At 61.1% G+C, this 917,186-nt stretch carries 864 protein-coding genes, 9 tRNA genes, 21 pseudogenes and 2 riboswitches; of the genes and pseudogenes, 512 read left to right on the plus strand and 382 right to left on the minus strand.

What is annotated here, in order from left to right; translation table 11 throughout:
- Positions 1-4: 4 nt before the first annotated feature.
- From cpaB to WI754_RS06520, 7 genes are all read left to right on the plus strand, one after another.
- On the plus strand, positions 5-820 hold the full coding sequence (gene cpaB, locus WI754_RS06490; protein ID WP_349436865.1) for a Flp pilus assembly protein CpaB: 816 nt from the start codon (positions 5-7) through the stop codon (positions 818-820).
- A gap of 20 nt (positions 821-840) precedes the next feature.
- Positions 841-2,361 (plus strand): type II and III secretion system protein family protein, encoded by a 1,521-nt coding sequence (locus WI754_RS06495; protein WP_349436866.1) that lies wholly within the window; start codon positions 841-843, stop codon positions 2,359-2,361.
- Between the two features lie 102 nt (positions 2,362-2,463).
- Entirely contained in the window at positions 2,464-3,129 is a 666-nt protein-coding gene (locus tag WI754_RS06500) for a CpaD family pilus assembly protein (RefSeq protein WP_349437745.1), read from the plus strand.
- Positions 3,130-3,158: 29 nt separating this feature from the next.
- Positions 3,159-4,448, plus strand: a complete 1,290-nt coding sequence (locus tag WI754_RS06505) for a CpaE family protein (protein WP_349436867.1) — start codon at positions 3,159-3,161, stop codon at positions 4,446-4,448.
- Positions 4,449-4,480: 32 nt separating this feature from the next.
- Positions 4,481-5,959: a CpaF family protein gene (locus WI754_RS06510; RefSeq protein ID WP_349436868.1), complete on the plus strand. Its 1,479-nt coding sequence runs from the start codon at positions 4,481-4,483 to the stop codon at positions 5,957-5,959.
- 8 nt (positions 5,960-5,967) lie between these two features.
- Positions 5,968-6,978, plus strand: coding sequence for a type II secretion system F family protein (locus tag WI754_RS06515; protein WP_349436869.1), 1,011 nt, complete (start codon positions 5,968-5,970; stop codon positions 6,976-6,978).
- Positions 6,979-6,990: 12 nt separating this feature from the next.
- Positions 6,991-7,977 (plus strand): type II secretion system F family protein, encoded by a 987-nt coding sequence (locus WI754_RS06520; RefSeq protein WP_349436871.1) that lies wholly within the window; start codon positions 6,991-6,993, stop codon positions 7,975-7,977.
- A 71-nt stretch (positions 7,978-8,048) separates the two neighbouring features.
- Here WI754_RS06520 and WI754_RS06525 read toward each other — a convergent pair whose 3' ends face one another.
- On the minus strand, positions 8,049-8,900 hold the full coding sequence (locus WI754_RS06525) for an oxidoreductase (RefSeq protein WP_349436872.1): 852 nt from the start codon (positions 8,898-8,900) through the stop codon (positions 8,049-8,051).
- A 108-nt stretch (positions 8,901-9,008) separates the two neighbouring features.
- On the opposite strand from WI754_RS06525, the gene WI754_RS06530 reads away from it, so the two are divergent.
- Positions 9,009-9,899, plus strand: coding sequence for a LysR family transcriptional regulator (locus tag WI754_RS06530; protein ID WP_349436873.1), 891 nt, complete (start codon positions 9,009-9,011; stop codon positions 9,897-9,899).
- An 11-nt stretch (positions 9,900-9,910) separates the two neighbouring features.
- Here the strand turns inward: WI754_RS06530 and WI754_RS06535 are convergent, their stop codons facing one another.
- On the minus strand, positions 9,911-10,735 hold the full coding sequence (locus WI754_RS06535) for a tetratricopeptide repeat protein (RefSeq protein WP_349436875.1): 825 nt from the start codon (positions 10,733-10,735) through the stop codon (positions 9,911-9,913).
- A gap of 142 nt (positions 10,736-10,877) precedes the next feature.
- On the opposite strand from WI754_RS06535, the gene WI754_RS06540 reads away from it, so the two are divergent.
- Positions 10,878-12,269: a M17 family metallopeptidase gene (locus tag WI754_RS06540; RefSeq protein ID WP_349436876.1), complete on the plus strand. Its 1,392-nt coding sequence runs from the start codon at positions 10,878-10,880 to the stop codon at positions 12,267-12,269.
- Positions 12,270-12,446: 177 nt separating this feature from the next.
- On the opposite strand, the gene dnaA is transcribed toward WI754_RS06540, so the two are convergent.
- The 3 genes from dnaA to mutM form a co-directional block, all read right to left on the minus strand.
- Complete coding sequence (dnaA, locus tag WI754_RS06545; protein WP_349437746.1) at positions 12,447-13,898, minus strand: chromosomal replication initiator protein DnaA; 1,452 nt, start codon at positions 13,896-13,898, stop codon at positions 12,447-12,449.
- A gap of 1,106 nt (positions 13,899-15,004) precedes the next feature.
- Positions 15,005-15,271, minus strand: a complete 267-nt coding sequence (gene rpsT / locus WI754_RS06550; protein ID WP_037125743.1) for a 30S ribosomal protein S20 — start codon at positions 15,269-15,271, stop codon at positions 15,005-15,007.
- 204 nt (positions 15,272-15,475) lie between these two features.
- Positions 15,476-16,366: a bifunctional DNA-formamidopyrimidine glycosylase/DNA-(apurinic or apyrimidinic site) lyase gene (mutM, locus tag WI754_RS06555; protein ID WP_349436877.1), complete on the minus strand. Its 891-nt coding sequence runs from the start codon at positions 16,364-16,366 to the stop codon at positions 15,476-15,478.
- Between the two features lie 179 nt (positions 16,367-16,545).
- Here mutM and ubiE point away from each other — a divergent pair, with 179 nt between their 5' ends.
- From ubiE to WI754_RS06595, 8 genes are all read left to right on the plus strand, one after another.
- A complete protein-coding gene (ubiE, locus tag WI754_RS06560) occupies positions 16,546-17,322 on the plus strand; it encodes a bifunctional demethylmenaquinone methyltransferase/2-methoxy-6-polyprenyl-1,4-benzoquinol methylase UbiE (RefSeq protein ID WP_349436878.1) in 777 nt (258 codons plus the stop codon).
- 62 nt (positions 17,323-17,384) lie between these two features.
- Positions 17,385-18,959 (plus strand): 2-polyprenylphenol 6-hydroxylase, encoded by a 1,575-nt coding sequence (gene ubiB / locus WI754_RS06565; protein WP_349436879.1) that lies wholly within the window; start codon positions 17,385-17,387, stop codon positions 18,957-18,959.
- A gap of 203 nt (positions 18,960-19,162) precedes the next feature.
- Positions 19,163-19,693 (plus strand): GNAT family N-acetyltransferase, encoded by a 531-nt coding sequence (locus tag WI754_RS06570; protein ID WP_349436880.1) that lies wholly within the window; start codon positions 19,163-19,165, stop codon positions 19,691-19,693.
- A gap of 107 nt (positions 19,694-19,800) precedes the next feature.
- On the plus strand, positions 19,801-20,049 hold the full coding sequence (locus tag WI754_RS06575) for a hypothetical protein (RefSeq protein ID WP_349436881.1): 249 nt from the start codon (positions 19,801-19,803) through the stop codon (positions 20,047-20,049).
- Positions 20,050-20,280: 231 nt separating this feature from the next.
- The gene (locus WI754_RS06580) at positions 20,281-21,543 is read left to right on the plus strand and encodes an efflux RND transporter periplasmic adaptor subunit (RefSeq protein WP_349436882.1); all 1,263 of its coding nucleotides are present in this window, start codon (positions 20,281-20,283) and stop codon (positions 21,541-21,543) included.
- 10 nt (positions 21,544-21,553) lie between these two features.
- Complete coding sequence (locus tag WI754_RS06585; protein ID WP_349436883.1) at positions 21,554-23,500, plus strand: MacB family efflux pump subunit; 1,947 nt, start codon at positions 21,554-21,556, stop codon at positions 23,498-23,500.
- A gap of 164 nt (positions 23,501-23,664) precedes the next feature.
- On the plus strand, positions 23,665-24,132 hold the full coding sequence (locus tag WI754_RS06590; RefSeq protein ID WP_349436885.1) for a nucleoside deaminase: 468 nt from the start codon (positions 23,665-23,667) through the stop codon (positions 24,130-24,132).
- Between the two features lie 45 nt (positions 24,133-24,177).
- Positions 24,178-25,824 (plus strand): alpha/beta-hydrolase family protein, encoded by a 1,647-nt coding sequence (locus WI754_RS06595; RefSeq protein WP_349436887.1) that lies wholly within the window; start codon positions 24,178-24,180, stop codon positions 25,822-25,824.
- A 35-nt stretch (positions 25,825-25,859) separates the two neighbouring features.
- Here WI754_RS06595 and WI754_RS06600 read toward each other — a convergent pair whose 3' ends face one another.
- Positions 25,860-28,157, minus strand: a complete 2,298-nt coding sequence (locus WI754_RS06600) for a heavy metal translocating P-type ATPase (protein ID WP_349436888.1) — start codon at positions 28,155-28,157, stop codon at positions 25,860-25,862.
- An 83-nt stretch (positions 28,158-28,240) separates the two neighbouring features.
- Between WI754_RS06600 and WI754_RS06605 the strand changes: the two genes are divergently transcribed.
- Together WI754_RS06605 and coaBC are read left to right on the plus strand one after the other, a co-directional pair.
- Entirely contained in the window at positions 28,241-28,663 is a 423-nt protein-coding gene (locus WI754_RS06605; protein WP_037125723.1) for a helix-turn-helix domain-containing protein, read from the plus strand.
- A gap of 84 nt (positions 28,664-28,747) precedes the next feature.
- Positions 28,748-29,953: a bifunctional phosphopantothenoylcysteine decarboxylase/phosphopantothenate--cysteine ligase CoaBC gene (coaBC, locus tag WI754_RS06610; RefSeq protein ID WP_349436890.1), complete on the plus strand. Its 1,206-nt coding sequence runs from the start codon at positions 28,748-28,750 to the stop codon at positions 29,951-29,953.
- On the opposite strand, the gene WI754_RS06615 is transcribed toward coaBC, so the two are convergent.
- Positions 29,939-30,766 carry a class II glutamine amidotransferase gene (locus WI754_RS06615; RefSeq protein WP_349436891.1) on the minus strand — a complete coding sequence of 276 codons (828 nt, stop codon included), beginning with the start codon at positions 30,764-30,766 and terminating at the stop codon, positions 29,939-29,941. The genes coaBC and WI754_RS06615 overlap by 15 nt on opposite strands.
- Before the next feature lie 272 nt (positions 30,767-31,038).
- Here WI754_RS06615 and WI754_RS06620 point away from each other — a divergent pair, with 272 nt between their 5' ends.
- The 12 genes from WI754_RS06620 (at position 31,039) to WI754_RS06675 (ending at position 43,566) form a co-directional block, all read left to right on the plus strand.
- Positions 31,039-32,175 (plus strand): Gfo/Idh/MocA family oxidoreductase, encoded by a 1,137-nt coding sequence (locus tag WI754_RS06620; RefSeq protein WP_349436892.1) that lies wholly within the window; start codon positions 31,039-31,041, stop codon positions 32,173-32,175.
- A gap of 105 nt (positions 32,176-32,280) precedes the next feature.
- On the plus strand, positions 32,281-33,135 hold the full coding sequence (locus WI754_RS06625) for a MurR/RpiR family transcriptional regulator (RefSeq protein ID WP_349436893.1): 855 nt from the start codon (positions 32,281-32,283) through the stop codon (positions 33,133-33,135).
- Positions 33,136-33,265: 130 nt separating this feature from the next.
- The gene (gene iolC / locus WI754_RS06630; RefSeq protein WP_349437748.1) at positions 33,266-35,185 is read left to right on the plus strand and encodes a 5-dehydro-2-deoxygluconokinase; all 1,920 of its coding nucleotides are present in this window, start codon (positions 33,266-33,268) and stop codon (positions 35,183-35,185) included.
- Between the two features lie 220 nt (positions 35,186-35,405).
- Positions 35,406-37,256: a 3D-(3,5/4)-trihydroxycyclohexane-1,2-dione acylhydrolase (decyclizing) gene (iolD, locus tag WI754_RS06635; protein WP_349436894.1), complete on the plus strand. Its 1,851-nt coding sequence runs from the start codon at positions 35,406-35,408 to the stop codon at positions 37,254-37,256.
- Between the two features lie 106 nt (positions 37,257-37,362).
- The gene (gene iolE / locus WI754_RS06640; protein WP_349436895.1) at positions 37,363-38,280 is read left to right on the plus strand and encodes a myo-inosose-2 dehydratase; all 918 of its coding nucleotides are present in this window, start codon (positions 37,363-37,365) and stop codon (positions 38,278-38,280) included.
- Positions 38,281-38,342: 62 nt separating this feature from the next.
- Positions 38,343-39,143, plus strand: coding sequence for a 5-deoxy-glucuronate isomerase (gene iolB, locus WI754_RS06645; RefSeq protein WP_349436896.1), 801 nt, complete (start codon positions 38,343-38,345; stop codon positions 39,141-39,143).
- A gap of 35 nt (positions 39,144-39,178) precedes the next feature.
- Complete coding sequence (locus WI754_RS06650; RefSeq protein WP_349436898.1) at positions 39,179-39,583, plus strand: GFA family protein; 405 nt, start codon at positions 39,179-39,181, stop codon at positions 39,581-39,583.
- Positions 39,584-39,598: 15 nt separating this feature from the next.
- On the plus strand, positions 39,599-40,393 hold the full coding sequence (locus tag WI754_RS06655; RefSeq protein WP_349436899.1) for an AraC family transcriptional regulator: 795 nt from the start codon (positions 39,599-39,601) through the stop codon (positions 40,391-40,393).
- A gap of 76 nt (positions 40,394-40,469) precedes the next feature.
- Positions 40,470-41,081: a LysE family translocator gene (locus tag WI754_RS06660; RefSeq protein WP_349436900.1), complete on the plus strand. Its 612-nt coding sequence runs from the start codon at positions 40,470-40,472 to the stop codon at positions 41,079-41,081.
- A gap of 133 nt (positions 41,082-41,214) precedes the next feature.
- Positions 41,215-41,889: an HAD family hydrolase gene (locus WI754_RS06665; protein ID WP_349436901.1), complete on the plus strand. Its 675-nt coding sequence runs from the start codon at positions 41,215-41,217 to the stop codon at positions 41,887-41,889.
- Between the two features lie 196 nt (positions 41,890-42,085).
- Entirely contained in the window at positions 42,086-42,721 is a 636-nt protein-coding gene (locus WI754_RS06670; RefSeq protein WP_349436902.1) for a DUF1326 domain-containing protein, read from the plus strand.
- 11 nt (positions 42,722-42,732) lie between these two features.
- Positions 42,733-43,566, plus strand: coding sequence for a DUF2182 domain-containing protein (locus WI754_RS06675; protein ID WP_349436903.1), 834 nt, complete (start codon positions 42,733-42,735; stop codon positions 43,564-43,566).
- Positions 43,567-43,589: 23 nt separating this feature from the next.
- Here the strand turns inward: WI754_RS06675 and WI754_RS06680 are convergent, their stop codons facing one another.
- Positions 43,590-45,173: a peptide chain release factor 3 gene (locus tag WI754_RS06680; protein WP_349436905.1), complete on the minus strand. Its 1,584-nt coding sequence runs from the start codon at positions 45,171-45,173 to the stop codon at positions 43,590-43,592.
- Between the two features lie 96 nt (positions 45,174-45,269).
- Between WI754_RS06680 and dut the strand changes: the two genes are divergently transcribed.
- Both dut and WI754_RS06690 read left to right on the plus strand, forming a co-directional pair.
- Positions 45,270-45,740 carry a dUTP diphosphatase gene (gene dut, locus WI754_RS06685; protein ID WP_349436906.1) on the plus strand — a complete coding sequence of 157 codons (471 nt, stop codon included), beginning with the start codon at positions 45,270-45,272 and terminating at the stop codon, positions 45,738-45,740.
- Positions 45,741-46,640: a GNAT family N-acetyltransferase gene (locus WI754_RS06690; protein WP_349436908.1), complete on the plus strand. Its 900-nt coding sequence runs from the start codon at positions 45,741-45,743 to the stop codon at positions 46,638-46,640.
- A gap of 3 nt (positions 46,641-46,643) precedes the next feature.
- On the opposite strand, the gene WI754_RS06695 is transcribed toward WI754_RS06690, so the two are convergent.
- Entirely contained in the window at positions 46,644-47,090 is a 447-nt protein-coding gene (locus WI754_RS06695) for an Lrp/AsnC family transcriptional regulator (protein WP_349436910.1), read from the minus strand.
- 133 nt (positions 47,091-47,223) lie between these two features.
- Here WI754_RS06695 and WI754_RS06700 point away from each other — a divergent pair, with 133 nt between their 5' ends.
- Positions 47,224-48,120, plus strand: a complete 897-nt coding sequence (locus tag WI754_RS06700; protein ID WP_349436911.1) for a DMT family transporter — start codon at positions 47,224-47,226, stop codon at positions 48,118-48,120.
- Between the two features lie 20 nt (positions 48,121-48,140).
- Positions 48,141-48,446, plus strand: a complete 306-nt coding sequence (locus WI754_RS06705) for an NIPSNAP family protein (RefSeq protein WP_349436912.1) — start codon at positions 48,141-48,143, stop codon at positions 48,444-48,446.
- A 3-nt stretch (positions 48,447-48,449) separates the two neighbouring features.
- Here WI754_RS06705 and WI754_RS06710 read toward each other — a convergent pair whose 3' ends face one another.
- Together WI754_RS06710 and WI754_RS06715 are read right to left on the minus strand one after the other, a co-directional pair.
- A complete protein-coding gene (locus tag WI754_RS06710) occupies positions 48,450-49,007 on the minus strand; it encodes a cysteine hydrolase family protein (RefSeq protein ID WP_349436913.1) in 558 nt (185 codons plus the stop codon).
- 40 nt (positions 49,008-49,047) lie between these two features.
- Positions 49,048-49,680 (minus strand): LysE family translocator, encoded by a 633-nt coding sequence (locus WI754_RS06715; RefSeq protein WP_349436914.1) that lies wholly within the window; start codon positions 49,678-49,680, stop codon positions 49,048-49,050.
- A 151-nt stretch (positions 49,681-49,831) separates the two neighbouring features.
- On the opposite strand from WI754_RS06715, the gene WI754_RS06720 reads away from it, so the two are divergent.
- Both WI754_RS06720 and cysK read left to right on the plus strand, forming a co-directional pair.
- Entirely contained in the window at positions 49,832-50,449 is a 618-nt protein-coding gene (locus tag WI754_RS06720) for a LysE family translocator (protein ID WP_349436915.1), read from the plus strand.
- A gap of 133 nt (positions 50,450-50,582) precedes the next feature.
- A complete protein-coding gene (gene cysK, locus WI754_RS06725; protein WP_349436916.1) occupies positions 50,583-51,551 on the plus strand; it encodes a cysteine synthase A in 969 nt (322 codons plus the stop codon).
- A 57-nt stretch (positions 51,552-51,608) separates the two neighbouring features.
- Here the strand turns inward: cysK and WI754_RS06730 are convergent.
- From WI754_RS06730 to rsmI, 12 genes and pseudogenes are all read right to left on the minus strand, one after another.
- Positions 51,609-52,454: pseudogene (locus tag WI754_RS06730) on the minus strand (ATP-binding protein); the annotation flags it as partial.
- Positions 52,455-52,560: 106 nt separating this feature from the next.
- Positions 52,561-53,976 (minus strand): DUF1254 domain-containing protein, encoded by a 1,416-nt coding sequence (locus WI754_RS06735; protein ID WP_349436917.1) that lies wholly within the window; start codon positions 53,974-53,976, stop codon positions 52,561-52,563.
- Between the two features lie 260 nt (positions 53,977-54,236).
- A pseudogene (locus tag WI754_RS06740) lies at positions 54,237-54,350 on the minus strand (ATP-binding protein); the annotation flags it as partial.
- A gap of 322 nt (positions 54,351-54,672) precedes the next feature.
- Complete coding sequence (gene gshB / locus WI754_RS06745) at positions 54,673-55,620, minus strand: glutathione synthase (protein WP_349436918.1); 948 nt, start codon at positions 55,618-55,620, stop codon at positions 54,673-54,675.
- Positions 55,621-56,311: 691 nt separating this feature from the next.
- On the minus strand, positions 56,312-57,607 hold the full coding sequence (locus WI754_RS06750) for an MFS transporter (RefSeq protein WP_349436919.1): 1,296 nt from the start codon (positions 57,605-57,607) through the stop codon (positions 56,312-56,314).
- A 90-nt stretch (positions 57,608-57,697) separates the two neighbouring features.
- The gene (locus WI754_RS06755; RefSeq protein WP_349436920.1) at positions 57,698-58,099 is read right to left on the minus strand and encodes a MarR family transcriptional regulator; all 402 of its coding nucleotides are present in this window, start codon (positions 58,097-58,099) and stop codon (positions 57,698-57,700) included.
- A 458-nt stretch (positions 58,100-58,557) separates the two neighbouring features.
- Positions 58,558-59,673, minus strand: a complete 1,116-nt coding sequence (locus tag WI754_RS06760; RefSeq protein ID WP_349436922.1) for a sn-glycerol-3-phosphate import ATP-binding protein UgpC — start codon at positions 59,671-59,673, stop codon at positions 58,558-58,560.
- 14 nt (positions 59,674-59,687) lie between these two features.
- Entirely contained in the window at positions 59,688-60,530 is an 843-nt protein-coding gene (gene ugpE / locus WI754_RS06765) for a sn-glycerol-3-phosphate ABC transporter permease UgpE (protein ID WP_349436924.1), read from the minus strand.
- A 14-nt stretch (positions 60,531-60,544) separates the two neighbouring features.
- Positions 60,545-61,369, minus strand: coding sequence for an ABC transporter permease subunit (locus WI754_RS06770; protein WP_349437749.1), 825 nt, complete (start codon positions 61,367-61,369; stop codon positions 60,545-60,547).
- Positions 61,370-61,702: 333 nt separating this feature from the next.
- The gene (locus WI754_RS06775) at positions 61,703-63,001 is read right to left on the minus strand and encodes an extracellular solute-binding protein (RefSeq protein ID WP_349436925.1); all 1,299 of its coding nucleotides are present in this window, start codon (positions 62,999-63,001) and stop codon (positions 61,703-61,705) included.
- A 104-nt stretch (positions 63,002-63,105) separates the two neighbouring features.
- A pseudogene (locus WI754_RS06780) lies at positions 63,106-63,475 on the minus strand (YraN family protein).
- Positions 63,465-64,394: a 16S rRNA (cytidine(1402)-2'-O)-methyltransferase gene (rsmI, locus tag WI754_RS06785; protein ID WP_349436926.1), complete on the minus strand. Its 930-nt coding sequence runs from the start codon at positions 64,392-64,394 to the stop codon at positions 63,465-63,467. Before rsmI ends, WI754_RS06780 begins: the two are co-directional and overlap by 11 nt.
- 260 nt (positions 64,395-64,654) lie before the next feature.
- Here rsmI and dnaN point away from each other — a divergent pair, with 260 nt between their 5' ends.
- The 4 genes from dnaN (at position 64,655) to pyrF (ending at position 67,932) form a co-directional block, all read left to right on the plus strand.
- A complete protein-coding gene (gene dnaN / locus WI754_RS06790) occupies positions 64,655-65,773 on the plus strand; it encodes a DNA polymerase III subunit beta (protein WP_349436928.1) in 1,119 nt (372 codons plus the stop codon).
- A gap of 262 nt (positions 65,774-66,035) precedes the next feature.
- Positions 66,036-66,638, plus strand: a complete 603-nt coding sequence (pmtA, locus tag WI754_RS06795) for a phospholipid N-methyltransferase PmtA (protein ID WP_349436929.1) — start codon at positions 66,036-66,038, stop codon at positions 66,636-66,638.
- Between the two features lie 8 nt (positions 66,639-66,646).
- Positions 66,647-67,237: a histidine phosphatase family protein gene (locus WI754_RS06800; protein WP_349436930.1), complete on the plus strand. Its 591-nt coding sequence runs from the start codon at positions 66,647-66,649 to the stop codon at positions 67,235-67,237.
- A 2-nt stretch (positions 67,238-67,239) separates the two neighbouring features.
- Positions 67,240-67,932: an orotidine-5'-phosphate decarboxylase gene (gene pyrF, locus WI754_RS06805; protein ID WP_349437750.1), complete on the plus strand. Its 693-nt coding sequence runs from the start codon at positions 67,240-67,242 to the stop codon at positions 67,930-67,932.
- On the opposite strand, the gene WI754_RS06810 is transcribed toward pyrF, so the two are convergent.
- Positions 67,933-69,006 carry a right-handed parallel beta-helix repeat-containing protein gene (locus tag WI754_RS06810; RefSeq protein WP_349436931.1) on the minus strand — a complete coding sequence of 358 codons (1,074 nt, stop codon included), beginning with the start codon at positions 69,004-69,006 and terminating at the stop codon, positions 67,933-67,935.
- Between the two features lie 133 nt (positions 69,007-69,139).
- Here WI754_RS06810 and WI754_RS06815 point away from each other — a divergent pair, with 133 nt between their 5' ends.
- The 3 genes from WI754_RS06815 (at position 69,140) to WI754_RS06825 (ending at position 70,934) form a co-directional block, all read left to right on the plus strand.
- Complete coding sequence (locus WI754_RS06815) at positions 69,140-69,427, plus strand: DUF1330 domain-containing protein (protein WP_349436933.1); 288 nt, start codon at positions 69,140-69,142, stop codon at positions 69,425-69,427.
- Between the two features lie 121 nt (positions 69,428-69,548).
- Positions 69,549-70,529: a complex I NDUFA9 subunit family protein gene (locus WI754_RS06820; RefSeq protein ID WP_349436935.1), complete on the plus strand. Its 981-nt coding sequence runs from the start codon at positions 69,549-69,551 to the stop codon at positions 70,527-70,529.
- A 246-nt stretch (positions 70,530-70,775) separates the two neighbouring features.
- A complete protein-coding gene (locus WI754_RS06825) occupies positions 70,776-70,934 on the plus strand; it encodes a hypothetical protein (RefSeq protein ID WP_349436937.1) in 159 nt (52 codons plus the stop codon).
- 96 nt (positions 70,935-71,030) lie between these two features.
- Here the strand turns inward: WI754_RS06825 and WI754_RS06830 are convergent, their stop codons facing one another.
- Entirely contained in the window at positions 71,031-71,837 is an 807-nt protein-coding gene (locus tag WI754_RS06830; RefSeq protein ID WP_349436938.1) for an undecaprenyl-diphosphate phosphatase, read from the minus strand.
- Between the two features lie 172 nt (positions 71,838-72,009).
- Here WI754_RS06830 and WI754_RS06835 point away from each other — a divergent pair, with 172 nt between their 5' ends.
- From WI754_RS06835 to WI754_RS06880, 10 genes are all read left to right on the plus strand, one after another.
- Positions 72,010-72,702 (plus strand): glutathione S-transferase family protein, encoded by a 693-nt coding sequence (locus tag WI754_RS06835; protein WP_037125542.1) that lies wholly within the window; start codon positions 72,010-72,012, stop codon positions 72,700-72,702.
- A 43-nt stretch (positions 72,703-72,745) separates the two neighbouring features.
- The gene (queG, locus tag WI754_RS06840; protein WP_349437751.1) at positions 72,746-73,930 is read left to right on the plus strand and encodes a tRNA epoxyqueuosine(34) reductase QueG; all 1,185 of its coding nucleotides are present in this window, start codon (positions 72,746-72,748) and stop codon (positions 73,928-73,930) included.
- Positions 73,930-74,802: an SDR family oxidoreductase gene (locus tag WI754_RS06845; RefSeq protein ID WP_349436940.1), complete on the plus strand. Its 873-nt coding sequence runs from the start codon at positions 73,930-73,932 to the stop codon at positions 74,800-74,802. The genes queG and WI754_RS06845 overlap by 1 nt, the downstream gene beginning before the upstream one ends.
- 459 nt (positions 74,803-75,261) lie before the next feature.
- Complete coding sequence (locus WI754_RS06850; RefSeq protein ID WP_349436941.1) at positions 75,262-75,633, plus strand: septal ring lytic transglycosylase RlpA family protein; 372 nt, start codon at positions 75,262-75,264, stop codon at positions 75,631-75,633.
- Positions 75,634-75,819: 186 nt separating this feature from the next.
- A complete protein-coding gene (locus tag WI754_RS06855; protein ID WP_349436943.1) occupies positions 75,820-77,109 on the plus strand; it encodes an RsmB/NOP family class I SAM-dependent RNA methyltransferase in 1,290 nt (429 codons plus the stop codon).
- A 223-nt stretch (positions 77,110-77,332) separates the two neighbouring features.
- The gene (locus WI754_RS06860) at positions 77,333-78,613 is read left to right on the plus strand and encodes an imelysin family protein (protein ID WP_349436945.1); all 1,281 of its coding nucleotides are present in this window, start codon (positions 77,333-77,335) and stop codon (positions 78,611-78,613) included.
- A 287-nt stretch (positions 78,614-78,900) separates the two neighbouring features.
- The gene (locus WI754_RS06865; protein ID WP_349436946.1) at positions 78,901-80,436 is read left to right on the plus strand and encodes a di-heme oxidoredictase family protein; all 1,536 of its coding nucleotides are present in this window, start codon (positions 78,901-78,903) and stop codon (positions 80,434-80,436) included.
- Positions 80,436-81,566 carry an imelysin family protein gene (locus WI754_RS06870; protein WP_349436947.1) on the plus strand — a complete coding sequence of 377 codons (1,131 nt, stop codon included), beginning with the start codon at positions 80,436-80,438 and terminating at the stop codon, positions 81,564-81,566. The genes WI754_RS06865 and WI754_RS06870 overlap by 1 nt, the downstream gene beginning before the upstream one ends.
- Positions 81,567-81,793: 227 nt before the next feature.
- Complete coding sequence (locus WI754_RS06875; RefSeq protein ID WP_349436948.1) at positions 81,794-82,780, plus strand: magnesium transporter CorA family protein; 987 nt, start codon at positions 81,794-81,796, stop codon at positions 82,778-82,780.
- Between the two features lie 68 nt (positions 82,781-82,848).
- On the plus strand, positions 82,849-83,952 hold the full coding sequence (locus tag WI754_RS06880) for a DUF1513 domain-containing protein (protein WP_349436949.1): 1,104 nt from the start codon (positions 82,849-82,851) through the stop codon (positions 83,950-83,952).
- A 16-nt stretch (positions 83,953-83,968) separates the two neighbouring features.
- Here the strand turns inward: WI754_RS06880 and WI754_RS06885 are convergent, their stop codons facing one another.
- The gene (locus WI754_RS06885) at positions 83,969-84,874 is read right to left on the minus strand and encodes a GNAT family N-acetyltransferase (protein ID WP_349436951.1); all 906 of its coding nucleotides are present in this window, start codon (positions 84,872-84,874) and stop codon (positions 83,969-83,971) included.
- On the opposite strand from WI754_RS06885, the gene WI754_RS06890 reads away from it, so the two are divergent.
- The 10 genes from WI754_RS06890 to WI754_RS06935 all read left to right on the plus strand — a co-directional run bounded on the left by WI754_RS06890 (position 84,773) and on the right by WI754_RS06935 (position 97,844).
- On the plus strand, positions 84,773-85,159 hold the full coding sequence (locus WI754_RS06890) for a PaaI family thioesterase (protein WP_349436952.1): 387 nt from the start codon (positions 84,773-84,775) through the stop codon (positions 85,157-85,159). The two genes, WI754_RS06885 and WI754_RS06890, sit on opposite strands and share 102 nt — an antisense overlap.
- Complete coding sequence (locus WI754_RS06895; protein ID WP_349436954.1) at positions 85,156-85,794, plus strand: 5'-methylthioadenosine/S-adenosylhomocysteine nucleosidase; 639 nt, start codon at positions 85,156-85,158, stop codon at positions 85,792-85,794. The genes WI754_RS06890 and WI754_RS06895 overlap by 4 nt, the downstream gene beginning before the upstream one ends.
- Before the next feature lie 110 nt (positions 85,795-85,904).
- On the plus strand, positions 85,905-87,467 hold the full coding sequence (gene guaA, locus WI754_RS06900; protein WP_349436955.1) for a glutamine-hydrolyzing GMP synthase: 1,563 nt from the start codon (positions 85,905-85,907) through the stop codon (positions 87,465-87,467).
- A 384-nt stretch (positions 87,468-87,851) separates the two neighbouring features.
- Positions 87,852-88,220, plus strand: a complete 369-nt coding sequence (locus WI754_RS06905; protein WP_349436956.1) for a YciI family protein — start codon at positions 87,852-87,854, stop codon at positions 88,218-88,220.
- A gap of 520 nt (positions 88,221-88,740) precedes the next feature.
- Complete coding sequence (locus WI754_RS06910; RefSeq protein ID WP_349436958.1) at positions 88,741-89,886, plus strand: helix-turn-helix domain-containing protein; 1,146 nt, start codon at positions 88,741-88,743, stop codon at positions 89,884-89,886.
- A 295-nt stretch (positions 89,887-90,181) separates the two neighbouring features.
- Positions 90,182-91,177 (plus strand): glutaminase A, encoded by a 996-nt coding sequence (gene glsA, locus WI754_RS06915; protein ID WP_349436959.1) that lies wholly within the window; start codon positions 90,182-90,184, stop codon positions 91,175-91,177.
- Positions 91,178-91,242: 65 nt separating this feature from the next.
- Positions 91,243-92,892, plus strand: coding sequence for an MFS transporter (locus WI754_RS06920; RefSeq protein WP_349436960.1), 1,650 nt, complete (start codon positions 91,243-91,245; stop codon positions 92,890-92,892).
- A 46-nt stretch (positions 92,893-92,938) separates the two neighbouring features.
- Entirely contained in the window at positions 92,939-93,511 is a 573-nt protein-coding gene (locus WI754_RS06925) for an HdeD family acid-resistance protein (protein WP_349436961.1), read from the plus strand.
- Positions 93,508-94,704 carry an efflux RND transporter periplasmic adaptor subunit gene (locus WI754_RS06930; protein WP_349436962.1) on the plus strand — a complete coding sequence of 399 codons (1,197 nt, stop codon included), beginning with the start codon at positions 93,508-93,510 and terminating at the stop codon, positions 94,702-94,704. The genes WI754_RS06925 and WI754_RS06930 overlap by 4 nt, the downstream gene beginning before the upstream one ends.
- Positions 94,701-97,844 carry an efflux RND transporter permease subunit gene (locus WI754_RS06935; RefSeq protein WP_349436963.1) on the plus strand — a complete coding sequence of 1,048 codons (3,144 nt, stop codon included), beginning with the start codon at positions 94,701-94,703 and terminating at the stop codon, positions 97,842-97,844. Before WI754_RS06930 ends, WI754_RS06935 begins: the two co-directional genes overlap by 4 nt.
- A 49-nt stretch (positions 97,845-97,893) precedes the next feature.
- On the opposite strand, the gene WI754_RS06940 is transcribed toward WI754_RS06935, so the two are convergent.
- A complete protein-coding gene (locus WI754_RS06940) occupies positions 97,894-98,931 on the minus strand; it encodes a LacI family DNA-binding transcriptional regulator (RefSeq protein ID WP_349436964.1) in 1,038 nt (345 codons plus the stop codon).
- Positions 98,932-99,197: 266 nt separating this feature from the next.
- On the opposite strand from WI754_RS06940, the gene WI754_RS06945 reads away from it, so the two are divergent.
- Complete coding sequence (locus WI754_RS06945; protein ID WP_349436966.1) at positions 99,198-100,637, plus strand: sugar porter family MFS transporter; 1,440 nt, start codon at positions 99,198-99,200, stop codon at positions 100,635-100,637.
- 297 nt (positions 100,638-100,934) lie between these two features.
- Here WI754_RS06945 and WI754_RS06950 read toward each other — a convergent pair whose 3' ends face one another.
- Positions 100,935-101,498 (minus strand): methylated-DNA--[protein]-cysteine S-methyltransferase, encoded by a 564-nt coding sequence (locus WI754_RS06950; RefSeq protein ID WP_349436967.1) that lies wholly within the window; start codon positions 101,496-101,498, stop codon positions 100,935-100,937.
- Positions 101,499-101,792: 294 nt separating this feature from the next.
- Between WI754_RS06950 and WI754_RS06955 the strand changes: the two genes are divergently transcribed.
- The 3 genes from WI754_RS06955 to ybaK all read left to right on the plus strand — a co-directional run bounded on the left by WI754_RS06955 (position 101,793) and on the right by ybaK (position 103,673).
- The gene (locus WI754_RS06955) at positions 101,793-102,386 is read left to right on the plus strand and encodes a 2'-5' RNA ligase family protein (RefSeq protein WP_349436968.1); all 594 of its coding nucleotides are present in this window, start codon (positions 101,793-101,795) and stop codon (positions 102,384-102,386) included.
- A 402-nt stretch (positions 102,387-102,788) separates the two neighbouring features.
- The gene (locus WI754_RS06960; RefSeq protein ID WP_349436969.1) at positions 102,789-103,142 is read left to right on the plus strand and encodes an ArsC family reductase; all 354 of its coding nucleotides are present in this window, start codon (positions 102,789-102,791) and stop codon (positions 103,140-103,142) included.
- Positions 103,143-103,199: 57 nt separating this feature from the next.
- On the plus strand, positions 103,200-103,673 hold the full coding sequence (ybaK, locus tag WI754_RS06965; protein ID WP_349436970.1) for a Cys-tRNA(Pro) deacylase: 474 nt from the start codon (positions 103,200-103,202) through the stop codon (positions 103,671-103,673).
- Between the two features lie 8 nt (positions 103,674-103,681).
- Here the strand turns inward: ybaK and WI754_RS06970 are convergent, their stop codons facing one another.
- Positions 103,682-104,131 carry a MarR family winged helix-turn-helix transcriptional regulator gene (locus tag WI754_RS06970; protein WP_349436971.1) on the minus strand — a complete coding sequence of 150 codons (450 nt, stop codon included), beginning with the start codon at positions 104,129-104,131 and terminating at the stop codon, positions 103,682-103,684.
- 79 nt (positions 104,132-104,210) lie between these two features.
- Between WI754_RS06970 and WI754_RS06975 the strand changes: the two genes are divergently transcribed.
- The 3 genes from WI754_RS06975 (at position 104,211) to WI754_RS06985 (ending at position 106,389) form a co-directional block, all read left to right on the plus strand.
- Positions 104,211-104,906: a glutathione S-transferase family protein gene (locus WI754_RS06975; protein ID WP_349436972.1), complete on the plus strand. Its 696-nt coding sequence runs from the start codon at positions 104,211-104,213 to the stop codon at positions 104,904-104,906.
- Between the two features lie 89 nt (positions 104,907-104,995).
- Complete coding sequence (locus WI754_RS06980; RefSeq protein ID WP_349436973.1) at positions 104,996-106,249, plus strand: aminopeptidase; 1,254 nt, start codon at positions 104,996-104,998, stop codon at positions 106,247-106,249.
- Positions 106,246-106,389, plus strand: coding sequence for a hypothetical protein (locus WI754_RS06985; RefSeq protein WP_349436975.1), 144 nt, complete (start codon positions 106,246-106,248; stop codon positions 106,387-106,389). Before WI754_RS06980 ends, WI754_RS06985 begins: the two co-directional genes overlap by 4 nt.
- Here WI754_RS06985 and WI754_RS06990 read toward each other — a convergent pair.
- Positions 106,379-107,281 (minus strand): EamA family transporter, encoded by a 903-nt coding sequence (locus WI754_RS06990; protein WP_349436976.1) that lies wholly within the window; start codon positions 107,279-107,281, stop codon positions 106,379-106,381. The genes WI754_RS06985 and WI754_RS06990 overlap by 11 nt on opposite strands.
- 77 nt (positions 107,282-107,358) lie before the next feature.
- Between WI754_RS06990 and WI754_RS06995 the strand changes: the two genes are divergently transcribed.
- Complete coding sequence (locus WI754_RS06995) at positions 107,359-107,853, plus strand: MarR family transcriptional regulator (RefSeq protein ID WP_349437752.1); 495 nt, start codon at positions 107,359-107,361, stop codon at positions 107,851-107,853.
- 9 nt (positions 107,854-107,862) lie between these two features.
- On the opposite strand, the gene hemW is transcribed toward WI754_RS06995, so the two are convergent.
- Genes hemW through rph form a run of 4 tightly spaced genes read right to left on the minus strand, consistent with a single transcriptional unit; the run spans position 107,863 to position 110,872 of the window.
- A complete protein-coding gene (gene hemW / locus WI754_RS07000; RefSeq protein ID WP_349436977.1) occupies positions 107,863-109,038 on the minus strand; it encodes a radical SAM family heme chaperone HemW in 1,176 nt (391 codons plus the stop codon).
- Between the two features lie 14 nt (positions 109,039-109,052).
- Positions 109,053-109,697 carry an RdgB/HAM1 family non-canonical purine NTP pyrophosphatase gene (gene rdgB, locus WI754_RS07005; RefSeq protein ID WP_349437753.1) on the minus strand — a complete coding sequence of 215 codons (645 nt, stop codon included), beginning with the start codon at positions 109,695-109,697 and terminating at the stop codon, positions 109,053-109,055.
- A 35-nt stretch (positions 109,698-109,732) separates the two neighbouring features.
- Positions 109,733-110,149: a VOC family protein gene (locus tag WI754_RS07010; RefSeq protein WP_349436978.1), complete on the minus strand. Its 417-nt coding sequence runs from the start codon at positions 110,147-110,149 to the stop codon at positions 109,733-109,735.
- A gap of 3 nt (positions 110,150-110,152) precedes the next feature.
- Entirely contained in the window at positions 110,153-110,872 is a 720-nt protein-coding gene (gene rph, locus WI754_RS07015) for a ribonuclease PH (RefSeq protein WP_349436979.1), read from the minus strand.
- A gap of 189 nt (positions 110,873-111,061) precedes the next feature.
- Here rph and hrcA point away from each other — a divergent pair, with 189 nt between their 5' ends.
- Entirely contained in the window at positions 111,062-112,141 is a 1,080-nt protein-coding gene (gene hrcA / locus WI754_RS07020; protein WP_349436980.1) for a heat-inducible transcriptional repressor HrcA, read from the plus strand.
- 113 nt (positions 112,142-112,254) lie between these two features.
- Entirely contained in the window at positions 112,255-112,869 is a 615-nt protein-coding gene (grpE, locus tag WI754_RS07025; protein WP_349436981.1) for a nucleotide exchange factor GrpE, read from the plus strand.
- A 185-nt stretch (positions 112,870-113,054) separates the two neighbouring features.
- Here the strand turns inward: grpE and WI754_RS07030 are convergent, their stop codons facing one another.
- The 9 genes from WI754_RS07030 to lptC form a co-directional block, all read right to left on the minus strand.
- A complete protein-coding gene (locus tag WI754_RS07030; protein ID WP_349436982.1) occupies positions 113,055-114,290 on the minus strand; it encodes a D-arabinono-1,4-lactone oxidase in 1,236 nt (411 codons plus the stop codon).
- Positions 114,291-114,347: 57 nt separating this feature from the next.
- Complete coding sequence (locus WI754_RS07035; RefSeq protein WP_349436983.1) at positions 114,348-114,728, minus strand: hypothetical protein; 381 nt, start codon at positions 114,726-114,728, stop codon at positions 114,348-114,350.
- 31 nt (positions 114,729-114,759) lie between these two features.
- The gene (locus WI754_RS07040) at positions 114,760-115,527 is read right to left on the minus strand and encodes an SDR family NAD(P)-dependent oxidoreductase (RefSeq protein WP_349436984.1); all 768 of its coding nucleotides are present in this window, start codon (positions 115,525-115,527) and stop codon (positions 114,760-114,762) included.
- A gap of 318 nt (positions 115,528-115,845) precedes the next feature.
- On the minus strand, positions 115,846-116,310 hold the full coding sequence (gene ptsN, locus WI754_RS07045) for a PTS IIA-like nitrogen regulatory protein PtsN (protein ID WP_037125478.1): 465 nt from the start codon (positions 116,308-116,310) through the stop codon (positions 115,846-115,848).
- A gap of 173 nt (positions 116,311-116,483) precedes the next feature.
- Positions 116,484-117,059, minus strand: coding sequence for a ribosome-associated translation inhibitor RaiA (gene raiA / locus WI754_RS07050; RefSeq protein WP_037125477.1), 576 nt, complete (start codon positions 117,057-117,059; stop codon positions 116,484-116,486).
- Between the two features lie 315 nt (positions 117,060-117,374).
- The gene (rpoN, locus tag WI754_RS07055) at positions 117,375-118,949 is read right to left on the minus strand and encodes an RNA polymerase factor sigma-54 (RefSeq protein ID WP_349436985.1); all 1,575 of its coding nucleotides are present in this window, start codon (positions 118,947-118,949) and stop codon (positions 117,375-117,377) included.
- A 394-nt stretch (positions 118,950-119,343) separates the two neighbouring features.
- Positions 119,344-120,153, minus strand: coding sequence for an LPS export ABC transporter ATP-binding protein (lptB, locus tag WI754_RS07060; RefSeq protein WP_349436986.1), 810 nt, complete (start codon positions 120,151-120,153; stop codon positions 119,344-119,346).
- Positions 120,154-120,166: 13 nt separating this feature from the next.
- Positions 120,167-120,727 (minus strand): LptA/OstA family protein, encoded by a 561-nt coding sequence (locus WI754_RS07065; RefSeq protein ID WP_349436987.1) that lies wholly within the window; start codon positions 120,725-120,727, stop codon positions 120,167-120,169.
- Between the two features lie 15 nt (positions 120,728-120,742).
- Positions 120,743-121,411, minus strand: a complete 669-nt coding sequence (gene lptC, locus WI754_RS07070) for an LPS export ABC transporter periplasmic protein LptC (RefSeq protein ID WP_349436988.1) — start codon at positions 121,409-121,411, stop codon at positions 120,743-120,745.
- A gap of 201 nt (positions 121,412-121,612) precedes the next feature.
- Here lptC and sppA point away from each other — a divergent pair, with 201 nt between their 5' ends.
- The 3 genes from sppA to WI754_RS07085 all read left to right on the plus strand — a co-directional run bounded on the left by sppA (position 121,613) and on the right by WI754_RS07085 (position 123,476).
- Complete coding sequence (gene sppA / locus WI754_RS07075; protein WP_349436989.1) at positions 121,613-122,572, plus strand: signal peptide peptidase SppA; 960 nt, start codon at positions 121,613-121,615, stop codon at positions 122,570-122,572.
- A 135-nt stretch (positions 122,573-122,707) separates the two neighbouring features.
- A complete protein-coding gene (locus tag WI754_RS07080; protein ID WP_018323897.1) occupies positions 122,708-123,010 on the plus strand; it encodes an integration host factor subunit beta in 303 nt (100 codons plus the stop codon).
- Between the two features lie 121 nt (positions 123,011-123,131).
- A complete protein-coding gene (locus tag WI754_RS07085; protein ID WP_349437754.1) occupies positions 123,132-123,476 on the plus strand; it encodes a DUF1049 domain-containing protein in 345 nt (114 codons plus the stop codon).
- Between the two features lie 3 nt (positions 123,477-123,479).
- Here the strand turns inward: WI754_RS07085 and WI754_RS07090 are convergent, their stop codons facing one another.
- Positions 123,480-123,932, minus strand: a complete 453-nt coding sequence (locus WI754_RS07090; protein WP_349436990.1) for a carbon monoxide dehydrogenase subunit G — start codon at positions 123,930-123,932, stop codon at positions 123,480-123,482.
- A gap of 273 nt (positions 123,933-124,205) precedes the next feature.
- Between WI754_RS07090 and WI754_RS07095 the strand changes: the two genes are divergently transcribed.
- From WI754_RS07095 to WI754_RS07115, 5 genes are all read left to right on the plus strand, one after another.
- Positions 124,206-125,204, plus strand: a complete 999-nt coding sequence (locus WI754_RS07095) for a class I SAM-dependent rRNA methyltransferase (RefSeq protein ID WP_349437755.1) — start codon at positions 124,206-124,208, stop codon at positions 125,202-125,204.
- Positions 125,201-126,061 (plus strand): RNA methyltransferase, encoded by an 861-nt coding sequence (locus WI754_RS07100; RefSeq protein WP_349436991.1) that lies wholly within the window; start codon positions 125,201-125,203, stop codon positions 126,059-126,061. Before WI754_RS07095 ends, WI754_RS07100 begins: the two co-directional genes overlap by 4 nt.
- Positions 126,058-126,549 (plus strand): signal peptidase II, encoded by a 492-nt coding sequence (gene lspA, locus WI754_RS07105; RefSeq protein WP_349436993.1) that lies wholly within the window; start codon positions 126,058-126,060, stop codon positions 126,547-126,549. Before WI754_RS07100 ends, lspA begins: the two co-directional genes overlap by 4 nt.
- Before the next feature lie 55 nt (positions 126,550-126,604).
- The gene (locus WI754_RS07110; RefSeq protein WP_349436994.1) at positions 126,605-128,902 is read left to right on the plus strand and encodes an ATP-binding protein; all 2,298 of its coding nucleotides are present in this window, start codon (positions 126,605-126,607) and stop codon (positions 128,900-128,902) included.
- 93 nt (positions 128,903-128,995) lie between these two features.
- Positions 128,996-129,874 (plus strand): GNAT family N-acetyltransferase, encoded by an 879-nt coding sequence (locus WI754_RS07115; RefSeq protein WP_349436996.1) that lies wholly within the window; start codon positions 128,996-128,998, stop codon positions 129,872-129,874.
- A gap of 222 nt (positions 129,875-130,096) precedes the next feature.
- On the opposite strand, the gene WI754_RS07120 is transcribed toward WI754_RS07115, so the two are convergent.
- Positions 130,097-132,382 (minus strand): NADP-dependent malic enzyme, encoded by a 2,286-nt coding sequence (locus tag WI754_RS07120; RefSeq protein ID WP_349436997.1) that lies wholly within the window; start codon positions 132,380-132,382, stop codon positions 130,097-130,099.
- A gap of 102 nt (positions 132,383-132,484) precedes the next feature.
- Here WI754_RS07120 and mutS point away from each other — a divergent pair, with 102 nt between their 5' ends.
- From mutS to WI754_RS07140, 4 genes are all read left to right on the plus strand, one after another.
- Positions 132,485-135,229 (plus strand): DNA mismatch repair protein MutS, encoded by a 2,745-nt coding sequence (mutS, locus tag WI754_RS07125; RefSeq protein WP_349436998.1) that lies wholly within the window; start codon positions 132,485-132,487, stop codon positions 135,227-135,229.
- A 97-nt stretch (positions 135,230-135,326) separates the two neighbouring features.
- Positions 135,327-138,176 (plus strand): [protein-PII] uridylyltransferase, encoded by a 2,850-nt coding sequence (locus tag WI754_RS07130; RefSeq protein ID WP_349436999.1) that lies wholly within the window; start codon positions 135,327-135,329, stop codon positions 138,174-138,176.
- Positions 138,173-139,765, plus strand: a complete 1,593-nt coding sequence (gene murJ / locus WI754_RS07135; protein ID WP_349437001.1) for a murein biosynthesis integral membrane protein MurJ — start codon at positions 138,173-138,175, stop codon at positions 139,763-139,765. Before WI754_RS07130 ends, murJ begins: the two co-directional genes overlap by 4 nt.
- 11 nt (positions 139,766-139,776) lie before the next feature.
- On the plus strand, positions 139,777-140,169 hold the full coding sequence (locus tag WI754_RS07140; protein ID WP_349437002.1) for a VOC family protein: 393 nt from the start codon (positions 139,777-139,779) through the stop codon (positions 140,167-140,169).
- A 12-nt stretch (positions 140,170-140,181) separates the two neighbouring features.
- Here the strand turns inward: WI754_RS07140 and WI754_RS07145 are convergent, their stop codons facing one another.
- On the minus strand, positions 140,182-140,664 hold the full coding sequence (locus tag WI754_RS07145; protein WP_349437004.1) for a D-Ala-D-Ala carboxypeptidase family metallohydrolase: 483 nt from the start codon (positions 140,662-140,664) through the stop codon (positions 140,182-140,184).
- A gap of 443 nt (positions 140,665-141,107) precedes the next feature.
- Here WI754_RS07145 and trpS point away from each other — a divergent pair, with 443 nt between their 5' ends.
- The 14 genes and pseudogenes from trpS to WI754_RS07215 all read left to right on the plus strand — a co-directional run bounded on the left by trpS (position 141,108) and on the right by WI754_RS07215 (position 154,525).
- Positions 141,108-142,175: a tryptophan--tRNA ligase gene (trpS, locus tag WI754_RS07150; protein ID WP_349437005.1), complete on the plus strand. Its 1,068-nt coding sequence runs from the start codon at positions 141,108-141,110 to the stop codon at positions 142,173-142,175.
- A 53-nt stretch (positions 142,176-142,228) separates the two neighbouring features.
- On the plus strand, positions 142,229-142,720 hold the full coding sequence (locus WI754_RS07155) for a universal stress protein (RefSeq protein ID WP_349437006.1): 492 nt from the start codon (positions 142,229-142,231) through the stop codon (positions 142,718-142,720).
- Positions 142,721-142,862: 142 nt separating this feature from the next.
- Entirely contained in the window at positions 142,863-143,429 is a 567-nt protein-coding gene (locus tag WI754_RS07160) for a NifU family protein (RefSeq protein ID WP_037125436.1), read from the plus strand.
- Between the two features lie 46 nt (positions 143,430-143,475).
- Positions 143,476-144,141: a tRNA (adenosine(37)-N6)-threonylcarbamoyltransferase complex dimerization subunit type 1 TsaB gene (tsaB, locus tag WI754_RS07165; RefSeq protein ID WP_349437007.1), complete on the plus strand. Its 666-nt coding sequence runs from the start codon at positions 143,476-143,478 to the stop codon at positions 144,139-144,141.
- A gap of 9 nt (positions 144,142-144,150) precedes the next feature.
- Complete coding sequence (locus WI754_RS07170; protein ID WP_349437008.1) at positions 144,151-144,648, plus strand: N-acetyltransferase; 498 nt, start codon at positions 144,151-144,153, stop codon at positions 144,646-144,648.
- 111 nt (positions 144,649-144,759) lie between these two features.
- Entirely contained in the window at positions 144,760-145,548 is a 789-nt protein-coding gene (locus tag WI754_RS07175) for a lysophospholipid acyltransferase family protein (protein ID WP_349437009.1), read from the plus strand.
- Between the two features lie 49 nt (positions 145,549-145,597).
- The gene (miaB, locus tag WI754_RS07180; protein WP_349437010.1) at positions 145,598-146,998 is read left to right on the plus strand and encodes a tRNA (N6-isopentenyl adenosine(37)-C2)-methylthiotransferase MiaB; all 1,401 of its coding nucleotides are present in this window, start codon (positions 145,598-145,600) and stop codon (positions 146,996-146,998) included.
- A gap of 29 nt (positions 146,999-147,027) precedes the next feature.
- Entirely contained in the window at positions 147,028-148,083 is a 1,056-nt protein-coding gene (locus tag WI754_RS07185) for a PhoH family protein (RefSeq protein WP_349437011.1), read from the plus strand.
- An 18-nt stretch (positions 148,084-148,101) separates the two neighbouring features.
- On the plus strand, positions 148,102-148,608 hold the full coding sequence (gene ybeY, locus WI754_RS07190) for an rRNA maturation RNase YbeY (protein ID WP_349437012.1): 507 nt from the start codon (positions 148,102-148,104) through the stop codon (positions 148,606-148,608).
- A gap of 12 nt (positions 148,609-148,620) precedes the next feature.
- Complete coding sequence (locus tag WI754_RS07195) at positions 148,621-149,784, plus strand: hemolysin family protein (protein ID WP_349437013.1); 1,164 nt, start codon at positions 148,621-148,623, stop codon at positions 149,782-149,784.
- A gap of 154 nt (positions 149,785-149,938) precedes the next feature.
- Entirely contained in the window at positions 149,939-151,534 is a 1,596-nt protein-coding gene (gene lnt, locus WI754_RS07200; RefSeq protein WP_349437014.1) for an apolipoprotein N-acyltransferase, read from the plus strand.
- A 156-nt stretch (positions 151,535-151,690) separates the two neighbouring features.
- Positions 151,691-152,113 carry a helix-turn-helix domain-containing protein gene (locus WI754_RS07205; protein ID WP_349437015.1) on the plus strand — a complete coding sequence of 141 codons (423 nt, stop codon included), beginning with the start codon at positions 151,691-151,693 and terminating at the stop codon, positions 152,111-152,113.
- 260 nt (positions 152,114-152,373) lie between these two features.
- Positions 152,374-153,629, plus strand: a pseudogene (gene metK / locus WI754_RS07210) (methionine adenosyltransferase).
- Positions 153,630-153,826: 197 nt separating this feature from the next.
- Entirely contained in the window at positions 153,827-154,525 is a 699-nt protein-coding gene (locus tag WI754_RS07215; RefSeq protein ID WP_349437016.1) for a tRNA (guanosine(46)-N(7))-methyltransferase TrmB, read from the plus strand.
- A 26-nt stretch (positions 154,526-154,551) separates the two neighbouring features.
- On the opposite strand, the gene WI754_RS07220 is transcribed toward WI754_RS07215, so the two are convergent.
- Both WI754_RS07220 and WI754_RS07225 read right to left on the minus strand, forming a co-directional pair.
- A complete protein-coding gene (locus WI754_RS07220; RefSeq protein WP_037125415.1) occupies positions 154,552-154,809 on the minus strand; it encodes a DUF1150 family protein in 258 nt (85 codons plus the stop codon).
- A 141-nt stretch (positions 154,810-154,950) separates the two neighbouring features.
- Complete coding sequence (locus WI754_RS07225) at positions 154,951-155,382, minus strand: Hsp20 family protein (protein ID WP_349437018.1); 432 nt, start codon at positions 155,380-155,382, stop codon at positions 154,951-154,953.
- Between the two features lie 281 nt (positions 155,383-155,663).
- Between WI754_RS07225 and WI754_RS07230 the strand changes: the two genes are divergently transcribed.
- Both WI754_RS07230 and WI754_RS07235 read left to right on the plus strand, forming a co-directional pair.
- Positions 155,664-156,731, plus strand: a complete 1,068-nt coding sequence (locus WI754_RS07230) for an IS110 family transposase (RefSeq protein ID WP_349434558.1) — start codon at positions 155,664-155,666, stop codon at positions 156,729-156,731.
- A gap of 266 nt (positions 156,732-156,997) precedes the next feature.
- Positions 156,998-157,936, plus strand: coding sequence for a nucleoside hydrolase (locus tag WI754_RS07235; RefSeq protein WP_349437019.1), 939 nt, complete (start codon positions 156,998-157,000; stop codon positions 157,934-157,936).
- A gap of 78 nt (positions 157,937-158,014) precedes the next feature.
- Here WI754_RS07235 and WI754_RS07240 read toward each other — a convergent pair whose 3' ends face one another.
- From WI754_RS07240 to WI754_RS07255, 4 genes are all read right to left on the minus strand, one after another.
- Positions 158,015-158,269, minus strand: a complete 255-nt coding sequence (locus WI754_RS07240; protein ID WP_349437020.1) for a hypothetical protein — start codon at positions 158,267-158,269, stop codon at positions 158,015-158,017.
- Between the two features lie 197 nt (positions 158,270-158,466).
- Positions 158,467-160,830: a methyl-accepting chemotaxis protein gene (locus WI754_RS07245; protein WP_349437021.1), complete on the minus strand. Its 2,364-nt coding sequence runs from the start codon at positions 160,828-160,830 to the stop codon at positions 158,467-158,469.
- Between the two features lie 287 nt (positions 160,831-161,117).
- Entirely contained in the window at positions 161,118-162,017 is a 900-nt protein-coding gene (locus WI754_RS07250) for a ribokinase (RefSeq protein WP_349437022.1), read from the minus strand.
- Positions 162,018-162,067: 50 nt separating this feature from the next.
- The gene (locus tag WI754_RS07255) at positions 162,068-163,267 is read right to left on the minus strand and encodes a DNA recombination protein RmuC (protein WP_349437023.1); all 1,200 of its coding nucleotides are present in this window, start codon (positions 163,265-163,267) and stop codon (positions 162,068-162,070) included.
- A 144-nt stretch (positions 163,268-163,411) separates the two neighbouring features.
- Between WI754_RS07255 and def the strand changes: the two genes are divergently transcribed.
- The 5 genes from def (at position 163,412) to truA (ending at position 166,391) form a co-directional block, all read left to right on the plus strand.
- Positions 163,412-163,936, plus strand: coding sequence for a peptide deformylase (gene def / locus WI754_RS07260; RefSeq protein ID WP_349437025.1), 525 nt, complete (start codon positions 163,412-163,414; stop codon positions 163,934-163,936).
- 74 nt (positions 163,937-164,010) lie between these two features.
- Positions 164,011-164,274, plus strand: coding sequence for a plasmid stabilization protein (locus tag WI754_RS07265; RefSeq protein WP_349437026.1), 264 nt, complete (start codon positions 164,011-164,013; stop codon positions 164,272-164,274).
- A complete protein-coding gene (locus WI754_RS07270) occupies positions 164,271-164,690 on the plus strand; it encodes a type II toxin-antitoxin system VapC family toxin (RefSeq protein WP_349437027.1) in 420 nt (139 codons plus the stop codon). The genes WI754_RS07265 and WI754_RS07270 overlap by 4 nt, the downstream gene beginning before the upstream one ends.
- Positions 164,691-164,712: 22 nt before the next feature.
- A complete protein-coding gene (gene fmt, locus WI754_RS07275; protein WP_349437028.1) occupies positions 164,713-165,648 on the plus strand; it encodes a methionyl-tRNA formyltransferase in 936 nt (311 codons plus the stop codon).
- Entirely contained in the window at positions 165,648-166,391 is a 744-nt protein-coding gene (gene truA / locus WI754_RS07280) for a tRNA pseudouridine(38-40) synthase TruA (RefSeq protein ID WP_349437029.1), read from the plus strand. Before fmt ends, truA begins: the two co-directional genes overlap by 1 nt.
- Positions 166,392-166,401: 10 nt before the next feature.
- Here the strand turns inward: truA and WI754_RS07285 are convergent, their stop codons facing one another.
- The 3 genes from WI754_RS07285 to WI754_RS07295 all read right to left on the minus strand — a co-directional run bounded on the left by WI754_RS07285 (position 166,402) and on the right by WI754_RS07295 (position 170,030).
- Positions 166,402-166,998, minus strand: a complete 597-nt coding sequence (locus tag WI754_RS07285; RefSeq protein WP_349437030.1) for a hypothetical protein — start codon at positions 166,996-166,998, stop codon at positions 166,402-166,404.
- Positions 166,985-168,178, minus strand: coding sequence for a succinyl-diaminopimelate desuccinylase (gene dapE / locus WI754_RS07290; RefSeq protein ID WP_349437031.1), 1,194 nt, complete (start codon positions 168,176-168,178; stop codon positions 166,985-166,987). The genes WI754_RS07285 and dapE overlap by 14 nt, the downstream gene beginning before the upstream one ends.
- 1,135 nt (positions 168,179-169,313) lie before the next feature.
- Positions 169,314-170,030 carry an SDR family NAD(P)-dependent oxidoreductase gene (locus WI754_RS07295; protein ID WP_349437032.1) on the minus strand — a complete coding sequence of 239 codons (717 nt, stop codon included), beginning with the start codon at positions 170,028-170,030 and terminating at the stop codon, positions 169,314-169,316.
- Between the two features lie 250 nt (positions 170,031-170,280).
- On the opposite strand from WI754_RS07295, the gene WI754_RS07300 reads away from it, so the two are divergent.
- On the plus strand, positions 170,281-171,135 hold the full coding sequence (locus WI754_RS07300) for an AraC family transcriptional regulator (protein ID WP_349437756.1): 855 nt from the start codon (positions 170,281-170,283) through the stop codon (positions 171,133-171,135).
- A 66-nt stretch (positions 171,136-171,201) separates the two neighbouring features.
- Here the strand turns inward: WI754_RS07300 and WI754_RS07305 are convergent, their stop codons facing one another.
- Positions 171,202-171,348 (minus strand): hypothetical protein, encoded by a 147-nt coding sequence (locus tag WI754_RS07305; protein ID WP_349437033.1) that lies wholly within the window; start codon positions 171,346-171,348, stop codon positions 171,202-171,204.
- Between the two features lie 318 nt (positions 171,349-171,666).
- On the opposite strand from WI754_RS07305, the gene WI754_RS07310 reads away from it, so the two are divergent.
- The 4 genes from WI754_RS07310 (at position 171,667) to WI754_RS07325 (ending at position 176,129) form a co-directional block, all read left to right on the plus strand.
- Positions 171,667-172,329 (plus strand): response regulator transcription factor, encoded by a 663-nt coding sequence (locus WI754_RS07310; protein ID WP_349437757.1) that lies wholly within the window; start codon positions 171,667-171,669, stop codon positions 172,327-172,329.
- Positions 172,330-172,355: 26 nt separating this feature from the next.
- Positions 172,356-173,684 carry a HAMP domain-containing sensor histidine kinase gene (locus tag WI754_RS07315; protein WP_349437758.1) on the plus strand — a complete coding sequence of 443 codons (1,329 nt, stop codon included), beginning with the start codon at positions 172,356-172,358 and terminating at the stop codon, positions 173,682-173,684.
- Positions 173,685-173,823: 139 nt separating this feature from the next.
- Entirely contained in the window at positions 173,824-174,870 is a 1,047-nt protein-coding gene (locus WI754_RS07320; protein ID WP_349437034.1) for an aldo/keto reductase, read from the plus strand.
- 110 nt (positions 174,871-174,980) lie between these two features.
- Positions 174,981-176,129 carry a GAF domain-containing sensor histidine kinase gene (locus WI754_RS07325; protein ID WP_349437036.1) on the plus strand — a complete coding sequence of 383 codons (1,149 nt, stop codon included), beginning with the start codon at positions 174,981-174,983 and terminating at the stop codon, positions 176,127-176,129.
- Positions 176,130-176,140: 11 nt separating this feature from the next.
- On the opposite strand, the gene WI754_RS07330 is transcribed toward WI754_RS07325, so the two are convergent.
- A complete protein-coding gene (locus tag WI754_RS07330; RefSeq protein WP_349437037.1) occupies positions 176,141-176,500 on the minus strand; it encodes a DUF805 domain-containing protein in 360 nt (119 codons plus the stop codon).
- Positions 176,501-176,503: 3 nt separating this feature from the next.
- Positions 176,504-177,364 (minus strand): 2,3,4,5-tetrahydropyridine-2,6-dicarboxylate N-succinyltransferase, encoded by an 861-nt coding sequence (dapD, locus tag WI754_RS07335; protein WP_349437039.1) that lies wholly within the window; start codon positions 177,362-177,364, stop codon positions 176,504-176,506.
- A 205-nt stretch (positions 177,365-177,569) separates the two neighbouring features.
- Between dapD and WI754_RS07340 the strand changes: the two genes are divergently transcribed.
- The 3 genes and pseudogenes from WI754_RS07340 (at position 177,570) to WI754_RS07350 (ending at position 180,398) form a co-directional block, all read left to right on the plus strand.
- The gene (locus WI754_RS07340) at positions 177,570-178,469 is read left to right on the plus strand and encodes an LOG family protein (protein WP_349437040.1); all 900 of its coding nucleotides are present in this window, start codon (positions 177,570-177,572) and stop codon (positions 178,467-178,469) included.
- An 81-nt stretch (positions 178,470-178,550) separates the two neighbouring features.
- Positions 178,551-178,961, plus strand: coding sequence for a hypothetical protein (locus WI754_RS07345; protein ID WP_349437041.1), 411 nt, complete (start codon positions 178,551-178,553; stop codon positions 178,959-178,961).
- Positions 178,962-179,013: 52 nt separating this feature from the next.
- Positions 179,014-180,398, plus strand: a pseudogene (locus WI754_RS07350) (PepSY domain-containing protein).
- A gap of 79 nt (positions 180,399-180,477) precedes the next feature.
- On the opposite strand, the gene WI754_RS07355 reads toward WI754_RS07350, so the two are convergent.
- Complete coding sequence (locus WI754_RS07355; protein WP_349437042.1) at positions 180,478-181,191, minus strand: pyrimidine 5'-nucleotidase; 714 nt, start codon at positions 181,189-181,191, stop codon at positions 180,478-180,480.
- A 134-nt stretch (positions 181,192-181,325) separates the two neighbouring features.
- Between WI754_RS07355 and WI754_RS07360 the strand changes: the two genes are divergently transcribed.
- From WI754_RS07360 to WI754_RS07370, 3 genes are all read left to right on the plus strand, one after another.
- Positions 181,326-182,117 (plus strand): sterol desaturase family protein, encoded by a 792-nt coding sequence (locus tag WI754_RS07360; protein WP_349437043.1) that lies wholly within the window; start codon positions 181,326-181,328, stop codon positions 182,115-182,117.
- A 60-nt stretch (positions 182,118-182,177) separates the two neighbouring features.
- Positions 182,178-183,092: a DMT family transporter gene (locus WI754_RS07365; protein WP_349437044.1), complete on the plus strand. Its 915-nt coding sequence runs from the start codon at positions 182,178-182,180 to the stop codon at positions 183,090-183,092.
- 94 nt (positions 183,093-183,186) lie between these two features.
- The gene (locus WI754_RS07370) at positions 183,187-183,957 is read left to right on the plus strand and encodes an isocitrate lyase/phosphoenolpyruvate mutase family protein (protein WP_349437045.1); all 771 of its coding nucleotides are present in this window, start codon (positions 183,187-183,189) and stop codon (positions 183,955-183,957) included.
- Between the two features lie 240 nt (positions 183,958-184,197).
- Here WI754_RS07370 and argB read toward each other — a convergent pair whose 3' ends face one another.
- A complete protein-coding gene (gene argB / locus WI754_RS07375; RefSeq protein ID WP_018323957.1) occupies positions 184,198-185,085 on the minus strand; it encodes an acetylglutamate kinase in 888 nt (295 codons plus the stop codon).
- 186 nt (positions 185,086-185,271) lie between these two features.
- On the opposite strand from argB, the gene WI754_RS07380 reads away from it, so the two are divergent.
- The 4 genes from WI754_RS07380 to msrB all read left to right on the plus strand — a co-directional run bounded on the left by WI754_RS07380 (position 185,272) and on the right by msrB (position 188,064).
- Positions 185,272-185,811, plus strand: a complete 540-nt coding sequence (locus tag WI754_RS07380; protein ID WP_349437046.1) for a sigma-70 family RNA polymerase sigma factor — start codon at positions 185,272-185,274, stop codon at positions 185,809-185,811.
- The gene (locus WI754_RS07385) at positions 185,808-186,524 is read left to right on the plus strand and encodes an anti-sigma factor (RefSeq protein ID WP_349437047.1); all 717 of its coding nucleotides are present in this window, start codon (positions 185,808-185,810) and stop codon (positions 186,522-186,524) included. The genes WI754_RS07380 and WI754_RS07385 overlap by 4 nt, the downstream gene beginning before the upstream one ends.
- 250 nt (positions 186,525-186,774) lie before the next feature.
- Positions 186,775-187,332: a fasciclin domain-containing protein gene (locus tag WI754_RS07390; protein ID WP_349437048.1), complete on the plus strand. Its 558-nt coding sequence runs from the start codon at positions 186,775-186,777 to the stop codon at positions 187,330-187,332.
- 234 nt (positions 187,333-187,566) lie between these two features.
- The gene (gene msrB / locus WI754_RS07395) at positions 187,567-188,064 is read left to right on the plus strand and encodes a peptide-methionine (R)-S-oxide reductase MsrB (RefSeq protein ID WP_349437049.1); all 498 of its coding nucleotides are present in this window, start codon (positions 187,567-187,569) and stop codon (positions 188,062-188,064) included.
- 6 nt (positions 188,065-188,070) lie between these two features.
- Here msrB and WI754_RS07400 read toward each other — a convergent pair whose 3' ends face one another.
- The 4 genes from WI754_RS07400 to WI754_RS07415 all read right to left on the minus strand — a co-directional run bounded on the left by WI754_RS07400 (position 188,071) and on the right by WI754_RS07415 (position 191,244).
- A complete protein-coding gene (locus WI754_RS07400; RefSeq protein WP_349437050.1) occupies positions 188,071-188,859 on the minus strand; it encodes a hypothetical protein in 789 nt (262 codons plus the stop codon).
- 87 nt (positions 188,860-188,946) lie between these two features.
- On the minus strand, positions 188,947-189,486 hold the full coding sequence (locus WI754_RS07405; protein ID WP_349437051.1) for a DUF1269 domain-containing protein: 540 nt from the start codon (positions 189,484-189,486) through the stop codon (positions 188,947-188,949).
- 102 nt (positions 189,487-189,588) lie between these two features.
- The gene (yihA, locus tag WI754_RS07410) at positions 189,589-190,242 is read right to left on the minus strand and encodes a ribosome biogenesis GTP-binding protein YihA/YsxC (protein WP_349437052.1); all 654 of its coding nucleotides are present in this window, start codon (positions 190,240-190,242) and stop codon (positions 189,589-189,591) included.
- An 84-nt stretch (positions 190,243-190,326) separates the two neighbouring features.
- Positions 190,327-191,244, minus strand: coding sequence for a DMT family transporter (locus WI754_RS07415; RefSeq protein ID WP_349437759.1), 918 nt, complete (start codon positions 191,242-191,244; stop codon positions 190,327-190,329).
- Between the two features lie 392 nt (positions 191,245-191,636).
- Between WI754_RS07415 and WI754_RS07420 the strand changes: the two genes are divergently transcribed.
- The 3 genes from WI754_RS07420 to WI754_RS07430 are packed head-to-tail and all read left to right on the plus strand — an operon-like array spanning position 191,637 to position 193,916.
- Positions 191,637-192,281, plus strand: coding sequence for a lysophospholipid acyltransferase family protein (locus tag WI754_RS07420; RefSeq protein ID WP_349437053.1), 645 nt, complete (start codon positions 191,637-191,639; stop codon positions 192,279-192,281).
- Complete coding sequence (locus tag WI754_RS07425; RefSeq protein WP_349437055.1) at positions 192,278-193,228, plus strand: phosphatidate cytidylyltransferase; 951 nt, start codon at positions 192,278-192,280, stop codon at positions 193,226-193,228. The genes WI754_RS07420 and WI754_RS07425 overlap by 4 nt, the downstream gene beginning before the upstream one ends.
- A 40-nt stretch (positions 193,229-193,268) precedes the next feature.
- Positions 193,269-193,916 (plus strand): CDP-alcohol phosphatidyltransferase family protein, encoded by a 648-nt coding sequence (locus tag WI754_RS07430; protein WP_349437056.1) that lies wholly within the window; start codon positions 193,269-193,271, stop codon positions 193,914-193,916.
- Positions 193,917-194,139: 223 nt separating this feature from the next.
- On the opposite strand, the gene yidC is transcribed toward WI754_RS07430, so the two are convergent.
- Genes yidC through rpmH form a run of 3 tightly spaced genes read right to left on the minus strand, consistent with a single transcriptional unit; the run spans position 194,140 to position 196,476 of the window.
- Entirely contained in the window at positions 194,140-195,918 is a 1,779-nt protein-coding gene (gene yidC / locus WI754_RS07435; protein ID WP_349437057.1) for a membrane protein insertase YidC, read from the minus strand.
- A complete protein-coding gene (gene rnpA, locus WI754_RS07440) occupies positions 195,908-196,306 on the minus strand; it encodes a ribonuclease P protein component (RefSeq protein ID WP_349437058.1) in 399 nt (132 codons plus the stop codon). The genes yidC and rnpA overlap by 11 nt, the downstream gene beginning before the upstream one ends.
- Before the next feature lie 32 nt (positions 196,307-196,338).
- Positions 196,339-196,476 carry a 50S ribosomal protein L34 gene (gene rpmH / locus WI754_RS07445; protein ID WP_037104763.1) on the minus strand — a complete coding sequence of 46 codons (138 nt, stop codon included), beginning with the start codon at positions 196,474-196,476 and terminating at the stop codon, positions 196,339-196,341.
- Between the two features lie 416 nt (positions 196,477-196,892).
- On the opposite strand from rpmH, the gene WI754_RS07450 reads away from it, so the two are divergent.
- From WI754_RS07450 to WI754_RS07470, 5 genes are all read left to right on the plus strand, one after another.
- Positions 196,893-198,899 (plus strand): methyl-accepting chemotaxis protein, encoded by a 2,007-nt coding sequence (locus WI754_RS07450; RefSeq protein ID WP_349437059.1) that lies wholly within the window; start codon positions 196,893-196,895, stop codon positions 198,897-198,899.
- Between the two features lie 218 nt (positions 198,900-199,117).
- Complete coding sequence (locus WI754_RS07455; protein ID WP_349437060.1) at positions 199,118-199,879, plus strand: TVP38/TMEM64 family protein; 762 nt, start codon at positions 199,118-199,120, stop codon at positions 199,877-199,879.
- 4 nt (positions 199,880-199,883) lie between these two features.
- Positions 199,884-201,308, plus strand: coding sequence for an FAD-dependent oxidoreductase (locus WI754_RS07460; protein WP_349437760.1), 1,425 nt, complete (start codon positions 199,884-199,886; stop codon positions 201,306-201,308).
- A 22-nt stretch (positions 201,309-201,330) separates the two neighbouring features.
- Positions 201,331-202,812 (plus strand): HAMP domain-containing sensor histidine kinase, encoded by a 1,482-nt coding sequence (locus WI754_RS07465; protein ID WP_349437061.1) that lies wholly within the window; start codon positions 201,331-201,333, stop codon positions 202,810-202,812.
- 198 nt (positions 202,813-203,010) lie between these two features.
- Positions 203,011-203,087, plus strand: a tRNA-Arg gene (locus WI754_RS07470).
- Positions 203,088-203,221: 134 nt separating this feature from the next.
- Here WI754_RS07470 and WI754_RS07475 read toward each other — a convergent pair.
- The 6 genes from WI754_RS07475 to WI754_RS07500 form a co-directional block, all read right to left on the minus strand.
- Complete coding sequence (locus WI754_RS07475) at positions 203,222-204,130, minus strand: SDR family oxidoreductase (protein WP_349437062.1); 909 nt, start codon at positions 204,128-204,130, stop codon at positions 203,222-203,224.
- A gap of 36 nt (positions 204,131-204,166) precedes the next feature.
- Positions 204,167-204,595 (minus strand): DUF1810 domain-containing protein, encoded by a 429-nt coding sequence (locus WI754_RS07480; protein ID WP_349437063.1) that lies wholly within the window; start codon positions 204,593-204,595, stop codon positions 204,167-204,169.
- Between the two features lie 59 nt (positions 204,596-204,654).
- Entirely contained in the window at positions 204,655-205,641 is a 987-nt protein-coding gene (locus tag WI754_RS07485) for an aldo/keto reductase (protein WP_349437064.1), read from the minus strand.
- Between the two features lie 193 nt (positions 205,642-205,834).
- Positions 205,835-206,419 carry a YigZ family protein gene (locus tag WI754_RS07490; RefSeq protein WP_349437065.1) on the minus strand — a complete coding sequence of 195 codons (585 nt, stop codon included), beginning with the start codon at positions 206,417-206,419 and terminating at the stop codon, positions 205,835-205,837.
- 248 nt (positions 206,420-206,667) lie between these two features.
- Positions 206,668-210,357 (minus strand): trifunctional transcriptional regulator/proline dehydrogenase/L-glutamate gamma-semialdehyde dehydrogenase, encoded by a 3,690-nt coding sequence (gene putA / locus WI754_RS07495; RefSeq protein WP_349437066.1) that lies wholly within the window; start codon positions 210,355-210,357, stop codon positions 206,668-206,670.
- 177 nt (positions 210,358-210,534) lie between these two features.
- Entirely contained in the window at positions 210,535-210,849 is a 315-nt protein-coding gene (locus WI754_RS07500; protein WP_349437067.1) for a YkgJ family cysteine cluster protein, read from the minus strand.
- Between the two features lie 307 nt (positions 210,850-211,156).
- Between WI754_RS07500 and WI754_RS07505 the strand changes: the two genes are divergently transcribed.
- Both WI754_RS07505 and WI754_RS07510 read left to right on the plus strand, forming a co-directional pair.
- Positions 211,157-211,297 (plus strand): DUF6516 family protein, encoded by a 141-nt coding sequence (locus WI754_RS07505; RefSeq protein ID WP_349437761.1) that lies wholly within the window; start codon positions 211,157-211,159, stop codon positions 211,295-211,297.
- On the plus strand, positions 211,294-211,662 hold the full coding sequence (locus tag WI754_RS07510) for a transcriptional regulator (RefSeq protein ID WP_349437068.1): 369 nt from the start codon (positions 211,294-211,296) through the stop codon (positions 211,660-211,662). Before WI754_RS07505 ends, WI754_RS07510 begins: the two co-directional genes overlap by 4 nt.
- A gap of 67 nt (positions 211,663-211,729) precedes the next feature.
- Here the strand turns inward: WI754_RS07510 and WI754_RS07515 are convergent, their stop codons facing one another.
- The 4 genes from WI754_RS07515 to WI754_RS07530 form a co-directional block, all read right to left on the minus strand.
- Entirely contained in the window at positions 211,730-212,536 is an 807-nt protein-coding gene (locus tag WI754_RS07515; RefSeq protein WP_349437069.1) for a phosphodiesterase, read from the minus strand.
- An 86-nt stretch (positions 212,537-212,622) separates the two neighbouring features.
- Positions 212,623-213,018 (minus strand): hypothetical protein, encoded by a 396-nt coding sequence (locus tag WI754_RS07520; protein ID WP_349437070.1) that lies wholly within the window; start codon positions 213,016-213,018, stop codon positions 212,623-212,625.
- A gap of 3 nt (positions 213,019-213,021) precedes the next feature.
- Positions 213,022-213,465, minus strand: coding sequence for an acetyl-CoA carboxylase biotin carboxyl carrier protein (accB, locus tag WI754_RS07525; protein WP_349437071.1), 444 nt, complete (start codon positions 213,463-213,465; stop codon positions 213,022-213,024).
- Between the two features lie 23 nt (positions 213,466-213,488).
- Positions 213,489-214,223 (minus strand): 5-oxoprolinase subunit PxpA, encoded by a 735-nt coding sequence (locus tag WI754_RS07530; RefSeq protein WP_349437762.1) that lies wholly within the window; start codon positions 214,221-214,223, stop codon positions 213,489-213,491.
- A gap of 297 nt (positions 214,224-214,520) precedes the next feature.
- Between WI754_RS07530 and pxpB the strand changes: the two genes are divergently transcribed.
- The 3 genes from pxpB to WI754_RS07545 are packed head-to-tail and all read left to right on the plus strand — an operon-like array spanning position 214,521 to position 217,219.
- Positions 214,521-215,186, plus strand: coding sequence for a 5-oxoprolinase subunit PxpB (gene pxpB / locus WI754_RS07535; protein ID WP_349437072.1), 666 nt, complete (start codon positions 214,521-214,523; stop codon positions 215,184-215,186).
- Positions 215,183-216,160 (plus strand): biotin-dependent carboxyltransferase family protein, encoded by a 978-nt coding sequence (locus tag WI754_RS07540; protein WP_349437073.1) that lies wholly within the window; start codon positions 215,183-215,185, stop codon positions 216,158-216,160. The genes pxpB and WI754_RS07540 overlap by 4 nt, the downstream gene beginning before the upstream one ends.
- A 24-nt stretch (positions 216,161-216,184) precedes the next feature.
- Entirely contained in the window at positions 216,185-217,219 is a 1,035-nt protein-coding gene (locus tag WI754_RS07545) for a proline racemase family protein (protein WP_349437074.1), read from the plus strand.
- 136 nt (positions 217,220-217,355) lie between these two features.
- Here WI754_RS07545 and WI754_RS07550 read toward each other — a convergent pair whose 3' ends face one another.
- Both WI754_RS07550 and WI754_RS07555 read right to left on the minus strand, forming a co-directional pair.
- Positions 217,356-217,658 (minus strand): tetratricopeptide repeat protein, encoded by a 303-nt coding sequence (locus WI754_RS07550; RefSeq protein WP_349437763.1) that lies wholly within the window; start codon positions 217,656-217,658, stop codon positions 217,356-217,358.
- A 42-nt stretch (positions 217,659-217,700) separates the two neighbouring features.
- Positions 217,701-218,246: pseudogene (locus WI754_RS07555) on the minus strand (sel1 repeat family protein); the annotation flags it as partial.
- Between the two features lie 212 nt (positions 218,247-218,458).
- Between WI754_RS07555 and WI754_RS07560 the strand changes: the two are divergent.
- A complete protein-coding gene (locus tag WI754_RS07560; protein WP_349437764.1) occupies positions 218,459-219,079 on the plus strand; it encodes a FecR family protein in 621 nt (206 codons plus the stop codon).
- Positions 219,080-219,088: 9 nt separating this feature from the next.
- Here the strand turns inward: WI754_RS07560 and WI754_RS07565 are convergent, their stop codons facing one another.
- Both WI754_RS07565 and WI754_RS07570 read right to left on the minus strand, forming a co-directional pair.
- Positions 219,089-220,945: a CHASE2 domain-containing protein gene (locus WI754_RS07565; protein WP_349437075.1), complete on the minus strand. Its 1,857-nt coding sequence runs from the start codon at positions 220,943-220,945 to the stop codon at positions 219,089-219,091.
- A gap of 4 nt (positions 220,946-220,949) precedes the next feature.
- A complete protein-coding gene (locus WI754_RS07570; RefSeq protein ID WP_349437076.1) occupies positions 220,950-221,654 on the minus strand; it encodes a Crp/Fnr family transcriptional regulator in 705 nt (234 codons plus the stop codon).
- Between the two features lie 292 nt (positions 221,655-221,946).
- Between WI754_RS07570 and WI754_RS07575 the strand changes: the two genes are divergently transcribed.
- Positions 221,947-222,384, plus strand: a complete 438-nt coding sequence (locus WI754_RS07575; protein ID WP_349437077.1) for a DoxX family protein — start codon at positions 221,947-221,949, stop codon at positions 222,382-222,384.
- A gap of 64 nt (positions 222,385-222,448) precedes the next feature.
- Here WI754_RS07575 and WI754_RS07580 read toward each other — a convergent pair whose 3' ends face one another.
- Entirely contained in the window at positions 222,449-222,877 is a 429-nt protein-coding gene (locus WI754_RS07580; protein WP_349437078.1) for an RbsD/FucU domain-containing protein, read from the minus strand.
- Complete coding sequence (locus WI754_RS07585; RefSeq protein WP_349437079.1) at positions 222,877-224,109, minus strand: ROK family transcriptional regulator; 1,233 nt, start codon at positions 224,107-224,109, stop codon at positions 222,877-222,879. The genes WI754_RS07580 and WI754_RS07585 overlap by 1 nt, the downstream gene beginning before the upstream one ends.
- Positions 224,110-224,413: 304 nt before the next feature.
- Between WI754_RS07585 and WI754_RS07590 the strand changes: the two genes are divergently transcribed.
- From WI754_RS07590 to WI754_RS07625, 8 genes are all read left to right on the plus strand, one after another.
- Positions 224,414-225,439 (plus strand): sugar ABC transporter substrate-binding protein, encoded by a 1,026-nt coding sequence (locus WI754_RS07590; protein ID WP_349437080.1) that lies wholly within the window; start codon positions 224,414-224,416, stop codon positions 225,437-225,439.
- A 196-nt stretch (positions 225,440-225,635) separates the two neighbouring features.
- Complete coding sequence (locus WI754_RS07595; protein ID WP_112847843.1) at positions 225,636-226,718, plus strand: ABC transporter permease; 1,083 nt, start codon at positions 225,636-225,638, stop codon at positions 226,716-226,718.
- Positions 226,718-227,500, plus strand: a complete 783-nt coding sequence (locus tag WI754_RS07600) for an ATP-binding cassette domain-containing protein (RefSeq protein WP_349437081.1) — start codon at positions 226,718-226,720, stop codon at positions 227,498-227,500. The genes WI754_RS07595 and WI754_RS07600 overlap by 1 nt, the downstream gene beginning before the upstream one ends.
- Positions 227,497-228,132 (plus strand): nucleoside triphosphate hydrolase, encoded by a 636-nt coding sequence (locus WI754_RS07605; RefSeq protein ID WP_349437082.1) that lies wholly within the window; start codon positions 227,497-227,499, stop codon positions 228,130-228,132. The genes WI754_RS07600 and WI754_RS07605 overlap by 4 nt, the downstream gene beginning before the upstream one ends.
- A 109-nt stretch (positions 228,133-228,241) precedes the next feature.
- Entirely contained in the window at positions 228,242-229,294 is a 1,053-nt protein-coding gene (gene pyrC / locus WI754_RS07610) for a dihydroorotase (RefSeq protein ID WP_349437083.1), read from the plus strand.
- 199 nt (positions 229,295-229,493) lie between these two features.
- Entirely contained in the window at positions 229,494-230,042 is a 549-nt protein-coding gene (locus WI754_RS07615) for a glyoxalase superfamily protein (protein ID WP_349437084.1), read from the plus strand.
- Positions 230,043-230,150: 108 nt separating this feature from the next.
- Positions 230,151-230,849: an orotate phosphoribosyltransferase gene (locus WI754_RS07620; protein WP_349437085.1), complete on the plus strand. Its 699-nt coding sequence runs from the start codon at positions 230,151-230,153 to the stop codon at positions 230,847-230,849.
- A gap of 74 nt (positions 230,850-230,923) precedes the next feature.
- Positions 230,924-231,850 carry a carbohydrate kinase gene (locus WI754_RS07625; RefSeq protein ID WP_349437086.1) on the plus strand — a complete coding sequence of 309 codons (927 nt, stop codon included), beginning with the start codon at positions 230,924-230,926 and terminating at the stop codon, positions 231,848-231,850.
- 747 nt (positions 231,851-232,597) lie between these two features.
- Here the strand turns inward: WI754_RS07625 and WI754_RS07630 are convergent.
- The 3 genes from WI754_RS07630 to WI754_RS07640 all read right to left on the minus strand — a co-directional run bounded on the left by WI754_RS07630 (position 232,598) and on the right by WI754_RS07640 (position 234,548).
- The gene (locus tag WI754_RS07630; RefSeq protein WP_349437087.1) at positions 232,598-232,840 is read right to left on the minus strand and encodes a hypothetical protein; all 243 of its coding nucleotides are present in this window, start codon (positions 232,838-232,840) and stop codon (positions 232,598-232,600) included.
- Positions 232,841-232,994: 154 nt separating this feature from the next.
- The gene (locus tag WI754_RS07635; protein WP_349437088.1) at positions 232,995-234,041 is read right to left on the minus strand and encodes a glycosyltransferase family 1 protein; all 1,047 of its coding nucleotides are present in this window, start codon (positions 234,039-234,041) and stop codon (positions 232,995-232,997) included.
- A 153-nt stretch (positions 234,042-234,194) separates the two neighbouring features.
- Positions 234,195-234,548 carry an antibiotic biosynthesis monooxygenase gene (locus tag WI754_RS07640; protein ID WP_349437765.1) on the minus strand — a complete coding sequence of 118 codons (354 nt, stop codon included), beginning with the start codon at positions 234,546-234,548 and terminating at the stop codon, positions 234,195-234,197.
- Positions 234,549-234,678: 130 nt separating this feature from the next.
- Between WI754_RS07640 and WI754_RS07645 the strand changes: the two genes are divergently transcribed.
- Positions 234,679-235,566 carry a LysR family transcriptional regulator gene (locus WI754_RS07645; RefSeq protein WP_349437090.1) on the plus strand — a complete coding sequence of 296 codons (888 nt, stop codon included), beginning with the start codon at positions 234,679-234,681 and terminating at the stop codon, positions 235,564-235,566.
- A 56-nt stretch (positions 235,567-235,622) separates the two neighbouring features.
- Here the strand turns inward: WI754_RS07645 and WI754_RS07650 are convergent, their stop codons facing one another.
- The 3 genes from WI754_RS07650 to WI754_RS07660 all read right to left on the minus strand — a co-directional run bounded on the left by WI754_RS07650 (position 235,623) and on the right by WI754_RS07660 (position 239,471).
- Positions 235,623-235,865 (minus strand): hypothetical protein, encoded by a 243-nt coding sequence (locus WI754_RS07650; protein WP_349437091.1) that lies wholly within the window; start codon positions 235,863-235,865, stop codon positions 235,623-235,625.
- Positions 235,866-236,007: 142 nt separating this feature from the next.
- Positions 236,008-237,648 (minus strand): glucose-6-phosphate isomerase, encoded by a 1,641-nt coding sequence (pgi, locus tag WI754_RS07655; RefSeq protein ID WP_349437092.1) that lies wholly within the window; start codon positions 237,646-237,648, stop codon positions 236,008-236,010.
- A gap of 122 nt (positions 237,649-237,770) precedes the next feature.
- Positions 237,771-239,471, minus strand: coding sequence for a long-chain fatty acid--CoA ligase (locus WI754_RS07660; RefSeq protein WP_349437093.1), 1,701 nt, complete (start codon positions 239,469-239,471; stop codon positions 237,771-237,773).
- Between the two features lie 403 nt (positions 239,472-239,874).
- Here WI754_RS07660 and WI754_RS07665 point away from each other — a divergent pair, with 403 nt between their 5' ends.
- The 3 genes from WI754_RS07665 (at position 239,875) to WI754_RS07675 (ending at position 243,430) form a co-directional block, all read left to right on the plus strand.
- Positions 239,875-241,086, plus strand: a complete 1,212-nt coding sequence (locus tag WI754_RS07665) for an MFS transporter (protein ID WP_349437094.1) — start codon at positions 239,875-239,877, stop codon at positions 241,084-241,086.
- A 189-nt stretch (positions 241,087-241,275) separates the two neighbouring features.
- Positions 241,276-242,427 carry an AI-2E family transporter gene (locus WI754_RS07670; protein ID WP_349437095.1) on the plus strand — a complete coding sequence of 384 codons (1,152 nt, stop codon included), beginning with the start codon at positions 241,276-241,278 and terminating at the stop codon, positions 242,425-242,427.
- Positions 242,428-242,602: 175 nt separating this feature from the next.
- A complete protein-coding gene (locus WI754_RS07675; RefSeq protein ID WP_349437096.1) occupies positions 242,603-243,430 on the plus strand; it encodes a bifunctional allantoicase/(S)-ureidoglycine aminohydrolase in 828 nt (275 codons plus the stop codon).
- A 28-nt stretch (positions 243,431-243,458) separates the two neighbouring features.
- On the opposite strand, the gene WI754_RS07680 is transcribed toward WI754_RS07675, so the two are convergent.
- Both WI754_RS07680 and WI754_RS07685 read right to left on the minus strand, forming a co-directional pair.
- Complete coding sequence (locus WI754_RS07680; protein WP_349437097.1) at positions 243,459-243,647, minus strand: hypothetical protein; 189 nt, start codon at positions 243,645-243,647, stop codon at positions 243,459-243,461.
- Positions 243,648-243,846: 199 nt separating this feature from the next.
- Positions 243,847-244,008, minus strand: a complete 162-nt coding sequence (locus tag WI754_RS07685; RefSeq protein ID WP_349437098.1) for a hypothetical protein — start codon at positions 244,006-244,008, stop codon at positions 243,847-243,849.
- A 402-nt stretch (positions 244,009-244,410) separates the two neighbouring features.
- Between WI754_RS07685 and WI754_RS07690 the strand changes: the two genes are divergently transcribed.
- Positions 244,411-244,944 carry a group 1 truncated hemoglobin gene (locus tag WI754_RS07690; RefSeq protein WP_349437099.1) on the plus strand — a complete coding sequence of 178 codons (534 nt, stop codon included), beginning with the start codon at positions 244,411-244,413 and terminating at the stop codon, positions 244,942-244,944.
- A gap of 242 nt (positions 244,945-245,186) precedes the next feature.
- On the opposite strand, the gene WI754_RS07695 is transcribed toward WI754_RS07690, so the two are convergent.
- Positions 245,187-245,262, minus strand: a tRNA-Thr gene (locus tag WI754_RS07695).
- Between the two features lie 123 nt (positions 245,263-245,385).
- Entirely contained in the window at positions 245,386-246,345 is a 960-nt protein-coding gene (locus WI754_RS07700) for a nitronate monooxygenase family protein (RefSeq protein WP_349437100.1), read from the minus strand.
- 394 nt (positions 246,346-246,739) lie between these two features.
- Here WI754_RS07700 and WI754_RS07705 point away from each other — a divergent pair, with 394 nt between their 5' ends.
- The gene (locus WI754_RS07705) at positions 246,740-247,876 is read left to right on the plus strand and encodes a biotin transporter BioY (protein WP_349437101.1); all 1,137 of its coding nucleotides are present in this window, start codon (positions 246,740-246,742) and stop codon (positions 247,874-247,876) included.
- 32 nt (positions 247,877-247,908) lie between these two features.
- Here the strand turns inward: WI754_RS07705 and ppk2 are convergent, their stop codons facing one another.
- The gene (ppk2, locus tag WI754_RS07710) at positions 247,909-248,790 is read right to left on the minus strand and encodes a polyphosphate kinase 2 (RefSeq protein ID WP_349437102.1); all 882 of its coding nucleotides are present in this window, start codon (positions 248,788-248,790) and stop codon (positions 247,909-247,911) included.
- A 129-nt stretch (positions 248,791-248,919) separates the two neighbouring features.
- Here ppk2 and phoR point away from each other — a divergent pair.
- From phoR to phoB, 7 genes and pseudogenes are all read left to right on the plus strand, one after another.
- Positions 248,920-250,175 (plus strand): annotated as a pseudogene (gene phoR, locus WI754_RS07715) (phosphate regulon sensor histidine kinase PhoR).
- 194 nt (positions 250,176-250,369) lie between these two features.
- The gene (locus tag WI754_RS07720; protein ID WP_349437103.1) at positions 250,370-251,404 is read left to right on the plus strand and encodes a substrate-binding domain-containing protein; all 1,035 of its coding nucleotides are present in this window, start codon (positions 250,370-250,372) and stop codon (positions 251,402-251,404) included.
- A gap of 98 nt (positions 251,405-251,502) precedes the next feature.
- Complete coding sequence (pstC, locus tag WI754_RS07725; RefSeq protein ID WP_349437104.1) at positions 251,503-252,987, plus strand: phosphate ABC transporter permease subunit PstC; 1,485 nt, start codon at positions 251,503-251,505, stop codon at positions 252,985-252,987.
- Positions 252,984-254,306: a phosphate ABC transporter permease PstA gene (gene pstA / locus WI754_RS07730; protein ID WP_349437105.1), complete on the plus strand. Its 1,323-nt coding sequence runs from the start codon at positions 252,984-252,986 to the stop codon at positions 254,304-254,306. Before pstC ends, pstA begins: the two co-directional genes overlap by 4 nt.
- A 12-nt stretch (positions 254,307-254,318) precedes the next feature.
- Positions 254,319-255,134 carry a phosphate ABC transporter ATP-binding protein PstB gene (gene pstB / locus WI754_RS07735; protein WP_349437107.1) on the plus strand — a complete coding sequence of 272 codons (816 nt, stop codon included), beginning with the start codon at positions 254,319-254,321 and terminating at the stop codon, positions 255,132-255,134.
- 80 nt (positions 255,135-255,214) lie between these two features.
- Positions 255,215-255,928 carry a phosphate signaling complex protein PhoU gene (phoU, locus tag WI754_RS07740; RefSeq protein ID WP_349437108.1) on the plus strand — a complete coding sequence of 238 codons (714 nt, stop codon included), beginning with the start codon at positions 255,215-255,217 and terminating at the stop codon, positions 255,926-255,928.
- A gap of 119 nt (positions 255,929-256,047) precedes the next feature.
- Positions 256,048-256,731, plus strand: coding sequence for a phosphate regulon transcriptional regulator PhoB (phoB, locus tag WI754_RS07745; protein WP_018324025.1), 684 nt, complete (start codon positions 256,048-256,050; stop codon positions 256,729-256,731).
- A 70-nt stretch (positions 256,732-256,801) separates the two neighbouring features.
- Here the strand turns inward: phoB and WI754_RS07750 are convergent, their stop codons facing one another.
- Entirely contained in the window at positions 256,802-257,326 is a 525-nt protein-coding gene (locus WI754_RS07750; protein ID WP_349437109.1) for a GcrA family cell cycle regulator, read from the minus strand.
- 432 nt (positions 257,327-257,758) lie between these two features.
- Between WI754_RS07750 and WI754_RS07755 the strand changes: the two genes are divergently transcribed.
- From WI754_RS07755 to WI754_RS07770, 4 genes are read left to right on the plus strand one after another with little or no spacing between them, the layout of a single operon-like run.
- The gene (locus tag WI754_RS07755) at positions 257,759-258,958 is read left to right on the plus strand and encodes an aspartate aminotransferase family protein (RefSeq protein ID WP_349437110.1); all 1,200 of its coding nucleotides are present in this window, start codon (positions 257,759-257,761) and stop codon (positions 258,956-258,958) included.
- Between the two features lie 46 nt (positions 258,959-259,004).
- Positions 259,005-259,916 carry an ornithine carbamoyltransferase gene (argF, locus tag WI754_RS07760; protein ID WP_349437111.1) on the plus strand — a complete coding sequence of 304 codons (912 nt, stop codon included), beginning with the start codon at positions 259,005-259,007 and terminating at the stop codon, positions 259,914-259,916.
- A 48-nt stretch (positions 259,917-259,964) separates the two neighbouring features.
- Entirely contained in the window at positions 259,965-260,183 is a 219-nt protein-coding gene (locus WI754_RS07765) for a hypothetical protein (protein WP_349437112.1), read from the plus strand.
- A gap of 18 nt (positions 260,184-260,201) precedes the next feature.
- Positions 260,202-261,191, plus strand: a complete 990-nt coding sequence (locus WI754_RS07770; RefSeq protein ID WP_349437114.1) for an Hsp33 family molecular chaperone — start codon at positions 260,202-260,204, stop codon at positions 261,189-261,191.
- A gap of 13 nt (positions 261,192-261,204) precedes the next feature.
- Here the strand turns inward: WI754_RS07770 and apaG are convergent, their stop codons facing one another.
- The gene (gene apaG / locus WI754_RS07775; protein WP_349437115.1) at positions 261,205-261,597 is read right to left on the minus strand and encodes a Co2+/Mg2+ efflux protein ApaG; all 393 of its coding nucleotides are present in this window, start codon (positions 261,595-261,597) and stop codon (positions 261,205-261,207) included.
- A gap of 95 nt (positions 261,598-261,692) precedes the next feature.
- On the opposite strand from apaG, the gene WI754_RS07780 reads away from it, so the two are divergent.
- Positions 261,693-262,313, plus strand: coding sequence for a CDP-alcohol phosphatidyltransferase family protein (locus WI754_RS07780; RefSeq protein WP_349437116.1), 621 nt, complete (start codon positions 261,693-261,695; stop codon positions 262,311-262,313).
- A gap of 51 nt (positions 262,314-262,364) precedes the next feature.
- Here WI754_RS07780 and WI754_RS07785 read toward each other — a convergent pair whose 3' ends face one another.
- The gene (locus tag WI754_RS07785; RefSeq protein ID WP_349437117.1) at positions 262,365-263,549 is read right to left on the minus strand and encodes an O-succinylhomoserine sulfhydrylase; all 1,185 of its coding nucleotides are present in this window, start codon (positions 263,547-263,549) and stop codon (positions 262,365-262,367) included.
- A 45-nt stretch (positions 263,550-263,594) separates the two neighbouring features.
- Positions 263,595-263,673, minus strand: a riboswitch (SAM riboswitch).
- Positions 263,674-263,781: 108 nt separating this feature from the next.
- Here WI754_RS07785 and WI754_RS07790 point away from each other — a divergent pair.
- A complete protein-coding gene (locus tag WI754_RS07790) occupies positions 263,782-264,879 on the plus strand; it encodes a 2'-deoxycytidine 5'-triphosphate deaminase (RefSeq protein ID WP_349437118.1) in 1,098 nt (365 codons plus the stop codon).
- A gap of 68 nt (positions 264,880-264,947) precedes the next feature.
- A tRNA-Gly gene (locus WI754_RS07795) sits at positions 264,948-265,021 on the plus strand.
- Positions 265,022-265,029: 8 nt separating this feature from the next.
- Here the strand turns inward: WI754_RS07795 and WI754_RS07800 are convergent.
- Positions 265,030-265,188, minus strand: coding sequence for a hypothetical protein (locus WI754_RS07800; protein WP_349437119.1), 159 nt, complete (start codon positions 265,186-265,188; stop codon positions 265,030-265,032).
- A gap of 310 nt (positions 265,189-265,498) precedes the next feature.
- On the opposite strand from WI754_RS07800, the gene WI754_RS07805 reads away from it, so the two are divergent.
- The gene (locus WI754_RS07805; protein WP_349437121.1) at positions 265,499-266,368 is read left to right on the plus strand and encodes a transporter substrate-binding domain-containing protein; all 870 of its coding nucleotides are present in this window, start codon (positions 265,499-265,501) and stop codon (positions 266,366-266,368) included.
- A gap of 104 nt (positions 266,369-266,472) precedes the next feature.
- Here WI754_RS07805 and WI754_RS07810 read toward each other — a convergent pair whose 3' ends face one another.
- The 3 genes from WI754_RS07810 to WI754_RS07820 all read right to left on the minus strand — a co-directional run bounded on the left by WI754_RS07810 (position 266,473) and on the right by WI754_RS07820 (position 268,451).
- Positions 266,473-266,883: a tellurite resistance TerB family protein gene (locus WI754_RS07810; RefSeq protein ID WP_349437122.1), complete on the minus strand. Its 411-nt coding sequence runs from the start codon at positions 266,881-266,883 to the stop codon at positions 266,473-266,475.
- Positions 266,884-266,998: 115 nt separating this feature from the next.
- A complete protein-coding gene (locus WI754_RS07815; protein ID WP_349437123.1) occupies positions 266,999-267,772 on the minus strand; it encodes a hypothetical protein in 774 nt (257 codons plus the stop codon).
- 13 nt (positions 267,773-267,785) lie between these two features.
- Complete coding sequence (locus tag WI754_RS07820; RefSeq protein ID WP_349437124.1) at positions 267,786-268,451, minus strand: helix-turn-helix transcriptional regulator; 666 nt, start codon at positions 268,449-268,451, stop codon at positions 267,786-267,788.
- 400 nt (positions 268,452-268,851) lie between these two features.
- On the opposite strand from WI754_RS07820, the gene WI754_RS07825 reads away from it, so the two are divergent.
- A complete protein-coding gene (locus WI754_RS07825; RefSeq protein ID WP_349437125.1) occupies positions 268,852-269,730 on the plus strand; it encodes a DMT family transporter in 879 nt (292 codons plus the stop codon).
- Between the two features lie 256 nt (positions 269,731-269,986).
- Positions 269,987-271,006 carry a Tim44 domain-containing protein gene (locus WI754_RS07830; RefSeq protein ID WP_349437126.1) on the plus strand — a complete coding sequence of 340 codons (1,020 nt, stop codon included), beginning with the start codon at positions 269,987-269,989 and terminating at the stop codon, positions 271,004-271,006.
- 285 nt (positions 271,007-271,291) lie between these two features.
- Here the strand turns inward: WI754_RS07830 and WI754_RS07835 are convergent, their stop codons facing one another.
- From WI754_RS07835 to WI754_RS07850, 4 genes are all read right to left on the minus strand, one after another.
- Positions 271,292-273,124, minus strand: coding sequence for a calcium-binding protein (locus WI754_RS07835; RefSeq protein ID WP_349437127.1), 1,833 nt, complete (start codon positions 273,122-273,124; stop codon positions 271,292-271,294).
- A gap of 545 nt (positions 273,125-273,669) precedes the next feature.
- On the minus strand, positions 273,670-275,883 hold the full coding sequence (locus tag WI754_RS07840; RefSeq protein WP_349437128.1) for an FAD-dependent oxidoreductase: 2,214 nt from the start codon (positions 275,881-275,883) through the stop codon (positions 273,670-273,672).
- A 141-nt stretch (positions 275,884-276,024) separates the two neighbouring features.
- The gene (locus WI754_RS07845) at positions 276,025-277,233 is read right to left on the minus strand and encodes an acetyl-CoA C-acetyltransferase (protein WP_349437129.1); all 1,209 of its coding nucleotides are present in this window, start codon (positions 277,231-277,233) and stop codon (positions 276,025-276,027) included.
- 197 nt (positions 277,234-277,430) lie between these two features.
- Positions 277,431-279,227, minus strand: coding sequence for an acyl-CoA dehydrogenase C-terminal domain-containing protein (locus WI754_RS07850; RefSeq protein ID WP_349437130.1), 1,797 nt, complete (start codon positions 279,225-279,227; stop codon positions 277,431-277,433).
- Positions 279,228-279,639: 412 nt separating this feature from the next.
- Between WI754_RS07850 and WI754_RS07855 the strand changes: the two genes are divergently transcribed.
- The 8 genes from WI754_RS07855 to WI754_RS07890 all read left to right on the plus strand — a co-directional run bounded on the left by WI754_RS07855 (position 279,640) and on the right by WI754_RS07890 (position 287,523).
- Complete coding sequence (locus WI754_RS07855) at positions 279,640-283,584, plus strand: peptidoglycan-binding protein (RefSeq protein WP_349437131.1); 3,945 nt, start codon at positions 279,640-279,642, stop codon at positions 283,582-283,584.
- A gap of 302 nt (positions 283,585-283,886) precedes the next feature.
- On the plus strand, positions 283,887-284,813 hold the full coding sequence (locus WI754_RS07860) for a sulfite exporter TauE/SafE family protein (protein WP_349437132.1): 927 nt from the start codon (positions 283,887-283,889) through the stop codon (positions 284,811-284,813).
- Positions 284,813-285,601 (plus strand): TIGR02186 family protein, encoded by a 789-nt coding sequence (locus WI754_RS07865; RefSeq protein ID WP_349437133.1) that lies wholly within the window; start codon positions 284,813-284,815, stop codon positions 285,599-285,601. The genes WI754_RS07860 and WI754_RS07865 overlap by 1 nt, the downstream gene beginning before the upstream one ends.
- 85 nt (positions 285,602-285,686) lie before the next feature.
- Positions 285,687-285,923 (plus strand): Lrp/AsnC ligand binding domain-containing protein, encoded by a 237-nt coding sequence (locus tag WI754_RS07870; RefSeq protein ID WP_349437134.1) that lies wholly within the window; start codon positions 285,687-285,689, stop codon positions 285,921-285,923.
- A gap of 277 nt (positions 285,924-286,200) precedes the next feature.
- The gene (locus tag WI754_RS07875) at positions 286,201-286,764 is read left to right on the plus strand and encodes a dihydrofolate reductase family protein (protein ID WP_349437135.1); all 564 of its coding nucleotides are present in this window, start codon (positions 286,201-286,203) and stop codon (positions 286,762-286,764) included.
- A gap of 71 nt (positions 286,765-286,835) precedes the next feature.
- Positions 286,836-287,087 carry a type II toxin-antitoxin system Phd/YefM family antitoxin gene (locus WI754_RS07880; protein WP_349437136.1) on the plus strand — a complete coding sequence of 84 codons (252 nt, stop codon included), beginning with the start codon at positions 286,836-286,838 and terminating at the stop codon, positions 287,085-287,087.
- The gene (locus WI754_RS07885) at positions 287,084-287,296 is read left to right on the plus strand and encodes a PIN domain-containing protein (protein WP_349437137.1); all 213 of its coding nucleotides are present in this window, start codon (positions 287,084-287,086) and stop codon (positions 287,294-287,296) included. Before WI754_RS07880 ends, WI754_RS07885 begins: the two co-directional genes overlap by 4 nt.
- Positions 287,297-287,334: 38 nt before the next feature.
- Complete coding sequence (locus WI754_RS07890) at positions 287,335-287,523, plus strand: hypothetical protein (protein ID WP_349437138.1); 189 nt, start codon at positions 287,335-287,337, stop codon at positions 287,521-287,523.
- A gap of 11 nt (positions 287,524-287,534) precedes the next feature.
- Here the strand turns inward: WI754_RS07890 and pdeM are convergent, their stop codons facing one another.
- On the minus strand, positions 287,535-288,260 hold the full coding sequence (gene pdeM, locus WI754_RS07895; protein WP_349437139.1) for a ligase-associated DNA damage response endonuclease PdeM: 726 nt from the start codon (positions 288,258-288,260) through the stop codon (positions 287,535-287,537).
- Between the two features lie 59 nt (positions 288,261-288,319).
- Positions 288,320-290,860 carry a ligase-associated DNA damage response DEXH box helicase gene (locus WI754_RS07900; RefSeq protein WP_349437140.1) on the minus strand — a complete coding sequence of 847 codons (2,541 nt, stop codon included), beginning with the start codon at positions 290,858-290,860 and terminating at the stop codon, positions 288,320-288,322.
- A 188-nt stretch (positions 290,861-291,048) separates the two neighbouring features.
- Here WI754_RS07900 and WI754_RS07905 point away from each other — a divergent pair, with 188 nt between their 5' ends.
- Positions 291,049-291,252 carry a hypothetical protein gene (locus tag WI754_RS07905; RefSeq protein ID WP_349437141.1) on the plus strand — a complete coding sequence of 68 codons (204 nt, stop codon included), beginning with the start codon at positions 291,049-291,051 and terminating at the stop codon, positions 291,250-291,252.
- A gap of 36 nt (positions 291,253-291,288) precedes the next feature.
- On the opposite strand, the gene WI754_RS07910 is transcribed toward WI754_RS07905, so the two are convergent.
- Entirely contained in the window at positions 291,289-291,930 is a 642-nt protein-coding gene (locus tag WI754_RS07910; RefSeq protein ID WP_349437142.1) for a YitT family protein, read from the minus strand.
- Between the two features lie 144 nt (positions 291,931-292,074).
- Between WI754_RS07910 and WI754_RS07915 the strand changes: the two genes are divergently transcribed.
- Together WI754_RS07915 and WI754_RS07920 are read left to right on the plus strand one after the other, a co-directional pair.
- Positions 292,075-292,575: an Rrf2 family transcriptional regulator gene (locus WI754_RS07915; protein WP_349437143.1), complete on the plus strand. Its 501-nt coding sequence runs from the start codon at positions 292,075-292,077 to the stop codon at positions 292,573-292,575.
- A gap of 22 nt (positions 292,576-292,597) precedes the next feature.
- The gene (locus WI754_RS07920; protein WP_349437144.1) at positions 292,598-293,059 is read left to right on the plus strand and encodes a carboxymuconolactone decarboxylase family protein; all 462 of its coding nucleotides are present in this window, start codon (positions 292,598-292,600) and stop codon (positions 293,057-293,059) included.
- 232 nt (positions 293,060-293,291) lie between these two features.
- Here WI754_RS07920 and WI754_RS07925 read toward each other — a convergent pair whose 3' ends face one another.
- Positions 293,292-293,924, minus strand: a complete 633-nt coding sequence (locus WI754_RS07925; protein WP_349437145.1) for a YitT family protein — start codon at positions 293,922-293,924, stop codon at positions 293,292-293,294.
- Positions 293,925-294,130: 206 nt separating this feature from the next.
- The gene (locus WI754_RS07930; protein ID WP_349437146.1) at positions 294,131-295,075 is read right to left on the minus strand and encodes a class I SAM-dependent methyltransferase; all 945 of its coding nucleotides are present in this window, start codon (positions 295,073-295,075) and stop codon (positions 294,131-294,133) included.
- Positions 295,076-295,238: 163 nt separating this feature from the next.
- Between WI754_RS07930 and WI754_RS07935 the strand changes: the two genes are divergently transcribed.
- Genes WI754_RS07935 through WI754_RS07945 form a run of 3 tightly spaced genes read left to right on the plus strand, consistent with a single transcriptional unit; the run spans position 295,239 to position 297,408 of the window.
- Entirely contained in the window at positions 295,239-295,505 is a 267-nt protein-coding gene (locus tag WI754_RS07935; RefSeq protein ID WP_349437147.1) for a DUF6460 domain-containing protein, read from the plus strand.
- A 1-nt stretch (position 295,506) separates the two neighbouring features.
- Entirely contained in the window at positions 295,507-296,010 is a 504-nt protein-coding gene (locus WI754_RS07940; protein ID WP_349437148.1) for a CAP domain-containing protein, read from the plus strand.
- 39 nt (positions 296,011-296,049) lie between these two features.
- Positions 296,050-297,408 (plus strand): MATE family efflux transporter, encoded by a 1,359-nt coding sequence (locus tag WI754_RS07945; protein ID WP_349437149.1) that lies wholly within the window; start codon positions 296,050-296,052, stop codon positions 297,406-297,408.
- Positions 297,409-297,448: 40 nt separating this feature from the next.
- Here the strand turns inward: WI754_RS07945 and WI754_RS07950 are convergent, their stop codons facing one another.
- Complete coding sequence (locus WI754_RS07950) at positions 297,449-298,534, minus strand: quinone-dependent dihydroorotate dehydrogenase (RefSeq protein ID WP_349437151.1); 1,086 nt, start codon at positions 298,532-298,534, stop codon at positions 297,449-297,451.
- Positions 298,531-298,878, minus strand: a complete 348-nt coding sequence (locus WI754_RS07955) for a DUF952 domain-containing protein (RefSeq protein ID WP_349437152.1) — start codon at positions 298,876-298,878, stop codon at positions 298,531-298,533. Before WI754_RS07955 ends, WI754_RS07950 begins: the two co-directional genes overlap by 4 nt.
- Positions 298,879-299,001: 123 nt before the next feature.
- Here WI754_RS07955 and WI754_RS07960 point away from each other — a divergent pair, with 123 nt between their 5' ends.
- Together WI754_RS07960 and WI754_RS07965 are read left to right on the plus strand one after the other, a co-directional pair.
- Positions 299,002-299,430 carry a hypothetical protein gene (locus tag WI754_RS07960; RefSeq protein ID WP_349437766.1) on the plus strand — a complete coding sequence of 143 codons (429 nt, stop codon included), beginning with the start codon at positions 299,002-299,004 and terminating at the stop codon, positions 299,428-299,430.
- An 80-nt stretch (positions 299,431-299,510) separates the two neighbouring features.
- Positions 299,511-300,158, plus strand: a complete 648-nt coding sequence (locus WI754_RS07965; RefSeq protein ID WP_349437153.1) for a response regulator transcription factor — start codon at positions 299,511-299,513, stop codon at positions 300,156-300,158.
- Between the two features lie 352 nt (positions 300,159-300,510).
- Here the strand turns inward: WI754_RS07965 and WI754_RS07970 are convergent, their stop codons facing one another.
- The gene (locus WI754_RS07970) at positions 300,511-304,005 is read right to left on the minus strand and encodes a NahK/ErcS family hybrid sensor histidine kinase/response regulator (RefSeq protein WP_349437154.1); all 3,495 of its coding nucleotides are present in this window, start codon (positions 304,003-304,005) and stop codon (positions 300,511-300,513) included.
- A 240-nt stretch (positions 304,006-304,245) separates the two neighbouring features.
- Here WI754_RS07970 and mscL point away from each other — a divergent pair, with 240 nt between their 5' ends.
- The 7 genes from mscL (at position 304,246) to WI754_RS08005 (ending at position 311,106) form a co-directional block, all read left to right on the plus strand.
- Positions 304,246-304,671, plus strand: coding sequence for a large conductance mechanosensitive channel protein MscL (gene mscL / locus WI754_RS07975; protein WP_349437155.1), 426 nt, complete (start codon positions 304,246-304,248; stop codon positions 304,669-304,671).
- Between the two features lie 193 nt (positions 304,672-304,864).
- The gene (locus WI754_RS07980) at positions 304,865-306,031 is read left to right on the plus strand and encodes a pyridoxal phosphate-dependent aminotransferase (protein ID WP_349437156.1); all 1,167 of its coding nucleotides are present in this window, start codon (positions 304,865-304,867) and stop codon (positions 306,029-306,031) included.
- Between the two features lie 94 nt (positions 306,032-306,125).
- Complete coding sequence (galE, locus tag WI754_RS07985) at positions 306,126-307,118, plus strand: UDP-glucose 4-epimerase GalE (protein ID WP_349437157.1); 993 nt, start codon at positions 306,126-306,128, stop codon at positions 307,116-307,118.
- Positions 307,119-307,464: 346 nt separating this feature from the next.
- The gene (gene rfbF / locus WI754_RS07990) at positions 307,465-308,235 is read left to right on the plus strand and encodes a glucose-1-phosphate cytidylyltransferase (protein ID WP_349437159.1); all 771 of its coding nucleotides are present in this window, start codon (positions 307,465-307,467) and stop codon (positions 308,233-308,235) included.
- A complete protein-coding gene (rfbG, locus tag WI754_RS07995) occupies positions 308,235-309,320 on the plus strand; it encodes a CDP-glucose 4,6-dehydratase (RefSeq protein ID WP_349437160.1) in 1,086 nt (361 codons plus the stop codon). The genes rfbF and rfbG overlap by 1 nt, the downstream gene beginning before the upstream one ends.
- Positions 309,317-309,880, plus strand: coding sequence for a dTDP-4-dehydrorhamnose 3,5-epimerase family protein (locus WI754_RS08000; protein WP_349437161.1), 564 nt, complete (start codon positions 309,317-309,319; stop codon positions 309,878-309,880). The genes rfbG and WI754_RS08000 overlap by 4 nt, the downstream gene beginning before the upstream one ends.
- Entirely contained in the window at positions 309,877-311,106 is a 1,230-nt protein-coding gene (locus tag WI754_RS08005) for a class I SAM-dependent methyltransferase (protein ID WP_349437162.1), read from the plus strand. The genes WI754_RS08000 and WI754_RS08005 overlap by 4 nt, the downstream gene beginning before the upstream one ends.
- Positions 311,107-311,202: 96 nt before the next feature.
- Here the strand turns inward: WI754_RS08005 and WI754_RS08010 are convergent, their stop codons facing one another.
- The gene (locus WI754_RS08010; RefSeq protein WP_349437163.1) at positions 311,203-311,508 is read right to left on the minus strand and encodes a chorismate mutase family protein; all 306 of its coding nucleotides are present in this window, start codon (positions 311,506-311,508) and stop codon (positions 311,203-311,205) included.
- Between the two features lie 177 nt (positions 311,509-311,685).
- Here WI754_RS08010 and WI754_RS08015 point away from each other — a divergent pair, with 177 nt between their 5' ends.
- Positions 311,686-312,900: a glycosyltransferase gene (locus WI754_RS08015; RefSeq protein WP_349437164.1), complete on the plus strand. Its 1,215-nt coding sequence runs from the start codon at positions 311,686-311,688 to the stop codon at positions 312,898-312,900.
- A gap of 115 nt (positions 312,901-313,015) precedes the next feature.
- Here the strand turns inward: WI754_RS08015 and WI754_RS08020 are convergent, their stop codons facing one another.
- From WI754_RS08020 to WI754_RS08040, 5 genes are all read right to left on the minus strand, one after another.
- Positions 313,016-313,702 (minus strand): cephalosporin hydroxylase family protein, encoded by a 687-nt coding sequence (locus tag WI754_RS08020; RefSeq protein ID WP_349437166.1) that lies wholly within the window; start codon positions 313,700-313,702, stop codon positions 313,016-313,018.
- A 100-nt stretch (positions 313,703-313,802) separates the two neighbouring features.
- Positions 313,803-314,648, minus strand: a complete 846-nt coding sequence (locus WI754_RS08025; protein WP_349437167.1) for an NAD(P)-dependent oxidoreductase — start codon at positions 314,646-314,648, stop codon at positions 313,803-313,805.
- A gap of 54 nt (positions 314,649-314,702) precedes the next feature.
- Positions 314,703-315,809: a hypothetical protein gene (locus WI754_RS08030; protein ID WP_349437168.1), complete on the minus strand. Its 1,107-nt coding sequence runs from the start codon at positions 315,807-315,809 to the stop codon at positions 314,703-314,705.
- Positions 315,810-316,226: 417 nt separating this feature from the next.
- Complete coding sequence (gene cydB / locus WI754_RS08035; protein ID WP_349437169.1) at positions 316,227-317,231, minus strand: cytochrome d ubiquinol oxidase subunit II; 1,005 nt, start codon at positions 317,229-317,231, stop codon at positions 316,227-316,229.
- Positions 317,221-318,651 (minus strand): cytochrome ubiquinol oxidase subunit I, encoded by a 1,431-nt coding sequence (locus WI754_RS08040; RefSeq protein ID WP_349437170.1) that lies wholly within the window; start codon positions 318,649-318,651, stop codon positions 317,221-317,223. Before WI754_RS08040 ends, cydB begins: the two co-directional genes overlap by 11 nt.
- 443 nt (positions 318,652-319,094) lie before the next feature.
- Here WI754_RS08040 and WI754_RS08045 point away from each other — a divergent pair, with 443 nt between their 5' ends.
- The gene (locus tag WI754_RS08045; protein WP_349437171.1) at positions 319,095-319,661 is read left to right on the plus strand and encodes a transglutaminase-like cysteine peptidase; all 567 of its coding nucleotides are present in this window, start codon (positions 319,095-319,097) and stop codon (positions 319,659-319,661) included.
- Positions 319,662-319,779: 118 nt separating this feature from the next.
- On the opposite strand, the gene WI754_RS08050 is transcribed toward WI754_RS08045, so the two are convergent.
- From WI754_RS08050 to WI754_RS08070, 5 genes are all read right to left on the minus strand, one after another.
- Positions 319,780-320,949: a M20 aminoacylase family protein gene (locus WI754_RS08050; protein ID WP_349437172.1), complete on the minus strand. Its 1,170-nt coding sequence runs from the start codon at positions 320,947-320,949 to the stop codon at positions 319,780-319,782.
- Between the two features lies 1 nt (position 320,950).
- Positions 320,951-321,790, minus strand: coding sequence for an ABC transporter permease (locus WI754_RS08055; protein ID WP_349437173.1), 840 nt, complete (start codon positions 321,788-321,790; stop codon positions 320,951-320,953).
- Positions 321,787-322,512, minus strand: a complete 726-nt coding sequence (locus WI754_RS08060; protein WP_349437174.1) for an ABC transporter permease — start codon at positions 322,510-322,512, stop codon at positions 321,787-321,789. Before WI754_RS08060 ends, WI754_RS08055 begins: the two co-directional genes overlap by 4 nt.
- A 166-nt stretch (positions 322,513-322,678) precedes the next feature.
- Positions 322,679-323,461, minus strand: coding sequence for a transporter substrate-binding domain-containing protein (locus WI754_RS08065; protein WP_349437175.1), 783 nt, complete (start codon positions 323,459-323,461; stop codon positions 322,679-322,681).
- A gap of 18 nt (positions 323,462-323,479) precedes the next feature.
- A complete protein-coding gene (locus WI754_RS08070; RefSeq protein ID WP_349437176.1) occupies positions 323,480-324,253 on the minus strand; it encodes an ATP-binding cassette domain-containing protein in 774 nt (257 codons plus the stop codon).
- 211 nt (positions 324,254-324,464) lie between these two features.
- Between WI754_RS08070 and WI754_RS08075 the strand changes: the two genes are divergently transcribed.
- The 10 genes from WI754_RS08075 to WI754_RS08120 all read left to right on the plus strand — a co-directional run bounded on the left by WI754_RS08075 (position 324,465) and on the right by WI754_RS08120 (position 335,975).
- Positions 324,465-325,343 carry an arginine deiminase family protein gene (locus WI754_RS08075; RefSeq protein WP_112847758.1) on the plus strand — a complete coding sequence of 293 codons (879 nt, stop codon included), beginning with the start codon at positions 324,465-324,467 and terminating at the stop codon, positions 325,341-325,343.
- Positions 325,340-326,005, plus strand: coding sequence for a TetR family transcriptional regulator C-terminal domain-containing protein (locus tag WI754_RS08080; protein WP_349437177.1), 666 nt, complete (start codon positions 325,340-325,342; stop codon positions 326,003-326,005). The genes WI754_RS08075 and WI754_RS08080 overlap by 4 nt, the downstream gene beginning before the upstream one ends.
- Before the next feature lie 19 nt (positions 326,006-326,024).
- Positions 326,025-327,215, plus strand: coding sequence for a pyridoxal phosphate-dependent aminotransferase (locus WI754_RS08085; RefSeq protein WP_349437179.1), 1,191 nt, complete (start codon positions 326,025-326,027; stop codon positions 327,213-327,215).
- Entirely contained in the window at positions 327,212-328,822 is a 1,611-nt protein-coding gene (locus tag WI754_RS08090; protein WP_349437181.1) for a 5-guanidino-2-oxopentanoate decarboxylase, read from the plus strand. The genes WI754_RS08085 and WI754_RS08090 overlap by 4 nt, the downstream gene beginning before the upstream one ends.
- A 133-nt stretch (positions 328,823-328,955) precedes the next feature.
- Positions 328,956-329,384 carry a hypothetical protein gene (locus tag WI754_RS08095; protein ID WP_349437182.1) on the plus strand — a complete coding sequence of 143 codons (429 nt, stop codon included), beginning with the start codon at positions 328,956-328,958 and terminating at the stop codon, positions 329,382-329,384.
- A gap of 108 nt (positions 329,385-329,492) precedes the next feature.
- Positions 329,493-332,024 (plus strand): protein translocase subunit SecD, encoded by a 2,532-nt coding sequence (secD, locus tag WI754_RS08100; protein ID WP_349437183.1) that lies wholly within the window; start codon positions 329,493-329,495, stop codon positions 332,022-332,024.
- Positions 332,025-332,521: 497 nt separating this feature from the next.
- On the plus strand, positions 332,522-332,752 hold the full coding sequence (locus WI754_RS08105) for a hypothetical protein (protein ID WP_349437184.1): 231 nt from the start codon (positions 332,522-332,524) through the stop codon (positions 332,750-332,752).
- Between the two features lie 150 nt (positions 332,753-332,902).
- Positions 332,903-333,367, plus strand: coding sequence for an Rrf2 family transcriptional regulator (locus WI754_RS08110; RefSeq protein ID WP_037119857.1), 465 nt, complete (start codon positions 332,903-332,905; stop codon positions 333,365-333,367).
- A 140-nt stretch (positions 333,368-333,507) separates the two neighbouring features.
- Entirely contained in the window at positions 333,508-334,518 is a 1,011-nt protein-coding gene (locus tag WI754_RS08115; RefSeq protein ID WP_341488021.1) for a KpsF/GutQ family sugar-phosphate isomerase, read from the plus strand.
- Between the two features lie 125 nt (positions 334,519-334,643).
- Positions 334,644-335,975, plus strand: a complete 1,332-nt coding sequence (locus WI754_RS08120; protein WP_349437185.1) for a capsular polysaccharide biosynthesis protein — start codon at positions 334,644-334,646, stop codon at positions 335,973-335,975.
- Between the two features lie 57 nt (positions 335,976-336,032).
- On the opposite strand, the gene WI754_RS08125 is transcribed toward WI754_RS08120, so the two are convergent.
- From WI754_RS08125 to rtcR, 14 genes are all read right to left on the minus strand, one after another.
- The gene (locus WI754_RS08125) at positions 336,033-337,328 is read right to left on the minus strand and encodes a capsular biosynthesis protein (protein ID WP_349437186.1); all 1,296 of its coding nucleotides are present in this window, start codon (positions 337,326-337,328) and stop codon (positions 336,033-336,035) included.
- 31 nt (positions 337,329-337,359) lie between these two features.
- Entirely contained in the window at positions 337,360-338,940 is a 1,581-nt protein-coding gene (locus WI754_RS08130; RefSeq protein ID WP_349437767.1) for an LTA synthase family protein, read from the minus strand.
- 128 nt (positions 338,941-339,068) lie between these two features.
- Positions 339,069-339,869 carry an SDR family oxidoreductase gene (locus WI754_RS08135; protein ID WP_349437187.1) on the minus strand — a complete coding sequence of 267 codons (801 nt, stop codon included), beginning with the start codon at positions 339,867-339,869 and terminating at the stop codon, positions 339,069-339,071.
- 55 nt (positions 339,870-339,924) lie between these two features.
- Positions 339,925-341,340, minus strand: coding sequence for an aminotransferase class I/II-fold pyridoxal phosphate-dependent enzyme (locus WI754_RS08140; protein ID WP_349437189.1), 1,416 nt, complete (start codon positions 341,338-341,340; stop codon positions 339,925-339,927).
- The gene (locus WI754_RS08145) at positions 341,337-348,926 is read right to left on the minus strand and encodes a type I polyketide synthase (protein WP_349437190.1); all 7,590 of its coding nucleotides are present in this window, start codon (positions 348,924-348,926) and stop codon (positions 341,337-341,339) included. The genes WI754_RS08140 and WI754_RS08145 overlap by 4 nt, the downstream gene beginning before the upstream one ends.
- A gap of 314 nt (positions 348,927-349,240) precedes the next feature.
- The gene (locus WI754_RS08150; protein ID WP_349437191.1) at positions 349,241-349,498 is read right to left on the minus strand and encodes a hypothetical protein; all 258 of its coding nucleotides are present in this window, start codon (positions 349,496-349,498) and stop codon (positions 349,241-349,243) included.
- A gap of 268 nt (positions 349,499-349,766) precedes the next feature.
- Entirely contained in the window at positions 349,767-350,045 is a 279-nt protein-coding gene (locus tag WI754_RS08155; protein ID WP_349437193.1) for a hypothetical protein, read from the minus strand.
- Between the two features lie 100 nt (positions 350,046-350,145).
- A complete protein-coding gene (locus WI754_RS08160) occupies positions 350,146-350,487 on the minus strand; it encodes a hypothetical protein (RefSeq protein ID WP_349437194.1) in 342 nt (113 codons plus the stop codon).
- A gap of 14 nt (positions 350,488-350,501) precedes the next feature.
- The gene (locus WI754_RS08165; RefSeq protein WP_349437768.1) at positions 350,502-351,062 is read right to left on the minus strand and encodes an ATP-binding protein; all 561 of its coding nucleotides are present in this window, start codon (positions 351,060-351,062) and stop codon (positions 350,502-350,504) included.
- 3 nt (positions 351,063-351,065) lie between these two features.
- Positions 351,066-353,426, minus strand: coding sequence for a SpoIIE family protein phosphatase (locus WI754_RS08170; protein WP_349437195.1), 2,361 nt, complete (start codon positions 353,424-353,426; stop codon positions 351,066-351,068).
- Positions 353,423-354,601, minus strand: coding sequence for a methyltransferase domain-containing protein (locus tag WI754_RS08175; RefSeq protein ID WP_349437196.1), 1,179 nt, complete (start codon positions 354,599-354,601; stop codon positions 353,423-353,425). Before WI754_RS08175 ends, WI754_RS08170 begins: the two co-directional genes overlap by 4 nt.
- Positions 354,598-355,113 carry a ubiquinone biosynthesis methyltransferase UbiE gene (locus WI754_RS08180; RefSeq protein WP_349437197.1) on the minus strand — a complete coding sequence of 172 codons (516 nt, stop codon included), beginning with the start codon at positions 355,111-355,113 and terminating at the stop codon, positions 354,598-354,600. The genes WI754_RS08175 and WI754_RS08180 overlap by 4 nt, the downstream gene beginning before the upstream one ends.
- Before the next feature lie 166 nt (positions 355,114-355,279).
- Entirely contained in the window at positions 355,280-356,956 is a 1,677-nt protein-coding gene (locus WI754_RS08185) for an EAL domain-containing protein (protein ID WP_349437198.1), read from the minus strand.
- A gap of 718 nt (positions 356,957-357,674) precedes the next feature.
- Entirely contained in the window at positions 357,675-359,282 is a 1,608-nt protein-coding gene (gene rtcR, locus WI754_RS08190; RefSeq protein ID WP_349437199.1) for an RNA repair transcriptional activator RtcR, read from the minus strand.
- A 210-nt stretch (positions 359,283-359,492) separates the two neighbouring features.
- Between rtcR and WI754_RS08195 the strand changes: the two genes are divergently transcribed.
- Both WI754_RS08195 and WI754_RS08200 read left to right on the plus strand, forming a co-directional pair.
- Entirely contained in the window at positions 359,493-361,049 is a 1,557-nt protein-coding gene (locus WI754_RS08195; RefSeq protein WP_349437769.1) for an RNA-binding protein, read from the plus strand.
- Positions 361,050-362,116: 1,067 nt separating this feature from the next.
- Complete coding sequence (locus WI754_RS08200) at positions 362,117-363,526, plus strand: RtcB family protein (RefSeq protein WP_349437770.1); 1,410 nt, start codon at positions 362,117-362,119, stop codon at positions 363,524-363,526.
- Positions 363,527-363,579: 53 nt separating this feature from the next.
- Here WI754_RS08200 and WI754_RS08205 read toward each other — a convergent pair whose 3' ends face one another.
- The 3 genes from WI754_RS08205 to WI754_RS08215 all read right to left on the minus strand — a co-directional run bounded on the left by WI754_RS08205 (position 363,580) and on the right by WI754_RS08215 (position 365,028).
- On the minus strand, positions 363,580-363,720 hold the full coding sequence (locus WI754_RS08205; protein ID WP_349437200.1) for a hypothetical protein: 141 nt from the start codon (positions 363,718-363,720) through the stop codon (positions 363,580-363,582).
- An 11-nt stretch (positions 363,721-363,731) separates the two neighbouring features.
- Entirely contained in the window at positions 363,732-364,862 is a 1,131-nt protein-coding gene (locus tag WI754_RS08210) for a site-specific integrase (protein WP_349437201.1), read from the minus strand.
- A 91-nt stretch (positions 364,863-364,953) separates the two neighbouring features.
- Positions 364,954-365,028 (minus strand) — tRNA-Thr (locus WI754_RS08215).
- Positions 365,029-365,183: 155 nt separating this feature from the next.
- Here WI754_RS08215 and WI754_RS08220 point away from each other — a divergent pair.
- The 11 genes from WI754_RS08220 to WI754_RS08270 all read left to right on the plus strand — a co-directional run bounded on the left by WI754_RS08220 (position 365,184) and on the right by WI754_RS08270 (position 372,371).
- Complete coding sequence (locus WI754_RS08220; RefSeq protein WP_349437202.1) at positions 365,184-365,417, plus strand: hypothetical protein; 234 nt, start codon at positions 365,184-365,186, stop codon at positions 365,415-365,417.
- A gap of 269 nt (positions 365,418-365,686) precedes the next feature.
- The gene (murA, locus tag WI754_RS08225) at positions 365,687-366,979 is read left to right on the plus strand and encodes a UDP-N-acetylglucosamine 1-carboxyvinyltransferase (RefSeq protein ID WP_349437203.1); all 1,293 of its coding nucleotides are present in this window, start codon (positions 365,687-365,689) and stop codon (positions 366,977-366,979) included.
- A 104-nt stretch (positions 366,980-367,083) separates the two neighbouring features.
- Complete coding sequence (locus tag WI754_RS08230; protein WP_349437204.1) at positions 367,084-367,524, plus strand: DUF2948 family protein; 441 nt, start codon at positions 367,084-367,086, stop codon at positions 367,522-367,524.
- Positions 367,525-367,588: 64 nt separating this feature from the next.
- Positions 367,589-368,893 carry a histidinol dehydrogenase gene (hisD, locus tag WI754_RS08235; RefSeq protein WP_349437205.1) on the plus strand — a complete coding sequence of 435 codons (1,305 nt, stop codon included), beginning with the start codon at positions 367,589-367,591 and terminating at the stop codon, positions 368,891-368,893.
- On the plus strand, positions 368,890-369,360 hold the full coding sequence (locus WI754_RS08240) for a UPF0262 family protein (RefSeq protein ID WP_349437206.1): 471 nt from the start codon (positions 368,890-368,892) through the stop codon (positions 369,358-369,360). Before hisD ends, WI754_RS08240 begins: the two co-directional genes overlap by 4 nt.
- A 68-nt stretch (positions 369,361-369,428) precedes the next feature.
- Positions 369,429-369,845, plus strand: coding sequence for a low molecular weight phosphatase family protein (locus tag WI754_RS08245; protein WP_349437771.1), 417 nt, complete (start codon positions 369,429-369,431; stop codon positions 369,843-369,845).
- Positions 369,846-369,969: 124 nt separating this feature from the next.
- On the plus strand, positions 369,970-370,188 hold the full coding sequence (infA, locus tag WI754_RS08250; RefSeq protein ID WP_037119817.1) for a translation initiation factor IF-1: 219 nt from the start codon (positions 369,970-369,972) through the stop codon (positions 370,186-370,188).
- A 51-nt stretch (positions 370,189-370,239) separates the two neighbouring features.
- A complete protein-coding gene (locus tag WI754_RS08255) occupies positions 370,240-370,860 on the plus strand; it encodes a Maf-like protein (RefSeq protein ID WP_349437207.1) in 621 nt (206 codons plus the stop codon).
- A gap of 4 nt (positions 370,861-370,864) precedes the next feature.
- Positions 370,865-371,071, plus strand: a complete 207-nt coding sequence (gene yacG / locus WI754_RS08260; RefSeq protein WP_349437208.1) for a DNA gyrase inhibitor YacG — start codon at positions 370,865-370,867, stop codon at positions 371,069-371,071.
- 188 nt (positions 371,072-371,259) lie between these two features.
- Positions 371,260-371,335: transfer RNA gene (locus WI754_RS08265), tRNA-Phe, on the plus strand.
- A gap of 121 nt (positions 371,336-371,456) precedes the next feature.
- Positions 371,457-372,371 (plus strand): hypothetical protein, encoded by a 915-nt coding sequence (locus WI754_RS08270; protein WP_349437209.1) that lies wholly within the window; start codon positions 371,457-371,459, stop codon positions 372,369-372,371.
- A 289-nt stretch (positions 372,372-372,660) separates the two neighbouring features.
- Here the strand turns inward: WI754_RS08270 and WI754_RS08275 are convergent, their stop codons facing one another.
- The 3 genes from WI754_RS08275 to WI754_RS08285 all read right to left on the minus strand — a co-directional run bounded on the left by WI754_RS08275 (position 372,661) and on the right by WI754_RS08285 (position 375,696).
- Entirely contained in the window at positions 372,661-373,062 is a 402-nt protein-coding gene (locus WI754_RS08275; RefSeq protein WP_349437210.1) for a hypothetical protein, read from the minus strand.
- 169 nt (positions 373,063-373,231) lie between these two features.
- On the minus strand, positions 373,232-374,449 hold the full coding sequence (locus tag WI754_RS08280; protein ID WP_349437211.1) for an adenylate/guanylate cyclase domain-containing protein: 1,218 nt from the start codon (positions 374,447-374,449) through the stop codon (positions 373,232-373,234).
- Positions 374,450-374,655: 206 nt separating this feature from the next.
- Positions 374,656-375,696 carry a glutamine synthetase beta-grasp domain-containing protein gene (locus WI754_RS08285; protein WP_349437213.1) on the minus strand — a complete coding sequence of 347 codons (1,041 nt, stop codon included), beginning with the start codon at positions 375,694-375,696 and terminating at the stop codon, positions 374,656-374,658.
- Positions 375,697-376,194: 498 nt separating this feature from the next.
- Here WI754_RS08285 and WI754_RS08290 point away from each other — a divergent pair, with 498 nt between their 5' ends.
- Entirely contained in the window at positions 376,195-376,386 is a 192-nt protein-coding gene (locus WI754_RS08290) for a DUF2735 domain-containing protein (RefSeq protein ID WP_349437215.1), read from the plus strand.
- A 514-nt stretch (positions 376,387-376,900) separates the two neighbouring features.
- On the opposite strand, the gene WI754_RS08295 is transcribed toward WI754_RS08290, so the two are convergent.
- From WI754_RS08295 to WI754_RS08320, 6 genes are all read right to left on the minus strand, one after another.
- Positions 376,901-377,290 carry a DUF930 domain-containing protein gene (locus WI754_RS08295; protein WP_349437216.1) on the minus strand — a complete coding sequence of 130 codons (390 nt, stop codon included), beginning with the start codon at positions 377,288-377,290 and terminating at the stop codon, positions 376,901-376,903.
- Between the two features lie 124 nt (positions 377,291-377,414).
- Positions 377,415-377,876, minus strand: coding sequence for a YbaK/EbsC family protein (locus WI754_RS08300; protein ID WP_349437217.1), 462 nt, complete (start codon positions 377,874-377,876; stop codon positions 377,415-377,417).
- 118 nt (positions 377,877-377,994) lie between these two features.
- Complete coding sequence (locus WI754_RS08305) at positions 377,995-378,183, minus strand: hypothetical protein (RefSeq protein WP_349437218.1); 189 nt, start codon at positions 378,181-378,183, stop codon at positions 377,995-377,997.
- A gap of 73 nt (positions 378,184-378,256) precedes the next feature.
- Positions 378,257-378,511 (minus strand): GlsB/YeaQ/YmgE family stress response membrane protein, encoded by a 255-nt coding sequence (locus tag WI754_RS08310; RefSeq protein WP_349437219.1) that lies wholly within the window; start codon positions 378,509-378,511, stop codon positions 378,257-378,259.
- 216 nt (positions 378,512-378,727) lie between these two features.
- Positions 378,728-380,020, minus strand: coding sequence for an L-rhamnose catabolism isomerase (gene rhaI / locus WI754_RS08315; protein ID WP_349437220.1), 1,293 nt, complete (start codon positions 380,018-380,020; stop codon positions 378,728-378,730).
- A 13-nt stretch (positions 380,021-380,033) separates the two neighbouring features.
- Positions 380,034-382,133 carry a bifunctional rhamnulose-1-phosphate aldolase/short-chain dehydrogenase gene (locus WI754_RS08320; protein ID WP_349437221.1) on the minus strand — a complete coding sequence of 700 codons (2,100 nt, stop codon included), beginning with the start codon at positions 382,131-382,133 and terminating at the stop codon, positions 380,034-380,036.
- A 212-nt stretch (positions 382,134-382,345) separates the two neighbouring features.
- On the opposite strand from WI754_RS08320, the gene WI754_RS08325 reads away from it, so the two are divergent.
- The 17 genes and pseudogenes from WI754_RS08325 to WI754_RS08405 all read left to right on the plus strand — a co-directional run bounded on the left by WI754_RS08325 (position 382,346) and on the right by WI754_RS08405 (position 399,091).
- Positions 382,346-383,158 (plus strand): DeoR/GlpR family DNA-binding transcription regulator, encoded by an 813-nt coding sequence (locus WI754_RS08325; RefSeq protein ID WP_037156553.1) that lies wholly within the window; start codon positions 382,346-382,348, stop codon positions 383,156-383,158.
- Between the two features lie 122 nt (positions 383,159-383,280).
- Entirely contained in the window at positions 383,281-384,270 is a 990-nt protein-coding gene (rhaS, locus tag WI754_RS08330) for a rhamnose ABC transporter substrate-binding protein (protein WP_349437222.1), read from the plus strand.
- Between the two features lie 217 nt (positions 384,271-384,487).
- Positions 384,488-385,983 (plus strand): annotated as a pseudogene (locus WI754_RS08335) (sugar ABC transporter ATP-binding protein).
- A complete protein-coding gene (locus WI754_RS08340; protein ID WP_349437223.1) occupies positions 385,980-386,960 on the plus strand; it encodes an ABC transporter permease in 981 nt (326 codons plus the stop codon). Before WI754_RS08335 ends, WI754_RS08340 begins: the two are co-directional and overlap by 4 nt.
- Positions 386,960-387,964 (plus strand): ABC transporter permease, encoded by a 1,005-nt coding sequence (locus tag WI754_RS08345; RefSeq protein WP_349437224.1) that lies wholly within the window; start codon positions 386,960-386,962, stop codon positions 387,962-387,964. The genes WI754_RS08340 and WI754_RS08345 overlap by 1 nt, the downstream gene beginning before the upstream one ends.
- A 9-nt stretch (positions 387,965-387,973) precedes the next feature.
- Positions 387,974-388,288 carry an L-rhamnose mutarotase gene (gene rhaM / locus WI754_RS08350; RefSeq protein ID WP_349437225.1) on the plus strand — a complete coding sequence of 105 codons (315 nt, stop codon included), beginning with the start codon at positions 387,974-387,976 and terminating at the stop codon, positions 388,286-388,288.
- 4 nt (positions 388,289-388,292) lie between these two features.
- Positions 388,293-389,669 carry an FGGY-family carbohydrate kinase gene (locus WI754_RS08355; RefSeq protein WP_349437226.1) on the plus strand — a complete coding sequence of 459 codons (1,377 nt, stop codon included), beginning with the start codon at positions 388,293-388,295 and terminating at the stop codon, positions 389,667-389,669.
- Positions 389,670-390,463: 794 nt separating this feature from the next.
- On the plus strand, positions 390,464-392,083 hold the full coding sequence (locus tag WI754_RS08360; protein ID WP_349437227.1) for a globin-coupled sensor protein: 1,620 nt from the start codon (positions 390,464-390,466) through the stop codon (positions 392,081-392,083).
- Between the two features lie 133 nt (positions 392,084-392,216).
- Positions 392,217-392,510: an STAS domain-containing protein gene (locus WI754_RS08365; RefSeq protein ID WP_349437228.1), complete on the plus strand. Its 294-nt coding sequence runs from the start codon at positions 392,217-392,219 to the stop codon at positions 392,508-392,510.
- A gap of 3 nt (positions 392,511-392,513) precedes the next feature.
- Positions 392,514-392,879, plus strand: coding sequence for a chemotaxis response regulator CheY1 (cheY1, locus tag WI754_RS08370; protein ID WP_037156535.1), 366 nt, complete (start codon positions 392,514-392,516; stop codon positions 392,877-392,879).
- A gap of 16 nt (positions 392,880-392,895) precedes the next feature.
- On the plus strand, positions 392,896-395,211 hold the full coding sequence (locus WI754_RS08375) for a chemotaxis protein CheA (protein WP_349437229.1): 2,316 nt from the start codon (positions 392,896-392,898) through the stop codon (positions 395,209-395,211).
- A gap of 5 nt (positions 395,212-395,216) precedes the next feature.
- On the plus strand, positions 395,217-395,684 hold the full coding sequence (locus WI754_RS08380; protein WP_349437230.1) for a chemotaxis protein CheW: 468 nt from the start codon (positions 395,217-395,219) through the stop codon (positions 395,682-395,684).
- Positions 395,681-396,589: a protein-glutamate O-methyltransferase CheR gene (cheR, locus tag WI754_RS08385; protein ID WP_349437231.1), complete on the plus strand. Its 909-nt coding sequence runs from the start codon at positions 395,681-395,683 to the stop codon at positions 396,587-396,589. Before WI754_RS08380 ends, cheR begins: the two co-directional genes overlap by 4 nt.
- Positions 396,586-397,641: a protein-glutamate O-methylesterase CheB gene (gene cheB, locus WI754_RS08390; RefSeq protein ID WP_349437232.1), complete on the plus strand. Its 1,056-nt coding sequence runs from the start codon at positions 396,586-396,588 to the stop codon at positions 397,639-397,641. Before cheR ends, cheB begins: the two co-directional genes overlap by 4 nt.
- Before the next feature lies 1 nt (position 397,642).
- The gene (locus WI754_RS08395) at positions 397,643-398,032 is read left to right on the plus strand and encodes a response regulator (RefSeq protein WP_037105534.1); all 390 of its coding nucleotides are present in this window, start codon (positions 397,643-397,645) and stop codon (positions 398,030-398,032) included.
- Positions 398,029-398,583: a chemoreceptor glutamine deamidase CheD gene (gene cheD / locus WI754_RS08400; RefSeq protein WP_037119754.1), complete on the plus strand. Its 555-nt coding sequence runs from the start codon at positions 398,029-398,031 to the stop codon at positions 398,581-398,583. Before WI754_RS08395 ends, cheD begins: the two co-directional genes overlap by 4 nt.
- A gap of 115 nt (positions 398,584-398,698) precedes the next feature.
- Positions 398,699-399,091, plus strand: coding sequence for a hypothetical protein (locus tag WI754_RS08405; RefSeq protein ID WP_349437234.1), 393 nt, complete (start codon positions 398,699-398,701; stop codon positions 399,089-399,091).
- Positions 399,092-399,120: 29 nt separating this feature from the next.
- On the opposite strand, the gene WI754_RS08410 is transcribed toward WI754_RS08405, so the two are convergent.
- From WI754_RS08410 to WI754_RS08445, 8 genes and pseudogenes are all read right to left on the minus strand, one after another.
- Positions 399,121-400,077 carry a formylglycine-generating enzyme family protein gene (locus tag WI754_RS08410; RefSeq protein ID WP_349437235.1) on the minus strand — a complete coding sequence of 319 codons (957 nt, stop codon included), beginning with the start codon at positions 400,075-400,077 and terminating at the stop codon, positions 399,121-399,123.
- Between the two features lie 121 nt (positions 400,078-400,198).
- Positions 400,199-400,455, minus strand: a pseudogene (locus tag WI754_RS08415) (mechanosensitive ion channel family protein); the annotation flags it as partial.
- 265 nt (positions 400,456-400,720) lie between these two features.
- The gene (locus WI754_RS08420; RefSeq protein WP_349437236.1) at positions 400,721-401,527 is read right to left on the minus strand and encodes a transporter; all 807 of its coding nucleotides are present in this window, start codon (positions 401,525-401,527) and stop codon (positions 400,721-400,723) included.
- A gap of 21 nt (positions 401,528-401,548) precedes the next feature.
- Positions 401,549-402,337: a hypothetical protein gene (locus tag WI754_RS08425; RefSeq protein WP_349437237.1), complete on the minus strand. Its 789-nt coding sequence runs from the start codon at positions 402,335-402,337 to the stop codon at positions 401,549-401,551.
- Between the two features lie 32 nt (positions 402,338-402,369).
- Positions 402,370-403,611: an alpha/beta hydrolase gene (locus WI754_RS08430; protein ID WP_349437238.1), complete on the minus strand. Its 1,242-nt coding sequence runs from the start codon at positions 403,609-403,611 to the stop codon at positions 402,370-402,372.
- A gap of 93 nt (positions 403,612-403,704) precedes the next feature.
- Complete coding sequence (locus tag WI754_RS08435) at positions 403,705-403,917, minus strand: hypothetical protein (protein ID WP_349437239.1); 213 nt, start codon at positions 403,915-403,917, stop codon at positions 403,705-403,707.
- On the minus strand, positions 403,914-404,705 hold the full coding sequence (locus WI754_RS08440) for a DUF2092 domain-containing protein (protein WP_349437240.1): 792 nt from the start codon (positions 404,703-404,705) through the stop codon (positions 403,914-403,916). The genes WI754_RS08435 and WI754_RS08440 overlap by 4 nt, the downstream gene beginning before the upstream one ends.
- Before the next feature lie 159 nt (positions 404,706-404,864).
- Entirely contained in the window at positions 404,865-406,706 is a 1,842-nt protein-coding gene (locus WI754_RS08445) for an adenylate cyclase (RefSeq protein WP_349437241.1), read from the minus strand.
- Between the two features lie 487 nt (positions 406,707-407,193).
- Here WI754_RS08445 and WI754_RS08450 point away from each other — a divergent pair, with 487 nt between their 5' ends.
- The 8 genes from WI754_RS08450 to WI754_RS08485 all read left to right on the plus strand — a co-directional run bounded on the left by WI754_RS08450 (position 407,194) and on the right by WI754_RS08485 (position 416,613).
- On the plus strand, positions 407,194-407,358 hold the full coding sequence (locus WI754_RS08450) for a hypothetical protein (RefSeq protein ID WP_349437242.1): 165 nt from the start codon (positions 407,194-407,196) through the stop codon (positions 407,356-407,358).
- Positions 407,355-407,624, plus strand: coding sequence for a hypothetical protein (locus tag WI754_RS08455; RefSeq protein WP_349437243.1), 270 nt, complete (start codon positions 407,355-407,357; stop codon positions 407,622-407,624). Before WI754_RS08450 ends, WI754_RS08455 begins: the two co-directional genes overlap by 4 nt.
- Positions 407,625-407,986: 362 nt before the next feature.
- Positions 407,987-410,377, plus strand: a complete 2,391-nt coding sequence (locus WI754_RS08460; RefSeq protein ID WP_349437244.1) for an arylsulfatase — start codon at positions 407,987-407,989, stop codon at positions 410,375-410,377.
- Positions 410,378-410,613: 236 nt separating this feature from the next.
- Positions 410,614-411,312 (plus strand): hypothetical protein, encoded by a 699-nt coding sequence (locus WI754_RS08465; protein WP_349437245.1) that lies wholly within the window; start codon positions 410,614-410,616, stop codon positions 411,310-411,312.
- Between the two features lie 39 nt (positions 411,313-411,351).
- The gene (locus WI754_RS08470; RefSeq protein ID WP_349437246.1) at positions 411,352-412,065 is read left to right on the plus strand and encodes an LssY C-terminal domain-containing protein; all 714 of its coding nucleotides are present in this window, start codon (positions 411,352-411,354) and stop codon (positions 412,063-412,065) included.
- A gap of 515 nt (positions 412,066-412,580) precedes the next feature.
- A complete protein-coding gene (gene fliF / locus WI754_RS08475; RefSeq protein ID WP_349437247.1) occupies positions 412,581-414,269 on the plus strand; it encodes a flagellar basal-body MS-ring/collar protein FliF in 1,689 nt (562 codons plus the stop codon).
- An 846-nt stretch (positions 414,270-415,115) separates the two neighbouring features.
- Positions 415,116-415,856: a helix-turn-helix transcriptional regulator gene (locus WI754_RS08480; RefSeq protein WP_349437248.1), complete on the plus strand. Its 741-nt coding sequence runs from the start codon at positions 415,116-415,118 to the stop codon at positions 415,854-415,856.
- 10 nt (positions 415,857-415,866) lie between these two features.
- On the plus strand, positions 415,867-416,613 hold the full coding sequence (locus WI754_RS08485) for a helix-turn-helix transcriptional regulator (protein WP_349437249.1): 747 nt from the start codon (positions 415,867-415,869) through the stop codon (positions 416,611-416,613).
- 33 nt (positions 416,614-416,646) lie between these two features.
- Here the strand turns inward: WI754_RS08485 and WI754_RS08490 are convergent, their stop codons facing one another.
- From WI754_RS08490 to motA, 6 genes are all read right to left on the minus strand, one after another.
- Positions 416,647-417,087: a hypothetical protein gene (locus WI754_RS08490; RefSeq protein WP_037119745.1), complete on the minus strand. Its 441-nt coding sequence runs from the start codon at positions 417,085-417,087 to the stop codon at positions 416,647-416,649.
- Positions 417,088-417,092: 5 nt separating this feature from the next.
- Complete coding sequence (gene flhB, locus WI754_RS08495; protein ID WP_349437250.1) at positions 417,093-418,169, minus strand: flagellar biosynthesis protein FlhB; 1,077 nt, start codon at positions 418,167-418,169, stop codon at positions 417,093-417,095.
- A gap of 202 nt (positions 418,170-418,371) precedes the next feature.
- Entirely contained in the window at positions 418,372-419,403 is a 1,032-nt protein-coding gene (gene fliG / locus WI754_RS08500; RefSeq protein ID WP_349437251.1) for a flagellar motor switch protein FliG, read from the minus strand.
- A gap of 29 nt (positions 419,404-419,432) precedes the next feature.
- Entirely contained in the window at positions 419,433-420,050 is a 618-nt protein-coding gene (gene fliN, locus WI754_RS08505; protein ID WP_349437252.1) for a flagellar motor switch protein FliN, read from the minus strand.
- A 60-nt stretch (positions 420,051-420,110) separates the two neighbouring features.
- Positions 420,111-421,058 (minus strand): FliM/FliN family flagellar motor switch protein, encoded by a 948-nt coding sequence (locus WI754_RS08510; RefSeq protein WP_349437253.1) that lies wholly within the window; start codon positions 421,056-421,058, stop codon positions 420,111-420,113.
- Positions 421,059-421,062: 4 nt separating this feature from the next.
- Positions 421,063-421,941, minus strand: coding sequence for a flagellar motor stator protein MotA (gene motA / locus WI754_RS08515; RefSeq protein ID WP_037119733.1), 879 nt, complete (start codon positions 421,939-421,941; stop codon positions 421,063-421,065).
- 186 nt (positions 421,942-422,127) lie between these two features.
- On the opposite strand from motA, the gene WI754_RS08520 reads away from it, so the two are divergent.
- The 36 genes from WI754_RS08520 (at position 422,128) to WI754_RS08695 (ending at position 453,929) form a co-directional block, all read left to right on the plus strand.
- Positions 422,128-422,907 carry a DUF1217 domain-containing protein gene (locus WI754_RS08520; protein WP_349437254.1) on the plus strand — a complete coding sequence of 260 codons (780 nt, stop codon included), beginning with the start codon at positions 422,128-422,130 and terminating at the stop codon, positions 422,905-422,907.
- Position 422,908: 1 nt separating this feature from the next.
- The gene (gene flgF, locus WI754_RS08525; RefSeq protein WP_349437255.1) at positions 422,909-423,634 is read left to right on the plus strand and encodes a flagellar basal-body rod protein FlgF; all 726 of its coding nucleotides are present in this window, start codon (positions 422,909-422,911) and stop codon (positions 423,632-423,634) included.
- Between the two features lie 80 nt (positions 423,635-423,714).
- Positions 423,715-425,112, plus strand: a complete 1,398-nt coding sequence (gene fliI / locus WI754_RS08530; protein ID WP_349437256.1) for a flagellar protein export ATPase FliI — start codon at positions 423,715-423,717, stop codon at positions 425,110-425,112.
- Between the two features lie 3 nt (positions 425,113-425,115).
- The gene (locus WI754_RS08535) at positions 425,116-425,658 is read left to right on the plus strand and encodes a flagellar protein (protein WP_349437257.1); all 543 of its coding nucleotides are present in this window, start codon (positions 425,116-425,118) and stop codon (positions 425,656-425,658) included.
- 244 nt (positions 425,659-425,902) lie between these two features.
- On the plus strand, positions 425,903-426,283 hold the full coding sequence (gene flgB / locus WI754_RS08540) for a flagellar basal body rod protein FlgB (protein WP_349437259.1): 381 nt from the start codon (positions 425,903-425,905) through the stop codon (positions 426,281-426,283).
- A 5-nt stretch (positions 426,284-426,288) separates the two neighbouring features.
- On the plus strand, positions 426,289-426,708 hold the full coding sequence (gene flgC / locus WI754_RS08545; protein ID WP_349437261.1) for a flagellar basal body rod protein FlgC: 420 nt from the start codon (positions 426,289-426,291) through the stop codon (positions 426,706-426,708).
- Positions 426,708-427,043: a flagellar hook-basal body complex protein FliE gene (locus WI754_RS08550; RefSeq protein WP_349437262.1), complete on the plus strand. Its 336-nt coding sequence runs from the start codon at positions 426,708-426,710 to the stop codon at positions 427,041-427,043. Before flgC ends, WI754_RS08550 begins: the two co-directional genes overlap by 1 nt.
- Before the next feature lie 12 nt (positions 427,044-427,055).
- A complete protein-coding gene (gene flgG, locus WI754_RS08555; RefSeq protein WP_349437264.1) occupies positions 427,056-427,844 on the plus strand; it encodes a flagellar basal-body rod protein FlgG in 789 nt (262 codons plus the stop codon).
- Positions 427,845-427,969: 125 nt separating this feature from the next.
- Entirely contained in the window at positions 427,970-428,383 is a 414-nt protein-coding gene (gene flgA / locus WI754_RS08560) for a flagellar basal body P-ring formation chaperone FlgA (RefSeq protein WP_349437772.1), read from the plus strand.
- A 47-nt stretch (positions 428,384-428,430) separates the two neighbouring features.
- Positions 428,431-429,495, plus strand: coding sequence for a flagellar basal body P-ring protein FlgI (locus WI754_RS08565; RefSeq protein ID WP_349437773.1), 1,065 nt, complete (start codon positions 428,431-428,433; stop codon positions 429,493-429,495).
- A 47-nt stretch (positions 429,496-429,542) separates the two neighbouring features.
- On the plus strand, positions 429,543-430,037 hold the full coding sequence (locus tag WI754_RS08570; RefSeq protein ID WP_349437774.1) for a MotE family protein: 495 nt from the start codon (positions 429,543-429,545) through the stop codon (positions 430,035-430,037).
- Complete coding sequence (gene flgH / locus WI754_RS08575) at positions 430,034-430,744, plus strand: flagellar basal body L-ring protein FlgH (protein ID WP_349437266.1); 711 nt, start codon at positions 430,034-430,036, stop codon at positions 430,742-430,744. The genes WI754_RS08570 and flgH overlap by 4 nt, the downstream gene beginning before the upstream one ends.
- Positions 430,745-430,792: 48 nt before the next feature.
- Entirely contained in the window at positions 430,793-431,338 is a 546-nt protein-coding gene (locus tag WI754_RS08580) for a flagellar basal body-associated FliL family protein (RefSeq protein ID WP_349437267.1), read from the plus strand.
- Positions 431,335-432,072 (plus strand): flagellar type III secretion system pore protein FliP, encoded by a 738-nt coding sequence (fliP, locus tag WI754_RS08585; RefSeq protein WP_037119713.1) that lies wholly within the window; start codon positions 431,335-431,337, stop codon positions 432,070-432,072. The genes WI754_RS08580 and fliP overlap by 4 nt, the downstream gene beginning before the upstream one ends.
- A 319-nt stretch (positions 432,073-432,391) precedes the next feature.
- Positions 432,392-433,354: a flagellin gene (locus WI754_RS08590; RefSeq protein ID WP_349437268.1), complete on the plus strand. Its 963-nt coding sequence runs from the start codon at positions 432,392-432,394 to the stop codon at positions 433,352-433,354.
- 268 nt (positions 433,355-433,622) lie between these two features.
- Complete coding sequence (locus tag WI754_RS08595; protein ID WP_349437269.1) at positions 433,623-434,585, plus strand: flagellin; 963 nt, start codon at positions 433,623-433,625, stop codon at positions 434,583-434,585.
- 1,097 nt (positions 434,586-435,682) lie between these two features.
- Positions 435,683-436,648, plus strand: coding sequence for a flagellin (locus WI754_RS08600; protein WP_349437270.1), 966 nt, complete (start codon positions 435,683-435,685; stop codon positions 436,646-436,648).
- 535 nt (positions 436,649-437,183) lie between these two features.
- Positions 437,184-437,840, plus strand: a complete 657-nt coding sequence (locus WI754_RS08605; protein WP_349437271.1) for a hypothetical protein — start codon at positions 437,184-437,186, stop codon at positions 437,838-437,840.
- On the plus strand, positions 437,837-439,036 hold the full coding sequence (locus tag WI754_RS08610) for a flagellar motor protein MotB (RefSeq protein ID WP_349437272.1): 1,200 nt from the start codon (positions 437,837-437,839) through the stop codon (positions 439,034-439,036). Before WI754_RS08605 ends, WI754_RS08610 begins: the two co-directional genes overlap by 4 nt.
- Before the next feature lie 5 nt (positions 439,037-439,041).
- On the plus strand, positions 439,042-440,355 hold the full coding sequence (motC, locus tag WI754_RS08615) for a chemotaxis protein MotC (RefSeq protein WP_349437274.1): 1,314 nt from the start codon (positions 439,042-439,044) through the stop codon (positions 440,353-440,355).
- Positions 440,352-441,989, plus strand: coding sequence for a flagellar hook-length control protein FliK (locus tag WI754_RS08620; RefSeq protein WP_349437275.1), 1,638 nt, complete (start codon positions 440,352-440,354; stop codon positions 441,987-441,989). Before motC ends, WI754_RS08620 begins: the two co-directional genes overlap by 4 nt.
- Positions 441,940-442,491: a lytic transglycosylase domain-containing protein gene (locus tag WI754_RS08625; protein WP_349437276.1), complete on the plus strand. Its 552-nt coding sequence runs from the start codon at positions 441,940-441,942 to the stop codon at positions 442,489-442,491. The genes WI754_RS08620 and WI754_RS08625 overlap by 50 nt, the downstream gene beginning before the upstream one ends.
- Before the next feature lie 280 nt (positions 442,492-442,771).
- Positions 442,772-443,443 (plus strand): response regulator transcription factor, encoded by a 672-nt coding sequence (locus WI754_RS08630; protein ID WP_349437277.1) that lies wholly within the window; start codon positions 442,772-442,774, stop codon positions 443,441-443,443.
- 112 nt (positions 443,444-443,555) lie between these two features.
- Positions 443,556-444,773, plus strand: coding sequence for a flagellar hook protein FlgE (locus WI754_RS08635; RefSeq protein ID WP_349437278.1), 1,218 nt, complete (start codon positions 443,556-443,558; stop codon positions 444,771-444,773).
- A 20-nt stretch (positions 444,774-444,793) separates the two neighbouring features.
- Positions 444,794-446,230 (plus strand): flagellar hook-associated protein FlgK, encoded by a 1,437-nt coding sequence (gene flgK, locus WI754_RS08640; RefSeq protein ID WP_349437279.1) that lies wholly within the window; start codon positions 444,794-444,796, stop codon positions 446,228-446,230.
- Between the two features lie 2 nt (positions 446,231-446,232).
- On the plus strand, positions 446,233-447,285 hold the full coding sequence (locus WI754_RS08645; RefSeq protein WP_349437280.1) for a flagellar hook-associated family protein: 1,053 nt from the start codon (positions 446,233-446,235) through the stop codon (positions 447,283-447,285).
- 37 nt (positions 447,286-447,322) lie between these two features.
- Positions 447,323-447,670, plus strand: coding sequence for a flagellar biosynthesis regulator FlaF (flaF, locus tag WI754_RS08650; protein ID WP_018324193.1), 348 nt, complete (start codon positions 447,323-447,325; stop codon positions 447,668-447,670).
- Positions 447,667-448,116, plus strand: a complete 450-nt coding sequence (gene flbT, locus WI754_RS08655; protein ID WP_349437281.1) for a flagellar biosynthesis repressor FlbT — start codon at positions 447,667-447,669, stop codon at positions 448,114-448,116. Before flaF ends, flbT begins: the two co-directional genes overlap by 4 nt.
- A complete protein-coding gene (flgD, locus tag WI754_RS08660) occupies positions 448,107-448,523 on the plus strand; it encodes a flagellar hook assembly protein FlgD (RefSeq protein WP_349437282.1) in 417 nt (138 codons plus the stop codon). The genes flbT and flgD overlap by 10 nt, the downstream gene beginning before the upstream one ends.
- Positions 448,523-448,789, plus strand: a complete 267-nt coding sequence (fliQ, locus tag WI754_RS08665; protein ID WP_037156451.1) for a flagellar biosynthesis protein FliQ — start codon at positions 448,523-448,525, stop codon at positions 448,787-448,789. Before flgD ends, fliQ begins: the two co-directional genes overlap by 1 nt.
- Before the next feature lie 155 nt (positions 448,790-448,944).
- Complete coding sequence (gene flhA, locus WI754_RS08670; protein WP_349437283.1) at positions 448,945-451,032, plus strand: flagellar biosynthesis protein FlhA; 2,088 nt, start codon at positions 448,945-448,947, stop codon at positions 451,030-451,032.
- Positions 451,029-451,781 (plus strand): flagellar biosynthetic protein FliR, encoded by a 753-nt coding sequence (fliR, locus tag WI754_RS08675; RefSeq protein ID WP_349437284.1) that lies wholly within the window; start codon positions 451,029-451,031, stop codon positions 451,779-451,781. The genes flhA and fliR overlap by 4 nt, the downstream gene beginning before the upstream one ends.
- A 5-nt stretch (positions 451,782-451,786) precedes the next feature.
- Positions 451,787-452,200, plus strand: a complete 414-nt coding sequence (locus WI754_RS08680; protein ID WP_349437285.1) for a hypothetical protein — start codon at positions 451,787-451,789, stop codon at positions 452,198-452,200.
- A 118-nt stretch (positions 452,201-452,318) separates the two neighbouring features.
- Positions 452,319-452,885 carry a rod-binding protein gene (locus WI754_RS08685; protein ID WP_349437286.1) on the plus strand — a complete coding sequence of 189 codons (567 nt, stop codon included), beginning with the start codon at positions 452,319-452,321 and terminating at the stop codon, positions 452,883-452,885.
- A gap of 106 nt (positions 452,886-452,991) precedes the next feature.
- Positions 452,992-453,360: a hypothetical protein gene (locus tag WI754_RS08690; protein WP_037119672.1), complete on the plus strand. Its 369-nt coding sequence runs from the start codon at positions 452,992-452,994 to the stop codon at positions 453,358-453,360.
- Complete coding sequence (locus WI754_RS08695; protein ID WP_349437287.1) at positions 453,360-453,929, plus strand: hypothetical protein; 570 nt, start codon at positions 453,360-453,362, stop codon at positions 453,927-453,929. Before WI754_RS08690 ends, WI754_RS08695 begins: the two co-directional genes overlap by 1 nt.
- Before the next feature lie 15 nt (positions 453,930-453,944).
- On the opposite strand, the gene WI754_RS08700 is transcribed toward WI754_RS08695, so the two are convergent.
- Positions 453,945-454,934 (minus strand): glycosyltransferase, encoded by a 990-nt coding sequence (locus WI754_RS08700; RefSeq protein WP_349437288.1) that lies wholly within the window; start codon positions 454,932-454,934, stop codon positions 453,945-453,947.
- Between the two features lie 160 nt (positions 454,935-455,094).
- Between WI754_RS08700 and WI754_RS08705 the strand changes: the two genes are divergently transcribed.
- From WI754_RS08705 to WI754_RS08715, 3 genes are read left to right on the plus strand one after another with little or no spacing between them, the layout of a single operon-like run.
- Entirely contained in the window at positions 455,095-456,375 is a 1,281-nt protein-coding gene (locus WI754_RS08705) for a glycosyltransferase family 4 protein (RefSeq protein ID WP_349437289.1), read from the plus strand.
- Positions 456,372-457,187, plus strand: a complete 816-nt coding sequence (locus WI754_RS08710; RefSeq protein WP_349437290.1) for a WecB/TagA/CpsF family glycosyltransferase — start codon at positions 456,372-456,374, stop codon at positions 457,185-457,187. The genes WI754_RS08705 and WI754_RS08710 overlap by 4 nt, the downstream gene beginning before the upstream one ends.
- Before the next feature lie 11 nt (positions 457,188-457,198).
- Complete coding sequence (locus WI754_RS08715; RefSeq protein WP_349437291.1) at positions 457,199-458,077, plus strand: DUF6492 family protein; 879 nt, start codon at positions 457,199-457,201, stop codon at positions 458,075-458,077.
- Positions 458,078-458,083: 6 nt separating this feature from the next.
- Here the strand turns inward: WI754_RS08715 and WI754_RS08720 are convergent, their stop codons facing one another.
- Positions 458,084-459,349: a lipopolysaccharide biosynthesis protein gene (locus tag WI754_RS08720; protein WP_349437292.1), complete on the minus strand. Its 1,266-nt coding sequence runs from the start codon at positions 459,347-459,349 to the stop codon at positions 458,084-458,086.
- Positions 459,350-459,757: 408 nt separating this feature from the next.
- Here WI754_RS08720 and WI754_RS08725 point away from each other — a divergent pair, with 408 nt between their 5' ends.
- Together WI754_RS08725 and folD are read left to right on the plus strand one after the other, a co-directional pair.
- Positions 459,758-461,623 carry a GumC family protein gene (locus WI754_RS08725; RefSeq protein WP_349437293.1) on the plus strand — a complete coding sequence of 622 codons (1,866 nt, stop codon included), beginning with the start codon at positions 459,758-459,760 and terminating at the stop codon, positions 461,621-461,623.
- A 231-nt stretch (positions 461,624-461,854) separates the two neighbouring features.
- Complete coding sequence (gene folD, locus WI754_RS08730) at positions 461,855-462,754, plus strand: bifunctional methylenetetrahydrofolate dehydrogenase/methenyltetrahydrofolate cyclohydrolase FolD (RefSeq protein WP_349437294.1); 900 nt, start codon at positions 461,855-461,857, stop codon at positions 462,752-462,754.
- Positions 462,755-462,777: 23 nt separating this feature from the next.
- On the opposite strand, the gene WI754_RS08735 is transcribed toward folD, so the two are convergent.
- Positions 462,778-463,809, minus strand: coding sequence for a substrate-binding domain-containing protein (locus WI754_RS08735; RefSeq protein ID WP_349437295.1), 1,032 nt, complete (start codon positions 463,807-463,809; stop codon positions 462,778-462,780).
- A 296-nt stretch (positions 463,810-464,105) separates the two neighbouring features.
- Here WI754_RS08735 and WI754_RS08740 point away from each other — a divergent pair, with 296 nt between their 5' ends.
- The 7 genes from WI754_RS08740 to WI754_RS08770 all read left to right on the plus strand — a co-directional run bounded on the left by WI754_RS08740 (position 464,106) and on the right by WI754_RS08770 (position 471,802).
- The gene (locus WI754_RS08740) at positions 464,106-465,464 is read left to right on the plus strand and encodes an ABC transporter substrate-binding protein (RefSeq protein ID WP_349437296.1); all 1,359 of its coding nucleotides are present in this window, start codon (positions 464,106-464,108) and stop codon (positions 465,462-465,464) included.
- Positions 465,465-465,775: 311 nt separating this feature from the next.
- On the plus strand, positions 465,776-466,786 hold the full coding sequence (locus WI754_RS08745; protein WP_349437297.1) for a sugar ABC transporter permease: 1,011 nt from the start codon (positions 465,776-465,778) through the stop codon (positions 466,784-466,786).
- A 1-nt stretch (position 466,787) separates the two neighbouring features.
- Positions 466,788-467,936 (plus strand): carbohydrate ABC transporter permease, encoded by a 1,149-nt coding sequence (locus WI754_RS08750; RefSeq protein ID WP_349437298.1) that lies wholly within the window; start codon positions 466,788-466,790, stop codon positions 467,934-467,936.
- A gap of 39 nt (positions 467,937-467,975) precedes the next feature.
- The gene (locus WI754_RS08755) at positions 467,976-469,628 is read left to right on the plus strand and encodes an alpha-glucosidase family protein (RefSeq protein WP_349437775.1); all 1,653 of its coding nucleotides are present in this window, start codon (positions 467,976-467,978) and stop codon (positions 469,626-469,628) included.
- A 60-nt stretch (positions 469,629-469,688) separates the two neighbouring features.
- Positions 469,689-470,777 (plus strand): sn-glycerol-3-phosphate ABC transporter ATP-binding protein UgpC, encoded by a 1,089-nt coding sequence (ugpC, locus tag WI754_RS08760; RefSeq protein ID WP_349437299.1) that lies wholly within the window; start codon positions 469,689-469,691, stop codon positions 470,775-470,777.
- A gap of 143 nt (positions 470,778-470,920) precedes the next feature.
- Complete coding sequence (locus tag WI754_RS08765; protein WP_037119649.1) at positions 470,921-471,328, plus strand: hypothetical protein; 408 nt, start codon at positions 470,921-470,923, stop codon at positions 471,326-471,328.
- Between the two features lie 108 nt (positions 471,329-471,436).
- On the plus strand, positions 471,437-471,802 hold the full coding sequence (locus WI754_RS08770) for a Gfa-like protein (protein WP_349437300.1): 366 nt from the start codon (positions 471,437-471,439) through the stop codon (positions 471,800-471,802).
- Positions 471,803-471,852: 50 nt separating this feature from the next.
- Here WI754_RS08770 and edd read toward each other — a convergent pair whose 3' ends face one another.
- From edd to WI754_RS08795, 5 genes are all read right to left on the minus strand, one after another.
- Entirely contained in the window at positions 471,853-473,673 is a 1,821-nt protein-coding gene (edd, locus tag WI754_RS08775) for a phosphogluconate dehydratase (RefSeq protein WP_349437301.1), read from the minus strand.
- A gap of 194 nt (positions 473,674-473,867) precedes the next feature.
- Positions 473,868-474,566 carry a 6-phosphogluconolactonase gene (gene pgl, locus WI754_RS08780; RefSeq protein ID WP_349437302.1) on the minus strand — a complete coding sequence of 233 codons (699 nt, stop codon included), beginning with the start codon at positions 474,564-474,566 and terminating at the stop codon, positions 473,868-473,870.
- A 10-nt stretch (positions 474,567-474,576) separates the two neighbouring features.
- Entirely contained in the window at positions 474,577-476,052 is a 1,476-nt protein-coding gene (gene zwf / locus WI754_RS08785) for a glucose-6-phosphate dehydrogenase (RefSeq protein WP_349437303.1), read from the minus strand.
- Between the two features lie 95 nt (positions 476,053-476,147).
- Entirely contained in the window at positions 476,148-477,434 is a 1,287-nt protein-coding gene (locus WI754_RS08790; RefSeq protein WP_349437304.1) for an FAD-binding oxidoreductase, read from the minus strand.
- A 16-nt stretch (positions 477,435-477,450) separates the two neighbouring features.
- Complete coding sequence (locus tag WI754_RS08795) at positions 477,451-478,887, minus strand: glutamine synthetase family protein (protein WP_349437306.1); 1,437 nt, start codon at positions 478,885-478,887, stop codon at positions 477,451-477,453.
- 174 nt (positions 478,888-479,061) lie between these two features.
- Between WI754_RS08795 and WI754_RS08800 the strand changes: the two genes are divergently transcribed.
- The 3 genes from WI754_RS08800 to WI754_RS08810 all read left to right on the plus strand — a co-directional run bounded on the left by WI754_RS08800 (position 479,062) and on the right by WI754_RS08810 (position 483,461).
- Entirely contained in the window at positions 479,062-480,246 is a 1,185-nt protein-coding gene (locus WI754_RS08800; RefSeq protein WP_349437307.1) for an NAD(P)/FAD-dependent oxidoreductase, read from the plus strand.
- Positions 480,247-480,472: 226 nt separating this feature from the next.
- Entirely contained in the window at positions 480,473-480,628 is a 156-nt protein-coding gene (locus tag WI754_RS08805) for a hypothetical protein (protein WP_349437308.1), read from the plus strand.
- 304 nt (positions 480,629-480,932) lie between these two features.
- Positions 480,933-483,461: a HAMP domain-containing methyl-accepting chemotaxis protein gene (locus WI754_RS08810; protein ID WP_349437776.1), complete on the plus strand. Its 2,529-nt coding sequence runs from the start codon at positions 480,933-480,935 to the stop codon at positions 483,459-483,461.
- A 75-nt stretch (positions 483,462-483,536) separates the two neighbouring features.
- Here WI754_RS08810 and WI754_RS08815 read toward each other — a convergent pair whose 3' ends face one another.
- On the minus strand, positions 483,537-483,689 hold the full coding sequence (locus tag WI754_RS08815) for a hypothetical protein (protein ID WP_349437309.1): 153 nt from the start codon (positions 483,687-483,689) through the stop codon (positions 483,537-483,539).
- Between the two features lie 168 nt (positions 483,690-483,857).
- Here WI754_RS08815 and WI754_RS08820 point away from each other — a divergent pair, with 168 nt between their 5' ends.
- On the plus strand, positions 483,858-484,733 hold the full coding sequence (locus WI754_RS08820) for a LysR family transcriptional regulator (RefSeq protein ID WP_349437310.1): 876 nt from the start codon (positions 483,858-483,860) through the stop codon (positions 484,731-484,733).
- An 89-nt stretch (positions 484,734-484,822) separates the two neighbouring features.
- On the opposite strand, the gene WI754_RS08825 is transcribed toward WI754_RS08820, so the two are convergent.
- Both WI754_RS08825 and aceA read right to left on the minus strand, forming a co-directional pair.
- Complete coding sequence (locus tag WI754_RS08825; RefSeq protein WP_037119629.1) at positions 484,823-485,062, minus strand: hypothetical protein; 240 nt, start codon at positions 485,060-485,062, stop codon at positions 484,823-484,825.
- Positions 485,063-485,145: 83 nt separating this feature from the next.
- Positions 485,146-486,435, minus strand: a complete 1,290-nt coding sequence (gene aceA / locus WI754_RS08830) for an isocitrate lyase (protein WP_349437311.1) — start codon at positions 486,433-486,435, stop codon at positions 485,146-485,148.
- Positions 486,436-486,666: 231 nt separating this feature from the next.
- On the opposite strand from aceA, the gene WI754_RS08835 reads away from it, so the two are divergent.
- From WI754_RS08835 to WI754_RS08855, 5 genes are all read left to right on the plus strand, one after another.
- Positions 486,667-488,076 (plus strand): short-chain fatty acyl-CoA regulator family protein, encoded by a 1,410-nt coding sequence (locus WI754_RS08835; protein ID WP_349437312.1) that lies wholly within the window; start codon positions 486,667-486,669, stop codon positions 488,074-488,076.
- 362 nt (positions 488,077-488,438) lie between these two features.
- Positions 488,439-489,533 (plus strand): polyamine ABC transporter substrate-binding protein, encoded by a 1,095-nt coding sequence (locus tag WI754_RS08840; RefSeq protein ID WP_349437313.1) that lies wholly within the window; start codon positions 488,439-488,441, stop codon positions 489,531-489,533.
- Between the two features lie 103 nt (positions 489,534-489,636).
- Positions 489,637-490,779, plus strand: coding sequence for an ABC transporter ATP-binding protein (locus WI754_RS08845; protein WP_349437314.1), 1,143 nt, complete (start codon positions 489,637-489,639; stop codon positions 490,777-490,779).
- Positions 490,780-490,783: 4 nt separating this feature from the next.
- A complete protein-coding gene (locus tag WI754_RS08850) occupies positions 490,784-491,695 on the plus strand; it encodes an ABC transporter permease subunit (RefSeq protein WP_349437315.1) in 912 nt (303 codons plus the stop codon).
- Positions 491,696-491,697: 2 nt separating this feature from the next.
- A complete protein-coding gene (locus WI754_RS08855; protein WP_349437316.1) occupies positions 491,698-492,513 on the plus strand; it encodes an ABC transporter permease subunit in 816 nt (271 codons plus the stop codon).
- A 13-nt stretch (positions 492,514-492,526) separates the two neighbouring features.
- Here WI754_RS08855 and WI754_RS08860 read toward each other — a convergent pair whose 3' ends face one another.
- Both WI754_RS08860 and WI754_RS08865 read right to left on the minus strand, forming a co-directional pair.
- Positions 492,527-492,787 carry a DUF6460 domain-containing protein gene (locus tag WI754_RS08860; protein WP_349437317.1) on the minus strand — a complete coding sequence of 87 codons (261 nt, stop codon included), beginning with the start codon at positions 492,785-492,787 and terminating at the stop codon, positions 492,527-492,529.
- Positions 492,788-492,857: 70 nt separating this feature from the next.
- Positions 492,858-494,648 carry an AsmA family protein gene (locus WI754_RS08865; protein WP_349437318.1) on the minus strand — a complete coding sequence of 597 codons (1,791 nt, stop codon included), beginning with the start codon at positions 494,646-494,648 and terminating at the stop codon, positions 492,858-492,860.
- A 223-nt stretch (positions 494,649-494,871) separates the two neighbouring features.
- Between WI754_RS08865 and WI754_RS08870 the strand changes: the two genes are divergently transcribed.
- Positions 494,872-496,824, plus strand: a complete 1,953-nt coding sequence (locus WI754_RS08870) for an acetoacetate--CoA ligase (RefSeq protein ID WP_349437319.1) — start codon at positions 494,872-494,874, stop codon at positions 496,822-496,824.
- 498 nt (positions 496,825-497,322) lie between these two features.
- On the opposite strand, the gene WI754_RS08875 is transcribed toward WI754_RS08870, so the two are convergent.
- Positions 497,323-501,213: an ATP-binding protein gene (locus tag WI754_RS08875; RefSeq protein ID WP_349437320.1), complete on the minus strand. Its 3,891-nt coding sequence runs from the start codon at positions 501,211-501,213 to the stop codon at positions 497,323-497,325.
- Between the two features lie 244 nt (positions 501,214-501,457).
- Between WI754_RS08875 and WI754_RS08880 the strand changes: the two genes are divergently transcribed.
- The gene (locus tag WI754_RS08880; protein ID WP_349437321.1) at positions 501,458-501,907 is read left to right on the plus strand and encodes a phasin; all 450 of its coding nucleotides are present in this window, start codon (positions 501,458-501,460) and stop codon (positions 501,905-501,907) included.
- Positions 501,908-502,074: 167 nt separating this feature from the next.
- Positions 502,075-502,151: transfer RNA gene (locus WI754_RS08885), tRNA-His, on the plus strand.
- A 645-nt stretch (positions 502,152-502,796) separates the two neighbouring features.
- On the opposite strand, the gene WI754_RS08890 is transcribed toward WI754_RS08885, so the two are convergent.
- From WI754_RS08890 to WI754_RS08910, 5 genes are all read right to left on the minus strand, one after another.
- On the minus strand, positions 502,797-504,068 hold the full coding sequence (locus WI754_RS08890) for a nitrate/nitrite transporter (protein ID WP_349437322.1): 1,272 nt from the start codon (positions 504,066-504,068) through the stop codon (positions 502,797-502,799).
- A 912-nt stretch (positions 504,069-504,980) separates the two neighbouring features.
- Positions 504,981-506,036: an Ldh family oxidoreductase gene (locus WI754_RS08895; protein ID WP_349437323.1), complete on the minus strand. Its 1,056-nt coding sequence runs from the start codon at positions 506,034-506,036 to the stop codon at positions 504,981-504,983.
- On the minus strand, positions 506,033-506,920 hold the full coding sequence (locus WI754_RS08900) for an alpha/beta fold hydrolase (RefSeq protein WP_349437324.1): 888 nt from the start codon (positions 506,918-506,920) through the stop codon (positions 506,033-506,035). The genes WI754_RS08895 and WI754_RS08900 overlap by 4 nt, the downstream gene beginning before the upstream one ends.
- Before the next feature lie 21 nt (positions 506,921-506,941).
- Positions 506,942-507,847, minus strand: a complete 906-nt coding sequence (locus tag WI754_RS08905) for a VOC family protein (protein ID WP_349437325.1) — start codon at positions 507,845-507,847, stop codon at positions 506,942-506,944.
- Positions 507,848-507,948: 101 nt separating this feature from the next.
- Positions 507,949-508,797, minus strand: a complete 849-nt coding sequence (locus WI754_RS08910) for a fumarylacetoacetate hydrolase family protein (protein WP_349437326.1) — start codon at positions 508,795-508,797, stop codon at positions 507,949-507,951.
- Positions 508,798-508,981: 184 nt separating this feature from the next.
- Between WI754_RS08910 and WI754_RS08915 the strand changes: the two genes are divergently transcribed.
- The 3 genes from WI754_RS08915 (at position 508,982) to WI754_RS08925 (ending at position 511,706) form a co-directional block, all read left to right on the plus strand.
- Complete coding sequence (locus tag WI754_RS08915) at positions 508,982-509,716, plus strand: FCD domain-containing protein (RefSeq protein WP_349437327.1); 735 nt, start codon at positions 508,982-508,984, stop codon at positions 509,714-509,716.
- Positions 509,717-509,977: 261 nt separating this feature from the next.
- Positions 509,978-511,093: an alcohol dehydrogenase catalytic domain-containing protein gene (locus tag WI754_RS08920; protein WP_349437328.1), complete on the plus strand. Its 1,116-nt coding sequence runs from the start codon at positions 509,978-509,980 to the stop codon at positions 511,091-511,093.
- A gap of 73 nt (positions 511,094-511,166) precedes the next feature.
- Positions 511,167-511,706, plus strand: coding sequence for a cupin domain-containing protein (locus WI754_RS08925; protein ID WP_349437329.1), 540 nt, complete (start codon positions 511,167-511,169; stop codon positions 511,704-511,706).
- 80 nt (positions 511,707-511,786) lie between these two features.
- Here WI754_RS08925 and WI754_RS08930 read toward each other — a convergent pair whose 3' ends face one another.
- Entirely contained in the window at positions 511,787-512,731 is a 945-nt protein-coding gene (locus tag WI754_RS08930) for a LysR family transcriptional regulator (protein ID WP_349437330.1), read from the minus strand.
- Between the two features lie 112 nt (positions 512,732-512,843).
- On the opposite strand from WI754_RS08930, the gene WI754_RS08935 reads away from it, so the two are divergent.
- From WI754_RS08935 to WI754_RS08945, 3 genes are read left to right on the plus strand one after another with little or no spacing between them, the layout of a single operon-like run.
- Entirely contained in the window at positions 512,844-514,052 is a 1,209-nt protein-coding gene (locus WI754_RS08935) for a cytochrome P450 (RefSeq protein WP_349437331.1), read from the plus strand.
- A gap of 12 nt (positions 514,053-514,064) precedes the next feature.
- On the plus strand, positions 514,065-514,385 hold the full coding sequence (locus WI754_RS08940; protein ID WP_349437332.1) for a 2Fe-2S iron-sulfur cluster-binding protein: 321 nt from the start codon (positions 514,065-514,067) through the stop codon (positions 514,383-514,385).
- A gap of 4 nt (positions 514,386-514,389) precedes the next feature.
- Complete coding sequence (locus tag WI754_RS08945; RefSeq protein WP_349437333.1) at positions 514,390-515,538, plus strand: FAD-dependent oxidoreductase; 1,149 nt, start codon at positions 514,390-514,392, stop codon at positions 515,536-515,538.
- Positions 515,539-515,695: 157 nt separating this feature from the next.
- On the opposite strand, the gene WI754_RS08950 is transcribed toward WI754_RS08945, so the two are convergent.
- The gene (locus WI754_RS08950; protein WP_349437777.1) at positions 515,696-516,811 is read right to left on the minus strand and encodes an acyl-CoA dehydrogenase; all 1,116 of its coding nucleotides are present in this window, start codon (positions 516,809-516,811) and stop codon (positions 515,696-515,698) included.
- A 210-nt stretch (positions 516,812-517,021) separates the two neighbouring features.
- Between WI754_RS08950 and WI754_RS08955 the strand changes: the two genes are divergently transcribed.
- Positions 517,022-517,936, plus strand: a complete 915-nt coding sequence (locus WI754_RS08955; RefSeq protein WP_349437334.1) for a LysR family transcriptional regulator — start codon at positions 517,022-517,024, stop codon at positions 517,934-517,936.
- A 298-nt stretch (positions 517,937-518,234) separates the two neighbouring features.
- Here the strand turns inward: WI754_RS08955 and WI754_RS08960 are convergent, their stop codons facing one another.
- Both WI754_RS08960 and WI754_RS08965 read right to left on the minus strand, forming a co-directional pair.
- Positions 518,235-519,116 (minus strand): LysR family transcriptional regulator, encoded by an 882-nt coding sequence (locus tag WI754_RS08960; protein WP_349437335.1) that lies wholly within the window; start codon positions 519,114-519,116, stop codon positions 518,235-518,237.
- 10 nt (positions 519,117-519,126) lie between these two features.
- Positions 519,127-519,444 (minus strand): putative quinol monooxygenase, encoded by a 318-nt coding sequence (locus WI754_RS08965; protein WP_349437336.1) that lies wholly within the window; start codon positions 519,442-519,444, stop codon positions 519,127-519,129.
- A 125-nt stretch (positions 519,445-519,569) separates the two neighbouring features.
- Between WI754_RS08965 and WI754_RS08970 the strand changes: the two genes are divergently transcribed.
- From WI754_RS08970 to rirA, 4 genes are all read left to right on the plus strand, one after another.
- The gene (locus tag WI754_RS08970; RefSeq protein ID WP_349437337.1) at positions 519,570-521,066 is read left to right on the plus strand and encodes a CoA-acylating methylmalonate-semialdehyde dehydrogenase; all 1,497 of its coding nucleotides are present in this window, start codon (positions 519,570-519,572) and stop codon (positions 521,064-521,066) included.
- Between the two features lie 177 nt (positions 521,067-521,243).
- Entirely contained in the window at positions 521,244-522,335 is a 1,092-nt protein-coding gene (locus WI754_RS08975) for a YjgN family protein (protein WP_349437338.1), read from the plus strand.
- A complete protein-coding gene (locus WI754_RS08980) occupies positions 522,325-523,395 on the plus strand; it encodes a M48 family metallopeptidase (RefSeq protein ID WP_349437339.1) in 1,071 nt (356 codons plus the stop codon). Before WI754_RS08975 ends, WI754_RS08980 begins: the two co-directional genes overlap by 11 nt.
- A gap of 226 nt (positions 523,396-523,621) precedes the next feature.
- Complete coding sequence (gene rirA / locus WI754_RS08985) at positions 523,622-524,083, plus strand: iron-responsive transcriptional regulator RirA (protein ID WP_349437340.1); 462 nt, start codon at positions 523,622-523,624, stop codon at positions 524,081-524,083.
- A gap of 51 nt (positions 524,084-524,134) precedes the next feature.
- Here rirA and WI754_RS08990 read toward each other — a convergent pair whose 3' ends face one another.
- Together WI754_RS08990 and WI754_RS08995 are read right to left on the minus strand one after the other, a co-directional pair.
- Positions 524,135-524,524, minus strand: a complete 390-nt coding sequence (locus tag WI754_RS08990) for a response regulator (protein WP_349437341.1) — start codon at positions 524,522-524,524, stop codon at positions 524,135-524,137.
- A gap of 76 nt (positions 524,525-524,600) precedes the next feature.
- The gene (locus WI754_RS08995) at positions 524,601-525,311 is read right to left on the minus strand and encodes a helix-turn-helix transcriptional regulator (protein WP_349437342.1); all 711 of its coding nucleotides are present in this window, start codon (positions 525,309-525,311) and stop codon (positions 524,601-524,603) included.
- Positions 525,312-525,796: 485 nt separating this feature from the next.
- On the opposite strand from WI754_RS08995, the gene WI754_RS09000 reads away from it, so the two are divergent.
- The 11 genes and pseudogenes from WI754_RS09000 to WI754_RS09050 all read left to right on the plus strand — a co-directional run bounded on the left by WI754_RS09000 (position 525,797) and on the right by WI754_RS09050 (position 536,083).
- On the plus strand, positions 525,797-527,392 hold the full coding sequence (locus WI754_RS09000) for an ABC transporter substrate-binding protein (RefSeq protein ID WP_349437343.1): 1,596 nt from the start codon (positions 525,797-525,799) through the stop codon (positions 527,390-527,392).
- A 91-nt stretch (positions 527,393-527,483) separates the two neighbouring features.
- Positions 527,484-528,488: an ABC transporter permease subunit gene (locus WI754_RS09005; RefSeq protein ID WP_349437344.1), complete on the plus strand. Its 1,005-nt coding sequence runs from the start codon at positions 527,484-527,486 to the stop codon at positions 528,486-528,488.
- Between the two features lie 9 nt (positions 528,489-528,497).
- Complete coding sequence (locus tag WI754_RS09010) at positions 528,498-529,391, plus strand: ABC transporter permease subunit (protein WP_349437345.1); 894 nt, start codon at positions 528,498-528,500, stop codon at positions 529,389-529,391.
- A complete protein-coding gene (locus tag WI754_RS09015) occupies positions 529,391-530,245 on the plus strand; it encodes an ABC transporter ATP-binding protein (protein ID WP_349437346.1) in 855 nt (284 codons plus the stop codon). Before WI754_RS09010 ends, WI754_RS09015 begins: the two co-directional genes overlap by 1 nt.
- A complete protein-coding gene (locus WI754_RS09020; protein WP_349437347.1) occupies positions 530,242-531,066 on the plus strand; it encodes a dipeptide ABC transporter ATP-binding protein in 825 nt (274 codons plus the stop codon). Before WI754_RS09015 ends, WI754_RS09020 begins: the two co-directional genes overlap by 4 nt.
- Before the next feature lie 161 nt (positions 531,067-531,227).
- Positions 531,228-531,572 carry a RidA family protein gene (locus tag WI754_RS09025; RefSeq protein ID WP_037120309.1) on the plus strand — a complete coding sequence of 115 codons (345 nt, stop codon included), beginning with the start codon at positions 531,228-531,230 and terminating at the stop codon, positions 531,570-531,572.
- 234 nt (positions 531,573-531,806) lie between these two features.
- On the plus strand, positions 531,807-531,977 hold the full coding sequence (locus WI754_RS09030) for a hypothetical protein (protein WP_349437348.1): 171 nt from the start codon (positions 531,807-531,809) through the stop codon (positions 531,975-531,977).
- 163 nt (positions 531,978-532,140) lie between these two features.
- The gene (locus WI754_RS09035; protein WP_349437349.1) at positions 532,141-533,631 is read left to right on the plus strand and encodes a CHASE3 domain-containing protein; all 1,491 of its coding nucleotides are present in this window, start codon (positions 532,141-532,143) and stop codon (positions 533,629-533,631) included.
- Positions 533,628-534,074, plus strand: a complete 447-nt coding sequence (locus WI754_RS09040; RefSeq protein ID WP_349437350.1) for a response regulator — start codon at positions 533,628-533,630, stop codon at positions 534,072-534,074. Before WI754_RS09035 ends, WI754_RS09040 begins: the two co-directional genes overlap by 4 nt.
- A pseudogene (locus tag WI754_RS09045) lies at positions 534,074-534,481 on the plus strand (response regulator); the annotation flags it as partial. The gene WI754_RS09040 and the pseudogene WI754_RS09045, both read left to right, overlap by 1 nt.
- Before the next feature lie 465 nt (positions 534,482-534,946).
- Complete coding sequence (locus tag WI754_RS09050) at positions 534,947-536,083, plus strand: AI-2E family transporter (protein ID WP_349437351.1); 1,137 nt, start codon at positions 534,947-534,949, stop codon at positions 536,081-536,083.
- A gap of 65 nt (positions 536,084-536,148) precedes the next feature.
- On the opposite strand, the gene WI754_RS09055 is transcribed toward WI754_RS09050, so the two are convergent.
- The gene (locus tag WI754_RS09055) at positions 536,149-536,946 is read right to left on the minus strand and encodes a response regulator (protein WP_349437353.1); all 798 of its coding nucleotides are present in this window, start codon (positions 536,944-536,946) and stop codon (positions 536,149-536,151) included.
- 248 nt (positions 536,947-537,194) lie between these two features.
- Here WI754_RS09055 and WI754_RS09060 point away from each other — a divergent pair, with 248 nt between their 5' ends.
- Positions 537,195-537,389 (plus strand): NepR family anti-sigma factor, encoded by a 195-nt coding sequence (locus WI754_RS09060; RefSeq protein ID WP_349437354.1) that lies wholly within the window; start codon positions 537,195-537,197, stop codon positions 537,387-537,389.
- Positions 537,390-537,474: 85 nt separating this feature from the next.
- On the opposite strand, the gene WI754_RS09065 is transcribed toward WI754_RS09060, so the two are convergent.
- The 4 genes from WI754_RS09065 to WI754_RS09080 all read right to left on the minus strand — a co-directional run bounded on the left by WI754_RS09065 (position 537,475) and on the right by WI754_RS09080 (position 539,373).
- Positions 537,475-537,723, minus strand: coding sequence for a glycine zipper domain-containing protein (locus WI754_RS09065; protein WP_037119575.1), 249 nt, complete (start codon positions 537,721-537,723; stop codon positions 537,475-537,477).
- A gap of 55 nt (positions 537,724-537,778) precedes the next feature.
- Entirely contained in the window at positions 537,779-537,934 is a 156-nt protein-coding gene (locus tag WI754_RS09070; RefSeq protein ID WP_349437355.1) for a DUF3309 family protein, read from the minus strand.
- Between the two features lie 95 nt (positions 537,935-538,029).
- Positions 538,030-538,899 (minus strand): alpha/beta hydrolase, encoded by an 870-nt coding sequence (locus WI754_RS09075; protein WP_349437356.1) that lies wholly within the window; start codon positions 538,897-538,899, stop codon positions 538,030-538,032.
- A gap of 264 nt (positions 538,900-539,163) precedes the next feature.
- On the minus strand, positions 539,164-539,373 hold the full coding sequence (locus WI754_RS09080; protein WP_349437357.1) for a hypothetical protein: 210 nt from the start codon (positions 539,371-539,373) through the stop codon (positions 539,164-539,166).
- Between the two features lie 218 nt (positions 539,374-539,591).
- Between WI754_RS09080 and WI754_RS09085 the strand changes: the two genes are divergently transcribed.
- From WI754_RS09085 to WI754_RS09095, 3 genes are all read left to right on the plus strand, one after another.
- Complete coding sequence (locus tag WI754_RS09085; protein WP_037119568.1) at positions 539,592-539,756, plus strand: DUF1328 domain-containing protein; 165 nt, start codon at positions 539,592-539,594, stop codon at positions 539,754-539,756.
- A gap of 413 nt (positions 539,757-540,169) precedes the next feature.
- Positions 540,170-541,423, plus strand: coding sequence for an FAD-binding oxidoreductase (locus WI754_RS09090; protein WP_349437359.1), 1,254 nt, complete (start codon positions 540,170-540,172; stop codon positions 541,421-541,423).
- Between the two features lie 256 nt (positions 541,424-541,679).
- Positions 541,680-541,964 carry a hypothetical protein gene (locus tag WI754_RS09095; RefSeq protein WP_349437360.1) on the plus strand — a complete coding sequence of 95 codons (285 nt, stop codon included), beginning with the start codon at positions 541,680-541,682 and terminating at the stop codon, positions 541,962-541,964.
- Between the two features lie 31 nt (positions 541,965-541,995).
- On the opposite strand, the gene WI754_RS09100 is transcribed toward WI754_RS09095, so the two are convergent.
- From WI754_RS09100 to WI754_RS09120, 5 genes are all read right to left on the minus strand, one after another.
- Complete coding sequence (locus tag WI754_RS09100) at positions 541,996-542,490, minus strand: BON domain-containing protein (RefSeq protein ID WP_349437361.1); 495 nt, start codon at positions 542,488-542,490, stop codon at positions 541,996-541,998.
- A gap of 162 nt (positions 542,491-542,652) precedes the next feature.
- Positions 542,653-543,123, minus strand: coding sequence for a hypothetical protein (locus tag WI754_RS09105; RefSeq protein ID WP_349437362.1), 471 nt, complete (start codon positions 543,121-543,123; stop codon positions 542,653-542,655).
- Between the two features lie 221 nt (positions 543,124-543,344).
- Positions 543,345-543,578, minus strand: coding sequence for a hypothetical protein (locus tag WI754_RS09110; protein WP_349437363.1), 234 nt, complete (start codon positions 543,576-543,578; stop codon positions 543,345-543,347).
- Between the two features lie 205 nt (positions 543,579-543,783).
- Positions 543,784-545,700: a glycosyl transferase gene (locus WI754_RS09115; RefSeq protein ID WP_349437364.1), complete on the minus strand. Its 1,917-nt coding sequence runs from the start codon at positions 545,698-545,700 to the stop codon at positions 543,784-543,786.
- 142 nt (positions 545,701-545,842) lie between these two features.
- Positions 545,843-546,085: a helix-turn-helix transcriptional regulator gene (locus WI754_RS09120; protein ID WP_349437365.1), complete on the minus strand. Its 243-nt coding sequence runs from the start codon at positions 546,083-546,085 to the stop codon at positions 545,843-545,845.
- A 630-nt stretch (positions 546,086-546,715) separates the two neighbouring features.
- On the opposite strand from WI754_RS09120, the gene WI754_RS09125 reads away from it, so the two are divergent.
- The 3 genes from WI754_RS09125 (at position 546,716) to WI754_RS09135 (ending at position 550,664) form a co-directional block, all read left to right on the plus strand.
- Positions 546,716-548,002: an O-antigen ligase gene (locus tag WI754_RS09125; RefSeq protein ID WP_349437778.1), complete on the plus strand. Its 1,287-nt coding sequence runs from the start codon at positions 546,716-546,718 to the stop codon at positions 548,000-548,002.
- 6 nt (positions 548,003-548,008) lie between these two features.
- Positions 548,009-549,022 carry an acyltransferase gene (locus tag WI754_RS09130; protein WP_349437366.1) on the plus strand — a complete coding sequence of 338 codons (1,014 nt, stop codon included), beginning with the start codon at positions 548,009-548,011 and terminating at the stop codon, positions 549,020-549,022.
- Positions 549,023-549,272: 250 nt separating this feature from the next.
- A complete protein-coding gene (locus WI754_RS09135; protein WP_349437367.1) occupies positions 549,273-550,664 on the plus strand; it encodes a family 16 glycosylhydrolase in 1,392 nt (463 codons plus the stop codon).
- Here the strand turns inward: WI754_RS09135 and WI754_RS09140 are convergent.
- Positions 550,661-550,930 (minus strand): hypothetical protein, encoded by a 270-nt coding sequence (locus tag WI754_RS09140; protein ID WP_349437368.1) that lies wholly within the window; start codon positions 550,928-550,930, stop codon positions 550,661-550,663. The two genes, WI754_RS09135 and WI754_RS09140, sit on opposite strands and share 4 nt — an antisense overlap.
- Before the next feature lie 35 nt (positions 550,931-550,965).
- On the opposite strand from WI754_RS09140, the gene WI754_RS09145 reads away from it, so the two are divergent.
- On the plus strand, positions 550,966-551,193 hold the full coding sequence (locus WI754_RS09145) for a hypothetical protein (RefSeq protein ID WP_349437369.1): 228 nt from the start codon (positions 550,966-550,968) through the stop codon (positions 551,191-551,193).
- An 8-nt stretch (positions 551,194-551,201) separates the two neighbouring features.
- On the opposite strand, the gene WI754_RS09150 is transcribed toward WI754_RS09145, so the two are convergent.
- The 9 genes from WI754_RS09150 to WI754_RS09190 form a co-directional block, all read right to left on the minus strand.
- Positions 551,202-553,538, minus strand: a complete 2,337-nt coding sequence (locus WI754_RS09150) for a polysaccharide biosynthesis tyrosine autokinase (protein WP_349437370.1) — start codon at positions 553,536-553,538, stop codon at positions 551,202-551,204.
- A gap of 105 nt (positions 553,539-553,643) precedes the next feature.
- Entirely contained in the window at positions 553,644-554,549 is a 906-nt protein-coding gene (locus tag WI754_RS09155) for a UTP--glucose-1-phosphate uridylyltransferase (RefSeq protein ID WP_349437371.1), read from the minus strand.
- Between the two features lie 4 nt (positions 554,550-554,553).
- Positions 554,554-555,570 (minus strand): glycosyltransferase family 2 protein, encoded by a 1,017-nt coding sequence (locus WI754_RS09160; protein WP_349437372.1) that lies wholly within the window; start codon positions 555,568-555,570, stop codon positions 554,554-554,556.
- Entirely contained in the window at positions 555,570-556,505 is a 936-nt protein-coding gene (locus WI754_RS09165; protein ID WP_349437373.1) for a glycosyltransferase family 2 protein, read from the minus strand. The genes WI754_RS09160 and WI754_RS09165 overlap by 1 nt, the downstream gene beginning before the upstream one ends.
- Before the next feature lie 8 nt (positions 556,506-556,513).
- Entirely contained in the window at positions 556,514-557,512 is a 999-nt protein-coding gene (locus WI754_RS09170) for a glycosyltransferase family 2 protein (RefSeq protein ID WP_349437374.1), read from the minus strand.
- A complete protein-coding gene (locus WI754_RS09175; protein ID WP_349437375.1) occupies positions 557,509-558,708 on the minus strand; it encodes a glycosyl transferase family 1 in 1,200 nt (399 codons plus the stop codon). The genes WI754_RS09170 and WI754_RS09175 overlap by 4 nt, the downstream gene beginning before the upstream one ends.
- A gap of 89 nt (positions 558,709-558,797) precedes the next feature.
- Positions 558,798-559,577 (minus strand): glycoside hydrolase family 16 protein, encoded by a 780-nt coding sequence (locus tag WI754_RS09180; protein ID WP_349437376.1) that lies wholly within the window; start codon positions 559,575-559,577, stop codon positions 558,798-558,800.
- On the minus strand, positions 559,574-560,725 hold the full coding sequence (locus WI754_RS09185; protein WP_349437377.1) for an acyltransferase: 1,152 nt from the start codon (positions 560,723-560,725) through the stop codon (positions 559,574-559,576). The genes WI754_RS09180 and WI754_RS09185 overlap by 4 nt, the downstream gene beginning before the upstream one ends.
- Positions 560,726-561,126: 401 nt before the next feature.
- Positions 561,127-562,611, minus strand: coding sequence for a lipopolysaccharide biosynthesis protein (locus WI754_RS09190; RefSeq protein ID WP_349437378.1), 1,485 nt, complete (start codon positions 562,609-562,611; stop codon positions 561,127-561,129).
- Between the two features lie 115 nt (positions 562,612-562,726).
- Here WI754_RS09190 and WI754_RS09195 point away from each other — a divergent pair, with 115 nt between their 5' ends.
- Positions 562,727-563,686: a glycosyltransferase gene (locus WI754_RS09195; protein ID WP_349437379.1), complete on the plus strand. Its 960-nt coding sequence runs from the start codon at positions 562,727-562,729 to the stop codon at positions 563,684-563,686.
- 104 nt (positions 563,687-563,790) lie between these two features.
- A complete protein-coding gene (locus WI754_RS09200) occupies positions 563,791-564,741 on the plus strand; it encodes a polysaccharide pyruvyl transferase family protein (RefSeq protein WP_349437380.1) in 951 nt (316 codons plus the stop codon).
- Between the two features lie 246 nt (positions 564,742-564,987).
- On the opposite strand, the gene WI754_RS09205 is transcribed toward WI754_RS09200, so the two are convergent.
- On the minus strand, positions 564,988-566,001 hold the full coding sequence (locus WI754_RS09205; RefSeq protein ID WP_349437381.1) for a glycosyltransferase family 2 protein: 1,014 nt from the start codon (positions 565,999-566,001) through the stop codon (positions 564,988-564,990).
- Between the two features lie 150 nt (positions 566,002-566,151).
- Positions 566,152-566,439: an exopolysaccharide production repressor protein gene (locus tag WI754_RS09210; RefSeq protein WP_349437382.1), complete on the minus strand. Its 288-nt coding sequence runs from the start codon at positions 566,437-566,439 to the stop codon at positions 566,152-566,154.
- Positions 566,440-567,271: 832 nt separating this feature from the next.
- Between WI754_RS09210 and WI754_RS09215 the strand changes: the two genes are divergently transcribed.
- From WI754_RS09215 to WI754_RS09230, 4 genes are all read left to right on the plus strand, one after another.
- Positions 567,272-567,952, plus strand: coding sequence for a sugar transferase (locus WI754_RS09215; protein WP_349437383.1), 681 nt, complete (start codon positions 567,272-567,274; stop codon positions 567,950-567,952).
- A gap of 78 nt (positions 567,953-568,030) precedes the next feature.
- The gene (locus WI754_RS09220; protein WP_349437384.1) at positions 568,031-569,305 is read left to right on the plus strand and encodes a polysaccharide biosynthesis/export family protein; all 1,275 of its coding nucleotides are present in this window, start codon (positions 568,031-568,033) and stop codon (positions 569,303-569,305) included.
- A 76-nt stretch (positions 569,306-569,381) separates the two neighbouring features.
- Positions 569,382-569,681 carry a hypothetical protein gene (locus tag WI754_RS09225; RefSeq protein ID WP_349437385.1) on the plus strand — a complete coding sequence of 100 codons (300 nt, stop codon included), beginning with the start codon at positions 569,382-569,384 and terminating at the stop codon, positions 569,679-569,681.
- Between the two features lie 253 nt (positions 569,682-569,934).
- Positions 569,935-571,557: an ABC-F family ATP-binding cassette domain-containing protein gene (locus WI754_RS09230; protein WP_349437386.1), complete on the plus strand. Its 1,623-nt coding sequence runs from the start codon at positions 569,935-569,937 to the stop codon at positions 571,555-571,557.
- Positions 571,558-571,598: 41 nt separating this feature from the next.
- Here the strand turns inward: WI754_RS09230 and WI754_RS09235 are convergent, their stop codons facing one another.
- Entirely contained in the window at positions 571,599-572,519 is a 921-nt protein-coding gene (locus WI754_RS09235) for a GGDEF domain-containing protein (RefSeq protein ID WP_349437387.1), read from the minus strand.
- 108 nt (positions 572,520-572,627) lie between these two features.
- Here WI754_RS09235 and WI754_RS09240 point away from each other — a divergent pair, with 108 nt between their 5' ends.
- Positions 572,628-572,831: a helix-turn-helix transcriptional regulator gene (locus tag WI754_RS09240; protein ID WP_349437388.1), complete on the plus strand. Its 204-nt coding sequence runs from the start codon at positions 572,628-572,630 to the stop codon at positions 572,829-572,831.
- 221 nt (positions 572,832-573,052) lie between these two features.
- Positions 573,053-573,520, plus strand: coding sequence for an SRPBCC family protein (locus WI754_RS09245; RefSeq protein ID WP_349437389.1), 468 nt, complete (start codon positions 573,053-573,055; stop codon positions 573,518-573,520).
- Positions 573,521-573,610: 90 nt separating this feature from the next.
- Here WI754_RS09245 and pepT read toward each other — a convergent pair whose 3' ends face one another.
- The 3 genes from pepT to WI754_RS09260 form a co-directional block, all read right to left on the minus strand.
- Positions 573,611-574,843, minus strand: coding sequence for a peptidase T (gene pepT / locus WI754_RS09250; RefSeq protein WP_349437390.1), 1,233 nt, complete (start codon positions 574,841-574,843; stop codon positions 573,611-573,613).
- 135 nt (positions 574,844-574,978) lie between these two features.
- A complete protein-coding gene (locus WI754_RS09255) occupies positions 574,979-575,296 on the minus strand; it encodes a chaperone modulator CbpM (protein WP_349437391.1) in 318 nt (105 codons plus the stop codon).
- Positions 575,293-576,213, minus strand: coding sequence for a DnaJ C-terminal domain-containing protein (locus WI754_RS09260; protein WP_349437392.1), 921 nt, complete (start codon positions 576,211-576,213; stop codon positions 575,293-575,295). The genes WI754_RS09255 and WI754_RS09260 overlap by 4 nt, the downstream gene beginning before the upstream one ends.
- Before the next feature lie 332 nt (positions 576,214-576,545).
- Between WI754_RS09260 and WI754_RS09265 the strand changes: the two genes are divergently transcribed.
- The 4 genes from WI754_RS09265 to WI754_RS09280 all read left to right on the plus strand — a co-directional run bounded on the left by WI754_RS09265 (position 576,546) and on the right by WI754_RS09280 (position 580,384).
- Positions 576,546-577,193, plus strand: a complete 648-nt coding sequence (locus WI754_RS09265; RefSeq protein WP_349437393.1) for a MarC family protein — start codon at positions 576,546-576,548, stop codon at positions 577,191-577,193.
- Positions 577,194-577,505: 312 nt separating this feature from the next.
- Positions 577,506-577,898, plus strand: a complete 393-nt coding sequence (locus WI754_RS09270) for a GFA family protein (protein ID WP_349437394.1) — start codon at positions 577,506-577,508, stop codon at positions 577,896-577,898.
- A gap of 33 nt (positions 577,899-577,931) precedes the next feature.
- On the plus strand, positions 577,932-578,069 hold the full coding sequence (locus tag WI754_RS09275; RefSeq protein ID WP_349437395.1) for a hypothetical protein: 138 nt from the start codon (positions 577,932-577,934) through the stop codon (positions 578,067-578,069).
- Between the two features lie 974 nt (positions 578,070-579,043).
- The gene (locus tag WI754_RS09280) at positions 579,044-580,384 is read left to right on the plus strand and encodes a phospholipase D family protein (RefSeq protein ID WP_349437396.1); all 1,341 of its coding nucleotides are present in this window, start codon (positions 579,044-579,046) and stop codon (positions 580,382-580,384) included.
- A gap of 463 nt (positions 580,385-580,847) precedes the next feature.
- Here the strand turns inward: WI754_RS09280 and WI754_RS09285 are convergent, their stop codons facing one another.
- The 7 genes from WI754_RS09285 to WI754_RS09315 form a co-directional block, all read right to left on the minus strand.
- Positions 580,848-581,594, minus strand: a complete 747-nt coding sequence (locus tag WI754_RS09285; RefSeq protein WP_349437397.1) for a hypothetical protein — start codon at positions 581,592-581,594, stop codon at positions 580,848-580,850.
- 82 nt (positions 581,595-581,676) lie between these two features.
- The gene (locus WI754_RS09290; RefSeq protein ID WP_349437398.1) at positions 581,677-582,816 is read right to left on the minus strand and encodes a phosphomethylpyrimidine synthase ThiC; all 1,140 of its coding nucleotides are present in this window, start codon (positions 582,814-582,816) and stop codon (positions 581,677-581,679) included.
- Entirely contained in the window at positions 582,813-584,195 is a 1,383-nt protein-coding gene (locus WI754_RS09295; protein ID WP_349437399.1) for an SIR2 family protein, read from the minus strand. The genes WI754_RS09290 and WI754_RS09295 overlap by 4 nt, the downstream gene beginning before the upstream one ends.
- A 15-nt stretch (positions 584,196-584,210) precedes the next feature.
- Positions 584,211-587,174, minus strand: coding sequence for an HsdR family type I site-specific deoxyribonuclease (locus tag WI754_RS09300; RefSeq protein ID WP_349437400.1), 2,964 nt, complete (start codon positions 587,172-587,174; stop codon positions 584,211-584,213).
- Positions 587,171-588,361 carry a hypothetical protein gene (locus WI754_RS09305; RefSeq protein WP_349437401.1) on the minus strand — a complete coding sequence of 397 codons (1,191 nt, stop codon included), beginning with the start codon at positions 588,359-588,361 and terminating at the stop codon, positions 587,171-587,173. Before WI754_RS09305 ends, WI754_RS09300 begins: the two co-directional genes overlap by 4 nt.
- Positions 588,354-589,853 (minus strand): class I SAM-dependent DNA methyltransferase, encoded by a 1,500-nt coding sequence (locus tag WI754_RS09310; RefSeq protein ID WP_349437402.1) that lies wholly within the window; start codon positions 589,851-589,853, stop codon positions 588,354-588,356. The genes WI754_RS09305 and WI754_RS09310 overlap by 8 nt, the downstream gene beginning before the upstream one ends.
- On the minus strand, positions 589,850-591,361 hold the full coding sequence (locus tag WI754_RS09315) for a class I SAM-dependent DNA methyltransferase (RefSeq protein WP_349437403.1): 1,512 nt from the start codon (positions 591,359-591,361) through the stop codon (positions 589,850-589,852). The genes WI754_RS09310 and WI754_RS09315 overlap by 4 nt, the downstream gene beginning before the upstream one ends.
- Before the next feature lie 227 nt (positions 591,362-591,588).
- Here WI754_RS09315 and WI754_RS09320 point away from each other — a divergent pair, with 227 nt between their 5' ends.
- From WI754_RS09320 to WI754_RS09340, 5 genes are all read left to right on the plus strand, one after another.
- A complete protein-coding gene (locus WI754_RS09320; RefSeq protein ID WP_349437405.1) occupies positions 591,589-591,891 on the plus strand; it encodes a hypothetical protein in 303 nt (100 codons plus the stop codon).
- A 211-nt stretch (positions 591,892-592,102) separates the two neighbouring features.
- On the plus strand, positions 592,103-592,513 hold the full coding sequence (locus WI754_RS09325) for a transposase (protein WP_349437406.1): 411 nt from the start codon (positions 592,103-592,105) through the stop codon (positions 592,511-592,513).
- Complete coding sequence (locus WI754_RS09330) at positions 592,503-592,712, plus strand: hypothetical protein (protein WP_349437407.1); 210 nt, start codon at positions 592,503-592,505, stop codon at positions 592,710-592,712. Before WI754_RS09325 ends, WI754_RS09330 begins: the two co-directional genes overlap by 11 nt.
- 101 nt (positions 592,713-592,813) lie before the next feature.
- Positions 592,814-593,596 carry a hypothetical protein gene (locus tag WI754_RS09335; RefSeq protein ID WP_349437408.1) on the plus strand — a complete coding sequence of 261 codons (783 nt, stop codon included), beginning with the start codon at positions 592,814-592,816 and terminating at the stop codon, positions 593,594-593,596.
- A 270-nt stretch (positions 593,597-593,866) separates the two neighbouring features.
- Positions 593,867-594,103, plus strand: coding sequence for a hypothetical protein (locus WI754_RS09340; RefSeq protein WP_349437409.1), 237 nt, complete (start codon positions 593,867-593,869; stop codon positions 594,101-594,103).
- 49 nt (positions 594,104-594,152) lie between these two features.
- Here WI754_RS09340 and WI754_RS09345 read toward each other — a convergent pair whose 3' ends face one another.
- Together WI754_RS09345 and WI754_RS09350 are read right to left on the minus strand one after the other, a co-directional pair.
- Complete coding sequence (locus tag WI754_RS09345) at positions 594,153-594,629, minus strand: hypothetical protein (RefSeq protein WP_349437410.1); 477 nt, start codon at positions 594,627-594,629, stop codon at positions 594,153-594,155.
- 156 nt (positions 594,630-594,785) lie between these two features.
- Positions 594,786-595,052: a hypothetical protein gene (locus WI754_RS09350; RefSeq protein ID WP_349437411.1), complete on the minus strand. Its 267-nt coding sequence runs from the start codon at positions 595,050-595,052 to the stop codon at positions 594,786-594,788.
- 268 nt (positions 595,053-595,320) lie between these two features.
- On the opposite strand from WI754_RS09350, the pseudogene WI754_RS09355 reads away from it, so the two are divergent.
- Positions 595,321-595,685: pseudogene (locus tag WI754_RS09355) on the plus strand (thermonuclease family protein).
- A 122-nt stretch (positions 595,686-595,807) separates the two neighbouring features.
- Here WI754_RS09355 and WI754_RS09360 read toward each other — a convergent pair.
- On the minus strand, positions 595,808-596,146 hold the full coding sequence (locus WI754_RS09360; RefSeq protein ID WP_349437412.1) for a hypothetical protein: 339 nt from the start codon (positions 596,144-596,146) through the stop codon (positions 595,808-595,810).
- 176 nt (positions 596,147-596,322) lie between these two features.
- Here WI754_RS09360 and WI754_RS09365 point away from each other — a divergent pair, with 176 nt between their 5' ends.
- Positions 596,323-596,808 (plus strand): hypothetical protein, encoded by a 486-nt coding sequence (locus WI754_RS09365; RefSeq protein WP_349437414.1) that lies wholly within the window; start codon positions 596,323-596,325, stop codon positions 596,806-596,808.
- Positions 596,809-596,931: 123 nt separating this feature from the next.
- Positions 596,932-597,870, plus strand: a complete 939-nt coding sequence (locus WI754_RS09370) for a putative phage abortive infection protein (RefSeq protein WP_349437415.1) — start codon at positions 596,932-596,934, stop codon at positions 597,868-597,870.
- A gap of 14 nt (positions 597,871-597,884) precedes the next feature.
- On the opposite strand, the gene WI754_RS09375 is transcribed toward WI754_RS09370, so the two are convergent.
- Entirely contained in the window at positions 597,885-598,250 is a 366-nt protein-coding gene (locus tag WI754_RS09375; protein WP_349437417.1) for a hypothetical protein, read from the minus strand.
- Positions 598,251-598,311: 61 nt separating this feature from the next.
- Positions 598,312-599,238, minus strand: a complete 927-nt coding sequence (ligD, locus tag WI754_RS09380; RefSeq protein WP_349437779.1) for a non-homologous end-joining DNA ligase — start codon at positions 599,236-599,238, stop codon at positions 598,312-598,314.
- Positions 599,239-599,438: 200 nt separating this feature from the next.
- On the opposite strand from ligD, the gene WI754_RS09385 reads away from it, so the two are divergent.
- A complete protein-coding gene (locus WI754_RS09385) occupies positions 599,439-600,626 on the plus strand; it encodes a TIR domain-containing protein (RefSeq protein ID WP_349437418.1) in 1,188 nt (395 codons plus the stop codon).
- A gap of 639 nt (positions 600,627-601,265) precedes the next feature.
- On the opposite strand, the gene WI754_RS09390 is transcribed toward WI754_RS09385, so the two are convergent.
- The 4 genes and pseudogenes from WI754_RS09390 to WI754_RS09405 all read right to left on the minus strand — a co-directional run bounded on the left by WI754_RS09390 (position 601,266) and on the right by WI754_RS09405 (position 604,072).
- Positions 601,266-601,634: an STAS-like domain-containing protein gene (locus WI754_RS09390; protein WP_349437419.1), complete on the minus strand. Its 369-nt coding sequence runs from the start codon at positions 601,632-601,634 to the stop codon at positions 601,266-601,268.
- Positions 601,635-601,639: 5 nt separating this feature from the next.
- Positions 601,640-602,464 (minus strand): ATP-binding protein, encoded by an 825-nt coding sequence (locus WI754_RS09395; RefSeq protein ID WP_349437420.1) that lies wholly within the window; start codon positions 602,462-602,464, stop codon positions 601,640-601,642.
- 794 nt (positions 602,465-603,258) lie between these two features.
- A pseudogene (locus tag WI754_RS09400) lies at positions 603,259-603,792 on the minus strand (hypothetical protein).
- 206 nt (positions 603,793-603,998) lie between these two features.
- Positions 603,999-604,072 (minus strand) — tRNA-Gln (locus WI754_RS09405).
- Positions 604,073-604,342: 270 nt separating this feature from the next.
- Here WI754_RS09405 and WI754_RS09410 point away from each other — a divergent pair.
- The 3 genes from WI754_RS09410 to WI754_RS09420 are packed head-to-tail and all read left to right on the plus strand — an operon-like array spanning position 604,343 to position 607,098.
- Positions 604,343-605,935 carry a Ppx/GppA phosphatase family protein gene (locus WI754_RS09410; RefSeq protein WP_349437421.1) on the plus strand — a complete coding sequence of 531 codons (1,593 nt, stop codon included), beginning with the start codon at positions 604,343-604,345 and terminating at the stop codon, positions 605,933-605,935.
- Positions 605,932-606,711: an RlmE family RNA methyltransferase gene (locus WI754_RS09415; protein ID WP_349437422.1), complete on the plus strand. Its 780-nt coding sequence runs from the start codon at positions 605,932-605,934 to the stop codon at positions 606,709-606,711. Before WI754_RS09410 ends, WI754_RS09415 begins: the two co-directional genes overlap by 4 nt.
- A gap of 3 nt (positions 606,712-606,714) precedes the next feature.
- A complete protein-coding gene (locus WI754_RS09420; RefSeq protein ID WP_349437423.1) occupies positions 606,715-607,098 on the plus strand; it encodes a VOC family protein in 384 nt (127 codons plus the stop codon).
- A gap of 12 nt (positions 607,099-607,110) precedes the next feature.
- Here WI754_RS09420 and WI754_RS09425 read toward each other — a convergent pair whose 3' ends face one another.
- On the minus strand, positions 607,111-608,523 hold the full coding sequence (locus WI754_RS09425) for a DHA2 family efflux MFS transporter permease subunit (RefSeq protein WP_349437424.1): 1,413 nt from the start codon (positions 608,521-608,523) through the stop codon (positions 607,111-607,113).
- Positions 608,524-608,712: 189 nt separating this feature from the next.
- On the opposite strand from WI754_RS09425, the gene WI754_RS09430 reads away from it, so the two are divergent.
- Together WI754_RS09430 and guaB are read left to right on the plus strand one after the other, a co-directional pair.
- Entirely contained in the window at positions 608,713-609,705 is a 993-nt protein-coding gene (locus tag WI754_RS09430) for an MBL fold metallo-hydrolase (RefSeq protein WP_349437425.1), read from the plus strand.
- A 187-nt stretch (positions 609,706-609,892) separates the two neighbouring features.
- Positions 609,893-611,389 (plus strand): IMP dehydrogenase, encoded by a 1,497-nt coding sequence (guaB, locus tag WI754_RS09435; protein ID WP_349437426.1) that lies wholly within the window; start codon positions 609,893-609,895, stop codon positions 611,387-611,389.
- Positions 611,390-611,455: 66 nt separating this feature from the next.
- On the opposite strand, the gene WI754_RS09440 is transcribed toward guaB, so the two are convergent.
- On the minus strand, positions 611,456-612,718 hold the full coding sequence (locus WI754_RS09440) for a low temperature requirement protein A (protein ID WP_349437427.1): 1,263 nt from the start codon (positions 612,716-612,718) through the stop codon (positions 611,456-611,458).
- 161 nt (positions 612,719-612,879) lie between these two features.
- Between WI754_RS09440 and WI754_RS09445 the strand changes: the two genes are divergently transcribed.
- The 5 genes from WI754_RS09445 (at position 612,880) to WI754_RS09465 (ending at position 617,274) form a co-directional block, all read left to right on the plus strand.
- Positions 612,880-613,299 carry an MAPEG family protein gene (locus tag WI754_RS09445; protein ID WP_349437428.1) on the plus strand — a complete coding sequence of 140 codons (420 nt, stop codon included), beginning with the start codon at positions 612,880-612,882 and terminating at the stop codon, positions 613,297-613,299.
- A gap of 233 nt (positions 613,300-613,532) precedes the next feature.
- Positions 613,533-614,663, plus strand: coding sequence for a patatin-like phospholipase family protein (locus WI754_RS09450; RefSeq protein ID WP_349437430.1), 1,131 nt, complete (start codon positions 613,533-613,535; stop codon positions 614,661-614,663).
- A complete protein-coding gene (locus WI754_RS09455) occupies positions 614,660-615,400 on the plus strand; it encodes an acetoacetate decarboxylase (RefSeq protein WP_349437431.1) in 741 nt (246 codons plus the stop codon). The genes WI754_RS09450 and WI754_RS09455 overlap by 4 nt, the downstream gene beginning before the upstream one ends.
- 12 nt (positions 615,401-615,412) lie before the next feature.
- Positions 615,413-616,195, plus strand: a complete 783-nt coding sequence (locus WI754_RS09460; RefSeq protein WP_349437433.1) for a 3-hydroxybutyrate dehydrogenase — start codon at positions 615,413-615,415, stop codon at positions 616,193-616,195.
- Positions 616,196-616,398: 203 nt separating this feature from the next.
- Positions 616,399-617,274 carry a dienelactone hydrolase family protein gene (locus tag WI754_RS09465; protein WP_349437435.1) on the plus strand — a complete coding sequence of 292 codons (876 nt, stop codon included), beginning with the start codon at positions 616,399-616,401 and terminating at the stop codon, positions 617,272-617,274.
- Between the two features lie 369 nt (positions 617,275-617,643).
- Here WI754_RS09465 and WI754_RS09470 read toward each other — a convergent pair whose 3' ends face one another.
- Complete coding sequence (locus WI754_RS09470) at positions 617,644-618,594, minus strand: LysR substrate-binding domain-containing protein (RefSeq protein ID WP_349437437.1); 951 nt, start codon at positions 618,592-618,594, stop codon at positions 617,644-617,646.
- 226 nt (positions 618,595-618,820) lie between these two features.
- Here WI754_RS09470 and WI754_RS09475 point away from each other — a divergent pair, with 226 nt between their 5' ends.
- The gene (locus WI754_RS09475; RefSeq protein WP_349437439.1) at positions 618,821-619,114 is read left to right on the plus strand and encodes a DUF1127 domain-containing protein; all 294 of its coding nucleotides are present in this window, start codon (positions 618,821-618,823) and stop codon (positions 619,112-619,114) included.
- 262 nt (positions 619,115-619,376) lie between these two features.
- Here the strand turns inward: WI754_RS09475 and WI754_RS09480 are convergent, their stop codons facing one another.
- Complete coding sequence (locus tag WI754_RS09480) at positions 619,377-620,210, minus strand: DUF937 domain-containing protein (RefSeq protein WP_349437440.1); 834 nt, start codon at positions 620,208-620,210, stop codon at positions 619,377-619,379.
- A 180-nt stretch (positions 620,211-620,390) separates the two neighbouring features.
- Between WI754_RS09480 and WI754_RS09485 the strand changes: the two genes are divergently transcribed.
- Positions 620,391-620,825, plus strand: a complete 435-nt coding sequence (locus tag WI754_RS09485) for a GNAT family N-acetyltransferase (protein WP_349437442.1) — start codon at positions 620,391-620,393, stop codon at positions 620,823-620,825.
- 9 nt (positions 620,826-620,834) lie between these two features.
- On the opposite strand, the gene WI754_RS09490 is transcribed toward WI754_RS09485, so the two are convergent.
- The 5 genes from WI754_RS09490 to WI754_RS09510 all read right to left on the minus strand — a co-directional run bounded on the left by WI754_RS09490 (position 620,835) and on the right by WI754_RS09510 (position 626,322).
- The gene (locus tag WI754_RS09490) at positions 620,835-622,208 is read right to left on the minus strand and encodes a glutamate--cysteine ligase (RefSeq protein ID WP_349437444.1); all 1,374 of its coding nucleotides are present in this window, start codon (positions 622,206-622,208) and stop codon (positions 620,835-620,837) included.
- Between the two features lie 146 nt (positions 622,209-622,354).
- Positions 622,355-623,092, minus strand: coding sequence for a 16S rRNA (uracil(1498)-N(3))-methyltransferase (locus tag WI754_RS09495; RefSeq protein WP_349437445.1), 738 nt, complete (start codon positions 623,090-623,092; stop codon positions 622,355-622,357).
- A 10-nt stretch (positions 623,093-623,102) separates the two neighbouring features.
- On the minus strand, positions 623,103-624,608 hold the full coding sequence (locus tag WI754_RS09500) for an inorganic phosphate transporter (protein ID WP_349437447.1): 1,506 nt from the start codon (positions 624,606-624,608) through the stop codon (positions 623,103-623,105).
- A 92-nt stretch (positions 624,609-624,700) separates the two neighbouring features.
- Entirely contained in the window at positions 624,701-625,207 is a 507-nt protein-coding gene (locus tag WI754_RS09505; RefSeq protein WP_349437449.1) for an NUDIX hydrolase, read from the minus strand.
- Between the two features lie 242 nt (positions 625,208-625,449).
- Positions 625,450-626,322, minus strand: a complete 873-nt coding sequence (locus WI754_RS09510) for a FadR/GntR family transcriptional regulator (protein ID WP_349437780.1) — start codon at positions 626,320-626,322, stop codon at positions 625,450-625,452.
- A gap of 145 nt (positions 626,323-626,467) precedes the next feature.
- On the opposite strand from WI754_RS09510, the gene WI754_RS09515 reads away from it, so the two are divergent.
- A complete protein-coding gene (locus WI754_RS09515; RefSeq protein WP_349437451.1) occupies positions 626,468-627,751 on the plus strand; it encodes a DUF3422 family protein in 1,284 nt (427 codons plus the stop codon).
- Positions 627,752-627,791: 40 nt separating this feature from the next.
- Positions 627,792-629,258, plus strand: a complete 1,467-nt coding sequence (locus WI754_RS09520) for a DUF6880 family protein (RefSeq protein ID WP_349437453.1) — start codon at positions 627,792-627,794, stop codon at positions 629,256-629,258.
- Here the strand turns inward: WI754_RS09520 and WI754_RS09525 are convergent.
- Positions 629,206-630,102, minus strand: coding sequence for a LysR family transcriptional regulator (locus tag WI754_RS09525; protein ID WP_349437454.1), 897 nt, complete (start codon positions 630,100-630,102; stop codon positions 629,206-629,208). The genes WI754_RS09520 and WI754_RS09525 overlap by 53 nt on opposite strands.
- A gap of 114 nt (positions 630,103-630,216) precedes the next feature.
- Here WI754_RS09525 and WI754_RS09530 point away from each other — a divergent pair, with 114 nt between their 5' ends.
- From WI754_RS09530 to glcF, 3 genes are all read left to right on the plus strand, one after another.
- Positions 630,217-631,656 carry an FAD-linked oxidase C-terminal domain-containing protein gene (locus WI754_RS09530; protein WP_349437456.1) on the plus strand — a complete coding sequence of 480 codons (1,440 nt, stop codon included), beginning with the start codon at positions 630,217-630,219 and terminating at the stop codon, positions 631,654-631,656.
- Complete coding sequence (locus tag WI754_RS09535) at positions 631,653-632,858, plus strand: FAD-binding protein (protein WP_349437458.1); 1,206 nt, start codon at positions 631,653-631,655, stop codon at positions 632,856-632,858. Before WI754_RS09530 ends, WI754_RS09535 begins: the two co-directional genes overlap by 4 nt.
- A gap of 193 nt (positions 632,859-633,051) precedes the next feature.
- Complete coding sequence (glcF, locus tag WI754_RS09540; protein WP_349437459.1) at positions 633,052-634,353, plus strand: glycolate oxidase subunit GlcF; 1,302 nt, start codon at positions 633,052-633,054, stop codon at positions 634,351-634,353.
- On the opposite strand, the gene WI754_RS09545 is transcribed toward glcF, so the two are convergent.
- The 3 genes from WI754_RS09545 to WI754_RS09555 all read right to left on the minus strand — a co-directional run bounded on the left by WI754_RS09545 (position 634,344) and on the right by WI754_RS09555 (position 636,781).
- On the minus strand, positions 634,344-635,021 hold the full coding sequence (locus WI754_RS09545) for an outer membrane beta-barrel protein (RefSeq protein WP_349437460.1): 678 nt from the start codon (positions 635,019-635,021) through the stop codon (positions 634,344-634,346). The two genes, glcF and WI754_RS09545, sit on opposite strands and share 10 nt — an antisense overlap.
- Before the next feature lie 134 nt (positions 635,022-635,155).
- The gene (locus tag WI754_RS09550) at positions 635,156-635,848 is read right to left on the minus strand and encodes a L,D-transpeptidase (protein WP_349437462.1); all 693 of its coding nucleotides are present in this window, start codon (positions 635,846-635,848) and stop codon (positions 635,156-635,158) included.
- Positions 635,849-636,016: 168 nt separating this feature from the next.
- A complete protein-coding gene (locus tag WI754_RS09555; RefSeq protein WP_349437464.1) occupies positions 636,017-636,781 on the minus strand; it encodes a L,D-transpeptidase in 765 nt (254 codons plus the stop codon).
- A gap of 251 nt (positions 636,782-637,032) precedes the next feature.
- Here WI754_RS09555 and WI754_RS09560 point away from each other — a divergent pair, with 251 nt between their 5' ends.
- Positions 637,033-637,662 carry a DNA-3-methyladenine glycosylase I gene (locus WI754_RS09560; protein ID WP_349437465.1) on the plus strand — a complete coding sequence of 210 codons (630 nt, stop codon included), beginning with the start codon at positions 637,033-637,035 and terminating at the stop codon, positions 637,660-637,662.
- 19 nt (positions 637,663-637,681) lie between these two features.
- Here WI754_RS09560 and WI754_RS09565 read toward each other — a convergent pair whose 3' ends face one another.
- From WI754_RS09565 to WI754_RS09580, 4 genes are all read right to left on the minus strand, one after another.
- Positions 637,682-637,876 carry a hypothetical protein gene (locus WI754_RS09565; protein ID WP_349437467.1) on the minus strand — a complete coding sequence of 65 codons (195 nt, stop codon included), beginning with the start codon at positions 637,874-637,876 and terminating at the stop codon, positions 637,682-637,684.
- Positions 637,877-638,001: 125 nt separating this feature from the next.
- Entirely contained in the window at positions 638,002-638,382 is a 381-nt protein-coding gene (locus WI754_RS09570; protein WP_349437469.1) for a DUF305 domain-containing protein, read from the minus strand.
- Positions 638,383-638,434: 52 nt separating this feature from the next.
- Positions 638,435-638,815, minus strand: a complete 381-nt coding sequence (locus tag WI754_RS09575; RefSeq protein WP_349437471.1) for a hypothetical protein — start codon at positions 638,813-638,815, stop codon at positions 638,435-638,437.
- Between the two features lie 58 nt (positions 638,816-638,873).
- Positions 638,874-639,290: a hypothetical protein gene (locus WI754_RS09580; protein WP_349437473.1), complete on the minus strand. Its 417-nt coding sequence runs from the start codon at positions 639,288-639,290 to the stop codon at positions 638,874-638,876.
- A gap of 281 nt (positions 639,291-639,571) precedes the next feature.
- Here WI754_RS09580 and WI754_RS09585 point away from each other — a divergent pair, with 281 nt between their 5' ends.
- The 7 genes from WI754_RS09585 (at position 639,572) to WI754_RS09615 (ending at position 646,576) form a co-directional block, all read left to right on the plus strand.
- Entirely contained in the window at positions 639,572-640,201 is a 630-nt protein-coding gene (locus tag WI754_RS09585; RefSeq protein ID WP_349437475.1) for a helix-turn-helix transcriptional regulator, read from the plus strand.
- 200 nt (positions 640,202-640,401) lie between these two features.
- Positions 640,402-641,991 carry a histidine--tRNA ligase gene (gene hisS / locus WI754_RS09590; protein WP_349437476.1) on the plus strand — a complete coding sequence of 530 codons (1,590 nt, stop codon included), beginning with the start codon at positions 640,402-640,404 and terminating at the stop codon, positions 641,989-641,991.
- Between the two features lie 217 nt (positions 641,992-642,208).
- Positions 642,209-642,577, plus strand: a complete 369-nt coding sequence (locus WI754_RS09595; RefSeq protein WP_349437781.1) for a VOC family protein — start codon at positions 642,209-642,211, stop codon at positions 642,575-642,577.
- A gap of 17 nt (positions 642,578-642,594) precedes the next feature.
- Entirely contained in the window at positions 642,595-643,734 is a 1,140-nt protein-coding gene (locus tag WI754_RS09600; RefSeq protein WP_349437478.1) for an ATP phosphoribosyltransferase regulatory subunit, read from the plus strand.
- Positions 643,731-644,429, plus strand: a complete 699-nt coding sequence (gene hisG / locus WI754_RS09605) for an ATP phosphoribosyltransferase (RefSeq protein ID WP_349437480.1) — start codon at positions 643,731-643,733, stop codon at positions 644,427-644,429. The genes WI754_RS09600 and hisG overlap by 4 nt, the downstream gene beginning before the upstream one ends.
- Before the next feature lie 112 nt (positions 644,430-644,541).
- Entirely contained in the window at positions 644,542-645,249 is a 708-nt protein-coding gene (locus WI754_RS09610; protein WP_349437481.1) for a glutathione binding-like protein, read from the plus strand.
- A gap of 109 nt (positions 645,250-645,358) precedes the next feature.
- Positions 645,359-646,576: an FAD-dependent oxidoreductase gene (locus WI754_RS09615; RefSeq protein WP_349437482.1), complete on the plus strand. Its 1,218-nt coding sequence runs from the start codon at positions 645,359-645,361 to the stop codon at positions 646,574-646,576.
- Positions 646,577-646,588: 12 nt separating this feature from the next.
- Here WI754_RS09615 and WI754_RS09620 read toward each other — a convergent pair whose 3' ends face one another.
- The 3 genes from WI754_RS09620 to groES form a co-directional block, all read right to left on the minus strand.
- A complete protein-coding gene (locus tag WI754_RS09620) occupies positions 646,589-647,038 on the minus strand; it encodes a hypothetical protein (protein ID WP_349437483.1) in 450 nt (149 codons plus the stop codon).
- 724 nt (positions 647,039-647,762) lie between these two features.
- Positions 647,763-649,406, minus strand: a complete 1,644-nt coding sequence (gene groL / locus WI754_RS09625) for a chaperonin GroEL (RefSeq protein ID WP_349437485.1) — start codon at positions 649,404-649,406, stop codon at positions 647,763-647,765.
- 66 nt (positions 649,407-649,472) lie between these two features.
- Positions 649,473-649,769, minus strand: coding sequence for a co-chaperone GroES (groES, locus tag WI754_RS09630; RefSeq protein ID WP_037124760.1), 297 nt, complete (start codon positions 649,767-649,769; stop codon positions 649,473-649,475).
- A 265-nt stretch (positions 649,770-650,034) separates the two neighbouring features.
- Between groES and WI754_RS09635 the strand changes: the two genes are divergently transcribed.
- The 8 genes from WI754_RS09635 to WI754_RS09670 all read left to right on the plus strand — a co-directional run bounded on the left by WI754_RS09635 (position 650,035) and on the right by WI754_RS09670 (position 659,280).
- Positions 650,035-650,868 (plus strand): sulfurtransferase/chromate resistance protein, encoded by an 834-nt coding sequence (locus WI754_RS09635; protein ID WP_349437486.1) that lies wholly within the window; start codon positions 650,035-650,037, stop codon positions 650,866-650,868.
- A complete protein-coding gene (gene chrA, locus WI754_RS09640) occupies positions 650,861-652,225 on the plus strand; it encodes a chromate efflux transporter (protein WP_349437487.1) in 1,365 nt (454 codons plus the stop codon). The genes WI754_RS09635 and chrA overlap by 8 nt, the downstream gene beginning before the upstream one ends.
- Before the next feature lie 123 nt (positions 652,226-652,348).
- Complete coding sequence (locus WI754_RS09645) at positions 652,349-653,197, plus strand: TIGR01459 family HAD-type hydrolase (protein ID WP_349437489.1); 849 nt, start codon at positions 652,349-652,351, stop codon at positions 653,195-653,197.
- 167 nt (positions 653,198-653,364) lie between these two features.
- Positions 653,365-654,345, plus strand: a complete 981-nt coding sequence (locus tag WI754_RS09650; RefSeq protein WP_349437491.1) for a bifunctional riboflavin kinase/FAD synthetase — start codon at positions 653,365-653,367, stop codon at positions 654,343-654,345.
- Positions 654,346-654,451: 106 nt separating this feature from the next.
- Positions 654,452-654,691, plus strand: a complete 240-nt coding sequence (locus WI754_RS09655) for a BrnA antitoxin family protein (protein ID WP_349437493.1) — start codon at positions 654,452-654,454, stop codon at positions 654,689-654,691.
- A gap of 306 nt (positions 654,692-654,997) precedes the next feature.
- Positions 654,998-657,928: an isoleucine--tRNA ligase gene (gene ileS, locus WI754_RS09660; RefSeq protein ID WP_349437495.1), complete on the plus strand. Its 2,931-nt coding sequence runs from the start codon at positions 654,998-655,000 to the stop codon at positions 657,926-657,928.
- Between the two features lie 251 nt (positions 657,929-658,179).
- Complete coding sequence (locus WI754_RS09665; protein ID WP_349437497.1) at positions 658,180-658,797, plus strand: hypothetical protein; 618 nt, start codon at positions 658,180-658,182, stop codon at positions 658,795-658,797.
- Positions 658,798-658,803: 6 nt separating this feature from the next.
- Complete coding sequence (locus WI754_RS09670) at positions 658,804-659,280, plus strand: GNAT family N-acetyltransferase (protein ID WP_349437499.1); 477 nt, start codon at positions 658,804-658,806, stop codon at positions 659,278-659,280.
- A gap of 10 nt (positions 659,281-659,290) precedes the next feature.
- Here WI754_RS09670 and WI754_RS09675 read toward each other — a convergent pair whose 3' ends face one another.
- Positions 659,291-659,740 carry a nucleoside deaminase gene (locus WI754_RS09675; RefSeq protein ID WP_349437501.1) on the minus strand — a complete coding sequence of 150 codons (450 nt, stop codon included), beginning with the start codon at positions 659,738-659,740 and terminating at the stop codon, positions 659,291-659,293.
- A 77-nt stretch (positions 659,741-659,817) separates the two neighbouring features.
- Between WI754_RS09675 and WI754_RS09680 the strand changes: the two genes are divergently transcribed.
- The 3 genes from WI754_RS09680 to WI754_RS09690 are packed head-to-tail and all read left to right on the plus strand — an operon-like array spanning position 659,818 to position 663,214.
- Positions 659,818-661,761 carry a pseudouridine synthase gene (locus WI754_RS09680; RefSeq protein ID WP_349437502.1) on the plus strand — a complete coding sequence of 648 codons (1,944 nt, stop codon included), beginning with the start codon at positions 659,818-659,820 and terminating at the stop codon, positions 661,759-661,761.
- Positions 661,762-661,767: 6 nt separating this feature from the next.
- The gene (rsmD, locus tag WI754_RS09685) at positions 661,768-662,328 is read left to right on the plus strand and encodes a 16S rRNA (guanine(966)-N(2))-methyltransferase RsmD (protein WP_349437504.1); all 561 of its coding nucleotides are present in this window, start codon (positions 661,768-661,770) and stop codon (positions 662,326-662,328) included.
- Between the two features lie 19 nt (positions 662,329-662,347).
- Positions 662,348-663,214 (plus strand): patatin-like phospholipase family protein, encoded by an 867-nt coding sequence (locus WI754_RS09690; protein WP_349437505.1) that lies wholly within the window; start codon positions 662,348-662,350, stop codon positions 663,212-663,214.
- A 6-nt stretch (positions 663,215-663,220) separates the two neighbouring features.
- On the opposite strand, the gene WI754_RS09695 is transcribed toward WI754_RS09690, so the two are convergent.
- Positions 663,221-665,080, minus strand: a complete 1,860-nt coding sequence (locus WI754_RS09695) for a monovalent cation:proton antiporter-2 (CPA2) family protein (protein ID WP_349437506.1) — start codon at positions 665,078-665,080, stop codon at positions 663,221-663,223.
- Between the two features lie 170 nt (positions 665,081-665,250).
- Here WI754_RS09695 and WI754_RS09700 point away from each other — a divergent pair, with 170 nt between their 5' ends.
- The 5 genes from WI754_RS09700 to WI754_RS09720 all read left to right on the plus strand — a co-directional run bounded on the left by WI754_RS09700 (position 665,251) and on the right by WI754_RS09720 (position 669,903).
- Complete coding sequence (locus WI754_RS09700) at positions 665,251-666,597, plus strand: TldD/PmbA family protein (RefSeq protein ID WP_349437507.1); 1,347 nt, start codon at positions 665,251-665,253, stop codon at positions 666,595-666,597.
- Positions 666,598-666,657: 60 nt separating this feature from the next.
- Entirely contained in the window at positions 666,658-667,470 is an 813-nt protein-coding gene (locus WI754_RS09705) for a 3'(2'),5'-bisphosphate nucleotidase CysQ (RefSeq protein ID WP_349437508.1), read from the plus strand.
- A gap of 58 nt (positions 667,471-667,528) precedes the next feature.
- Entirely contained in the window at positions 667,529-667,765 is a 237-nt protein-coding gene (locus WI754_RS09710) for a DUF4170 domain-containing protein (protein WP_349437509.1), read from the plus strand.
- A gap of 97 nt (positions 667,766-667,862) precedes the next feature.
- Positions 667,863-669,176 carry a lipid IV(A) 3-deoxy-D-manno-octulosonic acid transferase gene (gene waaA, locus WI754_RS09715; protein ID WP_349437510.1) on the plus strand — a complete coding sequence of 438 codons (1,314 nt, stop codon included), beginning with the start codon at positions 667,863-667,865 and terminating at the stop codon, positions 669,174-669,176.
- A 19-nt stretch (positions 669,177-669,195) separates the two neighbouring features.
- A complete protein-coding gene (locus tag WI754_RS09720) occupies positions 669,196-669,903 on the plus strand; it encodes an HAD family hydrolase (RefSeq protein ID WP_349437511.1) in 708 nt (235 codons plus the stop codon).
- A 19-nt stretch (positions 669,904-669,922) separates the two neighbouring features.
- Here WI754_RS09720 and WI754_RS09725 read toward each other — a convergent pair whose 3' ends face one another.
- Complete coding sequence (locus WI754_RS09725; protein WP_349437512.1) at positions 669,923-671,020, minus strand: flagellin; 1,098 nt, start codon at positions 671,018-671,020, stop codon at positions 669,923-669,925.
- Between the two features lie 314 nt (positions 671,021-671,334).
- On the opposite strand from WI754_RS09725, the gene lpxK reads away from it, so the two are divergent.
- Positions 671,335-672,372 (plus strand): tetraacyldisaccharide 4'-kinase, encoded by a 1,038-nt coding sequence (gene lpxK / locus WI754_RS09730; protein WP_349437513.1) that lies wholly within the window; start codon positions 671,335-671,337, stop codon positions 672,370-672,372.
- Between the two features lie 11 nt (positions 672,373-672,383).
- On the opposite strand, the gene WI754_RS09735 is transcribed toward lpxK, so the two are convergent.
- On the minus strand, positions 672,384-672,614 hold the full coding sequence (locus WI754_RS09735) for a DUF2093 domain-containing protein (protein ID WP_349437514.1): 231 nt from the start codon (positions 672,612-672,614) through the stop codon (positions 672,384-672,386).
- A gap of 244 nt (positions 672,615-672,858) precedes the next feature.
- Positions 672,859-674,658, minus strand: a complete 1,800-nt coding sequence (mutL, locus tag WI754_RS09740) for a DNA mismatch repair endonuclease MutL (protein WP_349437515.1) — start codon at positions 674,656-674,658, stop codon at positions 672,859-672,861.
- A gap of 280 nt (positions 674,659-674,938) precedes the next feature.
- On the opposite strand from mutL, the gene WI754_RS09745 reads away from it, so the two are divergent.
- Complete coding sequence (locus WI754_RS09745) at positions 674,939-676,675, plus strand: response regulator (protein ID WP_349437516.1); 1,737 nt, start codon at positions 674,939-674,941, stop codon at positions 676,673-676,675.
- Between the two features lie 199 nt (positions 676,676-676,874).
- Positions 676,875-678,236 (plus strand): EAL domain-containing protein, encoded by a 1,362-nt coding sequence (locus WI754_RS09750; RefSeq protein WP_349437517.1) that lies wholly within the window; start codon positions 676,875-676,877, stop codon positions 678,234-678,236.
- Here WI754_RS09750 and WI754_RS09755 read toward each other — a convergent pair.
- Positions 678,200-679,174 (minus strand): LysR substrate-binding domain-containing protein, encoded by a 975-nt coding sequence (locus WI754_RS09755; RefSeq protein ID WP_349437518.1) that lies wholly within the window; start codon positions 679,172-679,174, stop codon positions 678,200-678,202. The genes WI754_RS09750 and WI754_RS09755 overlap by 37 nt on opposite strands.
- A gap of 90 nt (positions 679,175-679,264) precedes the next feature.
- On the opposite strand from WI754_RS09755, the gene WI754_RS09760 reads away from it, so the two are divergent.
- Positions 679,265-680,815 (plus strand): trimethylamine methyltransferase family protein, encoded by a 1,551-nt coding sequence (locus WI754_RS09760; protein ID WP_349437519.1) that lies wholly within the window; start codon positions 679,265-679,267, stop codon positions 680,813-680,815.
- Between the two features lie 29 nt (positions 680,816-680,844).
- Positions 680,845-682,893, plus strand: coding sequence for an NADH:flavin oxidoreductase (locus WI754_RS09765; RefSeq protein WP_349437520.1), 2,049 nt, complete (start codon positions 680,845-680,847; stop codon positions 682,891-682,893).
- Positions 682,894-682,950: 57 nt separating this feature from the next.
- On the opposite strand, the gene WI754_RS09770 is transcribed toward WI754_RS09765, so the two are convergent.
- The 6 genes from WI754_RS09770 to WI754_RS09795 all read right to left on the minus strand — a co-directional run bounded on the left by WI754_RS09770 (position 682,951) and on the right by WI754_RS09795 (position 688,884).
- Positions 682,951-683,568 carry a PRC-barrel domain-containing protein gene (locus WI754_RS09770; protein ID WP_349437521.1) on the minus strand — a complete coding sequence of 206 codons (618 nt, stop codon included), beginning with the start codon at positions 683,566-683,568 and terminating at the stop codon, positions 682,951-682,953.
- Between the two features lie 276 nt (positions 683,569-683,844).
- Positions 683,845-685,572 carry an IlvD/Edd family dehydratase gene (locus WI754_RS09775; RefSeq protein ID WP_349437522.1) on the minus strand — a complete coding sequence of 576 codons (1,728 nt, stop codon included), beginning with the start codon at positions 685,570-685,572 and terminating at the stop codon, positions 683,845-683,847.
- Between the two features lie 91 nt (positions 685,573-685,663).
- Positions 685,664-686,548: an SMP-30/gluconolactonase/LRE family protein gene (locus WI754_RS09780; RefSeq protein WP_349437523.1), complete on the minus strand. Its 885-nt coding sequence runs from the start codon at positions 686,546-686,548 to the stop codon at positions 685,664-685,666.
- 2 nt (positions 686,549-686,550) lie between these two features.
- Positions 686,551-687,183 carry a 2-dehydro-3-deoxy-6-phosphogalactonate aldolase gene (locus tag WI754_RS09785; RefSeq protein WP_349437524.1) on the minus strand — a complete coding sequence of 211 codons (633 nt, stop codon included), beginning with the start codon at positions 687,181-687,183 and terminating at the stop codon, positions 686,551-686,553.
- A 13-nt stretch (positions 687,184-687,196) separates the two neighbouring features.
- Complete coding sequence (locus tag WI754_RS09790) at positions 687,197-688,114, minus strand: 2-dehydro-3-deoxygalactonokinase (RefSeq protein WP_349437525.1); 918 nt, start codon at positions 688,112-688,114, stop codon at positions 687,197-687,199.
- Positions 688,114-688,884 (minus strand): SDR family oxidoreductase, encoded by a 771-nt coding sequence (locus WI754_RS09795; protein WP_349437527.1) that lies wholly within the window; start codon positions 688,882-688,884, stop codon positions 688,114-688,116. The genes WI754_RS09790 and WI754_RS09795 overlap by 1 nt, the downstream gene beginning before the upstream one ends.
- Before the next feature lie 165 nt (positions 688,885-689,049).
- On the opposite strand from WI754_RS09795, the gene WI754_RS09800 reads away from it, so the two are divergent.
- From WI754_RS09800 to WI754_RS09860, 13 genes are all read left to right on the plus strand, one after another.
- Positions 689,050-689,856, plus strand: a complete 807-nt coding sequence (locus WI754_RS09800) for an IclR family transcriptional regulator (protein ID WP_349437528.1) — start codon at positions 689,050-689,052, stop codon at positions 689,854-689,856.
- A 216-nt stretch (positions 689,857-690,072) separates the two neighbouring features.
- Positions 690,073-690,813 carry a LuxR family transcriptional regulator gene (locus WI754_RS09805; protein WP_349437530.1) on the plus strand — a complete coding sequence of 247 codons (741 nt, stop codon included), beginning with the start codon at positions 690,073-690,075 and terminating at the stop codon, positions 690,811-690,813.
- A gap of 120 nt (positions 690,814-690,933) precedes the next feature.
- Positions 690,934-691,689: a LuxR family transcriptional regulator gene (locus WI754_RS09810; protein WP_349437531.1), complete on the plus strand. Its 756-nt coding sequence runs from the start codon at positions 690,934-690,936 to the stop codon at positions 691,687-691,689.
- Positions 691,690-692,004: 315 nt separating this feature from the next.
- Positions 692,005-694,380 carry a methyl-accepting chemotaxis protein gene (locus WI754_RS09815; RefSeq protein WP_349437532.1) on the plus strand — a complete coding sequence of 792 codons (2,376 nt, stop codon included), beginning with the start codon at positions 692,005-692,007 and terminating at the stop codon, positions 694,378-694,380.
- 428 nt (positions 694,381-694,808) lie between these two features.
- Positions 694,809-695,990 carry an iron-sulfur cluster carrier protein ApbC gene (apbC, locus tag WI754_RS09820; RefSeq protein WP_349437533.1) on the plus strand — a complete coding sequence of 394 codons (1,182 nt, stop codon included), beginning with the start codon at positions 694,809-694,811 and terminating at the stop codon, positions 695,988-695,990.
- A gap of 413 nt (positions 695,991-696,403) precedes the next feature.
- Positions 696,404-697,381, plus strand: a complete 978-nt coding sequence (locus WI754_RS09825) for a magnesium transporter CorA family protein (RefSeq protein WP_349437534.1) — start codon at positions 696,404-696,406, stop codon at positions 697,379-697,381.
- 17 nt (positions 697,382-697,398) lie between these two features.
- Positions 697,399-699,300 (plus strand): potassium transporter Kup, encoded by a 1,902-nt coding sequence (locus tag WI754_RS09830; RefSeq protein ID WP_349437535.1) that lies wholly within the window; start codon positions 697,399-697,401, stop codon positions 699,298-699,300.
- A gap of 325 nt (positions 699,301-699,625) precedes the next feature.
- Positions 699,626-700,738, plus strand: coding sequence for a cell wall hydrolase (locus WI754_RS09835; RefSeq protein ID WP_349437782.1), 1,113 nt, complete (start codon positions 699,626-699,628; stop codon positions 700,736-700,738).
- 293 nt (positions 700,739-701,031) lie between these two features.
- Complete coding sequence (locus WI754_RS09840; protein ID WP_349437536.1) at positions 701,032-701,397, plus strand: AtpZ/AtpI family protein; 366 nt, start codon at positions 701,032-701,034, stop codon at positions 701,395-701,397.
- Positions 701,398-701,459: 62 nt separating this feature from the next.
- The gene (locus tag WI754_RS09845) at positions 701,460-702,221 is read left to right on the plus strand and encodes a F0F1 ATP synthase subunit A (protein WP_349437537.1); all 762 of its coding nucleotides are present in this window, start codon (positions 701,460-701,462) and stop codon (positions 702,219-702,221) included.
- Between the two features lie 82 nt (positions 702,222-702,303).
- Entirely contained in the window at positions 702,304-702,531 is a 228-nt protein-coding gene (locus WI754_RS09850; RefSeq protein ID WP_018330055.1) for a F0F1 ATP synthase subunit C, read from the plus strand.
- Between the two features lie 72 nt (positions 702,532-702,603).
- Entirely contained in the window at positions 702,604-703,212 is a 609-nt protein-coding gene (locus WI754_RS09855) for a F0F1 ATP synthase subunit B (RefSeq protein WP_349437538.1), read from the plus strand.
- A gap of 16 nt (positions 703,213-703,228) precedes the next feature.
- A complete protein-coding gene (locus WI754_RS09860; RefSeq protein ID WP_349437783.1) occupies positions 703,229-703,714 on the plus strand; it encodes a F0F1 ATP synthase subunit B in 486 nt (161 codons plus the stop codon).
- A 103-nt stretch (positions 703,715-703,817) separates the two neighbouring features.
- On the opposite strand, the gene WI754_RS09865 is transcribed toward WI754_RS09860, so the two are convergent.
- The 3 genes from WI754_RS09865 to WI754_RS09875 form a co-directional block, all read right to left on the minus strand.
- On the minus strand, positions 703,818-704,111 hold the full coding sequence (locus tag WI754_RS09865; protein ID WP_349437784.1) for a hypothetical protein: 294 nt from the start codon (positions 704,109-704,111) through the stop codon (positions 703,818-703,820).
- A 156-nt stretch (positions 704,112-704,267) separates the two neighbouring features.
- Positions 704,268-704,951 carry a ribonuclease HII gene (locus WI754_RS09870; protein WP_349437539.1) on the minus strand — a complete coding sequence of 228 codons (684 nt, stop codon included), beginning with the start codon at positions 704,949-704,951 and terminating at the stop codon, positions 704,268-704,270.
- A 149-nt stretch (positions 704,952-705,100) separates the two neighbouring features.
- Positions 705,101-706,258, minus strand: a complete 1,158-nt coding sequence (locus tag WI754_RS09875) for a PA0069 family radical SAM protein (protein WP_349437540.1) — start codon at positions 706,256-706,258, stop codon at positions 705,101-705,103.
- 239 nt (positions 706,259-706,497) lie between these two features.
- Here WI754_RS09875 and WI754_RS09880 point away from each other — a divergent pair, with 239 nt between their 5' ends.
- Positions 706,498-707,034, plus strand: a complete 537-nt coding sequence (locus WI754_RS09880) for a glycosyl transferase (protein WP_349437541.1) — start codon at positions 706,498-706,500, stop codon at positions 707,032-707,034.
- 20 nt (positions 707,035-707,054) lie between these two features.
- Here the strand turns inward: WI754_RS09880 and WI754_RS09885 are convergent, their stop codons facing one another.
- The 6 genes and pseudogenes from WI754_RS09885 to WI754_RS09910 form a co-directional block, all read right to left on the minus strand.
- Positions 707,055-707,474: an SRPBCC family protein gene (locus WI754_RS09885; RefSeq protein WP_349437542.1), complete on the minus strand. Its 420-nt coding sequence runs from the start codon at positions 707,472-707,474 to the stop codon at positions 707,055-707,057.
- Entirely contained in the window at positions 707,467-707,811 is a 345-nt protein-coding gene (locus WI754_RS09890; protein ID WP_349437543.1) for a metalloregulator ArsR/SmtB family transcription factor, read from the minus strand. Before WI754_RS09890 ends, WI754_RS09885 begins: the two co-directional genes overlap by 8 nt.
- A 366-nt stretch (positions 707,812-708,177) precedes the next feature.
- Complete coding sequence (gene moaB / locus WI754_RS09895) at positions 708,178-708,720, minus strand: molybdenum cofactor biosynthesis protein B (protein ID WP_349437544.1); 543 nt, start codon at positions 708,718-708,720, stop codon at positions 708,178-708,180.
- Positions 708,707-709,636: a 4-(cytidine 5'-diphospho)-2-C-methyl-D-erythritol kinase gene (locus WI754_RS09900; RefSeq protein WP_349437546.1), complete on the minus strand. Its 930-nt coding sequence runs from the start codon at positions 709,634-709,636 to the stop codon at positions 708,707-708,709. Before WI754_RS09900 ends, moaB begins: the two co-directional genes overlap by 14 nt.
- 12 nt (positions 709,637-709,648) lie before the next feature.
- Positions 709,649-711,468 (minus strand): annotated as a pseudogene (locus WI754_RS09905) (tetratricopeptide repeat protein).
- A gap of 269 nt (positions 711,469-711,737) precedes the next feature.
- A complete protein-coding gene (locus WI754_RS09910) occupies positions 711,738-712,754 on the minus strand; it encodes a polyprenyl synthetase family protein (protein ID WP_349437547.1) in 1,017 nt (338 codons plus the stop codon).
- Positions 712,755-712,863: 109 nt separating this feature from the next.
- Between WI754_RS09910 and WI754_RS09915 the strand changes: the two genes are divergently transcribed.
- The 4 genes from WI754_RS09915 (at position 712,864) to WI754_RS09930 (ending at position 715,255) form a co-directional block, all read left to right on the plus strand.
- Positions 712,864-713,088: a DUF2007 domain-containing protein gene (locus WI754_RS09915; RefSeq protein WP_349437548.1), complete on the plus strand. Its 225-nt coding sequence runs from the start codon at positions 712,864-712,866 to the stop codon at positions 713,086-713,088.
- 227 nt (positions 713,089-713,315) lie between these two features.
- Positions 713,316-714,086, plus strand: a complete 771-nt coding sequence (locus WI754_RS09920) for a tRNA1(Val) (adenine(37)-N6)-methyltransferase (RefSeq protein ID WP_349437549.1) — start codon at positions 713,316-713,318, stop codon at positions 714,084-714,086.
- An 85-nt stretch (positions 714,087-714,171) separates the two neighbouring features.
- Positions 714,172-715,038 (plus strand): S49 family peptidase, encoded by an 867-nt coding sequence (locus WI754_RS09925; protein WP_349437550.1) that lies wholly within the window; start codon positions 714,172-714,174, stop codon positions 715,036-715,038.
- Between the two features lie 28 nt (positions 715,039-715,066).
- Positions 715,067-715,255, plus strand: coding sequence for a hypothetical protein (locus WI754_RS09930; RefSeq protein WP_349437551.1), 189 nt, complete (start codon positions 715,067-715,069; stop codon positions 715,253-715,255).
- 2 nt (positions 715,256-715,257) lie between these two features.
- Here the strand turns inward: WI754_RS09930 and WI754_RS09935 are convergent, their stop codons facing one another.
- A complete protein-coding gene (locus tag WI754_RS09935; protein ID WP_349437552.1) occupies positions 715,258-715,515 on the minus strand; it encodes a hypothetical protein in 258 nt (85 codons plus the stop codon).
- Here WI754_RS09935 and WI754_RS09940 point away from each other — a divergent pair.
- The gene (locus WI754_RS09940) at positions 715,514-716,476 is read left to right on the plus strand and encodes a glycine--tRNA ligase subunit alpha (protein WP_349437553.1); all 963 of its coding nucleotides are present in this window, start codon (positions 715,514-715,516) and stop codon (positions 716,474-716,476) included. The genes WI754_RS09935 and WI754_RS09940 overlap by 2 nt on opposite strands.
- A gap of 113 nt (positions 716,477-716,589) precedes the next feature.
- Here WI754_RS09940 and WI754_RS09945 read toward each other — a convergent pair whose 3' ends face one another.
- Entirely contained in the window at positions 716,590-716,721 is a 132-nt protein-coding gene (locus tag WI754_RS09945) for a hypothetical protein (protein ID WP_349437554.1), read from the minus strand.
- Positions 716,722-716,898: 177 nt separating this feature from the next.
- Here WI754_RS09945 and WI754_RS09950 point away from each other — a divergent pair, with 177 nt between their 5' ends.
- Entirely contained in the window at positions 716,899-717,048 is a 150-nt protein-coding gene (locus WI754_RS09950; protein WP_349437555.1) for a hypothetical protein, read from the plus strand.
- Between the two features lie 101 nt (positions 717,049-717,149).
- Here WI754_RS09950 and WI754_RS09955 read toward each other — a convergent pair whose 3' ends face one another.
- A complete protein-coding gene (locus WI754_RS09955; RefSeq protein WP_349437556.1) occupies positions 717,150-717,347 on the minus strand; it encodes a hypothetical protein in 198 nt (65 codons plus the stop codon).
- Positions 717,348-717,551: 204 nt separating this feature from the next.
- On the opposite strand from WI754_RS09955, the gene WI754_RS09960 reads away from it, so the two are divergent.
- The 8 genes and pseudogenes from WI754_RS09960 to WI754_RS09995 all read left to right on the plus strand — a co-directional run bounded on the left by WI754_RS09960 (position 717,552) and on the right by WI754_RS09995 (position 726,709).
- Complete coding sequence (locus tag WI754_RS09960; RefSeq protein WP_349437557.1) at positions 717,552-718,100, plus strand: LemA family protein; 549 nt, start codon at positions 717,552-717,554, stop codon at positions 718,098-718,100.
- A gap of 77 nt (positions 718,101-718,177) precedes the next feature.
- Positions 718,178-718,951, plus strand: a complete 774-nt coding sequence (locus WI754_RS09965; RefSeq protein WP_349437558.1) for a hypothetical protein — start codon at positions 718,178-718,180, stop codon at positions 718,949-718,951.
- A 148-nt stretch (positions 718,952-719,099) separates the two neighbouring features.
- Positions 719,100-720,368 (plus strand): 3-phosphoshikimate 1-carboxyvinyltransferase, encoded by a 1,269-nt coding sequence (locus WI754_RS09970; protein WP_349437559.1) that lies wholly within the window; start codon positions 719,100-719,102, stop codon positions 720,366-720,368.
- Between the two features lie 45 nt (positions 720,369-720,413).
- Positions 720,414-722,345: a DUF2207 domain-containing protein gene (locus tag WI754_RS09975; RefSeq protein WP_349437560.1), complete on the plus strand. Its 1,932-nt coding sequence runs from the start codon at positions 720,414-720,416 to the stop codon at positions 722,343-722,345.
- Between the two features lie 171 nt (positions 722,346-722,516).
- A pseudogene (locus WI754_RS09980) lies at positions 722,517-722,690 on the plus strand (DUF559 domain-containing protein); the annotation flags it as partial.
- Between the two features lie 47 nt (positions 722,691-722,737).
- The gene (locus WI754_RS09985) at positions 722,738-722,974 is read left to right on the plus strand and encodes a DUF559 domain-containing protein (protein ID WP_349437785.1); all 237 of its coding nucleotides are present in this window, start codon (positions 722,738-722,740) and stop codon (positions 722,972-722,974) included.
- A complete protein-coding gene (glyS, locus tag WI754_RS09990; protein WP_349437561.1) occupies positions 722,974-725,442 on the plus strand; it encodes a glycine--tRNA ligase subunit beta in 2,469 nt (822 codons plus the stop codon). Before WI754_RS09985 ends, glyS begins: the two co-directional genes overlap by 1 nt.
- A 772-nt stretch (positions 725,443-726,214) precedes the next feature.
- The gene (locus WI754_RS09995; RefSeq protein ID WP_349437562.1) at positions 726,215-726,709 is read left to right on the plus strand and encodes a DUF523 domain-containing protein; all 495 of its coding nucleotides are present in this window, start codon (positions 726,215-726,217) and stop codon (positions 726,707-726,709) included.
- 77 nt (positions 726,710-726,786) lie between these two features.
- Here the strand turns inward: WI754_RS09995 and WI754_RS10000 are convergent, their stop codons facing one another.
- From WI754_RS10000 to WI754_RS10025, 6 genes are all read right to left on the minus strand, one after another.
- Positions 726,787-728,619 (minus strand): methyl-accepting chemotaxis protein, encoded by a 1,833-nt coding sequence (locus tag WI754_RS10000; protein ID WP_349437563.1) that lies wholly within the window; start codon positions 728,617-728,619, stop codon positions 726,787-726,789.
- Between the two features lie 295 nt (positions 728,620-728,914).
- Positions 728,915-729,442: a plant virulence effector HPE1-like domain-containing protein gene (locus tag WI754_RS10005; protein WP_349437564.1), complete on the minus strand. Its 528-nt coding sequence runs from the start codon at positions 729,440-729,442 to the stop codon at positions 728,915-728,917.
- A 117-nt stretch (positions 729,443-729,559) separates the two neighbouring features.
- A complete protein-coding gene (gene purD, locus WI754_RS10010; protein ID WP_349437565.1) occupies positions 729,560-730,831 on the minus strand; it encodes a phosphoribosylamine--glycine ligase in 1,272 nt (423 codons plus the stop codon).
- Positions 730,832-730,927: 96 nt separating this feature from the next.
- Positions 730,928-733,321, minus strand: coding sequence for an EAL domain-containing protein (locus WI754_RS10015; protein ID WP_349437566.1), 2,394 nt, complete (start codon positions 733,319-733,321; stop codon positions 730,928-730,930).
- Positions 733,318-734,361: a spermidine/putrescine ABC transporter substrate-binding protein gene (locus tag WI754_RS10020; RefSeq protein WP_349437567.1), complete on the minus strand. Its 1,044-nt coding sequence runs from the start codon at positions 734,359-734,361 to the stop codon at positions 733,318-733,320. The genes WI754_RS10015 and WI754_RS10020 overlap by 4 nt, the downstream gene beginning before the upstream one ends.
- A gap of 125 nt (positions 734,362-734,486) precedes the next feature.
- Entirely contained in the window at positions 734,487-735,686 is a 1,200-nt protein-coding gene (locus WI754_RS10025) for an MFS transporter (RefSeq protein ID WP_349437568.1), read from the minus strand.
- A 111-nt stretch (positions 735,687-735,797) separates the two neighbouring features.
- On the opposite strand from WI754_RS10025, the gene WI754_RS10030 reads away from it, so the two are divergent.
- The 3 genes from WI754_RS10030 (at position 735,798) to ubiA (ending at position 738,704) form a co-directional block, all read left to right on the plus strand.
- Entirely contained in the window at positions 735,798-736,613 is an 816-nt protein-coding gene (locus WI754_RS10030; RefSeq protein WP_349437569.1) for a helix-turn-helix transcriptional regulator, read from the plus strand.
- Positions 736,614-736,868: 255 nt separating this feature from the next.
- Positions 736,869-737,678 carry a MipA/OmpV family protein gene (locus tag WI754_RS10035; protein ID WP_349437570.1) on the plus strand — a complete coding sequence of 270 codons (810 nt, stop codon included), beginning with the start codon at positions 736,869-736,871 and terminating at the stop codon, positions 737,676-737,678.
- A 66-nt stretch (positions 737,679-737,744) separates the two neighbouring features.
- A complete protein-coding gene (gene ubiA / locus WI754_RS10040; protein WP_349437571.1) occupies positions 737,745-738,704 on the plus strand; it encodes a 4-hydroxybenzoate octaprenyltransferase in 960 nt (319 codons plus the stop codon).
- 314 nt (positions 738,705-739,018) lie between these two features.
- Here ubiA and WI754_RS10045 read toward each other — a convergent pair whose 3' ends face one another.
- Positions 739,019-739,585 carry a DUF6101 family protein gene (locus tag WI754_RS10045; RefSeq protein ID WP_113002939.1) on the minus strand — a complete coding sequence of 189 codons (567 nt, stop codon included), beginning with the start codon at positions 739,583-739,585 and terminating at the stop codon, positions 739,019-739,021.
- A 348-nt stretch (positions 739,586-739,933) separates the two neighbouring features.
- Here WI754_RS10045 and WI754_RS10050 point away from each other — a divergent pair, with 348 nt between their 5' ends.
- Entirely contained in the window at positions 739,934-742,240 is a 2,307-nt protein-coding gene (locus tag WI754_RS10050; protein ID WP_349437572.1) for a DUF1217 domain-containing protein, read from the plus strand.
- A gap of 9 nt (positions 742,241-742,249) precedes the next feature.
- On the opposite strand, the gene WI754_RS10055 is transcribed toward WI754_RS10050, so the two are convergent.
- Entirely contained in the window at positions 742,250-743,680 is a 1,431-nt protein-coding gene (locus tag WI754_RS10055; RefSeq protein ID WP_349437573.1) for an FAD-binding oxidoreductase, read from the minus strand.
- A gap of 198 nt (positions 743,681-743,878) precedes the next feature.
- On the minus strand, positions 743,879-744,856 hold the full coding sequence (locus WI754_RS10060) for an L-threonylcarbamoyladenylate synthase (RefSeq protein WP_349437574.1): 978 nt from the start codon (positions 744,854-744,856) through the stop codon (positions 743,879-743,881).
- Positions 744,857-745,070: 214 nt separating this feature from the next.
- Between WI754_RS10060 and WI754_RS10065 the strand changes: the two genes are divergently transcribed.
- On the plus strand, positions 745,071-746,132 hold the full coding sequence (locus WI754_RS10065; protein ID WP_349437575.1) for a diguanylate cyclase: 1,062 nt from the start codon (positions 745,071-745,073) through the stop codon (positions 746,130-746,132).
- A gap of 18 nt (positions 746,133-746,150) precedes the next feature.
- Here WI754_RS10065 and WI754_RS10070 read toward each other — a convergent pair whose 3' ends face one another.
- A complete protein-coding gene (locus WI754_RS10070; RefSeq protein WP_349437576.1) occupies positions 746,151-746,753 on the minus strand; it encodes a DUF6656 family protein in 603 nt (200 codons plus the stop codon).
- Between the two features lie 356 nt (positions 746,754-747,109).
- Positions 747,110-747,308, plus strand: a riboswitch (cobalamin riboswitch).
- 116 nt (positions 747,309-747,424) lie between these two features.
- On the opposite strand from WI754_RS10070, the gene WI754_RS10075 reads away from it, so the two are divergent.
- Positions 747,425-748,669, plus strand: coding sequence for an aromatic ring-hydroxylating dioxygenase subunit alpha (locus WI754_RS10075; protein ID WP_349437577.1), 1,245 nt, complete (start codon positions 747,425-747,427; stop codon positions 748,667-748,669).
- 1 nt (position 748,670) lies between these two features.
- Complete coding sequence (locus tag WI754_RS10080) at positions 748,671-749,759, plus strand: hybrid-cluster NAD(P)-dependent oxidoreductase (protein ID WP_349437578.1); 1,089 nt, start codon at positions 748,671-748,673, stop codon at positions 749,757-749,759.
- A 196-nt stretch (positions 749,760-749,955) separates the two neighbouring features.
- Here the strand turns inward: WI754_RS10080 and WI754_RS10085 are convergent, their stop codons facing one another.
- Positions 749,956-750,120, minus strand: a complete 165-nt coding sequence (locus WI754_RS10085; RefSeq protein WP_349437579.1) for a hypothetical protein — start codon at positions 750,118-750,120, stop codon at positions 749,956-749,958.
- Positions 750,121-750,765: 645 nt separating this feature from the next.
- On the opposite strand from WI754_RS10085, the gene WI754_RS10090 reads away from it, so the two are divergent.
- The gene (locus WI754_RS10090) at positions 750,766-751,071 is read left to right on the plus strand and encodes a DUF982 domain-containing protein (protein WP_349437580.1); all 306 of its coding nucleotides are present in this window, start codon (positions 750,766-750,768) and stop codon (positions 751,069-751,071) included.
- A 98-nt stretch (positions 751,072-751,169) separates the two neighbouring features.
- Here the strand turns inward: WI754_RS10090 and WI754_RS10095 are convergent, their stop codons facing one another.
- Positions 751,170-752,840: a calcium-binding protein gene (locus WI754_RS10095; RefSeq protein ID WP_349437581.1), complete on the minus strand. Its 1,671-nt coding sequence runs from the start codon at positions 752,838-752,840 to the stop codon at positions 751,170-751,172.
- Positions 752,841-752,976: 136 nt separating this feature from the next.
- Positions 752,977-753,954 carry a GH25 family lysozyme gene (locus WI754_RS10100; protein ID WP_349437582.1) on the minus strand — a complete coding sequence of 326 codons (978 nt, stop codon included), beginning with the start codon at positions 753,952-753,954 and terminating at the stop codon, positions 752,977-752,979.
- A gap of 280 nt (positions 753,955-754,234) precedes the next feature.
- Between WI754_RS10100 and WI754_RS10105 the strand changes: the two genes are divergently transcribed.
- Positions 754,235-754,717, plus strand: a complete 483-nt coding sequence (locus WI754_RS10105; RefSeq protein WP_349437584.1) for a BA14K family protein — start codon at positions 754,235-754,237, stop codon at positions 754,715-754,717.
- Positions 754,718-754,774: 57 nt separating this feature from the next.
- On the opposite strand, the gene WI754_RS10110 is transcribed toward WI754_RS10105, so the two are convergent.
- Entirely contained in the window at positions 754,775-755,767 is a 993-nt protein-coding gene (locus WI754_RS10110) for a transporter (protein ID WP_349437585.1), read from the minus strand.
- 210 nt (positions 755,768-755,977) lie between these two features.
- Here WI754_RS10110 and WI754_RS10115 point away from each other — a divergent pair, with 210 nt between their 5' ends.
- From WI754_RS10115 to WI754_RS10135, 5 genes are all read left to right on the plus strand, one after another.
- Complete coding sequence (locus tag WI754_RS10115; protein WP_349437586.1) at positions 755,978-757,759, plus strand: acyl-CoA dehydrogenase; 1,782 nt, start codon at positions 755,978-755,980, stop codon at positions 757,757-757,759.
- A gap of 39 nt (positions 757,760-757,798) precedes the next feature.
- A complete protein-coding gene (locus WI754_RS10120) occupies positions 757,799-758,551 on the plus strand; it encodes a crotonase/enoyl-CoA hydratase family protein (protein WP_349437587.1) in 753 nt (250 codons plus the stop codon).
- Positions 758,552-758,687: 136 nt separating this feature from the next.
- On the plus strand, positions 758,688-759,776 hold the full coding sequence (locus WI754_RS10125; protein WP_349437588.1) for a PHB depolymerase family esterase: 1,089 nt from the start codon (positions 758,688-758,690) through the stop codon (positions 759,774-759,776).
- 272 nt (positions 759,777-760,048) lie between these two features.
- Positions 760,049-762,130 (plus strand): methyl-accepting chemotaxis protein McpU, encoded by a 2,082-nt coding sequence (gene mcpU / locus WI754_RS10130; protein WP_349437786.1) that lies wholly within the window; start codon positions 760,049-760,051, stop codon positions 762,128-762,130.
- Positions 762,131-762,307: 177 nt separating this feature from the next.
- The gene (locus WI754_RS10135) at positions 762,308-762,940 is read left to right on the plus strand and encodes a LysE family translocator (RefSeq protein ID WP_349437589.1); all 633 of its coding nucleotides are present in this window, start codon (positions 762,308-762,310) and stop codon (positions 762,938-762,940) included.
- An 87-nt stretch (positions 762,941-763,027) separates the two neighbouring features.
- On the opposite strand, the gene WI754_RS10140 is transcribed toward WI754_RS10135, so the two are convergent.
- Entirely contained in the window at positions 763,028-764,278 is a 1,251-nt protein-coding gene (locus WI754_RS10140) for a class I SAM-dependent RNA methyltransferase (protein WP_349437590.1), read from the minus strand.
- The gene (locus WI754_RS10145; RefSeq protein ID WP_349437591.1) at positions 764,275-765,063 is read right to left on the minus strand and encodes a TlyA family RNA methyltransferase; all 789 of its coding nucleotides are present in this window, start codon (positions 765,061-765,063) and stop codon (positions 764,275-764,277) included. Before WI754_RS10145 ends, WI754_RS10140 begins: the two co-directional genes overlap by 4 nt.
- A 458-nt stretch (positions 765,064-765,521) precedes the next feature.
- Here WI754_RS10145 and WI754_RS10150 point away from each other — a divergent pair, with 458 nt between their 5' ends.
- Positions 765,522-767,624 (plus strand): HAMP domain-containing methyl-accepting chemotaxis protein, encoded by a 2,103-nt coding sequence (locus WI754_RS10150; RefSeq protein ID WP_349437592.1) that lies wholly within the window; start codon positions 765,522-765,524, stop codon positions 767,622-767,624.
- Positions 767,625-767,759: 135 nt separating this feature from the next.
- On the opposite strand, the gene dxs is transcribed toward WI754_RS10150, so the two are convergent.
- The 9 genes from dxs to WI754_RS10195 form a co-directional block, all read right to left on the minus strand.
- Entirely contained in the window at positions 767,760-769,670 is a 1,911-nt protein-coding gene (gene dxs / locus WI754_RS10155; protein ID WP_349437787.1) for a 1-deoxy-D-xylulose-5-phosphate synthase, read from the minus strand.
- Positions 769,671-769,837: 167 nt separating this feature from the next.
- A complete protein-coding gene (locus WI754_RS10160; RefSeq protein ID WP_349437593.1) occupies positions 769,838-770,761 on the minus strand; it encodes a pirin family protein in 924 nt (307 codons plus the stop codon).
- A 124-nt stretch (positions 770,762-770,885) separates the two neighbouring features.
- Entirely contained in the window at positions 770,886-771,332 is a 447-nt protein-coding gene (locus WI754_RS10165; protein WP_349437594.1) for a type II toxin-antitoxin system VapC family toxin, read from the minus strand.
- The gene (locus tag WI754_RS10170; protein WP_349437595.1) at positions 771,329-771,595 is read right to left on the minus strand and encodes a type II toxin-antitoxin system Phd/YefM family antitoxin; all 267 of its coding nucleotides are present in this window, start codon (positions 771,593-771,595) and stop codon (positions 771,329-771,331) included. Before WI754_RS10170 ends, WI754_RS10165 begins: the two co-directional genes overlap by 4 nt.
- A gap of 78 nt (positions 771,596-771,673) precedes the next feature.
- Positions 771,674-771,934, minus strand: a complete 261-nt coding sequence (locus WI754_RS10175; RefSeq protein ID WP_085995090.1) for an exodeoxyribonuclease VII small subunit — start codon at positions 771,932-771,934, stop codon at positions 771,674-771,676.
- A gap of 2 nt (positions 771,935-771,936) precedes the next feature.
- Positions 771,937-772,863: a histone deacetylase family protein gene (locus WI754_RS10180; protein WP_349437596.1), complete on the minus strand. Its 927-nt coding sequence runs from the start codon at positions 772,861-772,863 to the stop codon at positions 771,937-771,939.
- 117 nt (positions 772,864-772,980) lie between these two features.
- Positions 772,981-773,544, minus strand: coding sequence for a biotin transporter BioY (locus tag WI754_RS10185; RefSeq protein WP_349437597.1), 564 nt, complete (start codon positions 773,542-773,544; stop codon positions 772,981-772,983).
- 46 nt (positions 773,545-773,590) lie between these two features.
- Positions 773,591-774,196 (minus strand): energy-coupling factor transporter transmembrane protein EcfT, encoded by a 606-nt coding sequence (locus tag WI754_RS10190; protein WP_349437598.1) that lies wholly within the window; start codon positions 774,194-774,196, stop codon positions 773,591-773,593.
- Positions 774,190-774,870, minus strand: a complete 681-nt coding sequence (locus WI754_RS10195; protein WP_349437599.1) for an ABC transporter ATP-binding protein — start codon at positions 774,868-774,870, stop codon at positions 774,190-774,192. The genes WI754_RS10190 and WI754_RS10195 overlap by 7 nt, the downstream gene beginning before the upstream one ends.
- A 114-nt stretch (positions 774,871-774,984) precedes the next feature.
- Here WI754_RS10195 and WI754_RS10200 point away from each other — a divergent pair, with 114 nt between their 5' ends.
- Positions 774,985-776,172 carry a winged helix-turn-helix domain-containing protein gene (locus tag WI754_RS10200; RefSeq protein ID WP_349437600.1) on the plus strand — a complete coding sequence of 396 codons (1,188 nt, stop codon included), beginning with the start codon at positions 774,985-774,987 and terminating at the stop codon, positions 776,170-776,172.
- Positions 776,173-776,232: 60 nt separating this feature from the next.
- Here WI754_RS10200 and WI754_RS10205 read toward each other — a convergent pair whose 3' ends face one another.
- Positions 776,233-777,663 (minus strand): PLP-dependent aminotransferase family protein, encoded by a 1,431-nt coding sequence (locus WI754_RS10205; protein ID WP_349437601.1) that lies wholly within the window; start codon positions 777,661-777,663, stop codon positions 776,233-776,235.
- 104 nt (positions 777,664-777,767) lie between these two features.
- Between WI754_RS10205 and WI754_RS10210 the strand changes: the two genes are divergently transcribed.
- Entirely contained in the window at positions 777,768-778,631 is an 864-nt protein-coding gene (locus WI754_RS10210; protein ID WP_349437602.1) for a DMT family transporter, read from the plus strand.
- Between the two features lie 88 nt (positions 778,632-778,719).
- Here WI754_RS10210 and WI754_RS10215 read toward each other — a convergent pair whose 3' ends face one another.
- On the minus strand, positions 778,720-779,322 hold the full coding sequence (locus tag WI754_RS10215) for a TetR/AcrR family transcriptional regulator (RefSeq protein WP_349437603.1): 603 nt from the start codon (positions 779,320-779,322) through the stop codon (positions 778,720-778,722).
- A gap of 50 nt (positions 779,323-779,372) precedes the next feature.
- On the opposite strand from WI754_RS10215, the gene WI754_RS10220 reads away from it, so the two are divergent.
- Positions 779,373-779,822, plus strand: coding sequence for a VOC family protein (locus WI754_RS10220; RefSeq protein ID WP_349437604.1), 450 nt, complete (start codon positions 779,373-779,375; stop codon positions 779,820-779,822).
- A 155-nt stretch (positions 779,823-779,977) separates the two neighbouring features.
- On the opposite strand, the gene mntR is transcribed toward WI754_RS10220, so the two are convergent.
- Positions 779,978-780,451: a manganese-binding transcriptional regulator MntR gene (gene mntR, locus WI754_RS10225; RefSeq protein ID WP_349437605.1), complete on the minus strand. Its 474-nt coding sequence runs from the start codon at positions 780,449-780,451 to the stop codon at positions 779,978-779,980.
- Between the two features lie 9 nt (positions 780,452-780,460).
- On the opposite strand from mntR, the pseudogene WI754_RS10230 reads away from it, so the two are divergent.
- Positions 780,461-781,011, plus strand: a pseudogene (locus WI754_RS10230) (metal transporter); the annotation flags it as partial.
- A 132-nt stretch (positions 781,012-781,143) separates the two neighbouring features.
- Here WI754_RS10230 and ribB read toward each other — a convergent pair.
- From ribB to WI754_RS10245, 3 genes are all read right to left on the minus strand, one after another.
- Positions 781,144-782,244: a 3,4-dihydroxy-2-butanone-4-phosphate synthase gene (ribB, locus tag WI754_RS10235; protein ID WP_349437606.1), complete on the minus strand. Its 1,101-nt coding sequence runs from the start codon at positions 782,242-782,244 to the stop codon at positions 781,144-781,146.
- Positions 782,245-782,262: 18 nt separating this feature from the next.
- Positions 782,263-783,360, minus strand: a complete 1,098-nt coding sequence (aroC, locus tag WI754_RS10240) for a chorismate synthase (RefSeq protein ID WP_349437607.1) — start codon at positions 783,358-783,360, stop codon at positions 782,263-782,265.
- A gap of 158 nt (positions 783,361-783,518) precedes the next feature.
- Positions 783,519-786,233, minus strand: coding sequence for an EAL domain-containing protein (locus WI754_RS10245; protein ID WP_349437608.1), 2,715 nt, complete (start codon positions 786,231-786,233; stop codon positions 783,519-783,521).
- A 251-nt stretch (positions 786,234-786,484) separates the two neighbouring features.
- On the opposite strand from WI754_RS10245, the gene WI754_RS10250 reads away from it, so the two are divergent.
- Positions 786,485-786,745, plus strand: coding sequence for a DUF1344 domain-containing protein (locus tag WI754_RS10250; RefSeq protein ID WP_349437609.1), 261 nt, complete (start codon positions 786,485-786,487; stop codon positions 786,743-786,745).
- Positions 786,746-786,799: 54 nt separating this feature from the next.
- Here the strand turns inward: WI754_RS10250 and WI754_RS10255 are convergent, their stop codons facing one another.
- From WI754_RS10255 to WI754_RS10270, 4 genes are all read right to left on the minus strand, one after another.
- Positions 786,800-787,384, minus strand: coding sequence for a histidine phosphatase family protein (locus WI754_RS10255; RefSeq protein WP_349437610.1), 585 nt, complete (start codon positions 787,382-787,384; stop codon positions 786,800-786,802).
- A 90-nt stretch (positions 787,385-787,474) separates the two neighbouring features.
- Positions 787,475-788,293: an enoyl-ACP reductase FabI gene (gene fabI / locus WI754_RS10260; RefSeq protein WP_349437611.1), complete on the minus strand. Its 819-nt coding sequence runs from the start codon at positions 788,291-788,293 to the stop codon at positions 787,475-787,477.
- Between the two features lie 227 nt (positions 788,294-788,520).
- Positions 788,521-789,603, minus strand: a complete 1,083-nt coding sequence (locus tag WI754_RS10265; RefSeq protein WP_349437612.1) for a DnaJ C-terminal domain-containing protein — start codon at positions 789,601-789,603, stop codon at positions 788,521-788,523.
- 234 nt (positions 789,604-789,837) lie between these two features.
- The gene (locus WI754_RS10270; RefSeq protein ID WP_349437613.1) at positions 789,838-790,290 is read right to left on the minus strand and encodes an RT0821/Lpp0805 family surface protein; all 453 of its coding nucleotides are present in this window, start codon (positions 790,288-790,290) and stop codon (positions 789,838-789,840) included.
- Between the two features lie 126 nt (positions 790,291-790,416).
- Here WI754_RS10270 and pdxH point away from each other — a divergent pair, with 126 nt between their 5' ends.
- Complete coding sequence (pdxH, locus tag WI754_RS10275) at positions 790,417-791,037, plus strand: pyridoxamine 5'-phosphate oxidase (protein WP_349437614.1); 621 nt, start codon at positions 790,417-790,419, stop codon at positions 791,035-791,037.
- Positions 791,038-791,048: 11 nt separating this feature from the next.
- Here the strand turns inward: pdxH and WI754_RS10280 are convergent, their stop codons facing one another.
- From WI754_RS10280 to WI754_RS10290, 3 genes are all read right to left on the minus strand, one after another.
- Positions 791,049-792,080, minus strand: coding sequence for a polysaccharide deacetylase family protein (locus tag WI754_RS10280; RefSeq protein ID WP_349437788.1), 1,032 nt, complete (start codon positions 792,078-792,080; stop codon positions 791,049-791,051).
- A gap of 212 nt (positions 792,081-792,292) precedes the next feature.
- Complete coding sequence (tldD, locus tag WI754_RS10285; RefSeq protein ID WP_349437615.1) at positions 792,293-793,708, minus strand: metalloprotease TldD; 1,416 nt, start codon at positions 793,706-793,708, stop codon at positions 792,293-792,295.
- A gap of 273 nt (positions 793,709-793,981) precedes the next feature.
- The gene (locus WI754_RS10290; RefSeq protein WP_349437616.1) at positions 793,982-794,521 is read right to left on the minus strand and encodes an invasion associated locus B family protein; all 540 of its coding nucleotides are present in this window, start codon (positions 794,519-794,521) and stop codon (positions 793,982-793,984) included.
- Between the two features lie 424 nt (positions 794,522-794,945).
- On the opposite strand from WI754_RS10290, the gene coxB reads away from it, so the two are divergent.
- The 14 genes and pseudogenes from coxB (at position 794,946) to rnhA (ending at position 805,714) form a co-directional block, all read left to right on the plus strand.
- Positions 794,946-795,830: a cytochrome c oxidase subunit II gene (coxB, locus tag WI754_RS10295; protein WP_349437617.1), complete on the plus strand. Its 885-nt coding sequence runs from the start codon at positions 794,946-794,948 to the stop codon at positions 795,828-795,830.
- A 20-nt stretch (positions 795,831-795,850) separates the two neighbouring features.
- Positions 795,851-797,563, plus strand: a complete 1,713-nt coding sequence (gene ctaD / locus WI754_RS10300) for a cytochrome c oxidase subunit I (protein WP_349437618.1) — start codon at positions 795,851-795,853, stop codon at positions 797,561-797,563.
- Between the two features lie 106 nt (positions 797,564-797,669).
- Positions 797,670-798,626, plus strand: a complete 957-nt coding sequence (locus WI754_RS10305) for a heme o synthase (protein WP_349437619.1) — start codon at positions 797,670-797,672, stop codon at positions 798,624-798,626.
- Positions 798,626-798,766, plus strand: coding sequence for a hypothetical protein (locus WI754_RS10310; protein WP_349437620.1), 141 nt, complete (start codon positions 798,626-798,628; stop codon positions 798,764-798,766). The genes WI754_RS10305 and WI754_RS10310 overlap by 1 nt, the downstream gene beginning before the upstream one ends.
- 12 nt (positions 798,767-798,778) lie before the next feature.
- Positions 798,779-799,387, plus strand: coding sequence for a cytochrome c oxidase assembly protein (locus tag WI754_RS10315; RefSeq protein ID WP_349437621.1), 609 nt, complete (start codon positions 798,779-798,781; stop codon positions 799,385-799,387).
- A gap of 64 nt (positions 799,388-799,451) precedes the next feature.
- Positions 799,452-800,330: a cytochrome c oxidase subunit 3 gene (locus tag WI754_RS10320; RefSeq protein ID WP_349437622.1), complete on the plus strand. Its 879-nt coding sequence runs from the start codon at positions 799,452-799,454 to the stop codon at positions 800,328-800,330.
- A gap of 169 nt (positions 800,331-800,499) precedes the next feature.
- Positions 800,500-800,841, plus strand: a pseudogene (gene tnpA / locus WI754_RS10325) (IS200/IS605 family transposase); the annotation flags it as partial.
- Between the two features lie 294 nt (positions 800,842-801,135).
- Positions 801,136-801,432, plus strand: a complete 297-nt coding sequence (locus WI754_RS10330; protein WP_349437623.1) for an addiction module antidote protein — start codon at positions 801,136-801,138, stop codon at positions 801,430-801,432.
- A 127-nt stretch (positions 801,433-801,559) separates the two neighbouring features.
- Positions 801,560-801,943 (plus strand): DUF983 domain-containing protein, encoded by a 384-nt coding sequence (locus WI754_RS10335; protein WP_349437625.1) that lies wholly within the window; start codon positions 801,560-801,562, stop codon positions 801,941-801,943.
- On the plus strand, positions 801,912-802,682 hold the full coding sequence (locus WI754_RS10340; RefSeq protein ID WP_349437626.1) for an SURF1 family protein: 771 nt from the start codon (positions 801,912-801,914) through the stop codon (positions 802,680-802,682). The genes WI754_RS10335 and WI754_RS10340 overlap by 32 nt, the downstream gene beginning before the upstream one ends.
- Positions 802,683-802,729: 47 nt before the next feature.
- On the plus strand, positions 802,730-803,095 hold the full coding sequence (locus tag WI754_RS10345) for a DUF1304 domain-containing protein (RefSeq protein WP_349437627.1): 366 nt from the start codon (positions 802,730-802,732) through the stop codon (positions 803,093-803,095).
- 3 nt (positions 803,096-803,098) lie between these two features.
- Positions 803,099-804,109, plus strand: a complete 1,011-nt coding sequence (gene ispH / locus WI754_RS10350; protein ID WP_349437629.1) for a 4-hydroxy-3-methylbut-2-enyl diphosphate reductase — start codon at positions 803,099-803,101, stop codon at positions 804,107-804,109.
- A gap of 184 nt (positions 804,110-804,293) precedes the next feature.
- Entirely contained in the window at positions 804,294-805,274 is a 981-nt protein-coding gene (locus WI754_RS10355) for a homoserine kinase (protein ID WP_349437630.1), read from the plus strand.
- A complete protein-coding gene (gene rnhA, locus WI754_RS10360) occupies positions 805,271-805,714 on the plus strand; it encodes a ribonuclease HI (RefSeq protein WP_349437631.1) in 444 nt (147 codons plus the stop codon). The genes WI754_RS10355 and rnhA overlap by 4 nt, the downstream gene beginning before the upstream one ends.
- Before the next feature lie 53 nt (positions 805,715-805,767).
- On the opposite strand, the gene WI754_RS10365 is transcribed toward rnhA, so the two are convergent.
- The 3 genes from WI754_RS10365 to WI754_RS10375 all read right to left on the minus strand — a co-directional run bounded on the left by WI754_RS10365 (position 805,768) and on the right by WI754_RS10375 (position 808,464).
- Positions 805,768-806,568, minus strand: coding sequence for a DUF1194 domain-containing protein (locus tag WI754_RS10365; RefSeq protein WP_349437632.1), 801 nt, complete (start codon positions 806,566-806,568; stop codon positions 805,768-805,770).
- Between the two features lie 149 nt (positions 806,569-806,717).
- The gene (locus WI754_RS10370; protein WP_349437633.1) at positions 806,718-807,755 is read right to left on the minus strand and encodes an MBL fold metallo-hydrolase; all 1,038 of its coding nucleotides are present in this window, start codon (positions 807,753-807,755) and stop codon (positions 806,718-806,720) included.
- Between the two features lie 46 nt (positions 807,756-807,801).
- Positions 807,802-808,464, minus strand: a complete 663-nt coding sequence (locus WI754_RS10375) for a peroxiredoxin (RefSeq protein WP_349437634.1) — start codon at positions 808,462-808,464, stop codon at positions 807,802-807,804.
- Between the two features lie 217 nt (positions 808,465-808,681).
- On the opposite strand from WI754_RS10375, the gene WI754_RS10380 reads away from it, so the two are divergent.
- Both WI754_RS10380 and WI754_RS10385 read left to right on the plus strand, forming a co-directional pair.
- Positions 808,682-809,026: a metalloregulator ArsR/SmtB family transcription factor gene (locus WI754_RS10380; RefSeq protein ID WP_349437789.1), complete on the plus strand. Its 345-nt coding sequence runs from the start codon at positions 808,682-808,684 to the stop codon at positions 809,024-809,026.
- Positions 809,023-809,502, plus strand: a complete 480-nt coding sequence (locus WI754_RS10385) for an SRPBCC family protein (protein ID WP_349437635.1) — start codon at positions 809,023-809,025, stop codon at positions 809,500-809,502. Before WI754_RS10380 ends, WI754_RS10385 begins: the two co-directional genes overlap by 4 nt.
- Before the next feature lie 63 nt (positions 809,503-809,565).
- Here the strand turns inward: WI754_RS10385 and WI754_RS10390 are convergent, their stop codons facing one another.
- Positions 809,566-809,874, minus strand: a complete 309-nt coding sequence (locus tag WI754_RS10390) for a helix-turn-helix domain-containing protein (protein WP_349437636.1) — start codon at positions 809,872-809,874, stop codon at positions 809,566-809,568.
- 86 nt (positions 809,875-809,960) lie between these two features.
- Here WI754_RS10390 and WI754_RS10395 point away from each other — a divergent pair, with 86 nt between their 5' ends.
- A complete protein-coding gene (locus WI754_RS10395) occupies positions 809,961-810,719 on the plus strand; it encodes an SDR family oxidoreductase (protein WP_349437637.1) in 759 nt (252 codons plus the stop codon).
- Between the two features lie 45 nt (positions 810,720-810,764).
- Here WI754_RS10395 and WI754_RS10400 read toward each other — a convergent pair whose 3' ends face one another.
- Positions 810,765-811,250, minus strand: coding sequence for a peroxiredoxin (locus WI754_RS10400; protein WP_037124501.1), 486 nt, complete (start codon positions 811,248-811,250; stop codon positions 810,765-810,767).
- A 94-nt stretch (positions 811,251-811,344) separates the two neighbouring features.
- Positions 811,345-812,163: a protein-disulfide reductase DsbD domain-containing protein gene (locus tag WI754_RS10405; protein ID WP_349437638.1), complete on the minus strand. Its 819-nt coding sequence runs from the start codon at positions 812,161-812,163 to the stop codon at positions 811,345-811,347.
- A gap of 196 nt (positions 812,164-812,359) precedes the next feature.
- On the opposite strand from WI754_RS10405, the gene WI754_RS10410 reads away from it, so the two are divergent.
- The 3 genes from WI754_RS10410 to WI754_RS10420 all read left to right on the plus strand — a co-directional run bounded on the left by WI754_RS10410 (position 812,360) and on the right by WI754_RS10420 (position 814,564).
- A complete protein-coding gene (locus tag WI754_RS10410) occupies positions 812,360-812,959 on the plus strand; it encodes a YqgE/AlgH family protein (protein ID WP_026204120.1) in 600 nt (199 codons plus the stop codon).
- 117 nt (positions 812,960-813,076) lie between these two features.
- Positions 813,077-813,268 carry a CsbD family protein gene (locus WI754_RS10415; protein ID WP_349437639.1) on the plus strand — a complete coding sequence of 64 codons (192 nt, stop codon included), beginning with the start codon at positions 813,077-813,079 and terminating at the stop codon, positions 813,266-813,268.
- Between the two features lie 219 nt (positions 813,269-813,487).
- Positions 813,488-814,564: a putative zinc-binding peptidase gene (locus WI754_RS10420; protein ID WP_349437640.1), complete on the plus strand. Its 1,077-nt coding sequence runs from the start codon at positions 813,488-813,490 to the stop codon at positions 814,562-814,564.
- Between the two features lie 52 nt (positions 814,565-814,616).
- On the opposite strand, the gene WI754_RS10425 is transcribed toward WI754_RS10420, so the two are convergent.
- From WI754_RS10425 to thrC, 4 genes are all read right to left on the minus strand, one after another.
- Positions 814,617-817,529 (minus strand): EAL domain-containing protein, encoded by a 2,913-nt coding sequence (locus WI754_RS10425; protein WP_349437641.1) that lies wholly within the window; start codon positions 817,527-817,529, stop codon positions 814,617-814,619.
- On the minus strand, positions 817,529-818,140 hold the full coding sequence (locus WI754_RS10430) for a GNAT family protein (RefSeq protein WP_349437642.1): 612 nt from the start codon (positions 818,138-818,140) through the stop codon (positions 817,529-817,531). Before WI754_RS10430 ends, WI754_RS10425 begins: the two co-directional genes overlap by 1 nt.
- A gap of 88 nt (positions 818,141-818,228) precedes the next feature.
- Positions 818,229-819,530 (minus strand): pitrilysin family protein, encoded by a 1,302-nt coding sequence (locus tag WI754_RS10435; protein WP_349437643.1) that lies wholly within the window; start codon positions 819,528-819,530, stop codon positions 818,229-818,231.
- A gap of 16 nt (positions 819,531-819,546) precedes the next feature.
- Positions 819,547-820,953 carry a threonine synthase gene (gene thrC, locus WI754_RS10440; protein ID WP_349437644.1) on the minus strand — a complete coding sequence of 469 codons (1,407 nt, stop codon included), beginning with the start codon at positions 820,951-820,953 and terminating at the stop codon, positions 819,547-819,549.
- A 353-nt stretch (positions 820,954-821,306) separates the two neighbouring features.
- Between thrC and WI754_RS10445 the strand changes: the two genes are divergently transcribed.
- Positions 821,307-821,855 carry a hypothetical protein gene (locus WI754_RS10445; RefSeq protein WP_349437645.1) on the plus strand — a complete coding sequence of 183 codons (549 nt, stop codon included), beginning with the start codon at positions 821,307-821,309 and terminating at the stop codon, positions 821,853-821,855.
- Positions 821,856-822,063: 208 nt separating this feature from the next.
- Here WI754_RS10445 and WI754_RS10450 read toward each other — a convergent pair whose 3' ends face one another.
- The gene (locus tag WI754_RS10450; RefSeq protein ID WP_349437646.1) at positions 822,064-822,759 is read right to left on the minus strand and encodes an HAD family hydrolase; all 696 of its coding nucleotides are present in this window, start codon (positions 822,757-822,759) and stop codon (positions 822,064-822,066) included.
- 218 nt (positions 822,760-822,977) lie between these two features.
- On the opposite strand from WI754_RS10450, the gene WI754_RS10455 reads away from it, so the two are divergent.
- Complete coding sequence (locus tag WI754_RS10455) at positions 822,978-823,406, plus strand: DUF1284 domain-containing protein (protein ID WP_349437647.1); 429 nt, start codon at positions 822,978-822,980, stop codon at positions 823,404-823,406.
- On the opposite strand, the gene WI754_RS10460 is transcribed toward WI754_RS10455, so the two are convergent.
- Positions 823,407-824,093 (minus strand): winged helix-turn-helix domain-containing protein, encoded by a 687-nt coding sequence (locus WI754_RS10460; RefSeq protein ID WP_349437648.1) that lies wholly within the window; start codon positions 824,091-824,093, stop codon positions 823,407-823,409.
- Positions 824,094-824,187: 94 nt separating this feature from the next.
- Here WI754_RS10460 and WI754_RS10465 point away from each other — a divergent pair, with 94 nt between their 5' ends.
- Positions 824,188-824,517 carry an NIPSNAP family protein gene (locus WI754_RS10465; RefSeq protein WP_349437649.1) on the plus strand — a complete coding sequence of 110 codons (330 nt, stop codon included), beginning with the start codon at positions 824,188-824,190 and terminating at the stop codon, positions 824,515-824,517.
- Entirely contained in the window at positions 824,514-824,876 is a 363-nt protein-coding gene (locus WI754_RS10470) for an antibiotic biosynthesis monooxygenase (RefSeq protein ID WP_349437651.1), read from the plus strand. Before WI754_RS10465 ends, WI754_RS10470 begins: the two co-directional genes overlap by 4 nt.
- 126 nt (positions 824,877-825,002) lie before the next feature.
- Here the strand turns inward: WI754_RS10470 and WI754_RS10475 are convergent, their stop codons facing one another.
- A complete protein-coding gene (locus WI754_RS10475; RefSeq protein WP_349437652.1) occupies positions 825,003-826,661 on the minus strand; it encodes a VWA domain-containing protein in 1,659 nt (552 codons plus the stop codon).
- A 234-nt stretch (positions 826,662-826,895) separates the two neighbouring features.
- Between WI754_RS10475 and WI754_RS10480 the strand changes: the two genes are divergently transcribed.
- On the plus strand, positions 826,896-828,026 hold the full coding sequence (locus WI754_RS10480) for a site-specific DNA-methyltransferase (RefSeq protein ID WP_115096165.1): 1,131 nt from the start codon (positions 826,896-826,898) through the stop codon (positions 828,024-828,026).
- Positions 828,027-828,111: 85 nt separating this feature from the next.
- On the opposite strand, the gene WI754_RS10485 is transcribed toward WI754_RS10480, so the two are convergent.
- The 5 genes from WI754_RS10485 to mutY all read right to left on the minus strand — a co-directional run bounded on the left by WI754_RS10485 (position 828,112) and on the right by mutY (position 832,629).
- The gene (locus WI754_RS10485) at positions 828,112-828,849 is read right to left on the minus strand and encodes a hypothetical protein (protein ID WP_349437653.1); all 738 of its coding nucleotides are present in this window, start codon (positions 828,847-828,849) and stop codon (positions 828,112-828,114) included.
- Between the two features lie 522 nt (positions 828,850-829,371).
- The gene (locus WI754_RS10490) at positions 829,372-830,406 is read right to left on the minus strand and encodes a calcium-binding protein (protein ID WP_349437654.1); all 1,035 of its coding nucleotides are present in this window, start codon (positions 830,404-830,406) and stop codon (positions 829,372-829,374) included.
- Between the two features lie 116 nt (positions 830,407-830,522).
- On the minus strand, positions 830,523-830,891 hold the full coding sequence (locus WI754_RS10495) for a nuclear transport factor 2 family protein (protein WP_349437655.1): 369 nt from the start codon (positions 830,889-830,891) through the stop codon (positions 830,523-830,525).
- Between the two features lie 2 nt (positions 830,892-830,893).
- Complete coding sequence (locus WI754_RS10500) at positions 830,894-831,511, minus strand: HAD family phosphatase (RefSeq protein ID WP_349437656.1); 618 nt, start codon at positions 831,509-831,511, stop codon at positions 830,894-830,896.
- Positions 831,511-832,629 carry an A/G-specific adenine glycosylase gene (mutY, locus tag WI754_RS10505; protein ID WP_349437657.1) on the minus strand — a complete coding sequence of 373 codons (1,119 nt, stop codon included), beginning with the start codon at positions 832,627-832,629 and terminating at the stop codon, positions 831,511-831,513. Before mutY ends, WI754_RS10500 begins: the two co-directional genes overlap by 1 nt.
- A gap of 83 nt (positions 832,630-832,712) precedes the next feature.
- Between mutY and WI754_RS10510 the strand changes: the two genes are divergently transcribed.
- The 3 genes from WI754_RS10510 to WI754_RS10520 all read left to right on the plus strand — a co-directional run bounded on the left by WI754_RS10510 (position 832,713) and on the right by WI754_RS10520 (position 837,857).
- The gene (locus tag WI754_RS10510; protein WP_349437658.1) at positions 832,713-833,219 is read left to right on the plus strand and encodes a DUF721 domain-containing protein; all 507 of its coding nucleotides are present in this window, start codon (positions 832,713-832,715) and stop codon (positions 833,217-833,219) included.
- A gap of 123 nt (positions 833,220-833,342) precedes the next feature.
- Positions 833,343-834,224: a DsbA family protein gene (locus WI754_RS10515; RefSeq protein WP_349437659.1), complete on the plus strand. Its 882-nt coding sequence runs from the start codon at positions 833,343-833,345 to the stop codon at positions 834,222-834,224.
- Between the two features lie 168 nt (positions 834,225-834,392).
- Entirely contained in the window at positions 834,393-837,857 is a 3,465-nt protein-coding gene (locus WI754_RS10520; RefSeq protein ID WP_349437660.1) for a chromosome segregation SMC family protein, read from the plus strand.
- Between the two features lie 3 nt (positions 837,858-837,860).
- Here WI754_RS10520 and WI754_RS10525 read toward each other — a convergent pair whose 3' ends face one another.
- Together WI754_RS10525 and WI754_RS10530 are read right to left on the minus strand one after the other, a co-directional pair.
- Positions 837,861-839,660 (minus strand): caspase family protein, encoded by a 1,800-nt coding sequence (locus tag WI754_RS10525; RefSeq protein ID WP_349437661.1) that lies wholly within the window; start codon positions 839,658-839,660, stop codon positions 837,861-837,863.
- 56 nt (positions 839,661-839,716) lie between these two features.
- Entirely contained in the window at positions 839,717-841,534 is a 1,818-nt protein-coding gene (locus WI754_RS10530) for a caspase family protein (protein ID WP_349437662.1), read from the minus strand.
- Between the two features lie 243 nt (positions 841,535-841,777).
- Between WI754_RS10530 and WI754_RS10535 the strand changes: the two genes are divergently transcribed.
- Together WI754_RS10535 and ppdK are read left to right on the plus strand one after the other, a co-directional pair.
- Positions 841,778-843,409, plus strand: a complete 1,632-nt coding sequence (locus WI754_RS10535) for a diguanylate cyclase (protein WP_349437663.1) — start codon at positions 841,778-841,780, stop codon at positions 843,407-843,409.
- A gap of 134 nt (positions 843,410-843,543) precedes the next feature.
- The gene (gene ppdK, locus WI754_RS10540; RefSeq protein ID WP_349437664.1) at positions 843,544-846,210 is read left to right on the plus strand and encodes a pyruvate, phosphate dikinase; all 2,667 of its coding nucleotides are present in this window, start codon (positions 843,544-843,546) and stop codon (positions 846,208-846,210) included.
- A 301-nt stretch (positions 846,211-846,511) separates the two neighbouring features.
- Here ppdK and WI754_RS10545 read toward each other — a convergent pair whose 3' ends face one another.
- From WI754_RS10545 to WI754_RS10560, 4 genes are all read right to left on the minus strand, one after another.
- A complete protein-coding gene (locus tag WI754_RS10545; RefSeq protein ID WP_349437665.1) occupies positions 846,512-846,634 on the minus strand; it encodes a hypothetical protein in 123 nt (40 codons plus the stop codon).
- A gap of 226 nt (positions 846,635-846,860) precedes the next feature.
- On the minus strand, positions 846,861-847,703 hold the full coding sequence (locus tag WI754_RS10550; protein ID WP_349437666.1) for an alpha/beta hydrolase: 843 nt from the start codon (positions 847,701-847,703) through the stop codon (positions 846,861-846,863).
- Between the two features lie 114 nt (positions 847,704-847,817).
- A complete protein-coding gene (locus tag WI754_RS10555; protein WP_349437667.1) occupies positions 847,818-848,072 on the minus strand; it encodes a hypothetical protein in 255 nt (84 codons plus the stop codon).
- A gap of 39 nt (positions 848,073-848,111) precedes the next feature.
- Positions 848,112-848,501: a hypothetical protein gene (locus tag WI754_RS10560; RefSeq protein WP_349437668.1), complete on the minus strand. Its 390-nt coding sequence runs from the start codon at positions 848,499-848,501 to the stop codon at positions 848,112-848,114.
- 304 nt (positions 848,502-848,805) lie between these two features.
- Here WI754_RS10560 and WI754_RS10565 point away from each other — a divergent pair, with 304 nt between their 5' ends.
- Positions 848,806-849,714, plus strand: coding sequence for a DUF1499 domain-containing protein (locus tag WI754_RS10565; RefSeq protein WP_349437669.1), 909 nt, complete (start codon positions 848,806-848,808; stop codon positions 849,712-849,714).
- Here the strand turns inward: WI754_RS10565 and WI754_RS10570 are convergent, their stop codons facing one another.
- From WI754_RS10570 to WI754_RS10585, 4 genes are read right to left on the minus strand one after another with little or no spacing between them, the layout of a single operon-like run.
- Positions 849,715-851,397: a DUF4166 domain-containing protein gene (locus WI754_RS10570; RefSeq protein WP_349437670.1), complete on the minus strand. Its 1,683-nt coding sequence runs from the start codon at positions 851,395-851,397 to the stop codon at positions 849,715-849,717.
- On the minus strand, positions 851,394-851,849 hold the full coding sequence (locus tag WI754_RS10575; RefSeq protein WP_349437671.1) for a thiol-disulfide oxidoreductase DCC family protein: 456 nt from the start codon (positions 851,847-851,849) through the stop codon (positions 851,394-851,396). The genes WI754_RS10570 and WI754_RS10575 overlap by 4 nt, the downstream gene beginning before the upstream one ends.
- Complete coding sequence (locus WI754_RS10580) at positions 851,849-852,772, minus strand: MBL fold metallo-hydrolase (RefSeq protein WP_349437672.1); 924 nt, start codon at positions 852,770-852,772, stop codon at positions 851,849-851,851. Before WI754_RS10580 ends, WI754_RS10575 begins: the two co-directional genes overlap by 1 nt.
- Positions 852,773-852,783: 11 nt before the next feature.
- Positions 852,784-853,080, minus strand: a complete 297-nt coding sequence (locus tag WI754_RS10585) for a cupin domain-containing protein (RefSeq protein WP_349437673.1) — start codon at positions 853,078-853,080, stop codon at positions 852,784-852,786.
- 375 nt (positions 853,081-853,455) lie between these two features.
- Here WI754_RS10585 and WI754_RS10590 point away from each other — a divergent pair.
- Positions 853,456-853,529, plus strand: a tRNA-Gln gene (locus WI754_RS10590).
- A gap of 69 nt (positions 853,530-853,598) precedes the next feature.
- On the opposite strand, the gene WI754_RS10595 is transcribed toward WI754_RS10590, so the two are convergent.
- The 8 genes from WI754_RS10595 to WI754_RS10630 form a co-directional block, all read right to left on the minus strand.
- Positions 853,599-854,294, minus strand: a complete 696-nt coding sequence (locus tag WI754_RS10595; protein WP_349437674.1) for a DUF4405 domain-containing protein — start codon at positions 854,292-854,294, stop codon at positions 853,599-853,601.
- Positions 854,295-854,335: 41 nt separating this feature from the next.
- Positions 854,336-854,818 (minus strand): cytochrome P460 family protein, encoded by a 483-nt coding sequence (locus WI754_RS10600; RefSeq protein WP_349437675.1) that lies wholly within the window; start codon positions 854,816-854,818, stop codon positions 854,336-854,338.
- A 17-nt stretch (positions 854,819-854,835) separates the two neighbouring features.
- Positions 854,836-855,285: a carboxymuconolactone decarboxylase family protein gene (locus WI754_RS10605; protein ID WP_349437676.1), complete on the minus strand. Its 450-nt coding sequence runs from the start codon at positions 855,283-855,285 to the stop codon at positions 854,836-854,838.
- A 58-nt stretch (positions 855,286-855,343) separates the two neighbouring features.
- Positions 855,344-856,435, minus strand: a complete 1,092-nt coding sequence (locus tag WI754_RS10610) for an alpha/beta fold hydrolase (protein ID WP_349437677.1) — start codon at positions 856,433-856,435, stop codon at positions 855,344-855,346.
- A 20-nt stretch (positions 856,436-856,455) separates the two neighbouring features.
- Positions 856,456-856,602, minus strand: coding sequence for a hypothetical protein (locus WI754_RS10615; protein WP_349433314.1), 147 nt, complete (start codon positions 856,600-856,602; stop codon positions 856,456-856,458).
- 37 nt (positions 856,603-856,639) lie between these two features.
- The gene (locus tag WI754_RS10620) at positions 856,640-858,067 is read right to left on the minus strand and encodes an MFS transporter (protein WP_349433315.1); all 1,428 of its coding nucleotides are present in this window, start codon (positions 858,065-858,067) and stop codon (positions 856,640-856,642) included.
- A 22-nt stretch (positions 858,068-858,089) separates the two neighbouring features.
- Positions 858,090-858,485, minus strand: a complete 396-nt coding sequence (locus tag WI754_RS10625; protein WP_349433316.1) for a cupin domain-containing protein — start codon at positions 858,483-858,485, stop codon at positions 858,090-858,092.
- 201 nt (positions 858,486-858,686) lie between these two features.
- A complete protein-coding gene (locus tag WI754_RS10630; RefSeq protein WP_349433317.1) occupies positions 858,687-859,604 on the minus strand; it encodes a LysR family transcriptional regulator in 918 nt (305 codons plus the stop codon).
- A gap of 119 nt (positions 859,605-859,723) precedes the next feature.
- Between WI754_RS10630 and WI754_RS10635 the strand changes: the two genes are divergently transcribed.
- Both WI754_RS10635 and WI754_RS10640 read left to right on the plus strand, forming a co-directional pair.
- Positions 859,724-860,713 (plus strand): aldo/keto reductase, encoded by a 990-nt coding sequence (locus tag WI754_RS10635; protein ID WP_349433318.1) that lies wholly within the window; start codon positions 859,724-859,726, stop codon positions 860,711-860,713.
- Positions 860,714-860,788: 75 nt separating this feature from the next.
- Positions 860,789-861,781: an aldo/keto reductase gene (locus tag WI754_RS10640; RefSeq protein WP_349433319.1), complete on the plus strand. Its 993-nt coding sequence runs from the start codon at positions 860,789-860,791 to the stop codon at positions 861,779-861,781.
- A 113-nt stretch (positions 861,782-861,894) separates the two neighbouring features.
- On the opposite strand, the pseudogene WI754_RS10645 reads toward WI754_RS10640, so the two are convergent.
- A pseudogene (locus tag WI754_RS10645) lies at positions 861,895-862,775 on the minus strand (AraC family transcriptional regulator).
- A gap of 440 nt (positions 862,776-863,215) precedes the next feature.
- Between WI754_RS10645 and WI754_RS10650 the strand changes: the two are divergent.
- Together WI754_RS10650 and WI754_RS10655 are read left to right on the plus strand one after the other, a co-directional pair.
- Positions 863,216-863,503 carry a hypothetical protein gene (locus WI754_RS10650; RefSeq protein ID WP_349433320.1) on the plus strand — a complete coding sequence of 96 codons (288 nt, stop codon included), beginning with the start codon at positions 863,216-863,218 and terminating at the stop codon, positions 863,501-863,503.
- Between the two features lies 1 nt (position 863,504).
- Positions 863,505-863,957: a pyridoxamine 5'-phosphate oxidase family protein gene (locus WI754_RS10655; RefSeq protein ID WP_349433321.1), complete on the plus strand. Its 453-nt coding sequence runs from the start codon at positions 863,505-863,507 to the stop codon at positions 863,955-863,957.
- A gap of 23 nt (positions 863,958-863,980) precedes the next feature.
- Here the strand turns inward: WI754_RS10655 and WI754_RS10660 are convergent, their stop codons facing one another.
- The 3 genes from WI754_RS10660 to WI754_RS10670 all read right to left on the minus strand — a co-directional run bounded on the left by WI754_RS10660 (position 863,981) and on the right by WI754_RS10670 (position 865,701).
- Positions 863,981-864,304: a succinoglycan biosynthesis protein exoi gene (locus tag WI754_RS10660; protein ID WP_349433323.1), complete on the minus strand. Its 324-nt coding sequence runs from the start codon at positions 864,302-864,304 to the stop codon at positions 863,981-863,983.
- A 165-nt stretch (positions 864,305-864,469) separates the two neighbouring features.
- Entirely contained in the window at positions 864,470-865,135 is a 666-nt protein-coding gene (locus WI754_RS10665; protein WP_349433324.1) for a dihydrofolate reductase family protein, read from the minus strand.
- A gap of 155 nt (positions 865,136-865,290) precedes the next feature.
- Positions 865,291-865,701: a hypothetical protein gene (locus WI754_RS10670; protein WP_349433325.1), complete on the minus strand. Its 411-nt coding sequence runs from the start codon at positions 865,699-865,701 to the stop codon at positions 865,291-865,293.
- 354 nt (positions 865,702-866,055) lie between these two features.
- Between WI754_RS10670 and WI754_RS10675 the strand changes: the two genes are divergently transcribed.
- From WI754_RS10675 to WI754_RS10690, 4 genes are all read left to right on the plus strand, one after another.
- Positions 866,056-866,132: transfer RNA gene (locus WI754_RS10675), tRNA-Pro, on the plus strand.
- Positions 866,133-866,786: 654 nt separating this feature from the next.
- Complete coding sequence (locus WI754_RS10680; RefSeq protein WP_349433326.1) at positions 866,787-867,266, plus strand: DUF2938 domain-containing protein; 480 nt, start codon at positions 866,787-866,789, stop codon at positions 867,264-867,266.
- Between the two features lie 116 nt (positions 867,267-867,382).
- Positions 867,383-867,643: a hypothetical protein gene (locus WI754_RS10685; protein ID WP_349433328.1), complete on the plus strand. Its 261-nt coding sequence runs from the start codon at positions 867,383-867,385 to the stop codon at positions 867,641-867,643.
- The gene (locus WI754_RS10690; protein WP_349433329.1) at positions 867,640-867,774 is read left to right on the plus strand and encodes a hypothetical protein; all 135 of its coding nucleotides are present in this window, start codon (positions 867,640-867,642) and stop codon (positions 867,772-867,774) included. Before WI754_RS10685 ends, WI754_RS10690 begins: the two co-directional genes overlap by 4 nt.
- 92 nt (positions 867,775-867,866) lie before the next feature.
- On the opposite strand, the gene cysN is transcribed toward WI754_RS10690, so the two are convergent.
- From cysN to WI754_RS10705, 3 genes are read right to left on the minus strand one after another with little or no spacing between them, the layout of a single operon-like run.
- A complete protein-coding gene (gene cysN / locus WI754_RS10695; protein WP_349433330.1) occupies positions 867,867-869,375 on the minus strand; it encodes a sulfate adenylyltransferase subunit CysN in 1,509 nt (502 codons plus the stop codon).
- Positions 869,375-870,328 (minus strand): sulfate adenylyltransferase subunit CysD, encoded by a 954-nt coding sequence (gene cysD / locus WI754_RS10700; RefSeq protein WP_349433331.1) that lies wholly within the window; start codon positions 870,326-870,328, stop codon positions 869,375-869,377. Before cysD ends, cysN begins: the two co-directional genes overlap by 1 nt.
- A 38-nt stretch (positions 870,329-870,366) precedes the next feature.
- Positions 870,367-871,137: a phosphoadenylyl-sulfate reductase gene (locus tag WI754_RS10705; RefSeq protein WP_349433332.1), complete on the minus strand. Its 771-nt coding sequence runs from the start codon at positions 871,135-871,137 to the stop codon at positions 870,367-870,369.
- Positions 871,138-871,430: 293 nt separating this feature from the next.
- Between WI754_RS10705 and WI754_RS10710 the strand changes: the two genes are divergently transcribed.
- The 4 genes and pseudogenes from WI754_RS10710 to WI754_RS10725 all read left to right on the plus strand — a co-directional run.
- Positions 871,431-871,817, plus strand: a complete 387-nt coding sequence (locus tag WI754_RS10710) for a DUF6152 family protein (protein ID WP_349433333.1) — start codon at positions 871,431-871,433, stop codon at positions 871,815-871,817.
- Positions 871,817-872,296 (plus strand): DUF2214 domain-containing protein, encoded by a 480-nt coding sequence (locus WI754_RS10715; protein WP_349433334.1) that lies wholly within the window; start codon positions 871,817-871,819, stop codon positions 872,294-872,296. Before WI754_RS10710 ends, WI754_RS10715 begins: the two co-directional genes overlap by 1 nt.
- Before the next feature lie 131 nt (positions 872,297-872,427).
- Positions 872,428-873,411, plus strand: a complete 984-nt coding sequence (locus WI754_RS10720; RefSeq protein ID WP_349433335.1) for a hypothetical protein — start codon at positions 872,428-872,430, stop codon at positions 873,409-873,411.
- A gap of 34 nt (positions 873,412-873,445) precedes the next feature.
- Positions 873,446-873,565: pseudogene (locus WI754_RS10725) on the plus strand (type II toxin-antitoxin system RelE/ParE family toxin); the annotation flags it as partial.
- Between the two features lie 7 nt (positions 873,566-873,572).
- Here the strand turns inward: WI754_RS10725 and betA are convergent.
- The 4 genes from betA to betI all read right to left on the minus strand — a co-directional run bounded on the left by betA (position 873,573) and on the right by betI (position 879,108).
- Positions 873,573-875,225 (minus strand): choline dehydrogenase, encoded by a 1,653-nt coding sequence (gene betA / locus WI754_RS10730; RefSeq protein ID WP_349433337.1) that lies wholly within the window; start codon positions 875,223-875,225, stop codon positions 873,573-873,575.
- A gap of 280 nt (positions 875,226-875,505) precedes the next feature.
- Entirely contained in the window at positions 875,506-876,969 is a 1,464-nt protein-coding gene (betB, locus tag WI754_RS10735) for a betaine-aldehyde dehydrogenase (protein WP_349433338.1), read from the minus strand.
- 1 nt (position 876,970) lies between these two features.
- A complete protein-coding gene (gene betC / locus WI754_RS10740) occupies positions 876,971-878,509 on the minus strand; it encodes a choline-sulfatase (protein ID WP_349433339.1) in 1,539 nt (512 codons plus the stop codon).
- Entirely contained in the window at positions 878,506-879,108 is a 603-nt protein-coding gene (betI, locus tag WI754_RS10745; protein WP_349433340.1) for a transcriptional regulator BetI, read from the minus strand. The genes betC and betI overlap by 4 nt, the downstream gene beginning before the upstream one ends.
- Positions 879,109-879,253: 145 nt before the next feature.
- On the opposite strand from betI, the gene WI754_RS10750 reads away from it, so the two are divergent.
- Complete coding sequence (locus tag WI754_RS10750; protein WP_349433342.1) at positions 879,254-879,802, plus strand: HdeD family acid-resistance protein; 549 nt, start codon at positions 879,254-879,256, stop codon at positions 879,800-879,802.
- A gap of 152 nt (positions 879,803-879,954) precedes the next feature.
- The gene (locus tag WI754_RS10755; RefSeq protein WP_349433343.1) at positions 879,955-881,754 is read left to right on the plus strand and encodes an EAL domain-containing protein; all 1,800 of its coding nucleotides are present in this window, start codon (positions 879,955-879,957) and stop codon (positions 881,752-881,754) included.
- Positions 881,755-881,870: 116 nt separating this feature from the next.
- Here WI754_RS10755 and WI754_RS10760 read toward each other — a convergent pair whose 3' ends face one another.
- Positions 881,871-882,131 carry a DUF1344 domain-containing protein gene (locus WI754_RS10760; RefSeq protein WP_349433344.1) on the minus strand — a complete coding sequence of 87 codons (261 nt, stop codon included), beginning with the start codon at positions 882,129-882,131 and terminating at the stop codon, positions 881,871-881,873.
- Between the two features lie 335 nt (positions 882,132-882,466).
- Between WI754_RS10760 and WI754_RS10765 the strand changes: the two genes are divergently transcribed.
- A complete protein-coding gene (locus tag WI754_RS10765) occupies positions 882,467-883,465 on the plus strand; it encodes an NAD(P)H-quinone oxidoreductase (protein WP_349433345.1) in 999 nt (332 codons plus the stop codon).
- Positions 883,466-884,015: 550 nt separating this feature from the next.
- Here the strand turns inward: WI754_RS10765 and WI754_RS10770 are convergent.
- Both WI754_RS10770 and WI754_RS10775 read right to left on the minus strand, forming a co-directional pair.
- A complete protein-coding gene (locus tag WI754_RS10770) occupies positions 884,016-884,558 on the minus strand; it encodes a type II toxin-antitoxin system RelE/ParE family toxin (protein WP_349437791.1) in 543 nt (180 codons plus the stop codon).
- Between the two features lie 104 nt (positions 884,559-884,662).
- Positions 884,663-885,400 (minus strand): DUF3750 domain-containing protein, encoded by a 738-nt coding sequence (locus tag WI754_RS10775; protein WP_349433346.1) that lies wholly within the window; start codon positions 885,398-885,400, stop codon positions 884,663-884,665.
- Between the two features lie 76 nt (positions 885,401-885,476).
- Here WI754_RS10775 and WI754_RS10780 point away from each other — a divergent pair, with 76 nt between their 5' ends.
- The gene (locus WI754_RS10780; protein ID WP_349437792.1) at positions 885,477-886,484 is read left to right on the plus strand and encodes an asparaginase; all 1,008 of its coding nucleotides are present in this window, start codon (positions 885,477-885,479) and stop codon (positions 886,482-886,484) included.
- 6 nt (positions 886,485-886,490) lie between these two features.
- On the opposite strand, the gene WI754_RS10785 is transcribed toward WI754_RS10780, so the two are convergent.
- On the minus strand, positions 886,491-887,243 hold the full coding sequence (locus WI754_RS10785) for a DeoR/GlpR family DNA-binding transcription regulator (RefSeq protein WP_349433347.1): 753 nt from the start codon (positions 887,241-887,243) through the stop codon (positions 886,491-886,493).
- A gap of 99 nt (positions 887,244-887,342) precedes the next feature.
- Between WI754_RS10785 and WI754_RS10790 the strand changes: the two genes are divergently transcribed.
- Positions 887,343-887,714, plus strand: coding sequence for a DUF4406 domain-containing protein (locus WI754_RS10790; protein WP_349433348.1), 372 nt, complete (start codon positions 887,343-887,345; stop codon positions 887,712-887,714).
- A 94-nt stretch (positions 887,715-887,808) separates the two neighbouring features.
- Positions 887,809-888,426, plus strand: a complete 618-nt coding sequence (locus WI754_RS10795; protein ID WP_349433350.1) for a glutathione S-transferase — start codon at positions 887,809-887,811, stop codon at positions 888,424-888,426.
- Between the two features lie 2 nt (positions 888,427-888,428).
- Here the strand turns inward: WI754_RS10795 and WI754_RS10800 are convergent, their stop codons facing one another.
- A complete protein-coding gene (locus tag WI754_RS10800; RefSeq protein ID WP_349433351.1) occupies positions 888,429-888,794 on the minus strand; it encodes a hypothetical protein in 366 nt (121 codons plus the stop codon).
- Between the two features lie 54 nt (positions 888,795-888,848).
- Positions 888,849-889,049 carry a hypothetical protein gene (locus WI754_RS10805; protein WP_349433352.1) on the minus strand — a complete coding sequence of 67 codons (201 nt, stop codon included), beginning with the start codon at positions 889,047-889,049 and terminating at the stop codon, positions 888,849-888,851.
- A gap of 92 nt (positions 889,050-889,141) precedes the next feature.
- On the opposite strand from WI754_RS10805, the gene WI754_RS10810 reads away from it, so the two are divergent.
- On the plus strand, positions 889,142-890,044 hold the full coding sequence (locus WI754_RS10810; protein WP_349433353.1) for a LysR substrate-binding domain-containing protein: 903 nt from the start codon (positions 889,142-889,144) through the stop codon (positions 890,042-890,044).
- A gap of 8 nt (positions 890,045-890,052) precedes the next feature.
- Here WI754_RS10810 and WI754_RS10815 read toward each other — a convergent pair whose 3' ends face one another.
- Positions 890,053-890,718 (minus strand): glutathione S-transferase family protein, encoded by a 666-nt coding sequence (locus WI754_RS10815; RefSeq protein WP_349433355.1) that lies wholly within the window; start codon positions 890,716-890,718, stop codon positions 890,053-890,055.
- A gap of 100 nt (positions 890,719-890,818) precedes the next feature.
- Positions 890,819-892,189, minus strand: coding sequence for a TIGR03808 family TAT-translocated repetitive protein (locus WI754_RS10820; RefSeq protein ID WP_349433356.1), 1,371 nt, complete (start codon positions 892,187-892,189; stop codon positions 890,819-890,821).
- 226 nt (positions 892,190-892,415) lie between these two features.
- Here WI754_RS10820 and WI754_RS10825 point away from each other — a divergent pair, with 226 nt between their 5' ends.
- Together WI754_RS10825 and WI754_RS10830 are read left to right on the plus strand one after the other, a co-directional pair.
- A complete protein-coding gene (locus WI754_RS10825; RefSeq protein ID WP_349433357.1) occupies positions 892,416-894,722 on the plus strand; it encodes an EAL domain-containing protein in 2,307 nt (768 codons plus the stop codon).
- A gap of 204 nt (positions 894,723-894,926) precedes the next feature.
- Complete coding sequence (locus WI754_RS10830; RefSeq protein ID WP_349433359.1) at positions 894,927-895,712, plus strand: L,D-transpeptidase family protein; 786 nt, start codon at positions 894,927-894,929, stop codon at positions 895,710-895,712.
- A gap of 74 nt (positions 895,713-895,786) precedes the next feature.
- Here WI754_RS10830 and WI754_RS10835 read toward each other — a convergent pair whose 3' ends face one another.
- The 3 genes from WI754_RS10835 to WI754_RS10845 all read right to left on the minus strand — a co-directional run bounded on the left by WI754_RS10835 (position 895,787) and on the right by WI754_RS10845 (position 898,653).
- Positions 895,787-896,158: a response regulator gene (locus tag WI754_RS10835; protein ID WP_349433361.1), complete on the minus strand. Its 372-nt coding sequence runs from the start codon at positions 896,156-896,158 to the stop codon at positions 895,787-895,789.
- Between the two features lie 2 nt (positions 896,159-896,160).
- A complete protein-coding gene (locus tag WI754_RS10840; protein WP_349433362.1) occupies positions 896,161-898,059 on the minus strand; it encodes a PAS domain-containing sensor histidine kinase in 1,899 nt (632 codons plus the stop codon).
- Between the two features lie 114 nt (positions 898,060-898,173).
- Entirely contained in the window at positions 898,174-898,653 is a 480-nt protein-coding gene (locus tag WI754_RS10845; RefSeq protein WP_349433364.1) for a MarR family transcriptional regulator, read from the minus strand.
- 135 nt (positions 898,654-898,788) lie between these two features.
- Between WI754_RS10845 and WI754_RS10850 the strand changes: the two genes are divergently transcribed.
- Together WI754_RS10850 and WI754_RS10855 are read left to right on the plus strand one after the other, a co-directional pair.
- Positions 898,789-899,211 carry an organic hydroperoxide resistance protein gene (locus tag WI754_RS10850; RefSeq protein WP_349433365.1) on the plus strand — a complete coding sequence of 141 codons (423 nt, stop codon included), beginning with the start codon at positions 898,789-898,791 and terminating at the stop codon, positions 899,209-899,211.
- Between the two features lie 245 nt (positions 899,212-899,456).
- A pseudogene (locus tag WI754_RS10855) lies at positions 899,457-899,573 on the plus strand (IS200/IS605 family transposase); the annotation flags it as partial.
- Positions 899,574-899,772: 199 nt separating this feature from the next.
- Here WI754_RS10855 and WI754_RS10860 read toward each other — a convergent pair.
- A complete protein-coding gene (locus WI754_RS10860; protein WP_349437793.1) occupies positions 899,773-901,323 on the minus strand; it encodes a helicase HerA-like C-terminal domain-containing protein in 1,551 nt (516 codons plus the stop codon).
- Between the two features lie 290 nt (positions 901,324-901,613).
- On the opposite strand from WI754_RS10860, the gene WI754_RS10865 reads away from it, so the two are divergent.
- Positions 901,614-902,012 carry a hypothetical protein gene (locus WI754_RS10865; protein WP_349433366.1) on the plus strand — a complete coding sequence of 133 codons (399 nt, stop codon included), beginning with the start codon at positions 901,614-901,616 and terminating at the stop codon, positions 902,010-902,012.
- A 19-nt stretch (positions 902,013-902,031) separates the two neighbouring features.
- On the opposite strand, the gene WI754_RS10870 is transcribed toward WI754_RS10865, so the two are convergent.
- Positions 902,032-902,289, minus strand: a complete 258-nt coding sequence (locus WI754_RS10870; RefSeq protein WP_349433368.1) for a hypothetical protein — start codon at positions 902,287-902,289, stop codon at positions 902,032-902,034.
- Between the two features lie 77 nt (positions 902,290-902,366).
- Between WI754_RS10870 and WI754_RS10875 the strand changes: the two genes are divergently transcribed.
- Together WI754_RS10875 and WI754_RS10880 are read left to right on the plus strand one after the other, a co-directional pair.
- Positions 902,367-902,855: a MarR family transcriptional regulator gene (locus WI754_RS10875; RefSeq protein ID WP_349433369.1), complete on the plus strand. Its 489-nt coding sequence runs from the start codon at positions 902,367-902,369 to the stop codon at positions 902,853-902,855.
- 8 nt (positions 902,856-902,863) lie between these two features.
- Positions 902,864-903,543 (plus strand): annotated as a pseudogene (locus tag WI754_RS10880) (GNAT family N-acetyltransferase).
- 92 nt (positions 903,544-903,635) lie between these two features.
- Here WI754_RS10880 and WI754_RS10885 read toward each other — a convergent pair.
- Together WI754_RS10885 and WI754_RS10890 are read right to left on the minus strand one after the other, a co-directional pair.
- Positions 903,636-904,472: an aldo/keto reductase gene (locus tag WI754_RS10885; protein ID WP_349433370.1), complete on the minus strand. Its 837-nt coding sequence runs from the start codon at positions 904,470-904,472 to the stop codon at positions 903,636-903,638.
- 101 nt (positions 904,473-904,573) lie between these two features.
- Entirely contained in the window at positions 904,574-905,755 is a 1,182-nt protein-coding gene (locus WI754_RS10890; RefSeq protein ID WP_349433371.1) for an MFS transporter, read from the minus strand.
- A 157-nt stretch (positions 905,756-905,912) separates the two neighbouring features.
- On the opposite strand from WI754_RS10890, the gene WI754_RS10895 reads away from it, so the two are divergent.
- The 3 genes from WI754_RS10895 (at position 905,913) to WI754_RS10905 (ending at position 908,294) form a co-directional block, all read left to right on the plus strand.
- Positions 905,913-906,806, plus strand: coding sequence for a LysR family transcriptional regulator (locus WI754_RS10895; protein WP_349433372.1), 894 nt, complete (start codon positions 905,913-905,915; stop codon positions 906,804-906,806).
- Between the two features lie 168 nt (positions 906,807-906,974).
- The gene (locus tag WI754_RS10900; protein ID WP_349433374.1) at positions 906,975-907,670 is read left to right on the plus strand and encodes a gamma-glutamylcyclotransferase; all 696 of its coding nucleotides are present in this window, start codon (positions 906,975-906,977) and stop codon (positions 907,668-907,670) included.
- Positions 907,671-907,691: 21 nt separating this feature from the next.
- Complete coding sequence (locus tag WI754_RS10905; RefSeq protein WP_349433375.1) at positions 907,692-908,294, plus strand: YdeI/OmpD-associated family protein; 603 nt, start codon at positions 907,692-907,694, stop codon at positions 908,292-908,294.
- Positions 908,295-908,311: 17 nt separating this feature from the next.
- Here WI754_RS10905 and WI754_RS10910 read toward each other — a convergent pair whose 3' ends face one another.
- The 4 genes from WI754_RS10910 to WI754_RS10925 form a co-directional block, all read right to left on the minus strand.
- Positions 908,312-910,273, minus strand: coding sequence for an elongation factor G (locus tag WI754_RS10910; protein ID WP_349433376.1), 1,962 nt, complete (start codon positions 910,271-910,273; stop codon positions 908,312-908,314).
- Positions 910,274-910,380: 107 nt separating this feature from the next.
- The gene (gene tam, locus WI754_RS10915) at positions 910,381-911,148 is read right to left on the minus strand and encodes a trans-aconitate 2-methyltransferase (protein WP_349433377.1); all 768 of its coding nucleotides are present in this window, start codon (positions 911,146-911,148) and stop codon (positions 910,381-910,383) included.
- Between the two features lie 100 nt (positions 911,149-911,248).
- Positions 911,249-911,899 carry a haloacid dehalogenase type II gene (locus WI754_RS10920; protein ID WP_113006260.1) on the minus strand — a complete coding sequence of 217 codons (651 nt, stop codon included), beginning with the start codon at positions 911,897-911,899 and terminating at the stop codon, positions 911,249-911,251.
- Positions 911,900-912,047: 148 nt separating this feature from the next.
- The gene (locus WI754_RS10925) at positions 912,048-912,623 is read right to left on the minus strand and encodes a phosphatase (RefSeq protein ID WP_349433378.1); all 576 of its coding nucleotides are present in this window, start codon (positions 912,621-912,623) and stop codon (positions 912,048-912,050) included.
- Between the two features lie 135 nt (positions 912,624-912,758).
- On the opposite strand from WI754_RS10925, the gene WI754_RS10930 reads away from it, so the two are divergent.
- Positions 912,759-913,259, plus strand: coding sequence for a VanZ family protein (locus WI754_RS10930; RefSeq protein ID WP_349433379.1), 501 nt, complete (start codon positions 912,759-912,761; stop codon positions 913,257-913,259).
- A gap of 301 nt (positions 913,260-913,560) precedes the next feature.
- Positions 913,561-913,993: pseudogene (locus WI754_RS10935) on the plus strand (GSU2403 family nucleotidyltransferase fold protein); the annotation flags it as partial.
- Positions 913,994-914,133: 140 nt separating this feature from the next.
- Here WI754_RS10935 and WI754_RS10940 read toward each other — a convergent pair.
- From WI754_RS10940 to WI754_RS10950, 3 genes are all read right to left on the minus strand, one after another.
- Positions 914,134-914,337 carry a hypothetical protein gene (locus tag WI754_RS10940; protein ID WP_349433380.1) on the minus strand — a complete coding sequence of 68 codons (204 nt, stop codon included), beginning with the start codon at positions 914,335-914,337 and terminating at the stop codon, positions 914,134-914,136.
- Between the two features lie 61 nt (positions 914,338-914,398).
- Positions 914,399-914,566, minus strand: a complete 168-nt coding sequence (locus WI754_RS10945) for a Thivi_2564 family membrane protein (protein ID WP_349433381.1) — start codon at positions 914,564-914,566, stop codon at positions 914,399-914,401.
- Between the two features lie 143 nt (positions 914,567-914,709).
- Positions 914,710-915,750, minus strand: coding sequence for a zinc-dependent alcohol dehydrogenase family protein (locus tag WI754_RS10950; RefSeq protein WP_349433382.1), 1,041 nt, complete (start codon positions 915,748-915,750; stop codon positions 914,710-914,712).
- A 281-nt stretch (positions 915,751-916,031) separates the two neighbouring features.
- Between WI754_RS10950 and WI754_RS10955 the strand changes: the two genes are divergently transcribed.
- Complete coding sequence (locus WI754_RS10955; RefSeq protein WP_349433383.1) at positions 916,032-917,099, plus strand: IS110 family transposase; 1,068 nt, start codon at positions 916,032-916,034, stop codon at positions 917,097-917,099.
- Positions 917,100-917,186: the final 87 nt, after the last annotated feature.

Consider the following 917,186-nt stretch of genomic DNA (forward strand, 5'->3'; position numbering starts at 1 on the left):
GATCATGAAACCGGTGCGCGTTATTATTCTGGCGGTGGCCGTCGTGTCGGCGGGGCTTGCCGGATTCCTGGCTCTCAAGCTGACCAGCGGCAAGACCGTCGTCAGTTCGGCCGAGCCGGTCATCGAGCGCGAACCGACCGTTAACGTTCTCGTCGCCAGCAAGAGCCTGCCCGTGGGATCGAGGCTCAACGCGGACGCCGTCCATTGGATCTCCTGGCCGAAAGACGGCGTCGTCGATGGGCTGATCACCGAAGAGCTTCGTCCCAATGCGTTGACCGACCTTGAAGGCGTCGTCGTGCGCCTGCCGATCTTCAACGGCGAGCCGGTGCGACAGGAAAAGATCGCCGATTCGACGAGCCGGATCATGTCCGCGCTGCTGCCGGCCGGCAAACGCGCCGTTGCGACGGAAATTACAGTCGCGACCGGCGCCGGCGGCTTCATCCTGCCGAACGACCGCGTCGATGTGATCATGGTGCGCAAATCGGAAGGAGGTGCCTTCATCACCGAAACGGTTCTCAGCAATGTTCGCGTGCTCGCCATCGACCAGCAGATTGAGGAAAAGGACGATGGGTCCAAGTCCGTCGTCGGCACGACCGCGACGCTGGAGCTGACGCCGGACCAATCCAAGGTCATGACCGTCGCTCAGCAAATGGCAGAGCGTCTGTCGCTGGCGCTGCGCAGCGTCGCCGACGCGCAGGAGCCGGATACCATCGCAGCGGACTATCTGCTGAGCGGCGACGGGCGGCCCTCCATCCAGGTCATCAAATCGGGTTCCATCGTCAAGAGCGATGACAGCTCATCCATGAACGAAGCGAAATAGTGTGTGAGCGGGAGCGGAACGTGAACCGGATGGGAAGAAAACTTCGTGGCTCTGTCGCTGGCGGACTGGCGTTTTGCCTGGCCTTTTCCGGCCTGCCTGCTCAGATGTTCACCGCGGAAGCCGCATCGCAGTCGCTGGTACGCATCGCCGAAAGCGGACCTGGCGTTAGGAAAACCATCAGGCTGGGGCTGAACAAGGCCGTCGTCATCGATCTCCCGACTGATGCACACGATATTCTGGTTGCCGATCCGACGCTGGCGGACGCCGTCACGCGAACCTCCCGGCGGATCTATCTGTTCGGAAAAATGGTCGGCCAGACCAACATCTTCGTGTTTGGTCCACATGGCGAAGAAATCGTCAGCCTCGATCTGGAGATCGAGCGCGACATTTCCAACCTCGAGGCCAATCTGCGGCGTTTCCTGCCCGATTCCGATATCAAGGTGGAAATCATCTCGGACAACATCGTGCTGACCGGCACCGTCCGCACACCGCTGGATTCGACGCGCGTCGAAGAGCTCGCCAAGGCCTTTATCAAGGGTGGTGAAGCGACGACGCGCAGTATCACCGCCCAGGGTACCAACGGCGACGCGGACATCTTCGCCGAAGACCGTCAGGCTTCGCAGATCGTCAATCTTCTCCGGATCGACGGCGAAGACCAGGTCATGCTGAAGGTGACCGTGGCCGAAGTCTCGCGCCAGGTGTTGAAGCAACTCGGCTTCAGCGGGTCCATTAGGAGCTCCACGAGCGGCGATGGCATTACGTTCCGCAACCCGGCCAATCTCGGCAATGCGGTCAGTGCCATAGCGTCTTCGGTTACTGGCACGATCGGTTCCGGTACGATGGGCTTTACCAGCTATATCAATGCCATGGAGCAGGCGGGCGTCATGCGCACGCTGGCGGAGCCGAGCCTGACCGCGATTTCCGGCAAGAAGGCGAGCTTCTCCGTCGGTGGCGAATATCGCTTGCCCTCCGAACAGGAGATCGATGAGGATGGCGCCATAACGCGTACCAATGAGACGGTGGAATACGGCATCGGCCTGGATTTCACGCCGGTCGTCCTCGGGCCCGGCCGCATCAGTCTCGAAATTGCCACCGAGGTTTCCGAGCCCACCTGGGAAGGGTCTGTCGTCAACGCCAATGCGGCCAGCATCCCTGGCCAGACCTATATGTCGATCCGTCGCCGCAAGGCTTCCACCAGCGTCGAGCTTCCATCCGGCGGCTCCATCGTAATCGGCGGTCTGGTGCAGGACAATATCCGCCAGGCCATGTCCGGTCTTCCCGGCGTTTCCAAGATTCCGATTTTCGGGACGCTCTTCCGCTCGAAGGACTTCATTCGCAACGAGACGGAGCTTGTCATCATCGCGACGCCCTATCTGGTCCAGCCGGTTGCGCGTGCAGACCTGTCGCGGCCGGATGACAACTTCAATCCGACCGACGACCTGTCGAGCGCATTTCTCGGCGAAGTCAATCGCATCTACGGCAACCGTCAGGCAGCCCCGGTCGGGGAGTACCACGGCAATGTCGGCTTCATCTACAAATAGGCGGGACCGGACATGACGACCAAGATCATCCTGAACCGCAATATCAAGGGGCAATCGACCATGCGGCCAAACACCTCCACCGGTTCGGCTCGTCTCGCGCGGATGCTTGCGATCGGCGCCTTGCTGGTGGCGGGCGCAACCCTTGCCGGCTGCGCCAACCGCGACGGCATGTCGACCGGCGCCTTGCCCGACGACTACCGCACCCGCCATCCGATCGTGATTGCCGAAGCGGAACACGCAATCGATGTGCCGATTGCCTCCAGCGACCGGCATCTGACAATGGGCGCACGCGACGTCATCCGCGGCTTTGCTTACAGTTATAGAAATTCTGCAACCGGCACGGTGCAGATCCTGGTGCCCACCGGCTCGGTCAATGCTCACGCCGCATCGGCGCTGCGCAAGGAAATCCGCGGCGTGCTGGTCGGCGCCGGCATTCCGGCGGGGCGGCTGGCCGAGGCGAGCTATCAGGCAAGCGGCGATGGTGACGCCGCACCGATCCGGCTCAGCTATACGGCGATCACGGCAAAGACCGCACCTTGCGGCAACTGGCCGAAGGATCTTGTCGCCAATACGATCGAGAACAAGAATTATGAAAATTTTGGTTGCGCCAGCCAGGCCAATCTTGCCGCGCAGGTTTCCAACCCGATGGATCTGCTCGGCCCGCGCGCCATGTCGCCGATCGATGCGGTTCAGCGCGGCGAAGTAATCAAGGACTACCGTGGTGTCTCAACCGGGACAGAAACGACTATCAACATCAACAACAATTGATATTCCGGACGGTTTGACAGGACAGTACCATGAGCACGATTGACTACAAGATCGAGACCGCTTCCGGTGAGCCGGATGGCTTTGCCGATGCGGTCCGCCCGAGCGACGTCGATCACCTGCGGCCGCTTCCCCGCATCTCCGTGCATGCCTTCTGCGAAACGGAAGCCCTGCAGCGGATGATGGAGCGCTGCGGCCAGGACCGGCGGATGAGCAAGGTCAGTCTGCGGATCAACAGCGGCTCGATCGCCGCTGCTGCCAACATGTTTTCGACCGCGCCGACGCCAAACCTGGTCATTCTTGAAACCTCGACGGAACCGCGCCTGCTAATGGCGGAACTGGCGCCACTTGCCGCCGTCTGCGATCCCTCGACCAAGGTCATCATCATCGGTCGCTACAACGATATCCCGCTCTATCGCGAACTGATCCGCAACGGCATTTCCGAATATATCGTGGCACCGGTCGCCATGCCGGACATTCTAAGCGCCATCGCTACCATCTTCGTCGATCCGGAAGCCGAGCCGCTCGGCCGCAGCATTGCCTTCATCGGCGCCAAGGGCGGTGTCGGTTCTTCGACGCTCGCCCATAATTGCGCCTGGGGCATTTCGAACCTGTTCTCGACCGAGGTAGTGCTTGCCGACCTTGACCTGCCCTACGGCACCGCCAACATCAATTTCGACCAGGACCCGCCGCAGGGTATTTCCGAAGCGGTTTTCTCCCCGGAGCGCCTGGACGAGGTGTTCCTCGATCGCCTCCTGACCAAGTGCTCGCAGCATCTGTCGTTGCTTGCGGCACCGTCCATGCTCGACCGCCCCTATGATTTCGATGCAACGGCGTTCCAGCCGCTGATGGAAATCCTGCTGCGCAATGCGCCGGTCTCCGTGCTCGACGTGCCGCATCTGTGGGCGGACTGGACACGCACGGTGCTGGCGGAAGCCGATGAGGTGGTCGTCGTCGCGGTGCCCGATCTCGCCAACCTGCGCAACGCCAAGAACCTGTTCGATTCGCTGAAGAAAATCCGGCCGAACGACAAGACGCCGCATCTGGTGCTGAACCAGGTCGGCATGCCGAAGCGGCCGGAAATATCACCGGGCGACTTCTGCGATTCACTGGAAATCGAGCCGGTCGCGATCATTCCGTTCGATGCCGTGCTGTTCGGCAATGCGGCCAACAGCGGCCGGATGATTGCCGAGATCGACAAGAAGGCGCCGACGGCCGAGACGTTCTCGCAACTCGCCCATCTCGTGACGGGCAGGGCGACGGCCAAGAAGGCCAAGAAGGGCGGCCTCGGCAAGATGCTCGGGATGCTTGGGCGCAAATAACTGACATTTGAACGAAAATCGGATTTTAGAGCATGTTTGGTAAACGAGGAAACGACGGCTTCGGAAAGGGTGGCTCCATCAGCCCTCCTATGCAAACGCCCGTGCCCGCCGCTGCTCCCGTAGCCGCAACCGAGCGGCAGGCTGCGCCCGTTCTTGCGGAGCCTGCCCGCGAAGCTATGCCGGTGACCCGTGCGCAGCCGTCTCCGCCGCCCATCCGAAAGAAGGCAGCCCGGACCGAGGACTACTACGACACCAAGTCCCAGGTTTTCTCGGCTCTGATCGACACGATCGACCTTTCGCAGCTGGCCAAGCTCGACAACGAGAGCGCACGCGAAGAAATCCGCGATATCGTCAACGACATCATCACGATCAAGAATTTCGCGATGTCGATCTCCGAGCAGGAGGAGCTGCTCGAGGACATCTGCAACGACGTTCTCGGCTACGGTCCGCTGGAACCGCTGCTCGCACGCGACGACATCGCCGACATCATGGTCAACGGCGCCGGCCAAACCTTCATCGAAGTCGGCGGCAAGACGATCGAATCCGAGGTTCGCTTCCGCGACAACGCCCAGCTCCTGTCGATCTGCCAGCGTATCGTCTCCCAGGTCGGCCGGCGCGTCGACGAATCCTCGCCGATCTGCGACGCCCGCCTTCCCGATGGCTCGCGCGTCAACGTCATCGCCCCGCCGCTCGCCATCGACGGCACGGCTCTGACAATTCGTAAGTTCAAGAAAGACAAGCTGAAACTCGACCAGCTGGTCAAGTTCGGCGCCATCACGCCGGAAGGCGCGGTGCTCCTGCAGATCATCGGCCGCGTCCGTTGCAACGTCGTCATCTCCGGCGGTACCGGTTCCGGCAAGACGACCCTCCTCAACTGCCTGACCGGCTATATCGATCTCGATGAACGCGTCATCACCTGCGAGGATACGGCCGAACTGCAACTGCAGCAGCCGCATGTGGTGCGCCTTGAAACCCGGCCCCCGAACATCGAAGGCGAAGGCGAGATCACCATGCGTGATCTCATCAAGAACTGCCTGCGTATGCGGCCCGAGCGGATCATCGTCGGCGAAGTGCGCGGACCAGAAGTCTTCGACTTGCTTCAGGCGATGAACACCGGCCACGACGGCTCGATGGGCACCATCCACGCCAATACGCCGCGCGAATGCCTTGCCCGTATGGAATCGATGATCGCCATGGGCGGCTATACGCTGCCGGCCAAGACCGTCCGCGAAATCATTGCCGGTTCGATCGACATCATTATCCAGGCGGCGCGTCTGCGCGACGGTTCGCGCCGCATCACCCACATCTCCGAAGTCATCGGCATGGAAGGTGACGTCATCATCACTCAGGACCTGATGCGCTACGAGATCGACGGCGAAGACGCCAACGGCAAGATCATCGGCCGCCACAAGTCGACCGGCATCGGCCGCCCGCATTTCTGGGACCGCGCCCGCTATTTCAACGAGGACAAGCGGCTGGCCGCGACGCTCGACGCGATGGAAAAGGACTGATCGTTTTCATGTTCGGAATAGACATCACCATTCTGGCTATCGTCGGTCTCGTCGCCCTTGCAACGGCCGGCCTTGCCTATGGCATCCTGTTCACGCGCATCGAAACCGAGAAGAAGGCCGAAAGCCGCGTCCGCAAGGTGAAATCCGCCGAAACCGACAGGGTCAAGGTCAAGGCGGCGCGCGACCGCATGACCGAGATGTCGAAGCGACGAAAATCGGTACAGGATTCGCTGAAGGATCTCGAGAAAAAGCAGCAGGAAAAATCTGCCAAGGCGAAACCTTCGATGAAGATCAGGCTCATGCAGGCCGGTCTCAAGATATCGATCCCCCAATTCTACATTGCCAGCGTTGTCTTCGGTGTGATTGCTGCCTTGATCGCGCTGATCGCCGGGGCCATGCTGCCGATTGTTGCCGGCATTCTTCTCATCGGCACGGCCGGCTTTCCGCGCTGGTTCGTCAACTTCCTGATCAAGCGCCGCTGCAAGGCATTCCTCAACGAATTTCCCAACGCCCTTGACGTCATGGTGCGATCGATCAAGTCCGGCCTGCCGCTCAACGACGCCATCCGGCTGATCGCCGGTGACGGGCAGGAGCCGGTGAAGACCGAATTCAGACGCATCATCGAGGCGCAGCAGGTCGGCCTCAATATTCCGGAAGCCTGCGCCCGCATGATCAACAGCATTCCGCTGCCGGAGGTCAATTTCTTCGCCATCGTCATCGCCATTCAGGCGCAGGCCGGCGGCAACCTCTCCGAGGCGCTCGGCAACCTCGGCAAGGTGCTGCGCGAACGCAAGAAGATGAAGGCCAAGGTCCAGGCGCTGTCGATGGAAGCCAAGGCATCGGCCTGCATCATCGGCGCCCTGCCATTCATCGTCGCCTTTATGGTCTACATGACGTCTCCGCAATACATGATGATCCTCTTCACCGATCCGCGCGGCCACATCATCATGGGCTGCTCGGCGGTGTGGATGAGCATCGGCATCTGGGTGATGCGCAACATGATCAACTTCGACATCTAGGAAGGCCCCGGCATGAGCGAGGGCATGATCAATACCCTGACCGATCCGAACGTCATCGTCGCCTTTCTGGTGGCGGTGGCGGTGCTGGCGACGTTCTATTCGCTGGCAATACCCTTCTTCGAGAAGGGAAATCTGGACAAACGGATGAAATCCGTTGCCACCGAACGGGAACTGATCCGGGCGCGCGAACGCGCCCGCCTGAATGCCGAGGTGTCCGGCGGCAAGGCATCCCTGCGCGCCCAGAACAACACGTCGGTGCGCCAGATCGTCGAGCGGCTCAACCTGCGCAAGGCGCTGGTCGACGACAAGACCGTCAACCGGCTGAAATCGGCCGGCTACCGGTCGCAGAACGCGCTGAACATGTTTCTGGTCGCCCGCCTGTGCTTGCCGTTTCTGTTCCTTGCGGTTGGCGCGTTCTACATTTTCTTCCTCGGCTATCTCGGCGAAAAACCGTTGCCGATGCGGATCCTCGCCGTCATCGGCATTGGCTATCTTGGCTTCTACGCGCCCAATATCTTCATTTCGAATGCCGTTTCGAAACGCCAGCATTCGATCCGCCGGGCCTGGCCGGACGCGCTTGACCTTTTGCTGATCTGCGTGGAATCGGGCATCTCCATGGAACTCGCGATGCGGCGCGTGGCCGACGAAATCGCCGCGCAGTCGGCCCCGCTGGCCGAGGAACTGGTCCTCACCGTTGCGGAACTCTCCTTCCTGCCCGATCGGCGCATGGCACTGGAAAATCTCGGGACCAGAACCGGGCTGGACGAGGTCAAGTCGGTCATGCAGGCCCTGATCCAGGCGGACCGCTACGGTACGCCGATCGCCCAGGCGCTGCGGGTGCTTGCCCAGGAAAGCCGCGACCAGCGCATGAACGAGGCCGAAAAGAAGGCGGCTGCCCTGCCGCCGAAGCTGACGGTGCCGATGATCCTGTTCTTCCTGCCGGTCCTGATTGCCGTTATTCTCGGGCCGGCCGGAATCCAGGTTTCGGACAAGTTCTGAGCCCAAGCACCCGGCGCAGAATGCAGACACGACAAAGCACCGCCCTCCGAGGGCGGTGCTTTGTCTTTCAGTCACTTGGCGGCAACGGTCTCGACCGGAAAGTCCGTCGATTCAGAAAGCTTGCGCCATATTTCGACCTCGCGAGCAACGCTGGCGTTTTTCTCGCTGATCGCCGACAGCGTATCGGTGCCGAAGGGCATGCGCAGTGGCGGGTTCTCCGCATTGGCGAGCGTGATCATCGCTTTCGCAAGCCGCGCGGGATCGCCGGGCTGGCCGTGGTTCTTGGCCCCCGCGAAGTCGCGCATGGCGCCTGCCGGTGTCCGTTCGTAGTCGGCAATCGAACTCGGGCTGATGACGAGCGAGGTTTCGTCCAGAAAGTCGGTGCGGAAGAAACCCGGCTCGACGACGGTGACATCGATCCCCAGCGGCTTGACCTCGGTCGCCAGCGATTCCGAAAGACCCTCGATGGCGAACTTGGTCGAACCGTAGACACCCCAGCCGGGAAAGCCGGTATAGCCGCCGATCGACGAGATGTTCATGACATGACCAGAGCGCTGCCGACGCATGTGCGGCAACACCGCCCGCGTCACCTTCAGCAGACCGAAGACATTCGTCGCATAGAGCTTTTCGACCTCCTCGGCCGTTGCCTCCTCGACGGCGCCGAGCAAGCCGTAGCCCGCATTGTTGAGCAGGACATCGATCTTGCCGAAACGCTTGACGGCCTGTTCGACAGCGGCAAATGCCTGTCTCTCATTGGTGACGTCGAGGGCGACGGCAAGGAGATTGGGGTGATTGCCAAAGCGGTCGATGACGGTCTGCGGATTGCGCGCCGTTGCGACGACGGCATCGCCAGCATTGAGGGCTTCCTGGGTGATGAGGGCGCCGAAGCCGCGGGACGCGCCAGTGATGAACCATACACGCATGACGTTTTCCTTTCGTCGTTGGAATTTGCTTGCAGGAACAACGTAACTCAGCATGATAGATGAGATAATCTAGTTTCTCTTCCGCAACTCAGTGAGGAAACTTCATCAATGCGTCGAATTCGGGCTCAGGACCTGTCCGTCTTTCTGGCGATAGCCCAGCATCGGAGCTTCCGGAAGGCCGCGGTCGATCTCGGCGTGACCGCCTCGGCGCTTTCCCATGCATTGCGCGCGATCGAGGAGCGGCTGGATGTTCGGCTCGTTAACCGGACCACGCGGGGTGTCGGCCTGACTGAGGCCGGTGAGCGGCTTTTCGAACGGGTCCGCCCGGCCTTTCTCGACATCGACGCGGCATTGGAAGAGCTGGACACATTCCGCGGCCGACCGTTGGGGAAACTTCGAATCAACGCACCTCGCGCCGCCGCAAAGCTCGTGCTGCTGCCGACCGTTGCACGGTTCCTCAGTGAGCATCCCGCAATCGAGGTCGAGATCGTCGTCGACGACGCGCTTGTCGATATGGTGTCCGGCGGCTTCGACGCGGGCGTCCGGTTCGGCGAGACGATCGCGGCGGACATGATCGCCATTCCGATCGGGCCGCGTCACCGCTTCACGGTCGTTGCCTCACCCGATCATTTCGAGCGGCATGCGAAGCCGGTTACGCCTTACGATCTGAAAAATCATCCCTGCATCCGCTACCGGTTTGCCAGTGGAGCCTTCTACCGCTGGGAGTTCGAACGGGGTGGCCTTGAAGTCGATATGGATGTCCAGGGGCCGCTGACGCTCGGTGATCAGGACATCATGCTGCAGGCTGCGATGGACGGTGCGGGGCTCGCCTATGTCTTCGAAAGTCAGGCGAGCCGAGCAGTCGCGGAGGGGCGGCTGGTCAGCGTTCTGGAGGACTGGTGCCCCTATTATCCAGGCTTTTTCCTCTACTATCCCAGCAGACGGCAGCTGCCCGGGCCGTTGCGCGCCTTCCTGGATTTCGTGAGGGCTAAGCGCTGAGCCGACGTTCGTCAGTTCGTGGCCTTGTCTTCCTTGGAGAGCTTCTGCCAAGCGTTCTGCTGCGACATGATCGAGCGCAGATATTTGACATTGGCTTCCGCCTGATCGGGAGAAAGCTCCTGCCGGGCGATCTGCTCGGCTTCGGCAAAACGTCCCTGCAGTCCGACGGCTAGCGCCAGGTTCTGCCGGACGCTGCTGTCGGCGCCGGGCTGGCTGACCGCCGATTTCAGATAGGTTTCAGCCGTTTTCAGGTCCTTGTTCAGAAGATAGGACATCCCGAGATTGGAAAGGACCGTCGGCTCGTTCGGCTGGATGTCGAGCGCCTCGCGATAACGTTGACGCGCTTCGGACGCGCGGCCGAGCTGGTCGAGGATTGCGCCTTCCGCCGATTTCAACTTCCAGTCCGGACGGTCCGGCGTCTGGGCGCGGGAAATCGTGTTCAACGCCTGTTCCAGTTGACCCGCAGCAGCTTGCGATTTGCCATAGGCGGCGAGCACTTCGCGGTCTGTCGGGTAGTTGATCGCCACCTGCTGCATCACCGCCAGGGCCTGCGCATTGCGGCCGGTCATTCTGAGCATATTGGCATAATTCAAGCCTGCATTGCGGTCCTTGGGATTGCGCTCATAGGCCTCGCCGATGCTCTCCGCCGCTGCTGCAAGTTCCGTCGCGTTCATCGACTGAACCGGCTTGGAGAAATTGGCCGTCGGAATGGAGCCGGTCGTCAGCTCCTTCTTTTGCGTCGCACAGCCGGACAGCGCCAGCGCGACGAAGGCCGCCAGAGAGGCGGCTTTCAGAAACCGGTGATGGGAAAGAGACGAGTGTCCGCGTGACGTCATTGCCAATGCCCCTTAAGCAATTCGATAGAGCACCGGATGCAATCCCCAACAAATCGGCGCAATCTTCACTCCAGCAATAATCTGTTAACCCTAACAGAGCGTTAATCGGGTGATTCTGCACCGTGCCTTCTTAAGGATTTCCATGGCCTCCTATCAATTCATCGACCGTCCGTCGCCGTTCAACACCAGTGCCGGCAAGACCCTGCCGATCTTCGCGGTGACACCGGCCCATATCGATCTCGGCGCAATCGATCCGATCGCGCTCGACTGGGCACGCAAGGCGGGCTTCAAGGCGGAATCCGGCGCGGTTCTGCTGATCCCCTCGCAAGACGGCCAGCTCGGCGGCGCGCTGTTCGGGCTGGGCGCCAATCCGTCGGAAGCACCGTTCCTGACCGGCAAGCTGGCGCGCGCGCTGCCAGCCGGAAAATGGCATATCGAGACCGCGCCGCTGACGGCCAACCGCCTGGCGCTCGGCTACGGCCTCGGCTCTTACCGCTTCGACCGCTACAAGGCTGCGGCGAGCGAAGCGCCGACCTTGATGATCCCGGCCGATGCCGATGCCGCCGATATCAAGCGCCAGCTTGCGGGTGTTTTCCTCGCCCGCGATCTCATCAACATGCCGACCAACGACATGGGGCCGAATGCGCTGGAGGAGGCCTTCCGGGCGCTCGGCGAGCACTACAAGGCAAAGGTTTCCGTCGTTTCCGGCGACGATCTGCTGAAGCAGAACTTTCCGCTGATCCACACCGTCGGCCGCGCCAGCGCCGAAGCGCCGCGGCTGCTGGAAATGCGTTGGGGCAAGAAGGGGCATCGCAAGGTGACGCTGGTCGGCAAGGGCGTTTGCTTCGACACGGGTGGCCTCGACATCAAGCCGGCGGCCTCAATGCTTCTGATGAAGAAGGACATGGGCGGTGCTGCCAATGTCATGGGCTTGGCGCTGATGATCATGGATGCGAAGCTCAAGGTCGATCTCAGGGTGCTCGTGCCCGTCGTCGAAAACTCGATCTCCGCCAATGCCTTCCGGCCGGGCGATATCTATCGCAGCCGCAAGGGCCTGACGGTGCAGATCGACAACACCGACGCCGAAGGTCGCCTGATCCTTGCCGATGCGCTCGCCTATGCGGACGAGGAGGAAGCCGATCTCATCATCGACATGGCGACGCTGACCGGCGCCGCCCGCGTCGCGCTTGGCCCGGACCTGCCGCCCTTCTACACCGACGACGAGGATCTGGCCCATGATCTGACCGAAGCGAGCCTCACGGTCGACGATCCGCTCTGGCGCATGCCGCTCTACAAGGGTTACGAGAAGGACATCTCAGCCCGCATCGCCGATCTCACCAATGCGCCGTCGGGCGGCATGGCCGGATCGATCACTGCGGCGCTCTTTCTCAAGCGCTTCGTGACCAACAGCAAGAGCTGGGCCCATTTCGACATCTTCGGCTGGGCCCCGACCGAACGCCCGCACTCGCCGCTTGGCGGCGAGGCGCAGGCGATCCGCGCGCTGTATCATCTGATCGCGAAGGGGAAGAAGTAGGTCGTTCGCTTGCGGAGGGCTTCCCCCCTCTGTCACCTCAAGGGGGGAGATCGTTCGTGCCGCTCATAAGCGCAAGTAAGGGGCGCACGATAGTCGCTGTCAATCTCCCCCTTGAGGGGGAGATGTCCCGGAGGGACAGGGGGGTAAACCCTCTTCAGATGAGGACCCGATGGTCCACTACTCGTTGATCAGCCGCTTCAAGAGCTCGATCTCGTGGCTGAGCTTCGTGTCGCCGGAAATCAGGTCTTCGATCTTGCGCACGGCGTGCAGCACCGTCGTATGGTCGCGCCCGCCAAAACGGCGGCCGATTTCCGGGAAGGAGCGGGGAGTGAGCGTCTTGGCCAGATACATGGCGATCTGGCGCGGCTTGACGATGACCCGCGTGCGGCGGTTGGAGACCAGTTCCTGCCGCGACACATTGTAGTGCTTGGCGACGACGCGCTGGATGTCCTCGATGCGAACCCGGCGCGGCTCGCCGGCATTGACCAGATGGCCGAGCAGCTCATCAACGCGCTCGATCGACAGCTGCGGCTCGAAGCTGCGGCGGAAGAGCAGCTGGTTGAAGGCGCCTTCCAGCTCGCGGCCGCTCGCCGTGATATTGCGGGCGACGTGACTCAGGATATCGGCCGGGATATCCAGCGAGGCATCGTCCTGCCGGGCGACCTCGAGGCGGCGCTTGAGAATTTCGAGGCGCATCTCGTAGTCAGGGCCGTCCATTTCGATGGCAACGCCACCCTGCAGCCGCGAGCGAACGCGCGGATCGAGCGATTCCAGTTCCCACGGCGCCCGGTCGGCAGCAACGACGACCTGCTTGGCGCTGTCGAGCAGCATGTTGAGAAGATGGCAGAATTCATGCTGGATCGACTTGCCCTGCAGGAACTGCATGTCGTCGATCACCAGAAGATCGATGTTGCGCAGCGTTTCCTTGAGCGAGAGCGCGTCATTGTCGCGGATCGCGGTTGCAAAGCGCCACATGAAATACTCGGCCGTCAGGTAGACGACGCGCGGTACGCGCGGGCTCTGGATCGCCGCCGTGGCGATTGCCTGCAACAGATGCGTCTTGCCAAGACCGACCGTCGAATGGACGAACAGCGGGTTGAAACGCACGGCACCGGCGCCGGCCTCGGCGATCGTCTTTGCAGCGGCAAGGGCGACGCGGTTCGAGGAGCCCTCGACGAAGCTTTCGAAGGTGTAGCGTGGATCGAGCGGCGAACCGAACAACGGTCCCGCGACCGGCTGCTGCTTCTGAAGAGTGCTGACCGTGGCTGCGGCATGATGGGCAAGCGGCTGCGCCGATGCCCGGCGCGCAGTTGCCGGTGCGACTGTGTCGGTGTGGTTTGCCTGCGGGGCATCCTCGTGAAGGCCGGGCCGCGCGCCGCGTGTGGCACTGCGCACCAGGATTTCCACCTTCAGGATCTCCGCATCCTCCTGCTGGAAGAGGTTGGTGATCAAGTCGAGATAGCGGTTGTTGATCCAGGATTTCAGAAAGGTCGTCGGTACAGATAGCCGCACGACGCTCTTTGAGACGGAGTGCAGTTTCAACCGGCCGAACCAACTGGCAAAAACATCGGCGCCCACCTGGGCTTTCAAGCGCGCACTGACCCGCTCGAAAAGCGCGCTATGGCCCATCTCGCCTTTTTCCGCTGCCGCACCGCCAGACGGGTTTGCCGCGATCTGACGTCCATTCTCCCCGTTTTCGAATACAATCGCCGCCGTCACCGAATTACTTAGCATATTGCCGCCTTCCAATATCATTCCGCGACGCCGTCATTGCTGCCGGCGTCAGCCTTTATGTTTGTCGTGAACGGCCCTTGTTCAAAGGCATGCCGCCCAATTCAAACGCTCTCCGTGCCAAAAGAGGAATCCTCATCTTCCTCTTTTGGTCCGGTTTCCGTGCAAATCCGTTTGGCCTAAAGGCAAAACGCATGTCCCGCTTGCACGGGTTCATTCCAGTGTCCGGTGCCGGCCCTCGTGTAAATGCCGGTTCCGTTCAGTCCCTCGTCCCTCGACCGGCCTTTCCCGACCCTCGTTACAAAAAGGGCAGGCCAGTTGCTGCGAATGCGTCCTCGTCCGCATTGCGGCCACCATCTCTGCGCAGCACGGTAAAGCCGTCGCTGACGCATGATCGGGTGTCTCGAGGTTGTACCCACGTTTACAATCATAGATAGCAAAGTGTCATTCCGAGCAAACATGTTGCGCGGCTGAAAACACCCTGTACTGATTGATGGAACGTTGTGGAACCACCCCGTTACAGAAGGTTCAAGTGAAACTGCGCAGCCCGTTGAAAGGCCGCCTTTTCATCTTGTCTACAGGTATCCCCCGCGCCTTCTGTGGGAGGCATTTAGGCAGGATCGTGACACAAGATCAATCGTGATTTTTACGGTTCGGTAAGAGCTGGGCGTTGACTCTCATAGCGTGTCCTGCATCGGCCAGAAGCCTGCGCAAGAGAATCGCTTTTGAATCAAGGGCTTTGATTTTTGGCCCGGAAGTTAGCTGGCGAAAAACAAAAAAAATAAAAAATATCTTGACTCGCCACGCGCCTTAACGGGCCTTGGGTGGACCGGCATGTGTCCGAGCATCCTCGCGCAAATGACTGATTTTATTAAAAAAAATATGTCATTGTGCTGACATGTTGTCTTGCTCAAGGATTGGGCATCGACGGGCGGTCAGTGCGAATCGGAAAAGCCCAGTCGCAAGACCGGGCTAAATCGTTGATGAAATTTTAGTAAGCCGGCTTAGGCCGAAAGCGACTTTACGCGGTTCGCGAGACGCGACACCTTGCGCGATGCCGTATTGGCATGCAGCACGCCCTTCGTGGCGGCGCGCATCAGTTCCGGCTGGGCTGCCTTCAGGGCTGCCTGGGCAAGAGCCTGGTCGCCGGAAGCAATGGCTTCTTCGACCTTGCGGATGAAACCGCGAACGCGCGAACGGCGGGACTTGTTGACTTCCGTGCGGCGGGCGATCTTGCGGGTCGCTTTTTTCGCCGAAGTTGTATTAGCCATTTGGTGTCTCTCTTCGAAATCTGACAAAAACTCCCAATTCGCCGTGCCGGGTCACTGCGACCTGTCGTCCAAGCAATTCGGGAGCAATATCGGAAAACCTTGGAGCGGCTTTCCAAACTGAGGGCGGCATATAACCCTAAACACCGCCTCAGTCAACGCGCTATTTTTGAAAACGCGGCCGCAGGGCTGAGACCACTGGCGCCGCTACTTCTGGCATTTCGGGCAATGGAATGTCGAGCGTCCGGCCTGGACGACACGCGCAACGGTTCCGCTGCAACCTGGTGTCCGGCAAGGCTCGCCCTCGCGATCATAAACCGAGAAGGAGTGCTGGAAGTAGCCGAGCGTACCGTCCGTCTGGATATGGTCGCGCAACGACGAGCCGCCGGCTGCGATCGCATCGGCGACCACGGCACGGATTGCCTCGGTGAGGAGCACAAGCGCCTTCTTCGGTTTTCCCCTGGAATCGACCAGCGTGCCGGCGGCCCTCATCGGGGAGAGACCGGAGCGCCACAGCGCCTCACAGACATAGATATTGCCGAGACCGGCAATATTCTTCTGGTCGAGCAGCGCCGATTTGAGCGGCTGCGCCTTGCCGGCAAAGCGCGCGGCGAGATAGGCGGCGTCGAGCACGTTGCCGGTCGGCTCCTCGCCAAGATCGCGGAAAAAGACGTGGCTTGCGAGCGTGTCGCGCTTGGTGACGTCCATGAAGCCGAAGCGGCGCGGGTCGTTATAGATCACGCGGGCTGGCCCCTTGGTGCTCACAAGATGAAAGACAACATGGTCGTGCTTCTCATCCTTGCCGCGCGGATGATGAAAATCGCCTGGCGTCTGGGACGCCGCACCTTCCTCGACGCGAAAGGAGCCGGACATGCCGAGATGCGCAATGATGACATCCCCGCCCTCCAGGTCTATCAGGAGATATTTCGCCCGCCGCCCGAGCGACAGGATGCGCCGGCCGGAAACGAGCGTGGAGAAATCGGCCGGGAAAGGAAAGCGCAGGTCGGGCCGACGCAGCTCCGCCCGCACCAAGAGCGCGCCTTCCATGGCCGGCGTCAGTCCCCGCCTAACGGTTTCCACCTCGGGAAGTTCCGGCATCAATATCTCCTTCACGCCAAATGAATGAACTTATTTGGCAATTCCAATCGCCGCGTACATATCCTATAGCAGGCCGGCAAGGGCTGGAATGCCGCAGGCAGGCGTCTCTTGGAGAGATAGCGTGGATCAAGCGAATTCGCTATGGTCGGCGCAACAGTGATGGAACGGAGTATTTCGGAATGACAGGTGAGCGCACGTCTGCCGATGGCGGCATGGAAACCTCCTACGGTTTTCGCCAGGTTGGCCAGGGCGAGAAGCAGGCGCTCGTCAACGATGTGTTCCACAAGGTCGCCAAGCGCTACGACATCATGAACGACGTCATGTCCATGGGGCTGCACCGGGCCTGGAAGGATGCGATGATCTCGGCGCTCAATCCGCGCAGTTCCGAGGACTACAAGGTTCTCGACGTGGCCGGCGGCACCGGCGATATCGCCTTCCGCATCGTCGAGGCCTCAGACCGCAAGGCGCATGCAACCGTGCTCGACATCAACGGCTCGATGCTCTCCGTTGGCGCCGAGCGCGCCGAAAAGAAGGGGCTGACGCCCAACCTCACCTTCGTCGAGGCCAATGCCGAGGAACTGCCCTTCGAGGCCAATTGCTTCGACGCCTATACGATCGCCTTTGGCATCCGCAACGTGCCGCGCATCGATGTCGCCCTGTCGGAGGCCTATCGCGTGCTGAAGCGCGGCGGCCGGCTGCTGGTTCTGGAGTTCTCCGAGGTCGATATGCCGCTGCTCGACAAGGTCTACGACACCTGGTCGTTCAACGCGATCCCGAAATTCGGCAAGATGGTCACCGGCGACGCCGAGCCCTACCAGTATCTGGTGGAATCGATCCGCAAGTTTCCAAACCAGCGGGATTTCGCCGCCATGATCACCAAGGCCGGCTTCTCCCGCGTCAATTTCACCAATTACACCGGCGGTATCGCCGCGCTGCATTCCGCCTGGAAGATCTGACGCATGATGGCCACCTTCGTGAAGCGCGCTGAGCGCCTCGCCCTGCGCAACGGCAAGGCATCATGAGTACACCCGGAGCCTATGCGCGCCTGGTCCGGATCGGCTGGGTGCTGGTGCGCGAGGGGGTTATCTCCGCCCTGCCGTCGGAAAACCTGCCGCCTCTGATCGGCGTCGCGCAATCCTTTGCCGGTCTCTTTGCCCGCCGTCGTGCCAGACAGGAGGGCCGCAGCGACAGGCTTGCCCGCGCTATCGAGCGACTGGGGCCATCCTATGTGAAGATCGGCCAGTTCCTGGCCACCCGCCCGGACGTCGTCGGCGCCGATTTCGCCGAAGACCTTTCCTTCCTGCAGGATCGGATGGCGACCTTCCCGGTGGAGGAGGCGCGTGCCGCCATCGAGGGGTCGCTCGGCCGCCCGGTCGCCGATCTCTATTCTGATTTCGGCGAACCAATCGCCGCCGCCTCGATTGCCCAGGTTCATCCTGCCATGGTCCTGCGCGACGGCGTCGAGCAAAAGGTCGCCGTCAAGGTGATCCGCCCCGGCGTGCGCCAGCGTTTTGCCCATGACCTGGAGGCGATGTTCCTTGTGTCGCACCTGCAGGAGCGCTTCCTGCCAAATACGCGCCGGCTTCGTCCGGTCGAGGTGACGAAGACGCTGGAGCAGACCACCAAGGTCGAGATGGACCTGCGGCTTGAGGCTGCAGCCCTGTCGGAACTCGGCGAGAATGCGGCCGACGATCCCGGTTTCCGCGTGCCAAAGGTCGATTGGGAGCGTACCGGCCGCGATGTCGTGACGATGGAGTGGATCGATGGCATCAAGATGTCGGATGTCGAGGGCCTGCGCCGCGCGGGGCATGACCTGAACGGGCTTGCCGATACGCTGATCCAGTCCTTCCTGCGCCACACGCTGCGCGACGGCTTCTTCCATGCCGACATGCATCAGGGCAATCTTTTCGTCGATCAGAAAGGCATGGTCGTCGCTGTCGATTTCGGTATCGTTGGTCGTCTCGGTAAGAAGGAACGCCGATTCCTCGCCGAAATCCTCTACGGTTTCATCACCCGCGACTATCGGCGTGTCGCCGACGTGCATTTCGAGGCCGGCTATGTGCCCGGTCATCACAATGTCGCAAGTTTTGCCCAGGCGATCCGCGCCATCGGCGAGCCGATCCACGGCCAGCCGGCCGAAACCATCTCGATGGCCAAGCTCTTGACGCTGCTGTTCGAGGTCACCGAGCTCTTCGACATGCAGACCCGGCCGGAACTGGTCATGCTGCAGAAGACCATGGTCGTTGTCGAAGGCGTGGCCCGCACGCTCAATCCGCGCTTCAACATGTGGAAGGCCTCCGAGCCAGTGGTCGGCGCCTGGATCCGCGACAATCTCGGCCCCAAACGGATCGTCTCCGACGTGCGGGATGGGCTTCATGCGGCCCTCAGGCTTGCAGAGGCAGCACCCGAGATAGCGGCAAAAACGGAGAGGTTCTCTCGCGACCTGACGGGCATGGCCGAAAACGGCCTGCGTTTTGACGAGGAGACCGCCGAGGCGATCGGCCGTTCGGAAGCGCGCCACAGCCGCTCCGGCCGCCTGGCGCTCTGGGTCATTGCGCTGACGCTGCTTTATATCGCCTGGCGGGCCTTCTGAGGGCTTGTCCTTGCGTTTGTGGCAAGAGCGGTTAAAGTCCGGATCATGAAACGCGCGACCACGCACCTTGTGATGACCTGCATGTACCCTCAAGGGTGCGCAGGATCGGTGCTGGGCTAAGAGCGCTTTCATCCTGTGGACCCTGCCGAGGCAGGTAGGGTCACAGCGCTTCTTCCTTCCTCGGATCAAAGACGAGGATCGTCATGAAGCAAACTGAACCAACACCCGCTCCGCCGTTGACCGACGTTTTGCACATCCGTGCCTCGCGTCCCAACGACTATGAGCAGATTGCGGCCATCATGAACCTTCCCGGGGTGCGGCACGGCACATTGCGCCTGCCCCACACCAGGCCCGAGCAGATCCGGACATGGCTGGAGGCGCCGCCGGATGGCGGATTGCAGCTTGTTGCCGAGCGAAGCGGGATCATCCTGGGAGCCGCCGGTCTCCATCGGCAAAGGGATCGTCGGTACCACGCGGCCGTGCTCGGCATGAGCATCCACGACGATCATCGAAGGCAGGGTATCGGCAAGGCGCTCATGTTGGAACTTCTCGATGCCGCAGACAAATGGCTGAACATCATGCGCATCGAACTGACCGTCTTTACCGACAATGCGGCGGCCATCGCGCTGTATGAGGCGGTCGGCTTTGAAGCCGAGGGTGTTCACAGGGCCTATGCCTTCCGCGACGGAAAATTTGCGGATGTCGTGGCCATGGCTCGGATCAGAAAATCATAAGCGCAGGCAGCCTGTTCCATTGGGAACTGCGCGGTTTCCGCAGTCGTGAGATTGTCCTTCTCAAGGATGAGGCGGGCTCATCCAGCCAAACACCCTAGGAGACCACCATGCGTAAACTGATCATCGCTTCCATCGTTGCCGCTGGCGCGGCTCTTTCTTTCGCAGCTCCGTCCCAGGCCGGCGGTTACTACGGCGGCGGCTATCACGATTACGGCGGCTACTACGGCGGCCACCACTACGGTCACAAGCGCCACTACTACAAGAGCTATTACGAGCCCCATTGCTGGATCAAGAAGGTCCGCGAGTACGACTACTACGGCAACCTGGTCGTCAAGCGCATCAGGGTCTGCAACTGATCCGGCCTCCCCGGCAGAGCAGCACTGGCGAAACCGGCGGTTCCCACCGCCGGTTTTTTCGTTGCATGCCTGGCGCTGAAGACAAGAGGCTGGTCGCGGAAACATTATGAAACGAAAAACAGGAAACATTACAAAGATTTCATGCTGCTGGACTTCATTAAGGCGTAGTTGCAACCTAGTTAGTTCGGGAATTGTTCGGCCCGATGTCAAAATAGTCTGAAAGTTGCTTGAATGGCGGATGCCACCCGGAAAATTGCCCCCGCGATCGTCGAGGATGATGAACCCATTGTTCAGCCTGCGCCAGCACGCAAGAAACAGGCCCGATCGAGGCGGTGGTGGCTGATCCTGCCGGTTCTGATCGCTGTCGTTGGCGCTGGCTGGTACGGCTGGTCGACCTATGGCAAACAGAGCGCCACCGACGCCGTCGTCACCGAGGCGCCGTTGCGCGGCGATATCGAAAACAGCGTCACGGCAACGGGGCTCTTGAGCCCGATCAAGGATGTCGACGTCGGCGCCCAGGTCTCCGGCCAGCTGAAAAGCCTGAAGGTCGAGATCGGCGACAGCGTCAAGCAGGGGCAGTTGATCGCCGAGATCGACAGCGCCTCGATCGAGACGCAGATCGAGATCGCCGAGGCCGAGCTTGCCAATCTCAAGGCCCAGATGATCGACAAGAACGCGCAGGTCGTCCTGTCCGCGGCCAATCTGACGCGTCAGCGCGCGCTTGTCGCAGGCAATAGTGCCGCCCAGTCGGCGCTCGACGAGGCGGTCGCGGCACTTGCGACGGCGGAGGCCAATGTGGATGCGCTGAAGGCACAGATCCGTAAGCAGGAAGCGACGCTGAAAGATGCCCGCATCAGCCTCGGCTATACCAAGATTTATGCACCGATGACCGGCACGGTCGTCGATACGTCGGCGACGGAGGGCCAGACGCTGAACGCCAACCAGACGGCGCCGACGATCGTCACAATTGGCGATCTTTCGACGATGACGGTCGAGGCGGAGGTGTCGGAAGCAGACGTCGGCAAGCTGAAGATGGGCATGGACGCCTATTTCACGCTGCTCGGCCAGCCCGGCAAGCGCTACCCCGGCACGCTGCGCCAGATCAAGCCGACGCCGTCGACCGAAAACAACGTCGTGCTTTATTACGCCCTGTTCGACGTGCCCAATCCGAAGGGGACGCTGATGATGAACATGACGGCGCAGGTTTTCTTCGTACAGTCATCGGCCAGGAACGTGCTGACGATCCCCGTTGCAGCGGTCCGCTCCGGTGCTGATGACAAGTCCGGCGAAGTCACCGTCGTCACCGCCTCCGGAGCCCGCGAGACCCGCAAGATCGAGACCGGCATCCGCAACCGCGTGCGTGTCGAGATCAAGCAGGGTCTTTCCGTAGACGACGCCGTCGTGGTCGGCACCGGCTCGACGGACGAGGCGGCGTCCTCGTCCAAGCAGTCCAATTCCCGACGCGGCATGGGCGGCATGCCGCCAATGTTCTAAGGTCGCGCCCATGACCGCGCTCATCTCGCTCAAGGATATCCGCAAGACCTTCGTCAATGGCGACGTTGCCGTCGAGGTGTTGCGCGGCGTCTCGCTCGACATCCAGCCGGGCGAGTTTGTCGCCATCGTCGGTGCCTCCGGCTCGGGCAAGTCGACGCTGATGAACATCCTCGGTTGCCTCGATACGCCGACGGGTGGCCAATATCTGCTGGAAGGCGAGGATGTCTCGGATTTCAACGCCGACGAGCTGGCCGCGCGCCGCCGCCAGATGTTCGGCTTCGTCTTCCAGAGCTACAATCTGGTGCCGACGGCAACCGCGCAGGAAAACGTCGAGATCCCCGCCATCTATGCCGGCATGCCGGCGCGTGACCGGCGCGACCGGGCCGAGACGCTGCTCAAGTCACTCAGGCTTGGCGACCGGCTCGACCATCTGCCCAACCAGCTCTCCGGTGGCCAGCAGCAGCGCGTCTCGATCGCCCGTGCGCTGATGAATGGCGGCCAGATCATTCTGGCCGACGAGCCGACCGGTGCGCTCGACAGCCAGAGCGGTAAGGAGGTGATGGCCACCTTGCGGCAGATGAACGATAAGGGCCATACGGTCATCATCATCACACATGCGCCGGAACTTGCGGAATCCGCCGACCGTGTTATCGAAATCAGCGATGGCCTCATCATCGCCGACCGCATCCCCGGCAATATCAGGCGGATCGGCCGGACCAAGCCGACATTATCGGCAAGAGCCGCCGGCAAAGCCGCGATCATTTCCGACGTGGCCGAGGCCGTGCGCATGTCGTTCCGTGCGCTCAGGGCCAATCTTTTCCGCACCATCTTGACCTTGCTCGGCATCGTCATCGGCGTCAGCTCTGTCGTTGCCATGCTTGCCATCGGCACCGGCGCGCAGGATTCGGTGCTGAACCGCATCGCGGCCATGGGGTCCAATCTCTTGGTGGTGCGGCCCAATATGGCCAATTTCCGCGGTGGGGAAGGGGGCAGCATCGTCTCGCTGGTCCCGTCCGATGCAGATGCCATTCTGGAACTACCGAACATCAGCTTCGCCGTGCCGGAAATGTCGAGCACGCTGACGGTGCGCGCCGGCAATCTCGATACCCAGACCACCGTCAACGGCACGGTGCCGCAATTCCCGCAGGCGAAGTCTTGGGCGCTGGAGGACGGCGCCTTCCTCGAACAATCCGATATGGACGCCTATGCCACCGTAGCTGTCCTCGGTCGCACCGTCGCCGATGCCCTGTTTCCGGACGGAGCCGATCCGCTCGGCCAGTACATCCTGATCAAGAATATTCCGTTCCAGGTGATCGGCGTCATGTCGAAGAAGGGTGCCAGCGCCGGCGGCAATGACCAGGACGACACCGTTCTCGTGCCGCTTTCCACCGGCAACCTGCGCCTGTTCGGCGCAAAGAACGTCCGCTCGATTACCGTGGAGGTGAAGGACGACAGCGGCATCAACGTCACGCAGGAGCAGATCCAGGCCCTGCTCGACGAGCGCCACAAGCGGCAGGATACGCAGATCGTCAATATGGCGGCGATCCGCGAGACCTTTACCGAGACCTCCAACATCCTCAAGGTCTTCCTCGGCTCGATCGCGGCGATCTCGCTGCTGGTCGGGGGCATCGGCGTCATGAACATCATGCTCGTCTCCGTCACCGAGCGCACCCGCGAGATCGGTATCCGTATGGCAACCGGCGCGCGGGCCCGCGATATCCTCACCCAGTTCATCGTCGAGGCGTTGGTCGTCTCCGCGCTCGGCGGGCTGATCGGCGTGGGTCTCGGCCTATCCATCGGCGCCGTCGCGCAGGCTTTCGGCATCGCCGTCAGCTTCGCGCCGGGTCCGGTCATCCTCGCCTTCGCCAGCGCCTTCCTGACGGGCCTCGTCTTCGGCTACCTGCCCGCCTATAACGCGTCCCGTCTGCAGCCGGCCGTGGCGCTGGCGTCGGTCTGATCACGGCCGCGTCCACCTTCCTTCCTCCATACTCCATGGCGAGATTGGGGCGGCCTCCCCTAGGACCCATTCGCCGCCGCGCGCGCTTTCCCTTTCCACTCGCGAAGGTTGACGCCGATCCCGCAATCGGTTCCATTGGCACGAGCGAGAACGGAGAGAGCCCCATGCCGGATGGCGACCTTTTCATGACCCAAGCCATCGCGCTTGCCCGCGACAACGTCCGCAAGGGCGGTCGTCCCTTCGGTGCCGTGCTGGTCATCGATGGCGAGGTGGTCGCAATCGGCGTCAACGGCGTGATGTCGACCAACGACCCGACCGCCCATGCCGAGCTTGTCGCGGTGCGCGGGGCCGCCATGAAGCGCGGGTCTCCCGACCTCAAGGGCGCTTCCGTCTATGCCAGCGGCCACCCATGCCCGATGTGCCTCGCAGCCATGCGTCTCGCCGGCATCACCGATATTTCCTACGCCTATTCCAACGAGGACGGCGTACCCTACGGCCTGACCTCCGCCCCTCTCTACGCCGATCTCAGAAAGCCCTTTGCCGAGCAGCAGATGACGTTCGCCTACAATCCGGTCAGGCCGGAAGGCGAGGAGGATATCTATGAACTCTGGGGAAAGACGCAGAAGGGCTGATCCCGGCTCGCCGATCCGGTTCAGGCTTCATTCGACGAGGGTGAGATGCGAAATTCCCTGTTGCGCCTATGGACATCGCTTTCGACGCCCGGCCTGCTTGTCGGCATTCTGTTCTTCGCCGCATCGCTGACCCCCAGTCTCATCCCGCGGCCCTATCCGATGCAGGGCGTGCTATCTGGATGTTCGCTCGCCGCCGGATACGGTCTCGGTGTCTTCGGGCGCTGGCTGTGGTTCTATCTGGAACTTCCCGGAGTGATGCCCGATGTCGAGCGCGGTGTCAAAGCTGCTGCTCTTCTCGTCGCTGGCGCAACTGCGATCGCCTTCCTCTGGCAGGCCTCCCGGTGGCAGAACTCGGTCCGCAGCCTGATGGGGCTCGAACCGGTGCAAACGGCCGAACCGGTGGAACTTGCGATCATTGCCTTCTTCGTCTTCCTTCTTTTCGTCGCGCTCGCCCGCCTCTTTGCGATGACGTTCGCCTTTCTGTCGCGCAAACTCGAGCGTGTCACTCCGAAGCCTGTCGCGCGGGTTCTTGGCATCCTCCTGGCCTTTGCGCTCTTCTGGTCGATCGCCGATGGGGTGCTGTTCAAGGCCGCCCTGCGCCTTGCCGATTCCTCCTTCCGCGAGCTCGATGCACTGATCGACAGCGACCTTGCGCCGCCCGCCGATCCCTCAAAGACTGGCAGTACCGCCTCGCTGATCCCTTGGGGCGATCTTGGATTTCGCGGCCGCGAGTTCGTCGCCTCGGGGCCGACCGGGGAAAAGATCGGCACGTTTCTCCGTCAGCCGGCGCTTGAGCCGATCCGCGTCTATGTCGGCCTCAACGCCGCCAAAACGGCAAAGGAACGGGCCGCTCTTGCACTGGCCGAGCTCAAGCGCGTCGGCGCCTTCGAGCGCTCCATCCTGATCGTGGTCGTGCCGACTGGAACCGGTTGGGTCGATCCGGCGGCGATGGATACGGTCGAATATCTGCATCGCGGCGATGTCGCGAGCGTCGCCCTGCAATATTCCTATCTGACGAGCTGGCTCTCCCTGCTGGTTGAGCCGAGTTATGGCGCCGAGGCGGGCGAAGCGCTGTTCAGGCAAGTCTATGACCACTGGACGACGCTGCCGAAGGACAAACGGCCGAAACTCTACCTGCATGGCCTGAGCCTCGGTGCTCTGAATTCGGAACGCTCGGCCGATCTCTTCGACGTCATCGGCGATCCTTTCCAGGGTGCACTTTGGAGCGGCCCGCCCTTCGAGAGTGCCGGCTGGAGATCGGTGACGGCGGGGCGCGATCCAGGCTCGCCCGCCTGGCTTCCGCGTTTCCGCGACAGCTCCGTCATCCGCTTCACCGCGCAGAAGAATGCGCTCGACATTTCCGGTGCCCAGTGGGGGCCGATGCGGATCGTCTATCTGCAATATGCGAGCGACCCCGTGACCTTCTTCGATTTTCATGCGCTCTATCGCGAGCCGGACTGGATGAAACAGCCGCGGGGCCTGGATGTCTCGCCCGATCTCACCTGGTACCCGGTCGTCACCATGCTGCAGCTGGCGCTCGACATGGCGATGGCGACGACATCGCCGATGGGTTACGGCCACGTCTATGCGCCGGAACACTATGTCGACGCCTGGATGGCCGTGACCGATCCACAAGGGCTTGCTCCTGGAGATGTCGACCGGTTGAAGGCGATGGTTTCCAAGCGGGACTGAGTTTTGGCGGCGCCGGTACCGACGGAAACCTGATGTCAGGCGCTCTGCGCCGGCGCCAGCAGCCTGAGAGCGTTGATCGTCACCAGCACCGTCGCTCCCGTATCGGCAAGGATTGCCGGCCAGAGCCCGGTAATGCCGGCAATTGTCGTCACCAGGAACACAGCCTTCAAGCCCAGGGCGATGGTGATATTCTGGCGGATATTGCCCATCGTGCGCTTCGACAGCTTGATCAACTCGGCGACATCGCCGACCCTTCCGTGAAGGACAGCGGCATCGGCGGTTTCGAGCGCCACGTCGGTGCCGCCGCCCATCGCGATGCCGATATCGGCTGCCGCCAGCGCCGGCGCGTCGTTGATCCCGTCACCGACCTTGGCCACGATTAGACCCTCGCGCTTGAGCTCGCCGACGATCCGCTGCTTGTCTTCCGGCATCAACTCGGCCCGTGCCTCGATGCCGAGTTCACTCCCGACGACCGATGCCGTCCGCCTGTTGTCGCCCGTCAGCATGACGATCCGGACACCGGCATCTGTCAGCGCCTTCAGCCCGGATTTCGCATCCGCGCGCGGCTCGTCGCGCATGGCAATGGCGCCTGCCAGCGTATCGCCAATGATCAGCACAGACACCGTCTTGCCCTCGTCGTTGAGTGCGGTGATGCGCGCAGTCTGCTCGGCCGAAAGCGCCGCATATTCGCCGGTCGCCTGCGGCGAACCGAGGAAGACCGATCTGCCGTCGACAGTCGCCGTCACGCCCTTGCCGCCCAGCGCCTTCGCGTCGGAAGCAGCCGGAATCCGCAGCTTGTCTGCGGTTGCCCTGTCCAGGATCGCCTTGGCGAGCGGATGGCTCGATCCGGTTTCCAGCGCCGCCGCGTAGGTGAGGACATCGGTTTCCGAATTGCCAAAGCCAATGATATCGGTCACCTTCGGCTTACCTTCCGTCAGTGTTCCGGTCTTGTCGAGCGCCACCGCATTGATCGTGCCCAGCGTCTCCAGCACGGCACCGCCCTTCATCAGCAGGCCGCGCCGTGCGCCGGCAGAAAGCGATGCGGCGATGGCCGCCGGCGTCGAGATGACCAGCGCGCAGGGGCAGCCGATGAGCAGGATTGCAAGTCCCTTGTAGACCCATTCGGCCCAGGCACCGCCGAGCAACAGCGGCGGAATAACTGCGACCAGCGCAGCGACCACCACCACGCCCGGCGTATAGTAGCGGGAGAATCGGTCGATGAAGCGCTCCGTCGGCGCCTTGGATTCCTGTGCCTCCTCGACCAGCTTGACGACACGGGCAATGGTGTTGTCGGCGGCGGCCGCCGTGACAAGGACGCGCAAGGCGGCGTCGCCGTTGATCGTGCCCGCGAAAACGTTGTCGTCGACGCCCTTGCGTACCGGCGTGCTTTCGCCGGTCACGGGCGCTTCGTCGATGGCGCTTTCGCCCGAAAGGATCACCCCGTCGGCAGAGATGCGGTCGCCGGGGCGGATGAGAATGATGGCGCCCACGGCTAGGCTTTCGGCCGGAACCGTGCGCGTCTGCCCGTTCTCTTCGAGCAACGCCTCCTTCGGCACCAGCGCCGTCAGGGACTGGATGCTTTGGCGTGCCTTGCCTGCCGCCACGCCTTCCAGCAGTTCGCCGACCAAGAACAGGAACACGACGGCCGCCGCCTCTTCACCGGCATCGATGATGACGGCGCCGACAGCGGCAATCGTCATCAGCATCTCGATGGAAAACGGCGTGCCCGCCATCGCCGCCATGATGGCGCGGCGGGCGATCGGCACAAGCCCGATCAGCATGGCAACGATGAACGCGTAAGGCGCGATCGACGGAACGAGATGGCCGACCGCATAGGCGACAACGAGCGCCGCGCCGGAGAAAATGGTCAGCTTGCCCTTCCGGCTTGCCCACCACGGACCGGCTGCCGGCCCATGGTCGTGGCCGTGAACGCCTTCCACTTGCGGCGGGCCGCTCTTGGTCGAAGCCGTGTGCCCCGCGTGGCTGTGATCCGAATGGGTGTGGCCCGTAGGGTTCGGGTGACTGTGACCCGCGTGATGGTCGTGCTCGTGACGTCCATGGTCATGCCCGCAGGATGCATGCTCCGGCTCGGAAACCGGTCTCACCGATTTTCCAGCCGGCAGGGAGACCGAATAGCCAAGACCCGTGACCTTCTTCGCGATGGCCGACAGGTCGCTCGCCCCATTGTGCCGCACGGTCATCGTGCCGGCGGTCACTGACACGGATACGTCCTCGACGCCCGGCATGCGTCGCACGGCGGTATCGATCTTGGCCGCGCAGGACGCGCAGTCCATGCCCTCAACCCGATACCGTGTCTGTTTCGCCTCTGCCATGATCCGCTTCCTGCTCGCTTGCTTGTCAAACCGTGGCATCTTTCCTACATCCTCTAGCGACTAGAGGTGCAAGAGGGAAAATCATGAAAAAGATCACCATCGGGGAGGCGGCTCGCCAGAGCGGCGTCAAGGTGCCGACGATCCGTTATTATGAGGGCATCGGCCTGCTTCGGACGCCCAGCCGCAGCGAGGGCAACCAGCGCGCCTATGAGCAATCCGATCTCGACCGCCTCACCTTTATCCGCCATGCACGCGAACTCGGCTTCGAGGTCGAGGCGATCCGAACGCTTCTGAGCCTGCAGGACAACCCTTTGCAGCCCTGTGCCTCCGCCGATGCCATTGCCAAGGCTCGTCTGATAGAGGTGAAGCAGCGCATCCGCAGCCTGACGGCGCTGAAGGCGGAACTGGAAATGATGGTGGAGGGCTGTGGCCACGGCCGCGTTGATCAGTGCCGGGTGATCGAGGTGCTTGCCGATCACGGTCAGTGCACCCATCACGGCCATTGAGTTTCGGAAATGGTCCGGCGATTGCGCATAGCATGCCTCTCGGCTACGGTCCGGCCATAAACAAGGCAGAAAAAGACGGGCGTCATGACACTTCAGGGAAAACGCATCCTGCTCATCATCTCCGGCGGCATCGCGGCCTATAAGAGCCTCGATCTCATCCGCCGGCTGCGGGAACGCGGTGCCTCGGTCCGCCCGGTAATGACGGCCGGGGCGCAGGCCTTCGTCACGCCGCTCGCCGTTGGTGCGCTCGCCGCCGACAGGGTGTTTACCGATCTGTTTTCCCGGGAGGACGAGCAGGATGTCGGCCATATCCGGCTTGCCCGCGATTGTGATCTGATCCTGATCGCGCCCGCCACCGCAGATCTGATGGCGAAGATGGCGCACGGCCTCGCCGACGATCTGGCCTCCACCATTCTTCTCGCAACGGATAAGCCGGTTCTCGCCGCCCCCGCCATGAACCCGAAGATGTGGTCGCATCCGGCCACCCGCCGCAACCATGCGACGCTTGTTGCCGACGGCATCCGCTTCATCGGCCCGGCCGCCGGCGAAATGGCCGAAAGCGGCGAAAAAGGCGAAGGCCGCATGGCCGAACCGCTGGAGATCGCGGCCGCCGCCGAAGCGCTGCTCGACACCGGCCGGAAACCGCTGGCGGGCAAGAAGGCCATCGTCACCTCCGGCCCGACACATGAGCCGATCGACCCGGTGCGCTACATCGCCAACCGCTCGTCAGGAAAGCAGGGGCATGCGATTGCCGCAGAGCTGGCCCGGCTCGGAGCCGACGTGACGCTGGTCTCCGGCCCGGTGACGATCGCCGATCCGAAGGGTGTGTCGGTCATCCGTGTCGAGCGCGCGGAAGAAATGCGCGACGCCGTCATTGCAGCGCTGCCCGCCGATATTGCCGTGATGGTCGCCGCCGTCGCCGACTGGCGCGTGGCGAGTGCTGCTGGCAACAAGATCAAGAAAAAGCCCGGCGAAGCGCCACCGCCACTGCAGCTGACCGAAAACCCGGATATCCTGAAGACCGTCGGCCACCATGCCAAGCGACCAAAGCTGGTCGTCGGTTTTGCCGCTGAAACGCAGAATGTTGCTGAGAATGGCCGCTCCAAGCTGGAGAGGAAGGGGGCTGATTACATCGTCGCCAACGATGTCTCGCCCCACACCGGCATCATGGGCGGCGACCGCAACACCGTGAAGGTCATCGGCAAGACCGGTGACGAGGACTGGCCGGACATGGACAAGCAGGCGGTAGCCGAACGGCTCGGCCGGCTGATCGCGTCACATTTTTCCTGACGCTGCCCGGCCCATGCGATCAGCGCTCGGTGCGGCACCCTGCGTGCCGAACAGGCGGACGTCGACACCGTTTTCGCCAACGATGACCGCCGTGCCGTCCGGAATTTCCACCCAGGCGTTGTCATCGTCGTTGAGCGGTTCGGACACGAGGCAGTAGCCGCCGCTCGGCCCCATCGGGGCGGCGTAAAGCGTCGGCGCCTTCCAGTCGGAGGCGTAGCGCACGGCGTAGAGATCATGGCCGTCCGAAAGGGCAGCCGTGAAGCGGACGAGAACCTTGCGCTCCAGATGCTCGGCCAGGCGCTCGACGAAGGCCAGCGTCTCCGCGATGGCGCCGAGCGGATCGCTCTCAAGGCCGAATTGCAGCGCCATCAGGAACAGAAGCTCGCTGTCGGTGGAGCCGGTGCGGGCAGCGTAGAGATCGTTGTCGAGCATCGCCTCCATCGGCCGGCGCAGATGGTCAAAATCGCCGATCTGGCCGTTGTGCATGAAGGACCAGCGGCCGTGGATGAAAGGATGGCAATTGTCGCGCCGCGTGCCGCCGCCGGTTGCGGCCCGCACATGGGCGAGAAACAGCGGCGAGCGGATCTGTCGGGCGATGCTTTTGAGGTTGCAGTCGGACCAGGCGGGCAGGATGTCGCGGTAGCGGCCGGGTTCCGGATGATCGCCGTACCAGGCGATGCCGAAGCCGTCGCCGTTGGTGGCCGTCTTGGCGCGGGTGGCGCAGTGGGATTGCTCGATCAGGGAATGCGCCGGGGACGACACCAGTTCTTCCAGATAAAGCGGCTCTCCGCGATAGGCTGCCCAACGGCACATAAAAGATACTCCGGGTTGCGGGGATGGCCCGCCTTGATGGTTCGTTAACCATGATATTTGCCGATCATCCGGCCGAACATGGTAAAAATGCGTTAACGAACAGGATCATTTCCACATCTTCCTGCACAATCTATCGCCTTTTCCCCGGTGTTTCTGTTCCGCTTGGAACGGGCTTTCGCAATATTCGAACAAAAATTCCATATTGACATGCAATGTAAAAAACATTTCATCTGGCCCCGAAGCCGCAACGCAGTGCTGGGAGGAATTGACAGATGAGTGGCAAACGCAGGATCGGCGTCGGCTTGATCGGCACTGGTTTCATGGGCAAGGCGCATGCGCTGGGCTTCACGGTCGCGGCAAGGGTGTTTGACCTGCCGTTTGAACTTGACCTGGTTTCGGTTGCCGACGTCTCGCTCGATGGCGCCGAAAAGGCACGCCGCAATCTGGGTTTCCGCAACGCGACCGCGGACTGGCGCGAGTTGCTGAGCGACCCGGCTATCGACATCATCGACATCACCACGCCCAATCTGCTGCACAAGGAGATGGCACTGGCCGCGATCGCCCACGGCAAACATGTCTACTGTGAAAAGCCGCTCGCACCGACCGTTGCCGAATGCGCCGAAATGGTTGCCGCGGCGGAAAAGGCCGGCGTCGTCACGCAGGTTGGGTTCAATTATCTGAAGAACCCGATGATCTTCCTGGCGAAGGACCTGATCGAAAGCGGCGAGATCGGCGAAATCCGCTCGGTGCGCGGCATCCATGCCGAGGACTTCATGATGGACGCGTCCGCGCCCTGGAGCTGGCGGCTTGATCCGAAGAGCGGCGGTGGCGCGCTTGCCGACATTGGCAGCCACATTATTGCGTCCCTTCGCCATCTCGTCGGTCCCATCTCCTCGGTATTGGCCGAGACGATCATTCAGGTGCCCGAACGCCCCATCGCACGCGGCTCGAGTGAGATGCGCGCCGTCGAGGTGGACGACATCACCCGCGCCTTCGTGCGCTTCGAAGGCGGCGCGACCGGCAGTTTCGAGGCCAATTGGAGCGCCACCGGCCGCAAGATGCAGCATGATTTCGAAATCTACGGATCGAAGGGCAGCATCGTCTTCACGCAGGAGCGGATGAACGAACTCAAGGTCTGGTTCGCCGGCGACGACGTCCGAAGCCGTGGTTACCGCACCATCTGGGCCGGCCCGGAGCACCCGCCCTACGGCGCCTTCTGCGTCGCCCCCGGCCACCAGATCGGCTTCAACGACCTGAAGGCCATCGAGGCGAATGAATTCCTGCAGGCGATCGCGACTGGCGGCAGACCCGGAACCGATTTCCGGGAAGGCTACGAGGTCCAGAAGGTCGTTTCGGCCACCTACCAATCGGCGAAAACCAATGAGTGGGTGCACATCGGAGCCAGTTGATGAAAGTGCAAAAAAACTTGGAACGGTGGAATGAATATTCTATTCTTCGCTCCATTCTTTACGTAAGGTCTTGAAAACAGCGTACGCAGGAAGAGACCGCAGCCGATGGCCGAAACGGAAAACAGCATCGATGTTCCGCAGGATTTCGACGGCCTGAAGGCGACGATCCTGGAGCGGAAGGCGCAATTGCCGAAGCGTCTCCGCCAGGTCGCGGCTTACGCGCTGGACCATCCGGATGAGATCGCCTTCGGCACGGCTGCGAGTATCGCCACGTCGGCCGATGTTCAGCCCTCGACCCTGGTCCGTTTCGCCCAGCATTTCGGTTTTGAGGGGTTTTCCAGTCTGCAACAGATTTTCCGGGCTCGCCTGCGTGAACGCACACCGGGTTATGACGAGCGTCTCAAGGCACTGAGCGCCAACGATCACAGCAAGCTCGAAAGCGGGTCGATCTTCAACGGCTTCGTCGCCGCGGCCCACCGATCGCTCGACAATATCGCCACCTCCGTCGAGCCCGAAGCCTTCGAGCGCGCCGTCAATATCCTCGCCGGAGCCGAGACGATCTATCTTGTCGCCAAGCGCCGCTCCTATCCGATCTCCGGCTACATGGCCTATGCCTTCGGCAAACTGAAGGTGAAATACCAGATGGTTGGCACGGCGGCCGGTATCGATGACGATATTCTGGCGATGGCCGGCCCGAAAGACGCAGCCTTTGCCGTCAGTTTCTCCCCTTATGCGTCCGAGAGCGTCAATCAGGCAAAATCGCTTGCGGGCCGCAAGGTGCCGGTCGTGTCGCTGACGGACTCGGCCTTCTCGCCGCTGGCGGAATCGTCCAAGGTCTGGTTCGAACTGGTCGAGGCCGATCATGCCGGATTCCGTTCCCTTTCGGCCAGCATGGCCTTTGCCATGGCGCTGACCGTCGCTGTCGCTGAAAAGCGGCGGCGGAATGCCCAGGAACACTAATAGAATGAAAATTCTATATTGACTAAGCGCCAGAATTTATGTTTCATAAAGCCATCATCCAACTGACAATAGGAATGTCGGCGCGACGCCAGCGCCCCGCCGGGAGGAAGCAGTGAGCCAGACCAACAGGATGCAGGCAGACAAGCCGCTTGACCTCATCACCATCGGCCGGGCCTCGGTCGATCTTTACGGCCAGCAGATCGGAACGCGGCTGGAGGACGTCGCCAGTTTCGCCAAGTCCGTCGGCGGCTGCCCCACCAATATCTCCGTCGGTACGGCGCGTCTCGGTCTGAAATCGGCGCTGCTGACCCGTGTCGGCAAAGAGCAGATGGGCCGCTTCATCCGCGAGCAGCTCGAGCGCGAAGGCGTGGAAACCAAGGGCATTGTGACCGATCCCGAACGGCTGACCGCGCTCGCCATTCTCTCCGTTGAAAGCGATCATTCCTTCCCGCTGCTGTTCTACCGCGACAATTGCGCCGACAATGCGCTGTGCGAAGACGATGTGGCCGAAGATTTCATCCGCTCCGCCCGTGCCATCCTGGTCACCGGCACGCATTTCTCCAAGCCGCACACCGATGCCGCCCAACGCAAGGCGATCCGTATTGCCAAGGAAAGCGGCGCCAAGGTCGTCTTCGATATCGACTATCGCCCGAATCTCTGGGGCCTTGCCGGCCATGACGCGGGCGACAACCGCTATATCGCCTCGGAAAAGGTCTCGGCTCACCTGAAGACGGTGCTGGCCGATTGCGACCTGATCGTCGGCACCGAGGAGGAAGTGCTTATCGCATCGGGTGACAGCGACCTGCTTGCGGCGCTCAAGACCATCCGCGCCAATTCCAAGGCGACGATCGTGCTGAAGCGCGGGCCGATGGGCTGCATCGTCTACGATGGTCCGATTTCGGATAATCTCGAAGACGGTATCGTCGGCAAGGGCTTCCCGATCGAGGTCTACAACGTTCTCGGCGCCGGCGACGCCTTCATGTCCGGCTTCCTGCGCGGTTGGCTGAAAGGCGAACCGCATGCCACCTCGGCCACATGGGCCAATGCCTGCGGCGCCTTTGCTGTCTCGCGTCTGCTCTGCGCACCGGAAATTCCGACCTGGACCGAGCTGCAGTTTTTTCTCGAAAACGGCAGCAAGGAAAAGGCGCTGCGCAAGGACGAGGCGATCAACCACGTCCATTGGGCAACAACCCGCCGCCGCGAGATCCCGCAGCTGATGGCGCTCGCCATTGACCACCGCAGCCAACTCGAGGATCTTGCCGATGGCAATCCTGATCTGCTGGCCCGCATCCCGGCCTTCAAGGTGCTGGCCGTCAAGGCGGCCGAGCGTATCGCCAACGGCCGCCCCGGCTTCGGCATGCTCATCGATGACAAATACGGCCGCGAGGCCCTGTTTGCCGCCGCCAAGAACAAGGATTTCTGGATCGCCAAGCCGATCGAGCTTCCGGGTTCGCGGCCGCTGCAGTTCGAGTTCAGTCAGGACCTCGGTAGCCGGCTCATCGATTGGCCGGTCGATCACTGCATCAAGGTCTTGAGCTTCTACCATCCGGACGATCCGGCCGAGATGAAGGCCGCCCAGATCGCCAAGCTGCGTTCCGCCTTCGAGGCAGCGCGGAAAGTCGGCCGCGAAATCCTGATCGAGATCATCGCCGGCAAGCACGGTACACTCGACGACCAGACCATTCCCCGCGCCCTCAATGAGCTTTATGATGCCGGCCTGAAGCCCGACTGGTGGAAGCTGGAGCCGCAGGCAAGCCGCGCCGCCTGGGCCGCCATCGATGCGGTCATCGAAAAGCGCGATCCCCTCTGCCGCGGCGTCGTTCTACTCGGACTGGAGGCGCCGTATGATGTGCTCAAGGAAGGTTTTGCCGCTGCGCGCACCTCCAAGACGGTCAAGGGCTTTGCCGTTGGCCGCACGATCTTTGCCGATGCCAGCAAGGCGTGGCTCGCAGGCGAGATGACCGACGAGCAGGCGATCGCCGACATGGCGGGCAAGTTCGAGGCTCTGGTCAATCTGTGGCTCGGCTTGGCGGAGACGAAAGCGGCTTGAAAAACCCGGTGAGTGCCGAGGATACGGCCCTCACTCCCTCTGTCCCTTCGGTAATCTCCTCTTCAAAGAGGGTGATTAGCTTTGCCGACGACAGCGCAGATGAGAGAAAACTATGATCTCCGCCATCGAGGGGGAGATGTCCCGAAGGGACGGAGGGGGGTAGAACTCTCCTCGTATGCGGAGTTAATGCGAGGCGATGGCCTCGTTCGAGGAGGAAACAATGAGCCTGAAAACAGTCCGCCTGACCATGGCGCAAGCCGTGGCGCGGTTCCTGACGCGGCAGATGACCGTGATCGATGGCGAAAAACTGCCGATCTTCGGCGGTGTCTTTGCCATTTTCGGTCACGGTAACGTCGCGGGCATCGGCGAGGCGCTATACGGCATCAAGGACACGTTGCCGACGTATCGCGCCCAGAACGAGCAGGGCATGGCGAATGCAGCGATCGCCTTTGCCAAGGCAAGCTTCCGCCGGCGCTTCATGGCGTGCACGACGTCGATCGGCCCCGGTGCGCTGAACATGGTGACTTCCGCGGCGCTCGCGCACGTCAACCGCTTGCCCGTTCTTTTCCTTCCCGGCGACGTCTTCGCCAATCGCCGCCCCGATCCGGTTCTGCAGCAGATCGAGGATTTCGGCGACGGCACCATGACTGTGAACGACTGCTTCCGTCCCGTCTCGCGCTATTTCGATCGCATCACCCGTCCGGAACAGATCATCCCGGCGCTGCGCCGCGCCATGCAGGTGTTGACCGACCCCGCCGATTGCGGCCCGGTGACGCTGGCGCTCTGCCAGGATGTGCAGGCGGAAGCCTATGATTATCCGGAGAACTTCTTCGACGAGAAGGTCTGGACGACCCGGCGCCTCCACCCCGATGCCGATGAACTGGCCCATGCGATCACGGCGCTGAAGGCGGCCAAAAAGCCGGTGATCATCGCCGGCGGCGGCGTGCTCTATTCGGAAGCCGCCAAAGCGCTCGCAACGTTCGCCGAGACGCACGGTATCCCCGTCGTCGAAACCCAGTCTGGCAAGTCCTCGCTGCCACATAGCCATCCGCTCAACATGGGTTCGGTCGGCGTCACGGGTACCTCGGCCTCCAACCAGCTTGCCGAAGAGGCCGATGTTGTTCTCGCGGTCGGTTCGCGCCTCCAGGATTTCACCACCGGCTCCTGGTCGCTGTTCAAAAATGACGATCTGAAGATCATCGGCCTTAACGTACAGGCCTTCGACGCCGCCAAGCATGAGGGCCTGCCGCTGGTATCCGACGCCCGCGTCGGGCTGGAGGCGTTGAGCGCCGGGCTTGGTTCGCAAAAGGCCGATGGGGCCTGGACGAAGAAGGCGACCGCCGGCAAGGCCGAGTGGCTGAAGGCAGCGGACAAGGCAATGGAGGCCACCAACGCTACACTGCCGTCCGATGCGCAGGTGATCGGTGCCGTCCAGCGCGCCCGAACGGAGAATACCACGCTCGTTTGCGCCGCCGGCGGTCTGCCGGGCGAGTTGCACAAGCTCTGGCAGGCGGATTCCCCCGGCAGCTATCACATGGAATACGGTTTTTCGACCATGGGTTATGAAGTCGCCGGCGGTCTCGGCGTCAAGCTCGCCAAACCGAATAGCGACGTCATCGTCATGGTCGGCGACGGCAGTTACATGATGCTGAATTCAGAAATCGCCTCCTCGATCATGCTCGGTGCCAAGATCACCATCGTGCTGCTCGACAATGCCGGCTATGGCTGCATCAACCGACTGCAGATGGCCACCGGCGGCGCGAACTTCAACAATCTGTTGAGGGACACGCATCACGTCACGCTGCCAGCCATCGATTTTGCCGCCCACGCGGCTGCCATGGGCGCTGTGACGCGCAAGGTTTCGTCGATCGCCGAGCTGGAAATCGCGCTGAAGGAAACCGCCGGCGCAGATCGCACGACGGTTATCGTTATCGACACAGACCCGCTCATCACCACGGATGAGGGCGGTCACTGGTGGGATGTCGCGGTGCCGGAAGTTTCCGAGCGCGCGAAGGTCAACGAGGCCCGCAAGGGCTACGAGAAAGCGCTTGCCGCACAGCGCATCGGTTAAGAAACGTCCCGTCCTGATATGGACGGGAGAGCCCCGAACATCATTGCCAGATCATTTCGGAGAGCTCGCTGCAGGCTTCCCGAACGACGCCTCAAGGAGAATTTTCATGAAAGCCAAACTCGGCATGTCGCCCATCGCTTGGTGGAACGACGACCTTCCCGAACTCAGCGATGACGTGTCGCTCGAAGAATGCCTGCGCCAGTCGCGCAGTGCGGGCTTCACTGGCATGGAGCAAGGTCGCCGCTTTCCGAACAATCCCAACGAAATGCTGCCGATCCTGCGCGCGGCCGACGTGACGCTCTGCGGCGGCTGGTTCTCCGGCACGCTAGTCAATGAGGATCTCTCGGCCAACAAGGACCGCATCGCGCCGATGATCGAACTGTTCAAGGCCGTTAATGCGCCCTGCATCGTCTATGGCGAAGTCGGCCGTTCGATTCAGGGCGACCGCTCCAAGCCGCTCGCCACCAAGCCGCGCCTTGGCGATGATGAGATGAAGGTCTATGCACGCCGCGTCACCGAATTCGGCGAATGGTGCGCCGAACAGGGCATGCCCCTTTCCTACCATCACCACATGGCGGCTGTCGTGGAAACCGAGCCGGAACTCGACGCATTCATGAAGAATTCGGGCGAAGGCATTCCGCTGCTGCTGGACGCCGGCCATCTGGCTTTCGCTGGCGGTAACGTGCTGCGTGCCATCGACAATCACCATGCCCGTATCAACCATGTGCATGTGAAGGACATCCGTCAGGCGGTAATCGACGGTCTGGATCGCAGCAAGCAATCTTTCCTTGACGCCGTGGCGCTCGGGGCCTTTACCGTACCGGGCGACGGCTCGCTCGATTTCGGCGCCATCGTCAAGCGTTTCGCCGACTATGGCTATGAAGGCTGGTTCGTGGTCGAGGCCGAGCAGGATCCGCGCAAGTCGCCGCCGCAGAAGATGGCGGAGATCGGCTATGCCGAACTGATGCGCGTCATGACCGCTGCAGGCTATACAGTGGAAACGGAAGGTTTCCCCAAGGGTTGACGCTTCGGGCGCTTAAAGCGAGGCCCGCAAACACATGGATGTTGGATAAAAGGACCAAGCTCATGCCAAATCTTCTCGTCAAGCCAAACGGCACCTCCGGCCTCGTCCACGACATCACGCCCGAATCCGCCGGCTGGACCTATGTCGGCTTCGGGCTCCATCGGCTTGCCGCTGGCGAGAAGACGGCTGGCGAAAGCGCCGAGCGCGAGACCTGCCTCGTGCTCGTCGCCGGCAAGGCGAAAATCTCCGTCGACGGCAAGGATTTCGGCGAACTCGGCGAGCGCATGACGCCGTTCGATGGACAGCCCTATGCGGTCTATGTACCGAAGGGCAGCCGCTGGCAGGCGACGGCGACGTCGGCTCTTGATCTGGCGGTGTGCTCGGCACCTGGCGGCGACGGCTACAAGACGCAGGTGATCCGTCCGGGAACGCACCCTCAGATGACGCGCGGCAAGGCGACGAATACGCGCTATGTAACCAACATCATGCCGGAGGACGACAATGCGGCCCATTCGCTGCTCGTCGTCGAGGTCATCACGCCCGGCGGCCATACTTCGTCCTATCCGCCGCACAAGCATGACGAGGACAACCTGCCGGCCGAAAGTTTCCTGGAGGAAACCTACTATCATCGCCTGAATCCGGCTCAAGGTTTCGCCATGCAGCGCGTCTATACCGACGACCGCTCGCTGGACGAGGCCATGGCCGTCGAGGATGGAGACGTGACGCTGGTACCGAAGGGCTATCATCCGGTCGCGGCGATCCATGGCTATGATCTCTATTACCTCAACGTCATGGCCGGCCCGTCGCGGATCTGGAAATTCAACAACGCCAAGGAACATGCCTGGCTGTTCACCGGCGTCTGATGCGCTAGGTTCCTTCTCAACAGGGAGGATCGAGCATGCATATCGACGGGAACTGCCATTGCGGCGCGATCAGGTATGAGGCGGAGATCGACCCCGACGAGGTCGGCATCTGCCATTGCACGGACTGCCAGCAGCTGACCGGCTCGGTCTATCGCGTCACTGTCTCCGTGCCGAAGAATAGTTTTCGGATCACGGCCGGTGAGCCGAAGACCTACGTCAAGACCGGCGACAACGGCCGGACGCGCTTCCAGATGTTCTGCGGCAATTGCGGCTCGCCGATCTATACGACCGGCACGGACGAGGATGCCGAAGAAATCGGCATCCGCTGGGGCAATATCCGCCAACGGAGCGAACTTGCGCCCAGGCATCAGATCTGGTGTTCTTCGGCGGCGAACTGGTTCGGCGAGCGCGATGCTCTGCCCGGCCGGGAGCGGGATTGAGGAGCGTTCCAGGCAATGAAGACCGGTCAGTTCCGGATCAAGCGATGCGCGATCGAAGGCGTGGAGGCCGTTGAGGCCGACACGGCACACAGTTTCGGCCGGCATACGCACGACCAGTTCGGCATCGGCGTCATCATGCGCGGCGCGCAGAGATCAGCCAGCGGGCGAGGGCCGGTCGAGGCAGGGCCGGGCGACATGATCACGGTTAATCCGGGCGAAGTCCATGACGGGTACCCGATCGGCGACTCGGGGCGCTCCTGGCAAATGCTCTATTTGGATCCCGGCCTGATTGCCGATGCAGTGCTCGACATCGCCGAGGCGCGGGCGGAGGATTTTGTGTTTTCGCGGCCCGTGATGAGCGACCGCAGCGCCGTCGAAGGGTTTGTGTCAGTCTATGCGGCGATGACGCAGACGCGGGAAACGCTGGCGGGCGAAAGCGGCCTTCTCCAACTGATCGCATCCCTGATGGAGCGCCACCCGCAAATCCGCATTGTGCCACCGTCCGTCAGCCGCGCGAAGGCTCGGATCGATGACGACCCGGCGGCCGAGGTAACCTTGGCAGATCTTGCCGCGGCGAGCGGGCTCAGCCGGTTTCAAGTGATACGCGCCTTCGCCCAGGCGACCGGAATGACGCCACATGCCTACCTCGTCCAGCGTCGTATCGGCATCGTTCGCCGGATGATCGCCAAGGGGACGCCTCTCGCCGATGCCGCCTTTGCCGGCGGGTTCGCCGATCAAAGCCATATGACGCGAACCTTCGTGCGCGCCTACGGCGTGACGCCCGGCGCCTACGCGCTGGCCTTTGGCTGACGGCCTGCAATTCCGTTCAAGACCGGCCGACGGCGATCCGCTTAGCTTCGGTTTTCCTCATCGAACGGAGCGCGCCGTGACCCTCGAATATCTGCTGACATCCATCATCGTCATCCTGCTGCCTGGCACCGGCGTGCTCTACACGCTGGCAATGGGGCTGAACGCCGGCACCCGCGCCAGCATCCTTGCCGCCCTCGGCTGCACGCTCGGCATCCTGCCGCATATTGCCGCCAGTATCGCGGGCCTGGCGGCCCTCCTGCACGCCAGCGCGCTTGCCTTCCAGGTCATCAAATATCTCGGCGTCGCCTATCTGCTCTACATGGCCTGGAGTGTTCTGAAGGACAGCGAGACACTGCGCATCGCCGAGCGGGACAGCCAGGTCCCTGCACTGCGGGTGATCACCACCGGCTTTCTCCTTAATATCCTCAATCCGAAACTGTCGCTGTTCTTCCTCGCCTTCCTGCCGCAATTCGTGCACAACGGCACGCCTTCGCCGACGCTCTTCATGCTCTGGCTTGCCGCCGTCTTCATGGCGCTGACCTTCATCGTCTTCGTGGTCTATGGCGTCTTCGCCTCGGCTGCGCGGCGCCATGTCATCGCAAGGCCGGGCGTGACAACGTGGCTTCGGCGCGGTTTTGCCGGTGCCTTCGGCGTCATGGGTTTGCGGCTCGCCTTCTCCGCGCAATGACGCGTAAGAAAAGTCGCAAGGTCGTGTTGCGACGCCGATATCGGTTTGATCTGCGGCAGGAATCCCCGTATCGAACGGGTATGCCATCGCTCGCACAGAGGCGGGCAGCCAGATCACATAAGGAGTCCGCCCCTTGTCTTCCGCGTCATCGCCGGTGTTCGGCAAGAAATATTCCGCTTTCCTGTTCGACATGGACGGAACGCTGCTGAGTTCCATCGAAGCAGCGGAGCGCGTGTGGGGGCGCTGGGCGGAGAGCCATGGCCTCGATGTCGCGACCTTCCTGCCGACCATGCATGGCAAGCGCGGCGTCGACACCATCCGTCAATTGGGCCTGCCCGGGGTCGATCCGGAGGCGGAATCGGCGATCATCTGCCAGGGCGAGATCGAGGACGTCGAGGGCGTTAGACCGCTCCCCGGCGCGATCGAATTCCTGAAGAGTCTGCCGCCGGAGCGCTGGGCGATCGTTACGTCCTCGCCGCGCGAACTCGCCAAGGTCCGCATTGCCGCCGCCGGCCTGCCGGAGCCGCGCTTCATCGTCATCGCCGAGGATGTCTCGCGCGGCAAGCCGAGCCCGGAATGCTACCTGCTCGGCGCCAAGCGCGTCGGCTTCGATGCCAAGGATTGCCTGGTGTTCGAGGATGTCGCGGCCGGTGTCATTGCGGGAGAATCGGCGGGTTCGGACGTGATGGTCATCACCGCCACGCATACGCATCCGTTCGAGACCTCGCATCCGAAAATCCCCGGCTATATCGGCATCGAGGTTTCGGTCGATGAAAACGGCGATCTCACGCTGATCGACCGCCGGTAGGCGGTGCACGACCTGGTTTCCCCGGGCGCGGATCTGGATTGCCGATACGCCCGCCGTCTTTCCCGGTCGTTGCAACCGGCAGCCGGCACGCCCGCGGAAGCGCCGAGTTCACTGGACAAGCCGAAGGCGCGGGTATTTAATTAGCATTGCATGAAATTCCTGTAAAAGACGCGTTCCCCGTTCAATGGAGGATGAAATGACCGGCGTCAGATGGAAGCTTCAGGGGCGCGAGTTCATCCACTGCAACTGCGCGTATGGTTGCCCTTGCCAATTCAATGCACTCCCCACCCAGGGCAAATGCCACGCCATCGGCGTCATCGAAGTCGAGGACGGCTTCCATGGCGAAACGCGGCTCGACGGCTTGCGTGTCGGCATGATCGTGTCATGGCCGGGGCCTATCCATGAGGGGCATGGCGCCTGTGTGCCGATCATCGACGAGCGCGCTTCGCCGGCGCAGCGCGAAGCCTTGCTGCGCATCATGAGCGGGCTCGACACCGAGCCGGGCGCGACCTTCTTCGCCGTGTTCGCCACGACATACGATACGGTGTATGAGCCGGTCTTCACGCGGATCGATTTCGATCTGGACATGGACGGGCGCACGGCCAAGGTGGACATTCCAGGCTGGATCGAAGCGCGCGGCGAACCGATCCGCAATCCCGTCACCGGCGACGAACACCGGGCCCGCATCAACCTGCCGCAGGGTTTCGAATACGACATATGCGAGGCCGGGCGTGGATGGGCCGAGACGAAAGGGCCGATTGCTCTATCCACCAAGGATTCGCACGCCCATTTTGCCCGCCTGCACATGACCGAAAGCGGCGTCGTTCACTAGGGCCTAGGACGATGCCTGGAACCACGCTCGACGCCCTGCTGAAGCGGGACCGGATCATCATAATCGCCAGCCTAGCCGCCATGACCCTGCTTGCTTGGGCCTATCTGCTTTCGCTCAGCGACACGATGGCGGCAGGTGAAGAGCCGATGCGATCCATGGATGGCATGCCCGGGACGGATATGCCCGGCATGCCCGAGGCCATGCTGGCGCCGCATGTGTGGAGCCCCGGCGAGGCATTGCTTGTTTTTGCGATGTGGTCGGTGATGATGGTCGGCATGATGCTTCCGTCGGCCGCGCCGATGATCCTGCTCTACGCGCGTGTTGGCCGGCACGCCGCAAGCCAGGGCGCGCCCTTCGCGGCCACCGGCGTCTTCGGCAGCGGCTATGCCGCGGCCTGGTTCGTGTTCTCGCTTGTGGCAACTGCCGGACAATGGCGGCTCGAACGCGGCCTGCTGCTGACGCCGATGCTGGAGAGCGCGAGCGGCCTGTTCAGCGGGATGCTGCTCCTCTTCGCCGGCCTCTATCAGTGGACGCCGCTCAAGCATGCCTGTCTCAGCAAGTGCCGTGCGCCCCTCGCTTTCATCCAGAGCGAGGGGGGATTTCGCCGCGAGCCGTGGGGTGCCTTCAGGATGGGGCTGCGTCACGGCCTTTATTGCGTCGGCTGCTGCTGGCCGCTCATGGCGCTTCTGTTCGTCGGCGGGGTGATGAACATCCTCTGGATCGCCGGGCTCGCGATCTTCGTGCTTGCCGAAAAAGTCATGCCCGGTGGGCAGCGGCTCTCGCAAGCCGCCGGCGCCATCCTCGTCGCAGTGGGCTCATGGCTCATTGTCCGTGGCCTCTTCTGACGGCAGGGCCGGGGCGGCGAATATCACGCGGCCTTGGCGACGTGATACTCCTTGATGGCGACCATCTTGATAGCCGGGTAACGTTCCGCTTCATAACGCAGCGAGAATGAATCCTGGGCCAGGAAGACCGGGTCCCCGTCGAGGTCGCGGGCAATATCGCCACGCCGGGCGTTGATGAATTTGTCCAGGTCCGCTGGCTGATCGGCCGAAATCCAGCGGCAGACGGAGAAACGCGCCACGTCGAAGGAGACCGGCAGGCCGTATTCCGACTGCAGCCGTTCCTTCAGCACGTCGAGCTGCAGCGCGCCGACGACGCCGACGATGGCCGGAGAGCCGTCTTCGGGGGAGAACAGCTGCACCACGCCTTCCTCTGCCATCTGCTGCAGGGCTTCCTTCAGCTTCTTGGCCTTCATCGCATCTTCGAGCCGCACGCGACGCAGGATTTCCGGCGAGAAGTTCGGTACGCCCTGGAACACCAGCTGTTCGCCTTCGGTCAGCGTGTCGCCGATGCGCAAGGTGCCGTGGTTCGGAATGCCGACCACATCGCCTGCATAGGCCGTGTCGGCAAGCTGACGCTGCGAGGCGAAGAAGAACTGCGGCGCTGTCAGGCCGAGCTGCTTGCCGGTGCGCGACAGGCGCGCCTTCATGCCGCGCTCCAGCTTGCCGGAGCAGATGCGGGCAAAGGCGATGCGGTCGCGGTGGTTCGGATCCATGTTCGCCTGGATCTTGAAGACGAAGGCGGTCATCTTGTCGTCGGTCGCCTGGACCGTCCGGACGTCGGCCACCTGATCGCGTGGCGGCGGGGCGAAGTCTCCGAGCGCATTGATGAGGTCGCGCACGCCAAAGTTCCTGAGCGCCGAGCCGAAGAAGACCGGCGTCAGATGGCCTTCGAGGAACGCCTTCTTGTCGAACGGCTTGCAGGCCTCGATCGCCAGCGACAACTCGTCGATGAAGGCATCGCGCTCGTTTTCCGGCAGCCGATGGGCGGCCATTTCCGGCCCGTTGACCTTGGTGAGGATTTCCTGCGTGTCGGAGCCGCGCACGGTGTTGTCGGCGAGATGGTAGGAGCCGCAGAAGGTCTTCGAACGGCCGATCGGCCAGGTCACGGGGGCGCAGTCGAGCGCCAGCTTTTCCTCGACCTCATCCAGAATCTCGAACGGGTCGCGGCTTTCGCGGTCCATCTTGTTGATGAAGGTGATGATCGGGATGTCGCGCATGCGGCAGACTTCGAACAGTTTGAGCGTCCGCGGCTCGATGCCCTTTGCGGCGTCGATGACCATGACGGCGGCATCCACGGCCGTCAGCGTGCGATACGTGTCGTCGGCGAAGTCCTCGTGGCCGGGTGTGTCGAGAATGTTGAAGACATTGCCGCCATATTCGAAGGTCATCACCGAGGTGACGACCGAGATGCCGCGCTCGCGCTCGATCTTCATCCAGTCGGATCGCGTCTGGATGCGGTCCTTCTTCGCCTTGACCTCGCCGGCAAGCTGGATCGCACCGCCGAATAGCAGCAGCTTTTCGGTGAGCGTGGTCTTGCCCGCGTCCGGGTGCGCGATAATAGCAAAGGTGCGGCGGCGGGAAACCGCCTCGGCGAGACTTTCGGCCATGATGTGAATCCTGTGAATTGCCGCGTATGTAGCGACTCCGTGGATAACTTGCAATTCGCATTGACCGTGCCGGAGCTGGAATTGCTAATGAGAGGCATGACTCTTCATTCCCAGACCCGCCCGACCCTCAGCCTCGTCCGCCTGCCAAACGCAACAGGCATCGATCTGCCCGCCTATGAGACGGCCGGTGCTGCCGGCATGGACCTTCGTGCCGCTGTCGCTGCCGATCAGCCGATGACGCTCGCACCCGGCAAGCGGGCACTCGTGCCGACCGGCTTCATCTTCGAAATCCCGGCCGGATACGAGGCGCAAATCCGCCCACGCTCCGGCCTTGCCTTCAAGCACGGCATCACCTGCCTCAATACCCCCGGCACGATCGACAGCGATTATCGCGGCGAGGTGAAGGTGCTGCTCGTCAATCTCGGCGACGAGGATTTCGTCATCGAGCGCGGCATGCGCATTGCCCAGATGGTGATTGCCCCTGTGACGCAGGTTTCCGTCCGCGAGGCGCCGAATGCCAGCGAAACCGCGCGGGGTGCCGGGGGCTTTGGCTCGACGGGCGTCTAAATGCCTGTCGCGTCCGCTGCCTATGGCCTGACGTTCCGGCAGGATTATTTCGGAGATCCCGCCGCCTGGGCCGCGCTGGTGGCGCTGCTGCACGATACGTTCCGCATCGATGTCAGCATTCAGGATCGGTTCGGCGGACCCGATCCGACGAGCATGCCGTTCGCGTATTTTGATGAGAACGGCATCGGCGTCGCCAATTTCAGCGCCTTTTCCATGCCGATCATGATCGACGGCCGGCTTGTCACGGCGGCAGGCTTCCAGTCCGGTGCGGTCCGGCCTGAATGGCGAGGCCGGGGACTCTACCGCGATCTGATGCGGCGGGCGTTCAACTGGTGCGACGCACGGGGTTTTGAACTCGGTCTTCTCCTGACCGACAAGCCGGCACTGTATGAGCCCTATGGGTTCAAAAACGTGCCGCAGCGCCAGTTCTCGGGGCCGCCACCGGTGGCTGCGAGACCCGAGGGCTCGTCGCGCACGCTCTCGCTTGACAATCCCGGCGACGTGGCTGTGGTAAAGCGGCTGTTGCGCGAAAGGACGCCGGTTTCCCCGATCTTCGCGGTCGCGGCGCAGACGGAGATGTTTCTGCTCAACAGCTACTTCGACCCCGGCATCCGGCTGAGCTACCTGGATCAGCCCGAGGTTGTCGTTGCATGGAAATCCCGCGAAGCGAATTGCTTTCAGCTTCTCGACATTGTCGGCCGGACCCTCTCGCCACTCTCCGTCATCCTTGCTGCACTTGATCTGCGCCCGGATCGCATCGAAGTCTGCTTTCCGCCTGACAGGCTGGATTGGCAAGGGAAGCCGGAGCCGTTTGCCTCACAGACCAGTTTGATGGTTCGGGGAGCGGCTGCGGACCGTCTGGCCAGGCCCGTTATGCTTTCGCCGATGGCCGAGTTTTGACACTCATTTTCCACCGTTGAGCGGCGGTAGCCGGCGTTTCACCGGCGTTGACTTGACGATCGAGGTATTGGTCTGGGCGCGTTCGGCGACCTTGTCGAGGATGGTGTCGAGTTGTTCCATGTCGCGCACCAGCAGCTTGGCGATAAAACAGTCGTCGCCCGTCACCTTGTCGCACTCGACGAATTCCGGCGTGTCCTGGATCAGCTTCTCGACGATATGCAGCATGCCCGGCATCGGCCGCACGCGCACCACCGCCTGCAGGGCATAGCCGAGGGCTGCCGGATTGACGCCGACAGTGAAGCCGGTGATCACGCCGCGATCCTCCAGCCGCCGCAGTCGGTCCGCCGTGCTGGGCGAGGATAGACCAGCCTCCTGGGCCAAATCCTTCAGGGATATGCGGGCATTGGTACACAGGATGTCCAGCAGACGCCGGTCGATGTCATCGAGCAAGGAAGCCTCCGTTAGGAATAATTGGCAATTTTCCTTTCATGATTAGGGACAATACCGGATCGTCCTTTCAAAATCCATATAAAAAGGCCTTTCTGCCGACTATCCTTCCGTCGTGTTCAAGGGAGTGGAAGTGATGGAAAAGGATGTCAAAACCGGCAGCATCGAAATGACCGCCGCCATGCTGATTTCCGGCACGATCGGCTGGTTCGTGCTGATGTCCGGCCAACCGGTGATCGATGTGGTGTTGTGGCGCTGCCTGTTCGGGGCGCTGACGCTTCTGGCCATTTGTGCCTCGCTCGGACATTTCCGCAGCGGGATCCTCACATGGCGGCTGTTTGGCCTTGCCGTGCTGGGAGGCGTCGCCATTGTCGTCAACTGGCTGCTTCTGTTCGGCGCCTATTCGCGCTCCTCGATCTCGATTGCCACCATGGTCTACAACACCCAGCCCTTCATGCTGCTCGCCATCGGCGGGCTTTTTTTCAAGGAGAAGATCACCGCGGCGAAGCTCGCCTGGCTCGCCGTTGCGTTTGCCGGCATGGTCGCGATCGTCGAGGCCAAGCCCGCGGGTGATTTCACCGGGGGCGATTATCTGACGGGGATCGCCATGGCGCTGGGCGCTGCATTCTTCTACGCGCTGGCCGCGCTCGTGGCGAAAAGGTTGAAGGGAACGCCGCCGCATCTGATCGCGCTGATCCAGGTCGTCACCGGCCTTCTGATGCTGGCACCTTTCGCCGGCACCTCCGGCCTGCCGACGGAGGCCTATCAATGGGCGTTGCTGGTTGCCATGGGCGCGGTCCATACGGGACTGATGTATGTGCTGCTGTATGGCGCCATCCAGAAGCTGCCGACGCACGTCACCGGCGCGCTGTCCTTCATCTATCCGGTTGCCGCCCTTGCCGTCGATCGCATCGCCTTCGGTCATCAGCTGCAGCCGGGGCAGCTTCTCGGCTCCGCGGCGATCCTGATTGCGGCTGCCGGCATGACATTCGGCTGGACATTACCCCGCCGGGTGCGGCATCAGGCGGGCTGAGACATCCATGGGAGACCCGCATGATCACCTGCTATCTTCGCTACATTATCGACCCTTACAAGCTCGCCGAGTTCGAGGAATACGCAAAACTCTGGATCCCGCTGGTCAACCGATTGGGCGGCACGCATCATGGCTATTTCCTGCCGCATGAAGGGGCGAACAATATCGCGCTCGCCCTCTTCAGCTTTCCGAGCCTTGCGGCTTACGAGGATTATCGCGAGCGCATGGCAAAGGATGCCGAATGCCAGGCAGCCTTTGCGCTTGCCGAGAAAAGCCGCTGCATCCTGAGTTACGAACGCAGCTTCATGCGACCGGTCCTTGAGTAACCCTCAGAAGGTGATCTCGTCCGATCGGCGTAGCTCTATGGCATGTCCGCCGGCGTTGAACCCGCGGAGCACGGCATTGTGATGGGCGATGATCTGCGAAAAGGTCAGCTCGCCCATGTCGCCGGTCGAATGGCCGTCGGAAAGCAGCGTTACGTCATACCCGAGCGACACGGCGCGGCGCGCAGTGGTATCGACGCAGAACTGTGTTTGACAGCCGCCGATGACGAGATGGGTTATGGACCGCTTTGCCAGCTGTTCCTCAAGATCGGTCTGGAAGAAGCTGTCGCAGCTTGTCTTGTGAATGACAGTCTCGCCGAGCACCGGCGCAATTTCATGGCGCAGGCCCCAGCCCTTGGACGAGCGTGCGAGCGGGTCTCCCGGGCCGCCGTCATGCTGCACGAGAATAACCGGGACATGGGCGGCTCGGGCGCGCGCCTGGATCGACTGCAGCCGGCCGATGGTCTCGTTGAGGGCCGCGTCTATGGCAGGCTGGCGCTCCGGTGTGCCTTCGCCCTCGAGGATGGCGTTCTGAACGTCGATGATAAGTAGTGCTGTTGTCATGGCATGCTCAAGTCTTGGTTGGGAGGAAGGAAAAACCGTTTCAGCGGCGGCTTTCCATCGCCATGCGAAGGGCAAGAGCGCCGAGCACACCGCCCATCAGCCAGCGCTGCATGGAAAGCCACGCCGGGCGGCCGGCGAAAAACGTGGCGATGGAGCCTGCCGTCAACACGATCAGCGCATTGACGGAGAGGCTGGTGAAAATCTGGATCGTGCCGAGAACGACGGACTGGGAAAAGACCCGGCCCAGGGCCGGATCAATGAACTGTGGCAGCAGCGACAGATAGAGAACGGCGATCTTCGGGTTCAACAGGCTCGTGGCAAAGCCCATGAAAAACAGGCGGCGCGGGCTGTCTGCCGGCAGGTTGCGAACTTCGAAAGCCGAACGCCCGCCGGGACGCAGGGCCTGCCAGGCGAGATAGAGGAGGTAGAGCGCTCCGGCAAACCGCAGCGCATCATAGGCATAGGGTACCGCCAAGAGCAGCGCGGTGATGCCGAAGGCGGCCGACAGCATATAGACCAGGAAGCCGAGGCCGACGCCGGTGAGCGAGACCAATCCCGCCACCGGCCCCTGACAGAGCGAGCGGGAGATCAGATAGATCATGTTCGGCCCGGGCGTCAGCACCATGCCAAGTGCGACAAGGGCGAACGCGGCCAAGCTTGCGGTTCCAGGCATGAACGGCCTCTCCAGTTCCGGGCGGTGCAAGGCGAAGGTTTGTGCCGGAGCAATGCATTAGCCGGAACAGCCGCTTCGATCAATGCAGCCAGATTGCCCGGCTCAAGAAAAACAGCTAAATGTTCGCGCTCGCAAATGTCCGGAGCCGATTATGAGCCTCGCCACCCTTTTCGCCTACTGCACTGCCCTCTTCATCGCGGCCGCGATCCCCGGGCCGGGCATGACGGCGATCGTCGCGCGGGCGCTTGGTTCAGGATTTCACGAAACATTCTTCATGGGGCTCGGTCTCGTGCTCGGCGACCTGGTCTATCTGACGGCCGTCATCCTTGGTCTTGCCTTCGTGGCACAGACTTTCACCACCGCTTTCATGGTCATCAAGATCCTCGGCGCACTCTATCTCGTCTATATCGCCTACCAGCTCTGGACGACCGGGCTGCTGCCGCAGGATATCCAGGCGAAGAAAAGCGCAAGCATGGGCCTGTCCTTCCTCTCCGGACTGCTGGTCACGCTCGGCAACCCGAAGACCATGTTGTTCTATGTAGCGCTGGTGCCGACGCTGATCGATGTGCATGCGATCGGCCTCAACGAATATGCCATTCTTGTCGGCTCGACCTCCATCGTCCTGATGGCGGTTCTGATCCCGTATATCCTGCTGGCCTCCCGCGCCCGGCTGCTTCTGAAACAACCCCGTGCACTCAAATCGCTGAACCGGATCGCTGCCGGTATTCTCGGCACCACCGCCGCCTACATCGCCACGCGAGCTGCCTGAAATAATCATTCGGCAACCGGCGGTTACGCAACAGTTTTTTCCAATGAGGATCAAGCGGTTGGAGAATAGCCCTCTGGCAAGCGGGTTGGTTTGATCCTATTGTCCCTCACAACTTGGCAAAAGGGAGAACACCATGTCAGAGCAGCGCAAGCCCGGCCGCGGCCGCATCTATTCCTCGATCACCGAGACCATCGGCGATACGCCGATCGTTCGCCTCGACAAGCTGGCGAAGGAAAACGGGGTGAAGGCCAATCTTCTGGCGAAGCTGGAGTTCTTCAATCCGATCGCCTCGGTCAAGGATCGTATCGGCGTTGCTATGATTGAATCGCTGGAAGCACAGGGCAAGATCACGCCCGGCAAGACGACGCTGGTCGAGCCGACGTCCGGCAATACCGGCATCGCGCTCGCCTTCGCCGCTGCCGCCAAGGGATACAAGCTGATCCTCACCATGCCGGAAACCATGTCGGTCGAACGCCGCAAGATGCTGGCGCTGCTCGGCGCCGAACTGGTGCTGACGGAAGGCCCGAAGGGCATGAAGGGCGCCATCGCCAAGGCGGAAGAACTGGCGTCGACCTTGCCTGACGCGATCATTCCGCAGCAGTTCGAAAACCCGGCGAACCCGGAAATCCACCGCAAGACGACGGCCGAGGAAATCTGGAACGACACCGACGGCAGCATCGACATCCTCGTTTCCGGCATCGGCACCGGCGGTACGATCACCGGCGCCGGCCAGGTGCTCAAGGGCCGTAAACCGTCGATCAAGGTTATCGCCGTCGAGCCGGAGGAATCACCCGTCCTTTCCGGTGGCGCTCCCGGCCCGCACAAGATCCAGGGCATCGGCGCGGGCTTCGCACCTGCCATCCTCGATACGAAAATCTACGACGAGATCATCACGGTCAACAGCGCTCAGGCCGTGGAAACGGCGCGGCAGGTGGCGAAGCTCGAAGGCGTGCCGGTCGGCATCTCCTCTGGTGCTGCACTGGCGGCTGCGATCAGGGTCGGCCAGCGCCCGGAAAACGAAGGCAAGAACATCGTCGTCATCATTCCATCCTTCGCCGAACGCTACCTGTCGACGGTGCTGTTCGAGCATCTCGTCGGCTGATCATCGCGATCCTCTGCGTCCAAGCCACTCTCATGTCCGCATGAGGGTGGTTCTGCCTCATGCCGCGGCCGTCAACCGTTCCCCGGCAATGCGGTAGGAAATCGCCTCGGCCAGGTGGACGCGCCCAACCGTCAGCTTTTCGTGAAGGTCGGCGAGCGTGCGGGCAACTTTCAGGACGCGGTGGTAGCCGCGCGCCGAAAATTTCATCTTTTCCGCGGCGTCGCGCAGCCGCTGCAGGCCGCCGGCATCCGGCTCGGCCATCTTCTCGATCATGGATGTCGAGCAGCGCGCGTTCGAGAGGATTTCCGGCATGCCGAAAGCGATGAAGCGATCCGCCTGGATTTCGCGGGCGCGGGCGACGCGTCTTGCGACGATGGCACTCGGCTCGGCCGGCGCCGGGCGGATGAGGTCGGCGGCGGTGACGGAGGGGACATCGATGCGGATATCGATCCGATCCATCAACGGGCCGGAAATGCGCCCCTGATAGTCGGAGACGCAGCGGGGCCGAGGGCGCAGGTATGCCCCGGTTCGCCCGCCATGCCGCAGCGGCATGGGGTCATGGCGGCGACCAGCTGGATGGCGGCCGGATAGGTGACGCGGTGATTGGCGCGGGCGATGATGCATTCAGATGTTTCGAGCGGCTGGCGCAGCGCATCGAGCACCTGGGCGAGCGAAGCCTCGCCCGGCTTGGCGCGGGCCGCCGCCGATCATCGCGGCCATCGTCGCCGAATGGTGTGGCGTGGGGAAGGGCCGCCGGTCCGACAGCTTGCCGCCCGGCAGTTGCCCGGCGATCGAATGGATCATCGACACTTCGAGCAGTTCGGCGGGAGAGAGCGGCGGCAGGATCGAGGGCAGGCGGGCGGCGAGCATCGACTTGCCGGAGCCGGGTGGGCCGACCATCAGCGTGATACGCTGACCTGTGGTCCTCCTTGCGCCAGGAGCTGCCACGGAAATAACTTCCGCTTCGCGCTAAAAGTTAATTTCCGGCAGCGCCTGGCGTTCCCGTCCCTCACGCTGCTTTGGTCATCGGCGGATGCTTCCATGTGCCGTCGAGCGCCGCTTCCTTTGGCCAATAGAGGCGCATGAAAGCGATGAACGGACCTTTGGGCGCAGGCAACCAGTTCGCCTCCTTGTCCTTGCCCGGCGACTCGCTCTGGACGTAGAACGTCAGGCCGCCGTCGGCGTCCTTCACGAACTGCGGGAGCATCGGCGAGTTGAGCAGGTAGCGGTTGATCGGATTGGCGACGAGGAGGCTCTGCGGCAGCTCGTACATAGTCAGTGACCAAAAGGCGTTGACGGGTGGCAGTTGCCCAGGCGCGAAGCGGATGGTGTAGCGGTTGGCACCGGTCAGCTTCTGTCCGTCGGCGTCGACGGCGTAGACCGGATACATCGCCTCCTGCTTCGAATTGCCCCCGATGCCGAGCACAGCTCCAGCCATGCGGTAGAGGTAGTTGTTCTTCAGATACTCGCGCGTGCCGAAAACGTCGCCGGAGGTCACTTCCCCCGTGTCGATTTTTTGTTTCTCCAAATTCGCGAGTTCGGCCCAGGCGTCGGCCATTCCCTGCTCGATGGCGGTTTTCATTTCAGGCGAAAGCTTACTCGCGTCGAAGGTCTTGCCCGCGCCGACTCCGATCTTGGCAAAACGCGCCATCAGTTCGGTTTCTGACGGATCGGTGGGACAGTATTGCAGGATGAAGTTCAAAATGTTGAAAAACTCGGGCGACGTCTTTTCTTCTGCGGGCGTCAGCGTCTTGATGAAATCAACAGCGGGCGCGGCGACTGGCGCGGGTTGGCCGAGAAACGCCGACAGCGGCTCTGCCTTGTAACCCGCCTGGATTTTCTTGACGTTGTCGAGATCGTCCGGATTGAAAAGCTGCGTCCGGTAGGCGGCCCATATGAAATCGGTCTCCGAGCGGATCACTTTCTTCACGCCCTTTGGTGTCTCGCCTTTCCAGCCTGGTCCTGCGATGAGGAAGCTGCCGCCATCATTGCCCGTCGCGCGGCTGCCTAGATAGTCGAAGTTGAAAGTGTACGCATCGATCATTTGAACGCTGAAATAACGGTCCTTCTCAATCGGTGGCACGGTGAGCACCATCGGTTCGGTGCGCAGGTCCAAGCCGAGCCACGAGTAGGGCGTATCCGAGTTGGGCGTCTGGATCGCCGTGTCGGCTGGCGTGTACACACGCGGGGTATTGACGATCTGATTCCATGGCCCCTTGTATTCGGGGTTTTTGGTGTCGACGAAATAAGCGTGCTGGATGCGGTAGCTGTCCACCATCGGGAAGCCGTAAATATAGGCCTCCTTGGCGATGGCACGGGCTTCAACGTCAACGAAGTCCGCAGCTTGAACCGTCGCGGTACCAAACCCAGCAAACCCTGCAGCCAGAATCATGCCTTTCGTGAAATCGCGTTTTGTTAGGTTCATGGCATTTTCTCCCTCAACACCAATCGTGAGGGTAGATGGTGCGCTTGTATCGCGAAAACGCAAGTATCTAATAAAACCTAAAGATGAATTGCCCCATTTGTCGTTGGAACACCCCAGGAGGCATTCGGCCGACAACTAGACGACGGGTGGCCGCCGTATCAGTGGGCCACGAGCGGCCGCTATGGGGCCATGAAGAGAAGTTCACCGAGGTCCCAAATGCGCCAACAGCCGTCGGAAGTTCGACGTCAATTAATGTAGCACAACGTTAGGAGATTGTGGTTTCCGGCCGCGGCCACCTCCAGCGCCCGCTTGGCGCTTTCCTGGCCCTTGATATCGGCGAGATCGGGCATGTTGGCGGCACTGGCGCGGCGCGACCATCACCTGGACGTCGACCGGCATGCCCTCTATGCCCTGAAATGCTACCGTACTGACACGCGCGACCATGATTGCCCCTCTTGCCGCGAGGCGGGCTCCATCCCTGCCACCACAACCTTCACCGGCTGTAGTGGAAAATCTTGCACGAATAACGGAATAAAATAAGAACAGTTATCGAACATGCTCGACGACGATAATCGCCAAGGTTGAAACAGGTTGTATTTTTCGAGGAAGCGGAACAACCGTGAACATCCATGGGATTAAATCGGGTTGTAGCCATGCGCAACCGAGGCGGGTGACGCCTCGGTTGGATCTGTTGTGTCAGGCGCGCTTGCGTTCGATCGCGTCCCAGAGAAGCGCGGCGATATCGGCGCCGCCAAATTTCTTCACTTCGCGGATGCCCGTCGGTGATGTGACATTGATCTCGGTCATGACGTCGCCGATCACGTCGATGCCGACGAGCAGGAAACCGCGTTCGCGCAGCGCAGGCCCGATGCGGGTGCAGATTTCCTTTTCCCGCGTGGTCAGCTCGGTCGCCTCCGGCTTGCCGCCGGCATGCATGTTTGAGCGGGCGTCGTGTTCGGCCGGAACGCGGTTGATCGCGCCGACCGGCTCGCCGTCGACAAGGATGATGCGCTTGTCGCCCTTGCGCACCGCCGGCAGGTATTCCTGCGCGATGAACGGTTCGCGGAACATCTGGCCGAACATTTCAAGCAGCGACGAGAGGTTGCGGTCGTCGCGGGTCGAATGAAACACGCCGGCGCCGCCATTGCCGTAGAGCGGTTTCAGGATGATGTCGCCCATCTCGGCGCGGAAGCTGGCGATCTCGGTGGGGTCGCGGGTGATCAGCGTCTTCGGCATCAGGTCGGGAAATTCGGTGACGAAGATCTTTTCCGGCGAGTTGCGCACCCAGGCCGGGTCGTTGACGACGAGCGTCTTCGGATGGATGCGCTCGAGCAGATGCGTCGAGGTGATATAGGCCATGTCGAAGGGCGGGTCCTGGCGCAAAAGCACAACGTCCATGGTCGACAGGTCGATGCGCTCGGCGTCGCCCAGCGAATAGTGGTCGCCCTTGACGTCGCGCAGGCTCATCGGCTGGACGGTGGCAATGATCCTGCCGTCCCGCAGCGACAGCTGGTTCGGCGTATAGTGGAACAGCTTGTAGCCGCGCGCCTGCGCTTCGAGGCTCATGGCGAAGGTACTGTCACCCGCGATGTTGATGCCCGAGACATGATCCATCTGGATCGCGACATTGACGATTCTTGCCATTGAGTCATTTCCTGTTGATCGTGGGCGTCGTTGAGAGAGGCCTGTCTATATCAAATCGGCTCTGCGGAAACCTACAGATTTCTGTGGAGGCTTGCATTTAGATACAATGAGGCCTTCACGCGGCGCGTTACGCCCGTGGCTTGGCGCCCCGCTCGTTTCGGGCAGGCATGAACTCGGCCGGGACACATCGTGTGCCTGATTGAGTAGATAAAAGTGACACGCGATGTGTCCCGTCGCGGTGGTTTTTACCTGCAACTGCGGTTTCTCTGCGGGGATGGCGGCACCGTTTTCCGGTACAGGGTGGTGCTCGCAGCTCTCGCTGCCGCGCCACGAAAGGCCTGTCTTTCGACACACCAGTCGCGCTCCTCATGTGTGCCTCACAGGCACGCCCCGTCCTGTTTCAGACGAGAGGGAAACCATTTTCTGCAGGCCCCCGCGGCCGCGCCTGCGTTTCAAACACCGACCGAAGGCACCGGCCCCGCCTCGCCGGCAACGCTATCCGGTGTATCCGATGGCGGGACGAGAGGAGTATGGCACGGGCGCAAAAGGCGGGGATGGACGGGGAAGGAATTTGGGGAGATTTCAGCGCCAAATGCGACAGGTTTTCAAGAAAATATGAGGCATTCTGCAATGCGTCGGTCTTGGAAAGGAACGGCGCGAACGCCGTCCCGATGCGCACCTTGGGCCTGCCTCATGCAGCCTGGGGCGTGAGTGTTGCGGAGCCCGGCTTTTTCAGCAGCATGACAGCGAGGGCTGCGAGGATGCACATGAGCCCTGCGATCTGCAGGGCCGGCATATAGGTATCGAAGTCGCTCTTGAAATAACCGGCGCCGAAGGCGGCGGTCGCCGCGCCCAGCTGGTGGCCGGCAAAGACCCAGCCGAAAACGATGCCGGCCTTTTCGCGACCGAAATTTTCCGCAGCGAGCTTCACTGTCGGCGGCACGGTTGCCACCCAGTCCAGGCCGTAAAAGATTGCAAAGACGGACAGCTCCACAAAGCTGAAACCTGAAAGCGAGAGATAGATCAGCGACAGGCCGCGCAGCCCGTAGAACCAGAAGAGCAGTACGCGGCTGTCATACCGGTCCGAGAGCCAGCCGGCGAGGATCGTGCCGAAGAAATCGAAGATGCCGATGACGGCGAGCGTACTGGCGGCGGTGACGGCAGCCATGCCGAAATCACCGCAGATCGAGATCCAGTGGGTCTGGATCAGGCCGTTCGTCGACAAGCCGCAGACAAAGAAGGTGCCGAACAGCACCCAGAAGACGGGATTGCCGGCGACGCTTGTCAGGGTCACGAGCGGCGAGACCAGGGTGGCGAGTAGATTGTGATCCTGCTTCGGTGGCTTGGTAATCGCCGTATCGCCATAGGCCGGAAGGCCTACGTCGGCGGGATGATCGCGCATCAGAAGCAGGACGAGTACCATGGCAGTCGCAATGACCGCGACAGCCAGGGCCAGCGCGGTGCGCCAGCCATAGGCCTCGGTGAGCGCTGCCAGAATGGGAAGGAAGACAAGTTGGCCGGTGGCATTGCTTGCCGTCATCAGGCCGACAACCAAGCCGCGGCGCTTGGAGAACCAGCGAGCGGCGACGGTGGCACCCAGCACCAGCGCCGTCATGCCCGTGCCGACGCCGATCACCACGCCCCAAAGCAAAAGCAGCTGCCAGACCTCGGTCATGAAAAGAGATACGACGATGCCGCCCATGATCAGGGCCAACGCGGTCGAAACCACCTGGCGGATGCCGAAATGGTTCATAAAGGCTGCAGCGAACGGGCCGAGCAGGCCGAAAAGCACGAGGCGAACCGCCATGGCCGAGGAGATGTCGGCGATATCCCAGCCGAATTCCTGGTGGAGTGGCTGGATCATGACGCCGGCCGAACCCATGGCGCCTGCGGTTGCCAGCATGGTGAGGAAGGTGGTGGCGGCCACAACCCACCCATAATGGATTTCCTTTTTCGCCATCCAGTCGGCGACATTTGTCGAGATCATCTGCCCGTCTCCTTCGATTGCCGCGCAGGTGGCGCGATATTAGGGGTATATGCCCGCATTAGCGGGTAGATATCCGTTTCTCGATAAAAATCAGAGAGCTGCCAGCAGCTCCCGCAATTGTTCCGTCTTTTCCTGTCCAAGCCGGGCCTCGATATCATCCTGGACACCATCCCACAGCGGAGCGCCCTTATCGAGAATTTCATGCCCTTTTGGCGTGACTGTGAGAACCGCTTCGCGTTGGTCCTCGCCGTGGCCGATTGCGACCAGCTCCATGCGCTCCAGCACCTTGGCATTGCGGCCGACGGTCGAACGATCGAGCTCGACGCGACGGGCAAGCTCGGTCAACGAGACCGGCTCCAGTCTTCTGATGTTTCTGAGCAGGCTGAACTGGCCGATATTGACGCCAAGCGGTGCCAGCGCCTCGTCGTAATAGGACGAGACCTTGCGAGTTGCCTTGCGCAACAGAATGCAGTGACAGGTGGCGTTCGACATTTTTGCGGGTATATACCCGTTGATGTGACATGACAAGGGGGAAAGCCTATGGCTTTGCCGAACTTCTTCGTGCTGTTGATCGAAAGCCGGAGCTGGGTTATTTCCACCCCACGCCGAAAGGGTTCGACGTTCAGGCCAACTCGAACACCGCGGCTGGAGCCGGACGAAAACGGTATACGATGACAGCATCGTCGTCATCTCGCAGGCTGTCGCCGAAGAGGTGACTAAGGGCAACCTGCCGTTCGACAAGGCGCTGGACGCCAATCTCGCTATGTGGATGCGCGCCTGACGAGTCAATCGACCTCATTCGACGCGCGTACGCGACATCCCATCCCCTCAGCCAGTTCAGCGAATTCGTCTGCACCGAAGTCGCCTGATTTTCGGCGGCTTCAAACTGGCGATGCTGGGAGGAAACAGCTTCTTAGACGAAATTCATCCCGGAAATGTATCCACGCCGGCTACCCGACAGCCGCCTCCAGCGTCTCCGAAACTTCGCGTTTGCCGCCGAGACCGTCACGCGACTGCGCCAGCCGCTTGCCGGTCGTGGCGTCGAAGAAATGCAGGCGTGACGGGGCGATCGTCACGGCGATGGCGTCTGCGATCTCGATTTCAGGCGATAGCGCCGCCGTCAGTTTCTTGCCGTCCACGGTGCCGTGGACCAGCCGCTGGGCGCCCAGTTCCTCGATGTAATCGACCTTCATGGTCAGTGACTGTTCGCCCGTCCGGGCGACACGCAGGTCTTCGGCGCGCATGCCGACGGTGAGTTCGGTCGGCAGGGCGGACAGGCGGTCGCTTTCCAGCACCTGCGAGCCGAAGTGAAGCCGCGTGCCCTCGCGCGTGCCGCGCAGAAGGTTCATCGCGGGAGAACCGATGAAGCTCGCGACGAAGGTCGAGGCCGGTGTGTGATAGACATCGAGTGGGCGGCCGATCTGTTCGATCTGGCCGCCGTTCAGCACCACCAGACGGTCGGCCAGCGTCATCGCTTCGAGCTGGTCGTGGGTCACGTAGAGCGAGGTCGTCCCAAGGCGCTTCTGCAGCTGCTTGATCTCGCCGCGCATCGTGACGCGCAGCTTGGCGTCCAGATTGGACAATGGCTCATCGAAGAGAAAAGCCTCCGGCTTGCGGACGATGGCGCGGCCCATGGCGACGCGCTGGCGCTGGCCGCCGGAGAGCGCGCGCGGCTTGCGGGTCAGGTACTGCTCAATCTCCAGCATGCGGGCGGCTTCGGCGACGCGCGCGTCGATCTCGGCCTTCGGCGTGCCGCGGTTTTTAAGGCCATAGGCGAGATTGTTGTAAACGGTCATATGCGGATAGAGCGCATAGTTCTGGAAGACCATGGCGATGTCGCGCTCGGCCGGCTCGACATCGTTGATGACGCGGTCGCCGATTTCGACAGTGCCCTTCGAGATCGCCTCGAGACCGGCGACCATGCGCAGAAGCGTGGACTTGCCGCAGCCGGACGGGCCGACGAGCACGATGAACTCGCCGTCGACGATATCGATCGACACGGATTTCACCGCCTCGACGCCGCCGGCGTAGATCTTCGAAACACCCGAGATGTTGATCGCTGCCATGGCCCAAGTCTCCTTTACTTGTCGCTTTCGGTCAGGCCCTTGATGAACCAGCGCTGGAAGATCATGACGATCATCACCGGCGGCAGCATGGCGAGGATCGCCAGGGCAAAGGCCTGATTGTAATCGGGAATGTTGGAGCCGACCCAGACGAGCAGGATCTGCTTGATGCCGCGCACCAGCGTGAAGAAGCTCTCGTCGGTGGTCATCAGCGTCGGCCAGAGATACTGGTTCCAGCCATAGACGAACATGATGATGAAGATCGCCGCCATCATCGTTTTCGACAAAGGCACGATCACGTCGATGAAGAACTTGAACGGCCCGGCGCCGTCGATGCGGGCGGCTTCGAGCAGTTCGTCGGGGATCGACTTGAAGAACTGGCGGAAATAGAAGGTGCCGGTGGCTGACGCCAGAAGCGGCACGATCAGGCCGGTATAGGTGTTGGTGAGATGCAGCGTGTTCATCACCTCGTAGGAGGGCAGGATGCGCACCTCGAGCGGCAGAAGCAGGGTCGTGAAAATCATCCAGAAGGTGATGGTCGCAAAGCGGAAGCGGAAATAGACCAGCGCATAGGCGGCCAGCATCGACAGGATGATCTTGCCGGCGGCGAAGCCGAGGCCGAGGATCAGCGAATTCATCATCATCCGGAGACCGGTGATCTTGCCGGTGAAGCCGCCCTCTTTGGTCAGCACGGTATTGTAGGTCTCGGCGAAATGGCCGCCTGGCAGAATCTGCAGGCCGTTGCGGTGGATGTCGGCCGCTTCGTGGCTGGAGGTCATCAGCGCCACTAGCAGCGGCCCGACCATGATGAAGACGCCGAAGAGCAGGATGAAATGATCGAAAAGTTTCGTGCGATGCATGGTCTCGCCTCTGCTCAACTGTAGTGGACGCGCCGCTCGATGAAGCGGAACTGGAAGATGGTGAGCACGAAGACGATGATCATCAGGATGACCGACTGGGCCGAGGAGCCGCCGAGATCATTGCCGCGGAAGCCGTCCATGTAGACCTTGTAGACCAGCGTGATCGGGTTGTTGGCGGCCTTGTCCTTCACCATCACGTCGATGACGCCGAAGGTGTCGAACAGGGCATAGGTCGTATTGATGATCAGCAGGAAGAAGGCGGTCGGGGCGAGCAGCGGCAGGATGACGGTCCAGAAACGGCGGAAGCCGGAGCGGCAGTCCATCAGTGCTGCCTCGCGCACCGAAACCGGGATACCCTGCAGGCCGGAGAGGAAGAAGATGAAGTTGTAGGGGATCTGCTTCCAGACCGAGACGACGATCATCGCAAGGGCAGTATCATAGTAGTCGAGGCCGACCTTGATATCCCAGCCGAACAGGCCTGCAAATTTCACCAGCGGGCCGATGTGCTGGTCGAACATCATCATGCCCATCAGGCCGGCGACCGGCGGGGCAATGGCATAGACCCAGATCAGCAGGGTCTTGTAGGCGGCATTCCCGCGGATCACGCCATCGGCCTTGACGGCAAGCAGGAGGCCGATCGCCAGCGAGAAAAAGGTGACGAGGGCTGTAAAGACGGCGGTGAAGCGGGCGATGCCGAGGTACTCGGTTGATTTCATCACGTCGGTATAGTTGGCGAGCCCGACGAAGGTGGAGCCGAAGCCGAAGGGGTCCTCAAGGTAGAAGGACGACTGGACCGCCTGAACCGAAGGCCAATAGAAGAAGATGACGATGATCGCCATCTGCGGGGCGAGGAAGAGATAGGGCAGGAGGGGCGAGTTGAACTGCACGCGTTTGGCGGAGGTGTCTTCCGGCGGCTTGCTGGCCGATTTGCGGAGATCGAAGATGCGCCAAAACCCGCCGGCTGCGGGGGCGGCGAGCGTGCTTGACATTGCCGAGGGAAGTGGCGTGTTCGTCATGGTGCAGCCTTTAGGGCAGAGGAAGTGTCGGCGATCACGAAGCGAACTCCCTCCCCCTTCTGGGGAGGGTTTGGGGGGGGACTGTGGCCTTGGCAAGAACCCCTCCCCATCGCTTCGCTCCGACCCTCCCCACAAGGGGGAGGGGAAGATCAGAACTTAACCAGCCGTCTTTGCGAAGCGGGCGAGAAGTTCGTTGCCTTCCTTCTCGATCGTGTCGAAGGCGTCCTTGACGGAGACTTCGCCCGAGAAGATGCGGCCGTATTCGCGTTCCATGATTTCGCGGATCTGCGGGTAGAAGCCGAGGCGATAGCCCTTCGACCATTCGCCGGCCGGCAGGAGCAGCTGCTTGATGCCGATTTCGGCGGCCGGCTTCTCGTTGTAGTAGCCTTCAGCCTTGGCAAGCTCGTAGGCAGCCTTGGTAATGGCGACGTAGCCGGTTGCCTGATGGTAGAACTTCTGCACTTCCGGCGAGGTCAGGAACTGGAAGAAGTCGGCCACGCACTTGTTTTCTTCGTCCGACTTGCCCGACATTGCAAAGAGGGCAGCGCCGCCGATGAAGGACGAGGTGCCGGCGCCCTTGATCGAACCCCAATAGGGCAGGAATGTTGCCGAGAACGGCATCTGCGCCGTCTTCTGCAGGCCGCCGAAGGAGCCCGAGGAGCCGATCCACAGTGCAGCCTTGTTTTCTTCGAACATCTTCTGGTTATCGTTCCAGCCGGCGCCGTAGAAGCCAAAGTAGCCTTCGTCCTTCCAGGCCTTCAGCTTGTCGAACATCATGATGAGGTTCGGGTCGGTGACCTTCAGCTGGGTGTCGACGACGCTGTCATAGCCGTTGTTGTTGGTGGCGAACTGGATGTTGTTGCGCGAGAAGAAGTTCTCGGTGAACTGCCAGGTCAGCTGCGATTGGACGAGCGGGATGAAGCCGGCTTCCTTGAGCTTCGGAGCGATGGCTTCGAATTCTTCCCAGGTCTTCGGCGCTTCAACGCCGGCCTTCTTCAGGGCTTCGTCGTTGATGTACATGATCGGGGCCGAGGAGTTGAACGGCATGCCGACGAACTTGCCTTCGCTGTCGGCATAGAAGTAGCGAACGCCGTCGATGAAGGCGTTGCGGTCGAACGTGTAGCCTGCCTTGGTGATCAGGTCTTCAGCCGGAATGACGGCGCCCTTGGCGTTGATGATCGTCGCTGCACCGGCGTCGAAAACCTGCAGGATGTTCGGCTGTTCGCCCGAACGGAAAGCGGCGATGCCGGAAGCAAGCGCTTCCTCATAGGTGCCCTTGGAAACCGGGGTGAGCGCACACGTCGTCTGCGATGCGTTGAATTTGGTGGCAACTTCGTTGATGACTTCGCCGTTGCGGCCGGCCATGCCGTGCCACCAGGTGATGTTCGTCGCGGCAAAGGAGGAGGTGGCGGAGAAGGCCAGCACGAGGCCGGTCATCGTGAATTTCCTGATCATGGCAGTTCCTTTCACCAGGGTTAAGGTGAGGAACCGGCTACTGGCCTTTCATGACGTGGCGATAACGCTTTTGTGTCGATTCAACTACAACTGTGCACAGCTGTTCAAAAGGCATCGGGAAGATGGATCGGCCAACGCCAGGGGATAACGCAAATGATGTCGTAACGAACGGAAAGACGGGGCAAAATCCGGCTGTTTCGCCAGCCAAAGGTCGCTTGCCGCGCGGATGCGCCGCTGTGCAAAATCCGAAACCGCAAAAAGGGAATCGTCCAGCGAGCGGCGGGCCTTCACCTCAACGCAGGCGATCAGATTGCCCTTGCGTGCAATGATGTCGATCTCGCCCAGTTTGGTGCGATAGCGGAAGGCGACGATGCGGTAGCCTTTCACCAGGAGCGACAGGGCCGCGTGGTACTCGGCGAGCGAGCCGCGCCTGAGCGCCTTCAACCGTTTCCTGTCGGGCGGTTCACGCGTCATTCCGGTCCTTGAGCTCCAGCAACCGGTCGTAAAGATCCTTGCGGTTGAGGCCGGTCTGCTTGGCTGCCTCGGTCGCCGCCTTGCCGGTCGGCATATCCTTGACCAGTTTCAAGAGAATGGCATCGACATCGTCGGCTTCCGGTGCCGCGGGCGCTTCCGGCGGGCCGATGACAAGCACGATCTCGCCTTTGACGGTGGCACCCTCGTCGTAAAAGGCCTTGAGCTCGGCCAGCGTGCCGCGGCGGAATTCCTCGAAGGTCTTGGTCAGTTCGCGGCAGACGGACGCCCGGCGTTCGCCCCCGAGCACATCATGGGCGGCAACGATTGTGGCGGCGATCCGGTGCGGGGATTCGAAGAACATCAGCGTCGCGGGAACGGTGGCGAGTTCCGCAAGCCTGTCGCGGCGAGCCTTGTCCTTGGAGGGCAGGAAGCCCGCGAAGAGAAAAGCATCGTTGGGAAGGCCCGAGCCGACCAGCGCAGCAAGCGGCGCGGAAGCGCCTGGGATCGGAACAACGCGATGACCAGCCTCGATGGCGATCTGGCCGAGCCGATAGCCGGGATCGGAGACCAGCGGCGTGCCCGCATCGGAGACGAGAGCGACGGATTTGCCCTCGTCAAGCGCGGAGAGCAGTTTCGGCCCGACCTCGTTGGCATTGTGCTCGTGATAGGCATAAGGCCGGTTGACGATGCCATAGCGGTCGAGCAGCACGCGGGTGACGCGGGTGTCCTCGCAGGCAAGCACGTCGGCGCCGGCCAGCGTTTCGAGCGCGCGAAGTGTGATGTCGGAAAGATTGCCGATCGGGGTGGCGACAAGATAGAGCGCCGGTTCCAGCGGGCGGGCGGGCACAGTGACATTGTGCAGCCGGTAGCTCTTGTGCTTCTCGTTTGCCAGTGTTTCGCCCGATGCCTGCTTTTCCAAAATTGCGTACCCTTAATACCGCTATCCGCCGTCAAGCCGGCGTCTGATCTTTATGGGTGAGCGGTCGCGCTTCGGCAAGAGCGGCGAATTCCGGCCGTGGCGAACATTACTGGGGTCCGGCCGCCGTTACCCCTTGCTTTTCACAGCTTGTTTCTGCCATTTTGCCTGTCCACATCTTTCCCGTCCGAAAGCGGGCACTTTTAAAAGTTCAAGCCGGGAGGCGCGGCCCGCCCGGCGATGGTTGAAAGCGGTAGCATCCCATGCGCATTACTCTCGAGCGGTCCAATCTCCTGAAGTCGCTGAACCACGTTCACCGCGTGGTCGAGCGGCGCAACACCATTCCAATCCTCTCGAACGTGCTCTTGCGCTCCGATGGTGCCAGCCTCGAAATGAAGGCGACCGACCTCGATTTGGAAATCACCGAAGCGACGCCGGCACAGGTGGAGCAGGCTGGCGCGACGACGGTTCCGGCGCATCTACTCTATGACATTGTGCGCAAGCTGCCGGACGGCTCCGAGGTCCTGCTGGCGACCAATGCCGAAGGTACGGCGATGACGGTCGCCTCCGGCCGCTCGAAATTCTCGCTGCAGTGCCTGCCGCAGTCCGATTTCCCGGATCTCACCGCCGGAACGTTCACAAATAGCTTCCGCATCAAGGCCACCGATCTGAAGATGCTGATCGATCGCACCCAGTTCGCGATCTCGACGGAAGAAACCCGCTACTATCTGAACGGCATCTATATCCACACGATCGAAAGCAAGGGCCAGCTCAAGCTGCGCGCTGTTGCGACCGACGGCCACCGTCTCGCCCGCGCCGACCTGGAAGCGCCGGCCGGTTCCGAAGGCATGCCGGGCATCATCATCCCGCGCAAGACCGTCAGCGAGCTGCAGAAGCTGGTCGACAATCCGGATGTGGTTGTCACGGTCGAGGTCTCGGATGCCAAGATCCGGCTCACCATCGGCTCGATTATCATGACCTCGAAGCTGATCGACGGCACCTTCCCCGACTATCAGCGCGTCATTCCTACCAATAACGACAAGGAACTGAAGATCGATTGCCAGTCCTTCGCCCAGGCCGTCGACCGCGTGTCCACGATCTCCTCGGAGCGCGGCCGTGCCGTCAAGCTGGCCCTTTCCGACGGGCAATTGACGCTGACCGTCAACAACCCGGATTCGGGAAGTGCGACAGAAGAACTGCCGGTCGGCTATGATAGCGATCCTCTGGAAATCGGCTTCAACGCCAAATATCTGCTCGATATCACCGCGCAGCTTTCCGGCACCGACGCCGTCTTCATGCTCGCCGATCCCGGCTCGCCGACGCTCGTCCGCGACATGGCAGGCGACGACGCGCTCTATGTTCTGATGCCGATGCGCGTCTAGGCCTCACCATCTCAGGTCTGAAGCGACGACCGGACCAGTCTCCGGCCGTTGTCATTTCTGATTGAAGGGCACTCGTTGGTAGCAAGACCATCGCAGCCTTTTTCCGCGCTGGCGGGCAAGTCAGCTGTTGGCATGTTGATTTAGTGACGCGAAACGACTTGTTTTTGTCGCAGTCAGCGACACATAATCAAGTCGTAATTGAAGACGCTGCGCTGCAACGACATGATGTACTGTTCCGGGCGCGGGCGACGTAGTGGTGGAGATGCGTATGAATTTTCGTCTGAAAGAGCGTCTTGGCAAGAAATTCGACGAGGAAATTCGTTTCTTCAAGGGATGGCGGAGCAACATGAAGGCAGTCGGCTCGATTGTGCCGACATCTGGAATAACCGCCCGACGAATGGCAAGTGTCGTCAATCCGCATTCGGGCCTTCCCGTTCTCGAGCTTGGCCCCGGCACCGGCGTCATCACCAAGGCGATCTTGCAGAAGGGCGTGCAGCCGCAGAACCTGGTCTCGGTCGAGTTCTCCACCGATTTCTTTCAGCATCTCGTCAAGGCCTATCCCGGCGTCGATTTCATCAATGGCGACGCCTTCGATCTCGAAAAGACGCTGGGCGCGCGCAAGGACCAGACGTTCGACAGCGTCGTTTCCGCCGTGCCGCTTCTGAACTTTCCGATGCATATGCGTGTATCGCTGATCGAGGATCTGTTGTCGCGCATTCCCGTCGGTCGTCCGGTCGTCCAGATTTCCTACGGCCCGCTGTCGCCGGTCGTCGCCATGCCGGATCGCTATCAGATCTCCCACTATGACTTCGTCGTGCGCAACATTCCGCCCGCGCAATTGTGGGTCTACCGCAAAACCCATTGAGGGCTCCGGTGTTCGGCATCTACGTCACACATCCGCAGGTCCGTATCGACCCGGATGTGCCGGTTCCGTGCTGGGGATTGTCCGAGCTTGGCACAGCCCGATCGGAGATGGCCGCGCGATGCGGTTGGGCAAGACAGCTCACGCGCATTCTGTCGAGCGACGAGACCAAGGCGCTTGAAACCGCGGTAATTCTCGCAAGGCCGGTCGGCATCGACATCGAGGTGCTGGAACATGCGGGCGAGAACGATCGGTCTGCCACTGGCTTTCTGGCACCCGATGAGTTCGAAAAGGCGGCAGACTGGTTTTTCGCCAATCCCGATCAGAGTTTTCACGGCTGGGAGCGTGCCGTCGACGCTCAAGCCCGTATTGTTTCCACGGTTTCGTCCGTGCTCGATAGGCACGATCCGTCGAGGCCGATCGCCTTCGTCGGCCACGGCGGTGTCGGCACGCTCTTGAAATGCCATCTCGCCGGCCTGCCCATCGCGCGCAGCCATGACCAGCCGGGCGGTGGCGGCAATCTCTTTGCGTTTGCCCTTGCGGACCGGTCCCTTGCATGCGATTGGAGGCCGTTTGAGCTCTGGCAAGGATGGCAACAATGACTGTGACCGCGCGCGACCGGCTGATCGTCGGCCTTGATATCCCCACCATCGGCGAAGCCGAGACGATCGTCAAAACGCTCGGTGACGATGTGCTGTTCTACAAGATCGGCTATCAGCTGGCCTTTGCCGGCGGGCTCGAATTCGCCCGCCATCTTGCCAGCGACGGCAAGAAGGTCTTTCTCGACATGAAACTGCTCGATATCGACAACACCGTTGCCAAGGGCGTCGAGAACATTGTCAAGATGGGCATGTCGATGCTGACGCTGCACGCCTATCCAAAGGCGATGAAGGCGGCCGTCGAGGCGGCGCGCGGCTCGGACCTCTGCCTGCTTGGCGTCACCGTGCTGACCTCGATGGATGCGCAGGACGTCATCGACGCCGGCTACCAGCTTGACTCGCAAGCCCTGGTGCTTCGCCGCGCCGAACAGGCACGGGCGGCCGGCATGGGTGGTATCGTCTGCTCGGCCGAGGAAGCCTCGGCGGTGCGCAAGATCGTCGGTCCCGACATGGCGATCGTCACCCCCGGCATCCGTCCGGCCGGCAGCGACAGGGGCGATCAGAAGCGGGTGATGACCCCGGCCGATGCGCTTTCCGCCGGATCGAGCCACCTCGTCGTCGCCCGCCCCATCGTCAAGGCCGCCGATCCCAGGGCTGCAGCGCTTGCCATTCTCGATGAAATGACAGGCGCGCTCTGACTATTCGGCGTTGCCTGTGATCACATTGCTCGGATCGGAGTTGCGAATGAGGGATGCCCCGCCACGGATCAGGCGGTTGCCCGTCACCGTGTTGAACTGCGCGAAATCGAGGGAACTGAGACTGCTGCCAAAGGGATAGGCGGGATTTCGGAAACAGTAGCGCTGGGCGCCATTGCGTGAGTTGAGCCAGACGGCGGGCTTGGCCAGGAAAGCCATCCGATAGGTGAACGTGTTGCCGGAAATCGTGTTGTGCTGAGGCTTCTGGTGCCGGATCGTCCCGCCCTCGCCGCAGTTGCGATAAAGAAAAACGCCGCCGCCGGCCGGATTATCGAAGATGTTTGCGGTAATCACATTGTCAGCGGAGCCGTCGATGGCGATCTGTTCACGTCCGCTCTCGACAGCAAACCGGTTCCCGCTGATCGTGTTTCGCGCCGATTCGGCATCGAGATAGAGGGCTGGTCCATTGCTCTCGCCGGCCAATACGGATTTTTCCAACCGTGTCCCGGTCACCCCGGGACCGACATAGAGCGGAACCCTGCCATCCGCGACAATCGTCAAGCCGGACAGCGCGATACGGGAGGGGGCCGCGGCCTGGGCATGGGCCGTATGATCGGCGTTCAGCGACGACAGGCGCACCTCTTTTGCCTGGCCGTTGGTGCCCAGTCCCTGCAGGCGCAACGCGCCGTTGATGGTGCAGTTGCGCACTGTGACGCCCGAGGGTGCGCTCCAGTCGGCCCCCTTGCCTTTCGTGGAGCGGATGAGCACCGTCGGCTTGCCGAAGTTGATTGTCCCGCGCGATCCGTCAAGCGTCGCGCCCCTGCAATCGAGTGTCACGCCAGACGCCGCTGCGCCGGAGAAGATGAGGCGCTTGGTGATGATGTCTGTGGGCTTGAGCGTCAGGTCGCAACGGACCTCGACCTGTGCGTCCTGTTTCGTTGCCGGTGCCGCTACGGCGGCGTAGACGTCGGGTGCGCATTGCATGGGCTTTGCGAGGGCGGGATGCGTGTTTCCCAGCCAGAGATACAAGCCGGACATGACTCCCAGCATGGCCACGGTTCTACCGAATGAAATCATGTCTGACATCCCGGGGTCCGGCCTTCGAAGGTGCCGTTCTGCAAAGAGAGCGGCCCGCCTTGACCGGTCAAGTGAATTGGCGGAAGAAACTGAAGCAATAGTGACGGGTTGCGGTGAAAATGGGGAGACGGTCATGGCAAAAGGGTACTGGATTGCACGCGTCGACGTCCGCGATGCCGAGCGCTACAAGGACTACGTCGCGGCCGCAAAACCGGCTTTTGAAAAATACGGCGCCAATTTTCTTGCTCGCGGCGGTGCTTTCCAGCGCCTGGAGGGGGATGTCCGATCCCGCAACGTGGTGATCGAGTTCCCATCGCTGCAGGCGGCGATCGATTGCTACAATTCGCCCGAATACCAGATCGCGGCGGCAATCCGGCAGGAGGTGGCGAGTGCCGAAATGGTGGTCGTCGAAGGCGTCTGAGCGGTGTCTCGTACCGCGGCGGAAAACGGCAGAAAAGCCTTGGCGATAAGCCTTCCCGTCGCCCGATGATTGGGCTATGTAGCACACACAGACCACGCTGAAGATCAGGAGTGCCGCCGTCATGACCTTGTCCAATCTCCCCCCGCTCGTTACCGTTTTCGGCGGGTCCGGATTTGTCGGCCGTCATGTCGTGCGCGCGCTTGCAAAACGCGGTTTCCGCATCCGCGTTGCGGTCCGCCGTCCGGATCTGGCAGGCTTTCTGCAGCCACTCGGCAATGTCGGCCAGATTTCATTGGTTCAGGCCAACCTGCGTTACCGTCAATCGGTCGATGCGGCGGTTCACGGCGCCGATCATGTCGTCAATTGTGTCGGCATCCTGTTCGAAAGCGGCCGCAACACCTTCGATTCGGTTCAGGATTTTGGTGCCCGCGCCGTGGCCGAGGCCACGCGTGGTGTCGGTGCGACCTTGACCCATATTTCCGCCATCGGCGCCGATGCCAATAGCGAATCGCTTTATGCGAAGTCGAAAGGCCGGGCGGAAAAGGCGATCCTGGAGACCGTTCCCGAAGCGGTCATCCTGCGCCCGTCGATCATCTTCGGACCCGAGGACGGCTTCTTCAACAAATTTGCCGAAATGGCCCGCTTCTCGCCGGTCCTGCCGCTGGTCGGCGGCGGCAAGACGGCATTCCAGCCGGTCTATGTCGCGGATGTCGCCGAAGCGGTTGCCAGGGCCATCGAGGGCAAGGTTGCCAAGGGCAAGACCTATGAACTCGGCGGGCCGGAAGTCCTGACTTTCAAGAACTGTCTCGAGATCATGCTGAAGATCATCGATCGCAAGCGCACGCTGCTGCCGATTCCGTTCGGCATTGCGTCGCTGATGGGTTCCGTTGCCTCGCTGGTGCCCTTCGTGGCACCGCCGATCACGCCCGACCAGGTCATTCTGCTGAAGCGCGACAACGTTGTTTCCGATAGTGCGCAGGCCGAAGGCCGCACGCTGCAGGCTTTCGGCATTGAGGCGACCTCGGTCGAAGCGATCCTGCCATCCTACATGGTGCGTTACCGTCCACAGGGGCAGTATACCCGGTCCGGTGGTGCCGCCTGACCGCGCCTTGACCTGTCAAAACCGGGTTGTAATCGAGCCGCCGGTTCCCCCGGCGGTTTCTTTTTGCCTGCCTCAAAGCAAAGCGTTGCAGTTCTGCCGCACTAGAAAAAGCGATTGGTCTTTACCGTCGATTCAGCATCTGTCGATATTGATAACGACTGTTCCAGCGCATAGACAACAGCCGCGCCGCGTCCTCCTGTTTCGGAAGAACGGCACCGTCATACCATCTTGAGAGGCACTTTTTTCATGGGCAAGTCGATCGCAATTTTCTTTGCGTGCGCGGCACTTATCGTTCTGGCTGGATCCTTCGCTGCGCCGAAGACTGTCGCCAGCAACCACAGCTGTGCACCGGCCTATGGCGTCGACCCCTGCACCACAGCATCGATCGGCACGACCGCCGAATAAGAATTTCCGCCTCATTTTGAGGCGGCCTAGTTTCATGGCGGGGGCCAGGGGCCGCATGCAGTCTCGCAAGGGACTGCATGCGGTTTTTTATTGCGGTCAGCCGAACAGCCAGAGACCGATGAGGCCCGCTGCGCCGACAACGATGCGCCAGATGGCGAACGGTGCAAAGCCGCGGCTGGAGACGAAATTCAACAGCGAGCGCACGACGACCAGCGCCGCCACGAAGGCGGCGACGAAGCCGACGGCTATCAGCGACACATCATCGAAGTTCAGCGCGTTGCGATTCTTGTAGAGGTCGAGCGTGAAGGCGCCGAGCATGGTGGGCATGGCGAGGAAGAACGAGAACTCGGCGGCGGAGCGCTTGTCGGTTCCCATCAGCAATGCGCCGGCAATGGTCGCGCCCGAGCGGGAGGTGCCGGGGATCATCGCCAGGCATTGGAAAAGCCCGATCTTCAGGGCGAGCGACGGCGGATAGTCCATGACGTCGCGATATTTCGGCTTCAGCGGCAAACGGTCGATCGCATAAAGGACGATGCCGCCGAGGATCAGCACGATGCAGATCAGCATCGGCGTTTCGAACAGCACGCTCTTGATGAAATCATGTGCTATGGCGCCGATGACCGCAGCCGGCAGGAAGGCGAGAAGGATCGACAGGACGAATTGCCGCGCCTTGGCGCTGGAGGGCAGGGCGGCTGCGATCGACAGGAGGCGCTGGAAATAGACGAGCAGGATCGCGAGGATGGCGCCGAGCTGGATGAGCACGGCAAAGGTGTTTCCGGGGGATTTGAATCCGAGGAAATGCCCGGCAAGCAGCACATGCGCGGTCGAAGACACCGGAATGAATTCGGTCAGGCCCTCGATTAAACCGAGGACAAGCGCACTGATGATCGATTGATCGGCCATGAATTAAGTATCCCTGAAGCATTGGGGGTTAAGGTCTGGGACCATCGAAGGGCACTGGCTGATTCGCTTGTGTTTGCGCCAGCAAGTTCCTATAGCTTTTTCAAACGCGCCGTGGCCAGACCAAACCGCCGCGACAAACCATCCCCCAATCGAACTGACGAAACCCGATCGAATGCCAACTCTCTATCACCACCCCATGTCGACTGCTTCCCGGTTCGTGCGCCTGATCCTTTCGGAGTACGGTTATCAGACGGAACTGGCCGAAGAGCAGCCCTGGGAGAAGCGGCGGGACTTCCTGACCCTCAATCCCGCAGGAACCCTGCCGGTCTATGTCGATGACAGCATGCGGGCGCTCTGTGGCGCGACCGTGATCTCCGAATATCTCGACGAGACCAACGGCGTTCTGAAGCGCGATCGCCGGCTTCTGGCGGAAGACCCGTTCCAGCGTGCGGAAATCCGTCGGCTGGCCGAATGGTTCCTGCAGAAGATGGAAGCCGATGTGACGCGACCCTTGGTGCGTGAGCGCATTTTCAAGCTGCAGATGACCCCGGACCAGGGTGGCGGCGCGCCGGATTCGAAGGTCCTTCGCACGTCGCGTTCGAATATTCGCCAGCATCTGAAATATCTGGGCTGGCTTGCCGGCTCGCGCACCTATCTGGCCGGCGACCGGCTGTCCTATGCGGATCTTGCCGCCGCCGCGGCAATCTCCGTGCTCGATTATCTCGGCGAGATCGATTGGGCGGAGGTTCCGGCGGTGAAGGATTGGTACCAGCGGCTGAAATCCCGGCCATCCTTCAGGCCGCTGCTTGCGGAGCGCGTGCGCGGCGTTACCCCCGTATCGCACTACGCTGATCTCGATTTTTAGGGCATGATGCCGGGAACTCATGAAACGGTTTTCGGTCAATATCATGCGCCAGCGACAAGAGAGCCTCGCGCCCGGGGATGCGCTCCAGACGGACAAACTCGACAGGAGGCGTGAGGTGCTCACCAGCTTCCTCAAGGACGAGGCGCGCGACAAGGGTTTCGATGTCTGCCGCGTAACGCGCCCGGACTCCATTCCCCAGGCGCCGGAGCGCCTCGCCGATTTTCTGGGCCAGGGTTATCACGGCACGATGGACTGGATGGCGGAGACGGCGGATCGCCGCGCCGATCCCCGCGTGCTGTGGGGCGATGTGCGATCCGTCGTGCTCTTCGGCATGAATTACGGGCCCGGGGAGGACCCGCGCTCCAGTCTCGAACGATCCGATCGTGGGGCCATTTCGGTCTATGCGCAGAACCGCGACTATCACGACGTCATCAAGGGCAAGCTCAAGGAAGTCGCAACGCGTTTTGCCGCAAGGGCGGGCGAAGACGTCAAGGTCTTCGTCGATACGGCGCCCGTCATGGAAAAGCCGTTGGCTGAACAGGCGGGTCTCGGCTGGCAGGGCAAGCACACCAATCTCGTCAGCCGCGAATTTGGCTCCTGGCTGTTTCTCGGCAGCCTGTTCACCACGGCGGACCTGCTGATCGACGAACCCGAGCGGGATCATTGTGGCTCCTGCCGTGCCTGTCTCGACGCCTGCCCGACGGACGCCTTTCCGGCCCCCTACAAAATCGATGCGCGCCGCTGCATTTCCTACCTGACGATCGAGCACAGGGGGCCGATCGATCCGGCCCTGCGCCCCCTGATCGGCAATCGCATCTATGGCTGCGACGACTGTCTGGCCGCCTGCCCGTGGAATAAGTTCGCCGCTAGCGCCTCCGAGATGAAACTGAAGGCGCGCGAGGATCTGAAGGCGCCACCCTTGTCGTTCCTGCTGACGCTCGATGATGCTTCATTCCGTGCATTCTTCTCCGGCTCCCCGGTCAAGCGCATCGGCCGCGACCGGTTCGTGCGCAACTGTCTGATCGCCGCCGGCAATTCCGGCGATGCCGGGCTGATTGATGTCTGCGCGACCTTGTCCAAGGATATGTCGCCGACGGTGCGCGGCATGGCGGTCTGGGCGTTGTCACGATTGATGAGGGCTGGCGATTTCGCGAATTTTGCGGCAAGACGGCAAAGCGAGGCCGACACCGAGGTGCTCGCCGAATGGAAACTGGCAGGAGTTGCCTGATGCATGTTCTGATCCTGGGCGCCGGTTTTTCCGGCTCGGCCATCGCCAAGGCTTTTTTGCCCTTGGCGCAATCGGTCACCGGAACGACGCGGTCGGAAGACAAACTCGGCGACCTTCGCGGGCTCGGAATCGATGCGCTTGTCTATGACGGCGTCAGCATCTCGCCGGAACTCACCTCCGCGATGAAGCGGACGACGCACCTGATCCAGTCCATCGCGCCGGGCCGTGAGGGCGATCCGATGATGCGCGCCGAAACGCCACCGCTTGCCGAACTGATGCCGAACCTGAAATGGGCAGCCTATCTCTCGACGGTTGGCGTCTATGGCGATCACGGCGGCTCCTGGGTAACGGAGGAGGCGTCGCTTGAGCCGGTGTCTGCCCGCTCGGTGGAGCGCGTCGCGGCGGAAAAAGCGTGGCTTGCCTTCGGCCAAGACAGCAATATCCCGGTCGCGGTGCTGCGCCTTTCCGGCATCTACGGCCCCGGTCGCAATGCGTTCTGCAATCTCGAAGCCGGTACGGCCCGCCGCCTTATCAAGCCCAACCAGGTTTTCAATCGGATCCGGGTCGAGGATATTGCAGGCGCGGCACTCTTTCTGGCGGAGAAATCGATCGGTGGCATCTTCAACGTCACCGACCATGAGCCTGCGCCGCCGCAGGACATCGTTGCCGAGGCTGCACGGCTGATGGGTGTCAGCCCGCCGCCCGAGATCCCCTTCGAGGAGGCCGAATTGTCTCCCATGGCACGGTCGTTCTATGGCGAGAACAAGCGGGTTTCGAATGCGCGCCTTCGCAATCTCGGCTTCGTCTTTCGCTTTCCAGACTATCGGATTTCGCTAGCGGAATTATGGAATGGCGGCCATTGGCGCGGATGATCTTTCAAGTATAAGCGATTACCGATAGTCTACGGATTACTTTCGATAGATCGGAGAATTCCGAACCGAAATATTCATGTTTTTCCGGCGAATTCTTCTATCGGAATGGCAAGAACATCAGATTTTATTTTCCGAATGAACGCAACTTAAGCGGGATTTTGCGATTTTCTAGCTTTCAACTCGGCTAAATGTGGCGCTTTTCAAAAAATTGAATCATTTTTCAGAGGCCTGCACGCATTGGCGTCCGTGCAAGAGGCTGATTTTGGCTTAATAACTGATTCCAAAGCATTTCCGCGGATATGTGGCAGAAATTCAAAATTTCGTGATTTTAATTTTTCGTAGATTGTCAATATATCCTAATGCAAAGTTAAAGGTTGAGGCACTTTTTTGCCATTTTTAATTCGGACAAACTTACCCTTCGTAAGAACTTTCTAATTTTCACACGATGGGGATATACGTTTGGCGAAGACAAAGCTGACGTCGGCTGCATTGGCAGCATTCTTTGCCTTGGGGGCAACACTTACTTCCGTTACATCAAGCCACGCCGCAGGATCGGGCTGCGGCGGTGCATCCTGGTACGCGCTTTCCTCGCGCACCGCGTCCGGCGAACGGATGAACGCCAAATATCTGACGGCGGCTCACCGGAACCTCAAGTTCGGCACCAAGGTCGCTGTCACCAATAAGCGCAACGGCAAGACGGTTGTCGTGCGCATCAACGATCGTGGTCCCTTCATTCGCGGCCGCGTCATCGATCTTTCCAAAGCTGCCGCCTCCCATATCGGCATGATCCGCTCGGGAACCGCCAGCATCTGCTATCGCGTCGTCAGCTGACGGCGAAAACGTGCCTGTCCGGGTTTTGTTCCGGCCGGGTTTGATCCGGCATGATCGGGAAGGGCGCTTCTGTCTCCCGTATCGGCCACGACCTCGCATCTGCTCAGCAATCGTCACCTGCCGCGGCATCCCGGCTTGCTCTTGACGGCCATCACCGCTACCACGGCGGAAAATGGAGTTCGAAAGATGCGACTGGGTGGCAGGCTCGCCGGAGCCATAGAGGTTCTTGCCGATATTGAAGCGCGCAAGCGTCCCGTAGCCGATGCCCTCAAGGACTGGGGGCTGGCACATCGTTTTGCGGGGTCGGGCGACCGCGCTGCGATCGGCAACATCGTCTATGACGCTTTGCGCATGAAGCTTTCGCACGCCTGGCTGATGGATAGCGACAGCGCCACGGCGCTCGGTCACGCGGTGATGTTTCGCCAGTGGGGCGTGTCGCCGGAGCAGCTGGCATCGGAGCTGGAGGGCGACAAGTTCGCCCCCGAACCTCTCGCCGAAGAGATGAAAGCGGCTTTCGCCGGCCGCAAGCTGGAAGACGCTCCGCTGCATGTGCAGGGCGATATCCCGGAATGGGTGCAGCCCTCCTTCGAGGAAAATTTCTCCGAGGACTGGCTTGCCGAGGCAAAGGCGTTGGCTGGGCGTCCCGCTCTCGATCTGCGCGCCAACACCCTGAAGGCCTCCCGCGAGAAAGTGTTGAAGGCGCTGGAGCGCAGCGGCGTCGAGCCGACCGCGATCGCGCGGCAAGGTATTCGCGTGCCGGCGGGCGAGGGACCGTCGCGGCTGCCCAATGTGACGGCCGAATTGTCCTTCCAGAAGGGCTGGTTCGAGGTCCAGGACGAAGGATCGCAGATCGTCGCCGATCTCGTGATGCCGAAGGAAGGCGACCAGATCCTCGACTATTGCGCCGGCGGTGGTGGCAAGACTCTGGCCATGGCAGCGGCCATGAACAACAAGGGGCAGGTGCATGCCTACGACACCGACCGCAAGCGTCTTGCGCCGATCATCGAGCGCCTGAAGAGGGCGGGGACCCGCAATGTCCAGGTCCATGACCGGCTCGAAGGGCTGACGCCGCTAGCCGGCAAGTTCGACCGCGTTCTCGTCGACGCGCCCTGCACCGGCACCGGCACCTGGCGCCGCCGTCCGGATACCAAGTGGCGGCTGACGCAGAAGAACCTCGAGGAGCGGCTGGGCCAACAGCAGGAGGCGCTTGCGAGCGCCGCGAACTTTGTGCGTCCCGGCGGCCGTCTCATCTATGTGACCTGTTCGGTGCTTCCGGAGGAAAACGAGGCGCAGGTCTATGGCTTCTGCGAGGACAATCCGGAATTCGAGATGCTGTCTGGCGCCGATGCCTGGGCCGATCTTTTCGGGACGGACAAGCCGCAGCCCTGGTCGGCCGACATGAAGACCGTCACCCTGACCCCAGCCTCGACCAACACCGATGGCTTCTTCTTCTGCATGATGGGACGCAAGGTCTGAACGGCATTCGTCGCTGCCTTGGATATTGGCTCTTCACGCCCGCTGTGCTGGCTTTGCTGTCTTGAAAATGTTCTAAACTATACGCTTTGACACAAGTTTAGTTTTGGTTCATGAAAACCGGGCTGAACAGCCACGTCCATATCTCGGTCCGCGCGGATTGCGCGACCGGGGCACCGGACGGCGGGGAACGCCGAATTCATTCGGAAAGACACCAGGAGAGGTCATGACCACATCATTCCTTCGAAGCGCTGCGCTGGCGCTTGCAACCGCAACATCGATGCTAGCGCTGCAGCCGGCTCAGGCCGCCACCGATGCGGCTGCCGTCGTCAAGCACTATGCCGACGTGGCTTATGCCAAATATTCGGACGCGCTTTCGACCGCAGAAGCGCTCGACAAGGCCGTCGATGCGCTGATCGCGACGCCGAGCGAAGCGACGCTGAAGGCCGCGCGCGAAGCCTGGCTTGCCGCCCGCAACCCCTATCAGGAAACCGAGGTCTACCGCTTCGGCAACCCGATCGTCGACGAGTGGGAAGGCAAGGTCAATGCCTGGCCGCTCGACGAGGGGCTCATCGATTACGTCGATCCGAGCTACGGCACGGAAAGCGACGAGAACGCGCTGTTCACGGCCAACGTCATCGCTAACAAGACGATCAAGATCGACGGCAAGGACGTGGACGCCACCAACATCACGCCGGAATTCCTCTCGGGCACGCTGCAGGAAGCAGGCGGCATCGAGGCGAATGTCGCGACCGGCTACCACGCCATCGAATTCCTGCTCTGGGGACAGGACTTGAACGGCACCGGCAAGGGCGCCGGCAACCGCTCCTTTACCGACTACGACACGAAGAACTGCACCAACGGCAATTGTGATCGCCGCGCCGGCTATCTGAAGGCCGCCAGCGACCTGCTCGTGTCCGACCTCAAGGACATGGTCGCCAACTGGGCACCGGAAGGTGCTGCCACCAAGAATGTCGAAGGCGATGCCAAGGCTGGCATCGCGGCCATCCTGACCGGCATGGGCTCGCTCTCCTACGGCGAACTGGCGGGCGAGCGGATGAAGCTCGGCCTCCTGCTGCACGATCCGGAAGAAGAGCATGATTGCTTCTCCGACAACACCTACAACTCGCATCTGCATGATGCGATCGGCATCCAGGCCGCCTATCTCGGTGAATACACCAAGGTCGACGGCACCAAGATGACCGGTCCTTCGCTCTCCGAACTCGTGGCCGCCAAGGACCCGGCGCTCGACAAGGAAATGAAGGAAAAGCTGGCAACGACGATCACCGCAATGGAGGTGATGACCAAGCGCGGCCAGACGGTCGAGGCCTATGACCAGATGATCGCCGAGGGCAACACCGAGGGTAATGCCGTCGTCCAGGCCGCCATCGATGGCCTCGTCGCCCAGGCAAAGACGGTTGAGCGCGTCATTGCGTCGCTGGACCTTGGCACGATCGAGCTTGAAGGTTCCGACAGCCTGGATAATCCTAACGCTGTCTTCCAATGAGAAAGCAAAGGCGGACCGCCGATTCTGATGTGCGGCCCGGTTTTTTCTGAATGCCTGTTTGGCTCGCCCGACGCGTGATTTTGCCGTCTGCCGCTGCGCTTTTGCTAGCGGCGGGCGGCTTTTCTGTTTTGGGGGGTGAGGGGATTGCGTCTGGGGCGGCATACACCCCTCTGTCATTGCGTGACATCTCCCCCTCAAGGGGGGAGATTGGCTCTGCGCCAGGCGATATTTCGGGAAAAGGAACCAATAAGGCTCGGCAGGCTGAGAAGGAGCGCGAGGCTGCCACAATGATCTCCCCCCTTGAGGGGGAGATGCCCGACGGGGCAGAGGGGGGTAATGCCTCCTCACACGCGGACGGTGCGGCAGAAGAGCGTCCGACTTCCGCGACTCGCGATGACCTTTCCGATACCGATCGTCGCCGTGTCCAGGCTGTAACCCGCCCCGCTACCGATTTTTCCAAGGCAGAAAAATTCGAGGCCATGGCTGGCGGTGCCGGCACGTCCATCGCCTCCGTCAATCAGGACAGCTTTTCGCAGTTTTCCGCCAATATCACTTTTGCCGAGGAAGAGACGTTCAAGCTCGGCAATGCGCTGTTTCGAAAACTCTGGGTCTCTTCACCCTCATCGACGCAGGCGTCGGATGGCCTCGGGCCGCTCTACAACGCCCGTGCCTGCCAGACCTGCCATCTGAAGGACGGGCGCGGACACCCGCCGGAAGGGTCGGCGGACGCGACCTCAATGTTCCTGCGTCTCGCCCGCCCGCCGAAGACCGACGCCGAGCGGGCGGCGATTGCGCGCCACGAGATCCTGAATTTCCCCGATCCCGTCTATGGCACGCAGTTGCAGGACAGCGCCGTGCGCGGCCTTGCCGCCGAAGGCCATATGAAGATCAGCTATACAGAGACCCCCGCGACCCTGGCGGGCGGCGAAACGGTTTTCCTGCGCAGGCCGCATTATTCGATCGACAAGCCTGGTTATGGTGCCCTCGATGAAACCACCACGCTGTCGCCGCGCGTGACGCAGGCGATGAGCGGGCTTGGGCTGGTCGAGGCGATCCATCCCGCCGATATCCTCACAAATGCGGATCCGGACGACAAGAACGGCGACGGAATCAGCGGCAAACCGGCGCTGGTGCGTGATCCCGTCTCCGGCGCGCCCACCCTCGGTCGCTTCGGCTGGAAGGCGCAGAGCGCCACGGTGCGCCAGCAAGCTGCCGATGCCCTGGCCGGAGATATCGGCATCTCCTCGCCCGACGCCAAACGCAGCCACGGTGATTGCACCGCGGCGCAAACCGCCTGTCTGGGGATGGCCGACGGCGTTCAGGCGCGGCTGGGTGACACCGAGGCGCCCGATCCCGTTCTCGATCTCATCACCTTCTACTCGGAAAACCTGGCAGTCCCCGCGCGGCGCAAGGCAAGTTTGGCGGAAACGCTGGCGGGCAAGAAGGTTTTCTATGAAACCGGCTGTATTTCCTGTCATGTGCCGAAATTCGTGACCCGCCGCGATGCTGCCAACAAAGCACATGCCTTCCAACTGATCTGGCCCTATTCCGACTTCCTGCTGCATGACATGGGCGACGGCCTTGCCGACGGCCAGCAAGTGGGCGAAGCATCGGGCAGCGAATGGCGGACACCGCCGCTCTGGGGCATCGGACTGACCAATACGGTGAGCGGGCACACGTTCTTCCTGCACGACGGACGCGCCCGCAATCTGACCGAAGCGATCCTCTGGCACGGCGGCGAGGCGGCAAAAGCCCGCGACCGGTTTGCCACACTGGAAAAAGCCGATAGACAAGCCCTGATCACATTTCTGGAGTCTCTTTGATGCGCCACCGGCTTTCCCTGCTTCTCAGCCTCGGCCTCGCCTTCCTGTCGCTCCCCGCTCTGGCAGAGGACTTGGAGGAGGCCATGCCGCCCCGCGCCGGGCTCAAGCCGGAGGCGGTGCCGGGCGTCATGCAGAAGGCCGTCGACGATTTCATCCGCCCCGGCTACCGCGATCTCATGGAGGGCACGGAATCGCTTGCCGAAGCGGCCCATGTGCTCTGCGACAAGCCATCCGAGGAGACGCTCGGCGATGTGCAGATGACGTTCGACGAGGTGGTCCAGCAATGGTCGACGATCGAGATCGTCCGGGTCGGCCCGGTCATCGAAGGCAACCGGTTCGAGCGGTTCCTGTTTTTTCCGGATCGCAAGAGCACCGGCCTGAAACAGGTCCAGCGCATTCTTGCGACGAATGACGAAACGGCGACCTCGGCCGAGACCCTCAAGGGCAAGAGCGTTGCTGCACAGGGTCTCGGCGCACTGGAATATGTTCTCTACGGCACCGGCGCGGAGGTTCTGACCTCGGAAAAGAACGGGTTCCGCTGCCGCTACGGCGCGGCGATCGCCGACAATCTGAAGTCCGTTGCCGCCGAGCTTCATGCTGAGTGGGAAAAGCCGGACGGTATCCAGGCCGCCTGGAAGGCACCCGGCCCGGACAATCCGGTCTATCGCGACGGCAAGGAAGCGGCGACCGAACTGCTCGGCATTCTCGTCCATGGCGTCGAAAGCATCAGGGACCAGCGTCTGCGGCCGTTCTACGCCGGCATCATCAAGGGCATGCCGGACAAGGGACATCCGAAGCTGGCGATCTACTGGCGCTCCGGCAATACCATGCCGGCGCTTTCGGCGAATTTCATGGCGCTGCAGACGCTGTTCAACGCAGCCGATATGCAGGCGCTGCTGCCCGACGACAGACGCTCCATGGTGCGCGCCATCAACTATGTGCTGCAGGCAATTGTCGACGATGCCGACCAGATCGATCTGCCGATTGACGAGGCGATCGCAGACGAGGAGCAGCGCGGCAGGCTGAACCGCATCCTGCAGAATACCAATGACGTTCTCCAGCGCCTCAATCTCGATTTCGGCGGCGCCATCGGGCTGGGGGCCGGCTTCTCCTTCGCGGATGGCGACTGAGCGTCGCACCCCGGGCCGTCACGGCCTGCAAGTGCTTGAAACCGGTTGACAAAAACAGACCACAGGCGCAAAGCGTCGACTGTGTTCCACGCGCGAACACGGCCAAACAAGGATCAACGGATCATGAACCCCGACAGTCGAAGTACCACTTCGATTTTGCCGACCGTCAGGCCCTGGTAACACGGGGTCCGCCGGCGGTCGACAGACTTGCCAAATGGAACCCCGATATGCTGCGCATCTACAAAAGCCAGAACAATCACTTTGCCCTGCTCGACGCCACGGAACTGGCTGAAACCACGCCGGTCGTGTGGTTCGACCTGTTCAATCCCGCCCAGGACGAGACCCGCATCGTCGAACAGCATCTCGGCATCGAAATCCCGACGCGGGACGAAATGCAGGAGATCGAGCTTTCCGACCGCCTTTATCAGGAGGACGGCGCCGAGTTCATGACCATGACTGCCGCGACCGAACTCGATGGCGATAGTCCGGTCAAGGTACCGGTCACCTTCATCCTGAAAGGGGCAACGCTCGTCACGGTTCGCCATGCCGATCCGAAGCCGTTCCATCTCTATGCCGCCCGCATGCAGCGTCCGAACGGGGTCTCCTGCGAGAGTGGGGAACTGGCCATGCTGGGGCTTCTGGAAGCCATGATCGATCGCACGGCAGATGCGCTGGAGCGTATCGGCAACGAGGTCGACGGCATCTCGCGAGAAGTGTTCCGCAAGAACACCTCCAGCGTCACGAAGAAGACCCGTGACCTCCAGTCGCTGATCGAGCAGATCGGTCAGAAAGGCGATTTCCTCAGCGTCATCCGCGAAAGCCTCGTCAGTGTCGGCCGGCTCGTCGCCTATCACACGGCGCTCGACGGGATCGGCACCCGCAAGGCGATCAAGGAAAGCCGCCAGCGGGTCAAGCTGATCCAGCGCGATGCGACCTCGCTCGGCGACCATGCGCTGTTCCTCTCGAACAAGATCAACTTCCTGCTCGATGCGACGCTGGGGTTGATCAATCTGGAGCAGAACCAGATCATCAAGATCTTCTCGGTCGCCGCCGTCGTCTTCCTGCCGCCGACGCTGGTCGCCTCGATCTACGGCATGAATTTCGACGTCATTCCGGAGTTGAAATTCGAGTTCGGCTATCCGATGGCTCTGTGCATGATGGCGCTGTCGGCCTATTTGCCTTTCCTCTATTTTAAGCGGCGGGGCTGGCTTTAAAACGGTAACCCGATAGGCGATAAGCGTGTCGCGCCGCGCGCGGCACCGTCTCGAACCGGCGTATTCTCATGAACCTCATCCAACCCAAATCCAGGGATCTGATAGGCCGCCGCACCTTCCTGACGATAGCCGGCGCGAGTTGGGCGGTGACGCTTGCGCCCAGGGCCGCCTTCGCGCTGTCACAAACTGACGCCGTCTATGCCTCGGCCTTCATGGCGCCTGATGGTTCCTATGGTGTCGCCACTCTGACCGAGAAAGGGGACATCCTCGAGCGGGTGCCTCTGCCGGCGCGCGCCCATGGCATGACCTATTCGCCGGTCACCAACCGCGCCGTCGCCTTTGCCCGGAGGCCGGGAACTTATGCGCTGATCTTCGCACCGGACAATAGCCTCGAACCGATCGTCATCACCTCGGTCGAGGGCCGACATTTCTATGGCCATGGCTGCTTTTCGGCCGATGGGCGGCTGCTTTACGCGACGGAGAATGATTTCGCCGGCAATCGCGGCATGATCGGCGTCTATGACGGCACGAACGAATTTGCCCGGATCGGCGAATTTCCGTCCTATGGCATCGGGCCGCACGACATGACACTGTCGGCGGATGGCCGGATGCTCGTCGTCGCCAATGGCGGCATCGAGACACATCCGGATTTCGGCCGCACCAAACTCAACCTCGATCACATGGAGCCGTCTTTGGCGCTGGTGGACACGCAAACGGGCGCGCTGATCGAGCGCCACGCCATGCCGGACCACCTGCGCCAGCTTTCCACGCGGCATGTGGATATCGATGCCGATGGCAGGATCTGGTTCGCCTGCCAATACGAGGGCGCGCGCAACGACCTGCCGCCGCTTGCTGGCTCTTTCTCGCGCGGCGAGGATATCCGCTTCCTGGAGCTGCCGGAGGAAACGACGGTGGCGCTGGCCAACTATGTCGGTGCCATTGCGGTGAACCGGCGCGACGGGCTGGTGGGATTGACCTCGCCGAAGGGCGGCACGGCAGTCACTGTGGATGCGAAGACCGGGGCGGTCGTCAGGCAGGGCAGCCTTGCCGACGCGGCCGGCATCGCCCCCGCCGCGCATGGCTTCATCGAATCATCCTACGGAGGCCAGTTCGGCGGAACCCACAGCCAGGTCGCCTGGGACCAGCACATCGTCAGGCTTGGGACGCCTTGAAATACACGCGACCGGTTTATGACGGCCCGCTGTTCTTTCCAGCCAAGGCTTCGATCTCGTCCCAGAGATAGGCGACCTGTTCGTAACTGCGGTCTCCGACCCCGATCCCGCTGGTTCTGATCGCCTTCGCGCCGAGCCGTTCATAAAACTGCCGGTTGGGATTGCCGGCGAGAACCCAGGCAAACAGGGACTTAGCCCCTTGCCCGGCGCATTGTGCCGCCACTGACCGCACCAAGGCAGTACCGATGCCGGCCTTCTGATGCTCGCTTCGGATATAGAGCGCGTAAAGTTCATGAATATGCGCTGGAACGCGGCCGCGCGGCGGGCCGAAATTGGCGAAGCCGATGATGTTGCTTCTGGCCGGCTCGACGGCGACGAGATAATAGACACCCGGCACGCCCATCCGCCGCGCGAGGCGAATGGCCTCATCCTCCCGCGACATGCCGTCGAGAAAGGCATCGGTCAGCAACCCGCGAAACGTCGAGCGCCAGGTGTCAACCAGCACGCCGGCGATCGCGAAGATGTCGTCGCCGGTGGCCGGGCGTATCTGGAAGGGACTGTGTTCATCCATGCAGTCGATATGGGGATTGCGGAGCGCATTGTCATGCCAGCGCTGCCCTCTTGGTGTGCCCACCTCGCCTGGATCGCCTTCGCCCCGTTGCTCAACACATCGATTTTCCTCCTTAATTGAGCTTGTCCTTGTTTTTGTGCCATGCGACTGTCTGCCCGCCGGGATATCTCGGCTCAAGAACGATACGATTGAGAGAACACGGTGGAATTTCGCGACCGCATCCGCAACAGTTTCGGCAGGCAGGCCGCCATGGCGACGATCGGCGCCGAACTGACGCGCGTTGAGCAGGGCTCCGTCGAGATCGAGCTTCCGTTCGATGAGAAATTGACGCAGCAGCATGGCTTCCTGCATGCCGGCATCATTTCCGCGGCGCTCGATGCCGCCGGCACCTACGCCGCCTATTCGCTCATTGATCCCGACGCTTCCATTCTCACCATCGAATTCAAGGTCAATCTGATGTCGCCGGGCAGGGGCGAGCGGTTCCTGTTCCGCGGCGAAGTGACGAAACCGGGCACGACGATCATCGTCTCCGACGGCCGCGGTTACGCGCTTTCCGCAGATGGTCCGGCCAAGCTGATCGCCTCGATGACCGCGACGATGATGGTGGTCCGCGGACGCGAGGGAATTGAAGGATGACATTCGAACTGAAACGTGTGGCGGGCAAGACGCTGCTCTACGTCATGGCCGTCGATGCGGAATACGGCGTGCACCTGCGCGAACGCATTTCGCCGCTGATGACCGGCGTCGGTCCGGTCGAGGCTGCGGTAACGCTCACCCGCACGTTGTCGGACCTGCATGGGCGTGACGGCCTGGCCGATCTCGTCGTTTCGCTCGGCTCCGCCGGATCGGCGCGGCTCGAACAGACGGAAGTCTATCAGGCGACCTCTGTCGCCTATCGCGACATGGACGCGTCGCCGCTCGGTTTCACGAAGGGCGCCACACCGTTCCTCGACCTGCCCGTCACCGTCGATCTGCCGCTGCGCATTCCCGGCGTGAAACGGGCAAGTCTCTCGACCGGTGCCAATATCGTTTCCGGCGCGACCTATGAGACAATTGCTGCCGACATGGTCGAGATGGAGACCTATGCCATCCTGCGTGCTTGCCAGTCCTTCGACATCCCGCTCGTCGGGCTGCGGGGCATTTCCGATGGCAAGGCGGAACTGAAGCATGTCGATGACTGGACGGAATATCTGCACGTGATCGACGAGAAGCTCGCGGCCGCCGTCGATGCCTTGGAAAAAGCCGTCGAAACGGGCGAAATCGCCGTCTGAAGCCGCAAAATTGTCGGGGTGCAATGTAATCGTTGCGCTTGCGGTCGCCTTTATTTAAAGGCTCGCCATAGTTCCCCATCAGATGATCCCCAAGCCAGCGGAAGCGCGTCATGACAGCGACAGTCCATCCCGATACCGTTCTCATCATCGATTTCGGCAGCCAGGTCACGCAGCTGATCGCGCGGCGCGTTCGCGAGACCGGCGTCTATTGCGAGATCGTGCCCTTCCAGTCCGCCGACGAAGGCTTCAAGCGGCTGAACCCGAAGGCGATCATCCTGTCCGGCAGCCCGGCCTCGACGCTGGATATCGGATCGCCGCGCGCGCCGCAGGTGGTGTTCGACAGCGGCCTTCCGGTACTCGGCATCTGCTACGGTCAGCAGACCATGTGCGAACAGCTGGGTGGCAAGGTCGAGGCCGGCCATCACCGCGAATTCGGCCGCGCCTTCATCGAGATCGACAAGGAATGCGCGCTTTACGACGGCATTTGGACCGTAGGCTCCCGCCATCAGGTCTGGATGAGCCATGGCGACCGCGTGACGGCGATCCCGGCTGGCTTCGAAGTCGTCGCCACCTCGCCGAACGCTCCCTTCGCCTTCATCGCCAACGAGGCACGAAAGTTCTACGCGGTGCAGTTTCACCCGGAAGTCGTGCACACGCCGGATGGCGCCAAGCTGCTTGCCAATTTCGTCCACAAGATCGCCGGCCTCAAGGGCGACTGGTCGATGGCCGCCTATCGCGACAAGGCCATTGCCGAAATCCGCAAGCAAGTGGGCGACAAGCGCGTCATCTGCGGTCTGTCCGGCGGTGTCGACAGCTCTGTCGCCGCTCTCCTGATCCACGAGGCGGTCGGCGACCAGTTGACCTGCATTCTCGTCGACCATGGCCTGATGCGCAAGAACGAGGCAGCCGACGTTGTTGCCATGTTCAAGGAGCACTACAACCTGCATCTGGTGCACGTCGATGCATCGGACCTCTTCATCAATGCGCTCGAAGGCGAGAGCGATCCGGAAACCAAGCGCAAGACCATCGGCCGGCTGTTCATCGATGTGTTCGAAGCGGAAGCCAAGAAGATCGGCGGCGCCGAGTTTCTCGCGCAGGGCACGCTCTATCCGGACGTCATCGAAAGCGTCTCCTTCACCGGTGGACCTTCGGTCACCATCAAGTCGCACCACAATGTCGGCGGCTTGCCGGCGCGCATGAACATGCAGCTGGTCGAGCCGCTGCGCGAGCTGTTCAAGGACGAAGTCCGCGTGCTCGGCAAGGAACTTGGCCTGCCCGACTCGTTCATCGGCCGTCATCCCTTCCCGGGTCCGGGGCTCGCCATCCGCTGCCCCGGCGGCATCACCCGCGAAAAACTCGAAATCCTGCGCGAAGCCGACGCCATCTATCTCGACGAGATCCGCAAGGCCGGCCTCTACGACGCCATCTGGCAGGCTTTCGCCGTGCTCCTGCCGGTCCAGACCGTCGGTGTGATGGGCGATGGCCGCACTTACGAATTCGTCTGCGCGCTGCGCGCCGTCACCTCGGTCGACGGCATGACCGCGGATTTCTACCACTACGACATGGAATTCCTCGGCCGCGCCGCCACCCGCATCATCAACGAAGTCCGCGGCATCAACCGCGTCGTCTACGACGTCACGAGCAAGCCGCCGGGTACGATCGAGTGGGAGTGAGCGGATACCCTCGGCGGCAATAGCGTCGATTCGGCCGCGAATTGCACTGCCGTGCCGCCACCTTCTGGTCCATTCCTGACTGCTGGTAGGCGGCATTGCTCTCCTTCTTCGGATTTCAGATCCCGACCTGCGTCCAAAGTTCGGACGAAATAAACCAGCTACAAAGGGTGAGAGGGCTCTAGCGTAGAACAGCGTCCACAAAGGCGGGTCTGCTGAGCGCCTCATTTCGGTGATCGCGCCATCGCGACCCCTGACCTGGAAACGGCCATCGCGCCCTGCGCCTCAACCGTCGAAAAAAATTGCAGGGCGCTGTCGATTTTCGGACACTCCGTTCGTCGTTCCGATGCCAGGCCGATGAGGCCGGCTCAAACAAGGAGACAGACGATGCGTGTAATTGTGTTCGTGAAGGCTACCGAAGACAGCGAAAAGGGCTTTTTCCCCACGCCCGAGACGAACGAGATGATGGAGGCGATGGGCAGATTTAATGACGAGCTTCGCGATGCCGGCATCTTGCTCGACGCCGATGGCCTCAAACCCTCCTCGCAGGGCAAGCGTATTGCGTTCGATGGTCCCGGTCGTACGGTCATCGATGGGCCCTTCGCCGAAACCCGCGAGTTGGTCGCCGGCTTCTGGCTCTGGGAAGTCAAGGACATGGACGAGGCGGTCGCCTGGGTGAAGCGCTGCCCCAATCCGATGCCGGGACCGAGCGAGATCGAAATCCGGCCGTTGTATGAGATGGCTGATTTCCAATGAGAATCTGACGCCGGAAACCACGGAAATCCATGACCGGACGTGCGAGAAACTTAGCGGCAACTGAGACCGCCGGCCGCAGCCTGCTTGCCTCCCTAATGGCTTTGGCCGACAAGGCGGCATGACTGCAGGCGAGACGCGCCAGGCGATCGAAGCGATTTTCCGCATTGAGCGGGCCAGGCTCATCGCGGGTCTGGCCCGCGCCGAGCACAGTCCGACGCTTCAATGGCAGATAGGGTGAAGCGGCAGCCTGATTACGGAAGCCCGCGCTGGTCGCATCGCGAAAGTCTTGAGAAATATCCGAAACTCGCTTAGATTGAATAGACACGAGGAGACACCTTTACGAGGCAAAGATGTTGCCACTGGGTCTGCGACAACGATCAGCCGTTGGCTTGCGCCGATCGCGAGCTGTGTTGGCGCGGAACTCCTTCTACGGCAATGGTGGCCTCCTATTGTCATGGAGGCGCGCCGCCTCGCGTCTCTCGGAGGCGGCGGGAACCTTTACACGACAAGCGAGGCCGCTATGAAGGCTTGCGCCCAAGAACAGGTTGCGCGACCATTCTCCACCCCGGCGGGGACTGCGGTCGACCGCGCGCCAAGTCGCGTTGCCGTTCAGGCGCAGCCAATCCTTCCGGACAGGTCCCCGGTTCCCGCTTTCGAATTCTCGACACTTGATCTTCCTCCGGAGGAGCAGTTTGCGGCCTGGCGCAACAGCTATGCGCCGATGGTCGATGTAACGGCGCCCGACAATTTTGCTGGCGGCTTTGCTGGCGAGCAGACGACCTGGGATCTCGGCGGTCTGGCTTTCTCTCATGTCAAGACCAGCGGCATGAGGTTCGCCAGCTTGGCTGGACACGTCCGGCGAGAGCCGATGGACCATTGGACGATCACCCTGATCTTGCGGGGCGACGGGCAGACGGTTGCTCCCGCCAGGACGTGCGGCGGTGGCGCTGGATCGGTGAAAATACATTCGCTGGGCAAAGTCTTCGAAGGATACGTGACCGACAGCGAACTCCTGTCGCTTGTCGTGCCGCGCGACTTCTGCGGCGGCATGGCTCATGTCCTGGAGCCTGCGGAATTCTCGACGCTCGAGCAGGGGATGGCCAGACTTTTCGGCGACTACATGACCAGCCTTGCCCGGTGCCTTCCATCACTGAAAATCGGAGACCTCCCTCAGCTGGTGACTGCGACGCGGGCGCTGATTCTCGCCTGCGTTGCTCCGTCTCCTGATCATTTTGATGAGGCCGGTGATCCAGTTGCCAACATTCTGCTCGAACGCGCCCGGCGCTTTGTGCAGGCGAACGTCATCGCTCCAGGCCTTGGCGTCACAAGCTTGCAGCGAGAATTGGGCATATCGCGTTCTCGGCTCTACCGCCTGTTTGAACCCTACGGCGGGGTTGTTCACTATATCCAGCACCGCCGCTTGCTTGACGCTCATGCTGCGCTGGCTGATCCCGCCGACCGCCGCCGAATCCTGGATATCGGGGAAGAGCGCGGTTTCGCTGACGGGGCGGAGTTCAGCCGCGCCTTCAGGCGTGAATTCGGCTACAGCCCCAGCGAGGTGCGCGCAGCCGGCAGGAGGGATCTGCCAAGCCGGCCCGACAGTGGCCTCGAGACGGTTGCTCCCGGCGACCGGCTTGGGGCGCTGTTGCGTCGGCTGCAGGCCTGAGGACCGCTCAACGTCACGTGCCGAAGACCAGCGAACGTTCTGCCAGCAGCGATGTCAGCCTGCAGGCTCCATGAAGCCTGCCGGTGGACGATATGGCCGACCTGCATTTTCAGGTGACGGCTTGCGTCCCGAGAAAAGGGACGCAATGCCAAGTTGTGGGATTCTCCGCTAAGGACATCGGCAAAATCGGGTTGTAGGTTTCGTTTGCACAATCCCGGCCGCGCGGCGTGACTTCAGTGTTTTATGTGCGACGAGGCGTATTGCTGCGCTCAACAGGTCAACGGAGAGAGGCTTCATGCACACCCCGTTCGCAGAGCACGACGCCCCCTATATCTCGACCGGTCATCTGCCGTCGCCCGAGCACGTGACGGAGTTGGTCACCGAAGCATACGATCGCTTCAAATCGAACGCAGAAGGCCAGAACTCACAGGTTTATCCGGCGCTTGCGCGCGTCGCGACCGATCTGTTCGGCGTATGCGTCGTCGGAACCGATGGCAGCATCTTTGCCGTTGGGGATGCCGAGCACGAATTCTCGATCATGAGCGTGTCGAAACCGTTCCTGTTCGCATTGATTTGCGATCTGATCGGCCCGCAACAGGCGCGCGAACACCTCGGCGCAAATGCCACCGGGATGCCGTTCAATTCCCTTGCCGGGGTCGAATGGAGTCCCGACGGCAGAACCAACCCCATGGTGAATGCAGGCGCCATCGCGACGACGAGCCTCGTTCCCGGCGCAAATGCCGCCGAGAAGTGGAGATTTATCCGTGACGGGCTGTCGCGTTTCGCTGGTCGGCCGCTGCCGCTGAACGAAGAGGTCTATGCGTCCGCATCCGAAACCAATTTCCGCAACCAGAGCATTGCCCGCCTGCTCCAGAGCCTCGACCGCATCTATTCGGATCCGGCCGAGGCAACCGACCTCTACACGCGGCAATGCTCGCTCAACGTGAGCGCGAAAGACCTGGCCGTCATGGGTGCGACGCTCGCCGACGGCGGCGTGAATCCGCTCACCAGGGAGCGGGTCGTCAGCGCTACCGTGTGCCACTACGCGCTGGCGATCATGACGACCGCCGGGCTCTACGAAACCTCCGGCGACTGGCTTTATGACATCGGCCTTCCGGGCAAGAGCGGCATCGGCGGCGGCATCGTCACCGTCTCGCCGGGCAAGGGCGGATTGGGAACCTTCGCGCCGCCTCTCGACCGTGCCGGCAACAGCGTCAAGGGACAGCTGGTCGCGAAATTCCTGTCGCAGCGGCTCGGAATGGATTTGTTCGTCTCACAGCCCGAGGAGTGAACCCAACAGTCTGTTCCGTCTCGACCTGTCGCGCAGCAACGTGTTTGACCAATGGGAGAAAGACAATGGCGACGGCATCTGTATCGGCGACCCACCCCCAAACCGAGGCGCAGGAAAGCTGGGTGCCGATGATCGCCATCGCTTTCGGCCAGGTGATCATGTCCTTCAATGTGGCGTCCCTGCCCGTTGCGCTGGGCGGCATGGTTCAAAGCTTCAACGTTCCGCCGACAACCGTCGCGACCGGCATCGTCGCCTACTCGATGCTCGTTGCCGGCTTCGTCATGCTCGGCGCCAAACTCAACCAACGCTATGGCGCGCTGAAGGTTTTTCGCGCGGCTGTCCTGGTGTTCGGCATAGCGCAAGTTCTGATGACATTCAGCCCCAATGCGACGTTCATGATTGCCGCCCAGGCCCTCTGCGGCGCCGCCGGCGCGGTGATCGTGCCGTCGCTTGTTGCGCTGATCGCGGAAAACTACCGAGGCAGGCAGCAGGCCACGGCGCTGGGCGCGCTGGGTTCGGCGCGTGCCGGTGCGGGCGTCGCCGCATTCCTCGTCGGCGGCATACTCGGCACCTATATTGGCTGGAGGCCGGCATTCGGCATCCTGATCGTCCTGTCGGCGATCGTTCTTCTCCTGAGCCTCCGCCTCAAGCCCGACGAAGGTCGAAGCGATGTGCAGATAGACATGGTCGGCGTGGTTCTGGCGGCCGTGGCGATCGTTCTGATCAGCTTCGGCTTCAATAACCTCAATCAGTGGGGTCTTGGGCTCGCGCGGCCCGGTGCACCGTTCAGCCTCCTCGGCCTGTCGCCCGCACCGGTGATGATCGTGGTTGGCATCGTGCTCGGGCAGGCCTTTTTGTCATGGACACACAGGCGTCAGGCTGCTGGAGGAACGCCATTGTTGCCGCTCGAAGTCATCGATTCGCCGCAGGAGCGGGCGGCCGTCTATGCGATGTTTTCCGTCGTTGCGCTGGAGGCGGCGCTTAACTTCTCGGTGCCGCTCTACATCCAAATCGTGCAGGGCCGCTCAGCGCTCGCCACGACCGTCGCCATGCTGCCGTTCAACCTGACCGTCTTCTTCGCCGCGATGCTGATCGTCAGGTTCTACGACCGGCTGACGCCGCGGCAGATAGGGCGCTATGGCTTTAGTCTGTGCACTATCGCGCTGCTGTGGCTCGCCTTTGTCGTGCGCAACGACTGGAGCGCGGTCCCCGTCCTCATCGGTCTCGTGTTGTTCGGCATTGGGCAAGGATCCCTGGTGACGCTGCTGTTCAACGTCCTGGTCACGTCCTCGCCGAAGAAGATTGCCGGCGACGTCGGCTCGTTGCGGGGCACGACCAACAATCTCGCAGCGGCTGTCGGAACGGCAGTCGCCGGTGCCCTCCTCGTCGGCTTGCTGAGCGCGGCCGTGCTCCGCAACATCGCCGACAACCCGGTGCTGCCGCCCGAACTTCAGGCGCAGGTCGATCTCGACAACATCAACTTCGTCAGCAATGACCGCCTGGAAAGTGTGATGGCGGGCACGAGCGCTACGGCGGAGCAGGTAGCCGAGGCCGTACGCGTCAACACCGAGGCGCGGCTGCGAGCGCTGAAGATCGGCCTGCTGATCATGGCGGGCCTGGCATTTCTGACGATCATTCCGGCCGGGCGGCTTCCCAACTACATTCCCGGCGAAATCCCTGACGATCAGCCGCCCCGGGAAAATGGCAACGCATGAGGCGATTCTGGAGCGAGGAAATTCTCTGAGGACGAGGCAAATTGCTATGGACGAGGTTTCCGCGAGGGGAAACGATAGCAGACATTGGACAGATACCCCCCATTCGAAATGGGGATGGTTTCTGCTCCTGGGCATTGTTCTCACGGTCTGCGGGGCGATCGCTGTCGCGCTGCCGGCTGTTTCTACGTTCGCAGCAAGCGTTGTCCTGGGAAGCGTTCTCTCGCTCGCCGGCATAGTGAAGATGATCCAGTCCCTGCAGGTCAGGGATTGGAGCGGGTTCGTCTGGCAGGAACTGACCGGCGCAGTCGAACTGGTCGGTGGCATCCTGATCTTTTTGAATCCCTTGAAAGGCGCCCTGGCGATCACTCTCCTGATCGCCCTGGTGTTTCTCGTCCAAGGCCTTCTGCAAATTGCCCTCGCGCTCAGGGTGCGAGAGCAAGACGGCTGGCGGTGGTTGCTGGTTTCGGGGTTGGTCGGGTTGGCGGTCAGCGCGGCGCTAACTTTAAAGTTGCCGTACACACGGATCTACACGCCCGGCACCATTGCAGGTATTTCGCTGCTTGTTGCCGGTGGTGCCTACATTGCGATCTCTGTCTCGATACGCAGAGCACGGCCATGAAGATGACCTGCAGGCAACATCGCACGATCGAGAAGCGCCGATGGATCGGACCTGTTCCTCGCACTCGCCTGATGATTGTCTGTCTGGCGGGCGCCGCGGCCATCTACATCAGTCCGATTTCGTTCGCTCAGCAGCCCGACGGAAGGCTCACGCCTCCGGCCGTTGTCGTCGAGAAGATCAAGGTGCAGCAGGTGAGCAATCCGGCACGGTTTACGGCTCGTGTCGAAGCAATCGCGGCCGTGGATATCCGAGCGCGCGTCACCGGCTTTCTGCGCGCCGTGGAATTCAAGGATGGGCAGACCGTGAAAGCCGGCGACACGCTGTTTGAAATCGAGCCGGATGAGCTTGAGGCCCTGGTTGCCTCGGCTCGGGCGCAGGTGGCGCGCGCTGAGGCGACACGGAAATCAGCCGAGCAGACCCTGGTGCGCAACCGGAACCTCAACACCCAAAGAACGGTCTCACAGGCCGCCCTGGAGGAGGCCCAGGCGGCATTCGAGATCGCTGCTGCCGACGTGCAGGTTGCCGAGGCGACGCTGCGTACGGCCGAACTGAACTTGTCATATGCCCGCATTGCGGCGCCCATCTCCGGCAATATCGGCCGCGCGACGTTCACAGTGGGGAATCTGGTAGGGTCCGATTCAGGTTCGTTGGCCCGCATCGTCAGTCTTGATCCGATGCGTGTCGCCTTCGCCATGACCGAAGGTCTGCTCGTCACGTTTCGGCAGCAGGAGGCCGGCGGCGGAGCATTCGATCCCGACACGCTGCAGCTTTCGCTGCGCCTTGCCAACGGAACGGAATACGACAAGCCCGGCCGCATCGAATTTGTCGAGAACGAAGTTGATCCACAGACCGGGACGGTCACGGCCCGCGCAGTCTTTCCCAATCCTCATCGCATCCTGGTCCCCGGGCAGTTCGTCACTCTCTATGTGCAGGAAAAGGAGATGCCCCGCCTGCCGGTGGTGCCCCAGACGGCGGTACTGCAGGATCGCGAGGGGCGTTTCGTCTATCTGCTTGGTGCGAACAATACCGTCTCGCTGCGACGGATCGATACGAGTGCACGCGTCGGCAGCGGATGGGCGGTCAACAAGGGTCTGGACGGCGGCGAGCAGGTCGTCGTCCAGGGAATCCAGCGTCTCGCAGAAGGCATGACGGTACAGCCGAGTGAGGGCCAGCCCGTTGGCGGCGGGTCATGATTTCCAATCTCTTCATCACCCGGACCAGGCTGGCGATCGTCATCTCCATCGTCATTTCGATCGCCGGCGCGATCGCAATCTTTTCGCTGCCGGTGCAGCAGTACCCCCAGATCACGCCCCCGACCGTCACGGTCTCGGCCACCTATCCCGGCGCCAGCGCGGAGGTGATTGCCGATGTCGTCGGCGGGCCGCTGGAGACGGCGATCAACGGCGTCGACAACATGATGTACATGTCGTCGACAAGCTCGAATGCCGGGCAATATTCGCTTTCCGTAACGTTCGAAGTGGGCACGGATCCGGATATCGCACAGGTCAACGTGCAGAACAGGGCGCAACTGGCGCTTTCCCAATTGCCTACCGCTGTGACCCAGCAAGGGGTGTCCGTGCGGTCGCGATCGCCCGATTTCGTGCTCGCCATCGCCTTCTATTCGCCGGACAACAAGCTCGACGCGCTCGAGATCACCAATTTCACCGCGACGACAATCGTCGATGCGATCTCGCGCGTTGCAGGTGTCGGCGAGGCCGCTGTCGTCGGCGCGTCTGAATATTCGATGCGCGTATGGTTGGATCCAACCCGCATGGATGCGCTCGGCATTACGGTCGACGACGTCGCGACAGCCATCCAGCAGCAAAATATCCAGGCTTCGCTCGGCCAGGCCGGCGCACCGCCGGCGCAAGAAGGCACCGAATTGCAATACACGCTTGTGGCCCAGGGCCGGCTCATGACCCCGGAGGAGTTCGGCGATATCGTTGTGCGTACAGGCGGCGCCGGCGCGATCGTGCGGCTCAGCGATTTTGCCCGCATCGAACTCGGCGCGCGGAATTATTCCTCGAGCGCGCGTTTCGGTGGGCGCGAAACGGCGATGCTGCAGATAAACCAGGCGCCCGGTGCCAATGCTATCCAGACCGCCAACGCCGTGCTAGCCGAGCTCGACCGCCTTTCGCCCAGGTTCCCGCCGGGCCTCGAATACCAGGTCGTCTACGATGCGACGCGCTTCGTCCGGGCCAGCCTGGCGCAGATCGTCCAGATCCTCCTCGAGGCCTTCGTCATTGTGCTCTTCGTCACGTTTCTGTTCCTGCAGGATTGGCGCGCCACATTGGTTTCGGCACTGGCCATCCCTGTCTCGATGCTCGGCGCCATGGCCGTCCTTTTGGCGTTTGGATACTCGATAAACACGATCTCGCTGCTGGCTCTCGTCCTGGCGATCGGGCTGGTCGTGGACGACGCGATCCTCGTCGTCGAGAACGTCAAGCACGTCATCGAGGACGATCCCGATATCGACGCTGCGGGCGCCACCCGCAAGGCGATGGGACAGATCACGGGGCCGATCATCTCGACCACCCTGGTGCTGCTCGCGGTCGTGACGCCGACGGCCTTCCTGTCGGGCATAAGCGGCCAGCTCTATCGCCAGTTCGCGGTCACATTATCAGCCGCTCTGGTTATCTCGTCCATCGTCGGCCTGACGCTCAGCCCGGCACTCAGCGCAATTTTTCTGAGGCGCGGGCAGGGTGGGTATCGGCGTGGTCCACTCGCCTGGTTCGCGCGCCTGGTGAACAAGACACGCAACGGCTATGGTCGGGTCGTCGGGTTCCTGGTGCGCCTGTGGATCATACCGCTGGCGGCACTCGCCACCTGCTTCCTGGGTGCCTTCCTGCTGTTCACGACCTTGCCCTCCACCTTCATTCCGGAGGAGGACCAGGGTGCCCTGTTCGTGGATATCCAGCTTCCTGACGCTGCCTCGTTCGATCGCACGCGGGCAATCGTCGACGAGATCGAGCATCACTTGTCGGCAACCGAAGGCGTCCAGAACGTCATTGCCATCGCCGGCTTCAGCCTCCTGCAGGGGACGACGTCTCCCAACGGAGCGATGATGGTCGCCGCGCTCGACCCCTGGGAGCAGCGCGAGACTCCGGAACTGCAGCTTACCGCCATCCTTGCAAAGTTGCGGGCACAGTTTTCGACCATCCCGGGCGCCAATGTCGCCGTCTTTTCGCCGCCTGCCATTTCCGGCATCGGCGCGGTCGGAGGCCTCGATCTGCGCCTCCAGGCGCTGCAGGGGCAGTCGCCGGAGGAGATCGCCCAAGTGGTGCGCGCATTCGTGGCAGCCGTTAATCAGGAGCCGGAAATCGGCGGGGTGGCGACAACCTTCAGCGCCGACGTTCCGCAGATTTACGTCGATGTCGACCGGACCCGTGCCGAAGCCCTGGGAGTGAGCGTGGCCGACATCTATTCGACCATCGGCGCCAGCTTCGGTTCGCGCTACGTCAACGACTTCACCCTGCAGGGGCGGGTCTTCCAGGTCAATCTCCAGGCGGACGCCGAGCATCGCGCGAATGCAGACGACCTCCTCAATCTCCATGTGCGCAGCCGGACGGGCGCCATGGTGCCGCTCAGGACCGTCGTATCGACGACGACCGTGCTCGCGCCTTTCGTCATCTCCCGCTACAATCTGTCGGTGGCGGCCCCGATCAACGGGCAGGCAGCGCCCGGCGGCAGTTCCGGAGCGGCGATGGAGGCGGTCAAACGTGTGGCCGCACAGGAGCTGCCTGCCGGCTATGGATTCGAGTGGTCCGGCCTGTCGTTCCAGGAACAGCGCAGCAGCGGTCAGGAGCCCATCATCTTCGGGCTCGCCTTTCTGTTCGCCTATCTGTTCCTGGTGGCGCAGTATGAAAGCTGGATGCTGCCCATCGCCGTCATCCTGTCGCTGGGGGCGGCCTTGTTCGGCGCGACCGGGGCACTCATGCTGTTCGGGCTGCAAAACAGCCTCTACACACAGATCGCCATCGTACTGCTGATCGGGCTCGCATCAAAGAATGCCATCCTGATCATCGAATTCGCCAAGGAACGCCACGAGGAGGGACGATCGATAGCGGAAGCTGCCCGGCTTGGCGCCGAGCAGCGTTTCCGCGCCGTGCTGATGACGGCGCTGGGCTTCATTTTCGGCATTGTCCCTCTGGCGCTGGCGGTTGGGGCCGGCGCCGGGGCCGGCCGTGCGGTGGGCGTCACCATCCTTGGCGGCATGGCAGCCGCGACAACGATCGGTCTCTTCATCATCCCGCCTCTTTTCGCAGTGATCCAGCGTGTTGCGGAATGGCGGCCTGCACGCCGGGAACAGGAAATGGAGCAACCGTCGCGGTAGTCTGGTGCCTGTCGGAAGCAAAGGCATGGAACCCACGGTCTCGCTCGTCTTATTCCAGAATGTTCTCCGGGCTGTAGATGGTGAAGGGTAAGCTCGGCTGGTGAACCGGGCTTGTTCCCGGAACTCCGACAAATCCCACCCGGTCGAGAGCCATTTCCAGCGCAAGACGCGCTTGTTTTTCGGGATTCTGGTCGATCGCCAGCGCCATCAGGCGTGAGTTCAGCAGCTCTCGGGTTACATCGGTGAGCTCGTGGCCGATAAACAGGGGGCGATCATTGCGTGTCAGGTTTTTAATGGCCGCCGCTACGCCTCTGTTTCCTCCGCCAACGTTATAAATCGCCACCGTGTCCGGGCGCCGGGCCAAGGCAGGACGAAGGAGCAGTTCTGAGAGGACGTGGTCGTCGTGCCCCTCCAATATTTCGGAAATGTGGAGGCCACGGGCAGAACCGTCGAGAAACTCTTTGAAACCTCGCAATCGCGCAGCGTGGGCTTGAAAGCCGAGGTGGTTGCAAAGGACAAGGACGGCCCCCTCCTTGCGGACCATGCTCTCGATGAAATAACCGGCCGTCCTTCCCGCTTTGTGGTGGTCGATTCCCGCATAGGCAAGCCGCAGGGATCGCGGCAGATCAGAGATGATGGTGACGGTCGGTATACCTTTGGCGGCGATCGCGCCGATCGCGCGATGTATGGCGTCGTGCTCCTGGGTGTAGACGATGACTGCGTCGCACTGGGTCCGTCGAAGAGCTTGAGCCATGGTGTCGGGTCTCTCGTCTGCCAGAATCGTCTGCTGGACGACAACCGGACGGTCCATGGTCGCTGGTATTTTGCGAAACTCCTCGCTCATGCGGGCAATAAGCGGGATTTCGGGGCGGGCTAGCAACAGTTCTATCCGGACAATCTTCTGATGAGCGCTGGGAAGGATTCGGTTGATCTGCAGCGCTCGGGCCGCCTCGAGGACCCTGTGGGCCGTCTTGACGCTGACATTTCCTCGCTCGTTGAGCACCCGATCCACGGTCGCAACGCCGACGCCTGCCAGCTTTGCCACGTGGTCGAGCCTTGCACGCTGATGTTTCCGGTCTTTTCCCATCGTCACAGCTATCCTGAAAAATTCGGCCGATTCCCGCGGTAGTTTCGTTCTATAAATGCAACACTCGTAGAACGTTCATGCCATAAATGCGGAGAATCTTCCATAAGTGATTGAAAACAATCAATATTTTACGAACATTTATTCCAAATGTCCATATGTTTGGAACGCTTATTTCGATGAGCCGCCACCCGAGGAGTGGTGTCATGTTCGATCTCTCTGCGCCCATCATGCGCGGACGGGACCTGTCAAACAGGAGGAGAAGTCAATTGACTCATATTGTGAGACTTAACACGCCTTTGCCGGCGGATGTGCCTGGATCGCACAGCAAACGGCTGGGTCTAATTGCCGTCATAGCCACCTTCGGTGGCCTGTTGTTCGGCTACGATACCGGCGTGATCAACGGTGCGCTTGAACCGATGAAGGCGGATTTGGGACTGACCCCCGCCATTGAAGGCTTCGTGGTCAGCATTCTGATCTTCGGTGCGGCGATCGGGGCGCTCATCGGCGGCAAACTCTCTGACAAATACGGACGCCGTCACAACATCTTGATCCTTGCGCTTGTCTTCAGCGTCGGCACGATCGGCTGCGTGCTGTCGCCGAACTGGCAGATCCTCGGCTTCTTCCGCTTCGTGTTGGGGCTGGCGGTCGGCGGGGCCTCGACCACGGTTCCAGTCTACCTGGCCGAGGTCTCTCCCTACGAGCGGCGCGGCAGCCTGGTCACCCGGAACGAGCTGATGATCGTCTGCGGTCAGTTCGCCGCCTTTGTCATCAATGCGATCATCTTCAACATCTGGGGCGAAAACGACGCCGTCTGGCGCTATATGCTGGTTGTCGCAGTCCTGCCCGCCATTGTCCTGCTGCTCGGTATGCTGCGCATGCCGGAGAGCCCACGTTGGCTGTCGTCGCAGAATCGCGAGAAGGAAGCACTCGCGGTCCTCAAGCAGATCCGCGGCCCTGCGCGGGCCGAGGCGGAGATGGCCGAGATCTACATGCTGGCCAAAGAGGAAAAAGATGCCCAGATGGGCGGTTGGGCAGATCTTACCGTGCCCTGGATCCGTCGCCTGCTTTTGATCGGGATCGGTCTCGGCGTTTTCCAGCAGCTCACCGGCATCAACTCGATCATGTACTATGGGACCCAGCTGCTGCAGGATGCCGGCTTTTCAAGCAAGGGTGCGATCCTCGCCAATACCTTGAACGGCCTGTTCAGCGTGGTGGGCGTCTGGGTCGGTATCATCGTGATGAACAAGATCGACAGGCGGGTCATGCTGCTGGGCGGATTCGCCCTCATCACCGCTTTCCATCTGCTCGTCGGCCTTTCATCACTACTGATGCCGGACATTGGCATGAAGCCCTATGTCATCCTGCTCTTTGTCGTCGGGTTCGTGTTTTCGATGCAGGGCACGATCGGCCCTCTCGTCTGGTTGCTGCTGGCAGAGATCTTCCCCCTCAAGATCCGCAGCTTTGCGATGGGGGTCTGCGTCTTCATGCTCTGGATCGCCAATGCCGTCGTAGCCTTTGCGTTTCCTCCGGTCGTCGAAGCACTCGGCATCGCACCGACGTTCTTCATCTTTGCCATTCTGGGCGTGTTGGCGCTGATTTTCACCGCGACCATGGTGCCCGAAACCCGCGGCAAGACGCTGGAGGAGTTCGAGGACGAAGCTCGCATGAGATATGCTGGCGAGTTGGGCGAGCCGGCGCTGACATAGCGCGCAGGGAAACCGCGGCCAGCGCCGCGGTTTCCTCACCGACGTCGTCGAGAAGGACACCTGCGGACGCAGACGCCGCCACGATTGTTTCAACAGTCATATACCGTTGAGGCAATTGCGTGGCGAACTGGATTGGCCAAGATCGGCGTTCAGTTGTTGCTGTTGCTCGCATTAGTAAACGGAAAAGCCGCGACGTTCCCTTCGATCCGCCTTAAAACCGATTTCTGTCTGTGTCGGCGATGATGGCGGCAACTGGTGGAAAGTGTGGCGTTCCGCGCGTGCGCAGACGCGTGAAAATCACAGCGCGAGCGATTGCTGTGCCGGCTCCAGCGGTCCGAGATGGACCCCTTCCAGTTCCAGCATATGGACTTTGGCGGTTGCACCGCCGGGAGCGGAAAACCCGCCGACCTTGCGGCCGGCGGCGAGCACCCGATGGCACGGGATGATCAGCGGAACCGGGTTCTTTGCCATGGCCTGTCCGACATCGCGGGCGGCTTCGGGACCGGCCCCGAGCTCTTTGGCCAAGGTGCCGTAGGTGGTCGTATGGCCCCAACCGACGCGGCGCAGGGCGGCATAGACCTGCTTGAAGAAATCGTTCTGCCCGTCAAGATCGAGCCGGACGTCCGAAAAATCGATCTCTTCGCCGTTGAAATAGCGTTTCGCGGCGGTGATGGCTTCACTCACTTGCGGCGTTGGTGCGGCGCGTGCGGCGTCAGGGATATGGCGCAGGAGATTTCGCGTCGTTGCCTCGGCGCTGCGCGTCGGCAGCTGAAAACGCACGATGCCGACGTTGTTCCAGGCGATGCCACAGTAACCGCCAGCGGTCTCGAAGACCTGATATTTTTGTGCTGTCTGGGCCATCCTACAGCTCCTCCTATAAGCCATGCTCCATCCTCTCCCAGTTTCGGCGGCGATGCCACCCGTTTCTTGCACGGTCGGGGATCGCGTGATGAAGCCAAGCCCGCTATCGCTGCTCGGCGAAATTCAACGTTTTTGCAAAAGATGAGCGTTTCAGGCCATTCCAAAATTATCGCAGGGTGGGAATAGATTCACAATGTTCCTGTTTTGTTCTTGATCTCGCATCTGACTCGGCTATAATCGTCCCATTCAAAAAGGATGAGGTCTGCCATGCTTGGAAAAGCCGGGAATGAAGCCGTGCGTCGTGATCAGAAGTCTTTTGCATTTGGAGGGAAGGCGCGAAAATTCGATGATGCCGGAAAGAGCAATCTGTTTCTCGCCATCGTGCCGGAGCGCGACGTGGCGCTTCGGGCCGCTGAAATCGGCAGCGATGTATCGCAACGACATGGGTTGTCGAAAGGTCCGCGTCCGCAGGCGCTGATGCATGTCTCGCTGAACGCGATCGGAAAATATGCCGATTTTCCGGAGGATGTCGTCGTTGCCGTGTCGGCGGCGATGGCGACCGTCAAGGCAGCGCCATTCGAGGTGATGTTCGACCGGGTCATGCATTTTGCCAGCGCCAATGCGGTTGCACTGGGCAATGCCGTGCGCAGCGAAGAAATGATGGACCTGCATGTGCAGCTGGCCAAGGAGATGTGGGCTGTCGGCCTGACATTCTCCTACAATCCTCGCTTCATGCCGCACATGACGCTTTTCTACGATGAAGCGCCTGTTCCCGAGCAGATGCTTGCCGACCCGGTCAGCTGGATCGCGCGCGAGTTCGTTCTCATCCGCAGTTTCATCGGCAAGAGCGAACACGAATATATCGACCGCTGGCCACTTCTGGACTGAGGCCGTCGTCAACCGCGAGAGGCTCGAAATGTCGTGCGAAGCCGCGGAAGTAACATCGCGGCAAACATCGGTGTCAGAGGGCGTGCATGCAGTGCAGGCCCTCTCGACCTCCACGCGACGATGGCTCTCTGGAAATGCGCATATTGATGAAGGCTTCCGGCTCGAGGAGGCCGATCTCGCCTCGGCGCTTGACGCAGCGCGGTCTTCCTCGCTGGCGGCGAAAGCTCTGGCTTCGAGGATGCTGCCTGGTATGCCTGGACATGAACCCGCAGAAAAACGCAACGCGGCTAGTGAACAACCGCGGCTATGGGCGGAGCGCTGACGCAGCCGGCTCTTGCATATTTGCAGCCTGTCCGCGTCGTGCTATCCCGCTTGCCGGTTGGCAAAGGGATGGCATGACGCATGAGCGTGACGGTTTACGGGATCAAGAACTGCGACACGATGAAGAAGGCGCGCACCTGGCTGGAAGGCCAAGGCGTCGCCTATGATTTCCACGACTACAAGGCATCCGGCATCTCCCGCGAGGTGCTCCAGCGCTGGTGCGCGGCGCTCGGCTGGGAAACCGTGCTGAACCGCGCCGGTACGACCTTTCGCGCTCTTTCCGATGCCGATAAGCGGGATTTGAACGAAGACAAGGTGATCGCTCTGATGCTCGCCCAACCCGCGATGATCAAGCGGCCGCTGCTGGATCGTGATGGAAAGCTCACCGCCGGGTTCAAGCCGGACGTTTACGAAAGTATCTTTTCCGGTCGATGATCTTCGCCCTCACAGGGGCTGAACCGCAACATCCTCCTAGCGAAATTGACGGAAACCATGTCGAAAAGCACCCGTGCGACGCTTGCATTGACAAAGGCCGGAGCAGCCTTTTCGGTTCATACCTATGACTACGATCCCTCAGTCGACCGGATCGGCATGGCAGCGGCGGAAGCGCTGGGCGAGGAGCCGCGCCGTGTTCTGAAGACTCTGATGGCGGAGGTGGATGGCAGGCCGGTCTGTGTCGTCGTGCCGTCCGATCGCGAGATCAGCATGAAGAAGCTGGCGGCCGCCTTTCGCGGCAAGTCGGCGAACATGATGAAGCCGGCGGAGGCGGAGCGGCTGACCGGCTATCACGTCGGTGGCATCAGTCCGTTCGGACAGAAAAAGCAGGTCCCGACGGCGATCGAGGAGGAAGCGCTCCTCGAGCCGCTGGTCTATATCAATGGCGGTCAGCGTGGCTTGCAGGTACGGCTGGCGCCCGAGGATGCGCGCAAGGCGTTGAATGCGGTCGCGGCGCCGCTGATTGCCTGAAGACGTCGTCAGAGCAACCGCGACAGCAACACCGAGAGTTGCGCAGCGTCGGCTTCGGGCAGTCTTGCTCCCACGTGCCTTGCGATTGCCTTGGCATAGATGTCCCACATTGTCGAACGCAAGACGCGGCCCTTTTCCGTGATCAGCACCCACCGGCCGCGGCCATCCTTGTCGAAGGTCTGGCGTTCGACCAGGCCTTCCCGCTCCAGCCTGTCGATCAGACGCGAGAGATTGTATTGCGCCAGAAGTGTGCGCTCTTCGATCTCGAATGGCCGTAGCCGTCCGTCGTCGGCGCGGGAAAGTTCCCAGAGCACATCGTACCAGCCAAGCCCCGGCAGACCTGCGGCCTTGAAATCACGCTCGATCGCGGCAAGCACCCGTTGCTGTGCCCGCATCAGGTTGATCCAGGCCTGCGTGGAGCTCGCTATCTGCTCGGAAGCATCTATTTTATCGGACATGAATGCATTTACATATATCTTGACGGTTCTGGCAAATGATAATATATGCAAATGCATATAAATAGCCGGAGCCCAGCCCATGCAATCCGAGACGCTCACCCTCGCCAGCCATTACCTCTGCCCCTACGTCCAACGCGCCTCGATCGTGTTGTCTGAAAAGGGCGTCGCTTTCGAGCGGCGCTATATCGACCTTGCAGCCAAGCCGGATTGGTTCCTGCGTATCTCGCCGCTCGGCAAGGTGCCGCTGCTGGCGATCCCGCAGGCCGGCCGGGATGACGCGATCCTGTTCGAAAGTGCCGTGATCTGCGAATATCTGGAGGAAACCCAAGCTGGTGCGCCGCTGCATCCGGCCGATCCGCTGACCCGTGCCCGCCATCGCGGCTGGATGGAATTCGGTTCATCGGTTCTAGCCGATCTCTGGGTTTACGAGACAACGAAGGACGCTGAACAGTTCGAGGCGAAGTGCCGAACGCTCGCTGCAAAATTCGCAACACTTGAACAGGAATTGGCTGAACGACCGTATTTCGCGGGTCAGCACTTCAGCATGGTCGATGCCGTCTTCGCGCCGGTGTTCCGCTATTTCGAGCTGTTCGAAACTCTGTTCGAGAGCGGCATCTTCGATGGGTTGCCGCGCGTCAATGCCTGGCGCAAGGCGCTTGCGGTCCGGCCAAGCGTCGTCGACGCGGTCACGGAAGATTATCCGGAGCGCCTCATGGTCTTCCTGCGCCGGCACGATGCTTACCTTCTGGCCCGCGGCTGGCGGCCTGACCGATGATGTGATGGGCGGTGATCGCAAAGGCCTTCTGTTTTGGTCCGAGGCGCATTAAACAGGTGGTTCGGACTAACAAGCCAGCAGGATATGCGATGACCTTCCATTCCCCCGCCCATCAAGCCGTCGATCCCGTCAAACTGGAAAAGCTCGCGGAAGTCGCCGTCAAGGTGGGCTTGAGGCTCGAGCGCGGACAGGATCTGGTGATCACGTCTCCGATTGCCGCCTTGCCGCTGGTTCGGTTGATCACGAGGCACGCCTACATCGCCGGCGCCGGACTGGTCTCAACCTTCTATTCGGACGAGGAAACGACGCTTGCGCGTTATCAGCATGCGCCGGACGAGAGCTTCGACCGGGCGACGGACTGGCTCTATGACGGCATGGCCAAGGCTTACGGCAAGAATGCCGCCCGTCTCGCCATTTCCGGCGACAACCCGATGATGCTGGCGGCGCAGGATCCGGCCAAGGTCGCTCGGGCCAACAAGGCGAACTCGATCGCTTACAAGCCGGCGCTGGAGAAGATCTCCAATTTCGACATCAACTGGAACATCGTCTCCTATCCGAACCCGGCCTGGGCAAAGCAGATGTTCCCGGACGATCCTGAACACGTCGCCGTCGAAAAGCTGGCGAACGCGATCTTTGCCGCCTCCCGCGTCGATGTCGCCGATCCCATTGCCGCCTGGGCCGAACACAATGCCAACCTCGCCAAGCGGTCGTCCTGGTTGAACGGAGAGCGTTTCGCGGCGCTGCATTTCACCGGTCCGGGTACGGACCTGACGGTTGGTCTTGCCGATGGCCATGAATGGCATGGCGGCGCGTCGACGGCGAAAAATGGCATCACCTGCAATCCGAACATCCCGACCGAGGAAGTCTTCACCACGCCGCATGCGCTGCGCGTCGAGGGTCATGTGTCGAGCACCAAGCCGCTGTCACATCAGGGCACGCTGATCGACAATATCCAGGTCCGTTTCGAAGGAGGCCGAATTGTCGAGGCCAAGGCCAGCAAGGGCGAAGAAGTGCTGAAAAAGGTGCTGGATACCGACGAGGGCGCGCGGCGTCTCGGCGAAGTGGCGCTGGTGCCGCATTCCTCGCCGATTTCGGCCAGCGGCGTCCTGTTTTACAATACGCTGTTCGACGAAAATGCCTCCTGCCACATCGCGCTTGGCCAGTGCTATTCGAAATGCTTCCTCGACGGCGCGTCGCTCAACGCGGAGCAGATCAAGGCGCAGGGCGGCAATTCGAGCCTGATCCACATCGACTGGATGATCGGCTCCGGTGAGGTCGATATCGACGGTGTTCGCGCGGACGGCGCCAAGGTTCCGGTGATGCGCAAGGGCGAGTGGGCTTGACCACAGCCGGCGTTGGCGCCGCCGCCTGGCTGGGCGGCGTCCGCCCAGTGCTCGCCAAGGGCTTCGTCGCGGCCGCCGATTTCATCCGACCGATTTCCAAGGGGCTTGCTGCGGCGAAGGAAAAAGTGGCTAGGGGCTGACGGCTGCCGCCGCCAGCGGCGCCACGGGCCGTCGGGCCATTTGCGCCCGTTGTCCCAGCCAGACGCTTGCCAGCACGGCCACCATGCCGATGAGCTGAACAGGCGACAGGTTCTGGCCAAGCACGCCCCAGCCGAGCAACGTTGCCACCAGCGGGCTGAGGAAACCGAGTGACGCGACGGCCGCAGGCTCCAGTTTTGACAGGCCACGAAACCACAACAGATAGGTGAAGGCGGCGCCGATGAGGCCGAGCCATGCCATGCCGAGCACATTTGCCAGTGTCGGCGCCGGCAGGGTGGGCTCGAGGAGCAGGGCGATCGGCAGCAGGAGCAGGCCGCCGGCCGTCAATTGCCATGCGGTGAAGGTCAGGCTCGAGACCGGCGGCGCCCAGTGCCGCGTCAGCACCGTTCCGAAGGCCATCGATACCGCACCGGCGAGCCCCGCCATGATGCCGATGGGATCGAGTGCCGCCGACGGTGTCAGCACCAGAAGGCCGACCCCGACTATGCCGACAAAGCCTGCCACGATCGCCAGTGGCCTGATTGCCGTGCCGATCAACAGGCGCGCCAGCACCACGACGATCAATGGCTGGATGGCGCCGACGGTGGCAGCGACGCCGCCCGGCAGTCGGTAGGCGGAGACGAACAGCATCGCCCAGAAGAACGAGAAATTGAGCGCGCCGAGGATGAAGCTTCGGAGCCACCAGACGCCTTGCGGCAGCTGCCGGACGATCAACAGAAGGATGATACCGGCGGGCAGGGCCCGCAGCATGGCAACCGTGAGCGGATATCCATGCGGCAGGAATTCCGTGGTGACCAGATAGGTGCTGCCCCAGATGGCTGGCGCAATGGCGGTCAGGGCGATATCGGTGGGGGAGGCGGATTTTATCTTCATTTAAAGTATCTCGAGTTCAAGATAAAATCAGGATAGCGCCATTTATCTTGACGTCAAGATTAAATCTTCCTAGGACGGTGAACATGGAAAACGATCATGTCGATAGGATCCTGGCACAATGGCGCAGGGAGCGCCCCGACCTCGATGTCGGGCCGATGGGCCTGCTCGGCCGCCTGGCGCGGCTAACGACCTATCTCGGGCGCGAGGTCGAAAAGACGTTTCTGGAACTGGGGCTGTCTTCCGCGAGTTTCGATGTGCTGGCGGCGCTCCGGCGCTCCGGCAAGCCCTACCGCCTCTCGCCGGGCGATCTGCTGGCGACGATGATGATCACCTCGGGCACGATGACGAACCGCATCGACCAGTTGGAAAAAGCGGGCCTGGTCGAGCGCTTGACCAATCCCGAGGACCGACGCAGCGTCCTGATCGCGCTGAAGCCCGAAGGGCTCGATCTTGTCGAGCGCGCCGTCACCGCCCATGTCGCCAACCAGCATCGGCTGACCGCGCTTCTGGAGCCGGAAGAGCAGGCAGCGCTTGATAGGCTGCTTAGGAAATATCTCGTCCAGTTTGGATAGAGCGAAGCCTCAGCAGGCGAGATCGGCGACCACCGCGTCGAGGATCAGCATACCGGCCGGCGTGCAGCGCAGGCGGGAATTGCCCAGGCGCTCGATGAAGCCGTGCTCGATCAGGAACTGCTCGCGATCCGGATCGGGTTCGCGTCCAGACAGGCTCTGCCAGCGCACGAGGTCGATGCCTTCCTTCAGCCGCAGCCCCATTAGCAGCAGTTCGTCGGCCTGTTCGTCGAGGCCGAGAACCTCCTGGTCGATCATGCCGTGGCCGTGTTCCTCGACCATTTTCAGCCACTCTTCCGGCTTGCGCTCGGTGGCAGTGGCGATCTTGTTTCGGCCCATGCTGAGCCGTCCGTGCGCACCGGGACCGATGCCGGCATAGTCGCCATAGCGCCAGTACGTCAGATTGTGGCGGCTTTCGGCGCCGGGGGCGGCATGATTGGACACCTCGTAGGCCGGCATCCCGAAGCCCTCGGTAATCTCCTGCGTCGCCTCGTAGAGCACGGCTGACTGCTCACCATCGGGAACGATCAGCTTGCCGCTCTTGTGCAGGCCGTAGAAGGGGGTCCCTTCTTCGATCGTCAGCTGGTACAGCGACAGGTGATCGACGGCGTAGGAGACCGCCTGCTTCAGCTCCCGTTCCCAGTCCTCGACCGTCTGGTTCGGGCGGGCATAGATGAGGTCGAAGGACATGCGCGGGAAGATGTCGCGCGCCAGCCCGATCGCCTTCAGCGCGTCTTCCACATTGTGCAGTCTGCCAAGGAATTTGAGATCCCGGTCGTTCAGCGCCTGAACGCCGAGTGAAACGCGGTTGACGCCGGCAGCCCTGTAACCATGAAAGCGCGTTGCCTCGACGCTGGAGGGGTTGGCCTCCATGGTGATTTCGATGCCATCAGGCACATGCCAGAATTTCGCGATCCCGTTCAGCACCGCCTCGACCGTTGTCGGATCCATCAGCGAGGGTGTCCCACCACCCATGAAGATGCTGGTCACTGTGCGCGGACCGGAAAGCCGGCGGGCTTCCGCCATCTCGGTCAGGAACGCCGAGACGAAACGCGGCTGATCGACCGGTTGATGCCGCACATGGCTGTTGAAATCGCAATAGGGGCATTTGGCGGCACAGAAGGGCCAGTGCACATAGACCCCGAAGCCGGGGTCTGTGCTGTCACCGATGGAGGAGAAAGTGGCCATTCCGTTCGTTTCTATCAGGCGCCGAGGCAGGTCTCGGCGAAAAGCTTGAAGGCGCGGGCACGATGCGAAAGCGCCTCGGCATCGCCGTGCGACCAGCCGTGCTTCGCGTCGGCACTCATTTCGCCGAATGTGGTGTCGTACCCGAGCGGTTGAAAGACCGGATCGTAGCCGAACCCTTGCGTCCCGCGCGGTGGCCAGACGATGTGGCCTTCGACCTCGCCGCGGAACAATTCCACATGCCCATCGGGCCAGGCAAGGCAGAGCACCGAGACGAAGCGGCCGGTGCGCCGGTCGAAGGCCGTAGCACCCGCGTCCTGAAGGGCGGTTTCGATCTTTTCCATCGCCATGGCGAAATCGCGCGTGCCGTCGGCGGTCTCCGCCCAGTTGGCTGTGTAGACGCCCGGATCACCGTTCAGCGCATCGACGACAAGCCCGGAATCATCCGAAAGCGCCGGCAGGCCGGAGGCTTTCGCCGAGGCCAGCGCCTTGATCGTCGCGTTTTCCTCAAACGTCGTGCCGGTCTCCTCGGGCTCGACGAAACTGAGGTCGGCGGCGGATTTCGCCTCAAAACCGAGCGGGCCGATCAGGTCGCGGATTTCGCGGATCTTGCCGGCATTGTGGCTGGCGACGATCAGGGTCTTGTCTTCGAGCTTGCGCATCTGCGTCTTTCTCATCCGGGCCGTCCGCCCTTGTGTCAATCTAAATTCCAGAGTCTGGCCTCGGCGCATTCCAGGCTGTTTCCAGCCGGATCGCGGAAATAGAAGGATCGTGCGCCCGACGGCCACTGGACGCGGGATTCGATAGCGACACCGGCGGCCTTCAGCTTGTTTTCCCAGGCGTCGAGGCCCTGGGCCGGCACCCGCAGGCACATATGGCCCGGCCCGTGTGTGCCGTGCGGCGGCACCTGCAGGCCGTTTTCCGGCGGCGGCTTCACTGTTTCCGCCGGGTTGAAGATCAGGAGAACGCCGGGACCGCAGCGAAAGAAGACATGCCGGTTGCCGGCGCGGCTGATCTTTTCGAGCCCAAGAACGGAGCCGTAAAACGCCTCCGCCCGGTCCAGATCATCCACGTAGAGCGCCGTCTCCAGTATGCCTTCGAATGCCACGGCCATGGCCTAGCCCTCGATCGCCTGCTTCTGCAGGGCGACCAGCTCGGCGATGCCGTTCTTGGCGAGCCCCATCAGCGTGCCGAATTCCTCTTCCGAGAAAGGCTTGCCTTCAGCGGTTCCCTGGATCTCGACAATGCCGCCGGAGCCGGTGATGACGAAATTGGCATCGGTCTCGGCAGCCGAGTCTTCCAGGTAATCAAGATCGATCACCGGCTGGTTGGCAAAGATGCCGCAGGAGATCGCGGCGATATGGTCCTTCAGGACCTTCTCGACCTTGATCATGTTGCGCGCTTCCATCCAGGCAAGGCAGTCGCGCAGGGCGATCCAGGCGCCGGTGATGGAGGCCGTGCGGGTGCCGCCATCGGCCTGGATGACGTCGCAGTCGATCGAGATCTGGCGTTCGCCGAGCGCCTGCAGGTCGACCACGGCCCGCAATGAGCGTCCGATCAGCCGCTGGATTTCCTGGGTGCGGCCGCTCTGCTTGCCGCTGGCGGCCTCGCGCTTCATGCGCTCGCCGGTGGCGCGCGGCAGCATGCCGTATTCGGCGGTCACCCAGCCCTTGCCGCTGTTGCGCAGCCACGGCGGCGTCTTGTCTTCGAGGCTCGCGGTGCACAGCACATGCGTATCGCCGAACTTGACGAGACAGGACCCCTCGGCATGTTTGGAAACGCCGCGCTCGAACGAGACTTTGCGCATCTGGTCGGTTTTTCTGCCGGAAGGCCGCATCATGAACTCCTGTGATGTTTGTCAGCCTTCTAGCCTATGTTGGGAGGAAGGGAAATCACTTGCGAGGAAAAGAACAAATGACGGGGCGAGTGCTGGGGGGCGAGGGCTTCCGCGCCAATTTCCCTTTTGCTATCCGGGCCGGGATCACTATATTTCAGTTGATCTGAACAGAATGGGTTTTGCGTTCGAATGATGGTGGATAAATCTGCGATGCGGGAAAGGCTTTCGGCGCTCGACGAGCGCTCGGGCGAAATTTTCCGTCGTATCGTGGAGAGCTATCTGGAAAGCGGCGAGCCGCTCGGCTCGCGCAGCCTGTCGCGGCTGTTGCCGATGTCGCTGTCTCCGGCCTCCGTGCGCAACGTCATGAGCGACCTGGAAGATCTCGGCCTGATCTATTCGCCGCATATCAGCGCCGGTCGCCTGCCGACGCAGATCGGCCTGCGCTTCTTTGTCGATGCCTTCATGCAGGTGGGTGACCTGTCGGCAGAAGATCGTGCCTCGATCGACCGGCACGTGCGCCGCAACGACCGCGACCAGCCCGTCGAGACCCTCCTGAACGAAGCGAGCCAGATGCTGTCGGGCATGTCGCGCGGGGCGGGGCTGGTGATCACGGCGAAGAGCGATCCGGTGCTGAAACATGTCGAATTCGTGCGCCTGGCGCCGGCCAAGGCGCTTGCCGTACTCGTCGGCGAACACGATCAGGTCGAAAACCGCATCATCGAGCTTCCGGCCGGCGTCACCAGTTCGCAGCTGACCGAGGCAGCCAATTTCCTGAATGCGCATCTCGCCGGCCAGACGCTGCCGGAAGTGCGCGGCCAGCTGGAAAAGGTCAAGGAAACCGTCCGGCGCGAACTCGATACGCTGAGCCAGGATCTCGTCGAGCGGGGCCTCGCCATCTGGTCGGGCAGTGAAACGGAAGGAAACCCGACAAAGCTGATCGTGCGCGGCCGCGCCAATCTGCTTGAGGGGCTCGCCGGTGCCGAGGATATCGACCGGCTGCGCATGCTGTTCGATGACCTTGAGAAGAAGGACAGCCTGATCGAAATTCTCAATCTCGCCGAAAGCGGTCCTGGTGTTCGCATCTTCATTGGTTCGGAAAACAAGCTGTTTTCGCTTTCCGGCTCGTCGCTGATCGTCGCCCCCTACAAGGATGGCGACGACAAGATCGTCGGCGCGGTCGGTGTGATCGGCCCGACCCGGCTCAACTATTCGCGCATCGTGCCGATGGTGGACTACACTGCGCAATTGATGTCGCGGCTGTCGCGATGATCACGCAGGAAAGCCTGGTTTTTCCGGCAGCTTTCGATTGAACTCTTGATTTTTCGGCTTCAAAGCTCGATATCGGCTACAAATCCTAACATAGCGACATACCGGAGACCGTCATGACCGACGACACGAACAAACATGCAGCAGATGTCAACGCAGCCGAAGATGCCGCGGTGAACGCTGAAGCTGCCGCTGAGAAGGTCGAAGCCGCCGCTGTCGAACCCGATCCCCTGGAACTCGCCAGGGCCGAGGCCGCCGATTATCGCGACCGCTACCTGCGGCTTGCCGCCGAGATGGACAATCTGCGCCGCCGCACGGCACGCGACGTCAAGGACGCGAAGTCCTATTCCGTCGCCGGATTCGCCCGCGACATGCTGGCCGTCTCCGACAATCTGCGCCGCGCGCTTGACGCCATCCCAACCGAAGCGCGCGAGGCGGGTGATGCGGGCTTCAACGCGCTTGTCGAAGGCGTGGAAATGACTGAGCGGGCCATGCTTTCGGCGCTTGAGCGCCATGGCGTGCAGAAGCTGGAACCGGTCGGCCAGAAGTTCGACCCGAATTTCCATCAGGCGATGTTCGAGGTTCCGAACACCGAAGTGCCGAACAATACCGTCGTCCAGGTGGTCCAGGACGGCTACACGATCGGCGAGCGCGTTCTGCGTCCCGCCATGGTCGGCGTCGCCAAGGGCGGCCCGAAGGCCGTTACCACGGAAGAGACGCCGGCGGCTTGAGACACGGGCAGTCGTCTATGTGCCGCGGAACCCCCTCTGTCGGCGACGCCGACATCTCCCCCTCAAAGGGGGGAGATTGCCATTGGCTTCAGGACGTATAAAGGGAAAAGAATGATCTCCCCCCTTGAGGGGGAGATGTCACGCAGTGACAGAGGGGGGTGGGCCTCGGCATACTCCGCCTGAAATTACCCAAACAACTGCCGCAGATGATCGTTCAGGAATCGGCCCTCCGGGTCCAGCCTGTTGCGCAGCGCCTTGAAATCCCCCGAGCGCGGATAGAGCGCCGTCACATCCTCTGCCCCCAGAAAATGCAGCTTGCCCCAATGCGGGCGTGAGCCGAACTGGCGCAGGATATCGTCGACGTCCTTGAGATAGTTCCAGTAGTCCGTGCCCGGTTCGCCGGAAACCGACAGAGTGATTGAATCCTGCTCGAAGAACGGGCTGATCCAGCCGTCGTCACCGGCGGTGAAGCGGTATTCGATCGGATAGATGCAGGTCGGGTGTTTTTCCAGCATCAGCTTGCGCACTTCCATGCAGGCCTGCTTGCCGTATCTGACTGGCACGGCATATTCCAGTTCGTGGAAATTCGGAACGTATTCGATCGGGTAGATCTCCGAGGAATAGGCGATCTTCTCGAAGGCGCTCTCCATCGGCGGCCGGTCGGTGATGTCGATCGTCTTCATCTCGCAGACATCGGCGAGGCTTGTTGTCGTTGAGACGGAGGATGTGTCCGGCAGGCAGTAGCAATGGCGGCTTTCCGGCACCGGGCACCAGAAGAAGCCGAAATGCCGGTGGTTGGCGGCGAGATCGTCGTGTTGCTCCATGCATTCGTCGAAGGTGCAGCGCCACAGCTTTTCATGCAGATTGTAGCTCTCCATCACCTGCAGCGTGATTTCCGAGATGACGCCGAGCATGCCGATGGAAACGCGGGCGGCGTTCAGCATGTCGGGCTCGCTGTCGTCGATGGCGAGAATGCTCCCGTCCGCCTGCACCAGCCGCATGCCGACGATCTGCGAGGCCATGTTGCCCAGCGTAAGGCCGGTACCGTGCGTGCCGGTGGTAAGTGCCCCTGCCAAAGCCTGGCTGTCGATATCGCCCTGGTTGATCATCGACAGGCCGCTCCGCTTCAGCGCCTTACCGAGCGTGTTGATCGTCGTTCCCGCATGCACGGAAACACGCTTGCGCGCCGTGTCGATATTGGTGATGCCCTGCAGGCCGGACAACGTCAGGTGCAGCCCGCTGGTCAGCGCCACTGGCGTGAACGAGTGTCCGGAACCGGCACAGCGAACGTTCAGTCCGTTGGACGTCGCCTCCCGCACCATCTCGGATAACGCCGCCTCGCTCTCGGGTGCGCCCTTTTGGCGAACGATACATGATTGATTTCCCACCCAGTTTCGCCAGTGTCCGCCTGCGTCCATCATCCGTTGCTCCCTTGTTGTCTTATTGTGTCTCAGCTTCATTTCTAGAGCGGCCCTTGGCTAGCCTCTCTGTTGCAGTCTGATGAGATTGCTCGCCAACCAATTCGCTAACCTGTCCAAGAGGCCGTCATAATCGACATCGATGATGCAGCTTCCGGGCTTCCTCGGGTTAACAAGCAAGGAGATCGGATTTCCAGTGCGGTAGTTGAATTCATCCATCGTGTTTGTGTCGATCGTGGCGCTGTAGAATTGGCCATCAACAATGTATCTGACGATGACAAACACCGCATTGGCCTCGCCTGATCCAGCGATATAACTCCTTGAAATAGTGGTATCGATTGGTCTCCATTTCTTTCTAAGAAAAATTGCCTGTGTACGCCGGAATATTGGCGTAAGTAAAATAATCGCGAGCACTAAGCCGATAATCCATTTGTCAGGCACGGATTTATTCCCTGGGATTCGGCTGTGTTTCTCAAACTGCCGTAAAACAATTGTCGACGAAAAGATGCGTGCCGTTGACGAAGCTGGATTCGTCGCTTGCCAGGAACAGCGCTGCCTGCGCCACTTCCATCGGATCGCACATCCGGCCCTGCTGGGCGGCGATTGCCGCGTCGGAGACATCGACGCCATATTTTGTCAGACCCACCAACTCTCGCTTGCCGTGATCAGTGGCGATAAAGCCGGGGCAGACGGCGTTGGAGCGGATGCCGCGGTCGCGGAACTCGACGGCAATGGCGCGGGCGAACATATGGCAGGCGCCCTTGGTCGTGTCGTAGAGCACCTCCATCGGCGTCGCGGCGACAGCCGAGATCGAGGATGTGGAGACGATGCTGCCGCCGCCTGCGGCCAGCATGCCGGGCAGCACGGCCTTGGTCATCAGGAACATCGAGCGCACATTGACAGCCATCAGCCGATCCCACTCGTCTTCCTCGGTCTCAAGGAACGGCCCGACGGCCAAAATGCCCGCATGATTGAAGAGAACGGTGATATTGCCGAACGCGTCCTCGACGGCTTTGACCGCCGATTTCACCTCGGACGATACGGACACGTCCGCCGGCGCGAAGACCGCCTGCCCGCCCTCGGCGCGGATTGCCGCTGCCACCTCCTCGCCCTTGCTGCGCGGCAGGTCGACAATGCCGACGCGGGCGCCTTCTCGGGCGAAAAGCTGGGAAGCCGCGAGCCCGCAGCCTCCCGCTCCGCCGCTGATCAATGCCGTCTTTCCGGAAAGTCTGCCAGCCATCGCCGTTCTCCTCGTTTTTCGTTGCGAGGATTATTGTTGACGGCGGGGCGGCTGTCGATATCCCATGAGGGATACGGAAATAGAAACGAAGGTCCCATCCCACTGCCAGCCCAATGGCTGACACTGCAGCAGCACAACACCGTGCGGCTCACCCTCGCCACAGCGATGCGTCGATCGGCGAAACGATTGGAATTTCCGGAGGTACGCGCACTTTCACCGAAAGAATATTGACCGGCGCCTGGCCATTTCCAGCCAGGCGGAACGCTTCCGCATATTCATAGACCACCTCAACCAGCAGAAGCTGTATTGAGACAGTGATCAGGCCGCGTTGGAGGCCTGGTCGTCGCTGAGGAATGCGTAGATGCCGGAGGCGGAATCCGTTGCCCGCAGCTTGGCGACCATTTCGGGATCGCGCAGAACACGGGCGATCCGCGACAGCGCCTTCAGATGATCGGCGCCGGCGCCTTCGGGCGCCAGAAGCAGGAAGACGAGGTCGACCGGCTGGTCGTCCAGCGCTTCGAAATCGACCGGAGATTCCAGCCGCGCGAAAATGCCGACGATCGACGACAGGTGGGCGAGCTTGCCATGGGGGATCGCGATGCCGTTGCCGACACCGGTAGAACCCAATCGCTCACGCTGGAGAATGACGTCGAAAATTTCCCGTTCGGGAAGTCCAGTGATTTTGGATGCTTTTGCCGCCAATTCCTGAAGCAACTGCTTCTTTGAATTGGCCTTCATGGCCGGAAGTATCGCATTCTGCTGCAGCAAACCTGCCAATGCCATTCTTTTTGTCCTCGTTCGCCGGTGGAAACCGCATTCGGCAGGCAATGCCGGACGCGGCCTCCATCCATCTTTCTCGGTGGTTCCTGACGGACCGTCAACGGTCTTGCCTGCATCCACCACCAGAAAAAAGCGGTCGATTGAGCACCGGCGAGCCGGTACTCAATCTGATCCACTCAGCCCTTGATATTGGCTGCATCGATCCAGCCAATGTTTCCATCGTTGCGTCGATAGACGATATTCAACTGCTCATTGCCAGGGCTACGGAACATCAGGACGGGTTCGTCTGTCATGTCGAGCGCCATCACGGCGTTTGCGACAGACATCGTCTTCAGTTGTTTTGAACTTTCCGCGACGATCGTCGGTGCATAATTATCCGGAAGCTCGTCGTCTTCATCGGGCACTGAATCCATCACGGTGTAGGCTACTTCGGCAAATCCTGCATGACCATTGCCATTGTGGTGATCCTTGAGCTTGCGCTTGTACCGGCGGATGCGTTTGGCAATCCGCTCGGATGCCGCGTCGAACGCAGCTTGCGGGTCATTCGCCTGGCCGTTGGCCTGCAAGGCAGCGCCTGAATCCAGGTGTATCTTGCAATCGGCGCTGAAACGGGATCCAGACTTTTCCACGGTGACCTGGCTTGAATATCCTCCGTCAAAATATTTGGTTACGGCCTGTTCGATCTGGTCTTCGATCCGCAGACGGAACGCTTCGCCGATTTCCATATGTTTACCGGATACACGCACACTCATGGAGTTTCCTCTCTCTTCGTGATTTGCGCAGCCAGTCTATTCCAACCGCATCCGTCATCCAAGCATTTCACGCACGCAAGCGAATTTTGCGTCACAAAGGCCAGGATTTGGAGGGATATGTTTCCGGCGGGCTCTAATGCCCTTGTCCATTGCGGCCGCCTCATACTTCAGGTTGTTCGAAAAGTCAAACGAAGAGTTAACAAGGTCGGGATTGCGGGCGTCAGTCCTGTTGAATGCTGGGATAACGGGGACAACGTCCGGGACGTGCCTTTGGTGGCACGCACGGAGCCGCCCTGCACTCCGCAAGTCGCCTGGTCAGGCCGAGACCTTGGCCATCGCCCGTTTTTCCCGGCGGCGCTGGACCGAGGAGGGGATGTTCATCGCCTCGCGATATTTCGCCACCGTCCGGCGGGCGATATCGACGCCGCCCTTCTTCAGGATATCGACGATATCGTCGTCTGAAAGCACCGCGTCCGGGCTTTCCAGCAGGATCATGTTGCGGATGCGGTGGCGTACCGATTCCGCCGAGTGCCCGTCTCCACCCTCGGCCGATCCGATCGAGACCGTGAAGAAGTATTTCAGCTCGAACAGGCCGCGCGGCGTCAGCATGTATTTGTTCGACGTGACGCGGCTGACAGTCGATTCATGCATCTTGATGGCGTCGGCGACGGTCTTCAGGTTGAGCGGCCGCAGGTGGTCGACGCCGTTGACGAAGAACGCGTCCTGCTGCCGGACGATCTCTGTCGCCACCTTCATGATCGTCTTGGCGCGCTGGTCGAGGCTGCGAGTCAGCCAGTTGGCCGTCTGCAGGCATTCGGTCAGGAAAGCATGATCGGCGCTGTTCTTCGGCGCGTGGCGGGAAACGGTGGCGTAGTAGGTCTGGTTGACCAGCACCCGCGGCAGCGTATCCGGGTTTAGCTCCACGGCCCAGCTGCCATCCTGCGCCGGACGCACGACGATATCGGGAACGATAGCCTCGGACGGGCTTGCCTCGAAACTGGTACCGGGCTTCGGGTCGAGCTTGCGGATCTCCGCCAGCATGTCGATGAGGTCTTCCTCATCGACGCCGCAGATGCGTTTCAGGCTGGCGAAGTCACGCCGGGCAAGCAGTTCCAGGTGCTGGAGCAGTGCCGCCATGGCGGGGTCGAGCCGGTCGCGCAGGCGCAACTGGATGGCCAGGCACTCGCTCAGGGTTCGAGCGAAAACACCGGGCGGATCGAGCTGCTGCAGGCTGTCGAGCACCCGCGCCACATCGGCCGTCGCGCAGCCCAATCGCTCGGCGATCTCGCTGATATCGGCATGCAGATAACCGGCCTCGTCGAGCTGGTCGATCAGGTGCTGGGCAACCAGCCGGTCGGCTGCGCCGTGCACGCTGAAGGGCACCTGTTCATTGAGGAAATCGCGCAGCGTCACCCGGTTGGCGACGAAATCGTCGAGATCGTAGCCGTCGCTATTTTCGCCCTCGCCGCCGCCCGGCATGGATTTCCACTGGCTGAGCAATTCCGGTGCATCGGCCCGCTGCGGCGTCATGTCGTCGGGAAAGACATTCTCGAAATTGGCGTCGAGCTGCTCGCTCATTCGTTCGCCGGTCACCGACGTCGCGCTGTCGTAGACGTCGCCCAGTGGATCGAAGGTCGCGGTGTCGCCGTTGTCGCGCTCGCTGCGTTCATCGGGCGTGATATGGAGCTCGTCCTTGCCGGCGCGGTCCGTGGCCCCGGAAGCGTCGTCATTCCCTGCGAATTCCAGTAGCGGATTCTTCTCGACTTCCAGTTCGATGAACTGATTCAGCTCGAAATGCGTCATCTGCAGCAGCTGGATGGACTGCATCAGTTGCGGTGTCATTGCCAGGGTCTGGCTTTGACGCAGGAAGAGGCTGGCTGACAGGGCCATGCGGACGCGAAACTCCCCTCAATTCTCCGAGCCGGCGTTCATCTTTTGTGGTGTGAATTCGCCAATTCTTCAACTGGCCCAAAAATTGCTTATTAATGGGGTTTGGTCAAGCACTCATGGGAAATAAGATGAATATCGAGGCGATCGGGCATTTTTCTATGCAATAAGCATGTAAAATGCGCAAAGCTGCAAGGCGAGGCCCCGCCTACGATGCTCCGGGGTGATGTCGTCGGAACCTGCGAAATGGTTGCTGTTGGCATGTTGCGCTGCAGCATCGGCGGGTGAGCGAAATTTGCTCAAAATCCGGCTAATGGTCAAGAGAAATGTCCCGGAAGCGGCAGATTTTCGTCTGCCGCCGCAATTCTCGTTTACCATCGACGAAAGAGAATGTGCCTCAAAGGCTGAAATTGTCGCCGAGATAAAGGCGGCGGACATCCGCATTGGTGACGATGTCGTTGGCGCGCCCATGTGTCAGGACTTCGCCCGCATGGATGATATAGGCGCGATCGATCAGGCCCAGCGTCTCGCGAACATTATGGTCGGTGATCAAAACGCCGATACCGCGCGATGTCAGGTGCCGCACCAGCGCCTGGATATCGGCAACCGAAATCGGATCGACGCCCGCGAAGGGTTCGTCAAGCAGCATGAAGGTCGGGTCGGTCGCCAACGCACGGGCAATTTCCAGGCGGCGTCGTTCGCCACCCGAAAGCGCCACGGCAGGCGACTTGCGCAAGTGGGAGATGTTGAACTCGCCGAGCAGCTCATTGAGCTTGCTCTCGCGCCGGTCGCGGTTCTTGTCGTGAACCTCGAGAACGGCGCGGATATTCTCCTCGACGGTCAGGCCGCGAAAGATCGAGGCTTCCTGCGGCAGGTAGCCGACGCCGAGGCGGGCGCGGCGATACATTGGCATCGTGGTGACGTCGTTGCCGTTGATCTCGATCGAGCCCTCATCGACCGGCACCAGGCCGGTGATCATGTAGAAACAGGTCGTCTTGCCGGCGCCGTTGGGTCCGAGAAGGCCGACAGCTTCCCCACGGCGCACGACCAGCGAGACGCCATTGACGACCCGGCGCCCGCGATAGGCTTTCGTCAAGCCGCGCGCGATCAAGGTGCCTTCGTAGCGCGCCTTGTCGACGACGCGGGCCGGGGCGGCCGCATCGTGCTTGCCGGCCCGCTTGTGTTTGTGAAGGAAGGGGATGTTCACGTCGGCGTCTGCATCAGTTCGTTTTCTGGGACTTCGGGTCGAGCTGAATCTGGACGCGACCGCCACAAGCTTCGAGCTGCGCTTCGCCGGTATCCATCTGGACGTTCAACTGGCAGCCGGTGAAGACGTTCTTGCCTTCCGACAGAACGACCTGCTTGCCCTTCAGCACCAGCGTCTGCGCCGTCAGGTTGAATTCGCCGCTATCGGCGGTCGCCTGCTGCGTGCCCGATTGCAGGAACACTTTCTTGTCGACCTCGATGCGGTCGATATCGGCATTGCCGCTGGAAATCGCGCCGCCGCCTTTTTTGTAATAGACAACCATGTTGCCGGCCTGCAACGTCGTCGTTCCCTGCACGACCTTCACGTTGCCCGTGAAAATAGCCTTGCTTTCAGGGTCTTTGATTTCCAGCTTGTCGCTTTCGATCTGGATTGGCTCGTCGTTGGAAAGTTCGAGCCCCTTTATCTTGCTCTTCGTCTCCTGGGCAGTAGCCGGAGACACCGAGGTGCTGGCGAAAAGGCTTAAGACAATGAATGTTCCGGCAAGCCGAAAGGAAAAGGCGGAAATGGCCGACATATGTGCACCGGTTTTCTAGTTTGCGGTTTTGCGAATGGTTTTGGGGTCGACGACGACCTTCACCATGCCTTCAAATGTAACAATGCGTCCCTTATCCGTCATTCTCAACGACTGTGCAACAATGGAACCGCCGTTCATGCTGATTGCGATCGGCTTCCTGGTTTCCATCTCGCCGGCATTGATGTCGAGGTAGGCCGTCTGGAAATCGGCAACAATGCCATTGTTCATGCTGATGCTGAAAGGCGCGTTCATATTCAAGGTGTTGCCGCCGCGATCGTAGATGCCGCTAGTCGCCTCGACGATGGCGATCAGTGTGTCGTTGACGGGCATCTCCGCATGGATCGTCTCAAGCGTGATGATGTCGGGATTGGCGATGTCCTGCAGCGCGCGCACCGCTTTCATCGAATAGCTGATGTCCTGCTTGTTGCGGCCGGAGATTGCCGGATTCTGCATGACGATCTTGCCATTTTCGATCGTCGCGTTTTCGATCTGCAGGTTTTCCGGCAGGAAGGCACGCACCACTGAGACGGCAACGAAAACCGCGCCGATCAGAACGGCCAACAGCGGCAAGATGATCTTCAGCCGCCTGACCAGCCGGGAATGGCGAGCGGCCACCGTGTAAGCATCGGCGAGGGTCGGCCCCGAATGCGGCAAGGCGCCGGAAAATTGCACTTCATTCAACATGAAATAGCCTGTCGTTCAAAATCATCGCGGCGCAAATGCACAGAGGAGCTGCTGGCCAGCGATGTGAGTGGCCGTGAATATGGAGATTTTTTTGTTCCGCGACAATGGAGGCTCGAATTTTGTTCAAACCGGGTTACAACGTGGCGGTGCTGCGGCGATCGATTGTTCGTTTCTCTGCCGCCCTTGAAGAGGAGGAAAGTCATGGATCAACTCGCTATCGCCGACCGGCGGCAGCTTCGGCGGAAACTCGGTTTCTGGCGACTCGTGTCCATCGCTCTGATACTTTGCGCAGGCATAGCGGCGTATGTCTATTCGAACGCGGGGCAGACGGGAGCTTTCAGCCGACCGCACATCGCGCGGGTTCATATCTCCGGAATCATCCAGGATGACCGCGAACTGCTGGAGCGTCTTGATCGCATCGCCGAAGCCAATGCCGTCAAGGCGCTGGTCGTCACCATTACCTCGCCGGGCGGAACCACCTATGGCGGCGAAGTGCTGTTCAAGGCCATCCGCAAGGTGGCGGCCAAGAAGCCGGTCGTCGCGGATATTCGCACGCTGGCCGCCTCGGCTGGCTACATGATCGCGCTTGCCGGTGACCGCGTCATCGCAGGCGAGACCTCGATCACCGGTTCGATTGGTGTTCTCTTCCAATACCCGCAGATCAAGACCCTGATGGACAAGGTCGGCGTCTCGCTCGAGGAGATCAAATCCTCGCCGCTCAAGGCGGAGCCTTCGCCTTTCCACCCGCCGAGCGACGCGGCCAAGGCGGTGATCCAGGCGATGATCGATGACAGTTTCAACTGGTTCGTGGATCTCGTCGCAGACCGGCGGAAAATGCCACGCGGCGAGGCGCTGCAGCTTGCCGACGGACGCATCTTTACCGGCCGCCAGGCGCTCAAGCTGAAGCTGGTCGACGAACTCGGCGGCGATGAGGAGATCCGCGCCTTTCTGAACGGCCGCAAGGTCGCCAAGGACCTTGAGATTATCGAGTGGATGGCGCCCAGCACGTCCTTGCCGTTCGGGTTGGGATCGGCCGCGGTCGCATGGCTCAAATCCTTGGGATCTGAGGCTTTTCCGCTCCTTGGCAACCTCGAAAAAATGGGTCACGAGAAGTTGTTTCTTGACGGTCTGGTTTCCGTTTGGCAGGTTGGCAGCGATTAAAACACCCGATGACCTCTTGTCTGCCGTTTTTGGAAGGCTTGAAAACGGCTTGGCTTCCTGCACAACAGGTGGACATGGCCATCCGATGGGCATAACACTCTAAGAACAAACGTAAATTCACAAGAGGGGGCGACAGTGATCAAGTCAGAACTGGTGCAGATTGTTGCGGCTCGCAATCCGCACCTCTATCACCGTGATGTCGAAAATATCGTCAACGCAGTTCTCGATGAAATCACAGATGCCCTGGCTGGCGGAAACCGGGTCGAATTGCGCGGTTTCGGTGCATTTTCGGTCAAGAACCGGCCTTCGCGCTCTGGGCGCAACCCGCGCACCGGCGACAGTGTGTTCGTCGAGGAAAAATGGGTTCCCTTCTTCAAGACCGGCAAGGAACTGCGCGAGCGGCTCAATCCCGGTTCCGACGATGAAGATGATGAATGAGCCGTACAGTCCGCTCGATGCGCCTGCATAATTCCTTGGATCGCACCGAATTTAAGGACAAAATTATGCCGCAGATCAAAGTGCCCTTGCGTCGGGCTGGCAGAATGACGGAGACGGAATGATGATGAAGAAGCTGGTGAATATCGTGGTGCTGGTTCCGATCGGCGTCGTCCTGATCGTTCTGTCGGTCGCTAACCGGCAGATGGTTACGCTGGCGCTCAACCCGTTCAACCCGGCCGACAGCGTTCTGTCCGCCTCGGCGCCGTTCTTCGTCTTTCTGTTTCTTGCCGTGATCGTCGGCATGATCCTCGGGTCTCTTGCCACCTGGTTCAGCCAGGGCAAGTATCGCAAGCGGGCGCGCAACGAGGCCGGCGAAGCGCTCAAGTGGCATGCCGAGGCTGAGAAACATCGTACCCGCGCGGAAACCATGGCGTCGCAGACCATGCTTCCCGTTTCATCGAAATAGGCTTCAGGCCTCCGACACGGCGTTGGCGGCGGCGCTGAAATCGGAAAAGAACTTTGTCGCCAGCTTGCTGGCGCTTGAGCCCACCAGCCGCGATCCGAGCTGCGCCAGCTTGCCGCCGATTTCCGCGCTCGCGTCGTAGGCCAATATGGTCTCGTCGCCATATTCGGTGAGCCTCACATCGGCGCGGCCTTTCGCAAGTCCGGCGATACCGCCTGCGCTTTGACCGGAAATCGTATAGCTGATCGGCGCGTTGACGTTCGAAAGCGTAATATTGCCGGAGAAGACCACCGGGATCGGACCGATCTTCACCTTCAGCGACGCCGAAAACTCGGTTGGTGACTTTCGCTCGATCGAATGGCAGCCCGGGATGCACTGCTTGAGGATGTCGGGGTCGTTGAGCGCCGCCCAGACAGCGTCCCGGCGAGCGGCGATGCGCTCTTCCCCCTTCATTTCCATGTTGATTCTCCCTCGTCGCGGTTGTGCTGGTCTATGTAAGACGTGAATCAGCTTTGCCAACAGGAGGAGCAGTGCTATTTGCAGCGCTTAACCGTAGCAGATGACGGACGACCCCGAGTGAAAGACAAAGATCGACGGCCCAAGGGAAAAGCCGGGCAGGCGGTGGCTGCGCGCGGAAAACCGCCAAGCGCCGGCAAACCGTTGGCCCAGAAAACATCGCAGGCATATCCGGCGCGTGGCGATGGCGTTCCTTTCGTTCGCAAAGGCGTAGACATATCGGCCACCCAAAAGGCCGCCGCAAGGACGGCGGTGCCCGAGAGCCAGCCGCCCCGTGCCGAAGTTCGTATCCGCAGCGGCGCAAAGCCGCAGGAGCGCATTCCGGTCATCCTCGAGACAAAGGGCGCGCGTGATTATCACCTGATCGACAGCGGCGACGGTCTGAAGCTCGAGCAGTACGGGCCTTACCGGATCGTGCGGCCCGAGGCGCAGGCGCTGTGGCCGAAGACGCTGCCGTCGCATGTCTGGGACAATGCGGACTCGATCTTCACCGGCGATACCGATGAGGACGGCATGGGCCGCTGGCGGTTTCCGAAGGATGCGCTCGGCGAGACCTGGCCGATGCAGATCCTCGATGCCGAGTTCTATGGCCGCTTCACCGCGTTCCGCCATGTCGGTGTCTTTCCCGAGCAGCTCGCCCACTGGAGCTGGATGAAGGGTGAGATCGAAACGGCGGGACGGCCGCTGAAAGTGCTCAATCTCTTTGGCTACACCGGCGTCGCCTCGCTGATCGCCGCCAAGGCCGGTGCAGAGGTGACCCACGTCGATGCCTCCAAGAAGGCGATCGGCTGGGCGCGGGAAAACCAGGCACTGGGCCGTGCCGAGCATCTGCCGATCCGCTGGATCTGCGAGGATGCAATGAAGTTCATCCAACGCGAGGAGCGTCGGGGCAGCCGCTACGATATCATTCTGACCGACCCGCCGAAATTCGGCCGTGGCCCGAATGGCGAGGTCTGGCAGCTTTTTGACCATCTCGCCTTGATGCTCGACATCTGCCGCGAGATACTGTCGCCGGAGGCGAGGGGCCTCGTGCTCACGGCCTATTCGATCCGCGCGAGCTTCTATTCCATCCACGAACTGATGCGCGAGACGATGCGCGGGCGCGGTGGCGCCGTGGAATCGGGCGAACTTATCTTGAGGGAAGGCGGGCTTGACGGCAATGAACCGGGCCGGGCGCTTTCCACCTCCCTTTTCAGCCGATGGGTGCCGAAATGAACTATGACCACAGGGACCACGGCCCCCGCCGCGTCGGCCAGGTAAAGGAAGTCACCAGCCTTGCCAATCCGATCATCAAGGACATCAAGGCGCTGTCCCACAAGAAGGACCGCGACGAGACCCATTCCTTCATCGCCGAGGGGCTGAAGCTTGTCATCGACGCGCTCGATCTCGGCTGGACCATCAAGACGCTTGTCTACGCCAAGGCGGCCAAGGGCAAGGCGCAGGTCGAGCAGGTGGCGCTGAAGACGGTATCGACCGGCGGTCTGGTGCTGGAAGTCAGCGAAAAGGTGCTGTCGGCCATCACCCGCCGTGACAATCCGCAGATGGTCGTCGGCGTCTTCGAGCAGCGCTATGCGAGCCTGAAGGATATCAGGCCGGAACTCGGCGAGACCTATGTGGCGCTCGATCGCGTCCGCGATCCCGGCAATCTCGGCACCATCATCCGCACCGCCGACGCGGCAGGCGCATCCGGCGTCATCCTGATCGGCGAAACCACGGATCCCTTCTCCTTGGAAACGGTGCGGGCGACCATGGGCTCGGTCTTTGCCATGCCGGTCATCCGCGCCAACGTCGCCGATTTCGTCAAATGGCAGAAGGCTGCCGGCGTTCAGGTCGTTGCCACGCATCTCGCGGGCGCCGTCGATTACCGCACCATCGATTACCGCAAGAAGCCGGTCGTTCTCTTGATGGGCAACGAGCAGGCGGGCCTGCCGGACGAGTTAGCAAAGGAGGCGACCGCACTTGCGCGTATTCCGCAGCAGGGCCGCGCCGATTCGCTCAATCTGGCGATCGCCACCGGCATCATGCTGTTCGAGGCGCGCCGCCATCTCCTGATACTGGACGCCAAGGCATGACGCATCGTCCGGCTTTGTTTTCCCGTCCGCTGCCCATCGCGGTCCTCATCGTCGTCGCGGTCCTGCTCGACCAGGCGATCAAGGCTGCGGTCGAGCTCTGGCTTCCCTATGGGCAGGACGTGGCCGTGCTGCCGTTCCTCGCGCTGCACCGCGTCTATAACTACGGCGTTGCCTTTTCGCTGTTCTCGGGCGTCGAGCGCTGGTTCATCATTGGTCTCCGGGTCGTCGTTGTTGCCTTCGTCATCTGGCTCTGGCGAAAGACACCGGATAGCCGTTACTTCACGCATCTCGGCTATGCGCTGATCATCGCCGGCGCCATCGGCAATCTCATTGATGGCCTGCTGCTTGGTTACGTTATCGACTATGTGCTGTTTCATCTGCCGACATGGTCGTTTGCCGTGTTCAATCTCGCTGACAGCTTCATTACGATTGGCGCCGGCGCGATCGTCCTTGACGAGATCCTGCATATGAAAAAGCAGGACGCCTAAAATTTTAAAGACCGGTTGAAGCCAATCAAAACGCTTGCCGTGCTAGGCAGGCGTCATGAGCGACCTGCCAAACCTCAAGAAGCGGATTGCAGCCGAGTTCAGCGCGCCGGGCCGCACGCTGGGGCAGAACGGCGCGTCCCATTCCGCGGCGGATGACGATCCCCTGCCGCCGGACGCCTGCTTTTATGTGCCCAAGGAAAAATTTCCGGCGCTGAAGCCGGCATTAGCCGCTACGGGCCTCCTTTGCTCTGCCGCCATTCTGGGTGCCGGCATCGACGCAGGCTTTTACCTGCTGTCTGCGGGCCTTGCCGGCGCCGGCGTCACGGGTGCCGCTCTGCTGCTCAGGGATTGGTATCGTTCCGTCGCGCGCCCCGCTGCAGCCCATGGCCGTGCCCGGGAAGAAAGGGCGAAGGACAAACGGTGGGAGCGTAGCGAGACATCGCAGCTTCTCTCCACCATCCATGACGCACTCGGCGACATCGCCATCATCCGCGAGCCGGGCGGCAAGATCGTCCAGGCCAATACCGTCTTTTGCCGCTTGACGGGTTGGCATAAGCCGGAGGGCATGACGTGCGAGGCGCTCGGCATCGACTTCGAACCGGCGGCCGGCCCCAATCACTACAGCGTGCGGGTTGTTACCGATTCCGGCGTGAAGCTGTTCGATTGGCATGACGTCATCGCCCGCGAGCCGGCGAGCGGCGTGTTCATGCTGCACAGCATCGCCCGCGACGTTACCGAGGAAAGCCGGGTTGCCCGTGAACGCGAGGAAGCACGCCGCAAGGCCGAGATCGCCAGCCAGGCGAAGTCGCGGCTGCTCGCAATGGTCAGCCATGAAATCCGCACGCCGCTGTCCGGCATTCTCGGCATGAGCGACCTGATCAGCCAGACGCGGCTGACCAGCGAGCAGAAAAACTATCTCGCCGGCATGTCCCAGTCCGGCCATGCGTTGGTGCAACTGGTTGATGATCTGCTCGATTTCTCCTCGATCGAGGCTGGCCGCTTTGAGCTTCGCCCGACGCCGGAGCCGCTGCGCGAGACGATCGAAAGCGTCGTCGAGATGCTGTCGCACCGGGCGCATGAAAAGGGCATCGAAATCGGCGCCACCGTCACCGCGGACGTGCCGGGCCTGATGGATTTCGACACGGCCCGCCTGCGCCAGGTTCTGTTCAATGTCGTCGGCAACGCCGTCAAGTTCACGCACACCGGCGGTGTTCTCGTCAGTACTTCGGTCGAGCGCGAGACCATTGTCATCCGAATCGATGACAGCGGCCCGGGCATGACGCCACAGGAGCAGGCCCGTGTCTTCGACGAGTTCGAGCAGGCGGGAGGCAATGCCCAGCGTTCCGGCGGTTCCGGTCTCGGTTTGGCGATCTCGCGGCGCATCATGGAAGAATTCGGCGGCTCTCTGACGGTCTCCAGTGTTCCAGGCAAAGGCAGCACCTTCGAAATCCGCTTTCCCGCCCTCGGCTGCGATCTCAGTGCCGCCGCGTGCGCCAGGAAAGGCGTTCTTTCCGGCTCGCGGGTGCTGGTGATGGCGCCTGCCGGCCCTGTTTCCAAGGCGTTGGCTTCGACAATCAGAACTCTTGGCGGCTTCTGCGAATGCGTCGAGACATTGGAAGAGGCGCAGGCAGTCGCCGTTGATGCGCTTTCGGCGGCAACATTGCTGACGGACATCATCGTCGATCACCGGCATGCCGCGCAGTTCCGGCAGCTCTTGGCGGGGATGCCAAGCCTTGAGCAGCAGAAGCTGCGCAAGACCTATCTCGTCAATCCGGAAGAACGCAACGGTCGGCCGATCAACCAGATGGACGGCTATCATGCATGGCTCATTCGGCCGCTGCGGGAAAAGTCATTGGTCGCGGTCCTGCGGGGCCGCATGAAGGGAATGGAAGTGCGCGACGCCATCAACGACAACCGGCCGGTGCTGCGGGACGTTCCAGCCTTGCGCGAAAAGCCGGTCGAAGGCGGCGTGCTTCTGGCGGAAGACGATCCGGTCAACGCCTTTATGGTCCGCGCGGTTCTGGAGCGCGCCGGTCACTCCGTGCGCGTCGTCGGGGATTTCGAAGCGCTCGCTGTCGCCCTGTTTGATGCGCCGGCGGCGATCCGCATCGCCCCGGAACTGATCATCACCGATCTCAACATGCCCGGCGGCGACGGACTTTCGATGCTGAAACGGGTTCGCGAGGAGGAGCGCCAGTCCGGAAGGAGGGCCGTTCCGGTGATCGTGCTCACCTCCGATACAGAGGTCGGTACCCGTGAGAAATTACTGGCCGCCGGGGCGAGCGCGGTCCTTTCGAAGCCTGCCGACCCGAAGGCGCTGACCGCGGAAATCGGCCGATTGCTCGATCAATGATGGCCGGTCTTTGCTTGTAGCTCCAATGTCACTATCCTGTCGCAGAAACGTGGTTTAAGCCAGGCAGGATTGTAGAGACCAGGATGACGCGCAATGACAATCGAACCTTTGGATCTGGTGATCGTGGCTGACCAGCCGCAGACCCGTGTCCGGGGCGTCAGTGCCCCAGCATCGGATGTGCTCGGCCGTATTGGAAATCTCGAAACACGTCTTGCCCGCAATGCGTCGGAAATCGATGCCGCTCAGTCCGTGCGCTACAAGGTCTTCGTCGAAGAAATGAAGGCGCAGATCCCGCAGGATGCCGACCGCCGCAAGCGCGATGCTGATGCGTGGGACCTCGTCTGCGATCATCTGCTGGTGCTCGACACGTCGATCGAGGGCGATCCGGAAGACCAGATCGTCGGCACCTATCGGCTGCTTCGCCAGGATGTTGCAGCCAGGACGGGCGGCTTCTACTCGGCTTCCGAATTTTCCGTCGGTTCCCTGCTGGAACGCCACCCCGACAAGAAGTTCATGGAACTTGGCCGGTCCTGCGTCCTGCCGGAATATCGCACCAAGCGCACCGTCGAACTTCTATGGCAGGGCAACTGGGCCTATGCGCTGAAATACGGTGTCGATGCGATGTTCGGTTGCGGTTCCTTTCCCGGTGTCATTCCGGAAGAGCACGCACTGGCGCTCTCCTTCCTGCATCACAACATGGTGGTGCGGGAGGAATGGGACGTCTCGGCTCGTCCGGAACTGTTCCGCACCATGGATCTGATGCCGGCAGAAGCGATCAACATGCGCAAGGCGCTCGCCGCCCTGCCGCCGCTGATCAAGGGCTACATGCGCCTCGGCGCCATGGTCGGCAAGGGTGCTGTCGTCGATCATGCCTTCCGCACGACGGACGTGCTGATCGTCCTGCCGATCACCAATATCTCCGGCCGTTACCTCAACTATTACGGGGCTGATGCTGGCCGGTTCGCCAGTTGATCGAAAAATTCTTCGCGGTCGCAAAATAATCTTGACGCAGTGCAGCATTCTTGAATACAGTTTGCTTGTGAGTGGCAGCTTTTTGATCAGACCTCCCAGTGTTGCGTAACAAGTATTCAGCAGGCTCGTCCTGAGTATTTTGATCAAGATCGACATATCGCATGAAAAAGCCCGCTCCGGTTTCCCGAGCGGGCTTTTTTCGTTTGTCGGTTTTTACTGCGATCAGCTGCCGGCGTTGTGTGCGGCAAGTGCCGCCATGTTGACAATGTCGGAATCCTTGGCGGCCATCGAAACGATCTGAACCGATTTGTCGAGGCCGACGAGCAGCGGCCCGATGACGGTCGATCCACCCAGTTCCTGCAGCATCTTCGTTGAGATCGAAGCGGAGTGGAATGCCGGCATGACGAGCACGTTGGCGGTACCGGAGAGGCGGCAGAACGGATACTGCTCCATCACCCGGGCGTTGAGCGCCACGTCCGCACCCATTTCGCCATCATATTCGAAATCGACGCGACGCTTGTCGAGGATGTTGACGGCCTCGCGGACCCGCTCCGAACGCTCGCCGGAGGGGTGGCCGAAGGTCGAATAGGCAAGCATCGCCACGCGCGGGAAATAGCCGAGCCGGCGGGCGAGACCCGCCGCTTCTTCTGCGATATCGGCGAGTTCTTCTGCCGAGGGCATATCATGTACGGCGGTATCGGCAACCAGCACGGTGCGGCCGCGGCAGAGCGCCAGCGACACGCCGATGACGCGGTGTCCCGGTTTCGGATCGATGCAGCGGCGCACGTCCTCCAGCGCGGTGGAATAGTTGCGGGTAATGCCCGTCACCATGCCGTCGGCGTCGCCGAGCGCCACCATGCAGGCGGCGAAGTGGTTGCGGTCGTTGTTGATCAGGCGCTGGGCATCGCGGAACAGGTAGCCCTTCCGCTGCAGGCGGGCGTAGAGATAGTCCGTATAGGCGCCGGTGCGTTTGGAAATGCGCGCATTGACGATCTGGATGCCCGGCCGGTCGAGGTCGATGCCCTCGCGTTCGGCCATATCCCGCATCTGCTCTTCACGGCCGAGAAGCAGAGCCGTGCCGAGTTCCTGGTTCACATAGGCGAGTGCCGAGCGCATCATCTGAACCTCTTCGCCTTCGGCAAAGACGATCCGCTTCGGCTGACGGCGGACGCGCTCATAGATTCGCTGCAGCGTCGAGGCGATCGGATCGCGGCGAGCCGAAAGCTGACGGCCATAGGCGGCCAGATCCGGAATAGCCTTTCGGGCAACGCCGCTCTCCATGGCGGCCTTTGCCACCGCGACTGGAATGGACGAGATAAGGCGCGGATCGAAGGGTACGGGAATGATGTATTGCGGGCCGAAACGCGGCCGGTTGCCCTGATAGGCCGCCGCCACGTCATCCGGGACGTCTTCCTTGGCAAGGTTTGCTAAGGCCTCGGCCGCCGCAATCTTCATGGCTTCGTTGATGGTCGAGGCATGGACGTCGAGCGCACCGCGGAACATGTAGGGAAAGCACAGCACATTGTTGACTTGGTTCGGATAGTCGGATCGGCCGGTGGCCATGATCGCGTCGTCGCGAATGGCAGACACCTCCTCCGGCGTGATTTCCGGATCAGGATTGGCCATGGCGAAGATGATCGGCTTCGCCGCCATGGAGCGGATCATCGCCTCCGAGAAGGCACCCTTTTGCGAGAGGCCGAGCACCACATCCGCGCCGTCCATCGCCTCTTCGAGCGTACGCCGGTCGGTGTTGACCGCATGCGCGGACTTCCATTGGTTCATGCCTTCGGTGCGGCCCTGATAAATGACGCCCTTCGTGTCGCACATGATGATGTTTTCGGGTGCAAAACCCATCGACTTGATGAGCTCGACGCAGGCAATGGCCGCCGCACCTGCGCCGTTGCACACCAGCCGTGTGGTCTTGAGATCGCGGTCTGTCAGCTGTAGCGCGTTGATGAGGCCTGCGGTTGCGATGATCGCCGTGCCGTGCTGGTCGTCATGGAAGACGGGGATATCCATGATCTCGCGCAGTTTCTGCTCGATGATGAAGCATTCCGGCGCCTTGATGTCCTCCAGATTGATACCTCCGAAGGAGGGGCCGAGGAACCGCACGCAATTGATGAATTCGTCGGCGTCTTCCGTATCGACTTCGAGGTCGATCGAATCAACGTCGGCGAAGCGCTTGAACAGGACCGACTTCCCTTCCATCACCGGCTTTGAAGCCAGTGCGCCGAGATTGCCGAGGCCGAGAATGGCGGTGCCGTTGGAAATGACGGCCACCATGTTGCCTCGGGTCGTGTAGTCATAGGCGGTTGCGGGATCCGCCGCGATCGCTTTCACCGGAACCGCGACACCAGGCGAATAGGCAAGCGACAGGTCGCGCTGTGTCGCCATGGGCTTGGTTGGAGAAATTTCGAGCTTGCCCGGCCTTCCCTGGGAGTGGAAGTCGAGCGCTTCCTGGTCCGTTACGCTGGTCGTGCTGCGACTGCTCTTGTCGTTTGCCGGCATGGGTCCTCCAACCTTTTGTGGGCGACGGCGCTAAAGCGCCGCTTTGTTGTTGTCTTCTATAAACGCGCATGGATAGTGTGGCACCACTTTTTTGGGACCACCATGACTTTTATAGCCGAGCCAATCACCCGCAACGCCGAGGTTCTCACCGCCGTTCAACTGGCGACGGAGGAAAGCCGTGCCACGGCCACGCCGATGATGGAACAGTACATCGAGATCAAGGCGAACAATCCGGATTCGCTGCTGTTTTATCGCATGGGCGATTTCTACGAATTGTTCTTTCAGGACGCCGTCGAGGCCTCGCGCGCACTCGGCATCACGCTCACCAAGCGCGGCCAGCATCTCGGCCAGGAAATCCCGATGTGCGGCGTGCCGGTGCACGCTGCCGACGATTATCTCCAGAAGCTGATCGGTCTCGGTTTCCGCGTCGCCGTCTGCGAACAGGTTGAAGACCCGGCTGAAGCCAAGAAACGCGGCTCCAAGTCTGTCGTCAAGCGCGACGTGGTGCGCCTCGTTACGCCCGGCACGATCACCGAAGACAAGCTGCTCTCGCCGTCTGAATCGAACTATTTGATGGCGCTCGCCCGCATTCGCGGCAGCTCGGAGCCGGCAATCGCGCTCGCCTGGATCGATATCTCCACCGGCGTCTTCCGGCTCGCCGAAACGACGGAGACCCGGCTGCTCGCCGATATCCTGCGCATCGAGCCGCGCGAACTCATTCTCGCCGATACCGTCTTCCATGACCCGGAGATGCGGCCCGTCATCGAAATTCTCGGCCGCGTCGCCGTTCCGCAACCCGGCGTCCTGTTTGACAGCGCGACGGCGGAGAACCGCGTCACCCGCTATTATGGCGTGAAGACGCTCGATGGCTTCGGCAGTTTTTCCCGCGCCGAACTCGCCGCCGCCTCGGCCGCGATTTCCTATGTCGAGAAGACCCAGTTCGCCGAGCGTCCGCCGCTCGGCACGCCGGAACGCGAAAGTGCCGCCTCGACCCTGTTCATCGACCCGGCTACCCGCGCCAATCTGGAACTCGTCAAGACGCAGTCCGGCGACCGCAACGGCACGCTCCTGAAGGCGCTCGACCGGACCGTGACCGGCGGCGGCGCCCGGCTGCTTGCCGAGCGGCTGATGTCGCCGCTGACAGATCCGGAGCGGATCAATGCCCGGCTCGATTCGATCACCGCGCTCTCCGATCAGCCCGCCTTCTGCAGCGACCTGCGTTCCGCGCTGAAACACGTGCCGGACATGCCGCGCGCGCTGTCGCGCCTCTCGCTCGGCCGTGGCGGTCCGCGCGATCTCGGCGCCATCCTGGCAGGCTGCCAGGCGGCGGCTGAAGTCGCGGGGCTGCTTGGCAGCGGAAATCTTTCCGAGGAACTGGTCGCCTCGCTGCAGGCGCTGAGGGCGCTGCCGGGCGAGCTCGTGCAGAAACTCGCAACGGTGCTCGGTGACGAGCTTCCCCTGCTGAAGCGAGACGGTGGCTTCCTGCGCGATGGTGCGAGCCCCGAGCTTGACGAGATGCGGGCACTGCGCGACCAGTCCCGCCGCGTCATCGCCGGTCTGCAACTGAACTATGCCGAGGAAACCGGCATCAAGTCGCTGAAGATCAAGTACAACAATGTGCTGGGTTATTTTATCGAGGTGACTCAGGGCAATGCCGGGCCGATGACCGATGGTCCCGAAGCCCGGGCGCGCTACATCCACCGCCAGACCATGGCCAATGCCATGCGCTTCACGACGACGGAACTGTCCGATCTCGAAACGAAGATCGCCAATGCAGCCGACCGGGCTCTGTCGATCGAGATCGAGGCCTTCGATAGGATGACCGCCGCCGTGGTAGCGGAAGCCGAGGCGATCAAGGCGGCGGCGCTCGCGCTCGCGGTCGTCGACGTCTCGGCCGGTCTCGCGACACTCGCCGAGGAGCAGGCCTATTGCCGCCCTTTGGTCGATCAGTCGAAGATGTTTGCGATCGACGGCGGACGTCACCCGGTGGTCGAGCAGGCGCTGCGTCGCCAGTCGGGGACGGCGTTCGTCGCCAACACCTGCGATCTGTCGCCGCATGACGGTGAAGGCGACGGGGCGATCTGGCTGCTCACCGGTCCCAACATGGGCGGTAAATCGACCTTCCTGCGACAGAACGCGCTGATCGCCATCATGGCGCAGATGGGCAGTTTCGTGCCGGCCGCCTCCGCTCACATCGGCATTGTCGACCGCCTGTTTTCCCGCGTTGGCGCTTCCGACGATCTGGCCCGCGGCCGCTCCACCTTCATGGTCGAGATGGTCGAGACGGCCGCCATCCTCAACCAGGCGACCGATCGTTCGCTGGTGATCCTCGACGAGATCGGCCGCGGCACCGCCACCTTCGACGGTCTGTCGATCGCCTGGGCCGCCGTCGAACATCTGCATGAAGCCAACCGATGCCGCGGCCTTTTCGCCACGCATTTCCATGAATTGACAGTGCTGTCGGAAAAGCTGACGCGGCTCTCCAACGCCACCATGCGGGTCAAGGAATGGCACGGCGACGTCATTTTCCTGCATGAAGTCGGCCCGGGCGCCGCCGATCGCTCCTACGGTATCCAGGTCGCCCGGCTTGCCGGCCTGCCGGCCTCCGTCGTGGCGCGGGCCAAGGATGTGCTGGCAAAGCTCGAGGATGCCGACCGCAAGAACCCGGCGAGCCAGCTGATCGACGACCTGCCGCTGTTCCAGGTGGCGATCCGACGAGAGGAGCGGATGACGGTCGGCCCGTCCAAGGTGGAAGAGGCTTTGAAAAGCCTCAATCCGGATGATATGACGCCGCGCGAAGCGATGGATGCGCTTTATGCGCTGAAGAAACAACTTGGCAATTCTTGAACGCTACAGTCCTGTGCATTCTCGGACAAAAGGTCTATAGCGCATGCACAAGCAGCGGCTCGTTGAGCCCGCCGGACAGGAACACGGTCGGCATTTGATGACCATACACGACACCTCATTTCCCGATATCCTGAATGTCGCAGCGCTGAGGGCCAAGTGCAGTTTCATCGCTTCAGCGCATGCGGAGCAACGCGACCTGATGCGCCGGGCGTTGCTCGCCGCCTTCAAGCAGGCCAATCTCGACGGCCGTCAAAACGCCCATGAACTGCTCAAGCAGGATGGCAGCGGTCTCAAATGCGCCGAGCGGATTTCCTGGCTGCAGGACCAGCTGATCACCGTCCTGCACGACTTCGTTCTGAACGAGGTTTTCGACGCCGCCAATGCGCAGCCCTGGGCCCGCATCGCCGTTACAGCCGTCGGCGGCTATGGCCGCGGCACGCTGGCGCCTGGCTCGGATATCGATCTTCTCTTCCTGCTGCCGGTGAAGAAGGCCGTCTGGGCCGAGCCGTCGATCGAGTTCATGCTCTATATCCTGTGGGATCTCGGCTTCAAGGTCGGCCACGCCACGCGCACGATCGACGAGTGTGTCCGACTGGCGCGCGGCGATATGACGATCCGCACCGCAATCCTCGAATCGCGCTACATCTGCGGGTCGCGCGAGCTGGCGGACGAACTGGAAACCCGGTTCGACAGCGAAATCGTCAAGAACACCGGTCCGGACTTTATCGCCGCCAAGCTCGCCGAGCGCGACGAGCGCCACCGCAAGGCCGGCGACACGCGCTATCTGGTTGAGCCGAACGTCAAGGAAGGCAAGGGTGGCCTGCGCGACATCCACACGCTGTTCTGGATCGCCAAATATTTCTACCGGGTCAAGGATTCGGCCGACCTGGTCAAACTCGGTGTTCTCTCACGCCAGGAATACGAGCTTTTCCAGAAGTCTGATGATTTTCTCTGGGCGGTACGCTGCCATATGCATTTCCTGACCGGCAAGGCCGAGGAGCGGCTGTCCTTCGACATCCAGCGCGAGATCGCGGAAGCCCTCGGCTATCATGATCACCCCGGCATGACCGCCGTCGAACGCTTCATGAAGCACTATTTCCTGGTGGCAAAGAACGTCGGCGATCTCACCCGCATCTTCTGCGCAGCGCTCGAAGACCAGCAGGCCAAACAGCTTCCGGGGTTCACCGCGGCGCTCAGCCGTTTCACGCACCGTGTCCGCAAGATCGCCGGCACTCTGGAATTCGTCGATGACGGTGGGCGCATCGCGCTCGCGAGCTCTGATATCTTCAAGCGCGATCCGATCAACCTGATCCGCATCTTCCATGTCGCCGATATCAATGGCCTGGAGTTCCATCCGGCCGCCTTGAAGCAGGTGACCCGGTCGCTCGGCCTGATCACTCAGGCCGTGCGCGATAACGAGGAGGCCAACCGGCTCTTCATCTCGATGCTGACTTCGCGCCGCCAGCCGGAGCTGATCCTGCGGCGGATGAACGAGGCCGGCGTGCTCGGCCGCTTCATCCCGGAATTCGGCAAGATCGTCTCGCTGATGCAGTTCAACATGTATCACCACTATACGGTAGACGAGCATCTCCTGCGCGCCGTCGATGTCTTGTCGCGCATCGACCAGGGCCGCGACGAGGAGCTGCATCCGCTTGCCGTCAAGCTGATGCCGAACGTCGAGGATCGTACCGCGCTGTTCGTGGCCGTGCTCCTCCATGACGTTGCCAAGGGGCGCCCCGAGGACCATTCCACCGCCGGTGCCAAGGTTGCGCGCAAACTCTGCCCGCGCTTCGGCCTGACGCCGAAACAGACGGAAACGGTTGCTTGGCTGATCGAGGAGCATCTGACGATGTCGATGGTCGCCCAGACGCGTGATCTCAACGACCGCAAGACGATCATCGATTTCAGCGAAAGGGTGCAGTCGCTCGACCGGTTGAAAATGCTGCTCGTGCTGACGATCGCCGACATCCGTGCCGTCGGCCCGGGCGTGTGGAACGGCTGGAAGGGTCAGCTTCTGCGCACCCTCTACTACGAAACAGAACTGCTCCTCTCCGGCGGCTTTTCCGATCTGCCGCGCAAGGAGCGCGCCGCTCATGCCGCCGACGTGCTCTACAACGCGCTGTCCGACTGGAGCCAGAAGGACCGGAAAACCTATACGAAGCTGCACTACCAGCCGTATCTGCTCTCCGTGCCGCTGGAGGATCAGCTCCGCCACGCCCGCTTCATCCGTGAGGCCGACAAGGCCGGCCGGGCACTGGCGACGATGGTCAGGACCCACCAGTTCCACGCCATCACGGAAATCACCGTGCTGTCGCCCGACCATCCGCGCCTTCTGGCTGTCATCGCCGGCGCCTGTGCCGCGGCCGGCGCCAACATCGTCGACGCGCAGATCTTCACGACGTCCGACGGGCGGGCACTGGACACGATCCTCGTCAACCGCGAATTCCCGAACGATGACGACGAGACGCGCCGCGCCGCCAGCATCGGCAAGATGATCGAGGATGTGTTGTCGGGCAAGAAGCGGCTGCCGGAGGTGATCGCCAGCCGGACCAAGCACCGCAAGCGCAACAAGGCCTTCACGGTGCCGCCGGCCGTCACCATCAGCAACAGCCTCTCCAACAAGTTCACCGTCATCGAGGTGGAATGCCTCGACCGCACCGGCCTCCTGTCGGAGATCACGGCCGTGTTGTCCGACCTTTCGCTCGATATCGCCTCCGCGCACATCACCACCTTCGGCGAGAAGGTCATCGATACCTTTTACGTCACCGACCTCGTCGGCCAGAAGATCACCAATGAGGCCCGCCACAGCAATATCGTGGCCAGGCTGAAGGCCGTCATGTCGGACGAGGCCGACGAGATGAGAGACCGCATGCCGTCGGGCATGATCGCGCCGCAGAACACCCAGCGTCCGGCGGCCGCTCCCAGAAAAACCAAGGCGGATTCATGAGCCTCGTCCGGAAATTCATGACGGTCGGCGGTGCCACGCTCGGCAGCCGCATCTTCGGTTTCGCCCGCGAAACGCTGATGGCGGCAGCCCTCGGCACTGGGCCCATGGCCGACGTCTTCTACGCCGCTTTCCGCTTCCCGAACCTCTTTCGCCGTCTGTTTGCCGAGGGCGCCTTCAATGCCGCCTTCGTGCCGCTCTTTTCCAAAGAGATCGAGGCGAACGGGACTGACGGCGCCAAGCGCTTCTCCGAAGAAGTCTTCGGCGTGCTCTTTTCGGTGCTCTTCATCCTCACCATCGTCATGGAGCTTTCCATGCCGCTTCTGGTGCGCTTCGTCATCGCGCCGGGCTTTGCCGACGATCCGCAGAAGTTCGGCATCACGGTCAGCATGGCGGCGGTGATGTTCCCCTACCTGATGTGCATGTCGCTGACCGCAATGATGAGCGGCATGCTGAACTCGCTGCATCATTTCTTCGCCGCCGCCGTCGCCCCGATCTTCCTCAATGTTGTGATGATCGGTGCGCTGTTCTACGCGCTCTATACCGGCGCCGACCCGTTGGCGACCGCCTGGTATCTGTCCTGGGGTGTGCTGGCGGCCGGCATCCTGCAGCTTGCCGTCGTCTATCTCGGCGTTCTCCACGCCGGCATGAGCATCGGCCTGCGTTTTCCCCGCTTCACGCCCAACGTCAAGCGCCTGCTGATCCTTGCCGTACCTGCCGCGATCACCGGCGGCATCACCCAGATCAACCAGCTGATCGGCCAGGCGATCGCCTCGGCCCAGGACGGCGCCATCGCAGCCTTGCAATATGCCGATCGCATCTATCAGCTGCCGCTCGGCGTCGTCGGCATCGCCGTCGGCGTGGTGCTTCTGCCGGAACTGTCCCGCGCGCTCAAGGGCGGCAATCTGCGCGAAGCCGGAAACCTGCAGAACCGTTCAATCGAATTCGTGCTGTTCCTGACGATCCCGGCGGCTTTCGCGCTCTGGATTCTCTCCGACGAGATCATCCGCGTGCTCTACGAACGCGGCGCCTTCCACCAGCAGAACACCGAGATCGTCGGCTCGATCCTCGCCATTTACGGCATTGGCCTGCCGGCCTTCGTCCTGATCAAGGCGCTGCAACCTGGCTTTTACGCCCGCGAGGACACGAAGACGCCGATGCGCTTTTCCGTCGTCGCCGTCGCCGTCAATTGCGCTGCAGCCCTGACCCTGTTCCCGCGTCTCGGGGCACCCGGCATCGCAATCGCCGAAGCGACGGCCGGTTGGCTCAGCACCGTCCTGCTCTTCGTCACGCTGCTGCGCCGCGGCCATCTCGTTTGGGAATGGGCGCTTATGCGCCGGACAGCTCTTCTCATTGTTTCTGCGGCTATCATGGGTGGGGTGCTTTATTATCTCCGCGACGTCTTTGCGGTATCGCTCGCCTCCGGCGCGTCGCTGTTGACGAAGGTTGCAACGCTCAGCCTGCTGATTGCCGTCTCGATGATCGTCTATTTCGCCGTCGCCTTCCTGATCGGCGGTGCCGATCTCGGCATGATCCGGCGGAATTTGAAGCGGAAAGCCGGCGCCAAACCAGCCCCGCCCGCCGATATCTGAAGGTCGCACCCATGAAGCAGATGATCGCGCGCGTTGCACTTGTCGTCCCGGACTATGATGCGGCCATTGCCTTCTATTGCGATGTGCTCGGCTTCGACGTCTTGGAAGACACCGATCTTGGTAACGGCAAGCGCTGGGTGCTGGTGCGTCCGAAAGGCGCCACGGAAACGGCGCTGCTGCTCGCCAGGGCCGATAGCCTTGAGCAGCAGGCGGCCGTCGGAAACCAGGCGGGCGGCCGGGTCGGCTTCTTTCTGTTCACCGACGATTTCGGCCGTGACCACACGGCGATGCTCGGGGCAGGGGTCCGGTTTCTGGAGGAACCGCGCCGCGAGGCCTATGGAACAGTCGCGGTCTTTGCCGATCCCTTCGGCAATATGTGGGATTTGCTTCAGCCGGTGGCCTGAAGTCGCGCCGCGTCAGGCGCGCCTTGCTGACCGGCGTCTGGCACTGAGAATGCCGCCGCGTGCTCTTCCGCAATGAACCCACTGGCGCCGGGGGCCGGTATCGACGTGAACGATACCGTTGCAATAGCGGCCGATGCCGCCGATGCCCGGCGCCGTTCTCGCTGCGGCGATGATCCTGCTTTCCGACACTCCGGGCACGCGAATATCTGCGGCCTGACACAGTCGGTGCAGCGAACCCCGGCGATGAGCATGGGGGCGGTGACCTGACGTCACCAGCGGGCGCTGTCCGGTTTTCATGGCAATATGCGCCAATATGCCCTCGAGACGGGGAGAAAAGCAGCCCGTCCTGACGGATACTGTCTGGATGGTGTAGGCAGCAGACCTGCTATACGCAGGGAGCTTGACTTTACGCACCCGGCCATCTTTGGCATCGGCCGTGGCAAAGCTGGAAACGGTCAGCAGGCATGCAAGAGCAATCCAGAGCAGGTTACGCATGGCAATCCCCTTGGCATGAGCCCGTTCAACATCCGCTTCCGGATGGGGGCGCACGCAAATGTCGGTTCGCCGCGCGGTTCGATTTGCGCGGTAAAACAGAACGACCTTGGCCACGGTGGCGGGTTGGGAAATTCATCTTAAATGAAGCAATTTTATGAAATTTTCTACCTATACCTCGAAAGTGGTAGCCCGTAATTCGGCCTTCTTTATTAACACGGTAGGAATATTAGAGGATAAAATTCCATCTTGGGCATGAAGAATCAAAGCCTTGCCGCCAGTTTGCGGGCATAGGATCGGCAGGTCGGCTACGTCGTTTGGCGGACGCTTGCGCTGGCGAAAGCCAAAACACCGCGGCTCGCCTCTTGATCACCGCCACACCTGTGTGCATAAGCCCGCCAACAGCAACAGAGGCCGGGCCCTCCACAAGCCCGAATGAGGACACGATGTCAGACTTCAAGCCGCTCGTTTTTTCCGGCGTCCAGCCCACAGGCAATCTCCATCTCGGCAATTATCTCGGCGCGATCCGCAAGTTCGTGGCGCTGCAGGAGAATAACGACTGCATCTATTGCGTCGTCGATCTGCACGCGATCACTGCCCAGCTCGTCCATGAGGACATGCCCAACCAGATTCGCTCGATCGCCGCCGCCTTCATCGCCTCCGGCATCGACCCGAAGAAGCATATCGTCTTCAACCAGTCGGCTGTGCCGCAGCACGCGGAGCTCGCCTGGGTCTTCAATTGCGTCGCCCGCATCGGATGGATGGAACGCATGACGCAGTTCAAGGACAAGTCCGGCGGCAAGAACGCCGAGCAGATGTCGCTTGGCCTGCTTGCCTATCCGAGCCTGATGGCCGCCGACATCCTCGTCTACCGCGGCACGCACGTGCCGGTCGGGGATGACCAGAAGCAGCATCTGGAGCTTGCCCGCGATATCGCGATGAAGTTCAACATCGACTTCATGGAGCATATCCGCAAGACCGACTACGGCGTCGACATCAAGGTCGGCGAAGAGCCGGTGCATGCCTATTTCCCGATGGTCGAGCCGCTGATCGACGGGCCGGCGCCCCGCGTCATGAGCCTGCGCGACGGCACCAAGAAAATGTCGAAATCGGATGCCTCCGACCTGTCGCGCATCAACCTGATGGATGATGCCGATACGATCTCGAAGAAGATCCGTAAGGCAAAGACGGACCCGGATGCATTGCCGGGCGAGGTCGAGGGCCTCAAGGGGCGCGCGGAAGCGGACAACCTCGTCGGCATCTATGCGGCCCTTGCCGACAGGACCAAGAGCCAGGTTCTGGAGGAGTTTGGCGGCCAGCAGTTCTCGGTCTTCAAGCCGGCGTTGGTGGATCTGGCGGTCAACGTTCTCGCGCCGATCTCGGGCGAGATGCGCCGCCTGATGGATGACACGACCCACATCGACGGCATCCTGCGCGATGGCGGCGAACGGGCCCGGGCGCGGGCGGAAGTGACCATGAAACAGGTCCGGGAAATCGTCGGCTTTCTGCAATAATTCGCCGCAAAAGAAACCTTGCAGCCAAAAATATCGGGTGTAAGAGTCCCGCTATGGTTTCAACACGACTCTCAAGACTGGAAGGTCACCGCCGCAAGTTTATGGCGGTAATCGACGATACGCCGGAATGCAGCCGGGCCGTTCACTATGCCGGCATGAGGGCCAAGAATTCCAATGGCGGCATGGTTCTTCTGTACGTCATTGCCGACGGCGATTTCCAGCAATGGCTGGGCGTCGAAGGCATCATGCGGGCAGAAGCGCGTGAAGAGGCCGAGGCAACGCTCGCCAAGATTGCGCAGACGGTGCGCGAGACGATCGGCATCGAGCCCGAAATGGTGATTCGCGAAGGCAGCGCAACCGAGCAGATCTACAGCCTGATCGAGGAAGACCGGGACATCGCGATCCTCGTGCTTGCGGCCGGTTCTGCCAAGGATGGTCCGGGGCCGCTGGTATCCTCGATCGCCGGCAAGACGGCGGCATTTCCGATCCCGGTGACCGTGATACCGGACATTCTGACTGACGCGGAAATCGACGCGCTGAGCTGAAAGCAGCATCAGCCGTTTTCATCCTTCCGGGCCGGAAACGGTCCCTGGCGCATCTTGAAGCCGTTGTTCAAACCGCCTATATTCTTTTGAATAATTCTAAACAGGCTGGTTGAACGTCATCCCGGCCGACGCGGAGAAAGACATGTTCATCCAGACGGAAGCCACCCCGAACCCAGCGACGCTGAAATTCCTGCCCGGCAAGGTGGTGATGGAAAACGGCACGGCGGAGTTCCGCGATGCGGAAGAAGCCGCAGCCGGTTCGGCGCTCGCCTCCCGGCTGTTTATGATTCCCGGCGTCACTGGCGTCTATTTCGGCTACGATTTCATCACCGTGACCAAGGAAGATCAGGAGTGGCAGCATCTGAAGCCGGCCATTCTCGGCTCGATCATGGAGCATTTCATGTCCGGCCAGCCGGTCATGGCGGTGCAGACCCGCGCTGAAGAAAGCGACCAGGACGGCGAGTTCTTCGAGGAAGGCGACGAAACCATCGTCGCGACGATCAAGGAGCTGCTGGAAACCCGCGTGCGCCCCGCCGTTGCCCAGGATGGCGGCGACATTACGTTCAAGGGGTTCCGTGACGGTACGGTGTTCCTCAACATGAAAGGCGCCTGCTCCGGTTGCCCGTCCTCGACGGCGACGCTGAAGCATGGGGTGCAGAACCTGTTGCACCATTTCATTCCCGAAGTGCAGGCGGTCGAGGCCGTCTGAGCGAGCGTAAACCTGTGCCGCGACTATGCGTTAGAGTTCAACATCCATGATCGTTCTGGCCATCGATACGGCTGGGACGGGTTGTTTTGCAGCCGTTTATGACAGCACCGCCGATAAGGTACTGGCATCTGCCGGCGCCGATATCGGCCGTGGTCATGCTGAGCAACTGCTGGCTTTCATCGATCAGGCACTTGCCGAAAGCGGCAAGACCCTTTCTGACATCGATCGCATTGCCGTCACCATCGGTCCCGGCTCCTTCACCGGTATCCGGGTCGGTGTTGCCGCGGCGCGTGGCTTCGCTCTGGCCTTGGGTGTGCCTTCCGTCGGTGTTTCCATCCTCGCAGCGCTTGCCAAATCCGCGGCTGAGAAGCATCCGGGACGGCCGGTCCTTGCCGCAATGGATGCGAAACGTGACGAACTCTATTGCCAGATATTCGAGGCGGCCGGCGCTCCGCGGACCGAGGCGCAGATCGTCGAGCTTGGCGATGCGCGGCACATGTTCGCGGGGTTCGACGGCGTCATCTGCGGCTCCGCCACCCGGCATCTTACCGATGCTCCCTTGCCGGATGTGGCACAGATCGACGTCGCCGATATCGGTACTGTGGCACGGCTTGGTGTCGTTGCCGATCCGTCGCTGGGCAAGCCGAGCCCGCTGTATTTGCGCGGGCCGGACGTGAGGCCGCAGGCCGGCTTTGCCGTGGCGCGGGCGTAAGAGCGTAAGATGTCGCTGACTGACTATTTTATCCGCAAACCCGAGTTCGAAATCGTCACGCTGGAAGCGGACGACCTGCCGAAGGCAGCTGCCATTCACAAGTTGCGCTTCACATCCCCGTGGAGCGATGGCGAACTGCATTCGCTGCTGGTTCAGGATACTGTCTTCGGGTTTATCGCACGCCAGAGCAATGCCTCTGCGCGGCCTTTGACCGGCGGCTTCGTACTGTCGCGCGTCGCCGCCGGCGAGGCGGAAATCCTGACGATCGGCGTCGATCCGCGTTTTTCGCGCCTGGGCCTCGGCTGGCGGCTGATGCGGGCAGCCCTGCGCGAGGCGCGTGATCAGGCGGCAGAGGCGGTCTTCCTCGAAGTCGATGAAACCAATGTTGCTGCCATTGGCCTTTATCGCAAGCTCGGTTTTGTCGATGTCGGCAAAAGACGGGCCTATTATCAGGGTGCCGGTGGCAACAGGACAGCAGCCCTTGTCATGCGCCTCGATCTTGGCTAGCCGTACTGCCTTTGAATGAGGGACGCGCTTGCGCCGCCACGCCGACCAGACGATCAGGGATCGAGATATCTGCCGCACCGCCGTCCGGCTGCGGGCGTGGAGTTTGCGCGCGTGATCAATTGGCTGCGCGTCACGCTCTGCATGACACTGTTGTTTGTCGCGACGCTCGTCCTGCTCCCGATGCAATTGGTCTTTCTCTGGCTGGATACGCCGCGGCGGCGCAGGCTTCCGCGTCTCTGGCACCGAATGGCCTGCCGCCTGGTCGGCATCCGGGTCCGCGTCCACGGCATGCCGGACCGTCAGCGACCGTTGATGCTGGTGTCAAACCATGCGAGCTGGAAGGATATCCTCGTTCTCGGCTCGATCGCCGACGTGGTGTTCGTTGCCAAGTCGGACGTGAAGGCCTGGCCGGTCTTCGGCGTGCTCGCCCGGCTCCAGAAGACGATTTTCATAGAACGCGACCAGAAGCGCACCACCGGCAATCAGGTCAACGAGATCGGCAAGCGGCTGGCCGATGGCGAGATCGTCGTTCTGTTTCCCGAAGGCACGACGTCCGACGGCAACCGGCTGCTCGAAATCAAGACATCGCTGTTCGGCGCCGCGGCGTCCGCCGTGCCGCTGTCCCCGACGGGTGTCGTGCATGTCCAGCCGGTTGCCATCGCCTATACCGGCATTCACGGCATGCCGATGGGACGCTACCACCGGCCGATTGCAGCCTGGCCCGGCGATATCGCGCTGGCACCGCATCTGCTTGGCATCCTTTACGAGGGGGCCGTCGATGTGGACGTTATTTTCGGCGAACAGATCACCTATACGCCGGAGAGCAACCGTAAGGCGGTCAGCCGGCAGGTGGAGAAGAGCATCCGTTCCATGCTGGCGCTCAAGCTGCGCGGCCGCTGAACGCCGAAAGGGCTTCAATTTTGCCCCTCTTTGCTCTATGGAACCGCCCATGACACAGGAAACAGCAGTTTTGTCCGCAAAGCCCGAAATGGCGCTCGAAAGCTCAGCAGTCCGCAAGGTTTTTGTGAAGACCTATGGCTGCCAGATGAACGCCTATGATTCCGACCGGATGACGGACGCGCTGGCAAAGGATGGCTATGTCTCGACCGACGTCATGGAAGACGCCGATCTGGTGCTGCTCAACACCTGTCACATCCGCGAGAAGGCGGCCGAAAAGGTCTATTCGGCGCTTGGCCGCCTGCGCGAGCTGAAGAAGAAAAAGGCAGGCGAAGGCCGCGAAATGATGATCGGCGTCGCCGGCTGTGTCGCCCAGGCGGAGGGTGATGAAATCCTGCGCCGGGCGCCGGCCGTCGATCTCGTCATCGGCCCGCAGACCTATCACCGGCTTCCCGAAGCCCTGAAGCGCGTCAAGCGCGGCGAGCGCGTGCTCGAGACCGACTACGCCATCGAGGACAAGTTCGAGCATCTGCCGGCGCCGGACAAGGCAAAGACCAGGGCAAGGGGCGTCACCGCCTTTTTGACGGTCCAGGAAGGCTGCGACAAGTTCTGCACGTTCTGCGTCGTGCCCTATACGCGCGGCTCGGAAGTCTCCCGCCCGGTCACCCAGATCGTTTCCGAAGCGCAGAGGCTCGTCGATGGCGGCGTGCGCGAAATCACGCTGCTCGGCCAGAACGTCAATGCCTGGCATGGCCCCGGCCCGAATGGCGAAACATGGGGGCTCGGTGAGCTTCTGCACCGTCTGGCGGCGATCGAGGGCCTCGCCCGTTTACGCTACACCACCAGCCACCCGCGCGATATGGACGACAGCCTGATCGCCGCGCATCGCGACCTGCCGCAGCTGATGCCCTATCTGCACCTGCCGATCCAGTCGGGCTCCAACCGTATCCTGAAAGCGATGAACCGGCGCCACACGACGGCGGAGTACATCGCGCTGATTGCCCGCATCAAGGCGGCGCGACCCGATCTTGCGCTGTCTGGCGATTTCATTGTCGGCTTTCCCGGCGAGACCGACGAGGATTTCGAGGATACACTGCGGCTCGTCGAGACAGTCGGTTATGCACAGGCATTTTCCTTCAAGTATTCGACCCGTCCGGGGACGCCGGGTGCCGATCTTGAAGATCAGGTGCCGGAGGACGTGAAGGCCAAGCGACTGGAAAGATTGCAGACTTTGCTGCTGAAGCAGCAGCAGGTCTTTGCCGAGCAGTGCATCGGCAAGACCATCGACCTGCTGCTGGAGAAGCCGGGCCGCATGCCGGGCCAGTTGATCGGCCGCTCGCCCTGGCTGCAGTCGGTGAATGTTGATGCAAAGTCATCGCAAATCGGTGACATTGTCACTGTACGAATCACTGGTGCGGGCCCTAACAGTCTGTTTGCCGAGGTGGTAAGCTAAGGGACCGCTAACTCAAGGAGCCTGACCGCTTGAACGGACACGAATTGGTCTCATCATCGCCGCGCCAGTCGAAAACATCCGCGACAGACGTCAATCACTTCGTGCTCACCTTCGAGAACAACCGCTTTGCCAGTGAGCTTTTCGGCCAATTCGACCAGAATCTGAAGCTGATCGAGCAGCGCCTGCACATCGATGCGCGTCCGCGCGGCAATTCGGTTGCGATCTCGGGTGACATGGTCGCCACCAATCAGGCTCGCCGGGCGCTCGATTATCTCTACGGCCGCCTGCAGAACGGCAGCACCGTCGATGTCTCCGACGTCGAAGGCGCCATCCGCATGGCAGTTGCCGCGGATGATCAGCTGCAGCTTCCGACCCTGGAAAAGAAAGCCAAGTTGAACCTCGCCCAGATTTCCACCCGCAAGAAGACCATTGCCGCCCGCACGCCGACACAGGATGCCTATATCCGCGCGCTGGAACGTTCCGAGCTGGTCTTCGGCGTCGGCCCGGCCGGCACCGGCAAGACCTATCTTGCGGTGGCCCATGCCGCCCAGCTTCTGGAGCGCGGCGCGGTCGATCGCATCGTCCTGTCGCGTCCCGCGGTGGAGGCGGGCGAACGCCTCGGCTTCCTGCCGGGCGACATGAAGGACAAGGTCGATCCCTATCTGCGGCCGCTCTACGACGCGCTTTACGACATGATGCCCGGCGATAAGGTCGAGCGTGCGATCACGGCCGGCGTCATCGAAATCGCCCCGCTGGCCTTCATGCGCGGCCGCACACTCGCCAATGCCGCCGTCATCCTCGACGAAGCGCAGAACACGACCGCAATGCAGATGAAGATGTTCCTGACGCGTCTCGGTGAAAACGGCCGCATGATCGTCACCGGTGACCCCAGCCAGGTCGACCTGCCGCGCGGTGTCAAGTCCGGCCTCGTCGAGGCGCTGCAGATCCTGCGGGGCGTCGAAGGCGTGTCTGTCGTCCGCTTCAAGGATGCCGATGTGGTGCGCCATCCGATGGTCGCCCGCATTGTCCGCGCCTACGAGGCATCGACTGCTGTGCATGACGAAAGCGAGCAGAGCGACCGGTAAAGGCGGCCGCAGCCAATCATGACCACCCTTGATATCCAGATCAGCGTCGAGGAGGGCCCCTGGCCCTCCGAGGCCGAGCTCCAGTCTTTGAGCGAGCGCGTCCTTGGCGCGGCCGCCGATTTGCTCCACCGGGAGGAAAAACAGCCGTTTCCGAAAATGCCGCCGGAAGTCTCGCTGGTGTTCACGGACGATGCCTCCATCCGTGAAATCAATGCGGAATGGCGCAGTCAGGACAAGCCAACCAATGTGCTGTCATTCCCGGCTTTTCCACTCACACCCGGCAAGATCCCGGGGCCGATGCTCGGCGATATCATCCTCGCCCAGGAAACGCTGGTGCGCGAAGCGCAGGCTCTCGACAAGCCTTTCGACGAGCATCTGAGCCATCTCCTGGTGCATGGATTTCTGCATCTTTTCGGTTATGATCACATGGAAGAGAACGATGCTGAAAGAATGGAGAGTCTCGAGACTCGCATTTTGGCCGGTCTTGGGCTATCTGATCCCTATGGGGACAGCGATCCCGTATGATAGTTTGGAACGATGAGCGATTTTAGAACACAGCCGGCCGCGGCTGTAAGAGATGAGGCGGAAGCCTCCAGTCAGGACGAAGCGGGCAGTAGTAGCGCCGCTCATAAACCTGAGAGCGGCAGATCCGGTTCCTCCTTCTGGAGCCGTGCAGCCCGAATTTGGCGTGCCGGCAGCAGCTCGAGTATTCGTGAGGATCTTGCTGACGCCCTGATGACCGGCGGCGCCGAAGGCGACGCGGCCTTTTCGCCGGCCGAACGGGCCATGCTCAATAACATTCTTCGCTTCCGTGAGGTGCGTGTCGAGGACGTGATGGTTCCGCGCGCCGATATCGAAGCTGTCGATCTCTCGATCACCATCGGTGAACTGATGGTCATCTTCGACGAATCCGGCCGCTCGCGCATGCCGGTCTATAGCGAGAGCCTCGATGATCCGCGCGGCATGGTGCATATCCGCGATCTGCTTTCCTATGTCACCAAACAGGCGCGCAACAAGCGCCGTGCCAGCAGCCGTTCCACCGCAAGCGCTGCCGCAAACGCGGCTGAAAAATCAGAAAAGCCGGCGCGCCAACCGAAGCCGAGCTTCGATTTGGGACGCATCGATCTGTCGAAGACCGTCGAAGAGGCAGGCATCATTCGCCAGGTGCTGTTCGTGCCGCCGTCCATGCACGCATCCGACCTGATGCAGCGCATGCAGGCGGCCCGTATCCAGATGGCACTGGTCATTGACGAATATGGTGGCACCGACGGTCTCGCCTCGCTCGAGGATATCGTCGAAATGGTCGTCGGCGATATCGAGGACGAGCATGATGACGAAGAGGTCATGTTCGCCAAGACCTCCGACGACGTGTTCGTCGCCGACGCTCGCGTGGAATTGGAGGAGATTGCCGCGGCGATCGGTCCTGATTTCGATGTGCGCGAGCAGCTCGAAGACGTCGATACGCTGGGTGGTCTGGTCTTTGCGTCGCTCGGCCGCATTCCGGCCCGCGGTGAAGTCGTCCAGGCAATCCCGGGCTTCGAATTCCAGGTTCTCGATGCCGACCCCCGCCGGGTCAAGCGCGTGCGGATCGTCCGCAAGCGTCCTCCGGCACGCCGTCGCCTGCTCAAGGGCGACGAGGATGCGCCCCTTGAGGCAACACCGTTTGCCAGCGACGAAAAATCCCTGCGTGAAACCGGATAAAAGCTTCGTTTCCGGCACCCGGACACTGCTTCGAGGCACGACAAGCAGCCGCTTTTTTGGAAGACTGCCGGCGCGTTGATTCGAATGGACGGTTTGCGCCCCGCCGCATGCCTTGCCTGGCAAAGTGCGGTTCGCGCCGGTTTGGGGGAAATGAATGGAGTGGCTTGCGGGCAGGATCATGCTGTTGTCAGGAGCTCGCCGGGCGCTTGTCGCCTTTACCGCCGGACTGATCGCCGTCTTTGCCCTGCCGCCCTTCGGCATATTCGCCGCACCGTTTCTGTCTTTCCCCGTCCTCGTCTGGCTCATCGACGGCGCATCGGGCAATCCTGACCATGGTGTGCTGAGGCGCAGCTTTCCCGCCCTCCTCGTCGGCTGGTGTTTCGGCTTCGGCTATTTCCTCGGCGGCCTGTGGTGGCTGGGCAACGCGTTGCTCGTCGAGGCCGACGAATTCGCCTGGGCCGTACCGCTCGCCGTTGTCGGGTTGCCTGCTTTTCTTGCCGTCTTCTACGCGTTCTCGGCGGCGCTCGCCCGCCTTCTCTGGTCGGACGGGGTGGGCCGCATCGCCGCGCTCGCCTTCGCCTTCGGACTGTTCGAGTGGCTGCGCAGCTTCATCCTCACGGGCTTTCCGTGGAACGCGATCGGCTATGCGGCCATGCCGGTGCCGCTGATGATGCAGTCGGCAGCGGTGATCGGTCTGGCTGGCGTCAACATGCTGGCCGTCTTTGTTTTTGCGTCTCCAGCACTTATCGGTACCCGCAAGGGTCTGCGGACTGGCTTGGGCCTCGCCGCGCTTCTGGTCGCTGCCCATTTCGGCTACGGGTTTTACCGGTTGAACGAGCCGCTGTCGCCTCCGGCAGACCCGGCCGTCACCATCCGTCTCGTCCAGCCGCTGATCGACCAGTCAAAGAAGTTCGATGACAGCGAGCGGCTGGCGATCTTCGAAGAGCATCTCAAGCTGACTGCGGCGCCGGTCGAAGATGGCGGCAAGCGCCCCGATGTCGTCGTCTGGCCGGAAACCGCGGTACCGTTCATCCTGACCGAAAATCCGGATGCGCTCATGCGGATTTCCGATGTCCTGCAGGAGGGCCAGATCCTCATCGCCGGGGCGGTCCGCGCGGAGGATGCAGGGGCGGGCCAGTCGCCGCGCTACTATAATTCGATCTATGTTATCGATGATCGCGGCCAGATCGTCGGTGCTTCCGACAAGATGCACCTTGTGCCCTTTGGAGAGTACCTGCCGCTCGAAAGCCTGTTGATGTCGGCGGGTTTGAATGCGATCGCAGCCACCATGCCCGGCGGTTTTTCGTCCGCCGCGACGCGCTCGCTCCTGACCTTGCCGGGCGGAAAGACGCTCTATCCGCTGATTTGCTACGAGGCGATCTTCCCGCGTGAAATCGGCAATGATGCACTTGCCGCAAATGCGCTGCTCAATATCACCAATGATGGGTGGTTCGGCAATACACCTGGCCCCTATCAGCATTTCCAGCAGGCGCAGCTGCGCAGCGTCGAGACGGGCCTGCCGCTGATCCGCGACGCCAATACCGGCGTATCAGCAATCGTCAATGCGCGCGGTGAAATCGTCACCGGTTTTCCGTTCGGCACCCGGGGGTTTGTGGACACAATCTTGCCGGGAAAGGTTGCTCTGCCAATGAGCCCTCGGGAACAGGGGAGAAATGGAATGCTGCTTGCGTGTCTTCTCCTTGCTCTCGCGATTATTTCCCGCGCAAGTTTTATTTTCCGGGAGAATTGACCAAAAACCCCTAAAATTGCATAGTGGTATTCACCAATGATCTTTACCTATGGTTCAGAGGGTTTCCGCCCGGCAACACAACGTAACGTGTGTAGTCAGCTCTCTGTAAGTGGCCAGGTTATGGGGCAACTGCAACTCGCTTATTAGGAAACCGTTATGATAGAGAACAAGAAGAAACCGAACCCAATCGACATTCATGTCGGTAGCCGGATTCGCCTTCGCCGCACCATGCTGGGCATGAGCCAGGAAAAGCTCGGAGAGAGCCTCGGGATCACCTTCCAGCAGATCCAGAAGTATGAAAAAGGAACCAACCGGGTCGGCGCGAGCCGTCTTCAGAACATTTCGAGCATCCTGAATGTTCCGGTATCCTTCTTCTTCGAAGATGCACCGGGCGACTCGGCGTCTTCCGGTCCGTCGGGCATGGCCGAAGCCTCCAGCTCAAACTACGTGGTCGACTTCCTGTCGTCTTCGGAAGGGCTTCAACTCAACCGCGCCTTCGTCAAGATCGGCGATCCCAAGGTGCGTCGCAAGCTGGTGGACCTGGTCAAGGCCCTGGCAGTGGAAGCGGAAGCCGAATAAGGCCAACGCGAGGCGGAACTGAAAAAAAGCGGCCGGATAGTGCCGCTTTTTTTGTGCTTGGCGGACGACGCCGATAGAGCGGTCGCCTCCCGCGTCGGGTATCTATCACCGGCGAAATGCCGCTTATACCCCCAAAAGGCAGGAAAAACGTTCCCATAACGCACATATAAAGATATATTTATGTCCTTGTGTGCTTGTCTTTTAGTGGCATTATCACTAACACGTTCCAAGCCGTTTTTTTCTTTGAGGGGACTTCCCGCATGCGCGCAAACTACCTGTTTACGAGTGAGTCCGTGGCAGAAGGCCATCCGGACAAGGTCTGTGACCGGATCTCGGATGAAATTGTCGATCTTGTGTATCGTGAAGCTGCAAAAACGGGCGTTGACCCCTGGACCGTTCGCATCGCCTGCGAAACACTGGCAACGACCAACCGGGTCGTCATCGCCGGCGAAGTCCGCCTGCCGCCAAGCCTTCTGAAGAAGGACAAGGACGGCAACGACGTCATCAATCCGGCCAAATTCAAATCCGCTGCCCGCAAGGCGATCCGCGAGATCGGCTATGAGCAGTCCGGCTTCCACTGGAAGACTGCCAAGATCGATGTCCTCCTGCACTCGCAGTCCGCTGACATCGCCCAGGGTGTCGACAACGCCGCCGACAAGCAGGGCGACGAAGGTGCCGGCGACCAGGGCATCATGTTCGGCTACGCATGCCGCGAAACCGCCGACCTCATGCCTGCACCGATCTATTATTCGCACCGTATCCTTCATCTGCTGGCCACTGCTCGCAAGGCAGGGCAGGGCGATGCCGGCAAGCTCGGTCCGGACGCCAAGAGCCAGGTGACGGTCCGCTACGTCGACGGCAAGCCGCAGGCTGTGACCTCGATCGTTCTTTCCACACAGCATCTCGATGAAAGCTGGGATTCCGCGAAGGTTCGCGCCGTCGTCGAGCCCTATATCCGTGAAGCGCTGCATGACATCGAGATCGCCGATGATTGCAACTGGTACATCAATCCGACTGGAAAATTCGTCATTGGCGGTCCTGACGGCGATGCGGGCTTGACCGGCCGCAAGATCATCGTAGACACCTATGGCGGTGCCGCGCCGCATGGCGGTGGCGCGTTCTCCGGCAAGGATACGACCAAGGTCGACCGTTCGGCAGCCTACGCCGCCCGCTATCTGGCCAAGAACGTCGTTGCGGCCGGCCTGTCCGATCGCTGCACGATCCAGATCTCCTACGCGATCGGTGTTGCCCAGCCGCTGTCGATCTATGTTGATCTGCATGGCACCGCAGGGTGACCGAGGACCAGGTCGAACATGCCATCCGCAAGACGATGGACTTGTCGCCCTCCGGCATCCGCCGTCATCTCGATCTCAACAAGCCGATTTACGCCAAGACCTCGGCTTACGGTCATTTCGGCCGCAAGGCTGGCCGTGACGGCTCCTTCTCGTGGGAGAAGCTCGATCTGGTCAAGCCGCTCAAGGACGCCCTGAAAGAGGACACTTTGAAGGCTGCCTGATCACGCCTCTACAGCGCCGCGCGTGAAATATGACGCGCAAAGGACGCTGTAGAACTTTCAGCCTGCCGCATAATTCTATCCTTAACCCGATTCCGGTTTAAGGAATTATGCGGTGGACGCGCGACGGCAGAAGACAGTAAAGAGCGGGTGTTTCCCTCGGGGAGACGCCCGCTTTTCTATAGGTGAAAGACCCACGCATGACTGAACAGCACCGCAGCCGCTCGACCGAAGCCTTCTTCGGACGCCGCAAGGGCAAGCCTTTGCGCGCGCTGCAGGCAACTCACCTCGAAACGGTGCTGCCGCTCCTTCGGCTCGATCTGGCGGCGCCGGCGCCGTCGGACATCAAGACGTTGTTCAGACATCCCGTCGATCAGGTCAGGCTCGAGATCGGTTTCGGCGGCGGCGAACATCTGATCCATAGGGCTGTCGAAAGCCCGTCCACCGGCTTCATCGGCGTCGAGCCCTTCGTCAATTCCATGGCGAAACTGGTAGGCCATATCGAGGAGCGCGGCGCTGAAAACATCCGTCTCCACGACGACGACGCCACGCAGGTACTGGACTGGCTGCCCGAGGCTTCGATCGACCACATCGATCTGCTCTATCCGGATCCCTGGCCGAAGCGGAAACACTGGAAGCGCCGTTTCGTTTCAAAGGTCAATCTCGATCGATTTGCACGCGTGCTGAAACCCGGCGGCGTGTTCTGCTTCGCCTCGGATATCGATACCTATGTCAACTGGACACTGTTGCACTGCCGCGATCACGCGGCCTTTGACTGGACGGCGGAAAATGCCAGCGACTGGTTGACACCGTATCCCGGCTGGCCGAGCACGCGCTACGAGGCCAAGGCGCGTCGGGAAGGGCGCAAGTCCGCCTATCTGACGTTCCGGCGGGTCTGAGCGCCGAAACGGAAAATGCTGGCAGTTCAGTGAAGACTGACCGTCTTCAGGTCGTCTTCGGCAGCCTTGAAGAAGGTGCTGGAGCGATTGTCGGTCAAAAGGATCGGCGTGCCATCGGCGCCGAACAGGGCCCACAGGTCAAGGCCCGGATCCATGTCGGGAGCTTCCGGGAAGACGCGCGACACTTCCTCCGAGCGCATCTTGCGGATATAGCCGACCTCACCGGCGCCGAGATGCGCCAAGTCGTTTTTCGACAGGGCGGTGCTGACGTGTTTCAATCCCATGAGACGTACTCCGTGGCTTTGCGGTGCTTTCTGTCCTGAAAGGACTGGAGGAACCGCAACTCATTGGTTTTCTGCACGAAGTTCGCGGCTGTCTTGGGTTGCCGGGTACCTTTGTGCAGCCGGCAAAGCATGCCGGCTATCCTACTCTGGGACTAAAATATTAATTTTCTTTACCATACGGACGGGCTCCGGCCGGATCAGATCGACGGACAGCAAACCGTTCTTCAATTCCGCCCTGGAAACCTGCATGCCGTCGGCCAGCACGAACATCCGCTGGAACTGGCGGGCTGCGATGCCGCGGTGCAGATAGTCGCGCTCGCCGCTTTCCGCCTGCCGGCCACGGATGATCAGCTGGTTTTCCTCCGTCGTCACGTCGAGATCGTCCTCCGAAAACCCAGCGACGGCGAGTGTGATTCGCAAACACTCCGGCTCGCCGGACGATTCGTCCCGGTGGACGCGCTCGATATTGTAGGGAGGGTAGCCATCATTGCCCTTGGCGATCCGCTCGAGGGTCTTTTCCATGGCATCGAAACCGAGCAGGAGGGGGCTCGTAAAAGGCGTAATCCGGGTCATACAGTAGTCCTTGGCTCTCAAGCGACCGTTTGCGGACCCGCGAGGCGGCATCCGCGACCTCCAATATGGTAGCTGTGCGTAGCAAGCGCAAGGCGCTTGCGCCAGGCGAGGAGGCAAATCATAGTCCGCTCGCTGATTTGGTAAGGAGGTGGCATGAAAGAGTCCGCCTCTGGAGAGAACGGATCACTGAGATGCAGGTGATGATCGAGGGACAGTCACACTTCCAGCCTTTCGGCTTATCCTATTGGGGTTCGCAAGATCTCAACAAGGGAGTTGGAAGCATGACTGCCTCTTATGAATACCATATCGGCGTCGACTACCACAAATCCTACAGTCATCTGGTGGTGCAGGACAGCAGCGGCAAGACGCTCAGATCCGGCCGGGTGAAGAACGACCGCCAGTCGCTGGGCGGCTTTCTCGAACGCTACCGCGAGAGCTCGCATGCGGTTGTCGAGGCGACCCGCAACTGGATGGTGATGTATGACTGGCTCGACGACATTTGTGACGATGTCGTTCTCGCCCATCCGTTGAAGGTCAAGGCGATCGCCGACGCCAAGATCAAGACCGACAAGATCGATGCGACGGTGCTGGCGCATCTGCTCAGGGCCGACCTGGTGCCGGAAGCTTGGGCACCGGGCGAACAATCCCGAGAGCTGCGCATCGCGCTGCGCGAGCGGATGTTTTACGTGCGGCTGCGCACGATGACGAAGAACCGCATCGTCACGGTGTTCGATCGTTATCCGGAGCAGACGGCGCAGTTGAAGAAGCTCGGCGACCTGTTCGGTAGGGCCGGCCGCATCCAGTTGGCGCAGGTCAACGTCTCAGAGATCGACCGTATCCAGATCGATCGCGGCCTCGCCTTCATCGGCGACATCGACGTGCGGATCAAGCAGTCGGAAGCGACGATCCGGGCGATGACCAGGGCCAATGCCAACGTCAAACTGTTGAAGACGATCCCCGGCATCGGCGAGTTCTTCGCAAGGCTGGTCGATGCGGAGATCGACGACATAGCGCGGTTCCGCAGCCCGAAGAAGCTTGCCGCCTATGCCGGGCTGGTGCCGTCGACCTATTCGAGCGGCGGCAAGACCTTCCACGGCAAGATCATCAGACAAGGCAACAAGTGGCTGCGCTGGGCTTTCGTCGAGGCGGTGACGCCCGCCATCGCCAGCGATGCTCAGCTTCGCGCCCAATACGAACACCTGAAGATCAGAGGCGTGAACAAGGCGCGAGTGGCGATTGCACGCAAGCTTTTGACGATCGCCTTCCAGATCCTGCGTGACCAGCGCGCTTACGAGCCGCGCGGCACCACCACGATGGAAGGCGCGTCGACGATATCCCGGTTGTCCTGATGTGCGTCTAGCGAGCCCGGCAAGACTGGGCTGCGCTCCTTAAGGAGAATGGGAAACCGGGAGCCGAACGCCACTCTGTGACCGAAGCCACAGGCATCAGGTCACGCATTGGAGATTGGTTCAAGAACCGAACGGCAGATGCCTGTCGCGCGGAAGGAAGAGATTTAGCCGATCGGCAAAAAAGCTGATCAAACCATAACCGAACCCAAGGAAAAGCCGCCAAACGGAAGTGTTTTGCCCCTTGTGTTCTTTCATTGGAGACCCGCATGCCGAGAAAGATCATCATCGATACCGATCCGGGGCAGGATGATGCCGCCGCGATCATGCTGGCGCTCGGCAGCCCCGACGAACTCGATGTGCTCGGCATCACGGCCGTCGCAGGCAATGTTCCCGTTGCACTCACCTCCCGCAACGTCCGGGTTATCTGCGAGCTCTGCGGCCGTCGCGATGTGAAGGTGTTCGCCGGCGCCGACAGGCCGCTTGTCCGCCAACTCGTGACCGCCGAGCATGTGCACGGCAAGACCGGCCTCGACGGACCCGTTGTCGATGAGCCCACCATGCCGCTGCAGCCGCAGCACGCCGTCGATTTCATCATCGAGACTCTGCTTGCCGAAGAACCCGGCACCGTGACGCTCTGCACTTTGGGAGCGCTTACCAACATCGCCTTGGCGCTCAACAAGGCGCCTGAAATCGCGCCGCGTGTGCGCGAACTCGTCATGATGGGGGGCGGCTTCTTCGAGGGCGGCAACATCACGCCCGCCGCCGAATTCAACATTTACGTCGATCCGGATGCCGCCGAGATCGTCTTCAAGTCCGGCATCCCGATCGTGATGATGCCGCTCGATGTCACCCACCGGGTGCTGACCTACAAGGCCCGCGTCGAAAAAATCAAGGCGATCGGCTCGCCGGCTGCCGTCGCCATGGCCGAGATGCTGGAATTCTTCGAGCGTTTCGACATCGAGAAATACGGTTCGGACGGCGGCCCGCTACACGACCCGACGGTGATCGCCTATCTTCTTCGTCCGGACCTTTTCAAGGGCCGCGACTGCAACGTCGAGATAGAGACCAAGTCGGAACTGACGGTCGGCATGACGGTCGTCGACTGGTGGCAGGTCACCAAGCGCAGGCACAATGCGAAGGTCATGCGTGAGATCGACGATCAGGGCTTCTTCGACCTTTTGACGGAGCGCTTGGCGCGTCTCTAGTGCGCCAACGGCGCCGCAGGGCGCCGTTCTTCCGTTTCCCTCAGTTCTAGCGCAAATGAATACGGCGGAATTTCCCACTTATTGGGTGGTGGTCGTACCCGTCGCAGGTGTGCCCGTCGCCGGCGTGTCTGTCGCAGGCTTGTCTGTCGAAGGCGTTTCGACAGCCGGTACATTCACATTGGCATCGGTTCCGCCACCGCCGCCGTAGATGTCGATAACACCGGTGAACACCAGCAGCGCGCCAATGACCACAAGTGCCAGAATCACGGTAACGACCCACCTGGCATTTCCGCCACCGCCTGTTTTGATAACTGTTGGTTCACGATCAGCCATCTCGAACTCCTTCGGTTTGATGTTGCAGCTTCAACGCAGAAGTGTCGCGAAAGTTCCCCCATAGGTTGGCGATCCGCCATGAGGCGGAGCGGCTCGCTGCCGAACGCCCGGAGCGGTGGCACGCGGCCGCTCGAAATAGAAAACGGCGCCACGCGGGCGCCGTCTGCATCAGTCGTTCTTGCCGGCAGGCCTGCTGCTCAAAACTCTTCCCAGTTGTCCTGGGCGAGAGCGGTGTTGCCGGAAACCTGTGGTACTGCCTTTTGCGGCGGAGCGGCGTAGCGTGCCAGCGCCGGCTTTGCAGGGGCGCTGTAGCTCGCGGCCTTGACAGGCGCCCGCATCTTTTCGGCGGTATTGCGCAGCATCTCGGTGGAGGACTGGCCCTGGCGTGCAACATGGAAGCGGGAGACGAGCGTGCTCAGCGCGCGCGCTTCTTCGTTCAGAGCCATGCTGGCTGCGGTGGTTTCTTCCACCATCGCGGCGTTCTGCTGCGTCACCTGGTCCATCTGGTTGACCGCCGTGTTGATTTCCTTGAGGCCGACAGCCTGTTCAGAGGCAGAGCCGGAGATCTGGCGGATCAGGCCGTTGATCTGGACCACCTGGTCGGCAATCTTTTGAAGCGCACCACCGGCGCGGCCGACGAGGTCGACGCCTTCGCGCACCTGTCCGGCCGAGGTGTTGATCAGCGTCTTGATCTCCTTGGCGGCGTTTGCCGAGCGCTGGGCGAGTTCGCGCACTTCCTGGGCCACGACGGCAAAACCCTTGCCGGCGTCACCGGCGCGGGCAGCTTCGACGCCTGCGTTCAGTGCCAGCAGGTTGGTCTGGAAGGCGATTTCGTCGATGACGCCGATGATGCGGCTGACTTCGCCGGATGATTGCTCGATGCCCTTCATCGCGGCAATCGCCTTCTGCACGACTTCACCCGACTGTTCGGCGTCGTTGCTGGCGGTCTCGACCGATTTCGCCGCGACCTTGGCGTTGTCGGCGCTGGCATTGACCTGCGAGGTCAACTGATCGAGCGCGGCTGCCGTTTCCTCCAGGCTTGCGGCCTGCTGCTCGGTGCGGTGCGAGAGGTCGTTGGCGGCATTGCTGATTTCGCTGGTGCCGGTGCCGATATTGACGACGGAGCTGTTGACCGTCTGGATCGTCTCCTCGAGGCTTTCCATGGCGGAGTTGAAGTCGCTCTTCAGCTGGGCGTATTCACCCGGGAAGTCCTCGGTGATGCGGTAGGCGAGATCACCGGAGGAAAGCTGCGACAGCCCCTTGGCCAGCTTGGCGACGATCTCGCGCTGGGTGGCGTTCGACTGGGCGCGTTCGGTTTCAGACTGGCTGCGCTGCTGCTCGGACTGCAGGCGCTCGTGCCGGGCTTCCGCTTCCAGCCGCTTGGTGTCAGCCAGCTGGTGGCGGAAACCTTCCAGCGCCTTGGCGACCGAACCGGTCTCGTCGGTGCGATCCTGACCGGAAACTGGAGTGGTGTAGACGCCTTTGCTCAGGTTCTTCACATCGCTCACCAGGCCCGCAAGCGGCTTCTGGACGAAGCGACGAACGGCGAGATGGAGGCCGAGCAACACGGCGCCGAGCACGATCAAACCGCCAACGATCATCATATAGGTCTGGTCGACGACCGGCGCATTGATCGCGGTTTGCGGCACATCGACGAGGACGACCCAGGTCGTGTTCACATCCGGCAGCGCGAAGGGGTAGACGACGCGATCGAAGGTCTCATGGCCGTCATAGCTCAGGTCGTGGATCATGCCGGGCTGGGAGGCGGCAAGCGCGTTCTTGATTACATCGGCACCGATGCCGTCATAGTCCTTCATCAGAAGGTCCGGGATCGGGGCGACAAGCCACTTGCCGCTCTGCGAGAGCAGCGTCACGCGGCCGGAGCCGAAGGGATGCATGTCCTTCACCTTGTTGGCAAGCGAGGTCAGGGAAACGTCGACGCCGGAGACGCCGAGCAGTTTGCCGTTGGACATGACCGGGTAGGCGATCGAGGACATCGAGTTGTTGTCACCGGTTGTCGTCTCAGTGTAGGGCGCCGTCATCGCGCCCTTGAGGCTCTTGGCCGCCAGCGCGTACCATTCGGCCGGGTAATCGGAATCGAAGGTCGAGAAGTCGATGCCGGTCTTGCCCTTCGTCCAGTAGGGATTGAGCATTCCATCCTTGGCGGCGCCAAAATCCTTCTTGCCGGCATAGTCCTTGGCCTTGCCGTCAAAGGCATTCTGCGCTTCGGCAAACCAGCTGCCGAACGCGAAGGCGTTCTTCTCGACATTGGCCTTCAGCATGTCGACGACGCCCTTGCGGTCGAGATAGCCGCCTTCGTGGCCGCGGCCGATCACACCTGCCGTCGAGCGGGCGGCGCCCGCAAGCTCGGCGATGTTACTGGCGATGTCGGATGCAATCGCCTTCGCCTCGGTGCGCGCCTGATCCAGCACCAGCGTTTCGACACGGTCCTGGGTCTGCGAAATCAGCACGTAGTTGGAGGCAAGAAGGACGAGCGCAATGATGCCGCCCGTCACCGCGATCAGTTTGGTCGCCAGCGATTTGGCTTGGAACTTGAACATGAATGTCCCCGCATGGTGAAGTCCGCGGGTTTCAAAGCCGCGGCGTGACGCGATCTATTTTGGGAGATGCCCTGTCATGGAGCGCCAGATGCCGACCGACATCGGAAGGCCGCCCTTGATCCTCGGAAGACGAGCCTTTGTAATTGCTTGAATAGCGCGATATTTATTAAAATTAGCACAACGCGATCTGGCTAAATCGCGCGTTTCATGGACAAATCAAATGCTTATGCCACAGCGACGACGTTCAGTGTCCTGATTGCGCAGACGTTCGGCCGTGTCCGATGCAATCAGACTCTTGCATCGACCTCGGCGGCTTCCGGGATGGCCGGCTGCGCACCGGCTTTCAGGCAGGCGAGCGAGCCGGCGACAGCGGCACGGCGAAGCGCCTTGTCGAAATCGATGCCCGCGTCGAGGCTGGCTGCGAGATAGCCGCAGAATGTGTCGCCGGCGCCGACGGTATCGACCGGCTCGATCTTCAGTCCCCTGGCGCGATGCACTTGGCCGTTGCGCACGGCAACCACGCCTTCGGCGCCGAGCGTCACGATCACGGTTTGGCCCGTTTCACGCGACAGGCTTTGCATCGCCTCTATGCGCTCTTCTGACGACAATCCTTCACGGCCTGCCAGCAGCTCGAATTCCGTCTCGTTGGCAACGACGATATCGGCCAGGCGCCCGAGCCGCGCAGCTTCGGACGTCAGCGGGGCGATGTTGATGATCGAGGTGATGCCTTTGCTCTTGGCTGCCGTCAGCGCCCTTTCCACCGAGGCCGGCGGGATTTCGAGCTGCAACATCAGCGTGTCCCCGGCGGCCATGGTGTCCACGGCAGTCGTTGCATCGTTTTGGCTCACCGTCCCATTGGCGCTGGCGACGACAACGATGACATTCTCGCCATCGCCGCCGACGAGGATGTGAGCGGTGCCGGTAGGTTCGCTCACCGTCTTCGTCAGGGAAAGGTCGGTCCCGGCCTGCTTCAGCAGCGCCAGTGCGCCATCGGCAAAACTATCCGATCCGACGGCACCCGCCATGCGCACGGCTGCTCCGCCGCGCCGCGCCGCGAGCGCCTGGTTGGCGCCCTTGCCGCCGGCGGCCGTCGAGAAACCCGTTCCGGCAACGGTTTCGCCGGGCTTCGGCAGCCGGGCCGTGGTGGCGATCAGGTCCATGTTGATCGAACCGAAAACTGTAATCATCTGATGCGTCTCCCGGGCAGGCGATTTTTGCCGGACAGTGCCCGAGACGGTCAGTCCTCGTCAACCACCCGCAGTTTCAATTGTCCCATGCGATTGTCGAAGGATTTCGGTTCCGGTTTGCTATCGGGTGACGAGCCGGCGGCTTCGAGGTCCAGCGCCTCGATCCTGGTGCCTCGTCGCTTGAGCTTCTCCGACGAGGTCAGGATATCGTCGACATCCTTCTGCGTGGTGAGGAAATGACCGTGCAGCTTGCGCACCCGATCGTCGAGCCGGGTCAGGTCTTCCATCAGCCGGATGACCTCGCCCTGAATGAGGTGTGCCTGTTCGCGCATCCGGGCATCGCGCAGGATAGCCTGGATGACCTGGATCGACAGCATCAGCAGCGACGGCGAGACGATGACGATCCGCGCCCGATGCGCCTTCTGGACAATGGCTTCGAAATTCTCGTGGATTTCGGCAAAGATCGATTCGGAAGGTACGAAAAGGAAAGCGGTGTCCTGGGTTTCGCCGGGGATCAGGTATTTCCCCGAAATATCGCGGATATGCACTTCCATGTCGCGGCGGAACTGTTGCGCGGCCTGCCGGGACGCTTCCGGTTCAGCGGCGTTGCGGATCGCATTCCAGCCTTCCAGCGGAAACTTCGCATCGATCACCAGCACCGGCTGGCCATTCGGCATCCGGACCGTGCAGTCTGGCCGCGAGCCGTTAGAGAGCGTCGCCTGGAAGGCATAGGAGCCCATCGGCAGGCCGTCGGCGATGATCGTTTCCATGCGCGACTGCCCGAAGGCGCCGCGCGTCTGCTTGTTGGAAAGAATGCTCTGCAGCCCTGCCATGTCCTTGGCCAGCGACTGGATATTGGTCTGCGCCGTGTCGATCACCGCCAGCCGCTCCTGCAGCCGGCGCAGGTTCTCGTGCGTCGCCTTCGTCTGCTCGCTGATCGAGGCTCCGAGCCGGTGCGTCATGCCGTCGATCCTTTGGCTAATCGACTGGTTGAGCTCGGATTGCCGGGCGCCGAACACCTCAGCCATCGCCGCGATGCGGCCCTGCATCTCCGTCTGCGCGGCAAGCAGTGCGGTCATCCGCTGTTCCGCCTCCAGCGCCGATTGCCGTGTGCGCTGCCGCCGAAGCACGGCCGGAATGCCAGCGAGCAGCAACATCGCGACGGTGGCGAACAGGCACATGCCGAGCGTGACCGGATAGGCGCCGAGGATGAAAAGAGGCTGGTCGAGGGTGAGCGTCGCAGGTTCCATGGGCGCAACCTAAGGGGATTCGACGTTTGTGGCCAGATCAAAACAAGAACATTGGTGAATCAAATGGCATAAGCGCCCACTTTCCCGGCAAAAATGTTGAAAACGAGAATTCCATCCACGCGAAAGATCGGTTATGGGAGCCAGATGACCATCAAGCCGCTCATCATCCTCCCCGATCCCGTGCTGCGCCAGCCTTCCAAGCCGGTGGAAACAGTCGATGCCGACGTTCGCCGCCTCGCTGAAGACATGCTGGACACGATGTATGACGCACCTGGCATCGGCCTGGCAGCGATCCAGATCGGCATTGCGAAGCGCATGCTCGTCATTGATCTTGCGAAGGAAGGCGAGCAAAATCAGCCGCTGGTTTTCATCAACCCGCAGATCCTGAAGTCCTCCGACGAGCGCTCGGTCTACGAGGAAGGCTGCCTGTCGATCCCGGACTACTATGCCGAAGTCGAGCGGCCCGCCGCGATCACCGTCGAATATGTCGACCGCGACGGCAAGCAGCAGACGGTGGAGGCGGATGGCCTGCTGGCCACCTGCCTGCAGCACGAGATCGACCACCTGAACGGCGTGCTGTTCATCGACCATCTCTCCAAGCTCAAGCGCGAAATGGTGATCCGTAAATTCACCAAAGCCGCCAAGGTCCGCGGCGCCAAGGCGATCTGACGCCTGCATTGAAAACCCCGGTCTTTGAGCCTATGATATCACTGATATCACTGATATCATAGTGGAGGTTGCGCATGGGCGATCTGCTTCTTCGTGGAATTGACGACGCTCTGAAGGTCGAACTGCAGGAAAGCGCGCGCCGGAACGGCCGAAGTCTTTCCGACGAAGCCATCGTGCAAATTCGTTCCGCCCTGAAACGGGAGCAGCGTCAGGATGGGCAAACGGCCGGACAGCGGCTGCGTGCCGTTTTGAGCGATATGAAGTTCGAGGATGACGAACTGAATGCCATCGATGCGTTTCGCAAACAGCCCGACCGTCTGCCGCCAGATTTCAAATGATCGTTCTCGATACCAACGTCATCTCCGAACTTCAGGGACGGAGGCACAGCGAACTTATCCTTCGGTGGCTGGACCGGTATGATAGCGAAGTCGTGTTCTTGACTGCAATTGCGATGGCGGAGATCCATTTCGGCATCGCCTTGCTGGAGCCTGGAGCCCGACGTGACAGTCTGCATCAGACCTTCGTGCGGATCGAAGACGAGTTTTCGGGGCGGATTCTCAGTTTTACGCAAAACGTTGCCGCGCGCTACGGGGCGTTGTCCGCTCGGAGGCAGAAGGAGGGCAGGCCGATGGAAACCAAAGACGCCATGATCGCCGCGATCTGTCTTTCCCACGATGCGACGCTGGCGACGCGTAACACAAAAGACTTCGAGGGGCTTGATTTGAAGCTTGTAAACCCGTTTGAAGGGGCCTGATCAGAACGGGAGTCCGCGCGCCGTGCCGCTTCGCATCATCTTCATGGGAACCCCCGAGTTCTCGGTTCCGACACTGGCGGCGCTGGCCGCGGCCGGTCACAAGATTGTTGCCGTCTATACCCAGCCACCACGGCCGGGCGGACGCCGCGGTCTCGATCTGCAGAAATCGCCGGTCCATCAGGCAGCGGAACTGCTCGGCATCGAGGTGCTGACGCCCGTCAATTTCAAAGATGCTGCCGATCGCCAGACCTTTCGCGCTTTCGATGCGGATGTGGCGGTCGTCGTCGCCTATGGCCTGCTTTTGCTGGAGGACATCCTCAACGGCACGCGGCTTGGCTGCTACAACGGCCACGCCTCGCTCCTGCCGCGTTGGCGCGGGGCCGCGCCGATCCAGCGGGCGATCATGGCGGGCGACCATGAGACCGGCATGATGGTGATGAAGATGGACAAGGGGCTCGACACCGGCCCGGTGGCGCTGACCAAGGTGGTGGCCATCGGCAACGAGATGACGGCCGGCGAACTGCACGACAGGCTGATGCTGGTTGGAGCGGACCTGATGAAGGAGGCCATGGACAAGCTCGATGGCGGCGACCTGCCTCTCGCGCCGCAGGCGGAGCATGGCGTTATTTATGCTGCCAAGATCAGCAAGGCGGAAACGCGCATCGATTTCTCCAGGACGGCGGCCGAGGTTCACAATCATATTCGCGGTCTTTCGCCGTTCCCTGGCGCCTGGTTCGAGGTTGAAATCGGCGGCAAGATGGAGCGGATCAAGGTTCTCTCGTCCGTTGTCGAAAAGGTGGGTGGCGAAACCGGCACCGCCCTGTTCGATGACCTGACGATTGCCTGCGACAATGGTTCGGTGCGGCTGACCCGTCTGCAGAAGGCGGGCGGCAAGGTGCTCGATGCTGATGATTTCCGCCGCGGCACGCCCATTCCGGCCGGTACAAGGCTTTTCTGATGCCGCGTTTCCGCATGACGATCGAATATGACGGCTCGGCCTATGTCGGCTGGCAGCGGCAGGAAAATGGCCCCTCGGTACAAGGCGCCGTCGAGAAGGCGATTCTCAGCCTCACAGGCGAGACCGTCTCGATCCGTGGCGCGGGGCGGACCGATTCCGGCGTGCACGCCAAGGGGCAGGTGGCGCATGCCGACCTCACGCGGCCCTGGAAGCCCGCGACCCTGCGCAATGCGCTGAATGCCCATCTCGGCCAGGCTTGCGAACAGGTGGCGATCATTGATGCCGCTGAAGTGACGCCAGAGTTTGACGCACGGTTTTCGGCGCTGAGGAGGCACTATCTTTACCGTATCATCTCGCGTCCGGCGCCGCTGGCGCTGGAAGCGAAGCGGGCGTGGTGGGTGCCGAAGACGCTCGACCACGCGGCGATGCATGCCGCGGCGCAGATGCTCGTCGGGCATCATGACTTCACCACCTTCCGCTCGACCCATTGCCAGGCCAACAGCCCGATGCGCACGATCGACCGGCTCGACGTGACGCGGGACGGCGATCTCGTCGAGATTCGAGCCACGGCACAGAGCTTCCTGCACAACCAGATACGATCCTTCGCCGGCACTCTGAAGCTGGTGGGTGAGGGCAAGTGGACGCCGGACGATGTACGCGTTGCACTGGAGGCGAAAGACCGCAAGGCCTGCGGCCCGGTGGCGCCGCCGGACGGGCTCTATTTCATGCAGGTCGACTACTGACCGCCAACGGTCAGGCCGGCATCAGGCCGAGCACGCGCGGAAGACTTTCGCTGAGCATGAGCGAGGGCAGGATCAGCAGGGCGGAAAGTGCCGAGGCGAGCAGCGTCTGGTCTTTGGCGATGGTTTTCACCAGCCGGAAAATCGCGGTGAAATTCGCCAGCAGAAGGACCAGCGACAGCAGGCTTGTCAGGCCCTCGCTGTTCGGAATGACCAGCCTGATCGCAAGCGGAACAGCCATCGCATAGACCGTGGGCACGGCCAGCCAGTTGCTGGTGATGATGATCGGCGCAAGCAGTTCGGGGTAGCCGAGCGGCTTTGCGAGGGCGGCCACAAGGACCAGCGGCACGACCCACATGGCCATGTCGACGAAGAGTAGCTTGAGGATAAAGACCAGCCCCGTTTCGGCCCCCTGCGGCATATTCGCCAGATAGTAGAGGCGCCAGGCTGCCCAGCCGACCGCCATCGCCGGCAGGCACCAGAGGAAGGCGGCAAAGGAGCGCCAGACACCGAGCGCGGTGATGTCGAGCCAGTCAAAACCGCTCCTGTCGCCGAGGATCAGCAGCCAGATTCCCTTGATGTAATTGCCGATCTCCTCAATCTGCGGCATGGTCAAACCAGCGGCTGATGAAGGTTTCGTAGATCTGCGTCAGCGTTTCAAGATCGGCAACGGCAACACGCTCGTCGACCATGTGCATGGTCTGGCCAACCAGGCCGAATTCGACGACTGGGCAATAGTCCTTGATGAAACGCGCATCCGACGTGCCGCCGGTGGTCGACAGCTTCGGTTCACGGCCGGTGACGGCCTCTACGGCGCCGGACAGCGAGGCGATCAGCGCGTTGTTGCGGGTGAGGAAGACCTGGCTCGGGCGCTCGCTCCAAACGATGTCGTATCTGACCGGCGGGCGGCCGGGACGAAGGACGCTGTCGGCGCTGGCGCGGTCGAGGCGGGCGACGATCTCGGCCTTCAGGCCATCGGCGTCCCAGCTGTCGTTGAAGCGGATGTTGAATCTCGCCGTCGCCTTGGCCGGGATGACGTTGACCGCCTTGTTGGCGACGTCGATCGTCGTCACCTCGAGATTGGACGGCTGGAAATTGTCGGTACCGCCATCAAAGGGCGGATCCATCAGCGCCTGCGTCAGGGCGAGGATGCCGCGCACGGGGCTGTCGGCGAGATGCGGATAGGCGGCGTGGCCCTGCACGCCGTGCACGGTGATGGTGCCCGACAGCGAGCCGCGCCGGCCGATCTTGATCATGTCGCCGAGACGGTCCGGATTGGTCGGCTCGCCGACGAGGCAGGCATCCCAGCGCTCGCCCTTCGCCGCCGCCCATTCGAGCAGCTTTACGGTGCCGTTGATCGCCGGGCCTTCCTCGTCGCCGGTAATCAGGAAGGAGATCGAGCCATGCGGCTTGCCATTCTTCTCGATATGGCGGGCGACGGCGGCAGCGAAACAGGCAATGCCGCCCTTCATGTCGACGGCGCCGCGGCCATACATCTCGCCGGCGGCGATATCGGCCGAAAAGGGGCCATGCGTCCAGGCGTCCTCGTCGCCGACCGGCACGACATCGGTGTGGCCGGCAAACATCAGGTGCGGACCGTCGTTGCCGAGGCGGGCATAGAGGTTTTCGATGTCCGGCGTGCCATCCTCGGTGGCCATCATCCGATCGACGGCAAAACCGAGCGGTTTCAGCATGGTTTCGAGCGCACTCAACGCGCCGCCTTCTGCAGGGGTCACGGAGGGGCAGCGAATCAGGGTGGCGAGATTGGCGACGGGATCGGTAGCTGTCATCAAGAAAGGCCTGTTGTCTTCAAGGGGTTGGTGTAGCCGATCCCCACCGGACTGTCACGGGGGAGAAGCAAGCTGCGCTGTCTGGCATTGTCGTCATTGCGCGTTTTCTCGCCTCCGTCATGTCCGCGGACTTGCCCACGATCGTTGGCGGGCGGCAGCTTTCACCCTCCCCTTGAGGGGGAGGGTCGGAGCGCAGCTCCGGGGTGGGTGAACTCTGTGCGCCCCTGGCGCTCACCCCACCCGCGCGTTCCGCTCGACCTCCCCCTTAAGGGGAGGTGGGGGCAGCCGCAACACCATCACCCACGCCGGAAAATTCCGCCGTGATTTGGCTCGCCTGTTTACTTGGCCGGGGCGCTGGGAGGTGCCGAGACTAAGTAATTGATATGGCGCCTTCCAGCGCCCCGTTCGGTGTTGGTCGACTGGCAACTCCGGTTTCTCTGCGAGACGACGCCCTTCCGGGGATGGTGTTCGCGGGGTCCGTGCTGTTCTTGGGGCTCTCCGCGCCACGAAGGACGTTGCCGTCCTTCCGATCCTCTCCTGTGTGCCCCACAGGCAAGCCCCGCCGCTGTTTCAGGCGGAAGGGAAACCATTTTCTGACAGTCCACCGGGCAAAGGCTCACGTCCTTCCTCCACCCGGCACCGGTTCCGCCTCGCCGCGACGCCTCGCGGGGTAGCCGATGACGGAACGGCATGATCATGGCACAGGTTTCAAGGGCGGGGATCGGCGGGGATGATTTCGACTGGAAAATCTCGGGGACGGCGTAGCAGTTGCGACAATGGCAGTGTGACATGATGCCGGAAAATCTTCTGCAGCGGACGGTCTTCATTGCCGTGACAACCAAGGCCTGGCAGCAAACATAACTTTTACTCCGGGGTTGGCCGACATCTGGTAGACTTGCTTGTCAAAAGGGATGATCTCGTGGCCGAGACTCCGGGTCCGACGTCACTACCTGGGAATAACTGGAGGTTTTCAGAGGCGACCATCGAGGAGATCTTCAGTTATGGCGACAGCAAACAAAGCCAGCTGCCACCGTGAACGTGGCGGCCCCCAAGGCGCGCGCCTCTATAACAACCGCCTAGAATGACCGCTTCTATCGGCCCAAGCGTGGCCAAGGCGTCCGAGGCTCGGCCTCGTTCACCATCCGCGCCAGCCGGCCGATACCACGAGCTGTTTGCTCTTGACGAAGACTGCGGCATCGGTGGGCTCTCCGGCGCGGCGCCATGGCACGGGGCAGATGACGTGCCGCATGATCTCCTCGGTGACGCCAGGCTCCGAACGGTCATCCGTTTCGAAATCGCCTGGATCGATGGAGACGACGCGGATTCCCCGCGGTCCGAGTTCATGAGACAGTCCAAGCGTCAACGTTTCGACAACGCCCTTGGTGGTGGAATAGGTCGCCCGGTTCCGTGCAAGGTCCCGGCTGGCGACCGAGCTCATGTTGATGATGACGCCGCCATTGTTGCCGAACTGGCGGGCTGCTTCCTGGCACATGAGGAAGGTGCCGAAGACGTCGACGTCGAACTGGCGGTGCGCGTCGGCTTCGGGGGCCTTGTCCATGGAGTCGGACGGGAAGTTTCCCGCATTCACGACGATGTCCGGCTTGCCGAACGCATCGTTCGTGATCCTGAAGATGCGTTTCACGTCTTCGGATTTCGAAGCGTCGCCATGAAGGGCCATTGCCCTGCCGCCGGCCGTCGTGATGCCTGTGGCGACGCGGCCTACCCCCTCCGGGTCTGTAGCGGAGTTGAGCACGACGGCAGCCCCTTCGGCTGCGAGGTACCTGGCGATGCCTGCGCCAACGCCCTCTGATGCTCCCGTCACGATCGCGATCTTTCCTTGCAGCCTCGTCATGCGGTTTCGTCCTTCGCTTATTCGGCCGGTCAAAGATGCGATGGATAAGGGCAAGGGTGGTATAGCGATCCTCCGAGATTTATACGCGATCCTGCAAATCTTGATCTCGCGCGTTTCCCGCGGCGGATATATCGGCTAGCGTCGAAACCGTCGAAACCGTCGAAACCGTCGAAAACCCATAAAGCTGTGCTGTCCCATGCAAGATCAATCCGAGACTTTCGCGGAAATCGCGTCGATCATTTCCCGCTACATGTCCGGAAATGGATTTTTGGCCACCCATATCGAGGGCCTGTTCTTTGGGTGCCAGACGGCTCCGACGCACCCGTCGCACGTGGCGCAGCGGCCGACATTCGGCCTCGTCGCCCAGGGCGCGAAAAGCGTGACGCTCGGGCAGGAGGTCTATCACTATGGCGTCGGTGACTATCTCGTGGTGTCGTTCGACCTGCCGGTTACCGCCCGGATCACTGAGGCAAGTCTGGAGGCGCCGCACCTCGGTCTCGGCATGGTGATCAATCCCGAACGGCTGCGCGAGGTGCTGCAGCGGATCGTCGTTCCATCCGTCGCGGCAACGGCCGACGGAGCGCGGGGCCTTGCCGTCAACAAGGCTTCGCCGGCGCTGCTGGACGCGACGCTCCGCTATCTGCGCCTCCTTGATACTCCAAAGGACATTGCCGGTGTGGCCCCTCTCATCGAACAGGAAATCCTGTACCGCCTCCTCACAGGCCCATACGGGCCGCGGCTGATCCAGATCGCCACGGCGGACAGCCCCGGAAACCGGATCGCCAAGGCAATCGCCTGGCTGCGGGAAAACTATGCCCGGCCATTGCGGATCGAGGATCTGGCAGATCACGTGGGCATGAGCGTCTCGTCGCTGCATCATCACTTCAAGGCCGTCGCGGCAATGACGCCGATGCAATACCAGAAGCAACTGCGCCTCAACGAGGCGAGACGCCTCATGCTGGTCGAGAATATGGACGCCGGAACGGCCGGGCATACGGTCGGATACCAAAGCCCATCCCAGTTCGGACTGGAATACACCCGGCTCTATGGCCAGTCGCCGCTACGCGACATTGCCGCTCTGCGGGTACAGGTTGCGGCCGAGTAGCGCGCTGCGGCAGCCGATCGCGCGGATGCGGCTCGACGGCGCGTTTTGGTGGGATCCTGCCGTGTTCTAGAGCTTCATCGGATTCAGGTGAACTGCAAGCGCGGTGGGCTGCTCATAGTTGATTGCCCGTGGCTGCCGTCCGGCAAGCTGGGCGAACGGGATCGTCGCGATGACCAGGATCAGGAAGGCGACATATAGCAGTCCAAGGTGCATGCGAGGCGCTTTCAAACAAGAATCTCCAAGGGCCGACGGCAAGTCTGCCGATCGATCCTGACACCAGGCTGAATGTGACGCGCATTGCACCGTGGCGGTGCTGCTCGTGCTGCGCATTCCGAGCCCCCGTTCAGGTTCCTGTCAGAAAATCGGCCCAGAAACCGAGCGCGCAGACCGGTCGCAGCTCATCTGCTGTGTGGCACCTGCTCCCGGCAACGGGCAGCGGGTGCTTTGCCATGTCCATCAAGCCGTTTGACGACGCAGGCCAAAGAGGGAATAAGAATGCCGGTACAGCTGATCGGAACGAGGACCAGCGGCTTGCGCGTTCTGCTTGTCGAGGACAACATCATTCTGGGGGAGGCGGTTCGCGATCATGTCGCGGCGGCCGACCACGCCGTCGACTGGATGAAGACGCTCGAGGATGCGCGCGTCTCGCTGCGCACCGTTACGTATGGGCTCATTCTTCTCGATCTCAGGCTACCGGACGGCAGCGGCATTGCCCTGTTGAGGGAACTGCGGGCGGCGGGTATGGCAACGCCCGTCATCATCCTCACGGCGCACGACCAGATCTCCGACCGGATCGAAGGCTTGAACAGCGGCGCCGACGATTACCTCGTCAAACCCTTCGATCTCGGCGAACTCAGCGCCCGCATGCTTGCGGTCATCCGCCGCTATGGCGGCAATATTTCGCCGGAGATCCGCTTCGGCGACGTGACGATCAGCCCGGTCGACCGGCGCGTCTTTGCCGGCGGCGAGGAGGTCGGGCTCTCCGGCCGCGAATGGGCCGTGCTTGACACGCTGCTTGCCCGGCCCGGTGCCGTCATCTCGAAGGCGCAGATCGAGGAGGCGCTTTATGCCTTCGGCTCGGAGATCGAAAGCAATACGGTGGAGGTCTATGTCAGCCGCCTGCGCAAGAAGCTCGGCAGGGATCACGTGGTGACGGTGCGCGGTGTCGGCTACAAGATCGGGGCACCGGCGTGACGCAGCAAAGACCAAGCCGGCAAAGCATGACGCGGCGGCTGATCCTCTGGCTGACGGGCGCGACCACCGCCTTCTGGCTGATCGCCGCCGGCCTCGGCATTTCCGTGATGCAGGATGAATTCGGCGAGTTCTTCGACGGTTCGCTGCAGGAAACGGCCGAGCGGCTGTTGCCGCTCGTCCTCGATGACCTGCAGCGCCGGCAAGGCCCCTCCTCGCCGCAGCATCTTCGGCGGCAGGCCGAGGACATCGGCGACGAATATCTCGTCTACCAGGTCCGCGATACGCAAGGCCATGTCCTTATTCGCTCGCATGATGCGCCGGTGGAAGCGTTCGAAGCGCCGCTGAAGCGCGGCTTCTGGGGAAACGACGACTTCCAGTTTTATACGGCCAGAAGCGCCGACGGCACGGTCTTCGTGCAGGTGGCGGACGCGATGGCCAACCGCAACGAGGCGATCACCGAAGGTGGCCTGGCGCTTTTCCTGCCCGTGCTGGTGCTTATTCCCGTCAGCATCGGCCTGATCTGGCTGATCGTGCGCCGGACGCTGGCGCCGGTCGATGACCTGCGCAGGGCGATCGAGGAGAAGGACGGCGGCAACATGGCGCCTGTGCCATCGCGCATGCTGCCGCGCGAGCTCCAGCCCATCGCCCGCTCCGTCAACCATCTCCTGACACGCCTGCAGGCGGCCTTCGATGCCGAGCGTGAGTTCACGGCAAACAGCGCGCACGAACTGCGCACGCCGATCGCCGGCGCGCTGGCGCAGACGCAGATGCTGATCGCCGAGCTCGACGGACCGGAAAAGCGCCGGGCCCAGCAGATCGAAGCCTCGCTCGTCAATCTCGGTCATACCGCCGAAAAACTGCTGCAGCTGGCCCGCGCCGAGGCCGGGATCGGAGCGGGCAGCACGAATGTCGATCTGGCCCGTGTCCTCGACCTGGTGCTGACCGATTTTGAGCGGAGCAGTCAGGCCTCATCGAGGTTGCGTTTCGAGCGGGAAAAGGGGGCGACCCTGGAAGGCCCCTACAGCGAAGACGCTTTCGCCATCGTCCTGCGCAACCTGATCGAGAACGCCCTGCTGCATGGCCGGGCCGAGGAGCCGGTCGTCGTCCGCCTGGAAAAGGGCGGCGTGCTGCGGATCGTCAACGATGCCGCGCCACTGACGCCAGATGAACTTGCAGTCATCCGCAAGCGGTTCGGCCGCGGAGCCACGATGTCTCCCGGTTCCGGCCTCGGCCTGTCGATCGCCGAACGGCTGCTGCAGCAGATGAACGTTCACTTCGAGATCCTGTCGCCGGCGACGGGGCGGAAGGACGGTTTCGAGGTCGTCATGCGGTTTGGCGAGAAGGCCGCGGCGTGAGCCGGTGACTAGCGCGGCACAAATTTGCGCCGTCACGCTGGCAAAATGCCTTTCGCGCCCTACCTGGACATCATCCGCAGCCCGCGCTGCCGGGCCTTCCCGCCTTTTGAATTCTTTGAAAAACACACGGAGACACACCATGCGTTACAATCAGCTTGGCAATACCGGCCTGTTCGTTTCGGAGATCTGCCTGGGAACGATGACCTTCGGCGCGGCTGATGGCGGCTTCTGGGGCGCGATCGCCGATGTCGACCAGGATGCAGCCGACCGGATCGTCGAGAAATCTCTGGCAGCGGGCGTCAATTTCATCGATACGGCCGATGTCTATTCCTTCGGGGATTCGGAACGGCTGCTCGGGCAGGCCTTGCGCAATCTCGGGGTCAAGCGCAAGGATGTGGTGATCGCCACCAAGGTCTATGGCCAGATGGGCGAGGGGCCGAACGATCGCGGTGCCTCGCGCGGGCACATCATGGATTCGGTCGAGGCGAGCCTCGAGCGGCTGCAGATGGATCACATCGATCTCTACCAGATCCATGCGACCGATACGGTCACGCCGATCGACGAGACGCTTCGGGCGCTGGACGATCTGGTGTCGCGTGGCCTCGTTCGGTATGTCGGCGTCTCCAACTGGCAGGCCTGGAAGATCGCCAAGGCGCTGGGCGTCTGCGAGCGCAAGGGCTATGCCCGGTTCGACAGCCTGCAGGCTTATTATTCGATCGCTGGGCGTGACCTCGAGCGGGACATCGTGCCACTGCTGACCGAGGAGAAGATGGGGCTCATGGTCTGGTCGCCGCTGGCAGGCGGGCTGCTTTCCGGCAAATACGGTCCGGGTGCTCCGGGCAATGGCGAGGGGCGCCGGGCGACTTTCGATTTCCCGCCGGTCGACAAGGACCGCGCCTGGGAATGCGTTGCGGCCATGCGCGAGATCGCGGCCGAGCACGATGCCAGCGTCGCCGAAGTCGCGCTCGCCTACATTCTCTCCAAACCCTTCGTCACCAGCGTCATCATCGGCGCCAAGCGGGTGGAGCAACTGGAAGAGAACCTCAAGGCGGTGAAGCTGCGGCTCGACGCCGACGACCTCGCACGGCTTGATGCCGTCAGTGCATTGCCGCCGGAATATCCCGGCTGGATGCTCGAGCGGCAGAGCGCTGCCCGGCGCCCGCAGCCGTTCGAACCGAAGGCATGATGCGGTAGAGCCGCAGTTTACGGTGTCGTGTCCATCGGAAGCTTGCATCCCGGCGGTAATGCACCGACATAGAAGGGATCCGAAAATACCTGTCGATCGAAAGTAGTGCTTTGAACGATCCCATCGCTGCCGTCGACGCCATCGCGCAAATCCAGGCCGTGCCGACCATCCTCGATGTCGTCTGCAAGACGACCGGCATGCGCTTTGCGGCGGTGGCGCGGGTGACGGCAGACCGGTGGATCGCCTGCAGCGTTCGCGACGAAATCGCTTTCGGGCTCGAGCCCGGCGGAGAACTGAAGATCGAGACGACCATCTGCAACGAGATCCGGGAACACCAGCAGGCGGTGATCATCGACAACGTCGCCGACGACCCGGCGTATTCCAGCCACCATACGCCGGCGATCTACGGGTTGCAGAGCTATATCTCCATGCCGATCACGCTTGCCGATGGCTCCTTCTTCGGCACGCTCTGCGCCATCGATACCGTGCCGCGCGAACTGAACAAGCCGGAAACCGTCGGCATGTTCCAGCTCTTCGCCAATCTGATTGCCTTTCATCTCGATACCCATGACCGTATCGATCAGGAGCGGCAGGGCAACGAATTGCGCGAGCAGTTCATTGCTGTGCTGGGGCATGACCTGCGCAATCCACTGGCTTCGCTCGATGCCGGCACGCGCATGCTGCAGCGTTCAGTCGAGGACGAGAAGGGCAAGACCGTACTCGGGCTGATGCAGTCCAGCATTTCGCGCATGTCCGGCCTGATCGACAACGTGCTCGATTTCGCCCGCGGCAGGCTCGGCGGCGGCATCCCCGTGGAGCAGGCCGACCGGGTTCCGCTGAAGCCGGTGATGGAGCAGGTGGTGGCGGAACTGCGAATGACCAATCCGGGCCGGACGATCGAGGCCGATTTTACCGAGGCGCTGGTGCGCTGCGACGAGGGCCGGATCGGCCAGCTTCTGTCCAACCTGCTCGCCAACGCATTGACGCATGGCGACCCGGAGACACCCATCCGGGTTCGCTCGGCAATTGCGGGCAATCGCTTCGAGCTTGCGGTGGCAAATGCGGGTGAGCCGATTCCGGAAACGGTCGTCAAGGACCTGTTCAAGCCCTTCGTCCGCGCCTCCGCCAAGGCAAATCTGCAGGGGCTGGGTCTCGGGCTCTACATCGCCTCGGAGATCGCCAAGGCGCACAATGGCAGGCTTTCGGTTTCCTCCACGCCGGATGAAACCTGTTTCACCTTCCAGATGCCGCTGCAATAAGGCCGGCGTTTTCAGGGCCCGTATTCATTGGCTTCGGGCTTGCCAGGCCACAGACAGAGCGTGATGAAGACGACAGGGCTCAAGACCGGAATGAACAGGCAGATGGCGAGCGGCCCGGGATAGCCGATGTCGTGCAGGCGCTTGATCGTCAGCATGACGATCGACGCGGTCGAGACGAGGCCGCTCACGACCAGGATCAGTGTCCAGAGCGCCAGCGCAATGTCGTTCCCCTCATTGGCGAACATGCGGGTCAGCACGAAGCCGCTGATCGCCACCCAGAACAGCCAGCCGAGGAAATAGGGCAAGCGGCTCAGGCGGCCGGAGGGGCTGAAGAACAGCCATTGCATGGTCTGCTGCCCCTCCGCAGGCATCGGTCAGTCCCGCAACAGTTCGTTGATGCCAGTCTTGGAACGGGTCTTCTCATCGACGCGCTTGACGATGACGGCGCAGTAGAGGTTCGGTGCAGGCTGGCCGTTTGCCATGGTGGCATTGCCCGACGGCATGGAACCGGCGACGACCACCGAATAGGGCGGCACTTCGCCATAGGTGACTTCGCCGGTGGCGCGGTCGACGATCTTGGTCGACTTGCCGATGAAGACGCCCATGCCGAGCACCGAGCCCTCGCGCACGATGCAGCCTTCGACCACCTCCGAGCGGGCGCCGATGAAGCAGTTGTCCTCGATGATCGTCGGACCGGCCTGCATCGGCTCCAGCACGCCGCCGATGCCGACGCCTCCGGACAGGTGTACATGTTTGCCGATCTGGGCGCAGGAACCGACCGTTGCCCAGGTATCGACCATCGTGCCTTCGCCGACATAGGCGCCGAGATTGACGAAGGACGGCATCAGGATGGCATTTGGAGCGATATAGGCCGAGCGGCGGACGATGGCGTTGGGTACGGCGCGGAAGCCAGCCTTTTCGAACTCGTTGACGCTCCAGCCGTCGAACTTGGAGGGAACCTTGTCCCACCAGGCGGCGTCGCCCGGACCGCCCTTGATGATTTCCATCGGGCTGAGGCGGAAGGAAAGAAGGACCGCCTTCTTCAGCCACTGGTTGACGGTCCAGTTGCCGTCCGCGCCGCGCTCGGCCACTCGCACCTTGCCGCCATCGAGCAGGTTGAGCGCGGCTTCGACGGCGTTGCGCACTTCGCCCCTGGTGGACGTGGTAATGCTGTCGCGATTGTCGAAAGCCGTGTCGATGGTCTGGGACAGGGAAGCGAGATCATGGTTCGTCATCGGAATTCCTTAAACTTCGGCGTCTATCGTGAACATGCTCTAGAGCATGATCCCGAAAAATTGAAGCCTTTTCGGTTGCGGTCGGCGATGGATGAAGGTGTATGTCACGGGAATGGCTGCGGTGATTTGATCGTAGCGCCCCGTATAGTCGAAGGAGCATCCGGCAGCGATGAAAGGCTGCCGGTTTGCGGCAGGAAAGTGTGACATGGCAAGAATGAAGAAGCGGAATTTGCGGCGCAAGGACGGGGTCTGGGATCCGCTGGTCGACAGCCGGCAGGCGCGGGCGCGGGCAGCAGGCGTGCCGCAGACACCGCAATCGATGTCGCCCTCCTACAGGCTCGCCTATACGGACGACGATTTTCTGTCCCGTGAGGAACTGCGCCCCGTGCGGCTGCAACTCGAGCTTCTGAAGCCCGAAATGGTCCTCTCCGAGCGCGGGATCAATTCGACGATCGTGATGTTCGGTGGTGCGCGCATTCCTGAACCCGGCGGCGACGCCTGGGCGGCGAGGAACGAGACGCAGCGCAAGAACCTGACGGCTGCGTCGATCTACTACGAAGAGGCTCGGAAGTTTTCGACGCTGTGTTCGCAGCATTCGGCGGAGTCGGGCTACACGGAATATGTCGTCGTCACCGGCGGCGGGCCGGGCGTGATGGAGGCAGGAAACCGCGGGGCCGCCGAAATCGGCGCGCCCTCGATCGGGCTCAACATCGTGCTGCCGCACGAGCAGGCGCCGAACCGCTTCGTGACGCCGGAACTTTCCTTCAACTTCCACTACTTCGCCATCCGCAAGATGCACTTCCTGCTGCGCGCCAAGGCGGTCGTGGTGTTTCCGGGCGGCTTCGGCACGCTTGATGAACTGTTCGAGACGATCACGCTGATGCAGACCGGCCGCCTGGCGCTGGTGCCGCTGATCCTGTTCGGCGAGAAATTCTGGCGCAAGATCATCAATTTCGAGGCGCTGGCCGAATTCGGCACGATAGCGCCCAATGATGTTGATCTCCTGCAGTTTGTCGAAACCGCGGACGAGGCCTGGGAGATCATCTCGAAATTCTACCAGACGATGGATCCCAAGAAGGTGCCGATGGCGTCCGGCGTTCGCTAGCGCATGACCGCACGCCAGCGTTGGCGAAATTCACATTCTGCCGCAGTGACACGCGGCGGCAGCTGTGGCATGTGAGCCTTCATGCATATCCTGCGGCAGATCGTCAAAGACCGGATTTCCTTCAGCGCCATTTCGGCGCTGTTTGCGGTCGTCCTGTTGCTGCAGGGTCTCTCCGCCGGTTTCGCCCAAGGGGGGATGGCCGCGGCAGCCGCCGATCCGTTCAATATTCTCTGTTTTGCCGACGAGCCTGGTTCGGCGGCACATACGAAACCGGTCGACGGGCCGGTCAAGCATGCACAATGCCCTTGCGCTACGCTCTGCCAGCAGTCGCAAGCTCTTGTTGCTGCGATCCCCGTCGCAGCGGCTACACTCGTCCGGCCGGATGGTCTCTGGACGACCGTCGAGGTCATCCCGGACCATCTCGTGCCGCCTTTGCCTGCAATCGGCCTTGTTGCCGAGGCGCGGGCGCCTCCAGTCTTCTCCGCTGCGTGAACGCTCAAGGCCGCTCGCCTGCGGCCAAAATCTTCCCATCTGGAGAAATCTCATGCCCGATATCACTATCGGGCGCGTGGATGCCGGCCCTGCCGTGCGTTCCGCGTCCGACCTTTACCGCGCCGTCTGGCGCTGGCATTTTTACGCCGGCCTCATGGTCCTGCCTTTCCTCGTCATCCTGGCGGTGACGGGCGCGCTCTATCTCTTCCGCGACGAAATCGATGCGATCGTGCACGCCGATCTGAAAACAGTCGCCATCACCGAAAACGCGGTGAAAGTTCAACCCTCGGCGATGATCGCTTCGGCGCTTGCGGCCTATCCCGGCACGGCGGTGAAGTTCATCGGTCCGCCAAGCCCCACCTCGTCGGCGGAAATCACCATTGCTACGAAACCGCCGGCAAGTACGCCGTCTATGTCAACCCCTATGACGGCAAGGTATTGGGCTCGCTTCCGGACCGCGGCACTGTCATGTGGACCATCCGCACGTTGCACAGCCTCAAATATTTCGGCTCCTTCGCGCGTTCGCTGATCGAGATCGCCGCGGGCTGGTCGACCCTGCTGGTCGCGACCGGCATCTATCTCTGGTGGCCGCGCAACCAGACGGGCGGCGTGCTCAGCATTCGCGGCACGCCGAAACAGCGGGTCTTCTGGCGCGACACGCACGCCGTCAGCGGCATTCTTGTCGGCTTCTTCATCGTCTTTCTGGCCGTCACCGGGATGCCCTGGTCCGGCGTCTGGGGCGAAAAGGTCAACGAATGGGCGAACGGCAACAATTTCGGCTATCCGGCCGGTGTTCGCGTCGCCGTGCCGATGTCGGACGAGCATCTCGACCATGTTGCCAAGACCTCCTGGTCGCTGGGGCAGGCGAAAATCCCGCAATCGCCTTCCGCCGCCGCGCATGGGTCGGCCGGGCCGATCGGTCTCGATCGGGCAGTGGCGATCTTCGATCAACTTGGCCTGCATCGCGGCTATGCCGTCAGCGTTCCGAAGGCCAGCGACGGCGTCTATACCGGCTCCGTCTATCCGGACGACCTCGCCGAGCAGCGGGTCGTGCATCTCGACCAGTATACCGGCAAGCCGTTGATCGACATGAGCTATGCCGACTACGGTCCGCTCGGCAAGGCGCTCGAATGGGGCATCAATGTCCATCTCGGCCAGGAATTCGGTCTGTTGAACCAGATCGTTCTGACGATCGTCTGCCTGCTGATCGTGCTGCTTGCCGTTTCAGCCGGCGTCATGTGGTGGAAGCGGCGTCCCAGAGGCTCGCTCGGCGTGCCGCCGCTGCCGGCGGACAGACGCGTGTTTCGTGGCCTGATCGCGATGCTGATCGTCGGCGGGATCGTGTTCCCGCTGGTCGGTGTTTCGCTGGTCGTGATGCTCGTGCTCGATTGGGTTTACGTGCGCGTAAGGAAGACGGGCCGGAGGGTGGCTGCGTAAGGCGCCTGTCTGAGGTACGGGTGACGCCCTGCCAGAAGGACCGGCGGTCTAAGCGCCGGCCCTTCGAAGGGGATTTTCATCAACCTTCGGAAACAAGCCGCGTGAGGAAACCCGTCAGATCCTCGGTAACGTAATCGACCTGTGCGTCGCCGTCGGATGTCTTTTCCCAGGCCTCGGCGAATTCGTATTCGAAATTGCGCGGCACCAGCAATACGGTTTTCATGCCGAGCGCCTTCGGCACGACGAGATTGCGCGGCAGGTCCTCGAACATGACGGCATTGCGGGTATCGACCCGATGCAGGCTCATGAACTTGTGGTAGGTATCGCCGGCAGGCTTCGGCACGTAATCGGCAGCGACGATGTCGAAGATATCGTCGAAATGATCGAGAATGCCGAGCGCCCGCGCCGTCATTTCGGCATGCTTGACGCTGCCATTGGTAAAGATGAACTTGCGGCCGGGCAGCGTGCGGATTGCCTCGCCCAGCGCCGGATCGGCAGGCACGACGGAATAGTCGATCGCATGCGCCTTTTCCAGGAAATCGTTCGGATCGATGCCGTGATGGATCATCAGCCCCTGCAGCGTCGTGCCGTGATCCCGGTAATATTGCTTCTGCAGCGTCTTGGCTTCCGCCGGCTCCATCGTCAGCAAGGCCGCCACATAGGCCGTCATATTGCGGTCGATCTGCGAGAACAGATTGACGCTGTGCGGGTAGAGGGTGTTGTCGAGGTCGAACACCCAGTCGGTGACATGGGCGAAATCGCGCGGGTTCGGCAGTTTGTCAATGGAGGCCATGGGGCCTTATGGCATGGCGAATGTGGCGAGGAAATGGACTTTATGATCGCTGCGCGCATTTCCACTTTGAATTGCCAAAACGATGTGGCACGTTTCGCGCCGGGACGGTTTTGGCTCAGGAGCTGCAAATACCGATGTCGGATGAACTCTTCTATCTTATATTTCTGTTCGGTTTCTACGCCACGACAGTCGTTACCTATTTCGCCCTCGGCTACGGCCTGACCTGGGTCAACGACCGCAATCCGGAGCGGAAGATTCAGAAGGGGCGCGGCCCAGGTAAACGCCGCAAGGCGGAAATCCGCCAGAGCCTGGCTTCGATGTTCAGCGCCTGCCTACCGGTGACGATCGGCCTCTATGCCCAGCAAAAAGGCTGGGCGCCTGTGCCCTGGGCCTTCAACTGGTGGGCGGCGGTGCCGCTGTTTATCCTCGTCATGTTCCTCTACGACACCTGGTTCTATTTCATGCACCGGCTGCTGCACACCAAGTGGCTCTACCCGCTGCACGCTCTTCATCATAAAAGTGTCGCACCGACGATCTGGAGCACCTATTCGGAGGATGTTCTGGACAATTTTCTCCTGCAGAGTTTTTCGGCCGTCATTGTCTTCGTCGTCCCGTTCCCGCCGGCCATTCTGGTGGGACAAAGACTGTTCGAGCATTTCAACGGCATGTTCGGCCACTGCGGATTCGAGTATTTTGCCTCGTCGACGGCGCGTTATCCCTCCCCGATGTTGTGCACGACCTTCCATGATCAGCACCACTCGGGATTCCGGTACAACTACGGCAACTACTTCTCGTTCTGGGACCGTGTCCTGGGCACAGTCTCGCCGAACTACGACCAGCATGTGAAGAAATTCGAGGAGGAAGTACCCCCGCTGACCTTCAGGCAGGCCGCGGACACGCCGGCCGCTCAGGAAAACTCGGCCTGAACCGTCTTTAGTCGTCCGCCGTACTTGGCAATGTCCGGACCTGCGTGCTAGCCCGCAGCCATGCAAACCTGGATCATCATCACCGTCGCGGCTGCCTTCCTGCAGAACATCCGCTCCGCCATGCAGAAACATCTGAAGGGCGTCATGGGCACGACCGGGGCGACTTTCGTGCGCTTCGGTTATGGCGTGCCCTTTGCGCTCCTCTATCTCGCCATCCTCTGGCGCGGCTTCGACCGGCCGCTGCCGGTGCCGGACGGGCATTTCTTTCTCTGGGCGGTGATCGGCGGGATGTCGCAGATCGTCGCGACCTTCCTTTTGGTGCATCTGTTTTCCTTCCGTAATTTCGCGGTCGGAACCGCCTATTCGCGCACGGAGCCGGCGCAGGCGGCACTATTCGGGCTGATTTTCCTCGGCGAGACGGCAAGCCGGGGAACTCTGATGGCGATCGCGATTTCGGTCGTCGGCGTGATGATCATTTCGGTGGCGCGCACGCCGCTCAGCGTCCGGTCGCTGGTGACCTCGGTCTTCACGCGAACGGCCGGGGTCGGTCTTCTGTCCGGCACCTTCTTCGGTCTGTCGGCGGTGTCCTACCGCTCCGCCTCGCTGGCGCTGGCGCCCAGCCTGCCGCAGCCGGATTTCGTCATGCAGGCGAGTTTTACGCTCGGCTTCGTCATTCTGCTGCAGACCGCAACGATGCTTGCATGGATACTGCTGCGACAGCCGGAGGAGTTGAAGCGGGTGATTGCCGCCTGGCGGCCGGGTGTGTTGGTTGGTTTTGCCGGCGCGTCGGCCTCCTTCGGCTGGTTCATGGCGATGACGCTGCAGCAGGCGGCGATCGTCAAGGTGGTGGCGCAGGTGGAGATGCTGTTCACCTTTGCCTCGGCCGTCTTCATCTTCCGCGAGTGGATCAACCGGCTGGAGGTGATCGGCTGCCTGCTGATCGTTCTCGGCGTCGTCATGCTGCTGGTGGTTTGACCGAACAGACCCGCGAAATCTGACGGCTGCCTCTGGCGCAAGCGGTGGCTTTTGCGGCATGAAGACCACTGGGATTGTTTTCGGAGGAAAAACGATGAACCAGGTGGAGAAGGCAAAGGCGTTCACGGACCTGCACCGCAAGGGCGATCCGGTTGTGCTCTACAATATCTGGGATGCCGGCACCGCCAAGGCCGTTGCCGAAGCCGGCGCCAAGGCGCTGGCGACCGGAAGCTGGTCGGTGGCGGCTGCCAACGGCTATGGTGACGGCCAGGAAATTCCGCTGCTGCAGCTCGTCGATATCGCCCGCGCCATCGTGGCGGCGACCGACCTGCCGGTGTCGATCGACTTTGAAGGCGGCTATGCCGAGGATGCCGCCGAGTCGGCGCTGAATGTCGGACGGGTGATCGACGTCGGCGCCGTCGGTATCAATTTCGAGGACCAGGTGGTCGGCGGCAGCGGGCTGCACACGCTTGAGGCGCAGGCAGCAAGGATCAAGGCGATCCGGGCGACAGCTGATCAGAAGGGCGTGCCCTTCTTCATCAATGCCCGCACCGATTTGTTCCTGAAGCTCTCCGATCCCGTCCGCCACGCCCCACTGGTGGACGAGGCGATCGAACGGGCCGCGGCTTACGCCGAGGCCGGCGCCAGTGGCTTCTTCGTGCCGGGCCTGTCGAACCCCGACCTGATCGGCCGCGTCTGCGAGGCCGTCGCCCTTCCGGTCAACATCATGATGCGGCAGGGTGTGCCGGATGTGAAGACGCTGGGGGGCCTGGGCGTCGGGCGCGTTAGCTACGGGCCGGGGCCGTATCGGGCGATGATCGAGTGGCTGAAGGGCGAGGCCAGCGGGATTTATCAGCGGGTCTGACGCTGCGCATTGCTTCAACGTCCGTCATTCCTGTGCTTGGCACAGGAATCCAACAAGCCCAAGTCCTTGGGCTTAAAGAGTCTTTTGACCCGACGGACGTCGCGTCGCTGGATCCCCGCCACAAGGGTCCATAAGGGCGAGGATGACGGGGGCAGGGGGTTGCATTTACCCAAGACGCCGCCGCATCAGGTGGGAAGGGTTTCCGGTTGAGTACGGCCGAAGTCGGTTTGTCAACCAACATCACGGAACGATCAGCGTTCCCGCACCATGCTCCGTGAAGATCTCGAGCAGCACCGAATGCGCCGTCTTGCCGTTGAGGATGACGACGCCTTCGACGCCTCGGGCGAGTGCTTCGATGCAGGTCTCGACCTTCGGGATCATGCCGCCGGAAATCGTGCCGTCCTTGATCAGCGCATGCGCTTCTGCGACCGAGAGTTCCTTGATCAGCTCGCCCTTCTTGTCGAGCACGCCGGGAACGTCGGTGAGGAAGAGCAGGCGGGTGGCATTGAGCGACCCGGCAATGGCGCCGGCAAAGGTGTCGGCATTGATGTTGTAGGTATGGCCATCGCGGCCGGGCGCCACCGGGGCGATGACCGGGATCATCTCGGAGCGGGCGAGCAGGTCGAGCAGCGTGCGGTCGACTTCGACGATCTCGCCGACGAAGCCGAGGTCGAGCACGCGTTCGATGTTGGAATCCGGGTCCTTGATGGTCTTCTTGGCCTTTTCGGCAAAGACCATGTTGCCGTCCTTGCCGCAGAGCCCGATCGCCCATTCGCCGGTCTGGTTGATCAGCGCGACGATTTCCTTGTTGATCGAGCCGGCGAGCACCATTTCGACGATCTCGACGGTCTTGGCGTCGGTGACGCGCAGGCCGCCTTCGAATTTCGATTCGATGCCCATCTTGGTCAGCATCGCGCCGATCTGCGGGCCGCCTCCGTGGACGACGATCGGGTTGACGCCCGACTGCTTCAGAAGCGCGATATCCGCGGCAAAGGCCTTGCCGAGCTCGGGATTGCCCATGGCGTGGCCGCCATATTTGACGACAATCGTCTTGTTCTCGTAGCGCTGCATATAGGGCAGGGCCTTGGCGAGAAGATCTGCCTGGATTTCGCTTTCGGATGCGGACATGGAAATACCTCGAAATTGACCGGCTGCTGTTTAGCGCAAGTTTCCGGCGGAGGGAATGATCCGCGTCAAAGATAAAGCCGGTGTGACATGGGCTTTCGCAGCCGGTTTTATCTGCTGGACCTCCCTTTTTATCCCCGGATTTCCGCCCTATGTTCGCCGCTGAAGGGGCGAGGACCGGAAGCTTTCATGGGCATTGACGATATTTCCACGCTGATCGGCCGGGTTTCGCTGAAGGACCGCGCGGCGTTCTCGGCGCTCTACAAGCAGACCAGTCCGAAACTTTTCGCCATTTGCGTGCGTATCTTGCGGGACAGGGCTGAAGCGGAAGAAGCGCTGCAGGAAATCTACATCAAGATATGGCAGCGCGCCGACCGGTACGTCGCCGGTGAAACCAATCCGATGTCCTGGCTTTCGGCGATCGCACGCAATCATGCGATCGATCAGTTGAGAGCGCGAAAGCCTGTGGCAAACACGATTGACGAGGCCTATGATTTGGCCGATTCTGCTCCGGATCCTGAAAAATCCGCCATCAACAAGGCAGAGGGCCGCAAAATCGACAATTGCATGGGCCAGCTTGAGGCAGACCGCGCGAATGCGGTGCGCAAGGCCTATGTCGAAGGGCTGAGCTACCAGGAACTTGCCGGACTTTTCGGCGTTCCGCTGAACACGATGCGAACATGGCTGCGCCGCAGTCTTTTGAAACTGAGAGAGTGCATGGAGCGATGACCACACAGGACCCCGAAAGCGGAGATTCTCGCCGCGACCAGGTGATCGCGGGCGAATATGTGCTTGGTGTTCTCTCTGCCGACGACCGTCGCAAGGTGGAGGCGCGCATGGTCCTCGACCGCGCCTTTGCGGCGATGGTCAAACACTGGCAAAGCAATCTCTCCTCCTTCGACGAAAGCTATGAACCGCTGCAGCCACCGCCGCAGGTCTTCACCGCGATCGAGCGCCGGCTCTTTTCGGAGCCGCCGGCAGCCGTAACCGGTGGGTTCTGGAACTCGCTGCCTTTCTGGCGGATTTTGACCCTGGCCTCCGTTGCCGGTCTCGTCACGATTGCAACCTTTGCATCCGGCATCCTTGAACCCGTGAGCCAGAAGCGGCCACTGGTCGCCGAGCTTGCTGGCGAGGGCAGCGCCGCGATCAATCTGCTGGCGCAGTATGACGCCGGCACCGGTGCTCTGAAGGTGACGCCGGTTGCTGCCAGGCAGGCAGAGGCCAAGTCGCTGGAAGTCTGGCTGATCGAGGGCGACAATCCCGCCAAATCCCTCGGCGTCCTGCCGCAGACGGGCGAGGGCGAGATCGTCATCGCGCCGGAACTGCGCGCGAAGTTCGGCGAGGGTGTCACGCTCGCCGTCAGCGTCGAACCGTTCGGCGGCTCGCCGACAGGCACTGCGACGGGACCTGTCGTCGCTGCCGGCAAGACGCGGCTGCCCTGAGACTTTGACTGTGGGTTAGCCATGACCTACCAGATGCTGCGCCTATGTTGCGCGGCATTTTTCATTTCCTTTGCCGATAATTTTAAAAAAAGCACTTGAATTTCAGTTCGTTGGAAGTTTCTGAATTTTCCTGAAACTCTTTTCTAGAGCCCGCCGTTACTCGCTTTGTCCTCTGCGCAGAGAACATGAACTCCAGAAATTGGGAGAGACCCGCAAGGCGGGTCGACGAGATCAACAGGAAGGAATAGAGATGTTCAAGTCCATACTGCGCACGGTGACCGTTGCTTCGATACTGGCTGCCGGCGCCTTTGCTGCCCACGCCGGAAACCCGACGGTCGGCGGTGCTCCGATGTACGACAACAAGAATATCGTCGAAAATGCGGTGAATTCGAAGGATCACACGACGCTGGTTGCGGCGGTCAAGGCCGCTGGCCTCGTCGAAACGCTCCAGGGCGCCGGTCCCTTCACGGTGTTTGCGCCGGTCAATGCGGCTTTCGATGCGCTGCCTGCCGGCACGGTGGATACGCTCCTGAAGCCGGAAAACAAGGACATGCTGACCAAGGTGCTGACCTGCCATGTGGTGTCGGCCAATGCGATGTCCGATGCCATCAGCAAGATGGTGATGGACGATGGCGGCACGCATGACGTCAAGACGGTCGGCGGCTGCGTGCTGAAGGCCAAGGCCGACGGCGGCAAGATCACGCTGACCGACGAAACCGGCGGCGTGGCGACCGTCACGATCGCCGACGTCAAGCAGTCGAACGGCGTTATTCACGTGATCGACAAGGTGCTGCTGCCGAAGAGCTGACCTGGTCGGCACACCTTTGCGGGCCGGATGCATTCATGCATTTTCGGCTCCGGGCCGGGAACCAGTCTCTTCCGGCCTCAAGGCCACCGGTGCCGTTTCCGGTGGCCTTTTTCATCCGTATTCAAGTCTTTCCTCACGCGGGATTGATCGGCATTTGTTTTGCTGTCCGCAGTGGGGAACATTAGGTTGACTGCAAAGGATTGCCGGGCACAGCCGGCAATCGGGAGAACGATTATGACACGCCGCCGCTTCTTTCTTCTTTCCGGCACCGCCGTTCTGGCAGCCGCCGCCTTTCGCGGCTTCACGCAGAAAGGCGTTGCCGCGGAAACGGGCGAAAAATTCGAGGTGACGAAAACCGATGCGGAGTGGAAGGCGATGCTGACGGACGAGCAGTATCGGATCCTGCGCCATGAGGATACCGAGCGGCCGTTCACCAGCGCCCTCAACACCGAGAAGCGCAAGGGCATCTTCCATTGCGCCGGCTGCGACCTGCCGGTCTATTCCTCGGAAGCGAAATATGACAGCGGCACGGGCTGGCCGAGCTTCTGGGAGGCGCTGCCGAACGCCATCGGCACGCGCGAGGACACGTCGCTGTTCATGACGCGCACCGAATGTCATTGCCGCCGCTGCGGCGGCCATCTGGGGCATATCTTCGACGACGGCCCGCCGCCAACCGGTATGCGTCACTGCATCAACGGCATGGCGATGACGTTTACGCCGGCGACGGCTTGAGCGCCATCAGTCGCTTTCGGCGGCCAGGGATGCGGCGACGCGACCGCGGTGCATGAGCTTTTTGCTAAGCCCATGCACTGCAAGCGACACGACCGCGGCGCCGGCGAAGACGAGGTTGGCATCGCCGCGCGGTAGCCACACGACCAGCACCAGGCAAAAGGCGGCGAAGGCGAAGCGACCGAGCACCATGCCGCGCAAAAGCGCGATCACGAATTCCGGCCCCGCCGCGCGATGGGACGAGGCGGACAGGACGATGCCGAGCAGCGGGAACACGGCGAGAAGGCCGCTCCAGCCGGGACCGGCGGCTGAGGCGAGCGACGTGACCGCGACGGTCAGCGCCGCGCCCGCCAGCATCCGGGTGAGGATATCGCCCCGTCCCAACGCTTTGCCCGTCGCTGCGAAGCGGCTGCGCGGCAGGAAGGTCTGCGAAAAGAGCACTGCCGCCAGTGCGCAGACGAGGGCGAGGGGGGCCGAGACTGGCAGCGTCGAAAGGCCGAAGGCGACGGCGCACCACACGGTGAGCGCGACCATCACTGAGACAACCCAACCCTTGGAGCGGCAGGTCCAGGCATAGGCGACATTAAAGGCTTCGGACGCTGCGATCGCATAGATGGAAAGGGTTGCCGCCTCGCTGCCGAAGTAGGGTCCGTGTTCCAACACGAGCAGGTACAGGATCGGACCGGCGACCACTGGAAGCGCGGAAAACCACCCCGCGATCGCGGGCCCACATTTTTTGCTTGCCAGTGAAACAGCGAGCAGAAAGGCGGGAACGAGGGTGAGTTTCAAGAGCAGCATGGATGGCCTGTCGGCGGGAGGAACGAAACTCCCTTACCCGTCGATCAGACGCCGATCAATGACCACTTTTGGCACCCGCACGCTGCCCTAGAAGGTACCGGGTGTCGGCGACTGCGGCTGGGTGCCGGAGAGCGCTTCCTGCAGCCTGGTTTCCTGCTCGGGCGAGAGCGAGGTCTTGATCACCTTGCCGCGCAGCCCGGAGAGCTCCGCCAGCACCTTTTCCGGCTGCACCTTGCGCACGAGCACGAAAAGCGCCGAGGAGTTGCTGGGAATGGTTTCGCCGAGCGACTTGATAAAGTCGTCATCGATGCCGTAGTCGGCAAGCGAGCCAGAGAGGGCGCCTGTGCCTGCGCCGATCGCGCCGCCGATGGCAAAGCCTGCAAGCGGGTTGAGGAACAGAAGGCCGACGAGCCCGCCCCACAATGCACCGCTCAAGAGGCCGGAGGTTGCGCCGATCGCGGTCAGGTTCATGCTCTGTTTCAGGTGAACCTTGCCGGCCTCGTCACGCACGACGACGACAGCATCCTCGAGATCGACCAAATATTCCTTTTTCAGCTTATTGAGCTTCAGAAGCACTTTGTCGGCTTCGTCCGTGTTGTCGAAGCCAATGACAATCAGATCAGACATGTCGTTTCTCCCTCAACGCTTGACGTCTCGCAGGTTGCCGCAAGGCTACCCCGCGCCGGGAGATAGAGCACATTTGCTGTCGGGGTAGTGTGACACCCCGAATTAAGAGGTGATTGCAGTCTGGATGGCGCTGCGCAGCTCTTCGAGACCGTTGCCTTTTTCCGAGGAAGTGGAAAGGACTTCCGGGAATGCGGCCGGTCTTTTCCTGATCTTTTCCAGTGTTTCGGCAATCAGCTTCGGAACCGCCGGTTCCTTGATCTTGTCGGTCTTCGTCAGCACAATCTGGTAGGACACCGCCGCCTTGTCGAGCAGGGAGAGCACTTCCTCGTCGTTCTTCTTGATGCCGTGGCGGCTGTCGATCAGCACGTAGACGCGCTTCAGCGTCGAGCGGCCGCGCAGATAGTCGAAGACCAGCTTGGTCCAGGCGTCGACATGTTCCTTCGGCGCCTGTGCATAGCCATAGCCGGGCATATCGACGAGTGCCATCGGCGGCAGGTCGCCGGCCTCGCCGGAAAAGCCGTCCGGCACGAAATAGTTGAGTTCCTGGGTGCGGCCCGGCGTGTTGGAGGTGCGCGCGAGACCCTTGTGGCCGACCAGCGCATTGATCAGCGACGACTTGCCGACATTGGAGCGGCCGGCAAAGGCGATCTCCAGCGGGCCTTCCGGCGGCAGGAACTTCATCGACGGCACGCCGCGGATGAAGATCCACGGCCGCCCGAAAAGGGGCTTGTCGTCCTGCGGCTTAACGTCTGTCATGGCGGTCCTGTCCTTGGCTTTGTGAGAGGACTTCAAGGTTTTGCGTCGCCATGTCAAGAAAAGTTGCGACTTCTGCAACTCCGCTCAGCCCAGTGTGCGCCGCTGCCGCCACATTTCGACGCTGAGATAGGTAAGAAGGGCGGTGAGCACCACTGTTCCGCCAAGGATGGTGTTGGCACTCGGGATCTCGCCGTGGATGGCCGCGACCCAGAGCGGGGCAAGCACCGTCTCGGCGGTACCGAGCAGGGCGGCAAGAGCAGAGGGAACGAGCCGCGCGCCGGTGACGAACAGTGCCAGCCCCAGACCGAAATTCAGCGCGCCGAAGGTCACGAGGATGCCGAGTTGGGACGCGGTGACAGCGAGGCCCGAGGACATGATGACCGCGACGGTGCCGGCGACAATGGTGCCGAAGCAGGCGGCCGGCGTCATGCGCACATGGGCGTATCGACGGGTGATCACGGTGGCGAGCGCGAAGACGAAGGCGATCAGAACGGCAAGCGCATCGCCGATCGGCGAGACGGCGCCGCGCATCGAATCCGACACCATAATGGCGACACCGCCGATCACCGCTGCGATGGCGAGCCATGTCAGGCGCGAAACACGCTCACGGAAGACGAGCCAGCTGATGAGCGCGGCGATCAGCGGTACGCCCGCCTGAATCAGCACGACATTGGCGACAGTGGTGTAGGCGAGCGCCAAAATGAAGGAGGTCGAGGCGATGGCAAAGCAGAGCCCGACGGCGATGCCCGGTAGGCCCATGTTACGGAAGAGCGTGACTGTGCCGCGCGGGCCGTCGCGCACGAGCATGAAGCCGACGAGGAACAGCGCGGCAAACAGTGAGCGCCAGAAGACGATGGTCCAGCCGTCGTCGATCGCGAGGAACCGCGCCAGCGTGCCGCCGAAGCTCCAGACAATGGCCGAGCCAAGCACCAGTATTGCTCCCTGCACCGGGTTTTGTGATCCAGCGGTTACGGATTGCGGCAAGGCGGAAGGCGGCGACATGGCAAGAAACCGGTTGGAGACGGCTGGAGTGTAGGGGCGATTTGCGGCGCTCACACTGATATCCGCGACAGGGCTCTGTCGCAAATCGCATTGGTAAAGCGATTGTGCAATCCCCGACAGATTGACGTCTCGAAATCGGGTTTGAAACTCGGTTTTTGCGAACAGTTTCCATCATAACCAAGCGGGAAACTGCTGTTCGATAGACGTGTGCCGCTTCCGGCTCTAACCAAGTGTATTGGTCAATTCGGGCTCAACGGGCGTTGTCTCATTCCGGATTTTCTGGACACACGCCTCAGGCTTCGCACCAGAAACATCAAAGGCGGCTTTTCTCCCGGGGCGACCGTTGTTACAGTTTCGGGAAGCGCCATTGGGCTGACGGGGGTGGGATGCGAATGAAAGCTTTGGTTGCGAAGATCGCCGCGGCGGCCTTCGTTCTGTTTGCCCGCGCGATAACCGCGGTTCGTGCCATCTGGCCCGAGGAGGGGTTGCCGTCCCGGCCCTGCGTCTATTTCGCCAATCACTCCAGCCATGGCGATTTCGTCTTGGTCTGGGCCGTGCTGCCGCCGAGGCTGCGACGTCTGGCCCGCCCGGTGGCCGGTGCCGAATACTGGCTGAAATCGCAGATGAGCACATTCGTCGGGCGCGACGTCTTCAACGCTGTGCTGATCGAACGGGAGCGGGAAAAGCGGACGCAGGATCCGATCGCGCTGATGGCCGCGGCAATCGATGCCGGCTCCTCCCTGATCCTCTTTCCGGAGGGCACGCGAAACCAGACCGACGAGCGGCTGCTTCCCTTCAAGAGCGGCATCTTCTATCTGGTCACTGCGCGCCCCGATGTCGATCTCGTACCGGTTTGGATCAACAATCTCAACCGCGTCATGCCCAAGGGCGAGATCGTGCCGATCCCGCTGATCTGCACCGTCACCTTCGGCAGCGTTCTGCGTATCGCGTCGGGCGAGGACAAGGAAGTCTTCCTCGGAAGAATGCAGGCCGCTCTGCTGGCTCTCGCTCCGAAACCGGCAGGGAGCGGCGAATGAGTGCGGCAAGCTCCGATCTTGTAACCCTGGTCCTCGGTATCTTCGGTGTGCTGATCGTCGCATCCGCGATCGGCTACATGCTGCAGCAGCGCCTTTCGGCCGATGGGTCGAACGCTGCGGTGGAGAACCTCAACGCCCGGATCAAGGCTTGGTGGATCATGGTCATTCTGATCGGCCTTGCCTTCGTCGCAGGCCGTATCGGCGTCCTCGTCCTCTTCGGCTTCTGCTCCTTTGCGGCACTCAGGGAATTCGTCACGCTCATCAACACCCGCCGTGCCGATCACTGGGCTCTGGCCTCGGCCTTCTTCGTCGTCCTGCCGATGCAGTATTACCTTCTCTGGGTCGAAGAATACGGCATCTTCTCGATCTTCATTCCCGTCTACGCCTTTCTCTTGATGCCGATCATTTCGGTGTTGAGGGGCGATACCGAGCGCTTCCTTCTCCGCATCGCCGAGGTGCAATGGGCCTTGATGATCTGCGTCTTCTGCGCCTCGCATGTGCCGGCGCTGCTCACTCTGACTATTCCGGGCTACGAGGGGCGCAATGTGCTGCTGATCGCCTTTCTGGTGATCGTTGTCCAGTTGAGCGATGTCCTGCAATATGTCTGGGGCAAGCTGTTGGGACGCACCAAGATCGCCCCGCGTCTGTCGCCATCGAAGACGGTCGAGGGGTTTGTCGGTGGCGTCATCAGCGCCACGCTGATCGGAGCCGCCCTCTGGTGGATCACGCCATTCACGCCTTTCCAGGCCGGACTGCTATCGTTCGTCATCACCCTCATGGGGTTTTTCGGCGGATTGGTGATGTCGGCGATCAAGAGGGATCGCGGTGTCAAGGACTGGGGCAATCTCATCGAAGGCCATGGCGGTTTGATCGACCGGCTGGATTCCGTCGTCTTCTCGGCGCCGATCTTTTTCCACATCGTGCGCTACTGGTGGTCGCTCACATGACGGCTGCGCATCGATCTACAGGAGGAGGGGGTGTGGGATCATGACGGAGACAGGCGACCGGCGGCCTCTGGCGAGCCGCAACACCCGGTGGGCACGCGCCATCGCCCGATGGATGGCCTCACGGACGATCACGCCAAACCGAATCTCTCAAGCCAGTATGGCGGCAGCGGCACTGGCCGGCAGCGCGTTCTTCCTCGCCGGGCAGGGGGCGGGCGGTGCAAGGATTGCCTGGCTGCTCATGGCGGCGTTGTTCTGCCAGGCCCGGTTGCTCTGTAATCTGTTCGACGGCATGGTCGCCGTCGAGGGCGGCAAAGGCGAGCCAGACGGTCCCTTCTGGAACGAGTTTCCGGATCGCGTTGCCGACCTCCTTATCTTTGCGGGCGCCGGTTACGGCATCGGCGTGCCGGGCCTCGGCTGGGCGGCCGGCGCCTTCGCTATCCTCACCGCCTATGTCCGCGAACTTGGCCGCGCCACCGGAAACCCCAGCGATTTCTCCGGGCCCATGGCCAAGCAGCACCGCATGGCGACAATCACGGCGGCAGCAGGTATCTCCGTTCTGGAGCCCTTGTGGGAAGGCCGCAACCAGGTACTGATGATCGCCCTTTGGGTCGTTGCCATCGGAGCGGCGTTAACGGCGATCCGTCGTGGACGAACATTGATCCTGCGTCTGAAGGAAACCGATATCTAGTCCATCATGATCGTCACCCGGACCAGACGCATTCTTCCGGACAGCCGCACGATGAAAACGACAATTTCGCGCCCGATATTTGCACCATCACAAACGGGATCCCGTCGGCAATCAAACCCAGGGGCCGTGGAAATATCGCTACAAAGAAAAGCCGCCTGCAGCGGTCTGCTGCAGGCGGCTTTGTCTTCGTCAGCGGCGGGCTTTTCCGCCTGTGCGGTCCGGCCTATTCGGCCGGTTTCGGCCTCCTGGAGAAGAGACCCTTGAGATTGTCGAACAGTTCGATCTTGACGCCGTGGCGCTTCATGATGATCGCCTGCTGGGTGATCGACAACGTGTTGTTCCAGGCCCAGTAGATGACCAGACCGGCCGGGAAGCTGGACAGCATGAAGGTGAAGACCAGCGGCATCCAGGTGAACAGCATCGCCTGGGTCGGATCCGGCGGCGTCGGGTTCATGCGCATCTGCAGGAACATGGTGATGCCCATGATCAGCGGCCAGACGCCGATCATCAGCGCATGCGGAACCGCAAACGGCAGAAGGCCGAACAGGTTGAACAGCGAGGTCGGATCCGGCGCGGACAGGTCCTGGATCCAGCCGAAGAATGGCGCATGGCGCATTTCGATGGTGACATAGATCACCTTGTAGAGCGCAAAGAACACCGGAATCTGGAAGAGGATCGGCCAGCAGCCGGCGATCGGGTTGATCTTCTCGTCCTTGTAGAGCTGCATCATCGCCTGCTGCAGCGCCATACGGTCGTCGCCGTGCTTCTTCTTCAGTTCCTCCATCTTCGGCTGAACCTTCTTCATGTTCGCCATCGAAGCGTATTGCTTGCTGGCGAGCGGGAAGAACAGCGCCTTGACGACGATGGTGGTCAGAAGGATTGCAACACCGAAATTGCCGAAGTAACGGAAGAAGAAATCCATCAGTTTGAACATCGGCTTGGTGATGAAGTAGAACCAGCCCCAGTCGATCAGCAGGTCGAACTGCGGAATGGAATAGGACTTCTCGTAGCCATCGACCAGTGGGACCTGCTTGGCGCCGGCGAACACCAGCGTCTTGAGGTCGGCCGATTGGCCAGGGGCGATCGTGATCGCGTCCTGCTTGTAGTCAGCTTGATAGCGCGGGCGGCCGTCGGGGAAATGCGCGAACTTCGCTTCATACGGCGTGGTCTGCGGCGGCACGATCGTCGCGGCCCAGTATTTGTCGGTGATGCCGAGCCAGCCGGTCGTCGTCTTGCCGGGCTGGATGGGCGCCTCGTCCTCGACCTTGCCGTAGGCGACTTCGTTCAGCCCGTGCTCGCCGATCACGCCGATGAAACCTTCGTGGAGCACGTAGACGCTCGGCGTCGTCGGCTTGTTGAAACGGGTGACGCGGCCGTAGGAGGACAGCGAAACCGGAGCACCGCTGCCGTTGTTGATGGTATCGGTGACCTGGAACATATAGTGGTCGTCAATCGAGATCGTGCGAGTGAAGACCACGCCTTTCTCGTTGGTGAAGGTCAGGACCACTGGTGTTGCGGTCGTCAGCGTGTCGCCGCTCTTGACCGTCCAGACGGTCGTCGGACCGGGAACCGTGCCGGTCGCCTCACTACCGATGTAGCCGAGTTCGGTGAAATAGCCGTCCTTCGTATCGGCCGGGCTGAACAGCGTGATGAGGGGGCTCTTGTCGTCGACGGTCTCGTGGTATTCCTTGAGCTTCAGGTCGTCGAACCGGGCGCCGGTGAGGTTGATCGAGCCGCTCAGCGCCGGCGTGTCGATGGTCACGCGGGCCGACTTGGCGATCGCCTGGTCGCGGGTTTCAACGGCGCCGGGCACCACGCCGTTTGCCGGCTGGCCCGAAACAGCAGGGGTGCCGGTCGGCTGGGTCTGCTGCGCCGTCGTCTGCTGGGGTTCCGTCGCAATACGTTCTTTCTCTATTTTCGGATTGACGTAGAGAAACTGCCAGGCGATCAGGATGAGCACCGACAGGGCAATCGCCACGAAGTAATTGCGGTTATTTTCCATCATTCTTTCCTGAAGCCGGCCGGCTGTGGCCGTGAATTTTCTGCTTGTTTTCGATCCGCTGGCAGAGCCCTCCCACCACGCGCTCGAAGGGAGCGTTGAGGAGGTCGCGTCTGGCGACAATCACATAGTCGTGTCCGGGCTTCATTGCAAACCCGGCAGACAGTCGCACCGCCTCTTTGAGGCGCCGGCGCATCCGGTTGCGTTCCACGGCATTGCCGTGCTTCTTGGTGACGGTGAAGCCGCAGCGCGGCGGGCTCTCCGCTTCGCCACGATCAAGAACTTCGAGAAGGAACAACGGGCCTTTCCGCTGCTCCCCTTCGCGCACAGCAAGAAACTGCGGCCGGCTTTTCAGCCGCCCGACAGTCGATTTTTGATTATTTGACGTCATGTGCCCGCATTCTTTCTTCGGGCCCGATCGGCTTAAGCCGACAGACGCTTGCGGCCACGTGCCCGGCGGGCAACGATAACCTTGCGGCCACCCTTGGTGGCGATACGTGCACGGAAGCCGTGACGGCGCTTGCGAACAAGCTTGGACGGTTGGTAGGTACGCTTCGTCATTTATTTTAATACCGCGGTGTGCGGCCCTTCTTGGGTTTGCTTCTTAGCAAGGGAGCGTTACGTTCCGGCCACGGCTTTGCACGGGGCAAGGGGACTTGTCCGGACGTGGGGCGGCTTATAAGAGCAAAGACGCGCGAAAGTCAATTGCCAGCGCAGAAAAGCTGGGGTTTGCCTGCTTTTGGCCGTTCCGGATCGCACAGGGTGCGGCGCGAGATGTGGCGGCAACCTTCAACTCATAATTGAAAATTAGAATATCTTAAAATAAGAAAATAAAGAAAGTCCTAAAACGAAATCCCTAGAATTTGATGGGTCGAGGAGGCGTTTCGTTAATCATCTTTGTCTTAGTGTCCCTGCATATAAAAGAGCCCATAAGCTGTCGCTTCAGGCCTGTTGCCGGTTCCAAGGAGACGCGTTCCATGAAAATTCGAGGCAAGATCTATCTCATCGTCGGGGTGATGAGCCTGATCACGCTGGCCGTCACGGGCATGGCGCTGACCGTGATCACGCAATATAACGCCAGGCTCGTCCAGTTCGACAACGCCTCGGATCGCGCCTTCAACGGCGAACGCCTGAACCGCCTCGTGACTGGGGTGGTCATGGAGGCGCGCGGCATCTACGCGGCTCCGACCGTCGAAAAATCCAAGTCCTTCGCCGAAGGCCTGATGAAGAACCTCGGCAAGATGGATGCACTTCTCACCGATTGGCGGCCACTCGTTCCGCAGGAGCAGCTTCCGGCGTTCGAGGCCGTGGTCAAGCGCGCCGCAGAATTCCGCACCTTCCGGACGGAGACGGCACGGCTTAGTCAGGAAGTTTCGCCGCAGGCTGCCAACGAGCAGGGCAACAATGAGCTCAACCGCGCCAACCGCAAGGCGTTCCAGGCCGAGATCGACGCTGTCGTGGATACGGACCGCGCCGCGCTCGAGGAAATCCAGGCCGAGTTGAGCGCCATCGAGAGACAGATGATCCTGATCGTCCTCCTGACGGCCGGCATCGGTCTTGCAGCCGGACTCGGTGCGGCCTTCTACATCGGCACGAAGGAGCTGAGCCAGCCGATCCTCACGCTGACGGGCACGATGAAGCGGCTTGCCGAGGGCAATCTCGACGCCGACGTGCCCTTTGCCGGCCGCAAGGACGAAATCGGCGAAATGGCCGGTGCCGTCGAAGTCTTCAAGCGCAACGGTCTTGCCGTGCGCGAACTCAACGCCCAGGAAACCGCGCTGCGTGAAAAGAGCGCCGATCTGCAGTCGAGCATCGCCGTGGTCGTTACCGCCGCCGCCGCCGGGGACTTCACCCAGCGCATCAACAAGGACTATGGCAATACCGATCTCAATCGTTTTGCTTCCAGCGTCAACGAACTCGTTGGCAGTGTCGATAGCGGCATCAACGAGACCCGCCGCGTCATCGCCAGCCTCGCTGTCGGCGACCTGACGCAGGACATGAGCGGCACCTTCCACGGCGCCTTCGCCGAATTGCAGCAGAACGTCAACGATACGCTGTCCACCCTGCAGAACACGCTGCGCGAGATCCGCACCACCAGCGACTCGATCAACGGCAACTCGACCGAACTGCGTTCCGCCGCCGACGATCTGGCAAAGCGCACCGAACAGCAGGCTGCATCGCTCGAAGAGACGTCGGCGGCACTGGAGGAGATCACCGTCGCTGTCCGTAACTCGACCGACCGTGCCCAGGAGGCGACCGTCATGGTCACCGAGGCCAAGCAGAGCGCTGCCCAATCCGGCGAAGTCGTGCGCAATGCGGTCGAAGCCATGGGGCGCATCGAGCAGGCCTCCAGCGAAATCGGCCAGATCACCAACGTCATCGACGAGATCGCCTTCCAGACCAACCTTCTCGCGCTCAATGCCGGTGTCGAGGCTGCGCGCGCCGGTGATGCGGGCAAGGGCTTTGCCGTCGTCGCCCAAGAGGTTCGTGAACTCGCCCAACGCGCCGCCAGCGCCGCCAAGGACATCAAGGGGCTGATTGCCAAATCCGGCTCGGAAGTCGCAACCGGCGTCAAGCTTGTGCAGGAGACGGGCCAGGTCCTCGGCCAGATCGAAACGCGGGTCTTGAAGATCAACGACCATATTCACTCGATCGCCATCGCCGCCCGCGAACAGTCGACGGGGCTCAGCGAAGTCAGCATCGCCGTCAACCAGATGGACCAGGTAACGCAGCAGAACGCTGCCATGGTGGAGGAAGCCAACGCCGCGACCCACAAGCTTTCGGTCGAAACCGACAACCTCGCCCGGCTGATCTCGCACTTCAAGCTCAACGATGCGCCGCCGCTGAGGGTTGTCGCGCCGGCCCGGGAAACTGCCCGTCCGGTTGCCTCGCCGGCCCGCAAGATGCTCGGCACCGTCGCCCGCGCCTTCGGTGGCGCGTCTGCGAGTGCAGCGGCCTCGAAGGACAGTTGGGAAGAATTCTGATCGGGTTTCAGATAGAGTGTGAACGCAATCCCGCGGCGATCCAATATCGCCGCGGGATTTTTGCATTTCCACGTTTCGATCACGGCGACGTTTTTTGCCGCGATCATTCGTTATTGGTTCCGGCCGCTCTTTCCTTCTAAAGCTGCTGTGCACCGAATGAGGTTCGGCCAGCGGGAAGACGGCATTTGAACTTGGAGAAACATCGGACATCGCCACTCGTGGGCGCCGCGGAACCGGACGATACGCAGCCGGTTTTGTTGCGCATCCTGCCGCTCGTCCTGCTTGCCGTCGGGTTGGGCGCCGCCTACGGATTGGGATGGCACCGCTATGTGTCGCTCGATTGGCTGGCCGACCAGCGCCAGGTGCTTCTGGATTTCGTTGCACGTCATCCTATCAAGGCGCTAGCGCTGTTTTCCGCCGTCTACGTCGCTGTCGTCGCGCTCTCCATACCGGCTGCGGCGGTGTTGACGATCTTCGCCGGCTTCCTGTTCGGCTGGCTGGCTGGCGGCGCCCTCGTCGTGGTGGCGGCGACGATCGGTTCCTGCCTGCTCTTTGCTGGCGCGCGTACGGTGTTCGGCGATGTCCTGCGGCGTCGGGCCGGGCCATTTCTTGTGCGCTTTTCTGAAGGGTTCACCAGGAACGCCTTCAGCTATCTGCTTGTCCTGCGGCTCGCGCCTGTCTTTCCGTTTTTCGTGGTCAATATCGCACCGGCCTTTTTTCCCGTCGGCTTGCGGACGTTCGCGGCAGCGACCTTTGTCGGTATCATCCCCGCGACTTTCGCCTATGCCTGGCTTGGCCGGAGCTTCGAGCAGGTCATAGGCGAAGCCGCTCGGCAGGGCCGCGTTTTGAGGCTGTCTGACTTTCTCACGCCGCAACTGACATTTGCTTTTGCAGCCCTTGCCGTCATTGCCGCGCTGCCGCTTGTCGTGCAGTTTGTCCGCGAGAGACGGCAAGAGGCCGGACGTGGCGGGAAAGACTGACGGCGTGACACAGCTTCTGCAACCGGACATCTGCGTGATCGGCGGCGGCTCGGCGGGCCTGTCGGTTGCAGCCGGCGCTGCCGCTTTCGGCGTGCCTGTCGTGCTGATTGAACGCGGCCGCATGGGCGGCGACTGTCTGAACTATGGCTGCGTTCCCTCCAAGGCGCTGATCGCTGCGGGCCGTCATGCGCATGCAGTGCGCAAGGCGGCCGAATTCGGGGTTTTCGCCGGCGAGCCGGCGATCGATTTTGAGAGGGTGCATGCCCATGTGCGCTCTGTGGTCGACGCGATCGCTCCGAACGATTCGGTCGAGCGGTTCACCGCCCTCGGGATCAAGGTGGTCGAGGCCGAGGCGCGGTTCGTCGATCGCGACACCATTGAGGCCGGCGGCTTTACCATCCGGGCCCGCCGTTTCGTCATCGCCACCGGGGCCTCGGCCATGGTTCCGCCGATTCCGGGGCTCGCCTCCATCGATTATCTGACCAATGAGACCCTGTTCGACCTCACCCGCCTGCCGGAACATCTGCTGATCATCGGGGCGGGGCCGGTCGGGTTGGAGATGGCCCAGGCGCACCGGCGGCTGGGCGCGAAGGTCACTGTCGTGGAAACGGCAGACGCGCTCTCCAGAGAGGACCCGGAACTGGCGCGCATCGCGCTCGACCGGCTGCGCGGCGAGGGGATTACGATCCTTGAGAACAGTCGTGTCCTCTCCGTTGAAAAAGACGGGCCGGGGGTGCGCCTGCAGTGCGAGACGCCGGAAGGCCCCCGAACCATCGACGGCAGCGCCCTGCTTCTCGCCGCCGGACGCAAGGCCGACACGACAGGCCTTGGCCTCGATGCCGCCAGCATCGCCGAGACGGCAGCGGGCATTGCCGTGGACGCCAGCCTGCGCACCGGCAATCGCCGCGTCTACGCGATCGGCGACGCGGCGGGCGGTCCGCAATTCACCCATGCCGCCAACTACCACGCCTCGCTCGTGCTTCGGCAAATCCTGTTCCGGCTGCCGGCGCGGGAAAACCGCGACATCATTTCGCGCGCAACCTTCACAGATCCGGAAATCGCCGCAGTTGGCCTTGGTGAAGACGAAGCGCGCAAGCAGTACGGACATATCGATATCCTGCGCTGGCCCTTTGCCGAGAACGATCGTGCCCAGGCGGAGCGCGCTACGTCAGGTCTGATCAAGATCATTGCCGGCAGGCGCGGTAAAATTCTTGGCGCCGGCATCGTCGGCTCAGGTGCTGCCGAGATGATCAACATGTGGTCGATGATCATTGCCAACGGCCAGTCGCTGCGGCATTTGGGGCGTGCCATCGCACCTTATCCGACCATGACGGAGATTGGAAAACGCGCTGTCATCGCCTATTATGCACCCCTGACACGAAAGCCGTTCGCCCGGGCCGTCATCCGGCTGCTGCGGCGTCTTGGCTGAGGCGACGGGATTGCGTGAAAACATGACGGCAGAAAAGACAGAGGTCACAGCCTTGCAGAAGCCACCGCGGCGGGCCGGCTTCTTTCGCGGCCTTTCCGGCAAGCTGCTGCTGCTCACAATATCGTTCGTCATGCTTGCCGAAGTGCTGATCTTCGTGCCCTCCGTCGCCAATATGCGCATCCGCTGGCTGGAAGACCGGCTCAATACGGCGGCTGCGGCCGGTGTGGTGGTCGATGGCCTTCAGGATGTGCAGCTCTCCCGCCCGCTGCAGGAAGAAACGCTGATGGCGACCGGCACCAAGGCGATCGTGCTCAGGCGCAAGGACGAATCGCGGCTGATCGCGGCGGAAGACATGCCGCCGGAAGTCGATGCGCAATACGACGTTGCGGCGATGACGCCGCTTGCCGCCATCCGCGACGCGTTCGACACGCTGCTGTTCGGCGGCGACAAGGTGGTGCGGATCTACGGCCCTGTCGGTGACAGCGACGCGATCATCGAGGTGGTGATGGAGGATCAGAGCCTGCGCAAGGCGATGCTGATCTATTCACGCAACGTATTTTTCCTGTCGCTTGCGATTTCGCTGTTTACCGCCATGCTGATTTTCCTCGCGATCCGCCGCCTGATGATCGCGCCGATCCGGCGGATGTCGGCCAACATGCAGGATTTCTCCGCAGACCCCGCCGATCCCGCCCGGGTGCTGGCGCCGGGGCCGGGGGAAGACGAGCTTTCGGTCGCCGGCCAGCATCTGGCGGCCATGCAACTGCAGTTGCAGAAGACCCTGAAGCAGCAGAAGAACCTCGCCGATCTTGGCCTCGCCGTGTCGAAGATCAACCACGACATGCGCAACATTCTGTCGTCGGCGCAATTGATCTCGGACCGGCTGGCCGATGTCGACGATCCGATCGTCAAGCGCTTCGCGCCGACACTGTTGCGCACGATCGACCGCGCCGTCGGCTATACGACCGAGGTGCTCTCCTACGGCCGCACGACCGAGCCGGCGCCGCATCGGCGTTTCGTCAAGCTGAGGCCCCTGGTCAGCGATGTCGCCGAAATGCTGGCGATCGATCCCAATATCGGCATTGATTTCCGCATCCAGGTACCGGACGAGCTGCAGGTCGATGCCGACAGCGAGCAGCTGTTCCGCGTCGTCCACAATATCTGCCGCAATGCCGTGCAGGCGCTGGTCAACGATCCGGGCGAGGCCGGCTCCCCCCGAGTGATCACCGTCTCGGCGATGCGCACCGGCAGCGTCGTCAGTATTTCCGTTGATGATACCGGCCCTGGCATGCCGCCCAAGGCACGCGAAAACCTGTTCGCGGCCTTCCGCGGTTCGGCCCGCTCGGGCGGCACGGGGCTCGGATTGGCGATCGCCCGCGAACTGGTGCTCGCCCATGGCGGCACCATCGCGCTCGTCGAAAAGCCGACGCCGGGAACGCTCTTCCGCATTGAACTGCCGGACCGCCCAGTGCCGCTCGACGCCTTCCGCTCCAAGGCCCGGCACTGAGCAGAATATGAGGCCTTGCGGCGCAGATCGGGCGGAAATGACAGGGCAATGACAGTCACCAAAGAGAATTTCACCGCCTTTTCAAAATGATAGTCATATTGCGGCGCAAAAAAAAATCTTTTTGCGGAAATTCGCTTGCATTCCCCGGTTGGACGTTTTAGAGGATCGCCACGCAAGCGGTGATCACCGCAGCGACACGCACCCGTAGCTCAGCTGGATAGAGCACCAGACTACGAATCTGGGGGTCAGGAGTTCGAATCTCTTCGGGTGCGCCATTTCTTTTTTCCCATCGGACGTTTGGTGCGGCGTATTCAATACGACGCAAAACCCGCCTCAATCCCGCGTGTGTTGTTGTTCGCTTGGGCCGTTTGACCTGCCGAGCCGCGCATTTGTGGGTCGCGGCCCCGTCTCACCGATACCCCGTCGCATCCGCGGGTTTGCCCGGGTCCATCACCTCGTCCATATAACGCCAGCAGTCCGGGCGCGAGCCGTCGAGATCGGTGAAGCCGTAGATCTGGGCGAGGCCGCCGCTTGAGACCGACTGGCCGTTCCAGCGCTCCTTGTCCGGGTCGGCGGCGAGCGCGGTTACGGCGCGGCCGAGGAAGCGGGGCGTTTCGGAGATGACGAAATGCGGCTGCATTTGCGTCGCGTCGCGCCAGTTGTCTTCGCTGACATTGTAGTGTCCCAGCATCATTTCCGAGCGCATCCAGCCGGGCGTGATGGAGACGGCGGTGGCTCCGTGGGATGCGAGGTCCTTGGCATGGGTAAAGGCCATGCGATTGGCTGCCACCTTGGCGAGATCGTAGAACGGCGAAAGCCTGTAGTGGCTGGCATTGTATTCGGCGGTGCCGTCCGTCACCTCGACCAGCAGCCCGCCCGGGCGCTCGATCATCAGCGGCAGCGCGTGATGGGCGGTGATCAAATGGGTGTCGATGCCGAGGCGCAGCATTTTGAGGCCATTTTCGAGATTGTGGTCCCAGACCGGCTTGTTCCATTCGAACAGATTTTCCCCGCCCCAGATGTCATTGACGAGAATATCCAGCCGCGCCTGTTCTTGTCTGATGCGCTCGATAAGCCGTTTGACCGCGCCGGCATTGAGATGATCCACCTGGACCGCTATGCCCTCGCCGCCTGCCGCAGTCACCAGTTCGGCGGTCTCCTCGATCGTCTCGGGCCGGCAATACTCCGATTGCTGTGTCCGTGTCGTGCGCCCCGTAACGTAGACGGTTGCGCCCGCCGCCCCGAGTTCGACCGCAATGCCGCGCCCGCCGCCGCGTGTCGCGCCGGCGACCAGTGCTACCTTTCCCTTGAGCGACATCGCATCTCCTGCTCTACCTTGTTTCTCCTGCGGGTCTCAGGGTCTTGCGAGAATGTCGAGTGTCCGCTGGTCGGCTTTGCCCTCGAAGTAGCGGTCGATCGCGGCTTTGAAGGGCGAGGGATCGTTTGCCGCTTCCCGAAACAGGGTCATCGACGAGCGCAGCTTCATGTCGTCGGGCGAGCCGAAGATCTGATGCGCCGTGCGATTGCGCACCGCGTTGATCGTGCGCGTGCATTGGATCAGGCGGCTGCCGAGCAGCGGATGCGCCAGATAGGCGCGGGCTTCGTCCAGGGAGGAAATGGCAAACCGCAGCGCCGTCGGCGAATGGCCGAGGCCGGCGATCTGCGGAAAGATGAACCACATCCAGTGGCTCTCCTTGCGGCCATGCTCCAGTTCGCGAAGGGCCGTGTCATATACGGGCTCCTGGGCCTCGATGAAGCGGGATAGGTGGTAGGGGTCGCTCATGCGCTGCACCTCCAAACCGGTGTGAACCGCGCCGAACTGCCCGGCGCGGTTCTTGAACGTTACCACTTTTGGTGAACGTGAACCTTGATCAAACGCTCATAGACGTCGGCTAGTTCCGCCAGCGTGTCCTCGGGGATCGTGGGAACGTCGCTGGCGGCGGCATTGGCCTGCGCCTGCGCTTCGTTGCGGGCGCCGGGGATGACGACGGAGACGGCGGGGCTCTGGAGGATCCAGGCCAAAGCGAACTGCGCCATGGAAACACCCTGCGGCACCAGCGGCCGCACCTGCTCGACAGCCTCGAGTGCGACCTCGAGCGGCACACCGGCGAAGGTCTCGCCGACATCGAAGAACTCGCCGTGGCGGTTGAACTTGCGATGATCGTCATCGGCGAACTTGGTGTCGGCGGTGATCTTGCCGGACAGGAGGCCGGAGGCCAGCGGCACGCGGACGATGATGCCGACATTCCTCTTCCGCGCCTGTTCGAAGAACAGGTCATGCGGGCGCTGGCGGAAGATGTTGTAGATGATCTGGATCGTCGCAACGCCCGGATATTCGATCGCCTTCAGCGCCTCTTCGACGGTGGAAACCGAGACGCCGTAGTTGCGGATCTTGCCCTTGACGACGAGCTGGTCCAGCGCCCCGAACACCTCCGGCCGGTAGAAAACTTCCGTCGGCGGGCAATGGAGCTGGACGAGATCAAGCGTCTCGACGCCGAGATTGGTGAGGCTCCGGTCGATGAAGGCCTCAATATTGGCGCCGGTGTAACCATCGGCAACATGTGGGCTCAGCCGGCGGCCGGCCTTGGTGGCGACGAAGGGCTTTTTCCCGCCGTGTTCCTTGAGAACCGAGGCGATGATCTTTTCCGAGCGGCCGTCGCCATAGACGTCGGCCGTGTCGATGAAGGTGACGCCGGCGTCGAGCGCGGCATTCAGCGCGCGCTTGCCGTCTTCCTCGGAAACATCCCCCCAGGCGCCGCCGATCTGCCAAGCGCCGAAGCCGATTTCGGAAATAGTGGCGCCGGTGCGCCCCAGGATTCTGTTTTTCATGTGTAATTCCTCGCCGGGCGGCAGCGCGCCCCTCCAATCCCGGCCAAATCCGGCCCGGAAACCTTGTTTACCCGCCGTTTCTATTCCGAATGTGACACGGTGGCCAGCATTCAATCTTTCGGGACGCGTACGATTTTTAGAAAAATCGTCCCTGTTTTCAATGTGTTATAAGGATTTCCGGTGAGAGTCTAAGTTAGTCTTCCAATTTGAGAGAAGCCCTGCCGCGGCTGAGGTCGAGGATGATGGCCGAGGCGGCCTTGCAACTGCCCTTGGGGATCTGCAACGTAAGCTCTGCTCCGGTGCCGGTAAAAGTCTCCGATGCGATCGTCACGCCCATGCCGGCCAGTCTGGCCTTGATGAGAGCCAGATCGGCAAATTCGCAAGTGACGGTACCGCCGATGGTTTCGATCACCTCTGTCTTTTCCGCCGCGCGCAGGCACATGGCCGCCGTGCCGCCATAGGCGCGGATCAGGCCGCCGCTGCCGAGCAGGGTGCCGCCGAACCAGCGGACAACAAGGGCTGCGACATGATCGAGCGACTGGCCGTCGATCGCCTGCAGGATCGGCTTTCCGGCCGTACCGCTCGGCTCGCCGTCGTCGTTGAAGCGATAGGTCTGGCCGATGCGGAAGGCCCAGCAATTGTGGGTTGCCGTCAGGTCGGAATGCCGCGTGACGAAATCCCTGGCCTCGTCCTCGTTCGCGACGGGGCCGCAGATGGCCAGGAAGCGGCTTTTCTTGATTTCCTGGGCGAAGGTTACAGTGTCTTTCAGCGTGTACATTGTTGCGTTATTGCAGGGAAGCAGGGAGCGAGGAACCCCCCTCTGTCGGCTATGCCGACATCTCCTCCTCAAGGGGGGAGATCAGCTGCGGCGAAAACTCCGCCAAACCAGCAAAGATGGAGGTTGCAGAAACGTCGGCACCTTTTAAGAGAACGGGAGCAGGACCGCGCTCTCCAATCTCCCTCCTTGAGGGGGAGATGTCACGAAGTGACAGAGGGGGGTAAACTCTCCTCGCGCGCCCACCCATCTTACCCGATCGACATCAAACTCGCATTGCCGCCTGCCGCCGCGGTGTTGATGCTGGTCGAGATTTCTTCCACGAGCCAGTTCAGGCAATAGGCGTTCGGATTGCGGGCCAGCTCTTCCTTTGATGCGGCCTGGACGAGGACCAGCGGACCGGGCAGGGCGGCGATCTGCTTGTTGACGGTCTGGATACGCTCGGCAACGCCTTCGATCAGCGCGCCGGCAAACGGAGCATCGGCCTTCCAGTCCGAGGTGAAGGAAATCCGGGCGGAGACAGTGGCCGGAAGCGCGTTGAGTGCGTCTTTCAGGCCCGATGCGATATCAATGACGGCATTGTTGCCAGTGGCAAGCACGGCGGCCAACTGGCGGTAGAGGCCTTCCGCGGTTTCCGGCACGAGCAGAATGCGCCCGCGCGGATGCAGTGCATAGAGATTGCGCTCGCCCACCGGACCGGCAAGCTCGGTCGTCAGCCCCAGCGCCGACTGGCTGCCGGTCTCGCGGGCGTGCTGCGCCTGGGTCTTGAGGCCCTTGCCATCCAGCCACTTGGCGAAATCGAGCAGCACCGGATCGGTGTGCACCGAACTGTGCTGCGGCGGAACCGGCGGCACCGTGACCAGGCGGCCGAGATAGAGCGGGCCGCCGGCCTTCGGACCGGTGCCGGAGAGGCCGCGTCCGCCGAAGGGTTGCACGCCGACGACGGCGCCGATGATGTTGCGGTTGACATAGAGATTGCCGGCCTTCACGCGGGAGGTGACATGGGCGATCGTTTCGTCGAGGCGGGTGTGCAGGCCGAAGGTGAGGCCGTAGCCGGTGGCGTTGATGTCGTCGATCAGCCGGTCGAGATCGTCGCGCTCGTAGCGCAGCACGTGCAGGACGGGGCCGAAGACCTCGCGCTTCAGGTCGGAAAGCTTCTTCAGTTCGACGATCGTCGGCGGAACGAAGGTGCCCTCTGCGGTGGCGGATGAAAGCGTGATCTGCTCGACCCTGGCGCCAAGTCCGCGCATCGCCTCGACGTGCTTCTCGATGATACCTTTTGCTTCAGCCGTGATCACCGGGCCGACATCGACGGCAAGCCGGTCGGTGCGGCCGATATCGAGTTCGTGCAGCGCGCCCTTCAGCATGGTGAGAACACGGTCAGCCACATCATCCTGCAGGCAGAGAACCCTGAGCGCCGAGCAGCGCTGGCCGGCGCTGTCGAAAGCCGACGCGATGACGTCGCCGACGACCTGTTCGGCAAGCGCCGACGAGTCAACGATCATCGCGTTCTGACCGCCGGTCTCGGCAATCAGCGGGATCGGTCGGCCGGACGGTGACAGGCGATCGGCAAGCTGGGCCTGGATGAGCCGCGCAACTTCCGTCGAGCCGGTGAACATGACCCCCGCGATATTCTCTGCGCCAACCAGGGCAGCACCCACGCGGCCGTCGCCCGGAAGCAGTTGCAAGGCTTCCGGCGGAATGCCGGCCTCATGCAGGATACGCACACCTTCGGCTGCGATGAGCGGCGTTTCTTCCGCTGGCTTTGCCAGCACCGGATTGCCGGCGACGAGTGCTGCGGCGATCTGGCCGGTGAAAATCGCCAACGGGAAGTTCCATGGGCTGATGCAGACGATGGGCCCAAGCGCCTGATGCGCCGGGCCGAGCGTGCGCGTCGCCTGTTCGGCGTAGTAGCGCAGGAAGTCGATCGCTTCACGCACTTCGGCGATCGCGTTCGGCAGCGATTTTCCGGCCTCGCGGACAATCAGGCCAAGCAGCGTCGGCATGCGCGCCTGCATCAGATCGGCGGCACGCACCAGGCATTGAGCGCGTTCGGCCGGCAGCACGCTGCTCCACGTCGCGCCTTCGGCAAACGCGATCTTCACGGCGCGGCAGGCATCATCTTCCGACGTCTCCGTGACCGCGCCGACGGCGTCACGATGGTCGCCGGGATTGAGCACCGTCCGGCTTTCGCCGCGCAGGGTCTGCGATCCAAGTTGCGGCGCGGCTGTCCAGCCGATTGCGGTGCTTGCCTTCAGCGCATCCGACAGCATCGACAGCTCGGCCTCGTTGGAAAGGTCGAGCCCGGTGGAGTTTTGGCGCCCGGCGTAAAGGTCGACTGGCAATTTGATCTGGTCGTGCTGCGCGCCCATCACCGGCATGGCGCGGACGACATCGACCGGGTCGGCGATCAGTTCGTCGACGGACACGGCCGGATCGGCGATGCGGTTGACGAAGGAGGAATTGGCGCCGTTTTCGAGCAGGCGGCGCACCAGATAGGCAAGCAGCGTCTCATGCGTTCCGACCGGCGCATAGATACGGGCAGGACGGTCGAGATTGGCCTTGCCGACCACCTCGTCATAAAGCGGTTCGCCCATGCCGTGCAGGCACTGGAATTCGTAGTCGCCGACCTTGAAGCCGGGCCCGGCCATTTCATAGATTGTCGCCAGCGATTGGGCATTGTGGGTGGCGAATTGCGGGAAGACGACGTCCTTGGCACTCAGCAGCTTGCGTGCGCAGGCGATGTAGGAAACGTCGGTATAGATCTTGCGGGTATAGACCGGAAAACCCTCGAGCCCGTCGATCTGCGCGCGCTTGATCTCGGCGTCCCAATAGGCGCCCTTGACGAGGCGCACCATCATGCGGTGGCCCGAGCGGCGGGCGAGATCGATGATGAAATCGAGCACGAAGGGGCAGCGCTTGCCATAGGCCTGGACGACGAAGCCGACGCCGTTCCAGCCGGAGAGATCGGGGTCGAGCCGCAGTGCTTCGAGCAGGTCGAGCGACAGCTCCAGCCGGTCGGCTTCCTCGGCGTCGATGTTGAGGCCGATATCGTAGCTCTTGGCAATCAGCGCCAGCGCCTTCACCTTCGGCAGCAGCTCGCCCATGACGCGGGTGCCCTGGGCGCGGACATAGCGCGGATGCAGGGCGGAAAGCTTGATCGAGATGCCGGGGCCTTCATAGATGCCGCGCCCGGCCGAAGCCTTGCCGATCGCATGGATGGCGTTTTCGTAGTCGGCATAATAGCGCTTGGCGTCGGCTGCCGTCGTCGCGGCCTCGCCGAGCATGTCGTAGGAATAGCGGAAGCCGCGCGCTTCCAGCGGCCGTGAGCGCTTCAGCGCTTCCTCGATGGTTTCGCCGGTGACGAACTGCTCGCCCATCATCCGCATCGCCATGTCGACGCCACGGCGGATCACCGGCTCACCGGCCCGCGCAATCAGGCGGGTAAGGGCGGCGGACAGGCTGCGGTCGTTGACGGTGGCGGTCAGCTTGCCGGTGACGACGAGGCCCCAGGTGGCGGCATTGACGAAGAGGGAACGGCCGCCGCCGATATGCGAGCGCCAGTCGCCGTCGGCGATCTTGTCGCGGATCAGCGCGTCGCGCGTCGCGGTATCGGGAATGCGCAGCAGCGCTTCGGCAAGGCACATCAGCGCCACGCCTTCCTGGCTCGACAGTGAATATTCATGCACCAGCCCTTCGACGCCGGAGCCCCTGTGCTTGGCACGCAGCGCCGTGATCAGCTTGCGGGCGGTCGCCTGGGCGCGGGCACGGATATCGTCCGAGAGCGTCGCGGCCTCGACCAGCGATGGCAGGCACTCGGTTTCCGGCCGGCGGTAGGCGGCAGTGATCGCTTGCCGCAGCGTCGTCTGCGTGGCGATCGGCGGCGCGAAGTTTTCGAAAGGCAGGGGGGCGATCTGCGGGGTCTTCTGCGGCTGGCTCATCGATCTCGTCCCTCTGAAACTGGCGCGGAGCGCCGTCAAATCCTGCGCGCAAAATAAGGCAGAGGTTGCCGGATATCCATCCGGTAAAATATCAATATCGGTGAATGTTTCACCAAATACGGTCACTGAAACGGTGTACTATACGGCAGAAATAAAAACCTGCCGGACGATCCGAAGTCAGAGCATGACCTTCTGCGACAGCTTGTGGCGGGCCATCAGACACTCGTCGTCCCCCGGCATGCAAGTGCGGCAGACGATCGGTCGCACGGCATAAATCCTGCAGCCGACATGGACGCCGAGACTGCCGTCCAGCGCCGAACAGCGATTGTCCTCGCAGCGCATGCCACCGAGATCGGCAGAGACATATTCGGCCGGAATGCGCTCCAGTTCCTCGTCCGTCTCCAGCGAAAACCGTGGCCAATCCTCGGAATAGCTGCAACAGGCGCCGCAACTCTGGCAGTCGAAATCTTCAGTGGGAACAGCAAGGGTCATGGTGCGCAGGGTAGCCGAAATTCCGTACGAGCGGAATAGGACAGGGAGACGTAGCAGGTAGCCGAACTAGTCGCGGCTCGTTCGATCCGCAGGGGGGCGTCTGCCGGAGCGTTGGCATGATTGACAACGCCGAGTGTCCGATGTCATAAATGACAGCATGATTTCTGCAGCGCTTATTGAACGCTCGAAGCTTGTTTTCCCCGATGGTTCGATCATGGAAATCGTCATCTGAAAGGTCCCCGAGCCGGTTCCCGGCAGCGCGCATCTGTTCAAGTACAGGCTCTTTTATGGCCGGAACGGAAATCGAATTGTCGGCTTCGACAATGAACGCGGCAAGGGAGATCATTGCCATCTCGACGGCACGGAATACCCTTATACGTTTACCAGCACTGACGCACTTCTTTCCGATTTTCGGAAGGAAATTGTCAAAAGGAGGCAGCAACAATGAAAGAGGCGCTAATCCAGATCCGTTCAGACACAGGGGCAGTATTCGACGAGACATTCGAGCGAGCATCCACTGCAATGCGAACGGGGCAGCCGTCCGAGCCAGTTGCGGTTTTTACCTTTTCCTCGCCCGCCCAATTATTCACGATCATTACTCCGAAAAGATGGGAGCTCATCGAGCACCTTCAGAAAATCGGGCCGTCCAGCATACGTGGACTCGCGAGATCCATTGAGCGGGACGTCAAGCGCGTTCACGACGACATTACAGCGCTTGCAGATTGGGGCATCGCCGAACGTACCGAGGACGGCAAAGTGTGGATTCCCTACGACGTCATCCACGCGAACTTCGATCTCAGGGCGGCAGCCTGATCCGCGGATTTCGTACGGCGGCGACCGTTTTCAGATCGACCGCCGAGGAAGCATTTGACACGCGGCGCTAAGCCACCACCGCTTCCCGGACCGCGATCTCATAATCCTCCGTATGCACCAGGATGCCCGTATCGGTCATGACGGCGATGCCGTAGGCGGCGGGTTCGTCGACGGAGAGGGAGGCGTCCGGCGCCTCGAAGGGCATGGGCTGCTGATGCACCGGGCTCTTGAAAACGGAGAAGGGGATGCCGCGGCTGGAGCCGGAGATCGTCCGGTGCACATGGCCGGCGAAGATATGCAGCACATTGCCGTGGCGCTTGACCACGTCGTAGAAGTCCACCTCGTTGATCAAACGCATCAGGTCCATGCCGGTGAAGCCGGTCGCGTGCGGCGGGTGGTGCATGAAGAGCAGCACCGGCAGGTCGCCGGCCGTTTCCAGCTGCCGGTCGAGCCAGGCGAGGCGCCTGGTGCAGAGGAAGCCGGCGTGGCTGCGCGGATAGTCGTAAGGCGGAGCAAACAGCGTATCGAGGATGACGACGCGGCAATCGGGGAAATCGATGGCCTGCTGCACGAAACCGTCCTCGTCCTGCGCGACATCCGGAAAAACGTCGAGAAAGATGTCGCGCCGGTCATGATTGCCGATGGTGATGGCGAGCGGCGGGATCACGTGGTCCAGCAGACCCTTGAGCCGTTCATAGGACCGCCGGTCGGCCTGGTGCGCCAGGTCGCCCATGACGATCACCCGGTCCGCGTCGGGGTGATAGCGGTTCACGTGCACGATGCCGGCGGACAGCCGCTGGAACGGATCAAGCCCGATGATCGACGTGCCCTCGGGCACCATATGCAGGTCGGTGAAGACGATCAGCTTCGTCATATTGGTAAGTCCACTATTACTAATGCGCACCATCAGGCTGGCTGCGGGAGGCCCGGGCGTCAAGCAACATAATTGGGACTATTCCATCACGGCGCGACGTCAAACAGCGCGTCGCCATAGCCGACGCCGGTCCCTTCTGCGGCCAGAGCGCGATGAAGGTGGCAATCCCTCGCAGCAAGAACGGAGCGTAGCGTCAGGCCCGCCTTGATGTAGGCAACGACCTCGCCTTTCGCGGCCTTTCGCGGCAGCGCCGGCGCCGAACCCGCATTTGCAGGATGAGCGTAGAGAACAATGCCGACGCCGGGGGAGTTGATCGTCTCCGGGTCTGACGTGCCGGCCGGATAGGGCGATGCTGTCGCGGTGCCGTCCGCATCGGCACCCAGCTTCAAATGAAGCTGGACCGATCCGTGCTCGTAGTCGAAGGCGGCGACTCCGTGCCGTTTCATCAACGCGATGACGCTTTGGATGTCCTTGCTTTGCATCGCTCACGCGGCCTTTTCGATCGTCATCAGCGGCATGCCCGCGGTCACCGCCGCGCCGTCTTCGACATGGATTGCGGTGATCCGGCCGGCGCAGTCGGCCTCCACCGGGTTCATCATTTTCATGGCCTCGATGATGCCGAGCTTGCGGCCGTCCTCGACAAGGGCGCCGATTTCGACGAAGGGCGCTTCGCCCGGCAGCGGCGAGCGGTAGAAGGTGCCGGGCAAACCGGCGACGATGACATGTTCTTTTGGCCTCGCCGCGGAGGCGGACGCGGTCGCCTCCGCACGGGCTCCGGCCGACGAAGCGGCGGCGCTGGAGGCGCTGGGCCGAGGCGCTGCAACCGTCTTCGACAGGCGGATGCGCGTGCCGTTTTCCGTCAGTTCCAGTTCGTTGACGCTGGAATTCTCCAGAAGGCGCATCAGCCGTTCGATCAGGTCGAGGTCCATGAATGTCTCGTTTTCGGCAGGGGTCAGGAGAGGAAGTTCTTCACGACGATGCCGTCGGCCTCGAGGCCGAGGCGCACCGTCGCCGCGATGATGACGGCGGCGGGCGTGTCGCTGTGAACGCAGATCGAATCGATCGGGGTGGCGATGCTCTTGCCGGTGATGGTTTCGATGGCGCCGGCGCGGACCATGCGGATGACGCGGGCTGCCGCCTCTTCCGGATCGTGGATCACCGAGCCGGCGATCTTGCGGTCGACGAGATAACCTTCTTCCGTATAGGCCCGGTCGGCGAAGATTTCCGATGCCGTCGTCAGTCCCATCTCGTTCGCCTGCCGCTGCTGGTGGCCAAGCGCGATGACGAGACAGACGAGCGAGGGATCGACCGCCTTGATGGCGCGGTTGACGGCCATCGCCACCTCGGCGTTCTGCTGGGTCAGGTTGCCGAGCGCGCCATGCGTCTTCACATGGGTGATGGGATGGCCGGCATAGGCCGACATCGCCTGCGCCGCGCCGATCTGGTAGGCGACGAGGCGCTCGATCTCGCCGGCCGAGAAGGGAATGTTGCGGCGGCCGAAGCCCCAGAGATCGGGAAAGCCGGGATGGGCGCCGACGGCGACGCCGCGCTCCTTCGCCAGCGCAAAGGTTGTCGCCATGATCTCCGGATCGCCGCCGTGAAAACCGCAGGCGATATTGGCCGAGGTGACGACCTTCAGGATGGCATCATCGTCGCCCATCCGGTAGGCGCCGAATCCTTCGGCCATGTCGGAATTGAGGTCGATGCTCAAGGGCTTGGTGGTCAAGGCTTTTTCCAGCTGTTCGTTGGTCGGGTCAGGTCGATCCTAGCCTATGTCGAGGATGAGGGAAATGACAGGATGCGCCTCTCGGTGGTCGCGAAGGACGGTTGACGGGCTGTGCAGGCTCCGGTCAAATTACCTCGATTTACATGTGAGGCATGGCGGATGACGAAGAATCGTCCGTCTGAACCCGATAGTAGCTAGGCAAGACCATAAAGCTGATATATCAGGTGGGTGTCGGGTTCGTTCGGTGGATATTCTCAGGTGACCGAAGTTGTTTCTCCCAGATTGAGCACAGAAGGCGCGGGCGCGATCCTGCTCGACGCTGCCGGCGCCGTTTTTTCGGACGATATTCAATCGCGAATCTGGGCCGTGGCGGCGTGGATGCTGAAGGTCCGTGGCGTGGCCGAGACCGTGCCGGGCATGAACAATCTGATGACGGTGTTCGATCCGCTGGCAGTCGCGCCGGACGCGGTCGAGCACCAGCTTCTTCAGGCATGGCAGACGGTGGTACCCGATGCCATTGCAGGCCGGGATGTCGACATACCTGTTGTTTACGGCGGAGCCACCGGAGAGGATCTTGCTGTGCTTGCAGAGCACGCCGGATTGAGCGTCGATGAGGTGGTGCGCCGGCATTCGGAGGCGGTCTATTCGGTCGCGGCCGTCGGCGCGATGCCGGGTTTCGTCTACCTCTCCGGGCTTGATCCCGCCCTCGCCATGCCGCGCCGGGCCGTGCCGCGCATGAAGGTCGAGATCGGCTCGGTGATCATCGGCGGGGCGCAGGCCGGCATCATGCCCTGCACGGCGCCCTCCGGATGGCACATCATCGGCAAGACAGAGGAGCCGCTGTTCGACCCGCAGTGCGATCCGCCGTCCGCCTGCAAGCCGGGCGACCGCGTTCGCTTCCGTGTGATCGAGGTCCAGGCATGATCGAGATCCTATCGACGGGCGCGGTCAATTCCGTTCAGGATCTCGGGCGCACCGGCTATCTCAATGCCGGCGTCGGCCGCTCCGGCACGATGGACGCCCCGGCGCTCGAAATCGCCAACCTGCTGGTGGGGAACGAGGCGCGTGCGGCCGGCATCGAGGTGGCGCTGTTTCCCTTCCGGTTGCGGTTCGAGGCCGACACGGTTTTCGCCGTGGCTGGTGCAGATTGCCCGGCAAAGCTCGATGATCGGCAGTTTCCCTGCTGGTGGGCGATGAATGCCAAGGCGGGCGAGGTGCTGACGCTCGGCCTGCCGCGCTCAGGTGCCCGCGCCGTCATCGCCTTCCTGGGCGGTATCGACGTGCCGCTCGTGCTTGGCTCGCGTGCCACCGATCTCAAGAGCGTTTTTGGCGGATTTGAAGGGCGGGGTTTGAACCGAGGTGACAGGCTGGCACTTGCGGGGACGTCTCGCAGAGTGTTGAGGATGGAAGGCGGCTACGGCGCGGATGTATCGGCATTGCGTGGGCGCCCAGTGGAAAACGACGAGGCGATCATCCTGCGTGTCTTGCCGAGCGCCGAATATACCGCCTTCACAGGTGAGGCGATCTCGAAATTTCATCAAACCGACTGGCTGATCACCAATGACGCCAACCGCATGGGCTATCGCCTGAGCGGGCCGGAACTTTCGCTGACGCGCAAGCTGGAGCTTTTTTCGCATGGTATCATGCCCGGCACGGTGCAGGTGCCGCCGAACGGCCAGCCGATCATCCAGCTCGCCGAAGCCAATACCTGCGGCGGTTATCCGAAGGTCGCCAACGTCATCGAGGCGGATCTGTGGAAGCTGGCGCAGGCGCCGGTGGGAGCGCGGCTGCGCTTCGAGATCACCGATCGCGACACAGCCGTGGCTGCCCTCAGGCAACAACGCACCTTCATGGCGCAACTCGCTGCCGACGCGGCGCTGATGCGCGGCTGGAACTGATTTTTCGAATTCGGAGTTAAAGTGATGAGATGGAAACGCACGATCCAGTTGCTGGATGTTCATTGCGAAGGCGAAATCGGCAAGGTGGCGATCGGCGGCGTACCGAAAATCCCGGGCAATTCGATCGCCGAACAGCTGAACCACATCAACACGGTGGACGATAGCCTGCGGCGTTTCCTCTGCCTTGAGCCACGCTCCGGCTCGATCGGCTCGGTCAATCTTTTGGTGCCGGCAAAGCGGCCGGAGGCGGATGCCGGCTTCATCATCCTGCAGGCCGACCAGGCGCATGCCATGTCCGGCTCGAACGCGATCTGCGTGACGACGGCGCTTTTGGAATCCGGCATTGTCGAGATGAAGGAGCCGGAAACCGTGGTGATGCTCGACACCGCCGCCGGCCTCGTCAAGGCGACGGCCACCTGCCGCGACGGCCGTTGCGAGCGCGTCAAGCTCACCATGGTGCCGTCCTTCGTGCATGAGCTGGATGTAGAGGTCGATACGCCCGACTGGGGCCGGATCAAGATGGATCTCTGCTTCGGCGGCGTCTTTTATGCCCTGGTCGATGTCGCGCAGATCGGCACGACGATCGAAAAGGCCAATGCGCGGCAAATCGTCGAGGCCGGCATGATGCTGAAGGACCTCGTCAACCGCACCATCCCCGTCGTTCATCCGGAAATTCCGGAGATCAAGGGCGTCGCCTATGTGATGTTCCGCGATACCGAAGCCGACGGCACGGTCCGCACCTGCACGACCATGTGGCCGGGCCGCGTCGACCGCTCGCCCTGCGGTACCGGCAGCTCCGCCAATCTCGCGACGCTGCACGCACGCGGGCTGGCCAAGGTCGGCGACGTCTTCAAATCGCGTTCCATCATCGGTTCGGAATTCGAAGTGGGTCTCGAAAGCCTCACCGAAGTCGCGGGCCGCCCGGCGATCATCCCGACGATTTCCGGCCGCGGCTGGACCTTCGGTCTACATCAGGTGGCTCTCGATCCGTTCGATCCGCTGGCCGATGGTTTCGCCCTGACCGATACCTGGGGGCCGCAAGCCGGCGAAATTCGCTGACGGATAACGTCAGTCGGTGCTTACGGTTTGATGTTCGGGGATAGGCTCTGCGGTGACTGGTCCGTGCCCGCCCAGCTCACCGCGCGCGGCTCTCGCGAATGAGACGGGCACAAGCCATTTCTCGGATGTGGCTGCCTCACTTGGCGCGGCCCGATTTTGTGAGAACGAGGTTTGCCTGTTCGCTCGGCTCGATGCTGGCGGTCGTTGCCGTATCGATCCCAGGCTTCGCGATCTTCGCCACGGCGAATGCGTCACCCTTTTCCGCAGCTTTCTTGAACATCGCCGTGGCGGCAACCGGGTCGGCCTGCATGCCTTCGCCATTTTCCAGCATCAGACCGAGATTGACCATCGCATCGACATTGCCACGCTCGGCTGCCAGCCTGTAGAACTGCGCGGCCTTTTGGTTGTCTTCCGGAACCTGCGTGCCTTCATCCAGCATGACGGCGAGGTTGAAGGCGCCGAGATTGTCCTTGGCGACCGAGGCCCGCTCGAACCACTGCGCGGCAAGCGATCCATTGGCGGAAGTACCAACGCCATCGCGATAGGCGACGCCGAGATTGTAGGCGGCCATGATGTTCCCGGTGGCTGCCGCCTTCTGATAGAGCGCGAAGGCGGCGTCGTGGTCACCCCTTTCGCCGAGCATGACCGCATAATTCACCATCGCCACCGCATGCCCGCCTTCCGACGCTTTTTCGAGCATCTGGAAGGCTTGTGCTTGCTGGCCTGCGGCGTGGAGCACGCGGGCGAGCTGAAAGGTCTGCCGCGGGCCGCTGCCCTGGTTATAGGCTTCGCGGCAAGCCGAAAGGGCAATACCGATGCGGATGTCCTTGGTCGCGACGGGACGAAAGGACAGGTTGCGCTGCAGGTCGTGCTCGCTGCCGGCTTCGGCGTCGCACTGGTCCGCCGGAAGCATTGGCGAGGCGGCGCGGGCGGAGGGGATGGCGATCGCTGCGATCGAAAGCAGGCTCACGGCAGCGAGCAGGATCGCGTTGATCACTGAAATGCGCGTGTCGGTTTCGTTTTTCATGGCGTTCTCCTTCGTGTTTGTGCCACCCTATGGGGCGCACCGGCCTGCTGCTGTTCCTTGGGAAACAGCGTTTCGCGCCGCCGGGGAGGAAGAATGACAACAACCCGGCCAAAGGCGTGTCCGGCAAGCAGGCTTTCCCAGCCTGCCGCGGATGCTTCGGAACCGGATTGTTTGAACAAGGAGCAAGGGCAATGACGCGAGATAGCATCCCGATGCGGCACGTCCTTATCGGACGGCGGACATTCGTCGCCGGCTGCGCTTTGGCCATGGGCGGATTTTTCCCCATTCCGACGCAGGCAAGCACCGTCATCGGCAAGGCGGCCGACGTGCGCGGCAAGGTCAGCCTCAAGCGGGCGGAGAAGGAAGAGGGATTGGCGACCGGCGCGCAGATCATGGACAACGATTTTGTCCGGACCGCTGCGGAAAGCTTCGCCGACCTGCAGCTCGACGATACTCGTATCCTGCTCGGCAGCGAGACGGAGCTTCTTGTCGACAGCTTCATCGCCGGCCAGGGCGGCACGATGGAGCTCGGCATGGGGCAGATGGTCTTTGATCGGCCGGAAGGCCTGCCGAAGATCGACCTAGCCTTGCGCACCACATTCGGCATGATCGGCGTGCGCGGAACGAAATTCTTCGCTGGCCCGAACCGTGGAGTTTTCGCTGTCTTCGTCGAACACGGGCAGGTGTCGGTCGAGGGCGGCGGCGTTGAGCGTCTGGTTGGCGCCGGCGAGGGCATCGAGATCGCACGACCCGGCGATGCGCCAACGGAAACGGTCGTCTGGAAGGAAGCGAGAATCGTCGAAGCCTATGCGAGCGTCGGCCTGACGCGCTAGCGGCCTGTCTCAGGCTTCGGTGGTGAACAGTTCCATTTCGCCGAAGCCGCGGATTTCGTGCATGCCGAGCGAGCGCAACCTGCGGCCGCTCTGGACCGCAGCCTGCGGACCGACACAGATGGCGGTTCCGAGGAACTTGTTGGCTTCCTGAAGCCGGGCAGCAAGGTTGATGGCGTCGCCATGGGCGGTGTAGTCCAGCTTGCCGCCGGCCCCGACTTCACCGAGCACGGCGATCCCGGTTTCGATACCGATGCGCGTGCGGCCGAATTGATGCTCGATGAAGCCCGGTCGCCGCCGCATTTCCTCGGTCAAGGCCCGGATCGCCTCGGCGCAATCGAGCGCCTTGTTGACGTGATCCTTGAGATCCTCCGGCGCGTTGAAGAACGCATGCACGGCGTCCCCCACCACCTTGTCGACCATGCCGCCGTATCGGGCAACGAGGCCATTGACCTCGGCATAGTAGGTGTCGAGCAGGGTGACGAGGTCACGCGGCGCAAGCTTCTGCGACAGGGTGGAAAAGCCCTCGATGTCCGTGAACAGCGCGGTCACGGGACGTTCCTCGCCGGCGACGCGGTCGTCGTCCGGGTTGTCGATGTAGCGGGCCACCACGGATTGCGGCAAATATTGCGAAAACTTGCTGCGCGCCGCCGATTCCGCTCGCCTGACCCGAGCGAACTGCAGCACGCTGGTGACGACAAGCACAAAGACGAGGGCGAGGCTGGTGCCGACGGCATCGACCAGCAGGGCGGAGGCGGCATAGATCGCCGCTGCCGCCGCGATCGTCGCGGAAATCGCCAGAACCCCAAGCAGCGCCGACGTCACCGGCCGCAGACGGGTCGCAACCAAGGCGACCAGCAGCCCGCCGATCAAGGCCAGCGCTGCCTCATAGAGCGGCAGTTGTGCGTCGCGGTTGGGGATGAAGCCGGTCAGTACGGCATTGGCGATGTCGGCATGGATTTGCACGGAGGGTTCGAGCGGCATCGAGGCCGTGGAGCGCAAGCCGCCGAGATTGGGAAGGCTGCTGCCGATGAAGACCGTCCTGCCCTTGAAACGCTCATCCGGAACCGCGCCACTCAGCACATCCCCCGCCGATACCGTCCGCGCGTCGATGGCGGCAAGCGGGCTTGCGGCAAACCGCAGGCTGCCATCCTCGTCCAGCTCGATCAGCCGGGTTTCGAGCTTCAGCCAGGCCGGTTGCCCGCCCAGGATCGGCGTGCGCCCGCCTTCGGCCAGACGCGCGGCCTCGATCCCGAGCGCCGGATAGGCATCGTTGCCGAGGATCGAAAAAGCTTGGACGCGGCGGATGCGGGCATCCTCGTCGCCGACGAGAAAGGCGGCCGCTGCAGAGCGCGACGCTTTTTGCAGAAACGTGCAGGAGGCTTCGGCACCATCGATGAACCACAGGTCGGGGATGGCCACCGGCCGCCGGACCGCAACGGGCGGAACTGGCGCCGGATGCTCGGGACCGCCATCCGCGATCAGAAAGCCGAGAATGACAGGCACGCGCGAAATCGCCTGCGTCAGCGCGGCATTGGATTTCTCAGCGGGATCGCAGGCCGTACTGAAAATGAAATCGACCGCGACAGCCTTGGCACCGGCCTCTGACAACCGTGAGAGAAGATCGGCCGTTTCTGCCCGGCCCCAACTCTTCTGCGTGGTTTGCTGCACCGATTTCCGGTCCACGTCGATGACGGCGATCTGAGCGGACTGCGGCGCCGGCACCCATTGGGTGAGCGAATCGAAGAAAAGCTCCCGCTGCGTTTCAAGCACCGGTCCGGCGTAGTAGAACAAGAACAGCGCGCTCAAAACGCTCGCGACCGCTCCGGCAAAGAGCGGCCTGACCCGGGACAGGCGGAAGCTTTTCAAAGCCTTATTCCTCTTCGGGTTCCGCGATCTTCTGCAGACGTCCGATATGGCAGGTGATAACGCCGTCGGCACGTTTGATGGCCGAACATTCCTCGAGCGCCAGGATGGCGCGGTTCACCTTCGGGCGGCTGGCGCCGAGAATGCCGGCGATGTCGGATTGGCTGAGCGTCAACCGCAGGTTGGCGCTTTCGGGCAGTTCGTTGCCATGGATCTGCTTGAGCGTCGCCAGGAAGAAGCGGGCAACACGCGAATGCAGGTCGTAGAGGGCGATCGTTTCCAGCCGGTCCGTCGTATCGCGCAATTGTGAGCAGAGGTAGCGGATGATCGATTCGGCGGCGTTTGGCGTATGGGTGATGAAGTCGAGAAAGGCCTTCTTGCCGATGACATAGCCTTCGGTGACGGTAATCGCCGTGGCATCGGCCGAGCGCGGCTGATCGTCGAGGATGGCCATCTCGCCGAAGAGAGCTCCGGCCTCGATGTGCCGCAAAAGCAGTTCGCGCCCCTGAGGCGTGATGAGCGATAGTTTGATGCGGCCGGACAAGACGGCAATCATATGGTTGCCTTCATCACCGCGCTGGAAGATTACCGTCCCGGCCGCCCATTTGCGGTAGGTCGCAAGCGCTGCAACAGCCGCCACCGTTTCCTTGTCGAATTCTTCGAAGATCGGAAAGGAACGCCAGAAGGCGGGACTTTTGTTGATTTCACTCATACTGTTTCCCCGTGCCCAAGCTCATTTCTGCCGCAGCAAAATTCTTCTCGCAGTCTTCAAGGTGTTGCAACAAAAAAGACCAGGGAAAATCGACTGGGCACCATATCTCTCAGCGGTTCCAATGGAATTGCGGCAGCCGGGCTTCTGGAGCGGGTACCTTATCACGCAATGTTGACGACCGGGGTGCGTTGTTTTGTTATTGTGAACGATCTGTTTCGTCCTGATGGGCTGGATGAATTTGGAATTGCTGATAAATCTAGCGCCACAACGAACCCAAACCGGAGTCTTTCCCATGCCGCAAAACGCCGTTGTCCTCGTCGGACGCATTCTGCTTTCCGTCATCTTCATCATGTCCGGCTTTTCGAAGCTGACCGACGCTGGCTCGACCGCCGGCATGATCGCCAATGCCGGCCTTCCGGCAGCAACGGCGCTGGCCTACCTCGCCGGCCTGTTCGAACTGATCGGCGGACTGGCCATTCTGGTCGGTTTCCAGACGCGCATCGCGGCTTATCTGCTTGCCGCCTTCTGTGTGTTTACCGCTTTCGTCTTTCACGGTGGACCGATCAACGTTCCGACCTTCTCTCCCGAGGCAAACGGCATGCTGAGCATGTTCAACCAGATCATGATGATGAAAAACATCACGATCGCCGGCGGCTTCCTGGTTCTCGCCGCTTTCGGTCCGGGATCGATCTCGGTTGATGCCCGCCGCGGTGTCCCAGCCAACGCCTGAGTACGGACAGATTGAAAATGGCCCGCCGGGACCACCCGGCGGGCCATTTGTTTTGGAGCAAGCGTCAGGGGTAGATCACGCCCTTGCGCAGGATGACATTGCCATAGAGCCGCGGCTCGCTGGTCTGGACGACCGTATGCGCGGCCCTGACCCTTGGATAGAATTCCGGTCCGAGCAGGGGAGTAACCACGCGATCGGGCTCATGCTTGGCACAGCAGGCGATGATGTCGCGATGCACGGGGTCAAGCGCATCGCGGTCCTGCTTGACCGTGGCGCGAAAAATCGCTTCCGGCACGAAATCGTCGATCGGCATGACGCTCAGGATCGCGTCGAGAACCGGGATCAGTTGATGACCGTCGAGCCGGATCAACCGGCGGCCATGTTCGAGGCCCGGATAGTTGCCGTCGACCAGCGCGATTTCGTCGCCATGACCCATTGCTCGGAGCGTCGCCAGAAGCTCGGGGCTCAGGATCGGGTTTAGACCTTTCAGCATCAGGCTGTTTCCTTGAAAAGTACGTTCGTATCGATGAGATAGCGGGAGAAAAGCGGCAGGCTGGCGCCGCCGATGGCGCGGGCCTGGGCGCCGACGGCACCTTCGATGATTTCTGGCATGACGACGCCTTCGAGATCAAGTTCGCCGGCGGCCTTGCGGATGGCGGCAACGATGCGTTCGCGGACCCAGCCGGGAAAACCGCCGTCGATGACGGCCGCGCTGAAATCGATGATCGAAGCGGAAGAGACGATCGCCTGGGCGAGCGCTGCTGCGGTGAGCTGTATCCAGGTCTCGAGCGGCTCGCCGAAGTCGATCCATTCATCGGCAGAGTACCAGAGCGGTTTCGGATCGATGCCCCTTTCGCGCAGCAGATTTTCAAGCACGAAGATCGAAGCGATTTTCAGAAGCTGCTGCGGCTTGCCGTTCTTGTCGGAAACCTGCAACGGGCCGACTGCGCCGGCGGTCCCCGTGCGGCCGGAAAATAGCGAGGAATTCAGGACGATGCCGCCGCCGATGAAGGAGCCGATGTAGAAGTAGATGAAGTCCGGATAGGAGGCGCCGACCCCGAATATGAGCTCGGCACCGCAGGCGCTCGTGGCATCGTTCTGCATCAGCACCGGATGACGCGTGCGCGCAGCCACTTCACTGCGCAGATCGAAACCGCGCCAGCTGTCCATCGCCTCCTTCGGCGCGCCGGTCTCCTCGGCCCAGCTCCACAGCTGGAAGGGGGTCGCGATACCGACACCGGCGATGCGCCCGCGCTGCTCGTCCGTCAGCACCTTTTCGAGCTTCGGTATGCCTTCGACGATGAAGGTCAGGATCTCGTCAGGCATCGGATAGGCGTGGATCTGGTGCAATTGCAGGCGGATATTGCCGACGAAATCCATCAGCACGAGGTCGCAGCTGCGCCGGCCGATCTTGACCCCATAGGAGTAGACCGCATCCGGATTGAGCCGCATCGGAATGGAGGGCTGGCCGACGCGGCCGCGCACCGGATCGCCGCGCATCAGCAGATCGTCCTTTTCAAGCGCCCGCATGATGACGGAGACCGTCTGCGCGGAGAGGCCGGAGCGCCGGGCGATATCGGCCTTCGAGAGGCTGCCGTGACGGCGCACCAGCGACATGACCAGCCGCTCGTTATAGGCGCGCACACGTGTGAGGTTCGCGCCGCCGCCGGGATCCAGTACGTCCGGCATCGGCAGGGCAGTGCCGGAATCGGCTTGTGGTGTCATGCCCCTGGTCCTCCCGTCAGCGCCATCTCCTGTCCGAACTGGGTGTCTTTCGGACCGGCCTCCTGATTGCGCCTTCATTCCATTTTTGCGTGCACGTTGCACCCGTGAAAAGCGCATGCACATTTTCTGCGCAGAGAATGCCACAGATTTTTAATAATTCAATTTGATTTATTTATTGACAGGGTTTGGTTTTGATGTTTGTTTTGTGCCCGGAAGCGCCAACCGCGGCAGTGGAGATGTTGTGGTGGGCGAGGCCTGACGAGCCGGTAGACCGGTTCCAATTTTCAATCCTTGGGAGGATTTCATGAAGACGACTATTGTTTCCGCCGCTCTCGGCGCGCTTGCGCTCGGCGTTGTTTTTGCTGCACCTGCCCAGGCCGCCGACGTTTCGGCCTGCCTCATCACCAAGACCGACACCAATCCCTTCTTCGTCAAGATGAAGGAAGGCGCGACCGCCAAGGCGGCCGAACTCGGCGTCGAGCTAAAATCCTATGCCGGCAAGATCGACGGCGACAGCGAAAGCCAGGTCGCGGCGATCGAAACCTGCATTGCCGACGGTGCCAAGGGCATTCTGTTGACGGCTTCCGACACCAAGGGCATCGTGCCGGCCGTGCAGAAGGCGCGCGACGCCGGTGTTCTCGTGATCGCGCTGGACACGCCGCTTGAACCGGCCGATTCCGCCGATGCAACCTTCGCAACCGACAATCTGCTCGCCGGCAAGCTGATCGGCCAGTGGGCCGCTGCAACCCTCGGCGACAAGGCCAAGGACGCCAAGGTGGCTTTTCTCGACCTGACGCCGTCCCAGCCGACCGTCGACGTCCTGCGTGACCAGGGCTTCATGATCGGCTTCGGCATCGACCCGAAGGATGCCAACAAGATCGGCGACGAAGACGATGCGCGCATTGTCGGTCACGACGTCACCAACGGCAATGAGGAAGGCGGCCGCACCGCCATGGAAAACCTTCTGCAGAAGGATCCGTCCATCAATGTCGTTCACACGATCAACGAGCCAGCCGCAGCCGGCGCCTATGAAGCACTGAAGGCGGTCGGCAAGGAAAAGGACGTTCTGATCGTGTCGGTCGACGGCGGTTGCCCGGGCGTCAAGAACGTCATCGATGGCGTCATCGGCGCCACCTCGCAGCAGTATCCGCTGCTGATGGCCTCGCTCGGCATCGAAGCGATCAAGAAATTCGCCGACACCGGTGAAAAGCCGAAGCCGACCGAAGGCAAGGACTTTTTCGACACGGGTGTGTCGCTCGTGACCGACAAGCCCGCCGCTGGCGTTGAATCGATCGACACCAAGGCCGGCACGGACAAGTGCTGGGGCTGATACCCCGCCGCTGAACGGGACGACGGGCGGCTTCGGCCGCCCTTCGTTTAAGCTATGACTGTCATTTTGACAAAACGCCATAACCGTGGGCACACTTCTCCCCTTGCCCTGCCCGCCGTCCGGCGTGCCGCGCAGGCGGGTGGGGTGAGGAGCCCATACCGACGGGAACGGTTTTAAGAGGCGGGAGGAATTTTTCATGAGCGAACCGACAGTAGCCTCGCAGCCATCACAGGAATTCGAAAAGGTCCTGAGTGGCAGCTCGAAGCAGGTTGCTTCCTTTGATACGCATGACAAGACACCCTTGCAGAAGGCCCAGCACTTTCTGCACAAGAGGCCGGCGGCGGTGCCGCTGATCGTGCTGGTCCTTTCGCTGATCGTCTTCGGATCGGTTCTCGGCTCGAAGTTCTTCTCGGCCTTTTCCCTGACGCTGATCCTGCAGCAGGTGGCAATCACCGGCATCGTCGGCGCCGCGCAAACCCTGGTCATCCTGACGGCAGGCATCGACCTGTCGGTCGGCGCGATCATGGTGCTTTCGTCCGTGGTGATGGGGCAATTTACTTTCCGCTACGGCTTTCCGCCGGAAATAGCGGTGATCTGCGGCATTGCCGTCGGTGGGCTCTGTGGTGCCGTCAATGGCTGGCTGGTGTCGCGCGTGAAGCTGCCGCCCTTCATCGTCACGCTCGGCATGTGGCAGATCGTGCTGGCGTCGAACTTCCTTTATTCCGCTAACGAAACGATCCGCTCCCAGGACATCAGCACCAGCGCGCCGCTCCTTCAGTTCTTCGGCAGCAATATCCGGATCGGCAATGCCGTGTTTACCTACGGCGTGGTCACCATGGTGCTGCTCGTCGGCATCCTGTGGTATGTGCTGAACAAAACCGCATGGGGCAGGCACGTCTACGCGGTCGGTGACGATCCGGACGCCGCAGAACTTTCAGGCGTCAATGTGAAGAAGATGCTGATGTCGGTCTATGTCCTGTCGGGCTTGATCTGCGCGCTTGCCGGGTGGACCCTGATCGGCCGTATCGGCTCGGTTTCGCCGACGGCGGGCCAGTTCGCCAACATCGAATCGATCACCGCGGTGGTGATCGGCGGCATCTCGCTCTTCGGCGGCCGCGGTTCGATCATGGGCATGCTGTTCGGGGCGCTGATCGTCGGCGTCTTCCAGCTCGGCCTGCGCTTGATCGGCACGGACCCGCAATGGACCTATCTCTTGATCGGTGTGCTCATCATCGCCGCCGTTGCAATCGACCAGTGGATCAGAAAGGTGGCAGGCTGATGGCTCAGGAACCCATTCTCACGGCGCGTGGCATCGTCAAGCGCTACGGCCGCGTCACCGCACTCGATCATGCCGATTTCGATCTCTACAAGGGCGAAATCCTTGCCGTGATCGGCGACAACGGCGCCGGAAAGTCCTCGATGATCAAGGCGATTTCCGGCGCGATCCATCCGGACGAAGGTGAAATCCGCCTGGACGGCGAGGTCGTGAACTTCCGTTCGCCGATCGAGGCGCGCAAGGCGGGCATCGAGACGGTTTACCAGAACCTTGCTTTGTCTCCCGCGCTGTCGATCGCCGACAACATGTTCCTTGGCCGGGAAATTCGCAAATCCGGGCCGCTCGGCAATATTTTCCGCATGCTCGATCATGCGGCGATGGAAAAGATCGCTCGGGACAAATTGTCGGAACTCGGTCTAATGACGATCCAGAACATCAATCAGGCGGTGGAGACGCTGTCCGGCGGCCAGCGCCAGGGTGTGGCCGTGGCTCGCGCCGCGGCCTTCGGCTCCAAGCTCATCATTCTCGATGAGCCGACGGCAGCGCTCGGGGTGAAGGAAAGCCGTCGGGTTCTGGAACTGATCCTCGATGTGCGCGCGCGCGGCCTGCCGATCGTGCTCATCTCGCATAACATGCCGCATGTGTTCGAGGTGGCCGACCGCATCCACATCCACCGGCTTGGCAAACGCCTCTGCGTCATCAATCCGAAGGAATACACCATGTCGGATGCCGTGGCCTTCATGACCGGCGCGAAGGAGCCGCCACGCGAGGCGCTCGCCGCATGACCATGACGCTTGCGGCCATCGCCGACGCCGTCATCGCGAAAGCCGGGAAGCTGCCACGCTTCATCGTCGCCATTGCCGGCCCTCCCGGGGCCGGCAAGTCCACCCTTGCCGATACCCTCCAGGACGAGCTGACGCGGCGCGGCGAAAAATCCGCCGTCCTGCCGATGGACGGATTCCACATGGATAACGGCGTCCTCGAAGCGCGCGGCCTGCTGAAACGCAAGGGCGCGCCGGAAACCTTCGACGTCCGCGCCTTCATCGACATCGTTGCGGCCGTGCGAAAGGCGGACGAGGAGGTTCTGGTGCCGGTGTTCGACCGCTCGCGCGAGATCGCCATCGCCTCGGCCCGGGTGATCGCGCCAGAGACGCGCATCATCCTGGCGGAAGGCAACTATCTGCTGCTCGATGAGGCGCCCTGGTCGCGGCTCGACGGGATGTTCGACCTGTCGATCTTCGTCGGTCCGTCCTACGAGGTTCTGGAGGAACGCCTGCGGCAGCGCTGGATCCACTACGGCCTCGATGCCGCCGGCATCGAATGGAAGCTCTACGGCAACGACCTGCCGAATGGAAAGCGGATCATCGACAATTCCCGATCGGCCGATATCGCCATCGAGATTTTCGATACCGCGTGACGCCGGCAGTCGATCATTGTTTTCCCGCGTATAATGATGCTATCCGAACCTTCGGTCAGCGCATGCCCCGGAACCATGCGCCAGTATATTGCGCCTGGAGAACCCCGTCATGAGCACGCACGCCGTCACCGAACTTACGATCCACCGCCCCGACGACTGGCATCTGCATCTGCGCGACGGCGGCATGCTGAAGGGCGTGATCGGCGACACCAGCCGCCATTTCGCCCGCGCCATCATCATGCCCAATCTGGTGCCGCCGGTCGTCACGACGGCCGATGCGGCAGCCTACCGCGAGCGCATCATGGCAGCCCTTCCCAAGGGCGACAGCTTCGAGCCGCTGATGACGCTTTACCTCACCGAAGGCACGAACCCGGATGATGTTGAGGCCGGCCACAAAAGCGGCCTGATCACCGCGGTCAAGCTCTATCCGGCCGGCGCCACCACCAATTCACATGGCGGCGTGCGCAATTTTGAAAATGCCATGCCGGTGCTGGAACGCATGGCGAAGATCGGCCTGCCGCTCTGCGTCCATGGCGAGGTGACGACGCCCGAGGTCGATATTTTCGACCGCGAAGCCGTCTTCATCGATACCGTGCTCGATCCGCTGCGCGCCCGCCTGCCGGACCTGAAGGTGACGATGGAGCACGTCACCACGAAGGACGGCATCGACTATATCAAATCATCGAAAGCCAATCTCGCCGGCTCGATCACCACCCATCACCTGATCATCAACCGCAACGCCATCCTCGTCGGCGGCATCCGCCCGCATTATTATTGCCTGCCGGTCGCCAAGCGCGAGATGCATCGCCTGGCCCTGCGCGCCGCAGCGACCTCGGGTGACGCCCGCTTCTTCCTCGGCACCGATTCTGCGCCGCATGTGGACCCGTTGAAGGAGTGCGCCTGCGGCTGCGCCGGCATCTATACCTCGATCAATACGATGAGTTGCCTCGCCCACGTGTTCGAGCAGGAGAATGCGCTGGACAAGCTGGAAGCCTTTGCCTCGCTCAACGGCCCCCGCTGGTATGGCCTGCCGATCAACCAAGAGACGATCACGCTGCGCAAGAACGCCGAGCCGGTCAAATTCCCGGAGAAGATCGAAACGGAGGCGGGAACAGTCACCGTGTTCGACCCGATGTTCCCGCTGCATTGGCAAGTGGTCTAAGCGAACCGGCTTGATTGCGCCAAAAACATCGCCTAACACTGCGGTTGGCCGGATGCGGCCAGCCGTCCCGCGGTGCCTCGGCACGATGGTGAATGCATCCTCGAAAAACCTTTCTCATCCTTGCCTTTGGCGTTGATGGCGAACGGGTCAGCAAAGCGGGCACTGATCATCCTGTTTGCCGCCATCCGGAGGATGAATGATGCGCGATTTTCGCGATGCAAAGCTCATGGCCAAGGTCCTGAAACAGGCCTTTGCCGACCGCAAGACAGGCCTTACCCACAGCGAAGCCCTGGAAATCGTCGCCGCGCAGTTCGGCTACGATCAGTGGAATATCCTGTCCGCCAAAATCGATACCGCCGACAAAGCACCGGAAAAATCGCAAGCGGCCATTGGCATCAAGCCGCCGATCCCGATTTTCCGGATTTTTGATGTTGCCAAGGCAATGGAATTCTATTGCGGTTTCCTCGGCTTCACGCTGGATTGGGAACATCGTTTCGGCGACAACTTTCCGCTCTATGCCCAGGTTTCCCGCGAGGGCATGATCCTCCATCTCAGCGAGCATGCGGGTGATGCAAGTCCCGGTGCCAAGGCGTTCGTCTGGATCGAGGATGCCGTCGCGCTGCAGCTGGAACTGGCGGGCAAGGACTATCGCTACATGAAGCCCGGGCTCGAGGAGGCGCCCTGGGGGCTGGAGGTCACGGTGATCGATCCCTTCAGCAACCGCATCGCTTTCTGCCAGGAGAAATAACATCACGCTGGCGGCAAAGTCCTGTGCCGCCAGCGTTCCGCCTCTGGCTTTCGAAGGCCTGAACTGCTATGCGCGGCAGATAAAATTCACAGCCGCAGGAGACCGCCGATGATCCAGACATCCTTTCCCGACAAGGCCGTCATGGCAGAACTCGTCGCCAAGATGCTCTGGGAAATCAAGGCGGTGCATTTCCGCGCCGACCAGCCGTACAAGCTCGCCTCGGGCATGGCGAGCCCGGTCTATATCGATTGCCGTAAGCTGATCTCCTATCCGCGCATCCGCTCGACGGTGATGGATTTTGCCGCCGCGACCGTGCTGCGCGAGGCCGGCTTCGAGCAGTTCGACGTCATCGCCGGTGGCGAGACGGCGGGCATTCCCTTTGCAGCGATGCTCGCCGAACGGCTGGCGCTGCCGATGATCTATGTGCGCAAGGCGCCGAAGGGCCACGGCCGCAATGCCCAGATCGAAGGCCATATGCCCGACGGCGCGCGTGTCCTCGTCATCGAGGACCTGACGACGGCCGGCGGCTCGATGTTCACGTTCATCGACGCCATCCGCGCGGCCGGCGGCGTGGTCGATCATGGTATCGCCCTGTTCTACTATGATATCTTCCCCAAGGCCCGCGCCGAGATGCAGGAAAAGGGCGTGAGGCTGCACAACCTTGCCACCTGGCGCGACGTTCTGGCGGTTGCCAAGGCGCAGAAACTGTTCGACGAAAAGACCCTGTCGGAGGTCGAATCCTTCCTCAATGCGCCGCTCGAATGGTCCGGCCGCAATGGCGGCGTCAGTGCGCTGGCGACAGCCTGAAAACGGCACTGGCATTTCCGCTCACATTGCTTTAAATCGATTGAAATTAAATCACCGAAAGGGAGGATGCCGTCTTGATCATCTGCTGTGGAGAAGCCCTGATCGACATGCTGCCGCGCCAGACGACGGCAGGCGAGGTGGCTTTTGCGCCCTATTCCGGCGGCGCGATCTTCAACACTGCGGTCGCGCTCGGCCGCCTCGGTATCCCGACCGGCTTCTTCACCGGTCTTTCCGACGACATGTTCGGCGATATGCTGCGCGAGACGCTGAAATCCAGCAATGTCGATTTCGCCCCGTGCGCGACCCTCTCGCTCCACACGACGGTCGCGTTCGTCAAGTTGGTCAACGGCTCGGCGACCTACGCCTTCTTCGATGAGAACAGCGCAGGACGCATGATCACCAAGGACGACCTGCCGGCACTTGGTGATTTCTGCGAAGCGCTGCATTTCGGCGCCATCAGCCTCATCCCCGAACCGTGCGGCTCGACTTACGAAGCGCTGATGACCCGCGAGCATGAAAAACGAGTGATCTCCTTCGATCCCAATATCCGCCCCGGCTTCATCAAGGACGCCGAAGCCCACAAGGCCCGCATGTTCCGCATGGCAGCTATGTCGGATATCGTCAAATTTTCCGACGAGGATCTGGATTGGTTCGGCGAGGAGGGCACGCATGAGGAGCTGGTCGGCAAATGGCTGCAGCGCGGCCCGAAGCTCATCGTCATCACCAAGGGCGCTGACGGCGCCGACGGCTATACGGCGCGCGGCAAGGTCTCTGTGCCCGGTGAAAAAGTCACCGTCGTCGATACGGTCGGCGCCGGCGACACGTTCGATGCGGGCATCCTGGCCTCTCTGAAGATGAACAATCTGCTGACCAAGGAACAGGTCGCGACCTTAAGCGAAAGCGCCGTGCGCGATGCGCTGGCCTTGGGTGCCAAGGCTGCGGCCGTCACCGTGTCGCGCGCGGGTGCAAACCCGCCTTGGAGCCATGAGATCGGACTTTAACGCACGTCCCCTTGAGGGGGGAGGTCGCCGCGAGGTGGCGGGTGGGGTGACCCACAGGGTGTCGCAAAATCAGTCCTGGTCCGGAAGACTGCAAAGCAAGAGCGAGACGATCGTCCCGCCGTTTTACGCCACCGATCGCAACCGGCGGCCGCGGCCGGCAAAAGCACCGGCAAGATTCGAGAGAAACTGCCGGGCGCTTTCACCCCGCGCGCGCTTGCTTGTCTTTACGGATGCCTTGGTCCGTACGGGTTCATATTCTGCGGCGCGCGTTAGGCGCCGAAGTCGGCCCGCTAACGCATTTCAACGTCTGTCTGCGGCAGGGGTGGCGCCGATGCCGCTCGCTATGAACGTGAACTCTCGATCTTTGGCATCACCGTGACTATCGCCTGCCTTGAGGTAAAGCTCGGTTGTGTTCATCCTTATGAAGACGATATTGTCGCGCGTATCCCCATCACTCGTATAGATCTGAGTGGCAGACGCGCCACCGATCTGGGAAAAGCCTGGTCGGAACGATACGAGGTAGTGTCCTTCACTCACTCGGCTGACGCTGAACTCACTGCCATTACTTTATGCTACCATCTGAATTGACAGTCCCTGCAATGGTGCGGTCTACCATGGTTCTCTCCCAATTGTGCGCGTTTGCAGGCCGTGTATAAGGCCTTTTTGCCCGGATTGCAATCAATGGTTATTTTGTAATAATTTGCACGTATAAGTAAATGACCAGCTCGAGGATTTGACCTGCCATTCTCACCGGCCGATCAGTGCCTCCTGCTCGCAAACGCGGCCAGCTGAGGCGGCAATGATCGCCAGCACGCAGCCGTCGGGAGCGCGCACATGCACTTTCAGCGACCGGTAGTCGGCGTCGCGGCCGATCTTGTCGGCGATCCTCTGTCCGTAATAGACGGCCGACCCGTCATCGAAATGATCGACTCCGTCCTCATCGACGACCTGCTCGCCGTCCCAGTGCAAATCGAAGAAATAGTGCTGCATGCCGCTGCCCCAAGCCCCTGCGCCGCCGGAGATTTCTCCGGTTTGTTCCACAATCGGGAAGATAGGGCATTGTGTTGGAATACAGGCTGAATTGGGCGTTCACCATGCATTCAGCTGACACGGCCCGGTCGATGCGAAGGGGTGCCCTGCAGCGTTACGAGGCTGACGGCAACGGCCGGCCACCACCGGCAAAAGCGCTTCTCGGAACCCTGGTCAAATTCGAGAGAAACTGCCGCGCGCATTCGCTCCAGCTGAAGGTCAGCGCCTTTTGTCGCGCCTCTTCCCGCGACAATGTAAGCGCATCGAGCGCTGCCTGCCGCAGATCGCCGGACAGGACGCCGCCGCCCTCGCCCAGGATGTCGTTCGGCGCGGTGACCGGAAAGGCGGCAACGGGACAGCCGCTCGCCAGCGCCTCCAGAATGACGTTGCCGAAGGTATCGACACGGCTCGGGAAGACGAAGACATCCGCGGAGGCATAGATCGTCGCGAGTTCCGTTCCCATGCGCCGCCCCAGGAAATGCACCTGCGGATATTTTTGCCGCAGCAGGGCGAGATCCGGTCCATCGCCGACGACAACCTTGCTGCCGGGCAGGTCGAGGTCGAGGAAGGCCGGAAGGTTCTTTTCCACGGCCACCCGTCCGACGTTCAGGAAAATCGGGCGGGGGAAGGGCAGATTCTGGCGGCGCGCCGGATCGAACTGCACCGTGTCGACGCCGCGTGTCCATCGCTTGATGTTGTGAAAACCGCGCGCCGCCATTTCCGTACCGAGCGACGCGGTCGCGACCATCATGCCATTGCCGGAATTGTGAAACTGGCGCAGCCACCAGTAGCTCCAGTCTTCCGGAATGGGCAATCGCGCGCTGACGAACTCGGGAAAGCGCGTGTGGTAGCTCGTTGTGAACGGCAACCCCCTGCGCAGACAGATGCCGCGCGCCACAAGGCCGAGCGGCCCTTCCGTGGCGATATGGATATAGTCGGGCGCCAGCGCATCGATCTCTTTTGCCACCTGCCGCCGGGTCGGAAGTGCCAGCCGGATATCGGAATAGAAAGGGAGCGGAAAGGTGGCGAACCTCTCCGGCGTCAGGAAATCAATGGCGATCCCCTGTTCCTTCACCGATCGGGCAAGTTCATCGAGGGTGCGGACAACACCGTTGACCTGCGGATGCCAGGCATCGGTGACAACAAGAACGGTCTTTTTCATAGTGGCCCCTGGACGCGGCTCTGCCATGTCTGGCGGAGCACCGGCTGACGATCGAATCGACTGGCGGCTGCCATGAGGGCTCTTTGATCATGATTTGATGACAGGCAGATGATTGGCTGTGCCGGGCGCGATGGCGCCCGGCCAGTGCCGATGCTAGCTCGCGCTGAGGGTAGGGAGCACGAGGTCTCCGACCTCGTAGATGTGAAATTCGCTTTTCGACACGGCATCCAGAGACTTGAATTTTTCGACGAAGACTGGATCCGAGAAAAACTCGTCGACATTGTCGGCGCTGTGGATCGCCTCGATGTTCACGACGGTTTTGCCGTCGGTGCTTTTCGACAGGTTGCTCCAGAGAAAGCCTGCCTTGCGTTCGGCGACATAGTGGACGACGTCCTGTATGATTTGGAATGCCTCATCCTGTTTGCCGGGGTGGGCATGGATGACGTTCACGATGAACACGGTTGGCTGGGGAGAGAGTTGAAATTCGGCCTTGAGGGAATGAGTCACGTTATCTCCATCTGCAAAACGATTGGCGGAATATGCCGCCGGGACGAAACTTAATTCGCGACGATGGCTGAAAAAATGGGCTATGGCTCCGTTGATAGCGGACATGGAGATCCGCAATGGAGCGCCTGTCATGGAAAACATCGGTTCCTTGAATGTGTTCATGGTGGTGGCGGAAACGCGCAGTTTTGTTGGAGCTGGCGAAGCTCTGGGGATCTCGTCGTCTGCTGTCGGCAAGGCAATGGCCCGTCTCGAGAAGAGGCTTGGTGTCCGCCTGTTTCACCGCAGTACGCGCAGCATCGCGATCACCGCGGAGGGAACCATGTTCCTTGAGCGCTGCCGCCGGATTTTTTCCGAGATAGAAGCAGCCGAGCAGGAACTGTCGCAAACCCTTGCTGCGCCGCGCGGACGCCTTCGCGTCAGCCTGCCGCTCGCCGGAATGCTGTTCATGCCGGCGATCACGAAATTCATGCGCTCATTCCCGGAGGTTTCCATCGACCTTGATTTCACGGATCGCCTGGTCGATGTGATCGAGGAGGGTTTTGACGCCGTGGTTCGAACTGGAGACGTTACCGACAGCCGCCTGATGATGCGGACTTTGGGAAAATTCTCTCATCGTGTCGTCGGAGCGAAAGAATACTTCACCCGCTTCGGAATTCCGGAAAAGCCGCAGGACCTGTCGGCGCATATCTGTCTTCACCACAAATATCCATCATCCGGGAAGCTCGAACGCTGGCCTCTGAGACATGATCCAGGCAAGGGGAAATTGGAACTGCCCGTGTCATCGATGGCAAGCACGCTCGAGCCGCTGGTCAGCATGGCAGAGCACGGGCTTGGCCTTGCCTGTCTGCCGCTCTTCACGATCCACGATCAGATCGCGGAGGGAAAGCTCGTTCCGGTTCTGGCCGATCATATAGAGGACGTCGGCGAGTTTCGCATTCTATGGCCATCCAGCCGGCATCTGGCACCGAAAATACAGGCGTTCGTCACGTTCATGGGCGAAAACCTGTTTCGCGCATGACGTGCTGGGACGCGCGAATGTGCTGTTGACAAGTTCATCGGGTTTCGCGTGACCTGTCACCGTCCGATCAGCGCCACCTGTTCGCCAGCGCGTCCACTCGAGGCTGCGACGATCGCGAGTACGGAGCCGTCCAGGGAGCGGACATGCACCTTCAGCGACTTGTAGTCGGCGTCGCGACCGATCTTGTCTGCGATTCTCTGCCCGTAATAGACGGCTGATCCCACGTCGAAATGATCGACGCCGTCTTCGTCGACGACCCGTTCAGCGGCGAAGTGCAAATCGAAGAAATAGTGTTCCACGCCGATGCCCCGAACCCTTGCGTCGCCGGAGATCTCTCCGGCTTGCGGACGCAGTTTCAGGAATATCGCATTGTATCCGAATACAGGCTGAATTGGGTATTCAGCCTGTATTCATCGATGTCTGATGAGACAGTGCCGAAGGCTATTTCCCAGCCTTGAGCAAGGCCGCGACGAGCCCAGCCGTCGAGCTGTCATGCCCCTCGGCACTCTCCTTGCCCTCGACCACCGGCAAAAGACCCGTCGCCAGTTCCTTGCCGAGTTCGACGCCCCACTGATCGAAGGAGTTGATGTTGAACAGGGCGCCCTCGACGAAGACGCGGTGTTCGTAGATCGCGATCAGGCGGCCGAAGGTGAAGGGGGTCATCTTGTCGTAGACGAAGGTCAGCGACGGGCGGTTGCCGGTGAAGACGCGGTGCGGCGCGATGCGGTCGATGAAGGCTGCGTCCTGGCCCTTGGCCGCCATCTGGGCCCTGGCTTCCTCCAGCGTGCGGCCCTTCATCAGCGCCTCCGACTGCGCCAGGCAGTTGGCCATCAGGAGCTGGTGCTGGTGGCGCAGGTCCTTTTCATGGCCATTGGCGGCGATCAGGAATTCGGCCGGGATGATGCTCGTGCCCTGGTGGATCAGCTGGTAGAAGGCGTGCTGGCCGTTGGTGCCGGGTTCACCCCAGACGACCGGGCCGGAATTGCCTTCGACCGGCGTACCGTCGAGCGTCACGCCCTTGCCGTTCGATTCCATGTCGAGCTGCTGCAGATAGGCCGGAAAGCGCGACAGGCGCTGATCGTAGGGCAGGATGGCGCGGGTCGCGTAGTCGAGCACGTTGCGGTGATAGAATCCCAGAAGGCCAAGCAGCATCGGGATGTTTTCGCGCACGGGTGCCGTGCGGAAATGGTTGTCGATCGCGTGCGCCCCGGCGAGAAACTCGCCGAACTTCTCCTTGCCGATGGCGATCATCAGCGGCAGGCCGATGGCCGACCAGATCGAATAGCGGCCACCGACCCAGTCCCAGAAACCGAAGATCCGGTCGCTGTCGATGCCGAAGGCGGCGACCTTGTCGAGGGCGGTGGAGACCGCGCAGAAATGGTTGGCGACCGCCTTTTCGCCGAGCTTCTCGGCGATGAAGGCGCGGGCCGTCGCCGCATTGGTCATCGTCTCGATGGTGGTGAAGGTCTTCGAGGCGACGATGAACAGCGAGGTCTCGGCATCGAGAAGCTTCAGCGTGTCGGCGATATGGGCGCCATCGATGTTGGAAACGAAATGCAGGCGCGGACCGTCATGATCGGGCGCCAAGGCCAGCGTCGCCATGACCGGGCCGAGGTCGGAGCCGCCGATGCCGATGTTGACGACGTCGGTGATCTTCTTGCCCGTCGCGCCCTTCAGCGCGCCCGAGCGGATGCCGTCGGAAAAGACGCCCATGGCGTCGAGCACCGCGTTGACATCCGGCATCACGTCGCGGCCGTCGACGATGACCGGCGTGTTGGAGCGGTTGCGCAGCGCCGTGTGCAGAACGGCGCGGCCTTCGGTGATGTTGATGGTCTCGCCGGCAAACATCGCATTGCGCTTTTCCGCGACCTTTGCAGCCTTTGCGAGTGCCTCCAGACCGTCCAGCACCCTGTCGTTGACGGCGCATTTCGAATAGTCGAACAGCATGTCGTCGAGCGTCACGCTGTATTTGGAGAAGCGCTTGGGATCGCCGGCGAAGGCGGCCCGGATATCGGTCGCTTTGGTGTCGGTGACGGTGGATTTCAGTTGGCTGACAAGCGCGGTGGTGGCGGGCGCGTTCATGGCGAGGGCTCCTTGCGTCGCGGATGGGTCGCGATAGCTAGTCGCTTTGGCCCCCGCAAATCAAGCCTGTCCTGTCGCAAACGGCAAAAAAGCCTGCGCTTTTTAAATGGATTTAAATGCCCTCAGCCGCGCAGGTCCTTGCGCAGGATCTTGCCGACATTCGACTTCGGCAGTTCGGTTCTGAACTCCACGAATTTCGGCCGCTTGTAGTTTGTCAAGTTGGCCGCGCAATGCGCCTTGACGGCTGCTTCGGTGAGATCGGGATCCCTCTTGACGACGAAAAGCTTCACCGCCTCGCCGGAGTGTTGATCGGGCACACCGATGGCGGCGCATTCGAGAATGCCGGCAAGGGTCATCGCCACTTCCTCGATCTCGTTGGGGAAGACATTGAAGCCGGAGACGAGGATCATGTCCTTCTTGCGGTCGACGATCTTGACCAGGCCTTGCGCATTCATGAAGCCGATATCGCCGGACCGGAAGAAGCCGTCCGACGAGATGGCCTTGGCGGTTTCATCCGGCCGCTGCCAGTAGCCGGCCATGACCTGCGGGCCGCGGATACAGATTTCGCCGATATCGCCGAGCGGCAGCGTATTGCCGGCCTCGTCGCGGATTTCGACCTCGGTCGAGGGCAGGGGCAGGCCGATGGTTCCGGTGAATTCGGTGCCGTCCAGCCGGTTGGCCGTGGCGACCGGCGATGTCTCCGACAGGCCATAGCCTTCCTTGATCGGGCAGCCGGTCATCGTCTCCCAGCGCTCGGCAACAGGCCGCTGCACGGCCATGCCGCCGCCGAAGGTCAGCGCCAGATCGGAAAAATCGAGTTTCTGGAATTCGGCATTGTTCATCAGCGCATTGAACAGCGTATTCAGGCCCGGGAAGATATTCACCTTGTACTTCGCCAGTTCCTTGACGAAGGCCGGGATGTCGCGCGGATTGGGGATCAGGATGTTCTGTCCGCCGGTGCTGAGGCCCATCAGCGAATTCACGGTCAGCGCGAAGATATGGTAGAGCGGCAACGCGCAGAGGAACACCAGATGATCCGGCCGCTTCTTGTTGAGGAAGGCCGTTTCCAGCCAGAGACCCATCTGGGCCATGTTGGCAAGAAGATTGGAGTGGGTGAGCGTCGCCCCCTTGGAGACACCGGTCGTGCCGCCGGTATATTGCAGGAAGGCAACATCGCCCGGCTTGACATCGACCTTGTTCAGGGGCGCGCCCGCGCCCTTAGCCAAAACAGCCTTGAAGGACAGATGGCCGGGCAGCGACCAGGCAGGCACCAGCTTCTTGACCTTGCGCACGACGATGTTGACGATCAGGCCCTTGAGGCCGAGAAGATCGCCCATGGTGGCGACGACGATGTGCTTGAGGTCGGTGCGCACGGCCACCTGCTCGACGGTATGGGCAAAGTTTTCCAGCACGAAGATCGCCTTGGCGCCCGAATCCTTCAGCTGGTGTTCGAGCTCGCGCGGCGTATAGAGCGGATTGACGTTCACGACGGCAAAGCCGGCGCGCAGGATACCGTAGACGATCACCGGGTTCTGCAGGATGTTCGGCATCATCACGGCAACGCGGTCGCCCTTGGCCAGGCCGGTGGATTGCAGCCAGGCACCGATCTTCCGGCTCTCGGCGTCGAGTTCGGCGAAGGTCAGCGTCTTGCCCATGCAGGTGAACGCAGGGCGCGCGGCGTATGTCACGCAGGATTGTGCGAAGAGTTCGCCGATGGAGTTATAGGGCGAAGGCGAGATTTCCGCGGGCATGCCCGGCGGATAGGACTGCAGCCAGGGCTTGGCGGCTTGGGGTCCGGGCGTCTGAATCAATGTGTCCGGCATGGTCTCTCTCCCTGATGCAACTGCCGCCGCGCTGCAAGACGGCCGCGCGCCGTCTCTCTTTTTTCCGTGCACAACCCTGTCCGAAAATATCTCCGGCTTCCGTTGCGCAGGAGCGAACGATCCCTCCAGATCGCCCGCCTTGATGAGGATGAAGCTTTTATTTCGCCTCATCAAGTACATTCCGGATTATATAACCTTAACGTAAACGTCAATATCTCGCCGGCTGTTTGGCGACGCATGGCCAGATTTCGCGGCATGTGCCTTGCAGCAATGTTTTGCGAGCAGGTGCGAAAAAGTATATTGCGTTGCAATAAGTCGAGGCTTCTCTCCCGATTTCACGCCTTGGCTTTCCATTTCAAGAACCAAATCCTTTGGGGCCGCATGGCTCCGGACAGGCCCATCCATGTCAGATGACGCTCTCTCTTCCATTCCGGTTGCCCGTTGGGGCGGCATTTCCAATGCCGAACTTGCGCTGGCGGTCGGCGGTTTCGGCATCGGCACAGGTGAATTTGCCATCATGGGCCTTCTGCCGCAGGTCGCGGACGATCTTTCCGTTTCAGTCCCCTATGCGGGGCACGTGATCAGCGCCTATGCGATCGGCGTCGTGGTCGGCGCGCCCCTGATCGCCGTCCTGGCTGCGCGGTTTTCCAGGCACAATGTCCTCATCGCCTTGATGGCCCTGTTTGCACTCGGCAACCTTGCCAGTGCCGTCGCTGGCAGTTTTGGCCTGCTCGTCGCGGCCCGCTTCCTCGCCGGCCTGCCGCACGGCGCCTATTTCGGGGTTGCCGCCCTCGTCGCCGCCGGCATGGTGGCGCCGCATCAGCGAGCCCGCGCCATCGGCCGCGTCATGATGGGGCTGACCGTCGCCACCCTTGTCGGAACGCCGCTTGCCGCCTGGTTCGGCCAGGCGCTCGGCTGGCGCGCTGCCTTTGCCATCGTCGGTGCTATCAGCGTGCTCACCGTTGTCCTCACATGGTTTTCCGTGCCGAAGGACCGCGCCAATCCCGCGGCGACGCCACTGAAGGAGCTTGGCGCACTTGGCAAAACCCAGGTCTGGCTGACGCTCGGCATCTGCGCCATCGGTTGCGGCGGCATGTTCGCGGTTTTCAGCTATATCACGCCGGCGCTGACGGAAGTGGCAGGCGTTTCGCTTGGCAGCGTCCCGATCATGCTCTCGGTCTTCGGCGCCGGCATGATTCTCGGCAACATCGTCGGCTCGCGCCTTGCCGATTGGTCGCTGCTGCCCGCCATCGGCATCGCGCTCGTTTTCAACCTCGTCGCTTACGTGCTGTTCTACTTCACCATGACGACGCCCTGGATGGCTATCGTCAACGTGCTGTTGATCGGCGGCGGCTTTGCCGTCGTTCCGGGCATCCAGACGCGGCTGATGGATGTGGCGGGCGAGGCTCAGACACTGGCTGCAGCACTCAGTCATTCCGCTTTCAACCTCGCCAATGCCCTCGGCGCCTGGCTCGGCGGCCTGTCGATCGCGGCTGGATATGGCTGGACTTCGACCGGCCTGGTCGGCGCCATGATGTCGGTCGCCGGCATCGGCATCTTCGTGTGGGCCGTCTTCCTCGATCGGTCGAAAGCGGCAAAGGTCGTCCTTCGGTAATGAAACGCTGCAATTTCGAGTGTTTCCGCGGTCGTTTCCCCGGCTGAAATTCGATTGTCATCCACTTGTGTTGACCATGCGCTCATACTTGCCTATGGCGCGTGTTTTCAGGCCCGCCGGAAACATGCGGAAACATGTGGCAAGCCGCGAGTTTTGCTGTCATCTTGACGACATGTGGAGGAATGCTTTTTGCAGTTGAGCAATCGCGAACGGAACGAACCGCCCTCTGAGCCGCGTCTTTTCGGCCGCCCGGCCCATGAACGCTCGGCGCTTGTCGGGCCGATAGCGGCCGCGCGCTGGCTGCTGGTCTTCGTGCTGCTCGCTGGCGTCTATTTCTTCCATGGTTTTCTGGTGCCGGTGCTCGCAGCACTTGTCATCGGTTTTGCCAGCTGGCCGATATACCGCAGGCTCCTGGCCGCGATCGGCGGCAACCGGACGCTTGGAGCGACCATTGCCATCATTGCCGTGATTTCCTTCATCGTTGCACCGATCTCGCTCGCCGCCGTCTATGCCGTCGATGAAGTTCGCGACTGGGTGGCCTGGACCATCGCGACCAACAAATTCGGCGCGCCTGTGCCGGTGTGGCTGACGCAGATTCCCGGCCTCGGCGTCTGGCTTGGCGCTCAATGGGCGAAATATGTCGGCCATCCCGGCGCGATCGGCGAATTGGTGCAGCTCGTCAGCGGTTCGAATATCGGCAACATCTACCGCGGTGTGCTCGTCGTCGGCGCTTCCGCCTTCCAATCGTTCCTGACGCTGCTTTTCATGCTCATCACGCTGTTTTTCGTCTATCGCGACGGTGAGAAACTGGTTGCCCAGCTTGACCGTCTCGGCGAACGTATCCTGCCGATGCGGTGGGAGCGCGTCTCGCGCATCGTGCCGCTGACCATCAGTTCGACCGTCACCGGCATGGGCGTCATCGCCATCGGCGAAGGCATCGTGCTCGGCGTCGCCTATTGGATGGCGGGCGTTCCGTCTCCGGTGACGCTTGGTATCATCACCGGCATCATGGCGCTGGTCCCCGGCGGCGCGCCGCTCTGTTTCACCCTGGTGTCGGTTTATCTTTTCTCCAGCGGCTCGCCAGTTGCCGCCGTCGCCCTGTTTGCCTGGGGAACCATCGAGCTGTTCATCGTCGACAAGACCCTGCGCCCGAGGCTCGTCGGCGGCCCGATCAGCCTCCCCTTCCTGCCGACCTTTTTCGGCCTCGTCGGTGGCGTCAAGACCATGGGTTTCCTCGGGCTCTTCGTCGGGCCGGTGCTGATGGCGCTTTTGGTGGCGATCTGGCGGGAATGGTTGCGCGAGGTGACGGACCAGCCGCCGCCAAGCCCGATCATCAAATAGGGACGATCGCATCGCCGGGTTGACGGTGATTTCCCCCTTTCTTGGCGAAACTCTATCCGAACATGAGGGGGAATTGCTGCGTGATCTCCGCGCTCCGTTGCGCTAATGATTGCGTGCGCCTTGCGGCCGCTTGCCGCCCGTCAGGGCTGATCCATTCGAGAGTCCAGGAAATCCGATGAACCGCACTTACTACGCCCCCACGGGCGGCGCTCCGCCGCAGACGCAGTTGCTTACCGATCGCGCCGTCTTCACCGAGGCCTATGCCATCATCCCCAAGGGCGTGATGATGGATATCGTCGCCAGTTACCTGCCCTATTGGGACAGCACCCGGGCGTGGGTTCTGTCGCGGCCGCTCTCCGGTTTTTCCGAGACCTTCTCGCAAAGCATCATGGAAGTGGGGCCGGGGGGCGGCAGCGACCGGCCGGAACCGGATACGGGCGCCGAGGGCGTTCTGTTCGTCGTGGAGGGTGAGCTGACCGTGACGCTGGACGGCAAGGTTCATCAGATGTCACCCGGCGGTTACGCTTTCATTCCGCCGGCAAGCGCCTGGTCGGTGCGCAACACCGGCGACAAGCCCGTGCGGTTCCATTGGATACGTAAGATCTACGAGGCCGTCGATGGTCTCGACGTGCCGCCTGCGTTGTTCCTCAACGAAGCGGATATCACGCCGGCCCCGATGCCGGGCACCGACGGAAAATGGGCGACGACGCGCTTCGTCGATACCGCGGATCTGCGCCACGACATGCATGTGACGATCGTCACCTTCGAACCGGGCGCGGTGATCCCCTTTGCCGAAACCCATGTCATGGAGCATGGCCTCTACGTGCTGGAAGGCAAGGCCGTCTACCGGCTCAATCAGGATTGGGTCGAGGTCGAGGCCGGGGATTATATGTGGCTGCGCGCCTTCTGCCCGCAGGCCTGTTATGCGGGCGGTCCCGGTAAATTCCGCTACCTGCTCTACAAGGATGTCAACCGCCACATGAAACTCAGGCCGCGGGCCTGAGCGCTCGGCGTTTACCTGCCGGAGCGCCTCAGGCAAGACCGGCAGGGATCGCCGGGATGGGGCGGTTGCTGCCATAGTCGCGCTGATGTGCGATGTGGCCGCGAACACGGCGCGGAGCGGCGTTGATCTCGATGACCGGTGGCTCGAAAGCGCCGTCGGCATAAGTGCCGGTGTCTGCCGTGTCGTCGCACTTGGCCTTGAGCAGATTGAAGATCATCTGAGTCCTCCCGGGTTTCGCGTCAACGGCCGATCCGCTGAAGTCCCACGCTGCTAACCGGAAAATAGTTAAAAAATTAACCATGTTTGCCGGAGAAGATCTGCAGCGCAGTTACCCGCATGACGGGAGAGAGTCATACGGGGTAGGTGTGACATCCTTGCGTCGGAGGTTTGTCATGCCGCAGGTTCATCGCGGCAGCTCAGTTCAGCGGCCGGGAAACCAGTTCTTCATTCAGTATTCTGAATGCTTCATCGAGCGCATCGACGAGAACGTCCGTCAGCCTGTCGGCGTTGTCTTCCTGCAGGAACAGCGCGATTGCTGCGTCCTGCGGGAGGGTCGAGTGTTCGATCGTGTTCGACATGTCATTGTCCTTCGCTGTCCGGCTTCATGCCGGGGAAAGGGCAAGGTATGCCGCGTCGCTTGCGCCGGGCTTGAACAACGGGTTTGCATCTGGTGTCAAAGGCAGTGCTGTTCATGCCATGAACACCGCAGAAGCATCGGTCGTATGAGGGCACAGTGCGGCGAGACACCGAGCCGATCCACATTGCCGAGATCGCGTCTTCCCTTGTTCGAGGGGCTGAGGACAAGGGTGATTTGCCTCGAGTTCGGTGCATTGACAATGCGGCGATGAAGAAGATCGATCTCGATCGCCAAGCGGCTGCCATGCTATAATGAATATCTAAATTAGAAATAAATAATTAACAGCATTGTCACCCGGCCCGAGCATGGGACTAAGCCGTGGACTGGAACCAAGGAGGTGACCATGACACAGGCTGTTTCGACTTTTATCACAAGACGAAGTGTGGTCGCAGGCCCAACGCTGGCCGCCGCTTCCGTCGCTGTTTTGGCAGGGACGGATAATTTGCGGGCCAACCAATCCATGCCTGAGAAAAGTCTGTACGAGCGTCTGGGCGGCGTCTTCGCTATTGCGGCGGTGGTGGATCACTTCAGCGACGCCGTCGTGAAAAACCCCGTCGTCGGCCAACAGTCCAAGAACCCGCAGCTGCGGGAATGGCACACCAAGAACCTGGAAAGGTTGCCCGGTCTGAAGTTCATGCGGACGCTGTGGGTCTGCGACGTTTCGGGTGGGCCCTTCCAGTTCACGGCCACCAAGCCCGGCACGACGCCGCTCGGTCTTGAGGAGGCCCACCGCGATCTCCGAATCTCCTCCGAAGAATTCGATGAGGTGGCAGCGGAACTCGCGCGGACCCTGGACTTCTTCAAGGTCCCGAAACGCGAGAAGGATGAAGTCCTGGCAGCCTTCGCGGCCCACAAAGACGAGGTCACCGCCGGCTAGGTCGCGACCGCTAGGCGCGCCTGAAACAGCAAGTGTGGCTTCCCGCACAACTGCCGATGGTGGGGAGGTGGGCAAGCGACCCCGGGGCGGGGACCTTGCGTCCCGTAGCGGAAACGCTTTTTCGGAACTAAACGTAGGGAAGGTGGATCATCTACTCGGTTCCTCTCGGTGGACCTCATAGGGTACCTCGGGGAACGCCAATGCCTTGCAATCGTTGAGAAATAGGCTTCTCGGATGGAAACTGGTGCCGCTTGCAGGACTCGAACCTGCGACCCCATCATTACGAATGATGTGCTCTACCACCTGAGCTAAAGCGGCCCGCAAACGTTCCGCGATGCAGCGGAGCGATGTGTGAGGGGCTGATACCTGCAAACCGATGGGATTTCAAGCCATCAGTTTGCAGAACCGGAAAAAACCTCGGGACGACGGAACGGCGCTGTTTTAGAGCGACAGTCTCTGGCGCGCCTCGTCATATTCGCGCGCAAGCCGATCGACCAAAGAAGTGACGGGCACGATCTCGGTGACGGCGCCGATGCCTTGGCCACAGCCCCAGATATCCTTCCAGGCCTTGGCGCCGGCCGTTGCGGTCTCGAAGTCCATCTTGGAAGGATCGGCCTCCGGCAGTTGCTCCGGATCCATGCCGGCGGCAATGATCGAGGGTTTTAGATAATTGCCATGGATACCGGTGAAATAGTTGGAATAGAGGATATCGCCCGCACTGCTGTCGACGATCATCTGTTTATAGGCGTCGCTGGCGCGCGCTTCGGTGGTGGCGATGAAGGACGAGCCGATATAGGCCATGTCGGCGCCCATCGCCTGTGCGGCAAGCACAGCGCCACCGGTGGAAATGGCGCCCGAGAGCAGAAGCGGCCCGTCGAACCATGTGCGGATTTCCTGGATGAGGGCGAAGGGAGAGAGCGTTCCGGCATGGCCGCCGGCGCCGGCGGCAACTGCGATCAATCCGTCGGCGCCCTTGCGGATCGCGGAATTGGCGTGTCGATTGTTGATGACGTCGTGCAGCACGATGCCACCGTAGGAATGGATCGCCGCATTGACCTCGGGAACGGCGCCGAGCGACGAAATGACGATCGGGACCTTGTATTTGACGCAGAGCATCAGATCGTGCTCGAGCCGCTTGTTGGACTTGTGGACGATCTGATTGACGGCGAAGGGTGCGGCCGGGCTGCTGGGATTGCGGGCGTTGTGGGCAGTCAGCTCTTCGGTGATCTCGGCCAGCCACTCATCCAGCTGTGCTTCCGGCCGGGCATTGAGCGCCGGAAACGAGCCGACGACGCCTGCCTTGCACTGGGCGATCGTCAGCGCCGGATGCGAGATGATGAACAGGGGGGCTGCGACGACGGGCAGCCGCGTGGTGCCGTTGAGAATGGCTGGCAATGACAAGAATTCGCTCCCGTTTCAATTTTTGACGTTTCCGTAAACGTAAGAACTTTATCAGCGTCGTTGGATTTTGCAAAGGGTGCTTAAGTCGCGTCGGCGCGGCAAATCGGGTAAAATCCTCTATGTTTTCCCCGGCGCCGGCCGTCAGTTTTGACGTGCGAGGCTTGCAGATCGCGGCGCCAACCGTTACCCAATTGTTAACACATCCAAAAGCGCGTCGGGTTCACCGGAACGATGGCCGCGATGACGGATGTTTGTGGAACCGGAGCGCTGCCGTATCGCAACGTTTTTGGGCAATGTTGGTTGCATGTCTGCCCGGCTCCGGGGCTTCGGCCCCAGCGCGACATGCCCTTGCGGAGCGACCGATACCGGTCGTCTGCATCAAGAAGGACGGACAGTGAGCGGACTGGAAACTGCCATCAGACATGCGCTGGAGCGCTCCGACCGGACGAATTCCGAAACACGCGCGCGCATCTACCAGTCGGCGCGAAACGCGCTCGAGGCGGGTCTCAGGAAGCAGGACGTGCATGATCCGAACGTGATCGCACAGCAGCGCCATCGCCTTGAAGCAATCATCCACGCCATCGAGGTGGAGGAGCGCGCAGCGCTGAAGGCTGCCTCCGTGCCGCCACCGGTCAGCATTGATACCGGCAGTGGTAGGAGCAATGCCGCGTCGGCGGAACTCGATGACGGAATTCACATGCCGCCGGAACGGGGGCCGGCCGAAGGCGTCAGCCCCGTCGTTGATGGTGGCCTTGCCGGTCTGCGTCCCGAACGCCGTGAGGCAAGCCGCGCACCAGAGGCCGCCGCCGTCGAGCCGGTCTCCGGCAAGCGCGGCAGAGGTGTCAAGGTTGTCCCGCCAAAACCCCGCCGCCGCAAGCGCGGCAGTTTCCTGTCCTTCGTCATGGTCGTGACGACCCTCGTCGCCGCCTTCGGAACGGCCGCTTGGTGGGTGCAAACCAGCGGACTTCTGAAATCTGCCGCAGAGCGCGATACCAGCGTCGCCAATCCGCCCTCGACGGTGCAGTCCGAGGATTTCGACGGCGCAGAAGGCCTGAAGACGCTTGGAAGCGAGTCGGGCTTCTCCGGCGACTGGGTCGAGGTTTTCAAGCCCGCCGACCAAGCCAACGTCACGGCTGGCAACCGCGCCTCGGCCGATCCGGTCAGCGACGAGAATGGGCAGCGCCTGCGCATCACCTCCGCGACGGCGGACGCGGACGGCAATGTCCTCATCGAGATTCCGGCTTCGGTGCTCGGGCAGATTTCCGGCAAGACGTCGACGGTCGCGCTCAGCGTCCAGTCGGATGCAGGCAAGCAGACCCAGTTCGCCGTCGAATGCGATTTCTCCTCGCTCGGCGATTGTGGGCGCCATCGGTTCACGGTGAACGAGGAAAAGAGCGACATGCTGTTCAAGGTGACGTTCGATCGTAGCTTGGCGCCAAGCGCACCCGGCCATATGCTGATCAACAGCGACGTGACCGGCGCCGGCAACAGCCTCAGCCTGTTCGCCGTGCGTATTCTTCCCGGGCAATAATAGCTGTCGCCGTATAAAGCAGCGGCGGCGCGCTACTTCACAAAGCCCGGTCCGAAACCGAGAATCTTGTTGTCGATCTCACCGATCGCGCCCTCGTCCTTGCCGTCATAGTCAAGCGTCTTCAGCATATAGCGGATCAGGTTGAGGCGGGCGCGGCGCTTGTCGTTGGTGCGCACGACCGTCCACGGCGCGTGCTCGGTATGGGTTTGTACGAGCATCTGGTCGCGGGCCTCGGTGTAGAGATCCCATTTCGTCAGCGCGGCGATATCCATCGGCGAGAGCTTCCAGACCTTCAGCGGATCGTGGCGCCGGTCGTGGAACCGTTTCAACTGCATCTCGCGGCCGATATCCAGCCAGAATTTGAAGAAATGAATACCGTCGCCGGTGATCAGCTTTTCAAATCGCGGCGTCTGTTTGAGAAAATGTGCATGCTGCTCCGGCGTGCAGAAGCCCATGACCGGCTCGACGCCGCCGCGGTTGTACCAGGAGCGGTCGAACATGACGAATTCGCCGGCTGTCGGGAAATGCGTGACATAGCGCTGGTAGTACCACTGGCCCTTCTCCGTTTCCGTCGGCTTGGTCAGCGCCACCACGCGCGCGGAGCGCGGGTTCATGTAGGATCGCGTCGCATAGATCGCGCCGCCCTTTCCGGCGGCATCGCGGCCCTCGAAAATCGCCATCACGCGTTTGCCGGTTGCCTGCTGCCAGAACTGTACCTTGACGAGTTCGATCTGCAGCTTTTCCAGCAGGGCGTCATAGGCATCGTCGTCGAGTTTCTTGTCGTAGGGATAGTCGCCTGAGGCCAGCGCTTGCCTGTCGATCCAATCCGGCAATTCAGGATTATCGATATCGAAAACGCGCTGTTTGCCGTTGACGACGAGTTCGACCGGCTGATTTTTCTCAATTTCTGCCATGATGGTCCCGCCCCTGCTTCATTGTGCGGCCGGTCGCCGATTTCATGGGAGGAGGCCACAATTGAATTGCGAATTCAAGCATCCCGTGAAAATCATTGTCATGAACCTCCGATATCACCGGTTGATTGCATGCCGGTAAGAGAGAGTATTTTGGAAGAAACAAGAACAGTCTGGGAGCGTCTCAAGGACAGGGCCAGCGCGGAAAAGTGGATCATCGGCCTGTCGACCATCGTGACGGCCGTGCTCATTCTGTCCGGCATCCACACGGTCGCTGCGCTCCTGTTCTGGCTTGTGTGGATGGCGGCGCTTTTCAACCGTTCGGCCAACCCCACGCCGCCCGCCATGCCTGCGGTCGAACCTGTGGCCGAGGAGGCCGATCTCGGTATGCTTGCAGCCGCCTTCAACGCGCTCGACACGCCAATCCTGGTCGTCGCGCCCGATGAGACCGTGGTTCTGCAGAACCACGCGGCCGAAAAGGCCTTCGGCACCATCCCGCCGAAAACGGACCTGTCGGCGCGGGTTCGCTCGCCCGGCATTCTCGACATGGTCCGCGAGACGATCGTCACCGGTAAGGCGAACCAGATCGAGCATTCCGAGCGTTTCCCGTCGGAATCGGTCTATATCGTGCGCGTCGCTCCAGCCGAAATCGGATCGCCGAAGGAGCGACGATACGTTCTTTCCTATCGCGACATATCGCAGGCGCGCCGCATCGACCGGATGCGCTCCGATTTCGTTGCCAATGCAAGCCATGAACTGAGGACGCCACTCGCCTCGCTGCGCGGTTTCATCGAAACGCTGCAGGGCCCCGCGCGCAACGATCCCAAGGCGCACGAGAAATTCCTCGGCATCATGCACGAGCAGGCGACGCGAATGAGCCGCCTTGTCGATGATCTGCTTTCGTTGTCGCGGCTGGAACTCAAATCCCACATTGCGCCGGACGAGGCGGTCGATCTCGCGCCGCTGGTCATGTTCGGGATGCGCTGTCGCCGCTGGCCGAGGATGTCGGTGTGGAGATTTCACTGGTCGTGCCGGATGATCCGGTCGTTGTTCAGGGCGACCGCGATGAATTGACCGAGGTTTTCGAGAACCTGATCGAAAACGCCTGCAAATATGGCCAGGAGGGGAAAATGGTCGAGGTGACACTCTCCGGTGGTGGTGACGCGCCGGCCGAAGTGTCCGTCCGCGATCATGGACCGGGTATCCCGGCCGAGCACGTTCCGCGTATTACCGAACGATTCTACCGGGTTAACGTAGAGGCCAGCCGGTCGAAAAAGGGCACGGGTCTGGGACTTGCCATCGTCAAGCATATCCTCACCCGCCACCGCGCCAGATTGCTCGTCCAATCCGAAATCGGCAAGGGCACGGTGTTTACCGTGAGGTTTTGACACAAACGCGTCGTTTAGATTGTTGCAATTAAAAAAATCATAACAATTTCAATCGCATAAGGTGTCACAAATGTTTCGTGAATTTGACATAAAAGGTGAGGCCATCGGGCGCTAACTAGGGCGGCCGATCGACACGGCGAAAGCGAGCGCTGATGAAAAGCGCACCCACACAAGCCCATTCTGGGAGAATTCTGATGAAAGCCTTGAAACTCACTGTTGCAGCTTTGGTTGCATCCGCCGCTTTTGCAGGCGTTGCGATTGCCCGCGACCAGATCCAGGTTGCCGGTTCCTCGACGGTTCTGCCTTACGCAAAGATCGTCGCTGAAACCTTCGGCGAAACCTTCCCCGACTTCAAGACCCCGATCGTTGAATCGGGCGGCACCGGTGGCGGCCTGAAGGAATTCTGCAAGGGCGTTGGCCCGGAAACGATCGACATCGCCAATGCTTCGCGCAAGATCAAGGACAGCGAACTCGAGACCTGCAAGGCTGCCGGTGTCACCGAGATCCAGGAAGTCAAGATCGGTTATGACGGCATCGTCTTCGCAACCGACGCAGGCAACGCCGACCTGAAGCTGGTTCCGCAGGACCTCTACCTCGCTCTGGCCGCTGAAGTCGTCGTCGACGGCAAGCTCGTTGCCAACCCCTACAAGAAGTGGTCGGAAGTCAACAAGGACCTTCCGGACGTTGAAATCGCTGCTTACATCCCGGGCGAGAAGCACGGCACCCGCGAAGTCTTCGAAGAAAAGATCCTGGCTGCTGGCTGCAAGGCCGCCGGCGCTATCGACGTCATCAAGGGCCTCGTTGCCGATGAAAAGGAAGCCGCCAAGAAGTGCGTCGCAGTCCGCAAGGACGGCCTGGCTGTCGACATCGACGGCGACTACACCGAAACGCTTGCTCGCATCGCTTCCAACAAGAACGGCATCGGCGTCTTCGGTCTCGCCTTCTTTGAAAACAACGCCGACAAGCTGAAGGTCGCAACCGTTAACGGCATCGTTCCATCGGTCGAAACGATCGCTTCCGGCGAATATCCGGTTTCCCGCCCGCTGTTCTTCTACGTCAAGAAGGCGCATCTCGGCGTGATCCCGGGCCTCAAGGAATATGTCGAGTTCTTCCTTGACGACCAGATGATCGGCCCGGACAGCCCGCTCGCAGCCTATGGCCTGGTTTCGGCTCCGGACGCTGAGCGCGAAGAAGGCCGCAAGGCTTTCGAAGCCGGCAACATGCTCTAATCAGCTGAGCAATATCCGGCACGGCAATTTTGCCGTGCCGGACCTCCCAAGTTCGGATTTGCCGGTTTTCCATGGTTGGAGGCCGGGGGGACATGTCGATGAACACATCATTTATATTTTTGCTTATTTTGATTGTTGGCTTCGCGGCCTATCTCGCCGGGCGCTCCCGGGCTCTCGCGACTTCGAACGGCAAGCTCTCGGTTCTCCATTCTCTTCCTGGATATCACGGTACCTATGCGGCGATCTGCGCGATCATCCCGGCGGCGATTGTTCTTGCCGTCTGGGCAGTGGCCGCGCCGGCCTACATCGATAGCAGCGTGCGCGGCGCACTCCCGGAAACGGTGCTGAGCCAGGGTGTGGCAACCACCGAGCTCGCGCTCGGCCAGGTGAAGTCCGTTGCCAACGGTTTGAAGCTGCTGGATGACGCGGAATTGGCCGCGCTCAACAATGGTTCAGCCAATCTGCGCGAAGTGTTGGCCGCAAAAGGTGTTCCGCTTGCCGGCGACGGCGAAGCCTACATGATCAAATCCGCCACGCAGTTCAATCAGATGACTGCGACAAGTCGCGTTTTGATGGCGGTCGTGGTTCTCCTGATCTCCGTTGCCGGTGCCGTCTTCGCGCTGCGCGGCATCTCCGCGCCCTTCCGCGCCCGCAATCAGGTCGAGCGTGTCATGCTTTGGACGCTGATGCTCGCCTCATCCATCGCCATCCTGACGACGATCGGCATCGTCGGCTCGATGCTGTCGGAAGCGATCCGCTTCTTCAATTCGGTTTCGCCGGTCAGTTTCTTTTTCGGCACCGTCTGGGATCCGCGTTTCGCTGCCGCTGGCAGCGAGGCGACGCAAGGCCAGTTCGGCCTCTTGCCGCTCCTCGCAGGCACGCTCTACATCGCTTTCGTCGCCATGCTCTTTGCGGTGCCGATCGGGCTCTTCGCGGCGATCTACATGTCCGAATATGCACGGCCTGCGGTCCGCTCGATCGCCAAGCCGCTGCTTGAAATCCTGGCCGGCATCCCGACCATCGTCTACGGCTTCTTCGCGCTCGTCACGGTCGGCCCGTTCCTGCGTGATATTTCCGCCCAGCTGAACGGCCTCGTCACCGGCAACTACGTCTCCTTCATTCAGGCGCAGAGCGTTCTGACCGCCGGTATCGTCATGGGCATCATGCTCATCCCGTTCGTGTCCTCGCTTTCCGATGACATCATCACCCAGGTGCCGCGTGCCCTGCGCGACGGCTCGCTCGGGCTCGGAGCCACCCGGTCGGAAACGATCAAGAAGGTCGTTCTGCCGGCAGCACTCCCGGGCATCGTCGGCGCGCTGCTTCTCACCGCATCGCGTGCCGTCGGTGAAACCATGATCGTGGTGCTTGCGGCTGGTGTTGCCGCGCGCATGCAGCTCAATCCCTTCGAAGCGATGACGACGGTGACCGTCAAGATCGTCAATCAGCTGACCGGCGACCTTGAGTTCAACTCGCCGCAGACGCTAGTGGCTTTCGCGCTCGGGATCACGCTGTTCTGCATCACGCTCTGCCTCAACATCTATGCACTCTATATTGTGCGCAAATATCGGGAACAGTACGAATGACCGAGATCGTTTCCTCTTCGTCCCCCGCCTTCGTGCGCCCCGCTGTAGCCAGACGCGATATCGGCATCAAGCGCCGCTACGCCGCCGAACGCCGCTTCCGTGCCTATGGCATGGCGGCGATCCTCACCGGCCTGTTCTTCCTGTTCGTCCTTCTCTGGACGGTCATTTCGAACGGCTACACGGCCTTTCAGCAGACCACGATCACGCTGCCGATCGAGTTTGCCGAAAAGGTCATCGACCCGAAGAACGAGCGTACGACAAACCCGTCCAAGCTGATGACGGCCAACTATCCGCTCCTGGTGCGTGACGCCCTCGTCAAGGCGCTCGGCATCGACCCGGCCAATAGGGCTCAGGTCAAGAGGGCCACGGACATGGTTTCGGCCAGTGCCCGCATCCAGTTGCGCGACATCGTCATTGCCAATCCTTCGGTGATCGGCACCACCGTGAACGTGCCGCTGCTTGCCGAAGGCAACATCGACAGCGCCAACAAGGGCCAGATCGATCTCAAGGTCGAGGAATCCAAGCGCAAGGTCAACGACCAGCAGATCGGCTGGATGAAGACGCTGACCGACAGCGGTGCGATGACGAAGGACTTCAATACGGGTATCTTCACCTTCGGCGCCTCGAGCCGCCCGGAAGCGGCCGGCATCGGTGTGGCCGCCCTCGGCTCGCTCTACATGATGCTGATCGTGCTTGCATTGGCGCTGCCGATCGGCGTCGCCGCGTCCATCTATCTCGAAGAGTTCGCGCCGAAGAACCGGTTGACCGACCTCATCGAGGTCAACATCAACAACCTCGCCGCCGTCCCGTCGATCGTCTACGGTCTGCTTGGTCTGTCGATCTTCATCAACTTTGCCGGAATGCCGCGCTCGGCAGCGTTGGTGGGCGGCCTGGTACTGACGCTGATGACCCTTCCGACGATCATCATCGCCACCCGCGCGGCGCTGAAGGCCGTGCCGCCATCGATCCGCGCGGCTGCCCTCGGCCTCGGCGCCTCGAAGATGCAGACCATCTTCCACCACGTGTTGCCGCTCGCCATGCCAGGCGTGCTGACCGGCACGATCATCGGTCTTGCGCACGCGCTCGGCGAAACTGCGCCGCTGCTCCTGATCGGCATGGTGGCCTTCGTTGTCGATTTTCCCGGTTCGCCGATGGAACCCTCTACCGCGTTGCCTGTGCAGATCTACATGTGGGCCAATGAAGCTGAACGTGCATTTGTCGAACGCACCTCGGGCGCAATCATCATTCTGTTGATTTTCCTCGTGGTTATGAACCTTGGCGCAATCCTGTTGCGGCGTCGCTTTGAGCGTCGCTGGTAGTGAGGTAAGAACATGAACATGATGTCAGAAGCAGCAGTTGAAAAGGCGCTGGATCAGAAAATGAACACCGTTCCCTTCAAGATGATCGGTAAGGATGTTTCGGTCTATTACGGCGAGAAGCGCGCGCTTTTCGACGTGAACCTCAACGTTCGTGAAAACACGGTCACGGCCCTGATCGGCCCGTCCGGCTGCGGCAAGTCGACCTTCCTGCGCACCTTGAACCGCATGAACGATACCATCGACAACTGCCGGGTCACCGGCAAGATCACGCTCGACGAGGACGATATCTACGATCCGAATATCGACGTCGTCGAACTGCGTGCCCGCGTCGGCATGGTCTTCCAGAAGCCGAACCCCTTCCCGAAGTCGATCTACGAGAACGTCTCCTATGGCCCGAGGATCCATGGTCTGGCACGCTCCAAATCCGATTTCGACCAGATCGTCGAACAGAGCCTGCAGAAGGCAGGCCTCTGGAACGAGGTGAAGGATCGTCTGCAGGAGCCGGGCACCGGTCTCTCGGGTGGTCAGCAGCAGCGTTTGTGCATCGCGCGCGCCGTTGCCGTCAGCCCGGAAGTCATCCTGATGGACGAACCCTGCTCGGCCCTGGACCCGATCGCGACCGCGAAGGTCGAGGAACTGATCCACGAATTGCGCGCCAACTTCACCATCGTCATCGTCACCCACTCGATGCAGCAGGCGGCACGTGTTTCGCAGCGCACCGCCATGTTCCATCTCGGCAATCTCGTCGAGGAAAACGACACCGACAAGATGTTCACCAATCCGGACGACCAGCGCACACAGGACTACATCATGGGCCGCTTCGGCTGACGATTTGCTTTGCCGCTTTCCTCACGCAGGGAAGCGGCGGCGCCCTTGAAACCGGATCGTGATCGCAAGGAACGACAACCATGTCTACGCAACATATTGTTTCCGTCTATGACGAAGACCTCAAATACCTCAACCGGCGCATCTCCGAGATGGGCGGTCTTGCCGAGCAGATGGTCGCCGAATCCGTGCGCGCGCTGGTCAATGCCGACCTCGCGCTTGCTCAGAAGGTCATCTCCGACGATACCATCCTCGACGAGGCCGAGCGCCAGATCGGCGAAAAGGCGATCGTCACCATCGCCAAGCGCCAGCCGATGGCCGCCGACCTGCGCGAAATCATGGGTTCCATCCGTATTGCCGCAGATCTCGAGCGCGTCGGCGATCTCGGCAAGAACACGGCAAAGCGGGTGATCGCGGTTTCCAGCGCCAGCTTGCCGCGCCAGCTCGCCCGGGGCCTCGAGCACCTGGCCGAACTCGCGCTGATGCAGCTCAAGGAAGTGCTCGACGTCTATGCGTCGCGTTCGCCGGAAAAGGCCAACAGCATTCGCGAGAGGGACAACGAAATCGACGCGATTTACACGTCGCTGTTTCGCGAACTCTTGACCTACATGATGGAAGATCCGCGCAACATCACGCCGTGCACGCATCTTCTGTTCTGCGCCAAGAACATCGAGCGCATCGGCGACCATGCCACCAACATTGCCGAAACGATTTACTACATGGCGACCGGCGCCCAGCCGGTTGGTGAACGTCCGAAGGACGATACTGCCAACACCGTCGGCGCGATCGGCAATTGATTTTGCTGCGCCGGATCAAACAGAAGTAAGTGAATTCTTACATTTGACTGCCCGGCCGGCCTTGGGCCGCCGGGCGAGCCCCTTGCAATGAGGGCAAGGCGTCAAGGAGTTGAGACCGCATGCTGCCAAGAATTGCCGTTGTCGAAGACGAGGAGGCGCTGAGCGTTCTCCTGCGTTACAATCTTGAGGCCGAAGGGTTTGAAGTTGATACGATCAACCGTGGCGATGAAGCGGAAATCCGCCTTCAGGAACGCCTGCCGGATCTCTTGATCCTCGATTGGATGCTGCCGGGTGTTTCCGGCATCGAGCTGTGCCGCCGGCTTCGCCAGCGCTCTGAGACCGAGCGCCTGCCGATCATCATGCTGACGGCGCGCGGCGAAGAGAGCGAACGGGTACGCGGTCTTGCCACCGGCGCCGACGATTATGTGGTCAAGCCGTTCTCGACCCCGGAGCTGATGGCACGCGTCAAGGCAATGCTGCGCCGCGCCAAACCGGAAGTGCTGTCGACGCTGCTGAAATGTGGCGATATCGAACTCGACCGCGAAACCCACCGCGTCCACCGCAAGACCCGCGAGGTCCGATTGGGCCCGACCGAATTCCGGCTGCTGGAATTCTTCATGGCCTCGCCCGGCCGGGTCTTTTCGCGCTCGCAGCTCTTGGATGGCGTCTGGGGTCACGACATCTACGTCGACGAGCGCACTGTCGACGTTCACGTCGGCCGCCTGCGCAAGGCACTGAACTTCTCCAACATGCAGGACGTGATCCGCACCGTGCGCGGCGCCGGATATTCACTGGAGAGCTGATTGCATTTTGAGCGACGCATGAAAAAAGGGGCCGGCTGGCCCCGTTTTTCATGTTCAGCAATCCGTCGTCTCAGCGAGCCCGGCGGCGCTCGCCGGAAGGCTGGTAGGCCAGCTTCGCGTGGAAGGTGCAGTAGGGCGAAGTGTCGGGCGAGTCGTTGCCGCAGAAGTGGAACTCTTCCTTCATCGGATCGCCGATCGGCCACTTGCAGGTGCGGTCGGTAAGCTGGGTCAGTGCCAGACGGCGAGACATCGGCACGACCACGTTGCTGACCGGTGCGACGTCCTGATCCTCGATGGCGTCGATTTCCACCTCTTCCTTCATGACGGTGGCACCCGTGGTGCGTGTCACGGTGCGGGTGGTCATGCGCGCGGCGTAGTTGGGCGCACGCGGCGCGGACGTTGCTGGACGTTTGGTGCGGGCGGTGGTCGCGGTGCTGCCACCGGCCTTGGCACGGCCAGGCAGGCAAAGTCGGTGGACCTTGCCGATAACCGCGTTTCGGCTGACGCCGCCGAGCTGGGCGGCGATCTGGCTCGCGCTCAATCCTTCTGACCACAACTTCTTGAGTTTCTCGACCCGCTCGTCAGTCCAGTTCATGGTCTTCTCTCCATTCACAGCGTTGGTGATGGTCGAATCCTCCACCGACCCCCGGACAGGTGCCGAGGTTGAAACGCGATAACTCTTTTGGTGACTAGGTCCGCCGCATGCGTTCTAGTAATTGTTTGTTAAGGTAGAGGTAGGGGGACTCGCTGACAAGAGTCCCCGGAATCCGAGCGAATCGATTTTCGAGTTTTCCCCAACTTGCTTGGCATGCGTGGCATTTTTGCAAGAGTGCTCGTTCGAAAAAATCGATGTCGCGACACTGGCGCGATTTGCCGCAAATCACGGGCTTTTGTTGACATTGCGGTGCGAAATGAAGATAGTGATTTTGCCGCCGCGAGGCGGCATTTTGATTTTTTAAGGGCTGGCCACAGTCCAACGTAGAAGCTGACCGAAACAATCACCGCGATGATTGAGGAGATATGCGCCATGGCCGATGCCACGCCGCTTTATGACACATATGCCCGCGCGCCCTTGCGGTTCGAGCGCGGCGAAGGCGTCTGGCTGGTTGCGGAGGACGGTACGCGCTATCTCGATTTCGCCGCCGGCGTGGCGGTCAATTCGCTCGGTCATGCCCATCCGCACCTCGTTTCAGCGTTGAAGGAGCAGGCCGACAAGGTCTGGCATCTCTCCAATCTCTATGAAGTTCCCGGCCAGGAGAGCCTCAGCCGCCGCCTGACGGAGGCGACCTTCGCCGACAAGGTGTTCTTCACCAATTCGGGTGCGGAAGCGCTGGAATGCGCCATCAAGACGGCGCGGCGCTATCACTTTTCCAAGGGGCATCCGGAAAAGTTCCACATCATCACCTTCGAGGGCGCCTTCCATGGCCGGACGCTCGCGACCATCGCGGCCGGCGGTCAGGCAAAGTATCTCGAAGGTTTCGGCCCCAAGGCTCCGGGCTTCTACCAGGTTCCTTTCAACGACATGACCGCCCTCAAGGCTGCCATCACGGAGGAAACCGCCGCGATCCTGATCGAGCCGATCCAGGGCGAAGGTGGTATCCGCACGGTTTCCAAGGAGTTCCTGCTGGAGCTGCGCTCGCTCTGCGACGAATACGGCCTGCTTCTGATCCTCGACGAGGTCCAGTGCGGCATCGGTCGGACCGGCAAACTGTTTGCCTATGAATGGGCGGGCCTCACGCCCGACATCATGGCCGTCGCCAAGGGCATCGGCGGCGGTTTCCCGCTCGGCGCCTGCCTTGCGACAGCGGATGCGGCTTCCGGCATGGTCGCCGGAACGCATGGGTCGACCTATGGCGGCAATCCGCTGGCGATGGCTGTCGGCAACGCGGTGCTCGACGTTGTATTGGCCGATGGTTTCCTGCAGCATGTCCGCGACGTGGCGCTGGTTTTCCGCCAGGGCCTTGCCTCGCTTGCCGATCGTTTCCCCGATGTCATCGAGGAAATCCGCGGCGAAGGCCTGATGCTCGGCATCAAGGCCAAGGTGCCGTCCGCAGACCTGCTCAAGGCGATCCGCGCCGAGCAGCTTCTGGCCGTGCCTGCGGGTGAAAATGTCATCCGCCTGCTGCCGCCGCTGGTGACGACGGCCGAGGAGGCCCGCGAAGGCCTGGCGCGGCTCGAGCGCGCCGCCGAACAGCTGACGGTGGAACGACGAAAGGCCTCGGCCTGAACGACGTTCCCCTTCCCAAGCTGAAAACACAGGACTTTGAAATAGAATGGCCAGACACTTTCTCGACCTTTCTGCCATGACGACAGGCGATCTGCGGGCGATCATCGACGACGCTCGTGTCCGCAAGGCGGCGACCAAGGCCGGCACGGCCGAAAAGCCGCTTGCCGGCAAGATGCTGGCGATGATCTTCGAGAAGCCGTCGACGCGCACGCGCGTGTCCTTCGATGTCGGCATGCGCCAGCTCGGCGGCGAGACGCTGTTCCTCTCCGGCACCGAGATGCAGCTCGGCCGCGCCGAAACCATCGGCGACACGGCCAAGGTGCTGTCGCGCTATGTCGATGCCATCATGATCCGCACGACCGATCACACGCGCCTGCTGGAGCTTGCCGAGCATGCGACCGTGCCCGTGATCAACGGCCTGACGGACACCACGCATCCCTGCCAGATCATGGCCGATATCATGACCTTCGAGGAACATGCAGGTCCCGTGAAGGGCAAGACCATTGCCTGGACCGGCGACGGCAACAATGTGTTGCATTCCTTCGTCGAAGGTTCCGCCCGTTTCGGCTATCGGATGAACATGGCCGTTCCGCTGGGTTCCGAGCCGGACGACAGGATCCTCAACTGGGCCCGCAACAATGGCGGCGACATCAAGCTCTATCACGACGCCGATCAGGCGGTCGAGGGCGCCCATTGCGTGGTCACCGATACCTGGGTGTCGATGAACCAGGAACATCGCGCCCGCGGCCACAATGTCTTCCAGCCGTTCCAGGTCAATGCGGCGCTGATGGCGAAGGCCGACAAGGACGCGCTGTTCATGCATTGCCTGCCTGCGCATCGCGGCGAAGAAGTGACCGACGATGTGATCGACGGCAAGCAGTCGGTCGTGTTCGACGAGGCGGAAAACCGCCTGCATGCGCAGAAATCGGTTCTCGCCTGGTGCCTCGGGGCGCTTTGAGGAGCGCTTCACCGCGCATATTGAAAACCGGACCGCGGCACCCGATCTATGCTGCAATTGGATGACCGGCGGGTAGCTCAGCCTCCTGTGCCGGTCATTCGCGTCCAGAATATCCAACCATCCGTAGCGCTGTCTGCAGCGGGAGCGAGAAGCGCAAGCAGCCGTTTTTTCAGTGACGATCTGGACAAAACGGACCTGCGCAGGATCAATAAGAGCATCGGACATCGCGTCGCCAAAGGCTTTGACCTTTTTGGCATGGATGACTGAGGGCTAAGGAGCAGAGTGATGACGGAAACCATACCGGGCCTCGGCCAGTTCGATTTTGCCGGCGACGATCATGTCGTGCCGTTTCAGGTGGAGGGCCTCGATGTGCGCGGTCGTGCCGTCCAGCTCGGCCCGATGCTCGACGCCATTCTCGAACGCCACAATTATCCGCTGCCAGTCGCCCGTCTCGTTGCCGAAACGGTGGTGCTGACGGTCCTGCTCGGCACCTCGCTGAAATTCGAGGGCAAGCTGATCGTCCAGACGAAAAGCAACGGTCCGGTCGATCTGGTCGTCGCCGATTTCTCGACGCCGGACCGGGTGCGCGCCTATGCCCGCTACGATGAAGAAGCCCTGTCGCTCGCCGAAGAGAATGGCCTCACCAAGCCGCAGCATTTGCTGGGTGAAGGCATTCTTGCCTTCACCATCGACCAGGGCGCGCATACGCAGCGGTATCAGGGCATCGTGCCGCTCGATGGCGCCTCGCTCGAAGAGATCGCCGGCGTCTATTTCCGCCAGTCGGAGCAAATCCCGACCAAGGTGCGCCTCGGCGTCGCCGAATTGCTCGACCGCGACGAGAACGGCAAGCCGCGGCATCGCTGGCGGGCGGGCGGCATGGTTGCGCAGTTCCTGCCGGAAGCACCTGAGCGCATGCGCCAGGCGGATCTGCACGGTGGCGACGGTGACGACGGTGAGAATGCCTTCGAGGTCGACGATCTCTGGGATGAAGCGAGCGTCATGGTCCAGACCATCGACGCCGACGAACTCACAGATCCGACGGTCGGCACCGAACGTCTGCTCTACCGGCTGTTCCATGAGCGCGGCGTCAAGGTCTATCCGCCCCAGGCGGTTTACGACAAGTGCAGCTGTTCACGCGAGAAACTCCGCGACGTGCTGGCAAGTCTCAGCCAGGAGGATCTTGATCACGCGGCGGAGGACGGAATGGTATCGGTCACCTGCGAATTCTGCTCGACCACCTATCGTTTTGAGGCAACAGAAGTGAGGCCGCAGTAAAAAAGCTGCGGCCCTAGTTCAAGGTCCGGGCCTGGCCGGGGGAGTCCAGCGAGAAAGCGGGAATGTCGACCGTGAAGGTATCGCCCTCCGGTGTTTCCATCGAATAATGGCCGAACATCACGCCTGACGGTGTATCGAGCGGGCAGCCTGACGAATATTCATAGGTATCGCCGGGATTGAGAACCGGCTGCTCGCCGATGACGCCCGGCCCATTCACTTCGTCCACCTGGCCGTTTTCGTCGGTGATATGCCAGTAGCGCGTCATCAGCCGCACGGTCCTGCCGGAAAAGTTGGAGATCAGGATGCGGTAGCCCCAGACATAACGGCTGTCCTCCGGATCGGACTGCTCCTCCAGATAATAAGGCTCTACGGTCACCTCGATATCGCGAGTTAGCGCGCGGTACATATGCAAACCCTTTTCAAGTCTTTGCGCGATATTCTACAGCAAGATGGTTTCGTCAAGAATAACGTACAGCGTAAACTGTTAGGATAGGGCACAGCATGCTCGACGGTCACTTCAGGAAGCGGCTTGATCCCTGGCTCGATCGCGCCGGCAGGGCTTTGGCGCGCCGCGGTATCAGCGCGAATACGGTCACGATCACCGGCTTTCTGCTCGGATTGGCCGCCGCCATTGCCATCGTTCTCGACGCTTTCGCCTGGGGTTTTATTCTGATCGGCGCAAGCCGGATCTGTGACGGACTGGACGGCGCCGTCGCACGCGCGACTGACAGCACGGATTTCGGCGGCTTCCTCGATATCGTGCTCGATTTCGCCTTCTACGGCCTCATTCCTTTCGCGTTCATCCTGGCCGATCCCTATGAGAACGGCGCTGCCGGCGGGCTGCTTCTTCTCTCTTTCTATATCAATGGTGCGAGCTTTCTCGCTTTCGCCGTCATGGCCGAGAAGCGCGGCCTCGCCACGGATGCGCGGGGCGCGAAGTCGCTCTATTTCACCACGGGTTTTGCCGAGGCAACGGAAACGATTGTCGTCTTCCTCGCCTTCTGCCTGTTGCCGCACTGGTTTTCGGAGATCGCCATCGGCTTTTCACTTGTCTGTTTCTACACGGCGCTGTCGCGCGTCATTTTGGCGCGGACAAGTTTCAGGACTGAAAAGCAGGCATAGAAAAACGCCCGCGTCCGGCCGGACACGGGCGTTCGAAACAAAAGCCGAAAATCAGGCCTTCACGGATTTCAGCGCCCGGGCGAAATCGTCGATCAGGTCCGCGCTATCCTCGATACCGGCGGAGAAGCGCACGGTGCCAGGCGAAATGCCGAGCTCAGTGCGGGCTTCGTCCGACAGGTTCTTGTGCGTCGTCGTCGCCGGATGGGTGATCAGGCTCTTCGAGTCGCCGAGATTGTTGGAGATCAGCACGACATCCAGCGCGTTCTGCAGCGCGAAGGCCGCTTCCTTGCCGCCCTTCAGTTCGAAGCAGACCAGCGTCGATCCGCCCTTCATCTGCCGGGCAATGATATCGGCCTGCGGATGATCCTTGCGGCCCGGATAGATCACGCGGGCGACCTGCGGCTGCTCGGCAAGGAAGTCGGCGACCCGCGAAGCGTTCTCGCTCTGCTGGCGCACGCGCAGCGGTAGGGTCTCGATGCCCTTCAGCAGCGTCCAGGCATTGAACGGCGACAGCGCCGGGCCGGTATGGCGGAAATAGTCGTGCAGGTGCTCGTTGATCCACTCCTTGTCGGAGAGGATGACGCCGCCGAGGCAGCGGCCCTGGCCATCGATATGCTTGGTGGCGGAATAGACGACGATATGGGCGCCGAGTTCCAGCGGCTTCTGCAGCAGCGGTGTCGCAAAGACGTTGTCGACAACGACCTTGGCACCGACCGCATTGGCGAGCCTGGCAACGCCGGCGATATCGACGACTTCCAGCGTCGGATTGGTCGGGCTTTCGAGGAAGAAAACCTTGGTGTTCGGCTTGACCGCCTTTTCCCAGTTCTCGAGGAAACGCCCGTCGATCAGCGTGCATTCGATGCCGTATTTGGGCGCCAGTGTCTCCACCACCCAGCGGCAGGAACCGAACAGGGCGCGGGCCGCGACGATATGGTCGCCGGCCTTGAGCTGGCAGAGAATGGCGGCTGAAACCGCCGCCATGCCGGATGCCGTGGCGCGCGCATCCTCGGCGCCTTCCAGCATGCACATGCGCTGTTCGAACATGTCGTTGGTCGGGCTGCCGTAGCGGGCGTAGATGAAGCCGTCGGTCTCGCCCTTGAAGCGCGCCTCGGCGGCTTCCGAGCTGTCATAAACGAAGCCCTGGGTCAGGAAGATGGCTTCTGAGGTTTCGCCGTGGTTCGAACGGGTCGTGCCGCCATGAACGAGCTGTGTTGCCGGGCGCCAGTTTTTGCTCATCGGATCGTCGCTTTCACAAACAAAAAAACCGGCCGCAAAAGCAAGCCGGTTTCGAACCCGGCCTTTTTAGCTATTTGTTTAACGTGGCTGCAAGCCGACCGGCCAAATCACCACGGGATAAGTCAGTATTTACTGATTAGCCGCGCTTGCGTCAATTCCCGGGAACAAGAAGATATGTCACGGGGACAATTTGGTTTATGACGTGCCGGTTCCGGCAACAAGGAAGATAGAAATGACGAGGGCCACAGGCATTCTAGCCGATCGCGCGATTGCAGCGTTGTTTGATGCGGGGCGTTTGAAAAGCGAAAGCAAGCTGGATATCGATCAGATCCAGCCGGCAAGCCTTGATCTGCGTCTGGGGTCGAAAGCCTTCCGCGTGCGCGCCAGCTTCATGCCCGGACCCAGCCACCTTGTGGCCGACAAGCTCGACCGGTTGAAGCTGCACGTCATCGATCTCTCCGAAGGGGCCGTGCTTGAGACCGGCTGCGTCTATATCGTGCCGCTGATGGAACGCCTCGACCTGCCACCCGGCATGTCGGCGTCTGCCAATCCCAAGAGCTCGACCGGCCGCCTCGATATTTTCACCCGCGTCATCACCGACCGGGCGCAGGAATTCGACAAGATCCCGGCCGGATATTCCGGCCCGCTCTATCTCGAAATCAGCCCGCGCACGTTTCCGGTGATCGTGCGGCGCGGCTCGCGGCTGTCGCAGATCCGCTTTCGCATCGGCCATGCGCTTCTCAGCGAAGCCGAGGTCCTCGCGCTGCATGAAAGCGATGTGCTGGTCGCAAGCGAAAAGCCGAACGTCTCCGGCGGCGGCATTGCCCTTTCGATCGACCTCAAGGGGACCGGCGCCGACGGCCTGATCGGCTATCGCGGCAAGCACCACACGGCCGTTGTCGATGTCGACAAGAAGGCCGAGCATGGCATCTTCGATTTCTGGGAGCCGCTCTATAGCCGCGGCCGCGACGAGCTGATCCTCGATCCAGATGAGTTCTACATCCTCGTCTCGCGCGAAGCGGTGCATGTGCCGCCGCTCTATGCCGCCGAAATGACACCGTTCGATCCGCTGGTCGGCGAATTCCGGGTCCACTATGCCGGCTTCTTCGATCCCGGCTTCGGCCATGCCTTTGCCGGCGGAACGGGAAGTCGCGCCGTGCTCGAAGTCCGCAGCCACGAGGTCCCGTTCATCCTGGAGCACGGCCAGATCGTCGGCCGTCTGGTCTATGAGTACATGATGGAGCAACCGGAAGGCCTTTATGGGCTTGATCTCGGCTCCAACTACCAGGCGCAGGGCCTGAAGCTCTCCAAGCATTTCCGTGCGGAATAAATAGCCGCCTGTAAATTCGGATGCCGCCTTGACAGCGGGCGGTGCTTGGTGGAAACCTCGCAGCCGTTGCGGGTATGATGTAGTGGTAGCTTGTCAGCTTCCCAAGCTGATCGTGCGGGTTCGATTCCCGCTACCCGCTCCACCGTCTTCCTATGTTTCGTTGACCGGAGCATGCGGCGTCTTGTTCCAGGAGAACGGATTGGTCTGGAGTTCCACCACGGCCCTCCAGGCGGCGAGCGACATGATCAGCCAGTAGAACGGCACGAAGGCCCAGCGCCTTCCAACGGTAGGTCTTTCCCTGCCCCCCATCCGGTTGCGTCCGAGCGCAATGAAGACGGCGTAGCTGCCGAAGATGTTGACGATATCGCAGACGGTTTCGCTGATTTTTCCGGAGGCGAGAAGTTCCTACTCGACAGTCGTGCCGTGCTCATTGGCGAGCAGCATCGCTTGCGCAATCAAGGGTTTGCCGATGCCCATCTGCAGCAGCAGGCAGCCTTCGCCTGTCAGGCGCTTCATTTGCGGTAGCCATTCCGGAATTGTCCGGATATTCTCCGAGACGCAAAACCCCGTTGCCGCACGCGCGGCGATATCCCCTTTATCGACCCTGGGAATAATCATAATGACACGCGCGGTCCGTGCATCCCTAAAATTCTCCGGGATTTTCGCGCTTTGCGTGCTGCTGGTTGCACCTTTTTCGACCCTTTCACGGGCCGCCGGCGTCCACGACCTGCCTTTGTTGTTTGACGCGCGCGAACGGATCGCGAAACCGGATTTGAGCGGTCTGGCGCGACTGCGCTTTCTGACGACGGTGGATTTTCCACCGTTCAATTTCATCGATCAGTCGGGCAAGCTTTCTGGCTTCCATGTCGATCTGGTGCGGGAAATCTGCCGCGAACTGGAGATCGAGGCCAAATGCCAGATCCAGGCCGTGACTTTCGCGGAATTGCAGCCGGCGCTCGAAGACGGACAGGGAGAGGCAATTGTCGCGGGGATCGGCGTCAGTCCCGAGCTTCGCCAGCGCTTCGCCTTTTCCCGTGCGTTCATGAAGCTGCCGGCCCGGTTCGCTGCCAATGGGCAGGTCACGGGCGGCGATCTTTCGGTCGGCGCGCTTGGCAGCAAACCGGTCGGTGCGGTGTCCGGAACCACGCACGAAGCGATGTTGAAGGCATTTTTTCCGAAGCTCGAAACGAAATCATTTCCCACCCGCGACGCAATGCTCGCGGCGCTGAAGGAGGGGACCGTTGCTGCGGTCTTCTCCGATGGCATGCAGCTGTCCTTTTGGACCGCGGGCAGCGACGCTGGCAATTGCTGTACACTGCTGGACGGCGCCTATTTCTCGCAGCGTTTTCTGGGGGAGGGCCTCGCGATCATGAACCGCAAGGGTGATCCGGCACTCACGCAGGCGATTGATCACGCTTTGCTCGAACTCTCCCGCAAGGGCCGTCTCAACGAAATCTATTTGCGGTATTTCCCCGCTGGCATCTATTGATCGCTACCTCTTTATGCCTTTCGAAATGCGAGGAGCAGCGACCGATAAAGCTGCGCCGGCAAGCACTATTGTACCGTGCGAGACCGACGCTGGCATCCTCTCTGTCATTTGCGGAAGCGGGCAATGGCGCTGCGCTCGATCGCGGCACAGGTGAGCTTGTCTAGATCCAGCCGGTCGCGCAGAAGCTGCAGCAGCCGGATTTCCTCATTCCGGATGGAATGGTCGGCGGCGGCAAGTTCCACGGCGACGGCGTAAGCCGTATCGTAGAGGCGGGGAGGGAGCGCCTCACGCACCACCTCAAGCGCGATATCCAATCCTTCCGGCCCGTCGAGGAGAGCCCCGCATTCCCGTGCTACATGGACCAGCCGGTCATCGTCGAAGCCGTCGAAGACCGGCAGGAAGCGGGCAAGCCGGCCGATGCCTTCCAGTTCGCGATCGGTCATGGCCTTGTCGACCGCCGACATCATCACCATGACATAGATAAGGGCTTCGTGATGGCTGAGGTTCTCGGGCATGATCTATCCGTGCTGCTGGGGACTGGGCAAAGAGGTATGGACCGGCACTTCTGCTTACAAGTCCGGCTCGCGCGTATCTGCGTCGGTTTGTGGCTCCTCGGGCACCGCCGTTTCATCAAGCGGTACAGGCGTTGCGCTGAAATCGCGGGGATCGCCTCCGAAAAAGCCGAGACGGGATTTTTTCGCCGCTTCCACCTTGTTCTCGAGCGGCGATCCAGCCGCTGCTTCCGCCCAGCCGTTTTCGGCGAGCCAGGCGGCGGGATCGGTGTTGTTGACGGTGCAGGTGGTGGTCAGCGTTCCTTGCCAGCCGTCCTTCGGGATCGCACAGGAGCGCGCGCGCTCTGAGGAAATTGCGGAATGCGGTGCGTGCAACGATACCGCAGGGCCAGCTCTTGCCGGTGGCGTCGCATGTCCGCGCGGCTGTTTGCGAGACGAGCCCGTCAAGCTGCAACAGGCGGTCGCCGTCGAACTGGATAAGACCCGCCGACAGGGCGACCGGATGGCGAAGTACGGATGGAACCGGCTCCGGCTTTGCCACGGGATCTGAGAGCGGCTGCCGGGCCTCGATCCGCTCGAGCGGCTTTGCCGCCACCTCCTCCGGCAAGCTGAATTGTTCCGGCGCGATGTCACGTACGGATTTGCCTTCGGGGTCGGCCGTGCTGTTTTCAGCCGGATCGATCGGCACTGTCTCACCGTCCGTCTCCGTTTCACCCATTTCCATGCCGCCACCCAAATCGGGCACCTCACTTAGATCAGGCGTCTCGAGCGTGAATTCCGGTGCGGTTGCGCTTTGCCGTCCCTGTATGACCGATGCCCCGCTTTCCAGAAGCACGACCGTCAGGAAAATGCCAAGCAATCCGCCGCCGGCGGTGGTGAGGTGCCGCTTCATGAGGAAAACTGTCCTATTGGCTGGCCCAGATGATACGGGCTATCCACTCGACCTCGCTGAGCTCGAATGTGCGGTTCGGATGATCCGGGTTGAGCGAAAGCAGCTCGATGCTGCGTGCGGTCTGGCGCACCAGCACCTTGGCCATGATTTCGCCCTCGGTCGTCTTCACCACGACGCGGTCGCCGCGGCGGATCTGCGCGCCGGGTTCGACGATCAAGACGTCGCCGTCGCGGTAGAGCGGCAGCATGCTGTCGCCCTGGATTTCCAGCGCATAGACGCCGGCCTTGGCGCCGGGTGCGGCTGGAAACTCGACCACGTCCCAGCCCTGGCCGGCCGGAAAGCCGCCATCGTCGAAAAAGCCGCCGGCTCCCGCCTGGGCGAAGCCAAGCAGGGGGACAGAGCCGGTTTGCGGCGGAAAGGCACCTTCCGGCAAGGCGCCGGATGCCGGTCCCGGGCGCAGGAATTCCATGAACTGGGTGATCGTCGAGCCGGTGGCATCGAGAACCTTGGCGATTGATTCCGTCGAAGGCCAGCGCTCGCGCCCGTCAGCGGAGTGCCGCTTGGATTTGTTGAACGACGTCGGATCGAGCCCCGCCCGCCGGGCGAGACCTGAAGGGGATAGCTGATGACGCTCGGCGAGCGCATCGATCGCGCCCCAGATCCGGTCATGTGAAAACATCGTTGCGCATCCTGCGGGCGGTGAAGCGTGACGCTTTCTTCTGCTGTTGGCCTCTTGCCGTTCGGCAGGAACATTAGCGAAAACGCGTCCTCTAGTAAAGCGTATGAGGAAAATAATCCTGCAACTGCGCCGTTTCAACACAATCACCTGATTGAAATACGGGATCACTGCCTATACTTCGTGGAAATCCATCCTGCCGGTCGCGAGGTGCTCGCCGTTTGACGACCACCCTGAGCCGAACGATGAACGCATTATGTCAGAACCCAGATAGGCGGGCGCGTTCCCACACCGGCGACCCCCATTTTTCGCCACAGACCTGAGCATAGGCTTCTCTTCCCCACCGGATCGGGCCGCGCTATCACGAAGGTGCGCACGCTCCGCCGTGCATCGGGAGCCCTTCGTGAACACCTCCGTCCTTTCCGGCATTCTGCTGACGATCTTTTCCTATTTCCTGTTCACGCTGCAGGATGCCTCGGTCAAATGGCTGGTCGTGGCGCTGCCCGTCTGGCAGATTCTCTTCGTGCGCAGCGTGACGATTTTTGCGCTCTGCGTGGCCGTCGGGCGTGGCCCGCTGCTGCGCCGCTCGCTGCGTTCGCCGGTTCTCAAAGCCATGGTCCTGCGCAATCTGCTTTTGCTTGCGGCCTGGCTGTCCTATTACACGGCGGCGCGTGATCTGGGGTTGGCGGAGCTGACGACGCTCTATTATGCCGCGCCGATCCTGATCACCATTCTGGCGGTGCCGATCCTGAAGGAGGATGTGCCGCCCTTGCGCTGGATCGCCGTCGTCGTCGGTTTTATCGGCGTGCTGGTTGCCACGGACCCTTTCGGCACCGGCATGAAACTCTTCCTGCCGGTCTGGCTGGCGCTGCAGGCGGCGGTGTTCTGGGCCTTTTCCACGGTGCTTTTGCGCAAGACGGCGCTGGAGGAGGTGACGCTCGTGCAGATGGCCATTTCCAGCGGCTTCTTCATCCTGTTCACCGGCATTCCCGTCGCCATTAGCTGGGTTCCGCCCGCTCCCGTCGATGTCGCGCTGATGGTGGGCACCGGGCTCATCGCCGGCATGGCCCAGTATGCGCTGTTCGAGGGCATGCGCCGGGCGCCGGTCTCGGTTCTGGCGCCGTTCGAATATTCGTCGCTGATCTGGGCCTTTGGGCTCGGTTTCCTGATCTGGGGCGATAGACCGGCGTTTCAGGTTTTCATTGGCGCGGCGCTGATCTTCTCCGCCGGCATGATCATCATCGCCGGCGAGCGCTTCGGCCGGCATCTGAAGGCCGGTTAGTTTTCGCACACGACAAGACCGTCGAAAACCCCCCAACCGCTGCAAGCCAAACAACTGCAACGCCCCATTGTCGTAGGGAAAACGGCGCCGAGGATTTTCGCGACCGGACGTTTGGCACGTCTCCGAAACAGGTCGCTCCGCACCCGCTTTACCGTGAACTGGGCCACGCCCCCCTTCAATTTCGGCGCAAAGACCACCATATCTCCGGCACAAGGCGCGCCCCGGTGCGCAAGGGAGAGACAACAGGATTGGTATGATGTTCAAAGTTGGACGGGTTCTGGCGACGATTGCGGTCGCTTCGATGGTGATGTTGACGGCAGTCGATCTGGCCGAGGCGCGACGGGCCGGCAGCGGCTTCGGCAGCCGCGGTACAAGGACGTTTTCGACGCCGCCGATTACCCGCACGGCACCCGGCGATGCAGCGCCGATCAACCGGACGATGACACCGCAGCAGACTCCAGGCCAAGCGGCCGGCCAGCAGACCATGGGCCAGACGCGGCCGGGCGCCCAGCGCCCCGGTCTGTTTGGCGGCTTCGGCCGCTCGCTGCTCGGTGGCCTGGCGCTCGGCGGCCTGATCGGCATGCTGATGGGCAACGGCCTTGGCGGTGCTGCCGGTTTCCTCGGCCTGTTGCTGCAGGTCGGCCTGATCTTCGGCGCCGTCATGCTGGCGATGCGCTTCTTCGGCCGCCGCAACGAACCGGCCGCCGCCGGCTATTCGCCGCGCGATGCGGCGACGGGTTATTCCGGCCAGTCGGGCAATGGTTTTGGCGCTGGTATGGCCGCGGGCATGCCCTCCTTCAAGATTCCGCAGATCGGCGGCGGCGCACGGCAGGAGCCGGCGCGGACCGCCTCTCAGCCGGCGGATGAGATCGGCGTCGGCCCGCAGGATCTCGACCAGTTCGAGACGATGCTGAAGCAAGTGCAGGCGGCTTATGCCATCGAGGATTATGCGGCGCTGCGCAAGCTGACGACGCCGGAGGCGATGTCCTGGCTGGCCGAGGAACTGAGCGAGAATGCCACCAAGGGCTTGAAGAACGAGGTCAGCGACGTGCACCTGGTGCAGGGCGACGTGGCGGAAGCCTGGCGCGAGGACGGCGCCGACTATGCGACGGTTGCCATGCGCTACGAGAGCATCGACGTGACGCGCGACCGCGCCACCGGCCGTGTCGTCGAGGGCGATCCGGACCATCCGACCGAGGCCGTCGAACTCTGGACCTTCCTGCGCAAACGCGGTGGCGACTGGCAAGTCTCGGCCATCCAGGGCATGGCGGCCTGAGGAGCCGCCCCAAACCGCTACGCCTCGACCGCCGGCACTGCCGGCGGTCCTAACCTTCCCCATCCTCTCCCCCGAAAAGTCTGTCGGCTTCAGCCATGGTGGCCTCCCGGCGATACGCACCTTCGCGAATGCAGGGTGGAAAAAATGTTTGGTAGCGGCCCGACTTTACCTGCGCCTCTGAAAGAAATCCCCTGCAGGCCCTAGCTAGCCCGGCGGCAGGGCGAGAGGCTGCAGGTCTTCCAGCAAGCCAGGAACGCGGCCACGGCGACCGCGCCCTCCCAAGCCTCAGACAAAGAAGAAATCCGAGGCGTCGATGCGGGTGGCGTTGAATTTGGTGAGCTCGACGGTGCCCTCGGCGAAGGTCAGTACGGTTGATGAGCCCTCCTGCGTGACGTCGATGTCATCGAAGCTCTCGACGCCGGTATAGATCGCGATCTCGATGTGGTCTCTGCCGTTTTCAAAGCGGCGGATCAGGTCGTCGCCGAAGGGGATGAGGTCGAAGACGAAGGTGTCTTTGGCGCGGGCCTGTCCGATGAGCGTATCGTCATCCGCGCCGCCGGACATCCGCGCGCCGCCGCCGCCGGCCCAGAGCCAGTCATTGCCGTCCCCGCCGTTGATCTCGTCGAAACCCTTGCCGCCATACAGCCGGTCGCGGCCTTCGCCGCCGTCGATCTCATCCTTGCCCTTGCCGCCAAAGATCCTGTCGTGACCCTCGCCGCCGTCGATCGTGTCGTCGCCCTTGCCGCCGCACAGCCGGTCGTTTCCCTCCTCACCGAATATCTCGTCGTCACCCTTGCCACCATAGGCGCGGTCGTTGCCGTCGCCGGCCTCGATCTGGTCATCGCCGTGGCGGCCCTTGATCACGTCCTTGCCGTCGAGCCCGATCAGCTGGTCGTCGTCCCTGGTTCCGAAGAGCCAATCCTTGCCGTCCGTGCCGACGAGGCGGCTGATATCGGTTTCCTCGACCAGCTCCTTCAGCGCCCGGCGGCTCAGCGGCGCGTCGCTGACGGCGACGAAGGCGTCGTCGAAATCGCCGTCGAAGTCGTCCGTGCTGGCAAGGCCGTCCTCGAAGCTGACGACGGCGACCCCGTCATCGTCCGTGCCAAGGTCCGCCGCAAGGGCGTTCTCGCCCGCCACCGGATTGAGGAAGTTGAAGCCGTCGCGGTTGCCGGTCGAATGGAACGCCCGGATCGGCAGGAGGTTGCCCTCGTCGTCGGTGACGACCGGCGCAATGCGGTCGTAAATGGTGGCCACGCCCGGGGTGTAGGTGGTTGCGTCGTCGCCGTCATAGAGATGAGCGACATTGCCCGACGTGAAGTTGCGGAAGAAAAGGCGGCCGTCCGCGTAGTCCTCAAGCTCGAGGCCGAGCGTCTCGGCATCCGGGATCAGGAACAGGCCGAGCGACTGGCCGCTCGCAACCGTCATCTGCGCCTTCGCTCCCGCCTTTGCATCCTCGGTATCGGCAAACAGGATGCGCGCCTCGCCGATCACGCCCGTCGCCGCGTCGAACGTATAGGCGCCGATCGCACCGTTGCTGCTCGCGTCCTCGCTGACGAAGGTGATGGTCTTTTCCGTGCCGTTTCCGGCAAAAGCGAGATCCGTCGGATCGACGGCGGCGGAGACGTCGACTTCGCGCCGGTTGGTGATCTCGCTGACGAGCTCGGGCTCATCCTCGGAGAGCACAACCTCCTCTTCCATGACCAGGCCGATGCCGGGCGCGAAGTATTTGTAGGCGCCTAGGCCGGGGTCGAGCGCCGAGGTGTCGAGGATCTTGACGACATCGTCAAACGAGCCGAAATCAGTATCGACATGGAGGCCGGTCGCGATCACCTCGCCCTCGTCCTCGGCCACGCCGGCGTAGAACTCCTGGAAATAGTCGTCGCCGGCCGTCGGGGCCGCGCGCATGATCCAGCCGGGTGCTGCCCCATCGACCCCTGCCTGCCACGATCCGTCGAAGTCGGTGTCGATGAAGTTGCCCTCGTCGTCGTAGTTGTAGTTCGTGGCGATCTCGCCGAGATACCAGACATTGCCCTCGTCATCCTGCGCGTACCAGTCGAGCGTATCCTCGACGAGGACGCCGTCGGCATAGGCCGTATCCCTGACAACGACGGTCTCCACGCCCTCGATGACCTTCGTGTCGAAGGTGGCGAAGTGATCGTTGCGCTCCGTCTCTTCCTCACCGGTCTCGGATCGATGAGTGTTGCAGCGTAGCTGTTGATGGTCCCGCCGGGGAGCGGGAAAAACATGTTGGTGATGTTGGTGGGATCGCCGAACGTTGCGGCGGAGAAGTCGGGCAGGAGCGTCATGACACACCTCTATCGGTTCAGGAACCTTTGATCTCAGGGACCTGGGCGTCCAGCCGATAGCCTTTGCAGCCGAGCCAACGCCCGCTGCGACGCGCGCCACTTTCGCCGATACCGTTCCCACGGTCCCTTCCGGAAGGCGGGGCGCCAGCATGGAACTCGGTAAGAGCTGGCCTACGATAGTCGGGCCGATGTTCGCCTCGTCGATCCGAGCGACGATAGGCTTCGATTCAGGCGTTTGTAGGCCCGTGTTGGTTTCTCCGCGGGTGCAGCAGTTGGCGCAAGGCGGCACCGGGACGTGTGACGCGAAAGAGGCGCCCTCCAGCGCCTCGTTCGAAAATATTCGTGGGTGAAGGCGGCTTACGCCGCCTCCCTCTTCCCATACGGATCAAACCGCCCGTAGAATGTCTCGCCTTTGCCCGCCATGTCCTTGAGCAGCGGCGTCGGTTGGAAGTGCTCGCCGTAGCTTGCCGCCAGCTTTTCGCACAACGCCACGAAGGCCTTGACGCCCATGCCGTCGATGTAGCTCAGCGTGCCGCCGGTGTAGGGGGCGAAGCCGAAGCCGAGGATGGAGCCGACGTCGGCTTCGCGCGGGTCGGTGACGATGCCCTCTCCCATGGTGCGGGCGGCTTCGAGCGCGATGGTGACGAGGAAGCGCTGCTTGATCGTCTCGACGTCGAAGCCTTCAGCCGGCTTCTGCTCGTAGAGGTCCTTGAGGCCCGGCCAGAGCGACTTCTTGGCGGGTTTCGGCGGATAGTCGTAGAAGCCCTTGCCGTTCTTGCGGCCGCGGCGGTCGAGGTCGTCGACCAGCTTGTTGATCAGCGACAGGTGGCGCGGATCGACGGCCTTTTCGCCGAGGTCGGCGACGGTGGCCTTGAGGATCTTCTGGGAAAGGTCGATCGCCACCTCGTCGTTGAGCGACAGCGGCCCGACCGGCATGCCGGCCATCTTGGCGACGTTCTCGATCATCGCCGCCGGCACGCCCTCGATCAGCATGTCATAGGCTTCGTGGATATAGCGGAAGACGCAGCGGTTGACGTAGAAGCCGCGCGTGTCGTTGACGACGATCGGCGTCTTCTTGATCGCGGCGACGAAATCGAGTGCGGTTGCCAGTGCTTTGTCGCCGGTTTCCTTGCCGAGGATGACCTCCGTCAGCATCATCTTTTCGACTGGCGAGAAGAAGTGGATGCCGATGAACTGGGCCGGGCGCTTCGAGTTCTTGGCCAGACCGGTGATCGGCAGGGTCGAGGTGTTGGAGGCGAAGATGGCGTCTTGCGCCAGCACCGCCTCGACCTTTTCGATCACGTCCTTCTTCACCTGGCGATCCTCGAACACGGCCTCGACGACGAGCTTGACTTCCCTCAGGTCGTTGTAGTCGGCCGACGGGGTGATGCGGGCGAGAAGGGCGGTGGCCTCGTCCTGCGTCAGTCGTCCCTTACCGATGGAATCCTTCACCAGGCCTTCCGAATGGGCCTTGCCCTTCTCGGCGGCTTCCACGTCGCGGTCGATGAGGGTGACTTCGATGCCGGCGGCAGCGGCGACATAGGCGATCGAGGCGCCCATGAAGCCGGCGCCGACGACGCCGATCTGCTTCAGCTCGGATCTGGCAATGCCAGCCGGGCGGCGGGCGCCCTTGCCGAGCTCCTGCATCGAGATGAACAGCGAGCGGATCATCGAGAAGGCTTCGGTGGTCTGCAGGATCTCGGTGAAATAGCGCTGTTCGATCTTCAGGCCCGTATCGAAGGGCACCTGCAGGCCTTCATAGACGCATTTCAGGATCGCAAGGCCGCCCGGATAGTTGCCGGCGGTTTCGCGCCGCAGGATGGCGGATGCGGCCGGCCAGAGCTGGGCCGCCGCCGGCGTCCAGATGCCGCCGCCGGGAACCTTGTAACCCTTTTCATCCCAGGGCTGGATGGGCTTCAGGCCGTTCTTGATCATCGCTTTCGCGGCGTTGATCAGCTCGGCGGGCTCGGCGATCTCGTGGATCAGGCCCATGGCCTTGGCGCGCTGCGGGGTGAGCGAGGAGCCGGTGGTCATCATCTGCAGGGCGTCCTGCGCGTTGGTGAGACGCGGAACGCGCTGCGTGCCGCCGGCGCCCGGGAAGATGCCGACCTTGACCTCGGGCAGCGCCAGCTTCACCGACTTCGAATTGGCGGCGACGCGGCCGTGGCAAGCCAATGACAATTCAAATGCGCCGCCCATGCAGGTGCCGTTGATGGCAGACACCCACGGCTTGCCGCAGGTTTCCAGCTTGCGGAACAGGCCGGTCATCTGGCCGGTCAGGTCGAACAGTTTTTGCGCGGCGTTGTCCGGATCGAGCTTTTTCTGTTCCTGCTGGAAGGTGAACATGCCCTTGATCATCGACAGGTCGGCGCCGCCGGAGAAGGTGGACTTGCCGGAGGTGAAGACGACGCCCTTGACGGCTTCGTCGGCAACGGTCTGATCGACGATGGCGTCGAGTTCCTTCATGACATCGGCCGTGAAGACGTTCATCGACTTGTCGGGCATGTTCCAGGTGACGAGGGCAATGCCGTCTGCGTCGGTTTCGATGGTGAAATTGGTGTATGTGGTCATGTGGGATTCCTCTCCCTGAAATCTTGTGGCGGTTAAGCCCCTCCCCTTGTGGGGAGGGGTTGGGGAGGGGTGTTCCTGCCGTGCGGCGACATCCCTCCCGACCCTTCGGGCCACCCTCCCCATAAGGGGGAGGGAAAGACCTCACACTCGTTCGATAATCGTTGCGGTGCCCATGCCGGCGCCGATGCAGAGCGTGACGAGCGCAGTCTGCAGACCGCGGCGCTCCAGTTCGTCGAGCACGGTGCCGAAGATCATCGCGCCGGTGGCGCCGAGCGGATGGCCCAGGGCGATGGCGCCGCCATTGACGTTGATCTTGTCGTGCGGGATGTTGAAGGCCTGCATGTAGCGCAGTACGACGGCGGCGAAGGCCTCGTTGAGCTCGAACAGGTCGATGTCGGACAGTGACATGCCGGAGCGCTTCAGCAGCTTTTCGGTGACGTCGACCGGGCCGGTCAGCATCAGCGCCGGATCGGAGCCGATATTGGCAAATGCTCTTATACGGGCACGAGGTTTGAGACCCATGGATTCGCCGCCGGCCTTGGAGCCGATGAGGACAGCCGCCGAGCCGTCGACGATGCCGGACGAATTGCCGGCGTGGTGGACGTAAGTGATCTTCTCGATTTCCGGATGCGCCTGGATGCCGACGGCCTCGAAGCCGCCCATCTCGGCGGGCATCTGGAAGGACGGGTTAAGCTGGGCGAGGTTCTGCATCGTCGTCGTCGGACGCATGTGCTCGTCCTTGGCGAGGATGGTGATGCCGTTCTGGTCCTTTACCGGGATGACCGACTTGTCGAAATAGCCGTTGTCCCAGGAATGGCCGGCGCGCTTCTGGCTCTCGACGGCATAGGCATCGACGTCATCGCGGGAGAAGCCATACTTTGTGGCGATCAGGTCGGCGGAGACGCCCTGCGGCATGAAATAGCCGGGGAAGTTGACCGACGGGTCCATGTACCAAGCGCCGCCGGACATGCCCATGCCAACGCGCGACATGCTCTCGACGCCGCCGGCAATCACGATGTCGTCGGCGCCGTAGGCGATCTTGCCGGCTGCGAAGTTGATGGCGTCGAGGCCCGAGGCGCAGAAGCGGGAGATCTGCATGCCGGGTGCCTTGTTGGAATAGCCGGCCTCGAAGGCAGCAGCCTTGGGGATGACGGCGCCGGCCTCGAACACCGGATCGACGCAGCCCATGATGATGTCGTCGACGGTGGACGTATCGAGCCCGTTGCGGTCGCGGATCGCCTGCAGCACCTTGGCGGCCAGCCGCGGCGTCGGCACCTCGTGCAGTGCCCCATCCTTCTTGCCCCGTCCGCGCGGCGTGCGCACGTGGTCGTAAACGAAGACTTCGGTCATTGTGTTTTCTCCCTATCGGCGATTGGCCGCGAATTCATTGTTTTCCTCTTCTCCCCAGCGGGGAGAAATGCCGAGCAACGTGAGGCGATGAGGGGGTCTCCGGCAAAGCCGGAGCCGGAAAAAGCCGCGCCTTCGGCGCCCCCTCATCCGGCCCTTCGGGCCACCTTCTCCCCGCTGGGGAGAAGAGGCAAGCTCAATCAGAACGCCGCCGCGTCGAGCGCCATCAGCGTATCGGCGCCGGCTTCGATGCGGGCCTTGCGCAGTGCGGTTTCCGGCATCATCCGCTCCATGAAGAATTGGGCCGTGACGAGCTTGTTCTTCAGGTAGGCTTCGCGGTCGCCCGCACCTTCCGCCAGCTTTTCTTCCGCCGTCTTGGCGATCTTGACCCACATGTAGCCGAGCACGACGAGGCCGAAGAGGTGCATGTAGTCGGTCGAGCCGGCACCGGCATTGTCGGGCTTGGCCATGGCGTTGCCCATGAACCACATGGTCGCGGCCTGCAGGTCGTTCAGGCCCTTCTTCAGGCCCTTGGTGTAGGTAACGAGTTTCTCGTCTGAGCGGTTCTCCTCGCAGAAATCGCCGATTTCCTTGAACAAAGCGGTGATCGCCCGGCCGCCGTTCAGCGCCAGCTTGCGGCCGACGAGGTCGAGCGCCTGGATGCCGTTGGCGCCTTCGTAGATCATCGCGATACGCGCATCGCGAACGTACTGGCTCATGCCGTGCTCTTCGATATAGCCGTGGCCGCCGAAGACCTGCTGGGCCATGACGGCATGGTCGAAGCCCTTGTCGGTCAGCACGCCCTTGAGGATCGGCGTCATCAGGCCGAGGATGTCGTCGGCGGTCTGGCGGTCCTTTTCATTGTCGCCGCGATGGGCGATGTCGGATTTCAGCGCCGTCCAGAGCGTGAAGGCGCGGCCAGCCTCGTTGAAGGCCTTGATGGTCATCAGGACGCGGCGGATGTCGGGATGGACGATGATCGGATCGGCCTTTTTGTCCGGCGCCTTGACGCCGGACAGCGCGCGGCCCTGGATGCGGTCGCGGGCGTAGTTGGCGGCGTTCTGGTAGGCGATTTCGGCGATCGACAGGCCCTGCATGCCGACACCGAGGCGGGCCTCGTTCATCATCACGAACATGGCGTTCAGGCCCTTGTTCTCCGCGCCGATGAGATAACCCGTCGCCTCGTCATAGTTCATGACGCAGGTCGAATTGCCGTGGATACCCATCTTGTGCTCGATCGCACCGCAGGAGACCGTGTTGCGGCCGCCGACGGAGCCGTCAGCCTCGACGTGGAACTTCGGCACGATGAACAGCGAGATGCCCTTCACCCCTTCCGGCGCGCCCTCGATGCGGGCAAGCACGAGGTGGATGATGTTGTCCGACATGTCGTGTTCGCCGGCGGAGATGAAGATCTTCTGGCCGGAAATCCTGTAGGACCCGTCAGCCTGCGGCACGGCCTTGGTGCGAAGCAAGCCGAGGTCGGTGCCGCAATGGGGCTCTGTGAGGTTCATGGTGCCGGTCCAGTCGCCCGTCACCATCTTCGGCAGGTAGGTCTCCTTCTGGGCATCGGTACCGTGCACGAGGATCGCGGCGATCGCGCCCTGCGTCAGGCCCGGATACATGGTCAGCGCCATGTTGGCCGAGGACATGTATTCGCCGACGGCGGTGTGCAGCGTATAGGGCAAGCCCTGGCCGCCGAACTCCTCCGGTACGGCAAGCCCGAGCCAGCCGCCTTCGCGATAAAGGTCGAAAGCCTGCTTGAAGCCCTTCGGCGTCGTTACCGTCGCGTCGTCGTTGCGCTTGCAGCCTTCCTGGTCGCCGGAAAGATTGACGGGAAACAGCACTTCCTCGGCCAGTTTCGCCGCCTCGCCGACGATCGCCTCGATCATGTCGGGCGTCGCATCGGCAAAGCCGGGCAGGTTGTTGTAGCGCTCGATGCCGAGAACGTCGTTCAGAATGAAAAGCGTGTCTTCTACCGGGGCCTTGTAGCTGGGCATGTCTCGTGTTCCTCACCTGTAACCGTGTCGCGGGGCAAGCCTCTCCTGGGCGCGCACCATGTCATTTTCAGCATGCTACAAAACTTTGACGTTTGCGTAAACGTCAAAATTGATGGAGGCGATAACTTTACCGATCGACCCTGTCGATGGCCGGAATATGGATGTGCCGAAATCGCCGTTTGAAAGCCTCCCGCGATCAGCATGCGCCGAAATCGTTAAAAAATTTTCAGTCTGGTTAACGGCTTATTTACCACGTTTGCCGAAAGTGCGTGCTGAGATGGTCAAAGCTGCGACAGTTCTGTCTTCGCGTCGTTGCAGCTTTGTCCGAGTCGGTGCCTGAGCGATCAGAGGCGGGGACATGCCTTCCTGAAGCCGGGATTCCGATCAAGGCCGATGAAAGAGGCGAAGAACGATGAACGGATCGCGATCACATTCCCCACGCCCTGGCGCCCAGTCCTATGGCGACAGGTCGTCCCTTGACGCGCTGAACCGCACGATCGAAGGACTGGAAGCGCGCATCGAAGGATTGATGGGAACCGCGGCACGTGATCCGCGCAGCCGCGCCACGGTAGAACGCGATATTCCCGCAGCCCGACCCGACCCGATCGCGGAGATCATGCAGCGCCAGCGCACGCTGACGGCAACCCGCGAGCGCGATGGTGTCAGCGAGCGCGCGCCGCATCGGCCGGAGCCACGCGGCTATAACGAACGCCGTGAAGAACCTGCCCAGTCACGGCTTCCGCCGGGACGCGACGTGCCGGTTTCGCCGCAATTCAGCGAAGGGCTGCGCAGCGAACCCTATCGCAGCGAACAGGTCCGCCGGGAGCCGCTGCGCCAGGAGCCCGTCCGTCAAGAATCCCAGCGTCAGGAATTCGTGCGCCGGGAGCCCGTTCGCAACGAGCCGCAGCGTCCGGATCCGGCGATGGCCGAGATTGCCCAGGCGCTGGTCGGCCTGCGTCAGGAATTGAAGAAGGACATCGCCGACGGGCTTTCCCGTGAAATGAATGCGTTGCGCACCGAAATCCGTGGCATCACGGTCGATGCGGCGCAGGACCAGTCGATGGCCGAGGACATTCGCGGCGACCTGCAGAAGCTTTCCGACAGCATCAGCCAGCTCGGCCGGCAGGCGTCGCCGTCGCAGGCCGACGCACTCAAGGTCGAGTTCGACGAACTGCGCTCCCTCATCGACGGCCTTGCCCGCGAAGACAGCGTGCGCCGCATGGAAAACCGCTGGACCGGCGTCGAAGACCGGATGAATGCCTTCGATTCGAACCGCGACGACGAACTTGTGGCGCTGGCCTACCGGCTCGACGAAATCAAATCGCAGATCGGCTCGCTGAACAGCAGCCCGGCTCTGCATGCGCTGGAAGACAAGCTGGTTTCGGTTGCCCAGGCCATCGAGATGATCGGCCGCCATATGCAGCCGGACGACCGGCGCCTTGCCGCGCAATTTGGCGATCTCGATGCGCGTCTCGATGAAATCAGCCGCGCCATCGCCGCGAGCGGCCGCGCCGCCATTCCAGACAGCGCCGGCGTCAACCGCGTCGAGGGCCGCCTCGCCGACCTCTCACGGCAGATCGACAGCCTGCAGCCCGACAATGGGCTCGGTGCCCGCATCGAGGCGCTCGCCGCGCGCGTCGAGGAACTGGTCAGCGAGGAAGCAGCGGTGCGCCTCGAAGAGCGCCTCGACCAGCTGTCGCTGATGCTGGAGCGCTCGCAGAAGGTTGCCGCCCAGCCGGACCTGACAGGTTACCTGTCCGATATCTCTCGCAAGATCGATGCGCTCGACCAGGGCTCCGTCAACGACGCGCTTGCCGAGCGCCTCGACCATCTCGCCCGTCGGATCGACCAGCTGGATATGCCGTCGGCCACCTATGCCGGCGACGACCGTTTCGCCCGACTCGAAGGCCAGCTGTCGGATATCGCCATCCGTCTCGAAGAAACCCATGCGGCTCCCTACGACGACAGCGAGATCCTGCGCAGCCTGCAGGATCAGATCGCCAACCTGTCGAACCTCGTCAGCCTGCCGCGGGAAACAGGCCCAAGTGCCGTTCCGGCCGAATTCGAAGGTCGGATGAGCGCGCTCGAGGACTATCTGGCGACCAGCGACGAATATATCATCGAGGCTGCCCGCCAGGCGGCCGAGGCGGTGATGGAGGCCTATGCCAGGAATGGTGTTGCACACACGGCCTCCGGCGGAATGGACATGGCGGCCATCTCGGCGCTTGCCGAGGATCTCAAGGTTCTCGAAGAGCTCAGTCGTTCGAGCGAGGAGCGCACCGCGCGCACCTTCGACGCTCTGCACGAGACGCTGGTTCATATCGCCGAGAAGCTCGAGCGTCTGGAAGAACTCGGCTTCGAGCGGCAGGAAGCACCGCGCACCTTTGGCACACGCGGGGCAGACGGCCAGCCGCATATGCCGAAGGCAGAGCCACCGGTTTTCGAGATACAGGACGAGCCCTTCGCCGAGGCTGATTTCGGCCGCCGCTACGAGGAACTGAAACGCGACATGCATGGGCTCGCCGCAGACGCCGATCCGGCGGCTCCACGGCGCGAAAAGGTCACTGAGGCGGTTTCCGAACAGGCGAGCGTCCATGAGGACGATGTCAAGACGGCGGCAGCGCCGGCCGTCAAGACTGGCCTTCTCGCCGGTCTGACCAAGCGGTTTTCCGGCAGGCGCAGCGAACCGGCGCGCACCGTGGATCGTCAGATAGTCGATCCTGCCCCTTCCATCGACGCGTCCGAAGTGATCGAGCCGGAAGTGGCCAACCAGCTACTTGAGCCGGGTTCCGGCGTGCCGGACGTCAAGAAGATCCTGGAGCGCGTGCGGGCAGGGCAGGCAGAGCGCAATGCGCCGCCGAGCGAGGCGGACAAGGCCGATTTCATTGCCGCCGCAAGACGCGCCGCCCAGCTCGCCGCCGAAGAGGCCGATACGCTGAACCGCGGCAGGAGCGGTGCTGCTGCGTCTCCTCTTGGCGGCGCTTTTGCCCGTCATCGCCGCCCGATCCTGATGGCGGTCGGCGCTGTGCTTCTGGCGATCATGTCCTATCCGCTGGTCAACACGCTGATCCGCGGCGACCGGGCGCCCGTCGAGGCGTCCGTTGCTGCCATCGAGCAGCCGGCGGCCAGCGCGGAGACGAACGTCGCCGATCTCGCGACGCCGCCGCAAGTAATCGAGACCGGCACGGAGGGTGCCGACGGCGATGTCGTGCCGCTGGGCACGCTGCAGCCGCAGGCCGAAGAGACAACTGCCGAACAGCCGGCGGCCGCCGAGCCGCAGGTAGCGGAGCCGGAAACGGCAATATCGGAAACCACGGTGCCCGAGACGAAGCTGCCGGAAGCCGTGCAGGCAAAGCCGGAGACGGTGACTGGCGCTTCGCAGATGCTTGCTCCGGTAACCGCAGTGACGCCCACTGGCACGGCCACCGGATTGGACGGCGCAAAGGGCGAGACGGCCAAGACGGCCAAGACCGAAACCCTGACACCCGCCGGCGCCGCGGCGTTCGTCGTTCCCGCCGAGGTCAAGCCGGAGGCGCTCACCGAAGCCGCCAGCAAGGGCGATCCGCTGGCGCTGTTCGAGGTCGGCGCTGTCTATACCGAGGGGCGCGGCGTCAAGATCGACCTTGCCGAGGCGGCGAAGTGGTATCAACGCGCCGCCGACGCTGGCGTCGTTCCGGCCGAATACCGGCTGGCAAGCCTTTATGAAAAGGGCACCGGCGTTGCCCGCGACCTGAACAAGGCGCGCACGCTCTACCAGCAGGCTGCCGAAAAAGGCAATGCCAGCGCCATGCACAATCTCGCGGTCATGCTGGCGAGCGGCGGAGATGCGGCTCCGGATTTTGCCGGCGCCGGAAAGTGGTTTGCCATGGCGGCCGATCGCGGCATCCGTGATAGCCAGTTCAACCTCGCCATCCTCTACGCGCGCGGCAACGGCGTGAAGCAGGATCTGGAACAGTCCTACAAGTGGTTCGCAGTCGCCGCCCGCGACGGCGATGCCGATGCCGGCCAGAAGCGGGACGAGGTGGCCAAGGCCCTGAGCGCGGAACAGTTGGCGAGCGCCAAGGCGAAATTCGAGGCCTGGAAGCTGACGCCGCTCGACGCCGAGGCCAATTCGGTCGATGTGCCCGACACCTGGGTCGGCAAGGGTGTGAAGACCGCTTCGATCGACATGAAGAAGGCGCTGCGCAACATCCAGGCCATCCTCAACAACAACGGCTTCGATGCCGGCAAGCCGGACGGCGAGATGGGCAAGAAGACCATCGCCGCCATCAAGGCCTTCCAGAAATCGCTCGGCCAGGAACCGACCGGCGAGATCACCGATGCGCTGGTCAAGGAACTCCTGAAGCGAAACGGCTAAGGCGCCTCCGTGTCGATTCGGACACAGAGGCACCGCTTTGACCGGCTAAGTTTCAGAACGGCGTCTGCGGCCGCAATAATGCCGCAGACCAGCCGGACAAGGACGGGTGCCACGAGTTAGGCTCAAACCTTGCAAAAGGTTGACAGGCGTGACCCCGGGGCGCATGACGGAACGACGTTGAATTCGCAATTTCGAATTGGTTTTCAGACCTGTTCCATTCCAAATTTCCCGTGGTGAATCACTTGCCACTCTGACGTTTTCGCCCGCCATGCGGGCTATTGGCATATTTAGAGGTCCTGGCCGTGACGGTGTATCTGCCCATTGCAGAGTTGTCGGTGAACATTCTGATCATTCTCGGCATGGGGGCTGCCGTTGGCTTTCTGTCCGGCATGTTCGGCGTTGGCGGCGGCTTCCTGATCACGCCGCTTCTGATCTTCTACAATATCCCGCCCGTCGTTGCGGTCGCCACCGGCGCAAACCAGGTCGTCGCCTCCTCGATTTCCGGCGCCATCACCCATTTCCGCCGCGGCACCATCGATATCAAGCTCGGGACGGTGCTGCTCTGCGGTGGTCTGGCGGGCGCCACCCTTGGCATCTGGCTTTTCGCGCTGCTCAGGCGGATTGGCCAGCTCGATCTCGTCATTTCGCTCGCCTATGTGCTTTTGCTCGGCACCGTCGGTACGCTGATGCTGTGGGAAAGCATCATCGCCCTGCGCCGTGCTTCGAAAAACGAGACGGTGACGCTGCGCAAGCCGGGGCAACACAACTGGATTCACGGACTGCCGCTGAAGATGCGGTTCAAGAAATCGAAGATCTATCTCAGCGTCATCCCGGTCGCCACGCTCGGCTTCTGCATCGGCATCCTGACCTCGGTCATGGGGGTTGGCGGCGGGTTCATCATGGTGCCGGCGATGATCTATCTCCTGCGCATCCCGACCAATGTCGTCGTCGGCACCTCGCTATTCCAGATCATCTTCGTTTCCGCCTATACAGTGATCGTCCAGGCGACCGCCAACTACACGGTCGATATCGTGCTCGCCTTCGTACTGATGATCGCCGGTGTGATCGGCGCGCAATATGGTGTGCGCGTCGGCCAAAGGCTGCGCGGCGAGCAGTTGCGGGCGCTGCTCGCGCTCCTGGTTCTGGCCGTCGGCATTCGTCTTGCCATCGAACTCGTCATCCCGCCGAAGGAAATCTTTTCGGTCGTTTCAGCGGGGCGCGGCTTTTGATGCGGATCCTTTCGCGACTTCTGTTGTTGGGTCTCATTTTCGCCGCCCCGGTCGTGGGGCGCGCCGAGCCGATGGATTTTACCGAGAAGCTCGACATCGGCATCTCGACCGACGAAATCTCCATCACCTCGGATTTCCGCGGCGCCGACCTGACGATCTTCGGCGCCATCGACGGCTTTGATGCAAATCTCCTCGCGCAGGGCCGGTACGACATCGTCGTCGCGCTGGAGGGGCCGAAGGAAAACTCGACGGTGCGTAAGAAGCAGCGCGTTTTCGGTATCTGGATCAACACCAATTCGATGACCTTCGAGCTGGTTCCGGAATCCTATTCGCTGTCGAGCACGCGCGACATCGACACGATCGCACCGCCCGGCGACATGAACAATATGGGCATCGGCGTCGCGCACATGCCGCTGACGCCGATAGGCTACATCGGCGACGGCAGCAATCTCACCGAATTCCGTGATGCCTTCCGGCGGCTGAAAGAAACGACGGGCGTCTACGAGCGCGATCCAGGCGGCGTCCAGTTCATCAGCTCCGCCCTGTTCAAGGCCTCGGTGCGCCTGCCGGCCGACGTGCCGAACGGCGTCCATATCGTGCGCGCCTATCTCTTCCGCGACGGCGTCTTCGTCGCCGCCAAGGCGCTGCCGCTGCGCGTCGTCAAGACTGGCCTCGAACAGGCGATCACCCGCGCAGCCCATGAATCACCGCTTTTCTACGGCCTGACCGCGGTACTTCTGGCCGTCATCACCGGCTGGCTGGCAAGCATCGTCTTTCGCCGCGATTGAGACGGGTTTGCCGCGGCGGAAAAACAGGCTATTTCCATCGCGAGCCATCGAAAGGCCAAAAGCAGGCCGATGAAAGGATTGTCCGATGAAGCCGATTTTCGTCCAGCTGCAATGCGCGCCCGGCAAGACCTACGAAGTTGCCGACGTGATCTACAAGAAGGAGATCGTCTCCGAGATGTATTCGACCAGCGGCGATTACGACCTGCTGATCAAGATCTACATCGAGGAAGGCGAGGACATCGGCAAGTTCATCAACGACAATATCGCGACGGTTCCGGGCATCAACCGCTCGCTGACGACGCTGACGTTCAACGCGTTCTAGTGAGCCGCGCGGTCCGGCCGCGCCTGATGTTTCTCGGCATGCCCTCTTCGGAGTGATCTGAACCGTTGCATGCGGTCGCGCGAGAGCTCGCCGGATTTGTGACACCGGCGCATAATTTCCGTATTTCCAAAAGTTATGGCACACCCGCTTCGAAGCGCTCAAAACGGGTGTGCGTGTGCGTGATCGTCTTTCGGGGAATCCGCTTGCATCTTACAATCGGATTTCTTAATGTGAAACCAGTTGCAAAACGAGATTGGTTGCCGGAGGAGGAAGTGAGATGGGCAAGGTTGTCGTCTGGAATCTGATGTCGCTCGACGGCTATTTCGAAGGCGCAAGGAAGTGGGACCTGGATTTCCACCAGCTTGTCTGGGGGCCGGAGCTGGAAACGTTGAGCAAGGAGCTCGGCAGCAAAGCCGAGGTGCTGGTTTTCGGCCGCGTGACCTATGAGGGCATGAAGGCCTACTGGACGACCACGGAGGATGAGACCGAAATCAAGACCTTTATGAACGCGCTGCCGAAGATCGTTGGTTCGCGCACCCTGGAAACGGCGGACTGGAACAACAGCCGCGTCGTCACCGACGTCGCCGCCGAACTCACGCGGCTGAAACAGGCTTCGAACAAGAACATCTACATCTTCGGCAGTGCCGAGCTGGTCGCCTCGCTTTTGTCGGATGATGTGATCGACGAGATCATGGTCTGCGTCGTGCCGGTTCTGCTCGGGCAGGGAACGCCGCTCTTCAAGCCCGCCGACGAGCGCACGTCGCTCAAGCTGCTTGAATCCCGGCCGCTGCAGTCCGGTGGCGTTATTCTGCGGTATGAGACGGAGAAGTCTGCGGCGTGAAAGGGGAAGGCGTTCTATTCGCCCCAATGTGCTGATTTTAAGTGGTCCTTAATGACTACAAGGAGGCGTGGATGTCGACAGTCAGTCTGCGAGATGCAAAAGCCGGATTTTCAAACCTGGTGGATGAGGCGATCAAGGGTGAACTCTTTACGATCACTCGACATGGAAAGCCCGTGGCGGCACTGGTCAGCATCGAGACTGCGGAGGCCGCGAAACGGGCGATGAAAAAAGGACGCCCGAATTTCGGCGAATATCTCATGACCTTCCCGGGTGGTGTCGAACTTGAGCGGAACGCGACGGGAATGCGGGAAGCGGACGTGTGAGCGGCTATCTTCTCGATGCCAACGTCATTTCCAAATTTGCTCCGGATAGGCCCGCTCCGGCAGAAGAGTTGAAGGCATGGATGCGCGAGCAGGGTGCGGCGGACTTGCTGTACCTGTCCGCGATGACCCTTGCCGAAATCGAAAAAGGAATTCGCAGCCTTCAGCGGCCGGCTCCACCGAAAAAGCCAGCCGCCTTCGGCAATGGCTAGAGGGGATCATTGCATCCTGTGATGATCGCATCCTGCCGATGGATATCGCCGTCGCTCTTGCCGCGGGCGACATCGAGGACGAGGCAGCGGCCCAAGGCCGTCATCCCGGATTGGGCGATGTCATCATTGCAGCGACAGCCAAATCGCGCGGCCTGACGGTGGTCACTGAAAACATACGGCATTTCGAGCCGCTTGGCGGGGCGGTCGAACGTCCCCTTGGATCTTGAAACGACAGACGTTATCCCAACAAATTTGCAAACTTCACCGAATAGATCCGGTCCCGCCCGAGCATATGGGCGACGAGGCTCTGGCGGTCGAACAGGCCGTGCATGGCCTGGTGGCGCAGGTCGAGACCGCCGGTGGTGACGCCGAAGGCTGGCATAATCAGGCGCCTGCCATCGGTGGCGAAACAGGCGCGGCGGACCCGCTTTTCCCGCCGGGTGACGGTCGCTGCCGGATGGAGATGGCCGGCGATTTCGCCGGCCGGAGCATCCTTTGCCGGCTCATGGCGGAAGACGAGGCCGGCATAATGGAGCTCGTCGGCGGACGAGCCGGGCAGTCTGACGGTGCCGTCCGGATCGTGATTGCCGTTGATCCAGATCCATTCGCGGCCGCGCGCCATCGTCTCGATCATCTGGCGGAAAAGCTCCGGCATCAGGGCCGAGCCGACGCGGTCGTGGAAATTGTCGCCGAGGCTGATCACCATCTTCGGATTGTGGCGGCAGATAATGGCGTCGAGAATGCGCAGCGTCGCCAGCGTATCATAGGGTGGCAGCAGCATGCCGCGCCGGGCAAAGGCCGCGCCCTTTTCCAGATGCAGGTCGGAGACGACGAGAATGTCGAGGTCGGGCAGATAGAGCCCGCCGAGCGGGTCGCAGATCGCTGCCACGCCGTTGATCACGGTGCGGGCAGACAGCGCCGGATTGTCCGGCAGGGCGGCGATGGCGTGGGCTATGCGGTGCATGTGGTTCCGGCTTACAGTTGATTCAATGCCTTTCCAGGGGCTGCAGTGACCTTTGCGCGTCAACTGACGCGCGGCACTGTCGCCACCACCTCGCCAAACAGTTCGTCGGCGGCTTCGGCAAGCAGGAAATCCTGCGCGTCGCCGCCGACCGCCTCCTTGCCGATTTCAAGCATGACCGGCACGGCCAGCGGCGAAATGCGATCCAGCGGGCGGTGGGTGATGTGGCCCTTGATTCGCGTCAGCATATCGCCAAGCCGCTCGATTTCCAAAAGTCCGGTCGAGGCATCGTTGCGTGTCGCTTCGAGCAGGATGTGGTCTGGTTCGTGGCTGCGGAGAACGTCGTAGATGAGATCGGCCGAAACTGTCACCTGCCGGCCGCTCTTTTCCTTGCCCGGATGGCGCTGGTCGATCAGTCCGGCGATGACCGCGCAGTTGCGGAAAGTGCGCTTCAGCAGGAAGCTTTCGTTCAGCCAGGCTTCAAGATCATCGCCGAGCATGTCCTCGTCGAACAGGTCCGCAAGCGACGGACGCTTCCGCCGGAAGGCCGCGCCGAGGTCCTCCAGTCCCCAGACAGCCAGCGAATAATCCGTGGCGACGAAGCCGAGTGGCTTCAGCCCGGCCCGGTCGAGCCGCCGCGTCAAGAGCATGCCGAGCGTCTGGTGGGCAAGCCGCCCCTCGAAGGCATAGATCACCATGTAATGGCGGCTGCCGCGCGGGAAGGTCTCGATCAGCAGCTCGTCCTCCTTCGGCAGCATCGAGAATTCCTTCTGCAGCGACAGCCAGTCGCGCACCTGATCGGGAAGGCTGGCATGGCGAGCGGGATCGGCCAGCATCCTGCGGACCTGCTGGGCGAGATAGGTGGACAGCGGAAACTTGCCGCCGGCATACGAGGGCACCTTGGGATCGAGCGTATAGCCCTGAGACACCAGACATTCGTTTTCGCGGATGCCTTCGAAGCGCAGCACCTTGCCGGAAAACAGGAAGGTGTCGCCGGGCGACAGCATTTCGAGAAAATATTCCTCCACCTTGCCGAGCGGCATGCCACCGCGCCCGAGCGAGCCGCGGGCGTTGCGCTTGACCATGCGCACGTTCAGCATCGGCGATTCAATGATGGTGCCGACATTGAGGCGGTATTGCTGGGCGATCAGCGGATTCGACACCCGCCACAGGCCTTCCTTGGTTTTGCGGATCTTGGCGTAGCGTTCGTAGCTGCGCAGCGCATAACCGCCGGTCGCGACGAAATCGACGATGCGCTCGAAGGTCTCCCAGGTGAGATCGGCATAGGGCGAGGCGCTGGTGATTTCGGTATAGAGCGCGAGCGGATCGAACGGCGCAGCGCAGGCCATGCCGAGCACGTGCTGGGCGAGCACGTCGAGCGCCCCCTTGCCGACCGGCGGGGTGTCCTGCGCGCCGATGTAATTGGCGTCGAGGGCGGCCTGGCACTCCATCACCTCGAAACGGTTGGCCGGCACCAGGATGGCGCGGCTCGGCTCGTCCATGCGGTGGTTGGCGCGGCCGATGCGCTGGGCAAGGCGCGAGGCGCCCTTCGGCGCGCCGACATGGATGACCATGTCGACATCACCCCAATCGATACCGAGATCGAGCGTCGAGGTGGCGACGACGGCGCGTAACCGGTTTTCCGACATCGCCGCCTCGACCTTGCGCCGCTGGGCGACGTCGAGCGAGCCGTGATGGAGCGCGATCGGCAGGTTGTCGTCGTTGATCGTCCAGAGTTCCTGGAACACCCGCTCCGCCTGGCTGCGGGTGTTGACGAAAAGCAGCGTGGTCTTCTGTTCGCCGATCGCCCGGTAGATGTCGCCGATGGCATAGGCTGCGGAATGGCCGGCCCAGGGAACATGCTCCTCGGTGCGCAGGATCGAAATCTGCGGCCGCGCGCCGCCCGTCACCGTGATCAGCCCGGCGTGATTGTTTTCGCCCGCTTTCTGGGGGCTAAGCCACCGCTGCAGGTCCATCGGCTCGGCGACAGTGGCCGACAGGCCGATCGCCTGCAGGCCGGGCGCGAGCTTTCTGAGGCGCGCTAGGCCAAGCGACAGGAGATGGCCGCGCTTGGAGGTGACGAGCGAATGCAACTCGTCGAGCACCACATATTTCAGGTCCCTGAAGAAACGCTCGGCCTCGCCATTGGCAAGCAGCAGCGCCACCTGCTCTGGGGTCGTCAGGAGAATATCGGGCGGGTTGAGCTTCTGGCGCTGGCGCTTGGCCGCTGGCGTGTCGCCGGTGCGGTTTTCGATGCGCACCGGCAGTCCCATTTCGCCGACCGGTTTCATCAGGTTGCGCTCGATATCAACGGCAAGCGCCTTCAAGGGCGAGATGTAGAGCGTGTGGATGCCGGCGAACGCCGAGCCCGGCGGGATTTTCCCGCGCCCGGTGAGTGAAACCAATGATGGAAGAAATCCGGCGAGCGTCTTGCCCGCCCCGGTCGGTGCGATCAGAAGCATGCTTTCGCCGTCCCCAACACGGGTAAGCAGTTCCAGCTGATGCGCGCGCGGCTGCCAGCCCTTGTCCGCGAACCAGCGCAGAAAGGGTGGGGGAAGGGAGAGAGAGGTTTTTGCGCGCGCGGCGGAATCGATCTGGTTCACGCGAACAAATGTAGATCAAATACGCTGGATTTGAAGAGTGCGGTTTGCAAGGTCGAAACTCGGGCGAGCCGGAATGGCGATCGTGCCGCAAGTCCAGAATTTTCGACCTTCGAGGGAACACTTCCGCTCTGGCTGCATTGGTACATTCATGTCAAAATCGAGGAGCCGAACTCAAGAAGGAGAGGGGCATGCTATTGTCAGAACCTGGTGAAACCGTCATCCCGCCCGACGAGCATATTTTGACAGTGCAGGAGGCACTCGAGCCGCTCTATCAGAAGCTCGAACAGGAAGTGGAAACTAAGCTGGTGGCAGCAGCCGTCGACGCGGGCTGGTCTCCCTATGACGCGTTGAATGCCATTGACCAGCTGAAAAAGCATGACGGTTTGCAATGACGCCGACCGAACGGCTGAAGATCGGTTGGAACGCCCTCACATCGCAATATACCGATCCTTGCGATGGTTCACCGCCAGCGTGATGTTCATCACCAATGCGCCGGCGATCGAGCAGGCGATGATATAGGGGCTGGCGAGGAAGACGGAGCAGGCGACGATGGCGCAGTCGAAGCCGAGTTGGATGAAGCCGGCGCGCCAGCCGAAGCGATCCTGGAGATAGAGCGCCAGAATGCCGATGCCGCCAAGGCTGGCGCGGTGGCGGAAGAGCGCCAGCAGCCCCGCACCAATGACGAGGCCGCCGAACAACGCCCCAACGAGCGGATCGACATGGGTCAGCCCCAGCGCATGCGGGACGACCTCCGACAGGGTCGCTGTGATGGCGACAGCACTGAACGTCTTCAGCATGAAGGCAAGGCCCATGCGGCGGAAGGCGAGATAGTAGAAGGGCAGGTTCACGGCGAAAAAGCAGGCTCCGAAGCTGAAGCCCGTCGCATAGTGAATGAGAAAGGCGATGCCCGGCGCGCCCCCGGTCAGCAAGCCGGCGCTGGACAATAGCGTGATGCCGAGCACGGCAAGCATGCTGCCGGAGATGACGCCCTGCACGTCGTCGACCAGCGAATGACGCTCGGCGCTCGAGGCCATCAGTGCCGCGAAGGCGGATTTCGTTGGTGTTGCCATCATTGTCGCCGTGTCCCGTACCCTTTTGGAAATCCCCTTCTATCGCCCGGTTTGCCGAACGCAAGCGCAGAGGTCGGATTTTGCCGGTTGACAGTCGTGATAATCATGGATATAAATTATCCACGATATGGCGAGGAGAGAGCAGTGAAACTGGGTGAGGGTGTCGAGCAGGCCATTCACAGTGTTGCGATGCTGTCGGGTCTTTCCGGGGGTGGCGTGCTCTCGGCGGCGGCGATCGCCGAGTTTCATGGCGTTTCGACCAGCTATCTCCTGAAGCATCTGCAGGCCCTGTCGGGCGCCGGCATTCTCGATACGGTGCCAGGCCCGAAGGGCGGATACCGGCTGGCAAGGAAGCCGGCCGACATCACGCTTCTCGACATCGTCCTTGCCGTCGAAGGCCCGGCACCGGCTTTCCGCTGCGGCGAAATCCGCCAGCGTGGGCCGAACCCGCTGCCGAGCCGGTATTTCGCCAAGCCCTGCGGCATCAACGCCGTCATGCTGAAAGCCGAGCAGGTCTACCGGGCGGAGCTGGCAAAGACCACGATTGCCGATCTCGGACGCGCTTTGGCCGAGATCGATGACGGCGGGATCGCAGCCAGGGGCTGCGCCTTCCTTGAAATCCATGAACGCAAAACGGCTCGCTGAGCCACCACAAAGGAGAAGACCGATGCAAACTCGTCTCGATATGACCAAAGCCTCGCCGGAAGCCTTCAAGGCCGTGTTCGCACTCGAAAATTTCGTGCAGAACTCCGGGCTGGAGCGCCGCTTCATCCACCTGATCAAGCTGCGCGCGTCTCAGATCAACGGCTGCGCCTACTGCGTCGACATGCACGTCAAGGAATCGCGTCATGACGGTCTCAGCGAACAGTGGATCAACCTGATGTGCGTCTGGCGGGAATCGCCGGTTTACGACGCCCGCGAACGGGCTCTGCTCGGCTGGGTCGACGCGGTGACCAACATTGCCCAAACAGGCGCTCCCGATGACGCCTATGAAGCGCTGCAGGCGCATTTCTCGAGCGAGGAGATCGCCAAGATCACCGTCGCGATCGGTACTATCAACGTCTGGAACCGGATCGCTGTCGGTTTCCGCTCGCAGCATCCGATCGACAAGCCGGCAAAGGCTGCCTGATCAGCAACACAGTTACGGCGCTGCGCATTCGCAACAGGTGCAGCGCCGGAGAGCGGGAACGGGTTCGTTGCTTGTCCCGCTCTCGCTTCATTGCGGATTGCGAAGAGGTCGGATGAGGGGGCAGCCGGTGCCACCCTTGGCAAAAGCGGCGCAATCCTTGACGAATGCGCCTTTGGCCCCCTCATCACCTTGCTTTGCGCGCGACGTCTCCTCCGCCCGGAGGACGTGCGTTTCACAAGGCGATATAACGATCGGCGCGGTGGTTGATGGTCAAAAAAAGATTGAGCACGACGGCGCCGAGCACCGAATAGAACACGACCGGCGGCGTTGTGACGAAGAAGGCGGCTGCCAGCACGCAGAGATCGATGGCAAGCTGGACGAGACCGGCGCGGATGCCGAAACGCTCCTGCATGTAGATGCCGAGAATGCCGACGCCGCCGAGGCTGGCGCGATGGCGGTAGAGCGCTAGCACGCCGAAACCGAGCAACAGGCCGCCGAGAAGTGCTGCCCAGGCCGGATGGATGCTGGCGATCTGCAGCACCTGGCTCTGGACATTGGTGAGCAGCGAGGTGATGCCGATGGCGATGAAGGTCTTCAGGGTGAATGTTATGCCAAGGCGCTTCCACGACAGGTAGAAGAACGGCAGGTTGAGCAGGAAGAAGGCGAGGCCGAAATTGATGCCCAGCGCATAATGCAGGAGGAAGGCGACACCGGCGGTGCTGCCGGTCAGAAGGCCGGCGCTGGCGATCACATAGAGGCCAAGTGCTGCCACGAGGCTGCCGGAGAAGATGCCCTGCATATCCTCGATCGGCGTGTGGCGCGTTGCACTGGTGTTCCAGAAACCAAGGGCATTGATAAAGCTCATGGCGCGATCTCCGAAGGTCGCAAAAGATATGCGCCCGGGCGGGTCCGGACGGCGATGATGGGAATGAATGAAGTACGAGCGCGCCGGCGGTCTTTTCGAAAGCAGCGCTTGTGTGCAATGCAGCAATTATCGGCATTTGTGCCGTCTCGATCAAGTGAAATATGTAAGCAATGCTGACCTATTTCAACTTCGCAAGAAAAATTCGTTCAGACCGGTTTTCTCGTAAGGAAAAGAATGCCGGAGACCGGTTTTCCGCCATCATTGCGAATGGTGGTCTTGAGGATTTCGAGCATGTCGAGCCCAAAGCGCTTGCAGAGCTGTCTGATGTAGCTTTCCGAATGCGCGTAGCGCAGGGATTCGCGGAGGACGAAGTCGCCTTCCTCGCCGCCATCCTCGACGGAAAAGGCAAACAGGCCGCCATCGGCAAGCAGCTTTGACGCGATGACGAAGACGCTGTCGAGATTGCCGAGATACATCAGCACATCGGCAGCGCTGACGAGGTTGGCGCGGTTTTCGGAGGCCTTACCCTCGGCAAACACGCCGGAACGTTCGGGCGGCAGGGAAAGGTCGGCCTGTGCAAGCCGGTCGTAGATGCCTTTGTCTTCGGCCTTGGCCAGCATATTGGCAGAGAGATCGAAGCCTTCGAGATGATCGGCCTTGCCGCGGATACGCTCGCCGAACAGGCCGGTGCCGCAGCCAAGATCGATGACATGGGCAAAGCGATCACTGCCCGCATCGACCGCAATCAAGGCGGCGAGTTTTGCGGGAACGGAATAATCGAGCTTTTCGACCAGCGCCTTGTCGAAGCGGTCGGCATAGTCATCGAAGAGTTGCGCCACATAGAGGCTGGAAGGCTGCTCCGGTGTCTCGGCGCCGCCGAGGAGGGCGAGTTTCAGGCCGGCGCCGAAAATATCGTCAGGGTTGAGCTCCAGAACTTTCTTGAGCGCGGTCACCGCCGCCTCTTTGCGGCCGGATTTCTCCTGATAGTCGGCGAGGCGGAACCAGCCGGCCGCCCAATCCGGAACAAGCTCCAGCGCCTGGGACATCAGGTCCGCGGCGCCGGTGTGGTCGCCGCCGTCGGCAAGCATATGCGCATATTCGGCGCGACGGTCGGCGATCAGGTCGCCGGAGGAAAGCTGGTTGAGGTTCATTGTTCCTGCGCCTCGATTTTGCCCTTGGGCTTTAACCGCTTGTCGCGTGTGAGGGGAAAAATGGCAAGCGGCGATTGGCTCGGCAAGGGGTATCGCCAATCTTCACGGCTTGCGAGTGGCGCCGTGGCGGCTTATGTCAGGCAAAACAGGAGAATCATGGGCCATGGCCGACGGAGTGAACAAGTTTCTGGGCGATACGCCCGGCCGGGTGATCGTCAAGCTGCTGGTGGTTTCGGTCATCGTCGGCTTCGTCATGGCGGTGTTCGGCTGGACGCCCTATGGCATTCTCTACACAGTCAGAGACTTCGTTCTGGATCTCTGGCATTCCGGCTTTGCGGCGCTCGGCCGCATCGGTGACTATCTGCTGCTCGGTGCGGCCGTGGTCATTCCGGTCTTCGTCATCCTGCGCATTCTCAGCTATCGGCGGTAATATGGACGATCAGAACTTCCTCGCCTCCCGGCGCACGTTTCTGCGGTCGGGAGCGTTTCTTTCGCTCGGCTTTCTTGCCAGTTGCGGCACGCCCAAGGTAACCCCGCGGGGCGACGGCAGCGACCAGACGGATGCGACGCTCGGTTATGTCAACGATTTGAGAAAGCAGAAGGGGCTCAAGCAACTCGCGCGCGACCCGGCTGCCGCGCAGGCAGCGCTTGCGCAGGCCGACCGGATGGCCAAGGCCGGGAAGATGTCCCATTTGATCGGTATGGGTGACAGTTTTCTAGAGCGCATGAAGGGGCAGGGTGTCGCCTTGCCGGCGGCGGAGAATATCGCCATGGGCCAGGACAGCGCCGAAAAGGTCTATGCCGCCTGGTATCATTCGCCCAAGCATCTGGAGAACATGCTGGGGCCGAACTACAGCGGGCTTGGTGTCGCGGTGATGCGGAATCCGGCTTCCGGAAACCAGCCCTATTGGGCCATGGTGCTTTCGACCGCCTGATCTGATCCTGGGTTTCGCGGCTGGTCTTGAGGACAAACAATGACGGCAGCGCAGACAACCGATATCAGCGAAAATAGCCATGGGGCGGGCCCCTTCCTCGTCACCAACCGGCTGATCCTGTCGATCGCGGTGCCGATGACACTCGGCTTCCTGACGACGCCGCTGCTCGGGCTGGTCGATACGGCCGTCGTCGGGCATATGGGGCAGGCGACGCTGCTTGCCGGTCTGGCGGTCGGCGCCATCCTCTTCGATCTCCTGTTCACCACCTTCAATTTCGTGCGCTCCGCCACGACCGGCCTTGTCGCCCAGGCTTTCGGGCGCGGCGATAAGACGGAAGAGCAGGCCGTTTTCTGGCGTTCCCTGATCATCGCTTTGGTCTGCGGGACTGCCATCGTCCTGTTGTCGCCACTGCTGTTGGCGGCCGGGCTCTGGTTGATGGCGCCGGGGCCGGAGGTGGAGGCGGTGACCCGCACCTATTTCCTCTGTCGCATCCTTTCCGGTCCGGCGGCGCTCGCCAACTACACGATCCTTGGATACGTGCTCGGGCGCGGGCAGGGGACGACGGGGCTGATGCTGCAGACGCTGATCAACGGCATCAACATCGTCTTGTCCATCTTTCTCGGCCTCTATCTCGGCTGGGGCGTGATGGGTGTGGCGCTGGCGACGGTGGCGGGCGAGGTGGTCGGCGCCATCGCCGGATTTGCAATCGTCTACGGCCGCTTCGACCGGACGGTTTCGCCGAATTGGGCCTCGATCATCGCCCGCGAACGCCTGAAGCCGCTGTTCGGGCTCAACCGCGACATCATGATCCGCTCCTTCGTGCTTCTCGCCGCTTTCACCCTGATGACGCGCATCGGTACGTCTCTCGGCCCCGTGACGCTTGCCGCCAACGCGGTGCTGATGACGATCTTCCTTGTCGCCGGCTATTATCTCGATGGGCTCGCCAATGCCGCCGAGCAGCTGACAGGCCGGGCGATCGGCGCACGCTTCCGGCCGGCCTTCGACAGGGCGCTGAGGATGACGGCGATCTGGTCCTTCGTTCTGGCCGGTTTCACGACGATCGCCTTTCTCCTCTTTGGCAATCAACTGGTCGACCTCTTGACGACAGCGGCGGACGTGCGGGCGCAGGCCCATGTCTACATGCCCTGGGCGGCGATCACGGCACTGACAGGGGCGCTGGCCTTCCTGATGGATGGTGTCTTCATTGGCGCCACCTGGTCGCGCGACATGCGCAACATGATGCTTGCCGCCTTTGCAGGCTATGTCGCCGCGCTCTGTCTGTTGGTGCCGGCCTTCGGCAATCACGGGCTCTGGGCGTCGCTCAACCTGTTCCTGCTGTTTCGCGGTCTTTTCCTGATGGCGCTGGTGCCGCGCCGCTCGGCTCAGACGTTTCTATAAGGGCATGATGTAACCCGAAACCGCTTCACACTTTTCGGCATCATGCCTTGGCGGCCCAGTAATCCGTCCGGCTGCCGCAGATATCTGCGATCGACGAGAGCTTTTCGCGGTCGCAGAGTTGCGACAGGCCGCGGACGATGCGTCCCGGCAGTGAAGGGCCTTCATAGATCATGCAGGAATAGAGCTGGACGAGATTGGCGCCGGCGCGGATTTTCTCGGCTGCCGTTTCGGCCGACGAGACGCCGCCGACGCCGATGATCGGCAGATCGGGGCCGACGCGCTTGCGCATCTTGGCGAGCACGACGGTGGATTTTTCAAACAGCGGCTTGCCGGATAGTCCGCCGCTTTCCCCGGCCTGGCGCCGATCCTTCAGACCGTCGCGCGACAGCGTCGTATTGGAGACGATCAACCCGTCGAGAGCGTGCGACAGCGCCTCCGCAGCAATATCGTCCATGCCCTCTTCGGTGAGATCCGGCGCGATCTTCAGGAACACCGGCACGCGGACACCAATCCTGGCAGCTTCCTCGTCGCGTGCGGCGAGCACTGCGGACAGAAGCGCGGAGAGGCTTTCACCTGCCTGCAGGTCGCGCAGGCCGGGCGTGTTCGGGGAGGAGATGTTGGCGGTGAAATAGCGGGCGACGCTGTAGAAGGTGCGGATGCCGGCGACATAATCGGCGACCCGGTCGCCGCTGTCCTTGTTGGCGCCGATATTGACGCCGATCATGGCCCTTCGGTCGCAGGACCGAAGCCGGGTAAGCGCCGCTTGGTGGCCGTCATTGTTGAAGCCGAGGCGGTTGATGACGGCATCATCCTCAACCAGACGGAAGATACGCGGTTTGTCGTTACCGGCCTGCGGCTTCGGCGTCACGGTGCCGATCTCGGTGAAGCCGAAACCGAGCCTGAGCAGCGCCTCCGGTACCTCGGCATTCTTGTCGTAGCCGGCCGCCATGCCGAGCGGATTGGCAAAGGTGAGGCCGGCAACGGTCTGCGTCAGCCGCGGATCGGCGGGGGCGGCGCGGGCAGGCACGAGGCCTGTCTTCAGCGCCTTGATGGAGAGGCCGTGGGCGGCTTCCGGATCGAACAGGAAAAGGCCGCGGCGGGCGAGCGACTGGAAGGCATCGATCATCGGTCAAGCTCCGGAAAGACATGAATGCCATCGGTGCCGAGCGGCAGCGGTTTTGCCCAGAGAACCGCATCGAAGGACAGCGCGGCGTAAAGATGCGGAAACAGCGTACCGCTGGGCGAGGCCTCATAGACGAGCTTGTCGCCGAGCTTTTCGGCATCGATGGCGACGAGCAGAAGGCCTTCCTGTCCAGCAAAATAGCGGGCAGCAGTTCCCGGTGCCTGCTCGGCCGTCGACAAATGGATGTAGCCATCCGTCAGATCGATCGAGGCGCCCTTGAATTCGCCGCTGTTCAGCGCATCCTGCCATAGAGTTGCCGGGACGATTTTGTAGATGATGCTGCTCATGCCGCCGTTTCCTGGACATTGGACGATGTGTTTTGCGGGATTGCCGCAATCCTGTGCGAAAGTCCACCGGCAAGCGGGTCCGATCCCGGATTTTTAGGCAATATGGAGGTTGCGATGAACAGGATGCTGATACCGGTCTTGGCCCTTGGCGGGGTCTTCGCAGCTGTTACAGTCTTTGCCCAGGAGCCGGCGCCGGGACGTTACGCCATGCAGAAGACCGACAGCGGCATTGCGCGGTTGGATACGCAGACCGGCGAGGTGTCGCTGTGCCAGGAGGGAAACGGCGAAATGGTCTGCCGGATGGCGGCCGACGAACGCACCGCCTTCGAACTGGAGCTCGATTTGCTGACCAAAAGGGTCGAAACCCTGGAAAAAGCTGTCGGAGAAGGCCAGACTGCGCTGAAACCACGGCTTCCGACGGAGGAAGAGATTGACCAGACGATGAGCATCATGGAAAGAATGATGCGCAGTTTCATGGGAATTGTGAAGGATCTGGAACGCGAGGACAAGACGCCGTCGGGCAAGACGGAGGACGGCCCTCAGAAGACCTGACCTGTTCTTGGATGATACATGCGGCGTAGCGGTGAATTGGAGGATTCGCCGGTTTCGCCAGGCTCTTGGGAGGGAGCGTCATGACGTCAGGTTTGACCATCATCATTGCGGACGATCACCCGCTGTTTCGCGGCGCGATGCGCCAGGCGCTGACCGGCATGGCCGGCAATCCGACCATCATCGAAGCAGGTGATTTCACCACGGCGCGGCAGGCGGCGATCGACCAAGTCTCCGCCGACCTGATGCTGCTCGATCTCACCATGCCGGGCGTCAGCGGACTGTCCGGCCTCATCGCTCTCAGGGCTGAATTCCAGAGCCTGCCGGTGATGATCGTCTCCGCCCATGACGACCCGGCGACGATCCAGCGGGCACTGGAACTCGGCGCCTCCGGCTTTCTGTCCAAATCCGCCGGCATCGACGAAATCCGCCAGGGCATCGAAACGGTCATGGCCGGCGACATCTTCACCCCGCCGGGCTTCCAGCGCGGCATGGAGCATGAGCCGGAAGTGGCGGATCTTCTGCATCGGCTGCAGACGCTGACGCCGCAGCAATCGCGCGTGCTCGGCATGCTGGCCGAAGGCCTGCTCAATAAGCAGATTGCCTATGAACTCGGCGTGTCGGAGGCAACAATCAAGGCGCATGTGTCGGCGATATTGCTCAAGCTCAATGTCGACAGCCGTACGCAGGCGGTGATCCAGCTGGGCAAGATTGCGGCTGTGGCGGCTTGAGGGCTGCTGGCACTGAGTTTCGTTTGAAATTTAAAAAAGATTCAACTTCCGGATGATCCGAGATATTGTTGCCACTGTGGGGGCGAAGCAGCGCGCACCGTGCCCGCAGGTGCGATTCGGCGAGATGGGCTTACCGGACTGAGGCAGTCAGCCCTGCTTCCCATATTGGAGGTGATCTATGTGGTTTTTGCCATTTAGCATCACGCTTACTTTAAGGAAAACCCGGACGAGCTGGTCAATGTCCGTCCGGGTCAAGCTCGATAAGTAAGCAAACGGTGGCTGGAGTTAGCGCTCCAGTCACCACTCCGGCAATCTAATCCTTCCTTGTTGTTGTTGCAAGTTTGCGTCCGGCTCACTCCGCCGCCGCCTTCATCGATACCGAAAGCTGCGTCAGCCAGGCTCGCATCGAGGCTGGGCGAACGGGCTTGTTTTGCAGCGCGATGCCGTCGCGCTCGGCGGCAGCACGGACCTCCGGCGAGCGGTCGGCGGTGACGAGGAGGGCGGGGACGGCAATCGTGTAATAGTCGCGGATCGCCCGGATCGCGTCGATGCCGGTTGCCTTGTCCAGGTGGTAGTCGGCGATGATCGCGTCCGGATGCTGGGCGAGATTGACCGGATCGGCCTGCCAGGCCGCCAGCGACAGCGTGGTTGAAACGGTGCAGCCCCAGCCTTCGAGCAAAAGTTTCATGCCTTCGGTGATCTGGGCCTCGTTGTCTATGCACAGGACGCGCAGTCCGTGGAGCGGTTCGGCAGTTCCAACTGGTGCCGGAGCGGCAGTCTTGACGTTGCCGGCAGCGCGGTCGATCGGCATGGTCACGCGGAAGCGCGTGCCCTTGCCGGGGTTGGACTGCAGGTCGACAGTGTGATTGAGGACGCGGGAAATGCGGTCGACGATCGACAGGCCAAGCCCCAGGCCGGAGGCGGTCCTGGCGCCCTCGTCGAGACGGGCGAATTCCTTGAAGACCGTGCGGAATTTCGACGCAGGAATGCCGATGCCGGAATCGAGCACCTGGATGACGGCATTGCCACCTTCGCGGCGGACGCCGACCAGGACCTTGCCCTTCGGCGTGTATTTGATGGCATTGGACACTAGGTTCTGGACTAGGCGGCGCAGAAGGTTCGGGTCCGTGCGCACCGTCAGCGATGTCGGCATGACGGTGAGCTTGAGATTGGCGGCGCGGGCGACGGGGACGAAGTCCGTTTCGATGCGGCGCAGGAGATCGTTGAGGGGTACGGATTGAAGGCGCGGCTTCATCGCGCCGGTATCGAGCCGGGAAATATCGAGCACGGCGCCGAGGATGGATTCGACCGATTCCAGGGAGGAATCGATGTTCTGGACCAGCACGCTGTTTTCGGAATCGCCGAGCCGTTCGACCAGCGACGAGGAATAGAGCCGGGCGGCATTGAGCGGCTGCAGGATGTCATGGCCGGCTGCGGCGAAGAAGCGGGTCTTGCCGATATTGGCCTCTTCTGCGGCGGCGCGGGCTTCGGCCACTTCCTTGTTGACGCGGGTCAGTTCTCCGGTGCGTTCGGCCACACGCAGCTCCAGCGTCTCGTTCGCCTGTTTCAGCGCCATGTCGGCGGCGACGCGCTGGGTGATATCGGTATAGGTGGTGACGATGCCCTTGTCCGGCATGGCGTTGGTGCGCACTTCGATGATGCGTTCACCGCCAGCAAGCTCGAGCAGGAACGGTTTGTCGAGCGTCAGGAAGTTGGCAATCAGCCCCTTGCCGTCCTCCTTGCGGATATCGCCACGCTTGGTGAGGATCGAGACGATCTCAGCCAGCGGAAAGCCGACCTGTCCGGCGCTTTCCGGCAGATCGAGCAGCTGGCGGAAGCGGCGATTCCAGATGATCAGGTTGTTGGAACTGTCGAAGACGGCGATGCCTTGATCCATCTGCGAAAGCGCCGTCTGCAGCATGTCCTGATTGTACTGCAGCGCCTCGGACGCCTGGTCGAGCAGCCAGGCGGTGTCGGAGGACGTGTCGTCCATGCGTTGCAGCACCAGCGACAGAACGAGGCGGGCGGAGGACGAGCCGATGGCGCTGCCGAGCAGCTGCTCGGAGAAATGGACGAGCGCCATGTCGGCGTGCTGGTTGTCTTCCAGCCAGCGGCCGGACTGGCGCTCATAGGTGTGGAAGGAGCGTTGCATGCGCTCCTCGCCGAGATAGCGGGCGATCGTGGTTTTGAGATCCAGCACGGTGATCTTGGTCTTGCGGCCGCGAAACGCCCTTTCCGAGCGTGATTTGCGGCGGATGAAGACGCCGGCCTGCAGCCGCTCAAGCGGTTTTGGCGCACGCGTCAGCGAACCGACGACATAGGCGATCATGTTGACGAGCAGGCTGAGCGCCGAGGCATTCACCAGCGGGTCGGCGGCAGGACCGGAAAAGATCGCGGTGAATGGGAAGAGGAAACCGAGAACCGTCGCTGCGACATGCGAGTTATCCGGCCCGCCGAGGCTCGGCAGGAAGAGAAGATAGGCCCAGACGAGGAAGCCGAGCGTCATACCGGCGATGGCGCCACGGGCGTTGGCCTGGCGCCAGACGAGGCCACCGAAAAGTGCTGGCGCCATCTGCGATATGGCGGCGAAAGCGAGAAGGCCGAGAGAGGCGAGGCCGGCGCTCATGTCGGCGGAGCGGTAGTAGCCGTAGCCCAGCAACAGGACCACGAAGATCGCGGTGCGCCGGACGTTGAGAAGCGTGCCCGTGACATCCTGGGAGCCGCCGCGGACCATCAGGTTGCGCCTGAGGAAGACCGGCATGACGATGTCGTTCGAGATCATGATCGACAGGGCGACGGAGGCGACGATGACCATGGCGGTCGCGGCCGAAAAGCCGCCGATGAAAGTGATCAGCGTCAGCACCGGCATGTCGGCGGCGAGCGGCAGCGTCAGGAGATAGAGGTCTGCCTCGCCGCTGCCGGCAAAGGTCAGGATGCCGGCGATCGCGATCGGCAGCACGAAGAGATTGATGGCAATCAGATAGACCGGAAAGAGGATGCCGGCAGTTCGCAGATCCTTTTCCGTGCGGTTCTCGACGACGGTGACGTGGAATTGCCGCGGCAGCATGATGATGGCGAAGGCGGAAAGCACGACGAGCAGGATCCAGCGCGGCAGTGGCGTATGGTAGTTGACCGCGGCCATCACCTGGTGGTTGGCGAGTGCCCTGGCCCAGAGGTCGCTCGGGCCGTCGAACAGGAAGAAGACGACGTAGAGGCCGGCCGTCACCAGCGCCAGCAGCTTGACCACCGATTCCATCGCGATCGCCAGGATGAGACCGTCCTGATGTTCGGTGGCATCGGTGTGGCGCGTGCCGAAGACGATGGCGAAACAGGCGAGGAAGAGCGTGACGAGCAGCGGCAGATCGACGAAATTCTGGCCGGCGCCGATGCCATAGCCGCTGGTGTCGACCATGGCGGAAACAGAACTCGACACGGCCTTCAGCTGCAGGGCGATATAGGGGATGGCGCCGATCAGCGAAATCAGCGCGACGATGGCGGCAACGGCCGGGTTCTTGCCGTAGCGCGCGGCGACGAAGTCGGCGACGGAGGTCAGCTTCTCGGATTTCGCCAGCGCGATGATGCGACGGATCACCGGCAGGCCGATTGTGAACATCAGGATCGGGCCGATATAGATGCCGGTGAATTCAAGCCCGCGCTCGGCCGCAAGGCCGACGCCGCCGAAATAGGTCCAGGAGGTGCAGTAGATCGCAAGACTCAGGGCATAGACGAGCGGCCTGCCCTTGCCGGCAGGGGCATTGCGCGCCTTGCGATCGCCATAGCTTGCCACCGCAAACAGCAGCAGCAGATAGGCAAAGGCGGCCGCAAAGATGATCGAGCCCGAAAGCATGCCTCCTCCTTGTCCTCACATCAGCATAGGACAAGACGAGTGGGAAGAAAATCGGGCGCGCCTAAGCCTTAAGTCAAAGATCGGACACCTGTTTTTCGAACGGCACGAACTGGTGGGGTTCACTTCCATTTTCCGATGCACGATTTACTTGAGTGTAATTTCAAGTAGCATCTCCCGGCTATCCGGCGGGGCAAGGACAGGTAACGCCGGCCGACTTCCATAGAAGATGAGGAGAGACTAATGCTGAACGAATTCAAGGCGTTTATTGCCAGGGGCAATGTCATGGATCTTGCCGTTGGCATCATCATCGGCGGTGCTTTCACGCTGATCGTCAATTCGCTGGTAAACGACATCATCATGCCGATCGTCGGCGCCATCATCGGCAGCATCGACTTCTCCAATTTCTTCATTCCCCTGTCGGGCACCGTGACCGCCACCTCGCTTGCCGCTGCCCGCGAGCAGGGCGCGGTCTTTGCCTATGGCAACTTCCTTACCGTGGTGTTGAACTTCCTGATCCTCGCCTGGATCATCTTCCTGCTGGTCAAGGGGGTCAACAACATGCGCGCCACACTGGAAAAGCAGAAGAATGAGGAGCCCGCAGCACCGCCGCCGGTCGATGTGCAACTGCTGACGGAAATCCGTGATCTGCTGAAGCAGAGAGCTTAAGGCGATACATCACCAAAATCGATAAATTCGTCAGCGAATATCGCGTGATCGTGATCTGAAAAACCGCTAGAAGCGGCGGGCAACGAGAGCGCCACGCACACAATTTGGCACGCAAAGGACGCTCTCCCCTTTGATATTGCGCATAACCCGAAAATCGAATGCGATTTTCGGGTTATGCGTCAGGAGCCCTCCGATGACTATTCGCGCCAGCCTCAGCCCCCGATCGCTCGCAGCACCGGAAAGCGGTATCGTCGAACTGGTGAACTATGCGCGAGGGCGCGAAGGGCTGATCCCGCTCTGGGTCGGTGAGGGGGACTTGCCGACGCCGGATTTCATTTCGCAGGCAGCACAGGATTCGCTGAAGGCCGGCGAGACTTTCTACACCTGGCAACGCGGCATCCCGCCGCTGCGCGAGGCACTGGCGCGCTACTATCAGCGCCATTTCGGAAAGACGCTGTCACCGGACAATTTCTATGTGACGGGGTCAGGCATGCAGGCGATCAAGCTGGCGATCGAGGCCGTGACCTCGCCGGGCGACGATGTGGTCTTCCTCTCGCCGGCCTGGCCGAATTTCGCGGCCAGTGCGGAGCTTTCTGGCGTCCGGGCGATTGCCTTGCCGCTCAGCTTCGAAGACGGCAAATGGCAGCTCGATATCGGCAAGCTCGAAGATGCCATCACGCCGAAAACACGGGCGCTGTTCGTCAATACGCCCTCCAACCCGACAGGCTGGACCGCATCACATGGCGATCTGCGCGCGATTCTTGATCTGGCGCGCCGGCATGGCCTCTGGATCATCGCCGACGAAATCTATGCGCTCTACTACTACAGTGGCGTCCGCGCGCCGTCCTTCCTTGACATCATGGAAGACGATGACCGCATTCTCTTCGTCAATTCCTTCTCCAAGAACTGGTCGATGACTGGCTGGCGCGCCGGCTGGATCGTAGCGCCGCCGGAAATCGGCCAGGTGCTCGAAAACCTCATCCAGTATTCGACCTCCGGTGTCGCGCAGTTCATCCAGGCAGGGGCGGTGGTTGCGCTCGACCGGGGCGATGGCTTCGTCGCCGAAAACGTCGCAAAAGCTGTCCGCTCGCGCGATATGCTTTGCGATGCGCTGATCGCGACGAACCGCGTACAAACCCTGAAGCCGGACGGCGCGATCTATGCCTTCCTGAAGATCGACGGTGTCACCGATGCGCGCCGCGCGGCCCTCGATATCGTCGACAAGACCGGTGTCGGCCTCGCACCGGGCACCGCGTTCGGCGAAGGCGGATCGCTGTTCATGCGCGCCTGTTTCCTGCGCGATTCCCGCCAGATCGCAACGGCCGCCGAGCGGCTGGCCGGCTATATCGCGTCTCTTTGAGTGGAATTTGACCGTTAGGCACTGCACAAAATCCTTGTGTATCGCCCCGTGAACGGGTCATATCCCGCTGACTTCAACAGTGCGGGAGTGCGCAATGGCGGTTTTGGTAACGGGTGGCGGCGGCTATATCGGCAGCCACATGGTCTGGGCACTGCTCGATGCCGGTGAACAGGTTGTCGTCATCGATCGTCTCTCAACCGGGTTTCGCTGGGCGATCGCGCCCGAGGCGCGCTTCTACGAAGGTGACATCGCAGACACAGTTCTGATGCGGCAGATCTTCTCGGAAAACGAGATCGATTCCATCATCCATTTCGCCGGTTCGATCGTCGTGCCGGAATCGGTCGCCGATCCGCTCGGCTATTACGAGAACAACACGGTCAAGTCGCGCAGCCTGATTGCCAGCGCCGTCGAGGCCGGCATCCCCTATTTCGTGTTCTCTTCGACGGCAGCGGTTTATGGCACGCCCGAGGTTCTGGAACCGGTGACGGAAAGTGTCAACCTGAAGCCGGAATCGCCCTATGGCTCGTCCAAGCTGATGACCGAGATCATGCTGCGCGACACGGCCAATGCGCATGCCTTCACCTATACGGCGCTTCGCTATTTCAACGTCGCGGGCGCCGATCCGAAGGGGCGCAGCGGCCAGTCCTCGGCGCTGGCGACGCATCTGATCAAGGTCGCCTGCGCCACGGCGCTTGGCAAGCGCGCGTCGATGAGCGTCTTCGGCACCGACTATCCGACGCCGGACGGAACCTGTGTGCGCGATTACATTCACGTCTGGGATCTGGTGCAGGCGCATCTGAAGGCGCTGCAGCGCATGCGCGCCGGCGGCGGTTCGCTCGCCGCCAATTGTGGATACGGCCACGGCTTCTCGGTGCTTGAAGTGCTCGATGCGGTGCGCAAGGTGCATGGGGCCGACTTTCCCGTCACTTTCGCCGAACGCCGCGCAGGCGATCCGGCGATGATCGTCGCCAATCCGGCGCTCGCCAGACAAGAACTCGGTTGGGTTCCGGAATATGATGATCTCACCGGCATCATCCGCAGCGCGCTCGATTGGGAACAGCATCTGATGCGGAAGAATGCCTACTGAAATCCAATAGGTTTATGTCTTCCTGGCCTGATATTCGGCCGGGAAGACAGGAAGTCGGCGTTTGCCCGCAATCTCTCCAGTTTGACGACAGTTTCAGCTTCTAGGGTGCCTGCCAGGATAGACTGACTGGACCCGGAGCACGATGGCGTTTCCCTGCCTTAGAAACCGTATGACGGCAAAGCCATTGACTGTGCGGTCGAAGGCGGCGTGCGGGCCGGGATCAACTCGATCGCGGACCAATTCAGGCCTGTTTTCTTTCCATCTGTTTCCCTTCCGCCCGTCTCCCTTCCGCCAAGTCTTCGCCGGCACCGCCAGCGACCGCTTTCGCGCCTAGCCGGAGGATCCGATGAAAGCGGTCATTCTCGCTGGCGGTCTGGGCTCGCGCATTGCCGAGGAAACGCATCTGCGGCCGAAGCCGATGATCGAGATCGGCGGGCGGCCGATCCTCTGGCACATCATGAAACTCTACTATGCCCACGGCGTACGCGATTTCATCATCTGCTGCGGCTTCAAGGGCTATGTGATCAAGGAATACTTCGCCAATTACGGCCTGCACATGTCGGACATTACCTTCGACCTGTCGCAGAACAGCATCGAGTTTCATCGTCAGAGCGCCGAGAACTGGCGCGTGACGCTGATTGATACGGGCGAGAACTCGATGACCGGCGGCCGCCTCAAGCGCGTTGCCTCCTATCTCAAGGACGAGGAAGCCTTCTGCTTCACCTATGGCGATGGCGTCAGCAACGTCGATATCGGCGCGACCATCGCCTTTCACAAAAGCCACGGAAAGCATGCGACGGTGACGGCCGTGCGGCCGCCGGCGCGCTACGGCGCGCTGCAGCTGGACGGCACCGAGGTTCAGGGCTTCGTCGAAAAACCGGAAGGCGAGGGCGGCTTCATCAATGGCGGTTTTTTCGTTCTTTCGCCCCGCTGCATCGACCGGATCGAAGCGGATCATTCAAGCTGGGAGGGGGAACCCCTGATGGGACTGGCCAGGGACGGCGAGTTGCAGGCCTATTTCCACGAAGGCTTCTGGCAGCCGATGGATACGCTACGCGACAAGAATCATCTTGAAAGCCTGTGGCAGAGCGGCGCCCCGCCGTGGAAGACGTGGTGATGTCGATGATGAATGAATTCTGGCGTGGAAAGCGCGTCTTGGTTACCGGGCATACCGGCTTCAAAGGCAGTTGGCTGACGCTGTGGCTGCGTGAACTCGGGGCCGATGTTGCCGGCTTGTCGCTGGCGCCACGGACCGAACCCTCGCTGTACTTGCTGCTCGGCGGTGCGATGGATGGTCCCGGCATCATCGATATCCGCGACCGCGATGCGGTCACCCATCATGTGCTGAAGACCAAACCGCAGATCGTCTTTCATCTGGCGGCGCAGGCGCTGGTCAGGGCCGGTTATCGCAATCCGGCGGAAACCTATGACGTCAACGTGCTCGGCACGGCCAATCTGCTCGACGCCCTGCGTTTGTCGGAGGATGTGCGCTCGATCGTGGTCGTGACGACCGACAAGGTCTACCACAATGCCGAGACGGGGCTTGCCTTTATGGAGAGCGATCCGCTCGGCGGCCATGATCCCTATAGTGCCAGCAAGGCGGCGGCGGAGATCGTCGCGGCGAGCTACCGCGCCTCCTTCTTCTCAGCCCGCAAGGTTGGCCTTGCCACGGCGCGCGCCGGCAATGTCATTGGCGGCGGCGATTGGGCGGAAGACCGGCTGATTCCGGATGCGGTCAGGGCCTGGCAAAGTGGCGAGACATTGCAGGTGCGCCGCCCGCGGGCGGTGCGGCCCTGGCAGCACGTGCTTGAACCGCTCGGCGGTTACATGGGCCTTGCAGAACGGCTGTGGCAGGCGCCGGAGGGTGTCGAGAGCTACAATTTCGGCCCGGATCACGGCGATGCTGCATCGGTCGGCGCGGTTTTGAAGATGGCGGAGCACCATTTCGGCGGCGGCGGGATGATGCTCGGCGACGGAACGGACGGTCCGCACGAGGCGGGCTATCTGGTGCTCGACAGTGCCAAGGCGCGCGCCGAACTCGGTTACCAGCCGCGCTGGCGGCTGGCGGAAACCGTAAGGCGGACGATGGAATGGTATCGCGCGCAGGGCGATGGCCGGGCGGCGCTTGATCTCTGCCTTGCCGATATCCGGGATTTCGCCGGCTTGGCCGTTCGAGGCGAGCCTTTGAGGGCGGCCGGATGAGCGGGCGGTTCGAGGCGGCTAAAACGCCTCTCGACGGGTTGCTGGTTCTGACCCGCAGGAAGATGGCGGACGAGCGCGGGTTCCTCTCGCGCCTGTTCTGCGAGGACGATCTTGTAGTTTTCGGTTGGCAGGGACGCGTCGCGCAGCTCAACGAGACCGGAACGGCGTTCAAGGGAACGGTGCGCGGCATGCATTTCCAGCGTCCGCCGCACGCCGAGATCAAGCTGGTGGCGTGCACGCGCGGCCGCATCCTCGACGTCGCCGTCGATATCCGCCGGCATTCGCCGACCTTTCTCCGGCATTTCGCCGTCGAGCTTTCCGAAGACAACGCCTGTTCGCTGCTGATCCCCAAGGGCTTCGCCCATGGCTTCCAGGCGCTGACCGATGATGTCCGGATGATCTATGCCCATTCGCATCCCTACGCCGCCGAGGCGGAAGGCGGGCTCAACCCGCAAGACCCGGCGCTCGCTATCGACTGGCCGCTGCCGGTGATCAATCTCTCGCCGCGCGATGCGGCGCATCCCTTGCTGTCGCCGGACTATCGCGGAGTTGCTGCATGAGATGCCGTCACTGCGGATCGACGCATATGGTGCCGTTCCTCGACCTCGGCACTGCTCCGCCGTCGAATTCCTATGTCGATCCCGCCAAGCGTCATATACCGGAACTCTGGTATCCGCTGATCATCCGCTGCTGCCGGGAATGCCGGCTGGTGCAGACGGAAGACTTCGCCGATCGTGAGACGTTCTTCTCGTCGAGCTATGCCTATTTCAGCTCCTTCTCGACCTCCTGGCTCAACCACGCCAAGCAGTATGTCACCGAGATGCAGGCTCGTTTCGGCCTGACCGAAGCGTCGCACATCGTCGAGGTCGCGGCCAATGACGGCTATCTGCTGCAATATGCCAAAGAGCGTGGCATCGGCTGCCTCGGCATCGAGCCGACCGCGAGTACGGCGGCGGCTGCCCGGCAAAAGGGCATCGAAATCGTCGAGGAATTCTTTGGCGCCGAACTCGCCGAAAAACTGGCGGCGGAGGGGCGTTCCGCCGATCTGATGGCGGCCAACAACGTGCTGGCCCATGTGCCCGACATCAACGATTTTGTCGCCGGTTTCACCCGTCTCTTGAAGGCGAACGGCGTTGCCACCTTCGAGTTTCCGCACCTGCTCAATATGGTGCATGAGGCGCAGTTCGATACGGCCTATCACGAGCACTATTCCTATCTGTCGCTGACGGCCGTTACCCGCATCTTCGAGGCAAACGGTCTCTCCGTCTTCGACGTCGAGACGACGCAGTGGCATGGCGGTAGCCTGCGCGTGTTCGCACAGTGCAGCGACACCGGCGAGCATGTGAAGACCGTGGCCGTCGACGAAGTGCTGGACGCAGAGCGAGCGGCGGGAATGCTTGACGACGCCTTTTACACCCGTTTTCAGGAGGCGGCGCAGACAGTGCGCGACGGTTTCCTTGAATTCCTCATCGAAAGCAGGCGAGCGGGCCTGAAGGTTGCGGCCTACGGCGCCGCCGCCAAGGGCAACACGCTCATCAACTTCGCAGGCGTCAAGCCCGATCTCGTGGCGTTCGTCGTCGACAAGAATCCGGCCAAGCAGGGAACCCTGCTCCCGGGCAGCCGCATCGCGGTTGTCACGGAGGACGTCCTGAAAGCCGAAAAACCGGAAAGGGTGGTTATCCTGCCATGGAACCTACAGGCCGAAATCAAACAGCAGCTTTCGTATATCAGCGACTGGGGTGGCAAGTTCGTGACAGTAGTGCCGACGCTGACGGTGCATCCCTAGCGCAGGACGCGAACACCGACCTGCCTCAGGTCACCGTTGAGATGCCGGTGACGAAGGCAGATACGCCGATTGCCAAGGTCGGCTGACCGCCAAGTTTCATTTCTCGATTTCGCCGAGCACAACCTGCTCGTGCTCGATCGAATGTCGGATAAGCCGTGCCCAGATATCCTCGTAGAAGTCGGGATCGAGCCCAGCCCTCTCGGCGTTTTTTCGCGCGTTGCGGCGAACCTCATTCACGCGGGCCGGGATATCTGCCTTCAGTCCGGTCGGTTTCTTGATCTCGGCCGCCCGGTCGATATAGGCCCAGCGTTCCGCAAACAACGCCATCAGCGCTTTGTCCAGCCGGTCGATCTCGGCGCGGATATCCGCCATCGAGGCGCAGTCTGCCGGATTTTTCTGCATGCGGGTCTCCGGGTGTCATGTCTCACGGGCGGCTTGCTGCAAAGCAAGACCCAATCCAACGCTGCTTATCAAGCGATCCTTCTCCTGAAAAGCCGAAAACCCGAGGCAGGTTCAAAGGGTCGCGGGCAAGCCTCGCGAAAGCCCTCGCATCTAGTGTGCGACAAACGGAGAAATTTCATGTTCGCCCAGCCGAAACTGACGATTTGCGTGCCCTCACGGAACCGCCAGCGCTATTTCCAGGAAACCATCAGAAGCCTGCTGATGAACCTCAGGACGGATATCGAATATGTCTTCGCGGACAATTCGGACGATCCTTCGATCATGCGCGCGCTCATGGCGGAAATCGAAGGCGATCCACGCGTCAAGTTCCTGCCACCGGCCGACCAGGTCCTGCCGATGGTCGGCAACTGGGAGCGCTGCATGGAGGCGGCGGCGGGCGAGTTCATCTGCGTCATCGGCGACGACGACTACGTCGACCCCGATGTCGTCGATCTCATCGAAAAGATTCAGGCTGATGTGCCGGCCGTCGAAGCGATCGCCTGGTCGCGCCTGACCTACAATTGGCCGGACTTCCGCCCGCGCAAATGCACGGTCGCCGTGCCCATGGGAGCCCACTATCTCCAAGTTCCGCGCGACGCCCTGTACAGCAGTTTCTTCCACTGGTCGCACGCCTCTGCCTTCCCGAACTGCCTCTTTTCCGTCTATCACGGCGCGGTCTCCCGCAAGACGTTGGAGAAGATCCGCGCCAAATTCAACGGCCGCTATTTCGAGCATCCGGTCGTTGACTTCGAAAACACCTGCAAGCTTCTCGTTACCGCCAATACGTTCGTTCATGTCGAGCGTCCGTTTTCGGTCATGGGCGCATGCGCGGCAAGCAATTCCGGGCGAGCCCATACCGCCAGCCGCGTGGCGGAGATGCATGCGCAGTTCATGTCCGAGATCGGCCGCAACATCGATAACGATGCCTATATGGAGGGTTTCCCGTTTCCCTTTTTCCTCGGCAATACGGCTGCGATCGGCATGTGCCAGCAATGGTTCAAATACACCTATGGCTACAAGGCGCCCTCCGGATGGCAGAAGAATTTCGCCCGTGCCTGTGCCTTGAGTTGTTCGAGCAACGGCGGCAGGGACAATTTCGATCTCTTTGTTGCCGGTTACCGTGCAGCGATCGAAGCTTGGGATGGCGGCGCGTACCTATCCGCTTTCGAGCCACGGTACCAGACGCCGGCCGACGTCCTGTATTACGGGATGGTCGACAAAATGCTCTATCTCGACGAGGACATCGCCGGCGTCGCGACGCCGAGCGAGCTTTTCCAGATCGTCAAGCAGATCGTTGTGCCGCTCGAACAGATAGAAGGTCGGGTCAGCCAAAGACAGAGCAAGAGCGCCTGAGCGCCATGCCGGCGCGCGCTCCCATCAGGGGCACGGCCTGATCCATCCGAAAAACCGATGGGCAGTCAGTCAGGAAAAGGAAGGCGGGTGATCCGGCGATCGCCCGCCTTTTATATTAGCTGATGCGCTTCAGATAGCCGTCGGGGGCGACAGAGATCAGCAGCTTTTCATCGATGTCCTTGTCGATCACGAACTCCGGATGAGACTTGAGCCACTGATGCACGGCAGTCTTCGGATTGGCGCCCTTGTCCCACGGACGATCAGGATACATGCCGGCCGGCAGGTCCTCGATCATCGTGTCGAAGACGACGCAGTAGCTGGAAACCGTGGTGAGACCCGCATAGGCTTCGAGCTCGGCCAACACGTGATCATGCGTATGGTTGGAATCGAGGCAGACGAGAACCGACTTCTTGCCCTCGGCCGCCTTGTGCACCTGGGCGATGATCGCGGGGTCGATCGACGATCCTTCGATCATCGAGATGCGGCGATAGAGCGGGTGGGCCTCGATGGCGACGCGATTGTGCGCGCGGATATCGATATCGATCCCCAACACGCTTGCATCCGGATTTCCGCCGCAGGCGGCGTTGAGCTCGAGCATGGAGGCGGAGAAGATCAGCGAGCCGCCATGCGCGATGCCGGTTTCGATAATCAGATCCGGCTGCACCGCCCAGATCAGCTGCTGCATCGCGACGATATCCTGCGGGTACTGGATGATCGGCCGTCCCAGCCAGGAAAAGTTGTAGGAGTATTTCGGCGCGATCGAGGCCGTCAGAAACTCTTTCGCGGCGTCGGAGATGTTCATGGGTAGTGTTCCTATTCGGTTTTGAAGCCAAGCCGTTCGATGAAGATACTGTTGCGGGCCGCGGAGGCGACTCCGGCAAAATAGAGGTCGCGATAGCGCGTCATGATGTGATGAGCACCTTTCTGAGCAGGGTGTCGTCACCCCAGAATTCCATCGGTTCATAATCGGGATAAGGGTAGTGGCCGAGATTGAGCCGAACGTCCCAGCCGAGTTCCGCCGCCCATCCCTGAACGAGATCGAGGACGGTGACGGGGATGCCCGAGCAGAGGTTTACGACGCCGTGTCCGCCCGGTCCCAGCGCGAGATCGGCGATGGACTGTGCCAGCGTCTCGACGGCCAGAAAATCGCGAACCTGCTGGCCGCCCGACATGTCGAAGCTTGAGTGGCCGTTGCGGTATGCGTCATGGAATTGCGTCCACAGCGAGCGCACGCCCTGGCCGGGGCCGTAAGTGTAGAACAGGCGCGCCCAGGTGAAGGAAAACGGCATGGAGCGCTCAAGGAAACTCAGCTGCTGTTGCAGCGCGTGCTTGGCAAAGCCGTAGGGATTGTCCGGCATGCAGGGACGGCTTTCCGCAAGCGCGCCGGTCTGCATGCCGTATTCGAAGCAGGTGCCTGTGCAAAAAAGGGAAGGCAGACCACATTCGACGGCGCGTTTCAGGAATGCATATTGCCGAGGCAGCTCCGTTTCGAAGTGGTGGAGAGAGCGGTAGTTCGGCAGCCCGTCCCAGGCAAGGTGGATGAGGATATCCGGGCAGCCCATGGCTTCATAGGGATCGGCCGGCGGCGCGGCGATGTCGAACCTGCGCAGCGAGACGCTAGGAAACTGCGGCAGATCGCTGACCTGTCGCGAAAGTGCGATAACCTCGACGGGCCGCTCAACCAGCGCCTTGAGGACATGCTTTCCGATAAAGCCTGTCGCACCGGTGACTGCGATTTTCTTCAACATTCGAACGCGCCCACACGCCTGCGTCTGCTGAGCGGTGCCGCCGTCATCGGGTCTTCAATCTACTTGAGGGCGGCACAGAACGGCCATGGGCGTGAGCAGAGACTTGGCGACCGCATAAAATTCCTGCGGCGTCTGTGCGCCGCCGATAAAACGGTCGATCAGAATAGCGTCGCCATGCAGGCCGCGGCGTGTGTCCCGAGGACGGACATCGTGGAATTCCGGTCGGAACAGGGGCGCAAGGCGCCCTCCCTCGAATTCGCTGAGAGCAGCGAAATAGCCGTTACCTTTGCCGACATAGGCTTCGCGCGTGGTTTCCATCATGCAATCGATCATCAGGGCACGCACGAAAGCCTGGTGGCCGCCGCCCCAGGGGCTGGAAAGTTCGCGCAGCACATGGAACTGCACTTCGGCCACGGCGCCGGCAAGGCCGAGGCCCGAATGGAAGGGGAAGTTCCAAGAGTGCAAGGGCGACTGCGCTACGAAGGGGGTCACGCTGATCACCGACATGGAGCGCGGCGAGAAGGCAAGCCCGTTCGCAAACAGAAGCACTTTTGCCGCCCATTCATATTGCGGAACCGGCGTCGACCAGTCCTGCGGTTCGGGGAGTTGTAGCACCGTGTCGACCAGCGAGCGGCGAATGGCGGCATGATAGAGACCGAACGGCATCTTCGGGCTGTTCAGGCTGCCTTCCCAATTGAAGAATGCCTTCAGCATTGTGGTCTTGTCGATTGTCGAGATGTGTGAGCTTGCCGGGACCGCGACCGAGCTCGCCTTGCCCGGCTCCGCATGAGGGTCGATCTGAAAGGCATTCCACGCGAGGGCATCGATGCCGGGCGAGCTGGTTTCGAGAAAGGCGACCATGATCGACAGGTCGCTTTCTATCATGTCGCCCGGATTGACCAGCGTCACCCAGTCGCCCGTCGCGGCGGAGACCGCGTGGCGCCACAGGAGCTGGCGAGCCGTGCCCTGATCTGTATCGATGATCCTTGCGCGTCCATCACTCGACACGGCGCTGAGAAGCGCATCGGCGAGCGAGATATCCGATGATTTTGCCAGGACGATCTCAATATCCGCGTTACGGTTTTCCAGAATTGCGGTCACAAGTGGCAGGGCATCCTGCGCGGCGGCCTCCACGGGGATGCAGATCGAGAGTTTGGTCATGGCTTGCCTCGTGACATCAGCGGTCTTTGCCGAACGGCCACCGCGCGCGGCCAATCCGGAAAATGGTCACATCAGCAGGCAAGCAGCATCTGCGCGGAGGAGGGTGCGGTCCTGTCTCCCGCTGGAAGCCATTGCCTGCTGACGTGTGCGTTAGAGGTAGCGCGGGAAACTTGAGCGAGGCTTTGCATCGACGCCCGGCGCTAAAGCGCATTGCGACAAAACGGATTCATGCGATGCGCTTCAGGTCTTTGTTTTCATGCACGTCGTCGTCCCATAATCGCTGCCCGTTTTTGGGCGACGTGCATTAGGCGCCGAGCGAGAGTTTGATGGCAAAGCCGACGATGGTGACGGTGGCGACGCCCAGCAGCCACAGACCGACGAACCACAGGAGTTTTTTTGGCAGGCTGTTCTCGGTCATCAGTGGTAACCCTCCTCGGGATCGACCTTTCCGCGGAAGACCCAATAGGCATAGACAGTGTAGATCAGGATGATCGGCACGAGTACGAGGGCGCCGACGAGCAGGAAGGAAAGGCTCGAATCGGGCGCCGCGGCATCCCAGATGGTGACCGACGGCGGCACCATGAAGGGATAGAAACTGATGCCGATGCCGGCATAACCGAGCACGAACAGGCCGAGCGCTGCGAGGAAGGGCTGTGCGTCACGCTTGCTGCGGATGCCTGTGAGCAGCAGGACGAAGCAGCCGAGAACAAGAATGGGGACGATGACGCTGAAGATGGCGGTCGGCCAGCCGAACCAGCGCTCCAGATATTGGGGTTTGAGGAACGGTGTCCAGAGGCTGACGATGCCCATGGCGGCGATGGTGGCAAAACAGGTGCGCAGCGCAATCTTGCGGGCTTTTTCGGCAAGCGCGCCGGTGGTCTTCATGATCAGCCAGGTCGAGCCGAGCAGAGCGTAGCCGATCAGGATGGCGAAGCCTGTAGCGATGGAAAATGGCGTTAGCCAGTCCCACCAACTGCCGGCATAGGCGCGGTTGACGACCGGAATGCCCTGAACCAGGGCGCCAAGCGCGATGCCTTGCGAGAAGGCCGCAAGCGCCGAGCCTCCGGCAAAGGCCCAGTTCCACAGGAATTCGCCGCGCTTGGTGCGCCAGCGATATTCGAAGGCGACGCCGCGGAAGATCAGGCCGAGTAGCATGGCGATGATCGGTGCGTAGAGCGCCGGCAGGATGATCGAATAGGCCAGCGGAAAGACGGCCAGCAGACCGCCGCCGCCGAGCACGAGCCAGGTCTCGTTGCCATCCCAGACGGGAGCGACGGAATTCATCATCACATCGCGGTCGCGCTTTTCCGGAAAGAACGGGAAGAGGATGCCGATGCCGAGATCGAAACCGTCGAGGATGACATAGGCGAGCACCGCAAAGGCGATGATGGCGGCCCAGATGAAGGGAAGATCAATGGCCATGATGTGTGCTCCCATGTGTGTGTCCGGCATGTGCACCGGCAGCGGGCCCGGGCATGATACCCGAGGTTCTGATCGGTCCTTCGTCGAGATCGGGCATCGGATCACGCGGGAGGCGCTTCATCAGCCGCAGGATGTAGAAGGTGCCGGCGCCGAAGACGAGGAAATAGACGATGATGAAGGCGATCAGTGAGGCGGCGACGGCGGGCGCCGCGATCGGCGAGACCGATTGGGCCGTCAGGAGTTGGCCGTAGACCGTATAGGGCTGGCGGCCGACCTCGGTGGTGATCCATCCGGCGAGCACCGCGACGAAGCCGGCAGGGCCCATCAATACGGCGGCGCGGTGCAGCCAGTCGCTGCTGTCGAGCGTGCCCCGGTACCGACACCAGAGGCTCCAAAGGCCGATGCCGAGCATGGCGAAACCGAGGCCGACCATGACGCGGAAGGACCAGAAGATCACGGCGACCGGCGGGTGCAGGTTGTCCGGGATGGTGTCGAGGCCGGCGAGCGGCGCATTCAGGTCGTGTTTCAGGATCAGGCTGGAGAGCTTCGGGATTTCGATCGCGTAGTCGACCCGCTTTTCCGCCGAATTGGGCAGGCCGAACAGGATCAGCGGAGCCCCGTCGGGATGGCTCTGGTAATGGCCTTCCATCGCCATGACCTTGGCGGGCTGATGTTCCAGGGTGTTGAGGCCATGCGCGTCGCCGGCAAGAATCTGGATCGGCGCGACGATCGTCGCCATCCACATGGCCATCGAGAACATGGTGCGCGAGCGGCGGGGTGCCGTGTTTTCCAAGAGGTGCCACGCCCCGACCGCGCCGACGACGAAGGCGGTGGTCAGGTAGGCGGCAAGCACCATATGGATGAGACGGTAGGGGAACGATGGATTGAAGATGACCTTCCACCAGTCGAGCGGGATGAATTGCCCCGCCTCGTTCATGCCGAAGCCGGCGGGCGTCTGCATCCACGAGTTCACCGCAAGAATCCAGGTGGCCGAGATCAGGGTTCCGAAAGCAACCATGAACGTTGCGAGGAAATGCAGCCTCGGGCCAACCCGGTGCAGGCCGAAGAGCATCACGCCGAGGAAGCCGGCTTCGAGGAAGAATGCCGTCAGCACCTCGTAGCCCATCAGCGGCCCGATGACCGGCCCTGCCTTGTCGGAAAAGACGCTCCAGTTGGTGCCGAACTGGTAGGACATGACGATGCCCGAGACGACGCCCATGCCGAAGGCGACCGCGAAGATCGTCTTCCAGAAATTGAACAGGTCCATGTAGACCTGATCCTTCTTCCACAGCCACAGCGCTTCGAGCACGGCGAGATAGCTCGCCAGGCCGATGGAGAAGGCAGGGAAGATGATGTGAAACGATACGGTGAAGGCAAACTGGATACGGGCGAGCAACGTCGCGTCAAAGCTCTCGAACACGGCACAATCCTTTCAAGGGTGGTCGCCGTCTCTTGGCCTCTCCGTCGCCATGGCGCTCGGCGCCTGAACCCTTGAGACATAATTTGCGGCAGAGGTGCGAAACGTCAATGACATCGCTGCAACCATAGTGTCACACTGCGACAATCTCTCACCTGTGGCATAGTTGCGTCCTGCCGCATGGCAATCACGACAGCGCGCATTTTCGTCAACTTGTCGCGGGTTTTGAATCGGATTTTCTTAAAAATGCGAATTGCGTAAAATTGTAGATATCGGTTTAAGCGGCCCGCAAACTGTCAAGGCTATGGTCTTCCCATCGGAGAACGAAACCTGCCAAACGGTTTCGCAGCATGATGCGCTTCCCCACCGCCCGGAATGAATCCGGCAGGCAAAACCGACGCTGTCCGGACAGGGGCAGACGAGCGGGACAAACCAGGGACAGGGCTATGTTGAAACGAATCTCCATTGCGATCGCCATGTCGATCAGTATCGCTGCCACGGCCACAGCGCCGTCGCAGGCCATGAGCATTTCCTCCGCCGCCCGCTCCATCAGCGCTTCCATGCCGGTTCGCAATGTCGAGTTCAGCGAGCGGGCAACGCTTTCCAACCGGCTTTTCTGCCTGCAATACGGCGATGAGTGCCGTACCTCGAGCCGCAACGTTGTCGCCTATACGAGCAAGCTGCGCACCGTGCTGGCTTCGGTCAACCGGACCGTCAACCGCGTCATGCCGGACATCCGGGCGCGCCGCGAATTCCTGTCGCTGAACCCGCTGCCGGGTGCTGGCGACGACCATGCGATGATGAAGCGCAGCCAGTTGATCCGCGCCGGCCTGCCTTCCGGCGCCCTGCGCGTCGCCAGCGTCACGACGCCGGAAGGCCGCAGCCATTCGGTGCTGATCGTAGTAACCTCGACCGGCGAGTTCGTTCTCGATCACCGCCAGCCAGCGGTGATGAAGCGCCGCGATGCGGGTTACAGCTTCGCCGCGCTTCGCTCGGTGCGCTTCGTCGATTGATCGGTGCCGCGCCGCGCGTCCAATTGGACGCGCAAAAGCAGCCGCAGCTTTGATCCTGATTTTGCCCAAGACTGTCCCGACTTGCCGCAGGAATGTCCCTTCCTGCGGCCTTTTCGTTTTACGGGCGCGCCAAATAGGCTTCCGCCAGTTCTGTCCAGAAGGCGGCGCCGATCGGCAGCAAGTCGTCGTTGAAATTGAAGGCGGGATGATGCAGCGGTTTCTCGCCGCCCGAGGTCGCCGAGCCGAGGAAGAAATAGGTGCCCGGTCTTTCCTGCAGCATGAAGGCAAAGTCCTCGCTACCCATGTAGGGGCGGGCGAGATCGACCACATTCTCCGCGCCGGCGAAACGCACGGCAAGATCGCGGACGAAATCGGTTTCTGCCTTGTGATTGATCGTGGCATCGTAGCTGCGCTGATAATCGACCGTCGCACTCATGCCGAAGCTTTCCGCCTGGTTTTCAGCGACGAGGCGGATGCGGCGCTCGAGTTCGTCGCGGACCTTCGGATCGAAAGAGCGGATGCCCACGACGATCTCGGCACGTTCGGGAATGATGTTGCTGGCCGAGCCGCTGTGGAACGAGCCGACGGTGATGACGGTCGGGTCCATCGGGTGGATGTTGCGGGAGATGATCGATTGCAGCACCATGACGATCGACGCGCCGCAGACGATCGGGTCGGCGGTTTCCTGTGGTTCGGCGCCGTGGCCGCCGCGGCCATGCACGGTGATCTTGCACTCATCGACGGCCGCCATGACCGGGCCCTCGCGGAAGGCGAACTGGCCGAAGGGCAGGCCGGGTTCGTTGTGAAGCGCAAAAACGGCGTCGCAAGGGAATTTGTCGAACAGGCCGTCGTCCATCATGATCTTGGCGCCGCCGAAATTCTCCTCGGCCGGCTGAAAGATGAGATGCACGGTGCCGTCAAAATTCTTGCGCTCGGCGATGGCGCGCGCGGCGCCGAGCAGCATGGTCGTGTGCCCGTCATGACCGCAAGCATGCATGAGGCCCGGGGTTTTCGAAGCATAGTCGAGGCCGGTTTCCTCGAAGATCGGCAGGGCATCCATATCGGCGCGAATGCCGATGGAGCGACCGCTGGTGCCATTCTTCAACGTGGCAACGAGACCGGTCTTGGCGAGGCCGCGCGTGACGGTGTAACCGAGACCCTCGAGACAGGTCGCGACGAAATTCGAGGTGCGAACTTCCTCCAGCCCCAGTTCCGGATGGGCATGGAGATCATGGCGAATGGCGACCAGTTCCGGCATGGAGTTGGCGAGGTTAACGTTCAAGGTCATGTCAGGCACCACGGGTTGGTATGCGGTTTTCAAGGTAGCGGAAGGCGACGACGAGGATGCCGGTGAGGCACATGTAGATCAGGGCCAAGAGCAGAAGCGGTTCATAGGTGATGTAGGTGTCTTGCCGCACTTTGGAGATAACGGCATAGACGTCGATGACCGTGATGGTAGCGACGAGCGGTGTGGCTTTCAACTGCAATACGGTCTCGCCGTTCAGTGTCGGCAGGGCGCGGTGGATGGCGCGCGGTAGCCAGATGCGGCGAAACAGCGTCCAGCGGCTCATGCCATAGGCGCGGGCAGCTTCGAGCTCTCCAGCGGGAACGCCGGTAAAGGCACCGCGCATGACTTCGCCCTCGTAGGCCGCAAACGAGATCGTCAGTGCGGCGACGCCATAGGGCCAGGATTCCCGTAAGTACGGCCAGAGGAAGGAATGGCGGATCGCCGGAAACTGCGGGAACACCGAGCCGAGGCCATAATAGAGAAGCCAGAGCTGCAGGAGCAGGGGCGTGCCGCGGATGATTGTGCAGAAGCCGCTGGCCAGCGCCTTCAACGGCCAGGGGCCGGTCACCTGCACGAGCCCGAGCGGCACGGCCAGCAGGAAGCCGAGGATCGAGGTGCTGAACAGCATGGCGAGGGTGACGATAATTCCATAGCCGAGCCGCGGCAGATATTGCGGCAGCCAGTCCCAGCGCATGAACCATGCGACGCAGAAGACGAGGGCTGCGGCAATGAGGAGAAGCACGATGCGGTGCGGCTTGAAGAAGCTGCCGGCGGTCGGCAGGTCTTCCGGCAGGATCGCCATGGCATGGGTGGTGACATCGGGAGGCGTGGTATCGGTCATGACTGCTCCACGAAACCACGCCGGGAATGACGCTCGATGATTTTTATGAAGAAGTTCGAGACGAGCGTCAGCGCCAGATAAAGTGCGCCGGCGGCGCAGAAGAACAGGATGTACGCCTTGGTCGCGCCGGCCGCCTGCCGGGTGACCAGCGTCAGCTCGGAGAAGCCGACGACCGCGAGTAGGGCTGTGTCCTTGGTGGCGATCAGCCAGAGATTGGAAAGGCCGGGGATCGCATAGGGCAGCATGGCGGGTAGGGTGACGCGGGTCATGACCTTGAATGGCGACATGCCATAGGCCCGGGCGGCCTCGATCTGTCCGGCAGGCACGGCCTTGATGGCACCGCGCAGGACCTCGGTGGAATAGGCGCCCTGGACGACGCCTATGACGAAGATGCCGGCGGCGAGGCCGCTGATATCGACAGTGCCGATGCCGATCAGGCCCAGCAATTGGTTGAGAGCGTCGGTGCCGGCGTAATAAAGCAGAAGGATGAGGACAAGCTCGGGAACTGCCCGCACGATCGTCGTATAGCATTCCATCAGGTCGCGCAGGATCGGGCCGCCGTAGAGCTTCCCGAACGCGCCGCCGACGCCGAGCAGAAGGCCAAAGGCATAGCCGCCGATGGCGATCTGGATCGAATTCAGCAGGCCGTGCAGCAGCACGCCGCCCCAGCCGGGCGGTTCGAGCGCGAGAAGACCCCAGTTTATGAACGAATCGGCTGCCATTGACCTCAATCTTCGCGCACGTGTTTGCCCCTCACCCTAACCCTCTCCCCACAGGCGGGGATAGGGGATGTCGGAGTTTGCCGCTTGTCCTTCTCCCCGTTCACGGGGAGAAGGTGCCCGGCAGGGCGGATGAGGGGCCAGCGTAAACCGCCCTCATCGCATCCTGTCACTCGCCGTAAATATTGAAGTCGAAATATTTCTTCGAGAAGGTATCGTAGGTGCCATTTTCGCGGATCGCCTTGATCGCGGCGTTGAGCTTGGCCTTCAGCTCGTCCTCACCCTTGCGCAGGCCGATGCCGACACCGGCGCCGAGGATGGCCGGGTCGTCCTTGACGTTGCCCTTCATCTCGCAGCAGTCCTGGCCCTGGTCGCTCTTCAGGAAGGCATCGAGCGCGATCGCGTCGGCCTGCACGGCATCGATGCGTCCGGCGGCGAGGTCGTTGTTGGCTTCGTCCTGCGTCTGGTATTCCTTCACGGTCGCGCCGTTCTCGCCGAAATACTTGTTGGCGTAGTCCTGATGGACGGTCGAGACCTGGACGCCGATCGTCTTGCCCTTCAGGCCCTCCGGCGTGGCGTCGAAGGCTTCGCCTTTCGGCCCGATGATGCCGGTCGGGGTGTTGTAATATTTGACGGAGAAATCGATTGTCTTCAGACGCTCCTCGGTGATCGACATCGAGCCGATGATGATGTCGATCTTCTTCGAGGTGAGCGCCGGAATGATGCCGTCCCAGGCGACGGGCGTGATCACGCAGTCGAGCTTGGCCCCGGCACAGACGGCCTTCTGGAATTCCACTTCCCAGCCTTCCCAGTTGCCGGAGGCGTCCGGCGACGTGAAGGGCGGATAAGGCTCGGCGGCAAAGCCGACCTTGACAGGTTCGGCCGAAGCGGCACCCGCGGCAGCGATGCCGAGAGCGAGCGACAATGCGATGGTCTTGAGCGTCTTCTTCATGCTGTTTCCCTTTTTGTTTTAGTGGATGGAGCTGATGAACTTTTTCAGGCGGTCGGATTTCGGCGCGCCGAAGATCTCGTCCGGCGATCCCTGTTCCTCAATGACGCCATCGGCCAGAAAGACGATGTGGTTGGCGACATTGCGTGCGAACTTCATTTCATGGGTGACGAGGATCATCGTGCGCTTCTCCCTCGCAAGGTCGCCGATGACGGTCAGCACTTCGCCGACAAGCTGCGGATCGAGCGCCGAGGTAGGCTCGTCGAACAGCATGACCAACGGCTGAATCGCCAAGGCACGGGCGATCGCTGCGCGCTGCTGCTGACCGCCGGAGAGGAAGGCGGGATAGGCGTCGCGCTTCTCGAACAGGCCGACGCGGCGCAGCAGTGCTTCGCCGGTGGCGATCGCCTCGTCCTTCGACTTGCCGAGCACGTGGATCGGAACCTCGATGACGTTCTGGAGGATGGTCATGTGCTGCCAGAGATTGAAGCTCTGGAAGACCATGCCGAGCTGGGTGCGCAGCCGCTGGACCTGTTTGCGGTCCGACGGCATGAGGCCGCCATGGCCGTCCTTCTTCATGGCGATGGTTTCGCCATGAATCGTCACCGAGCCGGATGTCGGCAATTCGAGCATGTTGATACACCGCAGGAAGGTCGACTTGCCCGAACCGCTGCCGCCGATGATGGCGATGACGTCGCCTTCGTTAGCCGTCAGTGAAACGCCCTTGAGCACCTCGAGCGGCCCGAAACGTTTGTGGAGGTTTGTAACCGCAATCGCCTGGGCTGGTTTCGTCATGAAAAATCTGCCCCGATGAGGCAGAGAGCCGGTATCGAACGCATGAAAACAGTTCCCCTGATTTTCTTTTCGTGCGGCATTTTTGCCTGTCACGCTGTTCCATGAAGGCCATCGTGGCACTTGTGCGGAAATTATTCAACCGTATAATAACGCCGACGCTGCATTTTCCGGCAGCCCCGCCACATGATCAAATTTCCAACAGGAGTAGACGATGACGGCTTATGGTTCGCAGGAGATGTCGGCCAATCTGATGCGTGTCTTGATGCGCCGGCCGGGTGCGAGCCTTGCCTCGGCCGATCCCGCGAAGTGGCACTACGGCCCGACTTTCGACGGCGAGAAGGCGGTGCGCCAGTATCATGAATTCGCAAGCTTGGTGGAAAAGTCCGGTGCTGAAATCCTCTGGCTGGAGGACAAGGGCGACGGGCTTGCGGACGCGATGTTCACCCATGATCCGTCGCTGATGTCGGACCATGGCGCCATCCTCCTGCGCATGGGCAAGCCGCTGCGCGAAAAGGAAACGGCGCTGCACGAGGCAGCCTACAAGAAGGCCGGCATCCCGATCCTCGGCCGCATCGAATCCCCTGGCACGGTCGAAGGCGGCGACTGCATCTGGCTCGATGCCGAGACGCTGATCGTCGGCCGCGGCGTGCGCACCAACGAGGAGGGCATCGCCCAGCTCTCGGAAATACTCGAGCCGCTCGGTATCACCGTGCTCGGCTACGACCTGCCACTCTGGCACGGCGAGGAAGCCTGCCTGCATCTGATGTCGGTGATGAGCCCGCTGTCGCGCGATCTGGCGCTGGTCTTTGCACCGCTCCTGCCGGCATCCTTCTACCAGCTGCTAAAGGAATGGGGCATCACCCTGATCGAGGCGCCGGCCGACGAATTCCATGCCAGCAACGGGCTGAGCCTCAACGTGCTGCCGGTCCGGCCGAACGAGGTGATCATGGTTGCGGGTTTCCCCAAGACCAAGGCTGCGATGGAAGCGGCCGGCTGCAAGGTGGAGACCTTCGAGGCTGACGCGCTCTGCATCGCCTGCGAGGGTGGGCCGACCTGCCTGACCCGGCCGGTTCTCAGGCGGGCGGCATGAACCGTCGGACGTTCCATCGTGCGCCGGAGGGAGAGCGGCGGCAGGAACTGATCCAGGCGACGCTCGATACGATCGCCGCGCTTGGCCTGAGAGGCGCGACTGTCCGCGCGATCGCCATCCGGGCAGGGGTGACGGCGGGGTTGGTCCGGCACTATTTTGATTCAAAGGATCAGATGGTGGCTGAGGCCTATCGCTTCATGCTGACGACATTCGCGGCCAAGGCGGCGGACATCGGCGGTGATCCGAGAAGGCGGCTGAGAAAGTTCATTACGCTCAATCTCACCGCGCCGGTCGCCGACAGCCGCAGCTTGTCGCTGTGGGCCTCCTTCATCAGCCAGGTGCGGGTGGACTCCGAACTGGCCGCGATCCACCGCGAAGGCTATCTCGGCTTTCGCAACGACCTGCAGGGGCTGATCCGCGATTTTCTCGTTGCGGAGAGCCGGCCCGCCAGTGAAGCGGTTTGCCGTCGCCATGCGATTGCCATCAACGGCATGATAGACGGGTTGTGGCTGGAGGGGTGCCTTGCGGGCGAGCTGTTCGAGGAGGCGGAATTGGTGGCCATCGCGCTGTCGTCGGTCGAGGCGCTGCTCGGGCTGCCGCTCGGGCGGGATGAAGAGGCAGGTACCGCGCTGGAAAGCGCCAGCGACGTTACAACAGCTTGATTTAGGGCAGGAGACAGCCATGCGTTATTCATCGATCACCGACCGTCTGGCCGATCTCGGCTCGGAAAAATGGGCGCTGCATATCCGCGCGCGGCAGATGCAGGCGAGCGGAACCAATATCATTCAGCTGACCATCGGCGAGCCCGACATGCCGCCGGATGCTTCGCTGCTCGCTGAGGCGCAGCGGGCGATGAATGCCGGGCGCTATCGCTACTCCAACGGCCGCGGCGAGCCATCGGTGGTCAAGGCGCTGACGGCGCGCTATGCCAAGCGCCGGCCGGACGTGACGGCGGAAAACGTGCTGTGCTTTCCGGGCACGCAGACCGCGCTGTTTGCCGTGATGCTCGGTCTCGTTGAAGCCGGCGACGGGGTGCTGGTCGGTGATCCCCTCTATGCCACCTATGACGGCGTCATCCAATCGACCGGGGCGCACCGCGTGACAGTGCCGCTGAAGCCCGAGCATGGTTTCCACATGCAGGCGGCCGATCTCGAGAGAGCGGTGACGCCGGCCTGCCGGGTGCTGCTGCTGAATACGCCACACAATCCGACAGGCGCCGTGCTGACAGCTGCGGAGATTGCCGCCATCGGTGATGTCTGTCGCCGGCACGATCTCTGGATCGTCTGCGACGAGGTCTATGAGGAACTGATCCTCAGTGGTACGTTTGCCTCGCCCTTCGACAATCCGGACCTTGCCGAACGGACGATCGTCGTTTCGTCGATTTCCAAATCGCACGCCGCACCGGGTTTCCGCAGCGGCTGGGCCGTCGGACCGGTGGAATTCGCCAGCCGGCTGCTGCCGGTGTCCGAAACCATGCTGTTCGGTGTGCAGCCCTTCATTGCCGACATGACGGCCTATGCGCTGACCCATGAGATCGGCACGGCTGCCGCCATGCGCGCCTCCTACAAGGCGCGGGCCGACCGGATCGTGCAGGGGCTTGCGAACGTGCCGGGGCTGGTGCCGCTGCCGCCGGAAGCCGGGATGTTCATCTTGATCGACGTGGCGGGCACCGGCCTGACGGGCGAAGCCTTCGCCTGGAGGCTGCTCGAGGAGGAGCACGTCGCGGTCATGCCGGGCGCGTCCTTTGGTGAAGAGGCAACCTACTTCGTCCGCGTCAGTCTGACGGTACCGGACGCTGCGATCGACGAGGCCTGCGGGCGAATGACAAAGCTGGCGATCCGGCTTCTTGCACCCAAGGAGCGTCGCGCATGACTGAAACGACGAAGACCGTCGGCGAGGTGCTGGTCGATCTGCTCGAAGCCAATGGTGTCGAAGTCGTTTTTGGCATTCCGGGCGTGCACACCGTCGAGCTCTATCGCGGCCTTGCCGCCTCGAAGATCCGCCACGTGACGCCGCGCCATGAGCAGGGTGCGGGCTTCATGGCAGACGGTTATGCGCGTGTGAGCGGCAAGCCGGGCGTTGCCCTGGTTATTACCGGACCGGGGCTTACCAACACGATTACGGCGATGGCGCAGGCCCGGCAGGATTCCATCCCGATGCTGGTCGTCTCCGGCGTCAACCGGCGGGATTCGCTCGGCCATGGCCGCGGCCTGCTGCACGAACTGCCCGACCAGCACGGCATGATCAAGACGCTGGCGCTCTATTCGCAGACGCTGCTCAATCCGGCCGACCTCGCGTCCGTCGTCGAGCGCGCCTTTGCCATCCTCACCTCCGGCAGGCCGGGGCCGGTGCATATCGAAATCCCGACCGACGTGATGAGCGCGAAGATAGCGCCACCCGTCCTGCGCAAGGCCACCGCGACACGGCCGCGCGCCGATGCCGAGACCCTGCAGAAGGCGGCTATTCTCTGCGGCGATGCGCAGCGCCCTGTCATCATCTGCGGCGGCGGTGCGATCACGGCCGAGGCGGAGATAACGGAACTGGCCGAGCGCATCGGCGCGCCAGTGGTCATGACCGTCAATGCGCGCGGCATGCTGGCGGGCCATCCGCTGCGGGTGCCGGCGAGCCCGAGCCTGAAGGCCGTGCGGTCGCTGATTTCCGACGCGGATCTGGTGATCGCGCTCGGCACCGAAATGGGCCAGACCGACTACGACATGTATGCCGATGGCGGATTTCCGATCCTCGGCAACCTGATCCGGACCGATATCGACGCCGCGCAGCTCGCTCGAGGCCCGCATGCGGCGCTATCGATCCTGTCAGGCGCCAAGGCCGCGACCGCTGGCATGTTGGTGTTCCTGACTGCGAGGCCCGCCGTCAGGGGCAAGGAGCGGGCAGCGGCAACACGCAAGGCGGTGCTGGCCGGGCTGACGGCAAAGATGCGCGCGGAGATCGCCGTCATCGACGCCATCTATCAAGCCCTGCCAGATTGCACGATCGTCGGGGATTCGACACAGGCCGTCTACGCCGGCAATCTCTATTGCGATGCGCCGCGCGCCAAATCCTGGTTCAATTCAGCGACCGGGTTTGGCGCGCTCGGTTATGCGCCGCCTGCGTCTGTTGGCGCCGCCGTGGCTGATCCGGAAAAGCCCGTCATCTGTCTCGTCGGTGATGGCGGCATCCAGTTTTCGCTGGCTGAACTCGGTTCGGCGGCGGATGCCGGTGCCAATGTGATCTTCCTCGTCTGGAACAATGACGGTTATCAGGAAATCGAAAGCTACATGGTCGAGGCGGGGGTCACACCGGAAGGCGTCAAGCCATCGGCTCCCGATTTCCTGCTCGCGGCCGGGGCCTATGGCGTGCCCGCCGTGCGGCTTTCCAAGGCTGGCGATCTTGCCGCGGCACTGGTTGAGGCTCGCAAACGCGGCGGTCCGTCGTTGATCGAAATTCATCAGACGCGAACGGCGGGTGTAACTGCGTGAGGATGTTCAATCGCGGCACCGGGTGGTAAGATTTGACTTTGGCCACGTCTGGTGGTTTTTAAGCCCGCTTGCGCGCTGAATCGGCGCGCAGTCCGGCGATTTGCAGTGAAAACTGCCGCCAACGGGAAGGACGATGTCCTTGATGGGCATGAACGGCAACAGGATCGATCGCAGCCAGGCAGGCAAGCTTTTTGCCGTGCTCTGGATTCTGGCGGCCGCGCTTGCCATGCAATTCGTCGCCTCGGCACAGATCTTCTCATCGCGCTTTTCCGCGCAGCAGAGCACCGGCAATTTCTCGATTCCCGAAAGCGGCACCTCCGACACGACGCTGTCGCGGCATGTGGTTCGTGCTTTTCCCGTTGCCGATCTTCGCTTCATGGCGGATCGAACGGACGGCAAGGCTTCGCCCGGCGGGCCGGGGCCGTTTGCCCTGCCCGCACCGGTCTTCGTTGCGGCCGCCGCTTACGGCAGCATGCCCGCCGTCGCTTTTTCGCACGCTGCGATAACAGCGACGCAGGGTAACGCGACCCGCGTTCGCGGACCCCCGGCGTTCAGCGCCTGATTGCTGCCCCCGCGGGCAGTTTGCGCGTCAGCGCGTCTTTACTTTTTATGCATCCCCCTGTTGTCCTGGGCCTTGCCGGAGGGACGCGGTCTATAATGGAAACTCAACATGCGCACTTCGAAATGGGCCGTTTTGGCCTATGTCGCGATTACCCTCTTCGGGATCCTCGCGGCGCTTCCAAACGTTTTGCCGGTGGCTGTGCAACAGCAATACGCCGCCCTCCTGCCGGTCAAGCCGGTTACGCTCGGTCTTGACCTCAAGGGCGGCTCGCATCTGGTCCTCGAAGTCGATGCGGCCGGCCTGCGCAAGGCGCGGCTGAATACGCTGCTCGACGATATCCGCGGCGCGCTTCGCACTGAGCGCGTGCCGACCTCTTCGGCCCGCATTGCCGGTGACTCAATCGCAGTCAAGATCACCGATCAGGCCGATCGTGAAAAGGTTCTGCCGAAGATTCAGGAATTGGCAGCGCCCGTCGGCGCGCTCGGTTTCGGCGCGGCAAGCTCCGATATCGAAGTCGCTACGGCCGACGATACGATCACGGTGAAACTGACGGAGGCCGGCCTCAGCGAACGGATGACCGCCGCCGTCGATCAGAGCCTCGAGATCATCCGTCGGCGCGTCGACCAGGTCGGTGTTGCCGAACCGCTGATCCAGCGCGTCGGCTCTGACCGTATTCTCGTCCAGCTGCCCGGCCTGCAGGACCCGACCCGTCTGCGCCAGCTTCTCGGCTCGACAGCGCAGATGAGCTTCCACATGGTCGATACCTCGGTCGATCCGAACACGACGACACCGCCGCGCGGTGTGGATATCCTGCCGGGTGCCAATGACGGTGCCAAATATGCGGTCGAAAGCCGCGTGGCGATTTCCGGCGAACGTCTCGCCGACGCCAAGGCTGGTTTCAACCAGCAGACCAACGAACCGATCGTTTCCTTTACCTTCGACAGTCAGGGTGCGCGCCAGTTCGCCGAAATCACCCGCGACAATGTCGGCCTGCCTTTCGCGATCGTGCTTGACGGCAAGGTCCTGACGGCGCCGCGTATCAACGAACCGATCCCGGGCGGCCAGGGCCAGATCAGCGGTAACTTCACCGCCCAGGAAGCAACTGTTCTCTCGGCTCTCTTGCGCTCCGGCGCTCTGCCGGCACCGCTCACCATCATTGAAGAACGCTCCGTCGGCCCGAACCTCGGCTCGGATTCGATTCGCATGGGTATCTATACCGGTCTCGCCGGTTTCGCCCTCGTCGTCTCGCTCATGGTCATGCTCTACGGTGCTTGGGGCATGATCGCCAATGTCGGTCTGCTGCTCCACACCATTCTGACGATCGGCGTGCTCGGCATGCTTGGTTCGACGCTGACGCTGCCAGGTATCGCCGGTATCATCCTTGGTATCGGTATGGCAGTCGACGCCAACATCCTGATCAACGCCCGTATCCGAGAGGAAACGGAAGGTGGAGCAGGGGCGATGAAGGCGCTCGACATCGGCTTCAACAAGGCCTATGCGACCATCATCGACAGTAACGTCACGACGCTTTCGGGTACCATCCTGCTCTTCATGTTCGGCACCGGCCCGGTTCGCGGCTTTGCCGTCACCATGATGCTCGGCATCGTCATCTCGATGTTCACGTCGGTGACCGTCGTCCGCCTCCTGATGCGCGAAGTCGTCGTGCGCCGGAAGATGAAGAAACTCGAGATTCCGTCGCTGTTCGGCGGCGTGCCGCATCTGCCGAAGATTTCCTTCATGAAGGGCCGCTATGTCGCCATCGGCATGTCGGCCTTCCTGTCGGTCAGCTCGGTCGTCCTGTTCTTCACGCCAGGCCTCAACTACGGCATCGACTTCTCCGGTGGTATCCAGGTGGAAACCACGTCGAAGAGCAAGCTGGAGCTGGCAACCCTGCGCCACGAGCTCGAAGGGCTCAATATCGGCGAAGTGGCCCTGCAGGAATTCGGCCAGGGACAATCGGTCCTGATCCGCGTCCAGCGTCAGCCGGGCGGCGAGCAGGAGCAGACGGTTGCGCTCAACAAGATCAAGGATACGGTCGCCAAGGTCGTGCCGGATGCAAGCTTTGAGCGCACCGAAGTCGTCGGCCCAACGATCTCGGCGGAACTGGCCCGCTCGGGCTTCCTTGCCGTCGCGCTCGCGATGCTGGCGATCCTGCTCTACATCTGGTGGCGGTTCGAATGGCACTTTGCCGTCGGCGCCATCGCGGTGCTCTTGCTCGACATCACCAAGACGATCGGCTTCTTCGCGCTGACCGGTATCGATTTCAACCTGACGGCCATCGCCGCCCTTTTGACGATGATCGGCTATTCGGTGAACGACAAGGTCGTGGTCTACGACCGCATGCGTGAAAACCTGCGCAAGTACAAGTCGATGCCGTTCGCCGACCTGATCGACATGTCGATCAACCAGGTGATTGCGCGATGCATCTTCACCTCGATGGCGACGGCGCTGTCACTGGTGCCAATGGCGATCTGGGGCGGCGACGCCGTCAAGAGCTTTGCCTGGCCGATGATCTTCGGCGTGATCGTCGCCACGACCTCGTCGATCTATATCGGCGGCCCGATCCTGCTCTTCCTCAGCCGCTGGTGGAAGGATCGCGAAGCGACCCGCGCCCCGGCGGTCGAGACTTCGAAGAGTTGATCGCTGTTAACATGGAAAAATCGAAAGGGCGGCCTCGGCTGCCCTTTTTTTGTCCCATCGATGGCCTACATAGTCTCCACGAATGGACGGGAGAAATGCTCCAAGGTTAGATTTTCATTCTTCGATGCCGCAGTTTTCGAACATGATCTGCTGCGTTTGACGGGAATGGCGAACGAAAGAGTATTATTTTCCACGAGGCACCAATTTTAATTGACTAAATTGGTGGTCTATTCTAGTTTGTGACCATCCGCTGACGGTTGAACCGAAGCGGCATCTGTAACTTGCCCGGAAAACACGCCGACCGGGTCCTAGCCGAAGGAGAGAGCCATGTTTGCCAATGACCACATCGCCGCCTTCCAAGGCACGCGTTCCTATTGTCGCGCAATGAAAGACCTCTGCATTCGCCCTCTCTGGCGAATGTGAATCCAAGCAGTCCTTCTTTGAATTTGTGCACGATTTTGAATGATCCGCGCTCGACGCGGAAGGAGCGTTATTCCATGAACAAGCAGGTTATAGAGTTTGGCGGAGAAGCCGTGGGTGTCGTGGTTCCGGATGCGGGCCGGTTGAAGTTCGTCGCGGTGAAGTACCATGTCTGGGATCTGGATTCGCGGCACTTCCGCTCGGCCGACGAAGCGAGGGCTGCGGTCCGCAGTCTGATGGCTTCGCAGAGGGGGCGGCAACCCGTGTCGCAGTCTCCCGCGATATCGGGCGCTTATGCCGTCGCGTAGGTGATAAATCTGCGCGAAATCCGCAGTTTGGCCATCTTTTCACTAAATCGGTATATTGGCACGGCTTCTCATGTGATATGCCGGGTATATGATGGCAATCAGCAGACAGGCGCCGTTTTTAGTGCCTGTTTGTGAACAGAGCGAACGGCGATGCTGACGAAAAAGGGAAAATACGGATTGAAGGCTCTGGTCGATTTGGCCCGGCTCGATCCGGGCGAGACCGCTTTCATTACCGAAATTGCAAGCCGCAACAATATTCCGAAAAAGTTCCTCGACACCATTCTTCTGGAACTCAGGAACGCTGGCATCCTGCGCTCGAAGAAGGGTCCGGGCGGCGGTTACTCCCTGTCGCGTCCGGCGTCGGAAATCCGCATCGGTCAGGTCGTGCGCACGCTGGACGGGCCGCTGGCGCCGATCCGCTGTGCCAGTCGCACGGCCTATGAAGTCTGCGACGACTGTAACGATCCCGATACCTGCGAGGTTCGCCGATCGATGACGACGGTCCGCGATGCCGTTGCCGATATTCTCGACACGATGACGCTGGAAGATTTTGTCAGCAATCCGGGTCAACCGATTCTCCCGGAAGATGAACTCGTCGCGAAGCGTGCAAGCTGAGGCTGAAAGGCTGTATTTTTCGGTTTCCCGCTGTATTCTGCCGAAGCTGCGGGAAAAAGGCTTCATTTGGCCAATTTGATTTGATCTGAGGGCGCTCTCGATATAACCGAATGCTACTTTTCAGTCTTGGAGCGTTAATGATGGGTCTCAGGCAAGTTGACGTGAATACCCCGAAGGAACGCGCTGTCGCCGAATCGATCGGCCGTTCCATTGCCACAGCCGTCGATGGTATCAATGCGCTTGCCGCCCACTTCACTGCCGACCAGGCCCTGTCGCGCAGTCTCGTCGATGCCGTTGAATTGATCGCCCGCCGCAACGGCCGCGTCGTTGTTTCCGGGGTCGGGAAAAGCGGGCATATCGGCCGCAAGATCGCCGCGACCATGGCTTCTACCGGAACCTCGGCTTATTTCGTGCATCCGACGGAGGCAAGCCACGGTGATCTCGGCATGATCACGTCGGAAGACCTGCTCATTCTCCTTTCCTGGTCGGGCGAGACCGTCGAGCTTGGCAACATGCTGACCTATGCCAAGCGGTTCAACGTTCCAATTATTTCGGTGACATCCAATTGCGAGAGCCTGCTGGCGCGCAATTCCAGCGTCGCCATCACCCTGCCGAAGGTGCAGGAAGCCTGCCCGCACGGGTTGGCGCCGACGACATCGGCTATGCTGCAACTCGCCGTCGGCGATGCGCTGGCAATCGCGCTTCTCGAGCGCCGTGGCTTTTCGGCCCAGGACTTCAAGACGTTTCATCCGGGCGGCAAACTGGGCTCGCAGCTGCTTCTGGTGCAGGAGCTTGCGCACGCGGGTGAGGCGATCCCCCTCTTGCCGCTCGGCAGTCCCATGGGCGACGCGGTCATCCAGATGTCGTCCAAGGGGTTTGGTGTCGTTGGCATTACCGACGAAGCCGGAAAATTGGTCGGCGTCATCACAGACGGAGATTTGCGCCGCCACATGTCGCGTGATCTGCTGCTCGAAACGGTCGACGCGGTCATGTCTCACAATCCGCGGGTCATCCAGGGCAGCGTTCTGGCCAGTGCAGCGATGGAATTCATGCAGGCGCAGAAGGTCACTGTCTTGTTTTTGATCGATGACCTTGGGGTCCCGAGCGGCATATTGAACGTCCACGACCTGCTCCGCGCGGGCGTTGCATAAGCAGCGCGAAGGCCAAAGCGGAACACGCGCTGGCCTCAAGTTGTTTCGGGAAACGGCAATGCGACTTGATGGCGGGCGGTTCTTGACAGGTGGAACGGGGAAACCGGCTTTGCGAGCGCATATCCATGTCTGAACGGTATCAATCCTCCCCTTCTGGACTGGGCGGCCGGGCAAATGGTCAGCTGCCGGAGGCATCGATTGCCCCGCGTGATGCAATTCCCACATTTGCCTTCCACATCTATGGCTGGAAGCGGGCCATTTTCCAGCGCTATTTCCCGGATCGCAGCTTCACTTTCGTTCCCCTGTACGCGCGGGAGAACGAATTCCAGAAGGAGTGGACGGCACGGATCCTGCAGGCGGACAATCCTCAGATCTTCGTCTGGAGCCTGCAAGCGCCGGACGGATTGCGGACCTTTGCGGAAGTACACGGCATCCCGGTGTTTTACATAGAGGACGGGTTCATTCGTTCTGTTAAGGCCAATGCCAGCCGGACGCCACCGCTGTCTTTGGCGCTCGATGCGGGAACAGCCTATTTCGACTGCCGAACGCCGTCAGATCTGGAGCGGTTGCTCGCCACCTACGACTTCGACGGCTCTCCCGACCTTTTGCGGCGTGCAGCGGCGGGCATTCGTTTTCTGCTGGAAACGGGCGTCAGCAAGTACAATAGCGGGACGAAAACGGATATCGAGAACCTTTATGGTCCAAAGTCCGGCAAGCGAGTGCTGGTGATCGGCCAGGTCGAGGACGATGCCTCTATCCAGTACGGCTGCCTGCCGCCGGTGACCAATAACGACCTCGTTCGTCTCGCAGCGCAGGAAAATCCCGGCGCCCAGATTATCTACAAGCCGCATCCAGACATCCTGAACCGTGTTCGTCTTGCGCAATCGGATCCGGAAGATGTGCGGCATCTCTGTGACATCCTTACCCAGCCCTTGGGCATGGCGCAGGCCTTCGAAACAATCGACCATGTCTATACGATCACCTCGCTCGCCGGCTTCGAGGCACTGTTGCGCGGGATCAAGGTCACCGCATACGGATGTCCATTTTACGCCGGCTGGGGGCTGACGGACGATCGCCAGCCTAATCCGCGCCGCGGACGGCCCCTTTCGATCGAGGCATTGTTTGCCGCCGCCTATCTTCTCTATCCGCGCTACTTCGACCCCAATACGGGCAGGGAGGTTTCCTTTGAGGAAACGGTCGACGGGATTCTGCGCTATTTTTCCACTGGGGAGGGCCTTGAAGCGCCGCGCTCTTCCGGCCCACGGTGGCGGCCCTGGGGGCCTTACGGTATTCTTGGTTGGCGTCATTTGATAACGCCGCTCGTGTCACCGGTGATCGCCAGGATCGGCCACAGCCGCGATGTGCAGAATTATCGGGACGATCCGATCCTGTTCTTTCGGGAGCTTTCAAATCCAAAATTCAGATTGGTCGGGCGAATTTTGTACCCCTTCGATTGACGACCGGCAGGGCTCTGCGATCCGCCTGAAGGCGCGATATTCGCGTTATCGAGCCGGTCAGCGACGGCGAAGGGTAATCTTCTCCGGCTTTTTTCTCGGTGGTGGATCGATGAACGCGCCGGGCTGGTTGACTGACCGATTGTGCAGCCGTTCGGCAATCGCTGACGCGCCGGCGTCCGTGCCGTCGCCTGAATAGAAATTTCCACGCACCTGGATCGTCGCAGCAAGCAGGCGAAAAAACGCAGCCCGCAGGCGGGCTTCCGGCGGCTTGGGAGCGCCCCAGAATTGATCGATTGGCGCTTGGTCGCTGAGCCCGGCGATATCGAATACGGCGGCACCCAGCACTTTCACAGGCTTCCCAAGCTGCAAGGCATGCAGGCCGACGGTGGAATTGACCGTAACCGTGCCCAGAGCTCTTTCCAGCAGTGCATTCAGATCGCCGCCGTCGAGCACGTGAACGCGCTCCCCGACCTTGAGCTTGGCCGCCAGATCGGCGACTTGCTTTCGCCAGTTGATGAGGCCGTTATCAAGTGGATGTATCTTGACGATGAGTTGCGTATCGCGCGCTGCATGGCGAGCGAAGGATGTCAGGATCTGGCTGATGGCCTCGCGTTGGTCGTTGTAAGGCGAATGCGCGCGCAATTGAAAATCGGTTTGCAACTGCAGAGGGTACACAAAAAAGGGAGCCCCGCCACCAAGGAAACGATCGACAAGCTGGCTGGCCGCCCTGTCCCTCCGGCCGCTGCCCGCCAGACGCACCACCCAGCCGGCATATTCCGCAAGCGGATGGAAGAGGGCGTGGCGACGATAATGCGGAAAGAGGAAACACAGGAAAACGTTCGGCAGATTGTAGAGAAGGTCATAGGTCGCTTCGGCAAGGAAGCTCTGCGTATAGTGCCGTTTCCAATCCGGTTCGGGCAGGGTGCGGGCCGCATCGACGATCTGCTGTGGATCGGCCGGGAAATGCGAATTGGATGACATGCCACCACGTTCAAGGGTCAGCCAGTCAGGGCGCAGGTAGCCCATCTCGATGACCGAAACCGCAATGTTGCGATCCTTTGCCGCCGCGATCGCAAGCTGATGGTATGGACGCTCCTCGCCCAGCAGAACCAGGTCCGTGACCGCGTGGCGGTCCATGAACAAACCAGCATGGGCACGCCAAGCTTCACCGCCGCGGCCCCGGTAGTTGTGGGCGCCCTTGCGCCGCCAGAAGACCTGGTCGCCGGGATTGAGGTTGATGCGGAAGCAGCGATGCCCTCTTGCTTCCAGCCGCGCCGCGATCTTCGCGAAGATCGGCGATGATGGCCCTTGCAGGAAGAGGAAGACACGTGTCGATGACTGTTGTGAAACCATCGTCAGCGACTTTCAACACAGGACGTCGACACTACCGCAACTCATCTTTCTGCAGGTTGGCATGCCTGAGCAACGCCTCCAGCAATTTCCAAGGCTCTTCGTTGCGTGGATAGGTCGGGGCGTGATGCGGCTTGCGGGCGGAAGCCAGCGGCACGATAAAATAGTCAGTGCGAGGATCGGGAAAGGGATCGGCGAAAGATTTGAGCAGCGGTGCATGGTCGCCGTAAAAGAGCAGCCATACCGGCCGGTCGAGCTTGTTCAGGTGATCCACCAATTGGCCGAGCGCCTTGTCCGACTGCTGCAGGATCTCAAGATAGATTTCGACGGGATCGGTCTTCTCCGCGACGCGGTTGGGCTCCCACGGTCCGTGGTTGGCCATCGATGCAACGAAGAGGAAGCTGCCCTTGGCGTCCGCCTGTTTTTCGACATCTTTGATGACTTTGCGTGTCAGCGCCGCGTCGGAGACATAGGGGCCGTCTCGGGTCGGATCATGATCGAACTCGTCGAGCATGGTCATCTTCTCGAAGCCAAGCTGCGGCATGGCCTTGTGGCGAAGGAAGAATGTCCGGTCATAGGGATGCATGAAATGCGTTCCCCAGCCGGCGTTCTTCAGTTTCGTCGGCCAGACGACATTCGCATAGTGGCTCGCCCGCAAATAGGGGTAGCTGGCATCGATGTGAAGATCGTCGGGCACGAGCCCGCTGAGGACGGCGAACTCCGTTCGCAGCGTATACCCACCTTCGAAAACGGTCGCGAGGCGGCCCCACTGCACGGCGAGCTTCTGTAGGCGGTCGATCGTCGGCAACTTGACGTGATCAACGCCGCAATGCCGCATGTCGATGAAGGATTCCGACTGCCAGACGACGATGAGCGGCGCCTTGTTGTCGGCGTCATGACCGATCAGATCCTGGACGGCCGCAAAGAAACGTTCGGAAAGGTCGGCAATGATCTTTTCGCGCCGGCGGCCGAGCCAGATGATGAAATGAAAAACCACCGAAGCGAAGGTGCCGAAGCGGACGGTGCTGACCTTGACGTTCGGCTTGCCGACGAGATGCTGGACGAAGTCCGCGACCGGCCGGTTAACGGGGCCGTAGAACAAAAGGATCCAGGGCAGATCGGCCACGAGGATCATGACGATGACCCAGAAGAGCTTACTGTTAGACGGCAGGATGCTCGGCTCGAAATACATATAGAGGGCAGAGACGCCGAACACATAGAGGAAGGCGACCGTCCAGAAGACGATGTTCAGCGAGTTTGCATAGAAGATCGACTTGTATTTGAAGACATCTGCAACCAGCGCTATGTCGGAAAACACCAGGGGCTCGCGAATGAACTTGTACTTCGCGCGCGATATACCGGTGAAGATGACGAAGAAGCTCATGGCGCCCGCGCCGGCATAAAGCGGGCGCCAGGAAATCGCGAAGAACCCCGCAAAGACCAGGGCAATGATCGGAAGCCGCGCGAGGATATCCATTGCCGCGCGCCTGCGGCTGAGGGGCGGCCGGCTCTTCTTGCGCTGGCGTTTGGGCAGCGCAAATCTGTCGGTGAACACGATGACAGCGCAGGTCAAGGCGTAGCAGAAAACAGTCAGCGTTAGCGGATAGTCATGCATGTGGAACGACGTCAACGCCAAACGGGTACCTTCACGATCTATAACTCGCCGCCGGCCAAGCCTGTACCGCCGCGACAGAGCGACACTTAAATCCTATTTCCGGCATATACAAGCAGACTTGTCGTTGTTCACCGACCGCGGCTGATGCGCAGGATAGCGCGGTCGAACCACCAGTTGAGGAAGGGCTTCACCGTCGAGCCGAAGCGGCCGAGAGCCCAGAGCGTCCAGCCGAAGAACACCTCGAAATCACCCCTGTCGATAGCGCGAGCGATGCGACCCGCCACTGCATCGGACGACCATGGCGCGACGCGCCCCATGATCACGGCCGCCTCAGGCGGGCGGTGCTCCAGCTCGCGGGTGAACTGCGGCGTTTCGGTATCCGGCGGGAAACAGACGGAGATTTTTACGCCATGCGGCTTGGCTTCCGAGCGAAGAGCCTCGGCAAAGCCATGCAGGGCGAATTTCGAGGCGGAATAGGCGGCATAGCCGAAGATGCCGATCAGGCCGGCGCCGGAGGAAACCAGCATGATCCGGCCGGCGCGGCGCTGCTTCATGCCGGCATAGACCACGCGCACCGCATGGATGCTACCGAACAGATTGGTCCGGAGCTGGCGTTCGAAGGCGACCGTCGAGACCAGTTCGAACAGGCCCGGTTCGACGATGCCCGCGCAGGTGATCAGGATGTCGCAGGGCCCGAAGGCTTCCTCGCACCGCGTGATTGCCGCCGCGGTCTGGCCTTCGTCGGCGACATCTGCACTTTCGATGCGGATTGCGTCAGCGTTGCCGCTCTTGGTGAGTTCGGCGTGAACCGCCTCAAGGGCAGGTAGTGTTCGCGCGAGAAGGGATATCCGCGCTCCCTTGGATGCGTAAATCCGGGCTAGTGCCAGACCGATCCCGCTTGAGCCGCCTGTAATGATCACATGAGTCATGCTGCAAGATCGGCCCGATTCATTGAGGTAGCGTGCCTGTTCTGAGCCGCCAAGGCTAGCGGGAGGCGAGCATCTTCATCATCTGCTGGATATCGATCGACGCGAGGCCGAAATTCCGCTCGGTGAGGTCCTTCAGCTTCTCTGCCGTCAGCGCCACTGTCTGGCGGATCTGTTCCTCGGTGTGCTCGCTGGTGATGAAGAACCGCAAGCGCGCCAGGCCCTCCGGCACGGCCGGGTGAATGATCGGCAGCGCGTTCACGCCGGCGGCGAGGAGATCGTTTGACAGCTGCACTGCGCGCAGCGAATCGCCAACCAGAACCGGCACCACCGAAAAGCCACCGCTCAAGCCCGTGTCGAGGCCGGCTTCCTGGGCGAGCTTGAGGAAGAGCGCGCCGTTGTGCTTCAACGCGGCCGCACGCTCCGGTTCCGTTTCCAGAATGTCGAGGCTGGCGATCGCCGAGGCGGTCAACACCGGTGCAAGGCCGACACTGTAGACGAAACCGCCCGCTGTTGCCTTGAGGACGGCGGCAAGGGCGCCGCTGCCAGCAATATAACCGCCGCAGCTCGAGGTGGTCTTGGACAACGTGCCCATCCAGATATCGACTTCACGCGGGTCGACGCCGAAATGTTCGAACGTGCCCCGGCCGCGGCGCCCGAGAATGCCGAGCGAATGGGCTTCGTCGACCATTAGCCAGAAACCGTATTCCGCCTTCAGCTTCATGATCGCCGGCAGATTGGCGACGTCGCCGTCCATCGAATAGACGCCTTCAACAATCACCAGAATGTGGCGATAGTCACCGGCAACGGTGCGCAGCACATGCTCGAGGTCACTGGCATCATTGTGTTTGAACAGGCGCCGCGTGGCGCCCGACAGCTTGATGCCTGCAAGCGCGCTGTTGTGGATGAACTCGTCGTGGACCACGAGGTCCTTCGGCCCCATCAAGCAGCTGATCGCCGCGACATTGGTGAGGTAGCCGCTGACGAAGCAGACCGATGCCTCGACGCCGTAAAAGGCGGCGATACGCTCTTCGAGCTCAGCATGGACCGGGCGCTCGCCGGCCACGAGGCGGCTCGCCGAAGCGGAGATGCCGAAGGTGTTGATGGCATCGCGCGCCTGAGCGAGCACATGCGGGTGCCGGTTGAGGCCGAGATAGTCGTAGGACGCAAAGTTGATCAGTTTGCGGCCATCGATCACCGTCGTTGCTCCGGCCGCTGTCTGGTGGGCCCGGTAGAAGGGGTTGTCGATGCCGAGCTGTTCGCTCGCAACCTGCTGAGTCAGGACCTGCTTGTATTCCGGCAAGTCCTCGAATTTGGTTTGCTTGCGCCTAACTGGCGGAGGAACGTCGCGCTCGGAGCGAGCCATGCGGTTTTTTTCCGAAGACTGATGCGTGTTGCGCATCCGGTCCAGCAGATTTTCCTTCAGGCTACTGTTCATCTTCGAAACGCTGTGACGTTCCTCGTCCTTGCTCATTGGCTCGCTGCCTTCTCCGTGCCAGTGCCGGTACCGGTGCTGGTGTGACGTTGGGCGAGATCGTTGACGATCTTGTTGTCGGCTGGCTCGCGGTCGTCTTCGCTGCCGTGATCGCGCTTGCTGACCTTGTCATAGAGCTTGCGCGCGACGTCGCCGACGGTCGTATTGTCGGCAACACCGCTCAGCGGCATGTCGAAGCCGGTATTCTGCTGGAAGCTGATCCCGAGTTCCACGGCCATCAGACTGTCGAGGCCGATTTCCTTGAGGACCTTGTTGCGGGAGACCGTATCTTTCGAGACGCGAAGGATAGCAGCGATTTCGCCCGCCACCAGATCATAAAGGATGTCTTCGGCTTCCTGCGGCGATTTGCCTTCGATCATCGCGACGAGATCCATCGTCTGGCCGTCGCTGCCGGCGGAATGCTGGTCGGCGGTCCGCAGGATGACTTCGAACAGGGTATTGCGAACAACCGGTAGGTTGCGCGCCGCTGCCCAATCGAGCTCCGAGATCATGGCCACAGCAGCGTCGATCGTGCCCGGATCCGAGCGGATGTAGTTCTCGACCTGATCGAGTGCTGCCTGTGCCTTCAGTGCCGTCTTGCCGATGCGTTTGGACAAGAGATCGTTGACGTCGGTGTTCTGAGCCAGATAGCCCTTGTCGGCGATCGCACCGAAGCCGATCGCAAGGCCCGGCAGACCTTCAAGTCGGCGCGCGCGAGCAAGGCCCTCGAGATAGCCGTTGGCGGCCACGTAATTGCCCTGACCGGGATTGCCGACCAGCGTCGTTGCCGATGAGAACATGATGAAATGTTCAAGCGTGTCCGAGCGCGTCAGCTTGTCGAGCACGGCGGCGCCCTTGGCTTTCACGTCGATGACCGGGCGGTTGCGTTCGCGGTTGAGGTTGTTGATCAAAGCATCGTCCAGCACCATGGCCGCGTGCACGACGCTCTTGAGCGGACCGATCTGCCGGAGCGTCTTGAGCAGCTTGCCTGCAGCCACCTCGTCCGTGACGTCACAGGCGTGCACGGTCGTTGAAACGCCCTTGTTCTCCCAGCGCTTGATCGTCTCCAGAGTTTCGATGTCTGCAATGCCACGGCGTGTGGCAAGCGCGATGTTGCGTGCGCCCTTGTTCACCAGCCAGTTTGCGGCTGCAAGACCGAAACCGCCGATGCCACCGACGACCAGATGAACGCCGTGGCTATCGACCGACATGCGGCGGGCCGGCCGGCTGGTAACGTCATCGCGTCCGGCAACAGGCGGCAAGACAACGATCTTACCGATGTGGCCGGCATTCTGCATCAGACGGAAGGCATTGCCGATCTCGTCGAAACCAAAAGCGCGATAGGGCAGGGGCACGAGCTTGCCCTCTTCGAACAGCGCACCGATCTCGGTGAAGATGCGCTTCGTCAGCTCCGGGGCATTGACCAGCAACTGGTCGGCGTCGATACCGAAATAGCTGATGTTGCGGCGGAACGGCCGCAGGCCGATCTTGCTGTCAGCGTAATAATCGCGCTTGCCGAGTTCGAGGAACCGGCCGAATGGCTTCACCAGCGACAGGCTCTGTTCCATCGCTTCGGAAAACAGCGAGTTTAGGACCAGGTCCACACCCTCGCCGCCGGTCACGCCGCGAATGTCGTTGACGAAGGCGAGCGATCGGGAATCGAAGACATGATCGGCTCCAAGCATCTTCAGGAAGCGGCGCTTCTCGCGCGTTCCAGCCGTTGCAATCACCTTGGCGCCGGCAAGCTTTGCCACCTGCAATGCCGCCAGACCAACACCGCCGGCCGCGCCGTGGATGAGGATGGTCTCTCCGGCGCGGATTCGGCCTAGTTCTATCATCGCGTAGTAGGCAGTGAGGAACGCGACCGGCACGGTTGCGGCGGCTACGGGGCTGACGGTTTCCGGCAGCCTTGCAACCCCCGACCGCGACACGACGGCATGGGTGGAGAAGGCCGCAGGCGCGATCGCCATCACGGCGTCGCCGACCGAGAGGTCCGTGACACCGCTGCCGATTGCCACGACGTGGCCGGACAATTCCATGCCGATGGTCGCGCCGGCAAAACCGTCTTCGAGTGCCTCTTCCGGCAGAAGGCCCATGGCCCACATGACATCACGGAAATTCAAGCCCGTGGCGGCAACTTCAACGACGACATCGCCAGGGCCCGCCGACGGGATGTCGCACTCTTCCCAGGCGATGCTGCCGACCTGCGAGCTGACGCGCTGGCGGATGGTCGCCGCCTTGAAGGCGCTTGTCCTGCGCAAGGTCTGATCGACCGGCCCGGGAACAGCGCGGATCTCCGAAAGAATTCCGGTCGTTCCGTCCAGCAGCCATTCGCGGTTTGCGCCTTCGTCTGCCAGCATCGCGATCGCCGCGGCAAGCTGGTTGCCGGCGCCGGCCTTGGCGCCGGTGAAATCGAGCGAATGGATATCGAGGAAATCATATTCGTTCTGCAGCACGCGGGCGAATGCCCACAGGCCGCTGTTGATGCTTGAGCCCGGTGCATCCTCGCTGCGCGAAGCCGCAGTTACCGGCGATCCGCCGGGAGCAGCGATCACCAGACGCGGACGATGTCCGGCGGTCGGCTCGGCGTTGGAATAATACTGGCGCAGCGCCTCGGCAAAAGCGCTCAGCGACAGCACCCGGTTTTGCAACACGGAGGAATCCTGGGTCCGGTCGCCGGCGGTCGCCGACGACAGGTATACTGCACGCACCGGCTTCTCGTTGAGCGCTTCGATCGCTTCCGCGATCTTATCCATGTCGGCCTCGATATCGCCCGTCAGTTGAACCGGGACGAGGGGCGCTTCGATCGCATCCTTACCCGTGGGCAGGATGCTGTGAAGGCTTGAAACACTGCCTTCGTGGAGGACAAGCACGGGGTTCGCAGCCTCCGTGGCCGATACCTCCGCCACAGGCGCGGCATCGGTAAACTCGCCGCCTTGTGCTTCGAACACAATGATATTGCCATGCGACGATTCGTGGTCGTCGATCGAGATATTGCGCAGTCCGAGATCGCTCAGGCATTTCTGCCATTGCGTCACCGTTGGCAGCTTGCCGATCGGGAATTCGACCGCCTGACTGCGCGCGAACCAGCCTTCAATCAATCCGAAAGCAAAATCGCTGAATACCGTCGGTGCATTGGTCGCGGCGACGAGCGCGCCATTTTCCTGGAGGCAGGCACGCATCGCATTGCGGATCGCGACGTCTTCATCGACTAGGGTGAAAAACGTATCCGAGGCACTGACGACGAGATCGAAAGCGGGAAGCGTCGCGAAAGCGTCCTTCTTCAGGACACGCACATGCGCGTCGTCCTCAAAGGCGATTTCGAGATTTCGCTGCGCATTTTCGCGCGGTTCGACGACAATCAGCGAAGCGTTGTACTTGGCAACCAGCGTGGCGAGCCGGCGGGTGAAGCCGGCCGACACCGTACCTGCCTCGACGATCCGCAGATCACCTTTGCCGTTCGCCAGCGCCTTTTCGACTGCGGAAAGGACCAGACCCATTCTTTGACGCGTTGACTCGGAATGAACTGTCTGATGGTCGAGCGTCGCATCGCTGATGAAGCCTTGCGGCTTGGCCGCGGCATCGGCCTCGTTGCCCGATATTTCGGAGGCAAACAGGTTGTCGATGCGATCCAATGCTTCGGCATAGGCGTTGTTGATCAAAACGGCTTCGACAGCGCGTTCCGAGCGTTCGCTGTAGAGTTCCTTCAGGATGTCGCCGACCGGGGGCAGTGAGAACTCGGGCGAGATATTCCAGCTGCCGCCCTTATGCTTGCACAGGCCTGCATCTTCGAGAACATAGAGACAGTTGGCCAGGAAACACCGGAAGGCAAAATCGCCGGGCAGCGACCGTGTGTCGATCCTTGCGGTTCCCTTGCCGAGCCTGAGCGCGATTTCGTGGCAGGCCCGATAGATCGCGGCGTTGAAGAGCAGCGTCGTGTTGTCGATGCCGGTATCATCGGTGGCAGCGATCAATGGAAGAGGCAGGGCCTTTCGCGGGGCTGCTGCGAGCGGAGCGGCACGGTCTGAAGGCACCGCCTCATAGTGGAAGGACAGCATGTCCAGCGTCTTGTGCTGCCGCAGATAGGTCCGGCGGAAACGGCAGTCGTCGAAAGCGGCGATGATTTCGCCGCCCTTGCCGAAGAAACGGAACTTCGCCTTGATCGAGTTGGCGCTGATGCGCTCGATCTCGACCAGCGCACGTTTGACGGTCAGGCCCGAATTGGTGACGCGCACCGACCCGAAGCGCACCGGAATATAGGGCGCGCCGCCGGCCTCGCCGGTAAAGCGGTCGAAGAGCGCAACCAGGCCATGGAAGGTCGCATCGATGGAGATCGGGTTGAGGCTGTAGGAAACGAAGGGGTGGCCTGCTTCCTCCGGATCCTTCAATTCGACATCGATCAGCCGGTCGCCATAGGAGACGGCCCGCGCCATCAGTTGGAACCGCGGACCATAGTCGAGGCCGAACTGGCGCGCGGTTTCATAGGCCTTGGCAGGCGTTACGGTCGCGGTTTTCTCAAGGCCGGCGAACAGGTTTCCGGAGGCTGGCTCATCCGCCGGAATGGGCTTGCGGCTGCGCGCCACGGCGTGCACGGCCCAATCGTCCTCAGACAGCCGCTCGCGCGAACGGATCTCGATATCCCCGGTCTCGGGCGAGAGGATGGTCGATAGTTCCATCATCCGGTTGTCGGCAAGTTCCAGTGGCCGGACAATTTCCAAATTGGTGATGTCGACGTCCGGCGTGCCGTAATACAGCTGCGCGGCGGAAACGGCGATTTCGATGAAGCCGCTGCCTGGCAGGATGGCCTTGCCATCGACGACGTGTTCCGCAAGATCCGGAAACAGATGCGCGTCGATATGGTTCTTCCAGCTGCCGCTGTTCGGATCGGCGCGCCAGCCAGCCAAAGTGTAAGGGGTCTTGGATCCACGGCCGAACAGATCCGTTGAATCGCTGGTTGTTGCCGGACGCAGTTCTGTCAGCTCGAACGGCAGGTTCGGCAGACGGACGAAGGCGTTGCGCTTGCCGAACAGGCGGGTTTCATCAAAGGCGGCACCGTGTGCGATGGCACGCGCCATGGCGCGCGAGATCGGGTCCCGACCCTTTTCGCCAGGGTCGCGCAGCAGGGTTGGCACGACCATGCCCGGGGCGGAGGACTGCTTCACCGTTTCCTTCAGATAGGACGACAGGATCGGGCGGGGCGAGATTTCGATGAACAGGCTGCAGCCGAGTTCGATGGCGGCTTCCGTTGCCGCCTGGAAACGGACCGGTTCACGGACGTTTTTCCACCAGTAATCGGGGTCAAGCTGCGTGCCATCCAACCGGTCGCCGGTGACGGTGGAGAGATAGGCGAGTTCCGACTTGCGCGGTGCGATGTCCGGAATGTCGGAAAGGAACGCCTTCTTCGCCTGATCGATAATCGGGTGGTGGAAAGGATAGTTGATGTCGAGAATCTGGACCGGAATCTTGGCTTTGCGCGCTGCGTCGCGGAAGGCAGAGACTTCGTGCGCCGGGCCGGAGATCGTCACAGAGTTATGGGCGTTGACCGCAGCAACGCAAACATGTTCGAGGCCGCGCGCCTTGGCGAAGGCGTTTGCGGCCTCTTCACTAAGCATTGCCGCCGCCATGGTTCCCTGACCGGCAAGTAGATCCTGGTGCAGCGACCGCTTGGCAACGATCGAAACCGCATCAACGAGCGAAAGGGCGCCGGCCGCATAGGCCGCGGCGATTTCGCCGACCGAATGGCCGAAAACAGCCGTGGGCTTGATGCCCATGGCGACCAGCGAGTCCGACAGAGCTGCCTGAACGGCAAACAGCAGCGGCTGGGCAACCTTGGTGTCGGAGAGCTTCCCATCCAGATCCGGATCGGTGAGCAGGTCGGTCAGCACGATATCCGAGTGGAACTTGAACAATGCGCTGACGGAGGTGAAACACTGCCGGAAGTGCAGGTTCTCGCGGAATGCCTCGACACCCATGCCTGCCCATTGCGAACCGTTGCCGGAGAAAACGAAGGCAACCTTCGCATCCTTCGTCACTGCTTCGCCGGTTTCGCCGATGTCGGACGCAGGCTTTTCGAGATGGCTGGCGATGGCGCGGACAATGTCTTCCGGATGATCGCTGCGTGCGGCAAAACGGTAGCGCATCTGCGTGCGGTTGGCCCCCGACGCAGCGACGATGGAGCGAACTTCCTCCTGAGAGGCCTTGGCGAAGGTCGATTTGTACGACTTCAGCAGCTCTTCCAGGCTGTTGACGGTATGGGCGCTCGCCATGAACACATGGCCGGTGGCGTTGTTGCGGTTGCGCTCGTCCTGAACCGGATCCGGGTCGCTGATGACGACATGGGCGTTGGCGCCGCCGAAGCCGAAGGAATTGATGCCGGCGAGGCGGGCGCGCTTGCCGCGGAGCAGTTCGATCGGGTTCGCAGTGACGCGAACGTTCAGCCCATCGAAGTCGATATTGTCGTTCGGCGTCTCGAAATGCAGCGAGGCGGGCAGATAATTGTTCTCGAGTGCCATGACGGCCTTGAGCATACCGAACAGGCCGGAGGCGGGCTCGGTATGGCCGATATTCGACTTGATGGAGCCGATCGGAACCGGCGCACGGCGATTGGCGCCGATCACAGTGCCGATCGACCAGACTTCGGATGGATCGCCCACCTTGGTGCCGGTGCCATGGCCTTCGACGAAGGCGACCTGATTGGCATCGATATTGTTGCCCTCGTAGATCGAGCGCAACAGGTTGGCCTGGGCTTCGCGAGATGGCAGCGAAATGCCGTTGGTGCGGCCGGCGGAATTCACGCCGGTGGCGACGATCTTCGCGTAGCTGCGGTCCTTTTCCTGACGCGCTCTGTCTGAGCGGCGCAGGATGAAGACGACGCCGCCTTCGGCACGCACATAACCGGCGCCGTCATTGTCATAGGCGCGGCACAGGCCCTCGGGCGACAGCATGCGCGCCTGGGCAAAGCCGACGAACGGAAGCGGGTGCGCCAGAATATTGACACCGCCAACGATCGCCGTGTCGATTTCACCCATATTCAGCGCCCGCATCGCCTGGTCAAGCGCGACCAGCGATGAGGAGCAGGCGGTATCGACCGTCATGCTCGGGCCGCTGAGGCCGAAGATATGGGAAATGCGATTGGAAACGATCGAAAGCGTGTTTCCGGTCATGAAATAAGGTCCGGCTGCGGCCGGATCCTCGACGGTCAGGTTGGCATGGTCGAGGCTGGAGGCGCCGATATAGACGCCGACATTCTCGCCGTGCAGCGACGGAATCGCGATATTGGCATCTTCCAGAGCGCGCCAGGCGAGCTGCAACAGAACGCGCTGCTGCGGGTCCATATACATGGCCTCGCGCTGCGACATGCCGAAGGCAGCCGGATCGAAATCATAGATGCTGTCGAGCACGCCGGCCGCAAAGGAATAGGTCTTGCCCTGGTTGCCAATGACCGGATGCCAGAAGCGAGCAAGATCCCATCGGTCCGACGGTATGCGTGTGACGGTGCACTTCCCCTGGCGCAAAATTCGAAACAACGCCTGTGGCGAATCGGCCCCGGGGGCGAGACATGCACGCCCTATGATTTCAACTGTCATATTTTATCGAACGCTCTAAACTGCTGAGTTATCCTGCTGATTGCATCTAAAACGCGAAAAAGCAATCGGAACCTCTTCTCCCGACCCCGTCGGATCGACCCCTCTTCACTTCGAAGTCAGCTACATTAGTGTCCTTTTAACCCATGTTCTCCAGCTTTCAACCCCGTTATGCGAACATACATTCGCTCCACAACACTTATGGAATCACACCGTAACCGTTGTGGAGAAGCTGGAGTTGGGCCAGGGGAAAACGCAAACGCGACAGGCACCTCCCTTGGCGCGGCCGACCCAAGCATTTTGAAGAGCGTCCTCGTTTAATCAAAAACAACATCGCTCTTGGTATGGCGCCGGATAAGTTTCAGCGATCTGTCGGGCTGAATGACATAGGTCTCGTAGGCGATGCCGCTACCATAGCGGAATGAATTGTGCACGACGCTGCCGATCGGTGATTTCATCAGCTTGGTGCGGGGCTGGCCGCCATAGGTGATGCTGCCGGGCACCGGCTCGACCTCCGGCGTGGTGCAGGAGGCAAGCACGAGGGCGACGGCACTCAGGACGATGAGAGATTTCATTGCGGCCTACTCCGTAACGACGCTCACGGAGCATGTAACGTGATTGCCGGCACGTTCAAGATGTAGCGGAAGTGTCGGGTGCACCGAAGCGGCGGGCAGGAGGGATCGGCCGGCGGCACCCCGAAGTCTTGCCTATTGTGGTTCGCCTGCTGGTAATGTTTGATGCTCATCGCGGCAATGCAAAGCGCAGGTGTTGTGACGATGAAATAAGCGCGGCCGTCGATTGTTGCCGTGCCAACGCGCGAATCCCAGCTGACGCCCATCAACATTAGTGTTTGGCGCTCTCCGAATTTGGCGATGGAAACACGAAATGAAGCTGGCCGGACTTGATCGAAGCGCGCTCGATCAGAGCCTTGTGCTCTTCCCGCATCGCCCGCGAACGCTCCCTGAAGGCCCGCGATTGGGCGAGTACCGCCTGAGTCCGCTCAGTAATTTCATCAATATGGCGCATCACTGACCTCAAAAGTTTTGCCGCACTATCTGCGATCACTTGAACCGGAACGGAGAACCAGGCAGCCCGCGCACCAGTTTTCGCAGCATCGTTCACGTTATGTTCTTTTTTGGAGAAAATGTCAAGAACGCTGAAATCCTTGGTCAGCTTGACGTGTTCCCCGTCTAAGAAGCGCCGCGAACCGGAATTGGCGATTCTAAGAGCCCGTCAGGAGCTCAATCGCGGGGTGCAGCTTCTTCAGGTTTGGGAGTGACTTTGATTGCCATGGGAACTCCGACGTTCCGCGCACCGTCAGATGGACATTTGGCCTGTTGCGGGCTTCGATGGTGAGCTTGGCAAGCAGGTTGATCCCGGACGAATTGAGAAACTGCAGTCCCGTCAGGTCTATGGTAACGCGATCGGGCTCGGTATCAAGAATACTCATGACAAGGGCGAAAATTGGGGCATAAGCCTCCGCACCCGGCAGGCGCATGGTGCCATCGAAGTAGATTTCCTTGTCTTCCGACCAGACTCTATATTCTTCCGCCTTGATTTCCATATTCTGTCCGCCCATCAGTTCGAGATCTCGGGGAGCATGATAGACGCATAGGTTTCCAGCGGGATTTTGAAGTCCTGTTCTCTGGAACCAAAAACCCATGCGAAGTGAGCACCATAATCGCTCATGAGCGTCAGAAGTCCAAGCCCCGACCCGCTCGCGTCCGCTTGTGCCGCATTCGCTTCGATCCGCTCTATGAGCCGCTCGCCGGGATCTCCGGTTGTAATCTCTGAAAGCAAATGCTGGAAGCGCTCGGCGGCTGCCTTGTCGATGAAATTTGAAACCTTCGCACGAAAGGTGTTGGCTTCGAGCGAGGCTTCCACGAGAATTTCGCCGCCCTTGCGGAATTTTACGGCATTTTCTATGAGCTCATTGGTCAGGTAGCCAATGTTGTGTCGCACCTCTCTGTAGAGGCTGCGGGATGCGCGGTAGCGCAACGCGGCGAATTCGGCGACAAAATCCGACGTAATCCCGCAGTGCTTGAAGCTGAGATCCAGCGGTCCTTCGAATAAACGAAGTCGGGTGACCTTTTCTCCCGTTCCGATCGTCAGGTCCGCCAATCCATAGAGGGTCGTCATCATTCACCTGTGTCTCATGACTACGAGAGTGATATCGTCATGGATCTTCTGCGTACCGATATGCGCCATCAGATCCTTGAGAATCCCCAATTTGACGTCCTCAGCGCTTTGCCCGTATAGCTGACGCGCGCTTTCGCAAAGCCTCTCTATGCCAAAAAGCTCCCCGTCCCGGTTCTCCGCCTCGGTGACACCATCGGTGTGGAGAATGATCATGTCGCCGTGGCCGAACGAGATCTCCCGGGTTGCCACGAACGGCGAGATATCCGGCTCCAAGCCGATCGGTAAACCGAGATCAAGGGTGTCGATCCGCTCCACCTCTCCCAAACTGCGAACCACGATCAGTTCCTCATGCTGGCCGGAAAGTGTCAGGCGTCCTCCCTCATAGTCCAGGAATGCGAGGGAAAGATGCTTGTTGGTGCTCGTCCTGACGACATTCTTGTAGATGGCCCGGTTGACACTGTTGAGGAACTGCGACGGGTCCATGTCGCCCGCTTCCTGAAGAGCCCGAGCGACCGATTGAACCATCAGCATCAACACGCCGCTCTCCAGCCCATGCCCGGTAACATCGCCGATGCCGATCTTCAGTCGTTCTCCATCCTTGAGAACATCATAATAGTCGCCACCGACTTCGTCGGCGGGCCGCATGTAGGCCGCTATCTCCATTTCCGTGATTTCTTCAAGTTCACCCGCCTTGGGCAGAACCATCATCTGTATCCGCCGGGCGACGGCCAGTTCGGCGCCAAGGCGCACATTCTCGCTGCGCAACTGCGTGTTCAATGCGGAGATCTGCAGGTTCGCCTCTTCGATCTCCTTTGTGCGATCCTCCACCAGTTGCTCAAGATTTTCGGTATGAAAACTGATCTGCTCAGCCATGCGATTGAAGGCGGCACCGGCCTCGCCGACCTCGTCGCGGGTTGGAATATCGACCCTGACGGAATAATCCTGGACCTGGATACGCTTGGCCGCGCCGGCGAGCGCGCTGATACCGCCGGTTATACGCTTGGATATCGCGAACACGGCCGCAATCACGAAAAGCAGCGACACGAGGAGCGCCAGGATCTGATAGATCAGGATCCTGTTCGTGGCTTCCGAAATTTTCGCCTGTGCGGCAAATAGCGAGGCATAGATCTCGCGTTCGGGCACGACGATGCCAAGCGACATGGTCTCGCGCCGAACGGGGCCGGATAGCCACAGGTTCGTCGGCTGCAGGTGCTTCACGACGACCAGATAGGGTACCTTCTCGCCGTTTTCGTCGAGCATGATATGTTGAAGCAGTCCATCCTGATCCAGTGGCAATTGCGCAATCTGCGGCTGCACGCTCCGGCGCAAGGAGCGGTCGAGACCCGTGACGCCTTCACTGTTGCCGGCGCTCGATGTCTGAAGGCCGATCACCTTCTCCCCCACCGGGTTGATGGCGACAACATTGCCGTCCGACATCGTCAGGAAACCAAATCCGTTGTCGGCGACTTTGACGTTCTCCACGATTTCGGCCAGCTGGTCGAGGGTAATATCCGCTCCCGCAGCACCGGCCACGCGTTTGCCGTCGCTTGACCGGAGCGGCTGGAAGAAACTGACGATGAGTTTGCCCGTGATTGCGTCCGTATACGGTGCCGTTTGCGTGATGTTGCTATTTGCGGGGCGCGATCCGGGGTCCTGTGCCCATTGTTGCCACGACTCGTAAAGACCCGGGAAGAAGAAGGTCCAGAAGTCTGCCTCGTTGTGACCTGGGTAGAGCCTGTCGAAAGTCTGCGCCTGATCGGTATAGGGCGCCGTCCTGAAGATTGGCCGCTCCCTCGGACCGATATAGTACATCTGAAGCTTCGACTGGCCGTTCGCCAGCAGGCTCGGAACAATGAGGTCCAGGACGGCGCTGTTTTCGATTTCCCTCTGGACTTCAGGAAGCGGCACATGATTTGAATCGAGAAGATATCCCCAGACGCTGACCACGGACAGAGGTCCGGGGCGGTTCTGAGCCCACCGCCCCTTCGCATCGTAGGTGACGGTCACCGCTTCGGGGGCGCCACGCGCCATCGCTTCCCCGATCTGGGTCTCTCTCGCGGGGTGGTCGATCTGCGCTTGCAGGACGCCGGCCAAGGTGCCGACGTCGGAATGGACCTGATCCAGGAGCAGATTGACGCGGGCGGCTGTCCCTTCCGCGTAGGAGCGGATGTAGTCCTGGTTGGCCCGCTCCAGGCCTTGCCCGACCTCCGCCGTGGCATCACGGGAAAGCCTCTGCACATTCCAGAGTGCAAGGCCGCCGCTGACGAGCAGATCGAACAGAACGGCGCTTCCAACGACAAGGACGAACTTGGCGCGGAATGAGCGCAGGCCGAACCGGGCGGTGTGTTGCAGAGGCGCGTTCATAGAGGTTTGCGTCCAGATGCCACCCAGATCGGCCAGCCGGCATAGCCTTTGGGATGGAGGGCAGCGAAGATATGGTCTTGGAAGCCTTGGCGGAAGCGTTGGATGAATTCAGGAGAATCGCCACGCTTCACGGCCATTTCACCGGCATAGACATCTTCCCAAGCAGCGATAACGTCGGCGAAGTCCCGTGGGTCGCCGTCAAGGTTGGTGACCATGAACGACTCCACGGCGATGTCGTCGAAGCCGGCGTCTGCAAGATACCGGCGGCTTTTAGGTCCCAACTCTACGTCCATCTCGAAATGACTGAATAACTTCGCGACTTCGTTATACGTCCATTGAATGCTCTGTGATCGAGGCTCGCCGAGGCAGTGCGAATTTTTCTCGTTGGTTATGTATACCCGTCCTCCGGGCTTGCAGATCCGGTAAAGCTCCGCCAGAAGCGCGTTCGGCTGATTAAATATCTGCAGCGAATGGCGGCAGCTCACGAAGTCGAACTGATTGTCCTCAAGCAGCATCTCGGATGCGTCGCCATAGGTATATTCAATGCCCGTAATGCCGAAACCGGCTGCCACGTCGCGCGCATAGGCAAGACTTGCCTTCGAATGATCGAGCGCGACAATCCGGGCCGGTTGGAACTCCTTTTGGACAAGCACGGCGAAATCACCGATACCGCAGCAGATATCCGCCATCACGACACCCGGGCGAAGGCCATGACGCGGAAGGATGGCGCGCTCATGGCGCCAGGTCATCTTGGTTTGCGTGCGCAATATCGGAATAAAGCTCGCGTTCTCCACGAAGTTCTGGCCAGGGTAGAATTTGGAGTCGTAGACCTCGACTGTGATCTGTGGCTCGATCTCGTTCAAACGTGTGAACATCCGGGTGGTCCAGCCGACGACGCTCGAGGTCACGATCACGAAGCGAAGATCCGGCCGCGTCCGGCAGGCGTCGAGAACCACCCGCACGAAGACGTGGAAAGCGGTGTTGTTCATCTGAACGAGGCGCCTCACATTGATGTAAAGAACGCCTCGCACCTCGTCGATTGCTTCCTTGAGGATCGAAATGCTTGCTGCGATCTCGTCTATTGAGCGCGGACGGACCACTCCGGAAAGAGAGAACTCTTGGCTATTGGCGTCAAACTCTGCCTTGAAGGGTATGGAAAGACCCGTTGAGCTCAACTCACAATTCCTTCCAAAGGCAGATCAACTACGAGCGTTACAGACGGCGGGGCACTTTCGTCCAGGTGAACCTGAGCGTCGAAGTTGACCGCCAGGTCCAGAAGGACCACATCCTTGCTGGGTGCAAGGTCAGTCGAAATGGAATCGAGATAGCGGGCGTAGGCGTCCTCCTGATGGGTTTTCGACACCGCTTCGCGATAAAACTGCCGGTGGCCAGGGGGGCAGGGAAAAGAGAGCCTCACTCGTTCCGTTGCCCCCTGCCGATAGATCACGCAGCCAATCTGGCCTTCAGGAGAGCCGCCACGAAACGAAAGCTCCAGAAGTTCGTTGAGGGCGGATGAGAAAAAATTCGAATGCCGAACGGGATCCGTCCGGTTGTGGCTGATCATCCGCGCCACGAAGGTAGACAGCTGATCGCAATGGCGCCAATCCGAAAGGAAGGTTTCCATCTCCATCTCAAGTTGAAGCAAGGGTTCAAAGCCTGCTCCCGCTGGTTTTGCGGCTAGTTCCATGCCGATTCGTCCTCCATGAGCAAACTCTGCCACGGCGTCTCAAAACTCTCCACAGCGATTTTTCGCGCAACCGAACTTGCGGTCAGGGATCGACGGTCGCGCCGGCCCCGTTTTGAGTCTCGGACCGCGCGCCACCGAGGCCTACGACAGGGTGCGAGAAGCCCTGCTATAAGAATGCCATCGACGACTGGCGAAGGAACTCGTCGATCGCTCCAGCGGGCATCGGAACGCCCAAGAAATACCCCTGCAACTGGTCGCATCCCTCCATCTGGAGCCAAGTGATCTGGCCTCGCGTCTCCACGCCTTCGGCGGTGACGCGCATTCCCAGGCCATGGGCGAGAGCGATTATAAATCGAACGATCGTCTGGCTCTTCTCGTCGCTCTCGAGATCCTTGATGAAATATTTGTCGATCTTGATCGTGTCGAAGGGGAAGTTCTTGAGATAGCTCAATGAGGAATAATAGGTTCCGAAATCATCGAGCGAAATCTGAACGCCGAGGACATTCAACGTATTGAGCGTATCGAGATTGTTTGTCGTTCGCTCCAGCAACACGGATTCGGTGATTTCGAGTTCGAGGCGATCGGCGCGCAGACCGACCGCATCGAGTGTCTGGGCGACCCGATCCGTCAACCCTTCACGCAAAAATTCCGCCGAAGAAAGATTGACGGCTACCGTGAAATGGGCGGGCCAAGTCGCCGCCGTTCGGCAGGCCTGCTCCAACACCCATTGCCCGATTTCGCTCATAAGACCATCGGACTCAGCCATGGGAATGAAGACGCTCGGTGGGATCAGACCCACCAGAGGATGGCGCCATCGCAAGAGCGCTTCAAAGCCGACAATCGAAAAGGGCGGTCTCACGAGAGGCTGATACTCAACGAAGAATTGCCCATCCTGAAGGGCGGTCCGCAAGCTGCGGCGCAACATTTCGCGCTGCTCCAGGACGATGAGCATCGAGCGGCTGAACGTCCTTGCGCGACCGCGGCCATCTTTCTTCGCCGCGTAGAGCGCAATGTCGGCAGCCTTCATCAACTGCTCGATCTCGTTGCCGTCCCCGGGCGCGACGGCAACCCCCACGCTCGCTCCGACGAAGACATTGATGCCCTCGACCGTGAACGGTTCCTTGAAAGCGTTGACGAGCGCATCAGCCAAGCGCTCCGCCTCGCGGGGCTGGTCGACTTTCCACTGAATGACCGCAAATTCGTCGCCTGCCAGCCGGTAGGCAAGCTCCCGCTCCCCAAGGACGCTCCTTATTCTTTCCGCCGCCATCTTGAGAACGGCATCGCCAGCACCGTGGCCCAACGTGTCATTGATCGGCTTGAAGTCATCAAGATCTATCTGCATGAGGGCCAGCTTTGCCCCCAATGGCACCGGCAAAGTGTCCCGCAACTGATCGCTGAATTGGCGCCGGTTTGCCAATCCTGTCAGAACATCATGGGTTGCCTGGTGAAGAAGAAGCGCGCGGTCGTTGTCGCTTTGACTGGACGTCTGGCGACGTGCGGAGTGTCTTTCCGCTTCAATGACTCCGATGCCGCGAGCCGTGCGGAAGATCAGCAGGGTGCGACGATCTGCTGTTGTTGCATCCGCAATTTCGATGCTTCGCGGCACACCGTTGGCAAACACGAATTCGACAGCGGCCTTGGCTTTGGGAGCCAGCAGCTCAGGGTAGACGTGCCACAAGGTCGCGTCGACCAGAGAGTCGACAAAATATGTTTTGCTGTGCCTTGGCGAGCAGTCGATGAGATGAAAGCTCTCGTCGTAAAGCGAGATGAGCTCGTCTTTTTGCGTGAAGGAATAACGTTCGACCGAAGATGAAGCAGACAACGTCTTATCAGCGTCCCGCATTCTTGCCTCTCCCTTCTGTTGCGTATCACCCAAGCAGTGCTAGCACTAATCCGTCAGCGATTGCATCACATGCAGGTATCTCAATGTTATTCCAATCCTGCCAGTCAGTTCAGAACTATCGCAAAAAGTGTTATCGTCAATACTGCTCGACCACAGAGAGAAACTGAAATCTCGCTGTCATCAGAGAGGTGGTCAAGGGGCGATGTCGGGTCGTGCCTCGTGCCTGCCGCGTATTCTTTTAACATTTGCCACCCAAACACGCAATTTTAAGGACCAATCAACGCAGGATACCAGTGGATGCTGGAAAGCAAGCCCGTTCACCGATACGCCTTTGCCTGGATCGCCTCTGATCGTCATCACCTAGGCACCATAGTCAACACCGTCTCCGAAACGTCGCATGATTCTCATCGATGAAACAGGAGCAACATTGCCACCGCAACGCTCGCCGCCACAATCCTTGAGAAAAACCGAGGTCGATCATTCGTATCGAAAAGTTAAAAAATCTATGCTTTGCAGGAAATGACTGGTGCTGCTAGAGGGATTTGAAATCGCAGTCAATCTATAATTATCAATTGGTTGCGAGGTGTTTTGTAACGTCGTAACGAGCAATGATTTGTTGTGGGTTGTTGCTCCACGCCGCTTAGGCCAAACCTCAAGAGTATTTCATATCAAAGAACTCGTGATTCGAGACGTGCTTCGCAAGGGCACAGGCTTCCTGTCAGATACGTTTCGTGGTGTCCTCGAACCTGAGGCCGAAGCGCGCGAGGTATTTTACGAGGCGGTCGGCGTCGTTGCTGCTTTTCTTCTCCAGCCGCGAGCTTGCGAACAGGGCTCTGCCGGCGGCACTTGCCGTCGCATGCTCCCGGCAGGTGCGAAGGACGGTGGCGAGCTGCGCTGCGTCGAAGCGGTCGAGACGAACGGTAGCGTCGTTGCCCAGGAGTTCTTCGATGATCATGTCGGCTGCGCCATCGTCATGTGAGAGGCGCCAGAAGGAATTCAGTCTCCGGACCTCGTCGTCGACAACATCGGCCGTGATGCGCCCATGCGGTGCCAGCGTCGCCATGCGCGTGACAGAGGCCGACAGGTCGCGGAAATTGGCGCTCCAAACAGCTTGCGGGCCCGTCGCAAAGGCAAGATAGCGTTCACGCGCTTCCTTGTTGAAGGTGATGTTTTCGCCCTCGCGTTCGAGATAGCGCCTGAGCTCGAAGTCGAGATTGGGTTCGATATCCTCCTTGCGCTCGCGCAGGGCCGGCAGCCGGAAAGTCCACAGGTTCAGGCGGGCGTAGAGGTCCTCGCGAAATTTGCCCTTGCGCACATCTTCGCCGAGATCGCGATTGGTGCCCGCCAGCAGCTGGAAATCGGCGGATACTTCCCGATCGGCCCCGACGGGAAGGAAGCGCTTCTCCTCGATCGCGCGCAGGCACATGGCCTGTTCGTCGAGGCCGAGTTCGCCGATCTCGTCGAGGAACAATACACCCTTGTCGGCGGATTTGAGCAGGCCGGAACGCTCGCTTGCAGCCCCGGTGAAGGCGCCTTTCACGTGGCCGAACAGGGTGGACATCGCCTGGTCGCCGCGTAGCGTCGCGCAATTGACCTCAATGAATGGACCACTCACCTTGCGCTGGCTCTTCTTGAGCTCATAGATCTTGCGGGCGAGCTGGGACTTGCCTGCCCCGGTCGGGCCGGTCAGGAGGACGGGGGCTGTCGAGCGGATCACCACTCGCTCGATCTCGTCGATCATCCGGTTGAAGGCAGCGTTGCGGGTCGAAATGCCCGACTTCAGGAAAGAGGCAGCGTCCTCGCGCTCCGAGGCAAAACGCTTGGCAATCTCGTCATAGCGCGAGAGGTCGAGGTCGATGATACGGTGTGTGCCGGAGAAGTCCTGCTCCGCCTCCCGGTCGCGGGGTGGCGAAAGCTGCAGGAGTTGGCCGGGAATGATGCGCGCCTCGGTCAGAAGGAACCAGCAAATCTGCGCCACATGCGTGCCGGTGGTGATGTTGACGAGATAGTCTTCCGTATCGGGGTCGAACAGGTAGCTGCGGGCAAAGTCCCTGAGGTTCGTGTAGACCTCGGAAAAATCCCACGGGTCTCGGAAATTGATGACGTTGCTGCGCACCTCGGTTGCAGGCGATACGGTCGCGATGTCGGCGATGATCCGGTTGGCGAGTGCGGTCGCGTGGTTGTCATGGATGAGTTCCAGCCGGTCGATGAAAAGACCTGATTGCTGGCAGAGCCCGACATTGGGCCGCCAGCGGCTCCAGCGATTGTCCCATTTCCCCATGTCCAGGGTGGTTCCCAATATGCTAATGGCAACACGCCGCTTCATGGCTTATCCAATTATATAAAAGACGATAATTTTGGATACAGTAACGGATGCGCCAAATTTTGGCAATTTCTGGATGCCTTCGGTTGATGATAACTTTCCGCCAGCGATAACAGATAGATAGAAGAAAACTGCCTGCGTCGGGGAGACATTTCGTCAAACTGGCACGCGTCTTGAAATGTATCTGGCATGAACCAACCAAGAGGTGCTGTCATGGTCAACAAGGCGATCTTCAAAACCTACCTCGGAAAACTGCTTCCGGGCACGGACACGAAAAACCACGAAGCTGCGCCGGCCTACACGCTGACGCCGCGCGAGGCGCTGGCGCAGTATGCCGTGACCGGCACGTTCAACGGGACCTTCTATGCGGATGGGGCCGAGCAGTTGGAGGCGGTCAAGGCGCTTGCGCTTCAGGTCGAACCGGAGTTCCTGGCCAGGGTGGCGGTCCATGCCGCCGAGAAAGGCCATATGAAAGACATGCCAGTGACGCTGCTGGCCATGCTTTCCGGGCTCCAGAGCGACGCGTTTGCCCGTGCGTTTCCGCGCGTGGTCAAGAGCGGCAAGATGCTGCGCGGCTTCGTCCAGGTGATGCGTTCTGGTGCGACGGGACGCAAGTCGCTCGGAACGCGGCCGAAGAAGCTGGTGCAGGCATGGCTGGAACGGGCAAGCACCGAACAGATCCTGCGCGCGATGGTCGGCAACGATCCCTCGCTCGCCGATGTGATCCGCATGGTGCACCCGAAGCCGGCGTCGGAAGAACGCAAGGCGCTCTATGCCTGGGCGATCGGCAAGCCGCACGACTATGCGGCGCTGCCGGACCTCGTGAAGGCACTGGAGGCCTTCCGCCGTGACCAGACGGGGTCGGTGCCGGACGTGCCGTTCCAGATGTTGACCTCGCTGCCGCTGACCCGGGAGCACTGGGTCGAAATCGCCGAAAAGGGCGGCTGGCAGATGGTGCGTCAGAACCTCAACACCTTCGCGCGCAATGGCGTGTTCGAGGTGGCGGGGTTTGCCGAGGCGCTGGCCGCGCGGCTGGCAGATCCGGACGAGGTCCGCAAGGCCAAGGTCTTCCCCTATCAGCTGATGATGGCGTGGAAGATGGTCGACGGCCAGGTCCCGGATGTCGTGCGCGATGCGCTGCAGGACGCGATGGATGTTGCGATTGCCAATGTGCCCTCGCTTGCCGGCAATGTGGTGCTCTGCCCGGATGTTTCCGGCTCCATGGGTTCGCCCGTGACCGGATACCGCAAGGGTGCAACATCCGCAGTGCGCTGCATCGATGTCGCCGGTCTGATGACCGCGGCGTTCCTGCAGCGCAACCCGAAGACGCGAGTGTTGCCGTTCGAGAATGATGTGGTCAACGTCAGCCTCAATCGGCGGGATTCGGTGATGACCAATGCCGGCAAGCTGGCCGCAGTCGGCGGCGGCGGAACAAACTGTTCCGCGCCGCTGAAGAAGCTCGCAAACGAGAAGGCGAAGGTCGATCTCGTCGTGTTCATCTCGGACAACCAGTCCTGGGTGGATGCAGGCAAGAGCGGCCAGCCAACGGTTGTGATGACGGAATGGGCAAGGATCAAGCGGGTCAACCCGGCTGCAAAGCTGGTCTGCCTCGATATGCAGCCCTATGCCACCACACAGGCGCCGACGCGGGACGACGTGCTCAACATCGGCGGCTTCTCGGATGCCGTCTATGGGGTGATCACGGCGTTTGCGGCCAACACCAACGGAGCGGATGGCTGGGTGAAAACAATCGAGGCGATCGAGCTCTGAGGTAAAAAGCAATCCCCCCCGCGCCGCCGTGAACGGCGCGGGACCGTGACGAATGCCTTGGAAACTACAGTTCACACTTCCGTGTCGCGGGTTCGAGTCCCGCCGGGTCCGCCATACTATGGATCCGTAGCTCAGTCGGTAGAGCAGGAATGTTTCCAAAAATCCTCGTCGTCGCGGACGAATGACATGGCGAATGCAAAGGAAACTACATCGGCCGCGGCGGGTTCGAATCCCACAGGGGAGTCACGTTCCCATTCTGGTAGCGGATGTTTCCTTGAAATTGGTCGCCATGACCAACAAAGGCGAAAAGCCGGATACGATACTGGTGCTCCGCGAATGGAGTTGTGGGTTCGAAGCCTGCTCCGTCGTCGCCTCCCACCGTGGAGGACCGGCGGGAAGTGTCCGGGTGATTGTCATTCTGACCTGAATTGCAGCGGCGAATGCCGGACGGAACTACAGCCTCCACCCTGGATGGTCTGGTAAGGTTCGACTCCTTCCCTTGGCGGCGCTCTCTGGCACGAGCGGGGCCATCCGGTTTCGTCCACCCTCGTCGCCGCTGCGACGCTTGCGCTAACCCCGCCTCGCAGGGGCGGAATATCCCGGCAAATGCCGGCAGGACTACAGGTAGAGCAGCCGGCCGGGTTTCCGGTGGGTGTGTCGGATGTTCAAATCATCCCGTATTCCCTTGGGAAGGCGTAGCTCAGATAAGACTGTCCTGCCATCTCTTGTTGCCGGGGGCTTGAATAAACGGAATGCCCGGCGAATGCCGGCAGGACTACAGGGATAGAGCGGCCCGCCGGTATTCCGGCGGGCAGGTCGGATGTTCAATCCATCCCGTGTTTTCGAGAGGAACCGCGTAGCTCAGTAAACTGTCCTGCCAAAGCTCGTCGCCGGGACGACGAGAAGACCCTGGGCGAATGCCGCCGAGACTACACGAGCTGTGAGAGCGCCATCAATGATGGAATGCGTATAGTCATGTCTCGGCAAATGCTTGTCGCCCAGGTGGTGTGCCGAAACGAAACGGAACCAGAAGGACTGCAGACGCAGAAAAGACAATGACAGAAGTAATGAGCGGGCAGGATTTGATCGATGCCGGTATGAGCCAGGGCAAGTGGTTTCGCGATGCGCTGGAAGCGGCCAACCGGGTGCTGGGCGACGGCGGCTCGACGGCCGATGCGCTGGCGGTTGCCCGCGGCTATCAGCCGGGGCCGACCCTGCCGCTCAAGGCGCCGAATGACGTATCCATCCATATGAACATCCGCGCCGAAGATGCTTTCGAACAGGACAACATCGAAAAGGTGAGCGCAACGATGCGCGAGCTTGCCCGCACGCCGGTCGTTCGGTCGACCGCGATCATGCCCGATGCCTGCCCGTCCGGGCCGGTCGGCACGATCCCGGTCGGTGGCGTGGTGGCGTCGGAAGCGATCCACCCTGGCATGCATTCGGCCGATATCTGCTGCTCGATGGCGATCTCGATCTTCCCGGGCGTGGAGCCGAAGGCGCTGCTTGATGCCGTGCATGCCGTAACGCATTTCGGGCCGGGCGGACGCCCGCGCGGCGCCCAGATCAAGCCTTCCGAGGAGACACTTTCGGCGTTCCAGGCAAACCCTTTGCTGAAGGAGATCCTCAGTGTCGGCATCGATCACTTCGCCACCCAGGGTGACGGCAATCATTTTGCCTACGTCGGCCAGATGAAGTCGACCGGCGAGACGGCGCTCGTCACCCATCACGGGTCGCGCGCTCCTGGCGCACGGCTCTATGATCGGGGCATGAAGATCGCCAACAAGTTCCGCGAGCTGCTTTCGCCCGAAACACACCGGGAGAATGCCTGGATTCCGGCGGAAAGCGAAGAGGGAGAAATGTATTGGTCGGCGCTGCAGACGATCCGCCAGTGGACGAAGGAAAACCATTACGCCATCCATGATATGACGGCGGAAAAGCTGTCGGCGAAGGTGAGCGACCGTTTCTGGAACGAGCACAACTTCGTCTTCCGCAAATCCGACGGTCTGTTCTACCATGGCAAGGGTGCGACGCCGGCCTTCGACAACTGGGCTGAAGACGCAACCGATCTGACGATCATCCCGCTTAACATGGCGGAACCGATCCTGATCGTGCGCGGCTCGAACGCGGCACACGGTCTCGGCTTCTCGCCGCATGGCGCGGGGCGCAATTTCTCGCGGACGGCACACATGCGCCGCCTTGGCGAGGAATTCGGAGCCGATAGCCGGGGCCTCAGCCCGAACAACATCGCGGCTGTCATGGAGAGGGAAACATCGGGTCTCGACGCCCGCTTCTTCTCCGGCATCCCCGATATTTCGGAGTTGCCCAGCGCCTACAAGAACGCTGCCAATGTCCGGTCGCAGATCGAACATTACGGCCTTGCCGAAATCGTCGACGAGGTGATCCCCTACGGGAGCATCATGGCCGGCGACTGGCAGAAGAACGCCCCTTGGCGCCGCGGCAAGGGGCGGGGATAGTTGTTCGATGGATGGGCGCCGCTCGCAGCAACACGCGAGTGGCGCCTGCCAGATCAGGTTTCTGTTTGCTGCAAATGCCGTTTGAACATCTGCATCGTTTGCTCGCCGTAGTATTGCCCCAAAGCCAAAAAGAGCAGCTTTCCCTCATCGATTTCTAGATGGTATGCTACCGCTTCGACTTCTTCGATACGCAAGAATCCCAACCTTAATGTAATTCTACTACCCGGATGTGTAAGAACCAACGGTCTTCGATCTGGAAGAAGTCTCCTTTTTCCAACTGCCTCGCCTCGCCTCTGGCGGCCTTCAGAACCGCCCTCGCCTGATCCAGGGTGTAGGTGCGAGAGGCGCTGTCTCGTGCCTCCTTCACCGGAAGCTCGAGGTATTCGAGCGGCATCCCCTTAGGGAAGAGTTTGCCGCGGCTCTGCTTCTGGCCCCACGTCACAACGGCTCGTATAGCCGCCAACTTGTCCAGGACAGTCTTCCGGGATTGTTTTCCACTGGCCAGAAGGGTGTCGCGCCAGCCTTCGGCGTCGTGAAGTTTGATGGTGGCCACCCTCTTCTTCCGTCGAAACTTATCGAGCTCCGCAACGATACGGCGGTATTTCTCCAGCGTCCGAGGCGCCTTTTCCTTGCCGCCGAGCCCCATACTCGTGATGCGCTCCTGCTCGACAATGATGTCCTCGAAAGCAAGTTGGTTGAACTCCGCCGGATCAGCAGCGATATTATCGTCATTCACGACAGCAACCGCGAGCATGGGGTGTTCGGGCTTGCCCGCGTAATCGCCTTCGTCTCGCTCCATTGCCCGTCCAAGAGCTTCCAGCTCCGAAATGCAAAGCGCTCGAGCAAGGATGCGCCACTCATCGGTGCCCTTTTCAGCCGTGGTATTGCCTAGGAGCCGATAGTGCTCGATGCGCCGGCCGACGAGCCGCTCGAGCGAGTGGTCATCGAGCTTGCCGGCCAGGCCTTCCCGCAGTGATGCAACCATTTGATCGTCAATGCCGACACTGGCACACCGAAAGTTGTTCCGGAGCTCGGAGTCCAGGGTAAGCCTCACATTGTAATTTCGAAGAGCAATTTGATCGACGGGCAGGGAATAGCGACCCGGTTCGATAGGAGTGCCATTCGCGATCTGCGCTTTTCGTTCCGCAACAGCGATGAGCCCCCGGGGGCCGGCCACGGCGGAATGAAGACGTGCTTGCGCCAGTCGACGGTCGGGGCCAAGCGCATCGCGGAGTTCAGTTTTGTTGTCGAGGAAGGGCCGAAGGGCTTTTGGGATCACGATTCTAGCGAAATATCGGCCATCACGGTTGAGAAGATGCTTTTCTGTTCCTGCCACTGAATTCTTCCGTTTGTAACGAAGTTTGTAACGGCAGAATGACCAAAAAGGCCCGGAATGAAAGGGCTTCAATGATTTCAATGGGTTGGAATGGTGCTGCTAGAGAGATTTGAACTCTCGGCCTCTCCCTTACCAAGGGAGTGCTCTACCCCTGAGCTATAGCAGCATCGTGCGGCGGATCAGTGTTGTCCGGCGCGAGCGAGGGCCTATTGCCACAGCTTGTTGCGGAGCGCAAGCCGCAAATCTCACATTTCATTGGACAGGCTGGGGAAACCGCAGCGATACTTCCGGACTGCGCGGATTTGCGGTATTTCAGCGGTCATGCAAGACGAAGACGATCAGAGACGCAATGGCGATACCCCGCCGCAGGGGCCTGGCAAGCGGGAGCGCGGGCAGGAGGCGCGCCGGCAGGCGGAAGCGCGCCGCGAGCGGGCGGCAAAGACGCTGCGGGAAAACCTGTTGCGGCGCAAGCAGCAGGGGCGGGCGCGGCGTGCCGGCGATGCGGATGAAACATCCGGACTCCCTGCCGCAAAATCGGACGAATCTACGGAATAATCGGCGGCCATCGCCAACGGTCGAATCCGGGGCCGGATCGCGCACGGCTGAAGGTTGTCGTTTCAATCTTTCGCGTCCTGTCACACGGGGAGCGGGCGCGACGAGGGGAAATATGAGTCAGTGTGTGGATGTCGTTGTCCCTCCATCCGGATGTGCTTCGCCGTCATCGTTTCAATTTGCTTCTCATTTCACGGCACTTCCTTTATGGAGGCGCCAATCTCTAGAGAACGGCATGTCAGGAAAGGCGGGCGGCGCCCGTAAGGTACCCTATGGATCGCATCAGAATTACCGGCGGCAATGAACTTCGCGGGATCATCCCGATTTCCGGCGCCAAGAACGCCGCTTTGCCGCTGATGATCGCTTCGCTTTTGACGGATGACACGCTGACGCTGGAAAATGTTCCGCATCTTGCCGATGTCGAGCAGTTGATCCGCATTCTCGGCAATCACGGCGCCGATATCTCCGTCAATGGCCGCCGCGAGCGCCAGAGCGAAGGCTATTCGCGCACGATCCATTTCACGTCCCGCAACATCGTTGATACCACTGCACCTTATGAGCTCGTTTCGAAGATGCGGGCGAGCTTCTGGGTGATCGGCCCGCTTCTGGCGCGTGAAGGCAAGGCACGGGTTTCGCTGCCGGGTGGCTGCGCCATCGGCACGCGGCCGGTCGATCTGTTCATCGAGGGCCTAGCGGCGCTTGGCGCCACGATCGAGATCGATAGCGGCTACATCAATGCGACGGCGCCGAAGGGCGGCCTGATCGGTGCGCGCTACGTGTTCCCGAAGGTCTCTGTCGGCGCCACCCACGTGATGATGATGGCAGCGACGCTTGCCAATGGCACGACCACGATCGGCAACGCCGCGCGCGAGCCGGAAGTGGCCGATCTTGCCCGCTGCCTGAATGCGATGGGCGCGAAGATTACCGGCGCCGGAACCTCGACGATCACCATCGAAGGTGTCACCTCGCTGTCGGGCGCGCGCCACCGGGTCCTGCCGGACCGCATCGAGACCGGCACCTATGCAATGGCCGTTGCCATGACCGGCGGCGATGTCCTGCTTGAGGGCACGAACGCCAAGCTGCTCGATACGGCACTTGAAGCGATCCGCCGCGCAGGTGCCGAAATCTCCGAAACCGAGACGGGTCTTCGCATCGTACGCAATGGCGGCGGCATCAAGCCCGTGGACGTCGTGACCGATCCCTTCCCGGGCTTCCCGACTGATCTGCAGGCGCAGTTCATGGGCCTGATGACCAAGTCGAGCGGCATCTCGCATATCACCGAGACCATCTTCGAAAACCGCTTCATGCATGTGCAGGAACTGGCGCGTCTCGGCGCGAAAATCTCGCTTTCGGGCCAGACCGCCAAGATCGAGGGTGTCGCGCGCCTGAAGGGCGCGCCGGTCATGGCGACCGATCTGCGCGCCTCGGTGTCCCTGGTCATCGCCGGCCTGGTGGCGGAAGGCGAGACCATGGTGTCGCGCGTCTATCATCTCGACCGTGGCTTTGAACGGTTGGAGGAAAAGCTCAATCGCTGCGGCGCCAAGGTGGAGCGCGTGAGCGACTGATCGGTGCTTGCAATGCCACTTGCTGTTGCGGATTCGCCCGTGGCACCTTATGTCGTTTGTCACGACTGAGCCGCCTTTGGCGGCAGACAAAGGGATGAGATGGCATGGACGCATTGAAGCTGATGGGGTTGGACCAGGTAGACCTGGCGATCGTCTCCGCCCATGTGCAGGACGCGGTCTTCAAAGTATCGGGTCTTGCCTATGCGCCGCGTCCCCGCCAGCTGTCGCTGGTGATCAACCGTTTCGTCTGGGAAACGGCGGAAGGGCGCGGCAAGTCCTTCGAGCGCCGCCGCAGCGTGCTGCTTTTCAAGCGTGTCAACGCTGTCCGCTCCATCGGGTTTGATCGCAGGGATGGCGAACAGGTGCTGTCGCTGCTGGCCATCCAGTTCGGGCAGAACGGCGAGGGGCCGGATGGAACCGTCGAATTCGTCCTTTCCGGGGGGGCCTCGATCACGCTCGATGTGGAATGCATCGAGGTTCAGCTTGCAGATACCGGTGGCGCATGGGAAACCGGTTTCAAGCCCCGCCATCCGGCCGGAGCCTGATCAAGTGCCCGCCGGCCGTTAATGGCCGCACGCTTTTTAGACTATCTATTGAGGACTTTTTCCATTGGCCATCCGCCTTGATTATCTCACGCCCGGCTTCGAAGAGCAGTTCGCAGCCTTTCTGACGACCAAGCGGGAAGTCTCGGAAGACGTGAATGCGACTGTGCGGGCGATCATCGATGACGTGCGCCTGCGCGGCGACGCGGCGCTGGCCGATTATTCGAACAAATTCGACGGCCTCGATTTCGCTGTGACCGGCATGGCCGTCACCCCGCAAGAGATCGACGCGGCGATCGGCATGGTCCCCTCCGAGGTTCTCGGCGCGCTGAAGGTCGCTGCGGTTCGCATCGAGGCGCATCACGTCCGGCAACGGCCGAAGGACGATATCTACGAGGATTCGATGGGCGTCGGCCTCGGTTCGCGCTGGACCGCGATCGATGCCGTCGGGCTCTATGTGCCAGGCGGCACGGCAAGTTATCCGAGCTCGGTGCTGATGAATGCGTTGCCGGCCAAGGTTGCCGGTGTCGAGCGCATCGTCATGGTCGTGCCCGCCAATGGTGGCGTCATCAATCCGGCGGTGCTTGCCGCGGCGCGCATGGCGGGCGTCGAGGAAATCTACCGGATCGGCGGGGCCCAGGCGATTGCGGCTCTTGCCTATGGCACGGCGACGATCGCGCCGGTCGCAAAGATCATGGGGCCGGGCAATGCTTATGTCGCCGCCGCCAAGCGCCAGGTCTTCGGAACCGTCGGCATCGACATGATCGCCGGACCTTCCGAGGTTCTCGTCATCGCCGACCGCGACAACGATCCGGACTGGATCGCCGCCGATCTTCTCGCCCAGGCCGAGCACGATGTCGGGGCCCAGTCCATCTTGATCACCGACGATGCGCCGTTTGCTGCGGCGGTCGAGGCGGCGGTCGAGCGCCAGCTCCAAACGCTGCCGCGCGGCGAAACCGCAAGAGCCAGCTGGCGCGATTTCGGCGCGGTCATCCTCGTGCCCGATCTGGAGGTGGCGGTGCCGCTCGCCAACCGCATCGCGGCCGAGCATCTCGAACTTGCGCTCGCCCATGCCGATGCGATGATCCCGAAGATCCGCAATGCCGGCGCCATCTTCGTCGGCCGCCACACGCCGGAAGTGATCGGCGATTATGTCGGTGGCTCAAACCATGTGCTGCCGACGGCCCGTTCCGCCCGTTTCTCCTCCGGCCTCGGCGTGCTCGACTATATGAAGCGCACGTCCATCCTGCGCCTCGGCGCCGACCAGCTGCGTGACCTTGGACCGGCCGCGATCGCGCTTGCCCGCGCCGAAGGTCTGGAAGCGCATGCGCGGTCGGTCGCCATTCGCCTCAATCTCGGGGGCGAGGGATGACAGGCAGCCACCGCCTCTGCGATGTCGTGCTGGACGAAACCATCGGCCGTTCGACGCCCGACGTCGAACACGAGCGGGCGGTTGCGATCTTCGATCTGATCGAGGAGAATTTTTTCGAACCGGCCGGCCACGCCGGCGGTCCCTACCGGCTCAACCTGTCGCTGATCGACTCGAAGCTCGTCTTGGTGATCACCACCGAGGCGGGTGCAGGCGTGGCGACCCATATCCTGTCGCTGACGCCGTTCCGCCGAATCGTGAAGGACTATTTCATGATCTGCGAAAGCTATTACGAGGCGATCCGCTCCTCGACACCGAGCCAGATCGAGGCGATCGACATGGGCCGGCGCGGCATTCACAATGAAGGCTCTCAGACGCTGATGGACAGGTTGTCGGGCAAGATCAAGCTGGATTTCGATACGGCACGGCGCCTGTTCACGCTCGTCTGCGTGCTCTACTGGCGGGGATAGCCGTGACGGTCGCTGCTTCCCCCAACCTGCCGCAGCAGACCGGGAAAACGCCGAAGTCGGTGCTGTTCATGTGCGGAATGAACGCTATCCGCTCGCCGATGGCCGAAGTGCTGGCGAAAGCGATGCTGCCGCCGGGGACCTATATCGCCTCGGCCGGTGTCAGGCCGGGAGAGCGCGATCCCTTCGTCGATGTGGTGCTGCAGGAAATCGGGCTGACGGCCGGGCGGCATCAGCCGCATACGCTGGACGAACTCGAGGACGATTATTTCGATCTGATCGTCACCCTTGCGCCAGAGGCGCATCATGCGGCGCTGGAATTGACGCGGTCGATGGCGATCGATGTGGTATATTGGCCGACGCCAGACCCGACGGTCGCAACCGGAACCCGCGAGCAGATCGTCGCGGCCTATCGCGAGGTCCGAAATCACATCGCCACCTTGCTTAAGCATCGTTTGCTTGGACAAATGCCGGACAAGATGGCATAGCGCACAGGAAAACCGGAAAAGACGGTCGCTGCTGTTCACAAAACCGCGGCGATTGTGTAGTTTCCGCCAAATTTTGAAGGGCGCGGGTAGCGTCCACAGAGAAGCACAGAAAGAAATACCCTACATGGCGAAAGAAGAAGTCCTCGAATTCCCGGGCGTAGTCACCGAATTGCTTCCCAATGCGACGTTCCGCGTCAAGCTTGAAAACGAACATGAGATCATCGCCCATACGGCCGGTCGCATGCGCAAGAACCGCATCCGTGTTCTCGCCGGCGACAAGGTACTTGTCGAAATGACCCCCTACGACCTGAGCAAGGGCCGTATCACCTATCGCTTCAAATAAGCGCGGCGCGGCTTGTTTGCCGCAAAACACGAGATCGATGGCCCTGTTGCGATGGCATTGACACACAAGCTGATCCTGGCCTCCGGTTCGCCGCGGCGTGTCGAACTGCTCGCCCAGGCGGGCATCGAGCCGGCGCGACTGATGCCGATGGATCTGGACGAGACGCCGAAGCGCACCGAGCATCCGCGCTCGCTGGCCTGGCGGCTGTCGTCGGAGAAGGCACGGGCAGCGCTTGCCGCCATCAAAGGCGAGCCCGGCTGGGAAGGAAGCTACATCCTCGCCGCCGATACCGTTGTCTCCGTAGGACGCCGGGTTCTCGGTAAGCCGGAACTGGTCAGTGAAGCGTCGAGTGCGCTGCATCTTCTTTCCGGCCGCAGTCATCGGGTCTATACCGGCGTCTGTCTGATCACGCCGGACAAGACGGTGCGGCAGAAGGTCATCGACACCAAGGTACGTTTCAAGCGGCTCTCCAGCCACGATATCGACAGCTACCTCGCGTCGGGCCAGTGGCGCGGCAAAGCGGGTGCCTATGGCATCCAGGGCATCGCCGGCAGCTTCGTCGTCAAGCTGGTGGGTTCATATACCAATGTCGTCGGCTTGCCGCTGTATGAGACGGTGAGCCTGCTGATGGGCGAAGGTTATGACGTGCATGAAAGTTGGATGAAGGGCTAACGCCATGAGTTCTGAAGGAAACAAGGGTGCATCGAATATTGCGCCGCTGCGCAAGACTGTGCCATGTCCGGAATGCAGGCGCCCGTCGCACCGGGAACACTACCCCTTCTGTTCCGACCGCTGCCGTAACGTCGATCTCCACAGATGGCTCAAAGGTTCCTATGCCATTCCGGTAGCCGACGACGAATCGAAAGCCGGCGACGAGGAATAATGCGGCTAAAAATTTCGCGGATATCCGTTGTTTTTCAGATGTTTGCGACGAATGACATTTTCCTGTCGAAAAAACGTCATTTGGTGCTGGACACCGCCGAACAAGATGTTATAACCCCGCTCGCTTCCGGGGCGCAGCCAACCGCCCCACGGTTCTTCAAGCGGAACCACTGCTCACAAAGCAGGGATGCCCGGATAGCTCAGTTGGTAGAGCAGCGGATTGAAAATCCGCGTGTCGGTGGTTCAAATCCGCCTCCGGGCACCATTTTTCTATGAACATCTCATAGTCTTGGGGAGAACCGGTTAGTTACCTGTGGTTCACATTCCAGATTGCCGCCCTGAGCACGAATGCGGTCACGGGCCTGACCTCCACACAGGTCGATGCCTTGTCCGCCACACAGGTTGCGGCTTTAACATCGTCCCAGGTTGCGAGCCTCAGCTCGACACAGATTGCCGCCCTGAGCACGGCCGACCTGGCGACCTTCTCGACCGACGAAATCGCCGCAATCAGCGCGGCTGCCCTGTCCGGACTGTCTACTGGCAATATTGCGGCCCTCAGCGCCGGCCAGACCGCGACCTTGACGACAAGCCAGGTGGCAGCTTTGTCTTCCAGTCAGATCGAGGCCTCGAGTTCCGCGCAGATTGCAGCGCTGACCACGTCGCAGATCGGCGCTCTGGGTTCGGGGCAAGCCAAGGCCCTGTCCAGAGATAGCATCGCGGCGCTTTCCGCTGGCCAGATTGCTGCCTTGAGCACGAAGGCGGCAACAGGCTTGACCTCCACGCAGATCGATGCCTTGTCGACCGCGCAGGTCGAGGCTTTGACATCGACGCAGATTGCGAGCCTCAGCTCGACGCAAATTGCCGCCTTGAGCACGGCCGACCTGGCGACCTTCTCGACCGACGAAATCGCGGCGATCAGCTCGGCTGCCCTGTCGGGGCTGTCAACGTCCAACACCGCAGCGCTTTCCACCGGCCAGATTGCGGCCATGAGCGCGAAGGCGGTTGCGGGTTTGACCTCGGCACAGATCGCCGCCTTGTCAACCGGCCAGATCGCCGCTTTGTCTTCGATTCAGATCGCTGCATTGGGACCGACACAAGTCCCGGCTCTGTCTACCGAGGATCTGGCGACCTTTTCGACCGATGAGATCGCGTCGCTCAGTTTGTCTGCCATCTCCGGACTATCCACGGAAGACATTTCGAACCTGTCGAGCGATCAGCTGCAGGCCATAACGGCGGCCCAGGTGGAGGCGCTGGATGCGGAGCAAATTGCTGCGGTCATTTCAGCCTATCAGTCATTCTGATGGTTGACTGCACGGCGTTGGCTGCATGACGTCCCGGGGAGTGGTGTGACTTCCGCTATCGCCGAGCTTTCCGGGAAGGATTTAGTCGGGAATCCGCGCATGAGACGGCCCCATGATGTCCTTTCCCCTGATGCTTCGAGCGGCACGCCCGGCGGCGCGGGTGCCGACTCGACGGCGGGCACGGGCGGACTGCCTCCTCTTCGTCACGGCCGGCGTGGCGGCAAGCCTTGCCGATGCCCCACCAGCACCGCCGCCTTCAAGTTATTGCGGTGGTGATGACAGATGGACGCTAATGCGCCGCGGTCGCCGGGCGCGCAGCGGTGGTCCCGCCACTGAAAATGATCCCCGCGAACATTAACACACCGGCGAACGCAATGATCGACGCGACCGCCACAACGGGCTCCATCGACGGGTTGCCAGTGAGCATGAGGTAGAGCGCCGGCACCAGCAAAGCCACGCCGGCCGTGTAGACGGCATACTGGATCATCGCGATCCGACGTTCAGCTTTGGCCGGATTGAGGGCGTGGTATCCGCCGAAAATCGCCATGGTGACCCATCCGAGCAGGTTCGCATGAGCGTGTGCACCGATCGCACTATGATCGCCAGCGATGGCCATGTGCAGGCCCATGGAAATCCCGATGATCAGGAAGATGATGGCTGTTTTGAAATAAAGCTGAGCGACGCGCGGCATTCAGGATCCCCCTATTGTTGCCCCGCGCTAATATTAGCATTGATTTGGATTTGCCGAGAATAACCAAAATTGGTGGCGTCGCCGCAAACCTCCGCCCTGCCGGAGCGTCCGCTTGCTGCGCGAATTGCGTGTTGCGCATTTTCCCGGCTAAGGCGATCAGTTCCCCCCATCAAAGGGCAAACACATCGATCGGTTCGCCAAGCCCCCGCAACGGATGCAGGCCTAAATTTTCCAACTGGGCCTGGCATCCTGCCGTCTCGACGAAGGCCCGTGACAGAAGCACGGGGCGCTTGAGTTCCTTCGTCAGGCTTTCCAGGCGCGAGGCGATGTTGACGGCAGGGCCGATGACGGTGAAGTCGAGGCGGCTGCGCGAACCGATATTGCCGTACATCACATCGCCCACATGGACGCCGATGCCGTAGCCGAGAGGTGCATGACCCTTTTTCACGTTCTCCTCGTTCAGCGCCGCCATGGCGGCCTGGGCCTCGCGGATAGCACTTAGCAGGTCGTGGCAGGCATTGGCGTTGCTGAGCGGAAAGATCGCCAGAAGACCGTCGCCCATGAATTTCAGGATTTCGCCGCCGTGCCGTTCGATCGGTTCCGCCATCGCATCGAAATATCCGTTCAGGAGTTCGATGACGTCGTCGCGGGGCCACATATCGGATATGCCGGTAAAGTCACGCAGATCGCAGATCAGGATGGCAGCACCCACCGTTACGCCGCTGCCCCGAGTCGTAGCGCCTGCGAGGATCTGCTCGCTTGCATGCGGGCCGACATAGGTTTCAAGAAGCGTGCGCGCCAGGCGGTTTTTCAGCCGGATCTCGCTGACAAGGGCAACGGCCGGCAAAAGGTCGGCCAGGAATGCGATCTCGCCATCGCTGAAACCGCCGGGCCTGTCGCTGGCAAAGGAGATGATGTGGCGCTTGCCCAGCGTGTGTTCCAGCGGCCAGGCGATATAGTCGGTATGCCCCTCGGCGCGCAGTTCGTCGTAAAGCGGGTAGGGTGAAGCGTCCCCGTATCCCGGCTCAATGTGCTGGCGGACGACGGTGGCGCCGCTGTTGAGTTCGTTGATCGGGCTGTTGCGATATTGGGCGGTGTCCTCGACACCATAGCCAAAGGTGCGGATTTCGGCCTCTTTCATACCTCTCAGCCACAGAATCCGCGCGCCGAGCCATTGCGGATGGAGCGTGCGGAAATGCAACGTGCCGCGCGAGACCGGCACGCCGGCCTCGACGAGCTTGTCGCACATCGCCACGAAGATATTGTCGATGAAGCGCTCGTTGCGCGTCTCGCTCACCAGCCATTCTACGATGCCGCTGCTGTCGCCTGGCAGCAACTCTGTGCTCCCGGGGCGCAGGCTGGAAGTGGCGCTGGATGGAAATTGCATAACTACACCCCGTCATGGTCGTCGGCGCTGTGGACTGTAAACTTAGTCACGGCGAGACCGGAATACCAGAGTGGGATGTGTCTTAAGTGCTTTGAGATTGGCCCGTCGCGCCAACTATGGCCGGCCGGGAGAGGGCGGTCGGCGCGATGCCGATTGCAAAACAGAATCATGGCGCCGTCTGGTCCGACGGCGCCATGAGAAATCGTTTAGGCGGCAGCCGAAACGCTGCCTTCGACCGGAACTTCCGAGATCGTCTTCAGGATCTGGGAGGCGATCTGGTAGGGGCAGCCCTGCGAGTTCGGGCGGCGGTCTTCCAGGTAACCCTTGTATCCGTTGTTGACGAAGGAGTGCGGCACGCGGATCGAAGCGCCGCGGTCAGCAACGCCGTAGCTGAACTTGTTCCACGGCGCAGTCTCGTGCTTGCCGGTCAGGCGCTTATCGTTGTCCGGACCGTAGACGGCGATGTGGTCCATCAGGTTCTTTTCAAAGGCCGCCATCAGCGCTTCGAAATATTCCTTACCGCCGACTTCGCGCATATGCTTGGTCGAGAAGTTGGCATGCATGCCAGAACCGTTCCAGTCGGTATCGCCGAGCGGCTTGCAATGGAACTCGATGTCGATGCCGTATTTTTCCGTCAGGCGCTGCAGCAGGTAGCGTGCCATCCAGATTTCGTCAGCGGCCTTCTTGGAGCCCTTGCCGAAAATCTGGAATTCCCACTGACCCTTGGCCACTTCGGCATTGATGCCTTCGTGATTGATGCCGGCAGCGAGGCAGAGGTCGAGATGCTCTTCGACGATCTTGCGGGCGACGTCGCCGACACTCGAATAGCCGACGCCGGTGTAGTACGGACCCTGCGGAGCCGGGTAGCCCGTTTCCGGGAAGCCGAGCGGACGACCGTTCTTGTAGAAGAAATATTCCTGCTCGAAGCCGAACCAGGTGCCTTCGTCGTCGAGGATCGTGGCGCGGCTGTTGGACGCGTGCGGCGTGACGCCATCCGGCATCATGACTTCGCACATGACGAGCGCGCCGTTGGTGCGGGCCGGATCCGGATAGATCGCAACCGGCTTCAGCACGCAGTCCGAGCTGCGGCCTTCGGCCTGCATGGTCGACGAACCGTCGAAGCCCCACAGCGGCAGCTGTTCGAGTGTGGGGAACGTTTCGAATTCCTTGATCTGTGTCTTACCGCGAAGATTCGGTACCGGTGTGTACCCATCGAGCCAGATGTACTCGAGCTTGTATTTCGTCATTTCGAACCTCTCATGGGTTGATGATGCGCAGCACCAGGAAAACCTGAACCGTGCTTCGCCGCCAACGGCTGGCGACATACATGCACAGGTCGTGCCAGTTTGGTGGGCGCGGCGTTCGATGCCCATTCTTGTCTCCGCAAGAGGACAATTATCGGACAAGGCAGCCTTGCGAGAGCGGCGGGATGCGGAATTCCGAAATCACTGGCGAAATTGAGTTTTTTCGGACAGGGCGGCCTTCGTTTCCGGCAATTTGGCACCCGCTTTTCTTTAAAATCTCGAACTTTGCGCAATTTTTACGCAAAATCCGCGACATTTTGACCTGAGTGCAAACGCCCAAAATTTGTTGCGAAAACTCGGCCAAGACGTCTCTGCCTAAAAAATAGCCTATTTTTTAGGCGCAATGATTTTTTTTTAATCAATCCGCGCAAAACCGACGCAAACCTGTTATGTTCGCCTCATTCGATCCGCGAAAGGCTCGAAAACCTAGGAAAATGATAGATGGCAATGATTTCTACGGGCGAGACTGCCAAAATCTACGAATTCCCCGCCGGAGGCCGGAAATTGGGCGGCCGCCGCTTCGAGCAGGCGGGCACGGTTACCGATTTTCGGCCCAAGCCGGTTCTGGCGGTCGATTACAGCAACTGGTACCATGAAGAAGCGCTCCGCGAGGAACAGACGCCGAAGTCCTGAACGGGACGGGAGCCAGTTGCTGCCGTTGCCGAATATGCCGCTCCAGTGGAGCACCGCATTTGCGCGTTGACGATACTCCGCGCGATACAATTGGATGACTGAGAGTCATCACCAAAGCACCTGAAAGCCTGATCCCTCGACTCTTGGAGAGCTTTCCGCCGCTCAATCGGAAGCATATGGTTAACAAATGCCAACCGCTCGACCGAATGTGACGCTATTTTAACAGTTTAGGCGCAAATTAAGGCAGAGTCGCCTTTCGACGGGATCAAAGACTGATGCTGATCCGTTGTACGATCGGAGATTTGGCGCAACCGGCATCGAAGATTGCCGGTGCGGGCGAATACCCCGCGGGCCGGGAGCCATACGGTCTCACCTTGAACCTGCGGAGGAAGAAGGATGCTCGACATGACTGACCATATCATGAAGACGCTCTTGAACATCATGGTTGCGCTGTCGCTCGGCGCCTTCATGGTCCTGTTCATCGTCCTGTAACGGTAGGCCGGAGCCCCTCGGCTCACGGATAGAGATAGTGCGCCTCCCATTCGTCATGGGGAATAAGGTCGCCGATTGTGTAGTTGAACGACAGCACCTCGATATGGTCAGGCCCGGTGCTGCACTTGTATTTCAGCTTGTACCATTCGCCCTTGCTTCGAAAAACCGCGCCCGGGGCCTGTATCTTGTCGTCTTCGACGATCGGATCCGCGAAAGTATAGGCAATCACCTTGTCCGGCTTGAACGATGTCTTGTCGGCATTGATTTCCCACATCGCTTCGGTATCGCATCGCTGTTCCAGCCGGGTCTGGGGATCGAGCTCCTCGAACTGTTTGATCAGGGACCGGTCCATGGCCGCGGCGGGCGCGGCAATGGCAGCAACCAGCAAAGTCAAGCAAACAAGCCTGTTCATTGCGTCGTCAACTCCTTCGTCATGTCAGAAAATGGAAGCCGCAAACAAGCGTCAGGACGATGCCCGGGCGGATACTGACGTTAACATCAAGGAAACCTTTGTGTTCATTCAAAGGCAGGCATGCCTAAATGGCGGAGACGTCGATCCACTCGGCAGAAGCAAGTTGGGCCATCCTGTCGGGATTGATGCGGACGGCCGCATGCGGCGCGCCGGCAGCGGGCACGACCTCATCGAAGATCTTGAGCGAGATGTCGCAATAGACCTTGTGCGGCCTTGCAAGGCCGAAGGGGCAGACCCCGCCGACGGGATGGCCCGTCTCTTCCTCGACCTCGTCAAAGCCCAACATGCGGGCCTTTGTGGCGAAGAGGGCCTTGTACTTCTTGTTGTCGAGGCGGGCATCGCCGCGCGTGACGATCAGGATAACCTCGTCGGCGACCCTGAGCGCCAGCGTCTTGGCGATCTGCGCCGGCTCGACACCATGCCCCTCGGCTGCAAGAGCGACGGTGGCGGTGCTCTGCGGAAGTTCGATGACGTCGATGTCGGGGGCTTTTTCGGCGAAGAACAATTTGACGGAGGAAAGGCTCATGGCGCTACAACGGCTCCGCTCGGATGGAAACCGCATGCGCGGCCTATCCGGATATTAGGAAGGGTGACGGTAGATGCTCCGGGCGCTCAACCGTCACGTGAGCTGTCCGGCGATATTTTCAGTCGTCGTTCGATGCGTCAAGATTTTCCGGACGAGTGCCTTCCTGGTCATGCGGCAGGTAGCCGTGGTTAGTGAACCAGTTGATCAGGATGGCGGCGATGGCCTGGTTGCGCGTATCCATTCCCGGATGATCGGAAATGAAGGATTGAAGTGCTTGTTCGATCCGGGGGTCGTAGAGGTCAGACATGATGGCTCCCAACTGCAATTGGCGGGTTGCGCCGGCTTCCCCTCCGGAAAACCGGTGCCCCATTTTCAGTTCGTCAAGCGCTCTTGACGATGCGGATCAACACCAGAAGGATGATGGCGCCGATCGTCGAATGAATGATGGCGGCGAGGATGCCGCTGCCGATGCTGATGCCGAGATAGGGGAAGAGCGCCCCGGCGATGAAGGCGCCGACGATGCCGACAACAATGTTGCCGATCAGGCCGAAGCCGAATCCCGAGACGATCAAACCTGCAAGCCAGCCGGCAATGGCGCCGACGATCAGAAAAACGATAATACTTTCGATACCCATGGATGTTCCTTTCCGTTGTATCCGCAGATGCAAGATAGAGCGAAAAGACAACCGCGTCAGAGGGGAAAGTGAATCTTCGAAGCTTTTTTGCTTTCAATAGGTTGAAAGACGGGACGGAGGCAGGATTTCCGATCGGGGCGGGTCAAAAATCCATGCTTGCTGTCTAAACAAAACGGCCCGGCAACCCGCCGGGCCGTTTCGCGAATCAGTCGTGACTCAGACGATGCCGCCGCCGCCGCTCTTCGATGCCGGGCGCTCGCTCGAGACCTTGGCGCGGTATCCGCTCGCCCGATAGGCCGCAACCGGTGCGATCGCGCCGCCTGCCTCGTACCGTGCCATGGCAAGAATGGGCTCGACATGGGTGCGGAAGGCGGCTTTCAGTGTTTCCGTCGCCATCAGTGCATCGTTACCATCTTGGTAACCCTCAAGCGCCTTACGATCGACGAGCAGCGCTTGTGCGTACGCGCGGCTGACTTCCATCGCCGAGTTCATCAGGCTTTCGATCGGGTCGGTAACATTGTGGCTCTGGTCAAGCATATGCGCAGGTGAAAAGCCCTCCGCATTACGCGTTTCAGCATCCACCAGTTCATTGAAGACGAGGAACAGGCGGTAGGGATCGATCGAACCCGTATCGAGATCGTCGTCGCCATACTTCGAATCGTTGAAATGGAAGCCGCCGAGTTTCTTGAACTGGATGAGGCGGGCGACGATCATCTCGATGTTGACGTTCGGCGCGTGGTGGCCGAGATCGACGAGGCAATAGGCCTTGGGGCCGAGTTCCTGGGCGATCAGATAATTGGTGCCCCAGTCCTGCACGACGGTCGAGTAGAAGGCCGGTTCGAACATCTTGTGCTCGGTGAAGATGCGCCAATCATCCGGCAGGCCCTTGTAGATGACCTTCATCGCCTCGAGGTAGCGCTCGAAACTCCTGGTGAAGTTGCTTTGGCCAGGGAAGTTGGAGCCGTCGCCGATCCAGACGGTCAGCGCCTTGGAGCCGAGCGCCTTGCCGATCTCGATGCATTCGAGATTGTGATCGACGGCCTGCTGGCGGGTGGCGGCATCGGCATGGGACAGCGAGCCGAACTTGTAGGAATGAGCCTGATCCGGCGCGTTGGAGAAGGTGTTGGAGTTCATCGCGTCAAAACCGAGACCCAGCGCGTTGCCCTTTTCCCCCAGTTCCTTGAGGTCGTCGACCTTGTCCCACGGAATATGCAGCGAGACGGTCGGCGTTGCCCTGGTCAGCTGCTGGATGACCGAGCAGTCCTCGATCTTGTCGAAGATGTTGCGCGGCTCGCCGGTGCCGGGAAAGCGAGCAAAGCGCGTGCCGCCGGTGCCGACGCCCCAGGAAGGGACGGCAACTCCGTAAGTAGATACTTTCTCTTTGATCGCGCCGATATCGATGTCACGGCGCGACAGCTGCGCGCCGAGATAGTCGTAATCGGCTTTCAGATCGGCAAGGCGGGCCGCGTTGTCGGCATCGATGACGTCTTTTTTGATCATCAGTGTCATGTCGCCCTCCGGTCTAGCGCGTGAACGACTGGGCATTGCCCGCGTCGACATTGATGATGTTGCCGGTGGACTTGGCCGACATGTCGGAGGCGAGGAAATAGATCGCTTCCGCAATGTCTTCCGGATAGACGCTGAGCTTCAGCATGGAGCGATCGCGATAGTGGGCCTCCAGTTCGTCGACATCCATCTTGTAGGCCGCCGCGCGCTGTTCCTTCCACTCGCCCGTCCAGATCTTCGAGCCGCGCAGAACGGCATCCGGATTGACGACGTTGACGCGGATCTGCGCCGATGCGCCTTCGAGCGCCAGGCAACGGGCAAGGTGGATTTCGGCCGCCTTCGCCGTGCAATAGGCGGATGCGCCGGGGGAGGCGGCAAGGCCGTTCTTGGAGGCGACGAAGACGACGTTGCCGCCGGCCTTCTGTTGACGGAAGATGCGGAAGGCTTCGCGCGAGACGAGGAAATAGCCCGTCGCCAGGATATCGACGTTCTTGTTCCAGAGCGCCAGCGTCGTGTCCTCGATCGCGGCGGAGGAAGCAAGGCCGGCATTGGAGACGAGAATATCGAGGCCGCCGAATTCGAGCAGTGCATCGGCGAAGCTCTTCTCGACAGCGGCTTCATCGGTGACGTTCATGTTGACGGCGCGGACGAAATCCTTGCCGTAGCGGCCACCCAGCTCGGTGTGGGCTGCGGCCAATGCCGTCTCGTCGATATCGGCGAGCACGACGCAGGCGCCTTCCTGCATCAGGCGGTTGGCTGTCGCCTTGCCGATGCCGCCGGCGCCGCCGGTGACGAGCGCGATCTTGCCGGCCAGCATCTTCGGTTTCGGCATGCGCTGCAGTTTTGCTTCCTCGAGCAGCCAGTATTCGATGTCGAAGGCCTCCTGTTCCGGCAGGCCGACATAGGTCGAAACGCCGGAAGCGCCGCGCATGACATTGATCGCGTTGACGTAGAACTCGCCGGAAATACGGGCTGTAGCCTTGTCCTTGGCGAAGGTGATCATGCCGACGCCCGGCACGAGATAGACGACCGCATTGGGATCGCGCATCGCCGGGCTGTTGTCGCGCTTGCAACGCTCGTAGTAGGCGGCGTAACCGGCACGGTATTCGGCGATTGCCGCTTCGAGGCCGGCCAGCGTCTTGTCGATATCGGGATTGGCCGGATCGAAATCGACGACCAGCGGGCAAATCTTGGTGCGCAGGAAATGGTCGGGGCAGGATGTGCCGAGCGCTGCCAGCGGCTCCAGGTTCTTCGACGTGACGAAGTCGAGCACGGCCTGGCTGTCGTCAAAGTGCCCGAGCTTTCGCTCGTCTGTACTGATCATGCCGCGAATGACCGGCATCAGTTTTTGCGCGACGGCGCGGCGTTGCTCGGCCGGGAGAACAGGCTTGACTGCGCCGCCGAAAGCCGGGGCCGTGTTGGTCGTCTCGAACCAGGCAATCGCCTTGTTGATGATCTCGATCGTGGTCTCGTAGGCTTCCTTGGCCGTGTCGCCCCAGGTGAACAGGCCATGGCTTTCAAGGATCAGCCCGCGTGCATTCGGATTCTCAGCGCAGAATTTCGAAAGCCACAGGCCGAGCTCAAATCCGGGCCTTTTCCACGGTAGCCAGCCGATATCATCGCCGAAAATCTTCTGCGTCAGTTCGCGACTGTTCTTCGACGCGGCGATGGCGATGATCGCATCGGGGTGCATGTGGTCGACATGTTTTTTCGGCACATAGGCGTGCAGCGGCGTATCGATGGAGGCCACGCGCGGGTTAAGGTTGAAGGTGCAGTGCGGCAGGTAGCCGACCATCTCGTCTTCGAAGTCGATGCCGCGATAGAGGCCCTTCAGGGCTTCGAGCTTCTCCATATAGAGGGTGGAAAAGCCGTCCATCTTGATCGTGCCGACATCGCCGCCGGAGCCCTTGACCCACAGAACCTCGACCTCGCCGCCGCCGAGCGGGTCCTTTTCGATGACCTTGGCAGAGGTGTTGCCGCCGCCGTAATTGGTGATGCGCTTGTCGGAGCCGAGCAGGTTGGAGCGATAGAGCAGCCGCTCCGGCTCGCTCATCCCGGCTGCCTTGCTGTCGTCCCAGAGATTGGCAAGGCGCGCGCCTTGTTGCTTGTCGAGCATCGTCATTCCTCCCGGTCAATTCTGCGCCGGCCCCCTTTTAATTTTCAGGGGTAAGAGCGCATTCGTTGTGATCAGATCACACAAAGATCGGCGCCATGTCAATCATAAACGATCAAAAACAATCATATTGCAGCGCACAATGAAAAAATATGATCGTATGTGATTGACAATGCGCGGTCGTGATGGAAGCATAGGCATCGTTGGAGGATGGAATGCACGAAAAAGAGCGACACAGGATCATTCTGTCAGCTGTCCAGGACAAGCCGGTGATCACCGTGCCTGAGCTGGTGGATCTGACCGACAGTTCCGAAGCGACGATCCGCCGGGATATCGCGGCGCTGCATGTGCAGAAGCGGCTGCGCCGGGTGCGCGGCGGCGCGGAAGCAATCAACCCGCCGCAGTTCGTCGGGCTTGCCGGCCGGCCCTTCAGCGTCAATGAAGGCCTGCATGCCCGCCAGAAGCAGGCGATCGCCAAGGAAGCGGTGGCGCTCTGCCAGGATGGCGAGCCGATCATCATCAATGGCGGTACCACGACCTTCCAGATGGTGCATTTCCTGGCCAATCGCCGGATGCAGGTGTTCACCAATTCCTTTCCGATCGCCGAACATCTGCTCAAGCATTCGAAGAATACGGTGATGCTGTCGGGCGGCACGATCTACCGCGAGCAGAACATTATCCTCAGCCCCTTCGATAATGACGTGACGCGCAACTTCTATGCGCGCCGCATGTTCATGGGTGCGCAGGGGCTTGGGCCTCTCGGCCTGATGGAGGGCGATCCGCTGCTCATCCAGGCGGAACAGAAATTGATCGACCAGGCCGATGAACTCGTCGTGCTGATCGACTCGTCGAAATTTCACAAGCGCTCCAGCCTCATTCTCTGCGGGCTGAAGCGCATCACCACGGTGATCACGGATTCGGGCATCGAGGACAGGCATGTCCGGATGCTCGAAGATGCCGGCGTCAATTTGGTCGTTGCCAATACGAGGTCCGGCAATCTTGAGGAGAATGCTTCCTCGTCGGCGTGAGGCCGGCGGGAGGAGGGGAGTGGGAACCGCCGGAGGCTTCAGGGCCAACCGGCAGAATTTGAAAGCATAAAGCCGAATGAACGCGATCATTGTGAACGCGTGGCTTCAGGGAGGAGAACGTCATGAAAATTTTGAAGGCACTGATGGTCACGACGGCGGTTTCGCTGGCGCTGATGGCCGGCACCGCGCATGCTGAAAACAAGAAGATCGCGCTCGTCGTCAAAGCGCTCGGCATCGGCTTCTTCGAGGCCGCCAACAAGGGCGCGCAGGAAGCTGCCAAGGAACTCGGTGATGTCGAGATCATCTATACCGGCCCGACATCGACGACGGCCGAAGGCCAGATCGAAGTGATCAATTCTCTGGTGGCGCAGAAGGTGGATGCGATTGCCATCTCGGCCAATGACAAGGACGCGCTGGTTCCGGCGCTGAAGAAGGCGATGGATCGCGGCATCAAGGTCATTTCCTGGGATTCCGGCGTTGCACCGGAAGGCCGGGCCATGCACCTCAACCCGTCGTCCAACCCGCTGATCGGCAACATGATCATCAAGCTTGCTGCAGACCAGCTGCCTGACGGCGGCGATGTCGCCGTGCTTTCGGCCTCGGCCACCGCCACGAACCAGAACACCTGGATCGAGGAAATGAAGAAGGTGCAGGGCAACTACAAGGGCATCAATGTCGTAGCAACCGTCTATGGCGACGACCTTGCGGACAGGTCCTATCGCGAAACGCAGGGCCTTATTCAGTCTTATCCGAACCTGAAGGCGATCATCGCTCCGACCTCTGTCGGCATCGTTGCCGCTGCACAGGCCGTTGAAGACGCCGGCAAGGTCGGCCAGATCAACGTCACCGGTCTTGGTCTTCCCTCGGAAATGGCTGGTCACGTCAAGGCCGGTTCGTCCAAGTCCTTCGCGATCTGGAACCCGATCGACCTCGGCTATTCCGCCACGATGATCGCTTATGATCTGATCGGTGGCGCGGAAGCCAAGCCGGGCGCCGAACTGAAGATGGGCCGCATGGGCACCGTCAAGCTCGACGACAGCAATGAAGGCGCGATGGCCGACCCGTTCGTCTATGATGCGTCGAACGTCGAGGAATTCGCCAAGATCTTCTGATCTGGGGATCCCTTCTCCCCAACGGGGAGAAGGTGGCCCGAAGGGCCGGATGAGGGGGAGCGGCACGCGCGGAAAGACCCCCTCATCGCCTCGCTGGCGCTCGGCACTTCTCCCCCTGGGGAGAAGAGGGAGTGCGCGGTTGGCCGCATGCGTCGTTATTTCAAATTCAATCATACCGGTGGATTGCCTCTTGTTGCAGGAAACGACCACATTGCGGATGAAGCCCGCCATCGCTCTTGAGGACATCTCCAAGTCCTTTCCGGGCGTGCGCGCACTCTCCGGCGTCTCGCTGACGCTCTACCGGGCTCCGTCACGGCGCTGATCGGCGAGAATGGCGCGGGAAAATCGACCCTCGTCAAGATCCTGACCGGCATCTACCAGCCCGACAGCGGCGTCATTCTGGTGGACGGCGAAGAGACGCATTTTCCGACCGCACTGTCTGCGGCCCATGCAGGCGTCACAGCGATCCATCAGGAAACAGTGCTGTTCGATGAGCTTTCCGTCGCTGAAAACATCTTCCTCGGTCACGCGCCGCGCAATCGCTTCGGCCTGATCGACTGGAAAAAACTAAATAGCAACGCCCGTGACCTGTTGCACCGCGTCGGCGCCGAGATCGATCCGACCATCCGGCTGCGCGATCTCGGCATCGCCAACAAGCATATGGTGGCAATCGCCCGCGCTCTCTCCATCGACGCCAGCGTCGTCATCATGGACGAGCCGACAGCCGCGCTGTCACACAAGGAAATTCACGAACTCTACGAACTGATCGACCGGTTGAAGGCAGATGGCAAAGCGATCCTGTTCATCAGCCACAAGTTCGACGAGATCTTGCGCATTGCCGATCGCTACACCGTGTTCCGCGATGGCGGCATGGTCGGCGAGGGGCTGATGGCCGATGTGACGCAGGATCAACTGGTGAAGATGATGGTCGGCCGCGATGTCGGTCAGGTCTTTCCGAAAGTGGATGTGGCGATCGGTGAACCTGTCCTGACCGTCTCCGGCTACCGGCATCCGACCGAATTCGAGGATATCAATTTCGAACTGCGCCGCGGCGAGATCCTCGGTTTCTACGGCCTGATCGGTGCTGGCCGTTCCGAATTCATGCAGTCGTTGATCGGCATCACCCGGCCTTCGGCCGGTGCCGTGAAGCTCGATGGCGAGGTGCTGGTCATCCGCTCGCCCGCTGAAGCCATCGAGGCCGGGATTGTCTACGTGCCGGAAGAGCGCGGTCGCCAGGGTGCGATCATCGGCCTGCCGATCTTCCAGAACGTCACGCTGCCCTCGCTGCACCGGACTTCACGCTCAGGCTTCCTCAAACTTGCCAAGGAATTCGCGCTGGCGCGCGAATATACCCAGCGGCTCGATCTGCGTGCGGCATCGCTGGATCAGGATGTCGGCACTTTGTCAGGTGGCAACCAGCAGAAGGTGGTGATCGCCAAGTGGCTGGCGACGCAGCCGAAGGTGATCATTCTCGACGAGCCGACCAAGGGCATCGACATCGGCTCGAAGGCCGCAGTTCACGCCTTCATGAGCGAATTGGCAGGGCAGGGCTTGAGCGTCATCATGGTCTCGTCGGAAATCCCGGAAATCATGGGTATGGCCGACCGCGTCATCGTCATGCGCGAAGGCCGCATCGCCGGGCGTTTCGAACGCTCCGAACTCACGGCGGAAAAGCTCGTGCGGGCCGCTGCCGGCATATCGGAGGCGGCGTGATGGCCAAAATTCTGAAGAACCGCGAAATCCTTCTCGTCGTCGCCATTGCAGCTTTGCTGGTGGCGATCACCCTGCGCTTCCCCGGCTTCGTCGCGCCCGCCAATCTGGCCCGGGTCTATAATGACACGTCGATCCTGATCATCCTGGCGCTCGGCCAGATGGCCGTCATCCTGACGCGTTGCATCGATTTGTCCATGGCTGCCAACCTGGCACTTTGCGGCATGGTCGCAGCGATGATCAATGCCGCCTTTCCTGGTGTGCCAATTCCGTTGGTCATTCTCGCTGTCGTTATCCTCGGGTCGCTGCTCGGCTCGATCAACGGCCTGCTTGTCTGGAAGCTGGACATTCCGCCGATTGTCGTGACGCTCGGCACGCTGACCATCTATCGTGGTACCATCTTCCTTTTGAGCAATGGTGCCTGGATCAATGCCCATCAGATGAGCGACGCCTTCAAGGCGCTGCCGCGTGCACCGCTCGCTGGTTTGCCGGTGCTTTCGTGGCTTTCGGTTCTGGCAATCGCCGCCGTCTATCTGCTGATGACGCGCACGCCGGTCGGCCGCGCCTTCTATGCCGTCGGCGGCAATCCGCATGCGGCTGTTTATACCGGCATCGATGTCGGCCGCACGCGCTTCCTTGCCTATTGCCTGTCCGGCGCTCTGGCAGGTCTCTCGGGCTATCTCTGGGTTTCGCGCTACGCGGTCGCCTATGTCGATATCGCCGCCGGTTTCGAACTCGACATCATCGCGGCCTGCGTTATCGGCGGCATCTCGATTGCCGGCGGCATCGGCTCAGTGCCGGGTGCGGTACTCGGCAGCCTGTTCCTGGGCGTCATCAAGAACGCATTGCCGGTCGTCAACATCTCGCCCTTCGCGCAGCTGGCAATTTCCGGAACGGTGATCATCATTGCCGTCGCCGTCAACGCTCGCGCCGAAAAGCGCAAGGGCCGTGTCATTCTGAAGAAAGCGGAGGCGGTCTGATGGCGGAGCTGAATCTTTCACCCCGGGTCATTCCCGACCGGCTGCAGAGCCGCGGCAATCGGCTGCTGAAAAGCTGGGAGAGCCTGCTTCTCGTCGTGGCGGTGCTGATCTTCACGATCAACTCCTTCGCCTCGCCCTATTTCCTCGATCCGTGGAACCTGTCCGACGCGACCTTCAATTTCACCGAAAAGGCGATGATCGCCTTCGCCATGGCGCTGGTGATCATCGCCGGCGAGATCGACCTGTCGGTTGCCTCGATCATCGCGTTGTCTTCGACGGCCATGGGGCTGGCGGTCAGCTTCGGCTTCGACACACCCACGCTGGTTGTTATCGGCCTCGGCACCGGCCTCCTCTGCGGCATGGTCAATGGTTTGCTAATCACCGGTCTCGGCCTGCCGTCGATCGTCGTCACCATTGGTACGATGAGCCTCTTTCGCGGCCTGTCGTTCATCATCCTCGGCGACAAGGCCTTTACCGGCTATCCCGCGAGCTTCGCCTATTTCGGCCAAGGCTATGTCTGGTGGGTGTTCTCCTTCGAATTCGTTCTCTTTGCCATCTTCGCGGCGATCTACAGCGTGCTGCTGCACAAGACGAATTTCGGCCGCGCGGTCTATGCGATCGGCAACAACCAGACGGCAGCGCTTTTCTCCGGCGTGCGCGTCGGTCGCGTCAAGTTCATCCTCTTCCTGCTGACGGGCCTGATGGCCGGCATCGCCTCGATCTGCCTGACCTCACGGCTCGGCTCCACCCGGCCGTCGATCGCGCTCGGCGTCGAACTCGAAGTGGTGACCATGGTGGTTCTCGGCGGCGTCAGCATTCTCGGCGGCTCCGGCACCATTCCGGGCGTCGTGCTTGCCGCCTTCATCATGGGCATGGTCACCTTCGGCTTCGGGCTCTTGAACGTGCCCGGCATCGTCATGTCAATCTTCATAGGCGTGCTGTTGATTTCGGTCATTGCCTTGCCGATCCTGTGGACCCGCGCCCGCCGCCGCGTCGCGCATTGAGGACGATCCATGGAAAAATACGCCTTTCGCATGCGGCTCAATCCGGGCATGGCCGAGGAGTACAAGGCCCGCCACGACTCCATATGGCCGGAACTGTCGGAGCTTCTGACGTCGGCCGGCGTGTCGGATTATTCCATCCACCTCGACGAGGAGACCAATCTCCTGTTCGGCGTCCTCTGGCGGCGCGACGATCACACCATGGCCGATCTGCCCGAGCATCCGGTGATGCAGAAGTGGTGGGCCTATATGGCGGACATCATGGAGACGAAAGCGGACAACGAGCCGGTCGCCGTTCCGCTGGTCACCGTCTTTCATATGAAGTAATGCCATGAAAACCATCGCCGTCATCGACATAGGCAAGACGAATGCCAAGGTCGCCCTTGTCGATCTCGACCGTTTCGAGGAGACGGCCGTGCGCAAGACTGCCAATGGCGTGACTGTCGATGGCCTCTATCCGCATTTCGACGTCGAGCGCCTGTGGCGGTTCATCGTCGATAGCCTTGCCGTGCTCAATGCTGAAACGCCGATTGACGCCATCTCCGTGACCACTCACGGGGCAACGGCCGTGCTGCTCGACAAGAATGGCGATCTGGCGCTGCCGCTGCTCGACTACGAATTTACCGGACCGGATACGCTGGCAGCAGACTACGACAAGCTGCGACCGCCCTTTGCCGAGACCGGCACGACGCGGCTGCCGATGGGGCTGAATATCGGCGCACAGATCTACTGGCAGGAACAGACGTTCCCGGAGCTGTTTGCCAATGTCGCAACGATCCTCACCTATGCGCAATACTGGTCCTACAGGCTGAGCGGCGTACTCTCCACGGAGTTGACCTCGCTTGGCTGCCACACCGACCTGTGGAAGCCCTATGCCGGCGATTTTTCGACGATGGTCGATGCCCGCGGCTGGCGGCCGCTGTTTGCGCCCGTGCGCCGGGCAAGCGATCTTCTGGGCGGACTGACACCGCGGGCTGCGAAGGACAGCGGCCTGCCGGCAGGTTTGCCGGTCTTCTGCGGTATCCACGATTCCAACGCCTCGCTGCTACCCCATGTCCTGACGCGACCAGCGCCTTTCGCCGTCGTCTCCACCGGAACCTGGGTGGTGATCATGGCGATGGGCGCGAGGAAGATGGCGCTGGACGAGGCGCGTGATACGTTGATCAACGTCAATGCGCTCGGTGATCCCGTGCCTTCGGCGCGGTTCATGGGCGGCCGTGCCTTTGCGACCTTGATCCATGACCGGGCGATCACCGTTTCCGAGGACATAGAAGCGGAAATGGCGGCCCGCCAGTGCATGCTGCTGCCGGCCGTGCCGGAAGGCTCGGGACCTTTCCCGCAGGCAAAGGCGCGATGGACTTGCGAAGAGGATGCATTGACGGGGGCGGAGCGTTTCGCCGTCGTGTCCTTCTATCTGGCGATGATGAGTGCGACGTGCCTCGATCTGATCGGCGCTGAAGGGGAGATCGTCGTTGAGGGACCGTTTGCGGCGAACCCGACCTATCTGCGGATGCTGAGCGCGGCGACAGGAAGACCCGTGCTGACCGGCAGCCAAAGCGCCACCGGCACAAGCCTTGGAGCGGCCTGTCTTGCGGATGGCAGCCGGGCGCGGTTGCATGCGGAGCAATTTAGGGGAAGTGTGCCCGAACGCTACAAGGCCTATGCCGAAAAATGGCGGGCTGAGGCCGGGCGGTCCGAGATAGCGTGAGAAGAGACGGCCAAACGTGCAGCAACGTCAGGCGTGAGAACTACAGCGCGTGAGAAGATTTCGAAGAAATTCTTAAAAGACCCGCGAATTCATTGACTTGCGGTCTTCTTCGATATTGAGGAGCATGGAGATCGCTGCCAGCGTCAGCGTGGCAATCAGCGTAGCACTCAGTCCAAGAACAATCATTGCTCGTTCCTTCTACGTCATCCTCATGATGTCGCTTCAACGTGGCCGGCTGTGCTTGCCCATGGCTTGCGCCGGTCAGAATAGGCAGTAGTTAACGAGCGGTGCCCGCAAGATCAACTCTCAAGTTTTACCATTCAGAACCTGTTGTTTCTTGATTGCGTGCAAACCCCCGGCCCGCATGCGGTTGCGGCTGGTTGCGGCAATATGGGGCTAATTTTAGCGAAAGCCGAAGGGGAGTATCAACCGTTAACCTTCAAGCAAGGAATTAACCATAAACATGGTCGTACACGTCGGAGTGGGAAACTCTACTTCCCGACAAGGCATGATGCCGTACCGACGAACCGGTTCTGATCCGGTATGCATTTCACCGGATACCTCTTGGGAACGAAGCGGTCGAATGCCGTGGCCAGATGGCGTCGCCGCCGTCTCCACGCGCATCTTGCAAGTCGGCACGCTTGGGCATCGCCCCTTCAGTTTATCCGTTGGCATGAAAGGCACCGCGCGCCGTCAAGGCATGTGGGAGGCACTGCAACAGTTCGAATTCTAGGAAATACCCTCTGAAAGCCGCGCCGGTTTTCCAGAGTTGCGCACCGGACCGGGGAACAGCGTTGAGGCAGGATACGTCGCCAGATCAGACCAGGAAGGCGCAGGCAGGCAGTCTGCTCGAGCGCTTGCGGTTTGCCGGGCTCGACGACGGCCAGACCGACGTCTTGCGCAGGAACCGTCAATCCCTCGGCGCCCAGGTCGAGCTGGCGTTACGCGATCTCTTCCAGCGTCTGCAAACCTTCCCCGAGGCCGCCCGTCATTTCACCAGCGATCGCCAGATCGACCGGCTGCATGATCTCCAGTCCTCGCATTGGAGCGTGCTGACCGACGCCCGTTTCGACAGCCTCTATGCCGAGCGGGTCAAGGTCTTGTCCGATGCCGAGAGCAAGATGGGGCTCGATCCACGCTGGCAGATCGCCGGCCATGCGATTGTCCTTGAACGCCTGATCTGCTCGATGATCGAGGAGTTGTGGCCGAAATCCGTTCTGCCGCTCGGCAAGTCGCGCAGGCAGGAACTGAACGACCTGGTCGCCGCCCTGGTGCGCACCGTCTTCGTCGATACCGAAATCGCCGTTTCCCTGCGCTTCAACGAACAGCGCCACAGCCACCAGCGCCAGCTTGCCGAGCAGCGCAAGGCGGGTGAAGCCGAAGCGCTTGCCCTCTTCAGCGATGTGGCCCAGGCGCTTGGCCGGGGCGATCTTTCAGTTCGCACGCCGACCGAGGTTTCCGGCGCCTACCAGCCGCTGGCACAGGAACTGAACGGCGCGCTCGACGTCCTGCAGCGACAGGTTATCGGACTGTCGGATCAGGCGACCACGATGGAATCCTCGTCGCAGGCGCTTGCCGGCCAAACCGGCCAGTTCGCTGTAAAGGCGCAGGAGCAGTCCCAAGCGCTCGGAGACACAGTGGCCTCGCTTGCTGCCATCGTCGATCGCGTCAAACTGAATGCCGCCCAGACGCGCGCGGCTGAAAAGAGCGTTGCCGTTACCCGGCAGTCCGCCGAACATAGCGGCGAGATCGCCGGTCAGGCGATTTCTGCCATGGCCGATATAGAGGCTTCCGCCGAAAAGATCGGCCAGATCATCGGCGTCATCGACGAGATCGCCTTCCAGACCAACCTTTTGGCACTCAACGCCGGCATCGAGGCGGCGCGCGCCGGCGAAAGCGGCCGTGGTTTTGCGGTGGTGGCGCAGGAAGTCCGGGCATTGGCGCAGCGCTCCGGCGACGCGGCTCGTGAAATCAAGCAGCTGGTCTCGAATACAAAATCGCAGGTCGAGGCCGGCGTCGAGCGGGTCGGTCGCACACAGGACGCAATCAGCAGCATCGTCGAGCAGGTCCGCGATATCAACGACGCCATCGCAGGCATCGCAGACGAAACCGCAGAACAGGTCTCCGGCCTGCAGTCGGCGACATCCGAGCTCGGCCGTATTGGTACGGAGATCGGCGTCAGTGCAGGGCAGGCTGCCGGCGCAAAGGCGACGTGCGACGACCTTCATACGGTGATCCTCGAACTCGGCCAGACGATCCGCCAGTTCCATGTTCAGCGGCAGGAGCCGATGGTGGCTTCGTCACCTGCTGCAGCCCCGCCCGCGGTCGCGCGGCAGGACGTGGCCGACGAGGCAAACGAGAGTTTCGACGACGGTTACGGCCTTCAGGGCCGTCTTGCCGGATGGGGGCGCTGATGCCGTATCGCCGCAAACACAGCCAGCCTGCCTCGGCGATCTTCGAATTCCGGCGCGTCCGCGCGAACGGCCGTGCGGAAAATCCGTTGAACCATCCGTGTAAATTACTCCCAGTCAGACAAGGAAAGTAGAGATGGCAACCAGGAAGGCCGCTCCGAAAAGTTTAAGTCTCGCGCCGATCCTCGATCTGAACGAGGCCAACGCTCTGCACAGCAAGCTGATGGGTTTGCGCGGCAACAATCTCGTCATCGATGCTTCCGCGGTGGAGCGCGTCGGGGCGCTCTGCGTTCAGGTGCTGATGGCCGGAGCGAAAAGCTGGGAAGAGGATAAACACGCCTTCGCCTTCTCCAAGGTGTCGGATGCATTCACGAAAACGACGCAGCTCATCGGGGTGAACATTGATCACCTGATGGCAAAGGAGATTTGAGACATGAAAAAGAAAGTTCTCACAGTCGACGATTCCAGGACCATCCGGAACATGCTTCTGGTCACGCTGAACAATGCCGGTTTTGAGACGATCCAGGCGGAGGACGGCATCGAGGGTCTCGAAGTTCTCGAGGATGCCAATCCCGACGTTATCGTCACCGACATCAACATGCCGCGTCTCGACGGTTTCGGCTTTATCGAAGGCGTGCGCAAGAACGAGAAGTACCGGGCGATCCCGATCCTCGTCCTGACGACGGAAAGCGATGCGGAAAAGAAGAACCGCGCCCGCCAGGCAGGCGCGACCGGCTGGATCGTCAAGCCGTTCGATCCGACCAAACTGATCGATGCCATCGAGCGCGTAACAGCCTAACGCCAGGATTCCACCCATGGATATGAACGAAATCAAAGAGATTTTCTTCCAGGAGTGCGAGGAGCAGCTCGCTGAACTGGAATCCGGTCTCCTGCGGCTCAATGACGGCGACCGTGATCCGGAAACGGTGAACGCGGTTTTCCGCGCGGTGCACTCCATTAAGGGTGGTGCCGGAGCTTTCGGACTGGATGATCTTGTCTCTTTCGCGCACGTGTTTGAGACCACGCTTGATTGCGTTCGTTCCAACAAGCTGGAACCGACCCAGGAAGTCCTGAAGGTAATGCTGAAATCGGCTGACGTTCTGGCCGATTTGACCAATGTTGCCCGCGACGGCGGCAGCGTCGATCAGGCCCGTTCGGCACAGCTGATCCGGGAGCTCGAGGCGCTTGCCAAGGGCGAAGCGCCGCCGGCTGCCGCAACCGCCGAGGCTCCGGCACCAAGGGCCGCCGCTGCACCCAAGGCCGCACCGGCACCGAAGCCGGCAGCTGTCGCCGCGGTCGCTGCGCCAAATGACCAGGGCTTTGTCCCTGTTGCTTTCTCCTTTGACGATTTCGGTGGCGAAGAAGAAGCGGTGATCGAACACCCGGCCTATGAGGTGGTCTTCAAGCCGAAGTCGGAACTCTACACCAAGGGCAACGAAGCTGCCCTGCTCCTGCGTGATCTCTCCCGCCTCGGCGAGATGAGCATCCACTGCAACATGGACAGCCTCCCACCGCTTGATCAGATGGACCCGGAAGCCGCTTATTTCTCCTGGAAGGTGTCGATCAAGACCGACAAGGGCGAAGATGCGGTTCGCTCCGTCTTCGAATTCGCCGAGTGGGATTGCGAACTCGACGTCTTGGCGGTCGAAACGGGCGAAGGCGCGGAAGCTATCGGCGGCGACCTGCCGATGCAGCCGGTTCCGTTCGATCTCTCGGCGCTCGACGAAGAGCCTCACGCGCCGCTGGGCGTTGTCGAGGAAGAGGAACAGATCGCAGCCGCCCAGGAAGCGGTCGCAGCCGCCCAAACCGCATCCAATGTCGTCCAGATGGCCGGCAGTGCATCGCGAGCCGCTGCCGCCGACAAGGGGGCGGCCGCTGCTGCCGCCGCTGCCCAGAACAATGCTCAGCAGGCCTCGTCCGCCGCTGCTCCGACGATCCGCGTCGATCTCGACCGCGTTGATCGCCTGATCAACCTCGTCGGCGAGCTCGTCATCAACCAGGCGATGCTGTCGCAGAGCGTCATCGAGAACGACAGCAACGGCGTTTCCTCGATCAACATGGGCCTCGAAGAACTCCAGCAGTTGACGCGGGAAATCCAGGACTCGGTCATGGCGATCCGCGCGCAACCGGTGAAGCCGGTCTTCCAGCGCATGGCCCGCACGGTCCGCGAAATTGCCGATATCACCGGTAAGTCGGTTCGCCTCGTCACCGAGGGTGAAAACACCGAAGTCGACAAGACGGTCATCGACAAGCTGGCCGAGCCGCTCACGCATATGATCCGCAACGCCGTCGACCACGGCCTCGAAATGCCGGAAAAGCGCCTTGCCGCCGGCAAGAGCGCCGAAGGTACGGTGAAGCTCACCGCCAAGCATCGCTCCGGCCGCATCGTCATCGAACTGTCCGATGACGGTGCCGGCATCAACCGCGAGAAAGTGCGCCAGAAGGCGATCGACAACGACCTGATCGCGGCGGATGCCAACCTGTCCGACGAGGAAATCGACAATCTGATCTTCCATGCTGGTTTCTCGACCGCCGACAAGGTCTCCGACCTTTCCGGCCGTGGCGTCGGCATGGACGTGGTCAAGCGCTCCATCCAGGCGCTCGGCGGCCGCATCAACATCTCGTCGAAGCCGGGTCAGGGTTCGGTCTTCACCATGAGCCTGCCGCTGACGCTCGCCGTCCTCGACGGCATGGTCGTCACGGTTGCCGGCCAGACGCTGGTGGTGCCGCTGACGGCGATTGTCGAGACCCTGCAGCCGGATGCTGCGGCGATCCACTCCTTCGGTGCAACGCAGCGGTTGATCTCCATCCGCAACTCCTTCTGCCCGCTGGTCGATGTCGGCCGTATCCTGAACTTCCGTGCGACACAGGCCAATCCGGTGGAAGGCGTCGCCCTTCTGGTGGAATCCGAAGGTGGCGGCCAGCGCGCCCTGATGGTCGATGCCATCCAGGGCCAGCGACAGGTCGTCATCAAGAGCTTGGAAGCCAACTACACGCATGTGCCGGGCATCGCTGCTGCCACCATTCTCGGTGACGGCCGCGTTGCTCTCATCCTGGACGTCGATGCCGTTGTCTCGGCGTCGCGCGGCCAGCCCCTCCACCTCGAAACATCGCTTGCTGCTGCTGGGTAAGGCCAATGACGTATCTCGCAAAAAATCTGACGAATGGAGGGCGCGAGCTCATCGCGTTCCGCATTGGGAATCAGGAATTCTGCGTCAATGTCATGTCCGTGCGGGAAATCCGCGGCTGGACACCGGCGACACCCATGCCGCATGCGCCGCAATACGTGCTCGGCGTGATCAATCTGCGCGGCGCGGTGCTGCCGATCATCGATCTGTCGGCGCGGCTTGGAATGAAGCCGGCCGAACCGACCGTGCGCCATGTCATCATCGTGACGCAGGTCAAGAACAAGGTCGTGGGTCTCCTCGTCGAGGCGGTCTCTGACATTCTGACGATCAAGGACGAGGATATTCAACCGACCCCCGACATGTCGTCCGAGTTCGTACGGACCTTTGCCCGCGGCGTTCTGGCGATCGAAGGCCGCATGATCTGCCTGATCGAACTGGAAGCCGTCTTCCCTCAGACCGAAAGTGAAGCTGCATGAACATGCCGGCCGCCTTTGACAGCAGACTACCCCCGGACGAGTGCCTGGCGAGCGGCGAATATCCGCTGACGCGCCGCGACCTCGCCGAGATTGCTGCGATGATCTATGCCGACGCCGGCATCTACCTGAACGAATCCAAGGCCTCGCTCGTCTATTCGCGCCTGTCGAAGCACATCCGCAATCTCGGCCTGAAGGGGTTCCGGGAATATTGCCAGCTCGTCTCTTCGCCGGCCGGTGCCGCCGAGAGGCGCGATATGCTCTCGCACCTGACCACCAACTTCACCCGCTTCTTCCGTGAGAACCATCATTTCGAACACTTGAAGTCGGACGTTCTGCCGGAGCTTCTGAACCGCGCGAAGAATGGCGGCCGGGTGCGCATTTGGTCGGCGGCCTGCTCCGATGGGCAGGAGCCCTATTCGATCGCGTTGACGGTCCTGTCGATGATGCCGAACGCGGCGGACTACGATTTCCGCATTCTCGCGACCGATATCGACCCCAAGATCCTGGCACTCGCCCGGGCCGGTGCCTATGACGCGACCGCGCTCGAGACCGTCAGTCCCGCGATGCGCAAGCAGTGGTTCTCGGAAACCGCTGTCAACGGCCGTCAGAAGTGGCAGGTTGATGATCGTGTCAAGCGGCTCATCACCTTCAACGAACTGAACCTGATGGCGCAGTGGCCGTTCAAGGGGCAGTTCGACGTCATCTTCTGCCGCAACGTCGTCATCTATTTCGATGAACCGACCCAGATGAAAATCTGGTCGCGCTTTGCCGGCATGCTCACCCCCAAGGGGCATCTCTATATCGGTCATTCCGAGCGTGTTTCCGGTGATGCGAAGTCTGTCTTCGACAATATCGGCATCACCACCTACCGCTACACCGGCAAGGGTCATGGAGGACGCTCATGAGTGCAGCACGCGTTCTTGTTGTCGATGATTCCGCCACCATGCGCGGGCTGATCACCCGTATCCTGAGCAGCGATCCCGAGGTCGAGGTTATCGGCCAGGCCGCAGACGCGATGCAGGCGCGCCAGGCGATCAAGGATCTCGACCCGGATGTCATCACACTCGACATCGAGATGCCCAATATGAACGGGCTGGAATTCCTCGAGAAAATCATGCGGTTGCGTCCGATGCCGGTGATCATGGTCTCGACGCTGACGCACAAGGGTGCGGAGGCGACGATCGCCGCTCTCGAAATCGGTGCCTTCGACTGCGTCGGAAAGCCGCTTCCGGGCGATCCCCGTCCTTTCAGCGATCTTGCCGACAAGGTGAAGGCGGCGGCGCGTTCCCAGCGCAAGTACATCATCACCGGCAACAAGGCCGCCGCGCCCAGCGCCGCCAACGCCAATGCCGCTTCGGAATACCGTGCCGGCAGGAAAATTGTCGCGATCGGTTCGTCCACCGGTGGCGTCGAGGCGCTGATCGCGGTTCTGCAGAAGTTTCCGGCCAATTGCCCGCCGACGGTGATCACGCAGCACATGCCGCACACCTTCACCAAGAGCTTTTCCGAGCGCTTGAACCGCCTCTGCGCCCCAACGGTGCAGGAAGCGACGGATGGCGCGAGGCTCGAGGTCGGAAAAATCTATCTGGCACCGGGTGGCGAACGCCATCTGCAGGTCGTCAATCCTTCGTCACCCTGCTGCCGTCTCTTGGACCGCGAACCGGTGAATGGCCATCGCCCGTCCGTCGATGTGCTGTTCGATTCCGTCGCGGAGCTCGCAGGTCGCAACGCGGTCGGTGTGATCCTGACCGGAATGGGCCGCGACGGCGCATCCGGTCTTTTGAAAATGCGCCACGCAGGTGCCCGCACATTCGGTCAGAATGAAAAAACCTGTGTCGTGTATGGAATGCCGAGGGTTGCCTATGAACTGGGCGCCGTCGAAACCCAACTACCCCTCAGCTCAATCGGGGAAGAAGTATTGAAAAGCACCGCCGCCCGAAGAGAAGGAAGCGAATAAAATGTCCCTAGCGGAAAAAATCAAAGTTCTGATCGTTGACGATCAGGTCACCAGTCGCCTGCTGCTCGGTGATGCGCTGCAGCAGCTTGGTTTCAAGCAGATCACGGTTGCCGGTGACGGCGAACAGGGTGCCAAGATCATGGCCGCGCAGCCCCATCACCTGGTGATCTCCGATTTCAACATGCCGAAGATGGATGGCCTTGGCCTTCTGGCGGCAGTGCGGAACAATCCGGCGACGAAAAAGGCTGCCTTCATCATGCTGACAGCCCAGGGCGACCGCGCGCTGGTAACCAAGGCAGCGGCGCTTGGTGCCAATAACGTACTCGCAAAGCCCTTCACCATCGAAAAGATGAAGGCTGCAATCGAGGCTGTATTCGGGGCGTTGAAATGATCACGGATGCTGCGACCAAACGTGTGCATGTCATTCAGGGTGAATGGAAGGTGGTCAGCGATCCGGACGTCGTGCTCTCGACCATCCTCGGCTCCTGCGTGGCGGCGTGCATGCGTGACCCGGTCGCGGGTGTCGGTGGCATGAACCACTTCCTGCTGCCGGGCTCGGCAGATGCTCTCTCCTCAGGCGGCGATGCGACGCGTTATGGCGTGCATCTGATGGAACTGCTGATCAACGGGCTCCTGAAGAAGGGCGCCCGTCGAGAACGGCTGGAAGCGAAGATTTTCGGTGGTGCGAAGACGATCGCGCGCTTCTCCAACGTCGGCGAGCAGAATGCATTGTTTGCCCGGCAGTTTCTGATGGACGAAGGTATCCAGGTGGTCGGTGAGAGCACCGGCGGCGATCATGGTCGCAAGCTCGAATACTGGCCCCTCAGTGGCCGCGCCCGCCAATATGCCCTGACGGGCGTGGAAGCGCAGAAGGCCGTGGTCCAGGAGCAGCGCCCGCGGCCTGCACCGAAGCCGGTCGACAACGGGATCGAGTTTTTCTAGCGCCTGGGCAGTGGCCTCGGGTCTCCACCTGGGGCGGCTTTGGCAAAATGTTTGGCGTGGGCCGTTGGGCAGCGGAAATCCTGTACGGCAATTGTTGGCAGCGTGAGGGCGAGTAATGCGGACTGAATTGAAGAGCCATATGCCTCACGTCGACGAGGCGCTCCCGGATGTGATGATGCGCATCGTCTCCGAGCTCTATGACGTGGCTTATCTGATTGAGCGGATCGAGCCGATGCTCAGCGATATCCACGGCGAAGCCGTTCTGGATTCAGCCGACCGTATTAAGGTCCTGCAGGGGATCGATCTCGCCGTTCAGAAGACACGCGGTCTTGCCGAATTCATCGATACGGTGACGGCAGCCATTCCGCAGCACTGGCTGGTGGACGTGACGACCGCCCTCAATCTCGTCAAACTTGCCGACATGCAGAAATCGCTTGGCAACGGCATGCTCCGGCACGGCCATTCACAGCCGCTGACAGAAGCCGCCGGTGATTTCGAGGCCTTCTAGCTTGCTTCCGGGGGAGCGACTACACTCCGTCACGCTCGCCTTATGCAGCGGAAGCCGACATGGCTGGTCGATGTGTCTTCGGGTTCAGCGTGCCGGGCGGCTGGACGATAGCGGCGGCAGTAGTTCGGCGCACACAGGTGCGATCCGCCTTTCAGGACACGCCTGGGAATCTTGATCGTCGGCTCATTTGGATCGAAGCTCGCCTCCCGTGCGCCGCCACGCGGGTTCAGCGGAATGCAGCAGGACTTTGCCGCCGGTTCCGGATGGCGGGTCGACCAGAAGTCAGACGTCCATTCCCACACGTTGCCGATCATGTCGTAGATGCCGTATCGGTTTGCAGGGTACGTGCCGACGGGTGACGTCCTGTCCGCTCCCGCCGCTTTCGTGGTCAGCGTCGGAAACGTGCCCTGCCATGTGTTGGCCATGAGCCTGCCATCCGGGTTCAGTTCATCGCCCCAGGCGAATTCGACATCGTCAAGGCCGCCGCGCGCCGCAAGCTCCCATTCGGCTTCCGTCGGCAGATCCTTGCCTGTCCACTCGGCATAGGCCTTGGCGTCGCTGTAGGCGACATGGACGACCGGATGGTCCAGCTTTCCCCGGATGTCGCTTCGCCCTCCGTAGGGATGCCGCCAGTCCGCGCCGAACTTGAATGACCACCACTGGCTGATGTCAGGACCGACCACGGTTTTAGGCGGCGTGAAAACGAGCGACCCCGCTCTCAGCATCTTCGGAAGTGCTCCGGGATAGTCCTCCGCACGGGGAGCGCGTTCCGCGACCGTGACATGCCCGGTCGCCTTCACGAACGCTGCGAACTGGCGGTTGGTGACGGGCGTGATGTCGATCCAGAAGCCGTCGACCTTCACGCGATGAGCCGGAGCCTCTTCGGGATAGTGCTTGTCCGAGCCCATCGTGAAGGTTCGGCCGGGTATCCACACCAGGCCGTCCACGGCGTCAGCTTCGGGTTTCAGGGCAGCGTCCGGTGCCATGCCGATTTCCTCTGTCTAAGTCTGACGTCACCTTGGGCCAAATCCAGGGGCAAGGGGAGTATTTTACAGTAACATACGCTTCCAGAGCCGAACTGTCCGCTGCCACGTCAGCAGTCGCCTTCGCCCTCAAGGCGGCAGCCGCGGCCCCGCCACCCTTGTCGTCGCCGCCGACCTGCACCGACGGCTGCGCGAACTCGATCCCGTTCTGGCGGAACGCTTCCCGTATCATGGCGTACGCCTTGCGCCGGATATACGCCTGCTGGCCACGGTCATGGCGAAACTCAGGACAATGCCGTAGTCGCCGAACTCCTCCGCGCCCTTCATCGTCAGCGGCTCGATGCGGGTCCGCACTTCCCAGTTGGAGACATCGGATCCGACCGATGGCAACGGAACCTGGGCTTCGGTCGCAGTTGGCCGGCTTTCGAGCCATGCTCGAACTTCAGTGTCCTTCAGAAGCCGCACGAGATCACCGATCTTGTCTCGAGGGGCAGGGACGGGCTGCGCGGATGCACACCGGACACGGTCTCCAACAGAAACGTGGCTACGAGCAGAGATCGCATCGGTTCACTTTCAGGTGGCAGGCTGACGCCCCCCGTCGCTCGCGACAGGCACACCTATCTTGAGGCTCAATTCACTGCCGTTGTCATTTCGGGAATAGGAATGTGAGCGCTACGCGAAGCCCCAGGCCTTCCGGGCCGTTCTGCGGCGACTCCGCCCAATATCGAAGCCCGGCCATCAAACTAATCGGCTGCTTGTCGATTGTCAGAAGCTTGGAGACCGTCAGGTTGATCGGAACCGACCACTCATCGGCCTCCCAATTGTATGTGGATTCCGTGTTCAGCGCGAATGTCCATGCCTCAGGTGTCGTATATGACAGGAACGGCTGGACGAAGGTGCTGCTCACGTCCTGTCTGTCGTCATTGCCTGCGAAAGACCAGATGTGGTTCGCCAGCACGCCGTAGGTCCAGGGGCCGTCCTGCTTGAGTGCGACGACCGTCGGACCCGCGCCCCATTTCTCACCGCCCAGAAGGTCGTCGGTCGCCGTCGGGATCAGGAAGACGGGACCCGCGCCCCAGATAAGGCCACTCTCCGTCGGTTTGGAAGGCGAGAGGAAGAAGCTCTGCAGGACGTCACCGAGGCCGAACTGCGAACCGGACGGCCCGGCAATGTCGTCCTGGTATGTGACGGGCAAGATCGTGCGCGAGATCAGGTTCCAGTCCTCGTTGAGCGAGATGGGGATAACGGGCTGGATGTTGAGCGTTGTCTTGTCGCCGTCGAGCGGCCCGTAGCCGTGATCGTAGTTCAACTGGAACGGAACGCTGATCAGCGAGGCGATCGGGTTCGAGAGCTTCTTCGCCAGCTCGGCGCTGGAGTCCTGGGCGTGGAGCTGAGTGGCAGCGGTGAGCAGTGCCAATTGAAAGATGGTCTGCCGGAAAGAAAAGAAGGGCATTCGATGATCCTTTAGCGACCGTTAGAATTTTATCGCGAGACCAAGGATCGGCCCCTGCTGGACGGTGTCAAAGATGAAGCCGTCGTGGCTGTAATCGACCCCGAGCGCCCGGTATCCGGCTATCGCGGAGATCCTGTCGTTGAAATCGTAGCCGATGCCGAGCGCCACATCCCAGTCGATGTCGGCCCCGCCGCCGCCGACCAGACCCCATCCGGTCAGATAGACTTCGGGGGTAAACGAGTATTTCCCGCGCAGGCCGACCATGCCGTCCACCCATGTGGCGCTGTCGCTATGCTCGGTGCCGCCGAGCAGGCCGCCGTTGAACCTGATGGTCGTGTCGACCGACCAGAGCTTGACGCCGCCGACAACGTCCAGATGTCCCTCGGGCGCATCGAGGATCGCGTAGCCCACGCCCAGCAGGCCGGAAAAGCTCTCGGATGTCACGTCCACATCCGTCGCGAGAATGCCCAGGGGGGTGCTGGCATCAGCCCCGAGCTTCGTGTAGATCACGTCACCGATGACGCTGAAGCGGCCGTTTCGGGCTTCGCCCGCCGCCATGAACGCGAAGTCAAGGTTGCTGAGAAGGTCTCCGAAGTTGGCATCCATATGCACGGTCGGCAGCCCGAACTGCGCCGTGTCCCCCGATATCCCTGCCATCCAGAAATAGGGGGCGACCGAGAATGTCCAGCCATCCTGGGCTTCGGCTGGCTGCAGATCCGGGGCCATCAGCGGCGAGACATCGGCAGCCCGCACCGAGCCGCATATCAAAACTGCCACCACCGGGAACGCTAGTTTCAGGAATTTCGTCATGGTCGTATCCCCTTTCGTTGTCTGAATGCCGTTCATTTTATCGTTGGGCCACAGTGATCCGGCGAAGACCCGGCCTGCCGCGCGCCGCAATCCTTCGCCGCAATCTTCTGCTTGCCAGCCGTCTGACCCATCATGCCGCTGACGTGGTTCGCGTAGTTGTCGCGGGTGTCCGCGTCGACGACGGCGATTGGGGCCGCGAGGATTAGCCCGGCTGCGCTGCCCGCCGCCGCGGCCGCCCCCGTGGTTCCAGCGAGGATCGTGTCGCCCAGGCCGACCTTGCTGTCCGTCAGCGTCTGACCATCGGAGATGCGCGCTCCGATGAGTTGCACGACCTCCGGCGATTCCGCGAATTTTGAGTGATGCAGATCGTCGCCCGCTTTGACCTTGGTGAGGTCGATGACGGTGATCTTGTTGTCCGCCATCTCCTGCTTGTACGGGTCCATCTCAGGATCGATGGAGCCCAGCCGCGGGATGTCGCCCCAGACCCGGCGGGAGAAGGCGAGGGCCCGGTCGTCGCGGGATACGAACAGCGTGAACCGCGGGTGCTGACTGCCCATGTCCTCGATCTGCGAACGAAATACATCGACATCCACATCCGGGGCGGCCAGCATCACGTTCTTGAACTTTGCTGGCAGGCCGTCGTTGCGGATCGCCATCTGGCGCAGCGCTTCCAGCGCCAGCCAGTTCCCCATCGAGTGTGCGAGGATCGAGACTTCCTTCACCTCTTTGTCCTTCGCGAGATACTGGAACAGCGTCTCAAGGGCATTGCGCGTGTAGTTGGTGCTTTCACGGTCGTAACCATAGGCGAGCAGGCTGCCGCGCGAGGGCCACGTCACAAGGACGGGGGCGCTATGGACACCGGAATCGTGGACGATCTGCGCGAAGCGGTAGACGGAATCCTCGAAGCGGTTGTTGAAGCCATGAATGAACACGAGCACGCTGCGGTCGGGGCTTTTCCTGACGGTTGCGCTGAGCCAGGTCTTGGCGTCGTCCAATGGAATTTCATCCGCCTTCAAGGTTGCGAAGTCGGTTGCCGGGTTTGAGGGCAGCTTCTTCGGCCAGGCGACCTCGCCGACCATTCTGACGGCGGGGATCGAAACGGTAATGTCGGCGAAAGCCGGGGTGCGGGCGCGCTCGCCCGTGAACATCTCTCCGGGAACTTCGGAGCGGTTGCGTGTCGTGGCGATCAGCATGTTGACCCGGTCCGAATTGGGCACTGTATCCGCGACAGGCGTCAGCACGGCCTTCGGATGGCCGCCGCATCCAGCGGTCATGAACGGCGCGAGGCACAACAAGAGGAGTGATATGGATTTGTGGACGTACTTCCGAATGATCTGCACTCCCCCCCATGTTCGGCCGTTGATACCCTAGCAGTAGTAGACCCCGACGGCGCAGCGCCGCACGGTCCGCCGGGCCACGCCCGCAACACTCACGGGAGTGAGCGGGCGCCCGACCCTGGCTTCGGCGGTTCCGACGAACCCGTGCAAGCCGGGGAACGAGACTTGCTCTCCCACATCGAGCAGCGGAAGCATCAGGGCGATGACGACAAATGCCGTCTTCAATCTTCTCTTCAGGTTCATTTGCTGGCTCCCATGGCGAGATGATCCGGAAGCTCGTCGATGTCGCCGAGGTCCTTGAGGTCTACCTTCCTGGCATCGGTCTTGTTGACGAAGGTGTATTCCTCCGCCGCGACGTCGACGCCCGTCTTCCAGTCGCCGATCTGGATGCTGTATTGCGGCCCCTGATCAACCTTAATTGCGGTGATCACATAGCGGCAGGGACGCGGCTGTTCGCCCTGTGCGATCCAGATCTGCCAGTCGACTTCCTTCGCCCGGAAGGCGAGGTGGTCGCATTCGACTCCACCGATCACCCCGCTGCCGAGGTCTTTCACGTCGGTTACGTCCTCCATCAACTTGTCGTAGACGTCCGGAAGAAGGAGGTCCGCGCCGGGAAGTGGCCTGCCGAGCTTGTCCCGCATCTCGTCGACGAGATGATCGATCGTGCCGGGGATCTCGGCCTGGGTGTAGAGGTTGGCGTCCTTGCCGAACAGCGTCACGGTCTTGCCGTCGAACACCATCTCGACATTGGCGAACCCGCCGAAGCGGGTGGCGCGCAGCTTGTCGGGCCGCCCAAGTTCGATCCTGCCGGAGCTGGCGAGCAGCAGCTTCTGATGGTCCTTGGTCACGACTTCCAGGTTGGTGTCGTAGGAGAAGGAGATCGCCTTCTGGGAGGCGAGGTAGTCTGACATCGCCTTCAGAAGGGTCTTCGCCTCGTCCTCGCCCGCTCGGGCGGACGATAGCGGCATGAGTCCGACCATCAGCGCGAGCGCCATGGACGGTAGTGCGGTTCCAACAAACGTCCTGATCATCGACCTATGCCTCCCGTTGCACGGCATCTGGCAGGCGACGCCTGCCATCCGGCGAAACAGTACACCCGGATGCGACCAGACGCCCGTAACCTCTCGTATGCTCTATCTGTCAGCGACCGTAGAATCGCCTGCTGAAAAGGGGTGGGAAGCCGTTTAGCGTTACGGGCCATACGATGCTCCGGACACAGAGATTTCGGCTTCGACCTCCGCCTCGGTGGGGACGGGAAGTCCTGCCTTGCGCAGGGACGCGATCATGCGGACGCTGTCGCGCGGCTGGATGTTGCGGATCTTCTGCTCCTGAACGATGTTGCGGATGTAGTCGGGGCGCAGCTTCATGAACATCATGCCTTCCCGCTTCGCATCGTCCATCATCCCTGCCTCGGCGTAGATCGCGGCTGCCACGGCATGGTACAGGGGGAACTTCTGCAGATCCGCCTTCTGAATCAACGCGACTGCCGATTCGTTGTCGTGGAGCATGTAGGCGGCCAGCGCTCGTGTTCCGTGATAGTAGCCCGCGCCTCCAGGATTGAGCGCGAGAGCCTGGTCGAGCAGGGCCGCGCCACGCCTCCATTGGCCGCTCATCGCCACCCGCGTGCCGAACTCGCCCATCAGCTCCGTGTCGTTCGGGTTGGTGGTCAGCGCCTGCTCGCCCACCTGCAGGGCTTCGGTCAGTTGCTGGTTGAAGAACAAGGCCGTCATCAGGGCTTGAAGCGCGCGGATGTTGCCCGCATCGAGCTGGACAGCGCGGCGGGCGGACGAAAGCGCACGCTCCAGTGGCGGCGGCGATCCCGGCCGCATGTTGTACCGGAAACGGTCTTCGTCGAGATAGGCGATGGAGAGCATGCCCCAGGCGGTTGCGTAGCTGGGATATCGTGCGACGACGTTCTCCAGACAGTCGCGCGCCTTCGCATGCCGTTCCACGCTGAGTTCCGCACGGTAGGCGTAGAAGATCACCTTGCAGTCGTAGACGCCAAGGTCATCTGGCGGAGGGTTCACAGTCACCGCCTGCGCAATAATACCATAAGGCTGCGCCACGGCCGCTGCGACCTTGCTGGCAACATCGGACTGGATGGTAAACAGCTCGCGGGTCCGCAGATCATCGTCGTAGGTCTGCGACCAGAGGATCGACCCGTCCGCGGTCGCTACAAGCCGGGCCGTCACCCGCACCCGGCTTCCGGAGACGCGTACGCCGCCCGCCAGCAGATAGCGTGCCCCCACTTCCCTGCGGACCTCGGCGACATCCACCTCCGGGCGCAGGGATCTCGAGGTCTCGCGTCCGAACACCTTGATTTCCTTGAACCGTGGAAGTGCCGTGAGCAGCTCTTCTGTCAGTCCGAGCGTGTAGAGCGCTGCCTCGGGCCCGTCGCCGAGGTCAGCGAACGGGGCGATCAGGAGCGTCGGCTCGTCGGGCATGCTCGTGTTGCCCTCCCGCTGGGCGTTCGACACGACCAGGCCAGCCGACCAATACGCGAGCGCAGCCATGCAAACGACGGCAGCGAGACCTGCGAGGAGTGGCCATCGGCCGAGGAGCCAGCGCCCGTTGCCGACCCCACCATGGGGCAGGGGATCATCTGACTGGGGGCCGCCGGGTGAGCCATCAGCGGCCGCGGCCGTCGCCGGACAGCTCCATGTAAACGAGGGTGCGTAGCCGCCCTTGGGGACGTCGATCCTGATCGGGTCGTGTTGTCCGGCAATGAGATAGTATCGCTCCAGCGACCGTCTCAGCCGCCCGGCCTCGATCCGCACCACGGGATCGTCCTGGGTGAAGGTCTCCTTACGATCGAAGACTTCGACGGCCACCGAATATCCCTTGAGCCGCCCCGCGCGCCCAGCGAGAGCTTCCTCGGTGATGTATTTCAGGAACGCCGCGCCGCGTCCGGCGCTCGGAAACTCCGTGCTCGACAGGATGCGGTCAAGCTGTATGCGTATCTCGTCATTGGACGGAGGTGGCAGCACCGAAAGCTGCGACTGATGGCTTTCCGCTGGCAACGAGGTCTGCATGAAATGCTCCTCTCCCCATCATCAGAGACGCGACGGATGCCGCTTGTCTCTGAACCCCCAGATGCAACCTACGCCCTCGAGCGCGTTTCGTCTATCAGCGATACCTGATCCTCCGCACGTTGCTCTTGCGCTGCCGATATGGTGGCCACTCGCGCTTGAATACTGTCCGCTGCTATGTAGGTTACAGTAACATACTACCGTTTTTGCGACTTGAGCGCACCATGCAGCCGAACGGCCTTAATGGTCGGCGACAAGGGCGCGGAACATCATGTCGACCTTGAGGGCTTACCGGTCCGCCATGCACGGCTCGACTGCGCTGCTGGCCTTCGCCTCAAACGCGATGTCTCAGGATGCGCCGAAGCGCGACGTCTTCGTCGGCCACGCCCCACGTTCATACGAGCTGGTCTCTCGACGCCTACATCATCGGCAATCACCTGACCGACCCGATCGTCGCGGTGCACGTTTGCTTCAGCTTAGGAGAACGACCATGAACCTGACAAAACGCGATTTCACGAAGGGCCTGGTTCTGGCTGCTGGGTTTGCGGGGTTCGGGCTCGCGACGGTTCAAGCAGTGGACGTCATTGAGGCCGAAGCCCGCGCCACCGCCAAGGAGGCCTATATCTACGGCTTCCCGATGGTGGAGTACGCATGAGACATGAGATCGGTTTCGCGAGACGGTGCTTTGCGGCCCGAGTCGCATTGGTCGACGAACTCGCAGCGCGGGACGAAGGTTTCCGGGATCTTTGCTGCGACTTTGCGACTGCCGACGAACTCAGACAGGCGTGGGAAACGTCCACCGAGCCGGAGCGCGACGAGCGCCATGCCGAATGCGTCGAGCTCGTGGAGAGCCTAAGGGCGGAGATTGAAGCGGCACTGGACAACGCCTCGGTCGTTCGGTTTCCGCGGCCCCGCCACTGAAGGGGCGGCGATCGTGCAGACAGCGGAAGTGGCTGGACCTGCTTCCGATCCCGATGCACCCAGCATCTCGCCGCTGGTCATCGTAGACAAAAGCCAGGCGAAGACGTTTGAACGCTGTTTTGGATTGGATTTCGCATGACTTGCAGACTTGCCGTTTCCGCTCGCCGGAGCGTCTGTTTGTGATCGGTGTGGGACAGGGGTGGCCTGTTGATACAGATCATCCGAAGGCGGCCGACAATCGTCGCGTCCAATCTCGGACTGGTCAGATAGCCTGCCGCGGTAATCTACGACGCATGTTTCAGTAGCATAATCTAATTTAGTATCATGTAAAGTTTGGCTTTTCACCCAGATGGGAGACGACAATGCTAAGACTTGGAACGCTATTTCTTGCTACATTGAGTTTGACCGCGGCTTCGACGTACTGCGCCCGCGCGCAGCAAGTCACAGGTGAGATGGGCTCGCCCAGCGCAACGACGACGATCGACGGCAGGTACCTGCCGAATCCTCCAGCGAGTTTCGGTGGAGAAATCGGCCTCGACGCGAAGTCCTCAAGGGCCTACTGGCCGCCACAGATCGTGCCCCAGAAGGGGGCTCCGAACATTCTCTTGATCATGACCGATGATGCTGGCTACGGCGTTGCCGGGACGTTCGGGGGCGTTATCCCGACCCCGGCAATGGATCGCGTTGCGAACGCTGGCTTGCGGTTTACGCAGTTCCATTCCACGGCGCTCTGCTCGCCGACGCGCGCCGCGCTGATCACGGGCCGCAATCATCATTCCGTCGGTTTCGGGGTGATTTCCGAGCAAGCAACGGGCTATCCCGGCTATGACTCCATCCTCGGCGTCGACAATGCTACTATCGGCGAAATCCTGAAGCAGAACGGATACGCCACGTCGTGGTTTGGAAAAAACCACAACACCCCTGCTTTTCAATACAGCACCGCCGGGCCGTTCAATCAGTGGCCGACAGGCATGGGCTTCGACTACTTCTATGGCTTTATGGGCGGAGACACCAATCAGTGGGAACCGTACCTGTTCCAGAATACGACGCAGATTTTTCCGTGGGTCGGAAAGCCCGGCTACAACCTCATCACTGATGAGGCCGACAACGCGATCGATCACATCAAGCAACTGAACGCGGCGGCGCCCGACAAGCCGTTCTTCGTCTACTACGTGCCCGGCGCAACACACGCGCCGCATCACCCTAGCAAGGAGTGGATCGACAAGTTCAAGGGCAAATTCGACATGGGTTGGAACGAACTGCGCGAGCAGATTTTCGCCAACCAAAAACGGCTCGGTGTTGTTCCCGCCAACACGCAATTGACCGAATGGCCGGATAGCCTGCCGAAATGGGAGACGCTGGACGCCGACAGCAAGAAGCTGTTCGCCCGCCAGGCCGAGGTGTTTGCCGCCTATGTGGCCTATTCAGACCACGAGATCGGCCGCGTGATCCAGGCAGTTGACGATCTGGGCAAGCTGGACAACACGCTAATCATCTACATCGAAGGCGACAATGGCACCAGCGCTGAGGGAAGCGTACACGGCACACCCAACGAGTTGATCACCATCGAGGGTATGCAGATTCCCGTCGCGGAGCAGATGAAGTTCTACGATAGCTGGGGCTCCAACCAGACCTATCCGCACATGTCGGTGGCATGGTCATGGGCCTTCGACACACCGTTCAAGTGGACGAAGCAGGTCGCGTCTCATTTCGGTGGCACGCGTCAGGGCATGGCGATGTCCTGGCCAGCACGGATCAAGGAAGCAGGTGGGATCCGCAGTCAGTTCCACCACGTGATCGACATCGTGCCGACCATCCTTGAGGCAACCGGGATCGATGCTCCGGTGATGGTGGATGGCGTGGCACAGAAACCGATCGAAGGTGTCAGCATGGCCTATAGCTGGGACAATGCCCAGGCTCCATCGGCCCGCAAAACGCAGTATTTCGAGATGTTCGGCAACCGCGCCATCTACAATGACGGTTGGTATGCCTGCACTACACCACCAGCCGCGCCTTGGTTGATGGGAACGACCACGATGCCGGACGTCGTCGACGGCTATAAATGGGAACTGTACAACCTTACGGAGGACTTCTCCCAGAACAACGATCTAGCTGCAAAGAATCCGGACAAGCTGCAAGAGATGCAGGAACTGTTTCTGATGGAAGCAGCAAAATACGACGTCTTCCCGTTGGACAACTCGATCCTGGAGCGTCTCCTCACGCCGCGGCCGAGTACCACTGCCGGGAGGAACGAGTTCACCTACTCCGGCGTGATGTCCGGTATCCCATCGAGCAATGCTCCGAGCGTCGTGAACAGGTCCTACACGATCACTGCGGAGGTAAGCATTCCGGAAGGCGGCGGCGAAGGCATGCTCGTGACCACGGGCGGGCGCTTCGGCGGATACGGGTTCTATCTGCTCAACGGCAAGCCCGTGTTCCTGTACAACTTCGTCAACATGGAGCGCTTTCGTTGGGAGGGCCGGGACGCCCTTTCATCCGGAAAGCACACGCTTGCCTTCGATTTCAAGTCTGACGGTCCCGGCTTTGGCAAGGGCGGTACTGGTGTCCTGAAGGTGGACGGCAAAGAGGTTGCCAATGAGAAGATTCCGCACACGATCCCAGCGCTCATGCCATGGGATGAGACCTTCGACGTGGGGGTCGATACCCGCACGGGTGTAGAAGAAACAGACTATCAAGTGCCCTTTGCTTTCAACGGCGAAATCGCAAAGCTGACCGTGAATCTGCAGCCATAGCGAGATCGTCGGAACAAGGTGGGGACGTTGGGCACCAACGTCCCCAGTTGGCGAGAAACTTCAGTTCATGCCGCTTCTTAACCGCGGCGCTATCGACGACGTTTGCGATCGGTGTGGGTTAAGAATGCCGCGTCGATCCGGCTAACCCGCAGGCTGCTGACGATCGGCATCTCGTGGGACCTTGGACTGCTGAAGTAGCGAAACGCCCACAGATGGGCAAACCGGGAGTATTCCTCATGGTTCGGAAATTCGATATTCGCATCCTTACTGTCGCAGCAGGTCTGCTGTCCTTCACCGGGGTGGCGCTGGCCGAAGACGCGATCAGCGCACCAGCGCAGAAGACCATCGGCGCGACCCAAACGAAGATGGTCCCGTCGCTGGCCGTTCTCAACTCTGGGGGCGCGACACTGGTCAACGGCAAGCTGACAATGACAAGCATGTCGGCGAACACGATCGTGTTCGCCGACCGCCCGGTGAGATCGGCCGGGCATGTGCTGACCTCCGACTTCATCAAGCAGTGGGGTGAGGGCAAGGACAGCTTCGCAAGCGACCCGCCCAACGCAACCATCTCGGTGCTGAACAGCGACGGATCGGCGATCGAGGACGCGGTCGTCGTCCTGAACAAGCCGAAGTTGGAAGACGGCACCCTGACATTCGACGTCGAGGTTCTGGAGGGTGAACTCACCAACGCCAACGGCCCGGCTTCGCTCTTTATCGACTGGTTTGCAGCCCGCGCCGGAATGGGACGTGTAGGAGTCGTCGGCGGCGTCGGCGTACGTGCTCCGGTGTGGCATGGGGGCTGGTACGCGCATCCGGCCGCCGGCTACGGCGCGGCGGTGGCGGCAGGTGCCGTCATCGGAGCGGCGGCGGCTTCCGGCGAGCGGCCCTATTATCCTCCGGCATGCGGTTACTACCCCTATCCGCCATGCTACTGAAACGCGAAACGGGTGAACGTTATGCCTCCGGATATAGCCATGCCTCGCCGACGCTGGATGAGGGTGGCGGCAAGCTCTGCCGCCGCCATCCTGATTGTCTACCTTCTGGTCTGCTATTTCATCATGCCAGAACTCTGGGTCTTTCATGATCGGGACCGCTTGGTCGATTTCAGCAAAATGGTAACGACCACGGAACAGGACATTCCAGGCGATCCGATCAATGTCGGCCTCGTCGGCTCGAAGGAGCAGGTGATCCGCGCCTTCGCTGCGGCAGCCTGGGATCCGGCCGACAAGATCACCCTGATGTCGTCGGTCGAAATCGGATTGAGTGTCGTGCTCGATCGGCCAGACCTCGACGCCCCGGTGAGTGCGCTGCTGTTCGAGGGGCGCAAACAGGATCTGGCCTTCGAAAAGCCCGTGGGCAAGAGCGCCGATGAACGCCATCATGTGCGCTTCTGGATGGCAGAAACGCCTGGTCCTGACGGCGTTCCGCTCTGGCTGGGTTCAGCAAGCTTTGATCGCGGCGTCGGCTTCAGCCATGACACGGGTCAGATCACTCATCACATCGGCCCTGACCTCGACGCAGATCGGGGACTGGTGATCGGCGACCTGCAGAACGCCGGACAGATTGCCTTGACCTACGAGCGCGCAGGCATCGGCGCGACCAAAGTCGGTCGCAATGGCGGTGGCGATCCCTATTTCACGGACGGGAAGGTGCTCGTTGGAGTTCTGAAGACTGGTGCTGCGCAGTAGCGGCGACGACTTGCAGCATGTCGTCGGAGACCAAAGCGTTTCGATTCGTGCAGACTTGGATGTTGGACGGGCGTTTCGGCCATATCATACAGATCGCAGATTGGACCTTTCTCAACGCAGCAGCACGACTGCTGCATCGCGAGACTCGAACTTGAACTCGGGATCGGGTTGTCGGCACCAGGTGTTTTTCGAGGCGATGAACCGAGACGCTCTGATAAGAGCGTCTCGTCGTGATCTTGATGCGTGCAAAACGGCTTCGCTTGGAATCGTTTGACCAGTTCGCGGACATGGGCGATCGGTGCGCAGGGATGGGGTGGTAAACACGTCAAAAGCGGGCCTTCAAGACAAGTTCGCGCAAGTTTCGTTTCCTAGTGTGCCAATCGGGGCTGGTAGATTTGGCGTGATTTGACGAAGGCACGGGCCGAATCGATCCAGTAATCCCGAATGTTTGGATCTGCGCATGTCCCGGGCGATGTTGCCTGTACGGAACATGCGCCACTGGGTGCGGAAACAGAATGAATCTGTTGGATCAACTTTCGACGGTCACGAAGAACCTGGCGAGTCTCGGGCAGGGCAAGCTCATCGCGCTGGTAGCAGCCGGAGTGGTTGCAGTCGGGATTGTTCTCGCTACCGGCCTTTACGTCAACAAGCCATCCTATGAAACGCTGTATGTCGGGCTGGAAAGCAGCGACCTCAATCAGGTCAGTGTCGCGCTTGCCGAAGCGAATATGGACTTCGAAGTGGGAGCCGATGGTTCGAGCCTGCAGGTGCCGGTCGGCATGACGGGCAAGGCCCGGCTCTATCTCGCCGAGCGCGGCCTGCCCAACAGCGCCAACGCCGGTTACGAGCTCTTCGACAATGTCGGTTCGCTGGGCCTCACCTCCTTCATGCAGGAAGTCACCCGCGTCCGCGCGCTCGAAGGCGAAATCGCCCGCACCATCCAGCAGATTTCCGGAATTGCCGCCGCCCGGGTCCACATCGTCATGGCTGATCGTGGCAGCTTCCGGAAGACGGAGCAGAAACCGACGGCCTCGGTGATGATCCGAGCGAGTGCCAATATCGGCCGCAACGCCGCAGCATCCATCCGCCATCTGGTTGCTTCGTCCGTTCCGGGGCTGAGCATCGATGACGTGACCATTCTCGATTCTGCCGGCCAGCTCCTGGCTTCCGGCGACGATCCGGCCAACAGCGCCATGAACCAGTCGCTGGGCATCGTCCAGAACGTTCAGAACGAAATCGAAAGCAATATCGACAAGGCGCTCGCACCTTTCCTCGGCATGGACAATTTCCGCGCCAGCGTCACAGCTCAACTCAATACCGATACCCAGCAGATCCAGGAAACGGTCTTCGATCCGGAATCCCGCGTCGAGCGGTCGACCCGCGTCACCAAGGAAGAACAGAAATCCAGCCAGCAGCAGCCGGACAACGCGGCGACCGTACAGCAGAACGTTCCTCAGGCAGCGCCCCAGGGCGGCACTGCCGGACCTCAGTCGAACGACCAGACCGAGAAAAAGGAAGAGCAGACCAACTACGAGATCAACTCGAAGACCGTCGCGACCGTCAAAAGCAGCTATTCGGTCGAGAAACTCTCCGTCGCCGTAGTGGTCAACCGCGGCCGTGTGGCCGCGATGGTCGGCGAAGGCGCGGATCAGGCGAAGATCGATGCCTATATCCAGGACATGCAGAAGATCGTCGCGTCGGCTGTCGGCCTCGATCCTGCCCGTGGCGATGTGATCACGCTGACCGCCATGGACTTCGTCAACACGCAGCTCCTCGACGAGCCGGTCTCCGGCCCAGGCATCATGGAGACACTGACCCGCAATCTCGGTGGCATCATCAATGCCCTTGCCTTCGTCGCGGTTGCCTTCGTGGTCGTCTGGATGGGCATGCGTCCGCTGGCCCGCTCGATGGGTATCGGTACAGGCGCCACGGCGCTCGCCGAGAACGAAGCAGTCGGCCTGGAACTGCCGGACTTCTCTCCCGCCGCGACGGGCGCAGCAGGCGGGGCGCTCATGGAAGGCTTCGGCTCCGACTTCGGCTTCGACAGCACCGACGACCTGCTCAGCCTCGGCGACGACAGCGAGGGCGGCTTCAACCGCCGGGTCAAGGAAGGCCCCGAACGCAGGCTCGCCCGCATGGTGGAAATCAGCGAAGAGCGTGCTGCCAAGATCCTTCGCAAGTGGGTTGCAGAAAAAGCAGCGTGATCGCTCGTCTGGACACGGGCCCCACGAACTGCCCAACCCGCCGTCTCGGCGGGTTTCTCGTTCCAGGGCCGCGCCTTAGCCAGAAACGCGGATGCTGTCCTGCGCACGCGAAATAGACCCCCACCCATTCAGTGTATTGCCGCGAATCTTTGGCCGGCCGGCAAGAATCGCGCGTCGACAACTCAGCCTGCGCAGCGCGCCGGAATTTATTATATTTAATAGATCGTTAATTTATCCCCGAGAAAGGGCGCTCTGGTCTGAGCCATTGCTAGCCGTGTCCAATGTATTGAATCGGGAAATCCGGAGATGTCCGCCAAATCTGAAATATTACAGCAATAATATTTGCAGCGATACTTTGTAATCTTTGGCAGTGCGATCAATCTAGACGTTAAACCCGCTGGTGCAATTCTGCAACAATGTGAAAAAACAAATAGAAAAATGAAAACTTGACAAATTAGATTTGGCTTTAAAAGGCTGATTTGCGGGGCGTGTTTTTGGATGCTTGAACGAACATTGCGCTGGCCTACCGGCCGAAATTTGCTCAATAAAAAGTATGACAAAATTAAAATCATTAAATTTCAAATATTTATTTCTATCACCGGTTTATGCTTTCCCTTCGATCCTCCTGCCGATCAGATGATTTCGAATCGGGTGCATGGAAGCTGCCAAAAGTAAATCGCGAGAAGGGGGGTAGTAGTTTTTCGCAGGGAGCGATGTACATTTTGTGTAGTGATTCGCGTACTGATTTGCGTCGGGTTGAGGAAGGCGGAATGCCTCGACCCAGGGCCGGCGGTGGCAAACAAGCGCTTGAATGAGCACGGACGAATCCATCACGGGGGTAATGTCATGGATGCTCTACAGACAGAGATTGCGATCTGGCCGGCGCCGGTTGCTTCGCTACGCGGTGCCGGACGGGCACTGTCAAAAGAACAATTGATCCGCAGGCTCGGCGAGTTTGCGGAACGTGGCAACCTCAGCCGAGGACTTGCCGCCCTGACGGACTATGTAGGGGCTACCCACTATCTTCTCGCCCGCTATGATCTGTCGCAGGATGAAGGTCTGGATTTTGTCGTGTGTTCGGATTGGCCGTTCGACGTGGTCAAGCGGCTTGGCAAGGTGCTGTCGCAACTCCATTCCAAGACCAACGAAATGGAGAAGTGCCTTTCGGTGATGCAGCCGGTGTTCATGAGCCTGCCGGATGACATCGACGTCAGCCGCGGCATCAGCCGTGAATATTGCGCCATCACCTTCAACGTTGGCCGCACCCGGCTGTCACTGATGCTGCTCTTCCCGCAGGATGTCATCCTCTCGCAGGAGAGCCTGAGGGATATCGGCCTGCTGACCGGGTATTTCGCCAGCTTCACCAAAGAACGCGGTGCACGCACCGATCGCGAGTTCGAGCTGACGGAACGCGAGCTCGAGTGCCTCTTCTGGATTGCCGAGGGCAAGACGAGCGACGAAATTGCCGTCATCCTCGGTATCTCCCGTAACACCATCAACAACTATATCACCAGCGTGATGCGCAAGACGGCGACGAAGACCCGTTCCGAGGCGATCGCCTACGCTGTCCGCAACAACCTCGTTTAGGCGCCCGGTCATGACCTTTTTCCTCCCGAACACCCGCGCTGCAGATGATGGCAAGGCCGGACGCTTGCAGGCCAGGGCGTCGCGGGCAGCAACGCTCGTCGCGCGGCTTCAGGGCATGCAGAAGCAGATCAACGCCAAGAACTTTGCGGTTCTGCGGCTGAACGGAAACGGCCTGCCGGCGTCGCGCAAGCTGACCTGCGTGCTCGACAACTGGGGCGTCGCCGCCGAAGCGATGGCGCACGAGCTGGTGGCGGCCTACGGCGACGAGCTGCTTCAGCATCTGGACGCTTCGCTGCTGCCGGTGTTGTGGAACGGCATGGGGGAGCACCAGACTGCCGAGGCACCGGACTTCGGTCGCTTCACCCGTCGTCTGGAGGCGCGCCTCTTGCCGTATTCCGGCATTGCACTGCCGGTCAGGCTCGGCGCGCAGGGCAACGGCTATGTCGTGTTCACGGGCAGCTATATCGACCTCACGAGCGAGGTGATCATCGATCTGCATGGCCGCAGCTGCCAGGTCATGACCGATCTGCTTGCCGCCGACGAGCGGCGCATGCTGCCGGCCGAATCGCTGAGCGACCGCGAGATCGGCTGCCTGCAGATGGCCGGCGATGGCTATATCAGCGAAGAGATCGCCGAGAAGATGGGGCTGTCGGTCCATACGGTCAATGCTTACCTCGGCGCAGCAACGACCAAGCTGGATTCGGTCAACAGAATCCAGGCGATCGCCAAGGCCATTCGTCTCGGTTATATCAGCTGATTGGTTTGTGGCCGTCATGGCCGGTATCGCGACTCAACTCGCAAGGGCGGTCGGATAGGATTTTACGAATTTCGCAGCGTTGAGGCTGTTTGCCAGGAACGCGGTGTTCTCGTCCGGATCGCTGGACGGGCTCTTGAATGCGATGTGGTTGATCTCGAGGCCGGCTGTATCCTTGCCGAGCGCCAGCCGGGCATAGACCGTGACGCCGTCCGGCTTCAATTCGAGATCGAGCGAGATTTCCGGCTCGGTATCCCAATCCAGCGTATAGTTGCCGCCAATACCAAAATTCACCGTGCCGGGAAGAAAATAGAGCTCCGCCGCGGACGATACCAGGTCGGCGAGGCTGCCATGCGATTCAAAGCGAAGCAGCGCAATATAGTCGGCCGCATCGATCAGACGCAATTCGGTCGCAACAGGACGAATCGCATCGGCTACAATTTTTTCGCGTTGTTCGGAATATTCGCATTTTTTCATGTCTTTTACGTCACCCGTTTCGGCTGCGTGGCATAGATCCGGTGGATGAGTTCGGCGACTGCCTTATAAAACACCGGCGGAATCACACTATCCACCGAGACTTGCGCAAACATTGAGCGTGCGAGAGGCGGGTCTTCAAAAACGGGTATGCCGTTTTCCTCCGCAATCTCGCGAATCTTCAGCGCGACAAGGTCTTGCCCCTTGGCAACCACCACCGGAGCATCGCCTTCTTCCCGCACATAGCGAAGGGCAACGGCATAGTGCGTCGGGTTTGCGATGACGAGCGTGGCGCGCGGAACCGAGGTGATCATGCGCCGGCGGGCGCGGTCGCGGGCAATCGAGCGAAGCCGGGCGCGGATGATCGGGTCGCCCTGGGACTGCTTCAGCTCCTCCTTGACTTCCTGTTTGGTCATCCGGAGCTCGGTATACCAGTGATGTCGCGTCCAGAAAAAATCCGCGACCGCGATGATGCAGGTCGAGATCAGGATGACGATCATGATCTGGTTGAGATCGCCGGACATCGTCGTGAGGATCGTCAGGGGATCGGAAAACATCGAATCGAGCGAGGCGTAGTAATCATTCCAGAGCGTCAGCACGATGATGATCGAGACGATCAGGATCTTGAACAGCGCCTTGGCGAACTCGACCAGGCCCTGGATGCCGTAAATCCGCTTCAAGCCGGCCATCGGGGAAATGCGGTTCATCTTCGGTGCAATCCGGTCAAGCACCGGCGTTGGCAGGTTCTGCAGGATGGACGAGCCGATCCCGAACACGATCAACAGCGTGAAGAAGGGGATCATCAGCGCGCTCGCCTTCCAGAGAAGATGCGAGATGAGCGCCACCACATCCGTCGCGGTGTCGATGCGCCAGGCCTCGGGCTGCTCGAAGATGTCCTTGAGCGCTTCGGCAACAGTGGTGAAACCCTGGGGCAGGAAGAAGACGATGAATATGTAGATGGCCACGGTTGAAGCGAACATCGTCACTTCACGCGAGAAGGGCGTGTTGCCCTTCTCTATGGCGTCGTGCATTTTCTTTTCAGACGGCGATTCTGTTTTGCTGTCTTTGTCCTGATCGTCCGACATCGGATGAAGACCTCTTGCACCTGGTGGCGGCCGTTGCCCTTAAAGGGTTGTGAGCCGAGGCCGCAGGGGATGCAAGGAAGATATGCGCGGAATCACCGTGCTTCACAGAAACCGAGCGGACGCAGCAAAAAAGCCCTTGAATTCCGGTTCAAGGGCTTTGCTGTTCTGCTTGAAAGTGAGGGTAATGTGGTCAGGCGCCGGCTCAGGCCGCCGCCGCTTCCCTTTCCTTGAGCTCGATCTGGCCGCTGGCGGCGAGACGGATGGCTTCCTGGGTGATCGAGCGCCGGGCAATCGCGATATCGCGCGGATTGATGCCGGCATCGCCGGCTGCCAGGTCCGATTCGATCATGCGGCGCTGGCGCGCGCCGATGGCGGCGAGAACCGATTCGCGCAGTTCCATGCTCGATCCGCGCAGCGCCATGGTGATGATGTCGCTGGACACGTCGTTGAAGAGCTGAACGCGGCTGCGCTGCGGCATCCCGAGGACGTCGTCGAAGAGGAAGATCTTCGGACGGACCTTCTTGACCGCTTCGGTATTGATCGATTCAAGCGAAGCGAGAAGCGTATCGACCTGGCTCTTTTCCAGCTCGTTCATCACTTCCGCGATCTTGATGGATCCCGCCGAGTTGCGGTCTGCATCCAGTTCGCGCATCAGCTCCAAGACGCGCGTCTCGATAATCTGCGCGGCCTTTGGGCTGACATTCTTCATGTTGACGGCGCGGTTGATGATATCGGCGCGGCTGCTTTCCGGCAGCTGCAGCAGAACCTTGGCGCCGAAGGTCGACGGCATCATCGACAAGACATAGGCGATCGTCTGCGGATGTTCCTTGCCGAGATGCCCGGCGACGTAGACCGGGTCGGAATCCTGCAGACGGTCCCAGATATTGGCTTCATAGGCGGCGAAAGCTGTCCTGCGGCCAAGAAGGCCGTCCACTTCGTCGGGTGTCAGGCCTTCTTCGAGTATGCCTTCAATGGCCTTGGCATTGTCCATCAGGCCAGCACCCTCGGTAAACAGGTCCTCGAACTCGTTGACCAGGATTTCCAGTTCGTGGGGCGGGATCGAGCGAAGCGACTGAGCCGAGGCGATGATGCCCTGCAGCTCGCTTTGCGTAAAGAATTTCAACAACTTGCCAGCAACCGGCTTGCCCATTGCAAGCAGAACGGCCGCGGCCTTGTCCATCTGACTGAGAGGCCGCGTCGGCGCCGAAGCTTCAAAATTGTCGAAATCCATCATGGATTGATCCTCATAACCCGTGACCGGGTTCAAACTTTACTGGTACCCTTGATTTCGATGAGTTTTACACCGAAACGTGTTTCGTCTTCGTCGAGCACGGTGATTTCGCCACGGCCGATCACACGGCCATTGACGACGATTTCGACCGGCTCGCCGATCTTGCGGTCGAGCGCGATGGTCGCGCCTTCCGTCAGGTTCATCAGGCCGGAGACCTGCATGCGGCTGGTCCCGAGGACGATCTGGACATCGATCGGGATATCCATGATCAGGTCGAGATTGGCGGTCATGCCGCTGCCCGGCTCGCTGGAGGCCATCTCCTCGAAGCTGCTCGAACTCCCGAAGGAACCGCCGCCGAAGGATCCGGCGTCAAACGCCCCGGCGGCCTGGTCGAGGTCGCCAAAGCTGCTGCCGCCACCGAAATCGCCGCCGAAGCTGCTGAGGTCGGTCGCGGACGCATCGAACGTGCTGCCGAAGTCCGATGTTTCGCCGACCGTCGTCGCGAAATCCATGCCGAAATCGGTTGCCGGAACAGTACCGGTGGCATCGCTTTGCAGGACGCCACGCAGATCGTCGATGGCCTGATCGAGCTCGGCATCGCCGGCGCTCAGGATCGTCTTGTCTTCAATTCGTGCTTTCTTCGGTGCCATGTGCGAACTATTCCAGTTGAAACTTGCCCCAACCATGTTGCCGGGTAAGGCAGGGGGTTTTTAACTCATGAGGTGGTGGAGAATGTCGCTCTCCGAACCGTGGGTGTCCCTGATCCGGACCGTATATTTTGCGCCGGACCGGCCGAGCTCGCAGATGTAGAGGTCGCGGCCGTTGGCATTGATTTCGACACGCACGTCCTTGGCGTCCTGGAAGGGAATGACATCGCCCGGCTGCAGGCGGCTGATCGTATCGAGGGTCAGGCTCTCAAGCTTGATGCGGGCTTCGAGGTTGACGGCGGAGCGGCGGACCTGCTGCTCCAGCTGTTCGCCCCACACGCCTTTGGCCTTGCGAGCCTGTCCGACGCCCTTTGGGAAGACAACGGTGGTCTTCAGCAAGACCTGCTGCGGAACGATGATCGAGAACGTCGAAAGAACCGGGCCAAGCCCCATCGTCACGTTGATGCAGGCGGCAAAGACATCCTCGACATCCGGATCCGCCGCCGGCCGTTCGGTGGCATTGTAGGGCCTCCCGACGGAAGGCTCGAAGCCGCCGGCGGCGCTGACGGCCGATTTCAGCACATCGGCGATTTTTTCGAACACCATCGACGCGACATCGAGCTCGATGTTGGAGAGCGTGCGCGGCTTCGGCTCCTCGATGGCGTCTGATGGGGCGCCGAGCAGGATTTCCATCAGGGTGATGATCACCGGGCTATCGCAGCTGAGGACGAATTCCGGGCACCAGTTGCGCAGCGCCGTATCGCACAGGGCGACACCATTGCCGAGTCTGGCGATCAGCTCGGACTTCAGGCCCGTGTCGAAACCGGCATAGCCGATCTCGATATCGAGATCGGTCTCGTTCCGGAAGATGTCTGGCAGGAATTCCGTAAAGACATGGCCGATTTCGCCGCACAGCTTGCCGATCGTCTTGGTGTCGCCGAGCGCACCGGTCATGCGGGCGAGCAGCTTGCGGTCGAAGGTGTACACGTTGTTTTTCGATGCTGCCGTCATGGGATCAAGCCGCCTTGCTTTCGCCGCCACCGCCGGGGTTCATCATTTCCTGCTCGACGGCGTCGATCGACGGACGCTCGTAAGCGGAGATGGTCTTGCGGCCGTATTCGAGCGCCACCTGCGGCACCGAACCGTTCATGTAGGCAAGCAGGGTCTGCTTGACGATGATGTAGAGACGGTTTTGCTTGTCGCGCACGGCCTTGATATTGGCGATCACCGGGCTGACGATGCAGTAGGACAGGAAGATGCCGAGCATGGTGCCGACGAGGGCGGCGGCGATCTTGGCGCCGAGGATCTCGGGCGCCTCGCTGATCGCGCCCATCGCCTTGATCACCCCGAGAACGGCGGCGACGATGCCGATCGCCGGGAAGGCGTCGCTCATCGTGGTCAGCGCATGATAGACCTTCATCTTGTCATGGGTGATCGTATTGATTTCCTCGTCCATCAGTGCCTCGATCTCATGGCTGCGGGCATTGCCGATGATGATCAGGCGGACGTAGTCGCAGATGAAGGCCGTCAGTTCCTTGTTCTGCAGCACCGTCGGGGCGGACTGGAAAATCGAGGATTCGTCCGGGTTGTCGATGTGGCTTTCGATTTCGTTGCGTGATTTCGTGCGCAGGTCGCGCATCAGGCTGTAGAGAACGCCGAGCGTGTCGAGATAGTTGCGCTCCTTCGGCACCTTGTGGCGAAATGCTTCACCGAGCGCCTTGGCGGTATCCTTCAGCACCTTCATCGAATTGGCCATGATGTAGCCGCCGAGGCCGGCGCCGCCGATGATGACAAGCTCGAAGGGCTGGTTCAGGACTTCCATGTGGCCGCCCATGGCAATGAAGCCGCCAAGGATACAGCCGATCGTCAAGACGAGCCCGATGATGATGTTCATTTCGATACCTGCCGCAAAGGTGGATTTTCGACCGTATCGTTAGGCCGTCAGCCTTGCGTGAGGCTGGCTGTCGGCCCCCTTTTTGAGGGCCTTCCGCGCAAACAGGTTCGCGCAAGCAAGCTCCGGCAGTTTTCCGCCCAATCGGCGCGTATTGCGCCATGTCTCATGGATGAACGGGGAAATGTCGTGACGACGACTTACACCAGCTACCAGATGATAGCAGGCAACCTCACCACATCGCTGGAACGGGTATCCGAGCAGCCGGATGTTGCGCGGGAGACCGAATACTATCTGGCCAATATCGGCAACGTCAAAACGATCGACGACTTCTTCGCAGACACGCGGCTTTATAACTACGCGGTCAAGGCGCACGGCCTGGAAGACATGGGCTATGCGAAGGCCTTCATGCGCAAGGTGCTGACTGAAGGCATCGACACCGACGACGCCTTTGCCAAGCAACTGACCGACAGCCGCTACACCGATCTGGTCGAATCGCTGAACTTCGCCCGCAACGGCACGGCTGCGACATCGTTCGAGAAAGCCCAAAAGGGCGTCGTCGACAAATATACACGCCAGACCCTGGAGCAGAATGCCGGCGAGGAAAATTCCGGCGTCCGCCTGGCGCTATACTTTGAACGCATGGCACCCTCGACCACCAATGCCTACGGGCTGCTCGCCGACGATGCATTGGCGCAGGTGACACGCACCCTGCTGCAGATGCCCGACGAATTCGCCGCTTCCGACATCGACAAGCAGGCGGCCGCGATCGAAAACGCGATCGACATCAAGGACTTCCAGGATCCGACGAAGCTGTCGAAGATGCTCGAACGGTTCACGGCCCTGTGGGAAATCAACAATTCCTCGGATCCCTACGATCCGCTCGCCGTGTTCGGCTCATCCAGCGGCTACGGAATCTCCTCCGATCTTCTCCTATCCATCAATACGCTGAAACTCGGGGGACGCTGATATGCAAACCGGTCTCTATGTTGCCGTCTCCTCCCAGATGGCGCTTGAAAAACGCATGAACACGCTGGCCGACAACGTCGCTAACTCGAGCACGGTCGGGTTCCGCGCGACGGAAGTGAAGTTCAACCAGCTGCTTGGCGATACGCGGCCGACCAAGGTTTCCTTCGTGTCCGAAGGGCAGGAATTCCTCAATACCAACAATGGCGGCCTGAACCGGACCGGCAACGAGCTGGATTTTGCCATCAAGGGCGACGCCTGGTTCCAGATCGACACGCCCGCCGGTCCCGCATTGACCCGGGACGGCCGCTTCACACTCACGGAAACGGGTGATCTGGTGACACTCCGCGGATATGCGGTCCTCGATGCGGGCGGTGCGCCGATCCGGCTCAACTCTCAAGCGAGCGAAATCAAGGTGGGCGCAGACGGCGCCATTCAGCAGGATGGAACGCAGGTTGCCGCGTTGGGGCTCTATGAAGCGAGCTTCGCCAACGGCTTTTCCCGCTACGACAACAGCGCTGTGATCCCGAACTCTGCACCCGAGCCGGTCGTCGATCGTTTCGATGTCGGCGTGATGCAGGGCTATGTCGAGGAATCGAACGTCAATCCGGTTCAGGAAATGTCCCAGTTGATCATGGTGTCGCGCGCCTTCGAAAACATCACTTCGCTGATGCGCGACAGTGAAGGTTCGCTCGACGAGGCAATCAAGACGCTCGGCGGCAGCAAGTAGCTGCTCTGATTTTTTCAAACGACTGAGCCAGGCCCGCAGATGCTCGATAGAGCAGGGTAGGGCAGACGGCAGGAAACGGAATGCAGAACGAGAAACTCCAGATCCGCAGTTCCTCGACATCGCTTGCGGCGCTCGCAGGCCTTGTCGGGCGTTATTCCAATCCAGAGTTTTCGATCGCACCCGGTGGCCACGTCCAGACGATTTCCGCCGGCTATTACACGGTGTCCGGGCTTTCTCGGCATGTTCGCCTCGGCGAGTTCGTCGCCCACAAGAGTTCGACGGGCATTCATCTCGGCGAAGTCGTCAAGGTGGAGCAGGAGACGGTTGTCGTCTGCCCGATCGAGCCGGGCGATCCAATCGGCATTCATGACACGGTGATCCGCAAGGGTGCCTTCCGCATTGCGCCGACAGAATCCTGGTGCGGCCGCACGATCAATTCGCTGGGCGATCCGATCGACGGTCGCGGCGCGCTGCTGCAGGGCGATATTCGCCGGTCGATTTCGAATACGGCGCCGCCGTCGATGACCCGCAAGCGCGTCGAGCATGGCTTCCGCACCGGTGTCCGGGCAATCGACATCTTTTCTCCACTCTGCCTCGGCCAGCGTCTCGGCGTCTTCGCTGGCTCCGGCGTCGGCAAGTCGACGCTTCTGTCGATGCTTGCTCGCGCCGATGCCTTCGACAAGGTGGTCATCGCGCTGGTCGGCGAACGCGGCCGTGAAGTGCGGGAATTCATCGAGGATACGCTCGGAGAAAACCTCTCCAAGTCGGTCGCTGTGGTGGCGACCAGCGATGAAAGCCCGATGCTGCGCAAGATGGCGCCGCTGACGGCGGTGACGATCGCCGAGCACTACCGTGACCAGGGCGACAACGTCCTTTTGATTATCGACAGCGTCACCCGTTTTGCTCATGCCATCCGTGAGGTCGCAACAGCCTCTGGCGAGCCGCCGATCGCGCGGGGCTATCCGGCATCCGTTTTCACCGAACTGCCGCGGTTGCTCGAGCGTGCCGGGCCGGGAGCCGAAGGGGCGGGCACGATCACCGCGATCATCTCCATTCTCGTCGACGGCGACAACCACAACGATCCGATCGCCGACTCGACCCGCGGTATTCTCGACGGTCACATCGTCATGGAACGCAGCCTTGCCGAAGAGGGCCGCTATCCACCGGTCAACCCGCTTGCTTCGATCTCGCGTCTCGCTCGAAAGGCCTGGACACCGGATCAGGAAAAGCTTGTGGCGCGGTTGAAGTCGCTGATCCACCGCTTCGAGGAAACGCGCGACCTCAGGCTGATCGGCGGCTATCGCCCGGGCAGTGATCCGGACCTGGACATGGCGATCAAGCAGGTGCCGGTCATCTACGACATCTTGAAACAGACGCCGGGCGAGCGGCCGGCCATCGACGCGTTCACCGACCTCGCAAATGCGCTGAAGGCGGCGGCGAACAACGGCGGCCAGGCACAGAACATGCGAAGGGGGTAAGGGGTGATAGATTACGACGCCGACGAAATCGTGCCGCAGCGCAAGCGCAGCGAGCGCACGCCACTGATCGACAAGGCGCTGGGCGCGACCGGTATCGCCCTTGCGGCCCTCGCTACCTTCTTTCCCTGGTATGCATTCCTGCACCAGGACCAGTTCTCGATGCCGTCGCTTTGGCAAGGCAGCACCCGCGATGTGCCGGGCCGCGCTGGCTCAGGCGGCGTATCCTCGCCATTGGCCATGACGGACCGCGATGCAGCCACCCAGGCGGCGATTGATCAACTGACCACGGCGACGGTTCCCGAAGGCGAAAGCAGGAAGCTGGACGGCGGTCCGGAAGATGGTCTGGAGCAGCCGTTCCCGGCGGCGACGGGTTTCAAGCTGGTTCACGTCGCCAATGGCCGTGCGCTGATCGAAGACAGTAGCGGCATGTACATTGTCCGTATCGGCTCGATCCTGCCGGACAACAGTCGTCTTGCCACATTGGAGCAGCGCGACGGGCGCTGGGTGATGATCACCTCCAAGGGCGAAATCCAGCAGGCTGAGTGATTCGGCTCATCGACGACCACCGCCGTCAACCTGCGCATTGCCGGCCCCGCGCAACGGGTTGTGGCCGAAGAAGGGCGCTGAAACGCGCCAAACCATTGCCGTTCCATCGTTTTTCGGTCGCATGCAATGCGAAGCTGCCACCCGAAAAGCGGTTGTTAGCACCTGCAGCACACGGCCTTGTTCAATTCAGTCCCACGCAAGATTGCTTGCCTAGGTTCTCCAGCAACAAGCATGGAGTCGCATGATGCAACCTATACAGCTTTTTGATCTCGCGTCCCGGCAGGCGCAATGGCTGGCAGTCCGCCAGAACGTCGTCGCCGGCAACATCGCCAATGCCAACACGCCGCACTACGCAGCCAAGGACGTCAAGCCGTTCGAAAGCGTCCTGCAGGAAACCGGCTTTCAGATGGCGGCCACCAATCCCGCCCACTTCACGGACGGAAGCACTGCGGCTCAGGTGACCGAAACCAGCATGATCAACGATGCCGAGGTCCAGCAGTCGGGCAACAGCGTCCAGCTGGAACAGGAATTGATGAAGAGCGGTGAAGTCAAGCGTGACTACGAGCTCAATACCGGGCTCGTGAAGGCGTTTCATCGGATGATGCTCATGACGGTACGGAAATAAGCGCGATGGATCCTCTGGTTTCAGCTCTCAAAGTTTCGGCCTCCGGCCTCGAAGCGGAATCGACGCGGCTGCGCATCGTTTCGGAAAACATCGCCAACGCCCGTTCGACCGGCGACGCGCCGGGAACCGATCCCTATCGCCGCAAGACCGTCAGTTTCGCGGCGGAGGTCGATCGCGCCAGCGGCGCCGCCACCGTCGAGGTCCAGCGTCTTGGAACCGACGATTCCGACTTCAGCATCGAGTTCGATCCGGGCAATCCGGCCGCCGACGACAAGGGCATGGTCAAGCTGCCGAATGTCAACGTGCTGATCGAAATGGCCGACATGCGGGAAGCCAATCGCTCCTATGAAGCCAATCTCCAGACCACGAAGCAGGCGCGCGACCTGATTTCCGCAACAATCGACCTCCTGAGGGCTTCGCAATAATGATCAATGCAATTGAGACCATCGGCGCGGCGATTTCGACCGTCAAGGACGTCGCGACCTCCTCCAGCACTTCGTCGGCACAAAGCATCCTCGGTGGCGCAGCAGCGACCGGCAAATCGCAGAGCTTCGCCGACGTCATGGGCAACATGGCGGCCGAGATGACCAACAGCCTCAAGCAGTCGGAAGCCTCCTCCATCCAGGGCATCCGCGGCGAAGCAAACACCCGCGAAGTCATCGATTCCGTCATGAATGCCGAGCAGTCGCTGCAAACCGCCATCGCCATTCGCGACAAGGTGGTCAGCGCCTATCTCGAAATCGCACGCATGTCGATTTAAGGAACAAATATAATGAAGGCTCTTTCCATCGCCGCGACCGGCATGAACGCCCAGCAGCTGAACCTGGAAGTGATCGCGAACAACATCGCGAACATCAACACCACCGGTTACAAGCGCGCGCGGGCAGAGTTCTCCGACCTTCTCTATCAGACCGAACGCGCCCAGGGCGTCCCGAACCGCGCCAACCAGGCGATCGTGCCGGAAGGCGCCAATATCGGTCTCGGCGTCCAGACGTCCGCCGTGCGCAACCTGCATCTGCAGGGCAGCCTCGTCAGCACCGGCAACGACCTCGACATGGCGCTGATCGGCCGCGGCTGGTTCCAGATCGAGACCCCGGACGGCGAAACGGCTTATACCCGCGCCGGCGCCTTCAATACCAATGCCGACGGCCAGCTCGTCACGATCGACGGCTATACGGTCATCCCGGAAATCACCGTGCCGCAGAATGCGAGCGAGATCACCGTCAGTTCGTCCGGTCAGGTGACCGTCCGCATCGGCAACGACACCATCCCGCAGGAAATCGGCCAGCTGACGATCGCCAACTTCGTCAACGAGGCGGGCCTCGAACCGCAGGGCGACAACCTCTTCAAGCAGACACCCGCGTCGGGCGAACCGGTGATCGGCACGCCGGCTGATCCGGGCTACGCGCAGATCAAGCAGAAATACCTCGAAGCGTCGAACGTCGATCCGGTCAAGGAAATCACCGACCTGATCTCCGCCCAGCGCGCCTATGAAATGAACTCGAAGATCATCCAGGCGGCCGACGAAATGGCCGCGACGGTCAGCAAAAATCTGAGATAACAGAGGGAATGGCAAACATGACGTTTCGCCGGACTGCCATCGCATCGATAGTGACGGCTGCTGCGACCCGCGGAGGATTTCTTCCGCTGACGCTGGCGGTGACCGGTTCCCTTTGCGTCTGCCTGATGTCTCCGGGCCTGGCACTCGCCGAAAAGCGCATGGCGGTCATTCCCACCCAGACGATCTATCCCGGCGAAGTCATCGATGCCAATCGCCTCGAAGAGGTCGAGGTGACGAACCCGTCGCTCACCGGCGACTATGCGACATCCACGGAGCAGGTACTCGGCAAGGTGACCAGCCGGACGTTGCTCGCAGGGCGCGTCATTCTGGTGTCTGGCCTGCGCGATCCCTATGCGGTCGAACGCGGCAAGGCGGTGCGGATCGTCTTCACCAACGGGCCTCTGACGATCACGGCCGGCGGCGCTCCCTTGGAGAATGCTGCGGTCGGCGACCTGATCCGGGTGCGCAACACGGATTCCGGCATCATCGTTTCCGGAACGGTGATGGAAGACGGAACAATTCATGTGGTGACAAAATGATCCTTCGTTTCGGCAAATGGTGCCTGGCCTTCATCGTGGTCTTCGCAATGGCGATCACGCCGGTCGAGGCTACCTCGCGCATCAAGGATGTCGCCTCGGTGCAGTCAGGACGTGAAAACCAGTTGATCGGCTATGGCCTCGTCGTCGGCCTGCAGGGAACCGGCGACAGCTTGCGCTCTGCACCGTTCACAGCACAGTCGCTGCGGGCCATGCTGCAGAATCTCGGTATTTCGACACAGGACAATGAATCCCGTTCGAAGAACATAGCCGCGGTCCTGGTCACGGCCAATCTGCCGCCCTTCGCCAGCCCGGGTAGCCGTATCGACGTGACAGTCGGTTCGCTTGGCGATTCGACTTCGCTTCGTGGCGGTACGCTGGTGATGACCTCGCTTTCCGGCGCCGATGGCCAGATCTATGCGGTCGCGCAAGGCTCGGTCGTGGTAACTGGCTTCAGCGCACAGGGCGATGCCGCATCCGTTACCCAGGGTGTCACCACGTCGGGCCGCGTCCCGAACGGCGCCATCATCGAGCGCGAATTGCCGGCCAAGTTCAAGGACGCGTTCAATCTCGTTCTTCAGCTGAGAAACCCCGATTTTTCGACCGCCGTCGGCATGGCCGCAGCGATCAACCGCTACAGCAAGACCCAGTTTGGCGGGAATATCGCTGAGGCTCAGGATTCCCAGACGGTCGTCATCGACAAGCCGAAGATGGCCGATCTCTCCCGCCTGATGGCCGACATCGAAAACCTCGTCATCGAGACCGACGTGCCCGCGCGTGTCGTCATCAACGAGCGCACCGGTACGATCGTGATCGGACAGGACGTGCGGATCAACAAGGTTGCCGTCAGCTACGGCACTCTGACGGTTCAAGTCTCGGAAACGCCGACCGTCGTGCAGCCGGAGCCCTTTTCACGTGGCGAAACGGCAATCGAGCCGAATACGACGATCGACGCGGCGCAGGACGGCGGCACCGTCGCCATCCTCGACGGTTCGAACCTGCGCTCGCTCGTCGCAGGACTTAACAGCATCGGCGTGAAGCCGGACGGTATCATTTCCATTCTCCAGGGCATCAAGACGGCCGGTGCCCTCCAGGCGGAGCTCGTATTGCAATGAGTGCACCCATTCTCTCCGCGCAGCCGGACAGCCTGCGCCGTCGCCTAATGATGCTTGTGGCCGGCTGCACCATGCTTGCCATGCCCGGCGCCTTCGCGCAGGAAGTCGCAGCACCCGCGACAGCCATTCCGGCGAACGGCGACGAAATCCAGCAGTTCTGCACCAATATTGCCGATGCCGCTCGCGACCAGCGTTACCTCTTGCAGAAGCAGAATCTGGAAAAGCTCCAGGCGGAGGTCGATGACCGCATCGCCAAGCTCGAGGTGCGCCGCGCCGAGTACGAGGACTGGCTGAAGCGCCGCAACGATTTCCTGAAGCAGGCCGAGCTTGGCCTCGTCGATATCTACAAGACCATGAAGGCGGATGCGGCGGCCGGGCAACTCGAGCTGGTCAATCCCGCCATCGCCGCGGCGATCGTCATGAAGCTGCCGCCGCGCCAGTCGAGCCTCATCCTAAGCGAGATGAGCAGCGACAAGGCAGCCGTTCTTACCAACATCATATCCAGCGCCAGCGATTCAACAACGTCGAAGGAACCGTCATGAGGTATCCGCTTTCGGTTCTTCTCGCTGCCAGCCTGCTGTCGGGATGTCAGAACCAGACTTTCAACGAAATCGGCAGGGCGCCTTCGATGAGCCCGATCGGCAGCGGCCTGCAATATGCGCAGACGCCGCAGATGGCGATGTATCCGAAGGAGCCGCGCCACGTCGCCAACGGCTTTTCAATTTGGAGCGACAATCAGGCGGCGCTGTTCAAGGATGCGCGCGCGCTCAAGGTCGGCGACATTCTGACCGTCGATATCCGTATCGACGACAAGGCCTCGTTCGACAACAAGACCGATCGCAGCCGAACCAACGACAGCGGTTTCAACATCGGCGCCAACGGCCAGTCCGAATCGAGCGATTTCGGCTGGAAGGGCGGCCTCGACTACGGCTCGAACACCAAGACGAAGGGTGAGGGCACGACGGAACGGTCTGAAAAGCTGGTTCTGCTTGTTGCGGCCGTCGTGACCGGTGTGCTTGAAAACGGCAACCTTCTGATCAGCGGTTCGCAGGAAGTGCGCGTCAACCACGAGATCCGCATCCTCAATGTCGCCGGTATCGTCCGGCCCTATGACGTCGATGCGAAGAACATGATCTCCTACGACAAGATTGCCGAGGCACGCATTTCCTATGGCGGCCGCGGCCGTCTGACCGAAGTGCAGCAGCCGCCGTGGGGCCAGCAGGTCGTGGATATCGTCTCGCCGATCTGACGGCGTGCTCGCCGCGTCCGCACGGCATAACACGAGATGGATTTGAACATGGAAGATCTCGATACGGCTTCACCTGCGCCCAAGGGGGCATCGAAGGTGATGACGATTGCTGCTCTTGTCGTTCTGACGCTGCTGGCAGGTGGTGGCGGATGGCTGGTCGGCGGCGTCGTGGCGCCAAAGCCGCTGAGCTTGGAAGAAGCGAAGATGGTCGAGGAGGCGAAAGCCGCTGTTGCCCACAAGAAAGCCAAGGAGGCAGGCGGCGAGGAGGCGAACAACAAGGACGAAGGGCTGCCGCGAATTGCCACCGAAGCCAACGGCGTCGTTCAACTCGACGCGATCACGACCAATCTTGCTTACCCCACCGAAAACTGGATACGGCTGGAAATCGCGCTGCTTTTCAAGGGCGCGCCTGATGTCGCCATGGCCGAGCAGATCCATCAGGATATAGCGGCCTACATGAAGACGGTGTCGCTACAGCAGATCCAGGGGCCGCGCGGATTTCAGTATCTGAAGGATGACATAGAAGAACGGGTTGACCTTCGCTCCGAAGGGCGCGTAACCAATGTCATCTTCAGGACATTCGTTATTCAATGATTCGCACCATCGCATTCATAGCCGCCATGATGGCGATGTCGGGTATCGCCGGCGCGCAGGGCTTCCCTGCTGACATCTTGAAGACGCCCGTCGACGGCTCTGTCGCGTCCTGGATCATCCGCACGTTCGGCCTTCTGACCGTCCTGTCGGTTGCGCCGGGTATCCTGATCATGGTGACGAGCTTTCCGCGCTTCGTCATTGCCTTTGCCATCCTGCGTTCCGGCATGGGTCTCGCCACGACCCCCTCGAACATGATCATGGTGAGCCTCGCCCTGTTCATGACCTTCTACGTCATGGCGCCGACATTCGATCGCGCCTGGCAGAATGGCATCAATCCGCTGTTGCAGAACCAGATCAACGAAACCGAAGCGATGACGCGCATCTCGGAGCCATTCCGGGAGTTCATGCTCGCCAATACGCGCGACAAGGACCTGCAGCTCTTCATCGACATCGCCCGGGAGAAGGGCCAGAACGTCGTCGTCGACAACAAGGTCGATCTTCGCGCCGTTGTACCAGCCTTCATGATTTCGGAGATCAGACGCGGTTTCGAGATCGGCTTCCTGATCATGCTGCCATTTCTGGTGATCGACCTGATCGTCGCGACCATCACCATGGCGATGGGCATGATGATGCTGCCGCCCACCTCGATCTCTCTGCCCTTCAAGATCCTTTTCTTCGTCCTGATCGACGGCTGGAACCTGCTCGTCGGCAGCCTGGTGCGGTCTTTCAGCTGATCTCATTGGCGTGGTTAACGGACGGTCAATTTTCCGCCACGCGCGCGCTCCGGCGGAATAGATCAAGTCTTTGAATTGTATGTATAAATCGGAGTCTGATTGCCCCCGGCTGCGTTCGGTTTTATATGTAGAACTACCTAATATTCAGGCGGCGTTTAAACAAATTGCAATGTTTGCCTGCGACATTACCCTCACATGACGGATTTGGACCGCCTGACGAACAGGGGCCGAGTGGCATGATGCCGAGCCGTCATCACCGGTAAGTATTTCAGTCCGGTATGTCCCCCAATTGTATTTCGTATCTAGAGGGACAACCCCAATGACAAGCATCCTGACGAACTCTTCTGCAATGGCAGCTCTGTCGACGCTGCGCTCCATCAGCTCCGATCTGGAAACGACTCAGGGCCGTATTTCTTCCGGCCTGCGCGTTGGCGACGCTTCCGACAACGCTGCTTACTGGTCGATCGCAACGACCATGCGTTCGGACAACAAGGCACTCTCCACCGTTCAGGACGCTCTCGGTCTCGGCGCTGCCAAGACGGACACGGCCTATACCGGTTTGAACGCCGCCATCGACGTTGTTTCCGAAATCAAGGCCAAGCTGGTCGCTGCCCGCGAACCGGGCGTTGACAAGACCAAGATCAACAAGGAAATCACCGAGCTCAAGAACCAGCTGGTTTCGACGGCAACTTCGGCGTCCTTCTCGGGCGAAAACTGGCTCTACAACGACTCGACGACCGCTGTCGGCACCAAGGAAATGGTCGGCTCGTTCACCCGGGATTCGTCCGGCAACGTCTCGGTTGGCGTTCTCGAATTCGACGCTTCGACCTCCGTTCTCGTGGACATGAACGACGCAGAGCTCGGCCAGCTCACGAAGAACGTCGAAGTCGTCCAGCCGTCCGGCACGACGACGGCCGATGCGACCTACTTCCTGGTCGATGCTGGCTCGACGACCGCTGCAACGGGTACCGAAATCGCCCTGACGTCCGCGACCACCGACGATGACCTCGAAGGCATGATCAGCGCCGTTGACGCCATGCTGACGAGCCTGACGGACTCCGCCGCGACGCTCGGCGCAACCAACACCCGCATCTCGATGCAGGACGACTTCATGGCCGACCTGATGGATGTGATCGACAAGGGTGTCGGCCGCCTCGTCGACGCCGACATGAACGAAGAGTCGACCCGCCTCAAGGCCCTGCAGACCCAGCAGCAGCTCGGCATCCAGGCGCTCTCGATCGCCAACTCGGACTCACAGAACGTCCTGTCGCTGTTCCGCTAATCGAAAACGGCGCGGGCCGGCCATAACCCCCAACGGCCGGTTCACGACCTATAGAAACCGCATCTCGCAAGAGGTGCGGTTTTTCTTTGCCGTCAAAATTAATTTTCAGCTTTAGGTTTTCTTTAACCATGTTGGTGTTTTCTATGACCATCGAAACAGCGGGTTAACCAAGAAACTTAACGCGTTAGCAGGCATGAAGCTGGCTGCTGTTTCCCGGTAGCGACCGGAATGTCCCTTCCATTTCACCTGTTCAAAGGGGCAGTTTACCATGACGAGCATTCTCACCAATTCGGCTGCGATGGCAGCACTTTCCACCCTGCGTTCGATCAACGACGGCATGGAAACCACCCAGGGCCGCGTTTCCTCCGGCTTGCGTGTCGAGACGGCAGCCGACAATGCCGCCTACTGGTCGATCGCAACGACCATGCGTTCGGACAACAAGGCTCTCTCCACCGTTCAGGACGCTCTCGGTCTCGGCGCTGCCAAGACGGACACGGCCTATACAGGCCTCGACAATGCCATCGACGTCGTTTCCGAAATCAAGGCCAAGCTGGTTGCTGCCCGCGAACCGGGCGTTGACAAGCTGAAGATCAACAAGGAAATCACCGAGCTGAAGAACCAGCTGGTTTCCACAGCTCAGTCGGCTTCCTTCTCCGGTGAAAACTGGCTCTACAACGACACGACGACCGCCATTGGCACCAAGGAAATGGTCGGCTCGTTCACCCGTTCCGCCTCTGGTACCGTTTCAGTCGGTGTTCTGGAGTTCGACGCTTCGACCTCGGTTCTGGTCGACACGAATGATGCAGCGCTCGGCCAACTCACCAAGGACGTCGCTGTCGTCCAGCCGTCCGGCACGACGACGGCCGATGCGACCTACTTCCTGATCGATGCCAGCTCCACGACCGCCGCTGCCGGCAACGTAGTCGCCCTGACCGCAACGACCCTCGACGACGATATCGAAGGCATGATCAGCGCCGTCGATGCCATACTGACGAGCCTCACGGACTCCGCCGCGACGCTCGGCGCCACCAACACCCGCATCTCGATGCAGGACGACTTCATGGCCGACCTGATGGACGTGATCGACAAGGGTGTCGGTCGTCTCGTCGACGCCGACATGAACGAAGAGTCGACCCGCCTGAAGGCCCTGCAGACCCAGCAGCAGCTCGGCATCCAGGCGCTCTCGATCGCCAACTCCAACTCGGAAAACATCCTCTCGCTCTTCCGTTAATCGGATCGGCGAAAGCGACAAAGCCGGCGGTGTCAATTATCCGCCGGTCATCCAACAGGCCGCGTCCCGCAAGGGGCGCGGTTTTTGCGTTGTGTGCCGAGCATGCTCGATAGTTTGGAGGTGAAAGTCCTCTACCCAGCCTGATGACGGCGAAGGGTTAGCGAAGCGCAAGGGCGTTGCCGCGAGGCAGGGTCTGAAGGAAGCGCGGAGCAAATCCGTGACCCGATGGACAAGAACCGGATATGAGGCCTACCCGGTCGGACGAGCAGGCAACGAACTGCGAAGTCCACGGTCATCGACGACCGGGGTGGTAAATTCGGCGGGTATGCGGAGAAGGCGAGCGAGCTTACCTCGGGAGATCTCCGACGTGTCCGGCATCCCCGGACTGAGCGGATCGCAAGACCCGTGATCGCGTCGGAGAAGTCAGCAGAGGGCATAGTCGGCCGCAAGGCCGAAGGCCCGAACGTAGGAAGGGTTATTAGGGCGGATGTCTCGAACGGCCAATCGGCAGAAGACCCAGCTCGAGCTGGCCTTCATGCAGGAGGATAGGAGTAATGCTCCGCCTCTCCTGTACGAAGGGACCGAAGTCGATGCGGCGGCCCCCGCACCCGAAAGCCCAGCGGTCCTGAGCGGACCGACGATGGAGAAGGTTGTCGCTCGCGACAATCTGACGAACGCATTGGCACGTGTCAGGCGTAACAAGGGGGCGCCAGGGGTCGACGGTATGACCGTCGATAACCTGGCTCCCTACCTGAAGGACCATTGGCCCGAGATCAGGGACCGGCTTCTCCGAGGCACCTACCGGCCCCAGCCGGTGCGGCGTGTTGAAATACCCAAGGCATCCGGCGGCATCCCGATTTCTGCGTCCTGGCGTCGCTCATCTTAACGATTCAGCAATTCAGATTTATTTTTGTTCATTTTCATTACCCACTTGCTAACGCCATTAATGGTTTGTTAACCATGTGACCGTTAAGTGTTCGTTAAGAGCGATAGGCTGTCCTTGGGCTAAACATGGGGCAGTTTGCATGACGCTGGTCCCGTCGCTGCCGGTCATCATCCGGAATGTTCCGTTTAAATTTGAACTGGGGCAATGACCAATGACCAGCATCCTTACCAATTCTGCGGCGATGGCCGCTCTCCAGACATTACGTTCGATCAACACGAACATGGAAGACGTGCAGAGCCGCATTTCCTCCGGCTATCGCGTCGAGACCGCCGCGGACAACGCCGCCTACTGGTCGATCGCGACCACGATGCGCTCGGACAATGCGGCGCTGTCGACCGTTCAGGACGCGCTCGGGCTGGGCGCCGCGAAGGTCGACACATCCTATGCCGGCATGAGTTCGGCCATCGACGTCGTCTCCGAGATCAAGGCAAAGCTCGTCGCTGCGCGCGAACCGGGCGTCGACAAGACCAAGATCAACAAGGAACTCACCGAACTCAAGAACCAGCTGGCATCGGCTGCCGAATCGGCTTCGTTCTCGGGCGAGAACTGGCTTTACAACGACAGCACGACGGCGGCCGGCATCAAGCAGGTCGTTGCTTCGTTCAACCGGTCAACGAGCGGCACCGTTTCCGTCTCGACCTTGGATTACGATACGGCCTCGTCGATCCTGATCGACACGAATGACGCATCGCTGGGCCGCCTTACCCAGGACGTAGCGGTTGTCCAGCCATCTGGCACGTCAACGGCCGATGCGACTTACTTCCTGATCAACGCAGGCTCCACGACGGCTGCGGCTGGTACCGAAATCACGCTGACCACGACCACCAGCGACGACGACATCGATGGCATGATCAGCGCCGTCGATGCCATGCTCAGCAACCTGACCGATGCCGCATCGACTCTCGGCGCCATCACCAGCCGCATCGACATGCAGGAAAACTTCGTCGCCAACCTGATGGACGTGATCGACAAGGGTGTCGGCCGCCTGGTGGATGCCGACATGAACGAGGAGTCGACCCGGCTGAAGGCGCTGCAGACGCAGCAGCAGCTCGGCATCCAGGCGCTCTCGATCGCCAATACCAACTCCGAAAACATCCTGCGCCTGTTCCAGCAGTAAGTCTGCTTTGGCGGACCGGTGGGCATCGTTCCGGGCGTCGCCTTCCAGGCTCATCGCCGCCTCCTTTTTTTGCGAGGCTGCGCCACGTTTTTCCGCCGTGCCGCCGGTCATCGGTATGGCTGGAAACGGTTGGACCGCGCTAATTGCCCAAGCGCGGTCCAACACCTCATACCAAGTCTCGATGATAGGAGCCTATCGTCGAGACTTGGGATTACATTTCCGACCTACATTTTCGCGCAAGTTTGGCTGGGTAGTCTCCAGCCGCAACCATTCTCGTCCGGGTTGCCAGCCAATATGAATATTGTGCTGCCGTTGTATGCGGCCTGCGCCACCGGGTTCTCCGGACGGCGAGCCGGTACGGATTGAAAATGTTCGGGCCGTGCGGCGTTGCCGTTGCGCAGGTTCCTGAAGGAGACATTCCGGAAGTGTCACAGTCTGTTGTTTTCAGGCCCGTCAGCCAAATGCTGCCTGCAACCGAGGAGGGGGCGGGCCAAGCCGTGACCGTAACGATGACCTGTGTCGCGGGAGGCAACCGATGAGCGCTTCCATCTCCCGCTATCTCAAGGATTTCAGCGCTCCCAAGGTCGATCTCAAGATGGTTCCGCCGCGATATTTCCCGGACCTCGATGACGACTTTCCTGCCGACGGTGCGTTCGCCATGAAGCAGCAGGCCGAACCGCAGATCGATATCGAGGCAGAGCGCCGCGACGCGTTCGCGCAAGGGCGTCGTGAGGCGGAGGCCGAGCAGCTTTCTCTGCACGCGACGGAAATCGCCGCGCTGAACGCGCGCCACGCTGAAGAGCTGGAGGCCATGCGCGTACGCTGCGAGAATGAAATCGCCGCGATGATCTACGATCGCTTCTCCGACATGGGGTCCCAACTCGCCGCCATGCTTTCCGACCAGACGGCGCGTGTTTTGGCGCCGGTGATGGACGAGGTGCTGCAGCGCAAATCCGTCGATGACTTGGCGCGCACGATCACCCACGCGGTCGGAGCCGGCGAGGGTGCCAAGATCACGGTGAAGGGGCCCCTGGCTCTGTTTGAGGCACTGAAGCGTCGTCTCAATGATGAAACACTGATCTTCCGCCACCAGGAAACCGCCGACATCGACCTTTCGGTTGAGTTCGGCGATTCGATCCTGGTGACGCGAATGGCTGCCTGGGCGGACACCGTCAGGAAGGTGCTGGCATGAGCGAGAACGAAAGCCATCACCACGGGAAGAACGAAATCATCATCGTCAAGCGCCATGGCGGCAACCACGACGGCCATCATGGCGGCGCCTGGAAAATCGCCTATGCCGACTTCATGACGGCGATGATGGCGTTCTTCCTCGTCATGTGGCTGATCAATGCGGCCAATCCGCAGACCAAGGCAGCACTTGCCTCCTATTTCAACCCTGTGCAGCTGACCGATGCCAAGCCGTCCGAAAAGGGCGTCAAGCAGCCGGCCAAGGACGCCAAGGGTGAAGAAGACCAGATGAAGTCCAAGGTCAACGGCACAGAGACGAGGACGGGCGGATCGGCCAAAAACGGCGACGACCTGACGGCGACGTCGGGTGAAGAGACGCAATATTCCGACGCCGATTTCTTCGAGAACCCCTATTCCGTCATGTCCGAAATCGTCAATGAAACCGGCCGCCAGGCCAATATCAGCGCCAAGGGCGACGGCGGCGCATCAACCTCCGGCCCTGCGACCGGGGCCGAAGGCGGTGAGGCCTACCGCGACCCGTTCGACCCGGATTTCTGGACGAAGCAGGTCGAACTGCAAGATGCGGAAAAGGGCGGAGACAGCCTCGAAGCCAAGGCCGGAGACGGGCCTGCCGATGCGTCGAAGGATGCTGCTATGGCCGCACAAGCCCAGTCCGGCGCGCCGATGAAAGATCAGGCTGATCGGCCGGAAAAGGCCGCGTCGGCCACTCCTGATGAGAACGCAGCCAAGGCGCTGAAAGCCGAAATCGAGAAGGAAATCGGCGGGTCTGCCGGCAAGCTTGCCGAAGGATTGCTGGTGACGCCGACCGAGGGCGGGCTTCTTGTGACGATTAGCGAACGGGCAGACACGCCGATGTTCGGTGTCGGCTCGGCCGTGCCTGAAAAAGACATGGTCATCGCCATGGAGAAGATCGGCAAACTTTTGTCCGAACGCACGGGCGCGATCGCTATCCGCGGCCATACCGACGGACGTCCCTTCAAGAAAGGCGTCTACGACAATTGGCGGCTCTCGTCCGATCGTGCCCAGAGCGCCTACTACATGCTGGTTCGCGGTGGTCTCGCCGAAAGCCGCGTCAGCCAGATCAGCGGCTTCGCGGACAAGCGGCTCCAGGTTCCGAAGGATCCGCTGGCGCCGGCCAACCGGCGTATCGAAATCCTGCTGCAGACAGATCAGGGCTGACCGCGATGCTGAAGGCGATCCGCAACCTCCTTCTCGGCGCCTGCGCCTTATGGGCCCTTCCGGGCTTCACGGCGCATGCCGGGAATTTGGAGGATCTGGCGCCCTATAAGATGCTGCGTTCTCTGCAGTATATCCAGGATTCGATCGTTCTTGGGGATCATTCAGCCGCCGAGATGCAGCGTTTCATGCTCGGCGCAATCGACAAGCGCCTGCGGGCCGCAGACGCCTCCGTTTTTGATGATCCGCGAAATGTCGACGCGGCCTTCATCTATGCGATGAGCGGCGGCAATCCCGAGACCCTGTCCTATCTCGCGGACCGCGATATCGAAGGAAATTTCGACAGCCGCGTCGTCGATGCGCTGAGCCACTACCTTGCCGGCAAGGGCGGGCTTATGGTCGAGAATCTCGAGAAGGCCATTCCTGAGTACCGGAACGCGCGTATCGGCCCCTATCTCTATCTGGTTCTCGGCAATGGCACCGCGCAGCAGGACCCTGCCGCGTCGATGAAATATTATGATTGGGCGCGGCTGACGGCGCCCGGCACGAATATCGAAGAAGCTGCCTTGCGCCGGTCGATCGCGCTGGCGACCCGGGGCCACATGCCGGACAAGGGATTTGCCTATTCCCTGTCCTACGCGCGGCGTTTCCTGACGTCTCCCTATGCCAGCCAGTTCGCTGATGTCTTCGTCGAATTGGCGGTCGCAAACCACGGCGAACAGACGGAGGGGAAAATCCAGGAAATTCTCGGTTTCATGGACAGGCCCCGGCAGCGTGAAGTCTATCTGCGCATTGCCCGGCGCGCCGCGATCGGCGGCATGCAGGAGCTGGCGACACTTGCTTCCCAGCGCGCCCAGGCGCTCTCGGATGTCGCTGATGCTGGTCCAAAGGCACTGGCCGATCTCTATTCCGGGCTCGTCGGCGTTCCGTCCCAGGATATCCTTGAAGCGGTAAAGGGGATCAGCTCCATCCCTGACGCGGAGCTCTCGCCGCGTGACCGCGCGTTGCGCAAGGCAGCGACGATCGTCGCGCAGGAAGTGTTGCGTGCGCCGGACCCAGAAAGCCTGACGCAAGCATCTGATTCTAATATCACTCCTCAAATCACTGTGGGGAAAGGCGGCCCGGAGACGGGCAGCGGCGAAAGCCCATTTGCAGCACCGGCGTCCGGCGCGGCGTTGAGTACCGCGCAATCTGAGGAGACACAGGAGATGGCAGCGTCGGAGGCGAGCCCTCCTGATCCGGTTCTCGACGCGTTTCTGAGCACAGGTCGCTCGAAACTCGACGAGATCGATTCTCTCCTGAAGGGGGAAGACGAGAAATGACATTTGTGGACGACAGTCTTTTGGGCACGGCCCCGATACGTTCAGCCAAGTCTGGCTCCCAGTCTGCGGGTAAGCAAAACGAAGCGGCTGCGGCCAATCAGCGTTCGGCTTTCGAAAATGCCTTTGCCGACGCCGGCAAGAAAAAGCAGCCGATGATTTCGATCAGCGGAAAGACATCAACAGACACCGGCATGCCGGCGACGTTTGCTGCTTCGCAGAATCTGACAACCGCTGCCAAGGCCGACACCGCGTCCAACGGTGATACCGCCGCGCTCGACCCGGACTGCCCGCTATCCTTGCCTGGTTCAGCAGATGACGTTGAGATGCAGTCTGCGCTCGGGAACACTACCAATGCCGCTTTCCGTCCGGCTGAAAAGCAGATGCTGGTGCCGCAGACTGGGGAAGAGCTTACCATCGAACCGGAGGTTCATGGCCAGATGTTCACTTCGGCGCCTTCCGAGGGCAAAGGCAGCCTTCGAGCGTCCATCGGTCTGGCCAATCTTGGTGCGGATGCGACAGCCGACGCGGGCCAGATCCTGGACGAGCAGGCTGGCGACAAGATGAAGGGTCTCTTGAAGGATCCGAAGGAACAGCTTTCGAAGCACAGCGATTCCAAGGCAGCGACATCGGGCGAGGCGTTGCCGTCGAATTCGCAAGGGAATGCCGATGCGACGATGGACACGGCGCCCGCCGATGTCAGCCAACTGCTCGCGCTCCTTGGCGCCGCGCAGAAACCGACCGACGCCGGCACAACGGTGCCGGCAGAGCCGCCGCCGGTCCTGTCCGAGTTCCAGGCACTGGCAGAGAGCGCCGGCAAGGCCACGGTCGCTTCGAAGGATACCGCGGCGGCGAAAGCGTCGGCCCGACCTGAGACTGACGCCAGCGCTGTCGGGAACGCCACGCAGGCAGGGTCCGATCAGATATTCCGTTTCGCCCGCGCCGATGGCAAGGGCCAGGCGGTTTCCATGAGCCTCGCCTCGGATAGTGACAAGGGAGTTGTGACGAACGATGCCGGCTCCAAGTCCACGACAACGGCCAAGGGTGAAACCGTGACCGTTGTTGAAGCGCGCCGCTATCTCGGCCTGGCGCCCAGCAGCAATGCGTCGGCGATAACGAGCCAGATCACCAGCAATCCCGAATGGGCAAACGCACTCCAGCCGAGCACGGCGGCTGCGGCGCCGTTGACTGAGGTTTCTACGGGCAAGGTTCTCAACACGCTGAAGATCCAGATGCATCCGATCGATCTTGGCACGGTGACGGCCACACTGCGGCTCAAGGATGACGAATTGCACGTCGAGCTGAAGGTGGAGACGGGCGACGCCTTCCGGCAGCTGAGCGACGATCAGGGTGCCATGGTGAAGGCGCTTCGTGCGCAGGGTTTCGCGGTCGATCAGGTCAGTATCGTCTTCAATGCCTCGGATTCCTCCAGCGGCAACAATACACAGCAGCAGGCGCAGCCTCAGATGGGTCAGCAGGGCCGCGAAGCGGCCGGAGACGGCCCGGCCCAAGGCAGGGGCGAGCGCAATGATAGCGGCGGCGAGCAGCAGGACAGCGGAAGGTGGACGAGGAATGAAGGTACGAGCGATGCGTCTTCTGGTGCTGAGCTTAACCGGACTGGTGACGTCTATATGTAGCGCGGAGGCCAACACCGGGGTCTGTGAAAGCGAGATCACGGCAGCCGCAGCGAAATACCAGATTCCGGCAGGCATTCTTTATTCCGTCGGTCTGACGGAAACCGGCCGCAAGGGATCGCTGCAGCCGTTTGCCATGAACATCGAGGGCAAAGCCTATTTCGCCAACAGCGCGGACGAGGTGTTGCAGCGATTTGCTGCAGCCCGTGCGCAAGGAGCCAAGCTGATCGATCTCGGCTGCATGCAGATCAACTACCATTTCCACGGCGAAAATTTTGCATCGCCGAACGAGATGCTGAACCCGAGGAAGAACGTCGAATACGCTGCCCGCTTCCTGGCCAATCTGCATGCCAGGCACGAGACCTGGACGATGGCCGTTGCCCGGTATCATGCCGGCCCCAACAATGACCCCGCGCAGAAAAAATATGTCTGCCGCGTGATCGCCAATCTGGTTGCCACAGGCTATGGAAAGTGGACACCAAACGCGTCGAACTTTTGCCAATAATACAACCTCTAGGCGATTTACTTCGGTCCTTTTCCGCCCCGCGTAATTGCGTCAACATTGCGTTCGAAAAATGACCGCAAACGCTTTCTTAATGGGGCGTTAACGTTTCCCCATAAATTTTAGTGGCACATATTGATGTACGTACTACATGTAGATCAAATCGGTACAAAAATCTTAATCTAGTATTAATTTCAGCCAGTAACTTCCCATAGTTGTTCAGGAATCCGCCGATTCGTATCTGTTGCCCATCGAGGCACCATACTGATTCGGAGGCGGACGAATGATCGTAGTGGTTGATGAGCGTGAGCTCGTGAAAGACGGATACACTTCACTGTTTGGACGAGAGGGCGTGCCCTCCACCGGGTTCCATCCAAGCGAATTTGGCGATTGGGTTTCAACGGCGGCCGACACCGATATCGACGCCGTCGAGGCGTTTCTGATCGGCCAGGGTGAGAAGGCGATGAGCCTGCCCCGGGCCATCCGGGACCGGTCTTCGGCACCGGTCATCGCCATCAGCGATTCTCCCTCGCTCGAAACGACGCTGGCGTTCTTCGACTGCGGCGTCGATGACGTGGTGCGCAAGCCGGTTCATCCCCGGGAAATCCTTGCCCGCGCTGCGGCCATCCGCCGCCGTCTGAAGGCTTTGGCGAACTACACCGACATCGGCCCGATCCGGGTTTTCTCCGACGGCCGGGATCCGGAAGTGCATGGCGAAGTTTTCGCCCTGCCACGCCGCGAGCGCCGCATTCTCGAATACCTGGTCTCCAACCGCGGACGGCGGGTGTCCAAGACCCAGATATTCAACGCCATCTACGGCATCTTCGATGAGGACGTCGAAGAGAACGTCGTGGAAAGCCACATCAGCAAGCTGCGCAAGAAACTGCGCAAGCGTCTCGGCTTCGATCCGATCGATTCCAAGCGTTTCCTCGGCTACTGCATCGACTGGAGCTGACGATCTTCGTGTCGGCGGTCGGATGTGGCGGCATCCGATCCGGCCTCTCAAGACAGGTTCACGCAAGGCCCACTTCCTAGAGTTGCCATAACGACGAAAACGAGGATCGGACATGAGTCTTTACGGAATGATGAGAACCGGTGGCTCCGGCATGAACGCTCAGGCAAACCGCCTGGGCACCGTCGCCGAAAACATCGCCAACGCCAATACCACCGGCTACAAGCGGGCATCGACGGAATTTTCCTCCCTGATCCTGCCGACGAGCAACGGCGCGTACAACTCCGGCGGCGTCGAGACGAAGATCCGTTATAGCATCTCGGAGCAGGGGCCGACGACCTACACGACGTCCGGCACCGACATGGCTATCAACGGCGGCGGTTTTTTCATCGTTTCGGGCTCAAACGATTCGAACTTCCTGACGCGCGCCGGCGCCTTTACGCCGGATGGCGACGGCAACCTGGTCAACGCGGCCGGCTACACCCTGATGGGGTACGAATACGAAGAAGGCGTCGACCCAACGGTCGTCGTCAACGGTTTCGACGGCTTGACGAAAGTCAACCTTTCGTCCGACGGCCTGGTTGCCACGGGCTCCACGACGGGTTCCATGGGGGCCAACCTCAACTCGGCGGATGAGGTCGGTGTAACGGCCGCGTCGACCACGTCGCTCAGCGTCTTCGACAGCCAAGGCAATTCGCGTCTGCTTGATTTTACCTACACAAAAACTGCCGATAATACGTGGACGTTGGAAGTGGTCGATCGCGAAACCTCCACGTCACTCGGCACGGCAAATCTCGAATTCAATGCTGACGGAAGCCTGGCCACCACATCCGACACGTCCATAACGACGACTGCGATGACTGGCCTTACAGGAACCGGTGCCGACCTCGCGTCGCTGACCATCGATCTCACGGAGACCACGCAGCTCGGCTACAAGTTCAACCCGGACGGCGGTTCAATCGACGGCAATGCGCCGAGCAAGGTGTCCGGATACCAGATCGACGACGAGGGCATCGTCTACGTCAAGTACGAAAACGGCGATCTCGACCCGCGTTATCGCGTGGCGCTTGCGAACGTCGAGAGTCCGGACAATCTCGTCCCCCAATCGGGCAACGTCTACTCGCAGGGCGTGGATTCGGGCGTCATCGTCACCGGCTTTGCCGGCGCCGGCGACTTCGGCAGCATCCAGTCCGGCGCGCTCGAAGGCTCGAACGTCGATATCGCCAACGAACTGACGGCAATGATCGAATCGCAGCGCAGTTACACGGCGAACTCGAAGGTGTTCCAGACCGGCGCCGACCTGCTCGACGTTCTCGTGAACTTGAAGCGGTAATTGAAAGTACGGGCTCAGCCATGTCTCTGTCATCTGCGATAAACACCGCAAATTCGATCTTCAGCAACACGGCGCAGCAGACCGCGATCGTGTCGAAGAACATCGCAAATGCCAGCAATTCGGACTATTCGCGGCGGTTGGCGATGCTCGGCACCAGTGGCAATGGAGCGCAGGTCGTCTCCATCCAGCGGGCGCAGAATGACGCGTTGCTCAAGCAGAACATTGTCAGCATCTCCCAGGCTTCCGCACAGGGTACGCTGTTTGCGGGCCTGGAGACGCTGAAATCCTCTCTCGGCGGCAATGACTACGAAACGTCGCCATCCACCTATCTGGCGGCGTTTCGTGACAGCCTTCAGACGTTCGCTTCCACGCCCGGAAACACGACGATAGCGGCGACGCTGGTATCGGATGCAAACGACCTGGCGAACTCGCTCAACAAGACTTCGACCGCGGTTCAGGATCTACGCCTGGAGGCCGACAAGGAAATCGCCACCTCCGTCAATACGCTGAACGGTTTGCTGGCCGATTTCGAAAAAGCCAACAATGGCGTTATGACCGCCACGGCCTCGGGAGCCGACGGCAGCGACGCGCTCGACCAGCGCGACAAGATCCTGCGGCAGATTTCCGAAATCGTCGGCATCTCCACGGTGACGCGGTCGAACAACGACACTGTTATCTACACCTCGGACGGCACGGTTCTCTTTGAAAACACGCCCCGCAGCGTGACCTTCGCGGCCACCTCCGGTTTCGGCGCGACGACGACTGGCCAGCCCATCTATGTCGATGGTGTCCCGGTGGCTGCCGGTACAGGCGGAAACACCTCCGGCGAGGGAAAGCTGTCTGCGCTCCTGCAGTTGCGTGACGAGATTGCCCCGAAATTCCAGTCGCAACTGGATGAAGTTGCGCGCGGATTGGTGGAGCTGTTCAAGGAAGACGACGGTTCTGGGGCCCTGCCGGGCCTGTTTACCTGGGCGTCGGGAACGGTGCCTGCAACAGGTACGATCGAGCCGGGTATCGCCGCAACGCTGCAGGTCAATTCGTTGGCCCAGTCAGATCCGCTGCTCGTTCGTGACGGGGGCTTCAACGGCACGACTTACGTCAAGAACACGGACGGCAGCTCGGGCTACTCGGACCTGCTCGACAGCTATGTCACTGCCATGGACGGCAACCTGGCCTTCGATACGACGACGGGTCTTGACGGCAGCAGCACCATTCTGGATTTCGCCACTGCGTCTGTCGGTTGGCTCGAGGACCTGCGCAGCAGCGCTTCCACTGCCAACGACAACAAGGCGGCGTTGTTGTCGCGCACCCAGGAAGCTCTGAACAACGAGACCGGCGTCAGCATGGACGAGGAGCTCTCGCTGCTGCTCGACCTGGAACAATCTTATAAAGCGTCGGCCAAATTGGTCAGTACCGTGGACGCCATGATGGCGGCCCTTCTGGAAGCTGTGAGGTAATCATGAAGACGTCCTTCGTTTCGAACCTGGCTGTCCAAAATGCGATGCGGTTGACGATCCAGCAGACGCAGGCGGAGGTGGTCAAGTTACAGGCGGAAGTCACGACCGGCCGCCACGCCGATGTCGGCGTCGCGCTCGGCGGCACAACCTCGCGCTCCCTCGATCTCCAGCGCGAAATGGCGCGTATGCAGACGCTGACCACCACCAATGCCGTTGTCACGCAACGTCTTGCCGCGTCACAGGAAGCACTTGAGACGGTCGCTGATGCGGCGCAGTCGATCAACAAGGTGCTGATCAGCCTGAGTGGTAGCGAATCGGCGGACCAATTGGCGATCGCCAAGACCGAGGTCACCAATGCACTTTCGATCTTCACGGGAGCGGTGAACACCTCTTTCAACGGCGAATACTTGTTTTCGGGGATAAACACCGACGTCAAACCGGTTGCCGACTACAATGACCCTGCTGTGTCGGCGGCGAAGACGACGTTCGATACGGAACTTTCGTCCTATATGTCGGCAAACGGCATTGCGTCGATGAGCGATTTCACCGCGTCGCAGATGGATGATTTCATCAGCAACACGCTCGAACCCCTGTATATGGGAACGCAGTGGACGACGGATTGGTCTCAGGCATCCGATCAGACCATGACGAGCCGCATCTCGACCTCTGAGGTCGTGGCGAGTTCGACAACCGCCAATTCCGACGGCATGCGGAAGTTCGCTCTTGCCAGCGTCATCGCTTCGGAACTGCTCGGCGCGGATGTCAGTTCGGAAGTCCGCTCCACCGTCAGCACCGCCGCGATGGGTTATATCGGCGAGGCCATTTCGGGGATCGACGCCCAACGCAGCGACCTCGGTATTTCCGAAGCACGGGTGGAGAAGGCCAACACCTCGCTCGCAGCACAGATCAAGCTGGTGACGACGCATATTTCCGATCTTGAGGGGATCGATAGCTATGAGGCGTCGACGCGTATGAACACGCTGCTGACCCAGATCGAGACTTCTTACACGCTTACCTCACGGCTTCAGCAGTTGAGTTTGATCAATTTCCTCTGATGCGGTGAGGACCAGGACAAACATGAAGGATGTCTGAATGTATCAGTTTTCATACGCCGAGATCATGGAGGACGGCGTCGCCGACTCCAAGGATCGCGAACGGCAAGTGCTCGACCGCTCGATTGCGCTGCTTGCAGCCGCAAAACAGCAGAAAGGGTACTCGAGGGAGGCCATCGAGGCGATTTACTACACGCGGCGTGTCTGGATCCGGTTCATCGAGGATCTTCGTGCGTCGGACAATCAGCTGAACGATGAATTGCGCGCCAACCTTATTTCCATCGCCATCTGGATTCTGGGCGAGACGGAAAAGATTCGCAAACGCGAATCCTCCAATTTCCAGGGCATCATAGACATCACAACCATCATCAGGGATGGACTCAAATGAAAAGCACACTGCGTATCTCGCTGAAATCGGGCGAACGGATTTTTGTCAACGGGGCGGTGTTGCGTGTCGACCGTAAGGTTGCAGTCGAATTCCTGAACGACGTGACCTTCCTGCTCGAAAACCACGTTCTCCAGCCGGAAGACGCCACCACGCCGCTGAAGCAGCTCTATTTCATTGCCCAGATGATCCTGATCAATCCGGAAGGTGCCGAGCAATCGACCAACATGTTCCGCAAGTCGGTGGTCATGCTTCTGAACTGCTTCAAGAACGAAGACGTCGTGGCGGAACTGAAACGCGTTGACGGCATGGTGACGCAAGGCCGGGCCTTCGACGCCCTGAAGGCGATCCGCGGTCTCTACGCCATCGAGGACCGTATCCTCAACAACCAGGAAATCGCCCCGGCAACGATCGAACAGATTCGCAAGGAGATAGCACCATGGCGGTAAGCGGCGTAACGTCAACCACCACCACTGCGTCCACGACGACCTCGAGTTCGACCGCGGACGCGGCGTCGGCCAGCCTGAACTACGACAGCTTCCTGAAGCTACTCGTGGCGCAGATGAAGAACCAGGATCCGACCGAGCCGATGGATTCGTCCGAGCAGATCGCCCAGCTCGCGACCTTCTCGCAGGTCGAACAGACGATCAAGACCAACACCAATCTTGAAAGCCTGCTGGCGCGCACCTCGCTCAGCGAAGCCAATGCCGTTATCGGCAAGACGGTAACGAGTGCTGACGGCGAGACGACTGGTGTGGTCAAGGAAGTAAAGCTATACTCTGATGGAATCATCGCGGTGCTTGAAAACGGAGATGAGCTTGTCGTTGGCGCCGGTGTGACCATAAGTGATAGCTGATGAATGAGGCGGATGCCCTTGATATAGTGCAGGCGGCGATCTGGACGGTCGTCGTCGCTTCCGGGCCCGCCGTTCTCGCCGCCATGGTCGTTGGCGTCGTCATCGCCTTCATTCAGGCGCTGACCCAGGTACAGGAAATGACCCTGACCTTTGTGCCGAAAATCCTCGCCGTTCTGGTGACCGTTGCGCTTTCGGCTTCCTTTGTCGGTTCGCAGATTTCCATCTTCACCGATATCGTCTTCTCCCGCATCCAAAGCGGCTTCTGACGTGCTTCCGGCGAAACAGGCGTCACGAAAAACGTCCTTGTGCTTCCTTCCGTCATCGATGCCACCTTCGCGCAAGTTTGGCGCGTTAGGCCTGTTGCCAGTATGGGCAGCAGGTATGAATGCTGCCTGCCTCTCATGAAGAGACGGAATTTCCGATGGCAACACCTCCCGCTCTAGTCATCCCGAAGGTCGCACCGAAGGGCCGTGATATCGGCTTTGCGCTCGGCATCGTGATGATCCTGTCGATCCTCTTCCTGCCGATCCCACCCTTTCTGATCGACATCGGGCTGGCCTTCTCCATATCATTCTCGATTCTCATCCTGATGGTGGCGCTGTGGATCCAGCGGCCGCTGGATTTCTCGTCCTTTCCGGTCATTCTTCTGATCTCCACCATGACCCGCCTGTCGCTCAACATCGCGACGACGCGCGTCATCCTTTCGCATGGCCATGAAGGACACGACGCAGCCGGTGGCGTCATTGCCGGTTTCGCTGAGCTCGTCATGGGCGGCGATTTCGTCATCGGTCTGATCGTCTTTCTGATCCTGATCACCGTGAACTTCATCGTCATCACCAAGGGCGCGACGCGTATCGCGGAAGTCGGCGCCCGCTTCACGCTCGATGCGATTCCCGGCAAGCAGATGTCGATCGACGCGGACCTCTCCGCCGGCCTGATCGACGAGAAGGAAGCGCAACGGCGCCGGCGCGAACTGGAAGAGGAAAGTTCCTTCTTCGGTTCGATGGACGGTGCCTCGAAATTCGTGCGTGGCGACGCGATCGCCGGATTGCTGATCACCGCCATCAACGTCTTCGGCGGCATCATCATCGGCTATGCCCGCCACGACATGTCGATCGGCGAAGCCGCCGATGTCTTCGTCAAGCTCTCGGTTGGTGACGGTCTGGTGTCGCAGATCCCGGCGCTGATCGTGTCACTGGCCGCAGGTCTGCTTGTGTCGCGCGGCGGCACTGCCGGATCGACGGACCAGGCGGTCGTTAACCAGCTGGGCGGTTATCCGCGTGCGCTCATGGTGGCGTCCGGTCTGATCCTGATGCTGGCCATGATGCCGGGCCTTCCCTTCATTCCCTTCGCCTTCCTCGGCGGCGGCATGGCTTTCCTCGGGTGGATGATCCCGCGTCAGCTCGAAGCGGCCAACAAGCTCAAGCGCGAACAGGACCAGCAGACCGCCCAGCAGAAGACCGACAGCGAGAAGGACTCCGTCAAATCGGTCCTCAAGACGGCGGAAATCGAGCTTCTGCTCGGCAAGCAGGTCTCCACTCGGCTTCTCGGAGCGCACCAGGAACTGGCCTTCCGCGTTGGCAAGATGCGCCGCAAGTTCGCCGGTCAGTACGGCCTCATCGTTCCCGAAATCAAGGTGTCGGACGACATCGGCATTCCCGACAAGGCCTATCATATCCGCATCCATGGGACGACGATCGCCTCGAACACTGTCCGCGTCGGCGAAGTTCTCGTCGTGACCGGCGGCGGCCGCAAACCGAGCGTTCCTGGTGACGATATCCGCGAACCCGCCTTCGGCATGCCTGCGGTATCGATCCTCGAAACCTTCACCGAGGACCTGAAACGGGAAGGCTTCCACCCGATCGACAACGTCTCGGTGGTGCTCACGCATCTGTCCGAAGTCATCCGCAACAACCTGCCGCAGCTCCTGTCCTACAAGGACGTGAAGATCCTGATCGAGCGCCTCGATCCGGAATATCGCAAGCTGGCGGATGAAATCTGCACTTCGCACATGTCCTATTCGGGTCTGCAGGCGGTGCTGAAGCTGCTGCTTGCGGAGCGCGTCTCGATCCGCAACCTGCATCTGATCCTGGAGGCGGTTGCCGAACTCGCCCCGCATGTGAGGAAGACCGAGCAGATCGTCGAGCATGTCCGCGTGCGTATGTCGCAGCAGCTTTGCGGCGATCTTGCCGACAACGGCACGCTGCGCGTTTTGCGTCTCGGCAACAAGTGGGACATGGTCTTCCACCAGGCGCTGAAGCGCGACGCGAAGGGCGAAATCGTCGAATTCGACATCGATCCGCGTCATTTGGAAGAATTCAGCGAGCAGGCGACCCGGGTTATCCGTGAACATCTCGACCGCGGCATGCCGTTCGTGCTGGTAAGTTCGCCCGAATCCCGTTCTTATGTGCGCATGATCATCGAGCGCCTGTTCGCCACATTGCCAGTCCTTAGCCACGTCGAGCTTGCCAAGGGTCTCGAGATAAAGATCATTGGCGCGATCTCATGATCACCGATCCCGAAGGCACGGTGCTGGCGCTTTTTGCCGCATTCTGCCGGATCGGCGCGTGCATCATGGTCATGCCGGGCTTCTCGACGGCGCGTGTCCCGGTGCAGATTCGCCTCTTCGTGGCTGTGGCGATCTCGATGGCGGTGCTGCCGATCATGTGGAACGAGATCTATCCGCAGATTTCCGGCAAGGGGCATACTTATATCTACATCATCGCCACCGAAACGGTGATCGGCAGCGTCATCGGCCTGATCGCGCGCTACTATGTGCTCGGGTTGCAGTTCACGGGCACCGTCATCACCATGATGATCGGGTTTAATGCGCCGCCAACCGCGGATGTTCTCGAAGATACGGCCGAGAACCAGCTGACCAACCTGATCAGTTTCGCCGGACTGATGGTCCTCTTCATGCTCGATTTCCATCACGTCATCCTGTCGAGCATCATCGATTCCTACAAGGTGATGCCGCTCGGCGGCGGCTTCGACCCGCAGGGTGTGCTGATCACACTCACCAATGCGCTCGAAACCACCTTCTACATCATGCTGCGGCTGGCGAGCCCCTTCATCATCTATGGCCTGCTGTTCAATGTCGCCATCGGCATGGTCAACAAGCTGGCGCCGCAGATGCCGCTGTATTTCATCTCGCTTCCCTATCTGATCATGGGCGGCATGTTCCTTCTCTATCTTGGCATCGCCGCGATGCTGCGTCTGTTCGCCGACGGCTTCGCACCGATGATGCAAGGGGGCTAGCCAAGGTGAAAAGCCGCTCGGAAAAACTGAAGCGCCTCGTGGCCGTACAGCGGCACCTCGAGCAGATGGCGGAAAGCGAACTGGCCGAAACCGCCAGGCAGCGCCGCGAGCTTGCCGAAACCATCGATGTTGTCGCCGACGCCATGGGATCGGCAAGCCCGCTGCATGCGATGTTCTCCGGGCACTATGCCTCGCAGCTTGGTCGCCTTGCCCAGAAGGACCAGATGCTCCTTGGTATCCAGCAGGGCCACGAAACCCGCGTCCTCAAGGAGCGGGCAAAGGGCGACCGGCTGGAGGAAAACATGAAGGAAGCGCGCGTTCTCGAAGATCGCACCGAGGCCGACGATGCCATCTACGATCTCGTCGATCAGCACGTGATGGGCAAGCCACCAGCTTCCGGTAAGGTTGACCGGTCATAGTGCGGCTTGAGGATCGGCCGTCTCTGCGTCCGAACCCATTGTTTAGACTGCTGAATTTATGGGGTTATCAGTGGTGTCCTCTCGGACACCGCTAGCTCCGTGACCGAGAGGACACCGCATGGCCATTTCTCCTCCAAGCGACCTGGTATTGGATGTCGTGCGTGCCGCCGATCCGGCCGAAGTGCAGGAGGCGCAGGCGCGGCTAAAGGCCAATCGTGCCGCCTTCCAGGCAACAAGCCTTGCCGAAAACGGAACCGGCTTTGCCAATACGGTTGCAGTCCTGAACCAGGACAGCCCGTCCAACAGTCTTGGCGACATCAACAATCGCGCCGAGGCCAAGAAGATTCCGGAAAGCTATCGCAAGTTCGAGGCCATGGTGCTCCAGAATTTCGTGAAATCGATGCTGCCCGCCGAAAGCGAAGAGGTTTACGGCAAGGGCATTTCCGGCGACATGTGGAAAAGCATGATGGCCGAGCAGATCGGCAACGTCATGGCACAAGGCGACGGGGTCGGCATCGCCGAGAGCATGGTCACCGACCGGATCGTCGGTTCGGGTGGACCCGACCGCGTGAACGCAGCGCTCGACGGCAACGACAGCAATGTCGCGCTGAGCATGGTGCAGGAATACGAGCGCAAGGCCGTCGCCAGGTTCATGGAAACCGGCGGCAAGAACGAACAGGCCTGAGGCAATCCCGGCGGATTGCCCGGGCTTACCTGACAGATAAAGTTTCGCGCAGAGCATCACGACAAACACAGGACCCGCGGATGCCAGCGCCAATGGGAGCGAAATGATGGAAGTTGCAGCATCGAGTGACGTGCGTATCCAGAACGTGCTGGGTCGTCTCGAAATGATCCTCGACAACGAGAACAACCGGATCGGCGTCGATCCGAGCTTCGATCTGAAGGCATCGAACGCGCGCAAGAGCCGCTGCCTCTATGAACTGACGATGCTGCATCGCGACGCCTCGCCGAGCGAGATTTCGCCGTCCTTCGTTTCCCAGACCAGGCACATCAAATCCAAGCTGATGGCAAATTCGCAGAAGGTGAACGCGCATATGGAAGCGTGCCGGTCGGTGGTGGAAATCCTCAAGACCGCCGTGCAGGACGCCGATGCGGACGGCATCTATTCCGAGCAGCAGTTCCGGTACGGCGATTTCTGATGCTGAAGCTTGTTTTCACCGGGGTCTGGGTCTGTGCGGTGGCGCTCGGATCCGTCTATTTCTCGATCCAGCATGCTTCGGCGCCGGTGGAATCGGATGCGGAGACGGAACGCCGCGCATTGCAGCAATATGTTCCCGGTGAACTCATTACGGTCCCGGTGATCACCGACGGCGCGGTGCAGGGCTATTTCCTGACGAAACTGTCTTTCGCCGTCGACAAGAACAAGATCAAGCACTTGGACGTGCCGCTCAAGGAGACGGTCACCAACGCGCTTTTTGATATTCTCGTCGGACGGAAATTGATCAACGTCGCTGACAACAACAGTTTCGACCTCGCGAACTTCAAGACTGCGGTCAAGGAAGGCCTGAACAAGGACATGCACGACGAAGTGATCTTCGACGTCCTTGTCGAGCAACTCGAATATCTGTCGAAGGCGGATGTCGCCCGGATTGCCAAGGGTGCGAACCAGCCGCAGCAAAAGCCTGTGGCGATTATCGACAAGAATGGCGAAGCTGCCCACGACGAGATCCCGGAAGCCGAAAGGCGCGCTGCGGCCGCGGCTCATTGAGATCGTCAGCGTCGCTCAGTTCTTTTCCGGATTGCGGTACTGCTCGTTGACCAAGCCGAATTCCATCATCAGCCGGCCCCACGCCACGTAAAAATGGTAGAGCCCTGCCGACGGCAGCTTGGTTGATCGCCAGAGCGAAACGCCGCGAAACGGTGAGGCCGCAAGCAGCGCCAGCGATTTGGCGATCGCCTTCACGCGACCGGCAAGCCCCGGCGCGGCGCGATGTTCGAGCAGCGCCGAAATTGCGCCATTTCTCAGGCTTCGCGCCTTGATCCAGGACATTTCCGTCCGCCGCGCGGGGATTGTCTCGGCAACCCAGGCCTCCGCCGCCCAAGCGAATGTAAAGTCCTTCTCCTTGCAGCGGCGATAAAAGTCGCTGTCACCTCCACCGATGAAATTGAACACCGGATCGAGGAACGGCCGCGGCATGGCGTCGAGCACGGGCCGCGTGACAAGCACGTTTCCGGAGGAGTAGAGGATCGGGACAGGGCCGGTTGTGTCGTAGTGGGGCATGAAGACGGGATGACGCTTCTGATCGTTGCGCCCCTGGTCTTCGAAATCGGGCAGTTGCGGTCCGCCCACGAGGTCTGCCCTGGTCTGTCTATGTACCGATATGAGACTGTCGAGCCAATCGGGTGCCGCAATCTCGTCGTCGTCGATAACGGCGATGGCGTTGAGATTGGGGTAGGTTGCGAGCGCCATCGACCAGCCGGCATTGTAGGCGTGGCAATTTCCGCGCTGATGCGCGACCACCACGAGGCCGTTGATCCGGTGGCCGGCAAAAAACGTTTTTGCCGCTTCGGCGCCATCAAGGCCGTCCGCATCGTTCTCCATCACCACGATCGCAAAGGGGCTGCCAGGCTCCTGTGAAATCACGGTTTTCAAGGTTTTCAGCAGATGTTCGGGCCGCCGAAATGTCGGCAGGGTGACGACGAACTCGACGCTTTCCGCCGCATCGACCCTCGTCTGGTAGAACACAGTCACATCCGGGGCGGGCGGGGTCATGGTGGAAACCTGTTCACGGCAAAGCTTTGGCAAACACTAAAGCAAATCTTCCTAAACAGATACTAAATTTCCAATTTCGCTTTTGAATGAATGATTTAAAGGTCATTTCACGTCGCGTTGCTACAGTCCGGGCAGTTGTTCTCAAGTCTCGTGTGGCAGCATGCATCTGGTTTTGGTTTCCTCTCTGGTGCCGGTGGAGAACCCTTCATCGGGGTTCGATATTGCCAATCGTGCCGTTCTCGACGGCCTTCGCGCGCTTGGCCACCGGGTGAGCGTGATCGGCTATCTGCAGCCGGGCCAAAGCGTCGCAGCAAATGGCGACGCGTATCTTCTGGGCGAGCTTGAAGTGGCCAACGCGAAGGTTGGCGCCGCAACGAAACTTCGCTGGCTGGCAACGGCTGTTCTCAATCGCACGACCCTGTCTTCGGCAAAGATGCTGAAGATCGGTCGCCGGCACATCGAAACGCTGTTGCAGGGCTTGCAGCCGTTCGACGGGATCATTCTCAATTCCGTGCAGCTGCCGGGGGCGTTCGCGCCTGCGTTTCAGAAACATCCGACGATTTATGTCGCCCACAACGTCGAGGCCGATTCCGCGCTCGAAAATGCGGCGTCGGCGTCCGGATTGCTGGAAAGATTCCTCTTCAAGCGTGAGGCGGGCCTTCTGGAGCAGGTCGAGCGGCAACTCACGCAGGCCGCTTCGGCGATATGGACTTTCGCCGAGGCCGACCGTTTCGGTTTCGGTTACGCGGTGTCGGACCGGGCCGCCGTCCTGCCATTGGTGACGCGTTGGGAACGGCCGGAAAGCGGTGTGGAAAGGCCGCCGGAATACGACCTGGCGCTGATCGGCACCTGGAGCTGGAAGCCGAACCGGATCGGGCTTGACTGGTTCCTCTCCAAGGTCGTGCCGCTTCTGCCAGCCGATATGTCCATCGGCATCGCCGGTCAGATGCCGGATGTGCCCGCGGTTTCTCATCCCGGTCTGCGTTTTCTCGGAAGGGTGCCGGATGCGCGCGCCTTCATCGAGGCCGGCGCCGTCGTCCCCTTGATCAGTCGTGGCGGCACGGGTGTCCAGCTGAAAACCATCGAGACCTTCGAGCTCGGCATGCCGACTGTCGCCACGCGCGCCTCCCTGCGCGGGATTGGCGAGATTCCGGACAATTGTTCAATCGCCGACGATCCCGCCGAATTCGCGCGGTTGCTGACCGAGAAGGTTGCGCAGGTCCGGGCCGGCAATCGCCAGCGCCTGTCGGGCGCAGCCTTCCATCGGGCGCAGAAAGCCAGGTTGCTCGAAACGCTCAAGCGGGGCCTTGCCGGTTTGGCAATGCCCGTCACCGCGCCCGCTCCGCGTTTCTCCAAAGAGCAGACCGCGCCACCGCTGATGAAAGAGAAACTCAGACCGCCACACGGATTTGCCGTGCATGAGGGAGGAAAATCCCGATGAATGTCTTCCCGGGCACATCGATTGTCGCATCGCAACGCATGATCCTCGACATGCCGGTCTGCGATTTCGGCTGGGCGGATGCTTTTGCGTTCGCCGACGAGATTGCGTCGCTGCCGATCGGGCAGACGGTCATCTCGTTCCTCAACGCCAATAATGCCAATCTGATGATCCATGACCGCGAGTATCGTGCTGCCCTCAGCCGGCACATCGTTCTGCCTGACGGTCACGGCATCGATATTGCCTCCTGGCTGTTTCATGGAAAGATCTTTCCGGCCAACCTGAATGGTACGGACTTCGTGCCGGCCCTTATGACCTATATGACGACGCCAAGGCGTGTTGCGATGATCGGTGCGCGTCCGGAGATTTTGAAGCGCGCGGCGGAGAATTTCCAAAAGCATTCGCCGTGGCACGAGTTCATCCCGGTCTCCGACGGTTTTTTCGGCGTGGCACAATCGGACGAGGTGATGGCGAGTGTCCGCGAGCTCAAGCCGGACATCCTTTTGATTGCGATGGGCAGCCCGAAGCAGGAGAAATGGATCGATCGCCACGTCGGGCCTGGCCATGCGCGGCTGGTGATCAGTGTCGGCGCACTCTTTGATTTCATGGCCGAGGAAGTGCCGCGGGCCTCGCCGACCGTCCGGCGCCTGCGTCTGGAATGGCTGCACCGGCTGGTCCTCGAACCGCGCCGCCTGTGGCGCCGTTATCTCCTGGGAAATCCGCTGTTCATCTACTACATTCTCCGCCACAAGCTGGGAGGGCGCGCGAAGACTTTGGAAGTCGGCGGGCACCGTGCCGAGTCTCGATCGTTCTGACGGATACCATGATGCGCACCGCTGTCGTGACGGCCTCCTATGCCAATGATTTCGAGCGTTGCCGCCTGTTGTGCGAAAGCATGGATATGCGGCTGAAGGGCGATTGGGTTCATTATCTGCTTGTTGCCCCGTTTGACGTTGCCCTGTTTCGCCAGTTGGAAGGCTCTCGCCGTCAGGTCATCAGCGAGAGCGATCTTTTGCCCTGGTGGCTGCGTGCCGTGCCGGATCCGATGTCGGCTGGTCGCCGCAAGCTCTGGATCAGCCCCTACAGCCTTCCCTTGCGCGGCTGGCATGTGCAGCAGTTGCGCAGGCTTGCACTGTGCCGCCACATCAAGGAAGAGACGATGTTCGCGGTCGACTCCGATGTGGTTTTCCTGCGTGACTTCGATCCTGCAAACCTCTGGCAGGGTGATCGGTTGACGCTTTATCGCCAGGACGGGGCGATCGGCGAGCGGATGCGCTCCAACCATCTCGAATGGCTTGCCCATTCCGACAGGCTGCTCGGCATCGGCCCTTTCAGCTTGCCCGCCAACGACTATATCAACACGCTGATCGCCTGGCGCACCGATAGCTGCCGGGCACTGCTCGATCATGTCGAGGCGCTGCATGGCCGCGACTGGATCCGTGCAATCATCCGCTCGCGGCAGTTTTCGGAATGCATGATCTACGGCCGTTTCGTCGATGACGTGTTGAAGGGCGAGGGGCACGTGGCGTCACCCGACGGGCTCTGCCACGTCCTCTGGTTCGACGACAGCTATGCGCGCGACATCAGCGGCCTCAGGCATTTCCTGCGTGATATATCGCCGCATCACATCGGCATCGGCGTGCAATCCTTCGTCGGGCACGACCTCGCCGACATCCGCAACATCGTTCTCGAACGCGCCGCTTGATCGTCCTCAGATTACCCGCCCGGCTTCGCCGCGCAGCGCACTATAGGTGAGCGCGAAAGACGCGCCATAGAGCGCCAGATACACGCCATTCAGCAGGGGCGCCCAATGGGAGACATCGGTACTGGCCGTGAACACCGCAGCGAGCAGGCCGACTTTTACCACGCCCGCAATCACCAGGTTGAACATCCGGCGCACGGTGCGGCCCGTCGCATAGAGCAGTTCCGAGTGATACTCGACCAGATTGCGGAACGAGGGCACCAGAAGCACCGCCATCAGATAGGGCGCCGCCTCTGCGACGTTGTTTCCAAGTCCGCGTGGAAAAATCCAGAGGTAGATGGCCATGGCGGCTATTGCCATGAAGGATACCGCCGCGACCAGAGCTTCTATCGTTAGTCGCGTCCGCCAGGATGAGATCGTGCCGGGCGTGCGCATGATCTTCTGTACCAGCAACATGTTGAACGACCGAACGGGCAATGCCGTCAGATCGGCAAGCCGCATGATGATGGCATAGATCCCCGAAACCTGGGGCCCGCCGATCGCAAGCACGGCGATCTTGTCGAATTCCGACTGGATGTAGAACAGCACCTCGGCGCCTGCGACCGAGACGGAATCCACCCAGCGGCGAATGTAGAGTTCCGGCCGCCAGCGCAGCCGGACCTTCGGAAAGAACCAAATGACAGCGATCAGCAGGCTAACCAGGTTGGACGCAAGATAAAGCAGCGACCACGTTTCGAGCGATGCCCAATGCGAGAATGAAAAGCCAAGGGCTGCAGCAGTGCGCATGCCCGTGCCGATCACCACCAAAAGCGCGGCGCGGCCGAAGCGGCCGAGGCCGTTGAGCACGATGGCAACGACCTCCAGCCCGCGCCAGCAGATGATCTCGGCGGCCATGAGGGCGAGGAAGACGCCAAACGTCATGTCACGCGCGAACACGGCGTAGTAGATGGCGAGGCACAGAATTGCGATCAAGGGCAGGGAAAGAACAGCGCCAGCCACGAACCCGGCGCTGTAAGTGCCGACCAGCAGAGGCTTGACGGTGGCGACCCGGTAGAGCGGCGACATGAAGCCGAAGGCGAGCACCCGGGAGATCATGATGCCGGCGGCGGACGCAGTCGCAAACAGGCCGAACTCGGCGACGGAAAGCCCGTTGGCAATGCAGATGAAATAGACGAGTGACAGCACGAGCCTGCCCGCCGACCCGCCCGTCATGGAGAGATAGGCGTGGATCACGCCGCTGTGGCGCGCATAGAGGGTCTTGGAGAAATCGATCACGGGCCGGGTCCAGATGTGCTGTCCCGTTTCTAACCGCTAAAGCTTAATGAGCAGTTTGAAACGGCCGGTTTGCAGCATTTGCGGTGCGTCGCCAGCCGGGTGTTAACGGTTTGTTTTCCATAAAAACTTAAGCTCCGTGCACAATTCCTCCTTTTGCCCGATCGCGGGCGCTTGCAGGCCTCGATGTTCGATCCGGATGACAACAAACGGACTGTGGTTCGCCGCTCCCTGCTTGACGTTCCGTCAAGCGAAGGGAAGCCGTCGCGCCGTTCGAAAACGTCGCCCGCTACGGCACGGCCCGCACCTGCGCGCGGCGCTACCGCCCTGCTGAACCGCCTCGGCAGCCCACCCGTCGAACAGCAAACGGCACAGTCCCGCAGAGCCAACCAGCCTCCGCTCCAGGAGGCAATGGAAGCGTCGAAGCGGACCGGCGCTCGATTTTCCGGCTGGTTCAAGCGCGATGACCGGAACGTGGGGCCGGCATCAGAAGCGGAAAAGCAGGCCACTTCCGCCGTACGTTCCTCGCCGGCGGTGTCTTCCTCCTTCGGAGTGCCAGCAGACGGGCAGGATCGTCCTCTGATCGATGTCGCCACGATCCTGAGCTCCGTCTGGCAACTTCGCAAGGTTGTTATGGCATTGACGGTTGTCGGTGCCGTAGGCGGTGTACTGCTCGCCATGTCGACCCCCAGCGTCTATGTCTCGGAGAGCAAGCTCTACGTCGATCCGCGCGAGGTGCGGCTGACGGATTCGGACCTGTCCAAGGAAAGCCTGGCGACCGAAGCCATTCTTGCGCTGGTTGATAGTCAGCTCGAAGTGCTGCGATCGCGCACGGTTCTTGAAAGGGTTGCCATTGACCTGGGTCTCGACCGCGATCCGGAATTCAGCGGTAATTCCGCGCGCACGGGCGGCCTGGCGGCCGGGATCGATGTCATCCGCGAAATCGTTTCTCCCGGCAAGGGAAAGCCGGCGCCGGCATCGGGCGTCAATCCGCGCACGCTCGAAAAATTGAGCGAAGCCGTCAGCGTGTCGCGTGATCCGAAGACCTTCATCGTCACCGTCGAGGTGCAGACCCACGATCCGGCAAAATCGGCGCTCATCGCCAACCGCCTTGTCTCGACATTCCTCGCAGAAGAGCAGGCGGCCCAGTCCGGTTTCTTCCAGCAGACCACGGCGGCGCTCGACAGTCGGCTGGCTGATCTGCGCAAGGAACTGGACACCGCTGAAAACGCGGTCGAAAGATACAAGGCCGATAACGATATCGTCGACGCTGATGGCAAATTGATTTCCGACAAGCAGCTTCTCGCCCTCAACGATCAGGTTGCCGCCGTGCGCAACCGCATTGCCGAAGCCAGGGCCAAAGCAGATGTTGCCACCAAGACGCGGTTGAACGACGTGCTCAGCGGCGCGTTTCCGGAGGAGCTGAGCTCTGTAACCCTGCAGGAGTTGCGCAAGCAATATTCGATGGCGCGCGCGCAATTGGGCGCGCTCGACGCAAGCCTTGGGCCCCGCCACCCCCAGAGGCTGGCGGCCGTCCAGTCGCTTGAAGTTGCGCGTTCGGAAATCGGCAACGAGCTTCGCCGCATCGAGGCAACGGCGCAGACCGAATTGCAGCGGGCGGTCCGCACCGAGAAGGACCTTCTCCAGCAGTTGGCGGTTCGCAAAGCGCAGCAGGTCAACTCGTCGGCAGGCTTCATCGAATTGCGCGAATTGCAGCGCAAGGCAAACGCGACCCGAACCATCTATGAATCCTTCCTGAAGCGGGCAAGCGAAACCGGCCAGGAGGAAAAGCTGACCTCCAAGAATATCCGGGTCGTCTCACAGGCGGAACCGCCGCTCCAGGCCAAGGGTCCGTCGCGCAAGCTGATCGCGATCGGCGGCTTGATTGCCGGGTTCATGGCAGGCGTCGGACTGGGCATGGCGCTCGGCACTTACCGGAGCCTGAAGGACCTCTTTCGGCGGTCGAACCAACCGGCGAGTGTTGTTCCGCTGCGCGATCCACCCGGACAGGGGGATCATCATCCGGACGGCCCGGGATCCTTGAGATACTTTGACGATCCATTGCCCGCCCCACCGGAACACCGGGCGTGGATGCCGTCGGTGCATCATGCGGCCGCCTCGGCGGCAGCGCTCTCGGCAGTTCCCGCGCGCCGGGACATCGCGCCATCCAATCTGAATCAGGGTCGTGACGACATGGCGCAGGTTCAGCAGGATTTGCGCGCGCTGCGCTCCCGTGTCGAGCACTATGCGAACTCGCGGACCAGCGGACGGCGTTAGTTGACTATTCTCATCTGCGAACGGACCGGATCGCGGCGAGCGGTCCGTCGGCTTCATTTTCTCAGCAATGATAGAATGATAGAAAATCGCAAGCCGGTTGTGTTTCCGCACCGCGGCCGCTCAATCGGCCTTGAATTTATTCGATCGGGACAGCATAGGACGCATTGAGGCCACCGATATCTTTCGCCAAACCTAGAGTGCATAGACCAAACGAGAATCTGGGAGAACGCCGTGACGACCGTGATTGATGGCAAGCAAGTTGCAGCTTCGGTGATCGACGCCGTAAAAACCGCGTCTGAGGCGCTGCAGGAACAGACCGGCGTCAAGACCGGTCTGGCCGTGGTTATCGTTGGCGACGATCCGGCAAGCCATGCCTATGTCTCGGCTAAGAGCAAGATGGCCAAGGAGTGCGGTTTTACCTCGGTGCAGCATACGCTGCCGGAGGAAACGACGCAGGAGGAACTCGCGGCGCTGGTGCAGACCTTGAACAAGGACGAAAGCCTGCACGGTATCCTCGTGCAGCTTCCGCTGCCCAAACATCTCAATTCCGACCCGATCATCCAGTCCATCCTGCCTGAAAAGGACGTCGACGGTCTGCACGTCGTCAATGCCGGCAAGGTCGCGACCGGCGATCTCGATGGCGGTCTCGTCTCCTGCACGCCGGCTGGCGCCATGGTCTTCGTCAAGCGCACGCATGGTGAGGATCTTTCCGGTCTCAACGCTGTCGTCATCGGCCGCTCCAACCTGTTCGGCAAGCCGATGGCGGCACTGCTTTTGGCGGCCAACGCGACGGTGACGGTTGCGCATTCGCGCACCAAGGATCTGCCTGGCGTCTGCCGTGGCGCCGATATCCTCGTTGCCGCCGTCGGACGCCCGCAAATGGTCAAGGCCGATTGGGTCAAGCCCGGCGCGACTGTCATCGATGTCGGCATCAACCGTATTGCCGCTCCCGAACGCGGTGATGGTAGGTTCCGCCTGGTCGGTGATGTCGCCTTCGAGGAATGCGCAAAAGTTGCCAGCGTCATCACGCCGGTTCCAGGTGGCGTCGGCCCGATGACCATCGCCATGCTGATGGCAAACACCGTGATCGCGGCTTATCGCAAGGCCGGCAGGAAGGCGCCGAAATTCTGATCCGACCGCCGTCGGCGATTGCTCTATGACTTCGGGGCAGGGCCGGTGGAGGCCCTGACGATCAGCTCCGCCCGCCACAGCTCCTGCTCGGGATAGTCGCCGGTCTTCAGGATGCGGGAAATCAGCCGGGTGGCGATCCGCGATCCGGCTGCCCTGAGCGACGAGCGCGTGGTCGTCAACGGAACGCTGAAATTCTCCGGCTTCAGCATCGGCAGAACGTCGTCATGGGCGATCAGCGAAATATCAGTGCCGAGTTGCAATCCCGCCTTGCTAATGGCCCTGACGGCGCCGAGCGCTATCACGGTGCTGGAACACAGAACCGCTGTTGGCGGCTCTTCTCGTTCGAGAAACCGCTGCATCGCCCGGTGGCCATATTCATCCGTCATCAGAGAATGATGGGCGAGGTCTTCGTCGAAAGACAGGCCGTTTTCCTCCAGTGCGCGCTGCATTCCCTTCTTGCGCCGGATCGAAAACGTCAGATTGGCCGGGCCGTTGATCAATGCGATCCGCCGGTGCCCGAGCTGGATCAAGAGCCGCGTCGCGTCATAGAAGGCCGCGGTGTTGTCGATATCGAGGAAGGGGTAGTCGGCCGGTTGTCCGATCGCCCGCCCATGGACGACGAAGGGGATCGACAGCGATTTCAGCATGGCAATGCGCGGATCATTGGCGCGCACATAGGCGAGGAACAGCGCGTCCACGTTGCCGCTGGCTGCCAACCGCTTGAACGTTGCTTCCTCGTCGTCGGGCGCGCTCGGATTGATGACGAAATGAAAATCGTGCCGGACGGATTCTTCGCCGAGCCCGGCCAGGAATTCGCCGAAATGGACGTCGGAATCGATACCCTGGGCAATCGGCATGACGAGGCCGATGGAGCCTGCCCGGCCGGTGGCCAGCCTCTGGGCCGCGCGATTCGGCCTGTACCCGGTTTCGCGCACAGCGCTCAGGACCCGCTGGCGTGTTTCGGCGTTAACTTCCGGATATCCGTTAAGCGCCCGACTGACGGTCGTTTGCGACAGGCCTAACATTTCTGCGAGCTGTTTCAAATTCACATTCATGGTCCGCGCGTCCTCCCAAAGCGCTTTGATTTCCGTTTGGTTTTTGCTTTCCATCCACAGCGCGCGGCGGATTTTGTATCACCGGCGGTGGCAGTCAACCAGAAAAATCCACTTCATTGCACTGCAAACATTCGCTGCGATGCACGATTTATTCGTTTTTTCGCCATTTGTGGGAAAGCCCTTGACTTCCTGCCGGTCGAAATGATTTGTTAGCAAACTCAAAGCGCTTTGAATTTCGAGGCGCAATGATGTTCGCCCGGCGTCAATGGGCTGGGTCTTTCTTGGGAGGAAATGACGTGAAGAGAACATTCTTGATGGGAGTGGCAGCGATTGCGCTTGCGGCGGGTGCCGCAAATGCCGCCGAGCTGAAATTCAAGCCGGGCGAAGATTCCAAATTCAACTGGGGAAGCTACGAAGAGTTCAAGAAGGGTCATGACCTCAAGGGTCAGACGCTGACGATCTTCGGCCCCTGGCGCGGCGAAGACCAGGCGCTGGTCGAGTCGGTGCTGGATTATTTCCGCGACGCAACCGGCGTGGACGTGAAATACTCGTCCTCGGAAAACTACGAGCAGCAGATCGTCATCGATACGCAGGCAGGCAGCCCGCCGGACGTTGCCGTCCTGCCGCAGCCGGGCCTGATCGCCGATCTCGCCTCCAAGGGCTATCTGACGCCGCTCGGCGAAGAGACCCAGAAGTGGCTTCTCGACAACTACGCTGCCGGCCAGTCCTGGGTCGATCTGTCGACCTATGCGGGCAAGGATGGCAAGAAGGAACTCTACGCATTTCCCTACAAGATCGACGTGAAGTCGCTCGTCTGGTACGTGCCGGAAAACTTCGAGGACTCGGGCTATGAAGTTCCGAAGACCATGGAAGAATTGAAGGCGCTCACCGAGAAGATCGTTGCCGACGGCGGCACGCCCTGGTGCATCGGCCTCGGCTCCGGCGGCGCCACAGGCTGGCCGGCAACCGACTGGGTCGAGGACATGATGCTGCGTACGCAACCGGCAGATGTTTATGACAAGTGGACCACCAACGCCATTCCGTTCACCGACGCTGCAGTGACCGGCGCGATCGATGAATTCGGCTGGTTTGCAAAGAACGACAAGAACGTCGATGGCGGTGCTGCAGCGGTCGCGTCCACCGACTTCCGCGACAGCCCCAAGGGCCTCTTCGCCTCTCCGCCGAAGTGCTATCTGCACCATCAGGCGTCGTTCATCCCGTCCTTCTTCCCGGAAGGCACGGTTGTCGGCGAGGATGCGGACTTCTTCTACATGCCGCCTTATGCAAGCAAGGCGGATCTCGGCAATCCGGTTCTCGGCGCCGGCACGCTCGCCATGATCACCAAGGACACGCCGGCGTCACGCGCTTTCATCGAGTTCCTGAAGACCCCGATCGCGCATGAAGTCTGGATGGCGCAGTCGAGCTTCCTCACGCCGCTCAAGAGCGCCAACAAGGACACCTATGCCAACGGCCCGATGAAAAAGCAGGGCGAAATCCTGCTCAATGCCACGACCTTCCGCTTCGACGGTTCCGACCTGATGCCGGGCAAGATCGGTGCGGGCGCATTCTGGACCGGCATGGTCGACTATGTCGGCGGCAAGTCGTCGGCTGATGTCGCAGCGGACGTCCAGAAGGCCTGGGACGCGATCAAGTAAGGATCGGAGAATGTTGGCAGGGTGGTCGCCAGCCTGCCAAACCATCGAACAAAACGGTGCCGGTCGTGTTCCGGCACCACATCAAAAAAAGACCGGAAGACCTGAGAGTCCGCAGCGCTCCGACATCGGGAAGGGCGGATGTCGAGAGGGGTCGAAGAAGCGTCTCTGAACGGACGCGGCCCTGCCGGGCGTGTGATGCCACGCAGGGCAACCGACCGTTCAGCCTGCCGTAGGTCTCCGTATAGGAGATCGAGCGACACGGGCGGACAGGCCGCGCTGACGGCCATGTATTCCTGGGGAGGGAAGTTGCCATGCAGCAGTTGCTTTTTGCCATCACAACGATGGCCGCGGGAGTTCTCGCCTGCGTCGCCTATTTTTACGGGACGAACTGGATTCTTGACCGGATTTTTCCGTCGAAAGGTCTGACTGGCAAGGTTGCGTCGCGCAACCTGCGCATCACCAATGCCATCCGCCCCTGGCTCTTTCTCGGGCCGGCGATGGTGTCGCTGACCATCTACTTGATCTACCCGGTGATCGAATCCGCCTGGCTGAGCTTCCACGACAAGTCCGGCCAGGATTTCGTCGGCCTAAGCAATTTTAACTGGATGATCAATGACGGCGAATTCCGCCAGTCGATCTATAACAATTTCCTCTGGCTGCTCGTCGTTCCGGCGGCGGCAACCTTCTTCGGGCTGATCATCGCGGCGCTGACCGATCGCATCTGGTGGGGCAATATCGCCAAGACGCTGATCTTCATGCCAATGGCGATCTCCTTTGTCGGCGCCTCGGTCATCTGGAAGTTCATCTATGATTTCCGTCCGGAAGGCTCCGAGCAGATAGGTCTTCTGAACGCGCTTGTCGTCTATTTAGGCGGATCGCCGGAAGCCTGGATGACGCTGCCCTTCTGGAACAATTTCTTCCTGATGGTCATCCTGATCTGGATCCAGACCGGTTTCGCCATGGTCATTCTGTCCGCGGCTCTGCGAGGCATTCCGGAAGAGACCATCGAGGCCGCCGTCATCGACGGTGCCAATGGCCTGCAGATTTTCTTCAAGATCATGATCCCCCAGATCTGGGGCACGATCGCCGTCGTCTGGACCACCATCACCATCCTGGTGCTCAAGGTCTTCGATATCGTTCTCGCCATGACCAACGGGCAGTGGCAAAGCCAGGTTCTCGCTAACCTCATGTTCGACTGGATGTTCCGCGGGGGCGGTGACTTCGGGCGGGGTGCTGCGATCGCCGTCGTCATCATGGTGCTGGTGATCCCGATCATGATCTGGAACATCCGTAACGCTGCCAAGGAAATGGAGGGCCGCTGAGATGATTGCTTCTTCCCGCTCGCCGCTCATCTGGGTCGTCCATCTCTCGGTCCTTTTGCTGGTTCTGCTCTGGACGCTGCCGACCGCAGGCCTCCTGATCTCGTCATTGCGCGACAAGGACCAACTTGCCGTCTCCGGCTGGTGGACCGCGCTGTCGACCTCGACGCAGAACCTCGTCTATCGCGCCCCGGGCGCCGACAAGCAGGTGGAAAAGGACGGTAAGTTCGTTATATCCGGCAATTTGCTCGAAGGCCAGTCGACCGGCCAGGTCTCTGCCTTCGGCTTCAACAGCCGAGAACCTGCGGCATTCCAGCCGGGGCAAACCACGGATCTCAGCGACGGTGAAAAACTCGTCGTGCAAGCCGATGGTACATTTGAAATCGTCTCCGACAAGGCGATGGAAGGCACGCGCGGCCAGCGGATCTTCTATACGGCAGCCGTTCCGCCGCGTTTCACCATCGATAATTATATTGAAGTCATGCGGGCGGAAGGCATCGGCGCTTCCTTCATCAACTCGCTGACGGTCGCCATACCCTCGACGATCATTCCGATCCTGGTCGCCGCCTTTGCGGCCTATGCGCTGGCCTGGATGAAGTTCCCCGGCCGCGCGATCCTGATCGCCGTGGTGGTCGGCCTTCTGGTCGTCCCTCTGCAGATGTCGCTGATCCCGCTGCTGAAACTGTACAACGGCGTCGGAGCCTTCCTTGGGGTGCCGGCCAAGACCTATGTCGGCATCTGGTTGGCGCATATGGGCTTCGGCTTGCCGCTCGCCATCTATCTCTTGCGCAACTATATGGCCGGCCTGCCGCGTGAAATCATGGAGTCCGCCCGTGTGGATGGCGCCAGCGATTTCGATATCTTCGTCAAGATCATCCTACCCTTGTCCTTTCCGGCGCTCGCCTCCTTCGCGATCTTCCAGTTCCTCTGGACCTGGAACGACCTGCTGGTCGCCATGGTCTTCCTCGGCACAGGCAATGACTCGCTCGTCCTGACCGGGCGCCTGGTCAATCTGCTTGGCTCGCGCGGCGGCAACTGGGAAATCCTGACAGCGTCTGCCTTCATCACCATCATCGTACCCCTGATCGTCTTCTTCAGCCTGCAGCGCTACCTCGTACGCGGCCTGCTGGCGGGCTCGGTCAAGGGCGGTTGATCTTTCGAAAACGGGAATTGGACTGAAATGAACATGAGCATGACTCCGGCGGGTGGTTCCACCCTGACGGCCGACCGCGACTGGTGGCGCGGCGCGGTGATCTATCAGATCTATCCGCGCTCCTACCAGGACTCCAATGGTGACGGCATCGGCGACCTGAAGGGCATCACCGCCCGCCTGCCGCATGTCGCCTCGCTCGGCGTCGACGCGATCTGGATCTCGCCGTTCTTCACCTCGCCGATGAGGGATTTCGGCTACGACGTGTCGAACTACAACGGTGTCGATCCGATCTTCGGTCTGCTGTCCGATTTCGACGACCTGATCACCGAGGCGCACCGCCTCGGCATCCGGGTGATGATCGATCTCGTGCTGTCGCATACGTCGGATCAACATCCCTGGTTTGTCGAAAGTCGCTCCAGCCGCTTCAATCCGAAGGCGGACTGGTATGTCTGGTCGGAATCCAAGCCCGACGGCACGCCGCCGAACAATTGGATGTCCATCTTCGGTGGCTCGGCCTGGCAGTGGGACCCGACGCGGCTGCAATACTACATGCACAACTTCCTGACCTCGCAGCCGGACCTCAACCTGCACAATCCGGAAGTTCAGGACGCGCTGCTTGCCGTCGAACGCTTCTGGTTGGAGCGCGGCGTCGATGGCTTCCGGCTGGATACGATCAACTTCTATTTCCACGACAAGCAGCTGCGCGACAATCCGGCGCTGGCGCCGGAACGCCGCAATGCCAACACGGCGCCGGCGGTCAACCCGTATAACTATCAGGAACATCTCTACGACAAGAACCAGCCGGAGAACCTGGAGTTCCTGAAGCGGTTCCGCGCCGTCATGGACGAGTATCCGGCGATCGCCGCCGTCGGCGAGGTCGGCGACAGTCAGATCGGTCTTGAGATCGCCGGACAATACACCTCCGGCAACGACAAGATGCATATGTGCTACGCCTTCGAATTCCTGTCGCCCGATCCGCTGACGCCGGCAGGCGTCGCGCAGGTGCTGCATGATTTTGCCCGTGCAGCGCCGGAAGGCTGGGCCTGCTGGGCATTTTCCAACCACGACGTGGTGCGCCATATTAGCCGCTGGGGCCTCGATGTCGCCGATCATCAGGCGCATGCGAAGTTTCTCTGCAGCCTGCTGATGACGTTGCGCGGCTCGGTCTGCATCTATCAGGGTGAGGAACTCGCGCTGACGGAAGCCGATCTTGCCTTCGAGGATCTGCAGGATCCTTATGGCATCCAGTTCTGGCCGGACTTCAAGGGGCGCGACGGTTGCCGCACGCCGATGGTCTGGGATGGCAGCGCCGTCAATGGCGGTTTCAGCGGTGGCAAGCCGTGGTTGCCGGTGCCGCAGGAGCATCTCGCCCGCGCCGTCTCAGTGCAGCAGGCGGATCAGCGCTCGGTGCTCAATCACTACCGGCGCTTCCTAGCGTTCCGCAAGCAGCATCCCGCCTTTGCCAAGGGCGAGATAGAGTTCCGGACCTATGAGGCGCCGGTGCTCGGCTTCGAGCGCAAATTCGGCAACGAGACGATCCTGTGCCTGTTCAACATGAGCGGCGAGGCGACGACCGTCGACCGGCCGATCGAGAAGCTCGACGTGCTCGAAGGCCATGGTTTCGAATCGCAGCTGGGTGACGAGAAGATCACGCTACCGGCGTGGAGCGGCTTTTTTGCCCGTGTCGAATAATCGGATCAAGCCGGTATCCACGGGTGCCGATAAAAACGAGAGAATGAAGAGGAGGGTGGCATGGCAGGTTTGCAACTGAAGGATATCCGCAAGTCCTATGGCGCGGTTGATGTCATTCACGGCATTGATCTCCAGATCAAGCAGGGCGAGTTCGTGGTTTTCGTTGGCCCCTCAGGCTGCGGCAAGTCCACGCTCTTGCGCATGATCGCCGGGCTTGAGGAAATCTCCGGTGGAGAAATGTATATCGCCGATCGCCTGGTCAACGACGTGCCGCCCTCGCAGCGCGGCATCGCCATGGTCTTCCAGTCCTACGCGCTTTATCCGCATATGACGGTCTATGACAACATGGCCTTCGGCATGCGCATCGCCAAGGAACCGAAGGAGGAGATCGACCGGCGCGTCCGCTCCGCCGCCGATATCCTGCAGCTCACCAAATATCTCGACCGCTTGCCCAAGGCGCTTTCCGGCGGCCAGCGCCAGCGCGTTGCCATCGGCCGCGCCATCTGCCGCGATCCGAAGGTGTTCCTGTTCGATGAGCCTCTGTCGAACCTGGACGCTGCCCTTCGCGTCGCGACCCGCATCGAGATCGCCAAGCTGAATGAGGCCATGGCCGATACGACGATGATCTACGTCACCCACGACCAGGTCGAAGCGATGACGTTGGCTGACCGCATCGTCGTTCTGTCTGCCGGTCATATCGAGCAGGTCGGCCCGCCGCTCGAACTCTACGAGCGACCCGCCAACCTTTTCGTCGCCCGCTTCATCGGCTCTCCGGCGATGAACATCATTCCGGCGAAGATCGTCGGCACTGGCGCGGAAACGACGGTCGAACTGACCGGCGGCAAGCGGGATGTTCTCGACATCGCGACCCCGGCCTCCGAAAACGGCAAGACGGCAAGTTTCGGCGTCCGCCCGGAAGACCTGCGGGTTTCGACCGGCGACAACTTTCTGTTCGAGGGTACGGTTGCGATTATCGAAGCGCTGGGCGAAGTCACCCTTCTCTATATCGAGGGGCTGGTCGCCAACGAACCGATCATCGCCAAGATACCTGGCATTCTCGCTGTCAAGCGCGGCGACAAGGTCCGGTTCACTGCCGACAAGGCCAAGCTGCATCTGTTCGACGCGAACGGCAAAAGCTATCGCGTATAAGCCCTGCAGGACCTTCAAGGAATCCGTCCGGAATTCTTTTTCGGCCGGATTTTCTTGCAACCGGTACTATTTCCAGCTCCCGACTCACACTCTGTTAAATCTCCACCGCTAATCTGTTGGAAATACAGCAGGGGAGCAGATCGATGCGGGGACAGGCATCCGATAAACCGACATATCTCAGCCGCGAAGAATCCTTCATGTACGATCGGGAAGCAAACTTCCCGATGGAGGAAACCCGCAACGAGGCACGCATCGAATATACCGAAAACGGTATGCTCAACTTGTCCTCGCGCCGCTGCGAACTGCTGCAAATCTCCAAAAGCAGCGCTGTTATCGGCATCGCTACGCAGTTCAAGCTGCCTCAGAATTTCTATCTCGACATCCCGAGCGCCCGCATCGGCATGATCGGCTGCATCGTCAAGCGCGTGCATGCCAACAACATCCTCGAAGCGCGTTTCCTGCGATTGATGTCCGAGCGCGACCTCAACCGCATCTTCGTCTACAGCACCCATCCCAACCACCGGAACCGCGTGCTCGACATCTACAGCTGATCGTTTCAATTCTGCGCGATTGGCGCGGCCGGTTGCTGCCCGCGCTTGACTCCGCTCTCAAGAGGCGGACTGATAGGCATCGGACACGGCAAAGCGAGATGATCACTGATGGAACGACCCTATCGCCTATCCTGTCATTGCGGCGATATCTGCCTTGAAGTCGATGAAGAGATTTCCGAGCTGATCGAGTGCAATTGTTCGACCTGCCGGCGCACTGGCTTCCTCCACTGGAAGGTCCCCGCCAACAAGATAACGCTGCTCAGCGAACGGCGCCGCATGTCTACCTATGTCTGGCGCTGCGTCACCGAAGGCCATCATTTCTGTCCGACATGTGGTGTTGCCCTGATGCGCACCGGCTATCCCGGCGAGCGCGTGTCGATCAATGCCCGCTGTATCGAAGGGATCGACATTTTCGACTTGCAGATTGAGCGTTATGACGGCCGCAGCGACATGCATCCGGGTCCGTTGCCCTGATCAACGTCTGGAGAAGAAAGCCCCCGGTTTAAGGCCGAGGGCTCCTGCTTTCAGTGGAAGAAGACGCTGGCGCCGTGTTCCGCCGCGCCGACTGCGGCCCGGAACGGTGCGAACATTTCGCGGCCCATCCCGAACTCATTGTGGGACAGATCGGCTTCGACCGGCGCGCGGCTTTCGAGCTCCGAGGCATCGACGAGCACCTGGATCGTGCCGTGGATGGCGTCGAGGCGAATGATGTCGCCCTCGCGGATACGGGCGATCGGCCCGCCGTCCTTGGCCTCCGGCGTCATGTGGATCGCCGAAGGAACCTTGCCGGAGGCGCCGGACATGCGACCATCGGTAACAAGCGCAACGGTCTGGCCGCGGTCCTGCAGGATGCCGAGCACCGTTGTCAGCTTGTGCAGTTCCGGCATGCCGTTGGCCTTCGGCCCCTGGAAGCGGACGACGGCAATGAAATCGCCCTCAAGCTTGCCTTCCTTGAAGGCCGTCTGCAGTTCCGACTGGTCGTGGAAGATCTTGGCTGGCGCCTCGATGACGTGGCGTTCCGGCTTGACGGCGGAAATCTTGATGACGGCCTTGCCGAGGTTGCCCGTCAACATTTTCAGGCCGCCCGTCGGCTGGAACGGATGATCGATCGTCGCCAGAACCTTCGGATCGTGGCTTTGCTCCGGTGCCGGTTCGCGGTGAACGGCGCCGTTGGCGCCGAGCTTCACGTCGATCGCATAGGCATCGAGCCCCTGGCCGAAGACGGTGCGCACGTCGTCATGCAGCAGCCCCTTCTTCAGAAGCTGACCAATCAAGTAGCCCATGCCGCCGGCGGCATGGAAATGGTTCACGTCGGCAAGTCCGTTCGGATAGACGCGGGCGAGCAGCGGGATGATGTCGGACAGCTCCGAAATATCCTGCCATGTCAGCGCGATGCCCGCCGCGCGGGCCATGGCGACGAGATGCATGGTGTGGTTGGTCGAGCCGCCGGTCGCGTGCAGGCCGACAACGCCGTTGACGATCGAGCGTTCGTCGATCATCTCGCCGGCGGGGGTGAATTCATTGCCGAGCGCGGTGATCGCCAGAGCCCGTTTCGTTGCTTCTCTGGTCAGCGCATCGCGCAGCGGCGTACCCGGATTGATGAAGGAAGCGCCGGGCAGGTGGAAGCCCATGATCTCCATCAGCATCTGGTTGGAGTTTGCCGTGCCATAGAAGGTGCAGGTGCCGGGGCCGTGATAGGACTTCGATTCGGCTTCGAGCAATTCGTCGCGGCCAACCTTGCCTTCGGCGAACAACTGCCGCACGCGGGACTTCTCGTCATTCGGCAGGCCGGAGGTCATCGGGCCGGCCGGAATGAAGACGGCCGGCAGATGGCCGAAGGTCATCGCGGCGATCATCAGGCCGGGCACGATCTTGTCGCAGACGCCGAGATAGACGGTCGAATCGAACATGTTGTGCGACAGGCCGATACCCGCGGCCATGGCGATCAGGTCACGGGAAAACAGCGAAAGCTCCATGCCGGGCTGGCCCTGGGTCACGCCGTCGCACATCGCCGGCACGCCGCCCGCCACTTGTGCGATGCCGCCTGCTTCATGTGCCGCCTCACGGATAAGGGCGGGGTAGGTCTCGAACGGCTGATGCGCCGACAGCATGTCGTTGTAGGACGTGATGATGCCCAGATTGGGCACAGTGTCGCCCGAAAGGGCGACCTTCTCGGAGGGGGAACAGACTGCGAAGCCGTGGGCAAGGTTACCGCAGCCGAGAACCGAGCGATGCACACCCTTCGCTGCCGCGTTGCGCACGCGATCGAGATAGGGTTCGCGGAAGGGTTTCGAACGCTCGACAATGCGGGCGGTGATGGCGGCAATGCGGGAATCAGCGGACATGGCAATCCTGTTCCGGAGTCCTTACGACTCCTCTAGTCAGCATGGTTGCGGTCATCCGGGTCTTGGGACCCCGGATCGTGCGTCAGAGCCGAATGATTTCAGGTCGATCGACCTAAAATCTGAATCCGCCTCTACATCAAAGAGTTAGAGCATGATGTCGTCCGAAAACCGCTTACACTTTTCGGCATCATGCTCTAGGGTGCCCAGTAAATCTGAAGCGGAGACGAGGCCCGGCGCAACATCGCCCGGATCGGCATCTCCGCCTCGTCGCCGGGCGCTTCTGCCTTGGCAAGAACTTCCCTCTTGCCGTTGCCTTCGATATGGAGCACCAGAAAACGGGCGTCCTGAAGGCTGGAGAATGTGAAGGTCAGACGCGGCTCGCCCGCACCTTCGGCTTCCATCGTCATCACGCCGCGCGGCGTGGCGGGGTCGAGCGCCTCTGCAAGGCGCGAACCGCCGGGAAAGAAGGACGCGGTGTGACCATCGCCACCCATGCCGAGAATGACGACATCGAAAGGACCGCCGATACCGGCCGTCTGCGTCGAGGCAACCGCAGCCGCTTCTTCGGCGGTCGACGCAGGATAGTAGAGCGGTTCAAGCTTGGCCGCCGTGGCTGCGTTGACCAGGAGGTTTTCGCGAACCAGCTTCTCATTCGACCGGTCGCTGAAGGGATCGACGAAACGTTCGTCCACCAGCGTCACTGTTACCTTGGACCAGTCGATCGCCTTGCCGGACAGGGCCTTGAAGAAGGCCTTCGGGGTCGAGCCGCCCGAGACGGCGATGCGGGCTTGCCCGCGCGCAGCGACGGCCGCGGACAGGGCCGATGCCACCGCGCCGGCCAGCCCTTCGGCAAGTGCCGCGCCGCTATCGAAAACATGCATCGCAGCCGTCATTTCATGGCCCTCAGATCACTTCATGCCAGGTGCGGCCATCGCGCTCGATCAGCGCGATCGCCTGGCTCGGGCCCCAGGTGCCGGCCGTATAGGCCTGAACCTGCTGGCCGACGGCTTCCCACGCCTTGAGGATCGGATCGACCCACCGCCAAGCGGCCTCGACCTCGTCGCGGCGCATGAACAGCGTCTGGTTGTTGCGCACCACATCGAGCAACAGGCGCTCGTAAGCATCGGCGCTGCGGGCATTGAAGGCTTCAGCGAAGGTCATGTCGAGCGAAACGTTGCGCAGGCGCATGCCGCCCGGGCCTGGGTCCTTGATCATCAGCGACTGCTTGACGCCTTCGTCCGGCTGCAGCCGGATGATCAACTGGTTGGCAGCGATGCGGCCCGCTGCCTCGTCGAAGATCGAGTGCGGGATAGGCTTGAAGGTGATGACGATTTCCGACATGCGGCCCGCCATGCGCTTGCCCGTGCGGATGTAGAAGGGAACGCCGGCCCACCGCCAATTATCGACCTCTGCCTTGATGGCGACAAAGGTCTCCGTGTTGGAGACACCGCCTTCAAGCTCCTCGAGATAACCCCTGACCGCACCGCCGGCGGAAGCGCCCGCCTTGTACTGGCCGCGCACGGTCAGTTTCTCGACGTTGCCGGGGGTGATCGGCTTCAGCGCGCGCAGCACCTTCAGCTTTTCGTCGCGCACGGCTTCCGCATTCATCGACGGCGGCACTTCCATGGCGACAAGGCAGAGAAGCTGCAGGATATGGTTCTGCACCATGTCGCGCAGCGCGCCGGCCTTGTCGTAATAGCCTGCGCGGCTCTCAAGGCCGACGGATTCGGCAACCGTAATCTGGATGTGGTCGATATAGGAGGAGTTCCACAGCGGCTCATAAAGCGTGTTGGCAAAGCGCAGCGCCATCAGGTTCTGCACGGTTTCCTTGCCGAGATAGTGATCGATACGGAAGATCTGCTCTTCCTTGAACACCTTGCCTATCGTGTCGTTGAGTTCGAGCGCCGAGGCAAGGTCTCGGCCGATCGGCTTTTCGACGACGATCCGCGTCATCTTTGTAATCAGCTTGTGGTCACGGATCTTTTCCGAGATGTCGCCGAAGATGGCCGGCGCAACGGCGAGATAGAAGGCGCGGACGCGATCCTTGCCTTCATCCAGCAGGTGCTTCAGCTGGTCCCAGCCACTGTCCGACTTGGCGTCGACGGGAACGTAGAAGAGGCGATCGGTGAAAATCTTGACCTGCGCCTCGTCGTATTCGCCCTGCTTCAGATGCTCCCTGAGGGCGTCCTGGGCGAATTTTCGGTATTCCTCGTGGCTGAGCACGCTGCGCGATGCGCCAATGACGCGGGTCGGATCGCTCAGTTGGCCGTCCAGCTGGCGGTGATAGAGGGCAGGAAGCAACTTGCGCTCGGCAAGGTCGCCGGTGCCTCCGAAAACCACATAGTCAAAGGGTTCGACAGGGATGATCTGGCTGCTCATGAGAAATCTCGATCTCGTTCTGGTCTGAGGAGTTTATAATCTAATCGATTTAAAAGCGCTAGGGTGCGATGCAATAAAATGAAGCCGCACGGCTTTTAGAATTTGTCGCGCAAGGCATACCAGCTGAGCGCGAGGAACAAAAGCACGGACCGGAACCGCGTGCCACCCGGGAATGCCGGAATGTTCAAGTCCCGAAAAAGATCGAGATCCGACCGATTGCCGATCACGAGGTCAGAGTAGAGCTTGCCACAGTAGTTTGACAGCATGACGCCATGACCGGAATAGCCGCCGATCGAGGTAACACCGGGCATGACTTCGCGCACGAAGGGCTGGCGCGGCATGGTGATGCCGACGGAGCCGCCCCAGGCATGCGTCATTTCGATGTTGGCCAGCGACGGGTAGATTTCCGTGATCTGGCGGCGGATATGGTCGGTGATATCGCGCGGATTATCGGCCGTATAGGCCTCGCGGCCGCCAAACAGCAACCGGCCGTCCCTCGACTTGCGGAAATAGCGCACGACGAAGCGCGAATCGGCAACCGCCTCGCCGCCCGGCAGCACATCCGGGAAATCGGTGAGGACCTTTGTTGCGCCGATGAAGGAACGGATCGGCATCACATGCCGCGCCGTGACCGGCTCAAGATCGCCGATATAGCCGTTGCAGGCGATCAGCGCTCTTTCCGCGCGGATATTGCCCTTGTCGGTTTCGATGGTGATCCGGCCACTGTTCTGGCTGATTTTCAGCGCCTTGGTCTTCTCGTGCAACGAGGCGCCGGCCAGGGCCGCCTGCTTCGCCAAGCCGACGAGCAGCTTCATCGGTTGGATGTGGCCGGTGCCGGTGTCGCGGATGCCGAAGAGATAGCGATCTGAGCCGAGCCGGGCGACGGTTTCGTCGCGATCCATGAAACTCTGGTGCGGATAACCGTAGTGAGATGCGGCGATCTCGACGCTGTCGCGGTAATCCTTCTCGAGGCTCTTCTTGTGGCAGACATTGAGCTGGCCCGGAACATATTCGATGTCGATGCTGTGGGTGGACGCAAAGTCGAGAAGGTATTTCTTGGCATCCTCGGCGAGATCGAACAAAGCCTTGGAGCGCTCGAAGCCCAGCGCTCCCTCAAGCTCTTCCGGCGACCAGCGTTGGCCGGTGCCGAGCTGCCCGCCGTTACGGCCGGAGGCGCCGTCGCCGAAGCGGCAGGCGTCGATCAGAGTGACGCCAACCCCTTTCAGCGCGAGATTGTAGGCGGCCTGCAGACCGGTGAAGCCGCCGCCCACGATCGCGACGTCGGTCTCTACCGAACCGAAAAGGGCTGGATATTCCGGCCGTTCAGGCACGGCGTCTTCATACCAGGAAATCCCCGGCGAGATCGGGCTTTGCCAAGGCATGGCCACACCTTTCCGGTCAGACGTTGAGAAGCAGGAATTCGCGTTCCCAGGGGCTGATCACCTGCATGAAGGTTTCGAATTCGCCGCGCTTCACGCCGGCATAGATGGCGATGAATTCAGGGCTGAAGACTTCGGCGAAGGCCGGCTCCGATTCAAGCAGCGAAATGGCCTCCAGCAGGCCGCGCGGCAGGTCGATCGTCCCGTCGTTCACCGTGTCGTCCGACGGTGCCGATGGTTCCAGCCCTTCAACGATGCCAAGATAACCGCAGCCGAGCGAGGCGGCGAGTGCGAGATAGGGGTTGGCATCCGAACTCGGCAGCCGATTTTCGACGCGCCGGGCAACCGGTTCCGAAACCGGCACGCGGAAGGCCGTGGTGCGGTTGTCATAGCCCCAGGCATTGTTGACCGGCGCCGACATGTCCGGTGTCAAACGGCGATAGGAGTTCACATAAGGCGCCATCATCGACAGCGCTTTCGGGACATATTTCTGCATGCCGCCGATGAAGGAGAAGAATTCCTTCGACGCCGAACCGTCGGTATTGGAAAACAGGTTGCGCCCCGTATTGATCTCGATGACCGACTGATGGATGTGCATGGCGGACCCGGCCTGTCCCTGCATCGGCTTGGCCATGAAGGTCGCGTAGATGCCATGCTTCAACGCCGCCTCGCGGATCGTCCGCTTGAACATGAAGACCTGGTCGGCAAGCTCGATCGGATCGCCATGGCGAAGGTTGATTTCGAGCTGCGCCGGGCCTTCCTCATGGATCAGCGTGTCGATCTCCAACCCCTGCTTTTCCGAGAAATGGTAGATGTCGTCGATCAGTTCGTCGAATTCGTTGACACCGGCGATGGAGTATCCCTGTCCGCTGAGGATCGCGCGGCCTGAGCGTCCCGTCGGCGGTTTCAGCGGATAATCGGGGTCTTCGTTCTTGGCGACCAAATAGAATTCGATTTCCGGCGCCACCACCGGGTTCCAGCCTTTCTTGTGGTAGAGGTCCAGCACATGCTTCAGCACGTTGCGCGGCGTATAGGGTACATTCTCGCCCTTCGATCCAGCGATGTCGCAGATGACTTGCGCCGTCGGGTCGCTTTCCCAAGGAACGATCGAAAGGGTCGAGAGGTCGGGCACCAGCTTGATGTCACTGTCGCGGGAATCGTAGCGGAAGTCGCCCGTTTCCTCCGGATATTCACCCGAAATTGTATGGCGGTAAATCGCCGACGGCAGGGCGAGCGAGGTGTTCGAGGTGAATTTTGAGGACGGCATCATCTTGCCGCGCGGTACGCCGGCGATATCGGGGGTGATGCACTCGATGTCCTCGATGCCGCGGATTCTCAACCAGTCGGTGGCTTCCTTCCAGGTCTTGACTCCTCGGGCAGATTGCAGGGCGGGCGGTATTTTCGAAGTCTTGCTGATCTTTGCTGTTTGTTGGGTAATGCTTCTTCTGGCAGGCATAAATCACCGGTTTCGAGTTCGGATGGGTCATCATAGCCGGAGTTTGGCAATTGGCTAGGGCGAAAACCGGGACTTTCCCTCCCGTGCAGGCTGTATTTGCGAACCCCACAGAAGGTGAGTGATTGACTTTCAAGCCACCGCCCGGGAAAGGAAGACGAAACAGGACCGGATGCCTTGGCTGAACAATATGACGTGGTGATAATCGGCGCTGGTGCCGCCGGCATGATGGCGGCGATCGAAGCGGGCAAGCGCGGCCGCCGGGTGCTGGTGCTCGACCACGCGAAGGCGCCGGGCGAAAAGATCCGCATTTCGGGCGGCGGGCGCTGCAACTTCACCAATATTCATGCAGGCCCGAAGAATTTTCTCTCGGCGAACCCGCACTTCTGCAAGTCGGCGCTGGCGCGCTACACGCCGCAGGACTTCATCGCGCTTGTCGAACGTCACGACATCGCCTGGCATGAAAAGACACTTGGCCAGCTCTTCTGCGACGACAGCGCCAAGGACATCATCCGTATGCTGCTATCGGAAATGAAAGAAGCCGGCGCCGTGTTGCGGTTGGGGGTGCAGATACAGTCCGTCGACAAGGCACTTTCCGGCTTTCGCCTGGCAACGACGGACGGCGCGATCGATGGCACTGCCCTGATCATTGCCAGTGGCGGCAAATCGATTCCGAAAATGGGCGCGACGGGTTTTGCCTACAGAATTGCCGAGCAGTTCGATCTGCCGCTGATCGAGACCCGCCCGGCGCTGGTGCCACTGACCCTCGATCCGGCGCAACTGGAAAGCCTGAGCGCTCTCTCCGGCGTTGCCGTCGACGCCGAGGCGCGTTCCGGCAAGACGGTGTTCGAGGAGGCTGTGCTGATCACCCATCGGGGTCTGAGCGGTCCGGCCGTTCTGCAGATTTCCTCCTATTGGCGCGAGGGTGGCGACATCCGCCTTTGTCTGCTGCCGCGCATCGATATCGCAGCACTGCTCAAAGGCGCGCGCCGCGAAAATGGCCGGCAGGCCTTGCAGACGGCACTTGCCGAGCATCTGCCGAAGCGATTGGCGCAATTCTTCGCCGAGACCGCCGGTCTGATCAACCGTTCGCTTGCTGATCTCTCCGACAAGGTGATCGACAGTTTTTGCGCCGGCATCAAGGACTGGGCCATTACCCCCGCCGGCTCGGAAGGCTACCGCACCGCAGAGGTCACGCTCGGCGGCGTCGATACCAAGGCGCTCGATTCCCGCACGATGCAGGTGCGCGAGGTGCCTGGCCTATATTTCATAGGTGAGTGTGTCGACGTCACCGGCTGGCTCGGCGGCTATAATTTCCAATGGGCCTGGGCATCGGGCTTTTCTGCCGGGCAGGCAGTGTAGCCGATCCCAAAAAGGTCTCGGCTGCCTTCAGCCATTGTTAAGATATCTGGCGGAACCTGTTTCATAAGCTGCCACAATGGGCCGCAGACTGAAAAAGATGCGCTTTTCGGAAAATGTATCAGAAACGTGACATTTTTTCTCTTTTGTATGCAGTTGCAACATGAAGCGAGCTGGTGGCCCGGATCATCCGGGTCTATCCTTGCTTTGGTCGAAAGGACATGATGCCATGAACCAGTATCGCAGCCGCTCCAAAGCCCGCGCTATCGCCATCGCGAAAGCGGACGAAAGCAAAACGCGAAATGCCATGCTGATCCGCGCCGCCGTCATCGCGCTCGGTGCTCTCGCCGCACTGGCAGCGCTTCCCTCGTTCTGGTCCTTCTGAAACCCAAGCGCAGCTATTGGTCGCGCACTCCACTGCGCGATTGTCCACGCCTGTATCGTCGCGTCAGGCGCGTGTGAAGCGAATAAGTCGTATTTATTCAAATATTAATTCTTCCCGTTGAAGAATGCACCACAACGGAGTCTGCCGTGATGTCGCCCATGGGGAGTGGCGGGTCATGCAATGAATGCCTGGCAGGCTGGCGGCGGAACGCCGTATGGGTTTCAGTCAAATCATCAGCTTGTTGGCGCACCGGGAAAGCCTGTCGGCTTCTGGAGGGCGGATGCAGGCGAGCCAAGGTGCGTTCATGTTCATCGACAAGATTCTTGCCCGCTTCAAAATCCAGACCAAGGTGCTTCTGTTCATCCTGCCCTTCGTCGTCAGCATCTGCGCCGTCGGTATCACCGGGCTCTACGCGTCCGGATTGCTGCAGGGGCGGATGGAAATCTCCAACAGCGTGCTGCAGTCGCTGAGCGGCTTCAAGGACGTCTATGCCGGCATGAATGCTTTCCTTCAGAACACGTCGGAGGAAACCCGGCAGGCGGTTGTCGCGAAGCTGGAAGCACAGCAAGGGGTGCTCGCGGACACGCTGTCACAGGTGGTGGACGCCGAGGGGCGGCAGCAGTTGCAAGAGGCCGTGGACGGCAGCACCAAGATCGGTGAGCGGGTCGGCCAACTCTGGACGCTCTATGAAAACGAAGTAAGCCTGCGCAAGTCCATCAGCGCGAGCCTCGGCAACCTGCTCGGCGAGCAGATGAAGGTGCTGGAGGAAGCCACCAAGATGGAGCGCGTCGTGCGCAAGGACGAAGAGTCTGCCAAGACGCTTCTGCGCGAAGCCGAGCGCCTGACCTCCTCCAGCGATACGCTGGTGGCCTTCAATTCGAATTTCGGAAAGGCGCCCAACGCCGAAGAAAAGATCAAGGTCGCAGCCGATTCCTATGGTGCAATGACCAAGGTACTGCGCAAGATCAGTTCTGGCATGCCGCAAAACCAGAAGGCGGTCGCGGAAACTTTCAAAAAGACGATTGGCGAGATCAAGGCGCTTGTCGACAGCGGCGACAAGAGCGACGAGACGGCAGCGGCCATCGGCAAGCTGATGGCGCGCTTCCGCCAGACGAGCATCCAGCTCCACACCGCCGCGGGCCTGAAAATGCGCGAGGCGACGGCGACTTTCGGCAAGCTCGACGCGCCCCTCGTCAAGGCCGGTGCCGTGCTGACGGACACCCGCAAGCTGGTGAACTCGGTCTATTCGATCCGCATCGCGGCTGCGAGTTTCCTTGAAAAATCCGATGAGGAAGGCCGCCAACGCCTTGCCCGCGAATTCAAGGTCATGGAGGTGGATATCCAGAGCCTCGCCGGGACCGCCGGCGATCTGGAGTTCTTCTCAAAACTTGTCAACGCGCTGAAGCCCATCATCGAGAAGATGACCAGCGACAGCACGGCACTTGTCGACATCAGCCAGAAGCGTCAGGCGGAATTTACCGCGGCAGCCGCCGAGATCGATGACATCTGGGGTCAACTCACCGCCTTTGCCGAAGGCCAGAAGACGACGGCATCGGTCGAGCGCGACAAGGCCAACCAGGTCTCCGTGTTCGCAACGGTCACCGGCATCCTGATCGCGCTTCTGGCCGGCGGCGCGCTGGTGCTGACGCTGAAGGGGCCAATCGGCCAGATCACCGCTGCGATGCGCCGCCTTGCCGACGGCGCGCTCGACACCTCGATCGATGGCGGCGCCCGCCGCGACGAGATCGGCGACATGGCCCGGGCACTGGGCATTTTCAAGGAAAACGCCCTGTCCAAGGTTCGCATCGAGGCCGAGAGCGAAGAGCAGCGCGCCCAGGCGGAAGCCGAGCGCATGCGCAACGATGCCGAAAAACGCGCACTCGACAGCCAGATCGATTTTGCCGTCAGCCAGCTCGCAGCCGGTCTCGGTCGCTTGGCGCAGGGCGATCTCTCCCAGCAGATCGAAACGCCGTTCACCGGCCGGCTCGAGCAACTGCGCATGGACTTCAACGGCTCGCTGATCCGTCTGCAGGACACGCTTGTGCAGATCCGCAACAACGCGCTCCTGATCCAGCGCAGCGGCAACGACATGCATTCCTCTGCAGACTCGCTGTCGAAGCGCACCGAGGCGCAGGCCGCGTCGCTCGAGGAAACCGCGGCCGCCGTCGACCAGATCACCGTCACGGTGCGCTCGTCGGCCGAACGCGCCCATGAGGCAAATGTCGCGGTCACGCATACCAAGAAGAGCGCCGACAGCTCAGCGGTCGTGGTCAGCAACGCGATTGCTGCCATGGGCCGCATCGAGGACGCCTCGCGCCAGATCGAGCAGATCATCGAGGTCATCGACGAGATCGCTTTCCAGACCAACCTTCTGGCGCTCAATGCCGGCATCGAGGCGGCGCGCGCCGGCGATGCGGGCAAGGGTTTCGCGGTGGTTGCCCAAGAGGTTCGCGAACTCGCCCAACGCTCGGCGGGAGCCGCCCGTGAGATCAAGGGGCTGATCAACAAATCGACCACCGAAGTGAATTCCGGGTCGCAGCTGGTCCAGGAAACCGGTGCGGTGCTTGCCTCGATCAGCCAGCAGATCGTCTCGGTCAGCAGCCATGTCGAGATGATCGCGACCGCAAGCCGCGACCAGGCGGCTGCGCTGCACGAGGTGAACGGTTCGGTCAACCAGATGGACCAGATGACCCAGCAGAACGCCACCATGGTGGATCAGGCAACCAGTGCCAGCCGCGAACTCGCCAATCAGGCCGACACGCTGATGATGCTCGTCGAGCAGTTCCGCCTCGAGCCGGCGAATGGCGGCCGCAAGGTCGTCCGCGCCGCCTGATCGGCCTCTATTTAAAGTCAGAAAGACCCGGCCGACGCCGAAGTGGTGCCGGCCGGGTCTTTGTTTTTGCAAGCATCACTGCGACCAGCGCTGGCGAAATCTCTGTACGGCTGCCGCAAGCCTGCCGGGCAGGCGGCCTCGGTTGCGAAGTTCCTCGAACTCATGTCGCCTGCGGCCGTCTTTCGACAGCATTTCCGCCAACAGGACTATTCCTACCATCTCCGGCATTGCGCGTTTCCTTTGGGCAACAGGAGGCTGTGCCGGACCGATGTCCCGCATGCCAGCGTCCTTTGATTGGGATAGGCGGCGATCATTGGCCGCGCTTGATTTACAGCCTCAATCTATGCTTCAAAAATTGGTTTATAAACGAAAGAAACTGACGTATGTTTTTCATCGATGAAAGACATTAACTGGGATGCCTATCAAACCTTTCTAGCTGTTGCCCGTCACGGCGGGCTGACCGGCGCCGCACAGGCGAGCGGCCTTAGCCCTGCCACGGTCGGCCGCCGTGTGCTCGATCTCGAACAGTCAATCGGCCGCCAGCTCTTTCAGCGCAGCCAGACCGGCTACCGCCTGACCGGCGACGGACAGGCGCTGTTCGAGCAACTGCAACCCATGGACGCCGTCGTGCGCAAGGTGGAAAACTGGCGGCAGGAGGCGCACGGCTCGGCAGTGGTGCGGCTGATGGCAGGGACCTGGGTGACCTGGCTGGTCTGCGAGAATATCCAGGCCATCTGGAGCGAACGCGACGGTTTCCGGCTCGACATGTCCGTTTCCGAGCGGCGGGCGACGCTGGCGCATCGGGAAAACGACGTCGGCGTCCGGGCGGTCATGCCGGAGGAGCCGAGCCTCACCAGCCGTCGCACCTGCGACCTCGCCTATGCCGCCTATCGCCAGCGCAATGCCCCTGATGGTCTTGCAGCGGCTTGGCTCGCAGTATCGGAGGAGGACGCAATCTCGCCCTATCTGCGCTGGCCGCATGAGCAGGTGGCGGCGTCGATCGCCGTCGTCGTCAGCCGCCCCCGTTCGCTGCTTGACCTCGCAAGAGCAGGCGCCGGGCAGGCGGTTTTACCCTGTTTCGTCGGAGATCTCGACCCTGGCCTCGAACGGGCCGGCGAGGAGTTGAAGCAGCTCCGCCACGGGCAGTGGATCGTGACGAACACCGAGGACCGCCACCGCCGCGATATCCGCACAGTTTCAGAGCGCCTGTACAGGTTGATGAAAAGCCACGCCGACCTTTTCGCCGGAAAAAGGCCGAGCCGCAGCTTTTAACTCAATTGTCGGAGGAGGCCGGGTAGTGCAAAGCAAAATCCCGGCGGGCAAAGATCCCGCCGGGATTTTCGTGGACAGAGGATCATGTCTCAGCCGCGACCCTGCGTAACGATCACCGGGATCAACAGGTCGCCCCAGTTGCCTTCGCCGCCGTGGTGCCGAGCCGAACGAACGAGCTCGACGGAAACACCGGCGTCGACCGCCTTCATGACGGCCTGGTTGAGCCGATGCAGGTCGTTGGCGACCATGCGGATCATCGCCTGCTGTTCGGGTGTCATGGCCGACGACTGCTCTTCGGCCCGTTCCTTGACGCGTGTCTGGACTGTCATGGCATTTCTCCTCTGATGGGGTTCTTGATGTCTATTTCAAGGCCCCTCCCCAACCCTTATCCCGGGTTGGGGAGGGGGGCTCCTCACTCCGCCGCCGGGCGGAATTGGTCGTGTTCGGTCGATTCATGCATGGCCGTCGTCGATGACTTACCGCCGGTAATCGCCATCGATACGGCGTCGAAATAGCCGGTGCCGACTTCGCGCTGGTGCTTGGTGGCGGTGTAGCCGTTGACCTCGGCGGCAAATTCCGCCTCCTGCAGCTCCGAATAGGCGGCCATCTGGCGGTCCTTGTAGCCGCGAGCCAGTTCGAACATGCCGAAGTTCAGCTGGTGGAAGCCGGCGAGCGTGATGAACTGGAACTTGTAGCCCATCGCGCCCAGTTCGCGCTGGAACTTGGCGATCGTTGCGTCGTCGAGGTTCTTCTTCCAGTTGAACGACGGCGAGCAGTTATAGGCAAGCAGCTTGCCCGGATGCGCCTTGTGCACGCCTTCGGCAAACTTGCGGGCCTGTTCGAGATCCGGCTTCGAGGTCTCGCACCAGATCAGGTCGCAGTTCGGCGCATAGGCGATGGCGCGGGCGATGCAAGGCTCGATGCCGTTCCTCACCTGATAGAAGCCTTCGACCGTGCGGCCGGCATCATAATCGACAAATGGCCGGTCACGCTCATCGATGTCGGAGGTGAGGAGCTTGGCCGCTTCCGCATCCGTGCGGGCGATGACAAGCGTTGGCGTGCCCATGACGTCGGCGGCAAGCCGCGCGGCGTTGAGGTTGCGGATGTGGGCGGCCGTCGGGATAAGAACCTTGCCGCCGAGATGGCCGCACTTCTTTTCCGACGCCAACTGGTCCTCGTAGTGAACACCGGCAGCACCCGCCTCGATGAAGGCCTTCATGATCTCGAAGGCATTGAGCGGCCCGCCGAAGCCGGCTTCTGCATCGGCAACGATCGGCGCAAACCAGGTATCGACGGATAGGCCTTTGCCCTCTGAGGTTTCGATCTGGTCGGCACGCTGGAGTGTCCGGTTGATGCGCTTGGCAAGCTCGGGCGCGGCATTTGCCGGATAGAGCGACTGGTCGGGATACATGGCGGAGGCCGTATTGGCGTCGGCAGCGACCTGCCAGCCAGAGAGGTAGATCGCCTTCAGGCCGGCGCGAACCATCTGCATGGCCTGGTTGCCAGAGAGCGCGCCCAGCGCATTGACGAAGTCTTCCTCATGGATGAGCTGCCACAGCCGGTTCGCACCCATTTCGGCCAGCGTATGCTTGATCTGGACGGAGCCGCGCAGACGCTTGACGTCTTCGGCGGTGTAAGGGCGTTCGATGCCGTCGAAACGGCCCTGCGGTGCGCCGGGAACGAGATTGTAAAAATCAGTCATAAATGTCCTCCTGCAATTTTTCGAACGGTATTCGACTTTGGTTCAATGCCCGTTCAATCGTCGAATTTGATGTAACTAGTTTTACAGTGCGCTGCACAAAGTCGCCAGAACAAAAGGATTTTTGCGGCTGCGAAAAGGGTTATCATGTCTTGTGTTTTACAAGAGGCTTCTGTAATTTTGTAAATCATGTAAATATCCAATTTTGGCGCAAAGTTGTAAAAGGCATGACAAATGGCTGAGAACAAGATTTTCGCCGGTGCTCGGGTGCGGCGCATCCGCAATGGCCTGTCGCTGACGCAGACGGCGATGGCCGAGGCACTCGGTATCTCGCCGTCCTATCTCAACCTCATCGAACGCAATCAGCGACCGCTCACGGTGCAATTGCTGTTGAAACTCGCTTCCGTCTACAAGGTCGATCTCGACGAATTGCAGGGAGAGGCGTCCGGCAGCGTCGCGCAGTTGCGCGAGATGTTCGCCGATCCGCTGCTCGCCGGCGAGTTGCCGGGGGATCAGGAACTGATCGAGGTGGCCGAAGCAGCGCCCAACGTTGCGACCGGCATCCTCAAGCTCTATCGCGCCTATCGGGAGCAGTCCTCACGGTTGAAGGACCTGAGTGGCCTCCTGTCGGGTCAGGGCCACATGGCCGCGCTCTCCGACGCTCGTCTGCCAATGGACGAAGTGCGTGAGGTATTCGAAAGTCGCCCGCATTATTTCGCGCGGATCGATGAGGCTGCCGAAGCATTCCACGCCCGGCTGTCACCCGGCGACGATCTCGCTGGCGCGCTGAAAGGCTGGCTGCGGAAGGAGCATGGCCTCTCGGTGCGGGCGTTGCCCGTGCATGTGATGCCGGACCTGCGCCGTCGTTTCGACCGTCACTCCATGAGGCTGTTTCTGTCGGAGAGACTGTCCGCACAGGACCAACTGCGCGAGATCGCCATGGAAGCGGCCCAGATTGCCTTTCCGGAAGCGATCGCCGTCGACCTCGATCAACTGGCATTTTCAACGGGCGAAGCCCGGCGCATCGGACGTTTCGAACTGGCGCGCTACGCCGCGCACGCGATCATGATGCCCTATGCTGCGTTTCTTTCGGCGGCGCAACGCGCGAAATACGATCTTGATATGCTGAGCGCCCGCTTCCAGGTGTCCTTCGAGCAGGCGGCAAGCCGGCTGGTGACGCTACAGCGGCCGGGTGCTTCGGCCGTACCGTTCTTCCTGATGGAGATCGATCATGCCGGACATCGCCTGCGCAAGGCTGGCGCGCAGGGTTTTCCGCAGGCGCGGTTCGGCGGCAACTGTCCGAAGCTCAACGTCCACGCGGCGTTTGCGCAGGTCGGCCAGATCCTGGCGGATCGCATGGAAGTCTTTGGCGGCGGCGAGTTCCTGGTGATTGCCCGGACGGTCGATGGCCCCCGCGCAAGCTTTCACGAGCGCGTTCGCCGCACGGCGATCCTGGTCGGCTGCGATGCTGCGCATGCACCGGAAATCGTCTACGGCGAGGCGCCGCTTGTGACAGTTGCCGGCGGTACGGCCTGTCGGCTTTGCGAGCGGCAAGGTTGTCTTGCGCGGGCTGAACCGCCGGTTACCCGACCGCTCGGCCTTGATGAGATGGTGACCGGCTTGAGCGCTTTCGATTTTCAGTAACGCACCCGATGTCGGTAGCCGCGACACACTCATGGCGCAGCTTTCCGCAAAGCAAACTGGTGCCGGGGGAAGTCACGATCCCGCCATGGTCAAGCAATCGCAAAGGCATGAATAAGGTCCGATCCAAGGTCATGGTCAATCCTCCCCGTGGACTATGGCGGCCGCGCTGCGGGGTGCTGAAAAGATTCAGGTTTTTGCAGCGCTTGCTAAAATTCACCCTGATGCGTTTCATGCCTTCGCCACCGCGTAAAAGCGCTTGTGGTTGCCCGAAAACATGCCTAACTTTCGGATGCATACGGGCTCGATCGTTTGACGCGCGGCGATGGCGCGGCTGACGGGAGCTCGATAAAAAGGGGAATTCCATGTCGCGCAAGATTACCACTGCCTTTGCCGCGCTGATCCTGACCGGATCTGCGTCGCTTGCGACCGCGCAGGAGCGCGTCGTCAACGTCTACAACTGGTCCGATTATATCGACGCCAGCATTTTGGAGGATTTCACCAAGGAAACCGGCATCAAGGTCGTCTACGACGTTTTCGATTCCAACGAGATCCTCGAGACCAAGCTGCTTGCAGGCGGCACCGGCTACGATGTCGTCGTGCCGACGGCGACCTTCCTGCAGCGCCAGATCGCAGCCGGCGTGTTCCAGAAGCTCGACAAGTCGAAGCTGCCGAACCTGTCCAATATGTGGGACGAGATTACGACGCGCGTCGCGACCTACGATCCGGGCAATGAATATGCCATCGACTACATGTGGGGCACGACCGGCATTGGCTACAATGTCGAGAAGGTGAAGCAGATTCTCGGCACCGACGAAAAGCCGACCTGGGATGTTCTGTTCAAGCCCGAGGTTGCCGCCAAGTTCAAGGATTGCGGCATCCATCTCCTCGATTCCCCGACCGATGTGGTGCCGAGCGTGCTTGCCTATCTCGGCCTCAACCCCGACAGCCACGCGCCGGATGATCTCGCCAAGGCGGAAGAGCTCTTGCTCCAGATTCGTCCCTATGTCCGCAAGTTCCATTCCTCCGAGTATATCAATGCGCTCGCCAACGGCGATATTTGCCTTGCCCTGGGCTATTCGGGCGACATTTTCCAGGCACGCGACCGTGCCGCTGAAGCCAAGGCCGGCGTGACCGTGGATTACTCGATCCCGCCGACGGGCGCGCAGATGTGGTTCGACGTGATGGCCATTCCGGCCGATGCGCCGCATCTCGCGGAAGCGCATGAGTTCCTGAACTACATCATGAAGCCGGAAGTCATTGCCAAGGCCAGCGATTTCGTCTTCTACGCCAATGGCAACAAGGCATCGCAGCAGTTCATCAGCAAGGAAGTGATCGAGGACACCGCGATCTATCCGCCGGCAGACGTGATGAAGAAGCTTTTCACAACGACGCCCTTCGACGCCAAATCGCAGCGCGTGTTGACGCGCATGTGGACCAAAGTGGTCACCGGCCAGTAAGTCGAAAAGAATTGCCCGGATATTAAAAAATCCGGGCAATTTTCGTATGGGGGCGCGGACCAGACATGGCTGTGCTGTTTTGCATGTCATTCGGGGATAGATGATGAAGTCACTTGGCAGTATCCGGCGTTCCTTTGCCCCTTGGGCCGATCCTGCCTCCGTGCCCTTCATTGCCGTCAAGAACGTCACCAAGAAATTCGGTGATTTCGTCGCCGTCGACAATCTGTCGCTCAATATCTATCCCCGCGAGTTCTTCGCGCTGCTTGGCGCGTCCGGTTGCGGCAAGTCGACGCTCTTGCGGATGCTGGCGGGCTTCGAGCAGCCGACATCCGGAGAAATCGTGCTTGATGGCCAAAGCCTTGCCGGCATCCCGCCCTACCGGCGTCCGGTGAACATGATGTTTCAATCCTATGCCCTGTTTCCGCATATGACGGTCGAGAACAACATCGCCTTCGGCCTGAAGCAGGACGGCATGCCGAAGCCGCAGATCGCCGAACGCGTCGATCAGATGCTGAAGCTCGTCAAGCTCGACAAGTTCGCCAAGCGCAAACCGCATCAGTTGTCGGGTGGCCAGCGCCAGCGTGTGGCGCTGGCCCGGTCGCTCGCCAAACGGCCGAAGGTGCTGCTGCTCGACGAGCCGCTGGGCGCGCTCGACAAGAAGCTGCGCGAGGAAACCCAGTTTGAACTGATGGACCTGCAGCAGCAGCTCGGCCTGACCTTCGTCGTCGTCACCCACGACCAGGAAGAGGCAATGACCATGGCCGACCGCATCGCCGTCATGGCGCACGGCAAGGTCATCCAGGTGGCAACGCCACCGGAAATCTACGAGGCACCGAACTCGCGTTTTGTCGCCGACTTTATCGGTGACGTGAATATTTTCGACGGCACGGTCGCCTCGGCCGGCAACGGCACGGTCGAGATTGCGACGCAAACCGGGTTTACGGTGCGCGTCGCGTCAAGCGATGCACCCGCTGTCGGCGCCAAGGCCGGACTTGCCATTCGTCCCGAGAAAATCCGCGTCAGCCGCGATAAGCCGGCCTGCGCTCCCCTGAATGCGGCCCAGGGCGAGATCTGGGATATCGGCTACCTGGGCGACATGACTATTTTTCATGTGCGCCTGAAGGACGGCAAGGTGATCAAGGCGTCATCGCTGAACGCCGTGCGCGCGGTCGAGGATCCGCTTGGCTATGACCAGCAGGTCTGGATTTCCTTCGATGAGAACGCCGGCGTCGTGCTGAAGGATTGAGACCATGTCAAAATTCGGATCGGCAATCTTCAACCGGCTGGTGATCATCATCCCCTATGCCTGGCTGACAATCTTCTTCCTTGCGCCCTTCTTCATCGTTCTGAGGATATCGCTGTCGGAAACCGCTATCGCGATGCCGCCTTATCTGCCGGTCTTCAATTTGGTGGATGGGGTTTCGGGCATCGTGGACAAGCTCGGCGAGTTGTCGATTGCCAACTACGTGTTTCTCGCCGGGGATGCGCTCTATACCAATGCCTATATTTCGAGCCTGAAGATCGCCGTTATCTCGACCATCGCGACACTGATGATTGCCTATCCCATCGCCTACGGCATGGCAAAGGCGCCGAACTCGATCCGTCCGACGCTGCTGATGCTGGTCATCCTGCCGTTCTGGACGAGCTTCCTGATCCGCGTCTACGCATGGATTGCGATCTTGAAGCCGGAAGGCCTGTTGAATCAGCTGCTGCTGACGCTCGGTGTGATCGACCAGCCGCTGATCATCCTCAATACCAATTGGGCAATCTATATCGGTATAGTCTATTCCTATCTGCCCTTCATGGTGCTGCCGATCTACTCGTCGCTGGAAAAGATGGACCACAGCCTGACGGAAGCGGCGCAAGACCTCGGCTGCACGCCGATCCGGGCGTTCTGGCGCGTGACGTTCCCGCTCTCGATGCCCGGCGTGATCGCCGGCTGTATGCTCGTCTTCATCCCGGCGGTCGGCGAATTCGTCATCCCGGACCTGCTTGGCGGGTCGGAGACGCTGATGATCGGCAAGACGCTCTGGAACGAGTTCAACGCCAATCGTGACTGGCCGGTTTCCGCAGCGGTGGCAACGATCCTGCTTCTCATCCTCGTGGTGCCGATCATGTTTTTCCAGCACGCGCAGGCCAAAGCCGATGGCGAGGGGAGGTAATCATGGTCAAGTGGTCGCGCTTCAACATCGCCTCGATCGTTTTCGGCTTCGCCTTCCTCTATTTACCGATCGTTCTCCTCATCATCTTCTCGTTCAACGAATCGAAACTGGTGACCGTCTGGGCGGGGTTCTCGACCAAGTGGTATGTCCAGCTCCTTCATAACCAGGCGCTGCTCGATGCAGCCTGGGTTACGGTGCGGGTCGGCCTGATTTCCGCAACCGTGGCAACGGTGCTCGGCACGCTCGCCGCCCTTGCCATGACGCGCTACACCCGATTTCACGGCCGCATGCTGTTTTCCGGCATGATCTATGCGCCGCTCGTCATGCCGGAGGTCATTACCGGCCTGTCGATGCTGCTGCTCTTCGTCGCCGTTGGCCTCGATCGTGGCTTCTGGACGCTGACGCTGGCGCACATCACCTTCACCATGTGCTTCGTCGCCGTTGTCGTGCAATCCCGTTTGCTAAGCTTCGACCGGTCGATCGAGGAAGCCGCGATGGACCTCGGCGCCACCCCTGTCGCCACCTTCCTGCAGGTGACCTTGCCGGTCATCGCGCCGGCCGTCTTTTCCGGCTGGGTCCTCGCTTTCACGCTGTCGCTGGACGATTTGGTGATCTCGAACTTCACCTCCGGCCCGGGAGCCACCACGCTGCCGATGAAGATCTACAGCCAAGTACGGCTGGGTGTGACACCGGAAATCAACGCAGTCTGCACCATCCTGATCGGCATTGTCGCCATGGGCGTGCTCATCGCTTCCGTCGTCTCGCGGCGTCGGGAAATCCAGCGGGTCAAGGATGAGCAGGCGGCCTTCGCCTTGTGATGTCCAAGAGCCCTCAGTCGCGCTCGCGCTCCCTTTCGCGCGGCGGCAGGAAGACATAGGTCAAGAGCCAGACGGGCAGCACGATCATCGAGCCGAGCAGGATGTTTGGCAGTGCCCAGTCGGTCAGGCGCAGAAGGTAGGTCCACAGAATCTCCGGCGTCAGCCCCGCCTGCTGCAGGATTTGCTCGGAAGAGATGTTGAAGAGCGAGAGCGCGGCGCCCGTCAGAAGCGATGCCAAGACGATCTTGAACAGGGCGGCAAGAAAACGCAGCACGGACACATCTCCTGTGGGCTGATTCGGCAGCTTATTTTAGAATGCCCTGTGGCAATGTCGATGTGATGGACTATTGAAGGGCAGGGATCGTCGTGAGCGGTGAGATGATTGCATTCGGCCAGGAGCCACCAACAAAGAAGCGAACCGGCGGTAATGTCGTATCGTCGGGTCGGATGGCGCCGGCAAGCGCCAGGCTACCACTGCGGTAGGGAATGAGCCCCGCAAGGGACAGGGTTCGTCCTTCGCCGCGAATATCCGCCTTCGTCAGCTCGGCAACGCCTCCGCGCAGCTTTGCAATGATGTCTGCGGTGGTAAACGCGAAAGAACCGTCGCCGGCCTGATTGATGTTGAAGAAACCGCCCTGGGCCGTCAGCCGTTCGAATTCCGGTCCGTTGAACTGTGTCAGTGAACCGTTGGCCGCGGAATAGCGGATCTCTCCCGAAACGCCACCCATTGTCATCGCCGGCAGCGGCTCGGTGGTCGCAAGATCGACGCTGAGCACGCCCCGCCCCAGCGGCAGCGGCCCTTGCAGGCCGAGCCCGACAGCAACAGGGGTGAGATCGGCATTCTTCAGCGAAAACTGTAGCTGGCCGCCATCGACACCGTCTTTCGCAAGGGCGATGCGGCCGCTGAACGAGCCGCCGGAATAGATACCGTCGCCGATATCCAGGGAGGCCCGGCCGTTGTTTGCGATGACGCCAGCCGCGATATCGGTGAACACAATCGCGCCGTAGCTTGCTTCCTGGGCCGAAAGCCGGAGATCGAGATTGATCCGCTTGAGTAACGACATGTCCGGCGCGCCGGTAGATTTGGATGCCGGGTGCGCCGGCCAGAAGGAAGCGAGAAGAGACGTCAGATCGAGCCGTTCGAACGCAAGCGTGCCATCGATGCGCGGGCTGCGCTGCTTACGCCACGCAACGTCGAGAACACCAGTGGCGCTCGTTCCGTTCAGCGAAAGAGAGAGATTGTCCATCTTCAACGTCTCGGCGGACATTGTCACACTGGTGTCGATGGAGATGGTTCCCGTCGATGGCGCCAGCGGCGTGACCGCGCCATGCCAGCTCATCAGTGTTGGAAGGGAATTCGCCGTAAGCTGCAGTTGCCCCGAGGCGAAGGGATGGATGGAGGCGTTGCCGGTGCCGTCGAAACTGAAGCTCAGCGGAGCGGAGGCGAATGATGTCTGGATTGCGCTGTTTTGCCCCGAAAGCAGCCTCATCGGCTCATCGCAGACGAAGGACCACTCGACCCTTTCGCCATTCATCAAAGCCGAAAGACTTGCGCTGATCCGCGCAGCCGGCGCTGGCCATTGGATCGAACCGGAAACATTGCTCACCCGATAGACGCTGGCAGTGATGCGGTCGCTCAGTTCAAGCGTGCCGTTTTCGATCTCGATGTCGCCAATCGGGGTGTTGCGCGCCGATGATGGCGTCGTCGACGACGCATTGGCGACGGCGTCGGCCATCCAGCCGGCCCGTCGCCAATTGAGGCTTCCGTCTATCCTGCGCTCTATTTTGAAGACCGGGTTGAGCAGGCGGAAGTCGTAGAAGACCGGCGTGCCACGCAAGGCGGCAAGAAGATCGAACCCGGCAGCGATGGCGTCGGCTTTCGCCAGCAGTTCCGGGGAAGCGGTATCGCCGCCCTCGAAGGTCACCGTGTGCAGCGTCAAAGCCGGATGCGGCCAGAATCTGATATCCGGATCGCCGACGATGCTGGCGCGCGCGCCGGTCCACGAGGAAAGCGCCCGCTCCATATTGAGCTTGACGCTGGCCGTGGAGACGAACAGCGGCAGGGCGACCTTGAATAGCACGGTGAGAACAAGCGCGCTGATGGCCAGCCAGGCAAGCGTCCGCGATACAAGCAACCTGCGTAGTCCTGCTTTGATGCCGGCGATATCATGGAATTGCTTCATTGCCCTGCGGTGCACTTTCATACGGTCTGAAGGGCCGATGGATAGGCTTTCACCGGAGAGAAATCAAACGATTGAAACGGAGAAATGTCGCAACTGCCACAGTCATCATTTGCGCGGTCTGTTTATCTTGCGTCGCAGCATGATATAGAGGCTGGCTTGGGTAGCGGAGGAAAGCATGCAATCAGATCGCCCCCTTTGGACACCGTCCCGCGAATTCATCAACCGGACGCCGATGAAGGCGTTCATCGAATGGTGCGAACAGCGCTTTTCCAAGACCTTTGCGGACTATGATGCGTTCCATGACTGGTCGATCACCGAGCGCGCCGATTTCTGGACGGCGGTCTGGGACCATTGCGGCGTGATCGGCGAAAAGGGCGAGCGGGCGCTGATCCATGGCGATCGCATGTTGGAAGCCAGGTTCTTTCCCGACGCGACGCTCAATTTCGCGGAAAACCTGTTGCAGAACACAGGAAGCGGAGACGCGCTGATCTTCCGTGGCGAGGACAAGGCGCAATCGCGGATGTCCTTTGATGAACTGCGGGCGCTGGTGTCCCGGCTGCAGCAGGCCTTGAAGGCCGCGGGCATCGGCAAGGGTGACCGCGTCGCGGCGATGATGCCCAACATGCCCGAGACCATCGCGCTGATGCTCGCCACCACCTCCATTGGAGCGATCTGGTCATCCTGTTCCCCGGATTTCGGCGAGCAGGGCGTGCTCGACCGCTTTGGCCAGATCGAGCCCAAGCTGTTCATCGCCTGCGACGGCTACTGGTACGCCGGCAAGTTGCAGGACGTGTCCGCAAAGGTTCAGGCCGTCACGAAGAAGCTCGGCGTGCCGGCCCTGATCATTCCCTATGCCGGCGATGCGGATGCGCTCGCGGCATCCGTTGAGAACGGCAAAGCCCTCTCTGCCTTCATCGCGCCCTTCGCCGAGAAGCCGCTCGAATTCGTGGCGCTGCCCTTCTCGCATCCGCTCTATATCCTCTTCTCCTCGGGCACGACCGGCGTTCCGAAATGCATTGTCCATTCGGCCGGCGGCACGCTGTTGCAGCATCTGAAGGAGCACCGCTTCCATTGCGGGCTGAAAGGGGGCGAGAAGCTGTTCTACTTCACCACCTGCGGCTGGATGATGTGGAACTGGCTGGTGTCCGGTCTCGCGCTGGGCGCCACGCTCTGCCTCTTCGACGGCTCGCCGTTCCATCCGGACGGCAACGTGCTGTTCGACTATGCTCGCGACGAGACGTTCGCCATCTTCGGCACCTCGGCAAAATATATAGATGCAGTGCGCAAGGGCGGGTTCACGCCGGTCTCGACACATGACCTCTCGTCGCTGCGCCTGATGACATCAACCGGTTCGCCGCTGTCGCCAGAAGGCTTTTCCTTCGTCTATGAAGGAATCAAGCCGGATATCCAGCTGGCCTCGATTTCCGGCGGTACGGATATCGTCTCCTGCTTCGTGCTCGGCAATCCGCTTAAATCCGTCTGGCGCGGCGAAATCCAGGGGCCGGGGCTTGGTCTAGCCATGGATGTCTGGAACGACGACGGTCAGCCGGTTCGCCAGGAAAAGGGCGAGCTCGTCTGTACCAAGGCGTTTCCCTCCATGCCGGTGATGTTCTGGAACGATCCGGAGGGCGCCAAATACAAGGCGGCCTATTTCGAACGCTTCGACAATATCTGGTGCCACGGCGATTTCGCCGAATGGACCGTGCATGGCGGCATCATCATTCACGGCCGTTCGGACGCGACGCTCAATCCGGGTGGCGTGCGCATCGGCACCGCGGAAATCTACAATCAAGTCGAGCAGATGGACGAGATCGCCGAGGCGATCTGCATCGGCCAGGATTGGGATGACGATGTCCGCGTCATCCTGTTCGTGCGCCTGGCAAAGGGCAGGGAACTGACCGAGGATCTCGTCAAAGCGATCAAGACCAAGATCCGCACCGGCGCCTCGCCACGCCACGTGCCGGCGAAGATCATCGCGGTCGCCGACATCCCGCGCACGAAGTCGGGCAAGATCGTCGAGCTCGCGGTGCGCGAAGTGGTGCATGGACGGCCGGTCAAGAACAAGGAGGCGCTTGCCAATCCGGAAGCGCTCGACCTCTACGCGAACCTTCCGGAACTGCGGAGCTGACCGGCCGCGTTAAGGATTTCCCGCCCGCCGAATTAACCAAAGCTTATGTCTTTGCCGCGAATGCTTAAAATTTGCGGATACGGCGGAAAGGTTTTGTTTACGAATGGCAGCGCATGGTGCACTCAACTTGAGGTTACCCGATGTCAGGGTTGCTTTCGGCAGAGATGCCGGCACGGACCTGACGTCACTACTTCTCGAGCACCTGTTTAGCATTCAACTTATCGAGGCAGCTTCTTAGCTGCCTCTTTTTTTATCCGCTATTCCGGTGTTTAAGTAGTTGTCGCTAATTTGCGCTGTTCGGTAGAAAACGACCACCGTCGGCCGTTTGTCGGACAGGAGGTGACGAACAAACCAATATGTCCAACGATCGCAAAGGGTGGCTTGAGAACTTCCCCGACCGATCGAGTTAACCGCCATACCACCACCACCCGGACGTGGCGTGAAGTTGCCGCCGAAATACCGTGAGCCTGAATGCCGGTGACAGTTGCCGTGCAATCGCTAATTTGCCAGCACCCGCTGCGACGGGAAGGAAATCTCCACCAGCGTGCCTTCGTTCGGCGCCGAACTGATCGAGAACTGGGCCCGGTTGGCTTCCGCCATGGCCTTCGTCAGCGGCAGGCCGAGGCCGGTGCCGTCGCCGCGCTTGCGCACGCCGGTCGTTACCTGCCGGAAGGGCTTCATCGCCTGCTCGAGCTCGGTGCGGGTCATACCGACGCCGGTATCGCGGATGCGCAGGATGACGCTTCCATTGGCCTCATAGGCCGTCGAGACGACGATCTGGCCGCCCGACGGCGTGAAACGGATGGCATTCGACAGGATATTGAGGGCGATCTGCTTGATCGAGCGGTTGTCGGCGACCACGTTCGGGACAGAGCCCGAAAGCGACGTGCGGATGATCACCCGCTGGCTGTTGGCCTGTGGCTGGACCAGGGCGACCGCCTCCGAGACAGCGTCATTGATTTCGACTGCGGTGAATTCGAGATCCATCTCGCCGGCTTCGATCTTGGAAATGTCGAGCAGGTCATTGACGATGTCGAGCACATGGCGGCCGGAGCGGCCAATGTCGCTGGCATATTCGACGTAGCGGGGATTGCCGATCGGGCCGAAATGCTCGCTCGCCATCATGTCGGAAAAGCCGATGATAGCATTCAACGGCGTGCGGATCTCATGGCTGACGCGGGCGAGAAAATCGCTCTTGTGGGCATTCGCGGTCTCGGCTGCGCGCTTGGCATTGCGCAGCTCCTCTTCCGTCCGCTTCCATTGGGTGATGTCGCGGATGACGGCGCAGAAGCCGTTGGAGGAGGAGAGGCGGCCCATGGTCATGAACAGCGGGATGAAACCGCCGGACGCCTCGCGGCCGATCACTTCGCGGCCGTCATTGAGTACGCTGGCGACGCCATGGCCGGACAGGCCCGACAGATAGTCGAGCACTGCCTTCTGGCTCTCATGGGCAAACAACATGGCAAAGGGCTTGCCGCGGACTTCGCCGTCATCATAGTTGAACAGCGCGCTCGCCGAGCGGTTCAACGAGCGGATTTCGCCGTCCGCGCCGACAACGACGACGCCGTCCGTCGCGGTTTCGAGGATCGAGTGCAGTTCTTCGGTCTCCATGCGCAGAGCCTGGATTTCCGGGTTCCTGTCAGCCTCTGGCGCCGTGTCTTCCGGCGAGGCTTCGGTTGCGACTGGTGTTGCCGGCGCAGGCACCGCCGAGAGCGCCATCATCAGGGCGCTCTTGTCTTCCCAGCGGATCGATTGCAATCGCGCCGTCACAGCGACCAGATTGCCGTCATTGCGGATGACCATCAAGGCGCCGTCCGGCGCGTCGAGGAGACCGTCCTCGTCGCCGGCGAAGAGAGCATCGATCCCGCCTTCTTCCCGCAATTCGTCCAGGTCGCAATAGCCGGTAAGCTTGAGGAACTCGGAGTTGGCATGAAACAGATCGTCGCCGCTGTGAACCAGAAGGGCAATCGGCAAATTGTCGAGGAGCTCCGGCGTCAGGCTGCTGTTGCTGCTGGTGCGCGGCGGCACGATCGCGGTGAGCGTTTCGGGCAGGGCGGTTTCGTTGGCGGGGGTCGCAGCGCTGCCGATATCCGCAAAATCGTCCTTGTCGATGTTGTCAGCCTTCAGCAGTGCTGTCTCTTCGACGGGGTTGGCGCTCACCGGATCATCGGCGACGGCTTCATCGCTCGCCGGGACATCGTCGTTCGTGCGCTTGCCGAAGGTTCCGCCTAACTGACGCGCGATCTCGCGGAAAGCGGCCTGCTCGCTGCGGCTCAAAGATTCGGCACCCGGCGGCCGGTGGTCGTTGAGTTCAATCACCTTGTCGGACGCGCGGCGCCCCGGCGTCTCGACGAGCTTCAATGCCGGAACTTCACCACGAAAAGGATCTTCCGGCGGAAGCTCTGCCGCAGGCTGCTCGTCTTCCAGTCCGGCAAACAGGTCTTCCTCGTCGGAATGTTCCGGTTCGGCTTCGGCAGCAAGATCAGGGGGGGACTGGACAGTTTCGACGCCGTCGTCGGTGCCGTCGCCCGCGATCCCGTCATCGACGATGGTTTCGTCCGGGATCGAGCCGTTTGCGGCGCGTGCCTGATCGCCGTGACCATCGTCCACGTCCGCGGCATCAACGGCTGCGCCATCAATTTCTCTGGGCGCGTTCTCGTCGACGGAGCAAGCCGCCGGCTCGCCGAACGTCAGGCCCATGACCTGTTCGTCCTCGACCGCATCTGCCACGCGAACGATGCCGAAGCCGCGGAAGCCGTCGAACTCACGATTGCGCGAATAGGTCGGAAGGGCCGCGAGATCCACGGGAACCTGCAGGCTTGTGCCTTCGACCGGCCAGAAAATGGTCTTGCCCGACCAGGTATCGCGCCGCTTCAGCAATTCGCCGATCGTGTTGCCGGGATCGAGATGGTACCGCGCCGCCAGCTCGGTGAAGCGCTGGCCGCCGACATCGGCGGACTTCGGCCCGACTGCGGTCGCGAACTCCTCGGAAATCTCGCTGAAACGACCGTCGGAATCGATTTTCCAAACGAAACGCACGGCCCGGCTGTTCGGATTGAAGACGAAGCCTTGCGCGGCGTCGGCCGTGCTCGCCTCGTCCCGACATGCCTCTTCCGATGCGCTTTCGACCGGCGCTATGACAGCCTCCTCGTCCAGAGGTGCTTCTTCCGGTACGTCCTGCTCCGTCTCGGCGGTCGGTTCGTCCGCGACTGTCAAGCTCGGTTGTTCGGCAAGGTCCTCGGCCTCGGCGGCAATGGCTTCGCCGATCTCGGTGAGGTCGTCTCCTTTCACCGTGTTAGCAGTTGACAGTTGAGGCTGCGGTTCGTCAGCATGAGTGCCTGCTGCTTCCGATACGGTGTCGCGAGATGCTGTGTCAGCGTCGTTGGAAGGCTGTTCGGTCTCTTCGGTAGAAACGAGCGTATCCGTAAGGGCGGCCTCATTTTCCGTTTCCCGCACCGAAAGATCATCGGCAGGCGTTTCCAGCAGCGCTCCGGTCGATAAGGCATCGGCACCCTCTGCCTCGGGCGCCTCCAGCGAATCGGTGAAGCTTTCGTTTTCCGCCAGGATTTCCTCGATCGCTTCGATCTCGTCGATAACATCGTCCGGCAAGCGTGCTGCCGAAAGAAGCGGGGCGGCTGCCACGGACGGCGCGGTGTCTCCCGTGGCTACGTTGACGCCATTTTCCTCGATCTCGCGGAAATCCGCGCCCGCGTCGAGATTGCCGAGAATAGTCTCGACAGCAAAAAGCAGGTGCAGGGCAGGGTTTTCAGAAAGTTTGCCGATCGCCGCCGGCAGATGGCCCTTGCCGGTCGGGACCGGGCGCTTGAGCAGCCAGTCGCTGTCGCGGGCAACGGCGGTGACCAGCGTACGGCAGGTCTGCGGCGTCATGGAGAGAGCATGGAAGCCGGGGGAGGCGGCGAGAAGCGTACCTTCACTATCGAGGACCGCCATATGCGTGTCGGGATCGTCGAAGCCGGAGATCATCCGGGCGGCGCGTTCTTCCGCTGACAGCGGCTTGCCGGCGCGGGGGGCTGTAAAAAGGATTGCGGTTTCGCCGGGCCGCACGGTGATCATCTCCACCGCGGCGTTGACCGGAACGCGCTGGAAGCCCGAGGCGATGCGCATGAGAAACGACCGTTTGTCGCCGCTGCGTTCGAGCTGCCGGGCTGCCGTCTCCATCTGGCGATAGGCGGCGTCGTTGCGGTTGGCGCCGCTGTCGATGAAGTCATAGATCGACGGCAGGCCGAACAGGAAGGCGCCCTCGCCATTCGACCACAGCACCTGGCTCATGTCTGGCGAAAACAAAACGGCCGCGTCGCCCCTCGCAAAATGCTCCCGCACCCGCTCATGAACGGCGATGTCGATGAAGGGATACGATTTTGCGGGCATCGGCTGACCTGGTTTAAAACCGTCACACGGACGGGATTGTTAACAGTGTATTAATACCCGGCGGGGCGGCAGGGGTCTAGCTTGCACGCCGTCGGGCACATGTCTTTCGCCGCGGAAGGTTAATGTCGGTCGATTTTGATTTGTGCGATGCACAAATATATTGCAATGCACAACGAAATCGCCTATATAGACATCATCTGAAACGGGTGCCTCATGAGAGGGCCCAAACCAAGGAGCGCTGATCATGGCTACCAAGAAAACAGAAGATGCCTTTTCGCTGGCTGCATTCGACCCGACAAAGGTGACCGAGACCTTCCGCGATTTCGCGGAAAAGGGTGCCGCCCAGTCGAAGGAAGCCTATGCGAAGGTGAAGACCGCCGCCGAAGACGCGACGAAGACCGTTGAAGCAACGCTCGAAAGCGCCCAGTCCGGCACGGTCGAACTCGGCCTCAAGGCGATCGAAGCCCTGCGCACCAATGCCGAGAACTCGCTCTCGCATCTGGAAGCGCTGCTCGGCGTCAAGTCCGTTTCCGAATTCTTCGAATTGCAGACTGCCTTCATTCGCAAGCAGGCAGAGCTTGCCGTTGAGCAGGCGAAGTCGATGCAGGAAGCCACCCGCAAGGTTGCCGAAAACGTCACGAAGCCCGGCAAGGATGCCGCCGAAAAGGTCATCTCCGGCTTCAAGAAAAACTGATTTTCGCCAGTGCCGGTTTGCCGGTTCGGCTCAATCAAGAGAACCGGGTGATCCGTCACCCGGTTTTTTCACATCAAACGGCAAGTTATGTCTTGCAAAAAATACGGACTGCCCGTATTTGACCCGGAAAGCGGCACCGGACAAAGTTTCGTGTGTCACTCTTATGTGCGGTTGTAGCTCAGTTGGTTAGAGCGCAGGTTTGTGGCACCTGAGGTCGGAGGTTCGAGACCCCCCAACCGTACCATTTTCTTTTAGCGATATCAGTCACTTACGTGATGTTGCTGTAGCTAATGAGTCCTAATTTCAAGTCCGTTGTATGATCCATACCGTCGCCCTACCGAGTGCTACGGGTCAGACAGGGCAAGGCTTTGTCCACAGAATGTCATTTCATGCCGTCGAATCGCTTTGCAGGCGGGATGATACCGCCTGATCCCAGTCCGGCCTGCATGTCGACCTCCACAAGCCGTGATCCCGCTGGACGCGCTGCCGGCGAGCTGGCTCTCCTCTCGCTCGGTATCGCATCAACCCTTGAGAACTGTATGGCTGCCGGCGCACAGGCGGTAGCCGAGGGCCGCGAACCCCGCGCAGCTCACAAATATGCTTGTGAACTTGAAGCAGCCCGCGAACTTGGCCGCGTAGCAATTCGTGCCGTTCGCCATGTCTGTTGGACTTGCGCACCCCCATCTGAAGGAAAGCCGACAATTTCGATGAAGGAACGCCCTCGGTCCGGGCCAATTGGTCAAAAAAGGCCCGGCACCAAGGTGCCGGGCAGTGAGCAGGGTTTTGGCAATCCCTGCGGGGAAACGAATTGCTTGCTCGATCAACACGCGGCCATGGGGTCTGCCGGGACCGTGAAGGTGATCCGGCTACGGCGCCCCTTGGGGAGCAACTATCGGGCAAAGGCGCCGGCCGACATGCCCTCACCGGCGTGCCGCTTGCTTTGGCGGATCGAGGTGTTCATCCAGATCAACGAAACCGCCACGATCGCGAAGAGCAGCATGAAACAGCTAGACCAGAGACCAGTCACGTCTTTGAGGAAGCCGAAGGCGATCGGCAGGATGAAGCCGCCGAGGCCTCCCATCATGCCCACCACGCCGCCGACGGCGCCGACATGGGCGGGGTAATAGGCGGGAATGTGCTTGTAGACGGCTGCTTTGCCTAGGCTCATGCAGAAGCCGAGCACGAAGATCACGCCGACGAAGACGATCGGAGTGACGATCGGCATGCCAACTCCAGCCCCACCCGCGGGCACGGAAAGAATGAGCGTTGTGACTGCCGCCACGGCGAACATGGCATACATGATCTTGCGCGCGCCGATCTTGTCGGAAAGGGCGCCGCCATAGGCGCGGAAGATGCTGCCGGGGATCGAATAGGCCGCCGCAATCATGCCCGCCGTCTCGATGCGAAAATCGTAGACGCCGACGAGGTAACGCGGCAGCCAAAGGGCGAGCGCCACGAAGCCCCCGAAAGCGAAGAAGTAGTAGAGAGCGAAACGCCAGACCTGGATGTTCTTGAGCGGTTCGAATTCGCTGAGGAAGCGCTTACGCGACCCGCCGCAATTGCGGCGAACGCTGAACTGTGGGTCGTCTTCAGTCGTGAACCAGAAGACAACCGCGGTCAGCAAGAGCACGCCAGCCCAGACTTCAGCGACGACCTGCCAGCCGAAGGGAACCAGAAGCAGCGGCGCAAGGAACTTGGTCAACGCCGCGCCGACATTGCCGGCGCCGAACACACCAAGCGCGGTGCCCTGCTTTTCCGGCGGGAAGAAGGGCGACACATAAGCGACACCGACAGCAAAGGAGCCACCGGCTAAGCCGACGCCGAGGCCGGCGAGCAGCATCTGAGGATAGGTGGTCGCATGAGCGAGCAGGAAGGTGGCAAGTGCCGCCGCCAGCATGGTGACGGTGTAGACGAGCCGACCGCCATAGCGGTTGGTCCAGATACCGAGGACGATGCGGATCAGCGAGCCGGTGAGGATCGGCATGCCGATCAGCAGGCCGAATTGCACTTCGCTGAGGCCAAGCTCCTCTTTGATGCGCACGCCGATGATTGAAAAAATCGTCCACACGGCAAAACAGATGGTGAAGGCACCCGTGGAGACCCACAGGGCACGGGCCTGCTCCTTTGCAGATATCTTCTGGGTCTGGTGAAGAACGGACATTGCTTCTCCCGGCGCGTCGCACTGCGCCATTCAATCGTTGATGCTGGAAATGCCACGAACAACGCTCGCTCATCAGCGATCAGCGCGTCGATCTTGTTTGGCAACTTTGCTTCTGACGCGCGACATTGGGCGTCACCGGCGGTCTCTGCTCGGGCTTGTCACTATGAAGGCAAGCGACGTGCCAGATGGAGAAAATTTGATCTCGATGTAAATTCAAATATTTAGCCAGACAGTCTTTAATCGGGCTTTGTAAGGTGGCCAAATAATAGCCTATTTCGGCGGCATTGCTCAATTAGTTGCGGCGTCTAGACACCATGACTGAGGCGGTTCAGCTGACCGCGCTCAGCAAGGAGCTGCGGGGTTGATCCACCTCGGCGCGGTTTCCGAGGCAAAGTAGGTTGTTTCCCGCCAGCAGCGTCCAATCGCACAATCTCGCATGGGCGAAGATTCTCCGCTGAAACGCTTCGTCGCGTGTCTCCTGGTGGAGGAACGAATAGCTTTCTGGAGCCCGTACTCGGCGCCAACGACCCAGGCCACCGCCGAATATGCGTCACGAGCACTGAGAATGACCCCGGTGACGAGGTCGCAAGCGTGCAGCTTGCTATTGATCGCGAAGTTACACAACGCGAGCATCCTGGGCGAGTCCGGCGTCTCCAGAGGAAGGCCAAACATGCTTCGGCAGGGGTGGCCGCTTCTGCCCAACTGATGGCCCAAAGAGTCCCAGCCTGTCGCCCTTCGAGTGAGTTGCAAGACGTCTCAGAGACGCTTCTGGTCGCCGTTGGGCAACAAACCCTGGTGTGCATGGCGAGGCGACAAGGCGCTCCAGACCAGTGATACAGCAGCGGCATGTATTGCCAAATGCAGGTAGGCCGCTTTCTGGATGAACCTCGCCCAAACGCTTCTGGATGAGGATCACTTGAACTGTAAGGGAATCGCTATGCCGCGTTTTGCCGCTTCTGCGGCCAGACGCGCGAGCGTGCCGGCGGCAATCGGAATTCCGTCCTCGATCCGTTTTTCCGCCAGGTCAAAACCGCGCTCCCCGGGCAATCGGACTTGGTCGACGCCCTCTGCCGGCGACAGGGACCGGATTGCGCCGGCAAGCTGTTCGATTTCGTCTTCGAACGGGATGTCCAATCCGAATGCTCTCGGATCGATCGCGATAACCAGGCCGTTGAAGCCTGCGTCCCGCTTTTCCTTAAGGGCAACGGAGATGAGCGGATTGCCGCCGAGAAGGCTGACGAGCACCTCAATCATCAGCGATAGGCCTGATCCCTTGGGTCCAGCCATGGGTAGCACGGCTTTGACCTGCGCCGGGTCGGTCGTCGCAACGCCGTTGGTATCGACTCCCCAATCCGAGGGAATGGGCTTTCCTGCATCCCTGGCGGCCATAACCTTGCCAAGCGCCACGGCAGCCGTCGACATGTCGAGAAGGATGGGGCGATCCCGGTTGTTGCCGGGCGCGGCGATCGACAGGGGATTGGTCGAAACGCCTTCGCCCCGGGATCCGTGATAGACCATCAAAGGCTTGGACGCCGACATGACGATGCCGATCATGCCGGCCTTTGCTACTCTCTCGGCGAAATAGCCGACCGCCCCGGCATGGCTGGTGCGCATGATGGAACAAAGGCCGATTCCGAATTTCCCAGCAAGACCCACCGCTTTGTCAGCCGCCAGGGCCATGCCGGCGGCCCCCGGTGCACGATCGCCGTCGATAACGGCGATTGCCCCGAACTCACGTGCGAGCGCCGGTTTGGCATCACCCTTGACGATCCCGAGTTCGGCCATTTCGATATAACGCGGGATACGCAGCACGCCATGGGAATCGGCGCCGCGCAGATTGGCCCAGACCAGCAGTTCTGCGGTCTGGCGGGCGTAATCCGGCCTGAAGCCGCCCGCTTCCAGAAGAGAGGCGGAAAAGGCTTCAAGTGCATGCCGCGGGATCAATTTTCTCGCCGGGGCCGCGTTCATGACGCACCGCCGAGCGGAGACGGGAAGAATTTGTCGAGCCAGCCCTTGACCATCATTTTCGTGCGCGGCGCGTCGTTGGGTGCGAGCGGGAAATGCGCGGTCGTGTCGATCAGCATCAGTTCGCTCGGCTGGCCCGCCTTCTCGAACATCCGGATGGATTCGATGGTCGGCGTGATGATGTCATTTGCCGTGTGGAACAGAAGGAGCGGGCGCGGCGCGATATTGGCCACCACATCGTCAGCGCGGAAGTTATACATGGACCAGGCGGTTTCCACCGGAATTTCCATGATCGCCTTGGGCGAGAGGTTCTTGCGCAGATGTTCGGGGATCGGCACGGCGTCGAAGCGCGACATCCACAGGCTTTCACCGGTTTCCTGCTTGTGCTTGCGGCCGTTTTCAAGAATGCCGATGAACTTTTCCCAGGATTCCTGGGTGGGATGCTGGCCGCGGAACTTGCGCTCGCCATTGCCCCAGCCGCAGGAGGAAAGGCAGCAGGCAAAGCGGTCGTCGACACCGGAGGCATAGACCGACACCGCGGCGCCGAAGCTGTGGCCCGTGATGCCGATGCGCTTCGGATCGACTTCCTCGCGCTCGGCGAGGAAGGTCAGCGCGTTCTTGGCGTCGGCCACCTGGTCGAAGCAGCGAACCTGGGCGCGTTCACCCTCGCTTTCGCCGCATGAGCGGAAATCGAACCGCAGCGCGACATAGCCGAACGCTTCCATCATCTCGGCCTGGATCTGCGCGTGGCTTTCATCCTTCGAGCCGACAAAGCCGTGGCAGACGATAAAGGCCGGTAGCGTCTGGCCAGGCTTGCGTCCGTCCGGAACATGAAGAACGGCCGAAAGTTTCAGGCCATCGGACATGAAGGTCAGTTTTTCCTGCATAGTCTTATACCTCGGTCTGGATCAGACGATCTTGGCGAAGGGATGGAAATATTCGCGCCATTCGAGCGGCGCGGGCGTGCCCCAGACATTCATGTCGCGGACATTGCCCGGGCGGTCGAGATTGGTGATGACATTGGGGGTGAAGTCGGCGTCATCGGCGATATGGGCCATCACGCCCGAGCACTCGATCATCATGCCGCTGGCATCGGTGTAATAGGCATAAGTGTTGTCGCCGGGGCGATGGCGGCCGGGGCCCCACATCAGCTGCCGGTCGAACCGGTCGAGAATGTCGCCGAGGCGCAGATACTGGTTGAATTCCAGGAACTCGAAGGACACGTGATGCAGGCCGGCGGCGGCGCCCTTGACCAATCCCAAGACGTGGTGCTGGCGATTGCCGCCATACATCCAGCCCAAGGCGTCATTGACCATGCGTTCTGACAACCGCATGCCGCCGATCGCTTCGAGCTGGGCGCGGGTGACTTCCGGATTCGGGGTGATCAGGTTGATGTGATCGATCCGGTTCGGGCCGACGCCTCTTGTCGGATAGCGCCGGCCATAGGTCTTGTTACGGATCGGGGTGTGTATTTCAAAGCGCAGCCCTTCCGGCGTCGCGAAGGTCACGCCTTGGGCGATGCAGTCGAGGCTCGGTTCGTGAGACAGTATCCGGCAACCGGCGCCTTTGACGCGGGATGCTGCCTCAGCCACCAGCTCCGGCGTCAGCGCCTCCAGCCCGATCGTATGGGCAGAGTTTTCGGTTGCATGAACCAGAACGAGTTCCGCGGCCCGCCCGTTCGAACTCAACCAGGTTTGGCTGGTGTCTTGATGCGTGACGTGCAGGCCGAGAATTTCGGTTGCATCACGAATAACAGCCTCTGGATCGGTGACATTGACCTTCATGTGCCCGACGGCGTGCACGATGTGCGTCATGATTTCCTCCCTTGAATGCACTGAAGATAGGCTCTTACCGTTCTGATATCGCAAATATCCGACAATCGCAACATATTTCGAAATAAAATAAAATATCGAAATTATAACCAGACGTCGCTCTCGGCCGCCACGTCGTTGCGGAGCGTTCCAATTTTCTCGATCTCCACCTCAACGACATCGCCGACACTCAGGAAGACGGGCGGCTTGCGCGTTGAGCCGAACCCCGATGGTGTGCCGGTGACGATGACGTCGCCTGGCTCGAGAACGGTGAATTGGCTGATGTAGGAAATCAGAAAGGGGATGGAAAAGATCAGCCGGCTGGTGTTGTTGCTCTGCCTGACTTCCCCGTTCACCCGCGTCGTCAGGGCGAGCCCGGTCGGGTCAGGCAAGTCGTCTGTCGACACCATCCATGGTCCGAAGCCTGCGGTCCTGACGAAATTTTTCCCCGGCGTGAACTGGGTCGAGTGCTTCTGCCAGTCGCGCACGCTGCCGTCGTTGAAACAGGCATAACCGGCGACGTGAGAAAGTGCATCTGCCTTGGCGATCCGCCGGCCCGTACGCCCGATGATGACGGCCAATTCGCCCTCGTAGTCGAACTTGTCCGAAATGTCCGGTTTCGGCAGTGGCTCTCCGTGTCCCGTCTGTGATGCAGCGAAGCGGGAGAAGAGCAGTGGAAACCCTGGCTCGTCTCTCTCCTCTTCACCGGGCTCACGATAGTTGGTGGCGACGCACAGAACCTTTGAGGGACTGGGGATGATCGGAAGATAGCGGATTGCATCGAGCGTAAAGTCGGGCTCAAGACCCGTTTCCGACCCGAGGCGCGAAAAATTTGCTGCGATGTAGGCGGCGAGGTCCGGCAGGCCGCTCCGTTTCCCGAGGTCCGCGACGGCATCGTTCACGATGCAGCCGTAGCGCGCCTGCCCGTTGTGCATGAAACTCAAGTAGCGCAAACTGGGCCTCCATATTTTCGAAAATATACGGATTATCGTAAACATCGGCCGCAAACGCATGGCAAGGCAAAAATCCGGTGCGATGACAAAAAATTTCAACAACATTGATTTTTTTCGAAATTTTTTGTACTTAAGCGTGACAACTTTCGTGCAGAGCGCGTGTCGGCGACTTAAGGAGAAGCACTTGGAAACTCAGAAGACGGGTGGAGAAACAAGAGCCGGCGACGTGCTGCAGCGCATGCGGCTGGACATCATCAATTGTGTCTTGAAACCGGGCGAGAAGCTGCGCTTCGAGGCGCTCAAGACCATGTACAACGTGAGTTTTTCCACGCTCCGTGAAGCGCTGTCGCGGCTGGCAGCGGAAAGCCTGGTCGTTTCGGAGGGGCAGCGCGGCTTCATGGTCGCGCCCGTTTCGATCGCCGATCTCAATGATTTGACGGATGTACGTGTTCTCGTCGAGCGCGAGGCGTTGGCCAAGGCGATCGGCAATGGCGACGATCGCTGGGAAGCCAATATCCTGTCGACCTATCACCGCATGGACAAGCTGCAGCAGCGTCTGGGCCGGGAATACTATCTCTCGGAGGAATGGAGCGCCGTGCACGGCGAATTCCATTATTCTCTGGTTGCGGCGTGCAGGTCGCCGGTGCTGCTCGAAATACGAAGCAAGTTGTTCGAGCGCGCGCATCGCTACCGGCGTATGTCCTCCCAGTTTCGCACCCAGTGGCGCGAGAAGGGCGCCGAGCACAAGATGATCGCGGACGCGGCTCTGGATCGCGATGTGGAGAGCGCGCTTCGACTGATCGACCGTCATATCCGCGAGACGAGCGAGAATGTCATCGAGCATGCCGGCCATCTTTTCCCCGATCGCAAGACGGGGCTTCCCTTCAAATCCAAACGTTTCGAAGACGCAGCCCAATAAGAAAGCGCCTCGCGATTCCGCGGCTGGTTGAAGCTCCAAACCCAGGCGAACAGGGTCGGGGCCGATACTCCTATTGTCGAACAGGAGCGATGATCGGGGGGCTTTTCGCAATTCTGAAAAAGTGGGCCATCGTCAGATGAATCGCAAATTTTACGAAAACAGTTGAAATTTCGAAAATTCTCGGTTACGAAAACACTCAGGCGGAGGAGCGCCAGATCCAATCCCAGGGTCTTTTTGGTTTTCGTATAGGAGGAGGAATTCATGTCCATTCCGCAGACAATGACCGCTGCGCGTATGCACAGCGTCGGCGGCGAGTTGAAACTCGAAACGCTCGAGACCCCGAAACCCGGCGACATGGATGTGCTGGTCCGCGTAAGAGCCTGCGGCATCGTGCCCAATCTCGGCAACATCCTGGCCAACTGGACGACGTGGTTTCCGCACATGCCGCTGCCGCCGCTTCCTGCCGTCTTCGGCCTCGATCCGGCGGGTGAAGTTGCGGCGGTCGGCCGGCAAGTGCACGGATTGAAGCCCGGTGACCGGGTCTATGTGAACCCGGGCAGAAGCTGCGGATCATGCCGTCACTGCCGTCGTGGAGACTCCATCTCCTGCAAGCACTATGCGTTTCAGGGATATTTTGGCTTCTCCGAACATGCCATGCAAACCTTTGCGGACTATCCGATTGGCGGCCTGAGCGAATACATGGTCGCGCCCGTTTCCGCGATCGTGAAGATCCCGGAAAATATGGCCTACGACCAGGCCGCCCGCCTCGGCTATCTCGGCACGGCTTATTCGGCGCTCCGGAAGGTCAATGCGGGTCCAGGCGATACAATTCTTGTCAACGGCCTGAGCGGAACACTTGGCATTGGGGCTGCAATCTTTGGCCTGGCCATGGGCGTCAACAAGATCCTTGGCACCGGGCGCGACAAGAAGCTTCTGGAAGAGATCAAGGCGCTGGCGCCAAATCGCATCGAGGTCTTCTCCATCGACGACGGTAGTGTCACCGATTTCGCGATGACGCACACGGATGGCGAAGGCGTTGACGCCTTTCTTGACTGCCTCGGTCCGGGCGGGCTGCACGAAACGTTCCTGCAGGGCCTGCATAGTCTGCGCCGTGGCGGTATCGCCGTCGATATCGGCGCAATTGCTGGTCCCGTGAGCATCGACGTTCACCGCTTGATGGATCGCAATCAACGCCTTTACGGGTCGGCGTGGCTCACCACGGCCGAAGGCCAGGAGATGGCTGACATGGTTGCTTCCGGCGTTGTCGATCTGTCTATTTTGGAAACGCAGAGCTATCCGCTTTCAGAGGTCAACAAGGCGATTTCCGGCATCGCCCAGCGCCACGGCGGCTTCTCGAACTACGTAATCTGCCCCTGAGTTTCAAAAAAGCCGTCGGGGTTGCCTTTGGTGGGCAACCCCATCCAAATGACCGATGACGTGGGAGGATGTCATGACTTTCAGACGCGTGGTAACCGCAAAAAATTCTGCCGGCAAAACCATTGTTGTCAGCGATGGGGTGTCACCCCGCGAGCTGGCGCTCCGGCACACGCCTGGCTTCATTTCCGCGCCGATCTGGTCTGTAGGGAGCGTTCCGACGCTGCCGTATGACGGCAAGGATCCGATGGCAGACAACGGAACCTTGCTCCAGCCGGCCGGCGGCTCGACCTTCCTCGTCGTCACGTTCCCGCCGGACTCGGTGATGATGTCGACCGACTTCCGGCCGGAGCTTGCCGGCCCGGAACATCTTGCCGCGGCTCCCGGTATCGCGGAAACGTTCGAAATGGAAAATCCCGGCATGCACACCACGCCGACACTGGACTACGGTATTGTCCTCAGCGGCAGGGTGACCCTGGAGCTCGATGATGGCGCGACCGTCAATCTGAATGCGGGAGACACATTCGTCCAGCACGGCGCGCGCCACGCCTGGCGCAATCCGAGCAGTGGGCCCACAACGGTGGCTTTTGTGCTGATCGGCGCCCAGACCCGGTAAACGCCCGGCTTTGCCAATTGCGGGGCACTAGGCCAAGCCTGATATCGACCAAAGCAGCGCGGCCAATCTTTTCTCGAAGATCAGCCGCGGTCAGGAAGCGTTTCTGCGTCACTGACCCGGTCGGACACAACTTCGCGGGCGACGTCGGCCAATAGCTGCCGGGCCCAGCGATGCAGCCCGGAGCGGTGCGTGCGCTCCGTCCAATAGATGTCGATCTCGATCGGCGTATGGATCGGGAAGCTGCGGACGGCGAGCGTATCCTGATAGGCGCTGGCGAGCCGGTTCGGAATTGTTGCAACCAGATCCGTTCCGACGATCATCAGCTCCAGACTGTCGTGGCTCGGAAGCGTCAACTGCGGCTTCAACGCAATATCGCGAGCCCTCAGGGCTTCGAAATAGAGCGCCTGCCATTGGCCGTTGTGCGTGATGGCCACATGAGCGGCCTCCCGGTAGCGCGCGAGCGTCAATTCTCCGTCTGCCAACGGATTCTTCCGGTCCATGACGCAGGAATAGTGGTCGACAAACAATCGCCGACGGAAGTAGCCTTCGCCCAGGATGCGCACGGGCCCGAGCACGATGTCGGCGATATTTTCCTTGAGCTGCTGTTTTCCGTTTACGGCCGATTCCAGAATGTTGAGAAGGGCGTTGGGGGCTTCCTGGCGCATGGCTTTCAGGAAGGCCGGCACCAGAAGAAAACGTTCATGGTGATTGCAGGACAGCGTCACCGAGCCTTCCGCTGTCATGGGATCGAATTCGGAAGGGACGGCAATCGCAAGCATGCGGTTGACGATCTCACGCGCCTGCGAAACGAGTTCGCCGCATTTTTCCGTTCCGGTGATCTGGTTGCCCTGCCGCACGAACAGGGGGTCGCCGAATGCCTTCCGCAGCCGCTCGATTGTATAGCTCGCGGTGGACTGGCTGACGCCGAGATGCGCCGCTGCCGCGGAGAAGGACCCCGTGTCGTGCACGGTGACAAGCAGTTGCAGTGATCTGATGTCAATCTGCGCCAGCTCTTCCGGGATCACTTTGCCTCTCCTAGTCATCGAAATATTCGATGACATCCATCGTATCCATCCAATTGTCAGAATGGAAGTGCGGTATTACGATTCATGAAAGTTCATTGCTTGGGAGGGCAATATGGGAGTGCAAGCCACCATTGAGGAGACCCCGTCAGCCGTACCGGCCATTTCGGACGTGACGTTTGCCGAGTTGTTGAGCGACCCCTATCCCACTTTCAAGCGTGCCCGCGAACTGGCTGCCATCGTCCGGATCGAGGCCGCCAATATCATGATCGCTACGCGCTATGAGGACATCATGGCGATGGAGCGCGACGCAGAAACATTCTCCTCTGTCAATCCGCAGTCGCTGGTCAACAAGGTCATGGGCCATACGATGATGCGCAAGGATGGCGAGGCGCATGCCCGCGAACGCAAGGCGGTCGAACCGGCTTTGCGCCCCGGAGCGGTCAAATCCTGCTGGGCGCCAAAGCTTGAAGCCATTCTTGACGACGTGATGGCCGGCTTCGAGACAAACGGTGAGGCCGACCTCTTCACCGCGCTCGCAGCCCCCATGGCAGGCCGGGCGCTGGCGGCAGTCCTCGGTTTTCTCGATGTCGATTGGCAGACCATGGCGCTCTGGTCACAGTCGCTCATCGACGGCGCGGGCAACTATTCCGGCGATCCGGAAATTTCCCGCAAGGCAGCCGAGGCCGCCGGCGGCGTGGAACAGGCGATCGACGGCGCGCTCCCCTATCACCGGGAAAATCCGAATATGTCGGTTCTTTCCTCGATGATCCATGCGGATGATCCCCATACGATCGATCAGATCTACGCCAACATCAAGGTGGCGGTTGGCGGCGGCTTGAACGAGCCGCGCGATTCCATCCTGACCCTTGTTCTCGGTCTGCTGGAAAATCCCGACCAGCTCGAGAGGGTCAAGGCCGACCCCAATCTCTGGCCGGTGGCGTTCGAGGAGTCCGTCCGCTGGATCTCGCCGATCGGCATGTATCCGCGCCGCGTGACGCGCGACGTCATCTTTTCCGGCGTGCAGCTGCGGGCCGGTGACCAGATCGGCCTTTGCGTTGGTGCGGCCAACCGCGACGACAGCCGTTTCGAGGATCCGGACCGTTTCAACGTCTTCCGCGAAAAGAAGTCGCATCTCGCCTTCGGCGCCGGGCCGCATTTCTGTGCCGGAACCTGGGTTGCGCGCCACATGGTCGGCCGTCTCGTCGTGCCGAGACTGTTCGAGCGGCTCAAGAATTTGCGGCTGCGCGACCGCGCCGATGTGCATATCCAGGGCTGGGTTTTCCGCGGCCCGACCACGCTCCCGGTCGCCTGGGACGTCTAACAGGAGGATATCATGCCCAACATCACATTCATCCTTCCCGATGGGAAGGAACAATCCTGCACGGCCAGAGAAGGCCTGAGCCTCATGGAAGTCGCACTCCAGAATGCGGTGCCCGGCATCATCGCCGAATGCAACGGTTCGGCAGCCTGCGCCACCTGTCACATCATCCTCGATGATGCGTTGGCATCCTTGGTTCATCCGATCAGCGAGCATGAGAACGACATGCTGGACTTTACCGCCGCCCCGCGCGCACCCGGCAGCCGCCTGAGCTGTCAGATCAAGGTGGACGGGCGCCTGGACGGTGCAACCGTCCGCATTCCAGCCGAGATGTAAGCTGATGATCAAGAAGATAGTCATCGTCGGTGCGGGGCAGGCGGGTTTGGCCGCAGCCGCAAAGCTGCGCCAGGAAGGTTTTCAAGGCTCGATCACCATGCTTGGCGACGAGAACGCGATGCCGTATCAGCGCCCGCCGCTCAGCAAGGCCTATCTCCTGGGACAGATCGAGGCAGAGCGTCTGTTTTTTCGGAACAACGATTTCTTCCACCAGCAGAACATCGGCATTTCTCAGAATGAGCCGGCGTTGGAGATCGACAGGGCTGCAAAAGACGTGGTGACCGCACATGGCCGGCATGGCTACGACCAGCTCATCCTCGCGACAGGCGCCGGCCCGATCAAGCTGCCTACCTCTATGGCCGAGGGTATCGGCAATATCTTCTACCTCCGCAACAAGGCTGATGCGGATCGTTTGCGCCCCATTCTGAGGGAAGGCGCGCGGCTTCTCGTCGTCGGCGGCGGTTATATCGGCCTCGAGGTTGCAGCGGCCGCGCGGCAGGTCGGAGCCGAGGTGACGCTTGTAGAGATGGCACCGCGCATTCTCAACCGGGTCGCAGCCGAGCCGACCGCGTCGTATTTTCGCCGCTTGCACAGCTCCCAGGGCGTCGACATCCGCGAAGGCACCGGGCTGGCCGGGCTCAAGCCGGACGGTGCAGCCATCATGGCCACATTGGCGGACGGGCCAAAGCTCACCATCGATGCGGTCGTGGTCGGCATCGGCGTGCGCCCGAATGCGGCACTTGCCGAGGCGGCAGGACTGGCAACCGACGGCGGTATCGTCGTGGACGAATTCGGCAAGAGCTCCGATCCCTCGATCTGGGCCGCCGGCGACTGCGCATCCTTTTCCTATGAGGGCGAAAGAACCCGCATCGAATCCGTGCCGCATGCCATCGACCAGGCCGAACATGTCGCCCGCAATATTCTCGGGGCCGAGCTGCCCTATTGTCCCCGGCCCTGGTTCTGGTCGGATCAATATTCGACCAAATTGCAGATTGCCGGCTTCAACCGCGGTTATGATCGCGCGACCGTCTCCCACGGCATTGCCGAAGGCAGCATGACCGTTTCCTATTTTCAGAAAGAACGGCTGATCGCGGTCGACTGCCTCAACGATGCACGCAGCTTCATGCTGGCAAAACGTCAGCTTGGCCTCTGATCCCGTGTTCAAGGTTCAGCCATTGCCGCAATGTCGAACCGTTAGTCCGCCAAGGCTTCAATTCTAGTCAGCCCGCGTCTGGGCCGGTCCATTGGCCGGCCAGACGTACAGGTTGCACCGTTTGCAGTTCAAGGAGAGGTCGTGCCCGCGCCGCCCGTCAGAAAAACGCCTGGATGCCGGTCTGCGCGCGGCCGAGGATCAGGGCATGGACGTCATGCGTGCCCTCATAGGTGTTGACCGTTTCCAGGTTCTGCGCGTGGCGCATGACATGGTACTCGATCTGAATGCCGTTGCCGCCGTGCATGTCGCGGGCCTGGCGCGCGATATCGAGCGCCTTGCCGCAGTTGTTGCGCTTGACGATCGAGATCATTTCCGGTGCGAATGTGTGCTCGTCCATCAGGCGCCCGACGCGCAAGCTCCCCTGCAGGCCGAGGGCGATTTCCGTCTGCATGTCGGCGAGCTTCTTCTGGTAGAGCTGCGTGCCAGCCAGCGGCTTGCCGAACTGGATGCGGTCGAGGCCATATTGGCGGGCGCGCAACCAGCAGTCCTCGGCGGCGCCGAGCACGCCCCACGAAATACCGTAGCGGGCTCGGTTCAAGCAGCCGAAGGGACCGGCAAGGCCGGAGACGCCGGGCAGCAGTGCATCTTCTCCGACCTCGACGCCGTCCAGCACGATCTCGCCGGTGATCGAGGCGCGCAGCGACAGCTTGCCGCCGATCTTCGGTGCTGACAGGCCCTTCATGCCCTTTTCGAGGATGAAGCCGCGAATCTTGCCGTCATGTGCTTCCGACTTGGCCCAGACGACGAACACATCGGCGATCGGCGCGTTCGAAATCCACATCTTGGAGCCGCGCAGGCGGTAACCGCCGTCGATTTTCTCGGCGCGGGTCTTCATGCCGCCGGGATCGGAACCGGCATCCGGTTCGGTCAGGCCGAAGCAGCCGATGAGCTCGCCCGACACGAGGCCAGGCAGGTATTTGTCACGCTGAGCCTCGGAGCCATAGGCATAGATCGGATACATCACGAGCGAGGACTGGACGCTCATCATCGAGCGGTAGCCGGAATCGATGCGCTCGACTTCGCGCGCGACGAGACCATAGGCGACATAGTTGGCGTTGGCCGCGCCATACTTCTCCGGCAGCGTCACGCCAAGCAGGCCGGCCTTGCCCATGAGCCGAAAGAGCTCGGGATCGGTGTGCTCATTGAGATAAGCTTCCTGGACGCGCGGCAGCAGTTCGGCCTCAGCGAAAGCCGCGGCGGAGTCGCGGATCATCCGCTCTTCGTCGGAAAGCTGGTCGTCAAGCAGGAACGGGTCGTTCCAGGCAAATGTGCTGGTTTGGGAAGCGCTTTTAGCATGGTTGGCGGACACGGATTTTCCCTCGGAAAAGAGTGTAAAGTGGCTTGCCTATGTACATAGCGATTGCTGTTTGCGGCGAAAAACCCTATCTAGACGTAACTTCATGCATAAAATGCATAGGCTAACATGCGCCCGCGCCGTTTTCTTCCTTCGATAAGTCTCCTGTCCGCCTTCGAAGCCGTGTTGCGAACCGGCTCAACCGCTGCTGCAGCGCGCGAACTCGATCTGACGCAGAGCACTGTGAGCCGTCTGATCCAGCATCTGGAACAACAATTGGGGCGGCCGCTGTTCGAGCGTCACAAGCAAAAACTCATTCCGACGGCGGCTGCACAGGCCTATGGCCGGGACGTCACCCGCGCGCTCGACCTCATCCAGCGGGGCAGCATGGAATTCGCGGCCAATCCGGGCGGGGGGTCTCTGTCCCTTGCGATCCTGCCGGCCTTCGGCACCCGATGGCTCGCGCCACGGCTCGGGGATTTCCTCGTTCACCACCCCGGCGTCACCGTCAATCTCGCAACCCGCCTCAAGCGGTTCAATTTTGCCGCCGAGAGCTTTGACGCTGCTATTCATTTCGGCACCGACGACTGGCGCGACGCTGGCCATATGAAGCTGTTCGAAGAACGGCTGACCGCCTGCATATCGCCAACGCTGCTCGCCCGGCATCCGGTTGACAGCGCCCGTGATTTGGCCGGATTGCCGTTGCTGCAGTTGGAAACAAGACATGATGCCTGGAGAACCTGGTTTGCTGCGCAAGGCATCGAACCGCCGAATATCGCAGGCATGTTGTTCGACCAATTTGCGACGATGACACAAGCCGCGATTGTCGGGCTGGGCGTGGCCCTTCTTCCGGACTATCTCGCCGAGATCGAACTCAAGGAGGGGCGCCTTGTGCCACTTCTCAGGAGATCGGTCCGGGGCTCCGGCTCCTACTGGTTGGTCTGGCCGCAATCGCGCGCCAACTATCCGCCGCTCAGCGCATTTCGCACATGGCTCGCCGCGGAAGTCTCTACTGATCAGACGGAACCGTGGAGACTTCAATAGTCTGGAGCGGGCCGGACGATCCTTCTCGGTGAGGTGGACATTTCAGCTGGCGGCACGTCCTGGCAACAGTCGCGGACATCATTGCCTGTCATAAACCGGCGGTTTCAGTTCATCGACGATATGTTCGACGGTGACGATCGAGCGTCTGGCAGCTGACCTGCCATGGAACTTTCACCCAGCGGCGATTAGAGCCTCAGCGGTTTTCGATCCGCCCCCGTTGAAATAATCCATTTTGAAGTAAGCTCTGGGCATTGTGACGTGCTACCCGATTTTGGGCCAGCGGGGGCAACAGAACCGTTCAAACGAAAATGCGGTGCTCCGCGGTCACCAGTTCCTGAAGGAAATCGGCGACGGTGCGGACGCGCACGAGATCGCGGGCACTTTCGTGGTAGGTCGTCCAGTAGGCGCGGCGGATCGTCGTCTCCGGCAGGATGCGGATCAGTTCGGGATATTGCCGGGCGATATAATTGTGCAGGATGCCGACCCCGGCACTGGAGCGAACCGCCTCGGTCTGGCCGGTTGCGCTGGAAATTTCGAAGGATGCATCCCAACTGCGCATAACCTCGCCGGTGAAATTGAGCGAGGCCGTGAAGATCAAGTCCTCGACATAGCCTATGCGACGATGGCTCTTCAGGTCCTCGATGGTCTCGAGTGTTCCGTTGGCGGCGAGATACTCTTGCGAGGCGTAGAGCCCGAGCGTGTAGTCGGTTAGCTTCGAGGAGATCAACCGGCCCTGTTCCGGGCGTTCCAGCGTGATAGCGATGTCGGCCTCGCGCTGCGACAGCGAGAAGGAGCGGGGGACAGGCACGAGCTGGATACGCAGTTCCGGAAAGCGCGCCGTCAACCGGCCAAGGCGCGGAGCAAGGAACGAGACGCCGAAACCGTCTGGCGCGCCGACACGCACCGTACCGGCGATCGCCGTGTCGATCCGGCCGATCTGCGCCTGCGCGGCCAGCATTTCGGTCTCCATCCGCTCGGCGGCGTGCACGAAGATCTCACCTTCGGCCGTCAGGTCGCAGCCGTTCGTGCGGCGGATCAGCAGCCGCGTCTTCAGTGATTCCTCCAGCGCCGTCACCCGCCTGCTCAGCGTCGCGTGATTGACGCCGAGCCGCTTCGAGGCGGCGAGGATCTGGCCGGTTCGGGCCACGGCCAGGAACATGCGCACGTCGTCCCAGTTCATGCTGCATTCCTCATTTGGCGCACATGACGATGGGGTCCACCTCGACAAGATCGAGAGATTTCACCATGCCGCCAGTCAGCGTCTTGTATTTGAGAAAATGCGGTGATTGAAGATGGGCTTCGTAATCCTGCTGGCTGGCATAGACTTCAAGGATGCGAATTCTCTCAGGATTGCCATTGACCGAGACGGCATGCAGCATGAGGACGCCCGGTTCTTTCGCAACGGAGGTTTCGACCTCCTCTGCCAAGAGGGCAGTATAGGCCTCGATCCGGGCCGGATCGATTTCCAGTTCCGCCATCCTCACGATCCACTCAGTACGGGCGTTCATTGCGGAGACCTCCATGCTTGTGGGACGACATCAATTTCTGCACAACGGTTCCTGAATATCGCGCGTTGATTTGTGCATATTGTAGTGCGACACTCTCGCCATAATCAAGATCAGGAGGATCACCCATGTATGAGATTGGTCATTTCATTGGCGGTAAGCGCGTTGCCGGCACCAGCGGCCGCACGAGCAACGTCTACAATCCGGCAACCGGCGAAGTTCAGGCCACCGTGGCGCTTGCAAGCGACGCGGAGATGGATGCAGCCGTGCAGAACGCCAAGGCTGCACAGCCGAAGTGGGCCGCGACCAACCCGCAGCGCCGGGCCCGCGTCTTCATGAAGTTCGTTCAGCTTCTGAACGAGAACATGAACGAACTGGCCGAAATGCTCTCCAGGGAGCATGGCAAGACGATCGAAGACGCCAAGGGTGACGTTATCCGCGGCCTGGAAGTCTGCGAGTTCGTCATCGGCATTCCGCACCTCGCCAAGAGCGAGTTCACCGAAGGCGCCGGCCCGAACATCGACATGTATTCGATCCGCCAGGCCGTCGGCATCGGCGCCGGCATCACGCCCTTCAACTTTCCGGCCATGATTCCGATGTGGATGTTCGCGCCGGCGATCGCCTGCGGCAATGCCTTCATCCTGAAGCCGTCCGAGCGGGATCCGTCCGTGCCGATCCGCCTTGCCGAACTGATGATCGAAGCGGGTCTGCCTGCCGGCATCCTCAATGTCGTCAACGGCGACAAGGGCGCGGTCGACGCGATCCTGACGCATCCGGACATCTCCGCCGTCTCCTTCGTCGGCTCGACGCCGATCGCCCGCTACGTCTATGGCACGGCTGCGATGAACGGCAAACGCGCCCAGTGCTTCGGCGGCGCCAAGAACCACATGATCATCATGCCGGATGCCGATATGGATCAAGCCGCCAACGCCCTGATGGGCGCAGGCTACGGTTCGGCCGGCGAGCGCTGCATGGCGATCTCGGTTGCCGTCCCGGTCGGCGAGGACACCGCCAACCGCCTGATCGAAAAGCTGACCCCGATGGTCGAGAGCCTGCGCATCGGCCCCTATACCGACGAGAAGGCCGACATGGGCCCGGTCGTCACCAAGGAAGCCCATGAGCGCATTCTGGGCCTCATCAACAAGGGTGTCGAACAAGGCGCCAAGCTCGTCGTCGATGGCCGCGATTTCAAGCTTCAGGGCTATGAAAACGGCCATTTCATCGGCGGCTGCCTGTTCGACAACGTCACGCCGGACATGGACATCTACAAGACCGAAATCTTCGGACCGGTTCTCTCCGTCGTTCGTGCCAAGAACTACGAAGAAGCCCTCGACCTGCCGATGAAGCATGAATACGGCAACGGCGTTGCGATCTACACCCGCGACGGCGACGCGGCCCGCGATTTCGCAAGCCGCATCAATATCGGCATGGTCGGCGTCAACGTTCCGATCCCGGTTCCGCTCGCCTATCACTCCTTCGGTGGCTGGAAGTCCTCCTCCTTCGGCGACCTCAACCAGCACGGCACGGACTCGATTAAGTTCTGGACCCGCACGAAGACGGTCACAAGCCGCTGGCCGTCGGGCATCAAGGACGGTGCCGAATTCGTCATGCCGACGATGAAGTAAGCTTCATCCCCATCCTCCACAAACTGGGCCTCCTCAAAGGAGGCCCTTTTTTGTTGTGATCGCTTCAGATGGTTGACCTGTGGTGGTAGCCGTTTAAGAGTTGCGCCGATGGGCGAATATCGGGGGATAGTCGGCCGTTCCTTGATCTGCACGCAATGATTATGGAGAGGGGCGACTATGAGCGCGATCGAAACGGCACCCTTGCCGAGCGAATCACAAAACTTTCAACGGCTGTCATTTACCGGAACCGCCAAAGAGTATTTCGGCATCTGGATCGTCAATATCCTTCTGACGATCGTCACACTCGGCATCTATTCCGCCTGGGCGAAGGTTCGGCGCAACCGTTATTTCTACGGCAATACGGTGCTGCTCGGCCGTGCCTTCGAATATCACGCCAAGGGCAAGCAGATCTTCATTGGCCGGCTGATCGTCTTCGCTTACCTGATTGTTTACAATATTCTGCTGACAGCGTTCCCGATCGCCGGCATCGCGCTGGCCGTTGTCGTTCTCTTTTTCTTTCCCTGGCTGATCATGCGCGGCCTGCGCTTCAGCGCCCGGGTGACCAGCTATCGCAACGTCCGTTTCGATTTCACCGGCAAGATGGGCGGCGCCTTCGTCGCCTTCATGGCCGGCCCGGTCATGGCCTTCCTGTCGCTCGGCATTCTTGCGCCGCTCGCCAGCCGCTGGATGTATCGCTACATGGGCAACAATCTGCGTTATGGCAGCCGCGCATTCGTCACCGATCCGCGATTGGCGCCGATCTACCAGACCTGGTTCTTTTCTGCGCTGATCATCGTTCTTGGAATGCTGATCGTTGGCGTCGCGGTTCTTGCCAATGTCTCCGTCATCGTCGCGCTGATCGATAATCCGGATGTCATCTCGCCCGAGATGAACGCCTCGCTCTTTCTTGTGGGTGTCGTCAGCTATCTCGCCGTGCTTCTCTCCTTCGGCATTGCAGCTCTGTTCTATCGTGCCGGCGTGCGCAACATCGCCTGGTCCTCGACTGTTTTCGATGACAGGCATATGCTCAAAAGCAATCTGTCGCGGTTTCGTTATGTGTGGATCGCAATCTCCAATGTTATCATCACCATTCTGACCCTGGGCTTGATGCGGCCCTGGGCGGCGGTGCGCCTGGCACGTTATGTCAATGAACATACGGCAATCCGTTTCGATGGCGACGTCGGCGAAATCCTGGCCGCGGTCGAGCAGGAAGGCACCGCCGTCGGCGCCGAGTTCATGGAGTTCGAGGGCTTCGATTTTGGCTTCTGATGACCTGCCGATCTGCAGCGGCGATTGGCATCCGCGGAATTCCAGCCGGTCCGTCCCGGTCCGTCTGCTCGCAAAGGATGGGCAGATCGCGGCGGTTGCGGAAGAGGGCGAAGCATCGCTCGCTTTCGCCGCCTTTCCAGCCCTCGCCATTTCCGCGCGGGTTGGTTCGATCCCCCGCCGCATCGAGTTTCCCGATGGTTCGCTGTTTGAAACCGCCGATAACGATGCGATCGATCGTTTGCTGCTTGCGAAAGGGCGCAGGCGCGCAGGCCTGGTACATGGGCTCGAGCGGTTTCATCCACGCTTGCTGCTCTTCGTTGCCGCCGTTTTCGTTCTGTCTGGCCTGGTCTACCGTTACGCGCTGCCGGTTCTGGTCGAAGTTGCCGTTGCTGTCACGCCGCCGGTCGTGCCGCGGTTAATGTCTGTCAGCACGCTAGAGACGCTGGATCGCACGGTGCTCGACGAAACAAAGCTGGAGGAGGCGAAGAGGGGCGCGATTTCCGAAGGTTTCGCCCGAATCGCGGCACAGTCCGGGCGTGGCGCCTCCGCCTATACATTGAACTTCCGGGAAGGTGGGGCGATCGGTCCGAATGCCTTCGCGCTGCCGGATGGAACGCTGATCATTACCGACGAACTGGTTGAACTTGCCGGCGACGACACCGAAATGCTGATCGGTGTGCTGGCGCACGAAATCGGCCATGTCGAACTGGAACACAGCCTCCGGCAGATCTACCGCGCCGCCGGTATGGCCGGCCTGATCATGCTGATCGCCGGCGACGTGGGTGACAGCGTCGAGGATCTGCTCGTTCAGGGCGGTGGTCTGGTGGCGCTCTCCTATTCCCGGGCGGCGGAAACCGCAGCCGACCGCCATTCGGTCGAACTGATGGAAAAGGCCGGATACGACCCCGCCGCCATCGCCCGGTTCTTCGAAATCCTCGAGAAAAAGCTCGGTGATACGTCGGGCACAAATATCCTGTCGACACATCCGGGCACCCCGGAACGCAAGCAGGTGATCCTCGATTACCAGGCGACGTTGCGTCAAAAGCAGACGGCGAACTAGGGTGGCGCCGGGATGTGGACAGTCGATCGGACATTGACGATGATCACTTCAAGGTGTTTTTCTGCTTTTTGGAATTGTTCCAAACTGCCATCCGTTCTATATGAGGATTACAGTCATGAAATCACCGGCAGAGTCGCCGCCATAGCTTGTGATTTTCGACGTGCTGGTGGGGCTCTGCGGTTCGCTTGAACCGAGGGGCGTAGAAATTTAAAGCTTGGAGCAAAGAATGCGCCTGACGAAGCAAACGAACTACGCAGTCCGCATGCTGATGTACTGCGCTGCCAACGATGGCCATTTGAGCCGCATTCCGGAAATCGCCAAGGCTTATGGCGTGTCCGAACTCTTTCTGTTCAAGATTCTGCAGCCACTGAACAAGGCCGGCCTTGTCGAGACGGTGAGGGGCCGTAACGGCGGCGTACGCCTGCCCAAGCCCGCCGCCGAGATCAGCCTCTTCGACATCGTCAAGGTGACCGAGGACAGCTTTGCCATGGCGGAGTGCTTCGAGGCGGGTGAGATCGATTGTCCGCTCGTAGACAGTTGCGGCCTGAACGCGGCCTTGCGCAAGGCGTTGAACGCCTTCTTCGAGGTCCTGCAGCAATATTCGATCGACGACCTGGTGAAGGCCCGGCCACAGATCAACTTCCTGCTCGGCCTCGACCAGATCACACATCCGAAAACCGCTGCTTGAGGCTGTCTCTGCTGCATCAAAAGCTCGGTTTATCCGGGCTTTTTGCTGGCCCTATTTCCTTGTCACATATTCCCTGAGGATGAACTCGATCGCAGTCGGATCGAGTTCCGCCTTGTCGATACGGAAATCGGCGCCATATTCCTCGAACTTCTGGAAATAGGGGTCGGCGAGGGATGAGGAAATCACCCCGATCGGCCCGATGAAACCCTGTTGGCGCATGGCCGGCACGGTTTCGCGAAAATCTGCCTGTGGCTGCAGCCGGTTGTCCATCAGCACCATGGATACGGGTTTCCCGGACCTGATGAAGTCGAGGGCCGCATCGATCGTTTCGCAATAGTGCAGACGGATTTCCGCGCTCGAAACCCTTTTCATCAAGCCGCGCATGATCAAATTTTCGGCCGGATCATCGTCAACGAGCAGGATGTGAATTGGTTCAGTCATGAGGATCTGCTGTTCCGCTTGGTGGAATGGCTGATGAAGGAGACCGGCGCTGCAGGCCCCGGTTGCGATCTGGATATCACTGTATGATCTGCTCCCGTATCGCTTTGGCCACCATCTGGGTTCGGTTGACCACGTCGAGTTTCTTCAGGATCGTCGCCGTGTGCGAGTTGACCGTGTGTTCGGAGACGGAGACGATCAAGGCGATCTCGCTTGCAGTTTTGCCATGCGAGATCCAGCGCAGTATTTCGGTTTCCCTCGGCGTTAAGCCCAGGCCCGCCTTGTTCGAGAGGACCAGCCGGTAAAAATAGTCGAACGCGCAGACCGCGTCATAGCAGAGCTCGAAATGCGCCTGCTGGTCTATGTCCTCACAATCGCCGAGAAACAGGACCGCGTAGCGCGCGCCGTTCAGGCCGGTTACCGGCACGCAGATCAGCATTTCGAAGCCGAGCTGGTCCACCAAATTGCCGCCTCGACCGAGATGGGGGTCGTCGGCTTTCCATATGGAAGGAATGGCTGACGCATGCAGGCTCTTGTAGGCGACGGAATCGCCGAAGCGATGACGCTTGTCATACTCCTCTGCAAGGCCGGACGGCAGGTCATGCAGTGCAAGCCGGTTTGACAGCATGCAGGCGTCACCTTCGTTTCCGAGTTGCAGGATGCCGAAATGGTCGAAGCCGAAACGCAGCGACATCGTATGGAAAATTCGAAAGAAATCGACCCGATTGAGAGCTTTCTCCAAATCGTTGTCGAAGTCGTATCGCCGGTGGTTTTTCAGAAGGGTTGCCACGACGCCGCCGTCCCCAGTGTCCCGCGAGATGAGTGTAACGCGCAGATCACTTTACGCAACTGGCAGTTCAGCGAAAAAGGCAGTTGTCAGCGGTTTTGAAGCATCACGATCCGGAGATCGGTCGGAAGAGGGAGAACTGCATATGGTCGCCTCGCCTATCCCCGCCTGGCAGACTTCGGCATGGCAGTCCTCCCTACCCCGCACAGGGGTCATGGCATGATGGCGACCTGATCGCTATCCGTGTAATTTGGGATTGACATTGACGGTAAAACGAAATCGATTCGATCAACGAGGCTGGCGACGTAAAGAAAGTCGTGGATAGCGCCTTCGTTGTCATATCCGGAAGAATTTTCCAATTGGACAATTTTTTTTGGACGCTTATTGCAATGCCCGATCAAATGTCGTTCCATCCGGCCTTGACCGGAAGCAATGGCGTTCTGCGTCAGAAAAATATGAGAACAAGAACAAAACTGGGAAACAAGCTCATGAAAAAGCTCTCTACTCTCCTTGCTGCAACCGCAATCGTCACTTTGATGGCCGGTTCTGCATGGTCGAAGACGTTGGTTTATTGCTCCGAAGCATCGCCGGAAGGCTTCGATCCGGGCCTTTATACGGGTGGTCAGACTTTCGACGCGTCGTCGCGCACGGTCTACAACCGCCTGGTGGAGTTCAAGCATGGCTCGACGGAGCTCGAACCCGGCCTCGCTGAAAGCTATGAAGTATCTGCCGACGGCACCGAATACACTTTCAAGCTGCGCCCTGGCGTCAAGTTCCAGACGACCGAATTCTTCACGCCGACACGCGAATTCAATGCCGACGACGTCATCTTCTCGTTCGAGCGCCAGTACAAGGTCGACAACCCCTGGAACAAGTATGTTGCCGGCGCTTCCTGGGAATATTTCTCGGGCATGGGTTTCCCGGACCTGATCGATTCAATCACGAAGGTCGATGACCTGACGGTCAAGTTCAAGCTGAAGCGCGCCGAAGCGCCGTTCCTCGCAAACCTCGGCATGGATTTCGCCTCGATCCTGTCGAAGGAGTATGCAGACAAGCTCGCCGCCGACGGCAAGATGGAACTGATGAACCAGCAGCCGCTTGGGACCGGTCCGTTCACCTTCGTCGCCTACCAGACGGACGCCGCGATCCGCTACAAGGCCAACCCGGATTACTGGGCCGGCAAGGAAAAGATCGACGACCTCGTTTTCGCCATCACCACCGATGCCGCAATCCGCGCGCAGAAGCTGAAGGCTGGCGAGTGCCACGTCATGCCTTATCCGAATGCAGCCGACGTTGCCGAGCTGAAGAAGGACGAGAACCTGACGGTTCTGGAGCAGGAAGGCCTGAACGTTTCCTACCTCGCCTACAACACGCTCGTTGCGCCGTTCGACAAGGCTGAAGTGCGCAAGGCGCTCAACATGGCCGTCAACAAGCAGGCCATCGTCGATGCCGTGTTCCAGGGTGCCGCAAAGGTCGCCAAGAACCCGATCCCGCCGACAATGTGGTCCTACAACGACGCTGTTGAAGACGACAAGTATGATCCGGAAGCGGCAAAGAAGATGCTTGAAGACGCTGGCGTCAAGGATCTCAAGATGAAGATCTGGGCCATGCCGGTCGCCCGTCCGTACATGCTGAACGCGCGCCGCGCAGCCGAACTGATGCAGTCCGATCTGGCCGCCATCGGTGTAACCGCCGAGATCGTCTCGTACGAATGGGCCGAGTACCTGAAGCTCTCCTCCGCCAAGGACCGCGATGGTGCGGCCATCCTCGGCTGGACCGGCGACAACGGTGATCCGGATAACTTCCTTGACACCCTGCTTGGTTGCGACGCCGTTGGCGGAAACAACCGCGCCCAGTGGTGCAACAAGGAGTTCGACGACCTGATGACCAAGGCGAAGGCAACCGCCGACGTTGCCGAACGCACGAAATACTATGAAGAAGCCCAGGTGATCTTCAAGAAAGAAGCGCCCTGGAACACGCTCGACCACTCGCTCGTCTTCGTTCCGCTGAGCAAGAAGGTCTCCGGCTTCGTCATGGATCCTCTCGGTATCCACCGCTTCAACGGCGTTGATATCGCAGAGTAATCTTCCCTATCTATGCCGCCGCATGTGCGGTGGCAGTTTCCGGCGGCTCGATTCCTTCGGGCCGCCGGTTTCACAACCGGACTAAACGCCCATGTTGCGCTTTATTTTCGGACGGCTCGCCGTCCTGATCCCCACCTTCATCGGGGTTTCCATCATAGCTTTCTCGTTCATCCGCCTGCTGCCCGGGGATCCGGTGATGCTGATGTCGGGCGAGCGTGTGATGTCTCCCGAACGTCATGCCCAGCTGATGACCGACCTCGGTCTCGACCGGCCGATCTACATCCAGTATTTCGACTATCTCGTGAACCTGTTGCAGGGCGATTTCGGCAGCTCGATCGTCACCAAACGCGCCGTGCTCGACGACTTCCTGCAATTGTTCCCGGCAACCGTCGAGCTGTCGCTCTGCGCCATCATTCTGGCCGTCTGTCTCGGCGTTCCGGCCGGCGTCCTGGCCGCGGTCAAGCGCGGCACCTGGCTCGATCAGACCCTGATGGGGACGGCACTGGTCGGTTATTCCATGCCGATCTTCTGGTGGGGCCTGCTGCTCGTCATCTTCTTCTCGGGCTATCTCGGCTGGACGCCCGTCTCCGGCCGTATCTCACTGATGTACTTCTTCCCGCAGGTTACCGGCTTCATGTTGATCGACAGCCTGATCTCGGGGCAGGCAGGCGCCTTCAAGTCGGCGGCCACCTATCTGATCCTGCCGACCATCGTGCTTGCAACGATCCCGCTGGCTGTCATCGCCCGCCAGACCCGCTCTGCGATGCTGGAAGTGCTTGGCGAGGATTATGTCCGCACGGCCCGTTCGAAGGGTCTGTCGCCGTTCCGCGTTATCGGCATCCACGCACTGCGCAATGCCCTGATCCCGGTCGTCACCACCATCGGGCTTCAGGTCGGGGTTCTGCTCGCCGGGGCGATCCTGACCGAAACGATCTTCTCCTGGCCGGGCATTGGCAAGTGGATGGTCGATTCCGTCTTCAAACGTGATTACCAGGTCGTGCAGGGCGGTCTGATGCTGATCGCCGCCGTGATCATGGTCGTGAACCTTATCGTCGATGTGCTCTACGGGTTCATCAATCCGCGTATCCGGTACTAGGAGGATCCGATGGCTGTTGTCGAAATCAAAACCATCACGCCGCCGACCGGCCTTGCCGAGTTCTGGTTCTATTTCTCGCGCAACAAGGGCGCGGTGATCGGCCTTGCGGTCTTCCTGATCATTCTTTTGCTGGCCGTTTTTGCAATGTTCGCGGCGCCGCATAATCCGAGCATTCAAAACCGCGAAGTCCTGCTGCTGCCGCCGGCCTGGGTCGAAGGCGGCAGGTTGACCTATTTCCTCGGAACCGATGCCGTCGGCCGCGACATCCTTTCCCGCCTGATCTATGGCGCGCGCTTCTCGCTGTTCATCGGCGTCGTGGTGGTCAGCCTTTCGGTCGTCTCCGGCGTGCTCGTCGGTCTGATCGCCGGCTATTTCCGCGGCCGTACCGATACGATCATCATGCGCGTGATGGACATCATCCTGGCCTTCCCGTCGCTGCTTCTGGCCCTCGTGCTGGTCGCCGTTCTCGGACCGGGGCTGCTCAACGCGATGATCGCGATCTCGCTCGTCAACCTTCCGCATTTCGTTCGTCTGACGCGGGCGGCGGTCATGACCGAGCGCACCAAGGACTATGTCATCGCCTCGAAAGTGGCGGGTGCCGGCACGCTGCGGCTGATGTTCCTGACCATCCTGCCGAATTGCCTTGCGCCGCTGATCGTTCAGGCGACGCTTGCCTTCTCGGCGGCGATCCTCGACGCGGCGGCTCTGGGCTTCCTCGGCATGGGCGCCCAGCCGCCGACGCCGGAATGGGGGACGATGCTGGCCGAAGCCCGCGAATTCATCCAGCGCGCCTGGTGGGTTGTGACTTTCCCCGGCCTTGCCATTCTTATCACCGTTCTTGCCATCAACCTGATGGGGGACGGCCTGCGCGATGCGCTTGATCCCAAGTTGAAGAGGTCGTGATGTCCCTTCTTGAAGTCGAAAATCTGGTTGTCGAATTCCAGACGGCGTCCGGTCCTTTCCGGGCTGTGGACGGTGTCTCGCTGAAGGTGGACAAGGGCGAGGTGCTGGCAATCGTCGGCGAGTCCGGCTCGGGCAAGTCCGTCTCCATGCTCGCGGCAATGGGCCTGTTGACATGGACCGCGAAGGTAACCGCCGACAAGCTGCAGTTTAACGGCATCGATCTTCTTGGCATGTCGCCGTCCGATCGCCGCAAGATCGTCGGCAAGGATATTGCCATGATCTTCCAGGAGCCGGTCGCCAGCCTCAATCCCTGCTTCACGGTCGGTTTCCAGATCGAAGAAGTTCTGCGTATCCATCTCGGTCTCGACAAGGCGGCCCGCAGGGCGCGCGCCATAGAGCTTTTCGAGCTGGTGGGCATTCCCAATCCAGCCGAACGGCTGAGCCATTACCCGCACCAGATGTCCGGTGGCCAGTGCCAGCGTGTCATGATCGCGATTGCGCTGTCCTGCAATCCGAAACTGCTGATCGCCGACGAGCCGACGACAGCGCTCGACGTGACGATCCAGAAGCAGATTCTGGACCTCCTGATGCGGCTGCAGGCTGAGCAGGGCATGGGGATGATCATCATTACCCACAACATGGGCGTGGTGGCTGAAACCGCCGACCGTGTCATCGTCCAGTACAAGGGCCGCAAGATTGAGGAAGCGGACGTGCTGTCGCTGTTCGAATCCCCGAAAAGCACCTACACGCGGGCGCTTCTTTCGGCCTTGCCGGACAATGCTACCGGCGACCGGTTGCCAACGATTGCTGAATTTCTCAGCGACGACCAGATCTTTGCAGGAGCTGTTCGATGACCCCTGTTCTCGAAGCAAGAAATCTCGTCCGCGATTATCATATCCCGGGCAGCCTTCTCAGGAAGAGCAAGATCGTTCATGCCGTCAAGGGCGTGAGTTTTGCCGTCGATCAGGGCAAGACACTCGCCATCGTCGGCGAGAGCGGTTGCGGCAAGTCGACACTCGCCCGTATCGTCACGATGATCGATCCGGCGACATCGGGCGACATGCTGATCGACGGCGTAAAGGTCGATATCGCCAAGGAGCGACTGACGCCTGAAATGCGCCAGAAGGTCCAGATCGTCTTCCAAAACCCCTACGGCACGCTCAACCCGCGCAAGAAGATCGGAGAAATCCTTACCGAGCCGCTGATCATCAATACGAAGATGAAGGCGCACGACCGGCGCGACAAGGCCATGGCCATGCTGAGGAAGGTCGGGCTCGAGGAAAAGCATTACGGCCGCTATCCGCATATGTTCTCCGGCGGCCAACGCCAGCGCGTCGCCATCGCCCGCGCCCTGATGCTCAACCCGCGGCTTCTGGTGCTGGACGAGCCGGTTTCGGCGCTCGACCTCTCAGTGCAGGCCCAGGTCTTGAACCTGCTCGCCGATCTGCAGGACGAATTCCAGCTGACCTATGTCTTCATCAGCCACGATCTGTCGGTGGTGCGCTACATCGCCGACGACGTGATGGTCATGTATTACGGCGAAGCCGTCGAGTATGGCAGCCGCGAGGAAGTCTTCAGCGATCCGAAGCACAACTATACCAAGACGCTTTTCGCGGCGACGCCGCGCGCAGATGTCGACAGCATCAAGGCGCGCCTTGCCCGGAAAGCCGCCTGATCCCGGCGATGGGGTGCCTGTCATGGGCCGACACTCCAAACTGACGTGGAATGACGCCGACTTTTCGCAATGACGGTTTCGCTTGCGGGAAATCTGCGATAAATCGCCTGCGTCACAACAATCACAGATGCGGCCCGCCGCACATCACGAGGACAATGAAGATGGACATCAAACGCTTCGAAACCGGCCCGCGCATGAGCCAGGCTGTCGTGCACAACGGCACGGTCTATCTTGCCGGCCAGGTTGGCAACGCCGGTGACGACGTGGCGACCCAGACCAAGCAGGCGCTTGCCGAAGTCGACCGCCTGCTGGCGCTCGCAGGCACGGACAAGAGCCGTATCCTGTCGGCGACGATCTGGCTTGCCGACATGGTCGATTTCCCGAAGATGAACGCCGTTTGGGACGTCTGGGCATCGCAGGGCAACACCCCGGCGCGCGCCACCGGCGAAGCCAAGCTAGCAAGCCCGGAATACCTCGTCGAAGTCATCGTCATCGCCGCTCTCTAAGGCGTAAGAAGTGATGGGGCCGGCTTGCCGGTCCCACACACGAAATTCGAGCCGGCGCCTCCAGGGGCGCCGGCTTTTTTACGCTCGGAATAGATAGTCGCCGCCCCGCCATGGCGGGTTTGGCCGTGTGTGCGAGGACCCCTGCGCTGGGTCCGTGGAGCGGAACAAATCGATGGCTCCCGCGTTAGCCAGTGCATTCCTCCGGAATGCGTTCCAACCGGAAGGGAAAGTGCCATGCTGTACTGGTTGCCAAGGCTATGCCTGTTCCTGTTCATCGGTGCGGTTCTGGGCTTTGGTCTCCTGCCCGCAACGTCGGAGGACATTGCCAGTACGCTGATCGTGGTGGCCCTGGGCCTCGGTCTGTTCTCGCTGACGCTTCATGTTTTTCCTCCGGAGCGATATTGACGCTGCGCGTGGGCATCGACGCACAAAATGGTTTTCTTTTTCGGTGAACGCTGTACGGTCGTAACGTGAGCTGTTCATCAAAAATTGGACCTTGATTTCGCTCTCGCTGCGGGAGCGAATGGCTCGAGGAGCGCTTGACCGCCATGCAATGGGGCTTGGGATAGTGACCGGGCGATCGGCGTTTTCCCGAGCGGTGCCGCTCCTGCTATTTACCGGCGCTATCCTGTTGCTCGGCCTCGTCTTGATTTCTCTGCGTTTTGCCTCACAAACCCAGAAGGGCTCCGAGGAAGCGCTCGAAGCAGCCCGGCTGAACAATCGCGCGTTGCTGCTTGTCAATCTGGTGCAGGACGCCGAAACCGGCCAGCGCGGATACCTGTTGACGGGCGAAGAAAAGTACCTGGCGCCGTTCAAGCGAGCCGAAGCCGTCATTCCCCAGCAATTCCAAAGCATCACCGACGACTTGGCAAAGATCGGAATCAGTGAGGTGACGGTCAACCGGCTGAAGCGATTGGTCGATGACAAGTTGGCGGAAATGCAGAGTACCATCGACCTGAAAACAGCCGGCAGGGACGGTGATGCCATCGCTGTCATTCAGATGGACGCCGGCCAGCGCGCGATGGACGAAATCCGCCAGATCATGACCAGGATCGAGGCGGTAACGGGCAGTATCAGTTTCCAGCGAGGCGCAGCGCTTGCCGATGCGACCAGGTGGTTGCTGATCTCGATCGCCGGTGGCGCCGTGCTGCTGATCGCGCTCGTCGGCGGCGCGGTTTACCTCGTCGCTGCCCATGCGCGGCAGCTGGATGCTGCCCGCCGCGCCCTTGCCGAGCAGAACGAGACGCTGGAGGAAAGGATCCGTGAGCGCACGCAGTTCCTGGAGCGAGCCAATCGCGAGCTGCAGAGCTATTCCTATATCGTCGGCCACGACCTCAGGGCCCCTCTGGTCAACATCATGGGTTTCACCGCCGAGTTGGAACGCGCGGCCGCTGTTTTCGCTGGTTATATGGAAAAACCACCCGAGGGGCGCGACGAACTCTCCGAAAAAGTGGCCCGCGAGGCCATTGATGCCGATATTCCGGAAGCCTTGGGGTTCATCCGTTCCTCAATGAAGCGCATGGATGATCTGATCAACGAGATATTGAAACTGGCGCGCGCCGGATCCAGGCAGTTGAATGCCGAGCCTCTGAACCTTGCCGATCTGATCTCTGAAACCGTCGTTAATCTCCAGCACAGGCTCGACGAAAGCGGTGCAAGCATCGTTGTCGCTCAGGGCTTGCCGCAGGTTGTCTCGGACCGGCTCGCCCTGCAGCAGATTTTTGCCAACCTTCTGGATAATGCGGTAAAATACGCAGATCCGGCGCGTCGCGCGGTTATCCGCGTTTCGGGGAAGATCACCAGGGGTTACGCGATAATCGAAGTCAGCGATAACGGCAGGGGCATTGCCGAGCGGGATCTGGAGCGGATTTTCGAGCTCTTCCGGCGCTCCGGTCCGCAGGACAGGCAGGGTGAAGGCATAGGCCTTGCGCATGTTCGCGCGCTGGTCCGTCGTTTGGGAGGAGATGTCGCGGTGCAATCGGTTCTGGGGCAGGGCACGACCTTCATCGTCACCTTCGCTGCGAATCTTCGATTTGCCAAAGACAGGGGGGAAAGATGAGCAACGGACTGGAGCCGGTCGTCATCGTCATGATCGAGGATGATGAAGGTCATGCCCGCCTGATCGAGAAGAACATTCGCCGCGCCGGCGTCACCAACGAAATCGTGCCGTTCACGACCGGTCTCAAAGCCCTGTCCTACCTTCTTGGTCCGGATGCCAGCGGCAAGGTGCACGAGGGAAAACACCTGCTCATTCTCCTCGATCTCAACCTCCCGGATATGACCGGCATCGATATCCTTGCGCGGCTGCGTGAAAGCGAACATCTCAGACGGGTCATGGTCATCGTGCTGACGACGACGGACGATCCGGTGGAAATCCATCGCTGCTACGATCTCGGCGCCAACGTCTATGTCGCCAAGCCGGTGCAATATGACAAATTTGTCAACGCCATCCAGCAGCTTGGCCTGTTCCTCTCCGTGGTCGCCGTACCGGAGGTGCCGTGATGGTCGGGGATGCGCCCAGCCCGGCCGGTCGGACGACGGTCCTCTATATCGATGATGACGAAACCCTTGGGGTTTTGCTGCGCAAAAGTCTCGAGCGGCAGGGTTTCACCGTCGTCAGCGCCCTTGACGGGCATTCCGGTCTTGCGCTTCTCGCCGCCGGCGGGATTGATGCGGTCGCGCTTGATCACTATCTGCTCGGCGAAACGGGTCTTGATATTCTCCCGCAGATCGTGCGAGAGGCCGATCATCCACCGGTCGTCTACGTCACGGGGTCGGGGGAGACCAGCATCGCCGTCGAAGCCCTGAAACGTGGCGCCGACGATTATGTGACCAAGAATGTTTCCTCAGATTTTTTCGAGCTTCTGGGCGTCGCTTTGAAACAGGCAGTGGAGCGGGCACGCGGCCGCGGAGCTGACATATGATGGCAGCGACGCGGCCGGAACACGCGCGTGCATGAACTTTCCGATTTAAAAAAATCGGAAAGCGCGAGGCCTTTCTTCATGAATTTTGGGAGGCAGATTTGAAGGGCCGAGGGGAGGTCAACGTCACGCTGTCACTTGGCGGGCGCCTTCGGCTTCAGCGTCAGGTCACCGCAAGTCGATGTTCCCTCGGTTTCGGGAAACATTCCATCGCTGTGACCGTTGCATTCGCTGCTGTGTGTCTCAAGACCACGACCTTGCAGTCGACAAACGCGCGGAAACGGCAATCGTTCCCTTTCGCCCCTGTTCCATAGGGCGTTGGAACCTTTGGTCCGGCAAGCCGTTAGGAGATGCCGGAGATAGAGCCGCCGCCACCACGCCGCTTCGACGTCTTTCCGCACATGGATGGCAATTTTCAGTCCGGTCGATGCCGGATATTTGGAGAGATGAAAAATGAGCGCTGCGTTGCCGGGGAGTGGTATTTTCAAGCAACGACAGCATTTGAGACAGGCTGAGATCGAGGCGCGGGCGGCCGAGGCCGCTATCCCCGAGACGTCGCCGAAAACCGGGCTCGATCTGGTGGTTGCCTGGAGCATCGTGGGAACATTCGTCATTTTCGCTTCGGCTGTAATCTACATGATGGAGGCGATCCTCATGCCGGTCACGCTTGCCATCGTCGTAGGCATGGTTCTGGGGCTTGCCGCAGACCGGCTGGCACAATTCGGACTGCCGCCCGTTCTTGGCGGACTTTTGCTCGCCATTGTCTTCGTCTTCGGGCTTTTCTTTCTCGTGAACGCGCTGATCGAGCCGCTGACGTCGCTTGCCGGGCAGGCGCCGGGCATCCTTGAGCGGGCCATTGAGCGGATTCTTCCCTATATTGAGCGGTTCGAATGGGCAAAGGTGGCGATCGCTGGCACGGACGAAAAATCCGTCACCGACGTCGCCATCCAGAATGCCGGCACCATGCTCGGGTTTGTCGCATCCGGGGTCACGCCGGCTTTCATCCAGACGCTGATCTTTCTGGCAGCGCTAGGGCTTTTCCTGGTGGGCCGCGCGCATCTGCGCAAGACCATCATTCTCGCCTTTGCAACGCGCGATCGCCGCCTCGCTGCAATCCGGATCATGAACGCCACCGAAAATGCGGTCGGATTCTATTTTGCGACCGCAAGCCTGATTTATCTGACACTTGGTGCCATCACCACGGCGATCGCATTTGTCGGTGGTCTGGCGGTGGCGCCGCTTTGGGGCCTGTTCGCCTTCGTCTCCAGCTTCATTCCGTATCTTGGCGTAACCGCGATGACGATCGCGCTTCTGTGCGCTGGCCTGATGACCCACGACGCGCTGGTGCTGGCGCTCGCGCCGGCCGCCGTCTTCTTCTTGTTGCATATGGTGATGGAAAACCTGGTGACGCCGGCGATCCTGGGACACAGGCTGGAGATCAACCCGTTTCTGGTCTTCCTGGCAATCATATTCTGGACGTGGATGTGGGGCGCGGTCGGCGCCATGCTGGCGCTGCCGCTGTCGCTGATCGCAATGACGATCTTCAACGAGGTACGGACCGGCCCGCCGGAACGGCAGCTTCCAGGATGAGGAGGACGATGCTTCGTCGTCTTGCTATGATCGCGGGCAGCGCAGACGCGGGCGCGATCGACACATCAAGGTTTGCCCGAGCGCGCGTTTTCGTCGAAGAACAGAGCCTGGCTGATCAGTGCCTTGACCATCTCCGGATTGAACGGCTTGGTGACAAGAAAGGCCGGCTCCGGTTTCGTGCCGGTCAGCAGACGTTCAGGGAAAGCGGTGATGAAGATCACCGGGATCGCCGTGCTCTTCAGGATATCATTGACCGCATCTATGCCGGAGCTGCCGTCGGCGAGCTGGATATCGGCAAGAATCATCTTCGGCGTGGTCTGCTCGAAAAGCGTAATGGCTTCGCCGTAGGTTCTTGCCACGCCGGCGACCTTGTGACCGAGGCTCGTCACCATATCCTCGATATCCATCGCAATCAGTGGCTCGTCTTCGATGATGAGGATTTCGGTCGCGACCTGTCTGGAAATGTCCTCCGAGGCTTCGCGCAACAGCGCAGCGACGTCGTTGCCGGTAATGGCGAGGATGTCCGCTGCCTCGTCCGGCGTGAACCCTTCAACGTTGACGAGCAGGAACGCCTTTCGGGCGGCGGGCGGCATCATCGAAAGGTTCGCTGCCGCGCGCTTTTCCCAGCTGAACGGCGAAGCGGTGTCCGGCAGGTCGATGGTGATTGTCTCGAACAGCGAGCAAAACAGCTTGAACAGGTCGACCCGGTCATTGGTCCCCTGCGGAAAAAGCGAGATGTCGGCGATCAGCGCCTCCAGCACCGCCGCCACGTAAGCGTCGCCCGAAGCCTGCGATCCGGTCACGGCGCGGGAGAAGCGGCGCAGATAGGGAAGATGGGCTGCGATCCGCGTGGAAAGTGACATTTAGGACTTCCTTGAGTATGATGGCGCCGACATTTTCCGGTGCCCGACGCTAATGCGAGTCGAAACACGGCATTGGTTTGAACATGTTTTATAGTTTATGGGAAGTTTTGAAGCGGGACGAATTATGCGCAGACCGAGGCGAAACCCCTAAAAATTCGGAATATATCAAGGTTTTGAGTGTACCAAAATTATGCGTGGATGCGTCGCCGCCCGGCGATGGCCGCTGCGGTGTCAGGAGTGAGACGTTTATGAGTGACATCCCGGAAAATCGGCGGCGGGCCGGACGCGGGGCTGGTGGTGGCATGATGGACCCTAACAACCAGATTGCCTCCAAACTGAGAGCTCTTTACAGCGCCGTCGAGCAGGAACCGATCCCCGACTTGTTTCTCGATCTTCTCGAAAAGCTGGACAAGGCCGAGCAAACCGGCAAATCGCGACGCTGACACGGCATTGAGCAATTGACCCTTCCATCGCACAAAAAAACGGGCCGAAGCCCGTTTTTCCGTGTTTCAGGTGCCGATGCGATGATCAGCAGGCTGCAATGTAGCGACGGCCGTAGCGGTCGCGGTAATAGCACTGGCCCGGCTCATTGGCCCTGCCGATCAGGGCGCCGGCAACACCGCCGACCGCAGCGCCCACTGCCGCGCCGCGAACATTTCCGGTTGCCACGCCGCCGATGATGGCGCCGGATGCTGCGCCGATACCGGCGCCTCTTTCCGTCTGGGTGCAGGCTGCGAGAGGAAGGATGAGCGCAACTGCGAGCAGGATCTTTTTCATGATGGCTTCCTTTTCAAGGGACGTTGAGAATCTAAGGGGAAAACAAGGCGGCCGATCAGATACGGCCCATCAGCACGAGAATGAGGAGGATGATGACGACCAGCCCGAGGCCTCCCGAGGGTCCGTAACCCCAATTGCGGCTGTGGCCCCAGTTCGGAAGCGCACCGATCAGCAAAAGAATAAGGATGATCAGGAGAATTGTACCGAGCATTGATATTTCCTCTTCCGGTTCAGGCCCTTGGGGCCAAGGGATCCTGCTTGCGGAAACGTATGTCACGTAATTTTGTTCCAACGGGCGATTGTAAACTAAGACCCGAGGGGGAGCGCTAGGCGTAGAGGCGCCGGTTTTGCCGGATCGGTAAGCGCGCCCTTACGGCATGCCGTCAGCGGACCGAACAGGAGGAAAGTCCCGATCAATTGATCGACCTGGTCGCGGGCCTCGGCCATCGGCAGGTGGCCGACCTTGTCAAGGATGACGGTGTGAACGCACGGCAGGCGGCCGGACAGGTGGATCTGGTGCGACGGCGGAACGATCGCATCACGGGCGCCGATGATGTTGAGCACCGGCACGTCGATGAGCGGCAGTTCGTTGATGACCGACGTCTGCGACATCCAGGAAACGAAAGCGACGATGTCGTCCGCCTGCGACTTTATGAGGTGCTCGCGGACCTGTTCCATGGTTGCGATGGTTTCCTCCGTCTCCCACCTCACGGTCTTGTCGAATACGCATCGAAGCGATCCCCAGCGAAAGGTTTCGCGCGTGGCAATCCAGCGGGTGAAGAGCCGGATGAAGAGAAGCCGGCCCAGCAATGGGAGTCCGAGGAGACGGGCTGCTAACTTTTCCTGCCCGACAAACCGCCCGCAGGCGAAGGCACCCATAAGAATGACGTTGCTGACGAGGTCCGGACGGTGGCGGGCGAGCAGCAGCGACACGAAACCGCCGGTCGAATGGCCGATCAACGTGACCGGCTCGCCGTCGAAATCGCGCTCGATCGCCTCTGCATACGCATTGACGATATCGGCGGTATTCAACGTTCCGGACAGGCCTTCCAGCGTCCAGGGGCTGTGGCCCGGCAGGGGATAGGCGGCCGCCTGACCTTCCCGCACGATGCTGGGGGCAAAACAATTCCAGAAGGTCGGCGCCATCACCAATCCGTGGATGAGCACCGTTTTCATGCCCGGATCCTGGGAAAGCCAATGGGGACACGGAGGATGCAACATTGCCGACATTCCTTTGATGCGCGTCAGCAATCATGCCTTCGGGCTGGCTGTCTGGGGCAGGCGTGATGGTTCAGATCGCGGGTATCCGGGGTTCACCAAGTCACGTCAGCATTCCTTGACGCATTTTCCAAACGCGATCCGGCGTAAAAGGTTCCCTGCGATATTTTCGGAACTTCGGCCATCGGCCGCCGCTTTTCGTCTAATCTCGCCGTCGTCGTTTCATTCGCGACCTCGCGCCTTCGCGGCTTCCTCCGCTGCTTCAAGTTCCTCGAGAAGGTCGGCGAGGGTCTCATCCGTCTGGGGCATCTCTTCGTCGACATAGAGATCGCGCAAAGTCCCGCCGATATGCAGGTTCTTTTCACGCGCTGGACCCGGCTGGCGGACCGCCGCTGCTGCGGACTTCCAGATGCTGGACGTGGATACGGTCATTTTACTGTCTCGCATGGGCTGTGTGCCTTCACAACGTTCCCTACGCCGGGAAGGTTCCGCAATGCGAATGGCCAATCCGTGTCAGTTCGGGGCAAATTTCCGGGGCGTGGTTAATGAATAGTTTCAATCTTAACGAGAAGTTGCCCCATGCTCTTTGCTGGAACAAAATTATGCCTTCCGCGTTTAATTCCAGACAGATTAAACCAAGGAGAGTTTCGATGCTTTACTACGCTCTTGTCTTCCTCGTCGTCGCTATTATAGCGGGTGTTCTGGGATTTGGTGGTATTGCAGGCGCTTCTGCTGGCATAGCACAGATCTTGTTCTTCCTGTTTCTGGCTTTCCTGATCATCTCGCTGGTGGCTGGCCTGATGCGCAGAACCTGATCCCACCAGGTGACGCGGCTGAAAAGGGAGCAGTGCAAAAGCACTGCTCCCTTTTCCTTGTCTGCATTCCGCCGCACCGGGAGGCGCAGCCCGCTTGCGCCTTGCCGAAGGCAATTGGCTTGGCTATTCATGACTGGGACATCTCGCAACCGCACACTCCGGAGCCGCATGCAGCATGAAGTCGCTGGAACGCACCGTTGAAAGGATCAGCCCGTCGAGCGCCGGCTCCGGGTGGTCTTCGATTTCCACCCGGTCAACGCGGATTTTGTCGACGGCCTCCTGGCGGCGAGCAGCTGATGTGGGAGACGATCATGTACGTCGCCCTCGTGGTCTCCGCTCCGATGCTCGGGTTCCTTGAGCAGATCATCAACAGACTGAAGACATAATAAGCAAAGAAAAATGGGGAACCGGACATGAAGACAGACGTCGTTGTTTTGGGCGCAGGCATCGTCGGCCTGTCGACGGCCATTCATCTGGCTCGGCGGGGGAAATCCGTCATTCTTCTCGACCGCCGCGGCGCCGGCGAAGAAACCTCTTACGGCAATGCCGGCCTGATCCAGCGTGAAGGCGTGTTTCCCTATGGTTTCCCGCACGATTTCGGCGCCCTGTTTCGCTACGCGCTGAACAACACCATCGATGCGCACTATCACTTCCGCGCCCTGCCGGGCCTCGTGCCCTTCCTGCTGCGCTACTGGTGGAACTCTGGCTTCACGCAGCACGAGAACATCGCATCGATGTATGCGCCGCTAATTGAGAATTCGATCGCCGAGCACGACGACCTGATCAAAGCCTCCGGTGCCGGCGACCTTATCCGCAAGGATGGCTGGATGAAGGTGTTCCGCACCGAGGCTGCCCGTGATGCTGCCTACAAGGACGCGGAAAAACTGTCCTCGGCCTTCGGCGTCAATCACCACAAGCTGTCGAGCAGCGAACTGAAGACGATGGAACCGTCGATCAGGGCCGAGTTGACAGGCGGCCTGCGCTGGACGGATCCCTGGTCGATCCGCGATCCGCACAGCCTCAACAAGGCCTATCTCACCTATTTCCAGTCGCTCGGCGGGCGCCTCGTTTCGGGCGATGCGGCAACGCTTGAGCATATTCTGGAAGGCGCCGGCTGGCGCGTCGCGACACCGGAAGGCCCACTGGAGGCAAAAGAGGTCGTGGTCGCGCTCGGCCCCTGGGCCGATACGGTGACGAAGAAACTCGGCTACCGCTTCCCGCTTGCCGTCAAGCGCGGCTATCACATGCATTACGGCACCGAAGACGGCGCGCAACTCAACAACTGGGTGCTCGATGCCGAGAGGGGCTATTTCCTTGCGCCGATGCTGCGCGGCATCCGCCTGACGACCGGCGCCGAATTCGCCCACCGCGATGCGCCGAAGACGCCGGTGCAGTTGACCCGCGCCGAGCGCGTCGCCCGCGAATTCTTCCCGCTTGCCGAACGTCGCGATGAGGAACCCTGGATGGGTGCACGCCCCTGCACGCCGGACATGATGCCGATCATCGGCAAGGCACCCCGCCATGAAGGCCTGTGGTTCGCCTTCGGCCACGCCCATCACGGAATGACGCTTGGCCCCGTCACCGGACGCGCGCTTGCTGAAGCGATGACAGGGGAGAAGACGGTGATCGATATCAAGCCCTACAGGCCTCACCGCTTTTTGGCGTGAGTACCAGGCCCCGAGCCGGAGATGTCGATCCGCCGCAGCCGGCCTGACGATCCAGCTGCGGAAGCCGCAACAGCGTCGGCTCGTCGGAAACGCCGCGCGTCGTCGTCTGCCGGCGTAAAAAAATCGAAAATTTTTCATCGCCCCGGAACAAACGTCACCTTCATCTGTTAAACCGTCGGTTGAAGGCGGGGTTCGGTCTGTTGTGCCGTGCGCAACGAAAATGACTGCCGGCAAATGGCAGCGGGAGCGATATTTCATGCAGAAGCAGGTGATAGAGTTCAACGGCGAACCCGTGGGCGCGGTGGTGCCCGACGGTGACCGGTTTCGCTTCATCGCGGTCAAATATGGCGTTTGGAGCCTTGATGGCCGCCTGTTTTCCCTTCCAATCGAAGCAAAGCAAGCCGTAACGAAGCTCCTCACGAAATCAGGCGGAAGGGCCATGCCGTCAGCCGGCTTGTCGGGCGAGCGCAGCCCGTCCGGGAGCCGGTTCGGCTGGGAAGTGGCGTCACCCGTCCCTGTTTCCGAAGAGACCCTCGGCTGACGACGGGTGGATGCCGATCACACTGATCGTGTCAGTCGTCCCAATCGCTGGGAATGTTGCCATCGGCGCCACGCAATGTCAGCTCGTTACGAATACCCGAGATGCCGGGTGTATCGTAGATGAACCGCTCGATACGGCGGCGGTCTTGCGCGGTCTCTACCTCGCCCGTCAGAAGGGCGATGCCGCGCCGGACCTTCAGGTCCATACCCGAGGTGTCTATGTCGCTGTCCGACAGCGCATTGGCGATCGTCTCCTCCAGCGCATCGTCCTCCACGTCCGCCCCGACATCTTCACTGAAAAGATCCGGGCCGTCCGCGCTTTTGATCGCGGTGTCGCTACTACGCTCAAAGCCGGGGTTGCCCGCCTCGTCAAAGTTCGGGCCGGCCGCGCCATAGGAACTGTTGCCGATTTCAGTGTTGGATCCGGACGTAGCGTCGGCATAGGGCCAGCCTTCATCGAGGTCGCGCTCCTCGTAGTCGCGGTAGTCTTCCTCACGCCCAGTCGTTTTTATTGTCTTGCGCTTCATCGCTCGCTCCTTGTTCGGATATTATCACAAAGAGAAACGGATGGCGGAGCTTTTGGTTCATGGGGAACGTTCTGAGCATCCCGCGCATCCGACATGCTGCGGACACGAAAATGGCGGAGCCGCTAAAGAGGCTCCGCCATCCTGTCGTTTTTCAAGCGCAGATCAGTTCTGCGGGGCAGTGCCGGTAGCAGGGGTCTGCGTATCCGTGCCGGTGGCCGGTGTCTGCGTATCCGGAGTTGCCGGCGTGGCGTTTGGCGTCGTCGACGTGTCCGGCGTTGCGTTGGTATCGGGGGTCGCTGTCCCCGGGGTCGCGCTGTTGTCAGCCGGCGTCGTCGTTGTCGTGGTGTTGTCGGCCGGTGGCGTCGTCGTTTGTTCCGTTGTCGACGGCTGGGTAGCCGCATCATTCGTCTGGTCGTTGGAAAGCTCGGCCGGCAGCCAGACGAGCAGGGCCAGAACCAGACCGGCCAAAAGGATGATCAGAATCGGCCACCTTGAACGCGTAGAACGGGGTTCAATATCTTCCGGCAGGCGCTGATTTGCCAACGGATCCGTTGCGGGCGGGTTTGCCTTGTCGGCCGGCCATGCCGCCGGATTGACGTTGCGGTTTTCACTGGGGTCAAAACGTTGATTCATGGCGTTCATATCCTTTCGAGAAATGGAGCCTGTGCCAGCAAACGTTGAAGGCAACTGCCCGCTAAACGTCGCAGGGGGGACGAAAGTTCCGCGAAAGGCAATTTTGCATACGAAAGAGGCTGATATTGCAGCTTTCTTCCCGAATACCGATCAAAAAAGAGCTCGGCTGGCAAGGCGGAGAGCCCTGGACGAGGAGCGTTTCTCGCCAGCCCTGACGCTCGTCAGGACGTCGGAAGTTCGGCGATTTCGCCGAATTGCGCCAGAAGCCGCGGGCTGGTCATGTCGCCTGTTTCCTCATCGACCTCGACGGCATAGGCGGCAACTCCGGCAAAGCGGCCTGCCATCGCTGCAGCGATTTTCTCAGCGCTTGCGGCATTGGACGCCTGGCGCATCTCTCCCGGCGCCATCCCGCCACGAACCTTGCGATAAGGAAGAACGATGAATTTTTCGGCCATGAACGTCGCCTTTCGGGATGATTGGTGCCGGCCAGGCCGAAATCGGCCGTGGCGGTACAGTTTTCGGCGATATGCTGTTAACGTCGCTGGGAGCAGGAGCCTGCGTTGCCGCGACCTGTAACATTAATTGCGGTGCTCAGTACCCACAAACCGCATGCGGGCATGCAAATTGCCGAGGCGCCATTTCCCGATCAATCGCGTTCTGTCAGCGAAACGGCTTCGATCTGGCTGGAAGCTTCGCCACTTCGAGATGTTCCGGCGGCAACTTTGCCCTTGCCCGATCCGCCATCATTTCGTAGCCGCGCTCCAGGTGGCGGCAAAATCGTTCGGCGTCGAACAGCGGGGACGTAAATCTGTTCTGCGAAACGCTCTGTTTCTGGCGCGCAACCTGCACCGGGTTCTCAGCCAGAGCGACGGCAAGGTCGGCGAAGGCACCCGGATCCGGGGCGACTAGTTCCGGCAGGCCGAGCGCTGTCAGAAGGCTCTCGGAAACCCGCGATGCGAAGTTGCTTCCCCTAAGCGTGACGACCGGCAGACCTGCCCATAGTTTGTCTGACGTGGTCGTATGGCCATTGTAGGGGAAGGTATCGAGGCCAATATCCGCCGCCTGCAGCCGCGCAATGTGGGCGTCGTACCGGGCCATCGGTGCGAAGATGATCCGCTCCGCCTCGATGCCGCGTGTGCCAAAGGCGGCAAGAAAATTGCTGCGCGCGAGTTCGCCGTCGATCATCACCCAAAGCACGGAGCGATTGGCGCGGCGCAGGATATCGGACCAGCAGTCGACAACGGCGAGCGAAATCTTGCGGGGCGCGTTGAAGGCCGCAAAGACGACTCGGTCTTCCGGCAAGCCGAGGGCGGTTCTGGTTGCGGCAGGCGGCAAGGCACGGTGCACAGGGTCGTTCGGCTGATAGCATTCCGGCAAAAGGCAGAATTTTTCGTGATAGCCCAGCCTCGAACTGTTCGGCAGCACGATTCGGTCACCGATGACGTAGTCGCAATCGATATTGACGGCGCTGCCGGGAAAGCCGAGCCAGGCGACCTGCACCGGTGCCACGATGTGGTTGAGGATATTGGAACGCGATCCGGCGGTATGGCCTTTGAGGTCAACCAGAATATCGATGCCCTGCTGCCGGATGATATCGGCAGCCTGGACATCGGTTTTGCCTAACAGCGAAACGATATGCCCCCATTTTTCGCGGTTGCCACGATCGGGTGCAGCGACGCTTTCGGGTGTATAGCAAAAGAGCGTTACCTCGAAACGGCTGCGGTCATGCATCTCGAGAACGCTTTGCAGGAGCCGCATGGTGGCATGCTCGCTCCAGAAATCGCTGGAGAGATAACCGATGCGGATCTTGTCGCGCCAGTGGTGCTGTCGCATTCGCCTCTGCCTGCTGCCGGTGGCAGAGAAAGGCGAGGTCAGGCCGGGATTGTTCGTTGCACGACGGTTAAGCCGCTCGTTGCCGCAGCGCAGAAGGTTCGAATAGGCCGTTTCGCCCTCCAATGCGGAAAAGTCGCCCGCCGCCGGCCTGCCCGCAAGGGTTTTCTCCAGATTCTCGATCGCTTCGAAATCGCAGAAATCGCGGGCGACCGACAAGAATTTGAATCGTGCGTAGGGATCGTCGGGATAGAGCGCCGCGAGCTTGCGGAAGACCGCAAGAGTCCGTGGATTCCTCTCGTCCTCATTGAGGATTTCGCCCGCAAGCTTCAGATGATCGGGCTCGTCGCTGTCGGCGAGCGTGTTCTTGACCAGATCGATAAGCGCCTTGTCGCCGGTGCGCCGAAAGGAACGCGCCAGAACGTAAGCCAGTTGCGGATCATCCGGAAGATCGGTCAGCAGCCGGAGGCCAAGCAACTGTGCGCGATCGTCGTCTCCGGCATCGAAATAGAGCGCGGCAGCGCGGCTTAGACATCGCGCGGAATTGCTGTCGGGTCGCTGGGCCGCCTGTTCAAAGGCTTCCGCCGCTTCTCCTGGAAGACCGAGCTTTTCGAGCGTCTCGCCAAGAAGCACAAGCAGTGCCGCGTCCGCGGTTTCGCCAAGCACCCGGTTGAGATGAGCCAAAGTTTCCAGATAATCGGCCCGTTCAAAGGCGGCCGTTGCCACGGCAAGTGCTTGCCCGTCCATATATGCTTTTCCACGAGGCCAATGGGATCAAGGCAGGCATATTAGGGCGAATTGCTTGCGCGTGGCGGGTGAGCAGCGTCTGGCCCAAGGCAACGCATCAAAGCAGGCGTCGCGCCCCATTTCGGCGCGGCGCCCTTGTTCCTTAAGAATCGAAAGTCGAGGCCGGCATTTGAAGCGCAGCGGCAACGCGCTTTAACCTGCCGGAATCGACATCCTCTCCGCTCTCGATTCTTGAAATTTCAACGTCGGTCAGCCCGCAGGTCACCGCAAGGTCCTCGATGCTGTAGCCTGAAGCTTCGCGAAAACGCCTGACGGCTTCCCCGATGTCAACGGGCGGCATGGCAGCGTTGCCCGAAGCGTCAGCGTTGTTGATTGAGATGGTCATGAAGTGACTCCTTCGGTTGTTCGCGGCGAGCCCAGCTCAGCGCGTGAAGGTGGCGTGCAGCCATTGAGATACTCGGCCTAGCAGAGCGAGAGACGAGTGCGGTGCAATATAAGTCGAAACGAAAGCGATGCAAGCATGCTGGCGATCTTTGGCGAAAGATAGTGCCATCGACCGTATTGCACTAACGGCAACGCTCAGCGAACTGCGGCAGGCAAAGGCCTGTTTTTGCCCATTTAATGGCTCCGGAAACACATTCATGACAGATATCGGTGGCAGGGTGGCTCTCAAGTTGCCGCGTTGTTCATATTTGCGCAACCTCTCCAGGGGCCAAAACACGGCCATCTGTTTTGGCACTATTGGATCGATTCGCACGTAAACGAGGTACTTTCGGATGGAATTTGTTGCGACGCACAAGATGGTGCCCTATGCTGCAACCGTGCCAACGCTGAATATGGAGAGTGCTCTGAACTCTGACCAGACAGCAGTCTTTGACGTCTGCGCGACCAGATGGAACGGATACCTTGCCGCCGGGAGCGGATGTTCTCGGCCCGCTGGAAAAGGGAACAAGACTGTCCTGCCGTTTCTTCCGCTGCACCGACGCAAAGGCGAGCACGCTTTCGAGGGTCGTTCGTGAGAGTTCCCAAGGCCAGCCTTGTCAGCCCGGGTGAGAATAGCGGCTATGCCATCGCTGCTATTGCTTTGTCCCTGTTCGTGTTTGCCTACTCCTCGATTTTCGGCCAGGTTTCGATCCTCCTCTATTATGCTCTGTGGCTACCATTGGTGCTGGTCGATTATCGGCGCGTCCTTGCCGGCTCTGGCAGGTATGGATGGATCTTTGCGTTCGCCGTGTTCGCCTGTCTCTCGCTTTTCTGGTCGGCGGCACCGGCGGTGACGGCAAGAGCCGGGCTGCAATATCTCTCCCATGTCATCTGCGCCCTGATCGCAATGCGGGTCGTCGACATCCGGACTCTCACACTCGGTATGATCACCGGCATTGGCGCCGTTCTGATGTTTTCGCTGTTGTTCGGGGTTTATCATTTCGATCCGCTGGACGGCACCTTCAGCTTCGTCGGCGCCTTTGCCTCCAAGAACCAGCTTGGATTCTATGCTTCGCTCGGCGTTTATTTCGCCTTTGCTGCCTTCCTCATGCTGCGCGAAAGAGGCGTGTGGTTGGCGCCCGCTGCCGGGGTGGGCCTCATCGCGTGTTATTCGCTCTATGCCTGCCAATCGGCCACGTCCGCGCTGACGACCGTGGCCGTGCTTGGCATTTGCTGTGGGCTGCAAGTGCTGGCGGCGCTTTCGCCACAGACGCGCAAGACGTTTTTCCTCGCTGTGATCGTGATTGGTGTGATCGCCGTGGTTGGTGCTGTTTATGGCGGTGCGGTCGACAGCGTTCTTGGCATATTCGGCAAGGATTCGACGCTGACGGGCCGGACCTATCTCTGGCAGCAGGGTATCGAGGCTGCGGGCGCATCTCCTTTGATTGGCGTGGGCTATCAGGCCTATTGGGTCCAGGGGTTCTCGGAAGCCGAGCGGCTTTGGGAGGAATTCTATATCGGGTCGCGCAGCGGTTTTCACTTCCACAACACCTTCATTGAAACGATGGTGGAGACAGGCGCTATCGGCCTGTTTCTGTTGTGCTCCATCCTTTTGATCACCGTGTGCGGCCACTTGAAGCGGCTGCTTTCACAAGCGCTGGCAACGGAATCGTCGGTGCTCTTCGGTGTCGCCGTCCTGCTTCTCATGCGTGCTTTCGTCGAGGTGGATATTCTGAACCCCTACCACGTCGGGTCCTTCCTGCTTTATTTTTCGGCCGGGCGGCTCACTATCGGGGCTTCCCGTTCTTCTTTTGCACGGCCGTATCTGCACGCGCACGTTCACGCTCCGGCGTTCATGGACACAGACAGGAGCAGGTGAGGTGCGATGAAGACTATTTACGGAATCCAGTACCTTCGTGCGTTTGCGGCACTTGCCGTCGTCGTCTTCCATGCCGCCGAGAAGACCGGACATCATTTCGCGATCGGCGCCGCCGGCGTTGATATCTTCTTTGTCATCAGCGGCTTCATCATGTGGGTAATCAGCGACCGGCGCGCGCTGACGCCAGCCGGCTTTCTCTACGAGCGCGTCCGCCGGATCGGCCCCATTTACTGGATGGCGACGATGGTGATGGTTGCCGGTGGCATTCTCGGCCTCTTTCCAAATCTGATGCTGACCGCGCAGCACATCGTCGCGTCCCTGTTCTTCATTCCCGTCCGCTCACCAAGCAGCGGCGAAATCTGGCCGGTCCTGGTGCAGGGCTGGACACTGAACTTTGAAATGTTCTTCTACTTGATCTTTGCCCTGTCACTCTTTCTCGAGCGCCGGTGGCGCCTCGTGGCGGTTGCGGCTGTTTTCACGGCCTTGGTGCTTTCGGGCCTGGTCATGAACTTGCAGAATTCGATATTTCTCACCTATACGCGGCCGATCATGCTGGAATTCATCGCCGGCATGTTCATCGGGCAGGCGTGGTTGAAGGGGAAGGTTCTTGGGCCGCAGTTTGGCCTGTTGCTTGTCATCCTTGCCATCGGCGGCTTTCTCGCGCTCCAGGTCTTCAAGCTTCCGTTCAACGAGTTCAACTGCGGTCCCCTGGCGGTGGCCCTTGTCGCTGGAACTCTCTCTCTTGAAGCGGCGGGCAGGATAGGCCAATGGCGCGTGTTCGCCTTTCTCGGGGATGCGTCCTACTCGATATATCTCTGGCATACGTTTGCGATCTCGGTGATCGCAAAGCTCTGCGGGTCCATTGGCCTCCATCCCGGCATCACATTCGCGGTCGCGGTCGTAGGCGGCGCTGTTCTTGGCACATGCGCTTACATCTTGCTCGAGCGCCCGCTCACAAAACTCTTCAAGTCGCCGAAGCCCAAGGCTTGGTCGAAGCCTGTTCCAGCGGAAGAAATCTGATGGCGGGCAATCGTCGACGGCATTCTGCATACCAAATAGGCACGACGCACTGTCCCGAAAATATCGCCTGCCCCAGAACGGGATCGGTTATCGTCGTGTTAACGCCCATCTGCAGTTTATCGCCGATAAGAACCATTTCGGCCTGAAATTTGCTGCGTTGCATTAGTTTTGTTGCGAGCAGGATGCTACCCTTGCTTGCGTGTACTACGCCCGGCCGGATCCAGACCGGCAACTTTCATGGAGACAGTCGATGCGCAAAAGCGTTCTGAATGCCCTCGGGCAACCCGTGTTCTACAGCGACAGCTCTACCGCGTTTTTTTCGGCGACCGGCTCCGGCCCGGCCCTTTACGGAACTGCCGGGAATGATTCCATGTGGGGTGACAGCTCCGTCAACGTGACCATGATCGGCGGTACAGGCGACGATATCTACTACCTCTATTCGGCGATCAACCGTGCGCAGGAGGCTGCTGGACAGGGCATCGACACCATCAGTACCTGGATGAGCTACACCTTGCCGGAGAATTTCGAAAACCTGACGGTGACCGGCAATCTGCGTTATGCATTCGGCAATTCTGTCGACAACATCATCAAGGGCGCGTCCGGGCGGCAGACGCTGGATGGCCGCGACGGCAATGATGTGCTGACGGGTGGGACCGGTGCCGATACCTTCATTTTTACCAAGGGCAACGGCAGCGACCTGATTACCGATCTCGGCACGGATGACATCGTCCGGCTGAATGGCTACTCGCTCACATCCTTCGATCAGCTTCTCGACAACATAACGCAGGAAGGCGCAAATCTGCGGCTTGATCTCGGGGACGGGGAAAGCCTGGTCTTTGCCAATGAGGCAATCGGCGATCTTCGTGCCGGTCAATTTGAGCTGAGCCTTGATCGCTCCGCGCTCACCCGGACGTTTGGCGACGACTTCAATACGCTGCAACTGTACAATGGCACGTCCGGGGTGTGGGAAGCGAAATACTGGTGGGCGCCGGAAAAGGGCGCCACCCTGTCCGGAAACGGCGAACTGCAGTGGTACATCAATCCATCCTACGCCCCGACCGCCAGCGCCAATCCATTTTCCATCAACAACGGCGTGCTGACGATTACGGCCAAAGAGACGCCGGATTCGATCAGTGCCGAGGTCAATGGATATGACTACACCTCCGGCATGCTGACGACACACGCGTCCTTTGCCCAGACCTACGGTTATTTTGAAATTCGCGCCGACATGCCCAACGACCAGGGCGTTTGGCCGGCCTTCTGGCTGCTGCCCGAAGATGGGTCTTGGCCGCCGGAACTGGACGTCGTGGAAATGCGCGGCCAGGATCCGAATACGGTGCATGTCACCGTGCACTCCAAAGAAACCGGGCAACAGGCCTCCGTCACGAGCGCCGTCAGCGTCGCCAGCACCGAAGGTTTTCACACCTACGGTGTGTTGTGGCAGGAAGACGAGATTGTCTGGTACTTTGATGACGTCGCCGTCGCGCACGCCGATACGCCGTCGGACATGCATAAGCCGATGTATATGCTGGTCAACCTGGCGGTCGGCGGTGCGGCCGGCAGTCCTGGCGCTGATCTCGCCGATGGTTCGCAGATGAAGATCGACTATATCCGCGCCTACACGCTGGACGATCTGGCTTAGGCCGCGTCGAAGACCGCACGGCGCGCCGGCTTGTCACGGCTCGCCGTGTGGTGATCCCCGAACCTCAACCCGTCGCGTCGTGTGTTTCGAGAAAACGTATCGCAGCCGTTCGGATCGTGAAATTCCCCGACGGTTTCGCTGCGTATTTCGCCTTTCGTCGGCGCGAGCATTGCGCGGCGGCAGTGATAATCGGCGAGGCTATTTTCCTGGGTTCGCGCTTCCGGGCGTCCGTTTAATTGCGCCGGTCTGCCGTTTTGGGTAAACATTATCTGAATGTGGAGACAAGTGCGGAGCGATACCGGTGACGTATATCGCGCAACGTTTCGAGAATTTCCGGCAGAATGGCATGCGCGGCTGGGCGCGCGCTCAACCCGCCTATATCCGGGTCCTGCTTTTCGTACCCTGCCTTGTGGAATATCTCGCTTTCAGTCTTCTATGCTTGGCTGGATTTACCGTCCTGATCACTCTGATGGCTCTGGCCGCCATCTTCCGGCTCGATGACGAGCCTGAAGCACGACGCCCGCGCTAAGCACAAAGCTACCGGGCCGCCTTCAATGGCTGTTCGATGTAATATTTCTCATAGCTCTTGCGATATTTTTCGGCCGCGCCGAAATCGCTGTATTTACCAAGCTCATCCATATCGGTCTTGTTCAGCATCACGCCGAGTATCTTGGCGTTGAACTGCGGATCGGATTGCAACACATCCCGGACCAGACGAGACGGCGTCTTGCCCCATTCGATGACCATCAGAAAGCCGTCGGCAAAGGGTGAAAAAGCCTTGGCGTCGATGACCGGCGCGAGTGGCGCGAGATCGACGATGATGTAGTCGAAGGCCTTGCGCGCATTGTTGATGAGGGTTTCCATGCCGTGCGAGGCCAGCAGTTCGTTGGTGTGATAAAGATGCTCGCGCGGCGCAATCGGCAGGATCGCAAGCCGTGTCTGCGGATCGACCCTGAGACCCGCCGTCCACTCGCTCTCGCCGAGCACGGCTTCCAACAGGCCCGTTTTCGGCGGCGGGGAAATCATGCGGCTGATTGCCGGGTTTCTGAGGTCCGCATCGATCAGCAGCGTTCGTTTGCCGCTGGCCGCAAGCAGCCCGGCAAAGTTTGCGGCAATCGTCGATTTTCCTTCACCCGGCAACGCAGAGACTATACCGATCACCCGGTTCGGCCGGCCTTGCAGCATCACGTCGCTGGCAAGTTTGGCGTTTCGCAGCGTTTCGGCAAAGGCCGAGCGCGGCGACTCCACGGCAATCCGGGTCATGCGCGTTAGCGGAATGTCGGTTTCAGGCCCAGTTTTGGCCACGTCCTCCTTGGCAAGACGGCTACGCGTCTTGTCCCAGAGGGTGATGGTTTTTTTCCCGACCAGCGGCAGATAACCGAGCGACTTATGTCCCAGGACCGAGCGGACCTCTTCTTCGAGGCGGAAAAAGCGCTCGCGGAACTCCTGAACACCTGCAATCGCGGCACCCACCATGAAGCCAAGCACGATGGAAAGAGCAAGAACCATCGTTTTCTTCGGGCTTGACGGCGCTGTGGGGACACCGGCATCCGAGATGATGCGCGCTTTGGCAATGGGGAAGGAACGCTGCTGCGCGGCTTCTTCATAGCGGCCGAGATAGGATTCATAGAGCGTCTTGAGCGCTGTCGCCCTCTGTTCCAGTTCCCGCAGGTCGACCAGTGACCTGTTGGCCTGCGAATTGTTGCCGACGACACCTTCGATGCTTTGGCGCAGCGACGCCTCGCGGGACTTGGCGACCTCGAATTCGTTGCGGTAGCTTGCCGTAATCTGCTGCAATTCCCGAAAGATCTGGCCGGCAAGCTCCACTTTTTCGGTCCTCAGGCTCACCGCCTGCGGATGGTCGGCTCCGAAGTTCTGGGCAACGGCCTGCTCGCGCTTGGTGACGGCCAGATAACGTGTCCGCAAATCCTGGATGACCGTATTGTCGGTCTCCTTCGAAGAAATCGTCGCGTTGTTGACGGCGTTGTCGGCACCCTGATCGACAATCGACTTGAACTGGTTGTAGCGTGCAGAGGCGCTTGCTGTATCCGCCTGCGCGACGATCAGCTGGCTGTTGAGATCGGAAAGCTGCTGTTCCGACATCAACTCTCCCCGCGCCGAGGTCAGACCGTTTTCCGACTTGAACTTTTCCGCTTCCAGCGAGGCCGCCTGCGCGCGCTGGCGAAGATCGGTCAGGCGTTCCTGCAGCCAGACGGAGGCGCGTTCGGTGGCATCGAAGTTCGCATTCAGCTGATCGGTCAGATAGGCGTTCGCATAGGCCCTGGTGATGCTGGCCGCGAGTTGCGGGTCGGTGGATTTGAACGAGACCGCGACGACCGAGCTCCTCGCTACCCGCTCCACCGTCAAGGCCTGCTGGATATAGGCGGCCGCCATCTGCCGCTTGCCCTCGCGGGTTGCGGCCTCGGAAATTTCAGGCTGGCCGGAGAAAACGCCGGTGATCGATCTGATAGACGATTTCAACATCGACATCACCGATTGCGGCGGATTGAGGATAGTCTCGTTCTCGGCGAGCTTCTCCGCATCGGCGACGCGCAGTGCCAATTCGCCGGATTTCAGAATTTCGACGGCGCTGGAAATTTGCGTGTCGGCCTGCTGCGTGCTCTGCGGCGAAGGCGCTTCTTCCGCATATTTGGACAGATTGTCATCGAGCAGGATCTGTGTCTGCGACGTGTAGACCGGCGTCGCAAACAAAAGATAAATCGCACCGAGGAGGAAACACGCAATAACACAGACAGCAACGACCCTTGAACGCCGCGCCGCAACCGCGGTTAGCCGGTTCAAATCGATGAACGAGTCGGCATCATCGCTCCGGAGCGATGGAACGGTGTTCAACGGAAGGGGTCTTTGATTCATGGGCGGCTTTATCTCCGGATTCACGTTCATATCTCACCCCTAAATCACGTCAGGGGTGAGACCAGATTTTTCCCCCGGTGCTAAACCGGAAAATTATCGTTTTTTTTAGGCCGCCTGAATTGCCTGTTCGTGCGACAGCACCATCTCGCGAACGGATTCGAAGACGAGATTGCCGATGTCTGCACGCGCAAGTGCAAAGGCGACGTTGGCCTCGATGAAGCCCTGCTTGGAGCCGCAATCGAAGGTTCGACCCTCGTAAGGATGGGCGTGGAACGACTGGGTCACCGAAAGGCGCAGCATGCCGTCGGTCAGCTGGATCTCATTGCCGGCGCCGCGCTGCTGATGCGCGAGGATCGAGAAGATCTCGGGCTGAAGGATGTAACGGCCATTCAGGTAATAGGTCGACGGTGCTTCGGATACAGGCGGCTTCTCCACCATCTGCGTGACTTCGAAGCCATGTCGCGTCTTGGCTCCCATGCCGACGATGCCGTATTTCGAGGTTTCCTCCGGCGCGCATTCCTCGACGGCGACGACGTTGCCGCCGACGTCGTTGTAAAGGTCCATCAGGCCGGCCATGCAGCCACGGGCGCCATAGGAGATCATATCGGGCAAAAGCAGTGCGAACGGCTCGTCGCCGATCAGGTCGCGGGCACACCAGACGGCATGGCCAAGACCAAGCGGCGCCTGCTGGCGCGTGAAGCTGACGGAGCCTGCAGTCGGCAGCATACGCGCGAGCTCGGAAATCTGGGCGTCCTTGCCCGATCGCGTCAGCGACGAAATCAGCTCGGGCACGTCGTCAAAGTGATCCTCGATGGCCTGCTTGTTGCGGCCCGTCACGAAAACGATGTGCTCGATGCCTGCCTGCATTGCTTCCTCGACGGCATATTGCACGACGGGCCGGTCAACGACGGTCAGCATTTCCTTCGGCATAGCCTTGGTTGCGGGCAGAAACCGCGTGCCGTTGCCGGCGACGGGGATAACGGCTTTGCGAACGGATTTGACAGGAGCCATAGAACTATCCTTTGCTTTTGTGCGGGCTGTTGCCCGGGGTGGTTCTACTCATCGTTTCCGGCGGAGTGCCGAAAGCGCGAAGTGCGTTGAACGGTGCCATCAGGCGCCGCAGTCTGACGGCGATCGGCATGCGCAGATGCCGAATTGCCGCCGGATTTCTCCACGCGGTTCTCACCGCGTCGGAAAGGGCCCGGGCCTTGATTTGATCGACCAGGATGATGAACGACCGTGCATCCTCAATGCTGCGGTGGCGGCGGTTCTGGGCCGCCATCGATGCCTCGTCCAGCCGGTGGTTTTTGAGAAACTCGGCATCGGCGGCGAGCATCGCGTCCACCTGATGCAGCTTCAGAACACGCGAAATGGACCCGGTTCTGATGTAATAGGTATAGCCGGCGCTCGGCTCGACGGCGCAACGGCCGCCCTTTGCAAGGGCTGATGCCAGAAGCAGATAGTCCTCGCCGATTGGCAAGCTCTCGTCGAAGCGAAGACCGTGTTCTTCCAGGAAACGGCGCTCGAAGATCGGCTTCATGTAGCCGTAATTGTGCTCTGACTGAAACAGGACGTTCGACCCGATGAAGGCCGGAAGCGTCAGCGTCTCCAACGCGGAAAGCTGCGCTTCTTCAAACATCCTCCTCGTTCCGCCATCCAGCGAAATGACATCGATATTGTCGACGACGATCTGGGCATCCGCACGCTTCGCCCGCGCAATCATCCGCGCCGTGCGGCCAGGGGAAATCGCATCGTCGGAATCGAGGATGACGATCCAGTCTCCGCGTGCAGCCGCCAGGCCCGCATTGCGGGCTCCGCCAGGCCCGCGATTCTTCTCGAGCCGGATCAGGCGGACGCGCGGATCGGTGTAGGCGTTGACGATATCGGCCGTATCGTCCGGCGAACAATCATCGATGACGATGACCTCGACACTGACGCCGGTCTGCGCCAGCGCGCTGTCGATCGCGCGCTCGATCGTGTCGCGCGCTTTGAACGCGGCCAGGATGAATGTCACTTGCGGATGTCGCTGCATCAGGATGACCGAGCCTCCGCCGCGCCGTACTGCTCGATTTCCCGCACGCCCAGAAGCCCGATGACGACGCCGGCATGCAGCGAGGCGCGCAGGATATACTGGTTCCGGCGAACGGGAGAGAAGAGGAACGCTGCGGCGGCAATCGCGCAGTAGCCGCCCTTGGCGGAGGCAAGCGCCAGCTGGCGGATCTTGCCCGCCAGGCCCGACCCCGCTTCGATCAGACGCCCGTGGGTCTGGCCGAAGCGGAATTTCCGCTTGGCGAGCCACGAAAAGGCCGCGCGCTTGGCCGGCACCGGTTCCTGCACCCAGGCCGCCGGCGCGTAGCCGATCTTGCCGCCCATTTGGTGCATGTGGGTAAAGAACTCCGTATCCTCTCCACCGCTGCGACCGAGCGCGAGGTTGAAGCGCCGTCCGGCGAGCGACGGGGCGGTGAGACGCAGGAGGGCATTGCAGGTGTAGCCGGTGACGATCCGGTCGCCGACCCAGACCGGAAACGTCGAATGAAAGTCGCCGCTGCGCATCCAGCCCGGCGCGTCCTTGTCGTAAACGGCCTTGACCGGCCCGAGGACCACATCCGCCTCCGTCGCCTCTGCCGTTTCAATCAGCCTGACGAGCCAGTTTTCGCTGGCCGTCTCGTCGTCATCGATGAAGGCGAGGAAATCGCCCGTCGCATTCTCGAGGCAGGCATTGCGGGCAATCGAGATATTCGAGGATGGACAATGCACATAGACGATCTCGTGCGGCACTGAGGCGCGCAAGGCGTTCACGCGACCTTCGGCGCTCGGTACCTCGTCATTGTCCGCCACGATGATACGGATCGTCGCCCCCTCGGGAACAGCAATCGCGCCCAGCGAGCGCAGGGTCTGTTCAAGCTCCGTCCGCCGATAGGTGCACACACCGATATCGATGCGGATGTTATGCTCGTTCCGGTCCATCTGTGTTCTCATGAAGCGACCCGTCGATTGCGGAAGTCGAGAAGCTCGCGCCAGAAACCGGCCGACCAGGCGAAATGCATCACCATGGCGGAAACGGCAGCGAGCGGCCCATAGGGATTTCTCTGCCCCAGTGCCATCCAGGCGCCGTAGCCAAGGCATGCGACGGCCCAAAGAACGACCGGAATGGCCGCGGCCCAATTGATGACGGCAAGCAGGGCGCCGATTGCCACCGGCACCACAGCAAGCGGCAACATCTGACGGATGCTCGGCATGGCGCGATGCTTCAGAAAGTTCTTTGCGCGGCCGCGGCCGTAGCCGAAATACTGGCGGAACAGCGTCCCGGCGGTGCTGCGCGGATAGTAGATCATGCTCGTCTTGTCGGTCATCCAAATCCTGTAGCCTGCCTTGTGGAGGCGGTAGTCGAATTCGGCGTCCTCATTATGGCTGAACATTTCGTCATAGCCGCCGACCGCCTGAAAGGCGGAAATTCGCATCAGCGCATGGTGCCCGTGATCCGCCCAATGGCCGACCGCGCCTGTCCGGTGCTTCGAACCGCCATTGCCGAGCTTGGAGTTCTGCGCGAAGGCCGTGGCCTTCTGGAACGTGCTGACGCCCACGGTCTTCATGGCGACCACCACGGAATCGGCGCCGGTCGCGATGGCGTCTTCCATCAGGCGTTGGCAATAATCCACCGGATACTCGCCGTGGGCGTCGATGCGGATCATGTAGTCGTAGTTCGCACCAAGGGTTGCGACGGCGAGATTGACGGCTGCGCTTTGGATCTTCTTCGGGTTGTCGAGCAGCTTGACCTTCAGGTTGACGCTGGCGACCCGCTGGACGATGTCGCGCGTTCCGTCGGTGCTTCCGCCATCGACCACGACGAGATCGGCGTCGAGGTCCTGCAAGGCGCCTCCCAGCTTGGCGATCAGGGACTCGATATACTTGGCCTCGTTGAGGCAGGGAATAACGATCAGGCTACGGCCACGCTTCAGATCATCGGCTTTCATAGCAGTCCACCCTTATTGCTTTGTGTTTGCGAAGCCTCTTGCAGCATTGCGGAATGTGCGTCGTTCGCGCGCAGGGCCGTAAGCCGGTTGACGAGCCGCTGGCAGTCGACCTTGTCGAAGACCCAGTTCTCTGACCCGGTGCCGGCAACGCAGTCGAATTCAGCCAGATACCGCGCGGGCGTCATGTCGGCCAGGAGACGGGCAAGCACTGCGCTTTCGGCACGATCCAGCAACAGGCCGATGTGTTTTGCCGAGAGGAAGCGGGCTGTCTCCGTGCCTCTCATGGCAATCGGAACCGCCCCATACCGGCATCCCTCATAGAGACGGTTCGGCAACAGCCAGCTGGAATTCAGACCTTCCTCGAAGAAGTCGATGCTCCAGGAGAAATGGACCTCATGGTAGATGGCAGCGAGGTCCTCGGGGTTCTTATAGGGGCCATGAAACGTCATGAAGGGTTCGTTTTTTACGAAGCCATCGAAATCGTCGAATTCGGAATAGGCCGGCCGGCCGCGCAGCACGATTTCGAACTTTCCGTTCATGGCGCGCGAGAATTCCGCGAGAAGTTTCAGGGATTTCTGGCAGCGCAGGGCACCGAACCAGCCGATCTTCCAGGGTGCGCCAGGCTCGGGCGGCCGCGGCAAAGCCGGTTTTGCTGCCGTTCCATCGCCAAGATCGATGACCTTGTTTTCAAGAAGCAGCGTTGGGGCTTTCAGTTGCGAGACCGGCCGGAAATAATTCTCGATGAAGGCAGGCGAGCTCGTTACCAGCAGGCTGACATTGCGCCCGAGATACTGCTCGGCAGCACGCAGGGCGCGGCCCGCGAAGTCCTTGCGCAGCAGCAGGCGGTGAATGTCCAGGCATTCGTAGACAATCGGGATGTCGCCGCCGAAAATCGTATTCGCCCTGTTTGCAAGAGCAAGCATTTCGAGATTGCGGGCAATGACGATATCGGGTCTGCCGACCACGCGAAGCTTGCTGCCAAGGACCATCGCGGCCTTGCCCACCGCAGTGATCCGCTGGGCGAACTTTCCGTCCTTGGTGACGCCAAGCTCGATGACGCCGTTTGCGGAAGGTGTGTCTGAGCCGCGCCGGAAACCCGCCACTGTCACCTTGGCGCCACCTGCTTCAAGCGTCAGGGTCCTGCGCCTGATCGCCGGGTCCGCCACGTCATGTGCCAGGTACAATATGTCCAGCATGAAAACTTCCTGTTTTCCGCTCAGCCTGCGCCGAGCCTAATTCAGTTTTTTGTGCATCGCAACATTCCTGTTGCGCGTGCTAACAAGTCTTAGTCAAGCTTGCAGGTGATGGATTCCGGAAACTGGCACTTGTCGCCAGGGGCAGTGAAGGCGACGCGGTCGATCTGCATCTTCGCCGGTCCCTGGTAGTCGAACTTGCCCATCCAGTCGCTCAAGGTGTCAGTACCCCAGAGACTGAAGAAGATTTTCTGGTCGTTGACGGGGATTTTCGCAGGGTCGTTGATATCCTGCACCAGGGTCCCGTTGACATAGTACCGCAGGCGGTCCTTTTCCCAGACAAAGGCGTAATCGTTGAACGCCGCATTCGCGCCGCCTTCGACATCGACCAGTTTCTCGTTGCCGCCCTTGGCCGAAATATACTGGTTGACCTGAACCTTGCCGGAATCCTTGCCAAGGACCTCGAAGTCAATCTCGTCATGCGGCTTCTTGTCGGTCGGCCCGATATAGGTGAAGAAGGCCGAGTTCAGACCGGAGCCTTCAGCTGTCCTGATGCGCGCCTCATAGGTGCCGTAGCCGAAGCGCTTGCGGGTCTGGATCTCGCCGCAGGCATAGTCTCGCTTGCCGGCCTTGCGCTGTTCGAAGGTCAGTTCGAGCACGCCATTTTGAACCGTCACCTGCTTCTTCGACCAAGTGCAGTTCTGGTGGGCGCCATTGTCCCAGCCGTCCGAAACGTACCAGATCTTTCGATCGATCTTGTCGAAATTCTCGACAAAGGATCCTGCGTTCGCCCCTTGCGCAAGGGCGGCCACAGGAACGCAGGCGGAAAGAACGGCAAGAATGGTCACTGGTTTCGAGATCTGTTTTGTCATCGTGTCGCTTTTTCCTCTGCGGAATAGGTTTCGGACCAACCCTTCTGGCTCGCTCCGCTTTGCATTGCGTGCTTCGGCGCGGAACCGGGCCGGCCCGCACGGCTGCCGGTCAGGACAGCGTGCAGCCGTGGCGTCAATCGCTTGGCCGCATTGTGCGAGACGACGAGAATGAGAAGGGCAAGAAGCGGCGTTGAAAAATAGAAGAGCGGATAGAGCTCCGGCTGCGCCGCCTTGTTCCAGAACATCCACAAAACGATCAGCAGCGGGTAGTGGGCGCAGAAGATCCAGAAACTGAGACCTTCCGTTTGGGAAAGGCGCTTTCCAAGGCGGGAACGCACCAGGAGTGCCGAAATTGCCCAGGAGCCGACAATACCGCTGATCGCCGTCAGGTTAAGCAGTATGTCGATCCAGATGGGGAAATCAGGGCCGGTCCAATAGAGTGCGGTCGCCAGCAGGGCGGCGGCCGTCAGAAACAGCACAGAAATTTTCTCCGCATGCGGATCGAGCATCCGGATATCGAGCTTGTGGAGACTTGCATAGATGCCGCAGCTGAAGCCAAACAGGATCGATTTTTTCAGGAAAATGCCGCCGGGGATCGGGAGGACGGCATAGATGAAGAAAACCGTCAGTGTCGCCAGCGGGTATCGCTTGATCAGCAATCCGAGAATCGGCGCAAGCAGGATGCAGAGAAGCAGGTCGCGCAGGAAATAGAGCGGAATGTTGATCGGCTGCGCTTCGATCGCAAAGGCGAGGGTCGCCAGCTCGCGCGGCGTTGCGGAGATCGCATCTGGAAGATAGCCGAAGCCGATGCCCTGTCCCTGTGCGATGCACACGAATATCAGGACGGCGAGGTTCCAGATCAGGAACGGCAACAGAACCGTTCGGGCCTTGGAGCGGATCGTCTTGGCATAGTCGAAGGCATCAAGCCCGCGGCGGAACAGGAGATAACCGGAAATCGCGCTCAGGCACGGAACGCCGACGCGAAAAATGCTCTCCCCGAGGAAAACACGGATCCAATCGATGAAGCCATTGGCACCGAGAAATGGGCTGGTCTGCGGATCATACGGAACGTGTACAAAGACGATCCCCGAGATGAGCAAGATGCGCATCAGATTGATACGCGATGATATGTTCGCGTCGATAACCAAGACGACATCCCCTGTTTGGGCCACTCCCCCCAAAGCGGCCGTTTCAACCAGAGCAGGCTTGAACCTGCGTCGTGGAAGATAGGGCAGTGCGCAGCAAATAATATGGCGCCGCAGCAAAAAAATTGCCTGTCATGCTGCAATGCACGCGGTTTGGAGGAGGGAAAAATATCTTCCTGGCGCCCATCTTGGCCTCGGCGTTTCTAAAAAATGGCCTAGGCACAGCGCTTTGAAGAATGTGCGAATATTCCGATAAAAACCGTTCAGCGGATATTTTTGTCGGAAAAATTTTATTCAAAAATACACGATTTTGCACGTCAAGGTTTATGAGTTCTCCCTGCTCGGTCCGGATATGTCCCGAAATAAGGCGCTCTTACAACCATGCGGCGGCGTATTCGCAGGGTTCACGCTCCGGTGTCTTCCGCTTCGGTCCTGCGACGCCTGTTCTTGACGAGCTCGTAGATTTTTGTGAGCAGCGGCCGCTCCGAAAGAACCACGAACACGGTGTAGACAAGACCGCCGATCACCGCGCCGACAACGATCTGCAGCACCGGATTGGGCAAGAGAGAACCGGAAGTCTCGAGCAGGTAGCGAACGAGGAGCGCCATCACCAACGCCATCAGCATTGGACGGCTGCTGACATAGAGGCCCTTGACGAATGGCGTCCCGTCCGCGCGAAAGACCGCCCAGGAATAGGCCACCAGCGTCGCGGCATTGACGATGCAAAGCCAGATCATCGCGTCGATCAGCGTGCCAGTGCTGGCGCCATAGGCGACCGCGGCGCAGGTAACGATCGCGCGAATGACGGCAGACCAGAACAGCGCGCGGCCGTGCCCCACGCCTTTCAGGTAGGGAATGAAAGTGCTGCAAGGCGTCAGAATGCCTTTGGAAAGCGCAAGCAGTCCCAGTACCGGCCAAGCATAAGCCCACTGCTGGCCGAAGAGAACGCGCATGGACGGTTCCGCGAGCGCCCAAAGACCGAACATCATCGGAGCGAGCAATACGGTCGTCACCTGTGTGCTGAACATCAACGCCTGCGACCGGCGCTGCTTGTCGTCCATCATGCCGCTGAAGGCGGGGAATAGAACGCCCATGACGGCCGAAAGCACGACTTGGTTCGGAATGCTGGCAAATCGGTTGGCGGCCGAATAGGCGCCGGCATCGGCAAGGCCCAGATAGCGCGAAATGATCACCATCGGCGACTGGAAGGTGATGAAGTTGGCGATTTCAGAGCCCATCATGCCAAGGCTGAAACGGCTTAATCCGATGACCCGGCGGGGGTGGAAAACGAGGCGCGGCATATAGTGCGAGACGGCATACAGGCCGCAAAGGCGCACGAGTGCCGACACGAAAAGCTGCGCGATCAAGGCCCAGACGCCCCAGCCGAGAAGCGCCATCACAACGGCGACGACGGCGCCGAGCGATTCGGAGACCATGCTCCAGACGGCGTCCTTGCTGAAGTTCATGCGCCGGGCTAGCAGCGAGTAGGCAACATCCCCGCCGAGCTGAAGAGGAATGAGAAAACTCATGATTCTCAAGAGATAAGCGGCTTCTGGAGCGCCAAGCAGCGCAGCAAAGAAATCCGCATAGACATAGAGCCCAAGCGCCATGAGGCAGGAAATCGCCAGGTTTGCCCAGAAGACGGAATGGACCGTTTCCATCTCCTCCTCACGCTGAATGACCAGGGCCGAGGTCAGTCCCGCGCCCCCGATCATGGCCAGAAACTGAACAACGGTCAGCGCAACGGCGACTGCGCCGAACTCCTGCGGCGTGAGGATACGGGCAAGAATCGGCACGGTGACAAACTTAAGCCCGAATGTGCTTGTCTTGGATAAAATGCTCCAACCGACATTGCTCGTGACGGATTTGACGTTAACTGTAGGGGGCATGTTAAATCCTGTGTGTCGATTGGGAGGATCAAGGCAGAGGAGAAGCGCCGAGGTGGGGCGCAGGCTGAGGGAGGAAACCAGCAACATCTTCTAGACAAACCGCAAGGACGAAAAGATGGCGAAATTTACGGTTATCATTCCTTACTACCAGAAACAGGCTGGAATTCTGCAACGGGCGCTGGAGTCCGTTTTCGCGCAGAGTTACCAGAATTTCGATATCATCATTGTCGATGATCAGTCGCCCTTCCCGGTGGAAGTCGACCTCGACAGCCTGCTGCAGGAGCAGCGTGCGCGCATCAAGGTGATCAAGCAGCCGAACGCCGGGCCCGGCGGAGCGCGCAACACGGGCCTTAACAACGTGACGGCGCAAACGGATTTTGTCGCCTTTCTCGATTCCGACGACCTTTGGACCAAGGATCATCTCAAGAACGCCCACGATACGATGACCCGTTTCGGATCGGATTGCTACTGGGCTTCGATCACCGGCGGCGACGCCTTTCACTACCATTTCAGGGTGTCCGAACTGCAGAAAACCGAGACCGTAATCCGGCTTTCCGAGACCCCGCTGGTTCTCGAAGTTCCCGAATTCCCCAAGGTCATGCTCCGGGATTGGAGTTTCTTGCACCTGTCCTGCATGGTTATCGGGCGAAAACTGTTCGAGGCTCTCCGCTTCGAAGCGGAACTTCGTCTGGCGGCAGAAGATGTGCTGTTCTTTTGCGATTGCTCGATTGCGGCCGAGCGGGTCATCCTCTGCAACGACCCGGGTGCGGTGCGGGGAGAGGGCGTCAATATCTTCCACAGTATCGATAGTGATTCTCCGCAGTTTCTCACGCAGCAATTCAACACGTGGGTTGCACTCGATACGCTGGAGGGGCGGTTTCCACGCAAAACGGCGGAAGCCGCATCCATCCACACCTACAAGCATACCGCTAGAAAACAGGCTCTCTGGAGCCAGGCGCGGTTGGTCAAGCGGCGGAAGATGCCGCAGTTCAATCTCCTTGCACGCTGGGTCTGGCGCGATCCCAGACTGTTGCAAAGTGCGCTTCAGCTTGCCGTCGGCAAATTATCACGATAGCCTTCGCAGGTGCAGCATTTTTTTGCTGTGCACACTGACATCCGTGACTGCACCGGCATGTCGTGTCATTTCACGTCCCTTGGCAATGCAGACAGGAGTTGGTCATGGACCCGTATTACTGGGAATCGCAGCACGGAAACTTCGGCGACGATCTCAATCTGTGGCTCTGGGATTTTCTGATCCCGGGCTTTCGCGACGTTCACGCGGAAACCCTTCTCGTCGGCGTCGGGACGGTCCTCAACCGTGCGCTTCTACCGGAGGGCCGGCATAAGCTGGTGCTGGGAAGTGGCTTCGGCTACGGTACCTTACCGGACATGAGTGATAAACGCGAATGGGACATTCGCTGCGTGCGCGGCCCTCTGACGGCGCAGAAGGTGGGCATTGATCCAAAACTCGGCATCATTGACCCGGCCGTCATGGTCGCGGAAATGCCCGAATTCAAAAACCTGCCGAAAAAGCACAAGAAGAGCTTCGTTCCCCACTGGGAATCGGCTGCCGCCGGCATATGGCCCGTCATTTGCGGAACCGTCGGCCTGCACTACATCGATCCGCGCGGCGACGCCAAGGAGGTCATTCGCGAGATTGCCCAGTCGGAATTGATCGTCGCCGAATCGATGCACGGCGCCATCCTTGCCGACGCGTTCCGCGTGCCGTGGGTCGCGGTCACGACGTCCAACAGCATCAACAGCTTCAAATGGAACGACTGGGCCCAGACCGTTGGTGTTACCTATCGTCCACGTCACGTTCCCGTATCAACCCGGGCCGAAGCGATCGCCAAGGGCGCGCGTTTCTGGGGCATTGGCTTCGATACGAGGCAACCGGCTCTGGAAGATCCGAACAAGCGGCAGATCGATGACAGCGCGATGGTTGCCGTGCGAGATCCCACGCAGACCTCGCTGCGTGTTGCCGCAAAGCAATTGCTCGCCGCGCCTTCGGCCCTGTCGCTGTGGCAGGCCGCACGCGCCACGCAGCAGCTGAGCGCCGATCACGTTCTGGCTGAGCGCAAGGAGCGCTTTCTGGACGTCATTGAGAGCGTGCGCCGCGCCTACCTCTAATGCATGTCGCCCAAAAGTGTGCAGCGGTTTTGGGACAACGACATGCATAAGAACAAAGACCTAAAGCGCATCGCGTGAATCCGTTTTGACGCGATGCGCTTTAGTCGCGGCCGCACGATCCAAGGGCCATCAACCCCACTGCATAATTCCTTAAATCGGGAATCAATTTAAGGACAAAATTATGCAGCAGTTTCAAAATTCTACAGCGTCCTTTGCGCGTCATATTTGACGCGGGGCGCGCTAGCCTCAGGCGGCAGTTGATGGCGGCTGCAGGAGATAACGCAGCGCGCCCGATCCGCCGAGCGCCACCGGCGCCGTTTCGGGCTGCCGGCGAAAACGCTCGGTCTTGTCGGCAAGGATTCCACCGGCAATCGCCGGGATCGCGGATGGCTTGCCGAGCGCGTAGAGCAGGGCGGCCTTCGGGCCGGATTGCCGCTTGATGTCGAGGAATTCCCTCAGCTCGTATCGCCCGCGAATATGCCGCTCGTGCCTGCCGATCAGCGCCCTGGCCTGGTCGGAAAGGTCGGTCTGCGACAGGATTGCCCTGTCGGCCTCATAGAGCCGCTTCAAATCGATCGTACGATGGCTGCCGCTCAGCGAATTGCTGCGAACGACCGCGCCATAGCCGCAGCTGTGAATGATCTTGTAGCGCGCACCCTTCGCCAGCGCGCGGGCGTAGAGGTCGTAGTCCTCGCCCAGCCGCAGGCTTTCCTGATAGCGAAGCGTGTGCGCGTCCAGAAAATCACGCCGCATCAGCGGTTTAAGAAATCCGATCTCTCCACGTCGGACGCCACGCTTGGAGATATTGCCCTCGATGAATTCGCCGAGATCAAGAATCCGCGGCGCAGCCGGGAAGGTTTCAAGCGCAAGATGCGCGCTCGATGCCTTTTCCTCGTCGACAAAGGCTATGTTGTCGGCGATGAAATCCCAATCCGCCTGGGACAGAAGGCTTTTCAGTCGGCCGGCAAAGAAAAAATCATCGGCATCGAGGATCGCAAGCACGGGTGCCTTCGATAGCGAGATGGCGTGATTGCGGGCCGCCGCCGGTCCCCTGTTGATGTCGAAGCTCGCGACGCTCAGCCTGCCGGTCCCGTCATCCACTTGCCGGGAAACATCCGCGGTGCCGTCGCTAGAGCCGTCGTCAACGACGATCACCTCCGCGGTTTCAGGTTCCGCCAGCGCTGACTTGATAGCACGCCCGATCGTCTCGGCCGCATTCTTCGCGGCAATGATGACGCAGACATCGGCATTCGGTTTCATGATCATCTTCCTCTATCGCTGTCATGCCGAAACTAGGCCGGCTTTGAACAGGCGACAAGGCACGATGTTGCACTTGCGAAGAGTTTGCCGTCTTCGCGCTCTGCAAAAGGATACCGGAAATGGGAAATCAGGGGCAGTTTATCGGCGCGTTCAGGAGTTGAAGTGGCGCGGATTGTTAGGGACGCGAAGGGTTTTCGGCTCTTTGTCCTCGCCGGTCGATGCGGAAGCAGCGGAATGGCCCTGCGCCACTTTCCGGCGCCCCCTGCCTTCTTTTGTCACAAGCACCACGACGGCGACGAAGTATCCGGCCTGCAACAGAACGGCGCAGACCAGTGTCTGCCAGGCTGTTGTCCAGGCCGAGCCAGTCAAAAAGTAGGTTGCTATGGCAAAAACGGCCAAGCAACCCAACATGCTGACAAAAACACGTGGTGCAAACATCAGGACACCCTCAAGGCTACGTCTTGATTTGCGCGCATCATGGAAAAAGCACCTTCTCCTCTTAGGCGATTATTAACATATCGAACGTGGGCTGCAGATTCAACCGCCGCCGGGACACTATGTTTCATCTTTGTCAGAACCATTTACCGCATCAAATCTTAGCTCGCATTTAAATTCATCTGTAGATTGCGCGATAACTGGAAACATTTTTGGTGTCATCGGACACGACGATACGCCCGTCGACCACCTTGCATCGCCGACCCGGTACGACGGTCTGCAAATCAGTGCACGGAACAGGATTTTGCCACATTTCCGCCGTGCTTCCTTCTGGAGAAGCAATCAAAGGGAGAGTACTGTATTTTGCATACCCAAAGGTTGCGGAAAAACAGCTTTATTGGTCAACTTTTGTTACAAAATTAGCGGTTTTTAATAAAAACATGTGCAGTGCAAAATAATGTTGCATCGCAAAAATTACGCGCAAAAAATTGAATACCTGCGGTATAATGACAAGAGCTCAAAGCGTATTTAAATAGAACGTAAACGATTAAATCGCTTTAAATAAGAGTAAATTACGATTTCTTCTCAAGAACGTTTCAGTCAATATTGATTATTTCCTATATTTATCTTTGCGGTACGATGATATGATGCATTATAATCAAAATAATAATCGATTTTTTAATTTTTAACTTAAGGGCGGACCCGCTGAGTCGCGAAATGCGGCATGAAATCTGCCTTTAAAAAACAAAATCTACCTCTACACTCTCTCGTGTAATTGATGCCATGCGCCCCAAGGGGACCCGACCAATCGCCAACGCAAATGGAGTTATCTCCCATGAAGTCTGCGACTCGATCGGCAAGTTCGCCGTATTTTACGACCATCGAAGCCGGGGCACACCGGCCGATAGGGGGAATATCAAAGAGGGGGTTCGACATCGTTGCAGCGTCTCTGGCGCTCATCGTCTTTAGTCCGATTTTTCTGCTTCTCATGGCCCTGGTGAAGTTTTCGGATGGCGGCAGTGTCTTTTATGGACACCGCCGCGTGGGTCACAATGGTCGCTTCTTCAAGTGCCTCAAGTTTCGGACCATGGCGCCGGATGCAGACAAGATCCTGCAGGATCATCTGCGCAAGAATCCCAAAGCCTATGAGGAATGGCAGGCGACCCGCAAACTGCAGGACGATCCGCGCGTTACGGTCGTCGGCAGCGTGCTGCGCAAATTGAGCCTTGACGAGCTCCCGCAACTCCTCAACATCATCCGCGGTGACATGAGCGTCGTCGGCCCACGTCCCGTCGTGGAAGACGAGCTTGAGCTTTATGAAACATCGGCGGTCTACTATCTGAAGTCACGCCCCGGCCTGACCGGACTGTGGCAGGTCAGCGGACGCAACGATGTTTCCTATGCTGCACGGATTGCCTTCGATACCCACTACGTCACCAACTGGTCGCTGATCAACGATGTCGTCATCGTAGCAAAGACAATTCCCGCCGTCTGCCTGTCCCGAGGCAGCTACTGATCTCAGTCTTCAGCCTCGTGATACGCCGCTTCCGTCGTCACGTCGGGATCGGCTTTGTTAATTAAGTGAGGGATTTTTATGAAAAGAAGTCTTTGTCTAGGACTTCCTGCCCTTGGCAAGCGAGCCGCAGGCGCGGCGCGCCTTTCCGCACTCGCGCTCGCAATCAGCGTTTCGGGTCTCCAGGTGGCTCTTGCCGACGATTACACACTCGGCGCCATGGACAAGTTGAGAATCCGCGTTGCAGAGTGGCAGACCGCCGAAGGAACCGTCAGGGATTGGTCTGCCGTCAGCGGCGACTACACGGTTGGCGCGTCGGGCGGCATTTCCCTGCCGTTTCTCGGTACTCTGCCTGCCTCGGGAAAAACGACGTCCGAGGTCGCCGATGAAGTCGGGCTGCAGCTTCAAAAACTGTTCGGCTTGCCGGACCGTCCGTCTGCCTCGGTGGAACTTGCCCAGTACCGGCCGATCTATCTGGCCGGAGACGTCCAGACGCCTGGAGAATATCCGTTCGCGCCGGAGATGACGGTCCTGAAGGCGGTCAGCCTTGGCGGCGGACTGCGTCGGGCCGAAAGCGGTCAGCGTTTTGCACGCGATTTCATCACGGCCCAGGGCGAATCCTCCGTACGGATTGCCGAGAGAAACAGGCTTCTCGTCCGGCGCGCACGGCTGCAGGCAGAAATCGCCGAGAAGAGCGACATCGCCGTTCCCCCGGAACTGAAAAACGCCGCCGATGCGGCAAATCTCGTCGGGAGCGAAAAGGCCCTGATGGTCTCGCGCGACAAACGCTTGAAGCTTCAACTGACGCAGCTTGCGGAGTTGAAGTCCCTGCTGCAGAACGAAATCGAGGCACTCGGCAAGAAGTCCGTCACCCAGACCCGACAACTGGAACTGGTGATGGAAGACAAGGACCGCGTCGATACACTGGCGGAAAAGGGGCTCGCGCTGAGCGCGCGCAAGCTCACCGTCGAACAAAGGGCGGCAGATCTGCAGGCGGCCCTGCTTGATATCGACACTGCGTCTTTGAAAGCCAAGCAGGATGTCAGCAAGGCCAATCAGGACGAGACCAACCTTCGAAACGATTGGGATGCCCAGCTCGCCCAGGAACTGCAAAACACCGAAGCGGAACTGGATACGCTGGCTCTGAAACTCACCACCAGCCGCGACCTCATGACCGAAGCACTCCTGCAATCGGCCGACGCGGCGCAGACGCCGCAAGCCGGGGCGGTTGCCAGCATCACCTACTCCATCGTCCGGCAGAAGGATGGAACGTCAACCAAGATACCGGCGGACGAAGGTACCCTTGTCCTGCCGGGCGACGTCGTTAAGGTCGAGCCCATGGCTGTTACCCAGTGATGAGGCCCGATTGGCCGATGATCCTGCTTAAACCGTGAACCGCAGACTATCGGCAGATCGAAGGAGAGGGCTTCGCATGACTGAGACATCGGCGCGAAAACACGGGCCAGGTCTGAACACCGATGGCGACGCAACTGATGCGGAGATAAACCGAAAACTGACCGAGCATTTGAGAGCGAACGCAATCAAGATCACGGCAGATGCGGATGTGCTGAAACCGCCGCGACAGTCCGGCAGCCCTGGCCGGAGACCTGCCCTGATACCAGTGAGGGCCTTCGGCATGGCAATTGCCCAGATCTTCGGTTTGGTGGCGCTCGTCGTTCTCATGATCTTCGCTTCGATCCATGCCTACCTCTACGAAAAAGAGGCGAGGTAAAGGGGTGGATTTCGACAGCCTGCCCCGTTTTCGGCTGAGTTGGTGCCCCATGTTGACCTGCGGGAAGAGTTAGCACCCGGTTGCCGCCATCCAGGGCGGGCGCGAGGGAGGCACTGGTTCTCTGGATGCGGCCAAGGCGAGGCTGGCGGTTGCCAGTGGCAGCGACACCGCCCATTTACCCTGCTGAGAATTTGCGATACGCCCCGCGGAACATGCCCTTTGGCCGCCGCAACGTTTTGGACCTCGCGCACACATGATTCGTATTGACAGCATCAGCAAGCAGAACAGCCACCGTCTGCTCTTCATCGAGGCCTCCGCGGCGCTCAACAAGGGCGAGAAGATCGGCCTCGTCGGTCCGAACGGGGCCGGCAAGACGACGCTCTTCCGGATGATCACCGGCGAGGAGCAGCCCGACGAGGGGCAGGTGTCCGTCGATAAGGGCATGACCATCGGCTACTTCAATCAGGACGTGGGCGAGATGGAGGGCCACAGCGCCGTCTCCGAGGTGATGAATGGCGCCGGCCCGGTGAGCGACGTTGCGGCTGAATTGCACGAACTCGAGGCCGCCATGTCGGACCCGGACCGGGCTGACGAGATGGACGCGATCATCGAGCGCTACGGCGAGGTACAGGCGCGCTACGAGGAACTGGACGGCTATGCGCTGGAAGGCCGCGCACGCGAGGTTCTGGCAGGTCTGAGCTTCAGCCAGGAGATGATGGACGGGGACGTCGGCAAGCTGTCAGGCGGCTGGAAGATGCGCGTGGCGCTGGCCCGCATTCTCCTCATGCGGCCGGATGCCATGCTGCTCGACGAGCCGAGCAACCACCTGGATCTCGAAAGCCTCATCTGGCTCGAGGAGTTCCTGAAAGGCTATGACGGAGCGCTGTTGATGACCTCGCACGACCGCGAGTTCATGAACCGCATCGTCACCAAGATCATCGAGATCGACGGCGGATCGCTGACCAGCTATTCGGGCGACTATGCCTTCTACGAGCAGCAGCGGGCGCAGAACGAGAAGCACCAGCAGGCCCAGTTCGAGCGGCAGCAGGCGATGCTCGCCAAGGAAATCAAGTTCATCGAGCGGTTCAAGGCGCGCGCCTCGCACGCAGCGCAGGTGCAGAGCCGCGTGAAGAAGCTGGACAAGATCGAGCGGGTGGAGCCGCCCAAACGCCGCCAGGCGGTGGCGTTCGAATTCCAGCCGGCGCCGCGCTCGGGCGAGGACGTGATAAACCTCAAGAATGTGCACAAGAGCTATGGCAGCCGCAGCATCTATGAAGGGCTGGACTTCATGGTGCGCCGCCGCGAACGCTGGTGCATCATGGGCATCAACGGCGCCGGTAAATCCACCCTCCTGAAGCTCGTTGCCGGTTCCGCCGCGCCGGATCAAGGCAGTGTCGCTCTGGGGGCCAGCGTCAAGATGGGCTATTTCGCCCAGCACGCGATGGATATTCTGGACGGCGAGCGCACCGTGTTCCAGTCGCTGGAAGACGCGTTCCCGAAGGCGGGGCAGGGACCACTGCGGGCGCTGGCGGGCTGTTTCGGATTTTCCGGCGATGACGTGGAGAAGAAGTGCCGGGTGCTGTCGGGCGGCGAGAAGGCGCGGCTGGTCATGGCGATCATGCTGTTCGACCCGCCGAACCTCTTGGTGCTCGACGAACCCACCAACCACCTCGACCTCGACACCAAGGAAATGTTGATCAAGGCACTGTCCGAATACGAGGGCACCATGCTGTTCGTTTCGCACGACCGGCATTTCCTCGCAGCACTCTCCAATCGGGTGCTGGAACTGACGCCGGAGGGCATCCAGCAATATGGCGGTGGCTACACCGAATATGTGGCCCGCACCGGCCAGGAGGCGCCCGGCCTGCGCAGTTGAGTTGAGCGGTTGGCAGCCGCTCAGCCATTCCCAGATAGGTTTCAGGGGCTATTCTTTGCGATTCTGTCGCGCGACACATGAGCGCCAACAACATCAAGTTCTCGACCATCCTGCTGCAGCAAAGGACGTCCCGACACGCAGACGCGGTTTCGGCCCTGCGATTTCGCCTGATAGAGTGCGACATCAGCTGACTGGATCAGATGGGGCCAGCATGTAGATCCGGGGCCGACACTTGCCACACCGAAGCTCGCGCTGATCTGTAGACGGGATCCTTGACCGGACAGTCTAACAGGGTGTTCCTCGATGGCTGTTCGCAAGGCGTTGGCGAGCCTGGCAGCCGCATCAAGATTTCCATCGGGGATGAGGACGGCGAACTCCTCCCCGCCGAAGCGAGCAGCGATGTCGGATGACCGCACCGATGACCGCAGCAGCGCGGCGACCTGACGCAGAACCTCGTCGCCGGCGAGATGGCCATGTGTATCGTCGACGCTTTTAAAATGATCGATATCGAGCAAAATCAGGCATGATGGCGGACCGGCTTTGTTCTGGACGACCAGAACCTGACCGAAGCGTTCGAAGGATTGCCGGTTCCACAGGCCGGTCAACTCATCCTTTTCAGCTTGTTCTCTCAGCTCTGACATGAGCGTATCCCGCTCACGCAGGCGCTCGCGAAGGAACTGGAGAGCGTCGTAGACGCGCTGCATCTCGCGAACCCGGGTTCGAAGCGGCTTGCTCCCTGGATCACGAACTTCGGCGAGCGAGAGAATGTCTTCCCGCAAGGAAAATAGAGGCACTAATACAGACGCGTGGATCAGACGCAGTAAGCCGGCGAGGACCACAAGAGCCGCCGTGACGGAAAGGCAGGCAATCATCAGCTGCTCGAGCGCCGCGTCGCGCTTGTATGTGAATGTTTGCATCGCCTCGGCAAGGAAGTTCGTCCTGAACTCTTCGAGCGGTCGCAATGTTTTAACGAACTGAGTAGGTGAGCTCGTCGGCTGCGAGCGAATGTTTGCCCGATACTCGCCCTTCGCCGGTTACTCTGTCGATGATTGCAAGTCCGCCTCCGAAGAATGTCTTCTCGATCTCCTCAGGAACGGCTCGCGCTTGAGGCCGGGATTGATCGCTCTTATGTCGGGCGAGTGGAGCGTGGGATGGAGAATGTTACCGTCGCGACGTTGGAAGCGTTCGCAGCCGTTCTCCAGGTCAATGTCGTTGCGCTGTTCGCGCCACCGCCCGCGTCCCTTCGATCAGGACGAAAGCCCAACGAGCGTTGAGCGAAAAAGGGCATTGCGCAAATCGTTGCAATCTCACTTCACCGTCAGCGGCAAGTCGTTCTCTGGAAGGCGCGCTCCGAAGAGCGATCTTTTCACATCGGTGGAGGGACGCAACGCTGTCGAAAGGCCAGTATGCGCCATCTTCGGTCGGTAGTATCATATCGTAAGCGCCCCTCCATCGGCGCTCGCCGCGGTTTAAGAAGCTTGAGGCCGGATTTGCGATGTCATCGACCGAGTTTCATCTTGTCACGCAATGGATCGTCGATTCATCGGTTGAAGATGTCTGGCGGGTGCTCAATACGCCTGAGACCTGGCCCGACTGGTGGCCGTCGGTGAAACAGGTCGATCTTTTGCGCGAAGGCGACGAGGCGGGCATCGGTTCCGTTCTTAGGATACGATGGTCCACCGCACTGCCTTACGACTTGGCCTTCGAGATGCAAACGGTCAGGGTGGAACCGCTTTCGATCATCGAGGGCCGAGCCTCCGGCGAGCTTGAGGGCATCGGCCGATGGACGTTGCAACCCAAAGGCGCCAAATGCCATGTGCGCTACGACTGGATCGTCGAGGTCACAAAGCCTTGGATGGTCAGATTTTCATTCATCCTGAAGCCGATCTTCCGCTGGAACCATAACGTCGTCATGGAGCGCGGCCGGCGCGGTCTTGTGCGTCATCTCGCCCGCGATGGCTGAAAGACGTCGCCTCGACTGTAGGCCTTGTTCCGATCGACAGACGGACACTGTTCGACCGAGCGCGCCGGCATGATCCCATATCATGCAGCTTTAAGCACGCCCTTCCCAGATCCGTGCCAGTTCGACGAGCGTCTTGACGGCCTTTTCCATGTCCTGCCGGCTGACCCATTCGAGCGGGGAGTGAAAGGCGTGACCGCCCGCGAAGATATTGGGGCAGGGCAGCCCCATGAACGATAGCCGCGAACCATCGGTACCGCCGCGGATACTGCCGCGCACCGGCTCCATGCCGGCGCGGCGGATTGCCTCGATGGCGTTTTCGACGAGCTGCGGATGACGGTCCAGTATGGCCTTCATGTTGCGATATTGCTGCTTGACCTCGAAGGTGTAGGACGAACCCGGATAGTCCGCCATTACGCCCTTGACGAGTGTCTCAAGCATGGCTTCCTTGGCTGCAAGTCCCGCATCGTCAAAATCGCGAATGATGAAACTCAGGACCGCCTTTTCCATCGAGCCGGTCACGCCCGTCGGGTGAACGAAGCCCTCTCGGCCCGCGGTCGTCTCAGGTGCTGCGTCCTTCGGCAGCCGGCTGAGAATTGCGCCGGCGATCTTGGCGGCATTCTCCATCTTTCCCTGAGCGAAGCCGGGATGGATGGCGACGCCCTGAATGGTGATCTCGACGCCATCGGCCGAGAAGGTTTCATCCTCAATATGCCCGGCTGTTTCGCCGTCGACCGTATAGGCGAACTGCGCGCCGAGCTTTTCGAGATCGACCTTGTCGACGCCGCGGCCTATTTCTTCATCTGGTGTGAAGAGGATCTTGATCGTGCCATGCCGGATGTCCGTATTGTCGACCAGGAACTGCGCTGCGGTCATAATCTCGGCTAGGCCGGCCTTGTCGTCGGCGCCGAGCAAGGTCGTGCCATCGGTCGTGATGATATCGTTGCCGATCTGGTCGCGCAGCGCCGGATTGTCGCTGACGCGAATGATCTGCTGCGGATCGCCTGAAAGCTGGATGTCGCCACCGGTATAGTTCCAGACGATTTTCGGCTTGACGTTCATTCCGGTGAAGTCGGGTGCCGTGTCCATGTGCGAGCAAAAGCAGATCACCGGCACAGGCTTGTCGACATTGGACGGAATGGTCGCATAGACGTAGCCATGCTCGTCGATGTGCGCATCGGACAGGCCGATTGCCAGCAATTCTTGGACAAGCATGCGGCCGAGGTTCTTCTGCTTCTCGGTCGAGGGTTGCGTCGGCGACCTGGGATCCGATTGGGTATCGATGACGACATAACGAAGGAAGCGATCGACAACAGTATCCGTCATGGGCTCCGGTCCATTTTTCTTGCTCGTGACAAACGGCTATAGCCTTCGCCGGCGGTGCCGTGAATGGAATTTTCGCTTTGCCGTGTCGTTTTGAAATGGCAACGCGCTGTTCCGTCTGTCATGGCCCCGTCTTGGTCATTCGATTCGACCGACTGAGCGGAGTATCTTGAATTGCGTTTCTTCGTCCTGCTGGCCGAGCGCAGCCATCAGGTCTCGCATCGTACGTCGCAGGCTGTAAAGCTGATCCACAAGTTCCATGACAAGGTCCACACCCGCCTCGTTGACACCCATGTCGCGGCTCATCTCGATGATCAGTCGACCGCGTGCGAAATCCGCATCGCGAAATTGCGGTTCGGGGCCCGTCGTGTCGGGAACAAGCCAGCCCTGCTCGATCCACACGGCGAGAACTGGCGGGTCAATCTTAAGCTTCAGGCAAAATTCAAGCTCGTTCATGGTGCCATCCCCATGCTCTTTCTCGGATCCTGTCTGTTTGCCTCGGACCATTCCTTCATGAAAGCGGTGAGACGCGGATCGGGATTGTCGGGCAACACGATCTTCAGCGTCACAAAAAGATCGCCGCGGCCACCGCCCCGCGTCGGCACGCCTTTACCCTTCAGACGCAAGATCTTGCCGCTGTTGGAATGTGAGGGCACCGTCAGCGTCACTGGACCGGTGGGTGTCGGTGCGCGGATTTTGGCGCCGAGGACCGCTTCGCTCAGCGAAATTGGCAGATCCAAGCGAATGTCGTTGCCGTCGCGCTCGAAGAAACGGTGTGGTCGCACGTGAACCTCGACGAACCCGTCGCCCGGAGGCCCGCCGCCAAATCCCGGCTCTCCCTTGCTGCTGAGACGCAATGTCTGTCCATCGCGTGTTCCCGCAGGGATTTGAACGTCAAGGGCGGTGCCGTCCGGCAGTCTCACCTGGGTTTTGGCGCCGTTCACGGCATCGAGAAAATCGACCTCCATCGAGAAATAGCGATCTTGCCCCTTCGAACGGAACTGACCATCGTGCGTGCGGCGGGAAAAGAAAGCGGAAAAAGGATCTTCCGTCTCGCCAAAATCGGCAAAGCCGGCGCTGTTATGATAAGGATCACCCGGGCCGCTTGCCGACGCATAGTCGCGGTAATAATTGCGGGGTGCCTGCTCAGCACCCGACATATCGATCTCACCGCGGTCAAATCGAGCCCGTTTCTGCTCGTCGCTCAGAAGCTCATAGGCGGTGGAGATTTCCTTGAAGCGCTCCTCCGCAGGGCCGTCGCCGGGATTGAGGTCAGGGTGGTGTTTCTTCGCGAGCTTGCGGAATGCGCTTTGGATATCCTTTTGTGTGGCGTCCCGCTTCACGCCCAAAATGTAGTAAGGGTCGCGGCTCATCAACGTCTCCCTGAAATACCGTTGTCGGGGCACGAGCCAATATAAGCTTTGCCCGCCTTGGATGCTAATCCGAACTTGAGCGTGCAAGCCGACGTAAAACGAAGGCGCGCGGTGCCTTGCGGGAGTCATCGATTGTCGGGCGAAGGATCAAAGAACCGATCGCCCTGTTCTTCTCACGCGATATTCGGCGCGCGCCGCCGAGTCTGCTTCCTAGCCGTGATTGGGGTACTGCAGGCGAAAGTATATCCGAACCATGGCGTTCCCAACCGATAGACAATCCTTTTCGGATAGTTGATAACTCATTGACAGCGACGGTCAGGGGGAAGCTTCCTATGGATTTCACAGTCATCGATGCTGGTCTGGTGGCAAAGCTTCTCCTGCTCCTGCTCGTCGGCATGGGACCGAAAATTGCACTCGTGCCGTTCCTGGAAATGACCCAGGCCTTCGATGCGAAGACAAAGGCGGCGATAGGCCGCCAGATGGTCTTGACGGCGGTCGTCACGGCTCTGATCATTTTTGCGACCGGCGCTTTGCTGATGCGGCTGTTGCATATCACCGGCGGTGCGGTTGCGGTTGCCGGCGGCATTGTGCTTGCCCTGCTTGCGCTCAAAATGGCGGCTGGGCCGACCGAAAAACACCATGACGACCTCGGAATGCCGGTCGACCCGGCAAAAATCGCGGTCTTTCCCCTTGCTGTTCCCTATATGCTCAATCCCGTCGGCATTACGGTGCTCATCATTGCATCTGACGAAGTCGTTTCGATCGCCAGCGCCGGGCTCGTTGTCGGCCTGGTCCTGCTCGTCGCGGCCTTCGACTATCTGGTGTTTACCAATATCGATGCGTTGGCAAAGCGCATGAAGCCGGCCAGCCTTGTCATTTCGGAGGTCGTCTTCGGCATCCTTTTGACCGCGGTCGCCGTCCAGCTTTTCGTTACCGGCCTTGTTAATCTCGGGATCATCAGCGCGAACGTCACTCATTGATGATGCGAAATTTCGCTTCGTCCTCTCGCATCGTAGGGCGACGCGTTTGAAACGTTTGAGCTTGTCGACGGCTTGTTGGATGCGGGCATATCCATGAGTGCGGGCCTGGTGCGGAGCTTTGTGTGCTACGCGAACCACCCAAACGCTGCGATGTTGCAGGAGCGTCATCTGATAGGCTCTGTTCGCCTGGACGCGATGATCACTATCGGCCCGCTACGGACGAACGACGCGTCCCGCCCGCAGCGGGTAATTGCAATGACAGTGCTGTTCGTCGTAAGCATTTCGACCGCTTGATTTCAGAGGAGACGCAGCATGGACCGATTCACCGGCGGTTGCCTGTGCGGCAGCGTCCGAATTGTGGCGTCGGGACCCCCATACCGGGTCGGCCTTTGCCACTGTCTCGACTGCCGCAAGCATCATGGGGCCCTTTTTCACGCTTCCGCGGTGTTCCCTCAGGATGCGGTGACAATCGATGGAGAAACACGCGACTACGCCGGGCGGTTTTTCTGTCCCCGCTGCGGCTCGTCCATTTTCGCACGCACCGCAGACGAAATCGAAGTGAACGTAGGATCCCTGGATGCCCCCGACCAACTGATGCCAACCTACGAAAGCTGGATCGTCCGTCGCGAGTCCTGGTTGCCGCTGTTTCCGCTCACGAGACGATACGACCGCGATCGTGACGCCACGAGCCGCTTTGAGGAGTAGGTCGCACGAACGGTGCCAAGGCGCCGCTACGAGGTGACAGAGGTTTATGCCTTGATCGACATCTCGAACCAGATGCTCGAGGACAGCGCCTTCGACATGGAAGGCGAAATCCGCGGCCGGGGCGCTATCGACCTCTGCGCATCCCGACCCCTACCGCGCCGCCGACGCTGAGGAATGGACGCGGCTATTCGAGATCAGCGAGGGCCGTTTTCCGCTTCCCGTCGCCCATCTTCAGGGCCGGATGCTTTTTACTGCGACTGGTTGAGGCTTTGCGGCACGATATCCGCCGGCCGTGCCGTCCGCTTGCCATTGCCGATGATATGAGGGAGAATCCCGCTCTGGCCCTCTTGAGGCCTGGACAGTCTCCCATGATCGGAGAACACATGTCTCTGAGACCTATTTTGGTAGCCGCAGCACTGGCGCTTTTGACGCTTTCAGGATGCGCAAGCACCGGATCAAACAACACAACCTACGCACAGCCGCAAGGGCTAGGCCCGGACGCTACGATCGGCGGTGATCGCAGCAGCGGCATGGGCGGCCCGAGTGGCTATTAGCTTGCGCCAAGCCCTGCTAAGTCCTCTTCCACCCATGTCCGGTAGCGATCGAGCGCGGGGCTGATATCCTCGCCTGTGCAGCGCATAAAGGCTTGCCTGGTGGGGACGTGGACGAATGCCCAGCCAAGGACGGACTGATAGCTCTCTGCCTGTTGGGAGCGACCGTCTGCTTCGACAACGCGGGTCATCGGGCGTTTTCTCCGCAATCTTGCTCCAGACCCATTCCGTCTTTTTCTCGGCGGGATTGATGGGCTCTCCCGCCTGGCGATCGCCGCGTGAGTTTGGCAACATGTGGATTTTATTTAAGAAAGCCTTGGCTGGGGGATATGGATTCTCGCATGATTTCAATGGCTTAGCTAGAACACCTTGAAATCCCCTCTGTTTTGCCATCGCGAGCGACCGTGGATGCCACCTTTGTGCCCTGGCTATGGGCATCAGTCAACAGGACGGTCGAGCGGCAATAATTTCCGCTTTGGGACCTCAAGTTTGCGGTGAGGCGAGGATAATGCGCGTGACAGCTTTGCGCCCTCAGAAAACACGTTGAAGTCGTCACTGGCGCTCCCTAAAGCGGATGGGTGACCGGGGAGCGATTTGTATGTCGCCACGAAAATTATCCTCGATAGCTCTTCCCGCAGCGATAATGTCATTTCAGAGTCGGCGCGGGAAGTTACGAAGATCCACACGCATCAAATCGAATGGGAGGCAACGGGACGGGATATGGAGATCGCATTGCTGGACGCAACGACTATCGCGAGGCGTCTGGCCACGCTCATCGAGAGGCACGAGCAGATCTCCATCGCAGTCGCCTGGGGTGACCTCACCGGAGTTGCCGACACGCTTCTCGCGAATACGGCCAAGTTTCAATCCGTGCTGCTCGGTGTCGATTTCTCGGCTACTGACCCTGATCTCATCGATCGCCTTGTCGACGTCCCCAACTCTTTCGTCGCTAAAAACCGGCCTGGCTGCTTCCATCCTAAGATCTTTTACTTCCAGTCAGGTGCCAAAGCCGAGGCCATTGTCGGCAGCGCCAACTTCACCAAGGGTGGTCTGGGCATAAACCTCGAAGCAAGCGTACATGTGCAAGGCGCGGCGAACGATGGCTTCTTCGAACAGGTTCGCGACCAGCTCGCGCGGTATAAGCCCCTCCATCTCCCGATCACCCGGAAACTTGCCGACAGTTACCGCCGTCAGTCCGACGCGGCGGACAAGGCGCCAAGGCCGAAAAGCCCCGTCCTACCCGGCGAGACTAAGGGCTGGGCGAGCGTCACTTCACCGCTCGCGACTATGTCGTGGAAAGACTTCGTAAAGCTCGCCCGGCAGGATCTGCATCACGACTTCAAAAAGCGGATGAAGCTGGTCCGAGAGATCCAACAGATGTTCGCTAAGACCGCCTCATTCAGGGACCTTGCGGTTGCCGAATGGAAGGGTATTGCCGGTGTCCTTGGGGGGGCTGAAGCCGAAGCGGCAGGTCTCAATGACTTCGACTGGGGCTGGTTCGGCTCAATGGGCGGCGCCGGCACGTTTGCGGAACTAATAGGACAGCAGGATGACGCCCTCGCAGCAGCCCTAGATTTAGTTCCGAAGCGTGGAGACGTGACCGAGCGCCAGTTCGACGACTATGTTACAGCCTTTACCGACGCCTTCTCGGGATCGGTACGCAAGGCTCGTCTCGGCCCTGCGACCCGGCTCCTTGCCATGAAGCGTCCCGACATCTTCGTATGTGTCAATGCCGGAAACACGATCGGTCTTGCCGAGTCTCTCTCGTTCGCGCCGACTACCCTGTCCCTGGGCAACTATTGGAAGCGCGTGATCGAGCCGATCCAGCAGGCCCCCTGGTTTTGCGAGCCACGACCGACGGGTCGTAACATGGAACTTTGGGACGCTCGCGTGGCCATGCTTGACGCAATCTATTACTCTCCAATGTCGAAATGAACAGGATGGGCGAGCGGCAATAACTTCCGTATTCTCAATCGATCTCCCCGCCATTGGCGCGGCTCTGCTCTCTCCACCGATAGCGCGTTACTTTATCCTTTAACTGCGGGCAAATGTTTGCATTGTGCCGAGCGGAACTCGGCGGTGGCTATACGCATGTCCGCTTCGATGCTGGACAAGCTAGCGGCAGATGGTTTCTAATGTCCGGGCACACTCTTCTGTTTCCTGTCACGCGTCGGCGATGACAAACTTCTCTGGCTCAACGGTCAGACGGTATCGTGCCTGCTCCCTTCTATTTGAACCCAACCCTTCTTCATCGGACGTGAGCAGGCGTACTTCTGCGGACACCCACCCGTTCTCGACCCGTACAGACGACACCGCGAGATGGATGCCTTTGCCGAGATCACTGGAATTAAGAGCGTCGTCAAGGAGAGGGGCGCCTTCCGCATTGACGCGGCCCCATCTAAACGCTTGGAGAATGAGCATCGCCAGGTACTGCGTGCGTGAGCGAGAGGGTAATCCCGTCACGATCCGTTGCAGTCGCGCCGACCACGGTCGCGAAACCCTCACCCGAAAGGCGCCGAACCTCGGCGGCCTGCTCGTGCACCGTTACGGGGACGAGATATCGCGGTATGTTCGAAGCCACTTTGGCGGCGACCACCGCGGAAGCCCCCAGGCCGACCAAGTGCGCCGTGATCTCTTCGAGCCTTGCGAAGCGGAAGCAATAGCCGCCAAACTTGGCGGCAGGACTTTGCGGCGCTGCGGAGAAGATGTGCACGTCATTGGTTAATGCCTCGTCGCTGCGAAATCCGAGTCCCTTGTTACCAATGCCTTCGCTGATCTCCTTGTCGCTCATGCCGATATTGCGGATCGCTTCAAGGTTGGAGTCAGTGAACGGCCGGCCCCTGTTCCCGACTAGCAGCAGGCCTTGCTCGGGGCTCTCGATGATGAGGCGGATTGCGATCTCGCCCTTCTCGCCAGGTGCGTGTGCGTCGTGGGCATTCTGGATAAGCTCAAAGAGGACGCGGTCGCCATATTGGGTACCGATCACGTCGCTGAGGCTCTTGAGGCTCTCGTAAACCTTAACATTGCGATAGTGCGCATCGAGTGCGTGCCCAAGTTGCGATCGGGTCAGCGCCTCAATGGCGCCGGCGGCTGTCGCGTTCGCCTTTTCGGCGACGCTATTGAGCGGTTCGTCTAGGTAGGCCATGTCTCAACCTCGATTGAGCTCGCCGGGCAGTCGAGCGCGATCGGCGGACATATCGTTAACTGCCGCATCCGGGCGTTCCACCTCACCGCGCGCGACCTCTTTTGCTACTTAGCGAATTCAAGGGGTTGAAGCCTTGCTCGTTCCGGAAATAATCTCCGCTGTCTTGCACCGCGTATAACGGACACTTCGTGGCGCATCGATTGCATCCCTTACTAAGCTTTCCATCGACGCAGGTACGTGTGGCAGCACGCCGCTCAGTTATAGCTAGATCTTCAGTGATTGCTCCGAGCATCTCTATGTCGATCACGTGGGCGGCTATAGCCGCAGCCCTGACGGCCTCGATCGTTGACGAAATTGTGGGGATATTGCCGGTGTGCTCTTCTCGCGTGACCGCAGCCAATATGTGAGCGGCGCCTTTCAAGCCCATGAGCGTAGCGCCGATGGCAGATGAAACATGATCCTGCCCGACGGCAACGTCTGTGGGGATTGGTCCCAATGGCATAATTGGGATGCCAGTTGACGAAAGAACGTCCGCGATTACGGCAATCGAACTCGGTCGCGCATGGCCAGGGGACTCGATAATGACCTCAGCCCCTTCACGTTTTATCTGTTTGGCCAGTTCTAGCTGTAGCCTGATTTCGGACATTTGTGCGGTATCGGCGCTGTCGAAGATGTTGGCAGACCGGAACGAAGCTCCAAGGCTGATCGTGGTCTTATACTTCAGGCAGATAGCAATGATGTCAGGCAATATGCGCAGATAAACGTTTTCCCGGCGTCGCGAGACCGCGAGGTCTTTGATGACAATGCCTCCGCCTCTGGACGTAAATGGCACTAATCGAGATTGTGCCTCCGAGATGATTTCCGGTGTGGGGGTAGGATGAATGGTGATGATACCAACCCCACCTTCGGCCTGTTCCCTAACACGATCCAGTAGTTCGTGCTCGTCAATACATCCGTCACGAGGTTCGACCGTATAAATCGGCAAGGTCGCAGCGAAGTAACCGTATCCAAGTACCGCTTTCCAAATGGGCGTTTGGTTTTGGACGATGCTCAAATCGGAAACAATCTGGCAAGGCGCTTCGGCTTCACGCAACGCATCCAGTTTGCGAAGCTGATCAGAAATATTGCGACGATGACTGGCACCGATTAGCGCGTTTACGCGCGTTGGCTTTCCGGGGCCGACGTCCAAAGCAATACCATCTGGACGAAAAATGGTGGTCACCAACTTCTCCAGTGAGGCATTTTTGCTAATGCTAGGTCTATGATTTCCGCAGGTTGCATCGGAGTGCCATCGTCAGTGGCAGTGAGATACCGATTGTCATTTGGGAGGAGTTTTCTGATATGCGCTATCTGGGCCAGATCAGTAGATGAACCTGCACCGTTCTCGGCGACTAACAGAATGTTGCAACCGAGATCAGCCGCAAGCTCGACCTCTGCTCGTGTTCCCATTCCCCCGTCGAAGGCTAAAATGGTGTTAGCAGATCGGAGCATCTCAGCTCGCCACTCCTTGAGGCGCGGCAAGAGCTGCGGATCGTCCGAAAGAGCGGGAACTTGGGCGTAAGGGTTGGCAAAGTATCTAATCCGCTCCCGGAAATCGATCCTATCCTTGGCTGCCTGATCTACAAATGCCTGTATGAAATTCCGACTTGCGCCTGTGGACTGTCCATCGAACAAGACAACTGACACTTCGGTTCGTTTGGCTAGTTCTCTACCGACGTCTTCAGCCAACTTGCTGTTCGCGTTGTGCCCTCCAGTGACATACATAGTCGGCCCCCGCGACCTGAGTGCAATGCTATCCAAAGCAGCCGCATACTCATCAAAGTTGTCCACGATTGCGCAGTCAATTCCAATTCGCCGCAGGTCCATGACCCACTGTTGTTGCCTTTGAATAGCATCCGGAGTTCTGCTCGGATCAGCCCTCTTTTGAAGCATGTAGCGCTGTTTCGGCACCTTATGCGCGAGCCTTCGCGCCTCGACCAAAATATTAGCTATATTGGGGTCACCGTAGCCGTAGCCGGCAAACAGAAAGGTCTTTCGCTGAAGATCGTTTCTCAAACGCTCCGCCATGAGTGGATGTCTTACGAAATAGTCCTCAAAATCTTCACGCGTTATTACAAGCTCATCCGCAGAGGAGCGATTTATGCATCCATGCGCTTTAATAATTTCGCGTCGTCCCGGCTCATGGTGGTGCGCTATGTCTGTGTCTCGGGAATGGACAACAGGAGCGCCAACCGGATATGCCGATTCCAAGAGGTCGTCATAATTCGTTGTCCAGACCAAATCGATGGCGCTCCGGGCGAGCGCCTGATGGTAGTGATTTGGCCTTGCCTTTGATTGTTTAATGGCAGTTTGAATTCTTGCGAACAACGAAGTGCGAGATCCAGCAGACATGTTAACGATATATTGAGCAATCCCCGGGAGGTCGTCTTCCTCTTTGATCTGCAGTCCCATTGGCTCCGCCAAGGGTCGCAATAGATCCATCCAGTTCGGAAGCTTTGAAGGCGTGGAGATGCCCGCGCCGACGAACGCGGCGGCATTTCCGGTAAATGCCGCCTTACTCACTTCTTCAACAAGCGTTTCCTTTGAAATCGTCGGATTCATCAAATGCCTTCCCGGTCAGTAATATTCCCGAATATATCCATAGGCCTTTTCGAAGAGCTCCGGATCCTGGTGCAGCTTGTAGCGAAAAAGAGTCTGACGGAGCGCCTTCTTGACCTCGCGCTCGCCGGCATGCGTGGCCTGCCAGCCATCAAACCTGACTGCGCGGACTATCTCGTCGATGTCATCGACGACCCGCTTGACCATCACCGGCGTCTCGCCGTTCTGGGCTTCTTCAAAGAGCGCTGTCAATGCCGCCTTGCCGCGGTCGATGTCCTCTTCTTCTGGCATCTCGCGCTCGGTTTTCACAACATCCTTCGCCAGTGCTAGAAGCTCCTTTAAGAAATCAATGGAGAGGAGCAAGCCCTGTTGATGCCGGTTCTTCAAATCTTCCAGACGTTCGCCGAGCGCCTTGAACTTGGGATTTCCTGCATGCTTCCGTAGGCGGCCGGCCAACTTTACCGAAATTTCTTTGGCCTTCTTTTCCGGGTCAGGGTTTCCAAGGACGGTCTCAAGCAGTTCGGCGTCCAGAACCAGCGTATCGAGATCGTCTCGTACCGCGTCGACATGGACGTTTTCGTGGATCAGCTCGATGGTCTTCGCACCAAGCCGGTGCCAGAGGAGGCGACCTGTGCCGCTCGACGGCTTCAAGGATTCGTAAACTTGTGCCAACCAGCGATAATCTGTTTCGTACTGCGTTAGCACCGGATCGGGTGATAGAGCCTCCCAGATCCGTGCCAGTACGCTGAAATCGGCCGCGAAGGCGTCGCGAAGCTCATTGTTCGGGATGCACTCCTGCGCGGCAATCAGACCCTCGTAACCCGTGAGGCTGCGGTCCACGCCTGCGAAGTAGGCGAGGCACTTCTGCAGCGCGGTCGGCAGAGCATTGATGAGCTCTGCGATATTCGATACCGCCTTTTTCATTCCCTCTTCATCGAACTGCAGTGCCTGCGCGACATCGTCGAAGATGCCGAGATAGTCGACAATCAGGCCGTGGGTCTTCTGTTCGCCATAGGGGCGGTTCGTCCGGCAGATCGCCTGCAGCAGCGTGTGGTCGCGCAGCGGCTTGTCCAGGTACATGGTCTGCAGAATCGGCGCGTCGAAGCCTGTCAGCAATTTCGACGTTACGATGATGATCTTCAGCGGGTCCTTCGGATCGCGGAACCTGTCGAGCAGCTTTTCCTCGGCATCGCGGTCGCGCTTGTAGGCGGCATACTCGGGTTCGCCGCTGTTCACAGACATCACGATATCCGACACTTCCGGGGGCAGGTGTCGGTCGAGTTCCTGCTTATAGAGCAGACAGCTCTCGCGGTCGAAGGTCACCACCTGCGCGCCAAAGCCGTTCGGGGCGACCTTCTCCTGGAAGTGCTTGGCGATGTCGGCGCAGATCGCGCGGATGCGCTCGGGCGCCTTGACCAGTATCGACATCTTGGCGGCAGCCTTGCCCAGCCGATCCCTGTCCTCATCCGTCAGGCCCTGGGTCAGCTCGGCATAGGCATCCTCGATTGCCTTCTGGTCGATGTGCAGATCCACCAGCCGCGGCTCGAAATGCAACTCCTTCGTCGCACCGTCACGGATCGAGTCGTCGAGGCCATAGCGGCTCATATAGCCGCCCTGATCAGTCTCGGCGCCAAAGGCATAGAATGTGTTCTTGTCCGCCCGATTGATCGGCGTGCCGGTTAGGCCGAACAGGAACGCATTCGGCAGTGCCTCGCGCATCTTGCGGCCCAGATCCCCCTCCTGCGTGCGGTGCGCCTCGTCCACAAGAACGATGATGTTGTCTCGATCGTTCAGCATGCCGTCCGCCTCGGCGAACTTGTGGATCGTGGTGATCACCACCTTCCGCGCGTCCTTACCCAAGAGATCGGCCAGTTCCTTGCGACTTTCCGTGCGCACCATGTTGGGCATGTCGGCGGCATAGAAGGTGCCGGAGATCTGGCTATCCAGGTCGATCCGGTCGACCACGATCAGCACCGTGGGGTTCTTCAGCGCCGAATGCAGCCGCAGCTTGCGCGCGGCGAACAGCATCAGAAGCGACTTGCCCGACCCCTGGAAATGCCAGATCAGCCCCTTGCGCGGCTGGCCCGCCACCACCCGTGCGACGATCTTGTTGACGCCGTCCACCTGCTGATAGCGAGCGATGATCTTGATGCGGTGTTTTCCCTTCTGCGTCGCGAAGGCGGTGAAGCTGTCGAGCATGTCCAGCACCATTGCCGGTCGCAGCATCGAAGTGGCAGCTTTTTCCACCGCGCCTAGCGTTTGCGGGCCGTCATCATCGCGCCAAGGCCCCCACATATCGACCGGCATCCGGACCGAGCCGTAGCGAAACTCTTTGCCCTCGGTCGCCACCGAAAAGACGTTGGGCACGAACAGCTCCGGTACGTTCCGCTCGTAATCGTCATGCACCTGCAAGGCGGCGTCGAGCCAGCTTTGGCTGGACCGCACCGGCGTCTTGGCTTCGGTCAGCACCAACGGGATGCCGTTCACCAGCAGCACCAGATCGGCGCGTTTTTCTGTCTTGCCGGCGCGTATGGTGAACTGCTGGGTGACGACAAAGCTGTTCTTCTCGATGTCCTCGAAATCGATCAGGCGGATAGTGACGTGTTCGCCATTCGCGCCAAAGGGCATCGACCGTTCGCCCAGCAGCCAGGCCGCAAATTCCTCGTTCGCCTTCACCAGCCCGCCCGACCGCGCGCCCATGACGATGGCGCGCAGGCGGTAAAGCACGTCATCGGCCCGGCCGGGATTGGCGGCGATGTCGGGGTTCAGGCGGATCAGGGCGTCGCGCAGGTGGGGTTCTACCAGCACCTCCTGCGGCTGGCGGGGTAGGTCGGCGGGGGTGACATAGTGCCAGCCGAGGCCCGCAATCTTGCCCCCGAAACGGGCGAGGCCAGGCGAGAGCTGCGCCGGGCGGGCCGAGGCCGCGCCCGTAAGAAGGTCGCGCAGATGAGCTTCGACGGTGTTGGCTTCGGTGAAGGTCATTCACTCACCTCTATTTCTGCAAACACACCTTCACGAATCTTCGCATGGGCATACCGTGCCTTTTCCAGTCGAGCAGCCGCATCTGCAACAGCATCGGCCAGAAGCGAAATCCTCCCGCAGATTTCTTTCTGTTCTTCCAGCGATGGGACTGGCACAGGAACAGGATTAAGGTGCTTGTGATTAAGTTGCGGAACTGACGTCGTATCGGCGAACCGCCAAAGGCCAATCCCCTTGAAAAACCACATCAGATATTCGGCAGACACACATTCTGGATGGGGCTCAAGCGCCATCAAATTCGGGTCCAGAGCCGCAGGACGTGCAAGAATGCCGATCTTATTCAGAAAGATCGATGCACCGCGCTTAGGGAAAACGACGGTTCCGGGCTTAAAGACCCGTATGCCAGGGTTTCTACTGGCCGAGAACCGGACTTCTGCGTTCTCGAGCTTTCGATGGTCGGCATTTCGATTGAAGTCGGCAACTTTGAAGAAGAGCGTGTTCCCGTCATCACCAGCTACGGGCTCGCCATTCCCGCTGCGTGCGTTGTAAATCCGCTCTCCTTTCTCTGCCGAAAAGCGCCCCTTGTATCCTTGAGACATAGAGAAGCCACGTATCTCGATCGTTTCCAATATGAGAGCGTCGAGCAGGATACTGGCCTGTTCACACAACCCATAAAGGCGATCGATGCTATTTGCCGAAGCATTGAGTGCGTCAACCAGCCGCGCCTGCTCCTGGATCGGCGGCAGCAGGAACTCGAAGCTGGCAAGGCTGGTCCAGTTGGTGCGCGGCGACAGCGACCCGGCCGAGGTCCCGACGGCATGATCGAAGAAGGCATCGGTCTGGCACAGGAATGGCAGCAACTCGGGCATCAGCCGGTCGTTCGCCGGTTCCAGCACATAGATGTCGCCAGAACAGACACCTTCGAAATCCGCCACTGCCACCTTGCGCTGATAGGCCCGGCGCTTGCCGAACAGAACCTGTCCCGGTTTGAACAGCGTGGCGAAGGTCGTGCCATCGGCCACGTCGCCCCAGCGCCGGATGCGCAGATCGCCGGGTTCGATATGCTCCAGCCCAACGACATGTTCAATCCCGGCCGCCTCTGGATCGGCCACGCGCGCTTTCGACAGGCGCACCACGTCGCCAAAGGCCACGCACGTCCACCCCGCTTTGGAAATCGGCCGCTCAAGCATCAGCATCCTCCGCAGGCGTCAAGCCGTCGAGCATGTCCACCAGCGTGTCCATGTTCCAGAAATCGCGCCCTTCCTCGTCGAACGCGGCCCAGGTCGCCGCCAGCGTCGCGCCCCCGCTTACCACCGCCGCCTTGGGCCGTTTAACATAGCGGGCAATCGACAGGTTACCGTCGGCCGCGAGCACATCAGCCACTTCCACCACCGTGGCGAGGCCGGGATTGTCGGCGAAGGCGTGATAGGCCGACAGGATGCGCGCCTGATGTTCGGAGCGCAGGAAGCTTTGCGCCCGTTCGCGCGCAATCTCGGCCACCGCGTCGATAAACAGGATGTGCCCCTTGCGCGCCGCGGGCTTCTGCGACCGGCAAATCACCACGCAAGCCTCCATAGGCGAGTTGTAGAACAGCCCCGGCCCCAGCCCCAGCACGCATTCAACCCGGTCGGATTCGACCAGCCTGCGCCGCATCTCGGCCTCTTCATTGCGGAACAGCACGCCATGCGGGAACAGGATCGCGCAGCGCCCGGTCTTCGGGTCCATCGACGACAGGATGTGCTGGAAGAAGGCGTAATCCGCCCGCCCCTGCGGCGGAGTGCCAAGGAAGTTGCGTCCCCAGGCATCCTGCTCCCATGCGCCGCGGTTCCATTTCTTGATGGAATAGGGCGGGTTGGCGAGGACCACGTCGAAGGTGCGCAGCCGGTCGCCCTGCACGAAGACGGGAGACGCGAGGGTGTTGCTGCTGGCGATGTGAAAATCGTCCACGCCATGAATGACGAGGTTCATGCGGGCGATGGCCGCGGTGATGGTGATCAGCTCCTGCCCGAAAAGGCCCGTGGTGCGAATGTCGCCCCCGCGCCGCTTCACCTCGGCCACGCACGAGATCAGCATGCCGCCGGTGCCGCAGGTCGGGTCATAGATGCTCTCGCCCGGCTGAGGCTCCAGCATCTGCGCCATCAGATGCACGAGGGTGCGGTTGGTGTAGAACTCCTGCGCCGTGTGGCCGCTATCGTCGGCGAATTTCTTGATCAGGTACTCGTAGCCGTTGCCAAGCTCATCTTCAGGCACGGCTGTAAGAGTCAGGTCGTGCTTCGAGAAGTGCTCGATCAGGTTCTTCAAGGTGCTGTCGGGCATCTGGGCCTTGTCGGTCCAGTTGGCATTGCCGAAGATGCCCTGCAGGCGCTCCGGGTTGGCGGCCTCGATGGCCAGGAAGGCCGACAGCAGCGCCCGGCCGACATCGCGCGGAGCAGCGCGCACGTCATTCCAATGTGCGCCTTCGGGGATCACGAAACGATCGTTGGCGGTGTCGGTCGCATAGCCTGTGTCACCTGTCTCCGTGAGAGCGAGCTGGTAATCCTCATCCCAGACGTCAGACAGGCGTTTGAAGAACATCAGTGGGAAAATGTACTGCTTGTAGTCGCTGGCATCGATGAGGCCCCGCAGCAGGATGGCAGCGCCCCAGAGGTAGCTTTCGAGTTCGCGCTGGGTGAGCCCGGTCATTGCAGCCACCCCCCATCGACCAGCACCTTGCGCAGATGATCCTCGGCAGTACGGGCATCGGCGAGAGCGGTCTTGAACATGTCGATTGCCTCGGCCAGTGGTGGAATGTCTTGCCCTATGGGCGGCAGGACGTAGCGTGAGATGTTCAACGTCCAGCCTGCCTTCTTGATCTCATCCAGCGTTGCGACCTTGACGCGGTCCTCGACATTCTCAAAGCCGCGATACCAGGCGACGATCTGGTCGTTGTGCTCCTGGTCGAGGAAGTTCTGCGCTCGGCCTTTGCGGAACAGGCTAGAGGCGTCGATGATTAGGACCTTGTTCTTGCGGGCTTCGGGCTTCTTGCGGCGCAGGATAACGACGCATCCGGCCAACTGTGTGCCGTAGAACAGGTTTGGCGCGAGCCCGATAACAGCCTCGACCATATCCTTCTCGAGCAGAGCCTGCCGGATCGAACCCTCTGCCGATTTCCGGAACAGGGCCCCCTGCGGGAGGACTACTGCCATGCGGCTGTTTCCCGAGGGTGCCATTGAAGCGATCATATGCTGGACGAAGGCATAGTCGCCATAGCTTTCCGGCGGTATGCCATATGGCGTACGGCCCCAAGGATCGGCCTCCCAAAGATCACGGCCCCATTCCTTGAGCGAAAACGGTGGGTTCGCGATCACGCAGTCGAAGGTAGCGAGGCCGCCTGTGCTCGAGTCCGTGAATGCCGGATTGCGTAGAGTGTCCTCTCGGGCCACCTGAAAATCTTCGATCCCGTGAAGGACGAGGTTCATTCGCGCGATAGCCGAGGTGGTGAGGTTCTTTTCTTGTCCGTAGACCTTTCCGTAGAACCTGCGTGCATCGCCTCCCTTTCGGATCACATGCTCAATAGCGCCAAGAAGCATGCCACCCGTTCCACAAGCGGGATCGTAAATGCTCTCGCCTTCTTTCGGATCGAGGATTTCCACCATCATCCGCACGACGCTTCTCGGCGTATAGAACTCGCCTGCCTTGTTTCGGCGGGTGACGTCGGCGAACTTACCCACGAGGTATTCATAGGCATCACCAAGGACGTCAGTGCTCGCCGCCTTGTTGCCGAGCTGGATCTCTGAAAACCCTTCAATCAGGTCCTTGAGAAGCTCATCACTGAATTTCTCTTTGTTGCCCCAGTCAGCGGAGCCAAAAACACGAAAGAGGGTGTCTGGATTGGCGCGCTCGATCTCTTGCATAGCCTTCTGCAACGCCGCGCCCACGTTTGACGCCAAGCTGCGCACGTCGTTCCAATGACTGCCGTCCGGAAGAACGAAACGGTGGGCCTCCGGGAATTGAAAGGGATCGACGTCGCCGTAGATTTCTTTGGCTTCAGCCGTTTCCTCATCCCAGACGTCAGAAATTCGCTTAAAAAACAACAACGGAAGGATGTAGCCCTTCCAATCGGTTCGGTCGACGGCAGATCCGCGCAGCGTGTTTGCCGCGTCCCAAAGGGCAGATTTCAGTTCCTGTACACTCACGTTTTCAATGCTCATTCGGTCATTATCAGCTCAGACTGCCCTTCTATTTTAATCGCAGCAGCATTGCCTAGAACATTCGTAGCTGCTGTCCAATCAGTCCAGAGCTGTGGTTGCCGAGGGAGTGGCTAGGATCTCGTGACACTTCATTTACCAGGTCATGATTTCTGACTTGTGTAGCTTTGTTTGTAAATACAAAAGGTTGTGGCATTGTCGGAACGCTGAGTCATAAGAAGGTCACTAGGATGCTGGATATCAAGTTTATATGCCCAAACCCCAGTTGCGAGAGTTTTGAGATACAGGCAGAGATTGATGATGTTCAATACGATATGGCCGAGCAGGAGGATCACGATTCGGTGGTTACAATGCAAAGCCGCGTCATCTGTGGCTGTGGAGACGAGCCGTATACGGTTGAAGTGATCGCACAGGGCGGCGAAAAGAAAGTAATCGTCCTCGAAGACGAAGGCATCCGCGTGAAATTCAGTGACAACAGTGGCGACTACACGGGTGAAATGATCGATTTATTCTACGCGCCGCCCGACGATTGAAGTCGGTATAAGCCTCAAAGCGGAAATAATTTCCGACACCTCACCCCTTGAACACCTGCTCGCGATGATATTGCAGGAATTGCGAGTGCGGACGCTCGTCAGCACGTGACGGCACGAGCAGGCGCCGCTCCTGATTGATCAGCCGCGTAATGGTGTCGGGAACGCCGCCACTCGGGAGCCGAGGTCCAGGAAACTATCGGAGCGTGTGGCAATGACAGATGAGGGCACCGAGGAGCTTGCCATTATTGCGGCGCGCGCTGACGAAATAAAAACCGGTCTCGACGCAGCCTACACGACAGAGGAGCTGCAGCGACCATTGAGCAGGCGTATGGTTCACGCGCTCATCGCGGCTACAACCGCCGCTACAGCCGCGAAGCTAAAGACGCTCGCTGGCCGCGTCGCGGAACTCGAAGCTGGCGGCGTCCGCTATGTCGGCTCTTTTCAGCGGGCCCTGGAATACCGAAAGGGCAGCGTTACGACCTTCGATGGGTCGATGTGGATAGCGCTTGTTAACGTGCCAGCGGGCGTTCAACCCGGCTCAAACGCCGCCTTCTGGCAGCTTTCTCAAAAGGCGAACCCCGCGCGCGCAAACAGACGGAAGGACGGCAGCAATGACCCTTGAAGAGGTTCTTCGTCGGACAAAGGCGTCCCTAGACGCCCAAGCTGACGCTGCGATGGAGAGGTCGCGCGAAAGCCTCCATTTCAGCCCGCTCACCGACGGTGAGATCGATGAGCTAATGGCGGAACAGTATGCGTACCTTGTTCAATGGAAGATAGACGCCCTTGCGGAGATCGAGCGAGAACTAAGGGCTTGGCAATGAACGTGCGCCCGAGGCGGAAGCCAATTATGCCCGCCCATGTAGCTCGGATTTTAGGAAACTCCTAAAAAGGCAGTTTAGATTCGTAGACTACTATGAATTGCATGCAGAACAGCGATATCTCGTTACCCTACCGAAAAACATTGCAGCGGCGCGAATTGACACGATTCGCGCCTTTTCTCATCCTGGAATCGATTCCATGGCTATTCGCCGCGACGGTTTTCCGGACGAGAGCGCAAGGCTCCGGAGGAGCGCTGCTCGTCGGATTACCCCTCGTCCAGCTGTTCGTATTCATGGCATTCCTGCTGGCGGCACGACGGATGATCAGCGCGGCGGACGGGGGTACCAGCCTCGGCCGATTGCAGTTCAAGAATCAGCTCGCCTTAGCGCGAACCATTCTGCGCCGACTGCTGGGCCTGTCCGTCATCGCTTCGGTGATTGCGGTTGGGTTTGGGGCTAGCCCTAAGACGATCGTCTTTTACTGGCTCGGGATGGATGGGATCGTCTTTTACTGGTACGGACACGCCATACCTTTCTTGAGTGCTTTTCTCGCCGCTGTTATGTTTTTGATGGTGGTGGAAAAGGGCATGGACCGGGAGCCAAAAGTGAAGTCCGCTCTCATGGAGATCGTCAGCCGATGGCGCTATCTGGTGCCAGCTGTATTCCTGTTTGGCCTGTTCTTCACAGGTGCAAATGCATTACAGACGCATGTGGATGTAGCTCTAGAACCCGTCTACCAAGCGGTCTCGCCCGCCTTTGGCAGATACTTCTATACTGGTTATCATCTTCTCTTTTCGTATGTCCGGCTTTGGCTCACGGTTGCAGCGCTCACATATACGATCAGAGCCTCCTATCGTGCCTCCGCTTCCGTGGACACTGCGAGCTAAGGGCTTCGTCACGCTAATCGCAACCGGGGGGGCGGGTCGAACGTTGAAAAGGGAAGCCCTCGGGGACCGGCGCGGGAGTCACGCGGAGAATTTTTTCTAGGCAGAAAAAAGTCCGATCAGCTACTCAGGGTGACGGACCAAGATTTGCTGTAGTCTCTGGTTTTAGGCCGAAATCACGATTATTTTTCTACCGTCATGAGAAATCCAACGAGACCACGAGGACGGCCGAGGCATGAATCATCAGCAACGACGCGGCGCTTCGTTGAAGCGATGGCGGGTGCGGGCGTACCGCAGAGAGAGATAGCCGCCGTGCTCACCGTCGCAGTGCCGACATTGCGGAGGCACTATCACGACGAATTGCGGCGCGGCAGTGCCCTGGTGCAAGCCACGCTCGTCGGCAATCTGCTGCGCATCGCCGGCGGCCGCGACGCCACCGCATTGAAGGCGATCATATTTTCTTTGCAATGCCGGTTCGGTTGGTCGCGGTATCTGCCGCCGCCGCGCTGAGCACCACCAGGCATACTCAACAGCAGCCTTCAGCCGACGCGGATCGCGTCTAATTGCTGGCGGCCTTGATTCTTTCAATGAGCCATTGCGTTTGCGTTTGTCCATCGAGTGACACTGTATACTCGGATGCATGAGAATCGTCGGTATAGCTGCCTACATACTCGCAGCTGGCGATACCGCGGACCGGCGTTCCATAGGCATTAGGGGCGTCGTAGCTTATGAGAAGGGTGAATACCATAGGCCTTAACCGTCCGCTGTCGAACGCCTGCATCTTGCTTGTGAAATAGCTTGTGGGGAGGTCGATTCTTCCCACGTGCTTGGAGAAGGCCTCCCGATCCATCTTTGTTTCGGAACTGACGATCTCAATCCGCTCGTATCCGGAAGGGGATCGCAAACGTTGCTGCAAGACTGCTTCGCAAACCTTTACGATCTTCGGATCGAAGAAGCTGCAGCTGCACAGCGCCGGCAGCAAAAGCACCAGGGCGCCTGCGTGAACCACGTTCTTCAGTCTGACAATGGTCGCCATGGCTGCCCCCCAAACGCAACACAACCGAGACGGCATAGCGTCTCACAGCGCACGTGACAGTCAAGGATTAAGGGCATCGCCAAAACGAGGTAGGAAACGGGGTTCTGCGAGCCTCAAACACAAAAGGCTGGACAAACCCGACCTCTCGTCGTCACCTCAGGGCAGAGATATTCGACTGGTATCCAATCCACCGGCCGGCTCGTCCTTTGGGTGAACGATCTCGTTCGATGAGGTGCTGATAAACGGCTCGGATGCCTTCGGGGCTGTCAGGCGCGTGATGATCACAGCCTGACCCATACACAGCGTTCCCAGCCCGAAGGCGACGGCACCAAGAATTTCATGGATGGCGCCCTGAGCTGACAGGGTAGCAAGCACCCCGCCGAGCATCTGCAAAATCCCGAGTATGCCTATAATAATTGCCATAATTTTCCCACTCCCCATAGCTGCAGGGTGGCAGAATGCACGCGGGCGTCAAGATTGCCCGAAAGGTGCACTGCAAAGCGAAACTCACTCCGTTTGGGGTACGGGTACTGCAGCTTCTACTAATGCACGTCATCGGATACAATCGCGGCGCAAACTTTCTGGGGGGAAGGGCATGCGTATACACTCCGATCGCCGACGCTTATCGCCATTGTTGTTCATCCCACCCATGGCGGCGGTGATCCTTGGAGGCGCGTATGGCTGGGCAACCATGCCGCCCACGGACACGATAAGCGCTTCCTTCTCGCTGTGCGGAGAATCCGCCCGCGTCACTTGCGTCGTCGATGGCGATACGTTTTGGCCGATGCTGTGAAGTATCGAATATCGGATATCGACACACCCGAGATAAGCGAGCCGAGATGCCAGGAAGAGTTGACGCTCGGAGAGGCGGCGAAATTCCGGCTCCTATCCCTGCTCAATGAAGGTCCCTTTGGCTTGAAAGCCGGCCTTAGAGACGAGGACAAGTACGGGCGCAAGCTCAGGGCGGTTTATCGCGGCGGCCAGTCGCTGGGGGATGTTCTTGTCGAAGAGGGGCTTGCCCGCACGTGGACAGGGCAGCGCATGCCTTGGTGCTGAGACCGGCCAGTAGTGCCTGCCCGGATGACTTACCTCATATATAAAAGTTACGCGGGCTCGCGCCCTGCAAGTGTATCATCACCAAGGGAGGGTCCGATAACCGAGATCAACCTGACCGGTCATCAATATGGATTCACGGCCCCCGGACAGTGCCGGTCGATTACCGCCTGCATCTCCTCTCTGGCCAGTTGCTTCTGTTCGGTAGTTGGCGGCTTTGCTGGCTGTCCGCCTATCTGGGATGGATACTTCGTGGTCGCACTACGCAGCATGTAAGTGATGTCTGGTTCTTTTTTCGCCTTTTCTTCCTTGGCAATGAGATCCAACAAATCCTTCGCACCGCGCATACGCCAGATACTGACCATTTCCCCGAAGCTCTCGTAGGTCATCGGCTGACCTTCCTTCGCCACGCGAAACAACGCATCCCTAATCTCATTTTTTCTATTGATGAATTTGACAACCATGAAAGCTCCTCCATCCAGGGTTTGGAGCTTTGCACAGCGCCAGCACTTGTCAAATCATCCAAAGGAATTAACAGGTGCCAGAAGGACTAAGTAAGCGTGCTTGATTGTCGTTTATTTATCGCTTATGTTAGTAAGCATCACACAAGCGTGTGTGTGGATCGCTTCGAGAGGGTGAGATGTTTGCCGTATCAGTGCAGTTCAACAATTTGGCAGAAGCCGATGTCGCGATTAAAGCGGTCAAGGCCATGAGGGATGGTATTCCCTATTTGATGAAGGACGAGGAGGGTGCGCGGAACACCGCGGACGCCGGCCTTACAAAGAGGCTCGTAGAGGCGCTGTCCTATCCGGACAACGACGGTATCAAGAGTTCCTTAATCGAGACGCTCTTCGCGGCGCCGGCATCGGAATGGGTAGCATATCCGACCATGGTGGAAGCTGCGGCAAAACAAGTGCAAATGACCAAGGAAGACAGTGCCCGTCGGACCCCTGCAGCACTCCGCGACCTGTCGTGGCAGGTAAAGCAAAAGGTTGATCCCACGGATTTGTCGGGGAAGCAAAAGGCTATCGAGGTTCTAGCCGAGCGAATTCGGTCTGGTGGTGCATTCAGCTATCGCTTAACGCCAGCTGGCCGTCGCGCGGCCGAGATTTGGTTGCTCGGCTGAGTGCGTTCAAAGCGGAGGATCGGCGCGGTATCTTTCGACGTCGCGCCGCTGACGGTTATTCAAGTGACCATCGGCGGAGGAAAAGGGACTGTTGCACGCGAGCTTAATCGTCAGGGGACTTGCATGAAAAACGAAGAAGAAATACCGCCGGCACCGTCGATTGGCTATCTGTACCTTGCGGTCGCTTTTGTGGCTGCATTTTGGCTGGCGAACCTGTGGTATGGCAGCGGATTGGATGACGATCATCGAGGACTCTTTGGGGACATGTTCGGTGCCGTTAACGCACTGTTTTCAGGTCTGGCCTTTGCGGGGGTCGCCTACGCGATTGCGATGCAGCGCTACGAAGTGGACATCGCGCGACGGGAGAACAGGGACACCAAGAGGCTGCTTAGCGCTCAGGAACAGCAAATTCAGAGGCAGAACGAGGCGACGGAGAAACAGGTTTTCGAGGAAACGTTCTTCCAACTTTTGCGCCTGCAAAATGACATAGCTGGCCGGGTGGAAACGAGAACGTGGGAGACAGGATCAGTGCAAACCGTCATTGGGAAAGACGCCATTGCCCACTTGGTCATCCAGTTTCGCACGCTCTATACGCCTGGATGGATGGATGCGTACGATGAACAATCCTATGACGAAGCGTTTGCAGCCTTTTCCGAAGCTCGTGGTCCAGAAGTAGGCCACTACTTCCGCATGCTCTACAACATTTTTAAATTCGTCGACAACTCCCCTGTCAAGGACAAAAAGTTCTACACCAACATTGTTCGCGCGCAGCTCTCCAACCACGAAGTTGAGTTGCTTTTCTATAACGGAATGGGGCGCGTTGGTCGGCCTAAATTCAAGCCGCTGATCGAGAAGTATGCGCTCTTGAAAAATTTCGCTGTAGCAAGAACTGACCCTCCTCCCTACCGTATGTTTCGTTACGATCCGTCGGCCTATGGCAAGCCAGACGATGGTAGCAGATTGGGTTTCCAGGCTTGGGGACTGTTGCAAAGCGACGGCGTCAAGCACGCTGGCGGGCTACTAAGCCTTGTCGCTTGCGGCTCTGGCTGCGGAAAATCCTAACTTCATGTGGGCATTTAATGCCAGTTCATCTCACCCAGCATCCCCCGGAAACGCCGGCAGGCTTCCTTCTTTCCTAAGCGGTCAGAATTCACTTTTAGATTCATTGCGCCAAAGTCTCTAGCCGCCTTTTGATAAGCCTGGTCGGAACCAACCATCACACCCTGAAGCCACACATTCCTTTCCGGTCGCAAGGGAATATTGCACTTGTAGGCAATGAATCCCAACGCCAGCGCATCTCTCTTACGGATGTCGTCGGCATCGGATGATGCCATTGTAGGATGCGCCAATAGCGCGACAGCAATAAGTGTCAGAACAAAAATTCGCATAATCTCTCCCCTGATCATCGACCCTGTGCAGAACGCCTCATAAATCAGCGTCATATTGGTAACCGTTGAAGCGATCAGCGACAATCCTTCCAGCGTTTTGCCATCTGCGGGGGACTTACTCGTCGATCTGATAGATCGTCGCGTCTTCCTTGATTTCCTGCAGCCCCTTGAATGATACATGTCGCAGCTTGCCATCCTCCGTCCAGGCGCGATACTCGATCTCGGCGGCGAGTATCGGCCGCGTGAAGATGGCATTCTTCCTGCTGATTTTTACCGCCGGCGTCTTCGTGGGGATCTGCTCCAGCAGCTCGCGCAGCTTCACGGACGATTGCTGTGAGAAGCCGGTTTCGACGCCGCCGACATAGACCAGGCTGCCGTCTTTGCGCGCGGCGAGCAGCAGCCGGCCAATTGCGCCGGGCACGGTCGATGGCTCGAAACCGATGATCGCGAAATTGTCGCGGCGCGCACATTTGATCTTCAGCCATTCCGGCCGCTTGCCGGAGCGATAGGGCCGTGCCCGATGCTTGGCGACGATGCCTTCAAGGCCGAGGTCGCAGGCGACACGGAAGAACGTCTCGCCATCCCCGTCCACCTCCTCGGATAGACGTATGGCGCCGTCGCGGCCCTCCAGCAGTGGTTCAAGCAGACGCCGTCGCTCGCGTTGCGGCAGACGGTGCAGATCCCGCCCGTCGAGATAGAGCAGATCGAAGGCATAGAGGATGATTTCGCCCGGTTCATGTGAGGCCGGCCGGCGGCCAAGCGCTCGCTGCAACAACCCGAAATCGGTTCGGCCCTTCTCGTCGAGCACGACTGCCTCACCATCGAGAATGGCCGTTTTCAGGGGCAGGTGCGGCACCTCGGCGACGATCGCGGGAAAGCGATCCGTCCAATCATGCCCGCCACGGGTCAGGATCTTTACGCTGGCTGGCTCGATGTGGACGGCCAGACGATAACCGTCCCACTTGATCTCGAAAGCCCAGTCGCTTCCCTTTGGCGGCTTTAGGGTGAGAAGCGCCAGGCAGGGATCGATGCGGCACGGCATGGGGTCGACGGGCAACCGAGGTTTCCTCCAATGCCACCCCAGAATATCAGAGTTTCGGGCCGAAATCGCCGGTCAGGCGAGGGGATCGTCGGCGGCCACGTGCTCGTTGCAGTTATCAGGCGGCCGCGGAAGTTTGTAGAGCTTGCATCCACGATGCAACTTTCGGTACCAATACCGCAATAGCTGAGGAGCCGAGGGCGATGGATCAGGACGAAAATCTAGTTTTTTTTAGCTACACTACTTTGGACCGTGATCGAGTTTCGGAAGTGGCCGACGCTCTTGCCGCATCGGGTGTTCAAGTTTGGATGGACTATAAGCGGATACGAGGCGGCCAAGACTGGAATTTTGAAATAAGGAAAGCTCTTGATCGAGCGGCGATAATCGTCGTTTTTGTTTCAAAAAACTCGGTCAATAAGGTCGGATATGTACAACGTGAAATCCGACTAGCCCTATTGAAGGCCGAAGAGAAGCTCGAGGGCGATATATACCTGATACCAGTGTTATTAGACGATGATGCGGCCGTCCCAACCCAGCTCAAAGATATTCACTATATCAAGCATTCAGCAGAAGATTTTTTCTTGAGCCTGTCCGCCTCCATCAATGATCAACTTGAGAAAATTGGGGTCGAGGTCAATAAGGCTCAAAGTGACTCCGAGATAGCGTGGACGGGTCGGCAGTTCAAAGAAAGCAAAGATGGGATTCCTGGGTATGAAGTAGAAATGAAGTTGTATCGCTTCAGTTCCGAAAAATATCCTCATATCTCGGAAATTGGCGACTATCTGAAGGGGGAGCTTATTGAGCATCTATTTTCAATGCGCAAAGATTTAATCAATCCAAGATCGGATTTTTTTAATTTTGGACAAGAAAAGTATAGTCGAATGAATACGCTTGATATTCAAACTCAGGGGCCGAAAATTAATGGAAGGATAATGTCAATCTCATATTCTATACACAGCTACTACGCTGGCGCGGCGCATCCAATCATGGGTTTCGCAACATACAATTTTTTCATCGAGCCTTTGTTTCTGATAGACGGGCTGAGATCAATATTCGATGAAGATGAGAGTGCGTTTGCTGTTATTCAAGCCGAGGCTCGACGTCAACTAATGGCCTGGCGGGTGGATTGGTCAGACAGTGATGAAAACGGGGCTGAGGACGGGACTAAAGGATTGGACGAAGATACCGTGAACCGAGGGACGGAAAGCTGGGACGACTTTTCCGCTTTCGTATTTAGTGAAACTTCAATCGAAGTGGCGTTCAGTCCCTACCAAGTTGCAGCCTACGCATTCGGTCCACAGTTCGTGGAAATCAACTACGAGCTGGTGCGGAAATTTATGACGAGAGAAATGCGCTCTGCTTTGGACCTCTCATCGTATTTCAAAGAGTAGGCCAACCGCCAATATGGCTTGCATCCTGGCCGGGAGAGGACTTGCGGCGAGCCGAGACGTGTACGAGGGGCGCAGTGGTTCGTCTTGATTTATGACATTAGCGTATGGTTCTTTTTCGCGTTTTGCAGAACCCGCGGGTTCGCTGTGACCAGTTCAAGCCCGCACGTGGCAAAGTCGCCATCGTCCGACACCAGAACATAGCCACTTCGTGCGCAATGCTCCCTAATGACTATGTCTGAGAAATCTAAATACCCCTGAGAAGCTTCGCTTAGGAAGGTACTTACGGAGCAATTTACAGTAACAGCGTTTTCAAATGTACAATCGCGCAAAATGTCAAGACAGCTGTCCCTGACAACCTTCATGTACTCTTGGAACTCTTGAGATTTTCGTCGTCTCTTGTAGTGGCGTTTGGCGTCTATATCATTATATGCAATATCATATTGAATTTTGTGAGACCTATTGAAGTATTCTGACAATATATAATCATTTGTAATTAGAGTGTTGTTGCTTTTTAGCACCGACCAAAAGTAATTGCTATAATGGACGTAGTGATCCCTAGGGTCGTTTCCATCGATGGCAATCCAAACATTTGTATCAAAAAGAATTTTACGGCCTTTGAAGCTGCAATCATTCGACGCGTCAAAGATTTTTGTCATTATGTCTGCCCGTATTTTCTTCCAATATACGTTCTATTTTTTCTTTGTCTGAAAAGTATAGTTTCGCACGGTCAACCACCATCTTCAGTCGAGAAAGGTGCCAAGGTTCATATTCAATCGGTGGCCCTAAACGTTCCCGAATGCGGGATTCTGGAAACTCGCCATAGAGCTGGCCGACCGCAGCATTCAAAAAGGCAGTTGTCATACGTGTCACGCCAGAAAATGAAAGAATCACCCGGTCGCCTGAGCTTACGGACCGGCGCACTACGTCATACACTCTTTGACCATCGGACGCTGAAACGCATATTCCGCCCCCGACAATTGCCGAAATGGGAATTATTGTCTCTTTCATGCTAGTCACCATATATTTCGAGGGTCCTGAGCGGCCTTCAGATCATACCGATTTTTATCTGACGTCATGATATCTAATACCACAGCTGTCCCCGGGAACCTGTGCCGCAGTCTTTTCTTGGACACTTCACTGCCGTTTTGCATCCAGAAACCACTGCTGGAGCATACCGTCAGTGTTCCGCGATTAACTTCCACAAAATCGCGAATTAGGCGCAGCCCTAAACCGCCAGGGATGTCGCCGTGGCGTGAAGTGTTGTTCGGCTGCATAGCCCAATCTATAGCATCTTCTGATGACAAGATAGTTAACCCAGCGGCTCGAAGAGACCCGTCAATTCCTCGTCCACCGTCAGAGATGGAAAACGACAATCGCTCATTTCGGGGGAAGAACTGTCCCGCTACCGTCACTCTTATTTTCGAGCTGGAATGAAGGGAACTGTTCGCAAACAGCTCATCAATGCCCTCGTAAAACTTAGCTTTGAGTTGCGGCGTCATTGCCGGCATTTCGCGTCTTGCCATGTGCCTGCGTGTGTAATTTGCAAACTCTACTTCCTGGTGAAGCTCAAACCTTGTGACCGGCATGGTCGTGTGGTTGGTGTCGGGAGCTTTGTCCTTGAGTAGTCCGTTTTTCTTTAAGATCGTACGAACACTATCTCGCAGGTTGGCTAGTTGCAGACGATTGCCCTTTGCAACGCAGTGCAGTGCAATAGTCTGGAATGGTGCCGATAGGTGAGCGTCGAGCCACGAAAGGGTGGCGCAGTCAATGCATAAATGCTCGCCTTCGAACGCCGAAAGGGCCTGATGGAGGCTGGCAAGAGCTTGGAATCCGCTCATATTTGTGCGCAGCTCGCGAGCTCCGATCGGTACGTGAATTGGCGTCATAAAAACCTATTGTTGTACATGGTCAATCTTGCCCAGTCATCTGAACCGGCAGTCATTCACGATTCGCCTGACAGGGCAACAACGATAACGCGGAGCCTGGCCACTGCGTGCTCAACCAGCCAAGCGACGTGGCACTGCGGCGTTCAGCAGCTCGCTTTGATATGAAATCAGTATGATTATACGAGCTCAGTCTAAGGCGGTTATGGTTCCCCCGGTCTTTTCGAAGCGTTGCGTCATCATGTCAGACACAACCGTTAGCCTGTCGCCATTCAGCGACCATTTAGTACTTTTGCTCGTCATGTCTTCGTTGGACTTGCTAACCCAGCGGAATGCGACTGTGTCGCCATCGATACGGCAATCATAGCTGTTCCCGGACGCGCTCCGAAGACGTACCCAACCAGATTCCAATTCAGTCACAGTAGGTGCAGAACTGAGAAAGAAATAGGTCATCCCACCTGCCACGCACATCTCGGCTTTAGACCAAGCTGCAGGTTGTGCCAGCGCAGGTGAGGCCGTTGAGATGAGTAATAGACCTGCAATCATTGTTCGCATTTGATCCCCCGGGTAGTGCCAGCGGAAACTTGCAGACGCACGCGGTCGCCTCTTCACACCAGCAGCTTGTCTCCCTAACCGCTCGGCCACGCTAGCTTGCCAGAACGGCCGCTAGCAATACGCTCTACAAAAACAACGTCCCATGGCTGCCCCGCGAAGCGCGCTGTCGGCGCCCTAGGCGGCAAAGCGGGGCATCAGCGCCGCGTCGCTAGGTTCCACAATTCACAGAGCGCGTATCGAGGCAAGAGCGGAGATCGTCGGCGGCGTTCAGCTTCGCCCTCTTACTGCTGCCGGGCCGGGCGACTTCATTGAGGGCATAACCTTCACCGCATATTTGAGAGACGAGCCAGTAACCGTTATCACCGAGAGCGCGGCGGGTGCGGCGCAATTCGTCGGCGGCATTGATCTGCCTTTCGCTGATCGGGTCAGCCCGTTTGCCGCCATCGACCGGCTCTCTACAATAGTCGATTGCAGAGGCACCTTTTCCACCCATCTGCTCCCATAAGGCCCTGAATTTGGAAGCGGCGGCAACCTGTGCAGCATCAATCCGGCCACGCGAGGCGAGCATCGTGATGGCGCTTTCCCGGGTGTTGACGACGGCGTTGATCTGCCTGGGGTTTGTGACGTCACCAGAATGCCCGCCGGCTATAATACGGATTGTCCACGGTGACGGCGCGCACGGTGCGGTGTGGATGGGTGGTGGGCCTTCTTTTCGAGGGCGCGGGCATGCCGCAAAGAATGTCACGGCGGGGCTGGTGCATGTTCATGTCTTTACGGCGGGCTCCATGTGCCATTTATGTGCCATGGAGCTGCCGTCACCATATGGGAGCCGTTGTAATTATTGGGAAATTCGTTGCAGCTTGCGCAATACCAAATCCGCTATCGCAGGGGAGCGGGGCTGTCCGTAAGTTATTGTTTTTCTTTAGGAAAAGTTTGGCTGGGGAACCTGGATTCGAACCAGGACTAACGGAGTCAGAGTCCGTGGGTCTACCGTTAACCTATTCCCCAAAACTGCGTGAGCGATCGTGCCGCCCAGCCGGTGAAGCGGGCTTATAAACAAAAGATCGGCGGATGCAAATAGATTTTGGGAAAAAATGTCCTTTTGCCCCCGCAAATTCCGCAGGCGTGCGATCCATGGGATGATGCCGGAATTTAGGCATTCGGGCGTGGCGCAAAAAGAATTTGGCGAAAGCGGACTGCGCTGGTAAAGTCTGGCCAACGAAAATCAAGAGAGCGCCTTGAGCGGTTATCGTTCCGCGCGGCGCAATGGACAGACACGTGAGAGACCCCGACAGCGGCGAGCAGCCGCCCGTTTCCGGGGCGTCGGCAGCAGGCCGCAACGAGGGGCAGACACTGTCCCGTTCCGGCAAAGGCAAGCGCAGACGGGGAAAACCGTCGCGCATGGCCTCTGCGAATGCCAGTTCTTCCGGCAATTCCGGAGAAACAGGGCGTCCCGAAGTGAAAGATGCGACCGGGGAACCGGTGCGTAAACGCAAGCGCAGGCGCCGCTCCAAGTCCGGGCAGATGCAGCAGGCGGCTGCCGTGGGCGCGGCGCGTGATGCCGCCTCCGCGAAGCACGCTGCGGCCCCTGGCCCCGATCATTCCGGTCGAAAGCGCAGCAAGAAACACCGGCAACGCCGCAGCCTGCAGGGGCGTCCGCTTGCGACTGGCGAGAAGGCGCGGCCGGTTGCCGACGCTGCAGCCAGACCGCAGCCGCATAACCCGGCGTCCGTCGTGCGGGCGGAGGAGCGGCCGGCATTTTCCCAAAAAGGGCACGAGGATCGCTTTGGCAACGGCCAGGCCTTTACGCACGGCCTTGATTCGGCGTCGCCGCTCTATGCAGCGCTCGATCTCGGCACCAACAATTGCCGCCTTTTGATCGCGCAGCCGACGCGTCCCGGCCAGTTCCGCGTCGTCGATGCCTTCTCACGCATCGTGCGGCTCGGCGAGGGGCTCGGCGCCTCCGGCCGCCTGTCTGAGGATGCCATGGATCGCTCGATCGAGGCGCTGAAGGTCTGTGCCGGCAAGTTGAAGTCCCGCGAGATCCGCAAGACCCGGCTCATCGCCACCGAGGCCACCCGCGCTGCCGAAAACGGCGAGGCTTTTCTCGAGCGGGTGTTTGCAGAAACCGGACTGGAACTCGAGATCATCACGCGCGAGACCGAGGCGCGGCTTGCCGTGTCCGGCTGCTCGTCGCTGGTCGGGCGCGAGACGAAATCGGTGGTGCTGTTCGATATCGGCGGTGGCTCGTCGGAAATCGCCGTGATCAAGATCGGCGAGAACCGCTCCAGCCGGCTTGCCAACCACATCACCCATTGGACATCGCTGCCGGTCGGCGTGGTGACCTTGTCGGAGCGGCATGGCGGCCAGCATGTCACGCCGGAAAGTTTCGAGACCATGGTCGTCGAAGTTCAGGGCATGCTCGCCAAGTTCGACTGCCCGGAAATCCACACGCTCGACAATCCCGGTGACGAAAACGGCTTCCACCTGATCGGCACCTCGGGAACGGTGACGACGCTTGCCGGCGTCCATCTCGATTTGCCGCGTTATGACCGCCGCAAGGTGGATGGATTGTGGCTGTCCGACGACGAGGTTTCGGCGATGCAGGCGCGGCTTCTGTCATGGGATTTCACCGCGCGAGCGGCCAATCCCTGCATCGGGCCGGATCGCGCCGATCTGGTGCTCGCCGGCTGTGCCATTCTCGAAGCCATTCGCCGCCGCTGGCCCTCGGAGCGCATGCGCGTTGCCGACCGGGGCCTGCGCGAAGGCCTGCTCACCGACATGATGGCTGATGACGGCGTCTGGCGGCGCGGCCGCGCCCGCCGGCATGCGCGCGGCCCGCACGGTTCCCACGAAGGAAATACGCAATGACTAAACCCCCGATCGGCGGAAACCGCACCGGGCGCAAGCTTGGCCAGAAGGTCAAGAAGGGTAAGCTGAAGGCGTCCTCGCGGCGCTGGATCGAGCGGCATATCAACGATCCCTATGTCCAGCGCGCCCAACTCGAGGGCTATCGCGCCCGCGCGGCGTTCAAGCTCCTGGAGATCGATGAGAAGCACAAGATCCTGACTGGCGCGCGCCGTATCATCGATCTGGGGGCCGCACCCGGCAGCTGGTCGCAGATCGCCGCCAACGTCACGCGTTCGACCGACGCCGAGCCGAAAGTGGTCGCCATCGACTTTCTGGCGATGGATCCACTGCCCGGCGTCCACATCTTCGAGCTTGATTTTCTTGATCCGACGGCACCGGACAAGATCATGGATGCCCTGGGCGGTACGCCGGACCTTGTTCTCTCTGACATGGCTGCGCCGACAACGGGCCACCGCCAGACGGATCATATCCGCACCATGCACCTCTGTGAAGTCGCGGCCTATTTCGCGATCGACGTCCTCGGTGAAGGCGGGCATTTTCTGGCAAAGACCTTTCAGGGCGGCGCCGAGCGTGAGCTTCTCAATCTCCTGAAGCAGAATTTCAAGCAGGTGATCCATGTAAAGCCTGCTTCGTCGCGAGCCGAATCGGTTGAAATGTTCCTGCTTGCCAAGGGCTTCAAGGGGCGCAAGCCGGGCGCGGTCTCGCTACGGGAAGCGGAAACGGCAATCGACGAGACGACTATCGTCGACGACAGGGATACGATCGAGGCGGAGTAGAGCGTGCTTCTGTATGTAACTATCGGCACCAACGACCTCGCCCGTGCGCAGCTCTTCTATGACGCAGCGCTTGCTCCACTCGGCCTGAAGCGCCGCAAGCAGGACGATGTCGAGATCGGCTATGGGGCCGAAGACGATACGCGCTGCCGGCTGTGGGTTGTCACGCCCCATGACCGGAATGCCGCGACGATCGGCAATGGTTCGATGGTGGCGCTCGACGCGCAGAGCCGGGCGGACGTGGATGCCTTCTACAAGGCAGCGCTAGCCCATGGCGGCACGGATGAGGGCGCGCCGGGCCTAAGACCCTTCCATTCGCATTTTTACGCGGCCTATGTCCGCGATCCCGACGGCAACAAGCTCTCCGCCGTCTGCGAACGGCCGGAATGAACAGCCACCAAGCTATTTGACGGCGATGGTCTCCGCTTCCAGCTCCTGGTGCCTCCGGTGACCGGAGACCGAGGCGCCCGCCGTCTTCGACATGCCGATCAGCGGGACGATGGCCGACAGCGTGATCACCGAGATCAGCATGAAGGCGATCTGGAAATCCTTCAGTTCCAGCTTCGATCCCGTCAGCGTCGTCTCGATTTCGAGGATCGCGCCTGCGACGGCAACGCCAAAGGCAAGGCTCATCTGCTGCAACACCGCGCTCATCGCGGTCGCCTTGCTGGCATCCGAATCCGGGATGTCGGCGAAGGAAAGCGCGTTGACGCTGGTGAAGAAGAATGAGCGGGCAAAGCCGGCGAGCAGTAGGATGAACGCCATCACCAGATAGGGCGTTGCCGGGGTGAAGAGGCCGTTGACGAAGGTCAGTGCCGCGCCGGTGACGCAGGCGAAGATCAGCGTCGTGCGGAAGCCTGCGAAGATCAGCACGCGCTTGGCGAAGAATTTGGTCGTCAGCGCGCCGACGGCACCGACGAAGGTGATCATGCCGGACTGGAACGGCGTCAAGCCGAAGCCGACCTGCAGCATCAGGGGCATCAGGAAGGGCACCGCGCCGACCGAAATGCGAAACAGCGTGCCGCTGGTGGCGGCAGCGCGAAAAGCACTGTCTTTGAAGAGATTGAGATCTAGCAGCGGCGCCGGATGCCGCCGTGCATGGCGGACATAGAGAAACCCGCAGGTGATGCCGATGACAACGGCGGCAGCACCGATCTGCGGCGGCAGCGCCGGCAGACTGATCACCGACAGGCCGAACATCGTGCCCGAAGCGGCAATGGCGCTGAGAAAAAAGCCCTTGATGTCGATCGGCGGCGGCGCGGCGCTGTTGATCTCCGGCAGATAGATGCCGGACAGAATGTAGCCGACGATGCCGACGGGCACGTTGATGAGAAAAATCCAGTGCCAGGAGAAATAGGTGGTGATGAACCCGCCGAGCGGCGGCCCGGCCAAGGGCCCGACCAGCGCCGGAATGGTGAGCAGCGCCATGGCGCCGACCAATTCGCTGCGTTGCGTCGAGCGCACCAGCACGAGGCGCGCCACCGGGGTCATCATCGCGCCGCCCATGCCCTGCAGGAAACGGGCGAGGACGAAGGTGAGCAGGCTATTGGCAAAGGCGCAGAAGATCGAACCCAGGATGAAGACGAGGATGGCGGCGCGAAACACTCGTTTGGCGCCGAACCGGTCGGCCATCCAGCCGCTCAGGGGAATGAAGATCGCCAGCGATACCATATAGGAGGTCAGCGCCAGCTTCAGCGTGATCGGCCCGACGCCGAGGTCATGGGCGATCGCCGGCAGCGAGGTCGCAATGACGGTGGAGTCCATCTGCTCCATGAACAGAGCGACGGCGAGGATCATCGGAACGAGGCGGTTCATGCGGGCGGCCTTGCGCGGTACGGCTGAGCGATCGGTACATAGGCTCTTTCAGGCGAAAATCCCGTTGCCGCGCTCAACTTGCGATCACATCCGTGTGAGGCCGTCGCACTTCTTCTGTCAAGACCTTAGATGTTGCCTTGCCGGATGGAGGCTGCGGCACTCCAATCCGGTAAACGAGGGAGAACAATCATGACGACATCTATTTCCTTGAGCCGCCGCTCTTTGTTCGGCGCGGCGGCGGCGGGCGCATTGGCAACGCCTTTCGTGATGAACAGGGCCGCCTTTGCCCAGAGCGAACCGAAAGCAGACGGAATGACATCACCGGCAGGCAAGACCAACTCCTTTAAGATCGGCACCTTCAACGTCACCGTTATCAGCGACGGGATCCGCATCGGAGAGAAACCGGAGGAAACCTTCGGCACCAATCAGACGCCGGAAGCGGTCGGCGAACTGCTGAAGGCGAATTTTCTGCCGACCGACAAGTTCGTCAACGGCTTCTCGCCGACCCTGATCGACACGGGGTCGGACGTCGTCCTGTTCGATACCGGCCTCGGCGAGGGCGGTCGGCAGGCAGGTGCAGGACGTCTTCTGGAAGGGATTTCCGCTGCCGGCTATACGCCGGATCAGGTCGGTGTTGTCGTTATCACCCATATGCATGGCGACCATATCGGCGGACTGATGGAGGGCGGCGCGCCGACCTTCAGGAACGCTCGCTATGTCGCGGGTCAGACGGAGTTCGATTTCTGGAAGGACGAGGCTCGTGTCGGAACGCCGGCGGAAGGCGGCCATAAGGGCGTCTTGAAGAATGTCGCGCCGTTGGCGGAAAAGACGACGTTCATTGGTGACGGCGCGGACGTGGTTCCGGGCATTACCGCCATGGCTGCCTTCGGTCATTCGCCAGGGCATATGATCTTCAAGATCGAATCGGAAGGCCAGGGTCTGGTGCTTACGGCAGATACCGCCAACCATTTCGTGCTGTCGCTGCAGCGGCCGGACTGGGAAGTGAAATTCGACATGGACAAGGCGCAGGCGGCCGCCGCGCGCAAAAAGGTCTTCGACATGGTGGCGACCGACCGGCTGCCCTTCGTCGGTTACCACATGCCGTTCCCCGCGGTCGGTTTCATCGAAAGGATCGACCAGGGGTATCGCTTCGTGCCGGAGACCTATCAGTTCGAAATCTGATCCGCTGCCGATCGTGCATTGCACGAGAATCTTGGCAGGCCCGGCGTTTTCGCCGGGCCTTTGCACTTTCCATCCCGTCATATCCGTGTTACGAGCCCTCGCCAACTTCCAAGAAACTCTTGCAAGTCTTTCCGGACCGTTTCCCAAGACCGTCCGCGGAGCGTTTCATCTATTGAAGGGATTGGCCATGGCTCGCATCATTGAAACGGCAACCGGTCTGGAGGCTCTGACCTTCGACGACGTGCTCCTTCAACCGGGACATTCCGAGGTTATGCCGGGGCAGACCAACATCGCCACCCGCATCGCCCAGGACATCGATCTCAACCTTCCGATCCTGTCCTCCGCCATGGATACCGTCACCGAAGGCCGTCTGGCGATCGCCATGGCGCAGGCCGGCGGCATCGGCGTCATTCACCGCAATCTGACGCCGGTCGAGCAGGCCGAGCAGGTTCGCCAGGTCAAGAAGTTCGAAAGCGGCATGGTCGTCAACCCGGTGACGATCGGCCCCGACGCCACGCTTGCCGATGCGCTGGCCCTGATGAAGATGTACTCGATCTCCGGCATCCCGGTCGTCGAAAACGCAAGTGGCGGCAAGCCCGGCCGTCTCGTTGGCATCCTCACCAACCGCGACGTCCGCTTCGCGTCGGATCCGACGCAGAAGATCTATGAACTGATGACCCGGGAAAACCTGATCACGGTCAAGGAGAACGTCGACCAGCAGGAGGCCAAGCGCCTGCTTCATACGCATCGCATCGAAAAGCTGCTCGTCGTCGACGGCGGCGGACGCTGCGTCGGCCTGATCACGGTGAAGGACATCGAGAAATCGCAACTCAACCCGAACGCCTCCAAGGACGCGCAGGGCCGCCTGCGCGCCGCCGCCGCCATCAGCGTCGGTGACGACGGCGTCGAACGGGCCGAACGGCTGATCGAGGCTGGCGTCGACCTGATCGTCGTCGACACCGCGCATGGCCATTCCCAGCGTGTTCTCGATGCCGTGACCAAGGTCAAGAAGATGTCGAACTCGGTTCGCATCATGGCCGGCAACGTCGCCACCGCCGACGGCACAAAGGCGCTCATCGATGCCGGAGCGGATGCGGTCAAGGTCGGTATCGGCCCGGGCTCGATCTGCACCACCCGCATCGTCGCCGGTGTCGGCGTGCCGCAACTCGCGGCCATCATGGCAGCGGTCGAAGCGGCCCAGGCGTCCGATATTCCGGTCATTGCCGATGGCGGCATCAAGTTCTCCGGCGATCTGGCCAAGGCCATCGCCGCCGGCGCCTCCGCCTGCATGATCGGCTCGTTGCTTGCCGGTACGGACGAAAGCCCGGGCGAGGTGTTCCTGTATCAGGGGCGCTCGTTCAAGGCCTATCGCGGCATGGGCTCCGTCGGTGCCATGGCGCGCGGCTCGGCCGACCGCTATTTCCAAGCGGAAGTGCGCGACACGCTGAAGCTGGTGCCGGAAGGCATCGAAGGCCAGGTACCCTACAAGGGGCCGGTTTCCGGCGTCCTGCATCAGCTCGCCGGCGGTCTCAAGGCGTCGATGGGCTATGTCGGCGGCAAGACGATCAAGGACTTCCAGGAACGCGCCACCTTCGTCCGCATCTCCGGCGCGGGCCTGCGTGAAAGCCATGCCCACGACGTGACGATCACCCGCGAAAGCCCGAACTATCCCGGCGCTGCCTGAGGGCAGCCTGAAGCGGCAAGACGTTGGAAAGCGGCGGAGATGTCTTCGCCGCTTTTTCTTTGACAATCAGGACTCAAGCATTTGCCGGAGTGCCTTGGTGCCATAATGATGCCCCTTGATCTCGTAGCCGGCGACGGGAACCATCGGGGCAAACATCAGAATGATGAGGCAGAAGGTCATGCCGACACCGGTGGCCGCGCAGACGACGGCGAGGGCGACGATCGCCGCCGTTCCGGCCATCAGCAGGAGATAGAAGCTCTCCATTCTGCGCAGCAGATAGACATAGAACGCGAAGATCAGCGCGACATAGGCAAAGACGGGAACGGCAACCGTGAGCACCGTGGCAACGGCGCCGATATGCGCCTTGTGCTCGATATAATAGGCGGCGACATGCAGTCCCGCGCCCGTCGCGGCGATGGCTGCGAAGATCAGCATGTGGCCATAGCCCCACACGAAAGACCTCTGCCGGTGATGATGAAGCACCTGCCCGGACGGCAGAAGAAAGTATAACCACCACATGCCGAAGGTCAGGCCGGTGCCGGCAACGCAGATGAGGATCGCGTCGAGGCTCCAGCCCTGCGCCTCGACGATGGCCGAGATCGACGCGACCGTGCCGACGACGCCTTCGCCAAGCGCGATAATCGCCAGCAGGCCGTAGCGCTCGGCTATATGATGCGCATGCCATGGCGTTCCGCCGGCCTTGCGCTCGGCGAGCACTGGACCCGTCAACTCGACCAGAACGAGCGCGGCGGTGCACGTCATCGTCGGAAGCACCGGCATGTTGATGAAGATCAGGGCGATCCAGCCGATCTGAGCCACGAAAATCGTCGATGCATAGGCGAAGCAGGCTGCGCGCCCCTCCGGATATTGCCGGGCGGCGCGCAGCCATTGGAAGATCATCGCGACGCGCATGACGACATAGCCAAGCACCATGATGCCGTTGTCGACATATGTTCCATGATCGAGCGAGGCGAACAAGCGCGGCAGGCTGACGGCGAGGATGAGCACGCCCACCATCTGCACCATGGTCGTTACCCGATAGATCCAGTCGTCCGTGTCGAACGCAGAGGCGAACCAGGAAAAATTCACCCAGGCCCAACAGGTGGCGAACATCGCGAAGCTGAAGCCCAGAAGCCCGGCGGCGTAGTGCCCCTCGGCAAGCAGATGGGCAAGTTGCGATGCGGCCAGCCCAAAGGCGATGACGAAGGTCAGGTCGAACAGAAGCTCCAGCGGCGTTGCGGCCCGATGATGCTCGTGCGGATCGCGCCCGCTCATCAAGGACAGGTGATGGGTGGGCAACGGGCTGGCGGGCGTATGCTGTTCGGACATTCGACGCTTTCTGTTGTGACCTCGGCAGGCCGTGGTTTCGAACATTCGTCATTCGCGAAATAGGTGTCAAGCAAGGCGCTCGAGGTGAAAGCGATCGTTCCTGTTCTGGACTTCATGCCGTCTCGCTATACATATCGATGGCTCGATTCGACGGAGTGTTCATGCCCACATCGACTGCAATCTTCTGGCCGGTCATCGCACAGGTCGCGCTGGTCCACGCCGTCTATTTTCTCATGCTGAAGCGTCGTAACCGTGCCGTTCGCGCCGGTCTTGCCAAGGCGCAAGACTACTGGGTGCCGGCGATCGAGCCGGCGCCAAGCGCAACAGCCGCCCGCAGCCTGATCAACCAGTTCGAGCTGCCGGTCCTTTTCTTCCTCGTCTGCATCCTGTTTTATCTGACCTCCGGCGTGAACCATTTAGTGCTTGCCGTTGCCTGGCTGTTTGTCCTCAGCCGCTTTGCCCATGCCTACGTGCATGTGACGTCGAACCGCCTGAAGCTGCGCCAGCGTTTCTTTGTTGTCGGCTTCGTCCTCAATTTCGTGCTGTGGGTGCTGTTTGCGGCGCGTATCGCCGGCGTCTGAGGTGCTTGGTGCTGTCACATTCTGTTGCATTGCGTGCACCCGGAAGCTGCACTATCATCGGTTTCCGCGGCCGTAGCGGCACGCCATCCTTACGCCCAAGTCTTTGAATTTAATTGAACAACGCCCCTCGCAACGCCTTTCCGCATTACCAAAACGTAATCTGCCTGCGTGGAACCTTATAGCCATCCGGCCGTTTTCGCCTCGCACTTGCAGCATCTGAAGGAAAGCATCCCGTGAGCACCATACCAACAGAGAAAACCGTGCTGGTATTTCAGGGCGGTGGTGCTCTCGGCGCCTATCAGGCCGGGGCCTACGAGGCACTGCACGAAGCTGGGATCCGACCCGATTGGCTTGCCGGCATCTCCATCGGCTCAATCAATTCGGCGATCATCGCCGGAAGCCCGATAAACCGCCGCATCGACAATCTGCGCACCTTCTGGCATCGCGTTTCCTCCGGTCTTCCCGGCCATTTTCTTGGAAATGGTGATGTGATGCGGAAGTGGTTCAATGAAACCTCCGCCTTTCTCGGCTCGCTGACCGGCGTCCCCGGCTTCTTCAAGCCGCGCGTCTTCAAACCCTGGAACATTCCGGGCGATCCGATGGCGGCCATCAGCCTCTACGACACCGCGCCGCTTGAGGAAACGCTTGCCGATCTCGTCGATTTCGACCTGATCAATTCCGGCGCCATTCGCCTCAGCCTCGGTGCCGTCGATGTGGTGAGCGGCAACTTCAACTATTTCGACAACAACCACTGCGCCTTTTCAGTCAAGCATGTGGCCGCCTCAGGCGCGCTGCCGCCGGGCTTCGCACCGGTCGAGATCGACGGCCGCTACTATTGGGACGGCGGCATCGTTTCCAACACTCCCCTGCAGCGGGTTCTCTCCGGGCCTGAACTGGAAAGCGATCTCTGCATCTTCCAGGTCGACCTGTTCAGCGCGAGGGGTCGGTTGCCGAGGGATCTTTTCGATGTCCAGGCACGGGAAAAGGAAATCCGTTTTTCCAGCCGCACGCGGCTGAACACCGACCAGTTCCGCAAGCTCCAGGGCATCCGCATGGCTGCCAAGCGGCTGATGGAAAAGCTGCCGGAAGAACTGAAGGACGATCCCGATGCGCGGCTTCTGGAAAAGATCGGCAATGATTGCGCGGTTACCATGGTGCATCTGATCTATCGCCATGCTGACTACGAAGGCCAATCCAAGGACTACGAGTTCTCCCGTGTTTCTGTGGAGGAACACTGGAAGGCCGGGCACGACGATGTGGTCCGGACACTCAATCATCCGGATTGGCAGAGCCGCACCCGCCCAACCAACGGGATTCGCGTCTTCGACCTTTGTGAAAAACATCGAGGCGAGAAAAAATCATGAAGATCGAAGATGTGGTCCGCAATGCCTTCGCGATGCCGCTGACCAGCCCGTCCTATCCGCCGGGGCCTTACCGCTTCGTCAATCGCGAATACATGATCATTACCTACCGCACCGATCCGGAGGCTCTGCGCCGTGTCGTGCCGGAGCCGCTGCAGTTCGATGAACCGCTGGTGAAATACGAGTTCATCCGCATGCCGGATTCGACGGGCTTCGGCGACTACACCGAATCCGGCCAGGTCATTCCGGTGAGTTTCAACGGCGCGCATGGCGGCTATGTCCACTCCATGTACCTCAACGACGACGCGCCGATCGCCGGCGGACGCGAGATCTGGGGTTTTCCGAAGAAGCTCGCGGAACCCTCGCTGGCATCGGTGAAGGATGCACTGGTCGGCACCCTCGACTATGGCGGCCACCGGGTGGCGACGGCGACGATGGGCTTCAAGCACCGCACTCTCGACAAGGCGAAAGTTCTTGAGACGCTGAAGCAGCCGAACTTCATGCTGAAGATCATTCCGCATGTCGATTGTACGCCGCGCATCTGCGAGCTTGTTCGTTACTACCTAGAGGATCTGACCGTGAAGGGCGCCTGGGAAGGGCCGGGCGCCCTGGCGCTGTTTCCGCATGCGCTGGCGCCGGTTGCCGACCTGCCGGTGCTCGAAGTCAAGTCTGCCGTCCATATCCTCTCCGACCTGACGCTGGGTCTCGGCGAAGTGGTCCATGATTATCTTGCAAAATAGGGAGTTAAGTCCATGAAACTCAAGGACAAGGTCTGCATAGTCACCGGCTCTGCCAGCGGCATCGGCCTGGCGATCGCCAAAAAATACGTGTCGGAAGGCGCTAAGGTCGTTATCGCCGACCTGAAGCTCGAGGCGGCGGAAGCGACAGCCAAGGACCTGACGGCTGCCGGCCCCGGCGAGGCGATCGGCCTTGCCATGGACGTGACCAGCGAGGAAGCCGTCAATTCAGGCGTCGCCGCCGTCGTCGAGAAATGGGGCAGGGTGGATGTGCTTGTCTCCAATGCCGGCATCCAGATCGTCAACAAGATCGAGGACTACGCGTTTTCGGACTGGAAGAAGATGCTGGCTATCCATCTCGACGGCGCCTTTCTGACCACCAAGGCCTGCATCCCGCACATGAAGGCCCAGAAGGGCGGTGCGATCATCTATATGGGCTCGGTCCATTCGCACGAGGCCTCGCCGTTGAAATCGGCCTATGTCACCGCCAAGCACGGCTTGCTCGGCCTTGCCCGCGTGGTCGCCAAGGAGGGCGGACCGGACGGGGTGCGCGCCAACGTCATCTGCCCCGGCTTCGTCAAGACGCCGCTCGTCGAGAAGCAGATTCCGGAACAGTCGAAGGCGCTGGGCATTTCCGAAGAGGAAGTCGTCAAGAAGATGATGCTCGGCGGCACCGTCGACACGCAATTCACCACGGTCGAGGATGTCGCGGAAGTGGCGCTACTCTTCGCCGGCTTCGAGACCAATGCCCTCACTGGCCAGTCGCTCGTCGTCAGCCACGGCTGGTACATGCAATAAATTCTATTTCGATCCGGCCGTAAACTATCACGGCCGGATCACGTTTGCGTCAAGTTAACGGGCGAACCGTTGCCTCCGGCGATCGGTGCCGCAATTCTGTTGTCATGGTTCTGGAATGTTCAGGACGTGCAGCATTTGGCGACATCCCGTTGAAACCCGCCCGCCGCCGATCGACCGAGGGGCGGTAGCCCCGGAGGAAAACCATGGAAAAGCCCGTTATTACCCAGGCGATGATCAACGCCTATGACGAATACACCCATCTGACGCTCGACCGCCGCTCCTTCATGCAGAAGCTGACGATGTTGACCGGATCGGCGGCGAGTGCTGCGGCCATCGCCCCCTTGCTTGCCGCCAACAGCGCCCAGGCGGAAATGGTACCCGAAGCCGATTCCCGGCTGAAGGCAGAGGACATCACCTATCCCGGCACCGGCGGCGATATGAAGGGCTATCTCGTGCGCCCGGCCGATGCATCCGGCAAACTGCCGGCCGTCATCGTCATCCATGAGAACCGCGGCCTCAATCCACATATCCGCGACGTCGCCCGTCGCATGGCGCTGGAGGGTTTCGTGGCGCTGGCACCGGATTTCCTCTCGCCCGCCGGCGGTACGCCCTCGGACGAGGACAAGGCGCGCGAAATGATCGGCGCTCTGGATGGCAAGCAGACGGTCGACAATGCGGCTGCGACCGTGACCTTTCTTGAAGGCAACGACGCGACGACCGGCAAAGTAGGTGCGATCGGCTTTTGCTGGGGCGGCGGTCTGGTCAACAAGCTGGCCGTCGCATCGCCGGATCTGAAAGCCGGCGTCGCCTATTACGGCGCCCAGCCGCCGGCCGAGGATGTGCCCAAGATCAAGGCGGCGCTGCTCCTGCAATATGCTGGCCTCGACGAACGCATCAATGCCGGTATCGACGCCTACAAGAAGGCTCTGACCGATAACGGCAAGGATTTCACTATCCATGTCTATGAGGGGGTCAATCACGCCTTCAACAACGACACCTCCGCTGCCCGCTATGACAAGAAGGCGGCCGATCTCGCCTGGGGCCGGACGGTGGAGTTTTTGAAGGCGAAGCTGGCTTAGGAATTGGCCAGCAATGGCGCCGCGGCCTCCGAGGCGACCCTTCGCCAAGGCCTGCCGGCTGCGGTTGGCGTTCCGAAAGAGGGCCGGCCGTCTCTTGCCTGCGCCGTTCGCAAGCCCAAGCAAGGCAATTAAGGTTACTGCCTGCATGCGATGATTGACCCAAAAATGGTCAGCTTCGCCATCTTTGGTGACACTTCGGATTGGAGTATAGAGTTTGGGTCGACCCGTTGGGGGGCGGCTAAATGACCAACGCATATTGCATCAGACTTTTACGGCCGCGTTTTTTGGCCGGGTATCGATATTGGGGAATACAAAAAGGCCGCGCTTCCAAGGGAGTACGGCCTTTTTGTTTTAGCGCCTCGTGTTGGCTTACCAGCCCGGCAGCATATGGCTCTGGCGCAGCCGCGGGTAGCGCGGGAAGTTCTTCATGTCGCCATCGAGGTCGTCGGTCGCTGTCGTCGGCGTGATGTTGTCGAGACAGGCGGTGATGTGATTGGTGATGGCATTCGACAGCGACGGCGACAGGCCGGGCCGCTTCATGATGCCGATCTGCACCGGCGCGAGCGCCGGGAAACCGTCGGCCTGGGTCAGCACCTTCATGCCGGTGCGCAGCGCCGATTCCGGCAGCACTGAAACGGCCATGCCGGCGAGCACCGCCGCCGCGACGACGGTCGACGACCAGCTGGTGAACAGGATGTTGTATTCCTTGCCAGTCGCGTCCAGCGCCGAGCAGGCCGCCTGCCGCCACAGGCAGTCGCGCTTGCCGACGGCGAGCGGCACGGGCGCGTTCTCCGGCAGCGGGTGGTTGATCGAGCTCACCCAGCAGAGCGGTTCGGTCCGGACCACGTCCGAGGCGCGGGCACGCGGATTGTGCGTGACCAGCGCAATGTCGAGATCCCCCTTGGCCATCTTCTCGGCGAGGTCCACCGAGGGCTCGCAGACGATATAGAGCTCGACGTTCGGATGCGTCTTGGCAAAACGGACGATGATCTCCGGCATATAGCGGTCGGCGTAGTCGTCGGGTGTGCCGATCCGCAGCGTGCCTTCCAGCCGGTTGTCGTCGAAGGAGGCGATCGCCTCGTTGTTAAGACGGATCATCCGCCGCGCGAAGTTCAAGAGGCGGTCGCCCTCCGTCGTCAGCCGGTTGCCGCGGCCGTCCTTCGCAAAGAGCTGCTTACCAATCCGTTCCTCCAGCCGGCGCATCTGCATCGAGACGGCTGACTGGGTCTTAAAGACACGGTCGGCCGCCTTGGTGAAGCTGCCGGTATCCGCGATGGCAACAAACGTCTGAAGCTGGTCGATATCGAGTGGTGCGGACATGGCCCAAGTTCCCAAAAGGTTACTCATAAAATTGTTTGATGAATATCATTAGAAACATTCGTTGGACTGATCAATAAGGATTTGCGAATTTGGTCCTGCAAATCACATCAACCGCCGCTCCGGTCCGCATTTGGCGGCGCCGGATCATCATCAAGTTTCGACCCGCCCCCGCGCCGACCTCCCTGCGGGGGAGGGTCGCTTCGTGCCTGCAAAAAGGAGCAGTATCATGCGCACGACCGATCACACTCTCGATCTCACCCTAACCGGGAAGCTGTCCGCGACGTCCCGCCAGACGGGGCTGACGGGCGTGCTGACATCGGTTTGGCGTCGTCTGCGAAACCGAAAAGCGATCGGCAGCCTGCACGACCTCGATGATCATCAGTTGCTCGACATCGGGCTTTGCCGCGAAGAAGTGCGCGAGGCACTGACCTCGTCGTTTTTCGATGATCCCGGTCGCCACCTGACGCAGGCGTCGCGCAACCGGACGAACACGTTCTACAGGAATGCGCGGCTCGATTGATGATCGCATTCGCTGCGGCACGTTCCTGAGCGACGGGTCAGGAATTTCGCAGCAGTTCAAAGTTTTGTTGCGCGCCTCAAACGTTGAAAGACGTTCCGCGCAACAGGGACGCGCAGCCGCCTCTGTGCGTTACCGTTCCCCGCAGGGTTAGAGCCAATTGCCCTGCTGCTTGCCCGGTGCGTGGTCCCCAAGACCAGCGCCGGGCTTTTTCGTTTCTGGGGATTAAGTGTCACGGGTAGTGGCCTGGGATGGCGTTGTCCCGTCAGGCGGTGGTGTTCTTCCGATACGTCTCAAACAGCCCGTCGATGTTCTTCTGATATTCCTTCTGTGCTTCCAGTCCGCTGTCGAACATGCTGTTGAACATATCGGTGAAGGGCGCCATGGGGCTCTTGTCCGTAGGCTTCTCTTCCGGGGTCGGCGCTACCGTCGCACTACCGCTCATCATGTCCTGAAAAGCCTTGATGAAGGGATTGGCGGCAAACACGTCGGGGGCGGATTGCTGTTTTTCTTCCGGTTTGCCGATGCCGAAAAAGCCCTGCATCGCCTGCGTGAAGGGGTTGTCGAAGGGATTGGGAGCCGGTTGCGGTTTCTTGATAAATCCGGAGGCTTCCAGCCAAGGCTTCATCATGGCTTCCATCGGCGTGTTGGCAAAGGGGTTCTGCATGCCGCCCATCTGGCCTGAGGCCTGCTTGAACAGCCCGCCCATGATCGCGCTCGCCATCACCGGCAGCATCTGCTTGTAGATTTCCTGGCCGACGCCGGTCATCTGGGCCGCTTGCGCGGAGACCGCCTGCAACATCTCCTTGGAGCCGAAAAGCTGGTCGAGAACGCTGTTGCCGTCGGCCATGCCCTGCGGCGTGAAGGCCTTGCTCATGTCCTCGAAATACTGCGCGTAGTTGCCGCTCGACATGGCGGTCAGCAAGGCGCCGAAATCATAGGGGTTGGCGGCGTTGCGTTTGAGCGCGGTGGAGAAGGCCGGCATCAGTGCGGCGGTCGCCTTGGCCATCTGTTCCTGGGCAAGGCCGAATTGCTTGGCCATCACGTCCATGGCATTGCCGTTCTGCGCCTGCATCATCATGTCAAAAAGCGGAATCATCTCCAGTCCTCTCCTGCGGGCGAAACGACGCATGTCGTTGCACTATAACGGGAAAAAGCCGGGTGGGAACCGCTTTTTATTAGCCGGGACAAAAGGGGGGCGGCGGCCCGTGTTGCCCACTCCCCAAGCCGCTGATAGGCGCTTATGGTGATTGCTGTTTTGGAAATCGGAAAAATACGCATGAAAACACCCATCATCGACATCATTGCCGAAAATCCTGAACCGGAGCACCGCGCAGCAATCGTTGCGCCACTGGAGGCGTACAACGAGGCGAGCAAGGGGGCCGTCGAGGACAAGGCGGATTTCGCGATCCTGCTCCGTGAACCGGACACGGGCAAGGTCGTCGGCGGGCTGTATGGCATCGACGGCTACGGCTGGGCCTTCGTGAAATATCTTGCGATACCGGATCAGTATCGCGGCCAGGGCCTTGGTTCTCGCTTGATCCAGGAGGCTGAGAATATCGCTCGTGCCCGCGGCTATCTCGGCGTCTGGCTGGATACCTTCGAATTTCAGGCCAAGCCTTTTTATGAAAAGCTTGGCTACCAGGTGTTCGGCGAGCTCGAAGGCGGGCCGAACGCCATTCCCCGATATTTCCTGAAAAAACGGTTCTCCTGAGGGTGGCGCTTAATACTGGTACTCAGTGAAAACCGGATCGACCGAGCCGTTCCAGCGGCCGTTGTAGAGCGATAGCAGGTCCTCGGCGAGCGTTGCCTTCTTTGCCAGCACCTCGTCGAGCGGCGCGAGAAAGATGCTCTCATCGACCTCGTCGCTGTTCAGCCGGTTGCGGTTCTTCAGGCCAAGACGGGAGATCGAGAGGACTTCACGGGCAATGTCGAACAGCGATGTGCCCTTGTGTTTGGCCGCAAGCGCCTGTGCCGGCACGGCGTCGCGCATGGCGATCGTATCCTCGTAGGTCCAGGAGCGGGTCAGGTCTTCGGCCGCGTCAAGCGCTGCGTCGTCGTAGAGCAGGCCGACCCAGAAGGCCGGCAGCGCACAGATGCGGCGCCATGGACCGCCGTCGGCGCCGCGCATTTCGAGGAAGCGCTTCAGCCGCACATCGGGGAACAGCGTCGAAAGATGGTTGGTCCAATCGCCCATATTGGGCTCCCAGTCGGCCAGTTCCCCCTTCAGGGCGCCGTTCATGAACTGGCGGAAGGTGACGTGCGTACAGTCATGGTAGTGGCCGTCGCGCACGACGAAATACATCGGCACGTCGAGCGCCCATTTGACATAGTCTTCGAAGCCGAAATCCGCGTTGAAGGCGACTGGCAGAACACCGGCGCGCTGGTTGTCGGTGTCGCGCCAGATATTGCCGCGCCAGGAGAGCAATCCGTTCGGCTTGCCGTCGGTGAAGGGCGAGCTTGCAAACAGTGCCGTCGACAGCGGCTGCAGCTTCAGCGACACCTGCATCTTGCGGCGCATGTCGTCTTCGGAGGAGAAGTCGAGATTCACCTGGATCGTGCACGTGCGATACATCATGTCGAGCCCTTGGGTGCCGACCTTCGGCATGTAGCGGCTCATGATGTCGTAGCGGGATTTCGGCATGTGCGGCGTCTCAGTAAAGGTCCATTTCGGTGAACCGCCGATGCCGAGGAAACGGATGCCGAGCGGCTCCGCGATTTCGCGCAACACGGCGAGGTGCTGGTTGGATTCCTTGCAGGTCTGGTGCAGGTTTTCGAGCGGTGCGCCCGAAAGCTCGAACTGACCGCCGGGCTCCAGCGAGATCGCGCCCTGGCCGGATTGTTCGGCAAGGCCGATGATGTTGCCGGCGTCGATGATCGGTTCCCAGCCGCTTTTCTCAGCCATGCCGTTCAGAAGCGCCGAGATGCTGGCCTCGCCGAAATAGGGGACTGGGCTGTTGTCGGCCTTGAAGAAGGCGAACTTCTCATGCTCCGTCCCGATGCGGAACCGTTCCTTCGGCTTGTTGCCCTGAGCCAGGTATTCGGTCAGGTCTGCGACGGAGCTAGCCGGCGTCTGGTCGGTGGTGTCTCTGGCCATGGGCGTCTTCTTTTGAACAGGCGGAACCTGCCGGGCGGCAGATGTCAGGAGGGTGATTGAACCGGATTGAGGTGGCGTGCAAGTGAAATTGTTTCAAGGCCGGTTCAAATTTTCAACACCTTATCGGCACCGAAATGACACAGCCGCTACTGCCAGTCGCCGATGGTCGCCTGGATCACCGCCATGGCGGCGACGGCGGCCGTATCGGCCCGGAGGATACGCGGTCCGAGCGGAATAGCGGTGACGAAATCGCGGCTGCGCAGCAAGCTGCGCTCGGCATCGGAGAAGCCGCCTTCGGGCCCGATCAGCAGGGCCAGTTTGCGCTCCTTTACGCCGGCCAGAACCGGCAGCGGATTTTGCCCGGCATCTCCCTCGTCGCAGAAAATGATGCGCCGGTCTTCCGGCCAGGTCGCCAGAACGTCTTCCAGTTTGCGCGGCTCCGCCACCTGCGGAATGCCGAGCACGCCGCATTGCTCGACCGCCTCGATGACATTGGCCCGGACCCGGTCCATGTTGCTGATCTTGCCCTGCACATGCTGGGTCATCACCGGTTGCAGCAGGCCGGCGCCCATCTCGACGGCCTTCTGCACGAGATAGTCGAGCCTGCCGACCTTCAACGGCGCGAACAGATACTGCAGATCGCACGGGGCGGGCTGTGGCCGCGTCTGCTCGGTCGCGGTCAAGAGCAGGCGTTTCTTGCTCGGAAAGGAAAGCTCCGCCCGCCACTCGCCATCGCGGCCATTGAAAACGAGAACGGCATCGCCCTCTTCGAAGCGCAGCACGTTGACGAGGTAGTTGAACTGTTCCTTGCCGGCTTCGTAAACGGCGCCGGTGGCGAGCGGCGCGTCGATGAAGAGCCGCTGCATGCGGAAATTGGCGCGCATGTCGTATCCTTTAGATGAAAAGCGCCGCGAGGACGCAGTAGACGGCTGCCGAAAGCAGCGCCGAAACGGGGACGGTGATGACCCATGCGCCGACGATCGTCATGAAATGCGATCGCCGCACCAGCCGTCGCCGGTGCAACTCTTCAGGACTGTGTTCGACGTATCGCTCGAAGTCCGCGTGTCCGGTCTTGCGGCGAACATATTCAAGGCGCCGCCTCGAATTGCGGGTGTACCATTCGCGGAAGAAGCCGATGCCGAAAACGGCGCCGACAGCGGTGTGCGTGGTGGACACGGGCAGTCCGAGCGTCGTTGCCAGTATGACGGTGATCGCCGTTGCCAAGGCAACGCAGAAGGCGCGCATCGGGTTGAGCCTGGTGATCTCTTCGCCGACGACATGGATCAGCTTCGGCCCGAACAGAAGCAGCCCGCAGGAGATACCGAAAGCTCCGATCAGCATGACCCACAGCGGCACATGGGTTGTCTGCAGGATAGCCAGGCCGTTAACGTTTGCCACGATCCCCGAAAGCGGCCCGACGGCGTTGGAAACGTCGTTCGCCCCATGGGCAAAGGATAAAAGTGCGGCCGACAGGATCAGCGGCATCCGGAACAGCTTGCGCAGCGACTGGTTGCGGTTGTCGAGCCCTTGCGCCTGACGGACGATCCATGGCCTGCAGGCAAGAACGGTGGCGGCGGTCACGGCCAAGCCTATGAGGATGCCGTTCGTCAGCGAAATAGTGACGACTTTTTCCAGCCCGATCACCGCAAAATAGGTGGCGAAGGAGCCGGTCATCGTGGCGATCAGAATGGGGGTCCAGAAGATCGCCGCGTCGACCTTGTCTTCGCGGTAGATGATGAAGGTCTTGATGAAGGCAAGGAGCAGCGCCGCGATGCCGCCGCCCAGGATGGGCGAAACCATCCAGCTTGCCGTTATTCCCGCAAGCGATACCCAGTGGACGGCGGAAATGCCTGCAGCCGCGACACCGGATCCGAGAATACTTCCGACGATCGAATGGGTGGTTGAAATCGGTGCGCTGGACCATGTCGCGATGTTGATCCAGACTGCGGCTGAAATCAGCGCCGCCATCATCACCCAGACGAAGGAAAGGCCCGTCGGCATTTGGGCCGCATCGACAATGCCGGCCTCGATGGTGGAGACGACGCGGCCGCCGGCAAACACGGCGCCTGCGATCTCGAAGATGGCGGCGATGACAAGCGCCATCGTCATGCTAATCGCTTTGGATCCGACCGCCGCGCCGACATTGTTGGTGACGTCGTTGGCGCCGATATTCATCGCCATGTAGCCGGCGACAGCGGCGGCGGCAATGATGATTAGGTAACCCGGCTGCTCGGACACATAGGCAGCGGCAAAAATCATGCTGACGACAAGGAAGAGAATTCCAAGGCCAACGCCCGCCCATGGCTTCAGGACATGCTGCGTGGCCTGTTCAGTGAGGGTTACCTTGTCCAGATATTCGTCGAGCGTTGGTTTTTCCAGGCGCGGGCGCGGCTTTGCCACCGTCGATTCTCCAGTTCATGCCGCCGAGGCGTTAGAAAGCGTAGCGATATCAGGCGTAGCTCGTGCCAAGCTATCCATGTGATGTCGGGAGCTTATCGCGCCACGGCCTGCGGGGCAGGGTTCATGGTGGCAAGCAGACGCTGTTCAAAGCTCAGAATAATATCCCTGAGCATCGGCTCGGCGACGCGGCTGGCGCCTTCTGCGAAGCTTACCCATTCCATCTTCCGGCTGCCTTTTTCCGGGAAGTTCTTCAGCATGTCCAGGACGACCAGGGGGTAGACCTGGACCATGCACTCGATTTTCAGGCCGTGGTCCATGGCCTTGTCGTACATGTAGAAGCCGATCCGTTCCGCGCCGGCTTCGCCCTTGACACCAGCTTCTTCATAGGCTTCGCGTGCGGCAGCTTCATGACATAGCTTGCCTTCCATCGGCCAGCCCTTGGGGATGACCCAGCGACCGGTGTCGCGGCTGGTGATGAGCAGCATTTCCGGCACCGCGCTCTTCTTCTTGAATCGATAGCACAGTGCGGCGCATTGCATTCTCACCGGACGGCGAAACATCAGGCGGACGTCTGCGGCTATGCGATTCAGAATGTTCAACGTCGGTGCATCCTTTCAAAACAAAGAATCAATCAATCTGCAATATCGCTCGAGTATGCTCGCTTTATGCGGCCTGTAAACGCACAGATTTTATGAAACACATATAGTATTCGCGGCGCCCCTAATGAAGGGGGCGGAGGCGCGGAAGACGGGCAATTTAGTGGGATTGCGCTGCCAAAATGTGCCGTTCGCGCCCTTTTAGAGTATCTTTGCGGCATTGGCGAGATGCCCACAGAAATTATTTAGAGGTCGTTCGCATCGCCATCGCGACCGGCAAAGCCTTTGACTGACGGCCCCCCGTTTTGACGTTCCCGTTGCTGTTGTCTCAGTTGCGAAATGCGGGCCCATTCCCCCGTCCGTTCCGCCTCGCGCGTCGCCATGATGATGAAGTCGATATGGGCCTGCGCCGCCTCCCGGGCCGCCTGCGCATTGCCGGCCATGATGGCCTCGTAGATGGCTTCGTGCTGGGCGAGCAACTTGTCACCCGCGCCGGGGGCGGCAAACAGCACCTCGCGGCTGAAGAAGATGCCGCCGCTCAGCAGCCGGTAGCAGGCCCTCAACGTATGCAGCAGGATGATGTTGTGGGCCGCTTCGCCGATGGCGCTGTGCAGTTCGACATCGGTCTTCAGCCCGCCTTCCGCGGAGCCCACGAGATGCGCGGCGCGCATCTCTTCCATGATGTGCGTCAGCATTTCCCTGTCGAAGCGGGTGGCGCGCCGTGCGGCAAACTCCGCCGTCATGCCCTCCAGTTCGCGGCGATATTCGAGATAGTCCTGCGTCGCCTTCTCGTGCCGGCCAATCAGTTCGATCACCGGTTTGGAAAAGATCTGGCCGATGACATCCGCGACAAAGGTACCGCCGCCGTGATGGCTGACGAGCAGTCCGCGTGCTTCCAGTTCCTTCAGCGCCTCCCGTAAAATGGGCCGGGAGACGTCGAATCGGCGCGACAACTCCCTTTCGCTCGGCAGCCGTTCGCCATCGCGCAACACGCCTTCGAGAATCAGGAGTTCGATTTGGTGGATGATTTCGGCGGATGTCCGGCTGTGAGGGATGCGGGCATAGGCATCAATGGTGTCGTCGGTCACGGCGGCTCTCCTTGCCGTCAATCTAGTCATCTGCGCCAAAGTGGTCAATTTCTTTAGCCACTTTGTGAAAATGCTGTCGGGGACAAAGTTGCAGCTGCGTCAAAGCGTCCTTTCCCTTTTGCTCGACCTGTTGATAAGAGGGTTCTGATTGACGCGTGAGAGGGGAAAACGCTTCATGGCCAAGGGTAGTTTTGCATTTCCGTCGGCACCGGCCCGGGCGCAGGCGTTGGGCGAGATCCACGCGCGTCCGTATGCGCTGGTGACATCGCCGCGCGTCATCTTCCAGCTTGCTTTCATGACGGATGGCGGCTCTGGCGTCGATCATGCCGTCCTCTCGGAATTGTCCCGCGCCCGCGGCGTCTCGCCGCCGAGCCGCGATGCCAACCACCATGCCGTGTCGTGGGGGCAGGGCACGCTGCGCTGGGAGCGGCATACCGAATTCTCGACCTATTTCTGGGACGGCGTCATTCCCGACCGTTTCGGCGGGGAAGTGACCACCCACCCGTTCGGCGATGGTTTTTCCCCGCCAGGAAGCCTGATTTCCGGCATCCGCCTCGAGATCCGGCCGGATACGGAAGAGACCCGCGCGGCGATGAGCGCATTCGACCCGACCAGCCTCTGTTACAGCGACGTCAAGAACGGCCAGGCCGTCGTGCTGACCGATTTCCGCCAGAACGGTGACGGCCTGACGCAGATCCTCGTCATCGACCGGGGCATGACGGAGGCGGGAACCGGCGCGCTGGTGCAGCGGCTGCTCGACATCGAGACCTACCGGACGCTCGCCATGCTCGGCCTGCCTTTGGCGCAATCGCTGTCGCCGGATATCCGCCGCATCGAGGACGGGCTGACCGGCGTCACCCAGAAGATGCGCGGCAGCGTCCGCGAAAAGGCCGATGAGATGCTCGCCGAGATCACGCTGCTCGCGGCCGAACTGGAGGCGGGCGCAGCACTCAGTCTCTACCGGTTCGGCGCTAGCCGTGCCTATTACGGCATCGTCCAAGAGCGTATCCGCTCGCTGACGGAAACCGGCGTGCCGGGTTACGAAACCCTCGGCACCTTCCTCGAAAGGCGACTGGCGCCCGCCATGCGCACCTGTCAGTCGGTCGAAGAACGCCAGGCCAACCTGTCGCGCAAGCTGACGCGCGCCACCGCTCTGCTCAGAAGCTGGGTCGATGTCGAACTCGAACGGCAAAACAGCGTTCTGCTCAACTCCATGGACCGGCGCGCCAAGCTGCAACTGCGCCTGCAGCAGACCGTCGAAGGCCTGTCGGTCGCCGCCATTTCCTATTACATCGTCGGCCTGTTCGGCTATCTCGCCAAGGCCTTGGAAAGCGAGGGCCTGCCGGTGAAATCCAGCGTGCTCACCGGCTTCTTCGTGCCCGTCGCCGTGATTTCCATGTGGCTCATCGTCCGCTCGATCCGCAAACACCATGCAGACGAAGACCGGGAAATCCTTTAAGTCTGAGGCCATATCGAAAAGATTCGGTCTGTTCAAAACCATGGCGAAAGCGGCAAAGAAGGCGAAACTGGACAAGGATGGGCTGACGGTGCTCGGCCTTGAAAGGCTCGTCCAGATCGCGCTGGATGAAGCGGCGCTCAATCCCTCCTTCAAGAAGCGCTTGAATGCGGCGCTTGCCGGCATTGGCGGCGCTGCGGGCATGGCCAAGCTGATCGACAGCCGCCTGACGATGCTCGAAAAATCGCGCACACGCATCCGCTGGCAGAAGGAGCGCGCCTTCGGCAACGATCTGGAAAGCATCTCGGCCAGCATTGTCAAGGAGTTCGGCGCCGTCGATCCAGGCATGGCGCTGGAGCGACTGATCCGCTTCGTGTTCGGCTACGAGGGAATTGCCGAGCGTGTCAACGATTCCAGCGGCCGCATTGCCGGAATTTACGGTCAGGCCTGCGAAGCAGCCGGGCGATTGGCGCAGGCGATGTCCGCCGAAAAGCAGGCACAGATCCCCGTGCTGATCACGCCGGCACTCGGTGGGATGGACTACCATGGCTTCAAGACGCTGCTCGCGGTGCGGGTCGCCGCCGTGCTGCCGCCGGACGTGCTTAAAGTATGGGACGAAACGCTTGCCGCGGCTATGGAAATACCGGCTGGAACGTCCTTTCTGCCCGCCGTCGTTTATGTGCGCCGCGCCATTGCCGATGCGCGCGGCGATCTTGATGCCTATGTGGCAATCGAGGAAGCCCTGCCGGAACCTTTGCGCGAACCGACCATCATCGCCGAACGACTCCATGCTGCGGGCCGCTATGCGGAGGCGTTGATCTGGGTTCGCAAACACCGCAAATCCCGCATCGGCTTTGCCCGCCGCGCCGATATCCTGAGAGGCGATATGAAGCCGCTCCCGGATAAGGAACGGCTGGAGGCCGCCATTCTCGACGGTCTGAAGGATCGTTCCGCTTCGCAGGCGCTGCGCTGGAAGGTGTTCGAGCAAGGGCTCGACGCCGGCATGCTGCGGGAATACATCGCCAAGGCCGGTGATTTCGAGGAATTCGAGGCGCTCGACAAGGCCTTTGCTTTCGTGGAAGTGCACCCCAGTCCCCATGCTGCGCTGCGGTTCTATCTGGCATGGCCAAGGCTCGATCTCGCTGCGCGCTATGTCGTCGCAAGAGCCGACGCCTGGGAGGGGGAGTTTTATGAATTTCTTCGGCCCGCTGCCGAGGCCTTCGAAGAGGACCATCCGGCTGCCGCAACCGTTCTCTACCGGGCCCTGCTCGACCGCATCATCGGCAGAGGCCTGTCTGAGGCCTATGGGTACGGTGCTGACTATCTTGCAACGCTCTCGGCGCTCGCCGCGCGCCCCGGTGGCAATGACGGATTGATGCCCCATGATGCCTTTGTCGCCGGCTTGCGAAAGGAGCACGGCCGCAAATATGGCTTCTGGGAGCTTGTCCCGCCGGAAATTATCGCTCCCAATAGGGCTGCGGCCCGTAAAGCCCGGCAAGATAATCGATGAACAGGCGGACCTTGGCCGGCAGGAATTGGCGGCTTGGGTAGAGGGCGGAGACGAAGAGATTGCTGGAGCCTTCCCAGGCTGGCAGGACCTGCAGGAGCCGTCCCGACTTCAGGTCGCCGCCGATGTCCCATGTCGAGCGCAGGGCAATACCCGCGCCGGAGAGCACGGCTTCGCGCACGACTTCCGACGAATTGGTGATCAGCCGGCCCTGCGGCTTGTAGCTCAGCGCCCCCTGCCGGCTTTCCAGCTTCCAGGTGTCGTGGTTATGCTGGCGCAGGCAGACATGCCGGCCGAGATCATCGACGGTTTCCGGTATGCCGTAGCGCTCGATATAGGCGGGCGAGGCGCAGAGGATACGCCGCACCGGCACCAGTTTTCGTGCCACGAGGCTGGAATCGTCGAGTTCGCCGATGCGGATGGCCAGATCGAAACCTTCCGCGACGATGTCGGTGAAGTCGTCGGATAGGACGATGTTGACGACAAGCTCGGTATGCATCTCGATGAAGCGGGCCAGATGCGGCGCGACATGCATGCGGCCGAAAGAGGTCGGTGCCGTGACCCGAAGTGTTCCTTGCGGCTGACCGGAGCGGCCGGAGGCGAAGGCTTCGGCATCCTCGACGCCGGCGAGGACGCCGAGCACGCGATCGTAAAAACCTTGTCCCGCTTCGGTGAGCGAAATCTGCCGCGTCGTTCGCTGCAGCAACCGCGTGCCGAGCCGGTCTTCCAGCCGCTTGATCCGCTTGGAAATGACGGCAGGCGAAAAGCCGAGCGCTCGGCCGGCGGCCGACATGCTGCCCGTCAATACGACGCGGGTGAAGACTTCGAGATCGCCCAGGTTTGTCATCAATCTTGACCATTGTTTCGAAAACGGAAAAACTGATTAACATTTGCTGCGTCGTGACGGTAGTGGTAAAGAAAAAATACCAATTTCGCATCAAGGACGAGCCGGGAGGCCGAAATGCCTGAGACCATCGCCTTTCTGGAACCGAAGCAAAGCGTCCTTTCCCGCCGCGCAGCCATCATCGAGGACCTCGCGGACCTCCTGCCGCCCGACTGCCTGATCAGTGAGAGGCGCGGGCTGGTGCCCTTCGAAACGGATGCTTTCATCGCCTATCGCCAGGTTCCGCTTGCCGTTGCCTTGCCGGAAACGACGGCGCAGGTGGCGGCGGTCTTGAGATATTGCAGCCGCTACGGCATCCCCGTCGTGCCGCGTGGGGCCGGCACATCGCTGTCCGGCGGTGCGATCCCGCAGGCGGATGCGGTGGTGATCGGCCTGTCGAAGATGTCGCGCATCCTCGATATCGATTTTGCCAACCGCACGGCCACGGTTCAGGCTGGCGTCACCAACCTTAATATTTCCGAGACTGTCTCGGCTGATGGCTTCTTTTATGCGCCGGACCCGAGCTCGCAGCTTGCCTGCACCATCGGCGGCAATATCGGCATGAATTCCGGCGGCGCCCATTGCCTGAAATACGGTGTGACGACCAACAATCTGCTCGGCGTGAAGATGGTGCTGTTCGACGGAACCGTGATCGAGCTCGGCGGCAAGGCGCTGGATGCGCCGGGCTATGACCTGCTCGGCCTCGTCTGTGGCTCCGAAGGCCAGCTCGGCATCGTGACCGAGGCGACGGTGCGGTTGATCGCCAAGCCGGAAGGCGCGCGACCGGTCCTTTTCGGCTTCCCTTCCTCGGAAGAAGCCGGTTCCTGCGTCGCCGAAGTCATCGGTTCCGGTATCATCCCGGTCGCCATCGAATTCATGGACAAGCCGGCCATCAGCATCTGCGAGGCCTTCGCGCATGCAGGCTATCCGATGGACGTCGAAGCGTTGCTGATCGTCGAGGTCGAGGGCTCGGAAGCCGAGATGGAGGCGATGCTTTCGAACATCATCGAGATCGCCCGCCGCCATGGTGTCTCGACGATCAAGGAGAGCCAGTCGGCAACAGAGGCGGCGCTGATCTGGAAGGGCCGCAAGTCAGCCTTCGGCGCCACCGGCCGCATCGCCGACTATATCTGCATGGACGGCACGGTGCCGCTCGGCCAGCTCTCCTATGTACTGAAGAAAACCAGCGAGATCATCGACGGATATGGCCTGCGCGTCGCCAACGTCTTCCACGCCGGCGACGGCAACATGCATCCGCTCATTCTCTACAACATCAACGATCCGGAAGATGCCGCGCGCGCGGAAGCTGCGGGCAATGATATCCTCAAGCTCTGCGTCGATGCCGGCGGCTGCCTTACCGGCGAACATGGCGTCGGTATCGAAAAACGCGACCTGATGCTGCATCAGTTCAGCCAGGCCGACCTCGACCAGCAGATGGCCGCCCGCGCCGCCTTCGACCCGCAATGGATCATGAACCCGTCCAAGGTCTTTCCGCTCGAAGGGCGTCCTGCCGCATGATCCCGATATTCGAGCCGGAAACCGAAACGGAAGCGGCCGGTATCGTCGCGACCATTGCCCGCAATGACCTGACGCTGAAGATAGAAGGTGGCGGAACGCGCTCCGGCCTGGGCAATCCGGTGGCTGCTGACCGGCTCCTCTCGACGCGAAAACTGTCGGGGGTCGTTTCGTATAATCCGGCCGAGATGACCATGACGGCAAAGGCCGGAACGCTGGTCGCCGAGATCGAGGCAATGCTTCTTGAAAACCGCCAGACGCTCGCCTTCGAACCGCTTGACTATCGCGGCGTCATGGCAACCACGGGTGAGCCGACGATCGGCGGCGTCTTCGCCACCAACGCCTCCGGCCCCCGCCGTCTCGTGGCGGGTGCGGCACGAGACCACCTGCTCGGTATCCGGTTCGCCAATGGGGCAGGGGAGGTCATCAAGTCCGGTGGCAGGGTGATGAAGAACGTCACCGGGCTCGATCTCGTCAAGCTGCTCTGTGGTTCGCACGGCACTTTGGGGCTTCTGACGGAGGTCACGTTCAAGGTTCTGCCGCTGCAGCCAGCCTCGGCAACGATCGTCCTGTCCGGGCTCGATGATGCCGAAGCAGCAACGGCCATGGCACGGGCAATGGCTCTGCCGGTCGAGGTTTCGGGTGCTGCGCATCTGCCGGAAACCGTCCGCTCGCGTTTTCTCGGCGGCGGTCTTCCGGATGGCCCGGCAACGGCGTTGCGGATTGAAGGCTTGGCGGCCTCTGTCACCGGCCGCCGCGAAAAGCTCGTTGCCGCCTTCGCATCGATCGCGCCCGTTGCCGTTCTCGACCGTGAGGCGACAACATCGCTCTGGCGGGAAATCCGCGATGTCAAACCCTATGCGGATGGAACGCAAAAACCGCTCTGGCGCGTCTCCGTCGCCCCCTCCGCAGGCCAGCAACTGGTCGCGGCCCTCCGACTGGAAGCGGGCGTCGATGCCTTCTACGACTGGCAAGGCGGTCTCGTCTGGCTGCGCATGGAAGCCGACGCCGAGGCAGATCTGCTGCGCCGTTACGTCAAGGGTATCGGTGGCGGACACGCGACGCTGGTGCGGGTTTCGGATGCAGTTCGCGCGACGACGCCGGCATTCGAACCGGAAGCTCCGTCGGTCGCCGCGCTGTCGGCACGATTGAAGCATAAGTTCGATCCCAAGGGGATTTTCAATCCGGGGAAGATGAGTTTTTGAGTATGACCCGCGTCCCGAATACCCCCCTCTGTCACTTCGTGACATCTTCCCCTCAAGGGGGGAGGTCGTGCTTTTCCCATGCGGCGTTTGCAAGGGAGGGCCAAAGCATGCGGCCAATCTCCCCCCTTGAGGGGGAGATGTCCCAGGGGGGCAGAGGGGGGTATGCCGCCGCAAACTCGGAGCCCTGCGCCTGATGCAAACCAACTTCACCGCCGCCCAGCTCGCAGACCCGCATGTCGCCGAATCGGAATCGATCCTGCGCAAATGCGTGCATTGCGGCTTCTGCACCGCCACCTGTCCGACCTATGTGACGCTCGGCAACGAGCTCGATAGCCCGCGCGGGCGCATCTACCTGATCAAGGACATGCTGGAAAACGGCCGCCCGGCGGACGAGGAAGTGGTCACCCATATCGACCGCTGCCTCTCCTGCCTTGCCTGCATGACCACCTGTCCGTCCGGCGTGAACTATATGCATCTGGTCGATCACGCCCGTGTCCACATCGAAAACACCTACAAGAGGCCTCTGAAGGACCGGCTGGTGCGCGCGGCGCTGGCTGCGGTCCTGCCCTATCCCTCACGCTTCCGGCTGGCACTCAAGGCAGCCCGGCTCGGCCGGCCCCTTGCGGGACTGATGAAGCGGGTGCCGTTCCTGAAGACCTTCGGCGTCATGCTCGATCTGGCGCCGCGCGACCTCGCTCCGCCATCGGGTGCTGCGCAGCCGGGTGTCAGGGTGGCGACCGCCGAACGCCGAGGGCGGGTGGCGATCCTGACCGGCTGCGCCCAGCCAGTTCTGAAGCCGGAAATCAACGAGGCGGCGATCCGGCTTCTGACGCGGCTCGGTGTCGAGGTCGTGGTGCCGGAAGGCGAGGGCTGTTGCGGAGCGCTCGTCCATCACATGGGTCGCGAAGAACAGGCGCTTGTCTCTGCCCGCCGCAATGTCGATGTCTGGATCAACGCGGCGGAGGAAGGCGGGCTGGACGCGATCATCATCACCGCCTCGGGCTGCGGCACGACGATCAAGGATTACGGCCATATGCTGCGCCTCGATCCGGCCTATGCTGAAAAAGCCGCCCGCGTCTCGGCGCTGGCAAAGGACATCACCGAATACCTGGCGAGCCTCGATCTGCCGCGGCAGGAAGCGAGGAACATGACCGTCGCTTACCATTCGGCCTGCTCGATGCAGCATGGCCAGAAGATCACCACGGCGCCGAAGCTGCTTTTGAAAAATGCCGGGTTCACGGTCCGCGACCCTGCCGAAGGCCATCTCTGTTGCGGCTCGGCCGGAACCTACAACATCCTGCAGCCGGAGATTTCGGCAACGCTGAAAGCGCGCAAGGTGAAGAATATCGAAGCGACCAAGGCCGACTTCATCGCCACCGGCAATGTCGGCTGCATCACCCAGATCGCCACCGGCACAAGGATGCCGATCCTGCACACGGTGGAACTGCTCGACTGGGCCTATGGCGGTGAAAAACCGGCCTTGCTTCAGAAGTGAAACGAGACGCCGAGGTTGACCGCATTGGTGATGATGTCGGTCTTCAGGCGGGCGCCGCTGTCGATCGGCACGTCGACGAAGGAATAGTTGCCCTTGTACTCGCCGAAAACCGACCAGCGCTCAGAAATCTGGTAGGTAATGCCCGCCTGTGCCTGAAGCGTCACGCCACCGAATTCATAGTCGAATGTTCTGCCGGAGGGGCGAGTGACCTCGACATGCGGTACGTTGATGCCGACACCGGCCCCGACATACGGCGTCCATTTCCGGTCAGGCTGCTGGAAGCGGTAGATGCCGTTGAGGGTGAGCAGGTTCAGCCCGTCGGTAAATTCGAAATGGGTCCATCCCGGTGTCTTGTCGAATGTTTCGTCATCGGCATAGACCTTTGCATGCGTGTAGTCGATCGACAGGCCGAGATTCGACCTGCCGAGGTCGGTCAGCCACCAGGTGCCGCGCACGCCGTAATACGGCGGTGACTTGAAGGAATTGCCTTCCCATCCCGCGGTAAAATCTGTGCCGTCCGATACCGTCACGTCACTGTGTGGCGCCGTCTGATAGCCCCCGTAAACCGAGATTTGCAAATCCTCCGCGCTGGCGGAACCGGTCGCAATGCTTGCAAAAGCAATGATCGCAGAGAAAACGGCTGCCGTCCGTCCGGTATTGAAGCGCATGTCGATCCCCAGGCAATTCCAATCCGGAAAAGCCGTATATTTTCGGGGCAACAGGCGTATGACAGGTCTGAACGGGCGAAATAAAAAAGCGCCCGCTAAACGCGGACGCTTTCGATGTCGACATTGCTGAGTGATCAGCCGCCGAAGATGGTGCGCAGGATATCCACGCCGCGATCGTCATAGGAAACATCACCCTGCTTGTTGCCGGGGCCGATGACGATGACCTTGGTGCCGATGTCGGCACGTTCGTAGAGATGTTCGACATCCTTGTTCATCATGCGGATGCAGCCCGAAGACATGTTCTGGCCGATCGTCCAGGGCTGATTGGTGCCGTGGATGCGAAATCCGGAATCGCTCTTGCCCTTGTAGAGATAGAGCGCCCGGGCGCCGAGCGGATTGTCGATGCCGCCTTCCTGATAGGCCGGAAGGATGCGGCCCTTCTTGCGTTCGCGGATGATCATTTCCGGCGGTGGTGTCCAGCCCGGCCACTCCGCCTTGCGCTGCACCTTGACGACGCCCGACCAGCCGAAGCCCTCGCGACCGACGCCGATGCCATAGCGGGTCGCCTTGTTCGGGCCCTCGATATAATAAAGGTACTTGTTGTTGGTATCGACGATGATCGTGCCCGGCGCCTCGTCGGTACTCAGCCGCACCTTGGTGCGCCAGAACTGCTTCGCCGGTTTCTTCTCCATCGCCACCAGCGTGACATCCGATGTGGACTTCACGGTTTCGGCCTGTCCCGGCATGAAAGCCGAAGCGCTCGGCGCGCCAAATGTAACAGCGGCCGCAAAACCGATTGCGGCCAATGTCTGCAAGGCATATTTCATCGACAAGATTCCCTCTCCAGCCCTAAGCTGCGAAACGCTATTCAATATCGCGTTTTACGCAAGTCTAACGGGTCTTGGATAGAGTAAATGTGATCGACACAAGTGTAACCGCGGGTACCCCTGTTGCCGAAAGGCCACGTTCAGGCCGTTCGGCAGGTAAGCGGAGGCTTAAATCACGATGACCTTGGTGCCGATTTTCACGCGTTCATAGAGATCGACGACATCCTCGTTACGCATGCGGATGCAGCCGGACGAGACGGCAAAGCCGATCGTCCAGGGCGCGTTGGTGCCGTGGATGCGGTAGAGCGTCGAGCCGAGATACATGGCGCGGGCCCCGAGCGGATTGGCCGGGCCGCCCTCCATGCTGGCAGGCAGATAATGCCCCTTTACCGCCTCGCGCGCGATCATCTCGGACGGCGGCGTCCAGACCGGCCATTCGGACTTGCGCGTCACCTTGTGGACGCCGGCCCATTCGAAGCCCGGCTTGCCGACGCCGACGCCGTAACGCCGCGCTTGCCCATCGCCGGTGACGAGATAGAGGAAACGGCTGTTGGTATCGATGACGATCGTACCCGGCCTTTCCTTCGTTTCATAAGCAACCGTCTGTGGCAGGAACTGCGGATCGAGCTGGCGCTGCGCCGGCTTCTGTGCCCGCGTCATCGCCACCGGCTGCGCAACGGCGGCGCCGGAGCGCTTGACACGGCGCTGGAACAGATACTGTTTTCGGGTGGCGCGCTCGCTCTGAACGTCTATAAGGCGCTGCTGACGGTAGACGACCGGCTGCACGCTGCCGCCGAGCTGGGTCACCCAGGGCGCGGTGAGGTCAGGGCTGATGACGACCGGCGGGCGGTTCTGATAGCGGTCTTGCGCGTCCGCAAGACTGGAAAATGCCACGAACAGGGACGTGGCAAGGATCAGGGTTTTCTTCATCATCGGACGGACTCGCTACCTTTCGCCGGGACTGTCTCATAGCTCCGCCGTCCGCAGGGTGGGCGGAAGGCGGGCGGGATATGAACGCCAAGAGGCTTGGCGGAATTTGGCGATGGTGGCACCGGGCGACGACCGAATGGTAAATGTCGGTTCATTAAAAGGCATTCGGCGGGGTAAAGCTTTGGGTAGGGTTATTGCCTGCTTTAGGACTATGGTTGGCAAATGGTAAAGCACGGAAAAACAGGGAGAAACGCGTGACAGCAAGGGGAATCATCACCGGCGCGGACGGCCTCGAGCGCTGCGCCTGGCATGCCAATCTGGAGGATTACCAGCGTTATCATGACGAAGAGTGGGGTAGGCCGATGGCCAACGATATCCGGCTGTTCGAGAAGATTTGCCTCGAAGGGTTCCAGTCCGGCCTATCCTGGCTGACCATCCTCAGAAAGCGTGAAGCCTTCCGCGCCGCCTTCGCCGGCTTCGATTTCGATGTGGTCGCCAAATTCGGCGATGCCGATATCGAGCGCTGTCTTGCCGACCCCGGCATCGTCCGCCATCGCGGCAAGATCGTCTCGACGGTCAACAATGCGAAGCGGGCGCAGGAATTGAGATCCGAGTTCGGCACGCTCGCCCGTTATTTCTGGAGCCATGAGCCGGGTGCGAACGAGCGCCCGAAGGTCGTCACCTACGAGGCGATCGCCGCCAATCCGACGACGCCAACGTCACTTTCAATATCGAAGGATTTGAAAAAACGCGGCTGGACCTTCGTCGGCCCGACCACGGTCTATGCCTTCATGCAGGCGATGGGACTGGTCAACGACCATATCGAGGGGTGCTATTTCCGGGCAAAGGTCGAGCAGTTGCGCGCGTCATTCGCGCGCCCATGAAATATTACCGGGCCTTGCGTCAGTACGTTGGCGCCGCTGGCCTGTTGTTCATGTAAAGAAGCACCGCACCGAAGATCACCAGCATCGCGCCGATCACAAGCCATTCCTTGTTATCGGACATACGGCTCCCGGTAATGATATTGGAACCTTGCAACATCCAGAGTCCGCCGAGCAATATGACGAAGATGCCGGCGATATTCTTGAAGATCTTCATGACGTCCTCCCACCCACGCACCGAAATTATGTGCCCGCGGCGGATTTCGGTCAATGTGGCGCGAATGGGCTGTCGAACAGGCGCCGGAGACAAACTCCGGCGCCGCTCTTCATTTGAACTGAGGATCAGCCGCCGTTCCTGGCGAGCCACTCCGTCATCATCCTGATCTCCCCTTCCTGGGCGGAAATGATGCCTTCGGCGAGTTTGCGCAGTTCTGCATCCTTGCCGTATTCAAGCTCGATCTTCGCCATGTCGATCGCGCCCTGGTGATGGGCGATCATGCCGCGCACGAAGTCGGCATCCGTATTGCCGCTGAAGGCGATGTCCATACCTTCATGCATCTTCGCATTGGCCTCGGCAAAGGCCTTGCTGGATGGACCTGTATCGCCCTTCGGCTCGCTCATGCCTTGCATGGACCCGTGATTGCTATGGTCCATCTCCTGCGCGGCGAGGGGAAAGGTGAAGGTAAGGGCCAGCATCGCGGCCATAATGGGTCTCAGAGACATCCTGTGCTCTCTTTCATTTCTGCAATTCGTGACGTGCGGAGGTTGTCCGCGTTCAGGAAACCGAGAGGAATGTCTTGGGAGGCGGGAATTGCGGCTCGAGGGCGGTTGCCCGCAGCGACTTCTGCGGCCGCGGACGGATGATCGCGTTGGCAAATTCGTCGCGGTCGAGACCGTGGCTGTCGAGGACGATTGCGAAACAGGCCGCGCAGAGCAGCGGATGCACCGTCTGCGCATGATGATCGCAGTTTTTCGCGTCCGCCGCGCAGTGATACTGATCAGATGTCGCGGATGCGCCATGATCTGCGGATACGCCTGCGTGATGCATCGTCACCATACCGCCCAGATCCTGCACCCGGGCAAGCGATGCCGTCCAGCCGCTGATCAGGGCACAGAAAAGGGCGGTGATGAGGATGACGGCGCGCATGGTCGTCAAGATAGGAGTGCGGCTGACCAAAGAAAAGACCGGCGACGCCCTTTCTTGAAGAGACGGTTCAGCCGTCGGCTGGTGCGAAGGCGAAGATGCCCTGCATCCGCCCGCCGACCGGTGAAACGCCCATGGTCGAGGTGCCGACGCAGAAAACCAGCATGGTACCGCCGTCCTCCTCCTGTAGCGTCGTGCAGAAGCAGAAGGAAGACGCCGCCGCGGTCGCCTCTTCAAGGATGTTGAGCACTGTCCTGTGATGATCCTCGTGATAGTTGCGGATGATGTCCAGCAATCCGCAGAGCTTGTCGCCAAGGCCGTGCCGGGTTTTGGTTGCCTCCCCAACGGCGAATAGGCCAGTCGAAAGGTCGCAATGCCACCTTTCGATAAGATAGTCCCGCCCCGCCAGCGCCTCGACCCACCCTTCATGAGCACGGCTGTCTTCGGGCAGGATCGTGCCGAATCCCGGTTTCATCAACTGCAGCATGCCGTCTTCCGCTCCTTGCTCTCCCGCCGCAAAGGCGGCTTTTGCAAAAACGAGACAGTTTTTGCCATCAAGGCGGTTACGCCGTGAAATAGGGCTTTACCCGCCACGAAAAAAGAATTGTTCTTGTGTTTCATCGTTCCGTTGCAGATTGCGTGAAACGCTCCTCATGAAATTGAAAATAGTGCACAAAAACCGCAACTTAAATGCCGTAGATTGATCATTTGCTAACCCCTTGGTTTTGATTCTGCAAGTTGCTCAATCCTGGATTTTGGAAACACGACATGTCGGCGATTTTGGCGCAGGGCGAACTGGTTAGGCAGCTTCGGGACTACCGGCTGAAGGCGGGCTTGAGCCAGGGCGACATCGCCTGGAAGCTCGGCTTTTCCCTGCCGACGGTTTCGCGCTGGGAGCGCGGCATCTCGACACCCGATCTGCGCGCCACCGGCGCGATCGTCGATTTCTTGCGCCGGGCCGACGTCTATGCTGGAAAGGTGTTGTTGCGGTCGATCGTCAATGCACGTGACAGCCGCAACCTCTGGGAAGGTGAGGATATCCGCTATCTCGCCGGCTCGCGGCAGGAATTTGCCGAAACGCCGCAGATGCGGGCGATGGTCGGCAGGAGCATCCGCCGCTATATGACCGGGCTTTACCATGACTTCATCGAGGACCGCGCCATCGTTTCCAGCCTCAAGGCGGGTGAGCTCGCCAGCATCGATTTCTACGGCGGCGCGGCCATGTCGGTCACCAGCATTCCGGACGGCTTCGTGCAGTTCAAGCGGATGAGCTTCCAGTCGGAGCTTAAAGGCGTCATCCGCGGCGACACCCATTCCATCCTTATTCCCGAAGCCGAGGCGCCGATGGCCGAGGGCGCGGTGATCCATAACTGGGACACGCTGTCGCGTCCGCTGTAGCGCATGTCGCCCAAAATTGTGTAGCGGTTTTGGGAGAACGACATGCAGGGAAACAAAATGCTGATGTGCGTCCGACGACGCGCATCATCCCGCGCAAGACCGCGCAAAGACTTGCCGCCTTGGCCTTGATCGGATAGGGAAAGCGCCAATTCCCATGACCGATCAACCATGACCGATCGACGCTGAAAGTGCGGACCCCCATGAACGACAAAAAGAAGAAGCCACAGAAGCTGAAGGCGCGTCTGCCGCGCGGTTTCGTCGATCGCTCCGCCGCCGATATCCGTGCCGTCGACGAGATGACCGGCAAGATCCGCGAAGTCTATGAGCGCTACGGTTTCGATCCCGTCGAGACGCCGCTGTTCGAATATACCGACGCGCTCGGAAAATTCCTGCCCGACAGCGACCGCCCGAACGAAGGCGTCTTCTCGCTGCAGGATGACGACGAGCAGTGGATGAGCGCGCGCTATGACCTGACCGCCCCGCTGGCCCGCCACGTCGCGGAAAATTTCAACGACATTCAGCTGCCCTACCGCACCTACCGCGCCGGTTACGTCTTCCGCAACGAGAAGCCGGGCCCGGGCCGTTTCCGCCAGTTCATGCAGTTCGACGCCGACACGGTCGGCGCCGCCGGCGTCCAGGCCGATGCCGAAATGTGCATGATGATGGCCGATACGATGGAAGCGCTCGGCATCAAGCGTGGGGACTATGTGATCCGGGTCAACAACCGCAAGGTTCTCGACGGAGTACTCGAGGCGATCGGGCTTGGCGGCGATGAGAATGCCAATGCCCGGCTGAATGTGCTGCGAGCGATCGACAAGCTTGATAAGTTTGGAGTCGAGGGTGTTAAGTTGCTGCTCGGTCCCGGTCGAAAGGACGAAAGCGGCGATTTCACCAAGGGGGTCGGATTGAACCCCAACGCTGTCAGTATGCTAATGCACTTCATTGAGCGTTCCAACTCGTCCGCCGCCCAAATGCGCGAGGCGGCGGCAGTTGGAAACTTATTCGAGAATGCAATTGATCAGGGTTATTTTCTTCTCAAGGAAGACGGCACCTCTTTCTACGATTCTCAACTTTGCATCGATGGCCACAACGAGCTTGAAGGAATTCGGACTCTGGTCCGTGCTGGCGGCTACGGCATGGATCGAATCATCATTGACCCCTCCGTCGTCCGCGGCCTCGAATACTACACCGGTCCCGTCTTCGAAGCCGAGCTCCAGTTCGCCGTCACCAACGAAAAGGGCGAAAAGGTCGTCTTCGGCTCGGTCGGCGGCGGCGGGCGCTATGACGGCCTCGTCTCGCGCTTCATGGGCCAGCCAGTCCCGGCCACCGGTTTCTCCATCGGCGTTTCGCGCCTGATGACGGCGCTGAAGAATCTTGGCAAGCTCGGCATGGAAGAGGTCATCGCCCCGGTCGTCGTCTGCGTCATGGACCGCGACACGGAAAGCCTCGGCAAGTACCAGCAGTTCACGCAACAGTTGCGCCATGCCGGCATCCGGGCCGAAATGTATCAGGGCAACAAGAAGAATTTCGGCGACCAGTTGAAATATGCCGACCGCCGTGGCTCACCGCTCGCCATCATCCAGGGCGGAGACGAGCGCGCCCAAGGTGTCGTGCAGATCAAGGACCTGATCGAGGGCAAGCGCCTCTCCGGCGAGATCGAGGACAACACGGCCTGGCGCGAGGCCCGCGTGGCGCAGGTCTCTGTGCCGGAGGGCGACCTCGTCGCCAAGGTGCGCGAGATGCTGGCGGCGCAGGCCGAGGACCGGGCGCGGACAAACAGGGGCGCTTGAGGATGGGGAGAGTTTACCCCCCTCTGTCAGCTTTGCTGACATCTCCCCCTCAAGGCGGGAGATCGTTCTTTTCGCATGCTGGCCCTTCAATTCGACAGACATTTGATGGAATGCAGGATCAAAGCGGCTCGCTCCCGATCTCCCCCCTTGAGGGGGAGATGTCACGCAGTGACAGAGGGGGGTATAGCGAACCTTCCCCCGGGGCAGAACGCCGATGGTGAGGCTCCTTTCCATTGATCATGTTCAGCTTGCCATGCCGGCGGGTGGAGAAGATCAGGCCCGTGCCTTCTACTCCCGACAGCTCGGCATTCCCGAACGGCCGAAGCCAGCCAACTTGGCGGGACGTGGCGGCTGCTGGTTCGAAACAGGCGCGTTGAAGGTTCATCTCGGTGTCGAGCAGGATTTTCGACCTGCGCTCAAGGCTCACCCGGCTTTCCTGGTTGACGATGTCGCGTCCCTGGCGAAAAAGCTGAAGGCTGCGGGCTGCCGGGTTGTTGAAGATGAGCCGCTGGAGGAATATGAGCGGGTCTATGTCTACGATCCGTTCGGTAACCGCATCGAACTGATCCAACCCTTGGCGCTTTGAAGGAAAACTGTCGCTTCATGCCCCTGATCAACCTCCCAGCCTTTGCTGCCGATCTGCTGGCCGATTTCGAGCGGCTGGGGACGTTGCGCGTCGATACGCCGGTGATCCAGCCGGCCGAACCGTTTCTCGATATGGCAGGCGAAGACCTGCGCCGCCGTATTTTCATGACGGAGAGCGAGACGGGAAAAAGCCTGTGCCTGCGCCCGGAATTCACCATTCCCGTCTGCCTGCGCCATATCGAGACTGCGACGGGCACGCCGCAGCGCTATTCCTATCTCGGCGAAATCTTTCGTCAGCGCCGGGAAGGTGCCAACGAATTCTACCAGGCCGGCATCGAGGACCTGGGCGAAACGGATGTGGCCGGCGCCGATGCCCGTGCCATCAGTGATGCCATCGACATCCTCACGGCGCGTCTGCCGGGCAGGCGCTTCAGGGTGACGCTTGGCGATCAGTCGGTCTTCGAAGCTGTGGTCGCCGCCTGCGGCCTGCCTGCCGGCTGGCAGAAGCGGCTGATCCATGCCTTCGGCAATTCCGCGCAGATTGATGCGTTGCTGACGCGGCTTTCGAGCCCGCAGCCGGTGACGGGCCTCAGTCCGGAGATCGAGGCGCTGCTGGCGTCGGGTGATGACGCGACGCTGATCGCCCATCTCGACGAGACCATGGAAGCAACCGGCTATTCCACCAATGCCAGTCGCAGCCCGAAGGAAATTGCAGCAAGGCTGAAGGAGAAGCGGGCGCTGGAAAAGACCGCGCTCGATGGCCGCACACTCGGCCTCTTGCGTGAGTTCCTGTCGCTGAGCGTACCGCTCGCCGCCGCGCCCGCCGCACTTTTTGCCTTCGCGAAAAAATCCGGCCTGACGCTGGACGGCGCCCTGTCGCGCTTCGATGCGCGGGTGGCGGCGCTTGGCAATGCCGGCGTCGATCCGGGCCTTCTCACCTACCGCGCCGCCTTCGGACGCCCGCTCGATTATTATACTGGTCTCGTCTTCGAGATCGTCATCGACGGCTCCTCGGCGGTGCTGGCCGGCGGCGGCCGCTTCGACCGGCTGATGACGCTGCTCGGCGCCAAAAAGCGCATTCCGGCCGTCGGCTTCGCGCTCTGGCTCGACCGGATCGAACAGGCGCTGGCGCAGCGAGAAGGGGAGGCCGCCCGATGACCATCACGATCGCTCTGCCCTCCAAGGGCCGGATGAAGGACGACGCCTCCGCCATCTTCGAAAAGGCCGGCATGAAGATCGTCGCCGTCGGCAACGAGCGGTCCTATCGCGGCCGCGTCGAAGGTCTGGATGACGTCGAGATCGCCTTCCTCTCGGCCTCCGAAATCTCCCGCGAGATCGGCAACGGCTCGATCGATTTCGGCGTGACCGGCGAAGACCTGATCCGCGAGGGGCTTTCGGAAGCCGATGCCCGCGTCGAATTCTGCGCCCGGCTCGGTTTCGGCCATGCCGATGTCGTCGTTGCTGTTCCGGAAATCTGGCTCGATGTCGATACCATGGCCGATCTCGGCGACGTCGCGGCCGATTTCCGTGCCCGCCATGGGCGGCGCTTGGCGATCGCCACGAAATACTGGCGGCTGACGCAGCAGTTCTTCTCCGCGAAGCACGGCATCCAGCTCTACCGCATCGTCGAAAGCTTAGGAGCCACAGAAGGCGCGCCGGCCTCCGGCTCCGCCGATATCATCGTCGACATCACCTCGACCGGCTCGACACTGAAGGCCAACCACCTGAAGATCCTGTCGGACGGCATCATGCTCAAGTCCGAGGCTTGCCTAGTGCGGGCGCGCAAGGCGGAGCATGAGGGAGACCCGCTGGTGGCGAAGATAACCGAGGCTGTGAACGAGGCTCTTGCATAGGGGCGCCTTGCTGGAAAGGTTCGGGGAAGGCGCCGCAAAAATATGCACGCGCCTGCCTAACATTTTGGACACCACTGTCCTATGTTAGGACTCCCATCTCAAGGAGTCCTCCATGGCCGATCTCGCTGCTTTTCCGATCACCACCCGCTGGCCCGCCAAAAATCCCGGTATCATTCAGCTTTACTCCCTGCCAACGCCGAATGGCGTGAAGATTTCCATCGCCTTGGAAGAGCTTGGTCTGGCCTATGAGCCGCACCGGATCGATTTCGGCAACAACGACCAGAAGTCGCCGGAGTTCATTTCGCTCAATCCGAACGGCCGCATCCCGGCGATCATCGATCCCAACGGTCCGGATGGAAAGCCGATCGGTCTGTTCGAGTCCGGCGCCATCCTGGTCTACCTTGCGGAAAAGACCGGCAAGCTGATCCCCGCCGATGCTGCCGGTCGTTACGAGACACTCTGCTGGGTGATGTTCCAGATGGGAGGTGTCGGGCCGATGTTCGGCCAGTTCGGTCATTTCTTCAAATTCGCCGCCGACAAGGTCGCCAACAATTCCTATCCGATGGAGCGCTATCGCGACGAGTCCAAGCGGCTGCTCAGCGTTCTGGAAGGCCGTCTGGAGGGCCGTCAGTGGCTGATGGGCGACGACTATACGATCGCCGATATCGCCACCTATCCGTGGATCGAGGGCGCGCGCAAATTCTATGGCGGCGCCGATGTGCTGGAGTATTCGAGCTTCCCGAATGTGATGGCCTGGGTCGATCGCGGCCTCGCCCGCCCGGCCACGCAGAAGGGCATGGAAATCCCCAGGCGCGATTGATTGCTTCATTCCATGCTGTCCGCCCGAGTTGACGAGACCCATGTTGACGTTGCTTGGGCGGACGGGCTACGTCTCGGGAAAAGAAGCTTTCTCGACGGGTGGAACAATCGTGGCAGGTAGACTTGTTGTTGCGGGCGGCGGACAGGCCGCCTTTGCCTTGGTGGCGAAGCTTCGGGGCCTGAAGGACGAGCGTCCGGTGACGATCGTCGCCGCGGAAGCAAGCTACCCTTATCAGCGTCCGCCGCTCTCAAAGAAATATCTGCTGCGCGAAATGGATCTCGACCGGCTGCTGTACCGGCCGGAGAACTGGTACGGTGAGCACAATGTCGATGTGCGGCTTTCGACAACCGTCACAGCCATCGACCGCGCCACCAAGACCGTGGCGCTCAGCGACGGTTCCAAACTCGACTATGATGTGCTGGCGCTTGCCACCGGCTCGACCCCGCGGAAACTGCCTGCCAGCGTCGGCGGCGATCTCGATGGTGTCTTCGTCGTGCGCGATTTCACCGATGCCGATCGTCTTGCGGATGAATTGAAGCCTGGCCGGCATGCCCTGATCATCGGCGGTGGTTATATCGGCCTGGAAGCGGCCGCAGTCGCGCGCAGCAGCGGCCTCGATGTCACGGTCATCGAGATGGCCGACCGCATCCTGCAACGCGTCGCCTCGGCTGCGACCTCGAAACTGGTGCGTGATATCCACACGATACGCGGCGTCGATATTCGCGAAGGCACCGGCCTTGTTCGGCTGACCGGCAGGGATGGCCATGTGGCCGCCGCCGAATTGACCGATGGCTCGACGATCGCGGTCGATCTGGTGATCGTCGGCATCGGCGTGACGGCCAATGACGCGCTGGCCCACGACGCCGGCCTTGACGTCGCCAATGGTATCGTCGTCGACCAGTTCGGTCGCACCTTGGATCCCGACATCCACGCCATGGGAGACTGTGCGGTGCTGCCGTGGAAGGGTATGCGCATCCGGCTTGAATCGGTCCAGAACGCCGTTGATCAGGCGGAGGCGGTGGCTGCCCTCCTTGCCGGCGGCGAGGCGCCCTATGATCCGAAACCCTGGTTCTGGTCCGATCAGTATGACGTCAAGCTGCAAATCGCCGGCTTCGGTCTCGGCCATGACGAGACGATCGTACGCAAAGGCCAGCGCGAGGGTAGCGTCTCCGTCTGGTACTTCATGCAGGGCAAGCTGATCGCAGTGGATGCGCTCAACGATGCGAAGGCCTATGTGACGGGCAAGAAACTGCTCGATCTGGGGCTGACGCCGGACCGCGCCATCCTAGAAAACCCTGAAGCGGACTTGAAGACGCTGCTGCCGTGACTGGCCACCACCCTACTGATGGTGGCTGAAAATCCGCCCCTTTGTTTCCAGTTGGAAACGGGGAAAGAAGAAGACGCCGAGCATCGACCCGCAATAACGCTGTTCCAGTCCGCTCGATTCACCGACACAGAAGACCGGCTGTTTCTGGCCGGACGCCAGGATGATGGTGGTCGAAAAGCAGAAGGACGAGGACGTCGTTGCCGCCTGCTCGAAAAGTCGTAGAACATGATTGCGATCGGCGCTGTCATAGCAGCGCACGAGATTGAGCAGGCCGCATTCGGGCTGGTGCAGGCCGTGCATCGCCGCAGCGCTTTCGCCAAGCCGAAACAAGCCGTTCGAGAGATTGCCGGCCCATCCTTCTGAAAAGCAGAACTGGTTCAACAATTTCTGCCCGCTTTCGCCAAGCGCCAAGGAATCTGCGTCGGAAAACTGGGAAAGACCCGTTCTTGCAATCCTAAACATGGGCGGCCCCGAAATATGCGCAAAGTCTGAAATTCATTCGCCTATTCCCATCAAGGGTTCGAAAGAAACAATTTCTATTTGCAAGCAAGTATCAGGGGCGCGGCAAATACGTTTACCGGTCCTGTAATCTATAACTGATGCAAAGTTCGACTTTCAAGTCCTGACCGGGTTTCGTCCAGGAAAAAACAAAATGACGCGAGAAGAAATTAATTTGTATTATAATTGAAGATAAAAACGATGTCAGACGCACAGTTAGTATAGAAAAATTGCACAATCTTGTTGTCGATTTTTCTAAATATTACATACCTGTGAATCTAGGTTCACTTGGAGCGCAGTTATAATTACTTTTGCTCCCGCTTCAATAGTCTTCTGACAAATATTTTGCGGTCTGGAGTGGATATTCCCGATTGCAAGGCGTTTCCATGAATGCAATCAGAACATGATTCGCGCACCTTTAGGCAATGGGCAAAATGCCGTAGATGCGGACCTTTCTTGGGGGCATCAATCAACTTTTGTATCCCGATCGGAAAAAGGGCGGACCTCGCGGCCCGCCCTCTCTCAATCCGGAAACCCGGAAAGTCTTGTCGTCGTCATTTGTGATAGGGCAGACGCCTTATCACGTCATGCCGCCCATGCCGCCACTTCAGCGCGCTTGGCGCGCTGAAGCACTTTAGATCATGGGCGAAGCTGTATGGTCGTCATTCGTGATAAGGCAGACGCCTTATCACATCATGCCGCCCATGCCGCCCATGCCACCCATGTCGGGCATGCCGCCGCCAGCAGATTCCTTCTTCGGAAGTTCTGCAATCATGGCTTCGGTCGTGACGAGCAGACCGGCAACCGAAGCTGCGTTCTGCAGAGCCGTGCGGACAACCTTGACCGGATCGACGATACCCATGGCGATCATGTCGCCATATTCGCCGGTCTGGGCGTTGTAGCCGTAGTTGTCGGTGCCGCTTTCGAGGATCTTGCCAACAACGATCGAACCTTCGTCGCCGGCGTTTTCAGCGATCTGGCGAACCAGCGACTGCAGCGCCTTGCGGACGATGTTGATGCCGGCCGTCTGGTCGTCGTTTGCGCCCTTGATGTTGAGGACGGTCGAAGCACGCAGCAGGGCCGTACCACCGCCAGGAACGATACCTTCCTGAACGGCAGCGCGCGTTGCGTTGAGCGCGTCGTCGATACGGTCCTTCTTTTCCTTCACTTCGATTTCAGTCGCACCGCCGACGCGGATGACGGCAACGCCGCCAGCGAGCTTGGCCAGGCGTTCCTGCAGCTTTTCGCGGTCGTAGTCGGAGGTGGTTTCTTCGATCTGACCCTTGATCTGGGCAACGCGGCCTTCGATCTCGGCCTTCTGGCCATGACCGTCGACGATCGTGGTGTTTTCCTTGGAGATCGAGATCTTCTTCGCACGGCCGAGCATTTCGAGCGTGACGTTTTCGAGCTTGATGCCGATGTCTTCGGAGATGACCTGACCACCGGTCAGGATGGCGATGTCTTCCAGCATGGCCTTGCGGCGATCGCCGAAGCCCGGAGCCTTGACGGCAGCAATCTTCAGGCCGCCACGCAGCTTGTTGACGACGAGGGTCGCAAGCGCTTCGCCTTCGACGTCTTCCGAGATGATGAGGAGCGGCTTGCCGGTCTGAACGACAGCTTCGAGAACCGGAAGCATGGCCTGCAGGTTGGAGAGCTTCTTCTCATGGAGAAGGATGTAAGCGTCGTCCAGTTCGGCAACCATCTTTTCCGGGTTGGTGACGAAGTAAGGGCTCAGATAGCCGCGGTCGAACTGCATGCCTTCGACGACTTCGAGTTCGGTGTCGGCGGTCTTGGCTTCTTCAACCGTGATGACGCCTTCATTGCCGACCTTCTGCATCGCGTCAGCGATGTACTGGCCGATTTCCTTTTCGCCGTTGGCAGAGATCGTGCCGACCTGGGCCACTTCTTCCGAAGTGTTGATCTTCTTGGCCTTGGCAACGATGTCCTTGACGATGGCGGCAACCGCAAGGTCGATACCGCGCTTCAGGTCCATCGGGTTCATGCCGGCGGCAACGCTCTTGGCGCCTTCGCGGACGATGGCCTGTGCCAGAACCGTTGCAGTCGTCGTGCCGTCGCCGGCGATGTCGTTGGTCTTCGAAGCAACTTCGCGGACCATCTGGGCGCCCATGTTTTCGAACTTGTCTTCGAGTTCGATTTCCTTGGCGACGGAAACGCCGTCCTTGGTGATGCGCGGTGCGCCGAACGACTTGTCGATGATGACGTTACGGCCCTTCGGACCGAGCGTTACCTTGACGGCGTCAGCGAGGATGTCGACGCCGCGCAGCATCTTTTCGCGCGCGGTGCGGCCGAACTTGATTTCTTTGGCTGCCATTTTAAAAACTCCCGGGCTGATGCCCAATTGGTTTTATGGAATTGAAGAGAAGGGAACCGGCCAGGATCAGCCGATAACGCCCATGATGTCGGCTTCCTTCATGATCAGAAGGTCTTCGCCGTTGAGCTTGACTTCGGTGCCCGACCACTTGCCGAACAGGACGCGGTCGCCAGCCTTGACGTCGAGAGCGATGAGAGCGCCCTTGTCGTCACGGGTGCCGGTGCCGACGGCGACGATTTCGCCTTCCTGCGGCTTTTCCTTGGCGGTGTCCGGTATGATGATGCCGCCCTTGGTCTTTGCTTCAGACTCGACGCGGCGTACGACGACGCGGTCATGCAGAGGACGGAAATTGGTGCTTGTCATTGTCTAATCCCTCGATCAAATGACTTCACGGATCGTGAACCGACCCGATGGATGGATGTTAGCACTCCTATTGCGTGAGTGCTAGCGACCCGGAGATAAGGATGGCCGTCGATTGAGTCAAGAATGGGCCGGCAAGATTCTTTTGCGGCGAAAATGATTGACTTGGTTCCTGCTTTTTTGTCTAATTTGCGCATGGGGTCTGCGAATGCCCCACGAGGCGTCATGCCATCACTTCGCGTCCAATCCCTCGAAAAGGACGTAAACCATGGCCTCGTATAACGCTATTTCCACCGAAAAACTTGTCCGCCTGATCGGAACTCCCAAGGGCCCGGTCATTATCGATGTGCGCGACGATGAGGATTTTGCCGCCCAGCCGCTTCTTCTTCCCGCGTCTTTCCGGCGCCCTTACGCCGACGTGCGGCAATGGGGGGCGGATTATCGCGGCCGCTGGGTGGTCGTGGTCTGCCAGAAGGGCAAGAAGCTGAGCGAGGGCGTCGCCGCCTGGCTGCGAAATACAGGCGCCGGGGCAGAGACGCTGGAAGGCGGGTTCGAAGCCTGGCAGGCGGCTCACCTGCCGCTCGTTCCAGTGGCTGCCCTGCCGGGTGAAAACGCCAATGGCGGAACCGTCTGGGTCACGCGCTCTCGTCCCAAGATCGATCGCATTGCCTGCCCCTGGCTGATCCGTCGCTTCGTCGATCCAGCAGCGACGTTTCTTTTCGTCGCGGCCCCGGAAGTCGAAGCCGTCGCAGATCGTTTCGGCGCGACGCCCTTCGATGTGGAAAATGTCTTCTGGAGCCATAGGGGCGAGGACTGCACCTTCGACACGATGGTCAAGGAATTTGGTCTCTCATTTCCGGCACTTCAGCATCTCACCCTGATTGTCCGCGCGGCCGATACCGACCGGCTCGATCTGGTTCCCGAAGCTGCCGGTCTGCTCGCGGCGTCGCTCGGCCTTTCGCGGATGTTTGCCGACGACCTGGAGCAACTGGAAGCGGGTATGACGCTTTACGACGCCTTCTATCGCTGGGCGCGCGACGCCACACAGGAAAAACACGAATGGGTGTCGCACGTTGCGAAGAAGGCCAAAGACAATGAATGAGGCGGTGCACGTCCAGGCTCCCCCGGTGCATCCGACATTCGCCGAGGCCACGAGGGTCTGGGCAAAGATCGGGCTCTTGAGTTTTGGAGGCCCGGCGGGCCAGATCGCCCTGATGCACAGGGAACTGGTGGAGGAGCGCCGCTGGATTTCCGAGAGCCGGTTTCTGCATGCGCTGAATTTCTGCATGCTCCTACCGGGGCCTGAGGCGCAGCAGTTGGCCACCTATGTCGGCTGGCTGTTGCACGGCAGCCGCGGCGGCATCGTCGCCGGCACGCTGTTCGTGCTCCCGGGTTTTTTCGTCATCCTTGGCCTGTCGTCGGCCTATGCGCTTTTCCAGGAGACGGATTGGCTCACCGCGCTGTTCTTCGGGTTGAAGGCGGCAGTGCTGGCGATCGTCATCGAGGCGGTCATCCGCGTCGGCCGCCGTTCGCTGAAAACCCGCTTTGCCGTGATCGTCGCGGGTCTCGCCTTCGCGGCGCTGTTCTTCTTCGATCTGCCGTTTCCGCTTGTCGTTCTGGCGGCGGGCGTGGCCGGTTACGTCGCTAGCCATGCGCAATCGGCGGAAGGGATAACCATGGCGGCGGCAAAGCAGGCCTTGGCCGACCAGCCCTCGGTCATCGACAGCAATTTCCCGGACGTCGTCCCGTCCTGGGGCCGGGCGGTCCGGGTTTGCGGCGTCTGGGCGGCGCTCTGGAGCGCCCCGTTCGTCATCATCGGCGCAATCCTTGGCTTCGACAACGTCTATGCGGCGATCGGCCTGTTCTTCTCCAAGATGGCGGTGGTGACCTTCGGCGGGGCCTATGCCGTGCTTGCCTATGTCGCCCAGCAGGCCGTCGAGACCTATCACTGGCTGAAGCCCGGCGAGATGCTCGATGGTCTGGCGCTGGCCGAAACGACGCCGGGCCCCCTCGTGCTGGTGCTCTCCTTCGTCGGTTTCATGGCCGCATTTCGCACGCCGCTCGGTCTCGACCCGCTCTGGGCCGGCATGCTTGGGGCGACGCTTGCGACCTGGGTCACCTTCATTCCCTGCTTCCTGTGGATTTTCCTCGGTGCGCCCTATGTCGAGACATTGCGCAACAACAGGGCGCTCTCAGGCGCGCTGGCGGCGATCTCCGCGGCCGTCACCGGCGTCATCCTCAATCTGGCGCTCTGGTTCGGCCTGCACGTTCTTTTTGCGGAGGTCAGCCGATATGCTTTTGGACCGTTGTCGATGCCGCTTCCGGCCTGGCAGACGTTCCAGCCTGCAGCATTCCTGCTCACGCTTCTGGCAGCGCTGCTGCTCTTCAAGCTGAAGCGCGGGATCGTGACCACGCTTGTCGTTTGCGCCGGCGCCGGCTGGCTGATCAGCAGCTTTTAAAAGGCTGATCCGCGTTTCCCAGCCGAATCCTTGGGATTCGGCCGCCAATTTCCGCAAGAAGTCTTGTGTTTTCGGCGCCTGCCTGCGATGTCACCCCGAATATTTTTTCTGCGGGAAGCCAGCATGGCCGTTCGGATCAACAGTTTTCGCGACATCGCCAACCGTTACGATGTTGTTCTGTGCGATGTCTGGGGCGTGCTGCACAATGGTGTCGCGGCCTTCAAGGAAGCTTGCGAGGCGCTGACAGTAGCCCGCGCCAAGGGGCTGACGGTTGTCCTCATCACCAATTCGCCGCGCCCGCATCCCGGCGTCATCGTCCAGATCCGCGGCCTCGGCGTGCCTGATAGCGCCTATGACCGCATCGTCACCTCCGGCGATGTCACCCGCGCGCTGATCTCGGCTGGCCCGAAAAAGATCTATTTCATCGGCGCTGAGCGTGACCTGCCGCTGCTCGATGGTCTCGGCGTCCAGATGGTTTCCTCAGAAGAGGCCGAAATCATCGTCTGCGCCGGCTTTTTCGATGACGAAACGGAAACCGCCGAAGATTATCGCGCAACGCTCTCCGGCATGGCCAGGCGCAAGGTGCCGTTCATCTGCGCCAACCCGGACCTCATCGTCGAACGCGGCCACAGGCTGATCCCCTGCGCCGGCGCCATCGCCAAGGTCTATGCGGAACTGGGTGGCGAAACCCGGATTTCCGGAAAGCCCTACGTGCCGATCTATCGCGCCTCGCTGTCGGAAGCGAAGGCCGTTCGCGGCGGGCTCGATCTGTCGCGGGTGATCGCCGTCGGCGACGGCATGCCGACCGATGTGAAGGGTGCGCAGGATTTCGGCCTCGATATTCTCTATATCAGCGCCGGCATCCATGCGCTCGAGTATATGAATGCTGAAAAGACGGACGAGACGAAACTCGCAGCGTTCCTGAAAGACGAGGGTGCCACGCCGAAATGGTGGATGCCCAGATTGGCTTAGAAAGGTTTGGCCTAAACGACTGGCTTGATCGGACTGGCCTACTGCATAATTCCTTAAATCGGAATCGATTTTGGGATAAAATTATGGAGCATTTCAAAGTGTTACAGCGACCTTTGCGCGTCTGAAAGGACGCGCGGCGCTGTAGAGATGAGACTGGTGTGACGGACATGACGGTTTTCCATCGCAACGAGACCCGCGAACCATTGCCGCAAGCCTTGAGGGGCGGCGTCATCGCCATCGGCAATTTCGACGGCGTACATCGCGGTCACCAGTCGGTGTTGAACCGGGCGCTGGAGGAGGCGCGGGCGCGCCGCGTTCCTGCCCTGGTGCTGACCTTCGAGCCGCATCCGCGCACGGTCTTTCGCCCGGACCATCCGGTCTTCCGTCTGACGCCCGCGCCGCTCAAGGCCCGCATCCTCGAAGGCATGGGCTTTTCGGCCGTGATCGAATATCCGTTCGACCGCACGTTTTCTCAGCTTTCCGCCTCCGATTTCATCCGCTCCGTGCTGATGGACTGGCTGCACGCCGGCCACGTCGTGACCGGTTTCGATTTCCACTTCGGCAAGGGCAGGGAAGGTGGTCCGGCCTTCCTGATGGCGGCCGGCGGCGAAAACGGTTTTGGCGTCACACTCGTCGATGCCTTTCGCGATGAGAACGCCTCGGTGATCTCCTCCAGCCATATCCGCGGGCTGCTCGGCGAGGGTGACGTGGCTCAGGCGGCCGGAATGCTCGGGTATCGTTATACGGTGGAATCGGAAGTGATCGGCGGCAAGCGGCTCGGCCGCACACTTGGCTATCCCACAGCCAACATGCAATTGCCGCCCGAAGTCGAATTGCGCAACGGCATCTACGCCGTGCGCTTCCGCCGCGCCGATGGCCGCATCCACGACGGCGTCGCCAGCTTCGGCAAGCGCCCGACGGTCGACAGCGACGGCATCGCCCTGCTCGAAACCTTCGTCTTCGACTTTTCGGGAGATCTCTACGGCGAAATCTGTTCCGTCTCCTTCTTCGGCCATCTGCGCGACGAGCTGAAGTTCGACGGTCTCGATCCGCTGGTGGTGCAGATGAAGCAGGATGATGCGGAGGCGCGGGCGCTGCTTGCCGGTGTGCGGCCGCTCAGCGAGATCGACCTGCAGATCGCGTTTTAAGCCGCGACCTGGTTGACGCTCAGACCAAATTGGTCGCGTACTGCCTGACACCAGCCGCAGGAGTGCATCCTGCGGCGATTGTGAACCCAACAGGAACGATAGATCGATGGCAAATACGCCTCGCCGACCCGTAAATCCGATGGATGCCGCTGAAGCATTGTTCAAGCCGGCTAAAAAGCCAGTTGCTCCGGTCGTCGAAAGGCGCGCCTTGCCGGAAACCAAAGAACTTGTGTCGATCAAGATCGATAGCGCCGTGCTCGAATATTTTCAAAAGGATGGGCCGGGCTGGCAGGATCGCATCAACGACGCGTTGCGAGCAGTGATGCAGGGCAAACCCGGCGCGTAAATTGCGTCGAGCCCGAATAAGCAGGAGGCACGCTGACGGCGGCACGGCAACGGGGTTGCGCAATACTGCAGCGCCCGTCGCAAGCCTCTTCCTTTTCGCCCGAAAACGTCTTAAACAACCGGCCACCATGACCCGATATCGTCGATTGATGATAGATCAGCGAATTATTGGCCCGGCCTTCCGCGCGTTTTGAATGCCGCCGGAAGGTCCGGGTTTTCGGCGTTTGACAGAAGCGCCTCCGCCATCCCTTGAAGATGTCCCGTTCGCATGCGCGGCGAAACGCGCCCAGAGACGATTGCAAAAGCCATGACCGATACCGCTGAAAAGCTCGACTATTCGAAGACCCTTTATCTGCCCGAAACCGAATTCCCGATGCGCGCCGGCCTGCCGCAGAAGGAGCCGGAGACGGTTGCCCGCTGGCAGAAGATGGAGCTCTACAAGAAGCTCCGCGCCTCCGCTGCCGGCCGCGAAAAATTCGTGCTGCATGACGGCCCACCCTATGCCAACGGCAACATCCATATCGGCCATGCGCTGAACAAGATCCTCAAGGACATCATCACCCGCTCGTTCCAGATGCGCGGCTATGACTCGAACTATGTTCCGGGTTGGGATTGCCACGGCCTGCCGATCGAATGGAAGATCGAGGAAGCCTATCGCGCCAAGGGCAAGAACAAGGACGAGGTCCCGGTCAACGAGTTCCGTCAGGAATGCCGCGACTTCGCCGCCAACTGGATCAACATCCAGTCGGAAGAATTCAAGCGCCTCGGTATCGAGGGCGATTTCGACAATCCCTATACGACGATGGCCTTCCACGCCGAAGCCCGTATCGCCGGCGAACTGCTGAAGATCGCCAAGAGCGGCCAGCTCTATCGCGGCTCGAAGCCGATCATGTGGTCAGTCGTCGAGCGCACGGCGCTGGCGGAAGCCGAGGTCGAGTACCAGGACGTCGAGAGCGACATGATCTGGGTCAAGTTTCCGATCTTGACGGTTGAAGTCGAGCCGGGATCGGGGAAATCAGATCTCCTAGGCGCGGCAGTCGTTATCTGGACCACGACACCCTGGACCATTCCGGGCAACCGCGCCATCGCCTATTCGTCGCGCTACCCCTACGGCCTCTTCGAAGTGACCGCCGCCGAAAACGACTTCGGCCCGCAGCCGGGTGAAAAACTGATCTTTGCCACACGCCTTGCTGATGAAGCGGCGGCGAAGGCGAAGCTGACATTCAAGTTGATCCGGCCTTTGACGGCGGAGGAGCTGGCGGTGGTGACCTGCGCCCATCCGCTGCACGGCCTCGGCGGCGGCTATGACTTCCAGGTTCCCCTGCTTGACGGAGACCACGTCACCGACGATGCCGGCACCGGCTTCGTCCATACCGCTCCCAGCCACGGCCGCGAGGACTTCGACGCCTGGATGGCCAACGTCCGCTTGCTGGAAGAGCGACACATCTCATCGACAATCCCGTTCCCCGTTGACGATGCCGGTTTCTACACGACCGATGCGCCCGGTTTCGGTCCGGACGCCGAAGGCGGCGCCGCGCGCGTTATCGACGACGCCGGCAAGAAGGGCGATGCCAACGATCGCGTCATCAAGGCGCTGATCGCCCGCCACACGCTGTTTGCCCGTGGCCGCCTGAAGCACACCTATCCGCATTCCTGGCGTTCCAAGAAGCCGGTGATCTTCCGCAACACGCCGCAATGGTTCGTCTATATGGACAAGGAGCTTGCCGACGGTACGACGTTGCGTTCGCGCGCGCTGTCTGCCATCGACGAAACCCGCTTCGTGCCCGCCGCCGGCCAGAACCGCCTGCGCGCCATGATCGAGAACCGTCCGGACTGGGTGCTTTCCCGTCAACGCGCCTGGGGCGTGCCGATCGCCGTCTTCGCCGATGAAAAGGGCAACGTCCTGGTCGATGAGGCCGTCAACGCCCGCATTCTCGAAGCCTTCGAAAAGGAAGGCGCCGATGCCTGGTTCGCTGAAGGCGCCAAGGAGCGTTTCCTTGGGCCCGACCATGATCATGGCCGCTGGACGCAGGTCATGGATATCCTCGACGTCTGGTTCGATTCAGGCTCGACCCACACGTTCACCTTGGAAGATCGCCCCGACCTGAAATGGCCGGCGGATGTCTATCTCGAAGGCTCCGACCAGCATCGCGGCTGGTTCCATTCCTCGCTGCTCGAAAGTGCCGCGACCCGCGGCCGTGCGCCCTACAACGCCGTCATCACCCATGGCTTCACCATGGATGAGAAGGGCGAGAAGATGTCGAAGTCCAAGGGCAACGTCACATCGCCGCAGGAGGTCATGAAGGACGCCGGAGCCGATATCCTGCGCCTCTGGGTGGCGACGTCGGACTATGCTGAAGATCTGCGCGTCGGCAAGACGATCATCCAGACGAACATCGATGCCTATCGCAAACTGCGCAACACCATCCGCTGGATGCTCGGCACGCTGGCCCATGACAGGCAAGAAGACATCGCCTTCAACGACATGCCCGAACTCGAGCGGCTGATGCTGCATCGTCTGGCCGAACTCGAACAGATCGTGCGCGATGGCTACGACGCCTTTGACTTCAAGCGCATCGCCCGCGCGCTCATCGATTTCTCGAATGTCGAGCTCTCGGCCTTCTATTTCGATATCCGCAAGGACGCGCTCTATTGTGACGCCCCGTCGAGCCTGCGCCGCCGCGCCAGCCTCGCGGTCATCCGCAAGCTGTTCGAATGCCTGGTGACCTGGCTCGCGCCGGTTCTGCCCTTCACGGCGGAAGAGGCCTGGCTGTCGCGCGATCCGTCCGCGGTCTCCGTCCACCTGGAACAGTTCCCGATCGTGCCGGCCGAATGGCGCGACGAGGCGCTGGCCGAGAAATGGAAGAAGGTCCGCGACGTGCGCCGCGCCGTCACCGGTGCGCTTGAAGTCGAGCGCCGCGACAAGCGTATTGGCTCCTCTCTGGAAGCGGCTCCGATCGTGCACATCGACGATGCCGGCCTGCTGCAGGCGCTGGACGGTCAGGATTTCGCTGAAATCTGCATCACCTCCGGCGTCACGATCGCCGAGGGCCAGGGACCGGAAGGTGCTTTCCGCCTGGACGATCTGTCGACGGTCAGCGTCGAACCCAAGCTTGCGGAAGGCGTCAAATGCGCCCGGTCCTGGCGGATCACCGCCGACGTCGGTTCCGATCCCGCTTTTCCGGACGTGTCCGCCCGTGATGCGGCGGCGCTGCGCGAACTGGGCTTTGCTTCCTAGAGCCGGATGACTTTAGGTCGATTCGACCTAAAATCTGAAGCCGCCTCCAAATCAAAAAACTGGAGCATGATGTCGCCCGAAAACCGCTTCACACTTTCGGCATCATGCTCTTAAGGGATTGTCTGCCGGGTGAATTGCTCTTTTGCAGCTCATCCGGTAGAACCTGCCTGAAAATCGGCGGATTTATCCGTCAAGGGCGCAGCAATGCCGCCTCAGACATCGATCGTGCCGGCGCCGCTGGAAGGGTTTTCATGGGAATGACGCGAGAGTTTCGAGTGTATGCCGGTATTTTCGGCGTTGTCGCTGGCAGCCTGGTCCTGACCGGCTGCATTGGCGGCCCGACCTACGGCACGGACAAGACCGCCGGCGAACACCTGATGGACGACCTCGGCAGCACGGTCAGCCTTGGGGAGAGCAAGCCCAAGAACCTCAAATACCAGCCGCGGCCCGGCCTCGTATTGCCGCCGCAAACGGAGACGGCTTCGCTGGTGCAGCCGCAGCAGAACCTTGCCAGCAAGGACAATCCGCAGTGGCTCGAATCACCGGAAGAAACGCGCCAGCGCCTGCGCGACGAAGCTGATGCCAATGCCGAAAGCTCGACCTATGTTTCGCCGCTGGCCAAATCGAGCGCCAATGGCCGTCGCCTGACGGCCAAGGAGCAGCAAGAGGCCTACCGGGAAGCGCGCAAGATCCAGATGGGCGCTTATGCCGACAAGCGCCGCTTCCTCAGTGACCCGCCGCTCGAATACCGCAAGCTGCCGGAAGAGGCGACGGCGGATCTCGGCGAGCCGGAGCAGGTCAAGGCGCGCCGCCGCAAGAAGGAAGCCGCGATCGCTGGCAGCGGCAAGAAGTGGTGGGATATTTTCTGATCGCCAATGTTTGATATTCGCGAGGCGACGTCAGCCGACGCAGGAACCATCCTGCGTTTCATCACCGAATTGGCAATTTATGAAAACGCCGGCCACGAGGTCGAGGCGACGGTCGAATCTATCACCGAATCCCTGTTCGGCCCGAATTCCGTCTCACACGCAGCGATCTGCGAACGCGATGGTGTTGCCGTCGGTTTTGCCGTGTGGTTCTTCAGCTATTCGACCTGGCAAGCCCGCAACGGCCTTTATCTCGAAGACCTCTACATCACGCCCGAGCAGCGCGGAACCGGCGCCGGACGCCTGATGCTGCGCTATCTGGCACGAATCGCCGTGGAAAAAGGCTGTGGCCGGTTCGAGTGGAGCGTACTCGACTGGAACGAACCGGCGATCAAGGCCTATCAGGCGATCGGTGCCGAGCCGCTGACCGAATGGACGCGCTATCGTTTGTCCGGAGCGGCGCTCGAAAGCTTTGCCGCCGGTTAAGGCCGCCCGCTCAACGCTTCTCTGCAAAAAACTGCTTGAGCACATCCGTCGCTGCCTGCGCTGAAAAACCAGAATAGACGTCGGGTGCATGGTGGCAGGTCGGCTGGCTGAAAAAACGCACGCCGTTGTCGACACCGCCGCCTTTCGGATCCTCGGCGCCGTAGTAGAGCCGCCGCAGCCGAGCAAACGAGATGGCCGCGGCGCACATGGTGCAGGGTTCGAGCGTCACATAGAGGTCAGCACCCGGAAGCCGCTCGTCGCCGATGATGCGACAGGCTTGCCGGATCACTTCGATCTCGGCATGGGCGGTGATGTCATTGAGTTCCCGGGTCCGGTTTCCGGCACGCGCGATGACCTCGCCGCTGAGGACGAGCACGGCGCCGACAGGCACTTCGCCGCGTGCCCCTGCCATCCGGGCTTCTGCCAGCGCCAAATCCATGAAGCGGCTCGTTTCAGCCATCGTTGGAACCCGCGATAATTTCTCTTAACCCTTGGGCCGTGACCTGATAGGACAGCCTCAAAAGGCAGGCAACACAAATGATATTCAAAGACAAGCCCCAGCGGCCCGGCGGCAAGCCGACTGGCCGCGACAAGAAGCCCTATACCGGCGCGCGCAAGACCGCAGCCGCTCATTCGGGCGCTGAAAAGACCGAAGCGGAAAAGCCGCGCAAGCCAAGAGCGGCGGCAGTGGAAACCGTCGATGCGGACGTGCCGCAGCGCATTTCCAAGATTCTGGCGCGCGCCGGCGTTGCTTCGCGGCGCGATATCGAGCGCATGATCATGGAAGGCCGCGTCAGCTTGAATGGCAAAGTGCTGGACACGCCGGTCGTCAATGCGACGCTCGCGGACAAGATCGAAGTCGATGGCCAGCCGATCCGCGGTATCGAGCGCACCCGGCTCTGGCTCTATCACAAGCCGTCCGGCCTGGTGACCACCAATTCCGATCCGGAGGGACGTCCGACCGTATTCGACAACCTGCCGGAGGACCTGCCGCGCGTCCTGTCGATCGGCCGCCTCGATATCAACACCGAGGGCCTGCTGCTGCTCACCAATGACGGCGGTCTGGCCCGCGTTCTCGAACTGCCGTCGACCGGCTGGCTGCGCCGCTACCGCGTGCGCGCCCACGGCGCGATCGACCAGGCGGCACTCGACAAGCTCAAGGACGGCATTGCCGTCGACGGCGTGCTTTATGGCTCGATCGAGGCGACGCTGGACAAGGTCCAGGGCTCGAACGTCTGGATCACCATGGGCCTGCGCGAAGGCAAGAACCGCGAAATCAAGAACGTCATGGGTGCGCTCGGCCTCGACGTGAACCGCCTGATTCGCATTTCCTACGGCCCCTTTCAGCTCGGTGAACTGCCGGAAGGCCGCGCCCAGGAAATTCGCGGCCGCACGCTGCGCGATCAACTCGGCCCGCGTCTGATCGAAGACGCGAAGGCGAATTTTGACGCGCCGATCTTCGACGCTGCCCCTGCGGAGGAAGAAAAGCCGCAAAAAAACGAATGGTCGGCTGGAAAGCCTGAGACCAGGGAACGTGACGCTTTCCGCGAAAAGGCAGGCGACAAGCGCGAACGGGCACTTTCCCGTCTCGATACCAAGCGCGACGATAGAGGCGCTGGGCGTGGCGACCGCAAGGAACGCGGTGCGGAGGCGAAATTCGACGACCGCCCGAAACGCGAACCCGCCCAGCGCCCCCGCAAGGCCAATGTCTGGATGGCGCCGGGTGCCCGGCCGATCGCCGAAAAGAAACCCAAGGATGCGCAGGCAGCGGATGTGGCCGAAAAGCCGGTTCGCCGCGAGCGCCCGGAGGGCGCACCTGCGACCAAGCGCTATGGCCGGACCAAGGATGGTCTGGCGATGAAGTCCAACAAGAAATTCGATCCTGACCGCAAGAAGGCGACCGTCTACGATCGCCCTGATCGCGGCCCGCGCGTCGTGGTCAACCGTGCCGATGACGACGGCGACTGGATCAGGGCGAGCGAAGAGCCGAGCAGAGATGAAGGCCGCGGCAGTGACCGCAAGCGCGGCGGCGACCGCGATGCACGCGGCTTCGGTGATCGCCCGGCTCGCCGCGATGGTGGCGATCGTCCGCGCCGCGACGGTGACAAGCCGTTTGGTGATCGCAAGCCCCGTGCCGAAGGCGCTCGCACGTTCTCCGATCGACCAAGAAGCGACAGCACCCAGGGTGATCGTCCGCAGTCAGACCGTCCGCGCAAGCCGTTCGGCGAAAAGTCCTTCTCTCGCGGGGATGGTGATCGCAAGCCGCGGGACTTCGGCGACCGCCCGCCGCGTGGAGATCGTCCCGTCGGCGACAAGCCGCGCGGCAAGTCCTTTGGCGGCAAGCCGGGCGGCGCCAAGTCCTTCGGTGCAAAAAGCGGCGGCCCGCGTGGTGGCAAACCTGGCGGCGGAAAACCCGGCGGCGGCAAGCCTTCCGGCGGACGCCCGGCGGGTGGCGGCAAGCCGCGCGGACGCGGGAACTAAGCGAAAGTGCGGATCGTCGGCGGTGAGTTTCGCGGGCGCGGGCTCGCAACGCCCAAATCCAATGACATCCGGCCGACGACGGACCGGACGCGCGAAAGCCTGTTCAACATCCTGAGCCATGCCTATGCGGAGGCTCTCGATGGCACCCGCATCCTCGATCTCTTCGCCGGCACTGGCGCGGTTGGCCTCGAAGCCCTGTCGCGCGGCTGCCGTCAGGCGCTGTTCGTCGAGCAGAGCGCCGAGGGCAGGGGACTGTTGCGCACCAATATCGAGGCGTTCGGCCTGACCGGCCGGGCGCGCATCTTCCGGCGCGATGCGACCGATCTTGGACCGGCCGGCACCGTCGAGCCGTTCCATCTGGTCTTTGCCGATCCGCCCTATGGCAAGGGGCTTGGCGAAAAAGCCCTCGCCTCTGCGGCAAAAGGCGGATGGCTGGTGGCGGGCGCTCTTGTCATTCTCGAAGAGCGGGCCGATGTTCAGCCCATGCTGCAGGATGGTTTCGAGGTGATCGACGACCGCCTGTTCGGCGATACGAAGATGCATTTCTACCGTTACCGCGCCGCGTGATACCGGAAAGACGCTGAGCATGATGCAAGGCCTCGAAACAGTGAAAAAATCAGCGGACCCGACCGTGGCTGTAGCCTTCGGCGGCGGCGGCGCGCGTGGTCTCGCCCATATTCACGTCATCGAGGCATTGGACGAGCTCGGTATCCGACCGGTCGCGATCGCCGGCTCCTCGATCGGCGCGATCATGGGGGCGGGCATGGCGGCCGGCCTGAGCGGCGCTGAGATCCGCGAGCACACGATCGCGACCGTCGGCCGCCGCAAGGAAATCGTCAACCGCCTGTGGAGCCTGCGTCCATCGAGTTTCACTCAGGTGACAAAGGGCTTTCGCGTCGGCCAGTTCAACATCGAGCGCATTCTTCCCGCTTTCCTCCCCGAGAGCGTGCCGAAGGATTTCGGCGATCTCAAACTGGCGCTGAAGGTGATGACCACCGATTATTACGGCCAAGCCGAGCGCGTCTGCCAGTCCGGCGACCTGCATCAGGCGCTGGCAGCCTCGGCAGCGCTTCCGGCGGTGTTCATGCCCGTCCGGATCGATGGCCGCGTGATGATCGACGGCGGCCTCTATAATCCGGTGCCCTTCGATCATCTGACCGGTCTGGCCGATATCGTCATCGGCGTCGATGTCGTCGGCGGGCCGGACGGCGACGGCGAAACCATGCCGAGCTGGATCGACAGCCTGTTCGGCGCCAGCCAGCTGATGATGCAGTCGATCATCGCCATGAAGATGAAGGCGCATCCTCCGGACATCCTCGTGCGACCCGAGGTTAACCGCTTCCGGGTCATGGACTTCCTCAAGGCGCAGGACGTGCTGGCTGCAACGGCGCCGGTCAAGGACGAGCTCAAGGCCGCGCTTGACGCAGCCTTTGAGGCGAAAAGTCGAGCCTGAGTGGGATCAGTCCGCGCCAGCCAGCACGTCGTTTTCCGGCTTGGCCTTGATGTTCGTCGTAGCCGAAAGGATGTCGTCGCCCGGTTCCAGCGAAGGTGCCGCCTCGCGTCTTGGCTTTATCAGCGGCTCCGGTTTGACTGGTTCGAAGTGCAGCATGTCGCGGCCGGCGCTGATGCCTTCGGCTTCCTGAACCGCCAGCCGCGCCTCGTCGCGCCGGCGGATGTCGTCCATGATTTCCTGCGCTTCATTGTCGCCGACCCCCAGCCCTTCCAGCGTCTTCCGACCGAACACGAGGCCGGACTCGAAGGTTTCGCGCAATTCATAGTCGACGCCGCGTGCCCGCAGTGACAGCGTATGCAGGCGGTCATAGGAGCGGGCATAGATGCGGGCGTTCGGATATTCCGTCTGCACCATGTCGACGATCTTGTCGGTGATTTCCATCTTCTGCGTGCAGACCGCGACGATCTTGGCACGCTCGATGCCGGCCGCGCGCAGCACGTCGAGCCGCGTACCGTCGCCGAAATAGATGCGGAACCCGAAGGTCGCGGCCTGGCGAACGCGGGCAGCGGAATGATCGATGATCGTGACCTCGCGTCCTCCGGCAAGCAGGATCTGCGAGGCGATCTGGCCGAAGCGGGAAAAGCCGATCATCAGCACATCGGCGCCGGCGCCGTCGAAATCCTCCTCGAGCTCTTCCGTGATGTCCTCGTGCTCGTGCATGAGCAAGCCGGCGAGCGCCGCGGCGGCAGGCGTCAGCGCCATAGACAGGGTGACGATGACGATCAGCAGCGACGCCCAACCGGCGGAAAACACGCCGGCTGTGGCAGCGGCAGTGAAGAGCACGAAGCCGAATTCGCCACCCTGCGGCAAGAGCAGCCCGATGCGCACCGCGTCGTTGTGCGGCGATCCCGTCGCGCGGCAAAGGGTGTAGATGATCACCGCCTTGACCAGCATTAGCAGCGGCACCGCGACCAGGATCAGCAGATAGTTCTCAAGGATGACGTGGATCTCCAATGACAGCCCGACGGCCATGAAGAACAGAGCCAGCAGCAGCCCACGGAACGGTTCGATATCGGCTTCCAGTTCATGGCGGTAGGAGGATTCTGCGAGCAGAACGCCGGCGAGGAACGATCCCATCGCCATCGAGAGACCGGCAAGCTGCATCATCGTTGCGGCACCGAGCACGATCAGCAGTGCGGCGGCGATCATCACCTCCCGCGCACCCGTGCGGGCAATGATCTGGAACAAGGGATTGAGCAGATAGCGGCCGGCAACCACCATGATCAGGATCGCGCCGACGGCGATGGCGAAGTCCTGGAGCGGCGGGCTGGTATCTTCAGGCGCCTGCAGGGCGAGCAGCGGGATCAACGCCAGCAGCGGCACGATCGCCAGGTCCTGCAGCAGGAGCACCGAAAATGCCCGTTGTCCGTAGCGTGTATTGGTGTCGCCGTTCTCATCGAGGATCTGCAATGCGAAGGCCGTCGATGACAGCGCCAGCCCGAACCCGGTGATGACGCTGCCGCTCCAGTCGAGCAGTCCGACTTCGAAGATGATCGCCGAGACAGCAGCGCCGGTCAGAAGCACCTGCGCGGTTCCGAGCCCGAAGATGTCGCGGCGCATCTGCCAGAGACGCGAGGGCTTCAGCTCAAGGCCGATGATGAACAGCAGGAAGACGACGCCCAGTTCGGCAAAACCGAGAATCTGCTCGCCCTCGGTGATCTGGTGCAGCAGCGGACCGATAATGACGCCGGCAGCCAGATAGCCGAGAACCGTGCCGAGCCCGAGCTTCTTGAAGATCGGGGCCGCCACGACGGCGCCGCCGAGCAGCAAGAGGGCCTGTGAAGTGAGGGCGGGTGTCGTCGACATGTCTGCTCTTTCTTGCCCGTGGCGGTTCCCGCGGGTTATCGCATCTTTTCTTTGGGCAAGAGATTGCCCGGGATCGGGGTATTTCGGCGGGGCTGCGGCCAAGAATCAGGATATGCCCTTGATGCCCGTCCCAGTGCACAATAAATGGGGCAGGAATGAAAGGCTAAATCATGTCCGATATTATCGATTCCGACGTTCTCCAGAAACGGGCGGCCGAACTTGTCGACCTGGCGCTGAAGGCCGGCGCTGACCAGGCGGATGCCGTCGCGGTTCGCTCCCGGTCCCGCTCCGTCTCGGTGCGGCTTGGAAAGGTCGAGGGAACGGAGGCGTCGGAAAGCGATGATTTTTCCCTGCGCGTATTTGTCGGCCGCCGCGTCGCCAGCGTTTCGGCCAATCCGGGCTTCGACCTGACGGTCCTGGCCGAACGCGCGGTGGCCATGGCCAAGGCCTCGCCGGAGGATCCCTTCGCAAGCCTCGCCGATGCCGCGCGCCTGGCGAGATCCTATCCTGATCTCGATCTCTTCGATCCGACGGAGGTATCGACGGATGCGCTCTCAGCGGCAGCACTCGAAGCGGAAGAGGCAGCCCTTGCCGTCAACGGTGTCACCAATTCCAGCGGTGCCGGCGCGTCGGCCGGCATGGGCGGGATGGTTCTGGTCACCTCGCACGGGTTTTCCGGCGCCTATATGGGCACGCGCTTCGGCCGCTCGGTCAGCGCCATTGCCGGCGACGGCACGAAGATGGAGCGCGACTATGATTTCGACAGCCGCCTCTATTTCGCCGACCTGAAATCGGCCGCCGAAATCGGTCGCACAGCCGGCGAAAGGGCGGTCGCCCGTATCGGCCCGCGCCAGGTGCCGACCCAGAAGAATGTCACCGTCGTTTTTGATCCTCGCATGGCGCGCGGTTTTGCCGGGCACATCGCCGGCGCGATCAACGGCGCGTCGGTCGCCCGCAAGACGAGCTTCCTGCGCGACATGATGGGAAAGCCCGTCATGAAGGCTGGCATCCATGTCACCGACGATCCGCTGGTGGTGCGCGGCTCCTCATCGCGTCCCTTCGATGGAGAAGGCGTGACTGGGCAGAAACTGTCGATGATCGAGGATGGGGTGCTCAAGCACTGGTTCCTTTCGACCTCCACCGGCAGGGAGCTCGGGCTGGAAACCAACGGACGCGGCGTGCGCGGTGGCCCCGCGGTGTCGCCGTCGCCGACGAATTTCGCGCTGGAGCCTGGAGATATTTCCCGCGAGGACCTGATCCGCAATGTCGCAACCGGTTTTTACGTGACAGAATTGATCGGCCAGGGCGTTAACATGCTGACGGGGGAATACAGCCGCGGCGCCTCGGGCTTCTGGATCGAGAACGGCGAGTTGACCTTCCCCGTATCGGAGGTCACCATTGCCTCGAACCTCAGGCAGATGTTCTTCGGCGTCACGCTGGCAGACGACATTGATCGCAAATTCGGTGTCGCCGCACCGACGCTTGCCATCGAGGGAATGACACTCGCGGGCAAGTGAGCCGCCATCCGTAGATCGACCTTCAACGCGGCCGGCGGCCGCGGGAAATGGAAAGACTGAATGAATGCCGTCCACCCGTCGCCGGAACAATGGGCCAGCGATCTGGAATTGATCACGATGGCCGCGAAGGCCGCGGGTGAAAAGGCGCTGTCCTACTTCCGCAAGGATCCGGACGTCCAATGGAAGAATGGCGGACGCTCGCCCGTCAGCGAGGCGGATTATGCCGCCAATGACATCCTGAAGGAAAAGCTCCTGACGGCCCGGCCCAATTACGGCTGGCTGTCGGAGGAGACCGATGACGACGAAGCCCGGCTCGGGTGCGATACCGTCTTCGTCGTCGATCCGATCGACGGAACCCGCGCCTTCATCGCCGGCAAGGATGTCTGGTGCGTCAGCGTCGCCGTCGTGCATCTTGGCCGCCCGGTTGCCGGCGTGCTGTTTGCGCCGGCGCTTGATGAACTGTTCCAGGCGACGCTGACGGGCGATGCCTTGAAGAACGGCCTGCAGGTTACCGTGAAGACTGAGAAGGATGCGGTGCTGCGTATTGCACTTGCGGAAGAGACGGTCGGACTGCTCGAACATGGCTACCGCTCGGGCGTTTCGCGTATTGCCCATGTGCCCTCGCTTGCCTATCGGATCGCCATGATCGCCGATGGGCGCATCGACGGCACGATCGTCAAGAAAAACTCGCACGATTGGGATCTTGCCGCCGCCGATCTGATCCTTGAGCGAGCCGGTGGCGCGCTTTTCGGCCTCGACGGGCAGCCGCTTTCCTACAATCGCCCCAATGTTCGCCATACCGTGCTGTGCGCCGCGGCAATGCCCGCTTTGCCGGCGTTGATTGCTGCCTCGCAAGGGCTGGAGGGCCATTGACCTTTCCGGCTGAATGCCGCAAACCACAAGAAAATACGGTCAGAAAACGGAAGGTCAGATGGCTCAGAATTCGGAAAAAAAACAGCGGCTCCATCTCGTGTTCGGCGGTGAACTGACGACGCTGACCGACGTGCAGTTCCGCGACTTGGACAAGCTCGACGTCGTCGGCATTTTCCCCGACTACGACAGCGCGCTGACCGCCTGGAAATCCAAGGCGCAGCTGACGGTCGACAACGCCCATATGCGTTATTTCATCGTGCACATGCACCGGCTGCTCGATCCGGAACAGGCTTGATGCCGCTCCGGTTCGCACAGGCTATGGCGTCCGCAAGGGCTGCCGCTGGAAACGTTGGGGTTTCAAGGCCTGAACGCGAAAGCGGAGACGTCTTCTCATGAGCCGCATGCTTGCCCGGGTGGCGCTGTCCAGCTACCGCTGGATCGGCACGGCGATCTATCCGCTCGTCTGGTCCTACCTTGCTGCCCGCGCCGCCAAGGGCAAGGAGGATTCCACCCGCCGCCAGGAGCGCTATGGCCATGCCAGCGCCCCGCGCCCGCAAGGGCCGCTGGTCTGGTTTCATGCCGCAAGCGTCGGCGAGACCACGGCGGTCATTCCGCTGATCAGGGAAGTGTCTCGCCGCGGCATCGCCGTCGTGCTGACGACGGGAACGACGACGTCGGCGCGCGTTGCCGCCGAGCGGCTCGGATCCAGCGTCATCCACCAATATGTGCCACTCGATTTCAAGCCGGCCGTTGCCCGTTTCCTCGACTATTGGGAGCCGGATCTGGCGATCATCGCGGAATCGGAAATCTGGCCGATGACCATCGTCGAGCTCGGTCAGCGTCATATTCCGCAGGTGCTGGTCAACGGCCGCCTGTCGGATCGCACCTTCGGCCGCTGGAAGAAGCGTCCGTGGCTTGCCGATGCCTTGTTCGAAAACCTGGCGCTGGTCATCGCCCAGTCGGACCTCGATGCCGACCGGTTCCGCACGCTGGGCGCGCTACCGGTGATGGTGTCGGGCAATCTGAAGGTGGATACCGATGCGCCGCCGCATGACGGGCACGTCCTGAAACGCTACAGCCAGCAGATCCGCGACCGCAAGACCTGGGCTGCGATCTCGACCTTCGAAGGCGAGGAGAATGCCGCGGGCATCGTCCATCGCGCCTTGAAGGAACGCACGGGGCTGCTGACGATCATCGTGCCGCGCCATCCCGAACGCTGCGATGCGATCGAGGCGATGCTGAATTCCAAGGGGCTGACGGTCGCGCGGCGCACGCGCAATGATCCGATCACGCCGGAGACGGATATCTTCCTTGGTGACACGATCGGCGAGATGGGACTTTATCTCCGCTTGACCGAAGTCGCCTTCGTCGGCCGCTCGCTGTTTGGCGAGGGCGGGCAGAACCCGCTGGAGCCGGCCATGCTCGGCTGCGCGATCCTGTCGGGCGGCAACGTCCAGAATTTCCGCGACACCTATCAGATGCTCGCCAAGAACGGCAGCGCCAAGATCATCCGCGATGTCGAGATGCTGGCCAAGGGCGTCAACTATCTGCTCGTCAACGACGAGGTGCGTCGCAAGATGATCGATGCCGGGCTCGAAACCGTGCATGAAATGCGCGGAGCGCTGTCGGCGACGATCAGGGGGCTGGAGCCCTATATCAATCCGCTGACGGTGAAGGCGCGGCTGCAGCCGCGCAGCGAGACCTGATTTTCCGGAGGCATGTCCGATGACGACCGACAAAGCGATATCCGGCATCCTCTTCGACAAGGACGGGACGCTGCTCGACTATGTCAAAAGCTGGGTTCCGGTGAATTACGAGGTTGCCAGCATCGCTGCCGACGGTGACCAGGACCTTGCCCGGCGCCTGCTGGTGGCGGGCGGCATGGACCCTGATACCGGCTATGTGACGCCGGACAGCCTTCTCGCCGCAGGCAATACCGTCGAAATCGCGACGGGCATGGTTGCCGCCGGAGCGCCCTATACGGTGGAAGCGCTGACGGCGAAACTTGACGGGCTCTTTTCCAACTCGGCCGCCTATGCGGTGCCGGTTACCGATCTCGCCGCCTTTTTTGCTGGCCTGCACGCCAAGGGCTATCGGCTCGGCGTCGCCTCAAGTGACAACGAACGCTCGATCCGCGAAACGGCGAAGCGCTTCGGCTTCGATGGCTATCTGCATTACGTCGCGGGCTACGACAGCGGCTTCGGCACCAAGCCGCAGCCGGGCATGGTCCACGGCTTCTGCGCCGCAACCGGGCTTGAGCCGCACCAAGTGGCGGTCGTCGGTGACAACAACCATGATCTGCATATGGGCCGAAGCGCCGGTGTCGGCCTCACCGTCGCCGTCCTCACCGGTACCGGCTCGCCGCAATCGCTCGCAGCGGCATCCGATCATTGCCTCAACGATATCACCGAGCTCGAGACCGTTCTGATCTAGCGCTCGGCTACCTGCTCGCTCACTGGAACAGCTGCATCAGCAGCGATGGCGCGTTGTTGGCGATGTTGAGCGCCTGGACAGCCAGCTGGACCTGCGACTGGATGGCTTTCAGCTTGGTCGAGGCGTCGCTCATGTCAGCATCCACCAGACGGCCGACGCCCTTGGTGATCGTTGCCGAAAGCGTCCGGTTGTAGTCGGTCTGCATGTCGATGCGCATGCTGAGCGAACCGAGTGTCGCCGCCCGGTCGGTCAGCGTCGTGTGGATATCGTCATAACGGGTCAGGAGCAGGTCGGTCGCGTATTCGACGAGATCGTCTGGCACGTCGCCCATATGCGAGGCGCTGAACATGTCGTCGGTCTGGGCGCCGTTGGCAAAGGCGATCTGGGTGCGGCCGTTGAAGGCCGGCAGCCATGCCATGGTCTTGGCGGCATCCTCATGCGCCACGCCGCCGGTCATGCCGTCGGCCTGCGGAGTGTCGACAAGTCCGCCCGCGGCCGTGATGCTGCCATCGTCGTTCTTGTAGCTGGCCGGGCCGAAGACGTTGAGGTTGCTGTCGCCATAGATGTTGATGATGCCGACATGGCCCTTGGTATAGCTCGACACGATGCCGCCGAAGACGAGATTGGCATCGGGCGGGCTCATCTCGATGTATTTCAGCGTCTTGCCGTTGCCGTCGGTATAGGTTTCTTCCGTATAGTTGAGCTTGCCGGGGGCCAGAAGGTTGCGGCCGTTGAACGAGGCCGATTCCGTGGTGGAGAGGAATTGCTTTTCCAGTGCGTAGATTTCCGCGCTGACCTTGTAACGGTCGACCCCCGGCTCCTTCATGGCCACGATCTTCGTCTTGATCTGCGAGGTGATGTCGATCAGGTCTTCCATCGCCTGGTAGGACACGTCAACGAGGGCGGCGCCAAGCTCGAGCGCATCGATGACGGTGCTGGTCGCTTTGTTGGTGTTGCGCATATCGGTGGCGATCGACCAGTAGGCGGCATTGTCGGCCGCTTCCGAGATCCGCATGCCCGTCGTTACGACGTTCTGAAGTTTGTCGTGAGTGCTGTCGTTATGGCGCAATATTGCCAGAGCGGCGGTGGCCGCCGAGTTGAAGCTTATGGTCGTCATTTCAAAGTCCGCTACGAAAAACTGGAAAACGGAGGTTACCAAATCTGGTTAACCAACAGTGCCGCGGACTGGTTAATACCCGGTATATCGCGTTGGCTTTCGGCGATGCCGAGCGCGCGTTTCGAAGTGTCGAAAGGCCCGTTCATTTGCCGCGGCGAATAGACCGATGGCTTGCAATTCCCGGCAATCTGCCGTTTTGTGTCGCCAGCCAAAGCGTTTTTCCGGGAGAAGAATTTGTTTCGGCAACGGGAAAAAATTTTTGCCGCGCTGCAAATGGCGAGCACCGGTGGGCGTGGGGAGGCCTGGAACGACTGATGGTTTCTGAAGCACCGCCATTCTGGTGGACCAAAGCGGATTGGCGCGCCTACGGCCTCTGGCCATTGTCCTGGATTTATGGTCGCATTTCCGGTTCGCGCATGGACCATGCGCGGCGCGCTTCCGTGTCTGTTCCCATCATCTGTGTCGGCAATTTCACTGTCGGCGGGGCGGGCAAGACGCCGACCGCGATCGCGCTTGCCCGGGCCGCCCGCAAGCGTGGCCTGAAGCCGGGGTTTCTAAGCCGTGGTTATGGCGGCTCGCTCGATGTGACGACGGTGGTTGATGTCATGCATCACCGCGCCCGCGACGTCGGCGACGAGCCGCTGCTTCTGGCCCGCGAAGGCCTCGCCGTGGTTTGCCGCAGGCGCGTCGAAGGTGCTCGGCGGCTGGCTGCCGAAGGGGCCGATCTCATCATCATGGACGATGGTTTCCAGAGCGCCCGGCTGACCTTCGATTTTTCGCTGCTGGTGATCGACAGCCGAAGGGGGATCGGCAACGGTTTCCTGATCCCCTCCGGCCCGGTCCGCGCGCCCCTGCGCCAGCAGATACGCCACGCCTCGGCGCTTCTGAAGATCGGCAATGGTGACCGTGCTGACGCGCTGATCCGCCGGGCGGCCCGCGCCGGCAAGCAGATCTACGAAGCCAATGTCGTGCATCTCGACGATGGCAGCCTGAAGGACGTTCCGGTTCTCGCCTGGGCCGGCATCGCTGATCCCGAAAAATTCTTCCGCACGGTGCGCGAGACCGGGGCGGTCCTCGCTGAAAGCCGCAGCTTCCCCGATCACCACCATTTTTCCGAGGACGAGATTGCGGATTTGCTCGACCACGCTGCTGCCCAGGGCTACCAGCTCGTGACGACGGCCAAGGATATGGTGCGGCTGGAGCCAAGCCATGGCCGGGCTGGGGAACTGATGGAAAAGAGCCGGGTGATCGACGTTGAAGTCCGCTTCGACGATCCGGCCTCGCCAGGCAAGATCATCGACGCGGCGCTGAAGGCCGCGCGGGCACGCAGCCTGCGCAAGGACAAGAAATAAGGACGGGCGCCTTATGATTTCTGGTTCGGCAGGATTCCGGCGCGTTTGTCGGCCTGATACGACGCCTCTGCATCGGCATAGGCTTCCTGCCGCGCGACGCTCCAGTAACGCAGTTCGTCGACGGGGATAGTAGCGCCGGTCACCGCGCAGGTGATATATGATCCAGGCAGGACGATCTGGAAGTCGCCATCGAGATAGCGGATCTTGGCTTCCCTGTTACCGTTGCCTTCAAACCGGTTCATTGTCCTTCGACCTCGCATTTTTGTCTTCCGCTGTCGCAGCGCATGCTGGCCGGCATCCCTCTGGACGCGCCTGAGGCCTTGAGCAACTGCGTATCCAAGCATCACCTGTTGTAATCATGCTCTAGCGCGCAAAACGCCAAATTTCCAGCGCAATTGACAGGCGGCGTACCTAAGTGCGCCGCGCTTAGGGTCTTTTCTATCCACGTCGTTATCCCGAACTGCTGCCCCGTTCGGGCGACATGCCTTAGCTGCGGCCAAACAGTCGCTCGATGTCGGACAGTTTCAACTCGATATAGGTCGGTCGGCCGTGATTGCACTGGCCGGAGCCGGGCGTTGCCTCCATCTGCCTGAGCAGCGCATTCATCTCCTCTGGCCTGAGCCGCCGGCCGGAGCGCACCGAGCCATGGCAGGCCATGGTCGCCGCCAGATAGTCGAGCCGGCTGGCAAGCCCGTTGGCCGTATCCCATTCGGCAAGCTCGTCGGCCAGTTGCCGCACCAGTCCGACAGCATCCATTTCGCCGAGCATCGACGGCGTTTCGCGGATCGCGACCGCGCCGGGGCCGAAGCGCTCGATGCCAAGCCCGAGCCGGGAGAACTCGGCGGAATGGCTGATCAGCCTGTCACAATCGTCTTCAGGCAGATCGACGATTTCCGGAATGAGCAGCGCTTGCGCCGGGATCGGCCTGGAATTCAGTCCCTTGCGCAACTCCTCGAACACAAGCCGCTCGTGCGCCGCATGCTGATCGACGATGACAAGGCCATCTTCGGTCTGGGCGACGATATAGTTCTCGTGCAGTTGTGCTCGCGCTGCGCCCAGTGGATGGGCCCTCTCGGGCTGCGAAACGGCTATTGCTTCGGGCTCAAACGTTGGCGCGCGGGCCGACGGCGTTGCCATTTCGGCGAACGCGGCCTGTGGCGCCTCGCTGAAGCCGCGCGGCGGCGCATCGAATCCCATCGGCCGGTAGGGAGATGAGGAAGCGCTCCAGCCGCCATTCGGCCGCTGCGGCTCCGGCCGGAACGCCCGCATCAACCCGCTGGCGCCGGTCGTCGACGCCCGGTCGCCATCCTGAGCCAGGGCCTGCCGGATCGCGCCGATGATCAGGCCGCGAATGAGACCTGGGTCACGGAAGCGGACATCCGATTTCGCCGGATGCACATTGACATCCACTACATCCGGATCGACCGTTAGAGACAGCACCGCCACCGGATAGCGGCCCTGCGGGATGGTTTCGGCATAGGCTGCGCGCAACGCCGACCAGATCAGCTTGTCCTGCACCGGGCGGCCGTTGACGAAGGCATATTGCTGCAGCGAGTTACCGCGGTTGAAGGTCGGCACGCCGGCAAATCCGGTCAGCCGCGCGCCTTCACGTTCCGCATCGATCTCGATGGCATTGTCGCGGAACTCGCGGCCGAGCACCTGGGCGATGCGGGCAAGCCGGTCGTCGCCCGTGGCCGGAAATTCGAGCGTCGTCCGGTCGGAGCCGGACAGCACGAAGCGAACGCCCGGAAAGGCGATCGCCATGCGCCTGACGACGTCGGAGATCGCCGAGGCTTCGGCCCGTTCTGTCTTCATGAAGTTCAACCGGGCCGGCGTGGCAAAGAACAGGTCGCGCACCTCGACGACGGTGCCCTGGTTCACGGCCGCCGGCTTCACCGGCTGCAGCTTGCCGCCGATCACGCCGATCTCGGCGCCATGGCTTGCCCCAGCCGGTCGGCTGGTGATCGTCAGCCGCGCGACGGAGCCGATCGAGGGCAGGGCCTCGCCGCGAAAACCGAGCGTCCGGATGTCGAGAAGATTGTCGTCGAGTTTTGAGGTGCAATGACGCCGAACCGCCAGTTCGAGATCGTCCGGCGCCATGCCGCAACCATTGTCGATGACCCGAAGCAGCGTCTTGCCGCCGCCTGCCGTGGCGATCTCGATGCGCGTCGCGCCGGCATCGAGCGCATTCTCGATCAGCTCCTTGGCAGCGCTCGCCGGCCGTTCGATGACTTCGCCGGCGGCGATCTGGTTGATGAGGGTCTCGGAGAGTTGTTTGATGGCCATGGCCTATTGTCCGGGATTCGGCGTCGCATGAAAAGTACGTCGTCCATTCTATCCCCGGATGTATCCAAGGCGGTATGCCCGATAAAGGCAGGCGGGTTTAATCAGGCCTTAATACAAAGCTGCGACTTTCGCCAAGAACCTGAATGAGCACGGGTTTTGTCATTTGGTGCTTGTGGCGCAGCTGGCCGCCCAAGGCGTTTATCCCAAAGGCGGCCTAAAGAGGCACGTTTGTCAGCATGTCCCGGAAAAGAAGCCGCTAAGGTTATATGAGGGCTATGTAATGATTGATGTAGCGTCTTTCGGCGCGAACATCCAGAAATCGGTGCTCGAAGCGACGTCTGACGCGCTCGGCTTGGCTATTCTTGTCTGCGACAAGAACGATGAGATCATTTTTGCAAGCCGGCCCATTCTACAGTTCTATCCCATCCCGGCGCAGTTCCTGGAAACCGGGACGCGGCTCAGGGATTTTCTCGGTGCCATCTTCGATTCCGGCGTTCGCAGCGGCACCGCGCCGGAAACGAGCCGCAGGCATGCCAATCGCGACGAATGGATTTCCGAGCATCTTTCCCACCATTGGCGCGAGCGCTTCGAAGTGGTGGAGCGCATCGGCCGCCACCGCTGGATCAGCCTGCGTAAACGGCGGCTCTCCAACGGCCTCGGCATCGTCTGGATCAGCGATGTCTCCGAGCAGAAAAAGCGTGAAGAGCAGATGCAGCTCGATCTTGAAAGGGTCGAGCTAACCGAGGGCATCCTCGATTGCCTGCCCAATCCGATCTGCGTGAAAGACCGCAACTTGAACTATGTCGCCGTCAACAAGGCATTCTGCGCCATCCACGGCATGACGGCCGATGCCATCCTCGGGCGCTCCGTATGGGACCTGCTGGAGCCGGAACTTGCCGAAAAATTCGAGCGCTCCGACCGCGCGACGCTGGAAACCGGAGACATCCATTCCTTGCCCGAGCAGATCGTTCAGGCCGATGGCGACGATCTTTGGGTCGTCACCTGCAAGTTCCGCGTCGGCGATCCGGGAAAATATCTGCTCGTCACCTGCATGAACGATGTGACCGATCTCGTCGTCGGTTACAGCGACCTTGACAGCGTTGCGTCAGGTCGGTCGTCGCTGGAAGTCAGGGATTACAGCGCCTTTACCCCGGCCCAGAATTGTTACGACCCGTTCCGATCGATCGATATGCAGCATCTGGTCGAAGCCGGTGCAATCATCGAGCCGATTTCCGCGATCAGGCGCCGGGTCCTGGTGATGACCCCGACGGCGGCTCTCGAGCAGAACCTTGTGCCACAGTTGCGCCGATGGGGTCTCGATGCATGCGCGGTCAGAAACAAAGCGGAACTGACAGCGTTCAGGGACGTTTGCGCGGCGCGCGGTATTGAGATTGCAGCTCTGATTGTCGATGGCGCAATGGCTGGGGCACAGGACATGATCGCCAACTGGAAGGCATCGCCATCCTTGCAACTGGCAAAGAACTGGAAAGCATCCGAGTTGCGTGCAAGCATCCTTGCGCTTTGCGGCGAGGGATCGGGCGGGAATGCTGTGGATGCGGCCGGTGCCCCGGCCGATTGGGATATCATCGTGCCGGATATCGGGCTTGCCACCAGGCTTGTGCCGGAAGTCGAAGTCGTGGTCGCCGAAGACAACGAAATCAACCAGTTTGTCTTTGCGCAGATCCTCGAAGGACTCGGCATATCCTACCGCATCGCGGCCAATGGCGAGGAGGCTGTGCGGCTGTGGCAGCAGTACCGGCCAAATCTCGTCCTGATGGATCTTTCCATGCCGGTCATGAACGGCTTCGATGCGGCGCGAGCGATCCGTGCGGCTGAAAAATCGGCCGCCTTCCAGACGCCGATCATTGCCGTGACGGCCCAGGCGCTGGATATCGATATCGAACAGAGCAAAGCGGCGGGCATGGACGATCACATCACCAAGCCGATCAGCCCGGACATGATAGAGGCCGTCTACCGCAAGTTCGTGGTCACCAGACCCGAACGTATGGCAGGCTGAAGTCCGTTACCGGTTCGCGCAGCCATGAATGACCGGGAAATTGAGAGCGCAGGACAGATTTTTCCGATATCCGGTGTCAACTCCCAAGAATTGGGGAGGGCACTGTGGAAACTGGTGAGGGGATGCTTTCGAAATCTTAACCCTCGCTGTCCATCGTCTATTCCTGACAATGCCTTAGAGCCACTCCCGGGAATGCGTTATGAATTCTGCTGAAACATCGTCTCAGCACATAAGCCAGAATGATCTGCATGCCATGGCCTACACCGATCCGCTGACCGGTCTTGGCAATTCATACAGGCTGCGCGACAAGGTGCGCCAAATCGCCGCCGATCGCGCCAGCGACCCCGCACCCTTTACAATCGGCCTTGCCAATCTCGATGGGTTCAAGCCGATCAACGATCTCTTCGGGCCGCATGCCGGCGATGAAATCCTCTGCCAGGTCGCCAACCGGCTGCTCGCCTGCGTTCCTGATGGTGCGACCGTGATCCGCGCCGGCGGCGACGAGTTCGCCTTCGTGCTGCCGCTGGTGTTCGAGCGCAAGGCGGCCGAGAAGGTCGGCAACATGCTGAAGGAGGTGCTCTCGGCCCCCTTCGATCTTGGCGAGCGCAACGTCCGCCTGTCTGCCTCCTTCGGTTTTGCCGTCTATCCCTTCGCCGGCGAGGAGTTCGAGGACCTTCTGAAAAGCGCCGATACGGCGCTTTATCGCTCGAAGCGCCGCGGCCGCGGACAGATCACCGTCTATTCCCAGGAAATCGCCCAGGAGATGAAGCGCGCGACGCAGCTCGAGCAGGCGCTGCGCAATGCCATCATCGCCGATGAGGTCGACGTGCATTTCCAGCCGATCGTCAATCTGAAGACGGACACGGTGGTTGGTTTCGAGGCGCTGGCGCGCTGGTGTGATCCGGACCTCGGCTACGTTTCTCCCGCCGTCTTCGTGCCGCTTGCCGAGGAGCGCGGCTTCATCGATGCCCTCTCGGAAACGCTGCTGCGCAAGGCCGCAGAGACGGCGCTGCAGTGGCCGAAGGAGCTCTTCCTGTCGTTCAACCTGTCTTCGGCGCAACTGATGGACCCGTCGACAAGTGCCAACGTGTTGGCGATCATCAATCGCGTCGGCCTCGACCCGCGTCGCCTGGAGCTGGAAATCACCGAAACCGCCGTGATGACCGATGCCGATGTGGCTCAGAGGATTGTCACCGAACTCAGGGCCGCCGGCGTGCGCATTTCGCTCGACGATTTCGGCACCGGGCAATCCAGCCTCGGCCGCCTGCGTGATTTCTCCTTCGACAAGGTCAAGGTCGACCGCGCCTTCGTCTCGCGCATTGCCGCCGATCGCGCGTCGGAACACATCGTCAAGGCGATCATCGCCATGTGCGACGGTCTCAATCTCGAAGTGGTTGCCGAGGGTATCGAGGATTTGGCCGAAGCATCGAAACTGAAGGGTCTCGGCTGCGGCATGGGGCAGGGATATTTCTATGGAAAGCCCGCCGACTCGGTGACGACGCTCCGCTATCTTGCGGAAAAGTATCAGGAACCAACGCCGACGATGTCCGTCGCTATCTGAGGCCTGCCGCCTTCGCTGTCCAGCATTTCCCGGCCCCCTTCGGCAAGGAGCCAGTCGCGCACCCGTCGGGCCTGATGGTTGAGTTCGCGCGAGCGCGGCCAGACCACGTAGAACGCCAGATCCGTCTTCAGCACATGATTGCCGACCGGGATAAGCGCGCCTGAGCGAACCTGCCGCTCGATCAGATGGTTCCAGCCGAGCGCGATGCCCTCGCCGGCAAGCACCGCCTGGATGACGAGCACATAGTCGTTGAGCGTCAACCGCCTCGACTGGGCCGGATAGGATACCCCGGCGCTGGCAAACCATTCCTGCCAGCTATAGGCGCGCCTGACCGGCTCCTCCAGATGGATCAGCGAGTGTTTCAAAAGATCGCCGGGATGCTGCGGCATGCCGTGAGCCTCGACGAAGGCGGGCGACGCCACGGCGCTGATCACTTCCGGCGCCAGCAGGGCCGTATGATAGCGCGGCCAGTTGGCCGGATCGCCGCCGCCGCGCACGCCGAGCGGGATCGGCTCTTCTTCCAGATCGAGATCGCGCACGCTGGTCTGGATGCGCAAGTCGATCTCGGGCAGGTCCTCGCGCAGCTTGGTCAGCCGCGGCAGCATCCACATCGAGGCGAATGCGGTCGAGGCGGCGAGCGTCACATTGCTTTCGCGGCGCTTCGCCCGGATGTCCTCGGCTGATTTCTGAATCCGCGACAGACCGAGCGATACATCGGCATGGAATTTCTCTCCCGCTTCCGTCAATTGCACGGCACGGTGAACCCGATGGAACAGCGGCACGCCAAGCTGGTCTTCGAGGCCGCGGATGGCATAGGAGACGGCGGCCTGCGTCATTGCCAACTCATTGGCGGCGCGGGTGAAATTCTGGTGGCGGCCGGCCGCCTCGAAGACGATCAGGCTGGAGGCGGAGGGCAGCAGGCGGCGCAGGGTTTCCATAAATTCAGCTTATATCATGTGTTGAATTTTTCCAGCGTTACAGTGGTCTTTTTCACCGGTAGCCTCGACTGAGAAAATGGGAGGCAACAGATGGAAACGCTCGTGGCAGAAGCAGAACCGGCAAGACGCACACGCCCGGCGCGTCCGGCGCGGCGTGACAATGCGGCAAAGATTGCGGGCGTTCCCTACATCGTCCGCAACATTCCCACCTACGATATCCTGGGTGAGGAAAATCTCCTCAAGATCGAGCGCGTCGCCGACCGGATCCTGTCTGAGGTCGGCATCGAGTTTCGCGACGATCCGGCATCGCTCGACCATTGGAAGCGGGCAGGCGCCAAGGTCGAGGGCGTGCTCGTGCGCTTCGAGCCGGGCATGCTGAACGAGATCGTTTCGACCGCGCCTTCTCAGTTCACCCAGCATGCGCGCAACCCGACCCGCAACGTCGAGATCGGCGGCAGCAACGTCGTCTTTTCTCCGGCCTACGGCTCGCCCTTCGTGATGGATCTGGACAAGGGCCGTCGCTACGGCACGCTGGAGGATTTCCGCAATTTCATCAAGCTCGCCCAGTCGAGCCCCTGGCTGCACCATTCCGGCGGCACGATCTGCGAGCCGGTCGATATTCCGGTCAACAAGCGCCATCTCGACATGGTCTACAGCCATGTCAAATATTCCGACCGTCCCTTCATGGGCTCGATCACGGCGGAGGAGCGGGCGGAGGACTCAATCGACATGGCGCGCCTCGTCTTCGGCCGCGAGTTCGTCGATCGTAACTGCGTCATCCTCGGCAACGTCAACGTCAACTCACCGCTCGTCTGGGACGGCACGATGACGAAGTCATTGCGCGCCTACGCCCGCGCCAACCAGGCCGCGGTCATCGTGCCGTTCATCCTCGGCGGCGCCATGGGGCCGGTCACCAATGCGGGTGCGATCGCGCAATCCTATGCCGAAACGCTGGCCGGCTGTGCGCTGACGCAATTGGAGCGAAAAGGGGCGCCGGTGATATTCGGCAATTTCCTCTCCTCCATGTCGCTGCGCTCGGGTTCGCCCACCTTCGGTACGCCGGAGCCTGCGATCGGCTCGATGGTGATCGGGCAACTCGCCAGGCGGCTGAAGCTGCCGCTGCGCTGTGCCGGCAACTTTTCCAACTCCAAGCGGCCGGATGCCCAGGCGATGCAGGAAGGTGTCATGTCGATGATGTCGGCGGTGCATTGCGGCGCCAATTTTATTCTGCATTCGGCCGGCTTCCTCGATGGCTTGCTTGCCATGTCCTATGAAAAATTCGTCATGGACACGGATTTCTGCGGCGCGCTGCATTCCTATCTCGCCGGCGTTGTTGTCGATGACAACACGCTTGCCATGGATGCCTTTCTGCAAGTCGGTCCGGGCAGCCACTTCCTCGGCTGCGATCATACGATGCGCAACTACCAGACGGCCTTCTGGGATTCGACGCTCTCGGACAACGAGCCCTTCGAGAAGTGGAGCGAAGAGGGCGGCTCGACCGACATGGCGACGCGCGCCAACAGGCGCTGGAAAAAGACGCTCGCCGAATACGAAGCGCCGCCTCTGGATGTGGCAATCGACGAGGCGCTGACGGACTATATGGCGAGACGCAAGAACAGCATGGCGGATGCCTGGTATTGAGCCTGGCATAATCCTCCCGGGGAAACAGCATGACCCTTACGAAAGACCCGCTGCTCCAGCCGTACCAGTTGAAGCACCTGACGCTGAAAAACAGGATCATGTCGACGGCGCATGAGCCGGCCTATTCCGAAGACGGCATGCCGAAGGACCGCTACCGGCTTTACCATGTCGAAAAAGCCAAGGGCGGAATTGCGCTGACGATGACGGCGGGCTCGGCGATCGTCTCGGAGGATTCGCCGCCCGCCTTCGGCAACCTCTATGCCTATTCCGACGAGATCGTGCCCTGGCTGAAGAAGATCGCTGACGACTGTCATGAGCACGGCGCCGCCGTGATGATCCAGCTCACCCATCTCGGCCGCCGCACCGGTTGGAACAAGGGCGACTGGCTGCCGGTCCTTTCCGCCTCGCCGGTGCGCGAGGCCGCCCACCGCACCTTTCCCAAAGAGATCGAGGACTGGGATATCGAGCGCATCGTAGGCGACTATGCCAGTGCCGCGCAGCGCATGCAGGCCGCGGGTCTCGATGGCATCGAGATCGAGGCATACGGCCACTTGATGGACGGCTTCTGGTCTCCGGCGACCAACCATCGCGACGATGAATATGGCGGCTCGCTTGAAAACCGCATGCGCTTCTCGAACATGGTGCTGGACGCAGTGCGCAAGGCCGTCGGCCCGGATTTCATCGTCGGCATCCGCATGGTGGCCGACGAGCAATGGGACATCGGCCTCTCGAAGGAGGAGGGCATAGAGATCGCCAAACGGCTTGCCGGTTCTGGCAGGGTCGATTTCCTCAACATCATCCGCGGCCATATCGATCATGACGCGCATCTGACCAATGTCATCCCGATCCAGGGCATGGCATCGTCGCCGCATCTGGACTTCGCAGGCGAGGTCCGAGCGGCGACGAAATTCCCGGTCTTCCACGCAGCTCGCATCGCCGATGTCGCCACCGCCCGCCATGCGATCGCCGAGGGCAAGCTCGACATGGTCGGCATGACCCGCGCCCATATCGCCGATCCGCATATCGTCAAGAAGATCATCGAGGGCCGCGAAAGCCAGATCCGCCCCTGCGTCGGCGCGACCTACTGTCTCGACCGTATCTATGAAGGCGGTGGAGCGCTCTGTATTCACAATGCGGCGACGGGCCGCGAGGCGACCATTCCGCACGTGATCTCGAAAACGGCCGGTCCCATTCGCAAAGCTGTCGTCGTCGGCGCGGGACCGGCCGGACTGGAAGCGGCGCGGGTGCTTGCCGAGCGCGGACATTCCGTCGAAGTTCTGGAGGCGACCGGAGAGGCCGGCGGGCAAATTCTTCTCGCAGCGCGCAATCCGCGTCGCAAGGAAATGATCGGCATCGTCGATTGGCGCCTGTCCGAACTCGAGCGGCTCGGCGTTCCCATTCATTACAATGTCTTTGCCGAGGCAAGCGACGTCCTCGAACGCAAGCCCGATCTGGTCGTCATCGCCACCGGCGGCATTGCGCAGAATCCGGTTCTTGACGCGGGTGATGAGCTGGTGGTCTCAAGCTGGGATATCATCGCGGGTGCGATCAGGCCCGAGGGACCGGTCCTGCTCTACGACGACAATGGCGCCCATACCGGCATGACGGCGGCGGAAATGATCGCGGCGACCGGAGCGGAGTTGGAAATCGTCTCGCCCGAGCGCATGTTTGCCCCCGAAATCGGCGGCATGAACCACGTGCCCTATGCCAAGGCCTTTGCCGAGAAGAATGTCCGGGTGACGATCAACACGCGGCTGAAATCGGTACGCCGTGAGGGCAACCAGTTGGTCGCCGTGCTCGGATCGGATTTTTCGGAAACAGCCTCGGTCGAGCGGCGCGTCGCGCAGGTGGTCGTTGAGCATGGAACCTTGCCGATGGCCGATCTCTATCTTGAGCTGAAACCCCTGTCGCGCAATCTCGGCGCGGTGGACTACAAGGCGCTCGTCCACCAGGAAAACCCGATCCGGATGCGAAATCCGGAAGGAAAATTCGATCTGTTTCGCATCGGGGATGCTGTGGCGAGCCGTAACATTCACGCCGGCATCTATGATGCGCTGCGCTACGGCGTGTTGTTCTGAATGCAGAAACGGCGGCGCTTTCGCACCGCCGTTCCCACGATCAAACCGTAGAAGCGGTTAGTTGTTGGTCGCTGGCTGTTCAGCCGGTTTCATGTCCGTTGCCGGCGCCGTGGACGACGTGGTCGTGGTATCGACCGGGGCATTGGCATTCTGTTCGGCAATCTGCTGCGACTTGGTCTTGAATTCAGGCGCGGCGTTCAGCGTGTCGGCAGTTTCCTGCGTGGTCAGCTTCAGATCGTCCGAATTCGGGACTTCGGCGACAGAAATGGTATCCAGAGGCACGGCGACATTCTTTTCGCCAATGCCAAGGAAGCCGCCAACACCGATCACGGCTGCTTCAACCGAGCCGTCCTCGGTAAAGATCACGTCGTTGATCTCGCCGATGTTTTCATCGGCGGCATTGTAGACCGGCTGGCCGATATAGGTGTTTGCCGAGATCTGGCCTTCAGCCTGTTCGGTCAGATAGCTGGAGCCGGCAGCAGGTGCCTGCGCTGCCTGATCAATAGGTTTCTTCATCGCGTCAGCCGGCTGCTCGCCGGTCATCGGCTGTGTTTCCATGGTTTGCGGCTGGGTAGCCGGCTGGGTGGTGTCCTGTGCGAAGCCGAGCGGCGCAAAAGCGGTTACGCCTGCAAAAAGTGCGCCTGCGGCGACGGAAGCTACGAGTTTCCTGGTCATGTCAAACCTACCTTTTCGTTCTTTGTCGATCAGGGCGCGGTGTCCAAAACGTCTCCGCCGCACCGGTGATATCAAGGAAACGTTCAAGGCGTTGAGTGGTTCCTAAAAAAATATGCAACGCACGATGGAACTTTTCGCGGAGACTATTGCCGAGCGAAGCTAATTTCGACGAAAAAACGAGAGATTCCCGAAGGAAGCGCCCATCGCGGCGCCTGTTTCAGTCCGTACAAAAAAAGCCGGGCGAACCCGGCTCGTCATTTCGCTCAACTGATCCGATCAGTGGCTTTCGCGGAAGACTTCGCTGCCGCTTGCCCCGACCAGGAAGTCGAGGTCAGCGCCCTTGTCGGCCTGCAGCACGGTGTCGTGGTAAAGCTTGTAGTAGCCGCGCGTCCATTTCTGCTCAGGCGCCTTCCAGGCGGCCATGCGCGAGGCGAACTCTTCCTCGCTAATCAAAAGGTTCAGTTCGCCCTTCATCGCATCAAGGCGGATGCGGTCGCCGGTCTTGACGATGGCAAGCGGACCGCCGGCATTGGCCTCGGGGCTGACATGCAGGACGACGGTGCCGAAGGCGGTGCCGGACATGCGGGCATCGGAGATACGCACCATGTCGCGCACGCCCTTTTCGACAAGGCGGCGCGGGATCGGCATGTTGCCGACTTCGGCCATGCCCGGATAACCCTTCGGGCCACAGCCCTTAAGGACGAGGATCGTGTCCTCGGTCACCGGCAGGTCCGGATCGTCGATCTTCGCCTTCAGGTCCTCGATGGTCTCGAACACATAGGCCGGGCCCTCATGCGCCAGCAGATGCTCGCTGGCGGCCGACGGCTTGATGACTGCGCCGTTCGGGGCAAGGTTGCCCCTGAGTACGCGAATGCCGGCGGCCTTACGCAGCGGATTGTCGAGCGGGCGGATGACGTCGTCGTTGTAGACTTCGGCGTCCTTCCAATATTCGGAGATCGGCGCGCCCATGACGGTCGGCGCGTCGGCGTGCATCATGTCCTGAACGCGGTTCATGACGGCGGGCAGGCCGCCGGCATAGGCAAGATCCTCGATGAGATACTTGCCCGACGGCATACAGTTGACGATGCAGGGGACCTGGCCGCCGACGCGGTCGAAATCCTCGAGCGTCAGATCGACACCGGCGCGGCCGGCGATGGCGAGCAGATGTACGACCGCGTTGGTCGAACCGCCGACGGCGGCATTGGCGATGATGCCGTTTTCGAAATTCTTCTTGGTCAGCACCTTCGACAGGCGCAGGTCCTCGTGCACCATCTGCACGATGCGCTTGCCGGTCATGTGCGACAGCGCCATGCGGCGTGCGTCGACCGCGGGCAGGGCCGCATTGGTCGGCAGCGAAAGGCCCATGGCCTCGACGACGGAGGCCATAGTGGTCGCCGTACCCATGGTCATGCAGACGCCCGGCGAGCGCGACATGCCGCTTTCGGCCGCCATGAATTCCTGCACGCTCATCTTGCCGCCGCGCACGTCCTCGGAAAATTTCCAGACGTCGGTGCCGGAGCCGATGTCCTTGCCCTTCCATTTGCCGTTCAGCATCGGGCCGGAGGACACGACGATGGTCGGCAGGTCGACAGAAGCCGCGCCCATCAACTGGCCGGGCGTGGTCTTGTCGCAGCCGCCGAGCAGCACGACACCGTCGATGCCATAGGCGCGGATCGCTTCCTCGACATCCATCGCAAGCAGGTTGCGGAACAGCATCGCCGTGGGGCGCATCTGCGTTTCGCCGAGCGAGGAAACCGGGAATTCGACCGGAAAGCCGCCAGCTTCCCAGACGCCACGCTTCACGCCTTCGGCAAGGATGCGCAGATGGCTGTTGCAGGGCGTCAGTTCCGACCAGGTGTTACAGATGCCGATGATCGGCCGCCCGTCGAAGACGTGATCGGGAAAACCCTGGTTCTTCATCCACGAGCGATGGATGAACCCGTCCTTGTCGGTGCCGCCGTACCAGTGTCGGCTTCTCAGTTCTTTCTTCTTCTCGTCGCTCATCTTCAGCACTCCCTTGGGGCAGGCGATCCGTGCCTGGAGTCAATTGTATTACTTTTACGGCGATGCCCGTAAACTGGTCCCGCGCGGCAGTTCAGAGCCGATAGATGGGTTCTAAGCGGCCCTTGACGGAGACACCCAGTTCGAAGGTCTTGCCGGCGTTCGGGTCGGCTTTCAGCGCCTCTTCCGATAGGTTCTGCTTGGCCGATGTCACCAGAAGCCTGTCGGCCTTTGCGCCGATGAACGCAGTGCATGTCGCCTGTGTGGCCGGCACGGCGTAGCGGGCGATCTTTTCGCCATCGGGCTTGTAGACATCAACGACGCCGGCGCCGTATCGGGCGTTCCAGATCAGCCCATCTGCGTCGCAGACGGATCCGTCAATGCCGCCCGGGCTGCCGGTTTCGTCACTCAGCGCCTTTGCGTCGCCGGTGGGCAGCCCTGTCTCTGGATCGATGTCGACCCGCATCAGGTGGTTGATGGCGGTGTCCGTAAAATAGGCGACGGTGCCGTCCGGGGAGAAGCAGATACTGTTCGGTATCGTCACGTTCGCGTAAAGTTGCGTCACCTTGCCCTGTGCCACGTGGTATATGGCTCCGGCATCCTTCGCCTCATCGCGTGCCATCGTGCTCACCCAAAGGCTGCCCGAGGGGTGAACACGCCCGTCATTGGAGCGGTTCTTTGCATTGTCCTCAAGGGTCGTCGTCAGCGTCAGATTGCCCGTCGCCGTTTCCCGGACGAATAGCCCCTGATCGGATACGATCAATTGTCGATCCGGATCGATGACCGCAAGGACACTGCCGAGAAACGGCAACTGATGAACCGATTTCCGGCCGCTCTCCAGATGCAGTTCGTGCAACTCCTTGCCCTTGATGTTGAACCACCAGGCCGTGCCGGTCGCCGGGTCGAAGGTCGGACCTTCGCCGAGTTCAAGCGCGGCTTCGCACAGGATCTTGCCGGAAAAGGCAATGGTCTCGCTCATCGTCAGGCTCCGTAAACCGCGTCATACGCCTTGATCGTTGCCTGCGCCCGCTTGCCGACCTCGGTGGCGTCCATGCCGGCCTTGTAGAGGCTGGAGCCGAGGCCGAAGCTCTTCACGCCAATCTTGGCGTAGTCGGCGAAATTGGCTTCCGAAACGCCGCCGACGGCGGCGATTTCAAGTTCCGGCGGCAGCACGGCGCGGATCGCCGAAATACCCGAGGGACCGAGCACGCTGGCGGGGAAAAACTTGAGGCCTGTCGCCCCGGCATGGGCCGCCGCCAGCGCTTCGGTCGGTGTGAAGACGCCGGGCATGGTGACCATGCCGCGGGCGGCTGCGAGCGCGATCACGTCCGTTTCGACGTTGGGGCTCACCATCAGCTTGCCGCCGACGCCGTCGAGCCGCTCGACCTGTTCCGTGGTCAGCACCGTGCCGGCGCCGATCAGACAGCCCGCCGGGGCCATTTTCACGGCGATCTCGATCGACCGGAACGGGTCCGGCGAGTTGAGAGGGATTTCGATGGCCGTGAAACCGGTGCCGATCAAGGCGCCGACGACACCCTGCGTTTCCTCCGGCCTCAGCCCGCGCAGGATGGCGATCAGTGGATATTTCATCGGCGGGAAGGGGATGCGGTGCATAATGTCTCTTTCTTCAGGCAGGCCAGATGGCGTTGGCCGCGGCGGCAAGGCCATGGCGAACGGCTTCATCGGCATCGATGATGACGGGTTGGAGGTCGAGGGCCGACAGCGCTGATTGGTAAAGGCCCGCGAGCGCGCCGGAAGCGACAAGACAGACGCCGCTCCCCGGTTTGGCGGTCGAGCGCGCGCCGGCAATTTCAAGGCCGATCAAAGTGCCGGACAGCCGCGCCTTGGCGGCCTGTGCGGTCAAGCCGTGCAGCAACTGGCCACTGCGCACCGTAAACACCAGATTGGTGGCAAGAGCCGGGCTTTTCGCAGCTTTTGCGACTGCGCCCAGAAAGACGGGATCGTCGGCCTCAAAGGAGCCGCCATCCGCAACCGCGTGGCTGAGGATCGAATGTTTGGCGATGATATCGAACAGTTCGCCGGTCATGAAGGTCGAGAAGCCATCGACGATCCCGCCGGTGACGCGCACCCATTTGCTGTGCGTGCCGGGCATGCAGACGAGATGGCTGCCGCTTCCGAGCCGCGATATGGCGCCGAGCAGTTGCGTTTCCTCGCCGCGCATGACATCGGGCACTGCCTCGCTGCGCTGGGCAAGACCGGGCAGAATGCGGATATCGCGATTGGCGTCGGTCACCGTGACCGCCGCCTTGACGATGCCGGTCAAGGGCGCGGGCGTGTCGAGGTAGCCCGCCTCGACCCAGCCCTGACGCGCGCCGGCCATGCCGCAGATGACCACCGGCAGATGCGGCGGTGCCGAAGCCGCGGCGAGATGCGTTTCGAGAATCGGCGAGAAGCCGGTCTTTGCCGCCGTCGTCATGCCTTCGCCGCTGCGGCGTTCGGCAAGGACTTCGCCGCTTTCGCTGACGATCCACAGGCGGAAGCTCGATGTCCCCCAGTCCACCGCGGCATAGGATGCTGCCGTCATTAAAATACGCCTCCGTCAATGATCATCGTCTGTGCCGTCATCCGCGCCGAGCAGTCGGAGGCGAGATAGAGGCAGGGCCCAACCATATCCTCCGCAACGAGCGTGTGCTTCAGGCATTGTTTTTCCAGCATGCCGGCAATCGCGGCATCATCCAGCCAGAGCTTCTTCTGCCGCTCGGTCACCACCATACCGGGCAGCACCGCGTTGACGCGGATCTCCTCCGGGCCGAGCTTGCCGGCAAGCGACTTGGTCAGGCCGACGATGCCGGCCTTGGCGGCCGCATAGGTCGGGATATCGCCCATGTTGAGCATGAAGGCGATCGAGGAGAAATTGATGATCGAACCGCCGCCGGCCCGTCGCATATGCGGCACTGCAGCCTGGCTCATGAAGAAGACGTGCCGCAGATTGACGGCCAGGCTTTCATCCCAGCTTGCTTCCGTCACCTCCTCCAGCAACTGCCGGTCATCGCGCGCGGCATTGTTGACGAGGACGCTGAGGGAACCGACCGCTTCAGCGGCTCTGTCGACAACGGAAGCGAGAGACTGTGCGTCCCGAAGATCGGCCTGAATGAAAACCGGAGCACGCGCGACAGCCGGGGCGAGACGGTCAACCAAGGCGTTGCTCGCCGTGTCGGCGATGTCGATGAAGACCACCCGCGCCCCTTGCCGGGCAAAGCCCTCGACGAGGGCAGCGCCGATGCCCGAGCCGCCGCCGGTGATCAGAACGCCACGACCTTTGAGGTCGTGAAACTGTGCGGCTGGCAAGGCCATCGTGTTTCGCTCTCCCTGATGCGAGCATTCCGAAAACCGGCTTGCAATTGCATCCATATAGTTCCATTATGTGGAACTAGCTCTTATTATTTGGAATTATCGCGCCGCGGCTGAGCGCTTGTCAAGATCGCGTCGGCGGCGAACCGGTGAAACGAAACGGAAATCATGGATCGCGAAGGCCTCTCCTCTCCTCCAGGGACTGAGAATAGCGGCACCGGTACGCTGGGCAAGGCTCTTTCCGTGCTTGAAATCGTGGTGACGTCGGACAGGCCGCTCCGGTTCAGCGAAATCCTCGCCTTGTCGGACCAGCCGCGCGGGACCCTGCATCGCCAGCTCTCGCATCTGGTCGAGGAGGGACTTCTCGTCCAGGGGCGCGACCTCTGCTACGAGCCGGGCCTGCGGCTCTTGAAATTCGCCTACCGGTCTTGGTCGAAGAATCAGTTCCGGGCGGTCGCGGCGCCGCATCTGCGCAAGCTGCACGAAGAAACCGGCGAGACCGTTCATTTGGGCGTCCTGCGCGGCACGGAAATCATCTATGTCGACAAGGTCGAGAGCCGCCAGACGGTTCGGATGGAATCTCAGATCGGCAATGCATCACCCGTTTATTGCACTGGGCTTGGTAAGGCGGCGCTCTCCGTGCTGCCGCAAGACCGCCTCGCAGAGACGCTCGGCAAACTGACATTCCATCGCTTTACCGCCAATACACATCTTTCCGTTGCTTCCTTGAAACGTGATCTGGACGAGGCGCGACTGCGAGGCTATGCCTTCGATCGTGAAGAACATGAAACGGAAATTCGCTGTGTTGCCGCTCCGATTCACGATGCCGGTTTCGATCTCGTCGCCGGCATTTCCGTGACGGGGCCGGCTTACCGGGTGACGATGGAACAGCTTGAGATCTGGGCCCATCCTGTCCGCCAGGCGGCGATGGCGATTGGTGAGGATGTGGAGGTTCGTCTGGGACCGGGACGATAGTTGAATATGCTTCCACGGTTAAATTAGGCAAACCGGCTGGACGCAGGGAAAGCGGAGTTGTAGCTTCAACTATCAGATTCGGTGCCTGCTGACGTTCGATTTGCCGCTTCGACAATGGCTTCGCCGGAATCAACCGGTAAACGAAAAGATCTCAGCGGCATCGAAACGGTTTCTTGCGAACGTCGAGCCAATGGCTGCGAGTCTGGAAGAGTGAAAATGGTCGATTTCAGGGGACATCTGTCATCCATCGCGCTTTCCGCCGATCCGCGGATTGCTAAAACCATGACACGGGGAGCTGATATTCGTCAGGCGCTGGAGCAGGTCACGGACGCTTACGGATTTCACCGTTTCGTTGTCATGGTCGTTCCGGCCAAGGGCTCCCGCAGCCTGTCGGACTCGGTGGTCATGACCAATTGGCCGAAGGATTTCCTGGTCAGCTACGATGCTGCCAGTCTGATGGCCGGCAGTCCGGTCATAGAACGGCTGCGCCGCAGCACCATTCCATTCACCTATGATACGACCCTGGAGTCCCGTCGGCGCCCGGACGGCAAGGGCAGTGCCGTGTTGTCTCTGTTCGAACGCGGCCGTTTGCGACGCGGCGTGTATATCCCGGTTCACGATGTGCGCGGAACCTGCGGCGCCGTCGGTTTCGGCGGCGATCGAGACGTGGTCAATTCCGGTGAACTGAAAGAACTGACCTTCGTCGCGGCTTATCTGTTCAGCCGCCTCAGCGAAATAGGGGAAATCCGCAACCGGGCACCCGGAGGCTTGTCGCGCCGCGAGATCGAATGCCTGCACTGGGCAGCGGCTGGCAAGACCACCACGGAAATGGCAAAAATTCTGGATCTCTCCGAATATACCGTCAATCACTATCTAAGCCGTGCAACCCGCAAGCTTGATTCCGTCAATCGTGTGCAGACCGTGGCGAAGGCGATACGCGCCGGACTGATCAATTGAGAAACCCTATATGTATATGGATACGAGCAGGAAAACCGGCATGGTGAATGGCATGGACGACAGGGGAGGCGCAAGACCGGTTGCCACGCAATGCACGCGACGATGCGGCGGAGACTGTGAATGCGCGATACTCTGATGGCAGAATCGATGGAAAAGGAGCCGCCGCGCGGCGGTGATTTCGCGTCCGAGATTGCTGCGCTGGAAACGCAGTTCGACGTTATCCGCTATATGAAGAGAACGACCCAGGCTTTCGGCTTCAAGACGTTCCTCGTCTGCATGGTGCCAACCTTCGATGCGGAGAAACTGGCCAACGCATCCATCCTGTCGAATATGCCGGCAGAGTTGATAAGCAAGTACGACAGCATCTCCGTCCTCAAGCACTCAACAGGAATCCGCCGGTTGCGCGAAACCACGACGCCGTTCCAACTGACGGTCGAGGAGTGGGAGAACGAAACCGGTAGGCCAGCGCAGACAAACGAATATATTGCGATGCTGCGGGAAAACGGGATCTTCCAGGCCAATTATTTCCCGGTTCACGACGCCGACGGCAGCCGCGCCACTGTCATCTGGATGGGAAAACGCATCGATCTGCCGATGACGGCGATGATGGAACTGCAGATGATCGCGATCCATGTCTATAACCGTCTGACGGAGATCGGTTCGTTCTGGAAGGATCCCAGCGTCGCCCTGTCGGAGCGCGAGATCCAATGTCTCAATTGGACGGCAGCAGGCAAAACCAGCTCCGAGATTGCCGGAATCCTCGGATTGTCGGAGCACACCGTTAATCATTATCTCAACCATGTCAGCAAGAAGCTCGATGCGGTCAACCGTACCCAGGCCGTCGTCAAGGCGATGAAGAAGGGCTACATCAGTTGAGCCTTTGCAGTCGGTGTCCTGGCACCCGCCGGTTAAACAAAAGCGGCGAACCCTCAGTATTTTAGATGATCTTTAAGTTTTGCGGCGCACCTTTGTTTCTGGTGAAATGATTTCACTGGGATGCTATTGAGTAATGCCGCGATCGGCACCGATCCCGCCGGTCTTATTCAGCACTTGAAATCTGGCAACGGCCGCTCTGCTGAAGTATCCGCAGAGCTGTTGCTGAATTCGCATCCTTCGCACCTTTTCCCAAAGATGACATTTGCGACGCCACAACCGCGAGGCCTCCGCCCGCTGCGCATTTGAGGATACGTGATGCTGTTCAAGACTGCGACCTCCAGAAATATCTTCTCCATCGTCGCGACAGGCCTTTGCGCCACCGTCGTCACTGCTGGCATGCTGTTCTGGATATCCTACGCGGAAGTGAAGCGCCGCAGCGTCGATGAGATGAATGCCGCAGCCGCGCTGACCGCCGCCGACCTCAAGGGGCAGATTTCTCAAGGGTTGCAGCTGGTCCGCACCTTTCAGAGCGTTTTTAACGGGCTAGAGACAGCCGGCGCCGCGAACCGCACGTCTGCCGACGCGATGCTGAAGAAGGCGCTCGAGGACAATTCCTTTGCGCTTGGCGTCTGGAGCGGCTGGGAGCCCAACGCCTTCGACGGCAAGGACGCCGAATTCGTCAACAAGCCCGGCCACGACGCGACCGGCCGTTACGTGCCCTACTGGGTGCGCTCAGGCGACAAGATCATCGTGACGGCGTTGACCGACTACGACAAGCCCGGCCCCGGCGACTATTACCAGCTGCCCTTCAAGTCGCAGAAGATGGTGGTGATCGAACCCTACCTCTATGCCGTCGATGGCAAGGATGTATTGATGACCACGCTGGTCGGTCCCGTCACCGTTGGTGGCAAGCCGCTCGGTGTCACCGGCATCGACATCGCCCTCGACAGCCTGACATCGAAACTCGCCGACATGAAGCCTCTCGGCGACGGCAATGTCGCGCTGGTATCCCAGGGCGGTAGTTTCCTCAGCCACGTCAATGCCGCCAATCTTGGCAAGGCGTTCAAGGACAGCAGTGTCGATGCTAGCGCCTGGCAGCAGTTGATCGACAATCCCGGCAGGCCGGTCGATACGGTCGGCGAAGACGGCACCGATTTCCTGTCGATCGCCGTTCCCGTGCAACTCCTGCCCGATACCGCCTGGTACGCCGTCGTTTCGGTGCCGAAAGCGACCGTCTTTGCCTATCTGACCCAAATGGCCTGGATTTCCGTCAGCATCATTGCTGTCGCCTCGTTGCTTCTCGTCCTCCTCGGCGTTTTGATCTCCAATCGCTTCCGCCTCCGCCTCGAAGCCATCGTCAACGCGACCGGCGAAATTGCCCGCGGCAACACCGGCATCGTGATTGCCGATGCAGACAGCAACGACGAGATTGGCGGCATGGCCCGCTCGCTTGCCATCCTGCGCGATGCTTCGATCGACAAGCAGCGCCTTGAAGTCGAGGCAACGCAGACCCGTGCGCTGGGCGAGGAAGAGCGCCAGCGCCGCGTCGCCGAAACGCAAGAAAACGAGCGTCAGATGCGTTTTGCCGTCAGCGAACTCGGCACCGGGCTGCAGCGGCTGGCCGATGGCGACGTGACCTTCCGGCTGCTGACGCCGTTCATCGGTTCACTCGACGCCCTGCGCGACGACTTCAACAGTTCGATGAGCACCTTGCAGGAGACACTGCAGTCAGTCGGCAACAACGCCCTCGGCATACGGGCCGGTTCGGCCGAAATCCGGTCCTCGGCGGACGACCTTGCCAAGCGCACGGAACAGCAGGCGGCATCCGTCGAGCAGACGGCGGCAGCTCTCGACGAGATCACGGCCTCGGTGAAGGATTCGACGATTCGGGCCGAAGAAGCGGGCCAGCTGGTTGCCAAGGCAAGGTCCGGCGCGCAGACCTCGAGCGCCGTCGTCAAGAATGCCATCGATGCCGTCGGCCAGATCGAAAGCTCGTCGCAGGAGATCAGCAGCATTATCGGCGTCATCGACGAGATCGCCTTCCAGACCAATCTGCTCGCCCTCAATGCCGGCGTCGAGGCGGCTCGGGCCGGCGACGCAGGCAAGGGCTTTGCCGTGGTTGCCCAGGAAGTACGGGAACTTGCCCAGCGCTCGGCCAATGCCGCCAAGGAAATCAAGACGCTGATTTCGAAGTCGGGCAACCAGGTCAAGACCGGTGTCGAACTGGTCGGCCAGGCCGGCAAGGCGCTGGAGGCGATCGTGCACGAGGTTGATGAGATCAACTTGCGCGTCTCCTCGATCGTCGAGGCCGCCCGCGAGCAGTCGATCGGGCTCAAAGACATCAACCGCGCCGTCAACGTCATGGACCAGGGAACGCAGCAGAATGCGGCCATGGTGGAGGAATCGACCGCCGCCAGCCATACGCTCGCTGCCGAGGCGGCGGCGCTGACGGCGCTGCTTGCCAACTTCAAGCTCGGGGAGGTGCCTGCCGCTGCCGTCCGTCATGCACCGCCACCGCCGGCTCCACGCAGCATCGCAATGTCGCGGGCAACGGTGCGGGCGGCGTCCACGACGACCCCGGCGGTGCAGTCTCCCGCACGCTCCCTTGGCCAGAAGCTCGCCGGTGCATTCCAGGCACATGGCGGCGCAGCCGCGCCAGCCCCGGCCAATGACGGTTGGGACGAATTTTAACGGGGACAAGGGCATCTCTTAGCAGATGCCCTTGTCCTAAAATTCAGCAATCCGGCATCGACGCAACGCAATTGCACAATAACTATGCGCCCCCGATGCTGCACTGCGACAATGCTGGTCTCGAACCCTTGTATTTCAAGGGCTTTCCCAAACTGGCACGGTTCCTGCTTGGTAGAAAGCAGGTCCAGAGGGGACTGCAATAATAAAACTGCGCCCATGAAGGTCGCGACAAACAAGGCCGCTTTCAGCCCAAGGTGATCCCGGATGTACGGACACCACACGGCCGGAAGCGGCCTTTGCTTTTGCAGCTTGTTTTTCTCAATGACCGCATTGGCGAAACACCCGCGCTCGATTATCTAAGTGTCACGCAAGACGGTGGAAAACAGGCAGCAGGCAAACCAGCCGCGCGGCCGGCGGGAGTGAATGACATGGCAGACGTCACCAAGGAACAGGTCCTCGAGAAACTGAAAGGCGTGCGCGGACCGGATATGGACGGCAATATCGTCGACATGGGTCTCGTCTCCGATGTCTTCATCTCCGATTCCAAGGTCTACTTCTCGATTACAGTACCGGCTGAACGCGCGCGTGAACTCGATCCCCTGCGCGCAGCTGCCGAGCGTGTGGTCAAGGAGATCCCCGGCGTCAAAGGCGCCATGGTGGCGCTGACCGCCGACAAGAAGGCAACGCCCTCTTCAGCGCCGGTACAGAGGCCCGCCGCAGCACCGTCTCACGCCGGACATTCCCATGCGGGGCATACGCATGCCGCTGCTCCCGGCCAGCGCCCCGCAGCTCCGGCAAAGGCCGGCATTCCGGGCGTCGGCGCGATCATCGCCGTTGCATCCGGCAAGGGCGGCGTCGGAAAGTCGACAACCTCGGTCAACCTGGCCCTGGCGCTGAAGGCCAATGGTCTGCGCGTCGGCATTCTCGATGCCGATATCTACGGCCCGTCGATGCCGCGCCTCCTGAAGATTTCCGGCCGTCCGCAGCAGATCGAGGGCAGGATGATCCGGCCGATGGAAAACTACGGCCTGAAGGTCATGTCGATGGGCTTCCTCGTCGACGAGGAGGTCGCGATGATCTGGCGCGGCCCGATGATCCAGTCGGCGCTGCTGCAGATGCTGCGTGAAGTCGCCTGGGGCGAGCTCGACGTGCTCGTTGTCGATATGCCGCCGGGCACCGGCGATGCACAACTGACCATGGCCCAGCAGGTGCCGCTCGCAGGCGCCGTCATCGTCTCGACACCGCAGGACCTGGCGCTGATCGATGCGCGCAAGGGGCTTGCGATGTTCCGCAAGGTCGAGGTGCCGGTGTTCGGCATCGTCGAGAACATGAGCTATTTCATCGCGCCCGATACCGGCAAGCGCTACGATATCTTCGGACATGGCGGCGCCCGCAAGGAGGCCGAGCGCATCGGCGTGCCCTTCCTCGGCGAAGTGCCGCTGACGATAGGCATCCGCGAAACCTCCGACGCCGGCACGCCGGTGGTCGCCTGCGAGCCTGACAGCGAGATTACCCGGGTCTACCGCGAGATCGCTAGAAAAGTCTGGGATCAGATCTCGGCGCAGAAGGCCGATACGTCGCGGGCGATGCCCAGCATCGTCTTCGAATAGGCGGTTGGCGCCCCCGGCCGCGATTTCGCTATGCAGGGATTGCATCTCGGAAATGCGTCGCATCGGCGGTGACATTTGACAATCGATCGAGTAGCGTCGTTAAGTCTTTGGGCGACATTGTGGCGCTTTGCCACTTTCTCCATTGATTTTGAATGTGCCTTGTTCCATATGCCTCCCCGCATCCGCAAGGATGTACCAGCGGCGCTGCCCTCCGTCGGGCTCCGCATGACCGTGATGACCGTTTGAGGTTTTGTCGTAAACGACGAGAGTTTCCATATGGATCTGCCGCGCGCAGCTTTGATGTCATACGGCCGGGTTTGTCCGGTTCGCCACAGCCCGGCCTTGATTTCCACCTGTTCGCGTGACGGAGCGGCGGTCGATTGCGCCAATGGCGCGCATGCAAGGGCGGCGGAATGATCACTGCCTATCGTGACAATGGCGAAGCCGTCGTGATCAGCGCGGTGAAGCCCCCCGCTTCCTTGCCGTCCGATATCGTCTGGATTGATATGCTGCGCCCGGACAAGGCGGAGGATTTTCTGGTCGAAAGTTTTCTCGGCATCGAGGTGCCGACACGGGAAGACTTGAAGGACATCGAACCCTCCAGCCGTCTCTACACGGCAAAGGACGCAGTGTTCATGACCGCATCACTCGTCTGCAAGGCCGATTCCGGCCGTCCGGAATTGACGGACGTTGCCTTCGTCCTGGCGCGGGGCCTGCTGATCACGGTCCGTTACGAAGAGCCGAAGGCGTTCGATCTGTTCACGGCTGCGATGCACCGCATCCCGGGCGGCTGCGCGACAGGGACGATCCTGGCGACGCGCCTCTTCGAAACCATCACCGACCGCACGGCAGAGATCCTCGAGATCGCGGTCGCCAAGATCGATGCCTTGTCGTTGCAGGTTTTTGGCGACCGTCCCGTCGGAAAACGCCGCCCGCCACATTATCTCGAAGCCAAGTTGATAGACGTCGCGTCGCATCACCGGCTGGTGGCAAAGACGCGCGACAGTTTGGCCTCGCTCTCCCGCGTTCTGACATTTCTCTATACGGTTCCGTCCGTGCAGGAAAACAGGGACGCCAAGGAACTCTGCCGGACGATTTCGCGTGATATCCAGTCTCTGTCGGAACACGCCTCGTTCATCTCGGGAAATATCACCTTCCTGCTCGATGCCTCTCTCGGGCTGATCAACGTCGAGCAGAATGCGATCATCAAGATTTTCTCGATCGCGGCCGTGGTCTTTCTGCCGCCGACCCTGGTTGCCTCGCTGTATGGCATGAATTTCGATGTCATGCCGGAACTGCAATGGACGTTCGGTTATCCCATGGCCGTGATAGCCATGGTGATTTCCGCAATTGTCCCCTACTACTTCTTTCGCTGGAAAGGCTGGCTTTGAAAGCCGGAAATACTCATATGTCCCATTCGGTAGCTCAACCTGCAAGCCGCGAAAAGGAATTGCGCAAATTTCTGCTGCTCGCGCTCGGTTCGGTCGGCGTTGTCTACGGCGATATCGGCACAAGCCCGCTCTATGCCTTCCGTGAAGCCTTGCGTCCGGTTGCGGCCGACGGCGTGACCCGCTTCGAGGTGATCGGTCTGATCTCGCTGATGATCTGGACCCTGACGATCATCGTGACGTTGAAATACGTTCTGTTCCTGCTGCGCGCCGACAACCAGGGTGAAGGCGGAACGCTGTCGCTCCTCGCACTCCTGATGAAAGCGGCCAGTGGCCATGCCTCGCGGCTTTTCTTCATGGGCATTGCCGGTGCCGCTCTCTTTATCGGCGATGCGATGATCACGCCGGCGCTTTCGGTGCTTTCCGCTGTGGAGGGTCTGAAACTCGTCACGCCGGCGCTGACCGATTATGTCGTTCCGATCTCCGTGGTCATCCTGCTCGGACTTTTCGCGGTCCAGTCGAAGGGCACTGCAGCCGTGTCGAACTTCTTCGGGCCGATCACTCTGATCTGGTTTCTCGTCATGGCGGCCGCCGGCATCAATCACATTCGCGACGATTTCGGCATTCTGGCCGCCTTCAATCCTTACTACGCCGTCTACTTCCTGCTCCATGCCGGTTTTGTCGGCATCGTCGTCCTCGGTGCCGTGTTCCTGACGGTGACGGGCGCAGAAGCGCTCTACGCCGACCTTGGGCATTTCGGCCGCAAGCCGATCCAGGTGGCCTGGATCTATCTGGTCTTCCCGGCGCTTGCGCTCAATTATCTGGGGCAAGGCGCGCTTGTGCTGAAACATCCGGAAACCATGTCAGATCCGTTCTTCCTGATGTTTCCGGAATGGGCGCTACTGCCGGTCGTCATTCTCGCCACCGCGGCCACCATCATTGCCAGCCAGGCGGTCATCACCGGTGCATTCTCGCTGACGCGGCAGGCGATCCACCTCGGTTTCCTGCCGCGCATGGCAATCTTCCACACCTCCGAGACCCAGACGGGCCAGATCTATCTTCCCAACGTCAACACGTTGCTTCTGTTTGGCGTGATGACGCTGGTCTTCATGTTCGGCTCGTCGGAATCGCTCGCCACCGCCTATGGTGTCTCTGTCACCGGGGCGATGGTGGTGACGACGCTGCTCGCCTTCGAATTCGTTCGCCTGCGCTGGAATTGGCCGCTCTATCTCGCCTGCCTGGTTCTGTTGCCGCTTCTGGCGCTCGAATTGGTCTTCCTTGGCGCGAACCTTTTGAAAATACACGACGGCGGCTATGTTCCGATCCTGATCGCGGCTACCTTCGTGGTCGTCATGTGGACGTGGAAACGCGGCACCAAGATCCTGCACGACAAGACGCGGCATACCGACATTCCGCTGTCGTCCTTCGTCAAATCTGTCGAACGCAAGAGCGAGCATGCACCGGTTTCCGTTCCCGGAACGGCCATCTTCCTGACCAGCGATCCGGAATCGACGCCGGCGGCGCTCCTGCACAATATCAAGCACAACCATGTGCTTCATGCGCAGAACTTCATTCTGACGATCCGCACCGCCAATGTGCCAATCGTGCCGAAGGACCACCGTGTCTCGGCCAGCAGCATTTCCGAGCGCTTCAGCCTGCTGGAAATGCACTTCGGCTACATGGAAACCCAGAACGTCTCGCAGGCGCTTGGCCTGTTCCGCAAGACCGGCCTGAAGTTCGACATCATGTCGACCTCTTTCTACCTCGGACGCCGCAAGCTGGTGCCGGATGCGCAGTCGGGCATGCCGCATTGGCAGGACAGGCTGTTCATTGCGCTCGCCAACGCCGCGATCGATCCCTCCGACTATTTCCGCCTGCCGACCAACCGTGTGGTGGAACTGGGTTCGCACGTCATCATCTGACCGACTGCATCGATGCGAACGCCTCCTGCGGCCGGACGGTTGCGGGAGGCGTTTTCCGTTGCGTCCCCAATTCCCGGCGACCGTCATTAACCAAGCATCAAGGTTAATGCTTCATTGTCGAACCATGTTGAAGCGGAGAACGCGCCATTGAGCGCCGGGTCACCGCTTGTCCGATTCACTTCCGCGGGGAAATGCGTTCCGGATCGTTTTGCCGGATGGATAACCGCGTCTGCCAGTGCGTGGAGTACGGTTGGTGCGTATGAGTTTGCTGCGTAGAGTATCCTTCAAGCCGCGTTTGTCGCCTGCGCGCTGGACTGCTCCCCTGATGCTCGGCATCGGTCTTTTCGTCGGCTTCCCGTCAGTCTCGGCCCATTCCGATCTCGCAACCTTTCTCTCCGGCATCAATCGCGGCGGCGAACGCTGGCGCATGTATATGACCCGCTCTCCGGCAGGCTCGCTGCACGAGGTGGAGATGGTGTTCAACGACCCGATCACCACGGGCGCAATCGCCGATGGGGCAGGGGTCGACATGCCGGGCGGCGGGCAGGTGTCGCTGACGGCGGCAGAAAAGCAGGCCGATCCGCGCACGGACGAAGAGCGGGTGAACCGCAAGGACAAGAAAGGCCGCATCGTCGCCGTGGCGCCGGTAACGCCGCCGAAGGATTTTACCGCCGGCTCGATCCTGCAACGTACCAGTGCTCTGACGGAGCCGCTCCTCGACGGCGAGGAGCGCATGGTGTTTTCCAAGCCCAGCATCAAGGGCAAGGAAATCCAGATTGCCACCGCCTTCTACAAGAAGAAGGCGTCGAAGCGGGATCCCGCCATTTCGCCGATGCTGGCGAGCCTGGTGACCAACCAGGCGGCCGACGTGCTGGCGACCGCCTATGCGCCGCCGGAGCCGGACTATGCCCGCCAGTCGCCGTTCGATTCGATTCTGCGCGAGGACAAGACCGGCGGTCGGTTCATTCCCGAGATATCGCCGGAAGACCACGCCTGGGCGGCAAACCCGCTGCCGGCAGGTGTGTTTTCCGAAGCCGAGCAGAAATGCCTGACCTCGGGCATCTATTTCGAATCCCGCGGCGAATCGGTCAAGGGCCAGGCGGCCGTGGCGCAGGTCATTCTCAACCGTGTTCGCAACCCGGCCTATCCGGATACGATCTGCGCGGTCGTTTACCAGAACAAGGGCTGGTACAATCGCTGCCAGTTCTCGTTTGCCTGCGACCGTATCCCCGATATCGTCTGGTCGCGCTCCCATTGGCAGACCGCCAAGGAGGTGGCCCTTGCGGTCACTGCCGGCAAGATCTGGCTTCCGGAGGTCGGCTCCGCCACGCATTACCACGCGACCTACGTGAAGCCCGACTGGGGGCCGACGATGAAACGGGTCTCGAAGATCGGCAAGCACATCTTCTACCGCACCTATGGCGGCGGATGGAGCTGAAGGCGCCCGGGATTGGCAATGGCCGGTCAAACGCCGGCCATTCGCGGTTCTCGGGAAGTTCGCAAGCGATTCCCGCATGATTCCCGCTCGGGCTTGCTGGAAATTGTATAAGCAGTTGTTTTTATGTGATAATATTGTGGCCTAACAAGGGCCTTTGGTGCCTTGACTATAAGGGCACCTAAAACTATGTTGCGGCCGACTTCAAAACGGGCCGAAACGTGGCTTCAAATCCGGCCTTTGTGTGACCAAGCTCGTGGTTTATCGCCGCGAGAGGAAACAAAGGAGGGTGCCACATGACGGACAACCGGAAAGAGGGTCTGGAAGATCGGCTGAAACGCCTCGGTTCGGAACTGTCGGAGAAGCGCAAGGAAGATCCGAAGTATGCCGCGGACGAGGCGCGGGCGGCGGAGAACCGCAAGGGCTATCAGGTCGCCGTGAAGCTTTCGAGCGAATTTGTGGCGGCCATCATCGTCGGCGCACTTCTGGGCTATCTTTTGGACCATTTTGCGGGTACAGGGCCGTGGGGGATGATCATACTTCTCCTCCTTGGTTTCTGTGCCGGTGTGCTGAACGTCCTGCGTTCGGCGGGCATGGTGGCAGCGCCCCATCCCGCGGATCAGCCGGGCAAGGGCGGCAAGAACAAGAGTGACGGCGCGTAAGCGACTGTCGCAAAGACAGGGATGTCCGCCACGTTGGCGGTCCAGAACGAGAGAGAGCGGCTGTGGCAGGCGATAAGGTAGATCCGGTACACCAGTTTGTGGTCAACAAGATCGTTCCGATCGAAATTGGCGGGATTGATTTCTCCTTCACCAACGCATCTCTGTTCATGGTGGCGACGCTGGCCGTTGCGACCGGCTTCCTCTATTTCACGACGTCGACGCGTAGCCTGGTTCCGGGCCGCTTGCAGTCCGTCTCGGAACTGTCCTATGAATTCATCGCCTCCATGCTGCGCGAAGGCGCCGGCTCGCACGGCATGAAATTCTTCCCGATGGTGTTCTCGCTGTTCATGTTCATCCTGACGGCAAACATGCTCGGCATGGTTCCCTACTTTTTCACCATTACCAGCCAGATCGTCGTGACCTTTGCGCTTGCGATCTTCGTCATCGGCACGGTTCTGGTCTACGGTTTCTATAAGCACGGCCTTGGCTTCCTCAACGTGTTCGTGCCCTCTGGCGTACCCGGCATTCTTTTGCCGCTCGTGATTTCCATCGAAATCATCTCCTTCCTTTCCCGCCCGATCAGCCTTTCGGTTCGTCTCTTTGCGAACATGCTGGCAGGTCACATCACGCTGAAGGTGTTCGCAGGCTTCGTCGCCTCGCTCGGAACGCTCGGCGCGCTGGGTATCGGCGGTGCGGTTCTGCCGCTCATCATGACCGTTGCCCTCACGGGCCTCGAATTCCTCGTCGCCTTCCTGCAGGCCTATGTCTTTGCGGTGCTGACATGCATGTACCTCAACGACGCAGTGCATCCGGGTGGCCACTAAGGAATAAAGTCGTGGGCTTTCCCGAGTTTCATCGGTGAAGGTGCCAAACACAGCCGCAACAACCATTTCGAAGGAGAAAATCATGGAAGCGGAAGCAGCAAAGTTCATCGGCGCAGGTCTCGCTTGCCTCGGCATGGCCGGCACGGCTCTCGGCCTCGGCAACATCTTCGGCAGCTACCTGTCCGGCGCCCTGCGCAACCCGTCGGCTGCTGACAGCCAGTTCGGCCGCCTCGTATTCGGCTTCGCCGTTACGGAAGCTCTGGGCATCTTCTCGCTGCTCGTAGCGCTGCTGCTCCTTTTCGCCGTCTAAGACCGGCTTGAAGGCAGGGCCGCGGTTTTAAGCCGCGGCCCGCATCTTTTCTGAATGCACCTGGAGGTGAGCATGTTTGTGACCGCGGCCTACGCCCAGTCAACCACCACCGAAGGCGCAGAGACCCACGACGCCGCTGCCGGCGAGGTCCACACCGAGACTGGTGTAGCCCATGAAGGCGGACATGGCTCGGGAGTGTTCCCGCCCTTCGATTCTTCGACATTCGCATCGCAGCTTCTCTGGCTGGCGATCAGCTTCGGTCTTTTCTACCTTCTGATGTCGAAGGTCGTCATGCCGCGCATCGGCAGCATTCTCGAAACGCGCCACGATACGATCGCCCGCGATCTCGATGACGCCGCTCGCTCGAAGGCCGAGGCAGACGCTGCAGTTGCCGCCTACGAGCAGGAACTGGCAACGGCCAAGGCCAAGGGCAACGTGATTGCCTCGACCGCCCGCGAAGCCGCCAAGGCAAAGGCTGCTGCCGATCGCACCGCGGTCGAGACCAGCCTGAACGACAAGATTTCCGCCGCGGAAGCCCGCATCGCCGATATCAAGGCGAAGGCGCTGGCCGACGTCGGTTCGATCGCTGAGGAAACGGCAAGCGCCGTCGTCGAGCAGCTGATCGGCGGCAAGGTAACGAAGGCCGAGATCGCATCCGCGGTCAAGGCATCGGCGAAGTAAGGAGAGCATCATGGATATGACCTCACTGGCCACATTCTGGGCCTTTGTCGGACTGGTGCTTTTCCTCGCGCTCGTCGTCTACCTCAAGGTTCCGGGCATGATGGCGAAGTCGCTCGACGACCGCGCGGCTCGCATCACCAACGAACTCGCCGAAGCCAAGCGCCTGCGCGCCGAAGCCCAGTCGCTGCTCGCCGAATACCAGAGCAAGCGCAAGGACGCCGAAGCGGAAGCTGCCAACATCGTTGCCGCAGCCGAGCGCGAGGCCGAAATGCTGACCGCCGAAGCCAAGCAGAAGACCGAGGAATTCGTCGCTCGTCGCACGGCATTGTCGGAACAGAAGATCAAGCAGGCCGAAACCGACGCCATCAACTCGGTCCGCGCGACCGCCGTCGACATCGCCATTGCCGCTGCTGAAAGCGTCATCACCGCGAAGTCGGATGCCGCGACGCAGGCCGCACTATTCGCCAAGGCGGTCGGCGACGTGAAGACCCGCCTCAACTAAGCGGTTGCTTCATAAAGAATGGAAGAAGGTCGGCTCGCGCCGGCCTTTTTTGTTTTCGGTGGGGGAGGAGGATCGGCGCGCAGATGAAAGGGCGGCGATTGCTTCAGTTGCCTTTGATTGTCACAGGCGCAAGCGTGAGGCAGGCTTCCTCAAACTCCCGTATCGTTTCCGGCTCATTGTCAGCTGGCAGGACTGCGTCCGTGGCAACGTCCGTTGCGTCATCCGTCGATTGACCGTCATAGACATAGGACTGGATGTAATAGGCCAGCCCGCCCTTCCAGACCCTGCGGCCATCGATTTCCTTGCAGGCGTAGGCTGTCTGTAGGTCGGCTTGGAGGGCATCTGCGGTCGGCGGCGGGGCTGCCGACGCATCCGTCGCAGCAGTGATTGCCAACATAATCAGGCCAAAGATCAAGATCCCGATCCTTCCAAGTGATTCGCGAGCCAGAAGCATCGACTCTATAACGCAGCAGACCGTCGGCTTGTTACAGCGGAAACGCGTTGCCGAGAGTTTTCCGCAGCGATTTATGAGGGGTGTCTAAAATCCGCAACATCAGGCGGCAAAGTCATCGTCCGGCGCGTCTTCACCGTCCTGCCGCAGGGGACGGAAGCTCATGCGGTGCAGAGGGCAGGGGCCGTGGCTGTCGATGGCATTGCGGTGCCTCGCCGTGGCATAGCCGGCATGCGTGGCAAAGCCATAGGCAGGGAAGACGACGTCGGCCCGGGTCATCATCCGGTCGCGCGCCACTTTGGCGACGATCGAGGCGGCGGCGATCGAAAGCGATCGCGCATCGCCCTTGACGACGGCCTTGCCCTGGCAGGGAAGCCCCGGCGGCACGTCACGTCCGTCGGCGAGCACCAGGGCAGGGCGAGACGACAGCCCGAGCACCGCCCGGCGCATGGCATCGAGGCTCGCCTTGCGGATATCCGTGCCGTCGATCCTGCCCGCCGCCGAAGAGGCGATCGAGACGATGGCCGAGGAAAGGATGATGTCGAACAGTTCCTCGCGCCGCGCGCCCGAAAGCTTCTTGCTGTCGTTCAGCCCCAACGGAATGCTGTCCGGATCGAGGATCACGGCAGCCGCGACCACGGGGCCAGCAAGCGGTCCGCGCCCGGCTTCGTCCGTTCCGGCCACCGGCCAGAGACCATCGCGCCGCGCGCCGGTCTCAAAGCTGAAATCGGGGCCTTCGATGGTTTCGAAGAGAAAGGGGGAATCGGGCGGTGTACTTCGTGACATGCGGCGAAACTCGCACACAAGCCCGATTCCCTGCAAGTCCTCCGGCAGTGAGGCGGCTGCCGGAGGATGGACCGATCGAGCCTCGGGGCAAGAAACAGGATCGGTATTCGATATCCGGTAAGAGGCCCGGACGAAACATCAAGACGCCATCAGAGCAGCGACAGTTGAACGCCGGTGCCGAGCGGCGGAACGAACAGGTCGCAGTTGAGCGGGCGCTTCGCCACGTTCAGTTCGAGCCGCTTGGCCGCCAGTTCGAAGCGCCGGCCGATCTGCCAGGCATAGGGTCCGGCGCCCTTCATGCGCTTGCCGAACTCGGCATCATAATCCTTGCCGCCGCGCATCGAGCGCACCAGCGACATGACGTGACGGTAGCGGTCTGGATAGTTGCGGAGCAGCCAGTCGCGAAACAACGGGCTCACCTCCAACGGCAGGCGCAGAAGCACGTAGCTGGCATGGGTGGCACCGGCGGTTTTGCCTGAATCCAGCACCCGCTCGATCTCATGGTCGTTGAGCGCTGGAATGACCGGCGCCATCATCACCGTTGCCGGTATGCCGGCTTCCGTCAACGCCTTGATTGCGGCGAGGCGCTTCGTTGGCGTCGAAGCGCGCGGTTCCATCAGGCGGGCGAGCTTGAGGTCGAGCGTCGTCACGGATAGGCCGACCTTGGCCAGACCCTTCTCCGCCATCGGTGCGAGAAGATCGATGTCGCGCATGACCATCGCCGATTTGGTGACGATCATCACCGGATGGTCGCACGCCTTCAGCACTTCGAGGACCTGGCGCATGATCCGCCATTCCTTCTCGATCGGCTGGTAGGGATCGGTGTTGGTGCCGATTGCGATCGGCCGCACCTTGTAGCCGGGTTTTGCCAGTTCGCGTTCAAGCAGCTTTGCCGCACCCGGCTTGGCGTAGAGTTTCGTTTCGAAATCGAGCCCCGGCGACAGGCCCATATAGGCGTGCGTCGGCCGGGCGAAGCAATAGATGCAGCCATGTTCGCAGCCCCGATAAGGATTGACCGAGCGATCAAAAGGGAGGTCGGGCGAATCGTTGCGGCTGATGATCGAGCGCGGCTTTTCGATTTGAACATCGGTCTGGAGAGCCGGAAGATCCTCCAGCGAGTCCCAGCCGTCATCTTCAAGTACCCGGGAGGTTGGTTCGAAACGTCCTGACGTATTGAGGGCGGCTCCCCGGCCGCGCCTGCGGTCAATCTCGATCCGCAGGCCGGAACCGGCGATCATCGCTTCGGCCATATCTGCCGTGTTGGCGGGCGCAAGGGCGCCCTGCCTGATCTCAGACAGCTCGTTCATGGGGGTTCTCCGGGGACTGTCCTTGCGGACGATCCGTTATCCTCTGATTATTTTCCTAACCCAAAAACGAGAACAAGACAAGAACAAAATGGCGGAACGGCGTCGCCGGCGCGTTGCAGGTCCGAGGCGGATGAGCAATTCCGCCTTCGTTTGCGCGCGGATTCATCATGAATGAAAAGTTAATTGCCCGGAAACGAAGGCTTTATGGAAATTGCCGGTGCGATGCGGTATGGACGGCAATGCTGACGATCATCATCGAAACCCGCAACAACGAAGCCGAACTGGCGCAGACGCTGTCGGCGCTGGTCTCAGGCGCCGTGGAAGGCTTGGTGAGCGACGTGATCATCCTCGATCACGGCTCGCGGGACGGTTCCAGCCGTGTCGCCGATGCCGCAGGCGCGCGTTTCTGCACGAGCTGGGATATGAAGGACATCGTTCGCTCCGCGCGGGGGGACTGGCTGCTGCTGCTGGAGGCGGGTGCAAGACCGGCAGGCCGCTGGATCGATGACGTGGCGGAATATATGTCCCTTAGCAAGACACCGGCGCGGTTTTCGCCCTCGCGGCTGCATCGCCGGCCGTTCCTGAAGCGCGTCGTGACCCGCCTGGCGCCGCTCGAGCTCGGTTTCCTCTTGTCGCGGCAGCAGGCGACGGCGATCGCAAAATCCGGCATGCGGCTCAGCGATTTCGCAACCGGCAGGGCGGTGCGCCGCCTCGGCAGCGAACTCGTGCCTGCCTGGGTCGCGATCGGCAATCGTCCCGGCGCTGACGATTGCTAGGGGTCGGGCCACTGCCGCCCTCACGACAGAAGGGCGTCGAGTTTACCCAGGATGCCATTCCACCCCTTTTCGTGATTGTCACGGCTTTCCTCGGACATGAACTTCACGTGGGTCAGCACCACTTCCGTGCCGTCCGCGACGGGGGTCAGCACCAGTTCGACCTGCGTATCAGGGGCTGACCAGGGCGCCTCCCAGGTAAAGACGATCCGCGAGAACGGGGTGAGTTCGTTGTAGGTGCCTTCATGCGGATATTCCTTGTCACCCACCATCAGCACGAAGAACCGCCCGCCCTCGCGCGCGTCCGAGCGGGCCTCGGCGACATGCATGTCCGGGCGCGGTGACATGAAACGGGTCATCATCGCCGGATCGAGCCAGGCGTTGTAGATCTGCTTCGGGTTGGCTTTGATGGTGCGGCGGCAGGTGAGGCTAAGGTCAGTCATTGTCCGGCTCCTTTGTCAGCAGTGTTCCAAGGGTTTCGAGGCGGAGGTCCCAGATCGACCGCAGTCCCGAGAACCACTGGTCGATCTCCGCCAGCGGCGCCATCTGCACTTCGATCAGGTGTTCTCGCCACTGGGTGCGGCGGCTGACGAGCCCGGCCTTTTCGAGGACCATGATGTGCTTCGACACGGCGTTCAGGCTCATATCGAAGCGGGCGGCAATATCGGTCACACGCGCGGGGCCTTCTTGTGCGAGATGCGTCAGTATCGCACGGCGCGTGACGTCGCTTGCGGCCTTGAGGATCAGGGTCAGCTGGTCAGAGTCTGATCGTTCAACCATATGGATGAATTATCATATGGCACGTCATCAGTCAACTATATGAATGAATGAGTACCAGCGACCATCATCCTCTGAGTCCTAACCCTGGAAACAACAAAAAGGGCAGGCCCTTTCAGGCCTGCCCGGACGTGATGAAAATGAATGGCTGAAAAGGTCTTGCCGAGCGGCCGAAGCCGCGCCGTCGTATACTTCCCGCAGTATTCGGCTGCTAAAGCTTGGGCGCAGCGGGAGTGGATCGGTCGATACGTCTCGGTGTCATCTGCGGTTTCCTCACCCCGCGTTGCTGATGAGGAGAGTTTTATACCGGCGCGCGGGCAGGCGCTGTTCCGGATGGAACAGGGAGGACAGAGGTCACAGGGAGAGGCGTCAGCCGCGCTTCAGGTGCTCGTCGAGCCTCGGCATGATCTCGACGAAATTGCAGGGCATGTGCCGGTAGTCGAGCTGCTGTTTCAGGATGCCGTCCCAGGCGTCGCGGCAGGCGCCGGGTGATCCCGGCAGCACGAAGATGAAGGTGGCGTTGGCGACTCCGCCGGTTGCGCGAGACTGGATGGTGGACGTGCCGATCTTGTCGTAGGAGATGCGGTGGAAGACCTCGGAAAAACCATCCATGCGCTTTTCGAACAACGGTTCCACCGCCTCCGGCGTCACATCGCGTCCGGTAAAGCCCGTGCCGCCCGTGGTGATCACCACGTCGATCGCATCGTCCAGCGTCCATGCCTTGACCTGGGCGGCAATCCGCGCCTTGTCGTCCGGCACGATGGCGCGGGCCTCGAGCCGGTGACCGGCATCGGCAATGCGGGCAGCGAGCGTGTCACCGGAGCGGTCGTCGGCACGCGTCCGGGTATCGGAGACTGTCAGGACCGCGATGCCGAGGGGAACGAAGGGTCTTGTCTCGTCAATGCCAGCCATGATCGTCTCCATCTCCGCTGACGCTGTTGCAGGCAAGAACGTACCAGTTCGGCTTTTGCGTTGAAAGAACGGCGGCAGCGACGTCTCTTTCTGCAGCGGTCGTAAACAGCCCGAAGCAGGTGGCGCCCGAGCCAGACATCCGAACGAAAACCGCTCCCGTCTTCAACAGCGCATCCGCCACCGCGCCGATCGCCGGCTCCAAAAGCCGGGCAGGCGGCTCGAGGTCGTTGCGCATGCCTTTCAAAGCCTTGATCCAGTCGCTCGCGGCAACCGCTCTGTGGGCCATCGCAAGCGATGGATTGGTCTTGTTCGTCAGCATCCGGAAAATCACCGGCGTCGATACCGCGCCGCGCGGATTGACGAGAAGCATATGAAAGCGCGGAAGGGGTATAGGCTCAAGCTCTTCGCCGATGCCGCTGGCGATGAGCGGCCGGCCTTCCAGACACATCGGCACGTCCGCGCCGAGGTTCAGCGCCATGTCGCGCAAGCTGCTGGGATCCGCAGAGGCGCCCCACAGCTCCAACAAACCGAGAAGCGTCGCTGCGGCATCCGCCGAGCCGCCGCCGATGCCGGAGGCGACGGGCAGGTTCTTTTCGAGATGAAGATGAACCGACCCGGCCGCGATGCCTCTTTCAACTAGATGCGCCCGCAAGAGGTCACGCGCCCGAAGCACCAGATTGCCGGACGCGCCTTCACCCGTCAGTGGCAGATCGGTGGAAAACGAACCGGAAACGGTGAAACGATCTTCCGTCGAATGGGAGAAGCCGATGCGGTCTCCCGCGTCGGCGAACGTCACGAGGCTTTCGAGCAGATGATAGCCGTCCGGCCTCTGGCCGACGACATGCAGGGCCAGATTGATCTTGGCAGGCGCAAGGCGCGTCAGCGCGAAGCCCGGTATGCCGCCTTCATTTGCCATCGCAAGGCGCGGTCAGGATTTCTTGCCCGTCGCCACGTCCGGTGCAACCTTCTCGGGCAGGGTTTCCGCCGCTGCCGGAACCTTGGCATCGACCGGCGGCAGACCGTTTTCGATCTTCGCCTTGATCTTCGGGACCTCCGCCTCTTCAGGCTTCAGCGCCAGCGCCTGGTTCCACTGGAACACGGCTTCGAGCTTGCGCCCGACGCGCCAGTAGGCATCGCCGAGATGATCGTTGATGGTCGCATCGCCGGCCATCAGCTCGGCGGCACGCTCGAGTTCGACCACGGCATCATCGAACCGGTTCATCCGGTAATAGGCCCAGCCGAGCGAATCGACGATGTAGCCGTCATCCGGCTTCAGATCGACGGCCTTGCGGATCATCCCGAGGCCTTCCTCGAGATTGATGTTCATGTCGACCCAGGAATAGCCGAGATAGTTCAGGACCTGCGGCTGGTCGGGATTGAGTTCCAGCGCCTTCTTGAAGCTCGGCTCGGCCTTGTCCCAGATTTTCTGGCGTTCATAGGCGATGCCGCGCTGGAAGAAGATCGTCCAGTCTCCCCGCTGCGGCACCGGCCCGATCGCCTCCACCGCGCGGTCGTAAACCAGCCCCATCTCCTTGTAATCCTTGGCATCGGACAGCACGCTGCCATAGGCGATGTAGCTGCGAACGTCTTTCGGATCGAGATCGATCAGCGCCTTCAGGTGCTTCTTGGCTTCGTCCACCTTGCCGATCGATGCAAGGCTCAAGCCCAGTTGCATCTCGGAAAGTCGCCGCATCGGCGAATTTTCCGGCACGCTCCGGTAGAGCGCGATTGCCCGTTCCGGCTGCTTCAGGTTTTCGGCAATGCCGCCGAGCATGACGAGGATATCGGCGCTTTCCGGGTCCACCGCGCGGGCTGTCTGCAGATAGAGCGAGACGATGTCTTCGGCGCCGTCGCGGTTGAGGGCTGCGCCGATCGAGAAAAGCACGGCAGCGGCACCCTGGGCCGCGCTGCGCACCTGTTGTTCCTGCGGCTTGCCCTCTTCGATGCTCTTGCGCAGCGCCTTCAGCGGGGCATAGTTGCTGATGAAACCCTCGCCGACCGAAATGGCGTCGAGCGCCTTGCGCTTGTTGCCGTCGCGCGCTTCGAGTTTCGCCAGCGCGACCACAGCGCGCATGAAGGTATCCGGGGCGGCGCTGCCGCCTTCGCGGTCGAGAACGGCGTCGTTCAGCTTCGAACGGGCCGTGGATTGGTCGCCCGCGGCAAGCGCGATGGCACCTTCATGGTAGGATTTGAAGATCTTGAACCATTCCGGGCCTTCCATGGCGTCGATGCTGGCGATCGCCTCCTTCGGCTTGCCTTCTCCGGCCTTCGCCCAGCCCAGCAGCAGGCCATTCATCAGCCGGTCGAGATCGTTCGGGCCATCATAGTTCAGGATTTTCTGCGCATGGCGGTATTCGCGCTTGCGGATCGCCTCGACCGAGCGGGCGATCGTGGTGATGCGCTCGACGGAACTGTCGGACTTCAGCTCTTCGGCGATCTTCACGCCTTCATCGAAGTCGCCGTTCATCAAGCTCGTGATCATCAGGCGCTGCTTGACCTCGACGTTGTCCGGCTCGAATTCGAGCGCTGTCCGGTAGAGCTTGGTCGCCGTATCGGGTCGTGATCGACATCGGCGGTCCGGGCGGCGAGGAAAGAGCCCGAAAAGCTGTTGACCGAATCCACATCGAAGGGCTTGCTTTCCTCCACCGCGGCCTTTTCCTCGGCAAAGCTCTGGGAAGCGCCGCAAAACGACGCCAGGGCCAGGAACGCTGCGCCGCTGAGCAGGCGAAGAAGGTGTTTTTGCCGCATGACAAGCCTTTCGTTACGGGCGGCGCCCCTTGGCGCCGACGCCGGATTCGCGCGGAATCAGTCCCAAAATCATTAGCGTATTACCCGGCAAACCGGAATCGGTTTGAACGCGGGGCAAACGCAATTCGACATGTTGCCGTCAAAATTTACCGCCCTCGGTTGCACCAGCGACGCGGCAACGATGCCATCATGAACGCACAGAATGGCTTTTTTGGCGCGGTGCGGCAAGAATTTCCTCTGAGGCTCCGGCACATCAGTTGACCGCCGGATCAGCTCACCCGCTCGATGCAGAAATCGATCACCTCGAGAAGCGCTGCTTTCCAGGGTGATTGCGGCAGAGGCGCCAGCGCATCGCGGGCGATCGTGCCGTAGTGCTGCGCCCGTGCGATCGTGTCGCTCAAGCCGCCGTAACGGGTGATCAGGCCAAGCGCTTTTTCCAGGTTCTGGTCGTCGCTCTTGCCGCCCTCGATCGCCTCGCGCCAGAAGCTGCGTTCGTCGGAGGTGCCGCGGCGATAGGAGAGGATCACCGGAAGGGTGATCTTGCCCTCGCGGAAATCGTCGCCGACATTCTTGCCGAGATCGGCGGCCTTGCCACCGTAGTCGAGCACGTCATCGACCAGCTGGAAGGCGAGGCCGAGATTCATGCCATAGGATTTCAGCGCATTGCGGCTCGCCTTGTCGGTCCTGGCGACGATCGGGCCGACTTCGGCGGCAGCGGCAAACAGCGCCGCCGTCTTGGCGCGGATGACCGAGAGATAGTCGTCCTCGGTCGTCTCCATGTTCTTGGCGACCGAAAGCTGCAGCACCTCGCCCTCGGCGATCACCGAGGCTGCCGTCGAAAGCACATCGAGCGCGTCCAGCGAGCCGACATCGACCATCATGCGGAACGCCTGGCCGAGCAGGAAGTCGCCGACGAGAACGCTTGCCTGGTTGCCCCAGATCATCCGCGCCGTCGATTTGCCGCGCCGAAGGTCGCTTTCATCGACGACGTCGTCGTGCAGCAGGGTGGCCGTGTGCATGAATTCGACTGAGGTCGCGAGCTTCACATGGGCATCGCCGGTAAAACCGAACATCGAGGCGGAAGCGAGCGTCAGCATCGGCCGCAGGCGCTTGCCGCCGGATGAAATCAGATGGTTCGCCACCTCCGGGATCATCTGGACGTCGGAACCGGCCTTGGACAGGATCAACTGGTTGACGCGTTCCATGTCCGCCTTCGTCAGGTCGACGAGCGGCTTCACGGATGCCTGTTTGTTTTTGCTGTCTTCCAGCGGTATCACTACGCCCAACACAAGGGACTCCTGTTCAAATTCCAGTTCGGACAATAGAAAGGGGGGCTTGTGGCGGCAAGAGGCGAATTGTCCCGCTTCTTCAAATTAGGCAGGAAAACGATCCGGAATGAAGGAATTGATCCGCACCAACGACGCCGTCGTGCTTTCTTTCGCCGAAAGCCTGATGAAGGAAGCAGGTATCGGCTGTTTCATCGCCGACCAGGGCATGAGCATCCTCGAAGGCTCGCTCGGCCTCTTGCCCCGCCGTTTTCTGGTGGCCGATGAGGAAGCCGACGAGGCCCGCCAGATTCTGATTGACGCGGGGTTGGCTGCGGAATTGCGGGAGGTTTGACGGCTCATGCATTGCCCTTGGCTGGCCTACCCCCCCCTGTCCCTCCGGGACATCTCCCCCACAAGCGGGGAGATTGGCCGAGAGGCTCGTTCACGCCTTATATGGTCCTTCCGTCGAGGCCGCATAAGGGAAACGAATGATCTCCTCCCTTGTGGGGGAGATGTCAGCAAAGCTGACGGAGGGGGGTATGCCCGCCACACACGCAAATGTGCCGGGATGCCACACGCATGAAAACCCAGACCACCGACAGCTTCCATCGCGGTCAATTCCATGTGATCCAGCCGCTGGGGCAGGGGCACCGGTCCGGCATGGACGCGATGCTGCTCGCCTCGCTGGTTGCCTCGGACAAGCCGTGCCGGGTTGCCGATCTCGGCGCCGGCGCCGGGGCCGCAGGCATGGCGGTTGCCTCGCGGCTGGAGAATGCCGAGGTCCTGCTGGTCGAACGGTCGCCGCTGATGGCGGATTTCGCTCGCAAGAGCCTCGCGCTGGCGCAGAACGAGCGGTTCAGTTCCCGTGTGTCCGTGCTTGAAGCCGATGTCGCGCTCACCGGTCGGGTGCGGGTCGCTGCAGGTCTCGCCGACGACACTTTCGACCACGTCATCATGAACCCGCCCTTCAACGATGCCTCCGACCGCAAGACCCCCGACGTCCTGAAGGCCGAGGCACACGCGATGACCGACGGGCTGTTCGACATCTGGATCCGCACCGCCGGCGCGATCATGAAGCCCGGCGGACAACTGTCACTGATCGCCCGGCCGGAATCGATCGCCAAGATTGTTTCCGCCTGCGGTCGCCGTTTCGGCGGCATCGAAATCACCGCCTTGCATCCGCGAACAGGCGAAAACGCGGTGCGCATCCTCGTGACGGCGATCAAGCAAAGCCGCGCCCGCCTGGCGCTGCGGGCTCCGCTGATCATGCACGAAGAGGATACGCACAAATTCTCCGCATTCGTGGACGATCTGAACAATGGCCGCGCCGCCTATCGCCGCCGGCGATGATTTTCACGGCAGCGCCATTGCGTTTGGCTCGTCAATGCATACATGCCATCACGCAAAACCAAAGAATGAAATGCAGGGAGTTGAGATGGCCGGACTGTTCAGGAAGCTGCTGCCGAGGCGTTTTCGCAATGAGGGTGTGACGATCCCGGTCGTCAGGCTGCACGGCGCGATCATGGCAGGTGGCAGCCAGTTTCGCCCGCTGCTCAACCTCGCCTCGGTTGCTCCGGTGCTGGACAAGGCCTTTTCGATGAAGGGTGTCCCGGCCGTCGCCATCTCGCTCAATTCGCCGGGCGGATCGCCGGTGCAGTCGCGGCTGATCTATCAGCGCATCCGTGATCTCGCCGAAGAAAAGAAGAAGCGCGTCATCATCTTCGTAGAGGATGTCGCGGCGTCCGGCGGCTATATGATCGCGCTGGCCGGCGATGAGATCATCGCTGACCCGACCTCGATCGTTGGCTCCATCGGCGTCGTCTCCGGCGGCTTCGGCTTTCCGGAGCTCCTGAAGAAAATCGGCGTCGAGCGGCGCGTCTATACCGCCGGCACCAACAAGGCGATGCTCGATCCGTTCCAGCCGGAAAAGGAACAAGACATCGAATATCTGAAGGGCCTGCAGCTCGAAATTCACGATGTCTTCATCGGCATGGTCAAGGCGCGGCGCGGCCATCTGCTTGCCGATACACCGGATATCTTCTCCGGCCTGTTCTGGACCGGAAAGCGCGGCCAGGAGCTCGGCCTTGTCGATAGTCTCGGCGACATGCGCGGCGAGTTGAAGAAGCGTTTCGGCGAGAAAACCCAGCTGCAGCTCGTCTCCGCGTCGCGCGGCCTGTTCGGCAGGCGGCAGCCCGGCGCGTCGCTGGCGGGCGCAATAGCCGAGCGCTTCGCGGCATCCACCGTTTCCGGCCTTGCAGAGGTGGCAGAAGAAAGAGCATTATGGGGCCGCTTCGGCCTTTGATCGCCTGAGGAAAACGGGGGAGAAGCGAATGCCGCAAATCATTCTTCTGCTGCTGTTTGCAGCCATCGCCTGGATCGGCTATCGCAAGTTCGTGGCCGACGCCGAAAAACTCGCCCGCCGCCAGCAGGAAGTCCGCCGCCAGCAGGAAACAGGGACGCAAGGCACGCTGGTCAAGGACCCGGTAACGGGAGAATACCGGCTGAAGAAGCCGGAGTGACGTTATTCATTGCGCTCTTTGATCCGCGCCGCCCAATTGGCGCCGGCATAGGTCACGCAGATGACGAAGACACTTTGATCGCGCTCGTCCACCGTGAAGCAGACGACACCTTTTTCGCCAGCTGGAATTGCATTCTTGACGGCGGGAATATAGGCATCATCGACGACTATCCTTTTGCGCCGGCGTTTCGTCGCCCCTTGACCCCTTCCGCCCGCCATGGCACCAGACGACCAGCACATTTCAACCTGGACTGACGCCATGACCACCGCCGCCCTGCCGGACCATATGAACCCCAAGCGCTCCTTTCAGGCGCTGATCCTGACGCTGCACAATTACTGGGCGGACAAGGGATGCGCGGTTCTGCAGCCCTACGACATGGAAGTCGGCGCCGGCACCTTCCATCCGGCAACGACGCTGCGGGCGCTCGGCCCCAAGCCTTGGCGGGCCGCCTATGTGCAGCCCTCGCGCCGTCCGACCGACGGGCGCTACGGCGAAAACCCGAACCGCCTGCAGCATTATTACCAGTATCAGGTATTGCTGAAGCCCAATCCGTCGAACCTGCAGGAGCTTTATCTCGGCTCGCTCGCGGCGATCGGGCTGGACCCTTTGCTGCACGACATCCGCTTCGTCGAAGATGACTGGGAAAGCCCGACGCTCGGCGCCTGGGGGTTGGGCTGGGAGTGCTGGTGCGACGGCATGGAGGTTTCGCAGTTCACCTATTTCCAGCAAGTCTGCGGCATCGAATGCTCACCTGTCTCGGGCGAGCTCACCTACGGCCTCGAACGCCTTGCGATGTATGTGCAGGGCGTCGACAACGTCTATGACCTCAACTTCAACGGCCGCGAAGGCGACGAGAAGATCAGCTATGGCGACGTTTTCCTGCAGGCCGAGCAGGAATATTCACGCCACAATTTCGAATATGCCAACACCGCCATGCTGCAACAGCATTTCGTCGATGCCGAAAAGGAGTGCCTGGCCCTTCTCGCCGCCGGCGCGCCCGATACCGGCGCCAACGCCATGCTGCACAAATGCGTGTTCCCGGCCTATGACCAGTGCATCAAGGCGAGCCACGTCTTCAACCTCCTCGACGCCCGCGGCGTGATCTCAGTGACCGAACGCCAGAGCTATATCCTGCGCGTGCGCACGCTCGCCAAGGCCTGCGGCGAGGCCTTTCTACTGACGGATGCGGGCGGCGTGAACCTCGCAAAAGAGGCTGCTTAAGCGGCAGCCTCAACACCAGGCCCGGCCGAGGCGGCGCGGGAAGCAAGTCGAAATCGGCTGGCCCCGGCGGTCTGAACCAGGCAAAGGCGGGCTGACGGCAGCCTCAGTTGTGTTCAGCGCCTGCCCGTGTGGATGCGCACAGGCACGAGGCTCTTCTGCCGCCGTTCCTGCGTCCGACTGGCCGCAATATGGCTCAGACCGATGAGAATGAGTGCCGAGAGGGTGATCATGGAGATTATGGTCATTTTTCAAATTCGCACTTCACTAATGGCTTGGCGACGCTTTGCCCTGCGTGCGCCGTAAGGTTTCGGGTCGGCCACTATGGCCTGAATCATGGCCACAATTGGCCGTGCACGCGGATAATATGGAATAAGAATACGCTTTAGCCGGCCGGCCGCAATCGCGAGTTATAACTAGATCGTTTGCCGGCTTATCTGTCACCCGAGGTGATCGAGAACGTCGTTTCAGCCCTTGCCGCGTTCGACCGCCAGGCGGGCATCGATCGCCAGCACGCGATGGCCGCTCTCGGTATCAAGGCCGATATGGGGCTCTATCGCAGCCTGGACATTTGATCGTCGGCTGCGTCTGCACGCAAGCGGGCCGTCAACGTCGCTTTGATAGCGCGAAGTGCGGCCCGTTTTTCTGTGGTCGGAATTTGGGGTGCGCAGGGAGTTCAGACCAGATCGCTGGCATCGACGCCGATCTGCCAGACCGGCTTCAGGGTCGGATAGGCGCCTGTCGGAAGCTGGCCGGCATAGGTCTGCAGGGCGCGGCGGACGCCGGCCGGCTTTTCCACGGAAGCGCCGCTCGCATAGGCGAAGAACAAGGCCGAGAAGGCGATCACGTTGATGAGGGTTGCGAGCGTTTTCATGGGGCCGTTTCTTTGCGGGTTCGGCATTGATCTGATGGATTGACTATCGACCAAACGGCGCCGCAGCGCGGTTCCCGGCGGAACAGGGAAGGCGCGTTCGCAATGTGAAAAGGCGGGCGAAGAGATGGCAGCGGAAAATTGTCTTCCAACGGCGGCGGCCGATGCTTAAGTTGCGGAAAACTCGTCTAGCGGAAGGAAACCTCGATGATCGGTCTCGCCATCGCTGCGGTCGTGATCCTGTACCTGATTTTCATCTATAACGGCCTGGTCAAGGCGCGACAGGTGAAGGAGGAGGCGTGGTCCGGCATCGACGTGCAACTGAAGCGCCGCGCCGATCTGATCCCCAATCTGATAGAGACCGTCAAGGGCTATGCCGCCCATGAAAAGGGCACGCTGCAGGAGATCGTCGAGCTTCGAAGCAAGGCGCAGGCCGTGCCCGCGGGCGACGTCGCCGGGAGGGCTGCCGCGGAAGGCATGCTCGGCCAGGCGCTTGGCAAGCTCTTTGCGCTGGCGGAAGCCTATCCGGACCTCAAGGCCAACCAGAATTTCTCCGAACTGCAGCAGTCGCTGGAGGAGATCGAAAGCGAAGTGCAGATGGCGCGCCGCTACTACAATGGCGCGGCCCGCGACCTGAACGTCAAGGTCGAGAGTTTTCCCTCGAATCTCATCGCCGGCCCCTTCGGCTTCGCCAAGGCCGCCTTTTTCGAGATCACCAACGAAGCCGATCGCGCCGTGCCGGTCGTGAAATTTTGAAGCAAGTCAAACTGCGTCGCTAACGCTTAAACGAACGCGACGCTGCCGTGCCGAACCTTGATCGAAGTTGAGATGCCGTGATCCATCCCAGTGACCGTATGCCCGTTAACCGTCTGCAATGTGCCTTCGATGCTTGCTACAAGGCATTTTTGCCTTATCCCCAGCCGTTGGCATTTACCGCCTCGCCGTTTCGCAACCCAGCAGCGCTGTTGAAGTCACTGACTTCAGCGCCATTGCGTGAATTGACCGCCAAGCAGCTTGGACCGTATGCGGGCTATGCCCTCACGACGGTTGGAGATGTCGAAGACTACAAACATTTCCTTCCGCGCATTTTTGAGCTGGCCATCCAACCAACGGGACAGCCGGGGCTGGGCGCGGAGGTAATCGCGCTTCGTCTGAAGCAGGGGCGCTGGCGTGAATGGCCGATTGAAGAACAGGCGGCGGTTGAAGCAGTGTTTAGGGAAGCCTTTGCTAAGGCAACACAGGGGCATGTAGGCGAAGCCGATGTGCAGGGATGGCTATGCGGAATGGCTATCCTTGACCTTCCACTCGCCGAAGTTCTCGATGACTGGCTTGCAAATTCCACCGCCGATCACAATGACAATGCCAGATTGCAGATTGCACAATTTGTCCACGATGCGGCTGGTTTTCTGCACGCCGTCGACGCGGCGGGTCAGGCCTTTTGGAGCTATGCCAATGAGGCGACATTACACTTTATGAGAGCCTGGGTCGCCAGCGTTTCGGTTACCGAGAGGATGATTGCCGCACTCCATGGCGCATCCGCCGACCGATGGATCGTTGAACATGCGATGAAGGTGCTCGCGGAGGTTCAATCCCAGACGACGCATTGAAGGAGTATGCGATCTGGGCGGGTTGCTGGGAGACATCGACCTGACAGGGTTTCGGCATTTGCGAAAACTGCGCATTCGTCGTAGACCGCAGTCCAAAAATAGGCCCTCCTTCGGCCGAAGCTACCTCGTAAAGTCAAGAGACCTGAGCATGAGCAACGCTGACCAGAAATTGACCATCCTCCCGCCAGGCCATCCGCTTGAAGGCCGCGTCAGCCCGCCCGGGTCGAAGTCGATCACCAACCGGGCGCTGCTGCTTGCCGGCCTCGCCGAGGGCACGAGCCGTCTGACCGGTGCGCTGAAGAGCGATGATACCCGTTACATGGCCGACGCCCTGCGGGCCATGGGGGTTACGATTTCCGAACCGGACGGCACCACGTTCGTCGTCAGCGGAACCGGCAAACTCCTGCCGCCGGAAAAACCGCTCTTCCTCGGCAATGCCGGTACCGCGACGCGGTTTCTCACGGCTGCCGCAGCCCTCGTCGACGGCACCGTGGTGGTGGATGGCGACCAGCATATGCGCAAGCGGCCGATCGCCCCGCTGGTGACGGCTCTGCGCTCGCTCGGCGTCACGGTCGAGGCTGAAACGGGCTGCCCGCCGGTGACGGTGTCCGGCACGGGTGATTTCGGCAAGGATCGCGTTACCATCGATGCCGGCCTGTCGAGCCAGTATGTCTCTGCCTTGTTGATGGCGGCGGCGGGCGGCACGCGCCCGATCAATATCGAGCTTGCCGGCGAAGAAATCGGCGCGCGCGGCTATGTCGACCTGACCGTTGCCGCCATGCGTGCCTTCGGCGCCGAGGTCCGCCAAGTCAGCCCGTCGATCTGGCAGGTCGCCCCGACGGGCTACCGCGCCACCGACTATGTCATCGAGCCGGACGCATCGGCCGCAACCTATCTCTGGGCGGCGGAAGTTTTGACCGGCGGCAGGATCGATCTCGGTGTTGCCGCGACCGCGTTCTCGCAGCCGGATGCCAAGTCCTATGAGGTGATCGCCAGCTTCCCGCATATGCCGGATGTCATCGACGGCTCGCAGATGCAGGATGCGGTGCCGACGCTCGCCGTGCTTGCCGCCTTCAACGAGAGGCCGGTGCGCTTCACCGGACTTGCCAATCTGCGCGTCAAGGAATGCGACCGGGTGCGGGCGCTTTCCACCGGCCTGTCGAACATCCGCCCCGGCCTCGGCGTGGAGGAAGGCGACGACCTCATCGTCGCCGCCGATCCGAAGCTCGCCGGCCAGACGCTGCCCGCCGACATCGACACCTTCGCCGATCACCGCATCGCCATGAGTTTTGCCCTGGCGGGGCTGAAGATCAACGGCATCACCATCCTTGATCCCGGCTGCGTGGCGAAAACCTATCCCCGCTACTGGGACGAGCTTGCCTCGCTCGGGGTGGCATTCGAAGGTGACAGGCCGTGAGCGTCCTGTTCAACGTCAGCTAGCCCCTATCGGAAGGTCGTTCGCATGAAACGTCTCTGCGCAGCGCTCGGCTTCATCTGGCTGTTTCTGGCCATGGCCGGCGCGGTGCGGGCGGAGGAATTCTTCGCATCCTATCATTCGGCGATAGACGTCGCAAAAACCGGCGCGCTGACGGTGACGGAGACGATCAAGGCGAATGTCGAGGGCAACCAGATCAAGCGCGGCATCTACCGCGATTTTCCGCTGACCTTCACCGACAGGAACGGCCGCGTCGTCAAGGTCGATTTCAAGCTCCTCGCCGTCGAGCGCGATGGCGCCGAAGAGCCGTATCGCACCGAAGGCATCAGCGGCGGCATCCGCATCTATACCGGCGACAAGGACGTGTTCCTGCCTCGTGGCGAGCACATCTTCCAGTTCACCTACCAGACCGCCCGCCAGATCCGCTTCTTCGATGATCACGACGAGTTCTATTGGAACGTGACCGGCAATGGATGGGCGTTTCCGATCGAGGAGGCGTCGGCGGCGGTCACGCTGCCGGAGGGCGTGAAAGCGCAGGCGCTGGATGTCTTCACCGGTCGCTATGGCGCGACCGACAAGAATGCCCGCGCCGTGGAGGATGGCGACGAGCTGGTGTTCACCACGACGCGCCGCCTTGAGCCGGGCGAGGGGCTGACGATCGCCGTCAAGATGCCGAAGGGCAGCATCGATCCGCCGTCCGCATCGCAGGAAAGGGTCTGGTGGTTTTACGACAACCTGCCGCCCATCCTTGCCGTCACGGGCTTCGTGATCGCAGCACTGTATTATTCCCGGATGTGGCTGAAGGTCGGCCGTGATCCGGCCCGCGGCGTCATCGTGCCGCGCTGGGATGCACCCGACGGCATCTCCCCGGCGCTGGTCAACTATATCGACAACAAGGGGTTTTCCGGCCAGGGCTGGACAGCGCTGTCTGCCGCCACCCTCAATCTCGCCGTCGATGGCCATGTCGTCCTGAAAGACTTCAAGAATTCGCTGGTCATCACCCGCACGGCCAAGGCAAAGCCGCCGTCGCTTCCCACCGGCGAGGCGGCCTTGCTGTCCGCCGTGCAGCGCAATGGAGGCGAACTAGCGATCGACAAGGAGAACGGCCCGGCCGTGCAGAAGGCCGGATCCGATTTCCGCAGTGCCATGGAGAGGGAACACCGCGGCAAATACTACCATGCCAATACGGCCTATGTGGTCGGTGGCATCGCGCTCTCGGCGCTGTTCCTGCTCGCCATTTTCATCGCGGGCGTTCTCGACGGGGCCACCGCGGCGCTTGTGCTGGTGCCTGTGCTTGCCTCGATCGTCATCTCGCTGTTTGCCGTCGGCGTCGGCCGGTTGTTTAACAGGAGGGGAAGCCTCTTTGTCCGCATCGGCGCTCTCATCGTCGCGGCTTTCCTTGCCTTCTTCATTGTCGCGGCCACGCTGAGCGTTCTGGCGGTCGTGATCAGCATGGCCCTGACGGCGCATCAGGTGCCGCTGCTGATCGGGGTCGGCGGCATCGTGCTCGTCAACATGCTGTTCTTCTATCTGATGGGCGCCCCGACGCCGATCGGCTCCAGGATGATGGATGGCATCGACGGCCTGCGCCAATATCTGACACTGGCGGAAAAAGAGCGGATGAACATCGCCGGCTCCCCTGAAATGTCGCCGCAGCATTTCGAAAAGCTGCTTCCCTACGCCGTTGCCCTCGGCGTCGAAAAGCCCTGGTCGGAGACCTTCGATCGCTGGCTTCTCACCGCCGCCGCGGGGGCTGCCGCCTACCAGCCGGCGTGGTACCACGGCGATAGCGCCACCGCCGGCTCCTTCGGCGACCGAATGGGCGGCTTTGCCGGCTCGATGGCCGGCACCATGACCTCATCGCTGCCGCCGCCGCCCAAAAGCTCGTCCTCCGGCTTCTCCTCAGGCGGCGGTTTCTCCGGCGGCGGGGGCGGGGGTGGCGGTGGCGGCGGGTGGTGACCCCTACCTCTCCCTCGAGGGGGAGGTCGCAGCGAAGCTGCGGGCGGGGGTGATCCGTTGGGTGTCTCGAAAAATCACCCCACCCCGGCGCTGCGTGCCGACCCTCCCCCTCAAGGGGAGGGTATTGCCATCCGGCAGCCTCGCTTGCAATCTAAGCGGGAGGAGAGCGCAATGTCGAAAAAGCCTTCAAAACTCGATCGCTTCAAAATCGCCAACAGCCGCCGCCTTCGCACCAGCGCCACCGACGCCGAAGCAAGACTGTGGCGACACCTCGAACGCATCCCGATCGAAGGGACCCATTTCCGCCGCCAGGTGCCGATCGGCCCGTAATTTGCCGATTTCGCCTGCCACCAGATCGGCCTTGTGATCGAACTTGACGGCAGCCAACATGCATCGGAAAGGGGCTTGCAGCACGACGAGAAACGAACGCCTTTCTTGAAAGCCAGGGCTACCACGTCCCGCGCTTTTGGAATTCGGAGGTTTTCAACGAACTCGATGCAGTGCTCGACACCATTTTTGCCATTGTGCAGCAACGTCAAATTTTGCTAGCAGAAGCCAGCCATTTTCACCCCACCCCGGCACCGCGTGCCGCCCCTCTCCGCCACGGAGAGGGTGAGGAAGAAATCTGATGCCCGATCTTCTGCTTGAACTCCGCTCCGAGGAAATCCCGGCTCGCATGCAGCGCAAGGCTGCCGGCGACCTGAAGAAGCTCTTGACCGATGCCTTGGTCGAGGCGGGGCTGGCCTATGAGGGCGCGCGGGAATACTGGACGCCGCGGCGGCTGACGCTTGATATCCGCGGTCTGAACACCCGCTCGGCGGATGTGCGCGAGGAACGCAAGGGCCCGCGCACCGATGCCAACGAAAAGGCGATCGAAGGCTTTTTGCGCGGCGCGGGGCTGACATCGATCGATCAGGCGCATGTCCACAGCGACCCGAAGAAGGGCGACTTCTACGTCGCCCATATCGTCAAGCCCGGCCGCCCGGCCGAAGAGATCATCGCCGAAGTGATGCCTGGCATCATCCGCAACTTCCCCTGGGGTAACCCGATGCGCTCCGGCGTCGCTTCGGCGAAGCCGGGCTCCCTGCGCTGGGTGCGGCCGCTGCAATCCATCATCTGCCTGTTCGGCCCTGAACACGAGGAAACGCACGTCATCCCCTTCGAGATCGATGGCATTACGGCCTCGAACGTCACCTATGGCCACAGGTTTCATGCGCCGGAAGCGATCACCGTTCGCCGCTTTGCCGATTACATCGAGAAGCTGGAAAAGGCCTATGTCGTGCTCGACGGCGACCGGCGCAAGGACATCATCCTCCACGATGCCCGCGATACCGCCTTCGCGAACGGCCTTGAGCTGGTGGAGGACGAAGGGCTGCTGGAAGAAGTCTCCGGCCTCGTCGAATGGCCACGGGTGCTGATCGGCGCCTTCGAGGAGGATTATCTGGCGATCCCGTCGGAAATCATCCGGCTGACGATCAAGACGAACCAGAAATGTTTCGTCACCCGCGTGCTCGGCGAGGAAACCCTGTCGAACAAGTTCATCCTCGTTGCCAATATCGAGGCGAAGGATGGCGGCAAGGAAATCGTCCACGGCAACGGCAAGGTCGTGCGCGCCCGCCTGTCGGACGCCAAGCATTTCTGGACCCGCGACCAGGGCAACCTGCCGGACCTCGAAACGCTGGAAGCCTCCGCGAAGAAATTCGATCTCGACCTGAAAAAGCCGCTCGACCAGCGCATGGCCAAGCTCGATGCGCTGAACGTGACGTTCCATGCCAAGCTCGGTACCGAAGGCGCGCGCGTCGCCCGCATCCGCACGCTTGCCGCCGAACTTGCGCCGATCGTATGGCGTTCGGCGCAGCCCTACCTCCCCCTCGAGGGGGGAGGTCGCAGCGAAGCTGCGGGTGGGGGTGACGGTCAGGGGCGCATGAAGGATCACCCCACGCCGTCGCTGCGCGCCGACCCTCCCCCTCAAGGGGAGGGTGAGAACGCGCCGGACCTCGGCGCATTTCTGAAACAGGTCGACCGGGCCGTGGTCCTCTCCAAGGCCGACCTGCGCACCGAAGCCGTCGGCGAATTCCCGGAGCTGCAGGGCCTCATGGGCCGCAAATACGCGCTTCTGCAGGGCGAAGATGCCTCCGTCGCCACCGCTATCGGCGACCACCGCAAACCGCAAGGTCCGTCCGATCAGGTGCCGACCGACCCGGTCGCGCTGACGGTGGCGCTGGCCGACAAGCTGGATACGCTCGTCGGCTTCTGGGCCATTGATGAAAAGCCGACGGGTTCGAAGGATCCGTACCAGCTTCGCCGCGCGGCTCTTGGCGTGATCCGGATCATGCTGGAGCGGAAGGTGCGTCTAAAACTCACTGAGGCATTTAGAGCAGCATATATCGCGGAATTTTACACTGGACAGCCAGCGAACGAACTTGAACACGGTGAGCGAATCTTCAAACACGACCTCCTCTCCTTCTTCCACGACCGCCTCAAGGTCTACCTCCGGGACCTCGGCGCCCGTTACGATCTGATCGACGCAGTGCTGGCGTCGGGCACCCACCTCCCCCTTGAGGGGGGAGGTCGCAGCGAAGCTGCGGGTGGGGGTGACCCGTTGGGTGTCGCGGAAGATCACCCTACCCCGGCACTGCGTGCCGACCCTCCCCTTCAAGGGGAGGGTGTTGGCAACGACGACCTGCTGATGGTCGCCCGCCGCGTCGAGGCGCTGACGGCCTTCATCACCTCGGAAGACGGCCAGAACCTGCTCGCCGGCACCAAGCGCGCCACGCAGCTGCTGGCCGCCGAGGAAAAGAAGGGAACGGAAGTCGCGGAGGCCGTCGATCCGGGGCTCTTCAAGCTCGATCAGGAAAAGGCGCTTTACGGCGCCGTCACCGAGGCCTCGCGGGAAGCAGCCGCCGCTATCGCCCAGGAAGATTTCCGCTCTGCCATGGAAGCCCTGTCGAAACTGCGCGGCCCGGTCGATCAGTTCTTCAACGACGTCCTCGTCAACGACGAAGACCCGGCCATCCGCGCCAATCGTCTGGCATTGCTCGGCCTGATCCGCTCGGCGACGGGAACGGTGGCAGACTTCTCGAAGATTTCGGGGTAGCGCGGGTCCTGCCTACCTGTTCTATGTGATCAGTCAGTTTCAGGAAGAAACCGGCTCCGTCATTCCTGTGCTTGTCACAGGAATCCAGCAGCGCCGCGTCCGCTCGCATAAGTCCACCAAAAGAACAATCCCTGACCGCGCCGCCGCGCGGTGGCTGGATGCCTGTGACAAGCACAGGCATGACGGAGGGGGGGGGTACATCGCGCCAATCACAGGAATGACGGAAGGCTGGGGGAACCCCGCGGAACCGAACGACCCTTGGACCGTCCGAGCCCAAAACCCATCCCCGTCAATCCCCGTCTGCAAAACCTGCACCATAGTACTCCTGCTTTCACCACCGGAGTGTTTCGCGAGACGTTCGTGGACAGGTGGAAGCTGGCGCTCTGCGACGCTGCCGTAACGTGTGGCTGTGGTGGCGGGGAGTGAAGCCGGGCGGGTCACCGCTCAAAAATGCCTCCTCCGCGCCAGGCTGCGGTTTGGTTGAGCCATGCAAGTTTTGGCTGAAATGCCGGGACGCAGCGAGGCAGGGGCGTCATTCGTAGGGGCAGAAAGCCCCGAGGCAAGCCAAAGGCCACGCGGAAGCGGAGCCACAAGTATTTTATTTTGAGAGGTTTCGCTTCCGCGTGCGCTCTCCACGCTCTTTGAAAACCGCAGGCGGCATCCGCCGTGCGACCGCAAACGCATGTGCAACGGCGACGCGCGATGCGCAACGTCTGATTTCAATGGGCAGTCGGCTCTGGAAAACGACACCGGCGTGCGCTATCGCAGGGTCATGACAGCAAAAATCCTCGTCAGCGCCTGTCTCATGGGTCATGCCGTCCGGTATGACGGGCAGGCAAAGCCGCTCGTGCATCCGGCGCTGGACCGCTGGTGCGCGGAAGGGCGGCTGGTGACGATCTGTCCGGAGATGTCGGCCGGCATGCCGGTGCCGCGGCTGCCGGCGGAGATCGAACCGGGAAAAACGGCTGACGAGGTTCTCTCCAGCGGTGCCCGCGTGCTGGAGAGCAACGGCGGCGATGTGACGGCGGCGTTCCGGCAGGCTGCCGAGAATGCGCTGGCGCTGGCGCTCGAGACCGGCTGCGCCTATGCGCTCCTGATCGACGGCAGCCCCTCCTGTGGTTCAAGCTTCGTCTATGACGGCAGCTTTTCCGGTGATCGCCAGCCGGGCGAGGGGGTGACGGCAGCGCTGCTGCGGAAAAATGGCATCCAGGTCTTTTCCGGTCGCGATATCGACGCCCTCGTCGAAGTCGCTGGCTTAGCGGCCTGAAGGTTGCCGAACGCCTGAAAGAAAAAAGGCAGCGCCCGCAAGCGCTGCCTTTCCGGTGTTGGTTTATCCTGAGCGGATCAGCCCGCCTTGCGCCATTGGGGTTCCCGTCGGGTTTCGACTGGTGCGCCGCCGTCGGAGATGCGAAAGGCGCGGATGAGGTTCAAGAGCTCTTCCGTATCGTCCGCCAGCACCTGGGCCGACGCCGTCGTCTCTTCCGCCATGGCGGCGTTCTGCTGCGTGGCCATGTCGAGTTGGTTCATCGAGCCGTTGATGCTGCGCAGCGTCGTGTCCTGTTCCTTGGCGCTGTAGGCGATCTTGGCCACGATCTCGTTGGCCGCCTCGATCTGGCTGGAAATCCGCTTCAGCGCCTCTCCGGCCTCGCCGACCAGCTTGACGCCGTTGACCACCTGGCCGGAGGAACGGGAAATTTGTTCCTTGATCTCCTTGGCGGCGGCGGCGGAGCGTTGTGCCAGTTCGCGCACTTCCTGCGCCACGACGGCGAAACCCTTGCCGGAATCGCCGGCACGCGCCGCCTCGACACCGGCATTCAGTGCGAGCAGGTTGGTCTGGAAGGCGATTTCGTCGATCACGCCGATGATCTTGGAAATCTCGTCGGAGGATTTTTCGATGCCGTTCATGGCCTCGATCGCCTGCGAGACGATGGCGTCGCTGCGCGACGCGTCGGCGCTGACGGCCTGCACCCGCTTGCTCGCTTCACCAGCGCCCTCGGCCGTGTGGCGCACGGAGGCGGATAGTTCGTCGACCGCGGCGACGGTTTCTTCCAGATTGGCCGCCTGCTGTTCCGTACGGCGAGCGAGCTCCAGGGAAGCGTTGCGGATTTCCTCCTTGCTGCCGCCGATATCGGCACCCTTGCCGTTGACCTTGGACATGGCCGCCTCGAGCCGCGCCAGCGCATTGTTGAAGTGTTCGCGCAGCGTTGAATAGCTGGGGCCGAGATCGCCGCAGCGAATGGTGAGGTCGCCGGTAGCCAGAACCTCCATGGCCTCGCCGATCGTCGCCACCACATGCGCCTGCAGTTCCGCCTCTTCGCGCTGAAGGTCGAGATTGTGCTGGCGCTCGGCGTTGATTTCGGCCTGCTGCTCGGCCTGGCGGCGGGTCATCTCATGCCGTTCGCGCACCTTCTGCTGCAGCGATTGCGTCGCCGTCGCCATCAGACCCACTTCGTTGCGCAGGTTCGTGTGCGGGATGTGGATCGAAACGTTCTCGTCGGCAACCGCCTGGAGCGCCGTGTGGATCGCCTGTAGCGGCTTGGTGATGCCGCGGATGACGTACCAGGCGGCGCCGATGCCGAATCCGAAAACGATCAGGCCGATGGACAGCGCCTTCCAGATGGTGGCGGTAACCTGTGCGTCGAGGTCATCGATGTAAAGGCCGGTGACGACGACCACCTGCCAGGGCTCGAAGGCTTCGGCATAGCCGCTCTTGCGAAAGAAGGCATCGTCCGGCTCGCCGGGCTTGACGGCATAAAAGTTTGTCTGGCCGCCGCCGGCGCGTCCAAGCCTGACCAGTTCGTCGCGGAACTTGTAGCCCTTTGGATCGGCAACGCCCTTGGCGCTCTTGCCGACCTTGCGTGCGTCGGGGTGGAATTTCATGACGACATCATAGTCGTAGCCGAAGAAATATCCGTCCGGATCGAATTTCATCGCCGTCAGAGTTTTGAAGGCCTGCGCCTGTGCCTCTTCGCGGGTCAGTTCACCCGCCGTTTCCCGTTCGTGGAAAGCCTTGAGTACCGACACGGCCGATTGCACCTGGGTGCGCAGCGTGTCGTAGCGGGCTTGGTAGAGCGCGTCGCTTGAGGCGGATATTTGAAAATAGACGGCCGCTGCGAAAGCAACGAACAGGCCGGTAACCAGCAGCAGCAGTTGCCGCGAAATCCTGAGATTCTTCATGGTTTTTCACGCGATCCAAATACCGGCAGCCAAGGGATCGCCGGCAAATCTATTTAAACGAAGCAGGGGTAAAGGCAGGTCGCACGCTGCGGCCACCGGAAATCATTTCCAAGACTATGTTATTCTGAATGTGCTTAAGAAAAGCCTATTCGCCAGCTGACGAATGCCGCTTTCTTACAGCGCAAAAAATTACGCCCCTGCTTCTCTCAGGGGCGCAATTTCTCGCCTTGGAAGGCGAATGCCCGTTCAGCCATTTCAGCGTGGCTGGCTAGGGCAGGGACAGGGAACTCCCGGACTATTTTAGCCGAAGTTGGAAATTTTCCAGATCAACTTCTTGTGAATGGCTGTCTTGCGGCGTTACCGCGACGATGCCGGCCATCGATGCGGTGGAGACCGCGCCGGTTTTCACGGTGCCGTCGATGATGGAAAGCGTGGCCGTTGCCTCAGCCTCGGCCGGCAGTGCATCCGCGGCTGGAGCCTTCGCCAGATGCTCGGCCGGCGCCATTTCGAGCTGCGCCGCCTTGACGGCTTCCTCCGAAGCCTTGGTGATGAAGACGACCGGGGAGCCGCCGAGCCAGGCCTCTGTGCGCACCAGTTTCATCTCGCCATTGATTTCCTTGAGTTCCACCCGTTCAGTGCCGGGAGCGATCTCGGGAACGACATAGCCCGTCTTCTTGGTGACAACCGGCGGCGGGCAATGGGCGCAGGAAAGCTGCGAAACGCTGTTGTTTGCGTCCTGTCCTGTCTTCACGACTTCAACCGATGACGCGCTGGCTGAACCGGCGGCAAGCAGGCTGGCGATTGTGAACAACAGGGTGCGCATCAGCATTCTCCTCGATAATCCGTGCGAGGAGACTATTCATTCTCCGTTACGTTCCCGTCAGGAGAATTGGTAAAAATTGAGTGAGTTTTTCGATCTTCCGCGCGGGATCGTTGTCGATCAGGCCTTCTCGCGCTCGACCGCCTGCCAGCCGATATCGCGGCGGCAGAAGCCGTTGTCCCACTCGACCCGGTCGAGAGCGGCATAGGCCGTCGCTTGGGCTGCGCTGACGGTCGCTCCCATGGCGGTCACGTTCAGCACACGGCCGCCCGTCGCCACCAATTGCCCGTCCTTCAGCGCCGTTCCGGCATGGAAGACCTTGGTCGCGCTGTCTTCAGCGGGCAATTTCCGGATCGGCGTGTTCTTCGCGTAGGAGCCTGGATAGCCCTTCGATGCCATCACCACCGTCAGCGCCACCTCGTCGCGCCATTTTGCGCTCACGGATGCCAGCATTCCCATCGCGGCGGCATGGAGCAGCGGCAACAGATCGCTCTTCAGCCGCATCATCAGCACCTGGCATTCGGGATCGCCGAAGCGGACATTGTATTCGATAAGTTCGGGACCCTTGGCGGTGATCATCAGTCCGGCGAACAGCACGCCGGTGAAGGGATGACCGCTATCGGCCATGCCGGCGATCGTCGGCTCGATGATCTCGCGCATCGTCCGCTCGACCATCTCCGCCGTCATCACCGGCGCCGGTGAATAGGCGCCCATGCCGCCGGTGTTCGGCCCCGTATCGCCGTCGCCCACGCGCTTATGGTCCTGCACCGAGGCAAGCGGCAAGGCGGTCTTGCCGTCGCAGAGGCAGAAGAAGCTCGCCTCCTCGCCATCCAGATAAGCCTCGACCACAACCTCGGCGCCAGCCGCGCCGAAGGTGCCGGAAAAGCAGCTGTCGATGGCATCAAGCGCCTCGTCCAGCGTCATCGCCACCGTCACGCCCTTGCCGGCGGCAAGGCCATCGGCCTTGATGACGATCGGCGCACCCTGTTCGCGCACGTAAGCCTTGGCCGGCTCGGCAGAAGTGAAGCGCTGATAGGCGCCAGTCGGGATGTTGTATTTGGCGCAGATGTCCTTGGTAAAGCCCTTGGAGCCCTCGAGTTGGGCCGCCGCCGCCGAAGGGCCGAAGACGGCGATGCCGCCCTCGCGCAGCGTATCGGCAAGCCCCGCCACCAGCGGCGCTTCCGGGCCGACCACGACGAAGTCGATTGATTCCCTGCGGCAGAAGGCGAGCACGGCGCTGTCGTCGGTGACGTCTAGGTCGACGAGCGTCGCTTCTTCGCCGATGCCTGGGTTGCCAGGCGCCGCGTAAAGTGCCGTCAGCAACGGCGATTGCGCCAGTTTCCATGCCAGTGCATGTTCGCGCCCGCCCGACCCGATCAACAGAACTCTCATCGCCTACTCCCGCAGCCCGAAGTGTTGAGGTGCGGTTAAGGTGAGGGCGGCTGAAGGTCAAGGCAAAATCGGAATTATGCGAGATTGACTGGCGGTTCAGAGTAGGTTGGAGGTCCCCGCGCGGCGTCTGCCGCCGTTGACGACTGCGTGGTCTGCGTCGTGACCAGCCATTTCCGCCGCCCGCTTCAGCGCCCAGATCGAGAGGTCGGGCAGAGCCAGCGGCCTGCTGATCAGATAGCCCTGAAAATGATCGCAACCCGCTGCCGTCAGCAGGGCGAGTTTCTCATGGCTGTCGATGCCTTCGCCGATCACCGACATCCGCTGTGCGTGGCAGAGTGCGACCATTGCCTTCAGCGCCGGCAGCGATTCCTCGTTGGCAAGGGTTTCCACCAGTGCCCGGTCGAGCTTGATGGTATCGGCGGTATATTCGATGATCTGCTGCACCGAGGTATAGCCGGCGCCGAAATCGTCGATGGAGATGCGGAACCCCTTTTCCCGCAGGGCTTCGATATTCCGGTGCAACTGGTCGCCGAGCTTGACGGCATAGGTCTCCGTCAGCTCGATCTCGATCGTCCGCGCGTCGAGCCCGTGCCGGTCGAGGCAATCGCTGAAATAGTCGCCGATTGATTTCGAGTGCAGCTCCGCCGACGAGATGTTGATGGCAAGCACCGTCTCCGGCCCGAACAACGCCTTCAGATGCTGGTGGTCCGACATCGCCCGGTTGATCACCCACCAGTCGATCTTGGTGAACTGGCCCGTGCTTTCGGCGATCGGCACAAATTCGTCCGGCGTGATGTTGCCAAGCGTCGGGGAAACCCAGCGCAGCAAAGCCTCGCAGCCGGTCACTCTGCCGCGTGTGTCGACGATGGGCATGTAGACGAGATGGAATTGCTCGTCCGGATCGACCAGCCGCAGTTCCTCCTGGATATGGCGAATCCGGTCGCGCTTGTCCTGGAGGGCACGCGAGAAGCGGGATGAGCGGTTCTTGCCGTTGGTCTTGGCCTGGTACATCGCCGCATCGGCATTCGAGATGAGCTCGGCCAGGTTCGTTGCATCCGTGGGACAGATGGCCACACCGATGCTGGCGGTGACCGGGTAGTGTTTGCCGCGCACTTCAAAACCGCCGGAAAACAGCGCCAGGATGACGGCGCACATTTCGCGGATCGCGCCGTCACCCGATACCGATTGCACGAGAACGGCAAACTCGTCGCCGGAAAGCCGCGCAAAGACGACCTGCGGAAGGGATCGGCGCATGACGATTTCGCCGACGGCGCCTTCGATCCTGAGCGCGAGCATTTTGAGGAGTTCGTCGCCGACCTCATGGCCGTATTTGTCGTTGACGAACTTGAAGTTATCGATGTCGATGAAGAGCAGGCTGCAGTGACCGCCGTTGGTCGTGACCTTGTGGACGACGTCTGCGGCAAGTGTGTTGAAATGGCCGCGATTGCTGATGCCGGTCAGCGTATCCGTCCAGGATGCGTGCTGAACCAGGTGCAGCGCGCGCTGGGACTGATCGTGCAACTGCTTGATGTTGCCGGTCAATCGGCCGATTTCGCCGGCGGCGCCGGTTTCCGTGATGCCATCGTGCTCGCCGCTCATCACTGCCGTCACCTGCCGGTCGAGTGCTGAGATCGGATTGGTGATGAAGCGGCGGATGAGAATGATCATCAGGCCGACGGAGACAAGGCTCATGGCCAGTGCCCCAAGGCTCAGAAGCAGCTTCAACTGCTGCATATCAGCCGCATTGTGAGACGGCGGCACGGTCAGCGTGGCAAACAGCGATGGCGCCAGCCGCACTGACGCCGCAAGGTCATCGGGCAGGGATTGCTGCGGCGCCGCGTCGAAGCCGATCGTGGTTTTATACTCGTCCTGCAGCTTGCGCTGCATGCCGAGAAACTGCGTCGGCTCGACCGCCACCTGAACCTGAAGCGCGCTTTTCTTGGCGCTCGGCAGCGGGCGGCTGAAGGTCACAGGGTCGATGAATTCGGAATAGACGATCAGCGGTCTGGCCTGGTTGTCATGAAGATAGGTCCAGTCCCGGAGCTGGCTGCCGCCGGCCAGCCGGCGTGCCAGCTCAAACTGTGCACTACCGATCTCGGCAAACGGATCGTCGCTGTTTTCGAAATAGTAACCGGGCGTCAGGTCTGGATTGAGAATGGCAAAGGAGATGAATTTTTTCGGATCGTCGGAGAGCGAGCGGATGCTCTGCTGCAGGCGCAGTCCAAGCGCATTGTTGCGGTAGGTTTCATCGGCTTCGGAGACGAACAGCCGGATCGCGTTGCCCTCGAGGAGCGAATAGAGGAAACTCCGGCTCTGGCTGACCTCGTTGCGGAACAGGGCGGCGATGTGGTCGAGTTGCTGCGACAGCCGCGCGCGCTCCAGCGCAAGCACGGAATGGCCCTGCGCGATATAGACCGACAGCGCCGCGAGTAGATATCCCGTCAGCACCACAGGAAATATCAGGAAAAAAGCACGTTTTCCGAGCGTCACTGGAAATTTGCCATCGAGCTGATGATGCGCCGGCGGGTCTGGATCGACTGGACGGACAATTCCTTCTGATACTGGCTCTTCGCCAGGATTTCCGCGGGCGGATAGATCTCCGTGTTCGAACGCATCTCGGCCGGAATAAGCTTCAGCGCCGCTTCGCTTGCCGTCGGCATGGTCAGCGCCTCGGCGTTGGCCGCAGCACTCTGCGGCGAGGCGATGAAGTCGAGAAGTTGCAGTGCGAGCTGTTTGCGGGGCGAGGCTGTGGTCACGGCCATGCAGTCGAGCCAGGAGAACGTGCCTTCCTCGGGTACCGCGTAACGCCAGACACCGGGTGTTCCGGCCTTGTCGTTGAGCACATGCTGGTCGCCGCTATAGGCGATCGCCATGTAGATGTCCTTGCCGAGGTCGGGATTCTGGATTGAGGTGATGACGTAGTCATAGGTGAGCACGAAGGGCGCCTGCTTCTTCATCACCTCAAAGGCTTGCTTCAGCGTCTCGTTGTCGTTGGCGTTGATCGACTTGCCGAGCAGCACCAGCGGCGCGATGAACGCCTCGTTGTGGTCGTCATACATGGCGATGTGCTTTTTCAGCTCCGGCGCCGGCGACATCAGGTCGTTCCAGGAGGTGGGCACCGTCTTGACCATGTCGGAGCGATAGGCGATGCCCATCGTGCCCCACAGATAGGGCATGGCGTAGCCGGCGCAGCGCGAGGTCCACTCGGGTTTGTAGTCTTTCAGCGAAGGCACGTTCTTTTCCGTCAGCGGCTCCAGAATACCGCGTTTTCCGAAGAGTTCCGCGCCGTTCTCGCCGACGACGACAAGATCGATATTGCTGTTGGGATCGGACAGCACTTCGTCGCGCGCATCGCCGCTGTCGTAATAGGTCTGGTTGACGGCAACACCGGACTTCTCCGTCCAGCGGTCAAGGATCTTCTGGTCGATATAAGATTCCCAGATCAACAGGTTGAGCGTCTCCGCGTGCCCGGGCGAAGCCGCGAACGGCGCGCCAAGCGCGATGGAAACGGCAATAAACGTCTTGCGCATTGAAGTTATCCCGACGGTCCCCGGGGAGAACCTTAACCCGCAATGCTTGATGAATACTTACAAGGGGATGGGATGGATTGCGATTGGTATGAAATGTCTAACGGTTGGCTGGTTCGGGTCTTCGCCTACCGGTGGCGGGGAAGCTTAGGCAGAAGGATCGTGAGCAGGCCGAGCAGCGGCAAGTATGAGCAGATCGTGTAAACGAACGATATGCCTTTGTGATCCGCAACCACACCGAGCACGGCAGCGCCGATGCCGCCGAAGCCGAAGGCAAAGCCGAAGAACATGCCGGCGATCAGCCCGACGCGCCCCGGCACCAGTTCCTGTGCGAACACCACGATCGCGGAAAACGCGGAGGAGAAGATGAAGCCGATCAGGATGACCAAGGCCGCGGTCCAGAACAGGTTGGCATAGGGCAGGATCAGCGCGAAGGGAATGACGCCGAGGATCGAGAACCAGATGACGAAGCGTGCGCCGAAACGGTCGCCGATCGGCCCGCCGAAGATCACGCCGGCGGCCGACGCGCCAAGGAACAGGAACAACAGCAACTGCGCGTCCTGAACGCCGAGACCGAACTTCTCGATGGTGAAGAAGGTGAAATAGCTGGAGAGGCTGGCAAGGTAGGCATTCTTCGTCGCCGTCAGGATGATGAGGATGATCAGCGTCCAGATAACCTGGCTGCGCGGCAGGGGTAGGGTGCGGCTGACGGCCTTGCGGCCTGCGGAACTGCGGCGGTGGCGCGCGTACCAGACACTGACCCCGGACAAGACCATGAAGCCGGTCAATGCAATGACCGAGAACCAGCTCAGGCTCTCCTGGCCACGCGGAATGACGATGAAGGCCGCGAGCAGCGGCCCGATCGCGGTGCCGGTGTTGCCGCCCACCTGAAACAGCGACTGGGCAAGGCCGTGTCGCCCGCCGGAGGCGAGCCGCGCGACACGCGACGCCTCGGGGTGAAAGATGGCAGAGCCGATGCCGATCATGCAGGCACCTGCGACAAGGACATAGAAGTGATGAGCATTGGCGAGCGTGATCAGTCCAGCGCAGGTGGAAAGCATGGCAGCCGGCAGCGAGAAAGGCATCGGCCAGCGATCGGTGACGACGCCGACGGCGGGCTGCAGCAGCGAGGCGGTAACCTGAAAGGCGAAGGTCAGAAGGCCGATCTGCACGAAATCAAGGGCGTAATTGGCCTTCAGCAGCGGATAGAGAGAGGTTAGGAGCGACTGCATGATGTCGTTCATCATGTGGCAGAAGCTGACAGCGACGATGACGGAAAACGCCGTCTTCTCCGCGCTGATGCCGTTTGCCGATGATACCGTCGCCATGTTGTTCTCCTCGCCCGCCGAATACCGTGTTTTGCGTGTATCGCTCTCTGTACCTCGCTTGAGTCTGGCCTGCTTTTGTGCTCTGGTCGCATTCTTTCGAGAGTGGGCCAAATGCGCGTCATCGATCTCACCGGACAGAACAGCCAGAGCGACGACGAGCATTTCGCCAGCCTTTCCTGGATCGAAAGCGCCGAGGAGCCCGTCCTTGCACTCGGCCGAGTCTATCCCGCCGGCTTCCGCGGGCCGCCGCACAGCCACACCAAGACGCAACTCTGGTGCGCCCGCGGTGGTGTGGTGCTGGTCAGCACTGCCGGCGGTCGCTGGATGATACCGCCCGGTCACGGACTGCTCATTCCGGCGGGTCTCGAACATTTCAGCGAGATGATCAGCGAAGTGCACATGCATTCCATCTATGTCGATCCGTCGGTCATCGGCCCGCATGGTCCGCGTGTGCTTGAAGTCACGGCGCTGGCCAGCAGCCTGATCGAGGAATTGGTACAGTCTGACGAGAAACCGCTGCCGCAGCGGCGCAAACGATTGATCATGGAACTGCTGCTGGACGAGATTGGCCAGTTGCCGGAGCGGCCGCTCGGCCTGCCGTTTCCGGGCGATGCGCGACTGAGTCGTCTCTGCCGCCATTTCCTGAAGTCGCCGGCCGCCAATGCGGGCATAGACGACTGGGCGCGGGAACTGGGCATGAGCCGCCGCTCGTTTACCCGGCTGTTTCGTGCCGAGACCGGTGTCAGCTTCGTTACCTGGCGGCAGCAGGCGTGCATCTTCGCCTCGCTGCCGCGGCTGGCCGCCGGCGAGCCGGTGACGAACGTTGCGCTTGATGCCGGCTACGAAAACATTGCGGCCTTCACCACGATGTTTCGCCGCATGCTCGGCAGTTCGCCCAGCACCTATCTGAAATCACGCGCTGCCTGACGATGCAATTTTGCCACTTCGCGGCTGAAATCCAGAAACCGCTGTCTTCCTATCTTTTTGTAAATAAACGATTTCCTGTATCGCGTTGCGTGAATATGGAAAAGAAAGCCTGAAGGTCTCTGGTTAACGGAATGGTAGTGAGATAAGGCCTACAACCGCGCCGAAACGAACCGTTTCAGTCTGCCCCGTTCTCCACCACCGGTACGTTGCGCTGGTGCCCGGTCGCAAAAGGGGCTTTGTATCCGGAGTTCCGACTTGTCCCGCCGATCTGCCTTTGTCCTTTCCATTGGTGTTTTTCTTGGCCTCTCCTCTGCCGTCCAGGCGCAGGATGGCCAGTATTTCTGGTCGGGTGATTGGTATCTGAAAATCGGCGCCACGGGCTTCCTTGGGCCGAAATATGATGGCGGCTCCGATCGCCTGTTCCAGGCTGCACCGCTGATCTCGCTCGGGCGCGCCGGCAGCACGGTGCGGTTCTCCTCGCGCAACGACAACCCGTCCTTTGCCTTTGTTGACAAGGGCGCCTTCCGCGCCGGCGTCGTCGGCAAGCTGATCTTCGAGCGAGACGAGGATACCTCCTCCAAGCTCGAAGGCCTCGACCCCGTGCGCTTCGGCGGCGAACTCGGCGGTTTTGCGGAAGTCTATCCTACCGACTGGCTGCGCATCCGGGCCGAGCTTCGCCAGGGCATCCGCAGCCATCACGGCCTTGTCGCCGATGTCGCCGCCGATGGTTTCGTCGATGTCAGCGACAATGTCCGCATTTCCGCCGGCCCGCGCCTGTCGGCCGCCACGAGCGACTATTTCGATGCCTATTACGGCGTGAGCTCGTCGGAAGCCGCAAAGTCCGGCTATTCGAAATATACGCCGTCCGGCGGCCTGAATTCGGTCGGGGCCGGCGCGGCCATCACCTGGCAGGCGACCGAAAAGCTCGAGACCAGCGCCTTTGCCGAATACAAGCGGCTGATGGGCCCCGCCGCGGATTCAAGCATCGTCAAGGAAGGCGGCAGCCGCAACCAGTTTCTGGTCGGCCTTTCCGCCACCTACCGCTTCGATTTCACGCTGGATTGAGTTCTACGTCTCGACATCGACAGTTGATCGCTTGACCGCGCTCTTCGGCAGTTGCAAACAGATGGCATGAGCACCAGTCCAGCCGATTCCGGGCGTGTCTACGACGCCCCGTCCAACAATTGGGTCTACCGCGTCCTGCCGCGGCCGCTTTGGCCCTATGCGCAGCTTGCCCGCTGGGACCGGCCGATCGGCTGGCAGTTGCTGATGTGGCCCTGCTTCTGGTCAGTGGGCCTGGCGGCCAATGCGGCGGCTTCCATCGGCACATTCTCGCTTGGCCGTTTCGTCTTCCACCTGATCCTGTTCTTCATCGGCGCGGTCGCGATGCGCGGTGCCGGCTGTACCTATAACGATATCATCGATCACGACATCGACATGGAAGTGGCGCGCACCCGGTCGCGGCCGCTGCCGTCGGGCCGCGTCTCGCGGCTGCAGGCGAAGATCTTCATGGTGCTGCAGGCGCTCGCCGGCCTTCTCGTGCTCCTGCAGTTCAACGGCTTTTCGATCTTCCTCGGCGTCTTCTCGCTGGTCTTCGTCGCAGTTTATCCCTTTGCCAAGCGCTTTACCGACTGGCCGCAATTTTTCCTCGGCCTTGCCTTTTCCTGGGGCGCGCTGATGGGATGGTCGGCCGAGTTCGGCGCGTTGGGGATGGCGCCGATCATTCTTTATCTGGGTGCGATCGCCTGGACGGTCGGTTACGATACGATCTATGCCTATCAGGACAAGGAGGACGACGAGTTGATCGGGGTCCGTTCGACGGCGCGGCGCTTCGGCGAGCACCCACGCCCCTGGCTGTTCGGCCTCTACGGCCTGACGGTTTTTCTGCTGTTCGTCTCATTCGCTATCGCGGGAACGGGATTGCTGGCCTATGTCGGCCTGCTCGTCGCAGCGGTGATGCTGTTCTATCAGATACTCGTGCTGGACGTCCATGACGCGACGCAGTGCCTTACCCTGTTCAAGTTCAACGGCGTCGTCGGGTTGATCGTCTTTACGGGGCTTTGCGCCGCGCTGCTGGTGCGGTTGCTATAAAAAAGCCCTCCGGATGGCCGGAGGGCAAGGGTCCACCGCAGCAATCATGAACTCAAGCCCAGCTCAGCTCCGTGTCGCGGCTGTTCTTCTTCTTGGCCAGGCGGGCGGAAAAGGCGGCGATGGCCGCGAGGATGAATTTGCGCATGGGATGTCTCCTTCTCGTCCCGGCAGAGTGCAAGTTGCATATGGCATCAAGAAGGCATTCGCCGCCTTTTCCGAATCGTTGATAACCGGCTGAAAACAAAAACAAAAAACCGGCCGCAGGGACGGCCGGTCTTTTGCACTGGAGGAACGCGCGGAAATTGTGTCGAAAATCAGCTGCGGGCGATAATTTCCCGGCCGTCGATCTTCATGTTGACGCCGAGACTGCCGGTGGAGCGGCGCATCAGGAAGCGCGGGCGGCGATCGTTGAAAAGCGAATGGCGGCGGCGCGGCTTGATATCGCGGGTGCGCACTTCGCCGAGATGCTCTTCCAGTGGCCGGGCAACGCCGTCGGCCTCCACCATCAGCATCGGGGTGCGGTAGGCTTCCGACCATGCGCGCCAATCCGCGGCGATGTCGGAAAGGTCATGCGCGACGAGTAGCGGGATGCAGAGATCCGGGTCGTCATGATGAAGTTCCAGCGTCACGGTCACCTCTCCGTCTCCATGGTCTATCGCACGGGCCGCAACGCCCTTGAAGGCACGTGCCGGCAGCGCGATCGAGAGGGGCAGTCCGCTCGAGGGCAGGACCTTGCGCAACACCGCTCCGCGCTCATCCAGACTGATGGTGACATTGCTTGACTGTCCGTGCAAGCTGTAGCTTGCCTGCTGAGGGAAGCGTTTCGGATCCAGTCGCAGCGTGGTTTCGACCCAAGCCGGTTGGGAAAGTGTCTTCAGCATTTCAATCGCCCTTGTTTTCCTTGAGAGCCGGTTCCCGGTCTTCTCTTCGGGACTTTTCGTCCTCTAGGGCTGGAGCATAGGCGGCGGCCGTTTGAGACCGCTTAAAAATTGCAGTTAAAAAACTTTGCATTTCCTGATGGTTAGCAAAGACCAACGCGGCAGGGTTTCTCAAATCTGAAGAAAATCGGCAGCATTTTGCCGACCTCTCGGCGGGATGCCACGGGCTCAAGGAAAAGCCACGCACAAGGCTGAAGGGCGATGGTGCCTGAGGTTATGGCCGCATCGTGCGGCATTGCGTCCGTCCGGACAGTATTCCGTCAGGCAATTCAGGCGATCGGCAGAGCGGCAATGGTTTCCACCTATCTCGATTACAACCTCATCACCCGCGACATGAAGACGAGCATTCGGCGCACTTCCGAGCAGGTGCAGGTTGCCCGCGAAACCGAGTATTACAAGGCCAATATCGGCAACGTCACCTCAATCGACGAGTTCCTCGACGACTACCGGCTCTATTCCTATGCGATGAAGGCGCACGGTCTGGAAGACATGACCTATGCCAAGGCCTTCATGCGCAAGGTCATGGAAAGCGACCTCAGCGACGAGAGCAGCTACGCCAACGTGCTGACTGACGAACGCTACCGCAATTTCGCGCAGGCCTTCAGTTTTTCGCAGTCGACGGAGGTGGTTCAAAGCGATGCACAGGAGGATGCTCTTATCGGCCTCTACAATCAGAGCATCGCCAACCTTAATGACGCAGTCACGACCGACACGAACTATTTTAACGCAGCGATCGACACGGTCACGACTGCCGACCAGCTCTGGCAGAACGAGAAACTTAAAAATTATGTCCTGACCGCGCTCGGCTTCGACCCGGACTATATGTCCTACGCGCATTTCAAGGGCGTCGTTAGCAGCGATGAAAGCGACTCGAGCAGTTATGTGAATACGGCAGCGGCGGCCTACAAACAGGGCTACCAGGACAAGATCGATGCCATAGAAGCGAGCGCCTCCGCCGCGGATCTGGCCGACAGTACCAGCACGGCGAGCCAGCAGATCGCGCAGTACCAGGCGGTGATCGACAGTGCGCCCGATTACACGCCGCTTGCCGCCGCCTTCAATTTCCAGAGCGATGGAACGCTCGCCGCCGGCGACCTGCCGATGACGGACACCCAGAAGGCGTCGGTCAACGAAGCCTATGCATTCGCGCAGCCGCGGCTTTCCTCGTCCGCTGCCCTGCTCAACAAGGAGTATTATGAATCAACGATCGGCAGCGTCACGTCTGTCGACGATATTCTGAGCAATACCCGGTTGTTCGCCTATATCCGTATCGCTTACGGCCTGCCGTCGAGTCTCCTGACGTCGACGATGGAGAACATCCTGACCAGCGATCTCAGCGATTCGACGAGCTATGCCAACACGCAAGGTGGCGAGTATAATGCCGCTTACAAGGAACTCGCCGCAGCATTCAACTTCCAGACGGACGGTACGCTTGCGTCAGGAGACACGGCGCAGACGACGGAGCAGATTGCAACCACGTCGGCTTACTGGATGACGCGCTACAATGACGCCGATGACGCCGCCGATGAAAGCCTGATCGAGTCTTACAAGACGCTGATCAGCGTTGTCGCTGATATCGACGATCTGCTTGCCGATACGAAGATCATGCAACTGGCGCTGACGGCTGTCGGCCTTGAAGATGAAGGCGATACGACGCGCAAGCTGAAGAAGGTGCTGACCAGCGACCTCACCGACCCGAAAAGCTATGTCTATACGCTGAAGGACGACCGCTACGTCGAACTGGCCAAGGCGTTCAACTTCGACACGGACGGGACGCTCGGCGTGCCGACGATGGCGCAGTCCGAAACCGAAATCCTCAACACCGCGAAGTCCTATGTCGTCGAAAAGAGCCGCTTCGGCACTGAGGAGGAGAAGACCGAGGCGACGGAGGAATCACAGTATTACAGTGCCGAGATCGGGACGATCGAAACTCGGAACGATCTTCTCTCAAACCGGCGCCTGGTCGATTTCATTCTCGTCGCCGCCGGGCTCGATCCGGAGGAGTATACGACGGACTATGTCCGGCAGATGTTCGAATCCGATTTCAGCGACCCCAAGAGCTTCATCAATACCGAGCCGGACACGACGATCTTCAAGGAAATCGTCGCCTCCTACAATTTCGACAGCGAAGGCAACCTGGCAAAGCCGGCCGAGGGGATTCAAACCGCGCGCGGCCTGCTCGAGACCGAGGATCTCTATCTCAACCAGACGCTGGAGGAACAACAGGGCGAGGACAATGCCGGCGTGCGCCTCGCGCTCTACTTCCGGCGCATGGCCTCTGGCGTCACCACGGCCTACGACCTTTTGGCCGATAGCGCGTTGCTGGAGGTCATCCAGACGACCTTCAGCATTCCGGAAGAAATGTCGAGCGCCGATGTGGATGTGCAGTACGACTACATCAACCGGGTTCTTGATGTCGAAGACCTGCACGATCCGGAAAAGTTGGAAAAGCTGCTCGTGCGCTTCACCGCGCTCTATGACGTCGAGAACAACACCGATGTCTCACCCGCAGAATTGATCATGTCGGGAAGCGGGGGCAACGGCATCAGCGCCGATACACTGCTCAGCCTCACCCAGCTTCGCACCGGCGGCGCTTGATTTCTTTCGTCAGGCTTTCAACACCTTGTCGGGGTTCATGATCCCGGCGGGATCGAAGGCGTGCTTGATGCGCTGCATCAGTTCGATCTCGACCGGCGAACGCACCTTCGCCAGTTCGTCGCGCTTCAGCTGACCGATGCCGTGTTCCGCCGAGATCGAGCCGTTATAGTTCAGCACGATGCCATGCACGATCGCGTTGATCTCGTGCCAGCGGGCGAGGAAGGCTTGTCTGTCGGCGCCGACCGGCTGGGAGATGTTGTAATGGATATTGCCGTCGCCCATGTGTCCGAAGGCGCAGATGCGGGCGCCGGGAATGGCCGCCATCACGGCCGCATCCGCCTCCGCCATGAAGGCCGGGATGCTCGATACCGGGACCGAGACATCGTGCTTGATCGAGCCGCCCTCCGGCTTCTGCGCCGGCGACATGCTTTCGCGCATGTGCCAGAGGCTCTTGCGCTGGGCCTCGCTGGCAGCCACCACTGCATTTTCGATGAGACCGCGTGAAATCTCCGCCTCCAGCAGTTCGCTCATCATCCGCTCGGCAGTTTCTGCCGAATCCGAAGTCGAGATGTCGATAAGCGCATACCAGGCATGCACCGTGTCCAGGGGATCGCGAACGCCGGGAATGTGTTTCGTCGTGAACTCGACGCCGAGCCGCGACATCAGTTCGAAGCCGGTCAGGGCCGGGCCGCAGAGGCTCGATGCCTTGTCGAAGAGCGCAAGCGCGTCGGCAACGCTTTTCAGGCCGGCAAAGGCCACCTGATGGCCGAGCGGTTGCGGTAAGAGTTTCAGCACCGCGCCGGTGATGACGCCGAGTGTGCCCTCGGCGCCGATGAACAGGTCGCGAAGATCGTAGCCGGTATTGTCCTTTTTCAACCGCCGCAGCCCGTCCCAGATCTCGCCGGTCGGAAGAACGACCTCCAGGCCAAGGCACAATTGCCGCATGTTGCCGTAGGCAAGCACGGCGGTGCCGCCGGCATTGGTGGAGAGATTGCCGCCGATCCGGCAGGAGCCTTCCGAGCCGAGCGACAGCGGAAACAGCCGGTTGTGCGCTTCGGCCGCCTTCTGGATATCGGCAAGGATACAGCCCGCGTCGGCGACGATCACGTTGCCGACCGGGTCGATGTCGCGGATGCGGTTCAGCCGCTCCAGCGACAGAACGATATCGGCCGCTCCGGTGCGCGGGATCTGGCCGGCGACGTGCCCGGTATTGCCACCCTGCGGCACGATCGCTACGCCGGTTTCGCTGGCGAGCTTGAGGATCTGAGAGACCTCGTCGACGCTAGCGGGCTTCAGCACCAGCGGCGTGTCGCCCTTGTAGAGACCACGGGATTCGATAAGGTAGGGTGCGATGTCGTCCTGCTCGGTCAGCGCGTTGCGGTCGCCGACGATGGCGGCGAAGCGGGCGATGAGATTAGCGGTCGGAATGGTGTTCATCATGGGATCGTGACCTTGCTGGTAGCGGCTTCACTCCCCTCTGTCCCTTCGGGACATCTCCCCCTCAAGGGGGGAGATCGATCGTGCCAATCCGCCAAGGCGCGTGATTGAAAGTCGGGGCGTGCCAGGTTTGATCTCCCCCCTTGAGGGGGAGATGCCAGGCAGGGCAGAGGGGGGTACGTTTGGCAGAATTTCATGTCTTCATGCCGTCCTTGGCGCCGCTGCGCGTTCGATCCGGTCGATGATCGCTTCGCCCAGCCCCTCATTCGGAATGGGTCCGAATGCGATGGTCGCGGCGCCGGACACATCGGCCTTTTTCATATAGGCAAAAAGATTGGCGGCCGCCTCGCGCAGGCTTGCGGACGGGCTGAGATCGAGCACCTGCGTCGCATTTTCCTCTCCCGGCAGAGCTTTGCCGCCGAACCGGATCAGTACCTCGCCCGGCTTCACATCCGCCGCGTTCAGCCGCACCGCCGCGCCCGGCGCATAGTGGGAGGCGAGCATGCCCGGCGCCTCGATCGCCGCGCCCGCGGTTTCGGGCCGCAGGACCGTCTTGCCGGTCAGTTTCTCGACATCGGCGACATCGAGCCCGCCCGGCCGCAGCAGCCGGATTTCGTCACCGTCGACCTTGATGATCGTCGATTCCAGGCCGATTTCGGCCGGCCCGGCATCGAGGATCAACGCCAGCTTGCCGCCGAGATCGGCCTCGACATGCTGGGCGCTGGTGGGGCTGATCTTGCCGGAGGTGTTGGCGCTGGGGGCTGCCAGCGGCTTGCCGTAGCGTTTGATCACCAATCGAGAAAAACCTTCCGGCATGCGGATTCCGAGCGTGTCGAGGCCGGCGGAGGCAAGCGGATGAACGCCGCTTGCCGGCTTCATCGGCAGGATCAGCGTCAACGGCCCCGGCCAGAAGGCCTCGGCGAGCTTTTGAGAGATCGGATCAAAATCGACATAACGTCGCGCCATGTCAAAGTCGGCGACATGGCAAATCAACGGGTTGAAGCGCGGGCGGCCCTTCATTTCGTAGATGCGGCTGATCGCGTCCGGGTTTGTCGCGTCGGCCGCCAGGCCATAGACCGTCTCCGTCGGGATCGCGACCGGCAGGCCTTGGGCCAGCGTTTCGCAAGCCACCGCCAACGCGCGCTCCGGTTCGGTCCTGGTGTCGATGATGAGGGTCATGCAGGTTCCAAAAGTCGATGGGCCGTCCGAAAGGCGGGCCTTGCGGTTTCTATTACAGGGCTCCGCGGGACATTGCCAAGCGCATTCGGCGAGCCCTGACTGTGCCCGATCGATACAGCCCGCTTCAAGATTTCTTAAAATGCGACAGCTTCTATTAGAGGAGCTGAAAGTTGGACATGCTAGCCATTGCGTTCTACACCCTGCCGGAGCGCAAATGGCCAACAAGAAATCCATGCCCAACGACCTTGCCCTGCGCATCGCCACCGCCATGCACCAGATGGGCATCGACGCTGTCCCGAGAAACTACGAACTGGTCTACGAGGCCTATGCGGGCGCCAACCCGGAACTGGTGCGGGACTTCATCGCGCTCGGCAAAAACAAGTCGCAGGCCGCACTCGACGAACTCGGCCGCAAATACCTGCCCCATCACCATGAGGCGAGCGTTCTTGCACGCTCGACGACGATCGTGCGTGACGAGATGAGCAATTTCATGAACCTTTTGTCACGCGAAAAGAGTTCGCTCGACGATTACGGCCGGTTGATCGGCGAGGCGTCGAAGGCGCTCGTCGTTTCGGATGAGGCAAGCCAGGCGGCACTCAAGAACTCGATCCAGGCTCTGAAGCGGGCAACCGAGCGGCAGGTATCGCAAAACGCCGAACTGGAGCAGAGTGTCACGGCGCAATCCAATGTTATCGCCGGCGTCCAGAAGGAGTTTGCCGATTTCGAGGCGACGAAATTCTCGGATGCGATGACCGGCCTTGCCAACCGCCGCGCCTTCAACAAGGCGCTGGCCAAGGTCTACGCCGACCCCGATCTGCCGCTTGCCTGCGGCGTTGCGATCGCCGAGCCGGATACCAGCCAGCGGCTCTCCGGCGAACAGGCCGCCGCGATCGCCGATCATCTCGCCCGCCATATCGGCGGCATCACGCAGCAGGCCTTTCCGCCAAGCGAACTGGCGGCACGTTTCGACGGCGTCCGCTTTGGCTTCCTCATCAATGCGGGAGAGGAGCGGGAGGTCGTGCGCCTCATGGCGCTGCTGCGATCGGCTTTGCGCGGTGTCCATTTCAAGCACCCGAAAACCGGTCGCAGCCTTGGCAGCGTCACGCTTTCAGTCGGCGTGTGCATGTCGCATAGTGCCGGCAATGCGTTCGATCTCGTCGGAACTGCCGAAAAGGCGCTTGCCAAGGCACAGGCCAAGGGCGGCGATTATACCGTCGTTCATGAAAGCGAGGACGAGCAGCCGGCAGGGCGGGACTGGCTGATTTACAAGCGATAGGCGGCTGCCGCGAAAGCGTCAAAGGCTGTTGATGATCTTGCGAAGCTGTTCATTGCAGGCGCCAAGCAAAAGCACGTTTTTCAAGGCTTTTTTCGGATCGCGGGTGCGAAACAGCAGGCCGTTGTCGTGGACGGTGCGGTTGAGCGTGAGCTTGCCTTCCTCCGCGTCGAGTTCTGTCGCGACGGCAAAATACATCCGCGAATAGCCCATCTTGATCTTGTCGAAGAAGTGCTCGTCGTCGCCGATGTCGGAGAAGAAGTTGGCGATGTAGAACGACCACCGGACATCGTCGAACTTGGCGAACTTCGTCCGCGCCGTGGTCACGTGGCAATAGCCGAGATGCGGGCTGCCCGAAAGCGTGCGATGGAATATCAGCTTCGGGAAGCGGATGGAGGCATGGAAGCCGTTGATACGCTCATGCGTTACGGCTCCGGCAGCCTCAAGCCTGCGGCCGGTGCGGGCGGCCACTTCCTGGTGGGTCAGGTAGCGCTTTTCCTCGACGCTCCATTGCTGGGGCCGGTTGATGCGCCCGGTGCGCAGGAATTCGGTATGAACAGCCGTTTTCGGCGATTGAACCGGTTTCTTGACGGCAGCAGCGTCGAAATATCTCAAGTTTGGCATCGGCCTGCACCAGGATTGCGTCGGAGTGCCGCGGACATGCCGCGGCGGAAACGTTTATGAGGAGAAGCTACATTGCGAGAGTTAACGCAGTCTTTCCAAGCATTAGCCGCCCCCGATGGTGCGAAGCTTGCGCTTTCACGAGGGTTGCCGCGCCGCAATATGTCGCAAAAAGACAGTCGCTGCACAGAATTTGGCAGTGTGTGGCGGAAAAGGCGCCATCTGCCGAAAAATCAGGAAAGATCGTTGTTTCTGCTTATAAAATAGCCATTCCGGCCACCTGGAAAACCAACTGTGCGTGTGTCGTCATTCTGGAACCGGATGTCGTTAATCGGCGGCTGTCCGGCCGCATCGGCAGATTAGATGAAAACACTCAAGGTGCCGCCTTTATAGGGAGGGCGGAGAATTGGGAAGCCGGTCGAAATCCGGCGCTGCCCCCGCAACGGTGGTGGAGCGAAACCTCGGCAAAAGGCCACTGGAGAGATCCGGGAAGGCGCCGCGATGGTCCGAAAGGACAGCTCCTGAGCCCGGAAACCAGCCTTGTGGCGAAATTGATGTCTGGGTTGCGGCGGGCAGCCGGAAGGCGAACCAGTATATCCACGCGCACTCCCGGCGCGGTGGTGGTTCCTTTCCTGTCCGCTCAACCGAAAAGTGGCGAGCACAAGGAAACGAACATGGATCTCCGCAGCGAAGTCCTCCGCAAACTCAAGACCCGCCGCGACGGGCACAGCCTGGAGCAGGCCTTCTACACCGATCCCGATCTCTACAAGCTCGACATGGAGCAGATCTGGTACAAGGACTGGCTGTTCATCGGTCATGACTGCGAAATCCCGAAGGCCGGCAACTATTTTACCGTTCAGGTCGGCGACTATCCGGTCGTCATCGTCCGCGATCGCCAGGGTGCCGTCCGGGCGCTTCACAATTCCTGCCGCCACCGCGGTTCGCGCGTCTGCGCCGGGCAGAAGGGCTCGTCGGCCAAGCTTGTCTGTCCCTATCACCAGTGGACCTACGAGCTCGACGGCAAGCTGCTCTTCGCCCGCCAGATGGGCGAGGATTTCGACAAGGCGCAGCACAGCCTGAAGCCGATCCATTGCGAAACCATCGGCGGCTATATCTTCATCTGCCTCGCCGACGAGCCGATGGATTTCCAGCCGATGCGCGACATGGTGTCGTCCTATGTCACGCCGCACAATCTGAAAGACACCAAGGTCGCCTTCGAGAGCACGATCATCGAGAAGGGCAACTGGAAACTCGTCTGGGAAAACAACCGCGAGTGCTACCACTGCGCCGCCAACCACCCGGAACTCTGCCGCACCTATCCCGAAGCGCCGACCGCGACCGGCGTGCAGGGCGCCAAGGACGACCCGATCATTGCCGAGCACTGGACGAAATCCGAAGCCGAAGGCTTGCCGAGCGAGTTCAGGATGTCGCCGACCGGCCAGTTCCGCGTTGCCCGCATGCCGCTGATCCAGGATGCCGAAAGCTACACCATGTCCGGCAAGCGCGCCGTCAAGCGCCAACTCTCCGACGATGTCAGCCAGAGCCATATCGGCACGCTCCTGCTCTTCCACTATCCGAGCACCTGGAACCATATCCTGGGCGACCACGCCATCACCTTCCGCGTGCTGCCGCTCGGGCCCGAACTGACCCAGGTCACCACCAAGTGGCTGGTGCACAAGGATGCCGTCGAAGGTGTCGATTACAACCTCGAAGAACTGACGCATGTCTGGACGGAAACCAACGATCAGGATCGCCAGATCGTCGAGGAAAATGCCTTCGGCATCCGCTCGCCTGCCTATCAGCCCGGCCCCTATTCACCCGAACATGAGGGCGGCGTGATGCAGTTCGTCGAATGGTACGTCAATTTCATGCAGGATCGCCTGCACGGAGCCTCCACCCCTCTGGTCCGGGTTGCCTGACATGACGATTGCTTCATCCTTCCGGCACTTCGACGAATTGCAGCCGTTCAACGACCGGCAGCATCTTCTGGAATGCATCTCCGTCACCGCCGAAGCCCCGGACGTGATGACCTTCGGCTTCAAGGCTGACAAGGACAGCTGGTTCCGCTACGTGCCGGGCCAGTTCGTCACGCTCGAACTGCCGGTGACGCCGGACGATCCGGTGATGCGCACCTATACGCTGTCCTCGACGCCGTCGCGGCCGTTCACGGTGGCCGTGACCGTCAAGGCGCAGGCATCGAGCATCGGCACGCGCTGGATGTTCGAAAGCCTGAAACCCGGCATGAAGCTGAAGGCCTTCGGCCCGCTCGGCGATTTCTCCTTCGTGCGCCATCCGGGCGAAAAATACCTGTTCATCTCCGCCGGTTCCGGCATCACGCCGATGATGTCGATGACCCGCTGGATGGCCGATTGCGCGCCGCAGACGGATGTCACCTTCCTCTCCTGCGCCCGCCAGCCGGACGACCTTCTGTTCCGTGATGAACTCGAGAACATCTCCCGCAACATGCCGAACCTCAATCTCGGCTTCATCGTCGAGACGCATGCGCCGCGCCACGGCTGGCACGGGCTGCGCGGCCGTATCGAAACCTCGAAGCTCGCACTGCTTGCGCCGGACTTCCGCGACAGGACCGTCTTCTGTTGTGGTCCGGAGCCCTTCATGCGCGGTGTGAAGTCGATGCTGGAAAGCGTTGGCTTCGACATGAACCGCTATCACGAGGAAAGCTTCCAGCCGGCTGCAGCGCCGGCTGCGGAGGAATTCGCGATCGGGGCTGAGGTCGATGGCGAAGCCGTCTCCACCGTGACCTTCACCATGGCCGGCAAGGAAGCCAAGTGCCAGCCCGGGCAGACCATCCTGCAGACGGCCCGCGCTGCCGGCGTTCGCATCGGTGCCGCCTGCGAAGGTGGCCTCTGTGGAACCTGCCGCGTCATGAAGGTCTCCGGCGAAGTCGAGATGCATCACAATGGCGGCATCCTCGATGACGAGATCGACGAAGGCTACATTCTCGCCTGCTGTTCGCGGCCACTCGGGGACGTGCAGATCGAGGCGTGAGCCACCGGGTTTTTACGAACGTTCGCTACTGACGTTCGGAAAACGAAATGCCATGCGATGGGAGGCGCTTGGCTCTCGGTAGACAGCGGCGCAACCGGCCTACGCTCGGAATGACGATCCCGGGCCTCGGGGGGCGACATGCATAAACACAGAGATGAAAGGCGCATCGCCTTAATCTGTTTTGACGCGATGCGCCTTAGTACAAAATGCGCACGCCGCCGGAATCGACTGCGCCGAAATCAGGCTCAGGGTATGCGCCCTGCCATTGGCTATAGGTTGTGTTGCCGGTGCCGGTGCTCGCGCATCCAGACAGTGATAAGAACGCGATTGCGGCAACAGCCATGAGGGATCTGATACGCATGATGTTCTCCATTCATGGCAGCTTGCCCAAACCTCAAGAGCAACCATACCGGGACTCTGTCTCAAATCATCTTTGATGGCAAGTCAGGTTGTCTCCCGGGGAAGGCGGGATGATGAGCCGGGCCGCGTCGGTTTTTCGATGCCCCAGCGGCAAGGCGAACGAGGCACTCAGGCGGGTTCGGATGTGGTTCCCAGCGTCGGACGCACCATGCAAAAGCTGATAAATCCGACGGTCTGGCAATAAACCAGTCGACGGCCTTCGAACCGCCCGGTCGGGTCGCCATCGCCGGCGATACGCCGAAAATTTCCAATCTGTCCGCCGCGCACTTGATTCGGCATTGAACACCCGTGCAGCAACGAAATTCCCGCACTTATCGACATCTTCGGTAACGCGCAGGAGACCTTCTGTCGGAAAACGTTACTTGTTGGCGCCTACCAATTTAGTACAATCAAAGACGCAAGAGAGAAGTATCTTGCGCCGATTTCAGAACGTATGCCTTTGGCCCCTTTCTACGCAGGAAGGGGCCTTTGATTATTTGATCGCCGGTTGGTTTGAAGGGCTGAAGCACCTCTTGAACGAACTTATTTCGTTGCCAATATTATCCTCCGATACCCGTGAAGAGGTAGCCAAAAAGGAGGAAAAAAGATGACTATTCGCGATGTTCCGTGGACCCATCCCCTGAAAGTGACCCTGCGCTCCGGTTTGGACCGCACCTTCAGCAGCGTCTACGAAGCCCTTGATTTCCTGGAAAACGAATGGCCGCTCAAGCGAGGAGAACGCTACGATCGCGCCGTGTCGTCCTGCAGGCGAGCCCTGAGCCGGATGACGCCGGCGGCGGTAGCCCGTGAGGCGTTTATTGCCGCGTGCCTGGAGGCCGACATGCCGGCAATAATGGCAGCGCCGCTGCCCTATGGCCGGTCGGCCCAACGCGGAACCCCAGCGGCCGTATAAACGCAGGCGAGGGGGCGGAAACGACCGCCGCCCCATTGTCCGAGGAGGGCGGGATGAGACGGAAACCGGTGAGCGTCATGGCTGGAGCTGGAAAACGGCTAGAACAGAAAATCGCCCTTGTCCAACGCCGCCAGCTTCACGTTCTTCAGCAAGATGCTGTCGCCGTTCAGCCCATCGATCAGCACATCGCTGCCGACCTGATGCATATGGTTCTTCGCAAGATCCGTGTAGCTGGTGATGCTCTCCAGACCTGCTAGGTCGAGAGTGTCGTGGATCGAGCCGGTGGCGGCGAAATCGGTGATTTTGTCTTTGCCGTCGCCGGTATTGAAGACGAACTGGTCGGCGCCGGAGCCGCCGGTCAGCCTGTCGGCGCCGGCGTGGCCCCAGATCAGGTCGCGGCCGGCCAAGCCGTCGATGCTGTTCTTGCCGCTGTTGCCATGAAGCCGGTTGGCGAGCGTGTTGCCGGTGGCATTGATGCTGGCCGTACCGTTCAGCGTCAGGTTCTCGAAATAGCTTCCGAGCGTGAAAGACACGCTTGCCTTGACGAGGTCTGTGCCGCCGCCGGAGGCTTCCGACAGTTTGATCGCGGCGTCACTAATCACATAGGTGTCGTTGCCGCTGCCGCCATAAACAGTGCTGTTCACCTCGCCGCCTGTGCCGTCGAAATAGTCTTTACCGCCGCCGAGCTTGACCGCACCAGTGATGGTGCCGCTGTTGAAGACAGACTGGACGCCATCGCCGCCGAGAAAGGCCAGCGATTTCGCCGATATCAGGCCGGTATTGTGCAGGCTGGATTTGGATGCGCCCGAGAAATCCACCACTGGCGCGGATGGGCCCGTGCCCGTGATCGTACCGTGATTGGTGAGCGTGCCGTCCGCCCCCGCCAGTTTGACGCCACCGCCTGCCGTGATGGTCTTGTTGTTGGTGATGGTCGCCTCATCCGCCGATACGGCGATGGCATAGGCCGAGGTCTTGATCAGGCCGTCATTGGTGACGATGCCGCTACCACCGGTGAGAAGGATGGCGGCCTTGTCAGCGCTTATCGTGCCGCTGTTGGTGACCGTGGCGTCATTGCCCCTGGCCGCGATCGCGTAGCCAGTCGTCGAGCTCGTCTTGCCGTCATTGGTGATGATCGCGGCAATGCCGGAGGAAAGAATGGCGGTGCCCTTGGCGACGATCGTGCCGTGGTTGGTGAGCGCCGCCCCTTCGCCGCTCGAAACCAGGGCATAGGAGGTGTCGGAACGCAGCTCGCCGTTGTTGGTGAAAAGGGCATTCGCACCGGAAAGTTCTACGGCCGTCGTTTCGGCATGTGTCGTGCCGTGATTGATGACGATGGCGGCGCTGCCGGAAACGGCTATTCCCATGCCTGCCGATGAGGTGATCAGGCCGGAATTGACGACCTGCGTCGCCTCGCCCGCAGCCGTGATCGCTGTCAGCCGCGCCTCGATGGTGCCGGCATTGCTCAATTCAAGGCCACCGCTATCGATCTTGAGGCCGTAATCGCCACCGGAAACCTTGCCGGTACTGCTGACGACGAACTGGCTCTGACTGTCGGCAACGGTGGTCGTGCCGAACTGGAAGACATCGCTCGACGCAGAGATGACGGTGCCATTGATATAGAAATAACGGCCGAGGGCCGTGCCGGTTGCAACGATGGCGGTTGCGGGCGTCGACAGGGTCACGTCCGCGTCGACGATAAATTCGCTGTCTGCATCAAGCACCGATACCGGCGCCGTGCTGTTGCTGCTGATCACAATCTTGTTCGTCATCTGCTCATCATGTGCAGGGGGGGCGGCTTTCGTTTTTTGAACCGTCATACGGCCAAAGAGGTAAACAGGGATCGCGTTTGGAAGGGCATTTCCACGGTGACGGTAAATGCATTGCTACCGCTCGGTGTGACGTTGCTTACCTCAAAGCCAGGGCGTTGGAAACCCTGCGGATTGACCCCGTCAAAGTCAGATCGACGCCAATGCCAGCGCCTGCGGAGACGCTGCCTTTGCCGGTGGCGATCAGCAGCGGCTTGTCCAGCGGCTTGGCGGGCAGGAGCTCTCCTTTCGCCCATACGGCCTTGAGGGCCTTGGCATTCATCGCGGCGACATTGACGTCGATGTCGGTCAGGGTTCCGGCGACACGGTAGGGGCAGCGCCGCTTGCCGCAGTTCGCCGCCGACGAGAACTGCCAGAGCGCGTAGCTGTCCCAGTTTCCCATCGGGAAGACGTTGCGTATGCCAGGCCTGTAGCGTGCATACCAGAGTGGCAGGCGCGACAGGATCGGGAAACGGTCGCGGTTGGCTGCGATGTATTTGGCGGTCGCGTGGTTGGTATAGAGCATCGGATAACGCCCGGTACGCGTTTTGACATGCCCGGCGAAAATAGCCGCGTCCTCCAGAGACATGTATTTTCCCGCATCGATACCTTCGATGTCGAGCACCATCAGTTCGTCCGCGCGCGGGTCGGCATAGTCGAGAAAATGATTGGCCTGGTCGACCGGATTGCCGGGGCGGGCGAGGTGGTAGGCACCCCAGAGCAGGCCGTTTGCGCGGGCAATGAGCCGTCGTGTCTGGTAGAGCTCGCGGCTCACCGCATATTTCCGCCACATCGTCTTACAGTGGGCAACGGTGTCGCCGCCGTGATCTCCCGTGCAGGTGAAACTCTCCGGCAGGCCGTCCGACGCCTTGGAGATGAAACCGGCGATGCGCTTGTCCTTCAGCATCTCACCCCAGTCGATGATGTTCATCTCGTAGGCGTCGATGACCAGCGCGGTGTCCCTGGATTTCCACGGAAGGAGGTCGCGGGCGTCAACGCCGCCCGAGATCAGCGCGACGCCGAGGATGACGGCGAGGCGGAAAAACATGCCCAAGCTGACAGACCGGCGCTTTTCCATCACAAGAGGGTGCTGAAACAGGGTTAACCGAGGGTTAAAGTCTCGAGCCTTGTCGCGATTTTCGTCCTGACGACCCCTCGGACATGCCCGCGAGGAAAATCGCCGTCGACGGCAAAACCCTGGCGGGTGGTAGAGATGCGGTTCAGGTTCAAGGCTTTGACACGTCTTTCGCGAACTCGGCGGGCGTGCTTATCTGTGGTGGTTCGTGGAACAAAAAACGCTGCGGACCGTTCATTGGGCAAGACAATCTTGTCGACAAAAAAATCGAATGGAGAAACCCATGGGTGTTTTCGGATTAAAAATGGCGTCGCTGGCCCTCTCGGCCGTGATGCTGGCGACGTCTTTCACTCCATCGCAGGCTTTCCCCCAGATTCCGGCACCGGTAAAGGCAGAGCGCGCAAGCGATGTCGAGGCCGTGCAGTATTATCGCCGGCGCGGTGACGACGAACGCTGGCGGGATCGCGATGGATATTATCGCCGGGATTATCGCCGGAATTATCGCCGGGATGATTACTCCTATTACGGCGGTCATCGTGGCTATCGCTACTACCGCCCGGGTTACCGCGAATATAACGGATACTGGTTCCCGCTCGCGGCTTTTGCTACCGGCGCGATCATCGGTGGAGCCATCGCACAGCCGCCTGTGCGTTACGGCGGCAGCCATGTCGAATGGTGCGCAAACCGCTATCGCAGCTACCGCGCCTACGACGATACCTACCAGCCTTACGGCGGTCCGCGCCGGCAGTGCGTTTCGCCGTATTGATGATTGTCTTGAAGCACCAACTGGCCGGAGACGTTGTCTCCGGCTTTTTTGTGCGTTTCAAAGAATTCCGATCCGCTTGAGAATCGTCCAGGCAAAGCCCATCGAAAGCAGGATGAACAACCCGGCGAGCAATGTGCCGTGCACGCCGTCGGCAAAGGGCAGGCTGCTGGTGTTCATGCCGAAGAAGCCGGTGACCAGCGTCGGCGGCAGGAGGAAGGCTGTCATCAGCGACAGGATGTAGAGGTGCCGGTTGGTTTCCGAGGACAGCTTGCTGTCGATTTCTTCATGCAGCAGGCGGGCGCGTTCCTGCAGCGCAAAAACGTCACGGTCGACGGATTCCAGCCGGTCCGACAGGCGCTCCGCCACGTCGATGAAGCCCGGCGGCACTTCCGCCTCCTCCGAGGTCCCGGCGCGCCGCAACAGGGCCAGCAGCGTGCGCAGATGCCGGTGCAGGCGCACGGCCGTTCGCCGCAGCGGGGCGAGGCGCGGCTGGTGGTTGTGGCCGGCCTCGCCATAGACGTCGTCCTCGATTTCGTTGAGGTCTTCGGTCAACTCCAGCACGAGGCTGATCAGGGTGCGCTGGAACTCGACCACCATCATTTCGAACAGGTCGATCGGACGGGCACAGCGGGCGCTCTTTTCGACGGCAGCCTTGACCCGGTCGATGCTGCGCAGCGGATGCAGACGCGTGGTGATGATGATCTTTTCGGTAACGGCGAAATGTAGCCAGCCTATGGTTTTCGTTACGGCGTCGAAGGTGCGCTCGAAATCGACCAGCGTGCCATAGATCATGTCGTCGGAGACGGTGACGGCCGCCTGCGTGTCGTGGCTGGTCAGCGTCGAAAGCGCGCTCTGCGGCAGGGTGGTGATGCGCTCGATCAGGGCAGGGGTGCGGGCATCGCTCAATGCCAGATGCAGCCAGACCCAGCCTTCGCCTTCCATCAGAGCGTCGATCGAGGAATCCGCGGCGATCCGCAGGCAGCGGCTTTCGCCCGGCAGAAAACGATAGGCCCAGACGAGGCCTGGGATTTCAGAGGAGATGAGATTCATGCGGCGTGATCCCGGGAGGAGGCCAGACTTCGCTTTATTCAGGTTTCATGACAGTTTTGTTGTGGTCCGTCCACCGCGAGACCGCTCCCGCAGTGTTGAACAATCAAATATTGACGTTTACGTAAAAATCAATAATTTCTCCGCCGACGAAGACGCCATTGCTGGACTGCCGTGCGGCAATGTTGTCATGTGACTGCGGGAGGAGACGATATGTACAAGGCACCGGTGGACGACGTTCTGTTCACGCTCAAGCACGTGGCCGGCCTGAGCGAGGACCTGGCCGAAGGCGTTTTCGGCGATCTGGACGAGGATCTCGTCGACGCCATCCTTGGGGAAGCCGGCCGCTTCGCCAATGAAGAAGTGGCGCCACTTGCCGATATCGGCGACAAGCAGGGCTCGAAGCTGATCGACGGCAAGGTCAGGGCGCCGGATGGCTGGCGCGACCTTTACCGCAACTGGGCCGCAGGCGGCTGGAACAGTCTGACGGCACCGGAGGAGTTCGGCGGCCAGGGCCTGCCGCATATGCTGCATATCGCGGCGATGGAATTCTGGAATGCCGGCTCTATGGCCTTCGCGCTGGCGCCGATGCTGACCATGGGCGCGGTCGATGCGCTGGAAAAACACGGCTCGGACGCGCTGAAATCGGTCTTCCTTGCCAAGATGATTTCCGGTGAATGGACCGGCACGATGAACCTGACCGAGCCGCATGCCGGCTCCGATCTCGGCGTTTTGAAGACCCGCGCCGAGCGCCGCGACGATGGTACCTACCGCATTTTCGGCCAGAAGATCTTCATCACCTGGGGCGAACATGAGATGACTGACAACATCGTTCATCTGGTGCTTGCCCGTCTCGCCGGCGCGCCGGATGGCACCCGTGGCATTTCGTTATTCCTGGTGCCGAAATTCCTCGTCAACGAGGACGGCTCGCTCGGCGCCCGCAACGATCTGTTCTGCCATTCGCTCGAGCACAAGCTCGGCATCCATGCCTCGCCGACCTGCACCATGGTCTATGGTGACGGCAAGTTCGGTGATGAGAAGGGCGCTGTCGGCTATCTGGTCGGCGAGGAGAACAAGGGCCTCAATTGCATGTTCACGATGATGAACAATGCTCGCCTTGCCGTCGGCACGCAAGGGGTGGCGATGGCGGACGCTGCGACCCAACACGCGCTGAACTATGCGCGCGAACGCACGCAGGGCAAGGCGCCGGGCTGGCAGGGAACGGGCATGAGCCCGATCATCGAGCATCCGGACATCGCCCGCACGCTGCTGACCATGAAGGCGCTGACCCAGGGCGCGCGCGCGATCGCCTTTGCCTGCGCCCGTGCCGTCGATCGGGCGCATGTGTCCGAAGGCGAGGCGGCGCGCCATTGGCAGGAGCGCTCCAGCCTCTTGACGCCGATCGCCAAGTCCTTCGGCACCGATGTCGGTGTCGAGGTCGCTTCGATGGGGATCCAGGTTCACGGCGGCATGGGCTTCATCGAGGAGACGGGTGCTGCGCGCTATCTGCGCGACGCGCGGATAGCGCCGATCTACGAGGGCACCAACGGCATCCAGGCCATCGATCTCGTCACCCGAAAGCTGCCATTGTCGGATGGTGGCCATGTCCGCGGCTTCATCGCTGAATTGAAGGCGATCGTGGACGAGGTCGGGTTGTCGAACCTTGTCGATTTTGGCAAGACAGGCAGCCACCTCGATGATGCGATCGCCGATCTTGAAGCGACGACAGAGTGGCTGCTCGCCCGTCTGGCCGAAGGCAAATCCGCCGAGGCGCTTGCCGGCGCCACGGCCTATCAGCGGCTGTTCGGTCTGACGCTGACCGGCGTCTACCTTGCCAAGGGCGGGTTGGCGGAGGCGGGCGACGGGGGCCGCGATGCCCGCATTGCGCTCTGCCGTTTTGCCGCCGAGAACCTGTTGTCCGAAACGGCGGCGCTCAAGAACAGCATCATCAACGGCGCGGCAAGCCTTGCCGCCGCCCGCATCGCACTTGTCTAAACAACTAGGCCCGAACACTTGGCCCTGAAGGAGACTGCCATGACCGACGACGTTCTGATCGAGCGGCCGCAAAACTATCCCGGCGTTCAGGTCATACGGTTCAACCGACCGGCCAAGAAGAATGCCATCACCGGGGCGATGTACGCCAAGATGGCCAATGCGCTCACCGTCGCGGGCACCGATGACGCCGTCCGCGTCACCGCCTTTCTCGGAACCGAAGGCTGCTTTTCGGCCGGTAACGACATGGCCGATTTCATGGCCTTTGCCATGGGCGGAACTATGGGGCAGGAGGTGCTCGACTTCCTGCGCGCGTTGGCGAGCGCCGCCAAGCCCGTCGTTTCCGGAGTCGATGGTTTGGCGATCGGCATCGGGGCGACGATCCACCTGCACTGCGACCTGACGATCGCCTCGGCGCGTTCGGTGTTCAGGACGCCCTTCGTCGATCTGGCGCTGGTGCCGGAGGCAGCCTCCAGCTTGATCGTGCCGCGCATCGCCGGCCACCAGCGCGCCTTTGCGCTTCTGGCCGCGGGCGAGCCCTTTACGGCCGAGGAAGCGCAGGAAGCCGGCCTGATCTGGAAGATCGCCGGTGCCGATGCGATCGAGGAGGAGGTGCTGGCACTCGCCGCGAACCTCGCCAGGAAACCGCCGGAAGCCCTGCGCATCGCCCGCCAGCTGATCCGTGGTGACCGGTCCCACGTGCTGGCGCGCATCGAAGAAGAGGCGGAACACTTCTCCGCGCAACTGAAGAGCGCCGAAGCGCGCGCCGCCTTCGAGGCTTTCATGCGCCGCTGACTGACGCGCGACGATTGGTCGGAGGCGATTCTCTGCGAGCCTGCCTTGCCGGATGGCGAGATCAGACCCATATTGCTGCCTGTTGCGTGGAGGAATAACAGGCATTGGGAGATGCCGGAAAACCAAGGATTCGTCCATGCGGTCTCGATTCAAGCTTTCCCTCTCCGATATGCTCAGGCAGCACCGGCGATGGGAAAGGACCCTTGCCAAGGCGGTCAAGGTCACGCGCAAGGCTCTTGTTTCTGCCACTTCGGTACCGGCATCGGTGCCGGTACCGCCCGCAGCAAGACCACGATCGGTTGGAAAGCTTGAGGAAGTAAAGGCGTTCGGCAGCAATCCGGGCCGTCTGCGCATGCTGAAATATGTGCCTGCTAACCTGCCGAAGAAGTCGCCGCTCGTCGTCGTCCTGCATGGCTGCCACCAGACGGCCGAAGCCTATGACCGCGGCAGTGGCTGGTCGGTCCTGGCGCGCGAGCGCGGTTTTGCCGTCGCCTATGCCGAGCAGACCCGCTCCAACAACCAAAATCTCTGTTTCAACTGGTTTCGTCCGAGCAACGTTGCCCGCGACCGCGGCGAGGTGATGTCGATCCGCCAGATGGTCGCCAAGATGGCGACGGCACATGGCATCGACCGCAAGCAGGTGTTCGTCACCGGCCTCTCGGCAGGCGGCGCCATGACTGCGGCGATGCTGGCCGCCTATCCCGACGTGTTTCGTGCCGGTGGCATCATTGCCGGCTTGCCCTTTGGCGCGGCCCGCGATGTGCACCGGGCGCTTGCCGCGATGAAGCAGGCGCCCGAGCGGACGCCGCAGGAATGGGGCAATCTTGTGCGTGCTGCCTCAACCGTAAATCGTGACTTTCCTGCGGTCTCCATCTGGCACGGGACGCTGGACCACACTGTCTCGCTGTCGAATGCCGAAGCGCTGCTTGAGCAATGGCTCGATGTGCACGGGCTCGAACGCGACGCCTACACGCAAAGTCAAGTCGACGGTCACATCCGCCGCGTCTGGAAGACTGCGGCCGGGAAGGTTGCGGTCGAATTCTACCTGATCGAGGGCTTGGGGCACGGAACGCCGTTGAAGCCGAGACCCGCCTCGCGGCCAAAGGCCGACACGCCGGGTCCCTTCATGCTCGACGCCGGAATTTCCTCGTCGATGCATCTGGCGACCGCCTGGGGACTGAAAAAACCGGCCCTGCTGTCGGCCCTGCGACAGGCGGCCGAATAGGTGGAAAGCCTTTAAAATCCTAGCGTTTCAAACCAGGAAATTTTAACGCTGCCTTAAGTACGTCCGCTTATGGTCAGGCCATCCGGGGGCGGTATGTCCACTCCCATCAGGACGCATGACGCGCGCCGTGTCTTTTCCGCCCTTCCGGGGCATGTCTTCATCCTCGCGAACCAAGGGGCGGCCCGGTGCGCTATCGCGCCGGCGGGCGATCCCGTTTGCGCAAAAGCTGCACCGCAATAAGGAAGCTTGCCTTGTCCAAAAGATCGAACCTGATGACGCGCATCCTCGTTGCCGCGTCCTTTGTCGTCGTTGCCGCCTTTGCCGGCTTTTCCGTCTATATCGACAGCCTCCAGCATGCCGTGACGACACGCGCCGTCGAGGAGAATATCGCCTCCTCCGGCAAGCAGGCCGCCCAGAGCGTTGCCAACTGGCTGAACGGCCGCGTCACCTTGACGGCGATGGCCGCCAACGCGGCCGGCAGCGCCGCCGATCAGGCGGGCCTCGTCGGTGCGCTCAAGAACGGCGTGCTGGAGAAGGAATTCCTCAGCACCTATGTCGGCGACGAGACCGGGAAATTTACCAGCTGGCCGGATCTGCCGCTGCCGGCGGGCTACGACCCGCGCCAGCGCCCGTGGTATCAGCAGGCCGCCAAGGCCGATAGCAGCGTCCTCACCGATCCCTATATTGACGCATCGAGCGGCGACCTGATCATCAGCGCGGCCGTTCCGGTCAAGCGCGATGGCAAGCTGTTCGGCATTTCCGGCAGCGATTTTTCGCTCAAGACCCTCGTCGACATGATCAAGTCCGTCGATGTCGGCGGCGAAGGTTTTGCCTTCCTCGTCAACAAGTCGGGCCAGATCCTCGTTCATCCGGACGCAAAGCTCGTCACCAAGACGCTTGCCGACGCCTTCCCGGCGGCCACGCCGTCGATCGGTTCTTCGATCACGCAGACCGAGCTTGACGGCAAGCCGATGCTCGTCAGCTTCGTGCCGGTCGCTGGCCTGCCTTCGGTCGAATGGTATGTCGGCTTCGCAGTCGACGCCGATGTCGCCTATTCCGCCATCGGCCAGTTTCGGATCGCGGCAACCATTGCCACGCTGCTTGCCGTCGGCGTGATGATCGGCTTCCTCGCGACGTTGCTCAGCCGTCTCGTCATCCGCCCGGTCACCGATATGACCGGCGCGATGGAGCGACTTGCTGCCGGTGACCTGAAGGCTGAAATTCCCGGCCAGGAGCGCCGCGACCAGATCGGTTCCATGGCCGCCGCCGTTGCCGTCTTCCGCACCAATGCCATCGAGCGCGTGCGCCTCGAGGGTGAAGCCGAAGCCGGCCGTTCGCTGTCGGAACAGGAGCGCCGCGAGCGCGAAGCGCTGAAGGCGAAGGAAACCGCTGATATTCAGCAGGCAGTCGAAGCGCTGGCGACCGGTCTCGGCCGCCTTGCCGATGGTGACCTCGGCTATCGCATCTCGATCCCCTTCGTTTCGCATCTCGACCGCCTGCGCGCCGATTTCAACAATTCGGTCGCCAAGCTGCACAACGCGCTTCAGACTGTCGGAACCAACGCCCGGGCGATCGATGCCGGCGCCAGCGAAATCCGTCACGCCGCCGACGATCTCGCTCGCCGTACGGAACAGCAGGCCGCCTCCGTCGAGGAAACCGCCGCAGCGCTTGAAGAGATCACCACGACGGTCAAAGACAGCGCCCGCCGCGCCGAGGAAGTCGGTCAGCTGGTCGCCCGCACTCGCGCCGGGGCTGAAAAGTCCGGCGAAGTCGTTCGCAATGCGGTCAACGCCATGCAAGGCATCGAGAAATCCTCCGGCGAGATCAGCAATATCATCGGCGTCATCGACGACATCGCCTTCCAGACCAACCTTCTGGCCCTGAACGCCGGTGTCGAGGCGGCCCGTGCCGGCGACGCAGGCAAGGGCTTTGCCGTCGTCGCCCAGGAAGTGCGCGAGCTCGCCCAGCGCTCGGCCAACGCCGCCAAGGAGATCAAGGCGCTGATTACCACGTCAGGCCAGCAGGTTCGCGCCGGCGTGACGCTCGTCGGCGAAACCGGCCAGTCGCTGCAGGCGATCGTCGCGGAAGTCCAGGAGATCAATACCCATATCAGCGCGATCGTGACCGCCACCCGAGAACAATCGACCGGCCTTCAGGAAATCAACACGGCCGTCAACACCATGGACCAGGGCACCCAGCAGAACGCCGCCATGGTCGAGGAACAGACGGCCGCCAGCCATGGTCTGGCGTCGGAGGCCGCAGCGCTGAACGAATTGCTGTCGCAGTTCAATTTGGGCGACAGCCGGGCGGCGCCTGTTGCGAGACAGCCCGCTTATGGTCGCCGCGCGGCCTGACAGGCGCGGCAGATCAGTCAATGAAGAAAAGGCCCGGCTTCACTGAAGCCGGGCCTTTCCATTCGATCCAGCAAATCGGAGCTTTGATCGCGAAACTGGCGATATCCTCCGATGTGGTCTTGATAAAAAAAGGAATCTTGGTAATCGAGAATTCCGGCCAACTCGAAGGAAAACGATATGCCGGATTTCTCCACAATCATTGTTTTCGCCGCCGCATCCATGGTGCTTACTGCCACGCCCGGACCCGACATGCTCCTCATTGCTTCCCGGAGCATATGCCAAGGGCGGGCGGCAGGGTTTCTAACCTATGCAGGCATCGCGCTCGGAACCTACTGCCATGCTCTGGCGGCGGCGCTGGGGCTTTCTCAACTCTTCCTTGCCGTGCCCGTTGCCTATGACATCATCCGCTGGGCAGGTTGCGCCTATCTTCTTTACCTGGCGTGGAAGACGATCCGATCGGAAGGCTCCGGCTTTTCGCCGTCAGAAGGCTTGGCACGGCTCTCCACGAAAAGAATTTTTGGCGAGGGTCTGGCGACAAACCTGCTCAATCCTAAGATGGCGCTGTTCGTGCTTGCACTGTTCCCCCAATTCATGAATCCGAAAGCTGGATCAATGGTCGTGCAGGCGTTTATTCTCGCAACCGTGTTGAACGGTGTTGGCCTTCTGGTGAATGGCTCTGTAATCCTGCTGAGCGGTCACATTCGCGCGAGGGTTGGAAAAATCGGGCGCTTCAAGAAGTTGCCGCAGTACCTTCTCGCCACCGTTTTCGCCGGTCTGGCCTGCCGCCTCGCGCTTGGAGGCCGGAATTGAATCGGCGCTGAAAGACCGGAAAGAGCGTTCGCAAAGGTAGGCCGCATCACTTTATTTTTGCGGCCGCACGGCGGACACAGCCGTCCGTCACTTCTCCAGCGTCGCGACCACCTCGACATGCGAGGACCAGAGGAACTGATCGATCGGCGTCACCGAGGTGATCCGGTAGCCGGCATCGACCAGGATGCGCAGGTCGCGCACCAGTGTCGCCGGATTGCAGGAGACGGCGACGATCTTCTTCACGCCGCAGCGGGCGATTTCCTTGACCTGAACCTCGGCACCGGCACGCGGCGGGTCGAAGACGATGGCGTCGTAGACCTTCAGTTCCGAGGCCATCATCGGGCGGCGGTAGAGGTCGCGTTTCTCCACCGTCACGGGCTTCAGCCCTTGGGTGTTGCGGGCTGCGAAATCGAGCGCCTTCAGCGGCTTGTCTTCACCCTCGACGGCATGGACACGGGCCTTGCGGGCAACGCGCAGCGAGAATGTACCGGAACCGGCAAAGAGGTCGGCGACGCGCTTGGCCTTGCCGAGGTGGGCCAGCACCAACTCCGCCATCACTTCTTCCGCCGGCTTTGTCGCCTGGGTAAAACTTCCGGGGGGCGGCGAGACGGAAACGCCGCCGAAATCGATCACCGGCTTGACCGGCTCGACCAGGATTTCGCCATTGAGGCTGAGGCGGGCCACACCCTTTTGACCGAGGACGGTTTCGATCGCCATGCGCCGCTGCCGGTCGTCCATTGCCTTGATGCCTTCGAAGGCAAGATCAAGGCCGGAGAGGGTTTCCAGCACGGTGATGCGGAACGACTCGGCATTGACGGCCATGGCATTGGCGATCGTCCGGATGGTTGCAAGCCGCGACACGATGCCGGGGCTTGCGATGGGACATTCGGAGATCGAGACGATGTGGTGGCTTTCGGCCTGATTGTAGCCGAGCAGCAGTTCCTTCTCGGTACGCCGTGCCGTGAACACGGTGCGCCGGCGTTCGCCGGGATGGGCAAGCACCAGGGGCGCCACATCTGCCTGCAGCGCCTTCGATTTCAGAGCATCGACGACCAACTGCCGCTTGAAGCCCTGGTAGAGGCTGTCGCTCGCATGCTGCAGGCTGCAGCCGCCGCAGGCACCGTTTTCGCCGTCCGGCCCGAAATGCCGGCACTTCGGCTCGACGCGTTCCGGCGAGAGATCGGACATGGACATCACCGTGCCCCTGTCCTTGTTGACCGCCAGCGCTACCGTTTCGCCCGGCAGCGTGAAGGACACATAGACCGGGCCAAACGGGCCGCGGGTCACGCCGTCGCCGGACATGCCGAGTTTCTCGATGGTCAGCGTCTCGGTGCTCATGCGTCTTCGTCCAAGGGGGCGTCACCATCCATGGGCTTGCGACCGGCCAGAAGATATTCCTCGTTACCGTCGCCGCCGGAGATCGGCGAGGGGATAAGGCCGAGGCTTTCCCAGCCCATCTCTTCCACTAGCCAGCGCTCCAGTTCGGCAGCAACGGCGGGCGCGCTGTCCGGATCCTTGAGCAGGCCTGCCTTGCTGACGGCCTCGCGACCGGCCTCAAACTGCGGCTTGACCAAAAGGATGCAATGGGCGCCGGGCTCGGCGAGATCAAGCGCCGGCGGCAGAGCGAGTTTCAGGGAAATGAAGGAGACGTCCGAAACGACGAAGGAAATGGCGTGGCCCTCGAGATGATCCTCATCCAGCACCCGGGCATTCAGCCCCTCGATGTTGGTGACGCGCGGATCGGCCTCCAGCCGTGGATGGAATTGACCATGGCCGACGTCGATCGAAATCACATGCGCTGCGCCGTTGTGCAGCAGGATTTCCGTAAAGCCGCCGGTCGAGGCACCGATGTCGAGACAGTCCAGCCCTGCCGGCGACAGCTTGAAATGTTCCAGGCCCGCCTTCAGCTTTAGCGCCGCGCGAGAAACATAGGCCTGGACCGGGTCGTCGATGCCGATCGTCACATCCTCGGGAAAGGTGGAGCTTGGTTTGGTGACCGTGCGGCCATTGACGGTGACGGTGCCGCGCTGGATCGCATCGCGGGCGCGCGAACGGCTGGCGACAAGCCCAAGGTTCAAGAGCAGCTGGTCGAGGCGGACGGTTGTTTTCGGTTCGTTTGACATGGCCCGTCATGGCGCGTCGAGGCCGGTATGGCAAGGCTCATGGACGGTTCTGCCCCAAATAATGCCACGCTGGCTGCGACCGCACAGGGGAGCAACGCCGACATGGAGTCGCGCGAATGGCCGGCGAATGCCGTTTCGATGTGCGGCTCCAGCTTTAGACTTGCCAGTTTTTTGAATTCGCACCGATCGTAAACGTTTTTCCCGAGATTCATGAGGGTTTCCTTCATGATTCGTTAATTCGGAAATACTAATTTTAAGGAACTCAAGCCGTGCAGCGATTGCGTAGACGGTACCGGTCCATGCTGCGCCCGGTGAATCTGCCCGAAGCGATTGCTTCAGCGGCACATTCTGAGCGCCTTCCCGCGACGGTCGGGATTGCCCGCATGCTCTCGCCAATATTTCACCGTCCATACCGGCGACGCGGAACGGCCGCGCATCCCGGCGAATTGGAGTTTCCCATGCGTCTCAAGTTATCTCACAAGATCGGCCTCCTCGTCCCGATCGCGGTCGCCGGCATTTTGTCGATCGTCGCCATCTTCTCCGTCGAAAAGGCGATGGAGCAGGCGTTCCGGGACAAGGAGCGGACAATCCAGGCGTCCGACAAGGCGCTGCTGGTGCTGGAAAACAAGCTGCTTGAGGACCGCCGCGCCGAAAAGGACTTTCTCCTGCGCAGGGATGCCGATTCCATTGCCCGGCATGCGCAGTTCGCCGCCGAGGCCCATGCGCAGCTGGACGTGTTGAAACAGACGGTCTCCGATCCGTCCGTGGAACAGAATCTGCAGGCGATCTCCGCGGGCTTCGATGCTTATATCGGCCAGTTCAAGGCGTTGGTCGATGCCAATACTGCGCTGGGTCTCGACCCGTCGACGGGCCGCGAGGGGGAGATGCGTGCGGCTGTCCATTCGATCGAGGAACTGCTGAAAGCAGTCCCGGACACGGAACTCAAGGTCAGCATGCTGACGATGCGGCGGCATGAGAAGGATTTCATCATGCGCCGCGATGCCAAATACGTGGCCAAGCACGAAGCAGAAGCAAAGACCTTTTCTGCATTCGAGCCGGCCCGTTTCGGTTCGAAGGACGCCTATGACGCCATCATGAAAGCGCTCAACGCCTACCAGTCAGCCTTCAAGGACTATGTTGTGGTCGCTGAAACCGAGAGCGCAATCCGCCAGAGCGTTTCCAAGGCATTTGCGGATGTCGAGCCGATCTTCGAAGAGCTGACTGTGCAACTCGACGTTATTCGCAAGGCCGCCGAGGCGGAAAATGCTGAGATGATTGCGCGCACCGGGACGCTTGCCGTCGCAGCCGTGCTCGCGGCCATCCTGGTTCTGGCACTGACGGTCTATCTGGTCGGCCGCTCGATCTCCAAACCGATCGTCGCGACGACCCGGTCCATGACCGGGCTTGCCGATGGCGATGTGACATCCGGCATTCCCTATGTGGGACGCAGGGACGAGATCGGAGAAATGGCCGGCGCCGTCGAGGTTTTCCGGCAAGCGGCGATCGCCAACCGCCGCCTCGAAGAGGAGGCTAAGTCCGCCCGGGCACGGTCCGAAGCCGATGGCATCCGCTTGCGTCAGGAGGCAGAAGCGGCCGCGCAAGCGCGCCTGCAGCAGGCAACCTCCGGTCTTGCGGCCGGGCTGCGCCGGCTCGCCAGCGGTGATCTCTCTTTCCAGCTCGCCGAACCTTTCTCTCCTGATTTCGAAGCGCTGCGCCACGATCTCAACGCCGCGGTCAATCAATTGGGCAGCACGCTTTCCGCCGTTACCCAATCGACGGGTGCGATCGACAATGGCACCCGTGAGATCAGCTCCAGTTCGGACGACCTGTCGCGTCGCACCGAGCAGCAGGCAGCCTCGCTCGAGGAAACCGCTGCAGCACTCGACCAGATCACCGTCAATGTCGCCAATTCCTCCAAGCGTGCCGACGAAGCCCGCACCGTCGCGGTTCAGGCGAATGCCAGCGCCGCCCAGTCTGGTGCTGTCGTCGCCAATGCCGTCGATGCCATGCGCCGTATCGAGGAATCCTCCAGCCAGATCTCCAACATCATCGGCGTGATCGACGAGATCGCGTTCCAGACTAATCTTCTGGCACTCAATGCTGGGGTGGAAGCGGCCCGCGCGGGCGATGCCGGCAAGGGTTTTGCCGTTGTCGCGCAGGAAGTGCGAGAACTCGCCCAGCGCTCGGCCAAGGCGGCCAAGGAAATCAAGGAACTGATCCGCAATTCGAGCGTCGAAGTCGAGGGCGGCGTCAAGCTGGTGCGCGCAACCGGCGATGCGCTGAAGACCATCGAAACGTATGTCGTGACGATCAACCAGCATATGGACGCGATTGCCACCTCGGCGCGCGAACAGTCGGTCGGCCTGGCTGAAGTCAACACCGCCGTCAACCAGATGGACCAGGTGACCCAGCAGAACGCAGCGATGGTGGAAGAGACGAATGCGGCCAGCGCAACGCTCGCCAACGAGGCAAGTCGCCTGCGTGACTTGATTGCGCAGTTCGTTCTGGATACCGGCAGTTCCGCAAACACGCTCGCCCGCGACAAGCGCCGGGCTGCATGAGCGCTTGAAAAAGCTGTATAACCAAGGCCTCCGGTGAAAAGCCGGAGGCCTTTGTGTTTCGGTGACGGTCTGGAGACGGCGCAGTGGGAGGCGATATCGCGACGAACCGGAAAAAGGAAAAGCTGGCCCGCTCCGTCAGCCCGTTGCCTCGACGCCGATTTCCTTCTGGCCGAGAGCGCGGAACACCGTCGAGACGATGCCGGCGCGGTCGAGGCCGGCCTTGACATACATGGCCTCGGGCTTCGCCTGTTCCATCCAGATATCGGGCAGCACCAGTGGCCGGATTTTCAGGCCATTGTCGAGCAGACCCTCATGCGCGAGGAATTGCAGCACATGGCTGCCGAAGCCGCCGACGGCGCCTTCCTCGATGGTGATCAGCACCTCGTGATGGCGCGCCAGCTGGCGGATCAGGTCATGGTCGAGCGGTTTGGCAAACCGGGCATCGACAACGGTCGTCGAAAGCCCGGCGGCATCGAGATCTTCGGCGGCGAGCAGACAATCGGCAAGGCGTGTGCCGAAGGAGAGCAGCGCCACCTTGGAGCCCTGCTTCATCACCCGGCCCTTGCCGATTTCGAGAATCTGGCCGCGCTCGGGCATCTCGACACCGATGCCTTCGCCACGCGGATAGCGGAAGGAGATCGGCCCCTCATCATAGGCGGCTGCGGTGCGCACCATGTGCTTCAGTTCCGCCTCGTCGGCCGCCGCCATGACGACAAAGCCGGGCAAGGTGGCAAGATAGGTCGTGTCGAAAGAGCCCGCATGCGTCGGCCCGTCGGCGCCGACGAAACCGGCACGATCGATCGGGAAGCGAACCGGCAAGCCCTGGATCGCGACGTCGTGCACCACCTGATCGTAGCCGCGCTGCAGGAAGGTTGAATAGAGCGCGGCAAACGGCTTGTAACCTTCTGAGGCAAGACCGGCAGCAAAGGTCACCGCATGCTGTTCGGCAATGCCGACATCGAAGCAGCGGGAGGGATGCGCCAACGCGAATTTGTCGAGCCCCGTGCCGGAGGGCATGGCGGCAGTAATGGCGACGATCTTGTCGTCATAGCCTGCTTCCTGCGTCAGCGCCTCGGCAAAGACCGAGGTATAGGCGGGGGCGTTCGGCTTGGCCTTGGCCTGTGCGCCGGTGATCACGTCGAAGGTGTTGACGCCGTGGTACTTGTCGGCGGCGGCTTCCGCCGGCGGGTAGCCCTTGCCCTTCTGCGTCACCACATGGATCAGCACCGGACCCTTGGAATTGTCGCGCACATTGCGCAGCACCGGCAGAAGATGGTCGAAGGAATGACCGTCGATCGGGCCGATATGATAAAAGCCCATCTCCTCGAACAGCGTGCCGCCGGTCACGTAGCCACGCGCATGCTCGACCGCGCGGGTGATCGCCCGGTCCACCGATTTGCCGAGATAGGCGGTCAGTTTCTTGCCGAGTTCGCGAAAGCCCATATAGGTGCGGCCGGAGGCGAGGCGCGCCAGATAGGCGCTCATCGCCCCGGTTGGCGGTGCAATCGACATGTCGTTGTCGTTGAGGATGACGATCAGCCGCGCATCGAGCGCACCGGCATTGTTCAGCGCCTCATAGGCCATGCCGGCCGACATTGCGCCGTCGCCGATGACGGCGATGACGTTGCGCGGCTCGCCGGAGAGATCGGCCGCGACCGCCATGCCGAGACCGGCGGAGATCGAGGTCGAGGAATGGGCGGCGCCGAAGGGGTCGTATTCGCTCTCGGCACGGCGGGTGAAGCCGGAAAGGCCGTCTTCCTGGCGCAGCGTGCGGATACGGTCGCGGCGGCCGGTCAGGATCTTGTGCGGATAACACTGGTGACCGACATCGAAGATTAGCCGGTCATGCGGGGTGTCGAAGACCTTGTGGATGGCGATCGTCAGCTCGACCACGCCGAGGCCCGCGCCCAGATGTCCGCCGGTGCGCGACACCGCGTCAACCATTTCGGCCCGCAGTTCGGTTGCCAGTTGCGGCAGGTCCTTGTCGTCGATCTTCTTCAGGTCGTCGGGATAGGTCACCTGATCGAGAAGGGGAGTCGCCGGCATGGGATTGACTGGCAGTTGTGTCACGCTGAAGGCCTTCGTTCCCGCGGCTCGTCGAAGAGCCGCGATATCAAATGTGGGTGTCCGCAGGAACCCGCGTCTTTAAACGGAATCGATATGGATTGCAAAAACGGGTTTTCTTGCGGCACAAACAAAGAGTTTAGCGAATATTACCGTTCCGGCAAAGGGATAAACTCTTTCTCGTCCCCCGGCACGATGTCGAAGCGGCCGGTGCGCCACTCCTCCTTGGCCTGTTCGATCCGCTCCTTCGAAGAGGAAACGAAGTTCCACCAGATGTGCCGGGCCGAGCCGAGGGCCGCGCCCCCGAACAGCATGACATGGCAGCCCGCGGGGCCGGCCGTGACGGTGATCGGATCGCCCGCCTGGAAAACCAAGAGTTGGTTGTCGGCGAAATGATCGCCAGCGATGATCGCCTCGCCTTCGAGGATATAGAGCGCGCGCTCCTCCCATTGGGCTGCGAAAGGCGCGCTTTTGCCCGGCTCGATCTTCAGGTCGACATAGATCGTGTCGGAAAACACCGAGACTGGCGACCGCATGCCCTCGAATGTGCCGATGACGACACGGCCTTCCATGCCATCGGTGTTGAAGGACGGCAGGTCGCGCTTTTCGGTATGGGTGAAGATCGGATCGATCTCCTCGTATTGTTCGGGCAGCGCCAGCCATGTCTGCAGCCCGGAGATCGACTGCGGTTTGCCCCGTAGCTTTTCCGGCGAACGTTCCGAATGCACGATGCCGCGCCCGGCCGTCATCAGGTTGAGGTCGCCTGGCTCGATGACCATTTCTGTGCCGAGGCTGTCGCGATGCTTGATCTCGCCGTCGAAGAGATAGGTGACGGTCGAAAGCCCGATATGCGGATGCGGCCGCACATCCAGTGCCTGGCCGGCCCTGAGCAGCGCTGGACCCATGCGGTCGAAGAAGATGAACGGTCCGACCAGCCGCCGCTTCGCCGTCGGCAGGGCACGGCGCACCTGCAGATTGCCGATGTCGCTGGTGCGCGGAATGATCAGATGCTCGATCGCATCACACGCCGGCGCATCACCGGCGAGGGGGTCTGGTCCGGGAAAGAAGGACATGTTGGGCATCCTCTCTATGGGTCGAGCTTGGCGGATTTCGTGTCTGACAGCCGGCCCGTTATCTCGTATGGCCAAGATGATCGGACACCGTTGCGCCTTGGGTCAACTGTTGTTTTGCCGAAAATTAGCCCACGATTTGATTGGGCGACTTGGCAGATACTGCAAAGGGCGTGAAATCCTTGAGATTGTGTGTGATGACCGTCAAGCCATGGGCTTTTGCCGTTCCCGCGATCATGGCGTCCGCCGCCCCTGGGGCGTGGCCTGCCGATACGGCAATAGCCTCCAATTCACCCGAAATTCTGGCAACGGCAGCATCGAGAGGCAGGATATTTTCAGCAAAGGCGGAGGTCAGACCAACAAGCCAGATGCCGAGAACCTCGGCTTTCGATTTGGCTCCCCTGTGCTCCAGCATCCTGATGCCTTTTTCGATTTCATGGACCGTCACGGCAGACAGGTAGATGCCGTTTGACCGTTCTTGTTCCTCCATCCATGCCGCGAAAGCCTCTGATGGTTCTGTTCTGGAAGGAGCGAACACCGAGATTGCGTTCGTGTCCAGAAGGAAGCCGCTCACAGATCTACCTCTCTCGTCGGGGCGGAGTTGCGAGCGAACACATCGTCACTAAGGTCAAGATCAATCGGGAACGTCTTGAGGTAGCGGACAAGGCTCGGCCGGTCGGTTCCGAGCGCTTTCTTTGCGGCTTCCGCAGCCCCTACGCTGACCAGCACGGCTGCCGCGCGGCCATGCCGCGTAATCGTCACAAATTCACCAGACGCCGCCTTGTCGATGACGTTGGAAAAGGTCGCTTTTGCGTCTTTCAGGCTGATCGTCGACATAGAACCTCCCATTCAAAGGGGTCACATGTGACCTTTTTAGGCTCCCGCGCCTGAGAAATCAAGACCAGAATTCAGGCCTCACTCCCCGTCGAGCGGCTCAACCCCCTGCGGCTTGCCGGCGCGGTCGAGCCTGATCTTCTCTATGCGGTTTTCGGCGGCGCTGAGCAGCGCCTCGCAATGCTTCTTCAGCGCTTCGCCGCGCTCGTAGATCTCGATCGACCTGTCGAGCGCCACGTCGCCGCGCTCGAGCGCCGAGACGATCGCTTCCAGTTCCTCGACGGCCTTTTCGAAGGAGAGGGACGAAACGTCGATCGCGGCGGTTTGCGGTGCGGTGGTCATGGTCATCCTCTCATCAGGCGATAGATGTGGGTACCGGCCGATTCGGCCAGGCCCTGAAGATCGTAGCCGCCTTCGAGCAGGCTGACGATGCGATTGTTGGCGGTCTTGCCGGCGGCGTCGAGCAGCCGCCCGGTTGCCCAGTCGAAATCCTCGGCGACCAGATTGATCTGGGCCAGGGGATCGCGGTGATGGGCGTCGAAGCCGGCGGAGATCAGGATGAAATCGGGGCGGAATTCATCGAGTGCGGGGAGCACGCGCGACTTGAAGGCCTCGCGAAAATGCTCGCTGCCGGTATCGGGCGAGAGCGGCGCGTTGACGATGTTGCCGGCGCCCGTCTCGGTCTTGGCGCCGGTACCGGGATAAAGCGGCATCTGATGGGTGGAGCAGAACAGCACCGACGGATCATCCCAGAAGATGTCCTGCGTGCCGTTGCCGTGATGCACGTCCCAGTCGACGATGGCGACCCGCTCGGCGCCGTGTTTCTGCTGGGCGTAGCGGGCGGCGATGGCGATCGTGTTGAAGAAACAGAAACCCATCGCCTTGTTCTTCTCGGCATGGTGGCCGGGCGGACGGGCCGCGACGAAGGCATTGTCGGCCTTGCCGGAAAACACCGCGTCGACCGCGGCGATCGCGCCGCCGATACCGGTCAGCGCGGCTTGAAGGCTGGCGGGGCTCGCATAGGTGTCGGCCTCGAAGCCATTGATGCCCTCCTCGGGAATGACGGACATCACCGCGCGAAGATGTTCTTCCGGATGGGCGAGCAGCACCAGGTCCTCATTGCCCTGCGGCGCCTGCTGCCGCGACAGCGAGGAAAAACGCTCGTGCTCGAGCGCCAGATTGAGCGCCTTCAGCCGGTCGGGCCGTTCCGGGTGACCTTCTGGAACCTTGTGTTCCAGAAAGATCGGGTTTTCGAACAGGATCGTGGTCATGGCGAGAACCTATGGCTTCGGGGATGCGAGGTCCATGGCATAGGTAGGGTGATCGCGGCGTTTTCAACAGCGGGTGCGCAATTTCCCGCCGTCGAATGCAAGGAGCCGCGCGAGTTCTCAGGCGCGTTGCGGCAAAAGTGGATAGCCGACGAGGACGGCGCGGGCGGCCAGCGTCGCGATGCCGGCCTTCAGGAGGTCTCCCGGGATGAAGGCGAGGGAACCGACGAAGGCCTTTTCGAGGCCGATGCCGGTGACGAAGGCGAGCCAGAGGTTGCCGAAAAGATAGACGACGCCGATACCGCCGACGACGGAGGCGATGAAGAAGCCGGCCAGCTGGCGCGCACCGGCCTGGCTTTCGTTGACCAGCCGTTCGGCAAGAAGGCCGGTGACATAGGCGCCCGCCACCCAGCCGGCGATGAAACCGGCAGTCGGACCGGCGAGGATGGCGAGGCCGCCGCGGCCGCCCGAAAGCACCGGCAGGCCGATCGCCACCATCAGGATGACCAGCACATAGGCGAGCGCCCCGCGCTTGGCGCCGATGATGCAGCCGGCGAGCATGACGCCCATGGATTGCGCCGTAATCGGAACGGGGATGAAGCCGAGCGTGATCGGCGGAATGATCCCGAGGAAAACGATGATCGCGGCAAACAGCGCGATCAGCACGAGGTCTCTGGTGGTCATGGTCGTCTCCGTTGGAATCGGTCTGCCTTCGTGAGGATAAGCTGGACTACTGGCGCCTGAAACCACGGGCGTCAATGGCCATAGCAATCGTGTCGGCATCTTTCAGCGTCAGGATGATCAGCGGCACGAACAGGGTCAAGGGCCGGATCGGCAATCCGCGCGCCCGGTGCGCCTCGCGGATATTTTCATAGCGATCGAGGATCTCCGGAACGAACCGCAACACCAGGCCAAGCGCCAGGCTGACATCGGCAGCACGCACCAGCCCCAGGCGTTCAAGCGGCCTCAGCATCACGGTGATCTCGTCCATGAAGGCGCTGATGGTCGTCGTCGCCGTGATCGTGGCGGCAAGGAGCACCAGCGCCATCAGGCGGAAGGTCAAGGCGAGGGCCTCGTGCAGGCCGTTGAAGTACCAGGTCGCGAGCGCAACAACGGCGATGGCAAAGGCGATCCAGCCGATGCGGCCGAACGCCTCGCGCCAGGGCAAGCCGAGCGTCAGGTAAAGGCAGGCGGCGGCGATGAAGACGGGAACGAGGATTTGGAGCGACGAGACGAAGAACAGCGCGATGCTCGCCGCCATCAGCGTGATCAACTTGATGCGGACCGAGAGCCGGTGAAACGGGGTGTTTCCCTCGACATAGAGGCTCCTCAGCATCCGGCCACCTCGTGATAGCGGCGGATGGTGGCGTCGGCGCGTCCATCGGCGATCAACTGGCCTTCGTGGAAGAGCAGCACGCGTTCGAAACCGTCGACCAGGCCGAGGTCGTGGCTGATCACCAGAACTTGCTGCTCCAGCCCGTTGATGGTGGTGGCGACAAGCCGGCGGTTCTTGAGGTCGAGCTGATTGGTCGGTTCGTCGAGGATGAGGATTTTTGGACCGGTGACGACGACGCTCGCGATCGCCACCAGCTGCGTCTCTCCGCCGGAAAGTTCGTGCACGCGCCGCCCGGCCAGATGCGAAACCGAAAAGCGGGCAAGGACAGCGTCGGTTTTTGCTTCGATCTCCGCGTTGGTCAGGCCGCGATTCTTCAGTCCGAAAGCGATGTCCTCGCGCACGATCGGCATGATCAATTGGTGCTGTGGATTCTGGAAGATGAAGCCGGCTTCGCCCAGTACCGCCCTGTCGTCGGTAACCGTATCGAGACCATTGACGGTGACGCGGCCTTCAGTCGGCTTGACAAGGCCATTGATCAGCCGCGCGAATGTCGTCTTGCCGGAACCGTTAAGACCAATAATGCCGATACGCCGCTCGGCAAGCGTCAGGCTGAGGGGATGAAGGGCGGTCTTTTGCCCGAAGCGGACCGAGCTATCGGTGAACTGAATGGCCAAACGCGTCCCCCGCTTGTCGATAGGCAGGCTCTATAGGACGAATTCTTGTTCGTTGAAAAGAGGCGTCCGGTTGGGGACTTGAACAAAGTGTGAACATTCGCCTAGATTGGCTCCATGGCGATTCTCGTTTCAAACCGCGATGCGCGGCGCATTTTCCTGAACAAGCAGGGCCTGGCGGCAGCGCCGCACCGGGCACTCGGCAAGGATGGCCTGTTCGACCTCATCTACGATATCGGCTTCGTCCAGATCGACAGCATCTCGACGGTGGAGCGGGCGCATCACCAGATTCTGTTTTCACGCAACCAGACCTACCGGCCGGAACACCTGGCTGCATTGATCGAGAAGGACCGGGCGCTGTTCGAGCACTGGACGCATGACGCCTCGATCATTCCTTCGGCCTTTTTCCCCTATTGGAAGCATCGCTTCGTGCGGCGCGAGGCCAAGATCCGCGAGAACTGGCGCAAATGGCAGGGAGAGGGTTTTGATCGGGCCTTCGAGGAAACCTATGAGCGGATAAGGGCGAACGGTCCGGTCATGGCACGGGAAGTCAAAGCCGAGGATCACAAGTCGGGCGGCTGGTGGAACTGGCATCCGTCTAAGACGGCGCTCGAGTTCCTCTGGCATACCGGCAAACTTTCGATTGCGGCGCGCGACAATTTCCAGAAGGTCTATGACCTGACCGAGCGGGTGATCCCGAAGGAGCATTACGAGGCCGAGGTCGATCACGACACGTTCGTCGACTGGGCCTGCCGGCAGGCGCTGAAGCGGCTCGGCTTTGCCACGTCCGGCGAGATCGCCGCCTTCTTCGATCTGGTGACGCCGCAGGAAGCGAAACAATGGGTGGAAAGCCATCGCGAAGAGCTGGAGGAGGTTGCGATCGAAACGGTCGACGGTAAGCCGCGCGCCTCCTTCGCCTTTGCCGACGGGCTCGAGGCACTGCGTGATCTCACCGACCCACCCGCGCGCCTGCGTGCGCTGAGCCCGTTCGATCCGCTGATCCGCGATCGCAACCGCACGGAACGGCTGTTCGGCTTCTATTACCGCATCGAAGTCTTCGTTCCCGAGCCGAAACGCGAATACGGCTACTATGTCTTCCCGCTGCTCGAGGGCGACCGCCTCGTCGGCCGCATCGACATGAAGGCCGACCGCAAGGCCGGAACCCTCGACGTCAAGCGGCTGTGGTGGGAAAAGGGTGTCAAACCCTCGGCCGGACGACTGGAAAAGCTGGAGGCGGAGCTTGTCCGCATTGCCCGCTTCGCCGGGGTGGAGAAGGTCATCTACGGGGTCGGGTGGCGCGGGTAGCGCGTGCGGGACGGGGACGGATGTTGTTCTTGCGGGTGAAGTTTCGCTCCGCTACGCCGCTTATCGGACGCCACGCGACCTCCGGCCTTCTCCATGTATCACGGTTTCAAGCACCGAAAAGATGCGGGGATCGGATGACTGGGCGACGTTGAACCGCAGGAAACGCGCTGCGGTCTGCGAGACGCTGAAGACGTTTCCAGGTGCAAGCACGACGTTTTCGGCAAGCGCCCGCCGCGCCACGTCGGCCGCGTCCAGCCCTTCCGGCAGCATGCACCACAGAAACATGCCGCCCCTGGGCTCGATCCAGGGGGTGACGCCGAGTGTCTGGAGCTTCCTGTTCACCTCCCCCATGGAGCGGGATAGGCGATCCCGCAGGCCGTTGATGTGCTTTCGATAGGTTCCGTCCTTCAAGATGCTCAGCACAAGCTCGGCGGAAATAGGGTTACCGCCGAAGGAAGTGGCGATCTTGAGGTCGATCAGGCCGTCGATCCAGTCGCGGCGGGCCGCGATGAAACCACAGCGCGCCGCCGCAGACAGTGTCTTCGAAAAGCTGCCGATATGAATGACGCGGTCGAGGCCGTCGAAGGCGGAAAGCCGCGGTGCCGGCTCGGGCTCGAAGTCGCTGAAAATGTCGTCCTCGATGATGGTCAGCCCTGATTGCTCTGCAAGCTTGAGCAGGCGGTGGGCCGTCACGGGAGAAAGCGTGGCGCCCGTCGGATTGTGCAGCGCCGAATTGGTGATGTAGAGGCGCGGCCGGTGCTCGGTGAGGGCCGCGGCAAACAGATCCACGTCCGGCCCGGTCGGCGTGTAGGGCACGCCGACGACCTTCACGCGATGTGCACGCAAGAGCGCGAGGAAGTTGAAGTAGCAAGGGTCGTCCACCAGCACGGTATCGCCCGGTTCGATCAGGAACCGGCAAAGAAGGTCGATGGCCTGCGTGCCCGATTCCGTCAGCATGATCTGGTCCGGCGAGGACTGGATTCCGCGCTCCGTCATGCGTCGGGAGAGATGTTGACGGAGCGCCAGGAGCCCGAGTGGCGTTCCGTAGTCCGCCAGCGTTGCGTCCGCGGCCCGGGTCAGCTGGCGCAGCGAGCGGCGCAGCTCCGCTTGCGGCATCCAGGAGGCCGGGAGCCAACCGCAGCCGGGCTTTAGCGTATCGTCGCCGGCCTCGAGCGACTGTCGTGACACCCAGAACGGATCGATGGCGCGATCGAGCCGGAGGCCGATCTCGGCGAGAACGAGCGGCGGCAGGTGCCCGGCGACGAAAAACCCGGATCCGGGCCGGGACTGAATGAGGCCTTCGGCCGTGAGCCGGTCATAGGCTTCGACCACGGTCGATGTGGAAACCGCCATGATCTTTGCAAATCCTCGGATGGAAGGCAGTTTTGCTCCTGGCGCCAGCGTGCGCCCGCTGATCCTTTGCCGAATGGCGGCCATCACGCGCCCGACGCGTGTGCCCGCTTTGACGTCAATTTCGTTGGCAATCAGCATCCGTACTGCTCTTGTGATTATAACAGTTCGGCAAAACTGTAATGCACTGTGTCTCAAGAATCCATCCGGGATCGCCTATCGTGGCGACAAACAAGGACGGTGCTATGGACAAGACGACAAGCGGATGGATCAACGGCTTCCTCGGAGTGCTGATTTTTAGCGGCTCTCTTCCCGCGACGCGGGTAGCGGTGGCGGATTTTGATCCTGTCTTCCTCACCGTCGCGCGTGCCGCCATCGCCGGTGCGCTGGCGCTCGCGCTGCTCATGATGTTTCGACAAAAGCGGCCGGCGCGAAGTGATATGGTTTCACTGATGGTCGTCTCATTCGGCGTGGTCGTCGGCTTTCCCATGCTGACGGCATTGGCGCTCAAGCACATCACCTCGGCGCATTCCATCGTCTTCGTCGGTCTTCTGCCGTTGGCGACGGCGATCTTCGGCGTGTTGCGCGGAGGCGAGCGTCCGCGGCCGGCCTTCTGGCTCTTTTCCGGCCTCGGCAGCCTGCTGGTCGCCGGCTTCGCCCTGCTGCAGGCTTTCTCCGCCTCGCCGATCGGCGACCTGTTGATGCTCGCTGCCATCATTGCCTGTGGTCTCGGCTATGCCGAAGGCGCGAAGCTATCCCGTACGCTCGGGGGCTGGCAGGTTATCTGCTGGGCGCTTGTCCTGTCGCTACCGATCATGGCGACGCTTGCCCTCGTCACCATGCCGCCGTCCTTTGCCGAAACCGGGCAGCCAGCCTGGCTCGGCCTTGCCTATGTCTCGGTCTTCAGCATGCTGGTGGGGTTCGTCTTCTGGTATCGGGGGCTGGCACAGGGCGGCATTGCCGCGGTCGGTCAGCTGCAATTGCTCCAGCCGTTCTTCGGCCTGGTTCTCGCGGCCACACTGCTGAACGAGGCGGTGAGCTGGCCCATGGTCGCCGTGACCGCCGCCGTGGTTCTCTGTGTTGCCGGAGCCAAGCGCTTCGCGAAATGAGCCGGTCGGTGAGGACATGGATCCAAGGGATTTCGCGTTTTTGCCTCCGGCGGACCGGGGTTCCAGCGTAGAAAAATCTCAGCTGATTTCACGGCCCTCGCGGCGCAACAGCCCGCAATGCGGTCATGACGATCGCATCGCCAAACTCCGGCGAGACCAGGCGATGCCCGACCAGAAGGCGGAAGAAAACGGGTCCGTAGATCATGTCGAGGAAGGCCTCAAGATCAAGAGGCGGGACAATTTCTCCCCGAGCCAGCGCCTGTTCAAGGATGATGCGACCGGCGTTCCGGCTCGACAGGATCACTTGGTTGCGGAATGCCTTGGTGAATTCGCTTTCCGGGTCCGCGGCCGCCAGCGCCATGGTGATTTGCCGCCCGCGCGTGCTGGCGAAGGCCGTCACCAGCCCGTGCATCTGTGCGCTGAGGGCGGCCAGCGCCGTGGCTCCTTCCGCCTCTGCTCGTGGCAACGGATTGACCAGCAGGGCGGCCATCGCCAGTTCCTGCGCATTGGCCCAGTTGCGATAGATCGTCGGTTTGCCGACGCCGGACCGCGCGGCAACTGCCTCGATCGTCAAACGACCGAAGCCTTCGGCCATCAGAATGTCATGGGCGGCGTCGAGCGCACGCTTGCGCGCCGTCGCGCTTGGCGGCCGCCCGCGTTTCTTCGATTCTGTATCGGTATCTTGACTCATATCGTTACGATACGTAACGTTAATATATGTCCCAGTCAAGGAGAAGCGCCATGCCGAGTTTCGCCAGAAAAGTAAGTGCCTATTTCATCGTAAAGGATGCAGCGCGCGCCATCGACTTTTACAAGGAAGCCTTCGGCGCAACGGAAATCTTCCGCATGACCGATCCTTCGGACGGACGGATAGGGCACGCTGAACTGCGTTTCGGAGAGACGCTGATGATGCTGGCGGATGAATACCCGGATTTCGGCGCCCTGTCTCCGGATACCATCGGCGGCTCGCCTGTGACCTTCCACGTCGACACCGGTTCGACCGATGCGGCGGTCGCGCAGGCCCTCGCGGCCGGGGCAACGCTGTTGCGCCCGGCAACGGACCAGAGTTTTGGCGAGCGGGTGGCGCAGGTGCTCGATCCCTACGGCCATCGCTGGATGCTGTCGCAGACCATCGAGCAGGTCACGCCTGAAGAGATGCAGCGGCGCTGGAACGAAGGGACATCTGCATGAGCGAGCGCGGCGGACCTGGGAGCGCTCAAGGAGGCCGAGCGAGCCCTCAACGCGGGGATGGTCTCAAACGATCCCGCGCAGATATCGGTTTGCATCACGCAAGACTGGGGGGATGACGCCCGCGACACGATGACCACGGCGCCACGCAGACGTGTTCAGCTACCAAACCATCCGGCACTTTTGGCAACTGAGAAAGCCTTGAAGGCATCGAGGGTCTCCGCACTGACGTGATGTTCGATGCCTTCAGCGTCGATGCGCGCCTTATCCGCACTTATGCCAAGCGCGCGCAGAAAGCTCTCGACGATCTGATGACGCTCTCGGCTCCTTTCGGCAAACTCGTTGCCCTCTGGCGTCGGGAAAACGCCACGATAAGATTTTTGTTGAATGAACCCCTCGGCGGCAAGACGCTTGAGCATCTTTGCGACCGTTGGCTGAGCGACACCTAGCCTTTGTGCGATGTCAACTTGGCGGGCCTCGCCGCCATCGGCGATCAAGTCGGCGATCAGTTCCACATAATCTTCCACAAGTTCAGTGCGGCGGTTGTTGCGCGTTCGGCGAAAACTCTCGACCTGTGCATCCGCATCGACAAGGGCGCCTTGGAAACTATCCGGCGTTGGTTTGACGGACATTGAACGCACTCTTTTTTCCAAGGACCGGCCATGGTGATACTGGCGGCCTCTGCGGCATTCCTGATGTTGATGGCGATCTCACGACGCGGTGGGCGGCCGAGTGGTCTTGCGCTTGCCACCTATATCGCTCTCGGAATCGGACTGCACAATCTTGGTGAAGGGCTTGCGATCGGCGCGGCCTTCGCCGCAGGTGCCGCGGGCCTGGGCACCTTCCTCGTTATGGGGTTCACCCTGCACAACATCACCGAAGGCATCGGTATGCCGCCCCGCTCTTGAAGACGAGACCGCCGCTCTGGCGGTTCGCCGCCTTGGCACTGCTCGCGGGTGGACCGGCAGTCATCGGCATGTGGATCGGCAGCCTCGCCTATGCGCCGCAACGGTCGGCAATCGCGCTCGCCATCGACGCGGGGGCCATCCTGCAGGTTATTGTCGAAGTCGGCGCATTTCTGGCGCGATCCTACGGAGAGCGCCTTGCAGGCCCGCTAACACCTCCCATTCTAGCCGGTGCTACCGTGGGGGTCGCCTTCATGTATGCTACGGCAATGCTTGTGAAGATCTAGGTTGCGTGCTCGCGGCGGCAAAATGCGCGGAAAGGCGGCCGCAAGCACTTTCGCCCGCGGCCGGTGAACTGCCCCGTAGCGATAAAAAGGGGCACTGCTATGAACAGCCGGTGCCCGCGATTGCCGAAACCCTTACAAAATCTCGGTCGCGGCGATCTGGATGCCGAAACCTTCAAGGCCGACATAGTGGCGCTCGCGCGAGGAGATCAGCTTGATCGAGGTGATGCCGAGATCTTTCAGAATTTGCGCGCCAAGGCCGATTTCCAGCCATTCGCTTTCGCGTGCCTGCGCCTCGTCATGGCCTTCGCGGTCATGTTTGCCCTTGCGGGCGGTCTGCGAGGCACCGACGCCGACAGAGCCTTCGCGCAAATAGACGATGACGCCGCAGCCTTGTTCGGACATGCGCTTCATGATGGCATCGAGCTGGCAATCCTTGCCGAAGACGTCGGCCGCGACATTTTCCAGATGCAGGCGCACCGGAATATCGACACCGTCGCGGATGTCGCCAAAGATCACGGCGAGATGCTGCATCGGATCCCAGGGCAGGGAATAGGCATTGGCCTTGGCCTTGCCATAGGGCGTATCGACATCGAACGTCGCCTCGAGCTCGATCAGCGTTTCCTTGCGCTGGCGGTAGGCGATGAGGTCGGCGACCGAAACCTGCTTCAACCCGTGTTTTTCGGCAAATTCGGTAACCTGCGGGCCGCGCGTCACTGTGCCGTCGTCATTGACCAGTTCGCAGATGACGCCAATCGGCGGCAGGCTGGCGAGCTTGCAGAGATCGACGGCGGCTTCCGTATGGCCAGAGCGCATCAACACGCCGCCTTCGCGGGCAACCAGTGGGAAGATATGGCCGGGGCGGACGAAATCGGCCGGGCCGACATTCGGATTGGCGAGGTTGCGCACCGTCAGCGTCCGGTCGTCGGCGGAGATGCCGGTTGTCGTGCCGTGCTTGAAATCGACGGTCACGGTGAAGGCCGTGGTGTGGGCCGAATCGTTCTCGGCCACCATGGCATTGAGGTTGAGACGCTTGGCCTCTTCTTTCGGCATCGGCGTGCAGACGATGCCTGAGGTATGGCGGACGATGAAGGCCATCTTTTCCGGCGTGCAGTGAACGGCGGCGACGATCAGGTCACCTTCGTTCTCGCGGCCGTCGTCGTCGGTGACGACGACGATCTCGCCGGCCTCGAAGGCCCGGATGGCATCGGCAACGCGCTTCTGGTCAAAGGGCATGGTAGTTCTTCCTTGAAGTTACTTGAGGCGTCCGGTTTGGCCTCGGTCGCGCAGGTAGTGATCGGCAATCGTGCAGGCGAGCATGGCCTCGCCGATCGGCACGGCGCGGATCCCGACGCAGGGGTCGTGGCGGCCCTTGGTGCGGACATCGACATTGTTGCCGTCACTGTCGATCGACTGGCGCTGGGTGAGGATCGAGGAGGTCGGCTTGATGGCGAAGCGGGCGATCACCGGCTGGCCGGTCGAAATGCCGCCCAGGATACCGCCGGCATTGTTCGACAGGAAAATCGGCTTGCCGTCATTGCCCATGCGCATCTCGTCGGCGTTTTCCTCGCCGGTGATTTCGGCTGCGCCGAAACCGTTGCCGATCTCGACGCCCTTGACGGCATTGATCGACATCAGGTTGGAGGCAATGTCCTGGTCGAGCTTGGCATAGATCGGCGCGCCGATGCCGGCGGGGACGCCTTCGGCGATCACTTCGACTACCGCGCCGACCGAAGAGCCGGCCTTGCGAATGCCGTCAAGATACTCTTCCCAGACCGGAACAATCGCCGGATCAGGCGCGAAGAAGGGGTTGTTGCCGACTTCGTTCCAGTCCCAGTTGTCGCGGTTGATCTTGTGCTTGCCGATCTGGACCAGCGCGCCGCGCACCAGAAGTCCCGGCACGACCTTGCGGGCAAGGCCGCCGGCGGCGACCCGCGCCGCCGTCTCACGGGCCGACGAGCGTCCGCCGCCGCGATAGTCGCGAATGCCGTATTTGAGGTCGTAGGTGTAGTCGGCGTGTCCCGGCCGGTAGCTCTTGGCGATTTCCGAATAATCCTTGGAGCGCTGGTCGGTATTCTCGATCATCATCGAGACCGGCGTGCCGGTGGTGATCATCGTCTCGCCATCGGGGTCCAGCATGACGCCGGAGAGCACCTTGACCAGATCGTCCTCGCGGCGCTGGGTGACGAAGCGGGACTGGCCGGGCTTGCGCTTGTCGAGCCAGGCCTGCAACTCGGAAAGCGTGAAGCGGATGCCGGGCGGGCAGCCGTCGATGACGCAGCCAAGCGCGATTCCGTGGCTTTCGCCCCAGGTGGTAACGCGGAAAAGATGACCGAAGGTGTTGTGCGACATGTCCAGAACCGATGTGTAAACCGCCGGCGTTCAAGGCGCCTGCATGCGACATTCATTCGGCCGTGACTATTAGTGGGAAAATGCAGGAAAGGGAAAACCTTTCTGGCAAAATATGGCGATTGGCGCGTGAACAGTGTGTCTCGTCAGGGAAAAAACGGTCAGGACGCCAGTTGCAGGGCTTCGTTGGTGGCGAATGCGACGAATTTCTCGAAAGTCAGCGGCTTAGCGAAGGCATAGCCCTGCAGCAGATCGCAACCGAGCAGCCCGAGCATTTCCGCATGCGCCATGGTCTCCACGCCTTCGGCCACGGTTTCGATGCCGAGCGAGCGGCCGATCTCGATGATCGAGCGGATCAGCGCCTGCTCGCTGCGGGCTTTCAGAATGGGAGCAACGAGCTGCCGGTCGATCTTCAGCCGCTTCGGCTTGATCTTCAAAAGGCTGACGATCGAGGTGTGGCCTGTACCGAAATCATCGATCTCGATATCGATGCCGAGCTTCTTGATACCCTCGATATTGGCGGTGACGATGTCGTCGCTCTCATCGAGGAAGATCGATTCCACCAGTTCGAAAGAGAGCTGGCCCGGCTTGAACGAAAGGCCCTGCAGCGAATTCAAGAGCGTGTCGTCGCTCAATCGCTTGGCCGAGACATTGACGGAAACCTTCGGCACGTCGATGCCCATCGCAGCCCAGCGCATCGCATCGATCAGCGCCCGGTCAAGGACGATCCGGTCGAGCGTGGCAACGACGTTGAGCTCTTCGGCGATCTCAAGGAACGTGTCGGGCGTCAGAACGCCGTCGCGCGGATGGTTCCAGCGGATCAACGCTTCGACGCCGGAAAGGCGTAGGGTTCCTGCCTCGAATTGCGGCTGATACCAGGCGGCGAACTGGTTCTTCTCGATGCCTTCGAGGATTTCGTCTGCAATGCGCTTGGTGGTGATGATTTCCGCCTGCAGCGCCTCGGTGAAGAATTCGCAGCGATTGCGGCCGCTTTCCTTGGCCCGGTAGAGGGCGATATCGGCATTGACCAGAAGCTGGCGTTCATCGATCGCCATGTCGCCGGCAAGTGCGATGCCGATCGAGACACCGAAGCGGCAGGGGAAGCCGTTGTAGTCAACCGGCTGGCGCATCTCGGCGATGATGCGTTCCGAGAGGATCGAGAGAAAGTCCTTGCCCGGCGGGTCGGCGACCAGGACGACGAACTCGTCGCCGCCGATGCGGGCAACCATGTCGCCGTCGCGCACATTGGAGCGCAGAATTTTCGATGCATGCACCAACATCGCATCGCCCGCCGCATGGCCGAGCGTGTCGTTGATCTGTTTGAAGCGGTCGAGATCGATATGCAGGATGGCGATGTTCTGCAGGCCATCCTGGCGTGCAGCCGACAGCGTCTCCAGTTCCATGTCGAGCATGCGGCGATTGCCGAGCCCGGTCAGCGGATCGTGCAGCGCATTATGCTCGATGCGGTCCTTGGCCTCGGCGAGCTCGCCGTTCTTGGCTTCCGCCATCGCCTTCGCAGTCCTCAGTTGCTCGGTCATCAGCACGTCGTCCGTGACGTCCCAGCTGATACCGGTAATCTTCGCCTTGCCGTCGGCGCCGGTATGCGTCGAGCCGACATTGCGCACGTGGCGGACGTTGCCGTCCGGCATGACGATGCGATATTGCGAACGGTATTCGAGGTCTTCATCCAGCGCCTTGAACAAGGTGAGCGAGGCTGAGGTGATGTCGTCGGAATGAACGGTCCGCCGCCAATCGGCGTAGCTTGGTGCGCCATCGCCGGGCGGCAAGCCGTGCAGATGATACATCCGCTTGTCCCAGGAACGACGCTGCGTGTCGAGGTCGATCTCCCAGATGCCGATCTTGGAGGATTCGAGCGCCAGATTGAGCCGGTGCGATACGGTCAGAAGTTCCCGTTCGCGGGATCGCAGCGTGGCAATGTTGCGCTGGCGTTCGTTGACGAGACCGCCGGTCAGTAAAATCGGGGCAATGATGATCGCGGCGGCGATGAGAATGGTGATGTCCAGCCAGGTGCTGTTGTCCGGCTCCTGCGCCCAGCCACTGGCCGGGATCGCCGCAAGCTCCCAGGAGCCGCCGGGAAGACTGAGCTGGCGAATGACCGGGGCCTTCTCGAAGATGTCTGTATCGCCGAAAAAGGCATCCTGAATATTGTTCTTCACCGAGACGTCGCGGATAGCGAGCTGCATGTCGACATGCCGGTGCCCGTGATCGGTTTCGTCGTCGTGCTTACCTTTATCAAGAAGCCGCGCGTTGCTATAGATCTCCTTCTCGTCGATGACGGCTTCGATGAAGCCCCAGAAGGCCACCGTTTCATTGCTCTTGGTGAAGACGGGAGAAAACAGGTTGAAGCCGGTGCGACCGCTCGGCAGCCGCACCGGGCCGGCGATGATCGGCTTCGCTTTCGATTGGGCGCGATCGACGGCGATCCTGGAGGAGCGGAATTTCTTGAAATCGGTGCCGATCATCCGCTCGTTTCCGACGAGCGGAAACGTCATGCGGATAACGGCGTCGGGCGCGGCGCTGACACGCACCATCTGGGGATTCTGCAGGAGCAGCTTGGTCGCCAACTGCTCGAAAACCGGTTGCGGCATGTCGGGGGCGACGGAGAAACTATTGGCAAAGCCGCGAAGGGCGGTGATGTTGTTGTTGATTTCGCTCTGCAGCCGCGTGGAGATCAGGTTGAGCTCGCTCTCGACGTTGGTCTTCAGTTCGCTGTGAAAGTTTTGACGGTTCTGCTCCTTGAAGAAATAGCCACCGGTGAAGACGACGGCAGCAGCAATGACGGCGGGAAAAAGCGACGGTTTCGCCAGCCTCGCGAGCGTCCAGGCGCGGTGACGGATTGTAGCGCTTTTGGTCAACGTTCAAGAACCCCATATTCCCCGGCATGACGGTAAACATTGAGTCTTAAGATTGGCTTTAGAGGCTGATCCTGCTATCAAATCCGCGCTTCGCCGATCGGATGGGGTACGTCAGTCACGATTTGGTCGCCATGAAAATGTCCGATCGGCCAAACTCTTAAAAGTCATGGCAACGGGCGATTTTTGCCACAATCAGGGGTCAAACAGTGGGCAGTATGAAATTGAATGAATCACTGAAGAGGGCAAGAAAGATGCGTTTCATCGTTGCCGCATTGATGGCCGCAGCCGGGTTCTTTTCGCCACTCGCTGCATTTGCCGAAAGCGCGGATGTCGAAGCTGTGATTACCGGCGTCGATACCGACAAGCTGAGCCTTTCCCTGGATGACGGCAAGAGCTACCAGGCGCCTGAGGAATTCAACTTCGATGGCCTCAAGGAAGGCGTCAAGGTTCTGGTGTTCTACACCGAAGTCGATGGCAAGCGCATCATCAACGATCTGGAAATTGTTCAGTAATTTCCGTTGCTTCCGTCGTGATCCGATGCTTTCGCCGTGACGGCGAAGGCTTTCTCAAAGCCAGCCGATCGCGCCGTTTTCGATTTTCAAGATCCTGTCCTGAGGAATGGCACCAAGCGCCGCTTCCTCGGCATCCATCGCACCGCACATCTTGAACAGCGTGCGGATCACGCCGCCATGGCTGACGCAGATCGTGGGTGCGGAAACGCTGGAGAGCCAGGCGCCGACGCGCCAGGAGAGGATTTCGTAACTCTCGGCGTCAGGCCCCGGTGGAATGAAATCCCATTTCGACAGTTCGCGCTCGGCCACGCGTTCCGGCATTTCCAGTTCCAGCTCTGCCAGCGTATAACCTTCCCAATCGCCGAAGGAGACTTCTTTCAGCCTCTCATCCGTGCCGTAGCCGGAACGGGGAAGGCCCATGGCTTCCCGGGCCAGTTCCATGGTCTCGCGGGTCCGATGGAGCGGGCTTGCGACGAAATCGAAATTTTCCGCTTGCCTGCCGAGAAGAGAAAGAAGCGCGTGACCATTACCGCTCGCCTGCCGCCTGCCGGTGTCATTGAGGGGAATGTCCTTCTGGCCCTGGAGGCGGATCTGCGCATTCCAGTCGGTCTGTCCGTGACGGATCATATAAATGAGCACGGATCAACTCCGGGGCAGGGGTATGCAACCCTTATTTGGGTAGCCGGGGCTCGATGTTAATGACGAGCCCCGGAATTCTTGCGTATCGCTTCAGTCCTTGATGACGGCGATGTCAGGCGCATCGACAGCCTTCATGCCAACGACGTGATAGCCGCTGTCGGCGTGATGCACTTCGCCGGTCACCGAACGGGAGAGATCCGAGAGCATGTAGAGGCCGACATCGCCCACTTCCTCGATGGTGACAGTGCGGCGCAGCGGTGCGTTGTACTCGTTCCACTTGAGGATATAGCGGAAGTCGCCAATGCCGGAAGCGGCCAGCGTCTTGATCGGGCCGGCGGAAATCGCGTTCACCCGGATGTTCTTCGGGCCGAGGTCGACGGCCAGATATTTGACGCTCGCTTCGAGGGCTGCCTTGGCAACGCCCATGACGTTGTAGTTCGGCATGACCTTCTCTGCGCCGTAATAGGTCATCGTCAGCATCGAGCCGCCATCGGTCATCAGCTTTTCGGCGCGGCGAGCGACGGCGGTGAAGGAGTAGACGGAAATCTGCATCGTCATCGCGAAGTTCGCTGCCGACGTATCGACATAGCGGCCGGTCAGTTCGTCCTTGTCGGAAAAGCCGATCGCATGCACGACGAAATCGATCTTTCCCCACAGTTTTTCGAGGTTGTCGAACACGGCATCGATCGTGGATTCGTCACTGACGTCGCAATGGCCGGCCATGACCGCGCCGAGTTCCTCAGCCAGAGGTTCTACCCGCTTCTTCAAGGCGTCGCCCTGATAGGTGAGCGCGATCTCGCCGCCCTGCGCATGAATTGCCTTGGCAATACCCCATGCGATCGATCGGTTGTTTGCGACGCCCATGATAAGGCCGCGTTTACCTTTCATCAGACCGGATGTTTGCGACATGCCGTTATGCCCCCAATATTGCCTCTGTTTCCGTCAGCCGTTGCTGGTTGGAAATTCCGCATCGTTAAACCTGCCGGAACCGCGCGCCGCTTCGTGGTCGCGCCGGTCCTGAATTTTCGAGCATTGGCTATGGCATAGCCGCCATTGTGGTTCAAGCGTGGTGCAGATCAGGAACTGTTAGTCCCGGTAATAATGGGTCAGCATCCACCGGCATTGTCGTAAAAACGTTACAAATACAGTCCGTTGCGCAGGCTGCGCATGAGGTCGGTGACTTTCTCGTCCGGCTTTTCCCACAACATAAGCCGCAACTCGACCAGCAAATCGCCGCGTTTGCCATCGGCAGACGGCAGTCCGTGACCTTCGAGCCGGATCACATGGTCGGAGCCGGACCAGGCCGGAACCATCACCTTGACCGGGCCTGTCAGGGTTTCCGCCGTGGTCTCGCATCCGAGCACGGCGTCCTGGATGTTCACCGGCAGCGTCGTGCGCAGGTCGGTACCATCTGGTCGGAAGGCGCCGTCCTGGGCAATACGGACGGTCACCACGACGTCACCACGCAGCATGCCGTTCAGCCGGTAACCCTGTTCCTTGAGACGAACGACGCTGCCATCGGTCGCGCCGGCCGGCAGGCTGACCTTCAGGGTCTGACCGTCGGGCAGCGTTGCCGTTGCCTTCTCGCGGCGAAAAATGTCTTCGACCGAGACGGTGACGTCGCAGAAGATTTCCGGCACCTTGTCGGCGGTCTTGTTCGCCGCACCGCGAATGCGCCGGACGATGGCCGAGACCAATTCGGCGGCAGGCGCCGCAGCGCGGGGAAAACCGCCGAAGCTTGTTGGCTTTTCGACTGTTTCTGCTTTCGCTTCCGGTTTTGCGTCGGGTTCGGTCACCGCCTCGCCTTTTGGTTCGGCTTTCGCTTCCGGCTTGGGCTCGGCCTTGGCTTGCGGTGCGACCGTGGCCGGCTTTCTCTCCTGCGGCTTGACGCGATTGTCAGTGCCGAAGATGCGCGAAATCATCTCGTCGGCCGTTTCCGGATCGACGGTTTCTTCCTCGGCGGCGCCGCGGCGCTTGCGCTTCATTTCTTCCATGCGGCGCAGTTCTGCCTCGCGGCGTGCATAGTCGTAGCGGTTGCGCAGCTTCGGGTCCTTCAGTACCTCGTAGGCGCGGCCGGCTTCGGCAAAGCGTTGGGTCGCCAGCGGATCGTCCTTGTTCTGATCGGGATGCACGGCCTTGGCCACCGCCCGCCAAGCGGCCTTGATCTCGTCCGCTCCGGCATTGCGTCTGACGCCGAGCACTGAATAGGGATCGCGCATGCATCTCACCGCTCTTGAGGGCCGAGGCACCGCATCCAGCGGTTCGTTTCAGCCTGTTGAAACAACGAGGAAACCGCGCCACGCCGGGCACGCTCCTGATGGTTGCGATGATGAGAAGCCGCTGCTTAAATATCGGTTAGCCGCCAGGCCGGAATGGCGTTGCGCGGGCCCGGTCGCGCGAGTTTGTCGAAGCGTGGTTAATGGCAGGTAGCGGAATTTGGCGGTTGGCTTAGGCTAGCTGCGCGGGCCGAAACTGGTGAGATACCATTCGCCGGTTCCCAGCATGCAGGTCTTGCCGTCGAATTTGGCGATGCCCTGGTAGGAATGGCGGGTCGTGGTAAAGCTGCGGCAGACGGTGCCGTTCACCTCTTCCTCGGCGATGCTGCTGATGACGCCGGCGCTGCCGGAACTTGCATTGGCCCAGGGGATCGGGTTTCCGGTAATCTTCGTCACATCGGCGGAGGATACCGCATTGCGCACGGTAATGGCGTCGGCGTTATCCTCGTCATTACTCGGCTGCGGCACGGAACCGGTGGCAACAGTCCTGTCGACATCGGAGGAGCCCGCAAGGCCAAGGCCGGCCCCCATGCATCCCGACAGGGCGCCTGCGGCGAGACACAGAGCGGCCATTCCCGTCAACCGGGAGAAACCCTTTGTGTCCTTGATCCACTTTGCTATGTCTTGCACGGCATACCTGTCAGACTCGAAAGAGCAGCTTCGAGGTCCAAGGACGCATCGGCAGGCTCTGACACTTTTTTGTCGGCGGGCGGCCCCCTCGGGCTCTATCGCCACATCACGGCATTGGAAGACAATATGAGCGAGACTGGGTTAACAACTGGTGACTTCACGGAAGAGAACGAGCCCTTTTCCCTTTTTGGCACATGGCTGAAAGAGGCGCAGGCATCGGAGATCAACGATCCCAATGCCTTGGCGCTGGCAACTGTGGATGCCGATGGCCTGCCGGATGTGCGCATGGTCCTGTTGAAGGACTTCGATCAGCGCGGCTTCGTGTTCTTCACCAATTTCGAGAGCAAGAAGGGCGAGGAAATCCTCGGCAGCATGAAGGCGGCGATGTGCTTTCACTGGAAGACCTTGCGCCGTCAGGTGCGGGTGCGTGGTCCCGTCGAGATCGTCAGCAACGAAGAGGCGGACGAATATTTCAGGACCCGCGCCCGCGGCAGCCGCATCGGCGCCTGGGCGTCGAAACAATCGCGTCCGCTCGAAAGCCGCTTCGCGCTGGAAAAGGCCGTGGCCGAATATACCGCTCGCTATGTCATCGGTGAAATCCCGCGCCCGGACTACTGGTCCGGTTTCAGGATCAAGCCGACTTCGATCGAGTTCTGGAAAGACGGCGCCTTCCGCCTGCACGACCGTATCGAGTTCCGCCGCGATAGCCCGGAGGGCAACTGGAGCAAGGTAAGGATGTATCCCTGACCACAGACGGGCTAGCTGCCGCCCATCAGCCTGAATGGTGTCCCGGAGGCAAGCGCGCTGACATAGCCCGCCTTCTGGAAGTGTCCGTTCAGCGAGATGCGGGGCAGCGCGGCCGTTTCGACGCCATTGGCCAGCGTGCCCGGCTGGGTGGTAACGGCGGTTGTGAAGCCGAGGTCTCTGGCGGCCCGGTGATCGCGCGGCGAAACGGTACCCGTATAGCCATAGGGATAGGCAAACGATGGCGGCCGGCGACCAATGATCCGCTCGACGCGCATGGCCGACCGTTCCATCTCGGTTCGCACAGCATCGTCGGTCAGGCGCGCCAGGGCGCGATGTGTGATCGTGTGGGCGCCAAGGCTGGCCAGAGGGTTTTCAATGAGTTTCCGCAGGCCGGCTTCATCCAGCGTGAGGTCTGCCGTCAGCTTCAGCGCATCGACGCCCTGAAGACTGGCCATGACCTTCAGCCGGTCCACGGCCGTCGTTTCGTCGATCGCATGGATGAAGGCGGCGATACGATCGAAGGCGACCTGCTTTTGGAGCAGTGTCGCGACTGGCAGCGCCTCTATGTCCTTGTCGAATTGGAACTTGAGGCTCGTCTGCCGCTCCAACAGGTCGGCGAGCACTTCCCACCACAGGATTTCGGTCCGGTCGATAAATCCGCCGGTGACGAAGACGGTGAATGGCACGCCATGCCTGGAGAAGACCGGGGCCGCGTAGTCGAGATTGTTGCGATAACCGTCGTCGAGCGTGAACGCCGCGACTGGCTGAGGATCGTTCGAGGCGAGGTGAGCGGGCAGCGCGTCCAGCGCAATGAACCGGTAGCCGTCGCGCTTCAGCCGGGTGATCGCCGTGTCGAGAAAGTTCGGCGTGATTTCCAGATGGGCGTTGGGGTCGAAGAAACGGGGCTTTTTCGGGCGGACGTGATGGAGCGTGAAGATCGCGCCGCGTCCGCGCGCATGCCGAATCAGGCCGGCGGCATTCGCCAGCCGCGCGGCTTCGAGCCCGCCGGTGATGGCGGCGCGTTTGACGAGTTTTTGCAACATGGCTTTCACGGGCTTTTTCCGACGCTTGGCGATCGAGTTTCGACGACCGGACTGTAGCGGCAGCGGTGTTAACGCCTGTTGAATCCGCGACTAGGCGTTGCAAAAAGAGAAAGCCAGGTCTTCACGCGATGTGTCTACTTGTGTGAACAAGGGCACATCGGCGGCAGTGGTGCGCGTGACGATCATCTGAGCCGCGACAGTGGCGCCTGCCGTCAGGCCTGCGTGCCGCCGACGGTCATCTCGTTCATTCTGAGATGCGGCTGGCCGACGCCGACGGGCACCCACTGGCCGCCCTTGCCGCAATTGCCCATCCCGGTATCGAGCTTCATGTCGTTGCCGATCATGGTGATGCGCTGCATCGCCTCCGGCCCGTTGCCGATCAGCATGGCACCCTTGACCGGCGCGCCGATCTTGCCGTCGTCGATCAGATAGGCCTCGGTGCAGCCGAAGACGAATTTGCCCGACGTGATATCAACCTGGCCACCACCGAAGGAGACGGCATATATGCCCTTCTTCACCGAGGCGATGATTTCTTCGGGGGTCTTGTCGCCGCCGAGCATGTAGGTGTTGGTCATGCGCGGCATCGGCACATGCGCGTAGGATTCGCGCCGTCCGTTGCCGGTCGGCTTCATGCCCATCAACCGGGCATTCTGGCGGTCTTGCATGTAGCCAACCAGCTTGCCGTCATCGATCAGCACATTATAGCCGGACGGTGTGCCCTCATCGTCGATGGTGAGTGACCCGCGCCGGGCCTCGATCGTGCCGTCATCGACGACGGTCACGCCCTTGGCAGCGACCTGGCCGCCCATCAGTCCGGCAAAAGCCGATGTCTTCTTGCGATTGAAATCGCCCTCGAGACCATGGCCGACGGCTTCATGCAGCATCACGCCCGGCCAGCCGGAGGAAAGAACGACATCCATGGTGCCGGCCGGCGCGTCGACCGCGGACAGATTGACCAGCGCCTGCCGCAGGGCCTCGTCGGCGCCGCGCCGCCAGTTGTCGGTGGCGACGAAATCGCCGAAGCCGCGCCGGCCGCCGACGCCGTAGGAGCCGGATTCCTGCCGGTCGCCTTCGCCGACCACGACGGAGATGTTGAGGCGCGTCATCGGCCGGATGTCGTGCATGCGCTCGCCGTCGGCGCGCAATATATCGACCACCTGCCAGCTCGCGGCGATCGAGGCCGTCACCTGCCGTACCTTCGGATCCTTGGCCCGCAGATAGGCGTCGATCTCGGCAAGCAGCGACACCTTTGCCTCGAAGCTCGGTTCGCCGATCGGGTTCTCGTCGCCGTAGAGGTGTCTGTTGGTGTGCTGTGGAGCTGCCGCGTAGGTGCCGGAATAACCGCGCGTCACCGCGCCGACCGCATCGGCCGCCCGCTTCAGGGCGACAAGCGAAAGATCGCCCGCATGCGCATAGCCGACCGCTTCCCCGGCAACGGCGCGCAGGCCAAATCCCTGGTCGGTATTGAAGCTGCCGCCCTTCAGGCGGCCATTGTCGAAGGACAAAGTTTCCGACTGGCTATGCTCGATGAACAACTCGCCGTCGTCGGCACCGGAAAGCGTCTGCGCCAGCACCTCGCGCACGGCCGCCTCGTCGCTGTCGAACAGTTTGATGAGATCGGTGTTCATGGGCGAGGGCTCCAGATGCTGAGGGTATGGTGCTCTATGTAGGGGCGGAGGAGGGAGGGGGCAAGCGAAGATGTACGCCGATGACGCTACATCACTCTGGTCGCCTCGGATGACACGCAAGGAGCCTGTCGCGCCACTTCCTCCCCAGCGGAGAGAAGGTGGCGCGCAGCGCCGGATGAGGGGGAGCCTCAACTGCAGAATGTGCCGTTAGACCCCCTCATCGCCTCACTGCGTTCGGCACTTCTCCCCGCTGGGAGAAGAGGAAGGTGCGCCTCACGGCAGGGCGTCGTAGCCCTCGCCGAAACCCTTGAGGTCGACCGGGATGCCGATGCCTTCTTCCGGCGATTGAAAGACGATGAACGTGGCGGTCGCGCCGTTGCGGAATGTCTTCAACAGTTCCTCTTCCAGAACCACTTCCGCATAGCAGCCGTCCGAGAAGCAGCGGACGAAATAGGCGCGGCCGATATCCTTGCCATCGACATTGAGGCCGAGGCCGTTCGGCAGCAGAACGCCGAGCGGCGCAAGCACGCGCAGGATCTTCGCCTTGCGATCGGCGGTCTTCAAGACGACGACCGACAAGCCGACTTCCGGACGATCCTCGGCAATGACGTTCTGCATGAGCGCGCATTGCTCGGCGGTTGCCCCTGCCGGCTGGTCGCAGACGATCGACCAGGCGCCGTGGTTCGACTTCACCGTGCCGGGTGTGCCTGGCTGTTGTGCTCCGGGCTGCTGGGCCGCTGCCGTATAAGAAAGAAGAGTGGCGGCAAGTCCGAACGCCGCGATCGGCAGCCGGGAAAGGAGGGACAGGCCCATGTAAACCTCAAACTTAAGAATCAGTCGGCTATTCTTGAAGTGCGTACACGCAAATGAAAAGCCCCGGCGCGGTACATTCCAGTCCGGTGTGGCGGAAATGGGGCTCTCGCAGGAGGCGTAGACGGCAAGGCGAGCGGCGAAGCCTCTCTATAAGGGTGTATCGGCGTAGTGCCGGCTGTCTTAAATATGGTATAGGTCCGGCATCGACATGAAATGCCGGATGGTGCCGGTCTCCGCCGCGCGCCTTCGGAAGAGCCGCATCGCTTAACAGCCTGTGCGAAAAGCACGGTTTGCGCAAAAATGCCGCATGGGCTTGAATGGACAGATGTTGCGGCGCTCATCAAACTGTGGTTTGAAGCGCTTCAGTATCGCAGGGATTCTGCGTTTCGGTTTGATCCTGATCAAGCGCCCAGGGAGACATATTGTGAAAAACAAGGCTTATGCAGTTCTGGCATCGATTGCCTGTCTGCTTTTTGCTACGAACGCCTTTGCCGACAAGCCGGTCGCTTGGCAGACCAATTTTCAGACGGCAGCAACCGGAATCATGGAAGAAATTACATGGTTCGAGCACTATACGCTCTGGTTCATCATCCCGATCACGCTGTTCGTCCTGGCCCTTCTGATCTGGATCGTCATCCGGTTCCGCGAAAAGGCCAACCCGGTCCCTTCCAAGACCAGCCATAACACGATGATCGAGATCGCCTGGACGCTCGGTCCGGTCATCATCCTGCTCTTCCTGGCCATCCCGTCCTTCCAGCTCTTGACCGCGCAGCTGACGCCGCCGGCAAATCCGGACCTGACGCTGAAGGCAACCGGCAACCAGTGGTACTGGTCCTATGAGTATGAAGTCGGCGAGAGCCCGCTCACCTTCGACAGTCTGCTGATGAAGGAAGAAGATCGCGCGTCGCTCGGCAAGGAAGACAAGGCGGCATATCCGCGTCTGCTCGCCGTCGACAACGAAGTCGTCGTGCCCGTCGGCAAGACCGTTCGCGTTCTCGTGACCGCCGCCGACGTCATTCACGCCTTCGCCATGCCGGCGTTTGGCGTCAAGATCGATGCCGTTCCCGGCCGCCTCAACGAAACCTGGTTCAAGGCGGACCGCGAAGGTCTCTACTACGGCCAGTGTTCCGAGCTCTGCGGCAAGGATCATGCCTATATGCCGATCGCCATCCGCGTGGTCAGCGAAGACAAGTACAACACTTGGCTTGCTGCCGCCGCCACCAATATCGGTGAGGCGAACAAGGCACTCATGGCTTCCATCGACGGCGCGGAAAAGACCGTAGACGTCGCTGCAAACGCCGCACAGTAATTCGAAGGGGAGCTCGACCCATGGCCGGAACAACCGCGCAACACGACCACCTTCATGACCATGCCCCCAACGCCCATCAGGGACACGGGCACGACCATGATCACGACCACGCCCATAAGCCGCTGAGCTTCTTCCAGCGCTGGTTCCTCTCGACCAACCACAAGGACATCGGCACGCTCTACCTGATCTTCGCGATCATCGCCGGCATCGTCGGCGGCACGCTGTCGGTCTTCATGCGCGCCGAGCTGCAAGAGCCGGGCATTCAGATCTTCCACGGTCTGGCTTCCATGGTCTACGGCTTCGAGGGCGATGCTGCCATCGACGGCGGCAAGCACATGTTCAACGTGTTCACGACCGCGCACGCGCTCATCATGATCTTCTTCATGGTCATGCCGGCGCTGATCGGCGGTTTTGCCAACTGGATGGTGCCGATCATGATCGGCGCGCCGGACATGGCCTTCCCGCGCATGAACAACATCTCCTTCTGGCTCATCGTTCCGGCCTTCCTGCTCGTGCTTCTGTCGATGTTCGTCGAAGGCCCGGCGGGTGCCTATGGTTCGGGCGGTGGCTGGACCATCTATCCGCCTTATTCGACATCGGGCCAGCCCGGGCCGGCCATGGATATGGTGATCCTCGGGCTGCACATTGCCGGCGCGTCGTCGATCCTCGGTGCGATCAACTTCATCACCACCATCCTCAACATGCGCGCTCCGGGCATGACGCTGCACAAGATGCCGCTGTTTGCCTGGTCGGTGCTGATCACCGCCTTCCTGCTCCTGCTCTCGCTGCCGGTTCTGGCAGGTGGCATCACCATGCTTCTGACCGACCGCAACTTCGGCACGGCCTTCTTCGCGCCAGAAGGTGGCGGCGACCCGATCCTGTTCCAGCATCTGTTCTGGTTCTTCGGTCACCCGGAAGTGTACATCCTGATCCTGCCCGGCTTCGGCATCGTCAGCCACATCGTTTCGACCTTCTCGCGCAAGCCGATCTTCGGCTACCTCGGCATGGCCTATGCCATGGTCGCCATCGGCGCCGTCGGCTTCATCGTCTGGGCGCACCACATGTACACGGTCGGCATGTCGCTCGACACGCAGCGTTACTTCGTCTTCGCGACGATGGTCATCGCTGTTCCGACCGGCGTGAAGATCTTCTCGTGGATCGCGACGATGTGGGGCGGCTCGATCCGCTTCACCACGCCGATGGTCTGGGCGATCGGCTTCATCTTCCTGTTCACCGTCGGTGGCGTCACGGGCGTTCAGCTCGCCAATGCCGGCCTCGACCGTTCGCTGCACGACACCTACTACGTGGTTGCCCACTTCCACTACGTTCTGTCCCTCGGCGCCGTGTTCGCGATCTTCGCCGCCTGGTACTACTGGTTCCCGAAGATGACCGGTTACATGTATTCGGAATTCCTCGGCAAGCTGCACTTCTGGGTGATGTTCGTCGGCGTGAACCTGGTGTTCTTCCCGCAGCACTTTCTCGGCCTTGCTGGCATGCCGCGCCGCTACATCGACTATCCGGATGCCTATGCCGGCTGGAACATGGTATCGTCCTACGGCTCCTACATCTCGGCCGTCGGCGTGCTGATCTTCCTCTTCGGCGTCTTCGAAGCCTTCGCCAAGAAGCGCGTCGCCGGCGACAATCCGTGGGGCGAGGGTGCCAACACGCTGGAATGGCAGCTGACGTCGCCGCCGCCGTTCCACCAGTGGGAACAGCTGCCGCGCATCAAGTAAGCGCCGCGTTCAATCCGAAGCCGCCGGTACCGGCGGCTTCGTTCCACGCCGGGGAGAACCGGCAAGACGGCGCGGGATACGCGGCGGACGAATTCAAGGACAGGACATGAGGGTCATCGACAATCACGAAGCAATCGGCACGGAAGGCGGCGCCCGTCTTTCCGAAGCCAGTGCGCGCGATTTCTTTGAGCTCCTGAAGCCGCGCGTCATGTCGCTGGTGGTATTCACCGCGCTTGCCGGCATGGTGCTGGCGCCGGGCCACATTCATCCCTTCATCGGCTTCATCGCGATCCTCTGTATCGCCGTGGGCGCCGGAGCCTCCGGTGCCCTCAACATGTGGTACGACGCCGATATCGATGCGGTGATGACCCGCACGGCCAAGCGGCCGATCCCGGCGGGCAAGATCCTTCCGCACGAGGCGCTCGCCTTCGGCCTGACGCTGTCGGCCTTCTCCGTCTGCATTCTCGGCATCGTCGTCAACTGGCTGTCGGCCGGGCTGCTCGCCTTCACGATTTTCTTCTATGTCGTCATCTACACGATGTGGCTGAAGCGCTCGACGCCGCAGAACATCGTCATCGGCGGTGCCGCCGGCGCCTTCCCGCCGATGATCGGCTGGGCTTGCGTGACGAATGGAATTTCGATCGAAAGCATTGTGCTCTTTCTGATCACCTTCCTGTGGACTCCCGCGCATTTCTGGGCGCTGGCGCTGTTCAAGATGCGCGACTATGGCGCGGTCGGCGTGCCGATGATGCCGAATGTCTGCGGCGAGGCGACGACCAAGAACCAGATCGTCATCTATGCGGTGCTGACTGCCGTGATCGGCGTCGTGCCGACCGCACTCGGTTTCGCGAGCACCGTTTACGGCATTTTTGCTGCCTGTCTCGGCCTCGGTTTCATCTGGTACTCGATCGGCGTTCACGGCATGCCGGAGGGCGACGAGAAGATGATCCCGGCCAAGAAACTCTTTGCCTTCTCGATCCTTTATCTCTTCGCGATCTTCTCCGCGTTGATGGTCGATCATTTGATTACCACGCTGTGGCTCACTGCCGGAAAGGTTGCCTGATGGAACTCGTGACGCTGACGGACGCCCAGAAGAAATCGCGCCGCGGCCGCAACATCGCGCTCGGCTTCGTGCTCTTTGGTCTCGTTGCGGTCTTCTATGTCGTGACGCTGATCAAGTTCAGCAACGGCATGGTCCAGTAGGATCAAAAGATCATGACAACGGCGAACAAGGCAGACCAGAAGAAGGACCGGGCAAACGGCGTCATCGTCGCGTCCTGCGTCGCCTTCGTGTTCGGCATGGTCGGCATGGCCTATGCCGCCGTTCCGCTCTACGACATGTTCTGCAAGGTGACCGGCTACAACGGCACGACGAAGCGCGTCGAGCAGGCTTCCGATGTCATCCTCGACAAGACCATCAAGGTGACGTTCGATGCCAACACGGCATCCGGCTTGCCCTGGGACTTCAAGCCGGTGCAGCGCGAGATCGAACTGAAGATCGGCGAGACGGTGCAGGTGGAGTTCGAGGCGACGAACCTGTCGAAGAAGCCGACGACTGGTCAGGCGGTGTTCAACGTCACGCCGATGGCAGCCGGTGCCTATTTCAACAAGGTGCAGTGCTTCTGCTTTACCGAGACGACGCTGCAAGCCGGTGAAAAGATGGAGATGCCGGTGGTGTTCTTCGTCGATCCGGAGATCGTCAATACGGTCGAAACCAAGGGCATCAATACGCTGACGCTTTCCTACACGTTCTACCCCCGCGAACCGTCGAAGCCGATTGCCGGTCTGACGGTGAAGCCGGCGGAGACTGACAACAAACTTTGACAGATCACCGTTTTCGGCTAAGCCGGAAGCGACGACACGAGAAAGACTTATCGGGGATTATCACATGGCCGGTGCGCATCAGAAAAACCACGACTACCACATCATCGACCCGAGCCCCTGGCCGCTTCTGGCTTCGATCGGCGCTTTCATCATGGCTTTCGGCGGCGTTGCCTACATGCGCTATCTGGCCGGTGGTTCGTTCAAGATGTTCGGCCTCGAGCTTGCCAACCCTTGGGTCTTCTTCATCGGTCTCGTCGTCGTGCTTTACACGATGTTCGGCTGGTGGTCGGACACCATCAAGGAAGCGCATGAGGGCCACCACACCCGCGTCGTGTCGCTGCACCTGCGCTACGGCATGATCATGTTCATCGCTTCGGAAGTGATGTTCTTCGTCGCCTGGTTCTGGGCTTTCTTCGATGCCAGCCTCTTTTCGGGCGAGGCCATCCAGGCAACGCGTGCCGCCTTTACCGGTGGCGTCTGGCCGCCCAAGGGCATCGAGGTTCTCGATCCCTGGCACCTGCCGCTCTACAACACCGTGATCCTGCTGCTCTCGGGCACCTGCGTGACCTGGGCGCACCATGCACTGTTGCACAACGACCGCAAGGGTCTTGTCAGCGGCCTGACGCTGACCGTGTTGCTCGGCATCCTGTTCTCGACCGTCCAAGCCTACGAATATGCCCACGCGCCGTTCGCCTTCAAGGATTCGATTTACGGCGCGACCTTCTTCATGGCGACCGGCTTCCACGGTTTCCACGTTCTGGTCGGCACGATCTTCCTGCTCGTCTGCCTGCTGCGCGCGGTCAAGGGCGATTTCACCCCGAAGCACCATTTCGGCTTCGAGGCTGCCGCCTGGTACTGGCACTTCGTCGACGTGGTCTGGCTCTTCCTGTTCTTCTCGATCTACGTCTGGGGCGGCTGGGGCGCACCGCTCGCCCACGGCTGATCGATCAGTAGAGTTACGTCTTCAGACGGCCGCAGAGATGCGGCCGTTTTCATTGCATGCAAAGTAAACCTCCACCTACGGTGGAGGACTGGACGAGTTCTACACGGTAGTTGAGAGACCTCCTGCTTGAACCATTGGCGTGGCCAAGACATTCGAGCATGGAGGTTATATGGATGACCAATCGCTCTCACATGCGACCTGGGACTGCAAATATCATGTGGTCTTTGGCAGCAAATACCGGACGAAAAGATTCTACGGGGACGTACGGCGTGAGTTGGGTGAACTCTTACGTCGGCTGGCGCTGCAAAAGGGCTGCCAGATCGAGCAGCGCCAATTGATGCCCGACCATGTGCACATGCTGATATCGATCCCGCCGAAATACTCGGTGGCGCATATTGTCGGCTTTCTGAAAGGCAAGACCGCTCTTTATGTTGCCAACAAATATGCCCGCAAGCGGCGATATAAGGGGTATCACTTTTGGGCACGCGGCTATTTCGTCTCGACGACGGGCTAGAATGAGCAGGTCGTCAGACAATACATCCGTAATCAGGAAAAGGCCGACAAAGCTTCCGACTTTGCCGACCACTTCAATCGTAGCTACTAAGCGCTAACAAAACCACTTCTCGTGGTTCACGCGCAGCGTTTCAAACCTCCACCTCTGGTGGAGGTCATGACTTTGTTGGGACCTTCGATTGGATTGACGAAATGTATCCCGTCGGATACAAAAGCCTATGCTCGTATCCAGCCAGAAGCGCGACATCGCCGCCGCCTTGAAGATGGCAAAAGATCTTCAGAAGGATAAATCATGACAACGATCTCAAGATTCGATGTCTCCGAGTTTCTGGACGATGACGAACTCGTCGCAGAATACCTCGCCGCCGCCATGGAAGACGAAAATCCGGATGTCTTCATCGCCGCGCTCGGAGATGTCGCCAAAGCGCGCGGCATGGCCGAGATCGCCAAGGCCTCAGGGCTTGGTCGCGAAAGCCTCTATAAGTCTCTTCGTGGAGGATCGAAGGCCCGCTTTGAGACGCTGCACAAGATCGTCAATACGCTCGGTTTGAAGATGACGATCGTCGCCGCCAATGAGCCCTCCGCTTGACGTACAAGCCTGAGGTCGCGGCGCGGCATCTTTGTCGCAGTTTTTGCGTTGGACGCCGCCTTTTGCGGGCGCTAGGTAGTTGGTGAGCCTCGTATGTCACTGTAGCCAGCTATCGGAAAGAGAACAGATGAACGAAGACAGCGCACATTTCCCGCCGGTCGATCCGGTCAAGGCCGGGATAAAGGGGCTTTGCCCGCGCTGCGGCCAGGGAAAGCTGTTCGACGGGTTCCTGAAGATGAAACCGGCCTGCGCCAGCTGTGGTCTCGACTACACGTTCGCCGATTCCGGCGACGGTCCGGTGGTGTTCGTCATCCTGATCGTCGGCTTCGTCGTCGTTGGCGCGGCTCTGTGGATGGAGGTCAACATCAATCCTCCGCTCTGGGTGCATTTCCTGCTCTGGATCCCGCTTGCCACCACCTTCAGCCTCGTGCTGATGCGCATGCTCAAGGGCATCCTGATTACCCTGCAATTCCGCAACAATGCGCGCCAAGGCGAGATCGATCGTGGCTGAGACTGCAAGCGGAAGAGACGGCGGCAGGCTGATCGGCCGCGCGGCGGGCGTTGTGCTCGTTCTGATCGCGCTCGCCATCCTTTTGTCGCTCGGCACATGGCAGATGCAGCGGCTCCATTGGAAAGAGGGTCTGCTGGCGGCAATCACTGAGCGCCGCGCAGCACCTCCGGTCGATCTGGCCGCGATCGAGGCGATGACCAAGGCCGGCGAGGACATCGACTACCGCACGGTACGGGTCAGCGGCACCTATCTCAACAATAAAGAACGGCACTTCTTCGCGACCTACGAGGGCCGGACTGGCTATTATGTCTATACGCCGCTTGAGCTCGCCGATGGCCGCGTCCTTCTCGTCAATCGCGGCTTCGTCTCCTTCGAGCGCAAGGAGCCGGAGATGCGCAAGCAGGGGCAATTGACCGGCGAACAGACCGTCACTGGTCTTGCTCGCGTCAAACTCACCGAGAAGCCGTCCTGGGTGGTGCCGGACAATGATATCGCCAAGAACATCTTTTACTGGAAGGATCTTGACGTCATGGCATCGAGCGCCGGTCTTGATCCGGCCCGCACTGTCCAGTTCTTCGTCGATGCAGACGCAACGCCCAATCCGGGCGGCATGCCGATCGGCGGCGTCACGCAATTCGATCTGCCGAACAACCATCTGCAATATGCCGTCACATGGTATGGCCTGGCCGCGGCGCTGGTCGCTGTCACCGGAGTGTTCATCCTCCGGCGGAAGAAATAATTCGGAGGCGTTGCCTTCAACGCATATAACGACTGCTGGGGGAGCTCATGACTATCATCGCCACGATCCTGATTGCCTTGACCGCCGTGATGCATATCGGCTTTCTCGTGCTCGAAATGTTTCTCTGGACCGGGCCGCAGGGACGTAAAGTGTTTCGCATGTCGGCAGAGCAGGCACAGGCGACGAAGGTGCTGGCGGCCAATCAGGGACTTTACAACGGGTTCCTGGCCGCTGGCCTTGTCTGGTCGCTCGTGGCTTCGCCGGCGGAATTTGCCTTTCAACTGAAACTGTTCTTCCTTGTGTGCGTGATCGTTGCCGCTATATATGGCGCGTGGTCGGTCAAGCCGCGCATCCTGCTGGTGCAGGGTGGCCCGGCGATCCTGGCACTTGTATTCACTATTCTGGCATCCTGATAAATGGCGTCTTCTCTCATCGCAAAGAAACCGATCACCATCCGCCTCTGCGGCCCGCGCGGCTTTTGCGCCGGTGTTGACCGGGCGATCCAGATCGTCGTTCTGGCGCTGAAGGAATATGGCGCGCCCGTCTATGTCCGCCACGAGATCGTTCACAACCGTTATGTCGTCGAGGGGCTTGAAGCCAAAGGCGCGATCTTCGTCGAGGAGCTCGACGAGATCCCCGAAGAACATCGCAAGCAGCCGGTGGTCTTTTCCGCTCATGGTGTGCCGAAGTCGGTGCCCGCCGATGCAGAGAGCCGCAATCTGTTCTATCTCGATGCGACGTGCCCGCTGGTCTCCAAAGTCCACAAACAGGCAATGCGCCACCAGCGCCTCGGCCGCCATGTCGTGCTGATCGGCCATGCCGGCCATCCGGAAGTCATCGGCACCATGGGGCAATTGCCGGAAGGCGCCGTATCGTTGATCGAGACGGTCGAGGATGCGGACAATTACGTGCCTCCGGATCCAGACAATCTCGGCTTCGTCACCCAGACGACGCTGTCGGTCGATGACACGGCCGGCGTCATCAAGCGGCTGCATGAGCGCTTTCCCAACCTGACGGCTCCCGCGGCCGATTCGATCTGCTATGCCACGACAAACCGCCAGGAAGCCGTGAAGCAGGCCGCGCCCGGCTGCGACCTTTTCCTCGTCGTCGGTGCGCCGAATTCCTCCAATTCCAAGCGGCTGGTCGAGGTTGCCCTCCGGGCCGGCGCGAAAAAATCCGTGCTTGTCCAGCGCGCGTCGGAAATCGACTGGGATGCGATCGGCGATATCTCTACGGTGGGCCTGTCGGCCGGCGCGTCGGCGCCGGAAGTCATCGTCAACGAGATCATCGAGGCTTTTCGCGAGCGTTACGATGCGTCGGTGGAGCTTGCCGATACGGTCGAGGAGACCGAGAACTTCCTCGTCAACCGCGAGCTTCGCCATGTGCCGCTGACGACCCAGGATATGGCGTTCGTGAATGGAGATTAGGCTATGAGGGCAGGTGGCATGGATCCTCGGGTCAGGCCCGAGGATGACGACCTTGGGTTTCCTGCCATTCTCAAGCCAGCCGTTACCGTTGCGATTGCTCCGTCGCTCCGTCATCCTCGGGCCTGACCCGAGGATCCATGCCCCGGCAAAACAATTTCAACACTCACAACCGCGAGAACAGGCCTTGGCAGTTTACACCGACATCACGGAAGACGATCTTGCCCGGTTTCTGGCAGCCTATGACGTTGGCCGGCTCACCTCCTACAAGGGCATTGCCGAGGGCGTGGAAAACACCAATTTCCTGCTGCACACGACCAAGGGTTCCTACATCCTGACGCTGTACGAAAAGCGGGTGGACCAGAACGACCTGCCGTTCTTCCTAGGACTGATGCATCATCTGGCCGACAAGGGGCTTTCCTGCCCGCTGCCGCTGCCGCGTGCCGACGGCAAATTGCTCGGCGAGCTTTCCGGCCGGCCGGCCGCTGTCATCTCGTTCCTCGAAGGCATGTGGCTGCGCAAGCCCGACGCCAATCATTGCCGCGAGGTCGGCAAGGCCTTAGCGGCAATGCATTTGGCGGGCGAAGGCTTCGAGATCCGCCGCCGCAACGCGTTGTCCGTCGACGGCTGGCGGCCGCTCTGGAACAATTCGCGCGAGCGCGCCGACGCGGTGCAGGCTGGCCTCAGGAACGAGATCGCCACTGAGCTCGATTTCCTCGAAGCCAATTGGCCGAAGGACCTGCCGGAAGGCGTTATCCACGCCGATCTCTTCCCGGACAACGTCTTCTTCCTCGGCAGCGAGCTCTCCGGCCTGATCGACTTCTATTTCGCCTGCAATGACTTCCTGGCCTATGACGCCTCCGTCTGCCTGAACGCCTGGTGCTTTGAAAAGGACGGCGCCTTCAACATGACCAAGGGCATGGCGCTACTGTCGGGCTATCAGAGCGTGCGGCCGCTGACTGCAGCCGAGATCGAGGCGCTGCCGCTTCTGGCACGCGGCTCGGCGCTGCGCTTTTTCCTGACGAGGCTCTACGACTGGCTGACGACGCCGCCCGGCGCGCTGGTGGTCAAGAAGGACCCGCTCGAATATCTGAAGAAGCTGCAGTTCCATCGGTCCGTCGCAACTGCCGCTGAATATGGCCTGACCCACGAGACCCAGCCCGCATGAAACATGTCGATATCTTCACCGACGGCGCCTGCTCCGGAAACCCTGGACCGGGCGGCTGGGGCGCGGTGCTGCGCTATGGCGAGGTGGAAAAGGATATCTGCGGCGGCGAGCCGGAGACCACCAACAACCGCATGGAGCTTTTGGCGGCGATCAGCGCGCTGACCCTCTTGAAGAGCCCGTGCGAAGTCGATCTCTATACCGACAGCAAATACGTCATGGACGGCATCGGCAAGTGGATCCACGGCTGGAAGCGGAACGGCTGGAAGACCGCCGACAAGAAACCAGTGAAGAACGGCGAGCTCTGGCAGGCGCTCGATGCCGCCAACCAGCGCCACAAGGTCACCTGGCACTGGGTCAAGGGCCATGCTGGCCACCCGGAAAACGAACGTGCCGACGAACTGGCCCGCAAGGGCATGGAACCGTTCAAGAAGAAGCGGTGAGGGAAAAGCGGAGGTTTTCACCGTCCATCGCCACGGGACCGAAGCGGGATGGGCTATTTTCCAATAGAACGCTCCTGCATCTCTTCGCCGATAAAACAATTGTAGGGTTGAGGGTATTCAACCTGTATCAGTCCCATTTGGCGCCTCAGGCGGCGGCTTACCTCCAGTCCTGAAATCTCGATAGTGAGCTTGCGCAGGATAGCTTCGGCAAATTGGGACATATTCGTTACTTTCAATAAAAATGCCCCATCTCCGCCGATGACGCATTCCTGATAATAGACATCGAGGTCCCGGATCGCTGCCGAATCCGGCGCGGTCGTAAACACAATTGGAAGACCGTCAACGACGATGCCCTGAGCGATGGTCGTATTTCTGGCGACCGGCGCTGGAACTCCGGCATTGTTGGGTCCATCGCCGGATACATCGATCACGCGTCGGCTCCCTCGAAATGGGCTGGTTTGAAAGAGCTTTCGTGCAAACGCAAGCGCGTTGGAGATCGACGTGAAGGAGATTCGCCTGATCGGCTGTTGGCGCAACATCTCGGAAAACTCTGCCGCGGTCCCCGAGCCGTCAATCAGGGTCCAGGGCACGACTTGGACAGCCGAGCCACCCCACTCGATATAGGTGACCGCAATCCTGCCGAGCGGTCCGCGCCGCAAGGCTCTGACGATCTCCGGCCTGCGAAACGCGTTCACATAACCTTCCCGTTGAATACGCTGCTCATCGATTTCCATTGAGTAAGAGACATCAACGGCGATAACCAGTTCCAGATCTACGGCAACAGAATATTGTTCGGCAGACGCACTTCCCCCTAGAAGACAAAAAGTAGCAAAAAGCGCCCATCGCGGTTTCATTGCGGCAATCCACTTGGCTACTGAAGAGAGCGATCTGGTGAGGCGTCCGCCACAATGAAACGTGGCCCAGCCAAGCACGGGCTCAACAGAATTGCCCCCGGCGATCAACGTCGCGCCGGCCGCAGGTCACCACCAAGCCGGCGGGCCGGTTAGCGGACCACCGGCCCGTTCGCTTTCCTCCAGGCGTCGATGCCGCCCTCGATGTGGCAGGCGCTCGTCAGGCCTGCATCCTGCGCGGCCTCGACCGCCATGGCCGAGCGCTCGCCGAAGGCGCAATAGAAGACGATCCGCTTGCCGGTGGCCGCCGCCAGCTCATGCAGCATGCCGCCCCTACCGATGTTTTCCTGCAGTTCCGGATAGGGCGCGTGCAGGGCACCCGGAATGGTGCCATGCTTTTCGCGTTCCGCCTTCTCGCGCAGGTCGACGATCGCGATGTCGGGGCGGCCGCTCAGTGCCAATGCCTCGGACGCCGAAACGGCCCAGCCCTTACGCGCGATCTCTTCCTGATGAAGGCCGACATGGATATTGGCCGGCACGGCCACATCCATCATCTTCGGGTTGGGCAGGTTCAGATTGTTCATGATGTCGACATATTCGTCGACGGATTGAACCCTGAGGCGCGGGTTGAACCGTTTCTCCTCGCCGATGGTCGAAACGGTATCGCCCTTGTAGTCATGGGCCGGAAAGACCAGCGTCTCGTCCGGCAATTTGAGCAGCTTGTTGAAGATCGAATCATATTGCTGGCGCGGGTCGCCATTCTGGAAATCGGTGCGCCCGGTGCCGCGGATGAGCAGCGTGTCGCCGGTGAACACCCGGCCGCCCATGAGGAAGGAATAGGAATCATCCGTATGGCCGGGCGTGTAGAGCACGTCGAGGCTCAGGCCCTCGATCGCAACCCGGTCGCCTTCCGTCACGCGCATAGAGACCACGTCGGCCAGCGTCTGCTCGCCCATCACCGTGATGCAGTGCGTGCGGTCACGCAATGCACCGAGCCCGGTGATGTGGTCGGCGTGCAGATGCGTATCGACGGCCTTGACGAGCTTCAGATCAAGCTCCCGCACCAGCTGCAGGTAGCGATCGACCTTTTCGAGAACTGGGTCGATGATCAGCGCCTCGCCGCCATGCCGGCTGGCGATGAGGTAGGTGTAGGTGCCGGACACGCTGTCGAAGAGCTGACGGAAGATCACCGGCCGCTCCTTTGCGCGTCTCTTGCGCTGGTCCGGTGCATCGCCCTTATCCCTGCGGCTGCGGCACGATCCGGATATAGGGTTTGGGCGCGCGCCAGCCTTGCGGGTATTGCTTCCTCGCATCATCGTCCGTCACCGAGCCGGCGATGATCACGTCTTCACCCTGCTTCCAGTTTACCGGCGTGGCGACCTTGTGCTTGGCGGTGAGTTGCAGCGAGTCGATCACGCGCAGCACCTCGTCGAAATTGCGGCCGGTGGTCATCGGATAGACGAGGATCAGTTTGATCTTTTTGTCCGGGCCGATGACAAAGACATTGCGTACGGTCTGGTTGTCGGCCGGAGTGCGCTGGGTCGGATCGCCCGATACCGCAGCCGGCAGCATGCCGTAGAGCTTCGACACGGTGTAGTCGGTGTCGGCAATCATCGGGAAGTTTGGTGCGGCGCCCTGGGTCTCCTCGATATCCTTCACCCAGCCGGAATGACGGTCCAGCGGATCGACCGACAGGCCGACGATTTTCACGCCGCGCTTGTCGAATTCGGGTTTGATCCGGGCCATGTAACCCAGTTCGGTGGTGCATACCGGCGTAAAATCCTTCGGGTGCGAGAAAAGCACAACCCAGGAATCGCCGATCCAATCATGAAACTGGATCTTACCTTCGGTGGTTTCGGCCGCGAAATCCGGCGCGAGATCATTGATTGCAAGTGTCACGATACTCCCCCTAATCTTGAAGCGATGCTCACCACAAGCACACACGGCGCACAGTTTGCGCCTTTTGATAAATTAGGAAAAGCGAAATATCGGTAAGGGTGCCTGACCTTTCCTTGCAACGTCGCGGTGCTTGAACAACTACCTTTCCAGGCTGCGTGAAGGCGTAGGAGGTTTAGTTAGCTCTTGCGCTAAGTGTTTAGGGGTGATACTTAGCCTTATGGAACAGTATTCGGATCGACTTGACGGCATTTTTCAAGCGCTGGCCGACCCAACCCGTCGCGCCGTGCTGGCGCGGCTGGGCAGGGGGCCGGCAAGCATCAGCGATCTCGCAAGGCCGTTCGAGATGGCTTTGCCCTCCTTCATGAAACACATCCATTATCTTGAGGGCAGCGGTTGGATCCGGACGCGCAAGGAAGGTCGCGTCAGGACCTGCGTCATCGAGAAGAAGCAGTTTGCCGCGGTCGAAGCGTGGCTCACCGAACAGCGCGGCCTCTGGGAAGGCCGCACCGACAGGCTTGAGCAGTTTGTCATCGCCGCTCAAAAGAAGGGAGAAACACAATGATCCGATCTTTCAATCCCGAGTTCGATCTGACGATTTCCCGTGTCATCAGGGCACCGCGTTCGCTCGTCTGGAGCGCCTGGACCGATCCTGCCAGCTTTGAACAATGGTGGATCCCGGCACCGGCCAGGTGCAAGGTCGTGGACATGGTCATGCGCCCGGGCGGCGCGTTCGTCACCCGCATCAGCGAGGACGGCGGCGACTTCGCGCCGCATCTGGACGCCTGCTTTCTCGACATCGCCGATGGCGAGCGGATCGTCTTTACCAACGCGCTGGTCGGGGGGTGGCGGCCTGCCGAACAGCCTTTCATGACGGCGATTATCACGCTGCAGAATCACCCGGACGGCACGGAATATACCGCCCATGTGATGCACAGGAACAATGCGGACCGGAACATGCACGCGGAAATGGGCTTCTACGACGGCTGGGGCACCGTTGTCGAGCAACTCGCCAAACTCGTCGAACACCGCGCGGGGTGAGGGTCGGCGTCGTCGGGCCGGCGGCGCTCGGGCATTATTTTGGGCGCCGCTCTGGCCGCGTCGTCAATAGGACATGACTTTTGCCAAAAGTCCCGGAAAGCGGGCTTCGAGATCGTCGAGACGGACCACGTTGATATTCTCGACACCCTTCTTGGTGGTCTGAATGACGCCTGATTCTCGCAGGACCCGGAAGTGCCCCGAAAGGGTCGAGCGTGCCATGTCGGGAAAGGGGGCGGCCGCTTCGCCGCAATTCCTGCCGTCCGCTGAACAGTAAAGCGTCTTTACGATCGCCAGCCGCGTCGGGTCTCCGAGCGCGGTCATGACGCCGGTTAGGGTTATGTCATTTCGCGACGGATGAAAGAACTGGCTCATGAACCGCAGATAACACATCGATTGACAGGCTTCAATATTTCGGTAATTTCGAAATACCGTAATACGGAAATAAGGAAGGAATGTGTATGACGAAGAGATTTGATAATCGGGTAGTGGTTGTAACGGGCGGCTCGACCGGCATCGGTCTGGCGACGGCGAGCGCCTTTCTTAAAGAAGGGGCAAGGCGCGTCTATGTCACCGGGCGCACGCGCAAGAGCCTCGATGCTGCGGTAGAGGTGCTCGGCGTGCGCGCCGTTCCGGTGGTCTCGGATGTCTCGAATATCGGCGATATTGAGAAGCTCAAGGCGGAAATCGAGGAGCGCGGTGACAATGTCGATGTGCTTTTCGCCAATGCCGGCATCGCGGAAAAGAACAGCTTCGGCGCAACGACCGAGGCCGAATTCGACAAGACCTTCGATATCAACGTCAAAGGCCTGTTTTTCACCGTGCAGACGCTTCTGCCGCTCGTTCCGGATGGCGGGTCCGTCGTGCTCAATGCCTCGATCGTTGCCAACAAGGGGATGGCGGAGCTTAGCCTCTACAATGCGTCGAAGGCGGCTGTGCGCTCTTTCGCCCGAACGCTTGCCAATGATCTCAAGGAGCGAAAAATCCGTGTCAACGCCGTCAGCCCCGGACTGACGCGCACGCCAATATTGGAAAACGGCTTGAAGATGGACGAGCAGCAGATCGCCGCCCTACACAGCCATGCCGAACAGGCCGTGCCGCTTGGCTACGTCGCTCAGCCGGAAGAGATCGCGACTACGGTAACTTTTCTTGCCTCGGCGGACGCCGGCTATGTCAACGGCATCGAACTGAGCGTCGATGGCGGTATGACCCAGGTATGAACTGAAAACGGCCGGCTCCGATGAAGGGGAGCCGGCCGTTTTGCCTCAGATCTGTTCCAGCATGGCCGCAGCAGCCGAAACGGTTGCCTGGCCGGGGCTCTCCTCGACGTTCAGCGTCTTCACGACGCCGTCCTCCACCAGCATCGAATAGCGCTTCGAGCGCACCCCGAGCGTGCCGGCGGAAAGGTCGATGTCCATGCCGAGCGCCTTGGTGAAGGCGGCGTTCCAGTCGGAGAGGAAGTGGATCTTGCCCATGCCGCCGGACGCAGTTGCCCAAGCGCCCATCACGTGCAGGTCGTTGACGGCAACGACGGCGATGTCGTCGATGCCGCGCGCAAGGATCGCGTCGCGGTTTTCCAGATAGCCGGGCAGGTGATTGAGCGAGCAGGTCGGCGTGAAGGCGCCGGGAACCGCAAACAGCACGACCTTCTTGCCGGCAAACAGCTGATCGGTGGTGATTTCGACCGGGCCATCGGCGGTCTTTTCCTTGAAGGTGGCGGCAGGCAGCTTGTCTCCGACAGAAATGGTCACGGTCTTACTCCTTGAGGCTTTTCGGAAAGGCGGAAGCGCAGTCGCTCCGTTGCGTCGGGCGCTCCGTTGGGTTGGGAAGGAATATAGATTTGCCTCAGTCAAAGGCAAGCGGGGTTTCCATGCTGCGCTCGCCGGACTTCGCAACGAGCAGGACCGATCCGCTCTTCAGCCCGCCGCCTTTTGCGGGAACCCGCACCGGCACTTCGGCGGTAAACTCGCCGTTCGCTACGGCGACGTTTTCGGGCGTGCCGAAGCTGTAGCCGGGCGGGCCGGCGAGGAAGAGTTCGGGTGGTGTTTCGGCCGACGCAGCCGGGGTCACCAGCGACAGACGAAGACGCTTGCCGGCGGTATCGAAGGACGCGGCCTTGACCTTGAACGTTTCGGACGGTTGCGCCGGCAAGGCGGCAACGGCATCTTCAATCCGGGCCTCATCGAGTGGATTTTCCGCAGCACCTTCCGGCAACGAAAGGCTGAGGTTGGCCTGGACAGGGATGCAGATGTCCTTGCAGATACCGAGAAAGACGGAGGCCTTGAGGGACAGGTCGCCGCTCGTCTCGCTCTTCAACAGGAGCGGAAAGGCCACGGATTTATCGTAACCGGTGTAGCGTCCGACACCGTCGCCAAAGCTCTTCGGTGCGGGAAAGCGCATTCCGGAAAAGGAGATGCCGTCCTTCGGGTCGATGCTCACCTGCGGCGGGATGCCGCTTGCTCCGGGATCCAGCCAATAGGTCTTCCAGCCGGGCTTCAGGCGGATGTCGAGAATGGCGGGGATCGTCCCGTCCGGCTGTTGTCCGCCGGCGACGATACGGATAGCGCCGCCCTCAGCCTGAACCCATTCGCTTTGCGCAGCATCGGCTGGGGGGACAGTAAAAAAATATCCGACAAGGCTTGCCAGCGCCGCCAAATGAGTCACATTCTCTAGGAGACGATGATGTTTCATGAGGATGAGGCTTATCGGTTTTGGGGCATGGTTTAAAGATGCCGGCTTTCACCTCCGGATCATTTTCTCTTGATGGAGGCGAAACCAGGAAACCCAAGAAAAGCCTCAAAAACCAAAAAAACGAGGGGTGGGAAACGCTTTTCATTTGACCCAGAAGGCTGATACCATGATGGCGACATTCCAGAAGAAACGCGAGCGCGGTTTGCTAGACGGTCAGTTCCTGATCGCCATGCCCGGCATGTTCGACAGCAATTTTGCCCGCACGGTCATCTTCATCTGCGCCCATTCCAGTGACGGTGCCATGGGTTTCGTGCTCAACCGTCCGCAGCAATTGACCTTTCCGGATGTGCTTCTTCACCTGCAGATCATCGATCAGGCAGAAGCGATCCGCTTGCCGACCATCACCCGCAACTTCCAGATCCAGACAGGTGGGCCCGTCGAAACCGGCCGCGGCTTCGTGCTGCATTCCGACGATTACCTGAGCGAATCCAGCATTCCGGTCAGCGATGACATCTGCCTGACGGCGACGCTCGATATCGTGCGAGCGATCTCGCGCGGCGAGGGGCCTTCCAAGGCGATGATGATGCTCGGCTATGCCGGCTGGGGTGCCGGCCAGCTGGAAAGCGAGATCGCCAGCAATGGCTGGCTGAATTGCCCGGCGAGCGAGGAACTGATCTTCGACCGCGATCTCGGCGACAAATATGACCGGGCGCTGGCGCTGATGGGCGTTTCTCCGGCCATGCTGTCCATGGATGCCGGTCACGCCTGACCGGCGGATTTTTCCGCCCTTGCGGCTTTTTGCCGGAACAATTTGACCTGCCTTCCGTTTTCTGAACGCAAGGACACGACGCTTGGTCCTGTCCTCAACCTTTCAAGGAGACTGATCATGGGCAGCACTTCCGACAAGATTTCCGGCGCAGCCAACCAGGCCGCAGGCAAGGCCAAACAGGCGGCCGGCAAGGCAACCGGCAGCAGAAAGCTGCAGGCGGAAGGCAAAGGCCAGGAAGCCAAGGGCAAGGTCCAGTCAGCGACTGGCAAGGCCAAGAGCGCGGTGAAGGGCGTCGTTGATCGCATGTAATCCCGTTTGCCGCCCCTCGCTCGTCAATGAGATGGCGGCGGCTTCAAGGTGCGCGGATCGACTGTCCTGACGGGTTCAACTGGACGGAAGATTTCAGCGCCGATGCCCGCTGTGCTTCGCGCCGGCGGGCATTCCTCTGCGGGAGTGGGTGTTTTATTTTTTTGAAATAGCGCATTCGATTTCTTCGACGCATGCTGACCATTGGGCGGACGTTCTTTCATGAAACTTTACGAATGCGGCAAGTGCGGAAACCCGGTCCATTTCGACAACCGTGTTTGCATCAACTGCGGCTCGCGCCTCGGCTTCCTGCCGGAGGCCATGGCGATCCAGGCCCTGACGCCGGCCGGCGGCGACTTGTGGCAGGTGCCGTCGCGCCAAGAGGCGGATGTCCGGTTCTGCGCCAATGCCGCGCACGATACATGCAATTGGCTGATCTCGACCAACGACGACCACGTCTATTGCCAGGCCTGCCGCTATAACCGCATCGTACCGGTCACCGACAATCCGGAGGGGCTCGCCCGCTGGCAGAAGATCGGCCAGGCACAGCGGCATCTGTTCTATTCCCTGCTGCGCTGGAATTTGCCGCGACCGGGACGTGACGTTGACCCGCAGGGCGGGCTTGTCTTCGATTTTCTCGCTGACGAGGTTGATGTCTACGGCAATCTGGTGCCGGCCATGACGGGGCACGAAGACGGCTTGATCAGCCTGCGCGCGGCGGAAGCCAATGATGCCACCCGCGAAAGCGTGCGCGTGTCGATGAACGAGCCTTACCGCACGCTGCTCGGCCATTTCCGCCACGAGATCGGTCACTTCTATTGGGCCCAGCTTGTCCGCGATGACCAGACCCTGAACGAGGCGCGGTCGCTGTTCGGCGACGAACGGGCGGACTATGCCGAGGCGCTTCGCCGCAACTACGAGCAGGGGCCCCCCGTCGACTGGCAGGCACGCTTCATCAGCGCCTATGCCAGCAGCCATCCGGCCGAGGATTTCGCCGAATGCTGGGCACATTTCCTCCATATCGTCGATACGCTGGAAACGGCGCATTCCTTCGGACTTTCGACCGAACCACGGCGCTACGAGCGCATGGCGGCGGAGGTCGATTTCGATCCCTATCGCGCCTCGGATGCGCAGACGCTGATCGACGCGTGGATCCCCTTGAGCGTCGCTCTGAACAGCATCCAGCGCAGCATGGGCCAACCCGACAGCTATCCCTTCGTGCTTTCGCCACCGGTGGTGCACAAGCTCGGTTTCATCAACCGGCTGATAAGGCGGGCAGGCTCCGCCTACGAGCGATAGGCAACGGGTCTGGCACGTAAGCATATTCTACTGCCTACTGCCTACTGCCTTGCTACGCCCGCTTCATCAATGGAAATCGCTCTTTCAACAGACGCAGGATCGATTCCGAGCCGATTGGCGGGCCGAAGAGAAAGCTCTGGCCGAAATCGCAACCCATCTGGGCCAGCTGGATGGCATCTTCCTCGGACTCGATGCCTTCTGCGACAACCTGCATGTCGAGTTCGCGCGCCATGGTGATGACGGAGCGGAGCAAGATGGTGCGCTTGTCGCTCGGATCCTTCACCAGCGCCTTGTCGATCTTGATCGTATCGAAGGGGAAGCGGGTCAGGTAGGCAAGCGAGGAGTGGCCGGTGCCGAAGTCGTCGAGCGCCAGTTTCAGGCCGGCATCCTTCAGCTTTTCAAGCACCAGCCGGGCCTGCTCGGGGTTTTCCATCACGAGGGATTCGGTGAGCTCCACCTTCACCTTCTTCGGATCACAATGGTTCTTGTTCAAAATCGCCCGGACATCGTCATGCAGGTCGTTGTTGAGCAACTGCGCGCTCGACAGGTTGACGGAGACGAAGATCGGCAGGTCGCCTGTCTGGAGTTGCCATTCCGTCAGGTCGCTGGTCGCCTTCTCGAAGGCGAACATGCCGAGTTGGTTGATGAGATCGGAGCCCTCGGCGATCGGGATGAACTCCGATGGCGAGATACTGCCGCGTTTCGGATGCTCCCAGCGCATCAGGGCCTCGAAGCCGGCGATCTCGGCATCCGCCAGGCGTACGATCGGCTGGTAGACGAGGCTCAGTTCCTTGCGCTCGATGGCGCGGCGAAGGTCGTTTTCCAGTTGCAGGCGATCAGTGCCCGAGGCACGGAAGGCAGGGCGGAAAGGCTCGACGCGATTGCCGCCCGCCTTTTTGGCCCGGAACATCGCAAGCTCCGCATCGTCGAGCAAGCCTGCGGCATTTTCCTGCTGGTCGACCCAGGAAACGAGGCCGATCGAGGCGGTGAGGCTGATTTCGCGGTTGCCGAAATTGAGCGGCACCATGATCGCCTTGGAAACCGCATCGGCGAAATCGGCGACCTTGGCGGGGTCGCGCTCCGACATCAGGATCAGGCCGAACTCGTCGCCGCCGAGGCGGGCCAGCGTGTCCTGCGGCTTCAGGAGTCGGCGCAGGCGGCGGGTCAGCGCGATCAGAATGTTGTCGCCGGCGGCGATGCCGAGCACGTCGTTGACCTGCTTGTAGCGGTCGATATCGATCGCCAACACGGTCGGCCGGACAACACTTGAACCCGGCGCCAGCGACAGGATGGATTGCAGCCGGTCGAGGAAGATCTGCCGGTTCGGCAATCCCGTCAGATTGTCGTGAAGCGCGTTGTGCAGCAGGCGGTCGACAGAGTTCTTCTGCTCGGTGATATCGACGATGGTGCCGACGCAGCGGATGATTTCGCCATTGGCCCCCAGCACCGGCCGGGCGCGGATCGATAGCCAGTGGTAATGACCGTCCTCGGCGCGGACGCGGAATTCGTGGTTGAGCCGCCCCTTGCGATGCTCCAGCAGGACGTCGAGTGTTGCGCGGAACCGATCGCGGTCGTCGGGGTGCAGACGTGGCAGCCAGTTGCGGGCGGGGCCGTGCATGGTGCCGGGCGAAAGGCCGAGTTGCGCCGAGATGTCGGGAATGGTGACGACGCGGTCGCGCGCCACGTCCCAGTCCCAGACGGTGTCGCCCGAGCCGGTCAGTGCCAATGATTGGCGTTCGAGATCGGAGAAAAGACCCTGGCTGTAGGCCCCGCCGGCGAAGGCGTGCTGCATGACCGTGAAGCCGATCAGGAGCACGATCAGCACGAGACCGCCGCCGAGCGCAGGCTGGACAATGTCATTGGCAAGCTGGCCGGTGACCGTCAGCCAGGCGCCGAACAGCCAGACGAGGATCAGGAGCCAGGCCGGCACGAGCAGGATTGCCCGGTCGTAGCGGTTGAAGCCGAGATAGGCGATCAGGAAGATGCCGCAGGTCCCCGTCAGCGCGAAGGAGAGCCGCGCGATACCCGATGCGATCGCCGGGTCATAGATGGCGACGCCGAACAGCAGCCCAAGGCCAAGAATCCAGGCGAGCGTCGCATAGCTCAGATGCTGGTGCCAGCGGTTGAGGTTGAGATAGGTGAACAGGAAGATCACGAGTCCGGCGGCGAGGAACACTTCCGTCCCCGCCCGCCATACGCGTTCATCCCCTGCGGTAATGCTGATCAGCTTCGACAGGAAACCGAAATCGACGCAGATGTAGCCGAGCACGGCCCAGGCAAGCGCGGCCGTCGCGGGCAGCATCGAGGTTCCCTTGACCACGAAGAGAATGGTCAGGAACACCGCGAGCAGGCCGGCAATGCCGAGCACGATGCCGCGATAGAGGGTAAAGGCGTTGACCGTGTCCTTGTAGGCGTCCGGTTGCCAGAGATAGATTTGTGGCAGGTCGGGTCCCGCCAGTTCGGCAACGAAGGTGATGACGGAGCCCGGGTTGAGCGTGATGCGAAACACGTCCGCTTCATCGCTCGGCAGCCGGTCGAGCGCAAAGCCTTCGCTCGGGGTGATCGACAGAAGGCGCTGCGAGCCGAGGTCCGGCCAGAACAGTTTGGAATTCACCAGACGGAAGTGCGGGGCAACGATGACGCGCTCCAGCTGCTCTTCCGAAACATTGGCGAGTGCGAAAACGGCCCAGTCGCCCTGGTGGTTTTCGGCGCTCGATCGCACCTCGATGCGCCGGACGATGCCGTCCGTGCCGGGGGCGGTCGAGACCTGGAAGGCTTCGCCGCGGCCGGTATAGATTTCCGTCGTCGCCGTCAGGTCAAGTGCGGTGTCCTCGCGCGAAATCTTGACGGGTTCCGTGGCAAATGCCGCACCGCTCCCCATCAGGCAGACCACGGCCATCATGGCGACCAGAAGCGCCAGGAGCCTTCGTGCTGAGGGGTGAAGCGGCAGGCAGTTCAAAGACATCAATCACTCAAATTCTTAGTTGGCACGCTGTCCTGCGAGAGAAGGGAGAACATGAGGTGATCCCGCCATTGCCCGTTGATTTTCAAGTATTCCCGCAAGTAGCCTTCGCGCTGAAACCCGGCCTTTTCAAGGAGCCGGATGCTTCTGTGGTTCTCGGGAATACAGGCTGCTTCGATGCGGTGCAACTGAAGGGTCGAAAAGATGTAGGGAATGGCCAGTTTGACGGCCTGCGCCATGTGGCCCTTGCCGGCATAACATTCACCCATCCAATAGCCGATCATGCAGCACTGGGCAGCACCCCGCCGGATGTAGCCGATGGTCAGCCCGCCGATCAGTTGGTCCTCGGCGCGCAGGAAAATGAAGAGCGGCACCGCCTGGCCGGACGCAAATTCCTGCTCGTTGCGGATGACGCGGGTGCGAAAGGCGCTCTCGGTCATTTCGTCGGCGCGCCAGGTCGGCTCCCACGGCTCGAGAAAGGCGCGGCTTTCGCTGCGCACCCGGTACCATTGCCGGTAGTCGGATATCTTCGGCAAGCGCAGCAAATGCGTGGCATTGGCAATCTCGACCGGATCCGGCTGCCGTGACAGAAACCGAAAGACCGATCGTGTCATATAAGCCTCCGCAGGGCGTGGGTGTTGCCGTGATGCGAGAGTGCCGGGCGCTCGAAGAACGCCCGGAGGTCGCCCTTCTAAATAAGAATTACCCGTTGGCGGCGCGAGCTTGAACGGTCTTGTTGGAAAGCGCACCGAGAATATCGTCCATCGGCGCCAGCTTTTCGACCGGTCCGATCGCTGAAAGCGTCGGCGTCGTGTCGAAGAACAATCGCCCGGCAAGATCCGTCAGGCGCTCGATGGTAATGCCGGACAGGCGCTCCATCAGTTCCTCATTCGGGATCGGCCGGCCGTAGAGCATCATCTGGCGGGCGATCTGGCCGGCGCGGGCGGCCGGGCTTTCCTGGCCCATCAGAAGCTGGGCGCGAATCTGCGCGCGCGCCCGGTCGATTTCCTGCTGCTCGATCTTCGTCGACGACTTGCGCAGTTCATCGATGATGACGGGCATCAGCTCCGGCAGGTTCTCGCCGCCGGTGGCCGCGTGAACGCCGAAGATGCCGGTGTCGGAAAAGCCCCAGTGGAAGGCATAGACCGAATAGCAGAGGCCGCGATGCTCGCGCACTTCCTGGAAGAGGCGGGAAGACATGCCGCCGCCGAGGATATTGGCCAGAATCTGCGAACAGTAGAAATCGCGGGCGTGATAGGCCTTGCCCTCGAAACCGAGCAGGACCTGTGCGTCCATCAGGTCGCGGTCCTCGCGCACGTCGCCGCCGGTGTAGCGGGCGGTATCGGCAATGGGCGGCGCGGCCGGTTTTTGCGGCAGGCTCGCGAAACGGTCTTCAACCTGTCGCACAAAGCTATCATGATCAAGCGCACCGGCCCCGACGACGAACATGCGGTCGGTGGTGTAGTTGCGGCCGAGATAGGTGCGGATTTGCTCAGGCGTGAAGGAAAGGACCGTTTCCGGCGTGCCGAGGATCGGGCGCCCGATCGTCTGGTTGGCAAAGGCGGCTTCGGCGAATTTATCGAAGACGACATCGTCGGGGGTGTCGTTGGCGGCGCCGATTTCCTGCAGGATGACGTGTTTTTCGCGCTGCAGTTCCTCTTCCTCAAAGGAGGATTCGGTCAAGATGTCCGCGAGGATATCGACGGCGAGCGGAACATCGTCCTGCAGAATGCGGGCGTAATAGGACGTGGTTTCCGTTGAGGTCGCGGCGTTGACTTCGCCGCCGACATTTTCGATCTGCTCGGCAATTTCGCGGGCGGTTCGCCGCGCTGTGCCCTTGAACGCCATATGTTCCAGCAGATGGGCAATTCCGTGCTCGTCCGTGGTTTCATCGCGTGAACCGGATTTGATCCAGACACCGAGCGCGACGCTTTCAAGATGCGGCATGTTCTCGGTGACGACGGTCAACCCGGACTGGAGCCGGGTGCACTCAACTTTCATCATACGTCTTTCTGCGTCCTTAGCTCAGGATGCGGGCGTGCTCGCTGATAAAGTTTTCAACGATTTTCAGCTCCGGCTCCAGAATATCGAAACGCTCCTCCCTGACCATCAGATCAGCAAGCCACGTTGGAAGCGCCGGGTCAATACCACTGGCGGATTTTACTGCGGCCGGGAATTTTGCCGGATGGGCGGTTGAAAGCGTCACCATCGGCGTATTCGGCTTTTCATGCTTGCCGGCGACGAAAACGCCGATCGCCGTATGCGGATCGAGAAGATAGCCGGTTGCCTCCAGCGTCGAGCGGATGGTCTCAGCGACTTGCCTCTCGCTCGCGCGGCCGGCTCGGAAGACCTTGCGGATGTTCTTCAGCGCCTTTTCCTCGATCTCGAAGGCGCCGGACTGCTTCAGGCTCGCCATGGCGCCGCGCACCTTGGAGGCGTCGCGATCATAGGCTTCGAACAGCAGCCGCTCGAAGTTCGAGGAGATCTGGATGTCCATCGACGGCGAGGTGGTCGCCTTGACGTCGCGCATCTCGTAGCGGCCGGTCTTCAGTGTGCGGGCGAGGATATCGTTCTCATTGGTGGCGACGATCAGCTTGTCGATCGGCAGCCCCATCTGCATGGCGACGTAGCCGGCAAAGATATCGCCGAAATTGCCGGTCGGCACGGTAAAGGAGATTTTCCGGTCCGGCCCGCCCAGCACAAGCGCGGTGGTGAAGTAGTAGACGATCTGGGCCATGATACGCGCCCAATTGATCGAGTTGACACCGGACAGCGCCACGCGGTCGCGGAAGGCGACGTCGTTGAACATGGCTTTGACGAGGTTCTGGCAGTCGTCGAAATTGCCCTTGACCGCCAGTGCATGGACGTTGCTGGCGGTCGAGGTCGTCATCTGGTGCTGCTGCACCGGCGAGACCTTGCCATGCGGAAACAGAATGAAGATGTCGGTGCGGTCGCGTCCGGCAAAGGCATCGATCGCGGCACCGCCGGTATCGCCCGAGGTGGCGCCGACGATCGTTGCGCGCTGGTTGCGCTCCGCCAGCACATAGTCCATCAGCCGCCCGAGCAGTTGCATGGCGACGTCCTTGAAGGCAAGGGTCGAGCCGTGGAATAGCTCCATGATAAAGGCGTTCGGTCCGGTCTGGACGAGCGGCGCGATCGCCGGATGGCGGAAGGTGGCATAGGCCTCGTCGATCATCGCGCGAAACGTGTCGTCTGGAATTTCACCGTCGACGAAGGGCGACAGAACGGCGAAGGCTATCTCCTGATAGGATTTGCCGCGCAGTGCGCGGATCTGCTTCTTGGAAAAACTCGGCCATTCCTTCGGCACGTAGAGGCCGCCGTCGCGGGCAAGACCCGCCAGAAGCGCATCGCAAAAACTGAGCGAAGGGGCTTCGCCCCGCGTCGAGACATACTTCACCGTGACCATCCTTGTCGTCTGTGCTGCCGCGGAGGATGCGGCGGGAATTTGATCGGCACCCTATTCGAACCGGATGGAACCCGCGGTTCTTTTTGCGTCAGGCCTTGGCAAAGCTGACGGAAATATCGAATTGCAGCTCCGCCGTCGGTCGTTCCAGCCGCGTCCCGTTGCGTTTTAACGGGTGCTGAAAAATTGACCTTTGGCTCCGAGACTCCAATCGATTTTTCGATGCGCCGCTGCTATAGACCATCGCCAAGGGTCTTGAAAGGCCCAGTTGCAGGGGGATCAAACCGAAAAATTCCTTATTTTCCGGTCAGTCCTGTCCCGTGTCATCAATTGTGCAAGGCAGAGGGTCAAGTCAGGTGTTTGGTAATATCTCCAGCCGTCTTCTCGGAATTTCACTTCTCGTGCTCGTCGCGGGCTGCAACAAAACGGATACCGGCGGAGCGATCGATGCCGGTGGTAGCGCAACCGCGCCGACGCCCGCCGTCATCCAGGGCACTTGCCCGCAGGTCTATCTGCTCGACGGAACCGCGAATTACCGCACCTATGCCAAGGGCGCCAAGGACGATCCGACCAAGATCGTCTACCAGGCGTCACTGGCCGATACGACCCGCCAGTGCGTTCAGAACGAGAGCCAACTGGTGATGACCGTCGTCGTCCAGGGCCGCGTCGTTGCCGGCCCGGCCGGCGGCGCCGGAAACGTCAACCTGCCGATCCGCGTTGCCGCGACCGATGGCAAGAACACGCTCTATTCCGAACTGACGCAGTATCCGGTCGAAGTTCCGGCCGGCGTCGGCACCACCCAGTTCATCTTCACCAAGGCCGATATCGCGCTGCCCGGTGGCGCCGGCGATTTCGCCAAGGTCTATATCGGCTTCGACGAAGGCCCGGTGAAGAAGAAGAAATAAGCGGGGGTTTCTGCTGCTCAATCAAAACCGGTGCGAGATTTCGCACCGGTTTTTTGATGTCAGCGTCGCAGGCTGAAGTCGTCTGTTTTTGGGAGCCGCATTCCAAACTCCGTCATCCTCGGGCTTGACCGGTCAAGCCCGAGGATGACGGAGGAGGGGACTGGCGTTCAGCCTCCTCAACTCTTGAAACGGTGCTAAAATGCGCCGCTTACGCCGTCAGCGATTCCGACCATTCCGACAAGGCGGCGATGACACCGGGCAGTGCGCTCATGCGCGAGATCACCGTTTCGGCGCCGGCCTCGGTCAACTTGTCGGCATGGGAGGGATAGGTGTGCGATGCGCCGGTGAAGCCGACGACGCGCATGCCGGCGGTGGTTGCGCCATGGATGCCGTGCACGGAATCCTCGATCACCAGCACGCGCGACGGATCGACGCCGAACTGCTTGGCGCCGTGCAGGAAGATGTCCGGCTTCGGTTTGACGCGGTCTTCGCCAAGGTCGCGGGCCGAATAGATATGCTTGCCGAAATGATCCTTGATGCCGACCTTGCTGAGCATCATCGAAAGCCGCGTCGAGGTCGAGTTCGAGCAGATGCAATGCGGCAGCGTGAGCTGCGCCAGCACCGGCTTGACGCCCTCGATGATCTTGACGTCGCTCGCCAGACGTTTGTCGAGGATGGCCTCGTTCTTGGTAAGCAGGTTTGCCGAAAGCGGGATGTCGGCTTCCTTCTCGATGGCGAGAAGCGTGTTGTGCCAGGTCATGCCGGCAAAGCGCTCGGCCATTTCCTCGGTGCTGATCGGATAACCGGCTTCGGTCAGGAGTTCGGCCTCGACCTCGCTGGCGATGATTTCCGAATCGACGAGCACGCCGTCGCAGTCGAAGATGATGAGATCAATGCTGTTCATGTCGGGAAGGCCCTTGGGGAGGAGATGTGGGGCGATGTACACGATGCGCCTCGAAAGCTCAACCGCGCAGGACGAGAAGCTGCCATGCAGGAAGAGGCCGGGTCCGCATTTGTTGGGCGCTGGCGGGACGGCGGAAAGCGAGGTTATTGCGTCCCGCGTATATGCGGGATAGGTAAAATGGGCTTCGGCACCCGTTCTCTTCTATCTGCAAGGCCTCCATGACAGTTCGCCTGCGCCCACATCATCTGCTCTGCATGCTGACCTTCATCGGCAAGGGATATACGCAGGCTTTCACCGAGAATTATATCCGCATCGCCGCTCGCCTCTCCGCGGGCGAGGATATTCTTGTCGTCGACGGTCCGGACGATATTTGCGCGCCGATGCTTGAAGAGACCGACCACCACTGTCTTTGCGATACCGTGACGGAACGGGATCGGGGCGCAAGTGCTGCGGTGGAAGACCTGCTCGGAATACCCGCCGGCCGCGGCCGGTCGATCCTTCCGGATGGGGATTTTCTCCGGCGTATGCGCGAAGCCTTCGAGAACGGCACCATCCGCGCGGCATGCCAGCGTTGTGAATGGTCGCCGCTCTGTACCGGCATTGCCGCCTCGGGCTTCGACGGCGTGCTCGTCGCGTCCGGCTGCTGATCAGGCGGGCAGGGGAAAGAGTTTTGCGAATTCCTTTTCGCCGGTGCCGGTAAAGCGCACGGCGCGGCTGTCGGTTTCGCGCCTGGCCCAGCCCTTGTCGAGAAACAGCGTCAGCAGCGCCTGGCCGAGCGAGCCGGCGAGATGCGAGCGGCGCTCGCTCCAATCAAGGCATGTCCGGCAGACAGGGCGCCGTGATTTGGTCAGCGCCGAAAGGTCGATGCCGAGCGCCGTCATCTTGTCCTCGCCGGCCTGCGTCAGCGACAGGTCGCCGCCCGCACCGGTGATCACCTCCTCGGCCACAAGGCTGTCGAGCAGGCGCACGCCGTAATCGCCGGCCAGATGGTTGTAGCAGACGCGCGCCTTGCGCAGCGCCGGGTCCTTGGGGCCGGTACGGTGGCGGGTGAACCCGCGGTTTGCGGCAAAGCCCATCAGGCTTTCCAGCAAAAGGCCGACATCGTCGTCGGCAAGCGCGAAATAGCGGTGCCGGCCCTGCTTGCGCTGGCCGATCAGCCCGCCAGCCTCAAGTTTCGACAGGTGGGAACTCGCCGTCTGCAGCGTGATCCCCGCCGTTCCGGCAAGCTCCGTCGCCGTCAATGCCTTGCCGCTCATCAGCGCGGTCAGCATGTTGGCGCGGGCTGGGTCGCCGATCAGCGATCCGATCTGGGCAATGTCGGGACCTTCTTTCATACTTCGATGCTAACCGAAGCATTGAGCGCATTCAAGGTGGCAAAAGAGATCATCGCCAGGTCGCAGAGACCGGGAAACATCGAAGGAAAAGACGATGATCACCTGCTTCATTCGCTATGAAATCGATCCGTTCAAGCGCGAGGAATTCGCCACCTACGCTCGCAACTGGGGCCAGGCGATCCCGCGCAACGGCGCCGACCTGATCGGTTATTTCGGCCCGCATGAAGGCTCGGCCACCACCGCCTACGGCGTCTACAGCATCGAGAGCCTCGCCGCCTACGAAACCTATCGCACAAGGCTCGCCGCCGATCCGCTGGGGGCTGAAAACTATCAGTTCGCGAGGAGAGAGCGGTTCATCCTCAAGGAGGACCGGATCTTCCTGAAGAACGTTTCGCTGCCGCATGCCAAGGGGATTTCGTTGTGATCGCCGTCATCTTCGAGGTCACGCCGGCCGATGACCGGCGCAGCGCTTATCTCGATCTTGCCGCGCAACTGCATGCGCGCCTGGACAAGATCGACGGCTTCCTGTCGATCGAGCGGTTCGAAAGCTTGAAGATGCCGGGCAAGATCCTGTCCCTGTCCTTCTGGCGCGACGAGGCGGCGATCGCCACATGGCGCAATGGCGCGGAGCACCGCGCGGCCCAGCATGCCGGCCGCAACGGCACCTTCGCCGATTACCGCCTGCGCATCGCCACCGTCATCCGTGACTACGGAATGAGCGAGCGGGAACAGGCGCCGGACGATAGCCGGGCGTTTCATGGGGAGACAGAGCGTGTGGCTTGAGTTACGGATGGTCAGCCACGGTTGAAGAGGCGCTCTCCCAACTCTGTCGTGTACGCCACAAGGGGTGCATGACGGAGAACAGGGACATCCTGCGTTTCGGCAGCTCAGAGACCTGTGGAAGAGCGCCTACGGTACCGTAACCTCCGTGCGCTCGGCGGCCTTCACCACCGCCGATGTGTCCTTCGGGGCTTTGTCGCCCTCGTAGGTCACGCGGATGATGTAGTCGCCGGGTGCAACGGTGTCCTTGTACTCGACGCCGTAGCCTTGCGAGACCGTCTTCCGGTTGCCCTGAATGTCCTTCCTGGCTTCGATGATCTCGATGCCGTAGGCGCCCGGGGCGTTGATCGCCAGCACGCCGGCGTTAAGGTTGACGACGACGTCCTTGCGTTCCCCGGCCTTGATCGAATAGGGCACTTCCGCCCGCACCGAGCCGAGGCGGGCGGTCAGGATGAAGTCGCCCGCGGGGCTGTCGAGTTTCGTACCGCTGCCATAGGTGCTGCCGAAGGTCTTGCGCTCGCCGTTGATGTCCTTCCGCGGCGCGGCGATTTCGAAGAATATCTCCGAGGACTCGACCGCCAGACCGCCTTCGGCATAAACAGCCTTGTTGTCGATGACGCCGGAGCCGATGACGAGGTCGCGCTCGACCGTTTCACCCGCTTTGACCGTTACGCTGTCCTCTGCCGTGGTCGCCCCGATCGTTCCCTTCAGGCTGACCGTTCCCGCCGGCGCATAGAATTTCGCCTTGCCGTAATAGGTCGCCGAATGATCGCCGAAGCCGATCAGGACTGCCGCGGTGTCGTCGGGGCCTGCGTCCTGCGGCGTGCGCTTCGGCGAAATGATGAGGTAGCCGGCGTCGAAATTGACATAGGGCTTGGCGACCTCGCCATCTTTGATCTCGAACGGAACCTTGCGTTTGATCGAGCCGTTCAGCGTCGCCAGCGCAATATATTTCCCGGCAGGATAAGTGGCCTGGTAACTCGCCTTGTATTGCAGATCGATATAGTCGCCATCCGGTTCGCCGTTGACGGCAGCCTTGAATATCTGCCACTGGATCTCGCTGTTTTCGCCGAGAGAAGGTCCGCCCTCCGACAGCGCGCTGTCCGTCATCACATTGTATTCAAGCTTGACGGGTTCTGCCTGCTCCGCCGGTTTTTCCTTGATCATCGGCGGTGCCACAACGGTGGCGGCAAGGGCTACGACCAGCTGACCGGCGTCCGACGCCTGAAAATATTGGCCGCCGGTGCCTTCGGCAAGACACGAAACCTTCTTGCCTTCCTCTTCCGTCAATCCGAAGCCGACGACATGGGCGGTGAAGTCGACGCCCTTGCTTTCAAGCTCGGCGGCAAGCGCGCAAGGGTCTGCCTGGCAGGTTTCCAGCCCGTCGGTGACAAGCACGACCGTTGCCTTTTCCTCGGTGTATTTCAGGGCATCGGCGGCCTCGCGAACGGCCTGCGTCAAGGGCGTCTTTCCCTTCGGCGTGATGCCGTTGACGAAATCGACGATCGCCGCTTCGGTGCCTTTTGCCGGCGGAACGACCAGCTCGATATCCGAACAGGACCCCTTGTCGCGGTGACCGTAGACCATCAGCCCGAGTTCCGTCTCCTTCGAGACCGAAGGCAGCACCTCGGCAATCGTTTCCCGCGCAATTTCGATCTTCGACCGGCCATCGATCTGGCCCCACATCGAGCCTGAAGCGTCCAGCACCACGACGGTACTATCGGCAGCCTGGGCGAGGGATGAAAATACGAGAGAAAGAAACAGGGCGAAGGCAGATGAGAAGCGCACGGAATTCTCCTTGTCCGTCCAATGAGCCATTGTCCCACACGCGCCAAGACACGGCAATCGTCGGGTGCCTGTCCGTCAAACGGACGAAGCGACGCTGTTATTCAAATGCAGCGAATGTCTCCATCCCGCTGTGCCATTTCGCAAATTCCGCACCCGCCTTCAGTATTTGGTAACCAAGTTCGGTAACCATAAGCGGTGAAATCAGTTCCGAGTAAGCGTGATAGCGAGTTGTCCATGTCATCAGTTGTTTCGTTGGCCGAAATCTCCCGCGGCGCCCGCCCTGCAGGCTGGCTCGATTCCATCATCAAGGGCGATTGCGTCGCGGCGCTCGAGGCGCTTCCCGATAATTCCGTCGATGTCGTCTTCGCCGATCCGCCGTACAATCTCCAGCTCGGCGGGGCGCTGACCCGGCCCGACCAGTCGCTGGTCGATGCGGTCGACGACGAGTGGGACCAGTTCGTTTCGTTCGAGGCCTATGACGCCTTCACCCGCGCCTGGCTGCTCGCCTGCCGCCGCGTCCTGAAGCCGACCGGCACGCTCTGGGTCATCGGTTCGTATCACAACATTTTCCGTGTCGGCGCCACGTTGCAGGACCTGAACTTCTGGATCCTCAACGACATCATCTGGCGCAAGACCAATCCGATGCCGAACTTCAAGGGCCGCCGGTTCCAGAACGCCCATGAGACGCTGATCTGGGCAAGTCCCAGCGCCAAGGGCAAGGGCTACACCTTCAATTACGATGCCCTGAAGGCGTCGAACGACGACGTGCAGATGCGCTCCGACTGGCTGTTCCCGATCTGCTCGGGCGGCGAGCGGCTGAAGGGCGACGACGGCAAGAAGGTGCATCCGACCCAGAAGCCGGAAGCGCTGCTTGCCCGTATCCTGATGGCCTCGACCAAGCCGGGTGACGTGGTGCTCGATCCCTTCTTCGGTTCCGGCACGACCGGTGCCGTGGCCAAGCGCCTCGGCCGCCACTTCGTCGGCATCGAGCGCGAGCAGAGCTATATCGATGCCGCCGCCGAGCGCATTGCCGCCGTCGAGCCGCTCGGCAAGGCCACGCTGTCGGTCATGACCGGCAAGAAGGCCGAACCGCGCGTCGCCTTCAACACGCTGATCGAGAGCGGCATGATCAAGCCGGGCACGGTGCTGACCGATGCCAAGCGCCGCTACAGCGCCATCGTGCGCGCCGACGGCACCGTCGCCAGCGGCGGCGAGGCGGGCTCGATCCATCGCCTCGGCGCCAAGGTGCAGGGTCTCGACGCCTGCAACGGCTGGACCTTTTGGCACTATGACGACGGCAGGTCGCTCAAGCCCATCGACGACCTGCGCGCCGTCATCCGCAGCGACATGGCGAAGCTGAACTGAGCAAACCGCAACTGAAAAACAATACGGCCGAAGCATCTGCTGCTTCGGCCGTTTCTGCCTTGCGAGGGACAACGTACCCTCCGGTTCAGAAAATGAAGTCGCCCGCGTCCAGCTGGCTGAGCTTGACGTTCTCGATGATGAGCTTGTCACCATTGCCGCCATCGATCACGACGTTCTTGCCGACTGTCCTCATATGGCTGGCTTGGAGGTCGCTGAAATCGTTGACCGAGGCAAGGCCGGACAGATCGATCCAATCATGATCGGCGCCGATCGCATCGAAATCCTTGATCGTGTCGACGCCCGACATCGTCTCGAACACGAAGGTGTCGCTGCCGGCACCGCCGGTTAGCGTGTCCTTGCCCGCATCGCCTGACAGGGTATCGTTGCCCTTGCCGCCATAGAGCTTGTCGTTGCCTTTTCCACCGCCAAAAGTGTCGGCGTAGTTGGTGCCGGTGATGGTGTCGCCGCCAGAGAGCAACGCATCGAAAAACTTGGTGGTGCTGCCGCTATCGAAGGCCGCTGCGAGCGTCTTTCCGGAAAGCGAGAGGCCCGTTTCGCTGACGAGCATGATGCCGTCGCTGACGACGGTGAAGGACTTGATCGTGCCGGCGGTGATGCCGGATACCTCACCATCGATCATCTTGTATTTGAGGCCGCTTCCCGAAAACGTCATGTAGTTCTGGGCATCGTCGGAAAGCTTGATGCCTGTCGCCGTGAATTTCTCGCTCTCATAGTCGAGAATGTCATGCAGGCTCTCTGCCAGAATATCGGCGAAATTGAAGCCGGTCGTCTTGTCAAAACCACTCAGATTGATCTTTGCCATGTTCTCTGTGTCTTTCCTTGCGTCCCACGTAGTTCGGATATCAATGGCCGTAATCGCATGCAACTTCTGATCGCGCCGCACCGCTGTCTTCATCGAAACAGGGATAAAGAGCCGTTAAAAGCGAATTGATTCCAGAGGTTTGCGCAGCGGCGTCGACGCTTGTCCAAAATCAGGGCCGAGCCGGTGACGCAACGGGACATTGCGGCGCAGTGAAATGTCGGCGGGCCTTTAGAACAATTTAACCATCCCGCGGATACTCTGAGCGCAGGCAAGACGACCGCATGATCAACCACGCGAGACGCGCGGGGAAACCCGCAAATTGCCCGGCAGGACGGCGCTCAGGCTGCCCTGTTCAGAGATAGTTTTCGTCCGGTTTCGTACCTTCAGTCCCGGAGGGAGACTTACACGCCCAGGATCCGAAAGGCTCCTGGGCGTTTCTGTTTGCTGGGTTCTCCCAATAGTCCAAAAAAAAGGCCCCGCCAATGGCGGAGCCCTTCAACGCTTTGGCGAATTGCCGCCAGCTTAGACGAAGAAGTCGTCGGCAAACATCTTGGTGATATTGCTCACCTTGATCTGGAAGTCGGCAACCCGGTCGCCGTCGGTATCGCCGGAGATGGCGCCGCTGATGAACCGCAGCTCGCCGGCCTCGCCGTGGAACCTCAGGCCGCCGATGAAAGTGAAACTCTGGTTGCCGCCGACCAATTCGTTGGCATCGATGGTTGAGAGATCGACGACGTCCAATTCGGAGCGGTGGAAATCGGTGATGACGTCGCGCCTCGTGCCGACGACCGATTCGTTGATCGAATTGAAGTCGAACGTATCCTCGCCGGTGCCGCCGGTCAGGTAGTCGAAGCCTAAACCGCCCACCAGGAGGTCCTCGCCGGTGCCGCCGTCGAGGTCGTCGTCGCCGGAGCCGCCATAGAGATCGTCGGCGCCGCCGAGGCCGTCGATGATATCGTCTCCGGCCAGGCCCTTAAGGACATTGCCTGCCGAGCTTCCGGTGATATCGTCATCGCCATAGTTCGTGCCGATTGCGTTCTCGATGCTGATCAGGTCTTCGGAATGGCCGCTGGTGGTCGAGGCCCATCCTTCGCCGAGGTCGATCGTCACGCCCTTGCCGCGCTGCGAGCTATATTCGTCCTGCAGCTGGTAGCTGATCGTGTCGGTGCCGCTGCCGCCGTTGAAGTAGTTGTCGACGCCGACGGACTTGAAGGTGTCGTTGCCCGATTCGCCGTAGTAGTCGCTGGCTTCGGTATCGACGACGAACTTGTCGTTGCCGGTGCCGCCCTTGACGACATCGGAGCTGCTCGCATCGCCTGCACGGATATCGGCGACATAGAGGTCGTTGCCGTCGCCGAGAAGGATGTCGTTGCCGCCTTCGAAGTAATTCAGCACGTAGTCATGGCCGGTTCCTGCGTCCACATAGTTGAAGCCGCCCAGGTCGTCGGTGCGATTGAGATAGATATCGTCGTTGCCGCCACGACCGTAGATGGTAACTTCGGCGTCCTCGTCCTGGAAGATATTGTCGTCGCCATTGGTGCCGTAAATGGTTGCCATGATGCTAAGCCTTCCTGTTAACACTCTGAATTCTGAAGCGGATCATGCAGCCGATAAGGTGAATGATAGCTGAACCAATTGCGGCGATTTGGTGATTTCAAAAAGGGCTTTTGGTGTCAGCAGTCGGTGACGTCGACGCTGGTGATCCTGCCTTCCTGGTTGAAGGTGATGATCTCTTCGCCCTGCCGCCGAAGCAGTTTTCCGGTGAGCGTGCTGGTGGCAGTCAGGTGCCAGATAGAGCGTGCCGAAACGGCTGACAGCGGTTCGATCAGGCTGTCTTCGGCGATCTGATCGGGATATTCGGTGAAATAGCGCCGGAACGCTGCCATGATGTCGGCGCGGCCTTTGAGGCCGCCGATCTTGCCGGAGGAATAGGTCGCATCCTCCGTGAAGAAAGCTTCGATCGCGGCAAAATCGAGCGCACTGATGGCTGCGTGAAACCGCCTCACGAGCGCGACGGGATCAAGGGCAGGCTGCGCACCCATTCTCACACATTGACCCCATAGGCCAGAAGATCGGCCTGCAACGTCTGCGGGTCGGTGAAAAGCACGGCATGCCATCCCGCCGCCCGCGCGCCTTCGACATTGACCATGTTGTCGTCGATGAACAGCGTCGCGGAAGGATCGAGGCTGAAGGTTTCGGCATGGGTATGGTAGATCGCCACGTCCGGCTTGATCAGCCGCGCATCCGCCGAAACCGTGACGCCGCGCGGCAGGGTTAGGAACGGATAAAGCTTCTGTGCCTCCTTGAAGGTATCGGAGGCGAAATTGGTGAGGAGCGTCACGTCATAGCCCTTGGCGATCAGGCACTCCATGATCGAGACGCATTCGACATAGGCATGTGGCACCATCTCGTGCCAGTGCTTGCGAAAGGCCCGGATGTTTTCCTCATGCGCCGGATGCTCGGCGATCAACTGGTCTTCCGCCTCGCGCCAGTCGCGGCCCCGGTCCTGCTCGATGTTCCAGTCATGCGTGCAGACATTGGCGAAGAACCATTTGCGCTCCGCTTCGTCCGGAATGATCCGGCTGAAGGGGATATGCGGATCGTAATGGATCAGCACCTTGCCGATATCGAAAACGATGTGGCGGATCTCGACGCTGCTCATCAGGTGTTCCTCGGTTCCCTGGCTCCATCACGCTTGCCGCGGAAGGCATGCGGTATAGCCTGGGCGATTGCTTTTTTCATGACGGTCGGCAGCGCCTGCGCCCCCAGCGAGGCAAACGGTTCCCACCAGCCATTTCCGCTTTTGTTCTGGTTGGCGACATTCGCGCGATAGACAGACAAGCGCAATTCAAAATGCGTAAAAACATGCGTGATCGTGCCGCAGGGTTCCCAGCTGGCGGCAAAAGGCTGCGCCTCGACCGAGGTTTCGCCGTCGATGCGGGCCGTCCATGCTGTACCCGGCACCTCGGTCATCCCGCCCAGCAGGCCGGTTTCGGCGCGCTTGCGCAGATAGACCGCGCCCTGCGGGCAACTGGCGACAAAGGCCGCGCCGACACGCAGCGGCTTGTCCTTTTTCGCCGCCTTGCGCGGAAAGGTCTCCGGATCGGCGGTCTTCAACGCCAGACAGAGATCGTTGAAAGGACAGAGCGCACAGGCAGGGCGTTTCGGGGTGCAGGTCGTCGCGCCGAGGTCCATCATGCCTTGAGCGAAATCGCCCGGCCTGTCCGCCGGTGTCATCCTGGCCACCAGCGACCGCATTTGCGGTTTGGCAGTGGGCAGCGGCGTCTCGATCGCATGCAGCCGCGAAATCACCCGCTCGACATTGCCATCGAGCACGGCGCTCCGCCGGTTGAAGGCGATGGCAGCGACTGCCGCCGCCGTATAGTCGCCGATCCCCGGCAGCGCCTTTAGCCCTTGCTCGGTGCCGGGAAACACGCCCTGATGATCGCGGGCGATCGCCTCGGCGCATTTCTTCAGGTTTCGCGCCCGGGCATAGTAGCCGAGCCCCGCCCAGGCCTTCATCACCTCTTCGGTGTCGGCTGCCGCGAGATCCGTAACCTTGGGCCAGAGCAACAGGAACTTGTGGAAATAGGGTTTGACCGCCTGCACGGTCGTCTGCTGCAACATCACTTCCGACAGCCAGACGTGATAGGGATCGGCGACGACGCCATCCCTTGCCATCGGCGGCGAGACGCGCCAGGGCAGGTCGCGATGGTGCCGGTCGTACCAGGCGAGAAGCCGGTTGGCCGCATCGGCCGCTTTGAATGTCTGCTGCATCATTTGCCCGAGGATTGGGTACGGCCTATACTTGGAGGAGTGTTCGCCATCCTTCAAGGCGAAATCGAGAAGCGAAAGCCGTTCTGTTGAAACAACCTTATACCCGCAAGGGCGTCGTCCAGATCAGCGAGATCGCCAACGGCCTGATCGACCCGGTGCTCGCCAAACGCGCCGGCATCAACACGCTGCTGCTCGGCTCCTGGGACGAGATCGCCGGCGAGGAGTTTGCCGATTGCACCCGGCCGGAAAAGATCGCCTGGCCGCGGCGCGCCTCGGAAATGGCGGGCGAGGGCGGTTATCAGCCCGGTGTCCTGACCGTTGCCTGCGAAGGCGCGCGCGCCCTGTTCCTCACCCATGCGCAGGGCGAACTGATCCAGCGGATCAACGGCTTCTTCGGTTTCCCGGCAATCAACCAGATGCGGATCGTGCAAAAGCCGGTCTCCCCGCCGCCCAAGCCGCATCGCAAGCCGAAGCCGCTGACCGGCGCTCGGGCGCGGCATCTGGAAGAGATGATGGATGGCATCGAGAATGATGCGTTGAAAGCGGCGCTGACGAGGCTTGGCACGGCCGTCATGTCTCAGCGCAAGAAATGACACAAAACATCAGCCGGTCACAATTGTTTGAACTTTGGTGAGCGGCAGGCCCTTGTCGCCCCCGACAAGGCAAGTTATCGAATTTTCGACCGTTTTCGTTCATCCCTTTATACAGGTGAAACCATGTCCCTTTCTGAAATGAGCCTCTTCAAGCGCCTCCTAAGCGGCGTCGCCGTGGCTGCCATCGCCGTGACGCTCGCCGCCTGCAGCGACGAGAAGAAGGGCGCGGCTTCGAACGCTCCGGCAACGGAAACGACCGAAACGGCGGCGAAGACCGAGGTCAAGCCGGCTGATGGCTCGATGATGGCCGCGACGAAGACGGAAGTTAAGCCGGTCGATGGCACGATGACCTCCTCGACCATGTCGTCGGCCACGAAGCCTGCGACCGCTGACGCCAACCAGACGCAGATGGCGCAGGCTGCAGCCCCCGCCAAGGCTGAGCTGCCCGAGGTCCAGGGTGAAGTCGATATCGCCAAGTTGATGGAGCCCGGTCCGCTGCCGGAAATGTCGATCGGCAAGGCCGATGCGCCGGTGACCATCGTCGAATACATGTCGATGACCTGCCCGCATTGCGCGCGCTTCCACAACGAGACCTTCGACGCCATCAAGGCGAAGTACGTCGACAGCGGTAAGGTCCGGTTCGTCGTTCGCGAGTTTCCGTTCGATCCGCGTGCTGCTGCCGCCTTCATGCTGGCGCGCTGCGCGCCCGAGGGCCAGTATTTCCCGATGGTGTCGATGCTGTTCAAGCAGCAGGAAACCTGGGCTGCGGCCCCGAACGGCCGCGATGCACTGCTGCAGATGTCGAAACTCGCCGGTTTTACACAGGAGAGCTTCGAGGCCTGCTTGACGAACCAGAAACTTCTCGATGATGTGCAGGCAACGATGCAGAAGGGCGAGAAGGATTTCGGGGTAAAGGCCACCCCGACCTTCTTCATCAACGGCAAGCAATATTCCGGAGAAATGTCGGTTGACACCATGTCGGCCCTTATCGACACGATGCTCTGATCCTTCGCGTTCTTTGAGAACGACCGGCGGGCGCCTCAGTGCGCCCGTTTTTCTTTACCCCCTTGAGGGGGGAGGTCGCGCGGGTGGGGGTGAACTTTGGGTGCCGCAAGAGGTCACCCCACCCCGGAGCTGCGCTCCGACCCTCCCCCTCAAGGGGAGGGTGGCTCCATGAAATTCACAAAACTTCGTCTTCTCGGTTTCAAGTCCTTCGTCGAACCCTCCGAATTCGTCATCGAGCGGGGGCTGACCGGCGTTGTCGGGCCGAATGGCTGCGGCAAGTCCAATCTGGTCGAAGCGCTGCGCTGGGTGATGGGGGAAAACTCCTATAAGAACATGCGCGCGTCCGGCATGGACGACGTGATCTTTTCCGGTTCCGGCAAGCGCCCGGCCCGCAACACCGCTGAAGTCGGCCTCTATCTCGACAATTCCGACCGCACGGCGCCCGCCGCCTTCAACGACAGCGACGAGATCCAGGTGACGCGGCGGATCGAGCGTGAGAACGGCTCGGTCTATCGTATCAACGGCAAGGAAGCGCGCGCCAAGGATGTGCAGCTCCTGTTCGCCGACGCCTCGACCGGCGCCCGCTCGCCGTCCATGGTCGGGCAGGGGCGGATCGGCGAACTGATCGCCGCCAAGCCGCAAGCGCGCCGGCAGCTGCTCGAAGAGGCCGCCGGCATTTCGGGCCTCCATTCGCGCCGCCACGAGGCCGAGCTACGTCTGAAGGGTGCCGAGACCAATCTGGAGCGGCTGGAGGATGTGACCTCCCAGCTCGAAAGCCAGATCGAAAGCCTGAAGCGCCAGGCGCGCCAGGCCAACCGCTTCAAGATGCTGTCGGCCGACATCCGCCGCCACGAGGCGATGCTTCTGCATATCCGCTGGGCGCAGGCGAAGGAGGCCGAAGCCGAGGCCGACAGGCACCTCAATCAGGCGACATCGCTGGTTGCCGAAAAGGCGCAAGCCCAGATGGAGGCGGCCAAGGCGCAAGGCATTGCCAGCCTGAAGATGCCGGAACTGCGCGAAGGCGAGGCGCGCGCGGCGGCGGCCCTGCAGCGGCTGCAGATCGCCAAGTCGCAACTCGAGGAAGACGCCGGTCGCATCCTGCGTCGCCGCGACGAGTTGCAGCGCCGCCTGTCGCAGCTTGCCGAGGATATCGTCCGTGAGGAGCGCCTCGTGGCTGACAATGCCGGCATTCTCGCCCGGCTGGACGAAGAGGAAAGCGACCTACGCGACCTCCTGTCCGAAGCCGGCGAGCGGGCCGAGGAGGCGCGCGAGCGGCTGGCCGAGGCCAGCGAAGCACTAGGCGAAAGCGAGCGCCAACTGGGGCTTCTGACCGCCGAGCGGGCCGAAGCGCAGGCAACGCGCAACCAACTCGAAAAGACCATCCGCGATCTCTCCGAGCGGCAGGCGCGTCTCGCCCGGCAATTGTCCGACCAGAACCGTGATCTCGAAGACCTCGACCGGCAGATTTCGGCACTTCCCGATCCGCAGGAAAAGCGCGAGGAGGTCGAGGCGGTCGAAGCGGCGCTGGAGCAGGCGGAAAACGCCATCGCCGATATCGAGGACGCACTGAACTCCGCGCGCTTGGCAGAGGTCAATGCCCGACCGCCGGTCGATGCGGCTCGTGCCCGGCTGAACGGCATCGAGACGGAAGCCCGCACGATCCGCCGCATGCTCGAAGCGACCGCGATACAGGGTGCCGCCCCACCGGTGGTCGACGACATGAAGGTCGATCGCGGTTTCGAAGCAGCCCTGGGCGCCGCCCTTGGCGAAGACCTGGAATCGCCGCTCGATCCGAGCGCGCCGGCCCATTGGCGGGTGCCGGCCGATGGATCGGACGATCCGCGATTGCCGGACGGCGCGGTGTCGTTGACCGAGCATGTGCGCGCACCGCAGGCGCTCGAGCGCGGTCTGCGCCAGATCGGCATCGTCGAGAGTGACGCGGTGGCCGAAGGGCTTTTGCCGATGCTGAAGGCCGGCCAGCGGCTGGTGACGCGCCAGGGTGCCGTCTGGCGCTGGGACGGCCATGTGACCGGCGCCGATGCGCCGAGCGCGGCGGCGCTCCGCCTTGAGCAGAAGAACCGGCTGGCCGAACTCGAAGGCGAACTTACCGATGCCCGCCATCAGCTGGAGCTGGCTGAGGCGGATCTGGCCGCCGCCGCGGCGCGCATCCGCGCTGAAGACGAGCGCCTGCGGCTGTCGCGTGAGCAGCAGCGCATGGTGGTGCGCAAACTCGCGGAAGCGCGCGACGCGCTTGCAGCCGCAGAGCGTGCATCCGGCGATCTCGTCCGCCGCCGCGCGGTTCTCTCGGAAACGAGCAGCCAGCTTGCCTTGCAGGTCGAGGAAATCGGCGAGCAGATGGAAGGCGCGCGCGAGGCGCTGGAGGATGCGCCGGATCTCGGCGAACTCGAACGCCGGCTGAACGGCCAGATGACGACCGTCGCGACCGACCGGGCGAGGGTCGCCGAAGCGCGCGCGATCAATGATGGTCTTGCCCGCGAAAACGAAGCGCGTGAGCGCCGCATCCGGGGAATCGCTGCCGAGCGGCAGACCTGGAATGTGCGCGCGGCGAGCGCGCAGGAGCATATCGAGACCCTGCGCGAGCGTGAAAGCGAGGCGCGCGAGGAAGCCGAAGAGCTTCTTGAGGCTCCGGATGAATTCGACGAGAAACGTCGCGCGCTGATGAATGAATTGTCGAAGGCGGAGGAGGCCCGGCGGCAGGCGGCCGACCTTCTGGCAGCGGCCGAAACCCGTCAACGCGAGGCCGATCGGCTGGCAGCAACCGCGCTGTCGGAACTTGCCGAAACCCGCGAGAAGCGCGGCCGTGCGGAAGAACGACTCGTTTCGGCCCGCGAAAAGCGGGTGGAGGTCGAAGTTCGCATTCGCGAAGCGCTGAATTGCGCGCCGCATGAGGTCATGCGCCTCACCGGTCTGCCGGCCGATGGCTATCTGCCGGATATGCGCCAGATCGAGCGTGAATTGGAGCGGCTGAAGATCGAGCGCGAGCGCCTGGGCGCGGTCAACTTGCGCGCCGAAGAGGAGCAGAAGGAACTCTCCGACAAGCTCGATGCGATGCTGAAGGAACGCGAGGACGTGATCGACGCCATCCGCAAGCTGCGATCGGCGATCCAGAACCTCAACCGCGAAGGCCGCGAGCGCCTGCTGGCCGCCTTCGATGTGGTCAACGCTCAGTTCCAGCGGCTGTTCACCCATCTGTTCGGGGGCGGCACGGCCGAACTGCAGCTGATCGAGAGCGAGGATCCGCTTGATGCCGGCCTCGAAATCCTCGCCCGGCCGCCCGGCAAGAAGCCGCAGACCATGACGCTTTTGTCCGGCGGCGAACAGGCGCTGACGGCGATGGCGCTGATCTTTGCGGTGTTCCTCACCAACCCGGCGCCGATCTGCGTGCTCGACGAGGTCGATGCGCCCCTCGACGACCACAATGTCGAGCGCTACTGCAACCTGATGGACGAGATGGCCGCCTCGACGGAGACCCGCTTCGTCATCATCACCCACAATCCGATCACCATGGCTCGGATGAACCGCCTGTTCGGCGTCACCATGGGCGAGCAGGGCGTCTCCCAACTCGTCTCCGTCGATCTGCAGACCGCCGAGCAGCTGCGCGAAGCGGTGTAGTCCTCACTCGATCTCGACGACGAAGGCATGGCCTCGGTCGCTTTCGCCCATGTCGTCCCACGCGTCGACATATTGTGTTGTCAGATCTGCCTTTCCCCGCTGCTCGCTGAAGTACAATGCATAGTTGTTGCTTGCCTTGCCGTTGTTCGGTCTGTTCTTGTACCATTTGGCGTAGCTCATCGGTTCGCCGTTTTCCCATTTCCAGCCGCCGCGCGGTTCCTTGCTGAACGGGTCCTGGAACAGACCAATCCAGGCACCGATCTTGTAGGATGTGTTCGTGCCGGTGTCGTAACCGCTTAAAAACAGGCGCTGATCGGCGTTCAAGAGCGAAGCGAGGAAACTGTTTTCGGCTTCCGAGGTCACACTTGCCAGATAGCCGCCGCAGCGTTTTGCCATGGTGGACGCCGAGTTTCGGGTGATGATGCTTGCTCTCATGGCAAGGTACAAATGCCCTTGGAAAGAGCCGTAGACTTTCTCGTACACGGGACTGCAAGCGACGGCCTTGAGAACACGCGGATCGGTCTCGAGCCCTGCGAAATCCTTTGGGTCGTACCAGCGCGCCAGTGGTGAGGAATAGACGCCGTTCTTGTATGCCTGTACCTGCATACCGAGCTGTTTGGCGGTCGCCTCGTCGAAATAGCCGGTGTCGGAGATGCCGACGGATTTTTGATAACCGCTGATCGCCCGGCGCGTCTGCTGGCCGAAGGCGCCATCCGCCGTCCCGGCAGCAAAGCCCCGCCCGGTCAGCGCCACTTGGATTTCCTGCCGTTGGGTCTTGCTCAATCCCAGCCCGGCTTCACGCGTTTCAACTGTAGTACCGCTGTCTTGCATCGGGCCTGGCTGCAACTGCGTCAGCATTTGACGTGCAAGAACCGCCTGCTCACCCGTCTGGTGTTTTTCCAGGAAGAACCTCCAGGTGCGCGGCGTATTGATCCGCAATGCCTTGCGAAAATCCGCCTCGACCTCGATCGTCTTGGGATCGATTGTCGGCGTGGCGCCCGGCGCCTGCTCCGTTTGTGGCAAGGCAGGCCCGAAATAGAATTCGAGCGCCAGCGACGACAAGATTTGCGGCGATTGCTTGCCGTCGGTCGCCTTGCGAACGTCGCGGATCACCCGCTTGAACGCGGTGCCGATCTCGAGCCCCGGGCTCGCCAGATGGCTCACCAGTGCTGCGGTGAAGGGTGAATTGGCGCCGCTTCCGTCGAAGGCAAGCTGCCCGGGCGCTGCCGCAAAGGCCACCATCGTGCCCGCGCTCTCCGTTTCGATCGGGGCTAGCCCCCGCGTCGCAAGGCTTCTGGTTGCGCCCTCGATCTCTTCGTTGAGGCGATTGGCCAGCGGATTGTTGCGGCAGGCGTCCAGGAAGACGAGGGCGATCTTGGCCTTCCTCTCGATGGCCCGGACGACGTCCGCAAGAGCCAGCGTCTCGGCAGCAACGTCAAATTCGCTCGCAAGCCGGGCATTGGTGGCGACCAGGTAATTCTCGCCGCGAAGCTGCATGCCGTGTCCGGCATAGTAGAAAAGTGCGACGTCGTCGGCGCTGATCTTGCGCGAAAAGCGTAAGACGGCTTCCGCCAGCTGGCCGCGGTCCGCGTCGATGACGATGTCTGCATCAAACCCCTGGGCGGAAAGGAAAGCCCCGAACTGCCGAGCGTCGCGCGCTGCATTGGGCAGCGCGCCGGCGGCTTCGTATTTCGAGTTTCCGATGACGAGCGCCAGTCGTCGTCCGCTTTCCGCGGCGGCCGCATCAAAGGACGCGATCAGGGTCAGCAAGAGCAAGGACAGGCATGTCAGGCACATTCGCATCTTGATCACCTCCCCCAAGTCTGCAGATGGCGGAACAACTGCGCGAAGCGGTCTGATCAGTCGAATTCGATGGCGTAGCTGTTGGTGGTGTTCGGCACCCCCATATCGTCCCAGCTGGTCACTTTCAGGTCCTCCCTCTTTCCGTTGGCGTCGGTATAGAACATGGCGAAATCGTCGCCCGGCTTGTTCTCGTCGGGCTTGCCTGCCATCCATTTCGTGAAGGTCAAGGGCTCGCCGGTCACCCAGCGCCAGCCCCCTTTGGGTTCCCGGCCGTTTTCGTCCTGCACCAAGCCGATCCACGGTCCATTCTTGTACGTGCCGTTCCATGATGCTTGATAGTTGGAATTGAACAAGCGGTCGTCCTTGCTGAAGAGCGAGACGATGAAGGCGTTTTCCGCCTCCGAGGAGATAGTGACCAAGTGGCCGCGGCAACTCGTTGCCACCAAATCCGCCGTTTTCCAGGGCGTCCACATGGTGCGGATCACCACATACATATGTCCTTCGAACGAGCCATAGACCTTTTCCTCAAGGGGTTTGCAGTTGACCGCCTTGAGGACGCGCGGATCGGTTTCGAGGCCCTCAAAGTCCTGGGGCAGGTATTGTCGTGCCACGGGTGACGAATAGAGGCCATCCTCGGCCTTGATCGGGCTGATCCCGAGCGCCTCGGTTGTCGTGCCGTTTAAGTAGCCGGTATCGGAAATGCCGGCGGATTTCTGGTAGGCGGCGATCGCCTTGCGCGTCTGGGCCCCGAAGACGCCGTCGGCTTTGCCGGCGCCGAAGCCCTTGCCGGCGATGGCGATCTGGATGTCGCGACGCTGGTTCTTGTTCAGTCCCAGCGCGTTTTCGCGCTGTTCCACCGTGAGAATTCCGGTCGGCGTCCTGGCCGGTTGCATCAGCGCCAGCATTTGCCGGGCGACGGTCGTCTGCTGTCCGGTCTTGTGCTTGGCGAGGAACAAGGTCCAGATGCGCGGCGTGTTGATCCTCAGGGCCTTCTGAAAATCGATCTCGACCTCCGTCTGCGGCGGCTCGGCCAGGGTCTGGGGCTGGTTGATCGACCCCTGTTCGACCGTCGCGGCGTCCGGCTTGGCGACCTCCGGCCCGAAATAGAATTCGAGCGCCAGCGACGACAAGATTTGCGGCGACTGCTTGCCGTCGGTCGCCTTGCGAACGTCGCGGATGACCCTCTTGAAGGCGGTGCCGATTTCGAGGCCTGGGCCCGCGAGGTGGCCGATCAATGCCGTGGTGAAGGGAGAGTTCTTGCCGCTCCCGTCGGACGCGACCTGTCCGGGTGCGGCCGCGAAAGCGACCATGGTGCCCGCGCTCTCGGTTTCGACGGGCGCCAGTCCTCGTGTCGCGATGCTTCTGGTGGCGCCTTCGATCTCTTGGTTGAGGCGGTTGGCGAGCGGATTGTTGCGGCATGCGTCCAGGAAGAAGAGGGCGATCTTCGACTTTTTCTCGATTGCCCCAATGACATCCGCAAGCGCCAGAGTCTCGGCTGCGACATCGAATTCGCTCGCAAGCCGTGCATCAGTGCCGACGAGATAGTTCTCGCCGCGAAGCTGCATGCCATGGCCGGCGAAATAGAAAAGGGCGACGTCGTCGGCGCCGATCTTGCGTGCAAAGCGCGACACCGCGTCCGCCATCTCCTTGCGGTCTGCGTCGGTCACGATGTCTGTGTCAAATCCCTGGCTGGAGAGGAATGCGCCAAATTGTCTTGCGTCGGCCACTGCATTTGGCAGCTTGCCAGCGGCCTCATAGTCCGAACTGCCGATAACAAGAGCGAGCCGCCGCCCGTCTGCCGATTGAGAAGCCGAAACACCCGCGAACAACACAATCGCCAGTGCCAGCAGCACCCTTTTTGCGATCTCCTGCATTTTGAAACGCTCCCCCATCCATCAGGAAACGCCTGACGGCCCCGGAAAATTCATCGTTCCTTGGATAGTGACAAAAGCATGATTCGAAGCAGCAATCGAACGCGTACCAAATCCAGGCGATGTGCGTGCGGCTGTTTATCTTAAACACTTCTTCACTTGATAAGAAGATTTTTCATAACTGGGACTTAGGGTACCGGATACGCCTTTCGGATAGGCGGATATCGACTGTCGAGGACTTGAAGCTTGGCGGATTTCACGAGCGCTGATGCCCTGTTGCTGCTGGGAGCCGTGCCCTTCGCCTCGCTATGCGTGAATGCGGCCGGTGCCATCGTGTTTGCCAACCGGGCCGCGTGTGAAATGGCTGGCGTTGGTTCGACACTTGTCAGAACGCCGGTTTCGCGGCTCGTGCCGGAATGGCACTTGCTGTCGACGGCATCCGCAAGGTCGTACCGCCGCGAAACGATCCTTTTGCGCAACGATGGCGGTACGATCCCCGTCGAACTTTCTTTCGTGCGGTTTGGCGCGGCTGAAGAAGCGATGATCGGCGTTGTCATCCGCGACCTGATCGATGAAAGGGCGCTCGAATCGATGCGTCTCGAGCTCGAACGGCAAAACGACGAGGCCTTGCTGGAAGCGGAGGCTGCCCGCCGCCGACTTGGCTTCATCATCGACATGCTGCCGCAGGCCGCCTGCGTCTTCGATGCCGAGGACCGTTATGTCCTGTGGAACGAGAAATATGCGGCGCTTTATCCAGAGATTGCCGCACATCTGCGTCCTGGCATTTCCTTCCGCGATATCCTGGAGATCAGCCTCAAGAGCGGCGAAATGCCGGAACTCGTGACGGATCCCGAGACCTGGATCGAGGAGCGCCTGAAAAAACACGCACTTCCGGTTTCCCAGCACGAGCAGATGCTGCGCGACGGACGCTGGCTGCGTCATGACGATCGCCGCACGCCGGATGGCGGCGCGATCGGCATGCGCATCGACATCACCGACCTGAAGCGCCGCGAGGAATCGTTCCGGCTGCTGTTCGACGCCAACCCCATGCCAATGATGGTCTGTGATGCCGCCACGCTGGACATCGTCGCAGTCAACCACGCCGCGGTCGCGCTCTACGGCTTTGGCGGCGAGGAAATGCTGGAAAAACGCGTCACGGATTTCCATGCCCCCCATGAGAGCGACCGGCTTGCCGTCACATTGCGCGGGCTTGATGCCGATTGCGAGGCGCGCACCGTCTGGCACCAGAAGACGGCGAGCGGTACGGAGCATCACGTGCTCATCTATGTCCGCATCCTTCATGAGGGGGCATCCCGGCGGCTGCTTCTGACAATCGCCGACGTCAGCGACCGTGTTCGCGCCGAGGCGCATGCCACGCATCTCGCCCATCATGATGCACTGACGGGCCTGCCGAACCGCATGCAGTTCCGCAAAAGGCTCGAGACGGCGCTGGAAACGGCGGTACGTGACGGCGAGGAACTGGCGATCCACTACCTCGACCTCGACGGCTTCAAGCCGGTCAACGATACGTTCGGCCATGCAGCCGGCGATATCCTGTTGAAGCAGGTGGCTGAGCGGCTGAAATCGGTGCTGCGCGCCGGCGACCTCGTCGCGCGGCTCGGCGGCGACGAATTCGCCATCCTGCAGCACGCTTCGGCGGCGAGGGCTGCTGACGTCGCGAATCGCTGCATCAACGTGCTTGGGAAACCTTTCGGCATAGAAAACCGCCAGATCGGCATCAGCGTCAGCATCGGCATCGCCGTAGCACCCGAAAATGGCTTCGATCCCGACGAATTGATGAGCGCCGCCGACACCGCGCTCTATCAGGCAAAGGCGTCCGGAAAGAGCACGTGGCGCCGCAGCCAAGCCGCGGCGTGACACTCACTTCTTTCATCCGTGGCACTTTTGTTCCAAGATTTGCTGCAATGCAGCAAATTTCCGCCACCGATGCATTTTAAACGTGAAGAGGATAATGTAGCTTCCGGTGGGAGCTGTATGGGTGGAGAATGAGCATGACAAAATGGGTCTATACCTTCGGCGGGGGAGAAGCCGAAGGAAGTGCGGGCGATCGCGACCGTCTGGGTGGCAAGGGCGCCAATCTGGCGGAGATGTGCAATCTCGGCCTGCCGGTGCCTCCCGGGCTGACGATCATCACCGATGCCTGCGCGCGTTATTATGACGACGGCCGCATCATTCCCGAGGATTTGAAGAGCCAGGTCAAAGCCGGCATCGAGAAGATGGAGGCGATTACCGGCCGCGTCTTCGGCGATACGCAACGACCGCTGCTCCTTTCCGTGCGCTCCGGCGCGCGCGCCTCGATGCCGGGCATGATGGATACGGTTCTGAACCTCGGTCTGAACGACCACACCGTGGAGGCGCTCGGCCACGATGCCGGCGATGCCCGTTTCGCCTGGGACAGTTACCGCCGCTTCATCCAGATGTATGCCGATGTGGTGATGGGGCTCGATCACGAGGTTTTCGAGGAAATCCTGCAAGACGAAAAGGGCCGCCTCGGCCATGAAAACGATACCGAGCTTTCCGCCGTCGAATGGCAGCATGTCATCTCGCGCTACAAGCGAGTAATCGAGGAGGAACTCGGCGAGGCCTTTCCGCAGGATTCGGAAGTGCAGCTGTGGGGAGCAATCGGCGCCGTCTTTGCCAGCTGGATGAACCCGCGCGCCATCACCTACCGTCATCTGCACAATATTCCGGCCGGGTGGGGCACCGCCGTCAACGTGCAGGCCATGGTGTTCGGCAATCTCGGCAATACGTCCGCGACCGGTGTTGCCTTCACCCGCAATCCCTCGACCGGCGAGAACGAGCTTTACGGCGAGTTCCTCGTCAATGCGCAGGGCGAGGACGTCGTGGCCGGTATCCGCACGCCGCAAAACATCACCGAGGCTGCGCGTATCGGGTCCGGCTCCGACAAGCCGTCGCTGGAAAAGCTGATGCCGGAAGCGTTCGAGGAGTTCCAGGCCATCTGCAACAAGCTGGAAGCTCACTATCGCGACATGCAGGACCTGGAATTCACCATCGAGCGCGGCAAGCTCTGGATGCTTCAGACACGCTCGGGCAAGCGCACCGCCAAGGCGGCGCTGAAGATTGCCGTCGACATGGCCGAAGCGAAGACGATCACCAGGGAGCAGGCGGTCGCCCGCATCGATCCGGCTTCGCTCGATCAGCTGCTGCACCCGACCATCGATCCGCACGCCCGCCGCGATATCATCGGTTCCGGCCTGCCTGCCTCGCCCGGAGCTGCCACAGGTGAAATCGTCTTTACCTCGGAGGAAGCGGTGATGGCGCAAAAGGAAGGCCGCAAGGTCATCCTGGTGCGCGTCGAGACGAGCCCCGAAGATATTCACGGCATGCACGCGGCTGAAGGCATTTTGACGTCGCGCGGCGGCATGACCAGCCATGCGGCCGTCGTGGCACGCGGCATGGGCATTCCGTGCGTCTCCGGCGCCGGCAATCTGCGCGTTGATATGCGCAACGAATTGCTGATTGCCGCCACCGGTACGCTGAAGAAGGGCGACGTCATCACCATTGACGGCTCGTCGGGACAGGTGCTGAAAGGCGAAATCCCGATGCTGCAGCCGGAGCTTTCCGGAGATTTCGGCAAGATCATGGCCTGGGCAGACGTCAGCCGCCGCATGACCGTGCGCACCAACGCCGAGACCCCGGCCGACGCCCGCGCCGCCCGCTCCTTCGGTGCCGAAGGCATCGGTCTCTGCCGTACCGAGCACATGTTCTTCGAGGGCGACCGCATCAACGTCATGCGCGAAATGATCCTTGCCGCCGACGAGGCCGGGCGGCGCGTGTCGCTTGCCAAGCTCTTGCCGATGCAACGTTCGGACTTTGTCGAATTGTTCTCCATCATGCACGGGCTGCCGGTGACGATCCGCCTGCTTGATCCGCCGCTGCATGAATTCCTGCCAAAGACCGACGAGGAGATCGCCGATGTTTCCGCGGTGCTTGACATGAAGCCGGCGGAGTTGCGCGAACGTGTTGACGAACTGCACGAATTCAATCCGATGCTCGGCCATCGCGGCTGCCGGCTGGCGATCTCCTATCCCGAGATCGCCGAGATGCAGGCCCGCGCCATCTTCGAGGCTGCCGTCGAAGCTGCCCGCGAGACCGGTGCCCCGGTGGTGCCGGAAATCATGGTGCCGCTGGTCGGCCTCAAGACCGAACTCGACTACGTCAAGGCGTGCATCGATGCCGTCGCCAAGGAAGTGATCGGCGAGTCGGGGATCGAGATCGAATATCTCGTCGGCACCATGATCGAGCTGCCGCGCTCGGCCTTGCGTGCCCATGTGATCGCCGAATCCGCCGATTTCTTCTCCTTCGGCACCAACGACCTGACGCAGACGACCTTCGGCATTTCCCGCGACGACGCCGCCCAGTTTCTCAACACCTATATCCAGAAGGGCATCGTCGAGAAGGACCCCTTCGTGTCGCTCGATTTCGACGGTGTCGGCGAATTGATCCAGATCGCTGCCGAACGCGGCCGCCGCACCAAGAACGGCCTGAAGCTCGGCATCTGCGGTGAACACGGCGGTGATCCGGCCTCCATCCAGTTCTGCGAGGAAACCGGGCTTGACTACGTCTCCTGCTCGCCCTTCCGCGTACCGATCGCGAGGCTCGCGGCCGCGCAGGCGGCGATCAATGGCAAGGGGTGAGAGAGCCTACGTCTCGGGAAAAACGGTTACGCCTGATTGGCGGGCAGCCGCCGCGAGCGCCGCATCAAGCGTCGCCAGCGGCAGCCGTCAACTCTGCGCCAGCTCAAGGTAGGCGGCGTCATAGATGGTTAGACCATAACAGGTCCGCGAGTTTCACCGTCGCGGACCAGGCGTGCATATAGGTTTCCGCATCGGTCTCTATATCGAGCTTCGCAAGATGGTTGAGAAGCTGGTCTTTAACGGCCAGCGGCATACGCTTTCTACGCGCGGACACCGTCAGGCTGTTGGCAGCCTCGAGATGTCAGGGAAAGGGAACGACTGCGCCGTTTTGAACGACCTTGTCGAACAATGCGCTGATTGCAGGCGTCTGTTCGTCTTCTAGCAGAAAGGCAAGCGTGGCCGAACTGTCCAGGATCATGCTCACGGTGACCCTCATTCCGGTAGGCCTTCCATTCGGCCCAGTCGAATGCGCCGAGCTTCATATCTTTCGCGAGCGCGCGGATACGCTCCGCCGCCTCGATTGCCGCCGAGCGGTCCCGGTCGCCTGTCTCCCGGATCATTCGTGCCACCGGTTTGCCATGCCGGGTGATGACGACGGCCTCGCCGCGTTCATACGGGAGCGTCCAAAATTCAAAAATCAGTTTCGGGGTCTATTGATCAATAAATTCCCGCACCGTCTTGTTGTACCCTTCCGGGTCCTGCAGCATGGCGAAATGGCTGGTGTTTTCGAGGATCATTAGCTTGGCGCCGGGGATGGTCTTTGCAAGGTAGTCCGTGTGCTTGCGGCTGATCGCTTCGTCGTGATCGCCGAGCACGATCGCGGTCGGCGTCGTGATCTTCTTCAGATCGTTGTCGCTCCAGTTGGGTTGGCTCGCCCACATGTTGCTGATCTGGGTGACGAAGGCATCATATTCGGTCGGCGTCGGCGAAATCTTGTTGTACACCTCACCCGCCTTTTCGATATAGGCGGCAAAGATCTTGTCTTCCATCACGGTCGGAATGACCCCATCCACCTTGGAATTGGCCGCCTGGGCAAACAGTTTCGTCAAGCGCTCGGGATGATGGATGGCGATATCGAGGCCGATGATGCCGCCGTCGCTCCAGCCGACGAGCGCCGTCTTCTCGATCTTCAGATAGTCGAGCAGAGCAAGATAATCCGATGACATCAGGTCATAGCTGTAGGGCTCGGCATTGCGCGTCGAGCGGCCGTGGCCACGGCTGTCGGCGACGATGACGGTATGGTCCCTTGAGAGGTCGGCCACCTGCGCGCCCCAGACCTCGCTGTAGCCGAGCCCGCCATGGATCAAAAGGACCGGCGGTCCGGAGCCGTAGATGGCGTAGTAGAGTTCGATGCCGTTGACTGGCGCTTTCCCGGTCTTCGCCGCCTGCGGCAACGGCGCAGGTTCGGGCAGTTCCTGCCAGCGTTCCGCAGCACGTGCAGGCGCTGCGGAGAGAAGGAGGAGCGCGCAGAATATTTTCAGTACGGCTGCCATGAAAAATCTCCCGTTCGATGTCGCGTGCATAATAGGCGCGAATTGCCCTTGCCGAAGCAAGCGCCTTTTCGCGCAAAACGGGAAAATTTCTTGTCCGAGGGGATACCGCGCGAGTTACCGGCGGATGACGACCGGCCTGTCCCAGCCCCACATCATGGCATCGTTGCCATACCGGAAGGCACGCGATTCCGCCCGCCGGTCGAGGTCGATGCGTTGCAGGCAGGTGGCAATGGCGTCGGTGCCGCGGCGGAAGCCATAGGACATGCAGGTCTTTTCGTCGGCGGCGCGGCGCTCTTCAGGCGTCATCGTGGCGCAGCCGGAAACGACCGCACCCAGTGCCGCCAGAACCAGGATCTTCCGGATATGCATAGCCAGACCTTACGACGTTCTGCCAGATCCGATTGTCTATCAGATGCGTTGCAGCACATCCACAAAAGCTTCGGCGAAATTTTTCAGGTCTGCCGTCGCCTCGTTCGGCTTTTCGATACGGATAGTCGTGCCGTCGCCCTCCAGGCAGGCAAAGACGGTCGTCATCGCCGCGCTGCCATCCTGTGGAATGCGCAGTACCGCGATGCGGTCGCAATCGGCAATGAGCCCGGACGCCGGTAGTTCAAAGAGCAGGGCACCCTCGATCGCGGCGGCAGCGGCACGAACATGGGCGGCAAAACCCTCGGCGCCGGTGGTAAAGCCGTCCAGCGAGAGCTCAAGCTCCAGCAATTCCATCGTCAGACTCGCATCCGATGGCGGCGCGGTAGCCTGAGTCGCGGTTGATGCCTGTTTGGATTCGGATGACAGCATGCTCTCTCTCCTTTCAAGCCGCCGGAAAGCTGCGCTCTCCGGGTGCCTGGAAAATTTGATGTCTGTGCAAACCGGTCCAGTGACGTGAGGACCGGGAAACACGCCTGGTCCCCGTTCTCAAGACATGATTAACGAGAATGGCGAATTTGCGGCGTGGGCCGAGTTGCCAATACTTGCACGCACTTACTCGCTTCATTCGCTGTTCGGCTGTGATCTTGCCGAAAACCGCTTCACACTGTTCGGCATGATGCTCTAAACAGGAGAAGAAGTTGCCGCGTCCGGGCGAAGGGATTGATTCTGCCAGATGATGATCAAGTATGAGCGCCCCACGTCTCATGCCGCCCGCTGGGCGCGCAGGATCGCCCGCTTTGCCTTCGGTCTCTTCGCCGCCGCGTTGCTGGCGCATCGTTTCGGCCCGCTGATCACGCCGCATTTCGTGGCGCTCATGGTGTTTTCGGCGGCATTGGCGGCTGTTGCCGTGGTGCTTGCCGCCATCGGCTTCGTCAGACTCTGGCAAGTCGCGGCCGTCGGCGGCGTTGCCTCCTTCGTCGCGCTTTTGTATGCGGCTATCCCGATCGGCGCTGCCGGCTTCGCGCTCAACCAATATTTCTCCGAGCCGGCGATCTACGACGTCAGCACCGACACCGTGACGCCGCCTCCGTGGATCAAGCCGCCGGATGCGGCGCAGGGCTGGCTCAAACGCCCCGCCGTGGTGACGCCGGAAGACCGTGAAGCCCAGATCGCCGCCTATCCCGGGCTGACCGGTCGCCGCTACGACGGCGCCCTTGACCGCGTCTTCCAGGGCGTGAAGATCGTTGCGGAAAAAACCGGCATCAGCATCATCGATGAAGAGGGTGTCGAAAACGCCAAACCTGACCTGGAGGACATGGCGGTCAAGCCGGACGATACGGCGCCGGCCGACAGTGAGCCCGGCGACGTGCCGATCCCGCTGTCGCGTCCGCAGACGATGCCGGGCGAGATGAGCCCCGGGCGGCGCTCCTCCGATATCCTGCTGCAGGGCGAATGGCGCACGCTGATCGTCGGTTTCCGCTTCGATGTGCTGATCAGGCTGCGCGAAGAGGCCGAAACGACCTTTGTCGATATGCGCGTGGCCTCCCGCTACGGCCCGCATGATCTCGGCCTTGGCGCCGCGTTTGCCAACCAGTTCCTGCATGCGCTCGATGCGGAACTGCTGGGCATCGCCGGGGATTGATCAGGCAAGCCAGCCGGTGTAGCGCACGATCAGCCCCGTGATCGGGCTTTTGATTTCGACGTGGAAACGAAACAGCCCGTCGCACTCTTCCTCGAATGTGTCGCCGCCGGGCGCCAGAAACAGCGGCAGCGGCAGGCCGAGGAAGCGCCAGCCGCGGATCACCAGCCGCAACCGGCCATTTTCCGGCACCAGCGCGATCAGCACGCGAAAAGGCCCCAAATCCTCCGCGAGCAGATGCCTGTCACGTCCTGTCGCGGCCGACTGGAGGCTGCGGAAGGATTTTCCGGCGAAGGTGCGGATCCATGTCTCCTGGCCTGCGGCGCATTCGAAGCGTACGCTGACGGGAACATCGGCGTTTTCGGCCGGAAAGCCGATGATGGCGGCGGTGACCCGGGCAAGCAGGCCGGTCCCGCGTTCGACCTTTGCTCGTCCCTCGACGATGCGCGTTTCGCCGCTGTCGTGCAGGGTGGCGACGGCGGGTGGCAGGTCGGTCCAGGCGGTCGACAGGATGCGGCGGTAGAGAGGTTTCGCTTCGTCCGCAGCACTTTCGTCGCGGATGCCCGTGCGAATGGAAAACCGGGAAAACAGCGGCTCGAAATCGGAAAGGGTCAGTTCCCCGGCGGCTGCGCGCGCGCCGGCCTCGGCCTTATCGCCCGCAAGCCAGTGGCGAATGATCGCCTCCGCCGCCATCGCCGGAATGAACGGGCCGTCGTCGCCCTTGGCGATCAGGTGCCAGGAGCGCTCCAGCGCGCTTCCGTTCGCAGTCCTTCCCGTGACGGCAACGAACATGCCGCCGCGATGTTCACCGAAGGCGAGGCGTTGCGACACCCGATGAAACAGCGGCGCCAGCGGCGACAACGACCGAACGAGCCCAAGCCGCGCCAGCCAGGCGCAGACCCCAAGAAGCCGTTGCAGCATCTGCGGCTCGGTGCCGGCGCCGGTAAAGGCCGACTGCAATCCCGTGATCGCCTGCGGCAGCAGGGCAAGGTCCGGCGCATCGGCGAGCGCGAAGTGGCGACGCCTGAGCGGCACGCAGCCGGGCGGGGCGATCGTTCTCTTCACGCTGTTTATCAGGCCATAACCGGTCTCCGCTTTGCCGTCGCGGACAAGCGGCACCTTTTTTCCGGCATAGCTGCAAACCGCCTTGACGACGTTCAGCCCCATGCGTGCCCTCGGCGACGGAGCGATGCCGGCGGAGACGGTTCCGATGCTGGCAAATCCGGGTTTCAAGGCGTCAAGCGCGGCAAAGGAGAGGGCGGGAAAACTGCTGCAGCCGGACAGCGCGAAGACGCCGGCCTCCCTTGCCTGCGCATCGAGGCTGGAAATGCCCGCCACGAAGGCCGTGGCATCGGCAAGATCGAGATAACAGATTCTGAGCGCGATGCAGGCCTTGACCAGATGATAGGGGTCCGGCCCGGTATCCTGAAAAGGCCCGGAGGCATCGACGACGAGATCGGGCTTCAGCGCGCCGAGGACAGCCATCGTATCGCCGGAGCGATCCATCACGACCGGCTCGATCGCTACGTTGGCCTGAAGGGTGGCCGCGAAGGCCATGGCCTTGTCGAGCGACCGTCCGGCGATCAAGAGCGTCAGCCGCGGTTCGTCAGCCAGCAGCCGCGCCAGCCTGCCGCCGAAGGTGCCGTAGCCGCCGAGGATGAGGACACGCAGCCGTTTTTCCTTCACGTCAGAAACCGGCTGCGATGCTCCGGCGTCGGCACGAAACAGCTGTTGCGCCTGCCGGCAAGGCGGTAGCGGTTGCGTGCCACCAGCTTGTAAAGCGGATCGCGCAATGTCCGTGGGACGATGCGCAGCACCGACAACAGGCTCCAGGGAAAGCCGAGGCCCGCCGCCATCCGCAGCGTTCCCTCCGATTTCAGAAAGGCGCGGCCATTCTCGATCAGGATATTGGTTTCGTAGTTGCGGCTGTCGAGGCCGTAATGCCGGTAGAGCGCCTCGCCGAGCGGCGATTGGGCGGTGATGAAGCGGTAGCGGCCCTGTTTGTCGTGGCGCAGAACGAAATTCACCCAGCCGGAGCAGAAGATGCATTCGCCATCGAAGACGATGAGCGGGTGATCGTCGGCAAAGGCCGGCACGACTGCATCGCTGCGATAGCTGTAGGCCTCGCGCGGCTGCATCAGGCGGCGCCTCCGGGCGCCAGGCGATAGGCGCCGGTGAGCGACGGCGGGCCGTCGGTCTCGACCTGGCCGCGCTCGACGAGGTCCTCGATATGGGCGAAGACCGAGAGTGCTGCGGCCCCATGCAGCCGCGGATCGGTGGTCGCATAGATCACCTTGACCATGTCCGGGATCAGCGTGTCGCCGGCCCGCACCCGCTCCAGCACGGCGCGCTCGCGCATTCGGCGATGTGCCCGGAGCCCCCGGAGAAAGGCGGCGGGCTCCGTCACCGGGCCGCCGTGGCCGGGCAGATAGAGCCGGTCGTCGCGGTCGAGCAGCTTTTCGAGCGACGCCATGTAGTCGGTCATCGAGCCGTCCGGCGGTGCGACGATCGAGGTCGCCCAGGCCATGACGTGATCTGCGGAAAACACCGTGCCGGTGTCGCCAAGCGCGAAGGCCGCGTGATTGGCAGTGTGGCCGGGGGTGAGCAGCGCCGTCAGCGACCAGCCGTCGCCCTCCACAACGTCGCCATCGGCAAGGGCGATATCGGGTTTGAAATCGATGTCCGAGCTTTCGGCGAAGGGGTTGATCTCGCCCTCGTGCAGCGGCCGTGCCGCCCGGTGCGGCCCTTCGGCGACGATCAGCGCGCCCGTCTCCGCCTTCAGGCGACGGGCAAGCGGCGAGTGGTCGCGGTGGGTGTGGCTGACGGCGATATGGGTGACCTTGCGGCCCTTCAGCGCCGCCATCAGCGCCTGGAAATGCGCCTCGTCCTCTGGCCCCGGATCGATCACCGCGACGGATCTGTCGCCGACGATATAGCTGTTGGTGCCGTGGAAGGTGAAGGGGCCGGGATTGTTGACGGTGATGCGCTGGGCGCCGTCCGCCACCGTCACCGCCTCGCCGTAGGCGGGCTGGAAATTCAGGTCGAAGTCTGGACCGCCCATGCGCCGTCTCTTCACTTGTACTCGATTTCGATGAACGACATGAACTCCTTGCCGGCATTGATGACATTGTGCTCGACACCCGGTTCGCGCCGGTAGGCGGCCCCCTTGGCGATATCCACCCGCCGCTCGCCGCCGGGCTCCTCCAGCAGGAACCGGCAATCGGTCATCGGAACGACGACATAGCCCATGCCATGCACATGATGGCCGGTATCGGCCCCCGGCTCGAAATCCCATCGGGTGATCCGCACCACCTCGTCGTCGAGAAGCAGCGTCGGCTTGGCGGGCGGTCTGGCGCGAAAAATGCTCATGAAGGTCTCCAATGCGGAGATGAGACTAGAGGGCCGGGGTGGGAATGGGAAGGGCATTGGCACGCCATAATACGCAGCGTTTGCCGCTCCACCCCCTCTGTCACTTTGTGACATCTCCCCCACGAGGGGGGAGATCGTTCCTTTCCCTTGCGGCTTCAACACTCAACGGTAAGGGGCGCACTTGGCTCCCGGCCAATCTCCCCCCTTGAGGGGGAGATGTCGGCGTCGCCGACAGAGGGGGGGGTAAACCCGCCACAACCTCCGCATCCGCGCGAAAAAAACCACACCTATCCCCAACTTAAGCGTTGTCGCGTGCGTGCGGCTTTGCTAAACCGGCTCTCGATTTGGCCGGGCGATGTGCTTCGCGCCAAGCGTTGGGGCGTAGCCAAGCGGTAAGGCAGTGGTTTTTGGTACCGCCATCCCTGGTTCGAATCCAGGCGCCCCAGCCAAGCTTCCCTTTTCAGGCCGAGACTCTGGATTTTCCCGCACTTCTTCTTGGCTGGAAATCCAGTCGTCGTTCAAACGGTGGTTGCGGCTCTGCTTCTTTGCTTCCATGTTCGAAGCCATTTCGTCGCGTAGTGGCCCAGAAACACATACAATGCCAGGATCGACGTGTTGTGCACGAAGAAAGCCTGCGTTGACGCCTCGAAGTCCCAGAAGTCCATGGTGACCTGGGCAGTCAGTTTCGACCCGATAGCCATCACGACCGAGCTATGGATACCGTAGGTGGCGATCGCAAGGGCGGCCATGCGCAGGAGAACAACGCGGACCGTGTTCGGGGTGGTCATCCCGCAGAGGCCGCGGAACGTTGCCATGATCATCGACCAGCGCATCCCAAGATGAATGGAAACGATGACCAGCGCCCAATAGGCAGCGAGCGTGTGGATTTGGCGAACACTGTATCCGCCGCTCAGAGGCAGGAAGCCGAATACGCTTCGCGAGATCATCAGGCTCGTCACCAGGAGAACCAGCATGATCGTCGCGAGAGACAGAATGGTGACGGTATTGCTTAACCCGAGCGCTTCCCGAGGAGCTTTCGAAAGCCTGCCGTACCAGCGTCTGTTGAAGCCGTTGTGGACGATGATCAGCAGGAACATAGCCGTACCGATCAGTTCGTGGGCGACATTGTCCAGCCAATAATAGGCGAGACCTGCCAGAAGCAGGCCCGCCGCTATGAAGTCGAGGGTCAGTCGCAGGAGGAACACAGGGTTCACGGGCGAGTTCCTTTCAGAGGGTCGGCACGGCCTGCGGCGTCCTAGTCAATCATGGCGCCGTCGAAATCCAGGATGCGGTCGTAAGTGAAGAGAAACTCGCTACCCGACCGACCCTGATGACATGACTGGCAGCGCGCGGTGTTCTCGGCCATGTTCACGGACCTGTCGGGCTCGAACCACTGAAACTGCCAGTCACCCGTACGTCTGTCTTCCGGGTATTCCGCGCCCCATCCGTCGCCTCTCTCCATGACGAAGTAGCGGAACACTTCCCCCTGCCGATAGTCGACGAGTACGAAGTGCGTCCCGTTCGGGATCGGCTGGCCGTTCTTGACGGCGGCGATGGCTTCGGGCGTTGTGAGCATGTGCTCGGTGACCTCGCCACGCGTCACCGTCGTGTAATGCACGAGTTGGTCGATGTTCGCGGGAAACGTCGTGCGGTTGGTCTCGGCGACCGCCTGCCAGCCGATCAGGGCGACACCCGCGACGACCGTGAGCAGCAGGATGCGGAGGGGAACGTTTTTCATGGGGCTATTCCCGTGGTTCACGGTTTCGAGGAGGGTGTTTTAGCGTCGTCCTTCCGGAAGACGTCCTTGGCGACAGCGACCGCCGAGACGGCATTCGGCCACCCGGAGTAAAAGGCCAGGTGAGTGATGGTTTCGACGAGCTCCTCCTCGGTCACGCCGTTCTGTCGGGCGAGGGCGAGATGCGAGCGGAGCTGGTCGGGGCGGTTCATCGCGACGAGGGCGCTCACGGTGATGAGGCTGCGGTCCCGCTTGGTTAGTTGTGGGCGCTCCCAGATATCGCCGTAAAGAACGCCATCGGTCAGCTCGGCCATTTTCGGCGCGACGTCGCCCATCAATTGCTGTGCCCGCGAGGTCTGTACCGCTGGAGTGTCGGAAGTGCCGGGCTCCTCGGAATGGACAGCGCCCGCCAGACTGCCGGACAGCGCGATGCCTGCGCCTGCGATCAGTTTCGTTGCGCGGTTCTTCATGGGTTGGGTCTCGCTTTCGTTGAGCGGTTTCGGGAAAATGCCTGCCAGGCGGAGTTCCCTAGTCGAGCTTCTTGTCCTTCAGGAACTCCGACACCCGGTCGGCGATCTGAACGTTGTTGAGGTCCGAGAACGGGAAATGGGTATTGCCCTTGATGCCGATGTCGGGGAGATGGATCAGGGTCACGTCGCCGCCATGGCGGTTGACGGCATCCCGCCAGAGCCTTGCCATTGCCAGCCTGACGCGCCAGCTATCCTGGGCGGGCATGGTCGTTGCCTTGTCGGGAATGTTGTCGCCGTAATAGATGACGATCGGTATTTGCGTCAGCTTCTCGAAGTTCGACATCGGCACGGGGACGCCCTTGAGGGTATCGAAGGCGCTCGGCATGTCCTGCGGGACCTCTCCCTCCGGGAACACGAAATTGCTGCCCGGTTCGAACGCCACGACGGCCTTGATATTCGGAGCCTTGATGACGGACAGCCAGCCGGGACCGCCGCTCTGCGAATGGGTGAACAGGATGCCTGGACCGATCTTGTCGAACAGCGCCGCCACACCATCCGAGACGACGCCAATGTCGAACGGTCCGGTGTTCGGCGTCATCGAACGGAAGTACTGGTTCAACGCCTCGGGGTCTTTGGAAAACTGCACGCCGTCGAAATAGTCCGGCCAGACGCCGACGCGGAACTGATTGAACCAGAGCTGCTCGTCGGCCGTCGGCTTCACCGTGGCCTCGACCATGCTGCGGCCGGCATCGCCACGGCGGGGCTGATCAATGAGGTAGGTCGCAAACCGACGGCGAAGGAAGATAGTCTGGAAACCCTCGCGGCCGTCCGCCGTGGTCTCCCACGTCTTCGCGGACTGTCCGGCCCCATGCCACATCACGATCGGCAGCCTCCGGGCATTGACGGGCGTTTGGTAGAAGGCATAGACGTGGTCGCCGTGATAGGTCTGTCCCGCTGGAAGCAGCGGCTTCCTGGGATCGAAAGTGCCCTTTTCGGTGGCAATGGTGCCCCCGACCGCGAAACTGCCTTGCTCCTGAATGACCAGCGGTTCGACCTTGGCAGTGTCGGCCGCATCTGATGGTGTCGATGTCAGGACTTGGGTGAAGGCAAGCAGGGCAAACATGCCCATTTGGAAAGTTCCGTGTTTCATGGTCTTTTTGCTCGCTAACGTCATGCCGCCGCCTCCAGCGAGGCCATATCGATGACGAAGCGGTAGCGAACATCGGACCGCTCCATGCGTTCGAAGGCATCGTTCTCGAATGTGAACGGCACCAACGGTTTGTTGGCGTCCGTTGCGGCGAAACCGAAACTCTTCATGTTCTAGGTCCTTACCCTGCTGTACTTTGTTAATCGCTCACGAGGCGTTTTGCGGTCTCGCATCGGTGCCGATGATCGTGGCCCCGCGCGGGCGAAGGATGAATATGCCGACGAGCAGAAGGGCGAGTGCCAACATCACGGACGAACCCGTCAATGCGGTTCCGACGCGGTGGGCGAGCAGTTCCGTCCCTTGCAGCCCCGATGTGCCGAAGGCGGCGATGGCCACCAAGATCGCGAGGCCAAGTGAACTGCCGGTTTGGTGGGCCACATTGACCACGCCCGACGCCGCCCCGGCGTCGTTGCCGGCCACTCCCGAAATGCCGGATGTCGTCAGAGGACTTAGCACAAAGCCCTGGCCCAGGCCGATCAGGACCATCGGCAGCCCGATGCCCATGAGGTAGGTCGAGCCAATCGAAACTTGGCTGAGCCAGATCATCCCAACGAGGCCGATGACAAAACCTGCTGCCAGAAGGCGGGCATTTCCGTATCGGCGTGTCAACTGGGGGACGACCATGGCGGCCGCGAAGTTCACAAGGGTGGCTGGCAGGAACGCCATTCCCGTAACCGCTGGCCGATAGTGGGAAACGCCCTGCATGAACTGGGTGATGAAAAAGAAGAAACCGATCATCGCACCGAGGAACAGGACGCGCGCGGCATAAGCAGCGGCTCGTTCACGGCTGGCGAACAGGTGCAACGGCATGATGGGATGCGAGGCACGCTTCTCGACCAGAATGAAGAGTGCAAGGAGAAGCACGGAAGAAATGAGCAGGGAGATGGTCCCAGGGTCGCTCCAGCCATGGGTCGCCGACCGGATGAGGCTGTAGACGAGAGCCACCATCCCACTTGTGGACGTCAAGGCTCCGGCGACGTCGAACTGCCCTGGTTTGCGCGCGGGTTCGGGAATGGTGCGCAGAGCCGCCAGGGTCATGCCGGTCCCGATGGGCAGGTTGATGAAGAACCCGACCCTCCAGGAAAGCCAGTCGGCAAGAATCCCGCCGAGCACGAGGCCGACGCTCGCCGCGATACCCGCCACCGCACTGTAATAGGAAACCGCGCGCGTACGTTCGCTGCCCTCCGAGAAGGTCGTCTGCAGCAGTGCCAGCGTAGATGGGGCGAGGATCGCGCCGCCCAAGCCTTGAACAGCACGCGCGCCGATCATCCAGGCAGGCGTCTGCGCCAAGCCAATGGCGAGGGACGAAACGGTGAAGAGGGCCAGGCCAGCAATCAGCATCCGCCGGCGCCCGAGGATGTCGCCTGCACGAGCGCCCAAGAGCAGGAAGCCACCGAACGTCAGCGTATAGGCGCTCTGAACCCAGGCGAGTTCGGCGTCGGAAAAGCCGAGTTCCCGATGGATGTTCGGAAGTCCCGTCAGAATGATCGACGTGTCGAGCACGATCATAACGTAGCTGAGGAGGATGATCGCGAGGATCGCCGTCTTGTTAAGCGTAGCGGTTGCGGAGGGCATTGCGGTAGCCTTTCAGGGGCATTCAGGACAGATACTGCTCGTCCGTTACCTTCTCCATCCAGTCGACGGCCTTGCCATCGAGCGATTCCTGGATGGCGATATGAGTCATGGCTGTGGTCGGCGAGGCTCCATGCCAGTGCCGTTCGCCCGGCTCGAACCACACCATGTCGCCTGGACGGATTTCCTCGATCGGACCGTCTTCCCGCTGCACGCGGCCGCACCCTGCGGTGACCACAAGGACTTGCCCCAGCGGATGTGTGTGCCAGGCCGTGCGCGCGCCCGGTTCGAAGGTCACTGCGTTCCCGGCGGCACGCGCAGGATCGCGGGCGGGGAACAACGGATCGACGCGGACGGTTCCGGTAAACCAGTCAGACGGTCCCTGGCCCGAGGGTTGGCTTCCTGCTCTTCTGATTTCCATGGGATCTTCCTTCCTCAATCATGCGAGGGCGAATGTCGCCGTCATCATGGAAGGACAACTAACATCTGGCAGGTAACCCGATTAGATGGAGGAAACCGCATGAACCTGTGAACGGCATTCATGAATACTGTGGGCGGGCGGATGCATTGCCGAAGAGGCCGCTGACTGCTGCCCACAACGGGCTGCAGGTCCGAATTTCACTCAAGAAGGGTTCGGGGGCTTTATAGCGTCGCTGTTGCGCAGCGCGTCGATCAGAACGGCGAAGGCCGGAGACAGTTGGCGACGGCTTGGATAGTAGAGGTGGTAGCCCGAGAATGGCGGACACCAGTCTGACAGCACACGGATCAAACGCCCGTCGGCGATCTCCTCGCGCACATGGTCCTCCAGGAGGAAGGCAAGTCCCGCGCCGCGCCGGGCAGCGTTGAGCGCCATTCGCGAGATGTTGAAGGCGAGCGGCCCGTCGACGCGCACCCGAAGCTCGCGACCATCTTTCTCAAACTCCCAGGCGTAGAAGCCCCCGTAAGTCGGCAGCCGTAGGTTGATGCAGGCATGCACCGTTAAATCCTGCGGCGTCAGCGGCCTGGGGTGCCTTGCAAAATAGGATGGTGCCCCAACGACGGCCATCCGCATTTCGGGACCAATCCTGACAGCGATCATATCCTTGTCGACCTGCTCCCCGAGCCTGACACCTGCGTCGTAGCGTTCCGCAACAATGTCCGTAAGCCCATTGTCGACGACGATTTCCACCTTGATGTCGGGATAGTCCGGCAGGAGCCGTTCGACGGCTGGCCAGAGGACCTTCTCCGCAGCGTGTTCGCCTGCCGTGATGCGCACTGTGCCTGCAGGCTTGTCCCTGAGTTCGGTGAGCGCTGAAAGCGCGGCGTCGATTTCCTCGAACTGGGGTCTCACTGTCTGGAGCAGGCGCTCTCCGGCTTCGGTGAGCGAAACGCTACGCGTGGTGCGCGTCAGCAGTCGAATGCCCAGCCGCTCTTCCAAGAGACGGATCGTGTGGCTGAGTGCGGATGGAGAAAGCCCGAGCTTGGCTGCCGCTTTCGTGAAACTCTTCTCCCGGGCGACGACCAGAAACGTGCTCAGATCGCTGATGGTGTCCCGCGCCATTCTTGAATACCACTCAATACTACATGCTTATTTTGCAGTCTAATCGCGTTCTCTCCTTTGCGCTAGATAGTCCGCACACACGAAACGGCTCTTGGAGCCTTGGAACGGAGCTGCGTAAAATGAAGAAGCGCCAACTCGGAGACAATCTGGAGGTTTCGGCCATCGGCCTTGGCTGCATGGGCCTGAGTTTCGGTCTCGGACCAGCCGCCGACAGACAAGAGGCGATCGGTGTGATCCGCTCTGCCGCGGAACACGGTGTGACGCTCTTCGATACCGCCGAGGGTTACGGCCCCTTCGTCAACGAGGAACTGGTGGGCGAGGCCCTGCAGCCAATGCGTGATCAGGTTCTGGTCTGCACGAAGTTCGGATTCAAGATCGACGCGCAAGGCCAGATTGTCGGCCTCGACAGCCGGCCTGAACACATCCGCGACGTCGTGGAGGCATCCCTCAAGCGGCTCCGCACGGACCGCATCGACCTCCTGTATCAGCACAGAGTCGATCCGGCGGTCCCGATGGAAGACATCGCGGGCGCGGTCAAGGACCTGATCGCCGAAGGCAAGGTCAAGCATTTCGGTCTATCGGAAGCCAGCGAGAAGAATATCCGCAAGGCCCACGCCGTGCAGCCGGTCGCTGCGATCCAGGACCACTATTCGCTCTGGATGCGCGAGCCCGAGCAGACCAAGTTCTCCGTCTGTGAAGAACTCGGCATCGGCCTCGTCGCATGGGGTCCGCTCGGCCAAGGGTTTTTAACCGGTCAGATTACCCGCAACATGAAATTCGATGACCCGAACGATCTGCGCAAGGACTTCCCCCGGTTCAAGCCGGAGGCGCTGGAGGCGAACTTCGTGGTCGTCGATTTCCTAAAAGACCTCGCCGGCCGCCGGGGCTTCTCGCCCGCCCGGATCGCCCTTGCCTGGCTACTGGCTCAAAAGCCCTGGATCGTTCCGATCCCCGGCGCCACCAAGGTCGCGCACCTCGACGATAACCTCCGTGCCGCCGAAATCAGCCTCACGGCCGACGACCTGCGCGAGATCGACGAGGCTTTCGCCACCATCGACATCAAGGGCGCGCCGTTGTCGGAAGGCCTCGACGCAGCCATCGACCGCTAATACGGCCAGGGCAGGCCGATCCAAGAAGTCGGTTGCCTGTCCCGTCTCTCAATCCAATTCTGTAAGGAGCGACCAATGGAAACGCGTAAACTCGGCCAAGGCCTCGAAGTCTCCGCACTCGGTCTCGGCTGCATGAGCATGAGCGCCGCTTATGGACCGCCCGCCGACAGGGCCGAGATGATCAAGCTCATCCGCGTGGCCCATGACAGCGGCGTCACCCTGTTCGACACCGCCGAAGCCTACGGCCCGTTCGCCAACGAGGACCTCGTCGGGGAGGCGCTCGCGTCGATCCGTGACAACGTCGTCATCGCCACCAAGTTCGGCTTCGATATCGACCTGGAGACGGGCGAGCGCCGAAGCGGCCTCAACAGCCGCCCGGAGCATATCAAGCGCGTAACCGACGCGATGTTGAAGCGGCTGAAGACCGACCGCATTGACATCCTGTATCAGCACCGGGTTGACCCCGATGTCGCGATCGAGGACGTGGCAGGCGCGGTCAAGGACCTGATCGCGCAGGGCAAGGTGAAGCACTTTGGTCTCTCCGAGGCAGGTGCCGCCACGATCCGTCTGGCCCATGCAGTTCAACCCGTGACGGCAGTCCAAAGCGAATATTCGCTGTTTTACCGTGGGGCGGAAACCGAGACCCTTCCGGTGCTGAATGAGCTTGGCATCGGCTTCGTGCCCTTCAGTCCGCTCGGTGCTGGCTTCCTGACGGGCAAGATCGACGAGAACACCACGTTCGACGCGTCGGACTTCCGCAACAACGTGCCCCGCTTCTCCCCGGAAGCCCGGAAGGCGAACCTCGCGCTCGTCGCGATGATCAAGGGCGTCGCGGACCGCAAGGGCGCGACGCCGGCGCAGGTCGCGCTGGCGTGGCTGCTCGCGCAACGGCCGTGGATCGTGCCGATTCCCGGCACCACGAAGCTTCACCGCCTCGCGGAAAATCTCGGATCGGTGGACCTAGAACTGACGGCCGCTGATCTTCATGAGATCGATGCCGCAGCGTCGAAGATCGAAGTCATGGGCGAACGGCTACCCGAGGCCGCGCTCAAGATGACCGGCCGCTGACAACCGGCGCTAGGTGTCAGAGCGAACGCGCTGTTGAGCCGGATCGGAGATTTGGGTTGGAAGCAGCTTGTCCGCCGCCGTGGACGAAACGGACAAGCCGCCATAGAGGTTCGCTATTTCAGGGGCAGGAAGAGCTCTGCCACCGCCGCATGTTCAGGTGCTTCCGGAAAGAAGGTGAGGCGCTGGCAATACAGGGGGAAATCCCTCGCTTCCTCACCACTGGCCGGCAGCCAATCGCGATAGAGGTAAAGCGCGGCAGGCTCCAGGTCTTCAGAATTGCCGACGACTTTCAGCACGGCGCAACGGCCGCCGGGGATCATGCCCGCCTCAATCTGCTCTCCGTTCGTCTTGATCGGCTGATCAGTGCTGACACAAAGGTCCAGCCGATACTCGTCCGCAGACGTCACGCGCGGATCGGAATGGAAAATGTTGAAAGTCAAACTGGTCTTCGGATTCAGGCTAGTGGCTTTGCGCCATGCTATCAAGCGTTTGATCGTGTCGCCGATCCTTGACGGATCACCTTGATGTTTCATGATCGCGACAGGGGTCGGAGACACCTCGCGGATTTCGATGTCATTGGCTGTAAATGTCCTTTGCATAAGCTTGCTCCTTGCTTGGTTGAGAGGCCCGAGGGCGGCAAGCCACGGTTCCCAACCGGGAGATTTCCTGAACTGCGAAGGCGACTGGTTGAACCGTTGCCGAAATGCGCGAGCAAAGGCGTCAGGAGCTTCGTAGCCGGCATCCATCGCTATCTCGGTCACGCTGTCACGTCCCTGTAGGCCAGCCTGTAGGATGCCCGCTTCATGCGGACGAGCTGGATATAGCGATGCACGGACAGCCCAAAGGCCGCCGCGAACTGCCGATGGAAATGATACTTGGACAAGGCGGCCACGCAGCTCAACTCGTCTAGGTCCAGATTGCGGTCGAGATGCTGATCAATGTGATCTAGGACCCGTTGCATCCGGGCATGGTAGTTTCGAAGCGTCGTCGTCATTATCCTGTCCTGACCGTGGCAGGACCAAATAGCCCCGCACAAATGCCGTGCGCTCGACCGATCTTGCGGATTATCAGGCTGCTCAGCAATAGCGTCGGCCCATGAGGTAGCCATCCGGCAGGGGCGTCAGCATCCAGTGTGGAGCGCAGGTTATGTCGCCTGAGCGTTCAGCGCGCTGGCTGAATCAGGACCGCGCCAGGTGCATAGAGTCCTCCGAGGTAGTAATCTGACCCGTATCCAGGCGTGCCCCAGCCAAGCCTATTTTTCGGTGCGTACAACCCGATCGCTACGTTAGCCTCCCGCAGCCGTGTAAAAATTTAGCGCCAAAAATGCTTGCGTGCGGCCGGCGAAGGGCGCAGTTGTATATCTTCGGCAGCTGTTAAAACGGGCGCTGCCGTGAGGGTGCCAAAGCGCTCCCGCCCCAAACGAAGGAGGACGCCATGTCTTCCAGCAATCTCCAACAGTATATCGATCCTAGCGGCCTTGCAGTGCTTCGCGGCGTTCTAGATGAAGTGGGCTTTGCAGGCACCGAAGCGAATGCGGACATTGAGTCCAAAGAAGCGGCTCCCCGATTTATCCTCAAGGAATTCCACAAGGGCAATAGCACTCGCGAGCTTCTGATCTCAGCAATCAAACGACGCGGTGAAAGCTCTCACGGCGAACTCCAGACGCCCCAGCAATCCAAAAATCAAGCCGTTGATCGATGGGATAATGAGGGTGGGCGGTAGCATGATCATAAGCGAGATGACGAAAGAAGAGTGCGAAGATTTCCTGTCCTCCAAGAACTTCGGCCACCTCGCTTGCGTGAATGGTGACCGGCCATATGTGCTGCCGATTCACTACGTCTTTAAAGGTGGCCTACTCTACAGCTTCGCAATGCCTGGTTCAAAGATCGATCACATGCGCATTAACCCGAACGTATGCCTCCAGCTTGAGGAGATCACAAGCGATCAGGATTGGCTGAGTGTTGTATTGCAGGGGCGGTATCAGGAATTGCCCGACACTGAACAATGGCGAACCGAACGGATGTATGCGTGGTCCGCGCTTCAGCAGCGGGCCAATTGGTGGGAGCCGGGAGCCTACGATGCTCGCCGGCACGAAATTGGCGACCAGCAATCGCATCCTGTATTCTACCGGATTCAGGCAGAATCCATCTCCGGAAAAAGAGCCGAACCAAACTAGGCCACCGACTTCACCGCCGTTATTTAGTTCCTCGCCTTGCGCCAACCCGCCGCCCAGGCCTCGGCCTCCGAACAGAACCACCGCTCGCCATATTGCGGGCTGATTTTTGTCGCGGCGTAGTATTCCTGTCCGGGAACATGGAAAATACGCTCCCCGGTTTTGATGCTGATGTTGCCCTTGATGTTGCAATCCTTCGCAGTCCCGCTGAGGGATGAAAGGAGATCCTCGGCGCTCATGATGCCAGCCGCACTGACCGCAAGCAGGCCCAGCACGATCCCAGGTGCGGCCGCTATAGACGCGAGCAACGAGCGGTGCTGCTGCTTTCGATGGAACTGGCGCTGACGCATGAGCCTTCCCCCAAAGGTCTGCGCCAAATAGTAATCGAAGCCTTATATTAGTTAAATCTGTACTATTGGTGAGGCCAGGATGGCCGCAGATACTCCGAACGGCCCATGGCGAGACGACCTGCTTTGATCAGAGCCCCGCTAAACTTTGATCAGAGTCGCCAAACATCACCCCTCCCGCGCCATCCGCGCCCGCCGCTCCAGTTCCGCCGCCGTCGGCTCCGCCAGCGCAAACGACCCCGGCTTGATCTCCCCATCCCGCACATAGGTGTTGATCGTCACCCCTGTCGTCGACACCAGCGATAAGGTGAGCTTCAGTGCGGCGGGCAGGGCGCCCTTGGCGAACAGGCGCTTGCCGCGGCCGAGCACCAGCGGAAAGGTCAGAAGCGTGAATTCGTCGATCAGGTCGGCTGAAAGCAAGGTCTGGATGAGGTCGCCCGACCCCTGCAGCAGGAGGATCGGGCCGTCGCCCTGTTTCAGCTTCTTGACCTCGGTGGCGACGTCGCCGTTGAGCGCGACGGAATTCTGCCAGGTGAGTGGCTCGGTGGAGGTCGTGGCGACATATTTGGTCACGCTGTTGAACAGTCGGCCGATCGGGTCGTCTTCGCCGACATAGGGCCAGTGGGCGGCGAAGATCTCGTAGGTCTTGCGGCCGAGCAAGAGCTCGAAGGGTTCGGAGAAGATCTCGCCCATGGCCTCGGCCATCACGTGGTCCCAGTAGTTGACGGTCCAGCCGCCAAGGGTGAAACCGCCGATCGGATCCTCGTCCGGCCCGCCCGGGGCCTGCATGACGCCGTCCAGGCTCAAGAATGTTGCGGCAACGACCTTCCTCATTGTCTCCTCCCTTGCATCCGGGGTTTCTCTGCGAGAGAGGTGGGTCAGATGTCCAGCCGGTCAAGGGCAATCGAGGCTGACGGGAAAACAGGGCAAAAACAAACCCGCCGGGGGGCCGGCGGGCTGATCGATGGCAGGTTGTCGGGAGAGGGGCGTTACTTCGCCTTGTCGCCGGCGAGGAACTCGTCGCACCAGCTCGGGCCGGTCGAGGTCTTGCGATCGCCGAGCACATGCACCGAGCGGATGACGTAGTCGGAGGAGACCGTCAGCTGGACGGAACAGCTGAGGAATTCGGTGCGGGCCGACGCGATCTTCTTGCCCTTCTTGCCGTCCTTGTCTTCGGCATATTGCGCCGGGACCGTGCGCTTCTTGTAGCCGCCCTTCCAGGAATAGACCGTCATGTCGCCGCTCTCAGCGTCGGACTGCGGCGGGCCGAACTGGGCGAAGAAGGTGCCGGCCGGCTGGCCGTTCCAGCGCGATTCGACGGCATTTCGAGCCGGCCCAGTGGTCGTGCAGCCGGCAAGCGCCAGCGCTAGGCCGGCCACGGTCATCAAACGGAAATTCATATTTCAAGTCCCTTTGGCGTTCGTTCTGAAATTGATGCGGCCAAGGCGGCGCAACACGCGGGTAGCCAAGGCTTTCGCCCCTGCCTCTAGCGCCAATGCCCTCGAAAGAAAATCGTCAGAATGACTTATGTGCGCAGTCGCGCGCATAAATTCGCAAGCGTTGCCGAAACGCCCCAGCGGAGGGAGCGTCGCGCTCGCCGGTGACCTCCATCGACGCATCAAGCGGTTTGCAGAAGGCAGAGTTGTTCACGGCCGGGGCGGGCCTTACTGCATTGTTTTTAGCCGACTTTGCGATTTTTCCATTTTGATGCTTGTGGAAAGGAAAATGCTGTTCTATAGAGGCGCCGCTGGTCACGGAGTGTAGCGCAGCCTGGTAGCGCACGTCGTTCGGGACGACGGGGTCGGAGGTTCGAATCCTCTCACTCCGACCAGCTTGAACCCCGGAAATCCTTGAATGATCTCGAAAATCCGTCGCTGGATTGGCGGCTGGACGGTTTGCAAGCCGCATAGTTTCAGCAGGCGCGCGGCGTTCTGCCGGAACGTGGGATCATTGAGCAGCGATCCCGGCCCGAACAATCGAGCAGTATCAATTGGGATGAAAATCTGTCAAAAGCCTCTCGCCTGCAAAGGCGGGACGCGGCCGCTATTAGATTTAGAATAGGGCCGGGTGGGCAGATTGACGTCTCTCCTGCTGTCACGAAAGAACGTGGCCGTCCTTATCCCGCATGTCTCTCGTCAACGGCGCAACCGTCCCGCCATGGGAGGAGCGTCTTTGCCCGGTAAAATCTCTACAGTGTCAACCGTGCCCGGGCGCGAAGCCCTCGATCCCCGTGGCCCTGAGAGCATGAAGCCCATGCGGTGGCACCCGTGCGCAGCTGTTTTCCCGATATACACGACCATCGGTGCCGGCATCACTTGCCGACGTCGTCTTTCTTGACCGAAAAACCAGAGATGAACTACAACGGGTTTGCAGCTGCAGTTCAGGCCTGCCCGCAGATGCGCACCATCATTTCCGCGCGGCTCACGTAGCACCTTCAGACAGGTGGCTCGCGTGCCCGGCGCACTGATCAGGAGCCGGGTTGCACATGTTCGATATCCTATTGCGCAGCGTGGCGATCGGCCTTGGCGGCACGGTTCTCATGGATCTCTGGGCCATTCTGCTGTCCTTCTTGCCCGGTCAGCGACGGCCGAACTGGGCGCCGGTCGGGCGGTGGTTCTGGCATCTCCGCTCCGGAAAGGTCTTCCACGAGGATATCGGCAAGGCCCCACCCTATGAGCATGAACTGGCCCTGGGGTGGCTCGGCCATTATGCCGTCGGCATCCTCTACGGCATTCTTCTGATCGTCTTCACGGGCCCATCCTGGCTTGCTGCGCCGACATTTCTGCCGGCCTGGATCCTCGGCATCGCCACCGTCGGCGCGGGCTGGTTCTTGCTGCAGCCGGGTCTCGGGCTCGGCTGGGCGGCTTCGAGACTGCCGAATGCCAACCAGGTGCGTGCGCTCAACCTCCTCGCCCATACGATCTTCGCGGCGGGCATGTTCGGGACGGCCCTTCTCATCCGCTAGGGACGAGGAAAAGTGCGAAGCGGTTTTCCTCCGGCGTCCAGCTCCGATCCAGGACGATTTCTCCCGGCTGCGATTAACGTGCTATGGCTTCGTGCACCGCCGTTCGAGGACATGCATTGAAAAAGATAGACGACCTGATCGCCTCCGCCAAAAGCATCCACGACCGCTACAAGGCCGGCCGCATGGAGCGCGAAACCGTACGCGAATGGGCCCTTGGCCTTGGCGAATACCCGCCGCCCTATGCCGCCCCGATGCGCGAGGCTGCGGCCTGGTTCAAGCCGGTGCGCGACATGGAGCTGGATGCGTTGAAAGCCGCCGATATCGAGAAGCTAAGGGCGATTGTCGAGGCGCATCGGCCGGATTTCAAGGCTGAATGAAAAGGCTTGCTCTTTTCGGCGGCGCGCTTGCGGCAGCCGCGCTGCTGCTTTTGCTGCTCTCCGGTTTCGGCGATGTTCCCTGCCAGGATGGAACCTGGAATGAAGCCCGGCAGACCTGCGTCCCCGATTGATATCAGCGCGCCAAACGGCAAGCGTGGGGAATGAAAAAGGGCCGGTCAGATCGACCGGCCCTTTTTCGCAGGCATATCGAAAGCGGCGGCGGTCAGCCGTCGATGCCGTCGAACACTTCGCTGGCCTTGCCGGCAGAGACGCGGCGAACCTCGGCCTCCTCGCGGCGGCTCGAAAAAAGCTCGGTCGCCATCAGCTGGTCGGCGAGATCGGCCGGCAGCGAGAGGATGACGCGGCCTTCCTCGGTATGGATGCCGCCGAGCGACGAGCGCTTGGCCGTGATCATGCCGCCGGCCACCGTGTTGTTGGTGTCGGGGTCGATCAGGATGAAGGCGCCGGTGGTGCGGTTCTGCTCGTAACTATCGAATACGGCCTGCTCGTCGAAGGAGAGGTGCACCTTGCCGATGGCGTTCATGGCGAGCGCATCGGTGTGGTGGTTCCACTTGCCGCTTTTCAGGTCAAGCAGGCTGGAAGGCTGCACCGTGACGCGCTGGCGGCGCGAGCCGCTTTTCAGCCAGTAGCGCTTGCCGGGCTGGATACCGTCCGACTGCAGGGCAACGAGCTGCGCATCGAAGGCAAGGCCCGTCTGCGGCTGGCTTTCGAGTGAAACGATCATATCGCCGCGCGAAACATCGACCTGACGGTCGAGAACCAGCGTGATCGCGTCGCCCGCGACGGCGGCGTTGCGCACCAGGTCGAAGGTGACGATCTTGGTGACGTTGGCAACCATGCCCGACGGCAGGATGACGACCGAATCGCCAGGCTTCACCGAGCCGCCGGCAACCGTGCCCTGGTAGCCGCGAAAGCTTTCGCCAGGACGCGAGACGCGCTGGACTGGCAGGCGGAAGCCGACGGTCTGTGCGGAGCGGACAGTCGCCAGTTCCAGCACTTCGACCAATGTCGGGCCGTCATACCAGGGCATGGAAGCCTTGCCGTCATAGACGACGTTTTCGCCCTTCAGCGCCGAAACCGGGATTGCGGTGATCTGGCGAACGCCGAGCGAAACGGCCAGTTCCTTGAAGTCATGCGAGATCTGGTCGAAGCGGGCACGGTCGTAGCCGGTCAGATCGATCTTGTTGACGGCCAGAACGAACTGCTTGATGCCCATCAACGAGGCGATGGTCGCATGGCGGCGGGTCTGTTCGAGCAGGCCGGTGCGGGCATCGACCAGCAGCACGGCGAGATCGGCTGTCGAGGCGCCGGTTGCCATGTTGCGGGTATATTGCTCGTGGCCGGGGGTGTCGGCGACGATGAAAGAGCGCTTGTCGGTGGCGAAATAGCGATAGGCGACATCGATGGTGATGCCCTGTTCGCGCTCGGCCTGCAGACCATCGAGAAGCAGCGCGAAATCGGGCAGGCCGAGATCGTTCTGCTTGCCACTGTCACGGCGCAGCGTCGCTGCCTGGTCTTCCTTGACGGCCTTGGTGTCCCACAGCAGGCGGCCGATCAGGGTGGACTTGCCGTCGTCGACGCTGCCGCAGGTGATGAGGCGCAGCGGACGCGTATCGCGCGGCAGGCGCGTGGGCTCGATCGCCGGAAAGGCAGTTACGGTGCCGGTCTTTGCCTCGGCGATTGCGGCTTGAGCGATTGCGGAAACGGTCATCAGAAATATCCTTCACGCTTCTTCTTTTCCATCGAACCGGACTGGTCGCGATCGATGGCGCGGCCCTGCCGTTCGGAAACCGTGGCGATTTCCAGTTCGGCAATGACCTCTTCAAGGTTTGTGGCCTGAGATGGGATTGCGCCCGTCAGCGGAAAGTCGCCGAGGGTGCGGAAACGGATGGAGCCTTCCTTGCGCGTTTCGCCGGGCAGAAGCTCCAGACGCGGGTCCTCGGCCAGGATCATCATGCCGTCGCGTTCGACGTAGGGCCGGTTCTTGGCATAGTAGAGCGGCACCAGCGGAATCTCTTCCACCTGGATGTAGCGCCAGATATCGACTTCGGTCCAGTTCGACAGCGGGAAGGCGCGAACGCTCTCGCCCTTGCGGATCATGCCGTTATAGATGTTCCAGAGTTCCGGCCGCTGAGCGCGCGGATCCCAGCGATGCTCCGGCGTGCGGAACGAATAGATGCGTTCCTTGGCGCGGCTGGCCTCTTCGTCGCGGCGCGCGCCGCCAAAAGCGGCATCGAAACCGCCGGCGTCGAGCGCCTGGCGCAGGCCTTCCGTCTTCATGATGTCGGTGAACAGCGCCGAGCCATGGGAAAACGGCGTGACGTTTTCGGCCGCACCGCGCGGATTGATATGCTCGATGAAGTCGAGATCGTACTTCTTCACGGTCTCGTCGCGAAAGGCGATCATCTCGGCGAATTTCCAGCCGGTGTTGACGTGCAGCAGCGGGAAGGGCACGCGGCCGGGATAGAAGGCCTTGCGCGCCAGGTGCAGCAGCACGGACGAGTCCTTGCCGACCGAATAGAGCATCACCGGCTTGTCGAATTCTGCGGCCACTTCGCGGAAGATGTGGATCGCTTCGTTTTCGAGCGCTTTCAGATGCGGGTCGAGTGGCGTCTTGGCCGTCTGCGGATTGTGCAGTTCCGTTTCCGGAAGGGTATGAGGCATTGCAAGTCTCCGGGAGTGTCTGTGATGCGCCGCGCGGTTTATCGCGCCAGGCTGCTTTGAAGAGGTGTCGATTGCGGAATGGCTGAGGCTGCTGTCTCTGGCACGTGAAGGCCGCATTCACGCTTCTCGTCGTTTTCCCACCACCAGCGGCCGGCCCGTTCGGGCTCGCCCGGCTTGATGGCGCGGGTGCAGGGCTCGCAGCCGATCGAGGGGTAACCGCGGGCATGCAGCGGATTGACCGGGATCGCCTGGCTCTCGACATGGGCGCGGATCGTCTCGATATCCCAGTCGGCCAGCGGATTGATCTTGATCAGGCCACGGTCGAGGTCGGCCTCGGCAAACGGCGTATCGGCACGATTGCCCGACTGGCCGCGGCGCAGGCCGGTGATCCAGAAGGATGCCCCTTCGAGTGCGCGCGCAAGAGGCTTCACCTTGCGCGCGCCGCAACAGGCGTGCCTGGCTTCGACGCTGTCGTAGAAACCGTTCATGCCGTATTTTGCAGCGAAGGCGTCGATGTCGTCCTGCTCAGGGTAAAAACGCTTGATCAGGATGCCGTAGGTTTCTTCGGTCTCGTCGATCAGCGCGACGGTCTCGTTGAAGAGGCGGCCGGTCTCGAGCGTGGAGACTTCGATGCCGAGCTTGGCCGAGCCGATCGCGGCGGTGATCACCTGATCCTCGATGCCGAGGCTGGTGGTGAAGACGACCTTGCCCTCGAGGCCGGCAACCAAAGCCAGCCGGCCTCCGAGATCGAGGCTTTCGAGTTGCTTGTTCAGCGCCGAGGCGCGATTTTCGAGTGACGCGGATGTCATGGGAGGAAATCCTGGTTCTGTTGTCCCGGAATATCGCAGCCCTCTATGACAAAAGACAGAAAAACAGATTTCTAAACTCGGCGGATCAGAGCAAATATCTCTCCGAAGCGGAAAATTCTAAGAAAACCTAGTAATTTAATAGATTATTCCTGCTGCCGCCAAGCCGGCGGATAGAGCGCCCTACGACGCCGGGCCACGGAAGGGGCTCCCTCATTCAAGAAGTATTGATTTCCCCTTTTTCGGCCGCCGATCCAGCCTGCGTTGATCGTGTGTCGCAAGAAAGGAGACGTGAGATGGATGGAACATTTCTCGCGCGCGTTTTTGCGGGCGGCCTGATCGCGATGATGTTTGCCGCCGGCGCCTATGCCCATCACGGCTGGTCCTGGGCCGAGGCCGACCAGATCGAGCTCAAAGGCACGATCCGCGAAATCTCGATGGCGCCGCCGCATCCGACGCTGCATGTCGCCACGGAAACGGACGGCGTCTGGCTGGTCGAACTGGGCAACCCCTGGCGGACCGAACAATCGGGCTTCATCGAGGGCGCGGCCAGGATAGGCGACCCGATCGTCGCCCTCGGCAATCGCTCGCTCGATCCCGAGGAAAAGAGAATGAAAGCCGTGCGGATCACCGTGTCGGGCAAGGTCTACGACATCTATCCGGAGCGGATACGGACGAATTGATGAGCGGGCCGGATCTGCTGCAATGGCTGGCGGGATGGCCGGGCGCGGCGTTCTTGCGCCGCTCCAGTGCCGCCTATCTCTTTGTGAATGCCGCGCATATCCTCGGCATCGGGCTCATCCTCGGTGCCATCCTGCCGCTTGATCTGCGGCTGATGGGCCTCGTGCGCGCGCCGCCCGTCGCAGCGGTCGGACCCTTCCTGTCGCGTGCGGCCGCCTGTGGCGTCGTGCTTGCTGTTCTTTCCGGTTTTTGGCTCTTTACCGTGCGCCCGGTCGCTTACATCGGCAATCAGGCCTTTCTCATCGAGATCGCACTGCTTGCCGCCGCGATCGCCAATCTCGGCTTCCTGCATATGAGCGGCGCGTGGCGTGCCGTCGCATCTGGCGCTCCCGCAGGCGGTGTCGTCCGGTTCTGTGCCTTCCTGTCCTTTTCCCTCTGGCTCGCCGCGCTGCTTGCTGGCCGCTGGATCGGCTTTCTGTAATCGCTCAGTTACGGTTTGGTGGTGATTTCAAAAAATATGATAGAAATAATCCAGTTTTTATTCGTATTAACTTGACAAAATAACTCATCTTAAAATAGGCCTCGGTCGTTCATATTTCTGGGGTACTTCCAATGACGATCACCATCACAGCAACCGACGTGAATGCCGACGGCACAGGCATCAACCTTCTCACCTATCTCACCGGTTTCGCGAACGATTTCGTGGCATCCGGGCGCGGCCAGTTCAGCGGCGCCGACGGGATTTCCGGTGAGGAATACGCTGCCACCGACTCTTCGGGCTATGGCGTCGTGTTCGACGCTGATGACACGGCGTGGAGCTACAGCATGACGACGCATACCGTCACCGGCAGCCTCGATGCCGTGACCTTCGGCTCCGACGTCACGCTCGACACGACGACGCGCACGTTCACGCAGACGACCGAGGTCTCGATCAGCGGCCTCGATATCGACGACAGCAGCCTGGCGGAAGGCATTCGCGGCGAACTGACCGGCTCGACGACCACTCTGCTGCTCGAATACCTCGAGACCGACTCGCTGGTTTTCGAGGGAAGCTCCGGCAACGACGTTTTCCGCGGTTACGACCATGCCGACAGGCTCAAGGGTGCCGATGGCAACGATACGCTCGTCGGCGGCGGCGGAGCCGACACCCTCTTCGGCCAGAACGGCAATGACATCGTCAAGGGCGGCACGGGTAACGACACGATCAAGGGCGGTCTCGGCAACGACAAGATCTACGGCGAGGCCGGCAACGATAAGCTTTACGGGGAAGCGGGCAACGACGTCCTGAACGGCGGCGCCGGCAATGACCGCCTGACGGCGAGCCTCGGCAATGACACGCTGACCGGCGGCACCGGTAGCGACACCTTCCTGTTCGGAACCTCGATCGGGCGCACCGTCATCACCGATTTCTCCGCCGGCAAGACCGTTGCCGACGTTCTCGTCCTTGAAAACAGCGTATTGTCGTCCTTCGCCGATGTGACGGCAAACGCGACGGAAAACTCGCTCGGTGTCACGATCGACTACGGCGACGGCTCGATCGTTCTGAGGGGTGTCGAGCTTGCCGACCTGCACCGCAACGACTTCTTCTTCGCCTGATTGTCAAGCGTAGAATAATGTTCAAACGAAAGGCCGGGCGCTTGTCGTCCGGCCTTTCGGATCATGGGGCTATATCGCGCGCTTCAAGATCGAGGATGATCACACCGTGACCATCCTCGCCGTTGGTCACCAGCGTGAGGATGATTACCACTGAACCCCCGTTACCGGTCGCTCACCGCCCAGCGCGGGTTGACCCACGGTTCCTGGTTGCTGCGCGCCAGCATGCCCTTGCCGAGGATGTGGTCGGCGGCCTTCTCGCCGGTCATGATCGACGGCGCGTTGAGGTTGCCGTAGGTGACGTGCGGGAAGATCGATGAGTCGGCAACGCGCAGGCCATCGACGCCGATGACGCGGGTTTCCGGGTCGACGACGGCCATCGGATCGTTGCGCGAGCCCATCTTGCAGGTGCCGCAGGGATGATAGGCGCTTTCCAGATGCTCGCGCAGGAACGCGTCGATCTGCTCGTCGCTCTGGACCGCTTCGCCCGGCTGGATCTCCGGCCCGCGATAGTGATCGAAAGCCTGCTGACCGAAGATCTCGCGGGTAAGCCGTACGCAATGGCGGAACTTTTCCCAGTCTTCCGGATGGCTCATATAGTTGAAGCGGATGACCGGATCGGCCATCGGCTCGGCCGAGCGCAGCGTGACGTTGCCGCGCGATTTCGACAGGTTGTAGCCGACATGCGCCTGGAAGCCGTGCGTGTTGGCTGCCGCCTTGCCGTCATAGCTGATGGCAACGGGCAGGAAGTGATACTGGATGTCGGGCTGCTTGACGCCCGGGGCCGAGCGCAGGAAGGCGCAGGCCTCGAACTGGTTGGAGATGCCGAGACCCTGCTTGAGGAACAGCCATTGCGCGCCCGCGACCCCCTGCCAGAACCAGGGCAGCCAGGAATAGAGCGAGACAGGCTTGGTCGCGATCTGCTGGAAATAGAATTCCATGTGGTCCTGCAGGTTGGCGCCGACGCCCGGCCGGTCGACCTTCACCTCGATGCCCATGTCCTGCAGATGCTGGGCCGGGCCGATGCCGGAGAGCATCAGCAGTTTCGGCGAGTTGAAGGAGGAGGCCGAGACGATCACTTCGCGGTTGGCTTTCACCACCTCGATCTTGCCACCCCGATCGATCTCGACACCAACGGCGCGGCCGTTCTCGATGACCAGCTTGCGGGCGAAGCAGCGGACGAGTTCAACGTTCGGCCGCTTCATCGCCGGCTTCAGATAGGCATTGGCAGTTGACCAGCGGCGTCCCTGCCAGACGGTCTGCTCCATATGGCCGAAGCCTTCCTGCTTGGAGCCGTTATAATCGTCGGTCAGCTCGAAACCGGCCTGCTTGCCGGCCTCGACGAAAGCGTGAAACAGCGGGTTCTTCAGCGGTCCGCGTTTGACGTGCAGCGGGCCGTCCGTGCCGCGCCAGCCTTGCTCGCCGCCCTGCGAGGTTTCCTGCCGCTTGAAATAGGGCAGCACGTCGGCATAGGCCCAGCCTTGCGCGCCAAGCTCCTCCCAGCGGTTGAAGTCTTCGGCATGGCCGCGCACATAGACGAGCCCGTTGATCGAGGACGAGCCGCCGATCACCTTGCCGCGCGGGGCGGTGATGCGCCGGTTGTTGAGGTTCGGCTCAGGCTCCGAGAGGTAGCCCCAGTTATAGCGCTTCATGCTCATCGGCCAGGCAAGTGCTGCCGGCATCTGGATGAACGGCCCAAAATCCGAACCGCCATATTCCAGCACCATGACCGTGTTCTTGCCGTCCTCGGAGAGACGGTAGGCGAGGGCGGAGCCGGCGGAGCCCGAACCGATGATGATGAAGTCTGCCTGTTGCATTTTCTTTCCCCAGTAATTGTTGGGCCGTCATTCCTGTGCTCGTCACAGGTATCCAGCCAAGCGGCGTCTGCCGCTTGAAAGAGTCTTTGTGCGCCACAGACGCGGCGCTGTTGGATCCCCGGAACTCGCTACGCTCGCCCGAGGATGACGGATAGGGGCCTCTTGCCCTTCCACCCGGACCTGCGGTCCGACCCTCCCCCTCAAGGGGAGGGCCAAATTCGCGAAGGTTACCCCCGCCCGCAGCTTCGCTGCGACCTCGCCCCTCAAGGGGGAGCAAAGATCAATACGGCGACTCGACCTTCCCCATCGCCACGTAGACGCTCTTCAGTTCCGTGTAGTGATTGAGCGCCGCCAGCGAGTTCTCCCGCCCGAAACCGGACTGCTTCGAGCCGCCGAACGGCACCTCGACCGGCGCCAGATTGTAAGTGTTGATCCACAGTGTGCCGGCTTCCAGCTGATCGACCACACGGTGTGCGCGGGTGAGGTCCGAGGTGAAGACGCCGGCCGAAAGGCCGAACTCGCTGCCGTTGGCCCGGGCGATCACCTCGTCTTCGCGTTCGAAGTCGAGCACGCACATGACCGGTCCGAAGATTTCCTCGCGGGCGATCGTCATCTCGTCGGTGACGTCGGCAAAGACGGTCGGCTGAATATAGGTGCCCTCGGAGGGCACCGAATTCGGAATGCCGCCGCCGGTCAAGAGCGTCGCACCCTCGGCCTTACCCTTTTCGATATAGGAGAACACCTTGTCGAGCTGCGCGCGTGAGACCATCGGCCCGAGCTGCGTTGCCTCGTCCATCGGGTCGCCGATGACGATCTTTTCGGTGCGCTCCTTCAGGCGCGACAGGAACTTGTCCTTGATGCCCTTCTGCACGAAGACGCGCGTGCCGTTCGAGCAGACCTGGCCGGTCGAGTAGAAATTGCCGAGCATCGCGCCGCCGATGGCGCTTTCGAGATCGGCATCGTCGAAGACGATCAGCGGCGACTTGCCGCCGAGCTCCATCGTGACGTGCTTCAACTGCGCGGCCGCGGCACCCGCCACCTTACGGCCGGTCTCGACCGAGCCGGTGAGCGACACCTTGGCGACGTCCTTGTGGTTGACGAGCAACGGCCCCGTCGTCCGGTCGCCCTGGATGACGTTGTAGAGCCCCTTCGGCAGGCCGGCTTCATGGAGGATCTCGGCGATCTTCAACGCACCGAGCGGCGTGTTTTCCGACGGCTTGAACACCATGGCATTGCCCGCGACCAGCGCCGGTGCGCCCTTCCAGCAGGCGATCTGCTGCGGATAGTTCCAGGCGCCGATGCCGACACAGACGCCGAGCGGCACGCGCTTGGTGAAGGCAAAATCGCCGCCCAGCGGGATGTAGTCGCCGTTAAGTGCCGCCGCTGCCACGCCGCCGAAGAATTCGAACGCATCCGCGCCCGAGGTCGGGTCGGCGACGATGGTTTCCTGGATCGGCTTGCCTGTGTCGAGCGTTTCAAGTTCGGAAAGCTCGCGGTTGCGCTCGCGCATGATCTCGGCAGCGCGCTTGAGGATGCGGCCGCGCGCCGTCGGGCTCATCGCCGCCCACTCAGGTTGGGCGCGCTTGGCCGCCGCAATCGCCTTTTCGACGATGCCGGGGGTCGCCGCATGCAGCCGGGCGATGACTTCGCCGGTCGCCGGATAGATGCTGTCGAAGGCGGTGCCGTCGATATCCTCGACGTATTCGCCGTCGATGAAGTGGGAGGCTGGCGGTTGGGCTTTCATCTTATTCCCCTCGCGGAAAGCGTTTGGATTCTTCGAGATTGTCGAGATTCATGTGGTTGCGCATGTAGCGCTCGGATGCCTTCTGCAGCGGCTGATGATCCCACGGGTAATAGGCACCATTCCGCAGTGCCTCGTAGACCACCCAGCGCCGTGCCTGGCTCTGGCGGACGGCGGCGTCAAAGGCTTCCATGTCCCAGCGCGCCTCGCGCATCTGCCGGAAGGCCTCGAGCGTCGCTTTGATCACCGGACCGGCCGGATCCCTGGCAAGATTGGTGAGTTCCAGCGGATCGGCATCGAGATCGAAAAGCTGGTCCGGATCGAGCGCGCAATGGACATATTTCCACTTGCCCTCGCGGATTGAGACGAGCGGCGCGTAGGACCCTTCCGCCGCATATTCCATCAGCACCGGTGTGATGCGCTCGGCACCGTTGATGACCGGCAGCAGGCTCTCGCCGTCCGTCCAGGGCATGATTTCATCCATCGAGATGCCGGCGAGATCGCAGAGGGTCGGCGTGACATCAAGGTTGGACGTCGGCGTCAGATGCAGGCCGGGGGTGACGCCAGGCCCGGCGATCATCAACGGCACGCGGGCAGAGCCTTCGAAGAAGTTCATCTTGAACCACAACCCGCGCTCGCCGAGCATGTCGCCGTGATCCGAGCAGAACAGGATCAGCGTGTCGTCCAGCATTCGCGTCCGGGTCAGCGTGTCGATCAGTTCGCCGACCTTCTCGTCGAGATAGGAGATATTGGCGAAATAGGCCTGGCGCGAACGGCGGATGTTTTCCTCCGTCAGGGCGAAGCTCTCGTAGTCGCAGGCGAGCATCAGGCGCTGCGAATGCGGGTCCTGTTCCTCAAGGGCAATCTCGCCGACCTCTGGCAGAAGTTGGTGGCAGTCGTTGTAGAGATCCCAGAATTTGCGGCGCGCCACATAGGGGTCGTGCGGATGGGTGAACGAGACGGTCAAGGCCCATGGGCGGCGGGCCTCGTCGCCCTGCTCGCGTGACAGCTGATAGAGCTTCTGGTTGGCGAGGAAGGCAACCTCGTCGTCATACTCCATCTGGTTGGTGATTTCGGCCACGCCCGCGCCGGTGACGGAGCCGAGATTGTGATACCACCAGTCGATCCGCTCACCCGGCTTGCGATAGTCCGGCGTCCAGCCGAAATCGGCCGGGTAGATGTCGGTCGTCAGCCGTTCCTCGAAGCCATGCAGCTGGTCGGGGCCGACGAAATGCATCTTGCCGGACAGCGCCGTATAATAACCGGCCCGACGCAGGTGATGCGCATAGGTCGGGATCGAGGAGATATATTCGGCCGCATTGTCATAGACCTGCGTGCGGCTCGGCAGCTGCCCGGCCATGAACGAGGCGCGGGCAGGGGCGCAGAGCGGCGAAGAGGTGTAGTTGTTGCGGAAACGCGCCGAGCGTTTGGCGAGCGCCTTCATCTGCGGCGCGTGCAGGAACTCCGCCGGGCCGTCGGGAAAGAACTTTCCGTTCAGCTGGTCGACCATGATGATCAGGATATTCGGCCGGCGAGCGGTCATGCGGCATGTCCTTGTGCGGAAAGAGCAGTCAGATTGAGCGTTATGTAGTCGTCGGTCAGCGCGATCGAAGCTTCAGCCGTGACCGGCGAGGAACCGAGCGCGCGTCGAATATAGAGCCCGTCGATCATGGCTGCCGCACCTTCGGCGACGCGCACCGCGTTATCCGCGTCACAAAGCGCTTTCAGGTTGGCAAGGAGATTGGAGCGCAGCCGACGGGCATAGATGACGAGGAAGCGGCGGGTTTCCTCCGACCGCTGGGCTTCGGAATAAAAGGCGAGCCAGGCGGCGATCGTTTCCGGCGCGAACTGGTCGGCCTGGAAGGAGACGCGCACGAGGGCCGACAACCGTTCGCGCGCGGTCTTCGCCGCCTGGAGTGCCGTCACCGTATCGTCGCGCAACTGCTTCAGAAGAGAGCGGATCGTCTCGATCAGCAGCTGTTCCTTGCTGCCGAAATAGTGATGCGCCAGTGCTGCCGAAACGCCGGCGTTGCGGGCGATGTCGGACATGGTGACCGACAGCGTGCCCTGATCGCCGATCACGCGAAGCGCAGCATTCACCAGCGCCTTGCGGCGCACCGGTTCCATCCCGATTTTCGGCATCTTCTATCCCTCTGATGAGGGCAGTGTATTTTTGATTGATCCGTCAATCAATAAAAATATTCCAGATCTTTCCCTTTGATTTCAGCGTAGAATGTTGCTCTATTCACGCTTGAACGATCATCCGTAAGTAATTGGAGGTTGCGTCATGGCTCAGGCATTCGACCCGACGGGAAAACTGGTTGCCAGCGAGAAATGGGGATGGTTCGTGGCACTCGGCGTGCTGATGATCATGATGGGCGGCATCGCTTTCGGCAACGTGCTCGGTGCCACCGTCGCCTCCGTCTACTATGTCGGCATCATCATGCTGGTGGGTGGCATGCTGCATCTCGCCCAGGCATTCCGCGTCAAGGGCTGGGAGCGCGTGCTCTACTGGAGCCTGAGCGGTGCCTGTTACACCGTCGCGGGCGTTTTCGCCCTTCTCAATCCGCTCTTGGCGTCGGCGATCCTCACCTTCCTGATGGCGGTCGCGCTGATGGTCGCCGGTGCCTTCCGTATCTGGTCCGCCTTCAATCTGCGGCCGCTCAAGGGCTGGGGATGGATTGCCCTTGGCGGCGTGGTCACAGCACTTGCGGGCCTCGTCATCGCTGCCGGCTGGCCGGTCAACAGCCTCTGGATCCTCGGTCTGTTCCTCGCGATCGATCTCGTCATGCAGGGTCTTGCACTCATCGCGTTTGGTGTTCTCGCCAGGGGCTGACGGTGTTTTTGCCGTTGGAAGAGGTGGTTGTCTCTTGCGGTTAACTCTCGCCATTCATTGAATTTTCACAAAACTGTCATGCTGGGGAAACGGAAAATTTAAGCCTCGGACGTGATGGTTTACGCGACCATGTCCGCTTCCGGAGTTCGCGCATGTCCGCCGCTGAAATGCTGTCCCTGCGCCGCTTCGGCGACGACCAGATCGTCAACCTGGCCAAGCTCGCGATCGAAAACGCCTTCCAGCCGATCGCCGAAATCGCCACGGGCGCCGTCTTCGGTTACGAAACCCTGATGCGTGGCTTCGAACGGCTGGGCTTCAAGTCGCCGCTCGAACTGCTCGACAAGGCGGAGGCGGCGGGGCAACTCGTGGCGCTGGAGCACATGATCAACACCCGCGCCTTTGCCGGCTTCGCCAGCCTGCCGGATTTCGCCTCGCGGACCTTGTTCGTCAATTTCGACAGCCGCCTGATCGGGCTGGAGGGCGATCTCGTCGAGCGGCTCGGCAATCACCTGAAGCGCGCCAACATCCCGCCGTCGTCGATCTGTTTCGAGCTGTCCGAGCGCTTCGACAGCAGCAAGATGCCGGATTTTTCAGGCCTCGTGAAACGCCTGCGGCTTGCCGGCTTCAAGCTGGCGATCGACGATTTTGGCGTTGGGTTCAATGGGCTGAAGCTGCTCTGCGACCAGCCGGTGGACTACGTGAAGATCGATCGGCATTTCATCTGCGGCATCGAAGCCAACCCGCGCAAGCGCCACATTGTGCGCCACACCGTCAATACCGCCCATGTGCTCGGCACCCGGGTCATTGCCGAGGGCGTCGAGACGGAAGCCGAATTCGCCACCTGCCGCGATCTTGGCTGCGATCTCGTCCAGGGATATTTCGTCGCCCGCCCGACTGTGCATTTCGCCGATCTGCAGCCGACCTATCCGCATTTGGAGCAGAGCGCCGGCGCCCGCCGCCAATCTATCTCGCTCGACAGCATCCTTATCCGCAAGCAGATCGAGCAGGTTCCGGCGCTGCGCGAGAACGACGATCTGGATTCGGTGTTCGAACTGTTCCGCCGCTCGCCGCAGCGCAGCTTCTTTCCGGTGCTCAACGCCAATGGCGAGCCGCGCGGCGTGCTGCACGAATACCACGTCAAGGAGATGATCTATCATCCCTTTGGCCGCGACCTCTTGAAGAACCATATGTACCAGCGCCACATCTCGCATTTCGTCAGCCCGGCGCCGATAGCCGATCTGGAAACGCCGGCCGACGAGATGCTGAAGATCTTTGCCGGCATGGACGGCAGCGACTGCGTCATCCTGACGGAGAACATGCGCTATGCCGGCGTGCTGTCCGCCTCCTCGCTTCTGAAGATCATCAGCGAAAAACAGCTGAAGACGGCGCAGGAACAGAACCCGCTCACCGGGCTTCCGGGCAACCGCGCGATCCGCGACTACGTGCACGACGCGGTGCTCGACGGCGATGAGGCCCGCTATTTCTGCTATTGCGACTTCGACAGCTTCAAGCCTTTCAACGATCACTACGGTTTCCAGAAAGGCGACCTCGCCATCTCGCTGTTTGCAGCCTTGATGCGCCGGCATTTCATCGGCGAGGAAAAGTTTCTGGGCCATGTCGGCGGCGACGATTTCTTCATCGGCGTCCGTGGCTGGACGCAGGAGGAGGTGGGCGCTGTGCTGACGCGGGTTCTTTCCGAGTTCCGCAGCGACGTCCGCCAGCTCTATTCGCACGAACACCAGCAGGCGGGCTACATGACCGGCCATGGCCGAGGTGGCGAAACGACGATCTTCCCGCTGATGCGCTGCTCGATCGCGGTGCTGATCCTGCCGGAAGGTTTCGTTTTTTCCGATGCCCAGGCTGTCAGCGCCCGCATCGCCGAAATCAAGAGCCGTGCCAAGGAAAGCGACGATGGATTGGTCTTCGACACGTTTGGTGGCGTGGCGCTCTGATTGCCGGTGGCGCTGAAGAGAAAACGGGCCGGAACCCATCATGGATTCCAGCCCGTTTCTGCATGAGCCCAAAGCGTCTAGCCGCGATCAGGAAAACTCATGCGACGATCTGCGCGTCACTGCGTCAACGGCGTGACGGCCGTTGCCTGATGCTTCTTGCCGATCATCTCATAGGCGATCGTAACCTTTTCGCCGACCTTGAGGCCCGGGTTCCTGAAGTTGGCCGGCAGCATGTAGCGGGTGCCGTTCTTCAGCGTCAGCGTCATCGCCTTGGTGTCGAGGGCGCGGATGGTGCCGGTCGTGGTGCTGGCCGCGAAAGCGGCTGACGAAAGGGAGATTGCGGAGATGAGGGTCAATGAGGTCAGAAGAGCACGCATGGGTGTCGTCCTTGTAAAGGTCCCTGTGTACGGACCGATCGTCATGAAACCGTCCGGAGTTCGTCGCGTCGCGGCTGGGAGGGCCGCCGGCGTCTCCCGGTTTCGAGGATGACGCTAGACCCGGTTTCTGCACCGTTCAAATTAAAGAAACTTAATTTTTCCACAACCTTGGATGGCTCAATTTTGCCACGATGCGGCGCCGCATTCGTGCGTCGCTATCGTTTTGCCGTATTGTTTGATTGCGGCCGTGCCCGCTGTCGGCGGTCAAAACACAGCTTTGCCCTTCTCTCCCTGCGCGCTAGATAACCGGTAGTCATGCAAACGAGGAGAAGACCGTGACCCTGCCGACCGAAATGACCTATGTCGATCTTCCGTCTCCCGGCGGGCCGGAAAAGATGGTGCTGGCGCGCGGGCCGCTGCCGCAAATCAAGCCCGGCGATATCCTGATCCGGGTCGAGGCTTCCGGCGTCAATCGCCCGGACGTGCTGCAGCGGCAGGGCCACTATCCGCCGCCGCCGGGCGCAAGCCCGATCCTCGGGCTTGAGGTCGCCGGCGAAGTGGTGGCAATCGGCGAGGGTGCCGAGGGCTTCACGGTCGGAGACAAGGTCTGTGGCCTTGCCAATGGCGGCGGTTATGCCGAGTTCTGCGCCCTGCCGGCGACGCAGGCCCTGCCTTGGCCGAGGGGCTATGACGCGGCGCGCGCAGCAGCCTTGCCGGAAACCTTCTTCACGGTCTGGGCCAATGTCTTCCAGATGGCCGATCTGGTGGAAGGCGAAAAGATCCTCATCCATGGCGGTTCGAGCGGTATCGGCACCACGGCCATCCAGCTTGCCCGCTCCTTCGGCGCCGAGGTCTTCGTCACCGCCGGAGCCAAGGACAAGTGCGACGCCTGTGTCTCGCTCGGTGCCAGGCGGGCGATCAACTACCGCGAAGAGGATTTCAAGGCGGTCATCCTCGAGGAGACCGGCGGCCACGGCGTCGATGTCATCCTCGATATGGTTGGGGCACCCTATTTCGATCGCAACATCGCCTCGCTCGCCAAGGATGGTCGCCTGTCGATCATCGCCTTCCTCGGCGGCGCCACGGTGGAGAAGGCCAATATCGCCCCGATCCTCGCCAAGCGCCTGCACGTCATGGGCTCGGCCATGCGGCCCCGCACGGCGGTCGAGAAGGAGGCGATCCGTGACGAACTGCTGGACAATGTCTGGCCGCTCCTGGACGAGGGCGACGTCGCCCCGGTCATGCACGCTGTGGTGCCGTTCTCGAATGTTTCCGAGGCGCATCGCCTGATGGAGGCCGGCGATCACATCGGCAAGATCGTCATGACGTTCTAAAGTCTAAGGCCGCCTGCCTTGCAATCCGGGCGAATCAGACTACCTTCAAGTCATCTTCAACGTAAAGAAAGGAAGGTGATCCAGTGTCTAATGAGCTTTCGAACCTCGTAACGGACATGGGAATTGTGGTGGCAGAAACGAGGCAGCCCTCGATCTGAACCCAGCCTTCCTGCGGGTCGCACCTTCAAAGGATGTGGTCCGGGCCTGTTACCTGGCTAAAACTCATGGAGGGCCGCCCTGTGCGGCCCTTTTTGTTGCATGCAAAGTAAACCTCCATGCCAACAAATATGCCCGCAAGCGGCGATATAAGGGGTACCACTTTTGGGCACGCGGATATTTCGTCTCGACGACGGGCTAGAATGAGCAGATCGTCAGACAATACATCCGCAATCAGGAAAAGGCCGACAAAGCTTCCGACTTTGCCGACCTCTTCAAGCGTAGCTACTAAGCGCTAACAAAACCACTTCTAGTGGTTCAAGCGCTGCGTTTCAAACCTCCACCTCTGGTGGAGGTCATGACTTTGTCTGCGTACAAATCCGCCGCGGTCATCTCAAAGCGTCTCACCCGGCTCCGGCGACGCAGAGAAATCGAGCGGATAGCGTATGAAGATAGTGCCCTCGTGGACGGCATAGGGAACTATGAAGCCATAGCGAGGTTCCACCAGTTCGCGGATGTCATCGCGAAGGGTCCTTCGCCCCATATGTGGATGCTCGGCAACCGGCCGTATTGTCTTGGATATCTGTGTCGCAACCGACTTGTAGCCGCGCGGGTTTTTAAGGCGAAGCCATTCCTTGAGATCATCAAGATCCTGTAGGGCATGAGAGGTAAATCGTATCCTCATCGAAAGGGACAGGGATGTCGGTCCCGGACGGGGCTTTTCGGCGTCGCCGCCCCAACTTTCCAGCCAGTCCAGCACTTCGTCGCCATCGAGGGATTGGCCTTGCTTCGCATCCCTCGTGGCGGCATCCATGTCGGAGAGCCAGCGCAGCTGGTTGTTGACATAGGTGTCGATGGCATCGTTGACGATGAGCGATCGCGAACGTCCCGTCTGCTCGGCCAGGGACTCAATTTGAGCCTCCAGATCTTCCGGCACATCGATCAAAAGTCTTTTTAGCGGTTGTGGCATCCTGTCTCCGTACGGATTCCAGACCCGATCCTAACATAGTTTTTCGGGCCGCATCTGAAAACCTCCAGCTCTCACAGACCGAACCGTCCCAACGCCGGTATCTTCACCGCCGGACGCAGCGCGTCGATGCCGGCGACCAGTCCCATGAAATGCACTTCCAGACCGCTGCGGGCGCCAACGGAAATCCCGAGCAGGCCGTAAAGCGTCGCATGCATGTCGAGCCCATCGGCGTCGATCGCAAACAGCTTGCCTTCCGGCAGATAGTCGCGTCCGACAGCATCAGGCGGTAACACGACGCCCAGTTCCGGCACGCAACGCAGCACGTGGGCGACGAAGGTGTTGGAGTTCGGCCCCGGCCAGATGCGGTAGGCACCGGGTTTGGCATAAGGGTAGGATTGGATGGCTTTCTCGATTTTCGGGATCAGCCTCGCCGCTTCCTCGCCCTTTACGCTCACGACCAGGTGCGGGGTATTGGAATACCATCTGGCATCTGCCGGGTAGCCATTGCGCCGAATGGGCGAACCCCAGCCGACCTTGTCATAGCGGTTATAGGCTGTGCCTCCCCGTTCCTTGGTGACGATCCAGGCGTGGCTGGCGACAGCGCCCTTCATGCCGCCGGTGGTGGCGGAGAAAATGTAGATCGACGCCTCCTTGTCGTCGCTCGGGCTCGGCAGGATATTGGCCGACGACCAATCCGCTTCCCGCCAGTTTCCCGGTCTTTCCTTGACATACCACCATCCCGCCGAAGCAAGCGCCGGCAGCAGATAGACGAACAGGATGGCGAGAAGCAGCTTGCGAAGAAATTTCATGGGCGGGTCCGGGTTTTGTGTTGCGCGATCTTGGTCTAAAGACACGGGCAGAAATTGGATTTTTGAGGGCATGAGCATGTCGAACCCGGTACTTGTCGAAGTCACCCGCGGCAGTTTGGTGGAGAGCCGTCATCGCGGCACGGTGATTGCCGTCGATAGCGCCGGTAAAACCATCTTTTCGTTGGGCGACGCCGATGCGGCGGTCTTCCCGCGCTCGGCCTGCAAGGCGATGCAGGCCCTGCCACTGATGGAGACGGGGGCAGCCGACGCCTACGGGTTCGGCAACAAGGAACTGGCGCTCGCCTGTTCGTCGCACAATGGCGAACCGGAGCACGTGGCCCTGGCCGCCGCGATGCTGGCGGCCGCCGGCAGGGACGTCTCGGCGCTCGAATGCGGTGAACACTGGTCGTTCAGTCAGGACACGATCATCAGCCAGGCCCGGTCGCTCCAGCATCCGACACAACTCCACAACAATTGCTCCGGCAAACATGCCGGCTTCGTCTGCGCCTGTTGCCACGGCGGCCAGGAGACCGCCGGCTATGTCACCTACGATCATCCGTTGCAGCGCGAAATCCGCGGCGTGATGGAAGGCCTGACCGGGGCAGCGCTCGCGCACGACAATTGCGGTATCGATGGCTGCTCGATCCCGACCTATGCGGTGCCGCTCAAGGGCCTGGCGCACGGCTTTGCCAAGATGGCGACCGGCAACGGGTTGGAACCGGTTCGCGCCAGGGTGTCGAAGCGGCTGATCGAGGCCTGCATGGCCGAGCCCTTCTATGTCGCTGGGACGAGACGCGCCTGCACTCGCCTGATGAAGACCGCGCCCGGCCGCATCTTCGCCAAGACCGGTGCCGAAGGCGTGTTCTGCGCTGCCATCCCGGAAAAAGGCATCGCGATTGCGCTCAAGTGCGAGGATGGCACCACCCGCGCCGCCGAAGTCATGGTCGCCGCCACGCTTGCCCGTTTCTTTACCGACGAGCCGGAACTGCAGGCCAGCCTGATGGCGCAGGCCAATTATGCGATGCGGAACTGGAACGGCATCCATGTCGGCGATGTCCGGGTGACCGGAGCCTTCGCCGCCTGATCCTGTTCATGCCTCGATGATCCGGATGGTTTTCTGCCGGTAAGGGGTGATGACATCGTCCGCCATACTGGCGGGAACGATCAGTCCTGCCATCGCTTCGATGCCGGCGATATGGTGCGGCGAGACGGCACCGAACTTCTCCTCCGTCAGGAGCGCGATGGTTTCGGCCGCTTGTGCCGCAATGGCACGCTTGATGGCCGCTTCCTCATAGTCGCCGGTCGAGAGCCCATGGGCGGGATGGATCGCGGTCGCGCCGAGGAAGAAGATGTCGGGGCGAAGCATGCCGATTGCTGCGAGCGCCGCAGCACCCGTCGCCACCATCGAGTGCTTGTAGAGATTGCCGCCGATCAGGATCACGTCCGCCCGGTGTTTTTCCAGAAGCGCAGCAATTGCCGGGCTGTGTGTCGCGATCGTCAGCTTCATGTCGCGGGGCAGGGCGCGCACGATCTCCGCATTGGTAGTGCCGCCATCGAGGAAGACAAGTTGCTCGGCCCGCACCAGTTCCGCTGCCTTGCGCCCCAGACGTTTCTTGACATCGGCAGAGATCGTCAGCCGGGCTTCCAGATCCGGCAGCGGCGGCGCGACCGGCAGCGCGCCGCCATGCACCCGCTTCAGAAGACCGGCTGTCGCCATGTCGCGCAGATCGCGCCTGATCGTGTCTTCCGAGAGGTTCAGTTCCGCCGCCAGTTCACCGGCTACCACTTGCCCGTCATTGGCAAGCCTTGCGGAAATCAGCGCTCGCCGTTGCGAAGTCAGCATTTCAGTCCCCAAATCATTCTTGACTCTTCACGATATTGCATGTTTTATCACGATATATCCAGATAAAATAGGAAATTCCGTGCATTTGTGGAGGAAAACATGCTTATTCTGATTGCTGGCCCTTATCGTTCCGGCACCGGCGACGACCCCGAGAAGATGGCGGCAAACCTCAAGCGCCTGGAAGCGCCGGCGCATGCGCTGTTTCAGGCGGGGCATGTGCCGATGATCGGCGAATGGGTGGCGCTGCCGGTCTGGCATGCCGCCGGCGGCCGTGAGGTCGGCGACGATCTCTATGAGGAGATCTTTCATCCGGTCGCCGGGCGGCTTCTGCAACTCTGCGACGCTGTTCTGCGCTTGACCGGCGATTCCAAGGGAGCGGACAATGATGTCCGGATCGCGCGGGAGCGCGGAATTCCCGTCTATTATCGGCTGGAAGACGTGCCGGGCTGCGCGGTAACCACAATGGCGTGATCGGCGTTGAACCGGCTGGCAAACAACCGGCGCGATTGTTATCACTTGCGCCGGGAAAAAGCCGGCCTGTCGCCGGCGAAGGATGGAGAATGAGATGCTGAAGCTTTATTTCACGCCGGCCACCTGCTCGCTCGCCTCACATATCGCGCTTGAGGAATCCGGCGCACGTTATGAAGCGCAAAGCGTTGATTTCTCAAAGCAGGAGCAGCGCTCGCCCGATTTCCTGCGCGTCAATCCGAAAGGCCGGGTGCCGACGCTGGTGACGGATCGCGGCGTGCTGACCGAAACCCCGGCCATCCTCGCCTATATCGGCCAGAGCTTTCCGGGATCGCCGATCGGCGTGCCGTCAGATCCGTTCGAGTTTGCCCGTATCCAGTCCTTCAACGCCTACCTCTGCTCGACCGTGCATGTCGCCCACGCGCACAAGCGCCGCGGTAGCCGCTGGGCCGACGATCCGGCGGCAATCGAGGCAATGACGCTGAAGGTTGCGAGCAACATGAGCGACTGTTTCGATCTGATCGAAAGCGTGTTCGCCGGTCCTTGGGTGATGGGTGAGACCTATTCGATCGCGGACCCCTACCTGTTCACGCTCGCCGGATGGCTGGAGGGGGATGGCGTCGACCCCACGCGCTTCCCGAAGGTCTTCGATCACCGCCAGCGCATGGCCGAGCGTCCGGCCGTCAAGAAGGTTTTGAGCGCCATCAACGCCTGAGTTTACAGGCTGTCAGGGCCATCGAAACTTGCCGCAAGCCGCTTCGGCGCCTTTTGCCGCCAGGCGGCCATCAGCCTTTGCGTCAGGTCCTGATCGCTGATGACGCCAAGGCGGACCAGCATGGCCGGCCACCCCTTGTAGTGGTCGGTCTCGAAATAAAGATTGGGCGCCAGTTCGATCAGCATTTCCTTTTCCTCAAGCGCGCACATCACGACCAGGATGCCCGCCTCCTTGATGCGCACGAAACTCTTGCCCCGGACAGCAAGGGCAGCCGTCCCGTAACACGTGCCGATCGTAAACTCCGGAAGGCCCGCCGCTTGGGCGAGCCTCACGATCCGCTCGAATTCCGTCTCCTGGTTGCTGGTCATGATCTCGCTCGCGATATCTGACAGCTTCGAATGAAACGACACGCAAGGCAAGCGTCAGGCGCTGCAGGTCTCTCCCGGGACTTGGCGCGTCATGCGGACGGCAGGGCCGGGAAAGGGCAGGTCGCCCAGTTCACGCGCGTCCATGCGGGCGATGTCCGGGTGGCGCAGCGGGTCGGAAATCCAGGCCGTGTCCGTGTCGCCCACAGGCGAGGAGCGGGGAAGCAGCTGGTCGAGTATGGAGAAAATCTTCAACATGGCGTCACCATCCTTCTTCGGTGAGACCATAATTCTCCGGCATGGAACAATTTTCAATTGAGATTGCCACGACGGTATTATAGAAAAACTATATGAAGGATCTGAACGCCGTTCACCTCAATGGATTGCGAGCCGTCGAAGCGGCGGGCCGTCTCGGCTCGCTACAGGCCGCGGCTGAGGAGCTGGGCGTCACCATCGGCGCCGTCAGCCAGCAGATCATCAAGACGGAGAAACAGCTCGGCCGCATCCTTTTCGAGCGCAGCCCGCGCGGCCTCGTGGCGACGCTTTTCAGCGAGAGCTTCCTGCCACGCCTCACCAGCGGTTTCGAAACGCTCGATCAGGCGGTTGCCTCGGCCCGCAGGCGCGACGAGACGATCCTGACGATCTCGGTTGCCCCGGTTTTCGCGGCGCGCTGGCTCGTTCACCGGTTGGATCATTTCACCGAGAAACACCCCGATATCCGCCTGCGCATCGATGCGACGACGGCTCTCGCCAATCTCGAAACCTCCGGCGTCGATGTCGGTATCCGCGTCGGCTCGGGCAACTGGCCAGGGGTGAGGGCCGAATTGCTGCTGGAACAGGAAATCTTTCCGGTCTGCTCGCCGGCCATTGCAGAAAAACTGAAGGAGCCGAAGGATATTCTGGATATTCCGGCCGTCATCGACGGCCGCTCCATGTTCAGTTGGGAGACCTGGCTGCGCGACGTCGGTCTTTCCGGAAAACAGATGACCGCACGGCACGTCTTCAACGACGCCTCGCTCTGCCTGGATGCCGCGATTGCCGGTCAGGGCGTCATGCTCGCCTGGCAGACGCTGGCCGGTTATTCGATCGTCGAGGGGCGGTTGGTGGTGCCATACCCCGTCCGGGTGAAGACGGGGTTCGCACATTATTTCGTAACCCCGCCGTCACGCCGCGAAACGAAGACGGTTTCCGCCTTCAAGCAGTGGGTGCGCGCCGAGATTGCCGAGAGCATGCAGCGCCTCGGTTTTGCCTGAGCACGGCGTCAGGCGGCTTCCGCCTCCTTGCGCCGTCCGGCCATCATTTTCTCGAAGGCCGGCCGTGCATGGCAGCGACTGAGCCAGGCTTTGACCCTCGGATGCCTGTCGAACAGGTAGGTCTCGCTCATGGCATAGCGCAGCACTTCCGCTAGGTTGAGATCGGCGACGGTGAAGCGGTTGTCGACGACGTAATCCTGCGTTTGCAGATGCGCTTCCAGCCGTGCCAGCGGCCTTTCCAGCCCCTTGACCGATGTTTCGATGATCGCTTTGCCTTCGGGCGTATTTTCCCGGGCATTGTCATAGGCCAATACGATCTTGACGGTGTGGGGCTCGACCTCGGTTGCTGCCCAGAGCGTCCAGGCCAGCATCTGTCCTTCCTCGCGCAGATCGGAACCGGCGAGCGGACCGCCATGCTTGCGGGCGAGATAGAGGTTGTTGGCAAGCGATTCCGTCAGCACCAGTCCGTCATCGTCGATCGCCGGGATCAGGCCCATCGGGTTGACGGCGAGGAAGGAGGGCGATTTGGTGCTGAGCCGGGCCTCGCGCGCCAGCGGGTCGGCAAGCAGCCGCGCCTGGATGACCGGCACGGATTTGAACGGGATACCCAGTTCCTCCGCCATCCAGTAGTTGCGCGAGGCACGCGAGCAGTAAACGCCATAGATCGTCAGCATGGTTGTTCCCCTTTTGGCCGAAGATGTCCCGCACGCTATGGCAAGCACAGCAACGCTTGAAGCCGAGACCGTTGATATCAGCCATGAAATCTTTTGATGTTTAGCTGAGGCGGTTGCCGGAAAGGGTGAGGTGGACGAAGGTTTCGCTTCCGCCCTCCATGAGGTCCCCGGTGGCCCTCTGGTTCCAGCGGTAGCCGAGAATGGCACCGTCGCGGACGTCCTGAAACAGGTTGTTGGCAATCAATGCCGTGCCTGATCCTTCGACCACCGTCACCGCGCAACCGCCGCCGGCGTTCCTTACCAGATTGCCGGTCGCGACGACGTTGCGCATGTAGGGACCCCAGCCAAGCATCAGCCCCCATTTCGGCGCGTTCTCGATGATGTTGCCTGTGACAGCGGTATCAGCTTCCACCGCAATGCCGAAGCCGAAACCGGCGCCGTCGTGGACATAGGGACCATCGACATGCAGGTTGCGGACGATGTTGTCGCTGACGGTCGCCAGCCTGCCGCCTTCATTGAAGTTGACGATCAGAATGCCATTGGCAGCACCATCGATCAGGTTGCCGGAGACGATAGCACCCTCGAAACCGAATTCGGAATAGACGGCCGTTTCGCCGGACCGCAGGCACTGGTTGTTGGAGATCTGGACGTCCGTGGCACTGTTGGCGCGGATTGCGGAAAAGGCGCAGTCGGAGACGTGGTTGTCCGTCACCATGACGTTTGCGGCGCGGAAAATGTTGATGCCGTTGCCGTTCTCGCCCGTTCCTCCATCCTTGGCGGCGATCCGGTACACCCGGTTGCCGCTGACCATCGTGCCGTCCTCCGCGGCCTCCCATCGATGCACGAGGATGCCGCCATTGCCGCAATCAAACACGGTATTGGCCGTGATCGAGAGTTTTTCGCTTTCGACCGCATAGATGCCGGAGGCTGCCAACTGTGATAGGCTGTTGCCATCGATCCGGCCGCCGCAATACTCGGCATTGATGCCGTGTTTCGACGAGCCGGTGATGGTGCAGTTTTCGATCGTCAGATTGGCGACGCCGCGCAGGTTGAGAAGTCCCTCGACATCATCGCCGAGCGCCTTGCCGCCGCCATCGAGAACGAGGTCGGACAAAGTCAGCCGCCCCGGCCCTTCGCCGGTCAGAAACCCGCCGCCACCCGCATGGATCAGCCGGGTGCGGCCGGGGACGCCGCTCAGCCAGAGATTGTCGGGCAGAATGATGCCGGAAAGCACGTAGTCGCCGGCCGGTAGAAAGACCGGCATGCCCCTTCGTGCCGCATCCCGTAAAAGACGATTGAACGCCTTGCTTTGATCCGCGCCAGCATCGGGAGCGATGCCATGGCCGGAGATATCGATCGTGCCGCGCAAGCCATCCTGCGCCGGCTTCAGCTTTGCAGCCATGACAGTGCCGGCAGCCGCGCAAAAGCCCATCGAGGCGATCGAAGACAGAAGCAGGCGTCGGTTCAGCATGGCAAATCCCTTGCGTTCATAAATCATGGATCATGCCAATGCTTGATCGAAATGATACGGAATTTCGACGACAGACTGGATGAAGCGTTGCAAACCAGCAAGTGCGGCGGCGGTATTCGTCCATTTGCAAAGAGTTCTTTAGCAAAGAATAACCTCTGGCTGGTAGAAATCGGGGCGGGGAGCCCGGAAGAGGGCTCAGACGGTGCACCCGTCCCCGGAGGCTTGCTTGACGAAGAACCTAGACTACTCGCGAAAGGAAAGTGGAGCCAGGGTCGCCAGCAACGACGACACGCAGCGTCTGATGGCCGCAAGCCAACGCCTGGCGGCGGAAGTCTCGCGCTTGTTCGCGTCCGAACCAGACATCGCCGATCGCCACTATTGGCTCGAGACGATGGTCAACCACGTTCCCGACTACATTTACGCCAAGGATCTCGAAGGCCGGTTCCTGATCGCCAACCGCGCGACGGTGACCGACAATGGCTTCGAGGAAATGCAGGACCTCATCGGCAAGACCGACTACGACCTGCACCCGGCCGAAATGGTCAGCCATATGGCGGCGACGGAACGGCAAGTCATCGAGACGGGGAAGCCGATCTTCGGAATGGAGGAACGGGCGTTCGTCAGCAAGGGGTACGAGCGCTGGCTGATGACCTCCAAGGTGCCGCTGCGCAACAAGCACGGCGCAACCATCGGCATCGTCGGCGTTTCGCGCGATATCACCGACCGCAAGAAGGCCGAACGCCTTCTGCTTGGCCAGGCCCGGCTGCTGGAGATGATTGCCAAGAGCACGCCGCTTGTCGATTTCTTCAACGAACTGATCCTCCTGATCGAGGCGCATCTGCCCGGTATCCTCGGTTCCATCCTGCTTCTGTCGGAAGATGGCCGGCATCTGTCGACGGGGGCGGCTCCCGGTCTCGACAAGGTCTATTGCGAGGCCGTTCACGGAATTGAAATTGGTCCAAAGGCCGGGTCTTGCGGCACGGCCGCCTGGCGCGGCGAGCCGGTGTTCGTTGCGGATATTCTTTCCGATCCCCTATGGGAGGATGTTGTAGAATTTGTTCGCCTATTCGGCTATCGCTCCTGCTGGTCGACGCCGATCCGTTCCTATCAGGGCAAGGTGCTTGGAACCTTCGCGCTCTATTCCCGCGAGGTCGGCGTTCCCTCGGCGGAACAGAACGAACTGATTTCGATGGCAGCGCACCTTGCCGGCATCGCCATTGAGCGCCGGCAGTCGGAAGAGCGCATCCAGTTCATGGCGCATCACGACGCGCTGACCGGATTGCCGAACCGGGTGCTGTTTGACGAGCGTGTCGCCAGCGCGCTGCAACAGGCGCGCGCGGCCGGCCAGTCGGTGGCTCTCGCCTTTCTCGATCTCGACAATTTCAAGCTGATCAATGACACGCTCGGCCACCATGCCGGTGATGAACTCCTGCGTCTCGTCGCGGGCCGCATGCTGGCTTGCGTGCGCAAGTCGGACATGATCGTGCGCGTCGGCGGCGACGAATTCATCATTCTCCTGACCGGCCTGCCGCCGGACAGCGGCATCGTAACCTCCCGGCTCGAGAATATTCGCGCAGCGATCGGCGCGCCGCTCGTTCTTTCGGGGCGCAGTCTGCAGGTCAGCTGCAGCATGGGTGTGGTCTGTTATCCCGATCACGGCCAGACGGCGACCGATCTGCTCGCCAATGCCGACGCGGCGATGTATCGGGCCAAGGAAGTCGGGCGCAACAATCTGCAATTGTTTGACGCCGAAATGGCGAAGAAAGCCCACGAAAGGCTGCTGCGCCACGAGGAACTGCGCGATGCGGTCGCCCGCGGCGAATTTCTGCTGCACTATCAACCGCAGATGAACCTGAAAACCGGCAGGATCTTTGCCGCCGAGTCGCTCCTGCGCTGGCAGCACCCCGAGCGCGGCCTGATCTCGCCGGCGGAAATCATCCCGCTTGCCGAAGAAACCGGCCTGATCGTCCCGATCGGCGACTGGGTGCTGAACGAGGCCTGTCGGCAGAACAAGGCCTGGCAGGAGGCTGGCCTGCCGCCGATCGTCGTCAGCGTCAACGTGTCTGCCCGCCAGTTCCGGGAACGCAACTGGGTGTCGCGGGTCGCAGAAGCGCTTGCGGAAAGCGGGCTGGAAGCCCGGTATCTCGAATTGGAACTGACGGAGAGCTTGATCATGCGGGATGTCGGCGCGGCGATCGCCACCATGCACGAGCTTCAGGCGCTCGGCGTCCATCTCGCCATAGACGATTTCGGCACCGGCTATTCGAGCCTCAGCGCGCTGAAGAGTTTTCCTGTCCGGCGGCTGAAGATCGATCGGTCCTTCGTTCAGGATATTCCGGGCAACGACGACGACAAGGCGATCACCGGCGCGATCATCTCGCTGGCGCAGAAGCTGCAGATCGAGGTGATTGCAGAAGGGGTGGAAACCCAGGCGCAGGTCGATTTCCTGCGGGCCAGCGGTTGCCACGACGTGCAGGGCTATTTCGTCAGCCGGCCGGTAACGCCCGCCGCCCTTGCCACCCTTTTGGCTTGATCGCGCCTCCGGACTGTTGCGCACTGGACACGGTCGATAGACGCTCTCATAGTCGTGAAGAGCCTTGATCGGCGCAAGCCCCGATCCAGCCGCAATTGCCATACTTGTGGCGGGGACCGGTGGATACTGCCGGAGTAATGTTTTTTGCGTGGCGTCTTCGGCCGCGCCTTCGCTAATCCGCGTCAACGACATATATAGAGTTCAATGACACTGTCCAAATCGCTCTCCCGCCGGCAATTTCTCAATATCTCCGGGCTTGCCGTGGCCTCAGCCGGCCTTGCCGGATGCACCTCCTCGATGAACACCGACCGGTTCCGTGCCGAAACCGCGCCCTATTTCCGCAATCCGGCGCTGGAAGGTCGTTTCAGCGACCCGCGCTACGGGGCCGAACTGGAGGGGCCGGTCTACGGCGGGGAACCGAGCGGCCTGCCGCTGCAATCGGCCTACTATGCCGAGATGTATGGGCCAAAGGTCGATGATGGTTTCAACATACCGGCGGTCCCCTATGAGCAGATCGATGCGCGCTTCTATCGCCAGGAGGTGCCCAACACCTTCGGCGAGCGGCCGGGCACGATCATCGTCGATACCGGCGAGCGGTTCCTCTATCTCATCCTGTCCAACGGCTCTGCCATGCGCTACGGCGTCGGCATCGGCCGCGAGGGCTTTGCCTGGTCGGGCAGGGGCGTGATCCAGTGGAAGCAGAAGTGGCCGCGCTGGAAGCCGCCGAACGAGATGGTGGCCCGCCAGCCGCAACTGGCACAATATTCGATCGCCAATGGCGGCATGCCACCGGGCATCGACAATCCGCTCGGTGCACGAGCGATGTACATCTTCCAGAACGGCGAGGACACGCTCTATCGCCTGCACGGATCTCCGGAATGGCAATCGATCGGCAAGGCGGTGTCATCAGGCTGCGTGCGCCTGATCAACCAGGACGTCATCGATCTCTACGATCGCGTCCGCAACGGGGCGCCGATTTTGGTGATTTGAAACGTCGCGCGTCCCTGAGGCGCGCGCAATGTCAGCGGTGATAGCGGGGTGACAGTCTTTGCGCCCCGCGTTTGTCATCCCCCCAGAAGCATCGCCATCGCCTGCAGGTTCTCCGGCGTCAGCGGCTTTTCGAAATAGCTCTTGACGAAATCATAGCGCAGCGCCCGCTCGCGGTCGGCGGCGCGGTGCGAGCTGGTCAGCATGGCAACGACCGGCGCGTGCCTGTCGAACTCCCTGGTATAGTGATCGAGGAATTCGAAGCCGTTCATCACGGGCATGTTGATGTCGAGGATGATGGCGTCCGGTGTCGTGTTCTTGAGCACGCCCAGCGCCTCCAGCCCGTTCATCGCCTTCAGAACCTTGATCTCGGGATCGAACCTGCGGATGGTATAGGTGCAGATGAACAGGTCGTTCTCGTCGTCATCGACGGTCAGTATCGATTGCATCCTCATCTCCTGTTTTCCTCCGGCAATGTCACCGTGAAAATGCTCCCCTTGTCCTGACGGCGATAGGCGACGGTTCCGCCGAGGTGCTCGACACTCTTGCGCAAGATATAGAGTCCCAGGCCGCTGCCTTGGGCGTGCTGCGGATGGAAGCGCTTGAACATCTGGAAAAGCTTGGGCTCGTCGGCCGGCGGAATGCCGAGCCCGTTGTCGGCAACGGACAGGATGAAGCGCCCCTTGACGGTAGAGGCCTGCACGAAGATCTCCGGGACCTGTACTGCCGGATCGTGGAACTTGATCGCATTCGAGAGCAGATTGTCGAGGATGATCTGAAACCGGCTCGCCTTCTTGCGTACCACCATCGTGTCGGGAATGTCGATATGAACGGTGGAGAGGTGACCGCCATCCATGGGCCGCAGCCTGTCGACCGTTTCGCGCACGGCGCGCGCAACGGCGATCGTGCTTTCCGGCTCGTCCAAGACCTTGGTGCGGGTGAGAAAGATGATGTTCTGGATCAGATTGTCGAGCTTGCGGAAACTCTGCTCGATTCGCGTCAGAATCGGCTCCAGTTCGACCACGCTCGCCCCTTGCCGGATCATGTCATGGGTGATCCAGATCAGCCCAAGCGAGGACGCGATCGGCGAACGCAGGTCGTGCGAGGTCCTGTAGGCGAATTCCTCCAACTCTGCATTGGCTTCGAGAATTTCGCGCTCATATTGCTTGCGCTCAGAAATATCGCGCACGATGCCGCTGTAGAGCACCTGATGGTCGAGATCGATCCGGGCGACAGACAGGTCGACTGGGAAGGTGGTGCCGTCCTTGCGTTGCCCCTCGGCCTCGCGACCGACGCCGATCACCTTGGCCTCGCCGGTCGTCCTGTAGTTCGCCAGATACTGGTCGTGCTGGTCGTGATAGGGCGCCGGCATCAGCATCTTGATGTTGTGGCCGATCATCTCGCCGACGGCGTAGCCGAAGATCTTTTCGCAGGCCGGATTGACCGACAGGATGGTGCCGCGGTCGTCGATGGTGATAAAGCCGTCAACGGCGGTATCGATGATGGCCGCCAGCCGCTTCCGGCTCACGTCCAGCTGTATCGCCATCTTCCGTGACCGTTCCGAACTTCGAAAGGCGTAGGCGATCAGGCCGGCATAGACCGCGCCAGAGAGCAGAAGAACGGCGAGCAGCGTCGAACGCGCATTGCTGTGCTCGGTTGCCGGCAGTTCTTCCGTAAACAGGACCTCCTGCCTGAGTAACTCGACATAGGTGAGGCTCAGTAGAAGAAAATAGCTTGCCGCCGCCAGCGTCGCGGCGACCACGGGCGGGTGATAACCGAGCTGTCCGATGCCGGCAAAGATCAGCCCTGTCGAGAGCCCGACAAAACAGAAGGCCGTGTGTGGCGACATGCGCGCCAGCGGCAGCCAGTCATGGGTGGTCGTGATGCTGAGAAGGTAGCCGAGCAGGGCACTGGACGAGATCATGAACACGGCGGCTGCAAGAACGATCCGGATCTGCGACGGGCGGCCGAGCACGCCGCTGATGAGGATCGCCGCGTTGATCAGCACGAAGCAGAGGGCGGTGTTGGGCGCCATGCGGCCCGCAAGATTGGTGCCGACCGTCACAAACGGCTCGATGAACAGCTGGTCGATGTTGAGATCGACGTCAAATACATGTTCCGCCAGGGTCGCGGCCGCAAGCAGGCCAGCAAGGCTTGCGGCAAGGATGGACGGACGCGGCGCATTCGACTGCAACAGGTACATCGCGCTGCCCGAGAGCACGAAACAGAGCGCCGTGTTGAATTGCATCGCAAAGAGGGTCGGCACCGTCACGGCAAGATCGACCGGACGGACGAACCAGAGCGCCATGACCGTCGCGCCGATGACGATGCTGACCCATCCCGTCAGCATGCCGGATAACTTCGCTAGATGATTCTGGCGCAACGGCATCGTCTCCCAGCGATCAGAATCGCTGAATGTGAATAGTAGCGCACCGGTTGTATAATGGAAGGGTGAGGCGGCGTTCTAAGCGCTCTGGTTCTCGTCAAGATGTCGGTTGAGGTCATGAAGCGCGGAGCGCAGGGCTGCTGCTTCCTTCATGCTGCATCCGGTCGCCTTGCCGATTTCCATCAGGATCCCGAAGGCCTCGGTCTTCAGCGCCACGCCTTTTTCCGTCAGGGCGACGATCACCTGCCGCTCGTCGCCCTTGTCGCGCGTGCGGCTGACGAAGCCGGCCGTTTCCAGCCGCTTGAGCAGCGGCGAGAGTGTACCGGAATCCAGCCCCAGCTCCTCGCCAATGCCCTTGACCGTCCTGTTGTCGTCCTGCCAGAGCGCCAGAAGCACGAGATATTGCGGATAGGTCAGCCCGAAGCGGTCGAGCAGCGGCTTGTAGGTGCGGTTGAACGCATGCGCCACGGAATAGACGGCGAAACAGAGCTGCTGGCCAAGCGCCAGCGCCTCGCCATCCTTGAGATCGTCTTTACGCATGTCACTATCGTCGGTCATACCGCGTATCCTCGCAGTTTTGGCGACGGTTTGCAATTTGCAAAATTATATTGCGTCAAATTAAATTATGCGCTATTGAAAATCCCGACAGCAAATTGCCCCGCAATCAACCGCCTGGAACCAAGGAGACAGACCATGCCCATCCTCTACACCACAAAGGCATCCGCAACCGGTGGCCGCGCCGGCCGCGCCGTCAGCGAAAACGGCGTTCTCGATGTGACGCTGACCGTTCCGAAGGAACTCGGCGGCGACGGCGCAACCGGCACCAATCCGGAACAGCTCTTCGCGGCCGGCTATTCCGCCTGCTTCCTCGGCGCGCTGAAGTTCGTCGCCGGCAAGGAAAAAGTGAAGATCCCGGATGACGCCACCGTGACCGCAACCGTCGGCATCGGCCCGCGCGAGGACGGCACCGGCTTCTACATCAACCCGTCGATTTCCGTGAACCTGCCAGGCATCGACCGCGACGTCGCCGAAAAGCTGGTCGCCGCCGCCCACATCGTCTGCCCCTACAGCCACGCGCTGCGCACCGCGACGGAAATCCCGGCGACGCTCGCCTGAGCGACAAGCTTATCTTGAATGGCAAAGCCCGGTGGAGCGATCCGCTGGGCTTTTTCGTGTCGAGAGACCTATTCCTGATGAGTGAATAGAATCAAAACGGCGGCTCCGTCCGGAGCCGCCGTTTTTCATTGCATGCAAAGGAAACATCCACCTACGGTGGAGGACTGGACGAGTTCTACACGGTAGTTGAGAGACCTCCTGCTTGAACCATTGGTGTGGCCAAGACATTCGAACATGGAGGTTATATGGATGACCAATCGCTCTCACATGCGACCTGGGACTGCAAATATCATGTGGTCTTTGGCAGCAAATTCCGGACGAAAAGACTCTACGGGGACGTACGGCGTGAGTTGGGTGAACTGTCTCGACGACGGGCTAGAATGAGCAGGTCGTCAGACAATACATCCGTAATCAGGAAAAGGCCGACAAAGCTTCCGACTTTGCCGACCTCTTCAAGCCTAGCTACTAAGCGCTAACAAAACCACTTCTAGTGGTTCACGCGCAGCGTTTCAAACCTCCACCTCTGGTGGAGGTCATGACTTCCAGAACCCGGACGGCTCATTACCGCTTCAAGCTCCCCAGAATCCCGCGCACCAGCGCGCGGCCGAGCGAGGAGGCGACGGTGCGGGCGACGGATTTCATCGCGGCTTCGGCGACGGATTCGCGCTGGTAGCCGGAGCGGGCTTTCGGCTTTGCCTGCGTCGAAGCCGGTTCGTCGTCGCCGAAGCCGGGCAGGGTCCAGCGGCTGCCGCCGGTGGGGGGCGGCGCTTCTTCGGCCTCGCGCGCGGCTTCAACTTGTTCCGCCGCCTTGGCGGCGCGTCTGGCCAGCAGCTCGTAGGCCGATTCGCGGTCGAAATCCTCGTCGTAGAGGCCGGCCACCGGGCTGATCTTCATGATGTCGGCGCGCTCGGCCTCCGTCAGCGGCCCGACGCGGCTCGAGGGCGGGCGGATCAGGGTGCGCTCGACCATCGACGGCGCGCCCTTGCCTTCGAGCGTGGAGACCAGCGCCTCGCCGGTGCCGAGATTGGTGATGACCGTTGCGCAGTCGAAATCCGGGTTGGGGCGGAAGGTGTCGGCCGCCGTCTTCACTGCCTTTTGCTCGCGCGGCGTGTAGGCGCGCAGCGCATGCTGGACGCGGTTGCCGAGCTGGGCCAGCACCGTGTCCGGAACGTCGAGCGGGTTCTGGGTGACGAAATAGACGCCGACGCCCTTGGAGCGGATCAGCCGCACCACCTGCTCGATGCGCTCGAGCAGCACCTTCGGCGCATCGTTGAAGAGCAGATGCGCCTCGTCGAAGAAGAAGACCAGCTTCGGCTTGTCCGGATCGCCGACCTCCGGCAGTTCCTCGAACAGTTCCGACATCAGCCAGAGCAGGAAGGTGCCGTAGAGGCGCGGGTTCATCATCAGCTTGTCGGCAGAAAGCACCGAGATCGCGCCGCGCCCGTCGCGGGTCGTGCGCATGATGTCGGAGACCTTGAGCGCCGGCTCGCCGAAGAAGTGCTCGGCGCCCTGCTGTTCGAGGATCAGCAGTTCGCGCTGGATCGAGCCGGTCGAGGATTTCGAGATGAAGCCGTATTTGTTGGATAGCTCGGAGGCGTTCTCGCCCATATAGGTGAGCAGCGCCTGGAAATCCTTGAGGTCGAGCAGCGGCAGGCCACCTTCATCGGCGATCTTGAAGGCGATGTTGATCACGCCTTCCTGCGCGTCCGTGGCGCTCATCAGGCGGGACAGTAGCAGCGGCCCCATCTCCGAGATGGTGGCGCGCACGCGGTGGCCTTTCTCGCCGTAGAGATCCCAGAAGATCACCGGGAACTCCTGGAAACTGAAATCGCTAAAGCCGATCTGCTCGACCCGCTTTCTCACCCAGTCCTTCTCCTCGCCGATCGCGCCGATGCCGGAAAGGTCGCCCTTCACGTCGGCGCAAAAGACCGGCACGCCGGCATTGGAGAAGCTTTCCGCCAGGATCTGCAGCGTCACGGTCTTGCCGGTGCCGGTTGCCCCGGTGATCAGGCCATGGCGGTTGCCGAACTTGAAATCGAGATATTCCGGCTTGTTGAGCGTGTCGTCCGGCTTCCGGCTCGTGCCGATGTAGAGCTTCCCGTCCTCAAGCATGGGGATCTTGTCTCCGTTTTGCCGATGAAACCGCCGGTCCGCCTGAACGGCCAGAGCCTTCATCATATTGTTTTCCCAAGGCTGTTATAGGAGCAGTGCTTGCAACCGGCAACAGAATGATTGTAGCCGGGCGGCGGTCGAACGCGCCGGATGGCCGCATTGTAATCGCCCCCAAGGCATGAAACGATGATCGGGTTCGCGCTGTGGATAGCCGGTTCGAACAGCGCTTGAGTTTCAAGTCGAGATAATTTACGTTGACGTTAACGTCAAAAATACGAGGAGATTCACCCATGAATGAACTGATCACCCGCGTTGCGGACAATGTCGGTATCGACCCGGCAACGGCTGAAAAGGCCATCGGCATGATGCTTGGCTTCCTGCAGCGTGAAGCAGCCGACGGCCCGGTCGCCCAGATGATCGAAGCCATTCCCGGTGCTTCCGAAATGGTCGCAAAATTCAATGGCGAAGGCTCGGGCAATAGCGGCGGCCTGCTTGGCGGTCTCCTGAGTGCTGTTGGTGCCGGTGGTGGTGTCATGGCGCTCGGCCAGCAACTGATGTCGCAGGGCCTGGGCATGGGCGAGATCACCGCCCTTGCCAAGGAAACCATCGGCTATGCCAAGGAAAAGGCCGGCGCAGACGTCGTCGACGAAGTCGTCGCTTCGGTGCCGGGCCTCAGCCAGTTCGTCTGATACCAGGTTTGGAAAATGTTCACGGCTGCTTCGCTGAGGCGGCCGTGAACGCGGCCAGCGGCGGGCTGACGCCGGTCGGTGCGGCCGACGGCCCAAGCAGGTTCATGACGGCGCCCGGGCCAGCGCCGCCACCCGCGGCATAGGCGAGCAAAACGCGGCGCTGCCGCCACAGCATGCCGCCCCAGTATTTTTTCCCCAGAACATGGTGCGAGCCAGGTGCAGAGCGAAAAGCGCGCCGCACCGAGGAGCGCGAAACGACGAGGATCGCCAGCGACACCGCCGCCTCAGTGGGAACGTGGCGTTGACAAAATGCATACATAATTATATAACGTGTTATGTAATTGGAGCAGCACGATGACGGAAGATATTGTGCGCACTTTCGGGTTCCTCTGCCTTGGTACGCGAATGAAGCGGATCGGCGAGCGGCTTCAGGCGGATACGCAGAAGATCATGGATGAAATGGAGGTCGGGATCGGCGCAAGCCAGTATCCTGTCCTTGCGGCCATCGACAGGCTCGGGCCGCTGACGATCGGCGATCTAGCCGAGGCGGTGGGTATTACCCAGCCCGGCGTGACGCGAAGCATAGCCCAACTCGTCGATCTCGGATTGCTGCGCGCAGAACAAACGGCAGGCGATCAGCGCAGGAAAATCGTCAGTCTCTCCGAGAAGGGTCAAAGGCTGATCGAGGCCGCGAAAAGCCAGGTCTGGCCGCGCATCGAAGGCGCCGTGATCGATCTCTGCGGAAAGCTCGACGGCCCGCTGCTTCAACAGTTGAACGCGATTGAAGACGGCCTTGCGGCCCTGCCGCTCGACCGGCGCAACCAGAGGCTTTCAAACAAATAGGTGCAGCGATGAGACATATCCTCGACCGACCGATTTGGAGTGCCCTTCAGACCCGCCACGCCGCGCTTTCGGAAGGCGGCACCCTGGCCAAACGATACGTGCCATCCATCAGTGCGTTTGCAGCGGCCGGCGACGACACGACCGAAAGTCTGGAGGCGCTCCGGCAGCTTTCAACGCCGGAAGAGAAGCTTTGCTTGTGCAGGCAAGCGATATCGTCCTGCCGCAGGGTTTGATCACCGTGTCGACCGCTTCTCTCGTGCAGATGACCGCGGAGTTGCCGCTGCCGCAGATATCCGACACCCGCATACAGCCACTGCGCGAAGCCGACGCCGAGGAAATGTTGGCGCTCGCCACGCTGACGAAGCCCGGGCCGTTTTCGCTGCGGGCGTTGAGCTTTGGCGATTTCTGGGGCGTGAAAATCGATGGCCGGCTCGTGGCCATGGCCGGAGAACGGATGAAGCAGCCGGGCTATACGGAACTCAGCGGCGTCTGCACGGATCCCGATTATCGCGGCAAGGGCCTGGGCAGGCTCTTGTCCCGGTTTGTCGCGGGCCACATCTTTGCAAAGGGCGACCAGCCTTATCTTCATGCCTATGCGACGAACACCGCTGCCATCGCGCTTTATGAAACGATCGGCTTCAAACTGCGGTCGCCGATGAATGCGGCGATGGTTGCGGCAGCGGCTTGAGAAATCCCTCACCCCGTTTTAAGGGGGGGAGGGGTGGCATGCCGCCTGAATGCGCAGCCTGTATCAGTGCGTGTCTTTAAGTGCCTCGACGTTTAGGCCGCCCTGTCCCAGACCGGTGCAAGGCCCTGCGGATTGACGATGCGGCCATCAGGTTTGGCAAGCAGGTGGATCGCCTTCATCTCGTCAACGGAGAGCACGAAGTCGAAGATGTCGAAATTCTCGGCCAGCCGCGCTTGCGTTGAAGTCTTCGTCAGGGCGACGACGCCCTGCTGCTGGATCAGCCAGCGCAGCACCACCTGTGCGGCCGTCTTGCCGTGATGACCGCCGATGTCGTTGAGCACCGGATCCTTCGGCACGCGGCCGTCGGCCATCGCGTAGTAGGCGGTGATCGACATGCCGAGCCGGTCGGCGTCTTCCAGCACCTTCAGCTGATCGAGATAGGGATGGTATTCGACCTGGTTGGTGACCAGCGGCGTCGCGCTGAGCTTGGCGGCTTCGTCCATCTGATGGGTGTTGAAATTGCTGACGCCGATATGGCGAACCTTGCCGGCCTTCTGGACAGTGTTCAGGCGCTCGATCTGCTCGGCGATCGGCACGGTGCTGCCGGGCCAATGCAGGAGGAGAAGATCGACATAATCGGTCTGCAGCTTCTGGAGGCTCTCGTCGACCGAGGCGGAAAAGGTGCCTTGCCGGTAGTTGTCGACCCAGACCTTGGTTGTGAGGAAGATATCGGAGCGCGGGATGCCCGACTGCTGGATGGCGGTGCCGACTTCCGCTTCGTTGCGGTAGGCCTGCGCAGTATCGACATGGCGAAAGCCAATCTTCAGGGCTTCCGGCACGATACGCAGCACCTCGAGGCCGGACATGCGGAAGGTGCCGAAGCCGAGGGCGGGAATGGTGGCGCCATTGGCGTTGACGATCGGTTGCATGGAGTTCTCCTTTCTTAAGGCTGCCCGGCGGTTCCGCCGGGCGTTTGAATAGGGCGGGTTATAGATGTGGCGTTTGCTGGGCGGGTCAAGCCGCTCGATGGTCACGCGGTTTGGGCAACCGCGTCCGGCCTGCGATCCAGCATGCCACTGATGATTGTGAGAACCAGCGCACCGGCGACCAGGATCGCGCCGACCCATGGCGTCGCCTGCAAGCCGAGCGGCGAGGCGACCACCAGGCCGCCAATCCAGGCGCCGGCGGCGATGCCGAGGTTGAAGGCGGCGATGTTGAGCGCGGAGGCGACATCGACCGCACCGGGGCGGTGCTGCATGGCAAGCTGCACGACATAGAGCTGCAGGCCAGGCACGTTTGCGAAAGACAGGAAGCCGAGGGCTGCAAGCGTGATCAGGGCGGGGATCGCCGAGACCGAGGTGAAGGTGAAGACCACCAGCACGGCGGCCTGGGCGGCAAACAGCCAGTTCAGCGCCTTCACCGGATTGCGGTCGGCAACGCGGCCGCCGATGATGTTGCCGGCGGCGATCGCCAGGCCATAAAGCACCAGCACGAGGCTGACGGAGGAGGCGGCAAAGCCGGTGATTTCCTCAAGCATCGGCGCAAGGAAGGTGAAGGTGACGAAGGTGCCGCCGTAGCCGAGCGCCGTCATGCCGAAGACGAGCAGCAGGCGCCCGCTGCCGAGGACGCGGACCTGATCGAGAATGCTGGCGGGAGCAGCCTTCGACAGCGTCGACGGGAGAAGCACGGCAATCGCTGTCAGGGCGATGGCACCGAGGCCGGCGACGGCCCAGAAGGTGGCCCGCCAGCCGAACGTTTGGCCGATGAAGGTGCCGAGCGGGACGCCCGTGATGATGGCGACCGTCAGGCCCATGAACATCAGCGCGATGGCCGAGGCGCGACGATTTTCCGGCACAAGATCAGCCGCGATCGTCGCCCCGACCGAGAAGAACACGCCGTGGGCGAAGGCGGACAGGATACGGGCGACAAGCAGCGCCTCATAGGAGGGGCTCAAGCCCGCCATCGCATTGCCGGCGATGAACAGCGCCATCAGGCCGAGAAGCAGCGGCTTGCGCTCGATCCGGCCGGTCAGCGCCGTCAGGATCGGGGCGCCGAAGGTAACGCCGAGCGCGTAGATGGAGACGATCAGCCCGGCGAGCGGCAGCGTGATGCCGAGATCGGTGGCGACGGTCGGCAACAGGCCGACGATGACGAATTCCGTGGTTCCGATCGCATAGGCCGCGATCGTCAGTGCATAGAGGGCAAGAGGCATGGGAGCACCTTTGGTCGCCCGTGGGAGGCCGGGCTTGGGTTGGCGGCGGCGCGTGCCACCGCTGGTTTCGTTGGCCGGACTATGAGCCAAAGGGACTTGCGCGATAATCGGGAGGAATGGATAAATGCCTGTGAAGTTAATTCACAGGAGAAACCGAATGGACAACCGGGCAGGGGAGATGGAGGTGTTCGTCACCGCGGCGGAACTGAAGAGCTTTTCCGCCGCCGGGCGGCGGTTGAAGCTGTCTCCCTCGGCCGTCAGCAAGCTGGTCACCCGCATCGAGGACAGGCTCGGCACGCGCCTTCTGGTGCGTACCACGCGCTCGCTGCTCTTGACGCCGGAAGGGGAAATCTACCTCGGCCGGGCGCAACGCATTCTGGGCGACATCGCCGAGACCGAACGGCTTGTCTCGCAGGGCGGCCGGGCAACGCCGCGCGGCCTGTTGCGTGTCAATGCCACCGTCGGCTTCGGCGAATGCTACATTCTGCCGCTCGCCGGAGAATTCCTGGCGCTCTATCCGGAGGTCCGGCTCGAACTGACGCTGACGGACGGCCTCATCGACCTGATCGAGGAGCGCACCGACGTGGCGATCCGCGTCGGCCCGATGCGTGATTCATCCCTGAAGGCCCGCAAGCTGCTCGACAGCCACCGCATCACGGTCGCCACGCCTGGCTATATCGAGCGCCGTGGCCAGCCGAAAACGCCCGAGGACCTCGCCGCGCATAACTGCATCACCTTCACGTTCGGCAGGACGCCCGGCGAATGGCCGTTCCGTGACCCCGGCGGCACAGCTGTGTATTTGAGCCCTGCTGCGGGCAATGTGCAGGCGGCGAGCGGTTCGATTGCCCGGCAGCTCTGCCTGCAGGGCCTCGGCATCGCCCGCATCGGCAAATTCCACGTCGAACGCGATCTTGAAGGTGGCACTCTGGTCGAGGTGTTGAAGGACTACAATCCGATCGAGCCGGAACAGGTTTACGCGGTCTTCGCCGGCCACGAGCACCTTGCGGCCCGCATCCGCGCCTTCATCGATTTTCTGGCCGAGCGGGTATGAGCTGCGACCCTCGCCGCCCGCGAAAATTCAGCCGGTTTTATTCGGCAAGCTTAAGCGAGGTTCTGGCTTGACTGGCAAGATGGCTCTGGCAATTTGACGAGACGATCCCCATCCTCCTTTCAGACCGTCTGCAATCCGAGTCCTGACGACATGCCCAAGCAGCGAGAAATGTCCCTGACGCCCGATCTGGTGGCGCTCTGTCACCGGGATATTGCCGATCCCGGTCCCGACGGACGCTGGACCGCAATCAGCGATCAAGGCTATGGCGAACTCGCCGAACGGCTCGATCGGGAGAGCCTGGGGCAGCCGCTGTGGGTGTTCGCCTATGGTTCGCTGATCTGGAAGCCTGAGTTCGAGGCGATCGACAGGCAACGGGCGACCGCATTCGGCTGGCACCGATCCTTCTGTCTGCACATCAATCGCTGGCGTGGCTCGCGCGATCAGCCGGGGTTGATGATGGCGCTGGAGCGCGGCGGGCGATGCGACGGCGTCATCTATCTTCTGCCGGACGGCGACCGCGTCGGGCAGATCGAGCGCATGCTGCGGCGAGAGGTCAGCGCCTTGGAAAATATCGATTCCGTCCGATGGCTGTCGGTAAGATCCGAGAGCGGCCCGTGCAGGGCGTTGGGTTTCTGGGTTGGGGCGACGGGAGAGCGGATCCTGTCTCGCCGGCCGCTGGATGAGGTCGCAGGCATCCTGGCACGTGCGTGTGGTCATCTCGGGTCCTGCGCGGAATATCTGTACAACACCGTTTCCCATCTCGAGGATTTCAGCATTCGCGACCGCAACCTTTGGCGACTGCAACAGCTTGTGGCCGCGGAGATCAGATCGATCCACCTGTCAGCCATTGCGTCGTCACTATAACGGCCGTTTGGAGGATAGGTGATGCCGGACAATCAAACTCATCTGCCGGTGCTGGCCTTTGCCAGCGCCGCCGAATGGGAAGGCTGGCTTGCCAGTCAGCCCGCGGCCTCGAATGGCCTATGGCTGAAGTTCGCAAAGAAGGCGTCGGGCGTACCGAGCGTCTCGAAACCGGAGGCGATCGACGCGGCTCTCTGCCATGGCTGGATCGACGGCCAGCTCAAGCCCTTCGACGAGAACCACTGGCTGATCCGGTTCACGCCGCGCCGCCCCAAAAGCAGGTGGTCGGCGATCAATTGCAGACGGGCGCAGACGCTGATCGAAAAGGCCCGGATGCGTCCGGCCGGGCTTGCGGAGATCGAAAAGGCCAAGGCGGACGGCCGCTGGGCCGTGGCCTACGAGCCGCAGAGCAAGACCACCGTTCCGGACGATCTACGCCGGGCGCTCGACGGCAACGAAAACGCCAAAGCCTTTTTCGGCACGCTGGACAGCGCCAACCGCTATTCCGTGCTCTACCGCGTCCACACGGCGACGAAACCAGAAACCCGCGCGCACACCATCGAGAGGCTGGTCGCCATGCTCGCCCGCGGCGAAACTTTCCACCCGCGCAAGGGGAAGCTCTCTTAGCGTTTGACCGCGACGCGTCAGTGTTCGGCGCGTTGCGTTCCATGCGCCCTGACGATGGCGTCCGCTTCCTTGCCGTACAACTCCTCGAAATGATCGAAGGTCTTGGAAAAATAGCCTATTCCTTGCGTCGCCGAGCGCAGCGCGCGCGCCAGTTCGTCGAGCGCGCCGCCCGGCACGAGAGCCCGGAAGATGTCCCACCCCTTGGCGGTTTCATCCCGGTCAAAGCCGAGCACCTGACCCTTCAGAGCCGAGACGATCTGCACCAGGCTGCCCGAATAGACCGACGGAATGTGAATTTCGCTCCGGAAGACCGGCTGCATCAAGACGGCCGATCCTTCCGAAAGCGCCTGCCGCACCCCCATTTTCGCCGCGGTCCGGAAGGCGTATTCCGAACTGTCGACGGTGTGGTGCTGTCCGTCGGTCAGCGTCACGCCGACGTCGATGACCTCAAAGCCCAGCGGCCCCTTGTCCATCGCCTCGCGCGCGCCCGCTTCGACGGCGGGGATGTAATTGCGCGGAACCACGCCGCCCTTGACGGTTTCGCCAAAGGTGAAGCCCTGGCCGCGCTCGTTGGGGTGGATGCTCAGTTTCACGTCGGCGAACTGCCCGGCGCCGCCGGTTTGCTTGCGATGGCGGTAGTGAACCTCCGATGGTTTCGATATCGTCTCGCGATAGATCGGGCTCGGTGTCCGGTCGGTGACGGCGATGTGGAACACGTCGGACAGGGTCCGGCAGAGATCGCGCAGGTGCACCGGTCCCTGGGCGCAGACGAGCTGGGCACCGGTCCCTTCCTCCTGCATGACTTTCAGGCCGCGATCCGCCTCGGAAAGTTTTGCCAGCGTTTCGGAGAGCTTGTTTTCGTCCCGCTCGCTGCCCGGCACGAGGATTCTTTCAAGCATTGGCGTCGGCGGTTCCGTCCACTCCGGCGGACCCACAGCCGCCTCGGAAGTCAGAAGCGACGGAACGCCCAGGTGGTCGGACTTGACCGTCGCGAAGACATCCCCCGGCGCCGGTGTAACGGTCGAGTTGGACCGGCCGTTTGCGGGGTCCTGCACGGCGCCCAGACTGGCGCCGCCCAGTGACGCGCCTTGCTTCAGCCCCTCGCCAAGCGCGCGCACAAGGACCGTCTTGCCGACATTCTGGCGATGGTAGGCGTGAAAGCTCACGGCCACCAGCTTGCGTTCATCGGCATTGCCTGCGCGGGCAAGCCGCTCGCGAAGCACATCGACCGGCGGCGCCTCGTGGCGCAGTGCCTTCATCAGCCTCATCATGCCGTTGCCATGACTTGCTGCGCCGATCAGGACCGGGATGATCCTGTTTTCCTTGAGAATCCGCGAGGAGATGGCGTAGAGCGCGTCGCTGGGCGGTTCGCGGTCTTCGATAAGTTCCTCGAGAAGCCAGTCATCAAATTCGGACAGGTGTTCCAGGAGTTCGGTGCGCGCCTCGCTTTCGCGCTCGGCAGTACTTTCGGGGATCGCGATCAGCGCTGACGGCTGGCCTTCCCGGTAGCGCCATGCCCGTTCCGAAATCAGATCGCAACTGCCGACGATCCTGTCATCTTCACGGATCGGAATCTGGCGAAGGAGAAGTGTGTGGCCGGCGTAATCCTGGAGCGTGGCGATCACGTCCCTGAGCCGCCCCCTCGGCTCGTCCATCCGGTTGACGAAGAGGATGCACGGCGTTCCCGAGGCTTCGATCACCCGCAGATAGGGCGCGGCGAGCACGGCCTCGTCGGGTGCCGGCGAGACGCACAGGACGCACGCGTCGCAGGCGAGAAGCGCATGTTGCGCATGCACCAGCGCTTCGCCCCCTCCCGGTGCATCCAGCGCACTCCATGCTTCGTTTCCGAAATTGAATTCCGTCAGGTTCAATCCATAAGGGGAAATGGATTTTCTCGGCGCCCCCTCCAGCGAGCCAAGCTTTTCCACAATGGTCGATTTTCCGGTTTGCGAGGGTCCAAGTACAGTAAAGCAGCGCATGCGCGGTCCTCCACCTGCCATAAGCACAATTCTCGGGCATCATAGGATGCCCTGATCTCGTGCGGGGCGCCAGAGGGTGATTTTTGTCGCGCGACCGGCAACTCCGTCTAGCGCTTCACCGCCACCAGAAACAATCTCGGGAATTTCAGCAGCACATGACCGTCCGCGAGCGGCGGATAGGCGTCCCGGACACGCTCGAGATAGGCGGCAAGATAGGCCTCGCGTATATCGGGCGGCAGGACGTCGAGATAGGGGCGAAGGCCGGTGCCTTTCACCCATTCGACGATCGCTTCGGCATTTTTCAGCCGGTGATAGTAGACCGTATGCCAGACATCGATCTTGATCGACTTCGGCGCCAGCCGGTCGAGATAGACCGCAGGTGCGCGCAGGGGATTGCGGCGGCTGCGGTTGATGTAGAATTCGCGGAAGCGGCGATGCTCCGCCAGATCCCGCATCGAGGCATGACTCGGCTCGTCGAGGTTGTCAGGCATCTGAACGGCCAGCGTCCCACCCGGGATCAACTCATCCATCAGCCGGTCGAAAATATCGAGATGGTCCGGCAGCCACTGGAACACCGCGTTTGCGAAGAACAGTACGGCCGGTCGCGGCGGTACCCACTGCGACAGGTCGCCCTTTTCAAAACGGGTATGCGCCATCCGCTTTCGCGCTGCCGCCAGCATGTTCTCGTCGCTGTCGACGCCGGTCAGGAGATAGGCGGGAAAGCGGTCGTGGACGAGCTCGGTCGAATTGCCAGGCCCGCAGCCGAGATCATAGAGGGCACCCTCGGGCAGGTTGGGTACGTGGCCCAGAAGGTCGCGCGCCGGCCAGGTGCGCTCGTCCTCGAATTTCATATATTGTTCGGCGGACCAGGCCATCGGCTGTCTCCTTTGGCGCTAGCCCATGTTGCCCAAAAGTCTGCGGCGGTTTTGGGGTAACGACATGCGCGAAACAAAAATAAAAATACGCCTTGCGCGCCTACAGGCTTTCCAGCGACGGCAGGATCAGCGCGGGACCGAAATCGGCATATTCGTCCGGCATGTTGCCGCGATTGATCCAGACGGTGCGGAAACCGAATTTGGTCGCGCCGGCCACGTCCCAGCGGTTGGAGGACTGGAACGAGACGGCGTTCGGATAAAGCCGGTAGGTGGTCGTCACCATGTCGTAGACCGCCGGCGAGGTCTTGAAGGCCCGGACCGTCTCGACGGAGAAGATGTCGTCGATGATGAGGTCGAGACCGGCCTTCTTCACCGCCGATTGCAGCATCTGCGGCGTGCCGTTCGACAGGATGGCGATGCGCGCGCCGCGGCTCTTCAGGCTTTTCAGCACGGCTGGCACTTCCGGATAGCAGTCGAGGTGCCAGTAGGCGTCGAGCAGCGCGGCCTTGAGCTTCCGGTCGGCCGAAGGAAACCGCGCGAAGGCATGGTCCAGCGACTGTTCGGTCAGTGTCCAGAAATCGGCGTGCGCGCCCATCAGCGTCCGGATCCAGGAATATTCGAGCTGCTTGGCGCGCCAGAGGTCGGAAAAGGCCTGGCCGTCAGGCCCCATCGCGCCCGCATGCTTGCGCACCGCCGCGTGCACGTCGAACAGCGTGCCATAGGCATCGAACACATAGGCCGCATGGTGCATCAAACCCTCCCGTCATTTCCCTTCGCGCTCATCCCTTTCAAAATTCGAGAGAGATGGCAGCGCCTTGATCGCCGTTTGTCTACGGTTCTTTGCCGGGATCATGTCAAAAATTTGTGCATTGCACAATCGTTCTCGAACAGAAAGCGGTTCAACTCCTTGCGGGTTTCCAGGCCTTGGCCGGAAACCGCAGCGCCTGCTTGGCCAGCCGTCCCTTGAGCCCGAGCACCGTATCGCAGAGAGCGGTGACATGCCGGTTCGGCTTTGCCTCTGGCCGCAGCCCATGCAGCGCCGCCGCGGCCTCCTCCGGTTCCATGTAGCGGGCCAGAATGCCGAGCGTCAAAGCCGTGGAGCGGCCGATGCCGCGCAGGCAATGGACAAGGAGATGCGCATCCCCGGGCAGGCCGTCGATGAAGGCGAACGTCCGTTCGATCGCCTCGATCCGCGCTGCATCCGGCTCGTCCGGATCGGTGACATCGCCGAACAGCAGTTCCAGATGCCGCTCCTCCGGCAGCTCGATCATCGACAGAAGCTTCGTCCCCGGTGCCCGGATCGAGATCAGATGGCTCGGCGCCCACAGGGCGCGATTGTGCCGCGCCTCGGTCTGCGACGCGACGATCAGCCTGATCGTCCAGCCGTTCGGATGGTCAGGATTGGTACCAAGCAAGGGCGCGTAAAGCGCATCCAACTGCTTCTCAGCCGCGCGCGTTTCAGCTGCAAGTGCCATGGGTCGCCTCATGATTCCTTTTTGCTGCCACGAAAATAGCGGCGCCGGATGGAAGGGGAAAGTGAAAAAGTTGGCTCATAAGCGCGGAGATTGCGTCCGCTGCCACGCCGTTCGTTTCGTCTTGGCGTGCCAGGGGTGTCACCAACCATCTGGGCAGCCTCCAAAGGTGCGTCGCAGCAATTCATTGTGCATTGCAATATAAATACTTTTCGCTATTGTGACGGGATGATGACAAAGACGTTTTTCAGATTGATTGCATGGGGCGTGCTGTCCGCACTTGTGTTTGTGACCCTGTCGCCGATCGGATTTCGCCCTCACACGATAACCACCGTCGGGCTGGATCGCGCGGCCGCCTTTTTCCTCGCGGGCGCCGTCTTTGCCGTCGCCTATCCCGGGAGGTGGATGTCGCTGGCGCTCTTTCTCGTCGCGGCGGCGTTCGCGATTGAAATGCTGCAGGAACTCTCTCCAACCCGGCACGCGAAATTCGATGACGCTTTGATCAAAGCCGTGGGGGCTGTGGCAGGCATCATCGCTGGCAAGGTTGCTTTGACCATTCGGCGCGGCATTCTCGGGCGCCGGCTCGCTGGCCAAATCCTGACGCCAAGTGAGGTGGGGGCAAGCGCGCCTTCGCAGTAGCGTTCGCCTGCTAAAACTGCGTAATGACGCTGGTCCCCAGATCCTGCGCCGTATTATCGTCATTGGCGCCGGCACAAGGGCCTGATCTCCACCACCGACGGCGGCAAGACCTTCGCCTATCGCCGGGCTGCGTGATTGTGCGCGAATGTCGACTCCTCCCACGAGGGGAGGCCCGAACCGCTAGCAAGCCTCTCCAACCCCGTTGCAGCCGTTTTGTGAAAAGCGGAAGAGCCCTCACTCAGTCATTCCTGTGCTTGTCACAGGAATTAGCCACGGCGCGTCCGCGGCTTTTGGCCATGTGAAGAATGACCTCAAATCGAGACGCAAGCTCGTTTCCACCTTGATCCGCGAGGCAGGAATGAGCGCACCCGAACGGTTTACCGGAGACGTTGTGGAGGCGCTGGCAAACGCAGGCCCGTTCCGGTTGAGGTCTGTTCTTGTACAAGGCCGAATTCCTGACGCCGAACACCGGAAGCGACTTCAATCAGGGCACACCGGTGGACATGCCCGCCCTCGGCGGCGCATCGGCGGAACCGCTTCGTTTTCTGGATTATCTGATTTACGAACCGGTGCGGACCGTGATGCTTTGGAAGAGCGGCATCTCGGTCAACGTTCCAGCACCAGAGCGCTACGCCGTCCACAAACTGATCGTGGCGTCGCGGCGACAGAACAACGACAACGGTATCCTGAAGCGGGATAAGGATGTCAGGCAGGCGTCTCTGTTGTTCGAGGCTTCGGATTGGCAATCCGCAACCGCTGATGCATCCGACGCGAACCAGAATGGTCCCGGCTTTAAATGACCGGACGGTTATAACGTTTTTACGAAAAAATTATAACCGTCTCGGCTGCTGTGACCGGCGATCTGGAAAGGCCCTCACTTCTTCTTGGAGACCGCCTTTTTGACCGGCTTTTCCGCGACGGGTTCCTGGCCGAGCCGCAATGCCTTCAGCATCGCCGTCTTCTTGTTTCGCGCCGCCAGTTCCGCGTTGATGATGCGGAGTGCTGCCGCGGACGTTTCGTCCTGACTTCGCCGCACAGTGACTTTGCCGGGAGCCTTGACGTCGATTTTATCGGCCAATGTATGAACTCGCTTTGCAATGGTGATGGGGAGGGAACGGGAGATTGCTCTCCCGTCGCTGTTAAAAGACCGCGAGATATTTCAGCAGCGAAACAATGCCGATGATGATCACGATGATCCGGACGATCTGCTTGGCACGGCCGTCGATCGGCAGCCTTGCAACAAGATAGAGAACAAGCACGATGACGAGAAACGTGATCAGAATACTGATCAGCATGGATGATGCCATTTATCCCACTCCATAAGCAACGACGCGTTGTCGCGACCATGGTTGAAATAGGGCGCTTCGCGCCGAATGTAAGTTGTAACGGCCGGAATAGTCGCGGCGACCATGCGAGCGTGCCGATAGCGGTGAAGCTATCCCCTGGGGGGCTAAAACTGAGTGATGACGCTGATCCCCAGATCCTGCGCCGTGTCCATCGTCATCAGCGCCGGCACGGCTTCTTCCAGGTTGATATGGCGGCCGATCAGTTTTTGCGGGTTGAGCTTGCCGGTCTCCAGCATCGCCATCATCGCCTGGTAGCGCCAGGCTTGCATGCCGTGGCTGCCGTAGATTTCGAGCTCGTGGCCGATCACCTGCGCCATCGGGATCTGCGGCGCCGCATGTTCGCCGAGCATCAGGCCGACCTGCACGTGGCGGCCGCGGCGGCGCAGATTCTTGATCGAGTTGAAACACGTGACGGGCGAGCCGAGCGCATCGATCGAGACATGGGCGCCGCCCTTGGTGATCTCGCGCACGGCCTCTGCCACATCGCCGGTGACGCTGCCGTCGATGGTGGCGACGGCGCCGACTTCGCGGGCGAAGGAGAGTTTCGTCTCGGAAATGTCGATGCCGATGACATTGGCGCCGAGCGCAGAGGCGATCATGATCGCCGAGAGCCCGACGCCGCCGCAACCATGCACCGCCACCCATTCGCCGCCGCGGACGCGGCCCTGGTCGACGATGGCGCGGAACGAGGTGGCAAAGCGACAGCCGAGGCTGGCGGCGGTGGCGTAATCGAGGTTGTCGGGCAGGTGCACGAGGTTCTGGTCGGCATAGTCGATGGCGACATATTCGGCGAACGAGCCCCAATGGGTGAAGCCCGGCTGGAACTGGTTCGGGCAAACCTGGGCATTGCCGGAATGGCATTCGCCGCAGCGGCCGCAGCCGGAGACGAAGGGCACGGTCACGCGGTCGCCGACCTTGTAGCGCATGACGCCCTTGCCCTTGGCGGCCACGGTGCCGGCCAGTTCATGCCCGGGCACATGCGGCAGGGCAATGTCCGGATCATGCCCCATCCAGCCATGCCAGTCGCTACGGCAAAGCCCGGTCGCCTCGACCTTGATGACGACGCCGTCCTTGCTCGGGGTCGGGTCGGGCAGCATGCGGATATCGGGCGTCTTGCCGAAGGCGTCGTAATACATGGCTTTCATCGGATGGTCCTTTGTGCTTTGGGCGGCAGACTATGCGAGCGGTGTCATCCGATCCAGATTGGACGGCATGACTTTTTTTGATGTACCTATTTACCCCGTTTCTCGATTTTCCGGCTATTGCGGATATCAGAAAGACAAAACAGGAGGTGGCATGAAAGAGGCCGCGCCCGCTGAGAGAACGGATCACTGAGATGCAGGTGATGATCGAGGGACAGTCACACTTCCAGCCTTTCGGCTTACCTTATTGGGGTTTCGCAGATCTCAATAAGGGAGTTAGAAGCATGACTGCCTCTTATGAATACCATATCGGCGTGGACTACCACAAATCCTACAGCCACCTTGTTGTCCAGGACAGTAGCGGCAAGACGCTGAGATCAGGCCGGGTGAAGAACAATCGCCAGTCGCTGGGCGGCTTCCTGGAACGCTATCGCCAGAACTCGCATGCGGTTGTCGAAGCGACGCGCAACTGGATGGTGATGTACGACTGGCTCGACGACATTTGTGATGATGTCGTTCTCGCCCATCCGTTAAAGGTCAAGGCGATCGCCGACGCCAAAATCAAGACCGACAAGATCGATGCCACGGTTCTGGCACATCTGCTTCGCGCCGACCTGGTGCCGGAGGCCTGGGCGCCAACCGAGAAGTCACGGGAGCTGCGCGTCGCCCTGCGCGAGCGGATGTTTTACGTGCGGCTACGCACGATGACGAAGAACCGGATCGTCACCGTCTTTGATCGCTATCCGGAGCAAACGGCACTGCTGAGGAAGCTCGGCGACCTGTTCGGCAAGGCCGGCCGCGTCCAGCTGGCGCAAGTGAAGGTCTCGGAAATCGACCGCATCCAGATCGACCGTGGCCTCGACTTCATCGGCGACATCGACGTCCGGATCAAGCAGTCGGAAGCAACGATCCGAGCGATGACCAAGGCCAATGCCAACGTCAAGCTGTTGAAGACGATCCCCGGTATCGGCGAGTTCTTCGCCCGGCTGATTGACGCGGAGATCGACGACATATCGCGGTTCCGCAACCCGAAGAAGCTTGCCGCCTATGCCGGCCTTGTGCCCTCGACCTACTCCTCCGGCGGCAAGACCTATCACGGCAAGATCATCAAGCAGGGCAACAAGTGGCTGCGCTGGGCTTTCGTCGAGGCGGTGGCCCCCGCCATCGCCAGCGATGCGCAGCTGCGCGCCCAATACGAACACCTGAAGATCAGAGGAGTGAACAAGGCGCGCGTGGCCATTGCACGCAAGCTTTTGACGATCGCCTTCCAGATCCTGCGTGACCAGCGCGCCTATGAGCCGCGCGACACCAGCACCAGGGAAGGCGCGTCGACGATATCCCGGTTGTCCTGATGACAGTCTAGCGAGCCCGGCAGGACTGGGCTGCGCTCTTACAGGAGAATGGGAAGCCGGGAGCCGAACGCCACTCTGTGACCGAAG

This window comes from Pararhizobium sp. A13 (assembly GCF_040126305.1).
Taxonomy (GTDB): Bacteria; Pseudomonadota; Alphaproteobacteria; order Rhizobiales; family Rhizobiaceae; genus Pararhizobium.

Coding starts and splice junctions, on each gene's coding strand:
- cpaB (WP_349436865.1), top strand. CDS start 5: ATGAAACCGGTGCGCGTTATTATTCTGGCGGTGGCCGTCGTGTCGGCG.
- WI754_RS06500 (WP_349437745.1), top strand. CDS start 2,464: ATGCTTGCGATCGGCGCCTTGCTGGTGGCGGGCGCAACCCTTGCCGGC.
- WI754_RS06505 (WP_349436867.1), top strand. CDS start 3,159: ATGAGCACGATTGACTACAAGATCGAGACCGCTTCCGGTGAGCCGGAT.
- WI754_RS06510 (WP_349436868.1), top strand. CDS start 4,481: ATGTTTGGTAAACGAGGAAACGACGGCTTCGGAAAGGGTGGCTCCATC.
- WI754_RS06515 (WP_349436869.1), top strand. CDS start 5,968: ATGTTCGGAATAGACATCACCATTCTGGCTATCGTCGGTCTCGTCGCC.
- WI754_RS06520 (WP_349436871.1), top strand. CDS start 6,991: ATGAGCGAGGGCATGATCAATACCCTGACCGATCCGAACGTCATCGTC.
- WI754_RS06525 (WP_349436872.1), bottom strand. CDS start 8,900: ATGCGTGTATGGTTCATCACTGGCGCGTCCCGCGGCTTCGGCGCCCTC.
- WI754_RS06530 (WP_349436873.1), top strand. CDS start 9,009: ATGCGTCGAATTCGGGCTCAGGACCTGTCCGTCTTTCTGGCGATAGCC.
- WI754_RS06535 (WP_349436875.1), bottom strand. CDS start 10,735: ATGACGTCACGCGGACACTCGTCTCTTTCCCATCACCGGTTTCTGAAA.
- WI754_RS06540 (WP_349436876.1), top strand. CDS start 10,878: ATGGCCTCCTATCAATTCATCGACCGTCCGTCGCCGTTCAACACCAGT.
- dnaA (WP_349437746.1), bottom strand. CDS start 13,898: ATGGGCCATAGCGCGCTTTTCGAGCGGGTCAGTGCGCGCTTGAAAGCC.
- rpsT (WP_037125743.1), bottom strand. CDS start 15,271: ATGGCTAATACAACTTCGGCGAAAAAAGCGACCCGCAAGATCGCCCGC.
- mutM (WP_349436877.1), bottom strand. CDS start 16,366: ATGCCGGAACTTCCCGAGGTGGAAACCGTTAGGCGGGGACTGACGCCG.
- ubiE (WP_349436878.1), top strand. CDS start 16,546: ATGACAGGTGAGCGCACGTCTGCCGATGGCGGCATGGAAACCTCCTAC.
- ubiB (WP_349436879.1), top strand. CDS start 17,385: ATGAGTACACCCGGAGCCTATGCGCGCCTGGTCCGGATCGGCTGGGTG.
- WI754_RS06570 (WP_349436880.1), top strand. CDS start 19,163: ATGAAGCAAACTGAACCAACACCCGCTCCGCCGTTGACCGACGTTTTG.
- WI754_RS06575 (WP_349436881.1), top strand. CDS start 19,801: ATGCGTAAACTGATCATCGCTTCCATCGTTGCCGCTGGCGCGGCTCTT.
- WI754_RS06580 (WP_349436882.1), top strand. CDS start 20,281: ATGGCGGATGCCACCCGGAAAATTGCCCCCGCGATCGTCGAGGATGAT.
- WI754_RS06585 (WP_349436883.1), top strand. CDS start 21,554: ATGACCGCGCTCATCTCGCTCAAGGATATCCGCAAGACCTTCGTCAAT.
- WI754_RS06590 (WP_349436885.1), top strand. CDS start 23,665: ATGCCGGATGGCGACCTTTTCATGACCCAAGCCATCGCGCTTGCCCGC.
- WI754_RS06595 (WP_349436887.1), top strand. CDS start 24,178: ATGCGAAATTCCCTGTTGCGCCTATGGACATCGCTTTCGACGCCCGGC.
- WI754_RS06600 (WP_349436888.1), bottom strand. CDS start 28,157: ATGGCAGAGGCGAAACAGACACGGTATCGGGTTGAGGGCATGGACTGC.
- WI754_RS06605 (WP_037125723.1), top strand. CDS start 28,241: ATGAAAAAGATCACCATCGGGGAGGCGGCTCGCCAGAGCGGCGTCAAG.
- coaBC (WP_349436890.1), top strand. CDS start 28,748: ATGACACTTCAGGGAAAACGCATCCTGCTCATCATCTCCGGCGGCATC.
- WI754_RS06615 (WP_349436891.1), bottom strand. CDS start 30,766: ATGTGCCGTTGGGCAGCCTATCGCGGAGAGCCGCTTTATCTGGAAGAA.
- WI754_RS06620 (WP_349436892.1), top strand. CDS start 31,039: ATGAGTGGCAAACGCAGGATCGGCGTCGGCTTGATCGGCACTGGTTTC.
- WI754_RS06625 (WP_349436893.1), top strand. CDS start 32,281: ATGGCCGAAACGGAAAACAGCATCGATGTTCCGCAGGATTTCGACGGC.
- iolC (WP_349437748.1), top strand. CDS start 33,266: ATGCAGGCAGACAAGCCGCTTGACCTCATCACCATCGGCCGGGCCTCG.
- iolD (WP_349436894.1), top strand. CDS start 35,406: ATGAGCCTGAAAACAGTCCGCCTGACCATGGCGCAAGCCGTGGCGCGG.
- iolE (WP_349436895.1), top strand. CDS start 37,363: ATGAAAGCCAAACTCGGCATGTCGCCCATCGCTTGGTGGAACGACGAC.
- iolB (WP_349436896.1), top strand. CDS start 38,343: ATGCCAAATCTTCTCGTCAAGCCAAACGGCACCTCCGGCCTCGTCCAC.
- WI754_RS06650 (WP_349436898.1), top strand. CDS start 39,179: ATGCATATCGACGGGAACTGCCATTGCGGCGCGATCAGGTATGAGGCG.
- WI754_RS06655 (WP_349436899.1), top strand. CDS start 39,599: ATGAAGACCGGTCAGTTCCGGATCAAGCGATGCGCGATCGAAGGCGTG.
- WI754_RS06670 (WP_349436902.1), top strand. CDS start 42,086: ATGACCGGCGTCAGATGGAAGCTTCAGGGGCGCGAGTTCATCCACTGC.
- WI754_RS06675 (WP_349436903.1), top strand. CDS start 42,733: ATGCCTGGAACCACGCTCGACGCCCTGCTGAAGCGGGACCGGATCATC.
- WI754_RS06680 (WP_349436905.1), bottom strand. CDS start 45,173: ATGGCCGAAAGTCTCGCCGAGGCGGTTTCCCGCCGCCGCACCTTTGCT.
- dut (WP_349436906.1), top strand. CDS start 45,270: ATGACTCTTCATTCCCAGACCCGCCCGACCCTCAGCCTCGTCCGCCTG.
- WI754_RS06690 (WP_349436908.1), top strand. CDS start 45,741: ATGCCTGTCGCGTCCGCTGCCTATGGCCTGACGTTCCGGCAGGATTAT.
- WI754_RS06700 (WP_349436911.1), top strand. CDS start 47,224: ATGGAAAAGGATGTCAAAACCGGCAGCATCGAAATGACCGCCGCCATG.
- WI754_RS06705 (WP_349436912.1), top strand. CDS start 48,141: ATGATCACCTGCTATCTTCGCTACATTATCGACCCTTACAAGCTCGCC.
- WI754_RS06710 (WP_349436913.1), bottom strand. CDS start 49,007: ATGACAACAGCACTACTTATCATCGACGTTCAGAACGCCATCCTCGAG.
- WI754_RS06715 (WP_349436914.1), bottom strand. CDS start 49,680: ATGCCTGGAACCGCAAGCTTGGCCGCGTTCGCCCTTGTCGCACTTGGC.
- WI754_RS06720 (WP_349436915.1), top strand. CDS start 49,832: ATGAGCCTCGCCACCCTTTTCGCCTACTGCACTGCCCTCTTCATCGCG.
- cysK (WP_349436916.1), top strand. CDS start 50,583: ATGTCAGAGCAGCGCAAGCCCGGCCGCGGCCGCATCTATTCCTCGATC.
- WI754_RS06735 (WP_349436917.1), bottom strand. CDS start 53,976: ATGAACCTAACAAAACGCGATTTCACGAAAGGCATGATTCTGGCTGCA.
- gshB (WP_349436918.1), bottom strand. CDS start 55,620: ATGGCAAGAATCGTCAATGTCGCGATCCAGATGGATCATGTCTCGGGC.
- WI754_RS06750 (WP_349436919.1), bottom strand. CDS start 57,607: ATGATCTCGACAAATGTCGCCGACTGGATGGCGAAAAAGGAAATCCAT.
- WI754_RS06755 (WP_349436920.1), bottom strand. CDS start 58,099: ATGTCGAACGCCACCTGTCACTGCATTCTGTTGCGCAAGGCAACTCGC.
- WI754_RS06760 (WP_349436922.1), bottom strand. CDS start 59,673: ATGGCAGCGATCAACATCTCGGGTGTTTCGAAGATCTACGCCGGCGGC.
- ugpE (WP_349436924.1), bottom strand. CDS start 60,530: ATGCATCGCACGAAACTTTTCGATCATTTCATCCTGCTCTTCGGCGTC.
- WI754_RS06770 (WP_349437749.1), bottom strand. CDS start 61,369: ATGGCGATCATCGTCATCTTCTTCTATTGGCCTTCGGTTCAGGCGGTC.
- WI754_RS06775 (WP_349436925.1), bottom strand. CDS start 63,001: ATGATCAGGAAATTCACGATGACCGGCCTCGTGCTGGCCTTCTCCGCC.
- dnaN (WP_349436928.1), top strand. CDS start 64,655: ATGCGCATTACTCTCGAGCGGTCCAATCTCCTGAAGTCGCTGAACCAC.
- pmtA (WP_349436929.1), top strand. CDS start 66,036: ATGCGTATGAATTTTCGTCTGAAAGAGCGTCTTGGCAAGAAATTCGAC.
- WI754_RS06810 (WP_349436931.1), bottom strand. CDS start 69,006: ATGATTTCATTCGGTAGAACCGTGGCCATGCTGGGAGTCATGTCCGGC.
- WI754_RS06815 (WP_349436933.1), top strand. CDS start 69,140: ATGGCAAAAGGGTACTGGATTGCACGCGTCGACGTCCGCGATGCCGAG.
- WI754_RS06820 (WP_349436935.1), top strand. CDS start 69,549: ATGACCTTGTCCAATCTCCCCCCGCTCGTTACCGTTTTCGGCGGGTCC.
- WI754_RS06825 (WP_349436937.1), top strand. CDS start 70,776: ATGGGCAAGTCGATCGCAATTTTCTTTGCGTGCGCGGCACTTATCGTT.
- WI754_RS06830 (WP_349436938.1), bottom strand. CDS start 71,837: ATGGCCGATCAATCGATCATCAGTGCGCTTGTCCTCGGTTTAATCGAG.
- WI754_RS06835 (WP_037125542.1), top strand. CDS start 72,010: ATGCCAACTCTCTATCACCACCCCATGTCGACTGCTTCCCGGTTCGTG.
- queG (WP_349437751.1), top strand. CDS start 72,746: ATGCGCCAGCGACAAGAGAGCCTCGCGCCCGGGGATGCGCTCCAGACG.
- WI754_RS06845 (WP_349436940.1), top strand. CDS start 73,930: ATGCATGTTCTGATCCTGGGCGCCGGTTTTTCCGGCTCGGCCATCGCC.
- WI754_RS06855 (WP_349436943.1), top strand. CDS start 75,820: ATGCGACTGGGTGGCAGGCTCGCCGGAGCCATAGAGGTTCTTGCCGAT.
- WI754_RS06860 (WP_349436945.1), top strand. CDS start 77,333: ATGACCACATCATTCCTTCGAAGCGCTGCGCTGGCGCTTGCAACCGCA.
- WI754_RS06865 (WP_349436946.1), top strand. CDS start 78,901: ATGATCTCCCCCCTTGAGGGGGAGATGCCCGACGGGGCAGAGGGGGGT.
- WI754_RS06870 (WP_349436947.1), top strand. CDS start 80,436: ATGCGCCACCGGCTTTCCCTGCTTCTCAGCCTCGGCCTCGCCTTCCTG.
- WI754_RS06875 (WP_349436948.1), top strand. CDS start 81,794: ATGCTGCGCATCTACAAAAGCCAGAACAATCACTTTGCCCTGCTCGAC.
- WI754_RS06880 (WP_349436949.1), top strand. CDS start 82,849: ATGAACCTCATCCAACCCAAATCCAGGGATCTGATAGGCCGCCGCACC.
- WI754_RS06890 (WP_349436952.1), top strand. CDS start 84,773: ATGGCGACGATCGGCGCCGAACTGACGCGCGTTGAGCAGGGCTCCGTC.
- WI754_RS06885 (WP_349436951.1), bottom strand. CDS start 84,874: ATGCAGGAAGCCATGCTGCTGCGTCAATTTCTCATCGAACGGAAGCTC.
- WI754_RS06895 (WP_349436954.1), top strand. CDS start 85,156: ATGACATTCGAACTGAAACGTGTGGCGGGCAAGACGCTGCTCTACGTC.
- guaA (WP_349436955.1), top strand. CDS start 85,905: ATGACAGCGACAGTCCATCCCGATACCGTTCTCATCATCGATTTCGGC.
- WI754_RS06905 (WP_349436956.1), top strand. CDS start 87,852: ATGCGTGTAATTGTGTTCGTGAAGGCTACCGAAGACAGCGAAAAGGGC.
- WI754_RS06910 (WP_349436958.1), top strand. CDS start 88,741: ATGAAGGCTTGCGCCCAAGAACAGGTTGCGCGACCATTCTCCACCCCG.
- glsA (WP_349436959.1), top strand. CDS start 90,182: ATGCACACCCCGTTCGCAGAGCACGACGCCCCCTATATCTCGACCGGT.
- WI754_RS06920 (WP_349436960.1), top strand. CDS start 91,243: ATGGCGACGGCATCTGTATCGGCGACCCACCCCCAAACCGAGGCGCAG.
- WI754_RS06925 (WP_349436961.1), top strand. CDS start 92,939: ATGGACGAGGTTTCCGCGAGGGGAAACGATAGCAGACATTGGACAGAT.
- WI754_RS06930 (WP_349436962.1), top strand. CDS start 93,508: ATGAAGATGACCTGCAGGCAACATCGCACGATCGAGAAGCGCCGATGG.
- WI754_RS06935 (WP_349436963.1), top strand. CDS start 94,701: ATGATTTCCAATCTCTTCATCACCCGGACCAGGCTGGCGATCGTCATC.
- WI754_RS06940 (WP_349436964.1), bottom strand. CDS start 98,931: ATGGGAAAAGACCGGAAACATCAGCGTGCAAGGCTCGACCACGTGGCA.
- WI754_RS06950 (WP_349436967.1), bottom strand. CDS start 101,498: ATGGCCCAGACAGCACAAAAATATCAGGTCTTCGAGACCGCTGGCGGT.
- WI754_RS06960 (WP_349436969.1), top strand. CDS start 102,789: ATGAGCGTGACGGTTTACGGGATCAAGAACTGCGACACGATGAAGAAG.
- ybaK (WP_349436970.1), top strand. CDS start 103,200: ATGTCGAAAAGCACCCGTGCGACGCTTGCATTGACAAAGGCCGGAGCA.
- WI754_RS06970 (WP_349436971.1), bottom strand. CDS start 104,131: ATGTCCGATAAAATAGATGCTTCCGAGCAGATAGCGAGCTCCACGCAG.
- WI754_RS06975 (WP_349436972.1), top strand. CDS start 104,211: ATGCAATCCGAGACGCTCACCCTCGCCAGCCATTACCTCTGCCCCTAC.
- WI754_RS06980 (WP_349436973.1), top strand. CDS start 104,996: ATGACCTTCCATTCCCCCGCCCATCAAGCCGTCGATCCCGTCAAACTG.
- WI754_RS06990 (WP_349436976.1), bottom strand. CDS start 107,281: ATGAAGATAAAATCCGCCTCCCCCACCGATATCGCCCTGACCGCCATT.
- hemW (WP_349436977.1), bottom strand. CDS start 109,038: ATGGCCACTTTCTCCTCCATCGGTGACAGCACAGACCCCGGCTTCGGG.
- rdgB (WP_349437753.1), bottom strand. CDS start 109,697: ATGCGCAAGCTCGAAGACAAGACCCTGATCGTCGCCAGCCACAATGCC.
- WI754_RS07010 (WP_349436978.1), bottom strand. CDS start 110,149: ATGGCCGTGGCATTCGAAGGCATACTGGAGACGGCGCTCTACGTGGAT.
- rph (WP_349436979.1), bottom strand. CDS start 110,872: ATGCGGCCTTCCGGCAGAAAAACCGACCAGATGCGCAAAGTCTCGTTC.
- hrcA (WP_349436980.1), top strand. CDS start 111,062: ATGATGGTGGATAAATCTGCGATGCGGGAAAGGCTTTCGGCGCTCGAC.
- grpE (WP_349436981.1), top strand. CDS start 112,255: ATGACCGACGACACGAACAAACATGCAGCAGATGTCAACGCAGCCGAA.
- WI754_RS07030 (WP_349436982.1), bottom strand. CDS start 114,290: ATGATGGACGCAGGCGGACACTGGCGAAACTGGGTGGGAAATCAATCA.
- WI754_RS07040 (WP_349436984.1), bottom strand. CDS start 115,527: ATGGCTGGCAGACTTTCCGGAAAGACGGCATTGATCAGCGGCGGAGCG.
- ptsN (WP_037125478.1), bottom strand. CDS start 116,310: ATGGCATTGGCAGGTTTGCTGCAGCAGAATGCGATACTTCCGGCCATG.
- raiA (WP_037125477.1), bottom strand. CDS start 117,059: ATGAGTGTGCGTGTATCCGGTAAACATATGGAAATCGGCGAAGCGTTC.
- rpoN (WP_349436985.1), bottom strand. CDS start 118,949: ATGGCCCTGTCAGCCAGCCTCTTCCTGCGTCAAAGCCAGACCCTGGCA.
- WI754_RS07065 (WP_349436987.1), bottom strand. CDS start 120,727: ATGTCGGCCATTTCCGCCTTTTCCTTTCGGCTTGCCGGAACATTCATT.
- lptC (WP_349436988.1), bottom strand. CDS start 121,411: ATGTTGAATGAAGTGCAATTTTCCGGCGCCTTGCCGCATTCGGGGCCG.
- sppA (WP_349436989.1), top strand. CDS start 121,613: ATGGATCAACTCGCTATCGCCGACCGGCGGCAGCTTCGGCGGAAACTC.
- WI754_RS07085 (WP_349437754.1), top strand. CDS start 123,132: ATGATGAAGAAGCTGGTGAATATCGTGGTGCTGGTTCCGATCGGCGTC.
- WI754_RS07090 (WP_349436990.1), bottom strand. CDS start 123,932: ATGGAAATGAAGGGGGAAGAGCGCATCGCCGCTCGCCGGGACGCTGTC.
- WI754_RS07100 (WP_349436991.1), top strand. CDS start 125,201: ATGAACTATGACCACAGGGACCACGGCCCCCGCCGCGTCGGCCAGGTA.
- lspA (WP_349436993.1), top strand. CDS start 126,058: ATGACGCATCGTCCGGCTTTGTTTTCCCGTCCGCTGCCCATCGCGGTC.
- WI754_RS07110 (WP_349436994.1), top strand. CDS start 126,605: ATGAGCGACCTGCCAAACCTCAAGAAGCGGATTGCAGCCGAGTTCAGC.
- WI754_RS07115 (WP_349436996.1), top strand. CDS start 128,996: ATGACAATCGAACCTTTGGATCTGGTGATCGTGGCTGACCAGCCGCAG.
- WI754_RS07120 (WP_349436997.1), bottom strand. CDS start 132,382: ATGCCGGCAAACGACAAGAGCAGTCGCAGCACGACCAGCGTAACGGAC.
- mutS (WP_349436998.1), top strand. CDS start 132,485: ATGACTTTTATAGCCGAGCCAATCACCCGCAACGCCGAGGTTCTCACC.
- WI754_RS07130 (WP_349436999.1), top strand. CDS start 135,327: ATGACCATACACGACACCTCATTTCCCGATATCCTGAATGTCGCAGCG.
- murJ (WP_349437001.1), top strand. CDS start 138,173: ATGAGCCTCGTCCGGAAATTCATGACGGTCGGCGGTGCCACGCTCGGC.
- WI754_RS07140 (WP_349437002.1), top strand. CDS start 139,777: ATGAAGCAGATGATCGCGCGCGTTGCACTTGTCGTCCCGGACTATGAT.
- WI754_RS07145 (WP_349437004.1), bottom strand. CDS start 140,664: ATGCGTAACCTGCTCTGGATTGCTCTTGCATGCCTGCTGACCGTTTCC.
- trpS (WP_349437005.1), top strand. CDS start 141,108: ATGTCAGACTTCAAGCCGCTCGTTTTTTCCGGCGTCCAGCCCACAGGC.
- WI754_RS07155 (WP_349437006.1), top strand. CDS start 142,229: ATGGTTTCAACACGACTCTCAAGACTGGAAGGTCACCGCCGCAAGTTT.
- WI754_RS07160 (WP_037125436.1), top strand. CDS start 142,863: ATGTTCATCCAGACGGAAGCCACCCCGAACCCAGCGACGCTGAAATTC.
- tsaB (WP_349437007.1), top strand. CDS start 143,476: ATGATCGTTCTGGCCATCGATACGGCTGGGACGGGTTGTTTTGCAGCC.
- WI754_RS07170 (WP_349437008.1), top strand. CDS start 144,151: ATGTCGCTGACTGACTATTTTATCCGCAAACCCGAGTTCGAAATCGTC.
- miaB (WP_349437010.1), top strand. CDS start 145,598: ATGACACAGGAAACAGCAGTTTTGTCCGCAAAGCCCGAAATGGCGCTC.
- ybeY (WP_349437012.1), top strand. CDS start 148,102: ATGACCACCCTTGATATCCAGATCAGCGTCGAGGAGGGCCCCTGGCCC.
- WI754_RS07195 (WP_349437013.1), top strand. CDS start 148,621: ATGAGCGATTTTAGAACACAGCCGGCCGCGGCTGTAAGAGATGAGGCG.
- lnt (WP_349437014.1), top strand. CDS start 149,939: ATGGAGTGGCTTGCGGGCAGGATCATGCTGTTGTCAGGAGCTCGCCGG.
- WI754_RS07205 (WP_349437015.1), top strand. CDS start 151,691: ATGATAGAGAACAAGAAGAAACCGAACCCAATCGACATTCATGTCGGT.
- WI754_RS07215 (WP_349437016.1), top strand. CDS start 153,827: ATGACTGAACAGCACCGCAGCCGCTCGACCGAAGCCTTCTTCGGACGC.
- WI754_RS07220 (WP_037125415.1), bottom strand. CDS start 154,809: ATGGGATTGAAACACGTCAGCACCGCCCTGTCGAAAAACGACTTGGCG.
- WI754_RS07225 (WP_349437018.1), bottom strand. CDS start 155,382: ATGACCCGGATTACGCCTTTTACGAGCCCCCTCCTGCTCGGTTTCGAT.
- WI754_RS07230 (WP_349434558.1), top strand. CDS start 155,664: ATGACTGCCTCTTATGAATACCATATCGGCGTCGACTACCACAAATCC.
- WI754_RS07235 (WP_349437019.1), top strand. CDS start 156,998: ATGCCGAGAAAGATCATCATCGATACCGATCCGGGGCAGGATGATGCC.
- WI754_RS07240 (WP_349437020.1), bottom strand. CDS start 158,269: ATGGCTGATCGTGAACCAACAGTTATCAAAACAGGCGGTGGCGGAAAT.
- WI754_RS07245 (WP_349437021.1), bottom strand. CDS start 160,830: ATGTTCAAGTTCCAAGCCAAATCGCTGGCGACCAAACTGATCGCGGTG.
- WI754_RS07250 (WP_349437022.1), bottom strand. CDS start 162,017: ATGATTACAGTTTTCGGTTCGATCAACATGGACCTGATCGCCACCACG.
- WI754_RS07255 (WP_349437023.1), bottom strand. CDS start 163,267: ATGGAACCTGCGACGCTCACCCTCGACCAGCCTCTTTTCATCCTCGGC.
- def (WP_349437025.1), top strand. CDS start 163,412: ATGACCATCAAGCCGCTCATCATCCTCCCCGATCCCGTGCTGCGCCAG.
- WI754_RS07265 (WP_349437026.1), top strand. CDS start 164,011: ATGGGCGATCTGCTTCTTCGTGGAATTGACGACGCTCTGAAGGTCGAA.
- WI754_RS07270 (WP_349437027.1), top strand. CDS start 164,271: ATGATCGTTCTCGATACCAACGTCATCTCCGAACTTCAGGGACGGAGG.
- truA (WP_349437029.1), top strand. CDS start 165,648: ATGCCGCGTTTCCGCATGACGATCGAATATGACGGCTCGGCCTATGTC.
- WI754_RS07285 (WP_349437030.1), bottom strand. CDS start 166,998: ATGCCGCAGATTGAGGAGATCGGCAATTACATCAAGGGAATCTGGCTG.
- dapE (WP_349437031.1), bottom strand. CDS start 168,178: ATGACAGCTACCGATCCCGTCGCCAATCTCGCCACCCTGATTCGCTGC.
- WI754_RS07295 (WP_349437032.1), bottom strand. CDS start 170,030: ATGACGAGGCTGCAAGGAAAGATCGCGATCGTGACGGGAGCATCAGAG.
- WI754_RS07300 (WP_349437756.1), top strand. CDS start 170,281: ATGTCCGGAAATGGATTTTTGGCCACCCATATCGAGGGCCTGTTCTTT.
- WI754_RS07305 (WP_349437033.1), bottom strand. CDS start 171,348: ATGCACCTTGGACTGCTATATGTCGCCTTCCTGATCCTGGTCATCGCG.
- WI754_RS07315 (WP_349437758.1), top strand. CDS start 172,356: ATGACGCGGCGGCTGATCCTCTGGCTGACGGGCGCGACCACCGCCTTC.
- WI754_RS07320 (WP_349437034.1), top strand. CDS start 173,824: ATGCGTTACAATCAGCTTGGCAATACCGGCCTGTTCGTTTCGGAGATC.
- WI754_RS07330 (WP_349437037.1), bottom strand. CDS start 176,500: ATGCCTGCGGAGGGGCAGCAGACCATGCAATGGCTGTTCTTCAGCCCC.
- dapD (WP_349437039.1), bottom strand. CDS start 177,364: ATGACGAACCATGATCTCGCTTCCCTGTCCCAGACCATCGACACGGCT.
- WI754_RS07340 (WP_349437040.1), top strand. CDS start 177,570: ATGGCAAGAATGAAGAAGCGGAATTTGCGGCGCAAGGACGGGGTCTGG.
- WI754_RS07345 (WP_349437041.1), top strand. CDS start 178,551: ATGCATATCCTGCGGCAGATCGTCAAAGACCGGATTTCCTTCAGCGCC.
- WI754_RS07355 (WP_349437042.1), bottom strand. CDS start 181,191: ATGGCCTCCATTGACAAACTGCCGAACCCGCGCGATTTCGCCCATGTC.
- WI754_RS07360 (WP_349437043.1), top strand. CDS start 181,326: ATGTCGGATGAACTCTTCTATCTTATATTTCTGTTCGGTTTCTACGCC.
- WI754_RS07365 (WP_349437044.1), top strand. CDS start 182,178: ATGCAAACCTGGATCATCATCACCGTCGCGGCTGCCTTCCTGCAGAAC.
- WI754_RS07370 (WP_349437045.1), top strand. CDS start 183,187: ATGAACCAGGTGGAGAAGGCAAAGGCGTTCACGGACCTGCACCGCAAG.
- argB (WP_018323957.1), bottom strand. CDS start 185,085: ATGTCCGCATCCGAAAGCGAAATCCAGGCAGATCTTCTCGCCAAGGCC.
- WI754_RS07380 (WP_349437046.1), top strand. CDS start 185,272: ATGGGCATTGACGATATTTCCACGCTGATCGGCCGGGTTTCGCTGAAG.
- WI754_RS07385 (WP_349437047.1), top strand. CDS start 185,808: ATGACCACACAGGACCCCGAAAGCGGAGATTCTCGCCGCGACCAGGTG.
- WI754_RS07390 (WP_349437048.1), top strand. CDS start 186,775: ATGTTCAAGTCCATACTGCGCACGGTGACCGTTGCTTCGATACTGGCT.
- msrB (WP_349437049.1), top strand. CDS start 187,567: ATGACACGCCGCCGCTTCTTTCTTCTTTCCGGCACCGCCGTTCTGGCA.
- WI754_RS07400 (WP_349437050.1), bottom strand. CDS start 188,859: ATGCTGCTCTTGAAACTCACCCTCGTTCCCGCCTTTCTGCTCGCTGTT.
- WI754_RS07405 (WP_349437051.1), bottom strand. CDS start 189,486: ATGTCTGATCTGATTGTCATTGGCTTCGACAACACGGACGAAGCCGAC.
- yihA (WP_349437052.1), bottom strand. CDS start 190,242: ATGACAGACGTTAAGCCGCAGGACGACAAGCCCCTTTTCGGGCGGCCG.
- WI754_RS07415 (WP_349437759.1), bottom strand. CDS start 191,244: ATGTCGCCGCCTTCCGCCTTGCCGCAATCCGTAACCGCTGGATCACAA.
- WI754_RS07420 (WP_349437053.1), top strand. CDS start 191,637: ATGAAAGCTTTGGTTGCGAAGATCGCCGCGGCGGCCTTCGTTCTGTTT.
- WI754_RS07425 (WP_349437055.1), top strand. CDS start 192,278: ATGAGTGCGGCAAGCTCCGATCTTGTAACCCTGGTCCTCGGTATCTTC.
- WI754_RS07430 (WP_349437056.1), top strand. CDS start 193,269: ATGACGGAGACAGGCGACCGGCGGCCTCTGGCGAGCCGCAACACCCGG.
- yidC (WP_349437057.1), bottom strand. CDS start 195,918: ATGGAAAATAACCGCAATTACTTCGTGGCGATTGCCCTGTCGGTGCTC.
- rnpA (WP_349437058.1), bottom strand. CDS start 196,306: ATGACGTCAAATAATCAAAAATCGACTGTCGGGCGGCTGAAAAGCCGG.
- rpmH (WP_037104763.1), bottom strand. CDS start 196,476: ATGACGAAGCGTACCTACCAACCGTCCAAGCTTGTTCGCAAGCGCCGT.
- WI754_RS07450 (WP_349437059.1), top strand. CDS start 196,893: ATGAAAATTCGAGGCAAGATCTATCTCATCGTCGGGGTGATGAGCCTG.
- WI754_RS07465 (WP_349437061.1), top strand. CDS start 201,331: ATGACGGCAGAAAAGACAGAGGTCACAGCCTTGCAGAAGCCACCGCGG.
- WI754_RS07475 (WP_349437062.1), bottom strand. CDS start 204,130: ATGTCGCTCAAGGGAAAGGTAGCACTGGTCGCCGGCGCGACACGCGGC.
- WI754_RS07480 (WP_349437063.1), bottom strand. CDS start 204,595: ATGAGCGACCCCTACCACCTATCCCGCTTCATCGAGGCCCAGGAGCCC.
- WI754_RS07485 (WP_349437064.1), bottom strand. CDS start 205,641: ATGAAAAACAGAATCCTGGGGCGCACCGGCGCCACTATTTCCGAAATC.
- WI754_RS07490 (WP_349437065.1), bottom strand. CDS start 206,419: ATGTACACGCTGAAAGACACTGTAACCTTCGCCCAGGAAATCAAGAAA.
- putA (WP_349437066.1), bottom strand. CDS start 210,357: ATGAGCCAGCCGCAGAAGACCCCGCAGATCGCCCCCCTGCCTTTCGAA.
- WI754_RS07500 (WP_349437067.1), bottom strand. CDS start 210,849: ATGACCCTTGCTGTTCCCACTGAAGATTTCGACTGCCAGAGTTGCGGC.
- WI754_RS07510 (WP_349437068.1), top strand. CDS start 211,294: ATGAAAGAGGCGCTAATCCAGATCCGTTCAGACACAGGGGCAGTATTC.
- WI754_RS07515 (WP_349437069.1), bottom strand. CDS start 212,536: ATGACGAAGCTGATCGTCTTCACCGACCTGCATATGGTGCCCGAGGGC.
- WI754_RS07520 (WP_349437070.1), bottom strand. CDS start 213,018: ATGCAAAGCAAGGACATCCAAAGCGTCATCGCGTTGATGAAACGGCAC.
- accB (WP_349437071.1), bottom strand. CDS start 213,465: ATGGACCTCGACCTGATCGAACGGCTGATGCGCCTTCTGGAGAATTCC.
- WI754_RS07530 (WP_349437762.1), bottom strand. CDS start 214,223: ATGGCCGAAGGATTCGGCGCCTACCGGATGGGCGACGATGATGCCATC.
- WI754_RS07540 (WP_349437073.1), top strand. CDS start 215,183: ATGATCGAGATCCTATCGACGGGCGCGGTCAATTCCGTTCAGGATCTC.
- WI754_RS07545 (WP_349437074.1), top strand. CDS start 216,185: ATGAGATGGAAACGCACGATCCAGTTGCTGGATGTTCATTGCGAAGGC.
- WI754_RS07550 (WP_349437763.1), bottom strand. CDS start 217,658: ATGCTGGATGAAGGCACGCAGGTTCCGGAAGACAACCAAAAGGCCGCG.
- WI754_RS07560 (WP_349437764.1), top strand. CDS start 218,459: ATGCGGCACGTCCTTATCGGACGGCGGACATTCGTCGCCGGCTGCGCT.
- WI754_RS07570 (WP_349437076.1), bottom strand. CDS start 221,654: ATGAGTGAAATCAACAAAAGTCCCGCCTTCTGGCGTTCCTTTCCGATC.
- WI754_RS07575 (WP_349437077.1), top strand. CDS start 221,947: ATGCCGCAAAACGCCGTTGTCCTCGTCGGACGCATTCTGCTTTCCGTC.
- WI754_RS07580 (WP_349437078.1), bottom strand. CDS start 222,877: ATGCTGAAAGGTCTAAACCCGATCCTGAGCCCCGAGCTTCTGGCGACG.
- WI754_RS07585 (WP_349437079.1), bottom strand. CDS start 224,109: ATGACACCACAAGCCGATTCCGGCACTGCCCTGCCGATGCCGGACGTA.
- WI754_RS07590 (WP_349437080.1), top strand. CDS start 224,414: ATGAAGACGACTATTGTTTCCGCCGCTCTCGGCGCGCTTGCGCTCGGC.
- WI754_RS07595 (WP_112847843.1), top strand. CDS start 225,636: ATGAGCGAACCGACAGTAGCCTCGCAGCCATCACAGGAATTCGAAAAG.
- WI754_RS07600 (WP_349437081.1), top strand. CDS start 226,718: ATGGCTCAGGAACCCATTCTCACGGCGCGTGGCATCGTCAAGCGCTAC.
- WI754_RS07605 (WP_349437082.1), top strand. CDS start 227,497: ATGACCATGACGCTTGCGGCCATCGCCGACGCCGTCATCGCGAAAGCC.
- pyrC (WP_349437083.1), top strand. CDS start 228,242: ATGAGCACGCACGCCGTCACCGAACTTACGATCCACCGCCCCGACGAC.
- WI754_RS07615 (WP_349437084.1), top strand. CDS start 229,494: ATGCGCGATTTTCGCGATGCAAAGCTCATGGCCAAGGTCCTGAAACAG.
- WI754_RS07620 (WP_349437085.1), top strand. CDS start 230,151: ATGATCCAGACATCCTTTCCCGACAAGGCCGTCATGGCAGAACTCGTC.
- WI754_RS07630 (WP_349437087.1), bottom strand. CDS start 232,840: ATGCAGCACTATTTCTTCGATTTGCACTGGGACGGCGAGCAGGTCGTC.
- WI754_RS07635 (WP_349437088.1), bottom strand. CDS start 234,041: ATGAAAAAGACCGTTCTTGTTGTCACCGATGCCTGGCATCCGCAGGTC.
- WI754_RS07645 (WP_349437090.1), top strand. CDS start 234,679: ATGGAAAACATCGGTTCCTTGAATGTGTTCATGGTGGTGGCGGAAACG.
- pgi (WP_349437092.1), bottom strand. CDS start 237,648: ATGAACGCGCCCGCCACCACCGCGCTTGTCAGCCAACTGAAATCCACC.
- WI754_RS07660 (WP_349437093.1), bottom strand. CDS start 239,471: ATGCCGGACACATTGATTCAGACGCCCGGACCCCAAGCCGCCAAGCCC.
- WI754_RS07665 (WP_349437094.1), top strand. CDS start 239,875: ATGTCAGATGACGCTCTCTCTTCCATTCCGGTTGCCCGTTGGGGCGGC.
- WI754_RS07675 (WP_349437096.1), top strand. CDS start 242,603: ATGAACCGCACTTACTACGCCCCCACGGGCGGCGCTCCGCCGCAGACG.
- WI754_RS07680 (WP_349437097.1), bottom strand. CDS start 243,647: ATGATCTTCAATCTGCTCAAGGCCAAGTGCGACGACACGGCAGACACC.
- WI754_RS07685 (WP_349437098.1), bottom strand. CDS start 244,008: ATGTCGAACACGATCGAACACTCGACCCTCCCGCAGGACGCAGCAATC.
- WI754_RS07690 (WP_349437099.1), top strand. CDS start 244,411: ATGACACAGGCTGTTTCGACTTTTATCACAAGACGAAGTGTGGTCGCA.
- ppk2 (WP_349437102.1), bottom strand. CDS start 248,790: ATGGCAGAAATTGAGAAAAATCAGCCGGTCGAACTCGTCGTCAACGGC.
- WI754_RS07720 (WP_349437103.1), top strand. CDS start 250,370: ATGAAAGCCTTGAAACTCACTGTTGCAGCTTTGGTTGCATCCGCCGCT.
- pstC (WP_349437104.1), top strand. CDS start 251,503: ATGAACACATCATTTATATTTTTGCTTATTTTGATTGTTGGCTTCGCG.
- pstA (WP_349437105.1), top strand. CDS start 252,984: ATGACCGAGATCGTTTCCTCTTCGTCCCCCGCCTTCGTGCGCCCCGCT.
- pstB (WP_349437107.1), top strand. CDS start 254,319: ATGAACATGATGTCAGAAGCAGCAGTTGAAAAGGCGCTGGATCAGAAA.
- phoU (WP_349437108.1), top strand. CDS start 255,215: ATGTCTACGCAACATATTGTTTCCGTCTATGACGAAGACCTCAAATAC.
- phoB (WP_018324025.1), top strand. CDS start 256,048: ATGCTGCCAAGAATTGCCGTTGTCGAAGACGAGGAGGCGCTGAGCGTT.
- WI754_RS07750 (WP_349437109.1), bottom strand. CDS start 257,326: ATGAACTGGACTGACGAGCGGGTCGAGAAACTCAAGAAGTTGTGGTCA.
- WI754_RS07755 (WP_349437110.1), top strand. CDS start 257,759: ATGGCCGATGCCACGCCGCTTTATGACACATATGCCCGCGCGCCCTTG.
- argF (WP_349437111.1), top strand. CDS start 259,005: ATGGCCAGACACTTTCTCGACCTTTCTGCCATGACGACAGGCGATCTG.
- WI754_RS07765 (WP_349437112.1), top strand. CDS start 259,965: ATGCTGCAATTGGATGACCGGCGGGTAGCTCAGCCTCCTGTGCCGGTC.
- WI754_RS07770 (WP_349437114.1), top strand. CDS start 260,202: ATGACGGAAACCATACCGGGCCTCGGCCAGTTCGATTTTGCCGGCGAC.
- apaG (WP_349437115.1), bottom strand. CDS start 261,597: ATGTACCGCGCGCTAACTCGCGATATCGAGGTGACCGTAGAGCCTTAT.
- WI754_RS07780 (WP_349437116.1), top strand. CDS start 261,693: ATGCTCGACGGTCACTTCAGGAAGCGGCTTGATCCCTGGCTCGATCGC.
- WI754_RS07785 (WP_349437117.1), bottom strand. CDS start 263,549: ATGAGCAAAAACTGGCGCCCGGCAACACAGCTCGTTCATGGCGGCACG.
- WI754_RS07790 (WP_349437118.1), top strand. CDS start 263,782: ATGACGAGGGCCACAGGCATTCTAGCCGATCGCGCGATTGCAGCGTTG.
- WI754_RS07800 (WP_349437119.1), bottom strand. CDS start 265,188: ATGGGGGGCAGGGAAAGACCTACCGTTGGAAGGCGCTGGGCCTTCGTG.
- WI754_RS07805 (WP_349437121.1), top strand. CDS start 265,499: ATGACACGCGCGGTCCGTGCATCCCTAAAATTCTCCGGGATTTTCGCG.
- WI754_RS07810 (WP_349437122.1), bottom strand. CDS start 266,883: ATGCCCGAGAACCTCAGCCATCACGAAGCCCTTATCTATGTCATGGTG.
- WI754_RS07815 (WP_349437123.1), bottom strand. CDS start 267,772: ATGAAGCGGCACCTCACCACCGCCGGCGGCGGATTGCTTGGCATTTTC.
- WI754_RS07820 (WP_349437124.1), bottom strand. CDS start 268,451: ATGTTTTCACATGACCGGATCTGGGGCGCGATCGATGCGCTCGCCGAG.
- WI754_RS07830 (WP_349437126.1), top strand. CDS start 269,987: ATGTTCAAAGTTGGACGGGTTCTGGCGACGATTGCGGTCGCTTCGATG.
- WI754_RS07840 (WP_349437128.1), bottom strand. CDS start 275,883: ATGACCACATACACCAATTTCACCATCGAAACCGACGCAGACGGCATT.
- WI754_RS07845 (WP_349437129.1), bottom strand. CDS start 277,233: ATGACCGAAGTCTTCGTTTACGACCACGTGCGCACGCCGCGCGGACGG.
- WI754_RS07850 (WP_349437130.1), bottom strand. CDS start 279,227: ATGCCCAGCTACAAGGCCCCGGTAGAAGACACGCTTTTCATTCTGAAC.
- WI754_RS07855 (WP_349437131.1), top strand. CDS start 279,640: ATGAACGGATCGCGATCACATTCCCCACGCCCTGGCGCCCAGTCCTAT.
- WI754_RS07865 (WP_349437133.1), top strand. CDS start 284,813: ATGCGGATCCTTTCGCGACTTCTGTTGTTGGGTCTCATTTTCGCCGCC.
- WI754_RS07870 (WP_349437134.1), top strand. CDS start 285,687: ATGAAGCCGATTTTCGTCCAGCTGCAATGCGCGCCCGGCAAGACCTAC.
- WI754_RS07875 (WP_349437135.1), top strand. CDS start 286,201: ATGGGCAAGGTTGTCGTCTGGAATCTGATGTCGCTCGACGGCTATTTC.
- WI754_RS07880 (WP_349437136.1), top strand. CDS start 286,836: ATGTCGACAGTCAGTCTGCGAGATGCAAAAGCCGGATTTTCAAACCTG.
- WI754_RS07890 (WP_349437138.1), top strand. CDS start 287,335: ATGGATATCGCCGTCGCTCTTGCCGCGGGCGACATCGAGGACGAGGCA.
- pdeM (WP_349437139.1), bottom strand. CDS start 288,260: ATGCACCGCATAGCCCACGCCATCGCCGCCCTGCCGGACAATCCGGCG.
- WI754_RS07905 (WP_349437141.1), top strand. CDS start 291,049: ATGCTATTGTCAGAACCTGGTGAAACCGTCATCCCGCCCGACGAGCAT.
- WI754_RS07910 (WP_349437142.1), bottom strand. CDS start 291,930: ATGGCAACACCAACGAAATCCGCCTTCGCGGCACTGATGGCCTCGAGC.
- WI754_RS07920 (WP_349437144.1), top strand. CDS start 292,598: ATGCAAACTCGTCTCGATATGACCAAAGCCTCGCCGGAAGCCTTCAAG.
- WI754_RS07925 (WP_349437145.1), bottom strand. CDS start 293,924: ATGAGCTTTATCAATGCCCTTGGTTTCTGGAACACCAGTGCAACGCGC.
- WI754_RS07930 (WP_349437146.1), bottom strand. CDS start 295,075: ATGAACCTCAACCAGCTTTCCTCCGGCGACCTGATCGCCGACCGTCGC.
- WI754_RS07935 (WP_349437147.1), top strand. CDS start 295,239: ATGGCCGACGGAGTGAACAAGTTTCTGGGCGATACGCCCGGCCGGGTG.
- WI754_RS07940 (WP_349437148.1), top strand. CDS start 295,507: ATGGACGATCAGAACTTCCTCGCCTCCCGGCGCACGTTTCTGCGGTCG.
- WI754_RS07945 (WP_349437149.1), top strand. CDS start 296,050: ATGACGGCAGCGCAGACAACCGATATCAGCGAAAATAGCCATGGGGCG.
- WI754_RS07950 (WP_349437151.1), bottom strand. CDS start 298,534: ATGATCGATGCCTTCCAGTCGCTCGCCCGCCGCGGCCTTTTCCTGTTC.
- WI754_RS07955 (WP_349437152.1), bottom strand. CDS start 298,878: ATGAGCAGCATCATCTACAAAATCGTCCCGGCAACTCTATGGCAGGAT.
- WI754_RS07960 (WP_349437766.1), top strand. CDS start 299,002: ATGCTGATACCGGTCTTGGCCCTTGGCGGGGTCTTCGCAGCTGTTACA.
- WI754_RS07965 (WP_349437153.1), top strand. CDS start 299,511: ATGACGTCAGGTTTGACCATCATCATTGCGGACGATCACCCGCTGTTT.
- WI754_RS07970 (WP_349437154.1), bottom strand. CDS start 304,005: ATGCTTTCGGGCTCGATCATCTTTGCGGCCGCCTTTGCCTATCTGCTG.
- mscL (WP_349437155.1), top strand. CDS start 304,246: ATGCTGAACGAATTCAAGGCGTTTATTGCCAGGGGCAATGTCATGGAT.
- WI754_RS07980 (WP_349437156.1), top strand. CDS start 304,865: ATGACTATTCGCGCCAGCCTCAGCCCCCGATCGCTCGCAGCACCGGAA.
- galE (WP_349437157.1), top strand. CDS start 306,126: ATGGCGGTTTTGGTAACGGGTGGCGGCGGCTATATCGGCAGCCACATG.
- rfbF (WP_349437159.1), top strand. CDS start 307,465: ATGAAAGCGGTCATTCTCGCTGGCGGTCTGGGCTCGCGCATTGCCGAG.
- rfbG (WP_349437160.1), top strand. CDS start 308,235: ATGTCGATGATGAATGAATTCTGGCGTGGAAAGCGCGTCTTGGTTACC.
- WI754_RS08000 (WP_349437161.1), top strand. CDS start 309,317: ATGAGCGGGCGGTTCGAGGCGGCTAAAACGCCTCTCGACGGGTTGCTG.
- WI754_RS08005 (WP_349437162.1), top strand. CDS start 309,877: ATGAGATGCCGTCACTGCGGATCGACGCATATGGTGCCGTTCCTCGAC.
- WI754_RS08010 (WP_349437163.1), bottom strand. CDS start 311,508: ATGCAGAAAAATCCGGCAGACTGCGCCTCGATGGCGGATATCCGCGCC.
- WI754_RS08015 (WP_349437164.1), top strand. CDS start 311,686: ATGTTCGCCCAGCCGAAACTGACGATTTGCGTGCCCTCACGGAACCGC.
- WI754_RS08020 (WP_349437166.1), bottom strand. CDS start 313,702: ATGAACATCTCCGACGCCGCGAAAGAGTTTCTGACGGCCTCGATCGCG.
- WI754_RS08025 (WP_349437167.1), bottom strand. CDS start 314,648: ATGTTGAAGAAAATCGCAGTCACCGGTGCGACAGGCTTTATCGGAAAG.
- WI754_RS08030 (WP_349437168.1), bottom strand. CDS start 315,809: ATGACCAAACTCTCGATCTGCATCCCCGTGGAGGCCGCCGCGCAGGAT.
- cydB (WP_349437169.1), bottom strand. CDS start 317,231: ATGGCCATTGATCTTCCCTTCATCTGGGCCGCCATCATCGCCTTTGCG.
- WI754_RS08045 (WP_349437171.1), top strand. CDS start 319,095: ATGTTGAAACGAATCTCCATTGCGATCGCCATGTCGATCAGTATCGCT.
- WI754_RS08050 (WP_349437172.1), bottom strand. CDS start 320,949: ATGACCTTGAACGTTAACCTCGCCAACTCCATGCCGGAACTGGTCGCC.
- WI754_RS08055 (WP_349437173.1), bottom strand. CDS start 321,790: ATGACCGATACCACGCCTCCCGATGTCACCACCCATGCCATGGCGATC.
- WI754_RS08060 (WP_349437174.1), bottom strand. CDS start 322,512: ATGGCAGCCGATTCGTTCATAAACTGGGGTCTTCTCGCGCTCGAACCG.
- WI754_RS08065 (WP_349437175.1), bottom strand. CDS start 323,461: ATGAAGAAGACGCTCAAGACCATCGCATTGTCGCTCGCTCTCGGCATC.
- WI754_RS08070 (WP_349437176.1), bottom strand. CDS start 324,253: ATGACGAAACCAGCCCAGGCGATTGCGGTTACAAACCTCCACAAACGT.
- WI754_RS08075 (WP_112847758.1), top strand. CDS start 324,465: ATGACGGCTTATGGTTCGCAGGAGATGTCGGCCAATCTGATGCGTGTC.
- WI754_RS08080 (WP_349437177.1), top strand. CDS start 325,340: ATGAACCGTCGGACGTTCCATCGTGCGCCGGAGGGAGAGCGGCGGCAG.
- WI754_RS08085 (WP_349437179.1), top strand. CDS start 326,025: ATGCGTTATTCATCGATCACCGACCGTCTGGCCGATCTCGGCTCGGAA.
- WI754_RS08090 (WP_349437181.1), top strand. CDS start 327,212: ATGACTGAAACGACGAAGACCGTCGGCGAGGTGCTGGTCGATCTGCTC.
- WI754_RS08095 (WP_349437182.1), top strand. CDS start 328,956: ATGTCCTTGATGGGCATGAACGGCAACAGGATCGATCGCAGCCAGGCA.
- secD (WP_349437183.1), top strand. CDS start 329,493: ATGCGCACTTCGAAATGGGCCGTTTTGGCCTATGTCGCGATTACCCTC.
- WI754_RS08105 (WP_349437184.1), top strand. CDS start 332,522: ATGAACAAGCAGGTTATAGAGTTTGGCGGAGAAGCCGTGGGTGTCGTG.
- WI754_RS08110 (WP_037119857.1), top strand. CDS start 332,903: ATGCTGACGAAAAAGGGAAAATACGGATTGAAGGCTCTGGTCGATTTG.
- WI754_RS08115 (WP_341488021.1), top strand. CDS start 333,508: ATGGGTCTCAGGCAAGTTGACGTGAATACCCCGAAGGAACGCGCTGTC.
- WI754_RS08120 (WP_349437185.1), top strand. CDS start 334,644: ATGTCTGAACGGTATCAATCCTCCCCTTCTGGACTGGGCGGCCGGGCA.
- WI754_RS08125 (WP_349437186.1), bottom strand. CDS start 337,328: ATGGTTTCACAACAGTCATCGACACGTGTCTTCCTCTTCCTGCAAGGG.
- WI754_RS08130 (WP_349437767.1), bottom strand. CDS start 338,940: ATGCATGACTATCCGCTAACGCTGACTGTTTTCTGCTACGCCTTGACC.
- WI754_RS08135 (WP_349437187.1), bottom strand. CDS start 339,869: ATGACTCATGTGATCATTACAGGCGGCTCAAGCGGGATCGGTCTGGCA.
- WI754_RS08140 (WP_349437189.1), bottom strand. CDS start 341,340: ATGAGCAAGGACGAGGAACGTCACAGCGTTTCGAAGATGAACAGTAGC.
- WI754_RS08145 (WP_349437190.1), bottom strand. CDS start 348,926: ATGACAGTTGAAATCATAGGGCGTGCATGTCTCGCCCCCGGGGCCGAT.
- WI754_RS08150 (WP_349437191.1), bottom strand. CDS start 349,498: ATGAAATCTCTCATCGTCCTGAGTGCCGTCGCCCTCGTGCTTGCCTCC.
- WI754_RS08160 (WP_349437194.1), bottom strand. CDS start 350,487: ATGGAAATCAAGGCGGAAGAATATAGAGTCTGGTCGGAAGACAAGGAA.
- WI754_RS08165 (WP_349437768.1), bottom strand. CDS start 351,062: ATGACGACCCTCTATGGATTGGCGGACCTGACGATCGGAACGGGAGAA.
- WI754_RS08170 (WP_349437195.1), bottom strand. CDS start 353,426: ATGAACGCGCCTCTGCAACACACCGCCCGGTTCGGCCTGCGCTCATTC.
- WI754_RS08180 (WP_349437197.1), bottom strand. CDS start 355,113: ATGGAACTAGCCGCAAAACCAGCGGGAGCAGGCTTTGAACCCTTGCTT.
- WI754_RS08185 (WP_349437198.1), bottom strand. CDS start 356,956: ATGCGGGACGCTGATAAGACGTTGTCTGCTTCATCTTCGGTCGAACGT.
- rtcR (WP_349437199.1), bottom strand. CDS start 359,282: ATGAAGCGGCGTGTTGCCATTAGCATATTGGGAACCACCCTGGACATG.
- WI754_RS08195 (WP_349437769.1), top strand. CDS start 359,493: ATGGTCAACAAGGCGATCTTCAAAACCTACCTCGGAAAACTGCTTCCG.
- WI754_RS08200 (WP_349437770.1), top strand. CDS start 362,117: ATGAGCGGGCAGGATTTGATCGATGCCGGTATGAGCCAGGGCAAGTGG.
- WI754_RS08220 (WP_349437202.1), top strand. CDS start 365,184: ATGCAAGACGAAGACGATCAGAGACGCAATGGCGATACCCCGCCGCAG.
- murA (WP_349437203.1), top strand. CDS start 365,687: ATGGATCGCATCAGAATTACCGGCGGCAATGAACTTCGCGGGATCATC.
- WI754_RS08230 (WP_349437204.1), top strand. CDS start 367,084: ATGGACGCATTGAAGCTGATGGGGTTGGACCAGGTAGACCTGGCGATC.
- WI754_RS08240 (WP_349437206.1), top strand. CDS start 368,890: ATGACAGGCAGCCACCGCCTCTGCGATGTCGTGCTGGACGAAACCATC.
- WI754_RS08245 (WP_349437771.1), top strand. CDS start 369,429: ATGTGCGGAATGAACGCTATCCGCTCGCCGATGGCCGAAGTGCTGGCG.
- infA (WP_037119817.1), top strand. CDS start 369,970: ATGGCGAAAGAAGAAGTCCTCGAATTCCCGGGCGTAGTCACCGAATTG.
- WI754_RS08255 (WP_349437207.1), top strand. CDS start 370,240: ATGGCATTGACACACAAGCTGATCCTGGCCTCCGGTTCGCCGCGGCGT.
- yacG (WP_349437208.1), top strand. CDS start 370,865: ATGAGTTCTGAAGGAAACAAGGGTGCATCGAATATTGCGCCGCTGCGC.
- WI754_RS08275 (WP_349437210.1), bottom strand. CDS start 373,062: ATGCCGCGCGTCGCTCAGCTTTATTTCAAAACAGCCATCATCTTCCTG.
- WI754_RS08280 (WP_349437211.1), bottom strand. CDS start 374,449: ATGCAATTTCCATCCAGCGCCACTTCCAGCCTGCGCCCCGGGAGCACA.
- WI754_RS08285 (WP_349437213.1), bottom strand. CDS start 375,696: ATGACGAAATACAAGCTCGAGTACATCTGGCTCGATGGGTACACACCG.
- WI754_RS08290 (WP_349437215.1), top strand. CDS start 376,195: ATGGCAATGATTTCTACGGGCGAGACTGCCAAAATCTACGAATTCCCC.
- WI754_RS08295 (WP_349437216.1), bottom strand. CDS start 377,290: ATGAACAGGCTTGTTTGCTTGACTTTGCTGGTTGCTGCCATTGCCGCG.
- WI754_RS08300 (WP_349437217.1), bottom strand. CDS start 377,876: ATGAGCCTTTCCTCCGTCAAATTGTTCTTCGCCGAAAAAGCCCCCGAC.
- WI754_RS08305 (WP_349437218.1), bottom strand. CDS start 378,183: ATGTCTGACCTCTACGACCCCCGGATCGAACAAGCACTTCAATCCTTC.
- WI754_RS08310 (WP_349437219.1), bottom strand. CDS start 378,511: ATGGGTATCGAAAGTATTATCGTTTTTCTGATCGTCGGCGCCATTGCC.
- rhaI (WP_349437220.1), bottom strand. CDS start 380,020: ATGACACTGATGATCAAAAAAGACGTCATCGATGCCGACAACGCGGCC.
- WI754_RS08320 (WP_349437221.1), bottom strand. CDS start 382,133: ATGCTCGACAAGCAACAAGGCGCGCGCCTTGCCAATCTCTGGGACGAC.
- WI754_RS08325 (WP_037156553.1), top strand. CDS start 382,346: ATGCACGAAAAAGAGCGACACAGGATCATTCTGTCAGCTGTCCAGGAC.
- rhaS (WP_349437222.1), top strand. CDS start 383,281: ATGAAAATTTTGAAGGCACTGATGGTCACGACGGCGGTTTCGCTGGCG.
- WI754_RS08345 (WP_349437224.1), top strand. CDS start 386,960: ATGGCGGAGCTGAATCTTTCACCCCGGGTCATTCCCGACCGGCTGCAG.
- rhaM (WP_349437225.1), top strand. CDS start 387,974: ATGGAAAAATACGCCTTTCGCATGCGGCTCAATCCGGGCATGGCCGAG.
- WI754_RS08355 (WP_349437226.1), top strand. CDS start 388,293: ATGAAAACCATCGCCGTCATCGACATAGGCAAGACGAATGCCAAGGTC.
- WI754_RS08365 (WP_349437228.1), top strand. CDS start 392,217: ATGGCAACCAGGAAGGCCGCTCCGAAAAGTTTAAGTCTCGCGCCGATC.
- cheY1 (WP_037156535.1), top strand. CDS start 392,514: ATGAAAAAGAAAGTTCTCACAGTCGACGATTCCAGGACCATCCGGAAC.
- WI754_RS08375 (WP_349437229.1), top strand. CDS start 392,896: ATGGATATGAACGAAATCAAAGAGATTTTCTTCCAGGAGTGCGAGGAG.
- WI754_RS08380 (WP_349437230.1), top strand. CDS start 395,217: ATGACGTATCTCGCAAAAAATCTGACGAATGGAGGGCGCGAGCTCATC.
- cheR (WP_349437231.1), top strand. CDS start 395,681: ATGAACATGCCGGCCGCCTTTGACAGCAGACTACCCCCGGACGAGTGC.
- cheB (WP_349437232.1), top strand. CDS start 396,586: ATGAGTGCAGCACGCGTTCTTGTTGTCGATGATTCCGCCACCATGCGC.
- WI754_RS08395 (WP_037105534.1), top strand. CDS start 397,643: ATGTCCCTAGCGGAAAAAATCAAAGTTCTGATCGTTGACGATCAGGTC.
- cheD (WP_037119754.1), top strand. CDS start 398,029: ATGATCACGGATGCTGCGACCAAACGTGTGCATGTCATTCAGGGTGAA.
- WI754_RS08405 (WP_349437234.1), top strand. CDS start 398,699: ATGCGGACTGAATTGAAGAGCCATATGCCTCACGTCGACGAGGCGCTC.
- WI754_RS08410 (WP_349437235.1), bottom strand. CDS start 400,077: ATGGCACCGGACGCTGCCCTGAAACCCGAAGCTGACGCCGTGGACGGC.
- WI754_RS08420 (WP_349437236.1), bottom strand. CDS start 401,527: ATGCCCTTCTTTTCTTTCCGGCAGACCATCTTTCAATTGGCACTGCTC.
- WI754_RS08425 (WP_349437237.1), bottom strand. CDS start 402,337: ATGACGAAATTCCTGAAACTAGCGTTCCCGGTGGTGGCAGTTTTGATA.
- WI754_RS08430 (WP_349437238.1), bottom strand. CDS start 403,611: ATGACCGCTGGATGCGGCGGCCATCCGAAGGCCGTGCTGACGCCTGTC.
- WI754_RS08435 (WP_349437239.1), bottom strand. CDS start 403,917: ATGAACCTGAAGAGAAGATTGAAGACGGCATTTGTCGTCATCGCCCTG.
- WI754_RS08440 (WP_349437240.1), bottom strand. CDS start 404,705: ATGATCAGGACGTTTGTTGGAACCGCACTACCGTCCATGGCGCTCGCG.
- WI754_RS08445 (WP_349437241.1), bottom strand. CDS start 406,706: ATGCAGACCTCGTTGCCAGCGGAAAGCCATCAGTCGCAGCTTTCGGTG.
- WI754_RS08450 (WP_349437242.1), top strand. CDS start 407,194: ATGAACCTGACAAAACGCGATTTCACGAAGGGCCTGGTTCTGGCTGCT.
- WI754_RS08455 (WP_349437243.1), top strand. CDS start 407,355: ATGAGACATGAGATCGGTTTCGCGAGACGGTGCTTTGCGGCCCGAGTC.
- WI754_RS08460 (WP_349437244.1), top strand. CDS start 407,987: ATGCTAAGACTTGGAACGCTATTTCTTGCTACATTGAGTTTGACCGCG.
- WI754_RS08465 (WP_349437245.1), top strand. CDS start 410,614: ATGGTTCGGAAATTCGATATTCGCATCCTTACTGTCGCAGCAGGTCTG.
- WI754_RS08470 (WP_349437246.1), top strand. CDS start 411,352: ATGCCTCGCCGACGCTGGATGAGGGTGGCGGCAAGCTCTGCCGCCGCC.
- fliF (WP_349437247.1), top strand. CDS start 412,581: ATGAATCTGTTGGATCAACTTTCGACGGTCACGAAGAACCTGGCGAGT.
- WI754_RS08480 (WP_349437248.1), top strand. CDS start 415,116: ATGGATGCTCTACAGACAGAGATTGCGATCTGGCCGGCGCCGGTTGCT.
- WI754_RS08485 (WP_349437249.1), top strand. CDS start 415,867: ATGACCTTTTTCCTCCCGAACACCCGCGCTGCAGATGATGGCAAGGCC.
- WI754_RS08490 (WP_037119745.1), bottom strand. CDS start 417,087: ATGAAAAAATGCGAATATTCCGAACAACGCGAAAAAATTGTAGCCGAT.
- flhB (WP_349437250.1), bottom strand. CDS start 418,169: ATGTCGGACGATCAGGACAAAGACAGCAAAACAGAATCGCCGTCTGAA.
- fliG (WP_349437251.1), bottom strand. CDS start 419,403: ATGATGGATTTCGACAATTTTGAAGCTTCGGCGCCGACGCGGCCTCTC.
- fliN (WP_349437252.1), bottom strand. CDS start 420,050: ATGGCACCGAAGAAAGCACGAATTGAAGACAAGACGATCCTGAGCGCC.
- WI754_RS08510 (WP_349437253.1), bottom strand. CDS start 421,058: ATGACGGCAGCATCGAAAAACAACGTGTACACCTTCGACCGCAAGCTG.
- motA (WP_037119733.1), bottom strand. CDS start 421,941: ATGAACATCATCATCGGGCTCGTCTTGACGATCGGCTGTATCCTTGGC.
- flgF (WP_349437255.1), top strand. CDS start 422,909: ATGCAAACCGGTCTCTATGTTGCCGTCTCCTCCCAGATGGCGCTTGAA.
- fliI (WP_349437256.1), top strand. CDS start 423,715: ATGCAGAACGAGAAACTCCAGATCCGCAGTTCCTCGACATCGCTTGCG.
- flgB (WP_349437259.1), top strand. CDS start 425,903: ATGCAACCTATACAGCTTTTTGATCTCGCGTCCCGGCAGGCGCAATGG.
- flgC (WP_349437261.1), top strand. CDS start 426,289: ATGGATCCTCTGGTTTCAGCTCTCAAAGTTTCGGCCTCCGGCCTCGAA.
- WI754_RS08550 (WP_349437262.1), top strand. CDS start 426,708: ATGATCAATGCAATTGAGACCATCGGCGCGGCGATTTCGACCGTCAAG.
- flgG (WP_349437264.1), top strand. CDS start 427,056: ATGAAGGCTCTTTCCATCGCCGCGACCGGCATGAACGCCCAGCAGCTG.
- flgA (WP_349437772.1), top strand. CDS start 427,970: ATGTCTCCGGGCCTGGCACTCGCCGAAAAGCGCATGGCGGTCATTCCC.
- WI754_RS08565 (WP_349437773.1), top strand. CDS start 428,431: ATGGCGATCACGCCGGTCGAGGCTACCTCGCGCATCAAGGATGTCGCC.
- WI754_RS08570 (WP_349437774.1), top strand. CDS start 429,543: ATGATGCTTGTGGCCGGCTGCACCATGCTTGCCATGCCCGGCGCCTTC.
- flgH (WP_349437266.1), top strand. CDS start 430,034: ATGAGGTATCCGCTTTCGGTTCTTCTCGCTGCCAGCCTGCTGTCGGGA.
- WI754_RS08580 (WP_349437267.1), top strand. CDS start 430,793: ATGGAAGATCTCGATACGGCTTCACCTGCGCCCAAGGGGGCATCGAAG.
- fliP (WP_037119713.1), top strand. CDS start 431,335: ATGATTCGCACCATCGCATTCATAGCCGCCATGATGGCGATGTCGGGT.
- WI754_RS08590 (WP_349437268.1), top strand. CDS start 432,392: ATGACAAGCATCCTGACGAACTCTTCTGCAATGGCAGCTCTGTCGACG.
- WI754_RS08595 (WP_349437269.1), top strand. CDS start 433,623: ATGACGAGCATTCTCACCAATTCGGCTGCGATGGCAGCACTTTCCACC.
- WI754_RS08600 (WP_349437270.1), top strand. CDS start 435,683: ATGACCAGCATCCTTACCAATTCTGCGGCGATGGCCGCTCTCCAGACA.
- WI754_RS08605 (WP_349437271.1), top strand. CDS start 437,184: ATGAGCGCTTCCATCTCCCGCTATCTCAAGGATTTCAGCGCTCCCAAG.
- WI754_RS08610 (WP_349437272.1), top strand. CDS start 437,837: ATGAGCGAGAACGAAAGCCATCACCACGGGAAGAACGAAATCATCATC.
- motC (WP_349437274.1), top strand. CDS start 439,042: ATGCTGAAGGCGATCCGCAACCTCCTTCTCGGCGCCTGCGCCTTATGG.
- WI754_RS08620 (WP_349437275.1), top strand. CDS start 440,352: ATGACATTTGTGGACGACAGTCTTTTGGGCACGGCCCCGATACGTTCA.
- WI754_RS08625 (WP_349437276.1), top strand. CDS start 441,940: ATGCGTCTTCTGGTGCTGAGCTTAACCGGACTGGTGACGTCTATATGT.
- WI754_RS08630 (WP_349437277.1), top strand. CDS start 442,772: ATGATCGTAGTGGTTGATGAGCGTGAGCTCGTGAAAGACGGATACACT.
- WI754_RS08635 (WP_349437278.1), top strand. CDS start 443,556: ATGAGTCTTTACGGAATGATGAGAACCGGTGGCTCCGGCATGAACGCT.
- flgK (WP_349437279.1), top strand. CDS start 444,794: ATGTCTCTGTCATCTGCGATAAACACCGCAAATTCGATCTTCAGCAAC.
- WI754_RS08645 (WP_349437280.1), top strand. CDS start 446,233: ATGAAGACGTCCTTCGTTTCGAACCTGGCTGTCCAAAATGCGATGCGG.
- flaF (WP_018324193.1), top strand. CDS start 447,323: ATGTATCAGTTTTCATACGCCGAGATCATGGAGGACGGCGTCGCCGAC.
- flbT (WP_349437281.1), top strand. CDS start 447,667: ATGAAAAGCACACTGCGTATCTCGCTGAAATCGGGCGAACGGATTTTT.
- flgD (WP_349437282.1), top strand. CDS start 448,107: ATGGCGGTAAGCGGCGTAACGTCAACCACCACCACTGCGTCCACGACG.
- fliQ (WP_037156451.1), top strand. CDS start 448,523: ATGAATGAGGCGGATGCCCTTGATATAGTGCAGGCGGCGATCTGGACG.
- flhA (WP_349437283.1), top strand. CDS start 448,945: ATGGCAACACCTCCCGCTCTAGTCATCCCGAAGGTCGCACCGAAGGGC.
- fliR (WP_349437284.1), top strand. CDS start 451,029: ATGATCACCGATCCCGAAGGCACGGTGCTGGCGCTTTTTGCCGCATTC.
- WI754_RS08685 (WP_349437286.1), top strand. CDS start 452,319: ATGGCCATTTCTCCTCCAAGCGACCTGGTATTGGATGTCGTGCGTGCC.
- WI754_RS08690 (WP_037119672.1), top strand. CDS start 452,992: ATGGAAGTTGCAGCATCGAGTGACGTGCGTATCCAGAACGTGCTGGGT.
- WI754_RS08695 (WP_349437287.1), top strand. CDS start 453,360: ATGCTGAAGCTTGTTTTCACCGGGGTCTGGGTCTGTGCGGTGGCGCTC.
- WI754_RS08700 (WP_349437288.1), bottom strand. CDS start 454,934: ATGACCCCGCCCGCCCCGGATGTGACTGTGTTCTACCAGACGAGGGTC.
- WI754_RS08705 (WP_349437289.1), top strand. CDS start 455,095: ATGCATCTGGTTTTGGTTTCCTCTCTGGTGCCGGTGGAGAACCCTTCA.
- WI754_RS08710 (WP_349437290.1), top strand. CDS start 456,372: ATGAATGTCTTCCCGGGCACATCGATTGTCGCATCGCAACGCATGATC.
- WI754_RS08715 (WP_349437291.1), top strand. CDS start 457,199: ATGCGCACCGCTGTCGTGACGGCCTCCTATGCCAATGATTTCGAGCGT.
- WI754_RS08725 (WP_349437293.1), top strand. CDS start 459,758: ATGGAAGCGTCGAAGCGGACCGGCGCTCGATTTTCCGGCTGGTTCAAG.
- WI754_RS08735 (WP_349437295.1), bottom strand. CDS start 463,809: ATGAATGTGAATTTGAAACAGCTCGCAGAAATGTTAGGCCTGTCGCAA.
- WI754_RS08745 (WP_349437297.1), top strand. CDS start 465,776: ATGCAGCAGTTGCTTTTTGCCATCACAACGATGGCCGCGGGAGTTCTC.
- WI754_RS08750 (WP_349437298.1), top strand. CDS start 466,788: ATGATTGCTTCTTCCCGCTCGCCGCTCATCTGGGTCGTCCATCTCTCG.
- WI754_RS08755 (WP_349437775.1), top strand. CDS start 467,976: ATGACTCCGGCGGGTGGTTCCACCCTGACGGCCGACCGCGACTGGTGG.
- ugpC (WP_349437299.1), top strand. CDS start 469,689: ATGGCAGGTTTGCAACTGAAGGATATCCGCAAGTCCTATGGCGCGGTT.
- WI754_RS08765 (WP_037119649.1), top strand. CDS start 470,921: ATGCGGGGACAGGCATCCGATAAACCGACATATCTCAGCCGCGAAGAA.
- WI754_RS08770 (WP_349437300.1), top strand. CDS start 471,437: ATGGAACGACCCTATCGCCTATCCTGTCATTGCGGCGATATCTGCCTT.
- edd (WP_349437301.1), bottom strand. CDS start 473,673: ATGTCCGCTGATTCCCGCATTGCCGCCATCACCGCCCGCATTGTCGAG.
- pgl (WP_349437302.1), bottom strand. CDS start 474,566: ATGACGGCTGCGATGCATGTTTTCGATAGCGGCGCGGCACTTGCCGAA.
- zwf (WP_349437303.1), bottom strand. CDS start 476,052: ATGAGCAGCCAGATCATCCCTGTCGAACCCTTTGACTATGTGGTTTTC.
- WI754_RS08790 (WP_349437304.1), bottom strand. CDS start 477,434: ATGCCTTGGCAAAGCCCGATCTCGCCGGGGATTTCCTGGTATGAAGAC.
- WI754_RS08795 (WP_349437306.1), bottom strand. CDS start 478,887: ATGCCTGCCAGAAGAAGCATTACCCAACAAACAGCAAAGATCAGCAAG.
- WI754_RS08805 (WP_349437308.1), top strand. CDS start 480,473: ATGAACCAGTATCGCAGCCGCTCCAAAGCCCGCGCTATCGCCATCGCG.
- WI754_RS08810 (WP_349437776.1), top strand. CDS start 480,933: ATGTTCATCGACAAGATTCTTGCCCGCTTCAAAATCCAGACCAAGGTG.
- WI754_RS08815 (WP_349437309.1), bottom strand. CDS start 483,689: ATGCCGGAGATGGTAGGAATAGTCCTGTTGGCGGAAATGCTGTCGAAA.
- WI754_RS08820 (WP_349437310.1), top strand. CDS start 483,858: ATGAAAGACATTAACTGGGATGCCTATCAAACCTTTCTAGCTGTTGCC.
- WI754_RS08825 (WP_037119629.1), bottom strand. CDS start 485,062: ATGACAGTCCAGACACGCGTCAAGGAACGGGCCGAAGAGCAGTCGTCG.
- aceA (WP_349437311.1), bottom strand. CDS start 486,435: ATGACTGATTTTTACAATCTCGTTCCCGGCGCACCGCAGGGCCGTTTC.
- WI754_RS08835 (WP_349437312.1), top strand. CDS start 486,667: ATGGCTGAGAACAAGATTTTCGCCGGTGCTCGGGTGCGGCGCATCCGC.
- WI754_RS08840 (WP_349437313.1), top strand. CDS start 488,439: ATGTCGCGCAAGATTACCACTGCCTTTGCCGCGCTGATCCTGACCGGA.
- WI754_RS08845 (WP_349437314.1), top strand. CDS start 489,637: ATGAAGTCACTTGGCAGTATCCGGCGTTCCTTTGCCCCTTGGGCCGAT.
- WI754_RS08850 (WP_349437315.1), top strand. CDS start 490,784: ATGTCAAAATTCGGATCGGCAATCTTCAACCGGCTGGTGATCATCATC.
- WI754_RS08855 (WP_349437316.1), top strand. CDS start 491,698: ATGGTCAAGTGGTCGCGCTTCAACATCGCCTCGATCGTTTTCGGCTTC.
- WI754_RS08870 (WP_349437319.1), top strand. CDS start 494,872: ATGCAATCAGATCGCCCCCTTTGGACACCGTCCCGCGAATTCATCAAC.
- WI754_RS08875 (WP_349437320.1), bottom strand. CDS start 501,213: ATGCCCGCAAAATCGTATCCCTTCATCGACATCGCCGTTCATGAGCGG.
- WI754_RS08880 (WP_349437321.1), top strand. CDS start 501,458: ATGGCTACCAAGAAAACAGAAGATGCCTTTTCGCTGGCTGCATTCGAC.
- WI754_RS08890 (WP_349437322.1), bottom strand. CDS start 504,068: ATGTCCGTTCTTCACCAGACCCAGAAGATATCTGCAAAGGAGCAGGCC.
- WI754_RS08895 (WP_349437323.1), bottom strand. CDS start 506,036: ATGAACGCGGCCCCGGCGAGAAAATTGATCCCGCGGCATGCACTTGAA.
- WI754_RS08900 (WP_349437324.1), bottom strand. CDS start 506,920: ATGCAGGAAAAACTGACCTTCATGTCCGATGGCCTGAAACTTTCGGCC.
- WI754_RS08905 (WP_349437325.1), bottom strand. CDS start 507,847: ATGACGCACATCGTGCACGCCGTCGGGCACATGAAGGTCAATGTCACC.
- WI754_RS08920 (WP_349437328.1), top strand. CDS start 509,978: ATGTCCATTCCGCAGACAATGACCGCTGCGCGTATGCACAGCGTCGGC.
- WI754_RS08925 (WP_349437329.1), top strand. CDS start 511,167: ATGACTTTCAGACGCGTGGTAACCGCAAAAAATTCTGCCGGCAAAACC.
- WI754_RS08935 (WP_349437331.1), top strand. CDS start 512,844: ATGGGAGTGCAAGCCACCATTGAGGAGACCCCGTCAGCCGTACCGGCC.
- WI754_RS08940 (WP_349437332.1), top strand. CDS start 514,065: ATGCCCAACATCACATTCATCCTTCCCGATGGGAAGGAACAATCCTGC.
- WI754_RS08945 (WP_349437333.1), top strand. CDS start 514,390: ATGATCAAGAAGATAGTCATCGTCGGTGCGGGGCAGGCGGGTTTGGCC.
- WI754_RS08950 (WP_349437777.1), bottom strand. CDS start 516,811: ATGATCCGCGACTCCGCCGCGGCTTTCGCTGAGGCCGAACTGCTGCCG.
- WI754_RS08955 (WP_349437334.1), top strand. CDS start 517,022: ATGCGCCCGCGCCGTTTTCTTCCTTCGATAAGTCTCCTGTCCGCCTTC.
- WI754_RS08960 (WP_349437335.1), bottom strand. CDS start 519,116: ATGAACTGGGACGACGTGCGCATGTTCCTGGCCGTGGCCCGAACCGGC.
- WI754_RS08965 (WP_349437336.1), bottom strand. CDS start 519,444: ATGAACGCCCGTACTGAGTGGATCGTGAGGATGGCGGAACTGGAAATC.
- WI754_RS08970 (WP_349437337.1), top strand. CDS start 519,570: ATGTATGAGATTGGTCATTTCATTGGCGGTAAGCGCGTTGCCGGCACC.
- WI754_RS08975 (WP_349437338.1), top strand. CDS start 521,244: ATGAGCGCGATCGAAACGGCACCCTTGCCGAGCGAATCACAAAACTTT.
- rirA (WP_349437340.1), top strand. CDS start 523,622: ATGCGCCTGACGAAGCAAACGAACTACGCAGTCCGCATGCTGATGTAC.
- WI754_RS08990 (WP_349437341.1), bottom strand. CDS start 524,524: ATGACTGAACCAATTCACATCCTGCTCGTTGACGATGATCCGGCCGAA.
- WI754_RS09000 (WP_349437343.1), top strand. CDS start 525,797: ATGAAAAAGCTCTCTACTCTCCTTGCTGCAACCGCAATCGTCACTTTG.
- WI754_RS09005 (WP_349437344.1), top strand. CDS start 527,484: ATGTTGCGCTTTATTTTCGGACGGCTCGCCGTCCTGATCCCCACCTTC.
- WI754_RS09010 (WP_349437345.1), top strand. CDS start 528,498: ATGGCTGTTGTCGAAATCAAAACCATCACGCCGCCGACCGGCCTTGCC.
- WI754_RS09015 (WP_349437346.1), top strand. CDS start 529,391: ATGTCCCTTCTTGAAGTCGAAAATCTGGTTGTCGAATTCCAGACGGCG.
- WI754_RS09020 (WP_349437347.1), top strand. CDS start 530,242: ATGACCCCTGTTCTCGAAGCAAGAAATCTCGTCCGCGATTATCATATC.
- WI754_RS09025 (WP_037120309.1), top strand. CDS start 531,228: ATGGACATCAAACGCTTCGAAACCGGCCCGCGCATGAGCCAGGCTGTC.
- WI754_RS09030 (WP_349437348.1), top strand. CDS start 531,807: ATGCTGTACTGGTTGCCAAGGCTATGCCTGTTCCTGTTCATCGGTGCG.
- WI754_RS09040 (WP_349437350.1), top strand. CDS start 533,628: ATGAGCAACGGACTGGAGCCGGTCGTCATCGTCATGATCGAGGATGAT.
- WI754_RS09050 (WP_349437351.1), top strand. CDS start 534,947: ATGAGCGCTGCGTTGCCGGGGAGTGGTATTTTCAAGCAACGACAGCAT.
- WI754_RS09055 (WP_349437353.1), bottom strand. CDS start 536,946: ATGTCACTTTCCACGCGGATCGCAGCCCATCTTCCCTATCTGCGCCGC.
- WI754_RS09060 (WP_349437354.1), top strand. CDS start 537,195: ATGAGTGACATCCCGGAAAATCGGCGGCGGGCCGGACGCGGGGCTGGT.
- WI754_RS09065 (WP_037119575.1), bottom strand. CDS start 537,723: ATGAAAAAGATCCTGCTCGCAGTTGCGCTCATCCTTCCTCTCGCAGCC.
- WI754_RS09070 (WP_349437355.1), bottom strand. CDS start 537,934: ATGCTCGGTACAATTCTCCTGATCATCCTTATTCTTTTGCTGATCGGT.
- WI754_RS09075 (WP_349437356.1), bottom strand. CDS start 538,899: ATGAAAACGGTGCTCATCCACGGATTGGTGATGGCGCCGACCTTCTGG.
- WI754_RS09080 (WP_349437357.1), bottom strand. CDS start 539,373: ATGACCGTATCCACGTCCAGCATCTGGAAGTCCGCAGCAGCGGCGGTC.
- WI754_RS09085 (WP_037119568.1), top strand. CDS start 539,592: ATGCTTTACTACGCTCTTGTCTTCCTCGTCGTCGCTATTATAGCGGGT.
- WI754_RS09090 (WP_349437359.1), top strand. CDS start 540,170: ATGAAGACAGACGTCGTTGTTTTGGGCGCAGGCATCGTCGGCCTGTCG.
- WI754_RS09095 (WP_349437360.1), top strand. CDS start 541,680: ATGCAGAAGCAGGTGATAGAGTTCAACGGCGAACCCGTGGGCGCGGTG.
- WI754_RS09100 (WP_349437361.1), bottom strand. CDS start 542,490: ATGAAGCGCAAGACAATAAAAACGACTGGGCGTGAGGAAGACTACCGC.
- WI754_RS09105 (WP_349437362.1), bottom strand. CDS start 543,123: ATGAATCAACGTTTTGACCCCAGTGAAAACCGCAACGTCAATCCGGCG.
- WI754_RS09110 (WP_349437363.1), bottom strand. CDS start 543,578: ATGGCCGAAAAATTCATCGTTCTTCCTTATCGCAAGGTTCGTGGCGGG.
- WI754_RS09115 (WP_349437364.1), bottom strand. CDS start 545,700: ATGGACGGGCAAGCACTTGCCGTGGCAACGGCCGCCTTTGAACGGGCC.
- WI754_RS09120 (WP_349437365.1), bottom strand. CDS start 546,085: ATGACCATCTCAATCAACAACGCTGACGCTTCGGGCAACGCTGCCATG.
- WI754_RS09130 (WP_349437366.1), top strand. CDS start 548,009: ATGAAGACTATTTACGGAATCCAGTACCTTCGTGCGTTTGCGGCACTT.
- WI754_RS09135 (WP_349437367.1), top strand. CDS start 549,273: ATGCGCAAAAGCGTTCTGAATGCCCTCGGGCAACCCGTGTTCTACAGC.
- WI754_RS09140 (WP_349437368.1), bottom strand. CDS start 550,930: ATGTTTACCCAAAACGGCAGACCGGCGCAATTAAACGGACGCCCGGAA.
- WI754_RS09150 (WP_349437370.1), bottom strand. CDS start 553,538: ATGAATCAAAGACCCCTTCCGTTGAACACCGTTCCATCGCTCCGGAGC.
- WI754_RS09155 (WP_349437371.1), bottom strand. CDS start 554,549: ATGGCTCCTGTCAAATCCGTTCGCAAAGCCGTTATCCCCGTCGCCGGC.
- WI754_RS09160 (WP_349437372.1), bottom strand. CDS start 555,570: ATGCAGCGACATCCGCAAGTGACATTCATCCTGGCCGCGTTCAAAGCG.
- WI754_RS09165 (WP_349437373.1), bottom strand. CDS start 556,505: ATGGACCGGAACGAGCATAACATCCGCATCGATATCGGTGTGTGCACC.
- WI754_RS09170 (WP_349437374.1), bottom strand. CDS start 557,512: ATGAAAGCCGATGATCTGAAGCGTGGCCGTAGCCTGATCGTTATTCCC.
- WI754_RS09175 (WP_349437375.1), bottom strand. CDS start 558,708: ATGCTGGACATATTGTACCTGGCACATGACGTGGCGGACCCGGCGATC.
- WI754_RS09180 (WP_349437376.1), bottom strand. CDS start 559,577: ATGACAAAACAGATCTCGAAACCAGTGACCATTCTTGCCGTTCTTTCC.
- WI754_RS09190 (WP_349437378.1), bottom strand. CDS start 562,611: ATGCCCCCTACAGTTAACGTCAAATCCGTCACGAGCAATGTCGGTTGG.
- WI754_RS09195 (WP_349437379.1), top strand. CDS start 562,727: ATGGCGAAATTTACGGTTATCATTCCTTACTACCAGAAACAGGCTGGA.
- WI754_RS09200 (WP_349437380.1), top strand. CDS start 563,791: ATGGACCCGTATTACTGGGAATCGCAGCACGGAAACTTCGGCGACGAT.
- WI754_RS09205 (WP_349437381.1), bottom strand. CDS start 566,001: ATGAAACCGAATGCCGATGTCTGCGTCATCATTGCCGCGAAGAATGCG.
- WI754_RS09210 (WP_349437382.1), bottom strand. CDS start 566,439: ATGTTTGCACCACGTGTTTTTGTCAGCATGTTGGGTTGCTTGGCCGTT.
- WI754_RS09215 (WP_349437383.1), top strand. CDS start 567,272: ATGAAGTCTGCGACTCGATCGGCAAGTTCGCCGTATTTTACGACCATC.
- WI754_RS09220 (WP_349437384.1), top strand. CDS start 568,031: ATGAAAAGAAGTCTTTGTCTAGGACTTCCTGCCCTTGGCAAGCGAGCC.
- WI754_RS09225 (WP_349437385.1), top strand. CDS start 569,382: ATGACTGAGACATCGGCGCGAAAACACGGGCCAGGTCTGAACACCGAT.
- WI754_RS09230 (WP_349437386.1), top strand. CDS start 569,935: ATGATTCGTATTGACAGCATCAGCAAGCAGAACAGCCACCGTCTGCTC.
- WI754_RS09240 (WP_349437388.1), top strand. CDS start 572,628: ATGTCTTCTCGATCTCCTCAGGAACGGCTCGCGCTTGAGGCCGGGATT.
- WI754_RS09245 (WP_349437389.1), top strand. CDS start 573,053: ATGTCATCGACCGAGTTTCATCTTGTCACGCAATGGATCGTCGATTCA.
- pepT (WP_349437390.1), bottom strand. CDS start 574,843: ATGACGGATACTGTTGTCGATCGCTTCCTTCGTTATGTCGTCATCGAT.
- WI754_RS09255 (WP_349437391.1), bottom strand. CDS start 575,296: ATGAACGAGCTTGAATTTTGCCTGAAGCTTAAGATTGACCCGCCAGTT.
- WI754_RS09260 (WP_349437392.1), bottom strand. CDS start 576,213: ATGAGCCGCGACCCTTACTACATTTTGGGCGTGAAGCGGGACGCCACA.
- WI754_RS09265 (WP_349437393.1), top strand. CDS start 576,546: ATGGATTTCACAGTCATCGATGCTGGTCTGGTGGCAAAGCTTCTCCTG.
- WI754_RS09270 (WP_349437394.1), top strand. CDS start 577,506: ATGGACCGATTCACCGGCGGTTGCCTGTGCGGCAGCGTCCGAATTGTG.
- WI754_RS09285 (WP_349437397.1), bottom strand. CDS start 581,594: ATGGCCTACCTAGACGAACCGCTCAATAGCGTCGCCGAAAAGGCGAAC.
- WI754_RS09295 (WP_349437399.1), bottom strand. CDS start 584,195: ATGAATCCGACGATTTCAAAGGAAACGCTTGTTGAAGAAGTGAGTAAG.
- WI754_RS09300 (WP_349437400.1), bottom strand. CDS start 587,174: ATGACCTTCACCGAAGCCAACACCGTCGAAGCTCATCTGCGCGACCTT.
- WI754_RS09305 (WP_349437401.1), bottom strand. CDS start 588,361: ATGCTTGAGCGGCCGATTTCCAAAGCGGGGTGGACGTGCGTGGCCTTT.
- WI754_RS09310 (WP_349437402.1), bottom strand. CDS start 589,853: ATGACCGGGCTCACCCAGCGCGAACTCGAAAGCTACCTCTGGGGCGCT.
- WI754_RS09315 (WP_349437403.1), bottom strand. CDS start 591,361: ATGAGCATTGAAAACGTGAGTGTACAGGAACTGAAATCTGCCCTTTGG.
- WI754_RS09320 (WP_349437405.1), top strand. CDS start 591,589: ATGCTGGATATCAAGTTTATATGCCCAAACCCCAGTTGCGAGAGTTTT.
- WI754_RS09325 (WP_349437406.1), top strand. CDS start 592,103: ATGACAGATGAGGGCACCGAGGAGCTTGCCATTATTGCGGCGCGCGCT.
- WI754_RS09330 (WP_349437407.1), top strand. CDS start 592,503: ATGACCCTTGAAGAGGTTCTTCGTCGGACAAAGGCGTCCCTAGACGCC.
- WI754_RS09335 (WP_349437408.1), top strand. CDS start 592,814: ATGCAGAACAGCGATATCTCGTTACCCTACCGAAAAACATTGCAGCGG.
- WI754_RS09340 (WP_349437409.1), top strand. CDS start 593,867: ATGGCGGGTGCGGGCGTACCGCAGAGAGAGATAGCCGCCGTGCTCACC.
- WI754_RS09345 (WP_349437410.1), bottom strand. CDS start 594,629: ATGGCGACCATTGTCAGACTGAAGAACGTGGTTCACGCAGGCGCCCTG.
- WI754_RS09350 (WP_349437411.1), bottom strand. CDS start 595,052: ATGGCAATTATTATAGGCATACTCGGGATTTTGCAGATGCTCGGCGGG.
- WI754_RS09360 (WP_349437412.1), bottom strand. CDS start 596,146: ATGGTTGTCAAATTCATCAATAGAAAAAATGAGATTAGGGATGCGTTG.
- WI754_RS09365 (WP_349437414.1), top strand. CDS start 596,323: ATGTTTGCCGTATCAGTGCAGTTCAACAATTTGGCAGAAGCCGATGTC.
- WI754_RS09370 (WP_349437415.1), top strand. CDS start 596,932: ATGAAAAACGAAGAAGAAATACCGCCGGCACCGTCGATTGGCTATCTG.
- WI754_RS09375 (WP_349437417.1), bottom strand. CDS start 598,250: ATGACGCTGATTTATGAGGCGTTCTGCACAGGGTCGATGATCAGGGGA.
- ligD (WP_349437779.1), bottom strand. CDS start 599,238: ATGCCGTGCCGCATCGATCCCTGCCTGGCGCTTCTCACCCTAAAGCCG.
- WI754_RS09385 (WP_349437418.1), top strand. CDS start 599,439: ATGGATCAGGACGAAAATCTAGTTTTTTTTAGCTACACTACTTTGGAC.
- WI754_RS09390 (WP_349437419.1), bottom strand. CDS start 601,634: ATGAAAGAGACAATAATTCCCATTTCGGCAATTGTCGGGGGCGGAATA.
- WI754_RS09395 (WP_349437420.1), bottom strand. CDS start 602,464: ATGAGCGGATTCCAAGCTCTTGCCAGCCTCCATCAGGCCCTTTCGGCG.
- WI754_RS09415 (WP_349437422.1), top strand. CDS start 605,932: ATGACTAAACCCCCGATCGGCGGAAACCGCACCGGGCGCAAGCTTGGC.
- WI754_RS09425 (WP_349437424.1), bottom strand. CDS start 608,523: ATGAACCGCCTCGTTCCGATGATCCTCGCCGTCGCTCTGTTCATGGAG.
- WI754_RS09430 (WP_349437425.1), top strand. CDS start 608,713: ATGACGACATCTATTTCCTTGAGCCGCCGCTCTTTGTTCGGCGCGGCG.
- guaB (WP_349437426.1), top strand. CDS start 609,893: ATGGCTCGCATCATTGAAACGGCAACCGGTCTGGAGGCTCTGACCTTC.
- WI754_RS09440 (WP_349437427.1), bottom strand. CDS start 612,718: ATGTCCGAACAGCATACGCCCGCCAGCCCGTTGCCCACCCATCACCTG.
- WI754_RS09445 (WP_349437428.1), top strand. CDS start 612,880: ATGCCCACATCGACTGCAATCTTCTGGCCGGTCATCGCACAGGTCGCG.
- WI754_RS09455 (WP_349437431.1), top strand. CDS start 614,660: ATGAAGATCGAAGATGTGGTCCGCAATGCCTTCGCGATGCCGCTGACC.
- WI754_RS09460 (WP_349437433.1), top strand. CDS start 615,413: ATGAAACTCAAGGACAAGGTCTGCATAGTCACCGGCTCTGCCAGCGGC.
- WI754_RS09465 (WP_349437435.1), top strand. CDS start 616,399: ATGGAAAAGCCCGTTATTACCCAGGCGATGATCAACGCCTATGACGAA.
- WI754_RS09470 (WP_349437437.1), bottom strand. CDS start 618,594: ATGTCCGCACCACTCGATATCGACCAGCTTCAGACGTTTGTTGCCATC.
- WI754_RS09475 (WP_349437439.1), top strand. CDS start 618,821: ATGCGCACGACCGATCACACTCTCGATCTCACCCTAACCGGGAAGCTG.
- WI754_RS09480 (WP_349437440.1), bottom strand. CDS start 620,210: ATGATTCCGCTTTTTGACATGATGATGCAGGCGCAGAACGGCAATGCC.
- WI754_RS09485 (WP_349437442.1), top strand. CDS start 620,391: ATGAAAACACCCATCATCGACATCATTGCCGAAAATCCTGAACCGGAG.
- WI754_RS09490 (WP_349437444.1), bottom strand. CDS start 622,208: ATGGCCAGAGACACCACCGACCAGACGCCGGCTAGCTCCGTCGCAGAC.
- WI754_RS09495 (WP_349437445.1), bottom strand. CDS start 623,092: ATGCGCGCCAATTTCCGCATGCAGCGGCTCTTCATCGACGCGCCGCTC.
- WI754_RS09510 (WP_349437780.1), bottom strand. CDS start 626,322: ATGACTAGATTGACGGCAAGGAGAGCCGCCGTGACCGACGACACCATT.
- WI754_RS09515 (WP_349437451.1), top strand. CDS start 626,468: ATGGCCAAGGGTAGTTTTGCATTTCCGTCGGCACCGGCCCGGGCGCAG.
- WI754_RS09520 (WP_349437453.1), top strand. CDS start 627,792: ATGGCGAAAGCGGCAAAGAAGGCGAAACTGGACAAGGATGGGCTGACG.
- WI754_RS09525 (WP_349437454.1), bottom strand. CDS start 630,102: ATGACAAACCTGGGCGATCTCGAAGTCTTCACCCGCGTCGTATTGACG.
- WI754_RS09530 (WP_349437456.1), top strand. CDS start 630,217: ATGCCTGAGACCATCGCCTTTCTGGAACCGAAGCAAAGCGTCCTTTCC.
- WI754_RS09535 (WP_349437458.1), top strand. CDS start 631,653: ATGATCCCGATATTCGAGCCGGAAACCGAAACGGAAGCGGCCGGTATC.
- glcF (WP_349437459.1), top strand. CDS start 633,052: ATGCAAACCAACTTCACCGCCGCCCAGCTCGCAGACCCGCATGTCGCC.
- WI754_RS09545 (WP_349437460.1), bottom strand. CDS start 635,021: ATGCGCTTCAATACCGGACGGACGGCAGCCGTTTTCTCTGCGATCATT.
- WI754_RS09550 (WP_349437462.1), bottom strand. CDS start 635,848: ATGAAATATGCCTTGCAGACATTGGCCGCAATCGGTTTTGCGGCCGCT.
- WI754_RS09555 (WP_349437464.1), bottom strand. CDS start 636,781: ATGATGAAGAAAACCCTGATCCTTGCCACGTCCCTGTTCGTGGCATTT.
- WI754_RS09565 (WP_349437467.1), bottom strand. CDS start 637,876: ATGAAGATCTTCAAGAATATCGCCGGCATCTTCGTCATATTGCTCGGC.
- WI754_RS09570 (WP_349437469.1), bottom strand. CDS start 638,382: ATGTCTCTGAGACCCATTATGGCCGCGATGCTGGCCCTTACCTTCACC.
- WI754_RS09580 (WP_349437473.1), bottom strand. CDS start 639,290: ATGCTGCAGTTGATGAAACCGGGATTCGGCACGATCCTGCCCGAAGAC.
- WI754_RS09585 (WP_349437475.1), top strand. CDS start 639,572: ATGTCGGCGATTTTGGCGCAGGGCGAACTGGTTAGGCAGCTTCGGGAC.
- hisS (WP_349437476.1), top strand. CDS start 640,402: ATGAACGACAAAAAGAAGAAGCCACAGAAGCTGAAGGCGCGTCTGCCG.
- WI754_RS09600 (WP_349437478.1), top strand. CDS start 642,595: ATGCCCCTGATCAACCTCCCAGCCTTTGCTGCCGATCTGCTGGCCGAT.
- hisG (WP_349437480.1), top strand. CDS start 643,731: ATGACCATCACGATCGCTCTGCCCTCCAAGGGCCGGATGAAGGACGAC.
- WI754_RS09610 (WP_349437481.1), top strand. CDS start 644,542: ATGGCCGATCTCGCTGCTTTTCCGATCACCACCCGCTGGCCCGCCAAA.
- WI754_RS09620 (WP_349437483.1), bottom strand. CDS start 647,038: ATGTTTAGGATTGCAAGAACGGGTCTTTCCCAGTTTTCCGACGCAGAT.
- groL (WP_349437485.1), bottom strand. CDS start 649,406: ATGGCAGCCAAAGAAATCAAGTTCGGCCGCACCGCGCGCGAAAAGATG.
- groES (WP_037124760.1), bottom strand. CDS start 649,769: ATGACAAGCACCAATTTCCGTCCTCTGCATGACCGCGTCGTCGTACGC.
- WI754_RS09635 (WP_349437486.1), top strand. CDS start 650,035: ATGGCCTCGTATAACGCTATTTCCACCGAAAAACTTGTCCGCCTGATC.
- chrA (WP_349437487.1), top strand. CDS start 650,861: ATGAATGAGGCGGTGCACGTCCAGGCTCCCCCGGTGCATCCGACATTC.
- WI754_RS09645 (WP_349437489.1), top strand. CDS start 652,349: ATGGCCGTTCGGATCAACAGTTTTCGCGACATCGCCAACCGTTACGAT.
- WI754_RS09650 (WP_349437491.1), top strand. CDS start 653,365: ATGACGGTTTTCCATCGCAACGAGACCCGCGAACCATTGCCGCAAGCC.
- WI754_RS09655 (WP_349437493.1), top strand. CDS start 654,452: ATGGCAAATACGCCTCGCCGACCCGTAAATCCGATGGATGCCGCTGAA.
- ileS (WP_349437495.1), top strand. CDS start 654,998: ATGACCGATACCGCTGAAAAGCTCGACTATTCGAAGACCCTTTATCTG.
- WI754_RS09665 (WP_349437497.1), top strand. CDS start 658,180: ATGGGAATGACGCGAGAGTTTCGAGTGTATGCCGGTATTTTCGGCGTT.
- WI754_RS09670 (WP_349437499.1), top strand. CDS start 658,804: ATGTTTGATATTCGCGAGGCGACGTCAGCCGACGCAGGAACCATCCTG.
- WI754_RS09675 (WP_349437501.1), bottom strand. CDS start 659,740: ATGGCTGAAACGAGCCGCTTCATGGATTTGGCGCTGGCAGAAGCCCGG.
- WI754_RS09680 (WP_349437502.1), top strand. CDS start 659,818: ATGATATTCAAAGACAAGCCCCAGCGGCCCGGCGGCAAGCCGACTGGC.
- WI754_RS09690 (WP_349437505.1), top strand. CDS start 662,348: ATGATGCAAGGCCTCGAAACAGTGAAAAAATCAGCGGACCCGACCGTG.
- WI754_RS09695 (WP_349437506.1), bottom strand. CDS start 665,080: ATGTCGACGACACCCGCCCTCACTTCACAGGCCCTCTTGCTGCTCGGC.
- WI754_RS09700 (WP_349437507.1), top strand. CDS start 665,251: ATGTCCGATATTATCGATTCCGACGTTCTCCAGAAACGGGCGGCCGAA.
- WI754_RS09705 (WP_349437508.1), top strand. CDS start 666,658: ATGAATGCCGTCCACCCGTCGCCGGAACAATGGGCCAGCGATCTGGAA.
- WI754_RS09710 (WP_349437509.1), top strand. CDS start 667,529: ATGGCTCAGAATTCGGAAAAAAAACAGCGGCTCCATCTCGTGTTCGGC.
- waaA (WP_349437510.1), top strand. CDS start 667,863: ATGAGCCGCATGCTTGCCCGGGTGGCGCTGTCCAGCTACCGCTGGATC.
- WI754_RS09720 (WP_349437511.1), top strand. CDS start 669,196: ATGACGACCGACAAAGCGATATCCGGCATCCTCTTCGACAAGGACGGG.
- WI754_RS09725 (WP_349437512.1), bottom strand. CDS start 671,020: ATGACGACCATAAGCTTCAACTCGGCGGCCACCGCCGCTCTGGCAATA.
- lpxK (WP_349437513.1), top strand. CDS start 671,335: ATGGTTTCTGAAGCACCGCCATTCTGGTGGACCAAAGCGGATTGGCGC.
- WI754_RS09735 (WP_349437514.1), bottom strand. CDS start 672,614: ATGAACCGGTTTGAAGGCAACGGTAACAGGGAAGCCAAGATCCGCTAT.
- mutL (WP_349437515.1), bottom strand. CDS start 674,658: ATGGCCATCAAACAACTCTCCGAGACCCTCATCAACCAGATCGCCGCC.
- WI754_RS09745 (WP_349437516.1), top strand. CDS start 674,939: ATGATTGATGTAGCGTCTTTCGGCGCGAACATCCAGAAATCGGTGCTC.
- WI754_RS09750 (WP_349437517.1), top strand. CDS start 676,875: ATGAATTCTGCTGAAACATCGTCTCAGCACATAAGCCAGAATGATCTG.
- WI754_RS09755 (WP_349437518.1), bottom strand. CDS start 679,174: ATGGAAACCCTGCGCCGCCTGCTGCCCTCCGCCTCCAGCCTGATCGTC.
- WI754_RS09760 (WP_349437519.1), top strand. CDS start 679,265: ATGGAAACGCTCGTGGCAGAAGCAGAACCGGCAAGACGCACACGCCCG.
- WI754_RS09765 (WP_349437520.1), top strand. CDS start 680,845: ATGACCCTTACGAAAGACCCGCTGCTCCAGCCGTACCAGTTGAAGCAC.
- WI754_RS09770 (WP_349437521.1), bottom strand. CDS start 683,568: ATGACCAGGAAACTCGTAGCTTCCGTCGCCGCAGGCGCACTTTTTGCA.
- WI754_RS09775 (WP_349437522.1), bottom strand. CDS start 685,572: ATGAGCGACGAGAAGAAGAAAGAACTGAGAAGCCGACACTGGTACGGC.
- WI754_RS09780 (WP_349437523.1), bottom strand. CDS start 686,548: ATGAGCGAGACCATTGCCTTTTCCGGCAAGATCCTGTGCGAAGCCGCG.
- WI754_RS09785 (WP_349437524.1), bottom strand. CDS start 687,183: ATGCACCGCATCCCCTTCCCGCCGATGAAATATCCACTGATCGCCATC.
- WI754_RS09790 (WP_349437525.1), bottom strand. CDS start 688,114: ATGACGGCAGCATCCTATGCCGCGGTGGACTGGGGGACATCGAGCTTC.
- WI754_RS09795 (WP_349437527.1), bottom strand. CDS start 688,884: ATGGCCTTGCCAGCCGCACAGTTTCACGACCTCAAAGGTCGTGGCGTT.
- WI754_RS09800 (WP_349437528.1), top strand. CDS start 689,050: ATGGATCGCGAAGGCCTCTCCTCTCCTCCAGGGACTGAGAATAGCGGC.
- WI754_RS09805 (WP_349437530.1), top strand. CDS start 690,073: ATGGTCGATTTCAGGGGACATCTGTCATCCATCGCGCTTTCCGCCGAT.
- WI754_RS09810 (WP_349437531.1), top strand. CDS start 690,934: ATGCGCGATACTCTGATGGCAGAATCGATGGAAAAGGAGCCGCCGCGC.
- WI754_RS09815 (WP_349437532.1), top strand. CDS start 692,005: ATGCTGTTCAAGACTGCGACCTCCAGAAATATCTTCTCCATCGTCGCG.
- apbC (WP_349437533.1), top strand. CDS start 694,809: ATGGCAGACGTCACCAAGGAACAGGTCCTCGAGAAACTGAAAGGCGTG.
- WI754_RS09825 (WP_349437534.1), top strand. CDS start 696,404: ATGATCACTGCCTATCGTGACAATGGCGAAGCCGTCGTGATCAGCGCG.
- WI754_RS09830 (WP_349437535.1), top strand. CDS start 697,399: ATGTCCCATTCGGTAGCTCAACCTGCAAGCCGCGAAAAGGAATTGCGC.
- WI754_RS09835 (WP_349437782.1), top strand. CDS start 699,626: ATGCTCGGCATCGGTCTTTTCGTCGGCTTCCCGTCAGTCTCGGCCCAT.
- WI754_RS09840 (WP_349437536.1), top strand. CDS start 701,032: ATGACGGACAACCGGAAAGAGGGTCTGGAAGATCGGCTGAAACGCCTC.
- WI754_RS09850 (WP_018330055.1), top strand. CDS start 702,304: ATGGAAGCGGAAGCAGCAAAGTTCATCGGCGCAGGTCTCGCTTGCCTC.
- WI754_RS09855 (WP_349437538.1), top strand. CDS start 702,604: ATGTTTGTGACCGCGGCCTACGCCCAGTCAACCACCACCGAAGGCGCA.
- WI754_RS09860 (WP_349437783.1), top strand. CDS start 703,229: ATGACCTCACTGGCCACATTCTGGGCCTTTGTCGGACTGGTGCTTTTC.
- WI754_RS09865 (WP_349437784.1), bottom strand. CDS start 704,111: ATGTTGGCAATCACTGCTGCGACGGATGCGTCGGCAGCCCCGCCGCCG.
- WI754_RS09870 (WP_349437539.1), bottom strand. CDS start 704,951: ATGTCACGAAGTACACCGCCCGATTCCCCCTTTCTCTTCGAAACCATC.
- WI754_RS09875 (WP_349437540.1), bottom strand. CDS start 706,258: ATGAACGAGCTGTCTGAGATCAGGCAGGGCGCCCTTGCGCCCGCCAAC.
- WI754_RS09880 (WP_349437541.1), top strand. CDS start 706,498: ATGCTGACGATCATCATCGAAACCCGCAACAACGAAGCCGAACTGGCG.
- WI754_RS09885 (WP_349437542.1), bottom strand. CDS start 707,474: ATGACTGACCTTAGCCTCACCTGCCGCCGCACCATCAAAGCCAACCCG.
- WI754_RS09890 (WP_349437543.1), bottom strand. CDS start 707,811: ATGGTTGAACGATCAGACTCTGACCAGCTGACCCTGATCCTCAAGGCC.
- moaB (WP_349437544.1), bottom strand. CDS start 708,720: ATGGCTGGCATTGACGAGACAAGACCCTTCGTTCCCCTCGGCATCGCG.
- WI754_RS09900 (WP_349437546.1), bottom strand. CDS start 709,636: ATGGCAAATGAAGGCGGCATACCGGGCTTCGCGCTGACGCGCCTTGCG.
- WI754_RS09915 (WP_349437548.1), top strand. CDS start 712,864: ATGAAGGAATTGATCCGCACCAACGACGCCGTCGTGCTTTCTTTCGCC.
- WI754_RS09920 (WP_349437549.1), top strand. CDS start 713,316: ATGAAAACCCAGACCACCGACAGCTTCCATCGCGGTCAATTCCATGTG.
- WI754_RS09925 (WP_349437550.1), top strand. CDS start 714,172: ATGGCCGGACTGTTCAGGAAGCTGCTGCCGAGGCGTTTTCGCAATGAG.
- WI754_RS09930 (WP_349437551.1), top strand. CDS start 715,067: ATGCCGCAAATCATTCTTCTGCTGCTGTTTGCAGCCATCGCCTGGATC.
- WI754_RS09940 (WP_349437553.1), top strand. CDS start 715,514: ATGACCACCGCCGCCCTGCCGGACCATATGAACCCCAAGCGCTCCTTT.
- WI754_RS09935 (WP_349437552.1), bottom strand. CDS start 715,515: ATGGCGTCAGTCCAGGTTGAAATGTGCTGGTCGTCTGGTGCCATGGCG.
- WI754_RS09945 (WP_349437554.1), bottom strand. CDS start 716,721: ATGACCATAATCTCCATGATCACCCTCTCGGCACTCATTCTCATCGGT.
- WI754_RS09955 (WP_349437556.1), bottom strand. CDS start 717,347: ATGAAAACGCTCGCAACCCTCATCAACGTGATCGCCTTCTCGGCCTTG.
- WI754_RS09960 (WP_349437557.1), top strand. CDS start 717,552: ATGATCGGTCTCGCCATCGCTGCGGTCGTGATCCTGTACCTGATTTTC.
- WI754_RS09970 (WP_349437559.1), top strand. CDS start 719,100: ATGAGCAACGCTGACCAGAAATTGACCATCCTCCCGCCAGGCCATCCG.
- WI754_RS09975 (WP_349437560.1), top strand. CDS start 720,414: ATGAAACGTCTCTGCGCAGCGCTCGGCTTCATCTGGCTGTTTCTGGCC.
- glyS (WP_349437561.1), top strand. CDS start 722,974: ATGCCCGATCTTCTGCTTGAACTCCGCTCCGAGGAAATCCCGGCTCGC.
- WI754_RS09995 (WP_349437562.1), top strand. CDS start 726,215: ATGACAGCAAAAATCCTCGTCAGCGCCTGTCTCATGGGTCATGCCGTC.
- WI754_RS10000 (WP_349437563.1), bottom strand. CDS start 728,619: ATGAAGAATCTCAGGATTTCGCGGCAACTGCTGCTGCTGGTTACCGGC.
- WI754_RS10005 (WP_349437564.1), bottom strand. CDS start 729,442: ATGCGCACCCTGTTGTTCACAATCGCCAGCCTGCTTGCCGCCGGTTCA.
- purD (WP_349437565.1), bottom strand. CDS start 730,831: ATGAGAGTTCTGTTGATCGGGTCGGGCGGGCGCGAACATGCACTGGCA.
- WI754_RS10020 (WP_349437567.1), bottom strand. CDS start 734,361: ATGCGCAAGACGTTTATTGCCGTTTCCATCGCGCTTGGCGCGCCGTTC.
- WI754_RS10025 (WP_349437568.1), bottom strand. CDS start 735,686: ATGGCGACGGTATCATCGGCAAACGGCATCAGCGCGGAGAAGACGGCG.
- WI754_RS10030 (WP_349437569.1), top strand. CDS start 735,798: ATGCGCGTCATCGATCTCACCGGACAGAACAGCCAGAGCGACGACGAG.
- ubiA (WP_349437571.1), top strand. CDS start 737,745: ATGAGCACCAGTCCAGCCGATTCCGGGCGTGTCTACGACGCCCCGTCC.
- WI754_RS10045 (WP_113002939.1), bottom strand. CDS start 739,585: ATGCTGAAGACACTTTCCCAACCGGCTTGGGTCGAAACCACGCTGCGA.
- WI754_RS10050 (WP_349437572.1), top strand. CDS start 739,934: ATGGTTTCCACCTATCTCGATTACAACCTCATCACCCGCGACATGAAG.
- WI754_RS10055 (WP_349437573.1), bottom strand. CDS start 743,680: ATGATGAACACCATTCCGACCGCTAATCTCATCGCCCGCTTCGCCGCC.
- WI754_RS10060 (WP_349437574.1), bottom strand. CDS start 744,856: ATGACCCTCATCATCGACACCAGGACCGAACCGGAGCGCGCGTTGGCG.
- WI754_RS10065 (WP_349437575.1), top strand. CDS start 745,071: ATGGCCAACAAGAAATCCATGCCCAACGACCTTGCCCTGCGCATCGCC.
- WI754_RS10070 (WP_349437576.1), bottom strand. CDS start 746,753: ATGCCAAACTTGAGATATTTCGACGCTGCTGCCGTCAAGAAACCGGTT.
- WI754_RS10075 (WP_349437577.1), top strand. CDS start 747,425: ATGGATCTCCGCAGCGAAGTCCTCCGCAAACTCAAGACCCGCCGCGAC.
- WI754_RS10080 (WP_349437578.1), top strand. CDS start 748,671: ATGACGATTGCTTCATCCTTCCGGCACTTCGACGAATTGCAGCCGTTC.
- WI754_RS10085 (WP_349437579.1), bottom strand. CDS start 750,120: ATGCGTATCAGATCCCTCATGGCTGTTGCCGCAATCGCGTTCTTATCA.
- WI754_RS10090 (WP_349437580.1), top strand. CDS start 750,766: ATGACTATTCGCGATGTTCCGTGGACCCATCCCCTGAAAGTGACCCTG.
- WI754_RS10095 (WP_349437581.1), bottom strand. CDS start 752,840: ATGACGAACAAGATTGTGATCAGCAGCAACAGCACGGCGCCGGTATCG.
- WI754_RS10100 (WP_349437582.1), bottom strand. CDS start 753,954: ATGGAAAAGCGCCGGTCTGTCAGCTTGGGCATGTTTTTCCGCCTCGCC.
- WI754_RS10105 (WP_349437584.1), top strand. CDS start 754,235: ATGGGTGTTTTCGGATTAAAAATGGCGTCGCTGGCCCTCTCGGCCGTG.
- WI754_RS10110 (WP_349437585.1), bottom strand. CDS start 755,767: ATGAATCTCATCTCCTCTGAAATCCCAGGCCTCGTCTGGGCCTATCGT.
- WI754_RS10115 (WP_349437586.1), top strand. CDS start 755,978: ATGTACAAGGCACCGGTGGACGACGTTCTGTTCACGCTCAAGCACGTG.
- WI754_RS10120 (WP_349437587.1), top strand. CDS start 757,799: ATGACCGACGACGTTCTGATCGAGCGGCCGCAAAACTATCCCGGCGTT.
- WI754_RS10125 (WP_349437588.1), top strand. CDS start 758,688: ATGCGGTCTCGATTCAAGCTTTCCCTCTCCGATATGCTCAGGCAGCAC.
- mcpU (WP_349437786.1), top strand. CDS start 760,049: ATGACGCGCATCCTCGTTGCCGCGTCCTTTGTCGTCGTTGCCGCCTTT.
- WI754_RS10135 (WP_349437589.1), top strand. CDS start 762,308: ATGCCGGATTTCTCCACAATCATTGTTTTCGCCGCCGCATCCATGGTG.
- WI754_RS10140 (WP_349437590.1), bottom strand. CDS start 764,278: ATGAGCACCGAGACGCTGACCATCGAGAAACTCGGCATGTCCGGCGAC.
- WI754_RS10145 (WP_349437591.1), bottom strand. CDS start 765,063: ATGTCAAACGAACCGAAAACAACCGTCCGCCTCGACCAGCTGCTCTTG.
- WI754_RS10150 (WP_349437592.1), top strand. CDS start 765,522: ATGCGTCTCAAGTTATCTCACAAGATCGGCCTCCTCGTCCCGATCGCG.
- dxs (WP_349437787.1), bottom strand. CDS start 769,670: ATGCCGGCGACTCCCCTTCTCGATCAGGTGACCTATCCCGACGACCTG.
- WI754_RS10160 (WP_349437593.1), bottom strand. CDS start 770,761: ATGTCCTTCTTTCCCGGACCAGACCCCCTCGCCGGTGATGCGCCGGCG.
- WI754_RS10170 (WP_349437595.1), bottom strand. CDS start 771,595: ATGTCGACGATCAGCCTGAAAGACGCAAAAGCGACCTTTTCCAACGTC.
- WI754_RS10175 (WP_085995090.1), bottom strand. CDS start 771,934: ATGACCACCGCACCGCAAACCGCCGCGATCGACGTTTCGTCCCTCTCC.
- WI754_RS10180 (WP_349437596.1), bottom strand. CDS start 772,863: ATGACCACGATCCTGTTCGAAAACCCGATCTTTCTGGAACACAAGGTT.
- WI754_RS10185 (WP_349437597.1), bottom strand. CDS start 773,544: ATGACCACCAGAGACCTCGTGCTGATCGCGCTGTTTGCCGCGATCATC.
- WI754_RS10190 (WP_349437598.1), bottom strand. CDS start 774,196: ATGCTGAGGAGCCTCTATGTCGAGGGAAACACCCCGTTTCACCGGCTC.
- WI754_RS10200 (WP_349437600.1), top strand. CDS start 774,985: ATGGCGATTCTCGTTTCAAACCGCGATGCGCGGCGCATTTTCCTGAAC.
- WI754_RS10205 (WP_349437601.1), bottom strand. CDS start 777,663: ATGCTGATTGCCAACGAAATTGACGTCAAAGCGGGCACACGCGTCGGG.
- WI754_RS10210 (WP_349437602.1), top strand. CDS start 777,768: ATGGACAAGACGACAAGCGGATGGATCAACGGCTTCCTCGGAGTGCTG.
- WI754_RS10215 (WP_349437603.1), bottom strand. CDS start 779,322: ATGAGTCAAGATACCGATACAGAATCGAAGAAACGCGGGCGGCCGCCA.
- WI754_RS10220 (WP_349437604.1), top strand. CDS start 779,373: ATGCCGAGTTTCGCCAGAAAAGTAAGTGCCTATTTCATCGTAAAGGAT.
- mntR (WP_349437605.1), bottom strand. CDS start 780,451: ATGTCCGTCAAACCAACGCCGGATAGTTTCCAAGGCGCCCTTGTCGAT.
- ribB (WP_349437606.1), bottom strand. CDS start 782,244: ATGCCCTTTGACCAGAAGCGCGTTGCCGATGCCATCCGGGCCTTCGAG.
- aroC (WP_349437607.1), bottom strand. CDS start 783,360: ATGTCGCACAACACCTTCGGTCATCTTTTCCGCGTTACCACCTGGGGC.
- WI754_RS10250 (WP_349437609.1), top strand. CDS start 786,485: ATGCGTTTCATCGTTGCCGCATTGATGGCCGCAGCCGGGTTCTTTTCG.
- fabI (WP_349437611.1), bottom strand. CDS start 788,293: ATGTCGCAAACATCCGGTCTGATGAAAGGTAAACGCGGCCTTATCATG.
- WI754_RS10265 (WP_349437612.1), bottom strand. CDS start 789,603: ATGCGCGATCCCTATTCAGTGCTCGGCGTCAGACGCAATGCCGGAGCG.
- pdxH (WP_349437614.1), top strand. CDS start 790,417: ATGAGCGAGACTGGGTTAACAACTGGTGACTTCACGGAAGAGAACGAG.
- WI754_RS10280 (WP_349437788.1), bottom strand. CDS start 792,080: ATGTTGCAAAAACTCGTCAAACGCGCCGCCATCACCGGCGGGCTCGAA.
- tldD (WP_349437615.1), bottom strand. CDS start 793,708: ATGAACACCGATCTCATCAAACTGTTCGACAGCGACGAGGCGGCCGTG.
- WI754_RS10290 (WP_349437616.1), bottom strand. CDS start 794,521: ATGGGCCTGTCCCTCCTTTCCCGGCTGCCGATCGCGGCGTTCGGACTT.
- ctaD (WP_349437618.1), top strand. CDS start 795,851: ATGGCCGGAACAACCGCGCAACACGACCACCTTCATGACCATGCCCCC.
- WI754_RS10305 (WP_349437619.1), top strand. CDS start 797,670: ATGAGGGTCATCGACAATCACGAAGCAATCGGCACGGAAGGCGGCGCC.
- WI754_RS10310 (WP_349437620.1), top strand. CDS start 798,626: ATGGAACTCGTGACGCTGACGGACGCCCAGAAGAAATCGCGCCGCGGC.
- WI754_RS10315 (WP_349437621.1), top strand. CDS start 798,779: ATGACAACGGCGAACAAGGCAGACCAGAAGAAGGACCGGGCAAACGGC.
- WI754_RS10320 (WP_349437622.1), top strand. CDS start 799,452: ATGGCCGGTGCGCATCAGAAAAACCACGACTACCACATCATCGACCCG.
- WI754_RS10330 (WP_349437623.1), top strand. CDS start 801,136: ATGACAACGATCTCAAGATTCGATGTCTCCGAGTTTCTGGACGATGAC.
- WI754_RS10335 (WP_349437625.1), top strand. CDS start 801,560: ATGAACGAAGACAGCGCACATTTCCCGCCGGTCGATCCGGTCAAGGCC.
- WI754_RS10340 (WP_349437626.1), top strand. CDS start 801,912: ATGCGCGCCAAGGCGAGATCGATCGTGGCTGAGACTGCAAGCGGAAGA.
- WI754_RS10345 (WP_349437627.1), top strand. CDS start 802,730: ATGACTATCATCGCCACGATCCTGATTGCCTTGACCGCCGTGATGCAT.
- ispH (WP_349437629.1), top strand. CDS start 803,099: ATGGCGTCTTCTCTCATCGCAAAGAAACCGATCACCATCCGCCTCTGC.
- rnhA (WP_349437631.1), top strand. CDS start 805,271: ATGAAACATGTCGATATCTTCACCGACGGCGCCTGCTCCGGAAACCCT.
- WI754_RS10365 (WP_349437632.1), bottom strand. CDS start 806,568: ATGAAACCGCGATGGGCGCTTTTTGCTACTTTTTGTCTTCTAGGGGGA.
- WI754_RS10380 (WP_349437789.1), top strand. CDS start 808,682: ATGGAACAGTATTCGGATCGACTTGACGGCATTTTTCAAGCGCTGGCC.
- WI754_RS10385 (WP_349437635.1), top strand. CDS start 809,023: ATGATCCGATCTTTCAATCCCGAGTTCGATCTGACGATTTCCCGTGTC.
- WI754_RS10390 (WP_349437636.1), bottom strand. CDS start 809,874: ATGAGCCAGTTCTTTCATCCGTCGCGAAATGACATAACCCTAACCGGC.
- WI754_RS10395 (WP_349437637.1), top strand. CDS start 809,961: ATGACGAAGAGATTTGATAATCGGGTAGTGGTTGTAACGGGCGGCTCG.
- WI754_RS10410 (WP_026204120.1), top strand. CDS start 812,360: ATGGCGACATTCCAGAAGAAACGCGAGCGCGGTTTGCTAGACGGTCAG.
- WI754_RS10415 (WP_349437639.1), top strand. CDS start 813,077: ATGGGCAGCACTTCCGACAAGATTTCCGGCGCAGCCAACCAGGCCGCA.
- WI754_RS10420 (WP_349437640.1), top strand. CDS start 813,488: ATGAAACTTTACGAATGCGGCAAGTGCGGAAACCCGGTCCATTTCGAC.
- WI754_RS10425 (WP_349437641.1), bottom strand. CDS start 817,529: ATGTCTTTGAACTGCCTGCCGCTTCACCCCTCAGCACGAAGGCTCCTG.
- WI754_RS10430 (WP_349437642.1), bottom strand. CDS start 818,140: ATGACACGATCGGTCTTTCGGTTTCTGTCACGGCAGCCGGATCCGGTC.
- WI754_RS10435 (WP_349437643.1), bottom strand. CDS start 819,530: ATGATGAAAGTTGAGTGCACCCGGCTCCAGTCCGGGTTGACCGTCGTC.
- thrC (WP_349437644.1), bottom strand. CDS start 820,953: ATGGTCACGGTGAAGTATGTCTCGACGCGGGGCGAAGCCCCTTCGCTC.
- WI754_RS10450 (WP_349437646.1), bottom strand. CDS start 822,759: ATGAACAGCATTGATCTCATCATCTTCGACTGCGACGGCGTGCTCGTC.
- WI754_RS10455 (WP_349437647.1), top strand. CDS start 822,978: ATGACAGTTCGCCTGCGCCCACATCATCTGCTCTGCATGCTGACCTTC.
- WI754_RS10460 (WP_349437648.1), bottom strand. CDS start 824,093: ATGAAAGAAGGTCCCGACATTGCCCAGATCGGATCGCTGATCGGCGAC.
- WI754_RS10465 (WP_349437649.1), top strand. CDS start 824,188: ATGATCACCTGCTTCATTCGCTATGAAATCGATCCGTTCAAGCGCGAG.
- WI754_RS10480 (WP_115096165.1), top strand. CDS start 826,896: ATGTCATCAGTTGTTTCGTTGGCCGAAATCTCCCGCGGCGCCCGCCCT.
- WI754_RS10485 (WP_349437653.1), bottom strand. CDS start 828,849: ATGGCAAAGATCAATCTGAGTGGTTTTGACAAGACGACCGGCTTCAAT.
- WI754_RS10490 (WP_349437654.1), bottom strand. CDS start 830,406: ATGGCAACCATTTACGGCACCAATGGCGACGACAATATCTTCCAGGAC.
- WI754_RS10495 (WP_349437655.1), bottom strand. CDS start 830,891: ATGGGTGCGCAGCCTGCCCTTGATCCCGTCGCGCTCGTGAGGCGGTTT.
- WI754_RS10500 (WP_349437656.1), bottom strand. CDS start 831,511: ATGAGCAGCGTCGAGATCCGCCACATCGTTTTCGATATCGGCAAGGTG.
- mutY (WP_349437657.1), bottom strand. CDS start 832,629: ATGATGCAGCAGACATTCAAAGCGGCCGATGCGGCCAACCGGCTTCTC.
- WI754_RS10515 (WP_349437659.1), top strand. CDS start 833,343: ATGTCCCTTTCTGAAATGAGCCTCTTCAAGCGCCTCCTAAGCGGCGTC.
- WI754_RS10520 (WP_349437660.1), top strand. CDS start 834,393: ATGAAATTCACAAAACTTCGTCTTCTCGGTTTCAAGTCCTTCGTCGAA.
- WI754_RS10525 (WP_349437661.1), bottom strand. CDS start 839,660: ATGCGAATGTGCCTGACATGCCTGTCCTTGCTCTTGCTGACCCTGATC.
- WI754_RS10530 (WP_349437662.1), bottom strand. CDS start 841,534: ATGCAGGAGATCGCAAAAAGGGTGCTGCTGGCACTGGCGATTGTGTTG.
- ppdK (WP_349437664.1), top strand. CDS start 843,544: ATGACAAAATGGGTCTATACCTTCGGCGGGGGAGAAGCCGAAGGAAGT.
- WI754_RS10550 (WP_349437666.1), bottom strand. CDS start 847,703: ATGGCAGCCGTACTGAAAATATTCTGCGCGCTCCTCCTTCTCTCCGCA.
- WI754_RS10555 (WP_349437667.1), bottom strand. CDS start 848,072: ATGCATATCCGGAAGATCCTGGTTCTGGCGGCACTGGGTGCGGTCGTT.
- WI754_RS10560 (WP_349437668.1), bottom strand. CDS start 848,501: ATGCTGTCATCCGAATCCAAACAGGCATCAACCGCGACTCAGGCTACC.
- WI754_RS10565 (WP_349437669.1), top strand. CDS start 848,806: ATGATGATCAAGTATGAGCGCCCCACGTCTCATGCCGCCCGCTGGGCG.
- WI754_RS10575 (WP_349437671.1), bottom strand. CDS start 851,849: ATGCAGCCGCGCGAGGCCTACAGCTATCGCAGCGATGCAGTCGTGCCG.
- WI754_RS10580 (WP_349437672.1), bottom strand. CDS start 852,772: ATGGGCGGTCCAGACTTCGACCTGAATTTCCAGCCCGCCTACGGCGAG.
- WI754_RS10585 (WP_349437673.1), bottom strand. CDS start 853,080: ATGAGCATTTTTCGCGCCAGACCGCCCGCCAAGCCGACGCTGCTTCTC.
- WI754_RS10600 (WP_349437675.1), bottom strand. CDS start 854,818: ATGAAAAACGTTCCCCTCCGCATCCTGCTGCTCACGGTCGTCGCGGGT.
- WI754_RS10605 (WP_349437676.1), bottom strand. CDS start 855,285: ATGAAGAACCGCGCAACGAAACTGATCGCAGGCGCAGGCATCGCGCTG.
- WI754_RS10610 (WP_349437677.1), bottom strand. CDS start 856,435: ATGAAACACGGAACTTTCCAAATGGGCATGTTTGCCCTGCTTGCCTTC.
- WI754_RS10615 (WP_349433314.1), bottom strand. CDS start 856,602: ATGAAGAGTTTCGGTTTCGCCGCAACGGACGCCAACAAACCGTTGGTG.
- WI754_RS10620 (WP_349433315.1), bottom strand. CDS start 858,067: ATGCCCTCCGCAACCGCTACGCTTAACAAGACGGCGATCCTCGCGATC.
- WI754_RS10625 (WP_349433316.1), bottom strand. CDS start 858,485: ATGGAAATCAGAAGAGCAGGAAGCCAACCCTCGGGCCAGGGACCGTCT.
- WI754_RS10630 (WP_349433317.1), bottom strand. CDS start 859,604: ATGGCGCGGGACACCATCAGCGATCTGAGCACGTTTCTGGTCGTCGCC.
- WI754_RS10635 (WP_349433318.1), top strand. CDS start 859,724: ATGAAGAAGCGCCAACTCGGAGACAATCTGGAGGTTTCGGCCATCGGC.
- WI754_RS10640 (WP_349433319.1), top strand. CDS start 860,789: ATGGAAACGCGTAAACTCGGCCAAGGCCTCGAAGTCTCCGCACTCGGT.
- WI754_RS10650 (WP_349433320.1), top strand. CDS start 863,216: ATGTCTTCCAGCAATCTCCAACAGTATATCGATCCTAGCGGCCTTGCA.
- WI754_RS10655 (WP_349433321.1), top strand. CDS start 863,505: ATGATCATAAGCGAGATGACGAAAGAAGAGTGCGAAGATTTCCTGTCC.
- WI754_RS10660 (WP_349433323.1), bottom strand. CDS start 864,304: ATGCGTCAGCGCCAGTTCCATCGAAAGCAGCAGCACCGCTCGTTGCTC.
- WI754_RS10665 (WP_349433324.1), bottom strand. CDS start 865,135: ATGAGGAAGGTCGTTGCCGCAACATTCTTGAGCCTGGACGGCGTCATG.
- WI754_RS10670 (WP_349433325.1), bottom strand. CDS start 865,701: ATGAATTTCCGTTTGATGACCGTGGCCGGCCTAGCGCTGGCGCTTGCC.
- WI754_RS10680 (WP_349433326.1), top strand. CDS start 866,787: ATGTTCGATATCCTATTGCGCAGCGTGGCGATCGGCCTTGGCGGCACG.
- WI754_RS10690 (WP_349433329.1), top strand. CDS start 867,640: ATGAAAAGGCTTGCTCTTTTCGGCGGCGCGCTTGCGGCAGCCGCGCTG.
- cysN (WP_349433330.1), bottom strand. CDS start 869,375: ATGACCGTTTCCGCAATCGCTCAAGCCGCAATCGCCGAGGCAAAGACC.
- cysD (WP_349433331.1), bottom strand. CDS start 870,328: ATGCCTCATACCCTTCCGGAAACGGAACTGCACAATCCGCAGACGGCC.
- WI754_RS10705 (WP_349433332.1), bottom strand. CDS start 871,137: ATGACATCCGCGTCACTCGAAAATCGCGCCTCGGCGCTGAACAAGCAA.
- WI754_RS10710 (WP_349433333.1), top strand. CDS start 871,431: ATGGATGGAACATTTCTCGCGCGCGTTTTTGCGGGCGGCCTGATCGCG.
- WI754_RS10715 (WP_349433334.1), top strand. CDS start 871,817: ATGAGCGGGCCGGATCTGCTGCAATGGCTGGCGGGATGGCCGGGCGCG.
- WI754_RS10720 (WP_349433335.1), top strand. CDS start 872,428: ATGACGATCACCATCACAGCAACCGACGTGAATGCCGACGGCACAGGC.
- betA (WP_349433337.1), bottom strand. CDS start 875,225: ATGCAACAGGCAGACTTCATCATCATCGGTTCGGGCTCCGCCGGCTCC.
- betB (WP_349433338.1), bottom strand. CDS start 876,969: ATGAAAGCCCAACCGCCAGCCTCCCACTTCATCGACGGCGAATACGTC.
- betC (WP_349433339.1), bottom strand. CDS start 878,509: ATGACCGCTCGCCGGCCGAATATCCTGATCATCATGGTCGACCAGCTG.
- betI (WP_349433340.1), bottom strand. CDS start 879,108: ATGCCGAAAATCGGGATGGAACCGGTGCGCCGCAAGGCGCTGGTGAAT.
- WI754_RS10750 (WP_349433342.1), top strand. CDS start 879,254: ATGGCTCAGGCATTCGACCCGACGGGAAAACTGGTTGCCAGCGAGAAA.
- WI754_RS10755 (WP_349433343.1), top strand. CDS start 879,955: ATGTCCGCCGCTGAAATGCTGTCCCTGCGCCGCTTCGGCGACGACCAG.
- WI754_RS10760 (WP_349433344.1), bottom strand. CDS start 882,131: ATGCGTGCTCTTCTGACCTCATTGACCCTCATCTCCGCAATCTCCCTT.
- WI754_RS10775 (WP_349433346.1), bottom strand. CDS start 885,400: ATGAAATTTCTTCGCAAGCTGCTTCTCGCCATCCTGTTCGTCTATCTG.
- WI754_RS10780 (WP_349437792.1), top strand. CDS start 885,477: ATGTCGAACCCGGTACTTGTCGAAGTCACCCGCGGCAGTTTGGTGGAG.
- WI754_RS10785 (WP_349433347.1), bottom strand. CDS start 887,243: ATGCTGACTTCGCAACGGCGAGCGCTGATTTCCGCAAGGCTTGCCAAT.
- WI754_RS10790 (WP_349433348.1), top strand. CDS start 887,343: ATGCTTATTCTGATTGCTGGCCCTTATCGTTCCGGCACCGGCGACGAC.
- WI754_RS10795 (WP_349433350.1), top strand. CDS start 887,809: ATGCTGAAGCTTTATTTCACGCCGGCCACCTGCTCGCTCGCCTCACAT.
- WI754_RS10800 (WP_349433351.1), bottom strand. CDS start 888,794: ATGACCAGCAACCAGGAGACGGAATTCGAGCGGATCGTGAGGCTCGCC.
- WI754_RS10805 (WP_349433352.1), bottom strand. CDS start 889,049: ATGTTGAAGATTTTCTCCATACTCGACCAGCTGCTTCCCCGCTCCTCG.
- WI754_RS10810 (WP_349433353.1), top strand. CDS start 889,142: ATGAAGGATCTGAACGCCGTTCACCTCAATGGATTGCGAGCCGTCGAA.
- WI754_RS10815 (WP_349433355.1), bottom strand. CDS start 890,718: ATGCTGACGATCTATGGCGTTTACTGCTCGCGTGCCTCGCGCAACTAC.
- WI754_RS10820 (WP_349433356.1), bottom strand. CDS start 892,189: ATGCTGAACCGACGCCTGCTTCTGTCTTCGATCGCCTCGATGGGCTTT.
- WI754_RS10830 (WP_349433359.1), top strand. CDS start 894,927: ATGACACTGTCCAAATCGCTCTCCCGCCGGCAATTTCTCAATATCTCC.
- WI754_RS10835 (WP_349433361.1), bottom strand. CDS start 896,158: ATGCAATCGATACTGACCGTCGATGACGACGAGAACGACCTGTTCATC.
- WI754_RS10840 (WP_349433362.1), bottom strand. CDS start 898,059: ATGCTGACGGGATGGGTCAGCATCGTCATCGGCGCGACGGTCATGGCG.
- WI754_RS10845 (WP_349433364.1), bottom strand. CDS start 898,653: ATGACCGACGATAGTGACATGCGTAAAGACGATCTCAAGGATGGCGAG.
- WI754_RS10850 (WP_349433365.1), top strand. CDS start 898,789: ATGCCCATCCTCTACACCACAAAGGCATCCGCAACCGGTGGCCGCGCC.
- WI754_RS10860 (WP_349437793.1), bottom strand. CDS start 901,323: ATGCTTGAGGACGGGAAGCTCTACATCGGCACGAGCCGGAAGCCGGAC.
- WI754_RS10865 (WP_349433366.1), top strand. CDS start 901,614: ATGAATGAACTGATCACCCGCGTTGCGGACAATGTCGGTATCGACCCG.
- WI754_RS10875 (WP_349433369.1), top strand. CDS start 902,367: ATGACGGAAGATATTGTGCGCACTTTCGGGTTCCTCTGCCTTGGTACG.
- WI754_RS10885 (WP_349433370.1), bottom strand. CDS start 904,472: ATGCAACCGATCGTCAACGCCAATGGCGCCACCATTCCCGCCCTCGGC.
- WI754_RS10890 (WP_349433371.1), bottom strand. CDS start 905,755: ATGCCTCTTGCCCTCTATGCACTGACGATCGCGGCCTATGCGATCGGA.
- WI754_RS10895 (WP_349433372.1), top strand. CDS start 905,913: ATGGACAACCGGGCAGGGGAGATGGAGGTGTTCGTCACCGCGGCGGAA.
- WI754_RS10900 (WP_349433374.1), top strand. CDS start 906,975: ATGTCCCTGACGCCCGATCTGGTGGCGCTCTGTCACCGGGATATTGCC.
- WI754_RS10905 (WP_349433375.1), top strand. CDS start 907,692: ATGCCGGACAATCAAACTCATCTGCCGGTGCTGGCCTTTGCCAGCGCC.
- WI754_RS10910 (WP_349433376.1), bottom strand. CDS start 910,273: ATGCGCTGCTTTACTGTACTTGGACCCTCGCAAACCGGAAAATCGACC.
- tam (WP_349433377.1), bottom strand. CDS start 911,148: ATGGCCTGGTCCGCCGAACAATATATGAAATTCGAGGACGAGCGCACC.
- WI754_RS10920 (WP_113006260.1), bottom strand. CDS start 911,899: ATGCACCATGCGGCCTATGTGTTCGATGCCTATGGCACGCTGTTCGAC.
- WI754_RS10925 (WP_349433378.1), bottom strand. CDS start 912,623: ATGGCACTTGCAGCTGAAACGCGCGCGGCTGAGAAGCAGTTGGATGCG.
- WI754_RS10945 (WP_349433381.1), bottom strand. CDS start 914,566: ATGGCATCATCCATGCTGATCAGTATTCTGATCACGTTTCTCGTCATC.
- WI754_RS10950 (WP_349433382.1), bottom strand. CDS start 915,750: ATGAAAGCCATGTATTACGACGCCTTCGGCAAGACGCCCGATATCCGC.
- WI754_RS10955 (WP_349433383.1), top strand. CDS start 916,032: ATGACTGCCTCTTATGAATACCATATCGGCGTGGACTACCACAAATCC.